Source organism: Changpingibacter yushuensis, assembly GCF_014041995.1.
Taxonomy (GTDB): Bacteria; Actinomycetota; Actinomycetes; order Actinomycetales; family Actinomycetaceae; genus Changpingibacter; species Changpingibacter yushuensis.
In genome coordinates this window covers 692057-1614802 of record NZ_CP059492.1, presented here as the reverse complement: position 1 = coordinate 1614802, position 922746 = coordinate 692057, and the positions used below count along the sequence as shown (strand labels likewise).

805 protein-coding genes, 15 tRNA genes, 3 rRNA genes, 1 other RNA gene, 10 pseudogenes and 4 riboswitches (2 of these 838 only partly in view) are annotated in these 922746 nt (G+C 58.0%); of the genes and pseudogenes, 340 read left to right on the top strand and 494 right to left on the bottom strand.

Going from position 1 to position 922746, the window contains the following annotated elements:
- A protein-coding gene (locus H2O17_RS07020; RefSeq protein ID WP_316932578.1) for a potassium channel family protein crosses the window boundary here: on the bottom strand, nt 1–352 show its 5' portion. 317 nt of this gene lie to the left of the window's left edge; only the first 352 of its 669 coding nucleotides appear in the window; the start codon lies at nt 350–352; its stop codon lies beyond the left edge, outside the window.
- A 78-nt stretch (nt 353–430) separates the two neighbouring features.
- Between H2O17_RS07020 and H2O17_RS07015 the strand changes: the two genes are divergently transcribed.
- The 4 genes from H2O17_RS07015 to dxs all read left to right on the top strand — a co-directional run bounded on the left by H2O17_RS07015 (nt 431) and on the right by dxs (nt 8295).
- A complete protein-coding gene (locus H2O17_RS07015; RefSeq protein ID WP_182049042.1) occupies nt 431–2236 on the top strand; it encodes an APC family permease in 1806 nt (601 codons plus the stop codon).
- A gap of 1 nt (nt 2237) precedes the next feature.
- Nucleotides 2238–3467 (top strand): class I SAM-dependent RNA methyltransferase, encoded by a 1230-nt coding sequence (locus H2O17_RS07010; protein WP_182049041.1) that lies wholly within the window; start codon nt 2238–2240, stop codon nt 3465–3467.
- Between the two features lie 131 nt (nt 3468–3598).
- Nucleotides 3599–6256 carry an aconitate hydratase AcnA gene (gene acnA / locus H2O17_RS07005; RefSeq protein WP_182049040.1) on the top strand — a complete coding sequence of 886 codons (2658 nt, stop codon included), beginning with the start codon at nt 3599–3601 and terminating at the stop codon, nt 6254–6256.
- A gap of 131 nt (nt 6257–6387) precedes the next feature.
- A complete protein-coding gene (gene dxs, locus H2O17_RS07000; protein ID WP_182049039.1) occupies nt 6388–8295 on the top strand; it encodes a 1-deoxy-D-xylulose-5-phosphate synthase in 1908 nt (635 codons plus the stop codon).
- A 92-nt stretch (nt 8296–8387) separates the two neighbouring features.
- Here dxs and H2O17_RS06995 read toward each other — a convergent pair whose 3' ends face one another.
- Together H2O17_RS06995 and H2O17_RS06990 are read right to left on the bottom strand one after the other, a co-directional pair.
- Nucleotides 8388–9593: an HRDC domain-containing protein gene (locus tag H2O17_RS06995; protein WP_182049038.1), complete on the bottom strand. Its 1206-nt coding sequence runs from the start codon at nt 9591–9593 to the stop codon at nt 8388–8390.
- Entirely contained in the window at nt 9593–10171 is a 579-nt protein-coding gene (locus H2O17_RS06990) for a DUF3000 domain-containing protein (RefSeq protein WP_182049037.1), read from the bottom strand. Before H2O17_RS06990 ends, H2O17_RS06995 begins: the two co-directional genes overlap by 1 nt.
- A gap of 61 nt (nt 10172–10232) precedes the next feature.
- Here H2O17_RS06990 and H2O17_RS06985 point away from each other — a divergent pair, with 61 nt between their 5' ends.
- On the top strand, nt 10233–11276 hold the full coding sequence (locus H2O17_RS06985; protein ID WP_246311179.1) for a lipid II:glycine glycyltransferase FemX: 1044 nt from the start codon (nt 10233–10235) through the stop codon (nt 11274–11276).
- Here the strand turns inward: H2O17_RS06985 and treZ are convergent.
- The 3 genes from treZ to glgX form a co-directional block, all read right to left on the bottom strand.
- A complete protein-coding gene (treZ, locus tag H2O17_RS06980; protein ID WP_182049036.1) occupies nt 11260–13026 on the bottom strand; it encodes a malto-oligosyltrehalose trehalohydrolase in 1767 nt (588 codons plus the stop codon). The genes H2O17_RS06985 and treZ overlap by 17 nt on opposite strands.
- A gap of 1 nt (nt 13027) precedes the next feature.
- Entirely contained in the window at nt 13028–15562 is a 2535-nt protein-coding gene (gene treY, locus H2O17_RS06975; RefSeq protein ID WP_182049035.1) for a malto-oligosyltrehalose synthase, read from the bottom strand.
- Nucleotides 15563–15652: 90 nt separating this feature from the next.
- Nucleotides 15653–17860: a glycogen debranching protein GlgX gene (gene glgX, locus H2O17_RS06970; RefSeq protein ID WP_182049034.1), complete on the bottom strand. Its 2208-nt coding sequence runs from the start codon at nt 17858–17860 to the stop codon at nt 15653–15655.
- On the opposite strand from glgX, the gene H2O17_RS06965 reads away from it, so the two are divergent.
- The 4 genes from H2O17_RS06965 to H2O17_RS06950 all read left to right on the top strand — a co-directional run bounded on the left by H2O17_RS06965 (nt 17859) and on the right by H2O17_RS06950 (nt 22190).
- A complete protein-coding gene (locus H2O17_RS06965; protein ID WP_182049033.1) occupies nt 17859–18032 on the top strand; it encodes a hypothetical protein in 174 nt (57 codons plus the stop codon). The two genes, glgX and H2O17_RS06965, sit on opposite strands and share 2 nt — an antisense overlap.
- A gap of 100 nt (nt 18033–18132) precedes the next feature.
- Nucleotides 18133–19335 (top strand): IS1249 family transposase, encoded by a 1203-nt coding sequence (locus H2O17_RS06960; RefSeq protein ID WP_246311178.1) that lies wholly within the window; start codon nt 18133–18135, stop codon nt 19333–19335.
- Between the two features lie 294 nt (nt 19336–19629).
- On the top strand, nt 19630–20901 hold the full coding sequence (locus H2O17_RS06955) for an IS3 family transposase (RefSeq protein WP_220456730.1): 1272 nt from the start codon (nt 19630–19632) through the stop codon (nt 20899–20901).
- A 122-nt stretch (nt 20902–21023) separates the two neighbouring features.
- Nucleotides 21024–22190 (top strand): IS1249 family transposase, encoded by a 1167-nt coding sequence (locus H2O17_RS06950; RefSeq protein WP_182049030.1) that lies wholly within the window; start codon nt 21024–21026, stop codon nt 22188–22190.
- A gap of 81 nt (nt 22191–22271) precedes the next feature.
- Here the strand turns inward: H2O17_RS06950 and H2O17_RS06945 are convergent.
- Nucleotides 22272–22343 (bottom strand) — tRNA-Val (locus tag H2O17_RS06945).
- 155 nt (nt 22344–22498) lie between these two features.
- On the opposite strand from H2O17_RS06945, the gene H2O17_RS06940 reads away from it, so the two are divergent.
- From H2O17_RS06940 to H2O17_RS06910, 7 genes are all read left to right on the top strand, one after another.
- A tRNA-Gly gene (locus H2O17_RS06940) sits at nt 22499–22571 on the top strand.
- 30 nt (nt 22572–22601) lie between these two features.
- Nucleotides 22602–22672, top strand: a tRNA-Cys gene (locus H2O17_RS06935).
- A 5-nt stretch (nt 22673–22677) separates the two neighbouring features.
- A tRNA-Val gene (locus H2O17_RS06930) sits at nt 22678–22749 on the top strand.
- Nucleotides 22750–22816: 67 nt separating this feature from the next.
- Nucleotides 22817–22889: transfer RNA gene (locus tag H2O17_RS06925), tRNA-Gly, on the top strand.
- Nucleotides 22890–22925: 36 nt separating this feature from the next.
- Nucleotides 22926–22997: transfer RNA gene (locus tag H2O17_RS06920), tRNA-Val, on the top strand.
- A gap of 203 nt (nt 22998–23200) precedes the next feature.
- Nucleotides 23201–25192 carry a threonine--tRNA ligase gene (gene thrS, locus H2O17_RS06915; protein ID WP_425486309.1) on the top strand — a complete coding sequence of 664 codons (1992 nt, stop codon included), beginning with the start codon at nt 23201–23203 and terminating at the stop codon, nt 25190–25192.
- 26 nt (nt 25193–25218) lie between these two features.
- Nucleotides 25219–25767 carry an HIT family protein gene (locus tag H2O17_RS06910; protein ID WP_182049028.1) on the top strand — a complete coding sequence of 183 codons (549 nt, stop codon included), beginning with the start codon at nt 25219–25221 and terminating at the stop codon, nt 25765–25767.
- A 38-nt stretch (nt 25768–25805) separates the two neighbouring features.
- Here H2O17_RS06910 and H2O17_RS06905 read toward each other — a convergent pair whose 3' ends face one another.
- From H2O17_RS06905 to H2O17_RS06885, 5 genes are read right to left on the bottom strand one after another with little or no spacing between them, the layout of a single operon-like run.
- Nucleotides 25806–26774, bottom strand: a complete 969-nt coding sequence (locus tag H2O17_RS06905; protein ID WP_182049027.1) for an ROK family protein — start codon at nt 26772–26774, stop codon at nt 25806–25808.
- Complete coding sequence (locus H2O17_RS06900) at nt 26771–27697, bottom strand: carbohydrate ABC transporter permease (protein WP_246311177.1); 927 nt, start codon at nt 27695–27697, stop codon at nt 26771–26773. Before H2O17_RS06900 ends, H2O17_RS06905 begins: the two co-directional genes overlap by 4 nt.
- On the bottom strand, nt 27694–28629 hold the full coding sequence (locus H2O17_RS06895; protein ID WP_182049026.1) for a carbohydrate ABC transporter permease: 936 nt from the start codon (nt 28627–28629) through the stop codon (nt 27694–27696). The genes H2O17_RS06900 and H2O17_RS06895 overlap by 4 nt, the downstream gene beginning before the upstream one ends.
- Before the next feature lie 56 nt (nt 28630–28685).
- Nucleotides 28686–30017, bottom strand: a complete 1332-nt coding sequence (locus tag H2O17_RS06890; RefSeq protein WP_182049025.1) for an extracellular solute-binding protein — start codon at nt 30015–30017, stop codon at nt 28686–28688.
- Between the two features lie 39 nt (nt 30018–30056).
- Nucleotides 30057–31133, bottom strand: a complete 1077-nt coding sequence (locus H2O17_RS06885; RefSeq protein WP_182049024.1) for an ROK family transcriptional regulator — start codon at nt 31131–31133, stop codon at nt 30057–30059.
- A 118-nt stretch (nt 31134–31251) separates the two neighbouring features.
- Here H2O17_RS06885 and H2O17_RS06880 point away from each other — a divergent pair, with 118 nt between their 5' ends.
- From H2O17_RS06880 to H2O17_RS06805, 16 genes are all read left to right on the top strand, one after another.
- A complete protein-coding gene (locus H2O17_RS06880; RefSeq protein WP_182049023.1) occupies nt 31252–32652 on the top strand; it encodes a family 20 glycosylhydrolase in 1401 nt (466 codons plus the stop codon).
- A 120-nt stretch (nt 32653–32772) separates the two neighbouring features.
- Complete coding sequence (gene pgsA, locus H2O17_RS06875) at nt 32773–33408, top strand: phosphatidylinositol phosphate synthase (RefSeq protein WP_182049022.1); 636 nt, start codon at nt 32773–32775, stop codon at nt 33406–33408.
- A 2-nt stretch (nt 33409–33410) separates the two neighbouring features.
- A complete protein-coding gene (locus H2O17_RS06870; RefSeq protein WP_182049021.1) occupies nt 33411–34517 on the top strand; it encodes a phosphatidylinositol mannoside acyltransferase in 1107 nt (368 codons plus the stop codon).
- Between the two features lie 12 nt (nt 34518–34529).
- On the top strand, nt 34530–35657 hold the full coding sequence (locus tag H2O17_RS06865; RefSeq protein WP_182049020.1) for a glycosyltransferase family 4 protein: 1128 nt from the start codon (nt 34530–34532) through the stop codon (nt 35655–35657).
- Nucleotides 35654–36223 carry a hypothetical protein gene (locus tag H2O17_RS06860; RefSeq protein ID WP_182049019.1) on the top strand — a complete coding sequence of 190 codons (570 nt, stop codon included), beginning with the start codon at nt 35654–35656 and terminating at the stop codon, nt 36221–36223. Before H2O17_RS06865 ends, H2O17_RS06860 begins: the two co-directional genes overlap by 4 nt.
- Entirely contained in the window at nt 36220–37458 is a 1239-nt protein-coding gene (locus H2O17_RS06855) for a PrsW family intramembrane metalloprotease (protein ID WP_182049018.1), read from the top strand. Before H2O17_RS06860 ends, H2O17_RS06855 begins: the two co-directional genes overlap by 4 nt.
- Nucleotides 37459–37467: 9 nt before the next feature.
- Nucleotides 37468–38040 (top strand): NUDIX hydrolase, encoded by a 573-nt coding sequence (locus H2O17_RS06850; protein ID WP_182049017.1) that lies wholly within the window; start codon nt 37468–37470, stop codon nt 38038–38040.
- A 100-nt stretch (nt 38041–38140) separates the two neighbouring features.
- Complete coding sequence (locus H2O17_RS06845; RefSeq protein WP_182049016.1) at nt 38141–38899, top strand: YebC/PmpR family DNA-binding transcriptional regulator; 759 nt, start codon at nt 38141–38143, stop codon at nt 38897–38899.
- A gap of 2 nt (nt 38900–38901) precedes the next feature.
- Complete coding sequence (gene ruvC / locus H2O17_RS06840) at nt 38902–39531, top strand: crossover junction endodeoxyribonuclease RuvC (RefSeq protein WP_182049015.1); 630 nt, start codon at nt 38902–38904, stop codon at nt 39529–39531.
- A 47-nt stretch (nt 39532–39578) separates the two neighbouring features.
- Nucleotides 39579–40172, top strand: coding sequence for a Holliday junction branch migration protein RuvA (gene ruvA / locus H2O17_RS06835; protein WP_182049014.1), 594 nt, complete (start codon nt 39579–39581; stop codon nt 40170–40172).
- Nucleotides 40173–40174: 2 nt separating this feature from the next.
- Nucleotides 40175–41200, top strand: a complete 1026-nt coding sequence (ruvB, locus tag H2O17_RS06830; RefSeq protein WP_182049013.1) for a Holliday junction branch migration DNA helicase RuvB — start codon at nt 40175–40177, stop codon at nt 41198–41200.
- Nucleotides 41201–41367: 167 nt separating this feature from the next.
- Nucleotides 41368–41775, top strand: a complete 408-nt coding sequence (yajC, locus tag H2O17_RS06825) for a preprotein translocase subunit YajC (protein WP_182049012.1) — start codon at nt 41368–41370, stop codon at nt 41773–41775.
- Nucleotides 41776–41797: 22 nt separating this feature from the next.
- Nucleotides 41798–43861, top strand: coding sequence for a protein translocase subunit SecD (gene secD / locus H2O17_RS06820; RefSeq protein ID WP_182049011.1), 2064 nt, complete (start codon nt 41798–41800; stop codon nt 43859–43861).
- Nucleotides 43861–44994 carry a protein translocase subunit SecF gene (gene secF / locus H2O17_RS06815; protein ID WP_182049010.1) on the top strand — a complete coding sequence of 378 codons (1134 nt, stop codon included), beginning with the start codon at nt 43861–43863 and terminating at the stop codon, nt 44992–44994. The genes secD and secF overlap by 1 nt, the downstream gene beginning before the upstream one ends.
- Nucleotides 44991–45536, top strand: coding sequence for an adenine phosphoribosyltransferase (locus H2O17_RS06810; RefSeq protein ID WP_182049009.1), 546 nt, complete (start codon nt 44991–44993; stop codon nt 45534–45536). Before secF ends, H2O17_RS06810 begins: the two co-directional genes overlap by 4 nt.
- A gap of 80 nt (nt 45537–45616) precedes the next feature.
- The gene (locus H2O17_RS06805) at nt 45617–47956 is read left to right on the top strand and encodes a RelA/SpoT family protein (protein WP_182049008.1); all 2340 of its coding nucleotides are present in this window, start codon (nt 45617–45619) and stop codon (nt 47954–47956) included.
- Here the strand turns inward: H2O17_RS06805 and H2O17_RS06800 are convergent.
- Both H2O17_RS06800 and H2O17_RS06795 read right to left on the bottom strand, forming a co-directional pair.
- A complete protein-coding gene (locus tag H2O17_RS06800) occupies nt 47914–48492 on the bottom strand; it encodes a hypothetical protein (protein WP_182049007.1) in 579 nt (192 codons plus the stop codon). The genes H2O17_RS06805 and H2O17_RS06800 overlap by 43 nt on opposite strands.
- Nucleotides 48493–48618: 126 nt before the next feature.
- On the bottom strand, nt 48619–49971 hold the full coding sequence (locus H2O17_RS06795; protein WP_182049006.1) for a DUF349 domain-containing protein: 1353 nt from the start codon (nt 49969–49971) through the stop codon (nt 48619–48621).
- A 253-nt stretch (nt 49972–50224) separates the two neighbouring features.
- Here H2O17_RS06795 and H2O17_RS06790 point away from each other — a divergent pair, with 253 nt between their 5' ends.
- The 11 genes from H2O17_RS06790 (at nt 50225) to H2O17_RS06740 (ending at nt 62755) form a co-directional block, all read left to right on the top strand.
- Nucleotides 50225–50956, top strand: a complete 732-nt coding sequence (locus tag H2O17_RS06790; protein ID WP_182049005.1) for an MBL fold metallo-hydrolase — start codon at nt 50225–50227, stop codon at nt 50954–50956.
- 9 nt (nt 50957–50965) lie between these two features.
- Nucleotides 50966–52282: a histidine--tRNA ligase gene (gene hisS / locus H2O17_RS06785; protein ID WP_182049004.1), complete on the top strand. Its 1317-nt coding sequence runs from the start codon at nt 50966–50968 to the stop codon at nt 52280–52282.
- Nucleotides 52282–54030 carry a GTPase domain-containing protein gene (locus tag H2O17_RS06780; protein ID WP_182049003.1) on the top strand — a complete coding sequence of 583 codons (1749 nt, stop codon included), beginning with the start codon at nt 52282–52284 and terminating at the stop codon, nt 54028–54030. The genes hisS and H2O17_RS06780 overlap by 1 nt, the downstream gene beginning before the upstream one ends.
- Entirely contained in the window at nt 54027–55613 is a 1587-nt protein-coding gene (locus tag H2O17_RS06775; protein ID WP_182049002.1) for a GTPase, read from the top strand. Before H2O17_RS06780 ends, H2O17_RS06775 begins: the two co-directional genes overlap by 4 nt.
- A 98-nt stretch (nt 55614–55711) precedes the next feature.
- Nucleotides 55712–56758, top strand: a complete 1047-nt coding sequence (gene argC / locus H2O17_RS06770) for an N-acetyl-gamma-glutamyl-phosphate reductase (RefSeq protein ID WP_182049001.1) — start codon at nt 55712–55714, stop codon at nt 56756–56758.
- Entirely contained in the window at nt 56755–57918 is a 1164-nt protein-coding gene (gene argJ / locus H2O17_RS06765; protein ID WP_182049000.1) for a bifunctional glutamate N-acetyltransferase/amino-acid acetyltransferase ArgJ, read from the top strand. Before argC ends, argJ begins: the two co-directional genes overlap by 4 nt.
- Nucleotides 57915–58865 carry an acetylglutamate kinase gene (gene argB, locus H2O17_RS06760; RefSeq protein ID WP_182048999.1) on the top strand — a complete coding sequence of 317 codons (951 nt, stop codon included), beginning with the start codon at nt 57915–57917 and terminating at the stop codon, nt 58863–58865. The genes argJ and argB overlap by 4 nt, the downstream gene beginning before the upstream one ends.
- Nucleotides 58862–60040 (top strand): acetylornithine transaminase, encoded by a 1179-nt coding sequence (locus tag H2O17_RS06755; protein ID WP_182048998.1) that lies wholly within the window; start codon nt 58862–58864, stop codon nt 60038–60040. The genes argB and H2O17_RS06755 overlap by 4 nt, the downstream gene beginning before the upstream one ends.
- Entirely contained in the window at nt 60037–60522 is a 486-nt protein-coding gene (gene argR / locus H2O17_RS06750; RefSeq protein ID WP_182048997.1) for an arginine repressor, read from the top strand. The genes H2O17_RS06755 and argR overlap by 4 nt, the downstream gene beginning before the upstream one ends.
- Before the next feature lie 70 nt (nt 60523–60592).
- The gene (locus H2O17_RS06745) at nt 60593–61831 is read left to right on the top strand and encodes an argininosuccinate synthase (RefSeq protein WP_182048996.1); all 1239 of its coding nucleotides are present in this window, start codon (nt 60593–60595) and stop codon (nt 61829–61831) included.
- Nucleotides 61832–61939: 108 nt separating this feature from the next.
- Nucleotides 61940–62755 carry an SGNH/GDSL hydrolase family protein gene (locus tag H2O17_RS06740; RefSeq protein ID WP_182048995.1) on the top strand — a complete coding sequence of 272 codons (816 nt, stop codon included), beginning with the start codon at nt 61940–61942 and terminating at the stop codon, nt 62753–62755.
- A gap of 22 nt (nt 62756–62777) precedes the next feature.
- Here H2O17_RS06740 and H2O17_RS06735 read toward each other — a convergent pair whose 3' ends face one another.
- On the bottom strand, nt 62778–63653 hold the full coding sequence (locus tag H2O17_RS06735) for a PfkB family carbohydrate kinase (protein WP_182048994.1): 876 nt from the start codon (nt 63651–63653) through the stop codon (nt 62778–62780).
- Between the two features lie 243 nt (nt 63654–63896).
- Between H2O17_RS06735 and pheS the strand changes: the two genes are divergently transcribed.
- From pheS to H2O17_RS06715, 4 genes are all read left to right on the top strand, one after another.
- The gene (gene pheS / locus H2O17_RS06730; RefSeq protein ID WP_182048993.1) at nt 63897–64991 is read left to right on the top strand and encodes a phenylalanine--tRNA ligase subunit alpha; all 1095 of its coding nucleotides are present in this window, start codon (nt 63897–63899) and stop codon (nt 64989–64991) included.
- Nucleotide 64992: 1 nt separating this feature from the next.
- Nucleotides 64993–67563: a phenylalanine--tRNA ligase subunit beta gene (gene pheT, locus H2O17_RS06725; RefSeq protein ID WP_182048992.1), complete on the top strand. Its 2571-nt coding sequence runs from the start codon at nt 64993–64995 to the stop codon at nt 67561–67563.
- Nucleotides 67564–67654: 91 nt separating this feature from the next.
- A complete protein-coding gene (locus tag H2O17_RS06720; RefSeq protein ID WP_182048991.1) occupies nt 67655–68461 on the top strand; it encodes an SDR family NAD(P)-dependent oxidoreductase in 807 nt (268 codons plus the stop codon).
- A 28-nt stretch (nt 68462–68489) separates the two neighbouring features.
- Complete coding sequence (locus H2O17_RS06715; protein WP_182048990.1) at nt 68490–69071, top strand: NADPH-dependent FMN reductase; 582 nt, start codon at nt 68490–68492, stop codon at nt 69069–69071.
- A gap of 183 nt (nt 69072–69254) precedes the next feature.
- Here the strand turns inward: H2O17_RS06715 and H2O17_RS06710 are convergent, their stop codons facing one another.
- The 4 genes from H2O17_RS06710 to H2O17_RS06695 form a co-directional block, all read right to left on the bottom strand.
- The gene (locus tag H2O17_RS06710) at nt 69255–69479 is read right to left on the bottom strand and encodes a YbdD/YjiX family protein (protein WP_182048989.1); all 225 of its coding nucleotides are present in this window, start codon (nt 69477–69479) and stop codon (nt 69255–69257) included.
- Nucleotides 69480–69508: 29 nt separating this feature from the next.
- Nucleotides 69509–71899 (bottom strand): carbon starvation CstA family protein, encoded by a 2391-nt coding sequence (locus tag H2O17_RS06705; RefSeq protein ID WP_182048988.1) that lies wholly within the window; start codon nt 71897–71899, stop codon nt 69509–69511.
- A 413-nt stretch (nt 71900–72312) separates the two neighbouring features.
- Nucleotides 72313–74256 carry a DEAD/DEAH box helicase gene (locus H2O17_RS06700; protein ID WP_182048987.1) on the bottom strand — a complete coding sequence of 648 codons (1944 nt, stop codon included), beginning with the start codon at nt 74254–74256 and terminating at the stop codon, nt 72313–72315.
- A gap of 192 nt (nt 74257–74448) precedes the next feature.
- Nucleotides 74449–75876, bottom strand: coding sequence for an MFS transporter (locus H2O17_RS06695; protein ID WP_182048986.1), 1428 nt, complete (start codon nt 75874–75876; stop codon nt 74449–74451).
- A gap of 323 nt (nt 75877–76199) precedes the next feature.
- Here H2O17_RS06695 and aspS point away from each other — a divergent pair, with 323 nt between their 5' ends.
- From aspS to hisG, 37 genes are all read left to right on the top strand, one after another.
- Entirely contained in the window at nt 76200–78011 is a 1812-nt protein-coding gene (gene aspS / locus H2O17_RS06690; RefSeq protein ID WP_182048985.1) for an aspartate--tRNA ligase, read from the top strand.
- An 89-nt stretch (nt 78012–78100) separates the two neighbouring features.
- On the top strand, nt 78101–78841 hold the full coding sequence (locus H2O17_RS06685; protein ID WP_182048984.1) for a GNAT family N-acetyltransferase: 741 nt from the start codon (nt 78101–78103) through the stop codon (nt 78839–78841).
- A gap of 28 nt (nt 78842–78869) precedes the next feature.
- Entirely contained in the window at nt 78870–80210 is a 1341-nt protein-coding gene (locus tag H2O17_RS06680; RefSeq protein ID WP_182048983.1) for a replication-associated recombination protein A, read from the top strand.
- Nucleotides 80211–80345: 135 nt separating this feature from the next.
- Nucleotides 80346–80966 carry a 30S ribosomal protein S4 gene (gene rpsD, locus H2O17_RS06675; RefSeq protein WP_182048982.1) on the top strand — a complete coding sequence of 207 codons (621 nt, stop codon included), beginning with the start codon at nt 80346–80348 and terminating at the stop codon, nt 80964–80966.
- Between the two features lie 54 nt (nt 80967–81020).
- Nucleotides 81021–81413 carry a DUF948 domain-containing protein gene (locus H2O17_RS06670; RefSeq protein WP_182048981.1) on the top strand — a complete coding sequence of 131 codons (393 nt, stop codon included), beginning with the start codon at nt 81021–81023 and terminating at the stop codon, nt 81411–81413.
- Between the two features lie 115 nt (nt 81414–81528).
- Nucleotides 81529–84195, top strand: coding sequence for an alanine--tRNA ligase (gene alaS, locus H2O17_RS06665; RefSeq protein WP_182048980.1), 2667 nt, complete (start codon nt 81529–81531; stop codon nt 84193–84195).
- The gene (ruvX, locus tag H2O17_RS06660) at nt 84192–84662 is read left to right on the top strand and encodes a Holliday junction resolvase RuvX (RefSeq protein WP_182048979.1); all 471 of its coding nucleotides are present in this window, start codon (nt 84192–84194) and stop codon (nt 84660–84662) included. The genes alaS and ruvX overlap by 4 nt, the downstream gene beginning before the upstream one ends.
- A 2-nt stretch (nt 84663–84664) precedes the next feature.
- Complete coding sequence (gene mltG, locus H2O17_RS06655; RefSeq protein WP_182048978.1) at nt 84665–85798, top strand: endolytic transglycosylase MltG; 1134 nt, start codon at nt 84665–84667, stop codon at nt 85796–85798.
- Entirely contained in the window at nt 85771–86451 is a 681-nt protein-coding gene (locus tag H2O17_RS06650) for a hypothetical protein (protein WP_182048977.1), read from the top strand. The genes mltG and H2O17_RS06650 overlap by 28 nt, the downstream gene beginning before the upstream one ends.
- A gap of 69 nt (nt 86452–86520) precedes the next feature.
- Complete coding sequence (locus H2O17_RS06645; protein WP_182048976.1) at nt 86521–87048, top strand: prepilin peptidase; 528 nt, start codon at nt 86521–86523, stop codon at nt 87046–87048.
- A gap of 67 nt (nt 87049–87115) precedes the next feature.
- Nucleotides 87116–88327, top strand: a complete 1212-nt coding sequence (aroC, locus tag H2O17_RS06640) for a chorismate synthase (RefSeq protein WP_182048975.1) — start codon at nt 87116–87118, stop codon at nt 88325–88327.
- Nucleotides 88324–88893 (top strand): shikimate kinase, encoded by a 570-nt coding sequence (locus tag H2O17_RS06635; protein WP_182048974.1) that lies wholly within the window; start codon nt 88324–88326, stop codon nt 88891–88893. Before aroC ends, H2O17_RS06635 begins: the two co-directional genes overlap by 4 nt.
- Nucleotides 88890–89441 (top strand): shikimate kinase, encoded by a 552-nt coding sequence (locus H2O17_RS06630; RefSeq protein WP_182048973.1) that lies wholly within the window; start codon nt 88890–88892, stop codon nt 89439–89441. The genes H2O17_RS06635 and H2O17_RS06630 overlap by 4 nt, the downstream gene beginning before the upstream one ends.
- A 173-nt stretch (nt 89442–89614) precedes the next feature.
- Complete coding sequence (gene efp / locus H2O17_RS06625; protein ID WP_182048972.1) at nt 89615–90178, top strand: elongation factor P; 564 nt, start codon at nt 89615–89617, stop codon at nt 90176–90178.
- Nucleotides 90178–90690: a transcription antitermination factor NusB gene (nusB, locus tag H2O17_RS06620; RefSeq protein WP_182048971.1), complete on the top strand. Its 513-nt coding sequence runs from the start codon at nt 90178–90180 to the stop codon at nt 90688–90690. Before efp ends, nusB begins: the two co-directional genes overlap by 1 nt.
- A 118-nt stretch (nt 90691–90808) precedes the next feature.
- Nucleotides 90809–91357: a bifunctional pyr operon transcriptional regulator/uracil phosphoribosyltransferase PyrR gene (pyrR, locus tag H2O17_RS06615; protein WP_182048970.1), complete on the top strand. Its 549-nt coding sequence runs from the start codon at nt 90809–90811 to the stop codon at nt 91355–91357.
- A gap of 1 nt (nt 91358) precedes the next feature.
- Nucleotides 91359–92333 (top strand): aspartate carbamoyltransferase catalytic subunit, encoded by a 975-nt coding sequence (locus H2O17_RS06610; protein ID WP_182048969.1) that lies wholly within the window; start codon nt 91359–91361, stop codon nt 92331–92333.
- A complete protein-coding gene (locus H2O17_RS06605; protein WP_182048968.1) occupies nt 92330–93658 on the top strand; it encodes a dihydroorotase in 1329 nt (442 codons plus the stop codon). Before H2O17_RS06610 ends, H2O17_RS06605 begins: the two co-directional genes overlap by 4 nt.
- Entirely contained in the window at nt 93658–94875 is a 1218-nt protein-coding gene (gene carA, locus H2O17_RS06600; protein WP_182048967.1) for a glutamine-hydrolyzing carbamoyl-phosphate synthase small subunit, read from the top strand. The genes H2O17_RS06605 and carA overlap by 1 nt, the downstream gene beginning before the upstream one ends.
- Nucleotides 94875–98186: a carbamoyl-phosphate synthase large subunit gene (carB, locus tag H2O17_RS06595; RefSeq protein WP_182048966.1), complete on the top strand. Its 3312-nt coding sequence runs from the start codon at nt 94875–94877 to the stop codon at nt 98184–98186. Before carA ends, carB begins: the two co-directional genes overlap by 1 nt.
- Nucleotides 98183–99025 (top strand): orotidine-5'-phosphate decarboxylase, encoded by an 843-nt coding sequence (gene pyrF, locus H2O17_RS06590; protein ID WP_182048965.1) that lies wholly within the window; start codon nt 98183–98185, stop codon nt 99023–99025. Before carB ends, pyrF begins: the two co-directional genes overlap by 4 nt.
- Before the next feature lie 235 nt (nt 99026–99260).
- Nucleotides 99261–99572: an integration host factor, actinobacterial type gene (gene mihF, locus H2O17_RS06585; protein WP_182048964.1), complete on the top strand. Its 312-nt coding sequence runs from the start codon at nt 99261–99263 to the stop codon at nt 99570–99572.
- Nucleotides 99573–99656: 84 nt separating this feature from the next.
- Entirely contained in the window at nt 99657–100241 is a 585-nt protein-coding gene (gmk, locus tag H2O17_RS06580) for a guanylate kinase (RefSeq protein ID WP_182048963.1), read from the top strand.
- A gap of 35 nt (nt 100242–100276) precedes the next feature.
- On the top strand, nt 100277–100546 hold the full coding sequence (gene rpoZ, locus H2O17_RS06575; RefSeq protein ID WP_182048962.1) for a DNA-directed RNA polymerase subunit omega: 270 nt from the start codon (nt 100277–100279) through the stop codon (nt 100544–100546).
- On the top strand, nt 100543–101826 hold the full coding sequence (coaBC, locus tag H2O17_RS06570; RefSeq protein WP_182050971.1) for a bifunctional phosphopantothenoylcysteine decarboxylase/phosphopantothenate--cysteine ligase CoaBC: 1284 nt from the start codon (nt 100543–100545) through the stop codon (nt 101824–101826). The genes rpoZ and coaBC overlap by 4 nt, the downstream gene beginning before the upstream one ends.
- Before the next feature lie 25 nt (nt 101827–101851).
- On the top strand, nt 101852–103051 hold the full coding sequence (gene metK / locus H2O17_RS06565; RefSeq protein WP_182048961.1) for a methionine adenosyltransferase: 1200 nt from the start codon (nt 101852–101854) through the stop codon (nt 103049–103051).
- 167 nt (nt 103052–103218) lie between these two features.
- Nucleotides 103219–105354 (top strand): primosomal protein N' family DNA-binding protein, encoded by a 2136-nt coding sequence (locus tag H2O17_RS06560; RefSeq protein ID WP_182048960.1) that lies wholly within the window; start codon nt 103219–103221, stop codon nt 105352–105354.
- A gap of 24 nt (nt 105355–105378) precedes the next feature.
- Nucleotides 105379–106305, top strand: coding sequence for a methionyl-tRNA formyltransferase (gene fmt / locus H2O17_RS06555; protein ID WP_182048959.1), 927 nt, complete (start codon nt 105379–105381; stop codon nt 106303–106305).
- Nucleotides 106302–107720 carry an RsmB/NOP family class I SAM-dependent RNA methyltransferase gene (locus H2O17_RS06550; RefSeq protein ID WP_182048958.1) on the top strand — a complete coding sequence of 473 codons (1419 nt, stop codon included), beginning with the start codon at nt 106302–106304 and terminating at the stop codon, nt 107718–107720. Before fmt ends, H2O17_RS06550 begins: the two co-directional genes overlap by 4 nt.
- A gap of 11 nt (nt 107721–107731) precedes the next feature.
- Entirely contained in the window at nt 107732–108394 is a 663-nt protein-coding gene (gene rpe, locus H2O17_RS06545) for a ribulose-phosphate 3-epimerase (protein WP_182048957.1), read from the top strand.
- A 129-nt stretch (nt 108395–108523) separates the two neighbouring features.
- Nucleotides 108524–109399 (top strand): polyphosphate kinase 2, encoded by an 876-nt coding sequence (ppk2, locus tag H2O17_RS06540; protein ID WP_182048956.1) that lies wholly within the window; start codon nt 108524–108526, stop codon nt 109397–109399.
- A 120-nt stretch (nt 109400–109519) separates the two neighbouring features.
- Nucleotides 109520–111016 carry a sodium/proline symporter PutP gene (gene putP, locus H2O17_RS06535; protein ID WP_246311175.1) on the top strand — a complete coding sequence of 499 codons (1497 nt, stop codon included), beginning with the start codon at nt 109520–109522 and terminating at the stop codon, nt 111014–111016.
- Between the two features lie 73 nt (nt 111017–111089).
- Nucleotides 111090–113312, top strand: a complete 2223-nt coding sequence (locus H2O17_RS06530; protein WP_182048955.1) for an MMPL family transporter — start codon at nt 111090–111092, stop codon at nt 113310–113312.
- Between the two features lie 83 nt (nt 113313–113395).
- A riboswitch (FMN riboswitch) is annotated at nt 113396–113514 on the top strand.
- Between the two features lie 90 nt (nt 113515–113604).
- Nucleotides 113605–114378: an ABC transporter permease gene (locus tag H2O17_RS06525; RefSeq protein ID WP_182048954.1), complete on the top strand. Its 774-nt coding sequence runs from the start codon at nt 113605–113607 to the stop codon at nt 114376–114378.
- A 56-nt stretch (nt 114379–114434) separates the two neighbouring features.
- Nucleotides 114435–115463 (top strand): ABC transporter substrate-binding protein, encoded by a 1029-nt coding sequence (locus H2O17_RS06520; RefSeq protein WP_182048953.1) that lies wholly within the window; start codon nt 114435–114437, stop codon nt 115461–115463.
- 86 nt (nt 115464–115549) lie between these two features.
- Nucleotides 115550–115813 carry a phosphoribosyl-ATP diphosphatase gene (locus H2O17_RS06515; RefSeq protein ID WP_182048952.1) on the top strand — a complete coding sequence of 88 codons (264 nt, stop codon included), beginning with the start codon at nt 115550–115552 and terminating at the stop codon, nt 115811–115813.
- 7 nt (nt 115814–115820) lie between these two features.
- The gene (gene hisG, locus H2O17_RS06510; RefSeq protein WP_182048951.1) at nt 115821–116663 is read left to right on the top strand and encodes an ATP phosphoribosyltransferase; all 843 of its coding nucleotides are present in this window, start codon (nt 115821–115823) and stop codon (nt 116661–116663) included.
- Between the two features lie 11 nt (nt 116664–116674).
- On the opposite strand, the gene H2O17_RS06505 is transcribed toward hisG, so the two are convergent.
- Nucleotides 116675–117787, bottom strand: coding sequence for a DUF3866 family protein (locus tag H2O17_RS06505; RefSeq protein WP_182050969.1), 1113 nt, complete (start codon nt 117785–117787; stop codon nt 116675–116677).
- Between the two features lie 67 nt (nt 117788–117854).
- Here H2O17_RS06505 and H2O17_RS06500 point away from each other — a divergent pair, with 67 nt between their 5' ends.
- From H2O17_RS06500 to H2O17_RS06470, 7 genes are all read left to right on the top strand, one after another.
- Nucleotides 117855–118817, top strand: coding sequence for a helix-turn-helix transcriptional regulator (locus tag H2O17_RS06500; RefSeq protein WP_182048950.1), 963 nt, complete (start codon nt 117855–117857; stop codon nt 118815–118817).
- Nucleotides 118814–119842: a helix-turn-helix transcriptional regulator gene (locus H2O17_RS06495; protein WP_182048949.1), complete on the top strand. Its 1029-nt coding sequence runs from the start codon at nt 118814–118816 to the stop codon at nt 119840–119842. Before H2O17_RS06500 ends, H2O17_RS06495 begins: the two co-directional genes overlap by 4 nt.
- Nucleotides 119839–120240 carry a hypothetical protein gene (locus H2O17_RS06490; RefSeq protein ID WP_182048948.1) on the top strand — a complete coding sequence of 134 codons (402 nt, stop codon included), beginning with the start codon at nt 119839–119841 and terminating at the stop codon, nt 120238–120240. The genes H2O17_RS06495 and H2O17_RS06490 overlap by 4 nt, the downstream gene beginning before the upstream one ends.
- Complete coding sequence (locus tag H2O17_RS06485; protein ID WP_182048947.1) at nt 120237–121148, top strand: diacylglycerol/lipid kinase family protein; 912 nt, start codon at nt 120237–120239, stop codon at nt 121146–121148. Before H2O17_RS06490 ends, H2O17_RS06485 begins: the two co-directional genes overlap by 4 nt.
- Complete coding sequence (locus H2O17_RS06480) at nt 121148–123766, top strand: DEAD/DEAH box helicase (RefSeq protein WP_182048946.1); 2619 nt, start codon at nt 121148–121150, stop codon at nt 123764–123766. The genes H2O17_RS06485 and H2O17_RS06480 overlap by 1 nt, the downstream gene beginning before the upstream one ends.
- Before the next feature lie 53 nt (nt 123767–123819).
- Entirely contained in the window at nt 123820–125334 is a 1515-nt protein-coding gene (gene lnt, locus H2O17_RS06475; protein ID WP_182048945.1) for an apolipoprotein N-acyltransferase, read from the top strand.
- Nucleotides 125335–125416: 82 nt separating this feature from the next.
- Nucleotides 125417–126181: a polyprenol monophosphomannose synthase gene (locus H2O17_RS06470; RefSeq protein ID WP_182048944.1), complete on the top strand. Its 765-nt coding sequence runs from the start codon at nt 125417–125419 to the stop codon at nt 126179–126181.
- A gap of 289 nt (nt 126182–126470) precedes the next feature.
- Here H2O17_RS06470 and H2O17_RS06465 read toward each other — a convergent pair whose 3' ends face one another.
- Nucleotides 126471–126824 (bottom strand): RNA polymerase-binding protein RbpA, encoded by a 354-nt coding sequence (locus H2O17_RS06465; RefSeq protein WP_182048943.1) that lies wholly within the window; start codon nt 126822–126824, stop codon nt 126471–126473.
- Nucleotides 126825–127210: 386 nt separating this feature from the next.
- Between H2O17_RS06465 and H2O17_RS06460 the strand changes: the two genes are divergently transcribed.
- Nucleotides 127211–128710, top strand: coding sequence for an Hsp70 family protein (locus H2O17_RS06460; RefSeq protein WP_182048942.1), 1500 nt, complete (start codon nt 127211–127213; stop codon nt 128708–128710).
- Nucleotides 128711–128849: 139 nt separating this feature from the next.
- Entirely contained in the window at nt 128850–130757 is a 1908-nt protein-coding gene (locus H2O17_RS06455; protein ID WP_182048941.1) for a solute carrier family 23 protein, read from the top strand.
- A gap of 109 nt (nt 130758–130866) precedes the next feature.
- On the opposite strand, the gene H2O17_RS06450 is transcribed toward H2O17_RS06455, so the two are convergent.
- From H2O17_RS06450 to H2O17_RS06435, 4 genes are all read right to left on the bottom strand, one after another.
- Nucleotides 130867–131439, bottom strand: coding sequence for a MerR family transcriptional regulator (locus tag H2O17_RS06450; RefSeq protein ID WP_182048940.1), 573 nt, complete (start codon nt 131437–131439; stop codon nt 130867–130869).
- Between the two features lie 225 nt (nt 131440–131664).
- Nucleotides 131665–132423 carry a transcriptional regulator FtsR gene (gene ftsR / locus H2O17_RS06445; RefSeq protein ID WP_182048939.1) on the bottom strand — a complete coding sequence of 253 codons (759 nt, stop codon included), beginning with the start codon at nt 132421–132423 and terminating at the stop codon, nt 131665–131667.
- On the bottom strand, nt 132420–132878 hold the full coding sequence (locus H2O17_RS06440; protein WP_182048938.1) for an FHA domain-containing protein: 459 nt from the start codon (nt 132876–132878) through the stop codon (nt 132420–132422). The genes ftsR and H2O17_RS06440 overlap by 4 nt, the downstream gene beginning before the upstream one ends.
- A 571-nt stretch (nt 132879–133449) precedes the next feature.
- Nucleotides 133450–134493 carry a zinc-dependent alcohol dehydrogenase family protein gene (locus H2O17_RS06435; RefSeq protein WP_182048937.1) on the bottom strand — a complete coding sequence of 348 codons (1044 nt, stop codon included), beginning with the start codon at nt 134491–134493 and terminating at the stop codon, nt 133450–133452.
- Between the two features lie 298 nt (nt 134494–134791).
- Here H2O17_RS06435 and H2O17_RS06430 point away from each other — a divergent pair, with 298 nt between their 5' ends.
- Nucleotides 134792–136111, top strand: coding sequence for an MFS transporter (locus H2O17_RS06430; protein ID WP_182048936.1), 1320 nt, complete (start codon nt 134792–134794; stop codon nt 136109–136111).
- 100 nt (nt 136112–136211) lie between these two features.
- On the top strand, nt 136212–136910 hold the full coding sequence (locus H2O17_RS06425; RefSeq protein ID WP_182048935.1) for a TetR/AcrR family transcriptional regulator: 699 nt from the start codon (nt 136212–136214) through the stop codon (nt 136908–136910).
- A 105-nt stretch (nt 136911–137015) separates the two neighbouring features.
- Here the strand turns inward: H2O17_RS06425 and H2O17_RS06420 are convergent, their stop codons facing one another.
- On the bottom strand, nt 137016–139139 hold the full coding sequence (locus tag H2O17_RS06420; RefSeq protein WP_182048934.1) for a beta-galactosidase: 2124 nt from the start codon (nt 139137–139139) through the stop codon (nt 137016–137018).
- Between the two features lie 414 nt (nt 139140–139553).
- Between H2O17_RS06420 and H2O17_RS06415 the strand changes: the two genes are divergently transcribed.
- The gene (locus H2O17_RS06415; protein ID WP_246311173.1) at nt 139554–140996 is read left to right on the top strand and encodes a glycoside hydrolase family 30 protein; all 1443 of its coding nucleotides are present in this window, start codon (nt 139554–139556) and stop codon (nt 140994–140996) included.
- Between the two features lie 162 nt (nt 140997–141158).
- Here the strand turns inward: H2O17_RS06415 and H2O17_RS06410 are convergent, their stop codons facing one another.
- Complete coding sequence (locus tag H2O17_RS06410; RefSeq protein WP_182048933.1) at nt 141159–142667, bottom strand: C69 family dipeptidase; 1509 nt, start codon at nt 142665–142667, stop codon at nt 141159–141161.
- A 223-nt stretch (nt 142668–142890) separates the two neighbouring features.
- Between H2O17_RS06410 and H2O17_RS06405 the strand changes: the two genes are divergently transcribed.
- The 3 genes from H2O17_RS06405 to H2O17_RS06395 all read left to right on the top strand — a co-directional run bounded on the left by H2O17_RS06405 (nt 142891) and on the right by H2O17_RS06395 (nt 147845).
- A complete protein-coding gene (locus tag H2O17_RS06405) occupies nt 142891–143763 on the top strand; it encodes a formate/nitrite transporter family protein (protein ID WP_182048932.1) in 873 nt (290 codons plus the stop codon).
- Between the two features lie 186 nt (nt 143764–143949).
- The gene (locus H2O17_RS06400; protein ID WP_182048931.1) at nt 143950–145569 is read left to right on the top strand and encodes an ABC-F family ATP-binding cassette domain-containing protein; all 1620 of its coding nucleotides are present in this window, start codon (nt 143950–143952) and stop codon (nt 145567–145569) included.
- A 50-nt stretch (nt 145570–145619) separates the two neighbouring features.
- Nucleotides 145620–147845: a heavy metal translocating P-type ATPase gene (locus H2O17_RS06395; protein ID WP_246311172.1), complete on the top strand. Its 2226-nt coding sequence runs from the start codon at nt 145620–145622 to the stop codon at nt 147843–147845.
- 125 nt (nt 147846–147970) lie between these two features.
- Here the strand turns inward: H2O17_RS06395 and H2O17_RS06390 are convergent, their stop codons facing one another.
- The 6 genes from H2O17_RS06390 to H2O17_RS06365 all read right to left on the bottom strand — a co-directional run bounded on the left by H2O17_RS06390 (nt 147971) and on the right by H2O17_RS06365 (nt 154514).
- The gene (locus H2O17_RS06390; RefSeq protein ID WP_182048930.1) at nt 147971–148990 is read right to left on the bottom strand and encodes a peptidase C39 family protein; all 1020 of its coding nucleotides are present in this window, start codon (nt 148988–148990) and stop codon (nt 147971–147973) included.
- Nucleotides 148987–150555, bottom strand: a complete 1569-nt coding sequence (locus tag H2O17_RS06385; RefSeq protein WP_246311171.1) for an ATP-binding cassette domain-containing protein — start codon at nt 150553–150555, stop codon at nt 148987–148989. The genes H2O17_RS06390 and H2O17_RS06385 overlap by 4 nt, the downstream gene beginning before the upstream one ends.
- Nucleotides 150552–151385 (bottom strand): ABC transporter permease, encoded by an 834-nt coding sequence (locus H2O17_RS06380; RefSeq protein WP_182048929.1) that lies wholly within the window; start codon nt 151383–151385, stop codon nt 150552–150554. Before H2O17_RS06380 ends, H2O17_RS06385 begins: the two co-directional genes overlap by 4 nt.
- Entirely contained in the window at nt 151382–152341 is a 960-nt protein-coding gene (locus tag H2O17_RS06375) for an ABC transporter permease (RefSeq protein ID WP_182048928.1), read from the bottom strand. The genes H2O17_RS06380 and H2O17_RS06375 overlap by 4 nt, the downstream gene beginning before the upstream one ends.
- 9 nt (nt 152342–152350) lie before the next feature.
- Nucleotides 152351–153943, bottom strand: a complete 1593-nt coding sequence (locus H2O17_RS06370; RefSeq protein ID WP_182048927.1) for an ABC transporter substrate-binding protein — start codon at nt 153941–153943, stop codon at nt 152351–152353.
- A 268-nt stretch (nt 153944–154211) separates the two neighbouring features.
- Nucleotides 154212–154514 carry a hypothetical protein gene (locus H2O17_RS06365; protein ID WP_182048926.1) on the bottom strand — a complete coding sequence of 101 codons (303 nt, stop codon included), beginning with the start codon at nt 154512–154514 and terminating at the stop codon, nt 154212–154214.
- An 11-nt stretch (nt 154515–154525) separates the two neighbouring features.
- On the opposite strand from H2O17_RS06365, the gene H2O17_RS06360 reads away from it, so the two are divergent.
- On the top strand, nt 154526–155362 hold the full coding sequence (locus tag H2O17_RS06360; protein ID WP_182048925.1) for an NADP-dependent oxidoreductase: 837 nt from the start codon (nt 154526–154528) through the stop codon (nt 155360–155362).
- On the opposite strand, the gene H2O17_RS06355 is transcribed toward H2O17_RS06360, so the two are convergent.
- The 4 genes from H2O17_RS06355 to H2O17_RS06340 all read right to left on the bottom strand — a co-directional run bounded on the left by H2O17_RS06355 (nt 155337) and on the right by H2O17_RS06340 (nt 157683).
- Nucleotides 155337–155489: a hypothetical protein gene (locus H2O17_RS06355; RefSeq protein WP_182048924.1), complete on the bottom strand. Its 153-nt coding sequence runs from the start codon at nt 155487–155489 to the stop codon at nt 155337–155339. The genes H2O17_RS06360 and H2O17_RS06355 overlap by 26 nt on opposite strands.
- Complete coding sequence (locus H2O17_RS06350; protein WP_182048923.1) at nt 155486–156037, bottom strand: YybH family protein; 552 nt, start codon at nt 156035–156037, stop codon at nt 155486–155488. Before H2O17_RS06350 ends, H2O17_RS06355 begins: the two co-directional genes overlap by 4 nt.
- 193 nt (nt 156038–156230) lie before the next feature.
- Nucleotides 156231–156401: a hypothetical protein gene (locus tag H2O17_RS06345; RefSeq protein ID WP_182048922.1), complete on the bottom strand. Its 171-nt coding sequence runs from the start codon at nt 156399–156401 to the stop codon at nt 156231–156233.
- Nucleotides 156394–157683: an MFS transporter gene (locus H2O17_RS06340; protein ID WP_220456729.1), complete on the bottom strand. Its 1290-nt coding sequence runs from the start codon at nt 157681–157683 to the stop codon at nt 156394–156396. Before H2O17_RS06340 ends, H2O17_RS06345 begins: the two co-directional genes overlap by 8 nt.
- A 25-nt stretch (nt 157684–157708) precedes the next feature.
- Here H2O17_RS06340 and H2O17_RS06335 point away from each other — a divergent pair, with 25 nt between their 5' ends.
- Nucleotides 157709–157897: a hypothetical protein gene (locus H2O17_RS06335; RefSeq protein WP_182048921.1), complete on the top strand. Its 189-nt coding sequence runs from the start codon at nt 157709–157711 to the stop codon at nt 157895–157897.
- Between the two features lie 672 nt (nt 157898–158569).
- Here H2O17_RS06335 and H2O17_RS06330 read toward each other — a convergent pair.
- From H2O17_RS06330 to H2O17_RS06295, 9 genes are all read right to left on the bottom strand, one after another.
- Nucleotides 158570–159832 (bottom strand): hypothetical protein, encoded by a 1263-nt coding sequence (locus tag H2O17_RS06330; RefSeq protein WP_182048920.1) that lies wholly within the window; start codon nt 159830–159832, stop codon nt 158570–158572.
- Between the two features lie 9 nt (nt 159833–159841).
- Nucleotides 159842–161083, bottom strand: a complete 1242-nt coding sequence (locus H2O17_RS06325; protein WP_182048919.1) for an SAVED domain-containing protein — start codon at nt 161081–161083, stop codon at nt 159842–159844.
- Nucleotides 161076–162011 carry an ATP-binding protein gene (locus H2O17_RS06320; protein ID WP_182048918.1) on the bottom strand — a complete coding sequence of 312 codons (936 nt, stop codon included), beginning with the start codon at nt 162009–162011 and terminating at the stop codon, nt 161076–161078. Before H2O17_RS06320 ends, H2O17_RS06325 begins: the two co-directional genes overlap by 8 nt.
- A complete protein-coding gene (locus H2O17_RS06315) occupies nt 162008–162520 on the bottom strand; it encodes an HORMA-1 domain-containing protein (RefSeq protein WP_182048917.1) in 513 nt (170 codons plus the stop codon). The genes H2O17_RS06320 and H2O17_RS06315 overlap by 4 nt, the downstream gene beginning before the upstream one ends.
- A gap of 6 nt (nt 162521–162526) precedes the next feature.
- Nucleotides 162527–163486 (bottom strand): CBASS oligonucleotide cyclase, encoded by a 960-nt coding sequence (locus H2O17_RS06310; RefSeq protein ID WP_182048916.1) that lies wholly within the window; start codon nt 163484–163486, stop codon nt 162527–162529.
- 194 nt (nt 163487–163680) lie between these two features.
- On the bottom strand, nt 163681–164274 hold the full coding sequence (locus tag H2O17_RS06305; protein ID WP_182048915.1) for an RloB family protein: 594 nt from the start codon (nt 164272–164274) through the stop codon (nt 163681–163683).
- A complete protein-coding gene (locus H2O17_RS06300) occupies nt 164274–165620 on the bottom strand; it encodes an AAA family ATPase (protein ID WP_182048914.1) in 1347 nt (448 codons plus the stop codon). The genes H2O17_RS06305 and H2O17_RS06300 overlap by 1 nt, the downstream gene beginning before the upstream one ends.
- A gap of 248 nt (nt 165621–165868) precedes the next feature.
- On the bottom strand, nt 165869–166210 hold the full coding sequence (locus H2O17_RS11735) for a site-specific integrase (protein ID WP_281363081.1): 342 nt from the start codon (nt 166208–166210) through the stop codon (nt 165869–165871).
- Between the two features lie 47 nt (nt 166211–166257).
- A complete protein-coding gene (locus H2O17_RS06295) occupies nt 166258–167049 on the bottom strand; it encodes a tyrosine-type recombinase/integrase (RefSeq protein WP_220456727.1) in 792 nt (263 codons plus the stop codon).
- A 165-nt stretch (nt 167050–167214) separates the two neighbouring features.
- Between H2O17_RS06295 and H2O17_RS06290 the strand changes: the two genes are divergently transcribed.
- Together H2O17_RS06290 and H2O17_RS11730 are read left to right on the top strand one after the other, a co-directional pair.
- Nucleotides 167215–167634: a hypothetical protein gene (locus H2O17_RS06290; protein WP_182048913.1), complete on the top strand. Its 420-nt coding sequence runs from the start codon at nt 167215–167217 to the stop codon at nt 167632–167634.
- 15 nt (nt 167635–167649) lie between these two features.
- On the top strand, nt 167650–167781 hold the full coding sequence (locus H2O17_RS11730) for a hypothetical protein (protein ID WP_281363041.1): 132 nt from the start codon (nt 167650–167652) through the stop codon (nt 167779–167781).
- Between the two features lie 51 nt (nt 167782–167832).
- Here the strand turns inward: H2O17_RS11730 and H2O17_RS06285 are convergent, their stop codons facing one another.
- The 6 genes from H2O17_RS06285 to mobF (H2O17_RS06260) all read right to left on the bottom strand — a co-directional run bounded on the left by H2O17_RS06285 (nt 167833) and on the right by mobF (H2O17_RS06260) (nt 175264).
- Nucleotides 167833–168159 carry a hypothetical protein gene (locus H2O17_RS06285; RefSeq protein ID WP_182048912.1) on the bottom strand — a complete coding sequence of 109 codons (327 nt, stop codon included), beginning with the start codon at nt 168157–168159 and terminating at the stop codon, nt 167833–167835.
- A gap of 202 nt (nt 168160–168361) precedes the next feature.
- Nucleotides 168362–168589, bottom strand: coding sequence for a hypothetical protein (locus tag H2O17_RS06280; RefSeq protein ID WP_182048911.1), 228 nt, complete (start codon nt 168587–168589; stop codon nt 168362–168364).
- 6 nt (nt 168590–168595) lie between these two features.
- Nucleotides 168596–169291 carry a hypothetical protein gene (locus tag H2O17_RS06275; protein WP_182048910.1) on the bottom strand — a complete coding sequence of 232 codons (696 nt, stop codon included), beginning with the start codon at nt 169289–169291 and terminating at the stop codon, nt 168596–168598.
- A gap of 148 nt (nt 169292–169439) precedes the next feature.
- On the bottom strand, nt 169440–170249 hold the full coding sequence (erm, locus tag H2O17_RS06270; RefSeq protein WP_182048909.1) for a 23S ribosomal RNA methyltransferase Erm: 810 nt from the start codon (nt 170247–170249) through the stop codon (nt 169440–169442).
- Between the two features lie 64 nt (nt 170250–170313).
- A protein-coding gene (locus H2O17_RS06265; protein WP_182048908.1) for an IS3 family transposase occupies nt 170314–171491 on the bottom strand; the annotation gives its coding sequence in 2 pieces (ribosomal slippage) (nt 170314–171209 and nt 171209–171491; 1179 coding nt in all).
- A 314-nt stretch (nt 171492–171805) separates the two neighbouring features.
- Nucleotides 171806–175264: a MobF family relaxase gene (mobF, locus tag H2O17_RS06260; protein ID WP_220456726.1), complete on the bottom strand. Its 3459-nt coding sequence runs from the start codon at nt 175262–175264 to the stop codon at nt 171806–171808.
- Between the two features lie 161 nt (nt 175265–175425).
- On the opposite strand from mobF (H2O17_RS06260), the gene H2O17_RS06255 reads away from it, so the two are divergent.
- From H2O17_RS06255 to H2O17_RS06245, 3 genes are all read left to right on the top strand, one after another.
- The gene (locus H2O17_RS06255; RefSeq protein WP_220456725.1) at nt 175426–175992 is read left to right on the top strand and encodes a VOC family protein; all 567 of its coding nucleotides are present in this window, start codon (nt 175426–175428) and stop codon (nt 175990–175992) included.
- A 15-nt stretch (nt 175993–176007) separates the two neighbouring features.
- Entirely contained in the window at nt 176008–176757 is a 750-nt protein-coding gene (locus tag H2O17_RS06250; RefSeq protein ID WP_182048906.1) for a MerR family transcriptional regulator, read from the top strand.
- A gap of 487 nt (nt 176758–177244) precedes the next feature.
- Nucleotides 177245–178108, top strand: a complete 864-nt coding sequence (locus H2O17_RS06245; RefSeq protein WP_182048905.1) for an exopolyphosphatase — start codon at nt 177245–177247, stop codon at nt 178106–178108.
- 303 nt (nt 178109–178411) lie between these two features.
- Here the strand turns inward: H2O17_RS06245 and H2O17_RS06240 are convergent, their stop codons facing one another.
- The 3 genes and pseudogenes from H2O17_RS06240 to mobF (H2O17_RS11515) form a co-directional block, all read right to left on the bottom strand.
- Nucleotides 178412–179983: a recombinase family protein gene (locus tag H2O17_RS06240; protein ID WP_182048904.1), complete on the bottom strand. Its 1572-nt coding sequence runs from the start codon at nt 179981–179983 to the stop codon at nt 178412–178414.
- A 56-nt stretch (nt 179984–180039) separates the two neighbouring features.
- Nucleotides 180040–181002: an AAA family ATPase gene (locus H2O17_RS11665; RefSeq protein ID WP_246311358.1), complete on the bottom strand. Its 963-nt coding sequence runs from the start codon at nt 181000–181002 to the stop codon at nt 180040–180042.
- A gap of 501 nt (nt 181003–181503) precedes the next feature.
- Nucleotides 181504–182541, bottom strand: a pseudogene (mobF, locus tag H2O17_RS11515) (MobF family relaxase); the annotation flags it as partial.
- Between the two features lie 495 nt (nt 182542–183036).
- Between mobF (H2O17_RS11515) and H2O17_RS06230 the strand changes: the two are divergent.
- The 5 genes from H2O17_RS06230 to H2O17_RS06215 all read left to right on the top strand — a co-directional run bounded on the left by H2O17_RS06230 (nt 183037) and on the right by H2O17_RS06215 (nt 187566).
- The gene (locus H2O17_RS06230; RefSeq protein ID WP_182048903.1) at nt 183037–184692 is read left to right on the top strand and encodes an ABC-F family ATP-binding cassette domain-containing protein; all 1656 of its coding nucleotides are present in this window, start codon (nt 183037–183039) and stop codon (nt 184690–184692) included.
- Complete coding sequence (locus tag H2O17_RS06225) at nt 184689–185528, top strand: MFS transporter (protein ID WP_220456722.1); 840 nt, start codon at nt 184689–184691, stop codon at nt 185526–185528. The genes H2O17_RS06230 and H2O17_RS06225 overlap by 4 nt, the downstream gene beginning before the upstream one ends.
- Before the next feature lie 7 nt (nt 185529–185535).
- Nucleotides 185536–185946: an MFS transporter gene (locus H2O17_RS11510; protein WP_220456721.1), complete on the top strand. Its 411-nt coding sequence runs from the start codon at nt 185536–185538 to the stop codon at nt 185944–185946.
- A gap of 12 nt (nt 185947–185958) precedes the next feature.
- Nucleotides 185959–186489, top strand: a complete 531-nt coding sequence (locus H2O17_RS06220) for a tyrosine-type recombinase/integrase (protein WP_220456720.1) — start codon at nt 185959–185961, stop codon at nt 186487–186489.
- A gap of 369 nt (nt 186490–186858) precedes the next feature.
- Nucleotides 186859–187566, top strand: a complete 708-nt coding sequence (locus H2O17_RS06215) for a transposase (protein ID WP_182048902.1) — start codon at nt 186859–186861, stop codon at nt 187564–187566.
- A 450-nt stretch (nt 187567–188016) separates the two neighbouring features.
- Here the strand turns inward: H2O17_RS06215 and H2O17_RS06210 are convergent.
- A tRNA-Pro gene (locus tag H2O17_RS06210) sits at nt 188017–188090 on the bottom strand.
- A 196-nt stretch (nt 188091–188286) separates the two neighbouring features.
- Between H2O17_RS06210 and H2O17_RS06205 the strand changes: the two genes are divergently transcribed.
- A complete protein-coding gene (locus H2O17_RS06205; protein ID WP_182048901.1) occupies nt 188287–189495 on the top strand; it encodes an arginine deiminase in 1209 nt (402 codons plus the stop codon).
- A gap of 123 nt (nt 189496–189618) precedes the next feature.
- Here H2O17_RS06205 and H2O17_RS06200 read toward each other — a convergent pair whose 3' ends face one another.
- Entirely contained in the window at nt 189619–191295 is a 1677-nt protein-coding gene (locus tag H2O17_RS06200; RefSeq protein WP_182048900.1) for an FAD-dependent oxidoreductase, read from the bottom strand.
- Nucleotides 191296–191362: 67 nt separating this feature from the next.
- On the opposite strand from H2O17_RS06200, the gene H2O17_RS06195 reads away from it, so the two are divergent.
- Nucleotides 191363–191965: a TetR/AcrR family transcriptional regulator gene (locus tag H2O17_RS06195; protein ID WP_182048899.1), complete on the top strand. Its 603-nt coding sequence runs from the start codon at nt 191363–191365 to the stop codon at nt 191963–191965.
- 29 nt (nt 191966–191994) lie between these two features.
- On the opposite strand, the gene H2O17_RS06190 is transcribed toward H2O17_RS06195, so the two are convergent.
- Nucleotides 191995–192654, bottom strand: a complete 660-nt coding sequence (locus tag H2O17_RS06190) for a DNA-3-methyladenine glycosylase I (RefSeq protein ID WP_182048898.1) — start codon at nt 192652–192654, stop codon at nt 191995–191997.
- 318 nt (nt 192655–192972) lie between these two features.
- Between H2O17_RS06190 and H2O17_RS06185 the strand changes: the two genes are divergently transcribed.
- Together H2O17_RS06185 and H2O17_RS06180 are read left to right on the top strand one after the other, a co-directional pair.
- The gene (locus H2O17_RS06185) at nt 192973–193815 is read left to right on the top strand and encodes an HAD family hydrolase (RefSeq protein ID WP_182048897.1); all 843 of its coding nucleotides are present in this window, start codon (nt 192973–192975) and stop codon (nt 193813–193815) included.
- Between the two features lie 138 nt (nt 193816–193953).
- Nucleotides 193954–194859, top strand: coding sequence for an NAD(P)-dependent oxidoreductase (locus tag H2O17_RS06180; protein ID WP_182048896.1), 906 nt, complete (start codon nt 193954–193956; stop codon nt 194857–194859).
- A gap of 204 nt (nt 194860–195063) precedes the next feature.
- On the opposite strand, the gene der is transcribed toward H2O17_RS06180, so the two are convergent.
- Genes der through xerD form a run of 7 tightly spaced genes read right to left on the bottom strand, consistent with a single transcriptional unit; the run spans nt 195064 to nt 202298 of the window.
- Nucleotides 195064–196521, bottom strand: a complete 1458-nt coding sequence (gene der, locus H2O17_RS06175) for a ribosome biogenesis GTPase Der (protein ID WP_182048895.1) — start codon at nt 196519–196521, stop codon at nt 195064–195066.
- Entirely contained in the window at nt 196518–198290 is a 1773-nt protein-coding gene (locus tag H2O17_RS11765; RefSeq protein ID WP_182048894.1) for a prephenate dehydrogenase, read from the bottom strand. The genes der and H2O17_RS11765 overlap by 4 nt, the downstream gene beginning before the upstream one ends.
- Before the next feature lies 1 nt (nt 198291).
- Entirely contained in the window at nt 198292–199035 is a 744-nt protein-coding gene (locus H2O17_RS06165) for a pseudouridine synthase (protein ID WP_182048893.1), read from the bottom strand.
- Nucleotides 199032–199712 carry an SMC-Scp complex subunit ScpB gene (gene scpB / locus H2O17_RS06160; protein ID WP_182048892.1) on the bottom strand — a complete coding sequence of 227 codons (681 nt, stop codon included), beginning with the start codon at nt 199710–199712 and terminating at the stop codon, nt 199032–199034. The genes H2O17_RS06165 and scpB overlap by 4 nt, the downstream gene beginning before the upstream one ends.
- Complete coding sequence (locus tag H2O17_RS06155; RefSeq protein ID WP_182048891.1) at nt 199696–200580, bottom strand: segregation and condensation protein A; 885 nt, start codon at nt 200578–200580, stop codon at nt 199696–199698. The genes scpB and H2O17_RS06155 overlap by 17 nt, the downstream gene beginning before the upstream one ends.
- Nucleotides 200504–201355, bottom strand: coding sequence for a ParA family protein (locus H2O17_RS06150; RefSeq protein ID WP_182048890.1), 852 nt, complete (start codon nt 201353–201355; stop codon nt 200504–200506). The genes H2O17_RS06155 and H2O17_RS06150 overlap by 77 nt, the downstream gene beginning before the upstream one ends.
- A gap of 13 nt (nt 201356–201368) precedes the next feature.
- Complete coding sequence (gene xerD / locus H2O17_RS06145) at nt 201369–202298, bottom strand: site-specific tyrosine recombinase XerD (protein WP_182048889.1); 930 nt, start codon at nt 202296–202298, stop codon at nt 201369–201371.
- A 284-nt stretch (nt 202299–202582) separates the two neighbouring features.
- On the opposite strand from xerD, the gene tkt reads away from it, so the two are divergent.
- The 3 genes from tkt to H2O17_RS06130 all read left to right on the top strand — a co-directional run bounded on the left by tkt (nt 202583) and on the right by H2O17_RS06130 (nt 207272).
- Nucleotides 202583–204658 carry a transketolase gene (gene tkt / locus H2O17_RS06140; RefSeq protein ID WP_182048888.1) on the top strand — a complete coding sequence of 692 codons (2076 nt, stop codon included), beginning with the start codon at nt 202583–202585 and terminating at the stop codon, nt 204656–204658.
- Between the two features lie 160 nt (nt 204659–204818).
- Entirely contained in the window at nt 204819–206330 is a 1512-nt protein-coding gene (gene zwf / locus H2O17_RS06135; protein WP_182048887.1) for a glucose-6-phosphate dehydrogenase, read from the top strand.
- A gap of 9 nt (nt 206331–206339) precedes the next feature.
- Entirely contained in the window at nt 206340–207272 is a 933-nt protein-coding gene (locus H2O17_RS06130; protein ID WP_182048886.1) for a glucose-6-phosphate dehydrogenase assembly protein OpcA, read from the top strand.
- Between the two features lie 193 nt (nt 207273–207465).
- Here the strand turns inward: H2O17_RS06130 and secG are convergent, their stop codons facing one another.
- The 9 genes from secG to uvrA all read right to left on the bottom strand — a co-directional run bounded on the left by secG (nt 207466) and on the right by uvrA (nt 219178).
- The gene (gene secG / locus H2O17_RS06125; protein ID WP_182048885.1) at nt 207466–207708 is read right to left on the bottom strand and encodes a preprotein translocase subunit SecG; all 243 of its coding nucleotides are present in this window, start codon (nt 207706–207708) and stop codon (nt 207466–207468) included.
- 105 nt (nt 207709–207813) lie between these two features.
- Entirely contained in the window at nt 207814–208590 is a 777-nt protein-coding gene (tpiA, locus tag H2O17_RS06120) for a triose-phosphate isomerase (RefSeq protein ID WP_182048884.1), read from the bottom strand.
- Between the two features lies 1 nt (nt 208591).
- On the bottom strand, nt 208592–209785 hold the full coding sequence (locus H2O17_RS06115; RefSeq protein ID WP_182048883.1) for a phosphoglycerate kinase: 1194 nt from the start codon (nt 209783–209785) through the stop codon (nt 208592–208594).
- A 73-nt stretch (nt 209786–209858) separates the two neighbouring features.
- Nucleotides 209859–210863, bottom strand: a complete 1005-nt coding sequence (gene gap / locus H2O17_RS06110; protein WP_182048882.1) for a type I glyceraldehyde-3-phosphate dehydrogenase — start codon at nt 210861–210863, stop codon at nt 209859–209861.
- A gap of 501 nt (nt 210864–211364) precedes the next feature.
- Nucleotides 211365–212348, bottom strand: coding sequence for a DNA-binding protein WhiA (gene whiA / locus H2O17_RS06105; RefSeq protein ID WP_182048881.1), 984 nt, complete (start codon nt 212346–212348; stop codon nt 211365–211367).
- Nucleotides 212349–212417: 69 nt separating this feature from the next.
- Complete coding sequence (locus H2O17_RS06100; RefSeq protein ID WP_246311170.1) at nt 212418–213332, bottom strand: gluconeogenesis factor YvcK family protein; 915 nt, start codon at nt 213330–213332, stop codon at nt 212418–212420.
- 28 nt (nt 213333–213360) lie between these two features.
- Nucleotides 213361–214305: an RNase adapter RapZ gene (rapZ, locus tag H2O17_RS06095; protein ID WP_182048879.1), complete on the bottom strand. Its 945-nt coding sequence runs from the start codon at nt 214303–214305 to the stop codon at nt 213361–213363.
- A gap of 8 nt (nt 214306–214313) precedes the next feature.
- Nucleotides 214314–216329, bottom strand: coding sequence for an excinuclease ABC subunit UvrC (gene uvrC / locus H2O17_RS06090; RefSeq protein WP_182048878.1), 2016 nt, complete (start codon nt 216327–216329; stop codon nt 214314–214316).
- 2 nt (nt 216330–216331) lie between these two features.
- On the bottom strand, nt 216332–219178 hold the full coding sequence (uvrA, locus tag H2O17_RS06085; protein WP_223149239.1) for an excinuclease ABC subunit UvrA: 2847 nt from the start codon (nt 219176–219178) through the stop codon (nt 216332–216334).
- Nucleotides 219179–219228: 50 nt separating this feature from the next.
- On the opposite strand from uvrA, the gene H2O17_RS06080 reads away from it, so the two are divergent.
- Both H2O17_RS06080 and H2O17_RS06075 read left to right on the top strand, forming a co-directional pair.
- On the top strand, nt 219229–219507 hold the full coding sequence (locus H2O17_RS06080) for a YciI family protein (RefSeq protein WP_182048876.1): 279 nt from the start codon (nt 219229–219231) through the stop codon (nt 219505–219507).
- Nucleotides 219504–220460: a bile acid:sodium symporter family protein gene (locus H2O17_RS06075; RefSeq protein ID WP_182048875.1), complete on the top strand. Its 957-nt coding sequence runs from the start codon at nt 219504–219506 to the stop codon at nt 220458–220460. The genes H2O17_RS06080 and H2O17_RS06075 overlap by 4 nt, the downstream gene beginning before the upstream one ends.
- A gap of 17 nt (nt 220461–220477) precedes the next feature.
- On the opposite strand, the gene H2O17_RS06070 is transcribed toward H2O17_RS06075, so the two are convergent.
- Nucleotides 220478–221524 carry a TerC/Alx family metal homeostasis membrane protein gene (locus H2O17_RS06070; protein WP_316932640.1) on the bottom strand — a complete coding sequence of 349 codons (1047 nt, stop codon included), beginning with the start codon at nt 221522–221524 and terminating at the stop codon, nt 220478–220480.
- Nucleotides 221525–221729: 205 nt separating this feature from the next.
- Nucleotides 221730–223808, bottom strand: coding sequence for an excinuclease ABC subunit UvrB (uvrB, locus tag H2O17_RS06065; protein ID WP_182048874.1), 2079 nt, complete (start codon nt 223806–223808; stop codon nt 221730–221732).
- A 196-nt stretch (nt 223809–224004) separates the two neighbouring features.
- On the opposite strand from uvrB, the gene ftsH reads away from it, so the two are divergent.
- Entirely contained in the window at nt 224005–226407 is a 2403-nt protein-coding gene (gene ftsH / locus H2O17_RS06060) for an ATP-dependent zinc metalloprotease FtsH (protein WP_182048873.1), read from the top strand.
- A gap of 11 nt (nt 226408–226418) precedes the next feature.
- Here the strand turns inward: ftsH and coaE are convergent, their stop codons facing one another.
- Nucleotides 226419–227267, bottom strand: coding sequence for a dephospho-CoA kinase (gene coaE, locus H2O17_RS06055; RefSeq protein ID WP_182048872.1), 849 nt, complete (start codon nt 227265–227267; stop codon nt 226419–226421).
- 235 nt (nt 227268–227502) lie between these two features.
- On the opposite strand from coaE, the gene H2O17_RS06050 reads away from it, so the two are divergent.
- The gene (locus H2O17_RS06050) at nt 227503–228651 is read left to right on the top strand and encodes a trans-sulfuration enzyme family protein (RefSeq protein ID WP_182048871.1); all 1149 of its coding nucleotides are present in this window, start codon (nt 227503–227505) and stop codon (nt 228649–228651) included.
- 332 nt (nt 228652–228983) lie between these two features.
- Nucleotides 228984–229406, top strand: coding sequence for an RrF2 family transcriptional regulator (locus H2O17_RS06045; protein ID WP_182048870.1), 423 nt, complete (start codon nt 228984–228986; stop codon nt 229404–229406).
- A gap of 104 nt (nt 229407–229510) precedes the next feature.
- Here the strand turns inward: H2O17_RS06045 and rpsA are convergent, their stop codons facing one another.
- On the bottom strand, nt 229511–230983 hold the full coding sequence (gene rpsA / locus H2O17_RS06040; protein ID WP_182048869.1) for a 30S ribosomal protein S1: 1473 nt from the start codon (nt 230981–230983) through the stop codon (nt 229511–229513).
- Between the two features lie 339 nt (nt 230984–231322).
- Between rpsA and H2O17_RS06035 the strand changes: the two genes are divergently transcribed.
- A complete protein-coding gene (locus H2O17_RS06035) occupies nt 231323–232126 on the top strand; it encodes a class I SAM-dependent methyltransferase (RefSeq protein WP_182048868.1) in 804 nt (267 codons plus the stop codon).
- 35 nt (nt 232127–232161) lie between these two features.
- On the opposite strand, the gene polA is transcribed toward H2O17_RS06035, so the two are convergent.
- Nucleotides 232162–234852: a DNA polymerase I gene (gene polA, locus H2O17_RS06030; protein ID WP_182048867.1), complete on the bottom strand. Its 2691-nt coding sequence runs from the start codon at nt 234850–234852 to the stop codon at nt 232162–232164.
- A gap of 127 nt (nt 234853–234979) precedes the next feature.
- Here polA and H2O17_RS06025 point away from each other — a divergent pair, with 127 nt between their 5' ends.
- The gene (locus tag H2O17_RS06025; protein WP_182048866.1) at nt 234980–235375 is read left to right on the top strand and encodes a PaaI family thioesterase; all 396 of its coding nucleotides are present in this window, start codon (nt 234980–234982) and stop codon (nt 235373–235375) included.
- A 166-nt stretch (nt 235376–235541) separates the two neighbouring features.
- Here H2O17_RS06025 and H2O17_RS06020 read toward each other — a convergent pair whose 3' ends face one another.
- The 18 genes from H2O17_RS06020 to H2O17_RS05935 form a co-directional block, all read right to left on the bottom strand.
- Nucleotides 235542–236174 (bottom strand): ANTAR domain-containing response regulator, encoded by a 633-nt coding sequence (locus H2O17_RS06020; protein ID WP_182048865.1) that lies wholly within the window; start codon nt 236172–236174, stop codon nt 235542–235544.
- Between the two features lie 162 nt (nt 236175–236336).
- Nucleotides 236337–236418 (bottom strand) — tRNA-Leu (locus H2O17_RS06015).
- A gap of 40 nt (nt 236419–236458) precedes the next feature.
- Nucleotides 236459–237886, bottom strand: coding sequence for a pyruvate kinase (gene pyk / locus H2O17_RS06010; RefSeq protein WP_182048864.1), 1428 nt, complete (start codon nt 237884–237886; stop codon nt 236459–236461).
- A gap of 191 nt (nt 237887–238077) precedes the next feature.
- Nucleotides 238078–239556, bottom strand: coding sequence for a glutamate synthase subunit beta (locus tag H2O17_RS06005; protein WP_182048863.1), 1479 nt, complete (start codon nt 239554–239556; stop codon nt 238078–238080).
- On the bottom strand, nt 239549–244060 hold the full coding sequence (gene gltB, locus H2O17_RS06000; RefSeq protein WP_246311169.1) for a glutamate synthase large subunit: 4512 nt from the start codon (nt 244058–244060) through the stop codon (nt 239549–239551). The genes H2O17_RS06005 and gltB overlap by 8 nt, the downstream gene beginning before the upstream one ends.
- Before the next feature lie 111 nt (nt 244061–244171).
- Entirely contained in the window at nt 244172–245167 is a 996-nt protein-coding gene (gene lgt, locus H2O17_RS05995) for a prolipoprotein diacylglyceryl transferase (protein ID WP_425486296.1), read from the bottom strand.
- A 132-nt stretch (nt 245168–245299) separates the two neighbouring features.
- The gene (gene trpA, locus H2O17_RS05990) at nt 245300–246091 is read right to left on the bottom strand and encodes a tryptophan synthase subunit alpha (protein ID WP_182048860.1); all 792 of its coding nucleotides are present in this window, start codon (nt 246089–246091) and stop codon (nt 245300–245302) included.
- A complete protein-coding gene (gene trpB / locus H2O17_RS05985) occupies nt 246088–247314 on the bottom strand; it encodes a tryptophan synthase subunit beta (RefSeq protein WP_182048859.1) in 1227 nt (408 codons plus the stop codon). Before trpB ends, trpA begins: the two co-directional genes overlap by 4 nt.
- Before the next feature lies 1 nt (nt 247315).
- Complete coding sequence (gene trpC, locus H2O17_RS05980; RefSeq protein WP_182048858.1) at nt 247316–248137, bottom strand: indole-3-glycerol phosphate synthase TrpC; 822 nt, start codon at nt 248135–248137, stop codon at nt 247316–247318.
- 50 nt (nt 248138–248187) lie between these two features.
- Complete coding sequence (locus H2O17_RS05975) at nt 248188–249750, bottom strand: chorismate-binding protein (protein WP_182048857.1); 1563 nt, start codon at nt 249748–249750, stop codon at nt 248188–248190.
- Complete coding sequence (gene hisI, locus H2O17_RS05970; RefSeq protein WP_182048856.1) at nt 249747–250151, bottom strand: phosphoribosyl-AMP cyclohydrolase; 405 nt, start codon at nt 250149–250151, stop codon at nt 249747–249749. Before hisI ends, H2O17_RS05975 begins: the two co-directional genes overlap by 4 nt.
- The gene (hisF, locus tag H2O17_RS05965) at nt 250148–250918 is read right to left on the bottom strand and encodes an imidazole glycerol phosphate synthase subunit HisF (RefSeq protein ID WP_182048855.1); all 771 of its coding nucleotides are present in this window, start codon (nt 250916–250918) and stop codon (nt 250148–250150) included. Before hisF ends, hisI begins: the two co-directional genes overlap by 4 nt.
- Before the next feature lie 59 nt (nt 250919–250977).
- Nucleotides 250978–251805, bottom strand: coding sequence for an FKBP-type peptidyl-prolyl cis-trans isomerase (locus tag H2O17_RS05960; protein WP_182048854.1), 828 nt, complete (start codon nt 251803–251805; stop codon nt 250978–250980).
- Between the two features lie 14 nt (nt 251806–251819).
- On the bottom strand, nt 251820–253187 hold the full coding sequence (gene pafA / locus H2O17_RS05955; RefSeq protein ID WP_182050963.1) for a Pup--protein ligase: 1368 nt from the start codon (nt 253185–253187) through the stop codon (nt 251820–251822).
- Between the two features lie 14 nt (nt 253188–253201).
- The gene (locus H2O17_RS05950) at nt 253202–253381 is read right to left on the bottom strand and encodes a ubiquitin-like protein Pup (protein WP_182048853.1); all 180 of its coding nucleotides are present in this window, start codon (nt 253379–253381) and stop codon (nt 253202–253204) included.
- A gap of 85 nt (nt 253382–253466) precedes the next feature.
- Nucleotides 253467–255056 carry a depupylase/deamidase Dop gene (dop, locus tag H2O17_RS05945; protein WP_182048852.1) on the bottom strand — a complete coding sequence of 530 codons (1590 nt, stop codon included), beginning with the start codon at nt 255054–255056 and terminating at the stop codon, nt 253467–253469.
- A gap of 8 nt (nt 255057–255064) precedes the next feature.
- Nucleotides 255065–256714 (bottom strand): proteasome ATPase, encoded by a 1650-nt coding sequence (gene arc, locus H2O17_RS05940; RefSeq protein ID WP_182048851.1) that lies wholly within the window; start codon nt 256712–256714, stop codon nt 255065–255067.
- 104 nt (nt 256715–256818) lie between these two features.
- Nucleotides 256819–257922 (bottom strand): tRNA (adenine-N1)-methyltransferase, encoded by a 1104-nt coding sequence (locus H2O17_RS05935; protein ID WP_182048850.1) that lies wholly within the window; start codon nt 257920–257922, stop codon nt 256819–256821.
- A gap of 105 nt (nt 257923–258027) precedes the next feature.
- Here H2O17_RS05935 and H2O17_RS05930 point away from each other — a divergent pair, with 105 nt between their 5' ends.
- Nucleotides 258028–258864, top strand: coding sequence for a RecB family exonuclease (locus H2O17_RS05930; protein WP_182048849.1), 837 nt, complete (start codon nt 258028–258030; stop codon nt 258862–258864).
- Nucleotides 258865–258958: 94 nt separating this feature from the next.
- Here the strand turns inward: H2O17_RS05930 and H2O17_RS05925 are convergent, their stop codons facing one another.
- On the bottom strand, nt 258959–259792 hold the full coding sequence (locus H2O17_RS05925) for an undecaprenyl-diphosphate phosphatase (RefSeq protein ID WP_182048848.1): 834 nt from the start codon (nt 259790–259792) through the stop codon (nt 258959–258961).
- A 63-nt stretch (nt 259793–259855) separates the two neighbouring features.
- Between H2O17_RS05925 and H2O17_RS05920 the strand changes: the two genes are divergently transcribed.
- On the top strand, nt 259856–260794 hold the full coding sequence (locus H2O17_RS05920) for an aldo/keto reductase (protein ID WP_182048847.1): 939 nt from the start codon (nt 259856–259858) through the stop codon (nt 260792–260794).
- A 324-nt stretch (nt 260795–261118) separates the two neighbouring features.
- Here H2O17_RS05920 and H2O17_RS05915 read toward each other — a convergent pair.
- Nucleotides 261119–261204: transfer RNA gene (locus H2O17_RS05915), tRNA-Leu, on the bottom strand.
- A 241-nt stretch (nt 261205–261445) separates the two neighbouring features.
- A complete protein-coding gene (locus H2O17_RS05910; protein ID WP_182048846.1) occupies nt 261446–265024 on the bottom strand; it encodes a S8 family serine peptidase in 3579 nt (1192 codons plus the stop codon).
- A 261-nt stretch (nt 265025–265285) separates the two neighbouring features.
- On the opposite strand from H2O17_RS05910, the gene H2O17_RS05905 reads away from it, so the two are divergent.
- Complete coding sequence (locus tag H2O17_RS05905; RefSeq protein WP_182048845.1) at nt 265286–265654, top strand: hypothetical protein; 369 nt, start codon at nt 265286–265288, stop codon at nt 265652–265654.
- Nucleotides 265655–265780: 126 nt separating this feature from the next.
- On the opposite strand, the gene H2O17_RS05900 is transcribed toward H2O17_RS05905, so the two are convergent.
- From H2O17_RS05900 to H2O17_RS05885, 4 genes are all read right to left on the bottom strand, one after another.
- Nucleotides 265781–267205 (bottom strand): glycoside hydrolase family 1 protein, encoded by a 1425-nt coding sequence (locus tag H2O17_RS05900; RefSeq protein ID WP_182048844.1) that lies wholly within the window; start codon nt 267203–267205, stop codon nt 265781–265783.
- Nucleotides 267202–268056 carry a PRD domain-containing protein gene (locus tag H2O17_RS05895; RefSeq protein WP_182048843.1) on the bottom strand — a complete coding sequence of 285 codons (855 nt, stop codon included), beginning with the start codon at nt 268054–268056 and terminating at the stop codon, nt 267202–267204. Before H2O17_RS05895 ends, H2O17_RS05900 begins: the two co-directional genes overlap by 4 nt.
- A 100-nt stretch (nt 268057–268156) precedes the next feature.
- Entirely contained in the window at nt 268157–269563 is a 1407-nt protein-coding gene (locus tag H2O17_RS05890; protein WP_182048842.1) for a glycoside hydrolase family 1 protein, read from the bottom strand.
- Nucleotides 269560–271440, bottom strand: a complete 1881-nt coding sequence (locus tag H2O17_RS05885) for a beta-glucoside-specific PTS transporter subunit IIABC (RefSeq protein WP_182048841.1) — start codon at nt 271438–271440, stop codon at nt 269560–269562. Before H2O17_RS05885 ends, H2O17_RS05890 begins: the two co-directional genes overlap by 4 nt.
- A gap of 233 nt (nt 271441–271673) precedes the next feature.
- Between H2O17_RS05885 and H2O17_RS05880 the strand changes: the two genes are divergently transcribed.
- Nucleotides 271674–272720: a GNAT family N-acetyltransferase gene (locus H2O17_RS05880; protein WP_182048840.1), complete on the top strand. Its 1047-nt coding sequence runs from the start codon at nt 271674–271676 to the stop codon at nt 272718–272720.
- Between the two features lie 93 nt (nt 272721–272813).
- Here H2O17_RS05880 and H2O17_RS05875 read toward each other — a convergent pair whose 3' ends face one another.
- The 5 genes from H2O17_RS05875 to H2O17_RS05855 all read right to left on the bottom strand — a co-directional run bounded on the left by H2O17_RS05875 (nt 272814) and on the right by H2O17_RS05855 (nt 280504).
- Entirely contained in the window at nt 272814–274127 is a 1314-nt protein-coding gene (locus tag H2O17_RS05875) for a UTP--glucose-1-phosphate uridylyltransferase (protein WP_182048839.1), read from the bottom strand.
- Nucleotides 274128–274204: 77 nt separating this feature from the next.
- Nucleotides 274205–274693: a hypothetical protein gene (locus tag H2O17_RS05870; protein ID WP_182048838.1), complete on the bottom strand. Its 489-nt coding sequence runs from the start codon at nt 274691–274693 to the stop codon at nt 274205–274207.
- Nucleotides 274694–274753: 60 nt separating this feature from the next.
- Nucleotides 274754–278086 carry an error-prone DNA polymerase gene (locus H2O17_RS05865; protein ID WP_182048837.1) on the bottom strand — a complete coding sequence of 1111 codons (3333 nt, stop codon included), beginning with the start codon at nt 278084–278086 and terminating at the stop codon, nt 274754–274756.
- Nucleotides 278079–279644: a DNA polymerase Y family protein gene (locus H2O17_RS05860; RefSeq protein WP_182048836.1), complete on the bottom strand. Its 1566-nt coding sequence runs from the start codon at nt 279642–279644 to the stop codon at nt 278079–278081. Before H2O17_RS05860 ends, H2O17_RS05865 begins: the two co-directional genes overlap by 8 nt.
- A complete protein-coding gene (locus H2O17_RS05855; RefSeq protein WP_182048835.1) occupies nt 279641–280504 on the bottom strand; it encodes a hypothetical protein in 864 nt (287 codons plus the stop codon). The genes H2O17_RS05860 and H2O17_RS05855 overlap by 4 nt, the downstream gene beginning before the upstream one ends.
- A 272-nt stretch (nt 280505–280776) precedes the next feature.
- Between H2O17_RS05855 and H2O17_RS05850 the strand changes: the two genes are divergently transcribed.
- Both H2O17_RS05850 and H2O17_RS05845 read left to right on the top strand, forming a co-directional pair.
- Nucleotides 280777–281307 carry a YbhB/YbcL family Raf kinase inhibitor-like protein gene (locus tag H2O17_RS05850; protein ID WP_182048834.1) on the top strand — a complete coding sequence of 177 codons (531 nt, stop codon included), beginning with the start codon at nt 280777–280779 and terminating at the stop codon, nt 281305–281307.
- A gap of 33 nt (nt 281308–281340) precedes the next feature.
- Nucleotides 281341–281814, top strand: coding sequence for a tRNA (cytidine(34)-2'-O)-methyltransferase (locus H2O17_RS05845; protein ID WP_182048833.1), 474 nt, complete (start codon nt 281341–281343; stop codon nt 281812–281814).
- A 49-nt stretch (nt 281815–281863) separates the two neighbouring features.
- Here the strand turns inward: H2O17_RS05845 and H2O17_RS05840 are convergent, their stop codons facing one another.
- From H2O17_RS05840 to glgA, 6 genes are all read right to left on the bottom strand, one after another.
- On the bottom strand, nt 281864–282181 hold the full coding sequence (locus tag H2O17_RS05840) for a helix-turn-helix domain-containing protein (RefSeq protein WP_182048832.1): 318 nt from the start codon (nt 282179–282181) through the stop codon (nt 281864–281866).
- Nucleotides 282182–282279: 98 nt separating this feature from the next.
- Entirely contained in the window at nt 282280–283137 is an 858-nt protein-coding gene (locus H2O17_RS05835; RefSeq protein WP_246311167.1) for a TrmH family RNA methyltransferase, read from the bottom strand.
- Nucleotides 283138–283143: 6 nt separating this feature from the next.
- The gene (locus H2O17_RS05830; RefSeq protein WP_182050853.1) at nt 283144–284262 is read right to left on the bottom strand and encodes an SPFH domain-containing protein; all 1119 of its coding nucleotides are present in this window, start codon (nt 284260–284262) and stop codon (nt 283144–283146) included.
- A gap of 25 nt (nt 284263–284287) precedes the next feature.
- Nucleotides 284288–284722 carry an NfeD family protein gene (locus H2O17_RS05825; RefSeq protein ID WP_182050852.1) on the bottom strand — a complete coding sequence of 145 codons (435 nt, stop codon included), beginning with the start codon at nt 284720–284722 and terminating at the stop codon, nt 284288–284290.
- A gap of 100 nt (nt 284723–284822) precedes the next feature.
- Nucleotides 284823–285605: an ABC transporter ATP-binding protein gene (locus H2O17_RS05820; protein WP_182050851.1), complete on the bottom strand. Its 783-nt coding sequence runs from the start codon at nt 285603–285605 to the stop codon at nt 284823–284825.
- A gap of 10 nt (nt 285606–285615) precedes the next feature.
- On the bottom strand, nt 285616–286869 hold the full coding sequence (glgA, locus tag H2O17_RS05815) for a glycogen synthase (RefSeq protein ID WP_182050850.1): 1254 nt from the start codon (nt 286867–286869) through the stop codon (nt 285616–285618).
- 252 nt (nt 286870–287121) lie between these two features.
- Between glgA and glgC the strand changes: the two genes are divergently transcribed.
- Together glgC and serB are read left to right on the top strand one after the other, a co-directional pair.
- On the top strand, nt 287122–288372 hold the full coding sequence (gene glgC / locus H2O17_RS05810; RefSeq protein ID WP_182050849.1) for a glucose-1-phosphate adenylyltransferase: 1251 nt from the start codon (nt 287122–287124) through the stop codon (nt 288370–288372).
- 2 nt (nt 288373–288374) lie between these two features.
- On the top strand, nt 288375–289295 hold the full coding sequence (gene serB / locus H2O17_RS05805; RefSeq protein WP_343037870.1) for a phosphoserine phosphatase SerB: 921 nt from the start codon (nt 288375–288377) through the stop codon (nt 289293–289295).
- Nucleotides 289296–289321: 26 nt separating this feature from the next.
- On the opposite strand, the gene H2O17_RS05800 is transcribed toward serB, so the two are convergent.
- Nucleotides 289322–290311 carry a magnesium transporter CorA family protein gene (locus tag H2O17_RS05800; protein ID WP_182050848.1) on the bottom strand — a complete coding sequence of 330 codons (990 nt, stop codon included), beginning with the start codon at nt 290309–290311 and terminating at the stop codon, nt 289322–289324.
- Between the two features lie 75 nt (nt 290312–290386).
- Here H2O17_RS05800 and H2O17_RS05795 point away from each other — a divergent pair, with 75 nt between their 5' ends.
- Nucleotides 290387–290614, top strand: a complete 228-nt coding sequence (locus H2O17_RS05795; protein WP_182050847.1) for a DUF6767 domain-containing protein — start codon at nt 290387–290389, stop codon at nt 290612–290614.
- A gap of 100 nt (nt 290615–290714) precedes the next feature.
- On the opposite strand, the gene H2O17_RS05790 is transcribed toward H2O17_RS05795, so the two are convergent.
- From H2O17_RS05790 to argH, 30 genes and pseudogenes are all read right to left on the bottom strand, one after another.
- Nucleotides 290715–291206 (bottom strand): SixA phosphatase family protein, encoded by a 492-nt coding sequence (locus H2O17_RS05790; RefSeq protein WP_182050846.1) that lies wholly within the window; start codon nt 291204–291206, stop codon nt 290715–290717.
- A gap of 13 nt (nt 291207–291219) precedes the next feature.
- Nucleotides 291220–292833, bottom strand: coding sequence for an ABC-F family ATP-binding cassette domain-containing protein (locus tag H2O17_RS05785; RefSeq protein ID WP_281363077.1), 1614 nt, complete (start codon nt 292831–292833; stop codon nt 291220–291222).
- A 163-nt stretch (nt 292834–292996) separates the two neighbouring features.
- Nucleotides 292997–293371: a metal-sulfur cluster assembly factor gene (locus H2O17_RS05780; RefSeq protein ID WP_182050845.1), complete on the bottom strand. Its 375-nt coding sequence runs from the start codon at nt 293369–293371 to the stop codon at nt 292997–292999.
- Nucleotides 293355–293837, bottom strand: coding sequence for a Fe-S cluster assembly sulfur transfer protein SufU (sufU, locus tag H2O17_RS05775; protein ID WP_182050844.1), 483 nt, complete (start codon nt 293835–293837; stop codon nt 293355–293357). The genes H2O17_RS05780 and sufU overlap by 17 nt, the downstream gene beginning before the upstream one ends.
- Nucleotides 293837–295123: an aminotransferase class V-fold PLP-dependent enzyme gene (locus H2O17_RS05770; RefSeq protein ID WP_182050843.1), complete on the bottom strand. Its 1287-nt coding sequence runs from the start codon at nt 295121–295123 to the stop codon at nt 293837–293839. The genes sufU and H2O17_RS05770 overlap by 1 nt, the downstream gene beginning before the upstream one ends.
- Nucleotides 295123–295875 carry a Fe-S cluster assembly ATPase SufC gene (gene sufC, locus H2O17_RS05765; protein WP_182050842.1) on the bottom strand — a complete coding sequence of 251 codons (753 nt, stop codon included), beginning with the start codon at nt 295873–295875 and terminating at the stop codon, nt 295123–295125. The genes H2O17_RS05770 and sufC overlap by 1 nt, the downstream gene beginning before the upstream one ends.
- 11 nt (nt 295876–295886) lie before the next feature.
- Complete coding sequence (locus tag H2O17_RS05760; protein ID WP_182050841.1) at nt 295887–296222, bottom strand: non-heme iron oxygenase ferredoxin subunit; 336 nt, start codon at nt 296220–296222, stop codon at nt 295887–295889.
- Entirely contained in the window at nt 296219–297421 is a 1203-nt protein-coding gene (sufD, locus tag H2O17_RS05755) for a Fe-S cluster assembly protein SufD (RefSeq protein ID WP_182050840.1), read from the bottom strand. The genes H2O17_RS05760 and sufD overlap by 4 nt, the downstream gene beginning before the upstream one ends.
- Nucleotides 297421–298872 (bottom strand): Fe-S cluster assembly protein SufB, encoded by a 1452-nt coding sequence (gene sufB / locus H2O17_RS05750; protein WP_182050839.1) that lies wholly within the window; start codon nt 298870–298872, stop codon nt 297421–297423. Before sufB ends, sufD begins: the two co-directional genes overlap by 1 nt.
- The gene (locus tag H2O17_RS05745) at nt 298869–299567 is read right to left on the bottom strand and encodes a helix-turn-helix transcriptional regulator (protein ID WP_182050838.1); all 699 of its coding nucleotides are present in this window, start codon (nt 299565–299567) and stop codon (nt 298869–298871) included. Before H2O17_RS05745 ends, sufB begins: the two co-directional genes overlap by 4 nt.
- A gap of 202 nt (nt 299568–299769) precedes the next feature.
- Nucleotides 299770–300993: an Nramp family divalent metal transporter gene (locus H2O17_RS05740; RefSeq protein WP_182050837.1), complete on the bottom strand. Its 1224-nt coding sequence runs from the start codon at nt 300991–300993 to the stop codon at nt 299770–299772.
- Between the two features lie 275 nt (nt 300994–301268).
- Nucleotides 301269–301853, bottom strand: coding sequence for an NUDIX domain-containing protein (locus H2O17_RS05735; RefSeq protein ID WP_182050836.1), 585 nt, complete (start codon nt 301851–301853; stop codon nt 301269–301271).
- The gene (pyrG, locus tag H2O17_RS05730; protein WP_182050835.1) at nt 301850–303577 is read right to left on the bottom strand and encodes a CTP synthase; all 1728 of its coding nucleotides are present in this window, start codon (nt 303575–303577) and stop codon (nt 301850–301852) included. The genes H2O17_RS05735 and pyrG overlap by 4 nt, the downstream gene beginning before the upstream one ends.
- A gap of 156 nt (nt 303578–303733) precedes the next feature.
- A complete protein-coding gene (gene murJ, locus H2O17_RS05725; RefSeq protein ID WP_182050834.1) occupies nt 303734–305332 on the bottom strand; it encodes a murein biosynthesis integral membrane protein MurJ in 1599 nt (532 codons plus the stop codon).
- A complete protein-coding gene (locus H2O17_RS05720) occupies nt 305329–306147 on the bottom strand; it encodes a hypothetical protein (protein WP_182050833.1) in 819 nt (272 codons plus the stop codon). Before H2O17_RS05720 ends, murJ begins: the two co-directional genes overlap by 4 nt.
- A complete protein-coding gene (locus H2O17_RS05715; protein WP_182050832.1) occupies nt 306140–307138 on the bottom strand; it encodes a copper transporter in 999 nt (332 codons plus the stop codon). The genes H2O17_RS05720 and H2O17_RS05715 overlap by 8 nt, the downstream gene beginning before the upstream one ends.
- Nucleotides 307139–307148: 10 nt before the next feature.
- Entirely contained in the window at nt 307149–308330 is a 1182-nt protein-coding gene (gene steA, locus H2O17_RS05710; protein ID WP_394367349.1) for a putative cytokinetic ring protein SteA, read from the bottom strand.
- A 4-nt stretch (nt 308331–308334) separates the two neighbouring features.
- Complete coding sequence (gene recN, locus H2O17_RS05705; RefSeq protein ID WP_182050831.1) at nt 308335–310035, bottom strand: DNA repair protein RecN; 1701 nt, start codon at nt 310033–310035, stop codon at nt 308335–308337.
- A complete protein-coding gene (locus H2O17_RS05700; RefSeq protein WP_182050830.1) occupies nt 310032–310874 on the bottom strand; it encodes an NAD kinase in 843 nt (280 codons plus the stop codon). The genes recN and H2O17_RS05700 overlap by 4 nt, the downstream gene beginning before the upstream one ends.
- Nucleotides 310874–311707: a TlyA family RNA methyltransferase gene (locus H2O17_RS05695; protein WP_182050829.1), complete on the bottom strand. Its 834-nt coding sequence runs from the start codon at nt 311705–311707 to the stop codon at nt 310874–310876. Before H2O17_RS05695 ends, H2O17_RS05700 begins: the two co-directional genes overlap by 1 nt.
- 86 nt (nt 311708–311793) lie before the next feature.
- On the bottom strand, nt 311794–311952 hold the full coding sequence (locus H2O17_RS05690) for a hypothetical protein (protein ID WP_182050828.1): 159 nt from the start codon (nt 311950–311952) through the stop codon (nt 311794–311796).
- Nucleotides 311939–312973, bottom strand: coding sequence for an HAD-IIA family hydrolase (locus H2O17_RS05685; RefSeq protein ID WP_182050827.1), 1035 nt, complete (start codon nt 312971–312973; stop codon nt 311939–311941). Before H2O17_RS05685 ends, H2O17_RS05690 begins: the two co-directional genes overlap by 14 nt.
- Nucleotides 312970–313896 (bottom strand): hypothetical protein, encoded by a 927-nt coding sequence (locus tag H2O17_RS05680; protein WP_182050826.1) that lies wholly within the window; start codon nt 313894–313896, stop codon nt 312970–312972. The genes H2O17_RS05685 and H2O17_RS05680 overlap by 4 nt, the downstream gene beginning before the upstream one ends.
- 132 nt (nt 313897–314028) lie before the next feature.
- A pseudogene (locus H2O17_RS05675) lies at nt 314029–315045 on the bottom strand (hypothetical protein); the annotation flags it as partial.
- Nucleotides 315046–315773: 728 nt separating this feature from the next.
- Nucleotides 315774–315890 (bottom strand): 5S ribosomal RNA (gene rrf, locus H2O17_RS05665).
- A gap of 116 nt (nt 315891–316006) precedes the next feature.
- Nucleotides 316007–319092: ribosomal RNA gene (locus H2O17_RS05660) — 23S ribosomal RNA — on the bottom strand.
- 241 nt (nt 319093–319333) lie between these two features.
- Nucleotides 319334–320868 (bottom strand): 16S ribosomal RNA (locus H2O17_RS05655).
- The 16S, 23S and 5S rRNA genes sit together here, the layout of an rRNA operon.
- 540 nt (nt 320869–321408) lie before the next feature.
- Nucleotides 321409–322668: a tyrosine--tRNA ligase gene (gene tyrS / locus H2O17_RS05650; protein WP_182050824.1), complete on the bottom strand. Its 1260-nt coding sequence runs from the start codon at nt 322666–322668 to the stop codon at nt 321409–321411.
- Between the two features lie 126 nt (nt 322669–322794).
- A complete protein-coding gene (locus H2O17_RS05645; protein WP_182050823.1) occupies nt 322795–323475 on the bottom strand; it encodes a DNA-3-methyladenine glycosylase in 681 nt (226 codons plus the stop codon).
- 48 nt (nt 323476–323523) lie between these two features.
- Nucleotides 323524–324948, bottom strand: a complete 1425-nt coding sequence (gene argH, locus H2O17_RS05640; protein ID WP_182050822.1) for an argininosuccinate lyase — start codon at nt 324946–324948, stop codon at nt 323524–323526.
- Between the two features lie 153 nt (nt 324949–325101).
- Between argH and argF the strand changes: the two genes are divergently transcribed.
- Nucleotides 325102–326091 carry an ornithine carbamoyltransferase gene (gene argF / locus H2O17_RS05635; protein ID WP_182050821.1) on the top strand — a complete coding sequence of 330 codons (990 nt, stop codon included), beginning with the start codon at nt 325102–325104 and terminating at the stop codon, nt 326089–326091.
- Nucleotides 326088–327464 carry an MFS transporter gene (locus tag H2O17_RS05630; RefSeq protein ID WP_182050820.1) on the top strand — a complete coding sequence of 459 codons (1377 nt, stop codon included), beginning with the start codon at nt 326088–326090 and terminating at the stop codon, nt 327462–327464. Before argF ends, H2O17_RS05630 begins: the two co-directional genes overlap by 4 nt.
- A 173-nt stretch (nt 327465–327637) precedes the next feature.
- Here the strand turns inward: H2O17_RS05630 and H2O17_RS05625 are convergent, their stop codons facing one another.
- Nucleotides 327638–328399: a nitroreductase family protein gene (locus H2O17_RS05625; RefSeq protein ID WP_223149129.1), complete on the bottom strand. Its 762-nt coding sequence runs from the start codon at nt 328397–328399 to the stop codon at nt 327638–327640.
- A gap of 154 nt (nt 328400–328553) precedes the next feature.
- On the opposite strand from H2O17_RS05625, the gene H2O17_RS05620 reads away from it, so the two are divergent.
- Entirely contained in the window at nt 328554–330122 is a 1569-nt protein-coding gene (locus H2O17_RS05620) for an MFS transporter (RefSeq protein ID WP_182050818.1), read from the top strand.
- Nucleotides 330119–331678: an MFS transporter gene (locus H2O17_RS05615; RefSeq protein WP_182050817.1), complete on the top strand. Its 1560-nt coding sequence runs from the start codon at nt 330119–330121 to the stop codon at nt 331676–331678. The genes H2O17_RS05620 and H2O17_RS05615 overlap by 4 nt, the downstream gene beginning before the upstream one ends.
- Before the next feature lie 128 nt (nt 331679–331806).
- Here the strand turns inward: H2O17_RS05615 and H2O17_RS05610 are convergent, their stop codons facing one another.
- From H2O17_RS05610 to H2O17_RS05540, 15 genes are all read right to left on the bottom strand, one after another.
- Nucleotides 331807–333477, bottom strand: coding sequence for an NAD(P)-binding protein (locus H2O17_RS05610; RefSeq protein WP_182050816.1), 1671 nt, complete (start codon nt 333475–333477; stop codon nt 331807–331809).
- A gap of 2 nt (nt 333478–333479) precedes the next feature.
- Nucleotides 333480–334565 carry a thiamine pyrophosphate-dependent enzyme gene (locus H2O17_RS05605; protein ID WP_182050815.1) on the bottom strand — a complete coding sequence of 362 codons (1086 nt, stop codon included), beginning with the start codon at nt 334563–334565 and terminating at the stop codon, nt 333480–333482.
- Nucleotides 334562–335821 carry a pyruvate ferredoxin oxidoreductase gene (gene porA, locus H2O17_RS05600; protein ID WP_182050814.1) on the bottom strand — a complete coding sequence of 420 codons (1260 nt, stop codon included), beginning with the start codon at nt 335819–335821 and terminating at the stop codon, nt 334562–334564. Before porA ends, H2O17_RS05605 begins: the two co-directional genes overlap by 4 nt.
- Entirely contained in the window at nt 335814–336395 is a 582-nt protein-coding gene (locus H2O17_RS05595) for a 2-oxoacid:acceptor oxidoreductase family protein (RefSeq protein ID WP_182050813.1), read from the bottom strand. Before H2O17_RS05595 ends, porA begins: the two co-directional genes overlap by 8 nt.
- A 143-nt stretch (nt 336396–336538) precedes the next feature.
- Nucleotides 336539–337381 carry a TrmH family RNA methyltransferase gene (locus H2O17_RS05590; protein WP_182050812.1) on the bottom strand — a complete coding sequence of 281 codons (843 nt, stop codon included), beginning with the start codon at nt 337379–337381 and terminating at the stop codon, nt 336539–336541.
- A gap of 114 nt (nt 337382–337495) precedes the next feature.
- Nucleotides 337496–337876 (bottom strand): 50S ribosomal protein L20, encoded by a 381-nt coding sequence (gene rplT / locus H2O17_RS05585; RefSeq protein ID WP_182050811.1) that lies wholly within the window; start codon nt 337874–337876, stop codon nt 337496–337498.
- A 21-nt stretch (nt 337877–337897) separates the two neighbouring features.
- Entirely contained in the window at nt 337898–338092 is a 195-nt protein-coding gene (rpmI, locus tag H2O17_RS05580; RefSeq protein WP_182050810.1) for a 50S ribosomal protein L35, read from the bottom strand.
- A 102-nt stretch (nt 338093–338194) separates the two neighbouring features.
- Nucleotides 338195–338896, bottom strand: a complete 702-nt coding sequence (gene infC / locus H2O17_RS05575; RefSeq protein WP_246311356.1) for a translation initiation factor IF-3 — start codon at nt 338894–338896, stop codon at nt 338195–338197.
- A 441-nt stretch (nt 338897–339337) separates the two neighbouring features.
- The gene (locus tag H2O17_RS05570; RefSeq protein WP_182050809.1) at nt 339338–340066 is read right to left on the bottom strand and encodes an SseB family protein; all 729 of its coding nucleotides are present in this window, start codon (nt 340064–340066) and stop codon (nt 339338–339340) included.
- A 12-nt stretch (nt 340067–340078) separates the two neighbouring features.
- Nucleotides 340079–340819 carry a bifunctional 1-(5-phosphoribosyl)-5-((5-phosphoribosylamino)methylideneamino)imidazole-4-carboxamide isomerase/phosphoribosylanthranilate isomerase PriA gene (gene priA, locus H2O17_RS05565; protein WP_182050808.1) on the bottom strand — a complete coding sequence of 247 codons (741 nt, stop codon included), beginning with the start codon at nt 340817–340819 and terminating at the stop codon, nt 340079–340081.
- 139 nt (nt 340820–340958) lie between these two features.
- Nucleotides 340959–341585: an imidazole glycerol phosphate synthase subunit HisH gene (hisH, locus tag H2O17_RS05560; RefSeq protein ID WP_182050807.1), complete on the bottom strand. Its 627-nt coding sequence runs from the start codon at nt 341583–341585 to the stop codon at nt 340959–340961.
- Nucleotides 341586–341590: 5 nt separating this feature from the next.
- Nucleotides 341591–342232, bottom strand: a complete 642-nt coding sequence (locus tag H2O17_RS05555) for a hypothetical protein (protein WP_182050806.1) — start codon at nt 342230–342232, stop codon at nt 341591–341593.
- A 7-nt stretch (nt 342233–342239) separates the two neighbouring features.
- Nucleotides 342240–342839 carry an imidazoleglycerol-phosphate dehydratase HisB gene (gene hisB, locus H2O17_RS05550; protein ID WP_182050805.1) on the bottom strand — a complete coding sequence of 200 codons (600 nt, stop codon included), beginning with the start codon at nt 342837–342839 and terminating at the stop codon, nt 342240–342242.
- Nucleotides 342839–343942: a histidinol-phosphate transaminase gene (locus tag H2O17_RS05545; RefSeq protein WP_182050804.1), complete on the bottom strand. Its 1104-nt coding sequence runs from the start codon at nt 343940–343942 to the stop codon at nt 342839–342841. Before H2O17_RS05545 ends, hisB begins: the two co-directional genes overlap by 1 nt.
- An 84-nt stretch (nt 343943–344026) precedes the next feature.
- Entirely contained in the window at nt 344027–344893 is an 867-nt protein-coding gene (locus H2O17_RS05540; RefSeq protein WP_182050803.1) for a universal stress protein, read from the bottom strand.
- Nucleotides 344894–345083: 190 nt separating this feature from the next.
- Here H2O17_RS05540 and H2O17_RS05535 point away from each other — a divergent pair, with 190 nt between their 5' ends.
- On the top strand, nt 345084–345794 hold the full coding sequence (locus tag H2O17_RS05535; protein WP_182050802.1) for a VIT1/CCC1 transporter family protein: 711 nt from the start codon (nt 345084–345086) through the stop codon (nt 345792–345794).
- A 93-nt stretch (nt 345795–345887) separates the two neighbouring features.
- Here the strand turns inward: H2O17_RS05535 and hisD are convergent, their stop codons facing one another.
- From hisD to recO, 3 genes are read right to left on the bottom strand one after another with little or no spacing between them, the layout of a single operon-like run.
- Complete coding sequence (gene hisD / locus H2O17_RS05530; protein WP_182050801.1) at nt 345888–347216, bottom strand: histidinol dehydrogenase; 1329 nt, start codon at nt 347214–347216, stop codon at nt 345888–345890.
- Between the two features lie 53 nt (nt 347217–347269).
- Nucleotides 347270–348103, bottom strand: coding sequence for an isoprenyl transferase (locus H2O17_RS05525; RefSeq protein WP_182050800.1), 834 nt, complete (start codon nt 348101–348103; stop codon nt 347270–347272).
- Nucleotides 348104–348148: 45 nt separating this feature from the next.
- The gene (gene recO / locus H2O17_RS05520) at nt 348149–348880 is read right to left on the bottom strand and encodes a DNA repair protein RecO (RefSeq protein WP_182050799.1); all 732 of its coding nucleotides are present in this window, start codon (nt 348878–348880) and stop codon (nt 348149–348151) included.
- Between the two features lie 141 nt (nt 348881–349021).
- Between recO and H2O17_RS05515 the strand changes: the two genes are divergently transcribed.
- Together H2O17_RS05515 and H2O17_RS05510 are read left to right on the top strand one after the other, a co-directional pair.
- Nucleotides 349022–349738 (top strand): glutamine amidotransferase-related protein, encoded by a 717-nt coding sequence (locus tag H2O17_RS05515; RefSeq protein WP_182050798.1) that lies wholly within the window; start codon nt 349022–349024, stop codon nt 349736–349738.
- Nucleotide 349739: 1 nt separating this feature from the next.
- Entirely contained in the window at nt 349740–350927 is a 1188-nt protein-coding gene (locus tag H2O17_RS05510; RefSeq protein ID WP_246311342.1) for a glutamate--cysteine ligase, read from the top strand.
- 25 nt (nt 350928–350952) lie between these two features.
- On the opposite strand, the gene leuA is transcribed toward H2O17_RS05510, so the two are convergent.
- The 12 genes from leuA to hrcA all read right to left on the bottom strand — a co-directional run bounded on the left by leuA (nt 350953) and on the right by hrcA (nt 363952).
- Nucleotides 350953–352725 carry a 2-isopropylmalate synthase gene (leuA, locus tag H2O17_RS05505; protein ID WP_246311341.1) on the bottom strand — a complete coding sequence of 591 codons (1773 nt, stop codon included), beginning with the start codon at nt 352723–352725 and terminating at the stop codon, nt 350953–350955.
- A 303-nt stretch (nt 352726–353028) separates the two neighbouring features.
- The gene (locus H2O17_RS05500; RefSeq protein ID WP_182050797.1) at nt 353029–354072 is read right to left on the bottom strand and encodes a serine/threonine-protein kinase; all 1044 of its coding nucleotides are present in this window, start codon (nt 354070–354072) and stop codon (nt 353029–353031) included.
- Nucleotides 354072–354779, bottom strand: coding sequence for a hypothetical protein (locus H2O17_RS05495; RefSeq protein WP_182050796.1), 708 nt, complete (start codon nt 354777–354779; stop codon nt 354072–354074). The genes H2O17_RS05500 and H2O17_RS05495 overlap by 1 nt, the downstream gene beginning before the upstream one ends.
- Complete coding sequence (locus tag H2O17_RS05490) at nt 354776–355531, bottom strand: PP2C family protein-serine/threonine phosphatase (RefSeq protein WP_182050795.1); 756 nt, start codon at nt 355529–355531, stop codon at nt 354776–354778. The genes H2O17_RS05495 and H2O17_RS05490 overlap by 4 nt, the downstream gene beginning before the upstream one ends.
- 57 nt (nt 355532–355588) lie before the next feature.
- Nucleotides 355589–357199 (bottom strand): alpha/beta hydrolase family protein, encoded by a 1611-nt coding sequence (locus tag H2O17_RS05485; protein ID WP_182050794.1) that lies wholly within the window; start codon nt 357197–357199, stop codon nt 355589–355591.
- 11 nt (nt 357200–357210) lie between these two features.
- Nucleotides 357211–358143, bottom strand: a complete 933-nt coding sequence (gene era, locus H2O17_RS05480; protein WP_246311340.1) for a GTPase Era — start codon at nt 358141–358143, stop codon at nt 357211–357213.
- A complete protein-coding gene (locus tag H2O17_RS05475) occupies nt 358136–359410 on the bottom strand; it encodes a hemolysin family protein (protein ID WP_182050793.1) in 1275 nt (424 codons plus the stop codon). The genes era and H2O17_RS05475 overlap by 8 nt, the downstream gene beginning before the upstream one ends.
- 67 nt (nt 359411–359477) lie before the next feature.
- Nucleotides 359478–359972 (bottom strand): rRNA maturation RNase YbeY, encoded by a 495-nt coding sequence (gene ybeY, locus H2O17_RS05470; RefSeq protein WP_182050792.1) that lies wholly within the window; start codon nt 359970–359972, stop codon nt 359478–359480.
- Nucleotides 359969–360991 (bottom strand): PhoH family protein, encoded by a 1023-nt coding sequence (locus tag H2O17_RS05465; RefSeq protein ID WP_182050791.1) that lies wholly within the window; start codon nt 360989–360991, stop codon nt 359969–359971. Before H2O17_RS05465 ends, ybeY begins: the two co-directional genes overlap by 4 nt.
- A gap of 6 nt (nt 360992–360997) precedes the next feature.
- A complete protein-coding gene (locus H2O17_RS05460; RefSeq protein ID WP_182050790.1) occupies nt 360998–361774 on the bottom strand; it encodes a 16S rRNA (uracil(1498)-N(3))-methyltransferase in 777 nt (258 codons plus the stop codon).
- A gap of 6 nt (nt 361775–361780) precedes the next feature.
- Nucleotides 361781–362902 (bottom strand): molecular chaperone DnaJ, encoded by a 1122-nt coding sequence (gene dnaJ / locus H2O17_RS05455; protein ID WP_182050789.1) that lies wholly within the window; start codon nt 362900–362902, stop codon nt 361781–361783.
- Between the two features lie 39 nt (nt 362903–362941).
- On the bottom strand, nt 362942–363952 hold the full coding sequence (gene hrcA, locus H2O17_RS05450) for a heat-inducible transcriptional repressor HrcA (protein ID WP_182050788.1): 1011 nt from the start codon (nt 363950–363952) through the stop codon (nt 362942–362944).
- Nucleotides 363953–364061: 109 nt separating this feature from the next.
- Between hrcA and H2O17_RS05445 the strand changes: the two genes are divergently transcribed.
- Nucleotides 364062–364997 carry a DUF3097 family protein gene (locus H2O17_RS05445; RefSeq protein WP_182050955.1) on the top strand — a complete coding sequence of 312 codons (936 nt, stop codon included), beginning with the start codon at nt 364062–364064 and terminating at the stop codon, nt 364995–364997.
- Nucleotides 364998–365058: 61 nt separating this feature from the next.
- Here the strand turns inward: H2O17_RS05445 and hemW are convergent, their stop codons facing one another.
- The 4 genes from hemW to lepA form a co-directional block, all read right to left on the bottom strand.
- Complete coding sequence (gene hemW / locus H2O17_RS05440; RefSeq protein ID WP_182050787.1) at nt 365059–366258, bottom strand: radical SAM family heme chaperone HemW; 1200 nt, start codon at nt 366256–366258, stop codon at nt 365059–365061.
- Nucleotides 366258–367262, bottom strand: a complete 1005-nt coding sequence (gene trmB / locus H2O17_RS05435; RefSeq protein WP_246311338.1) for a tRNA (guanine(46)-N(7))-methyltransferase TrmB — start codon at nt 367260–367262, stop codon at nt 366258–366260. The genes hemW and trmB overlap by 1 nt, the downstream gene beginning before the upstream one ends.
- Before the next feature lie 193 nt (nt 367263–367455).
- Nucleotides 367456–368232, bottom strand: a complete 777-nt coding sequence (locus H2O17_RS05430) for an inositol monophosphatase family protein (protein WP_182050786.1) — start codon at nt 368230–368232, stop codon at nt 367456–367458.
- A gap of 23 nt (nt 368233–368255) precedes the next feature.
- Nucleotides 368256–370109, bottom strand: a complete 1854-nt coding sequence (gene lepA, locus H2O17_RS05425; RefSeq protein ID WP_246311337.1) for a translation elongation factor 4 — start codon at nt 370107–370109, stop codon at nt 368256–368258.
- Between the two features lie 385 nt (nt 370110–370494).
- Here lepA and H2O17_RS05420 point away from each other — a divergent pair, with 385 nt between their 5' ends.
- The 4 genes from H2O17_RS05420 (at nt 370495) to H2O17_RS05405 (ending at nt 372045) form a co-directional block, all read left to right on the top strand.
- On the top strand, nt 370495–371100 hold the full coding sequence (locus H2O17_RS05420) for a hypothetical protein (protein WP_182050785.1): 606 nt from the start codon (nt 370495–370497) through the stop codon (nt 371098–371100).
- 25 nt (nt 371101–371125) lie between these two features.
- Entirely contained in the window at nt 371126–371278 is a 153-nt protein-coding gene (locus H2O17_RS05415; protein WP_182050784.1) for a hypothetical protein, read from the top strand.
- A 127-nt stretch (nt 371279–371405) separates the two neighbouring features.
- Nucleotides 371406–371903 carry a PH domain-containing protein gene (locus H2O17_RS05410; protein ID WP_182050783.1) on the top strand — a complete coding sequence of 166 codons (498 nt, stop codon included), beginning with the start codon at nt 371406–371408 and terminating at the stop codon, nt 371901–371903.
- Nucleotides 371881–372045, top strand: a complete 165-nt coding sequence (locus H2O17_RS05405; protein ID WP_182050782.1) for a hypothetical protein — start codon at nt 371881–371883, stop codon at nt 372043–372045. The genes H2O17_RS05410 and H2O17_RS05405 overlap by 23 nt, the downstream gene beginning before the upstream one ends.
- Here the strand turns inward: H2O17_RS05405 and H2O17_RS05400 are convergent.
- Nucleotides 372042–373091, bottom strand: a complete 1050-nt coding sequence (locus H2O17_RS05400; protein WP_182050781.1) for an LCP family protein — start codon at nt 373089–373091, stop codon at nt 372042–372044. The two genes, H2O17_RS05405 and H2O17_RS05400, sit on opposite strands and share 4 nt — an antisense overlap.
- A gap of 179 nt (nt 373092–373270) precedes the next feature.
- Here H2O17_RS05400 and H2O17_RS05395 point away from each other — a divergent pair, with 179 nt between their 5' ends.
- Complete coding sequence (locus H2O17_RS05395) at nt 373271–373903, top strand: type II toxin-antitoxin system PemK/MazF family toxin (protein WP_246311336.1); 633 nt, start codon at nt 373271–373273, stop codon at nt 373901–373903.
- Nucleotides 373904–374065: 162 nt separating this feature from the next.
- Nucleotides 374066–374332 (top strand): 30S ribosomal protein S20, encoded by a 267-nt coding sequence (gene rpsT, locus H2O17_RS05390; protein WP_182050780.1) that lies wholly within the window; start codon nt 374066–374068, stop codon nt 374330–374332.
- 228 nt (nt 374333–374560) lie between these two features.
- Here rpsT and H2O17_RS05385 read toward each other — a convergent pair whose 3' ends face one another.
- The 9 genes from H2O17_RS05385 to H2O17_RS05345 all read right to left on the bottom strand — a co-directional run bounded on the left by H2O17_RS05385 (nt 374561) and on the right by H2O17_RS05345 (nt 388703).
- On the bottom strand, nt 374561–375220 hold the full coding sequence (locus tag H2O17_RS05385; protein ID WP_182050779.1) for a DUF4870 domain-containing protein: 660 nt from the start codon (nt 375218–375220) through the stop codon (nt 374561–374563).
- Nucleotides 375221–375351: 131 nt separating this feature from the next.
- Nucleotides 375352–376604 (bottom strand): IS3 family transposase gene (locus tag H2O17_RS05380; RefSeq protein ID WP_246311335.1). Its coding sequence is split into 2 segments (ribosomal slippage): nt 375352–376313 and nt 376313–376604, totalling 1254 coding nucleotides; the frame shifts between segments, so codons are not numbered across the junction.
- Nucleotides 376605–376848: 244 nt separating this feature from the next.
- Nucleotides 376849–378306, bottom strand: a complete 1458-nt coding sequence (gene pntB, locus H2O17_RS05375; protein WP_182050778.1) for a Re/Si-specific NAD(P)(+) transhydrogenase subunit beta — start codon at nt 378304–378306, stop codon at nt 376849–376851.
- A gap of 1 nt (nt 378307) precedes the next feature.
- Nucleotides 378308–379834, bottom strand: coding sequence for a Re/Si-specific NAD(P)(+) transhydrogenase subunit alpha (locus tag H2O17_RS05370; protein ID WP_182050777.1), 1527 nt, complete (start codon nt 379832–379834; stop codon nt 378308–378310).
- Between the two features lie 247 nt (nt 379835–380081).
- Nucleotides 380082–381086: a DNA polymerase III subunit delta gene (gene holA, locus H2O17_RS05365; RefSeq protein WP_182050776.1), complete on the bottom strand. Its 1005-nt coding sequence runs from the start codon at nt 381084–381086 to the stop codon at nt 380082–380084.
- Between the two features lie 10 nt (nt 381087–381096).
- A complete protein-coding gene (locus H2O17_RS05360) occupies nt 381097–383163 on the bottom strand; it encodes a ComEC/Rec2 family competence protein (RefSeq protein WP_182050775.1) in 2067 nt (688 codons plus the stop codon).
- A 342-nt stretch (nt 383164–383505) separates the two neighbouring features.
- Entirely contained in the window at nt 383506–384336 is an 831-nt protein-coding gene (locus H2O17_RS05355) for a ComEA family DNA-binding protein (protein WP_182050774.1), read from the bottom strand.
- Between the two features lie 288 nt (nt 384337–384624).
- Nucleotides 384625–385602, bottom strand: a complete 978-nt coding sequence (locus H2O17_RS05350; RefSeq protein ID WP_182050773.1) for an aldose 1-epimerase — start codon at nt 385600–385602, stop codon at nt 384625–384627.
- Between the two features lie 167 nt (nt 385603–385769).
- Complete coding sequence (locus tag H2O17_RS05345; protein WP_182050772.1) at nt 385770–388703, bottom strand: leucine--tRNA ligase; 2934 nt, start codon at nt 388701–388703, stop codon at nt 385770–385772.
- Between the two features lie 166 nt (nt 388704–388869).
- Here H2O17_RS05345 and H2O17_RS05340 point away from each other — a divergent pair, with 166 nt between their 5' ends.
- The gene (locus H2O17_RS05340; RefSeq protein WP_182050771.1) at nt 388870–389310 is read left to right on the top strand and encodes an HIT family protein; all 441 of its coding nucleotides are present in this window, start codon (nt 388870–388872) and stop codon (nt 389308–389310) included.
- Nucleotides 389311–389505: 195 nt separating this feature from the next.
- Here the strand turns inward: H2O17_RS05340 and H2O17_RS05335 are convergent, their stop codons facing one another.
- Nucleotides 389506–390198, bottom strand: a complete 693-nt coding sequence (locus H2O17_RS05335; protein WP_182050770.1) for a vitamin K epoxide reductase family protein — start codon at nt 390196–390198, stop codon at nt 389506–389508.
- Nucleotides 390195–390980 carry an HAD-IIB family hydrolase gene (locus H2O17_RS05330; protein WP_182050769.1) on the bottom strand — a complete coding sequence of 262 codons (786 nt, stop codon included), beginning with the start codon at nt 390978–390980 and terminating at the stop codon, nt 390195–390197. Before H2O17_RS05330 ends, H2O17_RS05335 begins: the two co-directional genes overlap by 4 nt.
- A gap of 264 nt (nt 390981–391244) precedes the next feature.
- On the opposite strand from H2O17_RS05330, the gene H2O17_RS05325 reads away from it, so the two are divergent.
- The 7 genes from H2O17_RS05325 to metE all read left to right on the top strand — a co-directional run bounded on the left by H2O17_RS05325 (nt 391245) and on the right by metE (nt 399559).
- Nucleotides 391245–391952: a purine-nucleoside phosphorylase gene (locus H2O17_RS05325; RefSeq protein ID WP_182050768.1), complete on the top strand. Its 708-nt coding sequence runs from the start codon at nt 391245–391247 to the stop codon at nt 391950–391952.
- 117 nt (nt 391953–392069) lie between these two features.
- A complete protein-coding gene (locus H2O17_RS05320; protein ID WP_182050767.1) occupies nt 392070–392777 on the top strand; it encodes a metal-dependent transcriptional regulator in 708 nt (235 codons plus the stop codon).
- 246 nt (nt 392778–393023) lie between these two features.
- Nucleotides 393024–393109: riboswitch (SAM riboswitch) on the top strand.
- Nucleotides 393110–393115: 6 nt separating this feature from the next.
- Nucleotides 393116–394105, top strand: a complete 990-nt coding sequence (locus H2O17_RS05315) for a methionine ABC transporter ATP-binding protein (protein ID WP_182050766.1) — start codon at nt 393116–393118, stop codon at nt 394103–394105.
- Nucleotides 394102–394809, top strand: coding sequence for a methionine ABC transporter permease (locus tag H2O17_RS05310; protein ID WP_182050765.1), 708 nt, complete (start codon nt 394102–394104; stop codon nt 394807–394809). Before H2O17_RS05315 ends, H2O17_RS05310 begins: the two co-directional genes overlap by 4 nt.
- A 95-nt stretch (nt 394810–394904) precedes the next feature.
- On the top strand, nt 394905–395744 hold the full coding sequence (locus tag H2O17_RS05305; RefSeq protein ID WP_182050764.1) for a MetQ/NlpA family ABC transporter substrate-binding protein: 840 nt from the start codon (nt 394905–394907) through the stop codon (nt 395742–395744).
- Between the two features lie 369 nt (nt 395745–396113).
- Nucleotides 396114–397007 (top strand): methylenetetrahydrofolate reductase, encoded by an 894-nt coding sequence (locus H2O17_RS05300; RefSeq protein ID WP_182050763.1) that lies wholly within the window; start codon nt 396114–396116, stop codon nt 397005–397007.
- A gap of 224 nt (nt 397008–397231) precedes the next feature.
- Nucleotides 397232–399559, top strand: coding sequence for a 5-methyltetrahydropteroyltriglutamate--homocysteine S-methyltransferase (gene metE / locus H2O17_RS05295; RefSeq protein ID WP_182050762.1), 2328 nt, complete (start codon nt 397232–397234; stop codon nt 399557–399559).
- Between the two features lie 167 nt (nt 399560–399726).
- On the opposite strand, the gene H2O17_RS05290 is transcribed toward metE, so the two are convergent.
- The gene (locus H2O17_RS05290) at nt 399727–401244 is read right to left on the bottom strand and encodes an MATE family efflux transporter (protein WP_182050761.1); all 1518 of its coding nucleotides are present in this window, start codon (nt 401242–401244) and stop codon (nt 399727–399729) included.
- A gap of 288 nt (nt 401245–401532) precedes the next feature.
- On the opposite strand from H2O17_RS05290, the gene H2O17_RS05285 reads away from it, so the two are divergent.
- The 5 genes from H2O17_RS05285 (at nt 401533) to H2O17_RS05265 (ending at nt 407829) form a co-directional block, all read left to right on the top strand.
- Nucleotides 401533–403050, top strand: a complete 1518-nt coding sequence (locus H2O17_RS05285; RefSeq protein ID WP_182050760.1) for an ABC transporter permease — start codon at nt 401533–401535, stop codon at nt 403048–403050.
- Nucleotides 403050–403727, top strand: a complete 678-nt coding sequence (locus tag H2O17_RS05280) for an ABC transporter ATP-binding protein (protein ID WP_182050759.1) — start codon at nt 403050–403052, stop codon at nt 403725–403727. The genes H2O17_RS05285 and H2O17_RS05280 overlap by 1 nt, the downstream gene beginning before the upstream one ends.
- 215 nt (nt 403728–403942) lie before the next feature.
- Nucleotides 403943–404518: a hypothetical protein gene (locus H2O17_RS05275; protein WP_182050758.1), complete on the top strand. Its 576-nt coding sequence runs from the start codon at nt 403943–403945 to the stop codon at nt 404516–404518.
- Between the two features lie 216 nt (nt 404519–404734).
- Nucleotides 404735–406126 (top strand): MFS transporter, encoded by a 1392-nt coding sequence (locus H2O17_RS05270; protein ID WP_281363076.1) that lies wholly within the window; start codon nt 404735–404737, stop codon nt 406124–406126.
- A 104-nt stretch (nt 406127–406230) separates the two neighbouring features.
- Nucleotides 406231–407829: an amidohydrolase gene (locus H2O17_RS05265; RefSeq protein WP_182050757.1), complete on the top strand. Its 1599-nt coding sequence runs from the start codon at nt 406231–406233 to the stop codon at nt 407827–407829.
- Nucleotides 407830–407835: 6 nt separating this feature from the next.
- On the opposite strand, the gene H2O17_RS05260 is transcribed toward H2O17_RS05265, so the two are convergent.
- The 3 genes from H2O17_RS05260 to H2O17_RS05250 are packed head-to-tail and all read right to left on the bottom strand — an operon-like array spanning nt 407836 to nt 409881.
- A complete protein-coding gene (locus tag H2O17_RS05260) occupies nt 407836–408888 on the bottom strand; it encodes a cation diffusion facilitator family transporter (protein WP_182050756.1) in 1053 nt (350 codons plus the stop codon).
- Nucleotides 408885–409379: a transglycosylase SLT domain-containing protein gene (locus H2O17_RS05255; RefSeq protein ID WP_220456836.1), complete on the bottom strand. Its 495-nt coding sequence runs from the start codon at nt 409377–409379 to the stop codon at nt 408885–408887. Before H2O17_RS05255 ends, H2O17_RS05260 begins: the two co-directional genes overlap by 4 nt.
- Complete coding sequence (locus H2O17_RS05250; RefSeq protein WP_182050755.1) at nt 409369–409881, bottom strand: DUF6328 family protein; 513 nt, start codon at nt 409879–409881, stop codon at nt 409369–409371. Before H2O17_RS05250 ends, H2O17_RS05255 begins: the two co-directional genes overlap by 11 nt.
- A gap of 432 nt (nt 409882–410313) precedes the next feature.
- On the opposite strand from H2O17_RS05250, the gene H2O17_RS05245 reads away from it, so the two are divergent.
- The 5 genes from H2O17_RS05245 to H2O17_RS05230 all read left to right on the top strand — a co-directional run bounded on the left by H2O17_RS05245 (nt 410314) and on the right by H2O17_RS05230 (nt 413185).
- On the top strand, nt 410314–410577 hold the full coding sequence (locus tag H2O17_RS05245) for a DUF7218 family protein (RefSeq protein WP_182050754.1): 264 nt from the start codon (nt 410314–410316) through the stop codon (nt 410575–410577).
- Between the two features lie 230 nt (nt 410578–410807).
- Nucleotides 410808–411569, top strand: coding sequence for an ABC transporter ATP-binding protein (locus H2O17_RS05240; RefSeq protein ID WP_182050753.1), 762 nt, complete (start codon nt 410808–410810; stop codon nt 411567–411569).
- Nucleotides 411569–412279, top strand: coding sequence for an ABC transporter permease (locus tag H2O17_RS05235; RefSeq protein WP_182050752.1), 711 nt, complete (start codon nt 411569–411571; stop codon nt 412277–412279). The genes H2O17_RS05240 and H2O17_RS05235 overlap by 1 nt, the downstream gene beginning before the upstream one ends.
- Nucleotides 412280–412284: 5 nt before the next feature.
- Nucleotides 412285–412692, top strand: a complete 408-nt coding sequence (locus tag H2O17_RS11505) for an IS5 family transposase (RefSeq protein WP_246311354.1) — start codon at nt 412285–412287, stop codon at nt 412690–412692.
- Entirely contained in the window at nt 412586–413185 is a 600-nt protein-coding gene (locus H2O17_RS05230; RefSeq protein ID WP_220456834.1) for an IS5 family transposase, read from the top strand. The genes H2O17_RS11505 and H2O17_RS05230 overlap by 107 nt, the downstream gene beginning before the upstream one ends.
- Before the next feature lie 42 nt (nt 413186–413227).
- On the opposite strand, the gene H2O17_RS05225 is transcribed toward H2O17_RS05230, so the two are convergent.
- From H2O17_RS05225 to H2O17_RS05215, 3 genes are read right to left on the bottom strand one after another with little or no spacing between them, the layout of a single operon-like run.
- On the bottom strand, nt 413228–413779 hold the full coding sequence (locus H2O17_RS05225) for an NAD(P)H-dependent oxidoreductase (RefSeq protein ID WP_220456833.1): 552 nt from the start codon (nt 413777–413779) through the stop codon (nt 413228–413230).
- Nucleotides 413776–414816, bottom strand: a complete 1041-nt coding sequence (locus H2O17_RS05220; protein ID WP_220456832.1) for an LLM class flavin-dependent oxidoreductase — start codon at nt 414814–414816, stop codon at nt 413776–413778. The genes H2O17_RS05225 and H2O17_RS05220 overlap by 4 nt, the downstream gene beginning before the upstream one ends.
- Complete coding sequence (locus H2O17_RS05215) at nt 414813–415310, bottom strand: winged helix-turn-helix transcriptional regulator (protein WP_182050751.1); 498 nt, start codon at nt 415308–415310, stop codon at nt 414813–414815. The genes H2O17_RS05220 and H2O17_RS05215 overlap by 4 nt, the downstream gene beginning before the upstream one ends.
- Nucleotides 415311–415421: 111 nt before the next feature.
- Between H2O17_RS05215 and H2O17_RS11725 the strand changes: the two genes are divergently transcribed.
- The 6 genes from H2O17_RS11725 to H2O17_RS05190 all read left to right on the top strand — a co-directional run bounded on the left by H2O17_RS11725 (nt 415422) and on the right by H2O17_RS05190 (nt 421363).
- Nucleotides 415422–415544 (top strand): hypothetical protein, encoded by a 123-nt coding sequence (locus tag H2O17_RS11725; RefSeq protein ID WP_281363075.1) that lies wholly within the window; start codon nt 415422–415424, stop codon nt 415542–415544.
- 128 nt (nt 415545–415672) lie between these two features.
- The gene (locus H2O17_RS05210) at nt 415673–416434 is read left to right on the top strand and encodes an ABC transporter ATP-binding protein (protein ID WP_182050750.1); all 762 of its coding nucleotides are present in this window, start codon (nt 415673–415675) and stop codon (nt 416432–416434) included.
- Nucleotides 416434–418905 carry an ABC transporter permease gene (locus H2O17_RS05205; protein ID WP_182050749.1) on the top strand — a complete coding sequence of 824 codons (2472 nt, stop codon included), beginning with the start codon at nt 416434–416436 and terminating at the stop codon, nt 418903–418905. Before H2O17_RS05210 ends, H2O17_RS05205 begins: the two co-directional genes overlap by 1 nt.
- 270 nt (nt 418906–419175) lie before the next feature.
- Entirely contained in the window at nt 419176–419634 is a 459-nt protein-coding gene (locus H2O17_RS11650) for a MarR family winged helix-turn-helix transcriptional regulator (RefSeq protein ID WP_281363074.1), read from the top strand.
- A gap of 303 nt (nt 419635–419937) precedes the next feature.
- A complete protein-coding gene (locus tag H2O17_RS05195; RefSeq protein WP_182050747.1) occupies nt 419938–420363 on the top strand; it encodes an organic hydroperoxide resistance protein in 426 nt (141 codons plus the stop codon).
- 67 nt (nt 420364–420430) lie between these two features.
- Nucleotides 420431–421363, top strand: coding sequence for an NADP-dependent oxidoreductase (locus tag H2O17_RS05190; protein ID WP_182050746.1), 933 nt, complete (start codon nt 420431–420433; stop codon nt 421361–421363).
- 192 nt (nt 421364–421555) lie between these two features.
- Here H2O17_RS05190 and H2O17_RS05185 read toward each other — a convergent pair whose 3' ends face one another.
- Entirely contained in the window at nt 421556–421909 is a 354-nt protein-coding gene (locus H2O17_RS05185; protein WP_182050745.1) for a hypothetical protein, read from the bottom strand.
- A 362-nt stretch (nt 421910–422271) separates the two neighbouring features.
- On the opposite strand from H2O17_RS05185, the gene H2O17_RS05180 reads away from it, so the two are divergent.
- Nucleotides 422272–422433 carry a hypothetical protein gene (locus H2O17_RS05180; RefSeq protein ID WP_182050744.1) on the top strand — a complete coding sequence of 54 codons (162 nt, stop codon included), beginning with the start codon at nt 422272–422274 and terminating at the stop codon, nt 422431–422433.
- A 14-nt stretch (nt 422434–422447) separates the two neighbouring features.
- Complete coding sequence (locus H2O17_RS05175) at nt 422448–423188, top strand: hypothetical protein (protein WP_182050743.1); 741 nt, start codon at nt 422448–422450, stop codon at nt 423186–423188.
- 113 nt (nt 423189–423301) lie between these two features.
- Here the strand turns inward: H2O17_RS05175 and H2O17_RS05170 are convergent, their stop codons facing one another.
- The 8 genes from H2O17_RS05170 to H2O17_RS05135 all read right to left on the bottom strand — a co-directional run bounded on the left by H2O17_RS05170 (nt 423302) and on the right by H2O17_RS05135 (nt 440358).
- A complete protein-coding gene (locus tag H2O17_RS05170) occupies nt 423302–424357 on the bottom strand; it encodes an aldo/keto reductase family protein (protein WP_425486308.1) in 1056 nt (351 codons plus the stop codon).
- A gap of 255 nt (nt 424358–424612) precedes the next feature.
- Entirely contained in the window at nt 424613–426370 is a 1758-nt protein-coding gene (locus H2O17_RS05165) for an ATP-dependent nuclease (RefSeq protein WP_182050742.1), read from the bottom strand.
- Between the two features lie 23 nt (nt 426371–426393).
- Nucleotides 426394–429798, bottom strand: coding sequence for a Swt1 family HEPN domain-containing protein (locus H2O17_RS05160; protein ID WP_182050741.1), 3405 nt, complete (start codon nt 429796–429798; stop codon nt 426394–426396).
- Between the two features lie 9 nt (nt 429799–429807).
- Nucleotides 429808–430206: a hypothetical protein gene (locus H2O17_RS05155; protein ID WP_182050740.1), complete on the bottom strand. Its 399-nt coding sequence runs from the start codon at nt 430204–430206 to the stop codon at nt 429808–429810.
- Nucleotides 430203–430508 carry a DUF1016 N-terminal domain-containing protein gene (locus H2O17_RS05150; RefSeq protein ID WP_220456831.1) on the bottom strand — a complete coding sequence of 102 codons (306 nt, stop codon included), beginning with the start codon at nt 430506–430508 and terminating at the stop codon, nt 430203–430205. The genes H2O17_RS05155 and H2O17_RS05150 overlap by 4 nt, the downstream gene beginning before the upstream one ends.
- Before the next feature lie 3 nt (nt 430509–430511).
- Nucleotides 430512–433295, bottom strand: coding sequence for a DUF1156 domain-containing protein (locus H2O17_RS05145; RefSeq protein ID WP_246311333.1), 2784 nt, complete (start codon nt 433293–433295; stop codon nt 430512–430514).
- Between the two features lie 44 nt (nt 433296–433339).
- Nucleotides 433340–436915 (bottom strand): helicase-related protein, encoded by a 3576-nt coding sequence (locus H2O17_RS05140; RefSeq protein ID WP_182050945.1) that lies wholly within the window; start codon nt 436913–436915, stop codon nt 433340–433342.
- 545 nt (nt 436916–437460) lie between these two features.
- Entirely contained in the window at nt 437461–440358 is a 2898-nt protein-coding gene (locus H2O17_RS05135; RefSeq protein WP_182050738.1) for an SNF2-related protein, read from the bottom strand.
- A gap of 421 nt (nt 440359–440779) precedes the next feature.
- Between H2O17_RS05135 and H2O17_RS05130 the strand changes: the two genes are divergently transcribed.
- Nucleotides 440780–441850, top strand: coding sequence for a hypothetical protein (locus H2O17_RS05130; RefSeq protein WP_182050737.1), 1071 nt, complete (start codon nt 440780–440782; stop codon nt 441848–441850).
- A gap of 304 nt (nt 441851–442154) precedes the next feature.
- Here the strand turns inward: H2O17_RS05130 and H2O17_RS05125 are convergent, their stop codons facing one another.
- The 5 genes from H2O17_RS05125 to H2O17_RS05105 form a co-directional block, all read right to left on the bottom strand.
- Nucleotides 442155–443474, bottom strand: a complete 1320-nt coding sequence (locus tag H2O17_RS05125; protein WP_182050736.1) for a hypothetical protein — start codon at nt 443472–443474, stop codon at nt 442155–442157.
- Nucleotides 443475–443480: 6 nt separating this feature from the next.
- The gene (locus tag H2O17_RS05120; RefSeq protein WP_182050735.1) at nt 443481–443765 is read right to left on the bottom strand and encodes a hypothetical protein; all 285 of its coding nucleotides are present in this window, start codon (nt 443763–443765) and stop codon (nt 443481–443483) included.
- A 250-nt stretch (nt 443766–444015) separates the two neighbouring features.
- Complete coding sequence (locus tag H2O17_RS05115; protein WP_182050734.1) at nt 444016–444204, bottom strand: hypothetical protein; 189 nt, start codon at nt 444202–444204, stop codon at nt 444016–444018.
- A gap of 38 nt (nt 444205–444242) precedes the next feature.
- The gene (locus tag H2O17_RS05110; protein ID WP_182050733.1) at nt 444243–444662 is read right to left on the bottom strand and encodes a cupin domain-containing protein; all 420 of its coding nucleotides are present in this window, start codon (nt 444660–444662) and stop codon (nt 444243–444245) included.
- Nucleotides 444663–444934: 272 nt separating this feature from the next.
- Nucleotides 444935–446344, bottom strand: a complete 1410-nt coding sequence (locus H2O17_RS05105) for a ClC family H(+)/Cl(-) exchange transporter (RefSeq protein WP_182050732.1) — start codon at nt 446342–446344, stop codon at nt 444935–444937.
- Nucleotides 446345–446465: 121 nt separating this feature from the next.
- Here H2O17_RS05105 and H2O17_RS05100 point away from each other — a divergent pair, with 121 nt between their 5' ends.
- Nucleotides 446466–447353, top strand: coding sequence for a fructose bisphosphate aldolase (locus H2O17_RS05100; RefSeq protein WP_182050731.1), 888 nt, complete (start codon nt 446466–446468; stop codon nt 447351–447353).
- A 331-nt stretch (nt 447354–447684) separates the two neighbouring features.
- The gene (locus H2O17_RS05095) at nt 447685–448143 is read left to right on the top strand and encodes a flavodoxin (protein WP_343037873.1); all 459 of its coding nucleotides are present in this window, start codon (nt 447685–447687) and stop codon (nt 448141–448143) included.
- A gap of 211 nt (nt 448144–448354) precedes the next feature.
- Here H2O17_RS05095 and H2O17_RS05090 read toward each other — a convergent pair.
- Nucleotides 448355–448427 (bottom strand) — tRNA-Ala (locus tag H2O17_RS05090).
- A 154-nt stretch (nt 448428–448581) separates the two neighbouring features.
- Here H2O17_RS05090 and H2O17_RS11720 point away from each other — a divergent pair.
- The gene (locus tag H2O17_RS11720; RefSeq protein WP_182050729.1) at nt 448582–449157 is read left to right on the top strand and encodes a methylated-DNA--[protein]-cysteine S-methyltransferase; all 576 of its coding nucleotides are present in this window, start codon (nt 448582–448584) and stop codon (nt 449155–449157) included.
- A 58-nt stretch (nt 449158–449215) separates the two neighbouring features.
- Here H2O17_RS11720 and H2O17_RS05080 read toward each other — a convergent pair whose 3' ends face one another.
- The 3 genes from H2O17_RS05080 to H2O17_RS05070 all read right to left on the bottom strand — a co-directional run bounded on the left by H2O17_RS05080 (nt 449216) and on the right by H2O17_RS05070 (nt 451479).
- Nucleotides 449216–450517, bottom strand: coding sequence for an MFS transporter (locus H2O17_RS05080; RefSeq protein ID WP_182050728.1), 1302 nt, complete (start codon nt 450515–450517; stop codon nt 449216–449218).
- Between the two features lie 136 nt (nt 450518–450653).
- A complete protein-coding gene (locus H2O17_RS05075) occupies nt 450654–451220 on the bottom strand; it encodes an AI-2E family transporter (RefSeq protein ID WP_246311353.1) in 567 nt (188 codons plus the stop codon).
- A complete protein-coding gene (locus H2O17_RS05070) occupies nt 451201–451479 on the bottom strand; it encodes a hypothetical protein (RefSeq protein ID WP_182050726.1) in 279 nt (92 codons plus the stop codon). Before H2O17_RS05070 ends, H2O17_RS05075 begins: the two co-directional genes overlap by 20 nt.
- Nucleotides 451480–451806: 327 nt before the next feature.
- Here H2O17_RS05070 and H2O17_RS05065 point away from each other — a divergent pair, with 327 nt between their 5' ends.
- Nucleotides 451807–453150 carry an SLC13 family permease gene (locus tag H2O17_RS05065; RefSeq protein WP_182050725.1) on the top strand — a complete coding sequence of 448 codons (1344 nt, stop codon included), beginning with the start codon at nt 451807–451809 and terminating at the stop codon, nt 453148–453150.
- 83 nt (nt 453151–453233) lie between these two features.
- Here H2O17_RS05065 and H2O17_RS05060 read toward each other — a convergent pair whose 3' ends face one another.
- The 7 genes from H2O17_RS05060 to H2O17_RS05030 all read right to left on the bottom strand — a co-directional run bounded on the left by H2O17_RS05060 (nt 453234) and on the right by H2O17_RS05030 (nt 460322).
- The gene (locus H2O17_RS05060; RefSeq protein ID WP_182050724.1) at nt 453234–454145 is read right to left on the bottom strand and encodes a siderophore-interacting protein; all 912 of its coding nucleotides are present in this window, start codon (nt 454143–454145) and stop codon (nt 453234–453236) included.
- Between the two features lie 98 nt (nt 454146–454243).
- Nucleotides 454244–455089, bottom strand: coding sequence for an ABC transporter ATP-binding protein (locus H2O17_RS05055; protein WP_182050723.1), 846 nt, complete (start codon nt 455087–455089; stop codon nt 454244–454246).
- Entirely contained in the window at nt 455086–456162 is a 1077-nt protein-coding gene (locus H2O17_RS05050) for a FecCD family ABC transporter permease (protein WP_246311332.1), read from the bottom strand. The genes H2O17_RS05055 and H2O17_RS05050 overlap by 4 nt, the downstream gene beginning before the upstream one ends.
- 8 nt (nt 456163–456170) lie before the next feature.
- Complete coding sequence (locus tag H2O17_RS05045) at nt 456171–457223, bottom strand: FecCD family ABC transporter permease (RefSeq protein ID WP_182050721.1); 1053 nt, start codon at nt 457221–457223, stop codon at nt 456171–456173.
- Nucleotides 457220–458254, bottom strand: a complete 1035-nt coding sequence (locus H2O17_RS05040; RefSeq protein WP_182050720.1) for an iron-siderophore ABC transporter substrate-binding protein — start codon at nt 458252–458254, stop codon at nt 457220–457222. Before H2O17_RS05040 ends, H2O17_RS05045 begins: the two co-directional genes overlap by 4 nt.
- A 229-nt stretch (nt 458255–458483) precedes the next feature.
- Nucleotides 458484–459011 carry a MarR family winged helix-turn-helix transcriptional regulator gene (locus H2O17_RS05035; protein ID WP_220456829.1) on the bottom strand — a complete coding sequence of 176 codons (528 nt, stop codon included), beginning with the start codon at nt 459009–459011 and terminating at the stop codon, nt 458484–458486.
- A gap of 192 nt (nt 459012–459203) precedes the next feature.
- On the bottom strand, nt 459204–460322 hold the full coding sequence (locus H2O17_RS05030; protein ID WP_182050718.1) for an NADH:flavin oxidoreductase/NADH oxidase: 1119 nt from the start codon (nt 460320–460322) through the stop codon (nt 459204–459206).
- 207 nt (nt 460323–460529) lie between these two features.
- Between H2O17_RS05030 and H2O17_RS05025 the strand changes: the two genes are divergently transcribed.
- Nucleotides 460530–461396: a hypothetical protein gene (locus H2O17_RS05025; RefSeq protein ID WP_182050716.1), complete on the top strand. Its 867-nt coding sequence runs from the start codon at nt 460530–460532 to the stop codon at nt 461394–461396.
- A 122-nt stretch (nt 461397–461518) separates the two neighbouring features.
- Here H2O17_RS05025 and H2O17_RS05020 read toward each other — a convergent pair whose 3' ends face one another.
- The 3 genes from H2O17_RS05020 to H2O17_RS05010 form a co-directional block, all read right to left on the bottom strand.
- Nucleotides 461519–461800: a DUF1540 domain-containing protein gene (locus H2O17_RS05020; protein WP_182050714.1), complete on the bottom strand. Its 282-nt coding sequence runs from the start codon at nt 461798–461800 to the stop codon at nt 461519–461521.
- Nucleotides 461801–462581: 781 nt separating this feature from the next.
- Nucleotides 462582–462860, bottom strand: a complete 279-nt coding sequence (locus tag H2O17_RS05015; RefSeq protein WP_182050712.1) for a ribbon-helix-helix protein, CopG family — start codon at nt 462858–462860, stop codon at nt 462582–462584.
- A 692-nt stretch (nt 462861–463552) separates the two neighbouring features.
- Nucleotides 463553–464485 carry an AbaSI family restriction endonuclease gene (locus H2O17_RS05010; RefSeq protein ID WP_182050710.1) on the bottom strand — a complete coding sequence of 311 codons (933 nt, stop codon included), beginning with the start codon at nt 464483–464485 and terminating at the stop codon, nt 463553–463555.
- A gap of 383 nt (nt 464486–464868) precedes the next feature.
- Between H2O17_RS05010 and H2O17_RS05005 the strand changes: the two genes are divergently transcribed.
- From H2O17_RS05005 to H2O17_RS04995, 3 genes are all read left to right on the top strand, one after another.
- The gene (locus H2O17_RS05005; RefSeq protein ID WP_182050708.1) at nt 464869–465075 is read left to right on the top strand and encodes a transposase; all 207 of its coding nucleotides are present in this window, start codon (nt 464869–464871) and stop codon (nt 465073–465075) included.
- A gap of 87 nt (nt 465076–465162) precedes the next feature.
- A complete protein-coding gene (locus tag H2O17_RS05000; protein ID WP_182050706.1) occupies nt 465163–465570 on the top strand; it encodes an IS3 family transposase in 408 nt (135 codons plus the stop codon).
- A gap of 4 nt (nt 465571–465574) precedes the next feature.
- A complete protein-coding gene (locus H2O17_RS04995; protein ID WP_182050704.1) occupies nt 465575–466138 on the top strand; it encodes an IS3 family transposase in 564 nt (187 codons plus the stop codon).
- Nucleotides 466139–466216: 78 nt separating this feature from the next.
- On the opposite strand, the gene H2O17_RS04990 is transcribed toward H2O17_RS04995, so the two are convergent.
- From H2O17_RS04990 to H2O17_RS04965, 6 genes are all read right to left on the bottom strand, one after another.
- Nucleotides 466217–466289 (bottom strand) — tRNA-Ala (locus H2O17_RS04990).
- 100 nt (nt 466290–466389) lie between these two features.
- A complete protein-coding gene (locus H2O17_RS04985) occupies nt 466390–467007 on the bottom strand; it encodes a histidine phosphatase family protein (protein WP_182050702.1) in 618 nt (205 codons plus the stop codon).
- Nucleotides 467004–467450, bottom strand: a complete 447-nt coding sequence (rsfS, locus tag H2O17_RS04980; protein ID WP_182050700.1) for a ribosome silencing factor — start codon at nt 467448–467450, stop codon at nt 467004–467006. Before rsfS ends, H2O17_RS04985 begins: the two co-directional genes overlap by 4 nt.
- Before the next feature lie 8 nt (nt 467451–467458).
- The gene (locus H2O17_RS04975) at nt 467459–468385 is read right to left on the bottom strand and encodes a hypothetical protein (protein ID WP_182050698.1); all 927 of its coding nucleotides are present in this window, start codon (nt 468383–468385) and stop codon (nt 467459–467461) included.
- Nucleotides 468378–469076, bottom strand: coding sequence for a nicotinate-nucleotide adenylyltransferase (gene nadD / locus H2O17_RS04970; RefSeq protein WP_182050697.1), 699 nt, complete (start codon nt 469074–469076; stop codon nt 468378–468380). The genes H2O17_RS04975 and nadD overlap by 8 nt, the downstream gene beginning before the upstream one ends.
- Entirely contained in the window at nt 469063–470337 is a 1275-nt protein-coding gene (locus H2O17_RS04965) for a glutamate-5-semialdehyde dehydrogenase (RefSeq protein ID WP_182050695.1), read from the bottom strand. The genes nadD and H2O17_RS04965 overlap by 14 nt, the downstream gene beginning before the upstream one ends.
- 279 nt (nt 470338–470616) lie before the next feature.
- On the opposite strand from H2O17_RS04965, the gene trxA reads away from it, so the two are divergent.
- Nucleotides 470617–470988: a thioredoxin gene (gene trxA / locus H2O17_RS04960; protein ID WP_182050693.1), complete on the top strand. Its 372-nt coding sequence runs from the start codon at nt 470617–470619 to the stop codon at nt 470986–470988.
- Nucleotides 470989–471101: 113 nt separating this feature from the next.
- Here the strand turns inward: trxA and H2O17_RS04955 are convergent, their stop codons facing one another.
- The 6 genes from H2O17_RS04955 to H2O17_RS04930 form a co-directional block, all read right to left on the bottom strand.
- Nucleotides 471102–472022, bottom strand: a complete 921-nt coding sequence (locus H2O17_RS04955) for an LLM class oxidoreductase (RefSeq protein WP_182050691.1) — start codon at nt 472020–472022, stop codon at nt 471102–471104.
- Between the two features lie 399 nt (nt 472023–472421).
- Nucleotides 472422–473528: a glutamate 5-kinase gene (gene proB, locus H2O17_RS04950; RefSeq protein WP_182050689.1), complete on the bottom strand. Its 1107-nt coding sequence runs from the start codon at nt 473526–473528 to the stop codon at nt 472422–472424.
- Between the two features lie 53 nt (nt 473529–473581).
- The gene (gene obgE / locus H2O17_RS04945) at nt 473582–475102 is read right to left on the bottom strand and encodes a GTPase ObgE (RefSeq protein ID WP_182050687.1); all 1521 of its coding nucleotides are present in this window, start codon (nt 475100–475102) and stop codon (nt 473582–473584) included.
- Between the two features lie 116 nt (nt 475103–475218).
- Nucleotides 475219–475476 (bottom strand): 50S ribosomal protein L27, encoded by a 258-nt coding sequence (gene rpmA, locus H2O17_RS04940; protein ID WP_182050685.1) that lies wholly within the window; start codon nt 475474–475476, stop codon nt 475219–475221.
- 63 nt (nt 475477–475539) lie between these two features.
- On the bottom strand, nt 475540–475857 hold the full coding sequence (gene rplU / locus H2O17_RS04935) for a 50S ribosomal protein L21 (protein WP_182050683.1): 318 nt from the start codon (nt 475855–475857) through the stop codon (nt 475540–475542).
- A gap of 199 nt (nt 475858–476056) precedes the next feature.
- Nucleotides 476057–478885: an Rne/Rng family ribonuclease gene (locus H2O17_RS04930; RefSeq protein ID WP_182050681.1), complete on the bottom strand. Its 2829-nt coding sequence runs from the start codon at nt 478883–478885 to the stop codon at nt 476057–476059.
- 953 nt (nt 478886–479838) lie between these two features.
- Here H2O17_RS04930 and H2O17_RS04925 point away from each other — a divergent pair.
- The 5 genes from H2O17_RS04925 to H2O17_RS04905 all read left to right on the top strand — a co-directional run bounded on the left by H2O17_RS04925 (nt 479839) and on the right by H2O17_RS04905 (nt 487624).
- Nucleotides 479839–481305 carry a cytochrome ubiquinol oxidase subunit I gene (locus tag H2O17_RS04925; RefSeq protein ID WP_182050679.1) on the top strand — a complete coding sequence of 489 codons (1467 nt, stop codon included), beginning with the start codon at nt 479839–479841 and terminating at the stop codon, nt 481303–481305.
- A 13-nt stretch (nt 481306–481318) separates the two neighbouring features.
- Entirely contained in the window at nt 481319–482449 is a 1131-nt protein-coding gene (cydB, locus tag H2O17_RS04920; RefSeq protein WP_182050677.1) for a cytochrome d ubiquinol oxidase subunit II, read from the top strand.
- Nucleotides 482450–482569: 120 nt separating this feature from the next.
- Nucleotides 482570–484222: a thiol reductant ABC exporter subunit CydD gene (gene cydD / locus H2O17_RS04915; protein WP_182050675.1), complete on the top strand. Its 1653-nt coding sequence runs from the start codon at nt 482570–482572 to the stop codon at nt 484220–484222.
- Nucleotides 484219–485961, top strand: a complete 1743-nt coding sequence (gene cydC, locus H2O17_RS04910; protein ID WP_182050673.1) for a thiol reductant ABC exporter subunit CydC — start codon at nt 484219–484221, stop codon at nt 485959–485961. The genes cydD and cydC overlap by 4 nt, the downstream gene beginning before the upstream one ends.
- Nucleotides 485962–485974: 13 nt before the next feature.
- On the top strand, nt 485975–487624 hold the full coding sequence (locus H2O17_RS04905; protein ID WP_182050671.1) for a sensor histidine kinase: 1650 nt from the start codon (nt 485975–485977) through the stop codon (nt 487622–487624).
- A gap of 217 nt (nt 487625–487841) precedes the next feature.
- Here H2O17_RS04905 and H2O17_RS04900 read toward each other — a convergent pair whose 3' ends face one another.
- Entirely contained in the window at nt 487842–490109 is a 2268-nt protein-coding gene (locus tag H2O17_RS04900; RefSeq protein WP_182050669.1) for a glycoside hydrolase family 3 C-terminal domain-containing protein, read from the bottom strand.
- Between the two features lie 230 nt (nt 490110–490339).
- Between H2O17_RS04900 and H2O17_RS04895 the strand changes: the two genes are divergently transcribed.
- Nucleotides 490340–491044 carry a TetR/AcrR family transcriptional regulator gene (locus H2O17_RS04895; RefSeq protein ID WP_182050667.1) on the top strand — a complete coding sequence of 235 codons (705 nt, stop codon included), beginning with the start codon at nt 490340–490342 and terminating at the stop codon, nt 491042–491044.
- Between the two features lie 71 nt (nt 491045–491115).
- Here H2O17_RS04895 and H2O17_RS04890 read toward each other — a convergent pair whose 3' ends face one another.
- The 10 genes from H2O17_RS04890 to H2O17_RS04845 form a co-directional block, all read right to left on the bottom strand.
- The gene (locus tag H2O17_RS04890) at nt 491116–491733 is read right to left on the bottom strand and encodes a response regulator (protein WP_182050943.1); all 618 of its coding nucleotides are present in this window, start codon (nt 491731–491733) and stop codon (nt 491116–491118) included.
- A 308-nt stretch (nt 491734–492041) separates the two neighbouring features.
- Nucleotides 492042–492332 carry a type II toxin-antitoxin system RelE/ParE family toxin gene (locus H2O17_RS04885; protein ID WP_182050665.1) on the bottom strand — a complete coding sequence of 97 codons (291 nt, stop codon included), beginning with the start codon at nt 492330–492332 and terminating at the stop codon, nt 492042–492044.
- The gene (locus tag H2O17_RS04880) at nt 492329–492562 is read right to left on the bottom strand and encodes a type II toxin-antitoxin system ParD family antitoxin (protein WP_182050663.1); all 234 of its coding nucleotides are present in this window, start codon (nt 492560–492562) and stop codon (nt 492329–492331) included. The genes H2O17_RS04885 and H2O17_RS04880 overlap by 4 nt, the downstream gene beginning before the upstream one ends.
- 61 nt (nt 492563–492623) lie before the next feature.
- The gene (gene mutM / locus H2O17_RS04875; RefSeq protein ID WP_182050661.1) at nt 492624–493451 is read right to left on the bottom strand and encodes a bifunctional DNA-formamidopyrimidine glycosylase/DNA-(apurinic or apyrimidinic site) lyase; all 828 of its coding nucleotides are present in this window, start codon (nt 493449–493451) and stop codon (nt 492624–492626) included.
- Nucleotides 493451–494203 carry a ribonuclease III gene (gene rnc / locus H2O17_RS04870; RefSeq protein WP_246311331.1) on the bottom strand — a complete coding sequence of 251 codons (753 nt, stop codon included), beginning with the start codon at nt 494201–494203 and terminating at the stop codon, nt 493451–493453. Before rnc ends, mutM begins: the two co-directional genes overlap by 1 nt.
- 47 nt (nt 494204–494250) lie before the next feature.
- Complete coding sequence (locus H2O17_RS04865) at nt 494251–494817, bottom strand: YceD family protein (RefSeq protein WP_182050657.1); 567 nt, start codon at nt 494815–494817, stop codon at nt 494251–494253.
- Complete coding sequence (locus tag H2O17_RS04860) at nt 494808–495398, bottom strand: hypothetical protein (RefSeq protein WP_182050655.1); 591 nt, start codon at nt 495396–495398, stop codon at nt 494808–494810. The genes H2O17_RS04865 and H2O17_RS04860 overlap by 10 nt, the downstream gene beginning before the upstream one ends.
- Nucleotides 495395–495883, bottom strand: coding sequence for a pantetheine-phosphate adenylyltransferase (gene coaD, locus H2O17_RS04855; RefSeq protein WP_182050653.1), 489 nt, complete (start codon nt 495881–495883; stop codon nt 495395–495397). The genes H2O17_RS04860 and coaD overlap by 4 nt, the downstream gene beginning before the upstream one ends.
- Nucleotides 495880–496449: a 16S rRNA (guanine(966)-N(2))-methyltransferase RsmD gene (rsmD, locus tag H2O17_RS04850; RefSeq protein ID WP_182050651.1), complete on the bottom strand. Its 570-nt coding sequence runs from the start codon at nt 496447–496449 to the stop codon at nt 495880–495882. Before rsmD ends, coaD begins: the two co-directional genes overlap by 4 nt.
- 1 nt (nt 496450) lies before the next feature.
- A complete protein-coding gene (locus H2O17_RS04845; RefSeq protein WP_182050650.1) occupies nt 496451–498736 on the bottom strand; it encodes an ATP-dependent DNA helicase RecG in 2286 nt (761 codons plus the stop codon).
- 230 nt (nt 498737–498966) lie between these two features.
- Here H2O17_RS04845 and rpmB point away from each other — a divergent pair, with 230 nt between their 5' ends.
- The 3 genes and pseudogenes from rpmB (at nt 498967) to H2O17_RS04830 (ending at nt 501089) form a co-directional block, all read left to right on the top strand.
- Nucleotides 498967–499158, top strand: a complete 192-nt coding sequence (rpmB, locus tag H2O17_RS04840) for a 50S ribosomal protein L28 (protein ID WP_182050649.1) — start codon at nt 498967–498969, stop codon at nt 499156–499158.
- Between the two features lie 455 nt (nt 499159–499613).
- A complete protein-coding gene (locus H2O17_RS04835) occupies nt 499614–500915 on the top strand; it encodes a peptidoglycan bridge formation glycyltransferase FemA/FemB family protein (protein WP_182050648.1) in 1302 nt (433 codons plus the stop codon).
- An 83-nt stretch (nt 500916–500998) separates the two neighbouring features.
- Nucleotides 500999–501089 (top strand): annotated as a pseudogene (locus tag H2O17_RS04830).
- Nucleotides 501090–501178: 89 nt separating this feature from the next.
- Here the strand turns inward: H2O17_RS04830 and thiL are convergent.
- The 3 genes from thiL to H2O17_RS04815 form a co-directional block, all read right to left on the bottom strand.
- Nucleotides 501179–502201 carry a thiamine-phosphate kinase gene (thiL, locus tag H2O17_RS04825; protein WP_182050647.1) on the bottom strand — a complete coding sequence of 341 codons (1023 nt, stop codon included), beginning with the start codon at nt 502199–502201 and terminating at the stop codon, nt 501179–501181.
- Between the two features lie 94 nt (nt 502202–502295).
- Entirely contained in the window at nt 502296–502838 is a 543-nt protein-coding gene (locus H2O17_RS04820; protein WP_182050646.1) for an NADPH-dependent FMN reductase, read from the bottom strand.
- Between the two features lie 184 nt (nt 502839–503022).
- A complete protein-coding gene (locus H2O17_RS04815) occupies nt 503023–504156 on the bottom strand; it encodes a D-alanine--D-alanine ligase family protein (protein ID WP_182050645.1) in 1134 nt (377 codons plus the stop codon).
- A 50-nt stretch (nt 504157–504206) separates the two neighbouring features.
- On the opposite strand from H2O17_RS04815, the gene H2O17_RS04810 reads away from it, so the two are divergent.
- Together H2O17_RS04810 and H2O17_RS04805 are read left to right on the top strand one after the other, a co-directional pair.
- Complete coding sequence (locus H2O17_RS04810) at nt 504207–505373, top strand: trans-sulfuration enzyme family protein (protein ID WP_182050644.1); 1167 nt, start codon at nt 504207–504209, stop codon at nt 505371–505373.
- 133 nt (nt 505374–505506) lie between these two features.
- Entirely contained in the window at nt 505507–506322 is an 816-nt protein-coding gene (locus tag H2O17_RS04805) for an AMIN-like domain-containing (lipo)protein (protein WP_182050642.1), read from the top strand.
- Between the two features lie 29 nt (nt 506323–506351).
- On the opposite strand, the gene H2O17_RS04800 is transcribed toward H2O17_RS04805, so the two are convergent.
- The 5 genes from H2O17_RS04800 to leuC form a co-directional block, all read right to left on the bottom strand.
- Nucleotides 506352–507005 (bottom strand): winged helix-turn-helix domain-containing protein, encoded by a 654-nt coding sequence (locus H2O17_RS04800; protein WP_182050640.1) that lies wholly within the window; start codon nt 507003–507005, stop codon nt 506352–506354.
- 149 nt (nt 507006–507154) lie between these two features.
- A complete protein-coding gene (locus tag H2O17_RS04795; RefSeq protein ID WP_182050638.1) occupies nt 507155–508087 on the bottom strand; it encodes a lysophospholipid acyltransferase family protein in 933 nt (310 codons plus the stop codon).
- On the bottom strand, nt 508087–509409 hold the full coding sequence (gene murA / locus H2O17_RS04790) for a UDP-N-acetylglucosamine 1-carboxyvinyltransferase (RefSeq protein ID WP_182050636.1): 1323 nt from the start codon (nt 509407–509409) through the stop codon (nt 508087–508089). The genes H2O17_RS04795 and murA overlap by 1 nt, the downstream gene beginning before the upstream one ends.
- A 342-nt stretch (nt 509410–509751) precedes the next feature.
- Complete coding sequence (gene leuD, locus H2O17_RS04785) at nt 509752–510408, bottom strand: 3-isopropylmalate dehydratase small subunit (protein WP_182050634.1); 657 nt, start codon at nt 510406–510408, stop codon at nt 509752–509754.
- 12 nt (nt 510409–510420) lie between these two features.
- Nucleotides 510421–511818 (bottom strand): 3-isopropylmalate dehydratase large subunit, encoded by a 1398-nt coding sequence (leuC, locus tag H2O17_RS04780; protein WP_182050632.1) that lies wholly within the window; start codon nt 511816–511818, stop codon nt 510421–510423.
- A 90-nt stretch (nt 511819–511908) separates the two neighbouring features.
- Here leuC and H2O17_RS04775 point away from each other — a divergent pair, with 90 nt between their 5' ends.
- From H2O17_RS04775 to H2O17_RS04745, 7 genes are all read left to right on the top strand, one after another.
- Entirely contained in the window at nt 511909–512682 is a 774-nt protein-coding gene (locus H2O17_RS04775; RefSeq protein WP_182050630.1) for an IclR family transcriptional regulator, read from the top strand.
- A 183-nt stretch (nt 512683–512865) separates the two neighbouring features.
- Nucleotides 512866–514002, top strand: coding sequence for a glycosyltransferase family 4 protein (locus H2O17_RS04770; protein ID WP_182050628.1), 1137 nt, complete (start codon nt 512866–512868; stop codon nt 514000–514002).
- Nucleotides 514003–514022: 20 nt separating this feature from the next.
- Nucleotides 514023–515144 carry a DMT family transporter gene (locus tag H2O17_RS04765; RefSeq protein ID WP_182050626.1) on the top strand — a complete coding sequence of 374 codons (1122 nt, stop codon included), beginning with the start codon at nt 514023–514025 and terminating at the stop codon, nt 515142–515144.
- Between the two features lie 108 nt (nt 515145–515252).
- A complete protein-coding gene (locus H2O17_RS04760) occupies nt 515253–516080 on the top strand; it encodes an LD-carboxypeptidase (protein ID WP_182050624.1) in 828 nt (275 codons plus the stop codon).
- Nucleotides 516081–516159: 79 nt separating this feature from the next.
- Nucleotides 516160–517491, top strand: a complete 1332-nt coding sequence (locus tag H2O17_RS04755; RefSeq protein ID WP_182050622.1) for an ABC transporter substrate-binding protein — start codon at nt 516160–516162, stop codon at nt 517489–517491.
- A 79-nt stretch (nt 517492–517570) separates the two neighbouring features.
- Entirely contained in the window at nt 517571–518881 is a 1311-nt protein-coding gene (locus H2O17_RS04750) for an ABC transporter permease (RefSeq protein ID WP_182050621.1), read from the top strand.
- A complete protein-coding gene (locus H2O17_RS04745) occupies nt 518878–519807 on the top strand; it encodes a carbohydrate ABC transporter permease (RefSeq protein ID WP_182050619.1) in 930 nt (309 codons plus the stop codon). The genes H2O17_RS04750 and H2O17_RS04745 overlap by 4 nt, the downstream gene beginning before the upstream one ends.
- Before the next feature lie 147 nt (nt 519808–519954).
- Here H2O17_RS04745 and H2O17_RS04740 read toward each other — a convergent pair whose 3' ends face one another.
- The 5 genes from H2O17_RS04740 to gltX form a co-directional block, all read right to left on the bottom strand.
- Entirely contained in the window at nt 519955–521199 is a 1245-nt protein-coding gene (locus H2O17_RS04740; protein WP_182050616.1) for a GNAT family N-acetyltransferase, read from the bottom strand.
- Between the two features lie 13 nt (nt 521200–521212).
- Nucleotides 521213–521288: transfer RNA gene (locus tag H2O17_RS04735), tRNA-Glu, on the bottom strand.
- 64 nt (nt 521289–521352) lie between these two features.
- Nucleotides 521353–521425 (bottom strand) — tRNA-Glu (locus tag H2O17_RS04730).
- Between the two features lie 46 nt (nt 521426–521471).
- Nucleotides 521472–521546, bottom strand: a tRNA-Gln gene (locus H2O17_RS04725).
- Nucleotides 521547–521752: 206 nt separating this feature from the next.
- The gene (gltX, locus tag H2O17_RS04720; RefSeq protein WP_182050614.1) at nt 521753–523261 is read right to left on the bottom strand and encodes a glutamate--tRNA ligase; all 1509 of its coding nucleotides are present in this window, start codon (nt 523259–523261) and stop codon (nt 521753–521755) included.
- Between the two features lie 118 nt (nt 523262–523379).
- Here gltX and H2O17_RS04715 point away from each other — a divergent pair, with 118 nt between their 5' ends.
- Nucleotides 523380–524555 carry a MalY/PatB family protein gene (locus H2O17_RS04715; RefSeq protein ID WP_182050612.1) on the top strand — a complete coding sequence of 392 codons (1176 nt, stop codon included), beginning with the start codon at nt 523380–523382 and terminating at the stop codon, nt 524553–524555.
- A gap of 80 nt (nt 524556–524635) precedes the next feature.
- Here H2O17_RS04715 and H2O17_RS04710 read toward each other — a convergent pair whose 3' ends face one another.
- Entirely contained in the window at nt 524636–525373 is a 738-nt protein-coding gene (locus tag H2O17_RS04710) for a fumarylacetoacetate hydrolase family protein (RefSeq protein WP_182050610.1), read from the bottom strand.
- A 221-nt stretch (nt 525374–525594) separates the two neighbouring features.
- Here H2O17_RS04710 and H2O17_RS04705 point away from each other — a divergent pair, with 221 nt between their 5' ends.
- The 4 genes from H2O17_RS04705 (at nt 525595) to aroE (ending at nt 531051) form a co-directional block, all read left to right on the top strand.
- A complete protein-coding gene (locus H2O17_RS04705; protein WP_182050608.1) occupies nt 525595–526488 on the top strand; it encodes an ABC transporter ATP-binding protein in 894 nt (297 codons plus the stop codon).
- Nucleotides 526485–528071 carry a hypothetical protein gene (locus tag H2O17_RS04700; RefSeq protein ID WP_182050607.1) on the top strand — a complete coding sequence of 529 codons (1587 nt, stop codon included), beginning with the start codon at nt 526485–526487 and terminating at the stop codon, nt 528069–528071. Before H2O17_RS04705 ends, H2O17_RS04700 begins: the two co-directional genes overlap by 4 nt.
- 164 nt (nt 528072–528235) lie before the next feature.
- On the top strand, nt 528236–530044 hold the full coding sequence (locus H2O17_RS04695; RefSeq protein ID WP_246311330.1) for an AMP-dependent synthetase/ligase: 1809 nt from the start codon (nt 528236–528238) through the stop codon (nt 530042–530044).
- Nucleotides 530045–530181: 137 nt separating this feature from the next.
- A complete protein-coding gene (aroE, locus tag H2O17_RS04690) occupies nt 530182–531051 on the top strand; it encodes a shikimate dehydrogenase (protein WP_182050605.1) in 870 nt (289 codons plus the stop codon).
- Between the two features lie 234 nt (nt 531052–531285).
- Here aroE and H2O17_RS04685 read toward each other — a convergent pair whose 3' ends face one another.
- Nucleotides 531286–532086 carry an HNH endonuclease family protein gene (locus tag H2O17_RS04685; RefSeq protein ID WP_246311328.1) on the bottom strand — a complete coding sequence of 267 codons (801 nt, stop codon included), beginning with the start codon at nt 532084–532086 and terminating at the stop codon, nt 531286–531288.
- Nucleotides 532087–532205: 119 nt separating this feature from the next.
- On the opposite strand from H2O17_RS04685, the gene H2O17_RS04680 reads away from it, so the two are divergent.
- Nucleotides 532206–532508, top strand: a complete 303-nt coding sequence (locus H2O17_RS04680) for a hypothetical protein (RefSeq protein WP_182050603.1) — start codon at nt 532206–532208, stop codon at nt 532506–532508.
- 12 nt (nt 532509–532520) lie between these two features.
- Nucleotides 532521–532679, top strand: a pseudogene (locus tag H2O17_RS11810) (GNAT family N-acetyltransferase); the annotation flags it as partial.
- Between the two features lie 49 nt (nt 532680–532728).
- Here H2O17_RS11810 and H2O17_RS04670 read toward each other — a convergent pair.
- The 5 genes from H2O17_RS04670 to H2O17_RS04650 form a co-directional block, all read right to left on the bottom strand.
- Nucleotides 532729–534048 carry an MFS transporter gene (locus H2O17_RS04670; RefSeq protein ID WP_182050601.1) on the bottom strand — a complete coding sequence of 440 codons (1320 nt, stop codon included), beginning with the start codon at nt 534046–534048 and terminating at the stop codon, nt 532729–532731.
- A gap of 346 nt (nt 534049–534394) precedes the next feature.
- A tRNA-Leu gene (locus tag H2O17_RS04665) sits at nt 534395–534478 on the bottom strand.
- A 60-nt stretch (nt 534479–534538) separates the two neighbouring features.
- The gene (locus tag H2O17_RS04660; RefSeq protein WP_182050600.1) at nt 534539–535576 is read right to left on the bottom strand and encodes a DUF3048 domain-containing protein; all 1038 of its coding nucleotides are present in this window, start codon (nt 535574–535576) and stop codon (nt 534539–534541) included.
- Between the two features lie 177 nt (nt 535577–535753).
- Nucleotides 535754–536230 carry a thioredoxin-dependent thiol peroxidase gene (gene bcp / locus H2O17_RS04655; protein ID WP_182050599.1) on the bottom strand — a complete coding sequence of 159 codons (477 nt, stop codon included), beginning with the start codon at nt 536228–536230 and terminating at the stop codon, nt 535754–535756.
- Nucleotides 536231–536250: 20 nt separating this feature from the next.
- Nucleotides 536251–536574, bottom strand: coding sequence for a hypothetical protein (locus H2O17_RS04650; protein ID WP_182050598.1), 324 nt, complete (start codon nt 536572–536574; stop codon nt 536251–536253).
- Nucleotides 536575–536857: 283 nt separating this feature from the next.
- Here H2O17_RS04650 and H2O17_RS04645 point away from each other — a divergent pair, with 283 nt between their 5' ends.
- Nucleotides 536858–537388: a DUF4916 domain-containing protein gene (locus H2O17_RS04645; protein WP_182050597.1), complete on the top strand. Its 531-nt coding sequence runs from the start codon at nt 536858–536860 to the stop codon at nt 537386–537388.
- On the opposite strand, the gene rdgB is transcribed toward H2O17_RS04645, so the two are convergent.
- The 6 genes from rdgB to clpS are packed head-to-tail and all read right to left on the bottom strand — an operon-like array spanning nt 537385 to nt 541522.
- Nucleotides 537385–538002 (bottom strand): RdgB/HAM1 family non-canonical purine NTP pyrophosphatase, encoded by a 618-nt coding sequence (gene rdgB / locus H2O17_RS04640; RefSeq protein ID WP_182050596.1) that lies wholly within the window; start codon nt 538000–538002, stop codon nt 537385–537387. The two genes, H2O17_RS04645 and rdgB, sit on opposite strands and share 4 nt — an antisense overlap.
- A 5-nt stretch (nt 538003–538007) precedes the next feature.
- Nucleotides 538008–538787 (bottom strand): ribonuclease PH, encoded by a 780-nt coding sequence (gene rph / locus H2O17_RS04635; RefSeq protein WP_182050594.1) that lies wholly within the window; start codon nt 538785–538787, stop codon nt 538008–538010.
- Between the two features lie 48 nt (nt 538788–538835).
- Nucleotides 538836–539630 carry an MBL fold metallo-hydrolase gene (locus H2O17_RS04630; protein ID WP_182050592.1) on the bottom strand — a complete coding sequence of 265 codons (795 nt, stop codon included), beginning with the start codon at nt 539628–539630 and terminating at the stop codon, nt 538836–538838.
- The gene (gene murI, locus H2O17_RS04625; protein WP_182050590.1) at nt 539627–540463 is read right to left on the bottom strand and encodes a glutamate racemase; all 837 of its coding nucleotides are present in this window, start codon (nt 540461–540463) and stop codon (nt 539627–539629) included. The genes H2O17_RS04630 and murI overlap by 4 nt, the downstream gene beginning before the upstream one ends.
- Nucleotides 540464–540473: 10 nt before the next feature.
- Nucleotides 540474–541205, bottom strand: a complete 732-nt coding sequence (locus H2O17_RS04620; protein WP_182050588.1) for a DUF2017 family protein — start codon at nt 541203–541205, stop codon at nt 540474–540476.
- A 20-nt stretch (nt 541206–541225) separates the two neighbouring features.
- Nucleotides 541226–541522: an ATP-dependent Clp protease adapter ClpS gene (clpS, locus tag H2O17_RS04615; RefSeq protein ID WP_182050586.1), complete on the bottom strand. Its 297-nt coding sequence runs from the start codon at nt 541520–541522 to the stop codon at nt 541226–541228.
- A gap of 142 nt (nt 541523–541664) precedes the next feature.
- Here clpS and H2O17_RS04610 point away from each other — a divergent pair, with 142 nt between their 5' ends.
- Nucleotides 541665–543020: a nicotinate phosphoribosyltransferase gene (locus H2O17_RS04610; RefSeq protein WP_182050584.1), complete on the top strand. Its 1356-nt coding sequence runs from the start codon at nt 541665–541667 to the stop codon at nt 543018–543020.
- A 79-nt stretch (nt 543021–543099) separates the two neighbouring features.
- On the opposite strand, the gene H2O17_RS04605 is transcribed toward H2O17_RS04610, so the two are convergent.
- The 5 genes from H2O17_RS04605 to H2O17_RS04585 form a co-directional block, all read right to left on the bottom strand.
- A complete protein-coding gene (locus H2O17_RS04605; RefSeq protein WP_182050582.1) occupies nt 543100–544905 on the bottom strand; it encodes a DEAD/DEAH box helicase in 1806 nt (601 codons plus the stop codon).
- Complete coding sequence (locus H2O17_RS04600; protein ID WP_182050580.1) at nt 544902–545237, bottom strand: DUF3039 domain-containing protein; 336 nt, start codon at nt 545235–545237, stop codon at nt 544902–544904. Before H2O17_RS04600 ends, H2O17_RS04605 begins: the two co-directional genes overlap by 4 nt.
- A 186-nt stretch (nt 545238–545423) precedes the next feature.
- Entirely contained in the window at nt 545424–545705 is a 282-nt protein-coding gene (locus tag H2O17_RS04595) for an HU family DNA-binding protein (protein ID WP_182050578.1), read from the bottom strand.
- 523 nt (nt 545706–546228) lie between these two features.
- Nucleotides 546229–548100, bottom strand: a complete 1872-nt coding sequence (locus H2O17_RS04590; RefSeq protein ID WP_220456828.1) for a heavy metal translocating P-type ATPase — start codon at nt 548098–548100, stop codon at nt 546229–546231.
- The gene (locus H2O17_RS04585; protein ID WP_182050576.1) at nt 548097–548462 is read right to left on the bottom strand and encodes an ArsR/SmtB family transcription factor; all 366 of its coding nucleotides are present in this window, start codon (nt 548460–548462) and stop codon (nt 548097–548099) included. The genes H2O17_RS04590 and H2O17_RS04585 overlap by 4 nt, the downstream gene beginning before the upstream one ends.
- Nucleotides 548463–548905: 443 nt before the next feature.
- Between H2O17_RS04585 and H2O17_RS11805 the strand changes: the two genes are divergently transcribed.
- The 5 genes from H2O17_RS11805 to H2O17_RS04560 all read left to right on the top strand — a co-directional run bounded on the left by H2O17_RS11805 (nt 548906) and on the right by H2O17_RS04560 (nt 553904).
- Nucleotides 548906–549418, top strand: a complete 513-nt coding sequence (locus tag H2O17_RS11805) for a GNAT family N-acetyltransferase (RefSeq protein WP_182050575.1) — start codon at nt 548906–548908, stop codon at nt 549416–549418.
- A 606-nt stretch (nt 549419–550024) separates the two neighbouring features.
- A complete protein-coding gene (locus tag H2O17_RS04575; protein ID WP_220456827.1) occupies nt 550025–550600 on the top strand; it encodes a MarR family winged helix-turn-helix transcriptional regulator in 576 nt (191 codons plus the stop codon).
- Entirely contained in the window at nt 550593–552422 is a 1830-nt protein-coding gene (locus H2O17_RS04570) for an AMP-dependent synthetase/ligase (protein ID WP_182050571.1), read from the top strand. The genes H2O17_RS04575 and H2O17_RS04570 overlap by 8 nt, the downstream gene beginning before the upstream one ends.
- A gap of 109 nt (nt 552423–552531) precedes the next feature.
- Nucleotides 552532–553407, top strand: coding sequence for a DUF1295 domain-containing protein (locus tag H2O17_RS04565; RefSeq protein WP_182050569.1), 876 nt, complete (start codon nt 552532–552534; stop codon nt 553405–553407).
- Between the two features lie 53 nt (nt 553408–553460).
- Nucleotides 553461–553904, top strand: a complete 444-nt coding sequence (locus H2O17_RS04560) for a pyrimidine dimer DNA glycosylase/endonuclease V (protein WP_182050567.1) — start codon at nt 553461–553463, stop codon at nt 553902–553904.
- Between the two features lie 53 nt (nt 553905–553957).
- Here the strand turns inward: H2O17_RS04560 and H2O17_RS04555 are convergent, their stop codons facing one another.
- The gene (locus H2O17_RS04555) at nt 553958–554305 is read right to left on the bottom strand and encodes a hypothetical protein (RefSeq protein WP_182050565.1); all 348 of its coding nucleotides are present in this window, start codon (nt 554303–554305) and stop codon (nt 553958–553960) included.
- 460 nt (nt 554306–554765) lie between these two features.
- Here H2O17_RS04555 and H2O17_RS04550 point away from each other — a divergent pair.
- A pseudogene (locus H2O17_RS04550) lies at nt 554766–555902 on the top strand (IS3 family transposase).
- A gap of 122 nt (nt 555903–556024) precedes the next feature.
- Here H2O17_RS04550 and H2O17_RS04545 read toward each other — a convergent pair.
- The 4 genes from H2O17_RS04545 to H2O17_RS04530 form a co-directional block, all read right to left on the bottom strand.
- On the bottom strand, nt 556025–556465 hold the full coding sequence (locus H2O17_RS04545) for a hypothetical protein (protein ID WP_182050563.1): 441 nt from the start codon (nt 556463–556465) through the stop codon (nt 556025–556027).
- Nucleotides 556466–556471: 6 nt separating this feature from the next.
- Entirely contained in the window at nt 556472–557602 is a 1131-nt protein-coding gene (locus tag H2O17_RS04540; protein WP_182050561.1) for an RHS repeat-associated core domain-containing protein, read from the bottom strand.
- 103 nt (nt 557603–557705) lie between these two features.
- Nucleotides 557706–558134 (bottom strand): hypothetical protein, encoded by a 429-nt coding sequence (locus tag H2O17_RS04535; RefSeq protein ID WP_182050559.1) that lies wholly within the window; start codon nt 558132–558134, stop codon nt 557706–557708.
- A 5-nt stretch (nt 558135–558139) separates the two neighbouring features.
- Complete coding sequence (locus H2O17_RS04530) at nt 558140–558910, bottom strand: RHS repeat-associated core domain-containing protein (protein ID WP_182050558.1); 771 nt, start codon at nt 558908–558910, stop codon at nt 558140–558142.
- A gap of 178 nt (nt 558911–559088) precedes the next feature.
- Here H2O17_RS04530 and H2O17_RS04525 point away from each other — a divergent pair.
- Together H2O17_RS04525 and H2O17_RS04520 are read left to right on the top strand one after the other, a co-directional pair.
- A protein-coding gene (locus H2O17_RS04525; RefSeq protein WP_182050556.1) for an IS3 family transposase occupies nt 559089–560242 on the top strand; the annotation gives its coding sequence in 2 pieces (ribosomal slippage) (nt 559089–559368 and nt 559368–560242; 1155 coding nt in all).
- Nucleotides 560243–560770: 528 nt separating this feature from the next.
- Nucleotides 560771–560959, top strand: coding sequence for a helix-turn-helix domain-containing protein (locus H2O17_RS04520; protein ID WP_220456826.1), 189 nt, complete (start codon nt 560771–560773; stop codon nt 560957–560959).
- Nucleotides 560960–561057: 98 nt separating this feature from the next.
- Here H2O17_RS04520 and H2O17_RS04515 read toward each other — a convergent pair whose 3' ends face one another.
- Nucleotides 561058–561570 carry a hypothetical protein gene (locus H2O17_RS04515; RefSeq protein ID WP_182050553.1) on the bottom strand — a complete coding sequence of 171 codons (513 nt, stop codon included), beginning with the start codon at nt 561568–561570 and terminating at the stop codon, nt 561058–561060.
- Between the two features lie 108 nt (nt 561571–561678).
- Here H2O17_RS04515 and H2O17_RS04510 point away from each other — a divergent pair.
- Nucleotides 561679–562509, top strand: a pseudogene (locus H2O17_RS04510) (IS256 family transposase); the annotation flags it as partial.
- 41 nt (nt 562510–562550) lie between these two features.
- Here the strand turns inward: H2O17_RS04510 and H2O17_RS04505 are convergent.
- Complete coding sequence (locus H2O17_RS04505; RefSeq protein ID WP_182050551.1) at nt 562551–563522, bottom strand: transposase; 972 nt, start codon at nt 563520–563522, stop codon at nt 562551–562553.
- Between the two features lie 352 nt (nt 563523–563874).
- On the opposite strand from H2O17_RS04505, the pseudogene H2O17_RS04500 reads away from it, so the two are divergent.
- Together H2O17_RS04500 and H2O17_RS04495 are read left to right on the top strand one after the other, a co-directional pair.
- A pseudogene (locus H2O17_RS04500) lies at nt 563875–564315 on the top strand (transposase); the annotation flags it as partial.
- 880 nt (nt 564316–565195) lie between these two features.
- Nucleotides 565196–565438: a MarR family transcriptional regulator gene (locus tag H2O17_RS04495; RefSeq protein WP_182050549.1), complete on the top strand. Its 243-nt coding sequence runs from the start codon at nt 565196–565198 to the stop codon at nt 565436–565438.
- 423 nt (nt 565439–565861) lie between these two features.
- On the opposite strand, the gene H2O17_RS04490 is transcribed toward H2O17_RS04495, so the two are convergent.
- The 3 genes from H2O17_RS04490 to H2O17_RS04480 all read right to left on the bottom strand — a co-directional run bounded on the left by H2O17_RS04490 (nt 565862) and on the right by H2O17_RS04480 (nt 568827).
- A protein-coding gene (locus tag H2O17_RS04490) for an IS3 family transposase (protein ID WP_246311326.1) occupies nt 565862–567114 on the bottom strand; the annotation gives its coding sequence in 2 pieces (ribosomal slippage) (nt 565862–566823 and nt 566823–567114; 1254 coding nt in all).
- Nucleotides 567115–568041: 927 nt separating this feature from the next.
- Nucleotides 568042–568314 (bottom strand): IS200/IS605 family transposase, encoded by a 273-nt coding sequence (gene tnpA, locus H2O17_RS04485; RefSeq protein WP_425486307.1) that lies wholly within the window; start codon nt 568312–568314, stop codon nt 568042–568044.
- A complete protein-coding gene (locus H2O17_RS04480) occupies nt 568315–568827 on the bottom strand; it encodes a hypothetical protein (protein WP_182050547.1) in 513 nt (170 codons plus the stop codon).
- Nucleotides 568828–568917: 90 nt separating this feature from the next.
- Between H2O17_RS04480 and H2O17_RS11800 the strand changes: the two genes are divergently transcribed.
- The 3 genes and pseudogenes from H2O17_RS11800 (at nt 568918) to H2O17_RS04460 (ending at nt 571167) form a co-directional block, all read left to right on the top strand.
- Entirely contained in the window at nt 568918–569097 is a 180-nt protein-coding gene (locus H2O17_RS11800; protein WP_220456825.1) for a zinc ribbon domain-containing protein, read from the top strand.
- A 169-nt stretch (nt 569098–569266) separates the two neighbouring features.
- Nucleotides 569267–569482: a hypothetical protein gene (locus H2O17_RS04465; RefSeq protein WP_182051066.1), complete on the top strand. Its 216-nt coding sequence runs from the start codon at nt 569267–569269 to the stop codon at nt 569480–569482.
- A 446-nt stretch (nt 569483–569928) separates the two neighbouring features.
- A pseudogene (locus H2O17_RS04460) lies at nt 569929–571167 on the top strand (IS256 family transposase).
- A 132-nt stretch (nt 571168–571299) separates the two neighbouring features.
- Here the strand turns inward: H2O17_RS04460 and H2O17_RS04455 are convergent.
- Nucleotides 571300–571782 (bottom strand): hypothetical protein, encoded by a 483-nt coding sequence (locus H2O17_RS04455; RefSeq protein ID WP_182050543.1) that lies wholly within the window; start codon nt 571780–571782, stop codon nt 571300–571302.
- Nucleotides 571783–571901: 119 nt separating this feature from the next.
- On the opposite strand from H2O17_RS04455, the gene H2O17_RS04450 reads away from it, so the two are divergent.
- The 3 genes from H2O17_RS04450 to H2O17_RS04440 are packed head-to-tail and all read left to right on the top strand — an operon-like array spanning nt 571902 to nt 573588.
- Nucleotides 571902–572348, top strand: coding sequence for a hypothetical protein (locus H2O17_RS04450; protein WP_182050542.1), 447 nt, complete (start codon nt 571902–571904; stop codon nt 572346–572348).
- A gap of 20 nt (nt 572349–572368) precedes the next feature.
- The gene (locus tag H2O17_RS04445; protein WP_182050541.1) at nt 572369–573175 is read left to right on the top strand and encodes an HNH endonuclease family protein; all 807 of its coding nucleotides are present in this window, start codon (nt 572369–572371) and stop codon (nt 573173–573175) included.
- Nucleotides 573172–573588 (top strand): hypothetical protein, encoded by a 417-nt coding sequence (locus H2O17_RS04440; RefSeq protein ID WP_182050540.1) that lies wholly within the window; start codon nt 573172–573174, stop codon nt 573586–573588. The genes H2O17_RS04445 and H2O17_RS04440 overlap by 4 nt, the downstream gene beginning before the upstream one ends.
- 13 nt (nt 573589–573601) lie before the next feature.
- Here the strand turns inward: H2O17_RS04440 and H2O17_RS04435 are convergent, their stop codons facing one another.
- The gene (locus tag H2O17_RS04435; protein ID WP_182050539.1) at nt 573602–573925 is read right to left on the bottom strand and encodes a hypothetical protein; all 324 of its coding nucleotides are present in this window, start codon (nt 573923–573925) and stop codon (nt 573602–573604) included.
- Between the two features lie 317 nt (nt 573926–574242).
- Here H2O17_RS04435 and H2O17_RS04430 point away from each other — a divergent pair, with 317 nt between their 5' ends.
- Nucleotides 574243–576153 (top strand): AAA family ATPase, encoded by a 1911-nt coding sequence (locus tag H2O17_RS04430; protein ID WP_182050538.1) that lies wholly within the window; start codon nt 574243–574245, stop codon nt 576151–576153.
- Between the two features lie 183 nt (nt 576154–576336).
- Here the strand turns inward: H2O17_RS04430 and H2O17_RS04425 are convergent, their stop codons facing one another.
- From H2O17_RS04425 to H2O17_RS04400, 6 genes are all read right to left on the bottom strand, one after another.
- Nucleotides 576337–577593 carry a DUF7007 domain-containing protein gene (locus H2O17_RS04425; RefSeq protein ID WP_182050537.1) on the bottom strand — a complete coding sequence of 419 codons (1257 nt, stop codon included), beginning with the start codon at nt 577591–577593 and terminating at the stop codon, nt 576337–576339.
- Nucleotides 577594–577680: 87 nt separating this feature from the next.
- Nucleotides 577681–578460, bottom strand: a complete 780-nt coding sequence (locus H2O17_RS04420; protein ID WP_182050536.1) for a hypothetical protein — start codon at nt 578458–578460, stop codon at nt 577681–577683.
- Nucleotides 578461–578482: 22 nt separating this feature from the next.
- Entirely contained in the window at nt 578483–578836 is a 354-nt protein-coding gene (locus tag H2O17_RS04415) for a hypothetical protein (RefSeq protein WP_182050535.1), read from the bottom strand.
- Nucleotides 578833–579321 (bottom strand): hypothetical protein, encoded by a 489-nt coding sequence (locus tag H2O17_RS04410; protein WP_182050534.1) that lies wholly within the window; start codon nt 579319–579321, stop codon nt 578833–578835. The genes H2O17_RS04415 and H2O17_RS04410 overlap by 4 nt, the downstream gene beginning before the upstream one ends.
- Before the next feature lie 112 nt (nt 579322–579433).
- Nucleotides 579434–580144 (bottom strand): hypothetical protein, encoded by a 711-nt coding sequence (locus H2O17_RS04405; RefSeq protein WP_182050533.1) that lies wholly within the window; start codon nt 580142–580144, stop codon nt 579434–579436.
- Nucleotides 580145–580223: 79 nt separating this feature from the next.
- Nucleotides 580224–580883, bottom strand: coding sequence for a hypothetical protein (locus H2O17_RS04400; protein ID WP_182050532.1), 660 nt, complete (start codon nt 580881–580883; stop codon nt 580224–580226).
- 112 nt (nt 580884–580995) lie between these two features.
- On the opposite strand from H2O17_RS04400, the gene H2O17_RS04395 reads away from it, so the two are divergent.
- Nucleotides 580996–581349 (top strand): hypothetical protein, encoded by a 354-nt coding sequence (locus H2O17_RS04395; protein ID WP_182050531.1) that lies wholly within the window; start codon nt 580996–580998, stop codon nt 581347–581349.
- 1 nt (nt 581350) lies between these two features.
- Here the strand turns inward: H2O17_RS04395 and H2O17_RS04390 are convergent, their stop codons facing one another.
- The 4 genes from H2O17_RS04390 to H2O17_RS04375 form a co-directional block, all read right to left on the bottom strand.
- Complete coding sequence (locus tag H2O17_RS04390) at nt 581351–581539, bottom strand: hypothetical protein (protein ID WP_182050530.1); 189 nt, start codon at nt 581537–581539, stop codon at nt 581351–581353.
- A gap of 228 nt (nt 581540–581767) precedes the next feature.
- Entirely contained in the window at nt 581768–582343 is a 576-nt protein-coding gene (locus H2O17_RS04385) for a hypothetical protein (RefSeq protein ID WP_182050529.1), read from the bottom strand.
- Nucleotides 582340–583113 carry a hypothetical protein gene (locus H2O17_RS04380; RefSeq protein WP_182050528.1) on the bottom strand — a complete coding sequence of 258 codons (774 nt, stop codon included), beginning with the start codon at nt 583111–583113 and terminating at the stop codon, nt 582340–582342. The genes H2O17_RS04385 and H2O17_RS04380 overlap by 4 nt, the downstream gene beginning before the upstream one ends.
- 16 nt (nt 583114–583129) lie before the next feature.
- Nucleotides 583130–583885, bottom strand: a complete 756-nt coding sequence (locus tag H2O17_RS04375; protein WP_182050527.1) for a hypothetical protein — start codon at nt 583883–583885, stop codon at nt 583130–583132.
- A gap of 551 nt (nt 583886–584436) precedes the next feature.
- Between H2O17_RS04375 and H2O17_RS04370 the strand changes: the two genes are divergently transcribed.
- From H2O17_RS04370 to H2O17_RS04355, 4 genes are all read left to right on the top strand, one after another.
- Nucleotides 584437–584595: a helix-turn-helix domain-containing protein gene (locus H2O17_RS04370; protein ID WP_182050526.1), complete on the top strand. Its 159-nt coding sequence runs from the start codon at nt 584437–584439 to the stop codon at nt 584593–584595.
- Between the two features lie 196 nt (nt 584596–584791).
- On the top strand, nt 584792–586777 hold the full coding sequence (locus tag H2O17_RS04365) for a DNA methyltransferase (protein ID WP_220456824.1): 1986 nt from the start codon (nt 584792–584794) through the stop codon (nt 586775–586777).
- Complete coding sequence (locus H2O17_RS04360) at nt 586777–589413, top strand: DEAD/DEAH box helicase family protein (protein WP_182050524.1); 2637 nt, start codon at nt 586777–586779, stop codon at nt 589411–589413. Before H2O17_RS04365 ends, H2O17_RS04360 begins: the two co-directional genes overlap by 1 nt.
- Nucleotides 589414–589676: 263 nt before the next feature.
- Nucleotides 589677–590189 carry a hypothetical protein gene (locus tag H2O17_RS04355; protein ID WP_182050523.1) on the top strand — a complete coding sequence of 171 codons (513 nt, stop codon included), beginning with the start codon at nt 589677–589679 and terminating at the stop codon, nt 590187–590189.
- Between the two features lie 40 nt (nt 590190–590229).
- Here H2O17_RS04355 and H2O17_RS04350 read toward each other — a convergent pair whose 3' ends face one another.
- From H2O17_RS04350 to H2O17_RS04310, 9 genes are all read right to left on the bottom strand, one after another.
- Nucleotides 590230–590781 carry a hypothetical protein gene (locus H2O17_RS04350; RefSeq protein WP_182050522.1) on the bottom strand — a complete coding sequence of 184 codons (552 nt, stop codon included), beginning with the start codon at nt 590779–590781 and terminating at the stop codon, nt 590230–590232.
- A gap of 104 nt (nt 590782–590885) precedes the next feature.
- Nucleotides 590886–591494 (bottom strand): hypothetical protein, encoded by a 609-nt coding sequence (locus H2O17_RS04345; RefSeq protein ID WP_182050521.1) that lies wholly within the window; start codon nt 591492–591494, stop codon nt 590886–590888.
- Nucleotides 591495–591714: 220 nt separating this feature from the next.
- The gene (locus tag H2O17_RS04340; RefSeq protein ID WP_182050520.1) at nt 591715–594597 is read right to left on the bottom strand and encodes a DUF11 domain-containing protein; all 2883 of its coding nucleotides are present in this window, start codon (nt 594595–594597) and stop codon (nt 591715–591717) included.
- A gap of 48 nt (nt 594598–594645) precedes the next feature.
- Nucleotides 594646–596355 carry a phosphatase PAP2 family protein gene (locus tag H2O17_RS04335; RefSeq protein WP_182050519.1) on the bottom strand — a complete coding sequence of 570 codons (1710 nt, stop codon included), beginning with the start codon at nt 596353–596355 and terminating at the stop codon, nt 594646–594648.
- A gap of 34 nt (nt 596356–596389) precedes the next feature.
- Nucleotides 596390–597076, bottom strand: a complete 687-nt coding sequence (locus H2O17_RS04330; RefSeq protein WP_182050518.1) for a class F sortase — start codon at nt 597074–597076, stop codon at nt 596390–596392.
- A 2-nt stretch (nt 597077–597078) separates the two neighbouring features.
- Nucleotides 597079–597777, bottom strand: a complete 699-nt coding sequence (locus tag H2O17_RS04325) for a hypothetical protein (protein WP_182050517.1) — start codon at nt 597775–597777, stop codon at nt 597079–597081.
- Nucleotides 597778–597878: 101 nt separating this feature from the next.
- Nucleotides 597879–598583 (bottom strand): hypothetical protein, encoded by a 705-nt coding sequence (locus tag H2O17_RS04320; RefSeq protein WP_182050516.1) that lies wholly within the window; start codon nt 598581–598583, stop codon nt 597879–597881.
- 22 nt (nt 598584–598605) lie between these two features.
- The gene (locus tag H2O17_RS04315; protein WP_182050515.1) at nt 598606–599088 is read right to left on the bottom strand and encodes a hypothetical protein; all 483 of its coding nucleotides are present in this window, start codon (nt 599086–599088) and stop codon (nt 598606–598608) included.
- Nucleotides 599075–599416, bottom strand: coding sequence for a hypothetical protein (locus H2O17_RS04310; RefSeq protein WP_182050514.1), 342 nt, complete (start codon nt 599414–599416; stop codon nt 599075–599077). Before H2O17_RS04310 ends, H2O17_RS04315 begins: the two co-directional genes overlap by 14 nt.
- A gap of 42 nt (nt 599417–599458) precedes the next feature.
- Between H2O17_RS04310 and H2O17_RS04305 the strand changes: the two genes are divergently transcribed.
- Nucleotides 599459–599650 (top strand): hypothetical protein, encoded by a 192-nt coding sequence (locus H2O17_RS04305; RefSeq protein WP_182050513.1) that lies wholly within the window; start codon nt 599459–599461, stop codon nt 599648–599650.
- A 39-nt stretch (nt 599651–599689) separates the two neighbouring features.
- Here H2O17_RS04305 and H2O17_RS04300 read toward each other — a convergent pair whose 3' ends face one another.
- From H2O17_RS04300 to H2O17_RS04285, 4 genes are read right to left on the bottom strand one after another with little or no spacing between them, the layout of a single operon-like run.
- Complete coding sequence (locus H2O17_RS04300; RefSeq protein ID WP_182050512.1) at nt 599690–600583, bottom strand: hypothetical protein; 894 nt, start codon at nt 600581–600583, stop codon at nt 599690–599692.
- A gap of 52 nt (nt 600584–600635) precedes the next feature.
- Complete coding sequence (locus H2O17_RS04295) at nt 600636–601970, bottom strand: hypothetical protein (RefSeq protein WP_182050511.1); 1335 nt, start codon at nt 601968–601970, stop codon at nt 600636–600638.
- Nucleotides 601971–601992: 22 nt separating this feature from the next.
- Nucleotides 601993–602883, bottom strand: a complete 891-nt coding sequence (locus tag H2O17_RS04290; RefSeq protein WP_182050510.1) for an SH3 domain-containing protein — start codon at nt 602881–602883, stop codon at nt 601993–601995.
- Complete coding sequence (locus H2O17_RS04285) at nt 602880–603197, bottom strand: hypothetical protein (RefSeq protein WP_182050509.1); 318 nt, start codon at nt 603195–603197, stop codon at nt 602880–602882. The genes H2O17_RS04290 and H2O17_RS04285 overlap by 4 nt, the downstream gene beginning before the upstream one ends.
- A 67-nt stretch (nt 603198–603264) precedes the next feature.
- On the opposite strand from H2O17_RS04285, the gene H2O17_RS04280 reads away from it, so the two are divergent.
- Entirely contained in the window at nt 603265–603990 is a 726-nt protein-coding gene (locus tag H2O17_RS04280) for a metal-dependent hydrolase (protein ID WP_182050508.1), read from the top strand.
- On the opposite strand, the gene H2O17_RS04275 is transcribed toward H2O17_RS04280, so the two are convergent.
- Both H2O17_RS04275 and H2O17_RS04270 read right to left on the bottom strand, forming a co-directional pair.
- Nucleotides 603971–604621: a GIY-YIG nuclease family protein gene (locus tag H2O17_RS04275; RefSeq protein WP_182050507.1), complete on the bottom strand. Its 651-nt coding sequence runs from the start codon at nt 604619–604621 to the stop codon at nt 603971–603973. The genes H2O17_RS04280 and H2O17_RS04275 overlap by 20 nt on opposite strands.
- Before the next feature lie 86 nt (nt 604622–604707).
- Nucleotides 604708–608790, bottom strand: coding sequence for an LPXTG cell wall anchor domain-containing protein (locus H2O17_RS04270; RefSeq protein WP_182050506.1), 4083 nt, complete (start codon nt 608788–608790; stop codon nt 604708–604710).
- Between the two features lie 130 nt (nt 608791–608920).
- Here H2O17_RS04270 and H2O17_RS04265 point away from each other — a divergent pair, with 130 nt between their 5' ends.
- On the top strand, nt 608921–609721 hold the full coding sequence (locus H2O17_RS04265) for a BRO-N domain-containing protein (protein WP_182050505.1): 801 nt from the start codon (nt 608921–608923) through the stop codon (nt 609719–609721).
- A 97-nt stretch (nt 609722–609818) separates the two neighbouring features.
- On the opposite strand, the gene H2O17_RS04260 is transcribed toward H2O17_RS04265, so the two are convergent.
- From H2O17_RS04260 to dnaE, 5 genes are all read right to left on the bottom strand, one after another.
- Entirely contained in the window at nt 609819–611024 is a 1206-nt protein-coding gene (locus H2O17_RS04260; protein WP_182050504.1) for a hypothetical protein, read from the bottom strand.
- Nucleotides 611025–611160: 136 nt separating this feature from the next.
- Nucleotides 611161–612618, bottom strand: a complete 1458-nt coding sequence (locus H2O17_RS04255; RefSeq protein WP_182050503.1) for a hypothetical protein — start codon at nt 612616–612618, stop codon at nt 611161–611163.
- Nucleotides 612619–612694: 76 nt separating this feature from the next.
- Entirely contained in the window at nt 612695–613183 is a 489-nt protein-coding gene (locus tag H2O17_RS04250) for a hypothetical protein (protein WP_182050502.1), read from the bottom strand.
- The gene (locus H2O17_RS04245; RefSeq protein ID WP_182050501.1) at nt 613152–614861 is read right to left on the bottom strand and encodes an FtsK/SpoIIIE domain-containing protein; all 1710 of its coding nucleotides are present in this window, start codon (nt 614859–614861) and stop codon (nt 613152–613154) included. Before H2O17_RS04245 ends, H2O17_RS04250 begins: the two co-directional genes overlap by 32 nt.
- A 20-nt stretch (nt 614862–614881) precedes the next feature.
- Entirely contained in the window at nt 614882–618676 is a 3795-nt protein-coding gene (gene dnaE / locus H2O17_RS04240; RefSeq protein WP_182050500.1) for a DNA polymerase III subunit alpha, read from the bottom strand.
- A gap of 103 nt (nt 618677–618779) precedes the next feature.
- Between dnaE and H2O17_RS04235 the strand changes: the two genes are divergently transcribed.
- Complete coding sequence (locus tag H2O17_RS04235) at nt 618780–619919, top strand: hypothetical protein (RefSeq protein ID WP_182050499.1); 1140 nt, start codon at nt 618780–618782, stop codon at nt 619917–619919.
- A gap of 12 nt (nt 619920–619931) precedes the next feature.
- Here H2O17_RS04235 and H2O17_RS04230 read toward each other — a convergent pair.
- The 3 genes from H2O17_RS04230 to H2O17_RS04220 all read right to left on the bottom strand — a co-directional run bounded on the left by H2O17_RS04230 (nt 619932) and on the right by H2O17_RS04220 (nt 623214).
- A protein-coding gene (locus tag H2O17_RS04230; protein ID WP_182050498.1) for an IS3 family transposase occupies nt 619932–621124 on the bottom strand; the annotation gives its coding sequence in 2 pieces (ribosomal slippage) (nt 619932–620837 and nt 620840–621124; 1191 coding nt in all).
- 117 nt (nt 621125–621241) lie between these two features.
- Entirely contained in the window at nt 621242–622285 is a 1044-nt protein-coding gene (locus H2O17_RS04225; protein ID WP_182050497.1) for a zinc-dependent alcohol dehydrogenase family protein, read from the bottom strand.
- 2 nt (nt 622286–622287) lie between these two features.
- Nucleotides 622288–623214, bottom strand: a complete 927-nt coding sequence (locus H2O17_RS04220) for a zinc-binding dehydrogenase (protein ID WP_182050496.1) — start codon at nt 623212–623214, stop codon at nt 622288–622290.
- Between the two features lie 254 nt (nt 623215–623468).
- Between H2O17_RS04220 and H2O17_RS04215 the strand changes: the two genes are divergently transcribed.
- Nucleotides 623469–624050 carry a hypothetical protein gene (locus H2O17_RS04215; RefSeq protein ID WP_182050495.1) on the top strand — a complete coding sequence of 194 codons (582 nt, stop codon included), beginning with the start codon at nt 623469–623471 and terminating at the stop codon, nt 624048–624050.
- A 56-nt stretch (nt 624051–624106) separates the two neighbouring features.
- Nucleotides 624107–627652: a hypothetical protein gene (locus tag H2O17_RS04210; protein ID WP_182050494.1), complete on the top strand. Its 3546-nt coding sequence runs from the start codon at nt 624107–624109 to the stop codon at nt 627650–627652.
- Between the two features lie 828 nt (nt 627653–628480).
- Here the strand turns inward: H2O17_RS04210 and H2O17_RS04205 are convergent.
- The 21 genes from H2O17_RS04205 to H2O17_RS04105 form a co-directional block, all read right to left on the bottom strand.
- Nucleotides 628481–629673, bottom strand: a protein-coding gene (locus tag H2O17_RS04205) for an IS3 family transposase (RefSeq protein ID WP_182050493.1) whose coding sequence is annotated in 2 segments (ribosomal slippage) — nt 628481–629386 and nt 629389–629673 — 1191 coding nt in all. Because the reading frame shifts where the segments join, the coding sequence is not laid out codon by codon here.
- A gap of 171 nt (nt 629674–629844) precedes the next feature.
- Entirely contained in the window at nt 629845–630219 is a 375-nt protein-coding gene (locus H2O17_RS04200; protein WP_182050492.1) for a hypothetical protein, read from the bottom strand.
- Nucleotides 630174–632174, bottom strand: coding sequence for a DEAD/DEAH box helicase (locus H2O17_RS04195; protein ID WP_182050491.1), 2001 nt, complete (start codon nt 632172–632174; stop codon nt 630174–630176). The genes H2O17_RS04200 and H2O17_RS04195 overlap by 46 nt, the downstream gene beginning before the upstream one ends.
- Nucleotides 632156–632449, bottom strand: a complete 294-nt coding sequence (locus H2O17_RS04190; protein WP_182050490.1) for a hypothetical protein — start codon at nt 632447–632449, stop codon at nt 632156–632158. The genes H2O17_RS04195 and H2O17_RS04190 overlap by 19 nt, the downstream gene beginning before the upstream one ends.
- A 6-nt stretch (nt 632450–632455) precedes the next feature.
- The gene (locus tag H2O17_RS04185) at nt 632456–632989 is read right to left on the bottom strand and encodes a hypothetical protein (RefSeq protein ID WP_182050489.1); all 534 of its coding nucleotides are present in this window, start codon (nt 632987–632989) and stop codon (nt 632456–632458) included.
- Entirely contained in the window at nt 632986–633990 is a 1005-nt protein-coding gene (locus tag H2O17_RS04180) for a hypothetical protein (RefSeq protein ID WP_182050488.1), read from the bottom strand. Before H2O17_RS04180 ends, H2O17_RS04185 begins: the two co-directional genes overlap by 4 nt.
- The gene (locus tag H2O17_RS04175) at nt 633987–635159 is read right to left on the bottom strand and encodes an AAA family ATPase (RefSeq protein ID WP_182050487.1); all 1173 of its coding nucleotides are present in this window, start codon (nt 635157–635159) and stop codon (nt 633987–633989) included. Before H2O17_RS04175 ends, H2O17_RS04180 begins: the two co-directional genes overlap by 4 nt.
- Before the next feature lie 30 nt (nt 635160–635189).
- Complete coding sequence (locus H2O17_RS04170) at nt 635190–635969, bottom strand: hypothetical protein (RefSeq protein ID WP_182050486.1); 780 nt, start codon at nt 635967–635969, stop codon at nt 635190–635192.
- Nucleotides 635942–638602: a peptidoglycan DD-metalloendopeptidase family protein gene (locus tag H2O17_RS11715; protein WP_220456823.1), complete on the bottom strand. Its 2661-nt coding sequence runs from the start codon at nt 638600–638602 to the stop codon at nt 635942–635944. The genes H2O17_RS04170 and H2O17_RS11715 overlap by 28 nt, the downstream gene beginning before the upstream one ends.
- Nucleotides 638595–639443, bottom strand: a complete 849-nt coding sequence (locus H2O17_RS04160; protein WP_182050484.1) for a hypothetical protein — start codon at nt 639441–639443, stop codon at nt 638595–638597. The genes H2O17_RS11715 and H2O17_RS04160 overlap by 8 nt, the downstream gene beginning before the upstream one ends.
- Nucleotides 639444–639462: 19 nt before the next feature.
- The gene (locus tag H2O17_RS11795; RefSeq protein ID WP_425486306.1) at nt 639463–639723 is read right to left on the bottom strand and encodes a WhiB family transcriptional regulator; all 261 of its coding nucleotides are present in this window, start codon (nt 639721–639723) and stop codon (nt 639463–639465) included.
- 57 nt (nt 639724–639780) lie between these two features.
- Nucleotides 639781–640473: a single-stranded DNA-binding protein gene (locus tag H2O17_RS04150; protein ID WP_182050482.1), complete on the bottom strand. Its 693-nt coding sequence runs from the start codon at nt 640471–640473 to the stop codon at nt 639781–639783.
- 67 nt (nt 640474–640540) lie between these two features.
- On the bottom strand, nt 640541–643054 hold the full coding sequence (locus tag H2O17_RS04145) for an ATP-binding protein (protein ID WP_182050481.1): 2514 nt from the start codon (nt 643052–643054) through the stop codon (nt 640541–640543).
- Complete coding sequence (locus H2O17_RS04140; RefSeq protein WP_182050480.1) at nt 643051–644100, bottom strand: hypothetical protein; 1050 nt, start codon at nt 644098–644100, stop codon at nt 643051–643053. The genes H2O17_RS04145 and H2O17_RS04140 overlap by 4 nt, the downstream gene beginning before the upstream one ends.
- Before the next feature lie 265 nt (nt 644101–644365).
- On the bottom strand, nt 644366–644962 hold the full coding sequence (locus H2O17_RS04135) for a hypothetical protein (RefSeq protein WP_182050479.1): 597 nt from the start codon (nt 644960–644962) through the stop codon (nt 644366–644368).
- Between the two features lie 72 nt (nt 644963–645034).
- Nucleotides 645035–645616 (bottom strand): hypothetical protein, encoded by a 582-nt coding sequence (locus H2O17_RS04130; RefSeq protein ID WP_182050478.1) that lies wholly within the window; start codon nt 645614–645616, stop codon nt 645035–645037.
- A 23-nt stretch (nt 645617–645639) separates the two neighbouring features.
- Nucleotides 645640–647109, bottom strand: coding sequence for a RecB family exonuclease (locus H2O17_RS04125; RefSeq protein ID WP_182050477.1), 1470 nt, complete (start codon nt 647107–647109; stop codon nt 645640–645642).
- Complete coding sequence (locus H2O17_RS04120) at nt 647106–648407, bottom strand: dTMP kinase (RefSeq protein ID WP_182050476.1); 1302 nt, start codon at nt 648405–648407, stop codon at nt 647106–647108. The genes H2O17_RS04125 and H2O17_RS04120 overlap by 4 nt, the downstream gene beginning before the upstream one ends.
- A complete protein-coding gene (locus tag H2O17_RS04115; protein ID WP_182050475.1) occupies nt 648395–648721 on the bottom strand; it encodes a hypothetical protein in 327 nt (108 codons plus the stop codon). Before H2O17_RS04115 ends, H2O17_RS04120 begins: the two co-directional genes overlap by 13 nt.
- A 143-nt stretch (nt 648722–648864) precedes the next feature.
- Nucleotides 648865–650583, bottom strand: a complete 1719-nt coding sequence (locus H2O17_RS04110; RefSeq protein ID WP_182050474.1) for a nucleotide-binding protein — start codon at nt 650581–650583, stop codon at nt 648865–648867.
- Between the two features lie 1062 nt (nt 650584–651645).
- Nucleotides 651646–652149 carry a DNA N-6-adenine-methyltransferase gene (locus H2O17_RS04105; protein ID WP_182050473.1) on the bottom strand — a complete coding sequence of 168 codons (504 nt, stop codon included), beginning with the start codon at nt 652147–652149 and terminating at the stop codon, nt 651646–651648.
- Nucleotides 652150–652575: 426 nt separating this feature from the next.
- Here H2O17_RS04105 and H2O17_RS04100 point away from each other — a divergent pair, with 426 nt between their 5' ends.
- The 5 genes from H2O17_RS04100 to H2O17_RS11790 all read left to right on the top strand — a co-directional run bounded on the left by H2O17_RS04100 (nt 652576) and on the right by H2O17_RS11790 (nt 655872).
- A complete protein-coding gene (locus H2O17_RS04100) occupies nt 652576–652803 on the top strand; it encodes a hypothetical protein (RefSeq protein ID WP_182050472.1) in 228 nt (75 codons plus the stop codon).
- A gap of 119 nt (nt 652804–652922) precedes the next feature.
- Complete coding sequence (locus tag H2O17_RS04095; RefSeq protein ID WP_182050471.1) at nt 652923–653228, top strand: hypothetical protein; 306 nt, start codon at nt 652923–652925, stop codon at nt 653226–653228.
- On the top strand, nt 653225–653875 hold the full coding sequence (locus tag H2O17_RS04090) for a hypothetical protein (protein ID WP_182050470.1): 651 nt from the start codon (nt 653225–653227) through the stop codon (nt 653873–653875). Before H2O17_RS04095 ends, H2O17_RS04090 begins: the two co-directional genes overlap by 4 nt.
- Before the next feature lie 160 nt (nt 653876–654035).
- Nucleotides 654036–654362 (top strand): DUF4406 domain-containing protein, encoded by a 327-nt coding sequence (locus H2O17_RS04085; RefSeq protein ID WP_182050469.1) that lies wholly within the window; start codon nt 654036–654038, stop codon nt 654360–654362.
- 523 nt (nt 654363–654885) lie between these two features.
- Nucleotides 654886–655872, top strand: coding sequence for an Abi family protein (locus tag H2O17_RS11790; RefSeq protein WP_425486305.1), 987 nt, complete (start codon nt 654886–654888; stop codon nt 655870–655872).
- Between the two features lie 206 nt (nt 655873–656078).
- Here H2O17_RS11790 and H2O17_RS04075 read toward each other — a convergent pair whose 3' ends face one another.
- Nucleotides 656079–656222, bottom strand: coding sequence for a hypothetical protein (locus tag H2O17_RS04075; protein WP_182050467.1), 144 nt, complete (start codon nt 656220–656222; stop codon nt 656079–656081).
- 205 nt (nt 656223–656427) lie between these two features.
- Between H2O17_RS04075 and H2O17_RS04070 the strand changes: the two genes are divergently transcribed.
- Nucleotides 656428–656802, top strand: a complete 375-nt coding sequence (locus tag H2O17_RS04070) for a hypothetical protein (RefSeq protein ID WP_182050466.1) — start codon at nt 656428–656430, stop codon at nt 656800–656802.
- Nucleotides 656802–657896 carry a DNA cytosine methyltransferase gene (locus H2O17_RS04065; RefSeq protein ID WP_182050465.1) on the top strand — a complete coding sequence of 365 codons (1095 nt, stop codon included), beginning with the start codon at nt 656802–656804 and terminating at the stop codon, nt 657894–657896. The genes H2O17_RS04070 and H2O17_RS04065 overlap by 1 nt, the downstream gene beginning before the upstream one ends.
- Here H2O17_RS04065 and H2O17_RS04060 read toward each other — a convergent pair.
- Nucleotides 657893–658030, bottom strand: coding sequence for a hypothetical protein (locus H2O17_RS04060; protein WP_182050464.1), 138 nt, complete (start codon nt 658028–658030; stop codon nt 657893–657895). The genes H2O17_RS04065 and H2O17_RS04060 overlap by 4 nt on opposite strands.
- A 445-nt stretch (nt 658031–658475) precedes the next feature.
- On the opposite strand from H2O17_RS04060, the gene H2O17_RS04055 reads away from it, so the two are divergent.
- From H2O17_RS04055 to H2O17_RS04035, 5 genes are all read left to right on the top strand, one after another.
- Nucleotides 658476–658715 carry a hypothetical protein gene (locus tag H2O17_RS04055; RefSeq protein WP_182050463.1) on the top strand — a complete coding sequence of 80 codons (240 nt, stop codon included), beginning with the start codon at nt 658476–658478 and terminating at the stop codon, nt 658713–658715.
- Nucleotides 658712–659188, top strand: coding sequence for a TRM11 family methyltransferase (locus tag H2O17_RS04050; protein WP_182050462.1), 477 nt, complete (start codon nt 658712–658714; stop codon nt 659186–659188). Before H2O17_RS04055 ends, H2O17_RS04050 begins: the two co-directional genes overlap by 4 nt.
- Before the next feature lie 122 nt (nt 659189–659310).
- Nucleotides 659311–660360, top strand: coding sequence for a DNA (cytosine-5-)-methyltransferase (dcm, locus tag H2O17_RS04045; RefSeq protein ID WP_281363062.1), 1050 nt, complete (start codon nt 659311–659313; stop codon nt 660358–660360).
- An 18-nt stretch (nt 660361–660378) separates the two neighbouring features.
- The gene (locus H2O17_RS04040; RefSeq protein ID WP_182050460.1) at nt 660379–661332 is read left to right on the top strand and encodes a DNA cytosine methyltransferase; all 954 of its coding nucleotides are present in this window, start codon (nt 660379–660381) and stop codon (nt 661330–661332) included.
- Nucleotides 661329–662192, top strand: a complete 864-nt coding sequence (locus tag H2O17_RS04035) for an NgoMIV family type II restriction endonuclease (RefSeq protein ID WP_182050459.1) — start codon at nt 661329–661331, stop codon at nt 662190–662192. Before H2O17_RS04040 ends, H2O17_RS04035 begins: the two co-directional genes overlap by 4 nt.
- A gap of 26 nt (nt 662193–662218) precedes the next feature.
- On the opposite strand, the gene H2O17_RS04030 is transcribed toward H2O17_RS04035, so the two are convergent.
- Together H2O17_RS04030 and H2O17_RS04025 are read right to left on the bottom strand one after the other, a co-directional pair.
- Entirely contained in the window at nt 662219–663088 is an 870-nt protein-coding gene (locus tag H2O17_RS04030) for a hypothetical protein (RefSeq protein WP_182050458.1), read from the bottom strand.
- A gap of 18 nt (nt 663089–663106) precedes the next feature.
- The gene (locus tag H2O17_RS04025; RefSeq protein ID WP_182050457.1) at nt 663107–663484 is read right to left on the bottom strand and encodes a hypothetical protein; all 378 of its coding nucleotides are present in this window, start codon (nt 663482–663484) and stop codon (nt 663107–663109) included.
- A gap of 185 nt (nt 663485–663669) precedes the next feature.
- Here H2O17_RS04025 and H2O17_RS04020 point away from each other — a divergent pair, with 185 nt between their 5' ends.
- Nucleotides 663670–664806 (top strand): hypothetical protein, encoded by a 1137-nt coding sequence (locus H2O17_RS04020; protein WP_182050456.1) that lies wholly within the window; start codon nt 663670–663672, stop codon nt 664804–664806.
- Nucleotides 664807–664839: 33 nt separating this feature from the next.
- On the opposite strand, the gene H2O17_RS04015 is transcribed toward H2O17_RS04020, so the two are convergent.
- On the bottom strand, nt 664840–665004 hold the full coding sequence (locus H2O17_RS04015) for a hypothetical protein (RefSeq protein WP_182050455.1): 165 nt from the start codon (nt 665002–665004) through the stop codon (nt 664840–664842).
- Nucleotides 665005–665496: 492 nt separating this feature from the next.
- Nucleotides 665497–665667, bottom strand: coding sequence for a hypothetical protein (locus tag H2O17_RS04010; RefSeq protein ID WP_182050454.1), 171 nt, complete (start codon nt 665665–665667; stop codon nt 665497–665499).
- A 125-nt stretch (nt 665668–665792) separates the two neighbouring features.
- Between H2O17_RS04010 and H2O17_RS04005 the strand changes: the two genes are divergently transcribed.
- From H2O17_RS04005 to H2O17_RS03945, 13 genes are all read left to right on the top strand, one after another.
- A complete protein-coding gene (locus tag H2O17_RS04005; protein WP_182050453.1) occupies nt 665793–666305 on the top strand; it encodes a hypothetical protein in 513 nt (170 codons plus the stop codon).
- A gap of 921 nt (nt 666306–667226) precedes the next feature.
- Entirely contained in the window at nt 667227–669608 is a 2382-nt protein-coding gene (locus H2O17_RS04000) for a type IV secretory system conjugative DNA transfer family protein (protein WP_182050452.1), read from the top strand.
- Nucleotides 669560–670966 carry a hypothetical protein gene (locus H2O17_RS03995; protein ID WP_182050451.1) on the top strand — a complete coding sequence of 469 codons (1407 nt, stop codon included), beginning with the start codon at nt 669560–669562 and terminating at the stop codon, nt 670964–670966. Before H2O17_RS04000 ends, H2O17_RS03995 begins: the two co-directional genes overlap by 49 nt.
- Nucleotides 670963–671259, top strand: a complete 297-nt coding sequence (locus H2O17_RS03990; protein WP_182050450.1) for a hypothetical protein — start codon at nt 670963–670965, stop codon at nt 671257–671259. Before H2O17_RS03995 ends, H2O17_RS03990 begins: the two co-directional genes overlap by 4 nt.
- Before the next feature lie 447 nt (nt 671260–671706).
- The gene (locus tag H2O17_RS03985) at nt 671707–671856 is read left to right on the top strand and encodes a hypothetical protein (protein WP_182050449.1); all 150 of its coding nucleotides are present in this window, start codon (nt 671707–671709) and stop codon (nt 671854–671856) included.
- A 150-nt stretch (nt 671857–672006) separates the two neighbouring features.
- On the top strand, nt 672007–672243 hold the full coding sequence (locus H2O17_RS03980) for a hypothetical protein (RefSeq protein WP_182050448.1): 237 nt from the start codon (nt 672007–672009) through the stop codon (nt 672241–672243).
- Between the two features lie 243 nt (nt 672244–672486).
- Complete coding sequence (locus tag H2O17_RS03975) at nt 672487–673293, top strand: hypothetical protein (RefSeq protein WP_182050447.1); 807 nt, start codon at nt 672487–672489, stop codon at nt 673291–673293.
- A 23-nt stretch (nt 673294–673316) separates the two neighbouring features.
- Entirely contained in the window at nt 673317–678155 is a 4839-nt protein-coding gene (locus tag H2O17_RS03970) for a hypothetical protein (protein WP_182050446.1), read from the top strand.
- A 35-nt stretch (nt 678156–678190) separates the two neighbouring features.
- Entirely contained in the window at nt 678191–680116 is a 1926-nt protein-coding gene (locus H2O17_RS03965; RefSeq protein WP_182050445.1) for a hypothetical protein, read from the top strand.
- A gap of 49 nt (nt 680117–680165) precedes the next feature.
- Nucleotides 680166–680483 (top strand): hypothetical protein, encoded by a 318-nt coding sequence (locus tag H2O17_RS03960; protein ID WP_182050444.1) that lies wholly within the window; start codon nt 680166–680168, stop codon nt 680481–680483.
- 2 nt (nt 680484–680485) lie between these two features.
- Nucleotides 680486–680911: a hypothetical protein gene (locus H2O17_RS03955; protein ID WP_182050443.1), complete on the top strand. Its 426-nt coding sequence runs from the start codon at nt 680486–680488 to the stop codon at nt 680909–680911.
- Nucleotides 680908–683739: a hypothetical protein gene (locus H2O17_RS03950; protein ID WP_182050442.1), complete on the top strand. Its 2832-nt coding sequence runs from the start codon at nt 680908–680910 to the stop codon at nt 683737–683739. Before H2O17_RS03955 ends, H2O17_RS03950 begins: the two co-directional genes overlap by 4 nt.
- A gap of 9 nt (nt 683740–683748) precedes the next feature.
- Nucleotides 683749–684399: a hypothetical protein gene (locus tag H2O17_RS03945; RefSeq protein WP_182050441.1), complete on the top strand. Its 651-nt coding sequence runs from the start codon at nt 683749–683751 to the stop codon at nt 684397–684399.
- Between the two features lie 5 nt (nt 684400–684404).
- On the opposite strand, the gene H2O17_RS03940 is transcribed toward H2O17_RS03945, so the two are convergent.
- Nucleotides 684405–685037, bottom strand: coding sequence for a hypothetical protein (locus H2O17_RS03940; RefSeq protein ID WP_182050440.1), 633 nt, complete (start codon nt 685035–685037; stop codon nt 684405–684407).
- Between the two features lie 558 nt (nt 685038–685595).
- Between H2O17_RS03940 and H2O17_RS03935 the strand changes: the two genes are divergently transcribed.
- Nucleotides 685596–685916, top strand: coding sequence for a transposase (locus tag H2O17_RS03935; protein ID WP_220456822.1), 321 nt, complete (start codon nt 685596–685598; stop codon nt 685914–685916).
- A 17-nt stretch (nt 685917–685933) separates the two neighbouring features.
- Here H2O17_RS03935 and H2O17_RS03930 read toward each other — a convergent pair.
- Both H2O17_RS03930 and H2O17_RS03925 read right to left on the bottom strand, forming a co-directional pair.
- Nucleotides 685934–686768, bottom strand: a pseudogene (locus tag H2O17_RS03930) (IS5 family transposase).
- A gap of 150 nt (nt 686769–686918) precedes the next feature.
- Complete coding sequence (locus H2O17_RS03925; RefSeq protein ID WP_182050439.1) at nt 686919–687296, bottom strand: ArsR/SmtB family transcription factor; 378 nt, start codon at nt 687294–687296, stop codon at nt 686919–686921.
- 92 nt (nt 687297–687388) lie between these two features.
- Between H2O17_RS03925 and arsD the strand changes: the two genes are divergently transcribed.
- From arsD to H2O17_RS03880, 9 genes are all read left to right on the top strand, one after another.
- Nucleotides 687389–687817 carry an arsenite efflux transporter metallochaperone ArsD gene (arsD, locus tag H2O17_RS03920; protein ID WP_182050438.1) on the top strand — a complete coding sequence of 143 codons (429 nt, stop codon included), beginning with the start codon at nt 687389–687391 and terminating at the stop codon, nt 687815–687817.
- Nucleotides 687817–689589, top strand: a complete 1773-nt coding sequence (arsA, locus tag H2O17_RS03915; protein WP_182050937.1) for an arsenical pump-driving ATPase — start codon at nt 687817–687819, stop codon at nt 689587–689589. Before arsD ends, arsA begins: the two co-directional genes overlap by 1 nt.
- Nucleotides 689590–689691: 102 nt before the next feature.
- A complete protein-coding gene (locus H2O17_RS03910; protein ID WP_182050437.1) occupies nt 689692–690990 on the top strand; it encodes an MFS transporter in 1299 nt (432 codons plus the stop codon).
- Between the two features lie 104 nt (nt 690991–691094).
- Nucleotides 691095–692234, top strand: a complete 1140-nt coding sequence (locus H2O17_RS03905) for a MalY/PatB family protein (protein ID WP_182050936.1) — start codon at nt 691095–691097, stop codon at nt 692232–692234.
- A complete protein-coding gene (locus H2O17_RS03900; RefSeq protein WP_182050436.1) occupies nt 692231–692980 on the top strand; it encodes a sulfite exporter TauE/SafE family protein in 750 nt (249 codons plus the stop codon). The genes H2O17_RS03905 and H2O17_RS03900 overlap by 4 nt, the downstream gene beginning before the upstream one ends.
- Nucleotides 692981–693070: 90 nt before the next feature.
- Nucleotides 693071–693805 (top strand): arsenite methyltransferase, encoded by a 735-nt coding sequence (arsM, locus tag H2O17_RS03895; protein WP_182050435.1) that lies wholly within the window; start codon nt 693071–693073, stop codon nt 693803–693805.
- A 59-nt stretch (nt 693806–693864) separates the two neighbouring features.
- On the top strand, nt 693865–695283 hold the full coding sequence (locus H2O17_RS03890; protein WP_182050434.1) for an IS1380 family transposase: 1419 nt from the start codon (nt 693865–693867) through the stop codon (nt 695281–695283).
- Between the two features lie 1484 nt (nt 695284–696767).
- Nucleotides 696768–699920 (top strand): toprim domain-containing protein, encoded by a 3153-nt coding sequence (locus H2O17_RS03885; protein WP_182050433.1) that lies wholly within the window; start codon nt 696768–696770, stop codon nt 699918–699920.
- Nucleotides 699917–701071, top strand: a complete 1155-nt coding sequence (locus tag H2O17_RS03880; RefSeq protein ID WP_182050432.1) for a DNA methyltransferase — start codon at nt 699917–699919, stop codon at nt 701069–701071. Before H2O17_RS03885 ends, H2O17_RS03880 begins: the two co-directional genes overlap by 4 nt.
- Before the next feature lie 18 nt (nt 701072–701089).
- Here the strand turns inward: H2O17_RS03880 and H2O17_RS03875 are convergent, their stop codons facing one another.
- From H2O17_RS03875 to prfB, 7 genes are all read right to left on the bottom strand, one after another.
- The gene (locus H2O17_RS03875) at nt 701090–702280 is read right to left on the bottom strand and encodes a tyrosine-type recombinase/integrase (protein WP_182050431.1); all 1191 of its coding nucleotides are present in this window, start codon (nt 702278–702280) and stop codon (nt 701090–701092) included.
- Nucleotides 702281–702549: 269 nt separating this feature from the next.
- Nucleotides 702550–702919: a transfer-messenger RNA gene (gene ssrA / locus H2O17_RS03870) on the bottom strand.
- A 272-nt stretch (nt 702920–703191) separates the two neighbouring features.
- Nucleotides 703192–703728, bottom strand: coding sequence for an SsrA-binding protein SmpB (smpB, locus tag H2O17_RS03865; RefSeq protein ID WP_182050430.1), 537 nt, complete (start codon nt 703726–703728; stop codon nt 703192–703194).
- Between the two features lie 192 nt (nt 703729–703920).
- Nucleotides 703921–705243 carry a murein hydrolase activator EnvC family protein gene (locus H2O17_RS03860; RefSeq protein WP_246311323.1) on the bottom strand — a complete coding sequence of 441 codons (1323 nt, stop codon included), beginning with the start codon at nt 705241–705243 and terminating at the stop codon, nt 703921–703923.
- A gap of 18 nt (nt 705244–705261) precedes the next feature.
- Nucleotides 705262–706176 carry a permease-like cell division protein FtsX gene (gene ftsX / locus H2O17_RS03855; protein WP_182050429.1) on the bottom strand — a complete coding sequence of 305 codons (915 nt, stop codon included), beginning with the start codon at nt 706174–706176 and terminating at the stop codon, nt 705262–705264.
- Entirely contained in the window at nt 706176–706868 is a 693-nt protein-coding gene (ftsE, locus tag H2O17_RS03850; protein ID WP_182050428.1) for a cell division ATP-binding protein FtsE, read from the bottom strand. Before ftsE ends, ftsX begins: the two co-directional genes overlap by 1 nt.
- A 185-nt stretch (nt 706869–707053) precedes the next feature.
- A complete protein-coding gene (gene prfB / locus H2O17_RS03845; protein WP_182050427.1) occupies nt 707054–708190 on the bottom strand; it encodes a peptide chain release factor 2 in 1137 nt (378 codons plus the stop codon).
- A gap of 168 nt (nt 708191–708358) precedes the next feature.
- Here prfB and H2O17_RS03840 point away from each other — a divergent pair, with 168 nt between their 5' ends.
- Nucleotides 708359–709315 carry a phosphotransferase gene (locus H2O17_RS03840; protein ID WP_182050426.1) on the top strand — a complete coding sequence of 319 codons (957 nt, stop codon included), beginning with the start codon at nt 708359–708361 and terminating at the stop codon, nt 709313–709315.
- Between the two features lie 49 nt (nt 709316–709364).
- On the opposite strand, the gene H2O17_RS03835 is transcribed toward H2O17_RS03840, so the two are convergent.
- Complete coding sequence (locus H2O17_RS03835) at nt 709365–712952, bottom strand: ATP-dependent helicase (protein WP_182050425.1); 3588 nt, start codon at nt 712950–712952, stop codon at nt 709365–709367.
- Complete coding sequence (locus H2O17_RS03830; RefSeq protein WP_182050424.1) at nt 712949–716161, bottom strand: ATP-dependent helicase; 3213 nt, start codon at nt 716159–716161, stop codon at nt 712949–712951. The genes H2O17_RS03835 and H2O17_RS03830 overlap by 4 nt, the downstream gene beginning before the upstream one ends.
- A 350-nt stretch (nt 716162–716511) precedes the next feature.
- Between H2O17_RS03830 and H2O17_RS03825 the strand changes: the two genes are divergently transcribed.
- Both H2O17_RS03825 and H2O17_RS03820 read left to right on the top strand, forming a co-directional pair.
- The gene (locus H2O17_RS03825; protein ID WP_182050423.1) at nt 716512–716739 is read left to right on the top strand and encodes a DUF3107 domain-containing protein; all 228 of its coding nucleotides are present in this window, start codon (nt 716512–716514) and stop codon (nt 716737–716739) included.
- A gap of 248 nt (nt 716740–716987) precedes the next feature.
- A complete protein-coding gene (locus tag H2O17_RS03820) occupies nt 716988–718598 on the top strand; it encodes a DEAD/DEAH box helicase (RefSeq protein ID WP_182050422.1) in 1611 nt (536 codons plus the stop codon).
- An 80-nt stretch (nt 718599–718678) separates the two neighbouring features.
- Here H2O17_RS03820 and H2O17_RS03815 read toward each other — a convergent pair whose 3' ends face one another.
- The 3 genes from H2O17_RS03815 to H2O17_RS03805 all read right to left on the bottom strand — a co-directional run bounded on the left by H2O17_RS03815 (nt 718679) and on the right by H2O17_RS03805 (nt 721187).
- Nucleotides 718679–719497: a Cof-type HAD-IIB family hydrolase gene (locus H2O17_RS03815; RefSeq protein ID WP_182050421.1), complete on the bottom strand. Its 819-nt coding sequence runs from the start codon at nt 719495–719497 to the stop codon at nt 718679–718681.
- A 236-nt stretch (nt 719498–719733) separates the two neighbouring features.
- Nucleotides 719734–720348 carry a MarC family protein gene (locus H2O17_RS03810; protein WP_182050420.1) on the bottom strand — a complete coding sequence of 205 codons (615 nt, stop codon included), beginning with the start codon at nt 720346–720348 and terminating at the stop codon, nt 719734–719736.
- Complete coding sequence (locus H2O17_RS03805; RefSeq protein ID WP_182050419.1) at nt 720345–721187, bottom strand: PHP domain-containing protein; 843 nt, start codon at nt 721185–721187, stop codon at nt 720345–720347. The genes H2O17_RS03810 and H2O17_RS03805 overlap by 4 nt, the downstream gene beginning before the upstream one ends.
- A gap of 240 nt (nt 721188–721427) precedes the next feature.
- On the opposite strand from H2O17_RS03805, the gene H2O17_RS03800 reads away from it, so the two are divergent.
- The 7 genes from H2O17_RS03800 (at nt 721428) to H2O17_RS03770 (ending at nt 728382) form a co-directional block, all read left to right on the top strand.
- Nucleotides 721428–722930 (top strand): aminopeptidase P family protein, encoded by a 1503-nt coding sequence (locus tag H2O17_RS03800; protein ID WP_182050418.1) that lies wholly within the window; start codon nt 721428–721430, stop codon nt 722928–722930.
- A 69-nt stretch (nt 722931–722999) separates the two neighbouring features.
- Nucleotides 723000–724265, top strand: coding sequence for a magnesium transporter MgtE N-terminal domain-containing protein (locus H2O17_RS03795; RefSeq protein ID WP_182050417.1), 1266 nt, complete (start codon nt 723000–723002; stop codon nt 724263–724265).
- Nucleotides 724258–724845 (top strand): DUF1003 domain-containing protein, encoded by a 588-nt coding sequence (locus H2O17_RS03790; protein WP_182050416.1) that lies wholly within the window; start codon nt 724258–724260, stop codon nt 724843–724845. The genes H2O17_RS03795 and H2O17_RS03790 overlap by 8 nt, the downstream gene beginning before the upstream one ends.
- A gap of 93 nt (nt 724846–724938) precedes the next feature.
- Complete coding sequence (locus H2O17_RS03785; RefSeq protein WP_182050934.1) at nt 724939–726069, top strand: Mrp/NBP35 family ATP-binding protein; 1131 nt, start codon at nt 724939–724941, stop codon at nt 726067–726069.
- A 183-nt stretch (nt 726070–726252) separates the two neighbouring features.
- Nucleotides 726253–726882 carry an O-methyltransferase gene (locus tag H2O17_RS03780; protein ID WP_182050415.1) on the top strand — a complete coding sequence of 210 codons (630 nt, stop codon included), beginning with the start codon at nt 726253–726255 and terminating at the stop codon, nt 726880–726882.
- A gap of 230 nt (nt 726883–727112) precedes the next feature.
- Complete coding sequence (locus H2O17_RS03775) at nt 727113–727493, top strand: transposase (RefSeq protein WP_220456821.1); 381 nt, start codon at nt 727113–727115, stop codon at nt 727491–727493.
- A gap of 28 nt (nt 727494–727521) precedes the next feature.
- A complete protein-coding gene (locus H2O17_RS03770; protein WP_246311350.1) occupies nt 727522–728382 on the top strand; it encodes an IS3 family transposase in 861 nt (286 codons plus the stop codon).
- A 20-nt stretch (nt 728383–728402) separates the two neighbouring features.
- On the opposite strand, the gene H2O17_RS03765 is transcribed toward H2O17_RS03770, so the two are convergent.
- The 4 genes from H2O17_RS03765 to dapE all read right to left on the bottom strand — a co-directional run bounded on the left by H2O17_RS03765 (nt 728403) and on the right by dapE (nt 732014).
- The gene (locus tag H2O17_RS03765; RefSeq protein ID WP_182050412.1) at nt 728403–729524 is read right to left on the bottom strand and encodes an IS1249 family transposase; all 1122 of its coding nucleotides are present in this window, start codon (nt 729522–729524) and stop codon (nt 728403–728405) included.
- Between the two features lie 293 nt (nt 729525–729817).
- Complete coding sequence (locus H2O17_RS03760; protein ID WP_182050411.1) at nt 729818–729985, bottom strand: DUF3117 domain-containing protein; 168 nt, start codon at nt 729983–729985, stop codon at nt 729818–729820.
- 88 nt (nt 729986–730073) lie between these two features.
- A complete protein-coding gene (locus H2O17_RS03755; RefSeq protein ID WP_182050410.1) occupies nt 730074–730859 on the bottom strand; it encodes an LOG family protein in 786 nt (261 codons plus the stop codon).
- A gap of 18 nt (nt 730860–730877) precedes the next feature.
- Nucleotides 730878–732014, bottom strand: a complete 1137-nt coding sequence (dapE, locus tag H2O17_RS03750; protein ID WP_182050409.1) for a succinyl-diaminopimelate desuccinylase — start codon at nt 732012–732014, stop codon at nt 730878–730880.
- Nucleotides 732015–732295: 281 nt separating this feature from the next.
- Here dapE and H2O17_RS03745 point away from each other — a divergent pair, with 281 nt between their 5' ends.
- Nucleotides 732296–733114 carry a purine-nucleoside phosphorylase gene (locus H2O17_RS03745; protein WP_182050408.1) on the top strand — a complete coding sequence of 273 codons (819 nt, stop codon included), beginning with the start codon at nt 732296–732298 and terminating at the stop codon, nt 733112–733114.
- Between the two features lie 2 nt (nt 733115–733116).
- Nucleotides 733117–734799 carry a phospho-sugar mutase gene (locus H2O17_RS03740; protein WP_182050407.1) on the top strand — a complete coding sequence of 561 codons (1683 nt, stop codon included), beginning with the start codon at nt 733117–733119 and terminating at the stop codon, nt 734797–734799.
- Nucleotides 734800–734911: 112 nt separating this feature from the next.
- Here H2O17_RS03740 and deoC read toward each other — a convergent pair whose 3' ends face one another.
- The 19 genes from deoC to pgi form a co-directional block, all read right to left on the bottom strand.
- The gene (gene deoC, locus H2O17_RS03735) at nt 734912–735571 is read right to left on the bottom strand and encodes a deoxyribose-phosphate aldolase (RefSeq protein WP_182050406.1); all 660 of its coding nucleotides are present in this window, start codon (nt 735569–735571) and stop codon (nt 734912–734914) included.
- 111 nt (nt 735572–735682) lie between these two features.
- On the bottom strand, nt 735683–736975 hold the full coding sequence (locus tag H2O17_RS03730) for a thymidine phosphorylase (protein WP_182050405.1): 1293 nt from the start codon (nt 736973–736975) through the stop codon (nt 735683–735685).
- A gap of 2 nt (nt 736976–736977) precedes the next feature.
- A complete protein-coding gene (locus H2O17_RS03725; protein ID WP_182050404.1) occupies nt 736978–737403 on the bottom strand; it encodes a cytidine deaminase in 426 nt (141 codons plus the stop codon).
- An 89-nt stretch (nt 737404–737492) separates the two neighbouring features.
- Nucleotides 737493–738785, bottom strand: a complete 1293-nt coding sequence (locus H2O17_RS03720) for an ABC transporter permease (RefSeq protein WP_182050403.1) — start codon at nt 738783–738785, stop codon at nt 737493–737495.
- Complete coding sequence (locus tag H2O17_RS03715; protein WP_182050933.1) at nt 738782–739900, bottom strand: ABC transporter permease; 1119 nt, start codon at nt 739898–739900, stop codon at nt 738782–738784. The genes H2O17_RS03720 and H2O17_RS03715 overlap by 4 nt, the downstream gene beginning before the upstream one ends.
- 59 nt (nt 739901–739959) lie before the next feature.
- Nucleotides 739960–741498 (bottom strand): ABC transporter ATP-binding protein, encoded by a 1539-nt coding sequence (locus tag H2O17_RS03710; RefSeq protein WP_182050402.1) that lies wholly within the window; start codon nt 741496–741498, stop codon nt 739960–739962.
- Nucleotides 741499–741696: 198 nt separating this feature from the next.
- Nucleotides 741697–742782 carry a BMP family lipoprotein gene (locus tag H2O17_RS03705; protein WP_182050401.1) on the bottom strand — a complete coding sequence of 362 codons (1086 nt, stop codon included), beginning with the start codon at nt 742780–742782 and terminating at the stop codon, nt 741697–741699.
- A gap of 191 nt (nt 742783–742973) precedes the next feature.
- Entirely contained in the window at nt 742974–744047 is a 1074-nt protein-coding gene (locus H2O17_RS03700) for a mannose-1-phosphate guanylyltransferase (RefSeq protein WP_182050400.1), read from the bottom strand.
- A gap of 37 nt (nt 744048–744084) precedes the next feature.
- Nucleotides 744085–745188, bottom strand: a complete 1104-nt coding sequence (locus H2O17_RS03695) for a YihY/virulence factor BrkB family protein (RefSeq protein WP_182050399.1) — start codon at nt 745186–745188, stop codon at nt 744085–744087.
- Between the two features lie 2 nt (nt 745189–745190).
- A complete protein-coding gene (locus tag H2O17_RS03690; RefSeq protein ID WP_182050398.1) occupies nt 745191–746015 on the bottom strand; it encodes an exodeoxyribonuclease III in 825 nt (274 codons plus the stop codon).
- A 140-nt stretch (nt 746016–746155) separates the two neighbouring features.
- Entirely contained in the window at nt 746156–747034 is an 879-nt protein-coding gene (locus H2O17_RS03685; RefSeq protein ID WP_182050397.1) for a bifunctional methylenetetrahydrofolate dehydrogenase/methenyltetrahydrofolate cyclohydrolase, read from the bottom strand.
- The gene (gene glyA, locus H2O17_RS03680; protein WP_182050396.1) at nt 747034–748371 is read right to left on the bottom strand and encodes a serine hydroxymethyltransferase; all 1338 of its coding nucleotides are present in this window, start codon (nt 748369–748371) and stop codon (nt 747034–747036) included. The genes H2O17_RS03685 and glyA overlap by 1 nt, the downstream gene beginning before the upstream one ends.
- Before the next feature lie 20 nt (nt 748372–748391).
- Nucleotides 748392–748481: riboswitch (ZMP/ZTP riboswitch) on the bottom strand.
- A gap of 41 nt (nt 748482–748522) precedes the next feature.
- Nucleotides 748523–748963 carry a holo-ACP synthase AcpS gene (gene acpS, locus H2O17_RS03675; RefSeq protein WP_182050395.1) on the bottom strand — a complete coding sequence of 147 codons (441 nt, stop codon included), beginning with the start codon at nt 748961–748963 and terminating at the stop codon, nt 748523–748525.
- A 193-nt stretch (nt 748964–749156) separates the two neighbouring features.
- Nucleotides 749157–758132 carry a type I polyketide synthase gene (locus tag H2O17_RS03670; RefSeq protein ID WP_182050394.1) on the bottom strand — a complete coding sequence of 2992 codons (8976 nt, stop codon included), beginning with the start codon at nt 758130–758132 and terminating at the stop codon, nt 749157–749159.
- A 125-nt stretch (nt 758133–758257) separates the two neighbouring features.
- Nucleotides 758258–759865, bottom strand: coding sequence for an acyl-CoA carboxylase subunit beta (locus tag H2O17_RS03665; RefSeq protein ID WP_182050393.1), 1608 nt, complete (start codon nt 759863–759865; stop codon nt 758258–758260).
- Entirely contained in the window at nt 759866–761704 is a 1839-nt protein-coding gene (locus H2O17_RS03660; RefSeq protein WP_182050392.1) for an acetyl/propionyl/methylcrotonyl-CoA carboxylase subunit alpha, read from the bottom strand.
- Nucleotides 761701–762564 (bottom strand): biotin--[acetyl-CoA-carboxylase] ligase, encoded by an 864-nt coding sequence (locus H2O17_RS03655; RefSeq protein WP_182050391.1) that lies wholly within the window; start codon nt 762562–762564, stop codon nt 761701–761703. The genes H2O17_RS03660 and H2O17_RS03655 overlap by 4 nt, the downstream gene beginning before the upstream one ends.
- A 400-nt stretch (nt 762565–762964) precedes the next feature.
- Entirely contained in the window at nt 762965–763957 is a 993-nt protein-coding gene (locus H2O17_RS03650) for a malate dehydrogenase (RefSeq protein WP_182050390.1), read from the bottom strand.
- A 190-nt stretch (nt 763958–764147) separates the two neighbouring features.
- Nucleotides 764148–765803, bottom strand: a complete 1656-nt coding sequence (pgi, locus tag H2O17_RS03645; protein ID WP_182050389.1) for a glucose-6-phosphate isomerase — start codon at nt 765801–765803, stop codon at nt 764148–764150.
- 242 nt (nt 765804–766045) lie between these two features.
- On the opposite strand from pgi, the gene H2O17_RS03640 reads away from it, so the two are divergent.
- A complete protein-coding gene (locus H2O17_RS03640) occupies nt 766046–768298 on the top strand; it encodes a 6-phosphofructokinase (RefSeq protein ID WP_182050388.1) in 2253 nt (750 codons plus the stop codon).
- A 147-nt stretch (nt 768299–768445) separates the two neighbouring features.
- Here H2O17_RS03640 and H2O17_RS03635 read toward each other — a convergent pair whose 3' ends face one another.
- The 3 genes from H2O17_RS03635 to H2O17_RS03625 form a co-directional block, all read right to left on the bottom strand.
- Nucleotides 768446–769663 (bottom strand): NADP-dependent isocitrate dehydrogenase, encoded by a 1218-nt coding sequence (locus H2O17_RS03635; RefSeq protein WP_182050387.1) that lies wholly within the window; start codon nt 769661–769663, stop codon nt 768446–768448.
- A 158-nt stretch (nt 769664–769821) separates the two neighbouring features.
- On the bottom strand, nt 769822–771135 hold the full coding sequence (locus tag H2O17_RS03630) for a hemolysin family protein (protein WP_182050386.1): 1314 nt from the start codon (nt 771133–771135) through the stop codon (nt 769822–769824).
- A gap of 100 nt (nt 771136–771235) precedes the next feature.
- The gene (locus H2O17_RS03625; protein ID WP_182050385.1) at nt 771236–771508 is read right to left on the bottom strand and encodes a DUF3017 domain-containing protein; all 273 of its coding nucleotides are present in this window, start codon (nt 771506–771508) and stop codon (nt 771236–771238) included.
- A 69-nt stretch (nt 771509–771577) separates the two neighbouring features.
- On the opposite strand from H2O17_RS03625, the gene H2O17_RS03620 reads away from it, so the two are divergent.
- On the top strand, nt 771578–772693 hold the full coding sequence (locus tag H2O17_RS03620; RefSeq protein ID WP_182050384.1) for an FAD-dependent oxidoreductase: 1116 nt from the start codon (nt 771578–771580) through the stop codon (nt 772691–772693).
- Between the two features lie 2 nt (nt 772694–772695).
- Here H2O17_RS03620 and H2O17_RS03615 read toward each other — a convergent pair whose 3' ends face one another.
- The gene (locus tag H2O17_RS03615) at nt 772696–776121 is read right to left on the bottom strand and encodes a proline dehydrogenase family protein (RefSeq protein WP_182050383.1); all 3426 of its coding nucleotides are present in this window, start codon (nt 776119–776121) and stop codon (nt 772696–772698) included.
- A 132-nt stretch (nt 776122–776253) separates the two neighbouring features.
- Nucleotides 776254–777873 carry a bifunctional phosphoribosylaminoimidazolecarboxamide formyltransferase/IMP cyclohydrolase gene (purH, locus tag H2O17_RS03610; protein WP_182050382.1) on the bottom strand — a complete coding sequence of 540 codons (1620 nt, stop codon included), beginning with the start codon at nt 777871–777873 and terminating at the stop codon, nt 776254–776256.
- A gap of 34 nt (nt 777874–777907) precedes the next feature.
- Nucleotides 777908–778006, bottom strand: a riboswitch (ZMP/ZTP riboswitch).
- 100 nt (nt 778007–778106) lie between these two features.
- Here purH and H2O17_RS03605 point away from each other — a divergent pair.
- The gene (locus tag H2O17_RS03605; RefSeq protein WP_182050381.1) at nt 778107–780803 is read left to right on the top strand and encodes a cation-translocating P-type ATPase; all 2697 of its coding nucleotides are present in this window, start codon (nt 778107–778109) and stop codon (nt 780801–780803) included.
- A gap of 33 nt (nt 780804–780836) precedes the next feature.
- Here the strand turns inward: H2O17_RS03605 and purN are convergent, their stop codons facing one another.
- Nucleotides 780837–781493 (bottom strand): phosphoribosylglycinamide formyltransferase, encoded by a 657-nt coding sequence (gene purN / locus H2O17_RS03600; RefSeq protein WP_281363061.1) that lies wholly within the window; start codon nt 781491–781493, stop codon nt 780837–780839.
- Nucleotides 781494–781565: 72 nt separating this feature from the next.
- Complete coding sequence (locus H2O17_RS03595; protein ID WP_182050380.1) at nt 781566–783041, bottom strand: cell division protein PerM; 1476 nt, start codon at nt 783039–783041, stop codon at nt 781566–781568.
- Nucleotides 783042–783297: 256 nt separating this feature from the next.
- On the opposite strand from H2O17_RS03595, the gene H2O17_RS03590 reads away from it, so the two are divergent.
- Nucleotides 783298–784080 carry a glucosamine-6-phosphate deaminase gene (locus H2O17_RS03590; protein WP_182050379.1) on the top strand — a complete coding sequence of 261 codons (783 nt, stop codon included), beginning with the start codon at nt 783298–783300 and terminating at the stop codon, nt 784078–784080.
- Between the two features lie 6 nt (nt 784081–784086).
- A complete protein-coding gene (locus H2O17_RS03585) occupies nt 784087–785349 on the top strand; it encodes an N-acetylglucosamine-6-phosphate deacetylase (RefSeq protein WP_182050378.1) in 1263 nt (420 codons plus the stop codon).
- Between the two features lie 55 nt (nt 785350–785404).
- Here the strand turns inward: H2O17_RS03585 and sucD are convergent, their stop codons facing one another.
- The 7 genes from sucD to pflB form a co-directional block, all read right to left on the bottom strand.
- Nucleotides 785405–786322: a succinate--CoA ligase subunit alpha gene (gene sucD, locus H2O17_RS03580; protein ID WP_182050377.1), complete on the bottom strand. Its 918-nt coding sequence runs from the start codon at nt 786320–786322 to the stop codon at nt 785405–785407.
- Between the two features lie 21 nt (nt 786323–786343).
- Nucleotides 786344–787501, bottom strand: coding sequence for an ADP-forming succinate--CoA ligase subunit beta (sucC, locus tag H2O17_RS03575; protein ID WP_182050376.1), 1158 nt, complete (start codon nt 787499–787501; stop codon nt 786344–786346).
- A gap of 119 nt (nt 787502–787620) precedes the next feature.
- Nucleotides 787621–790209: a DNA helicase PcrA gene (pcrA, locus tag H2O17_RS03570; protein WP_182050375.1), complete on the bottom strand. Its 2589-nt coding sequence runs from the start codon at nt 790207–790209 to the stop codon at nt 787621–787623.
- A gap of 142 nt (nt 790210–790351) precedes the next feature.
- Entirely contained in the window at nt 790352–791734 is a 1383-nt protein-coding gene (locus tag H2O17_RS03565; protein WP_182050374.1) for an aldehyde dehydrogenase family protein, read from the bottom strand.
- Nucleotides 791735–791871: 137 nt separating this feature from the next.
- On the bottom strand, nt 791872–792735 hold the full coding sequence (gene pflA, locus H2O17_RS03560) for a pyruvate formate-lyase-activating protein (RefSeq protein ID WP_182050373.1): 864 nt from the start codon (nt 792733–792735) through the stop codon (nt 791872–791874).
- Nucleotides 792736–792740: 5 nt separating this feature from the next.
- On the bottom strand, nt 792741–792992 hold the full coding sequence (gene grcA2 / locus H2O17_RS03555; protein WP_182050372.1) for an autonomous glycyl radical cofactor GrcA2: 252 nt from the start codon (nt 792990–792992) through the stop codon (nt 792741–792743).
- A 188-nt stretch (nt 792993–793180) separates the two neighbouring features.
- Nucleotides 793181–795280 carry a formate C-acetyltransferase gene (gene pflB, locus H2O17_RS03550; RefSeq protein ID WP_182050371.1) on the bottom strand — a complete coding sequence of 700 codons (2100 nt, stop codon included), beginning with the start codon at nt 795278–795280 and terminating at the stop codon, nt 793181–793183.
- A gap of 369 nt (nt 795281–795649) precedes the next feature.
- On the opposite strand from pflB, the gene H2O17_RS03545 reads away from it, so the two are divergent.
- Nucleotides 795650–795823: a hypothetical protein gene (locus tag H2O17_RS03545; protein ID WP_182050370.1), complete on the top strand. Its 174-nt coding sequence runs from the start codon at nt 795650–795652 to the stop codon at nt 795821–795823.
- Between the two features lie 9 nt (nt 795824–795832).
- Complete coding sequence (locus H2O17_RS03540; protein ID WP_182050369.1) at nt 795833–797284, top strand: GuaB1 family IMP dehydrogenase-related protein; 1452 nt, start codon at nt 795833–795835, stop codon at nt 797282–797284.
- 162 nt (nt 797285–797446) lie between these two features.
- Here H2O17_RS03540 and H2O17_RS03535 read toward each other — a convergent pair whose 3' ends face one another.
- Nucleotides 797447–798346, bottom strand: a complete 900-nt coding sequence (locus H2O17_RS03535; protein WP_182050368.1) for a LysR family transcriptional regulator — start codon at nt 798344–798346, stop codon at nt 797447–797449.
- 147 nt (nt 798347–798493) lie between these two features.
- On the opposite strand from H2O17_RS03535, the gene H2O17_RS03530 reads away from it, so the two are divergent.
- The 5 genes from H2O17_RS03530 to H2O17_RS11490 all read left to right on the top strand — a co-directional run bounded on the left by H2O17_RS03530 (nt 798494) and on the right by H2O17_RS11490 (nt 802046).
- Nucleotides 798494–799342 (top strand): aldo/keto reductase, encoded by an 849-nt coding sequence (locus H2O17_RS03530; protein WP_182050367.1) that lies wholly within the window; start codon nt 798494–798496, stop codon nt 799340–799342.
- A gap of 64 nt (nt 799343–799406) precedes the next feature.
- Nucleotides 799407–800120 carry an aldo/keto reductase gene (locus H2O17_RS03525; protein WP_182050366.1) on the top strand — a complete coding sequence of 238 codons (714 nt, stop codon included), beginning with the start codon at nt 799407–799409 and terminating at the stop codon, nt 800118–800120.
- Between the two features lie 362 nt (nt 800121–800482).
- Nucleotides 800483–800923: a hypothetical protein gene (locus H2O17_RS03520; protein WP_182050365.1), complete on the top strand. Its 441-nt coding sequence runs from the start codon at nt 800483–800485 to the stop codon at nt 800921–800923.
- Nucleotides 800920–801423, top strand: coding sequence for a hypothetical protein (locus H2O17_RS11495; RefSeq protein WP_220456820.1), 504 nt, complete (start codon nt 800920–800922; stop codon nt 801421–801423). Before H2O17_RS03520 ends, H2O17_RS11495 begins: the two co-directional genes overlap by 4 nt.
- Nucleotides 801381–802046, top strand: a complete 666-nt coding sequence (locus H2O17_RS11490) for a hypothetical protein (RefSeq protein ID WP_220456819.1) — start codon at nt 801381–801383, stop codon at nt 802044–802046. Before H2O17_RS11495 ends, H2O17_RS11490 begins: the two co-directional genes overlap by 43 nt.
- Nucleotides 802047–802114: 68 nt before the next feature.
- Here H2O17_RS11490 and H2O17_RS11625 read toward each other — a convergent pair.
- The 6 genes and pseudogenes from H2O17_RS11625 to H2O17_RS03480 all read right to left on the bottom strand — a co-directional run bounded on the left by H2O17_RS11625 (nt 802115) and on the right by H2O17_RS03480 (nt 807680).
- A pseudogene (locus tag H2O17_RS11625) lies at nt 802115–803116 on the bottom strand (Abi family protein).
- Nucleotides 803117–803421: 305 nt separating this feature from the next.
- Nucleotides 803422–804024 (bottom strand): hypothetical protein, encoded by a 603-nt coding sequence (locus tag H2O17_RS03500; protein ID WP_182050362.1) that lies wholly within the window; start codon nt 804022–804024, stop codon nt 803422–803424.
- Complete coding sequence (locus H2O17_RS03495; RefSeq protein WP_182050361.1) at nt 804024–805310, bottom strand: relaxase/mobilization nuclease domain-containing protein; 1287 nt, start codon at nt 805308–805310, stop codon at nt 804024–804026. Before H2O17_RS03495 ends, H2O17_RS03500 begins: the two co-directional genes overlap by 1 nt.
- Entirely contained in the window at nt 805307–805717 is a 411-nt protein-coding gene (locus H2O17_RS03490; RefSeq protein ID WP_182050360.1) for a hypothetical protein, read from the bottom strand. The genes H2O17_RS03495 and H2O17_RS03490 overlap by 4 nt, the downstream gene beginning before the upstream one ends.
- A gap of 270 nt (nt 805718–805987) precedes the next feature.
- Nucleotides 805988–806926: a ParB/RepB/Spo0J family partition protein gene (locus H2O17_RS03485; protein WP_182050359.1), complete on the bottom strand. Its 939-nt coding sequence runs from the start codon at nt 806924–806926 to the stop codon at nt 805988–805990.
- Nucleotides 806913–807680: a ParA family protein gene (locus tag H2O17_RS03480; RefSeq protein WP_182050358.1), complete on the bottom strand. Its 768-nt coding sequence runs from the start codon at nt 807678–807680 to the stop codon at nt 806913–806915. Before H2O17_RS03480 ends, H2O17_RS03485 begins: the two co-directional genes overlap by 14 nt.
- A 99-nt stretch (nt 807681–807779) precedes the next feature.
- Here H2O17_RS03480 and H2O17_RS03475 point away from each other — a divergent pair, with 99 nt between their 5' ends.
- The 3 genes from H2O17_RS03475 to H2O17_RS03465 all read left to right on the top strand — a co-directional run bounded on the left by H2O17_RS03475 (nt 807780) and on the right by H2O17_RS03465 (nt 810043).
- A complete protein-coding gene (locus H2O17_RS03475) occupies nt 807780–808505 on the top strand; it encodes a hypothetical protein (protein WP_182050357.1) in 726 nt (241 codons plus the stop codon).
- Between the two features lie 2 nt (nt 808506–808507).
- Nucleotides 808508–808993, top strand: a complete 486-nt coding sequence (locus H2O17_RS03470) for a hypothetical protein (protein WP_182050356.1) — start codon at nt 808508–808510, stop codon at nt 808991–808993.
- Nucleotides 808994–809074: 81 nt separating this feature from the next.
- Nucleotides 809075–810043 (top strand): hypothetical protein, encoded by a 969-nt coding sequence (locus tag H2O17_RS03465; protein ID WP_182050355.1) that lies wholly within the window; start codon nt 809075–809077, stop codon nt 810041–810043.
- Nucleotides 810044–810250: 207 nt separating this feature from the next.
- Here H2O17_RS03465 and H2O17_RS03460 read toward each other — a convergent pair whose 3' ends face one another.
- From H2O17_RS03460 to H2O17_RS03450, 3 genes are all read right to left on the bottom strand, one after another.
- Nucleotides 810251–810472 (bottom strand): helix-turn-helix domain-containing protein, encoded by a 222-nt coding sequence (locus H2O17_RS03460; RefSeq protein WP_220456818.1) that lies wholly within the window; start codon nt 810470–810472, stop codon nt 810251–810253.
- 91 nt (nt 810473–810563) lie between these two features.
- On the bottom strand, nt 810564–810953 hold the full coding sequence (locus H2O17_RS03455; protein ID WP_182050353.1) for a YraN family protein: 390 nt from the start codon (nt 810951–810953) through the stop codon (nt 810564–810566).
- Nucleotides 810954–811322: 369 nt separating this feature from the next.
- Nucleotides 811323–811637: a hypothetical protein gene (locus tag H2O17_RS03450; RefSeq protein ID WP_182050352.1), complete on the bottom strand. Its 315-nt coding sequence runs from the start codon at nt 811635–811637 to the stop codon at nt 811323–811325.
- Between the two features lie 42 nt (nt 811638–811679).
- Between H2O17_RS03450 and H2O17_RS03445 the strand changes: the two genes are divergently transcribed.
- Genes H2O17_RS03445 through H2O17_RS03400 form a run of 11 tightly spaced genes read left to right on the top strand, consistent with a single transcriptional unit; the run spans nt 811680 to nt 827588 of the window.
- Nucleotides 811680–811877, top strand: a complete 198-nt coding sequence (locus H2O17_RS03445) for a hypothetical protein (RefSeq protein ID WP_182050351.1) — start codon at nt 811680–811682, stop codon at nt 811875–811877.
- Nucleotides 811864–812472: a DUF1819 family protein gene (locus H2O17_RS03440; protein ID WP_182050350.1), complete on the top strand. Its 609-nt coding sequence runs from the start codon at nt 811864–811866 to the stop codon at nt 812470–812472. The genes H2O17_RS03445 and H2O17_RS03440 overlap by 14 nt, the downstream gene beginning before the upstream one ends.
- Complete coding sequence (locus H2O17_RS03435) at nt 812472–813068, top strand: DUF1788 domain-containing protein (RefSeq protein ID WP_182050349.1); 597 nt, start codon at nt 812472–812474, stop codon at nt 813066–813068. Before H2O17_RS03440 ends, H2O17_RS03435 begins: the two co-directional genes overlap by 1 nt.
- A 19-nt stretch (nt 813069–813087) precedes the next feature.
- Nucleotides 813088–816669 (top strand): BREX system P-loop protein BrxC, encoded by a 3582-nt coding sequence (gene brxC / locus H2O17_RS03430; protein WP_182050348.1) that lies wholly within the window; start codon nt 813088–813090, stop codon nt 816667–816669.
- 1 nt (nt 816670) lies between these two features.
- Nucleotides 816671–820147 carry a BREX-1 system adenine-specific DNA-methyltransferase PglX gene (gene pglX / locus H2O17_RS03425; RefSeq protein WP_182050347.1) on the top strand — a complete coding sequence of 1159 codons (3477 nt, stop codon included), beginning with the start codon at nt 816671–816673 and terminating at the stop codon, nt 820145–820147.
- Nucleotides 820148–820156: 9 nt separating this feature from the next.
- Nucleotides 820157–821251 (top strand): Fic family protein, encoded by a 1095-nt coding sequence (locus tag H2O17_RS03420; RefSeq protein ID WP_220456817.1) that lies wholly within the window; start codon nt 820157–820159, stop codon nt 821249–821251.
- A gap of 3 nt (nt 821252–821254) precedes the next feature.
- Nucleotides 821255–823891 carry a BREX-1 system phosphatase PglZ type A gene (pglZ, locus tag H2O17_RS03415; protein WP_182050346.1) on the top strand — a complete coding sequence of 879 codons (2637 nt, stop codon included), beginning with the start codon at nt 821255–821257 and terminating at the stop codon, nt 823889–823891.
- Nucleotides 823892–823900: 9 nt separating this feature from the next.
- Nucleotides 823901–826072: a protease Lon-related BREX system protein BrxL gene (gene brxL, locus H2O17_RS03410; RefSeq protein WP_182050345.1), complete on the top strand. Its 2172-nt coding sequence runs from the start codon at nt 823901–823903 to the stop codon at nt 826070–826072.
- A gap of 10 nt (nt 826073–826082) precedes the next feature.
- Complete coding sequence (locus H2O17_RS11785; protein ID WP_220456816.1) at nt 826083–826295, top strand: DUF6508 domain-containing protein; 213 nt, start codon at nt 826083–826085, stop codon at nt 826293–826295.
- Nucleotides 826296–826303: 8 nt separating this feature from the next.
- Nucleotides 826304–826762, top strand: coding sequence for a TFIIB-type zinc ribbon-containing protein (locus H2O17_RS03405; protein ID WP_182050344.1), 459 nt, complete (start codon nt 826304–826306; stop codon nt 826760–826762).
- Entirely contained in the window at nt 826755–827588 is an 834-nt protein-coding gene (locus tag H2O17_RS03400) for a hypothetical protein (protein WP_182050343.1), read from the top strand. Before H2O17_RS03405 ends, H2O17_RS03400 begins: the two co-directional genes overlap by 8 nt.
- Nucleotides 827589–827754: 166 nt before the next feature.
- Here H2O17_RS03400 and H2O17_RS03395 read toward each other — a convergent pair whose 3' ends face one another.
- From H2O17_RS03395 to H2O17_RS03385, 3 genes are read right to left on the bottom strand one after another with little or no spacing between them, the layout of a single operon-like run.
- Nucleotides 827755–828123 (bottom strand): plasmid mobilization protein, encoded by a 369-nt coding sequence (locus H2O17_RS03395; protein WP_182050342.1) that lies wholly within the window; start codon nt 828121–828123, stop codon nt 827755–827757.
- Nucleotides 828123–829196, bottom strand: a complete 1074-nt coding sequence (locus H2O17_RS03390) for a site-specific integrase (RefSeq protein ID WP_182050341.1) — start codon at nt 829194–829196, stop codon at nt 828123–828125. The genes H2O17_RS03395 and H2O17_RS03390 overlap by 1 nt, the downstream gene beginning before the upstream one ends.
- Nucleotides 829186–829392, bottom strand: coding sequence for an ICEBs1 excisionase (locus H2O17_RS03385; protein ID WP_182050340.1), 207 nt, complete (start codon nt 829390–829392; stop codon nt 829186–829188). The genes H2O17_RS03390 and H2O17_RS03385 overlap by 11 nt, the downstream gene beginning before the upstream one ends.
- 149 nt (nt 829393–829541) lie before the next feature.
- Here H2O17_RS03385 and H2O17_RS03380 point away from each other — a divergent pair, with 149 nt between their 5' ends.
- On the top strand, nt 829542–829967 hold the full coding sequence (locus H2O17_RS03380) for a helix-turn-helix domain-containing protein (RefSeq protein ID WP_182050339.1): 426 nt from the start codon (nt 829542–829544) through the stop codon (nt 829965–829967).
- A 486-nt stretch (nt 829968–830453) separates the two neighbouring features.
- On the opposite strand, the gene guaA is transcribed toward H2O17_RS03380, so the two are convergent.
- Nucleotides 830454–832025, bottom strand: coding sequence for a glutamine-hydrolyzing GMP synthase (gene guaA / locus H2O17_RS03375; protein ID WP_281363060.1), 1572 nt, complete (start codon nt 832023–832025; stop codon nt 830454–830456).
- Nucleotides 832026–832207: 182 nt separating this feature from the next.
- A complete protein-coding gene (locus tag H2O17_RS03370) occupies nt 832208–833092 on the bottom strand; it encodes a pseudouridine synthase (protein ID WP_182050337.1) in 885 nt (294 codons plus the stop codon).
- A gap of 173 nt (nt 833093–833265) precedes the next feature.
- On the opposite strand from H2O17_RS03370, the gene pta reads away from it, so the two are divergent.
- The 11 genes from pta to poxB all read left to right on the top strand — a co-directional run bounded on the left by pta (nt 833266) and on the right by poxB (nt 847755).
- Complete coding sequence (gene pta, locus H2O17_RS03365; RefSeq protein WP_246311321.1) at nt 833266–834900, top strand: phosphate acetyltransferase; 1635 nt, start codon at nt 833266–833268, stop codon at nt 834898–834900.
- A 97-nt stretch (nt 834901–834997) separates the two neighbouring features.
- Nucleotides 834998–836173, top strand: a complete 1176-nt coding sequence (locus H2O17_RS03360; protein WP_182050336.1) for an acetate/propionate family kinase — start codon at nt 834998–835000, stop codon at nt 836171–836173.
- Between the two features lie 118 nt (nt 836174–836291).
- Nucleotides 836292–838163, top strand: a complete 1872-nt coding sequence (locus tag H2O17_RS03355) for an ABC-ATPase domain-containing protein (RefSeq protein WP_182050335.1) — start codon at nt 836292–836294, stop codon at nt 838161–838163.
- Between the two features lie 223 nt (nt 838164–838386).
- Nucleotides 838387–839238, top strand: coding sequence for a helix-turn-helix domain-containing protein (locus H2O17_RS03350; RefSeq protein WP_182050334.1), 852 nt, complete (start codon nt 838387–838389; stop codon nt 839236–839238).
- A 285-nt stretch (nt 839239–839523) separates the two neighbouring features.
- On the top strand, nt 839524–840291 hold the full coding sequence (locus H2O17_RS03345) for an electron transfer flavoprotein subunit beta/FixA family protein (RefSeq protein WP_182050333.1): 768 nt from the start codon (nt 839524–839526) through the stop codon (nt 840289–840291).
- Nucleotides 840288–841181, top strand: coding sequence for an electron transfer flavoprotein subunit alpha/FixB family protein (locus tag H2O17_RS03340; protein ID WP_182050332.1), 894 nt, complete (start codon nt 840288–840290; stop codon nt 841179–841181). The genes H2O17_RS03345 and H2O17_RS03340 overlap by 4 nt, the downstream gene beginning before the upstream one ends.
- Before the next feature lie 2 nt (nt 841182–841183).
- Nucleotides 841184–842461: an FAD-dependent oxidoreductase gene (locus H2O17_RS03335; RefSeq protein WP_182050331.1), complete on the top strand. Its 1278-nt coding sequence runs from the start codon at nt 841184–841186 to the stop codon at nt 842459–842461.
- Nucleotides 842462–842794: 333 nt separating this feature from the next.
- Nucleotides 842795–843958 carry an acyl-CoA dehydrogenase family protein gene (locus H2O17_RS03330; RefSeq protein WP_182050330.1) on the top strand — a complete coding sequence of 388 codons (1164 nt, stop codon included), beginning with the start codon at nt 842795–842797 and terminating at the stop codon, nt 843956–843958.
- A 42-nt stretch (nt 843959–844000) separates the two neighbouring features.
- A complete protein-coding gene (locus H2O17_RS03325; RefSeq protein WP_182050329.1) occupies nt 844001–844852 on the top strand; it encodes an SDR family NAD(P)-dependent oxidoreductase in 852 nt (283 codons plus the stop codon).
- An 11-nt stretch (nt 844853–844863) separates the two neighbouring features.
- Nucleotides 844864–845676: an enoyl-CoA hydratase/isomerase family protein gene (locus tag H2O17_RS03320; protein WP_182050328.1), complete on the top strand. Its 813-nt coding sequence runs from the start codon at nt 844864–844866 to the stop codon at nt 845674–845676.
- A gap of 357 nt (nt 845677–846033) precedes the next feature.
- Nucleotides 846034–847755 (top strand): ubiquinone-dependent pyruvate dehydrogenase, encoded by a 1722-nt coding sequence (gene poxB / locus H2O17_RS03315; RefSeq protein WP_182050929.1) that lies wholly within the window; start codon nt 846034–846036, stop codon nt 847753–847755.
- A 104-nt stretch (nt 847756–847859) separates the two neighbouring features.
- Here the strand turns inward: poxB and H2O17_RS03310 are convergent, their stop codons facing one another.
- The 10 genes from H2O17_RS03310 to H2O17_RS03265 form a co-directional block, all read right to left on the bottom strand.
- Complete coding sequence (locus tag H2O17_RS03310) at nt 847860–848861, bottom strand: SDR family NAD(P)-dependent oxidoreductase (RefSeq protein WP_182050327.1); 1002 nt, start codon at nt 848859–848861, stop codon at nt 847860–847862.
- A gap of 148 nt (nt 848862–849009) precedes the next feature.
- Nucleotides 849010–849222 (bottom strand): helix-turn-helix domain-containing protein, encoded by a 213-nt coding sequence (locus H2O17_RS03305; protein ID WP_182050326.1) that lies wholly within the window; start codon nt 849220–849222, stop codon nt 849010–849012.
- Nucleotides 849222–849701 carry a DUF2975 domain-containing protein gene (locus H2O17_RS03300; protein ID WP_182050325.1) on the bottom strand — a complete coding sequence of 160 codons (480 nt, stop codon included), beginning with the start codon at nt 849699–849701 and terminating at the stop codon, nt 849222–849224. The genes H2O17_RS03305 and H2O17_RS03300 overlap by 1 nt, the downstream gene beginning before the upstream one ends.
- Before the next feature lie 66 nt (nt 849702–849767).
- Nucleotides 849768–850772 (bottom strand): cation diffusion facilitator family transporter, encoded by a 1005-nt coding sequence (locus H2O17_RS03295; RefSeq protein WP_182050324.1) that lies wholly within the window; start codon nt 850770–850772, stop codon nt 849768–849770.
- Nucleotides 850765–851271 (bottom strand): ArsR/SmtB family transcription factor, encoded by a 507-nt coding sequence (locus H2O17_RS03290; RefSeq protein ID WP_220456815.1) that lies wholly within the window; start codon nt 851269–851271, stop codon nt 850765–850767. Before H2O17_RS03290 ends, H2O17_RS03295 begins: the two co-directional genes overlap by 8 nt.
- A gap of 113 nt (nt 851272–851384) precedes the next feature.
- Nucleotides 851385–853829: a phosphoketolase family protein gene (locus H2O17_RS03285; protein ID WP_182050323.1), complete on the bottom strand. Its 2445-nt coding sequence runs from the start codon at nt 853827–853829 to the stop codon at nt 851385–851387.
- Nucleotides 853830–854166: 337 nt separating this feature from the next.
- Complete coding sequence (locus H2O17_RS03280; protein ID WP_182050322.1) at nt 854167–854463, bottom strand: ferredoxin family protein; 297 nt, start codon at nt 854461–854463, stop codon at nt 854167–854169.
- Between the two features lies 1 nt (nt 854464).
- Nucleotides 854465–855766 (bottom strand): FAD-dependent oxidoreductase, encoded by a 1302-nt coding sequence (locus H2O17_RS03275; protein WP_182050321.1) that lies wholly within the window; start codon nt 855764–855766, stop codon nt 854465–854467.
- Nucleotides 855767–855772: 6 nt separating this feature from the next.
- Nucleotides 855773–856642, bottom strand: a complete 870-nt coding sequence (locus H2O17_RS03270; RefSeq protein WP_182050320.1) for an electron transfer flavoprotein subunit alpha/FixB family protein — start codon at nt 856640–856642, stop codon at nt 855773–855775.
- A gap of 14 nt (nt 856643–856656) precedes the next feature.
- Nucleotides 856657–857412, bottom strand: a complete 756-nt coding sequence (locus H2O17_RS03265) for an electron transfer flavoprotein subunit beta/FixA family protein (RefSeq protein WP_182050319.1) — start codon at nt 857410–857412, stop codon at nt 856657–856659.
- A gap of 612 nt (nt 857413–858024) precedes the next feature.
- On the opposite strand from H2O17_RS03265, the gene H2O17_RS03260 reads away from it, so the two are divergent.
- Both H2O17_RS03260 and H2O17_RS03255 read left to right on the top strand, forming a co-directional pair.
- The gene (locus H2O17_RS03260) at nt 858025–859299 is read left to right on the top strand and encodes an NAD(P)-binding protein (protein WP_182050318.1); all 1275 of its coding nucleotides are present in this window, start codon (nt 858025–858027) and stop codon (nt 859297–859299) included.
- Nucleotides 859300–859433: 134 nt separating this feature from the next.
- Complete coding sequence (locus H2O17_RS03255) at nt 859434–860105, top strand: TetR/AcrR family transcriptional regulator (RefSeq protein WP_182050317.1); 672 nt, start codon at nt 859434–859436, stop codon at nt 860103–860105.
- 17 nt (nt 860106–860122) lie between these two features.
- Here H2O17_RS03255 and H2O17_RS11710 read toward each other — a convergent pair whose 3' ends face one another.
- Nucleotides 860123–860437 carry an AMP-binding enzyme gene (locus H2O17_RS11710; protein ID WP_182050316.1) on the bottom strand — a complete coding sequence of 105 codons (315 nt, stop codon included), beginning with the start codon at nt 860435–860437 and terminating at the stop codon, nt 860123–860125.
- 383 nt (nt 860438–860820) lie between these two features.
- On the opposite strand from H2O17_RS11710, the gene H2O17_RS03245 reads away from it, so the two are divergent.
- Nucleotides 860821–861402 carry a TetR/AcrR family transcriptional regulator gene (locus H2O17_RS03245; protein WP_182050315.1) on the top strand — a complete coding sequence of 194 codons (582 nt, stop codon included), beginning with the start codon at nt 860821–860823 and terminating at the stop codon, nt 861400–861402.
- A gap of 386 nt (nt 861403–861788) precedes the next feature.
- Here the strand turns inward: H2O17_RS03245 and H2O17_RS03240 are convergent, their stop codons facing one another.
- The 7 genes from H2O17_RS03240 to H2O17_RS03210 form a co-directional block, all read right to left on the bottom strand.
- A complete protein-coding gene (locus tag H2O17_RS03240) occupies nt 861789–862082 on the bottom strand; it encodes a ferredoxin family protein (RefSeq protein ID WP_182050314.1) in 294 nt (97 codons plus the stop codon).
- Nucleotides 862082–863371: an FAD-dependent oxidoreductase gene (locus H2O17_RS03235; protein ID WP_182050313.1), complete on the bottom strand. Its 1290-nt coding sequence runs from the start codon at nt 863369–863371 to the stop codon at nt 862082–862084. Before H2O17_RS03235 ends, H2O17_RS03240 begins: the two co-directional genes overlap by 1 nt.
- A 10-nt stretch (nt 863372–863381) precedes the next feature.
- Nucleotides 863382–864248, bottom strand: a complete 867-nt coding sequence (locus H2O17_RS03230) for an electron transfer flavoprotein subunit alpha/FixB family protein (protein ID WP_182050312.1) — start codon at nt 864246–864248, stop codon at nt 863382–863384.
- Between the two features lie 27 nt (nt 864249–864275).
- On the bottom strand, nt 864276–865037 hold the full coding sequence (locus H2O17_RS03225) for an electron transfer flavoprotein subunit beta/FixA family protein (RefSeq protein ID WP_182050311.1): 762 nt from the start codon (nt 865035–865037) through the stop codon (nt 864276–864278).
- A 412-nt stretch (nt 865038–865449) separates the two neighbouring features.
- A complete protein-coding gene (locus tag H2O17_RS03220) occupies nt 865450–865866 on the bottom strand; it encodes a hypothetical protein (protein WP_182050310.1) in 417 nt (138 codons plus the stop codon).
- A 34-nt stretch (nt 865867–865900) separates the two neighbouring features.
- Nucleotides 865901–867604, bottom strand: coding sequence for a sodium:solute symporter family protein (locus H2O17_RS03215; protein ID WP_182050309.1), 1704 nt, complete (start codon nt 867602–867604; stop codon nt 865901–865903).
- The gene (locus H2O17_RS03210; RefSeq protein WP_182050308.1) at nt 867604–868608 is read right to left on the bottom strand and encodes a Gfo/Idh/MocA family protein; all 1005 of its coding nucleotides are present in this window, start codon (nt 868606–868608) and stop codon (nt 867604–867606) included. Before H2O17_RS03210 ends, H2O17_RS03215 begins: the two co-directional genes overlap by 1 nt.
- 188 nt (nt 868609–868796) lie before the next feature.
- Between H2O17_RS03210 and H2O17_RS03205 the strand changes: the two genes are divergently transcribed.
- From H2O17_RS03205 to H2O17_RS03175, 7 genes are all read left to right on the top strand, one after another.
- Nucleotides 868797–869246, top strand: a complete 450-nt coding sequence (locus tag H2O17_RS03205) for a GntR family transcriptional regulator (protein ID WP_182050307.1) — start codon at nt 868797–868799, stop codon at nt 869244–869246.
- Complete coding sequence (locus H2O17_RS03200; RefSeq protein WP_182050306.1) at nt 869243–870007, top strand: ATP-binding cassette domain-containing protein; 765 nt, start codon at nt 869243–869245, stop codon at nt 870005–870007. Before H2O17_RS03205 ends, H2O17_RS03200 begins: the two co-directional genes overlap by 4 nt.
- Nucleotides 870004–870867 carry a hypothetical protein gene (locus H2O17_RS03195; protein ID WP_182050305.1) on the top strand — a complete coding sequence of 288 codons (864 nt, stop codon included), beginning with the start codon at nt 870004–870006 and terminating at the stop codon, nt 870865–870867. Before H2O17_RS03200 ends, H2O17_RS03195 begins: the two co-directional genes overlap by 4 nt.
- 72 nt (nt 870868–870939) lie before the next feature.
- Nucleotides 870940–873120 carry an NAD(+) synthase gene (locus H2O17_RS03190; protein WP_182050304.1) on the top strand — a complete coding sequence of 727 codons (2181 nt, stop codon included), beginning with the start codon at nt 870940–870942 and terminating at the stop codon, nt 873118–873120.
- 107 nt (nt 873121–873227) lie between these two features.
- On the top strand, nt 873228–873677 hold the full coding sequence (locus tag H2O17_RS03185) for a GNAT family N-acetyltransferase (protein ID WP_182050303.1): 450 nt from the start codon (nt 873228–873230) through the stop codon (nt 873675–873677).
- 278 nt (nt 873678–873955) lie between these two features.
- Entirely contained in the window at nt 873956–874567 is a 612-nt protein-coding gene (locus tag H2O17_RS03180; protein ID WP_182050302.1) for a polysaccharide deacetylase family protein, read from the top strand.
- Nucleotides 874568–874695: 128 nt separating this feature from the next.
- Nucleotides 874696–876378: a fumarate hydratase gene (locus H2O17_RS03175; RefSeq protein WP_281363059.1), complete on the top strand. Its 1683-nt coding sequence runs from the start codon at nt 874696–874698 to the stop codon at nt 876376–876378.
- Between the two features lie 232 nt (nt 876379–876610).
- On the opposite strand, the gene aspA is transcribed toward H2O17_RS03175, so the two are convergent.
- Both aspA and H2O17_RS03165 read right to left on the bottom strand, forming a co-directional pair.
- Entirely contained in the window at nt 876611–878032 is a 1422-nt protein-coding gene (gene aspA, locus H2O17_RS03170) for an aspartate ammonia-lyase (RefSeq protein ID WP_182050301.1), read from the bottom strand.
- A gap of 61 nt (nt 878033–878093) precedes the next feature.
- On the bottom strand, nt 878094–879203 hold the full coding sequence (locus H2O17_RS03165; protein ID WP_182050300.1) for a GuaB3 family IMP dehydrogenase-related protein: 1110 nt from the start codon (nt 879201–879203) through the stop codon (nt 878094–878096).
- 92 nt (nt 879204–879295) lie between these two features.
- Here H2O17_RS03165 and H2O17_RS03160 point away from each other — a divergent pair, with 92 nt between their 5' ends.
- A complete protein-coding gene (locus tag H2O17_RS03160; protein ID WP_182050299.1) occupies nt 879296–880027 on the top strand; it encodes an exonuclease domain-containing protein in 732 nt (243 codons plus the stop codon).
- 192 nt (nt 880028–880219) lie between these two features.
- Here H2O17_RS03160 and guaB read toward each other — a convergent pair whose 3' ends face one another.
- The 13 genes from guaB to glmS form a co-directional block, all read right to left on the bottom strand.
- Entirely contained in the window at nt 880220–881728 is a 1509-nt protein-coding gene (guaB, locus tag H2O17_RS03155; RefSeq protein ID WP_182050298.1) for an IMP dehydrogenase, read from the bottom strand.
- 126 nt (nt 881729–881854) lie between these two features.
- The gene (groES, locus tag H2O17_RS03150) at nt 881855–882151 is read right to left on the bottom strand and encodes a co-chaperone GroES (protein WP_182050297.1); all 297 of its coding nucleotides are present in this window, start codon (nt 882149–882151) and stop codon (nt 881855–881857) included.
- A 208-nt stretch (nt 882152–882359) separates the two neighbouring features.
- Nucleotides 882360–883400 (bottom strand): tRNA (adenosine(37)-N6)-threonylcarbamoyltransferase complex transferase subunit TsaD, encoded by a 1041-nt coding sequence (tsaD, locus tag H2O17_RS03145; protein ID WP_182050296.1) that lies wholly within the window; start codon nt 883398–883400, stop codon nt 882360–882362.
- Between the two features lie 150 nt (nt 883401–883550).
- Nucleotides 883551–884303: a succinate dehydrogenase/fumarate reductase iron-sulfur subunit gene (locus tag H2O17_RS03140; protein WP_182050295.1), complete on the bottom strand. Its 753-nt coding sequence runs from the start codon at nt 884301–884303 to the stop codon at nt 883551–883553.
- Nucleotides 884300–886267 (bottom strand): fumarate reductase/succinate dehydrogenase flavoprotein subunit, encoded by a 1968-nt coding sequence (locus H2O17_RS03135; RefSeq protein WP_182050294.1) that lies wholly within the window; start codon nt 886265–886267, stop codon nt 884300–884302. Before H2O17_RS03135 ends, H2O17_RS03140 begins: the two co-directional genes overlap by 4 nt.
- 9 nt (nt 886268–886276) lie before the next feature.
- Entirely contained in the window at nt 886277–886987 is a 711-nt protein-coding gene (locus tag H2O17_RS03130; protein WP_220456814.1) for a succinate dehydrogenase cytochrome b subunit, read from the bottom strand.
- 171 nt (nt 886988–887158) lie between these two features.
- A complete protein-coding gene (locus H2O17_RS03125) occupies nt 887159–887674 on the bottom strand; it encodes a GNAT family N-acetyltransferase (RefSeq protein ID WP_182050293.1) in 516 nt (171 codons plus the stop codon).
- 6 nt (nt 887675–887680) lie between these two features.
- Nucleotides 887681–888361: a tRNA (adenosine(37)-N6)-threonylcarbamoyltransferase complex dimerization subunit type 1 TsaB gene (tsaB, locus tag H2O17_RS03120; protein WP_182050292.1), complete on the bottom strand. Its 681-nt coding sequence runs from the start codon at nt 888359–888361 to the stop codon at nt 887681–887683.
- Nucleotides 888342–889217, bottom strand: a complete 876-nt coding sequence (locus H2O17_RS03115; RefSeq protein ID WP_182050291.1) for a hypothetical protein — start codon at nt 889215–889217, stop codon at nt 888342–888344. The genes tsaB and H2O17_RS03115 overlap by 20 nt, the downstream gene beginning before the upstream one ends.
- Nucleotides 889214–889717 (bottom strand): tRNA (adenosine(37)-N6)-threonylcarbamoyltransferase complex ATPase subunit type 1 TsaE, encoded by a 504-nt coding sequence (tsaE, locus tag H2O17_RS03110; RefSeq protein WP_246311318.1) that lies wholly within the window; start codon nt 889715–889717, stop codon nt 889214–889216. The genes H2O17_RS03115 and tsaE overlap by 4 nt, the downstream gene beginning before the upstream one ends.
- A gap of 32 nt (nt 889718–889749) precedes the next feature.
- Nucleotides 889750–890898 (bottom strand): alanine racemase, encoded by a 1149-nt coding sequence (gene alr / locus H2O17_RS03105; RefSeq protein WP_182050290.1) that lies wholly within the window; start codon nt 890896–890898, stop codon nt 889750–889752.
- A 38-nt stretch (nt 890899–890936) separates the two neighbouring features.
- A complete protein-coding gene (locus H2O17_RS03100; protein ID WP_182050289.1) occupies nt 890937–892475 on the bottom strand; it encodes an NAD(P)H-hydrate epimerase in 1539 nt (512 codons plus the stop codon).
- Between the two features lie 83 nt (nt 892476–892558).
- The gene (glmS, locus tag H2O17_RS03095) at nt 892559–894418 is read right to left on the bottom strand and encodes a glutamine--fructose-6-phosphate transaminase (isomerizing) (RefSeq protein WP_182050288.1); all 1860 of its coding nucleotides are present in this window, start codon (nt 894416–894418) and stop codon (nt 892559–892561) included.
- 167 nt (nt 894419–894585) lie between these two features.
- Between glmS and coaA the strand changes: the two genes are divergently transcribed.
- On the top strand, nt 894586–895527 hold the full coding sequence (gene coaA / locus H2O17_RS03090; protein ID WP_182050287.1) for a type I pantothenate kinase: 942 nt from the start codon (nt 894586–894588) through the stop codon (nt 895525–895527).
- 69 nt (nt 895528–895596) lie between these two features.
- Here the strand turns inward: coaA and glmM are convergent, their stop codons facing one another.
- The 4 genes from glmM to truA all read right to left on the bottom strand — a co-directional run bounded on the left by glmM (nt 895597) and on the right by truA (nt 899204).
- Nucleotides 895597–896943 carry a phosphoglucosamine mutase gene (gene glmM / locus H2O17_RS03085; protein ID WP_182050286.1) on the bottom strand — a complete coding sequence of 449 codons (1347 nt, stop codon included), beginning with the start codon at nt 896941–896943 and terminating at the stop codon, nt 895597–895599.
- A gap of 192 nt (nt 896944–897135) precedes the next feature.
- Nucleotides 897136–897624 carry a 30S ribosomal protein S9 gene (gene rpsI / locus H2O17_RS03080; protein WP_182050285.1) on the bottom strand — a complete coding sequence of 163 codons (489 nt, stop codon included), beginning with the start codon at nt 897622–897624 and terminating at the stop codon, nt 897136–897138.
- A gap of 24 nt (nt 897625–897648) precedes the next feature.
- A complete protein-coding gene (gene rplM / locus H2O17_RS03075; protein WP_182050284.1) occupies nt 897649–898092 on the bottom strand; it encodes a 50S ribosomal protein L13 in 444 nt (147 codons plus the stop codon).
- Between the two features lie 233 nt (nt 898093–898325).
- Nucleotides 898326–899204, bottom strand: coding sequence for a tRNA pseudouridine(38-40) synthase TruA (truA, locus tag H2O17_RS03070; RefSeq protein ID WP_182050283.1), 879 nt, complete (start codon nt 899202–899204; stop codon nt 898326–898328).
- Here truA and H2O17_RS03065 point away from each other — a divergent pair.
- On the top strand, nt 899203–900006 hold the full coding sequence (locus H2O17_RS03065) for an ROK family protein (RefSeq protein WP_182050282.1): 804 nt from the start codon (nt 899203–899205) through the stop codon (nt 900004–900006). The two genes, truA and H2O17_RS03065, sit on opposite strands and share 2 nt — an antisense overlap.
- Before the next feature lie 68 nt (nt 900007–900074).
- Here H2O17_RS03065 and rplQ read toward each other — a convergent pair whose 3' ends face one another.
- The 30 genes from rplQ to rpsJ form a co-directional block, all read right to left on the bottom strand.
- Nucleotides 900075–900611: a 50S ribosomal protein L17 gene (gene rplQ, locus H2O17_RS03060; protein WP_182050281.1), complete on the bottom strand. Its 537-nt coding sequence runs from the start codon at nt 900609–900611 to the stop codon at nt 900075–900077.
- Between the two features lie 28 nt (nt 900612–900639).
- Nucleotides 900640–901644 carry a DNA-directed RNA polymerase subunit alpha gene (locus H2O17_RS03055; RefSeq protein WP_182050280.1) on the bottom strand — a complete coding sequence of 335 codons (1005 nt, stop codon included), beginning with the start codon at nt 901642–901644 and terminating at the stop codon, nt 900640–900642.
- Nucleotides 901645–901767: 123 nt separating this feature from the next.
- Nucleotides 901768–902178, bottom strand: coding sequence for a 30S ribosomal protein S11 (gene rpsK, locus H2O17_RS03050; protein WP_182050279.1), 411 nt, complete (start codon nt 902176–902178; stop codon nt 901768–901770).
- A 38-nt stretch (nt 902179–902216) separates the two neighbouring features.
- A complete protein-coding gene (gene rpsM, locus H2O17_RS03045; protein WP_182050278.1) occupies nt 902217–902591 on the bottom strand; it encodes a 30S ribosomal protein S13 in 375 nt (124 codons plus the stop codon).
- A gap of 134 nt (nt 902592–902725) precedes the next feature.
- Entirely contained in the window at nt 902726–902839 is a 114-nt protein-coding gene (gene rpmJ, locus H2O17_RS03040; RefSeq protein WP_108715249.1) for a 50S ribosomal protein L36, read from the bottom strand.
- Nucleotides 902840–902897: 58 nt separating this feature from the next.
- Nucleotides 902898–903119, bottom strand: a complete 222-nt coding sequence (infA, locus tag H2O17_RS03035) for a translation initiation factor IF-1 (protein ID WP_182050277.1) — start codon at nt 903117–903119, stop codon at nt 902898–902900.
- Between the two features lie 389 nt (nt 903120–903508).
- The gene (gene map, locus H2O17_RS03030) at nt 903509–904342 is read right to left on the bottom strand and encodes a type I methionyl aminopeptidase (protein WP_182050276.1); all 834 of its coding nucleotides are present in this window, start codon (nt 904340–904342) and stop codon (nt 903509–903511) included.
- On the bottom strand, nt 904342–904920 hold the full coding sequence (locus H2O17_RS03025; RefSeq protein ID WP_182050275.1) for an adenylate kinase: 579 nt from the start codon (nt 904918–904920) through the stop codon (nt 904342–904344). The genes map and H2O17_RS03025 overlap by 1 nt, the downstream gene beginning before the upstream one ends.
- A gap of 44 nt (nt 904921–904964) precedes the next feature.
- Complete coding sequence (gene secY, locus H2O17_RS03020) at nt 904965–906251, bottom strand: preprotein translocase subunit SecY (RefSeq protein WP_182050274.1); 1287 nt, start codon at nt 906249–906251, stop codon at nt 904965–904967.
- A gap of 179 nt (nt 906252–906430) precedes the next feature.
- On the bottom strand, nt 906431–906898 hold the full coding sequence (rplO, locus tag H2O17_RS03015) for a 50S ribosomal protein L15 (RefSeq protein ID WP_182050273.1): 468 nt from the start codon (nt 906896–906898) through the stop codon (nt 906431–906433).
- Nucleotides 906898–907080 carry a 50S ribosomal protein L30 gene (rpmD, locus tag H2O17_RS03010; protein WP_182050924.1) on the bottom strand — a complete coding sequence of 61 codons (183 nt, stop codon included), beginning with the start codon at nt 907078–907080 and terminating at the stop codon, nt 906898–906900. The genes rplO and rpmD overlap by 1 nt, the downstream gene beginning before the upstream one ends.
- On the bottom strand, nt 907080–907784 hold the full coding sequence (rpsE, locus tag H2O17_RS03005; protein ID WP_182050272.1) for a 30S ribosomal protein S5: 705 nt from the start codon (nt 907782–907784) through the stop codon (nt 907080–907082). The genes rpmD and rpsE overlap by 1 nt, the downstream gene beginning before the upstream one ends.
- A 29-nt stretch (nt 907785–907813) precedes the next feature.
- Nucleotides 907814–908185, bottom strand: a complete 372-nt coding sequence (gene rplR / locus H2O17_RS03000) for a 50S ribosomal protein L18 (RefSeq protein ID WP_182050271.1) — start codon at nt 908183–908185, stop codon at nt 907814–907816.
- Nucleotides 908185–908721, bottom strand: a complete 537-nt coding sequence (gene rplF, locus H2O17_RS02995; RefSeq protein WP_182050270.1) for a 50S ribosomal protein L6 — start codon at nt 908719–908721, stop codon at nt 908185–908187. Before rplF ends, rplR begins: the two co-directional genes overlap by 1 nt.
- A gap of 17 nt (nt 908722–908738) precedes the next feature.
- Nucleotides 908739–909137, bottom strand: coding sequence for a 30S ribosomal protein S8 (gene rpsH / locus H2O17_RS02990; protein ID WP_182050269.1), 399 nt, complete (start codon nt 909135–909137; stop codon nt 908739–908741).
- 54 nt (nt 909138–909191) lie between these two features.
- On the bottom strand, nt 909192–909377 hold the full coding sequence (locus tag H2O17_RS02985; RefSeq protein ID WP_182050268.1) for a type Z 30S ribosomal protein S14: 186 nt from the start codon (nt 909375–909377) through the stop codon (nt 909192–909194).
- A gap of 2 nt (nt 909378–909379) precedes the next feature.
- The gene (gene rplE / locus H2O17_RS02980) at nt 909380–909937 is read right to left on the bottom strand and encodes a 50S ribosomal protein L5 (RefSeq protein ID WP_182050267.1); all 558 of its coding nucleotides are present in this window, start codon (nt 909935–909937) and stop codon (nt 909380–909382) included.
- Entirely contained in the window at nt 909934–910278 is a 345-nt protein-coding gene (gene rplX / locus H2O17_RS02975; RefSeq protein ID WP_182050266.1) for a 50S ribosomal protein L24, read from the bottom strand. Before rplX ends, rplE begins: the two co-directional genes overlap by 4 nt.
- Nucleotides 910278–910646, bottom strand: coding sequence for a 50S ribosomal protein L14 (gene rplN, locus H2O17_RS02970; RefSeq protein WP_182050265.1), 369 nt, complete (start codon nt 910644–910646; stop codon nt 910278–910280). The genes rplX and rplN overlap by 1 nt, the downstream gene beginning before the upstream one ends.
- A gap of 82 nt (nt 910647–910728) precedes the next feature.
- The gene (gene rpsQ / locus H2O17_RS02965) at nt 910729–911001 is read right to left on the bottom strand and encodes a 30S ribosomal protein S17 (RefSeq protein WP_182050264.1); all 273 of its coding nucleotides are present in this window, start codon (nt 910999–911001) and stop codon (nt 910729–910731) included.
- 7 nt (nt 911002–911008) lie between these two features.
- Nucleotides 911009–911242, bottom strand: a complete 234-nt coding sequence (rpmC, locus tag H2O17_RS02960) for a 50S ribosomal protein L29 (protein ID WP_394367337.1) — start codon at nt 911240–911242, stop codon at nt 911009–911011.
- Complete coding sequence (rplP, locus tag H2O17_RS02955) at nt 911239–911655, bottom strand: 50S ribosomal protein L16 (RefSeq protein ID WP_182050263.1); 417 nt, start codon at nt 911653–911655, stop codon at nt 911239–911241. Before rplP ends, rpmC begins: the two co-directional genes overlap by 4 nt.
- A 3-nt stretch (nt 911656–911658) precedes the next feature.
- Nucleotides 911659–912462 carry a 30S ribosomal protein S3 gene (gene rpsC / locus H2O17_RS02950; RefSeq protein ID WP_182050262.1) on the bottom strand — a complete coding sequence of 268 codons (804 nt, stop codon included), beginning with the start codon at nt 912460–912462 and terminating at the stop codon, nt 911659–911661.
- The gene (rplV, locus tag H2O17_RS02945; RefSeq protein ID WP_182050261.1) at nt 912462–912842 is read right to left on the bottom strand and encodes a 50S ribosomal protein L22; all 381 of its coding nucleotides are present in this window, start codon (nt 912840–912842) and stop codon (nt 912462–912464) included. The genes rpsC and rplV overlap by 1 nt, the downstream gene beginning before the upstream one ends.
- Before the next feature lie 37 nt (nt 912843–912879).
- Entirely contained in the window at nt 912880–913161 is a 282-nt protein-coding gene (gene rpsS / locus H2O17_RS02940; RefSeq protein ID WP_182050260.1) for a 30S ribosomal protein S19, read from the bottom strand.
- 15 nt (nt 913162–913176) lie between these two features.
- Nucleotides 913177–914013, bottom strand: coding sequence for a 50S ribosomal protein L2 (rplB, locus tag H2O17_RS02935; RefSeq protein WP_182050259.1), 837 nt, complete (start codon nt 914011–914013; stop codon nt 913177–913179).
- A 35-nt stretch (nt 914014–914048) separates the two neighbouring features.
- Nucleotides 914049–914363 (bottom strand): 50S ribosomal protein L23, encoded by a 315-nt coding sequence (gene rplW, locus H2O17_RS02930; protein WP_182050258.1) that lies wholly within the window; start codon nt 914361–914363, stop codon nt 914049–914051.
- Complete coding sequence (gene rplD / locus H2O17_RS02925) at nt 914360–915007, bottom strand: 50S ribosomal protein L4 (RefSeq protein ID WP_182050257.1); 648 nt, start codon at nt 915005–915007, stop codon at nt 914360–914362. Before rplD ends, rplW begins: the two co-directional genes overlap by 4 nt.
- 2 nt (nt 915008–915009) lie before the next feature.
- The gene (gene rplC, locus H2O17_RS02920) at nt 915010–915675 is read right to left on the bottom strand and encodes a 50S ribosomal protein L3 (protein WP_182050256.1); all 666 of its coding nucleotides are present in this window, start codon (nt 915673–915675) and stop codon (nt 915010–915012) included.
- Between the two features lie 10 nt (nt 915676–915685).
- Nucleotides 915686–915994, bottom strand: coding sequence for a 30S ribosomal protein S10 (gene rpsJ / locus H2O17_RS02915; RefSeq protein WP_021602637.1), 309 nt, complete (start codon nt 915992–915994; stop codon nt 915686–915688).
- On the opposite strand from rpsJ, the gene H2O17_RS02910 reads away from it, so the two are divergent.
- Nucleotides 915993–916205 carry a hypothetical protein gene (locus tag H2O17_RS02910; RefSeq protein ID WP_182050255.1) on the top strand — a complete coding sequence of 71 codons (213 nt, stop codon included), beginning with the start codon at nt 915993–915995 and terminating at the stop codon, nt 916203–916205. The genes rpsJ and H2O17_RS02910 overlap by 2 nt on opposite strands.
- Before the next feature lie 87 nt (nt 916206–916292).
- Here H2O17_RS02910 and H2O17_RS02905 read toward each other — a convergent pair whose 3' ends face one another.
- The 6 genes from H2O17_RS02905 to fusA form a co-directional block, all read right to left on the bottom strand.
- Entirely contained in the window at nt 916293–916781 is a 489-nt protein-coding gene (locus tag H2O17_RS02905; RefSeq protein ID WP_182050254.1) for a PTS sugar transporter subunit IIA, read from the bottom strand.
- A gap of 7 nt (nt 916782–916788) precedes the next feature.
- Entirely contained in the window at nt 916789–918354 is a 1566-nt protein-coding gene (gene nagE / locus H2O17_RS02900; RefSeq protein WP_182050253.1) for an N-acetylglucosamine-specific PTS transporter subunit IIBC, read from the bottom strand.
- Nucleotides 918351–918758, bottom strand: coding sequence for a hypothetical protein (locus H2O17_RS02895; protein WP_182050252.1), 408 nt, complete (start codon nt 918756–918758; stop codon nt 918351–918353). Before H2O17_RS02895 ends, nagE begins: the two co-directional genes overlap by 4 nt.
- Nucleotides 918751–919314, bottom strand: coding sequence for a PRD domain-containing protein (locus tag H2O17_RS02890; RefSeq protein ID WP_182050251.1), 564 nt, complete (start codon nt 919312–919314; stop codon nt 918751–918753). Before H2O17_RS02890 ends, H2O17_RS02895 begins: the two co-directional genes overlap by 8 nt.
- Before the next feature lie 280 nt (nt 919315–919594).
- A complete protein-coding gene (gene tuf / locus H2O17_RS02885; RefSeq protein WP_182050250.1) occupies nt 919595–920785 on the bottom strand; it encodes an elongation factor Tu in 1191 nt (396 codons plus the stop codon).
- Nucleotides 920786–920900: 115 nt separating this feature from the next.
- Nucleotides 920901–922746, bottom strand: partial view of an elongation factor G gene (gene fusA / locus H2O17_RS02880; protein ID WP_182050249.1) — the 3' portion only. 281 nt of this gene lie beyond the right edge of the window; the window shows 1846 of its 2127 coding nt (coding positions 282–2127); the start codon falls outside the window, past its right edge — the gene reads right to left on this strand; it ends in the stop codon at nt 920901–920903.

Sequence of the window (922746 nt, the reverse complement as noted above, 5' to 3'; positions counted from 1 at the left end):
TGGGGACAGTGGCGATGCCGAGCCGTTCGTAGATCTCTGCGCGCGTTGGATCATAGATTCGAGTTACAACGTTCGTCACGCCAAACGTTTCTCGGACCACTCGCGCAGCGATGATGTTGGAGTTGTCACCTGAGGAGACGGCCGCAAAGCCGTGGGCGTCCTCAATACCAGCCTGGATGAGAGAGTCGTGGTCGAAGCCCACTCCTGTGACCTGTTGACCGGAGAAATCCTCGGGCAATCGCCGGAAAGCGTCAGGATTCTGATCGATGACGGCCACAGAGTGACCAATCTTTGCGAGGTTGAGGGCAAGGGCGGAACCAACTCGGCCGCAGCCCATGATGACAAAGTGCACGATAAGACGCTACCGCACCATCAGCTGTTGCGGCATGCATACGTCATGAGTTGCGTTCTTTGAAGTAATCTCAGGGTGATGGTCATTTCTTCTCAACGCAAACCTTCTCCGTTGGCCCGGGGAACGGTTGCCCTTACGATGGTTGCATTGGCAGCAATTGTCTCACCTCGCCTGCTTCTTCAAGCTCAAGATGAGCCACTGAGCAGTGGCGTGGCGTACACCTCCCAGATCATCGCGCTCATAGGTCTGGCCATTGTGTATGTCGCGGTGTACTGGGCAGCCCAGATCGTTCCTCGTAGCTCTTCCCAAAAGGTTGTCTCAACATACTTGGGCATCGGCGCAGGAATCGTCGTCTCCGCCGCCCAGTTCATAGCGTTTACGGTCTTGGCGGTCCAGGGAGCTGCTCTGGCTGGCGAGTCTGTGGATTCGATTGTGGCGTTGGGCCAGTGGAAACAACTTGTAGTGATCCTTGTGCTGATCATGAGCGCGCTGCCAGCGCTCTTGAGATGGAATATCCCATGGCGCGTGTTTCTCGGAGCTGCGTTGGTTGGTGTGGTCGCACTGACAATCGTGCTGATCGGTAGCCTCGTTCTTGAGTTGACGGGAGGAAGCTCGGAGTTCCTCTCGGGAAGCGGGGCATCTGAGCCATTCACTTTAGAGAACGAGAACTGGCGCGTTGTACTTCGTACCGTCATGGCAGCTAGCTTCCCAGCGGCGCTGCTCGTACTTGTTTCTGAACGGCCAATGAAGACCACCGAGTACCGCCGAGTTTCGCCTGAAAGCCTAGCGAAGGCACTGGTGCCTGCCATCGTCATGATGAGCCTCACGTTGTACCTAGTACTTGCCACTGGGATGAACGATCACGAGCAGACTCTCCCTGGGGTGTACTTCGCTGGCTTGGCGGCTGGGCAGATCGCGCAAGTAGTCGTCGCACTGGCTTTTGTTGCTACGGGCTGGGCTGCCAGTTCCATCGGCTTTTGGTGCCTTCCACGCCTTGTCAAAGAGCTTGCGATGGACCACGTTCTTCCCCGGCATCTTGCGTCCGACGACGTCGTGCGAGCTCGCGTCACGATCGTGTTGGGAACGTTGGCCGTTGGCTGTGCGCTTTCCGGGTATCTAGGGTTCTCTGTGGCCGGAGTCATGATCTTTGTGTTCATGATGGCGGTCATCTTCCTGCTGTTCTGCATGGCGATGGCGTTTCGTGGACATGCAATCTTGCAGCAGTCGATGGATCGCGCCGAAAGGACCGGGGCTCGAACGTCCATGTGGGTCTTTTCTGGATTTGCAGTGTTCGGTGCTGCGGCCATCGTAGGCATCGCAGTGGCCGGGTATCAGTGGGCGCTTGTGGGTTTGCTCTTACTTGTGGTTCCATCGGCCTTGCTGGTGTTCTTTAGGCGCGGGCGCATCCGAGTTGGTGCTCGGCTTGCGGCTAGGGATCTGACACGCGGACGAACATTACCAACCCGAGTGCATGGAGTCGTGCTCGTCAACCAACTTGACACCCCGGCATTGCGTGCTCTGACATTTGCTCGAGCCGCACGGCTGACAACTCTTACGGCAGTCACGGTAGACTTTGACGCCGAGGCAACCAAACGCCTCCGCGAGGCTTGGAAGGAAGCTGCGATTCCCGTCAACCTCACTGTGCTAGGTACGCCACAGGGTGCCAGCACTACCAACATTGTTGAGTACGTTCGATCTCTACGCGCTTTGCGCCCGGCCGACATCGTGATGGTCTATGCTCCACGAGTCATCTCCACGGGCATGGGGCAGCGGTTTTTCGTTCGCCACTCGACTCCACGAATCATCTCAGCTCTGCGCACGGAGCAGGGCGTCGTCATATGCGAGGTTCCTTTCGTGCTGTCGGCTGAGTCTGAAGAAGGATGACATGGACACCATTGAGCTTGAACTGACCGATATCGCCCACGGCGGTTCCTGCGTGGGCCACCTTGACGGCAGGGCTGTCTTTGCCCGTTTTGGCCTCCCAGGTGAGACCGTCAGGATTAAGGTCACCAAGGAGAAGGCGAAGCTCATTGAGGGCGACGTGGTGGAGGTTATTGCCAATTCTTCTCCGTATCGGATCGAGCATCCGTGGCCAGCAGCCGGTCCGCTGGGTGTTGGTGGCGCGGAGCTAGGCCACGTGGCTTTTGGCTACCAAAGCGTGTGGAAGACTCACGTGTTGCAGGCAAGCATCAGGCGGGTGGGTGGAGAATCTCTCACCCAGCACCTCGAGAGTCAGGGTATTACTCCTGAGGTTCATTTCTTCGACGACGACGCCGCCACTTCCGGTTGGCACACTCGTACTCGCGTGGAATTCGTCGTCGACCCAAACGGGCAACTTGCCATGTATCGCGAAGGCACCCACGATCTCATTGCGGTCTCGGAGCAACCACATGCTGTGGAACAAATCGATGAACTCGACCTCTTCTCAGGGGCGTGGCGTGAATGGTGGACGCCGGGGGAGCGCGTGCGGGCTGTGGTGCCATCTGGCTCGGATCCCGTAGCAGTTCTTGGGCGCCGGACGTTTGCATTCCCGGGTGTGGAGGTCGATCCTTACGTCCGTGAAGATGTGGTGGTAGACGGCTCGCTTTATGCATACCGGGTTCACGCCACGGGCTTCTGGCAGGTGCACAAGCGTGCCGCCGAACAGATCATTCGCATGGTAACCAAGGCTGCTGGTGCGGCCGAGGGTGAGAACGTGGTGGAGCTGTATTCGGGAGCGGGACTGTTGACTCAACCACTGGCCATAGCTGTTGGAAGTTCGGGCAGCGTGCGCGCGTTCGAAGGTGCACGGCAGGCAGTTGAGGATGCGCGAGCGAACCTGCGCGAGTTGCCATGGGCAAAGGCGCGCACTTCTCGGGTCGATGCAAAGCTCATCGAATGGGAGCCTGCCGACATCGTGGTGGCCGATCCGCCGCGCACCGGGCTCGGACTCGACGTGGCTGGAGCAATTGCGAAGGGTCCGGCCCGTCGAATCGTGCTCGTTTCTTGTGACCCAGCTGCCATGGCTCGTGATGTTGCGGCAATGGTGGAGGCCGGGCGCAAGGTTGTGGCCATGGACTCTATTGACATGTTCCCCAACACGCATCATTTCGAAGTTGTGACTGCTCTGGATTAAGAGCGCCGATTAGTGTGAGCTGGGCGGTGAAACACCGCCCAGCCGCCGTTTTGATGGGTGGTTAGGCAGCGTTCGGCACCCGTTCCGTGATATCTTGACGTCGAGATACTTTTTCGACACGAAGGAGAGTCATGAGCCTGGACAGCTTCCAAACGCGCAGTGCTTTGACCGTGGGAGACGCGGAATACGCGATCTACCGATTGGATGCAGTTCCAGGTCTCAGCCAGTTGCCGTATTCTCTCAAGGTCCTAGCGGAGAACTTGCTGCGCACTGAAGATGGTGCGAACGTCACTGCGGAGCAAATCAACGCCCTTGCAGCGTGGGATCCCGATGCGGAACCCAGTCACGAAATCCAGTTCACGCCAGCACGAGTAGTCATGCAGGATTTCACGGGTGTGCCCTGCATTGTGGATCTTGCTACGATGCGTGAGGCCGTCGCCACATTGGGTGGAGACCCGGACCAAATCAACCCACTCAATCCGGCCGAAATGGTCATAGACCACTCGGTGCAGATTGACTTCTTCGGGCGCAATGACGCTCTTGAACTCAACATGGACATGGAGTACCAGCGCAACGGCGAACGCTACCAGTTCCTTCGCTGGGGGCAGGGCGCCTTCGAAAACTTCAAGGTGGTGCCGCCGGGCACCGGCATCGTTCATCAGGTCAACATCGAATACTTGGCACGCGTGACCGTAACTCGCGACGGCGTCGCATACCCAGACACATGCGTTGGTACCGATTCTCATACCACCATGGTCAATGGGCTGGGCGTACTCGGCTGGGGCGTGGGTGGCATTGAGGCTGAGGCCGCTATGCTGGGCCAGCCGGTTTCGATGCTTATTCCGCGAGTTGTGGGCTTCAAACTGACCGGCACAATTCCTTCGGGTGCTACTGCTACTGACGTTGTGCTGACCATTACCCAGATGCTCCGCAACCATGGCGTGGTTGGCAAGTTTGTGGAGTTCTATGGTGCTGGTGTGGATCAAGTCCCTCTAGCAAACCGGGCCACCATTGGAAACATGTCTCCTGAGTTTGGCTCAACAGCCGCCATCTTCCCAATCGACGCTGTCACACTGGACTACCTGCGTTTGACTGGGCGAAGCGAGGAGCAACTTGCCCTTGTGGAGGCCTATTGCAAGGCTCAGGGGCTCTGGCACGATCCGGAACGTGAAGCGAAGTACTCCGAGTACATTGAACTGGATCTGTCTACTGTGGTGCCATCGATCGCCGGGCCGAAGCGTCCGCAAGATCGGATTGTATTGTCCGAATCGAAGGATTCCTTCAAGCGCACTCTTCCCACGTATATCACCGAGAGGACTGAAGAAGAAGCAGCGCTGACCCTTGAAGATGGCACTGCGACTCGACTTCGCAATGGCGATGTGGTTATCGCATCCATCACGTCGTGCACCAACACTTCCAACCCCTCGGTCATGCTGGCTGCGGGCCTTCTTGCCAAGAAGGCCGCACAGCGCGGTCTGACCGCCAAGCCATGGGTGAAGACCTCCATGGCGCCGGGCTCCAAGGTAGTAACGGATTACTATGAGAAGGCTGGCCTGTGGCCCTCGCTCGAAGCTCTTGGCTTCAACCTTGTTGGCTACGGTTGCGCAACATGTATCGGCAACTCTGGGCCGCTTCCACCGGTTGTGTCTGAAGCGGTGAATGAGAATGACCTTGCGGTGGTTTCCGTTCTCTCTGGAAACCGCAACTTTGAAGGCCGCATTAACCCGGACGTCAAGATGAACTACTTGGCATCCCCACCTTTGGTCATCGCCTACGCACTGGCGGGAACGATGGACTTTGATTTCGAGAGCCAGCCGCTCGGATCTGACGATAAGGGTGACGTCTATCTGCGTGACATCTGGCCGGATCCAGCTGAAGTTCAAGAGACGATCGATCATTCCATCAACCGGGAGATGTTCCAAAGCACATACTCTTCCGTGTTTGAAGGGGATGAACGGTGGAAGTCCTTGCCAACTCCACAAGGCGAGCTCTTCGATTGGTCTGAGGATTCAACCTATATTCGCAAGGCTCCCTTCTTTGAGGGGCTGACCAGCGAACTGACTCCCGTCAGCGATATCAGCGGCGCACGTGTACTCGCCAAACTTGGAGATTCGGTGACCACCGATCACATTTCACCGGCGGGTGCCATCAAGGCAGATTCTCCAGCTGGACGCTACCTTGCCGAACATGGAGTGGAACGCAGAGACTTCAACTCTTACGGTTCTCGGCGCGGAAATCACGAGGTAATGGTTCGCGGGACTTTTGCAAATATTCGATTGAAGAACTTGCTTCTCGATGGCGTAGAAGGTGGGTACACTCGCAACTTCTTGACCGGCAATCCAGAAGCGATCTTTGACGCTGCAATGGCGTATCAGGCTCAGGGCGTGCCGTTGGTGGTGCTTGGTGGTAAGGAATACGGTTCAGGATCCAGCCGTGACTGGGCAGCCAAGGGCACCTCACTCTTAGGCGTCAAGGCGGTCATTGCTGAGTCCTTTGAACGCATCCACCGTTCAAACCTCATCGGAATGGGAGTGCTCCCTCTCCAGTATCCGGCTGGGCAAACCGCCGATTCGTTGGGTCTTGTTGGCGACGAGGAGATCTCGATCGTCGGCGTCACTGAACTCAATGATGGAACTACCCCAGAGACTGTGCAAGTGCAGGCCAAGCGCGCGGATCAGAGCACACTCTGCTTCGACGCCGTGGTGAGAATTGACACCCCTGGAGAAGCCGATTACTTCCGCAATGGCGGAATCCTCCAGTACGTTCTGCGCCAATTGGCAAAGAACTGAGGCTAGTGGCAACAGAGGGAGGCGGGGCAGTTCAGACCCGCCTCCCTCTTTCCATGTGTCGGCGAACTCTGAATGAGGCGCTTCATATGGTGAGCGGTCTAGTATAGGACGGTACGAAAGGTGGTAGATGCGTGGGCATTCTTGAGCGGATCCATGAACCGGCAGACCTTCGGCGGCTTTCGCCGCGTCAGCTGGAGGAACTTGCTGCGGAGATCCGCGCTTACCTCGTTGAGAAGGTCTCTCGCACGGGCGGCCACCTCGGCCCCAACCTAGGTGTGGTTGAGCTGACGATGGCTATTCACCGCGTGTTTTCCTCTCCGAAGGATGCCATCGTTTTTGACACCGGCCATCAATCCTACGTACACAAGCTGCTGACCGACCGGCAGGATTTTGGAAAGCTGCGCCAAGAAGGTGGCCTATCAGGTTACCCGTCTCGAGCCGAATCTATCCACGACATCGTGGAAAACTCCCACGCCACCACTGCTCTTTCTTGGGCAGATGGAATTGCACGCGCATTCGAGCTGGATGGGGCAGAGGATCGCCGCGCCGTCGCGGTGATCGGCGATGGCGCCATGACCGGAGGAATGGCGTGGGAAGCGTTGAACAATATCGCCGAAGATTCGGAACGCCCGCTCGTCATCGTGCTCAATGATAATGGCCGCTCCTACGCTCCGACCGTGGGCGGAGTTGTACGTCGCCTTGAGCCTGTGCGTCGCCTTGATTCAATTCGTGTGAACCGAAGCTACGAGAACTTCATGGATTGGACCAAGCAGACCCTTCAGGATGCTGGAACGCCTGGGAAGATGGCTTACGGTGCGCTGCATTCACTCAAGCGGGGTGTCAAGGATATCTTCGTGGATGCAGGCATCTTTGATTCGCTTGGCTTGAAGTATGTGGGTCCAGTGGATGGTCACTCGATTCAGGACTTGGAAGAAGCGCTCACGCTGGCTCGCGATTATGGTGGCCCAGTGGTTGTCCATGCGATTACAGAGAAGGGCCGCGGATACAAGCCTGCCGAGGAAGATTCGGTCGATCGTTTCCACGCGGTGGGGAAGATTCATCCCGAAACCGGCCTCCCTGTGGCTCCCGCACGATTTGGTTGGACGTCCATCTTTGCCGAAGAGATCAACGTGCTTGCCCATGAGAACGATCGAATCATCGGCGTCACCGCGGCAATGCTGCGGCCCGTTGGTTTGGGCCCCTTCAGCGAGTCCTTCCCTGATCGAGTCATTGATGTTGGGATTGCCGAACAGCATTCGTTGACGATGTCTGCGGGACTAGCTTTCGCCGGTTTCCACCCTGTGGTTGCTCTCTATGCCACCTTCCTTAATCGTGGCTTCGATCAGCTGCTTATGGATGTTGCCATGCACAGAGCCCCGGTCACGATCATGCTGGATCGCGCAGGAATCACGGGCGACGACGGCGCCTCCCACAACGGTATGTGGGATCTTTCGTTGGCGGCCATGATTCCGCGACTGCGAGCAGCGGCACCGCGCGACGGAACTCAGTTGCGCGCGCTTCTCCATGAAGCCATAAACGTTAACGGCCCCACGCTTGTTCGTTATCCAAAGGGTGACGTTCCACAAGAAATCCCCGCCATCCGCAAAGTTGGGGACTTTGATGTAGTTGGTGAGCGCACCGCGCAGCTTCCAGGATGCAACGTGGCAGTTGTGGCCGTTGGGGCGATGGCCTCGAACGCTTGCGCCGCCGTGGACCTCGTGGCAGGCGACGTCGGTGTAACCGTCATCGACCCGCGATGGGTGTTGCCGGTCTCCAGTTCTCTGGTGGAGTACTTGGAAGGATTCGACGCCGTCGTGACGGTTGAAGACGGAATCGTGGACGGCGGCGTCGGTACGGAAATCGAACTGGCGCTTGAACGCTCCGGCGCTAGACTGCCCGTTGAGCGGCTGGGTATCTCCAAGAACTTCCTGAGTCATGCCAAGAGAGATGTCATTTTGGAACGCGAAGGCATGAGCGCGCGAGCGATCGCGCAGGCCGTATCTCAAGCGGCGGGCGTGCGGGTACGTCAGGTCCTCTGAGTCTGGCGGTATTGGTGGCGTTCAGCCGGTAGGAATGGCGCCCGCCTGCTACTGGCCGGGCGGCTTGGCCGGTCGTGGCGGGGTAATGGCGCTCAGGCTCGTTTTGCGGACGCTACGATCCAAGGCGCGCTGTTTTCAACCTGCCATGGTCTAGCGCCGAGCGCGGCCAGAAGCATCGGTATTTCGTCCGCATGATCCCAGCCATCCCACGCCAACTGCCGCTGGATTGCGGGCTTGAGCAAGATATCCTGGCGAATGCCTAGATCATCGGCTTGCGCGAGCACAGCAGTGCGCACCACAGACCAGCGGGCGGCTTCTTCCGGATGGCTGCGATCCCACTGCTTGACGGGCGGATACGGTTCCGGATTGTCCGTGAAACGGCGTTCTGGCAGATCGGTCAGAGGAATGCTCCACACCTCCGCAATAGCATCCCAATAGCTTGCGGCATCCTTGCGTCGCGCCCGAGTCTGCATCAGAGGAGAGGTGACAATGTCTTGGCGGGAGCGTGGCTTTCGCAGAGCGAGTTCGGCCAGTACCTTCGCGGGAATAACGCGCTCTGGCGCCAGATCACGCTTCTGTGCCAAGGCGTCGCGGTGATCCCAGAAGGCCTCAAGCATGGCCAACGAACGGCGGTCACGCAATCCCTGTTGGCGGGCGGCCTTACGCCACGGCTGAAGCTTCTTGGGACGCGGTTCGCGCAGCCGAACCTCTTCACATTCCTCAGTGAGCCACTCCAAGCGCCCGGCCTGCTTGAGCATCTGTGTGAGCTTGTCGCGCAAGTCGAGCAATAGCTCGACATCTAGAGCCGCGTAGGCGCGCAGAGCTTGGCCAAGTGGACGCGCAGACCAGTCAGAGTTCGAATGCTCCTTGGCAAGGCCAAAACCCAGTACCTCAGCCACTTCACTTTGAAGAGAAACGCGGGGGAAACCCAAGATGAGTCCGGCGATTTCGGTGTCAAAGACCTCCGGGGGATAGAGTCCGAGTTGGTGAAGGCAGGGAAGATCTTGATCAGCAGCGTGCAGTATCCATTGATCCTGTTGCAGGAGAGTGGCGAGCGGCTGGAGGCGGTCCTCAATCCCAATCGGGTCGATGAGGAACGTGCCAGCGCCTTCGCGCCGGATCTGCACCAAGTAGGCGCGGTCGGAGTATCGAATACCCATCGCGCGTTCTGTATCGATGGAGAATGGGCCGTGTCCAGAACCTAGGCGTGCTATAGCGCTGTCAATCTCCTCGTTTGTAACTTCGGGGACGCCTTCGCGGGGCTCGTCCAGTCTTGTGACGTCTACGGATTCGTCCACTACATCTCCTCGTTTACCGGCCGTATAGATGCTACGCCGTCTGGACCTAAGCCACACACCGCGGCTGCATAGGCCGCCCACGCCTGAAGATGGTCTGTCAGATCAACTGTGAGTGGAGTCCATGATGCGCGAATCTCCACGTCCGTACGAGATGAGGAGAGCTGGAGGCCACCAAAGGTCTCATTGTAGCTACGCGTTACGGTCCCGGTGAGGTTTGAGTAACGGGTCCCTTCGTCCTCCAGAGATTCGACCAGCCATGCCCAAGAAACCTCGCCGAGGAGCGGGTCAGCACTCATAGCCTGGTCCACAGGAGCCGCGACATATGTGACGATTCTGAATGTGCCGTCCCACGCAGGCTGACCGCTCGGATCGTACAGCACCACAAACTTCGCGTTCCCACGATAGAAGTCGGGATCTAGGCTAGGAGAATCGTTGACCTCTGCTTGTAGTGCCACAGCCCACGGTGCAATCCGCTGCGGAGGTGGGATTTGAGTCACGTGCAGTTCGTGACGAAACGTGTGGCCCTTGAGTGACTCCAGCGCAGTCAAGAAGTCGGCGGGCGCATTAATCTGGGACACAACATCACACTAGCGGCCTCGAGCTACGCATCTTCAAAGCCACGCCGGTAGGCTGGGCACCATGAAGCGCTCCAATCTAGTCGAATGCACAGATGCATCCTTTGTTGACATGGCTGTAGCAGCCGGAGTTGAACTACCGCTGGAACAGACTCCAGCGTGGGATCGATTTGATCTTGCAGCTGCGGGTAGGAGCCCTTGGCGCAAGCTCGTGTGGAAGGTCGATGGCACACCCCGAGCATTCATTGCGCTAACAAAGATGCGGGGGCGCGGGTTCACGTACTTGTGGGCAAAACATGGCCCGGTCTGGACTTCTCCTCAGCCCACTTCGGTGGAGGAAGCAGCGCTGCGCAAGGATGTGACGCGGCTCGTCAACGGTATCGACAAAAGGATTGCTTTTGTCCGCCTTCATGCGATCGAGCCAGCTGAAGATCTCCACGAACTGCTTCAGTCAGTCACGTATGACCGCACGGTCATTATCGATACCAGCCAGAATGATGAAGCTATCCTCGCATCTATGAAATCTCGCGGGCGACGTGATGTTCGTAAGGCTCTGCGCAACGATTCGATGGTGGTGGCCGACGAGACGGACCATGCGCTTGATGTGTTTCCGGAGCTGTACGACGTGCTGGTTGAGACCGCCGATCGGGACCACTTCGGAATCGCTCCGCTGGAAACCTACCTATCGATGCTTGGCTCACTCGGCCCCGAACACTGCCGGCTCTATACGGTACGGCGTGACGGAAGACCTCTCTGCTGGGGAATAGTCACACTGACTGCGACTCAAGGTACGTACTACTACGCGGCATCCACTCATGAGGGGCGCAAGAGCGGAGCGCCCGACCTGCTCGTGTACGCCATGGCTTGTTCTATGCACGCGCTCGGACGCACAAGTTTTGACTTGATGGGAATTGACTCGGCACGAGCTCCGCAGCTTGCAGGTGTACGTGATTTTAAGAAGAAGTTCCGTGACGAAGTCACCGATGTTCCTGGAGCTTGGGATGTCCCCACCAGGCCTGCCCTCTACTCCGGGTTGAAGAAGGCGCTTCACGCCAAACGGTCGATACGCGCGGGATTGAAGAACCTGCGCACTAAGGAAGCAGAATAATTACTCCCGGCTGATCGAACCGAACAGTCACCGCGCCTCTGACCTCAGTGATGTGCGGGTCTGACCACGAGAGGGCGGGCCTAGCATCTGACATTGGCACCGTTACAGTGGCAGGCTCCAACGCGAACACTACGTATACCTTGCCTCGCCGCAGGTAGCCAGAATCTCCGAGCCGGACCAGTTCGGTCTCAGTGAGACTCCCGCTGGCTAGATCAGGGGTTGCCTTGCGCAAGGCAATGGAATCGGTCATGAACCGCACGTACTCGCGGTGCCCCGGTAAATCGCGCTGGTCCCAGTCAAGGATGGAATCGGTGAATGTGCTCAAGGCTTGCGGCGAGGGTACCGTGGCGGACCCTCCCTCGATGAGGGAATCCCAGCCCTCGAACTCACGCCGACGCCCGGCCTCAACGGCAGGCCCCAGCTCAGGGCCATGATCCGTGAAAAACTGAAACGGTGTGGTGGTTGCCCATTCCTGGCCCTGAAACAGCATAGGCGTGAAGGGAGAAGCGATGAGCAGCGCACTCTGGACAGCAAGTGCTCCAAAGTCTGGTGAGCCAGCATCGCTGATTCGCGCGGGTCTATCGCCAAGTGCCCGGTTCCCCACTTGGTCATGGGTCTCAGTGGCCACCACGAAGCAATGGCCCGATACCGTATCTGGAACTGGACGCCCCCACACTTTCTGACGGAAGCTTGACCAGTTGCCATCATGCACAAAGACATGGCGGAACGCCTTCTCTAAAGCGCCGGGCAAAGTGAAGTCGCTGTAATACCCAAAGCTTTCCTTTGTGATGAGAGTGTGCAGCGCGTGATGCAGGTCGTCATTCCACTGGGCATCCATTCCCATACCACCGGTTGCGGTGCTGGTAATCATGGTTGGATCGTTCAGGTCCGATTCAGCAATGAGAGACACGATGCGCCCGCTTGCTCGCGCAAAGGCCGCCACCGTATCGGAAAGCTCAGCCAAGAAATGCCGGGGCGAATCATCGCGCAGGAATGCAACGGCATCCAAGCGTAGGGCATCCACGTGGTAGTCCCGGATCCATTGCATGGCGTTGTCAATGAAGTACGAGCGCACCTGATTGGCGTGCGAGCCATCTAGGTTCGCCCCGCGCCCCCATGGCGTCGTGTGATCCTCCGTAAAGTAGGGGCCAAAGCCCGCTAGATAGTTGCCATCTGGTCCTAGGTGGTTATAGACCACATCTAGGCACACGCCCATTCCGTGGGAGTGCGCAGCATCCACGAAAGCAGCGAACTGTGCAGGTCCGCCGTAGTTTTCGGTGACCGCAAAGATGTCCACGCTGTCGTAACCCCAGTTCCGAGTGCCAGGCACCGGCGCAATCGGCATGATCTCGATAAGGTCCACGCCCAGTGCCGCGAGGTCTGGAAGGCGCTCGCGGGCGCCAGCAAACGTGCCCGTGGGTGTGAACGTGCCGATGTGAAGTTCATACATGATGCTGCCGTGGGCAGGAATGCCGCTCCATTCGGAATCAGTCCATTCGAACGTCGTGGAAGCGACCACTTCGGAGGGGCCATGTATTCCCTCTGGCTGCCGTCGCGAGCGCGGATCTGGTAGCGGCTGCCCGCCATCGACTCGGAACCCGTACTTCGTTCCTGGCGGCAGTGGGTTTGACGCGATCCACCAACCCGAGTGGTGACGGTCTGGGGTCATAGGCGAATCGTGGTCTGTCCCCTCAACATGTACGCTGACGTGCTTCGCTTCGGGCGCCCACACCCGTGGCACAAAGGTCATCTCACACCCTCTCCAGTGCCGCGACGGGTAGCGTTCCTAGGAGAAACGCCAAATCCGTCACACCTCCGCTGAACTCAGCGCCTGTCAGCACGTCCTTCCACCGGCCAGAAGGCAAGACGACGTTGTGGCGTCCGAATCCACCCGAATCAGACAACGTCCGGTGCAATCGTTTGCACACGACGACGACGTCGGGATTCCCATCGATCGTTCGAGCGAACGCAAAGGCATGGCCGGTGGTGACGGGGAGTGGCGTGTAGCCCGATTGCTGTGAGGCGAAGGCTGTGGTGTGTTCACTTCGCAGACGCAAGAGGCGGGAGGTGACCCACAACTTTTCTTGATCGAGTGAGGGGTGCGAGGGAAGCCCACCGTTGAAGTCCAGTTGTTTCAGCGAGTCAGAAATGGCCGCGAAATCCACTGGTCGGCGGTTATCCGGGTCAACGAGCGAGTTCTGTATGACCTCTTCTCCTTGGTACACGTCACTTACCCCAACAAGTGTGAGCGCGAGCGCTTTCTGCGACAAGTTCGTTACTCGGCGGCACGCTGCCATCTGACTGTGTGCTGTGCTGAACGCTAGCACTGAGACTGGATCTGAAAGGAGGTGACGGGTGTAGGTAAACAGAGCCTCCTCTTTGGTCAGATCCGGAGATGTCCATGTTGTCCAGGTCTTTTGCTCACGCGCGGCCTTGCGCAGATAGGTGACAAGGCGCTCCGACTCTATGGGACCTTCATCGGTCCACGTGCCAATGATTGTCTGCCACAAGAGGTTCTCAATCTGACCGTCCAACTCCGCTGGTCGCTCGGCTGCGGTGTGGGCGCGCAGCGAGCTGACAAGAGCGCGCCATTCAACAGCCCATTCGGAGAGCACGGCGATAGCTGCTCGGGTGTCTTCACCACGCTTCGTATCGTGCGTGGTCAGCGTGGACATCGTGACGGGCCACCGTTGAGCTACGCGTTCCGCCCAGGTGGAAACATCATCAGGTGTGAGCGTGGGTCTATTGGGGTTTCCACCCACTTCCGTGGCGCTGGTCAGCGCAGTGAAGCGATAGAAGGTGGTATCTTCCAAACCTTTGGCCATCACAGCGCCGCTGACCTGTTGAAACCTGATAATCGCTTCAGCACGCGAATCAACGTAGGTTAAGCCCGCGGACCCGATCTCTTTGCCGAGGATAATGTCTACTACTACCTCGAGAGACTCGCGGCGATCCTCGGGAAGGTACTCTGCAGCGCGAGTTGCGGCGGAGCGGATGGCGTTTTCAGCGACGGAGCCAGGCTGTTCAGAAGGAACCACGTAAGCACGGTATCGATCCATTTCCACGAGGAGTGCGCCCAGAGCTTCTCGCAGTGATCGAGTAGTGTGGTCGCGCAAGCGCACATCTGTATGGCAGATCTGCGCGATGAGCATTGTCAGTCTTTCCATCTCCGAATGAAGGGAGGTGGTGATGATCTGTGCTTTCGACTTGCGTTCGATCGTTTCGTATGGGCTGATCGTATTGGACAGCTCTACGTATTGGGCAAGCAGCTGATTGACTCCGGAGGGATCAGTGAGAAGGGCATCTATTCGCCGCGAAGCGTCGTAGCCTGTTGTTCCCGAGCACTTCCAATCACTGGGTAACTCCTCATCACCTTCGAGGATCTTCTCCACAGCGATCCATGCGCCTCCGGTGGCCGCGTGTAGACGTTCGAGGTACTGGCGAGGGTCAGCTAGGCCGTCGGGATGATCGATGCGAAAGGAGTCGATGTATCCTCGGTCAAAGAGTTCGAGCAGAAGCGCGTGCGACTGGTCGAAGACCTCGGGACGCTCCACTCGGATCGCAGCCAGCGTGTCTACGTCAAAGAATCGCCGATAGTTCAGTTCTTCTTCGGCAACTCGCCAGTATGCCAACCGATAGAACTGACGATCCAACAGTTCTGTTAGCGGCAGGCTCTCCGTCTGGGCCCGCACTGGAAATACGTGCTCAAAGTAGCGCAGCACATGCTGTTCGCCGTCGTCCTCAAATCCGGGAACCACCATCTTTTCGAGTGTGATCTCTCCTTTCGCCAACACGGAACCGATCCGTTCCCCGAGTACTGGCATAAGGAGGCCGTCGTGGTTGTCCTCGAGGTCGATGTCAAACCAACTCGAGTATGCCGAGTCAGCTCCCCATCGCAACACGGACCACAGAGCTTTGTTCAGGTAAAGAGGAGTGGGAACGGCCATATGGTTGGGAACCACATCCACCACAATGCCCATTCCGTTGGCGTGTGCAGTGTCTGCGAGCCGTTGGAAGCCGGCGCGCCCGCCCATTTCTTGTGAGATACGCGTGTGATCGACGACGTCGTACCCATGGGTTGAACCAGGTGCGGCCTGCAGAATGGGGGAGCAGTAGACATCTGAGATGCCGAGCCTCTTGAGGTAAGGAACCACCTCGATGGCTTGAGCGAACGTGAACTGCGGGCCAAGCTGAAGCCGATACGTCGAGATGGGCTGCCTGCGCTCAGGGGCGGGAACATGCGAGTGAATGGCTGGGAATCTGCGTGTATCCGTGACTGAGGTCATAGAGAGAGCCTACCCGGAGTTCGGGCCGAAGCCCATGAGTAAGCTGTCCGCGATCAAACACTTGGTGGCGTGAGAGCGGCATATGGGCAATCAGGAATCGCTTGCCTTCCGGCGAGGTGGCACAAAACCAGGCGAGGTATCTGCGACGTCGTCGACCTCCTCATCCTCGAGATGGAAGGCGTTTGGATCCCAAAGTTCGTGGAGAAGCACGCATATTGCGCGGGGTGCGATCTCGAATGAATCTCCTGGGTGTTGTTCGGCGTCAGGGTCCCCGTGGGAACCCGTGTCTAGGACAATGCGCCAGGTATCTCCGTATGCCGCATCCGGAATCACAAAAGTGACAGGTTCATCGCTGGCATTGAACGTAATAAGGATGTCATCATCCTCAATGCGGTTGCCGCGCGCGTCTGGTTCACGAATCTCTGAACCATTCAAGAACACCATGAGTGAACGGGCAAATCCTGTGGACCAATCTTCATCCTGCATGAGTGTGGCATCAGGCCGGAACCACTCCACCTCACCAATAGATGTGCGCCCTCCGCGGGTGGACTCGCCAGAGAGGAAACGCCGCCTGCGAAGCACGGGGTGCTCTTTCCTGAACGCAATGAGGTTGCTGGTGAACGTGAGGAGTGCCAGATCTGCCTTGGTTAGCTCCCAGTCCACCCACGCGATCTCATTGTCCTGACAGTATGTGTTGTTGTTGCCTTCCTGAGTTCGTCCGATCTCATCACCATGCGCGATCATCGGGACACCTTGAGAGAGCAACAAGGTGGTCAGGAAGTTGCGAACTTGGCGGTCGCGAAGATGAACGACATCAGGATCGTCTGTCTCTCCCTCAACTCCGCAGTTCCACGAGCGGTTGTTTGTCTCTCCGTCATTGTTGCCTTCGCGGTTGGCATCGTTGTGCTTGTCATTGAAAGAGACAAGGTCGCGCAGCGTGAAGCCATCGTGAGCGGTCACAAAGTTGATGGAGGCCATCGGGCGCCTGCCCGATGACTCGTACAGGTCAGACGAACCTGTGAGCCGATACGCCAGTTCGGAAAGCACTGCAGGTTCACCCCGCCAGAAGTCGCGCACAGTATCGCGGTACTTGCCGTTCCATTCTGACCACAGTTGTGGGAATTCGCCCACGTTATATCCGCCCTCACCAACGTCCCACGGCTCTGCGATGAGCTTGACTTGGGAGATGATTGGATCCTGTTGGATGATGTCAAAGAACGATGAAAGCTTATCTACGGCGTGGAGCTCACGAGCGAGGGTGGAAGCCAGATCGAAACGGAAACCATCCACATGCATGTCTGTGACCCAGTAGCGCAACGAATCCATGATGAGCTGAAGAGTGTGGGGACTACGCATGTTCAGTGAGTTGCCGGTCCCGGTGGTGTCGAAGTAGTGCTCCGGGCTTTCCTCCACTAGGCGGTAGTACGAAGGGTTGTCTATTCCCTTGAAAGAGAGGGTTGGGCCCATATGGTTGCCCTCGGCGGTGTGGTTGTAGACCACATCCATGATCACTTCGATGTCAGCCTCGTGGAAGGTCTTCACCATCTCTTTGAACTCGTGGACCTGCCCGGTGTCATTGCTGGCACTGGTGTATCCGTTGTGCGGCGCAAAGAAGCCGATTGTGTTGTAACCCCAGTAATTGGATAGGCCCTTTTCCTGCAGAGAGGTGTCATTGACGAACTGGTGGCAGGGCATGAGCTCGATTGCCGTCACTCCCAGCTTTGACAAGTAGTCGACGATCACCGGATGGCACATACCTAGATAGGTGCCACGGTATTCCTCGGGAATGTCAGGGTGACGCATTGTCATACCCTTGACGTGAGCCTCGTAGATGATCGAGTTTGAGTAGTCGTGGCCCGGTGGGCGGTCCCGGCCCCAGTCAAAGTACGGGTTCACCACCACTGAAACCATCGTGTGGCCAAGCGAATCCAGTTCCTTGCGCTGTGACGGATCTGCGAAGTCATAGGAGAACAGCGCTTGATGGTTGTGTATCTGGCCGTCTATTGCTTTCGCGTAGGGATCCAGAAGTAGCTTCGAAGGGTCACACCTCAGCCCGCTGCTTGGATCGTATGGGCCATATACCCGGTACCCGTAGCGTTGGCCCGGACGAACTGCCGGGATATAGCAGTGCCACACTGAGCCGTCCACTTCGCGCAGTTCAACCGCGGTCTCATTGTCATCTTCATCCAACAAGCACAGCTCAATGCTCTCGGCTACCGACGAGTAGATTGAGAAGTTGGTGCCTGTTCCGTCAAAAGTTGCCCCGAGGGGGTACGCGTTTCCTGGCCAAATCTGCATGGCACAAGAATCTCACGTAATTGCCCATCTGTGGGAGGTTCACGCAGGCTTTCGCGAAACCTGCAAGGAAATGACGGCCCAAACGCTGCTGATTTCGGCCGAGGAAACGCCGATGAGCATTGGCGGGTTAAAGGCCAGGATTGGTGTTTTTATGTCTGGGTTTTCGGTGTGATGGTGGGGAAAGGTCGGGATCGTCTTGCTTGTGAGGCAAGATGAGGCGTGATTGTGTCTGCTTCTCCCACTTTCCTCTGGTTATGTGGTAGCGCCTTGGAATGCCTGCATATGGGTGTGTGGGAAGACAACGATCAACACGACCCTGCTCCATCTGCGCGTGTGGCCCAGTCCTGAAGAATGGGTACCGCAACGGAAGAATCCGATACCGGTGCGCGACCTGCGGCCAAGATCCACACCGCCTCAGTGCTGGACGGCCAGATATTACCGACACAGCTGTTCTGACCCGATTCCTTGAATATGTGACGGGCACCAGCACACAGGCACACATGACTGGCACCAGCCTGAGAACTCAGCGCCGTGACTGGCAATGGTGCTGGAGCATTCCTACTCCGCAGGTAGAACCAACAGGCGAGGTCTACTCCCAAGTCTTCATTGACGGCATCTACCTTCCCTACGGCTGGTGCCTGCTGATCGCTCGTAGCCAGAGTCATGTTGTTACCTGGCAGTGGACGACACGCGAAACGAAAGCCGCCTACATGGCGTTACTGGACCAGATCGCTCCTCCCTGTCTTGTCACCACCGACGGGGCCGGTGGAGCCCTGAAAGCCCTCCATGACCTGTGGCCTGATACTCCTGTTCAACGCTGCCTGGTCCATGTTCACCGCAACAACCTACGCGATCTGACCCACCGTCCTGCCACCCCTGCAGGGAAAGCTCTTTATGGCTTATCCATCCGACTCTTGAAAGTCAAAACCCGGCAGGAAGCAGCGGCTTGGTCTGGTCTGCTTGTCCAGCTCCACACCCAGTACCAGGCCTATTTCACGGAACGAACCTGGGCCCGTGATGTCCCGGCCTCCCAGCGTCGGGAAGGGCGAACATGGTGGTACACCCATGAACGTGACAGGCGTGTCTACCACCGCCTGGCACGCCTCCAACAAGAGGGAAGCCTCTTCGCCTTCCTCGACTTCGACCCGCCACAGGAACGCACCACGAACCCTGTCGAATCAATCAACTCACGCATCCGCGCACTCACCTACGCACATCGGGGAATGACGGAAACACACATGCAAGCAATGATCAACTGGTACCTGCATTCCACAACCGAAAACCCTCAATCAGCCAGCCACATACTCCGAGAATGGAACACAGCTGGCAGGCCACAACGCCGCACAATCCCAAAGAGAAAGACCAAAGCCAAACTCAAACCCACCGTCGGGGACATGCCCGTCCACTACGACACCGCACTCACCAAAGAAGAAGGCCTCTGGCCCCGAAAAGGCTGGGCAGGACGATCACACTAAACCGCAACACACCCACCAAAATAAAAACACCACTTTTGGCCTTTAACCCGCATCAGGATGAGCGGTGGGGCCATACGAAAAGGGTTAAGAGACAAAAGGGGGTCTGGACAGTTTTCCGTATCTTTTCGGGAGGCTTGTATGAGGGTTGTGTATTCAGCTGAGCAGAAGCGTGTGGCTGTGGCGACGTTCCGTAGGTTGGGTTCGTATGTCAAGACGATCCGGAAGTTGGGGTATCCGTCTCGGCATGTGCTCCATGATTGGGTGCATCAGTCTCGTCGAGGTCGCAAACCGGTCGTGAAGAGGCAGCCTGCCCGCCACTATCCATGGACTGTTAAGTTGAGCGCCGTGGAGCGGATGAATGCTGGCCAATCAGTTAAAGACATTGCTGGGGATCTCGGCATTGTTAACCATATGCTGTTGTATAAGTGGATGCGGCTATGGAACCAAGAAGGTGAGCGGGCCCTGATGACTAGACGTGAGAAACGCGAGGCTGATGGGTTAGCCACTCGAGCTCAACTAGAGAAGTCATTGCCGGATGATCCTGACGAGTTGCGTCGTTTGGCGGCCAGGCTTCTAGTGGAAAAGCATGTGTTGGAACACGAGCTTGATCTGGTAAAAAAAGACGGGGGCGTCATCCCGGGACAACTGTCGAACCTGAACAAGACACGCATCATTGACCGGTTGCGTGCTCGTCTTCCTTTCGTGATGCTGCTGGAGGCGTGCGCGATCTCGGCCAGTAGCTACCACTATTGTCGGGGTGTGCTTGAACGTCCCGACAAGTATGGCGAGCTCGCTGGCAGGATTGAGAAGATTGCTGGCGATTCGGGCTTTACGTATGGTTCTGCACGGGTCTGGCTCAAACTCAAGCGTCTTGGGGTGACTGTTTCTGAGAAGGTTGTTCGTCGTTTGATGAAAGAACATCAGATCCCGGTTTATTACGCTCACCGCAAGCGTCGCTATTCCAGTTATGAGGGAGAGACAAGCCCGGCCCCAGATGATCACGTCAAGAGGAATTTTCATGCTGATGAGCCTGACAGACTATGGCTCACTGATGTCAGTGAGTTTGCTGCTTCGGACGCCAAGGTCTATCTCAGCCCGATGATTGATTGCTGTGATGGGAAAGTGGTGGCGTGGCAGACGAGTCGACGACCGGACAAGGTGATGACGCAGTCGATGCTGGAAGCTGCGATCGCGAGTTTGCCTACCGAGCGCCACGACGCTTTACGTGATGATAAGGAAGCTATCCCACTGATTATTCATAGCGATCGTGGTGGACATTACCGGAGCGCTGAATGGATCGAGACCACGAAGGCTGCTGGGATCACCCGCTCGATGGGAAAGAAGGGATGTAGTCCCGATAACGCGGCCTGTGAAGGATTCTTCGGACGTATGAAAACGGAAATGTTCTACGGTCACACCTGGACCAGTGCCGCACAGCTCGAGACGGCAATCAATGATTACCTTATCTTCTATAACACAGAGCGCTTGAAAACATCCCTTGGAGGCACCATCCAAGAAAACCGTGACAAAATGGAGAAACCAGAACCATCCAGAAAACAGTCCTGACCCCCAAAGGTGGGTCTTAAGATCGGGTTTTTCGTTGCTGTGATCGTGGAAAGTCGCTGTCTTTAGGGTGGCGGGCCTTAATACGATTGCTTCCTTGAACTGGCAACAGTTATGTGCATGGGGTGAAGAAACTCAGCCCGCGTGCCCGTACCTGCCCGATCTGCCACCGCCCGTGTCGAAAGAAAGGCACCACACGAGCAGGCACACAACGCTGGTACTGCACCGAATGCCGTTACTCCTTCACCGCACCACGCGCAGACCAGCAACGCCTGGCACAGTTCCGCGAGTTCATCGACTACGTCACCGACACCCGCCCCCGCCGCCACCTCACCACATCCATCCGGACCTGGGACCGCGACCACGCCTGGTGCTGGACAACCAAACCGATCTGGCAACCAACCGGTGAAATCCATGACCAGATCTTCATCGACGGCACCTATATCGCCCACGGCTGGTGCGTGCTCACAGCCGCTACCACCCAGGGAATCATCGACTACCAGCTATGCGATCGTGAATCGAAAGCCTCCTACCAAGCTCTCCTCGCACGCATCCCAGCACCCCTGGTGGTCGTCACTGACGGAGCGCAAGGAGCCCTGGCAGCGATCAGGAAGGAATGGCCCACCAGCCGTCTGCAACGCTGCCAGGTCCACATCCAACGCAACATCCGCAGGGTCACCACCAGTCGACCAAAAATCGTTCAACACAAAGCCCTCTACCGTCTTGGACTGGACCTGACACGCATCACCACCAGCGAGCAAGCCATCGCGTGGCAAAAGAAACTCGCCGCCTTTCATAACCTCTACGACCCCTGGCTCGCTGAACGCACCTTCAAAGCCGACACCCCACCCGGCGTGGTCCCGGCATTCGCGAAACGGAACAAAGCCTGGTGGTACACCCACCACAACACCAGAAGCATCGTCAGATCCCTGGACACACACGTCAAAGACGGCGTCTTATTCACCTATCTCGACCCCAACCTGGAAACCACCAACAAGCTCCGATCGACCACAAACCCCCTCGAAGGCGGCATCAACGCCCCCTTGAAGGCCTATCTCCACGCCCACCGCGGCCTGACCGAACACCACATGTTGAGAGCGATGGACTACTACCTGTACTCCCGGTCCCTGAACACCCAGCCCATCACCGACTTCGCAACAAACATCGAACAACCCACACCACTACACGCCAACAACACTCGCCCAGGCCCAGCCGAAATCGACACCACCATCAACACGAGCGCACCCTGGGAAGACGGCCTCACAATCCGCACAGGATGGATCCGAAACTAACCCCGACACGCCGCCATAAAACCCACGTTTTGTCCTTTAACCCTACGAAAAGGTCCCTTGAGAATTCAAGGGACCTTGCGGTGGGCGATACTGGGTTCGAACCAGTGACCTCTTCGGTGTGAACGAAGCGCTCTACCACTGAGCTAATCGCCCGTATTGGCGTGCCTGATGAGAATAGCCCGAACGGAGTCGCTTTCGCAAAGCATGCGGGCGTGGCGTGCGCCTCATCGGCTCGGTTGGACATGGCGCGCGAAGATTGCCTATAGTTATGGAGCGCCGCCGGGAGCTAGTCTTCCCGCGGATCTGCTGCGGATGTGGCTCAGTTGGTAGAGCATCACCTTGCCAAGGTGAGGGTCGCGGGTTCGAGTCCCGTCATCCGCTCGGTGGAACGATGGTTCACCATCACCGCACGGTGGGTTGGCCGAGAGGCGAGGCAACGGCCTGCAAAGCCGTGCACACGGGTTCGAATCCCGTACCCACCTCGCTTGGGCGATTGGCGCAGCGGGAGCGCGCTTCCCTGACACGGAAGAGGTCACTGGTTCGATCCCAGTATCGCCCACTATGGAAGAGGCTCTGAAGGAATTCAGAGCCTCGAACATTGAAAAGTCGTGAAAACGGCACATATTGCGGATGTGGCTCAGTTGGTAGAGCATCACCTTGCCAAGGTGAGGGTCGCGGGTTCGAGTCCCGTCATCCGCTCAAAATCGGACCGGCGCAAGCCGGTTCTTCATGTATGGGCGATTGGCGCAGCGGGAGCGCGCTTCCCTGACACGGAAGAGGTCACTGGTTCGATCCCAGTATCGCCCACTCTTATCGGCTCTAGGGCCCTCACGCCTCTGAACAGCACACCCAACTAAGTCGAGTATCATAGACGGGGTGTGCACCTGCGTATGTGCTCACTTCTGTCAAGCGCGTGCCGCCGTATGTACGCGCCCAACATATGAGGAGACCACGTGTCCCAGATTTTGATTGACGATCACCCCTTCGAGTCTTCCGAACTCACCACCGGAATCGAATTCTATTCGGGGGAACGCACTATCATTGCAGTGCGGATCGATGGTGAACTGAAGGATCTGAGCACGGACCTGACGTCCTTGCCCGAAGGCGCCGTCGTCGAAGGTGTGGATGTGGCCAGCACTGACGGGCTCAACATTCTTCGCCACTCCACAACGCACGTACTCGCTCAAGCGGTACAGGATACGTTCCCCGACGTGAACTTGGGTATTGGTCCTTTCATTACGGACGGTTTCTACTACGACTTTGGCAACATTGATGCCGTGACTCCAGAGCTTCTTCGTGATCTTGAAAAGAAGATGAAGCGCATTGTCAAAGAGGGCCAGAGGTTCCAGCGCAGGGTGGTCACTGAAGGTGAAGCTCAGGCTGAACTAGCCGACCAGCCCTACAAGCTCGAACTCATCACCACCAAAGGTGGGGGAGCAGAAGACGCCGCGGTGGAGGTTGGCCACGGCGAGCTAACTATTTACGACAACGTTCGCCGCGATGGCACGGTGGCGTGGAAGGACCTGTGCCGGGGACCCCATGTGCCCAGTACTAAGCTTCTTGGTAATGGTTTCGCTTTGACAAAGGCCTCTGCGGCCTATTGGAAGGGCGACCAGTCCAATGATGGCTTGCAGCGCATCTACGGCACGGCTTGGCCAACCAAGGACGAACTGGTGGCCTATCAAGAGCGCATCCGTGAAGCTGAGAAGCGCGATCACCGCAAGCTTGGCTCGGAGCTCGATCTGTATTCGTTCCCCGAAGAAGTGGGCCCGGGCTTGGTTGTGTTCCACCCCAAGGGTGGGATCTTGCGGCACGTTATTGAAGAGTACGTGACCAGCCGCCACCTCGAAGCCGGCTTTGACTTTGTCCACACCCCTGAGATCTCAAAGGGTGATCTGTTCAAAACGTCGGGCCATCTGCCCTATTATGCAGACACGATGTTTCCCCCGATGAACGTTGATGAGGAAGTCGATTCCGAAGGAAATGTGACGAAGGCTGGTCAGGCTTATTACCTCAAGGCCATGAACTGCCCAATGCATAACCTCATCTTTAGATCGCGAGGGCGTTCATACCGTGAGCTTCCGTTGCGGTTCTTCGAGATGGGTCATGACTACCGGTATGAGAAGTCAGGCGTTGTGCACGGTCTGACCCGCATGCGTGGGTTCACCCAGGACGATTCCCATACCTACTGCACCCATGAGCAAGCTAAAGATGAGATCACTATGCTGCTCAACTTCTTCTTGGGAATCCTGCGCGACTTTGGTCTAACCGACTTCTATCTCGAGTTGTCCACGCGTGATGAGGATGGCAAGAAGAAAGACAAGTTCATTGGTTCGGATGAGGATTGGGCCGATGCCACTCGAATTCTCACTGAGGCGTGCGAATCGACCGGCTTGAATCTTGTTCCAGATCCAGGTGGCGCTGCCTTCTATGGCCCTAAGGTCTCGGTGCAAGTGAGGGATGCTCTGGGCCGCACGTGGCAGATGTCCACGGTGCAGTACGACTTCAACCAGCCGGAGCGGTTCGGCTTGGAGTTCACAGCCTCCGATGGCTCGCGCCAGCGCCCGGTCATGATTCATTCCGCCAAGCTGGGCTCTGTGGAACGTTTCATCGGGGTATTGGTTGAGCATTACGCTGGTGCCTTCCCTGCGTGGTTGGCTCCGGTCCAGGCACGAATCGTCCCCGTGGCTGAAGCGTTCGATGGATACGTCGCCGACGTCGCCGCTAAGTTGCGTGCGCAAGGCATCCGCGTTGAGGTGGATCAATCTGACGATCGTTTCGGTAAGAAGATCCGCAATGCTGCCAAGGAGAAGATTCCGTTCACCCTCATCGCTGGCGGTGAGGACGTTGAAGCGAATGCTATTTCCTTCCGCTACCGCGATGGGCATCAAGAGAACGGTGTGCCGATTGACGCGGCTATCGCCCATATTGTTGATGTGGTAAAGCGGCGCGTGAACGAACCTGAATATGAACGCATGGAGCCAGTAGTCACGGCTGAGTGAAACCCGAGTAGTGAGGTGGGGTGGGCATGACCTTCGAAGAAGCGGATTCCTTTCCAGGAGATCCCGATGGACTGCAAAGGTTGTGGACACCCCATCGCGCTGCCTATATAGGAGGCGAAAACAAGCCTGCCTCACCGGCTTCGGCTGAGTGCCCGTTCTGCCATGCGCCAACCGTGGACGATGAATCGGGCCTCATCTTTGCCCGAGGACAAAGCTGTTTTGGCCTTCTCAACCTGTACCCATACAACTCTGGGCACGTGCTCATCTGTACGTATCGCCATGTCTCGATGTATCCCGATCTGACGGAGGAAGAGCGCAGCGAAATGGCCCTGATGACCTCCCGCGCAATGCAGGTTCTGGGGGCCACGATGCATCCGCACGGATTCAACCTTGGCATGAACCAAGGTGAGGTTGCAGGCGCTGGAATTGCTGCGCACATCCACCAGCACATTGTTCCCAGATGGGGCGGGGATGCGAACTTCTTTCCGATCATCGCGCAGACAAAGGCAGTGCCAGCAATTCTCGGCGACACGCGGCGTGAGCTCGCTGCCACGTGGCAGAAGTTGTTCGGCTGAGGCACAAGAAGCCACCGTGCTAAAGGTTCGCCGTGTCTCTAATGGGCTTGGATGTTGTGCGGTCGGAGGGCCGCCAAGCAGGCCCCTAATGCCGCGATCTCGGCACCAGGCGGAACGAGGCTGATACGCCCGGCTACATTCGCGTGTTCGAGGAAGGGCGAATGGCTCGCGCGGGCCGTCAGCTCCTCGCGCAGATGCTCAAGTAACTGGGGGCCAAGCTCGCTGACTCCGCCTCCCAACACAATTGCGGCAGGATCCACACTGAGCGCCGTCATCGTCACTGCGTGTGCAAGCGCGCGAATCCACTGATCGCGGGCCTCGACGGCTTCGGGAGCACCAGAATCGGCGGCAGCAAAGAGTTCCTCACCAGAATGCCCTGCCTGTGCGCCGGGCCATAAGCGGTCAAGGGCTCGTCCGGATGCGTAGACCTCGAGGCATCCTCGCTGCCCGCAAGCACACGGCAATCCATTCTCCCGGTAGACCATGTGGCCTATCTCCCCGGCACTGCCGGAAGCTCCCTTGCGTGGAACGCCATCTAAGATGAACCCGGCAGCAAGCCCAGTTCCAACTGAAAGGAGGGCGACGTCGTCGCCAGATCCTGTGGTGCGGGCGGCACCGAGCGTGGCTGCGTCGGTATCGTTGACGAGTGTGACCGGAATGTTGAGTTCGGCCGCGAGGCGCTTGCCAAGCGGCACATTCTCCCCAAGAATCCCTACGTTGACGCCGTGGGAGACCGTTCCAGCCTGACTATCTACCACCCCGGGTATGCCTACGCCTACCGCGCGAAGCACGCCCGTGAGCCTACCGGCTTCCGGATCGCACAGGGCAGTGACCACCTGGCGTACTGTTGCCACCACGCCGTCAGGCCCGCGCTCGGTCGGGACCTTCATGGATCCGAGTACACCGTGAGCACTGAATGCGACAGCGCGAGTCTTGGTTCCTCCGACGTCGACCCCGATGGCAAAGCTCTCCGAGTCCAGCAGGTCATCAAGGAAGAGCGGTTTCATCCTTTCACCGCTCCCGAGACCAGCCCCGACGTCATTCGCCCTTGAACCAACATGAAGAAGATGATCACGGGAATCGCGATGATCGTTGATGCTGCCATAACTTGCGCCCAATCCACGCCACGATTCACAGAGGCGTTGAGGAATCCACGCAGCCAGAGCGGAAGAGTTTGCGAGGCTTGGTCAGGCAGCGTGACGAGCGCGATCGTAAACTCATTCCACGCCTGCAAGAAAGCATAAACACCTGAGGAGACCAAGCCGGGAGCGAGCAGCGGGAACGTTATACGAAGGAAGGCCTGCGTACGGGAAAGGCCGTCCACCATGGCGGCTTCTTCGAGTTCCACAGGTACACCGGCCACGAATCCCCGAAGCATCCAAATCGTGAACGGAATGATTGCAGCGGAATAGAGAACCGTGACGCCCAAAACCGAGTTCAATCCGAATGCGGGAACGTATCCGCCCACTGTTGAGAGCATCTTGTACTGGGCGATGAAGAGGCCCTCGGCGGGAAGCATCTGGATTACCAAGATGGAGACGATGAACGCTTTTCGGCCCCGGAATCTGAAACGACTGATTGCTAGTGCCCCGAGGAACGCGACCACCAACACAATACACACGGTGACCAGTGTGATAGTCAGGCTCATTCTCAGTGCGGGAAGGAACCCGGGATCAGTCATGGCCCTTGTGAAGTTCACGAGCGTGGCGTGGGTTGGCAAGAACGAAGGGGGCATCTGGCGTAGCCGGGCGTTTGGTGTTAACGCGGAGAGGAACATCCAGTACACGGGGAAGATCCATACAAGGGCGACGACGATGCCGAGCAGGTCGTTGAACAGCTTTCGGGGCCGGATCCGCAGTCGGCGCGAGGGCCTAGAGGAGATGCTGGCCGGCGCGGCTACGGTGGCGGTGGAGGCAGGGGCGGTCGTCACGCGTCCTCCTTGAGTAGTGAACGGACGTATGGCCAACTGATCACGATGGTCAGGGCCAAGACAAAGAGGGAAACAGCTGATGCGGCACCGAAATCGTGGCTGGCCATGCCGAGTTCGTAAATGAAGTTGCCCAGGAGGTTCGTTTCACTTACGGGGGCGCCAGCATCTTGAAGCAAACGGATTTGTGCGAACACGCGCAGATCCCAGATGAGTTGGAGCAACAGAACGATGGATAGGACTGGCCGGACCATCGGGATATAGATGTAGTGGAGCAACTGGAAGGGCGATGCGCCGTCCATCTGCGCAGACTCAATGACTTCTTCTGGAACCTGGGTGAGTGCGGCAAACAGAGAGAGCGCAACAAACGGAACTGACATCCAGATGATGATGACGCTGCCCACCACATAGAAAGTTGCTGGCTGGGAGAGCCACGCAAAGTGGTCAAACTGGTCTAATCCGATGCTGGTTAACAGCCAGTTCACGACGCCGGTGCGGTAGTCGAACAACCAACGGAAGATCGTAACGGCTGCCACCATCGGCATCGCCCACGCCAACAGCAGAGCTATCTGCACAATGACGCGAATGCCATTGTGTACGGCACGCATGAGGAGGGCAAACAACAGTCCGATGAGGACTGTGATAAGAGCATTTACCACACAGAAGATAAGCGAGCGGGCAACTACTGACCACAGGCGATCATCACTGAAGATGCGCGCGTAGTTGTCCAGACCCGCAAATGTAGGTGGCTGGCCGAACTGTTGAGCAAGTCCAAACTCTTGGAATGAGGTGACGATCTGCCAAAAGAGTGGGTATCCCAATCCGGCAAGCAACACGAGAATGGGTGCGATGAGAAGGAAGAAAGGTGCTCGGTTCGGCTTTCGGCGCCGTGGCGTGGCAGTGACGTCTGCGTGCGTTGGTGGAGCGATGGACATTCTGACTCCGGTGGGTTGGGGTGGCGGGGCCCTCAACTGGGCCCCGCCACGGTGTGTTAGTTTCCGTTGAGCATTGGCGTCAACTTGGCGTCATACTCAGATGCGAGTTCAGTGACATCGCCACCGTCGGCGATCTTCTGGAAGAGCTCTTCGTAGACGAATGCGCCCTCAATTGCTGCCCATCCGGGTGCCGCTGGGGTCAACTTGGAGTTTTCGGCGGTCTCGATCATCGTCTTGGCGAACTTGTCATCACCAAGTGCTGAGGTGTACTTGGTGTTGGCGGGTCCTAGGCCGTTTTCGCCAAGCATGGTCTGGTACTCCTCGGAGAAGATGATGCGAAGCAGATCCTCAGCGAGTTCGGGATTTGCAGACTTTGCCGAGATGGCAATGTTGGATCCACCTGCGAAGACGGGTGCTACGCCGCCGTCGACGCCCGGCAAGGCAAAGATATCGAACTTGGAGTCGTCGACCATGCCATCGCGAACCTCTTCGCCGGCGTCATTCTTGGTCAGATCACCGATCGACCAACGAGCCCAGCCCGGAGCCATGATGGTGGCTGCTTCAGGTGCGGCGCCGTCCGTACCATCATTGAGGAAGTCCCAGTAAGCGACGTCGCGTTCCGTAGTTGGCAAGTTGGAGGCGTTCATAACGACGTCTTGCCACATCTCCAAACCTTTTATGGTGTTGGGATCGGACAGTGTGGAGGTCCAGGTGGTGCCATCCACCGTTGCCAATTCGCCTCCGTTTGCGAAGACCCACGAGATGCCGTTGCGCCAGTCTTGGCCGCCCATGGCGAATCCGGATTGCTGGTCGGTTGTCAGCGATGTGACGGCATCGGTGAACTCAGCCAGCGTGGTGGGAACTTCCACACCAGCTGCTTTCCAGATGTCTGCGCGGTAGAACATGTAGCGCGAACCGAAGTAGTAGGGGAGCGCGTACTGCTTCCCGTCAACTGTTCCGACGTCAACGAATGATTGCAGCAAGTCCGACCCTCCCAGCTCCTCGTAGATCGGACTGAGATCTCGGAAGGCTCCGACGGTCGTAAATGTTGGAGCCTGCGTGTTACCGATTTCCACTACGTCTGGCGTGTTGGCTTCATCGGGCAGGGCGGTTGTGAGTTTTGTGACCAGATCGCTCCAGGCTTGCTCTTCGATCTTGAGCGTTGCACCGGTGTTCTCGTGGAATGTGGTGACAAGGTAGTCACGCAGTTCATCAGGTGTGTCAGATCCTGCGAGCCAGAGGGTGATTGTCTTGTCGGAGTTGTCCTGAGTGGCGGCAGTGGTGGCTGTGTCTGACGGGTCAGCGGCATCGCCGCCGGAGGAGCATGCAGTAACTCCCAACATTGTCAGCGCCGCAAGTGCTGCGATCGCCTTCGTTCGCTTGACCATCGTGTGGTCCTTTCTTCTGTGTGGTGGCCTTCGTGGTGGTTATGAGATACCGAGCTGACCCGAAAGCACGAGCACGGCAGCGCCTCGAAGTGCGCCGTCGACACCAATGCTTGAGAGGTGAACCCGGAGATTTCGGTGTGATCGTGGAAGCGTGCGCTTACGGATCGTCTGGTCGGTTGCTTGAAGCAATGGGGAAAGGTCGATTCCTTCTGGACCCGCGATGATGATGTCGGCAACGTTGAGAGTGGCCGTGACGGGTGCCAGTACTGTTCCTAACTGAACCCCAATGGCGTTCATGATCCCGACGACGTCGTCGCCCCATTCGCCAGCGGCGACGCAACGTAGTGCGGATTGAGAAAGAACCGTCTCAAGACAACCGGATCGGCCGCACGCACAGGGACGTGGTGGGCCGAGCGGGCCATGCGAATCCTCATCGATGACGGTGACATGGCCGATCTCTCCAGCTGCGTTGTCGGTTCCGTGTATGAGAGCCCCGGCATCAACAACTCCGGCGCCAACGCCCACGCCGATCGTGATGCGAAGCAGGGTGTCTGTGCGGGGCCTATGGAATGTGAACTCTGCGAGCGCTGCGGCATTGGCGTCATTTGCCACGCGCACTGGAATGTCAAGTTCCTCTTGAAGGAGTGAGGCCAAGGGCAGGTCAAACCACCCGAGATTGGGAGCTTGTTCGATGACGCCATCTGGCGAAATGATTCCAGGGGATGAGATTCCTAGGCCCAGGACGTGTGTGTCTGCGAGTGCTACTAGCTTGCGGCAGAAATCGGTAACGACGGGCACGGCCTGTGGTCCGCCGGGCAGGACGCGTGGTTCGTCCACGCGGTGGAGGAGAGTTCCAGTTAGCGACATGATCGCACCTGACATGATGCCGTCATTGGTCAAAGTCGCGGCCGCAATCTGCCAGTTGTCTTCAGACAGCCCGACGAGCGTGGCCCGCTTTCCAACCTTGCCTGGCCGGTTCTCTCTACCGAGTTCGGAGACCAAACCTTCTGCTAGGAGATCCTCTATGAGAGCGGAAATGGTGACACGAGTGAGGCCTGTTGACCGAGCTAGTTCCGCCCGTGACTCTGGACCGGACTGAAAGAGGTGCTGCAGCACGACAGACCGGTTTTGAGTACGAGCATCTGCTGGATGCGAGAGCGTCGTTTGACGAAGAGTTCGAGGCCTCATAAATGTTAGTAAAGCACACTTACAATTAATGTGTCGAATACCATGTATGAAAGAGGTCACTATGGTGGAGGTCAAGGGTATGGAGTCGTTTGCCAACAACGGATTAGTTCCGCGTCCATTCGATGTGAGAGTGGAGTTCGAAGAGCCGTCACGTTCAGCGCCTGTTCCATCGGAGGAAGGAGCGGCAAGAATCGCCACGTCGCTCCGAGCCACCGCTCGGGATCTGGGATTTGCGGAACCACTCACTCTGTGGCAAGAGCGCGAGGCATATCGCGTGATCTGGGATAAGGATGGAATCCAGGTTGATGCCGTTACTCCAACTGGACTGCGGCACGGCACAGCGGCCGCCATGCAGCTGCAAGCTCCGGCCCTAGGGACCCGGCTAACGATCCTCGATCGCCCAGAGTTCCCATGGCGAGGATTGTCCATTGATGTGGCACGTCACTTCTTTGGTGTGGATGACATCTGCGCGATTATCGACATCGCGGCTTCGCTGCGCCTCAACGTGCTTCATCTGCATCTAAGTGACGATCAAGGCTGGCGTATCGAGGTTCCAGAGTTTCCCGAGTTGGTCGAGCGATCCTCGCAGACATCTGTTGGAATGGACGGCGGCGGATTCTTCACAACATCAGATATTCGTACCATCGTGGATTACGCCGCACGCAACGGTCTGACAGTCGTGCCGGAGATTGACGTACCCGGGCACGTCAACGCCGCACTGCATGCACTTCCCGGCCTGAGTCCAACAGGTACTTCACCAGATCCCTACACAGGCGTTGAAGTTGGCTTCTCCACACTGTCCACACAAGCGGAACTGACCCACGAGTTTCTTTCCGCTATATCACGTACGTTGATGGGGGTCGACGTCGGGCCCGTCCACATTGGCGCAGACGAATGCCTCGCAACCACTCGCGATGAGTTCGATGCACTCGTCTCACAGATGGCATCCCATGTGCATAGCGAAGGCAGGTCAGTTGTCGCATGGCAAGAAGGAGCTTCCCATCTCAAGATGGGCGACTTCGTCCAACTGTGGGACGAACGCCAAGAAACGGAAGAACTGGCGGCGGCAGGCAGACGTGGAGTGAAGCTCATCGCATCGCCAGCGTCGCGCGCATATGTGGATATGAAGTACTCCGAAGAAGAGGCCTTGGGCACTACGTGGATGGGAACGGGTGAGCTCAGACAGTCCTTGGAATGGGACCCGCGAACAATAGCTCCCGCCGGCATTGAAGTTGCCGGCGTTGAGGCCTGCCTTTTCACCGAGACCATCCGAACCTTCGACGACCTCACATACATGCTGTTGCCGCGGCTCGCGGCACTGGCAGAAGTGGCGTGGGCCGGATCTGGGGTGGGCGAGTGGGCGTCATTCTTACCGCGAGTGAGCCACTTGGCACAGTTGTGGCAGAAGGAGGGGATCCGCTATCACTGTTCCCCCGGCATGCAGTGACTGCCGTTCAGCACGCGTGTAGGTTCGGCAGCAGGTGCCACCCCGCTAGACTATGCGATGGAATCGCCATCCGTATGCACAATCCCAGCCGGGTGGCAGAATCGGAAGTGAGTACAGATCATGCTGAGCCGAACTGGCCGCCCTCTTGCGGCTGTTCTCTTTGGACCAATTGCCCGTGCGTGCGTCAAGCTGCACATTTCTGCTGACACAATCACCATCACCGGGACTATCGCTGGAGTGGTCGCTTCGTTGACCTTGCTTCCGCTGGACCACCTGACGGTGGGCGCTTTGGTGATCGCTGCCTTGGTCATCTTTGACAACTTGGACGGGCAAATCGCCCGGCTCACAGGCACGGCTTCCAAGTGGGGTGCTTTCCTTGACTCCACACTCGATCGCATCTCGGACGCAGCCATCTTCTGTGGACTCCTCGTATGGGCGTACCTTCACGCAGATTCCTCCTACGTGGAATGGATTCTCATCGGCGGGCTCGGCGCGTTGGTCTTTGGATCCGTGGTGCCGTACGCCAGAGCCCGTGCCGAAGGACTTGGAATGACGGCCTCCGTTGGCTTGGCCGAACGAGCTGATCGCCTCTTCGTGGTACTTCTTGGAACACTTCTGACAGGAATGGAGCTTGGAGACTGGATCATGGCTCTCACCATGTGGATCCTGTGCATCACGGCTTTCGCAACAGTGATCCAGCGGATGGTCCACGTCAAGAAGCAAGTCAAGACGCTTGCGAATGAAGGGAAACTCTGAGCGTGAATCCAGTTCGAGTGTTCGCGCTGGCACAAGGCGCAGTAGATCACTTGCCCGAATCCGCCGGACGTGCGGTATTCGACGTCGTCGGCACTTTCGCTGGTCTCCTTCCCATCGGTGGTACCAAACAACTCCGGAAGAACCAAGCTCGCCTGCGACCGGGCATGAAGAGGCGTGAGGCGCTCGCGCTATCTGCCAAGGCGATGCGGTCATACATGCGCTACTACTATGAGTCATTCCGATTGAGCCGTTGGGACGAAGAATCGATTCTGGCTAGGGTCAGTGGTTGCACCACAGAACATGTTCGCGAAGAGCTACAATCCGGCTCTGTCACGGGCGCGTTGATGCACGCTGGCAATTGGGATCTGGCGGGAGCTTGGGCGAACATCGACCTCGCCACCGTCCACACGATTGCCGAGAAACTCGAGCCTCCCGAGCTGTTCCAAGGATTCCTTTCCTTCCGAGAGAGCTTGGGAATGACGATTTATCCCTTGGTGAAGGGAGGAGGCGCACTTCGTTCCTTGGAAGCGGATATGCGCGAAAATCACATCTTCACCCCGATGTTGGCAGATCGGGACCTCTCCGCTTCAGGCATTGAGGTTACGCTGGCCGGGATTCCCATGCTCGTAGCGCCTGGCCCAGCTCTTCTGGCTCAGCGCACGGGATGTGGCCTTTACCCGGTGTATATCTCCTATGAGAAGCTGGCGGGATCCCGCCGTGCAGCAGCGGGCACCAAGTGGGGAACCCGGATCGACATTCTCCCGGCCGTGCGAGCCACCACCACACCTCACTCTGCTCCAGCCGAAAGAGAGGCCGACATCGCTCGCATGTGCCAAGAGTGGGTGGACACGATCACGCCGTATCTTCTGGATCATCTTGAGGACTGGCATATGCTGCAGAAGGTGTTCGTGGAGGACTTGGACCCGGCGCGCCTTGCGAAGTCGCGTGCGAAGGCAGCAGCAGCCGCGCGCGGTGAAGACGTGAACTCTGCGGACTCCCAGGAGCGCCAGGCAAATCTTTCGTCAGGATGCGCTCAATCTGGTGATGCTCAGCCCAAGGGCACGCGGCGGGAGCATTCTCTGCCTGACAACCGGGTTGATGAAGCTTAAGGTGGCACAGGAATGAAGATCGGTATCGTCTGTCCATACTCGTGGGATGTTCCCGGCGGGGTCCAGTTTCATATTCGCGACCTGGCGAGTGAGCTCATTCGCCGCGGCCACGATGTTCGGGTCATCGCTCCCGCGGAGTCCTTCGAAGGTCTGCCGGATTTTGTCACTCCCACAGGCTCAGCGGTGGCCATTCCCTACAACGGATCGGTGGCCCGCCTATCCTTCGGACCACGCGTGAATCGGCAGGTGCGGGCGTGGCTTCGCGAAGGTGACTTCGACGTGCTACATGTGCACGAACCTTTCATCCCCTCGCTTTCGATGCTTGCCCTCATGAGCGCCGACTGCCCAGTAGTCTCCACTTTCCACACGGCAATGGATAAGTCGCGAGCATTGGAGATGGCATCGCCGTTTGTGCGTCCCATGTTGGAGAAGATCCAGACCCGTATCGCTGTTTCGCAGGAAGCCCGCCGCACGGCCGTACAGTATCTGGGTGGCGACGCGTTCGTGGTTCCCAATGGCGTCAATACAGCCGCTTTTGAGGACGCGGCGCGGGACAAGAGGTTTGAAGGAACTGCTGAGCATCCCACGCTCGGGTTTCTTGGTCGCCTCGATGAGCCACGCAAAGGCCTGCCCGTCGTGGCGCAGGCATTTCATGCAATCCGCGATCGCGTGCCGGGAGTTCGGCTGTTTGTGGCCGGACGCGGCGATGTTGTGGAGGCCGCTGAGATGTTTGGCGACGACGCCGAGGCGGTCACATTCCTCGGCGCTGTCACTGACGATGACAAGGCAGCTCTTCTCAGTTCCGTGGACGTGTATCTTGCACCCAACACAGGTGGAGAATCCTTTGGGATTATTCTCATTGAGGCTATGAGTGCGGGGAGCTTTGTTGTGGCCTCCGACATTCCAGCGTTCAAAGCGGTTCTTGGTTCTGGGAAATTTGGAGATCAGTTCCCCAACGAGGATTACGCTGCCTTGGCAAAGACGGTGGTGGACGCCCTCAGAGATCCTGAGCGCCGCGCCCAGACGGTAGCTCGTGCCCATACGGAAGCCCATCGTTATGATTGGGCCACGGTTGCTTCGCAGGTCTTTGCCGTCTACGAAACAGCCATCAGAATTGCCCAAGCCGGAGTGGATGAATGAACGCATCCGAATGGATACTGATCGTTATCATCGTGGTGGCCATAGTGGTCCTTGTCAGTACGCTTATGGCGCGCCGGCTGGATCGGTTGCACCGTACCGTTGTGAAGTCACGAAGGACCCTAGAACACGCACTGACTGCTCGGGCGCAGTACGCACACGATTTTGCAGACTCAGGGGTGTTGGATCTGGCTGGCGCCATTCTCTTGGCTGATGCCGCGGACAACTGCTTGCGCCAAGGTATGGAACCGATTGTGGACGATGGGCTCGATCGCATTGAGGGTTTCGACTTCCCGGCAGCTGGCGTAGACCGGCGTTCGCTGGAATCAGACCTTTCCCGAACACTTCGACTGACCGTGGATGAACTTGGCGAATCCGAAATTCCGGAGGAGAACCGAGAGATCTATGAAAAGCTGCAGCGGTCCCGGCTCGATGTAAGGATGACTAGGTCTTTTCACAACAACCATGTTGCCCAGATCAGCCAAGTCCGAAGGGCACCATTGGCATCCGTTCTGCGCTTAGCTGGTAACGCTCCAGCTCCCGCCACAGTTGATATGGATGATGAATGAGCCATCACCAGAGCTTCGGGGGCACCGAGTTCGCAGATACATCGGCACAAGCAGTCACCCCGGGGGCTGCAGCACCGAACGTCTCCTACACCGCACCGCGATGGAACGAACCCGCAAAGCACAGCCCACGCTTCTACATGGCTGTTGCGGGTTTTATTGTGCTCGCACTGGCTGCATTTGTGTATCTGCTGCCACTCTTGAGTGTGCGAGGAGTGGGCGTCACGATCTTCGTTGCAGGCCTTGCGCTGCTTCCCGTCGTCGTTATCCTTGCATTCATCCGGTGGGTCGACGAATGGGAGCCCGAACCAAGCTGGCTATTCGCCGTCGCATTTGCGTGGGGTGCCGGGGTCGCGGCACTCACATCGCTCATCGGGAACGGTGTGTTTGCTCAAACGATGGCAACTACTGCCTATCTCAGCGAGTTCCAGCAGGAGGTTCTGCCCATCGTTGTCGGTGCTCCACTCGTTGAGGAAGCGGCGAAGGGGGTGGGAGTGCTCGTCATCTACACGGTGTTCAGAAAGTACTTCAACGGCCCAATTGATGGCCTTGTATACGGAATGCTCGTGGGCTTGGGATTCGCTTTTTCAGAGAACATCCTGTACTTCAGTGAGTACTACGACCAGCTCGGAGCAGTATTTCAAGCTCGCGCTATCGAAAACCCTTTTATCCATCCACTTGCAACTGGCTTAACAGGTCTGTTCATTGGACTTGCTTCGGATCGTAAGGGATTCGCTTCACTCGTTTCGCTTGGATTCATCGGATACTGTTCGGGTGTTCTCGTTCATGGGTTGCATAATTACTCCGCGGTAACGGCAATGAGCAGCTCCACACGTTTTGCTTTTCAGCTCCCTATTTATATGGCAATGCTGTGGATCATTTGGTACTTGCGCGGCAAGGAACGCACGGACGTATCTGCGGTTCTGGCAGAATATGCCGCTGCGGGCTGGCTGACTCACAATGAGCTGGCCATGATTTCGAAGGTCTCCGCACGGCGCTCTGCCGTGGATTGGGCGGGCAAGAACCTTGCGAGCCTAGGTGGGCATGAAGAAGACGGCCGCCGGGCCATGGAACGATTCCAAGAAGAAGTGATTCGGCTCGGCTACAATCGCCATCGCGAACTGCGGCAGGGAAGCGTCAACAACCCCAGCAATCGAGCTGAAGAAATGCGCCAACTTCAGCTGATCAGCTACCTACGTGAGGTATTCACTGGCCGCCACATAGCGTCGGTTTGGTAGCGTTGTGGGGTGGCTATTCCAAACTTGAGTAACGAACAACGTGACCAACTGGTCAACGAATGGCACCCCGATGCGGACGGCATACTCTCGCGCAATGCTGCACGGATAGTCCTGTTCAACCACGCCGGTGCCACATTCTTGATCAAAGGCCACGACTTCGGAGATACGGACCATGCTTGGTGGTTCACCGTAGGCGGGGGACTGGAGCCGGATGAGTCCCCACAGGCCGGAGCGTGCCGGGAGCTATGTGAAGAGACCGGGCTTCAGTTTGAACCCGACCGTTTGGTCGGGCCGGTTATGAGGCGCCACGCCATTTTCCGATTCGCCTGGGAGACGCGGCGTCAGCACGAACTCTTTTTTATTGCCACTGTCACTCAGTCTGAGATGGAGAGAATCGGAAATTCGACACATCTGACAGCGCTCGAAGAAGAACTGCTCGACGAATACCGGTGGTGGGAAATCGAGGCCATTCCAGAGGCGGAGAGCCGTGGCGAAACCGTCTATCCGCAGAATTTCGCCAGCTATGCCGAGGCGTGGCGCCAAGGATGGGATGGTACGTGCACTGAAGTGTGGGAGCAGTAGGTCCACGCCACTGCGGGCCCAATAGCTGTGGACCATGTCAAGCTAGGTGCGGGTGCGAGTACAATATTCACGGACGACAAGCAATTTCTGAGGAGAACCTGTGTCAGGACACTCTAAGTGGGCCACTACTAAGCACAAGAAGGCCGCCATTGATGCCAAGCGCGGCAAGCTCTTCGCGCGCCTTATCAAGAACATTGAGGTTTCCGCGCGCACAGGCGGTGGCGATCCTGCTGGTAACCCAACCCTGTTCGATGCCATCCAGAAGGCAAAGCGCAACTCCGTGCCAGCAGACAACATCGACCGCGCAGTCAAGCGCGGATCCGGTGAAGGCGCAGATGCCGTCAACTACGAATCGATCATGTACGAAGGTTATGCTTCAGGCGGCGTCGCAGTTCTTATTGAGTGCCTCACCGACAACCGGAACCGCGCTGCATCCGAGGTTCGGGTGGCACTTACCCGAAACGGAGGCCAGCTGGCGGAACCAGGCTCGGTTTCCTACCTGTTCGCACGTCGTGGTGTGGTCGAGGTTTCCAAGACCGATGCCCTGACTGAAGATGACATCCTGATGGCCGTGCTCGATGCCGGCGCTGAAGAAGTCACAGATGAAGGCGACGTGTTCGTTATTGAATCGGATCCGAGCGACGTGGTGGCCGTGCGTACCGCTTTGCAGGATGCCGGGATCGAGTACAACTCAGCTGAGAGCGAGTTCGTGCCTTCCATGAAGGTGGAAGTGGATAAGGAAAGGGCAGAGAAGGTTCTGCGTGTCATCGATGCACTCGATGACTGCGACGATGTACAGAACGTCTTCTCCAATGTTGACATTCCGGATGCAGTTCTCGCGCAACTCGAAGAAGCTTAGCCATGAGGATTCTCGGGGTTGATCCGGGTATGACCCGGTGCGGCTTCGGGACTATCGATACAGAGGGCGGCCGGCGCGTACAGCTCGTTGACATGCGAGTAGTGCGTTCGGCCGCCGAACTGGCTCCTCACAAACGCCTTCTCATCATCGCAGATGGACTAGACGAGGTAATGGAGGAGTTCAAGCCCGACGTCGTCGCGGTGGAACGCGTCTTTGCGCAATCCAACGTTAGATCCGTAACGGGAACTGCACAGGTGGCGGGAATCGTGATGCTCGCCGCTGCACGTGCCAGTCTTCCCTTGGGAATGCACACGCCTTCCGAGGTGAAGGCGGCGGTCACGGGAAGCGGCCGAGCAGACAAACGGCAAGTTCAGATCATGGTTCAGCGGATCCTGCGCATGACGGAGCTTCCACGCCCAGCTGACGCAGCGGACTCCTTGGCAATAGCGATCACGCAGGCCTGGCGGGGCGGCGCCGATTCTCTGCACGCGGAACCTGATCGCGCTCAGCATGGCGGTGCGGGCACATTGCCGCGAGCAACTGGCCGCGATCTGACTGAAGCTCAGAAACTGTGGGCTGGCGCTGAGCGGATGTCGCGCCGACACGGCGCGGTGGCGCCACGCGCCAAGTAATATAACTGAGCTAGAATCTTCAAACATACGTTCGAGGAAGGCTTGCGATGATTTCCGTGGTTCACGGTGAAGTCCTCATGCTCAGCACTGAGGCCGCGGTTATAGATGTCAACGGCATTGGGTTACGCGTTCTGGCAACACCAGCCACGCTGGCCACTCTCACAGTTGGGCGCGAAGCCTTCCTCCACACAGCGCTTGTAGTGCGCGAGGATTCATTGACACTATTTGGCTTCGTGGATCTAGACGATCGCGAAACCTTTGAGATCCTCCAAGGAGTTTCAGGGGTCGGGCCGCGTATCGCACTTGCGATTCTTGCCGTCCACACGCCCGATCTACTACGCCGGGCAGTACACAATCAAGATGCGGCTGCGCTGCAACGCGTCTCTGGAATCGGGAAGAAGGGTGCACAGCGTCTGATCCTCGAACTGGGCACCAAGCTTGGCCCCGTGCGTGGATCTGGCCAGGCATCGGCCTCCGCCACTCCAGTTGGCAGCAGTGATGTGGTTGAGGCACTCGTAGGTTTGGGATGGCCTGAACGCGACGCCCAGCTGGCCTGTGATGAGGCTCAGGCCCAGTTCCCGGGCGGCGACGTACCAACCTTGCTGCGTGCCAGCCTTCAGGTTTTGGGAAGTAGGCGCTGAGCATGGATGATTCAAACGAACTGGTGACCGCAGAAGCTACCGATCTGGAGCGGGCAGCTGAGGCTGCGCTTCGACCACGCCACCTGGAGGATTTTGTTGGGCAACCAGTGGTGCGCGAACAGCTGTCATTGGTGCTCGAAGCCTCACTGCAACGGGGGCGCACGCCTGACCATGTCCTTCTCTCTGGACCTCCCGGGTTAGGCAAGACCACCCTCGCAATGATCATTGCCAATGAAGTGGGTGGTTCGCTGCGCCTAACTTCCGGGCCGGCTATTCAACATACGGGCGATCTGGCAGCAGTTCTTTCCTCCTTGCAGGAAGGCGACGTGCTCTTTATCGACGAGATTCACCGTTTGGCACGAACAGCAGAAGAAATGCTGTACCTAGCTATGGAGGATTTCCGTGTGGACGTGATGGTTGGCAAGGGGCCAGGCGCTACATCTATTCCACTTCCGCTTCCGCCGTTCACCGTGGTCGGAGCCACTACTCGGGCAGGTCTACTCCCAGCTCCACTGCGCGATCGTTTTGGATTTACGGGGCATCTGGAGTACTACAGCGATTCAGACCTGACCACGATCGTGACCACGAATGCGGTCAAACTCGGTGCTGACCTTGAGAGCAGTGCGGCCGGCGAAATCGCTTTGCGGTCTCGCGGTACGCCACGCATTGCAAACCGTCTGCTTCGGCGAGTTCAAGATTGGGCACAAGTCCGGGGGAGCGGGGTGCTGGATCTGGGCGCCGCACAGGCGGCGTTAGACGTATTCGAAGTGGATAAGCGAGGTCTGGATCGCCTGGACCGCGCCGTGTTGGATGCAGTATGTAAGCGCTTTGGCGGAGGGCCGGTTGGCCTGACTACGTTGGCCGTATCGGTGGGAGAGGAACCTGAGACGGTTGAAACCGTTTCGGAGCCTTACCTCGTACGTGAGGGATTCCTCGTGCGGACGCCTCGAGGGCGTGCCGCCACGCAACTGGCATGGCAACACCTAGGTTTGGTGCCACCGGAAGCATCTGGCACGCTCTTCGCCTAATGCGCTTGGGAGCGGGAAACGCCAGGCTAGCTGCCACAAAACTATGCAAGAAAGCCGCCGAGTTTGCGCAGTAACGACAAGCTAGTTGAGAATTGGCCCAGTTTTCCCAATGGGCCTGCATCCGCGTAGACTAGCGCGGTACTGTCTGCAATCTGCTAGGAGCTTCTGTGAATCCAGACGTAACATTGCTTATCTTCATTGCCGTGATGGTTCTCATGATCTGGTGGATGTCGCGATCGAGCAAGAGCATGCAAAAGAAGGTTGAACTGCAACGCCAAGAAGCGGTTGCACTCGGCAACAATGTGGTAACTACCTCAGGCTTCTTTGGAACGATTGTTGACATCGATGGGGATGCCGTTACTCTGCAGAGCCCGAGTGGTGACGAAACAGTGTGGCTGAAGAAGTCAATTAGCGCTGTTGCTGACCTGCCGTTAGCCGAGGTTGAGGACAATGTCCCAGCGGCAGACGAGGAAGATTTCGAAGCTCCGGATTCATACTCACCAGAATCGGAGAATACGCCATCAAGTGATCAGCCTTCCCAAGACGGCGAAATCAACGGTTCCACTCGGTTCTGATCAACCATCGAGAGATTTTTATATGTCGACCCGCACCACTTCGGTACGTCAAGTTGTTCCTTGGCGTCGCCTCGTCATGCTCATCGTTTTGTCAGTAGCGCTCATCGCTTCGCTTCTGGTCGGAACACTCACCACAGATAGATCACGCTGGATCCCCGAGTTCGCATTGGACTTGGAAGGTGGTACGCAGATCATCCTGACCCCGACCACCACGGATGGCTCGGAGATTACTCAGGAAGACGTCAATCAGGCTATCGAGATCATTCGGCAGCGAGTGGATGCCTCAGGTGTCTCCGAAGCCGAGATCACCTCTGAGGGCGGTCAGAACATCGTTGTGGGCTTGCCAGGTGAGCCTTCGCAGGAGACTCTCGACTTGGTACGCACATCCGCGGTTCTGCGTATGCGTCCGGTGCTGACTCTGACCACTACCGGTTCAGGAGCGCTCACTCCTGCTACCGTTCAGGCATATGACGAGGCCCAAGCATCGGCTTCTGCGTCTGCTGAAGCAACCGATACAGCGAGTGCGACGCCATCCGAATCGGCCTCGCCAGAAGCTTCGGCCAGTGCAAGTGCGAGCCCAAGTGCAAATGCCACCTATTCTCAGGCAGAGCTGGAAGAACAAGCCAAGCGTATTGCAGACGCAGACGGCGATGGAGTTCTTTCCGATACGCCCACAACTACTCCAGAGAACGCCTCCGACACGGCATGGATCACCGAAAAGGTTTACTACGAGTCGCTGATTCTTGACTGCACAAATCCGAACACCCAGTCCACATCAGCCGATGACCCCGCAGTGGCAGTCGCCGCTTGCGGTTCCAGCGGTGAGAAGTACATTCTTGGACCTGCCGAAGTTGAGGGCACAAATGTCACCCAAGCTACCTCAGGGTATGATTCCACCAAATCCCTGTGGGTAGTTAACCTTGAACTCAACAGCGCTGGTGCGGATGCGTTTGCTGCGGTAACCGGGCGCCTAGTTGACCTTGATTCTCCTCAGGATCAGTTCGCCATTGTGTTGGATGGCAAAGTCATCTCCGCACCCGCACCGAATGCCGCTATCACTGGCGGCAAGGCCATGATCTCTGGAGACTTCACTTCGGATGAAGCCGCGACTTTGGCCAACCAGCTCAACTTCGGTTCACTGCCGCTGAACTTTGAGGTGCAGTCTGAGGAGCAGATCTCAGCGACACTTGGTTCTGAGTCACTGACGTCAGGCCTCATCGCTGGTCTCATCGGACTTGCGCTGGTTGTGCTCTACCTGCTGTGGCAGTACCACGGCCTCGGATTCGTTGCCGCTGGTTCTGTTGTGCTCGCTACCGGCCTTTCCTATCTGATTGTCAGCTTGCTTTCCTGGACGATCGGGTATCGATTGTCGCTCGCGGGTGTGGTGGGCCTGATCATATCTGTTGGAATCACGGCTGATTCGTTCATCGTGTTCTTCGAGCGAATACGCGATGAAATCCGCGAAGGAAGAACCCTTTCGGCGGCCGTTTCTCATGGTTGGCACCGCGCCAAGCGCACCATCTTTGTTGCCGACGGTGTGAACCTGCTGTGCTCGATCGTTCTGTACTTCCTCGCGGTTGGCTCCGTGCGAGGCTTCGCCTTCACACTGGGTATTACCACAGTGCTCGACTTGGTGATCGTCTTGATGTTCACCTACCCGATCATGACACTGCTTGTTCGCACGAAGTTCTTTGGTGAGGGCCACCGCTTCTCGGGAATGGATCCGGCAGCGCTTGGCCGCACGCCGGTCTACCGAGGGCGTGGCTCCGCTCTGGATCGTGGGTCTAAGCCCGCCAAGGAGACCCGTGCAGAGCAGATCGCCTCGGCGGTCGAGCAGGGCATTGAGGACTCAGAAAGCTCTTCGGAGGAACGGGCTACAACCCCTGCTCCGAAGAAGACTGCGGTTGCCACGTTGGATGCGCGAGCCGAGGATGCGGCGCTCGTCGTCGACGAAAATGGGCACAGGCTTTCTCTTGCCGAACGTCGGGCTCAGGAGCGGCGCCGAGCCGCTGAGGGCGCGGCGGATTCTGATGCGGAGACGCCCGAATCAGATGACTCAGCCACCGAATCGAAGGAGGAGAACTGATGTCAATGAATAGCTTTGGCAATGATCTCTACACCGGGCGGAAGTCTTTCGACTTCATTGGTAAGCGTAAGATCTGGTTCTCCATCGCCTTGGCCGCTGTATTGCTCTCATGTGTGCTCGTATTCGCTAAGGGCTTGAATCTTGGAATCGAGTTCACCGGTGGCTCCCAGTTCACTATCTCCAATACGCAAGATACAGACCAGTCGGCTGCTTCTGACATCATGAGAGACGCCTTGGGCGATGAGAGTGCGCGCGTCACCCAGGTGGGCGATGCGTCGATACGCGTTCAGACAATTGCGCAAGATCTCACAAACACGCAGACGGAAGACATCCGTAATCAGCTCGCAGACGCCTACGGAGTCCCTTCATCCGATGTGACCTCTACCTATATTGGTCCGTCGTGGGGCAATGACATTCTTATGAAGGCCATTCGCGGCTTCATCGTGTTCGTACTCTTGGTCACCGTTGGCTTGACTCTGTATTTCCGAGGCTGGCGCAGTGCAGCGGGTGGAATCATCGCCCTTCTCCACGATCTGATCGTGACAGTTGGCGTCTATTGCCTGTTCGGTTTCGAGTTAACACCTTCGACTGTCATTGGCTTGTTGACCATCTTGGGATACTCGCTCTATGACACGATCGTGGTGTTTGACAAGGTCCGCGAGAACAATGCCAAACTGCTGACTCAGAACTCGTACACATTTGCCGAGTCGACAAACCTTGCTGTCAACCAGACGCTCATTCGTTCGATCAACACTTCTGTCACAAGTATCTTGCCAGTGGCGTCAATTCTGTTCATCGGAGTGCTGCTGCTTGGCGCCGGAACTCTGCGTGACCTCGCACTGGTCATGTTTGTTGGGCTATTGTTGTCTACGATTTCGTCCATCTTTATCGCCTCGCCTCTGGCTGTTCAGTTTGCTGAGTTGAATCCGGAAATCAAGGCGCATACGGAGAAGGTCATTGCGCTTCGCGAAGAACGTGCGGCGGCCCGTGAAGCAAAGATCGCAGCTGGTGAAGACGTTTCCGATCTGGACGATGTGGATTCGGCAGGACCTGCCCACGGCATCATTCGTGACGCCGGTCATCATCAAGGCGCTTCGGCCCAGCCGCGCCGAAAGAACAGGAGCAAGAAGTGAATGAAGGCTCTGTCTTCCCGCAGGAGACTGTGGCTCTCGTAGAGAGCCATCTTCGTGAGGTGCAGGATTTTCCGGCTCCCGGGGTACTGTTTCGTGATATCACGCCACTCATCGCTGATCCCGATGGATTTGGGGCACTGATCGATATCCTTGCAGAACGCTATCGCGGCAAAGTGGATGCAGTGGCAGGCTTGGAGTCGCGTGGATTCATCCTTTCGGCACCGCTCGCACTTGCATTGGGTGTGGGCATGCTGACGGTTCGCAAGGCGGGCCGCCTGCCTGGACCTGTGGTGGGAGTCGATTACGACCTCGAATACGGTTCGGCTCGTATGGAACTCCAGCCATTCACTGTTAAGGATGGTCAGCGTGTGTTGATCATTGATGATGTTCTTGCAACGGGTGGCACGGCTAATGCAGCGTTTGATCTCATTGAGCGTGCTGGCGGAAAGCCAACCGGGCTTTGTGTGCTTATCGAACTGGCCGCTTTAGGCGGACGTGAGAAACTTGAGGGACGCGACGTCGACGCCGTCCTGACGTACTAAGTGCAAGGAATTGGCCGCACGCGGAAGCGTGCGGCCTTTTCTTGTCTAGGCGACTATCATTACGCCAAAAGGGGGTAGACATGAGTGAGTCTCAAACACCACGGGTCAGATCGCGTCTCACGTGGTTGACGGGCAGATCGGCACTCCAGATACCAGCAGCACTGGAGCCTCTCATCCGCGCCCTCGGTACGAAGAGTGTGGATAAGGCACGGATTATTCGTGCCTACGAGGTGGCCGATAGGTGTCATCAGGATCAGAAGCGTAAGTCCGGAGAACCGTACATCACACATCCAGTGGCTGTTGCCACAATCCTTGCGGAACTCGGTATGGATGAGGACACGATCGTGGGCGCACTTCTCCACGACACCGTTGAAGATACCGGGTATACGCTCGAAGAGCTGCGCAAGGAGTTCGGTGCAACTGTCGAGCTTCTGGTGGACGGCGTGACCAAACTGGATAAGGTTGAGTTTGGTGAGGCTGCTCAAGCTGAAACCGTCCGCAAGATGGTTATTGCGATGTCGAAGGACATTCGCGTTCTTCTTATCAAGCTCGCAGACCGCCTGCATAATGCCCGCACCTGGAAGTACGTTCCAGAATCGAGCGCTCAGAACAAGGCACGTGAGACTCTGGAGATCTATGCTCCTCTAGCTCATCGGCTGGGAATGAACTCTATCAAGTGGGAACTTGAAGATCTCTCGTTTAAGGTGCTCTATCCTTCGGTCTACACGGAGATTGAGAGGCTTGTTACTGAGCGCAATCCCGAACGTGAGGCCTACATCGCCAAGATCAAGGCTTCGCTTGAGAAGGAGCTGAAGGCGGCCCGGATCAAGTGCACCATCACCGGGCGCCCGAAGCACTACTACTCGATCTACCAGAAGATGATTCTGCGAGGCAAGGACTTCGAAGACATCTACGATCTCGTGGGCGTGCGTGTGCTGGTTGAGACCGTCCCCGAGTGTTATGCAGCACTTGGCGTAGCCAACACGGTCTTTACGCCCATTCAGGGACGCATCAAGGACTACATCACCACGCCTAAGTTCAACCTGTATCAGTCGATTCACACCACGGTGATCGGCCCGGGCGGGCGATCACTTGAGGTGCAGATCCGAACGTATGAGATGCATCGCCGTGCCGAGTACGGTGTGGCTGCCCACTGGCGGTACAAGGAGAACCCGAACACAACCTCGGTTAACAAGAACCAAGGAGGAACAGAGGAGACTCAGCTCAATTGGCTTCGCCAACTGGTGGACTGGCAGCGAGAGACTGCGGATCCCGCTGAGTTCTTGGATTCACTGAGGTACGAGATCTCCGGCAATCAGGTCTATGTATTCACCCCGAAAGGTGAAGTGCTCGAACTGCCGGCAGGGTCTACCCCCGTGGATTTCGCATATGCAGTGCACACCGAGGTTGGCCACCGCACAGTGGGGGCACGCGTCAACGATCGGTTAGTGACGCTGGACCATCGGCTGGAATCGGGCGACAACGTTGAGATCATTACGGCCAAAGGTGATTCTGCGGGTCCGTCCCAAGGCTGGTTGGATTTTGTGGCCTCTCCACGCGCGCGAGCCAAGATCAAGTCGTGGTTCAAGCATTCACAACGTGATGAGGCTATTGAGGCAGGCAAGGACAAACTTGCAAAGGCTATTCGGCGGAAGAATCAACCAGTTCAACGGTTGATGAGTCACGACACTCTGCGGGGTGTTGCCCAAGATCTGAATCGCTCCGATGTAACGGAGTTGTACGCGGCGATTGGCCAAGGCTCGGTTTCTGCCGAGACCGTGGTGCGTCACCTGATTTCATCGCAAGGCGGCAACGCCGGTGTTGAAGAGACCTTGGCAGAGGCCGTCACACCTACTCGAATCCAACACCGACGCACGTCTGCTGGAGACAGCGCCGTGGTTGTGGAATCGATGGAATCTTCAGATGTGCTGGTCAAACTCGCAAAGTGTTGCACTCCCGTTCCACCGGACGCCATTGTGGGTTTTGTGACTCGTGGCAATGGACTATCGGTACACCGCGCCGATTGTCCCAATGTGGCCTCCCTTAGGCGCGAGCCGGAACGTTTCATCAATGTGGACTGGTCACTTGGAGCTGACGCCATTTACCTTGTCCACGTGCAGATCGAGGCGTTGGACAGGCACGGCCTGCTTTCAGACATTTCCCGGGTTCTTTCAGAACATGGAGTGAACCTGCTGCAAGGCACGATGACCACATCGAAGGAACGTGTGGCAAAGTCGAGCTTTGTGTTTGAGATGGCTGATCCCAGACACCTAGCACAGGTCCTGCAGTCCCTACGCAAGATCGAGGGAGTCTACGATGCCTATCGTGTGACAGGATCGAAGAAGGCAGAGCAACGCCGCGTTGGTGCTTCTGCACCTCAAGGTGATGTCAGTGATGGAAAGGTCATCTCGCAATGGTGAGAGCGTGTGCTGCGTTCCTCCAGGTAATGGGGGAGCGCAGCGGCAACTCCCGCCGCAAAGCCATATCGCGGACGCGTGGATAGTTCTTCTAACTCACGTTCAACATGCGCGGGGTCGAGTCCGTGATTGAGCAGTACAAACACCGCATCAAGAGCTTGAGAACTGCCATCAAGGACTAGGAGGTCCGCGGCCGTCCGAGCGGTCGTAGTGACGTTGAGCGGGCCGATTCTCTGTTGAGATCTTTCAGCGATGGCAGTGCGGAACATGTAGGGTGCTTTGGTGCGCCGTGGATGTGCGGCGCACACCACTGAAAGCTTCTCGGGATGATGCCAGCCGGTGTGGATCCACAGTGCGCTCCACAGGATTGCGACGGCGTCTGCAACCACAATGCGCGATATCAGCTCGGCTCTGAGAACAGGTAACGATGCCAAATCTGCGGGCACAGTGCAGCCGGGTGCGTACTCGATGAGCAGCCCTTGCCGAAGCAACATCTGAGTTTCGTGATCCATCTGCGGAGCGGTTCGCCACGTATCCATATGCCTATTGTGGGGTGCTCAGGTTACGGCTGCGCGGGTTATCAACAAGCCACCCAATACGGGTGTGGGAGGTTGCGATGATTCGCAACCTCCCACACCCGTACTCAGCTAAGAAGACCTACAGGCCTACAGATCCTTCTGCACTTGCGCCAGCCACGCCTCGCGGGCCTGCCGAGCGCTCGTGAGTTCATTGAGGGCCTTCTGATCTCCAGCAGCTTCAGCCGCTTCGATCTGACCATCGAGTTCGGAGATCAACTGCTGGAGCTGCTCAGCCATACCAGACGAGCGCTGCTGCTTTGCGGGATCGGTACGGCGCCACTTCTCTGCTTCTGCGTCGCGAACCGCTTCTTCGATCTCACGCAGACGGCCTTCCGTGCGTCCGATATCTGCGCGGGGAACCATTCCGATCTGATCCCACTTGTCCTCGATGTCGCGCAAGGCGGCACGAGCAGCTTCAATATCTTTCACAGGAAGCACAGCTTCTGCTTCCTTGATCAGTTCGAGCTTCGCAGCGAGGTTGCCAGAAAACTCTTCGTCACGTTCGGCGAAGTGTGTTGCCCTCGCATCGAAGAATCGCTGCTGGGCCCCGCGGAAACGCTCCCACAGCTTGTCATCATCCTTGCGCGCGGCGTGACCCGCCTGGCGCCATTCGTCCATGAGAGCGCGGTATGCGGCAGCTGTGCTGCCCCATTCGGTTGATTCGGCCATGGCTTCTGCGCGTTCGATGAGGGCGTTCTTGCGTGCCATCACTTCGCTGCGCTCGGATTCGAGCACGCCGAAGTGATGGCGGCGTGCCTTGTCAAACTGGCTACGCGCCTTCGAATAGCGCTGCCACAGAGCTTCCTCGGTGGTCCGGTCTATCCTTGGACCGGAGCGCTGCGCTGCCTTCCACTGCTCAAAGATCTGGGCGAGTTCTTCGCGAGAGTTGCGCCAATGAATCTTGTTCGGAGCGGTATTGGCGATCTCTTCTGCGCGCTCGATAAGCGTGGTGCGCTCCGCCAGTGCAGCCGCACGGGCTTCTTCGCGCTCTGCAGAGATTACTTGCGCCCGAGCTGAGATGGTGGCTTTGAGGGCCGCCGCTCGGCTGCGCAGGGACTCAACGTCACCCACAGCGGCGGGTTCGACAAGTTGCGCTTCGATTGAGCTCAGAGAGGCAGTGGCTTCGTCAGGGCTGATACCTTCAACCCGCGATTCCAGAAGTGAGATCTGTGCCTGAAGATCGAGGAACCGGCGCACATAGAGCGAAAGCGCGTCTTCTTCGGAACCGCCAGCTGCATATTGGCCGACGACGCGTTCGCCTTCATCCGATCGAAGCCAAACGTTTCCTTCACCATCCACACGACCCCAGGCGGCTGCACGAGCAGCGGCCGCTTCGTCGATTGCCTGAGCGGGTTTCGCGATAGCAGCAGCGACGGGGCGTGGCCGCGGAATCGGGTGCGGGACTGGCTTGGGCTTGGGTGTGGGAGTGGACTCACTCATAAGTGCTCCTCAGTGGAGACAGCACGAACCGCGCTGTGCGTTGCAATGATGGTAAACAGTCTACGATGTTTTACGCCTACGCTGGCACATCCGCAACCACTGAGGTTTCGGAGATGGTAGGACGGCTCACAGTATGCCACTTTCTCGAGCTTTCTTGGTGCATTTACGCCAGCACCGCAGCCGATCCCACCCTGCTGGGTCCACTTGTGGTGTCGACAAGCTTTCTTCATCAAGATCACGGTAATTTGTAGCCATGATCTTTCTGCGTTACTCACAGACATTAATCGAGGCAAACTGCTACATTATTGCGGATTCGGAAGCGAAGCAGGCACTTGTGGTGGATCCTGGGGCTGGTTCGGCACACTGGGTGGAAACCGCGCTCGCCTCCCACGGCCTAGAGATCAACGCGGTTCTCTGTACACACGGGCACTCTGACCACGTGTGGGATAGTGCAGTTGTGGCTGGAGGCGCCCCCGTGTTCGTGCCGGGGCCGGATCTGTACCGCATGGAGGATCCTTCCATGTATACGGCTGCATTCCGGCAAGCATTTGTTGACGCTTCAGGCCATGATTGGGAGAAGCCTGCCGATACACGCGAGCTTCCCGCAGCACTCTTGGAAGGTGGCGGTGCCCAAATCGTTCCCGGAATTGCCATGCGCGCACTTCCGGCTCCCGGCCACACTGAAGGCTCAACAGTGTTCTTGTTGTCTGGGTCAATCGACGACGACGTTGAGGCTGTCTCGCTTCCAGAGGGTTCCTTTGGTACCAGCTTGATGCTTTCTGGAGATGTCTTATTCCGTGATGGGGTTGGGCGAACAGACCTTCCCGGGGGAGATCCCGTGGCAGCAACAGAGTCACTTCGCACGTTGACCCAAGTCATTGCGCCCGCCACTGTGTTCTTCCCAGGCCACGGTGCGCCTTCCACGCTGGGCCGAGAGATGCGCCACTCGTTCTATCTGCGTCAGGCGATGGAACAGGGCCGATAGGATAGACGTATGAAGATTGCTCCCCTTTCTGGGTTTCCGGAATGGCTACCAGACGGCCGAATTGTTGAACAACAGATTCTTGATACTCTGCGCGATACTTTTGAACTACATGGTTTCTCCGGTATTGAGACTCGCGCTGTTGAACCGCTAGATCAGCTCCTCCGCAAGGGTGAGACCTCGAAAGAGGTGTATCTGCTCAACCGCCTGCAAGGCGGGGACGCTCAAGAAGCAGAGCTTGGACTTCATTTTGATCTGACTGTGCCGCTGGCTCGCTACGTGCTTGAGAACGCTGGCAAGCTTGATTTCCCGTTCAAGCGCTATCAGATTCAGAAAGTCTGGCGCGGCGAACGTCCTCAGGATGGCCGTTTCCGTGAGTTTGCTCAGGCCGATGTCGATGTAGTTGGCGCAGATACCTTGGCCTTCCACCATGAGATTGAGCTTCCACTGGTTATGGTGGATGCACTGTCAAAGCTTCCGATTCCGCGCGTTGTGGTGCGCGCATCTAACCGGAAAGTTGCGCAGGGCTTCTATGAAGCGATTGGTATCGACGACGTCGTCGAAACACTGCGAATTGTAGACAAGCTGGACAAGGTGGGGCCGCAGGTGGTCACCCAGATGCTCGGCGAATCCGTAGGTGCGAATGCGCAGCAGGCTCGGCTAGCGTTGGCGCTGGCCGATATCCGGGGTAGCGATGCTGGTGTAGCTGATCAGGTGGCGGCACTCGGCCACACTTCGGCGCTGTTGGAGGAGGGCCTGCAGGAACTGGTTCAACTGATCGAGGGGGCAAACGAGCTCCTTCCGGGTTCTGTGGTAGCTGACTTGAAGATTGCTCGCGGCCTGGACTACTACACGGGATCTGTGTTCGAGTCCACGATGATTGGCCATGAGGATCTCGGTTCCGTGTGTTCGGGAGGGCGCTACGATTCCCTCGTTTCCGATGGAAAGAAGACGTACCCGGGAGTGGGCTTGTCGATTGGCGTCTCGCGAATTATCTCGCGAGTCATTGGCCGCGGCCTCGTGGTTCCCTCACGCAAGGTTCCTACGTGTGTGCTCATTGCGGTTAATGACGAATCCGAGCGGCGGCATGCGGAACTAACGGCCGTCGCACTCAGGAAGCGCGGAATCAGCGCAGATGTCTCTCCAAATAGTGCGAAGTTCGGCAAGCAGATCAAGTTTGCTGACAAACGAGGTATCCCGTTCGTTTGGTTTTTGACGGATGAAGGCGAGCAGATCAAGGACATTCGTTCAGGCGAACAAATTGCTGCGGACCCAGCCACATGGGAACCTCCCGCTGCTGATCTTCGTCCAGGTTTACGAGGAGCATAGTGAGTATTCCCGTACCTCATTCGGATGTCGCCGAGTCCCTCCGGGTGCTCGGCAACGCCCTTGCGGGTGCGGAGTTTCCTCTTCCCACACCGCAAGCCGAGATCGCGCAGGACACGTGTGCGGACATCACGAACCAACTCAATGATTACGTGCTTCCGCGCTACGCTTCCCTCGACGCGCCACTTTTGGCCGTGGTAGGTGGATCAACGGGTTCTGGGAAGTCCACGCTCGTCAATTCTCTTGTGCGTGAAGAGGTCACAGTCTCTTCTGCGATTCGTCCCACCACTAGGCGGCCGGTCCTCGTCCATCGGCCTGACAATGAGGCAGCCTTTGCTTCTGACAGAATCTTGCCGACCCTGGCACGGGTCCGGTTCGATTCGCTGGCGAGCGAGGAAGATGCCGCCGGGCCGGCATCTCTTGAGCTGCGGTTGGTCTCGCACGCTGGCGTTCCCGAAGGGCTCGCAGTTCTCGATTCTCCCGATATCGATTCGGTAGTGGAGTCAAATCGGCGTTTGGCTGCTCAGCTCCTTTCGGCCGCTGACTTGTGGGTGTTTGTGACAACCGCTGCGCGATATGCCGATGCAATTCCGTGGGCTTTGCTAGATCAAGCCGCGGCGCGAAACATTGTGGTGGCTATCGTTCTCAATCGCGTGCCTCAGGGGGTCGGTTCTGAGATTCGTCCGGATTTGGTTCGTCGACTCGAGGAACGCGGACTAGGTGCAGCGCCACTCTTTGTGATTGGCGAGAAGCTTGATGCTGATGGTCTGATTCCAGAGGGCGACGTCGCCCCATTGCGCGGTTGGCTTACTGGCCTTGCGCACGATGCGACGGCCCGCGCGTCGGTTGCGCGCCAGACTTTGGGTGGGGCCGTTGATTCGATCGTAGCCAAGAGAGCTGTTGTGGTGTCTGCAGTCCAGGAACAGCATGAGGCCGTTGCGCATCTTGCGATAGACATCGACCGAAGTGTTGCCGGCGCCACCACTGCCGTGCTGAGCAGCCTGGAGGACGGCTCAGTCCTCAAAGGGGAGGTGCTGGCGCGCTGGCAGGAAGTTGTTGGCACAGGTGAATGGATGAGGAAGCTTGAGTCCGGCGTATCTTCGGTACGTGATCGAATTGCTGGATGGTTCCGGGGAACTACTCCAGACTCTTCAGTAATCAAGATGGAGCATGCCGTGGCGGATTCGCTTCAGGAGCTCTTTGTATCGTCACTCGATGAGGCCATCGCAACTATCGAAGCGGCGTGGGAAGTGCGTCCGGGTGGTCGAAACCTTCTCGCAGCCGTCCAGATCGAGGGATTAAGTAGCCGCGAGAGTCGGAGCAGTAGCGCGGCTGAAGCGGTGCGTGAGTGGCAGCGCAACCTTTTGAACCTCGTGAACTCCGAAGGTAAGAACAAGCGTTCAACTGCCCGCCTGCTTTCCGTTGGAGTCAATGCGGTGGGTGCTGCGCTCATGATCGTTATTTTTGCCTCTACATCGGGGCTCACCGGTGGGGAAGTGGCCGTGGCTGGAGGCACCGCTATTTTGGCCCAACGAGTGCTTGAAGCCGTCTTTGGCGACGACGCCGTGCGCCGCATGGCTGCCTCTGCAAGGACTGACCTCGAACTGCGTGCAAGAGCTTTTATGGAGAAGCAACTCGATCCATTCCGGGCCGTGGTCATCGGGTTGGGTGTTCCCGATGAACTCGCGGAATCGCTCGATCGGGACTTTCAGGCGGTTGCCAGTGAACGTGCAAAGGAGAACAACCGGTGAGCAGCACGTTGAGTGAAGGGCTCACAGCGCTGGAATCGGCACTTGAGATTTCGCAGGGCCGGATTGACCGTGCAGTGTGGGAGGAGTCTGATCGCGTACTAGCGAAGTGCCGCGAACGCCAGAACGTGGGCATGGACCATACTGTCGTGGTCTTCGCGGGCTCCACCGGCTCTGGCAAGTCCTCGCTGGTGAACGCCATAGTGGGCCAAGATGTGGCGCGGGTGGCGGCTACGCGCCCCACCACCAACCAGACGCAGGCCATCACTGCCTCTGACAGTGCTGATTTGCTCGACTGGCTTGGCATTACTCATAGAACTGTGGTGGATTCACTCCCAGTCGATTCTGGTTTGATACTCGTTGATCTGCCAGATATCGACTCCACGAGCGAGCACAATCACACGGTTGCTCGGCGCATCATTGATCGTGCGGATGTGGTGTTGTGGGTGATGGATCCACAGAAGTACGCCGACGCCGTCGTACATGAAGACTACCTAGCTCGCCTGACGCAATACGATGCCGTGACGTTAGCCGTGCTCAATCAGGCCGATACGATCACCCCTCAAGAGCGCGCTGAGGTACTGCCTGATCTGAGCCGGCTCCTAGCGGCGGATGGGTTGAATGTGGACGTCCGCGTGACCTCAACCGTGACGGGTGAGGGGATTGCTGACCTGCGGACTCAGCTGGAGGACATCGCAACGCAACGCAGAGCCGCGCTGCAACGACTTGAGGCTGATGTGCGCAGTGCAGGCGCGGCGCTCATCTCAGCGGTACGCGCGGATGGTGGCACAGCCGCTCGAAAGTCGGATACTTCTGATTTCTCGGAAGTTGCGCTGGCGTTGGCCAAGGCAGCTGGCAGCGGAGTTGTTTCCGAGGCCGCTGCGGCATCCTACGCGAGGCGAGCAAAGAACAACACCGGATGGCCTTTGACCCGGTGGGTCAGGCGGGCCAGTGCGGATCCGTTGGCGAGGCTTCACCTTTCGGTGCGTTCAGAGGACAAAGAGACTACGGTCACCTCGATGACCTCCTCTCCTGCTCTCAAGGGAAGCGCTATGGCTGCAGCAAGGCGATTCGTGCAAGAGTCCACAGGTCCGATGCCGCTGGAGTGGCGCCGCGAGGTGCGCGGTACGGCTCTTTCCCAGATGGAGAGCCTCTTGGATAAGTCCGATTCCTATGTTGGTCAAACGGACTTGGAGCAGGAGAGGACTCCCGCGTGGTGGAGGCTCTGGAATCTTCTTCAAATAATTGGCCTTGCTGCCGCAATAGCTGGTGGCGCATGGTTGATCGCAATTGCGGTGGGAGAGTGGATGCTCCTCAAGGTTCCTGAACCTCCCTATTGGGGCCCCGCGCCGATTCCCACTGTTCTATTGGTCTGTGGTTTGTTGTGTGGTTTCCTGTGTTCGATCGTGGCGCGATGGTTAGTTATGCGTGGTCGAGAAAAGGCTCGCCGCCGAATCAACGCGCGCATCATCGAACGCATTGAGGCCGAGGCTCGGGCTGGGGTGCTTTCCGTGCTTGAGTCCGATGCCCAGTCATATGAGCAGTTCTGGGCCCACGTGAATAAGCTGGTGCGGGTGGGGCTGTAGCGAGCTGGCCGGTTGTGTGTGGTCCTCTGGGGATCTGTGGCCTAGTGCACCGTAAACATGTGGACGGAATCAATGCGTAACCACGTATAGTTATGCATATGACAGTCAACGTTTCGGTGGCGGGTGCCACCGGATATGCAGGTGGAGAGGTCCTTCGCCTTCTTGCAGGTCACCCCGGTTTCACGGTGAGTAGCGTGTGCGCCGGTTCTTCGCAGGGAAAACTCGGGCAGTTCCAACCACACTTGCGCCAGTATGCAGATCGTGAGCTTGAGCCCACTGAGCCCCGCATTCTTGCTGATTCAGATGTTGCGATTCTTGGGTTACCTCACGGAAAATCGGCAGAGATCGCCGCGGCAATCCTCAAGCTCAACCCATCATGCATTCTGGTGGACCTCGGTGCTGACCACCGGTTGGAGAATCCTCAGGACTGGGAAGATTTCTACGGAACACCTGCCACCGATCCATGGACGTATGGAATGCCGGAACTCCTGCGTGCGAACGGCCCTTCGCAGCGTGAGAACTTGGTGGGAACACGCCATATCGCTGCACCTGGATGCAACGCCTCGGCAGTGACGTTTGCCGCCCAACCCGCAGTTGCTGGTGGTCTGACAGACGGTTCAGGAATCGTGGCAACTTTGGCCGTCGGGTACTCGGGTGCAGGGAAGGCGTTGAAGTCCCATCTTATGGCCTCAGAAGCCTTTGGCTCAGCAGTTCCCTACGGTGTTGGCGGCACGCATCGCCATATCCCGGAGATCGCGCAGAACCTTCGGGCGGCTGGCGGAGTTACGTCCACACTCTCTTTCACCCCAGTTCTCGTGCCCATGGCGCGAGGCATACTGGCCACCGTTTCGATTCCCGTGATTGCTGGCACCACCGCCGATGACGTGACTGATGCATACCGGAGCGCATACGCGGATGAAACGTTCGTTACCTACGTCGATGGATTCCCCACGTCGTCGTCGGTAACGGGCGCGAATACTGCGTTGGTTGGCGCAGTGTTGGATAGAAATCGCGAACGGCTAACTGCCATCTGCGCGATCGACAATTTGGTCAAGGGGACGGCGGGTGCTGCGTTGCAGGCGCTGAATCTGGCCTTAGGACTTCCAGAAGATACTGGCCTGACAGTGAATGGAGTTGCACCGTGAGTGTCACTACCCCCAAGGGATTCCGCGCCAGCGGAGTAGCCTGTGGTTTGAAAGACGGCGGAAGGAAGGACCTCGCACTAGTCTTGAGCGAGGGCCCAGAGTTCACTGCTAGCGCCGTCACCACGTCGAACAGGGTATATGCCGCACCTGTGGGATGGACTCGCCAGGCAGTTGCAAACGGTACGTTGCGCGCCGTGGTTCTAAACTCTGGCGGTGCAAATGCGTGTACCGGTGAAATCGGTTACGAAGACGCCGTCGCAACCGCGCATCTCGTTGCTCGCAGTGTAGGTGCGATTCCTGGCGACGTCGCCGTGTGTTCTACCGGTTTGATTGGCGAGTTGCTCGATATGACGTGCATTCGTTCCGGCATTGAAGAAGCTGTGTCCACGCTCGATCCCGACGGCGGATCCGATGCTGCGTTAGCAATCATGACAACAGATACCAAGGCGAAGGTGGCAAGCATCCACAGCGCTGCGGGCTACAGTCTTGGCGGCATGGCGAAGGGCGCAGGAATGCTTGCTCCTCAACTGGCGACGATGCTCGTTGTTATCACCACGGACGCATCTATCGATCCTGCGACTGCCCGCACGGCGCTTAAAGATGCAGTGGAGGTCTCCTTCAACCGCATCGATTCGGACGGATGCATGTCCACAAATGACACAGTGATTCTCATGGCTTCGGGCGCTTCTGGGGTATCGCCCGATCCTGATGAGTTCACGGCGGAGCTTTCGGCGCTCGCCCAAGATCTGGCAGCCCAGCTCATTGGAGATGCCGAAGGAGCGTCACACGACATCTCAATTGAGGTTTCACATGCCTCCTCTCAAGAGGCGGGTGTGGCAGTCGCCAAATCGGTCGCTCGATCCAACCTTCTCAAAGCAGCTGTGTTCGGAAACGATCCAAACTGGGGACGCGTACTTTCATCGCTGGGAACCGTACCTGAACGTGTTGCGCCGTTCGATCCCAACCAGGTGGACGTGGCAATCAATGGAGTGACGGTCTGCCGCGGGGGAGGCGTGGGTGATCCGCGTGAAAGTGTGGATATGTCAGAGCGACTCGTAACAATCTCCATCGACCTCAATGCCGGCGAGGACTTCGTGAGGGTACTGACGAATGACCTTACGTATGACTACGTGACTGAGAATTCGGCGTATTCCTCGTGAGTGACATTCTGGAGAGGCTCCAACGAGCTCAAGAAAAGGCCGAGGTTCTGGTCGAAGCGTTGCCGTGGATCCGGGAGTTCGCGGGCGAGGTCTTCGTCATCAAGTACGGCGGCAACGCGATGGTTTCCGAGGAGCTGCGCGTGGCTTTTGCTGAGGACATCGTCTTCCTTCACCACATGGGTATCCGCCCGGTCGTGGTGCACGGAGGTGGCCCTCAGATCAATAGGATGCTTGACAGAGTTGGCATCGAGTCAGAGTTTCGCGGGGGCCTTCGGGTGACAACCAAAGAAACGATGAACGTGGTTCGCATGGTCCTCACCGGTCAGGTGCAACGTGAACTCGTCTCGATGATCAACGTCAACGCACCATACGCGGTCGGTCTGTCCGGAGAGGATGCTGGCCTTCTGAAGGCGCGTCGTCGTACGGCACTCGTGGACGGTGAGCAAGTGGACGTCGGCCATGTGGGCGACGTCGTCGAAGTCAATCCGGTAGCTATCACGGACCTGCTGGAATCCGGGCGAATTCCCGTGGTTTCAACGGTGGCGGTTGACGTTGCCGCGCCGCGCGAAGTGCTCAACGTGAATGCTGACACTGCGGCGAGTGCCATTGCTGTGACACTTCACGCAAAGAAGCTCATCATGCTCACAGATGTTGAGGGCCTCTACCTCAACTGGCCCGACAAGTCCTCATTGGTCTCACACATATCGGCGAGTGAACTACGTGAGGTACTGCCGACCCTCGGTTCCGGAATGGCACCGAAGATGGAGGCGGCGCTGCGAGCGGTTGACCGCGGCGTGAGTCAAGCACACGTCATCGATGGACGCATGGCCCATTCGATGCTCCTAGAGGTTTTCACGGACGCAGGTATTGGTACGCAGGTGGCTTGGGATGGTCCTCGTACGCCATTTCCTCCGTCACATGATCCAGATTGGATGGTGGAAGCATGACCACAACTGCTTCAGATTCTTTCAAAGCCCGCTATTCTTCGGCAATTCTCAACACTTTTGGACCTCCGAGCCTTGTACTTGAGCGCGGCGAGGGCGTGTATGTGTGGGATGTCGATGGCAAGCGCTATCTCGACTTGCTCGGGGGGATTGCCGTCAACGCACTCGGATACTCGCACCCGGCGTTGATCGGTGCAGTGGCCAAGCAACTCTCAACGCTCGGCCACGTCTCCAACTTCTTCGCCTCGAAGCCACAGGTGGAGCTTGGAGAGAAGATTCAACAGATCTTCGCGGAGGAAGGATACGATCAGCCCGTTCGAACGTTCTTTGCGAACTCTGGCACCGAGGCCAACGAAGCCGCACTCAAGCTCACCCGTTTGCACAAGCCCGGTGGCAAGGTTCTGGCCCTCACCCACTCCTTCCACGGCCGCACGTTGGGCGCACTCTCCATTACCGACAAGCCTGCGATTCAGGATCCGTTCCTACCGCTGCCCGGCAATGTTGAGTTTGTTGAGCCCACTGCAGCTGCAATCGAGGCCGCTTTCGACGATTCCGTAGCGGCGATCTTCATGGAGCCGATTCAAGGTGAAGCTGGCGTTGTACCCGTTCCCGACGACGCCCTGACCACCGCCCGTGCATTGTGCGACGCTCACAATGCACTCCTTGTTATTGATGAGGTCCAGACTGGAGTCGGACGCACCGGTCGTTGGCTTGCCGCAGCACGATGCGTGAAAGCGGACATCGTGACGTTCGCCAAAGGACTTGGTGGCGGCATCCCAATTGGCGCCTGCGTTGGAGTAGGCAGTGTTGGTGATCTGTTCGGCCCGGGTAGCCACGGCTCCACCTTCGGTGGCAATCCTGTTGCCTGCGCCGCGGCGTTGGCCACCCTTGATCACGTATCTGGTCTCTTGGGTCACGTGACAGAGACCGGAGCGTGGCTGGAGAGTGAGCTTTCCAGCTTGGGATTTGAAGTCCGCGGCGAAGGATTGCTACGAGGCATCGCGGTTCGTGACTCCGCGGCCGTGGCACGCCAACTGCTCAACGCTGGATTTATCGTCAACGCACCAAATCCAACCACTATTCGCGTAGCACCTCCGCTTGTCATCACCAAGGAGGATCTTGCGAGTTTTGTTGAGGCTATGAAGGGCCTGGCGCACACTGAAGCAGGTGCCCAGTGACGGAGCCGTTTATCCCGGGAACACGGAGTGCTCGGCAGGCAAGGGTCGTTCAGATCTTGGCTTCGGAAAAGGTGACCAGCCAAAGAGCACTGCGCGATCGGCTCGCTGCTGAAGGCATCGTGGTTACACAGGCAACCCTTTCCCGGGACCTAGATGAACTTGGTGCGCTAAAAGTCAAGCACAGCTCGGGAGGGCAGTTCTATCAGGTGCCGGAAGTGCCTGGCGACCACGCCTCGCCACAAGGCGCACGCGCTTTCCTCGATCGGTGGCTTGTAGAAGTCCTGACAAGCGTTCAGCAGGCAGGCAATCAGCTAGTCTTGCGCACTCCACCCGGAGCAGCGCAACTGTTGGCATCGAGTTTGGACCGTGCGAACCTAGCCGGTGTGATTGGAACGATCGGTGGTGATGACACCGTTCTGGTTATCACTGAAGATGAGCACACAGCCGTTGAGCTGAAGAACGAACTCTCAAAACTCACGTAGTACACGCGTGCCGCCAGTGGCGGCACACACCTAATCGTTAGACATGATTGAAGAAGAATGAGGAGACGAAATGTCGCATAAGGAACGCGTTGTCTTGGCTTACTCCGGTGGTCTGGACACCTCGGTCGCAATTGGTTGGATCGGCGAACAGACTGGCGCGGAAGTTGTCACAGTGTGCGTTGATCTTGGTCAAGGCGGCGAGGATCTGGAAACCATTCGCCAGCGTGCGCTCGATTGCGGTGCGGTGGAAGCCTACGTGGCCGACGCCCGTGACGAGTTCGCGTCCGAATACTGCATGCCTGAACTGCAAGCCGGCGGACTCTACATGGATTCCTACCCGCTGATTTCAGCTATTTCGCGGCCATGTATCGTCAAGCACCTAGTGACCGCTGCGCGCCAGTTCGGAGCGACGACGGTTGCTCACGGTTGTACTGGCAAGGGCAATGATCAGGTCCGCTTCGAAAACGGCATCACGTCGTTGGCGCCAGATCTCAAGTGCATTTCCCCAGTGCGTGACCTAGCCATGACTCGCGAATTCTCCATCAATTACGCGAACGAGCACAATCTGCCCATCGAAACCACTCACCATAACCCGTTCTCGATCGACCAGAATGTGTGGGGCCGCGCCATTGAGACAGGATTCCTTGAGGACCTGTGGAACGCACCCACCAAGGATGTTTACAACTACACCGATGATCCCACGTATCCGCCACTGCCTGATGAGGTTGTCATCTCCTTCAAGGAAGGCATTCCTGTGGCGATCGATGGGCGCCCAGTGACCCCTCTTGAAGCAATTCAGGAGATGAATCGTCGAGCTGGGGCACAGGGTATTGGCCGCATCGACATCGTGGAGGATCGCCTTGTGGGCATCAAGTCTCGCGAAATCTACGAAGCTCCGGGTGCGATGGCCCTTATCACTGCGCATAAGGAACTCGAGAATGTCACTCTGGACCGTGACCAAGCACGTTTCAAGCGGACGATCGTTGACCAGTGGACCAACCTTGTCTACGAAGGCCAGTGGTTCTCTCCGCTCAAGCGTTCGCTCGATGCGTTCATTCAGGACACCCAGCAGTATGTTTCGGGTGACATCCGGATGGTTCTGCACGGCGGAAATGCGGTGGTGAACGGACGGCGTTCGGAGACCTCACTGTACGACTTCAACTTGGCCACCTACGACGAAGGCGATTCCTTCGACCAGTCCAACGCAAAGGGATTCATCGAAATCTTCGGCCTTACTTCCAAGCTCGCTGCGGCGCGCGATGTGAAGTTCGGACGCGGCGTTGCCATGGGCAACTCGAAGGTCTACTGAGTAGCTCAACGCTATGCGTGCGGTGGAAACACGTCAGGTGCGTTTCCACCGTACGCATGGGCACACTGCAGAGTGGGTCCGTACGTGGCCCGGGAGTAAGTTTGTTGAGTGAACATAAAACTCAGTCACCTCGTTAGTTTCGGGCTCGGCACAGGCGCGTTCGCTCTGTACCACAACGCAAAAGGCGTAGCCAAGCAAAATACTCCTTTCCGCAGACAGTGGGAGCGTCATTTGCTTTCCACTCTGCAGGCACTTGAGTTGCGCGCTCATACTGGTGAACCAATGCCACTCGTGTACGTAGCGCTCGGTGATTCGGCGGCTCAAGGCTTGGGCGCTAGTCGCTTTGAAGAGGGTTATGTTCCCCGAGTGGCAGCCGGACTCAAGGCCGCTACTGGGCGCGACGTGGCGCTCCTCAACCTCTCACTGTCTGGAGGAGTAGCGGCATCTGTTCTAGGCACTCAGCTTCCCCAGCTTGAGGGCCTGCGCGTTGCAGGAAAGCAACTCATGCCCGACGTGGTGACTCTGGACATCGGTGGCAATGACGTGGGCGTCGGTGAGCTCTCGCCCGAGGAGTTCGGGGACCAGATGTCCGCAATCGCCGATCGGATTCCCAAACCAGCGTTCATCGCGGACATACCTACTTTCAAACCGCTGCGTTCCGAGAAACGGGCGAGCGAGATGAGCCGCCATATTGAGCGATCTGCCCAAACCGACCAGATCAGCCTCATTCGACTCGAAGAGCTATCGAATTCTTTGACTACCTATGAGTACATATCTCGCTACCATGCAGGCGACATGTTTCATCCGAACTCGCCGTGGTATCACCTCTGGTCGCAGCTCTTCGTGAACTCTATTGCGGATGGGCTGGGATTCGAATCCGTGGATATGACCCACGTGCCCGAATGGGAGCCGTGGCTCGGCTAAGCACTCGTTCGGTGTGGCTCAATTAGGCGTCGGTTCCAGTGGTGGTTGACGGCAGTTTCTCGGCCCATCCGAGGGCTCCCGACGCCTGAACAGATAGCGTTGCGAGCTGGGACGCCGCCGACATAGACGCCATGGCACTTTGACCTGCACCAAGAGCTGCCGTGAAAGCGCCATGCAGCACATCGCCGGCCCCGAGGGTATCCGCGATCTGATCCCCAGCAACTTCAGACACGGGCAGGGAGAACGCCTTGTTATCCACGATGGCCTCAATCGAACCGCCACCATGAGTGCGGGCCACGAAAGGAATACCCTTCCACGCCAACGTTTCCACAAGGACGTCGTCGGCGACTCCGGGAAGGGTGAAATCCGAAGAAATGATGGCGTGGGTGACGTGCGGCAGAAGCGCCTCGATCCCAGGCTTGTAAGAACCACCGTCCAGAACAACTGGGATCTCGAGATTCTTCGCAGTGCGAGCCAGAGCCAGCTGCACATCGGGCAGGTGCCCGTCAATCAGCAGAGCGCTGGCCCCGTCAAGCACGTCAGCCTGAGGATATGTGTAGCTCCGCCCGGAGTTGTTAGAGGAAACCACAGCTCGATTCCCCTCGGCGTCAATAGTGACGCTTGAGATTGCTGGATCGCCCTCGGCAGCGAGGTCCACCACGGTCACCTCAGATTCCGCCAACCACGCCTTAGCAAGTTGGGCGAAGACCCCTGTGCCGATGGGAGAAACCAGTGTGGGGACCGCGCCAAGCACTCCTGCAGTACGAGCTGCGTTGGCTGCGGGCCCTCCCACATCGAGAATGGCAGATCGAGAGACGATCTTCTGGTTGGGGCCCGGCACCTGATCGACATGCTGAATGAGATCGACGGTTGTCAGGCCACAGAACACGGTACGCATGTATCTAAGACTACTGGGTCCCAGGCAAACGGCCTTTCCGATCGTGGCAGACTCATCTATCCTCGTGGCTGGATCGCGGCCATGTCAGCGCGTCGGCGCCAGCACCGCGGGCTCAAACAGTCGCATTGGTGCGCACTTGGTGACACTTCGCCCACAACGGGCATCTGGGAAGGCAGCGCACCGCACGATTGATTAGAATCGTGAGCGGTGCCCAACAGGGCGAAAATCACAAGGAAGGCAGATATGTCTGAGGAAGCCAGCGGGCTGAGTCCACTCGATGAGGCCGGCATTGCCGCTGCCGTCGAGGAAGCTGTGGCCGCCTTTGCCGCAGCCACAACGCTTGAGGAGCTGAAGGTGGCACGGCTCGCCCACAGCGGCGACAACGCCCCGATAACCCTTGCCAACGCCCAGATCCGCACACTTGACAAATCCGAGAAGCCGACAGCCGGCAAGCTTATGGGCGGCGCACGCAAGGCCATCCAAACAGCGCTTGCTGATGCCACTGCGCGCTTGGAAGCAGAATCCGAGGCGAGGATTCTCGCCGAGGAGTCAGTGGACGTGACTGTGCCCGTGCGCCGCTCCCCACAAGGTGCCCGGCATCCGTTGACGGTTCTCATCGCCGACCTCACTGATTTCTTTGTGGGCATGGGCTGGGAGATCGCCGAAGGCCCCGAAGTGGAGCACGAGTGGTTCAACTTTGACGCCCTGAACTTCGGGCCCGATCATCCGGCACGCCAAATGCAAGATACCTTCTACGTCGAAGGCGTCGAAAAGGTTGGCACAGAGGAGCAGTTCGAAGCAGTCTCGAACCTCGTGCTGCGCACCCACACCTCGCCCGTTCAGGCGCATGAGATGCTGCGCCGCGGAGCTCCCATCTACATTGCGTGCCCCGGAAAGGTGTTCCGTACCGACGCTTTGGATACCACCCACACCCCGGTGTTCCATCAGGTTGAAGGCTTGGCGGTGGACAAGGGCCTGACGATGGCGCACCTGAAGGGGACGCTTGATCACTTCGCAAAAACAATGTTCGGACCAGAGGCCAAGACCCGCTTGCGCCCCTCTTTCTTCCCATTCACTGAACCCTCTGCGGAAATGGATCTGTGGTTCCCTCAGAAGAAGGGCGGCCCGGGCTGGATCGAATGGGGCGGTTGCGGAATGGTGAACCCCGAAGTCTTGAAGAACGCTGGAATTGACCCGGATGTCTATTCCGGATTCGCGTTTGGAATGGGTCTAGAACGCACCCTCATGTTGCGCCACGGTATTTCGGATATGCGTGACATGGTCGAAGGCGACGTGCGCTTCTCGCTCCAGTTCGGCACCTTTGGAAGGGGTAACTGATATGCCACTCATCCCAATTGAATGGCTCGCCACTCATGTGGAGGTTCCAGCGGACCTGACTGCGGCCCAACTCGCGGCAGACTTGGTCAAGGTTGGTCTTGAGGAAGAAGAGATCCACAAGGCGGACGTGACAGGGCCCGTCGTCGTCGGCCATGTGCTCACGCGCGAAGCGAAAGAACAAAGCAACGGCAAGGTAATCAACTATTGCCGCGTGGACGTGGGGATTCACAACGATGAACCAGGCACAGGCAAAGAGAAGAGTGACCTAGCTTCGCGCGGAATCATCTGCGGCGCCCACAACTTCGAGGCCGGCGACTACGTGGTGGTCTCTCTGCCCGGCGCAGTTCTTCCTGGCGGCTTTGCTATCGCTGCGCGCAAGACCTACGGTCACGTCTCAGATGGCATGATCTGTTCCGCGCTCGAACTGGGCATCGGGAAAGACCACAATGGCATCATCGTTCTGGCGAAGGCCGACGACGACGCCGCGATCGCCGCACTTCCGCCCGTTGGTTCTGATGCTCTCGGATTGCTTGGCATTGCGGGGGAGACGCTCGAAATCAACATCACGCCTGATCGGGGATACTGCTTCTCGATGCGTGGAGTTGCGCGCGAGTATCACCATTCCACCGGCGCCAAGTTCACGGATCCCTGTGGACCAGACGTGGTTGTCCCGGCTGCCACCAGCGATGCATTTCCGGTCGTGGTAGAGGATGATGCTCCCATTCATGGTCGGGTTGGGTGCGATCGGTTCGTGACCCGCATCGTGCGCGGTGTTGATCCAAACGTGCAATCTCCACGATGGATGCAGGATCGGTTGACCCAAGCAGGTATGCGCCCGATCTCGCTGGCAGTGGACGCCACCAACTATGTCATGTTGGACCTCGGCCAACCGCTTCACGCCTACGACTTGGACAAGGTTGAAGGTCCGATAGTGGTGCGGCGCGCGCGGGAGGGCGAGCGCCTTGTGACACTCGATGAGGTGGAACGGACGCTGGATCCAGAAGATCTCCTCATTACTGACAGCGCTGGGGGCCACGCCAACCGTGTGCTCGGTTTGGCGGGAACCATGGGCGGTCTTGATACGGAAATCACGGCCGGCACAGTCAACGTTCTGATTGAAGCGGCGCACTTCGACCCCATTTCGGTGGCACGCCAAGCACGCCGCCACAAGTTGCCCAGCGAGGCGGCCAAGCGTTTCGAACGCGAAGTTGATCCGCTCATTGCTCCGATTGCGGCACAAGCCGTTGTGGACTTGCTTGTGGAGTTCGGTGGGGGAGAAGCCGGCGCGGAGGTTGGCGATCTCAACGCCGTGAGCCTTCCTACGGCGCAGGACTTCCATGTATCCGAAGTTGCTAGGCTCACCGGGCTTGATGTCCCGGAAGATCAGACCAAGGCAATCCTTGAAGATATCGGTTGCACGGTGGAAGGCTCCGGCGCTGTTCTTTCGGTTACTCCGCCAACGTGGCGTCCCGACTTGGTGGGCCCAGCTCACTTCGTGGAGGAAATCGCCCGGCTGGTTGGATACGACCAGATTCCCACAGTCGTACCACGTGCTGTGGCTGGGCGTGGCCTCACACTGGCTCAGCGTGAGCTCCGCGACGTTATGCAGACATTTGCTGAGACCGGTTGGGTACAGGTGTTGTCTTACCCGTTCGTATCGGCTTCCGCATTCGACAAGCAGGGAATTGCACCAGACGATGTGCGACGCACGGCAATTAGGCTTGCGAATCCACTCCAGGAGGACGCGCCCTACCTACGCACGTCCGTGCTGGATAGCTTGTTGGACATCGCGCGGCTGAATATTGCTCGGGCCAACCAAACGCTCGCGATTGTCGAATCTTCGCTGCTATCTCATCCTGCGGGAATCCATTCCGCGGTGGCCCCAGGCGTTGGTGCACGCCCAACAGATGGTGAAATAGCCGAAGTCATGAGCGCAGTTCCAGCTCAACCGCAGCATATCGCGGGTGTGGCTACTGGGCCGATGATCGCCCCCACATACGGATTCGAGCCGCAGGCGTGGGACTGGCGTGACGCAGTTGACGCAGCTTTCAGCGTGGGAAGAAGCGTTGGGCTTGGGTTGCGCGCAGCCAAAGCAGAGTACGCGCCGTATCACCCAGGGAGGTGCGCCCAGATCCTCGCTGGTGAAACGGTAGTGGGGTATGCGGGCGAACTGGCCCCGGCTGTGTGCAAAGCGTTTGAACTGCCGGTGCGTACCGTCGCCTTCGAAGTGGATGCTCATGCCATCTTCGCTGCCCGTGGCGATGCGCCCATCTCTGTGAATCCCGTCTTAACCAGCCCGGTGGCAAAAGAGGACCTCGCCTTGGTGGTAGACCTTCGCGTGACGGCTGCTGAACTTGAGGACGTAGTTCGCACGGCGGCGGGTCCACTCCTTGAAGACATCAGGCTCTTCGATGTGTACACGGGTGAACAGGTCCCTGACGGTAAGAAGTCGTTAGCCTTCGCACTGAGGCTGCGTGGCGATCACACGCTGACGGCCGATGAAACGGCCGGGATCAGGAAGAAGATTATCAAGCAGACTCACAAGCTGTTTGGTGCGCAGCTCAGGGCGTGAGCCAAAGGAACGCGGTTCGGTTGAAAAACCGAACCGCGTTTCCACATATAGAACCATTGCCAGCTTGTGGTGACCAACGGAGGCAGTCAACATGAATACAGATCAGCAGGCGGGGATACCGGCGAACCGAATTCTCATCACGGGTGCGTCTCGTGGCATCGGGGCCTATATCGCTGAGGGCTTGGCAAACTCATCGCGCACGCTCATTTTGGTTGCCCGAAAGGCGAGCCACCTCGATCCCGTCGCATCCGCTTGCGAGACGGCCGGCGCGGATGTGTGCATCCTCGGATGCGATTTGTCCAAACGCGAGTCAATTGCGCAGATGATCAAAGTGGTGCTATCAGATGGTGCACCGGACATGATCGTGAACTGCGCCGGTGTATCTGGCCAAGAGGTTGCCCCGTGGGAGAGCGATCCTGACCAGTGGTGGCAGACGCAACTCGTTAATCTGCGAGCGCCTTACCTCATCCAACGTTGGCTGGTTCCAACCATGCTCGAACGTGGCGGAGGGCGAATCTTGGATCTTTCGTCTGGCGCTGCGGTCACCGATTTCGAAACCAGTTCGGACTACTGGACATCCAAGACAGCCTTGTTCCGGCTGGGATCAAGCATGCATGTTGCAGGATTCGAACGTGGATTGCGGGTCTTAGAAATGGCACCGGGCGTGGTGCAGACCGACATGACGCGGCACATGAAGATGCACGAAGGCCGTACGCAGTGGACTGATCCAGAAGACGTTGTGGCGATTGCTAGCGCATTTGCTGATGGAAAGCTGGATGGGCTTTCGGGAGCATTCGTCCGTGCTGGTGTTGACTCATTGGGTAGTCTGATAGAAAAGTCGATCGCTGGAATCGGAGGCGATGAACGGCGGTTGCGAGTCACGCCATGGGCTAAGTGATTTGCTGGTGGCAGGAAGGAAGGCAACCATGCGAATCGGTGTGGTGATTGGTTCCGTACGTGAGGGTCGCAAGGGTGTGCAGGTCGGTGCGTGGATTGCGGGTCTAGCACGTCAGAGCATCGCTGGCGAAGTGGAGATCCTTGACCTTAAGGCCTTCGACCTGCCCGTCTACCATGACGCTGTGCTGCCCAGCGCTGCTCACAAGGTCTACTCTGACCCTAGAGTGACGAGGTGGAGTGAGGCTGTTGACGGCTGTGACGGCTTCATTTTTGTCACAGCCGAATACAACCACGGTATTCCCGGTGCCTTTAAGAATGCATTCGATTTGCTGGGGCCTGAATGGCTGCGCAAGCCCGTTGCTTTTGTTTCCTACGGTGCTGATTCGGGTGTGAGGGCCGTGGAACAGTGGCGTCCCGTGGTGGCAGCTTTGCAGATGTTTGGCGTTAGAGCTCAGGTTTCGGCATCAACCTTCGCCGAGTTCACGGACGGCAAGTTCACCCCGAACGACCGTCGCAAGGCGCAGGCTGAAACGTTGTTGACCCAGTTGACTCGAGCAATTCGCGCTGTGGAGTTGCTGCGGGAGGATGACGCTCGGCGCACGGGCCAGTAATACGTGCGGCCACCGAGCAATACCTGTGGCCATAAGGTTCCATGCAGCACGCACTGCGAACCATGTCATGTGGAACGCGAATGGCCCGGTTTGGCCGCCAAGTCAGCGAAGTCAGCCAAGCTGTGAACTGAAGGCGACAGAGTGGTGGCTCCGCAGAAAACCCTGCGGAGCCACCACTCTGTGTCAGCAGCATCCAGATTGGACGTTCTCCTCGTTGAACGTGTCACGAGAACGCCAGAACTCCCGTTGCGTTAACGGTTGTTTGTCAGGGTGCACGCGGTTGTGGCGCGTCAGGTAGTTCTCATAGGCGGCGTCGCCCATGACTTGCCCGATGTACCAGTTAACCTGACGCGCAGTTCGGATAACGCTGTGAACCAACCGGTGCACTGACTGATGTTGCGTGCTCATATTGACGGTTCCCTTAACGAAATCGAGCTTCAGTGACCGTTGGACTTGGCTGAGTGCCCCGGAATCAGCGCGGGGTCTCCAACGGTCTCATACTCGGCCACGAGGCGCTTTTCTAGAGGTGTGGGGAAGAGTTGTGACGGTGCGTAGTAGTTCGACTCTTGGAACTCATCTTCAGATGAACCGAAGGACTTCGTCCGCAGAGTCTGAACTACCCGCACGATAGCCGCAATCACGATCGAGGCCACCAGAAGGACAAAGATGATGGACATTGTTCCCTGGATAAATGTATTGCGAATAATCGCATCCTGGATAGCAATGGCATCGGCGTCCGTCAGCGTCTCACGTAGAGCGCGAGCATCGCGCCACTGCTGCCAGTAGCCAAGCGCCGGGTCCGTTGAGAATATCTTCTGGTATGAAGCCGTGAAGGTTGTGGTCAGATCCCACACGAACGGAATGAGTGGAATCCACACGTACTTGACATACCCCTTTCGGATGACCACGACCGTACACAGAAGCAGCGCGATAGCCGCAATCAGTTGGTTTGCGATTCCAAAGAGGGGGTACAGCGTCTGGATACCACCACGCGGATCTGTGACTCCCATGAGAAGCAAAGAACCCCATGACGCCACAACGACTGCGGTGGTAAGCCAAGAACCCATGCGCCAGCTTGGGTCGCGGAACTTCGGAATGAGGTTGCCAATTGCGTCACCAAGTTGGAAGCGAGATACTCGGGTCACGGCATCCACTGCGGATAGAATAAACAGCGCTTCAAACATGATGGCGAAGTGATACCAGAAGCCCATCATGGCCTTGCCGCCTGCGAATTGATGCATGATATTGGCAATACCCACAGCGAGAGTCGGTGCACCACCGGTACGAGAAACAACGGATGGTTCGCCGACGTCGTCGGCCACCGCGCGGATGGCCTCCGCTCCATTAACCGTAACAAGGTTGCCATCGGCATCGTGGGTTTCCCATTCGATAACGGGCTGGTTGCCGCTTGTATCAGACACGCCAAGGTTATTGATCGCTGCAGCGGCCACCTCAGCCTGGCTCTGGTAGTACTCTTCCGTGCCAGGTTCGCCTGTTATCTCAACTCCTGCCACCTTCTGCATCGATGCGGCAGACATATTCATGGAGAAATAGACGCCCTGATTGAGCGAAACCGCGGCCGCCAGAGCCATGATCGCAACGAATGACTCCATCAGCATGCCACCGTAGCCGATCATTCGGACCTGGGATTCCTTCTGAATCATCTTCGGAGTGGTTCCGGAAGAAACGGTGGCGTGCATACCGGAAAGTGCGCCGCACGCAATCGTAATGAAAAGGAATGGGAATAGAGTGCCGGCGAAGACCGGGCCGTCGGTGTTTGATGCAAACTCAGTAACTGCGGGCATTTGCACAATGGGACGCACCACGATAATGCCAACGGCAAGTACCGCGATCGTGCCGACCTTCATAAATGTGGAGAGGTAATCGCGTGGCGTCAGAAGCAGCCACACCGGTAGCACTGCTGCAAAAAAACCATAGATAACCATGCACCACACGAGGGCAGTGGGAGACAGATGGAAGAAATCTGAGAGTGTGGGGTTCTCAGCGACCCAGCGGCCACCGATGATGGCACCGATGAGAAGCGCGAATCCAACTAGGGAGACACGTGTGATGTTTCCCGGTTGGACGAAACGTAGCCAAAGGCCCATACCGATTGCGATCGGAATAGTGCATGCCACTGCGAAAACGCCCCATGGGCTCTCGGCAAGTGCGTTCACGCAAATCATCGCGAGCACAGCAAGCACAATCATGAGCATCACGAATACCGCGACGGTTGCAATTATGCCGCCGACTTTTCCGATCTCATCGATCGCCATCTGGCCAAGTGAGCGGCCACCGCGACGCGTCGAGAAGAACAGAATGAGCATGTCTTGCACTGCTCCGGCCAATATGACGCCAACGATGATCCAAATTGTGCCGGGTAGGTATCCCATTTGCGATGCAAGTACTGGACCGACTAGGGGGCCCGCACCAGCGATGGCTGCAAAGTGATGCCCGTAGAGCACAACGCGATTGGTGGGATCGAAATCCTTGCCGTTGTTAATGCGCTCTGACGGCGTTGCGTTGGCATCGTTGGGACGCATGATCTTGCGCTGGATATAGAGCGCATAGAATCGATACGCAATGGCGTAGGAACATACTGAGGTAATGACAAACCATATGGAGTTGACCGATTCGCCACGCATGATTGCGAGAACGGTCCACCCGATTCCTCCGGCCAACGCAATGCCAATCCATATGAGGATCTTCCACCACGTCCAGTGGGTGTGTGGTTTGGTCCCTACCGGAACACCCTGCTTGTTTCGAATGACATATTTTTCTTCATCTGGAGAGATTGCGGTTTCCTCGTCCAGTCTTGTTTCAGCCATAGGTGTGTACCCTTCTGAACAACGGCGGCCATTCTCCGCCTTCGGGGAGCCTCACTTCGTTGTAAGACCGGCTATATTGTATCCATCAAGATTGCACTTATGAGTGCAAATGGTCGCAATTGATCGAAGATCTTCTCTGTGCGATACTTTTTTGTTTACCCACTCGATACTGGATCTGTGTTTGAGCTGTCTGCCGCTCAGAGCTTCTGATTGCGCCTCAACTTCACCAGTTAATCAAGGTATGGTGGAATCCGAGTCGTTCCTTGTACACAGGAAATTTGCTGGGCAAACAGGTGCTTGCTCGGCCACACGATGACGGCGATGTCGTGTGTAGATTATTGGTTGAATGGAAGCCCGATATACGCACATCGGCCCTGCAACATGCTGCAGGGCCGATGTGTTGATGTCAGACTTTAGCGGAAATCGCGGCGTCCGCCACGGCGGTCATCGCGGCCGTAGCGGTCATCGCGGGAACGTCCAGATCCGTGCCTCTCATCGCGTGAGAAGCCACGCTCGGAGCGGCGGTCATCGCGGTATCGACGATCGCGGTCACCAATATTGCGCTTACCGCGGCCAGCTTGATCGCCACCACCAGAACGGAATCCACGGCGATCCTCGCCATCACGTCCGTGGCGTTCGCCCGGCCCACTGTCTTCTGAAATACGCAGCTCACGGCCAGAGACACGTGCCTCGGAAATACGCTGGCGAGCATCAGCTGACAGTGGTACGCCGATCTCCACCAAAGAGAAAGTGGGGAAGATATCGATATGACCGAGGTCAGAACCTCGCAGGCCGCCTTCATTGGTGAGGGCGCCGACAATCGCTCCTGGCTTGACGCGGTCCTTGTGACCAACTTCTACGCGGTAGCGCGTGGAGTGCTCAAGGCTGGAACGCTGCTTGCGTTCACGTCCGGGGCCGCGATCGCGGTCACGACGATCGGAACGGTCGTCCATATCCACGGTGAGCTTCTCCGGCTCTTCGCCGGCCACAGGACCTGGATCACGAACGCCGAGTGCCATGAGGGAGAGAAGCAGATCCTCGCGACTCATGGGGTTCTCAGACTCAGCTGCAGAAGCCTCAAGACCTTCAATCACCTCGCGGTAGACCTGAAGTCGGCCGATCTCAAAACGAGCCTTTGCGCGCTCAACAAGTCGTTCTGCGCGAAGTTTGGATACGGCTGCAGGAGTGGGAAGCTCCACCTGCTCCGTGTGTGAGTTGGTCTGCTTTTCGATTCGGCGAAGGCGTGAACGCTCCTTCGGAGTAACGAAGGTCAGTGCCTCGCCGGAACGCCCAGCGCGGCCGGTGCGACCAATGCGGTGGACATATGTGTCTGTTTCGCGCGGAACGTCGAAATTGACAACCAGGCCGATGCGCTCGACGTCCAAGCCGCGGGCGGCAACGTCTGTTGCCACCAGAACATCAAGCGAGCCATCGCGGAGGCGCTGAACGAGCTTTTCGCGATCGCGCTGCGCCACGTCGCCTGACAGGGCGGAGGCTGCCACGCCACGAACGGAGAGCTCAATGGCCAGATCCTCAGCTGTGGCGCGAGTGCGCACAAAGACCAGTGCGGCATCGGCGTCGGTAACAGCAAGAACTCGGGCGAGTGCACCAATCTTGTGACGTTCGGGCACAACAGCAAATGTCTGGTGGACGGTCGAAACCGTGGACGCCGGACGTGAGATGGTTACCTCGACGGGATCGGAAAGGTACTGGTCTGCGATCCGGCGAATCTCGCGTGGCATTGTCGCGGAGAAGAGTGCGGAGACTCGTTCCGTTGGAAGCTTGCTAGCGATCGTCTCGACGTCGTCGGCAAAACCCATGCGGAGCATTTCGTCAGCTTCGTCAAGAACGAAGTAGGAAACATCCTCAAGCTTGAGGGCGCCACGATCCATGAGGTCCATGATTCTTCCTGGCGTGCCAACAACTACCTGTGCGCCGCGTTCAAGTGCGCGAAGCTGAGGCGTGTAAGAAGATCCTCCGTAAACGGCAACGATGCTGACGTTGCGAGTATGAGAGGCGAAAGATTCCATCGCCTCAGCGCCTTGCATCGCAAGTTCGCGAGTTGGCGCAAGCACGAGCGCCTGCACACGGTGACGTTCCGGATCAATGTGAGCCAGTAGCGGGAGGCCAAAAGCGGCAGTCTTTCCCGTTCCGGTCTGAGCAACGCCGACGACGTCGCGCCGATCCATCAGCGGCGGAATCGCCTTTGCTTGGATCGCGGTTGGGTTCACATAACCCATGTCGGTGATGGCCTGAAGAATATCTTCAGGAAGATTGAGGTGAGCAAACGTTTCGTCACTGGAGTTGACGTCGTTCGATCGATTCTCTGCCGCGTTGGACGCGGTGAATTCAGACATATATATCCTGTGTTCTTCTGCATGGGAGCAGATGGATGGCCAGCGCGCGCTACACAAACCTCAAACGGAAACACTGCGCGCCTGCCGTACACACTTCCACACGGCAGAGAGCTGGGGGCGCTATCGCGCCTAAAGAAGCTTAATGGCATCTCACCGTATTCGATAGGGCGCACACGGTGAGATGCCACACCGCTAGGAATCAGAAGCTTGCCTCTGACTGGTGATGGCGAGCTGTTCGGCTTCCTGAGATCCCGGATGAGGCTGTACCCGGAATGCGATCACCACGGCAATTAGGGTCACACCGGCCATGAGTCCGAACGCTCCCATAAAGGCATGCGCGGTGTCAGGCAGAAGCAACGCATGCACAATTCCTGCGATCGCGACGCAGAATGCTGCGCCAAGGTTATCTGCCAACTGAATGCTCGCAGATGTGGAACCCTGACGTTGTGGTGGCGTCATCGCCAGACTGTGTACTGAAAGGGCAGGGAAGGCTAGTCCGATTCCAAAGCCAGACAAGGTCCACCCCATGATCACCACAACACCTGAGATACCGGGGATGGAGCCAAGGCACGCGATTGCAATACCGACGAGCTGCAGAAAAGTACCTGCAGCAGGTAGGAATGTGCGCTGGTGCTGCGAGCGCACCCGAGCTTGGACGCTCGAACCGAGAGCCCACGTTACGGAACCAACCGTCAGGATGAGACCGGCCTGAGCAGGACTCCATCCGTGAACATCTTGGAGGAGAAGTGGAAGGAATGCCTCAACCCCGAGGAAGGCTCCGTTGATGAGGCCGCGCAAGAGAACTGTGGAGGCGAGGCCGCGGCGCGAAATGAAGGTGCCGCGCGGAAGAAGGGGCTTGATAAACACAAAAGCGAGAATTGAAGAAATGACGATCGCCGTATACGTCAGTGGCGTGAAGCCTCCGGATTCGGTGCCCGACATCACCTGAAGAACGGCAAGTGATATGCCTGTGGCACATGCGCACAGCACTGTGGTACGAATCCGTGACGTGTCTGATGGGGATTGCGAATGCGGAATGCGCCGGGTGGTTGTGACCAAGATAGGAGCAGCGAACAGGAGAAGCGCTGGCACGATTCCGAACACGAGGCGCCATGACGTGTTCTCCACCAGAATGCCCGCAATTGCTGGGCCAATGAGCCCGGGGACCACCCACGCGGCCGCGAATGCGGCGAAGAATGCGGGTTGGCGCATCGGCCGAACGTTGTTGCCAATCAACGCATAGATCGGCACGATGCACAGTCCGGCACCAAGTCCTTGCACAGCTCGCCCAACCACAAAGATGACCATCGTTGGTGAGAACGTGGCGATGACCAGGCCGCTCACAAAACCTGCTAAACCGATGTACAGGCAGGATTGTGGACTGACGGAATCCGACCATGGCCCCGCAATCGCGGTGGTCATAAGCTGTGTGGCCAAGGGAACACCCATTGCGAGGGCATACAGATTCGCGCCGTCCAGAGCTGTGACAACAGTGGGCATAGCCGTCGCAACCGCTAGAGCTTCAAATGCGATGAGGGAGATTAATCCCACCGAAAGCCACAAGAGAACCCGCTCTGACTTGGCAGAAAGGAACTCGCGCGAACCTTGTTGTGTACTCACCTGCATCCAATCTCCCTTCGTGGCCGCGTTGTGGCGCGGTTGTAGTTTGTGGCCGCGTTGTGGCGCGGTTGTAGTTTGTGACCGCGTTGTGGCGAGCCCTTCCAGGAAAGCCGAATGCGTGCTCCAACGCTGAACACCCCAGCTACTGTTGCAGATTCGCGGGTCATTCACTAGTTCGCGCGATGTGATGCTATGCGCCATTGCGGTGCTGAGATGGGATGGCGTTGTGATGGTGGATAATATTGGGGTGGCTACCGCTCGTCTAGCGGGGTCCGTAACCCGCTCGTCTCGCGGGTGAACTGAACAGAGAAAAGAGGTATCGCGTGCTTCGCACACGAACTGCAGGATCACTTCGTGCAGCTGACATCGGCTCCACAGTGACACTCACCGGATGGGTTGATCGCCGTCGCGATCACGGAGGCATCGCCTTCATCGATTTGCGCGACGCTTCTGGAATTGCCCAAGTCACAATCCGTGAAGAGGTCGCCCACGAACTGCGTAATGAGTACTGCATCAAGGTGACCGGTGTTGTTCGGGAACGCCCCGAAGGCAACGCAAACGCGGCACTCGCTACTGGCGAGATCGAAGTTGAAGCTGACTCCATCGATATCCTCAATCCCAGTGCAGCGCTTCCATTCCAGGTTTCAGACCACGCTGAGGAATCGGGCCAGGTGGGCGAAGAGGTTCGTCTCAAGTACCGCTATCTCGATCTGCGCCGCAGCTCTGAGCAGCATGCGATCCGCCTGCGTTCCAAGGTGAGCCAAGCAGCGCGTCGCGTGCTTGATTCGCATGATTTCGTTGAAATTGAGACGCCGACTCTCACACACTCCACGCCTGAAGGTGCACGCGATTTCGTGGTGCCAGCCCGCCTGAATCCTGGCACCTGGTACGCCCTGCCACAGTCACCACAGCTCTTCAAGCAGTTGCTCATGGTTGCTGGTATGGAGCGTTACTACCAGATCGCTCGGTGCTACCGCGACGAGGATTTCCGTGCGGACCGTCAGCCTGAGTTCACCCAGTTGGACGTCGAGATGTCCTTCGTTGATCAAGATGATGTCATGGCCGTTGCTGAAGACATCCTGAAGAACGTCTGGTCACTTATCGGATACGAGCTGACCACCCCGATCCCGCGCATGACGTTCAAGGATGCGATGGAACGTTTTGGTTCAGACAAGCCTGATCTGCGCTTTGGCTATGAACTCGTTGATCTGACAGAGTACTTTGCCAACACACCATTCCGCGTGTTCCAGAACCCGTATGTGGGCGGCGTCGTTATGCCTGGCGGAGCGTCCCAACCTCGCCGTACGTTCGACAAGTGGCAAGAATGGGCAAAGGCACGCGGTGCGCACGGATTGGCCTACGTGACGATCTCTGAAGACGGCACGCTGGGTGGACCTGTTGCTAAGAACATCTCCGAATCTGAGAGAGCCGGGCTTGCTGCCAAGACCGGTGCGAAGCCCGGAGACTGCATCTTCTTCGCTGCCGGTGAGCCAACCGCTTCTCGCGAACTGCTGGGCGCTGCGCGTCTGGAGATTGGCAAGCGTTGCGGACTCATCGATCCCGATGCATGGGCATTCACATGGGTGGTTGATGCACCGCTCTTCAAGCCGTCTGGTGTTGCAAAAGCTGAAGGCGACGTCGCATTGGGGCAATCGGCATGGACCGCAGTGCACCATGCATTCACGTCACCAAAGCCGGAGTGGTTGGATAGCTTTGATACGGATCCGGGCAATGCGCTGGCCTATGCATACGACATCGTGTGCAATGGCAATGAAATCGGCGGAGGATCCATCCGTATTCATCGCCGTGACGTCCAAGAGCGCGTCTTTAAGGTGATGGGCATTTCGGCTGAGGAAGCTCAGGAGCAGTTCGGCTTCCTGCTGAATGCTTTCCGGTTCGGCGCACCTCCTCACGGCGGCATCGCTTTTGGTTGGGACCGTATCGTGGCTCTGCTCACGAAGGCGCCATCGATTCGCGACGTCATTGCGTTCCCGAAGATCGGAAACGGTTGGGACCCTCTCACCGATGCACCGGCACCCATTACGGCCGCACAACGCAAGGAAGCTGGCGTCGATGCGAAACCAAAGAAGAGGCCAGAGGCAACACCTGAGAGCCAGGAGATCGTAGCGCAGTGACGCAAATCGATGCGAAGGCATCGACGCTTCGACGTGTTGGGGGTGGGTCTGCCTATTGGCGGGCCCACCTCGCCGAATGGAGCGAGCCGATGCAAGCCGGACGGGTTCTACTTGATGTGTGCGAACCGGATGTTGGTGTAGTGCTTGTAGATATGCGTGGAGTTGAAAGGGATTTCGCAAGCGAGGATTTCTCAGCCGAATCCAACGTGACACTTTTTGCCCATGGTGACGGCCCGCGCATCGCAGAGGTTCTTGAGCAGCATTATGTGCACAATCCGCGCCCGGACTTTGCGATGGTGAGTCGTGGACTCTCCGAGTACCTTTCACAAGAAGTGTCGGCATGGTTACCTCGCAACTGGGGCAACTCATGGGATTTCTTCTGGACAGATGTTCCGTTGGCCGAAGTCCCCATGACTGGCGAAATAGTAGCGTTGTCACGTGAGGAAGCGTTGGATGAGATCCCCGCGTTCCTTGCCCAAGCTAATCCCACTTCGGAAGCCGCCGACGACGTCGCCGGATATCGTTGGTGGGTCGTGCGGGACGCGACTGGCCACATTGCTTCGACAGTTGGAGTGGCGGACGTGCCCATGTCTGATGGTATGAGCCGGGCATATTTGGCCGGATTAGGCACGCATCCACGCGAACGTGGGCACGGCCACGCTGCTGCTCTCATGGCGGCTGTCACCAACATCGAACTGCGCGACCACGATCTGGTCACCTTTGGCATGTGGGGATGGAACGATACGGCGCGCCGGTTGTACGGACGTCTCGGATTCATGAATGGCGGCCGCCAAGTGGTCGTTAGTGATTCGACTCTGCAATACAGCTGATTTCTCAACACGTCCTAAACTGGACAGCATGGATCTCTTTGAGAACGTTGGCACGGATGATTCGGGTGTTCCCACATTCGAACGTGGCCCTCTCGCTGTACGCATGCGTCCCCGCACGGTGGACGAACTGGTGGGGCAGGACCACTTGCTCGGAGCGGGTTCTCCTCTGCGCAGACTTCTCGAACCGGATGGATCGGTGCCGTCGTCGGTCTTTCTGTGGGGTCCTCCAGGTACAGGCAAAACTACTCTTGCCTACCTCATTGCGCGCTCGGGTGATCGCCACTTCGAAGAACTCTCAGCGGTTTCAGCAGGTGTAAAGGAACTGCGCGCGGTCATCGCTTCGGCCAAGCATCGGTTGGCCGCAAACGGAACTGAAACTATTTTGTTCATCGACGAGGTGCACCGTTTTTCCAAGACTCAACAGGATGCGCTCCTACCGGCAGTCGAAAACGGGTGGGTGATCCTCGTTGCGGCCACAACGGAGAACCCAGCGTTCTCTGTTGTCTCACCTTTGCTCTCACGGTCGCTGCTCATCACGCTGAAGGGTTTGACCGATAAGGGTATTGAGACTCTCATCGAACGGGCACTCACAGATTCGCGGGGGCTAGATAACAAGTTTGAGATCGACGACGACGCCCGTGAGAACCTTATCCGGCTTTCGGGCCAAGATGGGCGGCGCTCGCTCACCCTGCTTGAGGCCTGCGCCGATGGTGCCAGATTGCGCGGATCTGCCACGATCTCGCTCACTGACGTCTCGCAAGCGGCTGACGGGGCCACGGTGCGATACGACAGATCGGGCGAGGACCACTATGACGTTATCTCCGCTTTCATCAAATCCATTCGCGGCTCCCATGTGGACGGGGCGATTCACTATCTTGCTCGCATGCTTGAGGCAGGCGAGGATCCGCGCTTCATCGCTCGGCGCTTGATGATTTCGGCCGCCGAGGATGTTGGACTAGCTGATCCGTCCGCGCTGCAAACAGCCACCGCAGCGGCACAGGCCGTTGCTCTGGTAGGAATGCCTGAGGCGCGGATCATCTTGGCGGAGGCAACCGTCCATCTGGCTACCGCGCCCAAGTCGAATCGCGCCTACGCCGCTATCAACCAAGCAACTGCTGATGTGCGCGCTGGCAAGCCTGGCCCAGTTCCATTGCAGCTGAGAAATGATAGCTTTCGAGGTGCCCAAGAACTGGGGTACGCACAGGGCTACCAGTATGCGCACGACTTCCCTGAGGGTGTGGCACCGATGGAGTTCATGCCGGAGGGACTTGAGAATACCCAGTACTACCAGCCAACAGAGCGCGGTTACGAAGCGAACATCACACGCAGGCTCGCGCACATCCGCTCGATACTATCTAGCGAAGGCTGATAGTCTTACACAGTTGTCCATTCGGGCACCGTGGTTTCCTGTTTGGGAAGTTACGCAGCACCCTGGGGTCTTAGCCGTTTGAGTTGGCCCCGCAGCTGGTTCTCCAGCTGTGCATTGATATTCGACAGGAGAGAAATGTCTGCTAACCGTACACGTAAGCAGGTGCGTCAGTCGCGCGCACTCGGCATTGCACTGACCCCTAAGGCTGAGCGCTACATGCAGCGCCGCCCATACCGTCCTGGTGAGCACGGCCGTGGCCGCACCAAGGATTCCGATTACTCGGTCCGTCTGAAGGAAAAGCAGCGTCTGCGCGCCCAGTACGGCATTCGCGAGAAGCAGATGCGCCGCGTGTGGGATGAAGCTCGTCGCTCCGAAGGTCTGGCCGGCGAAAACCTCGTCGAGCTGCTCGAAATGCGTCTGGACGCGCTCGTGCTCCGTGCAGGCTTTGCCCGCACCACAGCGCAGGCACGCCAGATCGTGACTCACCGTCACATCGTGGTTGATGGCCGTATCGTTGATCGTCCATCCTTCCGCGTCAAGCCGGGTCAGGTTGTTCAGGTGAAGGCCCGCTCGCAGGCTTCCCCGTCGTTCTTGTCTGCTGCTGGTGGCGCCCACCGCGATGTTCTTCCCAAGGTCCCAGAGTACTTGGATGTGGAACTCGAGAAGCTTCGCTTCACCCTCGTGCGCCGCCCGAAGCGCGCTGAGGTTCCAGTGACGTGCGACGTTCAGATGGTCGTCGAGCACTACTCGCGCTAAATCGATATACGAGAACGCGCCCTTCGGGGCGCGTTCTTGCTACCCGGAGGAACAGTGGATATTTCACTCGGACAGATCGCCGGGCTCATTGCGGCCCTTGCCTTCCTTGCGCTCGTCATTGCACTTATCCGCCCGATCGGCAAGCTTTCGAAAGTACTCGATCGCTTGGCAGCCACAGTGGAAGAGTTGACACAGCACACTCTTCCAGCCATCGATGAGGCCGCGAAGACGGTCCGTGACGTCAACGGTCAGGTCGAACGGCTCGATTCCATTACTTCGGCGGCGGCCCGTACCACCGAAGATATTTCTGCCATGACTACATTGGTCACCTCAACGGTGTCTGCGCCATTCTTGGCGGTTCGGCGTGGTGCTGAAAAGGTGAAGTCGTCGTTCTCACGGCAGTCACCTGAGGCTGAATCCGATGCCGCTTCATCGGCCCGTGACTAATTCGTTGGCCCGTTGCCTGCGCCCGGTTCGGCGGGCTAGCGCGACACAAAGCTTTTGCGCGGCACTCTAGCCGCTTGGTTTGACATGGCCCGAGTGGGTCAGGAGAAGGAAAACAATGCGTACCGCTGAGATCCGCCAGCGTTGGCTCGACTACTTCGAGAAGAACGGGCATCACATCGCCCCGTCCGTCCCACTCGTTTCGCCGGACCCGTCAATCCTGTTCACGATTGCAGGTATGGTCCCATTCATTCCTTACATCGTGGGAACTGAACCTGCTCCTTACCCGCGCATCGCATCCGTCCAGAAGTGCATCCGCACCAATGACATTGAGAACGTTGGCAGGACCACGCGTCACGGCACGTTTTTTCAGATGTGCGGCAACTTCTCCTTTGGCGATTACTTCAAGGAAGGCGCCATCGATCTCGCGTGGGGTCTGTTGACAGCGTCTGTGGCTGAAGGTGGCTACGGCTTGGATGGTGACCGCATCTGGGTCACTATCTGGGACCAAGACGAGGTGAGCTACAACGCGTGGACCAAGACCATTGGTTTGGATCCGAAGCACGTTGTGCGGCTGACGCGCGATCAGATTTTCTGGTCCACAGGACAGCCTGGCCCTGCAGGTCCGTGCGCCGAGATCCATTACGACCGCGGCCCGGAGTTCGGGCCCGACGCCGTAGGCGGCACAGTTGATCCTGGCGGCGACCGCTACTTGGAGATCTGGAACCTAGTTTTTGATCAGTACCTGCGCGGTGAGGGCGAAGGTAAGAACTTCCCTCTGCTTGGCGATTTGGACCAGACAGCCATTGACACGGGCGCTGGCCTTGAGCGCATCGCTTTCCTGCTTCAGGACAAAGCGAACATGTATGAAACTGATCAGGTGTTCCCGGTCATTGCTACCACGGAGCAGCTTTCCGGCAAGGCTTATGGCGCCAACAGCGACGACGACGTCCGTATGCGCGTAATCGCCGATCACATCCGTTCATCAATGATGCTTATTGGCGACGGCGTTCGCCCTGGTAACGATGGTCGTGGCTACGTACTTCGCCGGCTACTGCGCCGCGCCGTACGATCCGTTCGTCTCCTTGGAGTCGACGACGTCGTCGTCCCAGCTCTCATCACAGCGTCGAAGGACGCCATGAAAGAGTCCTACCCTGAGCTGGAGGCTGGTTTCGACCAAATCCTCCAGGTGGCAAGTGAGGAAGAAGAGGCGTTCCGCCGTACGCTGGTGGCTGGAACCCAGATCTTCGACCTGGCGGTCTCAAAGGCCAAGAACTCCACTCTGACCGGTAAAGATGCATTCACACTGCACGATACCTACGGCTTCCCGATCGATCTGACTCTCGAGATGGCCGAAGAAAAGGGCATCAGTGTGGACGAGAAGGGCTTCCGCTCCCTCATGCAGGAGCAGAAGGATCGGGCCCGTGCCGATGCGCAGGCGAAGAAGTCTGGACATGTGGATGCCCATGTGTACCACGAGATTCTTGGCGCGCAGGGTGGCCCCACCCAGTTCCTTGGCTATACCGATTCGACCGCTGAGGCAAAGGTCGTGGCATTGCTGCAGAACGGAGTTCCCGTTCCTGCGGCGACTGCTCCAGCAGAAGTCGATGTGGTTTTGGATCAGACTCCTTTCTACGCCGAGATGGGTGGGCAGCTGGCTGATCGCGGCACCATCTCCGTCTCGGGTGGTGGGTTGGTGGACGTACAAGACGTTCAGGCACCGGTCAAGGGTCTGCATGTTCATCGCGGTACCCTTACGGAGGGCACAATCGCCTTGGGCGACAAGGTTGCTGCGTCCATAGATACGGACCGCCGGGTGCAGATTGCCCGTGCGCACACCTCCACACACATGGTGCACAAGGCGCTTCACGAATTCCTTGGGGAACAAGCAACTCAGGCTGGTTCTGAGGATGCGCCTTCACGGTTGCGTTTCGATTTCAGGCACGGCTCTCAGATCCCAACTGACGTGATGTCCGGGATCGAGGCGCGAGTCAACGAGCGCCTGCAGGAAAACCTTGCGGTCACGGATGAGTTGATGACTATCGATGACGCCCGCAAGACTGGCGCCATGGCGTTGTTTGGCGAAAAGTACGGCAAGATTGTACGCGTGGTTTCGATCGGCGACGAATGGTCGAAGGAACTGTGTGCTGGCACGCACGTCTCTGACACCGGCGAAATCGGTTTGGTGACACTCCTTGGTGAGGCATCCATCGGTTCGGGCGTGCGCCGCATCGACGCATTGGTTGGTGAAGGCGCCTACAACAAGGGTGCAGTAGAGCGGGCATTGGTTTCTCAGCTTTCCCAGATGGTGGGGGCGCGTTCTGAGGAACTTCCCGATCGTATTGAGGCGCTGCTCGGACGCTTAAAGTGCGCCGAAAAGGAGATCACAAACCTCCGCCGTGACAAGCTCCTTTCGGGCGTTGCTGGCGTACTCAACTCGGTCCATTCGGTGGGTCGCATCAAGGTCTACATTGACAACCTCGGTGAGGTTGCCAGCCAAGATGATGTGCGCATGATGGCAACCGAGATTCGCGGCCGGATCTCTGATTCCGAACCTGCAGTTGTGATCGCCACTGGGGTGGTTAAGGACCGTCCGGCGATCGTGGTGGCTACCACATCGGCCGCACGTGATTCCGGTGTCAAGGCTGGGATGCTGACAAAGCTCGCATCGAGGATTCTTGGCGGTGGCGGTGGCGGCAAAGATGACATCGCACAAGGTGGTGGCACTGATGCAACAAAGATCATTGCGGCCGAAGCAGCCATCGATTCAGAATTGGACAAATGAGGCGAGGCAAGCGTCTTGCTATAGACGTAGGTGAAGCTCGCGTCGGGGTCGCGATGTGTGACCCCGACGCGATCCTCGCGACTCCTGTCACGACGTTGACGCGCAATGGTTCAGACATCCGCAAAGCTCTGCGTATTGCGCGTGAGCAAGAGGTTATGGAAGTCATCGTGGGACTTCCTTTGAACATGGATGGCACGGAAGGTATATCGGCGCGCCATGCTCGGCATTGGGCAGACCTATTTGCCAAGAGAATCGATCCAGTTCCCGTGAGGATGGTGGACGAGCGGCTTTCGAGTGTGACAGCTCACACGCAATTGTCACAATCCGGACTCAACTCGCGACGGCATCGCAGTGTTGTGGACCAAGCGGCAGCTATCGTTATCTTGGAAACCGCGCTGGAAATTGAGCGCAGGACGGGTGAAGCCCCAGGTGAGTTGGTGCCGGTCCCGTCTCATGACGAAAGGTAACGATGAGCGACCTGTTCGATGAAATGGGTGGCACGGATCAGCCAGGCTCCAGGCGAGACAGGCGAGCCCACGCCCCACGTGAGGTGAAGGCCTCTCGCCGGAAGCATCGTGTGCGCACGGCATTTATCACCGGGTTCCTCATGATGATTCTCTCTGCAGCTGCAGTGGTGGTTGTGCCGAACTTCTTATCAGTGGATCGTGGGGTTTCTGACTATCCGGGGCCGGGTACCGGCTCTGTCACCGTCACAGTTCCTGAAGGCGCAACCGGGCGAGAGATCGCATCGATTCTCAAAGACGCCGACGTCGTCGCAACAACGAGTTCATTCATAGATGCGTACAATGCAGATCCACGCGCTTCAAGTATCCAGCCGGGCACATTTACGTTGAAGCTGCAGATGTCTGCCGCCGGGGCAGTGACCGCTCTGCTGGATCCTGCCAACAAAGCAAACATCACGGTGACCATTCCCGAAGGTTTCACAACATGGCAGGTGTATGACAGGCTTGCGTCAGCGCTTTCCGTTGATTCCTCTGATGTTGAAGAAGCCGCAGCGGGTGATATTGGTTTGCCCGCTGAAGCAGACGGCCAACCAGAAGGTTGGTACGCACCGCTGACCTACACGTTCGAACCCGACGTGACTGCCGCTGAGGCGTTGTCTGAGATGGTCTCTTCGCGTATCTCACAGCTCGAAGAGCTTTCTGTGGATCGATCTGATTGGCAGTCGCTTCTCATCAAGGCATCCATCATTGAACGCGAGGGCAATTCGACTGACTTTGCGCAGGTGGCGAGGGTCATTGAGAATCGGCTCGTGGATTCAACCGAAGTCAACGGTTACCTTCAAATGGACTCCACGGTTCTCTACGGTCTCGGAAAGACCGGTGGCGTGCCAACCTCGGATGAGCTTGCCGAGGACACTCCATTCAACACGTACCTTCATAAGGGCTTGCCCCCGACGCCGATTGGTTCAGCGGGATTGGATGCACTTGATGCAGCCGTTAATCCAGCTGAAGGCGACTGGCTGTACTTCGTCACCGTGAATCTCGATACGGGTGAGACGAAGTTTGCCGCCACGCTGGCAGAGCACAACGAGAATGTTCAGGAGTTTCGGGAATGGCTCGAGAAGAATCCGCAGAGCTGATCCTTTTCGCTGGCGGTCTAGGTGCCTATGACATCGATCTTCTTCGTGCCGGTTCCTCGGCCAGAATAGAGCCGTTGTCAGGTTCGCTGAATGAGGCCATTGGTGCACACACTCCCAATACGCTCGGAATCGTTATTGCACCCGAGGATGGCGTGGCGGCTATGAAGGCATGCCACTTGTCCGATGGCCTGGCGCGCGCAGTGGGCAGTGTGGATTCCATCGGCTTCTCGCGCAATCTACCTGGGGCGTATGGCTTCTTGGCGCTAGTAGGCGGGATTGTGGAGGCAGTCAGAGAGGCTGCAGGTCGCCGGTACATCTCTGGAAACGCTCACATCGAGGCGGCAGGTCCGCTTGCGTGGTCTGCCTTGGCGGCTCTAACGCAATTGCGAGTAACCGGTATTGATGCTGGGGGAGACCCGTTCAGCGGAGCTGTGGCGCATCGGTTGGGCATTGAGTTGGAGCGCACACATGTGGCGGATCTGGTCGTCTCTAATGATGAACGCGGCCTGACGCTGACCTGTGATTCTTTTGTGGTTGAACCAGCGCAAGTTGCCCTACACACGGCTGCCGCACAGCTGCGGTTGTTCACTTCTAGAGAGCCCGATGTGGCCGAGATGCGACGAGTGTTCCACAGGCACGCGCGGCGCGGATGAGGTGCGGAAGGTCTGTCTCACCTGGGGATTGCTAGGCACGGATGAGCCGCGCCTTTCTACCATCTCAGTGTGAACGATCAACTGTGGTCAAAGGCTCGGCTTACCCGCAATTCCATGAGCATTCCTGCTTTAGTGGGAATAGGCCTTGGAGGTTACGCGTGCGCACGATTGAGTGGCGTTGCGGGAGTGTTGGGTGCATGTGTGGTTGGTGCGCTGTGCGCTGCAGCGGCCGTTGACTGGTTAACACGCATTCTCCCTGATCCGTTGCTCTTGATCGCATATACATTCGCATTGGGCGCATCATCATCGGGCTCTGAGCTTCTTCATGGAGTTGCCACTGGTTTAGGTGGTCTTCTACTCGGACACTTGCTCCATCGCGGCTGGGGAGTGGGGTTGGGAGACGCAAAACTCCTCGGTGTTCTTGGCCTGTGGCTCGGAGAACCTTCTGCGCTTCTCGGTGCTCTTGTGGCCGCTTCACTGGCTTTGGGCCTGCACTCGTTTCTCATGCAGGCATTTCGCGGCATTGACCCGCGTGCACCTGTGCCACTTGGGCCATGGCTGCTTGGAGGAGCATGGCTGGTTGCCGCCCTCATATAGGCGATCGTGCGCGCCCACACTGTGGCCGCTTGGACCTACCCCGCGGGCGCGTGACAGAATCAGAACCATGTTTCGCTGGAGTACTGCAGGAGAATCTCATGGCCGCGCGTTGGTTGCCCTTGTAGAAGGCGTGCCCGCAGGGTTAGCTTTCTCGACAGAGGACCTCCGCTCGGCGTTAGCCCGCCGTAGGAAAGGGTATGGCCGGGGCGCCCGCCAAGCGTTTGAGCAGGACGTCTGCACGATTCTCACGGGAGTGCGCCACGGGAGCACGCTGGGTTCGCCTATTGCGATGGAGATTGGGAATTCGGAATGGCCGAAGTGGGAGACAGTGATGTCTCCAGATCCTGTGGATCCCGATGCTCTCAAGATTGACGCGGGTACCGGAGATGAGCGCGAAGTGGCACGGAATCGCCCGCTTACTGCTCCGCGCCCGGGGCACGCCGATCTGGTGGGCATGAACAAGTTTGGTTTTGACGATGCGCGTCCAGTTTTGGAGCGCGCATCAGCTCGTGAGACCGCGGCACGGGTCGCGTTGGGGGCACTGGCCAGTGCTATCAACGCGCAGGTTGCTGGGATAACAGTGATCTCCCACGTGGTGAGAATCGGCAGCGCAGTTGATCGCTCCGGGTATGTTCCAGTACCTGAAGATGCCGCAGCCTTGGACCGCTCTGCCGTGCGTTGCTTGGCGCCAGAATATGAGGCTGCAATGATCGCAGAGATTGATGCAGCGAAGAAGGCGGGGGACACCTTGGGAGGTGTGGCCGAGGTCTTGATCTACGGAGTCCCGCAAGGCCTCGGAAGCTACACCACTCCACTCTCCAGATTGGACGCCAAGTTTGCTGGTGCACTTATGTCTATTCAATCCGTCAAGGGCGTTGAGGTTGGCGATGGATTTGAGACTGCAGCGCGCCTGGGAAGCGAGGCACATGATGAGATCGTGCGTACCGAGGGGCGCGTCAGGCGCTTGACCAATCGGGCTGGCGGCATTGAAGGTGGTATGTCCAATGGTGAACCGATTCGTCTCAGCATCGCCTTCAAACCAATCTCCACGGTACCGCGAGCGCTGCGCACTATCGACGTGACCACCGGGGAGCCAGCTATGGCACTTCACCAGCGATCAGACACCACTGCCGTGGTGCCAGGCGCAGTGGTTGCGGAAGCCATGGCCGCGCTCGTCGTCGCCGAAGAACTCATTGAAAAACTCGGTGGTGACGCGGTTTCCCAGATGCGGGCAAACCTTGCCGCTTACCTTGACTCCATTCCGGAGGTGCGGCGATGAGCGTCAAAGCGGTCTTTGTGGGTATGCCGGGTTCGGGGAAGACCACCGTTGGTCGGCTTGTGGCGCAGTCACTTGGAGTGGAGTTTGCTGACAGCGATGAGCTCATCGAGCGAACTGCTGGGCGCACAGTGCCAGAGATTTTCGCCGACTCGGGTGAACGAGGATTCCGCAAGATTGAAGCCGAGGTTATCGCCACGGCACTCGAAGACTTCGACGGCGTGCTTTCGCTTGGAGGCGGCGCGATACTCACGGAATCTACCCGCGGTGTACTGCTCGGCCACCCTGTATTCCTTATTGATGTTCGCGAAGAGGAACTGGTGCGCCGTCTAGTTCACTCCTCCACAGTGCGTCCGTTGGTGCAACACGATCCGGTGCGGCAAGTCGCCGAACTTCATGCTGCACGAGGATCTCTGTATCGCCAAGTCGCCACGCACACCGTTGCGTCAGACTCTGGACCGGTCGTGGGCGTGGTCCGGCGAGTTCTCGACCTCATGGGGCATCCTGAGGTCGTGGCGGCCACGGGGAAGAAGAAACACACATCGCATGCGAAGGGAGAGACGTTGTGAGTCTCATCGTGCTCATCGGCCCCGCGGGAGCCTGCGTGCCGGAAGTCGCCGCCGCCCTTTCGCATGACTTAGGTATTCCGTGTGCAATCACAGACGAGGTCATCGAACAGATCGCTGCAACAACGCCTTCAGACATCTCATTGGATAAGGGCGAAGACACCCTCCGCGAGCTTGAACGCGAGGTGTCCTTGGCACTTCTTCGAGATGTGACCGCAAGCAGTGAGCGAATTCTGGCGCTCGGATCGGGATGCCTTGGAAACTCCTTGAGTGATGGCTGTTTTCTCCCCGTGCGCGAAGCACTAGCAGAACTCGCACAGGCAGGCGCTTTAGTAGTGTGGTTGACGGGAGACTTGACTACTTTGGTTAAGCGCACTGGCCTTGGCGGCCCGCGCATGGCCGCAGTTGCCTCACCCCGAAAGATCTTCTACAACCAACTGGCAGCTCGTGAACCTGTGTACCTGAGCGCTTCAACTACCTCAATTGACACCTCTGGATTGGACCTTGAGGCAGTCGTTTCGCGCGTCACAGCGGTTGTGACGGCCCAGTAGCGACGTGTCTCACGGACGATGGAGTGCCCGCGAGCTGTGAAATCGCGGTATTCTTTAGGACGGCAAGAGACCGCGTAGGTAGCTTCGTCCCATGATGATGGTTGAGGTGGTACCCGTGCGCGGCCCGAATTGTGGCGCCGTAGCGGCGTCATTCGATACAGAACGGAACCCGCGTGGCAACCACAAATGATCTGAAGAATGGCATGGTCCTACGGATCGATAACCAGCTCTGGAGCATCGTCGAATTCCAGCACGTCAAGCCTGGTAAGGGACCGGCCTTTGTACGCACCAAGATGAAGAACGTGCTTTCCGGCAAGATTATCGACCGCACCCTTAATGCTGGCGTCAAGGTTGAGACTGCTACGGTGGATCGCCGTGACATGCAGTACCTCTACAACGATGGCTCCGATTTCATTTTCATGGATCTGGAGACCTACGAGCAGGTGCTTGTCAGCCCCGAGACCGTTGGAGATGCCGCCAACTTCCTTCTTGAGAACCAAGAGGTCATCATTGCGTCGAACGAGGGCACAGTGCTCTTCGTTGAGCTTCCGGCTTCCGTAGTGCTCGAGATTACGTACACAGAACCTGGCCTCCAGGGTGATCGCTCGAACGCAGGCACCAAGCCCGCAACTGTTCAGACGGGTTACGAGATTCAGGTCCCGCTATTCCTCAACCAAGGAGACAAAGTCAAGGTTGACACCCGCACTGGCGACTACGTCTCACGCGTAACCGACTGATGGCGAAAAAGAAGAGAACTTCACGCTCCGTTGAGCGTCACCGCGCTCTTGACGTGGTGTTTGAGGCCGATGAGAAGGGCTACCTGTACGAGGATGGCCTTCTGCGCCTACTAGCCGATCGCAGAGTCGTCTCTACGGCGCAGGTTCCGATTCGAGAGTTCGGCACGGAACTGGTTGAGGCGTACGCCAGCAATCTGGATAACGTGGACACATTGATCGAAGCGGCCAGTGAGGATTGGGCCCTATCACGCATGAATGTGGTGGACCGCTCTATCCTTCGTCTGGCAGCTGCGGAGATGATGTTCATCGGTACCGGACGCGCTTTGGTTGTTTCTGAATGGGCAGATCTGGCCCGCGAGCTTTCAACAGATCGCTCGGTTGGATTTGTGATGGGTGTGCTCAATCGAGTCGCGGACATCCGAATGACAGAAACAGGTAAGGCTACCCAAGAGGAGCTTCCTGAGGTGTCCACCGCTGAGCCGGATCCGGACGTTGCTGGAGCAGACAGCTAAACTGATGAAGTGGGAGCCGGAGCATTCCGAGCTCCCACTTCTGCAGACAAGTGAATAGATCGAAGCCTTATGGCTTCGTCCTTTAAACCCCGTCCTGAGAGGCGGGAAAGGAGATTAGGTGTTAGAGGCAAATCGCTCTCGTTCAGTGATGGAAGCAGATGACATTTCGCGGTCGCTGCGCCGGATTGCCCACGAAATACTCGAGCGCAACAAGGGACCAGAAGATATCGTTCTGCTCGGCATTCCCACTCGTGGAGTGCCGCTCGCGAAACGACTCCAGTCCATGCTTGCGGAAGCTGGAAACTGCCCCGCAGTTCCGCTGGGAATTCTGGACATAACGATGTACCGCGACGATCTGGCGGCCCAACCCACTCGAGCTCCGCGTCCCACATCGATTCCGGAGGGCGGGATCAACGATAAGGTTGTCGTTCTGGTCGACGACGTCCTCTACTCGGGTCGCACCATTCGTTCCGCGCTTGAGGCTATCTCAGACATCGGCCGCCCGCGCGCCGTTCAACTCGCGGTGCTGGTGGATCGTGGCCATCGGGAGCTACCTATTCGCGCTGATTATGTGGGGAAGAACCTGCCGACTTCACGTAGTGAACGGGTATGGGTGAACCTTCAGGAATCCGATGGCGCTGATGCTGTTCGGATTGAGGAGGCCTGATATGAAGCATCTCCTTTCCACCCAAGATATGGCTCGTGAAGAGGCCATCCTTATCCTTGACACGGCGGAAGCGATGGCAGCTTCACAGCTCCGCACCATCAAGAAGCTTCCCGTGTTGCGCGGCCGCACTGCTGCCACACTGTTCTTTGAGGACTCCACCCGCACTCGGTTGTCTTTCGAAACGGCTGCCAAGCGCTTGTCGATGGACGTCATTTCCTTCTCTGCCAAGGGATCCTCGGTATCGAAGGGGGAATCCCTGAAGGATACCGCCCAAACAATCGTGGCAATGGGGGCAGAGGCGCTCATTGTGCGCCATAATGCATCAGGTGCTCCAGCACGGCTCGCATCGACAGGGTGGGTTGATGTTCCAATCCTCAATGCGGGGGATGGCACTCACCAGCATCCCACTCAAGCGCTTCTCGATGCGTTTACACTGCGCAGGCACTTCCACAACGGCGCAAATGTCCCAGCACCTGAAGGCTCCGATTTGGCGGGCGCGCGCGTGGTTATTGTTGGTGACATTCTCCATTCCCGCGTGGCACGTTCCAATGTTCAGTTGTTGACAACCTTGGGTGCTGACGTCACGTTGGTTGGCCCGCCTACACTCCTTCCCATTGGAATGGAGGAATGGCCCTGCTCGGTCTCATACAACTTGGACCAAGCGTTGGAAGATCAACCCGATGCCGTCATGATGTTGAGGATTCAGCGTGAGCGTATGAGTCATGCAGGTGGTGGATTCTTCCCCTCTCCACTCGAATACCACCGCGCATTTGGATTGAACGCGGTTCGGCTCTCACGCCTGAGTGACAATGCCATTGTTATGCATCCCGGTCCTATGAACCGCGGACTTGAGATCACTGCGGAAGCTGCGGATTCCCACCATTCAGTCATCATCGAGCAGGTTGCCAACGGAGTTTCCGTGCGCATGGCTGCGCTCTATCTTCTGCTTGCGCACGGTGAGGAGATCCAAAAATGAGCGAGTACATAATTCAGAACGCTAATCTCCTAGGCGAGCGGATCGTGGATATCCACGTGCGCGACGGCGTCGTAGTTGCGGTTGGCACGGCAGTCTCTGCTCCGCTCGCAACTGTGGTGGATGCCGCTGGCCTCATCGCTCTTCCGGGACTTGTTGATCCGCATACTCATCTGCGTGAGCCTGGCCGGGAGGATTCAGAAACGGTACTCACCGGCTCACAGGCCGCTGCTGCGGGAGGCTACACCTGCGTCAACGCAATGGCGAACACCAAGCCGTGCCAAGACAATGCGGGGGTCGTGGAGCAGGTGCTCAACCTCGGTAAGGAAGCGGGCTACGTGGATGTGCGCCCGGTTGGCGCGGTATCGAGCGCGCTGGCGGGCGAGCATTTGGCCGAACTCGGCGCGATGGCCGAATCCGAGGCTCGGGTGCGCTACTTCTCCGACGACGGGATGTGCGTTTCAGATCCCGTGCTCATGCGCCGGGCACTCGAGTACGTCAAGGCGTTCGACGGCGTCGTCGCTCAACATGCCCAGGATCCGCGTCTCACGGCCGGCTCTCAAATGCACGAGGGCGATGTTTCGGCCGAACTCGGGCTGGCCGGTTGGCCCGCTGTGGCAGAGGAAGCAATTGTGGCGCGCGATATTCTGTTGGCGCAACACGTGGGAAGCCGAGTCCACATTCTTCATCTCTCGACCGCAGGTTCGGTGGGACTTGTGCGATGGGCGAAGGCCCAAGGAATGCCTGTCACAGCTGAAGCGACCCCACACCATCTGTCCCTCGATCATTCGGAAGCCCGTTCCTATGACCCGCGCTTCAAAGTGAACCCACCACTGCGCACGCGCGAGGACATCGCAGCACTGCGTGAAGGCGTGGTGGATGGGACTATCGATGTCATTGGGACAGACCACGCTCCACATCCTGAAGAGGATAAGGACTGTGAGTGGGCTGCTGCCGCCAACGGAATGATCGGTCTGGAGACGGCGCTTTCCGTTATTCAAGAAACTCTCGTCCAGCCCGGGCTCGTCTCGTGGGCCGATGTAGCCCGCCTCATGAGTTTCGAACCAGCTAAGCTCTGCCAGAACGAGGGCCAAGGCCGCCCGATCGAGCCGGGCGAACCGGCAAACCTCTGCCTAGTGGACCCCACAGCTCGGCGTACCGTACTGGGCCGCGACGAACATTCAAAGTCCGCAAACACTCCGTGGGAAGGCCGCGAACTTCCCGGCCGAGTGGAGTACACGTTCTATCGTGGTGTGCCCACCTTGTGGCAGGGGACGCTGCGCACTCAAACCGAAATCGCTGAAGAACGAATGGGAGTGACCAAGTGATGGCACCAAATCAGAAGGATCCAGCAGTTGTAGTGCTGGAAGATGGAACCACATTCGTTGGACATGCATACGCGGCACGCGGCCGCACCCTAGGCGAGATCGTCTTCTCTACCGGAATGACGGGGTATCAAGAGACCTTCACGGATCCCTCGTACCACCGTCAGATTATCGTCATGACGGCTCCCCACATCGGGAACACTGGCGTCAACTCCGAGGATCCCGAATCCACGCAGTACTGGGCCGCTGGCGTTGTGTTGCGCGATCCGGCTCGCCGATCTTCGAACTGGCGCGCCACAGGTGAGCTGGAGGATTCTTTGGAAGCCCAAGGAGTAGTGGGCATCTGTGATATTGATACTCGCGCTCTCACACGCCATCTCCGCGAGCGCGGTGTGATGCGTGCCGGCATCTTCTCGGGCGCCGCCATCCCTTCTGGGGCTGCAGAGCGAAACCCGGCCGCCATCGAAGTTCTGCTCGGCATCGTGCGCCAACAACCATTAATGGCTGGGGCAAACCTCGCGGCGGAGGTTTCGACCGATGAAGCATACGTGGTAGAGCCTGAAAACGAACCTCTGGCCACAGTGGTTGCCGTTGATCTTGGTATCAAAGCACGCACACCGCAACAGTTGGCTGCCCGAGGTGCGCGCGTGGTGGTTGTTCCAGCCTCAACAACGCTTGCCAAGATCGAGGAGCTGCACCCAGACGGCGTCTTCTTCTCTAATGGCCCGGGTGACCCTGAGGTCGCCACCACACAGATCGAGTTGCTGCGCGGGGTCCTAGAAGCAGGATATCCGTTCTTTGGAATCTGCTTCGGTAATCAGTTGCTGGGCCGCGCGCTTGGCTACGGCACGTACAAACTGGAGTATGGACACAGGGGAGTGAACCAGCCAGTGTTGGATCGTTCCACTGGCAAGGTTGAGATCACGGCGCACAACCACGGATTTGCGGTGGACGCCCCAACAGATGGCCCCTCGAATTCTCCCTACAAAGACGGTCATTTTGGCCGCGTCGAAGTCTCACACATCGGATTGAACGACGACGTCGTCGAAGGCTTGCGTTGCCTTGACATTCCAGCGTTCTCTGTTCAGTACCATCCGGAAGCGGCCGCGGGGCCGCACGATGCTTCTTACCTCTTTGACCGCTTCATCGACATGATGACTGCCCATCGCGAGGATGCCGCCACAGGCGCAGCAGCCAGCGAAGGAAAGGACCAGATCTGATGCCACGTCGCACCGATATTTCTTCCGTACTCGTTATCGGATCAGGCCCCATCGTCATTGGTCAGGCGTGCGAGTTCGATTACTCAGGCACTCAGGCTTGTCGCATCCTCAAGGAGGAAGGCATCCGAGTGATTCTGGTCAACTCCAACCCGGCCACCATTATGACGGATCCGATTTTGGCGGATGCGACATACGTGGAGCCCATCACGCCTGAAGTGCTTGAGCAGGTTATCGCCAAGGAACGCCCCGATGCGCTTCTTCCAACCCTCGGTGGGCAGACTGCTCTGAACACCGCCATGGCTCTTGTTGAGAACGGGATTCTGGCTATGTACGGCGTGGAGCTCATCGGCGCGAACGCCGAGGCAATCACCAAGGGGGAGGACCGCGAGGCCTTCAAGGAGGTGGTTGCCAAGTGTGGTGCCGAATCCGCACGCTCAATCATCTGCCACTCGATGGCTGATTGTGTTGCGGCCGCCGAAAAGCTCGGGTACCCCGTGGTTGTGCGTCCGTCATTCACCATGGGTGGGCTCGGATCTGGTTTTGCCTATGATGCGGCCGACCTTGAGCGTATCGCAGGCCAAGGCCTTCACTACTCAGCCACGACCGAAGTGCTTCTCGAAGAGTCGATCATCGGCTGGAAGGAGTATGAACTGGAGATCATGCGCGACCAAGCGGACAACGTCGTCGTCGTATGCTCCATTGAAAACGTTGATCCAGTAGGCGTGCATACGGGCGATTCCATTACGTGTGCTCCGGCGCTGACCCTGACGGACCGCGAATACCAGCGCTTGCGCGACATTGGCATTGCCATTATTCGCGAAGTGGGAGTGGATACCGGTGGGTGCAACATACAGTTTGCTGTAGATCCCGCCAGTGGCCGCGTGATCGTCATCGAGATGAATCCACGTGTTTCGCGCTCTTCTGCGCTCGCATCCAAGGCCACGGGATTCCCGATCGCCAAGATCGCCGCCAGGCTCGCGGTGGGCTACACACTAGATGAGATTCCCAACGACATCACCGCATCTACTCCGGCTTCTTTCGAACCGACGCTCGATTACGTGGTTGTGAAGGTTCCGCGGTTCGCATTTGAGAAGTTCCCCGACGCCGATTCCACGCTCACCACCACCATGAAATCCGTTGGTGAAGCGATGGCGTTGGGCCGCAACTTCACCGAAGCGCTGCAGAAGGCAATGCGTTCGATCGACAAAATGGGTTCGGTGTTCCACTGGAAGGGCGAAGTCCCTGACGCAGCTGCGGTGAACGGACTGCTGAAGAAGGCTCGAACACCTACCGAGGGCCGGTTGATTCAGGTGCAGCAGGCGCTGCGCGGGGGTGCCAGTATCGCTGAGGTCTTTGAGGCAACGAAAATTGATCCGTGGTTCCTCGATCAGATCTGCCTGATTAATGAAGTGGCTGATTCCCTTGCGGAAGGCGATGCGGTCACTCCTGAGGTAATGGAGAACGCCAAGCATCACGGCTTCTCTGATCTCCAGATTGCGGAGATTCGTGGGATTAGCGAAGAGGCCGTGCGTCAGATCCGTTGGGCTTACGGGCTCCATCCCGTCTTCAAGACCGTGGATACGTGCGCCGCTGAATTTGCGGCCCGTACGCCATATCACTACTCCAGCTATGATCAGGAAACGGAAGTCGCCCCGCGTGAGCGCCCGGCGATCATCATTTTGGGCTCCGGTCCCAACCGTATCGGTCAGGGCATTGAGTTTGATTACTCGTGCGTGCATGCAAGTCAAACCTTGGCTAGCGAATACGAGACAGTCATGATCAACTGCAATCCGGAGACGGTTTCGACTGATTACGACATCTCGAACCGGCTGTATTTTGAGCCATTGACGCTTGAGGACGTGCTTGAGGTCTATCTTGCTGAGGCGGCCGCCGGCCCTGTTGCTGGAATGTTTGTGCAGCTGGGCGGGCAGACGCCGCTTTCGCTTGCTAAGTCCTTGGAGGCGGCGGGAGTTCCCATTATTGGAACCAGCCCGGATGCCATTGATGCGGCCGAAGATCGCGCTTTGTTTGGCGGGGTTCTCTCCGACGCAGGTCTTCATGCTCCGGCTTACGGCACAGCCACCAATGACAAACAGACCATCGATATCGCAACGCGAATCGGCTATCCAGTCCTCGTTCGCCCCTCATACGTGTTAGGCGGGCGCGGCATGGAGATTGTCTATTCGGAGCATCAGCTGCGCGACTATCTTTCGCGCCATGAGACATCTCGGACAGATGCATCACGCCGCTCAGCTCCACTTCTGGTAGATCGTTTCCTCGATGATGCGATTGAGATCGATGTGGACGCTTTGTATGACGGCCAGGAGCTGTTCCTTGGTGGAGTCATGGAACACATCGAAGAGTGTGGAATCCATTCGGGGGATTCGGCATGTGTACTGCCGCCATTGACTCTTTCGCAGAACGTTATGGAGCAGATCCGCACGGCCACTGAAGCGATCGCCAAGGGCGTGGGCGTACACGGTTTGCTCAATATCCAGTTTGGTTTGATGAATGACATTCTCTATGTCATTGAGGCAAATCCGCGCGCTTCTCGAACCGTGCCATTTGTCTCCAAAGCGACAGGTGTTCAGCTTGCCCAGGCTGCCGCATGGGTTATGACGGGCCGCCCAATCGCCGAGCTACGTCAGGATGGTCTCCTGCCGGAAAGAGATGCCACCGTGATCGATCTCGATTCAGCCGTGGCGGTCAAGGAAGTTGTGCTTCCGTTCAAACGTTTCCAGACTCGTGGATCGCGAATTGTGGACACCATTCTTGGACCTGAGATGCGCTCGACTGGTGAAGTGATGGGGTATGCAGATACGTTCCCCGTTGCCTTCGCAAAATCGCAGGATGCTGCTTACGGTGGGCTTCCGGATGAGGGCGTGGTATTCGTTTCGGTAGCCGACCGCGACAAGGGTTCGATCATCTTCCCGATTCTCCAGATGGTCGAACTCGGTTTCCAGATCTTCGCCACTCAGGGTACTGCGGGTGTACTCAAGCGCTACGGTGTGCCCACTACAGTGGTCCGCAAGGATTCCGAGGGCGCTGGGCCGCAGGGTGAACCGACGATCGTAGATCTCATTTCTGCCGGCCACATCGATATGGTTCTCAATACCCCCGGAACCCGTGAGGCACGTAAGGACGGCTACGCAATTCGCGCCGCAACCACTGCTGCCGACAGACCAATCGTCACAACGGTAGAGGAATTCGGAGCGGCCGTCCAAGCGATTGCGGCCCGTCGGAAGGGGCAGTTCTCTGTCATGAGTTTGCAAGAACACGATTCCATGCGGTTGGCACGGGTTGCACGATGAGCGACGGATTTGGAGTACGCCTTCATCGACGCATGGAAGCCTTGGGTCCGGTATGTGCCGGTATAGACCCGCATGCTGGACTTCTGGCAAAGTGGGAGCTTTCCGACGACGCCCACGGTGTGCGTGAGTTTTCCATGCGCACGGTAGACGCGTTGTGGGATCGCGTTGCGGCTTTCAAACCTCAGTCGGCCTTTTTTGAGCGGCATGGTTCTGCCGGTATTGCGGTACTGGAGGAGCTCCTCGAACAGTGCAGGCAGGCTGGCGTGCCGGTGATCTTGGATGTCAAACGAGGCGATATTGGTTCCACGATGGATGGTTACGCAGATGCCTATCTTTCTGGCACTCTGCGTTCAGATTCATTCACGGTCTCGCCATACCTTGGTCCAGGGTCACTGGAGAAGACGGCGCAGCGCGCAGCTTCAGGCGGTCAAGGTTTGTTTGTGCTTGCGCTGACGTCCAATCCTGAAGGTGCTGAGGTTCAACATGTCAGTCAAGACGGCACAAGCGTGGCAGGCCGAGTAGTCAATGCCGTGGCTGCATGGAACCGCGCGGTTGAACCTCAAGGGGTAGGTCCGTTTGGTCTGGTGGTTGGAGCCACTATTGGAGATGCAGCCACTCGCTTGGGCATCGACGTGAGTGAGTTCCCAGGGCTGTTCTTGGCTCCAGGAGTTGGGGCGCAAGGAGCGGGTGCCGGCGAACTGCGGGAGGTCTTTGGTGGGGCGCAAGACCGTGTTCTGGCCTCTGCCTCACGCTCGATACTCGGTGCGGGACCTTCCGGGCAGGGACTGCGTGATGGACTGAGTAGGACAATCGAGATGGTATCCGCTGCTCACAGGTGATGTGGGTGGATGTGCACAGGAGTCGATCTGTGTGCACATCTGTTCATTGTTGGTGAGTTGTGCCGTACTCGTAGGCGATTCAGCGCTCTGACCTGCAGGTTTGCCAAAACAGGGGTAGTCCTTGGTAATTAATGCTTGAAAAACCCCAGATTGTGGCAAATTCTGCGCTAAGAATGTATCGAGCTGGAAAGAGTTCGGTTCTCTTGCCAGGTGTGACTAAGTCTAGGAGGCGATCGTGGCGTTACCGGCACTGACGGTGGAACAGCGGGCAGCTGCTCTCGAAAAAGCATCTATCGCACGCCAGCGGCGTGCGGAGCTCAAGCGGGATCTCAAAGAGGGCAAAGTGAAGCTCTCGGAGGTCCTGGAAATGGCTAAGGAAGACGAAGTTGTTGCCAAACTTCGCGTGACAGCGCTGCTCAGTTCGATGCCGGGCATCGGGGCTGCGAAGTCGCAACACATCATGGAGCAGTGCCAGATTTCCGAGTCCCGCCGGGTGGCAGGACTCGGCAGGCACCAGAAGGAGGCGCTCATCGAGCGCTTCGGGTAAGGGCTGGGAGGTGTCGCACACATGACACCGACCGGCGCATCAACGCTTGGGTCGTGGCTGAGTTTTCGTGGCACGATGTAGTTCATGATCGAGCACATCGGCGACAAGTCAGCCCCGGCCCATCCATTTGTTATTTCGGGGCCATCTGGCGTAGGTAAGGGCACAGTTCTTTCCTACGTCGTCAAAGACCACCCCGAGATTTGGCTATCGGTTTCAGCCACCACCCGCCAGCCTCGGCCGGGGGAAGTTCACGGTAAGCACTACTACTTCCTTACCGAGGCAGAGTTCGATGCCATGGTGGATCAAGGTCAGATGCTCGAGTGGGCACTAGTACACGGAACGGACCGGTACGGCACGCCGCGCAAACCGGTTGCGGATGCGATAGCGGCTGGAAAGACCGCGGTTCTTGAAGTGGACCTCAAAGGGGCTCGCCAGATCCGCCAGTCGATGCCAGAGGCCACGCAGATATTCCTCGTTCCTCCCTCGTGGGAGGAACTTGAGCGCAGGTTGCGCGGTCGGGGCACCGAATCAGAGGAACAGATTGAGCGTCGTCTGGAGACTGCGCGCCAAGAGCTTGCGGCACAATCTGAGTTCGATGTGGTTGTGAAGAATGATTCAGTGTCCCGTGCCACGGCTCAGTTGCTCCACATCATGGGCATTGAGCGCTAAACTATTGGCTTGCACGCCGACTGAAGAGGTAAGACATGTTTGGAACCGTTCCGGAACCTGAAGGCATCACTAATCCGCCGATCGACGACCTCCTCGAGCACGTCGATTCAAAGTATGCGCTGGCTGTTTATGGTGCCAAGCGCGCCCGCCAGATCAATTCCTATCGCCAGGAAATGAAGCGCGGAGATGGCAACATCACGCACTTTGGTCCGCTCGTTGAGGCTGGTCCTGAGGATAAGCCACTTTCGATCGCACTTGAGGAGATTGCTGCAGGGAAGATCGAGTGGGGCTCTCCGGCAGAATGATATCGCTGAGGGCCTCCCACGCGGGGGGCCCTTTCCGTGTGGTCGTTGGTGTAACTGGTGGCATCGCCGCTTATAAGGCATGCACACTCGTGCGAATCCTCGTGAAGGCGGGCATCGACGTCACGGTTGTTCCCACTCATGCAGCGCTTGACATGGTTGGCGCTACCACATGGGAAGCTCTCTCGGGAAAACCTGTGTACGTGGACGTCACTGACGATGCGCCTCATGTGACTCACGTCCGCTTGGGCAAAGAAGCTGACCTCGTGGTGGTTGCTCCAACTACTGCTCACACCCTTGCCAAGGTGAGCGCTGGACTCGCAGATAACCTGTTGACGTCCACCCTCTTGGTAGCGACATGCCCCGTGATGCTCGTGCCCGCAATGCACACAGAAATGTGGCTCAATCCGGCAACCCAAACCAATGTGGCCACACTGCGCTCTCGTGGTATCGATGTGGTTGAACCGGCAGTAGGTAGGCTAACGGGTCCGGACTCTGGCCCGGGCCGCATGCCAGAACCGGAGACGATCGCTAGTCTTGTCTTCAAGCGGCTTGGAATGGGCGAAGAAGCAGAAGAAGCAGTGCCAGAATCTGCGCCCATTCAAGATCTGGCTGGACTCAAGATCGCAATCAGTGCTGGTGGCACCCGCGAAGCAATCGACCCCGTGCGCTTCATAGGCAACAACTCCACTGGAAGTTTCGGTGCTCACCTGTCCGCTGAGGCCTCACGGCGTGGCGCATCCACCCGGTTCGTTGGGGCAAACGTATCCGAATCTGTGGTGAAGCTTGCTGCCACAGCCGATGTTGTTGAAGTCGTCTCAACGGAACAACTGATGAACGCGATGGATGAAGCAGCGCATTGGGCGGACGTCGTCGTCATGTCCGCGGCGGTAGCAGACTTCCGGCCGGAAGTTAGCCATGCCTCAAAACAGAAGAAGTCGGGAGCAAAGACCCGCACACTTACGCTTGTCGAGAATCCTGACATTTTGGCTGAACTCGCGCATCACCGGCGCAGAGAAGGTCAACTCGTTATGGGATTCGCAGCCGAAACCGGTGATAGTGCCGGAACTGTGCTTGAGTACGGCCAGCAGAAGGCGCGCCGAAAGGGCGCTGATTTGATGGTTATCAACGAAGTTGGCACAGGCAAGGGATTCGGTGAAATACCGACAGTCGTGACCATTGTGGACGGTGCGGGCAACGTCATTGCTTCCGGTCGCGGAACTAAGGCGGACGTCTCGCGGGTAATCCTCGATGCCGTCGCTTCCGTACGTTCAGGTAACTGAGCGCACGTCACCCCAAAGGAGAGTAATGACATACCGTCAACCGTTCACGTCCGAATCAGTGACCGAAGGTCATCCTGACAAGGTGTGCGACCAGATCTCTGACACGATCTTGGATGCGATTCTCACGGAGGATCCTCACGCCCGAGTTGCGGTTGAGACCATGGCCACCACAGGGCTGATCCACGTTGCCGGCGAAGTTACCACTGAGGCCTACGTTGAGATCCCGCAGTTGGTACGCAAGACCATCTGCGAAATTGGATACACCTCTTCGCGCGTTGGCTTTGATGGCGATTCCTGCGGCGTCACCTTGTCCATCGGTCAGCAATCACCTGACATCGCCGATGGTGTAGATCGCTCCCTAGAAGAACGTGAAGCAGCCGGTCACGAAATCGATCGCTACGATTCACAAGGCGCTGGCGATCAAGGCCTCATGTTCGGATATGCCTGCAATGAGACCAAGTCGCTCATGCCCGTGCCGATTCAGCTCTCACATCGGCTTGCCGAAAGGCTTGCGCGCGTGAGAAAAGACAGCATCGTTCCGGGGCTGCGGCCCGACGGCAAGACTCAGGTGACGATCTGGTATGAGGATGACAAGCCGGTTGGTATCGATACCGTGGTTATCTCCACCCAGCACGATCCAGATATGGATCGGCGTTGGCTCACAGGTGCGATTCGCGACAACGTTTTAGAGCCAGTCCTAGAGTCCGAAGGCATTGACTTGGACATGTCCACCATGAAGCTCACCGTGAATCCTTCTGGGAACTTTGTGATTGGTGGTCCTATGGGAGATGCTGGCCTGACCGGCCGCAAGATCATTGTTGATACGTATGGCGGCATGGCGCGCCACGGTGGTGGCGCTTTCTCGGGCAAAGATCCGTCGAAAGTTGACCGCTCTGCCGCGTATGCTGCCCGGTGGGTCGCAAAGAATGTGGTTGCATCGGGTCTAGCAGCTCGCTGCGAAATCCAGGTCGCATATGCGATTGGGCAGGCGCGTCCGGTTTCCGTGCGCGTGGAGACGTTCGGAACGCAGACTACACAGCTCTCGCGTATTCAAAATGCCGTTGACAAGGTCTTTGACCTTCGTCCAGCCGCCATCATCGATCAGCTTGACCTGTTGCGCCCCATCTATGCTCAGACCGCTGCCTACGGCCATTTTGGCCGCGAGCTGCGCAACTTCACCTGGGAGCGTACCGATCGTGTTGACGAGCTGTTGCGGGCAATCTAGCTTTCAGCAGTTTGTGCACCAGCGCTGCGCAGGAGAGCCTGCGTAGCGCCCAGAAAACTGGGAGCAATTCTTGGCGGCTCGCATGATGGTCGCAACCTGTGGAAGTGGATGTTGCGACCATCATGCGGGCCCGCGATGTGTCGGGACCGTACGCTAACGTAAGAGTTATGAACGATTCCATTCCTGGGCTGGGAGAGGTTGCGGCCTCGGGCTCGCAAGGCACTCTTCTCTCCATGGAACTGGATGAACGCGCTTATCGCGGCGAAGTTCCCAATCCAGTAGCGCATGTGCATCCTCTCATGTCGCAACCCCACATGGATCGGGTGTTCGATTACGAGATTCCTGCTGCCATGTCCGATCAGGTGCGATTCGGAACTCAGGTCAGCGTTGAGATAGGGTCCCAGCGTGTCTTGGGGTTTGTCGTAGGCCGTGATTCGCTTACGTCAATGTCTGGCCGGCTGCGGCGCATTCGCCGCGTGGTCTCTCGGATTCCCATGCTCACGGCTCCGATGTACGCACTGTGTGTGGCAGTTGCGCAACGGCAGGCAGCTTCCGTCGCGGATGCCTTGCGTTTGGCAATTCCGAATCGGCATGCCCACGAGGAAGCAGAGTACCTTGCGGAACGGGTTGAACTGCCGATAATGGAGTCGCCGCACCCCCAAGATCCACGCGTGTGGGAGCCCTATGTAGGCGGTGAAGCATTCCTTTATCATCTGTCTGTTGGTCAATCACCGCGAGCAGTGTGCGCTGCGCTTCCGGGCAAAGCCGGAGGAATCGAGCAGATCGCTGCTGCGTGCGCCGCAACCCTAGACTCCCACAGATCTGTGGTCGTTGTGGTTCCCACAGCTCGCCGCGCAGCACGGATAGCAGATTCACTTGAGCATTTACTCGGTATTGAAGTCGCGCGTCTGGTATCGGAAGATATTCAATCTGTCCGCTACCGGAACTTTCTGCATGCGCTGGGAGGCGAGGCTCGGGTCGTAGTGGGAACACGTGCGGCATCCTGGGCCCCTGTTGAAGAACTTGGGCTGTGCATCGTGGTAGATGATGCTGCTCCCACATTGCGCGAACAGCGGGCCCCTTACTGCGAGGCACGCGATGTGCTCATGCTTCGCGCACACGGTGAAGGTGCAGGCTTCCTCGTCTTCTCGCCCTACGTAAGTGAACAGTCAGCCGCCCTCGTTGAATCTGGATGGGCGGCATTGTTGCGTGGATCGGATGCAGCAACCGTGGCGGCCTTGCCACGTATCTCAAGCCCGGAGCAATGGACACGCGATAGTGCGCAGTGGTCTCGGATTCCAGAATCTGCGTTCGCATTGGTGCGGCAGAGCCTGCACAACGGCCCAGTTCTGGTAGTGGTTCCGCGGGCGGGATACCTTCCCATCGTTGCTTGTGCCGCCTGCCACGCGTTGGCTTCATGCTCTGTATGCGGCGGTGCGCTTTCAATCGACCAGCCTCATGCACCAGCGCTCTGCCGCAGGTGTGGAGCGAGCTTTCCGGCGTGGAAGTGCCCCGAATGCTCCTCAGGGTCTCTGCGCGCTGCACGCGTGGGTTCGCATCGGACTGCCGAAGAGATTGGCCGGGCTTTTCCCGGAGTCGGCGTCATTCTTTCTGGGGCCCAATCAGCAGATGGCATCTCAGAAAACGTATCGGACCGATCACGAATAGTGGTCGCAACGCCAGGTGCAGAACCCACAGCAGATGGCGGGTTTGCTGCGGCTCTGGTTCTGGACTCACGGTTTCTTCTAGGGGAAGGGTTGGGGTCTGAAACCGACTTCTTGCGAAAAGCTGGCCGGATCGTGACACGGGTCAAGCCCGCTCGGGCCGGCGGGCATGTGATGTTTGCTGGAGGTATCGAGCCGCGCTTGTTGGAAACCCTAACATCTTGGCGTCATCCGGAAGCGGCGCACGCTCTGCTCGAAGAACGTTCCGCGCTGGCTCTACCGCCCACAGCTCGGTGGTTCGCTATAGCTGGATCGCTCCCGGATCTACGGCGTGTTCTAGGAATCATTCGCTCAGATCTCATCGAATCAGGGCACGGGCAAGCTCAGTCTTCGAACGAACAGCCTGCCATCCGGCCGTCATTAGAGGCAGTACTGGCTGGGGGCCTGCATGAACTCGTGACCGGAGTTGAACTGCTCGGGCCGTCTGAAGCCCGGCGTCCACGTGAACACACCATTTACCTGCGTACCACCTTGGGTGGGGCCAAGGCCCTAGCAGGTTCAATACGGCGCGGGTACTGTGAATACAGTGCAAAGTCAATCGGTGCGCCCTTGCGCATTGAAGTAGATCCAAACATGTAGTGCCTTGCACGTAGAATTGTGCGCGTGCGTATTCTATTTGCTGGAACTCCAGAAACTGCCGTGCCGTCCCTCCTGCGGTTGGTTGAAGCAGGTCATGATGTGGTGGCGGTCCTTACTCGTGCTCCTGCGCGTGCGGGAAGAAGCCACAAGTTACGAAACTCCGCTGTACATGACGCTGCGGAGCGACTGGGAATCCCAGTACTCACGCCAGCATCTCTCCGTAACGCTGAAATCCGTGAACAGATCGTGGAACTGGCGCCGCAAGCCGTGGCAGTTGTGGCATATGGCTTGATCATCCCATCGGAACTCTTAGATGTTCCCACTCATGGCTGGATAAACCTCCATTTCTCGTTGTTGCCCGCTTGGCGAGGCGCAGCTCCCGTCCAGTATGCAATTGCCGCTGGTGACGAAATCACAGGCGCCTCCACATTTCGCATTGAAAAAGGCCTAGACACAGGCCCGGTCTTCGGTATGGTCACCGAACAGATCAAACCCACTGACACCGCAGGTGATCTCTTGGAGCGACTAGCAGGATCCGGCGCAGAACTTCTGGCTCAGACTTTCAGTCTGCTCGAATCGGGCCAAGCTGTTGCTACTGCGCAACAAGGAGTTCCTAGCCATGCACCAACAATTTCAACCCAAGCAGCCAAGGTCAATTGGCAACATCCCGCCGTTGCAATCGAACGGCATATCAGGTCCCTGACCCCAGCCCCAGGAGCCTGGACCTTACTCGCGGGCAGCCGTGTGAAACTGGGCCCGGTCACACAAGTGCCCACGGTAACTGATCTCGGGCCGGGCGAACTGCGCGAGGACCTCGTGGGAACCGGCAGCCACGCACTTCGACTCGGCTGGGTGGCGCCCGCGGGAAAGAAGCAGATGCTGGCCACCGATTGGTTGCGGGGCGCCCGCCTAGAACCTGGAATGTCATTTGATCTGGAGGATGCAGAATGAACAAACGGCCAAAGCACTGGCATCCACGCCACAAGGAGTCCGATCCGGCACGCTTGGTAGCATTCGACGTCATTCGCGCAGTGAATGCCGACGACGCTTACGCGAACCTCATTATGCCCCGCGAAATCCGGCGCGCTGGGTTGCGCAGGTTGGATGCTGCCTTTGCCACCAACCTGTGTTATGGCACGCTCCGAATGCGAGGCCGGTGGGATGCTGTCATTTCCCGCTGTGTGCAGGATCGCGACATCCTTAGTATTGACCCTCCCGTGCTGGATTTGCTGCGCCTAGGATGCCATCAGCTTCTCGACTTCCACACACCCGTGCATGCGGCTATCAATGAGACAGTTACGATCGCGCGGAATGAACTTGGCCAGAACACGGGCGGATTCGTTAATGCAGTTCTGCGTCGCGTGAGCGAAAAAGCTGACGACTGGGAGGAGATCCTGCGGTCCTCTTCCACCTCTGAACGCGCCTTCATCTCAACGTGGTACTCACATCCGCGATGGGTCGTGGAAGCACTTGAGGAATCATTAGTAGCAAACGGACGATCATCCGATGAGCTCACGAGCCTTCTCGAAGCAGACAACACGCCAGCCAAGGTGGCGCTGGTGCCACGCGAAATCACGCGCGAACAGCTGGAAGCCAACCTTGAGCAGTTCCATGTGAGCTACCAAGGCGGATACCTGATGCCACAAGCAGTTCTGATTGATTCGGGTGACCCACACAGAATTCGCTCAGTCCAAAACGGCGCTGCGGGCGTTCAGGATGAGGGCAGTCAGCTTATCGCTGGGATACTCGCAGAAGCTCCGATCGAGGGGTCAGACGAGTTGTGGCTAGATATGTGTGCAGGTCCTGGTGGAAAGACTGCCACGCTCGCAGCTGTGGCCAGCCAGCGTGGTGCTCGGATACACGCTAACGAACCTTTCGCGCATCGTCTAGACTTGGTTGCCGATTCCGTGGAACCTTGGGCCGATACGGTGGCCCTGCGCCTTGGTGACGGACGCGAACTTGGTGTTATGGAGAGCGAAACGTATGATCGCATCCTCGTTGACGCACCATGTTCAGGTCTGGGTGCGTTGCGCCGCAGACCTGAGGCAAGATGGCGGAAGCAAGGCAGTGATGTCACAGATCTTGCGGTTCTCCAGAGTGAACTTCTGGCAGCAGCATTTGCGGCTCTGCGTCCTGGAGGAGCGCTCGTGTATTCCACATGTTCGCCAGTCCTCGCGGAGACCCACGCGATTGTCACAGGATTCTTTGCCAACCATCCGCAGGCCGCACTAGTTGACTGCGGCCCTATTGCTTCGTCTATTGCCGTGCGTGACGTACCTTCTCACAACGGTTTCATCCAGTTGTGGCCCGACAGGGACCAGACCGACGGAATGTTCATTGCGTTGATAACAAAGAACCAGAAGTAGGGAGATATGGAATGAGCGTCGTCATCTCACCGTCCATTCTGAACTGCGATTTTGGGCATCTCGCGGATGAGCTGTCCAAGATCGCACATGCCGATTACGCGCACGTGGACATCATGGACAACCATTTTGTTCCCAACCTGGCGCTTGGCCTGCCGATCGTCGAGGCTGCAGTAGCGTATTCACAGATTCCAGTTGACGCCCACCTCATGATTGAGGAACCAGATCGATGGGCGCCAGTATATGCAGAACTCGGTTGTGCATCCGTCTCTTTCCACGCTGAGGCTGTCCAAGCCCCGGTTCGGTTGGCGCGTGAGCTACACGCCATGGGAACGCGCGCCAGTTTGGCGCTTCGGCCTGCCACACCGATCGAGCCCTACCTCGACATTCTTGCGGAGTTCGATCAAATCCTTATCATGACTGTGGAACCGGGATTTGGCGGGCAGTCGTTCCTCGACTCTATGTTGCCGAAGATCGCAAGGACACGCGACGCAGTGCGCCGTTCCGGGCTCGATGTGTGGATCCAGATCGACGGCGGAGTCTCACGCTCGACTATCGAACGAGCTGCCGAGGCAGGCGCAAATAACTTCGTGGCTGGATCTGCAGTGTTCAAGTCTGAGGATGCTTCTGCAGAAGTTGATCTTCTACGAGGACTCGCCGAAAGCCATATGCACTGACTTCTGCAACAACGTGTTTTTGCGCTGTGATCCATAGCGGAACTCGTCATCGCTCCGACCCACGTGTTCCGGAATCTGATCCGTAGGTTTGGTGTGTGAGCTACGGCAAACCCGGCTACGCTGAGCTTCATGACCAAGAATGAAAAGGTGCCCAAGCTCAACAAAGATCTTTACGAAGCCGAGCTGGAGGAGCTGCAAGCCCAGCTGGTCGAGATGCAAGAGTGGGTCAAGCAGAGCGGAAGCCGCGTCATCATCATCTTTGAGGGGCGTGACGCTGCTGGCAAGGGTGGCGCGATCAAGCGGATCACTGAGCCTCTCAATCCGCGCGTCGCTCGTATTGTGGCCTTACCGGCCCCGACGGAGCGTCAGAGGACCCAGTGGTACTTCCAACGCTATGTGGAGCATCTTCCGGCCGCCGGCGAGATTCGGCTGTTCGATCGCTCGTGGTACAACCGTGCGGGTGTGGAGCGTGTCATGGGCTATTGCACCCCCGAGGAGTACCGCAGGTTCCTTCAGCAATGCCCTGTATTTGAACGACTCCTTGTGGATGATGGCATCATCGTGCTCAAGTACTGGTTCTCTGTCTCCGACAAGGAGCAGCTCAAGCGTTTCAAGTCACGACTGACCGATCCCATGCGCAGATGGAAACTCTCCACCACCGACCTCGAGTCGATTACAAAATGGGAGGACTACTCCCGAGCCAAGGATGACATGTTCATCCAGACTGATATCTCTGAAGCTCCGTGGTACGTAGTGGAGTCCGAGGACAAGCGAAAAGCGCGCCTCAACGTTATGCACCACATACTCTCCAGCGTGCCTTGGGAGCGCGTCGAGCTTCCCGAACTGAAGATTCCAAAGCGCCCCAAGTCCACCGGGTACCGCCGAATAGATCGGAGCCTGCAGAAAGAGGTACCAGACTTCGCCGCCACGATTACGTCCGAGCGCATGCCTGCGAGGTATGTGGATAAAGAAGATGAGGTACTCAACGGAGAATCACCTGAATGAGGTCTGGCGCCGGGAGTCGGATGTGGACGCCTGATTCCGAGCTGAACAAGTTGAGATAGGTTTCAGTTGCCCGCGTGCAATCCAGCATCTGCCAAAGTGGTGATGCTACGAACGTCACCGATGATGAAAGATGAACTCATGGACCAGAACTTCATGTACCTAGCGCTCGTAGTGTATTTCGCAGGACTACTCTATATTGGCTATCTCGCATATCGCAGAACTGAGACTCATGAGGATTTCATGGTGGGCGGACGAGGCCTGCCGCCATGGGTCGCGGCGCTTTCTGCTGGTGCTTCGGACATGTCTGGTTGGCTCATAATGGGTCTGCCTGGGGCGATATATGCCACAGGGTTGATTGAATCATGGATTGCGATCGGTTTGTCCATCGGTGCATATCTCAACTGGAAGCTTGTGGCACCTCGCCTCCGGGCGTACACCGAAGTGGCTCGGAACTCCATCACGATTCCCAGTTTCTTTGAGAACCGGCTCAAGGATAAGTCTCATATTCTTCGAATCGCCTCCAGTCTCATTATTCTTGTATTCTTTACGCTCTACGTATCGTCCGGCATGGTAGCAGCGGGAGTCTTCTTTGAGAGTTCATTTGACGGAAGCTACATCGTTGGAATGTTGGTGGTTGTAGGTATCACCCTTATTTACACGTTCTTTGGTGGATTCCTTGGTGCATCTCTGACAGACGTCGCCCAAGGCATCATGTTGTTGGTTGCACTCGGCGTGGTGCCTATCGCTGGGATCATTGCGGTGGGCGGAATAGGTGAGACAGCGCAAACCGTTAGCGCGGTGGCACCCGGAAACCTCTCCTTCTTCGGAACGGGAGAGTTCTCTTCCACAGTTGTGCTCACCATCGTTTCCGGCCTAGCTTGGGGATTGGGCTACTTCGGCCAACCCCATATTGTTGTCAGGTTTATGGCCCTGCGCAGCCCGAAAGAAGCAGGACGAGCGCGTCGAATCGGCATGTCGTGGATGATCATCTCGCTCACAGGTGCTGTGCTATCAGGACTAGTGGGCATTGCGTTCTTCTACAGTCGAAACGAAACTCTGCCGAACCCTGAAACGGTCGTCTTGCGTATGTCAACCCTTCTACTGCATCCTTTCTTCGCTGGTCTGGTACTCGCGGCAGTGTTGGCGGCCATCATGAGTACGTTCTCGAGTCAGCTCGTTGTATGCTCGTCAGCTTTGGTCGAGGATCTGTATAGGGTCATCAATAAGAAGCCACCTTCGGCGCGCCGCCTTGTTCTACTTGGCAGGCTTTGCGTCGTGGTGGTAGCTTTGGCGGCTCTTTTGCTAGCGCTGAATCCTGATGATTCAATTCTTGGTCTAGTCAGTTTCGCATGGGCCGGTTTCGGTGCAGCTTTCGGTCCCATTACCCTTCTCAGCCTCTACTGGCGTAAGCTCACCAATTGGGGTGCTTTGGCGGGCATGGTCACTGGCACTGTCGTCGTGTTCCTGTGGGATGCGCTGAATACGGGCCTGTATGAGTTGTTGCCTGCATTTGTACTCGCCACTGTGGCAGCGTGGGTGGTAAGTCTCGTAACGCATCAGCCCAACTCTGAGATCACTGATGAGTTCAATCGTGCGGAAAATCTGGCAAAGGCGTGACCGGCTTTTCCAAAGCGGTGGGCTGACTCCCGTTTTACATGTCTGGCCGGCAAGCGGCGAGGGGCAGTGGACGATGTTCAGACGGTTGGGTGTGGGCGTATCTCGGCATCCATGGATGGTCATTCTCACGTGGCTGGTTTTGACCTTGACGATGGCTGGGGCCGCCGCATTTGGGTATGGCCACGGCGGGTTGTTCGAGCGAATGGCAACGTCTGACTTCGTTGTGCCGGGTTCAGAGTCAGAGGCAGTCACGGATTCTACTGCTGCCGATCCGCAGTCTGGAGAGTCAGTCATCATCGTGGTCCAAGGCGTAGACCTCCGCGATGATTCGGATTCAGTGGCCGCGTTTGCGCAGGAATACCGGGGGCTTCTCGACGGCGTCGGTGTGGCTTCGGTTGTGGACCCGTTCTCATCGGGCGATCCAGCGGATTCTGCGTCGCAGGCAATGCTCTCCAGTCAGGGTGACGGCTACGTCGTCGTCGTACGTATGGAAGCAGACCTATCCGATTCTGCCGAGGCCAAGAGCCGCCAGAACTTGACGAATGGAATTCAGGAGTATGACGGGAGGCTTGCGAGCACGTTTGGCGGCGCCGCCACTGCTACAGAAGTCTCAGACGCGGCGATTTCTGATTCAACGATGGAGCTCATCCAGCGCGACTTGATCCGCGGAGAGAGCGTCAGCCTTCCCGTGGCAGCGGTTCTCATGGTGGTGGTATTTGGAGGCGTTCTTGCCGCCTGCATGCCTCTCATTGGTGCGATCACAGCAATTCTTGTTGGGCTCGGTTTGATCTGGGTAGCCACGTTCGTCATCTCAATCGATTCGTTTATTCTGAACGTTGTTTCGATTATTGGAGTGGCTCTTTCGATCGACTACGGGTTGCTTGTAGTTGCGCGATTCCGTGAAGAGGGCGCCAAGCTGATGGGAAAGGTGGACCTCGCGGGCCCGCGAGCGCGCCCAGATATCGTCGAGCCTGCCGTGACTGAAGCTGTTGCTATGGCTGGGCGAACGGTGGCGTTCTCCGCTATCACGATTGCCTGTGCCATATCCGGGCTTATGACAATGCGCCTGTATGTACTCAAGACCATCAGCTTGGGTGGAATCGTAGTTACGCTTCTGGCAGTTCTCGCGGCGATTACCTTGGTTCCTGCACTTCTCACCATCTTGGGCCGAAAGATCCTTGGAGTTTCGCCGGTTACTCGCGTCCCGGTATTGAGCGCCTTAGTCCGTATGGTGAGCGATTCCTCGTCCGACGACGGCGTGTTCTCACGGATCGCTCGGCGCGTTCAGGCGCACCCGTGGCGGGTCATGGCGGGCACGTTGGCGTTGCTTGTCATGATGACGTTACCGCTGCACAGCTTCACGATGCGCAGCAATATGAGCGATTACATCCCTCAGGATTCGGCTCTTTCACAAGCCTATGACACGCTTCAGACCAACTACCCAGCACTGGCAACTCCTTCGGTGCAGGCCGTAGTTGGCATTCCTGTGGAGGATTCGAACGCGGTGGTTTCAGCTATAGAGGAAATCAATGGCATAGATTTCGTTGTGGCGCAGCCGCTGGATTCCGATCCGACGATGACCCTCATCAACGTGCGAGTCAGCGCAGCCGATCAGACAGGCTCCGAAGTCAGCGCCGTGATGGAACAGATGCGTGACATGGATGTGGGTTCTCGTATGTGGGTTGGGGGCGCCGCGGCGCTCCAACGCGACATCGTCGACTCTATGACTGCCGACGCTCCGCTTGCTCTTGCCGTGGTAGTGGTTGCGGTGATGGTCCTGCTGTTCCTCATGACTGGATCGCTGTTGGTTCCTATCAAGGCGCTGATTATCAATTCTCTGTCTTTGCTGGCCGCCTTGGGCGCTACAAGCTTCATCTTCCAGCAGGGCATAGGTGTGCCCGTCACGGATGGACTAGTGGCGTTCATTGTTGCGTGCATGATTGCGTTCGGGTTCGGGTTGGCTATGGACTATGAGGTCTTCTTGCTAGCGCGTATCAAGGAGTACTGGGACGCGGGGGAGAGCAACGACCTCGCAGTCGAGAAAGGCCTGCAGCGTTCTGGGCGTATCATCACGTCGGCCGCAGCGATTATCGTGGCTGTCTTCATCGGATTTGCCACTGGCGAGATGATCGCTATTGAGCAAATCGGTGTGGCACTTGCAATCATGGTGGTCACGGATGCCACTATTACGCGCTTGCTTCTTGTGCCGGCCACGATGACGGTCTTGGGCAAATGGAACTGGTGGGCGCCGCGGCCGCTTCAGCGTCTGGCAGAGCGAGTTGGCTTCCGCGAATAGCCAGAGTAGCCGATGCCACACGGAGTGTGACCAGGCCGAAGTTGCGATTGCCGGTGGTGCATGAGCATAATCAAAAAGAACACATTGTGCTCCGGGGTCAGTGAAAGTCTGAACCGGCGGTAATAGTCCGCGACCCGCATTTGCGGTGGACAGGGTGGAACTCCCTGACCGACGGTTAAAGTCCGGATGGGAGGCGCACGTGATTCAGCATGCATGTTCGCTTTGGGCGTCATGCGCATGCTGTCTTTCGTTCGTGTCTGAATTCCCCGAAGCTGAGTAGGGGAGAGGCATCGTGAAGTCAAGAAGGCGCAAAGCTTGGGTTCCATCGTTGGTCCTTGGCATCGTGCTGCTTGGAGTGTGGTGGGCAACCACTACGTTCGGAGTTATTGACACCGCATTTCTGCCAACTCCTCAATCGGCTGTCGGGCGCCTGATCTATGGGCTGCAGCAGGGTTACCTTGCCACGGCCACATGGGTCACGCTTCAGGAAGCTCTTGGCGGCTGCGCGATTGCAGCAATCTTGGGCATACCAACTGGTTACGGCATTGCTAAGTCGCGGCTTTTTGCCCGCGCTGTGCAGCCGTACCTCGCTGCGGCCCAGGCGATTCCTGCGGTTGCAATTGCTCCCCTCTTGACCATCTGGATTGGCTACGGCAAGCTTCCCATCATCGTTTTGTGCACGATTATGGTGGTTTTTCCCGTGGTCATCTCCAGTTCAGTTGGTTTCCGGCATATCAATCATGATGTGCTGGGCGCCGCGCGGTTGGATGGGGCATCGGGCTGGACTCTCATTCGCTACATGGAACTTCCTCTTGCAGCGCCCGGGATTCTAGCTGGATTGCGTACGGGATTCACGCTATCGATCACCGGTGCTGTGGTTGGCGAAATGATCATTGGCGGAAACGGCTTGGGGATGACGCTACTCAGCTCCCAGGGTTCCGCGGACGTCAAAGGCATGTTTGCCACGATCATCTTGCTTGCTTGCTGTGCTATGGCGATCTATGGCCTGATCGCATTCGTTGAGCAGAGAGCGAACTACCTGATTCGTGATGCGCGCCCACGCTGAGTACTCAGCGCATCGGTTGGCGGGGGAACTCGCCGGAAATCTGCATTTGAGGAAACATGAAGAAGATTCTTGCTGTTGTTGTGGGCGCTACATTGGCGCTTGCGGGTTGTTCGAGTCAATCAGACGATTCAGCCACTGGGACTACAACGGATACGACGAAGCTCACGCTGGGCTTGACATACATTCCAGATATTCAGTTCGCACCGTTCTATGTTGCGCTGGAGAATGGGTACTTTGCTGATGAAGGGCTTGACGTGACGCTTCGCCACCACGGCTCCCAAGAGGCACTACTGGGCGCCCTCCAATCGGGCGAAGAGGACGCGGTGTTTGCCGGCGGAGACGAGATGCTCCAGGGGCGTTCAAATGGGATTGACGTGGTCAATTGGGCCACGATGTACCAGGATTATCCTGTCACGCTGATCGTTCCGGCTGATTCGGATATCACGTCGATCGCTGACTTGAAGGGTCATTCGGTTGGCCTCCCAGGTGAGTATGGTGAGAACTACTTTGCCCTGCTCGCGATGATGAATGCCGCTGGCTTCTCAGATTCGGATATCGATGTCCAGTACATTGGCTACACCCAAGCGGCCGCGTTGGCATCGGGACAAGTGGACGCCATTATCGGCTACTCGAATTCTGATCTTGTGACGATAGCTTCGGCGTTGTCAGGGGATGGCTCAACGGGTGCTGCCGATCTCTCGACTGTGCGTTCGATCGATCTTGTGGACGGCGGTTTGCCGTTGGTCGCAGTGGGTATGGGATCGCTTTCTGAGAACCTCAGCAAGAACAAGGAAGCTTACGTCAAGGTGCTGGCTGCATTGGATAAGGCGATCCAGTTCTGCACAGAGAATCCCGATGAGGCCGTGGATATCTCGGCTAAGTACGTCACAGATTTGGTCGACGACGACCGCAAGGCAAATGCCAAGCAGGTGCTAGAGCAGACGCTGAAACTGTATACGGCAGGAGATGTTTTCGGTGAACAGGACGCTGACCTGTGGAACTCGATGGGATCTTTCATGGATCAGAACGGGCTGCTGGGCGGCTCAGTGGACGTCACTGAGGCTTTCGTCGACCTGACCAAGTAGATCGGTTTGCCCTGTCGCGCGGCCCGTTCGCAACTGCATTGCGGACGGGCCGCGTGCTTTGCATTCAGGCCTTGTAAGCTGGGAACGTGAAGACTTTTGACCAGCTCTTTGAAGAGTTGTCCCGTAAGGCAATTGAACGTCCGGAAGGTTCGGGCACTGTCGAGGAACTTGATCGCGGCGTCCATGGCATCGGCAAGAAGATTGTGGAGGAAGCCGGTGAAGTCTGGCTTGCAGCTGAATATGAGAGTGACGAATCCTTGGCTGAGGAGTCCTCTCAGTTGCTCTACCACCTTCAGGTCATGCTGATTGCGCGTGGCCTCACGCTCGACGACGTCTACCGCTACCTCTAGGAAACACATGTTGCGAATTGCCGTCCCCAACAAGGGGTCATTGTCCGCGCCAGCGTCTCAGATGCTTATTGAGGCAGGGTACCGCCAGCGCCGCGATCCCCGGGAACTTGTCCTGACGGACGCTGAAAACGATGTGGAGTTCTTCTTCATCCGTCCGCGCGATGTTGCGGTGTATGTGGGTGCGGGAACCGTGGACGTCGGAATTACTGGGCGCGATCTGCTGTTGGATTCGGGGGCCGATGCTACAGAGCATCGCCCACTTGGCTTTGCCCGCTCCACGTTCCGGTTCGCTGCGCCTAAGGGAACCTGCCAGTCGATCGAACACATTCGCGGCAAGCGGGTTGCCACCGCATATGACGGCCTTGTGCGTCAGTATCTGCAGGAACACGACATCCCCGCTGAAGTGGTTCACCTTGATGGTGCTGTTGAATCGTCGGTTCAGCTTGGGGTGGCAGATCTGATTGCTGACGTAGTTGAGACCGGCTCAACTTTGCGTCAGGCCGGGCTCGAAGTCTTTGGAGATCCGATCCTCAGCTCGGAAGCTGTGCTGATTGTGGGTAACCACGAGATCCCTGAGGGTCTCGAAGTTCTGGATCGCCGCCTAGAGGGTGTATTGGTTGCGCGCCGCTACGTCATGGTCGATTACGATTGTCCAGCCGAGCACCTCGAAGAGGCGATCAAGCTGACACCGGGTTTGCAATCGCCCACCATTTCTAACCTGCATGAGGATGGCTGGTTTGCCGTTCGGGCAATGGTCCCACAAAACGCCACTAACAGAGTGATGGATAGCTTGTATGAAGCAGGAGCCCGCGGCATCATCGTGACGCCGATTCTGGCCTGCCGAGTCTGAGTTCGATTCCGCTACTTCGTTTTCAGAAGATCCGCTGCCGCGAATCCTGCCACCCCGGCAGCGAGGAAGGCGAGCGGATCTTCTGTTTCATTGCGGCCCATGGTTCGCAACGGCACTGGCGATGCGCTGAAGGCTTCGGAGAGGCCCGCTGTTGAGACGTCCAACCGCGTCAATCGGCGGCATGCGAACAAGGTGTCAAGCTGCTCAGAAACCAGCTGCCGCATGGAATGTTCGACTAACTGGGACAGGGGATCTTCAGAGGATAGCTCGGGAACTGGGCACAGCGCAGGACTCAGCGCAACGCGCGTTAAGGCAGTCAGGCTGTGGTGAGAAAGGCCAGCGTGGCGCCCGCGGGGATCTGCGTTGGACATCCTGAGCAGGCCGACTGCCTGCCCACCCAAAGTGTTGACAGCATTAACCGCTTCTCCAACGGATGTGCCGGAAAAGCCCCAGCGTGTTCCCGTGCCGAGGTTTCCTGGGCCTTGAGAAATGACTGCGATGTCCGCATCCCACACCAGCTTTGCGGCGAGAAGAGCGGTGTGTACGTTCACTGTCTCAAGCTGGCCCCCGAAAGCTTGTCCTGCTGTGATGGTGCCGAGTATGGCACCAGCACTCGTGAGCCCCGCGCACACCTGGGAGAACCACGCGGGCAAGGCACCGCCGTCGTCCATTATGTACGCGATACGGGCAGCTGGACGCTTAGCATGAATCGCTGCAACCACCGCTGGAAGTGCGGAATGCAAGTCCGCAACTACTACGGGCATACCGCTGATGGAATCGGCTTCTTCCAGGAGCTCATGCCATGGCGACTCCTGTTCATCGGCTCCCATGGTCATGTACTGAAGGGGCGTGTAACGAGCCTTGACAATGTGGCCCGGTTCAGGAGCTGGATCGGATGGGAGCCGATCGGGAATAGCAACGATCATGAGGTACCCACCGGTTCCCAGGCGGCGTGCAACCGCAGAAGCACTGAGCAGTACCCGGTCGCCGGGTTCTGGCGTGCCCACAAGTAAGGTGTACGCGAGCGCCCGGTGCATCGAGCCATCTTCCAAGGTCACGCGGCATTCACGTGCGTCGCCCCATGCTTTTGTCACTTCATTGACCGTACCGGCCCGCCAGATCATCACCTGCTAAGGTTATCAATCAACGTCTGGGCACCTGAGCGTGGTCAGGTCGGCTATTGTGTGATGCGTGAATGAAAATGGTGAATCTGGGCGTCGACTCACACAAGAACGGCAGCTTGCATTGCTCGAGTTCATTCGGTCCCACAACGGTGTCACGGCAACGCAGATTCGCGAAGTCGTCTTGCCATATGCAGGCCTTAGCGAGTTGACGTCTGATCGATACATAGTTCGTGACATCAAGGACCTGCGACGAGCCGGATATCCGATTGTCACTGATGGTAGCGCATACGTCTATGACCGATCGGCCCCACTGGTTGCAACAGTCTCTCAGCTGGACCTTGGCCTCCTCAAGGCGGCGCTCGGCGCAATGAGCAATAGTGACGAACGAATGTTCACTGTGCGCAACGGGCTTCAGAAACTCCTTGCAACATCCCAAGCATCCCAAGCATCGCAAACCAACGTGCGATATCTTCAAGCAGCAATTCCAGCAGGTGACTGCGTGGCGGTGGTGGCTCGCGCTATTCAAGATTCTCGAGTTCTTTCATTCCAATATCCAGATGGTGATTCTTCCGGGTACGCGACGTACGAGGTTGAGCCAGTCGAGCTTTCGGAGCATTTTGACGCCTTCTACGTCTCTGGGAACTCATCAAAGAACAAGGGTGCATGGTTTGAACGGACCTTTCGCATATCGCGCATACAAGAGGGATCCTTGGAGGCGGGTGATCCGTTTATCCGCCAGCCAGACCTCACCGCATCTACTCCAAACAATGCGTTTTCAGTGGCCAGGGCAGTGGTGGCGATCCGCCCCGGCACCTCGGCACCCTTTGCTCGGCGAGGGCAGACGTGCAATGAGCTACCAGGAACCCCAGAGGGTTGGCAGTGCTACGAGTTCGTCAACATGGACCGCAATCGGCTTGCAGAATGCCTCATGACCTACGGAGTTGACGTGAAACTAGTTGGAGACGATGAACTCGTTTCCCAGTGGCGTGCAAGGTTGGCACACTTGGCCGGGTTGGGAGAAACATCGTGATAGCCGTCTACGACGTCGTCGCTACACAAGCGATTCTGGTGTACCTGGATCGGATGCCCAGCCGGACCTCAACGCTGGGGGAGATTGGGAACCACTTCAACATGAAGTGGAGCAAAGTGCTGACTCTCCTGTGGGAAGCCAATACTGTGGACTTCCCCGGTGAGGCACCAAACTTTGACCTTTCGCTTCCGCTACCTGACTCGGCTCTTGAAGAAGGCGAGGAGCCCGCCAGCCCAGACTCAGTTGTTTCGCTTGGCGATATGAGCGGGATGGGCATGCCCCAACTCGACTTGACTCTCGACGAGGCACTCGTGATTGTGGCACTCTTGGACTCCCTACTGGAGGTCACGCCACCAGGTCCAGCTCAGGATGCGCTTTTGGAGGTGCGCGGCAAACTTCGCCAGTCGGCAGAGGCCGCCGGCTTCGGTGCTGCAGTGTGGGGGGAACCAAGCCTCCCGATCGACGGCGAATCGTTGGCCCAGATCGTGGCCGCAATTGAGACGAAACACCACGTCGTTTTTTCCTATTACCGCCCGGGCCCTTCTTTGCATGCAGAAGTGACCGAGGTGGACCTTGTGCCGTTCAGCATTCTTTCGGGACTGAACCCGGCTCTCCGAGGCTCCAAGAGCGGCGAAATCAGACGATACCGCTTGGATCGCATCGCCGATGCTCGCATTGGCAAGAAGGCATCGCGTGAGGAGATCAGGATTGCCAGAGAAGGGGTATCAGCAGAGGACTCCACCTCCAGAGAATCCCTCAATAGTGGAGGAAGTGCATGGCAGCCATCGGGTCAGCATGTGACGTTGACAGTGACCCGAGCGGGCCGTTGGGCTGCCGAGACTTTGCCGGGTACAGTAGCCACGGAACTGGAGGGTAAGCTTGTCATCTCAATGCCCGTAACCTCTGAGGATTGGTTGGCCGGCCTGGTGGTGCAATTGGGTGATGCAGTGGTTGGCATTGAGCCTCAGGACGTCGCAGAGAGAATGTCCGCTCGGTTCGGTCAGCTGTTGAAGGAGAATAGATGAAGGTCCTGATCACACTTGTTGTTATCGCCCTGCTTTGCCTTTATCTGTTCTTCAGTGTGCGCTCCCTCATCCGTTCTCTCAAAGGCTTGGGGCGCTCGGCCAGCAGCTTCGCCGAAGAAGCATCCGATCGTTTCAATCGGTATCCGCCGCTGCCTCCAGACCCACAGCTGTTACCTCCGACCGATTGCGCGAGGGTGCACCAAGCGATAGACGATCTAGGGCGGACCTCACGTGAGCGTTCGGCTGCCCGTCACACTCGCCTTGACCGTTCAATCGAGCGCTGGGGCACAGTTACCTCCTCGAGCTTTCCGCGCATGAACGTACAACATGCCCGTAACGGATGGCAGGACCGCAAGGTAGAAAAGGCTCAGATGCTTTCCAACGGTGATGTGCAGTGAGAATTGGCGTAGCCGTCAACCCGGCCAGTGGCCGGGGCCGAGGCGGAATGCTGGGGCAAGAGGCTTTCCGTGTACTCGAGTCCTATCCCGTTGAAATCGTTGATCTTTCAGGGCAAAGCGCTCGCCAAGCGTTGGCGAACTGCAAGGACGCTGTTGCATCCAACCGTATCGACGCGCTCCTGGCTGTGGGTGGTGACGGCATGGTGCATCTGGGCGTGGACGCGGTGGCCGGCACGGGTTTGCCGCTTGGAATTGTGGCAGTGGGCTCCGGAAATGACATTGCCAGAGAGTTCAGGCTTCCCATCCTCAACGTCTCAAACTCCATTCATCAAGTGATGAGCAGTCTGTTTGGCGAGCGTTCCCGGGCTACCGACGTCATGGAGATCACCGGATCTCATGGCACTACCCACGCCTTGGCGGTGCTTTCGGCAGGCATTGACGCGGCTATCAACTCGCGCACCAACCTCCTGAACTGGCCGAAGGGCAATTTGCGCTACTTGCGTGCCACAGGCGAGGAACTGGCCAACTATCAGACGTACGGTGTGAGGATTGAGATCGACGGCGTAGCGCACGCCGGCCCGGCTACCCTTATTTCCGTAGCAAATACTCGCTTTGTGGGCGGCGGAATGAACATCGCACCAACGGCGCGAACAAACAACGGCCAACTTGACGTCGTCGTCGCCTACGTGCCAAACGTTCGCACTGTCGCGTCACTCTTGCCTCTGGTTTATCTTGGGAAGCACGTGGCAAGCCCTCTGGTGCATGTCATTCGAGGACGCCACATTCGCATTTGTGAAGATCGCCAGATGGGCGGGCCTGCGCCGCTCGCAATGGCGGACGGCGAAGAAATTGGTCATCTGCCCCTCGACATTCGATGCCTTGCCGGTGGACTGGAGCTGCTCGTCTGATGCCTGATACCTCGCTTTTGCTCACGGACTATGTGGAATCGTACGCAGCGCGGGGCATTCACTTGGACCCGTTTCAGATTGAGGCATGTCAAGCCCTAGATAATGGCCGTGACGTGCTCGTTTCAGCGCCAACTGGCTCGGGAAAAACGGTGGTGGCGAACTATGCAGTGACCCTCGCCTTAGCCAGTTCCCGTCGCTGTATCTACACGGCTCCCATCAAGGCGCTTTCAAATCAAAAGCACGCCGAACTCGCACGGACTCTTGGCGAGGATAATGTGGGACTCTTGACTGGCGACGTCACCATCAACCGCGACGCGCCTATCCTCATTGTCACCACTGAAGTTCTTCGCAACATGTTGTTCCAAGGTGCTCCTGAGATCGACGACGTCGGATACGTAGTCCTGGACGAAGTGCATTACTTGGCTGACCGCGATCGGGGGCCGGTGTGGGAGGAAGTGATCCTCTCGTTGCCGGCGCACGTACGGCTGGTCTCGCTCTCCGCTACTGTGGCGAACAGCGGGGAAGTAATCGGTTGGCTGCGTTCCGTTCGCGGATCCACTGAACTCATCAAGAGTGATGTTCGTCCGGTTCCGCTTGACCAACACGTGGCGGTTGGCCGCCGAATTCTGCCTCTTTATGGCGAGGGGGATGAACCGTCATCGGCACTGATTCGGGCTCTGCGCGCCCAAGCTGATCGGGCACCGGAACGCCATGACCGGAGGCGGAGGCTGACAGATTCGGACCGCCGCCGGCTCATTGAAACGCTTGAAGATCGCGACATGCTTCCGGCTATCGAGTTCATCTTTTCTCGTAAGGGATGTGACATGGCGGTACGGGCACTTATCAAGGCCGATGTGTGGCTGACCTCCCGGGCTGAGCAGAATGCTATTCGCGAACAGGTGGATGAGCTGCGAGACACCCTCAGTGAGTCCGATCGCCGCGCTGTCCATTTTGAGACATCCGCTAGCGCTTTGGTGCGTGGTTTCGGAGCGCATCATGCAGGGGTCCTGCCTGCGTTGAAGTCTCTTACCGAACGGCTGATGGAGCAGGGCCTCCTTCGCATCGTGTATGCAACGGGAACTTTGGCACTTGGAATCGACATGCCTGTGCGCTCGGTGGTGCTGGAGGAACTACGCAGGTTCGATGGCCAAGGCTTTGTTGACCTCTCAGCCACCGAGTACACGCAGCTTATCGGCCGCGCCGGCAGGCGTGGAAAAGACCTCGTCGGGAACGCGGTGGTCATCGGTTCAGACGATCTCGATGCATGGGCGTTGGCCGATTTGGGATCTGGGCGGGTTGAGCCGCTCGTTTCTGCGTTCACGCCCTCCTACAACACTGTGGTCAATCTCTTGGCAGACCAAACCTACTCCGCTGCTCGGGACCTCATGGGTGCGAGTTTCGCGCAATACCAACGCAACGCGGATCTTGGCCAGATCGAGGCCCGCGCGCAGCGCATCCGGCGCGGCATCCAAACTGAGGAAGCCCACCTTACCTGCGAACGCGGCGACTTGGTGGAGTACCTGCGCAAACGGGCCGCGCTGGGACGCGCGGCCAAGTCTGCCCGCAAGCAAGCCAAGCGCACCTACCGAACTCGCATCGCTCAGTCCTTCGAAGCAGCGCGCACGGGAGTTCTGTATGCATTCGCGCGCGGCGGAGTGCTTGAGTACGGCGTCGTTCTCTCTGTGGGAGACGGGAAGCTGCGCATCCTCGATTGGTACGGGCAGATGAGCTGGCTGCGGGAAGGTGATCTCTCCTCTGAACTGAGGGAAGTCGGCGAGGTAGTTCTGCCCCATGGCCGGTCAATGCGTGACCGGGATGCTAGAGAGCAGGTTGCCGAGGCGATTATTGAAGCCGTTGATGAGCGTTCTGAGCTGGGACTTGATCGTGACTTACTCGACTCATGGGATCGATTCGCCGAACCTCGCGATGAGGTTCTGGCGGACCATCCGTGCCACACGTGCCCCGACCTAGAGGCCCACATCAAGGCAGGCGAATCGCTCCTTTCTCTTGACGCTAGACTCCGAGAGTTGCAGGAGATGGCGGAGAACTTCCACGACTCCGTGGGACGCGAGTTCGATAAGACCGTAGGCGTCCTTGTTGAACTGGGCATATTGCAGCGTTCTGATGAAGGCGTCCATTTGGGTCCTGGCGCTCCTATGTTGCGTGAGCTTCATGTGGATTCCGACCTGCTGCTCTATCAGTGTTTGTCCGAGTTGCGCGAAGGGCAACTGGACTCCGCGTCAATGGCTGGCTGGGCCTCCATGTTCCTGGCAGATGACAGGCTCGGTTCGTCCCTTCCTCATTCCGGTGCTCTTGCCGGACTGGCACGCAGGGCTGGCCAACAAGCCGAGTTCTTGCAAGACCTTGAGCTGCGTTATGAGATCACCCGAACCGGTGTTCCTACTCCGGGTTGTGCGGACATCTTCGCAGGGTGGGTTTCAGGAGCCACCCTTGAAGAGTGTTTGGCAGCATCGGGCATGGCGGCCGGTGACTTCATCACTGCCGCACGCCGTGTAGTTGATCTGCTGGGCCAAATAGCCCAAGCTGGTGGAGAATTCTGGTTTGCGGATGTGGCGCGGAAGGCGCGTTCAGGTATGCAGCGGGGAGAACTACTCTGAATGCGCATCGTGTCCTGTGGATTGGATCCGTTCTGGGCAGGTAGCCTCGAGTGGTGAAACAGCGGCGAGTTCTCCATTTCCTTTTGGCAGTTGGGGCAGGTCTATGTCTCTTTGGCGCATTTGCGCCGGTTGACTTCTGGCCCGCCGCATTTCTGGGCATCGCTTTGCTTGTGATGAGCCTGAGTGGCAGAACATGGTTTGGTTCTTTCGGGCTGGGCGTGGTGGCTGGCTGCGCATTCTTCATTCCGCTGTTTGAGTGGGCCGCAGTGGCCTCCGGCATACTCATTGCGCAGATCGCCCTTGGATTCGCAGAGGCGTTGTTCATTGGCGTTCTTGCGGTCATCTGGCAAGGGCTCATGCGGGGAAAGCGCACTGGAGCGAATGTTGCACTGACGGCAGCAACCATGGGACTGACGTGGGTGGCGATGGAACAGCTACGTTCTGAGCTGCCGTGGCACGGCATGCCGTGGGGATTGCTTGGCTTTTCGCAAGTGGATGGACCTTTGGTTCGCCTCGCGCCGTGGGGTTCCACGCAACTGGTGGGATTCGGCGTTGTTGTGGTTGGGGTGCTCGTAGCACGCTTCCTGAGCGCACTTTCCAAAGTCCAGTTGGGCCAGGGCGTGATAGCGGGAGCCAGTGCAGGGCTGATCCTCGTGCTGTCTATGTTCCTGCCGCTCTCCACCTCCGCAGATTCCTACCTCACTGTTGGCTTCGTGCAGGGCATCATTCCAGACGAATCGAAGCTACCTGCAGGGCAATCGCGAGCTCTCACAGTTACACAGAACCTCGTGACCGCTACTAAAGTCATTGATGGCGACGACGTCGACCTGGTGCTATGGCCCGAATCCGCTTCAGATCGCGATCCTCGCGAAGATGATGAGGCGCGTTCCCTCATCACAGAAGCTTCGGAGCGTCTGGGTGTTCCACTGTTGTTAGGTACCCAGCGGTATATCAATGGCTATCGATACAACGACTACGTCGTGTGGAGCCTCGACCAGAGTATTTCCGGCGTGTACTCGAAGCAGCACCCCGTTCCGTTTGGCGAATACATGCCCTATCGTGATTTCTTCCGAAAGTTCACGCCCGCAGTTGATCTTATTTCTACTGACATGCTTGCAGGCAGTAAGCCTGCGTATCTGGATGTTGAGCTGAAGGATTCCACGGTTCGCGTAGCCACGCCGATCTGTTTCGAGGTAGCGGACAACGCTATTGTCTCAGAAGCGGTACGTGCGGGCGCACAGCTCATCGTGGTTCCCACCAATAACGCATCGTTTGGCAAGACCTCTGAATCTGCTCAACAGTTCCAAATGACGAGGTTCCGCGCGATAGAACACGGTAGGACTGCCATTCAAGTCTCAACCGTGGGGGTTTCGGGAGTTGTTGAGCCGAACGGAGTGACGCGTGCGGTGACTCAGCCGTGGACTGAGGACGCGCAGGTGGCACGAGTTGGCTTGCGCTCCGAGCTCACTGTTGCGACGAGGATCTCAGAACCCGTGCGAATTGCGGTTTACACCGGCGGAGCGGCGCTTGGATTGCTCGCATTTATCCAGCTAGCGCGCAGGAGATAAGCTCCCTGTTCGAAACACTGGTAACGAATAGGTGATCATGCAGGAATCAATCTGCTCAACGGACTAATCGAAGGGACAGCCAATGAAGGTACTCATCACAATTCCAACCTACAACGAGCGGGAGTCTATCGAACCCATCGTTAAGCGAGCCCGCGCAGCAGTTCCAGAAGCCGACATCCTTATTGTTGATGACAACTCACCAGACGGCACAGGCGAGATTGCTGACCAGTTGGCTGCTGCCGACGAACATGTGAAAGTGCTACACCGGGCCGGTAAAGAGGGCCTTGGGCGGGCCTACATTGACGCGTTCAGGTGGGCAATGGGCCAAGATTACACCCATGTGGTGGAAATGGATGCGGACGGTTCTCACAGACCTGAGCAGCTTCCGCTTCTTCTTGAACGCGCGGCGATGTCTGATTACCCCGATTTGGTCATTGGTTCGCGGTATGTGCGGGGTGGAGAGCTCGAGGGTTGGCCGAAGTCACGCGAGGTACTTTCGCGTGCCGGAAACCTCTACATCAAACTGTGGCTCGGGCTTCCAGCAGCAGACGTTACGGCAGGCTTCCGAGTGTATGCGGTCTCTATGCTGGAGCGGCTCGATCTGGATTCAGTGGAAGCTAAGGGGTACTTCTTCCAGACCGATATGACTGACCATGTACACCGCATGCACGGGCACATCGTGGAGATGCCCATCAGCTTTGCTCAGCGCGAGGCAGGGGAGTCCAAGCTTTCCAAGAGTGTGTTCACCGAATCCTTGGCACGCACAACGAAGATTGGTGCCCAAAGGCGCGGCAACCAGTTGCTCGGGCTAGGGGAGAAGGTACTGGGGCGTATCAAAGGGCACTGAAAGAGCTTGGCTGTGCGAGGTGAGTCAACGTGCCCAGACAGGCCGTCTACCTGCAAGAATAATATTATGTCAGCGCAGCTTGATCCTCTAAATGTCATAACGATAAGCCGTGGGGAAGGTGAACATCTTCACGTTATGTCAGAACTGGCCTATCGTGCTCAGGCCCATGCTTGATCACGGTGAGCATCCAGCGCGATCGGGGCGGTAGAAGATGTGGTCCTGGCGGTAGAAGATGTGTATACAAAAATGGGGAGCCAACCGTTAGGTAGGCTCCCCATTGGGCTATTCGCTACTTGTTACGGCGCAACCGGAGGCGTCCGGAACGCAGCAACTCCAAGCGTTCGTCCAGCAGTACCTTCAGTTCGTCCTCTGAACGACGCTCCATGAGCATGTCCCAGTGGGTCCGAGGTGGCTTGACTGGTTTCTTGTCCAGCACTGGTGCGGCGTCGCGGAGCTTTCCCTCGCGGCCGCAGCGGCATTCCCACGTGGCCGGTGGCTCTGCGTCCAGAGCCATAGCAACTCCGAACTCGTGCCCCTCAGGGCAATCGTAGATAACCTGCTTGCGATTGACGAAGGCGACGCCGTCGTCAGACTCCAGAGAATTTGCGCCAATCTTCATTCCGCGCAGTGAACGTTCTGCCATGGCAGTCCTTTCGTTTGATCTGGATCAATCGTAAAAGGAACGTTGGAAGGGGCCGCGATAATCCCGGCAGAAATGGCCAGCCAGCGCGCTTTTTCGCATGTTGACACCAGGTCGAAAGCGGATGAGATAACGCCGATAATGTACATTATGTCAGAATAGCCGAGGCGTAGCCCCGTTGCCCATATGCCATATGTGGGGCAAACCGATCAGTCACTCCTACCCCAGCAGACCTCTACTTCACCAGGCCTCCACTACACCAGACTTCCACCTCACCGGAAGTCTGCCGTACCTTCCCTTTTGTCTCAACGCACTTCCGAGACACCAGCAATGTGCCAACTGATGTGTATGTGATGCACTTTGGTGGCGAACAAGGATATTCTCGGGCCATGAGACTCGGAGTGGATTTCGGTACAACGCGCACCACAGTTGCTCTTGTGGATCGCGGAAACTATCCGTTGGTGTCCTTTGATGATTCCGACGGCGACTCGCACGAGTACGTTCCCTCGCTCGTTGCGCTAGATGGTCTGAGCGTGGTTTACGGCTTCGAAGCGCAAAAGCTCGCCGAATCCGGTGCACCATTTCTCCGCTCAATCAAACGCTTGTTGGCCGCACAGGATGCGAATCTGGACTCCGTGGTGCAGATCGGATCGCGCGAGTTCAAAATAGTGGATCTTGTTACCGGCTTTCTCATACACGTAGGATCGCGCGTCCGGGCATTTGCGGAGGACAAGGATGGTCCTCTCGAGGCTGTGGTGGGCGTTCCGGCCCATGCCTACTCTGCTCAACGTTTCATCACGCTGGAGGCCTTCCGCCGCGCACGATTTGACGTGGTTGCGATGCTCAATGAGCCGTCGGCGGCAGGATACGAATACACGCATCGTCACTCAAGCATGATCAGTTCTCGCCGCACCAAGGTGCTCGTATATGATCTCGGAGGCGGCACCTTTGATGCGTCCCTGGTGAGTGCGGAGGGCACGAACCATGAGGTTCTTGCATCGGAAGGCAACAACCTTCTTGGTGGTGATGATTTCGACGAGGTGCTAGCTGTGTGCGCCCTAGAAGCGCTCGGGGTGGCACGCGATTCCATGAGTGATCCACAGTGGAGCCGCCTGTTGGAAGATGCGAGGTCAGCGAAGGAAGCCCTCCACCCCCAGACGCGCAGCATCGTTCTTCGAGTTCACGATCAAGAGGTCTCACTTCCCGTAGACGCGTTCTACACGCAGGCTAAGCCGCTTGTTGAGCAAACGCTTCTGGCCATGCAAGGACTCGTGGATCGCGATGCGAATGGGCAACTGTGCCTGCCAGATGACGTTTCAGGACTCTACGTGGTGGGCGGCGGTTCCGAACTCCCCCTCATTCTGCGCCAGCTCAGGGAGAGGTTTGGACGCCGCGTGCGCCGCTCCCCTTACAGCGCGGGTTCCACTGCCATTGGATTAGCGATTGCAGCCGACGAAGAGGCCGGGTACTCGTTGGTTGACAAACTCTCTCGCGGCTTGGGCGTGTTCCGTGAATGGTCGAGCGGCGCAGTGGTCTCGTTTGATCCCCTTCTGACACCGGATATGCGCGTCTCCCCCGGCGAAGGAGTGGCCATCACGCGGTCGTATCGGGCAGTACATAACGTCGGCTGGTATCGATTTGCTGAATACACGAGTGTGGATGAAGATGGCGCTCCACGCGGCGACGTCATGCCTTTGGGCGAAATAGCGTTCCCCTTTGACCCGAACCTCCGCAGCGGATCGATCAACCTCGCGATGGTCCCGGTGGAACGGACTGGGCCAGGCTGCCTCGTTGAGGAGGAATACCGCGTGGATCCACATGGCATTGTCTCTGTGACAATCCGTGATGCCGAGACCGGCTTCGCAATCACCCGTTCGTTGGGTGACTAATTCCACCACCGTCCATTAAGTGGCGTCATATTGGGAAAAGGTCTGATAAGCGTCCGAAGTATGAGACACTTTGGGTCTGTTATGTTTCACGATATGGGAGCAGATCGAGTTACCTATTCCGTGGTGAAATGCTGAGGTAATGGCTCAGAAGCACTCAGTTGACTTGGTGCCACCGGCACCCAAACTCGCAGTCTTGTCCCTCCAGCACGTCCTCGCGTTCTACGCGGGAGCGGTGATTGTTCCGCTGCTCATTGCATCGAGCCTGAACCTGGATGCGCAGACCACAATTCACCTCATTAATGCCGATCTGTTCACCTGTGGAATCGCGACCATCATCCAATCTGTGGGTATCACGAAGCATGTGGGTGTGCGCCTGCCGATTATTCAGGGCGTTACAACCACTGCCGTAGCCCCGATCATTGCAATAGGTCTAGCCGTTACGGGCGGCGAAGGTGGCAATGCTGCCCTACCGGCGATCTATGGTGCCATTATCGTCTCGGGACTGTTCACATTCCTCGCAGCACCGTACTTTACAAAGCTCCTGCGCTTTTTCCCTCCTGTGGTTACAGGTACGGTTCTTCTGGTTATGGGCACGAGCCTGCTGGCTGTTTCCGCTAACGACTTCGTTGGATATGCCGAAGGCGTACCGAGTGGGCGAAACTTGGCATACGGATTCGGCACTTTGCTTGTGATTGTGCTGGTTCAGCGCTTCTTTAAGGGTTTCCTTGGCACAATCGCTGTCTTGGTGGGCCTAGTGGGAGGCACGCTGGTGGCCGTGTTTTCCGGTGACCTAGATTCTGCGAAGATTCAAGCGTTCCACGACGCAGGCGCAGTGAGCGTGACAACTCCGTTTTACTTCGGTATTCCCGTCTTCACTCTGACCGGATGCATCTCCATGATCATCGTCATGGCGATCACGATGGTGGAGACCACGGGCGACGTGTTTGCCACCGGTGAGATAGTCGGAAAGCGCATCACAAAGAGCCACATCACGGCGGCGTTGCGCGCAGATGGCATTTCCACACTTCTCGGCGGAGTCCTGAACTCATTCCCCTACACGTGCTTCGCCCAGAACGTTGGTCTGGTCCGCATTACTCGGGTGAAGTCGCGATGGGTGGCCACAGGTGCTGGTTGCATCATGATTCTGCTAGGAGTTTTGCCAAAAGCGGGCGGCATCGTCAACATGATCCCGTCTCCGGTACTCGGCGGCGCAAGCCTGGCAATGTTTGCGAATGTGGCGTGGGTTGGCCTCCAGACCATTGCAAAGGCCGACATGAAGGATAACCGCAACGCAGTCATCGTCACCACGGCACTCGGCCTTGCAATGCTCGTGACGTTCAAGCCTACGATCTCTGAAGTCTTCCCTGCCTGGGCCCAGATCTTCTTCTCGTCGGGCATGACCATCGGCGCCATCACGGCAATTCTCTTGAACCTTCTCTTCTTCCATGTGGGACGCCAATCGGGCGAGGACGTGGTGGTCGACGAACGAGGAAAACTACTTGGTATCGATGCTGTGAATGCGATGTCGCGGGATGAGTTTGTTGACGCATTCGCTGCCGTGTTCAACACGCAGCAGTGGCCATTGGAACATGCCTGGGAGCACCGCCCCTTCGCACATGCTGCTGAGCTGCGTACCGCAATTCAGGAAGCCATTCTCACGGCAGATTCCGTACGTCAAGAAAGCCTCATCCAGGACTATCCCGATATGGCGCAACTTCTAGGCATTAACGGTGCGCAGGCCGTCTCTCGGGATATCGGTTCCATCGCGCTTGAAGGTGCCTCGGATGAACAACTCGAACAGATATCGGAGATCTCGGAGCAGTATCGCGCGAGATTCTCTATGCCTTTCGTTGGTTACCTGAGCCCACTCGATACCCCTGAACGGATCATTGAGGATGGCGTGCGCCGCCTAGATAACTCTTCGGTTCAAGAGCATGTTGTGGCTCTCTCACAGGTCGTGGAGATCTCCAACGATCGATTCGATATGTTGGTGGATGGGGCCAATCCGGTACGAGCTGCGTGGCAGGCTAAGTTCTCGGAGAACTAGATTCCACTGCCCCAGTTCGCTTGAGGGCCAGAGATGAGGGACGCCGGTGGCATATGCCCCCGGCGTCCCTCATTGGAATTGTGATGTGTTCTGTCCGGCCAAGTTCGCTCTAGACGATGTTCCGTTTTGCGGCACGCCGGCGCGCAAGTTCGTCTTCGACGACGACGGCGCCCGCTTCCTCCGCATGTTCTGACGGCAGTTCCGAGAGGCTTCCCTCAACTTCGCGCCACACGCGGCCCACAGCGATGCCAAAGACACCCTGACCGCCGTTTACCAGATCAATAACCTCGTCATCTGACGTGCATTCATAGACCGAAGCACCATCAGACATCAGTGTGATAGTGGCAAGATCATCGATGCCATAGGAGCTCAGTTGAGCCACGGCACGGCGGATCTGCTGCAAAGATACGCCCGTATCCAGAAGCCGCTTGACTACCTTGAGGACCAAGATATCGCGAAAGGAGTACAGGCGTTGACTACCGGAACCTGACGCGTTCTGAATGGTGGGCGAGACCAGTCCTGTGCGATCCCAATAATCGAGCTGGCGGTATGTTATTCCGGCGGCCTTGCACGCAATGGGACCGCGGTAGCCGGTATCAGCATCAAGGTCAGGAAGTGGATCACCAAAGAGCATCTGCTGCGCACGTTGCTTTGTTGCCTCGGGCGCTGACGAGTCGCTCATATTGACCTCCACTTGACCTACTGTTTCCCGCAGTTCAGTTACTTCAACGGTAGACTCACTGACCTGATGAATCAACGATATAGCAGCCTGGCATGAGACCGGTGCATCGGCGTGTCAGAACTTCGAGTTCTCCTTGAGGTATTTCTCACCGGTCCCTCAACTGAGCTGGCCGGACCGCAGGGCAAAGGCACGAAGCACTACAGCATTGAAGCGCAAAACTACTGATTAGCGCAGTTCCACTTCTAGGTTCTCCGCCAAAAGCGCCTTGTACATGTGAGAAATAACTGCAGCATCTTCAACTGCGTTGTTAATCACGCGCTCCCCTGCCACCGGGGTCTTCTTTGCTCGTTCGCTAGCCAGAGCAGATGTGATCATGACGGCATGGGCATGTGCAGAAGTGCGGACCGTCCGGACTTGGCGAAGGTCATATCCCTGACGTAACAGCATCGCCGCGTATCGCACGATCTCTGGTGCCTGGGAGGTGAGCCGTCCGCGGGGATCGGCGGTCAAAACGCCGGCTTTGACCATTGCTTCGACATCGGAGACGGCCACGCCCGTCAAGTCGGAGACCTCGACGAGCGTTAGACGAGTTCCCGGCTGCGGCCTGCGCACTTCGTTGTCAGGCAGCACCCGCATGCGGGCAGGATGAACGCCATCAGCAACTTCTCCCGAATCGAACTGGCGCAACATTTCCTTGATCTGGGACAGAGGGAGGAAATGGTCGCGTTGCTCCTCGAGAATGAAACGCAGGCGCTCCACATCAGAAACAGAGAAGAGCCGCTGATTGGAAGCCGTGCGGTGAGGACGAATCAACTGGAGGTTCTCGTAGTGACGAATCTTGGAGGCGGCCAGCAAAGGAAATTCGTGCCGCAGCTCCACGATGACGTCGCCAATCTTGAGCGTTGGCTCATGTGAGAGGTCAGTAGGCCAGGATTCGAGGCTCTCGCTGCTACGTGTAATGGGAAGGTTGGCTGCTTCACTCATGCTTGAGCACGGGAGGGGTAGAACGTCAGCCGAAACTTGCCAATCTGAACCTCGTCACCAGCGTTTAGTACGAGATCTTCGATCCGTTCCCGGTTGACGTACGTTCCATTGAGTGAACCGGAATCACGCACGCTAAAAGAGTTGCCGTTCCGATCAAAAGTGGCATGCCTCCGTGAAACAGTGAAGTCATCCAAGAAGATGTCCGAACGTTGGTGCCGTCCTGCTGTGGTCTGGTCCGAGTTGAGAAGAAAACGTGCGCCCATGTTAGGGCCTGCAAGAGCAATGAGCAACGCTGAGCCATATGGGAGTGACTCAATGGCGTGCATCTCATCAGCGGTGAGGTTACGGCGGTCAGAGATGCTGTCAACTTGTGAGGAGCCGATGGCAGAGAACTGCGAAGTCGTGGCCGCCTCACCAGTGGAAAATGCCTGTGTGGGATCATCCGATTCCGACATCTTGACCTCCTAAAACATCCGTCATGGCACGTGCCAATTATTGTAACAAGTCTATAACTGTCAAACTGTTGATTGCCAACGCAATCCCTGAACATGCGCGTAAAGCGCCTCTTGCATGAGGCCAGAAGGAATCAACGGTGAGAAAAAGCAGCGGTTGCGATGTGGCAGGCGGTGAGAACCGCCGCATCGCAACCGTGACAGACCCCCTGCCGCACGGAGACTAGCGGCGGTGCCCTAGCGTGGCTGGAAGAGTTTCCGTAGCACTATCTCCTGCTGACAGCTGGTGATATCGGATAACCGGACACGAGGGATCTTTATGGAAAGATTACAGATCCGCCCCGCGGTGACCAGTAGGACTAACGGCCTAGGTTGGCAATTGTGTCAGAATGTGCTGCCCCACGGCAGACGAAAACCTCGGTTTTTGGCCGCTTCCGCTTCCCTACTCACGGTGCATCTGCAACAAATCTAGAGTGTATTGGAGCGAAGCTCTGATTCCGAGCCGCGGGCGCTCCCGGTGATGCGCCAGATACCGGTAGGCCCCACGGCTCCGAGGGTTTCTACTGAGTCAGCCTCAGCGATCAGCGACTCGGACTAGCGACTTAATGACGCGGCGTTCGACCATCGCAGCGTATGCATCTTGGATAGCGTCAAGTTCGTATTCGCCGGTGAAGACTCGTCCAGGGTTGATCGACCCGTCAAGTACCTTCTCAAGCAAGATCTGACGAACATAAGTGGTCACGTTGGCGGGTCCGCCTTTCAATCCCACGTTTCTCCAGAAGAGAGCGTTGACATCCAGATCACGTGACTGAGGTACCCCAACGCGGCCAATCATGGATCCGGCACGGGCAACAGCAAATGCTGTCTCTGTGGACTGCGCAGTTCCCACGCACTCAAGCGTAGCGTCAGCTCCCACACCATTTGTGAGTTCGAGAACTCTGGCAACAGCTTCATCGCCACGTTCGGCGACGACGTCGGTAGCACCAAACTCACGCGCAAGGCGTTGACGATCCTCGTGGCGGCTCATAATAATGATGCGTTCTGCTCCACGTAGCTTTGCGCTGATTACCCCACAGAGGCCTACCGCGCCATCTCCGAAGACAACTGCAGTGGCACCTGGGCGCACATCTGCGCTCACGGCAGCGTGGTATCCGGTCGCCATAACATCCGCTAGTGTGACAAATGATTTGAGGAGGTCTTCCGAGTAATCAGAAGGCGTACCCGGAATCTTGATCAGGGCGCCGTCGGCGTTCGGTGCTCGCACGTACTCGGCTTGATATCCGGCATTTCGGCCGAAATTGGCGTTCGAACAGTTGGCGTCATAGCCAGCCAAGCACGCGGCGCAATGCCCGCAACCGTGAGTGAATGGCACTATGACGAAGTCTCCGGGGGTGAGCGTCGTAACGTCCGCCCCTACCTCAGTAACGATCCCAATTGCCTCATGCCCGACGGTATCGCCGCCGGAACGCTTTGCGATTCCTCGATAGAACCACAAGTCGGAACCGCACACGCTGGCACGAACCACTTTGATGATCGCATCGCTCGGTGCAGTCACCTGCGGCGCTTCCCGATCTTCAATCCGGACCTGACCTGGTTCAATGAAAACAGCAGCTTTCATGAGTTGTGCCCCTCTAACCTTCTGAGTTGACTGAGAACTAGATGGCTTTAGGCCATCTGCATGTGAAGTTTTTGCCCTGAATCGTCTTAAGGCAAGTGGTGCGTCCGCACAGTGATTCGGTGAGTCGATTCCGCGAACTGACAACGTCCCAATGCCCATGATTCCAACGACGATAGCCACATCCTGCGCCAGAGTTGACGGTTGTCGCAAGCAGTATTACATTAGCACTATCTACTAAACGGTTAGTAGATAGGTCGCCCATAGCGGTGGCCACGTTTTGGACAATGAGGTCAACGACATGACAGTATCGGACCCTTCTTTGGAAGACGTCGAGAAGGCAGGCGCACCAGCGTTGCTATCCACCGCTTCGCCTGAAACTGGCCGCACATTGAACCGAAGTGTTCTCATTCGGTTCGGAATCGGCTTCTTCTGCATTTCGCTTCTGTGGGCTATTGGCTTAGCCACGGTTGCATCCGTGCTTCTCCCGCAGCGGTTGAAGGACATCGGTGTAGATAATCCGGACGCAATGCTCGGAACCATTAACGCAGTCACCGCAATCGTCTCCCTTGTTTCAAACCTCGTGTTTGGAAACCTCTCTGATCGCACGCGTTCGCGCTTCGGCCGCCGCACGCCGTGGATCGTGCTCGGAGGAATTGTCGGAGGCTTGGGCTTGTTCGGCGTTGGCATGTTCGCCAGCCCAGTTATCCTCGCGTTCTCGTACTGCGTCTCGATGGTCGGTCTGAACATGATGCTTGCACCTGCGGTTGCCGTGCTCTCTGACCGGGTGCCGGAATCGGTCCGTGGAACGATGTCCACCTTCTGGGGCGTTGGTGTCACGATCGGTTACCCCCTAGGAGCCATCGTGGGAGCCCGTTTCTTGTCGGATTCCGGCGCTTCGATCTCTGGATTCGTCTTGGGTGGAATCCTTATGGGCGTGGCAGGTATCGCAGCCGCCATCGTGTGGCCGCGCGAGCGTTCGGCAGCTGACCTTCCGAGTGGCGCGCAGTCGTTTGGTGAAATCGCCCGTTCCTTCATTCCCCCCACAAAGGATTGCGGAGACTTCTACAAGGCTTTCTTCGGCCGCTTTACGATGCTTCTTTCCTACCAGATGATCAACGCCTACCAGCTCTACATCATTCAGGACTACTTGGGCGTGAGCACGGCAGATTCAGCCGCGGTAATTACGTTGGTCAGCTCGATTACGCTGGTTGTGGCGTTGGTTGGCGGGTTTGCATCTGGCCCGATTTCAGACCTTCTGAGGCGCCGTAAGCTTCCTGTGGTGGTGGCTTCGTTGCTCTTTGCACTAGGCGTGGCGATGCTGTGGTTCGTTCCAACGGTCACTGGCATGTTGCTCTTCGCTGGTATCGCCGGTTTGGGTTACGCGGTCTACTCCTCAGTTGATCAGGCACTGAACGTGGATGTTCTCCCGAACCCGGAGACCGCAGGCAAGGACTTGGGTATTCTCAACATGTCTACCACCCTTGGCCAGATGTGCGGCCCAATCATCACGTCGCTTATCGTGACCTCAACTGGTTCGTATGCGTTGGCCTTCCCAGTATCCATCATTTCGGCTGTTGTCGGATGTTTCTCCATCATGGCAATCAAGCGGGTACGCTGACGTTAGTCGATCAGCCCGATATTTCTCCTGCGGCGAATGCGCGTAACCTCACCTGGTCACGAGTATTCGCCGCAGGTGCATAAGGTAAGCAAAGGTCACAATGACGCCGTCCAATGCAGCATCCCCGTCCAAGACTTCTCGCCGCAGCGGGATTCGCACCGCTCCTGCGAAGAAGCCTCGTATCCGTCTGACACCCGAAGAACGCATCGAGCAGATTGTCACTGTTTCCACCAGCCTTGTGGCTCAGAATGGCTTCTACGGCTTGTCTCTGCAATCGGTAGCAGACGGCGTGGGAATCACCCAAGCGGGCCTGCTGCACTATATCGGAAACAAGGAGGGATTGCTCGAACTGCTGCTGGACAAGCGCTATGACAGGCAGGGTACTCCCAGCGATTACATTGCCACAGGTGCGCCATCCGCTGTTCATCCAGATGGCGTCAGCTTGCCTGGCTACTTCAGGTTCTTAGTTGATTTCAATGCCCGACGCCCGCAGCTTATGCAGCTCTATATGGTTCTGGGAACGGAAGCTGCAGACAAGAACCACCCGGCTCACGCGTACTTTCGGAACCGTCCGGACGACGTCTGGAACTTCTATCAAGAGACTACGTGGCGGCTTCCACCCTCAATCGTTGAGGCTGGCGGATTTGCAACGCTGCGCCCGCTTATCGAAATGGCTTTGGAGGCCATGGATGGCGCACAGGTGCGTATTTGGAGGTTCCCGGCGGTCGATCTGCGCGATGAATGGGCCAGGTTTGATGAACTCTTGTTCCCCTCTCCCCTGTGGGATGGCTACCGGTAGCTTCCGTGAGGAGTTTTTCGACGACGACGAGCGTCGAGCGGTCATAAACGGCTGGTGCCCGGTGGGCGTTCCCACCGGGCACCAGCCGTTTGCCGTAACTGCACGCTAGGACGCGCTGGCCTCACTCTCAAGGACGAGCACGCCCCACGCAGGGATACGAAGATCGCTGCCCTCAGTCAAGGGGGCACCGGGCTCCCCTGCGGTGCCAAGCACGTCAACGCCGCTGATTGGCAAGGCAATAGATACTTCCTTGCCGGAGTAATTGAGAACGTAGGTCACGGCGGCGCCCGCCGCATTGATTCCGCGGCGCACGGTCACCTTACCCGCAAGTTGCTGCGCCCAGTCGCTAACTCCTGCCGCTGATGCAACCTCAAGGAACACACCACGTAACACTGCAGGCGATACCATCGCGCCCACGTGCGTAATTGATCCACCTGTGGTGGTCCTCCGGACGATGGCCGGGCCCTCCCAAGCGTGATGATCATAGCTAGCCAGAACTTCACGGCCCTCATCTTCGCCTTCAACTGGCGTGAGCAGTTCCATGTATGTGCTTACTTCGAGTTCGCTTGCCGGCACGTGGGAACTGGAGAGGCTTCCTGAGAGCGTGACCTTTACGCCCTCCGGACGTGTGAACTGGTCCGTTCCCATTCCGAGGATGTTGGAAAGCCCGTGAGGTTGGCGATCCGCCCAGACCTGCACGTTTTCGTCGGCAACACCGGTTCGGAACGTGGTGACGAGGTGGCCTCCCTGCTGTACGTATTCACGCAACGTCGTCGTGGTGGAGTCTGGCGCGGAGTACAGCGCTGGAACCACCACCATGGCGTACTGCGCGAGCTTCTGAGCATCCGCAGTGGGAGGAACGATGTCTACTTCAATGTTCAGATCGAAAAGGGCATCGTATGCCCATCGCAGAACATCGTTGTAGGCAATGCTGGGGAAGAACGCGCGGGGAAATCCGGATTCGATTCCGAACCACTCGAGTGCAGTCAAGGCCTCGTTGCTGACCATGATGGCGGCCTTGTTGTGCTTGGTAAGACCGGTGAGCGATGTGGCGTGGGCAGCAATCTCATTGCCGAAATCCGCTGCTTCGAGATAGGTGGGATTCTCGCTGAAGTCTTGGCTGAGCAGGCCCTTCCAGTACGTTTCAAACGAGTTGTGAATGGAATGCCAGTGCCAATACATAATGCCCATCGCGCCCGACGCCAGATGCGAGTACGCCTGCAAACGCAACTGACCAGGGAAAGGTAGCCAGCCCATTTGACCTTGCGCCTGAGTCTCAAGGACTAGGTAGCCGGCACCATCCTTGATGGACCGGTTGACGTCGCCTCCAAAGGCGATCTCTTTGCCGGTTAGATGATCCTCGGTTGGGTGGTAAATATCGGTGCCAGCTAGCGTGACGGTCTCCGCGGCAGCAAAGTGATCCACTGCTGGCTGAAGACCAAAGCTGTAGCCGCGCCATTCGTAGTCGAAGTTGTGGGTTACGAACTGATCTGGACGGCGATATTCATCCACAATCGACCGCTGCCAGGCGAGGAATTCGGTGACGAGTCCTCGCCGGAACTTGTCAAAGGCGGCGGCGAAGGAGCCGTTGATCGTGCCGGTCACGTCCGGGAAGTCTTCCCAGCTATTGATTCGGTTGGACCAGTAGTTCAGTCCAAACGCCGCGTTCATCGCCGCTAGATCATCATGGAACTGCTCGCGCAATGAGGTTATGAACGCGCGCTGTACTGCCGGACCAGCGGTTTCGTAGTACTTGGTTTCGTTGTCTAGTTGAAAGCCGACGACGACGGTGCGCTCAGCGGTGTGCTCAAGGAGGGCACGAATGGCGCGTTCCGCGTAGAAGCGATAGGTGGGCGAGGTGATGTCCATGTTCTGGCGAGCGCCGTACTTGCCCTGCCCTGCAGGCGTTATGGCGATGACGTCGGGATGACGCGCGGCCATCCACGTGGGAATTGCATATGTGGGAGTGCCAATGATCACCCCGATTCCCGCTTCCTGGAATGCATCGAGTGCTCGATCTACATGGGTGAAGTCAAACACTCCCGGTTGAGGCTCCATAGTGCCCCACGTGGATTCGGCGATTCGCACAGTCGTGAAGCCCGCCTTCTTCATAAGCGCGACATCGTCAGCCAAACGGTCGCCTACGGTTGGCAACAGGTACTCGTCATAGTAGGCGGCGCCAAAAATGAGGCGGTCAGGTGTGGATGTGCTGGTAAGTGGTGTATCCATGGTTCCTCAATGTTGTGGCTACGGTGGCACAGTAATGCCACTATTAAATACTTAGTAGGTAGTAGATTTCAAGGTGAGGGTACAGCAGGCGTGGCTGAACGAACGTGGCTGAGCGAGTGTGGTTGAGCAAACTCGGCTGAGCGAGTGTGGTTGAGCAAACTCGGCTGAGCGAGTGTGGTTGAGCAAACTCGGCTAAGCGAGTGTGGTTGAGCAAACTCGGCTAAGCGAACGTGGTTGGCCGACGTGTGGGGAAAGACATGTCTTTGGGTGGCGGTGGCTCGATTCCCGCGGAGTCGGGTGTGTTGTGAACGCAATAGAAAGCTATCTAGTGATTGATAGACAGACCTATCTAGTGATTAGTAGGTAGTGTGATAATGTGACATCACTGTTCCGCAACGATGCGAGGAGACGCTCATGGAGAGCCTGATGGAAATGACAGACGAGAACACAGCAGCTACCCCAACGCTGACATGGGTAGTCACTGGTGAAGACTCGCAATGGACCACACCTGAAGGAAGCGCCAGCATCGCTCCCATGGAGACCATGCCGGATGCTTTCATCCAGGTCGACCAACCAGCTCAAGAGATCGAAGGCTTTGGCGCATGCTTCTCCGAGTTGGGTTGGGCCGCGCTTAGCCGCCTGACGCAAAGCGAACGGGACTCGATCATGGAGGAACTGTTCACTCCCGGGGTCGGTGCCAACCTCAGCCTCTGCCGAATGCCGATTGGTGCGAACGATTTCGCATCGGATTGGTACTCCTACGATGAAACTCCTGGCGATCACGCACTGGAGCACTTCTCCATCGAGCATGACCTTGCCACACAAGTCCCCTTCATTCACTCTGCCCAGGAACGCCAACCCAACCTCAAGCTGTGGGCCTCTCCGTGGAGCCCCCCAACATGGTTGAAGACCAACGGGCACTATGCGTGTGCCTTGCCGGTGGCGGGTTCTCCTCAGGCTGAGCACCCCAATGGTTTGCGCCCCGATCAGGTGATCGAAGAAGGCACAGATGGATTCGTCCTAACAGAAGAAAACCTGATTACCTACGCGGCCTACTTCGGGCGTTTCATCGATGCCTACCGTGAGCAGGGCATCGATATCTCGATGGTCATGCCGCAAAACGAGTTCAACTCTTCTCAGATCTTTCCGTCGTGCACATGGACGCCCAGCGGCTTGAGTTCCTTCATCGCGCACCTCGCTCCCGAAATGGACAAACGCGGGATTGACATCTTCCTTGGCACCATGGAACGACCGGACGATTCCCAGGTGGAGCAGGTGCTTGCTGATCCTGACGCTGGCCCCAACATCAAGGGCGTCGGATTCCAGTGGGCTGGCAAGGGTGCACTTCCATTCGTCAACCACGCTCATCCTGAGCTGCGGATGTACATGACAGAGCAAGAATGTGGCGACGGCAAGAATGATTGGCGTTACGCGCGCTATGCCTGGACGATGCTCCAGCACTACTTCGCCAACGGTGCAACAGCCTACGACTACTGGAACATCGCGCTGGATAAGGGTGGAGTGTCCCGTTGGGGTTGGAGCCAGAACTCCTTCGTGACGGTTGACCCAGAGGACAACACCTACTCCTTCAACTATGAGTACTACCTCTTCAAGCACCTTAGCCACTTCGTGCAGGCCGGTGCACATTACCTGCCCACACTCTCCTACACCGGCTACGAGAAGCTGATCAGCTTCGCTAACCCAGATGGCTCGATTGTGATCCTGGCCTTCAACGATATGTCGGTCGAGATGCCTGTTCGCTTGGGAGTAGGCAGCCACGTAGTGAGCGCAACACTTCCGGCCGATTCTTTCTCAACCTTCGTCGTTCCTGCCGAAGCGCTCGCAGAAGCCAAGTGATCACGCGCGGTAAAGACCGCAGCGCGTGAAGCCTCAGATGGACGTGGTGCTCGACGTACTGAAGTGTGCATCTGGTAGGTGGTGTGGTGGAACCCGGAAGAACGGGCTCCACCACACCACCTACCAGGCTGAGGCTACCTAGCAAAGACAGCGCTCAAAGCCCTAATTGTCTGACCGGGAGAATCGGTTTGACATGTTGTTGCTTGCTAGGAAAAGAACTCGGCCCAGCACTTCGTCAGTCTCATCCTTGATGTGGTCAACAAACTCAGCGTTGGCTGTGGCCAGAATCTGGCGCACGTCGTCGTCGGAAGCTGCACTGTTGCCCGAAAGCACGGCGTCCGTTGTGTGTACGAAAGCATGGCCGGAAGCAAGTGTGGTCTGCTGGTAGCGTTCGATCTCCGGAATCACTTCACTGAAGTGCGCGTCAGCAAGGGCTGCAAGCAAACGACTCGCCCAATAGAAATTCTCAGACGTGACCCGAGCTGTGGTGTCTGAGAGATAGGCCGGCACTTCATCCACATTCGTATAGAAGGGCACGAGTGTGTTGAACGGATTGGATGCGAACGCGATCCACTGAAGTGAGCGAGAAGATTCCGGACGGTACGGACGCACCTGAAGCACTGAAAGCTGGCCGTGGCGATTGATGCCGATGGGCCGCAGTAGGTGGTGAAGGTCTGCCGGGCCAGAGGTGCCATATGGATCGTAGGGAGTCCCCTGATAGTGAGAACTCAACACATACTTGATGTCCTCAATGGTTACCTTTCGTTCGGGCTTCCGACTCCAAGGGATGTTATCCGAAAAGGGTGTGTAATCCGCGTTGGGGCCATCCCACGTGTTGCTCGTCGGGTTTAGGAACCTCTGCATATACCAAGCTCGCGGCGTGTTATAGACGTGGTCCGAATCAGAGTGAGATCCGAAGGCGTCACGCGGATTGAGAACACCGTCTAGCGAGGTATCCAAGAAGTTTTCCTCAATAAACTGCTGAAGATCCGCACTGGCCAAGTGCTCGCGACCCTCGCCCATAGCATCCTGAAGGTCAAAGGAATCAATTCCCAGCTGATTGGGCATGGTGACGTAGGAATCGTCAGGGACTCGTTTGGCGATCCAGTGATGCCCTCCCACAGTTTCCAACCACCAGATCTCGTCAGCATCCGAGAAAGCCACGCCGTTCATTTCATACGTGCCGAAATGTTCAAGAAGTTCGCCGAGGCGCACAACGCCTTCACGTGCCGACTTAATGTATGGCAGAACAATGGTTAGGAAGTCTTCTTCTCCAATGCCGCCTGGGCGTTCGGGAACATAATCCGGATCATCCTTTGCGCCTTGAGCGGTTCGGTACGTGACTAACGGGTCCGCTCCCAGAACTCGCTCATTGCTCGTGAGAGTTTCTGTGGCGCTCATCGCCACATTCGCAGAGTTGATTCCGGCTTCACCCCAGATTCCCTCATGGTCGACGGCATTTGGCGCTGATGTATACCGAAGCGGATTCTCAGGCAGATCGATCGAAACGTGCGATAGGACGCTCGTGTACGTGCGGGGTTGGTCTTCGGGGCGCACAATCGCCACCCGCTTGGGATCAAACTCGCCATTTGCTGAGTCTTCATTACGGGCCACCAGCGGCGATCCGTCGAAGCTCGCGTTCTTTCCCACCAGAATCGTTGTGCAACCCATCGCATTCTCCCTCACATTTTGTCCTGTATTCATAGTAGGCGGGTCGGTTCGCGATCGGTAACCAGAGTGTGGGCGAACCGACGTCGTCGTCGGGACCAACCACCCACACATCACCGGGAGTTCGTCACAACACATCAAAAATGGCCACAATAGGGCGATTTCTGCGGTGTGGCGCGGATATCACCGTAGCTCAAAAACCACTCGATCTGGAAAGATTGTCTTTATGAACGCCGACGAACAGAAGCTCTTTCCCGGATCGTACTTCATCTCAAATGTCATCGACGCTGCCGAAGTAAAAGCGCAGATGAGCCGCAGGATAGTGACCGTGTACCTCATGCGTGCAGCGATGGCAGGATTCCTCATTGGAGTGTTCTACTTGGCCAACTATGCCGTCATATCGGCGTTTTCTGCCATTGACCCGGACCTCACGGGAGTTGGGAAGTTTGTTGGCGCGATCGTTTTTGGTTTCGCGCTGGTCTTCATCTACTTTTCGAAGTCTGAACTGCTCACCTCGAACATGATGATCACCACGATCACTGTGTATTTCAAAAGGATGAGGGTCCGCCGCGCAGCGCTTATCATGACGCTTTCGTGGTTCGGCAACTTTCTGGGTGGCGTGCTAGTAGCACTGTTGGTCAAGGGCTCCTCAGTGCTGGATGGTGCAACAGGCGAGGCCGTCATGCACAGCATAGATACAAAGCTTGGCTACCTTGACAGTGCCTCAGGCGTCATGGACCTCTTGGTGCGTGCTATTTTCTGCAACTTCCTCATCAATATCGCCATGCTCTTGGTGTACAACGGGTTCGTGAAGTCCGAAGGCGTCAAAGTAGTCGCCATGAATGTGGCGGTCATGCTATTCGCATTTCTTGGCTTTGAGCATTCGGTTGCCAACACTGTGTTCTTCACAACGGTCGGCATCGGCAACGGCATTGCCATCTGGCCCGCGATAGGAAATGTGTGCATTGCGCTCATCGGGAACTTCATTGGTGGCGGTCTGCTTATTGGCTGGTACTACGCGTTCATTAATGACCCAATGCGTCATCTTGGCAACGAGAGCAGCATTTCCGCACCCGCTTCCGAATCGATGGAAGGCTAATGGGATGGAAGGCTAATGAGGCTGGACCAACATGTTCAACCCTGTTAGCCTGTAACAGCTCTTGTTCCCCACGTTAGGACAGAAAATCATGTGGCTATCGGCTCCTTTCACACGCAAATAGCGCGCTGACTTCCCGATAGCCTCCGGCTCCGGCGTCAGCGCAACCACTGACTTTCAAGGAGCTTTATGTCTACTACTGTGGCGCCAGCCATTTCGCTGGCACATCTCACGTTTGTTTGGCCCGACGGAACGCCGGCGCTACGTGATCTGAGCGCGGCCCTGACTTCTGGGCATACAGGACTCATCGGTCCAAACGGAACGGGCAAAACAACGCTTTTGCGGCTCATTGCCGGAGACCTACACCCCACCTCGGGAGAGATCACGAGGACTGCTGAGGTGGGCTACCTTCCCCAAGATCTGACCTTGCGCACTGATGTCACTGTTGCACAGATGTTGGGGGTCTCTGAAAAGCTTCAGGCCCTTCATGCCATTGAATCGGGAGATTCGGACATTCGGCACTTTGATGCGCTCGATGATGACTGGAATGTTGAAGCGCGTTGCCGTTCGGCACTGGCCCGGATTGGCCTACATGATCTCGCTTTGGATCGAAGAGTAGGAACCCTCTCTGGTGGCGAGACCGTTCTTGCCGCGATCGCCGGACAACAAATCCGGGGCAACACCATTGTCTTGTTGGATGAGCCGACCAACAACCTCGACGCTGCGGCACGCACGCTTGTGTACGACGCCGTCGTCGCGTGGAAAGGCACGCTGGTGGTGGTAAGTCACGATATAGAGCTACTGAACCTTATGGACTCCACCGCGGAGCTACGCGACGGCGACCTTGTGTTCTTCGGCGGAAACTACGCAGACTATCAAGCCCACGTTGCTACAGAGCAGGAAGCCGCGGAGCGTGCACTGCGTTCCGCAGAACAGCACCTCAAGAAAGAACAGCGCCAGCGCATAGACGCTCAAACGAAGATCGCACGCAGGCAGCGCTCTGGCCGCACAGACCAAGAGAACAAGCGGATGCCCAAGATCATCATGAATGGACGCAAGCAAGATTCCGAGGTATCTGCGGGCAAACTGAAGGGACAATTGCAAGCATCGGTGGATGCGGCAAAGGCTGCGGTTGTGGAACAAGAGAAGCGTGTACGCCGCGATCCAAGCATTGCAATCGCGCTTCCGGATCCAGACGTTCCTGCCGGAAAGCGCCTAGCTGAGATATGCGATACCCGCGGGAATGGTCTGCTGATCCAAGGTCCCCAACGCATTGCACTCACGGGGGCAAACGGGATCGGTAAAACCCGCCTGCTCGAGACACTGATCCATCCTGAAGCCGGATCGCGAAGCGATCTTGACATGCGAGCATTCACGGATCGCATTGGATACCTCCCCCAGCGTCTTTCCCATGTGAATGATGCTCAGACGATCCTCAGCACAGTTCTGGCGGCTGCACCCGATGTGGCATCCGAGGAAGTGCGCGCCCAGCTGGCAAAGTTCCTCTTTCGAGGCGATGTGATCTACCGCAAAGTCGGTGAACTCTCAGGCGGGGAACGGTTTCGGGTGGCACTTGCAACTCTGCTCCTGGCCGTGCCTGCGCACCAACTACTCATTTTGGACGAACCAACAAATAATCTGGACCTGAAGAGCATCGCGGAGTTGCTTGATGCTTTCTCTGCCTATCGAGGCGGAGTCATTGTGGTCAGTCATGATGAAACCTTCCTCGAACGTTTTGGAGTCGATATTCGAGTGACGTTGGATACGGAGGGCCTCACCGTGGATCGGTTTCGGAGGTCCGTGCGTTAGGGATAAGTGAGTCGCGGCATCCGCGGCGCACGCATAGATAGGAGGGTCTTGTGAATCAGCAGAACGATCACGCAGCAGCGGATTCGCGCCATTCGGGACATATGGATCATGGAGCTATGGGCCACATGGACATGGAACACGCGCCACATGAGAAGCACGTAGCCGGCGCGCCGCATGAAGAGCACATGGCTGGCCCACGTTCGGGCCACGCCTCCGAGGTTGGCATGGACCACGGTCACATGAACCATGAGGAAATGGGCCATATGAACCATGAGGAAATGGGCCATATGAACCATGCCAACCATGTGGAACGGTTCCGACGTTTGTTCTGGATCATGTTGGTTATGGCAATACCTGTAGTTGGTTTTAGCGGGATGTTTGCCGACGTGATCGGATATAAGCTCCCAGACGCCGCGTGGGTTTCTTGGATTTCACCAGCTCTTGGCACCGTAATCTTCTTCTGGGGCGGTTGGCCGTTCCTGACTGGAGCTGTGGGTGAGCTGCGTGAGCGCAAACCAGCAATGATGACTCTGATAACGCTTGCTATATCGGTGGCTTATGTTGCTTCACTCGGAGCTTCCGTGGGGCTTCTTAGCCACCACCTTGATTTCTGGTGGGAGCTGGCACTTCTTGTTGTCATCATGCTGCTTGGGCATTGGATTGAGATGCGCTCGTTGGCGCAAACCAGCTCCGCCCTGGATTCCCTAGCGGCCCTCCTTCCTGACCAAGCTGAACGTGTCACGGGAGATACCACTGAGATGGTAGCGCCCGCAGATCTAGCGGTTGGCGACGTGGTGCTGGTGAGGCCAGGAGCCGCAATACCGGCCGATGGAAAGATCGTCACAGGCTCCGCAGCAGTCGATGAATCCATGGTGACTGGTGAGTCCACAGCCGTGCGCCGCGTACCTGGTGAAAACGTGGTGGCGGGAACTGTTGCCACGGATTCCGCACTGCGCGTGCAAGTGACCGCCGTGGGTGATGCAACCGCCTTGGCCGGAATCCAGAAACTGGTAGCAGACGCGCAAGCCTCTAGTTCGCGTGCCCAACGTCTAGCTGATCGCGCGGCGTCTTTGCTCTTTTGGTTTGCGCTGGGGGCTGCAGCAATTACCGCGATTGTGTGGACAGCGGTAGGTTCTCCCGACGCCGCCGTGATTCACGTCATCACGGTGCTCGTGATTGCCTGCCCGCACGCACTCGGCTTAGCAATACCGCTGGTGGTTTCGATCGCCACCGAGCGCGCTGCTCGCGGCGGAGTGTTGATAACGGATCGCTTGGCTCTGGAATCTATGCGAAATGTCGATGCCGTGGTGTTCGACAAAACGGGAACCCTCACCAAAGGTGCACCCACACTCAGTGACATAGAAACGCAGGAAAACTGGCGTGCCGACGAAGTACTGGCCCTCGCCGCAGCAGCTGAATCGGAAAGTGAACACCCGTTAGCACGTGCGATAGTCGCTGCTGGAAGCGCGCGTTCCCTAGCAGTACCGCCAGTCCTGAGCTTCACATCCATGCCGGCCTTGGGCGTTAGCGCCACGGTTGGAGACGCCACGGTTGAGGTCGGTGGGCCGCTTCTGCTCAAGGAGCGCGGACTCTCCGAAGTTCCGGCAACAGAGGCATGGAAGGCTGAGGGTTCGATTGTGCTCCACGTCGTCGTCGACAACAAGGTAGCTGGTGCGTTGCGATTGGCGGATGAGATCCGGCCAGAATCTCGCGAAGCCGTTTCGGCGCTACACTCCATGGGTACTGACGTCATTATGATGACGGGCGACGCCGACGCCGTCGCCCAGTCGGTAGGGCGAGAGTTGGGAATCGACCGGATCTATTCTGGCGTGCGCCCGGAGGATAAATCAGCTCGGATCGTGGAACTGAAATCCGAGGGAAAGCGCGTGGCGATGGTGGGCGACGGCGTCAACGACGCACCCGCGCTCGCGCAAGCGGATGTTGGCATCGCGATCGGTGCCGGAACCGACGTGGCTATTGGTTCAGCAGGTGTTGTTCTTGCCTCTTCCGATCCCCGCTCTGTTCTTTCCGTTGTCGAACTCTCCCGCGCTGCCTACCGCAAGATGCAGCAGAATCTGTGGTGGGCCGCCGGTTACAATGCGATCGCCGTGCCTCTGGCCGCAGGTGTGCTAGCTCCCGTCGGATTCGTTCTTCCGATGAGCGTGGGTGCCTTGCTCATGTCTGCGTCGACTGTTGTGGTTGCCTTGAACGCTCAATTGCTTCGCAAGCTGGATCTCACACCGGAGGCCAGCACGCGCCGGCTGCTCGGCGAATAGTCGGATTCTGCGGCTGGTGTGGCTGGTGGCAGGTGGCAGCTTCGTTGGGTGAAGAGGCAACGGGCTGGCGGCGCGCTAGAACTTACCGCGAGCCCAGAAGCCGGTGGGGATCCGGTCCGCTTAAGTTAGGAGCGGGTCCCCACAGTCACCATGGCCATCACATGGTCATCTCCCCAAACGGCCATCGCTTGAAGTTCGTCATCCGAAACCGGCATCGTTGAGGTTTCGATCCACGTTTCCCCGAGTTCGGAATCAATCCATGGATCGTGAACGATGACCGCGTCCGCAGTAACTGCCCACACCAGAATCCAATGCGCAGCAGTCTCGGCGTTCAAGATCTGCTCATCAATAAGCAGCGCCACTGGACCGTGCTCCGCAACATAGGTTCGGATATCCGCAACTGTGAAAGGTTCTATGCGAACGCTCGCACCCGCCTCCACGGCACGCCCCAGATTGTGGGCATGAATCGCCTCGCGAGAAGCTCCCTCCGTAAACGAACCTGAACCTTGTTCGTGGAGAAGCAAACCCGGCCGCGATACCCAGACTTCTGTTGGTATTGCGCGCATTGCCAGCGCAGCGCCCAATCCATAAGGATCTGTGCCGATTCCGTAGGTTGCATCCCGCCACACATCGATTTCGCAAGCGAACGAGTCGCCCACATCTGTGCCCATGAGGAGGCACGCCGGTCCGCAGGTGAACGGGGTGCGCTGATATAGGTACCGGGGAGCTGCACGCAGAGGCACGTGTTCGAGCCATTTTATCTGTGGCAGAGGTTGCTCAGGGTGTGTGGTTGATACTGCGTCCCCATCCACCGGTAACGCCATTCTCGAGAATCCGAGACCTGTCAGTGCTGAATCTGGGAGCCGGGCTTTAACTAAGGTTGCACCCAACGCGCGTGCCCGTTTGATCTCTTGGCGCATCAGCGCCTGTATCTGTGGGAGATCGTGCCCAAAGAAATCGATGATGCACAGCTGCTTGGTTCCGCGCCGATGAACTTCCCACAAGAAGTTCTCTTCGTGCGCGGCCAGATGAAGGATCTGCGCACCGCCGGCACTTGCCCAAAGTCGTGCCTTGTCCGGAGGCACCCCTTGCGCGCAAAGCTCATCATAAAGTCCTGATCCAGGCTTAAGTTCAACTCCGCTCATACGCTCACACGGCTTCCTGGAACGGCAGCCAAGAGGCTCGATGTGTACGGGTGGCTCGGTGCGGTCAACAGACTCTCAGTTGAACCGCTATCCACGATCTGGCCGTGTTTCATGACAACTAACCGGTCAGTGACCTGACGAACCGCTGCCAAGTCGTGAGTTATGAACAAGAGCGTGAGGCCGAGTTCCTTTTGAAGCCCGGATAACAAGGTCAGTATCTGATCTTGCACGGAGACATCCAGTGCTGAAACTGCCTCGTCGCAAATCAATATGTTGGGATTGGGTGCGAGCGCTCGAGCAATCGCCACTCGTTGACGTTCACCACCCGAGAGGTGAGCGGGATAGCGTTGACTGTAGGCCCGCGGCAACCCCACCTGATCCAGCAAGGTTGAGACGCCTTCTGGATCGAGGCCCGACGCCACCAAGGCTTCACGAATCGTGTTGCCCACAGAAATGGCGGGATTCAGAGCAGAATACGGATTCTGGAAAACGATCTGAACGGCCCTGCGTTGGTGCTGGGTCCATGCGGCCCGTGAACTGGGCTTGGCAAATCTGCCTGGTTGTGGAGGTAACTGGAGGTCTACACTTCCGCTGTCTAGAGATTCCAGCCCAACGATCGCACGAGCCAATGTGCTTTTTCCTGATCCCGACTCCCCCACTACACCAACGGCCTCGCCGTGCCGTAGCTCTAGACTGACGTGGTCCAGAGCCCTGACGTGACCAAATTCTTTGACTGCGTCCGAAACGCTGAGCCTAATCGGAGCAATCTCTTCCTTTGCACGCGGAATCGGGCGCGGGCTTGGCCCCACCACACTTGGTTCGGACGCAAGTAGTGCTCGGGTATACACAGACTTGGGAGACGAAAGAACTTCGGACACCGATCCGGCCTCTACGATATTGCCCTCTTTCATAACGACGACGTCGTCGCCATAATCACGTGCGATCCCAAGATCGTGTGTGATGAGTATCAGTGCCATGCCGTGGGCATGGCACAGGGTGTTGAGAAGGTCGAGTATCTCCCGTTGAGTGGTGACATCAAGGGCTGTGGTTGGTTCATCGGCAATGAGAATGGAGGGCTTGGGATCGAGCGCTGCGGCAATAGCAGCTCGCTGGAGCATGCCGCCGGAGAGCTGGTGCGGATATGCCCGCGCTGCCCAGTGCGGCAAACCAACGTCACCGAGATGATCAATCGTTGCGGCAGTCGCGTCGCGTCTCCTGTGTGGTTGCTGTGCAAGGATCTGCTTAGAAAGGCGGTGAGTCGGTGAAAAGGATGTGAATGGATCTTGGGGAAGCCACACAATCTCGTGGCCGCGCAGCCGTGCGAACTGGTGCGTACCGGCGGATAGGTCAAGTTGCGTGGTTCCAATCTGCACAGTGCCAGTTGCAGTAAATTCCCGTGGTAGCAACCCAGTCAGTGCCTTTGCCAGCATGGATTTGCCTGCGCCAGATTCTCCGACAACCACGAGGGTTTCCCCTGAGCTAACGGCTAGCGTGATATCTTGAACGATCGCCCGGCCCTGTCCGGTGCGCACGCCAACGTCTGTGGTGATAAGTGCGTGAGTCACGCTTCTGCCTCCTCAAGCTCGCGGTGTTCCAAGTGTTCAGCCCACCAGTCCCCTGCCAAGTTGATCGACACCGCGGCCACGATGATCAAGATGCCAGGAACGAGCGCTGCAGCCGGATTGCTGAAAAGTAGGGAGCGCGCATCCGAGAGCTGCCTGCCCCAATCAGCATCTTGTGGAGAGACGCCCAGACCCAAGAATGACAGCGAGGAGAGCGAGACCAAGGCAAATGCGATGTTGACGAAGAAGCTAGCCCACACGATGGGGAAAACGTTAGGAAGCAGGTGTTTGGCGAGGATCTGCCATGTGGGCAAACGGAGCACCCGTGCTGACTCAAGGTAAGGCTTGGGGAGTTGTTGTAGTGCCGCGGACCTAACCATGCGTACGTCAGACGGCGAGAACAAGATGATCAGTACCACAACAGTGAGCCAGTAACCTCCTCCGGCAATGCCGGCGATGACGATAGCAAGCAGCATGACCGGCAGTGCCAAGAGGATCTCAGACAAGCGGGAGACCATGGCGTCCCAGAGGCCACCCCAGTATGCCGAAGTCAGACCACCGATAATTCCAATCACCATAGAGCCTGCAGCGATAACTACTGGGCCGATAAGAGCCGAACGGGCGCCGGCAATAGATAACTGCCAGACATCACGGCCAAGTGCATCTGTTCCAAAGATATGTGGCAAACTGCCCGCTGGGGTCACGCCAACGCTAAGGTCCTGCCGAAGAGCATGTGGGGCAAGAACTCCCCCAAAAACAATCCACACAATGAAGATCGCAATGAATGCCCAGCTGAGTGCAACGGACAATGGAACACGGCGTCGTCGACTCATGACGCAATCACCTCTTGCGAGCGCGAATGGGTGCGCAGTGCAGGATTGAGCACCGCAGCCGCGAGGTCAACCAAGAACATCGCCGTTACTATGACAACCGCAACCAACATAGTGACCGCTTGCACTACGGGTACGTCCTTGAATGTGATGGAGTCGGCCAGCAGTTGGCCAATTCCAGGAAGTGCGAACGTCGTCTCAATGAGAACCGTAGATCCGAAAAGCGAAGCCAGTATGAGGCCTGACGATGTGATGATTGGTATTGCGGCATTCTTCATGTAGAGGCCCGCAATACGCTGCCTTCCGATCCCGCGAGACGTGGCAAACATGACGTAGTCTTGGCCAACTTCTCGCGCAACGGATGTGCGTGTGACTTTAATGATCATGGCGGCAGTGCCCACCGCAATCGCCAAAGATGGCAGAACCAAGTGCCACATCTGATCCCAGAATCCGTCTCCCATTCCGTACACCGGGAACCAATCAAGCATCACCGAGAACAAGTAGAGGAACACGAGTGCCAATGCGAAGCTTGGAGCGCTCACTCCCACTAGTGCCACGCCAACGATTGTTCGATCTGTCAAAGATCCGATCCGGTGCGCGGCAATGAAGCCCAGAGGAATCCCGATACCCACCGCGAAGGCAAAAGCGATCACGGTGAGCGAGATGGTTACAGGTATGCGCTGCCCCAAGACATCTGCTACGGGAACACCCGAGCGAATGGAGTCCCCAAAGTCCCCGTGGAGCACCCCCTGCAGCCACCTCCAGTACTGGGCAAAGAAAGGCTCATCGAGGTGATACTTCTGGCTGATGGCAGCGAGAGCTTCTGGGGTTGCCTTCCGAGTGCCAATAAGATTCTTCGCAAGGTCACCGGGTGCTAGATACAGAAGCGAAAATACTAAGAAGGACAACGCCAGAAGCACACCAACTGCTTGGCCAAGGCGAGTCAAGAGGTAACGCACTACAGCGGCCTATCCGATGGATGTCAGTGAGGCTGCCCATGGAGTCATGAAGAAATAGGCAGTGTAATTCTGCGGCGCTAGGTTATCGGTGAAAGCTGTGGCCGATACTCCCCACCACGCCGGCGCGTAGGCAACATCAGCTTGCGCGATCTCATTTGCCGCAATAATCGATTCCGCACGTGTCAGATCATTGAGATCAGTTGAGGACGAAGCCATGTGTGAGAAGACCTCATCGTTTTCGTACTGAGCGGGATTACCAGGATTGAGCAACCAGCCGGGTATCTCGCCCGGATCACCCGTGGTGGGTAGGTACCACATGTAGTAAAGACCGTAATCGCCTGTTCCAACCTTGGATATCCATTCCTCGATAGGAACTTCTGTGACTTCAAGATTGATACCAAGCTCTGAGAGGTTGTCTGCCAATGTCAGTGCCGCTTGTCCCAACTGCGGCCCTGAGTTCGGGTAAGTGAGCTCAAGATCGAAGCCGTTCGGAACCTTTGATTGGGCGAGTTCGGCTTTCGCTGCGGTGAGATCAAAATCGAAGGTTGTGAGTGATGACAGGAGCTCGCGTGCCTTATCCTCGCCGATGCTCGAGCCAAGTTGAGCAGGGCTTGAGAGACCCGTGGCAACCTCACCTTTTCCATGGAGCACCGTGCTGACTATCGATTCGCGATCCAAGGCGTGCGCAACTGCTTTGCGGACGTGGATATCATCAAACGGCTCAACCGATGCATCGAACGTTAGTCCCACATAGGAGCGATCTGAGACGTACTCTACGGAAGAACCGGCAATCGAATCCCAGTGCTCACTCTGATCAAGCGATATTCCGAGCGAGATGTCAGTCTCACCGGATTGTTGGGCGAGAAGCCGGGTGTTCTCATCTGGGATGAACTCGACGTCGATCTCCTTGACATCTGGAGTACCTCCCCACCACGTATCCACTGCGCGGAAAGTGACATGTGAATCAGGTTGGAATTCGACCACTTCGTAGGCTCCTGTACCCAAGATGAGGTCTGCTGACGAACCATAGGTACCGGCGTTTTCATAGAAGCTGCGGGAAGTAACCCACAAACCGCCCACAGCAGTTGGAGTCCACGCAAAGGCAACATTTGCTTCGGCAAGCGTGAAGGTAATTTCCCAATCGCCCGTTTGCTCGACGGTAAGCCCTTCGGGCCAATAGATCGACGTGGACGGTGAGCGATCAGGGTCGCGAGCGAGATCGATGGAGAACAGGATGTCGTCAACCGTAACTGGTGTGCCATCGGTGAACTTCGCGTCTTGGCGAATAGAGAACACATAGGTGGTCGCATCGGGTTGCGACCATGCCTCAGCTAAGGCCGGCACCAACTCTCCGTCAGCGTTTACACCCAACAATCCCTCGCTCGTGATTGTTGCGATCTGGTAGTTGAGACTCCCTGCTTCTTGGGCCACATCTAGGGTGGATAAAGAACCAGGTAACGCGATGGTGACGTCGTCGACGGTGTCACTGCCAGCAGAAGAGGTGGCATCTAGACCTGAGCTTGAGGAGGGTGCGCAAGCGCCAACTCCGAATGCGGTAACGGCAGCGAGTGCCAAGACGAGGCGAATTCTGGGTACAGACATGGTGAGTCCTTAGGCAGATTTGGAGTGCGTGGAAGATGAGGTAGGGCTACCGGTCTTATCCGAGGGTCGATGTCACATGTGCCGAAAGCCTAGGTGGCAGAAGCGTTTTGTTTATCGCGGCTTCGCGAGATATGCCGTGAAGCGAAGCCGCCGTCACATACAAGGACGAACACGTGGAATCTGGCAACAGGAAATTGCACCCATGGTTGTGCTGTGCACAATCGGGGCGATGCAGTTTGCTGTAGTTGCCATGCCGGAAGAATATCTACTAACCGACTCGGAAAGTAGGAGTTCTCAATATTCGAGACTCACGCCACATGTGGTTATGCCGCGTGGACTGTGCGGGATCGAGCGTCAGGATGCTCGTGATGCCGTCCTCTAGTCGCAGTGACAGTGTGAGGCCGTCGTGATGGTGGGGTTCACGTGGGTCGCCGAAGACGAGTTCGTGGAGGTATGTACGTCCGTTCTCGGGATGCTCGCGAATACAGGCTACGACCGGTTCGATGAGCGTGAGGACGACGTCGATCGTTTGCGCCCCTGTGGGCCCGAACGAGATTCCACTCAGATTCAAGGAGAATAACCATGCGAGCATTCGTGTTTGACAAGTACAAGCAGCCCGTCCACGAGGCCAATATCCCCGAGCCGACGCTCGGAGACCAAGACGTCTTGATCCGAGTGGAGGCCGCCGGGCTGTACCACCTCGACGAACGGATCGCTGTTGATCGGGCAGACGTGGCTCTCGCGCCGATGTCGATCAGTACCGTCGAGGCAGCGTCTCTGCCGCTAGTGGCACTGACCGCTTGGCAGGCATTAGTGGAGAAGGGCAACGTGCAAGCAGGCCAGAAGGTCCTCATTCACGCTGGTGCGGGCGGAGTCGGATCGATCGCGATCCAACTCGCCAAGTGCCTCGGAGCCGAGGTTGCAACAACCGTTTCGGGCAAGAACGCGGACTTCGTCCGCGAACTCAGTGCCGACGTGGTTATCGATTACCGCACGCAGGACTTCGAGGCCGAGTTATCTGGCTACGATTTTGTCCTCGATCCTCTCGGTGGTGACAACCTCATCAAGTCGCTCAAGGTTCTGGAGAGTGGCGGCAAGGCAGTCGGGATTTCCAGGCCTCCCACCCCCACTTTCGCGAAGGCCGCTGGCTTGAGTCCGGCGCTGCGGCTGGCGATCACGGCAATGAGCCGCAAGGTTCGCGCCCTTGCACGCCAACTCGGCGTTTCCTACGAGTTCTTGCTCATGCACGCCTCTGGTGACCAGTTGCGAAAAATTGCCGAACTTGTCGACGCCGGCGTCGTCCGTCCCGTCGTCGGAACCACCTTCCCATTCGAGCAGACCGTGCAAGCCCTGGCTTCTCTGGGCACAACTGGTGTCCGCGGCAAAGCCGTCATCATCGGCGCGGACCAGCCCGCATAACACTACTCTCGAAGAAGCCGCCGCTGACGCCCACCGTTTCATCACGAAGGGTCTCGGCTACGACAAGATCGACATCTTCTCCTTCTCGATGTGCGGCATGATCGCTCAGGATCTCGTCGTCGCTCATTGAGGAAGAGTCACAGCGATCTGAACGCGAATGTCTTCCAAAATCTGTTCCACTGTGCTGTCGATGTGTTGGCTGGAAGCCATCGTGAGGAACAGAATCGAGGAGACAACCCGGGCCAAGGTCGCCGCGACCTTTTCGTCTAGTCCAAGATGCTGGGCGAGAAGGGCAGCGGTGGCCTCTTCGGTCTGGGCGACAATCGCGAGCGCTTCGGCATGGTGAGGTTCGGCCGAGTCACCGAACACCGAGCCCACACCGTTGGATGTGGTGGTGACAGAGGTGAACTCAAAAGCGATCGTGTCTTTTGCTCCGTGGGCGGCGTGCGCAGTGAACGCGATCGAGCCCAGGTTGGTGAAGATCTCCTCCCACGCAGCGCGGATCGCGGATCGCCCGATCACGGGCGGTGTCCCGTGTGGGTCGGCACGGGTGGCATCGGGCGCAAACAGCGCGGCGATCCGTTCCGGGTCGCGCGCATTGAGGGCGCTCTGGTAGTTCGTGACGGTCTGTTCGAGTCTTGCTCGTGATGGTGTCAGATCTGAGGATGTCGGCATGGTTGTTCTTTCTTTCTTTCTTGCGGTGGATGAGGGCAGGATCACACGAGAATGACGGGTTTAATGACGTCGATTGTGCAGGTCGCGACGGCCATCACCTAGGTGACGGCGTCGTACGGCCCGAGTCCGGGGTCAGGTTCGGGTAGTTCCATCCATCCGGCGTGGTCCTTCTCGCGCAGGACGAATCCGCGCGTTAGAGGTTGTGCTTTGTCTCGTTGTTGGCTGCGGTCGCGTGCGGACGTTTCAGGCGCGCCCAGACCCGCCCGAACAGAACATCGACGTTCAGTGACGCCAGTTGCGGGGCGAAGTCTCCCAGTAACTGCTGTGCTGAGGTCAGTTCCGGATTTAGGGGCGAGTCAGACATCAAGGGTTCCTACCTGTTGTGAGCGGTCGGGGTTTGACCGGCCGCTCTTCGAGAGTGCCAGGGTGCGAGCTCCGGAGCGTGACTCCCCGCGGGGTCGACGACGGGTGATGGTGAGCGCGGCAGTGAGCGCGGCGACGGTGACGAGGACCGCGTAGCCGGTGGCGATGTCGGAGACCTCTACCGTCTTGGCGAGCTGGCAGGCGATCAGGCTGGGAACTGCCGCACCGCTGTAGGAAATGAGATAGACGGTCGCCATCAATCCGGCGCGATCGGCCGCCGCAGTGCACTGCAGCAGTGTCGCCAGACCTGCGGCGCTGACAGCGCCCAGAGCGATTCCCGCCAGGAAGCTAGCAGCAAGGAACGGGCCGATGACCCCAACATGCAACGCGAGCACAGCGATCAGCGCCGCCACGACAAACACGCCAAGACCTGCCCGCAACGCAGTAGCTTTGCGCGCCCCGCCCGCAAGGAGCCCGCCGAGAGGGCTGAGGACCACCACGGAGGAGAACACGACCGCAATCACGAGGGGGTTGCTGGTGCCGAGGTGGTCGACGGTGATTGCTGGCGAAAAGGCCTGATAGAACCCGGAGAATGACCACGTTGTAACCTGCGCCGCACCCACCGCGAATAGCAACCGGCCTCGACCCTCCGGCACATGCACGCGTGGTACGAGGGACCGCATCGCTCCGGCACGGCGCACCACGGTCTCCCGCGAGAACATGAGCAACACAGCAAGGAGGACCAGCACGGCGGCAGTGAGCTGGAACATCAGCGTACGGGAGGCCGGCCCGTACTCCGCGAGTGCGCCGGAAAGCATCGCGCCGACCGGAAGCGCGAACGGTGGCACCGTCCCGGTCAGGAACGCAGGCAGCCACCCCGGGCTGGCGGGGGCTAGATCGATCACCCACGACGCGAGGGCGGTGGACGCCATTCCGCAGGCGGCCCCCTGCAAGCACCTGCCTAGGATCAGGATGGGAAGGGTGTGCATGTTCATCAGAACCACTAGCGCGCAGGTCGCGATGAGCACCGCCGCAATCCCGACCCGTTTGCGACCCAGATGATCCGACAGACGCCCAAGCATCAGCAGCGACAAAGCGGTCGCCGCCAGATATGCGACGGTAGTGATCGCCAGATCGGTGTCGGTGATGTTGTACTCCACGCGATACCGCGCGTAAAGCGGAATCGGTGTCCCTGACGCAAGGAACACTGCCGCCAAAGCGACAGCACCCGACGCAAACCCGGCAGAACGGGATAGTGCCCGCCGCTGGCCTCCAACCATCATTTCCTACTTTCTGTTGTACACGGGGATGCCCCTGCCCTTGCCGTTGTCGTTTGCCGCAGCCCCCCCAACGCTTTCATATGGCCAGAAGGTTCCCGTGGTCGCCGAGCTGCTGCGTAGTCCTCGCCGGGTTGAGGGCGGTCGTGACAACCTGGTGGGCGGCATTGAGGGCTTTGCGGGCAATCTGGGTGCCCAGTCAGCGGCCAACCCCGGTTAGCACATCGACTTTGCTCATAAGAATGGGTTTCCCTAGCTCTATCACGTGGGAGACGATGTTGCTCGAGTTCCATAGTGATGCGATATAGCCGGCCTGTGCAGGGGAAAGATTTATACTGTGAGCGTTTGCTCCGCCTCACCTGCCAGCTCGGTGGTGAAAGACTGCTGCAATGACAGATGACGGAGCTAGACGCGTTCTTGAGGGCTTTCCGCAACAGGCAGACGTCTCGCCAGGTCGGGATGATCGACGTCGAAGGTTCTCGGCGTTTGATCGGACTACGGCCTGAAGCTGCCTCATGACCAAAGCGATCAAGAGACGCCGAGACTCCAGAAACGACGAAGTCCCGGAAACCCTTGAGTTCCCGGGACTTTCTAGTCGGGATGACAGGATTTGAACCTGCGACCCCTTGACCCCCAGGTAGACGGTTCAGCCCAGATCCTTGATTTTCCGGGCATCTCTACCCCTCAAACTGCCCCATTTCAGGTCATGGATTGCATGGTTTGCTTGCATCAGGTCCCGGCTCTTGGTAGGTCTCCGCACCTTCGGCCGGGGTTTACGTGGGGTTTATGGAAGGGTCGCGAGCTCCCCTCCTTGTCAGGTAGGACCGCTGTCCCTACTCTCAGGTCACCGTCAGTGTCACAGCGTGTTCTCCCGAAGGCAGTGTCCAAGCCTCTAGTCGCTCCCTCGGAGATACCGCTTCCCCGCAACGATGTACGCATGTATTTGCTGCGGCGACGTAGTAATAGATCCCTCTCCGCGGCGACGGACAATACTGAAAAACGCGCCCTCAATCTTGCCTTCGACTATCGCGCCGTGTACGAGGTATGGTTGCATCTCTTTGGATTGCCTGGGGACAAAGATTGCAAGCACGCTGTCGGTGTTGGTTACCGGGAACTTCTCGATTACCAAACCATCAACTGGCGGCACGATCCGTGCATCCAACAGATCCTGAATCTGCTGAATGTTGAATACAGTATCGACGACGGGTGTGACGCTCCCGATCACATTTCCGCTGCCAGACGCTTCCCTGTAACCGATGATGAGGATCGCATCGACATCTCCGTTAGCAAAGCGAGCAACGTCTTGTGCGAGCTCAACCTTTGCTCGTTTGCCAGTGTCGCCGGGGGCAGAGATCTGATGCATCTGAGTCTTTACTTCGAGATAGTTGGACTCTTCCTCCCCGATGAGCGCCTTGAAGTGCCCACCGCGCAGAAGGTTTAGCAAGTCGGTAGCGTCGAGCGGCCCGTCCTGTGTTGCCGTTACGAAGTCTGCGATCGCGGCGGCACCTTCCATAAGGACCGACATGGCGTTGGCAGGATCAGTAGCTACATAGATAACTACGTCGTGCGCGGTCACGGCCAAGGTCTCGATGGTTTCCTGTCGGAAGCGCTTGTCCCACTCGCCATCTCCATTCCACTGAGCGAGCCTGTCTTCTGGCTTTTCACCGTCAGGCAGCAGAAACTCCACCTCCGTGATGTGACACTCGTAGGCAGCGGCAATGCTCGCCAGCTCGGCCGCAATCTCCTGCGGATTCTTCTCCGGCTGGGTCGGGTAACGCTGCTTGATCACCGCAACGATCGATTCATCTCTGATGTCGACGTCGTATCTCTTCTCAATGTCCCAGATGTCTTCGTCGACGGGAGGGCTTGTCCGGTCCACGATAAGCATCGTGCCGTAGCAGTTGTCGTTGATGGCTCTGCCAAGACTGCCGACATTGGCGAGCCGAAGCTGGGACTCGGCTGCGACCAGCGGTCCATGCTTAATGCGCTCGATGGTCCAAGTTCCTTTATCGATGCCGAGGCTTCGTGACCGGTCCATGACTTCGCCTGTGACCTCGGAAGGGAGCAATCGCATCTCGTTGCCTTCTTCGTCATAGGCGATGACATACACATCGACGCCCACAGGTTGTAGTGCGGATTCTTCGGGGTTAACCATGAGTGTCAGTTAACTTGTGAATGTTGCCGCAGGCACGTATAGCGCGGTCGAGGTGTCGTACTCGTAAGTTGTGATGGGCGGTAACGTGGCGATGGCAGTTCCGAGCAAGAAGGCGAAGCCTGCTGGCCCTGCAATGAAAATATGGATCGAATCGATGCCACTCACCTGAGAACGAACGTTGCGGATCGCATCAACGGTCAGATGAACGAGAGAAGCCACCTCGTCCGGGGCAACTGGCATAGCTCGTGTGTTGCGCCCTGCGGGCGATCCAATTGTTAGAACCGCGCGCCACGCAGGTAAGACCGAGCGACTCCGAGCGAAGGCTTCAGATACATCGTCGCTGATGTTGACACAAACAGCGAGAGCGTTAGCAGACGTATCCCTGTATACGGGTCGAGAGGCCTTCCAACCGCGTTGATCTGCGATCGAGGCGTCAGTGGCGTCAGATACTCTCCAGGGTGTCGTCGTGTGGCCATCGGGCTGGCGTTGTAACCAGGCGGGGCTCCGACCGTCTCTGCCTGAGTAGGTAGAGCCAAGGAGCATGGCTGTCGGAACGGACGGGGTCCCAATTAGGTGCAGATCAGTGACAGGCTCCGTGAGCTGCTTTAATGCCGCCGCAATATCGTGCGCTGATTCGGACATAGTTGTCCAGTCTTCGCTGCGCGGGGATGCGTCTTTGAAGTGTCTGGTCCAATCGACCGCTAGGTCCACACCTGATGGAGCGACCATCGTGCCCTTCGCATGGACCACCACCTGAGCAACCCGTGGCGACGGCGTTGCCTCCGAGATCTTCCTGATCCTTTGTTTCAAAGCGGCGTTAGCGATCTGGGAGATATCACTCATCGAAGCCCACGGCGCAGCCACCTTGGTGAGATTCCAGGTGCTAAGGTCTTCCACACCGAGAGTGTCGGCAAAGAGGTCCGAGACGTCGTCGTATTTCAGACGATTGGCAAGAACGATGACGAGCCAGAAGTTGCTATCGCGTCGGTAACGACGAACAGCCTCTGGAACCTCAACGTCCCTAATGATTGGGCTGTCTTTCGCGTCGGGAGTGAGCCAAAGGATCGCACCGGAGGTTTTGTCGTCATTGAGGACGGCGCGAATTGTTGCCTCGGTTGGCTCATTTGGAAGGTTGTCTACGTCTCGCCAACTCGGGATACCTCGGTCACCGAGCGTCTGAACGAGCGCGGTTGTCTCTCGCAGTCGTTTTCTGCGGTAGGAAAGGAATACGGGGCCGCGCGGATCAGCCATTGTTCGCTCCAAATGGGCGCGTGGGAACGAACGACGCTGCAGCTGCGCTAAGGGCCTCTGCAGTGATGGGCGTGTCGTTACCGTAGGCGTTAAGGACGAGGTCAGGCACGAACCGTTGTCTGAGGTCAGAGTATGTGGCACCCCATCCTCGTTCAGCGTTGGATCCAAGCAGTCGTGCGGCTTCGTCGATTGTGGTTGGGGTGATGTTTGTCCCGGCGAGGGCTTGGGTGAGGACATGCGCTCGTTGTTCCTCAGACGGGCGTTCGAAGGTAAATACATGAGCCGCGCGTCGCGCTATTGCGGGATCGAGTGCGTCGGATCGGTTCGTGCACATGATGGTGAGGACGGGGAGTTTGTCTCGGCGAAGACTGTCAATGGCACGGATGAGTGCGTTGACGCCAGCACGATCCTCGTGGTGCATCTGTGCGAGCTCACGGGATTGAGCGATGGCGTCGGCTTCGTCGATGAGGAGGATTGCGGCGCTGCGGACCTTTCCCTTGCTATCGCGTGCTTGGCCAAGCGAGGATCTGACATGCTCGAAAGCTTGGGTGATGAGGGTGCTCATTTCACCGACAAGGCCTCGCCCACGCGCGTTCAGGCTGAGTGGGTAAAGGGAGAGCATTGGGAGTTTCAGGGAGCGGGCGATTGGATCTCCGACAGATTCGGCGAGTTCCGTCTTGCCCGTTCCGACGTCTCCGGCGAGAACGATTAGGGGGGTGCGCTCCTCGACGGCATGAACTGCATTGAGGGTGGACCGGTGATGCTTCACGCTCCAGCATTCGAGCACCTCGGGGTTGATCAGAACGCTCGCTTCGTTCACGAGTCGCTGTTTGATCTGGTCGATGCCAACGAGGGCGTCAAAGCGCTCTCGAGCTGACGGATCTGGGTATTCGAGGACGTTGCCGAAGAGTTCACTGTTGGCGGTCATGATGGGCGGAAGGTCTTTCGTTCGATTGCAACGCCAGCGCTGCTATATGTGCGGTCGGTGTGCCAGTATCCGCTGCCGTCGCCTGGAAGGTCGCCGGTACTTCGACTAACGGGGTGTTTGGCCTTGATTGTGCTCTTCTCGGACGCGGTGAGGGTAAACCATGCTGGGGTGTACGACATGAAGTTGAAATGTATCGCCCCGGCAACGTTGGCTCGTGCGTAGATTCCGCCGCTGCAATCATCGGTGCCGCCGACCAGGTCTCCGCTTGCGTTGACTCGGTATTGCCAGGAGATGATGCGTTGGTCTTTCTTCTTGAATCCGAACTCGTATTCCTTCACGTACCCACCGGCAAGCATCACAATGAGCTCTTCTTGGTAGTTCACGATCTGTGCTTCGGAGGGCTCACCATAGAAGTTTCGACACTGGTACATGTCGCTGACGACCTTGGAGGCAAGGTGCTTGGCATGGGTAAGCGTAAACGTTTGACTGGTGGAGTAGGAACTGGTCATTGGCGTCTATCCTTTGAAGGTGGGACCAAGGAGTTCTTGCCAGTCATCGACTGCGCGACCTTTGGTCGTTGCAAAACGAGCATCGGTGAGAGCGTCGTACGCGGACCCAGCCGCATCGAGAATCTTGTCTCGTCCGAAGTTGTCGTACCGGCTCGCGACGTTGTTCTCCGGGTTCACGGGATCGAGAATCTCAATGGGATTAGATCCGCGAGTCGGGAACGTGGACGTATAGTCGGTGAATGTCACCCGTTCTTCGAGCCCAGTTTTCACAATCCACTCAAAGAAGGTTTCCAGAGCTCTCGGGTAATCGGTAAGCTGCACGCCTTCATCTGCGAGATGAGCCCAGATCAGCTCAATCATGAAGGACTTGAATCTGAAGTCGGGATCGGTTCGCGTGACGATCTGGCGCTTCCACCATTTGGTTATGCGGATGAGTTCCAGAAATTCCAGGCCATACGTCTTGCGCCGGTTTGCGATGAAGTCGAGGTGAAGCCGTGTACTCGTCTTCAGTCTGTCTCCAGTGTGCTTCTTGATGAGATAACCCACATCATTGGCTTCGCCTTCGTAAAGCACCGGAACAACATCGACATCGAGGCCAGATCCGCGATAGTGAACCGTGACGCAGTGTGTCTGCTCTTCGAATTGGTCACGATCCATGTTCGTGGTGGCCTCGTAGAGACGATCCGCCAGCCACGGGACGAGTTCTGAATCGTCTTCCGGAGCTTCTGCCGCTTTGACATACACGGCAAGATCAAGATCGTTGACGCTCTTAAGCGCTGTGCTCTTTGCAACGCTCCCGGCATGGAGACTCTTGACAAGGCCGTATGCAGGATCGGCGGCGATCTTTGCAGCAAGGCGATCTCGGAGTCCGTTAACTTGACTACGGTGCTTGACCGCGTCAGTGTGGGGCAGATTGATCCGCTCAGCAGCGAACGCAGCAATCTGCGCGTGGGTTATTTCTGTCATTATTTCCTCTTGAGTCCTAGTGGTTTCCGCAGATTCGTATCGACGTCGCGTCCGACGCGATGGAAAAAGATACTCGCGCTGCGATGCCAGGGCATGTTGGCGCACCGACATGAATGGGCAGAGGCTCGTCGCCAGGCAAGCACCAAACTGTTCGCGTTGACTTCTGGCAGCACTTCTCTGTCACTACCATCGGTTCAAGCCCCTTGCATAAGCTCTACGAGGATCGGCATCGCCGACGACGGGTTCGGCCCTTTGCGCCCTGGCCGCATCTCAGGATCAATCGCTCGAGCCGTAACACTTGCGCTGTGCACCTGATGGAACGGGAACGACTGCGAGAGGATCTTGCCTTTGACGAGACCGAGCCTGGCAACAAGATCGTCAAGCTGCGTCGAGGTGAGCACCGAGCGCTTGTCCTCAACGTGCCATCGCAGCCATGCCTCGAACTTGAGGTTCGAAACCAGAAGCCGTATCTCCTCTCGTTCAGCTAATTGAACGGCCGCAGGCAACGTCTGGTGTTCATCGACGTCGACCAGACACACGCTCTCGTCATAGCCCTTGTCGTTCTGTGCCGCTTCGTCCCTCTTCTCAACGCACTTCTGCACGACTTTCAGCGGGTCCTTGCCCACCGAAACGGGCTTGACGATAGCCGTAGCGCCCTTACTTCGCAGGTAGCGGTTCAATCCCTCAACATATTGGGGCTCGGTGCGGGTTCCTTCCGTGACGACAAGGATGCGTCGTGCAGGTTGCCGATGCGGCCTGGTGGGGCGTCGACGTTGTCTGCCCGCCACTATTGCTGCACCTCTCCGGTATCAACGAGAGCGGCGAACAGGCTCGGCGAGAGCCTCGGGGTTCCGCCGTATCGTCCTGTGAGGTAGCGCTTTGCAACGTTGGCGTCGGGGTGCTTGGGGAAGTCGGCCAGGCAGGCCAGCTCGGTCACTCCTTCGTTAGTTTTGTCGGTAAGCCAGATCTGTTCTGGTTCCAGGCGGACCTCGCTTAGTGGTGAGAGGACATATGACTCGTGGCTGGTGAAGATGAGCTGCGCGTGGTGTGCGTTGACAAGTGGGTCTGCGAACGCGCCGAGGAGCACCTCTAGCAGATGTGGGTGCAGGCTTGCATCGATCTCATCTACCAAGAGCAGCCCACCTCCACGGAGTGCTTCTAGCGCAGGTACTGCGATCGCGAGCCAAGCGATGGTTCCATCGCTCTCCTCTTCTACGGAGAATGGCGGGCAGTCGTCAGCGGTTCCCTGGTGAGTGAGGAGAAGACGCCGTACAACCTGTTCGAGTTCATCGACTTCGAGTTCCTCTTGCTCTTCGTCTCCGTCGTCCTGGCCTTCGCCGCTAGCGTCTTCGTCGTGCTCTTCGCGCAAGTCGCGTTCGAACCGAAGGACTGCCCGGCGGATCCGTTCCGGAATGTTTGTTTCCTCGATATCAACCTTCATGACACCGATATCCGCAACTTGAAGCAATGCTTCGAGGTCAGCGAACGTCACGTCGCCATCTGCTAGCGAGTCCGCGAGGCTCCTCAAACGAGCCGTCCGGTGCGAGTCCTTCACTAGAACGATGTCGAAGCTCTCGACAAGGTCATGAGCGAAGGCGTGGATTGCTGAGTCTCTCAGCAAGAGTGCGCGGCTGAGAACGAGTTCTCGGGGCGTCACCTCGATCTTGGAGCCAAGGCGCTGATGGAACGTGAACACGTTCTCTTCGCGATCGCGCTCCAGCAGGGTGCGCCAACGCGAGCTAGGAACGTCACGTAGCCACTCGCGTTTGATTCCATCCCGATCAACCTCGAAGCCGTACATGTAACGGCGTCCGTCGTGGACAAGATCAAGCTCGTAGAGGCTCGTTGAAGTCTGCGAGTTCCCGTCAAGCTTGAAAGGTGCGCGCCGCATGGACTTCGCCTCCTGCCACACGGTGGCAGATTGCCTGATCGCGGTGAAGGCGTAGCGGAACGCGTCCAGAACTGCGGACTTGCCGGTTGCATTGCCCCCGAAGATCCCAGCGAGCGGGTAGCTCGCCGCGCTCCAGTCGCCATCCTTCGGCTGGAGAGTCTTCAGCGTAGGGCGCGTGAGATCGACCGCGACCTCGTCGCGGATGCTCTTATGGTTGCGCACAGTGAAGCTCAGTAGGATCATGTAGCCATGATAGCACCGAACGCTCCGTATTTTACGTTTTTCGAGTGAATCGGATGGCTCATCAAAACTGTTCCGGCCTTAGCGTTTCGATGAGGCGTGCTTGCAGCGGGTTACATGACCAGCCATCGTGACCCGTCGGCCTCATACGGACTGCCCCGGTCCGCCGAAGCCTCCTCCTAACTCTCTACAGATGACACCCATCTGTAGAGAGTTAAGAGGGCAAAGAGCTGACTGCCTCGCGGCTGCGATCAGCTCGCCTTCCCAAGGGCATTCTCCAAGAACTCTGCCGTGATCGGGTCCACGGTCTCGTTGCGGCGTATGTAGTGCTCTCTCGTGATGGAGGGGTCGCTGTGACCGAGGAGTTCGGAGGCGAGTTGCAGTCCTCCGATCTCGTTAATCGCGGTCGCGGCGGTGCGGCGGAACCGGTGCGGGGTCACGTCCGCGACCCGGCCTTGTCCATCACGTCCCTGAGCTGCCTGCGGATGTTGTTGGCCGTGTGCGGTGTCCCGACGCGGGTCGCGAACAGCAGTGCATCCGGGTGCGGGAAGCGGATCTTCTTGAGACGTGCCTGGACCGCCTGGAGTGCGAATCCCGGCAGGGCGACTCGGCGAACGGAGCGAGCAGTCTTGGGGTGGTCCTAGCGGTGCGTGGGTTCACCCTTTCGGCTGATGATCGTTCCAGAGATGCGCACCGAGGGGATCGGGACCGCAAGGTCGAGGTCTCCGACGCGGATCGCAAGGAACTCGCCGATGCGTGCTGAGGTACCGAGCATGACTTCCACGATCTGCCCGAGTTGCCCGTCCGGTTTCGGCCCTGCCTTGATCGGTCGCTGTTCCCAGGCGCTGATGCCAGTGCGGATCGCTTCGAGCTCGCCCCAGGTGAACACGTCCGGGGTGCGAGTGGGGCGACGGAGCCGGGAGACATGATCCATCGGGTTGCGAGGGATGATCTCATGGCGCACAGTAAGTCCGAGCGCGAGCCGCAGGACGACTCGGGCTTGGCGTGCTCGGTTGTAGCTCTTCTTCGCAAGTTGCTTGAGGAAGTAGTCGCAGCGGGCCACCCCGATCTCCCTCAGCGTGACCTCCTTGAAAAAGGACAGGACGAGGGTCCGCATGTTGCGCTCATAGAGCAGCCTTGTCGTACGCGAGAGCCGGTCTTCAAGGTCCATGTCTTCGAGCCAATACGACACCAGCGCAGGGAAGGAGCTGTCGGCGCTCATCCCGGAGAACCCAGGGTTGAACAGATCCCGTTCGGAGAGCTTCTTCTTCAACTCGCGTTCTGCGGTGGGTCTGGTCGCGCCAGTGACCTGGACGTGTCTGCTCTTACCATCCCAGTCCCGGTACCGGGTCCGAGCGACGCACCGTCCGCCGTCGGTGCGCCGGGTGCTTACGACGCCAAAAGCTCCGATTGGGGTGCGAGGTCTAGCCACGGCTGGCCACCTCCGGCGTGGAATTCATGCGGAAGAGGACGGCTTGGTGGTCGTTATTGAGCTGTTGGCACATCCGTCCAGTCTGTCGAGAGAGACTGCTCACCCTCGTAAGGTGCCTTGATTCTGAAGGGTTGTCTTCGAAACACTGGCAGTAGCGTTTCTCTAATGGAAGTGGATCTTGAGGCGATGTACCGAATCCGTCTGCGCTCGCTCATGTGGGCAGCAGGCTTGTTGAAGGAGCTGCGCCATTCTCGTGACGTCGAGGCTGTGGCAGTGGCAGCGAACTGGGGACTCTATGCTGTGTACGACCTCTTCGAGGCCTACATCGTTATCAAGGGCATCCAGAAGAACATGACGCAAGACGATGCTCTGTTCGAGTCAACCTCGGGCGAGGTAGTCGGGGGGCTGATGTTCGTGCGTGGCGAGAAGACACATCGCGCGAGACGCGTTGATGCTCCCAGCCCGTTTAAGGATCTCCCATACGACTTCGCTGATCTCACCGACTGGACGTGGTCCAAGCTCACGGCAATGCCGACCGACCCTCGTTACGCTCGGCGAGCGGAGTGGTACAAGGGGCACGTCTAGGATCGCCCGTTATGGGTGCCACTTGAATCTGCGGAGTATTGGTTCCTCGCCAACTGGCCTGCGGAAGTCCCTCGCTCCGAGATCATTGAAACGTCCGACTGGGTGGAGGGTGTGCGCCCGTTCTATGACTCAATGTCCGACAAGTAAGTTGCGGACTAGAAAGTGACGACAAATACTGCCGCGCTACACAGGCCTGGGTTATCTGGAGCCTCTGTGTGACCGCATCTCACGTGCCCGTGCGCGAGCGAGCAGTACGAGGCTCCACGGTCCAAAGAAGAAGAACTTCAGCGCATTCCATAGGGCGAGGAAGAACACGAGGTAGAGCCATTTGCTCCAGCCCTGCTCGATGAGCCCGGTGCAGGTGACTGCGATCAGCAGGTGGACGACGCCGAGGAGCATCGCGGGGATTCCCCATTTCAGGCCGCGTCGGGTGCGCAGCTTGTCGAGGAGGATGTTGGTGGGCATCCAATGGCGCAGGAAGATGCGGGTGTGGATGCTGGCGTTCCAGAGCCGGTTCAGGAGCATGATGTGGGCCTCACTTTCGCACGCAGGACTATCGCAGTGTGGCCGGTCCTGAGTGGTTGAATACCCGAGACGCGTCTCGAACGGTCTGCCTCACCCCAGCTTGCGGGGATCGGCGCGTGGTTGCTCCTGCCACCATCAGGCTACCCACCGCTCCAGCAAGAAGGAAGGCCTCAAGAACCGAGGCGCTTTTACGTCGTGGTCTCTAGAGCCTGCGCTCATTCCGCCGCTGCGCGACCTCCCGGACTTGATCGCCTGCAACTTGGTTCAAGCGTGCGAGTGCGGCGCGGGTGCGTTCGTAGTCGAGGCGTTGCGCGTCATCGGCGGGCACCTGTCCGAGAGCGCTTGTCGAGGTGAAGCCCCAGCGGTCACGGTATGCGGCGACCGCGCGAACCATCTGTTTCCGGGTCTCGTGGTCGAGGTCTCCGAGCATGGCCAGTCACGGTGCGGGCTGATCGATCGCGGCCTGGGTGAGCGCGTCGAGACGTTCGCCCATGAGTTGCTCTCGCTCGTCCAGTGCTGTGCGCATGGCAGGGTCGGTGACGCCCGTAGCTCGGGGAACGAGTTCTGCGATGAGCTGGGTTGCGCGTCGCGGACTGGGTGGGTAGGTGCTGGTGATCTTTTGGATCCGGTACCGCAGCAGTGACCTGAGATCATCGACGCCATCGAGGTTCCCGGCCTGCACCACCCGCGGAAGTAGTTGGTCGATGTCGTGGCCTGCCGCTTCGAGGCGACGCAGCTCAGTGGTAAGGATTCCGAAGGACTCTGTCTCGACGAGTTCATCGAGCACTTCGGTGGTGAGCCCTCCTTGTTCGAGGAGGCTGGTCCAGCGGTGTTGCTGAGCTTCTTGAGCAATGGTCTCGTACTCCGCCGCGAACTGCGCCAGCGATCCCCACGTTTCTTGCTCGGCGGTGATGGTGTCGTGCGCGGATGGTTCCGCGCCGACGTGTTGCAGGATGCCGTAGAGGATGCTCCTAGCGGTCATGTGGAGGTCGTCGCGGTGCTGGTGTTCTTCGAGGTGGTGTTGGTCGGTGGCGATGCAGGCGCGGTTGGTTTCCCGGCCGCGGGTCATTGCGACGTAGAACGATTCGCGAGTCATTTCCGGCGACGACACGATCGCGTGCGCGGTCGTCACGGTCGATCCTTGCGCACGGTGCGCGGTGATCGCGTAGCCGAGGTGCCCTAAACGCACTCACCTGTGATCGTGCGCGTGTGCGCGGTTGTAGTTTACCGGTCGGTGAGAGTTCACTCGCGCGACCGACTGATCATCGCGGGCAGCGAGATCATGAATCGTTAGACCGTGGTCGTGTTTGGTGGGTTTTGAGTGGTGGCTGCTCAGGCATCGCGTTCCAGACTCCGGCCCACTGCTCTGGTGTCAGGTCTCGCGGCAACGCGCGTGTGTCGATGCCACTCTGCCTCAAGAGTTGCTTGGCTTGTCCAGGATCGAGGCGGCCCGCGTTCGCGATGATGCGCTCGAGGGTTCCGCCTCGACCGGTGAACACCGCGCGTACGAACTGTTCGTACCGGCTGCGCTGTGAACCGGGAACGAGAGGATGGTTGCGTCTACTGATCTGGATGATGCCCCCATCAACGCTGGGGCGTGGGCGAAAACCCCAGGAGGGAACCCGGCCGTGGAGGTCGAAGGTAAACCAGGGCGCAGTCTGCGCAGTCAGCATGGTGGAGCCACCGATCCCGCAGCGCTTGCGTGCGACCTCCCATTGAGTGAGGAGCACGGCCTCGGTCCAGGTGCCGCCCCGGAGAAGCCGTCGCAGAATCGGAGTGGTGAGGTGGAAAGGGATGTTCCCTACGATCACGGGATGGTCGAGAGGAACGGTGAGCGCGTCGGCGTGATTGATCGTCACGCCTGGCAGTGCGCTTTGGAGGCTTGCGATCCGATGCTCGTCGATGTCGATCGCAGTCACTGGCCTGCCGAGTTGCGCGAGAGGCCTCGTGAGTGCACCGGCTCCAGCGCCGAGTTCAAGGATCGGCCCCTTCGTCGCCGTAACGAGGGCTGTGATCTTGCTGATAGTGGGTGTGTGGGTGAGGAAGTTCTGGCCGAGTTCGTGTCGGCCGCCGTGGGATGAACGAGGCATGTTCGCGCTCCAAGAAAGAAGGATGGGTCTGCTGAAGGTTTGGTTGACTATAATTTCTTTATTTTCAAGCCGCTAACGCGACTGTTTCCATCATAACCATCTCGAACTCGACAGGGGTCAATTTGCCGAGCTTTCGCTGCCTGCGTTTACGATGATATTTACCCTCGATCCAAGAAACAATCGCAAGTCGTAACTTGCTCCTAAATGCCCAACTTTTACGGTCAAGCACGTTCTTTTGCAACAAGCTGAAGAACGATTCCATCGCAGCATTATCCCCTGCCGCACCTACTTGACCCATCGACTGTAACAAACCGTTTTCCTCTAAAACATGCCGATATTTACGGGAACGAAACTGGCTACCCCGATCTGAATGCACCACAACACCAGCCGGGTAATCACGCTGCAATAGCGCATTCTGTAAAGCATTAACAGCAAGACTTGCTTTCATTCTGCTGTTGATCGAATAACCCACAATGCGGTTAGAGAACACGTCTTTAACCGCACAAATATAGAGACGGCCTTCTTTCGTGTGATGCTCTGTAATATCGGTCAACCAAAGCTGGTTAGGTTTATTAGCTGTGAAGTCGCGCTTAACTAGATCATCACTAACAGGCTCACCCGCAGGCACATATTTACGTTTACGTTTACTAATCACTGACCTGATCCCAGCTTTGTTGCAAAGTCGCCACACACGTCTTTCAGACACCCTAAACCCAAGCGATTGCATCTCGTCGGCAAGGAACCTGTAACCAAACTCAGGATCATCCGCATGTAACTCTAAAAGTTTCTGCGTCAGCCCTGATTCTTCTACCTCTCTAGCCGAGACTGGGTTTTTAACCCATTTATAGTAAGCCTGCTTACTAAACCCGAGCACCCTGCCCGCCACTGCCACAGGCACCCTTACTGGGCGATAATCTTGGGCAGCCATTTCTTGAACGAGAGGGTATATTATTTTGGGTTTTTGATATGTATCTGTGACAAATAAGCGGCAGCCCGGCGTAGCACCTCGTTTTCTTGCTCCAGTAACCGGTTACGGCTAATCAATGCCTGGATTTGCATATTCTCATTACTGTCAACCTCGTTAGAAGCGGGCAAACCTAAACGGTTTCTTTCATCAGCAGCAACCCAATTACTTATTGCTGATTTAGAAACACCAAGATCGCGACAGACCTGCGATTGAGAGTTACCAGCATGAACCAAAGCAACAGCATCTGCCTTAAACTCATCAGAATATTTAGCCATGTTAACTATCCTTCCAGACCCCACACACGGGACCTAAACATTAGTCAACCAAACCTTCAGCAGACCCGATGGAGCGCCTCGGAAACAGGGCAGAGCACAGAGAAAAAATGGGTGCGCAAGATCGCCGTTCCGAGACGCGAATGGTCTCTCGGATGGACGACGCGCGAAGCGTTCAGCGAGGCGCGCCGTTAGGCGCGGCGGTCGCGGACAGCAAGCGTGTGCGTCGCAGCGAACACGCAAATCAAGTTACCCATGCCAAGCATCATACCCGACGCCAGGATAGGTCATGTGGACCACAGGAACTGCGTGACTGATCACAGGCCGCGCGCTGGTCCCTCGCGGCGCGGGTCATAGCGTTGGGGATCGTTCGCAAACGGACTATGCAGTTGCCTGGCCCGTTCCGTTGCCTGCTGCCGACCACGCTCCTGCTCGGCGCGCTTCGTCTCGATGAGCTTGGCGGCGACGTTCGTCGGGAGGCTGCGGAGTTCTGCACTCTCGACGCGAAGGAAGTCTGCGCGGGTGCGAGCATCGCGGGCATTGCGTCGAGGGTTGAGGGCGCGCATCCCGTACTGGTGAGCGCGGGCATTCTCAGCCCCGTACTCGCTTGCCAAGAGCGCCAGCCGTTCGTTGCGGTGACGGTCAACCGTTGTGGTTCGTTCGGTGCGCGCGGTTTCGACAGCTTGGTTGGCTTCGCTCACGCGGGGATCGGCTTCTGCTCGCCGCTCCGCGACCTGTGTAGCCCATTCGGGTAGTGCGCTGCGGGTTCGTGGCGGTTCGGCGTCCCACTCATCGCGAAGGTGTACTCGGATGGTTGCTGCTTGTTCGCTGGCGGCGCGGTGCTCGTCGCGGGCCTTACGCCGCCCGAATCGCCCGACAGTGGCGAGGCGTGTGCTCGCTGTCCTCTCTGCTTCTACTCTGGCAAGGTACGTCGCTCCGTCTTGTTCGGCTTGCTTGGTGAGGGGCGCGGCGACCTTGGCACGCACCCGCGCGGCCTCTTCCTCGGCCTGGCGAAGCGCGGCGGTGCTCTCGTCGCTCTCGGCCCGGTGCGCAGCGCGTTGGGCATCGAGCCGGTTGGCGGCCTGCTCCCATCGATCCGCATGCCGCTCAGCACGTTCGGCTTCCCTGTCGAGTCTGGCGAGTTCTTCGGTGACGCGCTGGATCGGGCCGTCCTTGACGATGCCACGCACGGCTTCGGCGGCTTGTGCGGTGGCGTGGTCGAGGCCCCGGTCTGCGGGATCGCGCTCCGTCGCTGCAACGAACTGCGCCCGAGCCTCCGCCATATCCTCGGCAACAACGTGCAGCCAGTTGTGCTCGCGGCCTCGGGTCATGCCAACGTAGACGCCTGCCGCGCTCGTCGCCTCAGTCAGCATCGTGTGGGAGGCGTTGACGGTTGCGCCCTGGACGCCGTACGCGGTTGCTGCGTAGGACAGGTGCGCGTGTTCACTCACGTACTCAGGCGGGAGGGCGACGGTGCGGGGGTTCCTGCGCCCGCTGCCGGTCTCGCGGGCGTACACGGTGCCATTACCAGCGACGTGCTGCACGATCCATTGCTGCCGGTTCGCCACGCCAAGCGCGGGGTCGTTCCTCCTCGTCTGGATCAGATCACCCCGACCGATAGGCAGCTCGTCGCTGCCGGTCGCCGTGATCGTGTCATCAACCTCGCCTCGCTCGACCCGCCCCATGCGGATGCGCTCGTTCAACGCCGCTGCCTTGTCGTTCGAGGCGACCGTGATCGCCTCACCCTCAGTAGCTTGCTCTGTGATGTGCTGCTGGGCTTGTTCCTCGTCCGCGTGCAGTATCACGAGGCCCATGGCAGTGAGCCGGTCGAACACCTCGCCGGGGTTCTCCCGGTCGCGCATCGTCAGCGTGAGTGTCGCGTACTCGGCGTCGGCGAACCGGTGCAGCTCGGTCATGTCGTATGTACGGCCCCTGATCTGTGCGGCCATGTCGAGTACCCCGCCCCGACCGACAGCGGGGAGTTGGGCACGGTCGCCGACAAGCGCGACGGTCGCTCCGGCTTCGGTGGTGATGGCGAGGAGGGCGTGGGCGGTGTCTTGGTCGAGCATCCCGGCCTCGTCCACGATTACCCGTTCACCCCGCGACAGCACAGCATCGTCGGGCGGGCCGGTGAAGGTGCGCCCGGTGTCGGGGTCAGCGTCGCCAGGGTGTAGGCGTGTCCATACGCCATCGGAGTTCCATCGCCATCCGTGCGCATGTACGAGCGCCGCAACGCTCGTTGCGGGGATGCCGAGTTCTTCGTGCGCGACCTGCGCCGCGCGCAGCGTCGGTGCAACCACCCGTGACGCCCTGCTGTGCTGGGCGGCGACGTCGATGGCGGTGCGCAGCATCGTCGTCTTCCCGCTGCCCGCAGCACCCTCCACGATCACCAACGGGTCAGATGATGCAACCGCAGCAGCAGCGACCGCCTGCCCTTTGTTCAGCCCCGCTACTTGTGCGGCGTCGGTCATGTCCGGGTGCTTCGATTCTTGCTCTGGGGTGGTGGCGGCGAAGCGGTCGCGGAGCGCGGTTTCGGCGGCGATCACGGTGAGGCTGGTCAGGTGCGCGACATGTTCCGGCGTCGCCGCACCCGGTGGCAGGACGGAGAAGCAATCCGAGACCGCAAGGTCGGTCGCTATCTTGATGAACTCGCGCAGCTCGGCAGGTGTTGCTTGCACTCCGTGTTCGGTGGTGATGCGGGTGACGTGCTCCTGCATGCTGTGTTTCGTCCATGCTGATGATGCGGCGGCGCAGCGATCCAGTGCCCGTGATGCAACCTCCTGCACCGCAAGTTCATCCAACTGCACCGGGCGCTGCACGGTGCTGCGTCGAGGTGCAGCGGGGTCGTATCCGGCGTCGCGGAGTTCCTGCACCCACCACTGCTCGTTCTTCAAATCAGTCGGCTTCTTCCCTGGCCGCTTGTGTGTCCAGGCGATGCCCTGCAACTTCGCGGTCATGATCGGGCCGAGAGCTTCGCCGGGGTGCTCTGTTTCCCATTCGGCTTCGAGCCGGACGAGGTTGCGTCTGATCTGCGCAGACCGCTTCGACATCACCCCATTGAATGGCTGCAACTCAACTACCTCGCCGGAGACGGGATCGAGGGTCAGGCCATGCTCTGCGAGGGTTTGCGCGAGGTGTGGGTGCGCGGCGATGACCGCGGTTCCGAGGGCGCGGATCGCGCCTTGCTGCTTGAACAACGCCGCCGTATCCAGTGCCCGCCACTTCCCAGCCGCAAACACCCGAGTGCCGATCTGCATGTGAATATGCCGGTGCGGATCACCAGCCCGCGAGGTCTTGTGGCGGATGCCGACGACCTGCATCTGCTCGATAGGCAGCACTTCCCGCGCGTCACGCGGCCCGACCCTGATGACGGAGTGTTGGCCGAGCCAGCGGCGAATCTCTCCAAGTGCATCCTGCTGCGCTTGGTCGAGGGCGCTAGATACTTCGGGGTGGAGGGCGGCGGCGACCGACAGGCTCTTGGGTGCGTTAATCGTCATCTCCGCGAACAACGGCGAACCCTTCGACCCCTCACCCGGATTACGTGGCGTGCCCATCGACTCACCCGTGACGGGATCGTGCCAGTCCACCCACCCCTCGTACTCGACCGCCGACAGTGACATTGCGGCGGTGACCTCGCCGCTAGCATCGAGCACCGTGTACTCCGACAAGGCGTTGTCCGCGCCCAGGTAATACTCGTCGGCGCGGGAGCGGTCGGCCTCGACATAGCGGCGCGCGGCAGCACCTGTGCCGCGGAACAGGATCACCCCGCCCTTCATCCTGGCCTCCCTCATGAGTCGTCTCATGAAGGAGGTGCGCACGCCCCACCCGCGGTGGCATACGTGCATATTCCTGTCTGAGGGCTCGGTTGGTCATCGTCGGAGCGAAGAGGTGTTACTTGGCGCTGAGCGTGTGCAGGTGCAGGTGGTGGAGATGTGGCGTGGCGACAACTGTGATCAGAAGCGTGGACGTAGAGCTTGACTCTGCCGTAACGTCAACTGAAATGGTTGAAGACATGACAAAGAAAACAGGACCGGAAATCGACCGGTCAATCTACCCAATGCCCATGTTCGTCAACCTCGTCTCCCAAGACTTGACGGCCACGGAAAGCCTGTACGCCGCTGCGGGTTTCGTGACGCTTGCGACCATCCCAGGCCCAGGAGGCGCTCCCTCGCTCGTGCATCTACGGCGCGAGAAGTACCAGGACATCCTCGTCACCCCAGGCACCTCGGTCTCCGGATCGACGACGGCGTCGTTCGCAGCCGGGGACGTGGACCTCGCTGAAGTCGCGGAGCAGTTGCGTGCTGCGGGTGCTGACGTGAGCGGACCCTATGACACCCCATGGTTCTCGACAGACGTCACGTTTACCGATGCAGACAGCAACAGGATCATCCTGACCGCGCCTAGAGTCGCTGACCAGGCGCAAGCGCAGGAGTGGGTTGGCAGCAATATCGTCGGTGACTTCGAGATTCCGACCGCATCTTCGTCCGACGCAGGCCGACCGTAACCACCGGAGGACGACATGCAGGAGTGGGCGATCAGAGATGTTGCGCGTGCGACCGGGCTGACCAGTCGAACGCTTCGCCACTACGAGCAGATCGGGCTTCTGCATCCATCACGGGTTGCGAGCAACGGCTACAGATTCTATGGCGAGGCAGAGCTTTCCCGGCTGTACAGAATTCTCTCCCTGCGCGCACTGGAACTGCCCCTGGCAACTATTCAGATCGCACTCGATGATGACGAGTCTCTCGAGGAAGCGATCCAGTCGCATCTCTCGCTCTTGGAGGAGCGGCGAGATCGCACAATTCAGCAGATCACCGTGGTGCAGCAAACCCTGCACGCGGTACAGAAAGGCCAAGACATGACCATCAATGAAGTATTCGCTGGCGTTGACCAGTCTCAGTACGAGGGCGAGGTAAGGCAGCGTTGGGGGGACGATGCCTGGGAGCGCAGCGCGAAGCGGCGCGAGGGCATGAACGAAGCCCAGCGAAACGCAGACGACGCGAAGAGCCTCGACGTAAACGCTGCGCTGCGCAGCGCAGCGGAATCGGGCATCGCCACGGACTCCGACTCCTTCCAGGCGCTAGTTGCCGATCACTACGCCTGGGTCACGGACTACTGGGGCGGACGGAAACCCGACCGTGACGCCTACATCGGGTTGTCCGAGCTGTACGTCATGGACGTTCGTTTCGCCGCCACTTACGGTGGTCAAGCAAACGCCGAGATCATCCGTGCAGCAATGCGAACCTGGATCGAAGCAAACCTCGCCTGAGATACCTACGCAACAACTCCCTACCGAACGCGTCACGAAATACGAAGACCGCCCATGCCCGCCGCCGATCACGGCCGCGACCGAGGCATAGCTCGTTTCGTCGGCTAGGTGATGGCCGTACGGCAATCGCGGCCATCACCCGGGCTGTAGAAGCCTCCTTACTCCATACCGTTGAAGCTGACGAGCTAATCGCCGCAAGACTTGTCGCGCCCACGACGGCGATGCTCGTGGGCTGGCCGGAGAGTGACTAACGTCGCGACGTTCGCCCGCGCGTGAACAGACAAGACAGCGGAGCAGAGTCCGGCCCCGCACAAAACCGCGCTTGGACGCCCAGGCTTCATCGAGCCGATTCCCACGCCTCGAGACAGCCACCGCCCGCCACTGCGGATCACTCGTGATGGGCCCGTCGATGGCGCACCCAGCCGCGTGCGCTCTGACGCTTTGGTTTGGGTTCCGGTGACGCACCTCCCTTCTGGGAGGCGTCACCGTGGACGAACACACCTCACCCGCTATCAACGTTGGTGCGGGAACGACTGGCTCGGCCAGCAGCAGTTTCGAGAGCCCAGAAGGTCTACGCTCCCTACTCATCCGGCTACACGACGCCGGGCCGGGCGCATGGCGAGGTGACCGTGAAGCAGCCGAACTCATGCGCTACACCGCTATCAAGTACCGGCCACTCGCTCGTAGGCACGGGGTGGACGCCTGGGCGGTCGCCTCCGCCGCGTTCGAGGTGATGCTCGCCCCCTCGACACGTAACGCGGGCAACCCGTGGGCTGTCGTGACTCGTGCTGTGCAGATCACCTGTCACGCTGAGGCTCGTGCCGCCGGGATGCTGACTTCTGCCAGCAAGGTGCGCCATACGTCTCGGATCGTCGGGTTTCATGATGCTGTGCGGTTCGCCGAGCGGGAGCGCTTGGCCGACTACCACCCCGCGTTCACGCACCACGATGACGGCGACGCGGACGAGAACGAGTATGAGACACGGGTGGTCACTCTGCTGTCTGCCACGGTCGCGCTATTCGAGTCCGCGGGATGGGATGCTGCGATGGTCGTCGAGTGCGTGGAGCATGTGGCCTATCGGCTTGCCGATTTCTCCTCTCGGCAGCGTGGGGTCGAGGTACTGCGCCGTGACCGCGCGATCCCGACGCTGCTCGGCATACCGCACCGCTCGTGGTCTGCGCTGTTGCGGATCGTTCTCGGGCATCCCGACCCGAAGCACGCGGGCACGCCGATAGGTGATGGTGTGTTGCTGCGATTGCTGAACGGTGAAACGCTCGACGCTCTGCGCTGCGACGAGGTTCTGATGAAGATGATCCGTGCCGTCAACCCCGATCAGCGCACCGCGCCTTGATTTGGGGATGAGCTTCCGCACCTAACGGTATGAGCACCCGCACCGTTACCCCCGCCACGTCCACCGCCCCGGTTCTTCCTGCCCCCTCGTCTGCTTCGACGCTCGGCGCTCAGCTTGCCGCTGCCTCACGGCGCGCGCAGGGCTTCACCACCGTCGTGGATGATCCTGCGGTGCTGACTCGGCTGCGCGGACTCTGTGCCGCTCCGCGCCCGATGCGCGCGCCCGTCGCCGAGAAACGCGAAGGCCCCGCCCCCTGACGTGCTTTCGTAGTCAGGAACGCGGGCCGGTCACGAATCGTCGGGGTTATGCGCGCCAGACGAATTCGACGCGGCGTGCGAGCACCGCTGCGCGGTGCGCATCACGGCGCACATGGAACGCCTCGGTGCTCTCGTTACGGCGCTTGGGCACGGCGGTCATCATGTCTGCGGGATGAGCGTGTACCAGTACCGCTTGCAGAATCAGGCTCGCCGCCTGGTACTGCCACATCGGGGTACGCCCTTCCCACTCAGCAGCGACCGTCGTAACATCGATGTTCAGCCCGGCGGGTTGTTCGGGCATTGTTGCGGTGTATTCGCGGCGGGTCGCCTCGATCCGCTCCGCGATCCTCGCGCGTTGCCGCACCCACATCGCCTTATCGATCAGCCCGTCATAGTAGTCATCATCCAGCCGCGCCAAGCGTTCCCGATCCTTGTCGAGCGTCGCTGCGAGCCCGACACGTGCCGCAAGGTCGCTGCCGGAGATTCGGTGTTTCGTGGGGTGGAGGGTGATCTGCTCGAACGTCGCGAGCACTGCCTCTTCGACGAGCCTTTCGATTTCGGCAGAGCGGATCGAACGGGTACACCCGCCCGGGGTCGGCTGTAAGCACTGGTACACGCCGCCCCTATGGATCATCGACGTGCCACACAGGGAGCAGCGGATCAACCCGGAGAACGGGTACATCCGCACTGCGGCACCGCTGCCGGGTTGGTGGAAGTTCCGGGCCTTCTTCCTCGCGTCGAGCACATCGGAGACTCGCTGCCAGGTGTCCTCGTCCACAATCGCGGGCCATGCCGCCTTCATTTGCATTTTTGAGGTCTTCGCGCGGCTCCCGTCCGGCATGACGGGTCGGTACTCGCGTACGCCTTTGTTGGAGGGGTTGTAGAGCACTATCTTGAGTGTCCGATCTGACCAGGCGCATCCGTGGGTGGTGAGGATGCCGCGCGCGTTCCAATCCTTCCGAATGCGATACAGAGAGTCACCGGCGAGCACCCGCTGGTACATCTCGACCACCAACGGCCCGGTCACCGGATCGATCACGAGCGCGCCTGCCTCTGCCCGGTATCCGAATGGCACCCGTCCGCCGTGCCAGGCACCCTCGATGGCCTGCTGCTTCGCCGCCCGAGCCACGCGGCGGGCAGTGTCAGCGGATGACTTGTTCGCCATCGCCACCAGCACCCTGGCCATCGCCACATCAGAATCCGTATCCAACCGCAGCGAACCGGTGACAGAGCGGACGGCGAACTCGCCCAACACCTTCGCGTCGATGAGGTCTTCCATGTCACGCGGGTCGCGCACCGCGCGATCCAAGTCGTAAGCAATCATCACCTGCGCCTGACTGTCGGTGAGGTGTTTCAGCATGGCGCGGAACTGCGGGCGGATCACCCGCCGTACACGCTCGCCAGATGGGAGCGTGATCGTGCGCTGTTTGAACGCCGACGTGTCATTCTCACGAAACACCGCTGCGACTTCCCAACCGTGGGCGGCGGCGTAGGCGCGGCAGTCCGCCTCCTGCCGGTCAACGCCGCGCGCGGTGCCCTCGGGGTCGTCACTGATGCGGACGTACACCACCGCCCGCAACGGCTCCGTGGTCTGTTCCTGCTGATCGTCGTGGCCCATGTTCCGGCCCCACCTTCCTACTTGTGTGAGAGGTAGGTGCGTTTACAGAACCTCGGCTACCCGAGTTCCACGTTCTCGGCGACATACGCGGCGGGCAGGGGGATCGTGGTGCGCCATTTTGGGAGTGCTCGGCGGACAGTGAGGGCTCCGTCATCGTGCGCTCGGGTCACGGTCCAGCGGTCGCCGTTCTTCACCCAGCCCCGCCCGAGCGACAATCGCCGGTCGTTCTTACGCGTGATGACCCGGTCACCACGGGAGGCCTCGTTCCCGTCATGGAGCCGGACGCCATCGAGGGCGACTTCGCCTGCGAGGATTCGGTCGGTCCGGGCACGGGTGTTGAGCTGGGAGACCGTGTCGAGGGTCTCAGCGATCAGCACCGATGTCTTCCCTGCTGCTTGGTCTTGTTGGCAGGCTTGGTAAGCCTGCTCAAGGATCTCCTCGTACCCGCCGGGGGTGACGCGGTCGTGGGCGAGGTACGTGTCGATGACGTCGGTGTCGCCGATCCGGAGGCCGAGGGAGGCGTGTTTTTCCCAGTCATTTCGGAACCGTCGCACATCCAACAGCTCCGGAGTATCGTCACGTTCACGCACCAGCATCCCGAACGCCCCACCCGCATCGACCGCAGCGAATTGCGCCCAGTCACCGACCAGCAGCACTTTCGCTCCGACCGCGGTTGCGTGGGTGGTGATGGTGTCGAGGGCAAGGGTCCCTGCAAGAGATGCTTCGTCGATGATGACGAGCTGAGCGGCGGTGAGGTTCCAGTTGCCGTGGCGGTGTTCGTGGAGCCACTTCGCCGTGTTCTCCGTCGCCACCCCCAAATCACCGGCCAAGACTTCAGCTGCTGCAGCCGACGGTGCGAGTCCGATGACTGAGCCTTTGCCGTGGCGTCTTTCCCACGCCGTGTGGAGGGTTTGCATGGTGGTGGTTTTCCCGGTCCCGGCGGGACCGACGAGCACATCCAGGGTGCGCCCGGAGATACCGATCTTCGCGATCGCCTGCTTCTGATCAGGCGACAACATGTACCCATCCTTGTTCTCTGCACAGGCGGCCTGCTCAACCCACGCAAGCGGCACCGTCGGCGCAGCGCGATTCTCTGCGGCAGGAGGGAGACGGTCTTCGGCAGCAAGGACCCGCTCGGAAGAGTACACGGTGGAGGCATTCGGACGGAACACACTCGTACCATCGGCCTGTTGGAATATGTGCGGGCTCGAGGGCAGCTCCGGAGGCGTCAACCGGAGGGATGCGTGTTCGGCGGCATCAACGATTTTCCGCGTGATCGTGTCACGGTCCTGGGCGGTGGAGAACCGGAGCCCCATCGTTTGGCGGACGGCTTCGGCGTGGAGGTTCCATCGCTTCCACGTCGCGCGCCGATCACCGACCCGTTCGACCACGACCGCGGCTACTGCTTCGAGGTCATCGAGTGGAAGGTCATCAGCGCGCAGCAAGGGATCGGCTGTGCTACTTGCGAGGAGTGCTGCGGCCCAGGTCGGTGCGTCCTCTCCGAGTACCTGGGTGGCTCGTTCACGCCACTTTGCGGTGAGGTCGCTCAGGGAGTGCTGTTGCTTCGGTGGCCGGGTTTCGAGGGTCGCCTGTTGCCGGAATTGCCACAGCAGCTTCGGTGACGGGTGCCTGCCATGCTTTTCCACATAGTCAGCAACGAGACGGTCCTTGGCCTGCTCGATATCGCGGGTGCGGGAGGAGAACTCATCCGTCAACTCCTGCGATACCCCGGTGATCTCACGCGCCGTCGACCGGCCCACACCACGGGCGCGGGCCTCCCACCCGACACTGAGCGCCTGGGTGATTCTGTCGGCGAGGACCGCGTTGTAGTGTTCCGATAGCCCGGTCACTGCTGCGTGGAGGGCGCGGGAATCGAGGGTGTGTCACTTCCCATCCCGCACAGCTTGCACCCGGTTCGCGACCACCACATGGGTATGCAGCTGAGGATCGGACGCCCGTGAATCGTAATGGTCATATGCCGTCGCGATCACACCCCGCGGACCCTTGGCACCCACTCTCGTCGCGACAACGTCTCGCTCCAGCAGCTCGATGACCTCCTGGATCGCGGCATGGTGTGCTTGCGCGATCAGTGCTTGGGTTCCTCCGTCGGCGACGGCCCACAGGGTTGAGACAGACTTCGGGACGGAGAAGGTGAGATCGAAACCAGCGACAGGCGCTCCAGTCGGCTTCGCTGCTTCCTCAGCCTCGATCAACCCGACCTGGGTCGCGCGCTCGTCAGCAGTGAGTGTCTCGGGGAGTTTCTCAAGGCGACGCTGCACCCGCTCCGCCGCGGTGGCGAACTTTCGGTAGGGGCGACCAAGCTGCTCACCCGTGTTCGGGTCCTGCCCGTACCCCATGAGTCGCCGCAACTGCTCCTCAGACAAAGAGTCCCCGTTAGTGAGATCGCCGGAGAGCCTTGAAAGGCCCGACCCGATCCACGGGCCTGGCGGGGTTCCAGACTCCAGGTGGTACCTCGTCAGCGCAGACGTGGTGTCTCGGTCGCCGCCCCCAGTAACGACAGAGTTCAGCAGGTACCGGTACCCATTACCGGCAGTCATCACCCGGATCGAGACTGTCACCCTCAACAGGTACGCGACCTCCCGTCCGCCGGACTACACCGACTACGGGGTTCCTGGCTCGATGTGGCAGTGAGTGAATGTGAGTCTTTGCCTTTCCTTTCGCTCCGGCCAGTCCCAGATCCACCGTTTCCACGAGAGTCCCATCAATGTGGACGTGGCGTCACAGTGACCATCGCAGGTGACCACGCGGTTGAGCAAGTACTGGCTATATCCGCGCCCGGATAGGCCCGTGACGCGCGGTACCGCGTCCGGCTGCGACAGGGTGTGATGGATGGAACCAACTGGCAGCGCGCGATGCTGTGCGCTACGATCAACGGTATGCACTTGTATTTCCTTTGACGGCTGGGCAGGCCTACCGCGCTCGTTGAGTATCTCCGAGCCTGCGGCGGCTGCTCGTTCTGACCCTTCTGGGTCGCCGTCATTTGCGTACCCGTTTGCCTCTCGGCTTGTGGTGCGTCGTTTCGAAGGATTCGAATGCTCACGCCCACCCACGTTCATCCGGCGCGCCATCGCGCGCAGCTCACCGCTTCCGATGTCTCTCTCATGCGAGGAGCGACATCCGTTCTCAACCACGTCGATGTCGTCCTTACTGCCCGTTCTCGAGTCGCGATCGTTGGCGAGAACGGGCGCGGAAAATCAACCCTCCTCCATGTGCTCGCTGGCACGCTTTTGCCAGACAGCGGGGTGGTCCAGCGCATCGGCACGCTCGGCCTCGCCGAACAAGAAATGACCGCTTTCGATAGCCGAACCGTGGGGCAGGCTGTTGCCGAAGCGATCGCCGAGCCACTCGCCGCGCTGGCGGCACTCGACGCCGCCGCTCAGGCTCTCGCCGACGGGAAGGAAGAGGCCGCAGCGGAGTATGCGGCCATGTTGGAGCTTGCTGGAGCGCTCGATGCCTGGGATGCCGAGCGCCGTGTGCAGATCGCGCTCGAAGCGCTCAACGCAGAGACAGACATGGCGAGGTTACTCGCTGATCTTTCCGTGGGGCAGCGCTATCGGGTGCGGTTGGCCTGTCTCTTGGGAGCTGAGGACGACTTTTTGCTGCTCGATGAGCCCACCAACCACCTCGACCGCAGCGGACTCGAGTTCTTGACCGCGCAGCTTCGAGCGCGCAGTGGTGGCGTCGTCATCGTCAGCCACGATCGAGCGCTCCTGTCCGACGTCGCGGACACCATCATCGACCTTGACCCGACCCCCGACGATCGCCCGCGTGTCTATGGCAGCGGCTATACGGGATATCGGGAGGGGCGTCTCGCAGAAAGGGAGCGTTGGGAACAGGACTACGAGCGTCAGCAGGCGGAACACGCGCGGCTTCAAGACAGTCTCAGCGCCGCACAGAACCGACTCGTGTCGGGGTGGCGTCCGGAGAAAGGCACTAACAAGCACGGCCGGGCCACCCGCGCGGGCGGACTCGTACAGAATGTGCATCGGCGTCAGGAAGCGCTCGAAGCGCACGCGGTGACCGTGCCGGAACCGCCGCAGCTCTTCCGCTTTCCCGACCTTCCCACCCGAACCGGTGCGGCACTACTGAGCGTCGATCGTGTCAGTGTTGCCGGGCGGTTGGCCGGGCCGGTGTCGTTCACGCTGTCACACCGTGGTCGACTTGTCGTAACTGGCCCGAACGGAGCGGGGAAGTCGACGCTGCTGGGAGTGGTCAGCGGCGAACTTGCACCGGACACGGGCGCGGCTCGATTGCCAGGGGGCACCCGCATCGGATTCCTCCACCAAGAAACCGCACTGCCCTTGGACCGGCGGGCGAGCGAGCTCTATGCCTCACATATCGGCGCGCTCGTCTCGGAGGGGGTTCTGGAGTCATCCGAGGCGGTCGGGCTCTCTCAGCTTGGTCTCTTGCGACCCCGTGAGGCAGGCAAGCGGGTAGGAGAACTGTCGATGGGTCAACAGCGCCGCCTCGACCTCGCATTCGTGCTCTCGACACGCCCTCACGTACTGCTCCTGGACGAACCCACCAATCACCTCTCCATCGCTCTTGTCGACGAACTCACTGCGGCGCTCGGAGCAACCCAAGCGGCCGTGCTGTTGTCCACCCACGATCGGCAACTCCTCCGCGACGTCGCCGGCTGGCCGCAGCTTCACCTGACTGCGATGACTCAGGACGAGGTGCTGGTATGAGCAAGAAGAATCTCAATCGGATCCGTGCGCTTCGTCCCTTGGCCTCACGCGACTATCGTCTCTTGTTCGCCGCGGTCGGCATTGAAGTCTTCGGCACCGGTATGTGGACGATCGTCATGGTCTTTCAAGTGCTTGCGCTCGATGACAGTCCGCTCGCGCTTTCAGCGGTAGCAACTGGAATGAGCCTTGGCCTGTTCGCCTTCTCGATCCTGGGTGGTGTGGTCGCGGACCGTTTCTCCAAATACCGCATCATCATCACCGTGCAGGGCTGCACCGCAGCAGCGATGACCGGGGTAGCAGTCTTGTCGCTCACCGGGTCCATCGAGTTGTGGCATGTCGGCGTCGCCTCATTCGTGATGGGCGCAGGGAGCGCGTTCTCCTATCCGGCCTACAGTGCGTATCTACCTCAAGTGCTTCCTGCTGAGGAACTCCTGGCCGCGAACGGGCTCGAAGGAACTCTCCGCCCATCGATGGGTCAGGGTCTCGGTCCAGCCCTCGGGGGAATCACCGTCGGCATGTTCTTTCCGGCGATCGGGGGGGGTTATCGTCGCAGCCTCGTACACGATGGCGTTCGTCATCACGCTGTTCCTCAACCGACGTCAAGAGCTGACCGAGCCCGCGCGCGCGAGCGTGTGGGGAGACCTCCGAGCGGGGGTGCGCTATGTGGTTGGCACGCGGTGGCTGCTCTAGACGCTGATCTTCGGTTCCTCCCTCGCACTCATTGTTCAAGGCCCTATCGAGGTGCTCTTGCCCTTCCTCACCCGCGACCGCTTCAAGGACGCCGAAGCCACCTTCGGTTTCCTCTTAGCCGCATACGGGATCGGCGGGGCGATTGAATCGCTGGTGATCTCATCGCTGAAGCTCCCTCGCCGCTATCTCACGTTCATGATCGTCTGCTGGGGCGGGGGAACACTGCCTCTCATAGTCATTGGCGTCACGGACAACCTGATCCTGATGCTCGCAGCATTGTTTATGGTCGGAGCGCTCACTGGAGCGGGCGTCGACATCTGGGGCACGCTGTTGCAACGGCTGGTGCCGCTCGACATGATCGGTCGAGTCGCGAGCCTCGACTTCTTTGTCTCGATCGCGTTCATGCCCGTCTCGATCGCCATCGCCGGGCCACTTTCCTTGCTCGTACCCATTCCCGTGATATTCGTGATTGCGGGAATCATTCCCCCAACTCTTGCCGTAATCGCGATGATGGCGGGATGCATGCGCGGAAGCGAGGATCGGCACCCCCTAGACGCTCCCTAAACGACCTTCGTCATGCTCGGCGCTCTCCTCGCCGCGCGAGGCTCCGAAATTTCAGGCCTCCAAGTCAGCGACATCGACTGGAAACAACGCATCGTCACGATCCGCCGCCAGACCTACCCCGGCGCTGGGGGCCTCGTCACCAAACAAACCAAGGGCCGCGACATCCGCCACGTCCCCATTCTGCAAGCCCTCGCCCCCGTCCTGGAACGCCTAACCCACGACCGTGAACCCGACGAGCGGCTCCTGACTGGTCCCCGCGGTGGCGTCCTCACCACAGCGTCCGTGCGGGATGCAACAAAGTGGGACCAGCTTGTCACCGACCTCGAGCTACCCAGCCTCACCCAGCACGGGCTCCGCCACATCGGAGCGACTTGCCTCGCCGACGAAGGCATCCCACTCCACGTCCTCCAAGGCATCCTCGGGCACAAATCGATCGAGACTACCCGCGGCTATCTCCACCCTGACACCAGGCACCTCACCGACGCTGCCGCACGAGCCAACGCGTTCCTCGACGGACACGAAAATCCCGAGCGCGAGGGCTAAAGGCCAAATGTGGTGTTTTTATGTTTGGGTTTTCGTTGTGATGGTGGGGAAAGGTCGGTATCGTCTTGCTTTTGGGGCAAGATGAGGTGTGGTTGTGTTTGCTTGTCCCACTTTCCTCTGGTTATGTGGTAGCGCCCTGTTATGCCTGCATATGGGTGTGTGGGAAGACGACGATCAACACGACCCTGCTCCATCTGCGCGTGTGGCCCAGTCCTGAAGAATGGGTACCGCAACGGAAGAATCCGCTACCGGTGCGTAACCTGCGGCCAAGATCCACACCGTGACAGTGGCGGACGCTCAGATATTACCGACACAGCTGTTGTGACCCGATTCCTTGATTATGTGACAGGCACCAGCACACAAGCACACATGACTGGCACCAGCCTGACAAGCCAGCGCCGTGACTGGCAATGGTGCTGGAACATTCCCACACCGTCCCTACCCATGACCGGTCAAGTGCATTCCCACGTCTTTATTGACGGGATCTACCTGCCCTACGGCTGGTGCCTGCTCATCGCCCGCAATACAACACATGTTGTTGCCTGGCAGTGGGCCACCTATGAAAACAGTGCCGCCTACACCGCCCTGTTCAACCAGATCACCCCTCCAGACCTTGTCACCACCGACGGGGCGGGCGGAGCCCTCAAAGCCCTCCACGACGTCTGGCCTGATACTCCTGTTCAACGCTGCCTAGTCCATGTTCACCGCAACAACACCCGCGATCTGACCCACCGTCCTGCCACGGCTGCAGGGAAAGCTCTCTATGGCTTATCCATCCGAGTGTTGAAAGTGAGAACCCGGGAGGAGGCCGCCGCCTGGTCTGGTCTGCTCATCCAGCTCCACACCCAGTATGAGGCGTTCTTCAAAGAACGCACCTACGCACGTGACGTCCCTGCCAACCAACGCCGGGAAGGACGAACATGGTGGTACACCCATGAGCGTGACAGGCGCGTCTACCACCGCCTAGCACGCCTCCAACAAGACGGAAGCCTCTTCGCCTTCCTTAGCTTCGACCCGGCCCGAGAGCGAACCACGAATCCTGTCGAATCAGTCAACGCCCCGCCAGATTCTGCATGAATGGAACGAGACAGGCAGACCCAAGCGACGCGTCATCCCGATGAAGACCAGAGCGAAACCCACACCCAGAATCGGGGACATGCCCGTCCACTACGACACCGCACTCACCCCAGAAGAAGGACTCTGGACACGAAAAGGATGGGCCGGACGACCACACTAAACCCGCGACACACCCATCAGAATAAAAACACCACTTTTGGCCTTTAACCCGAGCGAGAGCTCCGCTACGTCCAGTCGAGCGACAGCACCTGTGCGATGAAAAGGCTGCCGATCGCGGCCCAAAACGGGCTGCAGGTCCCGGCCAGATCCCGGCTCGTCACAACGGCCGCAATCGAAGCGTCCCGGATGGCATCAGCGTCCGCGGTCGGATGCTTCCATAAACCCTTCCGGAAAAGACAACAGAAACGACGAAACCTAGGTGAGAAACCTGTTCTCACCTAGGTTTTTCTGTCGGGATGACAGGATTTGAACCTGCGACCCCTTGACCCCCAGTCAAGTGCGCTACCAAGCTGCGCCACATCCCGTCGCGCCGAAACTACTGCTTCGGCGTGACCACATGAGATTACATCATTCCATCACTGATTGACCAATCGAGTGCCGTCCGTTGCATTGCCTCACAGCAACCGCAGTGTGAAGCGTGCATTCTCTCTCGGGCCAGACTAGTGTTCGACGGAACGGATGCCCCGTCGATAGTGTTTGCCTACTCACTTAGGAGAAACGATGTTTGGTGTGCAATCGGAAGTCGGTCAGCTTCGTGAAGTCCTAGTTGGCCGCCCCGGCCTTGCGCACCGGCGCTTGACTCCGCGCAACCGTAAGCGCCTTCTGTTCGACGACGTCATGTGGGTTGAGCAAGCTGAGAAGGATCACGCTGGTTTCGTCGCAAGTCTCCAAGCTGAAGGGGTGGTGGTCAGGGACGTTATCGATGTTCTGGCAGAGACCCTTGATGCTGGAGCGCGCGATTGGTTCTTGGATAGGAACATAGATTGGCATGCGATGGGACCAACTCTGGCTTCAGAGACCCGAGCTTTCCTGGCCGAGCTTCCCTCTTCGCGACTCACCGAATACATCGCTGGCGGATTGACACTCGACGATCTGGGCGATCATCACAGCTCGGCTTGGGCATCTGATTCGGATGACGCATCGCAGTTTTTGCTACCACCTTTGCCGAATCTTCTGTACATGAGGGACTCCAGTTCATGGCTCTATGGCGGAGTTGTACTAGGCGAGCTTCGTTATCCGGCAAGGCAAGGCGAGGAGGAAGTCATGGAGGCGATTTACACTTTCCATCCGGACTTCACCGCATCGCGTCGGTGGCAATCCCGTGGCGATGTACCGCAAGAAGGTGCCACAGTCGAAGGCGGTGACGTGATGCCAGTTGGTAACGGGGTGGTTCTGGTGGGTATGAGCGAACGTAGCAGTCGCCGTGGCATTACTGAACTAGCCCAATCTCTGTTCACCTCTGGCGCAGCCAAACAAGTAGTTGTTGTTCGGCTGCCTCAGAAGCGTGCCATGATGCACCTTGATACCGTTATGACTTTCGTTGATCGCGACGCTGTGCTCATTCATCCGCCGACGGTGGAGAGTGCTCATGCCTACTCGCTCTTTCCCGCAGATTCTGAGTTCGGTGTGGACCTTGTGGATCACGGTTCGGATTCTGTTGTTTCTGTCATATCCGCTGCCACAGGCATCAAGCTGAGGTCAATTGCAACAGCTGGTGACCCGGCCGAAGTAGAACGCCAGCAATGGAACAGTGGAGCAAATGCTGTGGCGCTCCGCCCGGGTGTGGTCTATATGTACGATCGTAATGAGCTGACAAACAAAGCGCTTCGGAAGGCCGGGATCGAGGTTATCGACGTGCGGGGCGCAGAACTCGGCCGTGGACGCGGTGGCCCACACTGCATGACATGTCCCTTAAGCAGAGATGCCTGAGTTCAACCAAGGGGATCTCGGGTTCACCGCAGAGCCTCGGCGTTTGATGTCGCAGAGCCTTGGCGGTTGATGCCGCCACTAGATGAGGTGGTGTGGGGCGCCGTTGCCCCACACCACCAAGGTTTAGCTCTTGCGAGCCATGTGACGCGCGGCTCGAACTCCGAACACGGCGGCGGGAGCGATCGTTGAGCCGGGCCCCGGATAAGTGTGGCCCATCACGCTTGCAGAGTTGTTACCTGCTGCATAGAGCCCTTCTATCACTGTTCCGTCAGAGCGAAGAGCTCTGGCCTCAGTGTCAGTGACGATTCCACCCTTGGTTCCTAGGTCTCCGAGTACCACCTTGTATGCGAGAAATGGTCCGTGCTCAATTGTGCCTAGGCACGGGTTGGGCCGTTGAGTTGGATCTGCATAGTAGCGATCGTAGGCAGAGTTTCCCCGGCCGAAATCTGCGTCCACACCAGACCGAGCATATCCATTGAATCGTTCGATAGTTGTGCGGAAGGCCGTGGAATCCACCCCGATCTTGGACCCAAGTTCGGCAAGCGTCTTTGCCTTGACCGCAATGCCAAGTTCTTTCATCGCCTTGTTGGCTCGCGGATCCATCGCAAACATCCTGAGATAGCGATGCTGGTGGCGAGCATCAAGGATCAGCCAGTAGGGTCCTTCGCCGCCATCCAAAGCAAGCATATGGTGGCCCAAATCCACGTAGGATTCTGATTCATTTGCGAAGCGATTGCCTTGCTTATCTACCATGATTGAGAACGGCATAGACCGCTCACCAACAATGAAGGCGGGTGTGCCACCCGGCACCGCCTGAACCGATGCTCCCCACCATGCATCATCCATGAGCTCCAGAGCAGCTCCATGCTTCTCCGCCACTTGAATCGGCACACCTAGGTTTCCGGGATTTCCCGATGGTGATCCGTGGACCCCTTGGTACTTCTCACGAAGAGACGGATTGGATTCGAAGCCGCCTCCAGCGAGCATCACGCCGCGCCGAGCTCCAACTGAGACTTCCTTCCCATCCCGCATGATGCGTACACCCACAACTGCATCCTGCTCAACGATGAGATCTACCAGCGGAGATTCCAGCCACAAGGGCACGTTATTGTCCACCATGAGGGTCTTGCCAAATGCTGTGGACCAAGCAGCACCGATTCCGGTTAGTCGCTTTCCTGTTACCACGCCACCGAGTGCACGGAAAACGAACTTCGCACCGCGAACGAATCCTCCCGGGGTGGACCAGGCACGTCCCAGCAGCCAAACGTCATCGGTTTTGGCTGGAATCGGAATTGCCCCGAGCAAGGAATCCCACCACGTACCCAGAATCTTCGAATCAAGTGGTTTGACTTCAATTCCTCGTCCGATCTTCCCTCCGGGCAACTCCGGATAGTAATCGGGGTAATCTGCTGCTCGCGCGAAAGTGATGCCGAACCGTTCAGCAGTCTCTACAAAGTCATCGATGCCGTCCACGAAGGCCGCTTTGCGCTCAGGTGAGGCCGATGCACTAGGCGTACCAATTGTCGCCTCCATGTACTTTAGCGCTTCATCACGCGAATCCCCTGCCCCAGCGCGGCGCATAAGCGGATTGTTCGGAAGCCACATGCCACCACCAGACATCGACGTGGATCCGCCCCACTTCTCAGTTGACTCGAGAAGCAATACGGTCAGCCCTTCGTCAACTGCTCCCAGCGCAGTTGCGAGGCCGGCCGCACCGGTTCCTACGACGACGACGTCGTAGCTTTCGTCAAATGCCGGTTGACTTGGCTCATTTGTTGGTCGCTCGGTTGTTCCTGACATGGTTCCTCCACATCTAGAGTCTTCAACACACAACCGGACATCAGTGTCCGGTAGCTACACTCTAAGCATGTCGAAGCCACAGCAATCAGTCAATGGTTCGTATCGATCCAATCGAGGACCAGCCGCCGCTGCTGAGAACCATGAGGCGATTATTGATGCGGCCCGCACATTGTTTGAGACCACCGGGGTTAATGTGCCGATGCGCGCTATCGCCCAACGTGCACAGGTAAGTCAAGGGGTGCTCTACCGCCACTTTCCAAACCGCACTGCACTCGCCGTGGCAGTGTTCGAGCATAACTTCGAAACAATCGAGGAAATTGCGAGCACGCATGGTCCAGGAACGTGCGCGCGATTGTGGGATTGGTTGCTGGGATGCGCTGTCATGGATGTGGGCTTCGTTGAAGTGATGGTGGCTGCACGTTCGGAATACGATGGTCAGAACCGCTTCCTTTCTCTTCTCAACCCGTGCATCGACGAAGCAATCAAGGAAGGAGCTGTTCCCCGCGGTTTCACCCCTTATCACCTTGTCGCGGGATGGCGCATGGCGTATGGAGTGGCCGTTACAACTCCTGACAAGGAGAAATGCCTAGAATTCCTTCGCAGAACTCTCACCCTGCCTAACCTAGTTGAGCTGTTACGCGGAGAGTTTGAAGCATCACCGAACTCCTGATGCCGCTCCCCTCTCACTGGCCCGCCTCCTCACGATGGCCGACTGCCGCCCACTGGCACACCCCCTCCCAGAATCGGTACTTGGTTGCCGTCTAGCAACGCTCGATTTGCAGCTGGGCCCATACCAGCCACGGAGCTCATCCCGGCCGCTGGGTCCATACCGATAGCTTCCATGAGCCAATACATAGACGTTGGTCCAACCATGGTGAATTCGCGATCATGCAAGGCTTTGGAGAGCGCCACAGATCTGGCCGACTGCATTCTTCCATTCGCTCGAGGTACATCCATCTGCGGCTCATCCGCTGACAGTCCGGATTCGGCAGCAAATGACCACACAAGCCCAACCAAACCGCCATCGCCACGCAATCGTTGAGTGGCCCGGGCATTAGTAATCACGGCACCGATCTTTCGCCGGTTACGGATAATGGAGGAATCCTCCAAGAGGGCTTCCACTTCTGCTTTCCCGTATTGCGCTACCAGATCTGGATCGAAACCCGAAAACGCAACCCTGAGAGCATCCCGCTTCTTCAAGATGGTGAGCCAAGATAGACCAATCTGAAAGATCTCAAGGCACATGAGTTCATACAAACCCACTTCGTCCTTGATCGCGCTACCCCACTCATCCTCGTAATAGAGGCGAAGAAGCTCGTGAGAATCAGCCCATGCGGGCCGAGCAGAATGTGACGCCATTGTGACTCCCCTACGCCATGCGAATTGTGTTCGGTTGCGTCATCTATCAGACACCAAACCCGGCGGGTGGGAATGTCTTTATCCACAGTTATTCTCAGCGCGAGCAAGGTAGATGGCGTGTGGAACACTGCCACGCCCGTTCGGGCCTGAAGCCCGACGCCCGTTTAGCCCCGACGCCCGTTTAGCCCCGACGCCTGACGCCCGTTCAGGCCCGACGCCCAGAGTCACCGCCACGCTGTGGAACACATCTCTTCGGTGCGTATCTCCGGCCAACTAGACTGGCAAGGTGCACCCTGCCCAGTGTGAAAGGTGAAACGAATGAGCGCCGAACCCACGGCCCCAAGTCAGTATGAGAATCTCAGCATCAAGATGGTTCTCTCGGATATGGACGGCACGCTCCTGCGCTCAGATGGCAGCCTCCCTGATGGAATGTTCGACCTGTTGCGGCGCCTGAACCACAGCGGCATCACCTTCGTTCCCGCCAGCGGCCGCCAATATGCCACGCTAGCGAACTTGTTTGACGGCAGTACTGCTGGCATGCCCATCGTCGCTGAAAACGGTGCATACATTGTGCGTGACGGCATGGAACTTGCGTCATTCACACTCTCTCGCGAGTTCGTCGTCGCCACCGTTGAACTTCTTCGAACGATCGCAAGTAAGGGACGTGAGATCGGCGTTGTCTTGGCAGGCAAGAACGCTGCCTACGTCGAACGCGATGACGAAGCCTTCATGGAACAAGTGCGCACGTATTACCACGCCAATGAGATTCTCTCCGATCAGTTGGCGTACAACGATGAGATTTTGAAGATCGCCATTTTTGATTTCGACGACGCCGAATCCGGCACACTCCCATACCTCGAGCACCTTCGCTCCGACCACACCGTCGTGGTCTCTGGTACTCACTGGATTGACATTATGGATCCACGGGTTAACAAGGGACTGGCGGTCCGTACCTTGCAGGAGAAGCTCTCAATACCCAAGGACCAAACCATGGCGTTCGGCGATTATCCAAACGACATCGAGATGCTCGAAGCTGTGGGTTACCCATTCGCGATGGCCAACGGACACGAGGACGTCTTGAGTGTCTCCGACTTCATCGCACCAAGCAACGAAGATGGAGGCGTCATAACGGTGCTCTCCAACATTTTGGCGCAGAACTGAACTTATCTAGGCAAAGGACCGAATCTCCCTGTACACGTTCGTAGCAAGACCCTCCCCGCAAACGTTCAAGCTCGTACCACGTGCGTTCACATTTGGGCATGACCGTACACATGGGAAGCACATGAGTACAGTAGGTATATGGCTAAATTAGTGGTGTCTGTTCCAGAAGTCAGTGACCTATCCACCTTTGAAGGTCTGCCCGTTGAAACTGTTGTGTGGGACATGTCCACGCCCGCAGATCGCACCGATATTGACTACGTTGTTGCACCCGCACTTGTCACTCCCAAGATTCTTGAGAACCTCGCGGGTCTCCACCCACGGCTAGTTCAATGGGCCGCTATCGGATATGACGGCGCAAGCACGTATCTACCAGCCGGAATCCCCTTCGCGAACGCCACCTCCGTTCACGAGACCGCGACCGCAGAACTGGCTATGGCGCTCATCCTTGCCTCGGAGCGCCAACTGCCTCAGGCACAATTGCAGCAGCAACGCCACCAGTGGAATCGGTTCAATGTTCATGGCTTAGCCGACAAGCGGGTTGCCGTGCTCGGAATCGGCGGGGTTGGCGCAGCAGTCATCGAACGGCTCAAGCCATTCGAAGTAGATTTGGTGCGCGTTGCTCACAGCGAACGCGACGATGCCGATGGGCACGTCTTTTCCATCAACCAGCTCTTTGAGGTCCTGCCTACGGCCGACGTCGTCGTAATAGCTCTCCCACTTAACGCGGGCACAGAGGGCCTCGTTGACGATTCGTTCCTAGCCGCAATGAAGGACGGCTCGCTTCTCGTAAACGTCGGGCGTGGAAAGATCGCCAACACGGATGCTCTTGTGCAGCATGCCGGGCGGATTCGCCTTGCCCTTGATGTTACGGATCCCGAGCCGCTACCAGAGGACCATCCGCTGTGGAACGCTCCCGAAACGATCATCGCACCCCACCTCGGTGGACTTTCAGATGCGAAGATACCCCGTGAGCGTCGCTTGCGCCGCCGCCAGGCAGAACACCTGCTAGCGGGCGAGGAACCGGAGAACGTGGTCATTCAGTAAGGCTCTAAGCAGCAAACAAGGGACCTCGCCTGGTACAAGCGAGGTCCCTTGTCACATTGTGACGCCGCCACTAAACGGCTGCAAGCTTCACACCACTAAACGGCTGCAAGCTTCACACCACTAAACGGCTGCAAGCTTCACACCACTAAACGGCTGCAAGCTTCACACCACTAAACGGCTGCAAGCTTCACACCACTGCTACCACTAACGCTTGCGTGTACGCTTCTCACGCACGCGCACCGAGATCTCGATCGGGCTGCCCTTGAATCCGAATTTTTCACGGAGTTGATTCTCGATAAACCGGCGGTAACCAGCTTCGATGAAGCCGGAAGCAAATAGAACGAATCGCGGTGGGTTTGAGCGCGGTTGAGTTGCGAACAAGACTCGTGGCTGCTTTCCGCTTCGCACTGGATGCGGATGTGCCGCAGAAAGCTCGCCAAGGAACGAGTTGAGCTTGCCGGTGGAGATACGAGTCCCCCAGGAATCCAGCGCTTCGTTCATAGCTCGAGTTAGGCGGTTTGTATGCCATCCCGTCTTCGCCGAAAGATTGACGCGTTCAACCCATTGGAGCTGAACAAGCTCGCGGTCTAGTTCTTTGTTCAGTTCGGCTTGACGTTCTTCATCCACCATGTCCCACTTGTTGCACACGATGACCAGCGCGCGGCCCGCATCCACAACCTGTTGGATCACTCGGATATCTTGCTCGCTCAGCGGCTCCGATGCATCCAACAGCACCAAACCTAGTTCCGCTTTCTCGAGCGCCGCTTGTGTGCGCAATGATGCGTAATAATCGGCGCCACTTGTCTGATGGACCCGGCGGCGAATACCCGCGGTATCCACAAACGTCCACGGTTCGCCATCAAGCCAGATGGTTTCGTCCACCGGATCGCGGGTTGTGCCTGCCAAGGGGTCCACCACCACTCGCTCCATTCCAGCGAGTTGGTTGAGCAGCGAGGATTTGCCTACGTTTGGCCGCCCCACCAATGCGATGCGGCGAGGTCCGCCCTGTGGAGCCGCCTCCGCAACCGCCGATTCGAGTGGCAGAACCTTCATAACCTCATCGAGAAGGTCGCCTGTTCCGCGTCCATGAAGGGCGGAGACAACATGAGGTTCGCCAAGGCCAAGAGCCCACAGTTCGGTGGCATCGGATTCTTGCATCGCCGAATCCACCTTGTTAGCAGCAAGGATGATCGGCTTGTCAGCGCCGCGCAGTAGTCGGACAATCTGTTCGTCAGTATGTGTAATGCCAACTGTGGCATCAACCACCAACAAGACGGCGTCGGAGTATTCGATCGCGGTTTCGGCTTGCCGTGCTACGGACGCATCGATGCCGGCCACATCCACTTCCCAACCACCGGTATCAAGAAGCGTGAAGTCACGACCATTCCAACTGGCTTCGTAGGCCACACGGTCACGAGTGACTCCAGGCGTATCTTGCACTACCGCAACTCGCTTGCCAACAATTCGGTTGACTAGAGAGGACTTACCAACATTCGGGCGTCCGACGATGGCCAAAACAGGTTGGCCCGGCCGAGCTTCGAAATCCTCCTCGAGTTCCTCACTTTCAAGGACGGCAAGGTCCTCTTCAGTCAAGTCATAGTTTTCGAGGTTATCGCGCAGCAGTTCTAGCCGCTGGACCTCTTCTTCGTTAAGTTCACTCATCGCAGTTCCTTGGGTACAAGAGAGATCACGGCATCGACGACTTCGGAAATACCCATGGCGGACGAATCAATGGTCGTCACGCCGTCGTCGGCAGTCATAAACTCGGAAACAGTGGAATCATCGCGATCGCGGCGCACAACCTCATCGCGTGTCGCAGCAAGTGCGTAAGGATCAGTAGAACCACGCACTTCTAATGCACGCCGTGACAGGCGAGCTTCTTCGGAGGCAGTGAGCAACACTCGGACGTCAGCATCGGGAGCTACCACGGTTGTGATGTCGCGCCCTTCGGCGATGATGCCCGTGGCTGCCTCACTGATTATCTGGCGCTGACGGCGCGCCAGTTCGGCGCGTACATCAAGGTTGGTCGCGACTTTGGAAACCACTTTGGAAAGCTCGGATGTGCGGATTGCCTCCGTAATATCAACGCCATCGCACACGATCTGTTGGCTGTGTGGATCCAACGGCATCTCGAGCGGCATGGCCACGGTGGCCGCAGCAACGGCATCGTGATCATCCAGATCTACCTTTGTGTGGTCACACCACCACGCGGCAGCCCTATACATTGCTCCGGTATCCAGGTATCCCAGACCCAACCGATCCGCGACGTGGCGTGAAACCGTGGACTTGCCCGATCCGGAGGGACCATCGAGGGCAATGACCAAACCCATCTGCTTTTCTCTTCCTTCAATAATCACTTGCCAGCCGCGCATTTCCAACGCAGCGGCCAACCGCCGCGCCTGGCCAGGCAACACGGAGAGCGTGGCGCGTCCCACGCGCTGACCCACCGAATGCTCAAGCGCCAAATCCTCAATGTTGACGCCGATCTCGCCGATCTCGGTAAACAAGCGCCCGAGCTCACCAGCCTGATCCGGAACCAGAACGAAGAGCTCTGAATAGCGCCTCGGAGCACCACCGTGCTTACCTGGAATCCTTGACACTCCTTCGTTCCCTCGGGTGATAACCCGCGAAACACCTGCCAGCACTCCCCTAGCAAACGGGTCCGTCCCGCCAGGTTCGAGCGCGTGGATGAGGCGGTTGAGTTCATCGCGCACAGGCCGTAGAACGTCAGAAATGGCGGTGGCATTCCCGGCGATAATCGTGGCCCACAATCCGGAATCCGAATGAGCAATACGAGTGACATCGCGCAGACCTTGACCCGCGAGCTCTAGGGTCTCCGGAGCGGAATCGCGTAAGGCTCCAGCCACCAGAGACGAGATCAGCTGCGGCATGTGTGAAACAAGTGCCACCGATTTGTCGTGTTCCTCTGGAGCCATAACCACCGGAAAGGCGCCCATATCCAGGGCAAACTTCTGCAGTGTTGTGACAGTATGCTGATCATTCGCCGGACTTGGGGTAATGACCCACGGACGCCCTGCGAACAGGTCAGAATCCGCAGCCATCGCGCCGGAGCGTTCCCGCCCTGCCATCGGATGAGATCCGATGTAGCGGGCTGCCTCAGTATGCTTACCAACCTCAGTCACAACGTGGTTCTTGACAGAAGCGACGTCCGTGACCAAGGCATGAGGGTAGCGATCCAGTGCACTCGATACAACAGTCCCGGCCACATCGGGCGGAGTTGCGACGATCACCAGTGCCGGTTCGGGGTCCTCGACGCTAGGCAAATGCCCTGCACCAAGGTCACGCGCCAGCGCAGCTGCGGCAGGAGAAGCATCCTCCAGCTGAACCTCCACGCCCATCTGGCGCAACCTCAGGCCAGCAGATGCCCCAAGCAATCCAGTACCAATTATCCGAACAGGCGAAAGCGCCATCTCACATCCCGACTGAATGCATCAATGCTGAAAGCTCATTGCCCGCGATAACCCGAGTGCGCCCGGGCTTAAGATGGCCCACTTCAATAGTGGCAAACTTGGTGCGGACGAGCTCCATAACTGGGTGGCCTACCTCCTCCATCATCCGACGCACAATACGGTTGCGCCCCGAATGCAAGGTGACTTCAATGATGGAGTTGCGAGCTGCCGATTCGCGCAGGACAAACTTGTCTACGCTGATCGGGCCGTCTTCTAGGGTGATTCCCTTTTCCAGCACTCGGCCGAGACCACGAGTGACCGCTCCCTCAACTCGAGCGATGTAGGTCTTGGGCACCTCGTACGAAGGATGGGTCAGGCGGTGGGTCAATTCGCCGTCGTTCGAAAGCAAAATGATGCCCTCAGTATCTTCGTCAAGACGACCAACGTGGTATAGACGTTCGGTGCGCCCTTCCACATACTGTGCGAGGCAGGGGCGCCCCATCTCATCTTCCATGGTGGAAACGACCCCCGGCGGCTTGTACAGAGCGATCGTGACCAGCGACTGATCAATCTGGATGGGCATACCATCAACGTGAATTGACACGCGTGTCGGATCGACCCGCATGCCGAGCTGACGAATCACTTCGCCGTTCACGGTAACGCGGCCTTGTTCAATCAGGTTTTCGCACAGGCGCCGTGAACCGACTCCAGCATGGGCCATCAGCTTCTGAAGCCGCTCACCCTGTGCATCGTAGGGGTTACTCATTCCAGTTCCTTTGCTACATCGTCAAGTTCGGACGCGTCCGGTAAGTAAGGAGCCAGCGGGGCAAGCTCATCGAGCGAATTCAGCCCCATCGATTCCAAGAAGAAGGATGTGGTGCCGTACAGAATTGCACCGGTTCCCGGCGTCAGACCTACTTCGTCAATCAACCCGCGGGTCTGCAGCGTGCGAACAACCGAATCTACACTAACACCACGTATCGCCGCTATCTGGCCCCGCGAGACCGGCTGACGGTATGCGATCACTGCGAGCGTCTCCAAAGCCGCCATCGATAGCTTCCCGGATTGCTCCGCAACCACGTGAGCGGCGACGACGTCGGCGTACAACGGGTTCGTATAGAACCTCCAGCCACCAGCGACCTCGCGGAGCTCAAAGCCGTGCGTGCGTCCACCGCCTTCCCCGCGGTATTCGGCCGAGAGCTTGCGCACCAGATGATCCGTTTCCGCCTCCGACATGCCGATTGCGCGTGCCAGAACTCGCACGGGCACGGGATCCTCGGCTATGAGCAAGAGGGCCTCCAGCGCGCCAAGCGCGCGTTCACGAGTGCCAGCATCGCCGCTTTCGCCGGGCTGGATCGGCGGCGCCGTGTGGTGCGCATCGCCAAGTGACTTCGACGAATTCGCGTTTGACGCATTCAGATCAACGTCAGTCCATTGAGGCATGTGCTTCCTCACTCTGTGGTGTGTCTGGCGAAAGGGTGATGAGGATAACGCCCAATGGTTCATCCTGTTGGATGGATATTCGGCCGTTTCGGATGAGATCAAGTATTGCCATGAAACGTGAGACCACTGTGGCATAGTTTGCCGCATCGGCGCATAGTGATGCGAAAGATACACGGTCGCCACGAACAAGGCGATCGAGGATGTACTCCACCTGACTTGCCACCGAGACCACTGGGTTATGCATATGGGTGAGGGTGACCTCAGGTGAATCAACGTCACGAGTCATCGCCTGGACGGCCAACATGGCGAGTTCTTCGGGTGCGAGGTGGAGCTCCACATCTGGGAGAAGAGATAGGTACATCGGTTCCAAAGGCACTTTGCGCGCTATAGCCATGGACTGTTGGTTCAGGACCTCGCGAAAGTCCGCTGCAACTTCCTTGTACGCCCGGTATTGCAGAAGCTTTGCGAAGAGTACATCGCGCTGTTCCAGCAACTCAAAATCCTCAGATGTCTCCTCATCATGAGGCAGAAGTCGCGCGAGTTTGAGATCAAGGAGCGTGGCTGCAACTACTAGGAACTCGCTGACCTGGGATAGATCTAGCGAATCTTGTGAACGGACATATGCGATGAATTCGTCTGTCACCTCTGACAAGGAAACCGTTGTGACATCCAGCCTGCGCTTGGCGATAAGAGACAGGAGAACAGAAAAGGGACCGGAGAACACATCGAGTTCCACGGCAAAGGTCTGAGCACCGTTTTCGTCTACCGGAAAAAGTGCCTCATCCATGGGCTTACGCGCACTGACCGCGCGAAACGACTTCGCGAGCAAGTTGGCGGTAAGCCTGAGCACCCGAATGGTTGGGGGCATACTCCGTAATCGGCAGTGCTGCGATCGTGGCATCTGGGAACTTGATCGTGCGCGCAATGTAGGTCTGGTACACCTTGTCCCCAAAGCCCTCACGCACAGACGCCATGACTTCGCGCGAGTGGAGAGTACGCATGTCAATCATCGTCAGGAGAACACCATCTAGCTGCAGGCGCGGGTTGAGGCGATCTTGGATGCGTTCGATCTGTTCCGTGAGCAGCGCCACGCCTCGCATAGCAAAGTACTCCGCCTCGAGTGGAATGATGACCCCGTGTGCCGCGGTCAATGCATTGATTGTGAGGAGCCCGAGCGAAGGCTGGCAGTCAATGATGATCAGATCGTAATCATCGAGCACTGGGCGCAACACGCGCGCGAGCGATTGCTCCCGCGCGACCTCATTTATGAGGATGATCTCCGCCGCAGAAAGATCAATATTCGCAGGCACAATATCTAGGTTTGGAACTGATGTGGGCACAATAACTGACTTGATATCGGGCTTCGAAGCGATGAGTTCGTTGTAGATAGTGCGGTCCAGTGCGCGGGCATTAACCCCTAGGCCAGCGCTAGCGGCCCCTTGGGGATCGAAGTCAACTACCAGAACCTTGCGGCCGTACTCAGCGAGCGCCGCCGCCAAGTTGATGGTCGTGGTGGTCTTGCCCACTCCGCCCTTCTGATTCGACATAGCGATGATGCGAGCCGGTCCATGCGACGAAAGCTCCTCTGGGACAGGGAAGGAATTGTCGGAGGAGTCTGGGAGCAGAGAGTCTTGTGCGGTCACACCCCAAGCATAACTAAGTCAATGCCCTCGGGTGTGCGCCCACATACACCTCGCGGACCGTGTCGCGTGTAACTTGTGTGTAAATCTGCGTGGTGGTCACCGAAGAATGACCCAGCAGTTCCTGAACTACGCGAACGTCTGCCCCGCCTTGAAGGAGATGTGTGGCAAACGAATGGCGCAGCGTGTGCGGCGAGACATGGTCTGTCAGATGGGCACGTGCAGCCGCTGCCTGAATGATTCCCCACGCGGTCTGCCTAGAAAGCTGCCTGCCACGAAGGTTGAGAAAGAGGAACGGGCTACCTGTGCCGCGCTTGGCCAGTTCCGGGCGGGCACGCACCAGATACGCGTTAACCGCATTAATGGCGTAACTCCCCAACGGAAGAATTCGCTCCTTCCGGCCCTTTCCGAACAATCGAATAGAGCGTTCCTCAATATCGATGTCGTCCGGGCTCAAGTTAACTGCCTCAGAAATCCGCGCGCCCGTCCCATACAGAACCTCCAATAGTGCCCGGTCGCGTAGCGCCACCGGATCGTCACCAGAGCCGGTCGAATCTATCAAGGTGGCCACTTCCTCAACTGTTAGAGCGTGAGGAAGCCGCTGCGGAATCTTGGGCGGTCGGACAAAAGCGGCCGGATCGGAGGCGGTTGAGCCTTCTTCGAATAGAAACTTGTGAAATGAACGCACGCTCGTGAGGGCCCTAGCCACCGATGTAGTTGCTAAACCTTGCAACGTCTCGGCAAAAGAAGCAACGTCTTCCTCGACGACGACGTCGACGTCTGATACGCCCCGCGCCGCCAGATGAGCCTGGTACTTTGCGAGGTCACGCGCGTATGCGGCCACTGTGTTTTCTGAAAGTGAACGCTCAACGCTCAGATGCTCGAGGTATTGGCCCACTGAACGTGCCAGTCTCTCTGTGTTTGTGCCACCAGATTCAGCGTTCATGATGCAATTATCCTATCCGTTAGGTTCGAATCCACGGGATGCTGGCCGCGCGCGTTCAGCGTAAATGCCCCCTGATGCGAAGACGATCCCAATGAGAGTGGCCGCGCGCGTGAAGCCTCGCAGCGCAACTGAGGGGCTCGCGTCCACGCATCGAAATGTCAGGTGACAAACCGTGCGACCCATTTCACAAAGACGTTCGTGCGACACGATGCGATCATTGTCACGGTAAACTTTGGAACAGTGAGTCCAGAAGGGCTGAGACTCGAACATCAAAAGGAGTTGCAATGGCGGAGCTTTCATGGACTGAACTCGACCAGCGGGCTGTAGATACAGGCCGTGCCTTGGCAGCAGATGCTGTTGAGAAGGTCGGTAATGGCCATCCAGGTACGGCGATCTCGCTATCCCCGATGGCTTACCTGCTCTTCCAGAAGGTATTGCGCCACGATCCAGCGGATCCGCAGTGGCTCGGTCGTGACCGGTTCGTGCTTTCCATCGGGCACTCCTCCATTACCCTGTACAACCAGCTTTATCTGGCTGGCTATGGTCTGGAGCTTGAGGATCTCGAATCGCTGCGTACGTGGGGTTCACTCACTCCCGGGCATCCTGAGTATGGCCACACCAAGGGCGTTGAGATGACAACTGGACCGTTGGGTCAGGGACTCTCCTCCGCAGTTGGTATGGCTATGGCGTCTCGCCGCGAACGTGGCCTCCTAGATCCAGAGGCTCCTGAGGGCACTTCCCCATTCGATCACTTCATTTATGCAGTAGTTGGTGAAGGCTGCCTAGAAGAGGGCGTTACTTCAGAGGCAAGTTCGTTGGCCGGCACTCAACAGCTTGGCAACCTCGTTGTCATCTGGGACGACAACCGCATCTCTATTGAGGGCCACACTGACATCGCATTCAGCGAAGACGTCTTGGCTCGCTACGCCGCCTACGGTTGGCACACCCAGCATGTTGACTGGCGGCAGCCTGATGGCGGCTACCACGAGGACGTCACTGCTCTCTACTCCGCTATTCAGGCCGCTCAAGCAGAGACCAACCGCCCATCCATCATTCGTCTCTCCACCGTCATGGCTTGGTCCACACCCACCAAGTTTGATACTGGAGCTGCTCACGGATCTGCGCTGGGCGCTCCGGAGATTGCAGGCATGAAGAAGACTCTGGGTCTAGATCCAGAGAAGAGCTTCGATGTGGCACCCGAAGTCATTGAGCACACTCGGTCGCAGGCGCGAAACAACGCCGATGCGGCGCGCAAGGAATGGGATGCACAGATTGAAGCATGGCGCTCAGCACAGCCTGATCGCGCAGCTCTGCTTGACCGGCTAGTCGCCAAGGAGCTGCCTGAAGGTTGGCAGGATGCGCTTCCCACGTTTGAAACCGGAACATCTATTGCAACTCGCGCTGCCTCGGGTCAGGTACTGAGCGCTCTTGCACCGGTACTTCCTGAGCTGTGGGGCGGTTCTGCAGATCTGGCTGGCTCCAATAACACGACGATGAAGGGCGAACCTTCATTCCTTCCCGATTCAGTGAAATCGGCTGAATGGCCTGGAGGCAAGTACGGGCGCACGCTTCACTTCGGTGTTCGTGAGCACTCCATGGGATCGATCGTCAATGGCATCACGCTGCATGGCCTAACCCGCGTATATGGCGGCACGTTCTTCGTCTTCTCTGACTACATGCGTCCAGCCGTTCGCCTCGCAGCAGTCATGAACATCCCTTCGGTTTACGTGTGGACACACGATTCCATTGGCGTTGGAGAGGATGGCCCCACCCACCAGCCAATCGAGCATCTGTGGTCCTACCGCGCGATTCCCAACCTCTCTATCGTTCGTCCAGCTGATGCGAATGAGACGGCGGCGTCGTGGCAGGGCATCTTGGAGCGTAATGAAGGTGGCCCAGCTGGCATCATTCTCTCTCGCCAGAATCTGCCAGTCCTCGAAGGCACAACCACTGATGGCGTTTTGCGCGGCGGTTATGTGTTGGCGGATTCTCCCACAGGCACGGTGGACGTTCAGCTCTTGGCAACCGGCTCCGAAGTGCAGCTGGCTGTCGCAGCGCAAGAGTCACTTGCTGCCGAAGGCATTGGCGCACGCGTGATCTCACTTCCCTGCCTCGAGTGGTTTGCGGAGCAGGATCCTGAATACCGAGCAAGTGTTCTTCTTCCGGACGTGAAGGCCCGTGTTTCCGTTGAAGCAGGATCAACCTTTGGATGGGCCAGCTGGGTTGGCGATTCTGGCCGCAGTGTTGGGATCGACCATTACGGCGCCTCTGCAGCCGGTGGCCTGTTGTTCGAGAAGTTCGGCATCACAGCTGACGCAGTAGTCGATGCCGCCAAGGATTCGCTATCAGCGTCGAAGTAAGTTCTAGCCTTCGCTGAAGAATCAGCGGAATCTAGCCAGATTGACCTTCTGAGTGCGTCGCTTCACAGTTTCAGGCTGTGAAGCGACGCACTATTGTATAGAGAGCGCGACCCGGGGGGGCCGAGCCTTCATTTTCTTCGATACGAGCCGGGTGCTTCTTATGACACAGAATCCTCTTCGGGCACGGCCTGATTCCCGTTTACAGCGCATCGCAGGGCCCTGTGGGATTGTCTTGTTTGGTATCACGGGAGACCTTTCCAAGAGAAAGATCCTGCCGGCACTCTACGACCTGGCCAACCGCGGCCTTCTGCCGCCGTCGTTCTCCATCATTGGTGTGGCACGCAATCCACGCGCTGATCTTATGGACACTATCGAGAAATCGATCCGTGATGGGGCAAAGACTCGAGTACAGAACACTACGCTCAACCAAGTGCTTTCTGGCGTCACGATCGTCACTGGTCAGTACGACGACGACGCCACGTATGCGTCATTGGGTGAGGCTATGGCCCATGCTGATACGACTCGGGGCACAGCGGGGAACTTCGCCTTCTATCTCGCGATTCCACCCGAATTATTCCCCACTGTTCTTGGCGGTTTGGGGAGGTCAAATCTCCATAAAGGTGGCGAAAACACGTGGCGCAGAGCGGTTATCGAAAAACCATTTGGCCATGATCTTGCTTCGGCTCAGGCGCTTAATGAAGTGGTCACAAGCGTCTTTGAGCCGAGCCAAGTTTTTCGGATCGATCATTACCTTGGCAAGGAAACTGTGCAGAACATCTTGGCGTTGCGTTTTGCCAATGAACTGTACGAACCCGTATGGAACTCAAGTCATGTTGATCATGTACAGATCACTATGGCTGAGGATATTGGGATTGGTAGCCGGTCAGGTTACTACGATGGGATTGGCGCCGCGCGCGACGTCATTCAGAACCACCTTTTGCAGCTTCTAGCCCTTACAGCTATGGAAGAACCCACTTCCTTCAGTGCGGACGCGCTACGAATCGAGAAGGAGAAGGTTCTCGAGGCTACTCACCTCTACGGCTCAGTGGAAGACTCCACCGTTCGGGCCCAGTATGACGCTGGTTGGCAGGGTGGCGAATGGGTGAACTCCTATCACGGGGAAGCGGGAATACCGCAGGATTCCACAACCGACACCTATGCTGCACTCAAGCTCGGTATTGAGACCCGGCGGTGGTCGGGCGTCCCGTTCTATCTGCGCGCAGGAAAGCGGCTTGGACGGCGAGTTTCGGAGATTGCAGTGGTGTTCAAGTATCCGCCGTTCCTACCTTTTGATTCGCGCGAGGGATTGGGCCACAACACGCTAGTAATTCGCGTACAGCCCAATGAAGGCTTGACTTTCAAGTTGGGTTCTAAGGTCCCTGGTTCGTCGATGAGGCTCCGTGACACAACCATGGACTTTGCTTATGGTCACGCTTTTACCGAGTACTCTCCCGAGGCCTACGAACGTTTGATTCTGGACGTGCTTCTGGGCGAGCCGCCTTTGTTCCCACAGCAACGCGAAATCGAATTGTCATGGAACATATTGGATCAAGCTGAAGAGTATTGGGATAAGTCGCCTGAAACGCTTGCAACCTATGCCCCAGGGAGTTGGGGTCCCGCCGAATCCAATGCAATGTTGGCACGCGACGGCCACGTGTGGCGCCGTCCTTAAGGAGTTGCAATGAAAATCAAGATGAATAACACGTTCTCTGCGGCAGTAGCTCGGCGCCTCGACGAGCTTCGCGATACCACTGGAGCCGTCACCTTAGGGCGTGTCCTTACCCTCATTATTGTGGCTCGCAATGAAGATGGCGTGACTGACGGAATTGAAGCGGCTGCAGGTGCCTCACGCGCACACCCATGCCGCATGGTGATCGTTCTTCCAACTGAGAGCGAATCCCCTCAGCTTGACGCTGAGATCCGGGTGGGTGCGGAAGTTGGCCTTTCGGAAATCGCAATCCTCCGCGCCCGCGGCGCCGCGGGAGATAATCTCGAGACACTGGTTAGCCCCCTTCTTCTCCCAGATACGCCAATCGTGACGTGGTGGGTGCAAGATGCACCGCAATGCCCATCGTGTGCCACAGTTGGTTCCATTTCCAGCCGCCGCATTACCACGGCACGCGAACTGGGCGACCCCGTGAAGTACCTAGCAACGCTTCGTGACCACTACCATTCAGGAGATACTGACCTCTCCTGGGCTGGTGTTACCTTGTGGCGCAACAGCTTGGCCGCCATGTTGGATGAGCCGCCGTACGAACCCGTCACTTCTGGGGAGGTTCGTGGTTCGTTGGCTCACCCCTCCACCTTCCTCTTGGCAGGTTGGCTGGCTCTTCGTCTCGGCGTGCCGATTGATGTTGTTGGCGGACCAAACTTCGGAATTGACGGAGTGACTCTCCATCGTCAGTCAGGTGACGTCGAACTCGATCGACCTGTAGATTCAGGCTATGGCGATATGAAGCGTCCGGGGCGTCAGACCCAGCGCGTGAATCTGCCCATGCGCAGCCTCGAGGCAATGCTCATAGAGGAGCTTCGCGAAGCAACTCAGGACACCGCCTATGCAGAAGTCCTCCAAGATGGTCTCGCATTGTTGGATATTGCCGGTTTCAAAGCCTAGGCAAGGAGGTGGCATACCCTAGCGTGAGGGAACCACATCGTGTGGCACAAGCCCAACGCGATGCCCAGGGCATGCCCTAGCGCGAGGGAGCCACAGTAAGGTGCCAAGGGCTAAGCAATGTGGGTGTTGTCTGATCATCGATCAGACAACACCCACATATGCCAAGCTTATTGAAGTGGTCCTACAGCACAGATCACCCGAACTTGGTGATCAGCCCAATCAGGATCACCACAACGGCCCAGGTGAGGGCCACAATGACCGTGATCCGGTTGAGGTTGCGAGCAGCAACGCCCGAGGAACGCATGGACGTAGAGATACCTCCACCGAACATGTCAGAAATACCGCCACCGCGGCCTTTGTGAAGCAAAATCGACAAGATGAGCAAGAAGCTCGTGATGACGAGCAAGACTTCGCAGACAATCAGCAGTACGGACACGCCCGTATTCCTTCCCTCGGCCGGGGAATCCGGCCTGACCTCGATAAGTTTAGCCAAAACGCGCGGACATTCGCATCTTGAATGCCCGCGCGTTCTGAGTCTCGGCTACTTCAGATAAGTAACGATCTTCGTGAACTCATCCGCCTTTAGGGATGCGCCACCAACAAGAGCACCATCTACGTCAGGCTTCGCCATGATCTCACGCACGTTGCTGGACTTGACGGAGCCACCATACTGGATGCGTACAGCCTCAGCCACAGGGCCGTCGAAGAGCTCGCTGATGCGGTTGCGAATTGCTCCGCACACCTCTTGTGCGTCCTCAGGGGTTGCCACTTCGCCAGTGCCAATAGCCCAGATGGGCTCATAGGCGATAACCGACTTGGCAACTTCTTCAGCCGTCAGGTTAGCGAGCATTGCATCGATCTGACCAAGAACGTAGGAGACATGCTCCCCGGCCTTGCGGATCTCGAGTGCCTCACCACAGCACATGATCGGAGTCATGCCCGCGTCAAGCACCTTCTTAGCCTTCTGGCCTACCAGTTCGTTGCTTTCGTTGTGGTATTCGCGCCGCTCGGAGTGCCCGACCACAACGTAGGTAACGCCAAGCTTGTTCAGCATGCCGGTGGAGATCTCACCGGTGTAGGCTCCTTCGTCATGAATGGAGACATCCTGTGCACCGTAGCGAATGGAGAGCTCATCGCTCTCAACCAGCGACTGAACGGTACGAATATCGGTAAATGGAGGAACCACCACGACCTCAACCTGTGAGTAATCGTGTGCGGCATCCTTGAGGTTCCAGGCCAAGCTCTGGACAAGGTGAGCTGCCTCAAGGTGATCGAGGTTCATCTTCCAGTTGCCAGCCATGATTGGTGTGCGTGCCATGTCAGTCCTCCAGAACTGCAATACCCGGTAGAACCTTGCCCTCGAGGAACTCAAGAGAAGCGCCACCACCAGTGGAAATATGAGAGAACTTCGATTCATCGAAGCCCAAGTTACGAACAGCAGCCGCGGAATCGCCGCCGCCAACGATGGAGAAGCCTTCGCCATCCTGCATAGCCTGCGCAATGGCCTTGGTGCCATTCGCGAAAGCTTCGAACTCAAACACACCAACTGGTCCGTTCCAGACAATCGTCTTGGAATCGGAGATCGCGTCAGCATATGCAGCGGAGGTCTCTGGACCAATGTCGAGGCCCATCTGGTCGGATGGGATCGCGTCCGCTGCGACGACAGTCGCGGGAGCGTCGGCGGCAAACTTTGGAGCGATAACGACGTCCGTTGGGAGCATCAGGGAAACTCCCTTTGCTGCTGCCTTTGCAAGGTAACCAGCTGCGGCATCAACCTGATCGGCTTCGAGGAGTGAGGTTCCGATTTCGTAACCCTGTGCCTTGAGGAAGGTGTACGCCATGCCACCACCGATGAGAAGGCGATCGGCGACTTCGATGAGGTTATCGATGACCCCGAGCTTGTCTGAAACCTTGGAGCCGCCAAGCACCACGGTGTAGGGACGCTCAGGGTTCTGGGTTGCGCGTGAAAGAGAGTCAATCTCCTTGAAAACCAATTCGCCCGCGGCCGAGGGAAGAAGCTTTGCGATGTCATACACCGAAGCCTGCTTGCGGTGTACCACACCGAAGCCGTCGGATACGAAGGCATCGGCAAGAGCTGCGTATTCCTGTGCTAGGGATTCGCGATCTGCGTCAACTTTCGAATCCTCGCGTGCATCAAAACGCACGTTCTCAAGTAATACGGCTTGGCCGTTCTTCAATGCCGCGATCTTTGCCTTGGCATCTTCGCCAACGGTGTCCGATGCCAGAGCGACATCCTCGCCGAGCAGCTCAGAGAGACGTGCCGCAACAGGGGCAAGCGAGAAGTCAGGATTGACCTTGCCCTTCGGACGGCCCAAGTGTGCTGCAACAGCTACCTTGGCGCCGGCTGCGAGCAGACGCTTCAGAGTTGGAAGGGCGGCGCGGATACGGCCGTCATCAGTAATGTTGCGGTCAGCGTCGAGCGGAACATTGAAGTCCGAACGTACAAAAACCGTCTTTCCGGCGAGATCGCCGAGAGAGTCAATGGTTCTCATGTGTGTTCCTTTCTGCGTGCAAATGCCCGCACACGCACGCGGCATGTACGGGCATCTGCATTGCTTACAAAGCTCAGAGCTTTTCGGCGACCAGTTCGGTCAAGTCAACGAGGCGGTTGGAGTAACCCCATTCGTTGTCGTACCAAGAAAGCACCTTAACGAGGCGGCCGACGACCTTGGTCTCGGTTGCATCGAAGATGCTGGAGTGCGGATCGCCCTGGATGTCGGTGGAGACAATCGGATCCTCGGTGTAAGCAAGGATGCCCTTGAGGGGGCCTTCTGCAGCCTTCTTGACTGCAGCCTGGATCTCAGCGACGGTGACGTCCTTCGAGGCCTCAAATGTGAGGTCAGTCAGGGAGCCGGTTGGAGTTGGGACGCGGACGGCCAGACCGTCAAACTTGCCCTTGAGCTCCGGAATCACCAATGCGACGGCCTGAGCGGCGCCGGTCTTGGTGGGAATCATGTTGAGAGCGGCTGCGCGTGCACGGCGAAGATCGCTGTGAGGAGCATCCTGCAGGCGCTGATCGCCAGTGTATGCGTGGATGGTGGTCATGATGCCGCGCTCAATGCCGAATTCGTCATTGAGAACCTTCGCCAACGGTGCAAGGCAGTTAGTGGTGCAGGAAGCGTTCGAGATGATGTCGTGCTTCGAGGAATCGTAGTCGCCCTCATTTACACCAATAACGAAGGTGCCATCCTCATTCTTGGCCGGAGCCGAGATGATGACCTTCTTGGCGCCAGCTTCGATGTGAGCCTTAGCCTTTGTTGCGTCCGTGAAGAAGCCTGTGGACTCTACGACGATGTCAACATCGAGTTCGCCCCATGGCAGGTTAGCTGGATCGCGCTCCGCGAGAACCTTGATGACGGAGCCATCAACGGTGATCGAGCTTTCATCGTAAGTCACTTCGCCGGGGAAGCGACCAAGGATCGAGTCATACTTGAGCAGATGGGCGAGAGTCTTGGTGTCGGTGAGGTCGTTAACGGCCACAACGTCCAGGTCAGCACCCTGCTCCTTCAGAGCACGGAAAAAATTGCGCCCGATGCGGCCGAAGCCGTTGATACCAACGCGAATGGTCACTCTATTCCTCCTCGTGTGCGGAACTGCACACATCCATGTCCACGGACGTTTTCTCGCATCCGTGCGTGCCGGACCATCTTGTCCGATCGACAGTAGCTAGTTTACCCGCTTCTTGGTCAGAATAAGAGGACGAGATGCCCAGCGACGTTATGTGATTCTTACTTGGTAAAGGTTCAAAGGGCGCCAGCGTGCGAAAAGTCCCAGTCTCGATTCGCTGTCAGCGATAGAGCTCCTTGAAATAGCAGGGAATTCTCTGGTTTCGACGGGGTCCATATTCGCCAAAGAGTTCACCTCACCTGTGTTCACAGCGTTGGCGATACCCTCGCATGAGCTACTGGAGTCGCTTCACCGTGTCCAAATCGTGAGCCAGTTGGGGCGTACACATATCTTTGAGGCTTCCTCCGCACCCGCACCGACCTCATCACGGCACTCTCTTCGCTCAGGCAAAGCGTTCGACGTCGCCGCCTCTGGCCCAGCTGGTGGTACGTGGCGGATGGCTAGCTATTGGTGGTGCTTTTCGGCAGACTCCACGTAATCTGTGGTGGACATGATTCCTAGTTCCGCCGCACGCTTGTCAGCCATCGTGTTGAGACGGCGCAACCGGCCGGCCACTGCGTCCTTTGTGGCAGGAGGCGTCATTCGTTCTCCCAAGAGGTTCAACGAATCCTCCGGGTACTTCATTCTGAACTCACCAGCTTGACGCAAGTTCTCTGGGGCGTCATCACCCAGAATCTCGAACGCACGCTTGACTCGAATCACCGCAACTACAGCGGCATCTGCGGAACGGCGCATATTGGCGTCGTCGAAGTTTGCGAGCCTGTTGGCCGACCCATGAACCTCGCGTTCAACCCTGAGTTCTTCCCAGCGCAGCACGGCATCATTGGCACCCATGCGCGTCAGCATCTCGCTGATTGCATCACCTTCGCGGATGTCCACACGATGAGCGCCCCGCGATTCACGTGACCGATATGGAATCTCCATGCGCCGCGCTAACCCACCAAGTGCGTAGGCCGATTCAAGCCCTGGGCAAACTACTTCCAAGGCCGCGTTACGGCCGGGTTCCATTAATGAACCGCGGGCTAAGAACGCGCCGCGCCAAGCCGCGGCAGCATCCGCACGCGAGCCTCCCACAATCGAAGGCGGCAATCCTCGCACCGGGCGTCCGTGACTATCTAGCAGGCCAAGCCGCCGTGCAATCCGCTCGCCATCGCGTGAGATGCGGACGATGTAGTGATTGCCCTGACGCATTGCGGAGCTCACAGCCATGAGTTCTGACTCCACATTGAAGACTTGGCGAACAAGCTCCCACAAATGGCGTGCGCTACCCGCATGGCCGAGTTCGGCCTGAATCGCCACTTTGCCGGAGTTGATCTGGAGGCCACCTGCAAACCTAAACATGGTTGAGACCTCAGCAATAACGCTGGGTAGCATCCGGGTGTGGACCGTGGTTAGCTCATCTTTGACTGACTGGGTCAGAGCAGGCATGAATTAAGGCCTCTTCCTCACATATCGGAGCTGTGACATTGGGGCCCCTTAGGGCCGTAGTCCGTGAGTCTATCCCACGCACTCAAAAGCGTCGCGGAACGCGGCGGCCAGAAGAAGGTGATCGTGGCGGGGCGAACCGTCATTCATTCTAACGTGCCTCAACATGAGTGTGGCTCCGCATTCGGCTGCTGCAAGCTCTGCTTCGCTCACATCGTCAATGGAGGAAGGATCTGCCAGAATCACGTCGAGGTGCAAGTCAGGAGCGTGAGCTCGGAAGGATCGAATATGGTCAGCAGAACTCAATCCCAACGTCTCCTTTTCAGCTTTTAGATTGAGCACAAGCATGCGGCGCGCGTTGGTCTCGCACAGCCCACGATGGAGATCAGGAACCATCAGGTGTGGAATCACAGATGTATACCAAGAACCGGGACCCATAATGGCCCAATCGGCAGCTCCGATCGCGCCGAGCACCTCCGGACCTGCTGGAGGATCCGCAGGGATGAGGCTCACGTGATCCACATGTCCCTTCGTCAAAGCAACGTCTACCTGTCCACGAACGGTCCGCGGATGACCGTCAATGCGAACTTGGGCTTCGATGTCCAAAGGCACCGGGGACATCGGCAGCACCCGTCCACGGATGCGCAACAGTTGCCCCACCCAGTCCAGCGCGGGAACTGATCCATCCAGCTTCTCCCACAGCGCCACGATAAGAAGGTTCCCTAGTGCGTGCCCGTCCAGTGGACCATCGGACGTAAAGCGATGCTGCAACACATCACGCCACGTTCTCCCCCATTCGCTGTTCTCACAGAGAGCCGAAAGCGCCATGCGCAAATCGCCTGGCGGAAGTACACCGAACTCGGTGCGCAGACGGCCGGAGGAACCGCCGTCGTCGGCAACTGTGACAACTGCCGTGATGTTCTCTGTCACTAGCTTGAGGGCAGACAACGTGGCATACAAACCGTGCCCACCGCCAAGTGCAACCACGTGCGGATTGAACTCAGGTGTGTTCAACCTACTCGCGCCCCAAGTCGCGGTGAAGTGTGCGTACTGCCAGCCCACGTGCCCGCAGCGAAGCCGAGATTGCCTCTGCTATTGCCACCGAACGATGCTTTCCGCCAGTGCACCCAACGGCAATCGTGACAAATGGCTTCAACTCATGTGCGTATCCCTCAAGGATTCCGCCGATGAGATTGGAATAGTTGTGCACGAAGTCCTCTGCGCCCGGTTGAGAGAGCACGTACGCAGCAACGGCTTGATCGTGGCCTGTCAGATGCCGCAGTTCAGTGACCCAGTAAGGGTTGGGTAAGAAACGCACGTCAACCACGTTGTCCGCATCCATTGGCAGGCCGTACTTGAACCCAAAGGACATAACGGTTACGCGCACATCAGTCTGGGCTTCGCCAGCAATCTGCGTGTGTATTTCACGGGCCAAATCATGGACGGAATAGTTGGAGGTATCGATTATGACGTCCGCGCGTTCTTTGACAGCGCGGAGCAGCTCGCGCTCTGCGTTAATCCCATCGAGCAACCGGCCGTCGCCTTGCAACGGGTGAGGGCGGCGAACAGACTCATACCGCTTTACCAACTCGTCGTCGTTACATTCTAGGAACAAGACGCGGTAGAGAATCGCGCCGCTCTCGCGAAGCGAATCGAGAGTTGAGATGAGATCGCTGAAGTCTTTGGAACGCACATCAACAACCACCGCAAGTCGCGATACACCACCTTCAGCCGAAACCATACCGGTGAGTGGGCGCAGAAGCCCCGCCGGCAAGTTGTCCACCACATACCAGTTGAGATCTTCCAAGGTTGCAGCAGCGCGGGACCTGCCCGCACCAGACATGCCGGTGATGATGAGGATCTCTGGCGGATCGGCATGGGGAAGGACTGCTTGTTCATCCATCGTTGGAATCACCGCAGGAAATGAACCCGTGGCGCTCAGTTCGTTGCTGTCACTCATACTTGCCATCATGCCACATCCGTTGGTTTGCCTTCGGAGAGACCGACGACGATAGCGCGAGCAAGTGCAGGGCCGATACCAGGTGCCGCAGTCAGCTCTTCTTCATTGGCGGCACGAATGCGCGCCACAGACCCAAAATGCTTAAGCAGCGTCTTTTGCTTGGCCGGTCCGAGCCCGGGAACGCCATCTAGGGCGGACCGAGTCATTGCCTGCCCACGCTTCTTTCGGTGGAATGTGATTGCAAAACGGTGCGATTCATCGCGCAGCTGTTGCAGGAGCCGGAGGGCCGGTGAGGTGCGCGGAAAAATCACGGGAAACTCCTCCCCCGGAATCCAAACTTCCTCCAAACGCTTGGCGAGCCCAACTATCTGGATATCCGCACCGAGTTCGTTTACCACCTTCTGCGCAGCGTTGACTTGTGGAAGGCCGCCGTCTACCACAAGCAGGTCAGGACGGTAGGCAAACCGCCGCGGGCGTCCTGCTACCTCTCCCGAGCCCTCCAATGCTTCATCGGTCGGCTCATCTTCCGCGCCGCCGGCGTCATCACCGGCGGCACCAGACATAAGGCGTGAAAGCCTGCGGCGCAACACTTCATCCATGGCGGCCGTATCATCTGGCACTCCGTTGCCGTCAGGACCACGCACGATGAAGTGGCGATAATCAGCCTTCTTAGCCAGCCCGTCTTCAAACACAACCATGGATCCGACCTGCTGTTGCCCTTGCGTATGCGAGATGTCGTAGCACTCGATACGCAAAGGAGAACGATCCAGATCGAGCCCTTCACGAAGCTCATCGAGCGCCTGGGACCGAACAGTGATATCGGAGGCTCGAGCCAACTTGTGCCGAGCAAGTGCCTGCGAAGCGTTGTCGTGAACCGTTGCGGCCAGTTTGGCTTTGTCACCGCGTTGAGGTGCCTTGAGTTTGACTGGGCGCCCTCCCCGGCGCTCTGTTAGCCACTCTTCGATCTGTTCCACGTCATCAGGCTTCTCAGGAACCCAGATTTCACCGGGTATGGACCCCACGGGGGTGTGCTTTCGGTCATCCACACTGGTGGAGTTGGCGCGCATAACTGGCGACGAATCGTACTGAGAATCGCCGTACACCTGAACTAGGAGTTCCTCAACAAGGTCCTTGGTAGTGAGCCCACCGATCTCCTCACTCACCCACCCACGCTGGCCACGAATCCGGCCGCCGCGCACGTAGAACACCTGCACAGAGACTTCAAGTTCATCGGCCTCCAAGCCGAAGATATCTGCGTCAAGATTCTCTTCGAACACCACCACATTGCGCTGAGATGCCATCTCAAGTGCCGCAACCTGATCACGCAAACGCGCTGCGCGTTCGAACTCCTCTGCCTGGGCTGCCTCAAGCATCTCGCGTTTACGCAATGCGATCGCTTTGGTGGTATCCCCATCCATGAAGTCGACAAGTCCAGCCACCACCGCGTCATGTTGCTCTTTGTTCACACGCCCAACGCATGGCGCCACGCATTTGCCGATATACCCCAGCAGGCACGGCCGCCCGGCACGCTCGGCTTGGTTGAACTGACCCTTTGTACATGAACGCATAGGGAAGGCTGTCAGTACATCATCGAGAGTCTCACGGATAGCCCAGACCTTTGTATATGGCCCGAAATAGCGCACACCGCTGCGGTGCTTCTGACGCGTAATCCACACCCGCGGGAACTCCTCATTCAATGAGACCGCCAAATACGGATAGGACTTGTTATCGCGAAACACCACATTGAAGCGCGGCTCAAACTCTTTGATCCATGAGTACTCAAGGGTTAAGGCTTCAATCTCTGAACCAACAACCACCCACTCCACACGGCTTGCGGTGTGAACCATCTGGCGAATGCGACTCGAAAGCCCCATCTCATCCTGGAAGTAGTTCGCCAGTCTCGAACGAAGGCTCTTGGCCTTGCCTACGTAGAGAACTCGGCCTTCCTCGTCACGAAACCGGTACACTCCCGGCTGCGCCGGAATGGTGCCCGCTGGTGGCCGGTAGCTCGCAGGATCTGCCATTGTTACCTCGCCAGAAGCGGGGCAAGGAACTGCCCCGTGTACGATTCGTTCACCTGCGCAACATGTTCAGGAGTGCCCTCAGCCACAACTGTTCCTCCTCCGGCGCCACCCTCGGGGCCCATGTCGATAATCCAGTCTGCGCACTTAATAACGTCAAGGTTGTGCTCGATGACGATCACCGTGTTGCCTTTATCTACCAAAGACTGGAGAACCTCAAGCAGCTTACGGATGTCCTCAAAGTGCAGTCCGGTGGTGGGCTCATCCAGAATGTAAACGGTTCTACCCGATGAGCGCCGGTGCAGTTCGGAAGCCAACTTGACACGTTGGGCCTCGCCACCCGAAAGCGTGGTTGCGGCCTGCCCAAGTTGCACATATCCAAGCCCAACAGATTCAAGAGTTGCGAGGAAACGAGTGATGGACTGAATCGGTTCGAAGAACTCGCGTGCTTCATGGATATTCATATGAAGGACGTCAGAGACAGACTTCCCGCGATACTTCACCTCGAGGGTCTCACGGTTGTACCGCGCCCCATGGCAAACCTCGCACGGAACGTACACATCTGGCAAGAAGTTCATCTCGATCTTGATCGTGCCATCGCCCTTACAAGACTCGCACCGCCCACCCTTGACGTTGAACGAGAATCGCCCGGGACCGTAACCACGGACTTTTGCTTCCTGCGTTTGAGCAAAAAGGGAACGGATCTTGTCCCACACACCCGTGTATGTGGCGGGATTCGATCGCGGAGTTCTCCCGATAGGCGACTGGTCCACATGAACGACTTTGTCGAGTTCTTCGATCCCGGTAACAGATTTGTGGCGTCCGGGAACCGTGTGCGCGCGATTGAGCTGGTTTGCCAGAGACTGATACAGAATCTGGTTAACCAACGTGGATTTGCCAGAACCGGAGACACCTGAAACGGCCACAAAGCATGCCCGTGGGAACTTCACAGTGACGTTCTGCAGGTTGTTTTCGCGGGCACCCGCAACCTTGATCTGCAGGTTGCGATCGATCGGACGGCGCTCGGCAGGCACCATGATCTTTCGCTTTCCAGAAAGGTACTGGCCCGTGATCGAACGCTCGGCCTTTTCAAGACCAGCCACAGGTCCGGAGTACACGACCTCGCCTCCCAGTTCACCGGCGCCCGGGCCAATATCCACCACCCAATCCGCAGTTCGGATCGTATCCTCATCATGTTCGACCACAATGAGTGTGTTTCCGAGGTCGCGTAGCTTTGTAAGAGTGGCGATGAGGCGTTCGTTGTCGCGCTGATGCAAACCAATAGAAGGTTCATCAAGTACGTACAGAACGCCGACGAGCCCTGAACCTATCTGAGTTGCGAGGCGGATGCGTTGTGCTTCGCCTCCCGAGAGTGATGCTGCGCCACGAGCCAGCGATAAGTAGTTGAGGCCCACATCAACGAGGAAACCGAGCCGAAGGCGGATCTCTTTGAGGACTTGCGCGGCGATTGCTGCTTGACGTGCGTTCAGCGTGACGCTGTCAAGAAAGCTCTTTGCATCCGAAATGGAGAGCTGGCACAGATCATTGATGTTAAGGCCATCAATGCGCACAGCAAGCACTTCCGGCCGCAGCCGGGCTCCCCCGCAGGTGCTACACGGCACATTACGCATGTAGCCTTCGTAGCGTTCTTTGGACCAATCCGATTCGGTTTCATCGTGCTTGCGCATGACATATGAGAGAGCTCCCTCAAACCCAGTGGCGTAAATGCGTTCTCTACCCCACCTGTTCCGATATGTCACCTTCACCTTGTAGTCCCGACCCCGCAAGATGGCATCGCGGAACTTCTTTGGGAGCTTCTTCCACGGCGTATCAACATCGAAGCCGAGTTCTTCGCCAAGCGCCTCAAGTTGCCGGGTGAAGAAGTCTTGATGACTGGTCCACGGAGCAATCGCGCCTTCACGAAGAGTGAGCGTCTCATCTGGGACCACAAGCTCCGCGTCCACTTCGAGCTTGGAACCCAGCCCATCACAGTCCGGGCAAGCACCATATGGAGCATTGAATGAGAACGTTCTGGGTTCGATTTCTTCAAGCGCAAGAGGATGATCATTGGGGCAAGACCGCTTCTCCGAATAGCGCCTCTGACGCCCGGGATCATCATCATCCAGATCCACGAACTCGAGAACAACAATTCCGTCCGCCAAACGTAGCGCCGTCTCAATAGAGTCGGTCAAACGCGTACGAATCCCGTCCTTTGCCACAAGACGATCAACGACGACGTCGATGTTGTGGCGCAGCTTCTTTTCAAGTTTAGGAGGATCATCGAGACGCACGACCTCGCCGTCGACCCTAGCTCGTGTGAACCCTTGCGCCGCGAGTTCGACAAACACGTCTTGATACTCGCCCTTGCGGCCACGAAGAACCGGAGCCAGAATCTGGAACCGAGTTCCTTCTTCGAGCTTCTCGACTCTATCCACAATCTGCTCTGCACTCTGGGCCTGAATGGCTTCGCCACACACCGGGCAGTACTGAACGCCAGCCCTCGCGAACAGCAATCGCAAATAGTCATAGACCTCGGTCACTGTTCCCACAGTCGACCGAGGGTTGCGGTTAGTGGACTTCTGATCGATTGAAACGGCCGGCGAAAGGCCTTCGATGAAGTCCACATCAGGCTTGTCCATCTGACCGAGGAACTGCCGCGCATATGAGCTGAGTGACTCCACGTACCGGCGTTGACCTTCGGCGAAAATCGTGTCAAATGCTAGGGAGGATTTGCCTGATCCGGATAGACCGGTAAAGACGATCAGTTCGTCACGCGGGATGTCGATGGAAACATTCTGAAGATTGTGTTCCCGGGCGCCTTGAATATGGATGTGGTCACTCACGTGGGACATCATACCCGGACAGAACAGAATTTCGAATGTGACATCGCTATGCTTTTCGCATGGCCATTATTGCAGTTCAGTATGAATACGACGCCACGAAGCTTGATGCTCTTGCAGCGCATCGTCCAGCACATCGCGCGCACCTCAAGGAGCTTCATGAAGCGGGGATCTTGCTTGCGTCCGGCCCCTTAGGCTCCAACGGGGCGCTTATCGTCGTCGTCGCCGAAGATCCGGAAGCAGCCTTGACCGTGCTGGGCAATGATCCTCTGCTCGGTGCCGGAGTTATCGAAAGCCGTCTAGCTCGCACGTGGAACCCGGTCATCGGCCCCTGGAAATGAGGTGGAGGCCGGATCCGTTCGTTCTGGGGATCCTCCTCCCACTGGTCCTCGGCCTAACGCTTCCTCTTAACGCGGAATCCCAACGCGTCTTCTCAACTATCGCTGATGTTTGCGTTGCTGCCGTGTTCCTCGTGTATGGCATGAGGTTGCACACTCACGATGTGGTGGAAGGTCTGAAGAACGTTAAGCTACAGGGCCTCGTACTCTTTGCCACGTATGTGGCGTTTCCAATCGTGGGGTTTGCATTTGGGCGTGCGCTTACGCCGTGGTTGGGCAGTGGCTTCGCCACAGGTTTCCTTTACTTGTCCTTATTGCCTTCGACCATTCAATCGTCAGTCACTTTTGTGTCGATCGCCCGCGGTAACGTTGCCGCGGCAGTATGCTCAGCAACCATCTCGAATATCCTCGGAATGTTCCTGACACCAGCACTTGTACTGATGCTCCTCAATGTGGACGGCGCTAGCACAGACAGTTTGCTCGCGGTTGTCCAAAAACTGCTACTCCCGTTCATCATTGGGCAGCTCGTTCAGCCGTGGGTCGGCTCCTGGTGGCGCGCTCACAGCACGTTGGTGAAGAGAGTCGACAACACATCAATCCTTCTCATCGTGTTCTCCGCAGTGCTCGAGGCAACTGCCGCTGGCGCGTGGAGAGGTGTGACAGTCTGGACGATCTTGCTGCTACTTGCTTTGAGCGCCCTCATGCTGGGAATCATGCTCAGCCTGACATGGTGGGTTGGCAAACGGGCCGGTTTGAACCGACGCGACAACATCGTGCTGCTGATGTGTGGGTCCAAGAAGTCACTCGCCTCGGGCCTACCTATGGCAAAGGCACTGTTCCCTTCAGCCGTGGTTGGATCGATCATCGTGCCAGTGGTGATCTTCCACCAGCTGCAGATCGTGGTGTGCGCTGCCCTAGCGCAACGCCTTGCCCTCACCAACGATGACGTGAACTAGACCGATCGAGAAGCGACCTACTTGGTCTCGCGAGGCTCTTTGGCGGCAGCACGCTTTGCGCCGATCAGTGAAAGAATCACCGTAGCGACCATAATCACCACGATCACTGCCAAAGAAACAAGCGGAGGAATGCCTGGAATCTGGTGCAACAGATCTTGCCCGTGGAAGGCTTCAAGCAGCAGTTTGATACCGATGAAGCCCAAGATCGCAGCAAGCCCGAAATGCAGGTAGATGAGCTTGTCTAGCAGGCCATCTACGAGGAAGAAAAGCTGGCGCAAGCCCATGAGCGCGAATGCGTTCGCGGCGAAGATAATGAACGGCTGACTCGTCAGGCCAAATGATGCCGGGATCGAATCAAGCGCGAACATCAGGTCCGCAGAGCCAATCGAGATGATGCACAGCAAGAACGGCGTAATGTACGTCTTTGACTCGCGGCGAAGCAGCAGCTTGTCACCCACAAAACCATCCGTAACGCGGAAGACCCTCTGTGTGAACCGAGTGACTGCATTTGGTTCGTATTCGTCTGGGTCGCCCGTCTTCTCTGAGGAAGTTCCTTCCTTAATCTGCGAGTAAGCCGTCCACAACAAGAAGGCCGCGAAGAGGAAGAAGAGCCATGAGAACTTCTCGAGTAAAGCAGCACCGAGAAGGATGAACACCAAACGAAGCACCAACGCGATGATGATTCCGTAAAGCAGAACCTTCTGCTGATACGCGCGAGGGATCCTGAATGACGCAATGATGATGATGAATATGAAGATGTTGTCAATGGACAACGAGTACTCAGTGAAGTACGTGGAGAAGAACTCCAGCCCAAACTCTGGCGAGTGCCGGAATACGGTGTACACGCCAAACATGATTGCTAGCGCAATGTAGAACAGAAGCCACTTTGTAGCTTCTTTCATTGTGGGTTCATGCGGCTTGCGAACGTGACCCACGAGGTCCACTGTGATGAGTCCAACCACGATCACAGCCAATGCAGCCCATTCCCAGCCGTAGACATGCATGTCAGGCGAGTCAGGTGCAGCTGGTGCGGACAGGACGCTCGAGGAGAGCAATTGGAGCATAAGAAAATCTTCCGGTAAACGTAACTACCGGAGGTCTCTTCCCGCCATTACTGGCCTCGGCCCGGACGTAAACGCCGTGATGACGAACCGATGTTGTGTGGGAATACTCCCCTCCGCTCACTTATCCTACGGTAGTCCTCTCCATTCACGTCCATTCCCTGGCCGTGATATTCGTCTGGTTGTTATCAGAGGTTTTGCGTGGCAATCACTTCTGGGCCTGTTGGGAGTGCCAAAGCTCGCTCTTGAGATCCTTGATCTCATCGCGATACCGCGCGGCGAGTTCAAACTGAAGCTGTTCGGCGGCAACATGCATCTGGGCCGTGAGGTCATCAATGAGCTGGACCAGATTACGTGCGCCTTCGGCACGCGCGGCTTCGGCAGCGGGTGCCTTGCCCTTAGCATGCGGTGGTTCTTGACGGTAACCACCTTCAAGGAGTTGCTGAGTATCAACATCCTCCCGCGCCAACATGTCCGTGACGTCAGCGATCTTCTTTCGCAGAGGTTGAGGGTCAATGCCCCGCTCTTCGTTGTACGCAATCTGCTTGGCCCGCCGGCGGTTGGTCTCCTCGATCGCTTCTTTCATGTTGGGAGTGATGGAGTCCGCATACATGTGGACTTGTCCGGAGACGTTCCTGGCGGCTCGACCGATCGTCTGGATCAAGGATGTGGTGGATCGGAGGAATCCCTGTTTGTCAGCATCGAGAATTGCAACGAGTGACACTTCCGGAAGGTCGAGGCCCTCACGCAGCAGGTTGATGCCAACAAGCACATCGAACTTGCCTAAACGCAATTCCCGCAACAATTCGACTCGGCGCAGGGTATCCACATCGGAATGTAGGTATTCAACCTTGACGCCACGATCGGCAAGATAATCGGTCAGATCCTCCGCCATCTTCTTGGTCAGGGTGGTCACGAGGACGCGTTCATCCCTTTCAGCACGTTCACGAACCTGTTCTAGCAGATCATCGATCTGGCCTTCAGTGGGTTTAACGAGGATCTCAGGATCCACAAGCCCGGTTGGGCGAATGATCTGTTCGACCACACCGTCTGACTGTTCCAGCTCATACTTACCTGGCGTAGCAGATAGGTAAACGGTTTGGCCGATGCGATCAAGGAACTCAGCGAACTTGAGCGGACGGTTATCCATGGCTGAGGGTAACCGGAATCCATACTCCACCAGAGTGCGTTTGCGCGACATGTCTCCTTCAAACATTGCTCCAACCTGGGGAACCGTCACGTGGGATTCGTCAAGAATCAGCACGAAATCCTCGGGGAAGTAGTCAAGAAGAGTGTTCGGCGCAGTACCCGGGCCGCGGCCATCGATGTGCCGCGAGTAGTTTTCAATCCCCGAGCACGTGCCGATGTTACGCATCATCTCAAGGTCATAGGTGGTACGCATCTCGAGGCGCTGCGCTTCAAGTAGTTTGTTCTGCTGACGAAGATCAGTTAGCCGCCCCTGCAGTTCCGCCTCAATGGAGCTGATGGCCCGCTCCATTCGTTCGGGCCCCGCAACATAGTGGGAAGCAGGGAACACATGAGCAGTGTGGACAGCTCGCACTACTGTGCCTGTCAATGGATGAAGCAAACTGAGCGAATCGACTTCATCACCAAAGAATTCAACTCGAATAGCGAGTTCCTCATACACAGGAATGATCTCTACCGTATCGCCACGCACGCGGAAGGTACCTCGAGTGAAAGCGATGTCATTGCGCGTGTATTGCATACCTACGAAGGTTCGTAGGAGCTCATCCCTGTCCAGATTCATCCCAACCTGTAGCTGCACCATCCGATCCACGTACTCCTGTGGAGTGCCAAGTCCGTAAATACAGGAGACGGACGCCACTACCACGGTGTCACGGCGGGTGATCAGGGAATTGGTTGCCGAGTGCCGCAAGCGTTCCACCTCATCATTGATGGATGAGTCCTTCTCAATGAATGTGTCTGTTTGAGGCACGTACGCTTCAGGTTGGTAGTAGTCGTAATAGGAAACGAAGTATTCGACAGCATTGTTTGGCATGAGCTGGCGGAATTCTGCCGCCATCTGAGCGGCAAGAGTCTTGTTCGGCTCGATGATGAGCGTTGGCCGCTGAATTTGTTCGATAAGCCAAGCGGTGGTTGCAGACTTGCCAGTGCCTGTGGCACCTAGCAGCACGATGTCTTTTTCGCCCGCGTTGATACGTTCAGTCAACTCTTTGATCGCCTGCGGCTGATCGCCGGCAGGCGTGTACTCTGAGATGACCTCAAAAGGGGCATCGAGACGGGAAACGGCAGTGACTGGGCGCATGCGTCTACGCTACCCTTCCACCCCGACACAAAAGTAGGCTAGGCAACCAGGGCCGCACCACCAGATGAGAGCTTTCCGCCCATTTTGGCGCCAAATTGCTACCCGAACAGCTGTTCGCCTGCCGCGCAAATGTGCGGCATTCATAGACAACGTTCAGAAAGCGCTCCGATGATTATAGGTAACCAAAAGGAGCACCATGCCAGAAACCGATTCTAGGTCGGCCGCCAACGATTCGAGGTCGGCCACCAACCCCTACTCGCCCAAGCAGGACTCCAATCCGTCGTGGCGCGCCGAGGGTGTACCGGGCCAGGACGGCAATGGGCGCCACCAAGACCAGCCAAAGAAGCGCAGTTGGGCTCGAACCATCATCGCGATTCTTGTCGCTTGGGCTGCTTGCTTCATGCTGTTCTCGTGGATGGAAAACTCTCTCAATCCCGTCGTTACGTTGCCCTACAACGTGTTCTATGACCAGCTCGAAGCAGACAACATCAAGACGGTTTCGCCAACTGGGGACTCAATTGAAGGCGAGTTCCGCAAGTCGTTCACATACGACGACGTGACCTCCACCCAGTTCACCACAGAGCGTCCGACCTGGGCCGACGATTCCATGGCCTCGCTCCTCACGTCAAACAACGTGGTGATCACCGCTGTCTCACCCATAGCCTCCTCCAATCCGCTCCTCACACTTCTGCTTTCGTTCTTGCCCATCATTCTCATCTTTGGTTTCTGGTATTGGATGATGAAGCGCCAGATGAGCAGCACGTCTTCGATGTTCGGCAGCCGGAAGCACGAACCTGTAGATCCAGCGAATAATCGCGTTACGTTCGACGACGTCGCCGGTATTGACGAGGTTGAGGACCAGCTGCGCGAAGTCGTCGACATGCTGAAGAATCCCGGCAAGTACACGAGACTCGGTGCCAAGATCCCTCGCGGCATCTTGCTTGAGGGTGGTCCGGGTACCGGCAAGACTCTGCTTGCCCGCGCTACCGCTGGCGAAGCCAACGTCCCATTCTTCTCGATTTCGGCAGCAGAGATCGGCGGCATTTTGGCCGGAAAGGGAGCCTCTGATGTTCGCAGCCTCTTTGAAGCCGCCCGCAAGGTTGCTCCAGCCATCATCTTCATTGACGAAATCGATGCGATTGGCCGCTCCCGCGCTTCCGTCAACTCAATCGGATCCAATGAGGATCGTGAACAGACACTCAACCAGATTCTGACGGAGATGGATGGATTCTCCGCGTCTGAGGGCATCATCGTGATTGCTGCGACAAACCTTGCTGAGGTGCTCGACGCCGCACTCACCCGCGCTGGAAGGTTTGACCGCACCATTACCGTGGCTCCACCCGATCAGAAGGGGCGCGAGGCCATCTTGAAAGTTCATTCCCGCGGACGGCCGTTGGGTCCAGATGTTTCATTGAGCGGACTAGCAAAGTCCACTCCAGGGCTCACCGGGGCCGAACTCGCGAATCTGGTAAATGAGGCATCACTCCTTGGAGCACGTCGGGGTGCGGCAACCATTGCAATGTCGGACTTCACCAACGCCCTCGAAACCATTCAGTTGGGCGTGCAGCGTGCTGTGATCATGGATCCTGCCGAACGTGAGCGCACCGCATGGCACGAAGCAGGCCACGCACTACTTGGAATGATCCAGCCCGGAGCTGACCCCGTCCGCAAGATTTCGATCATTCCTCGTGGCCGCGCCCTAGGCGTCACGTTGTCAACGCCTGAAGCCGACAAGTACGGATATGACAAGACTTACTTGCGCGGGCGCATCATCGGTGCCCTTGGTGGTATGGCTGCTGAGGAAGAAGTCCTGGGAGTCGTCACAACCGGCGCGGAATCCGATCTTCAAACCGCAACCGCAATTGCCCGGCAGATGTTTGGGCGATGGGGTATGTCTGACCGCATTGGGCCTGTCCAGGTCTATCCCCGTGAGGGCGATCCGCGTTCGCAGGGAGTATCCGACCAACTGCTCTCGGCAGTAGACGAAGAGGTCCGTGATCTTCTAACTGATTGCTATGCCGAAGCTCGGCGGCTGCTGCGCGAACATCACGAGCAGCACAAGGCACTGGTAGATGCACTTCTTGAACACGAGACTCTCGATGAGACCGATGCCTACCGCATTGTGGGTATCGAGCGAGAGCCAGAACCGGAGAGCATCCTAGCGGGTTCCACTATTTCTCGAAACGCTGTGCAGACTGGTGAAGCTCAGGATCTCTCCCACGAGCCTCAGGTCCCGGGCCAGCCAGACGGCTACCAGCCGTACCCTCGGCAGGGCGGCTATCCCCAACAAGGCAGCCAACAACCTCAGTATCCACAGGCACCCCAGCAGGGCGGATTTGCTCCGTACCCTCAGCAGGGCGGCTATCCCCAACAAGGCAGCCAACAGCCTCAGTATCCACAGGCACCCCAGCAGGGCGGATTTGCTCCGTACCCTCAGCAGGGCGGCTATCCCGCATATCCCCAGCCAAGTGGATATCCACCGCACCCGCAGCAGGGCAACTACCCTCAACAGGGAGGTCAGCCGGGTTATCCGCCATATCCACAACAGAATTTCCCAACGGGTGATGACCAGCAGAACCCCGGAAACCGCCGCCAATGATCAAGCTGCTGTCAGGCCGCCTGCGCAGTGAGGTTGAATGCCGGATCAGCTGAGACGAAGTGGCCTTCCTCGGGCAAGAACCCTGCTCGGCGGAAGGCCTCTTCTGTTGCCTGAACCGTGGCTAGCGGCGTGAAGGCGAGATCTTGTCCTTCCAGGGACGCTTCGATCCTCTGGTGGCGCAGCCGTGCGATCGCGTGATTCATTTCAAGCTGCGTTGGCTTGAGGCTGGACCCAATGGCTCGTTCCCCCGCGGCTAGATTTGCCGCAAAGGGAACGAGCCGCGCTTGCCACAGCTCTTCTACCTTGTTACGAAGGCCGGATGCGGAGCCAGAGTTCTCTATCCAAACATCAGAGACGGCCTCGAGGTGCGTGGTTTCAACTTGGGTAGCCATGCGGGCACGGGCATCGCGTTCGTTCATTTTCCGGTACGAGGTCAACCGCCTGATTCGCGTTTCAGGGTTAGCATCCACCACAAGATTGAGCTGGTATGCCCACTCCCGTCCACTTCCAACGAGCAGCGCCAAGTCCACCACGGCCACAGCAGTCCGATCCTCCGCCTCTACCTGCGCTAATCGCTCATCGATGAGCTCCCACGTGCGAGGGTGGGTGATGGCCGAAAGCTGGGCGAGGGCGTCGTCGTCATGAAAAACGATCTGTGCCAGCGCGGATCTGTCGACGACGTCGTCGTGAACAACCGATGGCCACAACTCACGTACTGCACTGACACTGGGTGAACCAGGGTCGAGCACCGATTTCGCGACCAGATCCACATCGATAATGTAAGCCCCGAGCGTGCCGAGGATGCGGGACACTGTGGACTTTCCCGCACCAATCCCGCCCGTCAATGCAACTGTCAACATGCCAGATCCACGTTCAGCGGTGAGCGGGCAGGTCCAATGAGCAGTCCTGTAGGCCACATGTTCTCCATACACATGGTTCCATCGTATTGCCTCTGAGCGACTATTTGGCGCTCTGCCGCGGGTGCGAGCGCACGTGCGCCATCACAAATGCTTGCCACATGGTGAACACGTACACCGATGGCGCGAAGAAACCATAAACATAGTGGGTAGGTAGTTGGAAGAGGGAGACTCGCTCATGTTTGATCATATGGATACCCGATGTGTGCACGGACAGTTGGATCCGAGCTTTGCTGAGCAAACAAAGGCAGTGAGCTTTCCTATTTATCAGACGGCGACATTCGCACACGTCCGGCTGGGTGAATCTACTGGCTTTGATTACACACGCGAATCCAACCCCACGCGCGAACATGTGGAAGAGCATGTGGCAGCCCTCGAGGGTGCCGCGGCAGCCTCGGCCTTTTCTTCCGGCATGGCGGCCGTAAGCGCGTGTTTTGAACTCTTTGCTCCAGGCGATCACATCGTCTGTTCGGAAGACCTCTACGGCGGCGTTATCCGGCTGTTTGACAACATCAGCAAGAAGAATGGTTTGACCATTTCCCCAGTGGACACCTCAGACCTAGGTGCGGTCGAAGCCGCACTGACCCCCGCCACAAAAGCTCTGTACATTGAGACGCCCTCGAATCCCATGATGAACATTGCTGACCTTGACGCGTGTGCGGCGCTCTGCCACGATCGCGGACTCTTGCTCATTGTCGACAACACCTTCTTGTCCCCATATCTTCAGAATCCCATCGATCATGGCGCTGACATCGTGATTCATTCCGGTTCGAAGTTCCTGGCCGGGCACAATGACACCATTGCCGGTTTCCTCTGCTCAGCCACACCTGAACTCGGCGCGAAGATCACGCTTATCAACAAGACAACTGGTGCGATCCTGGCTCCCTTTGACTCGTGGCTGGTCATGCGCGGAATGAAGACGCTGGCGGTTCGTATGGAGCGCCAACAGAGCAATGCTGCCCAAGTCGCACAATGGCTCACAACCCGCCCAGAGGTTACGAATGTCTATTATGCGGGACTCCCGGATCACCCAGGCCACGACATCAATGCACGTCAAGCGCGCGGCGCAGGCAGCATGATCTCCTTCCGGACCTCCACCGTGGAACTGGCTCACCGCGTCCTAGATAACGTGCGGCTCATTACCTTTGCGGAAAGCTTAGGTGGCACTGAAAGCCTTATCACCTACCCCGCGCTTCAGACTCACCCCGACGTTCCACCCGCCGTGCGCGAGCACCTTGGTATTACCGACACGCTGCTGAGACTTTCTGTGGGGCTTGAAGATGTCAGTGACCTCATCGCGGACCTAACGCAGGCGTTGCGCGCGTAGTGCGTGCCTGATGCGTGCGTAGTAGGTGCGTGCGTAGTGCGCATGTGGAAAGTGCACACCACCACACACGCAGTTCCTGCGCCTCATGCGTACGTGACGACGTGGTGCGTATCTAGATGGTGCACGCCACCGCACACGGGCGCTCATTCGCTGGTGGCGCCCTTCATACAGTTCACAGCGAGCCCATCAATGCCACGGCGAGCCCATTGAACTCGGCCACTTCTCGACCAATTGCCGAGCACCTGTCAGATAGTTCCTGCGCTCAATTCCCCACTTATCCGGTAACCTAGTCGGAGATTAGTAACGGGCTTATGCCCACGGAGGAGGATAACGTGCTGGTTTCGACGAAGGGCCGATACGCGCTTCGAGTGATGGTTGATCTCACCGAGCATCAGAGGGAAGGCTACATTCCGCTTAAGGCGATTGCCGACCGCCAGGAGATCTCTGAAAAGTACCTCGAGAGCATCATCAAGATCCTTGTCCGAGCCGACCTCCTCGCAGGGCAACGGGGTAAGGGTGGCGGTTATCGCCTAACGCGGGCACCCGAGGAGTACACCGTAGGAGAGATTCTGCTGCTCACAGAGGGAAGCCTCTCCCCCGTAGCAAACTTGGAATCCGATGGGTCCAACCAAGATTCCGGGGCAATTCTGGTGATGTGGCAGCGCCTCAACTCACTGATTGAGGACTACTTTGACAGTGTCACTATCGCCAACCTCGTCTCCGGATCTGCACCAGGCGGAAACTACGTCATTTAGCATGCAGATAGCTGTGGTGTAACAGCGAATGCTGGACGCTATTCACCTAACTAAGCAAAGAAGGCCTGCAAGCTTAGCTTGCAGGCCTTCTCATGTGACTAATGTCAGTTGTTGGTCAGCTTCTCACGAAGAGCAGCCAAAGCCTCGTCAGAAGCGAGGGTTCCAGAAGCATCAACGCCGGAGGAATACGAGGTAGGAGCTGGCTCCTGTGCCTCAGGTGCCGGAGCCGCAGCGGCTTCTGCATCCTCGGAAACTGCCTTGGCGACCTGCGCCTTGTGCGCTTCCCAACGAGCCTGAGCCTGAGCGTATTCGTTCTCCCAAGCTTCACGCTGAGTTTCGAATCCGGCGAGCCATTCGTTGGACTCCGGATCGAAACCTTCGGGGTACTTGTAGTTGCCGTTCTCGTCGTATTCGGCAGCCATGCCGTAGAGCGAAGGATCGAAGTCCTCAGACTCCGGATCGATACCCTCATTGGCCTGCTTGAGCGAAAGGGAAATGCGGCGACGCTCGAGATCGATATCGATAACCTTCACGAAGGCATCGTCACCAACCTTGACCACCTGTTCGGGCAAATCGATGTGACGCTGAGCGAGTTCGGAGATGTGCACCAAGCCCTCGATGCCGTCTTCGACGCGGACGAACGCACCGAAAGGAACCAGCTTGGTGACCTTGCCCGGTACGATCTGGCCGATGGCGTGCGTACGAGCGAAGGTCTGCCACGGATCTTCCTGCGTAGCCTTCAGCGAAAGCGAGACGCGCTCACGGTCCATGTCAACGTCGAGAACCTCGACGGTGACCTTCTGACCAACTTCGACAACCTCGTTCGGGTGATCGATGTGCTTCCAAGAGAGCTCGGAGACGTGAACGAGGCCGTCGACGCCGCCCAAGTCAACGAATGCGCCGAAGTTGACGATGGACGAAATGACGCCCTCGCGAACCTGGCCCTTCTTGAGGTTGGTAAGGAACTCGCCGCGGGCCTGAGACTGGGTCTCTTCCAGCCATGCACGACGGGAAAGAACAACGTTGTTGCGGTTCTTGTCCAGTTCGATGATCTTGGCTTCGATCTCGCGGCCAATGTATGGCTGAAGATCGCGCACGCGGCGCATCTCAACGAGCGAAGCGGGCAGGAATCCACGAAGTCCGATGTCGAGGATGAGGCCACCCTTGACTACTTCGATGACGGAGCCAGTGACAACGCCATCGGCTTCCTTGACGTCCTCGATCTGGGACCAAGCGCGCTCGTACTGTGCACGCTTCTTGGAGAGAAGAAGACGGCCTTCCTTGTCTTCTTTCTGAAGAACGAGGGCTTCGACTTGGTCGCCAACCTTCACAACATCGTCGGGGTCGACGTCATGCTTGATGGAAAGCTCCTTGGACGGAATAACGCCCTCGGTCTTGTAGCCAATGTCGAGCAGGACTTCGTCGTGGTCGACCTTGACGACAGTTCCTTCGACGATGTCACCATCATTGAAGTACTTGATGGTCTGGTCGACGGCAGCAATGAGGTCTTCCTCGGTGCCAATGTCGTTAATTGCGACCTGCGGAATCGTCGAGGTGGCGGTCGTATTTTCGGTCATGAAGTTGGTAACTCCGATACGGACAGAACTAGAAGTTGTGAATAGAGACATCGGTGGAAATCATTGATTCCACACCGAGAAACCATATTACTTGTTGGTTCCCGTAGCCGCAAACACGTCAACAATGCAAATCGTGCAGTTTTCTGTATTTGCCCAATGTTGCATTGCGCTTTTCCCAATGGCAGCATCGCCTCGCATCACCTGCAACACGTGGAAAATGGCGGTAAACTCTCGATTCCACCACTACACCCGTGTCGCTACCGTATAGCGACGTGCCTGAAAACGCTTGCACGCCCGCACGGTATTCTGAGAAGGTCACAACTTTGAAAGGCCCCTCACATGTGGTTTGGCAGAGAACACCTAGACGCAGGCGAGTCCGCATCACAGGCGCACCGCTCGTGGTGGGACGAACACGCAAATGAGTATCTGGAAGAGCATGGCCAGACTCTCGGAGATGCGGACTTCATCTGGGGACCTGAGGGGTTTTCGGAAGAGGAGGCTCACATCCTCGGCGATCTGAGCGAGCTCGTTGACAAGCGAATCCTCGAGTTCGGTGCTGGTGCCGCCCAGTGCTCACGGTTTCTTGCCCTTCAGGGCTGCCGCCCCGTGGCTAGTGACATCTCTGGCGCAATGCTTGATGCAGCGGCCACACTCAATCGAGTTCGCGGCCTCGACTTCCCACTCGTGCAAGCTGACGTCCTTGCCCTTCCTTTTCCGGACGCTAGCTTCGATGCCGCGTTCACGAGCTTCGGAGCGCTCTCCTTTATTGAAGACCTCGGCGCGGCATTCTCAGAACTTGCCCGCGTCCTCACACCCGGCGGGCGCCTCGCCTATTCCGCACTTCACCCTGTGCGATGGATGTTTCCAGATTCCCCGCATCTGGACGCGATGACGGTTCATACGTCCTACTTTTCCCGCGAACCGTACGTTGAGCGCGACGACCACGGCGAACTCACCTACGTGGAGTTTCCGCACACGTTGTCCGAGCACACTGCCGCATTAGCGCAGGCTGGATTCCTCATCGAACAGATGTGGGAGCCCGAATGGCCCGAGAATCGCGACGTCGTGTGGGGAGGATGGGGTCCCGAGCGGTCGAAGTGGCTTCCGGGAACGCTTGTTGTGCGTTCCCGGAAGGCCGCATAGTCGGAGAGCTGAGGAACCATCCGGGCTGGCGCGCATCAATGCGCGGCAGCCCGCCAGTCCCGACCAAACCCCACACCCACGGAAAGCGGGACCGCCAGCTGGGCAGCGCCTTCCATATCGCGGCGCACGATGAGCTCAACCTGGGCACGTTCGCCCTCGGCCACCTCCAGAACAAGTTCGTCATGCACCTGCAGAAGTACTCGCGATTTCATTCCAGAATCACGCAGGCCGTGAGCAACGTCTACCATCGCGAGCTTAATGATGTCGGCCGCCGAACCTTGGATCGGCGCATTGAGCGCCATTCTTTCGGCAGACTCCCGCAACTGACGGTTAGTTGACGTGAGTTCGGGCAGGTAGCGCCGCCGCCCCAAGATCGTCTCTGTGTATCCATCTTTGCGGGCCTTTTCCACGAGCGAATCGAGATATGCCCTGACCTTGCCAAAACGAGAGAAGTAGTCATCCATCAACCGCTGCGCCTCGTGGGCCTCGATGTGAAGTTGGCGTGACAGCCCAAAAGACGACAATCCATAGGCTAAGCCATAGCTCATCGCCTTGATTCTCGATCGTTGGGCCGAAGTGACTTCAGATTCCTCAACTCCGAACACGCGCGATGCGACGTATGTGTGGAGGTCCGCGCCGTGGTTGAAGGCGTCAATGAGTGCCTGATCGCCGGAAAGTGACGCCATGAGCCGCATCTCGATTTGCGAGTAATCGGCGGTCATCAGCCCCTCATATCCAGGGGAAGCAACAAAGGCGGCGCGAATCTGCTGCCCCTCTTGCGTGCGAGCATGGATATTCTGAAGGTTTGGATCAGTTGAGGAAAGCCGCCCGGTTGCCGCCACGGCCTGTTGGTAGGTGGTGTGCACCCTTCCGTCCCCTTGCACAGATCGTGCCAAGCCTTCCACCGCCTGACGCAACTTAATCGCGTCGCGGTGCTCCAACAGTGCCGCTAGGAAATCCTGCCCGGCGAGCGCGTTGGCATCTTCACGCGGTGCAATGCGAGCAGCTAGCTCAGCAAGCGCATCCGCATTTGTGGTGTATCCGGATCTGATTTTCTTTGTGGGCGGCAAACCTAGATCGTCGAATAGTAGCGCCGAAAGCTGCTTGGGACTAGACAAGTTGATCTCGCGCCCAATTGCTGCGTAGGCCTGCTGGGCTGCAGCGTTCACCCGGTCATCAAACGATGACCGAAGGCTTTCAAGATATTGCTCATCCACGGCAATACCCGTGTTCTCCATCTCCTGGAGAGTGTCAGCTACGGCGAGTTCCAGATCCATGAGTGCGCCATCTTCGCCTTGATCCGCCAACTGTTCAATCAACGCATCAGCCAACGGGCCGCACAGTGCGGCTTGGAGCGCTAGCGCGTCCGCGGATGAACCCAAGCCGGGAAGGAGGCCGTCGTCGTCAGAAGCGGATATCTCGATCCCCAGATGGCGCATCACGAGGTCACTGAAGTCGTACTCTCGCTGGTCGGGGTGTAATAGATAGGCCGCAAGAAGCGTGTCACATTCGATACCTTGCAGGTCGAAATCACCGGTTCCCTTGAAAGCATGCCAGTACTCCTTGCCGCCGTGACACACGATTCGAATCTCTGGATCCGATAGCCACCGCGCCAACACAGCCTCATCTGCAGGTGAGAGCTCCGTCCGATCTACAGAAATGACGTGGTGATCATCATCAGCAATAGCAAACGAGCCCACATCACCGCGATGCGGGGCGAACATACCCGATACCGCTAGTCCCCATCGCTTTGATTCCCGGCCAGCCAACCAGCTTTCCAAAGTATCTTCGTCGACGACGACGTCGTCGATCCCAATTGAATGGGACTCACGTTCCACGTCTCCATCGCGCGCCGGCAACTCCTGGAAAACGCGCGTTCGCAGCCCAGTGAAATCGAGCGTGTCGAACAGCTCATGCACGCCATTGCGATCCACACCCTTGACGGTGAAATCCTCGAGATTCTGACCGATCGGCAGGTCTGTGACTAGCCTATTTAGCTCACGATTGAGAAGCACCTGATCAGTGTGATCTCGGAAGGCCTGCCCGGCCTTACCTTTCAGTTCGTCAGCATGCTCGATGATTCCTGCCAGTCCGCCATACTGTTCAATCCACTTGACGGCCGTCTTTGGCCCGACTCCTGGCACACCCGGCAAGTTATCTGCGCCCTCCCCCACCAATGCGGCAAGATCGGGGTAGAGCACAGGCGTGAGCCCAGTCTTTGCCTCAACACCAGCTGGATCCAGCACCTGCATCTGAGAGCGCGGCATCGGGTATAGAAGGGTCGATTTGTCAGTTACTAACTGGTAGGAGTCCTTATCGCCAGAAGCGATGTACGCGTGTACACCTTCCGCCTGGGCGTGGGCCGCCAAAGTGGCAACAATGTCATCCGCTTCGAAATCTTCAACGGTCAACCAGCTGATGCCAAGTACGTTCAAGGTCTCCTGAATGAGTTCGATCTGGCCGATGAACTCCTGGGGAATCGCGGCCCGCCCACCCTTGTACTCAGGATATTGCCGCGTGCGGAACGTACCTCCCGGAAGATCGAACGCCACTGCTACATACTGCGGCTTGTAGTCTCCCATGAGCTTGAGCAACGTTGTTGTGAAGCCGTAAACGGCATTCGTGTATTGACCAGTCGACGTTCGGAAGCTCTCCGTGCGCAGGGCATAGAACGCCCGAAACGCTATCGAATGGCCATCAATAAGCAGCATGGATTTCTCAGTCACAGCCCAAGCCTATCGTGAAGTGTGTGCCGCACAGCGACTGGCGGGCAGACGCACGCACCAAACCGCAAGCCGCTGCGTCGGCCATGGTCAGAACGGCTGGTACACCTAACTAGATATGATCGATGGCATGAACACGATTTCTGACAACCTTGGCGAACTCGCCACCACGATGGGTGCCACAATGCTCACAGTCAGCGCAGACGAAGTTGTAATGAGCATTCCCGTACAAGGCAACCGGCAGCCCTTTCACCTCCTTCACGGCGGGGCAAACGCCGTACTCGTGGAGCACAGCGCGTCGATCCTTGCACAGTGTCTTGCGCCGCAGGGTCGCGCGGCCGTGGGCACAGAACTCAACATCAGTCAGCTCAGATCCGTTACGCAAGGCACAGTCACAGCACGTGCGATTCCCATCAACGTTGGTAAGTCGAGTATGTGCGCCCTCGTGGATATTCACGACGACGCCGGAAACCTCACAGCGACCGGCCGAATGACCTGCGTGTTCATTCATGCGGGTCAAGCGTAGTAGCAACGCTGCTCTCATGAGCAAAGACCTGGTGCGCCCCTCGACGTGAGGGAAGAGCACAGCCATTGACCATGGAAAGCAAAGAGGCGGTTGTTGGATCTCTCCAACAACCGCCTCTTCACGAGAAAATCGCGTCACACAATTAAGTGCAAAAGCGCCGAGGTCTCTAACCTGCCTGCTCAGACTTACCGACTTGATCGATCACTGCGTCTGCGACCTGACGCATGGTCAAGCGACGATCCATTGAGGTCTTCTGAATCCATCGGAAGGCTTCGGGTTCAGTCAAACCCATCTGCGCTTCCAACAGCCCCTTGGCGCGCTCAACACGCTTGCGCGTCTCGAACTGTTCCGTCAAGTTCGCGACTTCGCCTTCCAGAGCCAGCATTTCCTGACTGCGAGACACTGCGATTTCTACCGCGGGAATCAGATCTGCAGGTGTGAACGGCTTGACCACATAGGCCATGGCACCGGCTTCACGAGCGCGCTCCACAAGTTCGCTCTGTGAGAATGCAGTGAGCATGACAATCGCGCAGCGCCGATCCTGAAGAATCCTGTCAGCAGCTGTGATTCCATCCATGCCCGGCATCTTCACGTCCATGACGATGAGGTCTGGCTCAAGTTCATCGGCCAGCGCAATGGCCTGTTCACCATCAGAGGCTTGACCGACTACCTCGTAGCCGGCTTCCTCAAGTGTTTCAACGATGTCGAGACGAATGAGCGTTTCATCTTCCGCAACGAGTGCGCGGAAGCCGGCCCGAGCAGAATCAGATTCCTGCTGTTCTACGTCTTCGTGTGTCATCCCGTCTCCTTCGACTGACGATGCTTAATTGTAGATGCATCATCACCGTATTGTCTCGGCTAACTGAATGAGGCCAGGACACCAATCGTGGCATCGGAGCCACAGCAGTTATTCGATCGCGTTTGTTCATCTTGATTGTCAGACAAGATGCTGAATCAATCGTGCTCCCGGCGGGACTCGAACCCGCACGCCGTTAAGCGCTGCATTTTGAGTGCAGTGTGTCTACCAATTCCACCACAGGAGCCTAGGTTGGGCCTGAGAATCAGAACCCGACCGTTTTGGGATCAGACCTGACTGGTCAGTGCCTCACCCATCTTATGCACACGAATCGTGTTAGTCGAACCGGTAACACCGGCTGGCATACCGGCGGCAACCACAATGCGGTCGCCATCTTCCGCCATATCCATTTCGCGAAGCAAATGATCCATCTGTGCAATCATATCGTCCGTGTGCTTGACGTGAGGAACCGTGAAGGTTTCAACGCCCCACACCAGTGCGAGTTGGTTGCGAACTTTTGGATCTGGAGTAAAGCATACGATCGGAATGCGGCTACGCAAACGCGCCACGCGGCGCGCCGTCTGACCGGTTTCTGTGAACACTACGGTGTAGCGCACACCAAGCTGCTCACCGATCTCTACAGCGGCGCGTGTGAGAACACCGTTGCGGGTGCGATGAAGGTTGCCCAACACCGGGATCTGTTCCATGCCGTTTTCTTCGGAGTACTCGATGATGTTTGCCATCGTGCGAACACACTCGAATGGGTAAAGGCCAACAGAGGTTTCACCCGAAAGCATCACAGCATCGGCACCGTCAATGATGGCGTTGGCGCAGTCGGATGCCTCTGCGCGCGTCGGGCGCGGGTTTTCAATCATGGACTCGAGCACTTGAGTTGCCACAATGACAGGCTTGGAACGCTTGCGAGCAATATCAATAGCGCGCTTTTGTACCAACGGCACCTGTTCCAGCGGAACTTCGACGCCTAGGTCGCCACGGGCAACCATGATGCCATCGAACACCCGGATGATGTCTTCAAGATTGTCAACCGCCTGCGGCTTTTCAATCTTTGCGATCACTGGCAGGCGTATGCCCACCTGATCCATGATGTCATGGACATCCTTGATATCGTCAGGAGACCGAACGAAGGAAAGAGCGATAATATCTGCCCCGAACTGCAGACCCCACTCAAGATCTTCGCGGTCTTTAGTGGAAAGCGCAGGAACCGAAACAGCAACGCCAGGCAAGTTCATGCCCTTGTGGTCAGAGACGGGGCCAGGAACTTCCACCACCGTGGTGACGCGAGTTTCAGTGACTGCGGTTACTCGTACAGCAACCTTGCCGTCGTCGATCAGAATTTGATCACCAACGTGGCAATCGCCCGGAAGGCCCTTATATGTGGTCCCAACGAGTTCCTTGGTACCCTCAACGTCTTCTGTGGTGATTGTGAATTCGTCACCCACGTTGAGCTGAACCGGGCCATCGGCGAACGTTTCTAGGCGAATCTTTGGTCCCTGCAGATCTACCAAGACCGCGATTGGGCGGCCGATGATCTCTGCAGCTTTACGAACGCGCAGGATGCGTTCTTCGTGCTCCGCATGCGAACCATGGGAAGCATTAATGCGTGCAACATTCATTCCAGCACGCGCCAACTCGAGAATCTGTTCTTGGGTGGTGGTTGCAGGTCCTAGTGTGCACACAATCTTCGCTCTACGCATGCCGTTAACTTTACCTGAGCTACGGAAGCAACACACCCATGCCAATGGTTGTAACAACCACAAAATGATTACTGGACAAATTGGACGAAACAGTCCCAAAAGCCTGATATATCAAGCTTTTGGGACCGTACATGCAATGCATCACACCCACGCGAGTGCGGTTTCACTACAGAATCAGCTACGCGGTTTCACTACAGAGTCAGCGAAAGGTCTCCTGCCCGGACCGGAGCGTGAAGCGCGCTCTCAGTGCCACTGAGATAGCTGTCTACGCTCTTGGCAGCGGCACGACCTTCTGCAATTGCCCAAACGATGAGCGACTGGCCGCGCCCCGCGTCGCCAGCCACAAACACACCGGGTACGTTCGTGGTGAAATCTTGGTTGCGCTCAATACGCGCCCGCTTATCTAGGTTCAAGCCGAGCTGGTCCACGATTCCTTCATTCGGAACACCAACAAAGCCCATGGCAAGTAACACCAGCTGTGCCGGAATAACCCGCTCACTGCCTTCGATGGTAGTTAGGCGCCCTCCAACGAACTCAACATCGGTCAGGCGCAGATGGGAAACAGCGCCCTCACCAGAAGTTCCATCAGAGAGGAACTCAACGGTAGACGTCGAGTAGAGGGTTTGCCCGCCCTCCTCCATGGATGTCGAGACCTTGTAGAGCTTCGGGAAGGTTGGCCAAGGCCAATTCTCCGGGCGCTGCGTGGATGCCTGCGGCATGATCTCCAGCGAGGTGATCGAACGCGCACCCTGGCGAACAGATGTACCAATGCAGTCCGAACCAGTGTCTCCACCGCCAATCACCACAACGTCCTTGTCCGCAGCGGTGATGTCATCCTCGATCTCCAAGCCATGCACCCGACGAGTCGAAGTGGTCAGAAACTCTACAGCCTGATGAATACCACTGAACTCGCGTCCCGGCACCGGAAGATCACGCCCAATAGGTGTACCGATCGCCAAAACTACCGCGTCGTATCCCTGAAGAAGCTCTGAGGCATTGTGTCCGGCCTCCCCAATGGAAGCGTCGTTGTAGAAACGGGTCCCTTCAACTTCCATCTGCGCAAGACGCCGTTCAAGAACGGACTTCTCCAACTTGAACTCGGGAATGCCGTATCGCAGAAGCCCCCCGGGAGCATCGCTCTTCTCATATACGGCAACGGTGTGACCTGCGCGCGTCAGCTGCTGCGCGGCTGCGAGGCCGGCAGGCCCAGAGCCAACAACTGCAACCGTCTTGCCAGTGAGATACTCCGGAATCTGAGGTGTGACCAAATCAGCTTCCCATGCCTCATCAATGATGGAATGCTCCACCTGCTTGATTGTCACGGGCTCCTGATTGATTCCCAACACGCATCCCGATTCGCACGGCGCCGGGCAGAGGCGTCCCGTGAACTCTGGGAAGTTGTTGGTGGCATGAAGGCGATCAATTGCTTCGGGTAGATTCTCACGCCACCGCAAGTCATTCCATTCCGGAATGAGGTTGCCAAGCGGACAGGAGAAGTGGCAGAACGGAATGCCACAATCCATGCAACGGGAGGCCTGGCGCTTCAGAATCGCCGAGTTATCTACCTTCGAATCCTGAATTTCTTTCCAGTCCATGATTCGAACTGGCACTGGGCGCTCAACCGGCAGCTCCCGCTGGCGGTGCTTGAGAAAACCTTTCGGATCAGCCACGAGATGCCTCCATAATCTTGGTCCACACGGTGTTATTGGTGATGTCCAACCCGTCAGCCTCAGCATTTGCCAAAGCGGCAGTTAGACGTGCATAGCTGCGAGGTACAAGCTTCGTGATACGGGAGTATCCCTCAGTTGCGAGAATTGCCTGAGCAACTGCAGAGCCCGTGAAGTCCACGTGCTTCTGAAGCAGTTCCTTGAGTTCAGCCACATCCTGTTCATCCGGAGATGTAATGATGAACGCGCCGTTCGCGGCGGCATCTGGGTTGAGCGCCTTGGAGTCAAAGTCGAGCACGTATGCTGCGCCTCCCGACATACCTGCACCGAAGTTGCGGCCCACTTGACCAAGCACCAAGAGAACGCCACCCGTCATGTACTCCGCGCAGTGGTCACCGGCACCCTCTGAGACGAGGGTTGCGCCAGAGTTGCGCACTCCGAAGCGTTCGCCCACCAAGCCACGAAGGAAGATCTCACCGGAAGTCGCGCCATATCCAATGACGTTTCCGGCAATGACGTTCTCTTCCGGGGCAAAGGAGCTCAGTTGATCCGGCCGCACACAAATCCGGCCACCAGAAAGCGATTTGCCTACGTAGTCATTGGCATCGCCAACCAGCCGGAGCGTGATTCCCTTGGGTAGAACAGCACCGAATGATTGGCCAGCTGAACCGCGCAACGTGATGTCGATCGTGCCATCGGGAAGTCCCTTGCCACCGTATCGCCGCGTCAACTCAGAACCGAGCATCGTGCCAACAGTACGATTGACATTATGGATCGGAAGATCCACCGCCACTGGCGTGCCACTGACGAGCGCGTCTTGGCAGATCTCAATAAGAGTGACATCTAGGGCATGTTCTAACCCATGATCCTGGCCAACGCTCTGGTAGAGAGTCGCTCCCGGGGTCGCTTCTGGCTTCGCCAGAACCGGTGTCAAGTCCAGTCCGGAGGCCTTCCAATGGTTGACGGCGCTCTTTGTATCTAGCAACTCCACATGGCCAACTGCTTCCTCTATCGAGTGAAGCCCGAGCGAGGCAAGGATCTCGCGAACCTCCTGCGCAATGTACTCAAAGAAAGTCACCACGTATTCAGGCTTGCCACTGAACCGCTTGCGCAGTTCAGGGTTCTGAGTTGCCACACCCACAGGGCACGTGTCTTTGTGGCACACCCGCATCATGACGCACCCGGAGACCACCAGAGGAGCCGTTGCAAAACCGAATTCTTCGGCGCCGAGCAGTGCGGCCACCACTACGTCACGGCCAGTCTTCAGCTGCCCGTCGGCCTGCACCACAATACGATCGCGCAAGTTGTTCAGGACCAGCGTCTGCTGTGTTTCGGCCAAGCCAAGCTCCCATGGAGCACCGGCATGTTTGATGGACGTGAGAGGAGCTGCGCCGGTTCCGCCGTCGTGACCGGAAATAAGGACGACGTCGGCGTGCGCCTTGGCTACACCGGCCGCTACTGTTCCGACTCCAACTTCGGATACGAGCTTAACGTGAATGCGAGCCCTTGGATTTGCATTCTTCAAGTCGTGAATAAGCTGAGCCAGATCCTCAATCGAATAGATGTCGTGATGAGGCGGTGGAGAAATCAACTCCACACCCGGTGTCGAGTGGCGCACTTCCGCCACCCACGGATACACCTTCTGGGCGGGTAGCTGGCCACCTTCACCAGGCTTCGCACCCTGTGCCATCTTGATCTGGATATCGTCGGCGTTGACGAGGTACTCGCTCGTTACGCCAAATCGGCCAGAAGCAACCTGCTTAATCGAGCTGCGGCGTACCGAATCGTAGAGGCGTTCGGGCATCTCGCCGCCTTCGCCAGTGTTCGACTTGGCACCAATGCGGTTCATCGCCACCGCGAGAGTCTCATGGGCCTCCTGCGAAATGGATCCGAATGACATGGCGCCTGTGGAGAAACGCTTCATGATGGATCCGATGGGCTCCACCTCGTCGATCGAGATGGGATCAAGTTCGCCTTCCTTGAGGCGGAACAGGCCTCGGAGCGTCATGAGATGCTCAGCCTGGTTGTCCACCAAACCGCTGTAACGCTTGAACTCGTCATAGCTCTTCGTCCGAGTGGAATGCTGGAGCAAGAACACCGTCTCAGGGTTAAACAGATGCTCTTCGCCATCTCGTCGCCACTGATACTCGCCGCCGGTCTCAAGCGCCCGATGGGCGGGGGTGATACCCAGCGAAGGGTAAGCCACGACGTGGCGCAGAGCTACCTCATTGGCAATCACGTCTAGACCAGCTCCCCCAAGAGGGGTTGGCGTACCTGTGAAGTACTCGTCAACCAGCTCTTGCGACAAGCCAATGGCCTGGAACACCTGAGCACCTCGGTACGAAGCAACTGTGGAAATACCCATCTTGGACATCACCTTGAGCAGGCCATGCCCAAGCGCGTCGATGAGATTGTGGGCAGCTTTCTCTGGGGAAACCTTGACCTCACCGGTGCGGGCAAGGTTTTCTGCAGTCTCCAAAGCGAGATACGGGTTGACTGCCGTCGCACCATATCCGATAAGAAGTGCCACATGGTGGACCTCACGCACATCGCCGGCCTCAACGAAGATTGCGCACTTCGTGCGGGTCTGGCGCCGCAGAAGATGATGGTGAACGGCCGATGTGAGAAGGAGTGAGGGAATTGGCCCAAGCTCACCGGATGAATCACGATCCGACAGTATGAGGAAAGAAGCGCCAGCCTCAATCGCCGCATCGGCTTCCGCGCAAATCTCATCGATTCGTACCCGTAGCGAGGCTTCCCCGCCCGAGACTCGGTAGAGGCCTGAGATTGCAACCGCAGAAAGCCCTTTACCTAATTCCGGGTAACGCCCGATGTTGCGAATCTTGGCGAGTTCGTCGTTGTCGATCACTGGGAAGTCAACAACCAACTTGCGCGCATGCTCCGGGAGCTCCGCGAGAAGGTTTGGTTCGCGGCCAGCTGCCGAGACCAAGGAGGTGACAAGCTCTTCGCGGATGGCGTCGAGCGGAGGGTTGGTTACCTGAGCAAACTGCTGGCTGAAGTAATCAAAGATGAGGCGAGACCGATCCGATAGCACTGCGATCGGCGTGTCCGAACCCATCGATCCCTTGGCTTCAGCACCGCCAGCCGCCATCGGCTTGACGATCATTCTGATCTCTTCGTTTGTGTAACCAAACACCTGCTGGCGCCGTGTGACAGATGTGTGGGAATGGTCAACGTGTTCGCGTTCGGGCAGGTCAGACAGGCGAACCGTGTTCTCGCTAATCCAAGCGCCGTAAGGTGCGGCATTTGCCAACTTGGACTTGATCTCATCATCCTCGATGATGCGGTGTTCCTGCATATCAACAAGGAACATTTTTCCTGGCTGCAGTCTGCCCTTACGCACAACCTGCTCAGCGGGAATGTCCAGCACACCGGATTCGGAGGCAAGAACCACCAACCCAGAATCACTGACCCAGAATCGTCCAGGCCGCAGCCCATTGCGGTCGAGCACGGCGCCCAACTGAACGCCGTCTGTGAACGTGATAGAGGCTGGCCCGTCCCATGGCTCCATGAGGTTTGCATGGTACTGGTAGAACGCACGCAGCTTCGGATCCATGTCCGAATTCTGTTCCCACGCTTCCGGGATCATCATGCGCACAGCGTGAGGAAGTGATCTCCCCGAAAGATACAGGAGTTCAAGAACTTCGTCGAAGCTAGCCGAATCGGAGGCTGCCGTGTTGACAGGGAGCAGTTCGTCGATTGAGCCAAGGGCCTCTGCATGCAGTTGGCCCTCGCGAGCTGCCATCCAATTGCGGTTGCCGCGCACGGTGTTAATCTCACCATTGTGAGCCACCATTCGGAACGGTTGAGCGAGTGGCCACGATGGGAACGTGTTGGTGGAGAAGCGCGAGTGAACCACAGCCAGAGCCGATTCAAGGAGCGGATCAGACAGGTCCAAGAAGAAGGGCTGAAGCTGCTTGGTAGTGAGCATGCCCTTGTACAAGAGCGTGCGCGAAGATAGAGACGCGAAGTAGGTTCCGGCGAGTTCTGCCCGCTTGCGAACCCGGAATGCTTTGCGGTCCAGTTCGATGCCGGTTGTGCCTGCTGGATCAGCAAGGAACAGCTGGCGGAACGTGGGCATACAAGCCATCGCTGTGGGCCCAATCATCGAAGAATCGATGGGCACAGTACGCCATCCAAGCACGTCCAAGCCCTCTTCGCGCGCGATCGCTTCTATCTCCGCGACGGCCTCACCGCGTTCCCCAACTCTGGGAAGGAACGCAATACCCACCGCGTAGTGGCCGGGTTCAGGAAGCGAGAAGCTCGTGACAGAGCGCAGAAACGCATCAGGAACCTGGAGCAGAATCCCGGCCCCATCTCCTGTGTTCTCCTCGGCACCTACCGCACCTCGATGATCGAGATTCTCCAGTGCCGTCAATCCGAGATCCACAATCTCGCGTGACTGTTCGCCGCTCAGGTTAGCCACGAAGGCAACACCACAAGCATCGTGTTCGTACTCGGGGCGGTAAAGACCTGTTGTACTCACGTTGTCCTCCTGAATTCCTACGCGCATACTCAGCGCTTCACACTAATGAAACACCGGCGCCCTAGGCCCAGGAAGCCCTATCTCAGAATGTGGACCCCTAATTTGAGACACTCACACAGTGTCGTCTGGCCGAGCCTCTGGAAGTGCCTGGTCACCAATATCCGACAGAGATTGGCCTTCTTCTACCTCATCGGAGTGCTCCAGGGATTGTTCCTGATCGGTTGCTGAATCGCCTTCCGACTCTTCGGACTTGTGCAAGCCGTTTTGCTCAGCGGCCCGCTTCTTCTCAAACCTCTCACGCGCATCTTCCGATAGCCAAATGTCGTTCGCATGAGGGTTGTTCCGTGCGCGGCGACGAAGCACGAAAAGCGCGATCGTTCCACCGACAAAGACGAGAATAGCGGTCCACACGTTCAGGCGCAGTCCAAGGATGTGGTGCGCCTCGTCAATTCGCATGTTCTCGATCCAGAAGCGGCCCGCGGTATAGATCATGACGTAGGCTGCAAATGCTTGGCCAGCCACCAACGTGAACTTCTTTTCGAGTGCTACCAGCACCACGGCACCCAGGAGGCACCAGATCATTTCATACAGGAATGTGGGATGGAAGAGCGTTCCGGACGCGTATCCACCGGGAAGGTGGGCGTCGTCGATCTGCAACCCCCACGGAAGGGTAGTCTCGCGCCCAAACAACTCTTGGTTGAAATAGTTGCCGAGCCGGCCAATAGCTTGCGCCACCAGTAAAGCAGGCGCAAGCGAATCGGCGACTGGCGCCAACCGGAGCCCAGCGCGGTGGCATCCGATAAGCACGCCTACACCGCCAAGCGCAATAGCTCCCCAGATCCCGAGGCCGCCCTCCCAGATGTACAGCGCTTTGATGGGATTCCTGCCCTCACCAAAATAGAGCTGGTTGTCGGTGATGACGTGATAAATGCGGCCGCCGACGATTCCAAAGATCACTGCCCACCCTGCGATATCGATGGTGACATCAGATGGACCGCCTTTCGCCCTATACCGCCGGTCCAAAATCCACCACGCTATGCCAATGCCAATCATGATGGCGATTGCATACGCCCGAATCGGCAGTGGGCCAAGGTGCCAAACTGCCACCGAGGGTGATGGTATCGATGCCAGGATCATAGAACTATCCAACTCTTCGCAAACAGGAATACAGCCCCGCGGGCGCAGTGCCCGGCAAGAACCATTCCACGAGACTACCCGACTTTTCCCAGCCGGATGATCTCACTCCCCGTGCGCACCTGCAGCTAGAGCTTCTGCCGTAGCTGCTAGGTTGCGCAGTGCCCGCGATTCGTCTTCCTCGAACAGAGTATTGACCAGAGCCGAACCAACGATCACGCCGTCAGCATAAGCTGCCACTTCGCGCGCTTGATCCGGAGTGGAGACTCCAATACCAACGCACACGCGTTCCGCACCCGCATTGCGAGTACGCTCCACCAAAGCGCGCGCACCCGAATCGAGGCTCGACCGCGTACCAGTCACGCCCATAGTTGAGGCCGCATAGACAAATCCACGCGAAGCTTGCGCTGTCAGTTTGAGCCGATCGGGGCGCGAGGACTGAGCCACAAGGAACACCCGATCAAGGTCGTATTCGTCTGATGCTGTGATCCATTCCCCAGCCTCTTCAGGTATAAGGTCTGGAGTGATGAGGCCCGCTCCCCCTGCATTAGCGAAATCCCGGGCGAACTTGCCTACCCCATACCTGAAGATGAGGTTGTAGTAGGTCATGATGAGCGGAACTGTGCCCGTCTTGGCCACGGCCTCCACACAGTGGAATACATCCCTCACACGGAAGCCGCCCGCAAGAGCCTGCATTGCCGCCTTCTGGATGGTGCCACCATCCATGCTGGGGTCAGAGTACGGCAATCCCAACTCGATGATATCCGCACCGGATTTTGCGAGCGTTGTGGCGGCATTGATACTGCGGTCCACATCAGGAAAGCCTGCGGGCAGATACCCGACGAATGCGGCTTGACCAACCCGTGTGCGAGCGTCGATTGCATCGCCAGCCCTCATCGCTGTTCACCCTTTCCTGAGATTCCAAAGTATGTCATCGCGGTTTCCACATCCTTGTCACCACGACCCGACAGGCTCACCAAGATAGTTGGAGGTTCCTCACCATTTGCCTGAGTTTCCCTACCCAGCTTCAGAGCTCCAGCCAATGCATGAGAAGACTCAATTGCCGGGATGATGCCCTCTTCTCGGCACAACAAACGGAAGGCTTCCATGGCCTCGTCGTCGTTAATAGGGCGATACTCAGCCCGGCCAATCGAAGAAAGCCACGCGTGTTCAGGGCCAACGCCCGGATAATCCAGACCGGCAGAAATTGAGTGAGACTCAACCGTCTGGCCGTCCTCATCTTGCATAAGGAAACTTCGCGATCCTTGGAATACTCCCAGCGTGCCACCGTTGATGGAAGCCGCAGTGCGCCCACTCTCTATACCCTCACCGCCAGCTTCGAATCCGTACAGCCGCACCGATGGGTCATCAAGGAACGCGTTAAACATTCCAATCGCGTTGGACCCGCCGCCGATGCACGCGCACACCATGTCTGGGAGTTCGCCAGTCAAACTGAGAACTTGCGCGCGTGCTTCTTCACCAATGATCTTTTGAAGATCCCGGACGAGTTCCGGGAAAGGATGCGGGCCAGCCGCCGTTCCGAAGATGTAGTTGGTCGAATCGACATTCGTTACCCAATCGCGGAATGCCTCATTGATGGCGTCTTTCAGCGTGGCTGAACCGGCTGAGACAGAGACAACCTTGGTGCCCAGAAGTTCCATGCGAGCAACATTGAGGGCCTGACGTCGAACGTCCTCGGCCCCCATGTATACCGTGCAATCGAGTCCCAGCAATGCCGCAGCGGTGGCCGTGGCAACACCGTGCTGACCCGCACCGGTCTCTGCGATGACACGGGTCTTGCCCACTGCACGTGTCAATAGTGCCTGGCCCAGAACGTTGTTGATCTTGTGGGAGCCGGTGTGGTTGAGATCCTCTCGCTTGAGGATGATCCGGGCGCCGCCAGCATGCTGCGAAAACTTGGGGACTTCGGTGATAATCGACGGCCGTCCGGTGTACGTGCGATGCAGATGATCGAGTTCGGCACGAAATTCTGGGTCAACCTTGAGCTTCTGCCATGCTTCCGAGAGCGAGTCCAGTGCTGAAATCAGCGCTTCAGGCACATAGCGCCCACCAAACTCTCCAAAGTAGGGGCCGTGGGCCTCTCCCAAGATTTGTGACACGTCATCTCTCCATTGCGTCGAGGGAAGGATGCTGACCAGCAGCAACCATGTCCCGAATTACCGAAGCTGGGTCACCACTTGTGACTAGCGCCTCGCCTACAAGTACTGCGTCGGCTCCCGAACGTGCGTAACTGACGACGTCCTGAGCCCCACGGACACCCGATTCGGCCACACGGGTGACATAGCCGGGAAGGACATCAACCACTTCTTCAAAGACGGAACGATCCACTTCGAGAGTCTTGAGATTGCGAGCATTGACGCCAATGACGCGCGCACCAGCATCGATCGCACGGCGGGCCTCTTCCCGATCATGAGTCTCTACTAATGCCGTCATTCCGAGCGACTGAACACGTTCGATGTACGACGTGAGGACGGTCTGTTCAAGTGCCGCAACGATAAGCAACACCATGTCTGCACCGTGAGCCCTCGCCTCCCAGATTTGGTAGGGAGTGACGATGAAGTCCTTGCGAAGCACGGGAATCGAAACGTTTGCACGCACCACATCCAGATCAGCGAGCGATCCCTTGAACCTCCGCTCCTCCGTCAGAACGGAAATCGCCGCAGCTCCACCAAGTTCATAAGCAGACGCGAGAACCGCCGGGTCCGGAATCTCAGCGAGGGCGCCTTTGGACGGGCTCGAACGCTTACATTCAGCAATGATCGTGACACTACGGTGGTCACCGGCCCCACGAAGAGCGGCCTCCGCATTGAGGGCACCCGGGATCCTGCTAGCCCGCTCCTTGAGCTGGTCCAGACTTACCTTTGCTTCTCGGCGGGCAAGATCTTCACGCACCCCAACGATAATGTCATCAAGTACTGACATGTGGTCCTCCGTCCGTTCGTCGCAACCATACCCGGGATGTTAAACCGGCCTCAGTTACGTCCATGTGTCGGTGCAATCGTGCCGGCGATCTGAATGGCACGGACTGCTGCCGCCGCTTTGTTCTTCGTCTCTATGAACTCCGTTGTGGGCACTGAATCCGCCACGATTCCAGCTCCCGCCTGAACTGTGGCTTTTCCGTGCGACAGCACGGCGGTGCGGATAGCGATAGCAAGGTCAGCGTTGCCACTGAAATCGAGATAGCCGATTACTCCACCGTAGATGCCTCTACGAGCTGGCTCAAGTTGGTCAATCAGCTCAATTGCCCGCGGTTTGGGCGCGCCGGAGAGCGTGCCTGCCGGGAACGTTGCAGCTAGGCAATCCACCGCGGTGCACCCTTCGGCCAAGGTACCTGAAACGGTGGATGAGATATGCATGATATGGCTGAAGCGCTTGATCTCCATGAACTCAACTACCTCAACTGTGCCGGGTTCGCACACCTTCGCCAAGTCGTTTCGAGCGAGGTCCACGAGCATGACATGTTCGGAGAGTTCCTTAGGATCTTTCATGAGGTCTTTGGCCAGCTCGTGGTCCTCGCGCCGCGTGGTACCTCGAGGCCGGGATCCGGCAATGGGGAACGTGGTCACGCTTCCGCCTTCAAGCCGCATCAACGTTTCAGGTGATGAGCCAACCACGCAGAAGCCCTCTGGATCATCCGTTCCGTCTGCCAGCCGCAGGCAGTACATGTAGGGGCTCGGGTTGATGGTACGAAGGACACGGTAGACGTCTAGCGGATCTGATGGACAATCGATATCCGCCCGCTGAGAAAGCACCACCTGGAACACTTCGCCGTCACGGATTGCTTCTTTACCGGACTCGACAGCAGCTTCGAACTGGTCCGATGGCGTGCGCATTTCCGGTTCAGCTGGTTGGCATCCAGATACCCCCACAGCATTCAGAGAAAGCGGAGCGTTGAGAAGCTCAGTCATTTCATCGAGGCGTGCCGCAGCTTGAGCGTAAGCACGCTCCACGCCGTCAGGCGTGTCATTCCAGTTCACCGCATTTGCGATGAGCCACACCGTGCCTTTCTTGTGATCTACAGCAACCATATCGGTCGCCAAGCACATCACGGCATCAGGCGTTGTGAGCTCGCGAGGAGCCTTCCGCCTCAGCTTGGGTTCCCAATCACTTAGCGTGTCCCATCCAAGCGCTCCCACGAGGCCACCGGTCAGTGGAGGCAGACCAGGTAGAGCTTCAGTATGCAAAGCAGTGAGCGCAGAATCCAGAAGCTCCGTAGTCTGACCTTCAACCTTCAGGCCCTGCGGAACCTCGCCAATCCAGCGAGCTGTTCCGTTTTGTGCCACCAGCTGAGCGGGCGAACGCACACCCACGTAGGACCAGCGACTCCACGTCCCGTCGTGCTCGGCTGATTCAAGTATGAACGTGCCCGTTCCTGTGGCGAGCCTGCGGTAAATGCCTAACGGCGCGGCGTCGTCGAGCAAAACCTGCTTGACAACGGGAATTACCCGTCGGTTGTGGGCGAGTTCAACGAAGCCCTCCACTGAAGGCCACACCTCGCCCCATGTGAGATTGATTGGGCCATCCGATGCGGTCATGACTCCACCTCCTGAGCCAACGCGTGGCTTTCAGGCAGCTTCTGATCAATCACAACCGCTTCAAGCTCACCGCCGGCCTCAAAACACGTGCGTGTGCCAGTGTGGCATGCGGCGCCAACCTGAATGGCGTGAACCAGCACGCAATCGCCGTCGCAATCGAGCTCAACTTTTCGAACCAGCTGAATATGCCCAGACGTATCACCCTTACGCCAATACTCTTGCCGCGAACGAGACCAAAACCAGACACGACCTGTCGAGAGCGTGCGCGCTAGGGCCACATCATTCATGTAGCCAACCATCAACACTTCGTCGTTCTCAGCATCCTGAATAACGGCTGCGATGAGGCCGTGGTCGTCAAACTTCAGGCGCGAAAAGAGATCTTGCGGCAACGTATCAGTCATCGAACTTCATATCCTTGTGCACGTAGGTGATCCTTCACCTGGGAGATCGAAAGGGTAGCGAAATGGAACACGGAAGCTGCCAAGACCGCATCAGCGCCTGCCCGGACGGCTGCCGAGAAATCCTCAACCTTCCCAGCGCCACCTGACGCGATGAGTGGAAGTGATACAGAATCACGAATAGCCGAAGTCATCTCAAGATCAAATCCGGTCTCCGTGCCGTCAGCATCCATCGAGTTCAGAAGGATCTCACCGGCACCAAGTTCCTGCCCACGCCGCGCCCACGCAAGGGCGTCTATACCCGTGGAGCGCTTGCCAGCATGGGTAGTCACTTCGTACCCGGATGCAGTGTGCACATCGGCGCTCACACGGCGCGCGTCCAGCGACAGCACGATGACTTGGCTACCGAACTGATCGGCGATCTCGCTGATCAGTTCGGGTCGAGCAACCGCAGCGCTGTTGATTTCGATCTTGTCTGCGCCCGCCTCCAGGAGCACGCGAACGTCGTCGACACTGCGAATACCACCGCCCACAGTAAGCGGCACAAACACCTGTTCTGCCGTACGGCGCACGACTTCAAGCATTGTTCCACGCCCGTCAGCAGTGGCCGAAACATCGAGAAAGGTGATCTCGTCTGCCTTTTCCGCATCGTAGATGCTGGCCAGCTCCACAGGATCGCCCGCATCACGCAGGTTCTTGAAGTTCACGCCTTTGACCACGCGCCCACCTGTGACGTCCAGACACGGAATGACACGAATCGCTACTGACACGGTGCTCCTATCGCTCAATGATGATGCAAGATTACCGCCTAGGTAGCCACAACCTGCTCTCAGTCCATCACAGCAAGGATGTCAACGATCGCAACTCGATCGCCATCACCTGCCGCTTCAGCACTCGGAATGAGCACTACAACGCGTGAATGCACTTTCTGATCGGCGAGTCCATCACGCAAACCCTCCATGACGGTCGAAAGATCAACGCTCACCGCCCCCGTACCATTCCACGTCGTGTCAATGACCGATCCGCTGGCGTCAGCAATTACGTATTGAATGGCTACCGTGGAATCGCTGAGGACCTGCTCCCCCGATCCAGTCACAAGTTCGACCGTGTGGAGACTATCGATCGCCCCGCCACCAGCAGAGATCGCAGGGCCGCCACCGTCCGCCGTTTCGAGCGTAGGCATTCCCTCCGGAAGAGGATCGGGTAGATCGGCCGCGTCACCACGCGCAGTGGTGTACAGAATATCGACGACGACGACCTCCACCGCCGTCGAATCCCCCGCAACCAGTCCGGGTCGTTCCACGAGGATGCGGCTGCCTTCAGTCGAGCCCACGATGATGTCGGCCAAATCGCCTACGCCTTCGGAATCAGCTGCTGCGAGACGAACTGACCCAGTCGCGTAGTTCTCAATGATCTCGCCAGTGCGAGAGTCGAACGAGGTGGCGCGGAACAGCACCGTAGCACCACTATGCACCTCGTTTCCGCTTCCCTCAGTAACCACCTTCGATGTTGCGGACTCAAGATTGGGTGCTTCTGCCACCGAGATCGTTACAGGTGCACCCAGATCGCCCGTAATCTCTATCCTGCCGGCGGTGTAGTTGGCATCGGATCCGCAACCAGCCAGGACCGCCAACGCCAACGAGAGTGCAGCTAACAACGCGCGCACCTGCACTACCGCATCTCTGCCATGAGTTCGTCAACTCGTGGGTTGACGGTCTCAAACGGATCCTTCAACACCACCGACCGTGTGCCCTGTGCTTCCAGCAATCGTAGGTTCATCCAATCGGCCATGTAGTCCTGACGAAGCTCCTGTGCTCGCTTAACGAACCCGCCGCGTAGCTTTGCCCGCGTTGTCTGTGGAGCGATGGTCATAGCGTTGGTCGCGGACTCCGGTGAAATGATGCGCCGGAGAAGCCCGGACTGCTCCATCGACTGATAGAGCCCTCCCTCTGTGATGTCGTGGTATGCCAAGTCCAGCCGAGCTATACGCGGATCGGAAAGGCTAAGCCCTCCCCTCTCCTGGTAGCGCGAGATAAGGCTGAGCTTTGCCGCCCAATCGATCTCAGTGACAATGCTCGAATAATCACACGCCTCCACAGCATCGATCGCGCGGCCCCACAGGTCCAAAGCATAGGAACGGGTGTTATCCAGTTCGCTCGTGTATCCCTTGCGATCAAAATGACCCAGAACGGCATCCCGGAATCGCCTCTGTACCTCGATTGGAGTAATCGTTCCGCCTGCCGCCAACTCCAGCGAAGCACGTCCACTCAGATCCAGACTTGTGGCGCGAATAGCAGCCATCGGATCCGCCAACTCGAGGTTCGGCAAGATGCCGCCATCCTCAACCATCACGAGGAGTGCTTCTGTGGCGGCCATCTTGAGTGCGGTAGTAGCCTGCGCAATATTGGAATCGCCAACAATCACATGCATGCGCCGGTAGAGTTCTGCGTCGCCATGGGGTTCATCGCGCGTATTGATCATCGGGCGGGCCCGGGTGGAAGCAGACGATATCGCGTCCCACATCTGATCCGCACGTTGCGAGAACTCATAAGCTACCACGCCGTCTTGGTCCCGATGAAGATGACCAGCGCCAGCCACGATCTGACGAGTGACGAAATACGGCAACATGGCCGAGATCCGTGCCCGATAGTCGGGACGTCTGCGAACCAAATAGTTCTCGTGGCAACCGAACGAATTGCCCTCTGCATCATTGTTGTTGCGGAACAGATGGATCCGGCCAGCAACACCGTCATCAACTAGACGCTTATTGGCCGTGGCCGCCAATTCGGCAAACAGCAGCTCACCGGCACGGTCATTCGCAAGAAGATCATCGATTGTGTCGCATTCGGCAGTCGCATACTCCGGATGAGAGCCCACATCGAGATAGAGCCGAGCCCCGTTGGAAAGGAACGTGTTAGTAGAACGTCCCATTTCAATGACCGGTTGAAAGAGTATTTGTGCAGATTCTTCGGGATCGAGCGGAGTGGGACCTCCTTGAGTGGATGCACAGGTGAGACCATATTCAGTCTCGATCCCCATCACTCGACGTGGGATCACTGGCCACCCTTTTGCACGAAACCTTGTACAAACTCCGAAGCGTTCGTCTCAAGGACGGAATCAATCTCATCAAGGAGCGAATCGACGCTGAAACCTTGGGTCTGCGCTTGTGGAAGCTCTTCTTGGTTCACTTCCTCAACGGACCGCCGCGGCTGCTTGAACTCCTGTTGTGACATTGTTGTACTCCTTAGCGCGGAATCGCGCTGCCTAACCTATATGGATATGTGGGGCGGTGTGGGTGTGTGCTATCTGGAGAGGGCTTCACCCTTTTGTGAGGCGGATGAGGAAATCTTCCACCGATTGGGAGCTTTCCAGCATCTGTCCAACCAATGGTCGAGTTCCACGCGAGGGCCGGATCGTTGGCAGGCGTACCAAATCCTTATAACCAGGAACATCCAGGATGATCCCATCCCAGCCCGCCGCCGCAACGTTCTCAGGGAACTTGTCAATGAGCCCACCACGCAGAAACGCACGTGTGGATTCGGGGGCATGGGTCGCTGCATACGCCACTTCTTGTTGGCTGAAAATGCGCTCGACTTGCCCCGCTTGATCTAACCTTCGAACAATCGAACGTTCGGGACGCATATCGTGCCATTGCAGATCAAGCGCACGCAGCTTGTCATTGTTCCAGTCCATTGCCCCGCGTACTCGCATGTTCTCGAGCAACTGGTATTTGGCAACCCATTCGACTTGGCGAGCTGCAGAGAAAACGTCCTTCTTCAGCGCATCAAGTACCTCTTGCCAGCGGTCGAGGACCTCCTGAGTATCGAAGTCGGGTTGCCCAAACCTAGCTATGGCGTCTCTGACCACATCAAGGTAAACCTGCTGGATCTCCAAGGCCGTCTTAGTTGTGCCGTCACGCATCTCCAACCCCACGCGAAGCGTGGGATCCTGAGAAACGATCCACGTTGCGGAAACCGGATCATCAAGCAGCAGAGAATCGAGTGCGAGCGGAATCTCTGTCTCTAATAGCCACAAGACGAGAGAGGTAGTTCCAACCTTCAGGAGGTTGGAGACATCGAACAGGTTGGCATCTCCGCCAATAACATGAAGACGACGCCATTTCTGCGGATCGGCATGCGGTTCGTCCCTCGTGTTGATAATCGGACGATTAAACGTGGTTTCCAGCCCGATGTCATTCTCAACGTAGTCGGCCCGCTGCGAGATCTGAAAACCCGGAACTTCGCTACGCTGGCCGAGGCCCACCCGCCCTGCACCGCACAGCACCGGCCGTGTGACGAAGAACGGCGTGAGGTAGCGTATGACATCCCCGAAGTCCACTTCACGGCGCATCAAATAGTTCTCGTGCGAACCGTAGGCAGCACCTTTGCCATCCACATTGTTCTTATATAAGACGATTTCGCGGCCTCGCCTTTTGAGGATTGCCATCGCTTCGGCTATGACGTGTTCGCCGGCGCGATCCCACAACACCGCCTCGCGCGGATTTGCCGTTTCGGGAGACGAGAACTCCGGATGGGCGTGATCCACGTAGAGCCGTGCACCATTGCGAAGTACAGCATTGGCAGCGCGCGGCCGCGTGAATTCACCGCTCTCAGGCCGTTCAAGGCGTTGCAGGCGGGGGCCATCACCTGATGGTGCCACGAAGTTCGGATCGTCGGTGAGCTGTGACGGATGCGCCGCGGCACGCTCAATGCGATACCCCCGAGCATCATTGAGCGGATCTTCGCCGTGAAAATCCCACCGGATGGATCCTACCGCGCTTGAGCCACTGCCCTCATTGCCATATGCCTCTACCACCTCTGCGGAAAGCACGATGGGATTGGCGTAAGGTTCGTTGGGTTCCAACACGCCAAACTCGGTCTCCATGCCGATAATTCGCCTAGCAGTCATCTCTCTCCTCAGATCAGACCATCGGGAACGACGTCGTCCCATTCATGAACCGTTCGGGGCCGATCCGGTGTAGATGCGATAATCGGTTCTCTGCGTCCGAGAGGACGAACCATCGTGACCCGCTCACCACGGGAACGTCCGTTCACGCGGGCCCATTCTTCTGGGCTAGTGGCGCTCGCCAGTTCCTCGTTCTCGCGTGTCTCTTCCCGAACGGCTGCGATCAAGTGATCCATCCCGATACCGCGGCGGCCCGTAGCCAGCAGTTCCTTGATAGCCAACTTCTTGGCGCGATCCACGATGGCCGCGATCATGGCACCTGACACGAAATCTGAGATGTACAGAACCTCACTCTGACCGTTCGCGTAGTGAACCTCGACGTACTCGTTCTCCGGAATTCGGGCAAACAAAGCATCCACTGTTCCCGCACGTAGAGCCTTCACGGCCTCATCACGGCCACCAAATAAGGTGACATCCTCAGAACGCAACGGAAGTGTGGAGACGAGGTACTTCCCGAGAATATCGAGGCAGCCATCATAATCAGGCCTCTCGATTCGAATCTTCACATCGAGCCGGCCCGGGCGCAGAATGGCCGGATCGATCATATCCTCACGATTCGAAGCTCCGATGACGATGACATTGTCCAGTTGCTCGACGCCGTCGATCTCCGCAAGGAGCTGCGGCACCACGGTGGTCTCAACGTCCGAGGACACACCGGATCCGCGCGTACGGAAGAGTGCTTCCATCTCATCAAAGAAGATAACAACCGGAATGCCATGAGCGGCGCGGTCGCGGGCGCGTGAGAAAATCTCGCGAATCTGGCGTTCCGTCTCCCCTACATACTTATCGAGGAGTTGAGGACCTTTGATGTTGAGGAAGTAGGAGCGAGCTGTAGCTTTCCCTGCGTGTGAAGCGACGTTCCTTGCTAAGGAGGTGGCTACTGCTTTGGCAATCAAAGTCTTGCCACAGCCTGGCGGGCCATACAACAAGACACCTTTTGGCGGCTTCAAGCCGTGTTCCCGGTAGAGCTCTGGCTGCTCAAACGGAAGTTCAACAGTGTCTTTGATCTGAACAATCTGCGGGGCAAGCCCACCGATATCCTCATAGGAGACGTCTGGAACCTCCTCAAGAAGAAGGTGTTCAACATCCGGGCGCTCAATGTGTTCGAGCACGAATCCGGCCCGCAAATCTGCCAGAACCGTATCCCCAACGCGCAGACGATCGGGATTGATCCGGCCCGCGATATGCAGCACACGAGTCTCATCTTGATGAATCTTGACTAGTACACGTTCCGGATCAATGACAAGTTCCACCGTCACAATCGTGCCAGTTGCCTCATATCCCGCATACCCGATCACGACTAGCTGTTCGTTCAGGCGCAGCTCCTGACCCGGTTTGAGTGCCTCAAGCGCCACCGAAGAAGCAGCTGCCACATTCATCTTCCGGCCACCCACCAATGCGTCCACCGAATGGTCCGCATCGTGAGCTTTGAGGAAAGTGGCGTATGAAGCAGGCGGACGCGAGAGCGACTCGAGTTGGTCACCCAGCTCAAGAATCCTGTCACGCGCCGTTTTCAGCGACGACGCAAGACGTTCGTTCTTTTCCTCGAGGGAAATGACTTCTTGGCGTAGTTCGTACAGTTCGCCGGGACCTTGAGACATTGACACCCTTCACATGTAGCTCACTCAATTCTAGGACAACGGGCCTGCTTTGCGGGGAGTCGTCTTAGGGAGCTCGTCACGTTACTGATCGGTATCAGTCTTCCTTACTGATCGGTATCGTCGTGCGCGTCACGAGCCGCTATCCGCGCTTCCCAGTTGGCTTGATTACGCTCGGAGATCTCGGCGTCAATCTTTGCGCGAATCTCCGCTCCGTGTGTGCCAGCAGTGGAATCGCCTGTGATCTCCACGTCCTGACGATGTGCGACGTCGCGGCGAACCCTACGCAGCTTCTTAGCGGAGATGGAGCGTTCAGCAAGTTCGTTATCTTCCCATTCGAACGCCTCAGAGTATGCGGCCTTCGCTGGACGTCGCGCTGGAATGAGCGGCGATGACTTCTCAGAAAGCTTGCGAGCCACAACAAGGAAGCCTGTGTGAGCAACCATTCGATGGTCAGGACGCACAGCAAGTCCCTCAAGATGCCAAGTCCGCACGAGTGTCTCTGACGCCTGCGGTTCCGTGAACCGGTCAGTACTACGTAAGGTCTCCACGAACCGTGACATCTGGGTCGTCGTCGCCACATAGACAAGAATCACACCACCGGGACGAAGAGCGTGGGAAGCCGAATCGATGATCTCCCACGGCGCAAGCATGTCGAGGATAACGTGGTCAAGGCTTGCTGGCTCCATCGCAGTCAATACGGCTGCTGCATCGCCGATCTTGACTTCCCACGGCAGTACTTCTTCGCCGTACCACGATCGCACATTGCCTTGGGCGATCTCAGCAAACTCTGGGCGCAACTCTGCCGAAGTTAGATGACCGTCGGAGCCCAACGCACTGAGCAGAGAGATCGAAAGAGCGCCGGAACCAACGCCCGCTTCGAATACCCTTGCACCAGGGAAGACGTCAGCCATATGCACGATTTGTGCCGCATCCTTTGGGTACACAACTGTGGCACCGCGTGGCATCGAAAGAACGTAGTCGGTAATGAGTGGGCGCAATGCGAGAAAACGCTTGCCCTCTTTTGTCTCAATGACAGTGCCTTCATCGGCACCGATCAGCTCAGAGTGGCTAAAGGACCCGCGGGTCGAATGGAAATAGCCGTCTCGGGTCAAAGAGATCGTGTACTGGCGGCCTTTGGGATCAGTCAGTTGCACCCGTTCCCCAGCACGAAATGGTCCTCGACGGCGGTCTGCGGCGTGTTCACTCATGGGATGCAATCCTACGTGGCGAATCCGCCATCCCCGAAACCGCGCCGCCGGGGAGATGTGTACGGGCCAAAAATCTTGTCCTTGGAGCAGACTAGGCTGGAGAACATGACAAAGCACGCAGCACTATCGCCCTCTCGGACCAAGGATTTTAAGCAGTGCCCTCTCATGTTCCGTTTTCGTGTTATCGACAAGATGCCCGAACCTCCCTCACCCGAAGCTCTGCGCGGTACCCTTGTGCATTCTGTTCTGGAGCATCTCTTTGATGTGGAGGCGGCCTCACGCACGGAGCAGACGGCCCAGGATTTGCTGCAACCGCGCTGGGATGCTCACCTTGCCAAGAACCCGGCTGATAGCGGACTCTTTGACTCACCCGCAGCACTAGACGAATGGCTAGGCAGCGCGCGCACCTTGATCGGCAACTACTTCAAAATGGAGAACCCGCAGTTCCTAGCTCCACGCGCACGCGAAAAGTTTGTCAATGCCACTCTGCCGTCTGGTCTGCACATCCGTGGCATTATCGACAGAATCGATGTTTCACCTCAAGGAGACACTCGGGTTGTCGATTACAAAACCGGCAAGTCGCCCTCTCCGCGATACCAAAATGGCGCGATCTTCCAAATGCGCTTCTATGCGGCGGCGCTCTTTCTCTCCACTGACCAGCTTCCGGCACGCACCCAACTGATCTATCTCAAGGACGGCCGCACACTCACCTATGATCCCGTGCCTGCAGATGTTGACTCGCTTGCACTCGAACTGGATTCGGCGTGGTCAGCTATTGAGGAACGCCTTGACAGCGGTGAGTTCGAGCCCAAACGCGGACCATTGTGCAACTGGTGCAAGTTCCAAGAGATCTGCCCAGAATTTGGGGGCCAGCCGCCACAGATGAGCAGCAAAGGAGCCCAAACCTTGCGAACTGCAAAAGGTGAGGCCTCGGGAAACTGAGGGTGTGGCTTGTGCGAGCGTTCGGGCGTTGCCTCCAAGCATCTAGCTCCAGGGTTGCTTGCCCGCGGATTCAGGTAGCGCAGCCAGAAGTGGATCAGAAGACTGACAAAGCTCCCACGCCCAGCAGCACAACCACGAGGATCGCCAAGAGCACGCGGTATACAACGAATACCGTGTACGACTTCGTGGAAATCATCTTGAGGAACCACACGATAACCGCATAGCCCACCACAAAGGCGATGATGGCTGCAAGGATGGTCGGCCCAAGAACTAGAGTTCCGTCACCACTTGACTTAAACAGTTGGAAGAAGCCAGAAGCCAGCACAGCTGGAACTGCCAACAAGAATGAGGCACGTGCGGCGGCCTCGCGTGTGTACCCCAGCAGCAGTGCGGTAGTGATAGTACCGCCGGAACGGGAAACGCCTGGAATCAATGCCAAGGCTTGCCCGAAACCAACGATGAGACCATCTCGAATGGACATGTCCTCCAGCTTGATCGTGCGCTTTGAGAACTTGTCAGCAAGCCCCAGCAACAAACCGAACACAGCCAACACGAAGGCCGTGATATAGAGGTTTCGTAGGCTTGTTTCAATTGTGTCCTGGAAGATGAATCCCAACACTCCGATCGGGATCGTCGCGATGATGATGATCCATCCCAAACGCACATCTGGATCTGACTGCTTGACTGGGTTCTTCCAGCCAAAAGGCAACGCTCGGAACCACTTCGTGATAATCGATACGATGTCATGCCAGAAGTACACAATGACTGCCAGCTCTGTGCCGATCTGAATGATGGCGGTGAAAGCTGCGCCGGGATCTCCCCACCCGAATAGGTCGCCAAAGATGCGAATGTGCGCCGATGACGAGATAGGCAGGAACTCTGTTAGTCCCTGCAAGAGTCCCAAGATAATAGCCTCAAAAATACCCACGATCGGTAGCTTATCTTTGCCTAGCAACTCGGTAGATGAGCGTTCTGCATTAATCTTGACATTATGAGGGAACGCACAGTTGGCCGAAGTGGCCTCGTCGTCGGCGAAATTGGCCTAGGCACACTGACTTGGGGCCGCGATACGAATGAAGACGAAGCACGCGGGCAGGTCCAAGCACTGTTGGATGCGGGCGGTAATCTCATCGATACTTCGCCCGCTTTTGGTCATGGTGCAGCCGAAACGCTTGTAGGAAAGCTCACAACGCATGAGTTTCCCCGCCAGCAGTTGGTTCTGTGCACACGTGCCGGATTCACCCGCGGACCAAACGGCCTGCGCTTCGGTGCTGGTCGTGGCTCCATTCAGGACTCTGTAAACGATTCGCTAGAACGCCTCGCAACTGACTACGTAGATGTCCTTCTACTTGGAGCGCCCGATCCCATTGCTTCAGATGAGGAAACGGCAACTGCACTTGCCAAGCTTGTCACATCAGGAACAGTCAGATACATCGGAATCATGGGCTATCCAGCATGGCGGGCAGCCATACTCCAGCAGCTCTTGAAGGAACGGCATCTTCCATCTCTCAGCGTCATTGAGACCGAGTATTCGTTACTAGCCCGCGAATGCGAAGACCAGCTCCTGCCATTTGCTGAGTACTGCGGTTTGGGAACGTTTGCTGCCTCCCCATTGGGACGTGGAGTGCTTACCGGTAAGTACCGCCGGTCAATTCCGCCAACTTCACGTGCAGCTTCAGAGCATTTATCGGCTTTCGTAGAGCCCTACCTTCGCGATCGGCAACGTCGAGTTGTAGAAGCGCTGGCACGGGCCGCCGATGGCCTTGGCCGCAGCTTGAGTGATGTGGCGCTTTCGTGGACTCTTCGCAATCCCGCAATTAGCTCGGCATTGGTGGGGGCACGCACGGCGGCGCAGTTCACATCTGCGCTCGCGTCCGGTGAGGCGCTGCCCGAACTTGTTGCGGCAGCCTTGGACGACGTAACAGACTAAGCCCTCAGACCCGTAGCGTTCTGCATAATGCGATGCCTGCGGTCGGAAACTGCATTCTGACCGCAAGGCTGAAGGCGCGCCCTTGTGAGTCTCCGCCCGAACCGGCAACACAGCGACCACCGGTTGATCGGAGCACGGGCCGCTCTTGCCACATCCACATGGGACCCGTGTCAGATTCAAGAGATCCTGTGTCAGGAGGGTGATATCAGCGGTTCGATGCGAGTGCTGATACTCGTAGTAGCGGCCCCATGAGATTGGCTATATAGCAACGAAAAACCTGCTTCTAGATGCTGTTACATGCATCTAGAAGCAGGTTTCATTTCGTGCGCGGAGGGGGACTTGAACCCCCACCCTCAAATAAGAGGACTAGCACCTCAAGCTAGCGCGTCTACCTATTCCGCCACCCGCGCAGGTGACTTGTTCAGGTTATCTCCCCGAGCAACGAATAAGACTTTAGCACGCGCCTTAAGCACCGAGCAAAACGGGCGGGGCCGTTCTGAGGGTGACGTGCATCGCGTTCTTAAGTTGCCTCTGACGTGGCCTTTTGACCACCCCGGACAGACATGAAGAGTGGGTTTTCGGGGAGCCCTACAGCACCCCGAAAACCCACTCTTTACGCATTGAAGGCTCAGACCTTCTACTGCGTCATGTTCAGCCTAGGTATGAAGCCAACGTGTCGGATCCTGAAGCATCCCAATCGCCCGTCACCAGCTGGCTGCTGGAACGACCAAAAGTGACCTTCGAGGAGGCAGTACCTCCGGTAAGTGCGTTGTTGACGTACACGGTTGCGCCACGCACAACCGAGATGGAGTCAACGCTGTCGCCATTGAAGTCTGCAACCAGAGGCTTGTCAGACGCCTTGCCATACACGTACGTGCGGGTGGCTGTTCCTACTCCAAGCTTGTCAACGAGCAAGAACTTATTGCCTCGCTTAACACCCAAGGTATCCGGACCGTCACCGTTCCAGTCACCGGCCAGCGGGGTATCAGTCGACTTTCCATAGACCACGGTCTTATCAGCAACTCCGCCGGTTGTGACGTCATAGTTGATGTAGAACTTGTTGGTGTTCTTGGCACGAACAGCAAGGTCATCACGCCCGTCACCATTGAAATCTCCGACAACTGGAGTGGAACCCGCCGGACCATACGTGATGGTGTAGCTGGTTGCGCCGGTGCGATTGGTGTCATAGAACGTGTAGGTGCGACCCTTGCGAACCGCCAAGGTATCGTAGCCGTCGCCGTCCCAGTCTCCCGCGAGCACTTGGTCCCCGCGAGCAACCTTCATGGCCAGGTCAGTAACAGTAGTCACCAGATCGGGCTGGAAGTAGACGTTGATGCCCTTGGACGAGTCAGAAACCGGCGCGACTTCATCGCCGGGCTCTGGAGCCGTGTACTCGCGAACGATGAACACTGGAGAGGTCCATGATTCGTAGTTATCTGCATCGTTTCCGGTGCTTGCTTGCCCCAGACCCTTTGTAACCTCAATACCGAGAACATAGCGGCCACTTGGAGCATCGGCAGTTGTGCCGTCACTAGAGACGTAGGTGCCATCCCATTCGAGCGGGATCTGGTACCCGGTTGAGGTTCCTTCACCATCGGACTCGTAGAGCGGCGTGGAAGAAAGCGGAGCGCCAATGTTGCCAGCGTCATCCACCGAATACGCCTGGATGCTCAGGTGACTGACGGGGTTCTCAATATGAAGAGCAACGGCCAGAATGTCGTCACCTTCCATGGAGTAGACGTGGTCAGTATCTTCAACAAGGTCGTAGCCATCCGCACCCGCATAAGCGAGCGTCGGCTCATAGTACGGCTCTGAAGGATCGATGTTGTTCTCGAGAAGGACATCCTCTGGGTACAGATCGCCATATGTCGAAAGCATGAAGGTTAGATCAGTTTCGTAATCACCCTTGAGCCCCATGAATGGGACGGATCGGACGGTGCCGTCGTCGCCGGCAAACGTAAGCCAAGCGCCGTAGAACGTTCCATCCGGAATCGCGTCACCGAGCCAAGATTCCGTTGGCTCGTCAACAGTGACGTCTACCGTCACTGAAGCGCCAGCACCAACGGTTACGTGATCAACAGGCGTTCCGTCGAGCGTAATCGCGGTGACGCTTGCGAGGTCCTGCGGAATGTCGTAATTGTCATTGGCATCTGCGTTCGCACCGAGCGCAACCGAAAGCCCCGAATCATCGACAACGAGGTCATATGTCACTTCATAGTTCTTGTTGTTCGTTATGGTGACTGGAGTGGTTTCGATGGCATCGCCATCACCAAGGCTGATCTCGGAAGGCGTGATCGTGGACGGCAAGGCAGCCGTTCCGATGCTGTTGCCTGAAACGGCCTCAGACACCGCGGAAGCGACATCAATGAGACCGGCGCCCTGGCGCACGATTGGCTCGTAGAAGTCGTAGTATCCGATTGAGTTAGCGACAGGAGTTGCAGTGTTCTGCAGCAGAGTCTTCACGGTGGTTGGAGTGAGAGCAGCGTTTGCGGAAAGCAACAATGCCGCAGCTCCAGCCACGTGAGGTGCCGCCATCGAAGTGCCACTCATGGACGTGAAACCGGATCCATCGCCGTCAGCCGCATCCAGCGGGTAAGCGGAGAAGATGTTTCCACCAGGCGCCATGACATTTGGCTTGAGAGACAAATCAGCCGCAACACCCCACGACGAGAAGTCCGACGTAATGCCACCGTTAGGATCCTGTGCGGTGGAATACTGATCGGTCCACGAAAGCGTCGTAGAACCGGCGGCAATTGCGCTGGCAAGCGTTTGGCCAGCTGCCTGTGTGATGGTGACGACCGGAATAGTGATCGCCTCGTCACCCTCCACGGTCGCGTTGATAACACCGGCGGCGTTGTTGTAAATGATGACTGCCGCGGCACCATCTTTCTGTGCCGCGAGAGCCTTTTCGTAGAAGGACGACGTGCCACGAGATACCAGCACAGCCTTGCCTGCGAACGGCTCACCGTCGAGATCTACAGCACCCGTCTCCTGACCTGCTGGGTATGCTGCGAGCTCCATATCACCCGACTTCGCCGGGGCCGGAGATCCGGTAGCGCCCGCGTAACCGTACAGCACGCCACCAACCGAGAACGCAGATTGCATGACGGTGGTGTTGTCCACTGACCCAACTGCAATGACCCCAGAGGCCACAGCAGGTGCTCCACCAAAGAAGAGACCGCTATCGCCCTCGTTGCCCTGTGAGACTGTAACGACAACCCCTGCCGAAGCAAGGTTGTTCGCAGCAACGGCTGTGGGGTAATTGGGCCATGTAACAGCTGCTGCACCGATTGACATGTTCACAACATCCATGCCGTCTGCGGCAGCCAGTTCCATGGCTTCGAGCATGACGTCAGAATCTGTAGTTCCATCACAACCGAACACACGGTATGCGCCGATGACCGCATCGGGAGCTACACCCGTGAAGTCGCCGCTGGGGGTGTTGTTGCCTGCCGCGATACCTGCGACGTGCGTGCCGTGACCGGCGCAGTCATCTGGATTGGAGTCAGGAACACGAACCGTGTCTGGATCGTCGGCGTTGTAGTCGTCTCCCACCAGATCGTAGCCAGCGACAACCTTCGTGGTTGGGAAAGAAGACTCACCACTCACGCCAGTCCCGCCCAACACTGGGTTATCAATGTCAACACCGGTATCGATAATGCCGATCTTGATTCCATCTCCGGTCACGCCCAGATCCTGCTGAACGTAGTCAGCTCCCGTCAGGGACTTGGCGGTATACATATCGGGGCTCGAAACAGATGTTGCCGTTTCGTCAGGCCGTTCGACGACGACGACCGGGAACACGGCTTCAACCTGATCCGAGTTAAGGATGGTATCGAGAGCTTCCGATCCGGCATCCACTGTCACACCGTTCCACAGGTCAACGAAGCTGTTCGTGACTTCAACGTCCTCGTCAGAGGCAGCCATCTCGGCTGTGAATGTGCGTTGCTGCTTAACGATTGCGGACTTTCGTCCACCTTGTGATGTGGCGTCCGCGGTGAGCTGGACAAACCATTTGCCCGTGGCATTGGTGGCTTCTGCCGCTGCGCGAAGGTCTTCGAGCGTCGGCTTGGATACGTCGGAGTTTTGCAACGACGCGAGGCTCTCGTAACTCAGTTCCGGGTTCTCTGAATCCGAAGCTAGGGCCGGTGAACCTGTGCCTAATGCCAGTGCTGCTACGACTGTGCAAACGGCGACGGCACGCAGTCTTTTCGGACCGTGCTGATTCATATAGTCATCCCCTCAGTGATGTCAATGATTGAGTGGCTCTGTTCGTGGAGAGTCACGTGGGCCAATAGTCTCGCAGCGAATGTGAACTCAGTGTTGCAGATCATATGGCGAGAAAGAGTTGACGATGCGTAAATGCTGCGCTAGCCGTCATAGGTGTGCAGACCTCAGTTGTGGATGTGTCAATCGCCATTAATCTCACTTCGTGATGCACAGTTCGGGTCTCCAATGGAACTTGTCAGGCGCGCAGGCTAATCTGAACGCATGGCTATTGACCCGCGCGCAGCACTCGACCGTCTCATCGGTGCCCTGGAGGACTTTCATCAGGTGGCAGTGAGCGCTCAAGATCCAGATGCGCCAAGTGTGTTGGAAACTGGCGACGCATTGGCGGATGCCTACACCGTCTATGACGATGTTATGTTCACCCAGTTTGGTGTCGAACTTCCGCTCGATGTGTACTCGACTGATGAAGACGATATCGAAGAGGACCTCGACGATGAGGAAGACGCCGTCGATCTGGACGATGATGAGGACGACGCCGTCGGTCTAGACGATGACTATGACGAAGATGAATCCGCCTCAGATGCGGACTTTGTGGACTTTGACGAGGAAGACGATATCGACTTCTCCTGAAGAAAGCTGGATCTGGCAGTGCCAGCCCCGTTTACTGCGCGCAGTGGGCCTCCCAGCGCTTATGTGCCGGGAGGCCCACTGCCTCATCGCTACCATGTTGCCCAATGAGTCCGAAGACCCTCAGGGTCAGAGCGAAGCACCATTGGATTCGATGATTTCCTTGTATGCATAGAACGACTGCTTGCGATACCGCTCCAAGCTGCCTGAACCGTCGTTATTGCGGTCCACGTAGACGAACCCATACCTCTTGGAGAGCTCTGCGGTGGAGGCGCTTACCAAGTCAATCGGACCCCACCATGTGTATCCAAGGAGGTCCACCCCGTCTTCGATGGCTTCACGAACCTGAATAAGGTGATCGCGCAGGTACGCCGTTCGATATCCATCCTCGACGGTCTTGACGCCGTCCACCTCAGTCAGCTTGTCCATGGCACCAAGTCCGTTCTCTACGATGAAGAGCGGCACCTGCCAGCGTTCCCAGAAATCATTGAGTACAACTCGTAGGCCCACAGGATCGATGGACCAACCCCACTCGGATACCTCTAAGGTTGGGTTCTGCACACCACCCATGATGTTGCCTCGTCCCTCAACCCGCTTGGACGGATCCGCCGTTTCGCAGACGCTCATGTAGTAGCTAAACGATACGAAATCCACAGTATTCTTCAGGATTTCGCGATCCTCGTCGGTGATGTCCAGTTCTACGCCGAGTTCCCGGAGCTTGCGCAGATAGTAACCCGGGTAACTGCCGCGAACATGTATGTCACCAAAGGCATAGTTGTCATGCTCGATGAGTTTGGCGGCCCAGACGTCGTCGGGATCAGGTGTAAGAGGGTAGGTGGGCATAGCGAGAATCATGCAGCCGATCTTTGCGTTCGGAGCCACCTCGCGTGCAATCTTGGTTGCGCTGGCCGAAGCCACGAGTTCATTGTGAATGGCTTGATACAGCTGTGTCTTGGAGAGCTGCTCCTTGGGCGTCCAGATACCTCCGGACATCAGAGGGGCGTGCAACACCGAGTTGATCTCGTTGAAGGTGAGCCAGTACGTCACTCGATTGCCGAAACGCTCAAACAGAGTTCGTGCGTAACGCTCGTAGAAGCCAATGAGACGACGATCTGTCCATCCGTCATACGCCTTCGCTAGGTGAAGTGGCGTTTCATAATGGGAGATCGTCACAAGTGGCTCAATGCCATACTTCTCACACTCGTCAAGTACGCGATCATAGAATGCGAGCCCTGCCTCGTTCGGTTCTGTTTCATCACCATTGGGGAAGATGCGGCTCCAGGCGATGGAGAATCGAAACACCTTAAAGCCCATCTCGGCGAACAGTGCGATGTCCTGCGCATACCGCGAGTAGAAGTCGATCGCCTCAAGCTTCAGATTGTCTTGCGTTGGTTCCTCTGTCGGAGCGCCCGAAATGCCCACCGGCATAACATCCTGAATGGACGGGCCCTTGCCATCGACGTTCCATTTCCCTTCAATCTGGTTTGCGGCGGTGGCACCACCCCACAGGAATCCCTCGGGGAAAGCCTTGCCTGTCAAGGAAGTGTTTGTCATTTCTGTTTCCTCTCGTAGTTTCCGGTCAGCCGGGCTATGTGAAGTATCAGGTAGGTCAGTTCATCGTCAGTCAGACGAGCATCCAGACGCATTTCGAGCACGACCCGAACTCTCTGTGCAGCTTGGGCTGCCACCGGGAAGGAGTCGCGCACGCTCTCATTGAATGCTTCTGACTGATCTTGAAGCTGTTGATCATTAGCCGCGCGTGTAAAGAAGTAGCGTAGGTGAGTAATGAAGCGGGCAGTATTGATGTCATCAGACGCGAAGTCCCGATCAAAGATCGATCGGAGCACGTCAAAGACTTGCGTGAGAGTCTCAGTCATCTCAAAGGTCTTGGACATGTCGTTGCCTGCGAAGGCATTGGCGTTCACAAGATGCAGCGTGATGGCAGTGGTCTCCTCGTCACTAATAGGAAGGTGCGTATCTTCGCGTGCCATACGAACGGCTTCCTTGGCCATGTGAAACTCAGCAGGAAAGAGTTGACGCACCTCTGACTTCAATGGGTGCGCAGAAACATCCCCTGCCTCGGCTCGCTTCACAGCGAAGGAAATGTGGTCAGCCAGTGCGATTGTGAGGCTCTCAGGGAACGTTACGTTCCAGCTAGCCTCCGCGAGATCGACGATCGTCCGTGCCAATGCGACATATTCAGGTGAGATATCCAGCAGGAAGTCTCGCAACGTCACGTATTCTTCGCGTGTCTCTGGCGAAAAGACCTGGATCACTTTAGCGAGATCTACGTGCTGCCCCGGTGACTTCTGAAACCCAATTCCACGACCGGTGAGAATACGCTGTGTGCCATCAGAATCGGTGATCAGAACGACGTTGTTGTTGAGCACCTTGACTATTTCCATACCAGCCTCCTTTCTGGATTGGATGGATGCGACAATAACCAGGTTGCAACTGGTGGACGTTCGCCCCAGAAGGTGCGAACGTCCACCAGCCTCTTTGCCGTCAGTTCAGATCGTCACCGTTGGAGGAGATGACCTTCTTGTACCAGTAGAAGCTGTCCTTCGGATATCGCGCAAGGTCCAACATGTCTCCTTCCCCGCGATTAACGAAGATGAAGCCGTATCGCTTGGCAACTCCTTGGTGTGTCGAAACTAAGTCAATTGCTGACCAAGGATTGTATCCAAGCACTTCGACCCCGTCTGTGATCGCAAGCTGTATCTGCTTGATGTGATCTCGCAGGTAGTTGATGCGGTACTGATCATGAACCGCACCATCTTCCAACTTGTCGAAAGCTCCCAGCCCGTTCTCAGTCACCAACAATGGGAGGTGGTAACGATCCCACAAAGCACGGAAGGTGTTCCGGAATCCGATCGGATCCATCTCCCACCCAAAGTCTGTGGACGGAAGGTGGGGGTTCTTGACACCGAGAAACACGTTCGCCTCGCCAGCAAAAAGCTGCTGATCAGAGGAGTCCGGTGTGGCTGCTCCTTCGGGTGCCGGCTTTGACACAGTCATCGACGCATAGTAATTGAAGGCGATGAAGTCCGGCGTGGCCGACTTCAACACGTCCATGTCCCCGGCTTCGACGTTCGGAGTGGCGCCAATCTCACGAAGGTAGCGCCACGCCACTGAGTTGTACATGCCGCGCACTGACGCATCCAAGTAGAACCAGTTTCGAATCGAGTTGAAGTCGTCCGCAGCAAGTACGTCCTCAGGATCGCAAGTCTCCGGATAGGTCAATGCGATGTTGGGGGCGGGCCCGATCTTGGCCGAAGGCAGCATCTCATGACAAGCAAGAATTGCCTTCGCCTGAGCAAGCATCATGTGATGATTTGCTTGGTATAGCGACGACTTAGGGCTACCCTTCTTGACTGTCCCAATGGCCTCCCCCACCAGGATCATCATGTTCTGCTCATTGATGGTTAGCCAATATGTAACCTTCGATCCATACTCAGAAAACAGAATTCGAGCGAAGCGTTCAAACGCGGCTACTGTATCTCTGTTCTCCCAACCACCTTTAGCGTCCAACGCCGCAGGCAGATCGAAGTGATACATCGTCACGATCGGTTCGATTCCATGGGCAATGAGTGAGTCAATCAGTCGGTGATAGAAGTCCACGCCAGCTTGATTGACTAGGCCGTCACCGTCAGGAATGATACGTGTCCACGCGATGGAGAATCGGTATGACTTCAGCCCCATCTGCGCGAACAGCGCAACGTCTTCTTCAACGTGATGATAGTGATCCGAGCAAACTCGGAAATCTGAGATTCCGGGTGCAGTGTGCCCATTCGCGTCGATGACGGACGGACCCTTCCCGTCTGTGTCCCATGCGCCTTCCACCTGGTAGGCGGAAGTTGATGCACCCCAGAGGAAACCCTCAGGAAATGTGTCAAGTTCGCGATACTTCATCCGACGAGCTGCTCTTTCGAGGTCGAGACACTGAGCACGGGAACGCCAACCGTTACCTGGCCTGGAGTCGAGGCATCGATGCTGCCCAGTTTCTTGGAGTTGGTAACAACCATGATCACAGTGGGATCGAATCCGGCCGCAGTTACCTTCTTGAGGTCAACTGAAGCGATCGGATCTCCGGCCGAGACATGATCTCCCTTGGCGACCTGAGGAGTAAAACCGTCGCCCTTCATCGAAACCGTATCGATTCCAATGTGAATCAGGACCTCGATACCTTCTTCGGAGCGAATGCCGTATGCGTGCCCGGTGGGGAATGCAGTGATGACAGTACCTGTTACTGGAGAGACGATGGCGCCATCCGAAGGAATCACGCCAACACCTGATCCCAGAACGCCTGACGCAAATGCCTTGTCCTGAACATCAGCGAGCGCGATCAGCTGACCGTTGACCGGAGAGACAAGTGCAGCGTTTGCACCGGGTTCAACAATGGCATCTGCTGCCACCGGCGCTTCGTCAACCTTGTCGTTATCCTTGGTCACACCAAAGAACAACGTGAGGAAGAATGCGACTGCCATGCCCACAAGAATGCCGATGACGAGCGTCGCGAAGCTTCCCTGGCCCAAGTAGGCCGGAAGAGACAGCAGAGAAGGAACAACAAACGTGCTGTTGGCCGCGCCACCGATGGCTGCGATCATTCCGCCAATTGCTCCGCCAGCAACACCGAAGTAGAAGGGGCGGCGCATCGGGAGGTTTACACCGTAGATAATTGGTTCCGTTACCCCTGCCAAGATGCCGGAAACCGCGCCCGGAATCGCAACTCCACGGCGTGCCTTCGACTTGGTGCGAATAGCAACTGCGATAGCAGCAGCGGCCTGTGCGAGCACAGCGGCTGGGATCGGTCCGGCTAGGAGAGAGTACCCCAAGGTAGCCAGATCGTTTATCATCACCGGAACGAGTCCCCAGTGCAGACCGAAGATCACTAGGACCTGCCAGAAGCCGCCAACCACAGCGCCCGCTGCCCACGGCGCATGAACGAAGAGGAACTGGACACCTGAGGAGATGCCGTCTGCAAGCAGAGTCGTGATTGGACCCACAACGATGAGAGCGAGAGGAACCATAACCAGAGTGACCAGAAGCGGCGTGGTGAAGTTGCGGATCATCGAAGGCAGTACCTTCTGGACCCACCGCTCTAGGTGCCCCTGAATCCACACAGCAAACAGGATCGGGATGACCGAGGACGTGTAGCTCATCATGACAACAGGAATACCCAAGAAGGTCACGCCCGATGCATCGCTCAGTGCGACGATACTCGGGTATACCAAGGCTCCTGCGATGGCCATTGCTGTGAACTGATTTGCCTTGAAACGCTCCGCTGCCGTAACAGCCAGGAAGATCGGAAGGAAATAGAAGACGGCATCGGAAGCCGCGTTGAGAATGGCGTAGTTGGATCCGGCAGTATCGATCCAGTTGAGCTGAACCGCCATAGCAAGGAATGCCTTGATCAGCGATACGCCTGCAAGGGTCCACAGGATAGGTAGGAAGATACTTGAAATCAGTTGGATGAACCGATTAAGAAGATTGCCCTTCTCTTCATCATCCGGTGGAACCTCGCCGTCGCCAGCAATCCCAGCGGCCTTGGTAAATCGCTCGTACACCTCAGGTACGTCGTCACCAATGACAACCTGGAATTGCCCACCGGCCTCCACGACTGACAGAACTCCGTTGATGGACTCGATCTTGGTCTTGTCGGCTTTGCCCGTGTCCTTGAGCTTGAGACGAAGACGTGTAATGCAATGTGTGGCGCTGGAAATGTTTTCCTTACCGCCAACCCCCGAAAGCACTTGCTCGGCGACTTGCTGGTAATCAGGCTTTGCCATGGTTCCTCCTTGAATCCCGCCAGAAAATAAAAAAAGACCCGAGCATAACGCCACAATTCGCTGTGTAGCATTTGCTCAGGTCTTGCCTCGAAAGTAACAACCCTGTTGTAAGACTAAGTGTCTTGCTCGGGAAGTCCAAGCACCACCGAGCAAGAATGTCAACAGTCTCGCACCAGCACAGCTTGTGAAGGCCCCAGAGATTGCCTTTGCCGTTCCCGACTACACTGGATGCCATGCTTCCAACCCAACTGACCACAGACCGCTTGGTCCTCTCCAGTCCTACACTCGCCGATGCACAAGCAATCACCGACATGTGCACGGATCCGGAGTCCCAAAAATGGACAACCGTTCCTTGGCCCTACACTCTTGAGGATGCTCACAACTTCATTGAGAAGATTGTTCCGGCAGCATGGGAGGCAGACTCCCCTACATGGTCTCTTCGCGAGAAGGCAGCGGACGGCACTTATGGGCGTACCATCGGCACAATCTCTTTGACTGGTGGCCATCCCACCTCCGAGATGGGCTTCATGATCGCTCCCCATGTTCGCAACAAGGGTTATATGAGCGAGGCCGTTCAGGCGGTACTTGACTTTGCGTTTGATTCGATGAGCCTAGAGTCGGTCATTTGGGAGTGTCTCATTGTCGACGGCGAACCGAACTGGCCCTCAGCACGCGTTGCGTGGAATGCCGGTTTCACTTTTGAGGGCAGAATTCGTAAGCACAGTACCAACAAAGGAAATGCATACGATTGCCTCATCGGTTCCATACTGCCTACCGATCCCCGCAAGCCACAGCATCCATGGATCGGCCCCGATTCGCGCCATCCGGCCATCGGGAATCCGCGTGATCCTGAACAGCTTGTCAGAGCCTTCCACACAACCTATGGTCTTCCGATCGTTGAAGGCGAACCAAATGCGGATCGCGAGAGAGTACACATGCGGCTCTCTCTGGTTGCCGAGGAATGTGCTGAACTCATTGGAGCTGTGTACGGCGAAAAGGCTCAAGCAATCATGACGGAGGCTTTTGGCAAGGCAAAGCAGGCCGACGACGGCAGCCGGGATACGGTCGAAGTGGCCGATGCGATCGGAGACCTTGTATACGTCGCGTACGGAATGGCGCTGGAACTTGGTATCCCACTTGCGGATGTGCTCGCAGAGATTCAGGCATCAAACCTCTCCAAGCTTGACGCAGATGGAAAGCCCATTTACCGGGAAGATGGAAAGGTTCTCAAAGGACCGAACTACTTTCGCCCCAACTTGCGCAGGGTCCTCGGCATCTAATTGTGTTCTTACTATTCAGGAGCTTGGGTAGTTCCTAGATTCGTTGCCGGGTAGCCCAGAGACTCCAGCTGGAGGGGCTGCCCGGCGCCCGCACTAGACCTGAGCAGTAAGGAGCACGCTTCCTGTCGCAACGTATCCCTGGGGAATGGTGACGTCTCCGGACACCGAGAACTCAGACGACTCCTTCAGTGAGGGTTCCCCAAGAATGCGCTCCTCGAAGTCGCGATATCGTCCGAAATACGCAGGATCCAAGGTGACAACCGGGCGAGGAGATACCTGCTCCACAAGCCTGTAACCACTGTCAAACTCATAGACGTCAGAGCGCAAGAGAAGTAAATCGCTCGTATTCTTCACCGGTAAGAATCGTGATGATGATACTTCCAGAAGTTCGGCGTGAGCAAAGATGGAGACCGCGCTTCCCATAGCTGTCTCGAGTTGAATGACCTCAGGAGACTCTTCATCGGTAATGTGTTTGTTGTTTGCGATTAACGGAAGTTCAAGGCCCATAGGGCCATCGACTTCGCGCAACGATTCAAGGTTAATCCAAAGATTGTTCGTGTTGAGGTACTTGTGGCGGTCGATATCCTGAAAGTACGGGATGTCCCCGGCCGGGGTCTGTGCAGTCTCGCGCAGGACCAACCTGTTGTTTTCAATAAGGCGCGCAAAATGCCCGCCTTTCTTGTCCATCGGTGTGCGCTTGACTACCTCAGCAGCGAAGTCGGCGCCGGATTCGGCGAACCATGCTGCGATGGAGACCTCTGGAACAGCGCCGAGATTGTCAGCGTTGGCGACAAAGAGGTATTTATAGCCGGAGGCGAGAAGCTGATCTAACAGGCCCGTTCGTTGTAACACTCCGTACAGGTCTCCATGCCCAGGAGGCGCCCACTCCAGATTCGGATTGTCTGGCCAACTAATGGGTTCATGCGAGCTCGCTAGGAGGCGCGGAACCACTCCCTGAAGAATCGATGTGGGGATGCCATCTGGGTTCTCCGGCAGTGCAACTTCACGCTTCGTATCGCGTTCCGTAGCCTTCGAATTCAGCAGAATCAATGGAAGGCGCGCACCGTGTGATTCTCGCAGAGCTTGGAGCTGTTTGAGAATGATGTCAATGAAACGTAGCGATCCGTGTGCCGAGAGTAGCGATTTCGGAGTGTCCAAACCCATGGTTGTGCCGATTCCGCCATTGAGCCGTAAGACTGCTGTTGTTTGAAGTGCGCTCTGGTCTTCATTGCTCAAATCCGCAACGTTGCGAATGGAACCAACCGGCGATATTTCGGTTTCTGACAACAGAGTCCTTGCGCCAGATGTAAACCTGTCATACGCACGCACAAATGTGGAGATCTCTGCCTCAGAAATATCGGCATCCTGCATCTTTGCCAGAATAAGCTCTTTGCTGTCCCTTGCCATTGTTTGACCCTAACAGATACGCAAAAAGTTGCTCAACATGTGCTCAAACTTGCGCCAGCTACGTGGAGATTCTTCATCTAACGATCTTCCGTTGGACGATCCTCGCTATTGTCGAGCCCGCTTTCCCCTGCTAATTCGGCATCCTCCACTTCGTCGATAAGGCTTGCTGCAAGGATTTCTGATGAAAGATGGTCAAGCCTCTTCTCAAGGCGTCGCTTCTCCACCATACGTTGTTGACGCCCCATCGCCTGAAGGACTGGCAGAGCATGCTCAACCGCTTCGAGTTCCTTGCGCCAAGCGATGGCTTGGTGTGCCACGTCAGAGGTGTTCGCAGACGCATAGAGGTACGTCACTTGATCGCGTAGAACACGACATCTCTGTTCGAATCCGCGCGGAGACTCCTTCTTGGTGCCTACGACTTTGCTGAATCGATGTGACATGGACTCAAATGCTCCGGGATTATCCCTGATCATTCGCTGGAGCTGCGGGGCCAGTTGACGCGCGATCGCAGCGACCATTGGACCTGCTTGAATGGCCAGCTTGATGAACTTCATGTACTTTGCCAAGAATGCACCTTTCGTCTGTGTGTCAGTTTACCGAGCTTTGATGGCATCGTCTGCTCACGGCTACCGGAAGTCGCGTGATGGTAGCGCCACGGTCAGTGGGAGCGGTTCCAAGCTATCAGCCACGAAGTTACTTGCTCCATCTCCCCTCTCAACCATTCCACGAATGATCAACCCATTGCTGTGACGCGCGACCTCGCGATAGCGCTGCCACAGTCCGTGCGAACAGACCACGTTGAGAAGTCCTGTCTCATCTTCCAGCGAGATGAAGGTGACACCCTTCGCGGTATGCGGACGCTGCCGGTGGGTAACAATTCCGGCCACTCGAACACGAACTCCGGCCTCCGTCTCTGTCAGATCACTAATTCGCAGTACACCCACGCGGTTGAGGTCCGCACGCAGGAACTGGGTGGGATACGAGGAGACTGAGATGCCTGTAGAACGGATATCCGCATCTGCGGCTTCCGCTTCGGTGATGCTGGGAAGGCGTGGAATGTCGCCTTGGGGCTCAGTTCCCGGGATCGTTGGCTGAAACCACATGCCATGTGCTGCGCTGCGATCCTCAAGAGCATGCGCCAGCCAGATTCCTTCGCGCCGCCCAGTTCCAAGAGACCGCAGTGCACCGGCTGAAGCCAGCCGTTCAATTTCTTCTTGAGTGAGACGAGCGCGCCTAGCCAAATCTGAAACACCAAGAAAAGCTGCCTCATCGCGTGCGCTAAGTATCCGTTCACACGCACTACCGATTCCTTTGATTGAAGAAAGCCCCAGGCGCACTGAACGTGAAGGATCGGCGGTAACCAGCGGATGCGCCGTGATGGGACGCGGTTCGCTGAGCTCAATACTGGCCTGTTCCTGTGATGCGACGACGTCGGGAGGCAGAACACGCACGCCGTGGCGCCGAGCATCTGCCACCAAGGTTTGCGGTGAATAGAAGCCCATGGGTTGTGCGCATAGTAACCCCATGTAGAACTCTTCGGGATGGTGTACTTTGAGCCATGCGGAGGCATATACGAGGTACGCGAATGAGAAGGCGTGTGATTCGGGAAAGCCAAACTCTGCGAAGGCGTGTAACTTGGAATAGATCTGTTCTGCGATTTCCTCAGTGATTCCGCGCTCGATCATGCCTGCGAAGAGATCTGCCTTGAGGGCCTCCATCCGCTCGTGGGAACGTTTTGACCCCATCGCTTTGCGTAGCTTATCTGCTTGAGCAGGACTGAACCCCGCTGAGTCGATGGCTATCTGCATGAGCTGTTCTTGGAAGAGCGGCACACCTAAGGTCTTTTCGAGTGCTGGTATGAGGCTCGAATGTAGGTAGGTGACTTCTTCTTTACCATTGCGGCGGCGTATGTATGGGGATACCGACTGCCCTTGAATGGGGCCTGGCCGAATAAGTGCCACTTCTATCACGATGTCATAGAAAGTGGATGGGCGCAGGCGCGGAAGCGTCGCCATCTGGGCGCGGGATTCCACTTGAAACACTCCGATGGTGTCGGCCTCTTGGAGTAGAGCGTAGACGCGTGGGTCTTCCTGCGGAAGATTATGGAGGCCAAGTGATTTGCCATCTTCTCCAAAGATTCCCCTAGCTTCCAAACGCGTGAACGCGAGGCGCAGCGCAGTGAGCATTCCAAGTCCAAGCAGGTCAAACTTCACCAAACCTGCTTCGGCGCAATCGTCTTTGTCCCATTGAAGTACTGTACGTCCGGGCATGCTGGCCCATTCAACTGGGCACACGTCAATGACTGGACGGTCGCAGAGCACCATTCCACCAGAGTGGATACCGAGGTGGCGTGGAAGGCGTTGGAGGCGTGCAGCGATTTCTGCCACGTCACTAGGTACCGTGTTGGTATCCCATTTCTTTGTGAAGCCAGCTTGCCTCCCAACGGCGGCAACTTCTTCTTTCTGTTCGGCGGCAGCACGTTCCTTTGTAGGATCGAACGTTTTTCCTTTGGTACGCGGAACGCGGTGTTCTACGGATTTAGCCCACTTGTCTGATTGGCCTTGGTCGTATCCAAGTGCCCGCGCTGCATCCCTAATGGCCGAACGCGGGCGATACGTGATGACGTTGGCCACCTGAGCAGCACATTCGCGCCCGTAGCGTGCGTAAACGTGTTGAATGACTTCTTCGCGCCGTCCCGATTCGATGTCGACGTCGATGTCGGGTGGGCCTGAACGGCCCGGCGATAAGAAACGTTCAAAGAGCATCTTGTGCCGAACGGCGTCCACTGCGGTTATGCCCAATGCAAAACAGACAGCCGAGTTTGCCGCTGATCCCCTCCCTTGGCACCAGATTCCTTGGCTGTGGCAGAATGCCACAATTTCTTCAACGATAAGGAAGTATCCAGGAAAACCAAGCTGAAGAATGACATCTAGTTCGTGATCTATCTGCTTCCATGCCTGAGGATTTTCGTTTCGTGTTCCATAGCGCTCTGTACCTCTTTGTGAAGTGAGTTCTTGCAGCCATGTGGCTTCCGTGTATCCCGCAGGAACTGGAAACAATGGGAGTTGTGGGGCCACGAGTGCCAAATCGAATGCGCATTCTGCCCCGAGGTGCGCAGCCGCCGCAATTGCCTCCGGATGATCGCAGTGGAGTGCAAGCATCTGAGCACCAGAGCGCAAGTAGGAACCATTGGCTGGAAGGTAAGGGTTGATCTCTTCAAGCTTCATACGTGATCTGGTTGCTGCGAGGACATCCGCCACGGGACGGTCTGATGGCCGGGCGTAATGAACATTCCCAGTCACGATTGCTTCCACGCGAGCGGTAGCTGCAAGTTCAGCAAGGATGTTGCAGCGCTCGCGATCCAGCGGAGACCCTGTAGCGGTCAGTTCCACTGCTACGTTTTCCTTACCAAATACGTCCGCGAGTGCCAGAATTTCTTGAAGTGCGGCGTCAGCTCCAAACACTCCTGAATGGCTTTCCAAAGCGCGGCGTACTGCTCCTTTTCTGCATCCTGTGAGAGCCACCCATTTTCCACCGCCTGCTTGCCCTAGCACTTCCTGTGAGTAGTAGGCACTCCCCTTCTTTCCACTGGAAAGCATGGCTTCACCTACAGTGCGGGAGAGCCTTTGGTAGCCTTCGGCATCGCGAGCTATGAGCAGGAGGTGGTCGCCTTCGGGGTCTGGAGAATCCGTCCGGCGGGTATCCGTGTGAAGTGTTAGTTCCGTGCCAATGGCAACCGGTAGACCGGCGTTGCGCGCAGCGGCGGCAAGTTGGACCACCCCTGGGAATCCTGCATGATCTGTGAGGCAGAGAGCTTCCAATCTCAGATCGCAGGCGCGTTCCACGAGTTCGTTAGGCATGGACGCGCCGTCTAGAAAGCTATAGGCAGAGTGACAATGAAGCTCTGCGTAGGGCACAGAAACTGGAGCTGAGTGTAAGAGTGAAGGAGCCTCACGCATAGAGCCCCTCCACATACCAAGCTTCATCTTCTCGATAGATAAGGGCCGCCACACTTTCGGAAACCGTTTGGAGATAGGCCCGCCTGCTTCTGCGCGGATCCCACCAACGCTGCTCAATGATCCACGGTCCGGCAAAATCGATGATGGGCTGTGATACGTGTTCCTCAAGCATGCGAGCGGGCCTAATTTCTCCGGTGCAGCCATCCGAGCAGGCCAGCATGCCATCCCCTGTCACGATGAGTGAATGCCCGCAGTAGCCGACAAGATCAATGTGGTGTGGATCTGGAAATACTATGGTCGGTGCTGGGTGGGGAACTGCTCCCGGCCATGGCAACGAAGCCGCGGTGGCACGCGAAGGAGCTTCACTCCATGATCGTTCCGCGAACTCCTCGCGCGGAGTCCGCCCTCCCATCTTCTCAGCGAGGTGAACGGATTCTTCCCCTAGCAGGGCTTGCATACGGGCAGCTGACCGGGAAGCTTGTTCATCTCCAACCGTGCGCCCGCCCCACAGGGTGTCAGGGCGTTGACCTGACACCTGCAGGTCTGACATCAATAATTCGAGTCTAATGATGTCAGAGCCCTCTTCGTCGCTTGCTATCCAGCTGCCTAGTTGCCAACGTACTCTGTCGACGACGTCGCGGACCCCACCTCCCTCAATGAGCCAGGAGCGTTCATACTGATTGCCGTTTTCTAGTGCGGCTGAGATAGTCAGACGCCCGCCTCCGAGGTTGCGGGCTGTCATTTCCTCACCGAGTTCGCCAGCCAACTCTTTGGCAGCAAATGCCGCCGAATCAGTGGTGTGGAGTGGTGGTTCAAATGAGCGCGAACAGGTGAACTGCGCCGGCGAACGCCCAGTTACTTCTAACGGAGCGTCATTCCCGGAAGCCAGTTGCCACAGTGTTAAGCCGATACGCCCGAAGCGTGAACTTAAAGCGGGCGCACCAAGTTCACGCACTTCCCCTACTGTCACAATTCCAAGTTTGCGTAGAAGTTCGAGACACTGGTTAACATCACTACGTGCTTGAGCCGTAGAGAAGGGCATAAGAAGCGTCTTAACCGGTTGGTTGACAATAAAGGGCAACGATGCCCCAGGTTGAAGGACTGTTCCCGTGCGGGCCGCCAAGAGTGTAGCGAGTGTGCCTTCGCCAAATCCTACGTAGGATTCACAACCTGCTACATCCGCCACTTCACCAACGATTGCCTCAGCAAGGAGCTGCGGACTCCCTGCAGAACGTATGGCCCCTCGAGCTGCAAAGATGACGGTACCGGGTTCCATAACAGTAATTCGGGCAATGTGACGATCTAGGGCGCGCAAGACGGGTTCGAAGCGGCTCGCATCACGTTCACGGTCTGGAGATAGGAGCGTCGCTTCCGGACAGGCTGCGTGGGCTGCACGCCGCCCCATGCCAACGCGTATGCCTGCTGCCCGTGCCCATGAGTTGGTGGCCAAAACCCCGCGCCCTGCGCACACTGCCGCCGCAGTGTGCGCAGGCACTTCTTCCGCAAGCTCTGCTGCCGTAACGGGCCAGTCAGGAATCCACACACTTCCGTACATCATGGCGTGACCACCCGCAGAGCCGGGCGACTTGTGGGAGCCGAACGCTTCCGCTGACCCGCATCCCCGCGTTGAGGCAAGACTTCAAGGTGTGCCACACCTTGAAGCGAGGAAACTGCGGGAGATTCTTCATCCACTTTCCAGCCAGAGAGGTCCATACGCACACGGCAAGGACGCACCCCCGCACGCTCAAGTTCGAAGTGGACTGCTGAGATGTGGCCACTTCCATTGTGCACGCCCTCAACTCCTAGGAACCGCGACATAATACGATCACGCGCATCCCAAGATTCGGCGATCAAGAGTGTGCCGCGTGACAAGGCTCGCTTAGCCATCACTCTTCGTTCCCGGGCGTCCAAACGGATATCCCTGCCAACAATCACCGTATCAAACCCGTCAATAGCGGCAGAAAGAGCTTGTAGCACAGCTGGCCCTTCAGTTTGTGAAACGCACACCGTACGTGCCACGTCAATTCCTAGCCCGGCCGCGCCAGCCCATCCCATGTCTGGGATACCAAGGCAAGCGGTCCAAGCTCCTAGCTTGCTAGCTACTCCCGCCATAAGAAAGGCCGCAAAACGAGCTCCATGAATGGCGAAGGTTGTTCCCTTCACCAGTCCCCGCGGAAAGAAAAAATCTAGTTCTTCAGGTACTTCCCATGTACCCGATTGATCCCCCCACGGTGCAGCGGCATGCTGTTCTGGAACGGATTCCACCGCCTGACGCGCCAGTGAACCCTCTGTGACCGCATCTGCGACATTTCGCGATATGCCTGATAGGAATGGGCTTCTGGCCGAGGAGAGGCCTACAGATTGCTCCGCATGTAACAATGCAAGGCGCGCCGCTTCCAATTTGCCTGACGTTTCCATTCCCCACCCCTTTCGAACGTCTGTTCGATTTATAGCGTATGCCGAATTCGCGACAGATTTCCATTCAGAGTTTCATAGCTCCCCACCAATGTCAGACGGCGCATAGAAAACTGCTCGACGACGTCGAACAGCAATCCGTACGTCACCATCACCCCCACATCCGCACCACCATTACCCCAAGTAGTCAACACATCACATGTGCATCAGCTACATCTGCCAACGCGGCGGACAACCTCTTCAAATGTGATGACCCTCTGACCTAGTCTGGTGACATGGATCTCACTCGCCCCGTAGCACCTGACCCGTATGGCCTTCTCCCTAAGGTCCCTTCCTTCACGCTGCAAAGCGCGGACCTCGTGGACGGCAAGTCCATGGCCCCGCTTCACCGTGCTGCTGGGGGTAACACGTCTCCACAACTCTCATGGCACGGCTTCCCTCCTGAGACCGAAGGCTTTCTCCTCAACTGCTTTGACCCAGATGCCCCCACGCCCGCGGGTTTCTGGCACTGGACGGTTGTGGACATTGATTCCTCCATGACCTCACTTGACCAAGGTGCCGGTCAGTCAGACCTCACACTCCCAGGAAGCGCAATCCACGCCCGTAATGACGGGAACCAATTTGATTACACGGGTGCCGCACCACCGCACGGCGACCACGCTCATCGCTATATCTTTGCCGTACACGCCCTTGATGTTCCCACTCTGGACCTTGACCCGCGCTCAACCACCCCCACAGCAGTGGCATTCGCAGCTCTGTTCCACACGATCGCCCGCGCTCGGCTAACCGTATTCGCTGCCGAATAGGCGGCTCATCCCCCATACGCGTAGCATATGGGGGTGTTTCATATCGTCTTCTACGAACCGCGCATTCCCGGCAATACTGGCGCAGCGATCCGCCTAGCAGCCTGCACTGGTTCAACACTTCATCTAGTGGAGCCGCTCGGGTTCGACTTCTCCGATACTCACCTCAAGCGTGCCGGCCTCGACTACCACGATCTGGCCAACGTGCACATTCATCCGAACTTTGAGGCACTTGTCGAAGAACTCGAGGGTCATCGCATCTTTGCCTTCACCGGGCACACTGAAAACAACTTCGCACACGAAGAATTCAAGCCTGGCGACGTCTTGCTTTTTGGCCCCGAACCAACAGGGCTTCCAGCCAAAGTCATTGCTGACGCCGCCATCACCAAGGCGCTTCGCATCCCGATGATGCCGCACTTACGTTCTCTCAACCTCGCCAACTCAGCGTCTATTGCAGTTTACGAAGCGTGGCGTCAGAACGCCTTTGCAGGTTCAGCCGACTTCTCATAGGTCACAGCACTGCGCCTTGACCCTCAGAACTCGTCTTGGTCATTGACCCTCAGAACTCGTCTTGGTCATTCAGACTCTGACCGTGCGCGCGGATCACGTCATACCCTTCGGAAACACTATGAAGCAGGTCCTCAACAGGCATTTCAAGGGCATCAGCTAGCCGCATCAGCGTGTATAACCTCGGATTCACAGCCTTGTTGGTCTTACGATCTGAGCGAGCCGATTCCATAAGTTGATAGTGATTGCGGTCAATGTTGGCCCGCAATGCCACCTGTTCCTGCGACAGCCCCAATTCGTGCCTTCTGGCGCGAAGAATCTGGGCAAAGAGCGTAGCAAGCTCCTTTTCAACAGGAGAAGATTCCAACATAGACCAAGATTGCGGAGTATACCCAACATCGATCGACGGGGTATACCCCGCACGCAATACCGGTCTAGCCAGCACCTTTCCGCCTTGCTGGACGGTCTTTAGTCGCGAACCCGAAGCTCCCAGCACACCACTGCACTCGCAGCGGCCACATTGAGCGAATCGACGTTTCCGCCCATGGGAATGACCACGCTGTAGTCGGCCGCGGCAATCGTGTGGTCAGTCAATCCATCACCCTCGGTTCCCATAATGAGGGCAACTCTTGAGTCCCGGCCGTTGCACACCGGGAGTTGTGAAAACGCATCAAGAGAAAGAGAATCATCTTTCAGCGCCAGCGCAGCAGTAGTGAACCCAGCTTCCCGCAGGCGTGGGATCGAGTCGGAGAGCTTTCCAATGCGCGTCCACGGCACCTGGAACACCGTTCCCATGGATACCCGCACCGATCTGCGATACAGAGGATCTGCACAATCCTCGGTCACAAGTACAGCATCGATTCCAAGTGCCGCCGCCGATCGGAAGATCGCACCCACATTCGTGTGGTCCACGAGGCCTTCTAGTATCACCACGCGGCGCGCCCCATGCCCGGCACGAGCGCCACGGAGCAAGCTAACTGGTTCGGCCAAGCGTGGCCGATTCATAGCGGCTAGCGCACCGCGATGAAGGTGAAAGCCGGTGATCTGTTCGAGTGTTGGCTCGTCTGCCACAAAGACTGGCACATCACCTCCGTCTGGGCTGCCACACGCCTGCTCAATCCACGGAGTGAGTTGGTCCAGCCATTTGGGTGCAGTGAGGAACGAACGCGGGACGTGGCCCGCTTCGATCGCCCGCATGATTACCTTGGAGGACTCTGCCATGTAGAGTCCTCGCTCAGTTTCCAGCTTGCGACGCAGGGCCACGTCCGTCAAATGCGTATAGTCTTCTAGCCTGTCACCCTCGAGCGAGTCGATTGAGATGAACAAACGAAATTATTCTCCTGGGAGGTTGGGACGCTGACCTGCCTCGGCACCTGGGTCGAATGAATGACCAGATCGAGTTCCAGATTCAGTTGCCTCTGTGGTGGCACGGCCTGCTTCGTCTTTGGCATCGGCCAGCGCGCTGTCGAGGTCCGGCAACGCCGTTGACTTGAGCGTGTCGGTGATGGCCTGCTCCCCCTCTTTTAGTATCGCACCTTGGCTTGAAGCCCCGGGAGTGTAATCCGATTCGCCAGCGAAGCCCTTGGTGACGGCATCGATGGCAGATGTGAGATCCGAGGGGATCACCCACACCTTTGAGGAACTCGAGTTAGCGATCTGTGGCAAAGTGCGAATGTACTCGTATGCCAAGAGCTTCGGGTCGGCATCCCCGCGATGAATTGCATCGAACAGTTGGAGGATGGCCCGAGATTCGCCCTGTGCGCGCAGAATTGTTGACTGAGCTTGACCCTCGGCGCGCAGAATTGCCGACTGCTTTTCTCCTTCAGCCTGCAGAATTGCCGACTGCTTGACGCCTTCAGCCGTCAGAATGGCTGCGCGGCGGTCACGTTCCGCCTTCATCTGCTGCTCCATCGCAGCCTGCACACGAGCCGGCGGATCAATGGCCTTAAGTTCAACGCGCGAGACGCGAATACCCCAACGCCCAGTGGCTTCGTCCAGCACTCCTCGCAGCTGACCATTGATTTGGTCGCGTCCAGTCAGTGCCTGCTCCATGTCCATCGTGCCGATGATGTTACGCATGGTAGTGACAGCGAGCTGCTCGATACCCTGCATGGGATCAGCGATTTCATAGGTAGCGGCCTCGGGATTGGTCACTTGGTAGTAGATGACGGTATCGATTGACACGTTGATGTTGTCCGAAGTAATCACAGTCTGTGGTGGGAACGGGACAACCTGTTCACGCATGTCGATGCGCTGGCGCTGCGTATCCAAGAAAGGAATGAGGAAGTGCAGGCCCGGCTGAAGGGTCTTGTGGTAACGCCCCAAGCGTTCGACGATAACCGTGAAACCTTGATGCACCTTGAAGATCGACCTGAAGAGCGCGACCACAACAAGCAGCAAAAGCAGCAGGAGCAGCAACAAGATTATGTTGTTTCCAGAGATTAGTTCCATATTTTCCGCCAATCGCAGATGTGTTTTACGGTTCTTCCGGGGAACGGACTTCTACTACGGCAACAGCGCCATCGATCTTGACCACGACGACGTCGACATCCTTAGCAATCGTTGGGCCGGTGGTGCGAGCAGACCAGACGTCTCCGCCGATCTTGACCCGGCCAGCATCGGAATCCACGATGGTCAACGTTTTGGCAGATTTGCCGACCTGCCCGTATACGTTGCCCATCGCGGAGCCTTTCGGATTGATGTGCCGCTTGGCCCATGGCCGTGCGAAGGCAACCAGCACCACCGAAATGATGGAGAAGGCAATGATCTGAATGACCAGACTGCCTGTTGTAGCAGCCACTCCAGCGGTGAGTAACGCAGCACCCGCCAACATGAGGAAGGTGAAGTCAACTGTGAAGGTCTCGATGATCAGACAGACAATCGCGATGATCAGCCAAACTAGCCAGCTCATGGGGGCCTCCTTCAGTTATGGGCACAAAATGGCGTCCTGCATCACAGTCTACCGGGTGTGGGCGCTGATCCCACGTACAAACACAACAAGGACTCGAGCTTTACTTGGCCCGGGCATTAAATCTCCCACCTGCGGATTCAACAGTGAGGGGCAGCCCGAACACCTCGGAAAGATTCTGCGAAGTTAATACGTCGTTGATAGGTCCAGCTGCGTACGTGCGCCCGTCCTTGAGCAGAAGGCTATGAGTGAATCCGGCAGGGATCTCTTCCACATGATGGGTGACCAAAACGAGTACAGGAGCATGTTTTTGTGCTGCGAGTTGGCTGAGGGAAGCTAACAATGACTCACGCCCACCCAAATCCAGCCCGGAAGTCGGCTCATCGAGCACGAGTACCTCAGGATTGGGCATGAGAGCACGCGCTATGCCCACCCGTTTTGTCTCACCTGAGGAAAGCGTGTGAAACACCCTGTCCCGTAGCTGCCCCACCCCGAGCTGGTTGAGGAGAAGGTCTGCACGGTCTGTGTCCATGGCGTCATAGGTTTCGCGCCAACGCGCCAAGTGCCCGTAGGCGGCGGTGCGCACGACGTCGACCACCGGTTGTTCCCCAGGGATCCGCGCGTCCAGAGCAGCCGAAGCTACACCCACCAGAGGGCGCAGCTCATTGACGTCCACGTGTCCGAGTTGTTCGCCGATAATCGAGACCGTTCCGGTGGTCGGATGCATGCGCCCAGCCGCAAGTTGAATGGTCGTGGTTTTGCCTGCGCCATTCGGGCCGAGAATGACCCACCGTTCGCCGTCGTTGACCTCCCAGTTAATGCCGTCGAGGATATTGCGTCCTGCGCGGCGAACCGTCACATCTTTGAATTCAAGCACGTCTGCCATAGCGCTAACTCTAGTTCCTAGGTCCCATCCGTCCTGCGATGACGTCCTGATAGAACGCCATCGTCCTCACCGCGATTGACTCCCATGAGAAGTGTTCTTCCACTCGGCGCCGCCCAGCTTGCCCCATTTCGCGAGCGCGCTGCGGGTCTGAACACATCTCTTCCAATGCTGCGGCTAGGTCGGATTCGAACGTTTCAGGATCAAGTGGCGTGCCAGTGCCATCGTCGGCCTGTTCAATCGGAACAAGCGTTCCCGTGACGCCGTCTTCGATACAATCGGGAATTCCGCCGGTGTCGGTACCAACTACGGGCAGACCCACGGCCATAGCCTCGAGATTGACAATTCCAAGCGGTTCGTAGATGGAAGGCGTCACGAAGGTAGTTGAGCAGGCTTCAAGCTGGACGATCCGCTTCTGGGGAAGAACATCCTCAATCCACACAACTCCACTGCGAGTGGATTGGAGATCGGCTACCAGCTCGCGCATTTCTGCAGCGATTTCCGGGGTATCAGGAGCGCCTGCGCACAAGATGACCTGTATCTCAGGAGAAATTCTAGCCAGTGCCCGCACCAGCCCAGGAACGCCCTTCTGACGTGTAATGCGTCCAACGAAGACAATAGTCCGCTTATCGGGATCGAGTCCATATGTCCGGAAATACGCACGGGCGTCTTCCCATTCAGCGTCAGTACGCGGTGCGTGCCACTGCTCGAGATCGATTCCGTTGTGGATAATTCGAACCTTGTCTGGGTCGATGGCGGGATAGCACGCCAGAATGTCCTCACGCATCGCGCGGGAGACGGCCACAACACCGTCGGCCGCCTCGTATGCCGTTTTCTCCGCCCACGATGAAAGGTTGTAACCTCCCCCAAGCTGTTCGCGTTTCCACGGGCGCAGCGGTTCGAGTGAGTGAGCAGAGATGACGTGTGGCACCCCGTAGAGGAGTCCACCCAAATGTCCGGCGAGATTTGCGTACCACGTGTGGGAATGAACGATGTCCGCTCCCCTAACGTCCTCAGCCATGGCCAAGTCCACGGAGAAGGTGCGCAGGGCCGCATTAGCCTTTTCCAGCCCTTCAAGGTAGTCATATCCGTCGACGACGACGCCCGCAGGCACGTCTTGTAGTTCATCGGGGGACCGTTCGCCGTCAAATGCGCGCACATAAACGTCAGCATGCTGGCTGAGGACCCTAGCAAGCTCGGTGACATGAACACCCGCTCCGCCATAGACATGAGGAGGATACTCCCGTGTCAGCAAATCAACCCGCATTCGAATTCCTTCCTCGCGCCTGCACAATGCGGCGGACTTCCTCAGGATCACATGTGGAAAGGACTCGGGCTCGCCGTTGACGAGTCCGTCCCGCATCACTCTATCCCGAATTAGAGATCAGACTGTGCCAATGAGCACCACGTTTCTGGCACATTGTTGCTGTGTTACCAACGAAGATTGGAGCAAGAGAGTTTCCAAGCCGGGCGTCAACAGTTCATGCACCGATCTCCTCTCCAATGTAAGGTGAGACACATGAGAGCAAATCCGCGGGTCCTAGCAATCGTCCTGGCCGGGGGCGAAGGCAAGCGTCTCATGCCTTTGACGAGGGACCGTGCAAAACCGGCCGTTCCATTCGGTGGAACCTATAGGCTCATTGACTTCTCACTGAGCAACATCATCAACTCTGGGTACCTCAAAGTTGTGGTACTCACGCAGTACAAGTCTCACTCACTTGACCGCCACATCAGCAAAACCTGGCAGATGTCTAACTTGTTAGGCAATTACGTCACTCCGGTTCCCGCTCAGCAGCGCCGCGGCAAGAACTGGTATCTGGGTTCGGCGGATGCGATTTATCAGTCGCTCAACGTCATGGATGACGAACGTCCAGATATCGTGTTGGTTACCGGTGCAGACAATATCTACCGCATGGATTTTTCCCAAATGGTGGAGCAACATATTGATTCTGGCTTTGACCTAACTGTTGCCGGCATTCGGCAGCCCATCGAACTTGCATCAGCATTCGGAATCATTGACACTGACAAGTCGAATCCGCGCAAGGTAGCTCGATTCGTCGAGAAACCAACAGATCCGACGGGGCTCGAACTTCCTGACGCACCTGACCACGTGCTTGCCTCCATGGGAAACTACGTGTTCAACACGGACGCACTCATTGAGAGCCTGCTCGCTGATGCGGATCATGACGGTTCGAAGCATGACATGGGCGGAAACATCGTTCCGGAATTCGCAGCCAACGGTAACTGCGGGGTCTACGACTTCACGTACAACGAGGTGCCGGGTGCTCAAGAACGCGACCGCAACTATTGGCGTGACGTTGGTACCATCGACTCTTTCTACGATGCCAACTTGGATCTGATCGCCGTTTCTCCTGTGTTCAATCTGTATAACTCACGCTGGCCGCTGCTTACGGGCTATACAGGCCTCCCGCCTGCCAAGTTCGTCTACGGTCACCATGAGCGATTGGGGCACGCACTCGATTCGATCGTCTCCCCTGGTGTGATTGTCTCTGGAGGCGAAGTCATCGGTTCAGTCATCTCGCCCGGCGTACGCGTGAACTCGTGGGCCTCAGTTCGCGAATCAGTGATTTTCGACGACTGCAATATCGCCCGCAACGCCCACGTTGAACGCGCAATCCTCGACAAGCGCGTGGTGGTTGAAGAAGGCGCGATTGTGGGCGTTGACAAAGAACATGATCGCGCTCGCGGTTTCCACGTATCGGAGGGTGGCATCACCGTGGTCCCGAAGAACGCTCGGGTTACCGTATAGGTGTGACTTCTCCGCATTCGATCCATTCCGGTGCTATTCGTTTTTCTCTGACATCAGAACAGCCGCTTCCGGCTGGGCTTGTGGCCCACACAATCAGTAGTTTCACCGGGGCTTTTGGCGAACCCGAGGTCTCCCACCCAATCGTGGGAGACCTCAACTCGTTGAGTCTCTTCGTGGCAGATTCTGTTTCGCGCGTTACAGGTGAGATGCGTGCCGAACTGCGTGGTCCCGCGCTCGCGTTGGCGGTAGATTGCGCTCTCACTGAGGGCGCACTGGCGGCTCAGGGCCCCCGACTCGTCGTGACTGACGTGGATTCCACCTTCGTCCGCGGTGAAGTAATCGAGATGCTAGCCGCTGCAGCTGGGTCAGAAGAGATGGTTCGTGAGATCACGTCAGCTGCGATGCGCGGGGAACTTGATTTTGCTCAATCGCTCGAAAAGCGCGTCGCCACGCTAGAGGGCGTTCCTTCCCGCGTTTTCGACGACGTCGCCGCTACAGTCCCCGTGACTCCCGGCGCTGATTCACTTATCGCGGCGCTGCACGCTCGGGGTGGATACATTGGGCTCGTATCGGGCGGATTCCATGAAGTGGTTGACCAAATCGCTCAGCCACGTGGAATCGATGAGGTGCTCGCCAACCGGCTCATGGTTGCTGACGGGCGACTCTTGGGACGTACCTATGGTCGGATCATTGATAGGCAAGCCAAGCGTGAGGCCTTGCTACAGTGGTCCAGCGTGCGTGGTATTCCGCTAGACCAGACAGTGGCAGTCGGCGACGGGGCCAACGATCTGGGGATGATGGAGGCCGCTGGTCTTTCTGTGGCATTCTGCGCGAAGCCTGTGGTACTTGAGCAAGCTGACGCAGCGATCACCACTGCGCGGCTCGACAAACTCGTGGCCCTCTTCGGCTGGAATGCGCAGTAGCCACGCGTGCCGTAAAGGGTTGATTCCTACAGCCATTCACTCTTTCGGAAAGCTGCCCAGAGCATGATCGCCGATCCCACCAATAAGACTGAAGAGACAATAAGGCCAGAGTGTTCATTGAATCCGAAGAAAGGCAGATTCTGGCCAAAGTAGCTGGTGACCAACGTTGGAACTGAAATGATGGCGGCCCAGGCCGCTAGTTTCTTCATGATCTCGTTCATCCGAGTGTCTTGAAGCGAGAGGTTTGTCTCGACAATGAAAGAGATAGTGTCTCGGAGACTGTCAATCCATTCCGATGCACGCAGCGCGTGGTCATACGTGTCGTCATAGTATCCGGCCATCTCCGTCTGTGCAGTGAAGTGCCTAGCGAAATCGATCACCAGTTCGCGCATAGGTGACACCGCGCGGCGTAGGTGGGAAAGATCCCGACGAATGTTGTAGAGCCGTTGCTGTACTTCGTTCGTCAGCACCTTTTCAAAGAGCAAGTCCTCGATATCTTCGAGTCTGTCCTCGATCGTTTCGATGTAGTTGAAGTACTCGTCGACGATCGTGTCGAGAATAGAGTAGATAAGGTAGCTCGGACCGAGTCGCACCAGCCGTTGCTCCTCCAGCCACCGCTCCTGAATGGTGTCCACTGAAAAATCAGTGTTAGCTCTGACCGTGATGATCAGACGCTCAAATACGAAACCGCTCACACGAACCATGTTGAAGATGAATCCTGCTTCGGCTTGGTCCTCGTTATCGTTCGATGTATCGCCCACAGCGGCGTAACACACGAAGGAGAGGTGGTCCGGGTGGCGAACCACCTTGGTCCTCTCATGGGGCTCGAGTACATCTGCCATACCGAGCGGCGTGAGGCCGAAGTGCTTACCAATGGAGCGCAGTTCGGCGGGCGTGGGATCAGCAAGGTCGACCCACAAGAGCTCGCCCTCATCAACCTCCCTGCTGGGCAGTTGGCCGGTGGTATCCGCTGGGACGGCTTGACCGTCGCGCCACTTCCTCATCGTGAGAATCATGAGGTAATCGTATGCTCGCACTCCACTGTGATCCATGAGGCGGCACTGCCCGCAACCTGCTCTTAGAATGAACCTATGTCTGATGATGTTGCTCGGAATCGCCACGCCAATGTGCCGCAGTGCCCTTTGCGATATGGCGAACCGTGCACCTTGTGTCAGGCTTTCGTCACGGGTCCTGAGGATTGCCAGACCGTAGCCATCGTCATGGCTGATCCCGAACTCAAGGCTGAATGGGCACGTGGGCGCGCTGAATGGGCACGCAAGCAACGCTTAGCCAAGCGCGCATCCGCAGCCATCGCCTAACTTCGCCGCGGTGGCATGGCTGCCGTGGCGCCTTGATGTGCTTCGAACTTGTGCACACATCCGCTCATGCCCTGATGCATGGGTATGTCAGTGCCTAGAGCTATTCCACGTGTGGAACCAGAACATCACGCACAACATACCCACCACGATCCAGATATCCCCACCCGTCCACGTCGCCTATCGCGGCCGTGCCTGTTGAGAAGCCAGCGTGTAGGTCCCCAACTGGGGAGTCCTTGGACGCGAGCATGACCGCAGCCATTGAGATTGTAGGTTCGTGCGCTACCACGATAACGCTCCCGGCGTCTTCCGGAACGCGTTGGAGTAACCCCAGAATCCCCTCCCAGGAGGTTGCATACAGAGAATCCTCAAACCACGTCTCGGCAACTCTCAAACCACCCGAGTTCAACCCTGTTAACGTCTGGCGCGTTCTAGCAGACGATGAAACGATCGCTAAATCCACGCCGCCCACGGCCCTCGCCAATGCACTGCCTTGCCACGCGGCCTGTTGACGCCCGCGAGGCGCCAACGGACGATCGAAGTCCACTGGGGCATGGCCCGCTTTGGCGTGGCGCATGAGAATGAGTGTAGGCATGAGCCCAGCTTAGTCAGGCTAGAGCGATGAGATCCAAGTAATCTGAGGACCACAAATCCTCGTCGCCATCTGGCAGCAGAAGTACCCGCTCAGGATTGAGTGCTTCGACGGCGCCTTCATCGTGGGTAACGAGCACCACGGCACCTTCATATCGCCGCAATGCGTTGAGGATCTCCTCACGAGAAGCGGGATCAAGGTTGTTGGTTGGTTCGTCCAGAAGCAACACATTGGCTGCCGAAACAACAAGCATCGCCAAAGCCAACCTTGTCTTCTCACCGCCTGAGAGCACCTTGGACGGCTTATCTGCATCTTCACCGGAGAACAAGAACGAGCCCAGCACGCTGCGCACATGGGTATCGTCCAGCTCGGGTGCCACATAGCGCAGGTTCTCCACCACGGTCTTGTTGAGATCGATCGTCTCATGCTCCTGGGCATAGTAACCGAGCTTGAGGCCGTGCCCGGGAATCACTTCTCCGGAATCGGCTTCCTCAACTCCGGAAAGCAGCCTGAGAAGCGTGGTCTTTCCAGTACCGTTCAGTCCCAGTACCACCACTCGGCTTCCCCGATCGATCGCGAGGTCTACGCCAGTGAACACTTCCAAGGAACCGTAGGATTTGGAAAGCCCAGCGGCAGTTATCGGAGTACGTCCGCAGGGTGCCGGCGACGGGAAGCGCAGATGTGCCACCTTGTCGTTCACGCGCGGCCCTTCCAGGCCTTCCATCATGCGTTCTGCTCGACGGGCCATGTTCTGGGCCGCAACCGCCTTCGTGGCTTTCGCACGCATCTTGTCAGCTTGGGCCATCAGCGCAGAAGCCTTCTTTTCGACGTTCGCACGTTCACGACGACGTCGTCGTTCATCCACTTCGCGTTGGTTAAGGTAGTCCTTCCAGCCCATATTGTAGACGTCGATGGTCGCTCGATTAGCATCTAGGTGCCATACCGCGGTGACCGTATCCGTTAGCAAATCCACTGAATGGGAGATAACGACGAAACCACCCTTGTAGTTGCGGAGGTAATCGCGCAGCCACACTATGGAATCGTGATCAAGATGGTTGGTTGGCTCGTCCAGAAGCAGAGTTTCGGCCTGCGAAAAAAGAATACGTGCCAGCTCCACCCTGCGGCGCTGACCACCGGAAAGAGTGTGGAGCGGTTGCTCGAGCACGCGTGCGGGCAGTCCCAAGGCCGCCGCCATCTGCGCTGCCTCGGATTGTGCCGCGTATCCGCCAGCTGCGGTGAACTCCTCGTCCAGCCGGACGTAACGTTCCATCGCCTTGATCTGGCGATTGCCCGTGGCGGTGGACATCTCATGCTCAGCCTTGGCAATGCGCTTGAGTGTCACATCAACTCCGCGCACGGAAAGGATGCGATCTTTGGCCAGTTGGTCCGGGTCACCCACATGAGTATCCTGTGGCAGATAGCCAATGGAGCCACCACGATTGATCGTGCCGGTATGCTCAATAACCTCGGAAGTCACGCCCTCCCCTGCCAGCAACCGGGTGAGAGTTGTCTTGCCAGCACCATTGCGGCCTACCAAGCCCACACGCATGCCTTTATCCACGCGGACGTTGGCATCGACGATGAGTTCACGGGTGCCAATACGCATTGTTAGGTTCTGGACATTAATCACGGTATCTAGCCTATCTGCGTATATCCCCAAGGCCCGGCCGCTGAACTGTGAGATTGGCTGGCCCTGCAGTTTGCCACGCGATGATTCGCTGCACGGCAAGATAGTGGGCTACCCTGCAGGCAGCCCACTATCTCACACACATGTTTGTTCACGTTCCAGAAATCTAGACGTTGAAACCTAGCGCTTGGAGCATCTCACGCCCATCTGGCGTGATACGTTCCGGACCCCACGGCGGCAGCCACACCCAGTTGATACGCATTGATGAAACCATGCCGTTCAACGCCTGGGCAGCTTGATCTTCAATGACGTCCGTGAGCGGGCAAGCCGCTGACGTCAAAGTCATGTCAATGACCACTTTAGAACCCTCAAGGTTCACGCCATACAAAAGGCCGAGGTCAACCACATTGATACCCAGTTCAGGGTCAATAACATCTTTGAGTGCCTCAGTGATGTCATCAACCGTGGGGGCGGCGGTGGGAAGCGATGAAGCTGCGGTGGCATAAGCCGGCGCGACCTCCAACTCATTCTCCTCGAGCATTGTCTCCTCCATCGTTGGCCATGACGGCCTTGTCTGTCGCGTCGCGCATGGCCATCCAGCCTAGTAGCGCGCACTTGACCCGCATCGGGAACTTTGCGACCCCCGAAAAGGCCGCAGCATCCTCCAGCTTGTCCTGTGTCTCTTCATCAACACCATTCCCGCGCGAATCCATCAACTCACGGAAGGTTTCGAACAGGTCCATTGCTTCGTCGATGGACCTGCCCTCAAGCATTTCGGTCATGATCGAAATAGATGCCTGCGAAATGGAACAGCCTTGCCCGTTCCATCCGATTCCGTGAATATGTTTGCCATCTGCGGAAAGCTTGACTTGCAGATCCACTTGATCGCCGCAGGTTGGATTCACCTGAAATGAGTCGCCATCAAACGCGTCAAGCGCGCCGAAGCCATGGCGCTCATGCGCTGCGTCAAGAATAATCTGTTGATACATCTGGTCGAGATCGTCCATTAGTCCTCCACTCGGAAATAACGCCGAACCTCTGCCAAAGATTCCACGAAATAGTCCACTTCCTCAACAGTGTTGTAGGGACCTAGCGAAGCACGAGTCGAAGCAAACACGCCAAAATGCTGATGAATGGGTTGTGCGCAATGGTGGCCTACCCGCACGGCAATACCCTTAGAGTCTAAGAACTGCCCAACGTCGTGAGGATGAACACCGTCCACGGCGAACGCCACTGCACCCGTGCGGTTGGATTCGCCCTCAGGTCCGAGGATTCGTATGCCCGGCATCTTGGTCAAGCTAGCCAGCATGCGCCGAGTTAGTTCGGCCTCATAACGTGCAATCTTGTCCATGCCAATCTCGGTCAAGTAGACCGCTGCTTCGCCCATACCGATCGCTTGAGCAACAGGCATTGTCCCAGCCTCGAAACGGGCAGGAGGATCAGCGTAGGTGGTCTTCTCCATGGTGACAACTTCGATCATCGACCCACCAAACTGATATGGGGGTAGAGCCCTCAGCAGTTCAGCGCGGCCATAGAGAGCACCAATACCCGTGGGTCCCAACATCTTGTGCCCGGAAAACGCAGCGAAGTCCACACCCAGTTCATGGAAGTCGACCGAAATGTGCGGAACTGACTGGCATGCATCGAGGAACGTCAAAGCACCCACCTTGCGCGCCGCCTCCACGATCTGTGCAACCGGGGAGATCGCGCCCGAAACGTTGGAGACGTGCGTGAACGCGACAAGCTTGGTGTGTTCGTCGATTCGATCGAGCGTGGATAGGTCGATTCGGCCCTCCGCATCCAGATCAAGCCACCGCAGAGTGGCTCCTGTCCGCAAGCACAGCTCCTGCCACGGAATGATGTTCGCGTGATGTTCAGCGCGGGTGGTGACGATGACATCGCCTGGGCCAACAGAAAAGACATGTGGATCAACACCTCGACGCGATTCCACCGAATCGCCCCGACCAGCCGAAACGTTAGATATCGCGTAGGCAACGAGGTTGATAGCCTGCGTTGAGCCGGAGGTCCACACGATCTCGTCAGGTGCTGCACCTACAAAGGCAGCTACCTGCTCTCGGGCGCGCTCGTAAGCCTCGCTGGCCTCCTCAGCGAGGAGATGCGCGCCGCGCTTGACGGCGCCATTGTGCTGGGTGTCCATTGCCCGCACCGCGTCGAGTACGCGCTGCGGGCGCTGCGAAGTTGCTCCCGAATCCAGATACACAAGCGGCAAACCTCTCCTCACAGTTCGGGCGAGGATAGGGAAATCGCCGCGAGGCGCCGGAGTGGCGGACATCAGGCCTCCACGTAGGAATCGTAGCCGGAGTTCTCGAGTTCGTCGGCGAGCTCCGGGCCACCTGTCTTAACAATCTGGCCATGCGCGAAGACATGGACGAAGTCAGGCTTGATGTAGTTGAGGATGCGCGAGTAGTGCGTAATGAGAAGGATAGAGTTGTTGGTCTTCTCGTGTACGTGAACCACTCCCTCGGAAACAATACGCAAAGCGTCGACGTCGAGCCCGGAATCAGTTTCATCCAAGATCGCTACCTTTGGCTCCAAGAGCTCCATCTGGAGGACTTCCGTGCGCTTCTTCTCGCCGCCAGAAAAGCCGACGTTGAGATCGCGCTTGATGAAGTCCGGATCAACCTTGAGGTTCGCAGTGGCCTCACGCACGCTCTTGGTCCATTCGCGCAGCTTCGGAGCGTGACCGTCAATGGCAGTCTTGGCCGTGCGCAGGAAGTTCGTGACCGAGACGCCGGGAACCTCAACTGGGTATTGCATAGCGAGGAACAGGCCCGCGCGAGCGCGCTCGTCTGCGGTCATATCAGTGATGTCCTCACCGTCGAGCAGCACCTTACCCTGGGTGATGACGTACTTCGGGTGACCCGCAAGGGCGTAGGCCGTAGTGGATTTGCCGGAGCCGTTCGGACCCATGATGGCGTGAACCTCGCCATCACCAATAGTCAAATTAACACCGTGAAGGATCGGCTTGAGGCCGTCCTGAGTCTCAACCGAAGCGTGCAGATTCTGGATTTCAAGGGTAGACAACGTGGCTCCTCTTACAACGTGGCATCGACGTCTACTAGGACGTCCGAGCCGCTGATTTCAATTACGTAAACGGGGACCGGCCGCGTGGCCGGCAATGCGAGCGGGCGGCCGGAAGCTAGATCGAAGGGCGATCCGTGCTTCCAGCACTCAATGGTTCCATCCTCGATGTCGCCATCTGAGAGGGAGAAATCGGCATGGGTGCAGGTGTCTCCCACCGCGTGCCATGTGCCATCTGTATCCCGCACTACTGCCACGGGTACGTTCTTTCCCTCTCCATTCACCAGCTCCACCTTCAGTGCTTCGGCAGGACCAATAACACTAGTGGCGCAGGCGACTTGGAAACTCATTCAGCATCCTCCTCGGCAAATCCGTCATATTCGGAGGAAGAAGCGAGCCCGGCAATATCAAGCTCACGTTCGATTGCTGCCATAAGCTTGCTCTGCACGGATGGCACGCCGATATGATCTACGAGTTCTGCAAAGAATCCACGCACTACAAGGCGGCGGGCCACATCTTCTGGAATTCCGCGCGCACGCAGGTAGAAGAGTTGCTCCTCATCAAAGCGACCAGTTGCCGAAGCGTGGCCTGCACCAACGATTTCACCAGTCTCAATCTCGAGATTTGGCACGGAATCAGCTTTTGCGCCACCCGTCAGTACAAGGTTTCGGTTGAGCTCGTAGGTGTCCGTGCCAGTGGCAGGTGCACCAATAAGAACGTCACCAATCCATACCGAATGAGCCTCATCACCCTGAAGAGCACCCTTGTATGTCACCCGAGAGATGCAGTTCGGATGCTCGTGATCCACAAACACGCGGTGTTCCTGGTGTTCGCCTGCATCCGTGATGTATGCGCCTAGAAGCTCGGCATCGCCGCCAGGTCCGCCGTAACTGAGGTTCGTGGTGATACGTACCAGATCTCCACCCAGAGTCACCACGATGTGGTGAACCTTCGCATCGCGGCCAATCTTGATTGACTGGGTAGAAAAGTGGCGAGCCGTACGGTCAGCTTCCTGCACGCTCACCACGGTCAGTTCCGCTTCGTCAGCTACCGAGATTTCGATACCCTCGGTGAGTTCACCAACTCCAGTGTGTTCAATGACAACAGTGCTCGTAGCAGCCTTCTCAGCAAAGATGGCCAAGTGAGCGGCCGACATCCCCTCGGGTGCCTCAACCTGAATAACCGTCTCACCTTGAGCGCCAGCCGGAATAGTAAGAACATGCGCTTGAGTGAAAGCCTCCCACGCGAGCGCTCCAGAACGATCCTCGGGCACCCCAATCGTGCCGAGCCGAGGATCCTCGCGTCCCACTACTTCCAGAGCAGGATTTGAGGAACTGACACGTGCCGGAGCGGCGACGAGGTCATCAGTCAAGAAGTCGCGAACGCGAGCCATTGGCGTAAAACGCCATTCCTCCTCGGCACCCGTGGGTACTTCAAAATCAGACGATACGAATGAAGTCAGACGATCGGCACGCGAAGATCCCGTGCCCATCCCCTCTGACTCAAGCACAGCGCGCGAATGATCAGTAGACATGCTTGGTAGTGGCATCAGCCGACGCTTCCTTCCATCTGAAGCTCAATGAGGCGGTTCAACTCGAGTGCGTACTCCATTGGCAGCTCGCGGGCGATGGGCTCAACAAAGCCGCGCACCACCATAGCCATTGCCTCCTGTTCGGACAAACCACGCTGCTGGAGGTAGAACAGCTGATCCTCTGAGACCTTGGAGACCGTTGCCTCGTGGCCCATCTCGACGTCGTCGACCCGAACATCCACATACGGATATGTGTCTGTTCGCGAAATATCGTCTACCAAGAGCGCATCACAAACAACCGATGACTTTGAACCGTGTGCGTTATCGTCGATCTGGACGAGACCGCGGTAGGAGGAGCGGCCTCCGCCTCGCGAAATCGACTTCGAGACGATGGAAGAAGTTGTGTGTGGTGCGGAATGAATCATCTTCGCGCCCGTGTCTTGGTGCTGGCCAGGGCCTGCAAAGGCAGCCGAAAGCGCCTCGCCGTGAGCGTGCTCGCCGAGCAGCACGCACGCTGGGTACTTCATGTTGATACGCGAGCCGATGTTGCCATCGACCCACTCCATAGTGGCACCCTCTTCGACAGCAGCGCGCTGGGTGACGAGGTTCAACACGTTGTTCGACCAATTCTGAATGGTCGTGTAACGGCAATGAGCATTCTTCTTGACGATGATCTCAACGATCGCGGAGTGCAGCGAGTCCTTCTGATAGATCGGAGCGGTACACCCTTCGACGTAGTGAACGTAGGAACCCTCATCACAGATGATAAGTGTGCGTTCGAACTGACCCATTGACTCCGTATTGATGCGGAAGTAGGCCTGAAGAGGAATCTCTACTCGTACGTTCTTAGGAACATAGATGAAGGAACCACCAGACCATACTGCGGTGTTGAGCGAAGCGAACTTGTTGTCACCTGCTGGAATAACTGAACCGAAGTATTCCTTGAAGAGCTCCGGGTACTCCTTCAGCGCTGTGTCTGTATCGAGGAACACTACGCCTTGCTCTTGGAGATCCTCGCGAATCTGGTTGTAGACAACCTCGGACTCATACTGGGCTGCAACGCCTGCGACTAGACGAGCCTTCTCTGCCTCGGGGATGCCGAGCCGATCGTAGGTCTCCTTGATGTCCTCAGGAAGCTCATCCCACGACTGCGCTGGCTTCTCTGTTGATCGGACGAAGTACTTGTACTCATCGAAATCGATGCCAGAAAGGTCAGCGCCCCATGTAGGCATCGGGCGGCGTTCAAACAGACGGAGAGCCTTCAGACGGTTCTTGAGCATCCATTCCGGCTCATTCTTTACTGCCGAAATGTGGCGAACCACGCCCTCTGAGAGGCCCTTTTGAGCAGCTTGTCCAGCCACATCGGAATCGTGCCAGCCGTAGTTATACTTCTGGCCCAAAACCTCAATGGTCTCGTTCTGATCAGAAATGGCCTCAGCAACCGCGGCTTCATGCCGGGTTTGTGTCATGGCTGTCCTTCCTTGCGAGTTGACGTCCCGCGAATACGCGAGACAAGTGGAATCGTGAGCGTACACACGTGCTCGCCACCGGCAAGGGTCGCGAGGCGCTGAACGTGTACGCCAAGGAGTTCGTGGAATGCTTGCGTCTCTGCTTCACACAACGTGGGATATGCAGTGGCAACATCCTGGATTGGGCAATGGCCCTGGCAAAGCTGAAGCGTCAGTCCACGCGGTCCACGGCGCACGCTTGCCGCGTATCCATCCTGTGTGAGCGCCCGAGCCAACGCTTCGGCTCGCGCCTCCAGATCGTCACCCGCTGCTTCTACGGCAGGACGGTAACGCTCCTCAAGCCCAGTGATACGTTCGGACGCGAACTGTTGAATGCCTGCTGGCCCCATCGACTTGACGACAAAAGCTAGGGCTTGAGTTGCGACATCAGCATATGAGTCACCAAAGATCGCTTGGCCTTCGCCCGTGGCCACATAACGCCGCGATGGACGTCCCCGGCGGGCCGGCTGCGATGTTGCACCGTCATACTCGGCAATCTGACCATCAAGCTCCAGCTGCGAAAGGTGCCTTCGCACAGCCGCAGCAGTGAGGACTAACAGACCAGCCAGTTCAGCTGACGTGATTGGCCCTTTTTCAATGATGAGCCGGAGAATGCGTTCACGAGTCCCGGCTTCCGGATCAGGAATCCCAACCATGCGTCCCTCCTCTCATGCGCCCTTACATTAAACAACACTACTGTTTCCAAAATCCACCAAGCGTGCAGTAGGTCGCCCATCCGGGACTGTGAACCTAGACACTGTCCAGAACAGAATGTATTGAGAAAGAGAAAACGCCGCAAATTGGCCGAAAACGGAATCGCCGTTCTACGCACTCCGGAATAGGCCTAACGTCCCGCCACTACGAGGCGAATGTGGCGACAAGCAAGGCAATGTTCAAGACAATGATGAGAAGGGCGCACAAAACAGCCACTGCCAGCACAATCCGATTGAGGCGGCGCCCCGTCACGTAATCGTTCGCAGAGAGCGAGATAAGGGGAATAAGAACCAAGGGTATGCCAAAGGAAAGCACCACCTGCGAGATGACAAGTGCGCGAGTTGGGTCAACTTCTAAAGCCAGAATCACAACCGCCGGGACAGCGGTGAGGAGCCGGGTTGCCAGCGGAGTGATCTTCAAATTCAGCAGGCCGTTGAACACAACAGTGCCTGAATACGAACCGACAGTTGTTGATGCCAAACCAGAAAGAAGAAGAGCGACCGCAAACGCCCATCCCGCGCTCGATCCCAGAACAGAGGCTATGGCATCGTGCGCTCCAGTCAACGTGTCAGTGCCGTCGACTCCGTTAAGTGCGCCTGCGGCCAGCACAAGCATCCCGCCGTTCACGCTTCCAGCCAACAACATCGATAAGGCAATATCCCATCGCGTTGCTCGCAAGATCTCCTCTTGTTGATCTTTTCCGACATGACCAAAACGATCGCGAACCAACGCGGAGTGTATGTAAATCGCGTGGGGCATTACAGTGGCACCGAGCATTCCGGCCGCCAGGACCAAAGATTCATGGCCCGCAAATTGCGGTTTCATACCTTGAAGTGTCTCTACCGGGCTGGGACCAGCCAACACCACGTTATATAGGATTCCTGCCGCTATCAGCACCACCATGGTGATGATGACCTGCTGGAATCGATGGTTCGTTTTCCCGCCCTGTAGAACGAGAATCGCGGTGGAGATCGCCACCGTCACGATTGCGCCCCAGATGATAGGCATACCTGTCAGGACCTGTAGCGCAATCGCACCGCCCACCACTTCCGCGATGTCAGTGGCAATCGCGACCACTTGCGCCTGAATCCAGTAGGCAATACGTACGGGATTGGTGGAGTGCTCGGCAATGAGTTCTGGAAGTGTTCTCCCGGTCAGAACCCCGATCCTAGCCGCGAGGTACTGAATGAGCATGGCCATGAGATTTGCGCCAACTACCACCCATATGAGGAGATACCCAAACTCGGCTCCCGCGCTGATATTGGTGGCAAAGTTGCCAGGATCCAGATATGCGACCGCCGCAATGAAGCTTGGCCCAAACATCGCGATTCTTCGTTTGACGGACCCTTGATGCTTCACAGTTGTCATACCCGCGTTCATTAACGTGACTCCCACAGTTTCGGAGCTCCGAAATCTCCTTCATGGTACGCCGAATTCTCTCCATATGTGGAAGAACAGGCCCGAAGAGTGGATCACATCGCCTCGCAATCCCTCAATAGGATCAGGCATGCGACAACGAGTCACTTTATGACAGCTGGGAATCAAGTGGGGATACAGGATCAGCCATACGCAAACGTGTCACCCACCAGCAGCCGTGAGGGGGCTGATCAGAGTGTTCCGATCAGCCCCCTCACGTCAGCCTCTCAAAAAGTTGAGTTGCGAGACGCGTATGCGAGCACTCCAGCAACGAGAGTTGGGCAACTGAGGTCGCCCGCAAGGATCGCGGTCACCACCTCTCCCACAGGCAACCACACCGCCTCGATTTCAGATTCCTCATCCTCTCGCGCAAACGCCACATCAGCGGCCCGAATGCCCGTTGCGAGGAAGATTTGCGCCGATTCTGAGGAGCAGCCCGGAGAAGAACTCAGCCGCACCAGCGGTTCGATGCGCTCGGCAACGAGGTCCGTCTCTTCAGCCAGTTCCCGAGCAGCCGCCGTCACCTGATCTTCACCCGGGATATCCAGCAAGCCGGCCGGGATCTCCCACATGAGGCTCTTAAGTGGATGGCGGTACTGCCTGATGAGCAGCACCTCCTCACCTGCCTCGCCAGGGCGCACAGCCACGATCCCTATGGCGTCGTCGTGCTCAATATACTGACGCGTCATTGACGCACCGTTGCTGGCCAGCACTAACGTATCTTCGACCACGTCAAAAATGAGGCCGTGGTAAGGCGTCGACGACGCCGTCACCCGCACGTGGTTGGGTGCGAGCTGATCGCGCAAAATCACGCTTGAACGCTTTCTGAAGATGCGTCAACAGCTTCATCCGAGCCAGTTCCGTGCTTGTGGTCAAGCGCGGCCGCGATGAGGCCCACGAACAAAGGATGCGCCTTGGTGGGCCGGCTCTTGAACTCCGGATGGGCCTGTGTGGCGATGTAGTAAGGATGCTGGGCACGATCGAGCTCCACAAACTCAACCAATTCTCCATCCGGCGAGGTTCCGGAGACATGGAGCCCAACGCTCTCCAGTTGATCTCGATATGCTGAGTTGACCTCATAGCGATGGCGGTGACGTTCAGAGACGGCCGTGGTGCCGTATACCTTCGCGGCGATGGAGCCCTCGCCAAGCACTGCGGGATAAGCTCCCAATCGCATTGTTCCGCCGAGGTCGCCCTCCCCCTCAACAAACTTCAGCTGCTCATCCATCGTTGCAATGACAGGTTGGCTTGTGTTCGGGTCAAACTCTGTAGATGAAGCATCGGCAAGTCCTAGCAGATCACGCGCGGCCTCGATCACCATGCACTGCAGACCCAAGCAGATTCCAAGCGTTGGTAGCTTGTGTTCGCGGGCATAACGAAGCGCGCCAATCTTGCCGTCTAGGCCACGCACACCGAATCCACCTGGAACGAGGATCGCGTCGACGTCGGCAAACTGTTCTTTGGCACCTTCTTCGGTCTCGCAGGTATCGGACGGAACCCACTTGATGTTGACCTTTACCCAGTTGGCAAAACCGCCCGCACGGAGCGCTTCCGCAACAGACAAGTAGGCATCGTGCAGATCGATGTACTTACCAACCAGCGCCACGTTCACCTCTTCACGAGGGTTACGCACACGATTGAGGAGGCTCTCCCAAACCTTCCAGTCCACATCACGGAAACTCATTGAAAGGCGGCGCACCACATACGCGTCAAGCCCTTCTTGGTGGAGCGTGACTGGAATCTCGTAGATCGACGCGGCATCCTTGCACTGCACCACAGCTTCGCGATCGACGTCGCAGAACAACGCAATCTTGTTCTTGACTCCCTCGGGCAGATCACGATCGCATCGCAACACGATGGCGTCCGGCTGAATGCCGATTGAACGAAGCGCTGCCACGGAGTGCTGGGTGGGTTTGGTCTTCAGTTCACCACCGGCAGCGAGGTACGGGACGAGTGAAACGTGGATGAAGAAAACGTTGTCACGCCCCACGCGCTGGCGCACCTGGCGTGCAGCTTCAAGGAATGGCTGCGATTCGATGTCGCCAACGGTTCCACCGATCTCAGTAATGATCACGTCCGGTACTTCGCCAGATTCATCGGGAATTGCCTGCGCGCGCATGCGATCGATGATCTCATCCGTGATGTGAGGGATCACCTGCACACATTCACCCAAGTACTCGCCAGCACGTTCCTTGGTCAGAACGCGGGAGTACACCTGACCTGTGGTCGAGTTGGCATCGCCTGTGAGTTCCTCATCGAGGAAGCGCTCGTAATGGCCGATGTCGAGATCCGTTTCAGCGCCGTCCTTCGTTACGAAGACTTCGCCATGTTGAAAAGGATTCATGGTGCCAGGATCGACGTTGATGTAGGGATCCAGCTTCTGCATGGCAACACGCAATCCACGTGCGCGAAGAAGATGACCGAGGCTTGAAGCCGTCAGGCCTTTGCCTAGAGAGCTTGCGACTCCACCAGTAACAAAAATCTGGCGAGTAACTGAATTCTGATTTCCCGGGAGGCGGGCAGCACTTTGTTCCACGGAACTCCAGACTAACAGAGAGATCCAGACTCACGCTGAAGTTGGAACGGGCATGTCCAGATTCACGTCCCTCTTCGCGTCAAAGAACCCGCATGCCTGCAGAGTAAATCGGATGACAACGCCGCTGGATGTGTTGGTTGGCACGTTCGCCCGTCACTACTCAGAAACCCTACCGGTCATAGCTAGAGATCGGCGATCAAAGATATAGATGGCCCCAAACCCAGTAACGACGACGATGCCCGCGCCGGCAACCGCAGCCACCAGAGCTCCTAGGAGACCCTCCCCTAAGCCCGCCAAGATTGCCCGAATCAGAAGCCAAGCAACAGAACCTGAGATAGCGCTCGCCAGAGCCACGAGACCGGCTGATCTCCCAAATCCTTGGACCGCCTCAGCACCCAAAATGCGGCGAATAATCCAGATTTCGCCGATTGCCCCGATCGTCATTCCAATGGAGATGGAAGACCCGATAGCTACCAGAACGCCGTTTCGACCATCGACTCCCAACATCACTTGTATGCCAAGCGCGACACACACGCTTAACCACGCCACGGAGTTCACGATCACGACGGCCTTGGACTCCTCCAAGGCATAGAGCACCCGCGAGCAGTGGTATATAAGGGCGTATCCAACCAATCCAGGCGCCATCGCGATGAGAGCCACGTCCAAGCCGTCTGCCGGGCGCAACACTCCGAACACAATCATGGCCGGTGTTGCCATAACCGCCAAGAGAACAACGCAGACGATACCGATGTTGAGGACCAACCGAGTAGATCTGGCGGTCAGCTTCGCCAGTCCTGGGCGGCCAGGAAGTGCTGCTGCCTCAGACAAGCGTGGGAAGACTGCTGTTGCAACGGGTACGGCCAGTACGGCATAGGGCACCATGTATACGGCGTTGGCGAAAGTGTAGACAGGATAGGCACCTGAGGCATCCGCGCCACCTTGGGTATTGGCAACAATCATGATCACAATGATCTGAATCTGTTGTGCCACCAACGCGCCCAAGCCTGCGCCAATGAGTTTGAGTGCCCTGCGCGCCACGCCGTCGGGAAACCGGAAAGTCGGTTTGAGTGAAACCAGCCTCATGACTGGAACAAGTTGCGGTAGTGAGAAGGCAACCACACCTGCCGTGGTCCCCCAACCGAGCCACAGAATTGCCGAGGAGCTGAGCGCCGCCGGATCATCTTGCTGACCGTTAGACAAAGCACCAAAGGCAAGGAAGGCAACGATGACTGTGGCGGAGGAGAGCATCGGCGCCACCGCCGGCAACAGAAAACGCTTGTGCGCTTGCAGTACTCCGGTCAGAACAACGGAAAGGCCATAGAGCGGAATCTGCAGAGCAAACATTCGCAGCAGCGTTGCTCCAAAGTGAATCTGGGCCTCATCTGCTTCGGGCCCGAGCAATATGGAGGTCAGCGGCGAGGCGCATAACGCCACGATTCCCGCAAGTGGCACGCCAATTGCCAGGATCCACGTCAGAAGCGCAGACGCTGTTCTATTGACTTGGTCGTCCAAACCTTTAGCCAAGAATCCGGAGATCAGGGGAATCACTGCGCCAGCGAGTGCTCCGCCAGCTGCAACCTCGAACAGAACATTAGGAACCGTGTTTGACGTTGAGTAGGCAACACCCGCTGCAGTGTCGCCCAAGGCCCCATTTTGAACCCACGTGCGCACAAATCCGACTAGCCGCGAAAGCAGTGTCAGGAGTGCTATCGAACCGGCTGCGCCAGCGACGCTCGATCCTAGCCGGTTCGTCACGCTCTGCGACCAAAATCGTCAATGGCCTTAAGCACCCGATTGCCCTCGATCACCGTAGAAAAGGAGACTCTCTCACTTGCAAGAGTCAAGCCGACGACGGCGCCGAGGAGGGCACGGCGAGCTTTGGCTGAGTTGAGATCTGCCAATGCCATACCAAGGCTCGCGCCAATTGCATTGGCTCCCAGATCGCCGAGCATTCCTTTGCGATTGAGGTCTTGAGGGGCACAAACGGCACTTGTGGTCAGAATCGATGCTGCCAAGGCGGAGGTAGCGCCATGGTGAAAAACCAAAGGCAGTGCGAGAATCGAACACGCTTTCAGAGCACGCCCCGGCCGTAGATCAAGGAGATTGACGAGGTTGGCGGTACCTGCCACAAGGGCAGTCTGCTCCATCCATACCTCCACTTGCGCGGCACATGATCCCTTGCGCTTGAGGAATGCTACGCCGCAAGCAGATCCCACACTTATGAGGCCGATCTTCAGCGCGCCAGAGGTGAGTTTCCCCTGACTGAGCGCACCTAGATGACCTTTGAGACCCTTAGCTTTGGCTGGAAAACGATCCTCACACTGGTCGTCAACGTAACCCGCCAGAGCGCCCGCTCCAATAGCAATCGTTGCACCCGTCGCTGCTGGTCCACGCATGCAGGCGGCACCCGCCAGCGAGCCAACTGCAGCCACAAGCCCTTCACTCAAGTTAACGGGTGACCCGGAAAAAGACGGGCGATCCCACGACCGCAAAGGGTGACGGTTTACAACGGCTGCGGCACCGAGCGCGGCTAGGCCGCTGGATAGTGCGCTAACCTTCCAGCTAGCCATTGTTCGTGTCCGAATCTTCAGCAGATGGTTCCCCCTGAGCCGAAGCGTCCACTCGCGTACCTAGCGCCTGATCAGCACCTTGTTGGGAACCGAGCACAACGTGATCTCCAGATATCTCCGAAGCTACAGCGAACGCCGTATTGATGGCGGATGTGGGTGTACCGACCGAATCAACCGTGGAACCAGTCTCAGTGCTACGCATCCCAATCAACACGTCGCCGTCGTCGAGTGCCCGGCCCACGGCCACTGCGGCACCCCGACCAGCAGAGGTGGCGAATGCCTGCGCGAAAAGCTGAGTTTGAGCAGAGATCTCCGCCTCGCTCGGCGCCGAGGCGTCTGCAGAAGCATCGGTCGTATCGACCACATACGTATCAGGCGCAACAAACACAATGGCATCGGCGGCAGCTGTGATGTCTCCCGAGACCTCGATGAGTTGGCTGTCCGAAGCCGTCAGAGAGCCAAGCACGATCTTCACATTCGCATCGTTGGGATCATTGCGCAGCACATAGTCCAAACCTGCTGCCACGATTTGATCATCGGAGGCTCCTTCGGGCACCCCGTCGATGTAGTCACTGAGCTGGCTCGCGAGGGCACCACGGTACGTGGACTGATCGGAAACCGCGAAGTTGTTGGTCAGAGTCACATTCGCTGAAATGGTCGCTCCAGCTGAACCAAGCTCGTCTTGGATGGCCGTGACGGCGTCGTCGTCGGCACCCGGAAGTCTCACGATGGCGATCTCGCGGCCAGTCAAAGTCCCGGGTAGAAGCTGCTCACCAGCCGCAACGATAGCGGCATTCGAATCGTCGAGTTCTGCCTGCGTGGAGTCAAGCTCATCACGCAGAGAATCCCTCGAATCGCGCAAAGTCTCCACTTGAGAATTGAGCGCATTCCCCATCGAGTTCTGAAGAGGGCCCGCACCCAAGATAATGCCGATTGCCAAAGCCATAAAAACTGAGACGAGCGAAACAAGGTGATATCTAAAGTCAACCATCACATGCCTTTTAGAAGAGCGTAGTGAACCAGTGGACAAGGTCACTGAACCACGCAGAGGAAATACCGAAGAAAGCTTGACCTGCCGCAGTCGAAACCACCGCAGCGGCGATGGCTGCGCAGCCCGCCAAAATGAGGAAGAAGATCTGCCAGTTTGAGATTCGAGACCGATAGAGCTGGGAAACTCCCTTGGCGTCGATCAACTTTCCGCCGATGGCAAGCCGGGTCAGAAAGGTTGATGCCATCCCTGACCGTCCCTTGTCCAGGAACTCAATGAGAGTGTTGTGTGTGCCCACCGCAACGATGAGCTTGGCATCTTTGTCATCAGCCAACAGCATGGCGACATCTTCAGAAGTTCCCGTGCATGGGAACACCACATGCGCCACGCCAAGGTCCTCCACGCGCTTCTTACCGGGCGCCCGGCCGTCGCGATATGCGTGCACCACGATCTCAGCACCAGAGGTCAGTGCCTTATCTGACACGGAATCCATGTCGCCAACGATCATATCGAGGTGATAGCCCTCCTCAAGGATTGCGTCCGCGCCGCCATCCACCCCAATCATTATCGGGCGATATTCGCGTATATATGGGCGCAACGCCGCGAGGTCTTCCTTGTAGCGATATCCACGCACCACGACGAGTACGTGCCGGCCTTCAAACTTTGTGGTGACCTCAGGAACTCCTACACCATCGAAAATGAGGTCCTGTTCATGTTCGACATACTCCATCGTATTGGTCGCAAACGCCTTCAGCTGCACACCCATACCGGCTCGCGCAGCTTCTTGGTCGGCAGCAATGGTATCGGGGTTTTGCACGACGCCTTCGGCGATGAGCTGACCTTCGGAGTCGAATACTTTTCCTTCATCATCTACCCGGATCGTCTGACCCTCACGGATGTCCATGATGCCGGAGCCCAGATCGTCGACGAGCGGTATGCCCGCCTGCTGTAGAATTCCTGGCCCTAGATTGGGGTAGCGCCCGGAGGTGGACTTGGCGGCGTTGAGAACGGCTTGCGGCCTGCACTCTACAAGCGCCTCGGCAGAGACGCGATCGATGTCAGTGTGATCAATGATGGCTAGACTGCCTTGAGTCAGGCGTTTCGTCAGATTCTTGGTGCGTGCGTCAATCTGGGCAACACCTGAGAGTTGCCCTGATTGCTCCACGACTTTCTTTCGACCGAACAGGAATACCACAGAATCATCGTGCCATATCTACGCTTGCAAGGAGCTCAGCGGCATGCGCGCGCGCCGTCTGGGAGTCCGTCCCAGAGAGCATCCTGGCCAACTCTGCGAGTCTCGAATCGCCATCCACGGGAACCACTTCGGTGACGGCGGATTCTCCCCCAGTCTCTTTGACGACGACGGCTTGAGTGCTAGCGTATGCTGCTACTTGCGCCAGGTGAGTCACAACTAGTACTTGACAGCTCGAGGCGAGGTCAGCGAGCCTCTTCCCCACGCTCAGTGCGGCACGGCCACCCACTCCGGAGTCCACTTCATCGAAGAGGAAAGTGTGGCCAGTCTCATTGTTGCGACGAGCAAGAGAGACTTCCACAGCGAGCATGATCCTTGAGAGTTCTCCGCCAGAGGCGCCTTGCCCAAGTGGCGCTTGTGGGGCGCCCTTATGTGAGGCAAGGAGGAAGGCTACGTTGTCTGTGCCGTTCGCGCTGGGGTTTGCTCCCCCGGTCACGTCAATTCCAAATGTGGCGTCTGGCAGGGCCAGCGACGGTAGTTCCTCGGAGACAAACCGTGAGAGTTCCTTTGCTGCCGACACCCGCAAGCTATGGAGCTTACGGCCAGCGACAGAGGAGGCTTGCGAGGCTTGCGCAAGAGCGCTGGCAAGCTTTTCGCGAGTTCCCACGGGATCTGCGAGGTCTTCAAGTTCCGAGCGAGCCCTGCCTGCTTCTTCCAAGATCTGGTCAAGGTCCATTGCTAGATCCTTGCGAAGCCCCGCAAGCTCTTGCCTACGGGCGTAGATGGTAGCGAGTCGTTCCGGGTTTGCTTCCGTGTGGGCGGCACGATCGGCAAGCTCTCCTGAGATATCCGAAAGCTCGATGCGTGCCGCATCCAGCCGATCGTGAAGTTCTGAGAGTTCAGAATCATCTATGAACTCTTCAAGTGCCCGCGCCGCGGCCTCAACCGATCCTACGGCCGATACTTCCACCGCGTCAGAACCCGAAAGTTGTGCGGCGGCATCCGAAAGCGCCAGATAGAGGCTCTCGGAGTTCTCCAGCAATCGCGCTTCGGCTTTCAGTGCTTCGTCTTCGCCTGGTTCTGGCGCAACAGCATCCACCTTCGAAATCAAAGCCTCCAGCGCTAGCCGCTCACGCGCTGCACTCCGTGCGTTGCTATCAAAGAGCGCAAGGGCATCTTCAGCAGCGTTCAACTGTGCAAGGGTCTGCTGCCAGACGGCAAGAGCTTGCGCAATCGGCTCCCCACCGAAGGCATCAAGTGCCCGTGCCTGTTGAGATGAAGTGGCGAGCCGAATCTGATCTGACTGGCCATGGACCGTTACGAGATCACCAGCTATCTGTGCCAGCACGGACGTGGGGACAGTTCGGCCCCCGATGAACGATCGGGACCGCCCAGAAACGGGAACATGCCGGGAAATAACAACCACGGCGACGTCGTCGTCGATATCGTACACTCCGCCGGATTCCGAGATCCTATCGAGAACCTCGGAACCCAAAGGAACCGTGAAGATCCCCTCAACCTGCGCGCCTTCGGCACCTCGGCGCACCTTAGTTGAGTCTGCCTTTGCTCCTAGGAGCAACTGCAGAGACGTGACCGCCATTGTCTTTCCGGCACCGGTCTCGCCTGTGAGCGCGGTTAGACCAGCACCAAGGTCGAGTTCGGCTTCCTTGATAACGCCCAAATTGGAGATACGTAGCTTCTCAATCATGAGACTGCCGTTCCTGGAACCCGCCATCCCTTCACCGGAAGCCGGAACTTCTGAACAAGCCGCCCGGAGAAAGGCGTCTGACCCAGACGAGCCAGCAGCACAGGATGAGCTCCTTTGATGGCACGGATTGTTGAGCCCGCAGGCGCATTGATGAGCCTGCGGCCATCGCACCAGATCCTGGCATTCTCAGATTGGACGTGAAGCTCCAATGTCGAGTTTGGGCCCACCACCAGCGGACGCGTAAACAAGGCATGAGCTGCGATTGGCGTGAGTACTAGGGCCTCGACGTCGGGCCACACAATTGGGCCACCAGCTGAGAAGTTGTATGCAGTTGAACCGGTCGCTGTGGAGAACACCACCGTGTCCACCTGGAAGTTGGAGAGCTCACGGCCATCCACGCCGATCGAGACCTCGATCATCCTAGCGTGTTCATCCTTTTCCACAGAAGCTTCATTCAATGCCCAGCCGCGTTCGATGCTGCCATCCGGACGCGTGACTTCGACGTCGATAGTCATCCGGCTGTCAACAGTCCATTGCTTGTCGCGGATCTGACCGACCACCTCGGGAAGGTCATCTGGGTCCGCCTCTGATAGAAAACCCATGTGACCATAGTTGATGCCCAGAATAGGCACCCGCGCGACGCGGCCAAGTTCGGCTGCACGCAGGATGGTGCCATCCCCACCAATCACCAAGATCAACTCTGCACCATTCGCAGAGTCGTTGGATTCACGCGCATCGACTTCGATGCCACAATGCTCAAACTGCTCTGTGACGAGCCGCGCGCTGCCGAGCACATCAGGGCGGTCAGGGTGAGCAACCAAAGCGATCCGACGACTCATCAATGCTTCACCTTTGCTCCAGCTGGTCCCTCATCGATAGCCCGGATGATTTCGGACTCCAGGGTATCCCCAAGATCGTCAGTACCACCCGCAACCATATGCAGAAAGTACTCTACATTGCCTGCCGGACCGGGAAGCGGCGACGCGGCAACGGCCCTAATCGCCAACCCGCACGCCCGGGCAGATTCAGCAACGTGAAGAACAGCCTCGGCGTGGAGAGCGGTGTCACGAACGACTCCTCCAGCTCCGAGCTTATCTTTACCAACTTCAAACTGCGGCTTGACCATGAGGAGAAAATCGGCGCGTGGAGCGGCCGCTCTTACCAAAGCTGGAATCACAAGTGTCAGGGAGATAAATGACAGATCGCCGACGACGAGATCCGGCGCAGGTGCCACTACGGCAGGATCCAGTGTGCGAACGTTGGTGCGCTCGATCACGATGACGCGTGGATCCTCACGCAGCCGCCAAGCGATCTGGCCATAACCCACATCAACGGCAACGACTTCGCTGGCACCCCGGCGGAGCAAGACATCTGTGAAGCCGCCAGTTGATGCACCCGCGTCTAAGCATCGCCGACCGGCCACAACTGGGCCCTTCTCTCCGAGCGCATCGAGTGCACCGATGAGCTTGTGTGCGCCGCGGGAGACGTACTCCTCACCCTGCTCTTCCACCACTCGTAGTGGCTGAGCTGGATCCATCTGGCGTGCGGCCTTACGGACCACTTCGCCGTCTAGAAGCACCACACCACGATTGATGAGCTCACCAGCGTGCTGACGCGAATGTGCCAAATGACGTCGAACTAGTTCGGCGTCAACTCTGATCAAGCGTGCCATTTCCCTTGTCTCTTCTGCGTGTCTTCCTCATTACAGAGCTAAAGACGGGGTTCGAGTGCGCAGTGCGCACTCGAACCCCGTTCCGATCAGCCTTGTGTGCGCGATAGGTCGCGACTCAGGCTACCAAGTAGCTCCTCAAGAGCGTCAATCTTTTCCTCAGTCTCCATGCTGTCCAAAGACTCAAGGACAGCTTGTGGATCCACTGGCGCTGACGGAAGCGGCGTAAGCGGATCATTGCTGGGCATGATCGTCAACGCTCCTTGATACGGTCAACTCAGGAATCGCCTGAGACACTGTTGCCCATGGCACCCCTGAATCCACTGCCTTCCACGCAACGCGCGCCAGAACTCTGTACGAGTCCAGATCCAAAGGCTCAGTGAGTGTGCCACTGCTCAGCTCGAACTCACTGCCTGTCCAGCGTGCGCGGGCGTGGCCGCTAACGGCCGTATCGCCATCCCACGTAAGGTCTGGATACGGTTCAAGCATGCAGCGGAGGTCATCGGCCAGATAGTTCGGCCGTTGCGCCGGTACTGCCAAGCACACATCCCTCGCTGTGGCGAGCCCAGTAAGCACGTGCAGAACCGGAATCCCAGCGCACACGGCACCCTGAATATCTGTATCTAGGTTGTCGCCCACCGCAAACGGCCTGCTAGCGCCCAACATCTGAGCTGCTTGCAAGAAGATTTCCGGCTCAGGCTTGCCCGCAGAAATTGGGACCACACCAGTGGAGTTTTCAATGGCCTTTGCAATGGAGCCATTGCCGATCATCAATCCGCGTTCGCGCGGGATCGTGCGATCCAGATTCGTGGCCACAAACACCGCACCGCCGCGAATTGCCAATGCCGCCTCGGACATGAGCTTCCAGCTCATGTCCGGAGTGAACCCCAAAATAACAGCCGCTGGTTGGTCATCCGCGGAATCGACAACTGTGAAGCCCTTGGCCTCAACATCTGCGCGAAGTGCGTCTGTTCCAATAACGAGGATCTTGGAACCAGCGGCGAACCTCTGGGCCAAAATCTGCGATGCTACAAGGCTCGAAGAGATGACGTTCTCAGCAGCGGCAGGGATGCCCAGCTCAGAGAGTTGAGCGGCCATAGCCGCCGGCGTGCGAGAGGCATTGTTTGTTACATATGCCTGACGCATGCCGCCAGCTACTGCTTCACTGATACTCTCCGGTGCGTGGACAACTGGATCCGCGCCGAGATAGCAAACTCCGTCGAGATCAAAGAGCCCAACATCGAAGTGGCTGACGAATGAATCCGTCACTCCTGCTCCTCGGACTCCGAATCTTCTTCTGATTCGAAGTCATCGACGTCATCGGCACTCTGGTCCGCATCGGCAGAATCCTCATCATCGTACTCATCAGCCTCATCAGCAGACACAGCACTATCCGACGACTCAACAGAATCCTCATCATCGTACTCATCAGCCTCATCAGCAGACACAGCACTATCCGACGACTCAACAGAATCCTCATCAGCGTACTCATCAGCCTCATCAGCAGACACAGCACTATCCGACGACTCAACAGAATCCTCATCAGCGTACTCATCAGCCTCATCAGCAGACACAGCACTATCCGACGACTCAACAGAATCCTCATCATCGTCTTCGTCCTCGATGAGGTCTACGGCGATGTCCTGATCGAACACGGGCTCCCAAGTCTTGCGGAGTTCGTCTGCTTCGTCCTTGTTGCCGAGTTCCTCGAGCCTATCGGCGCGGATGAGTTGGACACGTGCCTGAAGCATTTCATCCAAGTTCTCCACCTTGAGCTTCTCCAGCACTGACAATCCGCCCTCAGAGTCACCTGAGTCGGCGCGAGCACCTGAGGTGACCAACGCCAACTCAACTTGTGCTTCCGAGTCCAACTTCGCAAGCGGAATTTCAGCAATGAATGCAAGAGCCTTCTCAGGGCGGCCCAGACCACGCTCTGCATCGGCTTCGATGGCCACGTGCGAGTAGTCATCGGTCATCCGACGATACGTGCGCAGTTCGCGAAGTGCTTCAGAGTAGCGACCGTTGAGATAGGCGGTCAGACCGAGTGCCTCGCGCACGATATCGATACGAGCTGCGTGGCGGTATGCCGCCTGCGCGTGCTCATAGGCCAGCTCCGGATTCGCATCCATGAGTGCACCCGCGTACACAAGGTGACGCGCGACTTGTTCAGCATTCTCCTTGCTGAGGCTCATGAGATGACGACGTGATTCCTTATCGAGATCCGATGCTGAGACGGTCTCTGGTACGAATGGATCGCGCGGGCGGTATCCTGCCGCGTTGTCATTGTCTTCGAAACGACGGCCACCACGATCATTACGGTCGTTGCGGTCATTACGGTCGAACGAGCGGCCACCGCGATCATCACGACGGTACCCACCACGATCATTACGGTCGTTGCGGTCGAAGGAACGGCCACCACGCTCGCCGCGATCCTCAAAACGACGGCCACCATCACGGTCATCACGACGGTACCCACCACGATCATTACGGTCGTTGCGGTCATTACGGTCGAACGAGCGGCCACCGCGATCATCACGACGGTACCCACCACGATCGTTACGGTCGTTGCGGTCATTACGGTCGAACGAGCGGCCACCACGCTCGCCGCGATCCTCAAAACGACGGCCACCATCACGGTCATCACGACGGTACCCACCACGATCATTACGGTCGTTGCGGTCATTACGGTCGAAGGAACGACCACCACGCTCGCCCCGATCCTCAAAACGACGGCCACCATCACGGTCATCACGACGGTACCCACCACGATCATTACGGTCGTTGCGGTCATTACGATCGAACGAGCGGCCACCACGATCATCACGACGGTACCCACCACGATCATTCCGGTCGAAGGAACGACCACCACGCTCGCCGCGATCCTCAAAACGACGGCCACCATCACGGTCATCACGACGGTACCCACCACGATCATTCCGGTCGAAGGAACGACCACCACGCTCGCCGCGATCCTCAAAACGACGGCCACCATCACGGTCATCACGACGGTACCCACCACGATCATTCCGGTCGTTGCGGTCATTACGGTCGAACGAGCGGCCACCACGATCATCACGACGGTACCCACCACGATCATTCCGGTCGTTGCGGTCATTACGGTCGAACGAGCGGCCACCACGATCATCACGACGGTACCCACCACGATCATTCCGGTCGTTGCGGTCATTACGGTCGAACGAGCGGCCACCACGATCATTACGATCATTACGATCGAAGGAACGACCACCACGGTCGCCACGGTGCTCTGACGCTGACTGCCACCCCGAGGACGGGCGCTCTCTGCGCTCGAAGTTCTCTGACGTGTTTTCTTCTTCTGACATACCCATCCTCGTGGTTCAGTTATTAGTAAGCTCTGCTCGCCACAGTATGGCAAGACACTGCCGCTAAGTTTACCTGCCTTCGGCCGATTTTTCGGTAGCCGCGACGAACTGCACATTGATCTACCTGACGGTTCGCAGCTTGCGCATAGATTCGTGTCAGTGCCGAGTGGATGTTGCGTGTGCTGTGGGGTATCGGCCGTGTTTGACTGCTGCGACGTCGCATGGCTATGTGATTGATGAAGCTGAAGTGATTTATTGGGGTACGTGCCCGGCCTGTCAGCAAGCTGCCTAGCCAGGACGCCGAGCATCGTCGAGGCGCCTAGCCTAGACGGGTGTGCTCGGTGAGCACAGACTGCCAGCAGTGTGGTCACACTGGTAGGCCGTGTCTGCAGGCGTGGTGACCAGACGGGTCGGTGTTGCCCGGTCAGCAAAGTCTGACGGCGGTGTTCCCCGGCCCGCCGCGCAACCCCTCGGCGTCTGCAACGCTTGTCGGGCTTGTTTGCAAACTGGTGGAGCGGTGTTGGCCCTGTGAACCGAGTGACTCTGGGCCGTGGTTGAACCGAGTGACTCTGGGCCGTGGTTGAACCGAGTGACTCTGGGCCGTGGTTGAACAGAGTGACCCTGGGCTGTGGTGTGTTCACACGGCCCCGGGGTGTGGTTCGAGCCCCTGGTCCTGGGGGCCGGGTGTCCGGTTGTGCCCAGGGCTGGGGGCTCGATACCAATGTGTGTGGCGGCGGTGTCCTACTCTCCCACACCCTGGCGAGTGCAGTACCATCGGCGCTGGCAGGCTTAGCTTCCGGGTTCGGAATGGGACCGGGCGTTTCCCTGCCGCTATGACCACCGTCACGTTATACGGGTTTCTGTGTGTATGCTTATCCGCCGGTGTGGGGATCGATTATCGCATAGTGGACGCAAACAAGAGGTTTATAACCCACACCATGATGCTCATGGTGAGAGTGTGTGTTGTAGGTGGTCGGCCATTAGTACCAGTCAGCTTCACCCGTTACCAGGCTTCCACATCTGGCCTATCAACCCCATGGTCTGTGGGGGGCCTCACCCAACACATGTTGGAGGGAGAATTCATCTTGAAGCAGGCTTCCCGCTTAGATGCTTTCAGCGGTTATCCTTTCCGAACGTAGCCAACCAGCCATGCCACTGGCGTGACAACTGGCACACTAGAGGTTCGTCCGTCCCGGTCCTCTCGTACTAGGGACAGCCCTTCTCAATTCTCCTACGCGCGCAGCGGATAGGGACCGAACTGTCTCACGACGTTCTGAACCCAGCTCGCGTACCGCTTTAATGGGCGAACAGCCCAACCCTTGGGACCTACTCCAGCCCCAGGATGCGACGAGCCGACATCGAGGTGCCAAACCATGCCGTCGATATGAACTCTTGGGCAGGATCAGCCTGTTATCCCCGGGGTACCTTTTATCCGTTGAGCGACGGCGCTTCCACAAGCCACCGCCGGATCACTAGTTCCTACTTTCGTACCTGTTCGACATGTCTGTCTCACAGTCAAGCTCCCTTGTGCACTTACACTCACAACCTGGTTGCCGACCAGGCTGAGGGAACCTTTGAGCGCCTCCGTTACTCTTTAGGAGGCAACCGCCCCAGTTAAACTACCCACCAGGCACTGTTCCTGACCCGGATCACGGGCCGAGGTTAGATGTGCAGCACGGCCAGAGTGGTATTTCAACAATGACTCCACCATCACTAGCGTGACAGCTTCACAGTCTCCCACCTATCCTACACAAGCCGTACCGAACACCAATACCAAGCTATAGTAAAGGTCCCGGGGTCTTTCCGTCCTGCTGCGCGTAACGAGCATCTTTACTCGTAATGCAATTTCGCCGAGTTCGTGGTCGAGACAGTAGAGAAGTCGTTACGCCATTCGTGCAGGTCGGAACTTACCCGACAAGGAATTTCGCTACCTTAGGATGGTTATAGTTACCACCGCCGTTTACTGGGGCTTAACTTCCTAGCTTCACCCCCACACAGTGAGGACTGACCAGTCCGCTTAACCTTCCAGCACCGGGCAGGCGTCAGTCCGTATACATCGCCTTACGGCTTCGCACGGACCTGTGTTTTTGATAAACAGTCGCTTCTCCCTAGACTCTGCGACCCTCACCCCTAACACGCAAAGTGTTTCAAGGATCAGGCCCCCTTCTCCCAAAGTTACGGGGGCATTTTGCCGAGTTCCTTAACCACGATTCTCTCGATCGCCTCAGTATTCTCTACCTGACTACCTGTGTCGGTTTCGGGTACGGGCGGTTCAAACCTCACGTCGATGCTTTTCTTGGCAGCACAGGATCACCCTACTTCCCCCCACAAACGGGGGTCACCATCAGGCCTCGGCTACACGTTCCCCGGATTTACCTAAGAAACAGCCTGCGCCTTTAAACGTGCCAAGCCATAAGACACGCGGGGCTACCACTCTGCGTCACACCTGTTACTACGCTTGCCTCCCACAACTCAGGTCCCACGCCATCACCCACACCCACCCCGAAAGGCAGACACAAGATCAAGGATGGTTAGTATCATCATGAAACACATTGACGGTTCTTCACCGGTACCAGAATATGAACTGGTTATCCATCGACTACGCCTGTCGGCCTCGCCTTAGGACCCGACTAACCCAGGGCGGATTAACCTAGCCCTGGAACCCTTAGTCAATCGGCGGACGGGTTTCTCACCCGTCATTCGCTACTCATGCCTGCATTCTCACTCGCATGCAATCCACGACTCATCACCAAGCCGCTTCACCTCACACACGACGCTCCCCTACCCCGCCCACCACACGGTGAGCAGCCGCGGCTTCGGTGGTGTGCTTAAGCCCCGCTACATTGTCGGCGCAGGACCACTTGACCAGTGAGCTATTACGCACTCTTTCAAGGATGGCTGCTTCTAAGCCAACCTCCTGGTTGTCACAGCAATCCCACATCCTTTCCCACTTAGCACACACTTAGGGACCTTAACCGGCGATCTGGGCTGTTTCCCTCTCGACTACGAAGCTTATCCCCCGCAGTCTCACTGCCATGCTCTACCCTTACGGCATTCGGAGTTTGGCTGACATCAGTAACCCGGTAAGGCCCATCAACCAACCAGTAGCTCTACCTCCGTAAGGAACCACATGACGCTGCACCTAAATGCATTTCGGGGAGAACCAGCTATCACGGAGTTTGATTGGCCTTTCACCCCTACCCACAGCTCATCCCCCAGGTTTTCAACCCTGGTGGGTTCGGGCCTCCACACGCTCTTACACGTGCTTCACCCTGGCCATGGGTAGATCACCCCGCTTCGGGTCTAGAACACGCGACTCACGCCCTCTTCAGACTCGCTTTCGCTACGACTACCCCACACGGGTTAACCTCGCCACATGCCACTAACTCGCAGGCTCATTCTTCAAAAGGCACGCCATCACCCAGCAAAGGAGGCTCTGACGGATTGTAGGCGCCCGGTTTCAGGAACTATTTCACTCCCCTCTCGGGGTACTTTTCACCATTCCCTCACGGTACTATTCACTATCGGTCATGAAAGGTATTTAGCCTTACCAAGTGGTCTTGGCAGATTCACACGAAATTCCACGAGTCCCGTGCTACTCGGGCACTGTCATAGCCAGCCAACAAGATTTCACCTACGGGGCTCTCACCCTCTACGACAGGCCTTCCCAGACCCTTCAGCTATCCCATCGGTTTATCACTGACCCGACCCCCAGTCGGAGGATCGACAAACAGCCCCACAACCCCGCACACGCAACACCCGACGGCTATCACACGCACACGGTTTAGGCTCCTCCGCTTTCGCTCGCCACTACTCACAGAATATCTTCTCTACAGGGTACTGAGATGTTTCACTTCCCCCACTCACCACACACGCCCTATACATTCAAACGCATGCGACCAGGCATAACCCCAGCCAGGTTCCCCCATTCGGACACCCTCGGATCACAGTTCGCTTGCCAACTCCCCGAGGCATATCGCAGGCTGCCACGTCCTTCTTCGGCCTTCCATACCAAGGCATCCACCGAACGCCCTAAAACACCTACAAAACAAAAAACAACACAACCCACACACCCACAAAAGATGCATGAGCCAAGATGCTCGCGTCCACTATACGAAAATCAACCACCACACCAACACCCCACAACCACCCCACAAAAGAGGCAGCCACAAGAGCAGCACGGGCACAGAACCCAAGAACCTGACAGTGCGCAGATGCCCCAAGCATTCCATAAAAACAAACACCCACCCAGACCACAACAGGCCCAAGCAAAAAGGTGTCTCCCTAGAAAGGAGGTGATCCAGCCGCACCTTCCGGTACGGCTACCTTGTTACGACTTCGTCCCAATCGCCAACCCCACCTTCGACCGCTCCCCCCAGAAAACTGGTTAAGCCACGAGCTTCGGGTGTTGCCAACTTTCGTGACGTGACGGGCGGTGTGTACAAGGCCCGAGAACGTATTCACCGCGGCGTTGCTGATCCGCGATTACTAGCGACTCCGACTTCATGGGGCCGAGTTGCAGACCCCAATCCGAACTGAGACAAGCTTTAAGGGATTCGCTCCACCTCACGGTATCGCAACCCTCTGTACCTGCCATTGTAGCATGCGTGAAGCCCAAGACATAAGGGGCATGATGATTTGACGTCATCCCCACCTTCCTCCGAGTTAACCCCGGCAGTCTCTCGTGAGTCCCCGCCATAACGCGCTGGCAACACGAGACAAGGGTTGCGCTCGTTGCGGGACTTAACCCAACATCTCACGACACGAGCTGACGACAACCATGCACCACCTGTACACCAGTCCGAAGACTCACACATCTCTGCATGATCCCGGTGTATGTCAAGCCTTGGTAAGGTTCTTCGCGTTGCATCGAATTAATCCGCATGCTCCGCCGCTTGTGCGGGCCCCCGTCAATTCCTTTGAGTTTTAGCCTTGCGGCCGTACTCCCCAGGCGGGGCACTTAATGCGTTAGCTACGGCGCAGAATCCATGGAAACAGACCCCACACCTAGTGCCCAACGTTTACGGCATGGACTACCAGGGTATCTAATCCTGTTCGCTCCCCATGCTTTCGCTCCTCAGCGTCAGTAACGGCCCAGTGACCTGCCTTCGCCATCGGTGTTCCTCCTGATATCTGCGCATTCCACCGCTACACCAGGAATTCCAGTCACCCCTACCGCACTCTAGCCTGCCCGTACCCACTGCACGTGCGGAGTTAAGCCCCGCATTTTCACAGCAGACGCGACAAGCCGCCTACGAGCTCTTTACGCCCAATAATTCCGGACAACGCTCGCGCCCTACGTATTACCGCGGCTGCTGGCACGTAGTTAGCCGGCGCTTCTTATACACGTACCCTCAACCCCACAAAAGCAGAGCCTTGTTCCGTGTCGAAAGAGGTTTACAACCCGAAAGCCGTCATCCCTCACGCGGCGTCGCTGCATCAGGCTTGCGCCCATTGTGCAATATCCCCCACTGCTGCCTCCCGTAGGAGTCTGGGCCGTATCTCAGTCCCAGTGTGACCGGTCACCCTCTCAGGCCGGCTACCCGTCGACGCCTTGGTAGGCCATCACCCCACCAACAAGCTGATAGGCCGCGAGCCCATCCCCCACCGAAAAAACTTTCCCCAACCCGACATGCGCCAGACCAGGAATATCCAGTATTAGACCCCGTTTCCAAGGCTTATCCCAAAGAAGGGGGCAGGTTACTCACGTATTACTCACCCGTTCGCCACTAATCCACCCCCGAAAGAGCTTCATCGTTCGACTTGCATGTGTTAAGCACGCCGCCAGCGTTCGTCCTGAGCCAGGATCAAACTCTCCACAAAAAACAGAGAAATCTGACAACAGACTCACAAAAAAATAAGACCACCCCGAACCCCCACAACGAGAACCCGAAACAGCCCAAACAGAACAACCCACAACAGGCCATCCCAAAAAAACACACCATCCAGACCCACAAAGAGCCCAAACAGTCACTCAAAACATCCACACACTATCAAGTACTCAAACACCACACCCACACCCCGAAAGAACCTGCCATCAGCAAATTCCCTCCAAGGGGGCGAACACTTAATTTACCGGATCTTAACCGCCAAGTCAATTACTTGGCGACCATCAGATCCAATTCATTAAGGATCTTCGGGACATGAATCCGCTTACCAGATCTTCTTGGTGAGTTCATCGCGTCCCGGCGACAGGTAAAGACTTTACCGATCGCAGCGCACGTGCGTCAAACCGGGAGGTGGTGAGACAAACCACGTTGTCTCACCACCTCCCGGCCAGAGTCAGCTCGGTACACCGCCACATTCAGTGCTAGCCGCCACTGCCACACGACGACGGTTAGGTTGTTAAACGGCGGCAATCAGCTAGTTGACGCGCACTACCGCCAAGTTCTTCTTGCCCTTGCGAATGAGGGCAATGCCCCCACCCAGCACATCATCAGTTCCAAGAACTTGGTCAGGGTCGGTGACCTTCTCATTGTTGAGGTACAAACCACCTGAAGCAATCGTTCTGCGGGCGGCACCCATCCCCTTTTCTAAGGCCGCACCTACAAACAGCTCCACAATCGGTGTTCCAACCGATGCAGTGACGTCAGGTAGCTCCGCGACGGCGTCGCCAAGCGTGCGTTCATCGAGTTCACCAAGGTCCTCGCCACCGAACAACGCGCGCGATGCCTGCTTGACGCGCTCCGTGTTCTCACCACCATGTACCCACGAGGTGACATCTTCAGCCAATGCTCTCTGAGCCTCACGTGCGCCCGGACGCTCGGCCACGGCTTTCTCCAGCTCCTCGATCTCCTCGCGGGTGCGGAAGGTGAATACCTTGAGCATGCGGATGACGTCTTCGTCAGATGTATTCAGCCAGAACTGGAAGAACTTGTACGGGCTCAGCATGTCGGGATTGAGCCAAATGGCGCCGCCCTCGGTCTTGCCGAACTTGGTGCCATCGGCCTTAGTGATGATGGGGTTGGTCAGAACATGAACGGCCTTGCCCTCGACCTTTCTGATCAGGTCCATGCCACCCACCAGATTGCCCCATTGGTCGTTGCCGCCTAGTTCAAGCGTGCAGCCGTACCTGCGGTACAGCTCTAGGAAATCATTCGCCTGGAGAATCTGGTAGCTGAACTCAGTGAAGGAGATTCCTTCTTCAGAGTTCAAGCGGCGCGCCACGATGTCCTTGGACAGCATCGTCCCCAGCCGGAAATTCTTACCCACATCGCGCAGGAAATCTATGGCTGAGAGCTCTGATGTCCAGTCAAGGTTGTTGACAATCTTTGCAGCGTGGGGGCCCTCAAAATCCAGAAGGCTTTCAAGTTGGGCCTGAAGAGCTCCTGTCCATTCGGCCACAACGTCTTTTGTATTCAGGGTGCGCTCACCCTTATCCCGCGGGTCGCCAATCATTCCCGTCGCACCACCTACCAACGCCAAAGGGTTGTGCCCAGCGAGCTGGAGGTGACGCATAAGCTTCACAGCAACGAGGTGTCCGTGATGCAGCGATGCTGCCGTGGGGTCAAAACCACAATAGAAGGTAACGGATCCCTCGTTGAGAGCTGCCCGCAGCTCATCCAAGTCGGTGTGTTGAGCAATAAGCCCACGCCACTGGAGTTCATCGAGGACGTCAGTCACGTCTATACCTTTCCGCAAGTGGTGGCCGCGTTTCGGCCACAAGTTACAGTGTGCCTGCTTCCCGCCCCGCACGCGAACTCAGTCCGCACTTCCTCTTTGATGCGCCACAGGCACGGCCGCGCTGCACTATTCCGGCCGTGCATCGCCCCCAAGCCGGGAATCTCGCGCCTGGATCTTCGCCTTCTGTCCGTGCTTGGCTCGCGATCCTCCCCCTCGCCGATATGCGGACACGGTCGGATCCTCGCTGAGCCAGAATCGCCACGGATACAGCAAACCGTCCCCACCAACACCCGAGACCCCAACTCGCGGCCCCTGAGAGACAGCTCCTTGTTGGTCCACACTGCTGTGGACGACGACGTCGTCACCACCAAACTCCGCACCGGAATCCCCGATACGTACGCGACGCCCGTTGTACTCACCATCAACACCGAGGCACTTGGCTAGGTTCGCCGGGCCACGCGCGAGATCGCGGTGGCGCACAACGCCCGGTCTGCGACCGCGCGCTGATTCTTCTCCCGCAATCACCTCGCCAGCACGAATGAGTACGCCTCCCGGATCGCCTTCCGGGAGGCATACAAGATTCATGCAATAGTGCATGCCATACGTGAAGTAGACATAGAGACGCCCAGGTTCACCAAACATGACGGCATTTGCGGCCGTCTTTCCTCGAAAAGCGTGAGAGGCGGGATCCGATCCGCCACAATATGCCTCAACTTCGGTCAAGCGCACCGAAACTCCATTGGCACTGACAACTGCACCCAGAAGAGATGGGGCCACTTCCAACGGACTCAACAAAACGTCAATCATCCCGACCGCCGTCAATCAATCCCGCCCGCTCTCCATCGTCCGACGGCCCTACTTGGCATCGATTCGAGTGTCGGTGAATTCGCGACGTGCGGACAACTGGGCGCGGCATTCCTCGAGCTGCTCAGCCACCCGTACCGGTGCCGTTCCACCCTTGCCGAGGCGTGCGCCCACCGAACCCTCAACGCTGAGGACCGCACGAACGCTCGGCTTTAGGCGCGAATCAATTCGCGCCAAGTCCGCATCGCTCAAATCCCACAGCTCTATCCCGCGTGACTCACACTCCTGAACGCACGCACCCGAAATCTCATGAGCATCCCGGAACGGAACGCCCTCGCGGACGAGCCACTCAGCGATATCTGTAGCCAGGGAGAATCCTTGTGGCGCAAGCTCGGCCATACGATCGAAATGGAGGCGCATTGTGGCGATCATTCCTGAGACTGCAGGCAGAAGCACATCGAGCGTATCGATCTGGTCGAATACCGGCTCCTTGTCCTCCTGCAAGTCACGGTCATAGGCGAGTGGCAGACCCTTCAAGGTGGCGAGAAGGCCAGTCAGATCTCCGATCAGACGTCCAGCCTTTCCGCGCGCCAGTTCCGCCACGTCAGGATTCTTCTTCTGCGGCATGATGGATGACCCAGTTGAGAAGGCGTCATCCAAGGTCACGAAGCTGAACTCCTTCGTGTTCCAGATGATGATCTCCTCACTGATACGAGAGATATCAATGCCAACCTGCGCCAAAATGTACGCAAATTCGGCGACGACGTCGCGCGCCGCAGTGCCGTCTATCGAGTTGTCCGTAACGCCGGAGAAACCCAAGTCAGCTGCGACGGCTTCAGGGTCCATTCCCAACGTGTTCCCGGCGAGGGCTCCCGAGCCGTACGGGCTTCGCGCTGCACGGCGATCCCAATCCTCAAGGCGTTCGATATCACGCAGCATGGGCCAAGCGTGAGCCAAAAGCTGATGTGCCACAAGAATCGGCTGAGCATGCTGCATGTGTGTGCGCCCGGGCATGACGCAGGTACCTGCCCCGGCTGCCTGGTCAACGAGGGCTACAACCACATCGAGGAGCTTTCCGCCAACGATGCGTGCCTCATCGCGCAAATACATCCGAATGAGCGTTGCAATCTGGTCATTGCGGGAACGCCCCGCGCGCAGCTTGCCGCCAAGCTGATGCCCGGCCCGCTCAAGAAGCCCGCGTTCGAGTGCTGTATGGACGTCTTCGTCGTCGGGAGTAGGAGAAAACGCTCCCGATGTGACGTCTGCATCAAGGGAAGCGAGCGCCTCAAGCATTGCGCGAAGCTCGGCCGCGTCCAAGAGACCCGCCCCGTGCAAGGCGCGGGCATGCGCTCGTGATCCGGCGATGTCATAGTGCGCCAAGCGCCAATCGAACTGAGTGGACCTAGAGAGTTCGGTCAGGGCGTCGGCTGGGCCGCCGGCGAACCGCCCGCCCCACAGTGCAATGCTTTCCGTCATGAGTCCTATGGTAAACGGCCAACGCAGGTACGCGCCGAATCTGCCATGGCATTGCGCTTACCTCACACAGCTTTGCATGTGCGTTAGACCCTGCGGGTCCACGGAAACTCTGCGCAACTCGCTCACCCACAACTCACGGCTAAACTGGCACGCATGACACTTCACGGACGATCCTTCCTCAAGGAATGCGACTTTACCCCTGCCGAATGGGCATCATTTGTGGATCTAGCCGAACAGCTCAAAGCTGAGCGGCGATCAGGGACCGAGCGCCAGCGCCTCATCGGCAAGTCGATAGCGCTTATATTCGAGAAGACGTCCACGCGCACCCGATGCGCTTTCGAACTTGCTGCGTTCCAACAAGGTGCCCATACCACGTACCTAGATCCCAGCAGTTCACAGATTGGCCACAAAGAGTCGGTAGCAGACACGGCACGCGTCTTGGGCCGCATGTTCGACGGCATCGAGTTCCGCGGCGATCATCAAAGCGACATTGAGAAGCTTTCCGAGCGCGCAGGCGTCCCGGTCTTCAACGGACTGACTGACGAGTGGCATCCCACTCAAATGCTGGCTGATGCTCTGACGATTCGCGAACACACGAACAAGCCATTTTCCGACGTCGCGCACGCCTACCTTGGGGATGCTCGCTTCAACACGGGACGTTCACTACTGGTCTCATCTGCAATGCTCGGCATGGACGTTCGCATCGTGGCGCCAAAGGAGTTCCAGCCCGATTCTGAGGCGATCGCAATTGCGAATCAGTTCGCGGCCCAGACCGGAGCACGAATAACAATTACCGACGACGTCGAAGCCGGCGTACGTGGTGCCGACGCGGTTTCAACCGACATCTGGGTTTCCATGGGAGAGCCTAAGGAAGTGTGGCAAGATCGCGTTGCGGCCTTGCGGGACTATCAAGTCAGTCAGAAGACGATGGAACTGACCGGGAACTCGAAAGCTATCTTCATGCACTGCCTGCCTTCGTTCCACGACTTGGAGACCCAAGTGGGACGCTCTGTCTACGAGTTGACTGGAATGAACGCTCTGGAAGCGACAGACGAAGTGTTCGAAGGGCCCAACTCGGTGGTCTTTGATCAGGCTGAGAACCGCATGCACACAATCAAGGCCGTCATGGTTGCGACGCTGTGACACGATCTTCGAGACCGGAACAACCCAAGCAAGACAAGCCACCGAGCACGAACCCGCTTCGCTCACTCGCGCTGCCCGTCTATGTTCCTGCACTAGTCTTCGCAATTGGCACGGGTGCAATTAGTCCTGTGCTGGTACTCGCGGCGCTCTCTATTGGCTTCTCTGAGGCTGGTTCGTCTGCCGCCGTGGGTGTGTTTGGACTGGTCGGCGTTTTTGCTGCCCCACCTTTGGGGCGGCTCATTACACGAATCGGCGATAGAAGGGCGCTCATCAGCGCGGGCATCGTCACGATGATCGCCATCCTCGTTTCGATCAGCGCGCTTGTCATTGGCGAGGACAACCAGCCGTTCGCGAAATCGGCTTTCGTTGTTTCGCTCGTGCTCATCTCCATTGGCGCAAACATATGGCAGTTGGGCCGCCAAGCTTATGTGGCAGAATCCGTGGGAACTTCATGGAGAGCACGTGGATTGTCCATGTTGGGTGGCATGACACGCCTTGGTCAGCTCGTTGGTCCTGCGTTCTCCACCCTGCTCATTGGAATCTGGTTCATCGGATCCGTGTTCTGGCTGAGTTTTGCTACCACGCTCATTGCAACCGTCATGGTTGTCATGTTTCTTGTCCCCCCAACTCCGCCAACTTCTGCACATGTACTTGCCGCGGATTCCGCCACGCCGCCCGAAAACCTCATTCGTAGCTCTCACGCTGCCACGAAACCCGCACCAGGGAAGATAGCGAAGGATTCTCAGCTTGGAGGGACCGGCGGGACACCGGAGAAGACTGTGCCTTCTCCCTTCGCCACCGCCATCATGGGCATCGGGATCAATGCCATTGCAATCCTGCGTGCCAACCGAAACGTCATTGTGCCTCTGTGGGGTGCGTTTCTAGGTGTGGACGAAACGGTCATCACCGCGACCTTCACGGTCTCTGCGTTGGTGGACTCGATCATGTTTCTCGCCTCTGGCGGTCTCATGGACAAGCATGGGCGCCTCGCCGCACTCATCCCCACCCTGACAGTTATGCCTGCCGGAATCATCATCATGCTCGCGTGGCAGACGGTACCAGGATTTGTGGTGGGAGCATGCGTTCTTGGCCTCGGCAATGGGTTTGGTGCGGGCGTAGTGATGACTACTGGGGCGGATCTCTCACCGAATCAGAATAAGGCCGACTTCCTCGGCCTCTGGCAAGCCATTGCAAACATTGGCACAGCAGCTGGGCCGTTTATTGCCTCTGGCATGACTCACGCCATCGGTGTCTCGGCGAGTCTCTGGACCACCGCTGGAATTGGCTTAGCCGGAGCGGCATGGGTGACGGCTTTGATTCGCCCGGCCTATCGAAGGCTCGGGATGGACCTGCGCGGCAGGCCGCTCCAGTAAGCTCTCACATCCAGCGGTGATTCGGAAGTTATGTGGTTACTCCGTGGCGATTCAGTTGCGCTGTTCGCATGCTAAACCGGGTCTACGTCTAAACCGGGTCTACGTCTAAACCGGGTCTACGTCCAGACCGGGTCGACGTCTAAACCGGGTCGACGTCTAAACCGGGTCGACGTCTAAACCGGGTCGACGTCGAATCCTTGGGACGCGATGAATTCAACCATCCGCGCCCGCATCGGATTGACCGCCGCGAGGCGTCCGACCGTCTGCTTGGTGAAGGAATCGACCCTTCGGTTAGCGTCGCGCAAATCGTAGTAGGTCTGCATGACGTCGTCGTACTCAGACAACGCGTTGCTCCACGATTCCGGTTCGGTGTATCCGTTCTCCATCACGCGAAGGCTCATATCCATTCGAGGCTTCAGCTGAGGCTCCTGATCAGGGAATCCCATCGTCAACCCGAGCACTGGGAATGTCAACTTAGGGAGTTTTAGTAACTCAACTATTCGCGGAACGTCATTGAGAACGTTCCCAAAGAAGTTTGTGCCAAGTCCCATCGACTCCGCCGCCACCGCAACATTTTGCGCCATGAGGCAGGCATCCGTGAATCCTTCCGTGAAGGAATCCATCGAGCGAGCGCCGGGCCCATCGCTTCCGTTTTCGTCCAAGATGCGTTGAGAACGATGCGTATCCACAATGAACAGGAGAAGCTCGGGCGAGTCTGCCATGTAAGCCTGAGTAGCGATCGCCGCCATCTCATTGCGAAGATCTTGATCGGTAACGCGGATAATCGAGGCGTGCTGCAAGCCGCGAGATGTGGCCGTAGATCGAGCCACTTCCATGAGTTGATTGAACTGTTCAGAGCTGAGGGATTCGGCCGTGAACTTCCGAATGGTTCGATGCTCCAATTGCACAGAAATTGTGGAGGTGATTGGTTCCATGGTGTCAATCATGACACGAACGGCTGATCACTGCGGCTATGTCGCATAGGTGAAATGCGCGAGTTCAATGCCTTGTGGACGTGTCAATTCTCTCCGTCTTGGGTACTCACAATTGCGTGATTTCGCGGATAACCTAATAGGACGAAAGGACTCCATGAACGAATCACGCTATTTCTCTGTGCCCGGCTCCGACCGACGCTACGATCGCAACAAACTGCTAGCAGTATTGCTTATACCTCTGGCTATGTCGCTTTTGCAGGTAAGTTCGGTAGACAATCTTCTTCCAGCCATGCAGGCCGGATTGGATGCTTCAAGTTCAGATGTTCAGTGGGTACTTTCGGGATATGCGCTGGCCGTTGGCATCGTTCTAGTACCCTCTGGACGCCTTGGCGACGTGTTTGGCCGGTCCGGCATGTTTGTCATTGGCCTAGTGATATTTGTGCTCGGTTCTTTTGCTTGTGGCCTCATGAACGACGCCGCCCCTCTCAACGCAATGCGGATCATTCAGGGTATTGGTGCTGGAGTGTTTTCTCCGCAGGTCACGGGGCTCATCCAGCAGTACTTCGACGGCCGAGCGCGCGCCCGAGCCTTTGGCTTCATGGGCTTAGTCATCTCCGTGTCTGTTGCCACCGGCCCGATTCTTTCTGGCCTGTTCGTAGCGTGGCTCGGCGATGATTCCGGATGGCGTTGGAGCTTTCTCATCAACGCTCCTATCGGGCTCATTGGACTCTTCTTCGCCTTCACCCTTCTTCCGTTCGGCAAAGAGCGGCGCACGATTGGACCAGATGCCGATGCCAACGAACGGGAGTATGTCGCTCAGGAGTCTGCTGCCGGGCGGCCCGCACCTCGCAAGTACGGATCCAAGCTCGATCTCGATCCAGTGGGCATGATTCTGCTCTGCCTCGCTGTTCTGGGAATCATGTTGCCCTTCATGGCTTCAGCTTCGTGGCGCTGGTTTATGCTGATTGGCGGTGTGGTGATCGGTGTGACCTGGGTGTGCTGGGAAGTCTCTTACAAGCGCCGCGGTCACATCCCTATGGTTGATCTCGATCTGTTTAGGCTGAACACCTTCAGTTCCTCCGTTGGTATTACGGCCCTCCAATTCTTGGGGACTACCTCAGTATTCGTCATTCTCGCTATGTTCCTCCAAAACGGAATGGGAGCGAGCGCTCTGGTAGTGGGTCTTGTGGGCCTACCCAGCGCGGTCGCATCCGCATTTGCTGCGGTTTGGTCCGGAAAGCACGCGCTAGAGAAGGGTTGGCAGCTTCAGGTGCTCGCAATGAGCCTTGCAACGGTTGCAGCTCTCATCGCAATCGCCGTTGCTTGGTACATCTCTGAGGGCGGTGCCGTGTGGTGGCTCTCGCTTCCTCTCATTCTGCTGGGATGTGGATTGGGATGCATGGGCGCTGCAAATCAGACCACGGCGATGCTGGATGTTCCGGCTTCCCACGGTGGTACTGCTGGCGGCGTTTACCAAACAACACAACGTATAGCCACCGCAATTGGCAATGCGCTCGTGACGGCGGTGTTCTTTGCAGTCAGCTCTGGCGCCCGCACCGGTTCTTCGGCCGGAAACACCCAATGGTTTCATGCCTTTGGGCTCGGAATGACCGTTATCGCAGTAGTTGCCGGCTGCTCGCTCGTAGCCACAATCGTGGCGTTGGCCAAGCATCGCCGCGCTGAGACCGCCGAAGTCCTCGTGTCGGCGGAGGTTGGCGCATGAACACCCGGTACTTCACCGTAGCGGGGTCAAACCGCCGGTATGACCGCAATTGGATGCTCGCGGTCTTGCTCATCTCACTTATGCTCTCACTTCTTCAGGTCAGCTCAGTGAACAACCTTCTTGCCTCCATCCAAGGATCTATGCATTCTTCAGAGACCGATATTCAGTTTGTCCTTTCGGGATATGCGCTGGCAGTTGGTATCACGCTTGTACCCACCGGGCGGCTTGGAGATATGTTTGGACGCCCCGGAATGTGGGTCACAGGGCTCACACTCTTCACACTGGCTTCCCTTGGATGTGGACTCGCTGACAACGCCCTGCACCTCAACTTGCTCCGAGTACTTCAAGGGATTGGTGCAGGCTTCTATTCGCCGCAGGTGACCGGCCTTATCCAGCAGTACTTTCAGGGAAAGGCCCGCGCGCGAGCTTTTGGATACATGGGCCTCGTGGTTGCCGTGTCGGTTGCGCTGGGCCCACTTATATCTGGCACTCTGGTTCAGATCTTCGGGAGCCAAACAGGCTGGCGCTATAGCTTCTTCATCAACGTACCAATCGGCGTGGTGGGAATCATCGCTGCCACGCAGTTTTTGCCCTTCGCAAACGCACATAAGGGAGCTGAAGCCCAGGACCACTTAGAGTCTGACGCCTCAAGGTCTACTGCTTCAGGCTCTGATTCCTTGAGTTCTGAAGTCCGCGAAACGAGCAGCCCAACTGCACCTCGTCGGTCACAACTGGACCTCGATCCCCTAGGAATGGTTCTCCTTGTCGCCGCAGTGTTGTGCATCATGCTGCCATTCATGCTCCACACCATTACGTGGCGGTTTGCCCTTTTGCCATGCGCTGTGGTGTTACTCGTCACCTGGGTGTGGTGGGAAAAGCGCTATGCACAGCTCGGCAACCTCCCGATGGTGGACATGAGTATGTTCCGGCTTCGTTCCTTCACATATTGCACAGCAATCGGAGGACTCCAGTTTCTTGGGAGCTCGACCATATTCGTGGTCCTAGCACTCTTCATTCAACAAGGTCTCCATGGTACGGCCCTTGATGTAGGCCTGATCGGCCTTCCTTACGCTGTCCTTTCCGGCACGGCAGCAATGTGGTCCGGAAAGCACTCTATTGAGTACGGCAAGCAGATCCAGGTGTTGGGCCTTTCACTCATACTGACATCTGTTGTCATGACGGGGTTCATTTCCTGGGGGCTGGCGGACCGTGGGTGGTCCCACTGGTGGCTCATTCTTGGACTCCTACCACTAGGACTTGGTGCCGGCAGCATGGGCGCTGCGAACCAGACCACTGCGATGATGGACGTTCCTGCCGCCAACGGCGGTACTGCGGGCGGTTTGCAACAGACCACCCAACGAATTGCCACCGCGATCGGCAACGCACTGATAACAGGGGTGCTCTACTCCACCTACCGTGGCGGAACGACATCAGCGGACTGGTACCTCGGCCTCGCGGCCGGACTGGCCGTCATCGCCGTGTGCATTACCTGCGCTCTGGTACTCGCCATCGTCTTCGAGCACCGCTCACGTAAGTACGCTTCAGTTTCTGTGTGAACCACAGCCCGTGATGTCGCCGCGCCTCTTCCGCAGCTGCGTGATTCTGGCGACGACGACGGAGCACCGTATACAACTGTGGCGCCCGAGCTTTTCGCACGGGCGCCACAGCTATTCTTGTTGAACTGTTAGATCTCTTCAGGAATCATCGAAATCGCACCGCACGGGCACTCTTCAGCACACACGCCGCAGCCCTTGCAGTAGTCATACTTGAACTCATAACTGCCGGGTTCCAGCTTGGTGATGGCATTGTCTGGGCACACGCCAAAACAGTTGTCACAACCAAAGCAGTTACCACAGCTCATGCACCTGCGGGCCTCAAAGAGCGCAGAGGACTCATCCAGTCCCTGAACTACCTCATCAAAAGTGGAGGCGCGGCGAGCACCTTCAATGCGGTCACGTACCTGATGAGGAGCATCGGAGTAGTACCACGTCTCCATCCGGTCGATGCTCGCGTCTGCGTGCTTCGGGGCAGGCTCGTAGCTTTCGCCACGCAGGAATGAATCGATGTACCGAGCAGCCTTCTTGCCATGTCCAATCGCTACGGTCACGTTCTTCTGGGACGGGATCATATCGCCGCCAGCAAAGAGGCCCTTGTGACCTGTGCGCATTTGGGAATCAACCTTGACCACGCCGTTGTTCATTTCAACGTCGGAAACTCCAGAGAGCAGACCCAGATCTGACTCCTGACCAAGGGCCATGACAACCGAATCGGCGTCAAGTTCCTCAAATTCGCCGGTAGGCTGCGGGAATCCGGATTCATCCAACTCCATCTTCTCGATCATGAGTTGGCCCTCATCAATATGCTTAATCGTAGAGAGCCACCGCATCTTAATGCCCTCTTCCTCAGCCTCTTGTACCTCCGAATCGTGGGCCGGCATACGGTCACGCGTCCGTCGATAGAGAATCACGGAGTCAGTTGCGCCCAAGCGCTTAGCCGTACGCGCAGCATCGATTGCCGTGTTTCCACCGCCGTAGACTACGACTCTGCGGCCCAAGAGTGGCTTCTCAGCACTGTTGGCTTCACGATCTTCTTCCACTTCGCGCAGCAGCTCCACAGCATCCAGAACGTGGGAAGCCGATCCCGCCGGAATATCAGTGTGGCGCCCTATTTGTGCGCCCACAGCCAGAAAGACGGCGTCAAACTCGCTGAGAGCCTTGTTGAGGTCCTTGACCTTCGAGTTCATCTCAAATGTCACGCCCATCGCTTCGATGCGCGCAATCTCCTGGTCAAGGATGCCCCGAGGAAGACGATAGGAAGGAATACCGTAACGCATCATCCCACCGGGCTTTTCGCCGTCGTCGCGAACAGTAACCGAATGGCCCAAGCGCGCAAGGTGGTAAGCGGCGGACAGTCCCGACGGGCCGGCCCCAATCACCAAGACCGACTTTCCGGATGCCGCACCCAAAGGCGCTACGCTCCAGCCTTCTTCAAGCGCCTTGTCGCCAAGGAAGCGCTCGATAGCGTTAATACCAACCGCTTCGTCCACCTGTGCACGATTACATGCCGTCTGGCAGTCGTGGTAGCACACGCGCCCCATGACAGCTGGGAGCGGATTGTTAACCATGATCTCGCGCCAAGCTTGTTCGTAGTTACCTTCTTCAGCATGGTAGAGCCACTGCTGAATGTTCTCCCCCGCTGGGCATGCCTTGTTGCATGGCGGAAGGAGGTCAACATACACCGGACGCTCTGTGCGCCAAGAACCCGTGTGGTTCTCGGCCGAGGAGCCAACTGGCAGCATGATCGCGAACGGCAGGTTCTTCTGCTCCGCTGATCTGGATTCGTCAATTGCAGTCATGGTCACGCCTCCACGTTTTCTGGCTCACGGGAGCCATCTGCCAACTCATCGTCAATGAGGTCATAGCGCTTCACGTTCTTGTCGGCCAGCGCCTGAAGCCTGACGAGTACTTCGGGATCCGCATTCTTCTTAAACAGGTGGGCGAACCTGCGTTGCGGCCGCAAGTACTCCTCGACTGGAACCTTGCGGCGGATCTTTTGCACTGATGTGACTTCGCCATCTTCCGCCTCAAAGACAGGGAACAAGCCAGACTGAGTGGCCAGCCGTGCCAGCTTCACTGTGAGGTTGGAAGCGGATCCCCACCCTAACGGGCACGGAACGAGAACATGGATGTATCGCGCGCCGTGGAAGGACATCGCCTTGTTGACCTTGTACTCAAGGTCGCGGATATCCGCCACAGTAGCGGTCGCGACGTATGGAATCTCGTGTGCCATCGCAATTCTGGCCATGTTCTTGCCTTGACCCCACTGGTTGCCTGGTTCGGGGCCAACCGGCTGGGTAGTTGCAGTGCGCGCAGCGGGCGGGGTGGCACCAGAACGCTGTACACCAGTGTTCATGTAGGCCTCGTTGTCATAGCAGATGTAGAGGACGTCGTCGTTACGCTCGAACATTCCAGAGAGCGGACCCATGCCGATATCAACTGTGCCGCCATCGCCACCCTGCGCAATGACCCGAGTCTGCTTGCCCTTGGCGCGAAGTGCCGCCTGAACCCCAGTTGCTACAGCCGCCGCATTGCCAAATAGCGAATGGATCCATGGCAGGTTCCACGAGGTCTCTGGGTAGGGAGTGGAGAATACTTCCAAGCACCCAGTGGCGTTCACGGCAATGACGTCATTGCCAGCTGCGTTCATTGCGGCGTCCACCGCGTACCGGGCGCCGAGTGCCTCGCCGCATCCCTGGCAGGCGCGGTGGCCCGACGTCAGGGAGTTAAATCGATCCGTCTCTGATTGGACCGAGCGCAATGCATCTGGCACCAGCCTGTTGCCCACAGCAAAAGAACCAACTTGGTAGTACTTAACCTCGTCGCGCGATGGGATATCCGTCTGAGGTATCTCCCATCCCGTCTGCGGAATAGAAACCTGAGTCATCGTGCCACCTCCTGCGTCATCATCTTGCTGATGTCCTTGATCATGTTCTCCGGAATAGACCCAGAGCGCCTTGTAGAACGTTCGCGCTCAAGCTCGCGATCCACGAGCTCGCGGTTCAGATCAAGGAACTTAAAGTGCTTCATCTCCCCCGCGGCCACCTTGTCTAGGTAATCGTTGAGGGAAGCTTGAGTGATATCGCGCCCGCCGAGTCCGGCGATCAGTTCGTACTGGTCAATGTGTACATCCGCAAGAGCCGTGCGCACATTGGAAGCAACAATGCCACCAATACCCACTGAGAACGCCTTTTCAAGCACCACCACAGTCTTCGCATGTGCGAGGGCGTCGCGCACTGCCATTCGCGGGAAGGGTCGGAAGGATACTAGGGAAAGCACACCGATCTTCTCGCCCGCGGCACGGCGGGAGTCGACGACGTCGCGCATTGTTCCGGTAATTGATCCCAAACATACGACGATCGTTTCGGCGTCGTCGGTGCGATACTTATGAAGCAACCCACCAGAGTCCCGGCCAAACACCTTCTCAAACTCCTTCTGGACTTCAGGAATGAGTTCCAGAGCCTGCATTTGCTTGTGATGCGCCAAGTACTTGACCTCGGTGAAAGCCTCCGGGCCGACCATTGCACCCATTGAAATGGGAGACTCGGGATCCAAGAGCACGCGCGGTTCAAAGTCCGGAAGGAACTGCTTGACCTGTTCCTTTTCTGGAACGTCCACTTGTTCCACTGCGTGAGTGAGGATGAATCCATCCATACACACCATGACAGGAAGCGAAAGCTCCTCAGCAATCCGGAAAGCCTGCACATGAAGATCAGCGGCCTCCTGATTGTTCATTGCATAGAGCTGCAGCCAACCGGAATCGCGCTGTGACATAGCGTCAGAGTGATCATTCCAGATGTTGATAGGGCCACCGATGGCTCGGTTGGCCACAGTCATGACGATCGGAAGGCCCAGCCCAGAGGCGTTGTAGACCGCTTCCACCATGTACAGCAAGCCTTGGGAAGCCGTGGCAGTGTACGTGCGCGCTCCAGCTGCCGAAGCGCCTATGCACGCAGACATTGCCGAAAACTCCGATTCGACATTCACGTATTCGCAGTTTGCCAACTCGCCGGCCTTAACCATGCGAGAAACCTCTTCAACAATGTGAGTTTGAGGTGAAATTGGGTAGGCAGAAACCACTTCTGGCTGGCAGGCACCGACCGCGTGGGCAATCGCCTTGGATCCTTCGATCTGCTCAAGCATGAATTGCTTCCTTCTTCTTTGACATGACCAAGTCGTATGCTGCTTGGGCGGCCTCGACGTTCTTGTCGCCGACCCTTCCTGGGAAGCGATTGCGCACAGCAGCTGACACCGATTCAAGCCGGAATGGTGCTGCTAATGCGGCAATACCTCCAAGCAACACAGCATTTGGCACCGTGCGCCCCGTGTGTTCGCGGGCAATTTCGGTTGCCGGAATGGTCATCACGTGACCTGCAGGGTGGCGAGCGACAAGATCCGCCAACCCCAGCTCAGCCGGTTCTTTTGAGGAGTTGATAAGTGCATATCCATCCGGAGCAATACCGGCGAATACGTCCAGTATAGGAAGCAGGGTGGGATCCTGAACGATCACAATATCGGGAGACAACACTGGCTCCCTCGTTCGAATCTCCGTGTCCCTGATTCGGGAGTAGGCGACTACGGGCGCGCCAGTGCGCTCGGAGCCGAATGATGGAAAAGCTTGGGCGTGACGACCTTCTGCAAATGCAGCCATCGCGACCATGTCAGCGGCGGTGACAACACCTTGTCCGCCTCGACCATGAATGCGTACTTCGACCATGACTTCAGATTAGGCCGGACTTTGGTACCGTGGAGGCTCTCTATCTTGCAGATTGATCAAAAAAGCAATAAGGCAACGAAAGTCGTTCGAATTCTTGGCCCATTTTTGGGACTATTGACCCACTAATCAGGAAACGCTGTTTCCTATCTCGACATAGTAGTTACATATGTGCACAGTGCAGCCGCTATTGACAGGTTGAGAGACTCAGCTTTTCCAAACATTGGCAAGGCTACCGTTGCGTCAACGAGACTTAGGGCCTGACCATCAAAACCGTGTGCCTCGTTGCCCATAACCCAGAGGACTGGTCTGGTCAAGTCCGGTCCATCCACCTTCTCACCCATGAGCTTGTGGGCCGCAGCCGAGGCCATAAGTGCACGTAAATCCCACTCACCAGAGCTATCGGCAGCCAAAACTTGGAATCCCGCAGCGCGCCCTTCTGCAACGATCGCCTCAAAAGAGAGACCGGTAACAACCGGAATGTGAAAGAGAGATCCGGCTGTTGAGCGCACGACCTTTGGGGAATATACATCCACTGAGTCCTTGCCGACCAGAACCGCACCCGCTCCCCCTGCATCACTAGTTCTGATGATCGTACCGAGATTCCCGGGATCCGCCGTAGCAACTGTTGCCACCACTAGGTCTTGACCCTTGAGAGCATCACTAGCCGAGATCGCTTCGGGAACGTCTGCAACTATCACTAGTCCTTGTGCATCCAGCGAAAGGTCACGGAAGTCCGGCTCCTCGAGAAAATGAGTCCAGGCGCCGGTCTTGATGGCCAGCGATCGTATCTCCGGGTAACGCTCGAAGGCAGCATCGGTAGCATAGAGATCCCGCACCAGATCTGGAGCGTATGTGAGAATCTCACGCACTCCCTGAGGGCCCTCCACCAGCATCTGGCCATAGCGTTGCCTCTGCTCACGCCGATGAAGCTTTTGGGCGCGTAGGACCTGGTTGCGTGTGGCGGGCTTTACCCGAAGAGAACTCATAAGCTCCATACTCTCATTGAAAAGGTCTTGTGAACGAGTTGGACCCCACAACCATGCGGTTCTGGGGTCCAACAATGATTCGTATCAGATAGTCCTACAGGACCAACCTCCACGTCAGGCAACCGGTGCGTTAACGTCTTCCGGAAGAGCCTTCTTAGCGATCTCAACAACAGCCTTGAAGCCGGCCGGATCGTTGACAGCCATTTCGGCCAGCTGCTTGCGGTTGACTTCGATGCCAGCCAAGGTTAGGCCCTGGATGAAGCGGTTGTAGGTCATACCTTCGGCACGAACGCCCGCATTGATGCGAGAGATCCACAGTTTGCGGAACTCGCTCTTGCGGACCTTGCGGTCGCGGTAGTTGTAGACCATTGAGTGAGTGACCTGCTCCTTCGCCTTGCGGTAAAGGCGGGAACGCTGGCCACGGTAACCGGATGCGCGATCCAGAGTAGTGCGACGCTTCTTCTTGGCGTTGACTGAGCGCTTGACGCGTGCCATGAGATTCTCCTTCTTCTACGTTCAGCGACCGAGCAGGGCGCGTGTCTGCTTCGCGTTTGCCTTGTCCAGAACCTGATCGGCGGACAGGCGGCGAGTGCGACGACTTGACTTGCCTTCGAGCAGGTGGCGCTTGTTGGCCTGCTCACGCATGATCTTTCCGCTGCCGGTCACGCGGAAGCGCTTCTTCGCACCGGAGTGCGTCTTATTCTTAGGCATATCTAGCCCCTCATTCGGGCCGCGTAGAGCGCGGCGTATCTCGGTACTGCATATGGGAACGACTGTCCCCGACTTCAACGGGAACCGAAGTCCCCTCAGGTCTTAGTTTGCGCGAGGAGCACCCGGGCGGGGTGCGGGACGCGGTGTGGCAGGCGTGGGCCTAGCCGGTGCTGACGCTGGCGTTGCGGCAACTTCAGCGGGTTCTGAAGATTCAATATCCTCACCATCAGAGACGGTGCGCTGTACGCGTTCAACATCGCGGACGCGGCGCTGATCCCGTTCGGCTTCCCGACGACGACGCTGGTCAGACTTGGCTTCGGACTTCTTGCGAAGCGGAGCCAGAACCATCGACATGTTTCGACCCTCAGCGCGAGGTGCGGCCTCAATGGTCGAAATCTCAGAAAGCTCCTCTGCGATACCGCGCAGAAGCTTGACACCCATCTCAGGACGCGACTGTTCGCGGCCCTTGAAACGAAGATCAAACTTGACCTTGTCGCCACCAGTAAGGAAGCGCTCAGCCTGGCCCTTCTTCGTGTTGTAGTCGTTTTCGTCAATCTTCAGGCCAATGCGAATGGACTTGATGACGGTGTTGGACTGGTTCCGGCGTGCTTCGCGCGCCTTCTGAGCAGACTCATACTTGAACTTCCCGTAATCCATGAGCTTGGCAACGGGCGGGTTGGCATCAGGTGCTACCTCGACCAAGTCCAGACCGGATTCTTGTGCAAGGCGGAGGGCATCCTCCACGCGGACGACGCCCACTTGCTCGCCTCCTGGGCCGACAAGGCGAACCTGTTCGACGTGGATGCGCTCATTGACTCGTGGTTCGTTGTTAATAGCTGCTCCTCAATTTCCTCGACATGCAAAGCGCACGGAGTACTCCCGATGTTTCCATCGGTAGGCAGGCACGCAGAATCGACGGCGCCATGCACCATCAATCCTCTGTGCTTACACACCAGAGGGCACACGAGTCCAAAAGGACCGGTGAGACCCGGCACCCCGTGGGCACCCAGGTGGGATTTCTCCGCTTGCATCCCAGCATTGTTGCCGGGTGGTCGGCAATTACTCTAGCAGGTTGACGCACCTATGTGCCAACCTGCTAGCCCACATGTGGGTTGAACTGGCTGTGACTTTTCTTTCAGGCCGGATTGACGGAACTGCCACTCTAGGTGGGCAGGGGACTTATGCCGGCCTGACTGGTATCTCATGCTAGCCCGACGGGTATCTCATGCCAGCCTGACGGGTATCTCATGCCAGCCTGACGGGGAGGATCTCAATCATATCGAGACGAGCGCGAACGTACGGTTCGAGTTTCACAACGGCACCCAACCTAGCGATCGCAGCCTCGACATCCGTTCTTCCCGCAGTCTTCTTCACATGCAGTTGTATCCGCACGGTTCCATTGGCGAGCGGTTCCAAGGCAATCCCGCCAATGTGTGGGCCCGAAACTGAATCACGCAGGTGGCGAATCAACTCAGGATCATTCCACGGCGCGATCCACGGTTCCGCCGCCGCCATCGCCGCCACCGCACTTCGTCCGAAGAACCACCCCTTTTCCGGCGCCACCGGATCCAGAGCCAAGATGCCGATCTCCAACAGTGCTTGAGCGGCCGCATTACGCCCCAAGACAGGCATAGGGCGCGCGGCGGGGGCGAACTCCGACATAGAGGCGAGGCTGGAGAATACAGGAACCGCCTGTAGCCCTCCCGGCGCACTGACCAGACTCTTGGAAGCCTCGACTAGAGCTGCCTCATCTGGTTGCGAACCGTCATGTGCCTGCACTGCGCCATCACCGTCCACACCTGGGTGCGCATGCGCCACGACAGGTACAAAGACCCGCCCCAGAGTCAGGGCCGCAACCATCGCCTCCAGCCGCTCGCCAGGCCGAGGAATGGCCAACGCCGCAGCCATCGCGGGCTGTATGCTTCCGTCGTCGTCGGAAAAAGGATTAGGACGGAGCAACTTGCCCAGATCCACGAAATCGCTCCCTTACTTTTGCGGTCCAGCTACTGCAATGGCCTCAGCAAGGGTGAAGTTCCCGGCATACAGTGCCTTGCCAACGATCGCAGAATCAACGCCGACCGGAACGAGTGTGCGCAAAGCTGCCAGATCCTCCAGCGAGGACACCCCGCCGGAAGCAACCACAGGAACCTTCGCAGCCAAAGCCACCTTGGTCAAGAGTTCCGCATTTGGTCCCTCCAGGGTGCCATCCTTCGTAACGTCTGTAACCACATAGCGCGAGCAACCGGCTTCCTCCAAGCGAGCTAGTACGTCCCACAGGTTGCCCCCTGCTTTGGTCCAACCGCGTGCGGCAAGAGTCTCACCACGCACATCAAGACCCACGGCCACCCGATCTCCAAACTGCGCGATCGCACGTGCAGTCCACTCCGGATCCTCAAGAGCAGCGGTACCGAGATTGACGCGAGCTGCGCCAGCATCCAAGGCTCGCCTTAGGCTATCGTCATCGCGGATACCACCCGAGAGCTCAACCTTCACAGAGACATCGCGCACGATTCTGGCGAGCAGTTCGTGGTTGGATCCACGTCCAAAAGCCGCGTCGAGATCGACCAAGTGGATCCATGTAGCGCCTTGCTCAACGAAGCTCGCAACGGCGTCGGCCGGGTCTCCGTAGTTCTGCTCAGTGCCAGCCTCTCCTTGAAGCAACCGCACCGCCTGACCGTTAACGACGTCCACGGCAGGCAGGAGCTGAAGGGATGGAAGTTCGCTCATAAGCTCTCCTGAAACGAATAGTAGTTGATGTGCAGTATCAAATTGACGTGGCCGCACGCTCAGCGATTAGCTGGGAAATGTGTTCCTCGGGTCCATAAGAACGCGAGACTGAGTGAGCAGGTTAAGACGGTGCCTGTGCTCAGAGTGTGGCAAGCCAGTTGCGCAGGAGCTGCGCGCCCGCGTCACCAGACTTCTCAGGATGGAATTGTGTGGCACAAAGCGGCCCATTCTCCACAGCTGCCACGAAACGTGCCCCATGTTCCGACCATGTCACAACCGGTGGATTATCGCCGCCAATGGCGGCCGCGGGATCGGTCTGTACGGCATACGAATGCACGAAGTAGAAACGTTCGGATTCAACCCCTGTGAACAACCGCGATTCAGCTGGTGCGTCCACCGTGGACCAGCCCATGTGCGGAACGATCGGAGCTGGAAGCAGGTCCACGGAGCCGGGCCACTGGCCCAGGCCTTCGTGAATCCCGCGTTCAGTTCCACGCTCAAACATGACCTGCAGACCTACACATATGCCCAGAACGGCCTGACCGCCAGCTAGGCGGCGTTCAATGAGTTGGTCCGCATTTACGGCTCTCAGCTTGTCCATGACGGCGGCAAAAGCGCCGACGCCAGGAACCACTAGGCCATCGGCTGCCATTACCTTGGTTGGTTCAGCCGTGAGTTCCACGTTCGCGCCAACGTGTTCGAGAGCGCGCACAACACTGCGTACGTTGCCGGTTTCTGCAGCCAACACAACAATATTCTTTGCCACTGTGGCTATTCCTTTCCCGGCGTTTCCTCGCCCGAGTCGTGGCGTCGAAACTTCCCGAACAAGCCCCGCTTGTTCGGCTTGTCCGCAACCTCACCGGAATCAGAGGCAGACTCTTCCTCGTGACTCCGTAGCGACTGGGCCACTTGGCCCGGTGTAACGTCTTTTGCGTGCACAGCCTTAAGTTCACTGGGCGCGATCTGGCCAAGCACCACCCGCTCAATTACGGGATCAAGTGCGTTGAGAAGAAGGCCTGCGGAGATCTCATCTGCGGGCGCACCCTTGAGATAACGGCGCGCCCGGACCAATCCAGAGACCCCCGATTCAATCCCTACGTCTTCACCCAGATCCACATCTATAAGGACCACACCGAAATCAGAAAGCCGCGAGAATAGGGCCGCAACGGCTGGCGCGTTATCCGCAGGGTCACCAGAATCGGCCAGCTCCTCCAGATCGCTCTCATCCGGTCCGAGGATGTTCCGAATGTCCCATTCGTCATACTGCGGGATAGCTAGCTCACGAACCACAAGTGCACCCGACTTGGTGGGTACCACATCCACATCCAGTTTCTGGAGGGCAGCGATGCCAGCCACCACGTCGGCCTGCTCAAATGGAGTCAGAATGGCATAACGCTTTATCTTTGGACTCATGGTTGCCTCAGAGACTTCCCTTCGTGGACGGAATTCCCGTCACTCGTGGATCTGGCTCAACCGCGAGGCGCAGCGCACGCGCTAGAGCCTTGAACTGCGCCTCAACGATATGGTGGGGATCACGCCCCCGTATGAGATCGATATGGAGGCATATTCCCGAGTGATAAGCAATGGCTTCAAACACATGGCGAGTCATGGATCCGGTGAAGTGACCACCGATGAGGTGGTACTGCTGCCCTTCTGGTTCGCCTTCATGGACGAGGTAGGGGCGTCCAGATATGTCCACGACCGCACGCGCCAGCGCTTCATCAAGCGGAACTGTGGCCTCGCCGAACCGACGAATCCTGGCCTTATCTCCGAGTGCCTCGCGCAAGGCTTCTCCAAAGCAAATCGCAGTATCTTCCACGGTGTGGTGCACATCCACATCGATATCACCGCTCGCCTCAACCCTGAGATCGATAAGCGAATGGCGCGACAGCGCAGTCAGCATGTGGTCATAAAAGGGAACGCCGGTGTCAATGTTCGAGGTACCTGTCCCATCAAGGTTGATGGAGAGCTTAATGCTGCTTTCCGATGTAGCACGCTCAATGCTTGCAGTGCGGTCCATTACATGGTCTCCTTCAGTGCCGTGAGAAATGCGGCGTTTTCAGCTGGCGTTCCGACGCTGACTCGCAGCCAACCTTCGGGGCCGACCTCGCGAATAAGGATGCCGCGATCTAGCAGGCCCTGCCAAACGGAGTGACGATCAGGAAAGCGCCCAAATAGGACAAAGTTCGCGTCCGAATCCGCTACGTCCAAGCCTAGTCTACGAAGGTCGTCAGCAAGCGAATCGCGCGATGCACGCAGTTCAGCAATCTGCTTTCGTAGCTGACCGCGGTGAGCAAGGGCGGCCCTCGCGGCCGCCTGGGTAACAGCAGATAAATGATAAGGCAACCGTACGATGGTCAGTTGATCGACTATTTCTTGGCAGGCCGCGAGGTAGCCAAGCCGCAGACCGGCCGCGCCAAACGCCTTTGACATCGTGCGCGTTACAGCGAGGTTGGGATACTCCGCCAAGAGTTCCAACGCCGAGGGAACGCCGTCACGCCGAAACTCAGAATAAGCTTCGTCGACGACGACGATGCTGGCCATACCTTCTTCAGGGCCGCTGGTCGCAGCAAACTGAAGGATCTCTAGGAGCTGCTCACGTGGGAGCGCAGTGCCGGTCGGATTATTGGGACTTGCCAAGAGAATGACTGCTGGACGGGCTGAGAACACGATGTCGCGCACTGAGTCCATATCGAGTGTGAAATCCTCGGCACGCCGCCCCACAACCCACTTCGAATCAGTGTCACGGGCGTATTCGGGATACATGGAATACGTTGGAGCAAAAGAAACAACCGTTCGGCCCGGCCCTGCAAATGCTTGAAGCACATGCAGCATGATCTCGTTGGAGCCGTTGGCGGCCCAAATATGGCTCGGTTCGACGCGGACCCCAGATTCCTCGGCGAGGTAGTCCGAGAGATCTTCACGAAGTGGGAAGAAATCTCGGTCCGGATACCGGTTGAGCGTATGAGCGGCCTCGCCAACGGCCTTGGCAAGATCCGCAATCAGCTCGGCACTTGGCGCAAACGGATTCTCATTGACATTCAAACACACCGGAACATCCAACTGAGGTGCACCATACGGCGACTCATCTGCGAACTGTGGGCGAAAAGGCAAGTTGATCACAGGACTAGGGTACGAAAGACCGGCCTCGCTGTGCGAGGCCGGTCCAAAGCTGAGTCGTAGCCAGCCACTAACTCATGAGAGCTTTCAGCCTTCCGCCGGAATAACCGCCACTATTGGTGCACCCCCAAGCACGCCTTGAGTTACCGAACCTAGGAAACGTGAAGCTAGAGCACCTTTGCGGCTCGCTCCAACCACAACCAACGAGGCATTCTTGCTCGCCTCAAGAAGCGCATCCACCGCGTGCCCCGGCATCACATCGAGCGCTGAATGTACGTCCGGATGCTCATCTTGAACAATCTTCACCCGCTCGCGAATGCGTTCCTCGACCGCCAAAGCACGGCTGGCAACAAAGTCCCTCATGACATCTGGCGGCAAGAATTCAACATTTGCTGCAGCATGCTGGTGGGCTTGTACAACTCGGACGTCAACGCCCAAGCTACGCGCCGCATTGAATGCGTACTCGAGTTCATCGGGCGAGCCATCCTCAGGAGAAACTCCCACCACTACCGGCCCCTTTGGATCGCCCGCTGGGCCTCGCACTACCACCACCGGACATTTGGCGTAAGTGGCGACCTTTGAGGATACCGAGCCAAGAAGCAGCCTTCGTACCACTCCCAGACCTCGCGCACCCACGTACACGACTGCCGCCTTTGACGATTCCTCAACGAGGGCGACGGCCGGATCAGCCACAATTACCTCGCCGGACACGTCGAGTTCGGGGAACATCAAGCGGACGCGTTCAACTTCATGATCAACAATTGCTTGGCAAGCCCTGAGAATCTCATCAGCTGGCATAGGGTCCAACCCCGCATAGCCATAGAGAGGCGCAAAGCCGTAGATAAGTCGGAGTGGAAGATCGCGCCTCAGCGCCTCGGCGCCCGCCTGATCAACGGCAGCCTCCGCTTTTGGCGATCCATCAGTACCTGCAACGACTGGAAAGACGTCAGCCATCGTGCCTCCTGCGAAGGGGCCAGACTCCTCACCGTCGAGGTGTCGCCACTGGCCCCTCTCAAAACTCAGCCTAGACATGTTTCTGAGCAAAAACGAGGGTTTTGCCCGGTTAGGCCCACCTTAGGTTAGGTCTTCCTGACTGGAATCATTCCAGAAAGGCTCCTAATGTCAATTGTGAAAGGGGGCCACAATGTCCAACACAACTGTTGATCTGCCGCAAAACAAGCAGATCGCAAGCCGGCTCAACTGGTTGCGTGCAGCGGTGCTCGGAGCGAATGACGGAATCGTCTCAACTGCAGGAATTGTAGTGGGAGTTTCGGGCGCGGCAGTCACCGGCCATGCGCTTCTCGCATCAGGCGTCGCAGGCGTCATTGCTGGCGCCCTCTCCATGGCAGCTGGCGAATACGTCTCCGTCTCCACTCAACGTGACACCGAACGCGCCGTCGTCGAAGAAGAACGGCAACTCCTCGAAAGTGACCCCGAAGGTGAACTGAAGGAACTCGAGGAGCTCATCGCTCAGAAAGGTGTGAGCAATGAGCTCGCTCACGCCGTTGCCGTCCAACTAACTGAGCGTGATCCCCTTGCAGCGCACGCCCAATGGGAACTTGGCATCGATCCAGACTACTTGACGAATCCATGGCATGCCGCATTTGCTTCGATGTTCTCATTTGTGGCGGGTGCGCTCATCCCATTGATCGCCATACTCGTCTCCCCCACGCATATAGCCGTCGGCATCACGGCCATTGCGGTGGTGGTGGCTCTCAGTATCACTGGCTGGGTCTCTGCCGTGCTGGGCAACGCTCCGCGCGTGCCGGCTACGTTGCGAAACGTAGCGGGCGGTCTGCTCGCCATGGGCGCCACCTACTGGATTGGCGTACTTGTGGCGTACTTAGGCGCATAGGGGTAGACAACCGCCCACCAAGACGCCGGCTAGCGGGGTCACGTGGGCGCATAAGAGCCGGGCCACCGCTCTGCAACCCAGCCCAGGCAACCGTCAACTGTCCAAACGCGCCTTCACAGCCTCCGCGTGCGCGGGCAGGTCCTCATCCACCGCGAGCGCACGGAGTGGTCCATACATCCGCACCAATGCATCATGCGAGTACTCGATTTCTTGCACAGACTTGATGAAGGCATGGACATTGAGCCCTGACGCAAACGTTGCCGTTCCACCTGTAGGTAGAACATGGTTGGATCCGGCCATGTAGTCACCAAGGGGCACCGGGTTGTAGGGGCCAACGAAGATCGCGCCCGCGTTTCGAATGCGCTGAGCATCTTCATGTGCGTTGGCGGTCTGAATCTCCAAGTGTTCTGCTGCGTATGCGTTGGCCACTGCAATTGCGGCATCGAGATCATCCACCAACACAACGCCAGATTGCGGGCCGGTCAAAGCCGTGTGGACACGCTCTGAGTGCTTTGTGGCAGCCGCACGGACCGTAAGTGCTGCATCAACGCGGTCAGCTAGATCCTCCGAGTCCGTGATGAGAACTGAGGCTGCCGCCGGGTCGTGTTCGGCTTGGGAGAGTAAGTCAGCTGCCACATACTCCGGATTGGCCGAATCGTCTGCAACGATAGCGATCTCAGTTGTGCCTGCTTCGGCATCAATGCCGACGACGCCACGCACCGAACGTTTCGCTGCGGCCACGAAGATGTTTCCCGGACCGGTAACAACGTCCACGGGTTCGCACAGAACTTGCGGATCCAAGGCGGGTTCTCCCGCAGCACCGTAAGCGAACATCCCAATGGCTTGGGCGCCGCCAACAGCGAAGACCTCGTCAATACCCAGCAGATAGCATGCAGCAAGAATAGTTGGGTGCGGGAGCCCACCGAACGCAGCTTGGGGCGGGGAGGCCAGGGCGATTTGCGCCACGCCAGCCACCTGAGCTGCAACGGCATTCATGATCACGGATGAGGGATAGACCGCGAGCCCGCCGGGCACATAGAGCCCAACGCGCTCCACCGGAATCCAACGTTGGCGCACAAACCCGCCCGGCATCACTTCCGTGATTCGATCCTCTGGCAGCTGGGCAGTGTGACCGGCACGATTGTGAGCGATAGAGATTTCGAGAGCCTCGCGCAGCTCAGGAGAAAGGCCTTCCGCTGCCTTCTTTAACTCAGCAGCCGGAACCCTCAGATGTTCAGGACGCACCTTGTCGAATTGTTCGGCGATGTCACGCAAAGCGGCCGCCCCGCGCGTGCGCACGTCTTCAAGAAGCGGAGCGATGATATCCATCGCTTTCTCCACGTTAAGCGCGGCTCTGGGAAGGCGACTGGCCAGCTCAGACCGCGTGGTTTGAACACCCCGAAGGTCAATTCTCTGAAGCATAGGCCAATTCTAGCTGGGCTTGGGTGGACCCCGGCGAAGAGTCCACAGAGCCGTCAGAGGGCAGATTCATCTTCGCTGTATGGGTCACCTGTCGAGGGAACTTCGCCTTGGTTTGCGGCGACGGCGTCGACGGCTCCTCCGAATCGGCGCTCGCGGTGTGCGTAAACTTCGCAGGCCCTCCACAGCTCACGACGATCGAAATCCGGCCAGGCCAGATCTGAGAAGAAGAGCTCTGCATATGCGGACTGCCACATGAGGAAGTTGCTGGTCCGCTGCTCACCGCCGGTGCGAATGAACAGATCAACGTCCTGCATATGTGGCGAATACATGTAGCGAGCGAGGGTGCGTTCGGTGATAGAGCTGGGCTTCAACCGGCCTGAAGCTGCATCCTGCGCTATCGCCGTGGTTGCGTCCACAAGTTCGGCGCGCCCGCCGTAATTGATGCACATGTTGAGCGTCAGCTTCGTGTTGTTCTGAGTAAGCTGCTCGGCGGCGTGCAGTTCCTTGAGAACTGATTTCCACATACGCGGTACCCGGCCCACCCAGCGAACTCTGACTCCCCAAGCGTTTAGATCATCGCGTTGATTGCGCAGAACCTGACGGGAGAAGCCCATTATGAAGCGCACTTCGGCTGGCGAACGCTTCCAGTTCTCAGTGGAGAATGCATAGGCGGAAAGCTCCGTGACACCGAGTTCCAACGCCCCTGCCACCACATCCATCAGGGTGGCTTCGCCAGCACGATGCCCTTCAATCCGTGGCAATCCTCGGCGGTTCGCCCAGCGCCCATTGCCGTCCATCACCACGGCCACATGCTTGGGCACGGAACTCGCAGGCAGTGCTGGGGCTGTGACTCCGGAAGGATGGACGGGCGGAGCAATGTAAGTCATGAGATCCTCTCAGTGCGATGGCTTTGGGTTACGGCGTCCATGCCGTCAGGCGGAATCGACCATCCGGAGTGAGCGAATCTGCCGCTCAATGTGCCACTGTAGGTAGGCCACGATGAGCGAAGAAGCCTCGCGGCGTGCCAGCATCGGAGCTGCATCTACCCGATCCCATTCTCCCGAAAGCAAGCTGCCCAGAAGGTGGATCGTGTTCTGTGAAGGGTGGACCGCTCCACGCGGCACACAATCCTCGCACACCATTCCACCGGACTGAACGTGGAATGCTTGAAGAGGACCCGGTGTGCCACAGCGCGCACAGTTCCAGATGGCAAGTGCCCAACCAGACAAAGCGAGTGCCCGAAGCAGATAGGAATCCACAATGGCAGCAGGTTCATGCGCATGAATCGAAAGCGAATGTAGGGCCCCCAGAAGAAGCAAGTACTGTTCTTCATCCGGCTCACCTTCTTCGGTAGTGAGCCGCTCCACAACTTCCACCATCGCGCTTGCCGCAGTGTAGGAATCGTAATCACGCCCGATCGCATTTGCGAAAGGATTGATAGTTGTCACTTCAGTGACGACGTCGAGTGACCTGCCCTCATACAGCTGCACATCAATCATTGAGAAGGGTTCAAGGCGCGCTCCAAAGCGTGAACTAGTACGGCGCACACCTTTGGCCACTGCTCTCACCCGGCCGTAATGGCGCGTGAGTAGCGTGATGATGCGATCGGCTTCACCCAGATCATGGGTGCGCAGCACAATTGCTTCGTCACGGTACAGCTTCACTTCTCCATTGTCTCACGTGTTGAGTTTGTGAGGATGAAGCGCGGATTGCGCGAGCTGATCTAGGTAGGCTGATGGCGAACATGTGTAGACGATGCTCACCCACAGCAGACCTCGACCTGACCGTGGTGGTATTCTGCCCACATGTTGCCCTTCTTGGTGCTCGTGGCACGGCCTCCTGGGAAAATCGCGGTAGATGAGAACGCTGCGATCATCCGATATGGGCAATTGGAACCTAACCAGTTGGAACGTTTGGATCTAAACCAGTCCCTTAGTTCCCTTCCCAACTTGTCCAAATACTCCGGAGTATTCATCACAGGATCGCCATACAACTATCTGACCGAAAGCAAATCGGACTCCCAGAAACGCACAGAAGAGAACGTTCTGGCGATCTGCGAACAGGTGCTAGCACACGACTTCCCCACGCTGGGCTTGTGCTATGGCCTGCAGATGTTGGGCTTGGCGCGAGGTGGCTCTCTGACTCGCGATTATCCAGAAGATATGGGCCCACACACTATCGAGCTTTCGCACGCAGGCAAGGCCGACGAACTCACCGGCAAGCTCCCAGAGTCCTTTTATTCATATGCGGCGCATGCGGAAGCTTTAGCTTCCGTTCCTACCGGCATGCAGGTTCTCGGCTCATCGGCAGCTACTCCGGTGCACATCGGTAAGTTCGGCGAGAACATCTACGGCACCCAGCATCATCCAGAAATTGGCCGCAATGGTATTGGGCTTCGTATCAACCACTACGTGGGAGTCTACTTCTCTGAGGAGGAGTACCCTCACCTACTTCAAAAGTGCCAAGCCGTGAGGGTTGAGCACGGGCTCATCACACAATTCGCTCGGAAGTATCGGAGCTGACGTGGACTTCGCACACTCAGAACAGTCAACCGTTGGAATCGAATGGGAACTCCAACTCATCGATCGTGACTCAAACGACCTACGCCAGAGCGCTGCATACATTATGGAGCAACTGGAAGGAAAGTCCTTTATCCAAAGCGAAATGCTACTCAACACGATCGAGTTGACCTCGGGCGTGCACCACACCATCGGAGGGTGCATGAGTGACATCACGCGAGGCCTAGACACACTACGAAGTGCCACCGACCCACTTCGGATAGATCCGAGTTCAGCTGGCTCACACCCATTCGCAAATCCCGGCTACCAACGAGTCACTGACAAGGAACGCTACAAGGAGCTGGTGAATCGAACTCAATACTGGGGCCGTCAAATGCTGCTCTTTGGCACCCACGTACATGTTGGAATCGATAGGCGTGACAAGGTATTGCCTATCCTGCGCGCCATGATGACCCGGGCCTACCATATTCAGGCGCTCTCAGCTTCATCTCCCTTCTGGGGAAGGAATGACACAGGTTACGCATCCAACCGAGCGATGGTATTCCAGCAGCTCCCTACCGCTGGCACCCCACATCAGTTCGACACGTGGGATCAGCTGGAAACATATGCGGCCGGCATGATGAAGACAGGAACCATTGACCACTTCAATGAGGTGCGATGGGACGTGCGGCCCTCGCCTGGTTGGGGAACTCTTGAAGTGCGCGTGTGCGACGCGAACACCAATACACTAGAACTGCGAGCCATCGCAGCACTCATCCATTGTCTGGTGGACCTCTATTCGAGCGAACTCGACGCTGGCCACACCCTTCCATCCATGCCGGAATGGTTCGTGTATGAGAACAAGTGGCGCTCGGCGCGATATGGCATGGATGCCATCCTCATCACTGACGAACATGGCAACGAGGAACATGTTAAGGACACCCTTAGCAGCACAATAGCCGCCCTCGAGCCTGTGGCCCAGAAGCTTGGGTGTGTGGATGATCTTGCTGGGATCTATGAGATCTGCCATGAAGGCGCAGCATATCAACGCTTCCTCAAAGTTGCTTCTGCCAACGCCGGCTCACTCGATGCAGTTGTGGCGCACATGCGCGCAGAGATGCACGCCGAACGGCCGCTCACGGCCAGCAAATTGGAGGCCGCACCGGGCGGCAGCTATCAGAGAGCTACAACGGGCGGCACCACAATAGAGTGACGGTGCCGCCCGTGGCCGCCCTACCTCAACGCAGCGCGCGATTCACGGCTGAGACAATTGCCTTGAAGCTTGCCTTCATAGTTGAAGGATCTATGCCGCATCCCCACAGCACTTGGCCATCCACGTTGCACTCAACGTATGCGGCTGCTGTGGCATCGCCACCCTCCGAGAGGGCATGTTCTGCGTAATCGAGTACCGAGATTGCGATATCAAGGCTGCGCAGTGCGGTCACAAAGGCATCGATCGGACCGTTGCCTTGAGCAGAGATGAGATGGTCTGTCTGCTCATCGCCAGGGCCATACTCACGGATTACTGCCGAGAGATCAGAGTGCTCGCCCTCATCACCGGAGCTGAGTGTGGTGGAGAGCAAGCGGTACTTACCCCATGGGCGCAATCCATCTGCGGCTGTATATGGCAGGTACTCATCCACAAAGATCTGCCAAAGCTGCTCCGCAGTGATTTCACCGCCAAACCGATCGGTATGGCGCTGGATGATCTGGGAGAGTTCGAGTTGGAGCCTACGGGGCAGATCGAGGTGTCGAGTGGTGGACATGAGGTAGGCCACCCCGCCCTTGCCTGATTGTGAGTTGACACGCACAACGGCCTCGTAGGAACGGCCAACGTCCTTTGGATCAACAGGCAAATAGGGAACGTCCCATGACACTGCGTTCTCGTCACCACCTGCGGCTGCAACCGCCGTCTTGCGAACGGCAAAGCCCTTCTTGATGGCATCTTGGTGCGAACCGGAGAACGACGTGTATACGAGATCGCCGCCGTACGGCGCGCGCGCAGGTACATCCATGCTGGTGCAGTACTCCACCGTGCGGCGCACCGAATCGATATCATCCAACTTGAGTTGAGGATCGATGCCTTGGCTGAACAGATTGAGAGCAACGGTGATCAGATCGACGTTTCCAGTGCGCTCGCCATGCCCGAACAGGCATCCTTCCACCCGATCGGCTCCGGCAAGCAGCGCCAACTCAGTTGTTGCCACTCCCGTGCCACGATCATTGTGATTGTGCGCAGAGATCACAGCATACTCACGCCGGGTGAGGTTTCGGCAGAAATACTCGATTTGGTCCGCATACACATTCGGCGTGCAGCGTTCCACCGTGGTGGGCAGATTCAAGATGATCTCCCGATCAGGCCCTGGCTGCCACACATCCATGACGGCTTCGCAAACCGCCAGCGCGAAGTCAGATTCGGTATCCACGAAGAATTCTGGCGAATACTCGAAACCGGCAATGGTGCTATCTGGAAGGGTCTTCTCCATATAGGAGACCACGTCTTGCGCGCCCGAAACGGCCAGTGCAAGGGTCGCCTCTTTGTCATTGTGGAACACCACGCGGCGGAACAAGGGTGAGGTTGCGTTGTACAGATGGACGGAAGCACGTGGCATACCATCGATCGCGTCGATCGTACGGTGAATGATTTCAGGCCGTGACTGCGTGAGAACTGAGATCGTCACGTCGTCGGGAATGGCGTCATCCTCAACCAGATCGCGGCAAAAATCGAAGTCGGCCTGCGAAGCTGCAGGGAATCCAACCTCAATCTCCTTGAATCCGAGCGAAATGAGCAGGTCGAACATTTTGCGCTTGCGCGCTGGATCCATCGGCTCGATAAGTGATTGGTTACCGTCACGCAGGTCGGTGGACAACCAGCGAGGTGCCTTTGTGATGCGCTTGTCTGGCCACGTGCGGTCCGGGAGCCAGACCGGATTGCGGTCAAGGAAGCTCTGATACTTGCCAAATGGCATTCCCGACGGCTGCTGATTATTGGTATTGCGCTGTGTCTTCATGGTCTCTCCTGTTGGGCTTTCAAGGGAAGACCGGCATCACAAGTACCCGCGCCGGGGAGCCGGTCCTAACGGGCCCCGTCGCGGCAGATAAGCAGGAGGCTTGCCATGCGCATGGTTACACCATAGGCGCTTCGGGCGAGTTTTGCTAAAAACGCCACGAATTGGCGAAGAATCGTGACCGGTTCAGTTGGAAATGGTGGTCCGCCGGACTCGCTGATCTCCGCGCCCACGTAGCTGGCCACCGCGTCCACCTATCTGGCCACCGCCCTCACCCAGCCGGACACAGCGCCCACCTGGTCCTCCCTACTCCGAGGTCTGTGGGATCTCCAGTTCAGTGACGGGGAGGCCCATCGCAGCTTGAACCCTCTGCAGTGCTCTGGCAAACTCTGCTGCCGACTCGGTGCGGTTGCGCGGATCAGGCTGCATCGCCTGGTCGACGGCGTCGCACAGTGCCGTTGCGGCAGTGTCTGAAACCCCGGCTGGAACCGCGAAATCCTCGCAGTCCGCTAGGCGCGCCACCCCACCGCTGAGCACCTTATGGATGTACTCCCGGCGCGTCATCCCGGTGACGATTGGAAGCGGTTCGTGACCGGTGCAGGCCGTGTACACAGTGGCCCCTAATGAATAGATATCTGCCACTGGGGCAGCTCCCGATCCCCGGAGGACTTCCGGTGCCGCCCACGGTAGTGAGGCGCCCAAGACCTCCTTGGCCGTGGCTCCCACGAGGCTTGCGATACCGAAATCGGAAAGCAATGGCCGGTTGAAGGCAGAGTAAAGAATGTTCGATGGCTTGATATCGTAATGCGCAATTCCCATGAGATGTGCAGAGTGTGCGGCTGCGGATATCTGAACTCCCAGCCGTAGCGTCTCTTCCCATGTGCACTCGTCCGCAGCTATCCGTTCGGCCAAGGATGGTAGTGGGCAGTACTGCATAACTAGATACGGCTGGCCAGAGGCCGCAATGTTCGCGTCGAAGATCGAAACCACAGAGGGATGCCCGGACACCTGTGCCATGAGGTCCACCTCGCCGCGGAACTGTGAGGATGTCCCAAAGTTCTCCAGCGAACGGGTGGATAGCACCTTGATTGCCACCATGCGTCTGGGAAGCTGTTCTTCATACAAGTACACGTCTGAGAATCCGCCGGAGCCGAGGTAGGCAACAAACTCGAAGTCGTCTAACTGCGGTGCAGGCGCCTTGGATTCCCCGCGGCGGTGGGCAGATTCGATTCCCAGTGCCTGCAAGCCCCAGCTCCCGGAGATACTGACCGATTCGGCATAGGCTATCGCGCCCGGATCTTCACCACTCCAGATCACTGTGCTGTCGAAAGAACTCTTCGATTCGTCCATCAGACTGAAGAGTCGTCGTATGAACTGGGATCGTCGAGCTTGAACAAATCATCAGAGGTTACTAGACGCGTGGCTACCGCATGCTCTACCAAGCGAGCGCGGCGATTAACCGCCAGCTTCTCTGGACCGCCGTGAAGGCCGCGGACGCCGTAGCGTGTTAGGCGTTCACACACATGGTCCAGTTTTCTGTTGAACCGTGTGATGGGCCAGCCCAGACGTTTCGCAGCAACCTGAGAGGAAGGGATCGACGAGGTCGTGCCGCGACCGGTCAGCACTGGTTCGGCAAGTGCAAGCACAAGGAGAAGCTGAGACGGAGTCAGTTCGATCGGGCCGATCGTGGTCTCCCCCGCATCAGTAGAATCAGTGACGCCAGTTGGCGTGTATGCAGGGGTGTCGTTAAGAAGCTGCATCTCATAGGTGGTTGGCCCAGCTGTGAAGATGATGTTGGTACTTGCATAAACCAAAGGGAGTCGGGCACCCGGCTGTAAGTAGGCCTGCGTGGCACCCTCTGAGTCTGCGACCGTGGCCGACAGACGTGAACCGACGTTCTCCATCCACCACAAACCATCGGCGCATGAGATCGCTAGGAAGCGCCGGTGTAAGTAGGGGTTGTCTTCAATCCGTAGTGGGCCTTCACGCCCGATGATAAAGGCTTCGTTGGGATCTACTGAAAACCATTCGCCGCAAAACTCCAACGATAGGCTCATGCCTGTTCTCCGATCTTTAACAATGCTGCGCTGATATTGTCATGCCCACCGTGAGAAAGTGCAACATCTCGCAGACCATAGGCCTGTGCTTGAAGTGTTTCGCTAGACAGTTCTCGCAGTGTCTTGGCGATCTCCGCGTCCGTTACCCCGTCCGTCAAGCCATCGGAGCATACGAGAATCACGTCTCCAGGTTGTGCGCCGTTGGTCTGGAATTCCAAAGTGTTATCACCGCGCGAACCAATGGCCCGCAACACGATGTTGCGCTGGGGATGACTGCGTGCCTCTGCTCGTGAAATGGCTCCGGAATCGACGAGGGCTTGGACATATGAATGATCCGTTGTGATCTGGGTGAGTGCATTGTTGCGCCACAAGTATGCCCTAGAATCTCCGGCGTGGAACACCAGCCAGTGGAGGTTGTCCGCGCACAGTAGTGCTCCCGCCACAGTTGCGCCGACGACGGCGCCGTCACCACGTGTCCCCGTCACCGTTTGGGAAAGTCGCAGGATCTCTTCGTGGGCTGAGGAGGCGCATCGCGTGAGCTCTTGGATACGACTCGTGTCAGCCCTCAGCTCTTGCCAGTTGGGCCGGGCAAACGCGTCAACCACGGCTTGGGCAGCCGTATCTCCAAGGGCGTGGCCACCCATGCCATCTGCGACGAGGACGAGGGGAGGCTGAACAAGGAGGCGGTCTTCATTCTGCTGACGGGTCCGCCCGACGTCAGTCACCCCCGCGGCAGTGAGCTTTCGCATCATGGATGCAACTCTACGACACAGCGCAGACGCTATAACAAACCAATAACAACGAATGGACTACATGATGGAGGGGAAGAATCCCCAGTACGCCACTGCCAGAAGCAAGGTCACTTGACCGAGAATTGCAAAGATTTGGATTGCACTTGCCGCGCGACTCATCCGTCCTTCATCGCTTTCGCGGCATCGTCTGTATTCGCGCCAACACTTGAAGGCAAAGCGCACCACCAACCACGCAGCAAGCAGAGCTACGATCTCTGCTATGAGCCAGCCGCCCTGCACCACAATCTTGTTCTGTTGGTAGGACAGTGCGAGTTCAGCTACAGCCATCACGTAGCCCGCGGCAACCACAACTGACAATAGAACGCCCAAAGAGGCTATGTTCAGTTGCCCGCCGCATCCGCGCAAGTCGAACGGCCTGCGGCCCTTACGGCGCACAAAGCTCAACGCGCTCAAAGGAATAGTGATGACAGTGGCAATCAATCCAATTGCGAGGATCGCAATCGCGGTGGTGCCTGATGCGAACCAGTGTGGGCGTCCAGGCGTACTTGCCACATAGCTCTGATTGGGCTGAGCGCCTGCAACGCGCGGCGATGCGTCGGCCGTGAAGGGCAGGTCATTAACCCAATCAGCGATATCTTGCATCGCGTTCCTGTCGAGGACCTTGTCCACTTTCAGACCATGATCGGCGCCGTCGTAGTACCGCAGAGTGAGGTCAGTGTTTCCCGCCTCGGCCAGGTCATCACGCAAGATGAGCGGGCCTTGGATGGTGGGCATCGACATGTCACCAGTGCCGTAAAGCATGAGTATCGGCATGGTCATCTGCCGCTGATATGTGGAGACGTCAAAGTCGATGTAATCGAAAGTACCCGAACCGAAATCCTGACCGATCAGGCGTGGAATTGCCTGAAGCAGACGGTCAGGAACTCCAAGGTTACGCAGATAAGTATCCGCTGCGAGGGCTCCCTGTTCGCGAATCGGCAAGACGGGAGCAGAAACAAGAACGACCAAGCTGACGTCGTCGCGCGCAGTGGCAACGATTGGCGCAATGAAGCAACCCTCGGAAACACCGTAGAGGCCGGACCGATGCGGGTCCACGCCAGCCTGATTGACTAGGTATTCAAAAGCGTCTTCGAAATCCAACGCGAGCTCTTCGTAGTCGCGGTGAGTGGCCGTGTAATCATCGGTACGCTTCTCTGGAACCAGCGTGACAATACCTGCGGACGCGATGTCTGTGGCTTCTTCAGTGAACGACCTGTACGAACTTGTGCCAGTGCCATGAATGAACAGCATTCCCGGCGCAAGCCCATCAAATCCAATCGGGGCCCGAAGAGTCGCCGGAATATCAGTGCCATCGCGAAGAGTAATGGTCACAACCGTAGATTCGACGGCGTATGTTCCCACGTCTGCCGTGTCGATACTGGTCGTGATCGAGGTGTCCGAGGCCTCGGGAACGATGAGAGACCGCATGGGCTGAGGATTCCATCCGGGGCCGGCCCAAGACCCCCAGAGGCCAAGAGCCAGCACAAACACGATCCACAATGAGAGGCGCGGGTGCGTCAAAGCGAACCTTTGAATCCCATTTCGGCTCTTGCCTGCAACGGAGGCTTCAGCTCCGGTATCGGTGAACTGGTCCGAGGATATGACAACATCCTCTTCCCGCTCCGTCATTTCACCTGTCTTCAAAACCCTAGTCGTCCCAACTTCTTGGGGTCACGCTGCCAATCCTTTGTCACCTTGACGTGAAGGTCGAGGTAGACGCGCGTATCGAGCAACCGCTGAATTCCACGCCGGGAATCCTGACCAATCTGACGAAGCCTAGAACCACCTCGTCCAATCACAATTCCCTTCTGGGAATCGCGTTCCACATGCAGATTCGCATGGATTCGAATGAGAGGACGTTGATCCTGATCCTTCTCCCGCGCTGGTTCTTCCAGAATCTCCTCAATCGTCACGGCGATTGAGTGCGGGAGTTCGTCGCGCAGTTCCTCAAGCGCTGCCTCCCGGATGAGTTCCGCAATGAGAGTTTCCTCAGATTCATCAGTCACGGCATCGCGAGGATAGAGCGGTGGCGAGTCAGGCATTCGAGCCAGCAGAAGACCTGCCAGTACATCGACTTGGTCGCCATTGATCGCACTGACCGGAACAATCTCAGCGAAGTCCGCCTCTGTGGAGACCTCTATGAGACGTTCAGCAAGTTGTTGTTGAGTCACCTTGTCCGACTTTGTGACCGCGGCGATTACTGGTGTGCGGGTCTCCTTGATCATCTCAAGCAGAAAACGATCACCCTTCCCTGTTGGTTCATCGGCAGGAAGGCAAACCACCACTACGTCCACGTCAGAAAGCGAATCACGAACCATGTCATTGAGCCGCTCGCCCAAGAGCGTGCGCGGGCGATGTAGACCAGGAGTGTCAACCAGAATGATCTGGCCATCTTCGCGGTTCACGATGGCCCGGATAACGCGGCGCGTGGTTTCAGGGCGCGCAGAAGTAATTGTCACCTTCTGGCCCACCAGTGCGTTGGTTAGTGTGGATTTGCCGGCATTGGGGCGCCCCACAATGCAGGCAAATCCGGCCCGGAACCCATCGGGCCACTGCGTCATCAACTCACTCATCGCGTTCATCTTCCTTATCTACGCCCACGCTTTGCGAGGCAACAATTGTGGTTAGGCGGCGCCGGCGCCCTTCAAATCTCTCGGCATCGAGCCTAATTCCGGAAAACTCCGCATAGGATCCCGCGATGGGCACCCGGCCAAGTTCTTTTGCAAAGAGCCCACCGGCCGTATCGACGTCGTCGTCGTCGAGTTCAATACCAAAGAGCTCACCGAGTTCATCAATCGGCAGTCGCGCGGGAACACGATAGTGTCCACCGCCCAAATCTTCGACTTCTGGTTCAGCTCTGTCATGTTCATCCGAGATCTCACCAACGATCTCCTCGACGAGGTCCTCAATAGTGACAAGCCCTGCGATGCCGCCATACTCGTCTACAACCATCGCAATGTGGATCTGGTCAGCCTGCATCTCGCGCATGAGTTCGTCCACAACCTTCGTTTCAGGTACGAACAGCGGTTCTCGCATGATGTCGGCTACGGTCAGGTCAGACGCATCATTTCGATGGTGCATACGCCGAATGACGTCTTTGAGGTAGACCACGCCACGCAGGTCATCCACACTCTCCCCTGTCACAGGCAATCGCGAGAACCCAGAGCGGGAGAACAACGAAATGGCCTTGTCAAAGCTCTGATCGAACCGTATGGAAATCATGTCCATACGCGGAACCATCACCTCGCGAGTCAGAGTATGGCCCAAATCAAATACCGACTGGAGGAGCTCACGTTCGTCGTCGTCCAGAGCCTCGGACTCCGAAACCCTTTCGACCATAAGGGCCAACTGGTCCTCTTGGAGCTGCTCCGATTCCTCAGGAGTCTGCTCCTTCTCACGCACCACCACACCCATCACGTTTGTCATAGCTAAGAGTGGACGCGACGCCCACCCCAGCACCGTGACAGGGCGCCGAACCCCCGATGTGCCAGGAGCGATGAGTGCGTCGATCACGAGCGCCATCACCACCACGGCGGCAAAAGTGAGAACCACGTACCACCACTGGGAAAGGAATCCTGCCAAGGCAAGCGTGGTACTCCCAGCGAAACCAGAAATGCACACGAATCGAACCACAGACAATGCGGCCAAGGCAGCTGGGCGCTTGGCCACAATCTTCACAATTCGCAGGCCACCGTGCGCGCCGCGTGCAAAGGCCTCAGCAGCCTCAGTGCGCGTGATTCGTCCCAGGGCGGCCACCCCTGCGGTACACAATGCATTCAATACGAGAAACACAAGCGCCGCAACGATCAGTGCGGCGGTGGGTAAGTCGGATGTGTTCATTAACTCTCTGTTGTTAGGTGGATGGGGCGATAGCTCGCATCGGTCAGTTGATTCCTAAGGAACTGCATCACTCGATAGTCGGAGCCACGTCGGTAACAGGACCGCCGCGTGAAGCCAAGAAGGTTAGGAGAAGTTGGCGCTGAAGATTGAACATCTCTTTGCGTTCTTCTTCCTCAGCGTGATCATATCCAAGCAGATGGAGGATTCCATGAGTTACCAGCAAGAGGATCTCCTCCGCGGCCGAATGGCCTGCCTTAATAGCCTGCTGTGCAGCGACCTGCGGGCACACCACTATATCTCCGAGCATGCCCTCCTTGGGTTCCTCATTGATGGGTGCGGGGCGAAGCTCATCCATCGGGAATGACAGGACATCTGTTGGCCCATCCAAATCCATCCACTCGATGTGAAGCTGTTCAATGGCAGTTTCATCAACAAGTATCACGTTGAGTTCTGCTTGGGGATGCACCCTCATCTGATCTAGAACATACGTTGCAAGCCGCGAAACCTCACTCAGGTCTGTGGCCGGTTCAAAGCCCGATTCGTCATTCACTTCGATGCTCACCGCGGACTCCTCTTCCTTCCAACATATCCTTGTTGGATATCTTCCTCAGCTTCATTCCACCGTGCATATGCATCAATGATCTCGGCGACCAACTTGTGCCGAACCACATCAGCTGAACCCAACTCCACAAACTTTATTCCCGGGGTATCCCGCAAGATCCGCCGAACCAGAATGAGGCCCGAAGTAGTTCGCCCGGGAAGATCCACTTGCGTCACGTCACCCGTGATGACCATCTTGGCGCCAAATCCCAGACGCGTAAGGAACATCTTCATCTGTTCCGGGGTCGTGTTCTGAGCCTCATCAAGTATGACGAAAGCGTCATTGAGCGTGCGGCCGCGCATGTAGGCCAGCGGCGCCACTTCGATCGTTCCGGCGGCGATTAACTTGGGGATTGAATCCGGATCGAGCATGTCATACATCGCGTCATACAAGGGCCGCAGATACGGGTCGATCTTCTCCGAAAGCGAGCCCGGCAGGAATCCGAGTGACTCCCCCGCTTCGACTGCCGGACGGGTCAAGATGATTCGCGAGACTTCCTTCTTTTGAAGGGCGACGACGGCCTTTGCCACAGCAAGATACGTCTTTCCCGTACCAGCTGGGCCAATTCCAAACGTGATCGCATGCTCATCGATGGCGTCCACGTAGACCTTCTGGCCTAGCGTCTTAGGCCGGATAGTCTTGCCCCGGGTGGAGAGGATGTCAGTTGTCATGAGAGCAGACGGGCGCGCTACGCCCGCCTTAAGGATAGAAATTGCCCGTTCCACCGCGTCCGCTGTGAGTTGTTCCCCATCTGTGGCGACGTCGATGAGTTCTCCGAGCAACGTGTCTGCTAGCTCAACGGTGTTCTCCGGGCCGGATAAAGAAATCTGGTGCCCAATCACGTGGATTCGAACGGGTGCGAGCCCGCGTTCCAAGGCGCGTAGAACCTGATCGCGATGCCCAAGCAAATGGATCATGTCCACCCGCTCAGGAACAATGATGGTTCGCTTGACTTCGTCGGATTCTGAGGTGTCAGTCATTACGTCCTAGTCTATAGGCACTGACGTGCTCGATGAGCCGCACAAGGCTGCTATGACCGCAATTGCGTACGGCCCAGCACTCGCAGAGCGGAGCACGTGCGGTGCAAGCAGCACAGTCTGAGCTCCAGCTGCATCCAGTGCCGTCACTTCACTGGGGGTTATCCCACCTTCAGGACCCACCACGATCCAGACTTGCGAAGGGGCATCGAAAGAGCCTCGCAGTACATCGGCCAGAATGGTGGATGCCTCTTCGTGGCACACAAATACCAGTCCGCCAGCCTCGCGCACAGCGCGAACCTTGTTCACAAGCGCCTTAGTGGAAACCGCATCTTCGACTATTGGCAGCCAGGACCTTCGTGATTGCTTGGCAGCTGCTCGGGCGGTGGCTTCCCACCGTGCCCGGCCTTTCTCTTCCTTGCCACGCCACGAGGCGATGCACCGCTCTGACTCCCACGGCACTACCGTAGCCACGCCATACTCTGTTGACGATTCCACCGCTTGCTCATCGCGCCCGCCCTTGGCGAGTGCCTGTACGAGCGTGATGTGCGGGAAATCGGCAGATTCCTGCGAGATCTCGCGTACCGCTAGATCAAGCATGTGTTTGCCCACAGCTCTCACTTCGCATCGGGCGCGCAATCCTCTGCCGTTGACCACGTCAATGGTCTCACCAGGCCGCGAGCGCCGCACCGCCGCAGCATGATGGCCCTCCTCACCCGCGAGGGTCAGGAGGTCGCCACACTGCGCGCGGTCCAACGAAGTGTCAAGGTAGACAGGAAAGGTCATGTGTTCTCACTTGGCCGCGAACTTGTCGCGAATCTTTGAGAAGAAGGACGAGTTCTGCTGTGTGAGCGAAGCCGTGGGAATGTTCTCGCCGCGCAACTGCGCGAGTTTCTCAAGGAGTTCGCGCTGGGCTTCGTCGATCTTCGATGGAGTCTTGACTGCGATACCCACGCGCAGATCGCCACGTCCCGGGCGGTGTAGACGGCCAACACCAAAGCCAGACAAGATCACAACGTGGCCAGACTGCGTGCCTGCAGGGATGGTGATGTCCTTAGGGCCATCGAGGGTATCGATCGTGACGGATGTACCCAATGAAGCGGTGGTCATCGGAACTTGAAGCTCACAAATGAGATCATCTCCGCTGCGCTGGAACACCGGGTGCTGGCGCAAGCGGACTTCAGCGAAGAGGTCTCCTGCAGGACCACCCTCGATGCCCGCATCTCCTTGACCAGTCAAACGGATGCGCATGCCATCCTCAACACCCGCAGGAACCTTAATATTGATGGTCTTATTTGCCCGGACTCGGCCCTCGCCAGCACACTCGTGACACGGGGTGACAATCACCGTGCCATGGCCATGGCAGGTGGGGCATACGGACTGAGAGACCACGCGACCAAGAATGGAGTTGGTGACTCGCTGAATCGATCCCGTGCCGTTGCACTGTGCACAGGTGATTGGTTCTGTGCCTGGTTCAGCACAGCTGCCGTGGCACACCTGGCACTCCACAGCAAGATTCTGCGAGATCATCTTATCTGCGCCGAACACTACGTCTTCGAGTTCCAACTCCAACGCTACAAGAGTGTCCTGGCCACGGCGTCCGCGCGGCACAGGACCGCGATTTGCGGTACCACCCATACCCCCAAAGAACGAATCGAAGATGTCTTGGAAGGCACCATATCCGCCACCCGCGCCACCTCCGCGGAGTGCTTCCTCGCCTCCCATGTCATACATGCGGCGCTGTTCTTCATTCGACAGAATGTCATAGGCCTCGTTTACCGATTTGAACTCTTCAGCTTTGTCGGGTCCAGCAACATCAGGGTGCAGCTTTCGAGCGAGCTTGCGATAAGCCTTCTTGATCTCGTCCTGCGATGCATCACGGGAAACGCCTAGCGTTGCGTAGTAATCAGCCACGGTCTCTCTTCTTGGATTGGATGGATTGGGCGGACGGTCTCAGCGTCCGGTCAAAATATCTGAAAGGTATTCGGCAACGGCATACACCGCAGCCATTGTTCCGGGGTAATCCATACGGGTGGGCCCCACCACGCCAACACGGGCAACTGATCGGTCCGAGACCCCGTAAGTGGAGGAAACCACCGAAGCTTCGGTTAGACCCTCATGCTTGTTCTCCTCGCCGATCGAGACAGAGACGCCTTCGCGCATCCGAGTCAGCAATCGAAGCAGAATCACATGCTCTTCCAAAGCCTCAAGCACCGGGGAAATGGTCTTGGCAAAGTCGACTGAATGACGCGAGAGGTTTGCTGTACCCGCCATGACAATTCGATCTTCGCCTTCAGCCAGCAAGATGCCTGAGATGACGTCGCAAACGGTTTGAGCAAGTTCGCGCATGTGTGCTGGAGCGGCTTCAACAACGTTTGTGGATAGGTCTAGATCCGTGCCAGGCTTGCCGACCGATTCATTGTTGAGAACCTTTGCGAGCTCATCCACATCTACCGACTTGACCGGTGAGCTTGTCATGAGAGTGCGCTGCTCCACCCTTCCGGCCTCGGTAATGATGACCAGAATAATGTGCCGCTCGCCAGCCGGGATGAGTTCGATGTGGCGCAAGGATACCTTTTTAAGGGACGGATACTGAACTACTGCGACCTGGTGGGTGATGTTGGCAAGGAGGCGCACAGCGCGCGCAACAACCTCGTCGAAATCCATTGCTCCCTCGAGAAGTCGTTCGATCGCACGGCGTTCGGGAACAGAAAGTGGCTTGATGTCGTGTAGTGAATCCACGAAGCTTCGGTACCCGTGATCGGTAGGAATGCGCCCAGCAGATGTGTGCGGCTGCTGAATGAGGCCTGCTTCCTCGAGTACAGCCATGTCATTACGAATCGTTGCCGGGGAGACACCCAGCTGGTGGCGCTCTACTAGAGAGCGGGAGCCCACCGGCTCACGTGTGGAGACGTAGTCACGCACGATTGCGTCCAGAACTCTTGTACGCCGCTCGCCGCTCATCGTTATCTCCTCACTTCCCCGTCTCGCGCCCCGCCCGGACCTTTCGCAACGTAGCACTCGACGTATTCGAGTGCCAATCCTACGCCGGTGGTCATTCAACGCCTACCCTATGAAGGTGACATCGGACAACAACACCCGCCCCTCTGACCGCTATGGCCAAGACGTGCTCGCTTCGAACCCCCATCGCGTGGGTCAATTCGCCCACAACCCTGAATCGAAGAAGGTGGCGCTGGAACGCGGCATGATCATCGAGGACGTCCAGACCGGATTCGTTGGTGAGGTTGTGCGGATCGGCAAAGTGGCAGGGAATTGGCAGTTTGAGTTGGAGGATCGCAAGGGTTTTCGCCGATCCTTCCCATTCGGGCGCGGTTACTGGATCGACGGGCGGCCCGTCGAACTAACCTTGTCCGCGGCTGCGCTTGGAGGCAATGGCGCCCGCTCGGTGCCGGGCGCTCAACGCGGACCGAAGAAGGTTGCTGGGCGAACCCTCACCGCTTCAGGTTCGCTGCACGTGAACGCCCGCGCACGCGTGGCCCGCGAGTCCAGAATCTGGGTAGAGGGAAAGCATGACGCCGAGTTGGTTGCAAAGGTCTGGGGTGAAGATCTGGCGCTGGAGGGCGTGGTTGTTGAGGAGCTTCTGGGCGTGGACCATCTTGAAGAGGTTGTGGCTCAGTTTGGTCCGACGACGACGCGCCGCGCCGGTGTGCTTGTGGACCACCTGATTCCCGGTTCAAAAGAGTCGCGAATCGCGGCGAAGGTTGCCCATTTCTCCGGTGTCTTAGTCCTAGGACATCCCTACGTGGACGTGTGGCAAGCAGTCAAACCGGCGGTTGTGGGGATTCCGGCGTGGCCGGATGTACCTCGAAACGAGGACATAAAGGTTGGCACACTTCGCCGGATCGGGTGGCCGCATAAGGACGCCGAAGATATTGGTATCGGATGGGCGCGGATTCTCAGCCGCGTGGACTCCTACAAGGACCTCGAACCGAGCCTATTGGGGCGCATGGAGGAACTGATTGACTTCGTCACTGACGGCACGCAGTGATGCCAAGCGAGGCATGAAAAGGATGGACGCGAGCCTTCAGGGCGCACCCCTGCTTCGTGGTTCACGGCATGAGCACGCGGGTGACGGTATCGGCTAGAAGGCGGCCCTTGAGAGTCAACTCAAGCCGTCCGCGCAGCGCAGCGGACGGGTCCACCAGCTCATCGGCTATGAGTTGAGGGACCACAGAGCCCTTGACCCACTCAGGAACCTCGATGCCTGACCGGAGCCGAATGCCGAGCATGACGTGCTCTTCAGCCTTCTCCGTTGGGCTCAACAGCTCGCGAGCAGCAGCGGGAGTTCGTCCTGCTTGCAGGGCCTGCGCATAAGCGAGTGGGTGTTTGACGTTCCAGAAGCGCGTGCCGTTGATGTGCGAGTGTGCCCCAGGCCCATATCCCCACCAGTTGGCATCCTGCCAATAGGCCATGTTGTGCCGGCATTGGTGGCCGGGCTTTGACCAGTTCGAGATCTCGTACCAACCGTATCCGGCATCCTCGAGCACCTCTGCGGCGCGTTCGTATCGATCCGCTTGCGTATCTGGGTCTGGCAGCGAGATCTCGCCGCGCCGCACTTGGCCGCCCATCCGAGTGTTTGGCTCCACCGTCAGTGCATAAGCACTGATGTGATCCGGTTCCAATGCCAATGCGGCTTGCAGTGAGGCCTCCCAGTCAGCATCAGATTCGCCCGGAGCTCCATAGATGAGGTCTAGCGAGGTATCCAACCCCGCCTCGCGCGCCCACGCCATAGCCTTCTCCACTTGGCCAGGAGTGTGTTGCCGGTCAAGAACGCTCAACACATGTGGCACCGCTGACTGCATTCCAAAAGAAACGCGAGTAAAGCCTCCGCGGGCGAGTTCGTGTAGTGACTCTCGCGTTACCGACTCTGGGTTGGCTTCCGTTGTGATCTCCGCATGAGGTCTGAGCCCAAACGTCTGGTCCAGATTGCGCAGAACGGCCACTAGTTGAGCCGAATCAAGCATAGTGGGGGTACCGCCTCCGAAGAACACGTTTGCAAGCGTTGGCCCGTTATCGGCTGTTACCAGTACATGCCGGGAAAGCTCGATCTCGCGCGATAGGGATTCAGGGAAGTCCGCCACCCCGGCACCCGGACCGAAGTCGAGGTTCGTGTAGGTGTTGAAATCGCAATACCCGCATCGGACAGCGCAGAAGGGGATGTGGACATAAGCGGAAAACCCTCCCGTTACGTCAGGCTGCGGCAACGAACCGTCTGCGGGTACTGGAACACCGTCAGGAAGATCGGCCATCAGGAGGCATCCGATCCTACGGCGCCGCGAGCCGATCCCTGTTCTTGGACCCCATATGAAGTCACGGGACTTGCTGTGGCTCCCTCGCCTGCGGCCCAATCGATCCGGCGCGCCGCAATATCGTGGATAGTGCGCCCAGCCTGAATGCCGCGTTCTTCGAAACGAGTCAGGAGGCGTCCATCCCAGCGCGGAGCGAAGCCGCCCCGGTGGGGCTCTGGATCTGCCGCATCCGGGCGCTGACCCGCAAAGTCATTAGTGAAGAACGGCGAGTCCTCAATAGTGTCGCGCATCTGCCAAGCGTAGTCGTCCCAGTCAGTTGCAAGGCGCCATACTCCGCCCGGAGCTAAGATGCCGGCCGCCACTCCAGCAAAGGCAGGCGCCACAAGACGCCGCTTGCGATGGCGGGCCTTGCGCCATGGATCCGGAAAGAAGGTCCACAGCATCTGTGCCCTAGCATTCGCACTGCCGGGGAGATGTGCGTCTACCGATCCAGGTTCTTCAATAATGACGTCAGGATCGTCGATACCAGCACCCGTTAAGCCGAAGATGATAGGCAAAAGCTGCGCAGCATCGCCCTCGACAATTCGCACGTTTCTGACCCCTGCCTTGACTGCGTGTGCTACGCAGCGAGCCACTCCTGGATGCCAAGCCTCCACAGCCAGCACATCCCAATCAGGGTTCTTGCCAGCGAAATCCACCATCTGCTCGCCTGAACCCGGGCCAATCTCCACAGCAAGCGGTGCCACTCGACCAAACTCGGAAGCGAGGTCTACAACGGCGTCGGCACTAATCGTCGTCGGCGTATCACCAGGCGGAAGGTCAATGACGTACGCGGAACCCTGATCTGCGAGGAGGTCCTCATACTGGTGCACCATTCGCCCACCTCGGCGGGAAAAGGACTTAATCCGGGAGCGCACGTGCTCGCCTTGCCCTGCCGATCGAGCTTGAACGGGCTCCGCCCCGGTTGTGTCCAGAGCGTCTTGTGCTGGTTGTGTAGTGGTCACGGCTCGCAATTCTACCTGTGATGTAATGCCCTATTCGCAGACGTGAGCCACCCGTACCCGGGTGAGCCGACCATGTGAGCGAACCGCCAAAAACTGAAACGTAAGCCACCCGTACCCGGGTGAACCACCTAGATAGGCAGCGCCGGAATCTGTTGGCGATTCAAAGCATCTGGGGTTCGTGCACGCCAAGGTCTCAGGAAAACGCCAGGTCCGCCAGCGCGAAGATCTGGTCCGCAACGGCATCACTTGCCGCTGTGAGGGTCGAAGTGGAGCCAAGTGACCACGAGTTGCCCTCAAGATCGTAGGCAACACCACCAGACTCACGAACCGCAAGGACCCCAGCCGCCGTATCCCACGGATGATTCGAGTAGATGATCGAAGCCACGGAACGTCCGGCGGCAACCCACGCTAGGTCCACCGCCGCGGAACCCACCATTCGGATTCGCCCAGACGTATTGGTGCCCAGGACATGGAGCATCCGGGACCGCAGATCATTCGGATACCGCGAATCAGAGGCCGTTGTGAAATCGCCGACATTTACAGTACCCGTGGCCACATCGGAACTCGATGTCTGGACGCGGGTTCCATCGAGTGTGGTTCCCTGCCCCGCAACGGTTTCCAAGATCTCTCCCGCCGCATTCATCACTCCGAGCACCGGCTGGTCTTCACTCACGAGGCACAGGATGAAACCATGCAACGGAATACCCATCGCAAAGTTGAACGTGCCGTCTATGGGGTCAATGATCCATCGGGTCGACGACGATTCGTGGGCACTTGCTTCTTCGCCTTGGATCGGGATTCCGGACTCGCGCAAGACCTCAGTAACTGCGGCCTCGATGGCCTCATCAGATTCCGTAGCGAAATCGGCCGGAAGCTTCTGACGTGTGATCGCGATGGATCCTGTCTCTGCGTACACCCGCTGATAGGTTGCGAGTGCGCGACGTGCAAGGTTCAGTTCTGCTTCATACATTGCTTGTCCCCTGGCGAAACGTTCTATTTACCCGTTGGTGCATCCGAGGTGAGAGCCGCAACAAAGGCTTCCTGAGGTACTTCTACCCGGCCGATGTTCTTCATGCGTTTCTTTCCCTCCTTTTGCTTCTCCAACAGTTTGCGCTTCCTAGAGACGTCTCCGCCATAGCACTTGGCAAGAACATCCTTGCGAACGGCCTTGATGGTTTCACGGGCAATGACTCGCGCACCCACCGCGGCCTGAACCGGGATTTCAAACTGTTGGCGAGGAATGAGTTCTTTCAGCTTCTTCGTGATCTCCAAACCGTAAGAGAATGCGGCATCGCGGTGGACAATGGCGCTGAAGGCGTCCACCGGTTCGTGGTTGAGTAGAAGGTCAACTTTGACGAGGTCCGCTTCTTGTTCGCCTGACATCTCGTAATCGAGGGAGGCGTACCCCTTGGTGCGGCTCTTGAGCTGATCGAAGAAGTCCGTCACAACTTCCGCCAACGGCAGGACATAGTGAAGCTCCACGCGGTCCTCAGAGATGTAATCCATCCCATCCAAACTTCCACGGCGCTGTTGGCACAGCTCCATAAGGGTTCCAACGTAATCGGATGGCGTGAGCAAGGTGGCTTTGACGATGGGTTCGAAGATATGGGAAGCCTTGCCATCTGGGAACTCAGAAGGGTTCGTCACCGTGACTTCGGTGCCGTCGTCGGTCACGACCCGATACACCACGGATGGCGCGGTGGCGATGATATCGATGTTGAATTCGCGCTCAATACGTTCGCGAATGATCTCCAGATGTAGAAGGCCAAGAAAGCCACATCGGAAACCGAAGCCCAAAGCCACGGAGTTCTCCGGTTCGTACTGTAGCGCCGCGTCATTGAGTTTGAGTTTGTCCAGAGCATCGCGCAGATCCGGGTAATCCGAACCGTCGATCGGATAGATGCCCGAATAGACCATAGGCATGGGGTCTTTATATCCCGCGAGCGCTTCGGAAGCTGGCTTGGCAAGCAGAGTCACCGTGTCACCCACACGCGACTGGCGAACGTCCTTCACACCAGTGATCAGGTATCCCACTTCCCCCACGCCGAGCCCCTTCGAAGGAGTTGGCTCCGGGGAGATAACGCCGATCTCCAGGAGTTCATGAACCGCGCCCGTTGACATCATCTGAATACGATCGCGAGGAGAAAGCTTGCCGTCTTTCACCCTGATATATGTGATGACTCCGCGGTAGGTGTCATACACCGAATCAAAGATCATGGCACGCGTGCGGCCCTCTGGGTCGCCAACTGGAGGCGCTACCTCGGCAACGATTCGATTGAGAAGCGCTTCAACGCCTTCGCCCGTCTTTCCAGAAACAGCGATGCACTCCGATGGGTCCACGCCAAGTAGCGAAGCGACTTCGCCCGCAATCTTCTCAGGCTGAGCAGAAGGCAGATCAATCTTGTTGAGAACCGGGATGATGGTCAAATCGTTCTCTAGCGCCATGTACAGGTTTGCCAGAGTCTGCGCTTCAATTCCCTGAGTGGCGTCCACTAAGAGGATTGCGCCTTCGCATGCCGCGAGCGAGCGGTTGACCTCATACGAGAAATCAACGTGCCCCGGGGTATCAATCATGTTGAGCGCATATGCCTGGCCATCAACAGTCCAGGGCATGCGAACGGCCTGCGACTTAATCGTGATGCCGCGTTCGCGTTCAATATCCATTCTGTCGAGGTACTGATCACGCATTGCGCGCGGATCCACCACTCCCGTGAGTTGCAACATCCGATCAGCCAACGTCGACTTGCCATGGTCGATGTGGGCGATGATGCAGAAGTTGCGGATCAGCTCGGGCTGGGTGGCAGCAGGCTGAATTGCACTCTGCTCAGCTGGTGTTGAGACGGGCACGGTACTCCTTCTATGGATAGTCCTTGCAATTGTAGTTGGTTGCACGCCGAAGCCGCTCATCGCGATTCCCACCACACTTGCCGCGAGGCACGCCACACCCGCAACAAATCCCACCGCACCCGCAACAAATCCCACCGCACCCGCCGCACGTCACGCCGCACCCGCCGCACGTCACGCCACAATCTCTGGGCGCCAACGTTCGCGAGCCATCTGCAAAGGGCGTTGGACCGCAGAGAATAGGAGTTCCCCTGCAACCTGCTGCATCGTGAGTCATCTCCAAGCAGTGTTGGACCGCAGAAGACAAGAGCGCCCCTGCGCCGGGAGCGAACGGCAAACGAACTCTCTATTAATGCCCAGTATCAGGTGATTCACTGGAAACATGTTCATGAGATACGGCGGACTCAAAGACCTGCTCCCGATTTTCGAGCAAATCTCCCGAACCCCGGGGCGCGCACTGATCGAAGTGGCAGCCGGCGCGAGCCTTCTCTCCACAGGGCTTGGATACCTCGTGCTTGCACGAAGTGATGGTCCATTGTCATGGCTCCCTTTGGCCTTTGGAATCCTAGGGATCGTTGTCACCGCCTTCTTCGGTTGGCGGCGCCACCAGCTTCAAACAGCCGTCGAAAAATGGAAGTCCACGAACGCAGCCGGGACGACGACGTCGTTCGTCAACAGTTCCGATACCACCGGGCAAGAAGTCATCGTGCTGGACGAATCCGGAACCGAGCTTCCTCGATCTGATTCGTCTCTCGCCGATCCTGAACTCCAGCGCCAGCGCGAAGCGCAGATTCAAGCCTCCAACCGCCGGGAGACGTGGATGCCGGGCGTGGAGGCAGCCCAACGTGCCGCAGTTGCCGCCGCCGGGGGCACCGCCAATGCGCCCTACCTCAAGCCTGATCTGCGAGTGACGCTGGTCAGTGCCATCGCAACAATGCTTGCGATTCCCATAAGCACCTTCTTCGCTATCGTTGCGCTGATTTCATTGGTGTAGAAGGCTCCAACCTCACTCATGTGAAATGACACGGCTCGCGTTTGAAAAGACACGGCTCGCGTTTGAAAAGACACGGCTCGCGTTTGAAAAGACACGGCTCGCGTTTGAAAAGACACGGCTCGCGTTTGAAAAGACACGGCTCGCGTTTGAAAAGACACGGCTCGCGGCGAATACCTAAGCTCCGTGGTCTGAGGTCCGCAGCGATCTTCCGTAACTGATGCCGGTCAACCTGACGATGCTAGTCAACCTGAGATTCTGGGCGATGATCGATCCAAGTTGACCTATTGTGTGACACGATTGGCTCCATGAAACTTTCACCGAAGCTACTTGGCAAAGATGAGTACGTCATTCTGCATGTGCGCACCCATCTAAAGGCGTTGTTCCCGAACATTGCTGGCAGCGTGGTGGTGATCGTTGCGGCAGTGTTGGGGGCGGTGTTTGCTCCACAAGACTGGCGGCCCGTCAGCACCTTTGTAATTGTGGCAGTGGCGTTGGTGGTCTTGGTTTTCGTGTTCGTGTGGCCTTGGCTAAACTGGCTCTTCGCCACCTACACAATAACGAATCGAAGGCTCATCACTCGCAAGGGCGTTCTAACAAAGACGGGCCACGATCTTCCTCTGTCTCGAATTTCCGATGTGTCATATGAGCACGGATTCACTGATCGAATCTTTGGATGCGGCACCTTGATTCTGCAGACTTCTGCAGACGATCCGCTACCGCTTCCCGATATTCCTCATGTCGAAAAGGTGCACGTTATGCTTACTGAGCTTCTCTTCTCCGATGCAGGAGGCAGCGAGCTCTGAGAGTTCGGAGGCGGCGCCGCAGCCTGAGAAGTGGCTCCGCGACTTCCAGTACCAGCGCCGTGCACAGCTTGGTCCAGCGCGGAGGTCTGCCCGCACCATTGCTCCGGCCAGCTTCCAGCTCGATCCGCCAGATCCGCTCTAGTCCACCGGGCGCGAAGTCAGTGTGTCTAGGGAATCCGAGTGGAGCGCAACATATGAACTGACAGTGTCGGTCTGGAAGGCCTTGGACACTGACGTCAGCGCATCCATATCCAGATTGACAATTGACTGCCCGTTATCTGAGGTGCCCGTTCCCGCTACCGGCGCGGTAAACATGATGATGTTGTCCTTGTCCAGAGAACGAAGCGACGACCCGAGCGAAACGAGATCCGTGATGCCGAGCGAATCATCAAACGAAACATACTCGCTCATGGAGTTGAGAATATCCATAATCTTGGTTGGCGAGGAAAGGGTTTCCTGAGAGAGCACCTTCTTCATAACAGCCGACATCCATAGCTGTTGGCGACGCACACGATCGAAATCGCCTCGCGGCAAACTGTAGCGTTCGCGAACAAACTTCAAGGCGTCCGCGCCATTAAGGTGCTGAGTCCCATCGGTGGTGGACACATCCACTCCCCCGACGATGTCGGTCAGCTGCTCGAAGGTTGTGAAGTCCACTGCGGCAATGTGGTCAATATGAACACCCGTAAGCTGCTCTACAGTCTTGATCGTGAGGGCCGGGCCGCCGTAAGAGTACGCCGCGTTGATCTTTGCCTCGCCAAATCCATCGATTGTCACCCATGAGTCACGCGGGATAGACATGACGGCGATGTGTTGCCGATCTCCAGAGATCTGAAGCAACATGAGTGCATCGGTGCGCTGCGCCCCGAACTTCCAGTCATTGACATCTCCGGCGGAAATCCGTGAATCTGAGCCCATAATGAGGAAGTTGACCGGGGCATCTTCGCCATCCGTAGTCGCGGCCCGAGTTGGGCGGTCAGTCAGCTCGGCAAATGGATCGCCAAGCTCCTGCATGTTGGTCACCGAGCGATTGGCGAAGTAGGCCAGAGTTGCCACAGTTCCCACAACCATCGCAAGAATTACTGTGAGTACAAGCAGAGTCACCTTGATTCCATTGGTTTTCTTCTTCGGGGTATTTCCATCGGAGGCACCCGCGAGGAAATCATCAATGCTGTCCGACTCACTCACACGATATCCATTCGTTCATTTGAGATCCTGGCGAAAGTTCAAATCCCAAGAAAGGTATGAAACATGCCTTCGGGCGCCGACGTCGAAGAACGATAAACGCCAAGCACCCAACCGCATCTATAGGTAATAATAGGCGAGATCCATATTGGTTGTTCGATCAGAGGTAGTCAATGGGAATCATGAAACGCATTGCCGGCATAGCGGGAAGCATCATCCACAGCGAAATGAAGCGCGCCCACAAGGCACCTGCCACTTCGCATTCGCAGGCATCCTTGGCCAAAAGGGCCGCCACCGTGCACCCCGAGCCCACATATGGCTCCGGTGCCACCCCTGGCTCTGGACAACCTCAAGAGCCGATGCAGGTTGCGCGTTCTTCGGCGGATCTACCCCATCGTGGCGACATTCCAAAGGTCTTCGACGTCGCAAGTCTGGGCCTGCCGCGTTTTGAGTACCGGCCGGAAGCCGACAGCGATCCCGATCCAGGAGAAGTTGTCTGGACCTGGGTCCCTTATGCAGAGGACCGCTCTCTTGGAAAGGATCGCCCGGTACTTGTGCTAGCCAAGTTCGCCAGATGCATCGTAATCGCCCAAATGACTAGTAAGGACAACGTGCGCGGCCATTCTGTCGCGTCGAACGGAGCAGAATGGATGGACATCGGCTCAGGCCAGTGGGACTCCAAAGGCCGCCCCTCAGAAGTGCGGATCGACCGATTGCTATGCGTGCATCCGGACCAAGTCAGACGCGAAGGCGCTTCCATCGATGCAGCACGATTCACAAAAGTTGTTCAAGCCATCCGTGAGATAAACCAATAACTCTGGTACAGTTAGTCCTTGGACTTCACACCTGGTCGGGTGGTAGGTCCAGCCAAAGGCACTCCACGGACACCCCACTGTCCCAGTCCCGCCGATGGCATATCCCTCACCGACCATGTACATCTATCGTCATTATGACGATTGAGTTGAAAGAGTTAACAAGTGGCAAACATCAAGTCGCAGAAGAAGCGCGTTCTCACAAATGAGAAGGCCCGTCTTCGCAACCAGGCCGTTAAGTCTGAGCTGAAGACCGTCGTTCGCAAGACCCGTGAAGCAATCGTCGCTGGCGATGCTGAGGTTGCACAAGCGAAGCTGCGCGTCGCAACTCGCAAGCTTGACGTGGCCGTCTCCAAGGGTGTCATCCACAAGAACCAGGCAGCAAACCGCAAGTCAAAGCTTGCGAGCCAGGTTGAGAAGATGGGCAAGTGAGGCTGAGCCTCTGAAGCTTTTCTATATAGCGCTAAGCCGGTGATTCCACGAGGAATCACCGGCTTTGTTATGCCTGCATTGGTAGTACGGGTGTGGTGGTTGTACGCGTGGCTTGTTCGGAGCTCAGACGGGGGATGCTCGAATGGTCGCAGCCAGCTGGTCCACCACCTGTGACTAAGCAATGATTGGGCTGCGCCAGTGCGCAGCCCAATCACGCTCGGCCCGGGATCACTTCAATACTGGGATTTGGAACGGGTAGTCGGCCGCCTCGTATCGGGCGGCAGCTAGCGCAGCCTTGATCGGGTAGTAGATCTCAAAGATGAGCACCACGATCCAGATCACCAATGAGACAGGTGCCAGTATGACTGTGAAGAGCAAGATCCAGCCAACTATGCTCGCGATGGTCATTCCAAGGCTGAAGTTGAACGAGCGGGCGGCTGCCTGACGAACGTACGGGCTTCGATCCTTATAGATCGCCCACACGATAAGTGGTCCAACGAAGCTCAGCCAACCAACTGAAATAACCATGCCCACAAGGATCGCTACGTGCGCCAGAATAGCGAACGTTCGATCGTCCTCGCGTGAGAGTTGGCCGGAACCCGGATAGGGCTCGGAACTCTGGTACTGCCACTGTTGATTCGGATCAGACTGTGTATACCCAGGGTACTGGGTGCCGAAGGGATCAGGCTGCCCGGCCTGCCAGTTCTGATTCTGGCCACCAAACGGATCAGGCTGCCCGGCCTGCCAGTTCTGATTCTGACTGTCCGAGCCGGCGTTGTAACTAGGCTGCCCCCACGGTGTGGGAGACTGCTGGCCGTCTCCAGCAGATTCGGAGGACTGCCACTGCTCACCGGAGTAGTCCGGGTAACCGGGATTATTGAGACTCATATGCCTATCATCCCCTATTGGATGCCTATCCCGCACTACCAGTTCGGGCTGGCCTCCCCGCTATTGTGCACTGCCAGTAGACAATGCCTGAGCCAACCCGTGAATCGCCCTGGGTTTAGTGGAGACTCAGCTCATTTGATTTTTACCAGTTCTTTGGCGCTGGTAACCCCAGCATAGAACTTTTCTTCGAACTCCGCAGGTGGCACGTCCCCGAGGTAGCCGTGGAGCCGCTGCGTGTTGTGCCAGTGCACCCATCCCAGCGTCGCGAGCTCGAGATCATCAACCGTTTTCCACGGCCCCGACTTCGCTGGCCCGCGCACCAGCTCAGCCTTGTAGTATCCGTTCACCGTCTCAGCGAGGGCATTGTCATAGCTGTCACCGACAGTTCCGATCGAGGGCGTCGCCCCGATCTCCGCGAGGCGTTCACCGTAGCGAATAGACGTGAATTGACTGCCCGCATCGCTATGGCAGCGCAGCGCCGGGAGGTGCTTGCCGCGTGACCATCGTGCCATCTCGATCGCGTCGAGTACCGTCTCGGTCTTCATGCTCGACGCACATCGCCAGCCCACGATCGCGCGACTGTATGCGTCAATGATGAAGCACACGTAGGCGACGCCCTGCCAGGTCGGCACGAACGTCAAATCGGTCACCCACAACTGGTTCGGCGTATCCGCCCTGAATACCCGGTTCACGAGATCAGGATGCCGCGGCATTCGCGGGTCAGGCTTCGTAGTTTTCACGCGCTTGTCCCGGCGCACGCCCTCAATCCCGAGGGCTTTCATGAGCCGGGCGACCTGATCACGGCCGATATTGATGCCCGCACGCTGCGCGGCTTTCCAGAGCTTCCGCACGCCATAGACGGAGTAGTTCGATTCCCAGAGCTCGAGCAGTCTGGGCGCGAGCTCTGCATCTCTAATTTTCCGAGCAGAGGCTGGTCTGCCATGCGCGGCATAATACGTCGACGGGGCCACCTGCAAAACCCTGCAGATGCGCTCGACCCCGAGCCTTCGGCCGGCCACGATATCGTCCTTGTTCGCGTTAATGAATCGCACTAGCTCCGGTGTTGGCGGTCGAGCTCCGCCCCGAAGAAAGACGCGGCACGTTTCAGGATTTCATTCGCGCGCTTGAGTTCACGGTTCTCTTGCTCAAGCTCTCGCATACGTGTCTGCTCGTCGGTCGTAACACCAGCTTTCACACCGTCATCGATGTCAGCTTGACGCACCCAGGAGCGCACTGACTCGACACCATAACCGAGCTGCTCAGCCACCCGCGACGTCGTTCCTTGGCTCGTACCGAGCTCGGCGCGGAGCGTTCGCACCATCCGGACCGCTGCAGCCTTTTCCTCAGTGGAATAGCGGCGTCCCTTGTTCTTATGTTGGGGCATGAATCCATTCTCCATCCGTAACTCTGGAGCCTCCATCAAACCCAGGGCGATTCACCGTGCCGCCGCCCGGCCTGCCTTAGATTCCCTGTCTGGCCGATGCTGGAGGCTTCGCAGACGGCAGGTGAAGGCTGACGCGCTGCTTGGTGGGCGTCTCCGCATTCAGGCACACCCTAGGTAGACAGAAGGTGGGTGCTCTCTGCACGTGGCAGAGAGCACCCACCTCAGCGAAGATGCGAAGTACGCGTCAAAGGTTCGCGATAATGCCCTCGACTGACTTCTTTGCGTCCCCAAGAAGCATCTGGGTGTTCGAGTTGAAGAACAGCGGGTTTTGAACACCAGCGTAGCCAGCATTACCCATCGACCGCTTGAAGACAATCACGTCCTTGGCTTCCCACACGTGCAGCACCGGCATACCTGCAATTGGTGAACCGGGTTCTTGAGCGGCGGGATTGACCGTATCATTAGCGCCAATCACGAGCACCACGTCGGTATCCGCAAAGTCATCGTTAATCTCATCCATCTCCATAACGATGTCATAGGGAACCTTGGCCTCAGCTAGGAGCACATTCATGTGGCCGGGTAGGCGCCCAGCAACCGGATGGATCCCAAACTTGACTTCGACTCCCCGATCGCGAAGCTTCCGCGTCAGATCAGCTACCGGATACTGTGCCTGAGCCACAGCCATTCCGTATCCAGGAGTAATAACTACGCTCTTGGCATCTTTGAGAAGCTGTGCCACATCGGCCTCATTGGTCTCGCGGTGCTCGCCGTAGTCCTTGACTTCTGTGGAAACGGCGCCGTCGGAACCAAATCCTCCGAGGATCACCGAGATGAACGAACGGTTCATGGCCTGGCACATGATGTAGGAGAGGTAGGCACCAGACGAACCCACGAGCGCACCTGTAATAATCAGCAGGTCGTTTCCCAAAGTGAAGCCCGCCATGGCAGCGGCCCAACCTGAATAGGAGTTGAGCATTGAAACGACCACAGGCATGTCGCCGCCACCAATTGCCAACACGAGGTGCGCGCCCAAGAGAAGCGCAATCACCGTGAGAATGATGAGCGGCGCTAGACCCGCGCTCACCGAGCGAGTATTTGCCATCCAGATGATGAGGGCGACCGAAAGAGCGATAGCCGCGAGATTGAGGTAGTTGCGTCCCGGCAATGTGAGGGGACGTCCCGATATTCTTGCCGAGAGTTTGAGATACGCAACAATGGACCCGGTGAATGTGACGGCACCGATGAATACGGCAATGCCAACTTCGCCCATGTGGAACGCGTTTTCGGGCGAGGACGTACCCGGCTGCTCAATGAACGAGTTGTAGCCCACCAGAACAGCAGCCAGACCAACGAAGGAATGCAGCATCGCGATGAGCTCAGGCATTCCGGTCATCTCGACCTTCTTTGCCTTCCATGTCCCGATGAATGCGCCGATCAGAATGGCGCCCACGATCAGCCCGATTGTGAGCACCCGGTTGTCAGAATCGCCGTCAATCACTGCCCACACGGTAGCGAGCAACGCGAAGGTCATTCCGATGATACCGAGCGTGTTGCCTCGCTGAGCAGTCTCCTGCTTAGACAGTCCGGCCAAAGCCAGAATAAACAGAATCGCTGCAAGCAGGTACGCCAATGCTTGGAATCGGGCCGTGGCCGTGTATGTATCCGTCAGAGCAGCGGAGGCTGTAATTGCCATAAGTGTCATGTCAGCTCCTCCGGAACATGTTGAGCATTCGATGAGTCACAGTGAATCCACCGAAGATATTGATTGAGGCAACGGCAGTTGCGACGAACGCAAGTACCCACACCACTGGGTGCTCCGAGCTAATCTGCAGGAGAGCACCGACGACGATGATGCCCGAAATCGCATTTGTCACCGACATCAGCGGAGTGTGCAGTGAATGTGTCACGTTGGTGATCACATAGAAGCCCACCACAACTGCTAGGCCGAACACGAAGAAGTGTCCCTGCATGCCAGATGGAGCGGTGAGGATCAACCAGACTGCGAGTGCTCCTGCAGCGATCTTCCACCACCACTTCTTCCACGCCGGTGTGGGGGCAGGTTCGGCCTCAACTACAGGCGCCGGAACTGCTGCCGCTTGGGGCGCAGCCGATACCTTCACTGGCGGCGGTGGCCACATAATTGAACCGCTGAGCGCAACCGTAACTCCGCGGACCACCTCATCATCCATGTTGAGGGTTAGCAGGCCATCCTTCTCCGGAGTTGTGAGCTTGAAGAAGTTCACAATGTTCTGGCCATACAGCTGAGACGCTTGACCGGGCAAGCGGCCAGCCAGATCAAGGTAACCGATGATTGTCACGTCATTGGTGGTACGAATGACTTCTCCGGGAACCGTGAGTTCGCAGTTTCCCCCAGAAGAAGCTCCCATATCCACTATTACCGAGCCCGGCTTCATGGCTGCGACTGCTTGTGCAGTAATGAGCCGAGGCGCTGGGCGCCCGGGAATCTGAGCTGTGGTGATGACGATGTCTGAAGCTGCTGCTTGTGCAGAGTAGACCTCGAGGGCAAGCGCTTCCTGATCCGAAGTCATCGCCTTCGCATATCCGTCCGCAGACTCCTGCTTGACAGGGATCTCGACGAACTGACCGCCCATGGACTCAACTTGTTCAGCTGCCTCGGAGCGCACATCAGTGGCCTTGACGATCGCACCCATCGAGTTCGCTGTACCAATTGCTGCGAGGCCCGCCACTCCAGCACCGATCACATAGATGGTGGCCGGCGGAACCTTGCCCGCTGCGGTCACTTGCCCAGTGAAGAGCCTGCCATAGGAGTTCGCTGCCTCAATCACAGCGCGATATCCAGCGATGTTCGCCATTGATGAGCGAACGTCCATAGACTGCGCACGCGAGATTCTGGGTACCGCATCCATTGCCAGAGCGGTCAGACCCGCATCGGCCAGCGTCTGCACGACGTCTGAATTAGCCCCGGGATTGAGTCTCGCTATGAGAGTAGCTCCCCTGCTCATCAGGCTAATCTCGGATTCGGGTGGAGCATCCAGACATGTCACAATGTCAGCTGCCCACACCTCGTTCTTCTCAGCAATAGTCGCGCCCGCCTGCCGGTATTGCTCATCAGGATAGCTCGCCTTGAGGCCAGCTCCGGATTCGACAATAACGTCGTATCCAAGTTTGATGAGTTTACCGACGGTGTCCGGGGTTGCGGCGACTAGGGACTCCCCCTCGTGGGGTTCCTTGGGTACACCTATAAGCAACCTGTGCTCCTCACGTATCAGTGCGCTATCGATCGGCTCGTATCTAGTCGGTTGCGACGCAGACCACAGCTCCGCATCGCAGTGTCAGCTTAGCTCCCACTGGGCCTTTAGCCACTTGATTTCGCTGCATGTGAGATACGCGTCCTTTGTGCAAACACGCATCGCAGATTGCGCTTACGGTATTGGTTGGGACCTTAGTCGCAGCATCCAGAAGAGGTGCCTTACTCGATCCCCTCGCTTCCGAGCCTCAGATCTTCGACGGAACGCTACGCGCCGAACCGATCCGCGCGATTGCCCGTTCAAGCGCGAACGCAGGGTCCCGCGAACCCCCTTTGACCTCGAAATCTGCATCAGCGACGGCCAGCAACGCGAGTGCCAGCCCTTCCCCGCTCCACGAGCGTAAGTCCGACTGCGCGCGCTTGAGCTGCCACGGAGCTAAGCCAGTCTCTGCCTCACTTCCCCGATGACGCGCCGCAAGAGTGAGGTTCATGCCCCGAAGCTTGAGGGCGAGCGCGTACACGATGGCCACTGGCGAAGATCCCGTCGCGATGGCGTGGCGCGAGAGTGCGATAGCACGCCCAACCTGACCTGCGATTGCGGCATCTGCTACGGCAAATCCAGTAGCTTCGTTGCGCCCAGAGTAATACCTATGAACGGCGCCTTCGTCTACGGTTCCTTCGACGTCGTCGAGCAACTGGTTCACGGCCGAAACCAACGATCGGACGTCATTACCCAACGCATCCACGAGATCGTGCACGGCGCCTTCGCCGATTCTGCGGCGGCGCCGTGCGGCAATGGACTTAACCAAATCAGCCTTTTCGGAGTCATACTTCAACGCGGGGATCTCAGCCTTCTGGAACCCTGCAGACTGAATGGCATCGAGCAGCCGCTTCCCGCGGCTTCCTCCACTGTGGCGAAGCACGAACACCACATCTGGTTCCGGAGCCTTGATGTATTCCAGTGCGTCTCGTAGGAACGCATCATTCATGTTCTTGCCGTCTTTGACGAGCACAAACCGCGCTTCTCCGAAGAGTGACGGGCTGGCAAGGTTTGCAATGTGACCTGCCGTATAGGACGAGGCTGAGAGCTTAGTAACTTCAGTTCCCGGATCGCGCTCCATGGCAAGTTCGACCAGCCTCTGCACCGCCCAGTCGCCAAGGACTTCTTCGGCATCCACCACGAGGATCACGGGGGCGAGTTCCACTTGGTCCCAGCGCAGCCCCGGATTCTTCTTGGCGCGTGCTGGCATCATGATCCTCTCACTAGTGGTCTGCGGCGCATCCCGAGACCACATCCCCATTGTCAGTCAGACTAATCGTGCCACATACGGAGGTCACGAAAACGCGTGAGAACCCGTATACGTCCAGTGCGCGGTCCGATGGATGCCCATACGTGTTCTCACCCACCGATATGAGCGTAAGAGTAGGTGCAACAGCGTTCGCGAATCTTTCCGACTGGCTCGAACTACCGTGGTGGGCCATGATGAGGACGCTAGAGGCAGGCACGGTAGCAGCCATAGCTTCCTGCTCTTCTTGTCCCACGTCAGCCATCACGATGACACCTCCAGCTACATCGATGTCTACTACAAGACTGCCCGCGTTGGGATCCGATCCAGTGGCTGCGCTTCCCTTCGGCCACAGAATTTGCGCGACTGGCCCGGATTCTCCCGTGATGGCAGTGTCCACTGTGCCCGTCTCCCAGCCGACTCCGGCGTTCTCGAGTATTTGGTCTACCCAGGCACTATTTGCCGCCGGTTCACGAACAGGTGAACGAATCACCCTGGTAACTGCCGCCGCCTCCAGTACCCCTGCGAGTCCTCCGACGTGATCGGCATGGTCATGACTTAAAACCAATACGTCTATTTGACTGATGCCCGCGCCCTCAACGCAGGTCTTCGCATCAGAGGATTCGGGACCCACGTCAACCATGATCGTTACGCCATCCACCCGCGCGATCAACGCCGAACCCTGACCCACATCGCACTGAATCACCACCCATTCCTTTGGTATGTGGGCAACACCCGTCGAGGCGGTAAGTACGAGTGCGCACACGCCAATACCGACGACGACGCCAGGCGAGGTCCAGTACGCAATGGCAAAGAGGATCACTGTGCCGATAGCGCTTGCTCGCAGCGATACTCCAGAGCCGGGCCAGTTAGCCAGTTCGCGCGCCACTGAGTCGATCCACCATGTGCACATCTGTGCGGGTAGCAGCGCAGCTTCCGCGAGCTGAGGCGCAAAAGGTGAGAGAAGTGCTGCGGAGAGCCCCGCCACGGTGAGCGGCGCAACTACTGGCGCAATCACGGCGTTTGCCAACACTCCCCACACAGAGCCTTCATCGGAGAACAATGCGAGAACCGGCAAACATGCCATCTGGGCAGCAAACGGAATCGCAATGGCATCGGCCACGGGCGCGGGCACTCGCTTCGCGAGTGCCCTGCGTAGGGGGCCGCCAAGCATGACGATTCCTGCTGTTGCGCTGGCCGATAGCAGGAACCCATAGCTGAGGGCAAGCCACGGATCCACCAGAGCGGCAGCTGTGATTGCTGCGCACAAAGCGGCCACCGCTTGAGTGGACCGGCCTACCGCGAGAGCACTGAGCACTACCACCGACATGAGAACGGCACGAATGACTGATGCTTGCGCGCCCACCAGAAGCACCAGTGCAACCACGGATCCGAGGCATATAGCCGCGGTAATCGGAGTGTTGCGGCGACCAACTATCGCAATGACAATTCCGGTGACGATGGAAATGTGACCGCCGGAAACCGCAATCAGATGAGTCAGCTGCGTCACCTTCATTGCATCAGTCAACTCAAGTGTTGCCCGGGTGTCATCACCAAGCGCAACGCCCGGCACCAAACCCTGGGCGTGGACTGGTTTGTGTTTCAGAAGCCCAGTGAGCGCGGTGTCCACTCTGGCTACGAACTGTGCCGAGGTGTTCCCGCTTCCTTCGAGCGTTCCCGAAATGATACGCACGCGCACGGCTTCGCGATCCTCTGGCCCTGATTGCGCGACAGTTCCTGTAAAGGAGAGTACTTGGCCCGCCAATGCCTCACAAGGTAGGCCCTGCAGCAGTACGCGCGTGGAGCGGGAGAGTCTGACTGGCGAATTGCGCACATTGAGATCTACGGGAACTCCACTGACTTCACAAGAAGATTCGCCCCATGGCGTCTGGCTATGGCTGACACGCCCGAGCACCCGAACCCTTCCAGTTACAGTGCCGCCTGTTTCAACCGCGTGCACCAGTTCATCAGGCCGAGATGCATGTACATGCAACGAACACATCATGCCTGCTGGGATTGCGACCGCTCCGGCGAGCGCAACCATTATGCATACGCGCCAACAGGTATTCCTCCGCTCCCCACCGGGCACCTTTCCCGCACTTTCCCTGTGCCTGTAGCCGCCCGGATGCCTTGTGCTCTTCACCAGCCTTTCCCTGCCTGCAAAGGCTTCGTCGCTGAACTGGCTCTCACTGATCACTCGCACCATCCCGCTCGATTGCTTCTCCCAACGCATGGAAAGGAGGGCTACACCTGACACCATGACGCAACCCGCAACCAACCACACCCACCAGGGCTGAGTAGTCGCAAAGCCCAGCTTGGCTCCGGCAAGGGCACCGATCCCGACGGGAAGGAGACGCATATCTTGACGCACTGCGAGCTCTTCGCGTCAGACAGTCACGAGATCACGGAACTTGGCCAGTGTGGCTTCGCCAATTCCCGAGACGGCAAGGAGATCCTCCACAGACCCGAATGGACCATTCGTCTGCCTCCATTCGATGATGGCGGTTGAGAGTGACGGACCGATGCCGGGAAGAGTTTGCAGGGTGGCGGCATCAGCTGAGTTGATATTGACGAGCTCCGAGCCGCCCGAGCCGCCTTCCGCATCACCAGAACCAGCCTGCGAAGAGACGGCTTCGCCTACCTCAGGAACATGAATGTGTGCACCATCGGCTACCGGGGCAGCAAGGTTGATTGCGTTGGGATCCGCGCTGGGAGTCAAGCCACCAGCCAGCTCAACGAAATCGTTCACACGGGAGTCAGTTGGTCCCGAGTAGACCCCAGGAGACTCCACCGCGCCTGATATGTATGCAACTATCGTGGCGGCCGCTGAAGCCGATTCGGTTGCCACCACCGTGCTTGTTGCTGTGGAAGGTTCTGGGAGGCTACCTTCATCGCTGAGAGCAACTGTGCTTGAAGTCTGCGTGGCGAGCCACATCCACGTTGCTGCCAGCGCAACCATCATGGCCATCCCGACGGTCTTCAGCGCCCGTCCATTCAGGAACCACCGGGTGCGCGGGCCCAGCGGGGTTAGGGCTGCCACATCCTCGCCAGTACCTGAGGCCAGTGCCAAGCTTGCGAACCCCCTGCGACTATCATCGCCAGATGGGTTCAAGTCATCCGATTCCACGGCCGCAGATTCGAGCGCGCTGAGGCGTTCTTCAGGAGTCAGAGACATCTGGCGTGGAGGAACGGCCGAACGCGGCGGAGGGCGAAGCATGCAACGAGTTTTTCTCAAATGCGGATGCTTCGCTCACGCAGACTAAGCAATGTGAATTGGTAAACCGGCCAATCATCCTGTGGATCGCAAAGGAGCTCCACACCTTCCAGCTAGGGAGACCGGCAGTCCCTTTCCCACCTGACGATATGGAAGACCCGTCTTACGTCACGAGCACCGCCCCTACTCCGCCAGAGTACGGTAGCCAAACGCGACCCTAACAGGACTGTACCTGGAAGACCGGTACCTTTACGCGACCCTCCCCCAAAATCCTCTAACTTGACGCCGCCCCTACTTGGAAGGCCGGTAGCTCAGCGTTGCCGTCAGCGAGCGAGTTTCACCCGACTCCAGCGGGATCCGAGAAGCCTGATCCGCACGATTGAACGCGTCAGGGATCGCTGAACAAGGTTCCAGGGCAATCGACTTACGTGAGTTACGAGGCAGATTGTCAGCAGTGAAGACGTGAACAACAGGTGCTTCACTTGGTTCCTGAGTGAGGAGAATCTGCGTACCACGGGCCGGGTTGGTCACGGATGTCACGACGACGCCGTCTTCGTTTGGTACGAGTTGGGTGAAAGACTGGTCGATCTTCTCCGAGCCAAGGTAATCGTGCCGGGCAGGCGAGGCGATACCGGCAAAGGCGGCATCTCCTGTCAGTGGAATCAACCGATTATCGGTCAGGACCTTTGCCCGAGCGGGAATGCTCAGCGAAAGATTCGATATGCCGTCCATCGAAGGCATCTTCAGGTATGGATGCCATCCAATCGAAACCGGAGCCCTTGACTCGCTGACGTTTGTCGCGTCAATCGTGAGCGAAAGGTGTTCAAACCCGCTTACGCCGCCCTCAAGGGAGAAGATCACAGAGATCTCCAGATCCCACGGATATGCATCGCTTGCGTCTAGACGGGAGGTGAGCCGCAAGGCATCCCCCGCTGGAACCCGGGTAAACTCAAGCTCTGCAGTTAAGCCACCAAGTCCAGCGATCTCCGGCGAAGAAACCGTATGGCTAGCGCCGTCAAAACTGAACTTCCCTGAAGCGATCCGCCCACACCATGGAGCCATGATGAGGCACCGGGCATCGAAGTGAGCATCTAGCTCATCGCCGTCGATATACCCATCGATAACCTCGTGAGTTTCGGATGGCTGCCACGAAAGCAACGTGGCACCACGTTCTGCAACCAGAGCACTTGGACCATCCGGAGAAACGAGTCTCCATGCGCGATGTCCGAAGAAGTCCTCTTCCTCGATGGAGGTGGCAAAAGCGACCATGACATGCCTTTCTTGTGAGCTGCATACACCCGGTTGCATTCAGCTGCGTAGTTGTGTGGCGTGAGGCAGCCAACGGTGGATCCAAACCACACAATGGCATTGGCTGTTTCACTAGAAAGTACACCCAGAAGGCGCACCTATCCACCGATTCTCAGCGATCAAACACTTTACGGAACGATATTCACGAGGTTTGGAGCACGGACGATGACCTTACGTGGCTCACCATCCAAGTACTTCTGCACCTTCTGCGAAGCCAGTGCAAGAGCCGTCAGGTCCTCACTACTAATGTCAGCTGCAACTTCCAAAAGATCGCGCAGCTTGCCCTTGACCTGAACCACGCACTTGACCGTGGAATCCACCAACAGTGATTCGTCCTCCACAACTGGGAACGGTTCACGTGCCAATGATTGGCCATGGCCAAGCTTGTTCCACAGCTCCTCGGCCACATGTGGCGCAACCGGGGCAACCATGAGAATCAAGCTTTCCGCAGCCTTGCGCGGTACAGCATTCAGGCTGGTCAGATGGTTGTTGAGGATGATCATCTTCGCCACGGCCGTGTTAATCCGCATCCCATCGTATTCCGCAGTGACGTCAGCGATGGTACGCGCTAGAAGCTTCGCGGTTTCCGCATCAGGTTCGCTCTCCACAACAGTGACCGCGCCGGTTGTCTCATCAACAACGTTTCGCCACAAACGCTGGAGGAAACGCTGCGAACCAACTACAGCGCGGGTCTCCCACGGGCGTGACACATCGAGCGGGCCCATTGACATTTCGTAGACCCGGAACGTATCAGCTCCGTACTCCTCGCACATGGTGTCAGGTGTCACGATGTTCTTGAGCGACTTGCCCATCTTGCCGTACTCGCGGTGAACTGTCTGGCCGTTCCATACGTAAGCAGGTTCGCCGTCGTCGCCAATACCGGACTCTTCGACTTCATCAGCAGGCACGTACTGGCCGCGCGAATCGGTATACGCGTAGGCCTGAACGTAGCCCTGGTTGAACAGCTTGTGGAAGGGCTCGAAGGAACTGACATAGCCCAGATCAAAGAGGACCTTGTGCCAAAAACGCGCATAGAGCAAGTGCAGAACCGCATGCTCGACGCCACCAACATACAAGTCAGTGCCACCAGAAATGTTGCCGTTCTCCGGGCGCGGGCCCATCCAGTAAGACTCATTCTCAGGCGCGCAGAACGTATCCGGGTTGGTTGGATCCGCATAGCGAAGCTCATACCAGCACGAACCCGCCCACTGTGGCATGGTGTTCGTATCGCGGTGATACTTCTTCAGGCCATCACCCAGATCAAGTTCGACTTCCACCCAGTCCGAGGCGCGGCCCAGCGGTGGTTCAGGCGAAGAATCCGCATCTTCCGGATCGTATGACTTCGGGGAGTAATCGCTGATCTCCGGCAGTTCGATGGGTAGTGCGGACTCCGGAAGTGCGTGCACATTGCCGTCGGCGTCCCAGACCACAGGGAATGGTTCACCCCAATACCGTTGGCGGGAGAACAGCCAATCGCGCAGGCGGTGAGTCACGGTGGCGTGACCCTTTCCGGTCTGCTCCAGCCACGCGGTCATGGCGGCCTTGGCCTCATCCTTCTCGAGGCCGTTGAGATCAAGCGCGTCATGTGCGGAGTCGACGGCGACGCCGCCCGCGGTGTACGCACTCACCGTCAGGTCCGGACCGTATGGATCTTCGGCAGGTCCGATGGTCCGCACAATATCCAGTTCGTACTTGTTCGCAAATGCCCAGTCACGATCATCGTGCGCAGGAACGGCCATGATCGCACCGGTTCCGTAACCCATGAGCACGTAGTCAGCGACGAACACGGGGATCTGCTTGCCGTTAACGGGGTTCACGCCAAACAATCCAGAGAATACGCCTGTCTTTGTGCGGCCCTCATCTGCGCGTTCAACTTCAGATTTGTGCGCTGCATCGGCCCGATAGGCAGCGACTGCATCGGCTGGAGTGGCAAACCCACCCGTCCAAGCTTCCTTCGTACCTTCCGGCCATACGGCTGGAACAGTGAGTTCTGAGGCATCATCAGACGCACCGGGCATGGTGCCGCCCAAGATCTCATGCTCTGGTGCCACGACCATGAAAGTCGCACCGAACAAGGTATCGGGGCGCGTTGTGTAAACCTCAAGCGCTGCTCCGCCCGCTGCTGGAACGGTGAATGTAACCGAAGCACCTTCAGACCGGCCGATCCAGTTGCGCTGCATGGAGCGGACCTTCTCTGGCCAATCGATGGTGTCCAGATCATCGACAAGGCGGTCTGCAAAGGCCGTGATCCGCATCATCCACTGACGCAGATTCCGTTTGAACACAGGGTAATTGCCACGCTCGGAACGGCCGTCAGCCGTCACTTCTTCGTTGGCAAGCACAGTGCCCAATCCTGGGCACCAGTTCACGGGCGCCTCGGATACATAGGCGAGGCGGAATCCGTCAACAACCTCGTTCTGTTCGCGTGGGGTCAGCTCCAGCCACGAACGACCATCCGGAACAGCTACTTCTCCTGAAGCCAGCTTCTCGCGAAGCTCAGTGACAGGACGAGCGGCCCCGATGCCACGGCCGTCGCGGCGCGGCGCGTTCGGGTCAAACCAAGAATTGAACACCTGGAGGAAAATCCATTGAGTCCACTTGACATATTCAACGTCCGTCGTCGCGAACGAGCGGCGCACATCATGTGAAAGGCCAATACGGTGGAGTTGGCGCCGCATGTTCTCAATATTCTGCTCCGTGGTGATCCGCGGATGCTGCCCTGTCTGAACGGCATACTGTTCAGCAGGCAAACCAAAAGCGTCATAGCCCATGGTGTAGAGGACGTTCTTGCCCTTCATGCGCTGGTAGCGCGCCACAGTGTCAGTCGCGATGTAGCCAAGCGGGTGGCCAACATGGAGGCCCTTGCCGGAAGGGTAAGGGAACATATCGAGAATGTAGAACTTTTCGGCTGGCACTTCACCCGCGAGATCCCCAACTGGGTTGCTCGCGTTGAAGGTACCCTCAGAATCCCACCGTTCTTGCCACTGTGCCTCAATCTGACTGGCCAGATTGGCTGTGTAGCGGAACGGGGTAGCTTCGACGCCGGACGCCTGCGTACTCATTGCTCTCCTTTGACACGCACGTGATGTGCTCATAATCCATAGATAAGACTATCTCAGGGGGGCCGAAGCCTTGGAATTGCCCGCTGTGAGACGTAGCAAGCCAGCCCACCGCAGAAGTGCCACCGCGCTCCCCCACAACGCTGCTCTCACGCTCTAGACTGGCTTTATGAGCGTCTTTACTGAGATCATCGCTGGAAATATCCCCGGCCGGTTCGTCTATGCGGATGAAACGTGCGTCGTCTTCGCCACGATCGAACCAATCAATTACGGGCACATGCTCGTGGTTCCACGAGCCGAGGTATCGCGCTTCACAGAGCTCAGTGAACAGACCTTTGCTCATATAAGTGTGGTAGCTCAACGTGTTGGCCGTGCCCAAGAACGCGCATTTGACATCTCACGGGCCATGACCATGATTGCTGGGATGGAGGTACCACACGTACACATCCACGTGATTCCCGCACGCAGTGAGGCAGATATCGTGTTCGCGAACGCGATGCACGATGTGCCAGCCGAGCGAATGGATGAGGATACTGAAAAGGTCCGCGTAGCACTTCGCGAACTGGGTTTTGGCGAAAGTGTTCCAGAGGATATGTACAAGCTTGCGTGAGGCTAAGGCCCCGCAATCGCCATACGTGCAGAAAGTGCGCGGATCGTATCTGGTCCGCGCACTTTCCGCATTTAGGCATTGTCAAGGTATGGACGTTGCTTGGGTTTAGGCATTGTCAAGGTATGGACGTTGCTAGGTTGTACCGTTGCTAATGCTCAGGCGTTGCTAGGCAAAGTACCCACGCCTTACACATTGTCAGAGAACAATCTTCCACGTATCCCAGAAGATCACCACTGCCATGACCACCACCACGGCGTAGACCGCGGCCACGATCCACCACCGGCCGTGAACCAAGAAACGGCGTGCCGCATCAGGCACAGGGAAGTGCCCGGCCTGCGCAGAACGCGCGAGGACCTGCACGATCAGCGGGATCGTGACAAACCATGTGACCAAGCAATACGGGCAAAGAGCGCGCTCAACGAAGAATGCCGTGTGCTGGAACCAGACCAACCATGCGGCTGCCAGAACCACTGCGACATCAAGTGCTCGCCACAGCCACACCCCGAAGCGACCCTTTGTGGCAAGGACCATCCCCAATGCGGTGATTCCGCCAAAGAAGGCGAGCCCAAAGATCGAATTGGAGATCCCGAAAAACAGCGTATTGAACTCGGAAGTCAGGAACTTGCCGCAGCCAATGAGCGGGTTGATATCGCATGAGAGGTTTGCAGTCGGATTCTGGAGCAACTCCTTCTCCGCAAGAAGAAGCTCCAGGGATGCGAACATCCCCAGCACGCCCGCGACCATCATGACGATCGCTTGCTCCAGAGGAGCTCCACCATCTTTCTGAGCCTGGGATGGTTCAGCGTTCCGCTTGGCTTCTACTTTGGCCAGAAAAAGGTCAAGTTCGTCATCCGAAAGTTCCTCAACCGTTCCGTTGGATCCGTTCATGACGCCTGCCCCACAGTTAGTACCTCACGGCTTGGCTGCCCACAGTAGCCTTCAATGAAGGCCGCGGTGTCTTCCCAATCAGTGACTGGGTGGGCAGCAATCCCGAGCCGAAGCACTGGGTAATCGTTGCCATCTTCATCGAGGCGATCACCAACAAACAGCATGTCCTTGATCGCGATTCCAGTCTGCTTGGAGAGTTCCTCAATGCCGTATGCTTTATCGATTCCCCGCCGGGTGATGTCGACGGATGTTGATCCTCCGGATCTCACTTCCAAATCGGGGATACGTTTGGCGACGGCGGCGCGCAGCTCTTTCTTCTTTGACCCGCTCGGATCCCATGCTTTCTTTGCTTCAAGCGGAGCCTGTTGGCCCAGCGCTGAGAAGGTGATTTGGGAGCCACGATCTTCCAGGATTGGACCCCACGTTTGCTCTTCCCAGAGGTTGCGGCGCCGTGCTTCATCTTCCACAGCCGCGAGCGCACGATCACGCTCATCTTGGGTGAGGTTGCGAGCATAGACGTCCTGCCAAGCTCCGTTGGTGTACACCATGTAGCGCGTACCACACGTGGGCATGAGGTGTAAGCGGGAAAGCTGTTGGTCTGTTGCGTGGAGATTCTCAAGCAACTGTGACTCAAACTGCCCAAACTGACCTCCGGATATCACGCACACTTGCGCGACATCCAGCAACGCCTCCAGCGCCTTCGCCATTCGATCCGGCAATGGAGATTTAGAGGGTGCCAAAGTGTCATCTAGATCAAACGCCACGAGTTCAAATCCACTCATAGTTCTCTTTCCGATTGCTTGACGTAGGGCGAGCTGCCGCGAGTTCACTTGGCGCTCTCTTTGAGTCTGCCGACCATACTCGCTGTGCGAACATACGCAGTGCACTTTACCGGCTTCAGCTCACCGGCAGTAGTAAGCGTGTTCAGCGGGCAGCTTACAACCAGCAGTGAGGCTAGGACCCTGCGGACCCAACGCTCGGCAACTAGAATGCTTGGACCGGACCACACAATGCCCGCTGAAGCGGTCAGAACAGGAGACATGACAGTGGCTACACCCCACATCGCTGCCGAACCCGGAGACTTCGCACCCGCAGTGCTCATGCCAGGAGATCCCAAGCGTGCGCAACGCATGGCTGCACTTCTGATGCCCGATGCCAAGCAGGTCACAGACGTACGCGGCATCGGCGGTTACACCGGCACATACCAAGGCAAACCTCTCTCCATCATGGCCTCAGGAATGGGCCAGCCCTCCCTCGCGATCTACGCCACAGAGCTGTACAGCTTCTTCGGCGTAGAACGCATCATCCGAGTTGGTACGTGCGGCGGGCTTTCGAGTTCCGTCAAGGCGGGCGACGTCGTGGTCGCAATCGGCGCGCACACCGATGGCGTACTCAATACGCAACTGTGCCCCGGAATCAACTTTTCTGCCACGGCTTCGTGGCCGCTTCTCAAGGCAGCAATGGAAGCCGCCGGAGACGATCCAGCAGTGAAGGTTGGCCCAGTTATCTCTCGTGACCGTTTCTACGGCGTGCCCGTGGAGGAATCGGAGCGGCTGGCTTCCCTCGGAACGCTGGGCGTTGAGATGGAGGCGGCAGGTCTCTATGGGATCGCTGCGGACCTTGGCAAAGAAGCCCTAGCCGTCCTAACGGTCTCCGATCACATTTTTGACGAAACGCAGAACATGACCGCTCAGGAGCGCGAGACAAAGTTTGAGAAGGCGCTGCACATCGCCGCAGCCGCAGCATTAAGCTGACCCGGTTGGTCGGGGCACGTGTTGCCCCGACCAACTCTTCCCAGCAAGACTAGTGTGTGGGATTCCCATGTAGGGAGCCCGCCACGAACAGACGAAACCAGCAGTGAACGGATCACATTGGCACTGACAGCATCGAGCGAAGACTACTTGCGAGCTATCTGGAAGCTTGGCGAATGGCAGGATCATCCCGTCACATCCGGCGAGCTGGCCAAAACACTTGGCCTATCTCCTTCGACTGTCTCTGAAGGCGTGGGAAAACTTGTGGGGCTCGGCTTTGTTCGCCACGCACCTTACGGCGCAATCTCCCTCACCGATGCTGGGCGTGCTCAAGCCGCCCGAATGGTTCGTATTCATCGTCTCCTTGAAACAGGCCTAGTTGAGATCTTTGGCTACACATGGGACGAGGTACACGATGAAGCCGAACACCTAGAGCACGCGGTTTCCGATCTGTTCATTGAGAGGCTGGATGGCGCACTGGGCTTTCCCAAGCGCGATCCACATGGGGATGTTATTCCAAACGCCGACGGTTCGGAGTACCTCGTTGTTCCCGAAGGCGACGCGCTTTCTTCGCTTGAGGCTGGTGCAACAGGCATCATTGAACGGGTCTCCGATGAGGATTCTGATGTGCTGATCTACCTGCGGGACGAGGGCTTGATACCCGGCGCACAACTCCGTGTTCTTTCCGTGAGCCGTGGCGTGGGCATGATGAGCCTCCAAGTGGAGGGAAAGCCCACCAGAATCTCATTGACTTCGGCCCGAACGGTGATCGTTGCGCCCACGGTAGAGCAAAGCATCGATCGTTCCGAGGAAGACGAAATCTCCTAAGAGTGCCACCTCACCACAGATCATGTGAAATGGGCTTGTTCCCAAATAATCGCGCAGACGGCGCGCGTATAACTCCCTGTCCATGAAGCAATTCTGCAGGAAGGTGCGGACAGATTTCGGGGAGCTGACGCGCACTCGGTGAGCCGAACTCCAGCAACCACAGCAGTGGCACCCACCACTTGTTGGACTTATGTCACATCTTGAAACACTTGGTAGTTCAGGCCCTTTCGTGGTTTGCTTAGCATCAGTTCATCAAGAGCAGCTGAGAGACGTGGCTCGCAGAAGCTGCAGCAACCCGGTAAGCCGGGTGCTTCCGCCACGATCGATGGAGGCGAAACATGATCGAATTGAAGGACGTGCGCAAGGTTTACCCGCGCCGTGGTGAGGAAGACGTCGTCGCGCTTGACGGCATCTCACTCACCGTTCCTTCTGGCGAGATTCATGGAATCGTTGGCGAATCCGGCGCAGGCAAGTCAACTCTTATCCGGTGCCTCACTGCATTGGAGAAGCCTTCTTCAGGATCGATCTTGGTGGATGGCAACAATCTTTCTGAACTCCCTGCCAACGAGCTTCGCGATGCGCGGCGCACAATCGGCATGGTGTTTCAGGGCGCAAATCTACTTGATGCCCGTACCGCCGCAGGAAACATCGCATATCCTCTTCGACTAGCTGGGCTAAGCAAAGGTGAGACGCGCGATCGCGTAGGTGAGATGCTGCGGCTCGTCGGTATTGCGGACAGGTCCAGTTCCTTCCCATCTCAGCTCTCTGGCGGCCAACGCCAGCGTGTTGGCATCGCACGTGCTATGGCTGACAGCCCGTCAGTTCTGTTGTGCGATGAACCCACGTCCGCTTTGGATACTGAGACCACTGACCAGATCCTTGGCCTGCTCAAATCGGTTAGGGATACCTACGGTGTCACGGTCCTCATCATCACTCATGAGATGGGCGTCGTGCGCAAGATCTGTGATTCCGTCACTCTCCTTGACCACGGCCGGATCGTATCGAGCGGACCAGTCAGCGAAGTCGTATCCGATGTCAGTTCACCACTTGCACGTCAAATCGTTCCGAATCCATCGCTTGATCGCGACGACGTCGTCGGAAAGACGATCATTGATGTCGCGTTCACGTCGCGTCCAGGCGAACCAACTGGGTCCCGAGTGATGGCCATGGCAGCTGAGCTGGGCGCGGATATTGGCGCAGGAACGTTCGAAACGCTTGGGAATGTGCAAGTTGCCCGCTTAGCGCTCACACTCGATCCTGACCGGGCAGACGAAGCCATTGACTCGTTCTCAAAGGCTGGCATTGTTGCGGAGGTGCGCTCCGCATGATCACGCCACTTGCTTCCACCGCTTCAGTTCTTGCTGCCGATACATGGTTCCAGAACCCCATCATTGAGCAGGGCCTCATGCCTGCTTTGGGTGAAACCCTTCTTATGGTGTTCTGGTCCAGCCTCTTTTCCATTATCTTCGGACTACTCATCGGTATCGTGTTGACAGCAACCAAGCCGGAAGGTCTGCTGCCCAATCGCGCGCTGTATCAGGTGTTGGCGTTCATTGTGAATGTGGGACGTTCAATTCCATTCATCATCCTCATGTTCGTCATGATCCCGCTCACCCGGGCCGTGGTTGGGTCAGCTACAGGTTGGCTGGGCGCCACGGTGCCCCTCACCATTGCCGCAATTCCCTACTTCGCGCGCCTCGTTGAATCGAACCTCACCGGAGTCGAACAAGGCAAAGTAGAGGCAGCGCAGATGATGGGCGCCTCGCGGTCTCGAATTCTCAGCGGTGTACTGGTTCGCGAAGCAATGCCAGCACTCATTCAGTCGGCCACTATTCTCATCATTACCTTGGTCGGCTACTCCGCTATGGCGGGCGCCGTTGGTGGCGGCGGACTTGGGCAGATGGCCATTAACTACGGCTACTACCGCCCAATGGCAGATGTTCTTGTGATCCTCGTTGTGGTCATAGTCGTAATTGTGAACGTCATCCAACTTGCTGGCGACATGCTTAGCCGGCTGGTAGACCACCGCTGAGGCGCTACCAGCCGGGTTCAGGTTCACAAGGTCCTTGTGAACCTGTGCCACAGCACCATCCACACAAAACCACGAATACAAAGGACCCATTTATCATGAAGCGTTTCCGCTCCATTGCTGCCCTCGCAGCCGTTTGCGCACTTGCCCTTTCGGCGTGCTCTTCGAACGATTCCAGTTCGGACTCAACATCAGAATCCTCCGATGCAGTAACGACGATCGTCGTGGGCGCCTCCCCGGTTCCCCACGCTCAGATCCTTCAGTTCGTTCAGGACAACCTTGCTGCTGATGCTGGCCTGAATATTGAGATCACTGAATATCAGGACTACGTGCAGCCAAACGTTGCGCTCGACTCGAAGGAGATCGACGCAAACTACTTCCAGCATCTTCCCTACCTCGAGACGGAGATCGCTGAGAAGGGCTACACATTTGATCACGGCGCCGGAATCCACATCGAGCCCTACGGCGTCTACTCCGACAAGATCACCAGCTTGGACGATCTTCCGGATAACGCAGTTGTCGCAATCACGAACGATCCGTCCAACCAAGCTCGCGCACTCGATCTTCTGGCTACCAACGGCATCATTACGCTCGACGACGTCGATGCCCCGACCATCTACGACATTGCGGACAACCCGAAGAACATCACCTTCCAAGAGGCTGAAGCTCCGGCTGTTGCCAAGCTGCTTCCTGATGTTGACATCGCTATCATCAACGGCAACTACGCACTCGAGAATGGCCTGACTCCTTCCAAGGACGCCATCTACCTCGAGTCCGGTGAAGATAACCCGTACTCCAACGTTCTCGTGTGGAACAGCGAATCTGATGCCGCAACCATCACTGCGGTGAAGAAGCTCGATGAGCTCCTGCACTCCCAGGAAGTCGCAGAATACATCACCGAGACCTGGCCAGACGGAGAAGTTATTCCAGCGTTCTGATCGATAGGGAGTGGGCGATACTCAGTGTTGCCCACTCCCTCATCTCATATATAGACACACATGGGCGGGAACGCCCCAGCATCCATAGGATGTGCGAGAACCGGTCAGTTTACGATGACAACCGGTTTGACTGAATACCCAATGTGGGACCTTCTCAGGAAGGACCCACCCGGCTCGAATGCAATGCCTGTGACAAGGAGGAAACGCACATGTCGAACAACACCTTCACCGACTCCATCCGTTTCACCATCGCCGGGGATTGCCGAATGTCGAGCCCAATGATCTCCATGCGCACTCAGGAGGGCGCACCGCCTTGTTCGGCGGTGCGAAGTGAGCAGTAGCCCTGATTCCCTCAACCGATGCGAGCGCATGCTCTCATTTGAGGTCATGCCTCCCCGATCCGCTGATGTCGAGCCACGCTTCTGGAACACAGTGCACCGGCTATTGGAGGCAGATCCCGATTTTCTTTCGGTAACCTACGGCGCGGCAGGCAAGGACAAGTCCACCGCACGCCACGTGGTGCGGACGTTGGTTCGCGATACTCCGATCCAGCCCATTGCACACCTGACGTGCGTTGGTGCGGATCGCACAGAGATCGCACGCGTCATTTCCTCCTACCTCGATGCAGGTGTACGGACATTCCTTGCACTGCGTGGCGATCCTCCTGCCAATGACCCGGGATGGCGGCCGGCTCCTGACGGCGTGGCGTCAGCCACCGAACTGGTAACGCTGATCCGCGCAATCGAGACCGAACGCATTGCCCGCGACCCCGGCGCAGCCTTGCGCAGCGCATTTAAGCCGCTCACAATCGCTGTTGCTGCCTTCCCTGCCGGAAATCCTGCAGCGGGAACATCACCGCTCCAGGAGATCGAACGATTACTCGTCAAGCAAGCGGCCGGTGCCAGTTTCGCCATAACTCAGCTCTTCTTCGAGTCCGAAACGTACATTTCCTTTGTGGAGCGTGCGCGCAGCTATGGCGTCACCATTCCCATCATGGCGGGCATTCTGCCTCCAACAAGCGCCACTCGCCTTGAACGTATGTCCCAACTAACTTCGGTAGGCGTACCCGATTCGATTCTTCACGACCTCACATCTGCAGGCTCGGAAGAAGAGGCCTACACACGCGGGATTGCCCACGGGCAGCGTTTAGTGCGTGAGGTGCTCGATGCGGGTTCACCAGGAGTCCATGTGTACACGTTCAACCAATCCCGCCCGGCATTGGACATCCTTGCCAGTTTCAGCGAACTGGCTCCGTCCTCCTGACACTTCTGCCATGACCGCCCATGCCCGTGAAATACCATTCCTCAATCCGCTCTTCAATCCGCTTGCGGCGCGCTTGACATCCCTCAAGCGGCGCCACACTCCTAGTTCGACTTTTCCCAGACGGATCTGCCATCACCCCCGGCGCGACCTCGTGGGCCATACCAATACCTCCCGCCACACCCGTGGCCACGTCCGGCGCTTCGGTGCCACAGGAAGAAACCACCATGTCTAGCTCCACCTTTCCCACGGCCACGATCCTTGGCTATCCCCGAATTGGGCGAAACCGCGAGCTCAAGCGAGCGCTCGAATCCTTCTGGGCAGGCCGCACAACAGCGCCACAGCTGTTGGCGAGCACAGATGTTTTGCGCCGTCAGACCTTCGAACGGCTCAGTGAGCTCGGGTTGAACTCCTCCATTGGAGCGATCCCCGATTCTTCCACCCTGTACGACCACGTGCTCGACGCGACCGTATTGCTCGGCGCAATCCCACAACGGTTCAGTGGAGATGCTGTGGAGCTGTATTTCGCTTTGGCGCGCGGCACCCAAGATGCGCCACCGCTCGAGATGACCAAGTGGTTCGACACGAACTACCACTACCTGGTTCCTGAGATCGGCCCCGATACGCCAATCGGCTACGCCGATACCTCCGTAGTAAACCGTTGGGCCAGCGCGTCGGATTGGGGTTGGGTGACACGCCCGGTCCTGGTGGGTCCGGTTACGTATGTGGCACTTGCCAAGGCGGCCGAAGGCGCTCCCGAAGGATGGTCGCCACTTTCTCGGATCGACGACGTCGTCGCCGCATATCAGGACTTGCTCATCCATCTTGCTGGTGCGGGAGTGCCGTGGGTTCAGTTTGACGAACCCGCTTTGGTGACCGACAACCTCGCAACCCCGCGTTCCGAGCTCATTGCTGTGGCCGAGGAGGCCTGGAAGAAGCTCGTAGCGGCACCAGCGCGGCCCGAGATTCTGGTGACCCTGCCCTACGGCGACGGACGCGCTGCCCTGCCCGCAATTGTGCGAAGCGGAGTTGAGGCCGTGCAGCTAGATCTCGTTCGCGGCGAATTGCCCGATCCGGGCAGCGTAGACCTCTCTTCTACCACTCTTGTGGCTGGTGTTGTGGATGGCAGAAACGTCTGGCGCACAGACCTAGCCCGCGCAGAACGTGTTCTGCGTGCCGCACAAGATTTGGCGCCCGCCAGCCTTGCCGTGGCAACTACCAACTCCCTCCAGCACGTGCCACACGATACGGCACTCGAGACATGGGAGGATCCTGAGCTTGATGCCAATTTGCACAGCTGGTTGGCTTTTGCAGACCAGAAGGTGGGTGAGGTAGTCACCTTAGCTCGCGGACTGGAACAGGGTTGGGACGCCATTGCTCGCGAGGTTGCTGAGGCAACACTGGTTCTTGACAAGCGCAAACAAGCTGCGGGGGTTGTGTTGCCCGAAGTTCGTGACCGTGTTGGTGCTCTGGATGATGCCGCGCGTACTCGCGTACCGTTCAGCGAACGTGAACCCCTCCAGACGGCGGCCCTTGGGCTTCCCTCACTGCCCACCACAACCATTGGTTCGTTCCCTCAAACTGCTTCTATTCGCAAGGCCCGCGCAGACCTGGTGGCAGGTCGAATCAATCACGCCGAGTACACTGAACGAATTCGCGAAGAGGTCAGGCACGTCATCGCCTTGCAGGAGGATCTTGGGCTGGACGTATTGGTGCATGGCGAACCCGAGCGAAATGACATGGTTCAGTACTTTGCCGAGCAGCTCGATGGCTTCGCCGCCACCCGCAATGGTTGGGTACAGTCATACGGTTCCCGTTGCACCCGCCCATCTATCCAATGGGGTGACGTTGCCCGTTCCATACCGCTTTCGGTGGAATGGACAACCTTTGCCCAGTCACTGACGGACAAGCCCGTTAAGGGAATGCTGACAGGTCCAGTGACAATCTTGGCGTGGTCCTTCCCGCGGATCGATATTCCACTTTCTGAATCTGCCGATCAGATCGCACTCGCGCTTCGTGAAGAGATTGCCGAGCTCGAAGAGGCAGGCACTGCGGTAATCCAGGTGGACGAACCCGCACTGCGCGAGTTGCTGCCGCTGGACGCCACGAAGCACGCCGCCTACCTCGATTGGTCAGTTTCCTCATTCCGCGCTGCTACTTCCGGCGTGCGCCCTGAAACTCAGATTCACACCCATCTGTGCTACTCCGAGTTTGGCCAGATTCTCGATGCCATTGATGCGCTGGATGCGGACGTCACATCCATCGAAGCCGCTCGTTCACGAATGGAACTCATCCCAGAGCTTGCCGTTCACGGGTTCGGCCGGGCGGTGGGCCCTGGCGTATGGGACATCCACTCACCGCGAGTACCAAGCACGGATGAGTTGATTGAGCTCATCAGTTTGGCAGAGAACACGGTCCCGACCAACCGGCTCTGGATCAACCCAGATTGCGGGCTGAAGACCCGAGATTACCCGGAAACCCTAGCCACCCTGGAGAACCTCGTGGCAGCGGCTACTGCAGTGCGGAACCGGATTGCCGCCGCTTCAACTCGCTGATGCGTCAGCACCACTGATCAGGTACTGATACTGGCAAAGATAAAACGACGACAGCGCTACGGGAATCCTAGCGCTGTCGTCGTTTTGTGTCTGGAGGGAAGTTCGCACGACTGGAAGTTGCCGGGCACGGATGCGGCCGAGCAAAGCTCGCTATCTCGTGTGCATGGCTACTTCACCAAGGCGTCCCCATACGGTTCCAGAATGGCTTCGCTAGGTGCCGCTTCGCGCACATCGCTAGCTAGGTCAGATTCCTCTGCCACCAATGCCATGGGCGCCTCACTCAGCTGTGAGCCCAGCTCCTGTGCGGTGCCACGGCTCTCATTAGAGCCATCACCAATCAACGGCTCGTTAGCCGCACGCGCCTTGAGTTTCTTCTTGGCTGACATCCATGAAGGCAACAGGATAAGCAACGCGCCAAACCATGCCAACGGGTTATCCCAGATAATGCCGACGAACCCGAAGATTCCGCCCAGAACTACGGCAGCCACGATGCGCATACTCAGTTCCAGAATTCCACTGATAGTGGGGATCAGCGTATCTCCCATGCCCTGAAGGCCAGCTCGCGTGACAAATAGAATTCCAAGCAAGAAGTAGAGGGAACCGTTGACCACAAGGTATTCGTGAGCCATGGCGACGACGTCGTCGCTGCCAGAACCCACAAAACCACGGATGATCGGATCACCTGCGGTAATCAAGATAGCTGCCATCGCCAGTGCGATGCCGATGGAGATCCGGCGAGCGTCCCGTACACCCACCAAGATCCGACTGAACAGCCCTGCGCCGTAGTTTTGCGCAACGAAAGTAGAGACGGCAATCCCGATAGAATTGAGGATACCTACGGCCAAACCATCGAGGCGGGCGGCCGTGGTGTATGCCGCAACTGCGTCTTCGCCAATCGTATTTAGCCGGATCTGAACGGCCAGTGCACCGATTGCGATAATCGAAGCCTGGAAACCCATCGGTAAACCGATCTGAAGATGACGGCCGATCTCCTTCATTCCAGGCCGCCAATCCTCGCGCTTAACGCGCAACACCGGAATCGAGCGGCGCAAGTACACGAAGCAGAGAATCACAGAGAGAATCTGAGCAGCCATTGTCGAGGCCGCAGCACCACCCACGCCAAGTCCGGCGAATCCAACGAGGCCCACCACCAGACCCATGTTTACGAAGCATGCAATGACAAGGAAGATGAGTGGCGTGCGGGAATCACCGATCGCACGAATAATCGAGGACAGGTAGTTGAAGAACATTGTGGCCACCGATCCCGCAAAGGTGACGGTGGCAAAGACTGTAGCTTCATCCAGCAACGATTCAGGCGTCTGAAGCAAGACCAGAAGGTCACGCGCGAAGAAAGTGCCGATCGCAGTGATCGCGATGCTGATAGCGCCAGCAAGCACGGTGCCTGCGGCCACCGAACGGCGCACAGCCGCGTAGTCGCCAGCGCCAAAAGCTTGAGCTGTTGGGATGGCAAGACCGCTCGCAGTCCCCCACGCAAATCCCGTCAGGAGAAAGAGAAGCCCACTCGTGGTGCCCACCGCAGCCAGAGCATCCACACCGAGGTGCTGGCCAACCACCATGGCATCGACCACCTGATAGAGCTGCTGGACAACGTTGCCCAGCATGAGCGGTAGCGCGAACAAAAGGATCACGCACCACGGCTTGCCCACGGTGAGGGTCTTCTGCATACGGAAATACTCCAAGTCAAGAAAAAGGTAAGAAGAGGTGTGAGTGTGAACTGGACCATGTTGGACTGTGCCTTGTGGGTGCAAGAACTCCAATTATCCAGCTTCTAGAGAAATCCTACTTTGAGGCGCGACGATGCAACAGTGGCTGATGCGGTGACCTCAACCTCATCCTCATATCGTGCTTTCCGGATCGTCTATTGAGCTTTCCAGTTCATTTACAGGCATCCGTCAGGACTCGGTCAAGAATCTCGAGGAATATTGGGGCCGTAACAGAAAGGAGCCGTGCGAATGCTCATAACGTACGCCCGCAGCGAGTTAGGTAGACGACGCAAACAGACAATCGTCGTTGCCGTAGGACTCGCCATCGCCGTCGCCTTGTTGATGGTAGTCAACTCGGTGTCAGCGGGAGTAAGCAACGCCCAATCAGAAGTTCTCGAATCCGTTTATGGAGTTGGGACTGACATCACCGTGACCGAACGGTCTGAAGAATCAGGCAACCGGGAGTTCGGTGTTAACCCGGACGAAGGTTCCAGCGATAGCGAGGGAAACACGGAGTTCTCTGCGTCTTCACTTCAGACAACTCAGGGAACCCAAGCATTCGATGACTCAACACTATCCACTGTGACGTCAGTGGATGGGGTCGCCGACGCAACCGCAGTACTCACCCTCCAGCAGATGGATCTGGGCGGTTCCATTGCCCCAGGCTCAGAGAGCACGGACGGCACAGATACCTCAGACGGCACCGATGCGTCGGACAGCGCATCTGCCACACCGAGCGCAGGCAGCACTGATGCTCCCGAACCTCCCGCTGGAGACTCCGGTGGCGGCTTTGGCGGCGGCAACTTCAGCCTGAACTCCACCACCGTGACAGGTGTCCAGGTGGGTGCCACTTTAGGCAACCTCTCCACGCTCACGCTTTCGGATGGACGCATGTTTGAAGAGGGCGACGACGGCGAAGACGTCGCGCTCATATCTGCAACCTACGCCGACAACAATGAACTCGCCGTTGGAAGCTCCGTGACTGTGGGTGATAGCGATGTCGAGGTTGTTGGCATCGTGGATTCTTCAGCTTCCAGTATCTCCGACATCTACCTTCCACTGGCCACTGCCCAAACGCTCGCTGACATGGAAGGCCAGATCACATCCATATACGTTCAGGCCTCTGATTCCTCCCAAGTAACCTCGGTTTCCGAGACTCTGACACAAGCTCTACCGGAAGCGACAATTTCCACAGACCAGACCCTTGCCGAATCGGTCACCGGTTCCCTCTCATCGGCTTCCTCTCTGGTGGGTTCCCTCGGGCTTTGGCTATCTATTGCGGTGCTCGTGGTGGCATTCGGTTTGGCCGTGCTGTTCACCGTTTCGGGAGTGAACCAGCGTATTCGAGACTTCGGAACGCTGAAGGCAATCGGTTGGTCAAACAAACGAGTGGTCGGTCAAGTGGCGGTGGAGTCGATGCTCCGCGCTGCAATCGGCGCAATTGCGGGTGTGGTGCTTGGCCTCATCACCATCATCGTCTTGAACCTCATGGGCATTACACTTTCAGGTTCCACAGGTGGGTTCTCAATGCAAGGCGGCGGGGGTGGCGGCGGCGGATCCGCACCATCTGATCTGCCCTCAGGCATGGGAGAGGCGGTCAACTCCGCATCCAATGCAGTAGATGTTGTGCTTCACAGCCCAGTCAGTATTGAACTGATCCTCATCGGCGTGGGGGCCGCTTTGGTCGGAGGACTCCTCGCAGGGATTATCGGTGGCTGGCGCGCAGCTAAGCTTCGCCCCGCTGAAGCACTTAGGAGCGTCAACTGATGTACACACTCACAAACGTCACAAAGACCTATGAGGGTCGCAACAAAGTGACCGCGCTCAACAATGTCAATCTGACCATTCCTGATGGCCAGATGGTGGCAATCGAGGGCCCCACTGGAGGAGGCAAGTCCACCCTTCTTCAAATGCTTGGTGCACTGGATGTCCCAACTCAGGGCAGCATTCTGTTGGGAGACGTTGAACTCTCCAAGGCGAATGAGAAGGATCTGACCCAGATCCGCGCCGATCGCGTGGGAATCGTGTTTCAGAACTTCAACCTCATCCAGACGCTTTCCGCATTGGAGAACGTGGAGATGGCTTTGGTTCCAGCCAAAATGCCAGCCGATGAACGCAAAGAACGCGCCATGGAGGCATTGGCCAGCGTAAACATGGACAACCGCGCTGGCCATCTTCCTGGAGAACTATCTGGAGGGCAGCAGCAGCGAGTGGCGATCGCCCGCGCACTCGTCAAACATCCACCCGTGCTTCTAGCTGACGAACCAACCGGCAACCTAGACGTCACAACGCGCGATGAGATTCTGCATCTCTTGCACGATCGGTGGAGGAATGACAACCTCACGGTCATCATGGTCACCCATGATCCACGCGTTGCTGATAGTGCTCAGCGCCGCCTGCGCATAGAACATGGCGTGGTCCGGGAAACGAAGGCCGCGAAATGACCACGGCTATTGATAGCTAATCACTGGTCTAGCCACAACGGCTTGGACTCTTAGGGAGGTATTCCCACATGGCTGGGGTCTGCGCACGGAGCGCAGACCCCAGCCATTCCCAGTTTCTTCCCTGACTTCATGGGGCCCACGGCCAGTTTGCGGGTCTACGCTAGTGATCAACACGCGACCAAGCTGGCACGCACAGAAAGCTCGAAAGGCTCCCCGTGAAATCCTCCACATCCGCCAAATCCTCCGTAGCATCAGCCGTGATCTCCTGGGTTCTCTCCCTCGGCTCAATCATCGGCGGCGTTGCACTCTTCATCTCCGGAAGGTCGGTCACAGTGACCGCTCAGACCGGCGCAAATGAAGGAACCATTACCGATGCCACCGAGTACTACACAAAGATCACCAATGGTGACACCTCCGTCACCTTGGCCGCAGCGCTCATCGCTGCTGGCATTATCGGATTGATCATTACACTTTCGCAGTACAGCAAGCCTGCTGTGATTGTGGCCGGTGCTGCAGCTGCGCCGCTCGCATGGGAGGGTGCAAACGAAGACTTTTCCTCTTTCGATTCTGAGTACACCAGTGAACCTGATGGCGCCACAAACACTTACGCAGCGGATGCCGATGACGATCTCGAAGATGGAGACATCGTGATCACCGACGCCGTCGTCGTTGAAGAAGTTGGCGATCTGGACGTATCTGATGAAGAAGAACCTGTTGCGGAGAAGGCCACGGCTGACGATCTTGCACACAGTGAAGCAGACGAGGATCGAGAGGCAACTCCAAAGAACTGACATGCGTCAGTAGCGTTCTGACAAGGCCCGGGAAGACGCGCAGCAGCGCCATTTCCCGGGCCTTGTCTGTCCCCTCACACTCGCCAGATCAATTCGAGGCCCGGCACACGAAACACATAGGCTTTTGTAGTGCCCCATGACTCCAGTTCCGTTGCGCCCGAGCGCCCGCATGCAGCTTTTCGTCCACACTCCGTCGCTTCCTATGATTCATCGGTCGTGATTCGAAAGGAGCCGGAAGGCAACGGTGCGGGCACCGAGTTGTTAGCCGGAACTGCGATAGACCAGCGCGCTTCGATGCCTAAATCCTCAGCGGATTCGGCCATCAGCCCGGAGCTTCAGGCGCCACCCAAGCACACGAGTCTTAGCCGTAACCGTGGGTTCATGAACCTGTGGGCAGGTGAAACCGCAAGCCAATTCGGGTTCCAGATCGCCGGACTTGCCACTAGCGCAATAGCAATTACTTTGCTTGATGCGACGAATCGGCAAATTGGTGTGCTTTCTGCGCTGCAGACAGTCGCTTTCCTCCTCATCGGACTACCAGCTGGTGCGTGGGTAGACCGGTGGCGCAAGCGCCGCACGATGATTGCCGCCGACGTCGTGCGCGTCATAGCTTTGGCTTCCATCCCTCTTGCGTGGTGGTTTGGGGCGCTCACCATTGGGCATCTGATGGCTGTGGCAGCAATCTTGGGGTTCGCCACAGTGTTCTTTGACGTCTCCTACCAGTCATTTGTGCCAGCCATTGTGGGACCTGAACACATCGGGGAAGCCAATGGTCGAATGGAAGCATCATTCCAGGTTGCCAGGGTGGGCGGGCCTGGGTTGGCCGGTTGGCTGCTCGGCGTCATGGCGGCGCCCTTCGCCTACCTTTTGACCGCCGGTACGTATGCCCTCTCGGCAATTGCCATTTCGCGCATTCCCGGCAAGGAGCGCAAGCCACAGGCCCCCAAGGATTCCAAGTTGCGCGATCAAGTGCGCGAGGGCATTGATTATGTGCGCGGCGAACGCCTTCTCGGCCCACTCTTCTTGTGCATATCTGCTGGCGCACTGGCCGGTCAGGGTGTTGGAACTCTGCTTCCCATCCTTGCCCTCCGCGAACTAGGGATGAGCGCCACCACGCTTGGCACACTGCTCTCACTTGGAGCAGTCGGTGGAATACTCGGTGCCACCTGCCGCCCGTGGTTCATCCGCCACGTGGGAGAAGGTCACACCATCGTGGTATGCAACGTTCTGGGCGTGTTGGCCTATCTCGGCCTTCCGCTCGCTGCACTTGTTCCAGCACACGCTTCAGTGGTGTTGGTTGTCTCAAACATCGTGACTTCCTTCTTCTTGACCATCTACAACATCACTCAGATGAGCCTGCGCCAGCGCATCTGCCCACTCCCCCTACTTGGCCGCCTCAACGCAACCTTCCGCTTTGCGGTGTGGGGAGTCATGCCAATCGGCGCGCTTCTCGCAGGAATCATTGCCAACTCGCTCGGCGTAGTAGCCGCAATGTACATCTTCATCGGTGGAACAGTTGTAGCGGGCCTTGCGATGGCCTTCACGCCGGTAGTTAGAATCAATCGGGTCAACACACCAGTGCCCAGAGATATGGTGGGCGCCGCGTAGTTCGCTGCGGTAACAGGATGGCAATGCTCTCGCACACCCCGTATGTGAGTATTCACGAACAACACAACTCAAGCGCACCCTCCACGACTTTCGGAGAACGGCATATGACCACGTACTACACTGCAGACAAGATCTTCACAGGCCAGGACGAAACCACATTCGCAACAGCTTTTGCGGTTGAAGATGGACATTTCACGTGGGTAGGTGAGGCGCGCGACCTGCCTTCTGGCGTCGACGTCGTTGTTCTTAACGGTCCCGTGCTCCCCGGATTCCTTGACGTGCATACTCACGCCACGCTGGTGGCCAACTTCGTCAACGCCGTGGCGTGCACGGTTCCTGTAGTCACTGATATTCCCTCACTTATTGCTGCCCTACGCGCTCATCCCAACACTGGGGCAGGCGCCTCCACGTGGATCGAAGGTTGGGGATACGACGAATCCAAGCTGGCTGAACACCGCACGCCAACTCGCCACGATTTGGACCTCGTATCCACCACGCAACCTGTATATGTGCAGCGCTCCGACTGCCATTCCGGAATTTGCAACACAAAGGCGCTTGAACTGGCCGGTATTGACGCATCCACACCCGATCCCGAAGGGGCGGCTTTTGGCCGGGAGGCCGACGGCGTCACTCCAAACGGGATCCTGATAGAACATGGTGCAAATCAACGTGTTCTTCAAGCCAAGGGTTCGGCTGGTTTCGATGCGGACGCTCGGGCATTGGCCGCCACAACGCGGCACTTTGCCGAACGCGGGATTGTGGGCATAACGGACATGTTTTGCATTCCCACCCGGTACGACCACCGCGATCTGTTCCGGGCAGCTCAGCAGGAGGGGCTACGCCAGTCTGCGCGCATTTACTACGATTTTGCGACCATCCAAGTGCATCCGATACGTCCAATCATTGAACAGGACAAGGCGGGCCGCGTGGCTGTTGCGGGCATTAAGCTGTTTGCGGATGGTGCCATTTCCAACCGCACCGGGTGGATGCGTACGCCTTACAAAGGCTCAAGCAACGAATGTGGAATGAGCACCGCGCCCACATCTCTCATGCAAGCGGCTCTCAGTTACGCACGGGAATATGGCCTGCAGATTGCGTTCCATGCGATGGGTGACAGAGCGATAGAATCGCTCGTGGACTTCTTCGGTGACCTTGACCCGTGGCTCACGGACGTCCCGAGCGTCCGCATTGAACATGCGAGCATCATGGACCCTGCGCTTATCCAGAGGATTTATGAGGCGCGCATGAACTTCGGGGTAGTCACTAACGTGGACTTCCTATATGCGGAATACGATTCCTACAGTGAGAACCTCACAGAAAGCCAACTCGCTTGCGCTTACCCTGTTAGGGACGAGTTCGATGTACTCGAGAATCTCGCTCTGGCCTCAGACTGCCCAGCAACAACATGGGCGGATCCAGATGATGTCTTCATGTCTATTCATGCTGCCGTCAACCGCACTGCTTACAACGGCGCACCTATCAATCACGCCCAGGCCATCACTGTGGAACAAGCCGTTTTGCTCTACACGGGTAAGGCGCGCACCTTGTTGGACTTCCCTCAGCTCGGCAGCATCGAACCGGGCAAGGAGGCCTCTTTCATCACGGTATCCCAAGATATCTTTAGCGAACCCACCGAGCTGATAAAAGATACCGTAGTGACGAATACGTGGATTCAAGGGGACAGCATTTACTGCCGCGCCTGAGGGCGCTCATTGTGATTGTCTTCTCCTCAATCGTCCACGAATCACACTGCCCCGAGCGACCTCACGTTGGTCCGATGGAACGCCACGCCACACCTCAGGTGGCAAAGGATCTGTGGGAACGACGACGACGTCCTGTATCTTCCAGTCGAGGTTCCCCACACCCTGAGCAATGCGCGCCATGTCTTCAAGTGAAACGTGGGATGAGGTGGGCGTGACAAAGGCCTCGACATGAAAGACCTGGCCCTGATCCCGCATGCGAATCCCCGCTTTGAGAATCCCTGACTGTGACTCAAGGTATTCGACAATCTGAGTTGCCAACGGGTGTACCTCGCTGTCGTCAAACTGCCGGGCGGTCTGGTCCATGAGATCAAGGATGGCCGACCGCGCATTAGTGAATCCGTCGCGCATGATTCCGATTGAGATGAACAAGGCGGCGGCGCCGTCGAGCCACCATACACCCAGTCCGGTGCCTAGCACACCGACGATCGAGGCAGCGTTCGTATGCCAATCCGCCTTTGCCATATCGGCGTCGGCGAACAGCAACTTGTTGTGCAGTTCGGGCGCTAATCGGGCTTTTGCAGGTCCGTACAGGAACAGCGGACCGACCACAATGAGTACCATAACGGCGATCATGAGCCAGCCGAGCCAGACAGTATGGTGAAGGAGATTCACCGTGCCGATTGTGGGGTGATCGCCTGCTATCAAACCAGTGATTGCTTCCCACGCAAGGTTGGTCCCGACCGCGGCGAGCGCTACTCCCGCGACCAAGTGGCCGGTGCCCATGGCTCTGTGCATGCCATAAGGATGCGCACGGGTGGGCGGCCGCTTCACATACCGCATCGCCACCAGGAAAGAGATCTGGGGAATGAGTGAGAGGATGTCCTCTACCCAAGCCGTCTTCATTGCTTGGGAGCTGCCAAGTACCTGTGCCACAACCACGATCGTGCATGTGGTGTAGGCAATGGTGAAGATCTGCCAGCGCACCGCTTTGTGCAAAGCGACTTGTTGTGTGAGCGGTAAGCCCTCGTGAGCCGCCTGATAGAACCCGGCAGTAGTCATTGCGACTCCTTTCCATCTAGGAAAGCCTCCAGGCTGCCAAGCAACGCGTTTTCACCAGCGGGTACAAGCATCACGATCTCGCGGCCTTCCATCCCCGGAAGTCCGTGATACGCACGTGTGACCGCCGCTCTATCCATCCATGCCGTCGCTCCGGTGAATCCACCAACTGCGATGTCAATCGTGCCATCTTCGAGCATCGTCACAAGAGTCTCCTCACCGGCCACAGTCCAGGACGTTTGCGCCCGGAGGCTCGCCGAAAACTCTTCGATGATTCTGTACAACGGTCCAGAGAGTTCGTCGCCCGATTCGCGGATCAAACCTGGTTCCACCGAAGCACCGACCCGCAGCGTACCGTTTGTCACCTCCTCAAGCGCGCCGTTGGGGTCTGCGGGAGTCTGAACGTTGCAAGCAGCCAATGCCAAAGCTGCCGCACATGCCAGTATCGTCTTCTTGGCGCATGCTCCAACTCGCAGGCATCGTTCACGTGGCAACGGAGTTCCCTCCGTCTTCTTTTGAGGATCGGGAGGTCAACGGAAGGCTAACCCACAGAAGGAAGTTCAGCGCCAGCCCCACAATGAGCGCGATCACGCCTTCAGTACGCCCAAGGACGAAGTCGAAAATCAGTGCTGTCACGCCAGCGGTCAGCGCCGCGACAACGGCAAGGTTGACTCTCAGCAAACGAGTACCTGCCGCCACCACGCGTTCCTTCATCAGTTTGCCGAAGTACCTGCGATGCAACATAACAAGAGCAAGTGACAACGACGTCGCTACGCCTGCAAGCGCAACGAGGACAAGGTAGAGATCGCGTTGCACAGCATCTAGATCGGTGAATCGTGGCTGAAAAGCCACTGCGAGCAGGAAACCTCCGAGAATCTGCGTACACGTCTGAGTTACTCGAACCTCTTGAAGGAGGTCGTTCCAGTTGCGGTCTGCGCGCTGGTTGGGTGTCTCTTCCCGGCCGTCCGGCCGAATAGAATCCGCCTGCTCGCTCATCTGTTCCCCCTTCACGGATCACGTTCCGGGCCTCGCAGCACAGCCAGCTTCGGCAGCTGCGGGTCAGCCGCGTTTCCGCGTCCATAGGCATGCTGAGTAACTAGTCTTGGGTTCAAGGTTGACCTCAGCATAGTCGCGTTATGTCGCCCCTCCAAGGGGTGATGTTATGTAGGTAAACGGCATGGTCGAACGGTTGCCTCGCTCATGAATACGCATGGTTGGTGGGCCGCCTGAGGCAGATTCGTACTTCTTTCCCGGCGCGCCTCTTCCACCGGCTCCCCTCTTCCACCGGCTCCCCTCTTCCACCGGCTCCCCTCTTCCGCCCTTCTCCTGCGCTGCCGGGTTCGCATAGGCTGCTGGTGAGTGGCTCGGAGACGGATCGATCCATACTCGGTCTTTTCGCTCCTCGCCAACAATTACAAGGAGGGCAAGATGACACCGAGTAAACCATCACTCAAAGATGTTGAACTCTATGAACGCCTTCGTAAGGACGGCGCTTCACAAGAGAAGGCTGCGCGAATATCCAATGCCGCAGCAAAGGAAGGGCGGTCCACCATCGGCCGACGTGGCGCAACCGCTGAAGACTACGAGGATCGCACGGTCAAGGAACTACGCGAACGCGCCAAAGAACTTGGCTTGACCGGCTACTCCCGTTTGAAGAAGCAAGACCTCATCACGAGACTTCGCAACCACTAGGAGCCGCGCGCAACTGTCTTGGAAGAGAACCGCCAGCCACGCACTGTCCGGCATCCCGCACTAGGTCTGGCGAAGGCATGGCTTCGATTTCCGGAGAGACGATCATTTATCCACCGCCATGCAAGGTAGATCTAGCTCCACCTCGGATGTAGCCCCGGCACGATTGTTCACACTGTCAAACACCGATTGACTGAGAACATCAGAAAAAACTCTTACAAGGAGAACAAGCCGTGAGCAATCTACCGCTCCAAAGTCCGTTGCCAGACCAGCAGGCTGGGTCTCACCGCCCGGTTGTTGCACTCTCAGGTGTCACAAAAGTGTTTGGAGAAAGCAGCATTGCGGTCACAGCACTAAACAACGTCTCCATCTCCTTCCGAGAGCGCGAATTCACTGCAATCATGGGTCCCTCGGGATCGGGCAAATCCACTATGTTGCATTTGCTTGCCGGTCTAGATTCGGCTTCTTCTGGATCCGTGACCGTTGAAGGTACTGACCTCACCACATTAGGCGACGACGAGCTGACCAAGCTTCGCCGCGATCGCATCGGTTTTGTGTTCCAGAGCTTCAATCTGGTGCCCACGCTGGATGCCAAAGCCAACATTGAGCTTCCGCTCCGACTGGCGGGCAAGAGTGCTGACGATCAATGGAAGCAGCAGATCATCACGGCTTTGGGTTTGCAGGAGCGGTTAACACACAAGCCATCACAGCTATCTGGAGGCCAACAACAGCGAGTCGCAATCGCTCGCGCACTTCTCATGCAGCCGGCGGTGATTGTTGCTGACGAACCCACGGGCAACCTTGATTCTGCAGCGTCACACGAGGTGCTTTCCCTCTTGCGTCAAGCTGTAGAGCAGTTTGGCCAGACAGTCATCATGGTCACCCATGACTACCGGGCAGCGGCAATGGCCGACCGCGTTGTGGTGGTCCAAGACGGCCGCATCGTGGCTGATCTGGAACACCCCACCACTGAAGCGATTGCGCAGGTCGCCTGATGCGGAGCCTTCTTCTCAACAACCTTCGCGCCCACGCACGTCGGTATGTTGCAACCGGGGTGGCAATTGCCATTTCGGTCGCATTCGTGCTTGCAGCTTTGTCATTTGGAGTGGCCATCAAGGATTCTCTCTCCCAAGGTGTCCGGGACACTTACGAGGGATCAAGCGTAGTGATCGACGTAAGCGGAGGGGATATCACCGACCAACAACTTGCTGCAGCATCTGACACTGTGCGTGGTGTTGATGGCGTGAACGCAGTGATTGTCCAAAGAGTGACGTATCTGGAGCTTTCTCATAACGGAAAGCGGCTCGGCGCTTCTGTCAAGTCTGGAAATCTCGCACCTTTGCACCAGCCGAAGCTCTCTGAGGGCACGATGCCTTCGGATTCAGGCACAATTGCAATCCCCACCAGTACGGCTGATGCCCTTGGCCTGAAGGTTGGAGATAAGGTACACGTCGCTACCGCAATGTCCTCTGAATCTATGGATATGGATTTGACGGTGAGCGGCCTAGTAGATGCTGGTGGGCTACTTTCCAATGCCACCGCAGTAACCAATGATCAAAACGCGCTAGAAGGTGGATACGTCAGCAAAGTGTTCGTCATTGCCAACCAAGGAGTTGACGCTAGCGAACTGACAACACGCATCGCAGCGAAGCTAGGGCGTGTCTCCTATTTGGGGTGTGAGGCTCGCCCGATACTGGTCAGGTGAGTGAGATGACCCGGTTTGAGGCCTTGACCGATGAGCAGTGGGAGCGGATCTCCCCTCTCTTGCCGTCCAACGAGGGCAGGAAGGGACGTCCGTTCACCAACAACCGGAGGATCGTCAACGGAATCATCTACCGGTATCGCACGGGGATCCCGTGGAGGGACCTTCCCCGGGAGCAGTACGGGCCGTGGCAGACGGTGTGGAAGAGGCATCGCTCGTATGCACGCCGAGGCGTGTGGGACCATGTGCTCTCCCAAGTCATCTCCCAGGCGGAGGAGGCGGGGAAGGTGGACTGGGCGGTCAGCATCGATGCGACGATCAATCGCGCTCACCAGCACGCCACCAACACCAAGCGCCCCGAGCAGGACACAGGGGGCACGATCGAACTACAAGAGATCTCCCACCGGGGAGGATGAACCCGCAGGTCACGGCATTGGCCGGTCCCGAGGCGGGTTGACCACGAAGATCCACCAGGTCGTGGACGGACGCGGCCTTCCACTCGCCATGGTGGTCACTGGCGGGCAACGCAACGATGGCGTGATGCTCAAGGACACCCTGGAAGACATCTACGTTCCCCGACCCACCGGCAGGCCTCGCACCACACCCGAGGTGGTCCTGACTGATCGCGGGTACACCTGCGGTGTGAACCGCCGCTACCTGCGTGGTCGCCACATCAAGGCGGTGATCCCCCAGAAGAAGAACGAGATCGCAGCTCGCCAGAAGAAGGGCTCCCAGGGCGGTAGGCCACCCGCCCTCGACACTGAGGCCTACAAGGCCAGGAACGTCGTGGAGCGCTCCTTCAACAGCGTCAAGCAATGGCGAGGACTGGCCACCAGATACGACAAGCTCGCCACCACCTACCGCTCAGCCACAGTCCTCCACGCCATCCTCCAATGGCTCAAGACATAGGAGACATGGCCTAGCTCTCCCTCATGGTCGATGACGAAGAACTCAAGCCACAGTGGAGATCTTCAGCTTCAGCAGAGGAATGAGATCGTTGACTGCAACGCGTTCTCGGGTATAGACGGAGGCGTCGAGAATCTCCGTGCCGTCGAAGGCTGCCGACTCCACATAGACGCCTGTGGGCGCCACCCACGCTTGGAAGAATCCGAAAAGTGGACGCAGGACTTGATCTATGACGAGGGAGTGACGCTCCGAACCGCCCGTGGCCATGAGCAACACAGGTTTTGCAGCCAAAGCGTACTGGTCCACGAGGTCAAAGAAATGCTTGACCATTCCTGGGTATGCGCCGCGATACACCGGGACCGATACGATGAGAAGGTCTGCCTGTTCCACGGAACGAAGTGTGGTTTCGGCGGCGGCGTCCACATCGTCGCGTGTGATGGCGCCCGTCAGACCCGGTCCAATCGCATACGGTGCGACTTTTTCTGCTTGCACATCAAAAGTTTCCCGCAGCTCCGCGAGCGCGAGATTCCCGAGCGTGCCGGAGCGAGAAGGAACGTTCGGGCTTCCATTGACGACGACGACGTGGATCTGGTTCACTTCGAGGTCTCCGTGCGCAATACGGGTGCCACTTCGGTTCCGAGCAGCTCGATGGCACGCAGATGTTCGCGTTGGGGAACGCCACCAAAGCCCATCTGCAGCATGATGCGATCAATGCCGTATACCGCGCGATAGGTCATGATCTTGTCGATGACCTCCTGCGGGCTGCCGACCACCGGCATTCCGGCCGGGGTGGCCTGTGCATTGAAAGCTGCGCGTGGCATGTCAAAACCGACCCCACGTTGATGATTGTTCTCGCTCATCCCGCGGGAGAAGTAAGTGAACATGGTGTCGCGGGCGGACTGGCTGGTTTCGCCGACGAAACCATGCACGCTTGCACCGACGCGCAGCTGGCTCTCAGGGATTCCCGCCTGCTCTGTACCCATACGGTAGTAGTCAACCATCTGTGCATGGGCACCCAATGGCCCTACGAGAAATGCAATCATCATGGGTATGCCGCGAAGGCCGGCATGATATCCGGAGGCCGGCGTTCCGCCCACTGCTTGCCAGATGGGAAGTGGATTCTGGAGTGCTCGCGGCGCGATGTCTGCGTCCACTAGTTCCGGGCGCAATGTGCCGCTCCAACTGATCGGGTTCTCGGAGCAGATCTTCAGCAGAAGGTCCAGTTTCTCATCGAATAGCTCGTTGTAGTCCTGCAGGTCGTATCCGAACAGTGGAAAGGATTCCGTGTACGAACCGCGCCCAGCCATGATTTCTGCCCGGCCGTCCGTCAGAAGGTCGAGCGTTGCGTACTGTTCATACACACGGACAGGGTCGTCGCTGGAGAGCACCGTGACAGCACTGGTCAGGCGAATGTTCTTCGTAACTGTTGCCGCACCGGCCAGGAGGACGGCCGTGGCTGAGGCAATGAAGTCGCCACGGTGATGTTCCCCCACACCGAAGATGTCCAGGCCCACCTCATCTGCGAGCCGGGCCTGTTCGATCGTATCGAGCACACGTTGGCGCGGGCTCGGTGTCTGGCCGGTAATCGGGTCCGTGGTCACTTCACCGAACGTGAGTGCGCCAACTTCCATCATCGGGAGGTCTCCTTTTTCGATATGTCTGCTCCATGAGCGTTTGGTTCAAGAGATTCGAGGTGTTCTGCTGCGGATGTGACCAAGCGATGCGATGGGCTGGCAGGCGATTCCACAGTGGATGACCCGGCGGCGGGTACGCCCAAGTAGTCCTGGCCCCACGCTGTCAACTGATCCAGGATGGGAGCAAGCGCCTGCCCAGACTCGCTGAGGTGGTAGCGCACCGAGGGTGGCCGAGCATCCTTGACCACGCGGGTGAGGAGGCCATCCACTTCGAGTTCGCGAAGCCTGCGAGCCAAGACCGCATCTGAAAGCGAAGGGGCATAGCGAGAGATGTCGCTGAATGTGTAACACCCGTTCGCGATTGCACCAATGATGAGGCCACTCCACCGTTTTCCAACAACGTCCATCGCTGCGACGAACGACGGGCACGCGCCGAGTGCTGCGGCACTTGCGCGTTCCACATCCGGTGCGCTCACTTCATTTGAGGTACTCACAAAATATGAGTATGGCACGGGTGCTTGCCACCGGCAACTCAATGCTGCGCTCCACACACCAGAATCAGACAACGAACCGGCTCAACAGAGCCAGTCCGAGGAACTACCCTTGTGAGCCTCGATGACAAACTGCAGGGCCAGGCGCTCGGGTTGATCGCGCAGCCGCCAGCACAAGACGCCGATGGAGGTGTAGACCAGTTCGATGCATGCTCAGGTGGCACCGTAGTGCGGTGACCAGCCGATGCGGCGCAATGGTAGAGCTAACTCCACCACGATTGGAGGTCACGCACGATTGTTCCCGAACGCAACTGGCGATTGGCTTGTAACGTCAATGAGAAACGCCTGTACAAGGAGAGAACGCAGTGAGCAATCCATCGATCCACGCCACGTCGTCGGATGAGCAGAGCGCGCTTGCCCGCCCTATCGTCACGCTGTCGAGTGTCACGAAGACATTCGGCAAGGGCGACACCGCAGTCACAGCACTGGACAACGTCTCGGTCGCCTTCCGCGAGCGGGAATTCACGGTGATCATGGGGCCTTCCGGTTCCGGCAAGTCAACGATGCTTCACATCCTCGCAGGCCTTGATACGGCCACATCAGGCTCCGTGACAGTCGAGGGAACCGACCTCACGCAGTTGAACGACGACGCCCTCACCCACCTGCGCCGCGATCGTATCGGTTTCGTTTTCCAGAGCTTCAACCTTGTCCCCACACTCGACGCTAGGGCCAACATCGAGCTTCCGTTGCTCCTTGCCGGAAAGACCGCGGACAAGACATGGAAGGCTCAGATCATCTCGACACTCGGGCTGGAAGACCGTCTCTCGCACAAGCCGTCACAGTTGTCCGGTGGCCAACAGCAACGCGTCGCCATCGCCCGTGCGCTCCTCATGCAGCCCGCCGTCATTGTTGCCGACGAGCCCACCGGAAACCTCGACACTGCGGCCTCGCGTGAGGTCCTGGGTTTGCTGCGCCAGGCAGTGGAACAGTTTGGCCAGACGGTCATCATGGTGACCCACGACCATCGGGCTGCTGCGGTAGCCGACCGCGTCGTCGTCGTTCGCGATGGACACGTCGTGGCTGATCTCATCCACCCAACCACTGAAGAGATTGCGCAGGTAGCCTGATGCAGAGTCTCTTGATGAACAACCTGCGCACCCATGCGCGCCGGTACATTGCGACAGGTGTGGCCATCGCCATTTCCGTAGCCTTTGTTTTGGCGGCCCTCGCTTTCGGATCAGCGCTGGAATCCTCACTCTCCCAAGGAGTTGAGGACACCTATGAAGGTTCGAGCGTCGTCATCCAACCCGGTGATGCAGGCATCGACTCCACCACTGTGCAGTCGAATCTGGACGCGATACGTAGCGTCGATGGGGTAGCGGACGCCGTTGTGCAACAAACAACGTATCTTCAACTCGCCAACGGTGGGAAGCGCCTGTCACTCTCTGCCGGTTCAGCGAATCCGTCCCCGCTCTACCAACCCACACTCACGGCTGGCACGTTGCCATCGGAGGCTGGCACCATAGCCCTGCCCGCGTCCGCAGCCGGGGCATTGGGAGTCGCCGTCGGCGATAGCGTTCAGGTGCGCGGCGCGATGTCGGATGAAAACACAGAAACCACGCTCACCGTCAGCGGTGTATTGGATTCGGCTGGGCTGTTCTCTGTTTCCACTGCCATCACCAACGATGCGGACACCCTGCGGGACGCCTATGCGAGTGCAATCTTTGTTGTTGCAGACGATCGCGTAGCGCAAGAGGATCTCGCGGCGCGAATCATCACAGCGCTGGAAGGCGAGGGACTTGATGTACAGACGAGCGACGCCGTCATCCAGGACCGGCTCAATCAGCTCAGCCTCAACACGGCGACGACCACCGCAATGCTCCTGGTCTTCCCCGCCATCGCGATCGTTGTGGCGCTCATAGTCGTATCCACCACGTTCAACGTGACGATCGAGCAACGCCGCCGCGAGCTTGCCCTGTTGCGCTGCGTTGGCGCCACCGGAAAACAGGTGAAGAACCTGCTTCTCAAAGAGACAATGCTGGTAGGCCTCACCGCCTCTGCACTCGGCGTCGTTCTCGGGTACATTCTCACCGGACTTGGGTTGTGGGTTGCCGACATTTCCGATTCGTTCGGGTCGGCGACGTCGTCGATCTCGCCGGTCAGCGCGATCGTTGTCCTCCTCTTCGGTACTCTCCTAACCGTGTTGGCGGGGCGGCGTCCCGCTAACGGCGTCACTCGCATCCCGCCTCTTGCGGCCTTGCAGGTGGACCAGTCCGATGTGGGCGGAAGCAACAGCAAGCGCTTTGGCTTCCATACCGCCACGGCAGTTCTCACCATCGCAGGCTTTGGTGGAACGTGGTACGGGATATCGCTCGTGCACGCCACCGAAGCCGACAACACTGAAGTCGGCTTCCTCATTGCCTTGCTTGGCATGGTACTGGCACTCATTGGAGCGGTCATGGCCGTCTCTATTGCGTTGCCGACCCTCGTCAAGGTGCTCGGCGCTCCGTTGCGCGGAGTGGTTGGACGCCTCGCGGCACAGAACGCCATGAGGAACAAGGCACGGACAGCCGCCACCGGCACGTCGGTGGTCATCGGTATCACACTCGTGGTGACGATGCTTGTTGGAGCGAGCTCGCTGAGCGCAACGCTGAACGGCGAGGTGGACGCCGCGCGGCCGGTTGACCTCTCAGTCTCGAGTCAGGACGGCCTCCTCACCCAGAAAGAAGTCACCGCCATCGGCAATGTCGACGGCGTCGCCGCCACCGTTGCCATCGCTCAGGCTAGCGGCAGTTATGAGGGCACCGATGGCGACACCCATGCTGTGGCCGTCATGCGTGACGCCGACCTTTCCGAGGTCGCCCATTCCCCCGTCATGCAAGCCACGGAAGGCACAGTGTTGCTGAGTGAGAGCGAAGCAGCAAACCTCGGTTCAACAGTCGACGTGTGCGTTGCCTCTGCGTGCAAGGAACTGAAGGTGGCAGTAGATTCTCGGGCGTATGACGGTACTGTGCTCGTCAACCCCACTGACTACGAAATGCTTGGCGGATCCGATTCCGACATTTCCTCAGTGGTGGTGAAACTGGCAGAGGAAGCCGATCCGAGCACGATCATCACCAACATCAATGCAATTGACGATTCGCTGACTGCCGAAGGTGCCGTTCAGGAACGCCAAATGTATGAGCAAGCGATCAACGTGGCTCTTATGATTGTTGTGGCGCTCTTGGGCGTTGCGGTAATCGTGGCCTTGGTGGGCGTTTCGAACACACTCTCGCTCTCCGTGGTGGAACGGACTCGTGAGAACGGACTGCTTCGGGCGATGGGCCTGACCCGCCGCAAGATGCTTGCCATGCTGGCGATTGAATCGGTGCTTGTCTCGCTCGCGGCCGCGTTGGCCGGAACGGCGCTGGGCGTCTTGTTCGGGTGGCTGGGACTTCAAGCCCTACCACTGAACGTCACGAACACAATCCTGACAATTCCGTGGCTGCAGCTGGTCGGGGTGATCGCGCTCGCGGTATGTGCGGCGGTGTTGGCTTCCGTGATTCCGGGCAGGAAGGCTGGCCGGGTCAGCCCAGTGGAGGCTCTGGCACACGAGTAGATTACTTGGCAAAACGTCAGTAACAGACTGTTAGCCCGCCGCAACGGTTGCTGCGACCGGCTAACAGTTGCTTCAGGTGGGGCCCTGCCGCGTGGCGTGCAAGGCCCCACCTGCCGCGTGAAACCATGTTTGCCCGGGATGGTTGGCAGAGTATTCGTTCACCTTCAGCATATTAGTTGTGTACAATTTAATTGCTCGCAATAGAATATGGGTATTGGCGCCAATGCATCAGGCAAGGCGTGCCGATCGCGCACACGGAAGGAGCTTGGAGTGACCGTAAGGGAAGATCGAGCACCTACAACGGAGTTACTGGATTCTCAGGTGTGCTTTGCTCTGTATTCAGCATCGCGTGCCGTCACAGCAGCGTATCGGGAGGTCCTTGACCCGCTGGGACTGACGTATCCCCAGTACCTTGTCATGCTCGTCCTGTGGGAAAACGAGCAGATCACCGTTCGCGATCTCGGCAATCAGCTCCGTCTCGATTCGGGCACACTCTCCCCCATGCTCAAGCGGCTCGAGCATCGCGGGTTCGTGGTGAGGGAACGATCGGTACTCGATGAGCGAGTTGTGCTCGTGTCGCTCACCTCTGACGGCAAGAATCTCAAAGCTGCATTCCCTGATATTCAGGAGCACATATGTTCGGCTGTTACGCTCAGTGATGAGGAACGCGCAACTCTGCGAAGCCTCGCCTCGAAGATTTCAGCCATGTGCCCATCACAGAACGGTTGATGCTCATGTCGCATCACATACGCTCTCCCCTGGAAAATCGCCGGGCTTCTCCCACATTTTCCGGCCGACGGCGAAACGGCCTCGCGTTGGTGTGACCGCTGTGGCATCGCCAAGCCGAGACCATCTGCCAAGCCCACCTACCTGACATCTACCGCACAACACAACCAGTGCTTTCGAAACCGGCTCCGCGCCGTCAGCAGTACTGGAGGCACGCACACCGCACGTGTTGACTTAACCCATCGGCGCGGCGGCGTCGGACATCAATCCACTCAAGAACAAACTCTCAGAAGAAGGAAGAAAACCATGGAAGCTCTCTATTCAATCGAAGCATTGGCAACAGGCGACGGCCGTAACGGTCATGTTCGCACAACTACTGGACGGGTGGACACAGATCTCGCCGTTCCGAAGGAAATGGGTGGAAATGGTGCAAACCTGCCGAACCCAGAGGAGCTCTTTGCCGCAGGTTATGCCGCCTGCTTCCACTCGGCGCTTCGAAGTGTCGCCCGCAAGGAAAAGGTCGACGTCGGCGATTCAACCGTTGGCGCTCGCGTCTCGATCGGATCAAACGGTCAAGGCGGATTCGGACTCGCTGTGGAACTCGAGGTGACGATACCCGGCCAGTCGATCGAACGCGCTCAGGAACTTGCCGATGCTGCGCATCAGGTGTGCCCGTATTCGAATGCCACGCGTGGCAACATTCCGGTCGCCGTCAACGTGGTTGACGACTAAGCACCCCGAGTCGGTTGACCACCCAGGTTTTGAAAACCACGTATTGCAGTTGAAAATGAGGAATGTGATGAAAGCGCAGCAGTACAGCACGTACGGTGACACCTCGGTGTTGGAGTTCGTTGACGACCATCCGATGCCCAAAGTTGGGCCGGGGCGAGCTTTGGTGCGAGTCAAAGCAGCCGCAGTCAACCCGGTTGATTGGAAAGTGATGGCTGGGGGCCTAGATCCGTTCTTTGACACCATTTTTCCGATTGTTCCAGGGTGGGACGTTGCTGGGGTGGTCGAAGCCGTTGGTGCGGGCGTCAGCGGATTTGCCGCCGGCGATGAGGTCATGGCCTATGCGCGCGATACTTACCTACACAACGGCACGTTTGCTGAGTTCGTTCCGGTATCGGTGCCGGCGCTGGCACGCAAACCGGGCAGCCTTTCATGGGAAGAGGCCGGAGCGATGCCTCTTGCCGGTCTGATGGCTTATCAGTCTCTGCGTTCGCTCGGCGTGACAGACCGTGGCGGGAATGGGAAGAAGATCCTCATTCATAATGCAAATGGTGGAGTCGGCGCCTTTGCCACGCAGCTCGCACACCACTTCGGCTGGAGCGTGATTGGTACTGCCTCGCCACAAAACCACGACCGAATCCACCAATTTGGGGCAATACCAGTTGCGTACGGTGACGGTCTCGCCGAGCGCATCTTAGCAATTGCGCCCGCAGGCGTGGATGTGGTGCTCGACCTTGTGGGCGGAGTGCTTGAAACTACTCTCAAGGTTCTCAAAGCTGGCGGATCTCACGGTTCCATCGCAGATTCAACTCCAGCACAGCATGGCGGCAAGTACCTGTGGGTGAGTCCTTCGGGCGAAGACCTCACCTATCTCGCTGGACTGGCTGAACACAGCATTATTCAGGTGCCAATCGCTGAGGTATTTCCCCTGAATAGACTGCCTGAAGCTTTCGAGCTGTCAGCAAGCCACCATGCCCAAGGAAAGATTGTGGTGGTGCCGTAGCGATTGTGGTGGTGCGGTGGCTGTTGTGGTGGAACGGTGGCGATTGCGGTGGTGCGGTGGCGGCAGCTGCCGCCGATTGATGCTTCGCCAGCGCGTACCGTACTTCGTGCGGTACAACACCGACAGATTGCGAACAGATTGGGGCGGGAGAATTCTCCCACCCCATCATCGCCAGTCTCGGTACGTTGTGGATTACATCCAGATATACTCTTCCGAGATCGCGCCATCCTTCCAACCCGCGATTGTCACCATGCGGCTACCGTCGGCGAACTCGCCTACGACCGCAGTCCACTCTCCCGAACCAAAACTGATCGGGTGCTTGAGAATCTGTGGGGCGTCAGTGCCGTCTCCCCCAACCAAGCTCTTCATGGCATCTATGTGTTCACGAAGGCCCTTTGTGGTGGCAGATCCCTTGACGTCGACCAAGACGTCATCCGTGTGGTAATGGGAGAACACGTTCTCCCAGTCGGCATTGTTCCAACCAACGAAATCGAGCTGATCCATTGCCTCGAGATTGGCCTGAACTGAATCGTTCTTTTCGTCCATGGTGCTTTCTTCTTCTCTGACAAATGGTTGATACTTGCCTGTGAAGCGTCGATGCTTACCTCGTTTGTCTGTTGATTCGGTCTACCACACTGTTGGCAGATCCCGAGGGCAAGAACAGCGCTGTTCTCGCCATCTTATCAGGATGGGATCCACGCCCTCATTGACTTCCCCGTGAAGTCCACACTACTCGTGCGTTCTGCTTTCATTCGGTGTTGGTCCTCACCTTCTGTCACGACACCGAAATTTGTCCGATCCACGCCACATGGTTCACGTATCGGAACAGAGCATACGTTGTGCGTGGGGCGAGTTCCGAATGGACTATTGATGGCACGGGCTCGTGTCGGAGAAGGGAACTCACAGTCATGGCTGCTACCGGTTCGGACGCTTACTATCTCGATTGCCTCTGCAATGCCATAAAGGCGACTATTCGTCGTCGCCTAGCTGGCGGCGATACCACGCTACTCGTGGGTGACGCGTATACGATCGCTCGCCGTGAAATCGAGCATTCAGAAATGCCTCGATAAATCATCCACTCATTATGAGCGCCGAAGCGTTCGAAACTTACGGCGCGGCGGTGTTGCTTGCGAAATCGCCAGCTGATCTGGATCCTACCGAATGGGTGAAGCTCGAACGTCCTGTCGCGTTCCTGATCAATTCCCTGCAGGAGCGCGTGGTGTACGCGGCGGTGACGTGGTCGGTCCACTCTTCCGGCACTCCGTCACTGAACGAGGGCAACCAGGCAGCCGCTGGGGTACAGGATCCGGGCACAGAATACGGCGAGGATGCGCGCGCCACCAGTGGCTCGTGGGATATCGAGTTACGTGGGAACATCACGGAAAGCGGTGATGGCAGCGTCCGCTCTGCGATTGATCATGTGTGCGCATGTGGACCATGCGCGAAGGAAGAACTCGCGCTGGAGGTGAAGAGGTGCTTCGAGGATTACATCTACGCTGAGGGTTATTACCCGATTCAGATTGGGTACGTCGAAGAAAGCGAATCGGCCTTTGCTGTGCTCCTCAGTTCCACTACATCAACCGAATCTTTCGAACCTGAAAGAGACCTTCCTTCCAAGAAGGAACCGGTTGCCACCAGCGCCGTCCCGATTCCTCTGCTGCGTACGCTGTGGCACGAGGTTCTCTTCTACGAAGAGTCACCAATTGCGTCGTGTTCTGCTGAGGCGCAAGGCGTTGTCGATGCCGCCACGAAGATCGCCGATATATGGGGAGGAGAACGCTTCGTTGTCCATATGGAGCCTGATCCTCGAAAGTGGCAGCAGTGAAGGCGAAGAAGAAAGCCGAGGCGGAAGCCGCCAAGAAGGCGAAGGCGTCCACGGAAGAGGGATAAGCCGTATGTGGTGACTGTGCCAGGGTCCGTCTTATCGCGTGATGTTACTTACGGCCGCTTCTTCGGCGACACCTCATACGTGTCATCAGGGTCTGTATTGGCGACATCGGCGAGGATCTCGCCGATCTTCCACATGACATCATCCGGTATGGTCACGCCGGAGGCCTTCACCGTCTCTTCGAGCTGCTTTGGCTTGGAAGCGCCAACAATCGCGGCGGCCACGTTCGGGTTGTGCAGCACCCAGGCGATGGCCAGCTGTGGCATGGTTATCCCAAGTTCGTCGGCGACTGGGTGCAATCCCTGCACTGCGGTGAGAGTTTTGTCGTCCATGAAGCGCTTGATGAAGGAAGCTCCACCCTTGCTGTCGGCCGCGCGCGAACCCTTGGGGATAGGCTGGCCCGGTAGGTACTTTCCGGAGAGCACACCTTGTGCCATGGGTGACCAAACGATTTGGCTGATACCGAGCTCCTCGGATGCCGGTATCACCTTGCCTTCAATGACCCGGTGCAGCATCGAGTATTGCGGCTGGTTGGAGATGAGCTGGATGCCGAGTTCTTTGGCGATGGCATGCCCTTCGTGTAGCTGTTCGGCTGTCCACTCCGAAACGCCAATGTAGAGCACCTTACCTTGGTGAACCAGATCGGCGAACGCTTGGAATGTTTCTTCCAACGGAGTTTCATAGTCGAAGCGGTGCGCTTGGTAGAGGTCAACGTAGTCGGTTCCGAGCCGCTTCAGCGAAGCGTGGAGGCTCTCCGTGATGTGCTTGCGGGAGAGGCCGCAGTCGTTTGGCCCCTTTGACCCTGTTGGGAAGTAGACCTTGGTGAAGATCTCGAGGCTTTCGCGGCGCTGGCCTTTCAGCGCCTTTCCCAGCACCTTCTCCGCCATGGTGTTGGCGTACGTGTCGGCAGTGTCGAACGTGGTGATGCCGAGGTCGAGTGCCTTGTGAACAGTCTTGATTGCTGTTTCGTTTTCGACTTGCGAGCCGTGCGTGATCCAGTTGCCGTATGTGATCTCTGAAATCTTGAGCCCGGACTTGCCGAGATACCTGTGTCCAACCATGTCACCATCGTAGTCTCGGATGTCACCTTCTGGCACGGAACTCACGGAAACATCCATACGCCACCTTCTTGCAGCATCCATCTGACCGGGTCACCCCGATAGGCTACCCGTGAGGTGAACCAATAGGTTTGGTCGGGGTTCCAGCCCGCGATTACGCTCGCGGTGTGTTCATCAACGGGTATTGCAGTGCCTGCCGCGAGAGATACGCCTGAACTTGTAGGTGGACTGCATCGTAGTGTTCAGCCACCATCCGTTCTTCCTTTCATATCCTGCAATAAAGCCCACAAGGTCTCGCCGACGTCAGTGCGTGTGGAGGCTGCGGCGGATCACGTCCACCAGACGGTCAAGGAGATCCTCACACTCGGATCTCAGGACTGGCGCACCACGCTCGGCGGCCGCGACTGCCGCACATGCGACCTCGTGTTTGCATCCCTTTACGAGCTTCCCGGCATCAGGCGTGCCGGTGTCGGCAAGTATCTCGGCTAGCCTCTCACTCCATGCCTTGTCTCGACCTTGGTCAAGCTTCCGCCTCTGGCGCGGGTTCAGAGTGAACCCGACCTTCTTCTCAAGAGCTTCCAGGTATGCATCCTGCAGGAGCAAATCTTCCAACTCCGAATGGCTGCACCGGGGCCTCACCACTTGCACAACTGCGGTCTGTTCAATAACGCCATCTGCGAGCAGGCGCTCCACGTCCGTCTTCCCAGCAGGATCGCTGTCAAGAACTACGATCGGCCGAGTCAGAATCGAGCGAGCAGCAAGCACACGCGCGTAAATCTTGCTGCCGCTCCCGGCCGACTCAATAATGAGCCGTCCGTCCGACAGCCAATCCTGAATCGCGGGCTCCCGTTGTGCAAGAAGTACCGGCAGGACCAGTTCATCAAGGTATCCCTCGCTCACCACAACTACTTCCGCAGTTGCGAGCGCATCCGAGAGCCGCACTCCTAGGGCAATGCGGAGATCATCAAGGCTCTTCGCCGGGGTTGCGCTATGTTCGCGGACGATCACGTTCTGCCGCAGGTTACGACGATTGATGAGCGCCTGACTGTGCGTAGTGACGATGACCTGTTGCGACTCAGCGATTCCTTGCAACACCTGACGAAGCTCATGCACAGCTCCCGGATGTAAGTGCGACTCAGGCTCTTCTACAGCGATAATAAGCTGTTTATCCGGGTTGGAGGTTGACTGAGTCCATTCCAATGTGAGTGCCAACGCGACCAAACTCTGGATGCCATCGCCCTTGGCGGAGATAGGAGTGGGGACGCCATCATCGATGAAAATGTCATCAAGTCCGGTCGCGCGAGCGAGTGGCCGGGTCTCCAGACGGACTGAATCCGTGCCAGGCATGAAGCGAGTCAGTGTCTTCTGCAGCACGGATTCAACATCGGCAACAGCGGTCCGATCGAGCTCTTCGAGCTGCTCAAGCGCCTCCGCGTACTCAGGGGAACTGAGCAGCTGCCGTCGTCTTGACGCCAAAATCTCCTCCGCAATCTCCAGCGCTGTGGCACTCGTGCGAACAGCCGGGATGTGGAGTAGCGTAATTCGATCGGTTACAAACTTTGCGATTTCACGCGCCTTCTCATTGTGCAGTCCCCGCCCCTGTTTTGGGATGGATAACGTAACTTTCCGTTCTTTCAGCGACACTTCCAATGGAAGCTTCTGATTGATTGAGATGCCGGTCTCCTCGCGAAACGCTGCCTGCTCGTCCGGACTGAGTTCGAAGTCGAGATGAACAACGGTGCTGCGTTGACTCCCGCGCCGCTCCCTTGCAAACAAAGGAAAGTCTTGCTCCCAGTTGTATCCAACCTCTCTTCCCGCACTTCGACGACGATTTCGTAAACCTGCGCGATGGCTAGCTCCAAGGACCATCGCAATGAGAACCTCGCGTCCAGCTTGCACACCAGGCGGGAGTGCGGACCATCCTTCAATAACTTCCATCGCAAGAACAGCGGCTCGCAAAAGGTTGGATTTCCCTTGATTGTTCGGCCCAACAAGCACTGTGAAATCGTCAACGTCGAAGTCCGCGGCTTTGTCTATGCTGCGGTACTTGCGAACTGACACCCTACTGAGGCGCACCGTCTACCTCAGTTCTTCTCGAAGCCGGAGCTGGGGTCGAACTTGAGGACGCGGGCGTTCTCGCCGATGGTGCGTACCTCGGATTCGTCGAAGCCCTCGGGCTTGGTCGCTTGAATATCGATAGTGATCTCGAGCCTCGCGCCGGATCCTGCGAGTCGGTCGATGATCTCGCGTTGGACATTGCCGAGATCGCGGGCGTATCGGTCCGGATCAATCTTTAGAGACCCGAAGAAACGGGCCAGCACAGCCTCCACTTCGGATTCAGCCTCAGTCTGCTCCACTTCACTGGTGCCCGATGCACTACTCCCCCACGCCACGCCGACGGCGCCTACGGTTGTCGACGCAGTGCCGTCTGCACCTGTGTTCTCAACAGCCTCGCGCCGAGCAGCAAGCAAGTCAGCCTCGACTTGCGCTTGTGCCTTCTTCATATCGACGAGCAACGTACTGTCAGTCACTTGGATACTCGCCGCTTGATCCGGTGGCACGGTGAGACTGCGGTAGCGGCCTGTCTCAGCATCCTTACCTGAGGCGATCGCGAACCGCTCGTTTTCAACGAGAACCGAAGACAGTGCCTGCTCAATCGCTCGGTCGAGCACATCGCGGCGCACAAGGCGCGGCATGTAGATGTAGCGGGTGAAATATCCCCACAGTTCACCAACAGTTATTTCGCCCACATCGTGCCACAGCGCAGAAAGCTCCTGGTGCAGTGTCGCGCCGAGAATCGGCGCGCCGAAGTCGGTGACGAGTTGATCCTCTCGGCCAAGCTTGGCACTCACCCGGTCGGCAGGAGAGCGCCCACCAGAGTCCGGCACCTTCTCTGCGACGAGCTCGAACGGTTTGGTCGGGTCCAGCTGCTCTGGATAGACGGCCCACACGAAGGTGTCCCGTATGCGGTCGGAGACGGTCTGATCAAGCCGAGAGACCCAATCGTCAGTCTGCTTACGCTGCTGAACCGAAAGGTTGAGGCTGTCACTGGTGGCCTGGACGCGCTTCCAACCCAAGTAGCTGCGAGTCGCAGCCTCAAGACTTTCCAACTCGCTCTTGTCTGCCATCAGGAAGATCAGCGTGTTGCGGTGGATGCGCTGACCCGCGCCTTTGCTCTCGATCGCGTCACGCACCCACGCATGCGCTGCAGATTCGGCTCCGTCTTGCTTGCGGCGGGCATAGCGGGGGTGGGGGATCACCAGGCGCGTGTCTTCAAGGTCGGGAATGTCGGCTGAGGATGCCGGGGCGACGTGCACCCGGTCGAACACGCCACGCACCCGCTCTTCGCCTTGGAGGCGGCGGGTGATCTCGTTCCATACCGTTTCCACGTCTTCGCGGAGTCGCTCGGCGTAGTCGTTTGCGGTCTTGGTGACCGACGGCTGGGTGTCGAACCAGTAGTGGCCCTGCTCCTCGTAAAAGTACGTGGAGCGCTGGGCGAGCAGTTCGACGGCGCTTCCGAAGCTGCCGAGAACATCTCCCGGCACTGCGGTACCGAGCCAGACGTACTGTTTGTCGAGGCCCTTCCGTGCGCTCTTGATCCTGGGGGCGGCCCCCATGAAGATCGTTCGGGCAATGCGCTGAGTCACAGATCGCTGCCCGAGGTTGGGCCGATCGAGGTCGATCTGCTGCGCAGTCGATCCAGGCCCGTCGATATCGGAGTCGATGATCGGCTTCCACTGGTCTTCGAGGTATTGCGTGAGGTCGGTGTTCACCGACGTGGCATCGAGTGGCACGTTACCGGGCAGGATGAGCGGCGAGGTATCGTTCGACGCCCACAACTCGTGCACGATCGACGAGACAAGTTTCAGCACGCCACGGGTGCGCTGGAACCGCTCCAGCGTCGACCAGTCCTCATACAGCCGATCGAGCAACTCAGGGTGCAGCGGGTAGGAGGCGCGGATGCGCTTCTCATAGTCATCGTTCGGGTTCGCCGCATCGCGCGGGAACAGGGCAGTGTTGTTCCGGTAAAGATTTGCGAAGCTGCGCGCCACCGCCGATATCGTCGTAAGACCCTCGGCGTTCGGCGCCTGGAAGAGGCGACGGCGCACGATCTCGAACGACTCATCCTTACTCGACGGCCGCCACTGGTCGGCAACGCGGCGGATCACGTTCTGGAGTCGATCCAGGGCCAACTGACCGTTCGCACCGCCGATCTCGATGTCACTCCCCTGTCCATCGGTCCCCGTGTCGGACGCGGGGATAGACACGACGAGCATCACGCCCGGCACTGACCGCACGATCTCGGTCAGGGACTGCGCGAAGGTGAACTGCGTCTCGAACGAGCCTGCCGGGAGTTCCCTGTCCGTCACGAGCTGGCGCGCGTAGGCGACCCACTCGTCGATCAGAATCAACGCGGGCGAGTACCGCTGGATCAGGGTTCGCAGCGCCTCGCCGGGGTTGGTGCCGGCGCGGTCGTCCGCAGCGATCAGGTCGTAGGCTTCACGCCCGCCGAGCTGCCAGGCGAGTTCGCCCCAGAGCGTGCGAACCTCGGTGCCGTCGTCCTTGATGATCGGCGAGCCGGCCTTCAGATATGTGCCGACGAGGGCGACCCGTCGCACATAGAGTGTGCCAAGGTCGGGGTTGCCGTTCGCGGCAATGAGTTCCTGAAGCTCCTGCGGGAAGTCCTTGGCCGGAGTGCCGCTGAACAAGTGGTACAGCGCCAGCATCGAGTGGGTCTTGCCACCTCCGAAGTTGGTCTGAAGGTTGACCACCGGGCTCGCCCCGGCCTCACCGTTCAAACGGCGTAGCGCGCGCGACAGCAGGTCACGTAAGCCCTCGGTGAGGTAGGTGCGGGTGAAGAACTCCACCGGATCGCCATACTCGGGGCTCGTGGCCTGGCCTGTGTGGACGAGGTGCAGATCGGCCGCGAACTCCGATGCGGTGAACGCGCCGCGCGCCACGTCATCGTGGGGGCGGATCACCTCACGCCATGGACGCAGACCGGAGCCAGGTCCGAGGGACACCTTCGTCCGCTTGACCTGCTTGCGGGTCTGATCCTCGAAGACCGTGCGCTGCAGGTCGACGCGCAGCTTCCGCACGTCCTGGGCGGAGTCGACCGCGCCGATGGCGTGGAGCAGACGCTCAATCGTGTCGAGCGCACGGACCGCATCGTCGGAGCTGAACGCCTCGTTGTGCGCCCATTTGTTTCGCGCATCCAACAGCTCCGAGGCGTAGCTCTGCTGAGCACGCGACAACACCGCGTTGAAGAAATACGGCGGGCGGAGGATGGCCTTGAGCTGCACCTGCGGGTCCGTCTTGGCATAGGTGCGCCGTGAACTCCCGTACCGCTGGGCGTCCTCCGCGGCCCATCGCTCGTTCCAGTCCGTGCCGCCGAGCGCTGCCGTCATCACCTCATCGACCACATCCAGCAGCCCTTCGGAGAGCAGGTCGAACGCCTTACCCACTCGATCTCGATTGTTCATCGCCATTGTTGTCTCCTAGAACCTGATGTTCTGCAGCCCGGCGACAACTTCGTCTCGCCGGGAGATGGTCTGTGGCACTCGGGAGTCTTGCTGCACCCAATGAACGGCAACCGGCGAGATCGACCCGAGGGCGTCGAGCACGTTGAAGCTCCCCCAGAAGGCCGACGCGATCTCGATGTTCCATGCGTAGAGCCGCAGCGCCTCGTCTTGATTGTCCTCGCAGACGCGAATGTAAGTGGCGAGACGGTCCGCGGTGAGAAGTCGCGTCAGCTCAGCCTCCCGCTCCTGCTTCGCTGGTGCCCCTTGGCCGGATGCTGTAACATTGCTGGCGTAAGCCCCGGACGAGGCCGCTGACGCGGTCGCCGCGCCGGGGCAATTCTCTTGCCCGGGGACTTGCGGATCTATGCTCGTCAATGTCGCCTCCAACTCAATCGTGGCGACAGCGTCGCCGCAATCTCCTGACCATGCTCGGCGCGATTCTCCTTGAGCACCTCGACATCGATCATGTGGCCGATGTGCCAGTTCATCGGAGTCAGGGCGGTGTTGGTGTTGGCCTGCGTGGCGACGAACGTGCGAGTCTGCTCAATCAGGTGCGCGACCCGATCGATCAGCGCACCTTCCCCAGCCTTTGCCGCAGGCGCACCGGCGCGAAGCGGTGCAAGGTCAGTGCCACACTGCGCTGACTCCCGCACTCGCTTCATCTTGCCGCTTGCCATGGCTCAGTCCTCGTCCTCAGGGAAGTCGAAGGCCTGCTGAGCCGTACGTGGTACAGACGCGAACTTGCGGGCCTGCTCGTTCAGATCGCCCCACGCGCTGACCAGGCCGTTGAACAGGAGCGCATCCTGCGTATCGCCCTTCTTCTCGGCCTGGTGGAACAGCAGGAAGCCCAACTCCTTGACCGCGTCGAGGTTCACCTTGGCCTGCACGGCGGGCAGCAGCGCAGCGACCGCATCGGCGCCGTCATTGTCCATGATGCCGGCTAAGCGAACGGCCGCCTCCCAGACGCTCACCCGATCGTCGGCCTCGACGTTCCACGCCTCGTTGAGTGCTGTGGGTGGCAACAGTCTCGCTTTGCCACCTGACGCGCTGAAGATCCCGCCGCGTTCGAGGGCACCGATCGAGGTGTCGGATGACCGCGCGAGCTGGTCGGCAATGCCCGCGCTGTCTTCCTTCCAGCCGTACTGCCGGTACCACTTGACTGCGAACCGCGTGTCCGGGTCGAAGTCTGCTTCCTGCTCGCCGAGCACCTCGTCGAGCGTCGAGTTGATGAGCAGGAGCGCCTCACGCACCGGCATGTCGGAACCGTCAGCCTCGCGCACGCGGGAGTATCGCGAGAACACCGAGATGCCGGGGCCGATCGCCGCCTGGGCGAGATCGACGGGGGCGATCGCGCCCTGGATCAGCGTGCGCAACGCCGCAGGCAGCTCGGCTTTCAGCGCCCCCACGAACGCACGACGCGTGGTCGCCTGGGCGTGCTCCGAGCGCGGACGACACGCGAGCACAATGGACGACGCGAGAGCGTTCCTGCCCTGGGAGAGCATCCGATTCGAGAGCTCGCTGCGCATCGGCCACGTCGCGGTGATCTCCCACCCCGTGCGGATGAGCCCATTGAGCAGGGTATGCCAACCGGTGGATGCCGTACCGTCGCCTTTCGCGTCCTGCTGCTTGTAGGCGTAGTACACGCCCAGCGGAACATCTGTGTTGGCGGTCTGCCGAATGCGATGGAACACCTGGTTGAAGCCGTCGACGAAGAACTCCTCGGCCCCCTGCTTGCCGTCGTGGCGGTACGGGTTCGCCACCAGCTCGTCGGCCTTCGGTGTGAGCATGGTGCTCACGGTCTTGCCCTGGATGCCGAGCAGCGATCGGCGCAGCCACACATAGAAATAGTCGGAGAGGTCGGAGTACCCGATGTTGTCGTAATACGGAGGGTCGGTCGAGATCACCAGGCCCGAATAGTCACGGGTGGATGCGTCGGCCGTGATTGCTTCGCCAGGGACCGAAACTGGAAGGTTTGCGGCTGCCTTCGCTACCCACTCAAGTTGACCTAAGAAATTCCCAGATGAGGATGAAAATATATTTGTTTCAACATAGTCCCAAATCATTGGTATTGCTTGTCGAGTAAAGAGATGAGTAACCTTTTCCCCGGTCGTGTGCCACGTACAGAGCGCGTTGCAGTAATCAGTCGTACGACTAACAGCGAGGGCAAGGTAGGTGGCGACGGCGTCGGCGTAGGCGGCGGCTCCGGTGCCACCATCCTCAAGGCGCCGGCCATCTTCTGCGCCACCAGAAACGGCAGCGTCGGCGAGCACGCGCTCCCGGGCCTCCCCCACGAGATCGCTCAACGTGGTCAACGCCACCAACTGCCGATTCGTGAATAGGTCGGACCAACTCGTCAGCCCATAGTTTGGCGTCTTGAAGTCGCGGGGATTCTTTGGGAGGTCGCCTTCGGGAACATCAACTGGACGGGAAGTCTGCGCTGCACTGACCTGCTCAACGGTAGGCGATACGTAGAGTCGGCCACGGTCACCTTCAGCGACCACCGCAATCAGATGAACCCCCATTTTGCCCAAGCGTCCTTGTTCACGCACATACTTCAACGACAACGGCGTTCCGTCGCCGACCACGAATCCGCCCTTGCGCCCAATGGTCCCCTCATCATCACCCCGCGGCCCATCCGCGTCGTGGCGCACCTCGTAGTGCACTTTGCCGTCCACGACGCTGGGCACGATGTACGCCTCGTGGCCCTTCTTCTTGCTCAGCCACCAAGAGTTGACGAGTGGGGTTTCGATCGGGTTTGCCGGGTTGGGGCTGGTCACCGTGCGCGCCCACTTCCAAGCGATGACGGTGTGCTCCGTGCCCCCGGGGGCGGTCACCTTCGGGTACAGGTGGCCGATGCGTCGGAATGCCTCGTCGCGCATCCACGCGCCATAGCGCCGCACGTCCTCTGCGAGCCCCTGTGCGCCCTGCCAGCCGGTGGTCCGATGCTCGGCGTCCGGGTGCACAGGTGCCTTGCCTGAGAACTTCGGCGGGATCTCGATCAGCGCCTTGTTGATCAACACCGCGACCGGGTTGAGGTCGGAGGCGTGTGCCTCGAGGCCCAGCCGCTGGGCCTCCAGTGGGATCGATCCACCGCCCGTGAACGGGTCGAGCACCCCAGGGAGCTCGCCGCCATTGGACTTTCGGATCTCTTCGCGAGCCTCGGCAAGCAGCTCCTGATCGTTCAATTTCTCCCAGACCACGAGCCTCTCGATCAGCGCGTGCAGGCGGGCACGCTCGGCATCTTGCGCCTCGACGGTCGGAAACTCGTCCGGCCGCGATGATGGGTCATCCACCAGCTGCGCAAACAGCACCGCACGCGCTGTCGCCAGCGGCTTGCGCGACCACCACAGGTGCAACGTCGACGGGTGCCCATGCCGAATGCTTTTCTCGCGTTTCGAGGCAGCGTTGATCGTCTCCAGCGGCAGCGATGTCTCGATGAGCTTCTTCTTGGGTGCGGTGGTCACGGGGCGTCTCTCTCTCGCGTCGGTCTGGTCATGGGTGGTCGGGTTCATCGCGGTGGCCCCGCGCGATCCCAGTAGTCGCGCCACTCCTCGTTGTACGAGCGGGTCGTCACCGACGGCTCAATGTGCGAGAACGCGTCGAAGACGTAGCGCACCTGGTCGTGTTCTGCCCCATCAAGCGAGACGCGAACGAGTGCGAGACGGTGGCGATCACCTTGCGTCTGGGCAAAGGTGACCTCGTTCGTGGTGATCGTGAACGTGTCCGAGCCTTCGATGCGGCCTTTGACCTCGATGTAATAGACACGGCCATCCGAATCGCTGGAACGAATGTCGTAGCCCGGGTTGTAGTGATCCATCTCGACCGGACACCGCCGAAGCGCACGTTCGGCAGCGAGCACCGCGTCGACCGCGCGGCGTTCAACGCCCTCGGTCTCACGGGCAAAGGTGCGCGGCTGCTCTGCCCCGGTCTCGCCTGAGACATCCGCCGTGACGATGCTGCTCGGAATCACCAAGGCCACGCCGCGGATGACCGAAGGGACGGCAACGAGGTTGGTGGCTTCGTCAAGTTCGGCGAGCCGGTGGTCGAGTCGCTCGTCAAGCTGGCGAGCCCGAACATACGCAGTCTCAGCACGGACGCGACCGACGGTGCCGCCCCGCTCGAGTGCGGCAAGACGGGTATGTTCCTGGTCCCAGTGGTTGACCTCCGCGAGCAGGCGCTCTTTGACCTGGACGCGAGTGCGCGCAGTCTCCGCCTCCAAACGCGCTCTGACTTCCTCCATTCTCGGCTGGAGTCCCTCACGAAAAGACCGTGCCCGCACGGCCTTTTCATGGTTCTGCCGGGCCCAATCGCTGTGAGCGACCTCTTCGACCGTCTTGAGCTCCTCAGGCTGGGGACGGCCGTAGTCGAGATACGGCGGCGTTGCCGAGACGACGACATCACCGTTGTGCTCAAGGAGCGAGTAATCGAAGTGGTGCGAGACGATGTCCGGTTTTACGGCGGAGTTCTGAATGCGCTGCTCGACGGTGTACATCAGCATGGGTTCGGCAGTCTGCTTCTCGCGACGATCGACAAAGATAGTGCCGTGCCTTAGCACCTGGCCAAGGTCTTCGATCGTGGCTTCGATGGTGGCCTGCAGCAATGGATGCCCCGGAGCAATCAGTGCCGCCGTCGCCCGCCCCTCGGAATACCTGCGACTCAGGTCGAAGGTCACCCGTTCGTAACGCTCCGCGACCGGCGCCCACCGGTTCAGACGACGCGCCGCATCGATCAGCCTGGTGGGGACGCGCAGGATCTCATAGCGCCCCGCCTCCCGACGGCGAATACGACCCCCGAGCCGTTCGAATGCGGGGATGAAGAACGCCGCAATGTAGCCCGGCTGCAGGCGCCGCTCGCGTGCCCTCTCCATGCGTGCGCGAATCTCCTCAAGGTTGAGTGCGTTGAATAGCTCGGGGTGCAGTGCGCGCTCTTCAACTAGTTCGCCGAGCCCGTCGGCCACGCTGGCATCGACGATCCGATCGAGCTTGGCTTTCACCTGGGGCTGATCGCCATAGCGAATGGCCTCGATGAGCAAGTCGCGGAGGGAACGATCCTGGAACGCATCCACATCGCCGAGCACGTTAAACAAATTGCCGTTGTAAGCAATCGACATCTGGTCGATCTTCGAGAGCAGCCGTACGAACACGTCGCCTTCACGCGTGTCTTTGGCAACCATGTTCCACAGGTGACAGACCTCGCGCTGACCAATGCGGTGGATGCGCCCAAACCGCTGCTCAATGCGATTCGGATTCCACGGAAGGTCATAGTTGACCATGAGATGCGCGCGCTGCAGGTTCAAGCCTTCACCGGCGGCATCCGTGGCAAGCAGCACGACCGTATCGGGATCATGGGTGAATTGCTCTCGCGCCTTCTTGCGGTCTTCGCGGCGAGTTCCGCCATGGATCGTGACGACCGAGTCGGATCGCCCGAGCTGCGCAGTGATCTTCTGGTGAAGGTAGTCCAACGTATCGCGGTGCTCGGTGAAGATGATGATCTTGCGCGGCGCACCAGAATCGTCCTTCGCAAGCACCTGCTCATCCAGGATCGCGCGCAGTTCAACCCACTTCCTATCATGACCATCGCGGCGGACACGGCGGGCAGTGCGGACCAGGTCTTCGAGGATCGCGATCTCTGCACGCAGTTCGGGAATGGTCTGGGCAGCGGTCGCCAGATCGACCACCTGGTCAACCTGGCTCTCAAACTCAGCGCGCTCGTCCTCGGTCGTCTCTTCGTCGAGATCGTCATAGTCCTCCACCGACAGCGTCGGCAACGCCGCATCGAACTGACGTGCAGGATGCGCGTTCGCAACGCGAGCCTCATCGGTGGCGCGCTGCATGTCGCGGAGCCTCGTCTCGAGTCTCGCCTGGCGGCGTTCGAGAGAGCGAAGGATCGCTTCGGGGCTGGATGCAAGGCGACGTTGCAGCACGGTGAGTGCAAAGCCGACGTTGTTGCCACGCTTCTTGTCTCCAGACTGGGCGATTCGCTCGGCCCTGCCCATTTCAGTACGGACGTAGTCGGTGACCTGCTCGTACAGGTCACGTTCCGCCGGGCTCAACTCGTACTCGACGGTGTAGGCGCGACGCTCCGGGAACAACGGCTTGCCCTCGAAGGTCAGAAGATCTTCCTTCACCATGCGGCGCATGAGACCGTGCGTGTCGGTGCGGTGCACACCCTGCCGGAACTGACCCTCGAATCGGTCACGGTCCAACAGCGACATGAACAGTTGAAACTCTTCCTCCTTGCCCGCATGCGGGGTGGCCGTCATCAGGAGGTAGTTGTGCGCCGTCTCCGAGAGCACCCTGCCCAGTTTGAATCGCTTGGTCTCGTCGACCTCACCAGCCCAGGAGGAATAGTGGGCCGACATGCGGTGCGCCTCATCGACCACGGCGACGTCCCATGCGACGTCAGAGAGCTGCTCCATCAGATCTTCGCTGCGGGAGACCTGATCCATTCGCACGATCAAATATGGATGCTCGGCGAACACGTTGTTGCCCTGCGCATCGTCGACCATCTGACGGCTGAACACCTCGAAACGGAGGTCGAACTTCTGGCTGAGTTCCTCACGCCACTGCTCGACCAGCCCGCCGGGAGCGACGATGATCGCCCGCTCACAGTCGGACCGCAGAATCAGCTCTTTGAGGTAGAGGCCCGCCATGATGGTCTTGCCCGCGCCCGGGTCATCGGCGAGCAGGAACCGTAGCGGAATGCGTGGCAGCATCTCCTCGTAGACCGCGCGAATCTGGTGCGGCAGTGGGTCAACATCCGAACTGTTGACCGCGGCCATCGGATCGTAGAGCGCGGCGTACTTGATGCGCAGTGCCTCCGCGGCAAGGCGGAACTCGTCTGGGTCGCCGTCGAACGGTGGCGCCGAGTCGAGGTCGCTTGCCAGTTCGAACCGCCGTGCATCAGCTTCGGTGATCGTTCGTGCGCCACTGTGGCCCGAGTCGTCGCGGTAGAAGACTTCGAAGAGATCGGCATCGATCGGGTCTATGGCGATGAGCGTGACCGTCTGGCCTGAAACGAGGCCACGAACGCGCTGGCCGGTGCGCAGAGCCGCCAGTGTCAAAGTTCTGTCTGTCAAGGGCACCTCCTGGCGAGCCACTTCAGCGTGCGCCACAGTGCCATCTCAATTCAATCTCCGGTTGGCAAGAACCAGACTTGGCTGAGTTCGCGCACATCCAGTACTGCGGAGACTAGCGCTGGTGAACGCCCTGGCGGAGCGATCAAGGCCACTTGTGTGCTGAGTCAAGCAGTTCACCTTCCCAATTCGAAACAATCAGTAATGATACTAGGAACCTCCGACATATCTTGTGCTGCGACTCCCAATCTGGGCAAATACCGGATCACGCGACTCATGTTCGCCATGGTTCATCGGAGACGTTCATACAATAACCGCCTTCTTCGCGCACTAAACCTCTTCGTTAACGTCTGGGATGTCAGTGGCTAAACAGTTAAGCCTTTTCCGTACTCAACCCAAAGGGTAAGCGGACACTGACCTGCCTTGAATTCTCTCACCATCTCGCCCCCAGCTCCCGAGCACACTCCGGACGTCCGCGCTCGGGCCCTGAGCTGCGGCGTACCCATACGCACGCACTACGGCATCGCCGTCACATCGCCTGTCAAAAACCCACCTCACCCAACCACCCTCCACCGAATCGTGAACAGGTGTTCGATCGCCTGTGTCCCCTGGAGTGACTGCTCAATGAGCTCAAGAAACTTGTTGGACTCAGCCCGCATCTTCCTGGCCGCATCACCAAAGTCCGCGTCGGCTTCCTCGATCCGTTGCCCCCACCTGCTCGCTTCCTTCTTGAACCGAAGCTGCTCAACGCCCGTCGTTTGGCGAGCGCGCTTGCGCGCCTCCTTCTCCTTGGTGCGATACTCGCGCACCTTGGCCTCATGTTCAGCCTTGCGATCCTGCCGATTTCGGTACAGCAGCTCTTCCTGTTCGTTGTAGTACCGGGAGTTCCGCTCCTGCACCTCGCCCTCCAGCGCAACCCTCCGCTCCTCAAGGTGCGGCCCGAACCCCGCGGCGTCGATCGGCGCACACTCGGTACCAACCTCGACGCAGGCAAGATCCAAGATGTCTGTTACGTATTCGTCATCGAGCCAGCGCCCCTCATCGGTCAGCGCGCCGGCGAGCATGTAGGACTCCGAGATGTCCTCCTCGCGCGCCTTCATGGTGAAAGTCAGCAGATTGGCAGTCATCGTGCCGCTGGTTCCGACCAGCGCCTTGACCGCGCTTGTTGGCCGCTCCGATTGCCCTACCGAGAACGTCAACTCGCGCGCCGGGGTGGCGTGCGCTTTCGCCGAAGCGACCACGTACTGGGCCAGAGGACCTGCAAAGCGGTACTGGTGGTGGTTCTCTTGCGGCGTGGACTTGAAGAAGTAGCGCCCGGTCGGCGCGTCCTTCACGGGCGACTCGTTCAGCACGAAGGTGCGACCGTCACCCTCGAACGTGGCGAACCGATCCAGCTCGTGCCGGGTTACCGCGAGCAGGAGCCGTTCGAACTTGTTGAGCACCTCGCCAGACTGCGTGTCATACGCCTTGAGGCGGTCCTGGACGTGCGGGTCGAGGTTGTCGAAGACCTTCGCCTTAGCGCTGGCCATCTCGCGAGAGATCTCACCCGCATACTGTTCCTCCAATTCTTTGAACGCCGAATCCAGTTCCTCGGCGGTCTTGCAGCGGGTGAGGATATTGCTGATCGTCTTCTCGAAGTCCAGCCCATCCTCGATCGCACCAAGCACCTCGTCGCTCGCGCCGAACACACTGGAGAACAGCTGGAACTTGTTCGCCAGCAGCTCCAGGATGCGCTGTTCGGCGATGTTGCCCTTGTTCGAGAAGTTCACGACGACGACGTTGTGCTTCTGCCCAAAGCGATGCACACGCCCGATGCGCTGCTCGACCCGCTGCGGATTCCACGGCAGGTCATAGTTGACGAGCATGGAACAGAACTGCAGGTTGATGCCCTCTGCCGCGGCCTCCGTGGCAATCATGATCGTGCCCTCGGCACGGAAGTAATCCACCAGCGCCTTGCGGCGATCCACAGCCGCAATGCCCGTGACCAGGTCACCGTCCTTGTTCTTCTTTCGCCATTCCTCGTAGATCGCGGTTTGTTCAGGCGAGTCGTTCTTTCCGTTGAACAGCACGAGTCCATCGCCCCTGCCAGCTTGGTTGAGGGAGCGAGCAATGTACTCTTGCGTCTTGGTCGAGTCAGTGAAGATAATGGCCTTCTCTGGAGCACCCAACTCACGCAGGCGCTCGAAACCAAGGTCAAGCGCCTCACCTAGCTTGACCGCCTTCTGGTTCTCCGTGATCGAACGGGCAAGCGCCGCGTATTCGCGCAGCTCCGCAACCTCGGCAGCCATGGCAGCGCCAACTGAATCCCCCGACCACCCGGACGGCTGCTCAGCGGAGCTTGATGCTTCGTCGAGTTCCTCGGCCTCGTCAAGGATCTCGCCCGTCAGCTCATCGCCAACCAAGAAGTCCTGCCCAATCACGTTCGCAGCATCGCCGCGCGCACCCCCAGCCGAAACCTCGCGATCAAGCCGGTTCGCGATGTTCTCTAGGGTGCTTGCAACAGCGTAGGTCGATGATCCCAGCCTCTTGCGAATGATGAGTGCGGCGAGGTGGCGTTGACTTGCTGTGAAAGCGAACAGCTCATCGCGTTGCAGATAGCCGTTCACCAGGTCGTAGAGCCGCACCTCGTCGGGTGAGGGCGTGAACTCGACCGTGATCGGCAGCTGCTGCGTGAAGTGAATGTACTTGTCAGCATCCCTGCGCAGCGTACGTTTGGAGATCGTCGCCACACGCTCCACGAGGTCGTCATCGCCGAAGAGATCACGGTTCTTGACATACCGCTCACGGAACGCCCCAAGCGAATAGAAATACTCCGGGTCGAAGATCGAAACGAGCCCGAAGAGTTCCTCGAGTCTGTTCTGAAGTGGCGTGGCGGTCAGCAGAACCGTTTTGTGGGAGCCGCGGCTGATCCGCGCCATGACGTTGGCCGACTTGATCGTTTTCTTCCAGAAGTTGCGCAGGCGGTGGGCCTCGTCGGAAACCACGAGGTCCCACGGGCGAACAAGATCAGACTCATGGCGCACCACGAAATCGTAGGAGCAGATGAGCACTTCTTGCGGGCGGATGCCGTTGTGGGAGAGCACCCCGGAGGCCGAACTCGAGTCCAGAATCGTGGACGGAATGAGGAACTTCTCCATAAGTTCCTGCTGCCACTGCTGGCGCAAGCTCGACGGCGTGACGATGAGAATACGCCGCCGCCGCTCCGCCCAGTATTGGGAGATAACAATGCCGGCCTCGATTGTCTTTCCCAAACCGACTTCGTCGGCCAGTAAGACGCCCGGAAGAAACGGTGTTTGCAACACAAACAGCGCAGCATCAATCTGATGCGGCTTGGGCTCCACCTGCGCATCGAAGAGTAATCCGGCAAGCTTCCCCACTTGGTCATTGGCATAATTGCGGGCCAGTTCGTGCGTGAAGTACTTGGCTTGATAGCTCGTGACGACTGCTGCCATGTGGGGCCTCTGCTCAGGCAAAGACGGCACTGAGCTGTTGCCAGCTGTGCACCGGTGGGAACGGGGAGCGAACGCTGAGCACGCTGGCGAGAACTGTTCGGTCCCGTCAGGTAGGTTTGACGTGGGAAAACTGTGAACTACTATACCGCCTCGCGCTGAAACCACTCGTTCTGACCAACCCTGCCGTACAAATCTGTCCCACCCAGTCGATAGTCTTCAAACGAAGTCTGAATCAGACCCGCGGAAACGCCGGGGCCAGACTCGCCGCACACGGTGCCAGATTCCGGTCAACCATACAGAAGGGCCGCAATCGGGTGACCGTTCCTCCGGCAACGGGAACATTCCCGTCCCGACCTCATCCCGCCACTCATCACATCAGCACTTCGTTCCACCACTCGTCACATCAACAAAGGAATGTCACATGGATTCGGATAGACGCAAAGAAGACCACAGCGTTCAGATGGCAATCATCTTTGACAACGTCAAGGCGCAGATCCAACGTGCACTCAGCGCCGGCGATGCCTCTCGAGTCATGGGCGACGCACGCCTCCTCGCCAAGAACGAACTTGAGCTCTTCATGTCCGAGCCCGCCGAGAAGTCAACCATTCTCGTGAATGAAGGAAACGTTGAGCCCGACGACGAATGGTTAGATCAATTGCCCGAGCCGCCCGAGCCATGGAGTTATGACGAACCAGAGGACCCATGGGAATATGAACAACCGGAGGAAGTCCGGGTTGCGGAATGGGTAGAGTTCGCCTACTGGCGGTTCATCGATGACAAAGCGTACGCAGTGCTCAGCAACGCTGAAGCGAAGGTTCTCCACAATCACATTTGGTACCACATCCTGTATCTGCAATTGCACCTCGTGCAGGTGAATTTCACATGGCAAATGGACCTAGAAGAGGCTGATCGTGGCCCGCATACGGTTGAGTTCAATTGCAGCCTCACATCATTCAGAAAGAACGAGGACCTCGGAAACATCGACTTCATGGCATCCAGCCCCACAGCCGGAGATGACTCATTCAAAGATGTAAAGGAGTTTGTGGTGGACTTCTTCCACGCCATGGACTTCTACCCGCTCTCGATCAAGCAAGATGGTGATCGCACAAGTGGCACCGCGATCCTCTTCAGCCCATACACCACCGATGAACTCAAGGCTCGGAGGAATCGTCTGCCTTCGGGTGAGTTCGTGTTCTCTACTCCTGTTTCAAACGACCTCTTGAGGGACCTGTGGAATCAACTCTTCATGTACGAGCAGACCGACTCGGATGAATACCTCCTTCCGATTGTTGAAGCTGCGGGAAAGGTCGCCGACGTCTTCATGGGCCCACGAGTCTTCGGGCACATGTCGTTGGACACCCGAAAGGTTGCTGCAGTGAAGGCACAAAAGGCCGCAGAGGCAGCTGCCACCAAGGCCGCTGCGGAACGCAACGCTGAAGCGACAGTATCCGATGCGGCAAAGAAATCCGATGCCACGGAAAGCGCTGACTAGCTCAGCAGTATTCTCATTGTGAGCGTATTTTCGTGCCTATCTGGGACAATCAAGGAAGTGAAGAGCCGGCGATTGGTTCTACCGCGAGAGTTGGACTCTATGCGTCACATCAAGAGCATCAGACTCACCGTCGTCCCAAACGATCCTATTACGAAAGATGTCTCGGCTCTTCTTCAAATGCTGTGTGAACACATGCAACTGTCAAGGATGGTCAACAAGCATCCGCATGACGGTCAAAGTTCGGCGCCTACCAGTTGGTCCTAGCAACAACCGCAAGTCATAACAAGTCAAATTCAGCCCAGATTCACCCTTGAAGGATGAGCCACAAACTACGACGAGCACTGTCAGAAAGCGCAAGCAGATTGACATTGGTCGAGAATATCAAGCGAAGAGCTTCAATTGCAGTTTCAACAGCCTGTGCCGCCATCATTGGAATCTCTTCATACTTTAGTTTGCGAGATCCATGAACAACCTTGCTTCTTACATCATATATCTTCGCGTATCGAGATTGTCGTGCCCTTCGGTCATCGGGAGAATCCCCAAGGAGCCAAGCAAGTGCGCACGTAATTTTAAGTGTCGTCTCACCGCTGCCTCCAAATAGGTTCTCCCAAACAACTACGGAGTCAAGGAGAACGTCACCGGCCATATGACGCTCGGATACAGCAGCAAGAACTCGCCCTATTGCAATGTCAATACTTGGGACTCTGTAGTCTGCTATGCGATTTGTCCATTCCATCCATTCTAAGAACTGGGACTCATTCAATTGTAAAGGTGTCAGACCCCTTATTTCCGAGACGACGGTATACTGAATCCCGTTGCTACAATCGAGTGGGTCAGATAGGTACTGCCAAGACGGAACGATGACTGGCTTCAGATCCGGTAATGCGAGAAGCAGACCGAGCCTTATGTTCTCCAACTGAACTTCTAAGTCCCGGTAACCCGCTGGCCACTCTATCTCCCGGTGAATACCCACATCCCAATGTGTCAATTCAAGCATGTATGGAATCTCGAGTTCGAGGACGAGGTCACCACCATAGTTCATGACAACCTCATCCCCTTTTTGCGTGAATGCGGAAAGCTTTCCACCTCGGGGCATCCCACACACAATCGGCTCATCTCGCTCATCTGCGCGACGCAGACGTCCTCCGGGCAACTCCCAAACGTCCACCTCAGGCGGTAAGAGAACGCCTGTCAGCCCGATTCGCACCGGTATCGAGACGGGTTTGCCGGCCAAAGCGTTCAAGAGCCTGTCAAGCGACTCAAACGTTGCCCTCACAAGATCATCAGGAGTAGGATGAACAACCTTTGAGCTGGCAAGCAACCAAGCGGAACCAATCAGAGTGTCCGCAAGCGTCCAAAGCTGGTGCATGCTGCCATGCCTTGTACTCCTGACCGACCAGCCACGGGGACCAGTATTCGGGTCGTCTTCCCGGAACAGCTTTCGAAGGACAGGATCAGCCTTCACCGCCTCTTGGAACTCCTTATTCAGCGGATTCTTAAAAAGTGACACGTAGGTTTCTGATTGATATCCTCTATCTTTGACTTTGACGAGAAAACTCGGGTATGCGTCAATAGCGAGCCGAACGAGTGTTTCTTCAATATGTGAAAGTCCCTGTGGAACCATCGGAAGTTAGCCTCCAGCAAGCTGACGAATACCATTTCCGTGAGACGGACTTCTGAGTTCGGTAGCTGAACTCAGCCATTTCCGCCACTCTTGTTCAACGAGCTCCTCAAGATTCCAAATTAATCTCATTCGAGAGTCGACATCGTGCAGCAATGCCAAGAGATCAATCTGTTCTTTCGAGAGAGGAATTGATGATTCCTCTCGGATAGCAGCAACTTGGGCCGAATCCAGATTCAAGAGATAGGTGAGGCACGCTTCACCCAAGTGATTCCACCAAGGATGTTCTGTCATTACGTTCTCCGCCATAAACGCCATAAAGAGGAGATTACGCCGCAGCAATCTAAACCCTCAACTGCTTGAACCATTGGCGATTTGTTCTGAAGATAACCTCTCAAGCTCGTCCTTCGATCCTGAACATGCTCTCTTCAAAGCATTGCCTCAGCTGATCAAACGGCTCGATACCGTCGCGCTGACGCAGTGCAACGGTTTAGAAGAAGTGGGAAACTATCCGTCCGAATTGCACATCGCTCACCATGTATGGCTAGGCAAGAGTTGCCTCGATTCCATCGTCGAAATGAACGGCAGCGGCGATCCCGAGCCACGGGCGGATTGAACTCAGGTCCCCGCGGTCGCGCCACTTGGATGCTACTACTATCGGCAGGCCAACCAGCAGGTACCACGGCGCGCTGCTGGCAATTCGATGCTCCCGTAGGTCGAGATTCTTCAGCACCGTACCACGCCTCCAAGCTGCATCTCTGCATCGCGTGCTCAGGCCTGCGGCAGCTTGCCGTAGTACTCGTTAGCGACCGGCTCCAGCCACTCCGTTCCAGTGTCCTCACCGGGAACCTCTATGGCGATATGACTGAACCAGGAATCGGCCTTCGCTCCGTGCCAGTGCTTCTGACCTGTGGGAATCTGTACCACGGAACCGGCAACCATGCTCACCGGCTCCTCGCCCTCGGCTTGGTACCAGCCGCTGCCCGCCGTGCACAACAGAATCTGCCCGCCACCCTTCGAGGCGTGGTGGATGTGCCAGTTGTTGCGGCACCCGGGCTCAAAGGTTACGAAGCCCACCCCCATACCTTCCGTGGTCAGCATGTTGAGGTAGCTCCGGCCAATGAAGTACTTGCCAAAAGCCGTATTCGCTTCCCCTCGCGGGAAAACGCCATCGAAACCCTGATCGCTCATTTCGTCCTTCTCTCAAACGTGCCAAGTCGGCAACATCGTCAGCCTAGAGCCGGACCGAGAGCACAGACAGGCACTGTTGTTACCCGTCTCGCGTGACCGCGCAGCTGGCCACGCCGGGCAGGAAACCTTCATTCGCGCGCTTCAATGCGCAGGAACACAGGAATGCTCAAGCCTCTGATGAGTCGAGATGTTGCCAGGCGAACCCGATGCCAGCGCACGGTACCCACACGCGGCGTCGACGACGACGTCGTCGGTGCCTACGAAAGTTCGCCTCAGACCTCGGCAGGCGCGAGCATCCGGCGGAGCAGGGCGTCGTAGATCGGGGGTACGCGCAGGGCGTCAGCGGTGAACACCGCGAGGATCACCACCACGGCGACGGGCAACAGGTGCGAGAGGCTGCCGCTCATCTCCGCGGTGAGCAGGATGGACGTCAGTGGAGTCCGCACGCTCGCCGCAAGCAGCCCCGCCATTCCACACACCGCGAGTATCGCCTGGTTCCCGGCTGGCGCTCCCCACGCCTCAATGACCAGCGAGTATCCGGCGCCCGTCAGTGTTCCGATCGCGAGGATCGGCATGAAGATTCCTCCGGGGATCCCGGAACCAAAGCTGACCGCGGTGAACGCGATCTTGGCCAGCAACAACAGCGCTACGAACCCAGCCCCGGTTGCCGCCTGTTCCGCCCATCCGATGAGCGACTCACCCCCGCCGAGCACTTGGGGAAGCACGATCCCCGCCACGAGGGCGACCGCCAGAGCGATCATCATGCCGGTCGGTCCCGGCAAGCGCGCCAAGCCCTGCGATTTCAGCAGAATTCTATTGACGAGAGCGCCGACGCCACCGGTGAGGATCCCGAGCGGAAGCACCATCCACAGACCCGAAAGGGGAAGCTCCGGCAGCGTGCCGAACTGCAGAATGGGATGCGAGCCGAAGAGCAACGTGGAGACAGCGCCCGCCGCGAGCGCGCCCGTGGAGGCCGAGGCAATGACGAGCGGTGAGAAGCTGCGATGGAGACCCTCGATGCCGAAGAGTATTCCGGAAACCGGCGCGTTGAACGCCGCGGCCAAGCCTGCGGATGCGCCGCTCGTGACGAGGTGATCCTCCTCCTCGCGGGTGGCACGCAGCGGGCGGGAAAGCAGCTTCGCCACTGCCGCGCCGATGTGAATGGACGGCCCCTCCCTGCCCAGGGACAGGCCGAAGAGCGCGCCGCCTGTACCGCCGAGGAAGCGCGTGACGACGACAGGCACGGAACGCATGCCCAAACGCCCGACGAGAAAGCCCTTGACCTGCGGAATTCCTGAGCCGGACGCCTTCGGCTCCCACTTGAGCAGCAGCCACACAGCGACGGCCATTGCTGCTGCCGCGCCTCCCCAAGCAAGAACCGCCAGCGGATGCCGCCCCACGAAGTCGTATGCCGTCACGGCCGCGCTGCCCGCCTCTTCAATGCAGAACCGGTAGAGGCTCGCCACCCCTCCGGCCACCAGACCCGCGAGGATTCCGTTACGCGCGATTCTCCACCTGCGCGACGCCACCAACTGACCAATACGTTCCACAAAGAGATGCCACACGTGGTCAATTGTCTCGCAGCAGGCCAACTCGCGATCCGGCCGGTCACTGCGCGGGACCCGGATGTCCGTTCCAACGATGCCCGACGACGACGTCGTCGGAAATGTTCTCGATGACAACAGAACTTGCTCCAACAGCTCACACGCACGGACTGCGCGAGAGGGTCAGTAACCGGCCGCAGATCGTTCCCAGCCGCGTAAAATGAAGAGGACACATCGGCATGCGTTCCGAGGAGGTCACATGAACAATGAACAAGCAGAGCGAATGAAGTCCGGCAGCGGTTTTATCGCGGCCCTTGACCAAAGCGGTGGCAGTACGCCAAAGGCACTTTTGCTCTATGGAATCGGCAAGGACAGTTACAACAACGACGCCGCAATGTTCGATCTGGTGCACGCCATGCGGGAACGCATCGTCACCAGCCCAGCGTTCAGCGGCGAACACATTCTGGGATCAATCCTGTTCGAACAGACAATTGGCCGGGAGTTCGCTGGTCAACCAGCCGCCGACTACCTCTGGGAAACCAAGCACGTAATACCCATCCTCAAAGTCGACAAGGGTTTGGTGGAGCTGGAGGACGGCGTCCAGCTGATGAAGCCCAATCCCGGCTTGGATGACTTGCTCGCACGGGCTAATGCGGCCCGTATTTTCGGCACGAAGATGCGTTCGGTCATCCAGTCCGCTAACCCGGCCGGCATTGCACGCATCGTCTCCCAGCAATTCGAAACGGCCCATCAGATCGCCGCGGCGGGGTTGGTCCCCATTCTCGAACCCGAGATCACCATCACCGCACCCGATAAGAAGGACAGTGAGGAGATCCTCCTCGAAGAGATCACGAAGCGGTTGGAGGCAGAACCCTTCCCACTACCAATCATGTTCAAGTTGAGCATCCCGGAAGTAGACGACTTCTACGCGCCACTCATCGCCCATCCGGCGGTGCTTCGAGTGGTGGCGCTTTCAGGTGGATTCAGCCGCACAGAGGCGAACGAGCGGCTCGCTCGCAACCACGGGCTCATTGCCAGCTTCTCGCGAGCACTGACTGAGGGCCTATCGGTTTCCCAGACAGATGCGGAGTTCGATGCGATGCTGACGGCGTCGATCAACTCGATCTATCAAGCTTCCTTGACCTGATCGAGTTCTTGGCGGGGTGGGGGCGGCAAGGCAGGGGTGCCTTGCCGCCCCCCGTGCTGCATCAGGCTGTCGCAGCGTCAGCGGAGACCTTACTTCCCAGCCTGCGTTGGAAGCACACGTGCACGCTGAGCGAGAAGCACACGTGCACGCGTCATGTCATTCCAACGTCAATGTGGGCAGACTTCGACGTGGATCCATTGGTAGTTGCCAAGGTATCGAGTGGTGATCGCTTCGGCCAGTTCGACAGCGCGAGCGCTGGCAAGAGCCCGCCGCACCTCCAACTGGCACCTTCTCCCGAGCTGGCGAGAATTACTGGGATGGGGGCCGGCGGATTCTCGACGTCGGTAACACACAGATCGTCGCCGAGATGATAACCGGCCTCATTGACGCGGATGTGTATCGAATCGAGGCTGCGGAACCCTACTCGTCTGAATATGACGCGACCGTCCAAAGCAACCAGCAAGAGATTCAAGATGATGCTCACCCTGCCATCGCGAACCCGCTACCGTCATTGGACAACTACGCCGTCGTTTTGCTGGGTAGCCCGGTGTGGGCAATGCAGGAGCCGATGATAATGCGTACGTTCGTCGAGGCTGAGAACGGACTCGCCGGCATAACCGCCTACCCCTTTGTTACGTACGCTGTGAGCGGCATGGGTTCGGTGGCCGCCAACTATGAACGCCTGTACCCAGATGCGACATGGGGCGAGGGTCTGGCCGTGCAGGGTGAGGAAGCACAGGACGCGCGAGGCGACGTCGAGGCATGGCTGGAACAGATCGGTTTGCTATGAGGTGACTGGAACAAATCAGGCTGCCAGAGAGTGCCTGCCACCCCGATCGCCGGCGCCGGGAGTCCTACAACTAACTGCCAACTCAAGAAACCGACAACCCCACGCGGCCGGAACGACGACGCGAGACATGACCGGAACGATGACGTGCCACCAGCACAAACAAAGAATCTGCCGAGACATCTGTAAACGATGTCCCGACAGATCACAAAAGTGGAGCATAGGGGATTCGAACCCCTGACCTCTTCCATGCCATGGAAGCGCGCTACCAACTGCGCCAATGCCCCGCGGACTCGTCCACTTTACACCACCTTGCGCAGATAGTCTCAATCGGGGGCGGCCTGCCCTCATTGCCGTTCACACGTGGACATCATTCATTCCATGTTTGGTTTTCCCTGCCCGATGCGTCACGATTGCCTTACCAACGCTCAGGAGGCCCACATGACCGTCACCCGCCACTACCCCACCCCGATTGGCACACTGGCCCTGGTCAGCGACGGTACGCACCTTCTTTCGTGCGACTTCGTGGAGTCATCCTCCACGAAGGTAGAACCACCCGCAACGGACGTCGAATCGCCCGCGACGACGTCGTCGTCGGAAACAGAACCCGCCCACGACCCTGTTCTGGACCAAACCGTTCAATGGCTGGACGAATACCTTGCGGGCAACAATCCGAGCATTGCGGATCTTCCATTGCGGCCCGCAGGCACCGAATTCCGCCAGAAGGTCTGGGACATCCTGCGCACAATCCCCTACGGCGGACTCATGACATATGGCGAGATCGCCAAACTGATCGCTCAAGCGGAGGGCAAATCAATAATGTCGTCCCGGGCCGTGGGCGGAGCCGTTGGCCACAACCCTTTGCCAATCATCGTGCCGTGCCACCGCGTGGTTGGCGGCTCCCGAAACCTGACCGGCTACTCCGGTGGAATGGATCGCAAGATCTGGCTCCTTCGTCACGAGGGAGTCGAGCTCGCAGGCATGCGCATGCCGGACGGTTCCACGTTGGACGTCTGAACCTAGGCTCTTTGTGGACGGGACGTCCAGCCTGAGCCCGGCGCACCTCATCCCTTCTTCAGGAGAGAACGTCGGCTCTGGCGCTTGCGTGAGCTTCGTCGGCTTCGCCAACAACCTCGCCAACAACTTCGCCAACAGCTTCGCGCTCGGTTTCGGATACGCCAGAGGTTTCCGGCATGCGGGAATTCCAAATTGCAGTGATCAACACCACTAGTGCGGAGAATCCGGGGATGAGCATTGCGGTTTCTGCGCCGAAGTTCTCAGCAACCGAACCTGTGAATGCGGATGCCAAGGACTGGCCCAGCACCACGCCGGATCCCAGAATCGTGAGTGCCGTGGCGGTCGCACCGGCAGGTGCACGCTTGGAACCGATCGAGTACACAGTGACAAGTGTTGGTCCGATTCCAACGCCGATCAATACGAGCGTCACGCACAGGAGTGTAACCGTGCCAGTTGCGGAAAACGCGAACGCGGCAACAACCATCACACCGCCAAAGCACAGCCACCGCTGTGCCAGTGCGAAGGAATCAGGGAACACAGAAACGGAAAGTGCCAAGATCGTGGAACCCACACCCAAGCAGCCATATATGACGCCAGCCAGGTCTGCGGAACCTGTGGTATCTAGGAAGGCGGTCAACGAAGTGAGTGTGGAACCGAATACGAGCCCGATACCCAGCGCTCCCAATGCCGCAACGGCAATCCCGGGAGTAAACACGCCGCGCACGGACACGCGTTCGTGACTCTCATTCTGTTCGCCGCCGGTGCGTGCAGTGTGATGCAGGGCGAAAGCAGCAACGAATACGAGGGTGAGAAGCGCAGCGGAAACAACTGCGACCACAGGTGAGAAAGCGACGGCCAGAACGCCCACGGCAACGGGCCCAAAGACAAAGACAACTTCGTCCACTGCCGATTCGTAGGCCATGACTGTGTTGAGAACTCGGAATGATTGCGACGGCGAATACTCGCGGGTGACCGCGTGCACCAACCGGGTACGTGACATTGGTGCCACCTGAGGGGCAGTTGCACCAACGGCAAATGCGCTGACCAATACGGCCCAATCAGGCAAAGTGCTGGTCACCACGCACACCAAGATGATGATCGCTGCGGAGTTGAGCACGGAAGCTGTGAGAAGTGTGAGGCGCTGACCGAACCGGTCTGCGGCGTACCCCAAGAGCGGTCCACACAACGCCGTTCCGATTCCAACAGCCGCTGAGTTCAATCCACCCAGAGCCACGGATTCGCGCTGCGACACAACAAGGGTGAGTACACCAACAACCAACATGGCATACGGGAAACGTGCGGCAAATGCGATGGGGAAATACGCCCATCCAGTTGCAGAGACCACCTGTGGCTTCTTCATGTGATACCTCGGTTCACTGGGACGACCGTGTCGCCTTAGTCAGCCTTCAGCCCGAGGTAGATACACGTTGCTCTGGTCATGAGCAGGGCGCGGAATGCGCCACTTGAAACAACCTAACGATCAGCAATCACGGTGGTCAAGGCCGTGAGGCAGTCACGTCGGCCACATGAACAGCACCGGCCGCACGAATTGCACCGGCCGCGCGCACGCATGCGGAGAGCATGGGAGGCCCCAACACCATTCCAAGTACCCCCGCCACGCTTCCACCAACCATCGTGGCAATCAGCACCGCAACGGGATGCATCCGCAGGGAACTCCCGAGCGCCCATGAGTTCACAGTGCTCTGAATGGTTCCGTTGGAGACAAGCAGGCAAAGCAACACGATTGCAGCCGTTCCGAGGCCGCCCGAACTCAGTGCAATCAACATGGCAAATGCACCCGTAATCCAAGCACCGAGGAAAGGAATGAATGAGAGAAAGAAATACAGAATGAAGATGGGGAAAGCCAGCGGTACCTTCAGCAGTAACAGCGGGATCATGAAGATTGGTGCCGTCACAATTGCCGTTACTGCAGTCCCCTTAACGTACCCTCGCATGGACTGCTGCGTGAGGCGATAGACCTCCTTCACAAGGTTCGGCTCCTGACCACTCACGCGTGCGATCCATCCCGGAAGATGCTCGCCGTCACGCAGTGCGAAGAACAAGAAAAACAATGCGAAGAATGTCCACGCTGCGAGCGAAATCCAGCAGGTGATCCCTGCCTTGTCCTGCGCCGCGCAGTCTCCCGACAAGGGGGTCGAGCACGGTGCCAATAATGAACGCGATGATAAGTGGAATGACGATGCCGCTCAGAGCCCCGAGTGCACTCATAACCACGACAGCGACGAGGATGATTCCGAGGATCGCCCAACTCCCAATACCTATGCGCCGGAGGTGATCGAAACGCCAGGCTGGCTGTGCCACTCCCCTTGTTTCAAGACTCATTAGTGGCCTTTCGCGTTGACGTTTCGCCATTTTCTCTTCACACAGTATGCGAACGAGGTGTCACTCATAAACTCGTCCATTCCAGGTGCACGGCGTATCCAAGAATCCCCGCAACTCGAACGTTTTTCCCTACCACTTCATTTGCTCCACTGGACATATTCGCAGCAAACACCAGACCCTCGTCATCGGTACCGGTCACAGCACACGGCCCTGAGAATCGGAGAGGCTCCTGACATGCAGAAGTGCATTGCGGTAGCCTTTCCCATTTGCCCATGATCCACGTCACTCAATTGATAAAATGACGAGGTGGAGCCAACTGAAACAGCGTCCGCATTGATCGCACTCGGCGTCCTAGTCGCAGTGTTCGTCCTGGGATCCCGCAGCAAGCTACAAATGGGTATTGCGGCAATCGTCGCCGCTACTTTGGTGGGGCAGCTGTTGTTCGGCGAATCGATCCAAACCATTCAAGAAGGCTTCCCACTCGGGATCTTCTTCACTCTGCTCGGCGTTACATATTTGTTTGCGCTCGCCACCAACAACGGCACGGTCAACTGGTTCGTCTCCCTCGGTTTGCGCCTTGTGGGTGGGCAGGCCAGGGTGTTCCCCTTGGTGATGTTCGTTGTCACTGCGCTTCTCACCGCAGTGGGGGCTGCCACCCCTGCCGCCGCAGCGATCCTCATGCCCATCGCACTGAGCTTTGCCCGGCGCAACAAAGTCAATCCCCTACCCATGGCGCAAGCGATTATTCAGGGCGCCACCGTCGGATCGTTCTCACCAATCGGCGTGTACGGCGTGATCGTCAACTCGGTGGTCGCGCGTTCCGGAGATGAGCTCGCACGGCTCTACCACCCCACCGTCACGTGGGTGGTGGTCATGGTCTTCGGCCTCGCGATCGTGCTGATCACATGGGGTATGTACCGCAGCTCGGGACCATCGGAGGAAGAAGCCGAACTGGCTGGAGGTCTGCAGAAAACCCGTGACGTGCGCCGACCCTCGGCCGCAACCCATGACTCCCCCGAATCTTCGCTAACAGTTCGATTGAACACGGAACGCGCAGTCACTGTGGCCGGTATCCTCGCGATGGTGGTCGCAGTAGTCGGTTGGAAGGTCGACGTCGGATTGTCCGCCCTCACTATCGGCGCAATTCTCACGTTGGTTTACCCGAACTCGGCGAAGGGCTCCCTCACCCAGATCGCGTGGCCCACGATTTTGCTGGTGGGTGGCATCGTCACGTATGTCTCTATGCTTGAACGCCATGGAATCATCGAATGGGTGGGCGGAATGGCGGCGGGCCTCGGCACTCCGAAAATCGCAGCAGTCATCATTCTGTTCGTCGGTGCGGTGGTCTCCGCATTCGCCTCGACCACCGGCATCCTCGGCGCACTCATCCCGCTTTCGGTCCCCTTCCTCGTGACGGCCACCGGGGAACCCGCCCTCGTCAACGCCACGATGCTCATCGCCGCGCTCTGCGTCTCATCTTCCGCAGTGGACGTCTCACCGTTCTCAACTAACGGAGCCTTGGCGATTGCCAACTCGGGCCACCAGAGCGAATACATCTACAAGAAACTCTTCATGTGGTGCTGGATTCTCATCGTGACCGTGCCGCTCCTTACGTGGGTGACAATGATCCTGCCTCCGTGGGGCGGCTGACCACACTTCTAGCGAATAGCCGCTTCCCGGGACGCCGTCCCTCCGCGTGTGACCGCACGTGGCGCAAACCGAGCGTGCTGACGTCACATCTCCGGCTTGCCAAGCCTCCAATAACCCATGAAGGCCACTGCCCGGCGGTCCACACCGAGCTCACTCACGAGGAATCGGCGCAGCTTCTTGATCGCACTTGCTTCGCCGGCCAACCATGCGTAGAGAACGGTGCTCTTCAGGGCCGCTCCGCCTTTTGCAGTGCGCGGAACCTCCCACAGGAGGTCTTTATCGACGTCGATCTCCTCGACGTCAGCGCCAGTCCCTTCCGGCGCTAGCTGGGCGGCCGCCTTCTTCACTTCGGAAACAAGGAATGAGTTGCGGTCGGCTTCGCTTGCGCGAGCGCCCACTCGAACATCGAAGCCCGGGTGGGAGGGTAGGTATGTCAGATCGCCTTCCACCGGAACCTCAAGTACCACGGTACCGGTGGCATCTGCTGGCAGCTGCTCGAGGATCGCCGAAACTGCCGGCGCGGCTGTTTCATCTCCCGCTAGTAGGTACTTCTCCGTACGAGCCGGAGGCACAAAGTCGATCCCGTACTGGACTCCCTCAAAAGCAATGGTTGGTGCTAGAAGCAGCAGCTCATCCCCCACGCGCGCACGGCGAATCCATTCGGCGGCCGGGCCTGCGGGCTGGTGGACCACCATGTCGATATCCACCTCGCGCACCGAGGGCCGTACGTACCGCGTGGTGTACGTGCGAAAAGGAGGGCGATCTTGGTCGTTCATCTCCCGCCACGTGGTGTACCAGTCACCCTCAGTAGGCATGGCATCAATGCTTGCGGTCGAACTCGGGAACACAATCTTGATGCGTTCGTCGAATCCTGGATCGCCGTACTGGTCCAAATCATCACTACTGAAGGTGAACCTGCGGAAGCTAGGCGTGACGTCGCAGATGCGAGTCACGTGTGCGCGGAAGAAGCGCATTTGTTCAGGCTTGCGTGCCATGACGGTCTCCTAAGAGTTTTGGGAGATGGGGAGCCAGCGTGCGAGGAAATCTAGCCCCGAAGCTGATGGGTACGTGAACAGAATCGTGGTGGCACGGCTCAGCGCAGCGCCGTGTGCGCGAGCAGGACATCACTGACGTCTGCCACCTGAGCATGGTGCCTGCCGCGAGGCAACACCATGGGCGCACCCGAAACCGGATCGGTCACAACCATTGAGTCGAGGTCAAAGACTTGCTCAATGAGATCGGTAGTCATCACCTCGGCAGGGCTTCCGCTCGCAACCAACTCTCCGTCTGCCATAGCAAAAATGTGATCGCCGTAGCGGGCCGCCATATTCATGTCATGAAGCACCATGACGATCGTGGTTCCCTTATTCTCGTTGAGGTCGGCCAGCAGATCGAGTACTTCTATCTGGCGCGCGAGGTCCAAGAATGTGGTTGGTTCATCCAACAAGAGCACTCCCGTTTGTTGGGCTAGTGCCATCGCAATCCAGACTCGTTGGCGCTGACCGCCCGATAGTTCGTCCACAGCGCGATCGGCCAAGTCAGCAATACCGGTGGCAGAAAGAGCTTCGGCGACGGCGACGTCGTCGGCAGAAGACCACGTACGGAACATACGTTGATGGGGATGGCGCCCGCGCCCAACGAGGTCTGCAACAACGATACCTTCAGGCGCAATTGGAGATTGCGGTAGAAGTCCCAATGAACGCGCCAGCTCCTTGGTGGGAATCGAACCGACCGACTGGCCATCCAGAATCACGCTGCCCGATTGCGGTGCGATAAGGCGAGCCATCGTTTTCAAGAGGGTGGACTTTCCACAGGCGTTCGCGCCGATGATCACGCTGATCTTTCCGCTGGGAACGGTCAGTCCCACACCCTTGACGATGGGTGTGCCGCCGTAGCCAGAAACCAGATCACGTGTTTCAAAAGTGGGTTGGGTGCTCACGAGAAACCTCCTGCGCGGTTAGAACGAATAAGCAAATAGAGAAGATATGGCGAACCAAGAATTCCCGTGATCACGCCAACAGGGAAGGATGTATCAAAGGCGAACTGGCCGATAAGGTCGGCCGCCAATACGAGTACCGCACCCGTCAAGGCTGCCGGAACAATCAGACTTGTCCCAGGCCCAACGATGAGGGCCGCGATTGGCCCAGCCAAAAAGGAAACAAACGCAATCGGTCCCGTAGTGGCGGTTGCAAAGCATGCCAGCGCCACAGCAGCGATGATCAGAAGAATGCGTGCCCGGTCTACTCGCACACCTAACGCTGCGGCAGCCGCGTCCCCTAGCTCGAGTGCGTTGAGCTCCCGGGAGAGGAACACCACCAGTGGAATAACGCATGCCACCACCAAGGCGAGCGGCCAGATGTTCTCCCAACGCGATCCATTGAGGCTGCCGGTCAGCCAGCGCATCGCTACGGCAACATCCCATTCGGCAGCACGCTGGATAAGGTAGGAGACCACCGCATCGAGCATCGCACCCACGCCGATTCCAATGAGAATCAGCCGGCCGCCAGTGAAGTCTTCGCCGCGGGCGGCGCCGTAAATGACTGCGGCGACCGCGATTCCGGCCACCAGCGCGGTTGCGGTGGTGGCTCCGGCACTCCAGTGCAATACCACGAGGCACAGGACGGCCGCAGCGCTGGCACCCGAGGTGATGCCAATGACGTCTGGGCTAGCAAGTGGGTTGCGCAGCATGGTCTGGAAGGTTGTGCCCGCCACACCAAAAGCCATACCGGCAAGGACCCCGGTAATCATCCGAGGAATACGCAGCGTACCAACCGTGAACGACGCACCTGGCACGTTTTCGCCACGGATGACGGCAACGACGTCGCCCACCGGATAGATCGTGTTGCCGAGCATGAGCATCGCGGCCATAAGAACAAGGAGAACCCCCGCGAGCACCACAATTGCGATGGCACGGCGCCGGTTGCGGTGCGCGCGCCCACTCTTGACGAGGCGAACAGCCGATTCGAGCGCCGTTTGGTCTGTGGCGGAAGGCGCAGGGCGGAATTGGGTCACTGTATTCATCACAAAGACTTCATCTTGGTGCGGCGCGCGACGATGATCAGCACCGGAGCACCAACGAACGCGGTCACGATTCCCGCTTCGACTTCGCCCGGGTAGCCGATAAGGCGCCCAATGGTATCGGAGACGGTCAACAGTATTGCGCCGCCCATTGCTGAAAGAGGTAGGAGCCAACGCTGATCAGGACCAAACAGGAGGCGAATGAGATGCGGAACCATCAGGCCCACAAAAGCGATGGGGCCTGCGACGGCCGTGACTGCAGCACACAAGGCAACTCCGGCAGCTGAGGCTACGATTCGTGCACGGCCCACTTTTACACCCAGCCCAGTAGCTACCTCGTCACCCATACCAAGCGCGTTGAGCGAAGGGCCGCATGCGAAGGCCACGATGGCGGCAACGCCTAGCAGCGGCGAAACGATTGCGATGGAGCTCCAATTGGCACCAGCTACTCCGCCCACTTGCCAGAATCGGAACTCGTTCATCGCGGCAACGCGAGGGAGCAGTACTGCGCTTACAAGAGAAGAGAGTGCCGCGGTTGTGGCCGCTCCAGCTAACGCTAGTTTGATGGGCGTAGACCCACCAGGGCCGATCGAGCCCACCACATATACAAAGACCGCCACAATACTGCCACCGATCAGCGCAAGTGCCAGATACTCATATGTGGAGTTGATTCCGAAGAAGGCAATACCGCACACCACAAACAGGGCAGCGCCCGTGTTGACTCCCAGAATCCCTGGGTCTGCAACAGGGTTACGAGTCACGGCTTGCATGAGCGCACCTGAGAGTCCGAGCGCGCCACCTGCAATGAGAGCCAGCACCGTGCGCGGAATGCGTTGTTGAACCGCAATTGCACCAATATCTTGCGCCGTCTGGCCACGCACCCACATCCCAAGACCATCGGAGATCTCGTGCAATGAGACGGAACGCGACCCATATGCCAGCGAGAGTGTCACCGCAACAACAAGCCCCACAAGGAGGCCAACGACTGCGGCACGCCGCCGCGCACCGGTTTGAGAACCTCGTGCGTGGCGGCGTGTGTCAGATACGACTGTCATTCGGACTTCGCGACCGCATCGTCTAGCAGCCCAACGTACGTGTCAAGCATCCACGGGATGGAAAGCGCAGTTGGGGTGACAGCACCACTCAGTGCATCACCAGAGCCAACCGTTACTACGGCGCCATTCTGGACCGCTGGAAGTGTGTTCCACAGCGGGTCAGCTTGAAGGGCCGGCAACAGGTCGTCGTCGCCATACGTGACAATAACGTCGACGTCGGCAAGCTTGTCAGCGTTCTCTGCTGAAATGTCAGCATAGAACTCGCCACCGGCGCTCGCTTCAGTTGCTGCCGATGGGAAGTCAAAGCCGAGGTCTCCCAGGAATGCCGTGCGCGAGTCATCCACTGCGTAAACGGAGATGGTGGAAAGGTCAGCGGCGCTCATGTAGAAGAATGCGGCGGTCTTGCCTGCGAAGTTGGAGTCCGCAGTGGCGTCAGCGATCTGTTTGTCTAGATCTTCCACCAGCTCCTGACCCTCGCTAGCCAAACCAAGTGCTGCAGCATTGATAGTGATCGAATCGCGCCATGGGGTGTACCACGCAACTTCTGGGTACGCGACGGTTGGCGCGATCTCGCTCAAGGTGGCGTAGTCGTCAGCTGACAGGCCGGAGTAGACACCCAAAATGACGTCTGGCTGTGTATCGGCGATAGCCTCAAAGTCCACCCCGTCGGTGGTATCGAAAACCACTGGTGAATCGGCACCCAGCGCCTCGTAGGCATCAGACGTCCAATCGTAGACTCCGAGTCCATCCGAGCCGTCCATCGACCATGTCTGATCGTCCACGCCAACTGGAGCCACGCCCAGTGCAAGCGCCACATCTTGGCCGCCCCACCCCACGGTGGCAACCCGCTCTGGTTTCGACTCGATGGTGGTGGTTCCAAAGACGTGGTCAATCGTGACCGGGAACTGATCAGATGAGGTGGCTGAGGATGCGTCCGAACTGCTCGCGGACGAATCGTCCGAGGAAGTGCTGCAGGCGGTCACAGCCATTGTGGCCGCTATTGACATGGAAATGACAAGTGCGCGTTTCATGCGGGCAAGGTGCCTTTCATTTGTGGATGGGCGCTACCGCAACTTTCGTTACAAGTAAGGATTACCTTACCCCGCCGCTACGTGACCAGACCTCACCCCAGTTTCGTGTCACACCACACAACAAAATGCCCGCTCAGACTGTATCTAGTCCAGTAAACGCGCCATTTTCTGGAATCTGAACAGGTGGCAACCAGTGCCTTCAGTCCATCCTTTTCTTGAACTCCCGGAGCTACTGGGACACCTCGCCACGCAAAGCCTCCACGATTGGAGCCAAGTCCTCCTCCGCGCCGATCATGTCAAGTGCCTCCTCGAGTGCAGCATCGTTGACTGGCTGGGCCCTCTCCAAAACGGCCCGACCTTCGGCCGTCACATCGGTGTAGATTCCTCGGCGATCAGTGGAGCAGATGTATCGGGTTAACAACCCCCTCCCCTCCAGACGATCAACAAGCCGCGTGGTTGCCGATTGGCTCAGGGCCACGGCAGCAGCGAGCTGCTTCATCTGAAGGTGACCACCCGTTCCATTGTGTTGACCATTGAGGACCTTCAGCATTGAAAACTCGCGCACGCTGATGCCGAAGGCGGGTTGGAGCGCACGCTCAATATGCGCGCTGATGCGATCATGGACAACCTGAAGCACACACCACCGCTGCGCTAAGGCCGCCCGACCCTCAACTCCGGAGCGCGCGAACTCAGGCTTTTCTGAGACAGTCATGCCGCCTCCCATCGCTAGTATTGCGCGGTCATATGGACTTATCATACCGGGCCTCCCGGTCTCACTAAGGATCGAGACCGGGAGACCCGGCCGTTGCGCTATCGGGTTCGCCTATCGATATGACTGGCCTGCCGACACACGCAACTCTGGTCGACTACCCGCGCTGGGGTTCTGGCACGCCTGCCGGAACCCCGCGCTCCGTCGAAGGCCAGAAGCACGAGCTTTGCACCTCACTGATTACCAACGGGCGCGCCACAACGGTATGGATCGCGGATTCTCTTCACTCGCAACGCCCAGCCGAGCGGCCGCCTGAGCAGCCCAATGGGGATTACGCAGGGCCGCCCGCCCAATGGAGATAGCGTCCGCTTGGCCGGAGGCCAGGATGGTCTCCGCTTGGAATGCATCTTCAATAAGGCCAACCGCGCTGACCGTTGCGTTCGTGCCTTCAAGCGCTTCACGGAGCGCAGCCGCAAATCGGACTTGGTATCCAGGGCCAACCTCGATGAACTCTGACTTATCCAGACCGCCCGTAGATGCATCGATCCATGTCACGCCGTAGTCACTGACTAGGGTACGTGCAAGGCGGATCATCGACTCGATACCCCAGCCACCGGGTGTCCAATCCACCGCGCTGAATCGAATTCCGAGGGGCTTTTCATCAGGCCATACCGCTCTGACAGCAGCAACGACTTCGCGGGTCAAACGTGTGCGATTCTCTTCGCTTCCGCCATACTCATCTGTGCGCGTATTCGTCAACGGTGAGAGGAACTGGTGCAGGAGATACCCGTGCGCTGCATGAATCTGGACTGCATCATATCCAGCCGCATCTGCCCGGGCCGCCGCCTCCGCGAACGCGCGCACCACCGCAGCAATCCCACCCCCATCCAGAGCTTCCGGTGCGTCATATCCGTCGCGCACTGGTTCCGTCGTTGCACCACGCGGTATCCAGCCACCCTCCTGCGGCGGAACGGTTCCCTCTGGCAGCCCTGGAAGTCCCGGGTAGGTTGAAGCCTTAGCGCCAGCGTGGCCGAGCTGGATGGCGGACGCAGCACCCTGAGCATGGATGAATGACACGATCCGGGCATGGGCGTCTTGTTGTTCGTCAGTGTAGAGGCCTAGGTCACGTGGGGAGATCCTGGCCCGCGGCTCCACGCCTGTGGCTTCAGTGACCACCATGCCAAAGCCCCCAGCTGCCATCGAGCCGAGGTGCTGCAGATGCCAGTCCGTGGGCACTCCACCGAGATCGTCAACACTGTACTGGCACATGGGGGCAACAATAAGTCGGTTTCGCAGAGTTAGCCCCGGACCCGATGGACTTGCAATGGTGAGAGGTGAAAACAAGTGCTGCGTTCCCATAGATCAACCTTTCTTCGGTGCGGCTGAGAGCCACATTCACCCCCAAACATTAGTTGCGTACACCTTTACTTGCAAACGCGTTCTATCTCTATAGGAACGCTCATCTCAACATCGCTCACATCACACGTGATTTCGCTAAGACGACGTTACGTAATTGCAGATGTTGGGTTACCCTTACTTTGGTAGATCCCGAGTGAGAGTAGCGCTGTGAATCCCGAACTGTCTCTGTTTCCCAACAGCACCGCATTGTCGCCTGACGTTTGGCACGGACGATGCTTATCCACTTCATACCGGCTCCTGACCGGATTGGGCACGTCCGTTCTTGTGGCATACCGCGAAGAGCCGCTTCGCACTCTAAGTGCGATCGTTCATGGAATCACACGATCGGGCGACGTCGTCGTGGCCGTTTCCGCACAAGATCCAGAGGTCAGCTCACTAGATCTCACTCGCACCACGGATATTCGGCTTTCAATCGACAAGGCTGCTCCCAACTTCGAACTCAGCGTTGTCGCAGCCTCACTTCACCTGCTCGGGAAAGCACACTGGTTGAGCGAGGATGAACAGATAGAGATGCTCTCTCATGGCCAGCTCAGTGACCGCGTCAGTGAAGTAGCCGGGAGCGGCCACCTCGCACGAATCGAATTCGAGCGGGCACTGCTCCATGATCCGTGTGGAGTTACACCCGTCACCGCCGACGAGATCTCGCAAGAACACGCCCGGTGCCTGGACGATCAACACCATGCGCTGTTCTGCCGGCTCGAACGTGACCTTTTCTCCAACCCAGAACTGGAGCTCACGGCTGTGGACGTGGTCACCGACTGCTCCATCATGGACGCAGCGGTGCTGTTTGATGGCCTCATGTTCGGCGGGCTCAAAGGAGCTTTTACTGGCCGCCAAGACCTCGCGAATGCATGCGTACATTCGCGAGGAGTTAGCTGCCTCGATGTGGACCGGACCGGACTCACGCTTCTCTACATAGACAAAGCCGAAGCCGTAACCGCATTCGTGCCCTTTGCGAACCGCGTCTCAACTCGCTCTGAGCTCGTCTCCGCTATCGCGGAACTCCACTTCTAAGAATGCACAGCATCATTTCTAGGAGCTCAAGGCTCTAGACAACCACGGCACAACAGTAGTGGCGGCCCTCATTGCGTGGGCCGCCACTACCTGCATATCAGAAGAATTCAACCGAATCTGAGTCAGCGAACTTCAAACTTTGTGCACATAGCTTGGTCACCGGCGATGCCGATCTCCCCCGCCGTGCACAGGAGGTCATTGTTGTGTACGCATTCAAGGCGCTGGCATGCGCCAACATGGCCTTGTGCGGTTGGGATGCCGCCGCGGGCATCGAGAGCGATGAATGTGCCACAGGTTGCCTGATCGGCAGTTCCTGCAACAGTGATCGCGAGCGCTGTGCAACCGCCGTTGTTGTACGAGCAAGCGGTTGTGGTACACGACGCAACAAGAGTCTGAGTAGTCATTGTCTGCTCCTTTGTAGTGCGGATGGTTTGATCTCGTGTCACAAACGTAACCACGCCCCAAGCCCCGGAAAAGACAGGTAAGGCTTACCACCCCAAAAGAATGGACTCCTCTTCTCATTCTTTTCGTTGCAGAGCAAAGGATAAGTGGTTAATGAGAGAGTTTGGTTGTATATATGCGCAGAGTTCCAACCACGGCCACGACAAGCGCCCGGCCACCAAGAAGTCCCGCAACACCTTCAGGCATTTCGGGACTTCCCGAGAGCAAGAGTAAGCTTGGTAGGACGCTTTGGGAGGCCCAGTTCTGAGCTTCGTGAGCCACTTTTGATTTGGAATAGCGGGAAAGTCGATCCCCACTTTGACGCACTCAAGTATGAGAATCCACCGAATTAAACTTCGAGAGGTTCTAGGGGACGGACGCCCAACCTTCTGACTGATACTCACGTGGAGGTTATTAGGAACCTCCACGAGCAAGGCACGAGCGTCACGGCATTGGCCTCCCTGTTCGGTGTTGATCGATCAACAGTTTGAGAGAAGATCTGACAACTGTAGGCACGAGCAATTCGGTGTTACGGAAGTAGGTCGAGCGTCTGCGGACGTACTTTCATCGCGTGGACTACGAGGTCATTTCCACTATCGAACACCAACACGACCGTTTCCAGCATGCGACCACGCGCATCAAACCCAAGCCGGAGCTGCCTAGCTGGACTATCGTCGTCAAGATTCTCAATCCAGGTCGACCACGTCGCAGCTTGAATCGCATCCTCGGGATTGATCCCGTGTCTCAATGCAGAGGGGTGGACTTTCGTGCTAAGGCCAAGGCTTCTCGGATCACTTCAGAGCGAGACTTTCCCTCCCGGCTCGCTCGAGCATCCAGGGAAGCGATCTCATCCGTAGTGAGGCGTAATGCGATGACTTGCGACGGTTCTGCGCCACGCCCCGGACGCCCACGCCCACGCTTCTTCAACGCCGCAATGTCATATCCCGCCTCGGCCTCGTTGGCCCACGCTTCGATCTGCTCCTTAGAGACCGGAATCCCATCGATCATCTCTTGTCCGCTCATGCCATTAACGTTATACGAAAACACCGATGGTGACCAGATTTAGAACAGCTCTTCCTCAATAAGGTCAGAGTCACCACAAACCCGCAAATCAGCGACACATCCTGGGACTGTTGCATAGTTAGGTGACGTTTGACTTGGCTAGTTTTTGCTGGCTTGGGCGGATGTTGTTATGCCTGCTGCGTGTCCGCAAGAGTTCCGCTAGGACGTGCTTGGGGCGGTTGGAGCCCATGGGCCTGAGGTAACGATCAAGATGATCGCGAAGGATTTCGGGATCCATGTAGGGACACTACATAAGTGGCTGTGCGAGGAGCGTGTCCAGCCTGGTGAGAAACCGGGGGTCACCAAAGCGGAGTCTGGGGAGTTGCGTTTGCTTCGTTAGCGCGATCGGCAGCTCGAGCGAGACGATGAGGTTCTTCAGTGCGCGGCGGCATGAGCTGTGCTTCGTCACCCCAGCGGGATGGCAATCCTTACCTGTGTGCCATCAAGGACGCCATTTCGGATGATCGTGGGGTAGTCCATTAGGCCAAGAATGACAGCCCGTCTCCGCCACGTTGACACCCATCGAATACGAAACCACCATCAACCAACTGGCCGCACAAGCCACCTGACCAACTTATCCCCCAAACATGCAGCAGTCCCACGATCAGTGGCTCGATGATGGTGAAGGCCGGACCAAACCCCTGCCCAGTGGGCTACTTCTTCTCTGCTTCACCGGGCAGCACGGGGAACGTTGTGCTGACTCGTTCATAGTGCTTGGTAGGCAAGCCGTTGATATTTCCCGTTCCGTTCCGCTTGAACACTCCAGCAAACTGATACGCTCTGGTTCTGAGTATGGGATCGATGTTCTGGATAAAGACAATGCGGTTATCTCGGTAGTCGCCACTATCGACTGCATCCCACCCATCGTTATACTCCTCGAGCGTCATTCCGTCAGCTGAGAGGATGTTGTGCCAGCCGCGCGACACGGCATTTCCTTGAAGCTCTGCTTTCGGGAACCAGACATGGTATTCGTCGCCATACACCGGCTTTAGTCTTCTGGGGATGAAATAGGATTTCTGGAGACTTCTGTAGTCATCGCTGAAGAGGGCGTTGCACGCCTCTGCCATAGTCCTGAACCGCACGTCGTCTGCAACAGACAACTCCTTTAGGGACTGCACATAGGTAATCGGGTCCTCCGGGACACCCGTCCAAGGATCGAAAGCTCCGCTGCGCTTCTGAGTCTGCACGGCGCTTCTCAGGCGTTCTACTGCGCGATCGATGGAACCAGAAACGTCGGCTAGGCTGAGCCAGCGTCCCTGTGGATCAGCGATATCGATGTCTATCTGCTGGTATCCACTGGTTGGCTGCACTTGGTGCAAGACATCGAAGATCGTCCACTGGCGAATCTCGTCTTGGCTCTGTTGGCCTAAATGAGAGGGCTCATTGCATTCAATCCCGATGTTGAGCTGTGGGAAATACAGGTCAATGAAATAGCGCTCCGTAGAGGACTTGGCCACGAGCTTCTGTGTGACCGGCTGAATGTCGTTGTCAGCAAGGCGGTTCCAAATGGCGTTGACGACATAGTTTTCATAGTCCTTGCGCTTTGTCCTGGACAGTGTGCGGACCAAATACTCCAGCTTTTCCATATCCTCGTCTGTCCTTTCAAGCACCATCGCCTGTGAGTCCTGTCAGAGTCCTAGGTTACACCCGCATTGTGGAAGTGCAGACGAGAATGCGTCTGCTCCACAGGTCCCACAGAGGGAAATGAACAATGGTCGCCGACGACCGGTCACCTGAGCCGGATCGAACGGAATTTCGGCCCATAGGACGTTGGGAGTGTGGACAGTTTTCCGTATCTTTTTGGAAGGCTTGTATGAGGGTTGTGTATTCGATTGAGCAGAAACGTGTGGCTGTGGCAACGTTTCGAAGGTTGGGCTCGTATGTGAAGACGATCCGGAAGCTGGGCTATCCGTCTCGGCATGTGTTGCATGATTGGGTGCATCAGTCTTGGCGGGGTCGCAAATCCGTGGTGAAGAGGCAGCCTCCTCGCCATTACCCGTGGACTGTCACGCTGGCTGGGGTCCAGCGGATGAATACTGGACAATCGGTCAAAGATATTGCTGGGGATCTGGGCGTTGGTAACCATATGCTGTTGTATAAGTGGATGCGTTTATGGAACCACGATGGTGAGCGAGGCCTGATGACTAAACGTGACAAACGCGAGGCTGATGGGTGAGCAACCCGGGCTCAACTCGAGAAGTCACTACCACAAGATCCTGACGAGTTACGCTCTCTAGCAGCCAAGCTCTTGGTAGAAAAGCATGTGGTCGAACGCGAGCTTGATCTGGTAAAAGAAGACGCGGGCGTCATCCCGGGCAAACTGTCGAACCTGAACAAGACATGCATCATTGACCAGTTACGTGCCCGTCTTCCTGTCGTGATGCTCTTGGAGGTGTGTGGCATGTCGGCCAGTAGCTATCAGTATTGCCGGGGCGTGCTTGATCGTCCTGACACGTATGCCAAGCTTGCTGAGCAGATCAAGAAGATTTCGGCTGATTCGGGCTGTACATACGGTTCTGCGCGGATCTGGCTACAACTCAAGCGACTCGGAGTGAGCGTTTCGGAGAAGGTTGTCCGTCGCTTGATGAAACAGCATCGGATCCCGGTCTTTTATGCTCACCGGAAACGACGCTACTCCAGCTACGAGAGAGACGAGTCCGGCCCCCGATGATCACGTGGCACGTGATTTTCAAGCTGATGAGCCTAACAGATTGTGGCTCACCGATGTCACTGAGTTCGCCGGTCCGGATGCCAAGGTCTATCTCAGCCCGATGATTGATTGCTGTGATGGGAAAGTCGTGGCGTGGCAGACGAGTCGACGTGCGGACAAGGTGATGACACAGTCGATGCTCGAAGCAGCGATTGCCAGTCTGCCTGCTGACCGGCACGATGCTCTGCGTGAGGCTAAGGAGGCTGTGCCTCTCATTATCCATAGTGATCGTGGTGGGCATTACCGGACTGCTGAATGGATTGAGACAACGAAAGCTGGTCGGGTTACTCGCTCGATGGGAAAGAAGGGATGCAGTCCCGATAACGCCGCCTGTGAAGGATTCTTCGGGCGCATGAAAACGGAAATGTTGTACGGTCGAACATGGACCTGTACTGCCCAGCTCGAGATGGCAATCAATGATTACCTCATCTTCTACAACACAAACCGCTTGAAAACATCTCTTAGAGGCACCATCCAAGAAAACCGTGACAAAATAGAGAAACCACAACCATCCAGAAAACAGTCCTGACCCCCTTTAGGCCTAAAACCCGAAAAAGAAACTTGCCCCGCATTTCTGCGGGGCAAGTTTCGAACTCGGCCTGTTTAGTGGAGCATAGGGGATTCGAACCCCTGACCTCTTCCATGCCATGGAAGCGCGCTACCAACTGCGCCAATGCCCCTCGGACTAGATAAAGCTTACTGACCCAATCACATTCGGCCAAATTCTGACGGCACAGATCGGTGAGAGCCTCACCACGTGCCGGGCAGAATGTGGCACTACTACTCTGCCTTTGCCCGGTTGTAGGAGATCAGGAGCCATTCGGGTGTGCGCTCAGGGCGAGGAACCAACATGGCCCAATGGCAGTTATCCATTCCGCGCAAGCCGGTCCACCCCTCCGGATCCATTCCGAGCATGGCCGTAACTCCCGCTCGAAGCGCCGCGCCGTGTGCAACCACAATGAGGGTTCCGCCATCCATCTTGGCCGCAGCGTCCCACACAGCGCTCTGAATACGATCTGCTACAACAGAGTTGCGTTCAACGCCTAGCCCCTCTGGATGGCCACCGGCTCTCCACACTGCATACTCTCGAGGGTTGGCTGCCACCATGTCCTCGCGTGTGAGACCCTCCCATTCGCCATAACACCGTTCGACCAGACGTGCGTCTACTTCCACATCGAGGCCCGTCACACCTCCCAGCGCGCGGGCGGTATCGAGTGCGCGTGAGAGTGGCGAACTGACGATCATTGCGGGATTCAGTTGTGCAAGTTCCACGGCGACGCCGCGGGCTTGCTCACGTCCCGTTTCGTTGAGTGGGAAATCTTGAGAACCTTGAATGCGCCCGGCAACGTTGAGATCAGTCTGGCCGTGGCGCCACAGCACCACGCGGTCTGCACTCACGCCTCGGCATCCTCCGGCCTGTCGGAAGCTTCCTCGCTTGATCCTGCGAGCAGACGATCCAGCGTACTGGTTTCCTCGCCTGTATCAATACCCAGATCAATCACCGGGCAGTCGCCCCAGAGCTTCTCCAGAGCGTAGAACTCACGGTCCTCTTCTTGTTGGACATGAACCATGAGTTCGTCGAAATCAATGATGACCCAGTGAGGCGATGCGTCCATGCCTTCGCGGCGCTGGCGATGAACACCAGCCTTCAGCATAGCTTCGTCGATCGCATCGACGAGCGCACGAACTTGGCGGTCACTCGATCCGGAGACCACCAGAAAAACGTCGGTCAACATCAGACGATCTGAGACGTCAATTGCGGATATGCTCACGGCCTTCAATTCGGCGGCAGCAGAAGCTGCAATTCGGGCATATTCCTTAGCTTGGTCGGTTGCGACCACATGAACTCCTATATATGGGTAGGAATGAGAGCAGCTGCGGCTCGAACGGAATCGATATCAACTCCCAGCGGAACAGCACCACTCATGAAAAAGTGCCGGATTGCCAAGCCAACCAAGACTCCAAGGAGCAGGCCAACAAGCACAAAAACCACAGTCATCAGCACGCCGTGTTGGCCACCCGTCGATTCCGCCTCATCCTCCGCCGAATCGTCAAGATTGGCGGATACCTCAGGGAATGCAACGTGTTTGTCTGCAGAACTCTCCGGACCAGCAGGAAGCGCAGGAGCTTTTTGCTTTGAAGGCGAACTAATAAAATCGCCCAAGGCTGCCACACTACTCGGTTCCACGGTTGTGCGCGCCCACGAGGAGTCACCTGTGGGCGATTCGTCATGCGCTGGTTCGTCCGGGGAGTTACCTGAGCGTCCAATAGCAGCGGTATCTTGACGGACGCGAGCGAGAAGCCGATCTTCAAGGCTTTCATCGCTTTCTGAATCGAAATCCACTGATGCGTCGTCCGCACCAGCGTGCAATTCTCGCTTCTGCGAGCCAGCGGTAGCGTCATGTGAGTCATCGGCCGAGCCCTGAGCGCTAGAGAAACGATCAAACACACTTCGCCGTGCGCCGTTATCAGAGCTTCCGGGAGAGACAACCGACTCGCGGGCCGATCCAATCTTGGGTTCGGCTTGCCCGGGCGCAATCACAGGCTCATCGGGCGTGACCGGACTCGCACTGCTCGCCGCAGCTGCCAACTCGGCTGCCACGGCCTCATTGCTGGCAGTTGACCGTTCGCGCAGTTCCTTGCGTGAAAGCCTGCGCAGATTCAGCTCCTGGGTCTGGCTAAGCTCCTCGATGGGGGAAGTGCCAGTTGTCACCGGCTTGAGGAGGCCCCTTTCACGCATCTCGCGACGGGAGAGACGCGGTGTCTCCTCACTCATTGTTTCTCCTTCCGTTCAGAAGCTTCGTGCCGCTGAACTCCATCTGATCATGAGTCTCTGACAACTCCTGATAAAGATGGTACTTCGCAATGTATTGAACCACGCCATCTGGCAGCAAATACCATATCGGCGCGCCGCGCCGAACGCGAGCTCGACAGTCCGTAGACGATATTGCCATGGCTGGTACTTCCAGCAGGCTAATTCGTTCTGCGGGTAACCCCGTAACGTCAAGCTGGTGGCCCGGACGGGTTACTCCGACAAAGTGCGCCATGCTCCATAACTCATCGGGATCCTTCCATTTGAGGATGTCCGGAAGCACATCGGCGCCCGTGATGAAATAGAACTCTGCACCTGGATAGCTGTGCCGCAGATCACGCAGAGTATCTACCGTGTAGGTCAGTCCAGACCTTTCAATATCCACGCGAGAGACTGAAAAACGCGAGTTTGATGCGGTTGCAATCACGGTCATGAGGTAGCGATGTTCTGGTAAAGTCACCGCTCGATCTCGCTTGAACGGTTGGCGTCCCGTGGGCACAAACACGACTTCGTCGAGGCCAAAAACGTGTTGAACCTCAGATGCCGCAACGAGATGTCCGTGATGTATTGGGTCAAATGTTCCGCCCATGATCCCGATTCTCCGTGGCCGGTTCGGGTGATCCGGTATTGGAACGTGGACATCAGTTTCGGACATGCCCATCTCCCTCGACGATCCACGTTGTGGTCGTCAGCTCAGTCAAACCCATCGGACCGCGAGCGTGAAGCTTCTGGGTGGAAATACCAATCTCCGCACCCAGGCCCAGCTCGCCGCCATCTGTAAAACGCGTCGAAGCATTGATCATGATCGCGGCACAGTCCACTCCGGCCGTGAAACGCCGAATCGCAGCGAGATCCTGCGAAACGATTGCCTCCGTGTGGCCGGTTGAATACGCGCGGATATGGTCTATCGCCGATTCTTCGCTAGGAACAACTTTAACCGCAATCTCTAGGTCGAGGTATTCCGTCGCCCAGTCCTCATCAGTGGCGGGAATCACATCAACACCGTCAGGCGCAAGAGTTGCCGAGGTCCCGCAACCATGTATCGTGACGCCTCGATCCGCTAATGCCCGGAGAACGCGTGGCATGAACCCGGTGGCGACTTCCTCATGGACCAACAGGCTTTCGGCAGCGTTGCACACTCCCGGACGATGAGTCTTTGCATTGATCGCAATAGCGAGTGCCTTGTCCAGATCAGCTGCCCGGTCCACGTAGACGTGGCAGTTCCCCACGCCCGTCTCAATAACTGGAACCAGCGACTCCCGCACCACGGTCTGGATCAATCCCGCTCCCCCGCGAGGAATGACGAGGTCAACGAGCCCGCGCGCCCGCATCAACGCCACAGAACCCTCTCGCCCAAACGAATCAATTGTCTGAACTAGGTCAGGGTTAAGCCCTTTTTCGACGACGACGTCGCGCATCACCTTCACTAGTACAGCGTTGGTTTCTTCCGCGGCCCGGCCTCCGCGCAGGATGACAGCCGATCCGGCTTTCAGTGCCAGTGATGCGGCGTCAATCGTAACATTCGGGCGTGCTTCGTAGATCATCCCAATGACACCCATTGGCACGCGCACCTGGCGCAGCACGAGGCCATTTGGCAACGTGGATCCTCGCACCACCTCTCCCACTGGGTCTGGCAGGCCCGCAACGTGCCGAGTGGCCTGCGCGATAGCCGAGATTCGGTCCTTGGTCAGGCTGAGCCGGTCAAGCAGACTGGCAGACATGCCGGCGTCGCGCCCATGTGCCATATCCGCCTCGTTGCCTGCGATGATGGCGTCCGTGTGGGATTCCAAAGCATCCGCTATGCCATTGAGCAGTGCATCCTTGGCACTGCTTGTTGCATTGCGAAGATCACGAGAAGCAACCTTTGCCCGGCGCGCCAGATCCTCGACACCCGAGACCACTGTTTGATCTGTCATGTGGCAAGCCTACGGTTCTTTCGTGCCAAGGTGAACTTGCCGATCCAATCCCGGGAGCTTCTCCTGCGGCTCGATCCACGTGACTGCCCGATCAACCGACGCTTCGCGCAGTCCAACCCACGCCAGTGGCACGACTTCATGATTCGCTAGGGGCTGAGCTTGGAGATCCCACGTGAGGGCGGGAATACCTCGGTTGAGCAAAGCGTTCCTCCCCAAGACCCGGTAGACGCCGGGTAGCTATGTGGCCCCAAGGGGCCGGACACAACGTGGAAGGGCGAAATGGCTACAGTCGAGATCACCGAGGAAAACTTCAACGAGAGCGTCAAGGAAGGCACTGTACTTCTGGACTTCTGGGCATCATGGTGCGGCCCATGCCGCCAGTTCGGCCCGGTGTTCGAGAAGTCTTCTGAAAGCCACACAGATATCACCTTCGGGAAGGTTGATTCAGACGCTAACCAGCAACTGGCAGCTGAGTTCAACGTCCAAGCGATTCCAACCCTCATGGCGTTCCGCGATGGCATTCAGATCTTCCAGCAGGCGGGAGCCATGCGCCACAACGATCTCGAGGATCTTATCTCGCAGATCAACGCTTTGGACATGGACGCTGTCCGTGCACAGATTGCTGAAGAGGAAGCCAAGAAGGCTAACTGAACAGCCTGATGAGCTGACCGGTGGGCGGGCCGTTTGCGGTCCGCCCACCGTGGAACTGAAATGGGCGGATGGTCAAGACCATCCGCCCATTTCGTCACCTCAGCACTAAACCGCTACTTCACCTCTGAGCGAGCCTTCAGCAGAGGAAGCACTCCACGGATGATCGATGCGAGATCAGTTGGCAGGGAGGCTGGCATGAAGATGATGCCGTCGGCTCCACCCAAGCCAATCCAGTTCTCTACCGCATCTGCCACGTCGTAAACAGTTCCAACGGCCTTTGCCTTGCCGCCAAACAGCGGCCTCTGTTGGATTCCCTCAATGAGGAGTGCGCGTTCGCTTGCGGCCTTAGCACTGCCAGAAATGACCACGCCCATATCGACAAGAACGTCAAGGCTGCGGCCTTGTTCTGCTGCCGCCGATCGCAACGCAAAACGGCACTCCCGGGCTACATGCGGATCCTCAGTTTGGAGGCGAACGGCGTCAACCAAAGCCGTGAGCTCGGTCAAGTTCATCTGCAGAACGTCGTCGGCGCTCATACGGCCGCTGACATGGATACCTGCGTCATGGGCTGCGGTTGAGAACGAAGTGAGTGCCCGTAGATCGCTACTGTGATCCAAGGAAATCTCGATTGATCCCCAGCCGTCACGCTGCTGTGAGAGAAGGCCAATCGCTTCGGCAAGTTTGGGGGCCTCGGTTGGAACTTCTGCGGAAAAACCTGCCGCACCGGTGTCAGTCAGTCTGGCCATCGTTCGAACTGCGTCCATAGACCCGCCACTTCGATCGCAGCGCATCTGGAACTCCTTCGCAAGCAGAATCAGATCGAGGCCGCCTGAGCATGCCGCACTTGCACATGAGACTAGCTTCGGGAAGCTAGCAAACTCGACGGGGAGGTCCATACCCAGACTTGAATAATCGGCGGAGGACGCCGCGCTCAGAATCGTAAGATCGATGCCGATATAGGCATCGGTCATGCGTTCGACTCCTGCTGGGCTTGCTGTGGTTGGGGTATCTAGGCTGGTCAGTTGAACTGTCATATTCGTTCATCCGTTCACGGGTCGGCCTGAAAGGCTATGGAAAACACGTGGAGCGCTCTTAGCGCTATGGAGGAAGCGTGCTGTGAACCTACGCACGTAAGTAGGTATAGATTTACCTACACATTCGAAAGTGGTTCACGAGAAATACGATGACCGCAGACGCACGATGATCCTCAATGTGTGATGACATAACATGCGTCATGGCTTTTCATCCCTTCATACGCAGCTCGTGGTTTTTCACGATGCTGTGTGAACAATGGCCCGCTCGTGACGGGGCATGTCCGCTTGTGGCGGGCACGAGGTTAGATTAACCACCCCATCGTCCGAATGGCAAGACGGCAGCACCAAACAGTGGACGATATCACTCAAAAGGGGTAAAGGGCCCAGAAGCCCTAAGGATCAGCTCAATCGAACTAGATCGTTGACGTGCACCACGGGCTTCATACCCTGAGCGCCGTCCCGGTCCCCCGCAATTCGCACCAGTTCCTCTGAAGAAAAGCCTGAGAGGCCGCGCGCAATTGCGTGCCCGGTCATGTCCCGAATCTCCACCATATCGCCAGGACCGAATCGGCCGGCCACCGCTGCAACTCCCACTGGGAGCAACGAAACCCCGCGCTTGCGCAAGGCGGCCGCGGCGCCGTCGTCCACAATGATCTGCCCACGAACCTGCGCGGCATGTTCGAGCCAAAGCCGGCGTGCCGAAGATCGCCGCCCCGTAGGGTTGAACCACGTACCCACATTCCCGGATTCGAACGCGGTGCCCACGTTCTCCGCTGACGTCAACAAAACGGGCACACCGCCCGAAGATGCGAGTTCGGCGGCGTCAACCTTGGTGCGCATTCCACCTGTGCCGACGTCGGAGCCACGTCCCGTAATCTCAAGGCTTTCGAGGTCCTTGCGAGAGTTGACCTCAGTGATGAGCCTAGCTTGGGAATACTTCGGTGGAGCAGTATACAATCCGTCCACATCTGTGAGCAGAATCAGTGCATCGGCGTCCACCAGATGGGCCGTCAAAGCAGCCAACCGATCGTTGTCGCCAAAGCGATGTTCATCGGTAGCGACGGCGTCATTCTCATTGACAATCGGGATCACTCCGAGGCCTAAAAGCGTGCGCAATGCGCTCTGCGCATTTGAGTATTGGCGCCGGTTAACCACGTCTTCAACCGTCAGAAGGATCTGGCCGATCGTGATGCCCGCTTTGAGGAACTCATGTTCGTAGGCAGCCATGAGCCGCGACTGTCCAACCATGCATGCTGCTTGGTAGATGTGGATCTCACGAGGGCGCCCTGTCAGGCCCAGTGCTGGCGCTCCAGCGGCGGCCGCTCCCGATGATACAAGGACCACCTGCTGGCCCCTTTCACGGGCAGCACTCAGAACAGAAGTGAGGTGAGTCAGCTGAGTCCAGTTGAGGCTACCATCTGGCAGAGTCAACGACGACGAGCCCACCTTGACTACGACGCGGCGGGCCTGTCCAAGCAGATGACGATTAAGCAGTGGAGCCTTCACACCGTAATAGTGCCACTAATACGGTGTGAAGGCTCCCCACGTCCACGATTCCTTTATTCCTCGCCAGGATCCGTCCAGTGGCCAGCTTGCCGCTCAGTCCACAACGCATCGCGCGCTTCAGTCTTGGCATCCATGCGGTCCTTGTACTCCTTGCGGCGTTCGCTGCGCGAGGGCCGTTGGCTTTCATCCAAGCGCAGATCTGTTCCGCGCGGACCCAACAGCTCAGCACCGGTCATCATGGTGGGCTCCCAATCGAAGATGTAGCCGGTATCCTCCGGGCCAATCACCACCATGTCGCCTGCTCGGGCGCCCGCTGCCAGAAGTCCCTTCTCGATGCCAAGAGAGTCGAGCTTGTCAGCTAGGTAACCGACGGCCTCGTCGTTATCGAAGTTGGTCTGACGCACCCAGCGTTCCGGCTTGTCGCCACGAATGACGAAGAAATCCTCACCGGAACGTGAAGCGCGATGGATCGTGAACTCCTGCTGATTGCGCGAACGCGGGCGCAGCACAACACGAGGAGCTTCCTCTGGTGCAGGGGCAGCCAATCGCGCTTCTGCCACCGCTGAGGCAAGTGAGAATGAAAGTGCGCGAAGCCCCTCGTGCGATACAGCGGAGACAAGGAACACCTGAAGGCCGCGAGCCTCCAGTTCTTCTTTGACGAACTCTGCGAGCTCACGAGCTTCGGGCACATCAATCTTGTTCAGTACGGCAAGCCGTGGACGTTCCATGAGCGGGACGCGGCCCTCTTCTACCGGTAGCTGCTCCGAGTACGCAGCAAGCTCCGATTCGATGAGGTCGAGGTCTGAAAGTGGATCGCGGCCCGGCTCAAGCGTGGCGCAGTCAAGAACGTGCACAATAACCGCGCAACGTTCAATGTGGCGCAAAAACTCGAGTCCAAGACCCTTGCCTTCCGAGGCGCCAGGAATCAGACCGGGGACGTCTGCTATCGTGTAACGCTCTGCACCTGCCTGAACAACACCGAGGTTCGGGATTAGCGTTGTGAAGGGATAATCGGCGATCTTGGGCCGGGCAGCCGACATGGCCGCAATGAGCGAAGATTTGCCAGCGCTCGGGAAGCCCACGAGGGCCACATCAGCCACCGACTTCAGTTCAAGAACGATGTCCCGTACTTCGCCTTCATCACCCAGCAACGCGAAGCCTGGAGCCTTGCGCTTGGGAGAAGCCAGCGCGGCATTGCCCAGACCGCCACGCCCGCCACGAGCGGCCACATACCGCTCACCCACGGTGACGAGGTCCGCGAGCACATCGCCCTCTGGAGACTTCACCACAGTGCCAGAGGGTACGCGTACCAAAAGGTCAGAACCATTTCGGCCCATGCGCATATCCCCAGCGCCCTGAGCGCCCGATTCTGCACTCTGGTGAGGAGAATGGTGGTAGGTCAGCAGAGTGGTCACTTGAGGGTCCACCACCACGACGACGTCGCCGCCGTTTCCGCCATTTGCTCCATCTGGACCGCCGAGCGGCTTGAACTTCTCGCGATGCACCGATGCGCAGCCGTTGCCGCCGTTTCCGGCTGCAACGTGCAGCACCACGCGATCAACAAAGCTTGCCATGAGGTGTCTCCTCTAAGTGACGATTGGAATTACGTGCTTGTGAAGCAACATTGAGTGCTTGTGAAACAAAAAGGGACGGAAGGCATGGCCTTCCGCCCCTCAAAGTCTGAAACCTATCAGGCCTCTGCGACAACGATGTCAATGACCTTGCGGTCACGACGAGTGCCGAACTGGACGTTGCCAGCGGACAGAGCGAATAGAGTATCGTCCTTACCGCGGCCTACGTTGATGCCTGGGTGGAAGTGGGTGCCACGCTGACGGACGAGGATCTCGCCAGCCTTGACGGATTCACCACCGAAACGCTTGACACCGAGGCGCTGCGCGTTGGAATCGCGCCCGTTGCGTGAGGAGCTTGCGCCCTTCTTATGTGCCATCTTCGAAACCTGCTCTCTTTGGATGCGTTGACGGAGTTGGGACTGCCCATGCAGTCCCACGACTCACTTGATGCCGGTGACCTTGAGGCGGGTCAGCTTCTGGCGGTGACCCTGACGCTTGCGGTAACCCGTCTTGTTCTTGTACTTGATGATCGAAATCTTCGGGCCCTTATCGTCCCGAACGACCTCGGCGGTTACCTTTGCTGAAATGCCATCGGCAGCCGTGGTGACCTTGTCACCGTCAACGAGCATGATGGGCTCAAGCTCAACGGTATCGCCGGCCTGTCCTTCCATCTTGTCAACGACGACGACGGACCCGACGGACACCTTCTCTTGACGGCCGCCGGCCTTGACGATCGCGTAAACCACGTTCTTGCTCATCTCTGTTGATTACGGCTGCTCGCGCTGATGCGCGATGCTCTGACTGTTGGGCGCACCGAGCTTGATACTCAATCAGCGCGCCGACTATTTAGATTACTTGGTGAGGCAGAGCTTGGGCAAGTCCGCCGGGCCGCCGGACGCGGCCCATGAGTATGGGATGCGCCACGCCGGTCAACTCGCTCAGATTGCCCTAGCCTCTTTACTCAGCTGGGAAGCTGAGAATTGCCCCGCTTGCTCCGGCTCCCGGAGTGATTGTGCCTGAGGAGCTTACGCGGCGCGTGCGGCGCGCACGCGCCGGCTCCGCAGAACCTGCTGCCTTCTCACCGTCACCGTTTGGAGCTGTGGTGCTCACGGAAGCATTATCCGCTGCAGCGATACTGGTGGCGGGATTCGAACTGCGATTGGATCCTCGGCGCGCGTTGCCGCGCGTCTGCCTTCCGGTGCTACCCGTACCGGCATTCGAGTTTCGGCTCTTGGCTCCCCGCGAGCTACCTCGCCTGTTTACAGGCTTATCCTCGGATTCGCTTTCGGTTGTGGCATCGGCGCTAGCGTCGCCCGCCAAATTCTCGCGGCCGTCTCCACCAGTGCTGTGGTTCGCATCATCAGGCTGCTCGCCGTGCCCCTTGGCCGCGGCTGCCGCAATCGAGTTGATTGCCGCCTTCGCTTCACCGTGCTTGGATTCTTCTTCCACAACGGCTGGCTCAGTAGGAGTCTCACGCTGCTTGACTGGCTTGTTCTTGCGGCGCACGGGAACTTCAGCACCTTGATCGTTGCGCTCAACCGGGTGCGTATGGGTGATAAAGCCGCGGCCTTCACAGGCCTCACATGGAGTTGAGAAAGCTTCAACCAAACCTTGGCCAACGCGCTTGCGGGTCATCTGAATGAGTCCCAGCGAGGTTACCTCAGCCACTTGGTGGCGGGTGCGGTCGCGCCCCAAACACTCAATGAGCCTGCGCAGAACGAGCTCACGGTTCGCTTCGAGCACCATATCGATGAAGTCCACCACTATGATTCCACCGATGTCACGAAGACGCAGTTGACGGACGATCTCTTCGGCCGCCTCCAGGTTGTTGCGAGTGACTGTCTCTTCGAGCGTGCCGCCAGCACCGGTGAACTTGCCTGTGTTGACGTCAATGACGGTCATTGCTTCGGTACGGTCGATGATGAGCGTTCCACCCGATGGCAGCCACACTTTGCGATCAAACGCTTTGGCTAGCTGTTCGTCAACGCGGTGCTCAGCAAAGATGTCCTTGCTGCTGGTCCAGTGCGAAAGCCTGCTCGAAAGTTCCGGTGAAAGCTCGCTGACGTATTCGGAGATGGTAGACCACGCCTCGTCGCCTTGAACCACGAGGGACTGGAAATCTTCGTTGAAGATATCGCGAACCACGCGCACGGCCAGCTCAGGTTCTCCCTTGAGGAGCGACGGCGCCGACTTGAAGTTCTTGGACTTCTGCTGGATGTCGTTCCAGGCCTTTGTTAGCCGATCCACGTCTGCGCGCAGCTGCTCTTCGGTGGCGCCTTCGGCAGCAGTGCGAACGATCACGCCGTGTTCCGGCGGCACAATTTCACGAAGAAGCTTCTTCAGACGCTGGCGTTCCTTTTCCGGGAGCTTCCTGGAGATACCGGTCATTGCTCCGGAGGGAACCAGAACGAGGTGGCGGCCCGCAAGCGTGATCTGGGCCGTCAGGCGTGCACCCTTGTGCCCAATTGGGTCCTTGGTGACCTGCACCAGCACGGTATCGCCAGACTTCAGAGCCTGTTCAATTCGGCGCGGCTTGCCGTCCATGCCGGCCGCTTCCCAGTTGACCTCACCGGCGTAGAGCACGGCATTGCGGCCCTTTCCGATGTCAACAAACGCGGCTTCCATGGAGGGCAGAACGTTCTGAACGCGACCCAAGTAGACGTTTCCGACCATTGAGACCTGAGTGTGGCGAGCTACGTAGTGCTCTACCAGAACGCCATCTTCAAGCACTGCGATCTGGTTGAGACCGTCTTGCTCACGCACCAGCATGTCCCTCTTGACCGATTCGCGGCGCGCGAGGTACTCAGATTCCGTTACGGAATGACGGCGGCGGCCAGCCTCGCGCCCTTCCTTCCTGCGCTGCCGTTTCGCTTCAAGGCGAGTCGATCCCTTCGGCGCTGCAACCTCATCAGAGGATTCGGTGGAGCGGCGGCGACGACGACGACGCGTCACACTTCCGGATTCCGAGACATCGGTTGATGCAGCGGCCTCGGCCTCACCCTGTGCGGAGGAGTTCTCAGCGGGTTCCTCGGGCGCCTGCTCAGCCACTTCTTCGGAGGTCTTGCGGCGACCGCGAGATCCGCGCTTGCGGCGGCTGGATTCTTGTGCGGAGTCATCTTCAGCTTCAGCCACGGAAGCCTTGTCCGATTCGGCGGAGGTTGCCCCACTAGGTTCGTCGACTTCACTCTTCGCAGTGAGTGCGGGGGCTGCATCTGTGCGCGCTGGCCGACGGCGTGTCCGGGCGCGCGCCACATCTGGCTCTTGGAACAGGAGTGCGGTCATCGCTGGGACTTCTGCAGGTTCAGGAGTAGTGCCAGCGGGTTCGGGAGTCGACGTGAAGAGAACGTCCGCATCGGGCGTTGCTGCAGAGACGCTAGCTTTGCGGGTGCGGGTGCGCTTCGGCTTGGACTCTTGCTCACTAGAGTCCGGTACTGCTTGCTTGGTTGCGCCAGCAGCCTTCGTCTTGCGGACCCTTGTAGACTTCTCCGGCGTAGCGTCGTGAGGTTGGATGCCTTCTAGGAGGGCATCGGCGTCCTCAATGTGGGCCGTAGGGCGCTTAACTGTGCGCTTAGGCGCCTCAATCTTGAGCTCTGCCAGCGATTGCGCGACTGCATCGGACACATCTGGCGTTACCTGCTCAACCTTCTTACGGGTGCGGGCTGCCGGCTTGCGCTTTGGCCTCGCACTTGCAGCAGTTTCACCAGACGCGGAGGCAGCCGAAGGCTGCTGGGATTCGTTTGTTGCCTGTTCGGTTGACCGATCAGACGTCGTGGCTTCATCAGCCATGCGTACACACTCCTGCCTAGATAGGCCACGCCCCTCATCCACGTGTCTATCTAGACCATGTAATCGCGGCTCTGCCGCGGAAAGCTCTTTACACCCGAGGCGATATCCCCACCGGCGGCGGCGCATGAGCGGCGCACAGTGAATCGGATCAGACCGTCAGGCTGTTAAGTGATGCGGGTACACCTAACACCGCGTCTATTCTCGCACATGAACAAAGTGCGGTCTATTGACACACTCAGCGTGGGCAACGTGGCATCCATTGTGGAGCTACAGGTGTGATCGGCGGCATATGCCGATCCGTAACTGGCCGTGGTTCCACCGTGAAGCGTCAGAACCTCCACGCTCATCTGCATCGTTTGCCGACTGTGGCCACCTCCACACGGACTGAGCCGAGCTTCCCTGTAACGCAGAGACCCCGCGTTGGTGACACTGTCCTTGAGACAATAGGACGTCTGTCCCACTTCTTGCGAGTGGACGTCTTTGTTGTGCGAGTGGACGTCTTTGTTGTGCGAGTGGACGTCTTTGTTGTGCGAGTGGACGTCTTTGTTGTGCGAGTGGACGTCTTTGGTTCGGGTTGGCACAATCGCCACCCCGCCCGCTCCCTATCCGCACGAGGACTGTCAAGACACCTCTCTTGCTCTGCGAGAACGTGCAGAGCACCGTTCCGAAATGACGGCCGTAGCTCCACTTTTGGCTTTCTCTTGACTAATTCAGGATTAAACTTCACAAAAAGCGCGATTCTGGTGGAATGCAGACTCAGAATGCGCCAAGATTGGTATGTCATGCTGCGTTGGCTCCGCGGAATCCCTAAAAAGAACCTGTGCGCCGTTCGTAGCAACTTCGAGAACAAGACGGTTCTACACAGGCCGAATCGTGGGACCTGAGTCCCACTTCGGGTTCGTTCATCGATCGCATTGTCCTCTTCAACGTTCGCTCGATCGAAAGGTGTTCACGTGGAAGCCCTCGAGCTCGCACGGTGGCAATTCGGTATTACCACGGTCTACCACTTCATATTGGTGCCGTTGACAATCGGACTCGCTACGCTCGTCGCGATTATGCAAACAGCCGCATATCGGACTGGAAACCCCAAATGGCAGAAGGTCACAGATTTCTTCGGAAAGATCCTTCTCATCAACTTCGCCCTCGGCGTCGCAACCGGCATCGTCCAGGAGTTCCAGTTTGGCATGAACTGGTCGGAGTACTCGCGCTACGTCGGCGATATCTTCGGGGCTCCGCTCGCGTTTGAAGCCCTCTTGGCCTTCTTCTTGGAGTCCACGTTCCTCGGACTGTGGATATTCGGAAAGGGCCGTCTCTCTCCAAAGGTTCACACGCTCACAATCTGGCTCTTCGCACTTGGTTCCGCGGTCTCGGCATTCTTCATTCTGGCTGCCAATTCGTTCATGCAGTACCCAGAGGGTGCAATCGTGAATCCAGAAACCGGCCGCGCAGAACTGGACGGCATGGGCGGATTCCTGAAGGTTCTGTTTAGTACCACTTCTCTCCTGACATTTGCCCACACAATCTCCGCTGCTTTCCTCATTTCGGGAACTCTGGTAGCTGCCCTCTCCATTTGGTGGATGGCACGTTCGGTTCGCATTTCTGGAAATGAGGAGGAAGCGCGTACTTACTGGAAGCCAGCTGCACGCATTGGCTTAGTATCAGTGCTCATTGCTTCGATTGGCCTTATCGGCTCCGGGCACATCATGGGGCAACATGTTGTCGAAATTCAGCCGGCCAAGGCAGCCGCAATGATGGGAGTCTGTGAGTCTGGCGAAGCTCATGAGCTGACGCTCATCATGGACACACGCTCGTGCGATGGCGCTCAGCTGGTTCTGCCCATTCCTGGTGTTGAATCCTTTATGGCTACCAATCACTTCTCTGGGGAGGCCTCCTTCCTCCAGGGGTTGGATGACGTTAATGCCGAACTTCAGGAAAAGTACGCTGACGTCTTCGGACCGGATCAGGATTACCGTCCAAATCTGACTGTGACGTTCTATTCGTTCCGCATCATGGTTGGCATTGGTTTCTTGTTCTTTGGTCTCTCGCTTTTGGGTTTCTGGTACTTGCGGGGATCTCGGATCAACCGATCTGAGAAGGTCGGCCTATTTGCGAACTTCATGATTCCGATTCCATTCATTGCTTCCTCTACCGGCTGGTTGCTCACGGAAATGGGACGTCAGCCGTGGGTGGTAAATCCGGGCCAGAACGATGTGATGCTGCTGACCAACCTCGGAGTGTCTGGCAACGTATCTGCGTTCTCAATCGTCCTCTCCATGGGGTTGTTTACTCTCTTGTACACGGCCCTGGGCGTTGTGTGGTTCTTATTGATCCGCCGCTACGCACTCGAAGGTATCAACACTAAGAAAAAGGTCGTCGAGTACGACTCCAACGTCGATGCTCCAATGAGCTTCGTCTACTGAGAGGAGAAGGAACATGGATCTGTCATTTATTCAGCTTCTCTGGTTCATTCTGATCGGAGTCCTGTGGACCGGCTACCTCACACTTGAGGGATTCGGATTCGGCGTTGGCATGCTCTTGAAGATTCTTCCCCGAAATGAGAAGGAACGCCGGGCAACGCTCAACGCGCTCGGACCGCACTGGGACGGAAATGAGGTGTGGGTCCTCACCGCTGGCGGTGCAACATTTGCCGCATTCCCGGGGTGGTACGCCACCATGTTCTCCGGGATGTATCTGGCCTTGGTCGCAATCCTCCTCTGCCTCATTGTGAGAATCGCTGCGCTTGAATGGCGCAAGACCATCAACACCGACGCGTGGCGGACCTTCTGGGACTGGGCACACACCGTGGCCACATGGGTGGTTTCCATCCTGTGGGGCGTTGCATTCGCCAACCTTGTCCAGGGAATGAAGATTGAAGTGGGTTCCACCGTTGACGGTGTGTTCACAGCGATTCCCGCTTCCGAGGTGTCAACAGGTTTGACCGCGGGCCAGGTCCACGTGCTGACCGGCGGCTTCTTCTCCCTTCTCACACCATTCACCATCCTTGGTGGCTTGGTCACTCTGAGCTTGTTCCTCGCTCATGGAGCACTCTTCATCGCTATCAAGACCTCTGGCGACCTGAGTGTTCGCGCGAAGTCCGTAGCTAAGAAGATCCTTCCCGTGACCATCGTTATTGTCGCGGCATGGGCAGTTTGGGCAGAACTCGCCTACTCGAGTAACCCCGGTGTTTCACTTGTACCTCTGGTGCTGGCAGCCATCGCTCTGGTGCTGGCCTACGTGTTTGTGCTTCAGGGCAGCGAAGTCAAAGCATTCATCTCCAGCTTTGTCGGAATCGCCTTGGCAGTTGTCTTCATCTGGTGCGCAGTGTTCCCTGACGCCATGAAGTCCTCGATTGATCCGGCATATTCGCTCAGCTTGGCGCAAGCTTCGGCCACCGCCCCAACTCAAACCATCATGACGATCGCAGCGGTCATCTTCGTACCGATCGTGCTTGGCTACACCATCTGGGCTTACAAGGTATTTGCCCGACGCATTGATGCAACCGAGATCCCCGATGAGGGTGTCGGACTTCATCCAAAGAAAATCCGCGTCTTCGACGCGGTCTGATGGAAGACCTCATGACGGGCGCAGTCCTTCTGGGCTGCGCCCGTCGTGTTCTGGCAACAACCAGCAACACATGACAGAGTTATGAAGCAATGCCGCATCACTACTTGGAGATAACAGCCTGTGAAACCACTTGATCGCCGCCTGCTGACCTACGCCAAAGATGCTCGCAACTACATCATTCTTCTAGTTGCCACGGGATTGCTTTCCGCCGTCTTGGTCATCGCGCAGTCTCTTCTCATTGCAGGCACGGTTGCCCCAGTGATCGATGGAGATAAGACATTCGCTGAAGTCGCGCACCTAATCGCGTTTCTCGCCGGTGTGTTTGCACTGCGTTTGGTGATCACCTACGTACAGGAGGCCTTCGGCCATCGGGCCGCGCTTAAGGTCATTGCAGACCTACGCACCAAGGTGCTTCGGCACGCCGGCGACGTCGGCGAACGTTGGCTGTCGCGCGGCCACACCTCCTCCACCGTTACCTTAGTTACAGACGCGTTGGACGATCTGGAACCCTACTTCGTCAACTTCTTGCCTCAGCTGATTCTCACGGCCACAGTCACACCCATCAGTCTGATTGTCATCCTCAGCCTCGACTGGCTGAGCGCGATCGCAATCATCGTGTGCATTCCACTCATTCCGATCTTCATGATTCTCATTGGCCGCATGACCCAGAGCTACTCTGAATCCCGATTGGCTTCGATGCAGAAGCTTGGTCAACAACTGCTTGACCTGTTGGCGGGCCTCACTACTCTCAAAGCGCTGGGCCGCGAGCAAGGACCGCGCAAACGAGTTAAGGATCTTGGTGACGATTACGCCGAAAAGACCATGCAGACCCTGTACGTGGCTTTCCTTTCCGGCGCGGCACTGGAGTTTCTCGCAACACTCTCCACTGCTCTTGTGGCCGTAGAAGTGGGCCTCCGCCTCGTTGCTGGCCACATCGGCCTCTACGCTGGACTCGCCATCATCATGCTCACGCCTGAGGTATTCAGACCATTGCGCGAGGTCGGCTCACAGTTCCATGCCTCTGCTGACGGCGTTGCCGCATCCTCGCAAGTCTTCGATATCTTGGATGAGGAAGTCCCTGTGGTTTCTGGAACTACACCAGCCCCCGACCTCACCACCAGCACGATCGAAATCTCCGAGCTCAACGTCCGCGCACCCGGACGCGCCACGATCGCACCGTGCGGTTTGTCTGGAACAATTGAGCCCGGAAAAATCACTGCACTTGCTGGGCCCTCAGGTTCGGGAAAGTCCACCACTGCCTCAGTGCTGCTCAAACTGCTCGAACCTTCCTCGGGAGCCATCACGGCAGCAGGTATCCCACTTGATTCCATCGACCAAGAATCTTGGTGGAGACAGGTGACGTGGGTGCCACAACGCCCGGTCATCGTCCCAGGCACACTCCGTGAGAACATCGGCGCAGAACTCGGCCCCGAACTCGCGCAGGCATCACAACTGACCGGATTCGCCGACGTCGTCGCCGCGCTTGCGAACGGTTGGGATACGTTCGTTGGTCAAGGCGGAGTTGGACTTTCTGTCGGTCAGCGCCAACGGCTCGCACTTACTCGGGCGCTCGTAGAAGCACGTCCTTTGGTGGTGCTCGATGAACCGTCAGCTCACCTAGACGCCGTCAGTGAGCAGTATGTCTCACAGACAGTTCAGGCTTTGCGCGATCAAGGCCACACAGTACTGGTCATCGCCCACCGCGCAGCGATCTTGGATGTGGCGGACCATGTCATCACAGTCTCTGCGGACCACACGGAGGTGACCAAATGACAAAGGTTGATACACGCGCCGTTCGCCGGGCGATCAAGCTCCTTCAGATGGACAAAGCTGGTTTCTTCTGGTCGGTGATGGCGGGTGCCGCGGGCCTCGGATGTTCTGTAGGGCTGGCGGCGGTATCCGCTTGGCTCATCGCCCGCGCATCGCAGATGCCACCAGTGCTGGACCTTGCGGTCGCCACTACAGCGGTGCGTGCGCTGGGTATAGGAAAGGCCGTGTTCCGATACGTGAATCGCATCGCCTCCCACCGGGTGGCACTCTACGGCATGTCCAGCTTGCGCACTTCTGTATATGATTCGCTCGCTGATTCAGACACTGACGTAGTCACATCCATTCGCCGCGGTGACCTCCTTGCCCGCACAGGGAAGGATATCGATACCGTGGGAGACTTGGTGGTTAGAGCTCTCATGCCAGCTGCGGTGGCGCTGGCGGTCTCCATGCTTTCTGTGGGGATTGTGGGCGCGCTCTCCCCCATGATCGGGGCGCTATTGCTCGTGTGCCTGCTTCTTTCCGGGCTGGTTGGGCCTCTCTTTGCCGTGCGAGGCGCCAGCATGGCCGAGTCCGCACAGATTGTGGACCGAGCCGAGCTTTCTGCCCAGTCACTTGCGATGCTCGAATCCGCATCTGAGCTTCGCATCTCCGGACGTCTCAACTCCATGGAAGCGGCCACCGCGGCAACCGAACGCAGAATCTTCAAGAATCGCGACTCAGCCGCCCGACCCACGGCGCTGGCCGCCGCTATCGACCTCGGAGCCATGGGCATCGCGGTCATCGGCGCACTTCTCATTGGCAGCCAACAAGTGGCAGCGGGAACCCTAACCGGCGTGGAGCTCGCCGTAGTGGTCCTTACCCCGCTCGCCGCATTTGAAGCCACTCAAGTCATGGCAATGGCAGCTGTTCAACTTGTTCGCTCCTCGGGAGCTGCTGCCCGGATCCTTGATCTGATTGACACCGCCGAGGCCAAGCACGCCCTTCCCGCAACACCACCTGACCATGAAGAGACCGGCCTTGTTGTGGATGAACTGGTCATAGGGTGGCCAGACGCTCCGAGCATCGCGGGCCCACTGACGATCAACATTCAACGCGGCCAAACTCTTGCCATCGTTGGACCCTCAGGTATCGGCAAGTCCACGCTGCTCTACACCTTGGCTGGAATGCTCCATCCTCATAGTGGATCGGTACGAATTGACGGCAAGGAGATCTCGCGCCTGACGCGCACGGAAGTCTCAAACGTCCTCACCCTTACGGCCGAGGACGCTCATGTGTTTGAGACTACCGTTCTGGAGAACATCCGAGTGGCGCGCGGAGACGTTTCGGAGGAGGAAGCCACAGAACTTCTAGGGAGAGTCGGGCTATCCCAATGGCTCTCCGAGCTTCCGCAAGGTATCAACACCATGCTAGGTGAGAATGCAGCCAACATCTCCGGCGGTGAACGCCGCCGCCTGCTTATGGCACGTGCTCTTGCCTCTCGAGCAGATTTTCTTCTGCTCGACGAACCAGGTGAGCATCTTGATGGAGAGACCGCTGATAGGCTGATCCGGGATCTTCTTGCTTTGGGCGGTGATCGCACCGTCATCCTCGTGACCCATCGGCTCACACCTCTGGACGTGGCCGATCGCGTCGTCGTCCTATCCGAAAAGGACGGCGAAACGGTTGTGGCAGCAGCCGGAACTCACGAGGAACTGATGGCGACAGTTCCCGAGTACCGTTGGTCCACTCGCCGCGAATCCTAGGAAGAATGCCGATATGACGGAGACAACCACTTCAGATCTGACGACGATCATCTCCCACGCATTGGATCTCACCACGCGTTTGGACCGGCAGTCGGTGTTGCAGACTTTTGTGGATTCCAGTGTGGAGCTAACGGGAGCCAAGTATGGTGCTCTGGCGGTACTCGGCTCCAGTGGCGAGACCCTCGAGTTCGTCTACACCGGCATGCCTCACCACCTCGCAGAAAGGATCGGCAACCCACCCGCCGGTCACGGGGTGTTCGGTGATCTTCCCAATGACACCTACCTCATCGTCAATGACCTTGAGCACTACATCAACCGGTACCCCTGGCCCAAGCACCATCCGCATATGACGAGCTTTCTTGGTGTTCCGATGCGCATACATTCTCGCGTGTATGGGCGGCTTTACCTTGCGGATAAGGAAGACGGCTTCCAGGATTCGGATGGGCGCAACATGGAGCTGTTGAGCCAAGCTGCCGCGATCGCAGTGGAGAACTCACGTTTGTACGCCGAATCGAACTCGCGCGCTATGTGGATCGCTGCTTCTCGCGCCATCACTACTGCTCTTCTCGAGGGAACAGACGAAGAAGAGGCACTTGAGCTCATTGCGCGCGAAATGCGCCGAGTAGCTCGGGCAGATATCTCTCTTATCGTGCTGCCATCCATCGGAAATAGCTGGGCATGCGAATTTGCCGAAGGCGAGGGCGCCCAACGCCTCATCGGTTTGGACTTCCCACCAGGCGGGCGAGCACAAACGGTCATCCGGGAAGGTACGGGTCTGATCGTAGATTCTATGACCCGCCAATCCCACCTCTTGGTTCCTGAACTGGCTGAGTTCGGTGCGGCGCTGTACGCTCCTATGCTTTCAAAAGGCAAGCCCCTCGGTGTGATCGTATTACTGCGCCAGATTAATGGGCCAGAGTTCGATTTAGCCGACCTTTCAATGGCCGAGAACGTTGCACGCCAAGCAGCTCTTGCACTCGAACTAGCCAGTGCACGCCAGACCCAGACGCTCGCTGAGCAGCTAGAGGACCGTGCCCAGATCTCACGCGATCTCCACGACCTAGCCATTCAACAGCTCTTCGCATCCGGCATGGAGCTTTCAGCCGTGCGTGGGGATTTGGCCACTGAAGACGCCGTTCCAGATACGGTTCTTGACCGCCTCGATACTGCGATTGATTCCATCGATTCCTCGGTTACCCAAATTCGGCAGATCATTTACTCGCTGCGAGACCCTTCGGCAACCGTTCCACTTGTCACGCGCCTGCGCCACGAGATCACGCTGGCACACACCTCGCTCGGTTTTACCCCAACGCTCAAGATCTCAAACCTCGGAGAGATCATCACCTCCGGTGCGCACACAGAGATCGATGACGAACTGGGTTCCGATATTGCCGACGACGTCGCTGCCGTTGTGCGAGAGTGCCTATCCAACACCGCACGGCATGCGAATGCTACTGAGGCTCATGTGGAAGTACGGATCGAGAATCAACGAGTTGAGGTTCGAGTCACCGACGACGGCCAAGGCGTTAATCCTGAGCTCTCACGCCGATCCGGCCTCTCCAATTTGGCTGCGCGCGCCAGGCGCCATCACGGAACGTTCTCCATCCGGCCCGGTGCACACAGCACAGGAACACGGGTGGAATGGATGGCCTTTGTTGACTAGCGGTCGCAGCGCAGGGTCACAGGTGAGTTAGCAGAGCTTCTCGATAAGAGGCGAGCTCTCTATGGTGACCTTCCTGCAGAGCGTTTCCCACGAAGGCGAGCTCTCTATGAAGAGCTTCCTGCAGAACGATTTCTACGAAGGCAAGCTTCCTCCACAATCAGGAATGGCCCGGCCCTAGCGGTTTGCTGGGGCCGGGCCATTGGTGGAGTCCCGCTACTTACGCAATTGCGGCATTCGCTGCTTCGATCATGTGATCCAGCATTTCGTCAGTGAGCTGACCACCAGAGAATCCAATCAGACGTCCCACTGGTAGAGATCCCATGAGCTTGACGAGCGATTCAGCGCCCAAGGCCGAAGCATCTGCTTCCCCACCGTCTTCCGCTGGTGCGCCCCCCAGCAGCGCCAATGCGTCGCTCACGATCTTGCCAGCCACTGGGTGTGCTACGAGCTCGCTGATGGCGGTCTCACGGGTGATGGGAATGTTCAGTACGTCGCCGTCGATGGATACCTCAGCCGAACCACGGATATCGCGGCTCGAGGCGCCAACCTCCACGCGGTACGTACCGCCTTCGACGATCCACCCATCAACGCGGACATCCCAATACGCTAGGTCGTTGCGGGCGATCTCCACCTGCACCTGACGGGACTCCCCCGCATCAAGCTGCACAGAGACAAACTTACGCAGTTCGCGCGGTGCGCGCTCTACAACTGAGGAACCAGCGAAGCCGGTGTAGACCTGAACGATCTCACGTCCAGCCACCTTGCCGGTGTTGGTAACGCGGACTCCCACTTCGAGGTTGCCGTTCGCAAGGATGCGAGCCGTAGGATGAGCATATTCAAACGTGGTGTATGAAAGGCCGTGCCCAAAGGGGAAGGCGACCTCAATATCCTTGGCATCGTACCAGCGGTAGCCAACCAGACCGCCTTCGCCGTAACGCACCTTTCCGAGCTCTCCGGGGAAGTTGCCATAAGACGGGTTGTCCTGAAGGCGCAACGGAATTGTTTCAGTTAGGCGACCAGACGGATTTGCCACTCCGTAGAGGACGTCTGCAGTCGCACCTCCACCAGCTTGGCCCAGCAGCCAACCTTCGAGGATTGCGGGCACAGAATCGCGGAACGGCAGTGCCACAACAGCGCCGTTTGACAACACAACCACAGTGTTTGGGTTCGCAGCTACAACGGCCTTGAGGAGCTCCAATTGAGCAGCTGGCAGATTGATGTGCGTGCGGTCGTATCCTTCGGATTCCTCAAAGTCTGGAAGTCCCAAGAACACTACAGCAACCTCGGCAGTGCTGGCGGCCGCAACCGCCTCAGCGGTGAGAGCCTCGGAATCACCCGATCCGTCCAGCGTGAAGCCAGGAGCAAAGGAGACTCGCCCGTCGTCGGCCAACTCACGGATTGCATCGAGTGCACTGTCTACTCGTGTGGGGTTGATATGCGAAGATCCACCGCCTTGGAACCGTGGCGTGCGGGCGAACTCTCCGATCACGGCAACGCGGGTGGAGGGCTGCAGTGGCAGCAGGCCGCCTTCGTTCTTCAACAGCACGAGGCAACGCCGGGCTACTTCACGGGCGAGGGCGTGATGCGCATCAACACTCCACGGTTCCGCTAGTGCGGGGCGCAGTTGAGCACGATCAACCAGATCAAGCACTCGCTGTGCAGCAATATCGAGGAAGGACTCATCCAAGCTGCCATCCTTGACCGCGGCAACCAACTGTGCGTCGGTGCGGCCGCCACTGGATGGCATTTCAAGATCAAGACCGGCAGGCAAGCCCACCACGCGGTCATTGACTGCGCCCCAATCAGACACCACGAGGCCCTCAAATCCCCATTCGTCGCGCAGAACGGTTGTCAGGAGCCAGGGATCCTCGGAAGCGTACACGCCATTGATCTTGTTGTACGAGCACATGACCGTCCAAGGCTGGGATTCACGAACCACGCGTTCGAATCCGCGCAGGTAGATTTCGCGCAGCGTGCGAGCGTCAACCTCAGAGGAAATCCTCATGCGGTCCTGCTCTTGATTGTTGGCAGCGAAGTGCTTGAGGGAGGTGCCAACGCCCTGAGACTGAACTCCACGTACGAATGCAGAACCCAACTCACCAGAGACAAGCGGATCCTCGGAGTAGTACTCGAAGTTCCGTCCACACAGTGGTGAACGCTTAATGTTGATAGCCGGTCCGAGAAGCACGGCCACATCTTCTGCCCGGCACTCCTCACCAAGAGCCACACCTACTTGTTCGGCAAGTTCGGGGTCAAGTGAGGATCCGAGAGCTACGGCAGGCGGGAAACACGTAGCTGGTACGGACTCTGAAAGTCCGAGATTGTCGGAAGCGCCTGCTTGCTTACGCAGGCCATACGGACCATCGGTCACCATCACGGAGGGAACATCCGCGCGTTCGATAGCCTCTGTTGTCCAGAAGTCAGCGCCACTTGTCAGCGCAGCCTTTTCTTCGAGAGTTAGATCGGTAGCTTTATGCTCAGCCATCCCGTTGCCCTTCTTGGTATTGCGGATGCGGTCTGCCAACAAGCTGCGACGTCATTGTCATCCTGAATCCATTGTATCCAACGACGACGTCGCCAGATACCAAAAGCTTATGGCGTTCGGTTTTTAGATGTCAAACATTATTGATAGTTTGGTTGAGCCTAGTTTTCGTACCACGGATGCGGCGCAGCGTGGCCATCCATCACAACAAACCGAGCGTTAGGATTGCAGCCATGGCACTACGAGGTTCATATGCAAAAGGCATCGCTAAGCGAGATGAGATCACCTACAAGGCCCTTGAAGTGATCGCCGATCAAGGCATCAACGGGTCTTCCATTAAGGAACTCGCAGCTGCAGTGAATCTCTCCCAAGCGGGCCTCTTGCACTACTTCGCCTCCAAGGAGGACCTGTTCATCCACATCCTGCGTGCCCGCGACACGGCTGACGTGCGCCGCGTTGTCGCGACGCTCTCCGAACACGACCAACACGCTGTGCTGAGCGACCCCGAAGTGGTGGAACACGGCGAGTTGGCCGCCTTGAGGCTGGCCTACCTTCGCCTCTGCCACAACGACGTGAACCTTGCGCTGCGTGCCTTTCTAGACCTCATCGAGCATAACCAAAAGGTCCCCGGACTTGTGGAACTCTTCTCGCGCATGTCAACTGCTGCAGCAGATCCACAGAGTCTGGCACATGAGTACTTCGCTGATCGCGGGAATCAGGTCAGGCAGTCCTTCGCAGAGATCTTCAGTGAGTTACAGCGGCAGGGACGGATCGACCCCCACGCGGATCCACAAGTCCTTGCCACTGTCTTGCAGGCCATCTCAGACGGACTCCAACTCCAGTCATTGGTAGACCCTGACCTGAACATGGTTGAGAACGTCACCGGATTCCTCAAAGCCGTCATTGCGGACTTCGAAGCCGAAGTACTTAACGCGTAGCCAGCCGCAGGTAGGCTGCACTGCGCGAAGGTAGCTGCGCGCAAGTAGCTGCGCGTAAATAGCGCTAAGGCTCAGGAGTTGCGCCAGCCCGCCGCGCGCTGGCCTGCCACCCAAGCAGCCACTTGAGTGCGGCGCTGCAGCCCCATCTTGGAAAGCAAGGATGTGATGTGGTTCTTGACGGTCTTCTCCGCCACGCCTAGACGTTCGCCGATCTCGCGATTGGAGAGCCCATCACCAATCAGTGCGAGCACCTTCCGCTCCGAAGGAGTGAGGTCCGCCGTAGGATCGTCATGATCAGCCCGGCGGCGCGAAACTGTGCGTTCATCGAGCAAGGTCCGCCCGGCGGCCACAGCTCTAATGTTCTCAGTGATTTCCGCTCCACGCACAGACTTCAACAGGTAAGCCTTTGCGCCGGCGTTGAGAGCTTCGGCCAAGGCGTCGTCGTCGTCAAAAGACGTGAGCACGATCGAACGGGTCTCAGGTGAAACCTCCGCGAGCTGCTGGATGATATCAATTCCGGTTCCATCTGGCAGTCGAAGATCTACGAGAGCCACTTCCGGATGCACAAGCTCACCACGGCGAACAGCTTCAGCAACGCTGCCAGCTTCAGCAACCACGGTCAATCCATCGGCACGATCTACGACCTCTGCAATGCCGCGGCGAACCACTTCATGGTCATCAATGATCATTACTCGAATGTCTTCACCAGTTGTCACGATATACGCTCTTTCTCGGCGGTCTTGGACTTGCGTCCATCCAACATGTGGATAACGGTCACTGCATAAATTGTGCCACAAACTGCACTCTGGCGCGCGATAGCCTCGCCGCCGAGCCTGGGTACGTAGCCCACCCACTACTGTGCGCACCAGAGCAGTGCCGCAGCGCGCGCATGGCCTTCCTGCCCGTCCGTACGCTTCAAGGGATCGGTCGAAGTATCCTGATTCCCCGTTGACGTTCATCATGTCCGGGTTGAATCCACGACCGACATGACCACTGGCTACATATGCCGCGTAGGATCCATCCGCTGATGCAGTATGCGAATCACATCAATCGCATCCTCATACTCAACGAAAAAGACGAGATGACTCCCCACGACATAACGACGGTAACCATCACGAATTTCATCACAACGACGACCGCGATTCGGCTCCTTCGCAACACGCTCGATTGCGTCGCGGATCTCGGCGATGTATTCCTCAGCCTGGACTACATCCCAGCGCTTCTGCGTGAAGTCCCAAATTTCAGAGAGGTCACGCTGGGCTGCTGGTGTGAGCCGGAACGCGCTCACGATTTCTTCGCGACAATGAAGGCGTCGAAGTTGAAAGGCTCCGCCCGGCCGCTCTCTTCACCGGCGATCAGCGCAGAACGCAACGCAGCTATCTGCGTCTCCTGATCCTCAAGCAAACGCAAACCTGCCCGCACAACCTCGCTCGCCGAGCGATAGCGCCCCGTAGCCACTTCACGGGCGAGGAACGCCGCGAAGTGATCATCGAGACTGATCGACGTATTGGTAGCCATGGGCCAACAATACCAACAATTGGTATCAGCTGGGAGTAATCAGTAGTTGGATGCCCTGCCGCTACCGGCGCTGGCACTTTGGGCAGAAATGCGAGGATCGCCCACCCACCACTGTGCGCGCCAGAGCAGTGCCGCAGCGCGTGCATGGCCTTCCTGCCCGTCCGTACGCTTCAAGGGATCGGTCGAAGTATCCTGATTCCCCGTTGACGTTCACGTAAAGGGAGTCAAATGAGGTACCACCAGCAGCAATTGCCCGATTGAGTACATCCGTTGCACACCTGTAGAGCTTCACAATAGCGGCGGAAGGCAGATCAGCTGCGATCACTTCAGGATGAATACTTGCCTGAAACAATGCTTCATCCGCGTAGATGTTTCCGATTCCAGATACCACCGATTGATCTAGCAGCACACGCTTGATCTGAGAATGCTTGGCTGCCGTCCGCTCCACCAACTCCGTCAGATCAAGCCGCGGATCAACCAGATCTCGGGCAATGTGAGCAACCATCGCGGGAAGGCGCTCTCCAGCCGCGTCTGGCTGCACATATGCGTTCGGAGTGAGGTGTCCGAAGGTTCGTTGGTCAACGAAGGCGAGCTCACAACCATCGGAGAGATAGAAACGCGCCCGGACATGCTTGAGTCCAGTACTGTTCACGCGAAACTGCCCTGACATCCCTAGGTGAGCAACTAGGGCCGAATCACCAAAGTCAAACCACAGGTACTTGCCTCGCCGGAACACTTGGTGAACAGAGGAACCCGTGATGGATTCGAGGCCCTGTGGAGCGTAGCGAACCACTCGATCTCCGAATGCTTCAACCGCATCGATACGACGCCCAACTACGTGGTCTACAAGGCCCCGCCGCACGGATTCCACTTCGGGAAGTTCAGGCACTAGGAGGGCTCGCTCCCAGCAGCGGTCTGGGTAACCTTGAATGCATCCACGGCTTTGCTTGCCGCCGCGACCGCGGGCGAAGCTTCGGCGCCGCGTGAAGCCTGTGACCCGGCACTCTTCGAGGCGAGTTCAGCCTCCAACATTGCACACGAGGCCTGCGCCGCCTTGTGCCGCGCCTTCTTCCGAGTAGTCCCGGTGCCTTGCCCCCACGTGCGGCCATCCATCGTTCCAATGGCAGTAAACACGCGCGCGTGATCCGGGCCCTCGCTTGAGAACTCGAAAGTGAGAGTCCCTTCTATCCCAGCATCCCGCGTCATTTCCGCAAACTTCGTCTGCCAGTCAAAGTTCGGGCCCAAGTTGCGCGCCTCAAGAATCTTCGGCGCAACGAGGCGTTCCACAACCTCGCGGGTGGCGTCCATCCCATGCTCAAGGTAGGTGGCTGCTATGAGGGCCTCAACTGTGTCCGAGAGGATTGAATCCTTGTCGCGGCCACCGTCAATCTTTTCTCCCCTACCAAGTCGGATCGAGTCACCTAAGTCCAGATGCCGGGCGATGTCCGCGAGCGCCACCTCAGAAACCGATCCAATCTTCATCTTGGACATGTCACCCTCAGTGGCCTCCGGATACTCCCGGTACACCTTTTCGGCCACGATCAGACCCAAGATGGAGTCGCCAAGGAATTCGAGACGTTCGTTGTGGGGCTCATCATGCTCATAGGCAAAACTGCGATGGGTGAGCGCAAGGCGTAACATCGGGCGCGAAATCTCGATACCCCATCGGGACAGTAGATCGCGATAGCTCACGCCTGTTCGGCCTCCAGCTGTGTACGGATTCCCTCGAGTACATCGAACGTTGGGTTGGTGTGCTCGTGATGATGATCCTCTGGCAGATCATCCCATCGCTGGCCACATTCTGAACAGAGTCCGGGGCAGTCGGGGCGGCACAATGGCTGGAACGGGAGTCCGAGCACAATTGCGTCACGGATGATGGGCTCCAAATCAATGTGGTCATCTACGATGACCGGAAGGTCCTCAGCGTCCTCGTCCTCCCCCAGATCGAGGATCGCGGCCTTACGCTCCGGGTAGAAGATGAGTTCACCAATGGAATCGGTACGCTCTTCCTCAAGATCGCGTAAGCAGCGGGAGCAGCGACCTGAAAGGTTCACGTGCACCTGCCCAGAAACCCACACGCCTTCGGAAACGGACTGCAGGCTGAGCGAGACCTGAACGGGGCTCCCTTCGGGAACACCAATCAACTCAACGCCCAAATCTCCAGGTGCCGCGAATTCCTCTTCCCACGTCATGTGAGAACCCTCTTGGCGAGGAAGTGGAATGAGCGATACCACAAAGGGGCTTCTTAGGTCCATGATTCTTCCTGTTCTTCTTCCTCGTCCTGGCGTTCCGCAATCACGTTGCGGCCCGCTGCAATTTGGCCGAGGACCGAGTCTATCTGGCCTTGGACTCCTTGGGAGAGCCCGTCGATCGCGTTGCCCATCTCTGAGAGCTGATCTTGGAGGGCAAGCAGCGCTGTATCTGAATACGAATCCGCTCCGCGGCGCAGCTTTTCGGCCTGCGACATGGCGTCGTCGACAATGCGTTGGGCCTGCGCCTTTGCGGCGATTGTCACTGAATCCTGCGAAACAAGGCGAGAAGCCTGTTCGCGAGCCTCTTGAATGATGGTGTCGGCGTCGTCTTCAGCGCGTTGCTGAATCTGTTCAGCCCGAATCTTGGCATCCTCGGTCACAGTGCTGGCTTGTGCTAGCAATCCGTCAGCGCGCACGATTTGGCTGGGCACCATGTCCTTTGCAGAGCTGAGTAGATCTAGCAACTCGGCGCGGTTGACCATGACTGAAGCCGACATGGGCACTGAACGAGCCTTCTCCACCATTTCGGTGATGTCTTGGAGGATCTCTACGAGGGAGGCACCCTCCGCTTCTTTCGGATTCATCGGTTCTCCTTGATTGCTGCACGTGCTGCGAGCGCCTGAGCTACATGTTCCGGCACCAAGTCTGTTACATCGCCACCGTGATTGGCTACATCTTTCACGAGCGACGAAGCGATGTGCCCGAGGTTCGGGTCACCCATTACAAAAACTGTCTCTGTTCCCGTGAGGTGGCGGTTCATGAGGGCCATGGCTTGCTCACCCTCGTAGTCGGCGGCACCGCGTAGACCCTTGACGATTGCGCTTGCTCCCACCGTCACGCAGTATTCGGCAACGAGCCCCGGAATGACGCCAACCCGCACCCCTGGTATTTCCTTCACGGCTTCGCGCACCTGGTCTGCGCGTTCGATCACGCTGAACAGGTAGTTCTTCCCTGGATTTGCTCCGATGGCCACGATGATTTCGTCAAACATCATCGATGCCCTACGGATCACGTCAACGTGCCCCAGGGTGATCGGGTCAAAGGAACCTGGACACACTGCTAATGTCATGCTTCAACCTTAGTCGTAGCGGGCCGTACAACCGCGCTCCACGCCCGGGTATCGCCCCAAGAGCGTTCATCTTCACGCTCCAGCTGCGCCGGCCACGTGGGTTCGGGCGAACGCGACGATCTCTCCACAACCACCATCGCGTCATGCTCCAAATGCGGCGTCAAGAGTTGAAGCGCCCGCGCAAGGTCTTCTTCACCGAGCGCATAGGGCGGATCGAGGAACACGAGGTCGAATCGCCGGTTGGGTTCGCGTGCCAGCCACGTTTCCACTTTTGCGTTGTCGACGACGACGTCCAAACCCAACGTTCGTGAGTTCTCGCGAATGGCATTCACCGCACCCTTGGCATGTTCGACGAGCTGCACAAAGCTCGCGCCCCTCGAGGCCGCTTCTAATCCGAGTGCTCCCGAACCGGCGTACAGGTCTAGCACCTCGCAGTCGGTCACGTAGCCAAGGTGATCTAGCCGAGAAAAGAGTGCCTCACGTACACGATCCGACGTGGGGCGGGTGCCGTTTGCGGGCACTTTGAGAGTGCGTCCTTTTGCCGTTCCTGAGACTATGCGAGTCATGTCATCCCTTCTCCATGTAGTGTGCGCGTCCGGTATCCAAGGTGGCTACGGCAGCTGCCAGTTCGGGGTGCAGAGTCAAGTCCGGGTCATCATGCACCAAGGCACGTGAAGCCTCGCGCGCAACCTCAATGGTGGGCGCGTCACGCACAACTGAAAGGAAGCGCAGATGCGACTGGCCTCCTGACTGGCTAGCACCCAGTACGTCACCTTCTGATCTCAACTCAAGGTCCTTCTCTGCCAGCTCGAAACCGTCTGTAGTGCTGACGAAGGCCTCAACACGATCGTGTGCCAGAGTTCCTGAAGCAACGCCAGTCACAGCGAGGCACAACCCAGCCTTCGTACCTCTGCCGATTCTTCCGCGCAACTGATGAAGTTGGGAGAGCCCGAATCGATCCGCGTCAAGAATGATCATGAGAGTGGCATCTGGGACGTCCACTCCGACTTCCACCACAGTGGTGGCTACGAGAATAGGCGCTTGGCCTGAAGCAAAGCGTTCCATCGCCATTGCCTTCTCATCAGGTTTCATTCGGCCATGCAGCATGCCAATCGTGATTCCGGGAAGGCGACCAGTTAAGAAGTCGTGCGTGGCCACGGCCGAATGAACTTCATCCTTGCTAGCGATGTCCGTTCCGGGCACATTGAGTTGTTCTTGTTCGTGTGCGCGGGAGCTGGCGAGTCGACTCGCATCAGTGGGAGCTTCGTCATCACCAAATGCGTCTAACTGCTCGGATTCCTCTGACTGCTCGGCATCTTCTGGCTGGTCGGCATCGATGCGCGGGCACACCACAAAGACTCGTCCTCCGCTGGCGACTTCCTCGGCCGCACGTTCCCACGCGCGGTCCATCCACCGTTCATTGTGCAGTGGAACCAAGGTGCTCGTGACCCCGGCCCTTCCCTGGGGTAACTCACGCAATGTAGAGACGTCTAGATCCCCAAAGACACTCATGGCTATCGTGCGCGGAATGGGAGTAGCCGTCATGACAAGCGTGTGTACACCCGAGGCAAGGGAGTCCCTCTGATCCACGCCAAACCGGTGCTGTTCATCAATAACTGCAAGGCCGAGGAAAGGAATCTGCACGTCTTCAGAAAGCAGCGCATGTGTTCCAACAACAATCCCTGCCTCGCCGGATGCAATCCGGGCCAGTGCCTTGCGGCGCTGGCCCGCAGTGAGGGATCCAGTCAAGATCTCCACTCGCGTGCTCTGAGTTGAGCTGCCCAACTGGCCACCCATCGCCAGTTCGCCCATCAAGCCTTCAATAGTGCGAAGGTGTTGCCATGCCAGCACTTCGGTGGGAACAAGGAAAGCTGCCTGGCCTCCGGCGTCGACAACTTGAAGCATCGCTCGCACTGCGACGATCGTCTTTCCGGAACCCACGTCGCCTTGCAGCAGCCGCTGCATCGGCACGCAGGTGGCGATCTCTGAAGAGATCTCGCCGCCAACCGTTACCTGGCCGTCAGTCAAAGCGAACGGAAGCCGTTCATCGAACGCCTGCAGCAGGCCTCCTGCCGTGGCAGGAAAAGCCGATACCTTGCGTCCGCGCGCTTGAGCCGCACGCTGTGCCAGCGAGGTCTGTAAGACGAAGGCCTCCTCGTGCTTCATTCGAGCGTTCGCCTGTTCCCACGCCTTGTCTTCCGTAGGTTGGTGCAAGGCGTGAATCGCGTCGAAGCGGCTCGGCAAATGGTGGAGTGCCCGATAACCAGCAGGGAGAGGGTCCGGGAAATCGGCGGCGGTAAGTGTGGGCAGGACCGCGGCGATTGCACGCTCAATGTGCCATGAGGGAAGCTTTTCAGTGGCGTGATAGATAGGAATCGGCTGCGAGATCTTCGAAAGATCGGGTTCGTCGTCGTAAATCTCATACTCAGGATGATTGAGCTGGAGTTCGCCTCGATACGAAGAAATCGTGCCTGAAAACGTGGCGATCGTTCCAGCCTGAAGCCGACGTTCATGGTACTGGAGCGGCCGCATCGCCTTCCCAAAGAACGTCAGACCAAGTTCATTGCGCCCGTCAGCGATTCGCACAGTGAGCAGAAAGCCCTTCCGAGCATTCATCGGGCGCAAGGAAGCACTCAGAACCTGAGCCACGACCGTAACAGACTCGCCTTCACGCACCTGAGAGATGGGCATAAGCTCGCCTCTGTGGGCCAATCGGAAGGGGAAGTGGAGAACGAGGTCCTCCACCGTTTTAAGCCCCAGCCGTTCGAGAGCTTTTGCAGTGCGCTTACCGAGTGCTCGCTCCAACGGGCGGGACAATGCAGTCCAATCGTCGCTCGCCACTGCCTGCACCATCGACCCTCCCCGATCGCAAACTGCCCCGCATTTGGTTGGGCAACCTCTGCCAGATTACCTGAGAATACTTACGGGAAGAATGCAACGGGCAGGAGGCGAAGTGCGCCACACCACCGGGTCTCTGCTTGGTCCCTTCCCCTCTCCGTGTCTATACTTGTGTGGTTGCCAACCTTGTTGTTGGTAGTCAGGAGACGCCGCTGGCGTCCCGTCAGCGAATAAAGGAGAGAACCGTGGCCTCTGTCTGTGACGTCTGCGGCAAGCACCCGAGCTTCGGCAAGAGCGTCTCGCACTCTCACGTGCGGACCAGCCGTCGCTGGAATCCAAACATTCAGCGTGTGCGCGCACTTGTCAATGGCGCACCCAAGCGTCTGAACGTTTGCACCTCCTGCCTCAAGGCAGGAAAGGTGGAGCGCGCAATCTGAGCGTACTAAGCATCAATGAGGGTCGATCATGTGGTCGGCCCTCATTTTGTTTGTAACGATCGGTGCCATTTGTAACGGGCATCGTACCGAACCACAGTCTGACCACAGGTCTCTCCACCACCGGAGTGGACTGCGTCTGATCGACCTAGCGTGTGCATCGCGGTGCCTAACGCAATCAAGCTCGATTCGCGCACTGACGCGCGCTCATTCAGCCTATTCCGGGGAATCACTCAGCAAAACTACCGTGGCCACTGAGAGCATTGTTGTGCACCGTGGCTGGCAGGCCAATCATCACTACATTTCTCATTCGGAGCATGATTAGCCGTAAATAGGAAACTAGTAATCATTGATATGCATAGAGGCCGTTTCACACTACCTTTGTGCGTTGAAGAACGCGCTCTTGCTCACCAGTTATGGTGCGTACAACGATCCCCCAGCAGAATGGACAGTAGCAAGTGCTTCGCTCCCCCGAGTTTGTGGAACTGACCGAAAAAGAGTATTCAGAGTACATTCGGAGCCGCAAAGATGCGTTCTACACGCAGCTTCCCAGCTACGCCCACACCCGTGCCGATGAAGGCCACCACGCAATCTATGTTGGCTTAGTGGACGACGCCGGAGTGGTAGCAGCCGCGCTTGTGGTTTTTCAACCTTGGCGAAAGCTCTTCTTGCGAGCGTATATCCCATTCGGACCAACACTCGATTGGGATGACGAGGAACTCGTGGAGCAGTTCTTGGGCGGCTTAGTTCAGTACCTGCGCCAAAACCCGCGCGTCATCGCCTTGCGCTTCAACCCGCTGGTGCAGGCCTCACATTATGTGGATACCAAGCGTCTAGGTGACGCTCGCAATGCGGCGCGGCTTGAAGAAGTAGTCAAAAGGGTGGGTGGCATTCAGGTGGACAGAGAGTTCTTCGACGGTGGCGATATTCAAGTTCGCTGGGTGTACGTGAAGGACATTGGTGGCATGAGCTTCGACCAAGTGGCAGCCTCTTGTAAGCAAGCAGCACGCACCCGGATTTCGAGCGAGCCCGAAAGAGGCATCGAGGTACAGTTCTTGGACGCCTCCCAGTTCGCCGTGCTTGAAGACGTTATGGCATCTACAGCCGAACGGACCGCTATGCCGGAGCTTCACAAGAGTACCTTTGGATACTATAAGGATCTCCTCAATCACTGTGGTCCCGACGTTGTCATGATTCCCGCCGCCTTCCTCCACTGTGCGGAATACTCAGCTGGCATGAGTGACAAGATCAACCAAATCGATATCGAACTCACAGCACTCGCACAACTCGAGCATGAGAAGACCTCCGCTGGCAAGACTCTCTCAAAGAAGCAACACCTCCGCCAGTCAGAGTTGGCCGCGGAGCGTGAGACCTACTGCAGGCATCGTGCAGACGCTGAACGGATCAGCGCTGCGCACGGCGATGTGGTTCCGCTGGCAGCTTCCTATTTCGTCACGACTCCTTACGAGTTCGTGTACTTGATCTCGGGAGCGTATCGCGAATACCAGAGCTTCGGCGGAGTGTATGCAATTCATCGTGAGATGCTGATGCGCGCAACCACACGAGGGGTGGATCGATACAACTTCTTCGGGATAACTGGTGACTTCTCACAGCACGCCACAGATGCTGGCGTGCTTGACTTCAAGCGTCAGTTTCGAGGAAACGTGGAGGAATACGTGGGTACATTTGATGTTCCCATTCGCCATCTGCTTGCTAGAAAAACCGCCGCAATTGGCTTAGTTTTTCCTAGACAAATATGAAGAACTACCAAACCTGAGGCATGGTACGTCACGTTTTTCATCTCAGTTGGCGTAGACTAGCATCAACGTTCTGCACTGAACTTGGAGAGGTCGCATAGTCTGGCTTATTGCGCTCTTAACGCTTGCGTTATGAGAGGGAGAAATCCCACGTAGGTTCGAATCCTACCTTCTCCGCTATCGGCCCCGGGCACTCGCTTCGGGGCCGTTGTTATTGCTCACCGAAGCTTGGTCAGCGCGTCTTGGCTGAGTCTGTATCCACTCCTCTATGACTTGAAGTGGTCCCATCCGCCCAGCCCGCGAACATCCTTTCCATCCACCGTCACGCGGCCTCCTTGATGACCTTCCTTCACGGTTCCAATCCTGCGGAATCCGCTCGGAAGTGTTGGCCTACCAGGCCCCCACGCCCGCTCGGCAGGAACATGCAACGTGCCAAGAAAGCCGTGGTCTTCCCCACCAGTCAACACCGCGTTGAGTGCCCACTCCCAGGGGTCCGACATGCCCAGCCGCCGCGCCACACCGGTCAGCGATTGAAGATCCTGTGCAAGACGCTCCGATTCAATCTCAATCCACATGCCGGAAGCCTTCGCGATGCGGTGCGCATCGCGAAGGAGCCCGTCAGATACATCCATGAACGCACCAATGCGGCCGCTTCTGCAGGCATCCAATGCCTGCAGAAGCGGCGGCTTCGGGCGCAAGAAATCGTCAATGAGCACGGTCTCTGCATCAGGCAGTACCGCAGCCTCGCGCGTATATCCACGTTCAAGTAGCGCCATCCCAGCCGCACCATGACCAAGTACGCCACAGTGGATGAGTGGTTCACCAGGACGCGCCAGCGACCGAAGTTGCGGCCTGCGGCCCTCAAGATTCCCAAGCACAGTGACCGAGATCGTGACCTTCTGACCACCCACCAGATCGCCACCGTCAACGCCAGTACCCATGGTTGCGCACGCTTGAGCCAACCCCCGGGCAAAGGAATCTACCCACACAATGTTGAGGTCGGCAGGTAGCTCCATGGAGACAACCAGCGAGGAGGGATGAGCGCCCATCGCAACAGCATCTGCTAGGTTCTGCATTGCTGCTCGCCAGCCGACGTCGGCACCTGTAGACCAGGTCCGCCGGAAGTGGATATCCTCCACAAGCATGTCAGTAGAAACGGCCACCCGTCCGTCGGGCGCTGGAATCACAGCACAGTCATCACCCGAAGGAACGATGATTCCGCGGGCCTGAGGCAGGTGTGGGACGATGATTGAAAGCAGATCGTCCTCGGTCAGTTCTCTGACGAGCATGATTCAATCATGCCATCCAGTCTGACCGAGGACGATGTGAGATGTCGCTGGCCTCAGCTTCTACCACAAGCACAGCCGCACATGGAATGTGCCTTCAGGCCTTGTTGGCCTCAACGAAGCTACCAAAAGCGTTCACCCAGTTGGTGAGAACCTTAGCTGCATCCTCGTTGACGGTTCCGTCAGATGTCAGTTCGGCCTTGTTCGCGTCAATGTAGGCCTCCGGCTGGCCCATAACCTTTGCGCCGAAGAATGCGAGAGTTGAACGCAGGTGCTGCTGAGCAGATGCCGTGCCAATGCCTGATGGCGAAGCGCCAATAGCCGCGACAGGCTTGCCAGCGAGGGACATGCTGCCCCATGGGCGCGATGACCACTCAATGGCGTTAGCAAGCGCAGAGGAGTACATGCGGTTGTACTCAGGCGTAAACAGGATGACGCCGTCAGCATCTTCAATGGCTGCCTTGAGGTCCTTTGCAACCTGCGGGTAGTTGGTATCGAGGTCGCGGTTGTACAGCGGCAGGCTACCAATTGGAACCTCAACTAGCTCCATGCCTTCAGGGGCAACACTCTTCACTGCTTCAGAAAGGCCACGGTTGATGGACTGTTCAGCCAAGCTGCCGACGAGGTAGACGATCTTCACTTGAGATCCTTTCAGGGATTACGACTCTATGTGGCGAGGGTTCCTCGCGAACACGAATTACTTTACCCTTTAACTATTAATTGATGGAAGCTCTCGCGCAAAGAGTGGTACACCAAACAATTGATGGGACTTTAATCCCACCCGCAGCTAGCTCCCAGCACACAAAGGGAGCCACGACTTCGCCTTACCGCAGGCCGACTGGCCGTTCCAACGCCAATCCAATGAGTTCGTCAATGAGATGCGAGTATGTCACTCCCGTGTGTTCCCACAGGATGGGATACATCGATACATTCGTGAAGCCGGGAATGGTGTTGTGCTCGTTGACGATGATGTGATTCTCAGGCGTCAAGAAGAAGTCCACGCGAGTCATGCCCTCACACTCAAAGGCATCAAACACGTCAACTGCCATGGCCCGCATCCGCTCAGCCACTTCCCTATCAATTTCCGCCGGGATCACCATGTGAAAACCCTCAGTTTGAATGTACTTGGTCTCATAGTCATACCAAGCACCAGGTTCCATATCCAACGCGATCTCACCCAACACGGAAGCCCGCGCAGAAGCATCACCGTGACCGCCCAAGACTGCACATTCGATTTCTCGGCCAACCACGCCTTGTTCGATAAGAACCTTAGGATCAGTCTTCTGGGCGAACTCCACAGCAGCGTCCAGACCAGCCGGGGTATCCACTTTGGTGATTCCGAGGGAAGATCCAGCGCGGCACGGCTTGACGAACACTGGATAGGTGAGCTTGGCTGCCACTTCTTCCAGCACAGCATCCCGCATCAAGCGCCACCGCTTGGCGGTTGCTACCACATATGGCGCCACCGGCAAGCCAGCGGCCTCCAAAACCACCTTCATAAAATGCTTGTCCATACCAGCGGCGGAAGCGAAGACGCCCGAGCCCACGTAAGGAATCCCAGCCATTTCAAGCATGCCCTGAATTGTGCCATCCTCGCCAAAGGGACCATGGAGAAGGGGAAATGCCACGTCTACCCCACCGAGCTCGCGCAGATCCCCGTGGGTCTCTCCCTCCGGAAGCGACATCGCGGTGGAATACACCGCATCATGGCCGGCGCCGATCCCAAGCAGCACTTGATCATCAGACGTGCCAACGGTTCCGCGAGCGCCAGCCCCTTCCAAGACCAACGGATCCGCTACTCCTGGAACCCAGGTTCCATCTTGACGAATGCCAATTGGCAGGATTTCATACTTTTCGGGGTCCATTGCCTTCATTACTGACGCGGCGGTGAGGCAGGAAACCGAGTGTTCCCCAGAGACCCCACCGTAGATCAGCGCGACGCGAATCTTCGATGCCACAGTTCGAACCTTTCTCGTGGTTCATTCCATCAAGTCGTAGCCTACTTGTTATGGAGAATACGACCGCCCCCAACACCCACCTTGCCCCCGCGACTGTGGTGGCCACCGCAGCACGTCCACCCCGCACCCAAGGTTCACCCGTCAACCCACCCATCACGATTTCTTCGACGTACTACAGCCTGGGTGAACCAGACGGCACCATGTTGTACGCGCGGTGGACCAACGAATCCTGGCATCCTGCAGAAAAGCTCATCGCCACGCTCGAAGGCGCCGATTTGTCCGCATTACTGCACTCTTCCGGCATGGCGGCGGTTGCAAACGCCATACATCTCGGTGCGCCCGGCAAGGCAATCGTCACTCCACGTCATGCCTACCACGCCACCTTGCTTGTGGCTCATGACAGGGCGAAGCGTGAAGGCGGTCAGGTGCGTGAGGTAGACATCGCGAACACAGAGGAAGTCATTGCCGCCATCACAGCGGGCGAACCCGCAGGACTTGTGTGGATTGAGTCACCTACCAACCCGATGCTGGAGATCGCCGACATCCCCACCATCGCCAAAGCCGCACATGAGGCTGGTGCGTTGGTAGTGGTAGACAACACGTTTGCCACCCCGCTTGGTCAGCATCCGCTGGAAGAAGGCGCCGACGTCGTCGTTCATTCGGCAACAAAGTACTTGTCCGGTCATTCGGACGTGGTCTTGGGGGCAACCGTAACCAACAACCCTGAACTCCAAGCCGAACTTCAAGAAGAGCGCACTAACTCAGGTGGTATCGCCGGGCCATTCGAAGCGTGGCTGTTGCTGAGAGGAATGCGTACGCTCTCTTTGCGGATGGAACGGATTTGGCAGAATGCAGCGGAGCTTGCGCGCCGGCTTGAAGGTCACCCGCTGGTAGCCGAAGTCTCGCATCCTTCTCTTGCAAGCCATCCGCAGCATGATCGCGCCACAGCCCTGATGAATTGCTTTGGTGGCGTACTCACGATGCGCCCTGTTGGTGGTGCTCAGGCAGCTGATGACCTCGGCACACGCACCAACATCTGGCTTCCGGCAACATCCTTGGGCGGAGTCGAATCATCGTTTGAACGCCGCCGCCGCTTCCCAACCGAGGCCCCGACAGTTCCCGAAGACCTCTTGCGTGTGAGCGTGGGAATCGAGGACATCGAAGACCTGTGGCAAGATCTCGAACAGGCGCTGCAGGCTGTTCACGCCCGCCGGTAGTTATCGCCGGCCGGTAGTTCACACCCACCGGTAGTTCACGCCCACCGGTAGTTCGCACGCCAGCGAGCAACAACGCCGGCTAGTCGCCACACGCGCAGACTCCTTGTGGATTGAAGAGCTCACACATGGTTAAGTGAGGAGTGACAACGGCTGGGCTCTTTCCACATATGCGGTGGCGGTTCCCGGTACACCCGATCCACGGTCTGTGCCAGGCCTGCTACCGTTCAAATCAACCGATCAAATCTACCGTTTGAGTCTCGCGGCGGCTGTTCCGGCACAACACGCTGCGCCATCACCACTTCTGGAGGCATTCATGCGCCGCACAATCGCTATCGCAACCGCAGCCATACTTACCTTCACGATCGCTGCGTGTACATCAAGCACCACGAGTCCTGAAACAGGCAACGCGACCACGTCAGAGACCACAACCGAGACATCGCTCAGTCCATCTGAGACCCCAACTACCGACGCCCCTAGCTCGGCAACTGCGCCTTCTACCCCTCGACCAGACGAGACATGGACCAGCGGCGAAAGCCAGTCGGACGACTTCCCTGAGCTCACCGGTAACTACCTGCCTACTGGTGCACGTGCAGCGGTAGATTCCGGTATCGAACGAGCAATCATCCAATACGCCGCTGGAACAGGGGATCTAGAGTGGCACGCCCAATGGGTCGATGAAGCGATCGCCGACGGCAGCGGACTACCCGTGGAGATTCAAGGATCCGCTATCCTACAAATCACCGTCTCCGGCGTAAGGTATCCCGAGGAGGGTGAGGACATGAACCTCGAGCCGGTGTTTCCTACCACCCAAGTCATTCGCGATATCAATGTGCAAGCACCGTTTGAAGGTATGCACCTTATCTTCATTGGGCTCGACGCCCAGTCACCATACTTTATTGATTTCGACGACGATACGTACCAGCTTTCGATCGAGTTTCCCGCCAGCTAGTCTGTAGCCGCCGAACTTTCGGAAGCGCCCTATTTGCCGTTATAGAAAGCTCGAATCGCACGGCGACGAAGTTCCTCGGGGTCCTGACGAGCCGCGAGCCCCTCCGCGGAATCTTCTGACGCTGCATACCACTCAATGTTCGCCATGTAGGTAACATCCTTGGGCACTGCAGTGACTTCGGTACGCCGCGCAACTATCTCTGTAACTGCGGCTGAGATCATGTCAGTGATCTCCTCGGCCTCTTTCAACGTCAAGTTCACTCCGCAGCGCACAACTACGTGAGGATGGGCGTCAGCAATACCCGATTGGCGGGACCGTGCATATATATCCTGCATAGTATTAGTTTGAAGACGAATTGCTTCATAGCCGAGAGCTTTCGTTTCGGGTTCATCTTCAGGGACGATCCATACTCCGCTGGGATCGAGCTCCCACCACACCTCGCGCCCGTCAGCACCCGGTACTTCAGCGCGTCTGAGGAACTGACTCTGTTCAAGTCTCTTGAGATGGTAGGCAATCAGGTTAGGCGGTTTTCCCAACGCTTCCGCAATGTCCTTGGATCGCATCCGCGAATGAACTAGAAACCGAGAGAGGATCGAGAGCCGAAGGCCGTTGGCAAGAACTTGTGTTCTTTCCAGATCAAACGAAGGTATCTTTTGGCTCAGCTCAGCCTTCACGTCAGTCATACATCTTAGTATCGCACCGTGGAAGGTTCTGGATCTGCGCGTCTCGCATCTGCGCACTGCCGCGCGACTACTACCTAAACCTCCCTGCCATTTCTCAGAGGAAGAACGTAGATCAAAGCCGCAGGCGGAGAGTCTTGTGCACGTTGCACCTATTGCTTCTTGTGCCTTCTTCGGGCCGCTTGGGGAAGAACAAGTGAGGCTGCGAGGACCGCCATGGTCCCACCATACTTCCTTACCTTCTTTCGCCTCTCTGCTCGCTGAAGCGTCCGTGCTTTATTTCTCGCGTCATGGGCAGCAAAGGGATCGCCATCCTTATCAATGTCCCATCGAACAGCCCGTGGGACCTTGCCTCGTGACTGCGGGTCTGTGGCCCGAATCTCCGAGAGCTTAGAGGTGATCGCGCCCATAAGATACTCGCTCAGTTCTACAAGCAGATTGTGCGTTACCTCGCGGTCCCGGAAGTTCTCGATTCCCTTGACCTCATCAAAGCCAACGGTCAGACGCGTGGTGCGGCGTCCAAATCGCTGCCAGTGCACCTTGTGTGTCCATGGATCGATGAGCCCTTCATTTCCCCAGTGGACAAGGGTAAACACCTTGGCTTCAGGATGCTCCAGAATCAGCCGAGCGGCTCCCGTCTTCGCCTTCATCGGCCATTTCTCGGGATCACGCGTAAACGTGGATTCTGGGAAGATCACCACGCAGTCACCATGGTCGAGTGCCTGAGATAGATTCGCGATCGACGACGACGCCGAACCGCCGTTTGGAGTCGTGACGACTCCCGGCCGATAGATAGGTACTTGACCTAGCGTGCGCAAGGCTGGTCCCACCACGGGAATGTCAAAGACATCAGCCTTGATAGCGAAGCGCGGCGGAATGCCTGCCTGATACAGCGCCACGGCGGCAGTGAAGCCATCCAAGTGGCAGGTGTGATTGCATAGAACGATCAGGGGACCTGATTGAGGTAGCCGCGAATCCCCGTGAACTCGTACGTCTTGGATCGCATGCACCGCCGCCACAATAGGTGGGCCAATTACCCGCATGAGTATGGGTTCCGGACGCGAAGCAGTGCGATCCTTAGACATTATTCGACCTTCTCCACGTGCGCACCTAGGCTCTGTAGCTTCTGCATGAAGTGTTCGTATCCGCGATCGATAATGTCGATTCCCGAGACCATTGATGTGCCTTGGGCCGCAAGGGCCGCAATGAGATGGGAGAAGCCACCGCGCAGGTCCGGAACCTCAATGTCAGCTGCTACCAAAGGCGTTGGACCCTGAATAACTGCGGAGTGGTAGAAGTTGCGCTGTCCAAACCGGCAGGGCAGGCCGCCGAGGCACTCCCGGTACGTCTGGATGTGCGCACCCATCTCAACCAGCGCATCGGTGAATCCGAATCTATTCTCATACACGGTCTCGTGAACAATCGAGATGCCGTTGGCTTGCGTCAGCGCCACGACCAACGGCTGCTGCCAATCGGTCATGAAGCCTGGATGGACGTCCGTCTGAATGGAGAGCGAGGAGAGGTCGCCGCCCGGATGCCAGAAGCGGATACCGTTGTCATCAATCTCAAACGCACCGCCGACCTTGCGGAACACATTGAGGAAGCTCATCATCGAGTCCTGTTCGGCTCCACGAACGTACACGTCACCGTGAGTGGCTAGAGCCGCGCAGGCCCAAGAGCCAGCTTCGATGCGGTCGGGCATGGATGTGTGTGAGTAACCATAGAGCTGGTCTACGCCCTCAATGCGAATCGTGCGATCAGTATCCACTGAGATAATCGCACCCATCTTCTGAAGGACCGCAATGAGATCCATGATTTCAGGTTCAATGGCTGCGTTGGTCAGTTCGGTGATCCCATTTGCCATGACTGCTGTCAGAAGTGTCTGCTCAGTGGCACCAACTGATGGGTAGGGTAAGTGAACGGGCTTTGCTTTCAGACCATTCTCTGCAACCAAATGCATGCCGCCGGGTTCCTGCAAGCGCTTGGCGCCAAAATCCTGCAGAATCTGCATGTGGAAGTCCACTGGCCGATCGCCGATGTGACAGCCACCCAGGTCAGGTATGAAGGCCTCCCCCATCTTGTGCAGCAACGGCCCTGCAAACAGAATAGGAATTCGAGAAGAACCCGCCAACCTGTCCATCTCCATCGGGTCATCAGGTAGATGGAGTTCGCCTGGTGTTATCCCAAGAATCCCGGCTTCTTGATCGTAATTGACTTCTACACCGTGCAGCCGCAGGAGATCGCTGACCACATCCACATCGCGGATCAGTGGAACATTACGAAGTACCGAGGTATCTGAGGCGAGGAGCGAAGCCACCATCGCCTTGGAGACGAAGTTCTTCGCTCCACGAACAGTGATTTCACCCGTCAGTGGTGTTCCGCCAACTACTCGGAGCTTTCCGCTCATCTTTGTCCCTTCACGCACACGTGGCGCGACAACTCATGTGCCGAAAGCCCGGCAACGTCTCAACCAGAATAGCCGAACCTCCCTGCCATGCCAGTAGCGACTCGGACACACCTGAGAAAAGCGGAACACCACACCGGGCTTCTCATCTGGTCCGTGCGAAAGAATCGCGCCAAATACTCGGTGGACGTGTGACCTATTCGCTCTGATGTGACTTCGCCACCAGATGAATCGCTGGCCGCAAGATACCCGTCATGATGCACGTCACGGTGAAGCTGCAGAAATGCATTTTGGGGGATACGGCAATTGCAGTATCCCCCAAACACAGTGTTGATCTTTCAGATCTCAGGCCAAGGCGGCCTCATCATCCACCGGACGCGCCGAAACAACAGGAACGTTGGGCAAGTGCTTCTGTGGGAGAGTCTTAGGCTTGAAGCTCGGGCGCTTCGCTTCGAACTCATCGATCAGTTCAACGTCTTGAAGAGTTAGGCCGATATCATCGAGACCCTCCATCAGACGCCAGCGAGTGTAGTCATCAATCTCGAATTCGCAGGCGAATCCACCACAGCTGACCATTCGGTTGACGAGGTCAATCTTCACCTCGAGACCAGGTTCGTTCTCAAGTAGCTTCCACAGCTGCTCAATATCCTCTTGCGCGACGATTCCGGCAACTAGACCTTGCTTGCCCGAGTTGCCGCGGAAGATGTCAGCAAAGCGGGGTGCCAGCACGGCCCTGAAACCGTAATCCTTAAGCGCCCATACTGCGTGCTCACGCGAAGAGCCCGTGCCAAAGTCAGGGCCTGCCACTAGTACAGAGCCGCGCTTGTACTCATCTTGGTTGAGCACAAAGCTTGGATCCTTGCGCAACGAAGCAAAAAGCGCATCTTCAAAACCCGTGCGCGTGATTCGCTTCAGGTATACCGCCGGAATGATCTGGTCTGTATCAACTTCGCTGCGCCGGAGCGGGACGCCAATACCTGTATGAGTCGTGAACTTCTCCATGGTTGCGTCCTTTCAGTCCAGATCTGACGGGGTAGAGATGGTTCCACGTACGGCTGTTGCCGCAGCCACCAAAGGGGAGACCAAGTGAGTGCGCCCGCCCGGGCCTTGACGGCCCATAAAGTTTCGATTTGAGGTGGAAGCCGAACGCTCCCCCGGCGAAAGCTTGTCAGCGTTCATAGCCAGGCACATTGAGCAGCCTGCATTTCGGAACTCCGCGCCGAAGTCAAGGAAGATCTTGTCTAGGCCTTCAGCCTCTGCCTGCAGGCGCACGCGCGCAGAACCAGGCACAACCAGAACACGAACAGAATCCGCTTTGTGACGTCCCTCCATGATGGCAGCGACACTGCGCAGATCCTCAATACGTCCATTGGTGCAAGAACCAATGAAAACCGTGTCAACGGCGATGCCCTTGATGGGAGTGCCGGGTTGCAGCGCCATGTATTCGAGCGCCCGTTCGGCAGCCTTGCGCTGGGTCTCGTCAGCGATCTCTACCGGATCCGGAACGGTCGCAGAAATCGGAACGCCCTGACCAGGATTGGTACCCCACGTCACGAATGGTTCGAGGTCGTCGGCGTCGAGGTCAACAACGGTATCGAAGGCGGCGTCGTCGTCGCTCACCAAGGTGCTCCAGTACGCGACTGCGTCATCCCAATCTTCAGGTGCGTTGGGACGGCCATTGATGTAATCAAACGTGGTCTGGTCAGGCGCGATCATGCCAGCACGAGCGCCCGCTTCGATCGACATGTTGCAGATCGTCATGCGCGCTTCCATGGAGAGCGAGCGAATAGCCTCACCGCGATACTCAATGACGTGCCCTTGCGCACCGTTGGTCCCGATCTTCGCGATGATCGCCAAGATAATGTCTTTGGCTGTGGTGCCCGGGCGCAGCTTGCCGTTGACGTTGACCGCCATGGTCTTGAAAGGAGTGAGCGGAAGAGTCTGAGTGGCCAACACGTGTTCCACCTCAGAGGTGCCGATGCCAAATGCCAAGGCGCCAAACGCGCCGTGCGTGGAGGTATGGGAGTCGCCACACACGATCGTCATACCGGGCTGGGTGATGCCTAGCTGCGGGCCAACCACGTGGACAATGCCCTGATCTGCATTACCCAGTGAGTAGATCGGCACTCCGAATTCCTCACAGTTTATGCGCAGCTGATTGATCTGCGCGCTGGAAACTGGATCCGCGATGGGAAGGTCGATGTTGACCGTGGGAGTATTGTGGTCCTCAGTTGCGAGCGTCTGGTCCGGGCGGCGAACCTGCCGTCCAGCGAGCCGCAACCCTTCAAAGGCTTGTGGGCTTGTCACTTCGTGAACAAGCTGGAGGTCGATGTATAGCAGATCAGGCGATCCATCTTCTCCGTGCTTGACGATGTGATCGCTCCAAACCTTTTCGGCAAGAGTGCGGCCCATAAGTTGCTCCTTCTTCTCGTAGATACACGTTCGCTCACGTCACACGCGGGCGCACTTGCATCTCACGCCTTGAGATGAGAATATCAGTTCATGGACACACTGGCAGCCGTCATTTCGGAGAATCGTGAAGAAGCGGGCAGCGGAGTCGGCGTACTCGATAAAGCCGCCGCTGTTCTTTCTGCGCTCGAGTCTGGCCCCCAAACTCTGGCCCAGCTGGTAATCGCAACGCATCTGGCACGTCCCACCGCCCACCGGCTCGCGGTGGCCCTCGAGTACCACCGCCTCGTTGGCCGCGATATGCAGGGTCGATTTGTCCTTGGACCTCGACTTGGCGAACTTGCCTCAGCTGCAGGCGAAGATCGTTTGCTTGCAGCGGCAACCCCAGTACTGGTCGCCCTACGTGACCACACCGGCGAGTCGGCACAGCTCTTCCGGCGTCAAGGCGAACAACGCATCTGTGTTGCTGCTGCCGAACGCACCATGGGGCTGCGCGATTCCATTCCTGTGGGTGCAACACTGTCCATGAAGGCCGGCTCCTCAGCCCAAGTACTCTTGGCGTGGGAAGAACCAGACCGGCTTCACCGCGGCCTGCACGGCTCCAGCTTTACCGCGACCAATCTCTCAGCTGTTCGCCGGCGCGGCTGGGCGCAATCTGTTGGCGAACGCGAACCAGGCGTAGCCTCAATCTCCGCTCCAGTGCGTGGACCATCGGGCCGAGTCATCGCATCTGTCTCCATTTCGGGACCGATTGAACGGATGGGTCGCCAGCCAGGGCGCCAGCACGCTGCTGCCGTTGTCACTGCCGCAAAGCGCCTCTCTGACGTCATCCAGACCACCGAAGGGATGGATCCCCACACTGTGTGACGGGTATGCGGCTGAGTTCTGCACCAGCCAGCACACCCGCGCTCGCCGCACCTTCAGCCAAGGCACCCGCGTTCGCCGCACCTTCAGTCAGCGCACCCGCTGAACACATCTACATCCCCCGCATCGACATTCAGCACCGCCTCCGACAAGCGAGGATGCAGGAAGCTGCCATAAGATAAGGCAATGAAGCGCACCCTTCTTGTTACCAATGATTTCCCTCCCCGCAAGGGTGGCATCCAGACATATCTGGAGGGATTTGTCAGGGAACTCGATCCTCACCAGCTCGTTGTGTACGCCTCCAGCCCGCCTGATGGCGGTGCCGCGGCATATGATTCCTCCCAGCCGTGGACCACTTACAGGTATCCAGGCACGATGATGCTTCCACTTCCCTCTGTGTGCCGTGAAATGCAGCGCATCATTGCCGAGGAACGGATTGACGTGGTGTGGTTCGGCGCTTCCACACCGCTCGGAATTATGGCAAATGCTGCGCGTTCGGCCGGCGCTTCACGTGTCATCTCAACAACGCATGGCCACGAAATTGGCTGGTCGATGATCCCCGGCGGCAGGCAGTTTCTCACCAAGATTCTACGAAGCGCAGACACAGTCACCTATCTGACGGACGCCACTGTGCGCAGGCTCTCGCGCCCCATCGGCAGCACGCATCACGTGCGCATGCCCGGCGGTATCAATCCAGAAGACTTCGCATTTTCTCAAGAATGGCGCGATACCTTGCGCACGCGATACGGAATTGGGGACGAACCCGTTGTGGTGTGTATCTCGCGCCTCGTCGAGCGCAAAGGCCAGGACACGCTCATCGAGGCGTGGCCCTCTGTGAGATCACATTTCCCCACCGCCAAACTCGTCATTGTAGGAAAAGGTCCGTACGAAGAAACGTTGCGAAAGATGGCCGACGACGTCGTCGCTATGCCCGGTCTAGCCGATTCCATCATTTTCACCGGCGAAGTGCCCTACGCGGAACTTGCGGCTCACTATTCTTTGGGAGATATCTTTGCGATGCCCTGCCGGACGCGAGGTGGCGGCTTAGATATTGAAGGGCTCGGGATCGTGTATCTGGAGGCATATGCAGCTGGGCTTCCCGTCGTGGCGGGCGATTCTGGTGGCGCTCCAGAGGCAGTTGTGAACCGCCAAACAGGGCTAGTGGCTGCTGGAGGACGGCCTGCAGCAACAGCCGCAGCGCTCCGTTATCTGCTCGAGGATCCCGCCCGCGCCAAGAAGATGGGCGAGGCCGGGCGCCAGTGGGTTGACGCTCAATGGCGGTGGAGTCATCTGGTGGAGCCTCTCCTCAAGGAACTCTCCTGACCATGTGGCAGGCTTAACCAGTGCTTTCAATTCTTGTTGCGGTCGCTGTTGGACTTGGTCTGTCCATTCAGACGGCAGTGAACTCACGCCTGCGACTCAACGTTGGTTCCCCATTCTTTTCCTCGCTGGTCTCCTTTGCGGTGGGTACGGTCTTCCTCGTATTGATCGTCGCGATTGAGGGACGTGGCATTCACCTGCCCGAAGGATTGCCTGTGTGGACTCTCTTGGGTGGTCCACTAGGCGTGCTCGCCTTGACGTCCAACATCTTGTTGTTCCCGTTCCTCGGTGCGGTGGAGACGGTGTTGCTCCCACTCCTCGGACAGGTTCTGATGAGCCTTATCATCGACGAACTGGGACTCTTCCGCGCCAATCAACACGAGATGGACGTGGCGCGAGGAATGGGAGCTCTACTCATGCTAGGAGGAGTTCTCCTTGCAGTGATGAGCAAGCGTGGCACGAATGTGGGCTCACAGATACACGGAGGCAAGGCTCTCTGGCGCATGTGGGGCATCGTTGCCGGAGGCTTGGCGGCCTGCCAATCTGCCATCAATGGTCACCTTGGGGTACTGCTCGGTTCCCCGCTCAACGCCGCACTTATCTCCTTCTCTGGAGGATTACTGGTTCTCCTCATCCTCGTCACAGTGATCGGGCATTGGCCTACCACCAAGCGCAGAATGGCTGCATACCTCAGCTCGCGAGTGCAATCGGTCGAGATTTCCACCGTGTTGGCGGGTGACGATGGCGAAGGCTCACCGGCGGGTGACGATGGCGAAGGCTCACCGGCGGGTGACGACGACGAAGGCTCACCGGCGGGTGATGCTGGCAAAGTTTCACTGACGAGTGACGACGGCGATGGCGAAGTCTCCACGAACGCTCCTGCGAAGCTTCCTTCTGTGTGGCGCCCGTGGTGGATATGGACCGGCGGCATCCTCGGTGCGTTGTTTGTGTTTGCGGTGGCGAGTCTTGTTCCCACTCTCGGGACCGGCCTCACGCTCATGTTTGCCATGGTTGGGCAGGTATCAGGATCTATGTTGGTGGATCACTTTGGGGCTTTTGGCGCTCAGAAGAACCCAATCATTCCCATCCAAGCGGTGGGCGTCATCGTCATGGCCGTTGGTGTCATGATCATCCGCGTTATGTGAGATGAGAAGACTGCCTTTCTAGGTTTACGCAAAGCCGAACTTCACGGGACCGTTTGAGAGAGGCCGGACGGACTGACGAAAGGCAAGGCGACTTGATACGCTCCCACCATGACACGCGTCGCAATTTCTGCTTGCTCTAATCCTCCGGAATCCGAGTCCACGATCATGCAGCTTGCTCAGGCACTTGAGGCTGCCGGCTTCGACGTCGCTTCAGAGCCTATTCGCAGATTGGCATTCAAGAACCGAGGAGAATGGCGCTGGGATCCACGCGATCGGGCAGACCTCCTCAACCATGCGTTCGTAGATCCCTCCATAGATGCGATCCTTGACCTCAGCGGTGGTGACCTCGCCAACGAGGTGCTTCCGTTCTTGGACTGGGATGTCATTGCCAGCAATCCAAAACCGATGGTTGGTTACTCAGACCTCAGCTGCGTTCTTGGCTCCCTGCCTTTCCGATCGCTGTTGTGGAATCCTCGTGTTGGGATTGAGCACGGCTTCGCTCCCCTAGAGGTCGCTCTGGAGGGCTCCAATGTTCGGCCTGCTATCACCGCGCTAGAGACCGGTGAGATGGCGTCTGACCATCCCGTGGTGGATGCTCACGTCATTAACGCTCTTCCATGGCTGGGCGGGAACATTCGTTGCTTCCTTAAACTTGCGGGAACGGAGAACTGGCCCGATCTCACGCGCAAGGTTCTTGTCATTGAAGCACTCCATCTCTCATTGAGCTCGCTCGCGGCACTACTGGCCCACCACACCATGCTCGGGACATGGGATTACGTGGCAGGAGTTGTGGTAGGTCAACTCACTTCGCTTGATGAGGCCAGCCAACGCGATGCTGCACTTCACCTTATTGGTTCTTATACCAGCGGGTTGCCTCTCTTTGCGGCGCCAGGACTCGGACATTCTATGGACTCAGAAGCTGTCACTCTGGGTTGATATATCACCGACCTCCTTGGAATGTGTGCACGTTCACACTATCGTGAGTAGTGCACAGATCACGCATTCAGGAGGCATTATGCGACGGCAATTGTCAGCCGTCTTCGCCCTCACCGCAACCGTGGCCCTTGTGGCCGCGTGTGGCGCGGACGAAGGCTCTTCTTCCGATACCACCGAACCCACTGGCACCACTGAAACAACTACGGAATCCACGCTTCCCGATCTCTCTGGCCAGAGCCTGACGGTGGCTGCCGATTGGTCAGGCGCCGAACAAGAGAGCTTCGAAGCCGTTTTGGCCGAATTCGAAAACCTCACGGGAGCAACCGTCACCTACACATCGCTCGGCAACAATGTTGCCACCACACTGGGAACGCAGATTGAAGGCGGCAAACCACCCTCGATCGCGCTCATTCCTCAACCCGGGCTTATGAAGCAACTGGCTGAAGACGGCTCCATCGTGCCCCTATCAGACGATGTCCTAGCTGTTGCGGATGCCAACTATGCTCAGACGTGGATAGATCTGGCAACAGTGGACGACGACGTTTACGGCGTCTGGTTCAAGGCTGCCAACAAGTCCACCGTCTGGTACAACGTCGGAGTCTATGATGACGCAGGCGCGGCCATCCCAGAGACGTGGGATGACTTCTTGGATACTCTACAGACAGTCTCAGATTCTGGCGTACCAGGATTGGCAGTGGGTGCGGACGTGGGCTGGCCCCTCACCGACTGGTTCGAAAACGTGTACCTTCGCACAGCCGGCCCGGAAAAGTATGACCAGCTGGCAAACCATGAGATTCCTTGGACTGATGACTCAGTGAAGGAAGCTCTCGGGATCCTTGGAGATCTCTGGGGAAATGATCAATTGCTCTTGGCAGGCGGTGCCCAGCGGACATTCCCAGATTCTGTGACGGCAGTATTTGGCGATACTCCGCAGGCAGGAACGGTCTTTGAAGGCGACTTTGTTGCATCAAATATCGCAGATCAGACCTCCTCCGTGGTTGGCGAGGATGCCAAGTTCTACTCATTCCCCTCCATCAACGGCTCAGACCCCTCGGTCATGGGAGCTGGAAATGTGGCGATTGCGTTTGATGAGAGTGAAGCAACTTCCGCTCTCATGTCATTCCTTGCCTCTCCTGAGTCGGCAAACATTTGGATTGCTCGAGGTGGTTTCACCTCCCCGAACCAGAACGCCGACATGAGCCTCTATCCAGATGAGACCTCCCAAGAGATCGCACAGCAACTCGTTGATGCGGAAGTCTTCCGCTTCGATCTGTCCGATCTCACTCCATCCGCATTCGGCGGTACAGAAGGTCAGGGATTCTGGGCAGAGATGATCAAGTTCTACCAGAACCCAACTGACGTTGATGCTGCCGCCGCAGCCCTTGAGGCCGCGGCAGTAGCGGCTTACTGAGTCACTTAGGTTGTGGGAGGGCGCGCGCTACCGTTTTGCGCGCGCCCTCCCACAGCTTGGCTTTGGCAATGGGAGAATCATGAGCAGCACACACGCACGCCGACCCTCACGCAAAGACAGCCCCCGACTTCTTCTGGCAATCATGCTTGGCCCAGCGGCGCTCGTCCTCATCGTGATGATCGTTTACCCGATTTGCTATTCCATCTGGCGTTCTCTGTTTGATAGCACAGGCACGACCTTCGTTGGACTGGGCAACTATGTGGAAATGTTTCAGCGCCCGTCCACGCTGAACGCCGTCCGCAACAACCTCATCTGGGTGCTCGTTGCACCCCTCGTGTGTACCGTTTTGGGCCTTATCTTTGCGGTACTTATGGAAAGGATTCAGTGGCGCACCGCCTTCCGGCTCATCATCTTCATGCCCATGGCGATTTCGATGCTGGCCGCCGGAGTTATCTGGCGTTCCGCATTTCAACAGGACCCCAATATCGGACTGGTGAACGCCGTCGTCGTCGGAATCCAAGACACCTTTTCAGGCACAAGTTCGTATCCTGGCGCAAGGCCTCGCGAGGAAGTAGGAATAACGCAAGAAGACGACGGCGCCATCGCCACCGATTCACTTGCCACCGCTGGTGATGTAGTCAACTTCCCGCTTATTGGTATTAAGCCCGACGACGTCGCCGGTTCGTCTATTGCCCAACCGGCCACTTCCGAAGCCACCTCTATCACCGGAACCGTCTGGCTGGACTTCGTCAAAGGTGGTGGCGGGGAGGCTGGTCAGATGGGTGCCGACGAGCAAGGTTTGGCCGGTCTCAAGGTGGAGGCAGTAGACGCCAGCGGGCAGACCATCGCTTCCACCACAACCGACGATTCCGGCCGTTTTGCGCTGGAAGTAGGATCTGGCGTGGACGCAAGCATTGTCTTGCCCTCCACGAACTTCACAGCGAGTGCTACAGGCGTCAACTGGCTGGGACCATCACTCATTACACCGGTGGTGATCTTGGCATTCATCTGGATCTGGGCAGGCTTTGCAATGGTCATGATTGCCTCGGGCCTCGCAGCAGTGGATCACACCCTCTTAGAAGCCGCCCGGACAGATGGTGCGAACGAATGGCAGGTGTTCCGAAACATCACGATTCCGCAACTCTTGCCGGTGCTGTCAGTGGTGCTCGTGACTCTCATTATTAACGTGCTCAAGATCTTTGATCTCGTGTATGTTATTCCACCCGGAGAATCCAAACCCGCCGCCAACGTGGTTGCGGTACAGATGTGGACCGAGTTCGGTGGGAACGACTACGGAATGGGCTCTGCACTGGCCATATTCCTTCTCATCATGGTGCTGCCATTCATGCTCTTCAACATTCGAAACTTCCGGAAGGGTCGTGAGTCATGAGCATCCAGAACCTCAGCGAAGATCCGATTCTCGAAAGTAACGCCACCCCACTCATCGCGTCACCCTCTTCACGGAAGACGTCTGTGGCCGGCCGGATCGTCCGCATCTTCAACAACGGGATCGTCAACACTCTGCTCATCATCGTGGCAGCGTTGTGGTTGGTCCCCACAGTTGGGCTCTTCTTTTCATCTTTACGGACGTCGAATGCCTCCGCTCAGTCCGGGTGGTGGACCATTTTTGGCGACACCTCGCAACTAACACTGGAAAACTACGCTAGGCTGCTGGATTCGCCGTCGTTCGTCCAATCCATCATCAACACCATACTGATCGTGGTTCCTTCAACCTTCCTTGTGGTGGCATTAGGGTCCATGGCGGGCTACGCGCTCGCGTGGGTTAACTTCCGTGGGCGCGAATGGGTGCTGATTCTGATCGTGGCGCTCATGGCCGTGCCGTTGCAGGTTTCCTTCATTCCACTGGCCAAGTTGTTCGGCATGGTGGGGATCTTCGGGACCCGCTGGGCGGTCATCTTGTTCCACACAGCATTTGGTCTACCGTTCGCCGTATACCTGCTACGGAACTTCTTCCGCCAGATTCCGTTGGAGATGATGGAAGCTGCTCGAATTGATGGAGCTGGTGAGGTGCGGATATTCTTCCGCATCGCTCTGCCGTTGGCTCTACCTTCTATCGCGTCGCTGACCATCTTCCAGTTCCTGTGGTCATGGAATGACATGTTGGTGGCGCTCATCTTCGCAGGAGCAAATGATGCGCCTCTCACTGTGGAGCTGCAGAAGCAGCTGCGTCAGTTCTCCTCAAACATTGACATCCTTGCCTCTGGGGCATTCCTTTCGATGGTGGTGCCCCTGATCGTGTTCTTCGCTTTCCAGCGCTACTTCGTCAACGCGCTCATGGCTGGAACAACCAAGTAGAGCCTATGCCGCCAGAAGCTCGGCGAAGGTGGGAGGTGCACGGCGCGTGCCCCTCCCACCTTCTACAGGCGACCACCCGTTTTTCGCCGCACCCTCCCTGCCTCGCGGCGCGTCGACCTGCGCCTCACGAAACGCCCCGGCGTACTTCTACAGCTTCTTCTCCCACGCGACTGCCAGGCGGGCAGGCGTAAAACCAAATCTGATGTTAAGAGCAATAACCGGCGTATTGCCTCCAGAGTTCCACGTCCATACGCGCCGAACACTTGGGTAGAGGTCACGCAGTTGAGCCACGTTGGCCCGCTTCATCCATGTTGCCAACCCGCGGCCCCGATGTTCCTCGCGGGTCAGCGTACCTTCTTGAAATGCAGCCACAGGTGCATCGCCACCAGTAACGTTGATCTTGCTCCACCCCACGAGTTCTCCGCCAACGGGGCGAACTGCCGCAACAAGCCACTCCGTATTGGAGCGCGTGGCCAACTGTTCCTTGCGGACCACCCTGCCCACATCCCACACTTCGTCTGATCTAGTGAGACTGCCAGAAGGCATATCAGTGGAGGCCAAAGCATACAAAGGTGCAAGCTCATCGAGAAGCTCAAGGGGGCTCTGCGGCGAATGCCACGTGAGCGCCTCATAACCCTCAACCGGGATCGCCATCGATTCATGCTGATCAACATTGAGAACGTTGATCCACTCGCTAAACTCTGCCCGGTATCCGGCCTCTTGGAGCTCCACGCTCAAAGATGTCTGAACTGGCGACACCATCGTGCCATCTGTAGGCAGAGCAGTGACAACTGCGTGGACTAGGCGGGTATCGGCCTCTGAAGCTTCTTCCCAGGCCGAGTGCTCAGTCCAGACCTCCAGCCGAGTTCGGCCCTGGGCCCGAACCACATCTTCAGCAATTCGAAGAAGAATCGCCTCGACTCCTGAGCCCACGAAATCGTCGGCCAACATTACCTCGAGATCCGCCGTTTCTAAGTTATCTCGTAAGGGATATGAGATGGAAAGAGCCCCTGCGATGGCCAAGCGACTTGGTTGATCCGCATCTTTGCCCGCGTCGGATTCCGCAACCTCGCCAACGCCGCGCTCCTCCGCCCCAAACTCTCGTTGACTCAGCGAAAGAGCTCTGTGAAGTGCTCCAGCACTCTCGAGGTGCGCAAGAGTCAAATCTTCGCCAGCCACGCCTTCGGGACTTGTCGCGATCAATATGTGCGTGCGCCTTGTATCAGAATCTAAGGAACCGGCTACGAACTCAGTAGCTGTGATCATTTGGTCTAGGTTTCCACCAAGCCGCATGGATTCTTCACCGCTGAGTGCTTCGAGTGCACTGTGCAGGAAAGTGGTTTCGCCGTCTGTAGGCGTTGGGACTTCAATGAGTCTAAATTGTGTGGCCACAGTAACAAGAATATGGTACCCCCGACCGGATTTGAACCGGTGTTACCGCCGTGAGAGGGCGATGTCCTAGGCCGCTAGACGACGGGGGCTAGGAAAGCAATGAGAATTGCCATCTTCAGAAGAAAGACCGCTGGAACGGATCAAGCTTCTTTGTACCCCCGACCGGATTTGAACCGGTGTTACCGCCGTGAGAGGGCGATGTCCTAGGCCGCTAGACGACGGGGGCCTCTGCGCGAGCGAACTCGCATGACCTCAACTTTCGTTGTTGCCATTGGCTGGGGTACCAGGACTCGAACCTAGAACGGATGAACCAGAATCACCTGTGTTGCCAATTACACCATACCCCAAGGGTTTGCCAGCCTTTTGAAGCAATGCCTCAACTGGCGACAGCAAGAAACTTTACCCAGATCAGCCACTGGTTTCAAATCGAAACGGCACCATCGGGCAGATAGGTGGGTCACAGTGACCCGCAAGCCCACGGGTCACGTACTCCCCTGGTGCGATGAAAGGCAGGACCTCCACGACGGTCCTGCCTTTCATCAAAGCCTCAGCCTCAGGCAGCCAAAATCCCCACCAGGCGTGCGATGCGCGCAAGAACCTCATCTTTGCCCAAGATAGCCATGGAATCGACCACCGGCAGAGAGACGTTCGTTCCCGTCATTGCCACGAAGAGTGGGCCAAAGGCCAAGCGCGGCTTGACTTCCATTTCCTCGACCAGCTTTGCATCGAGAGCTGGCTTGATGTGTTCGGCATCAAAGGTCTCCAAATCTGCAAATACCTGTGAAGCCGCCTGCAAAACGTCTACGGCGGAATCCTTGAGCTTCGATACGGCCTTTTCGTTGTATTCAATCTGATCGGACGTGATGAAAAGGAAACGCATGAGATCCGTAGATTCACCCAAGAGTTGCATGCGAGTCTGGGCGAGCGGCGCAGCCGCAGTGAGCAACTCACGCTCGTTCTCAGTCAGGCCTTCGTACGAATCGGCAGAAACGATTCCACCCTCATGCAGATATGGCACCAAGCGGGAACGGAAGTCTGCTTCATCAAGCATGCGGATGTGTTCGGCGTTGATGGCAATGCACTTCTTGTCATCGAATCGAGCTGGGTTTGGATTCACATTGGCGATGTCAAAAGCCTGGATCATCTCCTCCTTGGAGAAGATGTCATTGTCAGCGGCAATGGACCAACCGAGCAGGCCTAGGTAGTTCAGGAGGCCTTCCGGGATCATTCCACGCTTGCGATGGAGCAGCAGATTTGACTCCGGGTCGCGTTTGGAAAGCTTCTTGTTGCCTTCACCCATGACGTAGGGAAGGTGGCCAAAACGAGGGGTAAATCCGGCGACGCCGATTTCCTCCAGCGCTTTGTAGAGGACTACTTGGCGCGGAGTAGATGAGAGGAGGTCCTCGCCGCGCAGCACGTGCGTGATCTCCATTAGGGCGTCATCAACCGGGTTGGTCAGTGTGTAAAGAGGATCACCATTGGCACGGACAATGACGTAGTCGGGAACTGACCCGGCCTTGAACGTGATCTCGCCGCGAACCAGATCGTCGAACGAGATGTCGGAATCGGGCATTCGCATGCGCAGCACGGGTTCCCGCCCGGCGGCGCGGAAGGCCGCCTTCTGTTCCTCGGTGAGGTGGCGATCGAAGCCATCGTAGCCAAGCTTGGGGTCCTCGCCCTTGGCGAGGTGGCGCGCTTCGATCTCAGCGGGCGTGGAGAAGGCTTCGTATGCGTACCCGCCAGCGAGGAGTTTGGCCGCAACATCGCGGTAGATATCGCCGCGTTCAGACTGACGGTAAGGGCCGTGGGGGCCACCTACATTGACGCCTTCGTCCCAGTCGAGGCCCATCCATTCGAGCGACTCAATGATCGCGTTGAAGGATTCCTCGGAATCGCGGGCGGCGTCGGTATCTTCGATTCTGAAGACGAATGTGCCACCTACGTGACGTGCGTATGCGTAGTTGAAGAGGCAGGTGCGCACCATTCCCACATGAGGGGTTCCGGTGGGCGATGGACAGAAGCGAACGCGGATATCTGAACCCGCAGCAGTGGTAATAGCCATGGTTCCTCAAGGATAACCCGCACCACACCTTCAGTGCTTTCCGAAGAACGTGATACCGACGACGACGAAACGTGGCTCCGTCCGGTAGGCGTCCGAAGGGCAGGCTAAAGTTGTTGCCATGGCATATGACTTCGACACCCGCACTATCGAACAGTTGACCGCAGAGGGATCGCACAAATGGTCCCGCTTCCCCGGCACGCTAGGCATGTGGGTGGCGGAGATGGACTTCGGTATCTCAGATGAACTCCGCGATTACCTCATCGCAGAAGCCAAGCGGGGCACGTTCGGTTATCTTCCCCAGCGTGATACGAAGCAGATCCTCGAAGCGACCTCGGAGTGGTTCACGCGTTTTGGCTGGAGACCAGATCCCGCGCGTATGCTCCTGATTCCCGAGGTTCTTGAGGGAATGCGCCAAACCATCAAGCACTTCACTTCCCCCGGTTCGCCAGTGGTAGTTCCAACTCCGGCTTACATGCCCTTCTTGACTATCCCTGCCGAATTCGATCGCGAGGTCATCCAGGTTCCTAGCCACCGGGATGACGCCGGTATATGGCACATGGATCTCGAGGGTATTGACGCGGCATTCAGCGCGGGTGCGGAACTCATCATTCTATGTAATCCGTGGAACCCAACAGGGCGCTGCTTGACCCGTGAGGAGCTCGAGGCGCTGGACGCTGTGGTTGAGGCTCATGGCGCACGCGTGTTTGAGGACGCCATTCATGCTCCACTCATCTTGGATGAGAACACGTATGTGCCCTATGCAACTCTCAGTGAGGCGGCCGCCAGCCGAACAATCACCGCCGTCGCCGCGTCTAAGGGATGGAACATCCCCGGTCTCAAGTGTGCCCAGCTCATCTTCAACAATGCCGCAGATTGGCGCGCTTTCCAGCCATTTGCCTACCCGGTCAGCGAGCCGACATCCACCACTGGTGCACGTGCTGCCGGAGTCGCTTTCTCTCAGAGTCAGGATTGGAACGATTCTCTACGTGAGTATCTCGCCCAGAACCGCGACGTCCTCGTCGATCGGATTGCTAGCTGGAATGGTGTGAGTGTTGCTCCGGTGGAGGGTACCTACATCGCGTTCATCGACTTCTCGGAACTGGCGGCAAACGGCGCGTTCGGCGAACTCTCGCCAGCTCAGTTCATTCGCGAAAAGGCGGGTGTTTCCTTCACTGAAGGCTCACTGTGCGGCACGGGATACGAAACCTTCGCCCGCATCATCTTTGCAACCCCGAAGGCGATTCTGATCGAAGCGCTCGATCGCATTGAGAAGGCTGTTCCTGGTCTGGTTTAGCCTGGTCCGAGCTTGGTGTGACTGGATGAGGGGCGCGTGGCGACGCGCCCGTCATCCAGTCACCCGGCAAGGCCATGAAATCAGAAGCCGCGAATCACTCGATTGCGCATGGATCCGATCCCTTCCAAGCTCACGTCAACCACATCGCTTTCACTGGACATCGGAGCCTCCACACCTGCTCCAGTCAGAATCACATCACCAGGCAGCAACGTAAAGATCGTGGATAAGTAGGAAACGATCTGGGTTGGTGAAATCTGAAGCTCCGCGGTAGACCGCGTTCCTGCCGACTGCCCGTTCACCTTGACTTCAAGGACCTTGTCAGATGGATCAAAATCCGTGTCAATGACCGGCCCAAGTGGGCAGGAGGCGTCAAAGACCTTATTCAACACCACCGGCACACCGCCCGCAGTCACATCGTTGGCTAGGGTGTAACCAAAGATCGCTTCATGGGCGCGCTCTACTGGCAGTTCCTTGGCTACCCGCCCAATGACGATAGCCAGCTCGGCTTCATAGGAGATACTTGAGGCCCAGCGTGGGAAGTTGATCCCCTGATCAGGGCCCACCACGGCCGTGTTCGGTTTGAGAAAGACTGTTAGGTCCTCAACCTTATCCGTATCGTATGCGCCACCCAGCCCCACAACCTTTGACCTCGGCAGCATCGGAGCCACCAACCGGACCTCGTCGGCAGCCAAGCGCTGACCGCTCGGTTCGATCTTCCCAAACATGGGATCATCCGCAAGAACAATGTAGTGGTTAGTCTCTTCATCGAGAACTGCGTAGCGAGGGCCCTGATCCAAACCAAGTCGTGCAAGTTTCATATCCTCACCATATATGGGCTTGCGTCTCTGTTTGCCTCAATCAGCACAGGGCGAATTGTTGCCAAGCGGACTCTCACGCCACGGCGAGTTCCCGCCCATTCACCACCGTGCACCTGCCCACGCACGCATGGAGCTCTGAACTAACGCGCTCAGATCTAACCAGACCAGAAGCAACTGTGGAACGCTTGACTCAAGGAATCAATACTGGAGGAGGCCACGCCATGGACATCGCAGTTAACGGACTCGTCAAGAAGTTCGGTTCCTTCACAGCGCTCGATCATCTGGACCTAGCGGTGGAAAGTGGATCCGTGCACGGATTCCTGGGCCCCAACGGCTCCGGCAAGTCCACCACCATCCGAACGCTCCTTGGGCTCTATCGCCGCGAAAGCGGGCAGGTGACAGTTCTTGGGCAAGATCCAGCCACGAGTGCTGACACCATCAATCGCAAGGTGGCCTACGTACCAGGTGATGTGGCGCTGTGGCCAAACCTCACAGGCATGCAATGCTTGGACGCCCTCGCTTCCATGAGAGGCGCACGAGACGCCGCGCGCGAATCACTGCTCATCGAGCGCTTCGCCCTCGACCCATCCAAACGCGTACGCACCTACTCCCGTGGCAATCGCCAGAAAGTGGCGTTGATCGCGGCACTATCCGCGCCCGTAAAGCTGTTGCTGCTGGATGAGCCCACCAGCGGGTTAGATCCGCTCATGGAGCAGGCCTTTCGCGAAACCATTGCGGAAGCTCAAGGATCTCAACAGACGGTGCTCTTATCCAGCCACATCCTCAGCGAGGTCCAAAGCGTGTGCACGGATGTCACGATCATTCGTGAGGGCCGCACAGTCGAATCCGGATCTCTGGCACAGATGCGCCACTTGGCCGCCCGCGAGATCCGCGCTCGCGGCCCCAAACCGCAGCTCACCGCGTTTTGCCTTTCCCTTACCTCGTCTGGCGCATCACCCACGCGCGAGGGCGACGACGTCGTCGTCAAAGCAAACGATTCCGACGTTCCGCACTGCCTGGCGCTGGCGATCGATGCCGGGCTATCGGACATCACATGTACGCCGGCCAGCCTCGAAGATCTGTTCCTGCGTCATTACGAGGCTGATGTGAGATGAGTACCAGCAGCACGCTTGTTGCGGCAACTCTTCGGGCCGAGATCCGCACAATCTTGGTGTGGACGGTGTCCATTTGCGGCCTTATTGCTCTTATGCCCAGCGCCTATGCCTACTTTCTCAACGAACCATCCACCAACGACCTGTTGGCTCAGACCATCGGTGGCAGCTCAGCCATCGGTATCTTGTATGGACCGCTCCCTGAACCTGCGACCGTGGGCCAGATGGTCCAATGGGAAATCGGCGCATTCGCGCTCGTCGCCACGGCACTTATGGCTGTGAGCATCGCAGGCCGCGGCAGGACCTCCGAAGATTCAGGCCTTCGTGAGTTGGTACAGGCGGTAGGAATACCGCGAGCAGGAGTATTCGGATCTCAGATCATTGCGCCCGTTACCGCGAGCGCAGCCGTGGCTCTCACTACAGCGCTTGTGATTGCGGCGCAGGTGCCATTTGTCGATGGATTGACGGTGAGAGGAGCTGTGCTCTTTGGACTGGCCCTTGGCCTCAACGCTCTGGCTTACACCGGCTTAACCCTCATCTTTGGGCAATTGGCACGCGACTCGCGTTCCGCCCGGACGTTTGGCTACATATCGGTGGCCGTGGGATACGCGGTCCGCGTGGGCGCGGATGGGGCAGACGCGCCCACATTGCGCTGGCTCACTCCTTTTGGATGGAAGGACATCCTTTCACCTTTCACTCACAATGCGTGGCAAGCAGGAATCCCCATGCTTATCGCGTGCTTTGCACTCCTCATCGTCGCATGGCTGCTCTTTGACTCGCGCGAGCTTCACGGAGGTATGCTCCCGGCCTTTGACTCCTCCACAGCTCGGCTCCGCGCCAACAACTACTTCGTATTTGAGGCACGCATGGAACTGTGGCGGCTCGTCAGTTGGCTTGTGGTCGTAACCGCGTTGGGAGCTCTGTTCGGCAGACTCGCCGGTTCCCTTATGGATCTGCTCCAGTCGGGCGGTTTCGACGAACTCATGGAACAGATGACAGGGCTAACCAACCCCAGCGCCCAGTACATCGCCGTGTGTGCGGACTTCCTAGGTATTCTCGTCATGTTTGCCGCTATCCAGATAACGATCGCGTTGGCCGGATCCGAGCGGCATGGATACCTGGATAACCTTCTCGCAGTAGGGCTTTCTCGGGCCACGATTCTCATGAGTTGCCTATTATGGATGATCGCTGCGAGTCTTCTGTTGGCAGCCGCGGGCGGAGCAGCACTGATGGCCGCCAGCCAACCCTACTTCGGCTTCGATCAAGCCGTGTATGCGTTATGGGGCACGCTTAGCGCCCTGCCCGGAGCGGTCGCCGCGGGCGCAGTGACTCTGCTTCTCTTTGCTATCAATCGCAGATACAGCGCAGGTGCATGGATTCCGGCCGTCTGGTCCACAGTCGTAGCGTGGTTCGGAGGCCTTCTTCGCTTCCCTGAGTGGCTGACCAAGCTAACCTTCATTGGGTGGCGGGTAGATCCGCAGGGTTCGAGTGATTGGGCTGCCATCGCCGTTCTTGTGGCAGTCGCATGCGCAGCCAGCGTTCTAGCTCTGATCGTGTTTCGGCGGCGCGACGTCGGTCTCCAGTGAACGAGGTCGGTCTCCGGTGGACTGCGGAACAAGAGGACCTGACTCAACAGGAACAACACAATGTGGCACTCGGAGCGACGGACGCACCCACGTAAGTTACGGTAGAGTAACTTACCTACAATCTTTGTAAAGCGCCTTCCACACCAATCATCCCTGGAGGACTAGTGAAAAAACACCGCGACGGATCGTGGTCAGAGAAGACCAAGAGCCCACTTGAACCCCACATGAGCGTGCCGTGGCTGATCGGCAAGCGTCTGAAGGAACGCCCCAACGACGTCTGCGTGGAAGTGAAATCCCGCTTCGGACTGTACTGGCATCCAATTACAGCCGCCGAGTTTGAGAATGACATTGTGCGAGTGGCCCGCGGCCTCATTGGGCTCGGCCTCCAACCGGGTGAATCGATTGCCATCCTCGCTGCCACAAGCTACGAATGGTCGCTTATTGATATGGCTGCGCTTTCTGCCGGTCTTGTGGTGGTGCCGATCTACGAATCAGATTCGGCTGAACAAGTTCGATGGATACTTGAGGACTCTGAAGTGCGGCTAGTTGTTGCCGACTCAGCTGCGCACGTCGAACTCGTTGAATCGGTCCGGACCGATCATCTTCTGCCCACAATCCTCATCGACGACGACGGCATGGGTGCGATCTACGAGGCCGGGATCAGTATCCCTGCGCAGGCGGTTGCAGAGCGCCGCGCAGCGCTGGGAGCGTCGTCGCTGGCTACCATCATCTACACCTCGGGAACCACGGGGCGTCCGAAGGGAACCGAACTCACACACGGTAACCTCGTGTTCTCCACGCTCTCTGTACTTCAGACAGAGAAGGAGATCATCGATCGCCCGGGTTCGCGCGTGCTGCTGTTCCTGCCTCTGGCGCACATTATGGCCCGCATTGTCAGCATTTACGCACTCGCGGGCCACGGACGCATGGGGCACGTTCCCAACACCCAGAGCCTTATTTCCGACCTCGCAAGCTTCAAGCCCACAGCACTTCTGGTGGTACCACGCGTGCTTGAGAAGATCTACAACGCGGCCGAAGCGAAGTCCGGTGGCGGCAAGAAGCTAAAGATCTTTCGGTGGGCCGCACGGGTGGCCGTTGAGAACTCTGAGAAGACCCATCACGGCTTGATCTTCCGAGTCAAGCGAGCGATTGCGAAGAAGCTCGTGTGGTCCAAACTCACGGCGATCCTAGGCGAGAATTGCCATTACGCCGTCTCTGCTGGTGCGCCCCTTGGCAAGCGTTTGGGGCATATCTATCGCGGAATCGGACTCACTGTGATCGAAGCCTTCGGTCTGACCGAGACCACTGGTGCATCTACGGCTAATCGGCCCAACGCGTTTGTCATGGGAACCGTTGGCCAGCCGATCCCGGGAAGCGACGTAAAGGTTGCTGAGGATGGCGAAGTGTTACTTCGCGGCCCCCACGTCATGCGCGGATATCACAACAACCCAGAGGCCACGCACGAAGCGATCGACGAACAGGGCTGGTTCCATTCAGGGGATGTCGGCACCCTTGATCATCACGGCTTCCTTACCATTACAGGGAGGAAGAAGGATCTCATTGTGACTGCGGGAGGAAAGAACGTTGCTCCCGCAGTGCTAGAGGACAAGTTGACAGGCCATCCACTGATATCGCAAGTGGTCGTTGTGGGTGACAAACGGCCGTTCGTGGGTGCGCTCATCACGCTTGATGCGCAGATGCTACCTGGGTGGCTCGCCTCGCATGGTTTGGCCTCAATGACTGTTGCGGAAGCTGCCAAGGATCCGCATGTTCTCGCATCCCTGCAACGGGGAATTGACCGGACCAATAAACAGGTCTCGCGGGCGGAATCTATTCGCAAGTTCGGCATTCTCAGTGGAGAGTTCACTCAAGAAAATGGGCTGCTGACGCCGTCACTGAAAGTCAAGAGGGCGGCTGTATTGAGCCGGTATTCAGAACAACTCGAGGAACTCTATCGCGATACACGGTCCTGACTCTCCGGTTTGGGACAGTTTTGCACCATCTAGTTAAAAGAGCGCGTGTAGACTAAATGGGTCAGCAAGTGCCAGCCAATGCCGGCTGCACCGCTCAGTACAAAATTCGTAAATCACGAACTGCTCATGGAGGCAATATGTCCGAGATTTCGGGCCATACCAAACTCATCGCTCTTCTCGGCTCCCCAGTTGAGCACTCACTCTCCCCGGCCATTCACAATCTCTCCTTCGCGAAAGAAGGAGTGGACGCCGTCTACCTCGTCGCCGACGTAACTCCCGATACGCTTGAGAATGCCATCATCGGCGCCCGCGCGCTGGGCTTGGCCGGTCTCAACGTTACGATGCCTTGCAAGACCCACGTGTTGCAATACCTCGACGGATTGTCCCCCGCTGCCGAACTTATGGGAGCCGTCAACACTGTTGTGCGCGAAGGTGACAAGCTTATTGGTCATAACACCGACGGCGCTGGCGCACTCCGCGCCGCGAAGGAAGCCGGAATCACCGTGTCCGGCAAGAAGGTAACGGTCTTGGGCGCGGGCGGTGCAGGTTCGGCTGTGTTTACGCAAGCGGCGCTAGATGGCGCTACCGAAATCAGCGTGTTCAACGTACGCGATGAGTTCTACGACTCCACGGAGGTCCGCCTTGCGGAGCTCACCGAACGCACTGGCGCAACGCTTACCCTTTACGACTTGGCCGATGAAGCTCGCCTTCAGTCCGAAGTCGCTGAAAGCGTGCTGGTTGTGGATGCTACCCGAGTTGGTATGCCTCCCTTTGAGAACGAATCAAACATCAAGCCTGAATGGATGAAGCCGGGCCAGGCTTTCATGGATACCGTCTACCATCCTCGTGAGACCAAGCTGCTCAAGCTCGCCAAGGAAGCTGGCGCTACGGCAATTGGCGGGCTCGGCATGCTGCTGTGGCAGGCCGCACTGGGCGAAAAGCTCTGGCTAGATGTTGATATGGACGTGGCCTACATCGAGGAAAAGGTCTTCAGCGAAGCTGAGTGAAAGCACTAGCTGCTACAGGGGTGGCTAAGCGGGTGGTGGGCAAGGAGTTCCTTGCCCACCACCCGCTTTTTGCCGTATCCAAACTACGGCTACATCAAGGGTTGGGTGTGCCATCAACAGTCGGGCTGGTGCCGTCGGTGCCCGGTAGACTCTGGTACCGCAACGCGGGTTGGCGGCGCAGCCAGCTCTGGTACCGCAACGCGGGTTGCCGGCGCGGCCACATAGCTTCACCACTTACTTCGCAGGAAGCTCCTGCTGTGGGCACGAACTGAGGATTCTGGCCATCGCATCATATTCTGCCTGAGTCACCCACAGCGAATACTCCGCCTTGACTGCAATCTGCCGCGCCACGTATGAGCAGCGGTACGACTTGCTGGGTGGCAACCATGTGGCGGCGTCGCCATCGCCCTTCTGCGAGTTCAACGATCCCTTCACAGCGAGGAGATTGAGTGGATCATTTGCGAACTCATGCATGGTCTGTGCGTCCCAACTCTGCGCACCCTTTTGCCATGCATCAGACAGGGCCACCACGTGGTCAATCTGTACATCGTTTGAGGTGCCCACGCCGCGAGTAAATGCGATCTGCTCGCCTGAGTAGGGATCATTCAGCGTGCCCGTCTGCACCACACAACTGCTCCCGTCTCTCATTGACAGGTCAGTCAAATCGCGGCGCAGAATATCATTGCGGGTATCGCAGCCGTTTTTGTCAGTATCAAATTCGCGATAGCCAAACGCGTCCCGGTCATATCCGGTCTTGGCCGCTCGTCCTTTCACTGGCAAGGATTCCAACGCGTCGATCGCCGAACCCACCGCAGCCGGACTACTCGTCACATCGGAAGGTGACTGGGGCGACGCCGTCGTGGTTAGAGCGGATTGAACCGGCGACGGAGAATCAATCCGTGAGGAATCGGAACCTGCTGAAGAGGACGATGTGGCATCCCACGTTGGCGCCTCCGAATCGGATTCACCGCCGGCTAATGCGCCCCATCCCACTACGACAATGACGACGACGCCAAGCCACGCGCTTTTCTTCACTTTGTTCCTTCGATGTTTCCGCACTGTGACGTGCAGCTTTGTGCATGTCTGAGTCTACGCCGCAGCTCGGACACGAAATTGGACGAACGCCATCGTTTCCCTCGGAGTAAGCTCGCGGCATGCCAACGTTGACTTTCCGTCCTCTCGATGAGGCAGAGTTCGAAACCATGCGCACCAACCTCATCACCGACTTCTCCACAAACAAAGTGGCCTCTGGAGAATGGGAGTCACATGAGGCATTGGAGCGTGCTCGCGCGCAGATCAGCGTACTTCTTCCTCTCGGCCGCAAGACTCCTAACAATTACTTCATTGGCGGCATCACCACGCAGGGGCTCCTCATTGGAACCGTATGGGTCTGCCTAGATGAGCCAGTGCCAGGGACTGCGTACATCTATGACATTGTGATCTTCCCCGAATCGTGAGGCAACGGATTCGGACGCGAGCTCCTGAGCGCTGCTGAGCACAAAGCGCAGCAGCACGGCATGAAGCTTATGGAGCTCAATGTGTTCGGCAGTAACACCGTGGCGCGATCGCTCTACTCGTCACACGGATATGAGACAACGAGTCTGCACATGCAAAAAGGACTTGGATAAGAACTGACCGCACGCGCTGTTCCCCAGATGCTCCTCCTGCAATGAGAAGCTACTGTTCTATGAGCACTTCACCCGCCCTCTCTGGCAAGAAAAGCGCAGCAACCAATGCCACAACAAAGGCACCGGCGAATGCTCCGAAGATCAGTGGCCATCCACCTGCAGAGTTCAGAAGTGGAACGGCTAGAGGAGCTGACATTGCGGCAAAGCGCCCAAACGCCGTGGCAGTACCGGCACCTGTGGTGCGAAGCCACGTCGGGAACACCTCGGGTGTCACGGCATACAGTGCGCCCCACGCACCTAGATTGAAGAAGGACAAGAGGCACCCCGCCACCACAATGAGCACTGTGTTGGGTACCAATCCCATAGCGATTGCGGAGATGGCCGATCCCGCCAGAAAACTCGCCAACGTAAGGCGCCGGCCCCACTTCTCAATGAGTACCGCAGCACAAGCGTAGCCCGGCAGCTGCGCCAACGTGATGATGAGCGTGTAGCCGAACGACCGGACAAGGCCGTTGCCCTCTGCGACTAAGAGGGAGGGAAGCCAGGTGAATGCTCCGTAGTATGCAAAGTTGACCCCGATCCACGTAAGCGAGAGCGCGATCGTGTGCTTTCGATGCGTTGGGTTCCACAGCACTTTCCAATGGGGCTTCGGTGCCACGTCGAGTGGGCGCGAGGCCACGGGCTCCACCCCGGCAGCTTCCTCAAATCGCCGCACAGCGGCTTCGGCCTCCCCAGTACGCCCCCGGCTTTCCAAGAAACGCACGGACTCAGGAAGAGTGCGGCGCACCACGATGGCGTAGATGGCCGGGATGGCGCCAAGAGCTAACGCCCATCGCCAACCGCCTTCGCTCGGTACAACGAAATAGCCGATAAGTGCAGCGGCCAACCATCCCACTGCCCAGAATGCTTCGAGGATCACCACAACGCGGCCACGGATCCGCGCAGGCGCATACTCCGATACGAGCGTCGATGCCACAGGGAGTTCCGCACCAAGGCCAAGACCCACAATGAACCGAAACACCACAAGCACGATCAGGCTCCCTGCCAGTGCAGAAGCACCCGTGGCGATGCCATACACCACTAACGTGGCTGCGAATACGTTACGCCGTCCGATCCTGTCAGCAAGTAGTCCACCCAACGATGCGCCTACGGCCATCCCAACAAACCCGATGGACGCAAGGATGGAAGCTTCTCCAGAAGTCAGGCCCCACTCGGATATGAGTGCCGCCATGATGAAGGAAATGAGGCCAACGTCCATGGCGTCGAGCGCCCAGCCAACCCCTGATCCACCGAGAAGACGAGTGTGAAGGCCAGTCCAGGGCAGGCGGTCGAGCCGTTCGGGCCGCGTGGGTAACAACTGTGAAGTCATGTTCCACAGACTATGGGGATTTCAAATTACTAGTTGCAGGCGTCTGCCTGATGGAGAAACAGTGCTGCACGCCAACCGTGCTGACAAGAAGCTACGGTCAATCCATCTGACACTCGAGGCCATCGGAAAGATGGTCGAAGAGTGCACCGGCAACCAGTTGTAGCGGAGCGAAGCGCTCCGGGTGCCTCCGTATTCTTGCCACGAGCTCACTCGCCACGAGGCAGCTGCACCGTGCGAGTAGCGTGGACCACGATCCTCATCCGGGCAGGGCCATGCGTGTCTCATCATTCCCGATACAGAAGACCGCCAATCCGAGTTAAAGAACTAGGTCAGGGCCATTTCCAATTGGTGCGCGAGGGGGGACTTGAACCCCCACGTCCTAAGACACCAGAACCTAAATCTGGCGCGTCTGCCATTTCGCCACTCGCGCGTGCCTACCTAGTTTAGCGGCACCCACCGCTGTTTCGTCAAAACGATGAGCCCTCCAAACTCACTTCACTGTCAGAGAACCACTGGCAGGCAACAACTCAACCCAGGTGTTTCCTGGCTCGAGGGCCACAGCGTCACCTTGATCATCGGTGAACACAAACGGCTCATTGACGCCCGCTTTCTGCCACGTGCCAGTGAAGTGTTGGCCGGTTATGAAGTAGTCAAGCTTCCCAGTTCCTTCCAAGATCGTCTCTGGCACTGCAGCACCCGCCACATCGGTGTAGCTGAGATTCCTCGTCTGCGCAGTAACGACAACAACGTTGGTAGCCGTGACTACCTCGCCTGAGGTCAGAGACGTTGTTTCTACGCCGTCGTCGGACCTCTCCCACGCTGAAGATTGCGCATTCCAAGCCCAACCAGATGTGACGGACGGATAGGCAACAGTCACCGAGGAGGCTGGCACACCTCCATCTTTCGTCTCACCTTCGGTCAGGTAGTGGACAAAGGCCGCGGAACACTGTTCGGGCTGTGAGACAACGCCGGTTCCTTCGGCCAATGAAACATACAGATTGTGCGGAGCCACGCGCGTAGAAGCCCGGTAAAAGCCCTTGGCGCCTTCTTCGAGAACCTGAACACCTGCGGCGTTCACCTTGTTCACAAAGTCCTGGATGCCACCGGAGAAGAACAATGCGACGCCCGCATCCCACTGCCCAAGAAGCGCAGCGTCAGTCGGCCGAATGGACCGAACCGGTCCCACCGATTCGGGCAACACAGAATCGTAAAGCGCCAGGAAGCGCGTCTGCCCGCCCTCAACAAGCTGGACGAACACGATGTCCGCGTCCTCAAGTCCGGATTGCGGGCGGGCCCGAGGCGAGTTTTCTACCTTGACGCCAAGCACCGCCTGCGGTTTGGCGCCGTGTGCCGTCAACCCCGTGAGAGGAGCCGGATCACATCCGGTGGGGGCCTCACTTGTTGTGGACTGTGCAGGTGCCGGGCTTGATGAAACCGAACTGGAGTCCGCACCGGGCACACTAGACGTACATGAGGCGAGAGCGAGCGTCAGCGCGCCAATCACCAACAAAAGTGGACGACGCTTCATCAGGGCCCCCGAGTTCGTTGTGGTTCAGGCTTCACAATAGCCATTTGCATTCAGTTCACACGGCAAACGCGCCTATTTGCCCACTCCAAAATGCCGTCGGCCCGCTCTGAAGTCCTGTAGCCCGCTCCAAAATGCCGTTGGCCCACTCCAAAACGCCGTTGGCTATGCGCCGATTGGCTATGCGTCGATGCCGAGATCGCGGCGCAGGCGCGCCACATGGCCGGTCGCTTTCACGTTGTACTTCGCATCCGTGATGGTGCCGTCTTTGCCAACCACGAAGGTTGACCGAATGACGCCCTGAACAACTCGCCCGTAGTTCTTCTTCTCTCCGAACGCACCGTAAGCCTCAAGTACCTTCTTCTCAGGGTCAGATGCGAGCGGGAAGTTCAGCGAGTCGCGGTCTGTAAATGAGACAAGCGATTTCACTGAGTCAGGCGAAATCCCCACCACCGTGTATCCGGCGCCTCTCAAGGAGTTCAGCGAATCCCTGAAGTCACACGCTTCGGTTGTGCATCCGGGAGTCATTGCCTTCGGATAGAAATAGACGACGACGCCGCGATCCGCCTTCTGTAGTTCCTCCGCAAGCGAGAAAACTCCGTCTTGAGTAGGTAGTTCGAAATCTGGTGCTTTGTCACCCTGCGCTAGCTTAGTCATGGTTCAATTCTCCCACGACCTCACCACAACTTCCCGTAGTCCTCTTTCACCTTGATTGCTATGAAAGCGAAAACAATGACCAGCATGAAGCCCGCGAACAGCGGCCATAGCCCCAATGGTGACGGGCAGAAGAGCAGAACGGCGATAACCCCAGTGAGCATGAGCCACAACTTGCGCTTCATGTAGCCGAACACCAACAGCACCATCGCCAAGGTAGCGGCGATTACGGATGCCACATAGAGCCGAGCATCAGAACTGGAGAGCACGGCCACCCATGCCAGAACCAGCATGAGTGCCGAATAGATCAAACATGCGAGGGCAAGGGGACGAACTGTTCTTTCCACGTCCACAGCCTACCTATCATTTGCGAGAAATGATTGAACCGGCAGAGCTTCTCACCTTCTGCCTCGCAAACCCGTCGAAGTTTGCTTCGCACACACGGTCAAGTTTGCGGCACGCACCCGGCAAAGCTGCCTCGCAAACCCGTCGAGGTTTGCTTCGCACACACGGTCAAGTTTGCGGCACGCACCCGGCAAAGCTGCCTCGCGCACACCACAAGGTTCACCGGCCGAGAAACGCCCGAATCCGGTACGGACAGGATCCGCCCCCTACTGGCAGAATTGCTTCATGAGCGAAATCGATTCTGCAGACATGGGTCCGTGGCTTTCACCAGAGGACCTCGAGTTCGTCAGGCAGAAAGTGCCGATGGTTTACGTTGAGATTGTCCCCGTCAGGGTAGATGACCTTGGTTCATTGGAGGCGGTTGGAATGCTCCTGTGCGTCGATGCAGACAGCATCGTACGAACCTTCCCCTCAGGGCGCGTGCTCTATCACGAAACGATGCGCGAGGCGCTCCTGCGCCACATCGAAAAGGATCTTGGCCCGGTGGCACTGCCGCAGCTTCCGCCATGCATTGCACCATTCACAGTGTCCGAATACTTCCCCACCCCCGGGGCCGGTTGGTATGACGAACGCCAACATGCCATCGCCCTCGCGTACATCGTTCCGATGCACGGAGACTGCAATCCCGGCTCGGATTCGCTCGAACTCACGTGGTTCACCCCTGGAGAAGCACGCACCCCGGAACTCCAGAATGAACTGGCTCCGGGGCACGCCGCACTGTTGCGCCAAGCGATGGCGCGAATGGGTGAACTCTAAGCTTGTTCCAGCTCGTGGCTGATGACCGGGGCGAGTGCACGGAATGCCTTGCCTCGATGCGAGATCGCATCCTTTGCTGCGGGGCTCAGCTCAGCTGCTGAAACCGTATATCCATCCGGTTGGAAGATTGGATCGTAACCGAATCCGTTGACCCCACGCGCGGAGCGCAACAGCGTCCCTTCCATATCTGCCTCACGGACCACTTCGCGGCCATCGGGCGTCACAAGCGCTGCCGCACAGTGGAACTGCGCTCCGCGATACTTGTCTGGAACATCGGACATCTGGTTGAGAAGCAACTGAAGGTTAGCTTCGTCGTCGCCATGATGGCCGCACCAGCGCGCGGAAAAGATTCCCGGCGCACCACCCAACGCATCCACGCAAATACCCGAATCATCGGCAACCGCCAGAAGGCCAGTAGCTGCGGCAATCTGGCGCGCTTTGATCAGTGCGTTGCCAGCAAATGTCACTTCGTCTTCGATGGGCTCCGGTAGATCGAAACCGGATGCGCTGACGATCACATCAGGGTCCAGATTCGGCAGAAGCGGGTGCAAAATCGCACGAAGCTCGCCGACTTTGTGTTCATTGCGCGTTGCTAGGACAAGAACTGGCTGCACGTTGGTCACGCTTGGCCGCCGACGATGCCAGAATGAATGGCGTCCTGGCCAAACAGAGCCTCGCGCTGCAGCGCTGCAAGATGATTGGTACCGGTGGTGGCTAGATCGAGAAGCGTGCCCAACTCGTCCCGCGAGAACGGCGCGTGTTCGGCGGTACCTTGGATTTCCACGAACTTGCCTGATCCCATCGCAACCACGTTCATGTCAGTATCCGCGCGTGAATCCTCCTCATAAGGTAGGTCAAGAACGGGGTGCCCATCGATGATTCCCACCGATACTGCCGATATCGTGTCGTTCAGAATAGGACTGCCCACACGCGGGCGCATGATCTTCTTTTCCACTGCCCAGTTGACGGCATCAGCTAGCGCCACGAAGGCACCCGTCACGGAAGCAGTGCGGGTTCCGCCGTCGGCCTGAAGAACGTCGCAATCCAACACGATGGTGTTCTCCCCCAAGGCTTCCATGTCGACAGCCGCACGCAGCGCGCGTCCCACGAGCCGGGAGATCTCATGAGTACGCCCGCCCAGCTTGCCGCGTACGGACTCGCGTTGCATACGCTCATTGGTTGCTCGCGGCAGCATGGAGTACTCGCCGGTCACCCACCCAAGCCCGGAATCGCGGCGCCACCGCGGCACACCTTGGGTGAAAGAGGCAACGCACAACACGGTTGTCTTTCCAAAAGAAACTAGGACTGATCCTTCGCCTTCATCAAGGAAGTGGCGGCGGATCGTCACGGGACGCATTTCATCAACGGCGCGCCCATCGGCGCGAGACCACGTGCTCATAACTTCGAGCCTACCAGCGTGGCGATGCAGCGCAGCGGCGCCGCCACGTCAGATGACGAACGTCTCCCCTGGCTCCACACAGTGCACGGGACCGGCATAGACTTGCTCGGCTGCTCGGCGAACCTTCTCTGGATCCGTCCAGGGCTGCAGGTGCGTGAGAAGCAACCGAGATGCGCCCGCGCGCTCAGCGAGCGTGCCTGCACGCGAACCCGTCATATGGACGCCACGTACTTCGTCCCGTCCATCCTCAAAAGCACACTCGGAGAGCAGTAGATCAGCGCCCATGGCCATCTCAACCTCCGGATCACACAGATCCGTGTCCCCTGTATAGCCGAAGATGACGTACGAATCCGGGTTTGATTCGGAGGGCCCACTCACCCGTATTCCCACCGCAGGAACAGTGTGTTCAGCGCCGAAGAACTCAAAGCGCATAGGACCTACCTCGATGACTCCTCCCGGCGCAATGTCATGGAAGGAGAACTCACCCTCATACGTCTCATCCTCGCGGTCACCGCTGACCTGACGGGTGCGATGCAGACCATCTTGGGGGGCAAACACGTCGACCCTCGGCAGGGGCCCACCGGGAAACCAACGGCGATAAACCTGCATGCCAACGATGTCCGCGCAGTGATCCGTGTGCAGGTGGGAAAAGACCATGGCGTCCAGATCTGCCGGATCGAGGTACTTGAGGGACTGCCCCATGGCACCAGGTCCAAAATCCAGCATCGCCGAGTATGTTCGGATCTTGCCGTCCTGGTAATCGTCGCATTGGAGAAGGTAGGCCGACGCCGCCGCGGATCTGCCGGACATCGATCCAGAGCAGCCAATGATGGTAAGTCTCATGATGACAACGCTTCCGTGGGGTGAAGGGGCATGTCGGAGGTGGAATGGACCATCGCAACTTCCGGACCGAGGAACCTGCGAGCCAGAGTTCCAAAGGATGCGGGATCGCCGGTGGCGTAGAACTCACGGTTGACCTCAGCGGGAGGTGCCATGAGATCGTTGATCGAAAGCTGGCGGTAGACGTCCCGTGCGGTTTCATCATCAGAGGAGACGAGCGTGACGTCCTCCCCCATAACCAAACCAATGACGCCAGCCAAGAGCGGGTAGTGAGTACATCCGAGCACCAAGGTGTCCACATTCGCGTCCAACATCGGTGCTAGGTATTCGCGCGCCACCGCTTCCACTTCCGGGCCAGCCGTAATGCCAGATTCCACGAGCTCCACAAATCGAGGGCAGGCGGCCATGGTCAGCTGCAAGTTGGGGGCGGCTGCAAAGGCGTCCGCGTATGCTCCTGAGGCGATCGTGGCCCGTGTGCCGATCACGCCAATGCGACCGGTACGAGTTGCCCGTACAGCGCGGCGAACTGCCGGCTGAATAACCTCAACAACAGGGATTCCGTATGCGCGTTGGTAGCGTTCGCGCGCATCGGCCAGGACCGCTGCCGAGGCCGAGTTGCACGCGATAACGAGCATTTTGACGTCCGAAGCAACCAATCGATCCATCACGTCAAGCGCGCATTCGCGCACCTGCGCTATAGATTTTGGGCCGTACGGACTGTTCGCGGTGTCGCCAATATAAGTCATGGATTCACCCGGGAGCTGATCAATAATCGCGCGGGCAACCGTCAGGCCACCTACCCCAGAATCAAAAATACCAATCGAACGAGAGTCCATGATGTGGACTTTACTTCCGCCGGGCCTTGTTTCCGACCGCAAGTAGGAGTGACTCTTGCCACCACGTGAGCATCGAGTAGAGAACTGTGAGGAGATCATCGGATGTCTCCACCGGATGGAGGTCTCGCTCAGAACCGTTACCCGTCATCTCCGCCGCCCTGTCATAGGCCTGTTCTGAACTGGCGTCATCCACTATATTCAGCCGCGCAGCCAGCACAATCCGGATGTCATTGATAGCGGCCAGCCAAGCCGGGGCATCCTCGTTTGTGATCCACACTGTGTCCGAATCGCCGTCAAGCGAGGCGTACAAAGTGGCCAAGTTCTCTACCTTCTGACGCGACACGCTGTCCTGAGTGATGTTTCTCAATTCCCGTGCCAGTTCGGGATCTTCAGACATGTCAGGAAGGAGGTGAAGGATGGCTTCATCCATGGGGACATGGCGGTCATCACCGGATTCGTCCGGCATAAACAATGCGCCGTCAGCGGGCTCACTGATCTGATCCATGGCAATGCCGAGTTCCGCTAGATCTGAAAGCTCGGCCTCATAGCCAGCCAACGGGTCCCCCGGGTCGAATCCATCGTCAAAGGCAGCCTGAGCGCGTTCGGCTCTCTGCTCCAAGATGTCCGATATGCGCTCCCCGAGCATGAAGCAGACGTCACGTGCCAAGCCGCGTACAACGTGCCGCTCTGTCTCATCAGCAGTGGATGTGTACCCTCCACGCTCCGGCCGAAATGCCCACATGAGAAGTCCTCTCCGAATGCTTACTCTTCTTCTTCGATCGTGGCCCATAGCCCGAAAGCGTGCATCGCCTGAGCATCTGCTTCCATTTGCTCGCGTTGCCCGTGCGATACCACTGCGCGGCCGCGTTCGTGTACGCGCAGCATGAGGCTGCGTGCGGTGTCAGGAGTCATCGAGAAATACGTCATGAAAACCCACTCCACGTAGGTCATGAGGTTGACCGGATCGTTGTGCACCACCGTGCGCCACCCGCGCGTTTGTTCAGCCTCCGGCTGTGATGAAGAGGCGGAAGCTGGCGTTGACCGAGGTTGGCTACTCACGGCACCAAGTGTAGTGAACTGTGCGGGAGATCGGCACCTTGGGCGGTTGAGCGGGACGCGAGTGGGTCAATACCTGGCATGTGGATGTGGCCTGTGTGACTACGCCAACGAGCCACACTCACCCCAAGGTAGGCTGGAACCTATGGCAATTAGTCAGAGCACAGCGCTGCTCACCGACATGTATGAACTGACAATGCTGGACGCCGCCTTCGCATCAGGCACCGCGCTGCGGCCAAGCGTCTTCGAAGTATTTGCGCGCCGCCTGCCCGGAAACCGGCGTTACGGAGTGGTAGCTGGCACGGGACGTGTCATGGAAGCCGTACGTGATTTCAGATTCGACGACGACGAGATCGCCTACCTTGCGTCCATCAACATCGTCTCCCAGACCACACTTGATTGGCTTGCCGATTATCGCTTCTCCGGGAGCATCTACGGCTACGCAGAAGGTGAATGCTATTTCCCCTATTCGCCCATCATGACTGTGACCGGCACATTTGCTGAAACCTGCATTCTAGAGACCGTCATCCTTTCTATCCTTAACCATGACTCCGCAGTGGCAACAGCGGCTTCCCGCATGATCACCGCCGCGCATGGGCGCCCCTGCCTTGAGTTTGGAGCCCGCCGCACTCACGAGGAAGCGGCCGTTCACGCCGCACGCGCCGCGGTGATCGCTGGGTTTATTGGTACGTCGGATCTCGAAGCCGGACGCCAATATGGCCTGAAGGTTGCCGGAACCTCCGCTCATTCATTCACGCTTCTCCATGACAGCGAAGAACAGGCTTTCGAATCGCAGATCGCCACAATGGGAACTGACACCACGTTGCTTGTGGATACTTATGAAATTCACACTGGGGTTGAGCGCGCGGTTGCTGCGGCCCGTGCTGCTGGCGGAGAAGTCGGCGCCATCCGCATTGACTCCGGAGATCTCATTGCCCAAGCGTTCACCACTCGCAAGCAACTTGATGATCTGGGTGCCACCGCCACGAAGATTACTGTGACGTCCGATCTGGATGAGTACTCCATTGCTGCGCTCAATGCAGCGCCCGTTGACTCCTACGGTGTAGGAACGCAACTGGTTACTGGCTCGGGACACCCCACGGCGGAAATGGTGTACAAGCTTGTGGCACGCGAAGGCGCCGATGGCCAAATGCATGAAGTTGCAAAGAACTCTGAGAACAAGCAGACCGTTGGCGGGTTCAAAGTAGCTGGGCGGGTGCGCGACTCCAAGGGTCGCGCAGCTCAGGAACTCATCGTCTCAGCCCAAACATGGGAGCAGGGCCAGGCCTACCTTGAGCGGGCTGGTGCTCGCCCTGTTCAGGTCCAACTCATCTCAGACGGAGTGATTGACCAGAGCACTCTGGGAGCCGATGGAGTACGTGCAGCGGCAGCACGCCACGAAGCTTCTCGGGCGGAGCTTCCATATGACGGCTGGCGCCTCTCTGCTGGTGATCCGGCTGTGCCTGTCAAAATGGTGGACATCTTCCTCGGCGACGATTAAGGCACGAAGCTCGCGGAGATCTTTGGCGCGCGGGGCGGTGAGTTCGTCGTTACGAACTCACCGCCCCGCGCGTGCTTAGCTACTTTCTGCCTACAAACCAGCGGCGGACCTGAGCAATCCGCGCCTCGATCTCGTCTGCCGATGCACGAGGTACCTCTGGTCCACCACAGATCGATCGCAGCCGCGAGTGAATCATCGCGTGCGACTCTCCGCTCTTGAGCGCCCACGCAGAAACCAAACTAGAGAGCTCCTTCCGCGCAGCTCGCCTCCGCTTCATCTCATCCTGCGGTAGTGAAGTAGTAGCTGGCTTCGCGTTTCCTGAGTTGTTGCGCTTGTTCTGCTCTGCTTGATGGTGACGCAACAGCGTTGTCACTTCTTCAGGTTCAAGGAGCCCAGGAATCCCTAAGAAGTCAGCTTCCTCATCAGAGCCCACCAGAGCAGTGGTTCCAAACTCGCCGCCATCAAACAGCGCCCTATCGAAGGACGCTTCCGAATCCAAGGCAGCAAAACCTGGCAGCGCCAACTGGTCCGAGGCAGCTTCTTCCCGATTCGCCTCGGCGAGCTCCTCGTCATTCCACATGCCATCTTCATGGTTTTCAGGCTTAGCCAGCGCGTGCTCGCGCTCCTTCTCCATCTCGCCAGCCAGCTCCAGCAACTGCGGAACCGAAGGAAGGAACACCGTTGCCGTCTCCCCGCGCTTCCTCGCTCGCACGAACCGCCCAACGGCCTGAGCAAAGAACAACGCTGTGGCAGTCGAGGTCGCATACACACCAACCGAGAGGCGCGGCACGTCCACACCTTCCGAGACCATGCGGACTGCGACCATCCACCTGGAAGATCCGTTCGCAAACTCCTCGATACGATCGGAGGCGCCGGCGTCGTCGGACAACACAACCGTGGGTTCCTCACCCGAAATCATCGCCAGTTGAGAAGCATACGCACGCGCCGTCTTGTGATCAGTAGCGATCACCAAACCACCGGCGTCTGGGATATAACGCCGCACGTTTGTCAGGCGCTCGTCGGCCGCGGAGAGGACCGCAGGGATCCAATCCCCATCAGGGTTAAGCGCAGTACGCCACGCCTGGCCCGTCATATCCTTTGTCAGCGGTTCACCAAGCGTTGCCGAAACCACGTCGCCCTGCTTGGTCTGCCAGCGCATCTGGCCGGAATAGCTGAGGAACATGACCGGGCGAACAACCCCGTCACGCAATGCGGAGCTATAGCCGTACGTAAAGTCGGCACGCGACCGCTTGACGCCGTCGCCATCTGGCGCGTACTCAACGAACGGAATCGGTGACGTGTCCGAACGAAAAGGAGTTCCTGTCAGAGAGAGGCGGCGCGTAGCAGCGTCAAATGCCATCCGGATTCCATCGCCCCAAGAAAGCGCGTCACCGCCGTGGTGGATCTCGTCGAGGATCACAAGAGTTGGACGCCGGCGCGTACGCGACCGGTGCAACTCCGGGTTGGCAGCCACCTGCGCATACGTCACGCACACACCGTCAAAAAAGCTGCCTTCCTCGCCTTGAGCATTGGTGAAATCGGGATCGAGTTGGAGTCCAACACGGGAAGCCGCCTGTGCCCACTGAGTCTTCAGATGCTCGGTTGGGCACACCACAGTCACCTTGCGTACCGTGCCACGCGAGAGTTGTTCGACGGCGATGCGCAGCGCAAACGTTGTCTTTCCCGCTCCTGGCGTAGCAACTGCCAAGAAGTCCTGCGGATCCTCTGCAAAGTAGCGTTCGAGCGCCTCTGCCTGCCACGCGCGCAAAGAAGATGCCGTTCCCCACGCAGCACGCTGCGGGAAAGAAGGGGACAGGCTTACGGCAGCGGAGACCGATGCCGATCGTGGGTTAGGGCGTGAGGCGGAACGTGACCCGCCGGTCACTTATCGCTTCCCGGAACGTCAGGGCCAAATGGCCAACCAGAACCGCCCTTGCCCATCTCTTCATAGATTGCCTTGCACGTGGGGCAGATGGGAAAACGGTCAGGGTTACGCGAAGGCGTCCACACCTTGCCGCACAGTGCCACGACGGGCTGCCCCATAATGGCCGACTCAGTGATCCGCTCCTTGCGCACGTAGTGCGCGTAGCGTTCCTCGTCTCCCGGAGAACGCTGTTCCTCTGTGCGCTCAAGGACTTCCGTGCCCGCAGAAGTTGCGGAATCAGGTCCGCCCGGCTCGCCGGGTGTGCTTGGTGGCTCAGGAGGCAAAGTGCTCATGGAACCAGTGTAGAAGAGTTGCCCACCTGCTCCGCCACATCTGTGTAGTTTCTCATCGGGGAGTGTCGCCGGCACACCACACCCTGCTGCTTGCACATGCGCAGGTCAGCTTGCGGGAAATGAGGGCGGGGCCCGGCACGTGTGTGCCGGGCCCCGCCTGAGCTATGCGCAATGACTAGCTAAGAATCACTTAGCGACAGCCTTCTTCAGCGCCGAACCAGCAGTCAGCTTGACGCCGAAGCCGGCTGGAATTTCGATCTCTTCGCCGGTACGTGGGTTGCGGCCCTTACGCGCGGCGCGCTCAGTGCGCTCCACTGCCAAGAGGCCAGTAATCTTGACGGCTTCGCCATTGGCGAGGGACTCGACTAGGACTTCCTGAAGAGCAGCCAATGCCTTGTCAGCGTCGGACTTGGACAGGTTTGCCTTTTCGGCGATCGCAGCGATCAGTTCAGTGCGGTTAAGGGACATTCCCGTACCTCTCGTTTTCAGTATTTGTGGATGCTTGGCCCATCTGGGGCCATTAGGCAAAAATCTATCGGATAATCTCCGGTCAATACATACTTGATCGGTGAAAACCCTAGATCCTACCGAGGGAATTCACAGTAACGATAAGCCAAACACCACTGCAAATGCGTGAGCAATCGCCGAAACAGACCCCGGCAAGTTGCCGAACTCCACGTGTTTGACATCAGAACCTGAATTCTCACCGTAGGTGCCTGTTGTCGAGCATCGATCTATTAGCTGTCTCAACATACAACGTTCGCGAGTTCGCCGCAATCGGCTAGATGTAGCGGGTTTTGGCTCGCTCGTGGAACTCACAGGATCGAATGACACTACCGCAGTTCCACAACACCGGGGTTACCCCGCATGTCGGGACGTTAATCAGAACATCCGGTGCGTGGCCGCCTCACATCGCGAGCAGAGGAAATCTCCCCCGCTAGCCTTTCCTTCCGGGAATCCCCCGCTAGCCTTTCCTTCCGGGAATCCACCGCTAGCCTTTCCTTCCGGGAATGAGACGAGCGGAGTTGAGGATGAAAACGGTCTCGCTCCCAACGTGCACAAGAGCAGCCAAGACAGGGCCGAGCAGTCCGAACCCGGCCAACGCCATACCGATCAGATCCACAGCTATGGTGCCACCAAAGTTGAACATGACGATTCGACGGGCTCGCTGTGCCACATCGATCGTTTGAACCAAATCGTTCATATCTGAGCTGATGAGTACCACGTCGGCACTGTCCCGCGCGATGTCAGTACCCGAGCCCATTGCAATGCCAACGTCGGCGCGAGCGAGCGCGGGCGCATCGTTCACTCCGTCGCCCACCATTGCCAGCCGGTGCCCCGCGGCCCGTTCGGCATCGATGGCTGCGAGCTTCTCGTGCGGCAGCAATCCAGCACGGAAATCGTCGATGCCTAACTCGCCTGCTATCGCCCGTGCCGTGACCTCCTGATCTCCCGTGATGATGATGGTGCGGAGCCCACGCCTGTGCAGTTGCTCTACCGCACTCTGAGCAGACTCACGCGCGGTATCGGCCAGCAGAATGGTCCCAGCGAACCTCCCATCGATACTCACATACACGGGAGTAGATATACCCCGCCCATCCATGGCGTCCGGAGCATCTGGCACTAAGGCTCGACTTCCGGCAGCGATGGCATGGCCGTGGCTCGTTGCAGTAACACCCTTGCCAAGGTGGTATTCAAAGTCAGTAGCTGGCTCAACTTCTAGACCATGAGAATGCGCGAAACCAATTATGGCCTGCCCAAGAGGATGCTCAGAGTATGCTTCCGCAGCTGCCGCCAGCCGCAGGATGTTCTCCGCATCGTTGCCAGGTCGTGCATGTATGTCCACCACCGTTGGAGTACCGGTTGTGAGAGTTCCCGTCTTGTCAAACACCACTGTGTCCACTTCAGAAAGGGCCTCCAGATGGGCTCCATCTTTCACGAAAGCGCCAGAGCGGGCGATACGTGCAATTGCCGCAAGAACCGCAAGCGGAGTGCCTGCTGCGATGCCGCAAGCTCCGGCAACTACCACCACCGATATCGTCGCAGTAACATCGCTCGTTGCGATATATGTGATTACTGCACCAATCAGCGCCAGATAAACCAACCGCGCTGCCAACTTGTCTGCAAGCCGTGCGACCGGTGGTTCAGACGACTGCGCTAAACGCACTGCCTCCACAATGCGCCCGTAGGAGGAATCCTCACCTACCCGCTCGGCACGAAGCTCGACCGCGCCGATCTGATTGATCGATCCGGAGTAGACAGCCGATCCCGGGCCGATCTCCACCGGCAGAGACTCCCCTGTTATCCGTGATGTATCCGCAGTTGATTCCCCAGTGAGAACCGTTCCATCAACGGGGATCCGCCCACCCGGTGCTACGACGACGACGTCGCCGGCTTCGACGTCGGCAAGCGCAACCGAATCAATGGCGTTGCCGCGACGAATCTGCACCATTTCAGGAAGAAAGGCCATGAGATCGGTGAGGGCGTCCCGGCCACGATCCATCGATAGGTCTTCGAGGATCTCGGCCGCAAGGACGAACGTGGTGACCAACAACGCTGTGACCCACTCACCGATCAGAGCTGCCGCTGCGATGGCGATGAGCATGGAGAGTTCCATGCTCATTCGGCGGGCACGCGCGTCCTCCCATGCCTCAGTCAGGATGGGCCAACACCCTACGATCAGGCCCGCAACAGCAACCAGGGGTAACGCATGGGAGGGCCACACTAGGCCGAGCGCCACCGCGACCGTGCACAGTGCGACGAAGGCGGTTCGGGCGAGGTCTCTATGGTTGATTCTTTGCCATAGGCCGACTCCCAAGAGCACATCCTCGGATTCGACGGTTGCAGGTTGGACGGCGTTCACAGCGCTGCCCTCCCCACGCCGCGGTGGTGCGCCGGAAGGCTATCGACTGCGTGTTCGGCCTGGTACACAGCTTGGGTGACTAGCTCACCGGCATGTTCATCGATGAGGCTGTAGAACACTCGGGTACCTGCCTGCCGCGCGTGAACTACCTTTCCCCAGCGGAGTTTTGCCAAATGTTGGGAAACTGCAGTGGGCGATTTTCCGACCGCTTCGGCAAGCTCCCCTACCGACATCTCGCGCTCGCTGAGTGCAAGCACGATCCTGATGCGAGTGGCATCGGAAAGCATCGCGAACACGTCCGCTGCCAACTCCACATACTGCGGGTCCACACTCAACGCAGAAAGCTTAGTATCTTCACACATGCGAAGATACTAAGTCTCGGTCTGGAGTGACACAAGGCATGGTCAAAACCCTGCCTACGAACGCTCAACGCGCTTATATGGCACGCACCCTTCCGAAACTCGGTTCCGGCTTTGCACTAATGAGTTACAAGCACCGCGCGAGCCGCGCTTGACACAACCACAATTGCAGCGAGGGCAACCATCACAACCAACCGGTGATGGCACTTGCGCACCGCAGACGAGGGGTCCTCCAGGCTCCGCAGGTGAAAAGGCCCCGACGACGACCACAACGGTCACGTATTGACTTGTCACGATTCCACCGATGTTGGGCTCTTCCAAGTCGCGCGCGGTAGCTCGGACAATGCCGTCCGAACATCAGAAGCCTGATCTTCGTCAGGCTCTCTAGAAGCGGTCAGGTAAGACTCTTGATTCATGAGAAGTCGGTGGCATGAAATACTTGATTGATGAAATCTTGGCCCACTCCAGTTGCCCTCGGGACAGCAAGCTTGATGCTCGAGCCGTTAACAATAGAGCATGCTGGCGAGATGGTTGACGTTCTGGCACCTTCCGCCATTTATGACCATATCGGTGGGGTTGCCCCTACGGTCACCCAGTTGACCGAACGTTACAAGAGACAAGTCGTGGGACACTCCGGAGACGGTCAGGAGGGTTGGATGAACTGGATCGTTCGCACACAAGACTCTGGAGAAGCGGTTGGCTTCACTCAAGCCACACTGGCCAACAAGGGCGGAGTTGTTTACGCAAATGTAGCTTGGGTTATCTCACCTGTACATCAAGGACGTGGGTTCGCAACGGATGCCGCAAGAATCATGTGTGACTGGTTGCGCTCCCAAGGAGTCGAACTCCTCGTTGCGAACATCAGCCCCGCAAACGTGCCTTCAGTCGCAGTGGCACGCAATCTTGGCTTGCACGCCACAGAGACAATCACGGACGGAGAAACGCGCTGGGAGTCTTGAAGCTTGAGTTCCTGCGGATTCTCACTCGCGCAACAAAAACGGCGTGCGGCCAATGAGCGGGAGCGCACTGCGGTTAAGTTCGTTGCGTTGCCACAGCCTGCGGCGAAGCGTTCGGAGAGCTTCTGCTGACCATCACGGGCCTCGGAGACCGTGAGGACGAAAACAGTCTGGGCGACACCATCAGCCTTGAGGGAGAACGCACCGAATGCTCCGATAACGAGGAGGATCAGGAGAACAGCAAGGAAGGCGACGCCGAGAAGCAGGCTGTCTATTCCTCCGAAATCCTCGCTGAGATCCGCAGTCAAACCCGCGGGGCCCGTGACAAAGGCCGTCAACGAATCCGGAAGTTCGTCGGCGAGAGCGCCGTCGTCGGACACGACCACAACTCTCACCTACCGTCCACCCTGGCCCTCACGGGCGTCTGTGTGCAGCTTGGAAGTCTGCACTTGCTATGAGAATCCACCCTGCCCTCACGGGCGTCTGTTGAGTGTTTGCCGCGGTCAGTCTGTTGACTTTTCGCCGCGTCACTTCCTTTTCTGAGGATCGAGCAATGAATTATTTATTTCGCTTGGCATATTGTTCGCCTAATGTATTAAGATGGTGGTCATGGTAGACAGCACACCCGCTCCAGCGGAAGCCGGAAAGATGGAGATGTATGGAATTCGAGAGAACGACCCCTCGGGCGAACTCGTCGATCTTGAAGGTCTCACCGATGAGGACATCGCCCAGATCACCCGGCTCATGCGAACTCTTGGCAAGCTGAGGGAGGTGGAACGAGAGGTGAGCGAGGCATCCGCGAAATACATGGAGCTCAACGAGACTGACATGAGGGCCCTGCACTATCTCTTGGTGTGCGAGAACCAGAAGGATATTGCCACGCCCAGCAAGATCACGAAGTATCTCAACATCTCTCCCGCGTCCACCACGAAGCTGCTGGACCGGCTGGAGGCGGCTGATCACATCACACGTAGCCAGCACCCTTCCGACCGCCGCGCGCTGCAGATCAGGGTGAATCCTTCGACGCGGAAGGCCGCCTACGAAACGGTCGGGCGCCTTCAGTCACGCCGTTTCTACGCCGCCGCGCGCCTGCGCCCCCACGAGCGAGAAATCGTGATCGAGTTCCTCCAAGACATGGCTGAAAGAATCGATATGAAGAACGCGGATTGGGCAGAACATGACTGATCACTCATTTGTCGCCGAGGCATCGACGCCCGCGCTTGTCGACATGGAGCACCGGAGGAACGTCACCGATCTCTTGGCCGACCGGGTCGCGATTGCTCCCGACCATCGTGCGTTCCGAATCGAGAGGCACGGGACGCTCGTCGACGTGACGACACGAGAGTTCTACGATCTCGTGACGGCAACGGCTCGAGGTCTGATCGCGCAGGGCGTTCGCGCCGGTGACAGGCTCGCGATTCAGGGAGCCACCGGATACCCGTGGGCAGTCGCCGACATGGCGTCGTTCTGGGTCGGCGCCATTGTTATCCCAGTCTTCGACTCATCCTCCCCGGAGCAGGTTCGTCAGATGATGATCGATGCAGAAGTCCAGTGGGCATTTGCTGACAGCGAGGCGAAGCGCCGCACAATCATCGACAGCGGCCTCGACACGGGACGTCAGGTCACGGCATGGGATCTCAGCGATGATGGCCTCTCCCAGGTCGGAGATACTGGCATCAGCATCGACAGCGCGACCGTCGAGGAGCGCAGGCTTTCGGCCGGTCTGGATGACACCGCCACCATGGTTTACACATCTGGTACCGAGGGATCGCCGAAGGGCGTTGTCATTACGCACCGTAACCTCATGGGACAGGTGCTGAACATCGGGGCGGACTATTCGGAGGTAGTCCACGATCGCGGATCGACCCTGATCTTCCTTCCCCTCGCGCACGTTCTCGCCCGCGGTCTTCAGCTCATTTGCATCGCGGCCGGGATGACGATCAGCTACGAGCCCGATCCGAAACAGGCCATAGCCGCACTCAGCGGCATTCGCCCCACCTTCCTCGTTGTTGTTCCCCGGATCCTCGAAAAGGTTCGCGAACGTCTTGCCGCGAGGGCCGAGGAGAAGAAGATGGGGTGGCTGTGGCGCGATGCTGAGCGAACCGGGATCGCCTGGGGCTCTCATCTCGAACGCCTCCAGCACGATCCGAATGACATACCCCCAAAGGGGGTATCCCTCAAGAGGCGTCTCTACGACAAGCTGTTCTACTCGAAGGTTCGGGCGCTTATGGGTGGGAACATTGAGTACCTCCTGTGCGGTGCGGCGCCGCTCAATGCCTCGATCAATCGCCTCTTCAGAGGCATGGGCCTCGAGGTCATTGAAGGCTACGGCCTCACCGAGACAACGGCACCACTGACGGGCAACCGTCCCGGACACAACTACGCCGGCACTGTCGGCCGGCCAAGCCCCGGACATACCGTTCGCATTTCGCCCGCTGGCGAGATCCTTGCCAGCGGCATCGGCGTCTCCCCCGGCTATTACCGCGACCACCACAACGAGGGCGCATTCGTCGACGGATTCCTGAAAACGGGAGACCTCGGGCACCTCGACGCGGAAGGCCGACTCACCATCACCGGTCGCATCCGCGACACCGTGGTGACCGCGGGAGGCAAGACAATTGAACCGCAGGGGTGGCAGGCCAAGGTTGAGGAGAACCCTCTCGTGGCGCACGCCGTCGTGGTGGGAGACTCCCGACCATACCCGGCCGCCCTCATCTTCCTCGACCCGGAAGAGGCAGCGAAACAGGGAATCTCATCCCCTGGTGAGGCTACCGAGGCATCTCAGGTCACCCGAGAGGATCTCATTGCCCGCATCCTGCCCTCCATCCGTCTCGCCAACCTCAGCGTGTCCGCGCCCGAACAGATCAAACGCTTCAAGGTTCTCCTGTGCGACCTCAACCCGGGCGGGGACTTCGTCACCCCGACGATGAAGCTCCGGCGCTCGCGCGTCATCCAGGCCCTCTCCAACGTCATCGACGATCTGTACAAGAACGGCTCAAGTGTATGAGAGCGAAACGGTGGCTTCTCAGTTGGCTGATCGCCATGATCGTGTGTGCGATCACAGCAGCGATTACCTCCCTCATCCTTCGCAACTTCCCTTCAACATCGGAAGCAACATGAAACAGAATCTCAAACCGTTAATCGCGATCACGATCACGATCCTTCTTGGCGCACTAGTCGCCTGGGCCGGCTCCTACAACGGTGCCGCCGTTGGCTCACTGCCGCTCTTCGCGGTAGTCGTGGCCCTCGCCTTCGTCATCCAATGGCTCGTGTACATCCACGCACAGCTGAACATGACGGAAAAGTACTTCGACCTGGCCGGCAGCATCACATACATATCGATCTCCCTCATCATTCTCCTGACGGTCCCCGATCTCAGCACACGGTCGATCATCCTCGGCCTCATGGTCATGCTGTGGGCACTGCGCCTCGGCTCCTTCCTCTATCTCCGTATCAAGAAGGACGGGCGGGACAGTCGTTTCGACGAGATCAAGAAGGTTCCGCTCCGCTTCTTCAACGTGTGGAACATTCAGGGCCTGTGGGTCACATTCACAGCATCCGCCGCATGGATTGCGATGACGTCTGCCGACCAGGTCGATGTCGATTGGCGCTTCTTCGTCGGCGTTGCCCTGTGGATCATCGGCGTCGTCATCGAGGTGACCGCCGATGTCCAGAAGAGGATGTGGCGGAGCAGACCAGAGAACAACGGACGCTTCATCACGACCGGCCTGTGGGCCTGGTCGCAACACCCCAACTATTTCGGTGAGATCACCCTGTGGCTCGGGGTCGCTCTCGTTGCGCTTCCCAACCTGTCCGGCTGGCAATATGTCGGCCTGCTTTCCCCCGTCTTTGTCACGATCCTTCTCACCAAGGTCAGCGGCATTCCGCTCCTCCAGAAGCAGGGCGAGAAACGCTGGGGCGACGAACCCGCGTACCGCGACTACATTGAGCGCACGTCACTGCTCGTGCCGCTCCCACCACGCACCAAGTAGTGACGGAGGGGTTGGCAACGGCCGGCCCCTCCTCGTCGTCGAAAGAAACATCCATGCGCATATGGTCACTCCACCCCCGCTACCTCGACCGCCAGGGCCTTTTGGCCGGGTGGCGAGAGGGCCTGCTCGCACAGGCAGTCCTCAACGGACAGACAAAGGGCTACACGAACCATCCTCAGCTCATCCGGTTCCGCGAATCTGTGGACCCGCGGGGCGCAATCGGCACCTATCTCAGCTACATCGCAGAAGAGGCCACGGCCCGGCAGTACAAGTTCGATGCAACGAAGATCCTTCTCCGTGCAGAACCAGACATTCAACTCACTGTCAACGAAGGACAGCTCGACTACGAACGCCGCCACCTCCTCGCAAAAGTGCAGACTCGTCACCCTGACGACGCGGACAGAATCGCCTCCCTCATGGTCCCTGCCGATCCGCACCCGCTCTTCACGGTTGTCCCCGGCGATATCGAATCGTGGGAGCGCTTCACAACCCGATAGGGACATGTCGGCTCACGGCCGTTTTGCCTTGTCGCATGGGAAACGCTAGGAGCCTAGTACGCACTATCGCCGGTCTCACGCAGAGCCCATGTTTCCGGATCGTGGCACGAGCCGGATATGTCATGACAGGGCTTGTCCACGCCATGATCGGCTGAATCTGCCGCGGGCGCGCCCTCATTGTTCTCGATGGCGCCCCGATCCAGGCCGAGCGGGTCAAAGCAACGCACTTCGAGGACGAGGCCTCCATCGAAGCGATCTACCAGCACTTCGCGCACGCCACGATGGACACGCCAGAGACCAGGGAGCTGCTGTTCGACTACTTCGTCAACAAGATCTTCGTCCAAGCCGAGACGCTGACCATCGCGTCCTGGTTCTTCAACGGCGGCGCCCAGATCACCCATGAGAGCCTCGACGAGGCACGAAAGAAGGGGAAGTGTCAGAGTTCGACACTTCCGTTACCTTGTTGATGGGTCCTTAAGGAATATCGGACAGGCGTTTGGACAAGGCTGATGGCCCCGGCGCATTTACTCCCGGCTGGGTTCCATAATCTCCGGTCGGACGACGGAACTGCTCTTGGCGCTCACGGTCACCCGCACTCATGTTCATGCCCTAGTAGTGTGCGGCGCAACCACCTCCATCACTGAGATAAGGAGATCACGAGGTTTGCTCCGGGGCGAGAACTCTCACACGTCTGCAATAAGACCTGCCCGGGCAACGAGAGGAGTCTGTCTACCCCATCTCGGTATTCTCCCCATGTGATTGCAGAGATCGTGTACGTCCCAGATCTAACACCACTGAAAGTGACGGTTGAAGCGTCCTGGGTTTGTTGGAGGCTCCGTACTTTGGAAAGAGAATGGGACTATGCCACAGCATGTGAACAAGGGGCGCCGATACTCCGGTAAAGAGAAAGCTGCACCGGTCCGGATGGTGCGTACCCTTCGCGACGAGCTCGGCACGAGCCAACGAACGACTGTGCGCGTGGCCAAGCATCTCGGTTACGGAGTCGAGTCAGTGTGTGCATGGGTGTGCCACGCAGACATCGACGACGGCGTGAGAGTAGGGTCACGACCGACGTTCAAACACGCATGCGGGAACTTGAGCAGCAGAATCGGGATCTCAAACGGGCCAATGAAATCTTGAAACGTGCCGCGTCGTCCTTCGGGGCGGAGTCGGGCCGCCAACACACGAATGAGAGGCCTTTATCAACCGCACCAAAGATGACGTTGTTGCTGACCGTCATCTCCGGGGTCGAGCGCATCTGCCGCGTGGTGCAGGCGACCCCATCAACGTATGACGCCGCAAACGGCAGGCCAGCCTCTGCCCGGCACGTTCAGGATGTAGAGGTAGCACCGCAGCTTCATACAATCTGGGAGTCGAACTACTCCGCCTATGGGGTGTGTCGTGAGAAGCGGGTGACGACCCCGAAGCCTGACCAGACAGCGACCAGGCATCCTGACCTGGTCAATCGCGTGTTCAGCTCGGATGCGCCAAACCCGTTCTGGGTTACCGATGTGACGTTCGTGCCAACCTGGCAGGACGTCGCCTACGTGTGCTTCATCATCGACGTGTTCGACCGCGCGATCATCGGATGGCGGTGCGCATCGAACATGAAGACCGAGACAGTGCTTGATGCGATCAAAATGGCACGTTGGTCACGTGGTAGCCAACTTCCAGAGTTGCGGTGTCACAGCGATGCGGGCAGTCAATTCACGTCGATTCGATACGGTGAACGCCTCACAGAAATCGGGGCGACGCCCTCGATCGGGACCGTTGGTGACAGCTACGATAACGCTCTCGCCGAGACCGTGAATAGGTATGACAAGGCTGAGCTCATACGCGGACCCACGAAATCAGGGCCGTGCAAAACAGTTGATAAGCTTGAGCTTGCGACCCTCGGCCGGGTGCACTGGCACACCACCAGGCGGCTGCATAGCTACCTCGGCGATGCGCCCCCCAGCAGAGTTCGAGAAGTCGTTCTACGCCGGGATAATGGGATAACCAGCACCAAAAAACTGGTCCAAATCACATGAGCTGAGTCTCCACCAAACCCAAAGCACTTCACACCGCAGGCATGTGAAAGAACAGAGCACCACCAAGACCACCGATGTTCCCTAAATGGCTCACCGTGCCCTTACTTCCCTAATCCACCGCAACGAAAGAATTCGACCAAGGTCTTCGAACAATGTACGACGGAGCGTTTCTTGTCTGTGTGGCATATGTACGACAATCTTTGGGAAAAAGAATCCAGTTGGAACCGGGCGTTGAATCAGATACTGCCGTCCAATCGCGACTAGCTCACTGATAAACGCCTCTATCTCTTCAACGGGCTGATCATCGTAACCAGTCCGTCCGGTCATATAGCCATCAGACGTCCACACCTGATTGATCAGGCCACAATCGGTCGTAACGCTGAAGCTTATCTCCGAACAATTCTCAGGGTGCCCGCGAAGCATTACTTCCCCTGACTCAACCGACACCTCATACACATTGTCATCTACCACCCGGGCCACCTCCTCCATGAAGGAAAACAACGCCGCTACTCTCGGATTCACATCGCTCATATTCGATTACTTCCTCCTCGGCCACATTTGCCACTGTCTCACGTCTTTGTTTCTCGTTAGGAAACCCTTGCCTCGCTCCATGTGAACACTATAGGGATGCCACTTCTTCTGAGCAGCGCTCAGCTTGTTGTAGTGTTTGGGTGCCGAACCAAGCGACACACGGAGGTTCCCCATCCCGTCCTTTCCGATACGCCAATGCTTGTTCTGCAGTGCCTTCTTCCCCACCACTTTGCCTGCGTTGAGTACCTTAGGTGCGGCAGCCGCTGCACGTCCGGCGACAAATCGTGCTCCTGTTGCCAGGGCAGCTCCACATCCGAAGCTTCCAACCACACACACTGTTGCGACGACGGCCACAACGGCCACAACGGCCACGACTTTCTTCCAGTGGCGACTCCACCACGAGTTGCTGTCAAGATCCATCTTGTTGATGGGGTCTTGCGGGTAACCGTATTCGGTGGTGTTTCCACCTGGGACTGGGTCAACAGAAGTAAACAGACCAGTGACAGGGTTATAGAGGCGTGACCCCATCAATACGAGGCCAGTTGTGTCATCAACTGCGCGTTCCTTACCTCCGAGCCAGCCATACGTGATGGGGCCACCATTCATGGTGCCAGTGGTGAGCTTGTTACCGTACTCGTCCCACTGGCCCAACTCGCCAGGGGTGAGGGTATCGCCTTCAGATGTCAGTGTTGTCGCCACGTTCCCAAGCGGGTCCACAATGTTGAGAACAAGGACACCATCAGTCATCGAAGCACCAAGGTCTCCACCAATAGAGGACACATACCGCGTCACGCTCGATGACTCATTCGTTGTCGTGGAAACCCAACCAGGATTATCACTCTCATCCGTATAGTGACGGACGAGTTGTGTCTGACCCCCCGATACGGTCAGCGTCTGGTTCAACCGCCTTCCTGCCGGGTCAAGCGTGAAGGTGCTCGTCGCACCGTTTTGTGAGGTTGACGCAACCAGATCATTGTCGTAATAGGCGATGGACAGATCTCCGCTACCTGTCACCGTGTCACTGCCTGGGATCACTGTTTGGCGGCCCAACCCGTCATACACATACCCACCCTGCCCATCACTCCCCGACTGGACCCTGTTCGCAGCATCAAAGATCCAGGACGACAAAATGCTCATCACTGTGCCATATTTCCCGGTGCCCGTAATATTGGACGACAAACCGCATCGGAAACTGACCACTATGTTATGTTGCCGTCACTATCATGAACGGCGACACAGATTATCTCCTTCTTAGCCAACGAAAAGTCAATATGTTATGCAATGACCGGTTCAAATTTTGCGTCAAGACGACTTCCCCTGAGGCGGTGTTCAATACGATCTTCGGAAAGAAACGACCCGTGGGAGTGGGACGCTGTTCGAGAAAGGCGCGGCCTTCGTCTATCAACTCGTTGAGATAACCTCTCAACTCCTCTGGACTGTCGGTATTCTCCCATAGCCTGAAATCACCAAACCAATTCATCGTGTCGAACATGACAAGCTCACCACCCCTGTACCGGATCGAAAACCATACAGACGGATCTCTTTCTTCCCACATCGTCATGTAAGCACGACTATTTTCTTCCAGAGAAAGCTCGAACACGAGACCTTCAATACCAGTGGAAAACTCCCGCATTAGTTCTATCGCCATCGCGATGCTCTTCTCCGACATCTTACTTACCTCGGTCGTGGCCATAGTTGGTTCCGAACACCAGTCCGATGATTATAGATAGCTCCGCCTGACTTTTGCATATGGACATGATATGGCTGAAGCTTTTGCCTCCACGCGGATAGGTCCTTAAAGTGATTCTTTGCAGCACCTATACTCACACGGAACGTCCCATCCGATTTCGGGCCTATCCGGAGAACGTTGTTTCCGTTGTTGATGAACTTACCAACTTTAGTGTTGTAGAAGGCCTTCCCGGCAGCTTTGCCTGCGTTGAGTACCTTAGGTGCGGCAGCCGCTGCACGTCCGGCGACAAATCGTGCTCCTGTTGCCAGGGCAGCTCCACATCCGAAGCTTCCAACCACACACACTGTTGCGACGACGGCCACAACGGCCACAACGGCCACGACTTTCTTCCAGTGGCGACTCCACCACGAGTTGCCGTCAAGATCCATGGTGTTGATAGGGTCTTGCGGGTAACCGTATTCGGTGGTGTTTCCACCTGGGACTGGGTCAACGGAAGTAAACAGTCCAGTGACAGAGTTGTAGAGGCGTGACCCCATCAATACGAGGCCAGTTGTGTCATCAACTGCGCGTTCCTTACCTCCCAGCCATCCATAGGTCAGCGGTCCACTCACGGTACTGTGTGCAGTGAGTCTATTGCCGTACTCGTCCCACTGGCCTAACTCGCCAGGGGTGAGGGTGTCGCCTTCAGATGTCAGTGTTGTCGCCACGTTCCCAAGCGGGTCCACAATGTTGAGAACAAGGACACCATCAGTCATCGAAGCACCAAGGTCTCCACCAATGGAAGACACATACCGCGTCACGCTCGATGACTCATTCGTTGTCGTGGAAACCCAACCAGGATTATCACTCTTGGGCTGACCCCGTTTCGTAGGTCCGGGTGTTCTGAGAGTTGTCCTGTTGCCCGCGGCTGCGGGCAGGGAGACTGGTCAGATCATGACGAACAACAGCAGGAAGCGTCACACCCCGGAGCAGGTGGTCCGCAAGCTCGGGCAGGCCGACAGGATGTTCGCCGACGGGCAGGATGTCGCGGCGGTGTGTCGGGAGCTTGGGGTATCCGAGCAGACTTACTACCGGTGGCGGAACCAGTACGGCGGCCTCAAGGCCGACGACGCGAAGCGCTTCAAGGAACTCGAAAAGCAGAATGCCACCTTGAAGCGGTTGCTCGCGGAGGCGGAGCTGGAGAAGGCGGCGCTCAAGGAGTTGGCTGAAGGAAACTTCTAGGCCCGGGCAGGCGCCGTGCCGCCGTCGCTCACCTGATCAGGACACTGCAGGTGAGCGAGCGGATGGCGTGCCGTCTGGCCGGGCTCTCACGCTCCGCATACCGGCGTCCACTCAACGCCGACACGGTCGCGGACCCAGACCCGGCGCTGCGGAACTGGCTGCGCGCCTGGGCGAAGAACCATCCCCGCTACGGGTACCGGCGCGCGTATCACGACGCCCGCGCTGAGGGGCGGGTGGTGAACCACAAGAAGATCCAACGCCTCTGGCGTGACGAGGGCCTCCGCGTCCCGCAGCGGCGTCGCCGCAAACACGTCGGCTCCTCGACCATCGACGCGCCGACCGCGGACGCGCCGACTGCGGTGTGGGCAGTGGACTTCCAGTTCGACGCCGACGAACAGGGCCGGCCGATCAAGATCTGCTCGATCATCGACGAACATACTCGAGAGTACATCGGCGGGCTCACCGAACGGTCGATCACCACCGACCGGCTCACCGCCCACCTCGAGGACCTCGTCGCCACCAGAGGCGCCCCCGCGGTGCTCAGGTCCGACAACGGGCCGGAGTTCATCAGCGACGCGATGGCCGACTGGGCCGGCACCCGCACCGGACTGTCCTACATCCCGCCGGGCTCGCCATCGCGCAACGGGTACGTCGAGTCGTTCAACAGCCGGACCCGCGACGAGTGCCTCAACATCAACAGCTTCTACTCGCTGCCACACGCCCAGGTCCTGATCGGCGACTGGAAAGACGACTACAACCACCACCGACGGCACTCCTCGCTCGGCTACCTACCCCCAGCCGAGCACGCTCAAAAGTGCACCCATCAAATCGAAACCGACGACTCACAGACCGTCCGGACCGAATGAAGGGGGCGGCCCAGGAGAGTTGCCCGCCGACATATTCAAGAGCACCACGTACGTGCTACTCACGGACGTCGAGGATGGCATCGCTCCTCATCCCGTGCCGGTGGAATACTCCCCCATCGATGATGCCTACCTTGCCCGGTTCGGTCTATGGGACAGGAGGTGCCATGTAGGGCACCGGTCATAAGGCGTTCCTGGCCCGCATACCCTCTATACGCCACACGAAGAGCCCTATAGGCCAAAGCCTTAGATGCCGAAGTAGGTCGTGTTCAATCTGGCTTGAACAAACGAAGAAACCCCCGGAATCTCAATGATTCCGGGGGCTTCCCGTGGAGATGGGGAGATTTTACCTATATAGGTCCTGACCAGCGCAAACACAAGAATTGAAGATCGTGTTCCTTAATTGTGCCTGTTTGCGTTTCGGCGTGTCGAATGTGGAAATGAGCGCCTGTGCTCCATTCGTGTCCACATGCCACACGATCCGCACACTACAGAGGTAGCAACCTATCCCTGATGTGATGAGGACCTACCGTGGCAGACTCCTATTTGAGCCTAGAGGAAACAGCTACCCACATGGGCGTGTCTGTCAAAACTGTGCGGCGCAAGATCTCTTCTGGGAGTTTGAAGGCGTATCGGATCAAAGGAACGTCTCGGCGTTTGTGGATCAAGGAGTCTGATATTGAGAAGGCCTACACTCGCGTCAAGACCATCGGATCGTGAGAACACCCCTGCCCGTGTGATAGTTGCGCGTTCGGGTCTGTGACACCACACAACCCCACCTTCACGAATGAAGGTGGGGTTGTGTGGTGGTTTGGGGGTTACTTCCCTATTGCGATGGCCTCAATGAGGCGGGGGTTATCGTGCAGGGCCTCTTTCATAGCTGGGGCCTTGATGGTGACGGTGCGGGTAGGCGCGCGGCCGTCAGTGTGGACGACTCCGTCAGGAACCTCTTTGAAGATTTCCGCGATCGCTTTGGCGGTAAACAGTGAGGCTGAGACCGTGCGCTCAACATGCTTTTCGAAGAAGTCGTTGTGGGTGACACCGGCTTTGCGGCACACCTCCTTAAACCTCTCGACGTTTGTGATGGTGAAGGTTGTTGTTGTGTCGACCGGGACACTGATCTCGCGCTCCTCACACCATTCCAAGAATGCGTCGATGTCCTCAAGCGCATACGTGCCAGGGTTCTTCTCTCCGAGTTTGACAGTTGCGACGACGTGCCCATCAATGACGGCTTCCATTCCTGCGTCGTTGGGAAGAACCGTGGACAGGTGTGCCCACGCACTCTCGTAAGCCTTCTTGCCTGCCTTCTGCAAGAGTTGGCTGAGAGCCACCGTGCGCAAGGCTTGTGCGGTGGCGTCGTTGGGACTGTCCGGTAAACGGTGGATGTGGGTCTGGCCTGACTGAAAGGTAAGGCAGTGACAGATTCACGATCGACCGAAATGATTGATCCCGTGACGGGACAGATCATTGATCAAAGAGAGCTTGCCGAGCAGCTGCTCGCGCAGGCCAAGGAACAAGGCGTGAGCCTGGTCGGGCCGGGAGGCCTGCTGGCCGGGCTGACCAGACAGGTCATCGAGACCGCGCTGGATGCGGAGATGACCGAACACCTCGGCTACGAGAAACACTAGGTCACCGACAACGTGAATGCGCGTAACGGGACCAGAGCCAAGACGGTGATCACCGAGATCGGGCCGGTCGAGATCGAGGTGCCCCGGGATCGGGACGGCTCGTTCGACCCGCAGATCGTGCGCAAACGGCAGCGCAGGCTGGACGGGATCGACCAGATCGTGCTGTTCTTGACCGCCCGGGGCCTGACCACCGGAGAAGTCTCAGCGCACTTCGCCGAAGTGTATGGGGCTAGGGTGTCGAAGGACACGATCTCGAAGATCACCGACAAGGTCATCGACCAGATGACAGAGTGGGCAGGCCGTCCCCTGGATCGCGTGTACCCAGTGGTGTTCATCGACGCGATCGTGGTGAAGGTCCGTGACGGCCAGGTCACCAACCGGCCGTTCTACGCCGCTATCGGCGTCACCACCAGCGGGGAACGCGACATTCTGGGTATCTGGGCCGGTGATGGTGGTGAGGGTGCGAAGTACTGGCTCGGCGTCTTGACCGAGATCAAGAACCGGGGTGTCGACGATGTCTGCATTGTGGTCTGTGATGGGTTGAAAGGCCTGCCCGAGGCGATCACGACCACGTGGGAGCTCGCGACGGTGCAGACGTGCATCATCCATTTGGTCCGTAACACGTTCAAGTTCGGGTTAAAGGCCAAAAGTGGTGTTTTTATTCTGATGGGTGTGTCGCGGGTTTAGTGTGGTCGTCCGGCCCATCCTTTTCGTGTCCAGAGTCCTTCTTCTGGGGTGAGTGCGGTGTCGTAGTGGACGGGCATGTCCCCGACGCTGGGTTGTGGTTTGTGTCGGGTCTTCTTCGGGATGGTGTGTCGCTTGGGTCTGCCGGCCGTGTTCCAGTCTCGGAGTATCTGGCTGGCTGGCTGGGGATTCTCGGTCGTGGAATGGAGGTACCAGTCGATCATTGCCTGCATGTGGGTTTGACTCATTCCTCTGTGGGTGTGGGTCAGTTCGCGGATGCGAGCGTTGATTGATTCGACAGGGTTCGTCGTCCGCTCCCGTGGCGGAGTGAAATCCAGGTAGGCGAAGAGGCTTCCCTCGTGTTGGAGGCGTGCTAGGCGGTGGTAGACGCGCCTGTCACGTTCATGGGTGTACCACCATGTTCGCCCGTGACGACGCTGGTGTGTAGGGACGTCACGAGCCCAGGTACGTTCCGTGAAGAAAGCCTCATATTGGGTGTGTAGGGCTACAAGGAGCCCACTCCATGTGGCAGCTTCTTGCCTCGTTGAAATCTTCAATAACCGTTGCGATAACGCTAAAAGGGCTTGACCGGCAGGCGTTGCGGGATGCCTGGTCAGGTCGCGTAGATTGTTGCGGTGAACATGGATCAGGCAGCGTTGGACGGGAGTGTCAGGCCACAGAGCGTTGAGCGCTGTGAGGGCTCCACGCGCCCCGTCGGTGGTGACGAGGTCTGGTGGTGTCAGCTGGCCTAGCAGGGCGGTGTAGGCGGCAGTGTTTTCGCGGGTGGCCCACTGCCAGGCAACAACATGTGTTGTATTGCGGGCGATGAGCAGGCACCAGCCATAGGGTAGGTAGATCCCGTCAATGAAGACGTTCGAATAGATCTCACCGGTTGGTTCTGGCTTCGCACTAGGAATGTTCCAGCACCATTGCCAGGTACGGCGTTGGCTTCTCAGGCTGGTGTCGCTCATGTGTGCTTGTGCCTGTCACATATTCGAGGAATCGGGTGAGAACAGCTACGTCGGAAATGTCGGGGCGAGCAGCACTGTCACGGTGTGGATCTTGGCCACAGGTTACGCACCGGTAGCGGATTCGTCCGTTGCGGTACCCGTTCTTTAGGACTGGGCCACGCGCGCAGATGGAGCAGGGTCGTGTTGATCGTCGTCTTCCCACACACCCATATGCAGGCATTACAGGGTGCTACCACATAACCGGAGGAAAGTGGGAGAAGCAAGCACAACCACGCCTCATCTTGCCCCACAAGCAAGACGATGCGGACCTTTCCCTACCATCACAACGAATACCCAAACATAAAAACACCACATTTGGCCTTTAGCCCTCAAGTTCGCGTCCCGGAAGTACTGGGATCAGATCGCCCGGGATCTGCGCCCGGTCTATACGGCCCCCACTGAGGCCGCAGCTAGGGAACGGTTCGAGGAGTTCGCTACGAAGTGGGACGCCCAGTATCCGGCGATTCGGGGACTCTGGGAGCGGGCCTGGGACCAGTTCATCCCGTTCCTGGACTACGACGTAGAGATCCGCCGAGTGATCTGCTCAACGAATGCGATCGAATCCCTGAACGCCCGCTTCCGGCGAGCAGTACGAGCCAGAGGCCACTTCCCCAATGAGCAGGCCGCGATGAAATGCCTGTACTTGGTGACCCGCTCCCTTGACCCCACCGGGCGGGGACGGGCACGATGGGTAACCAGGTGGAAACCCGCCCTGAACGCCTTCGCGATCACCTTCGAAGGCCGAATCAACTAAAAATGCGCCAGACCACATCCACCGTTAAACGGACACTCCCGAAGTTTCACGCGTGATGGTTGAGTCCCCTGATGGGATCGTTTGGAATGAGGCGGATCGTTGGCGTGAGTCGTTGGACTCATTCAAATTGGGGGCGGCCGTCGTGAAGGTGTGTGAGTTGCCGACGTTTGATGATAGCCAGATCGTTGCTACGCACATCGGAGAGGTCCCGGAGCTTTGGGGTGAAGTTGAACGCCTTGTTAAGCGTGTTGAAGAACCGTTGACGTTGGAGGATGCGGCGGGACGTTCGTACACGAATGGTTATGTTGCGAATTTGCGTTGTACGTTTGAGATTTGGGGGGTGTGATCGTTGTGGACAGCATTCAGATCGTTGCTGGTTCGGTTGCGGCGGCCGTGGGGCCGTTGCTGGATTTGTCGGAGTCGTTGAGTGGTGTTGTGTCGCTCATTCAAGCGCAGGGAGCGGAACCATGGGCCGTCGTGAAGGTTGGGGAATGCTACCCCGGCTCGAGATCGTACTTTCCGTGTTATCGGGATGGGCTGACGGGTGATGCCGATCGTCGGCAGGCCCACATGGGCGTGTTAGTGACGAGTGGCGTTTCTGGTGATCGTCATATTCGGCTAGTGCTTGGGCGTTCAGTTCGGATGATTCGTGAGAGTAATCGTTCGTCGTTGTTGGCGTAGTTGTGATCGTTGTTCTTTGGGAAAGGGTGTGAGGTTCATGTTGTCGGCAAGTGATGCCCGTGTGTATTCAGATTATTCACGGCGGATCGTTGGGGATCGTTGCGTCATGGGGAGGGGTGATCGTTGTGGCAACGTTTGAGTTTGTTTGCACTGTTCGTATGCGTGAGATCGTTGCGGAGGTGCCGGTATCATGACCGTTATGGTTCGTAGCAAGGGTGGACGTCCGAAGTCTGTTGCAAATATTCCCGAGTCGGACTGGGATCGTTTGATCGTCGCGGATCGTGCACTCGAGGATGCCCGGCAGGCGGCTGTGGAGGCTGGGCGTGCGCGTGCGCGTGTCATGCGTGAGCTTGCCGATGCTGGTGCTACCCAGTCCGAGATCGCTCGGAGGTTGGGTGTTACATATCCTGCGGTTCAGGCAGCTTTGAGGTCTTTGTTGTGATGTAGACTTGTTTTTACTCCTTGGTTTGGCTTGGTAACTTTACCAATGGTGGTGACCCCCCGCTTCTTTGTGAGGCGGGGGTCTTTGGTTTACCTAGGGCGTCCGCGGAAGATCGCGTGGATGCCGGCTGTGCAGATGGTGAGCAACAACCACCATGCTTTGGCGAGTAGTGAGGCGTTTCTTTGTACGTGGGACATGAGGGCTGTGCCTTTCAGTGGGTGCCGGTTTAGGTTTTACGTTAGCCGATTGTTGTGACAGTTTTTGTGGAATGTCTTTCCTATGGTCGTTGTAATCGTTGCGTCTAGGGTTAAAGGCCAAAAAGTGTGTAATGGTTCGGGCGTGTCGGGGGTCTATTGTGATCGGCCTGCCCATCCTTTTCTGGTCCAGAGTCCTGAATCGCCCTGGGTTTAGTGGAGACTCAGCTCATTTGATTTTTACCAGTTCTTTGGCGCTGGTATCCCCAGCATAGAACTTTTCTTCGAACTCCGCAGGTGGCACGTCCCCGAGGTAGCCGTGGAGCCGCTGCGTGTTGTGCCAGTGCACCCATCCCAGCGTCGCGAGCTCGAGATCATCAACCGTTTTCCACGGCCCCGACTTCGCTGGCCCGCGCACCAGCTCAGCCTTGTAGTATCCGTTCACCGTCTCAGCGAGGGCATTGTCATAGCTGTCACCGACAGTTCCGATCGAGGGCGTCGCCCCGATCTCCGCGAGGCGTTCACCGTAGCGAATAGACGTGAATTGACTGCCCGCATCGCTATGGCAGCGCAGCGCCGGGAGGTGCTTGCCGCGTGACCATCGTGCCATCTCGATCGCGTCGAGTACCGTCTCGGTCTTCATGCTCGACGCACATCGCCAGCCCACGATCGCGCGACTGTATGCGTCAATGATGAAGCACACGTAGGCGACGCCCTGCCAGGTCGGCACGAACGTCAAATCGGTCACCCACAACTGGTTCGGCGTATCCGCCCTGAATACCCGGTTCACGAGATCAGGATGCCGCGGCATTCGCGGGTCAGGCTTCGTAGTTTTCACGCGCTTGTCCCGGCGCACGCCCTCAATCCCGAGTGCTTTCATGAGCCGGGCGACCTGATCACGGCCGATATTGATGCCCGCACGCTGCGCGGCTTTCCAGAGCTTCCGCACGCCATAGACGGAGTAGTTCGATTCCCAGAGCTCGAGCAGTCTGGGCGCGAGCTCTGCATCTCTAATTTTCCGAGCAGAGGCTGGTCTGCCATGCGCGGCATAATACGTCGACGGGGCCACCTGCAAAACCCTGCAGATGCGCTCGACCCCGAGCCTTCGGCCGGCCACGATATCGTCCTTGTTCGCGTTAATGAATCGCACTAGCTCCGGTGTTGGCGGTCGAGCTCCGCCCCGAAGAAAGACGCGGCACGTTTCAGGATTTCATTCGCGCGCTTGAGTTCACGGTTCTCTTGCTCAAGCTCTCGCATACGTGTCTGCTCGTCGGTCGTAACACCAGCTTTCACACCGTCATCGATGTCAGCTTGACGCACCCAGGAGCGCACTGACTCGACACCATAACCGAGCTGCTCAGCCACCCGCGACGTCGTTCCTTGGCTCGTACCGAGCTCGGCGCGGAGCGTTCGCACCATCCGGACCGCTGCAGCCTTTTCCTCAGTGGAATAGCGGCGTCCCTTGTTCTTATGTTGGGGCATGAATCCATTCTCCATCCGTAACTCTGGAGCCTCCATCAAACCCAGGGCGATTCAATGAGCTGATTCTGAAAAGTTGGAGATACGATCCCTCTCCACTGGGATGACAAGCGGCTGGAAACCTCCAACTGAGTTGGAGATATGTTCCCCCTCCACTGGGGTGACAAGGAACAGGAGAAGTAGCAATGGATTCAACGTTGGAGATATGTTCCCTCTCCACTGGGGTGACATGCCCTTGCCCGTCAGGTTGTCGTGGTTCAGTTGGAGATACGATCCCTCTCCACTGGGACTACAGGGGCGGGCTGAGTGATGTGCAGTTGGAGATATGTTCCCTCTCCACTGGGACTACAGGTGCGCGAAAGCGGCGAAGATCGTCAGCAGTTGGAGATATGTTCCCTCTCCACTGGGACTACAGGCGGCTGATCGTCGTAATGCTGGAACTCAGTTGGAGATATGTTCCCTCTCCACTGGGACTACAGGCGGCTGATCGTCGTAATGCTGGAACTCAGTTGGAGATATGTTCCCTCTCCACTGGGACTACAGGGACGAGCCGCCGATGCTCTCCATCTCCTGTTGGAGGTCAGTTGGAGATATGTTCCCTCTCCACTGGGACTATAGGGCTACCGAAGTGCTCTTCGCAGCAGTTGGAGATATGATCCCTCTCCACTGGGACTACAGGGAAGTCCCGCAGGTACCGAGCGGTTGCCGTTGGAGATATGATCCCTCTCCACTGGGACTACATGGGATCGACCGGAGGCCTCCAACGAGGAATGTTGGAGATATGTTCCCTCTCCACTGGGACTACAGGGGTAAAGCATTTTTTCTTGATATATCAATGATATGTCAGTGTGTAATGTCATGAAAATCGGGCACATTCATCGGATACCGCCCGAGAAACCCTCGGCTTTAGCCGTGGGGAGGAAAGGGCGGCTACACGTCTTTCTGCGCTTCGATGTACCGCTTGACAACAGCGAGCGTTGCCCCGCCAACCGTGGCAACAAAGTACGAGTTCGTCCACAGGGATGGCAACCTGGACTTGACGTGCGGAAACTCTTCCCTGAGCATTCGTGACGACCTGCCCTTAATCTGCTTGACAAGCCGGTGAATCCCGTACTGAGGGTCACATGTGACAAGCAGATGTACGTGGTCGGGCATAACTTCGAGTTCTTCAATGGGCGCGTCTCGTTCCTCGCACACGTCCATTTAGTCAATCGGTTCGGCGTTGACAACCACTTCCCAGATGCCTTGGCTATCGACGAGATTGCCATATTCTTTGCCGTTCTCATCGAGCATATAGGTCATTTTGAAAGACGTGCCCGCGGCAGGATCCTGAGATACGATCTTGTAGTTGGCGGCATTCTCCTCAGTGACTAGTGTTCCGTCGGGCGTAATAATCCGGACCAACAAGTTGCCCGCTCCAACCATCACTCTGAAATCTTCATTCAAACTCCAGGTTGCAGCCTGGGCAACATTCTGCCCGACCAAGTTCGGTACCACTCCGATGTGCTTATCAGAGGCAACCGGCGTTGTGCCAACTTCTGGTACCCCACTGGAAGTTGCTGCCGCGGCTAAGCCGTCCTTGTAACCCTTTGAATAATCGTCAGAGGGACTGGAGGTACCCGCCGAGCAAGCGGCCAGCGAAAAGGCAAGTGGCAGGGCAGCTAATATTGCGGCTAGTTTTGTGCTGCTCTGCAGCAAAGTCGGGTGAGTGCGCATGAGGTGTCTTTCTTGTGTTTATGAGAATGGTGGTGTGATTCAGGACGCATATGACTCATAGTCCGTTGTCCCATAGTCATAGTAGCGGAAATGATAGCCAAGACCCGCCTGAGCCTGTCCGAACGAACTTTCAGGTGCGAATGCGGTTACACCGCAGACCGTGATGTGAACGCAGCCCAGACGATTCTGGCCCTGGCAGAAGTAAACCAGGTAGGTGTTGATGGTGTAAGCCGACCCGAGAGAACCCCGGTTCTTGACGGCGCTACCTGAGCCTAAAAGCCCCCGGATTCATCCGTGGTCGTACTTACCATGCTGTCAGCTTCGCAGCTCGATGACATCAAGGGCGTTGTCGTCGACGTCGTACTTGGTTTTGCAAGTACGACACATTACTTTCATCTCGCCTTTCTTCCGGGTGTTCAATGTGGCGCACGCGGTGTGAATGGTCGAGATATATGCGGAGCTCACTTTCGTGACGGAGGCCCCATTACGAGCGGCGACTGAGGTGATTTTCTGTCGCAACGTCGCAGCAGCCGTGAAGGATCGGTTGGCTGGTGGGTCTCGTCCAGGCTTTGTGTTTGGGCGTTCTTCTGATCAGCTTGTTGCTGGTGACTGGTTTGGTTCTGGTAGTGACACGTTAGCCGCCTACCGCAAGTAGGTGTGTAGGTCAGGTGTGGCGCACTCAACGCACCACACCTGACCTCCTCCCGCACCTAACCCCCCACCCGTGGTGCCAGTGCCAAGTGTGATGGAGAGGTTACCGGCCACATGAACTGGTCCTTGGAAGATGGGTTGGTGAGTTTAGCTCGGATTCTCAGGGGCAGCTCAAGGCCGACGGCTTTGACAATCTGAATGTGACTCCATCCGGTGCAGGGACGAAGGCGAGGTACTTCTAGATCGTGGTTCTAGAACTACCCACTTCCTGCCCGGTGGGCGATGGGAAGTTGCGGGCCGCGCCCGCAACCACCCACCGCACAACGGAATGCTCTCTACCTGTGTTTCGCCTTTGGCGGCTCTTCACTGTGCGGGACTGTCCGGTAAACGGTGGATGTGGGTCTGGCCTGACTGAAAGGTAAGGCAGTGACAGATTCACGATCGACCGAAATGATTGATCCCGTGACGGGACAGATCATTGATCAAAGAGAGCTTGCCGAGCAGCTGCTCGCGCAGGCCAAGGAACAAGGCGTGAGCCTGGTCGGGCCGGGAGGCCTGCTGGCCGGGCTGACCAGACAGGTCATCGAGACCGCGCTGGATGCGGAGATGACCGAACACCTCGGCTACGAGAAACACTAGGTCACCGACAACGTGAATGCGCGTAACGGGACCAGAGCCAAGACGGTGATCACCGAGATCGGGCCGGTCGAGATCGAGGTGCCCCGGGATCGGGACGGCTCGTTCGACCCGCAGATCGTGCGCAAACGGCAGCGCAGGCTGGACGGGATCGACCAGATCGTGCTGTTCTTGACCGCCCGGGGCCTGACCACCGGAGAAGTCTCAGCGCACTTCGCCGAAGTGTATGGGGCTAGGGTGTCGAAGGACACGATCTCGAAGATCACCGACAAGGTCATCGACCAGATGACAGAGTGGGCAGGCCGTCCCCTGGATCGCGTGTACCCAGTGGTGTTCATCGACGCGATCGTGGTGAAGGTCCGTGACGGCCAGGTCACCAACCGGCCGTTCTACGCCGCTATCGGCGTCACCACCAGCGGGGAACGCGACATTCTGGGTATCTGGGCCGGTGATGGTGGTGAGGGTGCGAAGTACTGGCTCGGCGTCTTGACCGAGATCAAGAACCGGGGTGTCGACGATGTCTGCATTGTGGTCTGTGATGGGTTGAAAGGCCTGCCCGAGGCGATCACGACCACGTGGGAGCTCGCGACGGTGCAGACGTGCATCATCCATTTGGTCCGTAACACGTTCAAGTTCGCGTCCCGGAAGTACTGGGATCAGATCGCCCGGGATCTGCGCCCGGTCTATACGGCCCCCACTGAGGCCGCAGCTAGGGAACGGTTCGAGGAGTTCGCTACGAAGTGGGACGCCCAGTATCCGGCGATTCGGGGACTCTGGGAGCGGGCCTGGGACCAGTTCATCCCGTTCCTGGACTACGACGTAGAGATCCGCCGAGTGATCTGCTCAACGAATGCGATCGAATCCCTGAACGCCCGCTTCCGGCGAGCAGTACGAGCCAGAGGCCACTTCCCCAATGAGCAGGCCGCGATGAAATGCCTGTACTTGGTGACCCGCTCCCTTGACCCCACCGGGCGGGGACGGGCACGATGGGTAACCAGGTGGAAACCCGCCCTGAACGCCTTCGCGATCACCTTCGAAGGCCGAATCAACTAAAAATGCGCCAGACCACATCCACCGTTAAACGGACACTCCCGCGTCGTCGAGTTCTGGTGTATCTGACATGTGTCCTCCAAAGGAGTGATGCTGGTTGGTCATGTGGGTAGTGTGCGGGTGCGGCGTTGCGTCTCACCCGAGGGCTGTCAGGGTTTCCATGTGGAGTTTGTGGGCGCGCTGTGGTTCCGTCTGGAGGATGTAGGAGGCATGGTCGGAGATGAAAGCATGGATGTCTTTCTCACACGTGACTTCCCGAATGTCGGATCTGTCCGGGTCGCTGAATGGGGTTTGTCCTGGACGAACCTTCTCCCACGCCATATAGATGTGGTCGGGATGGCGGCGTGAACGCATCGAAATGATGAGGTTCTTACCGAATGAGAGGTGTGACAGTGTCGTGTATCCCGGGTATGTCGGCTTGTCGTCGAACTCGTCTGGTTGCAGATTCTCTTCGGTGCGGATGTCGCGGAAGAACTGCCGAGTCATGCCATGGGTGTGTCCGACGTGGAAGTATCCACAGTCAGGACACCTATAGACCGACATCTCCCGATCTCCTCGCACTTCTTTGGCCGCTCCCTTGGCACCTCGCTTCGTTGAGTACTTTCGCTTGTTGCTCACGTCGCATAACCCCACCCATACGGGCACCCTGCGGCTGAGTTTGGCTGGTCGACGTCGAGGACGTATCTCATATCTGCTCATGTGTGTTGTGTGTGCGGATTCCCGCACACACATAACACATGAGCGACATCTTCGAGATCCCCCGGTCCCTGTGCTTTGGGCAGGCAACACCGCACACGTATGGGCTGACCGACGTGACCATCAACCCCGAACGCTCCGTGCATTGGCCCGGCGTGGACTACTTCGCGGCACCTGACGGTGAACGCCTCATCGTCCACGTTCCGGGCAGCTCTTTTACTCTGACCCGATCCGATAGTGAAGGACTCGTGCGCAACGCCATCTTGCCCGACCACATCTACTGCGAGGGCCCTGACAACATGTGGTCCCTGGACGGATGCGTCGTCACACCACTGGAAGGTGGGACCTACAACGTGACGTCATCCAACGGCACACAAGAGGTCAGCCAAGACGACATCGACCATATGACACCCCCGTGGGTGAGAGACAACTCCACCTATTTCGCCTCAATCTTCGACGTCGGGCTGCCCGGAGTGCGCATGGACTAAGGCCCGCACACTACTCGGGTATGTTGACAGCACTTCTCGCCACCACCTTCTTGGCCACGATCACTCATGCCGGAATCGACGATGCGCTCGCGGCTGCCGAGGCCCTGACCGTCACGGTTTCAGAACCGTCGGCGGAGTATGACAGGTCGGCCCAGTTCGCCGACGGGTGGAAGGACACTGACAAGAATGGGTGTGACACGAGAAATGATGTTCTTGCCCGCGACCTGAGCGATGTCGTCCTTGTGTCGGGAAGTGACTGCAAGGTTCAGTCCGGCACCTTGGAAGACCCCTACACGGGGACAACTATCCGATTCACGAAAGCCTCGCCCACCCAAGTTCAAATTGACCATATTGTCCCGCTCTCGTGGGCGTGGCAGAACGGGGCGGACTCGTGGACTCAAGACGAGCGGGTCGCTTTTGCCAACAACACTGACAATCTTCTGGCTGTCCAAGGTAAGGCCAACATGTCCAAAGGCGACAAAGGCCCCTCAGACTGGATGCCGGCCAACCCAGACTTCTCGTGCGAGTACGCGGTCAACTTCACCACGATCGTTGCCACACACGACCTGACGATTCCTCCCGAAGACAAGGATGCTCTCGTCTCGACCCTCCACGGTTGTGCCGGTATGGCAACGAGCTCCACACCATCAGCCTCGCAGACCACGCACGGCGCAGACACATCTACCACGGAGGGGAACGTGCAAGCCTCCGGTGACGCTCTCGACACGATCACGAGAACCGCCCGCGAGAACTCGGTCAGCATCATTGCACTGACCATCGCCTTCCTCATCTACTTCGGGCTCGTGGAAGGGCGCAAGCGCCGGTGAACCTTCCTGACAACACCCTGCCTCCGTGGATGCAGGCCATATCAGTGCGTCCACTGGACACCGGTCGAGTCTATGTCGCACATGGACACACGCCCCCAACCGGATTCTGGTCGTGCCTGCGCACACGCGAGGAAACTCTTGGCGTCCTCTCCGTCTTAACGGCTCACCCCCGCGACGCGATCGACGACCTCATCGCCGACGGCCAACTCCTCGAAATCACCACCACAACGGACCTACGCATCCTCACCACATGCACAATCAGCGCTGAGACAGCCTATTCCGCCCGAGGAGGCCCGATACCTGTCCACCTCACCCACCGGGCGCTCGCGGCACTCACACGAAGGCAGGGAAGCCCCGGCGACTTCGGGGACCTCGACGCACTCATTCGTAACGGATGCCTCCACGTTCGATGATCGACAGTCTTCGTCAAAATGCCGACACAGACGACAGACTCTTCGCAACAGACAGTGGCACCCTCTTCTTCGAGGCAACAAGCTTCCGCTTCTCCTCTATCGAAACCACCCGATCGAGCGCTGCGCGCACTTCAGCAACCGTACGGGGAACTCCGCCATCATTTGTCCGAGAAACGAGGTCATACCACGTCTGAGACAAGCTCATGACAACACCCCTACCAACCGGCGTCATGAATGTGGTGACGACCACCGCGTCGCCAAGGCGGAGATGGTTGAGCAGATCGTCCAAGGCCGGGCGGCTCTTCTTTGCTCCCGGCTGACCGGCGTCCTTGCACAAACGCTCCGCACCCGCTTCAGCCAGTGCCTACCGTTGGGAGGCGAGCGAGGTTCCTTCCCTAGCTTGCTGCGCGGTGTTGACTCTGATGTAGCCGTAAATCACGTTGCCCTCGATTATCATCTACTCGTCTCTGTCCCATTTCTAAGAGTACTTCTAGGTTCGGACATTTGAGAATGAGTCTTCAGGAGGTGTATCGGGCCAGTGTGCGGATCAGTCCATTCGATGCACCTGTTCGACGCCGTGTCTCAGCAACTCGTGATTGTTGGGACAGCTACGATGGATCACGGAAACCACTGTCCGTCCAGCGAGGAGCGTCCGTGAAACTGATCCATGCCGAGATCCGGCGTTACCGCAGCATCGAAGGACCCACGGAGTTCGACGTGGAAGCCGATGTCACCTGCCTCGTGGGTAAGAACGAGTCCGGCAAGACAGCGACCCTCCAGGCTCTCTACAAGAGCCGCCCGATCACAACCACCCCATTCGATTCAGGTTTGGATTACCCGAGCCACAAGACACGCGAAGTTCAAGGGGACCAACCCCTCCCGGTGACGACCCTGACCTACGAACTCGATGATGACGATGTGGCGGCAGTCGAGGCAGTTCTTGGTAACGACTCCCTCGCGTCGCGGAAGATCACCGTCACCACTGGCTACCGTTACAAGGTTGGCGAGTGGGGCGTCACGGTGGATGAGTCCGCCGTCACCGAGACACTCCGCACCGGGCTTGAGTTGCCGCAAACTGATATGCAGGCAGCATCTGGTGCCACGACGGTCGCCGAGTTGCTCGACGTGCTGGAAGGAATGGAAGGCACGACACCTGGTAGCGATGCTGTGATCGCCAGGGTGAAGCAATGGCGAAATAGCGATCCGGTCCTTGCCGCCATCGACGTGCTTGTTAAGCGCCGCCCCGTCTTCGTGTATTTTGGCGACTACGACGTGATGCCAGGGAAGATCTCAATCCCCCGGCTGATCACAAAGCGAGACGCCGCAGACCTGACCAAGGGCGAGGAAGCTCTGCTCGCGCTACTCTCATTGGCGCAAGTCGAGTTAGAAGACTTCAGCAGTCCTGAGAGTCACGAGCACTTGATCCGTCAGATGGAGAACGCATCAAACACGATCAGTGACGAAATTTTCGAGTACTGGAGTCAGAACAAGAACCTACAGGTCGAACTCACGGTCATCGCGAAGCCTGAAACTGGAGCGGTGCAACCTCTTGATCAGGGACCGCTGCTTCAAGTTCGTGTCCGCAATCTCAGGCACCGTGTCACGGTCCCGTTCGATGAGCGCTCACGCGGCTTCGTGTGGTTCTTTTCTTTCCTTGCCTACTTTTCTAAGTTGGAGGCAGAAGCCACTCAGCCCCTGATCCTGTTGCTCGACGAACCCGGTCTCAGCCTTCACGCCACCGCTCAACATGACCTCCTTCGGTTCATTTCCGAACGGCTTGCGCCACATCACCAAGTCCTGTTCAGCACTCACTCGCCATTCATGGTCGATCCAAGGCACTTCAACCAGGTCCGAACCGTTGTCGATGACGAGAAGTTGGGCACAGTTGTCTCGGCAGACGTGCTCCGTGTGGATGGTGAGTCAGCCTTCCCACTTCACGCAGCTCTTGGAATCGAACTCACGCAGACCCTCTTTATTGGTCCCGAGGTACTGTTCGTTGAGGGACCATCCGATGTGGTCTATCTTCAATACCTCTCCGATCAACTGAAACTCGCAGAACGCACCGGGTTGGACGACAGATGGACAATCGTTCCTGGCGGCGGTATCACAAAACTTCCTGCGTTCCTCACGCTGTTCGGCGCGAACGACATAACCGTCGCCGTCCTGACTGACTCGTCAGCGGGCAACGCACAGACGATCACCGATCTACGTAAAGCCGGAAAGCTCTACGCTGGGGGACTAGTAGAAGTGGGTGACGCCCTGGAACGCGATGAAGCTGATGTTGAAGACCTTCTCGCGCCTAGGTTCTACATCGAACTCGTCAATGATGCTTACAGAGGTTTGCTGAAAGATCAGCCTCTGACCACGGAAGAGCTTTCCACGGGTCCTCGAATCGTCAAGAATGTCGAGGCGGCGTTCGCCCAGCGCGGGATCAACGGTGGGCACCTGAATCACTTCGCACCGGCTGGGGCTCTGTTACGCCGCAAGAGCCTGCCAAAAGCAACGAAGACGGTCCTAGATCGTGCAGAAGCGCTGATAGCGGCAATCAACAGGTATCTTGACTGACTCCGTCTCGCCTCCTCCGTCAGAACTAGTGCAACACCAACTTGTCACGAAGCGTCTTGATATTCGTGACCTTGTAGAGGTTCGAGTTGACGCCGGAAAATGCCTATACAGCCTTCACCACACCGGCAGGACCCACGGGGTTGCGACTGTTCTCCGTGGTTGAGCCAAGATGACAACCTCCTGTCAGCTGTTCAACCAGTTCCGAGCACCGAAAACCCTCAGATCCTCAAACACATCCTTGGCCTCTTGCGGAGCATCCCTAGACACCTGCCCGTTCTGCGTCAGGTATCCATTCTCACGGGCGCTCGCGACGTAGGCGGCATGGGCTTTGTCGAACCCGGCAACGCTCCATCCACGCTGGGCGATGCGCTCGTCATCTACGACATCTGTCCGTTCAGGGATGTGCCCGTACGCCTCCCACGCCTCCTTGGGCAGCTTCGTCACATGGGTCGTCGTTGTTCCATTGTCGTTTTTCTGATCGTAGGCGATGTAATAGCCACGCCCGATGTGTTCACGCCCCGTGACGGGGAGTGTGGCGATGTGCTCTGCCCGGCTCATGACCCCCTCTGGGTAGCGGTACAGCTTGCCCAGGGCCTCTCCCGCCGCGTGCCGGCGTGACGGGGAGAGATGAGAAAAGTCGGGTGACGCACCTTTATAGATCCTCTTCTCGGCCAGAACTGGGGTGACCGCTTCGGAGAGGACATCGAGCGAGGTCTCGTCGTATGCCTTGAGGTGGGAACACCTGTGATCTGCCTCTTCCGACACACGCGCGAGAACCCCTTTGTCATCGGATGGGCGGCGGAGACTGGCGATGAGGCATCCGGGATTCTCGGCGTCACTCTTGCATGTGCGCAGGTGGAAAGCGTCTTTCGTTTCCTCCATGAACACCTGCTCGTCGCGTAGGCGAGACTCACCGGGTGCGATTGTTCTACCGGTGGCTTCTTCCCATTGGTTGGGGAACCATCCGCGCACGCTGTCACTCGAGTCTTCAAACCACTCATCGGCACTGCGATTGTTCGTCCATGCCGTCGAGCGGGAGAACTCTTCTGGGTAGCACATGGAGACAATGTGGAACTCGCAGTCTTCCTCATACCACCCCGAGCTCGTGCGCAGGGACTTGGGTATGTGGGCGTTGCGCTCGGGGGAAAGCTTGATGCCGCCATGGCTTTCACCGTCGCATATGGTGATCCCGGTGGCGATCGGTGTGGCGTGGTTGAGTTGTCCCCATCCTTGCTTGGAGAACCCTCCGGTCAGGGCTTCTTGGGTCCAGTCCTCATCTGGTCCTGGGATGGAATGAGTGCGGGCAAACTCATCACGCGTCAACGTGTCTGGGGCTAAAGACACGCCCCCGGGGGCGTTGACTCCCGGCTGGTTGCCGTATTCACCAGTGGGCTTGCGGTACTGTTCTTGGCGCTCCTTGGCGCTCGCACTCATGCTCATGCCCTAGTAGTGTGCGGGTGCCACCCACAGACACAAACAACCGGGAAGCCACCATCTCTGGCAGCCCCCCGGTAGGACATGAACTGCTCAGATCATGACGTAGCCGTAATAGGCATCGTTGAGGTACCGCTTTCCGTTGGTGATCGCTCGCAAGGTTCTTTCACTGGGATTGGGGTGATACTCGAGACCCTGCACGTATCTGGCGATCTCTTGAGCAACTTCAGGACGGTCAGGACCATACACGGTGGCGATCTGTCGTCCGTCGGCCAGGGCAGCCAGAATCTCGTTGCGCTCGAAGAATTGTGGGCGTCCGTTTGTGGACGGGAAAAGGGCTGCATCAACCTCTTCTTTCGTCGCACCCGACGCGTATGCCTGCCCCACCATGAGATTGTCGACCCGGAGAACACCATCATCCCGGAGCACCCAACGCCGCACCACAACTCCGTCCCGATATTCACTCAAACTACCGTCCGGCATCTGAGTGAATGTGGACCCATCTTCTTCCCAGATGTGTGCCTGTGGTGTGTCAGCTCGCTTCGTCAAACGGTCAAGAGACTCGTTGACGCCATCAATATCTCCCGCGTTGATGACATCGTCTTGCGTGTAGAGGATTCCTTCATCGTCGTAGACAACTTTGCTGACCACAACTTCCTCCCCGTCCATCACCACAGTGACCTCTTCGTCATCGCCCACACGGAAGGAAGCGAGCCCATTCGTCACAGCGAACCCGGTCAGATTGACCCCTTCTGGGAACCCCGGGGCAAGACTGACAGTGGCTGCCTCCCCCGCACCCGGCTGATGACCGAACTGTCCGGTCGGGCGACGATACTGCTCTCGCCGGTCGACGGCGTCACTGTTCATGCTCATGCCCTAGTAGTGTGCGGGCCACTTACTCAGTTGCTGTCTCGATACTGATCGTGCCAAAGACCAGACGCCCGTCATCGTGGCGGACACAGATGAGGCTCTCCCCATCCGGGACGAGGACACTCCTGCCCACAAAACTCCGGCTGGCAACACGGGTGGGAACAAGCCCGATGAGTCCGGAATCCACCGGCACACCGTCATAGACTCCGTCACCGTAAGCGGTCGCAAACGCCATGACCATATGCCCACGCACCGGGGCGCACATGACATCACCACCCGCCTCGGCCCGCTCAACCCACGAGGACCATTCCTCATCCGGGATCGCATAGCACGGGTCGGTCAGCCAATACTCCCCGGCAGGCATAACGACAATGTTCATCGCTCAGCCCTCGCAAAGAAGTCCACAACCTCATCAAAGACACCGATGTCGTACCCGGAGTGGAAGCAACACTGGGGTCCAAACCGCTCATCAAGCACACTCTGACCGATGATTTCTCTCCTGCCGGAACCCTGATCGTCGACAACAAACGTGTCCGACTCTCCCCGACGCACAAGAACATGACCGGTTGCGAACACGTAGCACGCAGGACCCAAGGCATCACTCCTCCGGTTCACGCTTCCATCACCACCCTCGATACACACATCCACCGCACCGAAGGCAAGCGGAACGTAGTGGGCACGAAGCATCCCGTTTTCAGACACGACGCTCCACTCCCGATACCCTCCGTGGAACGAATCGAGATGAACCTGACCCACCCCTCCCGATGAAACAGTGATCGAGGTCTTCTCAGCATCCCGAACAACAAGCAGGCGGTGAGCGTCCATATCCTTGTCAAACGTGAGCGAACCCTCCCCGACACTCACGCGCACATTCTCATCGAGCAGGGTCGCGCCCGGATACCTGTCAGCCCTCCGAACAATCTCGAAACGCTCACGGTCAGTGTCGCTGAACCTCGTGGGGCAGCATTGTGTCGCATCATTCGTCTTCATGGGAGTCTTGTGTGCGGGTTTCGGTCAGGCGTCCACTGTCGTGGGTCTGACCACCCAGTGCGGCGGGAGTATCCACTCCGGTAACGGCACCGTAGGCGTGAAGAATGGTGGCTTCGATGTCGGCCTTGGATTGGGAGACGACCTTTTCTGCCGCCTCGGACAAGGCTGTGACGACATAGCGGGCGTTTGGGCGGGCGTTCTCGACGCAGGAGCGGAGCTTGCGCATAGCGTCACGGGTCGCCCGGATGCCAGCCTTGGATTCGATGGCCTCTTCCACATCAGTCAGAGAGGTGGTGATGTCTTCCAAGAGAGTGTCGACCGCCGAATCAACTTCCGACAAGGACACCTCCACGCGCGGTGCGAACTCGAGTTCGGGGATGTGGTGGCGTGACTCGGTGGACCGAAGTGTGACAGGGACGCCTGAACCGATGCCGATGGAAGAGACGAGCTCACCCCATTGGGCCAGACTCATCTCGATTTCAAGGATTCGTTGGGTCGGATGCACCCAGTCTCGTTTGAGGTTTCGCCTGCGGTCGGCGTGGAACACCCGCAGACGGATCGTGTCGTTGTGTTCAATGTCGGACTGGAACACAGCCCTACGGTCTCCGTGACTCCGAGAAACTGTGACGACACCGAACGCTGGGTGGGTCTCATATCCGGCTTCGTCGACGTGTACGGGTTCGATACTGTCTGCCACGAGGTTCTCCTCTTATGGGGTGGTGTGTGGACACTGTTTATGTGTGCGGGTAGAGGTGTCCTCACCTACCAAGGCAGACCTATCGCGAGCCAGTCAAGAACTCGGCGTTCTCATCGAATGTTGCCTCGTCGAATGAGGAGTGGAAGCAACATTGGGGACCGAACCTCTCATCCACCTCGGACTGACTGAGAGTTTCGCCACGACCGACAAGGTAGGTACCGTCTCCCGTTCGCGACACTGCTTCTCCGCGTCGGCTCGTGAACACAATGGATGACTCACCATCAACGGTCAAGCGCTCGCTCACCCCACCTGCCGAATGCTCAATGGTGTCGAGCGTGCTGTGGAGATCCTCTGTGTGTCGTATCCGGCTCTGATCCCCCAGTCGCATCGAGTATGCCCGTTCGGTGGATGTATCTCCTTGGAAGCTTGTGATCGTCGCATTGCCCATGTGAACGACAGTCTCTCGCCCATTCACTCCGGCAGACATGTACGTATCGCCGATGAGTTTCGCCCATCCGTGACTGCCAAGCTCTGTGAAAGTCGGGATGTCATGGGTCCGGGCGTATCCGTCCGGATCAACCATGATGTCGTGGGCAAGGCGGATCTGTTCGTCTTCCTCGGATGAGAAGCGCGACGGGCTCTCAAGACTCAGCCCGCCAGGTGCGTTGACCCCCGCCTTAGTCGTGAACTCTCCAGTGGGCCTGCGTGGATGGTCGGACTCATCAAATGCTGTTCTCATACCCCAGTAGTGTGCGGCGCCCACACCCACCCACAAGGGCAACCCACAACCACCCAGCCGCACACAACAGAAGTGGAGATATCAACCGCCTCACAACACAGGAGAAGACACCATGACCAACGACCCCACGCTCGTCAAAGTCATGGAAGCGGCACGAGGCTCATGGGCAGGCTCAGGCGAGCATGTCACAATGAAGACTCTCCGTGTGGACGGAACCGACGCGCACATCGGCATCATCAAAGTCACCGGACTGCGAGTCGTCGAGTACTTCGTTACCACGGATGAGCCTGCCCTCTGGGACACTCTCGCATTCTTCGCCAAGACTCGAGGATGGACCTACCGCGCCGTCGTCCCACTCCCTCTCATGGGAACCGCCCACAATAACCTGATACACACCCCCATCCAGTTGCAGGGATGGTGGGTGCATGGCAACCGCATCTCTTTCGGCACCCCAGAGATCGCCTAGCTCACAACCCCCATGCACGCTCACGCGAAATCGAGTTGTGTGCTGGCGGCTCTATCTGGCTCTCGGAAGAAAACTCGTCAATAGCGCGGGTGATGCCCACGCCATCATCTGGATCGAACATGAGTGAGCTGACGGACAGGAAGCCGCTAGGACTGAACGTCTCATGTGAGACCACCACCTGCCCATCCATCACGTCGACACTGACCGTGTTGTCTTCTCCCGTGGTTTTGACAAACCCTTTCCCCGGGGCTGAAATCCCGTCAGATCCACCGATTCGGGGATAGACGGCGCGAGGGCAATCTTTCCCTGCCCATGGGGGCGATTCTGTTTCCCGAACTGCCCAGTCGGCCGTCGAGACTGTTCTCGGCGGGACGCTGCGTCGCTGGTCATGTCTGTCTCCTTATGCGAGTGGATGTGACTAGTCGAGGGAGCCAGCCCACGCATAACGCAGATCCTTTCTCCGTCTGCCGTAGGTGGTCTCCACATATGTGAGGTGCTCGCGGATGAGCCGAGATGTCTCCGTGATAAGGACAGCGTTGGCGATGCGATCGGCATAATTGTCCGGCTCGGCAGATGCGAGTTCCCCTAGGCGGTTGCGCAGGTGGACAAGCGCCAACTCGTCCTGTAACCGCTGCTCATCCCCGTCCCACGAGACAATGCGATACGCATGATTGGACGGGGTAATGAGGTTGTACGTCTCTCCACGCTGATCGCGATAGAAGCATTCGGTCTCTTCAGGCACGTAGCCGGTCTCGAGTTCCACGTAGTGGGTTTGCGTGCCAATATAGGCGCGAAACCCGTCATCGAACTCAATCACTGCCCCATCCAGATGAGGCAGGGGCCCTGTCATCGCCGCGAACTCCGGGTCGTCAATGCTCAAGCGTGGCTCTGTCGGTGTGAGGCTCACGTCCGGGACGTTACGAATCCCCGCCCGTGAGGTGAACCTGCCCATGGGATCCCGTGAATGCTCGGACTCAGAAAACGACCCACTCATGAGAACCTCATCCCATAGACGTGTTCGAGATGGAGCTGGTGGGCGATGAGGGCGCCCTGTGCATCGAGAAAGTTCGCGGACTCACGCATAAGATCATCTGCGGCACTCATGAACTCAGGTGTCGACATGAGCTTCCTGATACGCGCCGCTCTCCTAGACCTCGTGTTCGCACGTGCCCCTGCTCTCACGGTTTTCGTCTGCGGGTTGTAATAGAGCGCGCCGGAGTTTTGCGGAGATCTGATGTTGGAGTATGGCACTCGAAGCTCTGGCACCCCGCTGCGATCGGTGCAATAGGGTGTTCGCGAGAAGAGCTCGTCCTCATCGGAAAAGCATCCGGCAACACGGTCTCTCGCCTCATCCATGGCATCGTAGGAGTCGTTCTCGTCTTGGCGGAGACGGATGAGTGTGAGTTCGTCGTCGAGGCGTTCCTGGCTGCCGTCCCAGGAGGTGAGCCGGTAGGTGGTGGACGGTGGGATGTAGGATTCCACACGTTCTCCCGACTCGTCTTCCACGTAAGCGGCGGCAGCACGATAACCATGAGGGGTCTTCACTCGGATAGTCCCTGACCGTCCATCGGAAAACTCTACTCGCGCCCCATCCAGATGGGGCAGGGGTCCGGTCATCGTCTGGAATCTCGGCTCGTCAATGTTCAGGTGTGGCGTATCTGGCGCGAGACTCACGCTCGAGGCTGCGTTGACTCCCGGCTGGTTGCCGAACTCTCCGGTGGGGCGTCGGTACAGTTCTCGGCGGGCATCTGTGGGATGGGTCATGGGTGTTCTTCTTCCTTTAGTAACGGCGTCCGTAGGTCTCTTCGAGGAGGTCGCCTTGTTCACGCGAACTCTTCATGCACGCAACGCAGTCCTTGTGCGCGTCCACATACGTCTGGGCGGCCTCACCGAATGCGCTGGTCTCGCAGACGTTCTTCATACGTGTGTACCGCTGGGACGTCGTATCCGAACCCGGACGAACATGGATCGAACCATCTTCCGGGGTGTAGAAGAGATATCCACTGCGCGACCCATCGGCATTGGCGTACGGGATGCGCACGGACCCACTGGCGTCGACAACGGTCATGGACTCGGCGAAGTATTCGTCTTGAGCGTCGAAAAGGTTGAAGACATCGGTCCGACGCTGCTCCTCTTCGCGGGCCGCCTTTATGGTTTCTTGTCGCCGATTCACGTACTCAAGTTCGTTCTCCAACCGCTGCGGGTCACCGTCCCACGAGGTAATGCGGTAGGTATGTGGGGACGGGATATACATCGGACGCTCGTTCCCCTCAAGGTCGGTCAGGTGTGTGTACGTGGATGTTGATCCACGCAAGGAAAGGACGTGGATGATCGCCTTTTCGCCATTGTCGAACTCGATTTCTGCCCCATCTAGGTGAGGCAGTGAACCGTTCATCCTCTGAAACTCGGGGTCGTCAATACTCCACGCGGCATGTCCCGCCAGACTCACGCCTGAAGCGGTGTTCTGTCCAGACTTGGTCGTGAACTGTCCATGCGGGGTGCGAGGGTGATCGTGCTCGTCAAATACTGCGCTCATACCCCAGTAGTGTGCGGCGATATATGGATTGCCCATGCACCGCCGGATGTGAACTCCCCACTCGGTGCACTGACATTGGCGGATGTGTCCGTATCGCCGCCTCAGCTCTAAGGCGTCGGTGGTGGGTCGCGATTGGACCGAGGGAGCGGGGCCGACAGTAAAGAGGAGTGGACCACATATACCACGTCATCCTTGCTCACATGCCACGGAAGAACGGGAGCAGGATACCTTCTGCGTCGCGAAAGAGGAGGCCCTTGCAGGTGGTGAGTACCTCGTACAGTGCGAAATGCACGAGTCGATGTTTGAAATGACCGAAGTCAACGGAGAAGAGTTCTTCGACGAAGACGAGGCCGCATACACCCTCATCGACGTGAAGCAGTAACTCCCGCTATACGATTCCACATGGCTCTCCATGAAGATGACAGACTAGGGTAATCCGTGGTGAACGGTCTCGCCGAACACGTCCACGAGGTTCGCGAGACCACATGCAAAGAGGCCGACTCACGGTGAGTGAGTGGTATCAGTGCGCGAAAACATAGGAGCAACGAGGCATGGCGAACGAGGCAACGAGGGCAGCAGCATCGGCTACGGCCCGGATCGTGTGGGACACGGCAGACAAGTTTCTGCGCATTTGCGGAGCACTCGACTGCCAAATGGCAGACATCCTCGAAGTTGTGCCTGCGGACAAAGATAAGGCAGAAGACGCATGAGCCAGTTGGCATTATTCTTCTGGGTCGCCGATGACGCGTTACGACGCCGTTCAACACAGAGTGGGCGGCGGTTGTCTAGCCGGCACTTCTGCACTTACGCAGCCATTCGGTTGCTTGTCAAAAGTTCATGCGCTCCTTGCAGACAGATGGACGCGCAACTAACAACAACCCTAACTATGAAGGAAGAGGCCGCACATTGAAGTTTCTCCAAGAACTTGAAACTATCCTCAAAAGCGATGAACGTTTCGTTACCCAAGAGGGGCAACTACTCAAACCACGAATCCAGGACGCTGTTAGCCAGCTCGACTCACAACTGATTCGCCTGCTCATGGCCTCATCGGTTCTGAAAGGACACTTTTTCAAAGACGTAGATGGGATCACTATCTTCGACCAAGAGAAATTCATGTGGGTCGTCAACTCCAAAGAATTCCTACCCGACAGCTACACCAGCTATCGCAACAAGATCGGCCTCTCCGTCAACGACCACGACCTACTCACCTCCTCGACCGAAGTCTCCCTCGTATGGCCATACAAAGACTGCGTACTCGAAGGTGGTCAAGACAAAGAAGACGAAAAACGCGACGAAATCTTCTACAACGAAACACTCGCACCAGACGAAATAGGCCGACTCCTAGCCCCCAAAGCTTTCAGCAACGCGACTCGATACACGGCAGAAGGGGAAGAACACGTTACTGAGTTCGATGAGCACGACAACCTTCTCATCAAAGGCAACAATCTGCTCGCCCTGAGCTCACTGCTAGAACGGTACGAAGGCCAAGTCAAGTGCATTTACATCGACCCGCCTTACTACTTCAATGCGGCAAGAGCTGAAGACACCTTTGCTTACAACAGCAAATTCAAGAAGAGCACCTGGCTAACGTTCATGGAAAACCGATTGCAGTTGGCCCGTCGGCTCCTCACTCCAGACGGAGCCATATTCGTTCAAATAAGTGATGATGGAGTTGCCGAACTGCATCTCTTGCTAAAAGAAGTATTCGGCGAGGAGAACTTCCTTAACAAGATCACTGTCCGCACAAAGTCGCCCTCGGGATTCGCGAGCGTAAACGCTGGAGTCTTCGAAACAGCGGAGTATGTTCTTGCGTTCGGAAAGGATAAGCGTCAGTGGCGATACAACACACAGTATGTGGCCACAGAGTGGGACAACAACTATAAGTACTACGTAACGAACAAAGGTGAAGCGCCTGACGAATGGAGAATCGTAAGCATTTACGACTACCTCGCAGAACAGAACGGATTTTCCAGCGTAGTAAAAATGCGGGGACAGCTCGGCAAAGCCGCAGTCGAGGAAATGGCAGCTGAATTTGCTTTGCAGCACAATGACTCGGTGTTCCGCTACACGGCTATTAGCGATAAGGCTGGTGCTCAAGTTGTAGCGGCACGTGACGCCTCAAGGCAGGCGGGTGAGAACATTATTGTTATCGAACGAGAAAACCAGTACACCGTATACGTAAATAACGGCCAGGAATTGGCATTCTATTCGAAGAAGGTCCGCAAGATCGATAATGAGCTTGTGCCTAGCATGCAGGTTACAAACATATGGTCTGATACCCCGTACGAAGGCATTGCAGCTGAGGGGGGCGTTACATTAAAAGGAGGGAAGAAGCCTGAGAAAATCCTTCAACGCATTATTGCTTTGAACACAAATCCGGGTGATTTGGTTCTCGATTACCATCTCGGTTCTGGTACGACGGCTGCCGTCGCACATAAAATGGGCCGCAGATACATAGGTATCGAACAGCTTGACTATGGAAACAACAGCCCTCTTGTCCGATTGCGCAAAGTGATCCATGGTGACAAGTCTGGGGTTAGCAAGAGCGTCGGATGGAATGGGGGCGGCTCGTTCGTCTACGTCGAGCTTGCCGAGCAGGGCGAGCAGCTGATGAGCGAACTGCGGAACGCCACAACTACGGATGAGGTTCAGCTGGTACTCGATCGAGCGACTGAGCGTGGCCTGCTGCGACCATCTGTCCTGCCCGACGAACTAGCAACTTCCGCGTCGGAGTTCGCGGAGCTGTCCTTCGACGACCAGAAAATGACCGTGGCTGAGCTGGTCGACAAGAACCGGCTGTACGTCAACGCCGCAGAAGTCGAAGATGCTGACCTCGGCTTGTCGGAGGCTGACGTCGCGTTCACGAAGTCCTTCTACCAGAAGGGCGAATGATGAGCGTCCCAACTACCCAAGACATGCTCCTGTTCCAGCAACTCGACCTCTTCTATGACTTCGGGAATCGACACGAGCTACCTGCCCACATCGAGCAGAATCTCGCCCCGCACATCGAGTTGCGCGAATACCAAGAGCACGCGTTCTCAAACACGCTCGAATATCTGAGCAACGAGAACTTCTCGAAGAACCGACAGACGCACTTGCTTTACCACATGGCGACCGGTTCAGGTAAGACCGTGATGATGGCTGGCCTGATCCTGCATTACTACTCGCTCGGATACCGCAACTTCCTGTTCTTCGTGAATCAAACGAACATCATCGAGAAAACCAAAGCCAACTTCTTGGACTCGGCTTCAGCGAAGTATCTGTTCGCCGAGTCAATTGAGATCGATGGTATGCGGGTTCCCATCAACGAGGTCAACAACTTCGCTGCCGCCGATCCGAACGCTATCAACCTCTGTTTCTCGACGACGCAAAAACTGCACATGGATTTCCTTGATCCGAAGGAAAACGCGCTCACAAGCGATGACTTCGAGGATGCACCGGTGGTGATGATTTCTGACGAGTCACACCACGTGAATACGCGAACGAAGAGGGCCACGAAGTCCGAGGACGAGGAGGACCGCTCATGGGAATACACGGTCATCTCGGCCTTTCTAGGTAACCGGTATAATGTGCTGCTGGAGTTCACGGCGACTGTCGATCTGCGTGACCGCAACATTCTTCGGAAGTACAAGGACAAGATTGTCTTTGACTACCCGCTGGCGCGATTCCGCGAGTCTGGGTTCACGAAGGACTTCCAGAACTTCCAATCTGTCTTCGATCCCTGGGGAAGGACTCTTCAATCACTGATCTTGTCTGAGTATCGCCGTGCACTGTTCGCTGATGGTGGCGTGTACTCGAAACCGGTTGTTTTGTTGAAGTCGCAAAGGATCGATGATTCGAAAGCGTTCTACGACCAGTTCTTCCAGCGACTCCAACGACTCACCGAGTCCGAAATCCAGGACTTGGCCACCGACGGCCTGATGAAACAAGCCATCGGCTATTTCCAGGAGAAGGATCCGAGCCTACGCTCCCTGCGCTCAAGCATCCAGCAGGGGTTTGCTGAAGAGAACGCCATCATCATGAATGGCTCGACCGACAACTCGACTGAGAAGCAGTTGGCAGTGAACTCCCTCGAAGATCACTCCAACCCGTATCGGATCATCTTCACGGTCGACATGCTCAACGAAGGCTGGGACGTCCTAAACCTCTACGACATCGTCCGCCTCTACGAAACTCGTCAGGGAGGCAAAGCAGGCAAGCCCGGCGCGTACACGATCAAGGAAGCTCAGTTGATCGGGCGCGGAGCGCGCTACTTCCCGTTCCTTCTTGAAAACGAGTCCATTGATCGCGACCAGGCAGACAAGTCCGTCCGCAAGTACGATCACGACCTTGACAGCCCCAACCGGCTCCTTGAAACCCTGCTCTACCACTCCAAGCAGGACTCGAAGTACATCACCGAGCTACGCCTCGCGCTACGTGAAACAGGCTTACTGCCTGATGAGGTCACCGAAGTCACTTACGAACTCAAATCGTCGTTCAAACAGACTGACTTCTACCACAACGCGATGGTGTTCAGTAACAGCCGCGAGGAAGTCTCCCGGGATGGAGTGACCCAACTGGAGAACCGGGTCAAGTCGGCGATCTACCAACGCGATGTCCGCCACGCCCCCTCACGGCTCGTTAGTCTCTTCGATACAGCCACCGAGCAAACAGACAAGTCCGAGAATCCGAAGGTGCATACGATCCGCCGTAGGATCAACGAGATGCCATTGAATGTGACCTTGGGATCGTTGGCGCGTTACGACGCACTCCGCTTCGAGGCGCTCAAGCACTATTTCCCTCACTTGGAATCGACCCGCGAGTTCATCACGTCTAGCGACTACCTCGGCGAAACTGAGATCACCTTCCAAAGCGACACTGTAGACCTCACTGCGGCTGACTTGAGGACTGGCCTAGACATAGTCTTCCGAGCCGTCGCCAGCTACATGGCAGGCATCAAGGTCACCTACCGTGGCACGCATCAGTTCGAAGCCAAACGGTTGAACGAGGTACTACGCAACAAGCGCCTACAGATCGCGAATCCGGTCGAAGGTGGGATCGGAACTAGCCAAAGCAGCGATCCTGATTCCATCCGTCGCGTTAACCTTGAAAACGCCGAATGGTATGTCTACAACGACAACTATGGCACCAGCGAAGAGAAATCCTTCGTCAAGTACTTCTCGACCGTTGTCGACGACCTCAAACAGCGCTACGACGAGGTTTGCCTGGTGCGCAACGAACGGCTGGCGCCGCTCGCCATCTACTCGTTTGAGACCGGCGAACGATTCGAACCCGACTTCCTCCTCTTCTTGCGCCGGAAGGGCCAGCCCTACCAGCAGCAACAGATCTACGTGGAGCCGAAGGGTACGCACCTACTCGAAACCGACAAATGGAAGGAAGAATTCTTGCTCGCCATCGAGCAGAACGCTATCCCGCACACCATCTACGTCGACAATACCGACTACAGAATCATCGGCCTGCCGTTCTACAACCAGGAGAACCGCATGTCCGAATTCCGGGATGCACTCAAAGCCGCAACAGATATCTGACAAATAGGAGCCTTGTAAACGCGGCACTCTGATCGTTAGCACGTCTTTGCGCTGTTCCTTTCTCCCGAACTCCTGCGGGAAAGGAGCAGCGCGACGTTTACGCTAGTTATTTCTGTTGTAGCTATCTGCTGCTTAGCTATTACTGCGCGCGAAATCCCGACTGGTTCACCCCTCTACGGAAGCCAGCCGCGATAGCGAAGAACCCTACTCTCGACGGTTAGGCAGCCCGATCCCCAAGCAACTGGGCCAGCGAGAAATCCCAGTTGATAGCCGGTATCAACGTAATCCGGCGATCCCGCTCCGGCTGGGTTCTTGCATCCATCCTGACCGCTTGTGCGACTCTTTACCGACAGGCGTTCGAGCTTCAGTTGAAGAACATGATTCGGTGCTTTGTCGCGCTGAGAGCCAATTACGTGGACGGGCGAGCACCTGAGCTCAGGCAATCCGACTCAGAAGAATACTTGAAGAACAAGCTGGGGCACGATCTCCACAAGCTTTTGGACCAAGTGAAGAAGCACTACACGGCGCTGGACCTGCCAGAACCGTTCCCGAAATCGGTCGAAAACATGATCGTGATGTTACATGAGGCTGACAGATCCGGAACGGCGTTCCGATGCGCAGGATCTCTTCCGGAAACCAAAGAATACGTGGATTTCCCAGATCTAGCCACGATGCTCGATAAAGCATACACGTTGCTGTCCGATGTCATGTATTACGCCGAAGACATGCATGACTCAGTGCCTACGCTTGACGAGGCTACCGACCAAGCCTATTAGGAGCGTTCTGAATCCTATTGAACTGGCCGAGCTTGAGCCATCAAATACTGCGTCCGAAGCCCAGCAAATGAAGCTCGGACTCACCCGTGAGAACATAATTCTTCAAGGTGTCGAATACCGACGTGTCGAAGCTGGAATGCAGACAGCATTCGGGACCGAAGCGACGGTCAACCTCGTCCTGGTCGATTATCTGTGATGTGCCGGCGTCCCTGTCATACACGGTGTACGACCCCGAACCATCCTCCGACGGGCAGACGTCGAGGATGGGATTGGGCTGCGTGTTATCAACCTCGAGCGTGAACGGTGCGATGTGACGCAGACGGACGCGTTCGTGAGAGAACGTGACGCGAATGTTCAGGGAATGCGATGCTCCATGGATGGTCTCATAGGTGATGCCCCCGTGAACTTCGTATGTGAAGTGGTTGGGTACCTCGCAGATGAATCCGTCTGTACGGGTGGTCAGTGCAAACACCGCATGGTTGGCGCGTTCAATGACGACACACTGTTCTCCCCGGTGGCACACATAACCGATGCGGAGCTCACCGATCGTGCCGGAGAACCCGCTCTCTTCCTCTTCCGTGAACATTCCCATCCCGCACGATCGTTGGAAATCCCACGGGTCACGCGTGATGAGATGCGCGAGAGACACCTGTACAGAAGAAGGAAGCGTAGAAGTGGACTCGTGGCAGGTGACAGTCATAGCCGAGCACTACCCTCACGGAGGAAGGCGGCGTTCTCATCGAATGTTGCCTCGTCGAATGAGGAGTGGAAGCAACATTGGGGACCGAACATCTGGTCGAGAGACTCTTGGGTGAGGACTCGAACGTCGTGAGACACGATGTTTGTCGCCACATACGAGCCGGGGAGACCTGAGCGCCCACTGACGCAGATTGACTGTCCTCCCTCATGGGAGAAGTACTCAAAGCTGACATCACCGGTTGGCGAGATACGCCGGATGGAGACATCAGAGGTGGGGCGTGGTCCGCCAATGTAGTCCAGGCTCGCCCCAGATGCTTCGGACATGTGCCTGATCGCGCCGACATTGTCGAGGCTCAGGTGGTAGGAGGCTCCCCCATCGGCGCTATGAACAATCTGCATCTGCTTTCCGACGCCACTTTCATCGAAGATAAGGATTGTGATGCTCCCGTCGGCATCGTGGATCAACGTCACGTCGTGCCCATCAACGATGCCGTTGAGTCCGGAATACCCTTCCTCATGGAAGGCGGTGAGATTGTACTGGTCTGGATGCTCGTCCACGCCCAACGCGAGGTTGACGATGGCGGCGTATTCAAGGTGTGTGGTCATACCTTCTTTGTGTGCGGGTAGCCGGGGCAATTCACCGCTGTCGTTAAACCGGATCATGTCGAGATCTGTCGGAAGAGGTCGGGGGGTGTCCCTTTCCAGTTGGGCGACGCGGTCAGTGTCGTCGTTCTAGGCGTTATGTGTGGGGCGCCTCGTACCGCACACGAAACAGGGGACGTTCCCAGAATCGACTGGAAACGTCCCCTGTTTCGGTTAGGGAAGATTACTCAGTGTCGTCGGTGCTGAGTGTGTGATTGCGATTCTTACGGTAGAGATAGACGCCTCCACCGGCTGCTCCCAGCGCAAGCAACACGCCGAGTCCGACAAGGGCCGGGTTGGTCTCGTCAAAGGCCACGCCAGTGACAGCACCCTTTCCGCCACCACTTTCGGGGGTAGCGGGAGTTTCTGGTGTCGTCACCGGGATAACAACCGTGTCCTGGTCACACTGGTTGAGTGTGTCGTCGGTGCACTGGTTCTCGTCCTCCGGCCCGAAGGGGTTGTCAGGGTTGGCGATCGACACACGATTGGTGACCGTGGTCTCTGCGGACTTGTCGCGCTCGACAACAGTTGTGAAGCTCAAGGTTTCACGCTGTCCGGCTTCCATGGTTCCGATCGTCCACACGCCTGCATCAGCATCGAATGTTCCGACTGAGACATCGAGAAGCTCCGTCTGTCCATCGAGAATCCCTTGCGGGAAAACGTCGGTGGCAACAACGTCGGTCGCGGTTACGTCCGAGGTGTTGTGAGCGGTAATGAGCCACTCAACAGTTGCGGTTGTGTCGGTTACGTCTGTGACGTCGACGGCGGCCTTCTCGATGGCGAGAGTTGCCGTCTGTGTTGGCGGAATCGTGACAGCGTCCTCGTCACACTGGTTGAGTGTGTCGTCGGTGCACTGGTCCTCGTCCTCCGGGCCAAAGGGGTTGTCAGGGTTGGCGATCGACACACGGTTAGTGATCGTCGTGTTTGCGTCCTTGTCGCGCTCGACAACAGTCGTGAACGACAAGGTTGCTTGTGCACCAGCATCCATGGTCCCAATGGTCCATTCGCCAGTTTCGGTATCAAACGTGCCTGTGGAGACTCCCACGAGCTCGGTCTGTCCATCGAGAATCCCTTCCGGGAAGACATCGCTGGCAACAACGTCGGTCGCGGTTACGTCCGAGGTGTTGTGAGCGGTAATGAGCCACTCAACAGTTGCAGTTGTATCGGTGATGTCCGAGGTGGAAACAGCCTTCTTTTCGATGGCGAGTGTTGCCGTCTGTGTTGGCGGAATCGTCACCGTGTCTTCGTCACACTGGTTGAGCGTGTCGTCGGTGCACTGGTCCTCGTTCTCCGGCCCGAAGGGGTTGTCAGGGTTGGCGATCGACACACGGTTGGTCACGGTGGTCTCTGCATCCTTGTCGCGCTCGACGACGGTTGTGAAGGCGAGAGACTCCTCGCCCCCAGCTTCCATCGTTCCGATCGTCCAGACACCCGTTTCGACGTCAAACGTGCCGGCGGAAACGTTGAGGACTTCGGTCTGCCCGTCGACAATCCCTTCCGGGAAAACATCGGCGGCAACAACGTCGGTCGCGGTCACATCCGAGGTGTTGTGTGCAGTGACAAGCCACTGCACGGTCGCGGTTGTGTCAGTGATGTTGGTTGTGGAGACAGCTTCCTTTTCGATGGCCAGTGAAGAGCAGGAATCGAGTGTCGATGCCACAGCAACAGAAGCAGCTGCCGTTCCTTCAGGGAGGATCGTGTAGGTCCAGTCGTCGATCATGCGTCGGTCGCCCCACGACATGTTCGAGCTACTGGTTGGAGCAGACCACTTGTGGACGCCTGCCGATGAATCAACACCCGTTTGGGAGTTGTTGACACGGTTTGCTTCCACGTCGATACGGGTGCGCTGGGTTCCATCCGCGTTGGAGTAGGTGTCGCCCAAGTCAGAATCGTTCCAGTAGACGGTCGTGTCTCCGGCTTGGTCACCGTTGATCTTGGTGATCGTGATGCCACCAGAACGGTTTTCCACGTCTTCAGACAGGACATGGACGGTTCCCACTCGGTCGAAGACGACGCGAGCTGATGGGGTGGCAGTGCACGCATTGATTGCGTTGCCCTGACCATCTGTACCATCCCACGTCCAGTGGGCAGAGGTGCTCGTGCTGGAGTCGAATGCTGCCACACGATGAGACACGTCAATGTCGTCGTCGTAGGAGCCATTGCCATCAACGTCGATTTCGAGAATCGCGGTGCCGGAGAAACGTTCGGGGACAGAGATGTTGAACGTGCCGCCAAGGGATGCTGGATTGCTGCCTTGGGTGAAGCTGAGTGTCGTTCCCGATACCAGCGCAGCCGCGTCCAACGGATCAGGCTTGACCCACACGGTCTTATTCGCCCCGTCAGCACTGTAGGAGTTGACGACGGTTGCTTGGTCAGGCAACTCGGAAGACGGCTCTTCAAAGAACAACCGGTACTTTCCGGCGCAATCGGGACGAACCTCCCATTCATCGCCGTCGCCTGCGATCTCAGCGGAGGCGAACGAAGAGATGCACGAGTCATCTTCCACGTTACCCACGGCATCGAACTCGATAGCCGAGTTCACACCGTTGTAGTTGGCGAGGTCGATCTTGTACTCGTAGCCTGAGTCGTTGATCGCCCAGAAGGTCAGGTCAGCGCCGTCTTGGACGGAAGAACCACCATCCTGGAGCATCGAGAGACGCTCGGTCCAGATGCGTCCTTCTTGTTCGGACTGTCCGCTCATCACTTGAATATCAAATGGCTGCAATTCCTTGGGTGTCACCGAGGTTGCGACGCGGTCACCGCCAACGAAGATTTGCCACACACCATCGGAGGTGGCTTCAAGCTCAGTGACCTTACCCTTGACAAGGTTGGTCTGAGCGCCGGTGTTGTCGCGGACCCAGCTTGCTTCGGCCGTATCGACCTTAACAGAGACAGTTTCTCCTGCCTTCACGTAGGCATAGAACGGTTGTGCCGCCGCGCCCAGCGTTTCTGCCGGGTTTGAAACGGCTAATGCCGCGACTGGGAGCGCGAGTGCACTTCCCGTCAACATCAGCGCAGTGATCCCCGCAAGAAGCCGGGAAGGCCTCTTGAGTGTTGTGGGACTCATCTGGTTTCCTTTCTTTTTGGTGTGTGCGCGTAAAGAGTCCGCGCAGACCTACTTGGACTTGACAGCCCCGCTTGTTGATCCGGGAGCAGCGCTACCCTTTGCAACAACGACAACTTGGTAGTTGAGCATCTTTTTCGCGTAGCCGGTGGTGCCAGCGTTCGCGCCGTTTTTGGCCCATCCGAGCCATCCGAGTCCGTCAACCTCCACGCGGTAGTAGATGTCGTACTTGGACGCATTCGTACCGGTCAGCTTGATGCTGATGGCTTCGGCGCGAAGGGCTTTCCCTGTTGTTCCGGCCGTTTCGCCTGAACCGACCCAAGATGTCCAGCCCTTCTTTTGCACGTGGGCGCGTACCTGCACGCCGTCGAGTTTGATTCGGATAGCTTCGATTTGATGCTTTCCGTCTCCTGATTTGGTGGTGCTCTCCACGTATCCGAGCCATCCAAGGCTGGCAACGTGGGAACGGTATCGAGCAGTCAGTGGTGGCACTGCCGTGGTGGTTGTTGGGGTTGGGGTAGAGGTCGCGGTGGCCGATGCAGATGGGCTTGTTGATGCACTCGGTGTCGCGGAGGGGGTCGATGATTCTGTTGTGGAGGATCCGGTCGACAGCTTGATGGAGCCGTCAGACTGAACGATTGGGGTGGAGGTCATAGCTGTCGCCAGGTTTAGACGGGTCCAACCAATGTCTTCAGAGGTGACTTTCGAAGAGACTTTCGTGGCCCCTGATAGGTCGAGGGGGTAACCCGAATCGGTGGCAGTGAGCGCGAGAACTTGGCGACGCTGTTCGTCTGTCAGGTTCGGGAATGTGGTCAGGAGAAGATCTTCAGCGCCTTCAGGAACCTCAAGAGCAACACCGCTCTTCCCTGTCTTGGTGAAGCCAAAGGTCATGAGCGAGGTTGCCTGTGTCACGGAAGCCTCGTCGCTCTTCCATGCAGTATCGGAGGCAACGCACTTGGCGATACTCATGCCACACTTGGACTCGAGTGCTGCCCGGAGTTCCTTTTGTGCGGGGAGGATGACGTTCGTGCGGTAGTCCTTATCGGCCCAGCGCTGAGCGACCATACGGGTGCCCATTGCTTTCCCGGCGATGACGTCGAGTGGGTAGTGCACGCCAAGGACGACCCGGGACTCCCCACCTTCGGCACCGCGAGCCAACAGTTGTGGTGCAAGCTCAGGGAGCAGCGTTGCCAGCCCGAGAGCCTCTACTTGGAAGGTCCGTGCGTGTCCAGATGGGAAGCTGAGAGCTCCGACGCTGTAGACCGAGGAGGAGGATACCTTCTTGATGCCGATATTTGATGTGAAGGGGCGCGCCACATTGAAGTGCGTTTTTGCGGTCTTGGACGACGCATCATCAACTTCCATACCGGGGGTCTCCCCTTCGAGCATGGCCTTTGTCTTGGGGAGTTTTCCTGCGGACAGAAGTTCGTTGAAATACGCGCCCAGTTTTGTCCCAAGAGCCGGAGAGACGTTCGACAACTTGATCGACGCATCCGAGACAGCTGTCTTTGCGCGCGAGGTGTTGTAGTTCGCGTTGTTGATGGAAACAGCGATGGACTGGTTCTGCTTGATGGCCGACGGGTAGTTTGCTGTGAGGTTGTCGTAGTCAGAGAACATGACGATCTGGTCGATCGTTGCATCTGAGTCGTAGCTGGCGGCTTGTGCAGCGGGTATGTTACCCATGGCCAGTGCGGCGACGAGGGTCAGGGACCCCATGACGTGTAACAGTTTCCCGTGTCGGGATGTGAGTGCCGTGTTCACAAATACTCCTTGAAAGTAGGACATGGGCGTGTGGTCATAGAACTGGTGTTGCAATCAGAAAGATGTTCTGTTCGTAATAGCCCTGGTCGTTCACGCTCCCCCCACATGTCGTCACAACTAAGCGCCGCTCTCCGGTGGAGGCGAAGTACTCTTGCGGGAATGCTTGGTGTTCGGCGACCCACATGTGGGTGACGGCCCATTCTTGAAGGGTTCCCTCTTCGTCTTTTGTCCATATGACTGAGCCAGCAGACACGTTCTCAATGCCCCAAAAGACCCCTCTGTTCGCGGCGGTGGCGACATGGGCAGCAACGAGTGTTGTCCCGTCAGTCCCACCAGCTAAAGGCCCACCGTCCGCATACCATGCGGCTGTCTGTGGGTTCGAAGGAATGACAAGTGTTTGAAATCCGCTGTACTTGGAATCTTCGAATGCCGTTTGGGCAACGATTGGCGCATATGCGTCGAGGGCCGGTATCCAGATGGAGGGGCCAGTCATGTCGTCGACGCTGAAATCTGTGTCACCGCCGACTTGTGCCTGCGCGGATTCGATCGCTTCTTCAGGGGATACTGAGTATGTCTGGGTGGGAAGTGGCATGGATTCCACTGGGGTCTTCTTCAATCCTTCACAGATGAGGAAGACGCCGCCCACCATGGCGAGAATGACAACGCATGAAAGCGCGATAACCCACCATCTGTGGGGCCGCGTGGTATTCAAGGTCGACATGCTCATATCTCCCTTGTGTGCGGAAAACCTGACACATGAAACACGGCGGGCGTAGAAAAGGCCTTGGGGTCAAAATCTGTATGGAAGCAACACTCGGGGCCGAACGTTTTGTCGACTTCGCCTTGGGTGTATGTCGAGCCGTCATGGGCGACATAGACGTTTGGATACTCTTCATCCGCCGTGATGTAGGTTGCCTCATCGGCTGACAGGAACTCGAAACGAACGTCCCCATTCGGCTGGCGTGTGCGGACATTACGGCCTGACTGGTGGGACTCGAGGACATCACATGTCTCACCGGAAGGGAGTATGTGGTGGCTCTCTTCCCGCTCTTCGGTCATCCAACGCACTATCACGGAGAACCCTTCATAGACGTGAGTGCGCATGGTCGCTTCGACACCGTGGATGGGGTCCTTTGCCTCGGCGATGGTCATGGATGGGGATAAGTGAAGACGCACGTGGAGGGAGTCAATGACGCCGGCGTATTCGTGGTCCACACCCGCGATCGGTTCGAGGTGATGCTCGATGACGGAACGCACAGGGTTGGTGAACATGGATTGTGCTGCACGCAGGACTTCTTCGTCAGGAGAATGCGTGTCCGCAGCGGCGAGTGTCACGCGTGATGCGCTATTGCGCGTGCACGTGGACATCCACTGCCCGTGGGGGTCTCGTGGATGGTCTTCTTCAGCGTATGGGGTGCTCACTCACTAGTGGTGTGCGGGTGTCAGACGAAATGCGTGTTTTTGTCATAGAGGTTTCGGTTGTGTAGGCACACATTCGCTGGGTATTGGGCGCGCCCCTGCCATTAGTGAGTCTCCGTCAGGAAGGCAGAGGTATCCTCGAAGATCGAGTCATCGAAGTCGGAGTGGAAACAACACGTGGTGGGGCTGAAACGCTCGTCAACATCCCTTTGGCTGAGTGTTTCGTTGCCGAAAGGATCGGTATAGGTTCCCGGTTCTTTGCCGGGGATGAAGGTGACGGGCACGAGATTGTCGACGCCATTGGTGTGTGCTGTTGTGTATTGTCGCCACTGGGGGTCGGAGCATCTGGCCGACAGTTCTCCAGTCCGCAAGTATGAGACGCTATCGAAGACACGTCCGTCCTCATCAATGGTGTGAACGTATGCGTGCCCAGCACTGGAGAAATCTATGCGGTAGGGCTCACTCTCACCCGAGCGTTGGCGCACCTCCATAGACATGCCGTCGCGCTCCATCATCACCAGTCTCTCGTCGCCTGGGTGGACGGCAATGGTGACACAGGTGTCCCCCACGAATCCTGTGAAGATGGGATGATTCTTGTCTGAGGCGCTGATGCCATGCTCGTCACAGAACTGGTAGGGACGCGCACTGGCCCGCCGCCCCATCTGGATGAACTCTCGCTCCTGGTCGGTAAACCGGCTCGGGTTGAGGCTCACCTGTCCGAGAGAGTGGACTCCCGGCTGGGCGCCGAACTGTCCGATGGGGTTGCGGTACTGTTCACGGCGGCTGGCCGCGTCATCACTGATATTCATACCGAGGTAGTGTGCGGCAGTCTCATTCGTAGTCGAACTTCCCGTCGTCATCGACAAAGAGTGAGACTTCTCCGAAGGACTGGGCAATGTCGGTGAGCTTGTCCCCATCGTCACCGAGTTCTCGATCCCAGAAACCCGTCCCATGGTGGTTGCGGGTCAACCAGAAGTTGTGGCCCACGTGGTCGGCAGACATACCGGTGCGTTCGATGATGGGTCCGGCTTGGGCGTAGAAGTCTTTCAGGTCCTGTGTCATCTGTTCGCAGGCGTGATCGGAGAAGTCGTACGCCGAGAGTTTGCCGTCCTCATTGATCTCATCGGCGTCCGTCCAGAACGCGGCACGCAGGGCGTTGTTTGCCGCAGTGTCGACTGTCGTGTCGTCGTATGACGTTTCAGGTGTGGACAGGCATACTCCGCTGGGTTCATTCACCCCCGACTGGGTACCAAACTGTCCGACAGGGTTGCGGTACTGTTCACGGCGACTAGCCGCGTCATCACTGATACTCATACCCCAGTTGTGTGCGGGGCCGCTGCGGTGAGGCTGAGAAACGCATCTCACGTTCGCCCGATGAGTCCACGTCGACCACGACACCTTCCCGTTCGATCGAAATGGAACTGACAACAAAGACGCCCGAGAAGTCAACTTTCACGTAGGCGTTGGCGAACACCCCTTCATAGGCACCCGGCTGCCCGGGCACGTTCCTCATGACCTTGTTGCAGAAGAACTGTTCGGTGTCACCCAGTGCTTGCTCCATGAGCTCAATGAGCTCGCAGGCGTTGGGAGACATAGATGATCCGTCGGTGATATCCAAGGTCCACGACTTCGTCAAGCGCACGTCGATCCTCCGCCTCCCGGACAGTATTCCCTTCGTACGAACATGAACAACCACACGTTCGAGGTGACAAACCCGGATGACGACACGGTCATCGTGAAAGGTGATCTACCACAGGAAACAAGTCGGGATGATGAGGATATCTTCGACGCAGTGACGAGATTCTCCAACGACACCGACGAGTCCACCTACTCCGAGTCCGACAACTCTATGCACTGGAACGTGACAGCCGAATAAGCCACCACCTGACACACAGCACGCTCGCAGTCATGAGAGTCATGGGTGCGAGCGTGTTTGTCTGTCGGGTAGTCCGACGATGTCAACCCATGCGTTCGGGTCGCGAAAGATGCTGCGGTCCTGGCCCCGAACCCACGCATTCCACGCCTTGCACATGGTGGCGTACACGTCTGCACGCGTGCGGTCGTTGTTGCGGCGATTCTTCGACCGATCAATATAGCTCGAGAGCGCATACCGGGGGTCGGACTGGGAGCGCAGCCCCACACGCTTTGCGACGGGGGTCAAGAACTCATCACAGATGACGTTAACCGGAGCACCAGCGCAGAGTGCGTCGTAGGTGAAGGCACCTACCGACGTTGCTCCGAGAAGATGGAAGCGTTGCCCGATAGGCACGGACGCCTCCATGACCTCAAGGTTCAACTCGCGCAGTCGGGAAAGCAACTGAGCGTTGGTCAGATGTATTGCGGAGGTTGAGAAGCTCTCAAGGGTGCGGGTCCTGCGGATCGTCAACAACTTCGTTACCGAAGCAACAAGATTCTGGTTGGGGAAAGAGAACTCGGACAAAGCCAAGGCGTCAGTTCCGGAGCGTCGGCGTCCAGTGTCGATGACATCAAAGACATCCGGGTCCACACCCCACGTGATCATGATCGGGATCGTCGTGTCCGAAGAGACAATCGCAGCGAGGCGATGTTGCCCGTCAATGAGGTTGATGTCCTTGTCGATGGCGATACCTTGGTGAGTGAGTTTCCACTCGCCATTTTCAATGGTGGAAGCCAGTGTTTTCACCACTGGGGCTGAGAGGGGCCGGTTGTGGTTGTTGAACTCTCGCAGCCACACATCAGCAACTTCTGGTGTCATCATGCACATCTGAAAACCAAACTCGTCAGTGATGAGGTCGAGAGGGTTAGCGGGCGCTTTGGGATAGTCGGTCATATGGGCGCTCCTTTCACTGGCCTAGTGTGCGGGAGCGCCCCAACCAGACATTTCAGGCGAACATCTTGTCAAAGAAGGCGAACGCGTCCTCTTTCAACCCCGGGTTGTTCATGATCGGGGCGTAATCGAACCGAGAGAACCGGGACGGGTCCAACATCCGATTACGCACCCCGAGCCGCTCGTGCGCATATACCTCGAAAAGGCGGGAGTGAATCTCAGTTGGGGTCGTGTAGTAGTCCCGCCCATACTTGCCCGTCCGGTCAGCGGGCACATCCAGCGTCGCCGAATAGCGCTGAGCTAGTGACGAGAATCCTTTCGACAGTGACGGGGAGGAATAGACCATGTGGTCGTAGTAATGACCCATCTCGTGAACGAACGATCCCGATGTGTGAACGTCGATCGCAACCGTGTTGTGGTGAGGCGAGAATAGCCCAGCGGCCCGGTGCTTACCCAAATAGCGGATGCGCAACTTCGGCTTGCGATCTTCAGGGATGGGTGGAAGCTTGTCTTTCGTGTCAGCCCACGCCTCTTCGAACTCCTTCCAATCGGCCTCGGAGACATCATTGTCGATCTCCACCTGATCGAACGAGTCATTCAACTGTGTCTGAGACATGAGACGCTGATGGATGGTGTCGGGGTGCTTTTTGTCCGAGAATGCCGTGGCAATTTCGGACTTGCGATCCGAGACATACTTCTTGTTCAGCTGGAAGTTACGGCCCTCATTCTGGGCCTGCATCAATGACTTCTTGGTGGCGGAAAGCTCTTCGAGTAGAGCAACCCTCTCTTCCCTCGTCCCAATCTGGGTGAAGTGACTGTAGAGGTCGCTGCCCGTCACGTGCTGAATACGGGCGGCCCCCGCCAATGAACGGGCATCGAGCATGTAGAACCCGCGCCCCTCAACAGCCGGATCGCCAGGGTTTCGGCGAAACGTGTACCGAGCAAACGCGCTGCCGGACCTGTGGGAGGAGATGATGACCTGCGCATCACCGACCCTGCCCACCCACGCGTGCTCCCCCGGATTCTTCCCGAGGAAGCCACGTGTTTTGTCGCTCACCTCTGTCAGTCCGGTGATCCCCAACGATCCTGCCAGCTCGGAAATCGTCTCAAAATCCAATGTCTCATCTTGCGGGGTGGAGGCTGCCTTTGCGAGGTTATCAAGTGAACGCTTCGTCTCAAGGTCCGTGGAGAAGAACCTCTTAGGCATCCCATCAAAACGGGCCTCATATTCGTCTTCTTGCCTCTGACGCTCTTCAATGAAGGAATAGCGGACGGGGGTTTGGACGAGGCTGATCGCCCCCGGCGCATTTACTCCCGGCTGGGTTCCATATTCTCCGGTCGGACGACGGAACTGCTCTTGGCGCTCACGGGCACCCGCACTCATGTTCATGCCCTAGTAGTGTGCGGCGGTCTCACTTACCAACAAGCGAGACAACGAGGTTTCCCCCGCCCCCGGTTTGGCACGTCTGAAGGAGAATGGTTCCGGGCAAGGAAAGGAGCTTTGACGACTCATCCCTTTGAACGCCCCACGTCATGGCAGTAACTGTGTACGTCCCGGATATGAGGCCTGTCAGTGTGACTGTTTCTCCCACATTCCACGTCGTCCATTCCCTCGCACCGGCGCTATTGTGCATGGCGATGTAGGGCTTTCCGAGCCAGCCTGCGACGTCGTCGATATAGACGGCCCCGCTGCGTTGGTCGATCTCTGCCTGTCCGCCGTGGGTCCGTATCCACACCGCGTGTGCGGACGTGGTTGGCGTTGATTGCACCGTGGGTACGGGAGTCGAACTGCTCGAAGGTGTGGATGAAGAGGCCACGGAGTCAGATGAGGCAGCGGGGGCAGAGCCCTGCTCTACATACGTGCCACTGACCCACCCGCCACGCTCAAGCTCATACCACCCGTTGCTCGTGGCCACATAGGAGACACTTTCCCCCGCAGACAGGGACCCATTGGCCGCATAATCGACCCCCGGACCACCACGCACATTCAACGAGGGCACGCTCGTGTGAAGCACCCCCTTGGCTGGTGTGGAGACATATGACGGCTCCGCGCTGGGGGTCGGGGAGGCGGTGGGGCTGGCAGTCTGTGGACTCGGGGAGACAGTGGGACTGGCAGTCTGTGTAGCCGACGGGCTGGGTCGGGGCGTTGGTGAGGCAAGCCCCACCTCCATCACGGCATTCGACGCAACCGTCGGAGAAGACTTCGCCGTCACAGACACAGAACTGGGCGCTTCAGACCACGCACACGCCACAACACACAGTGAGACAAGCGCCGCGCCCGCAACGCCAGACACACGCCTCATGACATGCTCCCCGCGTCAGTCACGTCAATGTGACAGCGTCCGGGTTCGTCTGCCACGAGTGTGAACGAACCGTCGGAGAGCATGTCGCTGGTGACTGTTGCCTCTCCATGAGTCACCGATACTCGCGTGGATGAACCTGCCAAGACGATACGAACATCGGCCTGGCCTGTGGTTCCAGCGAACACAAGAGTCGACCCATCCACAGGCGCGATGTGGTGCGCATTGCAGAAGTCGATCGGGTCGGTGTGGGCTGCACTGGCGAGGTCAATGGCTCGCGTCATCGACGCAGAGAAATGATGAGAAAGAAAGTCCATACATTCCCTGTGTGCGGGACACCGTGCTGGCGAACCCGGTGGGGAGGCATCCGCACACTACCTATGTATGCTTGGACGTTCACACACCATTTCTGGCCTCGCGGCCGCCTCCATCTGTCTGACTCTCAACCCACAGCCGGTCCCCACAATCATTGCCACGACAGCGCTTGTCGCAGGTGCGGCCATCGCGCCGGACCTCGATCATTCGGGGGCGACCATCTCTCGTTCGCTTCCCCCGCTGACAAAAGTCGTGTCCCATGGCGTCAACATCATCTCTGGTGGACACCGCAAAGGCACTCACTCTGTCGTCGGGTGGCTCATCCTTGGCGCGCTCGCCTATTTCGCCTCGTTGTGGCATGTGACGATCCCTGAGATTGATTCGGCAGTCCTTACCATTCATGAGACGACGCTGAATATGGGGGCAGGGCTACTCATCGGCTTCATGGCCGGCATCGCCTTGGCTGCCCTCCACTTGGATCCGGGAGGGATCCCCGGATGGTTTGTCGCTGCCGGTATGGCCATCATGGGATTCCTTGTCGCCATGAACCCACTCATCATTGCTGCGTGCATGGCTGGTGGAGCTGCGGTTCACTCTGTGGCCGGAGACATGCTCACGACAGAAGGCGTTCCGCTCCTCTACCCATTCATCACGACGAACCTGCGCGTGCCAATCCTTGGGGACACGGGGTCAACGCGAGAAAAGGCCTACGTCATCTCCTTAACGGTTGTGGCCATCGCCTTCCCCATCATCTACTACATCGGCTGGCCGATGCTCATGTCGCATCTGGGCTAGGTTCCATTCCCATTGCGCGACAGATGGCATCCACAGCCACCAGACTCGTCTCATACCACTCGGTTCCACCTGTCAGGCTCTCCACATGCTTACCACACAGGGTGAGGATTGCATGGATGTGGCTTTCGGCGTCAAACGGGTCGGGGCAAGGGTAAATCCGAAGGACAACGAGGTCTTCGGGAACTTCCGTGTGGCGGCGTTGAGTTTCCAAGCGTCGAAGCATTGATGTGCTCGCACCAATCTTCATCTTCATGTCGCGCTGGACATCGCCCGCCCCGATGTAGGTCGGATACGAGTAGACGTAAACGCCCGGTTCCTGATGTGGCGGCTCCTCCCCTGTCAGCCTGCTGAGAAGCTGCCAACACTCCTCGACGAGCCTCATGTCGAGAGACGTGTCGATCGTCCTGCGCAGGAACGACGCTGCGTATTCTCTGGGCAGTGGGTGAAGTCGGGATTCGGGCACCTCACCACACAGGTAGCGGATGGCCCACACAAACGTTGTGATGCTTCGGGAGTTCTTGTGGCCAACCTCGCGAGCGAGGGTTCGTGGGGGTTTGTGGTAGATCCACAGTCCCCGATAGACGGTTCCGATGAACATGGTGTCGTCTGCGAGTGCATCGTCAACGCTCATGTTCGCTGTGTTCCTTTCGTGGGGTACATGCAAAGGAGGTGTGGTTGCTCGGTTGGGCAACCACACCTCCTTTGTCCTAGTTGTCGTCAGTCGGTTGTCCGACGACGGATGGCGAGAAGTGCGCCTCCGCCGACAAGGACGATGCCGGTAATGAACATTCCGACGACGGACGCGCCTGTGTGGGCAAGGCCGCCCGAACCGCTTCCGTCAACAACTGTGGCGTTCCACGGGTCCGCATCGGAGACTCTGGCGCCGGTGTAGATGGATTCTCCAGTTGCCGTCACATTGTCGGTATGGGTGGTGTCAGCTGTGAGGCCCGTCAGGGTCCCCGTGCATTCAACTGACGTGCCAACATTGAGAGTGAGGGAAGCCAGCGGCGTCTCGCAGGAGATGTCTTCCATCGTTCCCGTACCGGAAGTGGTCTCATCCGTCAGGGTGATGTTCGTCAGCGGCACGTCGCCGGTGTTGGTGATGGTGAAGCCGATCTTGACCGACGTATCATCCGTGACTTCGAGCGCATCGTCAGCCGAGTCGCGGTCGCCGTGATCCTTGCCGGATTCGACGTCCCACTTCTCAACATCAATGGCTGGGTTTTCCGGAGTGTACGTCCACACGACGTTGGTGTCGCGTTCGACGTTGTTGTAGGTTTCCGTCGCAACATTCTCGACCTTGTCCGACGGTGCAATACGAATCATCTGCGTGTAGACGGAGAATGACTGCGAAAGGTCCGTGCGGGTGTTGATGAGATCGAGGAATGCGTCGGTTGCCGTGATTGTGAAGGTGTAGGAATCTTCATCGAACGTGACATTGAAGAGTCGTGTTGCCGTCTCTGTTTCGTGTCCCGCCGAATCTTGGAGAAGGTCACCCTTGGCGTAGACGAGTGTGTCTCCGTTGTAGATGTCTTCATTGGCGTAGACCGCCCACGTTCCCGTGTAGTAGTCATACGTCTTGTCGAAGGTGTCGGTGATGGACCACTGGCTCGCCTCGTAGGCCCGGTTAGCTGGGATGGAGGAAGAGTTGAGCTGGTAGTTGAACACTGAGTTGAGTTCGATTTCCTTGCCGGTGAGGGACTCGCTGTTCGTTGCCTCGGAGGCCACGACATCCTTGTCAGGATTGATGTCCTTGAGCGGGTTGGACACGATCTTCGTCAGGAAGGTCATGTTCTCGATGTTCTGGGTGGCCTGGTTCTCGATGACGTACCCATCGGTCTGCTGCGTCACCGTCGCGCGGAAGGTGATGTAGTAGGTGTTGCCAAGCAACGACTGGTCGATGATGGGGGTCGTGCCCGGGATGATGTCGGCGGCTGCATATGCAGCGAGGTCGGTGGGCTGCGGGTCTCCGGAGACCACCTCACCCGCACTGTTGGTGGAGTCGACCTGTCTAGCAAAGACATACAGCTTGCCGTCGGAAACTTGGATGTTGAACTTGGATGTGACATCCTCGCCCGTTTCCTTGTTTGTCACGACAACATTGGAGGCGGCCACGTCGAGGTAGTCCTCGTCGTAGTCGTCGATCATTCCGAGCTTGTGGACATAGTAGGCGAGCTTGTCGGCGCTTATGGAGGCGTCTAGCGTCAGGCGGTACACGATGGTGTCCCCCTTGACGACAGTCTTTCCATCAATGTCGATGAGGTCGGTGTTGAGGTCTTCCTTATCGGGGGTGACCGTGGGGATGGTGACAGTCGGAATCTCGGTGGCGGTCTTCGCGCCATTGATGATTTCGAATGCCTGATTCTCAACGGTGGTACCGGCAGCGACATCGTCGTTCACGGTACCCGTGAAGCGGAGAGTCAACCAGCCCTGGGTGAGCCATTCGGAGCCTTCCCCGAGATTGGCGGCAACCCACTTGTCGGTGAACGTGACGGTGAAGGAATGACCGGACTCATCCCATGTCAGGGTGTAGTTCTTGGCCGCAATAGCCTTGGGGTTGGTCGCGTCACGCGAATCCCAGATCTCCACGGAGGACTTGTCTGGTGTGAAGTTGACGTCGTAGACGTCCTGAACTGCCAGCGATGTGACGCCGCGAGCGGTGTTGCTCGGGATGTTCAGATCAATGCCAACCGAGTACTCCAGCTTCTGGCCCGCGAAGACGGACAGTCCGTTGATGTTCTCGTAGGCGTTGTCGCCATCTTCTTCGTTGGATCCCAAAACCTGCTTGTTCGGGTTGGGGGTCCACGTGTAGACCGGAGGCTCGTTGGTTGCAATGGTCTCGTTGTTCCATTGTTCCCATCCGGCATTGGTCAACCTGACCGTCTCACCATCGGTGTCGTAGTCGTCGCGGAACTGACCCGAGATGACCAGCTTGACGGTGCGGCACTTGTCGGCGGACGACAGGGCGCGGTTATTGTCGACCGGCGCGCTCTTGCACTGACCGGCAGTCTGGGACAAGAACTCCTCGTTTGCGGTCGCCGTGGTGACGGTGCCGTCGATACTGATCGTGAACTGGTTGGTGACGTCAGTGTAGGTGCCGCTGTCTTTGGAGTCCTCGTAATAGACCTTCACTTGGGAGGCGTCAGAGAAGTCGACGTACTGGGACGCATCGGTCCAGTCGTCAGCAATGACGTATTGGGTGAGGTTTCCTGCGAGGTTGGCTGGGACAGAGCCGTTGACAACAGCTGACACGGCATCGCCCATGAGGAACACCTTGTTATCGGCACCCGCCTGATTGGTCTGATCCGGATCAGAGGCAACAAGTGCGCCTTCTTCATCAAGAACCCACACCTTGTCCGGTGTCGGGGTGACCTTGCGGGTGGTCGCGGAATTGCCCGTAACGCACGTGTCTCCCGACGTCCCGTAGCACGCCTTCGAGTCGTCCGTGATCGTGTAGTCCTCGCCTGTCGGCAAGACATAGGTTGGCACGACGAGCATGTAGTCCGATCCGGTGTACTTCGACGGGATGTCGGAGATAGTGGCCGAGACAGTCACTTGCCCGTCAGTGTCACGGTTGATCGTGACCTTCGCACCATTGACCTTGTCCCGATCGGGGTTGAGCACGTAGACGGCCGATGGATCGTCTGCGGTTGTCGAGCCGATGTAGACCTGATCTGTCTGAATGGTGTCGGTGATGGACATGGTCGAGTATCCGGCAGTATTCGCCATGATGATGGCGTTGTAGCTCATTCCAGATGCGAGGACTTGTGTATCACTCAGGGAATCCGCCGGGTCACCAGTGGTGAGGGACTTGTACGGACTGGGAATAGACGCCGTCCATGTCTCTGATGCCTCACGGTTAGGCGTATCAACGGAGGTGGTCAAACCCCCTTGGGCGGCAACCTTGACGTCAAACCAGAACTTACCCGAAGGCCATCCGGTCCACCCAAAGTCCGAGGGGGTAAAGGTTGGTGACTTCGTGTCCCCAGACGTGGATATGTTCACGCTCTTGGTGACCTGAGCCGCGTTGCTTTCAACGCCGTCCCAGTGAAGTGTGACATCCCCGGACACAGTGTCGCGGGTCGTTGGCGTGCTGGATGCGTGGATGGTGTCTTGTACTGCTCCTGCCGAGCCCGCCAAGGGGAAGGTGGAGCTCGCTGTGGTTGTTACATCAAGGGTGTATCCCGAATCGGGTTCGAGGTCGTTGAGCGCCACGCAGACGACAGAGACTGTTGAACCCACCTTGTTGAACTGGGCTTGAAACTCGTCGTAGACAGCTTGAACTTCGTCAGACTCGTAACCTGCTAGTCCGGACTTTGCTGTTGCCCACTGGTCCCCAAAGTCGGCTCTCCCATATTCGGTTCCGGTTGTCCCGAGGGAGTGCTGCCCGTTGTAGAAGTTGGGCGCATACCAGACCATGAGTCCAACGACGCGGGCGGTCTTTGCACCCGTGGTTCGCGCGACGGCCTGATTGATGGCTGTCTGGCATGTCGAATCGACAGTGTCCTTGCCGTAGGAGCCTGTGACAAAGCTTCCTCCCGTGTAGGAGGTGATCTGATTCCACGCGAAATCCGTGGAATCCTGTCCCCAACCTTGTGCGGGGTTGCCTGCTAAGGCTTCCGTTCTATTATCTGCAACGTAGAGGACCTGCTGGAGGTTAGCGGCGCTTCCACCACTACCTCCTGCTGCTCCGCCTCCTGTGGCGGCGGTGGCGGCTGGCGCTATTGTCAGACCGGACAGGAGAAGAACTCCTGCGGTCAGAGCGGACGCCGCCGCTTTCATTCTGATGGAGAGGCTCACACCGTTTCCTTTCTATGACGAAGGGTGTGCGCGGAACCGTGGAAGGTTCCATCTCCTATGTGTGCGGAAGATCTGGGGAACCCCGTGGTGTGTGTTCATTCACTCCGCACGACCCGCACACGAAGTAGCCATGACTTACGAAACTGTCTATGTCCACAGCTACAACAACGCCGTTGTGCGCACGGTCGTCCAACACGGATCACGCCTGTTCATCGCCGCAGACATTGCCCGTGAGCTTCACATTCGCAACATTCAGACTCTCGTCACCGGACTGGGTGAGCGGCGAGTACGGAAGGTGACGATTGCTACCATCACCGGACGCGGACGCACAGTCACCGTGTTGACCCAAGCCGGGGCACGCCTCGCATCTACACGCCACGGGGACGACAGACTCGCCCACTGGATCACCCACCTGCCCGAACCGGTAGACACGATCATTCAGCCGGAGGTCGACACGTCCCGACCGCCAGCCCCACGCGAGTGCATCTATCCCGGATGCCATCGCACCCCGAAAGAGACAAAGCTGTGGTGCAGCCGTCATCGCTACCGGGAGGTCTACCAGCGCCCCATGGACATGCCAGTTGGAACGAGACGTCCTCAAGGTGTCGTCTGCTCGGTTCCTGAATGTGGACAGAAACTCCATGGACGCGGACTGTGCAACAAGCATTACCACCGACTCAAGACGACGGGCGATCCTCTCGTGACCCTCGTCGCCGAACGAACACCATGCTCGATACCAGGATGCCCTCGCGTTTCCAACGAGACGGGCCTGTGCAAGTACCATCGAGAACACCCTCATGAGGTTGTCTATCGTCCGGCCAAAGTGTGTAGCCAGTGTGGAGACAAGCACTATGCGAAAGGTCTATGCCGACCCTGCTACACGTCGAAGTGGTTCCGCGACCATCATCAACGCGTGCCCATCGCCGCATGAGAATCTGTCAGAAGGGCCCGGTATTTTCATCTCACAGACAACGCACGCCCCTCACCGGGTGACCGGCAAGGGGCGTGAGAAGAGGTGTGGTCGCGTTTCAGGGGTTCTTCGAGATCGTCACCCACTTACCATTCCTGCATTGGGTCGTATATCCAAGCGACGAAATACTGATTTGTCCGTCGGTGCATGTTGTAACTTGCGTGCCGGGAGCGAAGCCAACAGAGCCGGACTTACCGCCGCTGCCGCCTGAGCTCGAAGAGGAACCGCTCGAACTCGACGAACCGGATGAGGATGATGAGCCTGACGATGACGAACCGGATGAGGACGACGTGCCAGACCACCTGCCCGATGACGAGTTGGACGCTTGCGCCGCAGCTTTGGCTGCCGCCGCTTCAGCAGCCGCCTTGGCCGCAGCTTCCTCTGCGGCAGCCTTCGTCGCAGCCACCGTCTCAGTGACAGACGTGGATGCCTTCGTCACCGACGCGGCAAGAGAATCCATGTCTTCCACCATGGCAAGCAGACCATCCACATCCGTCGGATCGTCGGCATCCCGAGCCTCAATCGCCGCATCGAGCTTGTCTCGCAAGTCTTGGCGAGTCTCGTTGCTTGAGACCTTACCCTCTGAGTCCTTGAGAACCTTCTCTCCTGCGGTGATCGCGTCAGTCAGGGCCTCGTGGGAATCATTGAACGTGGCGGTTGCCGCCTCAAGCCGGGCTGTGGCGATCCCCTCGGACAAAGACTGAGAACTGGCGGAGACCGCGCCAATGGCAGTGCGCAAGCTCTGATCCAATGCGGTGAGTCTTTCGGTGTTCTCCTTCTTCTCCATGACCGACTCGGTAGGGAAAGTCACCGTGTCGGCAGCATTGATACCCACAACACCGCCGTCATCACCGAGTCGATAGAAGCCCGCCGTGGAGGGAACATCGCTCCACAGATCATCGGTATTCGTATCCAGCACGCTGACATCGGCGAGCGTAAATGTCTCCTCCGATTCGGCGGGAGTGAAGATGTCCAGATCAACGGTCTCCAGAATCCCCTCCAGTGCCTCACGGTCAGTTGTGGAGGCCTTTGTCAGGGATGTGTCGACGTCAGTGTCACCAATCGAATCGGTTACGAGTCCGGCATACGCGACTGTCCCTCGGGCAACTCCCAACGTCTGGGCAAGCGAGGTGGCGGCTTCCTTCCATTCGGCGATGCGGTTGTCTCGGGCGTTGCTTCGCCAGACAAGAACGCCGGCGAAGATGACTGCGATGGCAACAAAGGCGGAAATGCCCGCAATCCACGCCTTACGGTGAGTAGACATGTGTTCTCCTTGAGAGTCTTCAGTTTATTGTCGCCTGTTTTTGGGTGCGACGAGTACACCTACTCCGTGTGCGGGTATGTTGACAGGTGTATTCACACGTCGCAGGATTGTTCGTTACCAAAACGTGATGTGGGCATCACAGGTCGATGACAACATCGCCACGCTCATCCACGCTCACAGACATGGGTGCAGAAGGTTTCGGCAGCCCATAGGTCGCGGCAAGCTTGCGCCATGTGGACGACCTCTCGTCCACATGTCCGCCCATTGCCCGAATCTCCCGCGCGATTTTTGTATCCGAGATTGTCGCACGGGTGAATGTCATGTGTTCGCCCTTGGTTGGTGAACTCACCCACCCGCCCAGCTTCACTTCTGGGATCCGGGAGGCCTTCAGCGCCCACGAGTTGTCCCACCGTTCGTTCTCGGGCATGAGGGTTGCAAGCTTGTCGACGTCGCGCCGACCCAGTCCGTCAAAATGAAGAACACCGTTTGCCCCATTGGGTTTTTCTCTGAAATAGCGCGGAACGGAGTCCTTGTCGGCATGGTCATATAGGACGGCACTGATCGCGTGACGTGACCATCCCAACTCCCCATCTCCACCGGGATAAACCCACTGTTGAACGGTGGGACGTGAACCTTTCGGCGGGAAACCCGGTGCCAGTCGCTTCGCCCCGATATGTTGAATGAACGTGGAGGAGGCATAGCTGGCAGGTGCGGCTATCGGACAGACATGATCCTGCCCAGCGAACCGTCCACACGAGGGACACTTGTCCAGTCGGCGGCTGGCGATCTTTCCGCGCAGTTGATCGTTGAAGACGTGCCCGGGAGCATTCGAGCGCTGCATTTGCTCATAGACCCGCCGGTCAGCCACGTACTGGTAGGCGCGATCCCCAATTGCCACCGTGACCGTCGACGAGGTCTCGTCGTAGGCGAGTCCTGAAATGAAAGACGTTCCATTGCTTCCATCCACCCGCACCCCGTACAAGGATCGGCGTTGACTGCGGCGGGCAATGAGGTCATCAACGCTGGCAACCTCCCGGTGGCGACGCTCGAGAGCAGCCATGACTGACTCCGACATGCGTACGTCCAGTTCGCCGGAGGTTCCTAGTGCCCAGGCCTCGAATTGGCCCATGTTGTTGCGAGTGACACGAACGAAGGCCTGGGTGTCGCGCCCGTTTTCACTCAAAAGGACCGGCACATCAACTGCGGTCAGGTCGTTGTCGGTCAGGAAGCGGTTGATCGCGGTGCGGGAAGGCATTCTGATCGTCCCGTCCCCCACGTCGTAGCGACGCCGGTAGGTGCGACGGTGACCCGTCACGGACAGACCCGTGTGCATGTTGGGTGTGTTGTCGTCGGGCATCCGGGGCACGCTTCCCCGATGGTTGGTCTCTCCGGTCAGGAAGGCGCGGTTCCACCAATCCTCGATCCCCTTGGTCGTGTGGGCACTGAGCGGAGAGGCGGTGACCGTTGCGCGAACATCGGCACCATCATCCATGGCGTCAAGACGTTCGATGAGAGAGACACCGGAGGGAGTGTTTCTCTCATCGACCCATTGTCCGTTGGCAGGATTGCGGGGCTGGTCTGGGTTGTAACTCATACCCCTGTTGTGTGCGGCGCACACACGACAACGCCCTCGAACCGTCCTAGGCCGAGGGCGTCGTGTCATCGGGCGCTCACACGTCCAGCAGTTCCTCCATCACTTCCAAATGGAACATCCCCACTCGGGCGGCAGATTCGACAAACGTCTTTTCATTCTCAGCCGACACAACGATGACATTGCCTGTGGGGATCACGTTCTCGGTCTCATACACGTCTGCCAAGACAACGAGCGGACACTCGTTGGTCCACTCCCGACCTGCCCAGATGTCGATGTGACGAGAGAAGTTGAGCAGCGCATCCAGTTCTTCTTGGGGCAGATCGGAGGTCACTGAATCGTGTTTCGCGACAAGGGAGGCTTGGGCAATATCGGCGATCGTGCCCATGGTGATGTTGCGCTCGAAGTAACGATCATTGGCGCCTTGGTTTGGTGTAGCGCCAAGACCGTAGAGCTGACCGATGGCGTCTGTATAGGACCCCGCTTCGATGACTTCACCGGGTGCGAAGGTGTAAATATCGTCAACATCGGTGATGTCACTGATGGTGAGGAACATTTTTGTCTCCATTCTGTGCAGTGTACTGGTCGGCAGCGACACGTAATTGATGTGCAGCGCGGGCCGCCCCGCGCAATGGTGGTTCCACGTCATCGGTTTGTCCGAAACCACCTTCGTCAAACCGAGTGAAAGGCCTGTCTTCTTCGCCCGGATCGTCCAACAGAACGGGCATCATGTCGCGAATCTGACGACCTGTCGGATAGGGGTTGATGGTGGTGTGAAGCCCCTGCGTGGCAAAGCGCTGGCGGTAAGTCTTCCCCGTGTCGAAGTAGGACTTGAAGATGACGAACCCTTCGCCCTCGATTTCGGCAATACCCACACCTTTGCCCATCTTCTCGTTCTCGACGAAGACACTGGGGATAGCAGGGGCGTCATCAGGGGCTTGAAAAGCGTGCCCGTAGGCCCTCCGATCTGGCTTGGACCCCAGAAGGATGCGGTTGGGCAGCGCCATTTTGAGAGGGACCGAAATGCCAGTGTTTCCTTGGGCTTGCTGGGTTGCCAGCAAGAGACGGACACCGACAAATCGCAGCTCCAGAGCGATGCGGCGGATCGTGGCTTCCAGACGGACGGTCATGATCTTCTTGTTGGCGGCCTCAATGTAGTCAGGGTTGTCTTTCGAGACTCCCGTCGGAGGCTTGTCGGCGAAGAAGAGTCCTGTTAACTCGTCACACACGAGCAGAAGCGGGGCTGGTCGGACGTCGTCGGGCAAGTCATTCCACTTCTCTACTCCGTACTGGTCGAGTAGGCGCTTGCGTTCATCGCGCACGGCGTAGACAAGGCCTGTGGTGGCAACGGACTCCTCCAACGACCGTGCGCCGAACCAGTTCTCGTGGACGTAACCTTCACACCACGCGTAGTCCCCCGCCTTGTGAGGAACGTCGATGATCCCAATGTCCCAGTCACGCTCCAGCGCACCGCAAATGAGAGCGTTGATGGTCACCGACTTGCCGGAGCCTGGCGTACCGACGATGAGAACGCCAGCGTTGTCCCACAGGTCGAGGCTGATCTCGCGGGACTTTTCCGCCCCGTACTCCATAGACACCCCGATCGGTAGGCGCATCTGGTCGCGCAGATCCCGGTAGGGCTTGTGGTCGGGGTAGTGAGCGAGGATGGGAAGAGTGGGGCGCTTACCCGGAGCGATACGGCCAGTGAGTGTCTTGGCGTTGATCTTTACCCACCATCCGGGCTGTCCGATCGCAGTTTCTGCCGCCTCGGCAAGCCTCTTGTCGTGACGCGATGGGGTGTAGGAGGACGGCAAGCGAACGTCATATCCATGCGTGTTGTCCCCGGAAATGACGATGTCCCACGGCTTGACGGACATAGCTACCGCAACGGACTCGCGGGCGCGGACAAGTTCTGGACTCATGCGGGCCAAGGTTGCTCGGGCGTCTTTAGGACGGAAGCTTGTCATGGCATATCCGGGGTGAAGCTCACTCATTCTGGCTGAGACGCGGTCCCCATCTGCCTGCGAAACATCGGAAGCAAGGGCCACTTCAATGATGTCTGCGCCCTGAACGCTTCGGGAGACGTGAGCCTGTCGTGCTGTTGTGTCGATTTCGTCAATCTCCCAGCCCGAGCCTTCTTGCTGTTCAAGGAGCGAAAGGAGTCGGGTTGTGTGTGCCGTCTTGGTTTCGTCGAACCATGTCGGCAGTGAAATATGGGCTCTTTCGCGTGGGTTCGTATTGGCCATACTCTTCATGTGTGCGGAGGTCACCATCCGGTCCCTACCCGCCCTGGTCGGTGGTTAGGGGAAAGGGTGAGCGACGTGCGCTGTAACTCGGGCAGGGCTTCAGGTTCGGGTGTGGGTTTGGCGGGCAGCGGCGGTGGTTCTCGTGTGGGTGCAGGTTCCGGTTCATCCTGCGTGAGCACATCGAGGTTGATGGCCCGGACCTTGCGGCGCCGCCCATGATCGAGAACGTCGAGAGGGACGAGACTGTTAATCCACAGTTCGGCTTTGACAGTCACCTCCCCTTCGTCGGAGACAACCTCACGCATCTTGACGTTTCCCGAAGCGATGACGACCGTCCCGATCGACAGACTGTCCGCTGCAATCCGGGAAAGGGAGCGGGGCCAGATGGCCGCGTCGATTCCTTGAGTCTGGTTTTCGAGAGTGAGGAAGGCAGCCACACCCGACGACAGGGTCTTCGTGACAAGTGCCCCGATGACGGCGATAACGTGGACCGGGTCTCCGTCGTTCTTCGTGAAGACGACGGACAGGTTGGACGGCGCCTTTTCCACGCGATGTCCGCGCGAGTCGATCCATCTCTTCGGTGGTTCACCGGCAACGTCGAGAGGGTGGGTCCCGAATGCGATACCAATGCGTTTCTTCTGCCCGGTCCAGCGCTCCACGTCACCCCACTCCCATTCGGGAACCTCCATGTCCGGGTGGTCCGCGAGTGCACCAGAGATGACGGTTTGCCCGCGTCGGGGGCCGAAAGTGTCGAGGCATCCGGCTTCTATGAGGGCAGTGATGTTGAGGCTGGTCAAGGTGGGGACGCGTGAGATGAGGTTGGATAGGGATGTGTAGGGTCCGTGTTCGTGTCTTTCGGCGACGATGTCGACTCCGGACTTGCCGACGTCTTTGATGTCGGAGAAGCCGACGAGGATCGTGTGGGGGTCAGGGTTGCTTGTGTCTTCCACGGAGTCGTTGATGGAGGGTGGCATCATGGATACGCCCATGCGTCTCATGGATTCGATGATCCCGGAACGCTCCACGCTTTGTGAGCGGTCGGTGTGGGCGAGGACTGCGGCTCCGAATGCGGCAGGGTAGGTGGATTTTAGCCATGCGGTTTGGAAGCCGAGAAGTGCGTAGGCGGCTGAGTGGGACTTGTTGAACGAGTAGTGGGCTGAGCCTTCTAGTGCTTTCCAGAGAGCTTCTGCTGTGTCGGGGGCGAAAGGAACCTTTGGTGCCCCGTCCTCGGTGTGGTTGAGGATGGCTCCGGCTACGAACTTTTCTCCTAGGGCGGGGAACTGGTCGACCTGCTTTTTCGAGATTGCCTTGCGGAGTTTGTTGACCATGGCGTCGGCGAACCCGGCAACGCTTCGTCCCAGTGCCATCGCTTGTTCTTGATAGACGGGGATGCCGAATGTTTCGCCAAGGACTTGCTCGATGACTTCAATTTCGTCGGGGTCTCGTCGGGCAGAGAAGATGCCGTAGTCCACGCCTTCGCGTCCGTTGAGTCGGTCGGCGTATTGGGTGTGCATTCCGGCTTTGAGGGGTCCGGGTCGGTAGAGGGCTGCCGCAGCGGTGATGTGGGACCATTCTCGGGGTTCGATCTGTTCGATGAGGGTTGTCATGCCTGACGAGGAGAATTGGAAGACGCCGGCTGTCTCTCCTTGGCGCAGCATTGCCCACGCGGCCGCTACGTCGTCTCGCTCGGTATCGTCGGGGTCGGGAATGTCCTCGTAGGTGAGGTCGTGGCCTACTTGGGCCGATGCGAGAGTGAGTGCGGTGTGGATGATGTCTAGTGTGCGCAGCCCGAGAAGATCGAGTTTGAGCATTCCGAGGGAGTCGATTTCGCGCCCATCCCAGCTTGTTACGCGGGGCGCGTTCTTGTCCGAGCTCTCGCGGTTGACCCGCATGGGGATTTCTCCGGTCATGTCGCGGTCTCCGATGAGGACACCGCAGGCGTGGATGCCTTCATTGAAGCTCAAGCCAACAAATGAGTGGGCGTAGGTAAGTGCCTCATCCATTTGTTCGGTGTTGGGATAGGCCTCCATTTCTCGTCGGAACGCCACACTGGCGTCGTTGGTGGCGTCGAGAAGATCGGGAAGGGGCATGTCCCCGTCCTCACCGCTGGGGATGAGTTTGGTCAGTGTGTTGGCGGTCTGTTCGTTGATGCCAACGATGGAGCATCCGGACTTGATGGCAGCTTTGACCTGTTTGCGCCCCACGGTTCCCAGCCGGGCGATTCGGTCGCGCCCATAGCGTTCGACAAGGAAGGCGTAGCACTCGTCGCGTCGTTCCTTCTCGAAGTCGGTGTCCACGTCGGGCATACCTACACGTGTTGGGTCGAGGAAGCGGTCAAAGTAGAGGTTGTGGCGCAGTGGATCTAGGTTGACGATCCCGAGACAGTAGGAGACGCAGGATCCTGCTGAGCTTCCACGGCCTGGGCCCACAAAGATCGGTGTCTTGGTCTCGCGTTCGTCAGGCAGGTGGTCGCCTTGTGCTCGGGCAATCCAGTCGGTGGGTGTGTCGGTGGATCGTGCCCAGGCGATGAGGTCCCAGTCGATGAGGAAGTAGTCGATGAGTCCGAGGTTGCGAATGATCCGAGTTTCCCATGCCAAACGCTTCTTCACGGCGGCAGGTAGGGGTGAGCCGTAGCGTTCGAGCGCACCTTCCTTGACAAGTCGGACGAGGAATGTCAACGAGTCTTTCTCATTCGGCGGCAGGGGGAAGGTCGGTAGACGCACACCTTCGTATTCAGGCAGTATCCACTCATCGACCCGCTCGGCTACCTTCACTGTCTCGTCGCACGCCTGCTGCCACCACGATTCCGTGTGGAGGGCGCGCATCTGTTGCTCCGAGCGAATCCAGTAGCCGTCCCCGTGGAAACGGAAACGCCCCGGAGTGTTGAGTTTTCCTCCCGAGGTGCGCATGGCAAGCCAGCCGTCATGTCCCACCGCATCCTCTTCGTGGGTGAAGTGGGAGTCGTTGGTGGCAACACATGCCACGCCAGCCTCCACGGCGAGGCGCTGAGCTAGGGGAAGAGCCTTCTGTTCGGCGGGGATGCCGTGTTCCATGAGTTCGACGTAGACGTTCTCGACCCCGTAGATGGAGATGAGGCGAGCAAGGTTTTGGCGGGCCACGTCAATATAGTCGGTTGTCTCGAGTTGTTCGCGGCGGAAGGCGACGAGGGTTCGGGTCACTTCATCGGGTAGGGCCGCATCGTCCGCGTCGTCATCGCCCAGGTGTTGCTTGGCCAGGGCCAAGCAGTTGTCGAAGGCATCTTGTGACATCTGGTCGCGAGAAAGGCTGATCGACTTCTTGTAGGAGATGAGCGCGTCCTCATGAAGGACATGACGCGAAAGAGGCCCAAGAATGGGTCCACCCAAACATCCCGTCAGACAGATGAGTCCGGCGTTGTGTTCGCTCATGAGGTCGTAGTCGATGCGCGGGACATACCAGTAGGAGTCCTGTGACTCGTTGAAGAGGCGAACAAGGTTCTCCCACCCCTGCGTGGTGCGTGCCAGAAGGGTCAGGTGCTCGTAGCGTTTGGTCTTGTTGCCCTCGCCCGAGGACACATCGCCCGAACGAGTCGTAACTTCGTTGCGCTCAAAACGTGACCCCAACGAGAGATAGAACTCGACACCGATGATCGGCTTGACTCCGATGTCTCGCGCCGAGCGAGCAAACGCCAAAGCTTGAGTCAACGAACCATGATCCGTTTGAGCAACCGCATCCATACCCATGTCGTGGGCCGCACGAGAAATATCCCCGGGACGCGATAAGCCGTCCAAGAGGGAGCCTTCTCCATGGACGTGGAGGTGAACGAAACCAGTCATGCCTCCCTAGTGTGCGGGACGCGCGCCCCGCCACCACCCAGACCTGCGACCTTTTCCGCACACGAGGTAAGTAGCCAGGCATGTGAAGACACAAAGGAGAGATATGCCTATCCGTTACCGGAGCTTCCTCGGAATTGAACCCGCCACCAACCCGATCGCCGTTACTAGCCTCGAAGACACGCTCCTGCGTTCGAGCCGGTTCACCCAAGAGACGGGTATCCCCCACAGCCAGATAGTCGTTAGTCCCGCATTCTTTGTTCCCATCCCGATCTACTCGCCGACCGAGAACCGGAGAGCATGGCCGGTCAAGCCGGAGGCCATGTGGCATCCGCTCATGTGGCTCCCCGACCGTCTTGCCGCACCTGTGTCCGTGGAGAACCCCACCACAGAGACATCCCAACGTGAGAGCGCCGAAGAGTACGGGGTCCGCGTGTGCTACGAGCTCGCCAACTCCGCCCCCTTCCTGTTCGCCCACAAGTGGTGGGTCCGTTTGGAGGATTACGCGGGCGTCCCCATCCATCCTTATGACAAGGATGAGACTGGGGCAGACATCGTCCCGGACGCCATCTACGACCCGTCCGCCACATACATCCTGCGGCCCGCCGATGGACGCGACACCGGTACCCTCCTGCCCATCTACAACCAAGCCGAAGGCACATGGTTGGATGTCCCCTACCTTGTTGGGGTGGATACTCAAAGCCGCGACGGAGTCGAACGTATGCGGGCATGGCTTGTCGGTATGCCCGACGAGGCTCTCGACTCTCTCAACCTAGACACATACCTGCTGGCTGGGGATCGGGACCCAAACTGGGCGATGAACCGCTTCTATCGTCTCATCGACCAATCCGCTATCGGTGGCGAAGTGGATGGAACCTTGTTTATGGACACCATCATCGACACGGCGCACATGAGCACCCTCTCTGACTTGTCCGTCTGGCTAGAGCAAGCCAAGTCGCTCATGGGCGAGGATCTCCAAGATGGACGCGACTACACCTCCTTCACACGCGAGAACTTCACCGCCTACAGCGGACTGCCCCACGGCGGCAAACTCTTCACAGAAATTGATGCCGCATTCCAGGAAGCCCTCACCGAGTCGGAGCCTGTCGAGACCTTGACGCGGATTCAGGGCATGTTCATGGATGTTGCTCGAGAACTTGCCACCCAAGCTGAGCTCTACAACCTCTGTTTGGAGACACTCCTGCGTGACACGATGATTGAACTGTTGGGACTGCTGCACGTTTAGGTGACAGGTTGGTCAGGCTGCTTGTGCGGCCTGTTTGTTCATCATGGTTTCAAAGTGGATGGGTGTCAACTTGCCGAGGCGGGCTTGTCTGCGTCGGCGGTGGTAGGTCCTCTCTATCCACCACACGATCGCCATGCGTAGTTCCTCACGACTATCCCAAATCTGCTGGTCAAGTACGTTCTTTTGGAGCAGAGCGAAGAAACTTTCCATGGCCGCGTTATCCCCGGCAGCAGCAACCCTACCCATGCTCCCGATCAGAGCGTGAGAAGTCAGAGCATCCAGGAATTCACGGGAGCGGAATTGGGATCCACGATCGGAATGCACCGTGCAGCCGCGCACGTTTCCCCGGCACTGCACGGCGTTTTCTACGGCGTTCACTGCGAGGCTGGCTTTCATCCGCGAGTCGATGGAGTACCCCACGATCCGCCCCGAGTAAGCGTCTTTGACGGCACACAAGTAGAGCTTGCCTTCCCTCGTCCAGTGCTCCGAAATGTCGGTCAACCACAGCTCATTAGTGCTGTTAGCTGTGAAGCGATGCCGGGTGACGCCGTGCTTGTCCTCATAGGCACACAGGTCATCATGGACGGGTGGGCCCGGCTTCTTCCCGTTCTTCCCTTTCTTCTTCCCAAAAGAAGACCACCACCCATTGCCGGAGCAGATCTTCCACGCAGTGCGATCACACATGCTCTGGCCAGCGTCTCTGGCTTCGTCAGCCAGGAGACGGTGACCGAACTGGGGATCATCCCGGTGAGCATCAAAGAGCAGGTTAGCCCGGTAGGCCTCTTCCAATTCAGTCGAGCTCACTGGGTTCTTCAACCAGCGATAATACGGCGCCCTAGAAAGCTTCAAGACCCGCAAGGACACCGCGACGCGAATACCATCATCGGCGAGCTCACTCACTAGCGGGTAGATCCTTTTCCCGGTAGATTAGCCTGACTCAAGTAGGCCGCGGCCCGGCGCAGAACCTCATTTTCTTGTTCAAGCAAACGGTTACGTTTACGCAGTTCTCGAAGCTCTTGGGACTCGGCTTTAGTCACACCTGGTTTCTCTCCAGATTCGACTCTCTCCTCACGGAGCCACTTATCTAGTGTCCCCACGTGAATCCCGAAATCCTTCGCGATCATTTTGATCGTCACCCCAGGCTCGCGGGCAGCAACCACCCGCAGGACATCCTCACGGAACTCTTTTGGATACGCAGTAGGCATAACAACATCCTCCCAGGCCAGCAAAAACTAGCCAAGTCAAACGTCACCCAACCATGCAGCAGTCCCTCTCGACCAGCGTGTGGAGTATCTACACATACCCTCAACGCTTACGTCTTCTTATGGGATCACTAGGACTTTCTTCGTTTTTCCTTGTGCGAAGAGATTGATCGCATACTCGTATTCGCTCAGCGGGATCCGGTCCGAAACGATCAGGTCCGGGTCTACCAGCCCGGTGGCAAGGACCTGTGCTGCCCGCGCGAAGGAATGATGAACCGCCATGGAGCCAACTATCCGGATCTCATCTCGATAGATCCGGTAGGGCGATACCTCGATTACCGCAGACGTGGGGCTCACCCCGAACTGGAGGAACGTCCCCCCAGGGATAACCTGATCGATACCCTCCGAGATCGCTGCGGGCACACCACTGCAATCCACCACAAGATCCCACAATGCAGGCGCTCCGCTACTGTGCTTTCTAAGATCAGCGAGAGATGAGACAGCAACGGTTGCACCGGCCTGGCGGGCGCCGTCGAGCCGGCTCGTGTTCGGATCAACCACCGTGAGCTCGCATACTCCGCTCGCCGCTAGCAGCATCGTCATGATCAGGCCCATCGTTCCCGCACCATAGATCAAGGCCCTATCCCCCACCGACGGTTGGAGCGTGTCAATCCCGTGGACCGCACACGATATTGGCTCGATCAGCGCAGCGTTAGCAAGTTTCGCCGGATCACGCATGGTTTCTGGCAGGCGCACACAACAGAACTCGGGGACCGCCACGAATTGCGCTGCAGCGCCATCCATCGTCACACCCACCGCCGCATAATTCTCACACAGGTTAGACCTACCACGCTGACATTGGGCACACTTCCGGCAGGGAATATTGGGGTCCACCGCCACCGGGGTTCCGACCCTCAGATCCACACCCTCACCGGTTGCCACAATAGTGCCGGCAAACTCATGACCAGGAACAATCGGATGATCCCGGGACACATGATCCCCTGCCCGAAGATGCAAGTCCGTACCGCAGATACCAACGGCAGCTACACGGATGAGCACCTTCCCCGCACCAGCGTGTGGGATCGGACGCTCGCCGTATGCGATAGTGCCATCGGGGGCCATCGTCACGGCATGCATCATGCCGCCCATCGGGAGTAGGTCCATCGTCAATGCACCTCACCGATACTGAAGGCAGCACCCGGATCCTCAATCTGGTCGATCTGTGGGTAGACGATCGCCTTGAAACACCCACCAATCTGCGAGGCCGCTAGTAGTGCCTGCTCGGTTTGCTGCAACCCGAAATGATGAGTGAAGATCCCAGAAACATCCACCTTCCCCTCACTCATCAAACGAATCGCAGTAGGCCAAGTGTTCACATAACGGAAGATATTCATCACCGTCAGCTCCCGGTGATGCAACCTCGCCAACGGCAGCTGCGGATCATCAACAGGCAGACCGATCATCACCGCACACCCACGCGAGCGCAACCGTGCCAAACATCCAGCCATCGCACCGCGGGCGCCCGAGCATTCCAGCAAGACGGAGAACTCGGCTCCATCCTCACCCTTCATCGATTCGGGCTCATCGCCCGGGTGGGCTACCTCTATCTGGTGACCATGAGACTGTGCGAGGGCAAGCCTGGCCGGATCAATATCACGTACCACAACTCGGCGAGCTCCCCGAGCACGCGCCACCTCAGCAGCCAGCAATCCCACAGGGCCACCGCCACTGACAAGCACATCGTCGTCGATCCCTACACTCGCGCGTTCGTTAGCCCACAACCCAACCGACATCGGCTCACACAACGCCCCCTGCTCCATCGTCAAACCATCGGGCAGGACATGGAGGAAATCCTCATGCCACACGATCGAATGCGTGAACGCCCCATCGTAAGGAGGAGTGGCCATAAAAGCCATGTCAGGGCACACATTGTATTCACCCGCACGGCACCGTTCGCACCTGCCACATGGTCGGCCCGGTTCAATACTGACCCGATCCCCCACACGGACCTTCGTGACCCCGCCACCAACCTCGATAACAGTACCTCCGAAAGGACAGAGTAACCCGTGGCAGCGTGAGGATGGACCTAGCACTTCGACGATTACGAAGCTTGGGTGAAGAACAAGTATGTATTAGTTCATGTACTCCGAAAGTCTCACGAGCCCGCTATTCCCGTTGATAGAATTGTGCGTGAGTGAGGCGGCGCGTGGCGAGCGTCGCCCATGAACGCGTACTCAGATTGTTTTGGGTTCTCACCAAATGTGATGACGCAGGGTCGCGGATGTCCAACTCAAAATGCTAAGGGAAAACTGTGAATTTGAGATGTAGTGTGCGGCGCAGACTCCTGGTGGCTTTCGCCGCCTGGGGTTTTGCCCTCGCCTTCCTATCAGTCTTTGGAGCGCAACGCGCATTTGCCTCGGAACTCACCTGGATTGACGTTCCGACCGGTACTCAATCAATCTGGGTGGACTTAGAAGGCAGCACCTTGAATCCAAACGAGGTCGCTGGAAGTCTGCATGGTCAGGAGGGCTCCATCGACCTCTCATTTGTTGCGTCGCCTGCCGGGCTGACGGCAACCACTACCAGCAGCTCTGCAAAAGTAGCGCTGGAACTCGAGACCACAACGAAGGCCAATGCGCGCGTCGCCCTGACATTTGCGGATGGCAAGGGCAACGTACTGGCGGAGACCAACAGCCTGGTAACCCTCTTGCCCGACGAAGTGACCCCTGTGGAGCCGTCGCCTGATGCTCCTGCAACAGTCAATCCTTCACCAGCAGAGCCTGGTACCTCGACCGACGCGACGTCCAAGTCAGGAGTCCTGGCCAACACTGGCGTGACCGTCGGAGCTGTGGTTCTCCTGGCCCTGGCATTGATTGGAGTCGGAATGGCCTTCATTCGTACGCAACGTGCAGGGGCTGAGTCAAAATGATGAATAGGATAGTCAAAAGCCTCGCCGCCTTCTCAGTTGGCGCGCTTACTTTGGGTATGACAAGCGTGCCAGCGTTCGCAGCCGTGTCAACTCCGGCATCCGATGAGTCGCACACCACTGGGGCCGCCGCCGAATCTCTCGGCTTCCACCGGTATGATCGGCTTCCCACTGTCGAGAGCAACGTTATTTCTCAAATGCCGGTTGGCGGCGGCAGCGTCGCGGTACCTAATGTCGACGATGGTGCGGCTCTGCTGCGTATCAGCATATTCGACGCCAAGAAAGACACGAACGTGATGGTTGCGGGCGGTCTGGCCTTGTCAGTCGACCAGGGCACTGATGCTTCCACCACCGTCTTAGTCCCCGTCGAAGGCAACAATGCCCCTATCTATGCTGACGCGGAGGCAAACGCACGCGTCGAAGTGCTCGCATCGTTTGAGTCGGACCCAGCAACGCCAGGTTCCATAGTTGCCTTGGACCAAGTTGCGACGCGCGTGGACACAAATGCGGGCCTCGGAATCGCCGCCTTGAGTGAAGACGCTCAAGAGGTTTCTGTCATTGGTCTTGGTGGGGTGCCCAGTGAGGGTGTTCGTGCCGTATTCTCCACGATTGACGTAAACCTGACCTCCGCCGGCCAAGTTATCGTTGGGGATCAGACGTTTACGTTGCCCGGAGGTCGAAGCCAAGTCACGACTGTCACGGCGGTCGATCAGGACGGAATGGTGCCGATCAGCTCCACTACGACTGGGACATTACGTTTGGATGTTCGAGGTTCGGTCGTTGGATCGGGCCAGGGAGCCGATGCAGCCAATGTCGAAGGAGGCTTCGTACCAGCGACAGCTGCGAAATGGAATTCCGGTGAAGCTACTGAAGATCAGAGCGCGACTCTCGCAATTGGCGAGTACTCCGACCGCGTCGCGTCCTTAGTTTTAGCTTCTGCCACGACGTCGGGAACCAGTTCGGCCTTCGTGTCGGTGGGGCGCGACCTTTATGGGCGCAGCCAAGGGATGCTGGTCGACTCTGCACAAGGTGCGTTGCCACAAATCCAAGTTGTAGGAACGGGAGAACAGTCGCAGAAAGTTTCGGTTCGTGGCGGTTCAACGAATGTGAATGTCTTATCCTTGGGTGATGTCGTCGGTGAGCGAATCGACAAGCAAGGGAGTGCTGAGATCAGCGTCGAGTTGCCCGAATCCGGCGATCTGGCAGAAACAGGAACAATTCAGCTTCATGGCGAGGTCTCATCGGACGCGTCAATTGATCGGGTTGACGTATTCGGAAACGATGCGCTGATTGGGACGGCTGCGATCACATATGGTCCCAGCGGTGCGGAGTGGCAGCTGCAGACAGGTGCGCCTGAGAGCGGAATCGTAGAGTTCCGCGCCAAAGTGTACACGCGTGACGGAGCAAGTGCGGACGGAGAGGCGACGCTCGAAGTTCGACTGCCAAGTCCAGACGAGGTCGTAATCAGTCCGGACACCGTGGTGGTCAACGCGGACGACATTTCGACTATCAGTGATGGCCGAGTCATATTCACGAATGACCCACACCTAAAGCCAGGTGATGTGTTGGTAGCAGATGCGTCAGATGCACATCCCGAGGGTGCGTTGTTGAGAGTCTTGTCTGTCCAATTCACCGAGTCTGGATGGGAGATCGGAACTGAACAGGCAGCTCTGACGGACGCGATTATGCAGGCCCAGGTGCAGGACGGACAATCAGTTTTGGGTGACGGAGTGCAGGTCGAGGCACCCCAAACCGACAATGACTTCGAAGTCGTTGACGAAGGTGTCAATAATCTAGATCTCGTGGATCAAGAGCTCAATCCAGACGGCATTCAGTGGATCGATGACAGTGGAACATCAGTGGAAAGCACGAGTAGTCAGCCGCCCGAATCGCTGGACATGCGCAGTTTCCGGGGCTCAGATGCGTCGTTGAGCAGCGAGAGAGTCCTTAAAGGCAGCGCAAAACTTGCATTTACGACCGACTATTCGAAAGACCTTTCGAAGGCTACACAAGCAACGAAACAGGCTGAAGATGCAAAGTTGAAGGCCGAAGGCGGTTTGTCGGTGGAAGCGACAGTCACGTTAACTTTGGGTACCTATATGGATCTGGGTATTTCTACTGTCTGGGACTGGGGCATTCCCAAGCCAACCCTGGACGATTTTTCGGTTTCTTTCAAGGGACAAGCAAAGCTGGGTTACAGCGTCTCAGCATCAGCCGAAATCGAAAAGACTATCGATAGAGAACTGGCGAAGTTAAATTCCAAACCCGTGACGTTTAGCGTCGGCACAGTTCCGGTCGTCTTGTTGCCCAGTGCGACGTTGAGCCTCGTAGGAGCTGCTCGCGTTCAGGCGAACATCTCCTACTCGGATGAAATCATCGCTGGATTTGAATACGGAGCCAAGTACCAGGACAAGAAGTGGTCTCCGATCAAAGAATACGGCATCGAGCCTGCATCACCGAAAGACTCGTGTTTCGGGTGGGGAACCATGGCGGCCGCAGCATCCTTCGAGGATTCCATCGGTCCAGAAATCGCAGGCGACGTAAAAATATACGGTGTCGTGGGACCTGAAGTAGCCGTGACCATAAAGGGAGAAACTGAGGGAAAGATCGAAGTCGACAGCGGTGGCAACGGCGTTTTGTCGACTACCAACGCGATCGTCTTTGGTGCCGATCTCAAAGTCAACGCCAAGATCCGTGTTCTTGGATTCACGATTGGGGCTGAATGGACGCTGATCGGAATCGAGGCAAAAGTCGAACTAGCCGTAAAAGACCCATTTTCAGTTCCCAAGTGCTCAGACAATGGCGGAAGCAGCAATATTCAGGTGCGTTTGTCGGGTACAGTCTTCGATGCCACGACGGGCGACAGAATTGCCAACGCTAACGTTAGCATTACCGATGGAAAATCCGTACACCATGCCGTCACGGCAAATGCTGCAGGGGAATACTCTGCGACAGTTACCGGCGGGGACATTGGCATATCCGTCACCGCGAACGGATATATAGATTACGAGGACCAGATCGACACCGGAACTAAGACTGCGATCACTGCGGACATCCAAATGTCCCCGCGACTGGAGGCAACGCAGTACCGTGCCGTCCTGACCTGGGCGGAATCTCCGACCGACCTCGATTCCCACCTAGCCGGTTTCTCAAGTAGTGGTTCCTACCACGTCTACTTTGGAGACAAGAATGCGATCGATCCAGAGACTGGAAAGCTAGTCGCGAATCTCGATGTGGACGATACAAGCAGTTATGGGCCCGAAACGACCACGTTCGACGTTGCAAGTGACGGCACATATAACTTCTTTGTGCACAACTTCTCGGGCAGCACTGGGGGCACGCTAGCAAACTCAGCTGCACGCGTTGACCTTTATCGGGGGAACGAACGAGTGGGCACCTACAACGTGCCAGCGGGAGGCGACGAACTATATTGGGGTGTATTCCAGATTGCTAATGGCCAGCTGCGAATCATAAACAAGTTGGCGGATAATCCGTCCTACTTGTTCGATGAGGGTGCCAGCAGCATGATGAGGTCCGCAGAGCAGCCAATGGCGCGCTTACTGACCAACGCCGTTGCCGATATCGAGGCGCACACGAAAGGGTAAGGAAGCAGAGATAACTAGCTGAGCCTCTGCGCATACGAGTAATCGAACTGATGCGCAGCAGGGCCTGACTGTGGCGGCTCTGGCGATTGAACCAGATCGCTGGGCCGCCACTTTCTGTCGCGATGCTGCATTTTTCAAGGATCCGCCACGGCAAGATCCCGCTCAACAAGACTGCCGTTTGGCACATACAGAAGCGTCCCGCTCAACAAGACGGTCCCTACTAGGCCTACCCTGTTTTTTGGACACCAGATGGTGCAAGACCGCATGGTCCGCGCTACCAGAGTTGTCATGAGTATGGGGAATGAGAATACAACGAAGCAGCCGCCTTGCAGCGCGCTCCAAGCGTCAGTAGATGAAAAGCATTCCTCGGGACAGACGGTCTTGTCGTCCACCATTTTGTCTGCCTATAATATTTTTACGATACATATACGATAGGAAGTGACCAGATGCCACGCCCAAAAGGTTCCAAAAACAAATCACCGAGAGAGCTTCGTGCAGAAGCAAAGCGGCTAAATGAGAAGGCAAATCTTCTCGAGCGACTCAAGAAGGCAAACGACAAGACAAAGTGACACGCGAGATAGCCCGCCGCGGGGAGCGTGATTCCTTGCCTTGCGGGCTAGCCGTCGGAACCCCAACTGCGTCTCATATCCCCCATTGCACAGTCGACGCATAGCTGCCGCAGATAGGCCAATGGTCTACTCTGTATCGCATCGATTCCCGTCATAGACCTCTAATCAAAGTCGCCTGTTGATCGAGAACAAGATGAAAATAATAGCCAAGACTTAACAAGATCGTGAGGGACTGCTGCACGTTTAGGTGACAGGTTGGTCAGGCTGCTTGTGCGGCCTGTTTGTTCATCATGGTTTCAAAGTGGATGGGTGTCAACTTGCCGAGGCGGGCTTGTCTGCGTCGGCGGTGGTAGGTCCTCTCTATCCACCACACGATCGCCATGCGTAGTTCCTCACGACTATCCCAAATCTGCTGGTCAAGTACGTTCTTTTGGAGCAGAGCGAAGAAACTTTCCATGGCCGCGTTATCCCCGGCAGCAGCAACCCTACCCATGCTCCCGATCAGAGCGTGAGAAGTCAGAGCATCCAGGAATTCACGGGAGCGGAATTGGGATCCACGATCGGAATGCACCGTGCAGCCGCGCACGTTTCCCCGGCACTGCACGGCGTTTTCTACGGCGTTCACTGCGAGGCTGGCTTTCATCCGCGAGTCGATGGAGTACCCCACGATCCGCCCCGAGTAAGCGTCTTTGACGGCACACAAGTAGAGCTTGCCTTCCCTCGTCCAGTGCTCCGAAATGTCGGTCAACCACAGCTCATTAGTGCTGTTAGCTGTGAAGCGATGCCGGGTGACGCCGTGCTTGTCCTCATAGGCACACAGGTCATCATGGACGGGTGGGCCCGGCTTCTTCCCGTTCTTCCCTTTCTTCTTCCCAAAAGAAGACCACCACCCATTGACCGAGCAGATCTTCCACGCGGTACGATCACACATACTTTCACCGGTATCCCTGGCTTGGTCAGCCAGGAGACGGTGACCGAACTGGGGATCATCCCGGTGAGCATCAAAGAGCGCGTTAGACCGGTAGGCCTCTTCCAATTCAGTCGAGCTCACTGGGTTCTTCAACCAGCGATAATACGGCGCCCTAGAAAGCTTGAGAACCCGCAAGGACACCGCGACGCGAATACCATCATCGGCGAGCTCACTCACAAGCGGGTAGATCCTTTTCCCGGTAGATTCGCCTGACTCAAGTAGGCCGCGGCCCGGCGCAGAACCTCATTTTCTTGTTCAAGCAAACGGTTACGTTTACGCAGTTCTCGAAGCTCTTGGGATTCGACTCTCGTGATTCCAGGTTTGTCCCCAGATTCAATACGAGCCTGTTTCAACCACTTATCCAACGTGCCAACATGAATACCAAAATCTTTCGCGATCTGCTCACGCGTGACCCCCGGGCCGCGATCAAGCGCGACACGCACAACATCATCACGGAACTCCTGCGAATAAGAAACAGTCATAACAACATCCTCCCAGGCCAGCAAAAACTAGCCAAGTCAAACGTCACCCAACCATGCAGCAGTCCCGTTCTCCCGGCACGATCTAACCGAGGCAGACGTCGCCAACTAAGCCCCGTCCCGCCCCTGTAACACACAAGGCCACCTGCGAGAGGTGGCCTTGTGTGTTGTGTCTTACTCCTCGATTCTCACGCGGGCTGCGGCAGAGGCACGCATTGTCTTGCCCGCACATCCTTTGGGGCGTCGGCACTTCGTGGAGGAGGACCGACACACGGCCATGACGTTCCCGCACGTCTCGCATACGCTGATCGTCACCATCGGCGGGCCAACACAGACGAGGCGCACGATCTGGCGGTATTCCTCCAAGATGCGGCGCTGGTCCTCATCGAGAACAATGTCTTTCAACGCGGCTCTTCTCTTGGGTTGCAGTGGCGTCGTTTCCAGTTCATCCCATGTGTTCACTCCCGCAACTTTCAAGAGCGTGAGCGCGTAGGAGGCGGCTTCTATTTCTTCGGGGATGTCTTCTTTGGGGAGAAGCTTTTGTGCCATGTCGTGTTCCACCTGTTCGTGACAATGTTGTTGAGAATGTGGGCTGCGGGTTGGGCATAGTCCTGCGTGACGGACGTGTCCAAGTCCCCTCCAAGGACCGCGTTGAGGGTGATGGACTTTGTGTGAAGGATGAGTTGGATAGTTTCGTCTAAGGTTCCCGGTGCGATAAGGGTTGTCAGGGTGGGCGGGATGGTCTGACCGATGCGGTGGATTCGGTCTTCAGCTTGAATGACGTTGGCTGGTGTCCAGTCAGTTTCCACGAAGAAGGCGGTGTGGCTGCGGGTGAGAGTGATGGCCACCCCGGCTGCGGTGATGGAGGCGACGAGGACGGCGATCTTCCCGTTTTGGAAGTCGGCGGTGATGCGTCCACGGGTTGCCGGGGATGTGGAGCCAACAATGGCGGCCACTTTGTCTGATCCGACCGCCTCCCGCGCGGCGCACAGGAGAGCGTCGGCGACTTCTTTGTGGTGCGCCCAGAGGATGACGGGCTCCTCATACAGCCCATTGTCGTTGGCGGGATGAGCTGCCAAGTGCTCGGTGATGATGTCGATGGCAGTCGGGATTTTGCACAGTCCGGCAGCGACTCGCAACGTGGAAATGAGGGAAAGCGAGTCGTGAGAGAAATCGGCGAAAGCTCGTTCTCGTTCGTCTGAGTCCATGGAGGCTAACGCACGTCCGGAGGCGTGGAACCATTCGTCGATGCGGGTAATAACGTCTGTATGGGCTTGCCGGAAGTTCTTCAAATCCACGTCAACAATCATGGGGACGCGGATCTTGTCGGGCAGGTCGGCCAGGACATCGGACTTGCGGCGACGTATCCACACCTTCTTCTCCAACTTCTCGCGCATTGCTTCGCGAGCACCCGAGCGGGGAACGTAGGCTCCGTAGCTGAGCTTCGTGAAATAGGTGGAGAGGAATGATGACGGCCCACCAAACGGCATTCTCATTCGGCGGACAAGTTCGAGTTGGCTCGTCAGTTCGAGCGGGTTGGCGTAAATGGGTGTGCCCGAGGCGGCGAAGATGGGGCCTCGGATGGACGTGGACAATGACAGGACCGCCTTGGTGCGCACCGCTTTGGCGTTCTTCAGTCGGTGTGCTTCATCAACGATGAGGCAATCGGACTCCCACTGGGCGAGGGCTTTGGCCAGTGCGGGACGCGAGCTGAGCATCGAGTCGGAGACAATGACAACACCCCCATCGCGAGGAATCTTGGGCATTTTGCGTCCGGAGTAGATGGGTCGGACGTGCTCTGCCACAGGGGCGGAGCTGGCGTCGGTGAGGACGATCGAGTCGGACGGGTGGTCTGATTGCCCGATACCCGATGCCGAGGCTTCTCTCGCCCATGAGGTGATGGCCACCGGCGGGCAGACAATGATGACCCGCTGAGCGTTGATGATTGCGGCGGCGGCCAAGAGTTGGCGGGTTTTGCCCAGTCCCGGTTCGTCAGCGGTGTAGGGGCGTCCCGAGACCAGAGCGTGCGCACCGTCCTTCTGGTAGCCGTACAGGGAAAGCCCGAACCACGCGGGTATGGGCACGTCTGCAAGAAAGTCACGGGCGCCAACTGACAATTCGACACCTTGTGCCCCACGGAGAGCTTGGTCGCGGGTAAGGATGGAGCGCCGCTCGGCATCCACGGGCAGCGGCCCGGTGATCTTTTCGACGCTGGCAATACCACCGAGTCGCGGATAGACACGAATCTCTTCACCTACTCGGACACCGAGAGGGTGAACGTATTGAGAGAGGCGTCCTTTCCCATTCGTTCCCGGGCGCGGGGTGAACTCGGGGTCGCGGACGATACGCAGACCGGCTTCGCGGCACCGCCCATCAGGGTCACGCCACGTGGTCTCCCACAAACCATCATCTCGCCTGACTGCACCGCGAAAAGGACAGCGTGGCCCAGTGGAAATGAGAAGTTCAGGCCGTTTCCACGTGCCAGTCAGGATTGCTTGACCCACGAGGACCTCCCCATGATGAACGCCCACCCCAGTCCGATCCATGGGACAGTAAAGACGGGTTGAAGGAGAGGCGTCACAAGCCACAGGCCGAGCCACAAGCCCCACTGAGTCCGAGCTGACTCACTCAGAGCCAGTGTCCCCAGTGTGGGCATGGCCAGCCACGAGGAGAAGGCAAGTGCACTCCACGCTCCGGGCAGGTAGTAGGTTCCGAATGTCCATGCCACGGCCGGAATGATCCACCCCCAGAACGGTATGGGGAACAGGAAACGTTTCATGCTCCCCTAGTGTGCGGGAGGCTCACCCCACTCCACCCCGACGAGGGCGCGATCCCGGTAGGTTCCGCTTGGATGGATAAGTCCCAAGTGGTGTGCTCCCATAAGAGCGAAGGTGAGGGCGTCGGCTTCGTCGTGGGATTCTAGCGGTGTGGCGGTGAACTCCTGGGCACAGGCCCGCATGAGGGTCTTGCCTGCGTGCGGGTGCCCCGCCATCCACATCTTCGCGTTCGCCGGCGGGGTGACGCTGACCGAACACCCGGCTTCCCGCACGGCAGCAACGACCATGTGCCAGAGTCCACCCCGATCCCATGATGAGGTGGAAACCGAGTTGTAGGACGGTCCTTCGATGACGACGAAACTGCCGGGTAGGACATGACCCGCGATGATGTCGGCCAGGCGGACAACTTTCGGGTTACGGGTCAGCGCGCTGTCTCTGCCGTGCCCCTTCTCCCCGTGGGCACAGGTGTGGATAGCCATCTGTGAGTCGATGACGGCAATACCACTGCTGGTCAGGGACAGGTCGAGTCCGACAATGTTCACGAGACGCTCACCTCCCCCAAGTCGGACATGAGGTCATCGGGCAGGGTGCGCCGCATCGGTGGGATAGGTGTGCCCGCACGCCACTTGGATTCCCTCGTGAAAGTCTTCATGAGGAAGGGAGCTTCCATGAATGTAGCCGCATCCCCAACATTCAGTCGTGTCGACCGCTTCGGGCTGAGCAGCATCTCGGCCTGCCCGGCACGGTTAAGTGTCGTGCGCAGGAGACGAAACTCTTCGTTGTCCCACGCAGGAAAACCACTATCTGGTAGCAGACAGGTAACCATTTTCCCGGAGCGGAACTTGGGGGAACGCTCAGCCTGCACCGTCACAGAGATACCGGGAACGATATGGGTGACGGTCGCGTCGATGACGGACCCGTCAAACGTGAAGACTGTCCGTCCCACCGGGTCTGCCATTTGGAGTGCCATCCACGAGTCGGAGAGGTTGGTGGCGTAGGCGAACTGGCGGTACGGGTCAAGGCTCGTGACCATGGACTGTTCATCTTCTTCGAGCCGTCCGACAAGTTCAGCCTGCCCGGAAGAAAACGTCCCCGAACAGACCCTGTCGAACAGGTCTTCCATGATTGTGAACATGACGGCGGACTTTTCACCCGTGGGCACGTCAATACCCAGCGTCTTCACCCATCCCGAGATCGTCGCTTCTTCCCCGACGAACTTGCGGGAGAGAGCCTTGTCCAGTTGGACGAACAGGGACGAACCCGACAGGGAGGCAAGGATGGACAGTCGGGTTGCCACCGACGGGTTGAGTTTGCGGGCGGCCCGCATGAGGTACTGGACGGTTTTGTCATTGGGGACAACGATGTGGGGAATCTTGTCCTTGTTCTGCCAGCGCCACATCTCCTTGTCGATGAGGTGGATCATGGAAGACGAGCGAATGGTCCGCCCATCGTGGTTCATGACCAGTTTCCCATCCACAACCGCAATGTAGGTGGTGGCGGTGGAGGTCAACGTCGGGATAGCGGGGATGGTCAGTTCGTTCATGCGCTGGCTTCTGTCAGGTTCTCACGGACGGTGCGCTGGATGGTTGTTGAGTCGGCGAGGAGTTCCGTCACATCCGCGCTGGTGGCGAAGGTCAGATGGGCGATGTGGCGCGAGCACATGACACACAGTCGCCCCGGTGTCATCGCGTGATCCGAGGCGGTTGCCGCACCCGCGAGTGGGTCGACAGCTACCCCGACCGGCCACTGTCCCCCTTGGAGAGAATCAGCGGTGCCCACGATCATGCCTTTGAGTCCCTTGTCTGCGGCGACAAGGGACTCCAGAAGGGCAACCTGTTCGTTGCGGCTGGCCATGAGAACAACGTCTGCTGGAGTGAGTGCCTTCTCTTTGTCGCCGTACCTGTAGGTGCGTCCCACCAATGATGCCGCCCGGGAAACGACGCGCCGCATCGCGCTCACATCAGCCGGTTGAGCAATCCTCCCTAGGTCAAGAATGGAGATCTCCTTCTCTCCCTCGATACTGGCAGGTGGCCGGGACGAGACAAAGTCGAAGTCGTAGAGAGGCTTGATGGCACGGACGGTGTCTGTCCCTAGACGGAATGACGAATCCAGATGTAGGAGGATCGCACCGGGCCACGTGGAAAACATGTCCGGGGATCGCAGCGCAGGTGAGTCCTTCAATCCGTCCCATGCGATCGTGTCAATCGTGATGACGGGTCCAATCTGTCCGGGGTCCCCCACGAGAAGAATCTGGCTGGCCCGCCCTGCCGCTTCACGCACGTCGAGAGCCGTGCACTGGTAGGCCTCATCCACAATGAGGACATCTGTTGCCACCGCAGACATTTTCATCGACGCGACAGTGCGCACCTCGATGACGGCGGACATTCCCAAGTGGGTCTTCTCCAAGCGCACACCCCGGGAACGACGAGCATTAAACGCAGAACCGACGAGAGCCACCGAGATGTCGGGGAAGGCGGAGAGTTTGTTCTTCAGACGGTAGGCCAGGTCGTAGGCTCCCGCGACAGTCGGGGTCGCGATCGTGACCGTCAGATCGGCATACTGGGCCAGATGGGGTGCTATGGAGGTGATGACTTCGGTCTTGCCTGCCCCGGGTGGGGAAGACAGGATAACCACTTCATCACCTGCCCACACGTGGGCGAGGGCGGCACGGGCTGGGGAGCCGGGTGCAAGGATCGGGTCTGTTACGTTCACACACCCTCAGTGTGCGGGAAGCCCGTCCCGTCAGTCCGCCAGTCCTGGCTCTTCCGTGTCTTCGTTGTCCACCAACCATGAGTCGCCAGAACGGACCACCGTGTACGAGTAGTCGTTGACGTTCAAACCGCCCAACCCCCAGCTTGTCGAGTAGAGCACCGTTTTCTCATGGACCTCGTAGTCGCTCATGGAAGGCCAGAAGCACTCGATGCGCATGGGAATGATGATGGTGAACGAGTCAGCGGTCGTCTCTTTGAGCGGGTCCACCCATGACTGGTTCGGCCACGAGACACCTTCACAGGTGACCCCATCCTCTTCGATCCACTCGGTGAACTGGATGGAATCGCGCGTGGTGGCGTAGGCGGTGTCGTTGGCAATCTGGTTGTCGGTCGAATATATGGCTGCGTTCTTCATCCATCGGGAATAGTCGCCATCGTAGGAGGAATACTTGGCGTGAATGAACTTCTCCACGATGAGGGCGGCCTGATACGTGTCGATCGCCCACTGGCGGGCCGTCACCCCCTCGGGGGCCGTGGATTGGACACCCGTCCCATCAAAAGCACCATCACTGGCTGAAGCAGATGCGCTGGCTGAACCAGATGCACTGGCAGAAGCAGATGCGCTCGAGTTTGGTGTGGCACTGATCGAGTCGGGCGCTGAGATTTCCACCGATACGGGAGAGGTGGCTTCCTCCCCCGCGTCCGGGCCGGCGCATCCGGAAACGAGTAATACCGTCAGTGCCATGCCCGCGAGGGCTGTGCGTGGTGTCATCGTCTTCCCTTTCATGACAGTGGTGTCTGGGTCAGCCACACATCCACACCTTGTTCGGTGAGAAACTTGATGGGATCTTGCAGCGTCGAGCGTGTGGGGACACGAGGCAGGGAGTCATCAAAGATGATGGCTGTGTGAACGTGAGGCCCTGTCGATCTCCCGGCATTTCCAATACTAGCGATCTGCTGTCCAGCCACGACCGTGTTTCCCACAGCGACGTCAATGTCATCGTCATACATGTGGTTGTACTCGCTCCACACCCCATCCCCGTGGTCGATGATGATGAAGGCACCCGAATAGTAGGGACTCTCCCCCACTTTCCCGACATAGGCGACAGTCCCATCCGACATGGCATAGATCGGCGTGCCCACAGGCCCAGCCCAATCAACACCTGTGTGGAAGTTGGAGCCAGACACGAGAAGGCTGCGATATCCGAACACGGAGGAGATGGCCACAGAATCGGGGACGGGACGAACCCATGTTCCCGACGACGTCCCACTGGTCGTACACGTCGACGTTGACATCGCGTTGACGAGCATTGATGCCGCACCCGACCACGCCTCAAACATGTCCGAAACGGTGCCGCCATAGACCGCGAGTGCGAGGTTGGATGGGGTCATGGAGGTGTAGCCGGAGATTTGGCGGGTGCCGTCGGCGGTGCTTGTGCGTCCGTCCAGTCCGAGGAAGTTGAGGGTGGCTGTGGCTGGGTTCATGAGGTCGGTTTCGCTTCCCCAACCGTCGCGGGTGGATAGGGAGAGGATGCCGATGCCTCCGTTGGTGGATTGGCCTGTGGGGATGTTTGTGAGTTCGGTGGTGGCGAGGGCCACTTGGAAGAGGGCGAGGATTTCGTTGCGGGTTGCTCCGGCGCCGGTTGCGGTGTGGAAGATGGTTTGGGCGTTGGCGATTTGGGTGTCGTCGAGAGAGACGGTTGTGGTGGTTCCGTCGTTGTTTGTGGTCACGTCGATGGTGCCGTCGGTGTTTGCGAGGTTGTCGGTGTTGATAGCGTCCCCGATGGTGCATGTGGTGGAGGGGTTGGTGAGGATCCCCATGTACCACTGGCGGGCCATGTCCCATGCTTGTCCGGCACGGTCTTCGCTCATGCCTGAGATGGGCAGGGTGGAGAGGGTTGTGACCCATCCGTCGCGGGTCTTTTGGATGGCTTGGGTGGCTTCATCGCTGGTGTCTTCGACGATTTGTGCGTCTTTGTTGACGGAGATGCCCACGGCGAAGTCGTAGTCGGAAGCAACGGCGGTGAGGAGGGAGGTGATGTAGTGGGCTTGGATAGCCGTGTCGGTGGCGGTGATGGATGCGTCGTCGGTCAGGTGGAAGGGGCCATTGCCGCCGGTAAAGAGTGTGCTGGATGTGGTGGTGATGACTCCTGTGGTGGATGAGTTTCCGGTGGCTGGGCTGACTCCGGTGGCGGCCCCGGGGATACGGATGGCGTATTCCATGCGGTAGAAGGTGGAGGTGTCCTTGTACATGTCGCGCACGCCGATGGTTTCGGTGGGGTTGGCTGAGTCGTAGATTTTGCCGTTTCCGGCGTAGAAGGCGACGTGTCCGACTTTGCCTTTGCTTGTGTCATACCAGAAGATGAGGTCTCCCACGGCGAGGGTGTCGTCTGCCGAACTGACGCGTTGGCCTCCGTAGGAGGCGTAGCCCGCGTATTGGGCGGCGGGTGTGTATCCGATGTCGAGTCCCAGCGTTGCACTAAAGGCGGACCATGTCAGTCCGGAGCAGTCGAAGCAGGCTGGTCCGCGTGATCCGCACGTGGAGGAGTTGGCGTTGGGGCCAGAGTTTCGGTAGGGCTTTCCTTCTTGCTGGTAGGCCCATGCCAATGGGGAGAGTGTGGATGAGGAAGAGGTGACGGTCGTGGTGGAGGAGTTGGAGACGGCTGCGAGGATTTTCGAGACGTAGTTCGTTGTCTCCACGTAGCTGGGTATCCCCCCGGCTTTTTTCACGGCACCCATTCCGGCGTTGTATCCGGCAAGGGCGAGAGAGATGACATCCCCGGAGACTGTTCCGTCGGCGATCCACACCTTAATGGCTGCGACGTTGGAACACATGAGGTTGCCTTGGCTCCAGATGGCGTCGATCGGGTTGAGGATGTCGGCTGTGCCGTCCCCATCCCCGTCCAGTCCGTTTGCCGCCCATGTGGCGGGCATGAATTGGGCGATGCCTTGGGCACCGGCTAGAGACCCAGCGTTCGGGTTCCAACTGGATTCGGCGTGGATTTGTGCGGCGATGAGGTTGGGGGTGATGTCCTCGCAGATGGACCCGGCCCGGTTGACAATGTCGACATATTCATCGGGAACATCCACCGTCAAATTGGCACCACCATTACTTGTGCCGGACAGTGTTCCGGTGGCTGACAGGACACCGAGAATCTGCCATGGCACAGATGTGCCGGACGTTGCATCTTGAAAGATGGCGTAGTTTTCTTGGTTGACGTATCCGGCGTCTGCCACTGCTTGGGCAGAATTGTCATTGATGGTGGTCTGGGTTTGCACGCTCGAACCGAACAGGGAGTCGATGGAGATGAAGATGATGCTGAACACGCAGGCTATCGCAACGATGACAGCGACCGGGACGATGAGCTTCTTCTTGGCGACATTCTTGGCTCCTGTGGTGGCAAGGGAGAGAGCCTTCTTCGCAGGTGTGTGAGTATCAGGCACAATTACCTCCACTGACCCATGACCAACTCAACGACGTTCCGGTTGTCGCCAGAGAGAACTGTGTTCCCGACACCGTCGCTCCCGACGAGACGCCAGAGCCATTGACTGTGAGTGAGCCATTACCGACGACTTTGATAGCTGAGGAACGGTCACATGAGACTGTCAGTTTCAACCCAGTAGATGTCACCGCCGGGGCGGGCGTGGGTGCAGCAACCGAAGGCGCCGGAGCCTGTGTGGTGACGGCAGGTGCCTTCGTGGTGGCGGCAGGTTTTGGTGCCGCAGTCGTAGCGGACGGGGCGGCTGGGGCGGGTGTGGAGGTTTTTTGGTCGGCTTGCCACTTCTCATGTGAGGCGGTGATCGTGTCCATGGCCTCTGTGGCGGTACTGGTGGCCGCGACAACGTTCGCGCGGGCTGATTCGTAATCGGTGGGGTCGATCGAATCGACCTGTTGTGCCAGCGTGATCGCCTCTTCGAGTGCGTCGCGGGCATCGGCCCCATCCAGACGGGTCTGATTGTCTGCCGTCGCGTTTTGAGTGGAGGTGATGAGCTCAGCTAGATCATCGTGAACCGTCGTGGCCTGGGTGACAGAGGTGGACAGGTCAACTTGGGCTGACGCCAACTTCTTGACCGTGTCTGGGTTTGCGCTTCCTTCAATGATCTCCTGCTGGACGACGACGGTGGGTTCGAGTCGGTCCTGTACCCACGGCACCGCCCACATCCATACGCACACCCCGATGAGGGCAAGTCCAACCACTGAACCTGCCCACTTCGCCCACCGGGCGGTGAGAAACCATATGATGTCATCCACGCGGGTGCGTAGAAGAGGACTCTTTACTGCCACCGGTCACCTCCACTCGTGTCTACAGGGGTAGTGTGCGGTCAGGGAGTTGATCGCGCTGAGCCGGAGTCAGACCCCCAAAAATGCCATGTCGGGGGCGTGCAGTATGGTCTTCGGACGTCATAGCCCAGTCCAGGCACTCCTGGCGGACAGGGCATCGAGTGCACATGCTCATCGCGATGGTGAAGGCCACCATGTTCTTTCCACCAAAGAACACCTCTGGGTCGGCCCCGGAACATGCGATGTCGTTCAGCCACGGCTCCACGGTTTCCTCCTTTGCCATGACGCAGACAGCCGGCATACGCACGTACACCGGCTGTCTGACAGATGGGGTGGATGTTTAGTCGAACATCTCGTCGATATCATCGGCGGCAGACGCCTTGGTCCGGCCCGTCTTGGCACGACCTGTTGTGGCCCGGCCCGTCTTGGCACGACCCGTTGCTGCCCGGCGAGAGGCAGGCTTATCCTCTACCTCCTCGTCTTCGTCCTCTACGGGGGCGGACTTGGCCCGAGATGTCTTTCCACGAGTTGTTGACGCGCGGCGAGAGGCAGGCTTGTCTTCCACCTCGTCCTCGTCCTCGTCCTCGTCAATGTCGTCCTCGACGGGGGTAGCCTTGGCACGCTTCTTTGTACGAGAGGTGCGGGCAGGTTCATCATCCTCATCCGGGCGGGCCGGACGGGACCACACAATGTCGGAGAAGACAAGGTCAACACCGATGAAGTCGGGGTAGATGGAGAAGGAGTCACGCTCTTCCCCATCACGCGTCACGTAGGAGTCGAAGGTGACGTTGCCCGAAACGATGAGGCGAGTACCCTTACCGATCGTTTCGTTGCGTTCCATGGACTGCACGACGGCAGAGTTGGTCGTGTAGATGTTGTAGTACTGGACCGGGGTGTCGTCCTTACGTCCACCGTCCCTGTCGCGAATGTAGGACTCGTGAGCGATGGAGAAGGACACGTAGTCCTTGCCCTCTTTGTTGGTTCCGAAAGTGGGGTCAGCGGTCATGTTCCCGTTGACAATGATGTGAGCCATGAGAAAGCCCTTTCATGTTCTGGTCATTTTTTGTTACTGCTTAGCGACGGCTTTCGCTCGCACCGACTTAGTGTGCGGATTTCCTCGCGGGTGCTACACGCCCAGAACGCTGGCGATCAATCTTGTTTGTGGAGGCCAAGTGAAGGAACTCGTCTGGCAAGGGAACCTCAACATAAACTGCTCGGTCAGACACATCCATGTATAGACAGATCGCTCCCCGGATCGTCTTACGAGTCTCTTCGTCGACGAGGGCACGCTGGGAAGCCCAGTTAAATGCGGTCGCCCCACCCTGCCCCTTGATCTTGGCTGGCGCCATCATGCGTTGGATACGAGAGGGCGTCGGTTCAATACGAGCCAGACGACAGGCAGCTTTCGCTTCCTCCTCCGCGTTCATCCCCAGAATGTAGGAGGTGGAGATGAAGTCGGAAAGGTTGGCCCGCTGGACATCTGTCACACGTTGGGTCAACAGCCAGATCGCCACATCCATCGAGCGGGCCAGCCGCCCCAACGACTCGAGTTCGTCACCAGCCGTGTCGAAGAAGATCCATGCTTCGTCCAACCCCACCACGCCGGCATCCCCGCGCACCGCGATCGTCGAACCACGCACCAACATGCGCACGACCGAAACGGCGATACGTTCGGACAGCGTCATCGTCTCGGACAACTTGCCACCTTTGGGCAGGTTGAGTTTGGCCGAGCCAAGTTGAATGAGGGTGAGGTCGTTGTCGAAGGCAAGACGGTTCTTCGAAGACTCGGTCCCAATGAGAGCCGAGGCCATGGGAACCGCGTGGACAATAGTCTCGATGGGGTCGATGAGTTCCCGGGTCGCGCCGGGAACCCCGAGTTCGCGAGCCTTGTGCAACGCACCCAAGGTGGACGTGGCACCGGCTTGAACCCCCGCCCGGATCGCCGCATACAAGGCAACCTCAACGTTCTGGTCGGACCTGTCCCATGGGTTTAGGAACTTCAGGGTCGAGATCGCCATGTCGATGCCGTCTAGAGGGTCGACCTCAAAACGTAACGGGTCAAGAATGCCGTCCGAGGAGGCAATGTCGCCCAGGTCGATCGTCACTCCCCCGTAGTAGGTGAAGAGCGGCTCGAAGTCGGATTCTTCCTTCGGGTTGATGAAGATGGTCTTGTGGCTAAGTGCGGAGAACTGGATGAGATGCCACACTCCGAACATTGTCTTGCCCGAACCAGACATACCGAACACTCCTACCAGTGGTGGGGAATCGGCAAGAGTCATAGCGGCAGCCGGGTTGGTCCACGCCGGTTGACGGTCCCGCTCGGTGAATCCGGTCAGTGCGGAGCCTTTCGGGTGATCCCCCACATGGGAGAGGGAACAGATGCCCGAATAGGCGATCGTCTCCAACGGCAGGTCGTGACGGGCAGGGTTGACCCGAGTGACCGGGCACAGCCATGTCTCCGCCATCGCACCGACCTGACGCGACTCCATCTTCGACACGTCGATGAGAGGAATCGACATCTTGTCCAGATCTGACCCATCCCCATTAAACGCGACCGTGACGGACACGTCCGTGGCTGTTGTGGGGGCACCGGCACCCCGATATACGTCGCGCATATAGGCCAACTGGTTGAGTTTGTCCTGCTGCTCGGGGGTGGCGTTGCGTCCGTTGGCGGCCGCCTCGTTCACGTCACTCGTGTATCCGGTGGTGTTGCGGTCAATTTCCCGGGCAGTGATGATCCCCGGTTCGAGAGCGCCCCGGATGGAGATGCATAAGGCGTCGTTGTCGATGAGGGCAGACAACCAAGAGGCTTCCGCAGACAGGGCATCCGTGCCGTGTGGAATGTCGAACTCACGTACGGATGCCATGGTGACACAGTAATGATCCGGCGAGTCGGGCCACTGTGAACTGGGGACTTTCGCCTCGTAAAGATTCTGACACTGGGATGCCGCATCGGCGGTGCGGAACAGGTGATACCGGCTGGGTTCAGCCATGTAGTAGGTGTCCGAGGGGCGCCCCAGATTCCACCACGAGCGGGCCAACGCCATGTCCGCCTTGGTCACCCGCCCCAGACCATGGCGAGCCATTGTTGTCTTGACACGGGTGAAGTCATCATCGAAATCTGAGGCGGGTGCCCGTCCCGACTGGAATGTGGAGGCAATCGACTCAACCGCTCCCCACAGTCCGTGAGAGGTGACCGACGCGTTGAGTTGAACACCGAGGAGAACAACACGACGGATGGTGCGCACGTCCTCGTAATACGTGTTGAGCATGTCGGAGAGCTCATCGGCGTAGGGAGTGTGGAACATGGCGTCAAGGTTGATGGACAGGATATGGAACTGGCGGTATCCGCCCCTCTGAATCCTGCGCAGCTTGATACCGCTGATCTTGTTCATGCGGCACAGCTCATCCAGAGCGTTGTACAGGGGAGCCGGGGTCTGCAACCGCAGCTCTTCCGTCTTGGCATCGAAAGTCGGGTTGAGAGGAACCGCAAAATAGGCCCACATCGGCCCTCCCTCACAAAAGAAACGCCCGTCGGGGGTCGACCCGATAATGGAGGTCGGATAGACAGGACGGTCGGACTTTTCTGTCACCGTGAAGTCGACGAGTTTCATGAGGTTGCCTCTGACGTGGGGGATGCTGACTGGGTCAAATCTTGGGCCGGGCTGTCCACCGACACCCCCGAAAGGGCGTTCCCGTATGCCTCCAATGTCGGACCCGTCCCTGACCCGCCCCACGTCACAACCCGTGGAGAGGCCGTGTTTGCGTCAATGATGAGAACATCGAAACTGATCGGCGTGGGGGTGGTTGACTCGCCCGACTCATCCGTAGACGGCCATATGGCTGCAACAGCCACGTTGGCAATGATGGTGTCCGGACTCTGGCTGGAATCTTCGAGCTCCTCCAATGCTGACGTGGCCAAAATTGTGACGTCGACGCTCGCAGCGGGCATGGGAATGTAGGTGTGGTTCGTGTCCGTGTCGCCAACAGCTTGCCGCAGCTTAGATGCGTCTCCAGAGAAGTAGGCTTCCGCCCATGTCTGGACCGATGTGGAGAGGGCTTCATCATCCAATCCGACTGGCACGATCGGGTCAGCCCACGAGTTCGCATTCGTCTCAGACACTGGGGTGTACGGGATGAGGGATGGAGTTGAGGAGACAACCGGATCAGCACTCGTATTGGTAAGCGCCACCTGCGTGTGGAACATCTGCCCGGTCGAGGTGGCCACCACAGTCAAGGTATGCACATCCACCGGCCAACCAGAACTGTCCGTATCTGCCGTGCTGGCAGACATACTGGAATCGGCGGTGGCAGAAACAGAGGGGATGGATTCGACCGCATCCCACGTGACGAGCTCACCAGACGGCAGTGGGGCTGGGTCTGAGTCGAGCCACGACTGTACCGTCTGGATAGCAAGCGCCCGGCCTGCTTGTTCGGTGGCGGAAAGCTCGGAGCTATCCGTCTCACTCGTTGAGCCCGACCCCAGCAGAAGTGAGCCGAGAATCATGATGAAAACGAAGAGGAGGACGGGCAGGGAGATAGTTGCGAACGTGACGTAGCGTCGGGTCCGTTTGGCGCGAGCGGCGACCTTCCCTGTTGCGGGAATATCGGAGCGGGGAGCGTCCTCTAGGTCGGTGTCCCACGGATTCTTCTGTCTCATGATCGTGGCCCTTCCATGGCGGCGACGACGCGCGGATCGGGATCGTGAGCGAGGAAGTCGGCGATGTCTTCTGGAATGTTCGCTTCACCTGCTAGGGCAATGCGCACGTCTGGGTCGGGGTGGGTGGCTAGGGTGTTCCAACAGTCGCGGCAGCGCACCTGTCCGGGTTCGACTGGGTTGTGGCATCGGGTCCAGGTGGGTCGCCGCCCGGGGGTCCCTTGATGTGCAAGGGACCCCACAGTTTTCCAGCTTCGACACTTCATGGTCAGTCGAGAAGGTCGAGGGCGGTGGCAATGTCGGTGCCGGTGTCCGAGTCGATGGAGGTGATGGCATCCACGAGGACTCGGGCCGATTCTCGTTCATCGGCGGGCAGGGGCGTATCGTCTGCCGCACCCAATGCCTTCAACGCATTCCAGATGGTGCGATGTTCTTCGCGGTTCTTGCCAACCAGTTCCATGAGGATGTCGAACTTGTCGTGAGTGTACATGGCGAGGATGTCGCCCAGAGGTGACATCTCTCGGGTAGTCGTGAGGGCTTCGATCGCGAGATCTTCGGGCCGGGAAGACTTGATGCCCAACTCGATCGCCACGTAATCGCGTGAGAGAGGGGCGGCTTCGTACAACTGGATTGCTTTAAGGGCGATGTCCTTGAACTTGCGGCGCTGCTCGCGTGAGGCAGAGCCGACAGCGTTCTTCTTCTTTCGGCGTCGGGTCTGCCCGGTAGGCGCTTCAACGTTATCCTCCTCCTGAGCGGGTGTCTCCAAGGTGGGTTCTTCCCCAGCGCTGGTGGGGGTTTCGTCGGGCGATCCGTCATCGTAGGGCCACTGGACTGTCATGGATTCTTCCTTCCGGTCGGTGTTCATATGTGTTGTGTGCGGAAAAGACGTGGACCCACCTGTTCACCTAGGTGGGTCCACTCATACACGGGACGATAGTCAGACCAGTTCGGCCCGACTCGGTATCTTCTCCCCCCGAGCATTGGTGCGATAGATGACCTCGAAGCGATCGTCAACACCGAGGTCGCGCATGTCGAGCATGACTCTCGACTTGAGTGTGTTGCCGTTCTTCTGGAACGACTCGAGTATTTTGAAGACGAGGATCTGATGACCCATAAGTGCAATCGCACGAGTGGTCAGCTCCTTACAGACGAGAGCGTCGATCGTCCCCGGAAAGTTGGCGGGGGTGCGAATGATCTCGTGCCCGGGAGGCATATCGTCACCATGTTCGTCTTTGACGATCTTGTCTGCGGAGGCGTTCTTCTCACTCCACGTCTCGACGATGGTGCGCTTGGAACGCTTCTCCAGTCGCACGTCAACAATGGTGGCGCGAAACGGCTTGTCGTCGGGTGCGGGGATGGCGCGAGCAATGGCCCGCATAATGGTGGTTTCCGGATTGGAGACGGCCAGAGCGATCTTCTGTCCGGTGCGAGCCACCCGGTTCTCCCAGTCCGTGTCGGACTCGTCGGACTGGCGGGGTGTAGCACCAAATGCGGCGTACGCGATGTCTTCGGGGGTCATGAGTGTCCTTCGTGCGGGTCGTGTCAGGAAAGGTAGGAGATGATGGCGTTGGTCTTGGGTGTCTTCGCATCACACATGTCGTAGGCGATACCGCAGACCGTGAGCATCGTCTTAGCGGTTGTCTTTTGCCACGCCTTCCAGTCGGCCACTTCGAACGTGGTGGGGATGGGATGGATGAGAAGACTCGTGCGCAGTGCACCCGACAGGCGCGTGTGAATACCGGCCTCGGGGTCGTCTGTCTGGGAGACCTTGCTCGCCACGGCATGAATCATCCAGTCGAACGTCCCTGCGAGAGCTTCAACATCTTCCATCACCGCCCCCTGACCCTGCTCGTGGAGTTTTTCGGCTGCGAGTGCGATAAGTCCGAATGCGGTGGCGGTCGAATAGGCGTTGGCGTTGACCCCACGGGTCTCTTCCCACGGTTTGGCTTCGTCAAAAATCGGCATGATGGTGTCCTTTCCCTCCCTTTCTGTGTGTGCGGGCGTGGGACGCAGGCGATCCAGTGCCTGTCGGGGCAACTCATCGTCCGGGTTGGGGGCAGGCTCGGGTGTGACAATGGCAGGCGTTGGTGTGAGGAGTCCGGTCTGGGCTGGGTCAAGTGCGCCGTCATAGCGTTCGCTCGGCTGAATGCCTGCCGCATGGGCGGCAGGACACAGCGCCGACAGTGGACACCATGCACACAGTGGCCCGGTCTCAAACGGCAGGAAGGCGTCAGTCATGTCTTTCATGTGTTGGGCATAGGTGGCCGGAATGTCGTCGATGACACGGGCAACCGCATCCTCAGACAAGTCCACCTGGCGCACGGTATCTGCCCGGGTAGGGGCGGCCGGATAGTAGAGGAATGCTTCATCGACCTCGCGCTTGAGGACACGCGGGACGGCCCATGCGTAGACACGTAACTGGTCTCCGTGGTCGTCTCCGAAACGAAGGTTGGGAACCTTGCCGGTCTTGTAATCCACAACTTTCAGCCCACCGGTGGACGTTGTATCCAGCCGGTCCACTGCACCGGTGAACGGAACACCACTGATCGTCAGGTTCACCCATTTCTCGCAGGCGAACGTGTCAATCGCGGCGACATTCTCAATCTCGAACATACGTGTGACAAGAGGTCGCACCCGGTCGGTATAGGCCACCATGTCATCATCAGTGAGAACCCCGGCCCGGATTTCGCGCCGAATCATATCCGTGATGAGCGCTGCGGCTTTATCCGGTGTGCGTGCCGGGCCGGGCAATCCCGCCAGATTCTCCATGACACTATGGAAGACCGTGCCGATGTGGGCCGGAGAATGGGGAACCACCCTCCACGGCACGAGCTTTTCCACCCCGAAGCGTGCCCGACACCCATGCTGAGCCTTCATAGCCGACACTGACCACTTCTTGCGGCGGATGACACCAATGGCCGTGTCGGTCAGTTCAATTCCTGAGTCAGTGAACGTGAAAGAAGGAGTCCCTGAATGGCAGAGGAGTCCACCTACTTGGTCGAGTTGGTTCATGCACGTGTAGTGTGCGGGATGCTCATGTCTCTGCCACACACCCGGGCAACGATCGCTTCCACCTCTCGAGTCACCTCGGGGACGGGGCGACTGGCATCCACACAAAACCATGTCGGATCTTCGCTGAGAAACCTGTAGGTCCCTCTGGCCCATCCATCAGTATCCTGTTCTCCGGGTACGTCGGGCGCGTCAAGAAGAATCGTCGCATCCGGGACAAGGTTGGTGCCCGCAAAGCGGGAGATGGAACGAACATCGTCAAGATCAAAGCCTTCAGATTCCCCGAACGCCTCCACACTCGCGGTGAACCGATCCGCGATGACGACGGCCCCATTATCCAGTCCGTCCCGGACAACCTCGGAGACCTCAGCGACAGACAGTGCCCATGACAGGACGCGGGATGATGGTGTGGAGATTCGGGCACGTGGGGAGCGTAGACGCACCACCACACATTCACGCCTCCACGAATGGACAAGCTTGTGAATCTGACGCACCTGAGTGGTCAAGCCTGCCCCGCGCACCCCTTCCACGGCGATGAATAGTCCTCGGCCCATCCCTTGTCCGGCGTAACGTTCGAGTTTTTGGTCGGCCAGACGTGCCATTTCGGAACACTGGGCGGGTGAGAGTGAATGGGCTGCCGCCCACACCTTGCGGTCTTCGGGGGAAGGTTTGATCCCCACATCCATGCACGCTTGGACATACCAGCTCATGAACTCGCCGAAGATCCCTTGCCCACCTGTGTCGTGAACGATTTCAGCCACGCTGAGTTCATCGACATTGCTGGCACGCTCACTGTCGAGTTCGCGCACTCCGTAGAGCATTGCCACGTCCACGGGCGAGACCCGCATCCCTTGTCGGGCGAAGTCTTTTCGTTGGGTTGCCAGACGCGCATTCGTCTGTTCGATCAGATCATCGCGGGTGAACGGCGCACCCCGTTCCAGTAGCGCTGTCCTCGTCTTGATGATTTCGCGTTGCCGCCACAATTGCCCCGATGTTCCTGAGACGATGCTGGAACGCTCATGAACATACCTCCACCCTTCTTGCTGGGCGCGGATGACGAGAACTGACATGACGTCACTGATTCCGTCCAGATATGTCCTATCGGTGCGGGCTCGATGCAAGAACCATACGAAGGCTTCGTTGAGCAAAGAGACAGCTTCATCCGCGCTCAAGCCATGCACCCGAGACCTGACCCGGCGTTGCCCGGACCCCTTGAACACCTCCACCAGTTCGGCGGCAAGACTCACCACGTCCGCCTCATCTTGGAGTGCGTGAGCGACCTTTTCTTTCATGCTGTCCATGCCGAGGCCACCTCGTCTACATCGAAAGGTGGCACGACGAACGGGAATCCTGGCCACGGCACATCCCCGCGTTCAGACAACACTTCGGCCAAGCACAGCAACCGATTCCCGCCGGCTTTCTTGTCGCACATCCATGAGACATTGACCGGACCTCGGGTCTTCTTGGCTTCCCCCGTCAGTTCGACGACACGCTTGGGAATCCACACGGCACGCGTACGAGACTCCCCCGTCTCTATGAGAATGCGGGTCAATGGAACTTTGGACAAGGCGCCCCCGCGACGGTCAGCCTCACCTAATGCCTGCCACACGCTCATCTTGGACTGGTGAACATGTGTCAAGAACACCCCACGTTCACGGTCTGCTGCTCTGCGGGCCGCGTGCCCCTCGGCCGATGTGATGGCAGACGACCGTGATGTCGGCGTGGGGACGGATGGTCCGGTGAACCACGAGGGCTGTTTCACCGGCGACGCCACGAGAACCTCTTCTTCTTCCCTGATGTCTTCTCAGTGTCGAAACGAGGATCTCCGGTTACCGAACTCAACACTGTCGTCACGACTGGAACGAATGTGGCGTTTCCGTCGATGAGATGTCCAAGGGCCTGTGAACTGCGGGCAGCCTCGTCGAAAGGGACGCTCCCCACCCATGTTCCGGGAAGACGTCCGTTACTGACCGCTTCGATGAGTTGCTGCTCGACCTTGTCGTCACTTTCGCCCTTCTGTGTCAGACAGAGAAGGATGTGACTGGCGTCAACTGCTTCCTCTTTGACCATGGAGGTGACTCGGTTCACCATGTTGTCGCGGGACTGTCTACTCGTCTCGGTCAAGAAGACGGACCATGTCGGGTTGCGTTGATTTCTCAACGCTGGAAGGAACACATTTGTGAATAAACCAGACTGGTCGGAGTCCTCCATGATCTGAGTATCTACAATCACCACATCGGAGTCATTGAGAGCATTGTTTATGACGTCTTGGTAGACACGGTGAGTGACCGTTTTTGCGTCAGATGTGCCCGCGTTTGGACCGGCAACAAACTTGAAGAGAACGTCATCAAGGATGGAAGGACGATAGTCACTCACCATTGCTGGCGTCATGGCAATTTCGGAATACGCGCTTCCCATCGCATAATTCCAGATCGTGGGAAAACCCGGACGAAGACGAAGCATGGTTGACACATCGGCCTGTCCACGGTTCGCGTCGATGAGTGTTGCCTTGAGTCCGTGGCGACCAACAGCCTGTGCCAGACACATCGACAGGGTCGTCTTCAACGCTCCGCCCTTGCCACTCATGACGAGGATGAGGATGCCCTGGTTGGGCTGCTCCCGGCGAAGGTCGTCGTCAAAAGCGAACGCTCGAGCCCTATGGCTGGCATGAACCGGCCCGAGTGACTCGAACGCGCCTCTGGAGACCTGGTCAATCGGCGTGCGCACCGACTCAAACCCCGCTGATGGGGTGTAGACACCAACTGGCGGCTCAAACGGATGGTCCGCTGCTGGGGCGGGTTCAAATGCCGCTGGGGCGGGTTCAAATGCCGCTGGGGCGGGTTCAAATGCCGCTGGTGGTGGCTCAAATGATGGGGTCGGCTTGTACGTCGCTGGTGGTGGTTCGTCAGCCACCGGCACTGGCTCAAAATCGTCGACAGATGCCGGTGTGACCGAAACCGGCTCGAACGGCTCCTTCGGGGGCTGTGCAAACGCTGAAGTGCGTTCGGGTGCGACATATGGCTCAGGACGCACAGGATCGGCTCTCACAGCCGTTTGGGTGCTCGGTGGGGCATCTCCACGTACGGGGGCCGTAGGTGGCTCAGAATCAATTCTGGGGATTGTCACGGTCGCGGCAGCGATGGCACGGGCAGGCTCCACACCACATTGAGAGAGCAACACCGCGAGATTCACAGGCTCAGACCGCGAAATGTGGGCCGCATCTGCGTTGGAAGAGGCCAGCACACCTCCCGGACAATCCAGAACGGCGACACGCACCCCTTGGGCGACAAGGTTGTCCACCATCGCACTCAGAAGCGGCGGATGACTCGGTGAGTCAATCACGATCGTGAGGAAAGTCGATGACGACAGCGCGGCACTCGCAATCGGGTCTTCACTCGAGACGACGGAAAAGCCGACCTGAGTGAGCTCATGCGCGATGTCTCGTGAACCCACGACACCAAGGGAAATCTCAGTCATGCACTCTCAGTGTGCGGAACTCACCCCACGTGGTGCGTCATCGTATCTTTTTGGGATGGTGGGGTGGTGCGGTGAGGTGGGTGTGGGGCCGTGGTGGTGGGTGTGGTGGGTTTTCACTGGGGTTGCTACACATGCCAGCTGCTCTGGCAGTGTAGCAACCCCAGTGAACAGGTGAGAAATGTCGGCGTGTCGGGGGTGAAAGTGGCGGAATAACGCCGAAAAAGGGGTGTCCCCACGACTTTTCGTTGGTATGACGCCGTTTTCGTGTTTGCGTGGGGACACTGGGGACACTGGTGGGGACAGGTGTTTCCGCGAGATAGCAACGAAAAGTCGGTGTTTTGAGGGCCTGTCCCCAGTGTCCCCAGAAAAACACCACACATATAGAGAGAGGATGTTTGCTCTCTCTATGAGGGGAGGGGGATGTTCGCGTCACGTAGTGAGGTGGGACAGGTAAAGAGAGAGTGCGTATGGGTCGCACACGATATGTGTTTTTTTGTGGGGACACTGGGGACACTAGATATATATAGAGTTTTCCTTGTAATACCAACAAAACTACTGTCCCCACAAGTGTCCCCAGGTGTCCCCACGGTTTCCCCGAAATGGCGGTATTGCAACGAAAAGTCTTTGGGGACACGACTTTTCGTTGATATTCCGCCATTTTCTTACGCGATTTTGTGGCCTCGGAGCGTCGATTTGACAGGCTCGCACACTGTTTGTAAGCTCCGTAATCACGGAGCTTACAAAAACCCAGAACGCCCAAAAACGGCGTTGTGTGGTCCGAAACTCGCTTTTCCCGGGTGTTGGAGATGCTGGTGGCACGTTTAGACGTGGTTGATCACCTCCAGACCACCTCCGCGCGAGGATGCTTTGGCAGTGTTGGATCGTGTGAATGGATGTCCACGAGAGTCACAAACACGACCCACACCCCTCCCACAGGTCCCTCATGGGTCCCCCGAACCAGCCCACCCGACCCACCACACATGGGCCACACCCCACCCCTACAAACACACCCCAGTTGATACAATGACCATTTTGGGTACACCAACCGACCCGAAGAAGTCCTCAGTGGAGTCGAAGGAAGGCTCCGTCGATACCACTCGCACTGAGGATGTGGGCGTCCTCGTCCCCGTAGGCAAGGAGGACGGAAGGTGCTCCCGCGTTCGCCGAGGCTCGCTTGCCTTCCGCATCCAAGAACGTCACTCTCCCCCGTAGGAAGAGCGCTGCACTGGCCAATGGCCAGACGTAGGCATGAAACATCGCTGTCTCCGTCCGGGCAAAGATGAGCGCCGTGCCGTGGTTGTGTTCTGCCATCCGCGCCATGAACGGGCTGAGAAGCTTGCCATAGGGAGGGTTAAGCCACACTCGGTTGTTCCACGGCAGCACGAGTCCATCCTCTCCTTGGTCAATGAGATAGGTTCGGTCGGCGATCGTGTGTCCGGGTGCTCCTGCGGGGTCCAAGTCAAAGTGTCCGAGCGGGTCGGTCAGGGAAGAAGGTGTCAGCCACCTGTCCTTGCGATGCCGTGACCCGTCCTGCGGATTCTCCCCCGCCAGCCAGCTGTTCGTCATACCTACTTGGTGTGCGGATGGAGGATGATGACGGGTTTTTCTTTGTTATTTAGATCGTCGAAAAGATTCTCTCCCATGGTGGGAAATACTGTTTGATCCTGTTCCTTTCCACAGATATCACATCAATGAATCCGACAATGATGCACAAGACACCTATCACCGCAGCGGACATATCGTGGTTGCACGCAATCACACGAATGTCATCCCACTTGCTCGGGAAACACGCGACGTCGCAAAGAGGCTCCCCCGGTATTTCTCCGTCACACGTATTAGCAAAACACCGCACACACAATCTCGCGAACGCGCGGGGCACGTACAAAATACTCACACGCCATGTCAGCGAGATTGCGAGCACAAGAAGCACATGACTTCATATCTGGTCCACCCGCACACTGTGGCGGAAACAAGGACGAGTGGAGGCATCACATGTTAGACCGAAAGGTTGCCATCGAAGCGGCAGCGAAACAGATCATGATCGCCAGAGGGCACAAACGATTCCTCGCTGCGTCCGGACTCCACACCCTGCCGATCTGGTTACTAGCCACGCGCGACGCTGAAGCCGCCATCACAGCAGTCGAACAGCTCCTGCGCGAGGCCTGCGAGCGAGAAATCACGACGCAAGAGACAAAGAAGGCAACCCACGATAGGGATTGAGGTCGTCTGCGACATGTTCGGGGATTCCAGAAGTGGGGACGCCCGCGTCAGGCACGCAGCATCACTCGTTCGTTGAGTATGTCGTGAGTCCCTCAGTCGATCCCGCACACTGAAATGGCATGAACCAACCGTGGACACCCCAAGACCTTGCTCTTGTCGTCGCTGAACATGAGGGTATGAGTCTCGCCTTCATGAGCGACGTTCTCATTCATCGCGTACCCCGAGATGCCAGCTACTCCCATGAAGAGTTGGCGCTCCTTGCCCGGACGGCACTCCACAGTGAACTCGCCCGCGTCTATGCGTTACAGGCCTCCCACGAAGCGAACAGGCTGCGCGGAATCTCCTCCATATCCGAGTCCGACCTCGCATACGCGTGCGGCAACGTCTCCCCCAACGACGTCGTGGAAGCAGGTGACCTGGTATGAGCCATTTTCTTGATGTCTTTTCTTCTCTTGGATACCCGTGCGTGGCTTTCATATGCGACGAACCCACTGACGCGCCATGTCGCACACGCCCACTCAGCGGTCACCTCGACGAATGGGACGAGAGCGAACCCATGGATGGTGGCGGGCACCCTTGTTGGGCCGAAGAGTGGGTCAACGACATCGGTATCGAAGACGCCCTACGTCTGCCGCGTATGGAGGAGCCTCTCGCGCGTATTCCGATCAGCATCACCTACGACGGGTGCGTGGATGCTCGGCCCGAAGGTGGCCCACAGGTCGGCGAGTCCTCTATCCTCCGGGGATATGTCGGGGCAGCCAGAAGACTCCACACCCACGTCCACACATACACCTCTCGCCGGACAGGACGAACCATCACCACATGCGCGGCGTGTGGAGAGTCGGTCCCCTGTTCAACGTTGCGTGCGTTGGGGGTCTCGTCGCCCATGAGGCCCCGCATCCACGATGGACTGGATCTTGGAGCCATCGGGGAGCGCTATACAGCAGCGCTTGATGCCAAACCCTCCAAGGGTGCGTGGTCTGAGGCAGGCATTTCAACTCTCTGTGACAGCGTCGCGGACGTGAAGGCCCTCCTCGACGAAGTCGAACGGCTCACAGGACTTTCCTCATGAAAATGGCTATCCCTGCCCGCTTCGAGTTGCGGGCGTGTACGCGGTGCGCGTGGTGCCACGAGCCTCTGGAGCTGTTGTGGACGGCAAGCTGCGCCGGCCACAACGTGTATCACGGCGCATGTTGGTACGAGATGTATGAAGCAACCCAAGGGCAGGACTCATGAACATCTATCTTGCCGGGCCCATGAGCAATCTTCCCGACTTCAATCGACCGGCATTTATGGCTTTCGAGGAGAAGCTGGCTGTGGCCGGATATGTCGTCCTCAACCCCGCCAGGGTCAGACTTCCCGAAGATGCCACATGGCTCGACTACATGCGCTATGCCTTGCGAAACCTCTCCCATGCCGACGGCGTGGCCATGCTTCCGGGTTGGGAAGACTCCATCGGAGCCACGATCGAACATGACCTCGCGACTCGTCTCGGACTGGATGTGCGTGCCCCCGACGAATGGTTGGTCCACACACATGTCCGATCTCGGAACACATGAAGGAAGGCTTAACCCCATGGCACCGAACGACTACACGCTGCCCACGCAACCGGGCTTTTATTCGCGACCGAGCATCTATCCCGACATGGCGTGGATGCTCGACCGGCGCGGAGACTGGTGGCTTGTGACCATGAGTGGACGCGCAGGATCCATTCGAACACGAAAACGAGTGAAACCATGAGGCTGACGAAACCGTAGGCAGAACTGCTGACTGAGATATGCGGACCTACCCCGGATGGAGGGCTTTATATAGACATGTACCGCCGCTATGGTCGAACAGCCACCGCTCTCGAGAATCGCAGACTCATCACCAGCACATGCGTGCATGGAGATGTCTACTTCTTCGCACCCACACGGGCTGGCCGAGATTGGGTGGTAACAGAGCGCTGACACACAGTGAGACACGCCGCATTCACTTTGAGTGGGGCCGCACAACTCGCTATGGTTGATACCAACAGTACTCCCCGGCCTCTCATCGCGATGCTACAGGGGAGTCCTTTTTTTGTGCGGTGAGTGTCGGCGTATGCTCATAGGCGTGTCCTCACTACAGAATCCACCTCCCTATCTCGATATTGATGGACGGATTAGCTATCTCGTCAACCGAGGGAACCTTGCTTCCAAAAGTGCGTGTAGTCAGCGAGTGAGAGACTACCTTGAGCACAACAATTTTCACTTCTTCCTCGGGTATCTTCGCAATTACGTCGCCTACGGGGGACGTGGTGGCCTTGATGCCGTTGTCGACATATGCGAGTTGGACGCCAAAGTGTCGCTTGAGCTCTTCTCTGGGATACAACGGGCCGAACGAGGAATCCGATCATGCTTTGTCGAAGCATATTGCGCTGCTGGGTTGGACCCGTGTACCTACTATCTGCAAGACGAGTCATATCGAATCACGAAAGACGGAGAGCACTCTCTTGCTCGATCCATCCGATCGCAGATTCTGCGCGCGAGCGAACCATACATAAAGAAAAAGGTGCAGGAATCCTGTTATGAACAAGGCATCCCTCACGACGATCTTGACACAAGGACACCAGAAGAACAGGTGACGGCACTATCCACACTTCCCATTTGGTCCACGATTGACTGGTGGACCTTCGGGACTCTCTCACGTTGTGTCCCCGCATTAAGAGTTCCAGGGAGCACGTCCCTCGATCAACAGACTCTTCTTATAGGTCCGGTGGCTGAACGTCTAAACGTCGGTGCCGAGGGACTTGCTCGACAGTTGGAGAGCGTTTCTGTCCTTCGAAACCTCGTCGCACACCACTCGCGCTTATGGGCGAGACCCGCTCCTGTCACGCCGAAGTTTCCCAGCGTTTACCGCCGAGAGAAGAATCGAACTACTTGGCCTCAATCAGGGTATGTGCCAGTGCTGACACTCGCGTCGTTCCTCCATGGCATAGAGGGCAACCACTCGTTTCGAGACTCCATTAGGGACCTCGTGGATTCCAACCCTGAGTACTCAATCGGGATGCGTAGATCTGGAGCGATGACTCAAACGATCCTGTCATAAGCCGTCTTCGCTACAACCGCCCCAGAAGATGAGCGAGATCTAATAGTCCGGTCTTGTAGGTTCTTGTCACCCAGTATCCGTACTCCCACGCACCCACCGTCACTTCTCTCAGGGTGCTGTGGTGGATGTCGAGTCCGATGGGTGTTATCCCCGACGTCGCCAAAAGGTCTTCCCCATCCATCTGGAGGACGTGTGCGTGCGGACCTTCATCCCAGCTCGGGAACTGAAGGAGGGGAAAGGATGCCTCGCATCTCCTGAGCGTCCAAAACGTTCCAGCCCAACATTCTCACCGTCATCGAGTACGCCATCCGCATCTGCGAGCAGTATTTCGAGATAGGTTGCGAACTCACGCTCAGACAGTTGTACTACCAGTTCGTCTCGGAAACCATCGACCAGTCCCCCATTTTCGTATGAGTGATGTTGCCGAGCGGTGCGATGACATCTGCGAGCGGTGGAGTGAGATCGAGATTCCGCTGGGCTCCTGACGCACCCAGTGGGCTTTCCCGCACACATAGCGAGTGTCCAACAGACGCCTCGCCGTGAAGGAAACACCTCATGTCCACCGATCCATGCATCGACATCATCGCGCAGGCGATCAAGACCACTTGTTCCGGCTATGTGGAAAACACTCAGGATGTTTGCGAGTGTCGAGTATGTGACTGTCGGCGGGCATTCGCCAACCAGGCAGGACACCACACCCACATCTACGAAGAGATCGCACGAGCCGTCCGCTCCCAGATTGCCCGTGAACTCGAACTCGATCTGCCCACTATCCTCGCGAACGAGGCCAAAAACGCGTATGGGTGGCTCAGTGACGGGCACAAGTGTGTGCGCATTGACGAACCCGACCGGGTCTCCTACTGCGGGGATGGGTCCATCGACCTACACCACATCGCCTCCATCGCGGCCGTATGCATCACGAAGCTCTAATGAAGGGAAGTGGTACAGACGGCGCCACGGATCCGATTGGAACCTTTGTCTCTCTGTACGCGGGGGCTGGCGGACTCGACATCGGATTTGCCCGTGCAGGTTTTGCCCCAGTGTGGGTCAACGAGCTCAATCCTGTCGCGCTGGCCACTCATGAAGCAGCATTGGCTCGTCTAGGGCCTTTCTCGTGCACATCTTTCGCGGGCGATCTCCTCACCATTCCCGCCGTCGACCTTCCCCAGCAAGGTTCGGCCGACCTTGTCATAGGTGGGCCACCCTGCCAGGGGTTCTCCATCGCCGGAAAGATGGATCCCAACGATCACCGCTCCACCCACGTCTTCCATTTCATGGACATGGTTGAGCGTGTCCGCCCGCGTGCCTTCGTCATGGAGAATGTTAAAGCACTCCACACTAACGCAAAGTGGAGTCACGTTCGCGAGAGCCTCATGTCTCGAGCGAATGGGCTCGGATACTCGGCCCGTCGTGTTCTTGTGAATGCGTCCGATTTCGGTGTTCCCCAGAATCGTGAACGGATGTTCTTGCTGGGGGTGCGAAGGGACATCGGTGAGCCTCGAGTGCCGATTCCAACGACGGCTGGTGCTCCTGTCACAGTTCGGGAGGCATTGTCGAGTCTTCCCCACTATACGGAACCGGGCAATGATTCCTTGTGTCGGGCACGAATCACGGTGGCCCGACATCCTGTTGTGCGCCGTTCGGCGTATGCCGGGATGTTGTTCAATGGAGCTGGACGTCCGTTGGACCTCGGTGCTCCGTCGCCGACGTTACCCGCATCCATGGGTGGGAATCGGACCCCCATCATTGACCAGCGCTGGCTTGATGAATCCGCGACCGGGTCGTGGGTGGAGGACTATCATGCTCGTCTCATGAAGATGGGTGCCGATGGTGTGGACCAGATGGTTCCGGGCTTTCTGCGTCGGCTGACCGTCCAGGAGGCGGCTGCGATACAAACCTTCCCACCCGACATGCACTGGTGTGGTCCGGTCTCGGCTCAGTTCCGCCAGATCGGTAATGCGGTTCCCCCGCTCCTTGGGTTCGCTCTCGCTCAGGCGGTGAGGTCCTCCCTAGGTCTTGCCTAGTCACGGTTGGACTTCCAGTCATCGACGCTCCATGCGGCCTCATACCAAGCGCTCGCCACGTCCTCACTCAGGTGTGCATCCAAAACTCTGACGAGTGCCCTCGTCAGGACAGCCCAGATTCTCATGATTCTCATGGGTCCAGCGTGAGGCGTGGTGGAGGTGGTGTCGGCGGGGTATACCCGGTCGGTGTTCGCGAGATGTCTGCCCGCACACTGTGGAGGTGTCCATGACACGTACTAAGGAGTCCACCAATCTATGAAGCTGTTCATCGACACCCGAGGCGATGGGAAAGTCCATGTCGTCGACGCGAAAACCGTTCGGAAGAACGCTCTCGAAGCCGTGTGCGGCGGCTATGTTCTCCAACCAAACCGAAAGGACGTCACCCGCTTTTTGGGGACCCTCCATGACGTGACGTGTCCCGAGTGTTTCCATACCATCTACCAGCCCACCACGAGCAGCCGGTAGGCCCGCAGCACCGAATGGTGGCAAGACCTGTAGCCACCTGCCCGCATACGAGCCTTTGCTCGCCCGCACACTATCTGGACGTCCATGTCACACTCTTACGAGGAAGCCTCCCCCATGAGCGCCAAACACGCCTCCCCCACCAAGCCCACCTATGAGCAACTCGAAGCCGAGAACGCCCAACTGCGCCATGATCGCAAGCTAGACCGGGAACAGATCGGACTCATCACCCGAGACTCCGATCTTATGCGTCAGGAGCTTGACCGGCGGCGTGCCCGTGACGCGGCACTCAAGGGGATCGAGGAAGACTCACGGGCCTTCCTTCAGTTCCTCGAACTGCACGATCAGTACGTATGAATCCTCCAGTCCTCGACCCATGTTGCGGCAGCCGCATGATGTGGTTCGATAAGTCCGATGATCGGGCTATCTTCGGCGACATCCGCGACGAACAGGTACGCATTGATGACGGGCGAGTCTTGTCTGTCCATCCTGACATGGTCATGGATTTTCGCCATCTACCTTTCGAGGATGAGTCGTTCTATCACGTCGTGTTCGACCCGCCTCACCTCACCAATCTGGGAGCACGTTCCACGATGGCCGCAAAGTACGGTGTCCTAGGTCGAACCTGGCGCGATGATCTGAAAGCCGGTTTTTCTGAGTGTTTCCGTGTCGTGAAGCCGTGCGGGACTCTCGTCTTCAAATGGAACGAGTATGCGATCCCAGTGAGGGATGTTTTAGCATTGACACCCCACCGACCCCTGTATGGGACCCGATCGGGCAAGCAGGCCCGCACCTTGTGGCTCGTCTTCATCAAGGACGCGAACGAGTAATGCAGGAAAAGACCGTGCCACTTAATGCACATGACGTGCCGGGGTCCTGATGAAGAAAGCACTATCGGACTCGCGCAGGATTTTGGCATTCAACAACCACCGACACATGGAAGGTGACACACGTGCCGCATAGTCAGGACACATTCACCTTCATCGACTTGTTCGCTGGTATCGGCGGAATCCGGCGAGGATTCCAGGATGCTGGTGGAACATGCGTGTTCACCAGCGAATGGAACAAGTACTCCGTCCAGACGTATGTGGCCAACTTTGGCCAGGATGCTCCCATTGCCGGTGACATCACGCAGGTCGAAGCCGAGAGTATCCCCGACCACGACGTGTTGTTAGCAGGCTTCCCATGCCAACCCTTCTCCACCGCTGGTGTCTCCACAAAAAACTCACTGGGTAGGCCCACCGGGTTTCGGGATGAAACTCAAGGGACACTCTTCTTCGAGGTGGCACGCATCATCGACGCGAAACGACCCATGGCATTCTTTCTCGAGAACGTGAAGAATCTCGTCTCTCACGACCACGGACGCACTTTCAGAATCATCCTGCGCACCCTGACAGAAGAACTCGGCTACCACATCTCCTACCGGGTTATCGACGGCGGACTCTTCGTCCCCCAACACCGCGAGCGCATTTACATTGTGGGGTTCCGGGAGGAGACAGGTTTCGATGTGAACTCTCTTGTGTTGCCGTCTGAGCGTTCGGTGTTGGCGAGTGTTTTGCATCCGCAGGATGGTTCTGAGGGTGTCGAGTATCCGTATACGCAGGGTGCGCAGGCGAGGGTGAGTGACACGTACACCCTGTCGGATCGGTTGTGGGCGTGGTTGCAGAATCATGCTGCTAAGCACAGGGCTGCCGGTAATGGGTTTGGGTTTGGGTTGGTTGGTCCGGAGGATGTGGCTCGTACGTTGTCGGCTCGCTATTACAAGGATGGGTCGGAGATTCTTGTGGGGCAGGGTGGGAAGAATCCTCGTCGGCTCACTCCGCGTGAATGTGCTCGGCTCATGGGTTTTGAGGACTCGTTTGTCATTCCGGTGTCGGATACGCAGGCGTACCGTCAGTTTGGTAACAGTGTGGTTGTTCCTGCTGTGCGGTTGATTGCTCAAAGTATGGTTCCCTATCTGCCACGCCTGGACCTCGTGTCTCGGGAAAATGTGACCTGGTGACTGGGTATTGTTAAGCCCATGATGACTTCGGTGGAGATTTGTTCTGGTGGTGGTGGACAAGCCTTGGGTCTTGAGATGGCGGGCTTTGAGCATGTGGCTCTTGTCGAGAATGACCATCATGCGTGCACGACTCTTCGGACGAACCGTCCCGGATGGAATGTTGTCGAGGAGGATTTGCATACGTGGGATCCGACGCCTTTCGTGGGTGTTGACCTTTTGGCTGGTGGAGTTCCGTGCCCGCCGTTTTCGAAGGCGGGTCTCCAGTTGGGCGGAGACGATGAGCGCGATTTGTTTCCTCGGGCCATCGAGATTGTCGGGGTTATTCGTCCGCGCGCGGTCATGTTGGAGAACGTTCGTGGATTGTTGGACATTGCTTTCGAGACGTACCGCAGGGATGTGGAGAATCAACTTCGCGAGCTCGGTTACTCCCCACAGTGGCGTTTGTTGAATGCGAGTGACTTCGGTGTCCCCCAGCTTCGTCCCCGTGTCGTCTTTGTGGCGATGCGCAATGACCAAGCACCGTTCGTGTGGCCCACTGCGTCGGTGGAACCTGCCCCGACTGTTGGACAGACTTTGGGTGCGCTCATGGGTGCCAACGGGTGGAGGGGTGCACGAAAGTGGGCTGAGCAAGCCGATTCGATCGCTCCTACTCTTGTTGGTGGTTCGAAGAAACATGGTGGGCCTGACCTTGGTCCAACGCGTGCCAAGCGTGCGTGGGCGGCACTGGGTGTTGATGGCAAGACAATCGCCCAGGAAGCACCCGAACGCGACTTTGTCGGGATGCCGCGTCTGACCGTTGAGATGGCAGCCCGCATTCAAGGATTCCCTGCCGATTGGGTCTTCACTGGAGCCAAAACAAACGCCTACCGGCAAGTGGGTAATGCTTTTCCTCCCCCTGTTGCCTGTGCGGTGGGAACGGCTATCAACGCGGCATTGTCGGTCGCGGCGAGCGAGAATCGTCGGTGCGCATGACCGCCTGGCTCTCTCAAGAACGCGCGGCCTTCCACACACGTCTCGTCACCGATCACACGCTCTCGCTTGATGCTAAGGGTGTTGCGTCGAATGCGGATCGGTCTCAGCGTTCATCACGGATGATTGCGGCCTGTATCGCTGAGGAACTCGGTGCCAGTCAAGTTGCGGTCAAACACGATGGACAGCACGCCGGCAAATTGTTTGAGGATGCGGTTGCTGGTTTTGTTACAGCAGTCTTTCCCCACCTGCAAGCTATCCGGCCCGGCGCATGGACGGTGACAAACTTCGGGTCGTCGCGCTCGGAGTATCAGCTTGCCAAGTATTCCCCCTACCTCCATTTGGACAGTCTGGCTGACGCGGTCAAGAAGGATCCCACGCTCTCAACCGTCTTGGGTAACTCGTATTCGATCAGCCCCGATGTTGTTGTTGTGCGAGCCCCTGAGCCCGACAGTGTCATCAACCGTGACGAGTTCCTCGTCGACGACAAGGCTGGGACTGGTGCCAGCATCCGCGCGGACTATCATCCCGAGAACATCGTCCATGCCGTTGTCTCGTGCAAGTGGACCTTACGCTCCGACCGCGCACAAAATGCACGATCGGAAGCTCTCAGTCTCATCCGCAATCGGAAGGGCCGCACGCCGCACATCTGCGTTGTCACGGCTGAGCCCTCACCGTCTCGCCTAGCTTCGCTCGCTTTGGGGACGGGCGACATCGACGCTGTCTACCATTTCGCGTTGCCGGAGCTTCAACGTGGCGTGGAGAAGCTGGGCAACGATGAAGCCTCATCCATGCTCGACACTCTTGTTTCGGGTAATCGTCTCAAAGACATTGCTGACTTGCCGTTGGACTTGGCCATATAAGCCCCCCGACACCCACCAGCATCCCGTCAGGTGATCGGTTCATGCCCTTCGCTGACGTGGTCTAGGTATGGCCGATAGCCATCCAAGAGTTTCTGGAGGACGTGGATTTCCTTACTATCCCGGAGCGTGTTTTCGTCCACTTGCTGAAAATCGTCTTTGGACAAGCTCTCAAACATGACAACACCGATGTTTGCTCTATGGTGTGCGTCGATCCTGATTCCGATGAGCTTGCTGGATTTCATTGTCAAAGCGCTGGCGGTTGCCTCATCGAGAGGTTTGATGTGGGATGGCCATTTTCTCACCCGCTTGGTGTACAACTTGACGAGCAATAGTTCGTTCGTACTTTCGAAGCTTGCTGATGTAAAGCCCTGTTCCCAGGTTGCACCCACAAAACCCACATTGTCGGGATACTCAGCCCTGCCCTTCCTTTTCAGGTTCGGGTTGAAAGATGTGCGCGCGACCGGAACAAGGCTTCCACTGGCGCTGATCGGATGCTCGCCAAGCGAGTTCTTATGTACATAGACTGTGGCCCGGCAATTAGAGTTCCACGAATCAGCCTCTCGGCATATGTTCTCTAAGAGAATCTCAATTGTTTCACCAATTACCTGCCGCCCGAACTCCATCTCTTTGCAGAGCTCGGTATTCTCTTCCACCAACTCGTTTGTCGACCGCTCCTGTTTGGCAGCGAGCAATCCACTACCAAGGGCGATGACGCCAACAACCATGAAGAGTAGTTTGGGTGCGCTCTCGATAACGAGTGGCACAACCGTCAAGATGAGCGTTGCCGCAAGCGCCAAGAATGACCACACACGGTCACTCACGTGATTGACGAACGAGACCACGCGGCGATTGCGGTCACGCACCTTGTCCGATCGGGAACGATCCTTAGTCTTCATCAGCCGTACGGCAGAATCTCACGCTGAGATGAGATAGCTTGCGAACTCTTCATAGTCGCGCGAGTTGTCGCGACCCGTCCCATCATCGCCAACAAGAGTGATCCCGAGTTTCTTCACAACACGTGCGATCAGGTCTCTAGCCTTCTTTTCAACATCGGACATGGAGACTCCATAGGCTTCGATGGATGCTTCGATGGAGCTTTGCCCCGGGCCATAGAAGTTCGGCTCGAAATACGCCAACGCCTCTTCGACACCTGTGTCGTGGGCATTCACCCCTTCTTGAGCAAGAGCGCTTCGGAACTCCTCATACGCGGGTCGCACGACATCAATGTCACCACGCACAACGAACTCTCCAGTGAAACGGCCATGGGCCGTCCGTTCGATCTGGTCGTCCATGATTCCTTCCTTCACCTACGTTCGTCTTCAGTCTTACACAGGTCGGTTCATTCATCGTAAACATTCTTCGGACAGTTTTGGCAATGGTCTCATGATCGCGAACACACGCCACTGCCACCGCATAGACTCCACTGTGAGACACGCCCGCACACTGAGTCATCAACCACGAACGAAAGGTTGATGACATGGCGATGACGTACTTCTTGACGGAGACCGAACTGGCTCGCACCCGCAAGAAGGTTGACGACATCATGAAACGTGCCGCACGCAAAGGCTATGCCGGCAGTGTCTGGGTGGAGGCGGTTCCCACCACCCGCGAGGTGACCAATGCTGGCGACCAGTCCTACACGATCGCGGGCTTCGACGTCACGATCACCGGGCAGGCTCCCCACTATGGGGGTTACACGTTTGTCGCAGCCGTCGATACTGTCGGAGACTCGGTTGTCGTGCGGGCCGTCCCCGGGGCGGACACGAGCGACATCGTCAACGACGCCCTTGTGGCGGGCATCTGCGAACACTGCCACACGAACCGACGCCGCACCCACACCTACCTGTTACGCCGTGAAGACGGCACCCTCATGCAGGTTGGTAAGACCTGTATGAACGACTTCCTCGGTCGCACCGTATTCCCCGTTCTCCTCTTTGAGGATGAGTTCACCCGCACGTTCGACACACGCGGACAAGGGCTCACCACCACCTACCGGGTTGTCGACATTGCCCGTATCGCGTTCGCCGCCGCCGACACATGGGGGTATCACTCGCGCGAAAGTGAAAACTCCACATTCGGCACGGTCATGACAATCGTGTCGTGGTCGAAAGGTGCTGACGATCTCAACGCGACCCTGGCACCTATCTATGGCAGTGAAGCGGCCGTCCAGTCACGTATCGACGCAATTGTTGCCCAGATCAGTGATGAGGCGACAGGTTTTCTTGCGAACCTGCGGGTTGTTCTTTCCTCCGAGTTCGTCAGCTACCGTCAGATCGCCATGGCAGTTGCCGGTGCATCTATAACGCCCCGTGCTCGCGTTGCCGGTCCCACCTACCACTCCCAGTACATCGGTGAGGTTGGACAGACAGTACATGTGCGCGGCCGTGTCGCTCGGGTGGGTACGATTGCCGGACTCTACGACACGAGTCGCCGCGTCATCACCCTTCACGTTGGGTCCGGGGATGTTCTCACCATGTTTACGAGTGCGTCGTGGGCGTGGGAGGTCTCAGTTGATGATGAGGTGTCGCTGACCGGCACGGTCAAAGATCATGAAGAGTACAAGGGCACCAAGCAGACCATCCTCGTGCGTCCCCGCCTCAGCCCACGCGAGTGAATGAGACACCCCCACACGATGAGTGAGGGTGTCTCACCATACGGTGCGTACGTCCCAATCGGAGTGTTCGGCCTTGCAGAACTGACACACAAGGATGCCGTCGGTTGGCACCCACCTGTGGCGGATACATTCACCCGTTGCTTCGTCGAAGTGTGCGAAGATTCTGGCGACAGTTGCGTCCTTGTCGTCATTCGTCATGGCTCGAACCCGCCTTCAGGACAGCGAGGATGACAATACCGAGATTGGTGCCGATGATGAGTCCGGCAAGGAAAGCGATCATGGTGTGCTTCTTTCGTATCAGGTGAGTCCTACAAGGAAGATGTGTGCGGGAGACCAGTTCCGCGCACGCCGGCACGGGGCGAGTGCCCTGGTGATGTATCTGGCGTCGGTGAGGGCACGTGCTTGCGCGTCGGTCAGGTCAACTCCAGAGAATGTGGGTGTGTCAGCGCTTCCGTATCCGGGTAGGTGTGTCAGCTTTTTCGCACCCCGGCGCCACATCACGACAACGACCTCTCCATGTTTGCCACGCGCCTGTTGTAGTCGTGGGTGGCTCGCTCGCGGGAGACGAACGCCCACATATGGGTGTGGGTTCGTGTTGAAACGACAACACGAAAACCATGGGTAGGGATCTCTTCGAGTTGTATCTTCACCCCATCGACTCGCCTATGGGCGAGGATGATCGCTACCGCTTCACATGTCATCGTCGACATCGCGTGGGAAGAGGGAGTCCTTGATGACATAGATGGCGGCTGCGAAGATGGCGAGAACGATTGCCGCCGAGACCAGGATGGAGCCAACAGTGGCGATCCCTGTGAGGATGTCGCCAAGAATGGCAAGGAGTAGAAGAGTCGTCTGACTCATGAGGAGCCTCGCATCGGTAGGAAGGTGGTCACTTCCTCTGTGTGCGGGACAGCTCACGTAAGTGTCCGGGGGCAACGGTAATGTTGCAAACGTCAGACCGACACCTCGTATAAAGGAGACTGCTTGTGAAAGCTTTCGTCATCACGGAATCCGGTACCGGATTCTCGAACTATGGATGGGAGGAACTCGCACCCCTCATGACCCATGCGTCCCTCATCCACGACGACGACTACGAAGGACACGACATCCTGCGTCGCCGCGCCCTCTTCACCTATGTCGAAGAAGCCCAATGGGGTCTCATCGCAGACGATGAGAAAAACAGCTACCTGTCCGACGACGAGTACGCAACACTCATGGTCGCTGACCGTCACGCACCCTTGTGGGCCGGTAAAGAATGGGAAGCGGACATTCCCCTCATCGTCGTGGACGACCTATACGAGCCAGACCACATCCCCACCGGCAACGTCATCCACACCAGCTACGCACACAACACCATCTTCATGGAGTCCCTCGTCCGCATCGGAGCCATCGTTGTCGTACGCGACGACGACATCATGGACGAAGACCCAGCCATGGGCACGCGCGACGAACTCATCCAACGCCACCCCGAAACCGACTGGGACCCTGACGAGTTCTAAGCCCCGCCCCAACCCCGCGCGGAACCACCCGACTTCGCCGGTAGGCCACGCTCGCTTCGCTCGCGTGCGTCACCCACCCCGCCATGCCAACTGCCACGCCCCGGCGTGCCATTCTTCCCGTCCTGCCCTCCGTCCACCTCGCACATTCTCTTTCCAACGTGGCCTCTGTGGAAAGAGAATGTTTCTCTGTGTCCGACTCACACGCCACCGTGTCCATCTCGGGTACGCCCCTGGGGGCGAACCGTTCGATAGACCACTCCTCTTCTAGCGTGGGGCATCCCGGATGGCGGGCTGGGTGACCTGTACGCTCCACTCACTGTCACCATCCGTTCAGGATGTTGATGCACATTCGCTCACGTAGGTACAGCTCCATCACCCACCATCACCCGTGTTTTCACACCACCCATGCACATCACTGATCATCCACTCGCACCACCACTGCTCATCTGTTCACATGGCTGCGCCCGCACTCCTCACCACCACCGAACACCCACCCCATATGCACATCCACCCACACCACTGATGCACGTCTGTTCACGAACCACGATCACACCCCACCCCCGCACACACCACTCATGACACACCTCTTCCGGACTGCGCCCCGCCACACACCCCGCCACGCGCAGCGCCCCAACCCACAACCCACACCCGCTTCACCATCACCCATGACACCAACCACCCCGGGGCACTGAGCGACCACACGCGAAGAGCACCTGCGCCGCCCGATACACCCAAGCCACCAGCACATCAGCCCACATGACGAAGATTTCTTGACGAAAAGGAAAGAAAACTGAGGAATTGTGGGGTGATTCGGGAAGGCTGGTGGCACGTGGGAGATGGGCAAGCAAGGCGAAGAATCCGCTGGGGGGCGGGTTTTTTCGGGGTTTTTGGGTCCACGTGTTTTCCGCACACTGGGAGAGTATGACTGCTCCACGTACGTGTTACACCCTCACCCGCACCGGACAGATGTCCACCAACCCGTCCGTTCTCATGCAAGGTCTCGGTGTGGCGTTAGCGAATCTGACATCGCGGGGTCCAGCGACTCTCCTTGTCCACCGCACGAGTGAAGCGCTGTCCTCCTACATCATGACGGGTTCGAGCCATGAGGAAGAGACGGCGGCAATCGGTCTGGCGCGCTCCCTGGGTGCGCGAGCTGACACCTGCGACGAGCCCCAGTTTCGTTCCCCGACCGACCAGATCGTCCAGCTGCGCGTGTCGGCCCGCCAACACCTCGACTACGGTGCAACCTTGGCCGGTGCGGACCCGGCGGCCATCATTGACCAGATCTCCCTCATCCTTGAAGAAGACTCGTGGGTGGCGCTCGTCGTCCGCAAACCCTCCCGGTTGGAGAAGAACCGGTATGCGACCTTTGTGCGCACCATGCGGGCCGGACAGATCCAGCACTATTCCAAACAGTCCGCCCAACCTGTGGTGGCCGCCGTGTATGCGGGAGCCTCCGACACCTACCGTGCCCGGCGCATCATTGATTCTCTGGTCGGCTCGTGGGTGGGTTTTGACGTGGACACACGCACGAGTCACCCTTCCGTCGTCCCGGCGTTGGGTGCATGGCTTCTTGGAGGAGCCGCGTGCCTGACCCTCCACGTGACAGGCATTCTTGACCCGTATGTTCCACATCCCTACCTTGTCTGGGCGGCAGGATTCTTCGCTCTCATCGGCATGTGTGTTGGACGCGGACTCATCCCCACACGCGCCACTCGTCTGCGACGCACTCTTCCCCCACCACCCCACCGGAGTGTGCCCGCCTCGAAGGGACGCCGAGCAGGAGTAGACAAGGAAGGCAACCCGATCGAGGCACGTGACCCGTCCTATCCACTTCACGCCTGTAGCGTTCTTCTATCCCCCATCATGGCCGCCACGTTCCTCTCACCTCAAGCCGGTGCCGAATCGGGAGCAACCCAAACATTTCACCGTCCCCCACCACCATCGGCCCGGGCCCGTCAGGGTGCATTCGTCGGCTTGGCGGAAGAGACACCGACGTATGTGTGTGATGAGGATGCGGGTCTGGGCATGGCGATCTTCGGGTCTCCCGGTTCCGGCAAGTCGGTCTTCCTTCAAGGCATGGCCGCCTACCTGTTCGGTGAACAGGCACACCCCTCCCGGCGTCCCAAAGCACCCGGAGCACACAACTCGGTCATCATTTTTGAGATCAAACCAGACGGCGCGAAAGCCTACGTTGAGGTCCATCGCACCGTCACCCAGGTGGTGGGACACTCCCCTAACCCATTGTGGTACATCAATGTTGCTGACCCCACCTGCCCCAACGGGATCGACCTGTTCGGGCCCGGGGCTACCGCCGAAGATAAGGCCGCACTCCTGACAGATGCCCTCGTGTATGCGTCCGCTGATGGAGAGATCGGGTCGGCGTCACGCGAGGCCCTCATGACAAGTTTGCGTGCCGCCCAGTTCGTCGACGAGACAGTCCTGTCCAACGCTCAGGCGCACAAGAACGCACCGTTGGGTGCATTCACGCCCGGATCGTTCGTCCACTACGCCCACATTCTTTTGACCGGTATGGGGGATGAAGCAGGAAACATTCTCGCCACCGAACTGCGCAAGAAGCTGATGGACGGTACGGCCTACATGCTTCAATGCGCTGCCGCCTTGGACACCTTGTATGGGAAGACAACCCCGGCCCAGCGGCGCGATGCCACAAAAGCTCCCCGCAACAAAATCGCCCGCCTTGCCAGCCTCGACCACCTGTTCCTGAGCGCGAATAAACCCTCGTGGGAATGGATTCTCACCAACGCCCACAACGTTGTCATCCTCACCAGCGGGCAACACCCTCATGTGCTCAGTGACGATGAGGAGACTCTTGTCACCGCAATCTTTACCTACACGCTCCAGCGCACCGTGCAAGCCCACTGTGCCGGCTGGGATGAGTTGGGTTGGTATCACACCCCGATCTTTGACGAGGTGTCTACCATCGGGAAAGACTCGCCCCAGATTCTTGACTGGTGGCGCAACAAGGGACGCTCGTATGGTGCCCGTCCCATCTACGCCACCCAATACCCCAGCCAGCTTCACCCCGACCTGCGCCGCACCATGCAGACTTTCCCTGTCTTCGTCTCCTTCAAAGCCGACGACTCGGTCATTGCCACCGAGATCGCGGCACGACTGGGGGCCGACGGGCAAGAATGGAGCGGACCCGACCTCATCAACCTGCCCCGCTACGAGGCAGCGATCTCCGCATCGTCCCACGGACAGTCCCAGCCCACGTTCACAGCATCCACTGTGTGGTGGAAGTCGGATCCGCAGGCCTACATCGGGTACGCGACGCTATGACGGCCTCGAACCTTGCACCCCCGTATGTCTCCCCATACCCAGATGACCCCCGCCCCGAACCAGCCCATTTGTTGGTGCGTCCACGGGTCCCCGACTACGCCCGAGCAGGCGGGAGGCGCGACCCGTTCTATTCGGGCATGTGGCCCACCCACGACTCTTTCACGTGGCAAAGCGCAGACAGCGCCCGACTCCTGACGGTGCGAGGCTCAGCCACCCGCCCCATCCCGACGGTCAACGCCGCATGGAAACATGTTCTCGCCCATCTGGAAGAGACCATCGAAATTGTCAGTGTCGTCGCTTCCTACCGCACCCTCACCTTCACCCAGATCGCCGGGTTTGTCCGCCATCAACCCACCGACGACTTCTCCCACCTCATCCACACTCTCTTCGCAGCCGGAATCCTCGATCGCGGAATACACATCCCCTCTATCGTCGCCGGAGCCGACCCGAACAACCTTGACCTGTACGCCTTCCATCTGAACAACGCGACCGACTGGCGCACCACTCTCAACCGTCACCTCACACTGCCGGGACGGTGGGCCGTGGCGGCCGGAACACCCCTGAGCGTGGGTGGCCAATATGCCCGCCACAACATTCTCACCGCCGAACTCCTCCTGCGAGCTGCGGCCTACCTACCGGTCACCGTTGCCGGGGAAGCCCAATCCTTCCTCACCGATCTTGTCGATGCGGGCAGCCACAGAAGTGCCAAACGTGCAGATGGCATCATCGTGCGAGACGACGACTTCATCCTCGGCATCGAAACGACAGCCTCCTCCTCGCGCGGACTCGAAGACAAAGTCATCGCATGGGCTGATGCGCTCCGGGGCGCACCGGGAGGTAGGGCTGTGCTCTTCCTCGACGCGATCCCGTTGACCGAATCGAAAACCACCTACGCCCAGTTCCAACACCGCATCGCCAAGATCATCCGCCGTCACCTAGACGGTGCATGGAACCGCACCATCCGCGAGCGCATTCTCACCGCCTCGTGGAAGTCGTGGTTTCACCCGGACGGGCCGACGAGCGAGTTTGGTTCACTTATGTGTCAACGCTATGAGGTGGACTCACGCCAATGGGTGAACGTCACTGTCTTGGGGGATGGGCGGATGGTAAACCCAGAGCCGACCACCCATATTCATCGGGGGTTGCAGGCAACACTGGTGTCTCCGGCGTGGACGCGCACCGACCCGTTGCCGATATGGGCGGGGTTGGCCCACGGTGCGGGTGTGGATGTGCCACCTATCGACATGCGGTTGCGCCGTCGGGTGTCGCCTCCACGCGCGCTCTCGCCCGGTGCGCCCCGGAGCAAAGATGTCGAAGCGGTACGGCGCGCTACTCTTCCGCACACTGGAGAGACATGAGAAGCCTGAAAACCATCGCGTGTCTCGTTTCTATTCTCGCATTTGCTGTCATGTGGCAGATCGATGTGGCGATCGTTCAAGGAGTATGTACTTTCGTGGGCATCACGTGTGCCTCCTATGTCTCCCGCCCGCAGACCTCGGCTCGGTTCGTTCGTAAGGTGTCGGATTCAAGCGAGTCCGTCTTTTCGAGTGAACCCACGTCGAACCCACAATCTGCCGACATGTTCGAGACATGGGATGAGCCAGCACTAGGCCCCATGTCTCAACCACCTGCCGCCGACCCGTGGGCGTAAGACTGTCTTCCGTTCACCAGATCAAGCCACGCCGCCACACTCCCACAACTGAGAATGCTGCACGCAACTATGACAATGATTCACCATTCCGTGTACACGTCCACCGCTCACTAGATTCACCGTCGACCGGAGACTCGGGCATGTGCTGATCCTTGTTGCCGCCATTATCCATTCCATGGGGTGTTGGAGTTTTTGTTACCAATAGGTGTGATTCGGTCCGACTAGGATCAGAGCTGTTAGATATCTTGATCCGAAAAGAGAGGACGAGCTTTGGGATTGACAAGCGACCAATGTGGGACGCTGACCGAATTGTTGGTGATGGTGATACTTGCAGTATGTGTAACAGAGTTGTTCGCACAGATACATAAGTTAAGAAACTACGGTGGATACAGGGATGTCGCGTCTTCTGGGATGATGGCAGGCCAAATCTTTATGCTTTTCGTGCCTATGTTCTGGTCCACTTGGGGATTCTTCAATGATGGATTGGGAGAAGCGGCCACTCGGGGAATCGAGCTTCTGACATTTAGTGCGCTTGGAATCTTTGCTGCAACTATCCTTGTGAAACTCTTGCCAAAGAAGGATGACAGACCGCAGTAACGCACGTATCAGCGTATGAGAATCCACTCTTTATGCTGACGCGCCGCTGGTTTGCCCAGTATCTCGACCCACGCATCGAGCCGAAGGCACATGAGCCTTTCGACTGCATCAATCACCATGCGATGGCCGTGTGCGTTTCTGCTCCCACGAATGGATCTCAATTCTGAGTCTTTCGATGGCGCCCGCAAATGGATTGAATCGATGGACATAAACACTTTGGATGGACTCCCATTGACGCAAGTCGCAGCCAAAATCGTTAAGGACGGTGTCCGATTCGATCCGAATATGGTTATCACCGAGCTCTTATCCAACACTTTGCGTCTGGAAGCAGAAGTGAACAATCTCGGAAGTAGAATCTCTGAACTCGAGGCACGGATGCAAGGCTAAGTGTTTCGGCTAGTCGAAAGACTTAGCCTTGCATCCGTGCCCACCCCGACTTCTCGATCAGGGTGGACGCATTTGTAAAGCGGGCGGACTACCCTCCTCCACACAGAACGAACCCCTTTACAATAATCGGCACCGGCAATAGTGCACTCATGAACTGTTGACCGGACATCCGTGGTGCCCGCAATCATCTCGATCTGAGTTCCGCACACATGACAGGTATATCCCTTTGATGAAGGAGTACCTGTGTCCATCCCCTCCGCAAACATTCACGGCACCCCGGGACGCGCCATCCTCGAATCCGATCTACCACGTGACCGGGTGGATGCCGGAGTAGCCGGAGAAAAACGACTGGCAGACGCTGTGGAAAACGCGCGCTGGGGAAGCATCAACCCGCACGTGTTCTACTCGGCAAAAATCCCCGGACGCATCTTCGATGCCGACGCCATGGTCCTACGTGGACGCGACGTTCTCATCATCGACGCAAAGAACTGGGCCTCCGGCTACGACTACAAGTTCAGCCCCACCCCCGACGGGGCACTCGCCATGCGCCGCCGCCACGCAGACACCGCCGGAACATGGAGCCCGTTTGCCGGTGGCGACATACACATGAGCAAACACCTCACCGCATGGTCCAGCTACCTGAAAACCCGTGTAACCGGAGCACTCGTCATCATCGCCGAAAACACGGACATCACAGTCGAAGCTCCCTTGAACTTCGTCCCCATGACCATCACCAACGTTCACACACTCATCCACCACATGGTCCCCGAAAGCCTCGTCGATTCATCCCTCGTGCTCACCCTCGACGCGTGCACATGGGTAAACCACCCAACCCGCACCCTCACACCCGCCACCCGCACCCTTGTCGGACTCATCGTCTTCGCCCTCTCGGCCTACGCCGTAGGATGGCCCGCCTTCCTCCCCATCACACTGGCCACCGCATGGGTCCTGACCCGCCCCACCCCACCCGAGCACCAACGCGCCCGCCAATGGGCATCACGCATCATTCTCATCCTCTTCGCCGTGGCGGCAACCACGCTCATGATGTGAACGTCTCCGCACACTAAGAGAGCATGGCAGCACAACCCACACAATCCTCCTGGTTCTACCCGATCAGCCTCGCCAGCATCGCCGTGGCAGGACTGGCCACATACAACGGATACCCCGGACTCATCCTCATCCCCCTCGGGCTTGTCGTTGCCGCAATCATGGAACAAACTCCGATCCTGACAGGGGAACGAGACCTCCTCACCAAACAACCCACACCAGCCAACACGACCGAACACCGTGCCCAGCGCCGCTACACCACAACTCGAACCATCCTGCGCGCACTCCTGCCCAACCCAACATGGATCGACGCCCGCTTCATCACATGGTGGATCGGACCCGGCCTAGCCGGCATCAGCACCGCCATCACCGTCTGGAACTCCACCACCTACATCCTGTGGTGGCTCAACCCTCTCGCCACATTCCTCACCATCCACATCCTGCGCGCCACCACCACCTTCCCCGGACCAACCTTCACCCGCACCACTCCATGGTGGACATATACCCTCGCGCTCGCAGCCGGAATCGCCGCCGGGTGGCAAGCACACGTCCTCACATTCACCACCACAACCGAGTGGATCGACCCGACCCGCCACACAATCGTCGGAGTCGGCGCAGGCATGAGCGTCACCGCCACCATCATGTGGGCCGCCACCTACACGACAGCAAAAAGAGACTGGGCAGACCAAAAAGATGCCCGCGAACAATGGACCGACATCTTCCACGCCATCTTCCCCCGCTACAGACCCCCAGTCGTCTCCTTCCACACCACCATCACCAACATCGACATCACCACGCTCACCCTCGACCAAATGCTGTCAGTCGCCGACGTCATGAAAGCACAAGAAAGCCTCGCCCGCTTCATCCCCGGCGCAAACCTCTACTGCGTCCACGCCCCCACCCACGACAAAAACGGACAACCCCAATACGGCACAACATCCCCGACAAGCATCCACCTCATGATCGTGCCCCCAGAAACACGCATCGACCTGTCCGACCCCACCCTGAGCGACACAGACCTCTACCTCCTCACATCTCTCGCACTCGCGATGTCTGTGGACGCCTACATGCAAAAGACTGCTCCTGACAAGAGGATTGTGCCGTCCCGCATTGTTCGACTGGATGAGGTTGGCGAACCTGCCCCGGTCCATCATTTCTGGGATTACTTCATCGCCCCGGAGAATCCAGACGTCCCGGCACCAGTGGAACCTCCGCAGGTAGTGGAGTCGGTAGGCACAGAAGAAGCCACACCCGAAACGGAGCCCGCTCGCCCGGAACTTCCCCTCATCGACGTGGTTCTGGGTGAGCCGCGCATGGGTCTGGTCGAAACGATCCGTGCCCGATTGACCCGCCGCCTGCCCGACCCGTGGAGTCAGAGCGAACACACCACCGCACCGAAGGCACAACCCGATGTTGTGCCTGACTCTGCTTCCGTGCCCGAACCTGACGCGGAAGAACCGGAGTCCACTCCCGGACCCGTTCTGCGTGCTATCAGCCTCGTCAACGCGATGACCGGCGAAGATGACTTGACCAATGTCGCCCTGTGGTACTCCTCCACCCTCGAAAAAGTCATGTCCACCCCGTTTGCGTGTGACACACTCGCCACCCACACCCTCCTCGTGGGTGACACAACCGGCGCCGCGCATCTGGCAGCAACCCCCGAACGTACCCACATGGGTTCCGCACTGGGAGTACGCAACCCGGGAGACGACATTGTCCCCCAACTCCTGACCCGCATCTCCGATACGAACGACTGGGACACCCGGTGGGCCTCCATCAAGAAGGTCGCATCCGTGGGGCCAACCGCCGAATGGGCAACCTACCGCAGCGCCGACCTAGGACGCGCCCACCTCGAACAAATGGGGTTCGTGACCCGCAACGGCATCGAACCACGCCAATTCACCGGCATCGACAACGAACTGGCAGCAACCTTGCAAGGAGCACCCTTCTGTGCCGTCACAGGTTTCCCCGCCGCCGGCAAAGGACCCGGCACCCGCCACAACCAGGCCATCACGGTCACGTGGTCCCACAACGACATTCCCATCGACCCGGCCCGCATCATCCCGGTCAAGAAGGGACGCACCGATATCTGGACATCCTTCCGCACCGAATCGTTTCCCGAGCATTGGGTGCTGGCCGGACGCGTCTGCAAAGCATTCACCGCCGTTGGCCTCGCCCGCCCCGAAGTCATCCAGACCCGCCCGCTGGCACAACCCGGTTCAGCCTCTCAATGCTGGAGGATCGACGTGCGCCTTTACGACGGGGTGACGATGGCCAACGTCCGTACGAAACTCCAAGCACTCAAAGCCCAATTCGCCTGTGAATGGTTGGCCGTCGCCCAAGACGAAGACCCATCCGTCATTCGTCTCGTCGCCGGAACCCCGTTCGAACGGATCACATTGAGCATGGAAGACGATCGACGCTGGCTGACCAACCTCGCCTGGCAACAGACGTTTGAGGCGGCAGGACTCATCTCCAAGACAACCGGGACGCTCCCGGTCACCCTCGACGTGACACCTCTACCAGCCAACCCCACGATCAAGAAAGTCACGTTTGCTCTGCCCGCAGGAGTCTCCCTCACCGACGTGCAGAAGAAGAAAGGTGCGATCGAGAAGGCGGCAGGACTGGCCTTCCTCGAGTTCTCCGATGACCCAGACGACCCCCGCAACATCACCGCCCTCACGTGTGTCGACAACCCCTTGCCCGACACTGTCGACTACGACTTTCAGTGGGCCGACCAGCATCCCACAACTGTGGGACTCGGAGTGGGTATCGACGGCAACGTCATCGAATGGAACCCGCAAAACGACCCGCACCTCATGCTCATCGGATTGACCGGTTCCGGCAAAGCGCTGGCCGCTGACACCCTCATCCACACCCCGAGCGGAAGTGTTGCATTGAGGGAGATTGCACCAGGAGACATCATCAGCGACGGGAACAACGAACCGACCGTCGTCTCTTCCCTGTCCGACTGGATGGACTCACCGACATGGTATGTCACCACCGCCAACGGAGACATTCACGAAGCCGACGCACGCCACCTATGGAGAGTCGCCGACCCCGATGTGGTCCACATTCGCCCCGACCTGGCCACATCCGACCAGCTCGCTACCCTCGCCAACCGTGTCCACAGCTACGCCCTCCTCGAGGATGCCGCCGACCTCATGCACGTCCACCCCGACGACCTTGCCAACTTCCGTCTAGCAGCCATACCCGCCATCTACCGCACCAACAAGGTAGGCACCGTCTACTGCATGGACGAACTCATCGCATGGCTCTGCAACAACCCCTCCACCATCGGGGGCTACACAATGTCCCCCACCCACGTGACAGACCTTGGCATGAATGACCTGTGGGTGGATGAAGAAACCATCACCCGTGTTCTCACCCCGATTCCTGACCCGCGCGGGGTCCGTCAAGCACTACTCCTCTCAGGTGCCGAATCCCGATGGGACCGGATGTGGAACGTCGCCATGCTCTATGCCGTCGACGAGATGGCCGACGCCTACTCCCGCGCCCTCGCCACCGGCTCCTACCACCGCGAGCGCGTTGTGACGACCCGTGAACTGGCGGACCTCGATGGGGTGGGGATCCTGATTGATGGGGAGTGGGTTCGTGTGGAGAGTGTGCGCCCGTCCGGGCGTGTGGTTCCGGTTCGGTGTGTGCGGGTGGAGAGCCCTAATCATTGTTTTCGGATCGGGTCGGGGGTGCCTACCCATAATTCTGCGTCGGCTCAAGGTGTGATTTATGGGTGTTTGGCGAATGGGTGGGATGTGTGTGTTGCTGATCCGAATAAGGCCGGGGTTGATTTTCAGCCGTTTCGTCCGTGGATGTCGGCTTTTGTCAATCAGAAGCAGAGTGAGAATGGGCGGGCGTATACGGCGGCGATGTTGGAGTCCGTGTATCGGGAGGTGGACCGTCGGGTTGGGTTGAATGCGCAGTATTCGGCTGCTAATTTCACTGAGCTTCCCAGTGGGGTGCGTCCGCGTCGTCTCATTGTGGTGTTGGACGAGTTTAACTCGCTGATCAAGGTGTCTAAGCCGGTCAAGCCTGCTTCGGGTGCGAGTCAAGAGGTGTTGGCGGGGTATGCGAGAGCCATGTCGGAGGTGACGGCGGTGTCTCGGATTGGGAAGTATGCCTCTGATATTGGTGCCCAAGCTCGGAGTGCGGGGGTGTCTCTTGTTCTCATTGGGCAGCAGCTGAAGGCGAGTGATTTGGATCGTTTGCCCGAGGCGAATGGTATTCGCACGAACATGACGCGCATTCTTTTGGGTAATTCCACTTTTGGGGATAAGCAGGGTGCGTTGCGGGCTCCGGAGGCGGCTCCTGATTTGGGGTCGTATGTGCCTCATGGGCGGGGGTATTTCGAGTCGACGATGGCTACTCGGGCTTCCATCATTCAGTTTTGGTATTCGCATCCGCCCAAGGAGGTGTATCCGCGCGAGTTGGAGATGCGTCGGGAGCCTGACCCGTGGATGCTCCGTTTCGACGTGGATGAGAAGCTGATTGATCCGGTTGTGGAGGGGCAGATTGTTCAGGAAAGACCCGAGGTTGATATGGGGCTTGTCGATCTGGATTGGGGTGAGCCTATCGAGGGTGAGGTCGATGGGGCGAACACTGTGGGCGTGGATCGCCAGGACGACCTCGCACTCGAGGATGCGGATGAGGGGGATCTTGAGTCTCGTGACCCTGACGAATGGGACGAACGTCCTGTAGTTGGTAGTCGGCTTGGGCGGTCGCCTGTGGGCACGCTTCGCGGGGCGTCTGGGGCCGAGGTTGGTGGTGTGGATGAGGATTCCTTGGATTCCATGATCGGGACTTTGCCGCCAGTTCGTCACGATTCGTCACGTATTCAGGAAAGCTGACGCAGGTGTGGGTGGACCCCGCACACAACATACGTATGGAGAACGCCCCTCAGTCGCGCATGTACAAAGTTGGTGACCCAGATGACATGCGAGCTCTATCTCGAATCATCACAAACAAGTCACGCCTGATGGCCTTCAGCATGACAATCGGTGAGGAGCTCGCATCTGATACAAACCTGTACTTGGCCAACCGACTTCGTCGTGATCCTGACTACTGCCTCTCATCGCCGCAGTTGTCACGCATCATGACATCGCTTCTCCAGTCGAGTATCGACCTTCACCGTCGGGGCAAGGTTGGGATCGCAATGGATGTGTCTGGCACCCGAAAGACAGCAGCAAAAGAACTCGGTGAGAGGTGCGCAGAAAAGCGTAGGGAGCAACACGGTCACGACCTGACTCGTTCCCAAATCCAAGCTATCGCTCAGGACGTTATCGACCAGTGGCCCGACAAAGCACACAAGCCTCCTCGGGACTTCTGGCTCTCCCCCGTGTTCTTCGACGAAACGGAGATACAGAATGTGCCTGTCTACGACGAACATCCAGTCGACTTTGAGGGCATCTACCGAGAGATGGACGCGACAGCCTCCAACAGAGAGGCGCAGCGCAGAGGTAAGGAACTTGTGTGGGCGGCGATGGCACCCACCTGCCCGATTCGGCCCGTGACCGAAGCTGACGAACGAATGTTCAAGTCCATGACTGACACGGACTGGGTCGTCCGGGTAGCTACCGCGTGGATGAACCGGCATCCCCACAAGTGGACCTATCTCCTTTTTGCACCGTTCGGACACACATCCATCGAGCAGAAGGACGAAATCGTCCGCATTCTTCTCATCACCCCAGCTCTGGCTGGCGATCTCCTCACCCATGCCTACACAACTGCACGCCAACGAAAGGCAACCATGTCCATCTCACCAACCACAGCACAGCGCGGCGAATCCCTCCGCAACCCTCGCAACGGACAGTTCGGGCAGGATCCCTCCTCCCGTCAGGACACCCAGGTACAACTCGCAGGTCCCGAGTACTTCAATCTCGACAACCCTGCCGACTTTGAGCAGCTCAGCCGAATTGTGCGCGCCGAAGCCTATGCTGTCTCGCGACGCCGCAAGCCGATGGGCGCTGGTGCCGCCTACACCAATGACCTGTACGACGAACTGACCTCTCGTGCCGGGATCACTGTCGTCACGATTCACCGCAAAGCCGGGAAAGTCAGCGGGTGGGAAGCCCGCCACGCAGTCAAGAACGCCATGTCGACAGTGCGCAACCTCGAACAATCCACCGGGTCCATGTATGGCGGGGAGATGAACTCCGCTGAAGGACAAGCACGCAAGAAGTACATCGAGCTCAAGAGGAAAACCGAAGAAGAACTCGGGCGCCAACTCACTCCCCGCGAGCGCCGGGATGCCGAGGCGCAGGTGATCGCTCAGTGGCCGCAGTACACCAAGTCGGGCAAGCGGCGTAAAGATCGGCCAGCTGCGGGGTTCGCGGAGGGAAACATTACGTATGCGGCTGCGCGTGTTGATGCGGATGGGCAGCGGCAGAGTCTTGACGAGATGATCGGGATGGCCAACCCAGCTGTTGATGTGTTTGCGGAAATCGACAGTGGTTATGCAGATCTGGATATTGATGATCTCTCCAAGCATGAGGCCACTCGGGCGTGGTTTGCCGGGGAGACGGGCGGAAACTACATCGTGGCCGAGACCTACTCCCAGCGTAAGGCGTCCACATACCGCAAGATCGTTGAGGGTACCGGGAAGAGTGTCGTGGCTTTGTGTGATGAGTGGGAGAGCGCCGAGGACGATGCGGATGTGTCGGACGCCTTGTTCGCCCCGTTTCAGAATGCTGTTTCGGATCGGGAGCGGGAGAACGTTGTCCATGCGCTGCGTTCCCAAAGCAAGCACGCCGACAGGTTATGGGTGGAGGCCCTGCGCGCCTCAACCAAACATCCGTCCCGAGCCAAGTGACATTCTCCGCACACATATGTCATGAACCGTCTTTGAAAGGAGACACCACATGTCGCCGTCCACCACTCGTATTCTTGCCGATGATTCAAACCTCCACGGACAGTGGAGCACCTTCGTTTCTGTTGTGGGGGGTGATGGAAGCTTCCTGACGTTCTTGGCAGTCATTGGCATTGCCATGATTGTCGCCGGTGTCATCATGATGATGTGGACCAAGCGTCGCGGTGGTAAGGCGTCGGGAGCTGTCTACCTCATGATCATCGGAGTGGTCTTGGCCGCCCCCAAGGCGGTCATTCCTTTGGTTTTGCTTGGCTGGGACTTTTTCGCCAATATCGTCATCGGGATCGCAACCCGAGGGTTTGGCGGCTGATCGTGCCCCAGGTGTACTCGCTCACCGATGTGACGGGGAAGAACGCCAAGGATGAACGGACCCGCCCTGTGCTCACGTTCATGGTGCGGCGTACGACACTGGTCAAGCTGGCGTGGTCTCTCATCCCGACCGTTGTTGCCCTGATGGCAACGGTCGGGATGTTGGGTGTGTATTCCCTGATCCTTGCCGGATGCGTCATGGCGGGGTTTTACGGGCTCGTGTCGTTTCATTCCCGCAACGGGATGCAGGAGACGCTTTTGAAGACCGCATATGCGAAGTACACGGACAAGCCGGGTGTTGTTTTTCTGACCGGTGGTATCCGGGTTGACCTCGATCACCCGCGCACCGGCATCATCGCCCACGCTGCCACCATGTCGCCCGACCCCGAATCTGTCCATGTGCGTCTGCCACGGAAAGGACAATCGTGAAGCTCGTCCGCCCCCGCACATTCTGTGCGATTGGTTTCCTTGTGGCATGTTTCCTGTTTCTGACGGCGACAGTGGCGGGGGCCGACACCACCACACCCATCCTCCAGACCGACGAATCCAGCCTCCTGCCTCTTGTGCGGTGGGGTGGGGCGACAGGACAGTTCCATACCCGTGTCGGATTCTCAGTCTCCAACCCGGGAACATGGATCGCCTCCCAGTCCCGCAACGCCGTCACAGGTACGCTTCTCGGGTTCGCGAACTTCTTCTGGCAGGCAGCCCTCTCCCTGATTACCCAAGCGATCTCCATGAACATTTTGGTGGGGGCAGCCAAATCCATCAACGACATCACCACCGGCATTGGGGCGGCCGTCATCGGGTCGAGGACGGCAACGGGCCTTCTCATCTTCATCATCGTCGCTGTCCTGGTTTGGGCGTTGTGGGTTGCGCGCCGTCAAGGGTTCATGGGTATCGCAAAGAATCTGGGAACCCGACTGGTCGCAGTGGTGCTCCTCATCCTTGTCGCCTCACCGTCCGGGTCGATCAGTGCGTCTCAAACAACCAACTTTCCGGTCGGATCATCCCCGTGGTACATCGACATAGCAAACCAAGCCTCCAACGCGATTGCTGGGCCACTACTCAGGGCTACCGAGTTCACGACAATCACGAGTAGCGATGACACCGATGCCTACTCCACTCAGGCCAGTATTCAGGACGGGCTCGACTGTACGAGTTATGTCGACCAGATGAAAGCCTCCTACCTCCTGGCCTCCGATACGACCGGAAGCACCATCACCGGGAACGCTGATGGGCAGGCGGCCCTTGTTTTATCCAACATGTGGGAGAACTCCGGACTTCAGGTGTGGAAAGACATCCAGTTCGGCTCGAATGACTACGCAAACCGGACCTACTGCCGTCTGCTGGACAAGAACGCCGGCATTTCTGTCACCGGGTCAAACGGCACCGCCCGTCACACGTTTGTCGCCATGAGTGATGCGACATCGAAGTTCTTCAAAAGCGAGGGATTCGATGTCGGCATCCTCTCCTCGGGTAACTCTGTGCTCAGCGATGCGCCTCAAGCTCTCATCTACTCCGGGAATGTCGCCGTCGACAAGACGATGGTCGGGTGGGCGGCATGTACGGTTCAAGACGGTGCATGGGTTGTCGACGAGGATCTTCTAGCGGACTCCTCGCAAGCCGACACAGCGTGCAGTGAGTGGTTTGCCACCAAGGATGACTCAACCACAAGCTACGCCCAAGCATTCAACTTCACCGACGGCACCGATGACATGACCAATGCCACCGCAAAGGAGTTCGTCTCCTCCCTCCAAGGCGAATCAACGAACAACGGGACCGTCAAGGCGATCGCCTACCTTCTCTCCTCCATCTTCGCGGGAGGCTCATTCATCCTGTTGGCGGCCGCCGTCTTCATCGCCAAACTGACCATGGTCGGCTATGCGATGCTCCTGCCACTCCTCCTCATCGCCACCCTCATCCCTGGACAGGACACCGGGGCCAAACTTGCCTCCACTGGCAAGACATTCGTGGGGTATGCGATCATCTCAGCTCTGGCGACCGCACTGTTGGCGGTCATCACCATCCTGACAAACTTCATCATCACCCTCTCAACCGCCTACATCACCGCCGGGTCGGTGCCCGCCATCCTCATCATTGGTCTCGCCCCGGTAGCCTCCATCTGGATTCTCGGTCAAGCGTTCAAGAGAATGGGCATCCCCAACCCGCTCTCGGTCTCGGGCGCACTGCAATGGGGCTCAAGCGCGGCCGGGCTCGGTCAAGCAGTCACCTCCGGCGCCGTGGCCGGTGCTGTCGCAGGAGGCCTGACCAACCGACTCAGGAAGTCCAGCATGGACGTGGCCACGAGCGCACTGGGCAACAAGTTGGGGAACTCCGACCAGCAGGACAAGCGTGGTAGCGGCGCCCACAAAGTCCCCACAATCGGACGCGAGGCCCCCACGACCGATGAGAAGCCTCTCTCCTTCCATGAGCGCATGGAACACGCCCGCAAAGACCGCGCCGAGAAGAAGGAAGCCCTCGAGTCCATCTCCGCCGATAAGGAGGTTGATGGCGTCACGACGCGCGCCCACGGACTCACCGGCACGTTCAAGAAGGGCATGAGTGAGCGGATGAATGAGTGGGACGAGGGCCACGTGGGCGCAACCAACCGTGAACGCCGTCTTGCCACACTGGCAGCAGGAGCCGGTTCAGCAGGTGCGATGGCCACGTCCGCATGGGGTGCCACCCGCTCGACCTTCACCCGCGCGAAGACAGCCACCATGCACCCAGTCGAGACGAGCAAGGGTGTTGCATCGGCTATTGGACACAAGGCGAGCGCAGGCTTAACGAAGGCTCGGTCCTACGCGGCAACCACGAGCAAGGATCTTCGCACTCTTGCTTCCACCGGCATCAACTACACGATGCAACATCCTGTCTCGGCGGCAGGAAAGGTTCTGAAGAAGGGCGGCAAGTATGCGGCCATCGGTGCCGGTGCCGCTGTGGCCGTGTCCATGTCTCCCGCAATTATCCCCGCAAGCGTTGCCACGGGTGCTATGGTCATGGGAAGACGTTCTCTCATCAAGGCGTCGGAAAACCGGGACCGTGCCTACCAAGAATGGAAGGCACAAAAGGACAAAGCAGAGGCAGAAGCAAAAGCAGAAGCAAAGGCGACGCAAGAAGCAGCTGACAACCCCGCCGCCGCAGATGCCCCTCAGCAGGGTCGAGAGTCAGGCAGTGATGAGTCCAGTAGGCAAAATCCGCTGCCTGTTCCGAGTGCCGACCCCATAGAGCAGAGCGACATTGAGCCGACCACTTAAGGGATTCACATGAGCGAGGACCAACCGAGAGACCCCCGTACCGGAAAATGGGTCGAACAGGTCAGTGACGAGGGGAAGACAATTCTCCGTCACAAGGTCACCGATGAGGAGTACAACGCCGAAGGCTCCTTCGAGTTCCCCGTCCGCGCTCGCAGCTATGACCAGCACGTCTCCTTCTGGCTCAACGTTCCTATCCCCGATGAGTCCGTGCGCCGCTTCCTCGCGGTGTATCGCTACGACTTTGACACGTCCTATGAGCCCTCCGATTGGGCCAAGGAAGAGATCAAGAAGTGGGACAAGGAACACCCGATCACCCCGAAGAACTTTCCCGGTGGAAAGGCTGTAGGGGAGGCCGCCCGCAAGACCGAGCTCGATCGTCTCGTGAAGATCAACCCCATCCGCCCCTATGACATACCCGCCACCGACGCTCGCATGATTCTTCGCCTTGGCATGATGCACTATTGGGCAGATCCTCTCCCACGTGAAGACCAAGAGAAAATCAACAACCTCGAAGTGGCGATAGGCGACGGGAACAAGTGGAGCGGTATCGCCAACGTCGACAAGAAGTATCACCTGACACGCACCATTATGCGTTTCTACGGCAAGTTCGGCCCCGTGCCTGGAGTTGTCTATGGGTGGACCGGAGATAAGTGGGAATAGCCCCACTACCGCCCCAAACGTTTGAGGGCGGACTCACACGCGTCTGGGGCAATCTTCTCTGACCGTGAAGCAAGGCACCGGATGACGATGTTCGGGCCGACCACCACGGCGTCGCTGGAATCCTCCGAACCGAGAAACCTCATTCCGTCGTCGTCCATGAGACGAGAGATTGCCGTGAGGGCCTCTGTGGAGAGAGCTGGAACGGGACAGGTCTCCCGCTCACGGAAGCTGTCTGCTGACGGTAGGAGTCTGGTGTACATGTCTGGCGACACCGTCTCAGCGGCGACACCCCATGTGGCTACTTTTCCGTCCGGCAGGGCGAGAGTGATGGAATGGGAGGACAACCCAATGTCCATGGTCGCGGACGCCTTGTATCCAACGAGCGCAGCTTTCATCTCTGTGATCGTCTCACCAGCGAGCATCATCGGGGCGCACAAAGAGTGATGTCCGCCGGGTAGGCGGATGGATGCGATGACGTACCGGGTCGCAGCGGTGGCAATGATGCCGTCGAGGGTCCCCTCGAAGCGGACGCAGTTCAGTGTCGTCGGCTTATCCTTGTCGGTGGACAGGAGACCTCCCAAACGACGCATGAGACTCCTCCACGCTGCCACTGTCACCGTCATCTGTTTATCGCCCATGCCAGTCTCCAAGTTTGCTCAGGTTGCTATGTCTGCCCAGTGTGCGGGTGTGAGTTGGCATGACGACACAGGAGGGAATGCCAATAGATTCACCACCTTTCTCGGTTGTTTACATCTCGCTTCTGCCAATGCATAGATGAGCACCAGACAATATATGACTCTGCATATCAGACGACCGAGTGAGAATACAATACTCATCCCGGGGTTGATATCTGCACTCCACTTCCGTGACACGCAACGGCCACAATGCCAGATAGTTTATGATAGATACGCACAATCGGTAGAGCACATACAGTTCACGCTGGTACGTCATCGTGCCCGATTATGTACCGTTCGCCATTCCATGGCCACGACTCAACGAAACTGCACGCACACGCTTCGATCACGCGGACTCCACCGCGAACAGCACCGCAACCCTCGGCGACCAGGGTACCTAACCTCGGGCTTTCATCGTTGGGGTGTCTCGAGGGGTGGGAGACAAACTGAGGAGTGCTCCTGATCTGGGAAAATACGGGTAGTTGAGATCCGATTTCCGTCCAGAAGTGGAGCACCCCTCAGGTGAAGAAGACTACCGGGTTCTACCCTGCCGTGTCCCCCAAGGTCCGTCCCTCGAGCGCGGTGGGCCAGGCGGGCGGCGCGCTCCTGGTGGAGACCGTGGGAGCCCTCGGATTGGAGGGGACCTTGTCGCGTGCCTTGGCCCCGTGGCGCAAGCCCCTGTCCTCCCACGACCCCGCCAAGATCGTCCTCGACCTGGCGCTCACTCTCGCCCTGGGTGGGGACTGTCTGGCTGACATCAACATGGTCCGCTGTGAGCCGGGTGTCTATGGGCGCGTGGCCTCAGATCCCACGGTCTCGGAGGGTGTCAGATTGTCTGTGTAAGAGGTTCCGCCAATAGGTCATGGTTTTCGGGTGGGTCGGGTGTCCCAGCGGTGGGTGGTCCAGGCTCGGTGGATGAGTTGTCGGGTGATGATGACTGAGTTCGCGAGGCGGATGAACGCATCAATGACGCGGATGCGTTTCTCGGTGCAGATCTGGAGTTTGCGGAAGCCTCTGGTGTGGCCTGGAGTTCGTGCGTTCCACCATCCAGCGTTTCCCAGCTTGGAGGGGCTCGCCCTTCTTGCTGATGACATAGTCGCACCCCAGGGTGTCCAAGAGGTCGCGGGTCTTCTTCGAGTCGTAACCAGCGTCGAGGTGGACCGTGATCTCGTTGGGCAGGTCGAACCCGAAGCGGGCCACCTGCTCCAGTGTTTCCTCCAGGAGTGGTGAGTCAGGCCGGTTGGCCCCTGCGATGACGAACCCGATGGGCAGACCTTGGCCCTCGATCATCAGGGAGCGTTTCGTGCCCTGTTTGCCCCGATCAACGGGGCTCCGTCCTGCGGCTTCACCCCCGCACGGTGCTTTCACGATGCACCCGTCCACGGTGAGGTCCTCCAGTTGGAGGCCGAGCATCTTGTCTGCCGCCTTCAGGCACAGGTCCTCGAGGTCTTGGAAGATTCCGGCCTGAATCCACTCATCTCTGCGCCGCCGGATCGTGGTGGCTGAACAGGTCGTATCCGCCACTCCCTCATAGGGGATGCCCCACTTGAGGACCTGGATGAGCTTGTCGAAGACGATGCGCGCATCCACCCGGGGGCGGTGGCATCCCAGGGGGTGAGTGTCCACCACGGGTGGAATCAGGGCGCGGAACTGGTCCCAGATGGGTTCGATGATGGAAGATGGAAGAGCGGGCATGAGGAACCCCCTGGCAGCACTGATTTCTTGGTCGAAACCGTGTGTAGCAGGCCTCATGCCCGCAGCCCCACAACGACACACCCCCACCTATCGGCGGAACCTCTTACTGTCGGACCGTTCACGCGTGGGCCGGGTCGACCGTCGAGGAGATCAGCACGATCCCGGGGTGGCGCACGCGCAGGTGTCCGCGGTCTCCAGCTGAAGATCACTCAGGTAGTCGCGGATGGCGTTGAGTCCACCCTCGGTTGCGGTGTAGTGGGCCCATTTGCCCTGCATCTCCTTGTCGATGAGCCCTGCCTTGAGCAGGCGCCCGAGGTGGTAGGAGAGTGTGGGTTGGGAGATGCCGAAGTCGTCGGGGATGTGGCAAATGCACACCGATGAGCAGCAGTTCGCTGAGATGTGATGCAGGAGTCGCACGCGGATCGGGTCGGACAGGGCCTTGAAGATCTCCGCAACCCTCTCGGCCCGCTCGGGGGCGAGAGCGGGCGGAGCCAAGGTATGTGCACGCTCGGACGTCTCGGTCGTCATGGCACCACCCTACCTCTTCATCTTGACAAACGTCTATGGGACTGGTTCACTTTCATATCGACAGACTTCAATCTCAGTAGAGGATAACCACCATGATCTCCGTTTTCGAAGGCCCCCTGTGCTGCAACACCGGTGTGTGTGGGACCGACCCCGATCAGGCGCTCGTTCAGTTCACGGCCGATGCGGATTGGATGGAGCGCCAGGGCGTCGAGGTGCGCCGCGCGAATCTCGCGCAGGATCCGCAGGCGTTCGCCGACTCCGCGATCGCACGCTCGTTCATGCAGGTCGCAGGGGCTGAGGGTTTGCCTCTCACGCTGGTGGACGGTGTGACGGTGATGACGGGGAGGTACCCGTCGCGTGAGGAGCTGGCGGTCTTTGCGGGGTTGTTGACGAAGGCACCTGAGCAGGCTGGTCAGTCTTCGTGCTGCGGCGGCGGGGCGTCGTCGGGGTCCTCGTGCTGCGGGGGTGGCGCGCCGGAGTCGGTGGAGATCAGCACTTCGCCGGTGGGAACGTCGCTGTGATGCGCCTGTTGGAGGACATGCCGCGGTTCCTGTTCCTCACAGGCAAGGGCGGGGTCGGCAAAACCTCGGTCGCCTGCGCCACCGCCGTTCGGCTGGCTGAAGGGGGCCAGCGCGTGCTACTGGTGTCCACCGACCCGGCGTCGAACGTGGCCCAGGTGTTCGGCCAGGAGATCGGCAACCGGATCACCCCGCTGGACGCGGTGCCCGGGTTGGATGCGTTGGAGATCGATCCGGAGGCCGCGGCCGAGGAGTATCGCCAGCGGGCACTCGCCCCAGTGAAGGACTTCCTGTCGGCGAAGGATCTGGCGTCGGCCACCGAGCAGCTGTCTGGGTCGTGCACAACCGAGATCGCCTCGTTCAACGAGTTCACCGCACTGCTCACCGACGACGGTGCTGGAGCCGACTACGACCATGTCGTGTTCGACACGGCCCCCACCGGCCATACGGTTCGCCTGCTCAAGCTGCCCGGGGAGTGGTCGGAGTTCCTGTCCAAGGGATTGGGTGACGCGTCGTGCCTCGGGCCCATGTCGGGCCTGGAGAAGAAGCGCTCCACGTACGGGGAGGCGCTTGCCGCGCTCGCCGACCCGTCCCGCACGCGCCTCACACTGGTCGCGCGCCCGCAAACCACCTCCTTCGCGGAGGCCTCGCGCACGATGGATGAACTGGCGGAAGCCGGTGTCGGAGCGACGAACCTCGTCATCAACGGGGCGCTTCCCGATATCGACGAGGGCGACGACCTGGCGGAGTCGATCCGCCGCTCGGAGCTCGACGCGATCGCGACCATGCCCGACAACCTCAAGACTCTGACCACGGACACGTTGACGCTGCGCGGGACCGACATGGTGGGTGTGGATGCGCTGCGCGCGCTGCTGTCGGACGCTCCCGACTCCGCGCCGACCACGGTGGAACTGGGGACGGACCGGGCCACGGATGAGCGCGACTTGGCGGCCCTCATTGAGGAGTTGTTCGTGAAGGATCACGGCCTGGTGATGGTGATGGGTAAGGGCGGGGTCGGAAAGACCACGCTCGCGTCCGCGATCGCTGTGGGGCTGGCAGATCTGGGCAAGGACGTGTTGCTGACGACGACCGATCCGGCGGCTCACGTGAAGTGGACCGTGGGTGCTGGTGCCCCATTCGAGGTGTCCTCGATCGATCCGGAGGCCGCGACGCGCGAGTACCGCGAGCACGTCATGGCCACGAAGGGCGCGAGCCTGGACGAGGAGGGGCGCGCGAACCTGGCGGAGGACCTGCGCTCGCCGTGCACGGAGGAGGTCGCTGTGTTCCAGTCGTTCTCCAGGGCGGTCGCCCAGTCGGACACGCGGTTTGTCGTCATGGACACCGCGCCGACCGGTCACACGCTGCTGCTCATGGACGCCACCGGTTCTTACCACCGCGAGGTGGCACGTAACAACCCGGATCTCGCCGACGACACCCCGCTCATGCGGCTACAGGACCCTGACACGACCCACATCGTGATCGCGACCCTGCCGGAGACCACGCCGGTGCTGGAGGCCACGGGGCTGGAAGCGGACCTGGAGCGGGCGAACATCCGCCCGTGGGCGTGGGTCGTCAACCGCGCGCTGTCGGCCACCGGCACGACCAACTCGCTGCTGCGTCGACGCACGTTGGCCGAGGCGGGACCCATCAAGGCGGCCGAGGCTCAGTGCGAGCGCATCGCGGTGGTGCCCTACCTCGCGACTGCACCGACCGGCGTGGACGCGCTGCGCACCATGACCGGCACGTGCCCGATCCCCGGACAGGCCGCATCCTGATCCTGGGCTAAGGCGGGAGTCCCTGCGACCAATCATGGGGCTCCCGCCTTCTCCCATGCTTCTTGCCACCCTCAACCCATCCGACATGTCAAGGATGTCTCTATGTTCCATGCCCGGGAGCAGTCCCGCACCGCCGAGCGCGAGCTGGCCCGCGAGATCGTCCGCGACCCGTCGGCCGTCGCCGCCCTGCAGCGGCGCACCTTGGCGGTCATCATTGCCAGCCAGGTCGTGGCGGGCATGGGACTCTCGGCGGGGATCTCGGTGGGAGCGCTGCTCGCCCAACAGATGCTGGGGGACGATTCGACGACCGGATTGCCGGTCGCGCTGTTCACCCTGGGCTCCGCGCTGTCCGCGTGGCTGATCGGGCAGGCCTCCCAGCGGCGCGGTCGCCGCTGGGGGCTGGGCGTGGGCTTCACGGTCGGCGGCATCGGGGCGCTCGGTGTCGTGCTCGCGGCCGCACTCAACGGTCCCGGCCTGCTGTTCCCATTCCTGTTTATCTACGGCGCGGGGTCGGCGACCAACATGCAGGCCCGCTACGCCGGAACCGACCTCGCTCGCCCCGAGAGCCGGGCGCGCGCCACCTCCACGGCCCTGGTGGCCACGACCGTCGGCGCGGTTGCCGGACCCAACCTTGTGACCCCGCTGGGACACGTCGCAGAGGCCCTGGGGCTTCCCGCCCTGGCCGGGCCGTTTCTGCTGTCGGCCGCGGCCTACCTCGGTGCCGGCCTCGTCCTGTTCGCGCGCCTGCGCCCCGACCCCCTTCTGTTGGCCCGCGAGATCCGGCTGAGCCATCCCGATATTGACGAGCCGTCGACACCCGCGGGCGTTTCGACCGCGGGCAGCCGTGCGGGCATCGTTGTCGCGGCGCTCATCATGATCGTCGGGCAGATCGTCATGGTCGCCATCATGGCGGTCACCCCGGTCCACATCCGCGCCACCGGACACGGCATGTCCGCCGTCGGGGTCATTATCGGCCTGCACGTCGCCGCGATGTATTTGCCCTCTCCCCTTACCGGGCGCCTGGTCGACCGCTACGGGCAACGCCCCGTCGCCGCTGCCTCCGCGCTCGTGCTTGCCGCGTCTGGGGTGTTCGCCTTCAACGCCCACACCCTGCTGGCCACCGGAACGGCGCTGGTCCTGCTGGGCCTGGGGTGGAACCTCGGGCTCGTGTCGGGCTCCGCGATGCTCACCGACCACACACCCGCCCCGCGCCGAGCGTCGATCCAGGGCACCGTCGACGTCCTCATCTCACTGTCGGGTGCCGCAGCCTCCGCCCTCGCGGGCCTCGTCATGGCCCAAACGTCATATGCGGCGCTGGGCCTCGTCGGAACCGGAATTGCCCTGGCACTCCTGCCCGCGCTCCTGTGGGCGCACCACCACACCCCAACGAAGGGACTCTGAGACCCGTGACCACGCCCACCACCACAGCCGCGCGCAACGACGCCGCGGTCCGCCTGCGCACGGAGGACGAACTGCGCAGTATCGGCTCCCTGAAGTGGACCGGCATGGACGCTTCCGACGGAGCCCCCGTGTTGGGAGCCTGGGTCGCCGAAATGGACTACGGCACCTCCCCCGAAGTCGAGACCGCCCTCACGGGCGCCATCCGTGACGGCCTCCTCGGCTATCCGCCCCGCTGGCTGGAACCCCGCGTCCAGGAGTCCACCGCCGCCTTCCAGGCCCACCGCTTCGGCTGGGAGATCCAGCCGGGCGACGTGCGACTCGTGTCCTCCGTCCTGCCCGCCCTGCGTGCCACCATCTCCCACTTCGTGCGCCCGGGGGCCCCCGTCATCGTGCCGACCCCGGCCTACATGCCCTTCCTCACCATCCCCGAGGTGTTCGGCCACCCGGTCATCCAGGTCCCCTCACTGCGCGGGAGGGCCGCCGAGGGCCGCGGCTGGGCCCTCGACCTCGAGGGCATCCGCGCCGGGCTCGAGCGGGGTGCCGGCCTCGTGATCCTGTGCAACCCGTGGAACCCCACTGGCAGGGTCCTCACCCCGGCGGAGCTGGGGGCCTTGGGAGACGCCATCGCAGACTTCGACGCCCTCGTGTTCTCCGACGAGATCCACTCTCCCCTCGCCCTGCCCGGCCACCCCCACACGTCCTTTGCCAGCCTCGGACCGGCCCTCGCCGCCCACACCGTCACCGCGACCGCAGCTGCAAAAGGCTGGAACATCGCTGGCCTCCCGTCCGCCCAGGTCATCCTCCCCGACCCCGAACTGCGGGCGCGCTGGGACGCGTTTGCTCCCGAGGTCGTCCAGGGCGTGACCACCCTTGGCACCATCGCCACGCTCGCTGCCTACGACTCCGACGTTGAGGGCGCCTCCTGGCAGACGGATGTGCGCCGCCTCATCAGCGACAACGTCGACTTGCTGGCGGCCCTGTTCCGGGGCTCGCCCCTCGAGTTCACCCCGCCCGAGGGCGGCTACCTCGCCTGGGTCGGGTACGACCACGTCGCCCTCGGCGATCCCCCCGCACGCGAACTGCTCGACCGCGCCCACATCGGCGCCAACGACGGGGCGGCGCTCGGGACCGGATGGGAGCGATGGGTGCGCCTCAACCTCGCATGCTCGCCCGACACCGCCCGCCGCATCGCCGAGGGCGCCCTGTCGATCCTGCCCGCAGCCGCCGTAGGGACGTGCGCATGACCGCCACGCTGCTCATCATGACCGTCGGACTATTCATCCTCTCGGTCGCCTCAGGAATGGTCGGACTCGGCGTCGCGTTCGCCGCCGTTCCCTTCCTCGGATTCTTCCTGCCGGACCTCGTCCACCAGGTCCAGCCCCTGTCGCTCCTGCTCAACGGCGTCACCGCCCTGTTCGCCGCCACCGGCTTCGCCCGCTCCAAACTGATCGACTGGAAGCCCGCGCTCGCGCTCACCATCGTCGCCTCCATCGCCGCACCCGCGGGCTCTTGGCTCGCCCAATACACCGGGCAGACGTGGATCTGGGGCCTCTACCTCGCCGCCGTCGTGTTCCTCGCCGCGCGAATGTTCACCAAGGACAAGCCCCGCGACCCAGACGCCGCACCCAACCTCAGACTCGCACTCCTCCTCGCGGTCCCCATCGCCATCATCGCGGGCATGCTCGGCGTCGGCCCCGGGTTCCTCCTCATGCCCGCCCTCATCCTCGTGGGATACCACCCCAAGGTCGCCGCTGGCATCACCGCCGTCGCCGTCACCCTGCCGTCCTTCACCGCACTCGTCCCACACCTCGGCACCGCGCAGATCGACATCACCCAAGCCGCGTTCCTCGTCGTCGCCGGAGCCCTCGGCTCCTTCCTCGGCGCGCGCCTCACCAGCAAGTTCGTCTCAGGGCCGATCCTCAAGCGGATCTTCGGCATCCTCATCGTCGTCATGACAGCAGTCAAGGTCATCACCCTGCTCACCAGCTGACAGAGCATCGGCCGACACCGGAACTGACAGCCACGGCGACACGGCCCACACTCATTCATATCGAGTGTTATCTATACGTAAGGATCGGAAATGGACGAGGTTCGCGAGGCCGTACGGACTGCATATGCGAAGGTCGCGCGCGAGGCCGCCGTGGCACCCGCCGCCGGCGCGTCGTGCTGCGCACCGTCCGGCGGCGCATCCTGCTGCTCCGCGCCGTCGGGGACCGGTGTGTGGGGAGCGAGCCTGTACAACACCGCCGACCTCAACCTGATCCCCGCAAATGCGGCGAACGTGTCGTTGGGGTGCGGCAACCCCGTGGCGATCGCAGAGTTACACCCAGGTGAATCCGTCTTGGACCTCGGCTCAGGCGGAGGAATCGACGTCCTCCTGTCAGCGCAGCGGGTCGGCCCCACGGGATTCGCCTACGGGGTGGACATGACCGACGAGATGCTGGACCTCGCCCAGGCGAACGCCGACCGGGCAAACGCCACCAACGTGGAGTTCCTCAAGGGCACCATTGAAGACCTTCCCCTGTCCGACTCCTCCGTGGACGTCGTGATTTCTAACTGCGTCATCAACCTGTCCACCGACAAGCCAGCCGTCTTCTCCGAGATGTTCCGAGTCCTGCGCCCAGGCGGGCGCATCGGCATCTCCGACGTCATCGCTGACGACGACCTCACCCCCGAACAGCGTGCCGAACGCGGCACATACACGGGGTGCATCGCAGGTGCCCTCTCCTTCTCGGACTACCTCGACCTCCTTGCCTCGGGCTTTCATCGTTGGGGTGTCTCGAGGGGTGGGAGACAAACTGAGGAGTGCTCCTGATCTGGGAAAATACGGGTAGTTGAGATCCGATTTCCGTCCAGAAGTGGAGCACCCCTCAGGTGAAGAAGACTACCGGGTTCTACCCTGCCGTGTCCCCCAAGGTCCGTCCCTCGAGCGCGGTGGGCCAGGCGGGCGGCGCGCTCCTGGTGGAGACCGTGGGAGCCCTCGGATTGGAGGGGACCTTGTCGCGTGCCTTGGCCCCGTGGCGCAAGCCCCTGTCCTCCCACGACCCCGCCAAGATCGTCCTCGACCTGGCGCTCACTCTCGCCCTGGGTGGGGACTGTCTGGCTGACATCAACATGGTCCGCTGTGAGCCGGGTGTCTATGGGCGCGTGGCCTCAGATCCCACGGTCTCGCGGGTGATCCAGACCCTGGCCGGTGATGCCGACAAAGCCGTGCGGGCCATCAACAAGGCTCGCGCCTGCGTGCGGGAGCGGGCGTGGGATCTTGCCGGGTCCCAGGCACCCGACCACGGGTGCACGGCGAAAAAGCCGCTCATCATCGACCTGGACGCCACGTTGCTCACTTCCCACTCGGACAAGGAGCAGGCTGCGCCGACGTTCAAGAGGGGATACGGATTCCATCCCTTGTGTGCCTTCGTTGACCACGGGGAGGGCGGGACGGGGGAGCCGCTGGCCGTACTACTGCGCCCCGGCAACGCCGGCAGCAACACTGCCCGCGATCACATCCAGGTCATCCGCTCCGCCCTGGCCCAACTGCCCGGACACTCACCCAAATGGAGGGGCAACAAGAGTGTCCTGGTCCGCACCGACGGGGCCGGCGCCACCCATGACCTCACCAAGTGGCTCACCACGCGGCGCCTGTCCTACTCATTGGAGTTCACGCTGCCCCACGACACCCCCGACCTCCTCCACCAACTGCCCCAGGAAGCGTGGAGTCCAGCCCTGGACGCCGACGGCCAAGTCAGGCAGGGGGCGTGGGTCGCGGAACTCACCGGAGTCATGGACCTCACCTCATGGCCCACAGGTATGCGCGTCATCGTGCGGAAAGAACGCCCCCACCCCGGAGCTCAGTTGCGTTTCGAGGATGTGGACGGCATGAGGATCACGGCGTTTGCCACCAACACGACACCCGGTGGACCCCACCAGCAGATCCCTGACCTGGAACTGCGTCACCGGCGTCGGGCCCGCTGTGAGGACCGCATACGCCTGGCCAAGGAAACGGGGCTACGCAACCTGCCCTTGTACTCCTTCAACCAGAACCGCATCTGGGTCCACATCGTCCAACTCGCACTCGACCTCACCGCCTGGATGCAGACCCTCGCCCTCACCCACCACGAGGCCCGCAGGTGGGAGGTCAAACGGCTGAGGTACCGCCTCTACCAGGTCCCAGCCGTCCTCACCCGCCACGCCCGAGCGCGCATCCTCAACCTCGCCGACCACCATCCCTACGCCAGCCTTCTGGCCGATGCGATCACCACACTCCGCTCCCTGACACCGACCCTCGACACCAGCTGACCAGTCAACACCCGAACCACTCACCCACAGCCCCGAGCCCCACCTGGACCTAGGAATCCCGCCCACCGCCAACGACATGGCGGCAAACGCCATACCCACCAGCAACAATGGGGCTCACACAACGGCACCGACGCCGCCCTCACAACCCCACAAGCCCGCGATGAAAGATCGAGGCTAACGTGGAGGCAACACCCTCAGCGTCGCCCGTTTGAGCGCCACCGATTCGCATACGAGCCGCATTGGCACGCCTCAGCACCCGACTGTCTCGCCAGAGGGAGCACACGGGGTCATGGACAACGCTCGCACGGCACGTGCCCACGAGAGGTTCGACATCGCTCGGCGGGGGCGACAGCGGAAGCCATGAGTCTCAAGCATCGAGATTCGCGGGTGCTTGTTGTGTGTGTTTGGTGCACCCAAAATGGTCACTGTATCAACTGGGGTGTGCTTGTAGGGGTGGGGTGTGGCCCATGTGTGGTGGGTCGGGTGGACTGGTTCGGGGGACCCATGAGGGACCTGTGGGAGGGGTGTGGGTCGTGTTTGTGACTCTCGTGGACATCCATTCACACGATCCAACACTGCCAAAGCATCCTCGCGCGGAGGTGGTCTGGAGGTGATCAACCACGTTCGAACGTGCCACCAGCATCTCCAACACCCGGGAAAAGCGAGTTTCGGACCACACAACGCCGTTTTTGGGCGTTCTGGGTTTTTGTAAGCTCCGTGATTACGGAGCTTACAAACAGTGTGCGAGCCTGTCAAATCGACGCTCCGAGGCCACAAAATCGCGTAAGAAAATGGCGGAATATCAACGAAAAGTCGTGTCCCCAAAGACTTTTCGTTGCAATACCGCCATTTCGGGGAAACCGTGGGGACACCTGGGGACACTTGTGGGGACAGTAGTTTTGTTGGTATTACAAGGAAAACTCTATATATATCTAGTGTCCCCAGTGTCCCCACAAAAAAACACATATCGTGTGCGACCCATACGCACTCTCTCTTTACCTGTCCCACCTCACTACGTGACGCGAACATCCCCCTCCCCTCATAGAGAGAGCAAACATCCTCTCTCTATATGTGTGGTGTTTTTCTGGGGACACTGGGGACAGGCCCTCAAAACACCGACTTTTCGTTGCTATCTCGCGGAAACACCTGTCCCCACCAGTGTCCCCAGTGTCCCCACGCAAACACGAAAACGGCGTCATACCAACGAAAAGTCGTGGGGACACCCCTTTTTCGGCGTTATTCCGCCACTTTCACCCCCGACACGCCGACATTTCTCACCTGTTCACTGGGGTTGCTACACTGCCAGAGCAGCTGGCATGTGTAGCAACCCCAGTGAAAACCCACCACACCCACCACCACGGCCCCACACCCACCTCACCGCACCACCCCACCATCCCAAAAAGATACGATGACGCACCACGTTCCGGGCGGTGGCGAAAGAGATGTTGGGGTAGAAACTGATCGTCCCCGCACACTAAGAGTGCATGAGCTTCTACCAGCCACGTGACTACCCATGGATCGACCCTGACCACTCCGGAGCGGCCAAACTCTCCACGTCTGCCGTCGCACCTCTCGTTGCCCTCGCACGCGGATACGCCTCCTACACGTCGAAGACCGTCGATGAGCTGTGCAAGCCCTTGGGAATCAAGACGAAGAACTCGGCCCGATGGCATCAGATGTCCGACTCGGCAGCCACGGGAGACATGCTCTACATGCCTTGGTACCGCGTTGACGATGTCGATGGCTCGCCCGTCGGACAGGCCCCTTCGACCTTCTGGCAGTACCGCCCGAAGCGACCGATCATGACCGGGGATTCCGACAAGGGGCAGAAGTACATCAATCCTGCCAAGGTCCCCACGGCGCTGGATACCCACCCAGCGACCCCCACAACGCTCGTACGCGCCTCTAAGAGCGTTTTGTTTACCGAGGGGCTACTCAAGGCCGATTCGGCCCTCACAGCGGCTCTCATCGACTCTGGGACATCCGTGGGCGACCTCAAGGTGCGCGAGGGCGAGGATACGGCCGCAGCACGCAAGCGTCTGAACTCGTACATGGCAAAGCTCGACGTGCTCATCATCGCCTTCGTAGGGGTTGCCAACTGGCACAGCCACTACGAGTGGACATCTCTGCGTCTGAACGATCGCGTGGCCTACATGTGCTTCGACGCTGACGTCGCCACCAACCCGCACGTGTGGAAGCAGGCCAACAGCCTCACCCAGTTCCTCGAAGAACACCGCAAAGTCTCCTCCGTCGGACTACTCACCCTGCCCGACGCCACAGGCAAGCAGGGCATTGACGACTTTTTCGCCGGCGGACACACGTGGTCCGACATGTTCGATTTCGTCGGACCTCTGCCCTCGCGTCCACATTCGGATGCTGACGATTACCGGCCCGGACAATGGCGCGTGACCGAGGATGGGGCGGCGACCGAAGAAGCCTATGCGACCAAGGACGGGACTATTCTCTTCCGTCCCCAGATCGACATTGGTGGACGCATCTCGCGCAACTCGCTCACCCGAGTTCCTGAAGACAACGAGGTTCGTACCGGCATTCTTGCCCCTCCCCGGGAGGGCGTAACAGCCGAAGAATCCTCCGACACGATCGTGGACATCGAGCTCTCGTGGAAGGAAGGCGAGACGGTCTGCACGGCCACCGTGACCGGCCCGTCGGAGATTCTTCAAGCCCTCCCCAAGGACTGGTCCCGTCTGGGCGCGAGTGTCCCAGCATCGGTCAAGATGCTCGAACAGTGGCCACCGGAAAGCCAGAAGTGGGTTTCGGCCATCAAAGCCAATCGGCGTGAAGAAGTCATCAGTGCCACCCGGTGGGGACGCATGGGGTGGGTGCCCACAAACGATGGCAAACCCGAGTTCATCATCGGCAACGAGCGAGTGAGCACCGAAGGTATTTTTCATGACGCCGACACCGTCTCGGCAGTCATTGACGACGACCCAGACTATGGCCTGACTGGAGCATCTAAGTTCGGTGTCATCGCCCCTCCTCGCGCAACTGACTGGCGCACCCAGGCTCTCAAGGATGCCCGCGAAGTTATCACCGCCTATTTGGGGGATGGAACGACGCCGGGGGCATGGGCTCAGAGCGTACATGGCGCCATTGCGCTTGCTCTCATGGCCCGCCCAGCCATCCCCGTGCGCTCGAAGATCGTGCCCTACCTGTACGGGCCACCAGCCTCCGGCAAGTCGTGGACGGCAGCCGCCATCATGATGGGGTGGCAGTCCCATCCCGGCACATGGACGAACACGTCTTTGTCTGGGTCGGCCCGCGACACTGTGGCGGCAACCGAGATTTCCGTCTCCCGCGCCCCTGTGTGGGTCATGGACGACCTCGCTCCTTCGGTCAACCGAATGAAGGCTGAGCGGGAAGCTGATGCCCTCGGTGACCTCATCCGCTCCGTCCATGACACCAACCCGAAGAAGCGCTCGTCACGTGGCCTCAACCTGCAAAAGACCCACTCCCCTTCGGCGCTCTTCCTCGTAACGGCGGAGAACCCACCCACCATCTCCTCGATCATGTCGCGCATCTCTCCCATCCATTTCGAAAGCCATTCTCTCGTCGGCATCGACACCATCGAAGACCTGGGCAAACGTGGGGTCCAGTCGCGTCTCATCGGTGCCTACCTGCGCTATCTGGCCGGCCTCTCAGAGGGCCCTGAGTCGCGCGGATGGGAGCGCAGTGTGTACCGCGCATACCTCCAGTATCGCGACGGCATCGACATTGAGGTCCTCATGGATGACCCCGAGTACGACCTGTATGTGGCTACCCTCCATGAAGGCCCCTTCTCCACGTCCACGTTGAACGATTCGGGAACTGTCCATTTTCAACTTCAGGGATTGAACACCATCATTCGATCCATTCTTCTCGAGGAGTTCCCCGAGATTTCCTCGGGAGATCTCGAACGCCTCATCGTCTCGACAAGCGATATTTGTATCTCACTTCTCGCTTTCCTTACGTTTGTCCATGGCCTGTATTCAGATTCGAATGACTATAGAAAAATCGTGTATGTCGACACCGTTCCATCCGAATCCGACGAGCCGTGGATGACCCACATCACCAAGTATCTTGATGTCGGTTTGTCTCGCGGAGAGGTCAATAAACAATCTCCGCTTCTCGACATTGCCCGTTACTTCGCACGATCCGTCCTCAGTCAGAACACATCCAAGCCGGGAGCCTCCCTTGTGGAAGCGCTGCGCGACGTCCTTTCAAGTGGGAAGGCGAACCTTCTCGATCTGGCCGCCAGCTCGACAGCGCCCGCAGTCGATGATGTCGATCCGGCACTCGTGGGTTGGGTTCCCGATGGTGGCGGCGGGTATCGTCCAGGAGGAGACTCCATCGGGTTTGTCACCGAACGGGATGGCCGGGCCATTGCACTCTTGAATCCGGGCGTCGCTTTTGATGTGGCTCAACGCCGCTTCCCCAAGCGCATTCCGTATGGCACGACATCCCTATCTTCGTGGTCGAGCGTATGGAATGAAGGCCTCGCCTACACTATCGAAGACGGAGGGTGGGCGCGTGAAGACAACCGTGTCACTGTCCGAATGAGAAGTGGCGGTGAGACATCCTCCCGTCTTCGCGTTGTTCCCCTCGAGCTGAGCGTTCTCTTGAGCGGGGGCATCCTGTGAACAGGCACGTCCTCTACGAAGGAGACAACCTCCCCATCCTAGAGACCCTTCCATCACAGTCCGTGGACACGATCTACATTGACCCTCCCTACAACACGCACGTTGATCGGGAATACCGTGATGATGTCACTCATGAGGAGTGGGTCTCATCCATCTATGCTCGACTCGTCCACGCGCACAGACTCCTTCGCCCCACGGGGGTCATCTTCGTCTCCATCGGGGATGATGAGCTTGCCCGGCTGCGTCTTGTTTTGGATGAGGTGTTTGGTGAAGAGAACTTCCTGCGGATGCTCGTGTGGCAGTCCGAAGGGCGCACGAACGGCTCGTTTGGACTGTCCGGGACCGACTACATCCTTGCCTTTGCGAAGAAGAAAGCGAAGGCGATGCCGTGGAGAGAACCCAAACCCCACGTCGATGAGTTCATGGAGATTACCCGCAGAGAGTTCGAGTCCGCCCGTATGGAAGGGTGTTCTCATCCGGACGAACAGGCCGGGGTGCGTATGCGTGCGTGGGCACGCCAACACGAATCATGGATGACATCATGGGAGTTCTCCCACCACGGGATCCCTGCCCGGCCGGGGCCGCTGACCGCCCGCAGCGCCGCCAACGCCTACCACTATGAGGTGGTGGGTCCAGATGGAACCCTCTACCGTCCTGTGTCCGGGTGGCGTCTGCCGAAAGAGACATTTGACGCCTTGGCCAGCCAAGACCTCATCATGTGGAACGGGATTGTCCCCCGAAGGGTTCTCCTTCTGAGTGAACACCGCATGGCTCCCCCGTCTACTGTCTTCTCCAACATCCAACGCAACCCGGGCACCCACCTGCGTCGCCTCATGGGGCGCCACGTGTTCGATTCTCCCAAGGACTATCGCGTCCTCATGCGATGGATCGACATGGTGACTCCCGAAGGTGGAACCGTTCTCGACTTCTACTGTGGGACGGGCTCGACTGTTGAGGCTGTCGTACGGCTGAACGAGCAGGGACACGCTTACACGGTTATCGGTATCGAAGACACGATGTTCGATGTGTTGTGGGAACGCACATCTGCTGTCCTGTCTGGCATCTCATCCGACGACGTGAAGGTCGGTGAACGTCTCGATCAGCCGTTGGATGTCATTCTCTCCACCGGACAAACTCACCATCTCATCTAGCCCATCTCAGGTGGTGGGTCAGGATCGAGAGGCGTTGATGATCTCGTTCATTTGCCGTGTCAGCGCCTTGTCGCGTTCACGGGCCGTGTGCTGGTAACGCATAGCCACTTCGACAGACTTGTGACCACCTCTGTCCATGATCTCTTGGATTGTCGCGCCTGTTTGGGCGTATGTCGTCAACCCCGTGTGACGTAAGTCGTGGAACTTGAACCCTGGCAGAATCTTGTCTCGTCGCGTCCTCCACATCGAGTCGAGTCGCGAATGAGTCATCGGGTTTCGAGAGTCTCGAGGGCTGGGAAACATGGGGGATGTGGGAGTCTTGCCGACATGTGCTGTGAGATGCTCGGTGATCATGGGAACCATGAACTGAGGGATCGTTTCAACGCGTGCTGATCCGTCTTTCGGCTCGGTGTACGTGGACGGCTTGTGCTTGGAGTTCCATTGCCTCTGGATGCGCACACGTGGGTAGTCGCTGTCTAAGTCCACGAAGTCTTGACGTTGTAGTCCGAGGACTTCGCCCATTCTCATCGAGCACCATGCAGCAAAATACACGGTGAGAGCCATATCCTTCGGCATGGCTTTCGCGAGCGCGTCAACTTCTTGTGGCGTTGCCACGTGTTCCGTGCCGTTGTCCACCCGCACTGACTTGGAGGCTTCCGGCAGGACAACTTTGACCGGGCTGGTCGTGATGCCACCGATTCTCTTCTTCACTGCGAAGGTGAAGAGTCCTTTGAGGGCCGAGACGGCGTTGATCCAGAATCCGTTGCCTGATGCGGAAGGGTTGATGCGGGAGGGTGTTGAGCGCCATGACGCCACGAGGTCGTCGATGTCGTCTTCGCTGACTTCGCCCACCAGCTTGTCCCCGAGTGTCTTCTGGATGTGGGTGGTGTACAGCGAGGAGTAGGACGATATTGTCCCGACTGCGCGGTTGTTGGTTGTCAGGTGGTCGATCCAGCGAGAAAACAGTTGATCGACTGTCACGGCGTCGCGTGCTTCCTGAGCTTGGAGTTCTTTTCGTGCTTGTCTCTTGTGTGATGGTGGGACGAAGATTCCTCGTGCCTTTTCCGAGTTGGCAATCGCGAGCGCAGCTTTCGCATCGGTCAGCGTGGTATAGGTGCCGATATACCACTGCTTGCCGTCCGCGGTGATTCGTACTCGATACCCGTCCCTCCAGTGAGCGATTCCATGGGGAAGGCCTTGTTTCTTCATGACTGTCCTTCATTGGTGAGAATTAGGAACATGTGGAACATGCTCTTTCGTTGGTATGACGCCGAAAAGTGAAACTTAGCAGTCACAATTTAGGCACATGTGCGATCCGACCTTTTTCGATGTGCGCCGTGTTCCTATATTGTTCCTGATTTTTTGTCTATTTATGTCCATTTATGTCCACTTGTGTCCACTCGTGTCCAGGTGGGAACTGGCGGGATTCCGCCAGAAAACGAAGAAACCCCCGGAATCTCAACGATTCCGGGGGTTTCCCGTGGAGATGGGGAGAATTGAACTCCCGTCCGATGATGCATGTCCAAGTCTTCTCCGGGTGCAGACTGCTATTCGTTGTTTTTGGCCCCAGCGCTCACACAGACTTGTCGCTGACAGACTTAGCCGCTAAATGTCCCGAGCACGCTCGCGGCCGGCGTGCTCAGCAGTGGCTTTCTAAAACGACGCCAGAATCTGAGGCGAAAGCAGCCTCAGGCTGACGGATTTCAGAGCTCGCTCAGGCGGCGAGGGTGAAATCGGTGCGCTTTTCAGTGGCACCTATTGGTTTGCAAAGAATCGTTTACGAGATGACTTTGCTTCCTCGACCCGCTTCCCTTCGGCAAACAATCACCGTCGAAACCGATCATCCCCTATATTCAGTTGGTAATCCGGTGAACTCCGGAACATGCTCACAATGGAGCTTGTTGCACCTCTTCGAGGCTCACATATCATATAACATGAATGGCTCGATGACTATTCCCAGTTTGGCTCAGCAGCGCCAAGCGTCCGCATTGCCGCGCCGCCAGAATCCGCATCCCAAGCGTGAGCGATCCACAGGGCTAGCGCAAACGATCCACACGATTGGCACAGACGATCCGAGACCCAGACGGCGGCAACACGCCTGTCATTGAACCGCACAGTGACTAACCGCGGGCGCGCCGCCGCGCGCTTGCCATTGCGCGCTCGGCCTCGCGATCGGCCTCGCGCCGGCGAAGGGTTTCGCGCTTGTCCCACTCCTGCTTTCCTTGAGCCAGAGCGATTTCAACCTTAGCCCGGCCGCGCAGGAAGTACAGTTCGAGCGCCACGATGGTATAGCCCTTCGCGGAAACCTTGTTTGAAAGCTTGCTCAGTTCGTCGCGATGAAGAAGAAGCTTGCGCTTGCGAGTTGGAGCGTGGTTGGTCCACGTTCCCATGGCGTAGATCGGAATGTTCGCACCCTGAAGCCACGCTTCGCCATTGCGATCGATTTCAACCCACGAATCCACGAGGGAAGCACGACCCATTCTCAGCGCCTTCACTTCGGTACCAGTCAATGCCAGTCCCGCTTCAAAGGTGTCCTCAATTGAATAGTCGTGACGCGCCTTCTTATTGCGGGCGACGACATGCTTGGCATCCGAAGCTTCCTTAGCCTTCTCACCTTGGGAGAGTTTTGTGTTCTTCGCCACAGCGACCTCCTTCATATCGTGCTCACTTGGTCGGGCGCAGGCCTTTAAGCATACTCCAAACTGAGCGCGGCGCGCCTCACCTTGCAAACGCAGCCGCTCAAGAAAGCCAGCCCCCGCGCCCTCTTGACGGCACGCAAACGCAGTCAGTTTGGGGCAATGCGCCATTCAGTTCCGACAATGCGCGACTCAACTGGGGCAATGCGCCATTCAGTTGCGGCGAGTGAATCCCGGAAGCGACATCGGATCGATCACACTGCCGTTCTTCCAGACTTCCATGTGCACATGGCATCCTGTCACTTGTCCGGTCTGGCCAGTCCACCCAATAACGTCACCTTGTTTGACCTTCTGCCCCACCGATACGTTGAACGCCGAAAGGTGATTCGTTACTGCAACCCACGACGATCCGTTCACCACTCCAAGGTTGATGTAGATCTGATTACCGTGTGTGGAGTTCCCCGCCGCAGGAATCACTTTGGCGATCGTTCCATTTGCCGGAGCCACCTGAGCCTCCCCGCACGTCGAACGAAGGTCGACGCCGTTGTGCATCCAGTACCCTCCAAATGGATAGTCACGCATTCCAAAAGACGATGTCACATAGAGAGGTGCTGGCACCACAGGAATGATCCATGAACCAGATGAGTTTGATCCGGACGAACCATTGGAGTTGTTCGAAGAGTTGGCTGCAGCAGCGGCCGCGGCGGCCGCATTCTCTTTGTCAATCTGCGCAATCGCAGCCTCGGTCTCATCCAGCGAATCCTCTAGACCACTGATACTCGTCTGGAAATCGGACTTCTTGGACGCGAGCGTCTGTGATTGCGATTCGTAGCTCTCCTTGAGAGCAACCAAATCTGAGGCTTTCTGCTCCGCCGCTGACTCCTTGTCTGCCTTCTCGCTAACAAGTGCTTTCGCTTGATCCAAAAGGTCGCTGATCTGGGACTCCACATCCTTTTGGCGCGCCTGCCGAGTCAAATTCTGGGCAGAGGCCTGCTCGACCTCAGTCAGCGTTGCTGACTGAGACCGAGTGAGCGCCTCGGAGGCCGCATAGTAATTGAGAAAGTCATCAGTGGAATCCGATCCCATGAGTATGTCCATGGTCGATGGAACCGATTCCCCGCGATAGTGTGACCGCGCGATCTCACCAAGGTTGTTCCGGGTGGTCTCAAGCTCCTCTTGGCCCTGAACAATCGCATCCGAGATATCGGCAAGCTCCGCCTGAGCCGCATCCAATTGCGCCGCAACACTCTGCTGGTCACGTTCGGCTTCGGCAAGCTCAGACTGCGCCATCTTGAGCTCAGACTCCGCTATCGGTATCTGAGTCTTGGTCTCTTCAAGCTGTATATAGATCTCTTGGAGATCCGTGTCTACTCCCTCAAGCGAAGACTGAAGCGATTCGAGTTCTTCTTCTTGTTGCTGTTGCTGAGCTTGAAGGTCGCTTTTATCGTCCGCACTAGCAACGGTTGCCGTGGTCAATCCCCCAAGGAAGATCGCACAGACCCCCATCGCTGATGCAATCCGTTTGAATCTCACCATGCTCTGCAACCCTTCCCATCACACGCGAGCGTATCGCCGCAGGGTAATCCACGAAGCTAGGCCCGCCACAACTACCGAAGCAAGTACAAGCGCCGGACCCAGACGCAACACATCAGCTGTGTCAATGATCCTCATCCAAGACAACGCCTGGCCGAGCCAATCACTGATGAAGTATTTGACTGTTACCCACAGCCCCAACACGGCCAAGAGCGAACCGATCAACGCTGAAATGATGCCTTCTAAGATGAATGGCAACTCGATAAAGAAGTTTGATGCGCCAACGTAACGCATAATCTCAGTTTCGTTGCGCCGTGACATCGCAGATAGTCGAATGGTGGTTGGCATGAGCAGGAGTGCCGTGAGAATCATGACCGCTGCTAGAGCACCAGATAGCAACGTGAGCTTGTTGAGGATGTCAAAGAGTGGCTCCAACTGATCACGTTGGTCGTTGACTTCCTCCACGCCGTCGCGCCCAGTGAGAGCATCCGTCACAGTTTCGTACCGTTCAGGATCCACAAGTTTGATTCGGAACGATGCCTGCATCTGATCGGCCGTCACAGCATTCACCCATGCGGTATCAGACATAGTTGCTTTGAAGTTTTCGAGTGCCTCTTCCTTTGTCTCGAAATCTACCGATTCGATCAACGGCGCCATGTCGTCCGATGCGAGGTAGTCCGAAATCGCTGTGATCTGAGCGTCAGTGGCCTCACCTGATGCACACTGCGGGTTACTCGAGTTGGTCGGGCACATGTATACAGAAATCTCGACGTTTTGATACCACTCTGTACGCAGATTATTCACTTGTGTTTGCAGCAATGAACCTGCGCCCACGAAGAGTAGGGAAACGAAGGTCACTAGCGCAACAGACGCTGCCATCGCCTTGTTAGAAAAGAGCCCACGGAAAGTCTGGGAGAGAATAAAACGAAAACGCATCAGTGCTGGCCGCCTCCATAAACGCCGCGGGTTTGATCCCGAACCACAGCCCCATCTTTCAGTTCAATAACGCGCTTGCGCATCTGGTTCACAATCGACTGGTCGTGAGTCGCCATAACAACCGTGGTCTCAGTCCGGTTGATTCGATCGAGCAACCGCATGATCGAGAGGCCTGTGTCAAAGTCAAGGTTGCCGGTGGGCTCGTCCGCCAGAAGGATCTGAGGCCGGTTGACCATCGCGCGAGCAATAGCAACGCGCTGGCGTTCACCACCCGAAAGTTCGCTCATTTGGCGCTTCTCTTTGCCATCTAGCCCCACCATTGAAAGCGCCTCAGGCACGTCCGACTTGATGCGGTGGCGTGGCGCACCGATGACCTGGAGAGCCAGCGCAACATTGTCATATACATTCATGTTGTCTAGCAGCCGGAAGTCCTGAAAGACCGTTCCAATTTGCCGACGCATGATGGGGACCCGCCGCGCCGAGACAGTAGAGAGGTCCTTGCCGAGCACCTGGACGTGCCCTGACGTGGGCCGCTCCTCCGCAAGGATCAGAGAGAGCATCGTCGATTTCCCGGAGCCAGATGGACCCACAAGAAACACGAACTCACCCCGCTCAACTTCGAGGCTGACGCCATCGAGCGCAGGACGCGCACCCTTTTGATACAACTTCGTCACGTTGTCGAATGTGATCATCAATTCTCACCAAGTATGGACGGGCATGGTCATGGTGAGCATACGTGCCACACCTTGGGATCTAGACTTTGGCGCGCCGTGGCCTGCCCGCCGAAGTCTGGTGGCACAACGACGTCGTCGTCAAAGAGGCGTATTACTAGGCTCCGTGGGCCATGATAAGAGGGTGCGTGAAATGCACCACGGAATCAGGACTCCTTAGCGACCTTTTCGCCCGTTGCTCGCCAACGGATGCCTGCATCGATGAATCCATCGATCTCGCCGTCAAAGACGTGTTCGGGATTGCCTGCTTCAAATCCAGTACGCAGGTCCTTAACCATCTGATAGGGCTGCAACACGTATGAACGCATCTGATCGCCCCATGATGCCTTGATATCGCCAGCAAGTTCCTTCTTCTCCTTTGCTTCTTCTTCTTGTTTGAGAAGAAGCAAGCGTGACTGAAGAACTCGCATAGCTGAAGCTCGGTTTTGGATCTGCGACTTTTCATCCTGCATCGAGACCACAATTCCCGTTGGCAAGTGGGTGATGCGAACTGCGGAGTCGGTGGTGTTGACTGACTGGCCACCAGGCCCTGATGAGCGGAACACGTCGATTCGGATGTCACTCTCAGGGATCTCGATGTGGTCGGTCTGTTCGATGAGAGGAATGACTTCCACAGCAGCGAACGACGTTTGCCGCCGGCCCTGATTGTCGAATGGAGAGATTCGCACCAAACGGTGCGTTCCAGCCTCAACCGAAAGAGTGCCGTAGGCATACGGCGCTTCCACTTCAAACGTAGTGGACTTGATCCCTGCCTCTTCAGCATAGGAGGTGTCCATGATCCTCGTCGCGTATCCGCGCCGTTCCGCCCAGCGCACATACATACGTTGAAGCATCTGCGCGAAGTCAGCGGCGTCCACGCCGCCAGCACCGGATCGAATCGTAACAACCGCGGAACGTTCGTCGTACTTTCCAGACAGCAGCGTACGGATATGCAGTTCCTGCAGATCCTTAAGAACAAGCGCTAATTCCTTGTCCAGATCGGCGTACAGCTCTGCTGCCATCTCGGGATCTTCCGCGCCCTCCTCCGTAGCCATCTCAAGGAGAGCCTCGAGATCGTCAATGCGCGTGGACATCTTGGTGACCTTATCCAGCTCCGATTGAGCATGGGAAAGCTTGGAAGTGACTCCTTGCGCCTTCTCTGGATCGTCCCACAGATCTGGCGCGGCCGATTCCTCCGTCAGCTGCGCAATACGGCTGCGGAGTTCCTCCGGATTGGTGACTTGCTCAATCTGCTCAAAGGACTTGCGAAGTGAATCGATTTCGATCTGGTAATCAGTGGCCACGGGTGCAAGGCTACCGTATCGGCTGAACCGGCAGATGCTGGGCGGAGATCTTGTAGGCGTTGTCATAACAAGCGGTCTGCCAAAACAACTTTGTGAGACGTCGGGATTACTGAGCCCTTCAGAGCGTGTGGGCGTGCGTAGTTGCCGCCCGCACAGTAGGTTGGCAGTGTGAAGACGTCTCCTCTCTATCTAGCAGCCCTAGCCGTAAGTGCGATTGAGGGTCTAGAAATCGTTGGAACCCGGCCTCCCTATATTGAGACATCTGACTTTGTCACTGGCGTAGTTGTCGATTCGCGGGGCCGGCGTTGGGTTGTCAAGGCTCCGCTCAATGATGCGGCTGCGACAATGCTTGAGGCGGAGGCTGCCCTAGCCCCAAGCCTCTTGGACCATTTGCGACGCGGGGATCTTCCCTTCGATATCATTCGGCCCTCTGGCTTTGCCGATGTGCAAGGAGGCGGCCGCGCAGTGGTCTATCGCGAGCCTTTTGGTGAGGCTATCCCGTTCGAAAATCTCACTGACGCCGAAGCCCGCGAACTAGGCCGCGCCATTGCTTCCATCCATGTTCTGCCTGAATCGGCCATCAGCGCCTCCGGCCTGCCCGTCTACACGGCCGACGAGTGCCGCCAGCGTTTGCTGGCCGAACTCCACGATGCCGATCAGGTCTCCCCTGTACCTGCCATCCTTCGGCGCCGTTGGGAGAATGCGCTGGAGGATACATCCCTATGGCAGTTCGATCCGGTTCCGCTGCATGGGGATGTGGCTAGCGAGAACTTCTTTTGGTCTCGCGGCGAGATCGCGACGGTTCTAGGGTTCGGAGAATCACACGTTGGCGATCCGGCAACCGACCTAGCACCACTGATTGGGATGGGCGACGAATTCTTCGAGGCGGTACGTGAGTCGTACCAGAACACCCGTCACGTTGAGTTCGACGACGCCGCCTACTCGCGCGCTGTGCTCGCATCCGAGTTGGCGGTAGTCCGGTGGCTGATGTATGGGCATCGGTTGAACGATACTGAGATCGTGCGCGATGCCCAGGCCATGCTTTCCGAGCTCGCAACGGACGTTGAGAATGAAGGATCTCTGGGTTCCGGGCCGTCATGGCATGTGGATCCTGCCGGGCAATAGACCCGCATCCCCTAGGGGCGAACCCAAGAAACCCGCAGGTGCCCGCGCCTCACTCCACTTCTGCCGGCAGCCTTCCTTCCTGCAGCGCTGCTTGGATTCGCTGGCCGATTTCTAGTTCCGAGAGCCTGCCCGCTGCTAGCTCTTGGCGGGATTCGTCCTCACGGAGGTAGACAAAGCGAGCATCGATCGCGTCCAACGGACTCCCACTGTTGCGAGACCATGCCAACCGGTAGAGGGCAAGTTGCAGTTCACGGGATGGAATACTCGACGTGCTTGGCCTGCGCCCAGACTTCCAATCGACGATCGTGACATCAGCAAGATCTGGATCGCTCGAGGTGTCCAGCACCGCGTCGATAGTGCATCGAACGATCTTGCCTTCCACTACGATCTCCAGCGACTGTTCCACTGCGATCGGCGGGAACTTGGACCACCGCGAGCGCTCGAATGCATCGAAGAGGTTGCGTTCCTCAGCAGGGATCTGCCGTTCTTCCTCGAAATCGTCCCCATCCTGACCTATCAGTGAATCCACATCAATAGTGAGTGCTTCGCCGAAGTAATGCGCGATTCGTGCATGCACTTCAGTGCCGGTACGGGCGGCACGGCTCGGCCGGTTTGGCACCGGCCTGCGTTGGTCAAGAATGAAGCGATGCGGATCATCTGCCAGATGGACCACGTCCGTTGCCGTGTAGTAGGGCCTTTCCAACTCAAGCCCGCGGCTTCGCGCCAAATATGCTTCGGCAGCCAGAACCTCGGCTTGTTCTACCCAACTCGCGAAGTCGAAACCGTTGGTCTTTAGCGTGCCATCACCCAGAGATCGCTGCACGTCCCGAGGCCACTGCTTCAACTCGGTATCCGTGAAGTCTGGAACGGGTTCCAGATCGTCTTCAGAGACGTCGGACAAACCAAGCGCCTGAGATACTTCTGCAACGGATGCTGATTCGGGAGCTTGAACTACCAGTTCCGGCGGCCAATCCTCACCCGCGAGACTCGAGACTGGCGTGACGTGCGCACCTGCGCGGATATCGGCCAGAAACTGGGACCTGATGCAAACACCTGCCCCCGGAACATCCTTCTTTCTGCTGGTCTTCGCTTCTGCCTCCCGGCACGCATACCCGGCGAGGAGCAGTTCACGCTGTGGTCTGGTGAAGGCCACATAGGCGAGCCTGCGCGCTTCCATGCTCTCGTGCCGTGTAAGGCCAAGAACCTTGAAGTCTGAGTAGGCCTCACCCGCTTCGAACTTGTCCGCGCATTCGGACACTTCAAACGTGGGTAGGTGGCGGTAATCTGCGCGCAGCGGATAAGGGAAGATGGCCTTGTTCTGCGGCCATGCCTTGACCCCGCCAGTGATCGTTGAGAACTGACTATCCACCATTTCAGGAACCACGACGAGGTCACGCCATTCAAGGCCCTTTGCCGCATGAATAGTCATGATCTGCACGGTGCCCGCATGGACCTCAACATCTTCGCTCTCCCCCACGTAATCCTCACCCGAGGCTTCTTCACCTCCGTGCTCGCGAGCTTCAACCGCCTCCAGCCACGCCACGAAGTCTTCAAGTGAGCAGCCAGGATGGTCATTCGCATAAGCGCCACTAAGTGAGATGAATGAGTCAATAGACGTCCGGACTCTCTGAGAACCAGACAAGCGGCTCGCCGCCGCTAGGTCTAGGCCGAGCAACTGGGATGTCAGAGAAACCAAGTCCGGCAATGGCATATGCACAGACCCTCGCAAGCGTTCCAAGAGCGCCGCGATCTTGCTGAGCCGCTGATACGCCTCCGGTGAGAATCGTGATCCATGGCGGTCCGTCCAATCTGCCTTCGGCAGATCCGCCACAGCCTCAATCAAGCTGCGTTCCTCGCGAGCGTTGAGTGCCCTGTCTTGAGAATCCTGTGAGGCTACCCGTGCTTGATAGGCCGCCAACTGAGTTGACCACGAGTGCAGGACACGTAGATCACCTGTACCAATATTGAAAAGCGTGATCAGCCGGAGCAGCAAATCATTTCGTGAGGGCTTTGCGAGAACTCCCAGAGCTGCCCGTATGGTCAAAATCTCCGGCCGCATAACGAGGCTTTCGCCACCAACAACCTCATACGGAATTCCAACTTCTAGTAACGCCTCTGCCATGAGATCGATGTACGAACGCTTTCTGCACAGCACAGCGATCTCGGCTTCCCTTGGCTGGCCGCTCGCGATGCTCGCAGTACGGACCTCATTGATGACGTCTCGAATGCGCCATGCGATTGCCCGGTAGGAATCGGAACGTAACCACGGTCGTACCTCCACAACGCGCCCTGGGCCAGCTCCGGTACGCGGCTGCAACGTGCCAACTGCCCCCATACCATCACCGCCGTGACTTTCATCTGTTGGACCTTGCAGATGTGCAGCCGGCGCGCCGAGGCGATCGTGAGTCACTGCTTCAGAGTTGAGGCTCGCAGCTTCTTCGGCCTGCGATTCCTCTTGAGTGGAGAAACGATTGAGGCTGCGTGCCACGGCGTTCGCTGCATCAAGAATTCGGATGTCATTACGGAAGGATGTGGATAATGTCAGTCGCTCTGGAGCCTCCATGCGTGCGCCGAACTGATCCACGAAGTCCTCCAATGCGTTAGCACTGGCACCTCTCCACCCGTAGATAGCCTGATTGGGGTCTCCCACTGCGCAGATCGATCGGCGGGAGGCCAGATTCCCAGCCTCAATTTGGGCAGGAGCCAACGCGTTGACCAAGAATCGCGCTTGATTGACGGACGTATCTTGGTATTCGTCCAGAAGAACCAGCCGATACCTTTCAGCGATGTCGGCGCCGAGTTGGGGATACTGCGCGAGCACTGATGACGCCGTGGTGACTTGGTCTGCAAACTCGGTCAAGCCAAGTTCAACCTTGCGATCAAAGTAGCGTTCGACCACTTGGAGTAGATTCCTTCGAAACTCTAGTGCCGATACTCCCTCATTCTTCAGGTTTGTCCAAGCTTTGCTCGCTGCGTTGTGGCCTCTGGCAAACTTCTGAACATCATCCCTGTACCGTATGATCGCGGAAAGCTCACGATCGAAGAAGGCACTGGCATCGGAAAGCGAGACTTGGTTGTCAATCAGCCCCGAGGCGAGGGTCAAACAGGCCTCCGTGACAGTTGCCAGAGAATAATCACCAAAGGGATGATCTTCGCCCGCTGGCCACTGGTCCACGATCGATGCCATAACTTGGTACCGTTCCGCTTCAGTCATGAGGCGAGCGCCCGGATCCCCTCCCACAAGCAGTCCGTAGCTTGTTGAGATCTCCGATGCGAATGAGTTGTACGTGGAGATGTTGGGCCGCATGAGCGAGTCCCGCAGTTGAGATGTTTGATCTCCATGTGGTGGCGTCACGATGCCCGCTGATCGCATCAAACCCAATGCGCGATCGACTCTTTCTGCCAGTTCCCCAGCTGCCTTGCGCGTGAAAGTTAGACCAAGTACTTGATCTGGACGCACTACACCTGTGGCGATCTGGTAGGCAATCCTGTTGGTCATCGTCGCAGTCTTGCCTGAGCCTGCTCCTGCCACCACCAAGATAGTAGGCGAAGAGCTAACAATCACTCTTTCCTGTTCCTTTGTTGGCAGGAATCCGGATCCCAGAACCTGCATAATCTGGCTGTACGTGGCAGTCATGAGAACATCCTTCCTGCGGACATCGCCGGGCAGACGATCGCAAACTGACAATTCCGGCAGATTCCCTCATCGGGTTGCGCAGGTAGCTGGTCCCTTCGTAGAAGGTCAGCAGCGCTACGAATCCTGCGAACGGCACGCTGCGAGGAATCCGCATCAAGCGGTGCCTGCTCCCTCAGGGTCGGATAGCCTTTGGCATCTCGGACGGCAACATACACAAGTTCGGCGCCTTGCGAAGGCGAATCAGGAGCGACTTGGCGCAACGCCCATTGATAGAGCTGCAACTGGATGTGATCGGGAGCTTTCTGCCTATTGACAAGTACCTTGGATGTTTTGAAGTCCGCCACCCGAAGCCCATCGGAAGTGGATGAGACGCGATCGAGTGAGGCGTTGAGAAACGTGTGTGGATCAACCTCCGCCCGTACTCGTTTCTCAACTTCGACATCCTCCGGATGGCTGGCAGCATAGGCTGCCAAAGCCTCAACCATTCGCAGGCCGTTCTGATACGCCTCAGCTGCAAGTTCGGAATCCTCAGGTGCGAGAGGCTGGCTGGCCCGCCATCGTCTATCGAATGAAGCCTTCATAAGGGCCTCCGGTCCATGTGGAAACTCTTCTGCCACTGCGTGGATGAGCGTGCCGATGGAAGCGGCTTGCCGTTGGTCGGAACGTTCGGCACCCAGCATTCCTAGCGTGCCGCGAAGTGGGCATTGGAGGAGACCCTCAACTCTGGATGGCGATACCTCAACGACTCTTTGGCTGGATTCCTGCACGCTCGGTGGCAGGGCGTCAATCCAGTTCGAAGGCTCGCATTCATCGAATCCAGCTTCATGCAAGACTGACCACACATGATTGGCAGCGTCCCGCTGGTCACCTTCCAACTCTCCATATGCCGCAGCTCTGCGAATCTGGCCGATCAAGCTTGTAGCGTCAAGATCTGGCTTCAGCGGACCCGCTGAAGCCAGGATTGGCGCAGTAGCGCTCATAGCATCACTACCGCCTTCAGATGCGATGGAATGCTCATTACCTTCCTCACGGAAACCCATGGCTTGGAAGAACCGCGAAGGAGTGTTGCCCTCCGAGTCCACGCATGTCACGAGCAGACTCTTCCGGGCGCGCGTGATCGCGTGGTGAAGCTGGCGCAGTTCATCATCCAGCACATCTTCGAATGCTTCACTGCGCTCATCCGCTGGACTGATTCCGCTGACCTCACGGCTAGTGGCTATCTGAGCCAGACGTGTGGTGTGTGTGTAGGAGTCCCGCAGCCTAAGGTTTGGCCAAGAACCATCCTGCAATCCCGCTACCACGACGTAGTCCCATTCTCTGCCTTGGGAGGCGGCTGGCGTAGTCAGGCTGATGGCATCAGTGAGGGCGCCAGCACGTGCAATTGAATCTTCGGGGAGGTCCTGTGCTGCGATCTCACGGAGGAACACATCAATTGTGACCTCTGGATCACGATCAGCCATTCGCTGGACAGCACGAAACAACTGGATGACGGAATCCAACGAATCATCTGCGGCATCGCCAGCGACGCCACCCTTGATAGCGGCTTCGCGCCACACCTCTGCCCGGCCACAGGCTTCCCATGCAGCCCACAGAACCTGTTCTGCTTGGCGGGCAGTTCGCGAGGCCACATCGCGAACTCGTTGGATGATGGAGGCAGCGCGAACGAGTTCAGGAACTCCACTTGGCACCAGCTGTTCAAGAGCATCCGGGCCCGTCAATATGAGTTCGAGCAACTGCTCCTCGTGCCGTTCACCCCCGTTGGCCAACTCGAAAGCTCGCAGGATTCGACCATGTCTTATCAGCGAAAGCGCGTCAATCCCGATGATGGGAGAACGAAGCACGGCGGCGAGCGAAGGTATCCCATCGGCACCCGGTATTCCTAGAGCAAGTTCAACCGTCTCAAGAAGCGCCTTGACAGCTGGCCGGTCACGCAATGGCACATCTGAGCCAACTTGCTCAACGGGAACCAACCTGCGCACCAGCGAGGACCGGAGGGCAGCGTGTTCAGAACGTGACCTCGTAATGACAGCGATCTGGGAGTACGGAACGGACCTCGTCACATGAAGCTCACGCACCGTTCGGGCAATGCCAGCAGCTTGTTCCTCAGAATGAACATAACGTTGACCCCGTACGCTGGACTCCATGCTACCTTCAGGCATTCGGTGTAGCGCCACCGCACCACCCACCCTAATGTGCTCCACTAGCGTGTCAGCTGTGCGGGCCAGAACACCGCCGAACCTGTGACGGTGTTGAAGGTAGACGGGAACGCAGGCAAGGCCCTCTGGTTCAGGCCGCTGCACATCGCCCGGTAACGAGGCTATTCCGCCACGAAAGCCCTGCACTGCGCTATCGGGATCTCCCGCCACAACGATGGACGCTCCGGTTGCAGCCAACTCACGGAGCAGCGCAATTATCGAGTGCGGCGCATTCTGGACATCGTCGACAATCACCCAATCCCACTGCGGGCGAGGGATGGACGTTGGGTTGGGTTGTGACGAGGATACGAAATCTTCCCACCCAGCCAGCATCGAAGCTGCGGCGGTGATGAGCTGGGCGTGATCTAGGCGATCTGGAGCCTGCGCCGAACCTGCAAAGGCATCTTGTGCTTCGGTCAACTCCTCGTAAACTCGAAGAATTTGGCCGCCGGCAACCCACATCGGTTCATTCTTACCGCGTCCGAGCGCCTCAAGCTGTTCCGGAGAATAACCGAGTTCTTGCGCCCTAGTGAGAAGATCACGGATCTGCGCCCGGAATGCAGGCATCAGGCGAACGTCTTCCGTGACGTAGGTGGGAAAGTCAAAACCAGCATCCACATCTGAAAGGATGGCGGCAACCAAGGAATCTTCATCCGGGCCAGCGATGAGTTCCGGATTCTTTCTTCCAACCGCCTGCGCATATGACTGAGCAACAGTAAAGGCAAACGCTGTGAGGGTCTGGACGCTCACGCCGGTAGGAATGCCTCCTAGCATGCGCGAAATCAAACCGCGAAGTTCAGAAGCTGCACGCCGATCCTGGGTAATGACAGCAATACGAGGTGGGTGTGTTCCGCCAGAGCGGACCTCCCGCAAGACGAGCTCAGCCAGCACTGTTGTTTTCCCAGTGCCAGGAGCACCGAGCACACTTACCCGAGTTCCCCCAGCGCATGCCTCCAACGCCCGAACCTGAGACGAATCAAGGGTCAGTATTGAATCCACACTGTCCGAACTCATGAGAAGCCCTCCTGGAAATGCTCTAGCCTGCGAAAGGTGTTTGTGGGGTCCTGACTTGGCGTCGGGCGCGGGAAAACGATCCATCGACGGTGGCCGCATACCCGCAAACCCATCGTCTCTGACTTTATCGTGCCAGCCCGACAACAAACGCTTGCCAGCCCGACAACAAACGCGAGCCGGTCCGACAAAAAACGCGAGCTGCTCGGGAATAGACGAGAATCTCCCACAAACATTTCAGCGCTTTGGCTATCAACGAAAACGCCTACTCTTAAGGTTCCCATAGTGCGCCAGCCCGATAAGCTGGGCACAGGTACGGGGCAAACCCACGGCCGTTCTTCAGGAGGATCCCCATGGAAATCAACATTGGCGTTCGAAACGCCGCTCGTGAACTGAGCATCGACGTGGAACTCAGCGCGGAGGAAGTCAACACAAAGGTTACTGAAGCAATTGCAGCGGGCACCCCGCTGGTTCTTGCTGAGGCCAACGGCCACAGCGTAATCGTGCCCGCAGCGGCCCTAGGTTACGTTGAGATCGCCGCACAGCAGAACCGCCGCGTCGGCTTTGGGCTGACCGACTAGTCATCCACTTTCCACACCTACCATTCGGATAACGCACCGCATGTCCATCCCACAACAACAGGGCTTGGAGATGCGCTTCATCCCAATGTGACACCCAACGCCCCTCGGAGCTTTCGAGGGGCGTTGGCGTAGGATTGACGTGTTACTGGTTGCCCGGTCGTCTCGCTAACGCTTTCACTTTCACGATCGGCTACCGCCGCTGCAGCACATATTCTCTCAAGGCGCGCTGCATATGAAAGGAAAACTGCATGAGCTCCAGCTCAGGCGTCATCGACTCCTCCGCTGCCCAAGTTCCCCAGGCACACGAACCAAAAGCTGATATCTCAGGTACCGCTGAGGATGCTAAGACCAAGTCGTTCGCAGACTTCGGTGTTTCGGCCGCCATCGTCGAAGCGCTAGCTAGGAAGGGAATTACTCATCCTTTCCCCATTCAGGCTCTGACCTTGCCTGTTGCGCTTCGTGGCAATGACATCATTGGACAGGCCAAGACGGGAACCGGCAAAACCCTTGGATTCGGAATCCCGATGATTGAGGCCGCCGTCGGGCCGGAAGAAGACGGCTGGGACGCAATCCCAGAATCGAACCGCGGCAAGCCCCAAGGGCTCGTGGTACTACCTACTCGTGAACTGGCCAAGCAGGTCGCTCAGGAGCTCCGCGCGGCAGCCGACGAACGCAATCTGCGTATCGTCGAAGTGTATGGCGGGCGCGCCTACGAACCTCAGCAGGAGGATCTCAAGCGCGGCGCAGAAGTGGTTGTTGGAACCCCTGGGCGCCTCATTGACCTCATGCGACATGGGATCATCAAGCTCGACGCGGTGCGAATGGTCGTTCTCGATGAAGCTGACGAAATGCTCGACCTCGGTTTCCTCGAAGATGTAGAGACCATCCTTGCTGCCACCCCGCCAACGCGTCACACGATGCTGTTCTCAGCTACCATGCCTGGAGCAGTTGTGGCCATGGCCCGCCGCTACATGTCACATCCCACCCACATTCGCGCCATCGATCCCACAGATTCAGGCGCAACGGTCAAGACCACCCGCCAAGTTGTGTACCGGTGCCACGCGCTGAACAAAGCGGAAGTTGTGGCACGGATTCTTCAAGCCGAAGGCCGCGGCCTCACAATCATCTTCACGCGTACAAAGCGCACCGCCGCAAAGCTCGCACAAGATCTAACCGAACGCGGCTTTGCTGCTGGAGCACTCCACGGCGACCTCGGGCAAGGTGCCCGCGAACAGGCATTGCGCGCTTTCCGCCATGGAAAAGTGGACGTTCTGGTAGCTACCGACGTCGCCGCCCGCGGTATCGACGTCGACGACGTCACCCACGTCATTAACTATCAATGCCCCGAAGACGAAAAAACCTACATCCATCGGATCGGGCGTACAGGCCGCGCCGGGCATTCGGGCACCGCCATAACGTTCGTGGATTGGGAAGATACTACGCGCTGGGCCGTGATCAACAAGCAGCTCAATTTGGGCATGCCAGAGCCTGTGGAAACCTACCACACCTCCGATCACCTGTTCACGGACTTGAATATTCCCCGTGACGTAACAGGCAAGCTTCCCCTTCAACAGCAAGTTCGCGCGGGCTTGGATGCCGAGGTTCTTGAGGATCTTGGAGAAACAGGCAAGTCTGCCGGGCGTGGCCGCGGCCAGTCTCACGGCGGTCAGAAGCGCGGTCAGAACGAACGGGCTCGGTCAGGTGGACGGCGCGGCCGAGCAGGCAACACCGATCGTGACCGGTCTGCCGCCCGCAGCGAGGCGCATACGAAGTCAGCCGTTGAGGAGAACCCCCAGGCCGCCCCGCGCCGGAATCGCCAGCGCAAGCGCGTGAACCGCCACACGGAAAGCGAAAGCTGAGTTCTGGCTCGAAACAACACTGTGAAAGGGGCGGTGGCCGTGCAACTAAGCACGGCCACCGCCCCTTGTGAAAATCAGAATCAGAGCGCGAAGAGCTCCTCAAGAACGTACGCCAAGCCGTCGTCGTCGCAAGAAAAGGTGACGCGATCCGCCGCTAGCTTTGCTTCAGGAACGGCATTTCCAACGGCAACTCCCAACCCGGCAGCACGCAGCATCGGGATGTCATTGAAGTTGTCGCCAAAGGCAACAGTTGCAGTGTGGTCGATGCCAAGGTGGTCCGCGAGCGCCCACAGCGCCCACCCCTTATTCACTCCAGCAGCATTCACCTCAAGCAGCGTGGTGGCCGAAAGCGTGACTTCAATCGAGTCTGCCAACTCCCCGCCAAGAGCCGTGGCGACTCGCTCCAGGACGTCAGGTTCGCCCGAGATGAGGATTTTCGAGGGGCGCAGTTCCTCTACTCCCTCGGGAGTGATGTCAAGGAGCGTGAGTCCATCGGACCACGCCTGACCTCTGTTGGCGAGCCCACCGACGTTGCTTGCATAGGCGAATTCACCAAGGTGTGGCAACACCTCCACAGGAAAGTCGCTCGCAACTTCGAATGCCTTCCGTGCTGCAGATCCATTGAGACGGTTCGAGGCGATCTCGGTTCCGTCCCACGCCTGGATGATTTCAGCACCACCATAGCCGCAGAAGTAGAAGCCCTCCGGGCTGATGTTGTTACGTTCTAGGTGATGGAACAAGCCCGATGGGCCGCGTCCAGACGCAATGGCAAAAGGAACGCCACGTTCGCGCAGGCCTTCCAGTGCACGCTTAGTCCGGTCAGAAATGTGGGAGTGAGGCAAGCCCGCAAGGGTCAAGTCAAAATCGCTTGCCACAAGCTGGTACGTAGAATGTGTCATTGTGTAAAACTCCTAGGACCGACCGCTCTAGCCTATCCTGAGCGAGTCAAACACAGTGTGAACGAACTCCTACATGTGAGCAGCGGGCCTTTTCGCCACCCCACACAGGCGCGAGTATCGCCACCCCACACAGGCGCGACCAGCGGGCCGTTCTCAACGCCTCAGATACGTGGGCACACTTCCCGTACGTTGCATCCGCCCATGACGGCTTGCTCCGCCAAGATCCCTTGCAAACACTAAGCAGTCTTGACGATAGTCAAGACCGCATCAATCATGAGTTGCGTGGCGATTGCAGCCAGCAACATACCCGAAATTCGTGTGAGGAAGATGATGCCACCCTCACCCAGAAGCCTGCTGATCGGATTGGCGAACCGCATGGAGAGCCACTCGACGAGGTGGAGCAACAGAAGGGCAATGATGATTGTCATGATGCCGCCCTCGATGTCTACCGAGCTCTGCGCAGACATCATGATGGCGACGATCGATCCCGGCCCGGCCAAGAGGGGAACGCCAAGCGGCACAAGCGCCACATTGGCACTACCTGGGCCGCCTGGATCCTGCTCATATCCGGTGAGCAGCTGAAGAGCCACAAGCAACAGCAACAGTCCGCCAGAAAGCTGCATCGCCTCATTGGACAGGTGCAACAGACTGAGGATGTACTTCCCGAACAAGCCAAAGATCGCGAGTACGGTAAACGAAGTCATCGTTGCCTGCCACGCTGCTGTACGCCGTTCGGCGGGGGTCATTCGTGACGTCAGGGCAAGGAATACAGGCAGATTTCCGAACGGATCAGCGATCACGAACAGCGTTGTAAACGTTGAGAGAAAGAATGCAGCGTTGAATCCGATCACGGATTGAGAACCTCCAGAAAACAGCCCTGGGTGAGAGCAGAAATGACCGCAGGTGAAGTGGTGTTCTCGCCTAGCCGGTTTGGTTTGCCAGAACCATGGTAGTCGCTGGACCCGAACCGGGCGAGATGGAGAGAGTGTGCCGTTCGTTCCAACTCTGGAATCTGTGTTGCCGCGTTGTCTCGGTGATCGATTTCTATTCCGAAAAGCCCGGCTTCGGCCATCTCGTCAAATGCCCGTTCCGGGAGCACTCTGCCGCGGTGCGGCGCTCGCGGATGAGCCAACACGGCCTTCCCACCAGCCTGATTAATCCATTCCACGGCTTGGATCGCATCGGGAGCGTAATGGGGAACGTAGTAGGGAGAATCCGGAGCAAGGTATCTGACGAACGCTTCGTTTCTGTCGACGACGACGCCGCGAACGATAAGCGCGTCCGCGATATGTGGCCTGCCGATGGTCGCACCGGGCGCAACAACTGCTTCGACGTCGTCCCACACGAGTGGGGTATCAACTCCCAAGCGCTCCACAATTCTCTGGGCACGGCCCAACCGCGAGGAGCGGACGCGTTCAATGTGTGCCATGAGGCTCGGATCGGCCGGATTGAAAAGATAGGCGACGATGTGGGTTGAGACTCCCTGATACTTGGTGGATACCTCCATCCCCCGGATGAGCGAGACTCCCGTATTGCCTACCTCTGCGGCGGCCTCCGCCCATCCTGCAATGGTGTCATGATCCGTCAACCCGATCGTGGTCACGCCAGCCGCGGCGGCCTCCTGCATCAGTTCACACGGGCGGCTGCGCCCGTCTGATGCTGTGGAGTGCGTGTGCGGATCAATCCTCATGTCACCAGCTTAGTGGTGGCTGCACCCAAAAACCCGTGGTGGCGTGCACTTCCCGGGCTCACCGCTCCGCACCACCCGCCCTCACCGCTCCGCACCACCCGCCCTCACCGCTCCGCACTACCCGCCCTCACTGCTCCGCACCACTCTGCCTCGCATCCCCTCAACCTTCCGGCCTCACCAGCTGCATGGCCACAACGGCCGGGAAATGCACATGTGCTCAACCGGTGCGAGAATAGGAACATGACTTCTGAGGAGAAGCGGCAAACTCTGGCCGCACGAGGTAACAACCGTTCCCAACAACCTGATCATGGTGCATTTTCAGACTTCATCGGATCGGACTGGGGTCCACTCGTCGAGAAGTCTGAGCGTGCAGAGGTGGCAGATTACTTAGCTGACCGCCATGCGCAGCTATCAGAACGGTTCCCCGGTGAACGCTTGGTCATCCCAGCCGGGACCTACAAAGTCCGCAACAACGATTGCGACTATCGGTTCCGCGCCCATTCAGCGTTTGCACATATGACAGGCTTGGGCGGCGAACTCGAACCAGACGCCGTGTTGGTCTTCAATCCATCTGAAGCCGGTCACGATGTCACGCTGTATTTCCATCCGCGTGCTCCGCGATCCTCGCAGGAGTTTTACGGAGATTCTCGCTACGGCGAGTTCTGGGTAGGCGCCCGCCCCTCGTTGGCCGAGATGTCTGCCGTGACGGGTTTGCACTGCGATTCTATTGATAACCTCTCCGATGCACTTCAGAAGGACCTCGGGCAGGGTCAGGTGACGATTCGCGTCGTGCCTGAATCCGATGCCAGCATCGAAGCTCAAGTTGCTGACCTGCGCCAGCGCGCTGAACTTACAGAAGGTGCGGCAGACGCAGATCTGGATTTGGCTGAAGCTCTGGCAGAGATTCGTTTGACGAAGGACGAATGGGAGATCAAGGAGATCACCAAGTCCATCGAGCTGACTCACGAAGGGTTCTCGGAGATCATTGCTTCCATGCCGCGCGCCCGTGGCCACTGGCGCGGCGAACGCGTGGTGGAAGGCGCCTTTGGTGCCAAGGCCCGTGAGGAAGGCAACGGGCTGGGATATGACACGATCGCTGCGGCAGGCAACCACGCCAACACGCTTCACTTCATAGATAACAACGGCCCGGTAGAGCCAGGCAAGCTCATCTTGGTGGACGCTGGGATCGAGGTGGATTCGCTCTACACTGCGGATATCACTCGCACGTTGCCGGTCGATGGTAAGTTCACCCAAGCGCAAGCCGAAGTCTATGAAGCCGTCCTCGAGGCCGCCAACCGTGCACTCGAAAAGGCGAACGAACCCGGCTGCCGGTTCCGCGATATTCACACGGCCGCCATGGAAGTGATTGCCGATCATCTGGAGAAGTGGGGCATGCTGCCCTGCACTGCTGCCGAATCGCTCGCCTCCCCGGCCCAGTATCATCGCCGTTGGATGCCTCACGGCACGTCACATCACTTGGGCCTCGATGTACATGACTGTGCTGCCGCACGCCGTGAGATGTACACAGACGCTGAGTTGACCTCCGGGATGATCTTCACTATCGAACCAGGGCTGTATTTCCGCGAAGATGACTTGAAGGTTCCCGAGCGTTTCCGTGGCATCGGCGTCAGGATCGAAGATGACATCCTTGTGACTGAAACCGGCGCCGTGCGGATTTCCGAGGACATTCCGCGCACAGTCTCTGACATCGAGTCATGGATGGGCCGTATCCTCAACAAGTAAGAACTCTGCATAGTGGTTGGCTAGGTTAGTCCCGGCCAACCACCATGCCACAACATGAAGGAGACTGCGATGCCTCGTCCCTCCTCAAACCGTGTCTTTGCGGCACGTCTTGCCGGCACACCCGTATTCGATCCCATTGGAGACCGCGTAGGTACCGTGTACGACGTCGTCGTGCTTATCCGTTTGAAGGGAGACCCTCTCGCAGTCGGGCTGGTAGTTGAAGTGGGTGGGCGCCGGCGGGTGTTCCTTCCTCTCACACGGGTAACCTCGATCGACAACGGTCAGGTCATCACCACGGGGTTGGTGAATATCCGCAGGTTCCAGCAGCGCCATGCTGAGACGTTGGTTCTTGGCCAGTTGCTCGAACGCCACGTCAATTTGCGCGAAACAGGCGAACCCGCCACCGTAGTGGATGCCGCTATTGAGAAGGTACGCGGGCGCGAATGGCGTCTGACTACTCTGCACGTGCGAACGCATCGCGGCTCGGTCAATGGCCAGCGCTCACTCACTGTGCCGGTTTCAGGCACAACTGGGCTATACACGGCCCAAACCCAAGGTGCCAACACTATTTTGGCGCAGATCTCAAGCCTCAAACCTGCCGACGTCGCGGATGTCTTGCGGGATCTTCCAACAGCCCGTATGCAGGATGTAGCGAACGCGCTTACGGACGAACGCTTGGCCGATGTCCTGGAGGAACTCGGAGACGAGGATCGTGTTGGCATTCTCTCCGGCCTTGATGTGGACCGCGCAGCAGACGTTCTGGACGTCATGCAGCCCGACGACGCCGCCGACCTGGTAGCCGAACTACCCACGGCGCAAGCAGCGCTCTTGTTGGACAGGATGGAGCCCGACGAGGCCGAGGACGTTCGCCGCCTCCTCACATACGACGAACGAACGGCCGGCGGCCTCATGACCACAGAACCGATTGTGTTGCCGCCAGATGCCACGATTGCCCAAGCTCTGGCTTCGGCCAGGCGCTCCGATATTCCGCCTGCCCTCGCCGCCATCATGTTTGTGTGCCGCCCACCCATGGAGACCCCCACTGGGCGCTACATTGGCGTGGTGCATCTGCAACGTGCGCTTCGAGAACCTCCATCCATGATGATTGGCAACATTATTGATAACGACGTCGAAGCAGTTGCGCCCGGCGACGGCATCGGAAAGGTGACGCGCCTGCTGGCAACGTACAACCTGACCGCATTACCAGTTGTCGACGAGGACCTCTTGCTGGGTGCTGTCTCCGTTGACGACGTTCTTGATCACTTGTTGCCTGAAGATTGGCGAGATGCCGACGACGAGGTGACCGACGAAGCAGTGGAGGCGCAGCATGTCTGATTTCGACAAGCCACTTGAGCGCAGGAGTCGCTTCTCATTCCGGCACAAGCGTGATTCTGACAGTTCTGGCCGAATTGCTGAGAGTATCGCTCGTTTCACCGGAACTGCCCGCTTCCTTATCTATCTGACGATTTTCGTCGTGGTGTGGATTGCTTGGAACACAATTGCTCCTGAGAACTGGCGCTTTGATTCCGCAACGCTGGGATTCACCGCATTGACGCTGGTTCTGTCCTTGCAGGCTTCGTACTCCTCGCCGCTCATCTTGCTGGCGCAAAACCGCCAAGATGATCGCGACAGAGTCACCGCAGAGCAAGACCGCCAAACGGCCGAACGTAACCTTGCTGACACCGAGTACCTCGCACGCGAGATTGCCGGGCTGCGCATGGCATTGAGTGAAGTTGCAACCCGAGACTATGTGCGCTCTGAATTGCGCGACGCCCTTGAGGAATTTGATCAAGATCGCGAGGAGCGCCTTGCCGAACGCGACCAACGAATTCTGGAGCTGCAAGCGGAACTCGATGAGTTGAAGACACAACGCGAGAACGAGGAGCATCCGCCACTGCAAGGCTTTGACTCCTAATCTTCAGGTGCGGATTGCGCTGATTGCGGAACCTGCTCGCAGGCACGTGATCCGGGTTGCTGTTCGTTCAGCCTGACATCGGTGCCGAGTAGGATGGTCAACATGATCACCACTGAAGAGATTGAACGTTCTCTCGAGCGAGTCATCGACCCGGAGATCCGCCGCCCAATCACGGATCTCAATATGGTGGAAGGCGTGAACATTGACGACGCCGGCGTCGTCAATGTTGCCGTCCTTCTCACTACGGCCGGTTGTCCTCTGCGCGGGACCATCACTGCTGACGTCCAGAAGGTCGTTGGGGAACTCGATGGCGTGACGGCTGTCAACGTCACCATGACCGCCATGAACGCTGAACAGCGCGCCGCGCTGCAGACGAAGCTTCGTGGCGGAGTCGCTGAGAAGAAGAACCCATTTGTCCAGCCTGATTCCCTCACCCGCGTTTATGCCATCACGTCCGGTAAAGGTGGCGTGGGTAAATCTTCGGTTTCGGCCAACCTTGCGGCAACTCTGGCACGTCAGGGTTTGAAAGTCGGGCTTGTAGACGCTGATATCTATGGCTTCTCTATTCCGCGGATGATGGGCGTTGATACGCCCCCGCAGCAGATTAACGACATGATCATCCCGCCAATCGCCCACGACGTGAAGGTGATTTCCATTGGCATGTTCGTTCCGGATAACTCTCCGGTCGTGTGGCGAGGCCCCATGCTTCATCGCGCGTTGGAGCAGTTCTTTTCAGATGTTCACTGGGGAGATTTGGACGTTCTGCTGCTGGACCTTCCGCCAGGCACGGGTGACATCGCAATTTCGGTGGCTCAGCTGATCCCCAACTCAGAGATACTCGTGGTCACTACCCCGCAAGCCGCAGCAGCCGAAGTTGCTGAACGGGCCGGGCAGATGGCCAAACAAACCAATCAGCGCGTGGTTGGGGTCATCGAGAACATGTCATATCTGGCCATGCCAGATGGCTCTCGCAACGAGATCTTTGGCAAGGGCGGTGGCGCCACAGTAGCGGCTCAACTATCGAGTATTCTCGGATACTCCGTGCCCCTCATGGGCCAGATTCCACTAGAGATTGAGGTTCGCCAAGGAGGAGACTCCGGCGAACCGTGGTCTATCCAAGAGGGCGAATCCGAAGCCCAAGCTCAAATCCGAAGTATCGCTGACAAGATGGCTCACCGCTCCCGAGGCCTATCCGGGCGTGGCCTCGGAGTGAGCCCACTCTAATCACCACCCGTGTGTGGCCCGCGCGTCTTTCGCGCGGGCCACATGCATATCCCACACAAGCGTGACGTGAACGTACCTGGCTACGCCTTCCCCGCGAGCCACATGTGTACCTATGAGCGTTTGGTGGAAGTAGTTTGTTCCCTTTCTAGGTAACATGGTTGCGGAGCAGCGGAAAGGGAACGAATGGCAGTCGATCAGACGCAGTCATGGGCTTATGCCGAAAGTGCCAGCCAAGAGAATGTAGCCATTGCGACGGCCCGTCAGGCGGCACGCGACTACGGGATCTCCTCGCTCAGCCCGGCTACCGGTGCATTTCTGCAGGTTCTAGCTGCTTCAGCGCATGTCCGTTCCGCCGTCGAAATCGGTACAGGCACGGGGGTTTCTGGGCTTTACTTGCTGGGCGCATCTGGCGATCTCTCCCTGACAAGCATCGACATCGAATCCGAGACGCAGCATATTGCACGCGAGGCCTTCTCAAAGATGGGCATTCGCTCTGGCCGTACTCGGCTTATCAACGGCCGGAGCGCCGATATCCTGCCGCGTTTGGCTGCTCGTTCCTATGACCTCGTGCTCATTGACGCAGACCCCATGGAAGCACGCGGAGATGCGCTTGAGGCGCTTCGCGTTCTGCGTCCGAATGGAATTCTGGTTCTTGCGCATGCTCTTATGTCAGGACGCGTGGCTGATCCAGCCCGCCGGGAAGACGACGTCGTCGCTATGAGGAACCTGGGGCGCGAACTTCTTGAGTCCCCGGATATCCGTTCGGCAATGATTCCGATCGGTGATGGCCTTCTGGTAGCTAGCCCCAAGTAGGTTCAGCTCGGAATATCGGCTTATAGGACAAAAGGGGGTCTGGACAGTTTTCCGTATCTTTTCGGGAGGCTTGTATGAGGGTTGTGTATTCAGCTGAGCAGAAGCGTGTGGCTGTGGCGACGTTCCGTAGGTTGGGTTCGTATGTCAAGACGATCCGGAAGTTGGGGTATCCGTCTCGGCATGTGCTCCATGATTGGGTGCATCAGTCTCGTCGAGGTCGCAAACCGGTCGTGAAGAGGCAGCCTGCCCGCCACTATCCATGGACTGTTAAGTTGAGCGCCGTGGAGCGGATGAATGCTGGCCAATCAGTTAAAGACATTGCTGGGGATCTCGGCATTGTTAACCATATGCTGTTGTATAAGTGGATGCGGCTATGGAACCAAGAAGGTGAGCGGGCCCTGATGACTAGACGTGAGAAACGCGAGGCTGATGGGTTAGCCACTCGAGCTCAACTAGAGAAGTCATTGCCGGATGATCCTGACGAGTTGCGTCGTTTGGCGGCCAGGCTTCTAGTGGAAAAGCATGTGTTGGAACACGAGCTTGATCTGGTAAAAAAACGGGGGCGTCATCCCGGGACAACTGTCGAACCTGAACAAGACACGCATCATTGACCGGTTGCGTGCTCGTCTTCCTTTCGTGATGCTGCTGGAGGCGTGCGCGATCTCGGCCAGTAGCTACCACTATTGTCGGGGTGTGCTTGAACGTCCCGACAAGTATGGCGAGCTCGCTGGCAGGATTGAGAAGATTGCTGGCGATTCGGGCTTTACGTATGGTTCTGCACGGGTCTGGCTCAAACTCAAGCGTCTTGGGGTGACTGTTTCTGAGAAGGTTGTTCGTCGCTTGATGAAAGAACATCAGATCCCGGTTTATTACGCTCACCGCAAGCGTCGCTATTCCAGTTATGAGGGAGAGACAAGCCCGGCCCCAGATGATCACGTCAAGAGGAATTTTCATGCTGATGAGCCTGACAGACTATGGCTCACTGATGTCAGTGAGTTTGCTGCTTCGGACGCCAAGGTCTATCTCAGCCCGATGATTGATTGCTGTGATGGGAAAGTGGTGGCGTGGCAGACGAGTCGACGACCGGACAAGGTGATGACGCAGTCGATGCTGGAAGCTGCGATCGCGAGTTTGCCTACCGAGCGCCACGACGCTTTACGTGATGATAAGGAAGCTATCCCACTGATTATTCATAGCGATCGTGGTGGACATTACCGGAGCGCTGAATGGATCGAGACCACGAAGGCTGCTGGGATCACCCGCTCGATGGGAAAGAAGGGATGTAGTCCCGATAACGCGGCCTGTGAAGGATTCTTCGGACGTATGAAAACGGAAATGTTCTACGGTCACACCTGGACCAGTGCCGCACAGCTCGAGACGGCAATCAATGATTACCTTATCTTCTATAACACAGAGCGCTTGAAAACATCCCTTGGAGGCACCATCCAAGAAAACCGTGACAAAATGGAGAAACCAGAACCATCCAGAAAACAGTCCTGACCCCCAAACGTGTTGCTGGGTTAGTAGGTGTTGTGCCAGGTTCCGGTGTGGTGGAAGTCGCTCCAGTTCACGCCGGTGCCCCAACGGTTGATGGTTTCTTGAGCGTGGGCGCGGTGGTGTGCGGTGGCGAAGAGCTCAGCGATCTGGGCATCAGTGACTGTGGTAGACAACAGTTGTGCGGGACTGGCGGGGAACTCGGTGTGGCGATCGCACCACCACAAGACAGTCTTGATCTGATGGTCAAGCGGCATGCCCCGATGCTCACGCAGCAAGGCTCGTAACCTCGTATTGATTCCACCTTCGATCTGGTTGTTGGTAGCCGGGATCGGCTCACCTGCCACCTGCAGGTCAGGTTCGAGATAGGTGAACAGGGTTCCTTTCCTGGCCAGGGTGTTGATCGAGTTACGAGCCTGGATCAGACGGCCATGCGTGGGCACATATGTTCCTGATGGTAGGCGGGTCTGCTGGGCAAGAAACGTCTGCCACCTGTCATTCCAGGCGGTGAGTTCACCCAGCCACGCCACCGACTCCTCCCGTGTCTGAATGGTCAGGAGAGCCCGGGCCAGGCCGTAGAGTTCAACGCCCGCATTGGTGCGTGGCCGGGTGGTGGTCGTGCGTTTGATGGTGCTGAAGGCGTGGAAGGTGCAGCGTTGGATCCGCGTGGTGGGCCACGTCTTGGCTATGGCCGAGGCGATTCCTGATCCTCCGTCACAGACCACCACGTCAGGGGGTGCAATACGAGAGAACAATGCCGCCCATGAGGCACTGGTCTCCCCTCGGGCCACATACCATCCCACGACATGATCCTTCGTGCAGGCGATCAGGACGACAAGCTTGTGGGAGAGGTAGATCCCGTCCACGAAGACAACATGGTGGACCTCGTCCACTAGAGGCGAGAGAGGCCATAGTGGCCAGAAGTGGGCGAATCTGCGCCGAGCATTCCTTCCTTGACCGGGCATGTCGGCATACCGGGTGCGTCCGGTGACATAGTCCAAGAAGGCTGCCAGATCACGAGCGTGAATATCATTGCGGCGGGTCAAGGTCGACGAGCAGGCTTTACATCGGAAACGTTGGCGTCCCCAAGCAGTTGTTCCATGCTTGATCATTGTCTGGCCACAGATGTCACATCGAGGATTTCCCATCCCCCAAGTCAACCGACTTCAAATCCGACTTTCCCGCACCACCATGCGGAAAACCCATGCGGAAAACAACACGAAATGTCCAACCAAAAAGTCGAGTCACATCGACTTTTTCACGCTAAAACAGCTAAACACCAACGAAAAACGACAAAACCAGCAACACGAACGGTCCTATAGGCCCATGCAGAAGGTCGGGACCAGCTTTGCGGTTGGTCCCGACCTTGCATCGATGAAGAGGGTTCGCGCGTTACCAGAGGCCGATTAACGGCGTGCGCTCGCCTCAGATATATGTGGCCTCAGCGTTCGACTGCGATGAGTGCATCTTTGAGGGTAGCGACCTCTTCGTCATTGAGTTCGAGGACCAACCGGCCACCTCCATCAACGGGAATACGAACGACGATTCCGCGCCCTTCGCGCTCAACTTCAAGCGGTCCATCTCCGGTGCGAGGCTTCATGGCTGCCATAGTGCAATCCTTCCAATCTGCGGCTGGGAGCCGTCAATGCATCTATTCTAGCCGGAATTCGCGTTTTGCAAGAAGCTACGAAGAAAATTCAGATATCGCCTCTCAGCTGAGCGTTCTCCTCTGCGCGGCGCGCATTGGCCAGCCGATGGATGCCGTTGGTTACTGCTTCCACGGCGTCTTCAGGAGTGTCCACCAGAGTCAGGTAATCCAGATCCGACATGTTGATCATGTGCGATTGAGCAGCAGACGCACGAATCCACTCAATGAGTCCGGACCAGTACTCTTTGCCCACTAAGACGATTGGGAATGAGAAGACCTTCTTGGTTTGGACCAGTGTCAACGCCTCGAAGAGTTCGTCGAGGGTTCCAAATCCTCCCGGCATCACCACGAAACCCAACGAATACTTAACAAACATCGTCTTGCGAACGAAGAAGTACCGGAAGGTCATCCCTAAGTTCACATACTCGTTGATGCCATCTTCATGCGGAAGCTCGATCCCCAGGCCCACCGAGGTTCCGCCTGCTTCCCGCGCACCCTTATTCGCGGCAGCCATGATTCCCGGCCCACCACCAGTGATGATAGAAAAGCCCTCGTTGACAAGCGAACCGGCAATGGATTCGGCCATCGTATAGGTGGCGTCTTCAGGTTTGGTGCGCGCTGAGCCGAAGATGGAGATCGCTGGCCCGAGTTCCGCCAGAGCTCCGAAGCCCTCTACAAACTCAGACTGAATTCGCATCACCCGCCACGGGTCCTGATGGAGCCAATCGTTGTCTACTGCAGGAGCCAACAGTGCGGCGTCGGCCGTCCTGTTGGGAATCTGCGCATCTCTGAGGATGATTGGACCACGATGATGAGTTCGACGTTTAGATGCCATGGCTCTAGTTTTGCACTCTCACTGCAACCATGCGGTGAATGCGCGGTATACGCTGCGTATTTGTTCGATCGAACAGGCTTCCTCATCTTGGTGGGCGAGAAGCGGATCTCCCGGCCCACAGTTGATAGCGGGCATGCCCAACGCAGAGAAACGAGCCACATCCGTCCATCCCAGCTTTGCCGCGACAGGCCCAGCACCACGAAGTTCCAGTTCGTGGCTGAGCCGATCGAGTTCACTGTGATTCGTGCCCGGATCTGCCGCCGGTGCACTGTCAGTCACCGCGATAGTGACTGGAAGGTCAGCGAAGAGGGAGCGCACGTAGTCCTCAGCCTGACGCTCTGATCGATCAGGGGCAAAGCGGAAGTTGACGATGACCGCAGCCTCATCTGGAACGATGTTACGCGGACCCCCACCGGAAATGCCCACGGCCAGCAAGGACTCTCGATAGTCCAAGCCACCCACATTTCTCACGCTGAGGGGCCATTCTTCGAGCCTGCGCAGAACTTCTCCCAGTGCATGAACGGCGTTCGATCCTGTCCAAGGACGCGCCGAATGCGCGGCCTTGCCATGGGCAGTAATACTCAAACGCATTGTGCCATTGCAGCCCGCCTCGATACCGCCGTTTGTGGGTTCGCCGAGGATCGCCACATCGCCTTCGAGCCAGTGCGGATGCAAGCGCAGCACCCGGCCCAAACCGTTGAGGTTCGCAGCCACTTCTTCGTGATCGTAGAAGATCCACGTGATGTCTAATCGAGGTTCACGCAATTCGCGCATAAGTTGAAGGAAAACGGCACAGCCAGCCTTCATATCTACTGTTCCCCGCCCCCACAGGAACTCTCCATCACGCCGCCCCGGCACGTTTCCGGCAATGGGAACGGTATCGAGATGTCCAGCCAACACTACTCGCGCCGGACGTCCGAAATGCGTGCGGGCCACCACGGTGTCCTCATCACGCAGAATCTCTAAATGGGGAAACGTGCGAGCCTCACGTTCCACGGCATCCGCAATGAGGTGCTCCTCGCCAGAAACCGACGGGATGTCAACTAGCGCTGCAGTTAGTTCAACGACGTCGTGGGCCAGCCCAAGTTCTGCAGCCGACGGTCGAGTGGACGCCAGTGCCTCGCCGTTCAGATCGAATCTCGCATTCTCGCTCATGCTCTCACCCTCTCGCCTTTGCCTCCACTGTAGCGCTGCCAGGTGGGCGCGTGCCGTTCTTTCCTACCTCCAAGAATGGAGCGCCCCACTCAGTGCTATACGGTAGATTCTGCCGAAGCATACCCACCGCTCTCCGTCCTGCCCAAACACGTCCGCTTGGGTCCCACAACTCATGCCCTGACACACTGCAAAGTGGGTATCTGGGGGTCGATATGATGAGGTGGAGAAACACGATGTATTGCAAGTATGCACAGGAGCAGTTTGGGTTGTAGCGTTGTGTTATGGAGAATAGCACGACGCCGGCGATAGCCTTGGCCCAAGAGGCCGCGACTGTAATCGCGGATCGCACTGGAATCGCACATCACGATATTGCCTTAACACTCGGCTCCGGATGGGGAGGCGCGGCTGACCTCATTGGAGAGAAAACCGCTGAAATTCCTGCAACGGAGATTCCTGGGTTTGCCGAATCGGCTGTTCCCGGCCATGTCGGTACCATCAGTTCAATAGCACTGCCGAACGGTCACCACGCGCTCGTGCTCGGCGCTCGAACCCATTATTACGAAGGCAAGGGTGTCAGGGCCGTCGCCCACGGGATTCGCACGGCAGCCCAAACTGGTGCCAAGGTTGCCATCCTAACCAACGGCTGCGGCGCAACTGTCACCGAATGGCAGCCTGGTTCGGTAGTCCTTATCTCTGACCACATTAATCTCACAGCCGCTTCACCCCTTGAAGGCGCAACGTTTGTGGATCTGACAGACGCGTATTCGCCACGCCTGCGCGCAGTGGCTCACTCGGTTGATCCGACTCTTCCAGAAGGCGTTTACGCCCAGTTCCCCGGCCCTCATTATGAGACGCCAGCAGAAGTCCGCATGGCGCGGCTCATTGGTGCAGACCTTGTAGGCATGTCCACGGCGCTAGAGACAATCGCTGCACGCGAGGCAGGAATGGACGTACTTGGTCTTTCGCTAGTTACCAATCACGCGGCAGGGTTCGCACCAGGCAACCTCAGCCACACGGAAGTTCTTGAAGCGGGCGGCGCCGCTGGGCCACGCATTTCCCAACTACTTGCGCAGATCATCGCGCGAATCGACAAGGAGTGATCATGATCAACGTTGATGCAATAGAAGCTTGGATCGCACACGATCCAAGCGAAGAGGACCGCTCTGAACTCTCTAGTTTATTGGCGGCCGCGCAAAGCGGAGACAACACCGCCAGCATCGAACTCGCTGACCGCTTCTCCGGCCCACTCACCTTTGGAACCGCTGGGCTTCGCGGTTCGATGGCAGCTGGTCCCCATCGGATGAACCGGGCAGTTGTACGCCGCGCCGCCGCAGGCCTAGTGGCTTACCTACTCGAAAAGGTCGGTACGGACGCCGTCGTCGTGGTTGGAAATGACGCCAGGCACCATTCACGGGAGTTCGCAGAAGACACCGCTGCGATTGCTCACGCCGCTGGCCTTCGCGCACTACTCATGCCTCGCGCACTTCCCACTCCGCTCGTTGCCTACGCCGTACGCGCGCTCGGAGCCGATGCCGGCGTCATGGTCACAGCCTCACACAATCCCGCTGCTGACAACGGCTACAAGGTGTACCTAGGAAATCGCTGCGCAGACGAATGGGGCAACGGCGTCCAGCTCGTTCCCCCGGCTGACGCCGATATCGCAGCGAAAATCGCTGCCGCCCCACCCGCCGATGAAGTTCCGTTAGCCGAGGGCTACGAAATAATCGGAGAGGACCTCATCGATTCTTACGTTGAAGAGGCCGCATCGCTCGTTCCGCCGAATCATTCCCGCGATCTGAAGATCGTATACACGGCAATGCACGGCGTAGGCGAACCAATCGTGAGGCGGGTACTCGACAAAGCGGGATTCACGAATGTGATCGAAGTGGCCGAACAGTGCACACCTGATCCCGACTTCCCAACAGTTCCTTTCCCCAACCCAGAGGAACCAGGTGCACTGGATCTTGCCAAGGCCCTAGCCAAGAAAGTCAATGCGGACCTTGTACTGGCCACAGATCCGGACGCCGATCGGTGCTCAGCCGCCGTTCCCGTCAACGGCGAATGGCGTCAACTCTCCGGAGATGAGATCGGTTCAATCCTAGGTGAGTACGTTGCCCAGACAGTGAGTATGTTGGACCAAGGCTCGGCCACGCTCGCCTCATCAATCGTTTCCTCGCGTTTGCTCCAGCAGATCGCGGAGTCCCACATGATCAACTACGAAGCAACTCTGACCGGCTTCAAGTGGATTGCACGCACACCGCACCTCTCCTTCGGTTACGAGGAAGCAATTGGATTCTGTGTGAACCCGAATGCGGTACGCGACAAGGACGGTATCTCGGCAAGTGCGGTCCTGGCATACGTGGCCGCACGCTTGAGTGATGGTGGCAGCGACCTCACCGGGGAACTCGATCGCCTCTACGCCAAGCACGGCGTGTACTACTCGGGACCAGTCACTGTGCGCGTGGATGACCTCTCGATCATCCCTGCCACAATGGCAAAGGTTCGCCAAGATCCACCTGCCGAACTCGCAGGTTCGGCGCTGACGTCTATCGTGGACCTCTCCGAAGGCTCAGATGATCTTCCGCCCACTGACGGCATTGCGTGGTACACCGAGCAGAATGACAGGGTGATCATCCGCCCATCTGGAACCGAACCGAAGGTCAAGTGCTACCTCGAGGTGTACTCCCCCGTGGATAGCCCCGATTCACTCGATGCGGCTAAAGCCTTGGCAGCTAAGCGGCTAACACACTTGAAGGCCGATGTGGCTGAAGCCCTGAAGCTGTGAGTGTTGGGTGGTGTTCTGGGGCTCATGCCCCAGAACACCACCCCTTAGCGCAGGTGCGCGGCGCAGGATTACCTGCGCCGCGCACTCACATGTAGGTGGCACTACCTCCCACTCACAGGGTGTCAAGCACCTTCTGCGTTCCGGAAAGGCCCAGACGCGTTGCGCCAGCCATGATGAGTTCAGAGGCGAACTTACCGTCACGGATGCCGCCGGAAGCCTTGACCTCCAACGCATTGCCCACGGTCTTCTTCATGAGCTCCACAGCGTGAACGGATGCCCCGCCTGCCGGGTGGAATCCGGTGGAGGTCTTCACGAAATCAGCCTTGGCACTCTTGGCGGCCTCACACACCGCTACGATCTGATCATCAGTCAAAGCCGCCGATTCAATAATGACCTTGAGGACCGCACCCGGGATGGCGTCCCGCACTGCACGGATATCCGCCTCCACCTTGTCAAACTGATTGGTGGTGGCCCAGCTCAGGTTGATGACCATGTCCACTTCGTCGGCGCCCTCAGATACAGAGCGAGCAGCTTCAGCCGCCTTAATCTCACTGTGATGGGCTCCAGAGGGAAAACCACACACAACGGCAAGCTTGACATCTCCCAGTTCCACATCGGCCGGAAGCGGCAACATGTTCGGAGAGATGCAGACAGAGTATGTTCCAAGCGCCTTAGCATCGTCAATGAGGGCGCGCACCGCTTCCTCACTTGCCTCGGGCTTGAGCAACGTGTGATCAACCATCTTGACCACAGATTTAGGGGTGTATTCCATGAGAGTTCTCCAACTTCTTGGTGCGGGCCGATCTGCGCTGCACCATAGGTGATGTCCGGGCACCCGCGCCGAGCCGCGAGGCCAGCACGCTTGCCACAGGCTGTGTATGAATTAGCGCGCGATGCGTTCCAAGATGACAGACGAGATGGGCGCTACCGCATCGGATCCAATCGTCAGTGTTCCGTCCAGCGCCTCAAAAGCGCGTTCAAAACGAGCCTCCTCATCGGTGTGCAGCGTGAGGAGCTTCTGGCCACGTGTCACGCTATCGCCAGGCTTGGCATGAATTTCAATACCTGCACCCAGAGAGATGGGATCTCCCTTGCGGGCCCTTCCAGCACCGAGCCGCCACGAGGCCACTCCCACCTTGAGGGCGTCGAGATCCTCGAGGATTCCGTCCGACTCAGCGACGATTTCGTGTGTGTACGCTGCTGTGGGAAGCTCCGCGTCCGGATCTCCGCCTTGCGCTGCGATCATCTCACGCCACACATCCATCGCTCGCCCATCGCGCAACGCCACCTCAGGATCGGCGTCTGGGCGCCCCGCGGCCGTCAGCATCTCACGAGCCAAAGCTACGGTCAGTTCGACGACGTCGTCGGGTCCACCACCGGCCAAAACCTCAACCGATTCGCGTACTTCCAGCGCATTGCCCACAGTCAAGCCGAGCGGAACCGACATATCGGTCAGAAGTGCGACGGTGTGAACGCCCGCATCCGTGCCTAGGTCGACCATCGTGGTGGCAAGTTCGCGGGCCATCTCAATGTTCTTCATGAATGCACCCGAGCCAACCTTGACGTCAAGGATGAGTGCATCTGTGCCCTCAGCGATCTTCTTGCTCATGATCGAAGAGGCAATCAACGGCACACATTCCACGGTTCCGGTGGTATCGCGCAACGCGTAGAGCTTCTTGTCTGCCGGCGCCAGCCCAGTGCCTGCCGCACAGATGACTGCACCACAGCCAGTTCCGAGCTGCTCATAGATCGCCTCATTGGTCATGTTGGCCTGCCAACCGGGGATCGACTCAAGCTTGTCGAGTGTTCCACCGGTGTGGCCCAAGCCGCGCCCAGAAAGCTGCGGAACGGCGACGTCGAACACCGCAACAAGTGGTGCCAACGGCAATGTAATCTTGTCGCCCACGCCACCCGTTGAATGCTTGTCCGCTGTCTTACGCGGCAAGGAACCAAAGTCCAAGCGTTCTCCTGAGCGAATCATCGCGTCAGTCCACCGGGCGATCTCGTGGCGGTTCATTCCGTTGAGGAATACCGCCATGGCCAGAGCGCTCATTTGCTCTTCGGCCACAATGCCGCGGGTATAAGCGTCGATCACCCAGTCAATCTGACGATCGGTCAGAACGCCGCGATCGCGCTTGGTGTGAATAATGTCGACTGCGTCAAATGGTTCAACCATGTTTAGTCCTCGTGGTAGGTCGAAGTGGGGACCTCAGTCAGATCCTCTTTCCCGAAAGCAAACGGCATGACTTCAGGGAACGGCAAGATGCCTACTGGCATCGCGAGCAAGGTGCGCTCCGAGCCGTGTTCGGAAATAAGCTGGCGGCACCTGCCACACGGCACCACGGGTTCCTCATTTCCGTTAACTGCAGCAAAGGCAACAATATCGGTGCTGCCTGCCTTGATCATGTCGGAAACTGCGCCGCATTCGGCACACAGAGCAACTCCGTATCCGGAGTTCTCCACATTGCAACCACTGAAATAGTTGCCGTCTGCTGTGAGAATTGCGGCTCCCACTGGGTAGCCCGAGTACGGCACATACGCATGCCGCATTGCCTCGACAGCGAGGCCGTGAAGGTGCTCCCAGGTATTCTTGTTGATTTCCATGTACATCCCCTCAGGCGATGATGGCGGGCTAGCCGGTTGGCTAACCCGCCATATTCTCAAGCACTGTGGAAGGTTCGCTTCCCTCTGGCTCAGTTGTTGTATGGAACGTTCTCTGAGGCCGGTGGCCGCGAGCGGCCGACGAATCCGGCAACCGCGAGAACCGTCACGAGATACGGAATCATATTGATGAGGTTGGAAGGTGCGTTCGAGTTAAGGCTTGGCATCAGAATTGCGAGTGCCTTCGCGAAGCCGAACATCACCGCCGCTCCCACTGCCCCCAGCGGATTCCACTTGCCGAGGATCATTGCCGCGAGGGCGATGTAGCCGTTTCCAGCAGACATGTTGTTGTTGAAGCTGTGACCGATGGAGGCACCGATGGTGAAGAATGAGCCGCCCAATCCTGCCAAAGCTCCTGAGAGAAGTGTGGCGTTAACTCGGGTGCGGCGGACATTGATTCCCACAGTTGCCGCAGCATGCGGGTGCTCGCCACAAGCGCGCAGGCGAAGTCCCCACCGCGAGCGGAACAGGTAGATCGTCAACACTACGATCACCACATACATGAAGTACGTGAGAACTGTCTGGTTGAAGAGCACTGGCCCAATGACGGGAATATCGCCGAGCAGAGGGATCTTGACGTTCGGCAGGTTTACTGCCGAAGAGTTCAGTTCCGGATTCTCTGAGAGAACCGTGGAGAAGAAGAATGTGGTCAGGCCCAGTGCGAAGGTGTTGAGGACGACGCCCACAATAATGTGGTCCACGTTGTACTTAACCGCAAACAGAGCCAGAAGCGCACCCATGAGAACGCCTGCGAGCGGTGCAGCCAAGAGGCCCAGCCACACAGAGCCGGTAGCGGAGGCAACCAGCACACCTGCGAAGGCGCCAGCCAATAGCTGACCTTCAATGGAGATGTTGACAACGCCCGAATGCTCGGCAACCACGCCGGAAAGCGATCCGAAGATAAGTGGCGTGGAAAGTGCCAAAGCGGAAGCCAAAGTTGCTGTCAAGGTGACGGCACCCACGGCGTCGGCTCCTTGCCACGTCAGCAAAGCAGCCACGACGCTCGCACCGGCCACAATTGCCGGTACTACACCCACAGGCTTTCGGCTGACGGCTCGGTACAACGAGTAGAGAAACACGAGCAACGTCAAACCGGCCAGTATCCAGTTCATCGTTGCGCCATTGACATGCCAGTCCGGAATCACGAATCGATCCGAGCGGCTCAATGTGAACCGGAACGTGGTCATACCGCTGGTGCTCGCAGCAACCACAAGCGTCACGATAGTCGCCACTGCGTACGTGATGGGCATCTTCCAGCTGATCTTTGTGACGATGTCGCTGGGAAGCGCAGGTGCTACTTCTGGAGTGAGAACCGTGGTGCTCATGCTGCCACCTCCTTCTCTGCTTGGAGTGTGAGGTACTGACGAATTGTCATGTCATTCTGCTTTGGAAGGCGGAACATCCACCGCACGAACGGCGGTGCTGCAATCAGCAAAACGATGACCGACTGGAGTACGAGGACCATGTCGATCGGCACATCAGCTTGCGCCTGCATGATTCTGCCGCCTGCTTTGAAGGCTCCAAAGAGCAGACCCGCGAAGAACGTGCCCGTGGGCTTGTTCCGGCCGAGCAAGGCCACCGTGATCGCATCGAAGCCGATTGATCCAGCCACGTCACCCGTTAGGTACTTCATCGTGCTCGTGACCTGAATGCCACCCGCCAAGCCCAATAGCGCGCCTGAGAGCGCCATAGTCATAGCGGTGACGAATGCGATTGACATACCCGCAGTTCGGGCCGCGTGTGGGTTGGCACCAACGGCACGCAGTTCAAATCCCCACGTTGATCGTTCAAGGAACCACCACACGAAAATGGCTGCCGCAATGGCCACCACAAACCCCAGATCGAGCTGGAACGGGGCGGGTAGGAGACTTGGCATCTGGGCTGAACCCGCGATGATCTCGGATTGCGGATTAGATGAGCCTTCGCGCTGGAAAGTTGGCTGTGTTAGCAGGTACGCCAGGAAAAGCGTTGCTATCGAGTTGAGCATGATGGTCAGAATGACCTCGTTGGCGCCTGTCTTAGCCTTAAGGATTCCTACGATCCAGCCATAGAAGCCACCAGCAGCAATTGCTGCCACTAGGCAGAAGAAGAGGTGCACCCCATACGGCAGATCGAAGGTGAAACCAACGTAAGCCGCTGCGATTGCACCCATGACAAGCTGGCCCGTACCGCCGATATTGAAGAGCCCGGCTCGGAAGCCCAACGCCAATCCCAATCCACCGATGATGAGCGGTACAGCAGCGTAGATGCTCGATGTGAGTGGCTTGAACATCGTTGCAACGTCACTGGCCTGGTAGTTGAAGATAGCGCCGCGGAACATTGCTAGGTAAGCATCGGCAACGCTGGCACCAGAAATCACGATGAGAATCGCGCCGACAATCAGCGAAACGACGAATGCGAGTACGTAAACGAGCCAGCTGGATCGAACCCCAACGTACAGCGCCGCCTTGGCCCACTGTCCAAAGCTAACCTTGGCCGGGACGGCTTCTTGAGTTTCCGTCACTGGGCCACCTCCTGCGTGTCGTGTGAAATGGCTTCCTCATAAGGAACGCCTGCCATCATGAGGCCCAACACCGCTCGCGACGTGTTGGCTGGGACCACACCAACGATTCCCCCGCGGTACATAACCGCAATGCGATCAGCCAGTCCAGTAACTTCATCCAGTTCAGATGAAACCACGAGCACGGGGACATTGGCATCGCGCGCCGCGATGATCCTTTGGTGAATGAACTCAATTGAACCAACATCGACGCCGCGGGTTGGTTGGTTTGCCACGAACAGGCTCAAGTTGCGCGAGAGCTCGCGGGCAACTACCACTTTCTGCTGATTACCACCGGAAAGGGTGGAGATCGCATCAGATGTCTTAGTCAATCGAATATCGAATTCCGCGGTCAATGCCTCGGCATGCTTGGCAATCTCAGACGGATTGAGAGCCGGGCCCTTTGCAAAGGGTTCATTCTTGTACTGATCGAGCACAAGGTTCTCAGCTACTGAGAACTGCGCAACCATGCCGTCAGTGGACCGATCCTCCGGGACAAAGCCAATGCCAGAATCAAGGCGCTTGCGAACGTTGAGCTTGTTGAGCTTCTTGCCTTCGAGCGTGATTGTGCCTTCATCGGGTGTTTGCAGACCCAAGATCACGTCAGCAAGTTCCGATTGGCCGTTACCCTGCACGCCAGCTACGGCAACCACTTCACCGGCATGAACGTCAAGACTGATGTGGTCTAGTGCCACCGCACCGTTTGGATCCACGAGGGAGATGTCCTGAAGTGAAAGGCCAACTTCTCCGGGTGTGTATGGCCCCTTTTCAACACGGAGCAGAACCGGGCGTCCGACCATCATTGTGGCCAGCTCCGCCTCAGTAGAACTTGGGGACGCTTCGCCAACAACCTTTCCGCGGCGAATAACGGTGATCTTGTCAGCCACAGCGCGCACTTCGCGCAGCTTGTGGGTAATGAAGATGATCGATGTTCCCCCGGCAGCCAGCTGCTTCATGATATCCATGAGTTCATCGGTCTCCTGCGGGGTGAGCACCGCAGTGGGTTCGTCGAGAACCAGGATGGAAGCATCACGGGAGAGCGCCTTAACGATTTCGATTCGCTGCTGAGCGCCCACCGGAAGATCTTCGATGTAGGCGTCCGGATCGATATCAAATCCGAATCGAGCTGAGACATCGCGCACCAGCTCCCGGGCCTTCTTCACATCAATGATGCCGCCCGACTTGGTCGGCTCATATCCAAGCGCCACCGACTCCGCCACAGTGAAAACGGGGACCAGCATGAAGTGCTGGTGAACCATGCCGATACCGGCGGCCACGGCGTCGCCTGCTCCACGGAACCGGACGGGCTCACCGTCAAGGAGAACCTCACCTTCATCCGCCTCATAGATGCCATAAAGAACATTCATGAGAGTTGACTTGCCGGCGCCATTCTCACCAAGCAGAGCGTGGATTTCTCCCGGCTCGACGGTCAGATCGATATGGTCGTTGGCAACCAAGGGACCAAATCGTTTAGTGACCCCTCTAAGCTCCAGTTGCACTGTAGCCTGCCTTTCTTCATCCGCAACTTGGCGGATCGGAAGCTTTCGTAGCGGTTCGCTCCACCGCGACTATTCAACGGAATGACGGCACGCCATGTCGTTGATCACAATATCGCAGTCGCTTTATCCTAGCAAACACTTTGGGTGCATAAAGGCCCGGCTATTCGCTCACGCGCAACAGCCGGGCCCTCTGCGTTATCAGTTGGAAGAATCGGACTCAACGACGATTGTGCCGTCGATGATGTCCTGCTTCAGCTGATCAAGGGTATCCGTCAAGCCATCCGGGAGCTGGCTCTCGAAGTCGTGGAATGGAGCGATATCAACGCCACCATTCTCAAGGGTACCGATGTAGTTTTCGTTGCTGAAGTTGCCTTCAGAACCAACCTTGATGGTGTCGAACACCGAGGCACCGATGCCCTTCATAACCGAGGTCAGAGTGATTGAACCGTATTCGGTGGACTCGTACCAATCGGAGTCAACGCCAACGATGTAGGTGTCACCAGCAGCCTGAGCTGCAGATGCTGCACCAAGACCAACTGGGCCTGCCACTGGCATGATGATGTCCGCACCCTGCTGGATCAGCTGGTTAGCAACCTGGGTGCCGAGCGTCTGGTCGTCGAAGCTGTTGGTGAACTGACCGGTCTGGGTGTCCTTATCCCAACCGATGAGGTTCACGTCCGTGCCGTTGTCTTCGTTGTACTTGGAGACGCCGTCAGCAAAACCGTCCATGAAGATTGTGACGGATGGGATCTGGATACCACCAAAGGTGGCAACCGTTCCGGTCTTGGTGAATGCAGCTGCCGCGTACCCAGCGAGGTAAGCCGCTTCCTGAGTGTTGAAGACGAGTGCGCGGGTGTTGTCGCCTGCGTAGTCGTCGCTGAAGGTGGAATCGACTAGTGCGAAGTCGACGCCGGAGTTGGCAACTGCTGCTGCACCAACTGCATCAGCAAGGTTGAAGCCGACGCCAATGATCAGGTTGCAGTTGGAGTCAACCATGGCCTGAACGTTTGGCTCGAAGTCTGTGGAAGATGTGGACTCGGCGTCGTTCTCCTTGACACCCAGTTCGGAAACGGCCTGTTGAAGCCCTTCCATCGCAGACTGGTTGAAGGACTTGTCGTCCCAGCCGCCAGCGTCGGAAACGAGGCAAGCTGTGTAATCGATTTGCTCTGCTGCTGTGGTTGCGTCGCCGCTGCTGGTATCGCTGCTGTCGTCGCTGTTTCCGCTACAAGCACCAAGCATGAGCGCTGCGGCGCCGAGCGCCGCAACAAACTTGAGGTTCTTCACGCGTATTCTCCTGTGTGTGTGCGTCTGGATCGCCTGATTAGGCGTCGGACACGATAAGTGTACGTGTCCAAATGCTGGTTGTGGGGCATTAATCTGCGGCATTGCGGGGATTTGGCCGTCTGTAGCCAAAAACTCACCATATCTCAGTTTGATCTCGAAACACTTCATGCCCTAGCCATCGCACATCCGAGCTATAGAAGCATGTCTAGGCCAGCCATCTTGAGGGAATCGACGGCTGTTTTTACTTGTTGGGAAGCGCCTTTTTGGGTCACGAGAATAACATCGTCTGTTTCAACTATTACGACCTCGGGAACACCCACCACCACGACCGGCTTGGAGTGGGTATAGATCAGTGCGTCAGGCGAGTCGATCCGCATGGTGGGCTGTGCTGTCCCACCGGGTGAGATTTGGGAGGCCATCTCAGTGGGATCAATCACGTCAGCTAGTGAAGCATAATCACCAACATCGGACCATCCCATATCAGCGGGGACAACCGTGACGCCGTGCTGAGCGGCCAAAGGCTCCGCAATGGCTCGGTCAATGACCGCGTTGGCAAGGTGGGTCCAGTGTTCCTCAATGGCCGCTTCGCGCCCTGGCCCGTCCCACGCAGCCCCCAAGGCACGCACAGGACCAGCGATTTCAGGGTGAAACAGCTCCAGTGCATCAAGGAGCACGGAGGTGCGAGCAATGAACATACCCGCGTTCCAGAAGTACTCACCGGTGGCCAAATACTGCGCAGCGGTAGCAGCATCCGGCTTCTCGACGAAGGACGTGACCATGCACGCGCCCGAGCCTTGCTCGGAGCCTGCGTGGATGTATCCGTAGGCTGTTGAGGGCTCGTCTGGCGTGATTCCTATTGTGGCAACGAATCCGGCCTCTGCCGACTCAATTCCGCGAGCCACTGCCTCCCGGAAAGCGTCTTCGTCCGTAATGAGATGATCCGCCGCAAAACTGCCGACGACGACGTCGCCACAACGAGCTTCGATAATCGCGGCCGCAAGGCCGATTGCGCCCATCGTGCCGCGCGGGCTCGGCTCCACCACGATTCCGGCGGACGGCACTTGGGATGCCACTGCGGCCTCATGCTCAGAACCGCAGACGACCATCGTCTGATCTGCCAAGGGCGCGATGCGATCGACGGTGAGTTGAAGAAGGCTGCGCCCTTGCCCAGTGAGGTCCGTTAGGAACTTGGGATTGGACCTGCGCGAGAGCGGCCACAATCGCGAACCTGCTCCACCTGCGGGAATGATGGCGTGGAAAGGCATGATTGTTCTCCATTCAAGGTGGTGGCGAAGCGTCACATTAATTCGACGCTGCGGGATCTGCAGTGGTGGTTTCGTCTGGAGTTGGCGGATGAGTTGGCGCGTGGTGATCGCCAATGAGGCTACCCGTCAACGGATCGTGCGGCCATGTGAGCGTGTGCGGTGCGGTGAGAGAAACGTAATTGGGGGTCTCGGCAGCGTGGATTTGATCGGCAGACTCCACCGGGGCGGGACGTGGTGGGTTCGCCATGAATGCCGCAGCCATCAGGAGAATCCGGGCCGAAATGTTGAGCCAGAGCAGCAAAGTCGCGAGTGCTGCAAACGAGGCGAGGAGCCGATTCTCGGAAACCGATCCCACCACAGATGTACCGAGCATCCGGATCGCCGAGGTGCCAAGCGCAGCAACAAAGCATCCGAGCAAAAGGTCGCGGCGTGGCACGCGGACGATGGCCACCACTCGGATGAGGAATGCCACCACCAGTGCGTCAATCACGAGCGATGCGAAGACGGAACCCACGCGCAAGGTCACGGATGCGGCCTGACCACCCATACCTAGCTTGTCCGCGAGTGCTGTAGCGACGAGCGTGAAGGAGGCCGAGGCAAAAATGCCCAGAACCAGTACCAAGAATCCGCCCAGTGCCCGCACGTAGACGAGCACCACGTTCTCTTTCATCGCGTTCATGCCAAACATCGCTCTGATTGATCCCGAGATCGACGTAATCATTGAGATCGCCGTCCACAGCAGCACTAGCGCCGCAATGACAGAGGCAGGCGTGATCACCGAACTAAGGACCAGAGAATCAGGATCGATAAGGCCTGTGGAGCTCGGATCTGCAGGGTTCGTGAAGAAGCCAGGAAGGACTTCATTGACAGCATCGATCACTTGGACCTTGAACTCGGCGTTCGAACCGAGCACTGTCATGAAGACGGTCCACGCAATAGTGGCGGCTGCCGCTATTGAAAACAGGGCAGAGTATGCAATCCCACCAGATAGCAGACCACCGCGGGCAACGCCGTACCGCGCGAGTGCCCGGGCTGGCCACAAGGCCTGCACCCGATGGATCACCGATTGAACCCAAGCGATGCTGGCTTTGACTCCAGCCCAGATTCTGTGCAGTGGGCTGTGCGATCGGGACTGCTCCATCACTACAACTCGTAATCAATGATGAGCGGAGCGTGATCGGAGAAGCGAGTGGCGTACGTGGCCGCCCGATCGATCGAAAACGCCCGAGCTGACTGGGCCATCGCTGGATTGGTCATCTGGTAGTCGATTCGCCAGCCCACGTTGTTGTCATACGCCTTGCCGCGTTGGGACCACCAGGTGTAAGGCCCCTGTGTGTCTGGCGAAAGCGAACGCTGGGTGTCCACGTAGCCGTAATCCCCAAACCACCGGTCGAGGTAAGCGATCTCTTCATCAAGAACGCCCGCCGTCTTGTTGTGGTTAGGCTTCCAGTTGGTGATATCGAGTGGTGTATGAACGATGTTGAAATCGCCTGTCACAACTATGCGTTGAGTATTGGCTGTGGCCGCGCCGCTCTGCATTGCTTCCAACCTCCGAGAAACGCTATCGAGATGGGAGAACTTGGCGGCCATCTTTTCTTCCACTCTTGCATCCCCAGAGTGGAGGTATGCCGATACGACCGTCATTGAGTATTCGGGAAGCTCCACTTCAATCCATCGGCCAGTATCCACCAGTGGTTCTTCCAGCCCGTTTGGTTCGGCGACGCCGACGCGCACCTCGCCAGTCGCGATTGATTCGCGCACTGCAACGGTAACACCTGCGCGCCCCTTAATGTCGCAAGCCCGGCTGAACACGTGGTATCCGGGCCCAATCAGGCCCTCGATGAGACTCTCGGGTGCGCGAACCTCTTGGAGCAACAAGACGTCAGCGTTGACGGCTTCCTTCCACGCAGCCATTCCCTTGACAGCTGCGGCGCGGAGGCCATTCACGTTACAGGTTGCGATTCGCACATGTTCTCCTTGGGTCAGTCCTCACCACTGGCACACGCGGCCGGTGGTGAGGTGCGCAGGCTGTGCGCACCTCACCACCTTACCGAGCTTGGTGACCCATCCGCATCATGTTCTGCTGCGCTTGGGCGCTCCCCCATCTGCTAGCGCAGACCCGCCTGCCTTTGGGCGATTGCCACAACATTGGCTAAGAGCATTGCTCGAGTCATGGGCCCGACACCCCCAGGATTCGGGGAAATCCAACCCGCAACGTTCGCGACCTCTGGATCGACGTCGCCGGTAATCACGTACTTTCCGCGAGATTCATCAAAGACGCGGGATACTCCGACGTCGATCACCACAGCGCCAGGCTTGACCCACTCCGCCTTGACCATATGTGGCTGGCCAGTGGCGGCGATGACTACATCAGCGCGGCGTACTTTCTCCGCTAGGTCAACAGTTCCTGTGTGGCACAAGGTGACGGTGGCGTTGATGGCGCGGCGAGTTAGGAGCAGCCCGATGGAGCGGCCCACGGTCACCCCGCGTCCCAGCACGCAAATGTCCTTGCCTGCCAACTCCACGCCGTGACGTTCGAGCAACTCAATGATGCCAGCCGGAGTGCATGGCAGCGGTGAGGAGATCTCCTCGTTCACCCGCAGTACTAGCCTGCCCAGATTGGTCGGATGCAGACCGTCAGCGTCCTTCTCAGGATCAATGAGCTCCAGCAGATCATTGACGGGAATCCCTGCAGGAAGCGGGAGCTGAACGATGTATCCGGTGCAGTGGGGATCATTGTTGAGCCGCTCGATGGCCGCGCGAATATCTGCCTGCGTGGCATCGGCTGGCAGGTCTTCGCGGATTGAAGCAATGCCCACCTCAGCACAGTCACGGTGCTTGCCCGCAACATAAGAAACAGAGCCCGGATCGCTACCCACAAGTACTGTTCCTAGGCCAGGTACCACCGGTAGTAGCGCCACGCGGGAAGCTAGCTCTTGCTTGATCTGGCGAGCCGTTTCCTTTCCATCGAGGATCTGTGCTGGCATCAGCGATTCCCAGCGTTCGTGAACTCGTTGACCGAATCTTGCCCGGTGAGGGACGCACCAGTCTGGTCGAGGCCCTCGTACAACGGGAAGGCCTCCGTTAGGCGAGCAACACGGGCACGCAATCCATCAATGTCTGCGGACTTTCCGTGAGCAAGTGCAGTTGCGATGACGTCTGCAACCTCAGTGAACTCCGTGGCACCGAAACCGCGGGTCGCGAGCGCTGGCGTTCCGATGCGCAGGCCGGAGGTGACGCGAGCGGGCCGCGGATCCCACGGCACAGCATTGCGATTGACCGTGATGCCCACCTGATCAAGCAGGTCTTCGGCCTCTTGGCCGTTCATGGGCGAGTTGCGCAGATCGACGAGCACGAGGTGAACGTCTGTTCCACCGGTCACGAGTGAGACGCCTGCATCGGCCACGTCCTTCTGGAGAAGGCGTTCAGCCAGAATACTTGCGCCTTCCAACGTGCGCTTCTGGCGCGCCTTGAATTCATCGCCAGCCGCAATCTTGAAGGCCACCGCCTTGCCCGCGATAACGTGCATGAGCGGGCCGCCCTGTTGGCCTGGGAAGACCGCCGAGTTGAGCTTCTTTCCAAAGGCTTCGGCGTCACGCGAAAGCAGCATGCCCGAGCGTGGGCCTCCGAGCGTCTTGTGAATCGTGGTTGAGACGACGTCGGAGTACGGCACGGGGTTCGGGTGGAGGCCTGCGGCGACGAGTCCAGCGAAGTGAGCCATGTCGGTCCACAGGTATGCTCCAACCTCATCGGCAATCTCGCGGAAAGCCGCGAAGTCAAGGTGACGCGGGTACGCGGACCATCCGGCAATGATCATCTTGGGGCGGGTCTCTAATGCCTTCTCACGGACTATATCCATATTGATGCGGAAGGACTCCGGATCAAGGCCATAGGCGACCATGTTGTAGTTCTTGCCTGAGAAGTTGATCTTCATGCCGTGGGTAAGGTGGCCGCCATGGGCAAGTTCGAGGCCCATCACGGTATCTCCCGGATTAACCAATGCATGGTACACAGCGGCATTGGCCTGGGCACCCGAGTGCGGCTGCACATTTGCGTACTCCGCACCAAAGAGCGCCTTCGCCCGTTCGATGGCCAAGGTTTCTACCTTGTCCACTTCTTGGCAACCACCGTAGTAGCGGCGCCCCGGATATCCTTCGGCGTACTTATTCGTGAGAACTGAACCCATCGCCTGCAGGACTGCGCGAGGCACAATGTTCTCTGAGGCGATCATTTCGAGGTAGTTGCGCTGCCGCACCAACTCAGAATCGAGTACTGCGGCGACGTCAGGATCAACAGTGGCAATTGGATCGTCGAACAACGACATTCTTCCTCCTGTGCATTGCGAAGCCCGGCCCAGGCGAGCGACCGGTTGTCGCGAAACAGTATGCCGCTCCCCGATGGTGACCACCTCAGGCGCCAGTCGCGGCATGTCCAAGGTTACCTTGCTACCTTGGCTAAATACATCATGATCCGAGTTACGGAATGGACCCTTCGATAGTGACCACCGCGCTTGCCACGCCACCGTCATGGCTCATGGAGACGTGTACACGGATACCGCCCAATGTATGCTCAACGAGGCGGGCTACATCGCCATGAAGTTGGATGCTGGGTCTGCCCCATTGATCCTGGATGATTTCGATCTCCGTCCACACCACATTCTCTGGAGAAATGACGGGCGGCTGGCCGACCATTGCTGAACTCCACGCTTTGATGAATGCCTCTTTGGCGGCCCATCGTGCGGCAAGGTGCGTGCTGAGATCGGCTTGTTCACCCGGGACCGCATGGGCAGCAGCGCGTGCTTGCGCGTTCCGGCGCTCGCGGCTTGTGAAAGCTCCCATGAACCGAGTACCTGGTTCGCCAATTTGTGCGGCGAACGTGATTGTTTCGACGACGTCGATCCCCACTCCCACGATCATGCTGGGCCTCCTCTCCAATACCCTCAGTGGCTCCCCTGTTACTCAAGCATCGTGCTTTCTGCGCGATTGGCCAACCCCGTATGTGCAAACGTACGAACGTACGGGCGCGGTGAGATGACTCGTAACCGCGCCCGTGCGTCCCTACAGGTTCACGCTGAAGATGGAATCAGACCCCACAGCTGACACCGCGGGTTTAGAAGGTACCCTCGGCGCCCAGACGCGCAGCGGGATCAACCAGCATGCGTGCCTCTTGCTCGTGAGCATCGCCGGTGAAGCGGTGCCCACCGACCTCCTCGTAGAGAGGTTCGCGTCCAATCATGCCCGCTGCCATGTGCCGCGCACTTTCTGCAAGGCGGGAATCCGCTTGGGAGCGCCACAGCTGTGCAGCATCAGGTCCATCTGACAATTCGATTGCCTTCTCGAATGCGCCAGGGTGAACCAGAGCGAGGATTCCGGCCACGTGCCCGAAGCCCAGAGATGTCAAGAGCGCCGCCTTCGCGGTACCCACGTGCAGTGGATCGCGCAGCCACACCAAGAAATCATCCTCTGCAAACTCCTCATCTTGGCAGTCAAGCGCCTTGTTGCCGGGAACGGTTCCCTCAGAGAACAACTGAACTAGGCCCGAGATTTGGAACAATGCGGCTCCACCCTTGGCGTGACCCGTCAGGGTCTTCTGCGAGACAACGTAGAGCGGGTTGCCCGCACTACGTCCGAGTTCGCGTGCAATGCGCACGTGGAGTTCAGCTTCATTCGGATCGTTGGCGTTCGTGGAGGTGTCATGCTTGGAAACCACCGCGATGTCATCGGCCACAACCCCGAGCTTGGCCAAGCTACGCGCCATCTGCGAGTTCTCTCCCCCGCGCACGGATGCCAAGGCCCCCTGACCGGGCGCCGGGATGGACGTGTGAATCCCATCGGCGTAGGAGTGCACATAGCCAACAACGCCCAGCACGGGAAGGCCAAGATCGCGGGCGAAGTCGCCACGCGCGAGCAACACCGTTCCACCGCCCTGGCTCTCCACGAATCCGCCGCGCCGAGCATCGCCTGCTCGGGAGAAGAAACGTTCGCTGATTCCCTTATCGCGCATTTCCTGCGAGTTGGCCGTAGCGTTCATATCGCCGAATCCGATGAGGGATTCGATCTGCAGATCGTCGATGGCACCAGCCACAACAAATGTGGCCTTGCCCGCGGCAATCTTGTCCGCGCCCTCTTCAACCGAAACAGCTGCCGTGGCACACGCGCCCACAGGATGAATCATGGAGCCGTAACCACCCACGTAGCTCTGCATCGTATGTGCAGCCACCACATTGGGAAGGGTTTCCTGCAGGATGTCCTGTGGGTACTCCTTGCCGACGAATCGATCCACGTAAAGGCGATGCATCGACGTCATGCCACCAAAGCCAGTGCCCTGAGTGGAAGCGACCTCGCTCGGATGCACGGCGGCAAGCAGCTCAGCCGGGCTGAAGCCAGCACCGATGAAGGCGTCTACGGTTGTCAGGAGGTTCCAGATCGCCATGCGATCCATCGACTCCGTCATGGCCGCCGGAATACCCCAATGCGCCGGGTCGAAACCGGTGGGGAACTGCCCTCCCACTGTGCGGCTCAAAGTGGTGCGACGTGGCACATAGGTCACTGCACCTGCGCGGCGCGTCACCTGCCACTCCCCATCCACGAATGCCGAAGTAGTGAAGTTCGGATCAGCCGCAATGTGCGCCTGCGCAGCCGCTTCGTCCGCCACACCAAACGTGATATCGGATGCCAAGCGCACCGGAGCAACATCGACGGTTCCAAGGTCAGCGAGCGCGCCGTCGTCGACAAACGAACGAATACCCGATCGGGCCACAACCTCGTTGCGGTACTTTTCCCAAATGTCGGCCTCGTCAACCAGAACATCATCCGTGTTGTACCAACCAGGTTGCGGCGTATCATGCCAGGTCAAGAGGCCCATCATCCACGCCATCTCGAGCACGCCGGCCGCAGTCATGTCCACGTCCCCATCCGAATCAATGCCGAGTTCGGCCTCCAGACGGGTCCGCGAGGATCCCCACGGGCCGATCTCGCCGAGTCCGACGATGACCACCATGTCCTCTGGCCGCGCGGTCACCCCAGCCCAATCAGCTGTCTCCGCACCAACCTGATGAGGAGTCTTTGCATTAGGAAGAGCCTTGATGGAAGCAGGAACCACAGCATCTGCCTCTGGAGCAACCGAAGAACTCGCCTTGAGAGCACGCAGATCCACATTGGAGAGGCCGCCCGTCAAATCCACATCGAGCGGAGCCAGCGAAGCCTGAGCACGGGTCTGATCACTGCACAGAGCTGCGAGTTGCTCCCCCATTTCCGATGTGGACCACGTGCGCACTCCCGCGGCGTGAACAGCGGCGACCAACGGATCATTGTGCCCCATAAGGCCCGTTCCACGGACCCAACCAATCTTCGCCTGCACCAGCGACGTGCGGGCACCCCACGGCTCAACGTTCCATTTGTTGCAGATCGCATCGAACGCAGCCTTGACTTCACCATATGCACCGTCGCCACCGAAGGTTCCCCGGTTGGGTGAACCCGGCAAAATCGTATGGAGACGATGCTCTGTATTGGTTTCCTCGCCGATTGCGGAGAGTCCCGCCACAAGCCGTTCAACGCTCCACAGCAACACTCGCGCCTGGTTCTCGGCCTCAGGGCCGGCCTCTGCCATCGTTCCGCGGACCGAAGGGGCCGCGAACGGAAGGAGGAAGTCCGGCGTGAGCGCCGGCTTGACCAGCTTGGACGTGGCGCCAACAGTCTTGCGCTGCTGCGAACCAACCCACTCGATGACGGAATCAACATCGCGGAAGCTTGCGAGGTTGGCGGGAACAAGCCACAGTTCGGCTTCTCCACGCGCGTTCGAACGGTACAGCTCCTTCGCGAAGCTGAGGCGCGCGGTACTGATCCGCGAAGCGGTCATCACCACTGTTGCGCCACCAGCCAGAAGGCGAGCAGCTGCTGCACCTGCTATGGAGCTCGGCGTCACGCCAGTGACCACAGCCACCTTGCCCGTGAACTCTCCAGCTGAAGTATCGCGTGCCTGCGCCGCGATCTGGCTCAGCCGTTCAGCCAAGGCAGGGTTGCGAGCAGCCTGCCATTCTGCTTGGCGTGCCACTTCTTCCCCAGTTCCATAGAAGTTCGCATTGATTTCTTCACCAAAGGAGATCCGCGCGACGTCTTCACGGGCGGTGGCCCAGCGATCATTCAAGTGAACTGCACGGTTCGCATCGAAAGCTGGTGCCACGAAGGATTCCCACCCCGAGCCAAGTTCGGCGGCAATCGCAGCGCGCAAGTCGGCATCGTCAGAGGAGTCTGGCTCACCAACAGGAGCGTCCTGCCCCAATCGCGCCAAGAGATCGCGGGCCGTATCAGCAAGCACCGCCGTCATATGCTCGGAGAAGGCATCCAGAGCGGCAGAGTCAACCACGGCCCCACTTCCAGCAGCACCTGCGCTCGGCCGTGACACCGAAACGCCCATCTGCGCTCCAACTTCCATGATCGCCTCATCGACAAGTGCATCCAGTTCGGCTGTGCTGGAAGGCTGCCCAGCGAGCGTGGCAAGTTCACCACCGCGCGTTGACTTACCCTCGCGCGTACCGAGCACGATGACGGCCTGTACGTGGGCTGCCCAGCCACTCCCGAGCTGCCAGACATTCGCAACGCGATCAGCCACGCGAGCGGGCTTGGCACCCGCAGCACCCGTGACAGCACGAAGGCGTTCACCAACTACCTCGGCCAGGACAGGTCCGAATGCGTGGTAGCCGTGCGCCTGCTGATCCACCTGCGCAACAAGTGTTGAAAGCGAAGCCTCAGCAGCACCATCCAACGTGGCAAGTTCAAACTCAGCAGTCATATCCATCAGAATCTGATTCCGCTTCGATGAAACGCCGTTGGTCAGTGTCTCCACCGTGTCTACATCCACGATCTGGTCTAGGCGAACCTTCGTCTCCTGGGCGAGCAAAACCCGCAGAGCGTTTCCTGCGCTGAACGGAATATCTGCAGCAGGAGCGCCCGACCCGGAAGCGACCGGGGCGCTGGCCGCAGGAACGTGGGCAACAGGAGCTTCGGCAACCCGAGTCTCAGAAACCGGTGGCGCTGCGACGTCGTCGGCCGATCCAGAAATGGAATCAGAATCGGAATCGAGAGCCACGGCCGCCACGTCCTCACGCAGAACACGCTTGGAATCGCGCTGCACGTTCAGCACGATGACGTCATCTCCTGAATGCTCGGGTAGAGCCAAGGTTTTGGTGATCATGTTGGCGAGGGTTGGCGAAGAAGCCAAACCAACTTCGACGATTTCCTCAACGCCGTCACGAATGAGTATTTCCTGAGTTTCAATCCACCGCACGGGCGAAGCGAACTGCCACGCAAGAAGCTCAACGAGCAACGTGCGAGCCACTTCGTTCGGATCCTCCATGCGCTGATCGAAGTTCGCACGCAGTTCGGCGATGCTTTCAGAAGGCACCACCTCGAGGATGGAATCGGCAAAATCTGCCGTCAACTCGAACGGACGCGCCACAAGGTTTGGTACGTAACGGCCTTGAAGGCTGACGATATCGATCGATGCGGGGAGCAGACCCTCCAACAGATTGCGGAAGTCAGGAACTCCTGGACGCAGAACGGAGGAATGGAAGGGGACGTCAATGCCCGGAATGAGAATGAATGGGCGGCGCCCGCCAAACTCTTCAGCTCGGCGGCCAGCTTCCTTCTCTAGCGCCTTCAGACCCGCGATCGTGCCCGCAATTGCGTACTGCTGACCGGCAAGGTTGAGGTTGACCACCTCAAGAAACTCACCGCTGGCTTCGGCCACGGACGCAACGAAGCCGACGACGTCGCCAGCGCCAACTCCCAGTTGGTTGGGCCGGAGCGCACCCAGGCGGTAGTTGGACTGCCCCTGCGCGTCTCGAGGCACCAGATGGTGCATGGTGGAGCCGCGCTGGAAAACGATCTCAAGGACGTTCTCCAAGGAGAAGACCTTCGCATAAGCAGATAGAGCGGTGTATTCACCCAGCGAGTGGCCTGCAAACATCGCACCATCAACCAACGCACCTGCCTCGCGCAGACGTTCCGTCTGCGCGATCGCAACGGTCGCCAGAGCCACTTGCGTGAACTGGGTCAGGTTGAGCACGCCCTCTGGGTGGCGATAAGTGACGCCCCGAGCAGTGAGCTCCTTTGGGTTGTCCTGCACCACCGCGAGGATGGAGAATCCCAGGGCTTCGCGGGTGTGCACATCTGCTCGCTCCCACACGCTGCGCGCCGCGGGCGAAGATGCCCTCTCATCCAACGCCATTCCGGCCGTCTGAATACCTTGACCTGGGTAAACGTATGCCGTGGAAGGTGCCTCCACCTGAGCAGTCGCTTGCGCCACGATTTCGCCATCAATACGGCACGTAACTTCAAGCGCAAGGCCACCGTCGCGTATTCGGCCCACGCGTTCGGCGCTGATCTCCACTTCGTCCTGCAAGTTGACCATCCCGAACATGCGGTAGGTCCAGCCCTTGATGCGCAGGCCCGAAGCATCGGCGGTATCTGCCACCGTGTGCTGAGCCGCGGCGCACAGCCACATTCCGTGAACCAGTGCGTCATCCATACCCGAAACCTTCGCTGCCCGCTGGGAGGTGTGGATCGGGTTGAAGTCACCGGAGACGATAGCGAAAGCGGTCATGTTCGCAGGCGCGGTCACCTTGACGCGGCGCAGCAAAGAGCGCGCCGTATCCACGACCTCGCCCGCGGCGCCACCGCGCGGTGCCGGATCCACTGGAAGTTCCGTTGTAGTGACACGGCCACGCATAGCGAAGCGTTCCATGAAATTGATGACTGTGCGTCCACTCGGATCGGTCACGCGAGTCTTAATTGTGACAACGCGGCCGGCCGACGATTCGGCGATGGATTCGCACCACGAATGGGCTGTGAGCGTGCCCGCCGCAAGGATCTCATCGAGCGGCACATGCAGAAGCTCGGAGTGGTCCAGATGCACTGCTGAAAGCAGTCCCTCAATGACGGGGTAGCCATGAGCAACACCTGCGCCGATCGCAGCGTAAATGGTGGGCCAGCAGGATCCAAGCAACGCCGATGGCACAGCAACTGAGGTCAGACTATCCGGCGCAGTGACACCAGCGTGGAGAGCCGGAATTTCGGCGGAGACAGCAAACTCGAAACTCGCCTCATTCAGTCCCGTCTGATCATTGAACTCAAACACGGGAAGCTCTTCAATCGGCGTTCCGCCAATAGTTGTGCTTCCTACTCCAGCCGTCACGGCCAAAAGCGCGCGCATGGCCTGTGGAAGGCGTTCGTCGTCGACAATCGGAAGTCCACCATTGTGTACGGAATCCGGCAAGAGGATGGGAATACGCAACTCGCGGACGGCGTGTTGGTTGGCTGAGGTGCCCTCCCAGAATGTATCGAGCGGAAGGTAGAGCTCGAGGCCCGCTTCTGTTTCAATAAGCTGGCATTCGTCGACGACGGCGGCCGGGTTGGCCGCGAGCTGCCCGTGCCAGAGGATGTAGGGAACGGTGCGAACGAATTCTTCACGATCGTGCGCGAGCAGTGAGAAGACCTCAGGAGCTTCGCCAGAGATGCGCTCCACCGTGGCATCTTCGAACCGCGCAAGGATCTGCGCCACCGGTTCATCCACGGCGGTAATTCCAGCTACTGAGACCGGTCCAGGAATAATGCGAACCTGATCCGCCGTGTAGCGAGGGTCCTGGGATTGCCAGAGGGAATCCGAACCCCACCACTGCAGAATGTCTGCGCCGATGATGGGCACAAATGGAACAGGCTTTGGGTACTTGCGGCACAGAGAAATGAACCATGCTGCATCAGCAGCACTGACGAGCGTGGAGGAAGCCTGGGGGTAGGCGGCTTCGAAGGAAGATATGGCCGCGGCCGGATCTTCCACAGATTCGATTTGAGGGAACACCGTCTCCCATAATCCGTGGTCAGCCGGGCAAAGGCGCGCTTCACAACGCTGCAGCAACTCGTGGAAGCGCTGAACCAATCCCCAATCTGTCCACGGGTGAGTCAGTTCTACATAGCGACGCACGAACTGCGCGTACGTCATCTGCTCAAGGTCACCGAAATACGGCTTTGCCGTCTTATTGATCGCCTCGAGGATTTCCTCGCGCCGGGCTTCAACGGCCTCAGCGTCCTTATCAACTGTAACGAGCAAGCGGCCACACGCTGCCGCTGAGTTTTCAACCTGGTAGATATCCGCACGCAGCTGCGAAAGCCCCGACGTGATGCCGCCACGGACGTCACCTGAGGCCACCCAGCCACCCTGATCTTCTGCGGCTACGCCTGAAGTGGCGACAAGCAGCTCCTTGACATCCCGGTTGGTCTTAGCTTCCTTCGCCGTCATGGCCGCTGTTCCGATGAAAATCGCATCCACGGGCATCGCTGGCATGGAGTACTTGTACGACCATTCGCCGGTCAAGTACGTGGCGGCGCGCTCGGGCACTCCCAGGCCTCCGCCAACCGCCAAGACAATTCCGGTTTCGCGCACCTCACGATATGTGGCAAGAAGAAGTTGGTCCAGATCTTCCCATGAATGGTGTCCACCGGCGTGGCCATCTTCGACCTGCATAATGAGCGGCAAGCCGGCACTGGCCCGGGCAATCGCGAGAACTTGGCGGATCTGATCAACAGTGCCCGGCTTAAAGGCAACGTATGGGAATCCTTCGCCGCGCAGCCGCTTAATGAGTTCCACGGCCTCCTCTAGGTCCGGGATACCCGCCGAAATGGTCACGCCATCCAGCGGAGCGCCAGCGCCGCGCTCGCGTGAGACGAGGCGGCGGTTACCAAAGTGGAGGTCCCACAAGTAGCGATCTAGGAACATGGCGTTGAACTGAGCTGTGCGCCCAGGTGCCAACTGCTTCTTGAGTTCGTAGAGGTTGCCTTCCAAAACGTCTTCAGTAACCTGGCCTCCGCCACCCAACTCCACCCAGTGCCCGGCGTTAGCCGCAGCAGCAACGATCTCAGGATCCACCGTGGTTGGAGTCATGCCGCCCAGAATGATGGGAGAGCGCCCGGTCAGCCGAGTGAACGCGGTCTCTACAACTTTCTTGCCATCGATGGTGGCAAGAGAGGGAGCCCACTTGCTCCAGTCTTCTGTGGAAACAGAACGGGGTTGGCCGGAAATGAACTCATCGCGTGCACTTGCGGAACCCGCATTGATGTAGGTAACACCGGTACCAGCAAGGTTCTCAAGCGTCAGGCGCTGGAGGCTTCCAGGGCCCAGATCGATGACGAATCCGTGAGTACCATGTGCATCACCAAGCCGCGCGACCGCGTCGGCCGATTCTGCATTCCACTCCAGCGAATCGGTCAGAACGGCGCGTGCCAGATCGTGGGCGTTAGCAATGTCCAGCCCGGCTGCGGCGATCCACCCGTCAACGAGTGCAACGGCGGGTTCGAGCAGGTGGGAATGGAAAGGCGCGTCAACATCGAGGAACTCAGTAACCGGGGTGAGCGGTGCGCCGCCCGTGAGCTTCGCCGAGCGTTCTGATTGAGACGCCTTCGCAAGCTTCTCAATCTTTTCGATAATGTTCTCTAGGTCGCAGGGCTTACCCGAAAGCACCGTGGAGGTGCGCGAGTTTACGATTGCCAAGCTTGTATCGCCCAGAATCTGGCGCAACATCGCGGCAGGAACGCCGCGCACCGCGAGCATAGATGTGGACTCGCCGAGGCGTTCGGCTCCCACCTCACGGGTGACCTTCGTGGCAGCTGCGCCAATGAGCCGCGCCAGCGCGAAGATGCTTGCCGGTGCGTCAGAGTTCAGCATGGCAGCAGCGAGGATGCCCTGAGAGTGACCGATGATCTCCACAGGAGGCGTGGGAAGTGCGGCGGCAAGATCACAGTAGGCACCATACTGCGCAAGCAGGATGCCAGGAACAGAGGCAAAGGCAGACCCCTGCGTACTTGCAGTGCCATGCTTCCCCAGAAGGTCCAACCGGCCCGCACCGATCACGGTCAACGCCGGAAGAACTGGGCCGAGCATGGACTCAGCATCTGAATCGATCTTCGCAAGCTGAGTATTGATGCGGGAATCCGCGTTCAGTTCAGCGAGTTCGCGGGCCCACGGGGAGGATTGGCCAGCAAACTGGAGAATCCACGGCGTGCCCGCATTGAGCGATTGAGATACGGAAGTCATTGTTTGTCCTCTGGTAAGAGTTGTGGCATCGAGATTGAGTTGGGCTTGGTGATGCCTGCCGCGGCGCTGAGCCAACGGCAGACTGAGAGCAGAGTTCATGTGTGTGTTCATTACTTCCATGGCGATCACATCGGCATGTTTCCGTGGCGACGCGGGCCCGGATGCGAGCGATCCTTTGTTCTGAGAATGCGAAGAGAAGAAACGATGGTCTGGCGTGTTGTTTCCGGAGAGATGATGGCATCGAGTTCGCCGCGTGCAACGGAGAGATACGGATTGACGTTTTGACGGGTGTACGCCTCGGTCAGTTTCCGCTTAACCTCATCGACGTCACGCCCTTCGGCCTTGGCGGCCGCCAGTTCTTTCCGCCCGGTGATAGCTATCGCACCGTCAGCCCCTAGCACCGCGATCTGGGCGCCTGGCCAGGCGAAATTCATGTCTCCGCCAATCGACTTGGAGCCCATAACAATGTATGCACCGCCGTAAGCCTTGCGAAGGACCACTGTGATGAGAGGGACGGTGGCGTTGGCGTAGGCCCAGATCAGTTTGGCGCCGCGCCTAATGATTCCGGCCTGTTCTTGCTCGGTACCCGGACGATATCCCGGCACGTCCACCAGAGTTACAACGGGCACGTTGAACGCGTCGCAGAACTGGACAAACCGTCCGGACTTCTCAGATGCGTCGACGTCGAGTGTGCCCGCTTCGTATTTGGGCTGGTTCGCAACAATGCCCACGGTCTCACCATTCATGCAAGCGAAGCCCACAACAATCGACTGCGCAAACATCTCTTGGACCTGAACGAACTCGCCGTAGTCCACAATGCGCCGGATGACTTCGACCATGTCATATGGCTGCTTTGACGATTCGGGGACTAGATCAGAAAGCTCAGCCGCATTGATGAGATCCTGCGGGCCTTCCTCGTAATCCCATGTGCGGCTCGGACCATCGCAATTGGCCGGCAGATACGTGAGGAGTGTTCGGGTGTAATCGATGGCATCGGACTCGTCTTCAGCCAGGTAGTGTGCCACTCCTGACTGGAAGTTGTGAATCTGCGCTCCACCCAGATCCTCAAAGGAAACTTCTTCGCCGGTTGTGGCTCGCACCACGTCTGGGCCCGTGACAAACATGTGCGAATGTTCGCGGGTCATGACGATGAAGTCGGTGAGGGCCGGGCAATACACGGCACCGCCAGCGCATGGCCCCAAGATCACGGAGATCTGTGGAATCACACCCGATGCTTCGCATGTCTTGCGGAAGATACGCCCGTACTGTCCAAGAGCCACCACTCCCTCTTGAATCCGAGCGCCACCTGAGTCAAGCATCGCGACGATCGGAATGCGCAGTTCCAGCGCCTTGTCCATGATGGAGATGATCTTGTCGCCTTCTGCTTCTCCAAGCGTTCCGCCGGAGATTGAGAAGTCTTGAGCGTAGACGGCAATCGGGTTTCCATCCACCATTCCGATTCCTGTGACGACGGCGGCACCGAGGTATCCCTCGAGCATACTTCCGCCCACAAACTGGCCGATCTCTGTGAATGATCCGGAGTCTAAGAGAAGGTTGATCCGTTCCCGCGCGGTGTTCTTGCCTTTGGGATGCTGGCGCTGAACTGCACGCTCCTCAGCGGTGGCAGCAAGCTCCTCCTGGTAGCTTGCGAAAGTGGAGCGGTCGATGACGCGCGAGGTGGTATCGATGGTCTGCGACTCGTCGGGCAGACCTCGAAGGGACCTGATGGACATTTAGTTCTCCTTCTCCGCTGCGGCGGGGGCTGAGACTCGAGCAGTTGTGTCGAGGACTCGGACCAGTGGCTGGTAGGCGGCCACGTTCTGACCGGCCGTGACGACCAGTTCGGAGACGACGCCGTCGTAGGGTGCGTGCACGTAGCTCTCCATCTTCATGGACTCGAGAACAACGAGCAGATCTCCGCGATTGACGCTTTGCCCGTCCTCCACGCATACGCGGACCACGATCGCTTGGATCTGGGAGTTCACCATGCCGTGAGGATCCACGAGCTCGCCCGTACTTGATTCTGTGCGCGGCCGTATTCCTCCGCGCAGCGGCTGCTGCGCGCGCGGGCGCGAATGCTGCCCTCCGCCACCGAACAGCGAACGCGGCACAGCAAGTTCGACCCGTTTCTTGTCGATTTCGACGACGAACGTTGTCAGTTCCTCTGGGCACCCAGCGCTCAGAAGGCTTCCGTTTGCCCCATGCAACGATGCTGCTTGGGCAGACTCGCCTGCTTCTGCCTCTGTGGAGGCAATTCCCGGCAGGATCGAATCCTCAAACCACCTGGTTGAAGGTGCGTGCCCAGCAAACTCGGCCATGGAGATGACGTCGGAATACATGGCAGCAGGCGTTGCCACTCCGTCGAGTGCGAGTTCAGCCAAGGCACGCCGGGAGCGAGCGATGGCGAGATCGCGATTAGGCGCGGTCACGATGATCTTGGCAAGCATGGGATCGAAACCCGCAGTGACAGTGTCTCCCTCGCTGATGCCTGATTCGATGCGCACGCCGTGGCCCAATGGCCACCGCAGGCGTGTGATGGTTCCGGTAGAAGGGATCAAACCGTTGGTGGGATCCTCACACGTGAGCCGGAACTCGAAGGAGTGGGCACGCGGCGCAGGCACATCGGTTAGAACACCGCCACCAGCGATGACGATCTGTTCGCGAACAAGGTCCATGCCGGTGATCTCTTCTGAGACGGTGTGTTCCACCTGAAGCCGGGGGTTCACCTCAAGGAAGTTGACGCGTCCATCTGGCTCCACCAAGAATTCGCACGTGCCCAAGCCCTCGTAGCCCACTTCGTCGAAGAGGCGGCGCGACCACGCCACAAGCGTTTCTTCCGAATCCGCTGGAAGCTCAGGGGCGGGAGCTTCTTCAATGAGCTTCTGGTTGCGGCGCTGCACAGAGCAGTCGCGAGTTGAGATGATAGCGAAGTTGCCATGGGAGTCGCGCGCACATTGGGTTTCTATGTGCCTGGCGGTCTGGATGAATCGCTCCACAAAGTACCCGCCGAGGTCGTCGCCGTGCGCGGCAAAGAATAGGTCGAGGTCAGCGGCGCTCTCAATGATTGTGATGCCACGCCCGCCACCTCCGTCAGCCTTCTTGGTGACGATCGGAAAGCCATAGGTGGCGATGAACTCTTCGATGGTCTCGCGATCCCTCACCGGATCGGAAATACCCGGAACTGGCTGAACGTCCACGGATTCGGCAAGCCTGCGTGCTTGGATCTTGTCACCCAGACGTGTCAAGACTGTGGAGTTCGGCCCGATCCACACGAGGCCGGCAGCTGCGACGGCCTCCGCAAACTCTGGAATCTCAGATAGGAATCCGTAGCCGGGATGCACCGCATCGGCGCCACAGCGCTGCGCAACCGATATCAGCTTCTCAATGTTCATGTACGTCTCTGCGTAGCTTTGACCGCCGAGCGCATAGGCTTCGCTAGCTTGCTCCACGAACTGGGAGTCGCGGTCAGAATCGGAGTACACGGCAACAGTCTCGATTCCCATTTCGGCTGCTGTTCGAATAACGCGAAGTGCAATCTCGGATCGGTTGCAGACGAGGATTTTTGTGATCATGCGTTCTCCATTGGATTGGTTGCAGGACTGTTGCTTGGGGTGATGGGCGGCTGCATTCCCATGAGTGCCACTTCGCCTGAACTCACCACTACCGGGCCTGACTCGGTTTCAACCTTGAGGGAGCCGTCAGGCAGGATCGCTACTCCGCGCCCGAATACGGGGGTGTCACGAGGCCGCCCCACCGTGATTCCGGGCCGAAGCGTTGAGCAGATGGTGTTGATCTCTGCCAGCGCTTCAGTGGGCTCGCCTCCAGAGCGTTCGAACGCCTCGAGGCGTGCCTTGAGTTCGCGCAGCCACAGTGATGCGATCTGGTCGCGGCTGGGGGTGGTGAGCCCTGCACTGACAAGCGATGCCGCCTGCGGTGTAGGAAGCTCTGTAGCTTCAAGGGAGATGTTGAGACCGAAACCTAGGATTATTCCGACGAGGTCTCCACGTCTTCCGCAGTACTCGCCAAGAATTCCGGCCAGCTTTCGGTAGCTGTGTTCGTCCGCTCCCAGATCGACGACGACGTCGTTGGGCCACGACAAGGAGATGTTACGTGCGCCGGTGGCCTGAATGATGGCCGCATGCGCGGCGATTGCGCCAATAAGCGTGACCCATCCAAGGTTGGGTCCAACGGCCGCCGGTACCTCCACCACGACAGAGGCGAGTAGGGACTTCTCAGGAAGCGAGAACCACGACCGGCCTACGCGGCCTCGCCCTGCGCTCTGGGTGTCAGCGATAAGGATGGTGTACTCGGGAACCGCGTTGTCGCGCCACAGTGAAGCAAGATCATCTTGGGTGGAGCCGGTGAGCGCCGTGTGAAGGACCATCGCAGACTCACTGAGTGTGAGTGGGAAGGCTGTGGACCGCTGTATCAAGATATGTCCCCCTCATGAGTGGTTCGATGATCCCCGCGATGACGTGGCACGCGACGGGCATCGTTCTATAAGTTACGGTTCCGTAGGTTACCTTACGGTAGCGTAACTTATTGCGAATCGTCACTGCCTGATCGCGCGTGTCGTCCGCCACGGCCACGCATTCAGCGTTCTCCCACCGAAACCATCTAGTTCAGAGAAACCGCTGCACATCCCGCCACCCGCGCGTGGCAAGCAGCGGCTTCTCTAGCCCAACCACCCCGCGCGGATTGCCACTAAACGTGAGACTTGCCATAGCCACATCATGCTGGTGACAGAGCACAGCGGGCCCGAGATCGAAATCTCGGGCCCGCTGTGCAGAGCCGTTCGGATGCCGCAGGGCACCCGAACACGTGGGAGTGAGTTACTTAATCAGACCGAGCGCGCGAACCGCTTCGAGCTCCTCCTGAGCAGCAGCGATGTTGTGGTCAATCCCAGCACGGGTGCGCTCAGAGATCTCCAGTCCATCCACAACCTTCCACTCGCCGCCTTCGGCGGTTGCTGGCATACCGAAGATAAGGCCTTCGGGGACACCATAGTGCGAGCCATCCTGGTACACACCCGGAGTCACCCAATCACCCTCAGCTACACCATTGACCCAGTTGTTCACGTGATCGATGGCCGCAGAAGCTGCGGAAGCAGCCGAAGAAGCGCCGCGCGCCTCGATGATCGCTGCACCGCGCTTGGCAACTGTTGGGATGAAGAAGTCCTCAAGCCACGCTGAGTCAACAAGGTCAGTTGCGGGCTTTCCACCCACCGTTGCATAGGAGACATCCGGGTATTGATCGGCGGAGTGGTTGCCCCACACCACCATCTTCTTGATCTCCGAAACCGGCACGCCGGTCTTGGCCGAAAGCTGGGAGATGGCGCGGTTGTGATCCAGACGCATCATGGCGGTGAACCGCTCATGCGGAACATCCGGTGCTGAGTGCATGGCGATGACGGCATTCGTGTTTGCCGGATTGCCCACGACGAGCACCTTGACGTCATCAGCCGCATTGTCGTTAATAGCCTTGCCTTGCGGGCCGAAAATACCTCCGTTGGCCTCCAAAAGATCGGCGCGCTCCATGCCCTTCGTACGCGGGCGAGCGCCAACGAGGAGTGCAACGTTGGTGCCGTCAAATGCCTTCGAAAGATCGTCGTAGACGTTTACGGAGTCCAACAGCGGGAACGCGGAGTCCTTAAGCTCCATTGCAGTTCCTTCGGCCGCCTTAACTGCTTGGGGAATCTCCAACAGGTTCAGGCGAACCGGAACATCCGGGCCTAGCAGTGCACCCGAAGCGATGCGGAAAAGAAGTGCGTAGCCAATATTTCCGGCAGCGCCGGTGACAGTTACGGTAACAGGCGTACGAGCCATGCGGATTTACTCCTTTGATTCTGGGTTTAGATCAACCTCTTGGGCGACGTCGCCCACGCAAGTCAGCTTAGTGCCTCGCGCCACATCCTCCGGTGTACAAAAGGCCCATCTATCGTGAAAAGGCGGTGGCTGGGATGCCACCGCCTTTTCAACCGGAGCGAGCCACCGGCTCACACCTAGATCTTGCGTTTCACTTCCGGTTCTTCCGGTAATACCCGATGAGGCTCGCCGTGGAAGGATCTTGAGCCGCGAGCGCCTCTGAATCGCCACCAATTGCCGGGCCGAGTTCGCGTGCCATCTGCTTGCCGAGCTCCACGCCCCACTGGTCAAATGAGTTGATTCCCCACACCACACCCTCGACGAAGGTGATGTGTTCGTAGAGCGCGATGAGCTGGCCAAGCACTGAAGGCGTCAGGTTCGGGGCCATGATCGAGGCTGTGGGCTTATTGCCCGGGAACACGCGGGCAGAAACGATCGCTTCTGGAGTACCCTCGGCACGCACTTCTTCAGCCGTCTTGCCAAATGCAAGAGCTTTGGTCTGTGCGAAGAAATTGCCAAGGAAGAGCTCATGCTGATCGGATTCGCCGTCGTTCAAAGCAAAGGTTGGGTTGGCAAAAGCGATGAAATCAGCCGGAATAAGCTGCGTACCCTGATGGATCAGCTGGTAGAAGGCATGTTGGCCGTTGGTGCCGGGTTCACCCCAGAACACCTCACCTGTATCACTCGTGACTTCTGTACCATCCCAGCGCACCCGCTTACCGTTGGATTCCATCGTCAACTGCTGCAGGTAGGCCGGGAACCGATGCAGGTACTGAGAGTATGGCAAAACGGCATGAGTGGCCGCGCCAAAGAAGTTGCGGTATAGCACGTTGAGTAAGCCCATGATGAGCGGAACGTTGTGATCAGCGGGGGCTTCCACAAAGTGCTTGTCCATCACGTTGAATCCGGCGAGGAACTCCTCAAAGCCCTCTGGCCCGATCGCAATTGCGAGCGAGGTGCCTACGGCCGAGCCCACCGAATAGCGTCCACCAACCCAGTTCCAGAACCCGAAGGCGTTATCTGGGTCGATCCCGAACTCGGCAACCTTCTCCACATTGGTGGAGACGGCGATGAAGTGCTTGGCTACCGCGCCGTCAACCGAAATCCCGCGTTCTTCAAGCGCCGAAAACAGCCACGAACGGCAAGCCTTCGCGTTCGTGAGAGTCTCAAGAGTGGTGAAGGTCTTGGAGGCCACGATGAAGAGGGAGGTTTCCGGATCTACTCCGCGCAGGGTTTCCCCCACATCGGTGGGATCAATGTTTGAGATGAAACGGCACTCTATGCCTTCCGAAACGTATGGCTTGAGCGCTTCGTAGGCCATGACAGGCCCCAGATCGGACCCACCAATTCCGATGTTGACGATGGTGGTCAGAGGCTTGCCCGTTACACCCGTCCACTCCCCTGAACGAATCTTCCGTGCAAAGGCGTAGATGCGTTCAAGAACTTCATGCACATCAGCCACGACGTCTTGGCCATCTACCGTGAGCACATCAGACTTCGGGCGGCGCAGAGCCGTGTGTAGCACTGCCCGATCTTCGGATACATTGATGTGCTCACCAGTGAACATCGCGGCGCCGCGTTCGCCCACCTTGACTTCTGCCGCAAGCGCGAGGAGTGCATCAAGGAAATCCTCGGTGAGATAGCTCTTGGATAGGTCAATGAAGAGGTCACCTGCGGTGTAGGAGAACTTCTCAGCTCTACCCGGATCGTTGTCGAAAGCAGCGCGGAAGTCAGGGGTGAAATCGGCAGAAAGAGTTTCTAGCTTCCGCCAAGAGGCAGTCCGGGTGGCATCGACTGGAGCGGTCATTTTCAATCCTTAGCTCGTGGTGCCCGTTATTGGGCCCGACCAATCTAGGCTATACCGACTCTCTGCAAGTCCTCCATTACATTTCGTTGCAGAATTCGTGGCGGCACATTGTCGTGACAGTCATAGTGACTCGTTCGCGCATTGTTAGGTCCTGACCTGAGACAATGTGAGGGGCCTTCACTGCCCGACCAGTAGTAAACGCCGGGCACAATGAAGAGACCACGCCCATTCTGGAGGAAGCCATGAAAGCAGAGCCGACCAAGATCGCAGTCCTCACCTCGGGTGGAGATGCGCAGGGTATGAACGCCGTGGTCAGAGCAGTAGTTCGCACCGCGATCCACGAAGGTGCCGTGCCGTACGCAGTTTTCGAGGGATGGCGCGGAGCAGTCGAAGGCGGGAACCTCATCAAGAAGATGGGATGGTCCGAAGTATCCGGCACACTCAGCGCGGGCGGGACTGTGATTGGAACTGCGCGATGCCCCGAGTTCCGGGAGCGAGAGGGATTGCGCTCCGCAGTTCGAAACTTCGTTGAACGTGGGATCGACCGCATCGTTGCCATCGGCGGTGACGGCACCCTGACAGGCGCCGACGAACTGCGCCGGTTGTGGCCCGAACTTCTGGACGAACTTGTGGAGCTGGGCGAAATCTCCTCCGCTACCGCGCAAGCCCACCCGAAACTGCACCTAGCGGGCGTCGTCGGCTCTATCGACAACGACCTCGTGGGATCTGACATGACTGTGGGTGCCGATTCGGCCCTCCACCGCATTATCGATGCCATTGACGCCATCTCCTCCACAGCGGCATCGCATCAGCGCACGTTCATCGTTGAGGTCATGGGCCGGCGATGCGGTTATCTGGCGCTCATGAGCGCCATTGCCGGTGGTTGCGACTACGTGTTCATCCCAGAGCTGCCACCGGCCGATGGCTGGGAGGAAGATATCTGCCACAAGTTGCGGGCCGCCCGCGCTGCCGGACGCCGCGATTCGATCATTGTGGTTGCCGAAGGCGCAGAAGACCGCAATGGCGAACCCATTACCGCAGCGCAGGTCCGCGATCTCCTTGCAGAGCGCCTTGGTGAGGACGTACGCATCACCTCTCTTGGCCACGTCCAGCGTGGCGGTACTCCCTCCGCGTATGACCGATGGATGTCTACTCTTCTGGGGTACTCGGCCGCACTTGAGGTGATTCGCGCCGATGCGGACACCGAACCGTCCATCATCGCCACCCAGCACAATGAGATCAAGACGATTGCCCTCATGGATGCCGTGCAGAACACTCGGGCAGTGCGCACCTACGTGGCAGATGGCGCTTATGACAAGGCGGTCAACTCCCGCGGTTCAAGCTACAGCGAGATGATTGAGCTCTTCGAGACCCTTTCCTCCCCCATGCTGCATGAGCAAGATGTGGACCCAAAGCTTGGCCGTAGTCCGCGCGTTGCCCTGCTCCATGCGGGCGGCTTGGCACCCGGCATGAACGCAGCTGCTCGCGCTGTTGTTCTGCTCGGTTTGGACCGTGGTTTCACGATGCTTGGGGTCGACGGCGGATTCCCCGGCCTGTTGGATGGCAACGTTCGTGAGTTGACGTGGGCTGATGTGGACGGTTGGTCCGGCGCAGGTGGCGCAAACCTCGGCACCCGCCGCACCATTTCCGATGTGGATCAGTTCTACGCACTTGGGCGTTCGATCGAAACCAACAACATCGATGCCATCGTGATGATCGGCGGATTCACCGGATACCAAGCGCTGTGGCAGATGGAGACAGAGAAGGATCGCTACCCGGGTTTCCGTATCCCACTCATCTGCATTCCTGCCTCCATTGACAACAACCTTCCCGGTGCGGATCTATCGATCGGCGCTGATACAGCACTTAACACCAATACAGAAGCCCTAGACCGGATTAAGCAGTCCGCCTCGGCCTCCCGCCGATGCTTCGTGGCCGAGGCCATGGGCCGCAAATGCGGATACTTGGCACTCATGAGCGGTATTTCGAGCGGAGCAGAGCAGGTGTACCTCTCTGAAACAGGGATCTCGCTTGCGGGCCTGACTGTTGATACCGATCGGATGGTCAAGAGCTTTGAGGGTGGGCGAAACCTCTACCTAGTGGTGCGCAACGAGGACGCCTCCGAGTACTACACGTCTGAGATGCTCACCCAAATGTTCCAAGCTGAAGGCCACGGGATGTTCGACGTTCGAACAGCCCGGCTTGGCCATATGCAGCAGGGCGGCAACCCCTCGCCGTTTGACCGCACCCTCGCCGTTCAGCTTTCAGCCATTGCGGTGGAAGAACTCGAACGTCAGCTTGTCTCGGGCCACCCAGCTGGCGTGTACGTTGGCATTGAGCGCGGCAAGGAATCTGTGCGCCCACTGGCCCATCTGACAGAGCAGATCAATATGGAGACCCGACTCCCCTATGAGTCATGGTGGCTGGGCCTGACTGACGTTCTCTACACAGTGGCCGATCCGGGCTTCTCCAAGCAGATTGAGCCTCTGAGCTAGGCACGCATATGAGGGGCGCCTCCCAGGTGGGAGGCGCCCCTCAAATCGTGACCATATATAGGGCACCAGCGTGAGCCGTCAACTAGGGTACTGGTGGCCCAGACCTTTCAGCCTTCAGCTGCCTGATGCATCCTGCTTCTGCCCGCTCTATGCGAGCCGCTTCTGCAGGTTGGTATCCAACGCATCCATGAATTCCTCAGTGGTCAGCCACTCTTGGTCTTTGCCGACCAGCAGCGCGAGGTCCTTTGTCATCTGGCCGCTTTCGACCGTCTTGATTATGACGTCCTCAAGCGCCTCGGCGAATCCTATGACCTCGGGCGTGTTATCCAACTTGCCGCGGTGCTTGAGGCCTCCCGTCCAGGCATAGATGGAAGCAATCGGGTTGGTTGACGTGGGTTTGCCAGCCTGGTGCTGACGGTAGTGCCGGGTCACTGTTCCGTGTGCGGCCTCAGCTTCAACTGTTTGGCCATCGGGGGTCATGAGCACAGAGGTCATGAGTCCGAGCGATCCAAAGCCTTGTGCCACGGTATCGGACTGGACGTCGCCGTCGTAGTTCTTGCAGGCCCACAGGTAGCCACCTTCCCACTTGAGAGCCGAGGCCACCATGTCGTCGATCAGGCGGTGTTCGTAGGTCAGGCCTTCTGCTGCAAAGCGCTCCTTGTACTCGGCTTCGAAGACTTCAGCGAAGATGTCCTTGAAAGCACCGTCGTAGGCCTTGAGGATGGTGTTCTTCGTGGAGAGGTACACCGGGTAGTGGCGTTGGAGACCGTAGTTGAATGACGCGCGCGCGAAATCGCGAATCGATTCGTTGAAGTTGTACATGCCCATCGTGACGCCGCCGCCGTCAGGCATCTTGCACACTTCCATTTCCACGGGCGCCGAGCCGTCCTCTGGAGTGAACGTGAGCGTGACAGTGCCAGCGCCGGGTGCTTTGAAATCGGTGGCCTTGTACTGGTCGCCGTGCGCGTGACGCCCGATGACGATGGGCTTGGTCCACCCTGGAACGAGCCGTGGGACATTAGAGATGATGATGGGCTCGCGGAACACCACGCCACCGAGAATGTTGCGGATAGTTCCGTTCGGGCTGCGCCACATCTTCTTCAACCCGAACTCCGCGACTCGCGCTTCGTCAGGAGTGATCGTGGCGCACTTGACGCCCACGTGGTGTTCCTTGATGGCGTTGGCCGCATCGATGGTCACCTGGTCGTTGGTTGCGTCGCGGTTTTCGACCGAAAGATCGTAGTACCGCAGGTCAACATCGAGGTAGGGATGAATGAGCCGATCTCTGATGTCCTGCCAGATGATGCGGGTCATTTCGTCGCCGTCAAGTTCGACGACCGGGCCAGAGACCTTGATCTTCGCCATGTATGCTCCTTTGGATGGGCCTGATTGTGTCCACCACGAAGATTACTCGACGTCAAGATATTTTGCGCGGATTATCGCCATTCTGGACAGTTATATTTGAGATTTCGGTGTATTTCTCCCGACGACGCCGCTCCGACACGCTAGCGTGACACGCCGGATTACTCGCCACCCATGATGTCCTCAAGGCCCGCAACAGTGGCATCGGGCCTGCGCCGGGCCGTGATGCGATCGATCCGGCGCCCATCCAAGCTTGTGACCGAAAGCGTGTATTCGGCCCACTCGATCTGGTCGCCCACCTCTGGCATGCGCCCCAGCTCTGCCACCACGAAACCTGCGAGGGTGTCATAGGGGCCGTCGGGCAGTTCGCGGCCCAAGGCCTTCAGCACTTCGGCCCGGTTAGCGAGTCCATCGACTACTTCAGCTTCGCCGCGGTGCATCACCACTGGGCGCTCGTGATCGTACTCATCTCGGATCTCACCGATGAACTCCTCCACCACGTCTTCCAGGGTAATGATGCCGTCGGTGCCACCGTATTCATCCACCACTACAGCGAGGTGTTCGTGCTTGGCTCGCATTTCTGTAAGTGCTTCAAGCACCAGTTTGCCCGTGGGAAAGTACATGACTTCTCGGACCAGATCGCCCACCACTCTCACCTCAGGCGCGGGATTGATGAGATCTCGGATATGAATGAAACCAAGGACGTCGTCGTCGGAATCACCTTGGCGCACAGGGTATCGGGAGTGATCCAACGTGGAAACCTCAGTCTGTGCTTGATGAATTGGCATGTCGGATGAAAAGAACTCAACCTCAGTTCGCGGAGTCATGATCTCTTGAACAGTGCGGTCGCCCACGGAAAGCATGTCCACTACCATCTCGCGTTCGTCGTCGCGAATGGTCTCCTGACTGGCCACGAAAGCCCGCAGTTCCGCTGCCCCCATGGCGGCGCGTTGTTCCTTGGGATTGCGACCAATCAGGCGTAGCACCACATTGGTGGAGGCTCCGAGGAACCAGATCACGGGGCGCAACAGGGCTGTGATAACGGCAAGCGGGCGCACAACTGCCAACGCGATAGATCGGGCGGACTGCATGGCAATACGTTTCGGGATGAGCTCACCAAACACAATCGACAAGTAGGCGATAAAGCATGTGACAAGGATGAATGCCAAAGTCGACGCCGCAGAGCTAGACAAGCCCCACGAAACGAGTACGGGTGCGACCATCGGAGCGATCTCCGACGCACCAAAGGACGCCGAAAAGAAGCCCGCCACCGTTACACCCACCTGAACGGCCGAAAGAAACCTGTTGGAATCGGCTGTCAGGCGCTTAACTGCCACGCCCCGCGCGCTCTCCTTAGCCATCTCATTGATCTGGGTCTGCCGGAGCGAAACCAGTGCCATTTCGGAAGCGGAGAATATTCCGCCCACAAAGATGAAGATCAGGACAAAGAGAAAGTTACGTAAGAGAGGGTCCACGTGCTTATTGTCCGTGGCAGCGGCCCGCATCTCAACACGAGATCACGACGACTGCCACACATGGGCTCTATATGGCAGCGCCCCTAGCGCTATTGAGCCGTCAGCTGAGCATCGGCATGCTGGCCCACGGTGCAAGTAGTACAAGCAGCAGGCCGCTACCTAACAAGAACAATGCATCCAAGAGCCGACCTCGCACGCACGGCATCACGCCCTGTGGCGCCGCAGCACGCACAGCACCAGCAATCAACATCGAGATAGCTACCCACATGACGGCGGCGTGGGCATCTTTGAGAATCGAAAGGAAGCACACGGCAACCACCCAGATGACCGTCCCGGTCAGGATTACGGGATGCACAGCTCGCTTTGGTTCCACGAAGCAAACCATACCGCGGTTAGCTGAGTGTTCTCGACGAACCATCCGGCCCATCCTTACGATTGCCTCATGGAACGAATTGGGATTGTGGGTAGGGGCCTTGCCGGGCTACGCGTGGCCTCAGAACTGCGTGCAGGCGGATACGAAAACCAGATCATCACGTGGGATTCCGATCCGTATCCACCATACGATCGCCCAGCCCTCTCAAAGAAGATGTTCGGAGAATACAACCATCCGCTCAGCGCAGATGGACTTGGTGACTTCACCGAACTGGGCGCTGATTCCGTTCCGCACCCCGCCACGCGAGCGTGGAGCGAGGAAGGAAAGTGGTTTGTTCTCTCCCAAAATGGAGTCAGTGAACCGTTAGACGTACTGGTCATTGCTACCGGCAGTGCCCCCCGCGCTGTGATTCCTGGCGCTCGCGTACTCTACGACGTCGACGACGCCGAGGCTCTGCGCGCAGCCATCAAGCCCGGTGCCAGAATCCATATTGTTGGGGCGGGTTGGATCGGAACCGAGATCGCCTCTGTGGCGGCCCATCAAGGGGCCGAAGTCGAGATGTGGGAAGCGACTCCTTCGGTTCTCTCGCGCACCTTCTCTGGCGCCGTCGATGACCTCTGGTTGTCATGGATGCGGGAGGCGGGAGTCAAGGTGAACCTCGACTCCCCCTATTCGGGTGACCGCGCAGGCAGAGACCTGCTTATCCAAGCGACCGGTGTGCAAGCAGATGTGGCATTCCTCGACGGCGGCGCTCGTTCGCCTCACGGCTCACTCGTCGCCAATCTGAGCGGTGAAGTCCTCGAAGCTGAGTCACCCACATCTGCTGTGGTCCCGGGCCTTTACGCCACGGGTGATTGCTGCGATATCCTCCTCCCGAACGGGCAATGGCGGTGGGGTGGCCACTGGACTCAGGCCCTTGCCGATGCACAGCGCACAGTCAGCGCAATCCTTGAGCTCCCTAGGGCCTCACAGTTGGATGCCCCTGAGGTCTTCTCCACCCAGTTCGGCCATGAGATTGGCCTAGTGGGCGAGGTCCCTGCTGGCACCTCGCCCACTGTCGAACAAACTGGAGAATCCACCATCTACCGCTGGATGGATCATTCCGGGAATCTCGTGGCATTGCTCGGCATCGATGCGCCGCGAGAGGTCTCGCGTGCGCGAAAGGCCCTGCGGCACAAGCTCTAAACCTATAGCACTCCATCCAGCAGCTTGGTGGGATTGCCAAACCTGTGGTTGGTAGCTGAAACAGCCTGCTCTTGGAGGAAAGGCAGCAGTTCGATGCGCCCGTTAGCCGTCAATGGTTCGTCATAGAAGGCCACATCCACACTCCCCTTCACCGCCTGGGGAAGACTGACAGTGCACGTTCCAAGTACTCTGACCCGAATACCATCTGGGTTATCCGCCTGCAAGGCGAGATCCTGAGCGAACTCCTCATCTGTCTCCTTGTGCACATGCATTCCGAACTCTGCGAAGAACTCAATCATCTGCTTGGATACCGAAATGGCCGTGGAGATGCGTGGCCTCGCACCAACGGAAATCGCTCCGGCGCCCACAGCAAGGAGCTCGCCAATGGGGCGATCCTTCTCCAACCGGAGGATCGTATTGGTTGCGGGAACGTAGCGCAAAACGTTCTTTTCAGTGACCAAACCCGTCGGGTCATGCTTAGCCAAGTACTCGGATCGGATTGCCGAGTCCATTCCCGCAATAATGCGGAGGAATCGATCCTGATTGACCACGCTCATCGTGTTCGCAACTCCACGGGCCTTGCGCAGGGTCTCAGTTGCGATGTGCACTTTTCGTGGGAAGGCCTCTCCGAAGTCCTCTTCTACATGGCCCAATCCAAGCAGGTAGTTCGGACCGCCCGCTTTTGTGCCTGTGCCAACACTCGAACGCTTCCACCCACCGAACGGCTGGCGCCGCACGATCGCGCCCGTGATCGTGCGGTTGATGTACACGTTTCCTGCCTGCACATTGTCAAGCCAGCACCGAATCTCATCCGGGTTGAGCGAGTGGATTCCTGCCGTCAGTCCAAACTCCACCTCGTTCTGCCATGCCATTGCTTGGGCCAGCGTGTCAGCCCGCATCACGCCAAGGATTGGACCGAAGTACTCCGTCAGGTGGTACTCGCTCATGGGCCGCACACCGCTACGAACGCCCGGCGTCCACAGCTTAGCGCCCACTTGCTGCGGCTTGAGCACCCAGTGTTCGCCTTCGCCGAGCACGGTCAGACCACGCAACAGTTTGCCGTGTGGCTCCTCGATCATCGGCCCCATTTGAGTTGCCAGATCCTCAGGGACGCCCACGTGCAAGGATTTGACTGCATCCACCAGTTGACGTTGGAAGCGCTCAGAGAACCCCACAGATCCCACGAGGATCACCAGTGAGGCTGCGGAACACTTCTGGCCCGCGTGCCCGAAAGCGGAGGTGACGACGTCACGAACTGCCAAGTCAATATCCGCATCCGGCGTGACGATAATCGAATTCTTGCCTGAAGTCTCCGCGAACAAGCGCAGATCCGGCCGCCACGAACGGAACATCTTGGCGGTTTCTATCGATCCAGTCAAGATCACCTGGTCAACTTCCCGGACCAGCCGTTCGCCTAGTTCATGGGAGACAGAACGGTCCAGATCCACGAGCGCTAGGACATCCTGTGGCACGCCCGAATCCCACAGAATCTGAGCAAGTAGGGCGCCGGTGCGCCGTGTGAGATTTGCGGGCTTAAACGCCACCCCTGAACCAGCTGCAAGGGCCGCAAGAACGCCTCCGGCCGGAATGGAGATCGGGAAGTTCCACGGCGGAGTGACAAGGGTAAGCGAGACAGGCCGGAAGATTGCACCTTTCAGGTTGTCGAGTTCCTCAGCCAACGTGGCGTAATAGAGAGCGAAGTCCACTGCCTCTGAAACTTCCACGTCCGCCTGATCAATGGTCTTGCCCGCTTCGGAGCCAGCCACCTCTATCAAGTCAGCGCGGTGGTTCTCAAGCCCTTGCGCCACCTGCCGCAAGACGTGGGCACGTTCTGCCCCCGCGGTGCCGCCCCAAGCTGCAGCGGCCCCACGGACCCTGGCTAGGAGGGCGTCAACATCCGCTGCGCTGGCTATCGTTGCGGCATTGGCGATATCGGTTCCCAACGTACTGGTCGGAATCCTCTCAGCGATCTGCTCCGCCCAAACGACATTTGCCGCAAGGGAATGATCAGTATCAGGAGCATTCGCGAAGGCTTCGGGAACAACAGCCGCCTCCGTTCTGTCCTGAGAACGGCGCGGTTCGAAGGAAAGCTGCTCATCCATCGCACTCTGCGCAGCACTCCGGAACCGGTCTGCCTCAAGCGCGAACACGGCGTCGTCGTCCATCGAAAAAACGTTAGACATGAAGTTCGCTGGAGCCGAGTTCTCTTCTAGGCGCCGCACAAGGTAGGCCACCGCCGAATCGTATTCCTCCGGCCTGACAACGGGGACGTAGTAGAGCAACGGCCCCACCGTTTCAGCGACTGCGTGCGATTGCGGGGCGGCCATGCCTGCCAACATCTCAATATCGACGCCATTTCCAATGGTGAGCCCTCGCTCCTGCGCAAGCTGTACCGCGAAGGCGATCGTAAAGAGGTTCATGCCGGCTACACCGATGTTGACGGCATCGATGTTCTCTGGCTGCAGAGCTTCCTCCAGTACGCAGATGTAGTTGGCATCGGTGTGTCGCTTGCTCGGCTGAACTGTCAACTCCCAGCCGTGAAGCTCAGAGTCCACCATTTCCATGGCCAGATTCGCGCCCTTAACGATCCTCACTTTGATCGGCACGCCACCGCGAGCGCGGCGAGCCTTTGCCCACACAGTCAGGTCCCGCAGCCTGTCACGCGCATCGGGCAAGTACGCCTGAAGGACAATTCCCGCACGGTAGTTGAGCAGGTCATCGCGTTCCAAAAGCGCCTTGAACACGTCTATCGTCAGGTTGAGATCCTTGTACTCTTCCATGTCCAAGTTGATGAAGGTCCCCGTCGCGGCACCCAGTTGGAAGAGCGGCAGCATTTTTTCGACCGCGTCCTGTACAGCAGCTTGGTATCCGAAAGGTGCGTGAGGCCCAATGACAGCGGAGACTTTGAGAGAGACGTAGTCCACATCATCGCGCTCGATGAGTCTGCGGGTGGCCTCCATCCGGCGTGCCGCTTCTTCGTGCCCAAGCACGGCCTCGCCCAGAAGATTCAGGTTGAGCCGCGAGCCATCCGAACGAAGCTTCGCGATCGCGGGACCCAGGTTGTCAGGAGTGACGTCAAGTACCAAATCTCCCACGAGCGCCGCGAACACCTTCTTGGCTGCCGCCTGCGCGATCTTAGGAGCGAACGGTGCCACCGCACCGCCGGCTTTGAGTGGGGTTGCGAGGTAGGCAGGTAGAAAATCGTAGTTGCGCTTGGAAAGCGCCTTCATGTTCCGGGTTGCAACCACCGGATCTTCCGGGCGCACCACCCCGTCTACGAACGAAACCGTGAAGTCCAATCCGTCTTCAGCATGTAGCGCATCTGCCAACAGCAAGGCCGCGCGGGAATTTGGATAGGCATGCGACGCCCTCTCCCATTCGCGTGCCGTCTCAATCGCACCGTCAATGAACCGCTGTTCAACCGCCATGTCGCACCCCTTCGTTGATGGCTTGTTTGCATTCACTCTAGTGGTGCCATGTTTCATGGATGACAGAATCGCGTAACAGAATCGAAATGGCGGTTGATGGTAGGGAACCATCAACCGCCATTCGCGCCATGATCAGTGGAAGAAGTGCCTGCACCCTGTCAGGTACATGGTCACGCCTGCCGCATTGGCAGCCTCGATGACGTCGTTATCTCGGATCGATCCGCCGGGCTGGACCACAGCGCGAACGCCCGCATCAGCCAACACGTTGAAGCCGTCTGCGAAGGGGAAGAAGGCATCCGAAGCGGCCACCGCCCCGCGGGCCCGTTCCGGGGCCGCGGCGCCGGCAACAGCCGAACCGTCGGCACCGCCGGCGGAGTCGGTAGCTGACTCCACCGTCAACCCAAGTGTGTTGGCGCGTTCTACGGCCAAACGGCACGAATCGACTCGGTTGACCTGACCCATTCCAACGCCCACGGTCGCACCCGAATCCGCTAACAGGATTGCATTGGACTTCACCGCGCGAACAGTGCGCCAAGCGAAGAGCAGATCGCGGAGTGTGGCGGCATCCGCCGGTTCGCCCGAAACGAGAGTCCAGTTGGCTGGATTATCGCCGGGTGCGTCAAGCTTGTCGCGTTCCTGAACCAGCACACCACCTGTGATGGGACGCAGGTCCACATCTGCATTCTGGCCATCCACTTCGAGGATCCGAAGGTTCTTCTTGGTTTGGAGAAGTTCGAGGGCGGCGGGTTCAAACGAAGGTGCGGCGATTACCTCAGTGAAAATGGGTTTGACTTGTTGGGCCAGTTCCAGAGTGACCTCGCGATTAGCCGCAATCACGCCTCCGTAAGCCGAAACCGGGTCGCAGGCATGTGCGTTGCGGTGAGCCTGTGCAATGTCAGTACCAATGGCCACACCGCATGGGTTGGCGTGTTTGATAATCGCAACGCAGGGTTCATCGTGATCGAATGCAGCACGAATAGCCGCATCCGTATCTTGGTAGTTGTTGTAGCTCATTTCCTTGCCACCGAGCTGACGTGCGTTTGCAAGCCCACCGGACTCGCCGTCTGCGGTGTATATGCCAGCGGCCTGATGTGGGTTCTCCCCGTAGCGCAATGCGGCCTTCTGCTTCCACGCGCCCCCCACAAAGGTGGGGTGGTCATTGCCAAGAAGTGTCTGACTCATCCACGTGGCCACCGCCACATCGTATGCCGCGGTGTGAGCGAATGCCTGAGCAGCCAAAACCTTGCGTTCTTCCAACGTGAATCCGCCAGCCTGAGCGGCCGCAATGGTTGCGCCATAGGCTTGTGGATCTACCACGATGGCGACGCTTTCGTGGTTCTTGGCTGCGGCGCGCACCATGGTGGGCCCACCGATATCGATCTTCTCCACGCATTCATCACTGCTGGCGCCAGAGGCCACCGTATCTTGGAACGGGTAGAGATTCACAACCACAAGATCCACAGCCGTGACGCCAAGTTCCTTCATCTGCTGGCGGTGGGACTCCAAGCGGCGATCAGCGAGGATTCCGCCATGGATGAGTGGGTGCAGGGTCTTCACACGCCCGTCGAAGCACTCAGGGAAGCCAGTGACCGAGTCAACCGGGGTCACGGGAACACCGGCGCGTGCGATGACGGATGCTGTTGAACCAGTTGAGACGATTTCGCAACCAGCTTCATGAAGGCCACGCGCAAGTTCTTCAACACCCGTCTTGTCATAGACGGAGATAATTGCGCGGCGTAGGGGAATCCTCATTCCAACTCTCTTTCGGCGTACGTGTAAAGCGATGCCGGGACGCCCAGGCGCGCGACGTCCGGTGGAAGAGTTGACCGCTCCCCGATGGTCACCCATCTTGCGGCCATAAGCCACGCCAGTTGCGGTCTTAGCCAGTTTATCTCATGTCCAGTTTCGCTGTGGGGAGGTCCCACCTTTTGAATAAACCTCCGAGCTGGAAAGATGGCTTCAACGAAGAACGACGAAAGGCCACTATGACCACTGAGTCCCCAACTATCGTTGCACATGCGATGTCTGCCGACGACGTCGTCGTCGCACTTGACTCCCATCGGACCGGTTTGACCCACGCGGATGCCGAACAGTTTCGTGAGAAGTACGGTCCGAACGCACTCGCTTCCTCAAAACCAGTTCCCGGGTGGCGGCGTTTTCTCAGCCACTTCAACGACGTACTCATCTATATCCTGCTGGTCGCCGCACTTCTGAAGGCCATCATCGGTGATTGGGTGGAGTTCGGCATTATCGCCGCCGCCGCAATCGCGATCGCCACAGTCGGATTCATACAGGAAGGCCGGGCCAACAAGGCGCTTGAGTCCATAAAATCGATGCTCGCACTGGACACCCAGGTGCTGCGCAACGGTGAGTGGATCTCCATGCCTGTGGAGGAGCTCGTACCCGGTGATGTGGTTCGCTTACGGTCAGGCGATAGAGTGCCTGCTGATCTGCGCATCCTCTCAGAGAACAATCTGCAGGTTGATGAATCTGCGCTCACCGGCGAATCCATCTCTGCTGAGAAGGACGTGGCTGAGGTAGCCCAGGATGCTGGTATCGCGGATCGCACCTCGATGGCCTATTCCGGAACAATAGTGACGGCTGGAGCGGGCGAAGGCATTGTTGTGGCCACGGGTGCCGCCACTCAGATCGGCCATATCACCGAAATGGTGAGTGAGGTAGAGAAGGTCGAAACTCCGCTTTCTCGGCAGCTGGCGAAGCTTGGCACACAGATATCGATCGTCATCGGGTTCGTTACCGTACTCATTGTTGCGGTGGGAACGCTCGTCTACGATTTCCCACTGGGCGACATGCTCTCTGCCGCAATTGGCTTCGCCGTGGCCGCGGTCCCCGAAGGTCTACCTGCGCTGGTCACAATCACGCTGGCGCTGGGCGTGCAGCAGATGGCCAAGCGAAAGGCGATCGCCCGCAAGATGACGGCGATCGAAACCTTGGGTTCCGTTGACACGATCTGTTCGGACAAAACAGGCACGCTCACGCAGAACGAGATGACTGCCAAGGTGGTGAGCATCAATGGCGAGTCCTACAAGGTTACTGGAACCGGATACTCGCCAGTTGGCTCAATCGAACCGAGTACCTTTAGTCCCGCCATGCACGAGGCTCTCCTCACCGCAGCACTGTGTAATGATGCTGGCACCGAAAAGACGGAGAGCGGTTGGAAGGTTGTGGGCCCTCCCACCGAGGCAGCCTTGACAGTTCTTGCGGAGAAGGCTGGAGTGAGCCGCGAGGGTTACTCCCGCACAGGTCATGTGCCATTCGATTCCAGCCACAAGTTTGCCGCCACAGTGGATTCTTATCCCGACGGTTCCCGCGTCTTTCACGCGGTGGGGGCTCCAGATCGGCTTCTCGAGCGCGCCTCCTTGGAGATTCAGGCCGACGGCTCCACCACAACACTTGATCGGGCGGCGTGGGAACACAAGATTTCCGAGCTATCCTCGCAGGGATTGCGGCTCATCGGCCTTGCAAACTCCACGCGCCCGGACCTAACGGAGAAAACTCCGGAGCTCGCCGAGATCGAAGAAATCACGTTCCTTGGCGTCGTAGGAATCATGGATCCGCCACGTCCGGAGGCCCAAGAAGCCATCGCTGCCGCCCACAAAGCCGGCATCAACGTCAAGATGATCACTGGCGACCACGCGGGAACGGCTTCCGCTATAGCCAGAGAGCTAGGGATTGGTGCAGATCACGACGAACTGAAGTCCCTGACCGGTGCTGAACTCGAAGTGATGACCGACGACGAGTTGGCAGCAGTTGCGCACGAGGTAGACGTGTACGCCCGTACCAGCCCGGAACACAAGATACGCATCGTGCGTGCGCTCCAGTCTCACGGCGACGTCGTCGCAATGACCGGCGATGGCGTCAATGACGCTCCATCGATCGCACGTTCCGATGTGGGCGTGGCAATGGGCGTCAAGGGTACAGAGGCCACCAAAGAAGCGGCGGACATCGTGTTGTCAGATGACAACTTTGCGACAATCACTGCCGCGGTTGAGGAGGGGCGCCGCATTTACGCGAACATCCGAAAGTCTGTGGTGTTCATGCTCCCCACAAACGGAGCACAGTCATTGGTGATCCTTGTGGCAGTGCTGCTCGGACTCGCCCTGCCGCTCGCGCCGGTTCAGATTCTATGGATCAATCTGGTTACGGCGATCACGCTCTCCATCCCTTTGTCCATGGAACCCGCCGAACCTGGCATTATGAGCCGGCCCGCCAGAGCCAAGGGCGAGCAGATCCTACAGGGACGCACGTTCGCTCTTGTGGGTGCCGTATCGCTCCTGATCGGCGGTGTAACTCTGGCAGTGTTCGTGACGGTCCGCAATGCCACCGGCGATTACGCCTTGGCACAGACAACAGCTCTCAACACATTGGCGTTCTCGCAGCTCGCTTACCTGTTCAATTGCCGCATTCTCGAAGGATCTTCCTTCACTCGTCGCACGTTCACCGGAAACAGCTCCGTGTGGAAAGCTATCGCTGCCCTCATTGGACTTCAACTCCTGCTGACCTACGCGCCATTCATGAACCGCCTGTTCCACACAACGGGCCTTGAACCGATCAGCTGGTTGGTAGTTCTGGCCACTGCGGTCGCAGTGTTCGTTGTGGTCGAATGCCTCAAGTTGGCGATTCGTAAGGGCGCGATCTCGCGGCACACGCCAAAGGTGTGATGCGGGCGCGTCACCGCTCACTGCGGCGGCGCGTCAACCGATAGAGGGTGGGCCTCCAAGGCCCGCTCTCCGCCCGTTCGTCCACCATCCCTCGCGAGCCATGCGCCCCACACAGTCCACGAGCTGCTGACGCTCCACAACCTTGATGCGTTCGAGGAGTGAATCTGGCGTATCGGTATCTAGGACCTGGCAGGTCACCTGTGAGAGTATTGCGCCCGTATCAACTCCCGGGTCCACAACGAACAGCGTTGCGCCGGATACCTTGACACCATATGCGACGGCATCGGCCGGTCCATGAACCCCTGGAAACGAGGGAAGCAGGGCATTGTGTGTGTTGATGACTCTCTTGGGGAATGCGCCAAGAAAACCGGGGCTGAGCAGCTTGAGGAATCCCGCGAGTACTACGATGTCAGGTTTGTACTGCTCGACTTCGTCGCGTACGGCCACGTTCCATTCCTCGCGGCTAGAGAAGTCTCCGAGCTTCGTCACGAATGTGGGGATACCTGCCTCGGCAGCGATCTCGATGCCGCGAGTGCCCTCGCGATCAGCGCCCACTGCCACAATGCGGGCGCCATAGGCCGGGTCATGGGAAGCGTGAAGGATGGCAGCCATGTTGGAGCCGGTTCCGGAAACGAGCACGACGAGGCGTGCGGGAGCTGATGCTGGGCGCACGATTTGCAATTCGGTCACAAGAGGAAGACTAGCCAGATCGACGCCCAATATTCAGGTTTGTTCGTCTGCGTGGACGCGGCCGTCTCACGTCTACACGGCGTCCGACTGGTCGATTACGGGCAAGCCGCGGCTAATGCGCCACTTCTCAGCGGCAGAAAGCTCTCCATCTTCCGCGGAATTCCTCTTTGCCAGATCAGAGCGGGCCGTGGCGTTATCAGAGTGGGCCATAGGCTCATCGAAATCCGCGTCGCCGTCGGAAACACGTGAAATCGGTTCTGATGGTTCATCAATACGAGGAGCTGCCTCTCCGCCATTGTCTGTTAGCTTGGCTGTTCCCTCCGGCTTTCCGTTGGGCACGGCGGCCGGGCCACTCATAGCGAGATCCTCTGGTGCCTCAGCCGCACGTTTATCCTCAAGATCCGCTGCGCCTCCGGTTGAAGGGGATGCTGCAGCGCCGCGAAACCTTGCGCGAATGATCCCGTGAAGCTGCTGGTTTCTGAAGAGCAAGCCGAGCAAGAGCCCACCACCCGCCTCAAGTGCAACAAGAGCTCCGAAGATTGGGGGTTCAACGCCCGTCTCGATAAGCCTGCCTGGCCCGATTCCGCCTGTGGAGAGGGCACCTAGGAGTGCGAACAGAACCATGAGGACCATCGTGGCTATCGCACCGGCCCCACACGCCTCACCGAGCCGTTTCAGATGGCCCCCTGATAGAACCCCAACGGCTAAACCACATGCCACGATGATGACGATGAGCCACGGCATGTGCACAGTTGGCCCCGGCAACGCACCTAAAACGGGCAAGGCAGGCAGCGGTTGCGTCATGACCCCAAGCGATGAGAAGTGGGTACCTGAACCAACCGTGAATCCAGCTCCTGAGGCAAACGCCAAGGTCCACACAAGGAGGGTAGGTAGATACAACGCCTGCGCAACAGTAAACACTCCGCTCTGGAGCGCATTAAGTAGGTAGTAGCTGTGGATGTCTAGAACCTGATCCCAGCCCGTCACCATGGCAACAATGAAAAGCACAAAGGTGGCACTTATCAACACCATCAGCAGCGGCTTTGCCAAGGCCCACGACCGTGCCATCCACCCCCACCACGCTGCTCGCGGCGGATCCCAGCTCCACCATTCGATGAGCGAAACACCTGCTGCGATGATGCCTGCTCCCAAGATACCGTGCAGTGTGAAGGTGCCAGGCAGCGCCGAAAGGCTGATAATGGCCGTGAGCGCAGCCGCTGCACATGCGGCCCCGACCACCTCATTCCATCCACCGATAGAGTCGCGCCGGATGAAGTAGCGGAAGGCTAGTGCAATGCCAAGCGTCAGGAGCAAAGGCATAAGGGATATGTGAGCTCCGGAGACGATAAGTGGAGAACCCAAGCTCAGCATCCACAAGGATGTTGCCATATGGCCAGCATCCTGCCAGCTCACACCTGTGAGTACAGGGGAAGAGATGTTGATTGTGAAGGCAAAAATCACCACAACCGCAGTTGCGAGCCACGTCAAAATCACCGCTTGGGAGGCGGCGAGTGCGGCGTGGACTGCGTGACGGCTGTTCTCATTCATCGGTTCCCATCGTTCCTTCTTCCGCTTCGGAGGTCTGCAGCATCGGGCGGCGTGTCGCTCACCGATTGCCGCACATGAGAGCGCCAGCTTTGCCAGAAGGTACAACCCGCGCCACCTATACTGGGTATCAACCATGACAAGCGGTGCTGGACTCGTGTATATGGCAGGTCTTCTGCTATCCACGGACTTCCAATGCACTGCGCTAGCGTCTGGCCGTTCAACAACCAAGGGCAAGCTTCACAAAAAGGAGACACCTATGCACCTGGGAATATTCGACAACTCTGATCAGGCGTCGAGCGCCGCTGCACACGTTGTCATCAATCTGTTCGCTCAGAAGCCCAACGCCACACTTGGCGTGGCAACTGGTTCAACACCGAGTGGTCTGTATCGTGAGCTCCGCGCTGCGCATGCTGCTGGCGATTTTTCGCTGAAGAAGTCGCAGGTTTTTGCGCTCGACGAATACGTCGGTATCGCAGAGGATCACCCTGAGCGCTACCGCAACGTTCTGCGCCGCGAACTTGTTGGTAAGGAAAACGTGGGGCTCACCGAGGAAGGGCTGCATACCCCAGACGCTTCGGCGGAAGACCCGAACGTGGCAGCGCTGCATTATGATCGCGAGATCGGCGCGGTGGGCGGTATTGACCTTCAGATACTCGGGATCGGCACTGACGGCCATATTGGGTTCAACGAACCCGGTGGATCACTCGTCTCCCGTACACACGCCGAACCGCTAGCCAGCCAAACTATTACGGATAACGCTCGCTTCTTCGATGGAGATGTTTCCAAGGTCCCCACTACGTGCATAACGCAGGGCCTCGGCACCATCATGGAAGCCCGCCAAATCGTTTTGCTGGCTTTCGGCGCAAACAAGGCCAATGCCTTGGCCCAGCTTATTGAAGGCCCCATCAGCGCTAAGTGGCCTGCCACTATTCTTCAGATGCACCCAGACGTCGTGGTTATCGCTGACAAGGCGGCTGCTTCCACGTTGGAGTACACCGATCTCTACGTCGAGCGCTGGCAGCTTGCCTTTGGGGACTGAACCCCAATGACGCACTACATTGGCGAAGTCCTCGACGGCTTCGGCCGCCATATCGGCGGTGGGCTGGTCCTTGACAATGATGGCTTGATTACGCAGATCCTGCCTGCCGGTATTGGCACGTCTGACAATTTGGCGGACGACGACGGCGTGATCGGAACGCACATCGTTCCCGGTTTGGTTGATGTCCACTGCCATGGAGGCGGCGGGGCTTCCTTCCCAGATGATCTTGATGCCGATTCGATTGCTTCGGCAATCGCAGCTCATCGGAGCGCAGGCACCACAGCTCTTGTGGCGTCCCTTGTCTCCTTGACCGACCCTATCCCCGCCATCAGGGCGTTGGTCCCGTTCTGCGCCTCTGGTGAGCTCGCGGGTATTCATATGGAGGGCCCATACATTTCCCCCCACAAGGCTGGAGCCCAGAACCCAGCGGCCATTCGCGATGCCGATGTGGCCGAACTGGAGTCGTGGTTGAAGGCCGGTGAGGGGTGGATTCGCACCATGACGATTGCTCCAGAGACAGGGAATGCGGAGGAGGCTGCCCGCCTTCTTCTTCGCTACGGAGCAAAGCCATCATGGGGGCACACCTCAACAGACGGTGCCACCACTGCGAAGCTCCTGCATGAAACCAGCGAATACGCCCGCGAGATCGGTCTGGTGGGAGTTCCCCAAACCGCCACACACCTGTTTAATGCCATGCCTGCGATCAACCATCGCGAGCCCGGCCCCATCCGCGAACTCATTCAGGCAGCTCGCCGCGGTGAGGTAGCGGTTGAGCTCATCGGTGATGGCGTACACATCAAGCCGATCCTTGTTGAGGATGTCGCGCAGTACATCACGGATGTGGAGCCTCGTGGAGAGGATATGGAGGGTCTGGACCTCGTCGCCCATACCCGGCCAGATTTAGCGGTTCTGTTCGTGACTGATGCGATCGCCGCGGCAGGAATGCCGGAAGGTAGCTATCAGCTGGGTGGTTTGGCGGTAGACGTCTCGGACGGCACTGCACGCTTGGCTGGCCAGGAGACCATCGCCGGAGGATGCTCCCGCTTGTCGGAGCAGCTCACTGCGTTGGCGAATCGCGGCGCGCTGAGCTTGGCGAGCCTCGTGCGAGGCATGGTTGCCGGCCCCGCTCTGGCAGCTTCACTGACAACTGCACCACGGGTAGCCTCGGGAGTCACACTTCAATTTGAGGTTGGCACGCCGCCCAACTTCATCGTCTTGGACGCCCAGTATCAACCGTTAACTGTGATTCGCGAAGGCCGCAGGATCTAAGGAAAGTGCAGGTGGGGTCTGGCATCCTGCCAGACCCCACCTGCACCACCGGCACCTACTTCAAGAGTTCGCGCGCGAGCTGCGCAGTTTGGCTTGGCGTCTTGCCCACCTGAACGCCAACAGCCTCCAAAGCGGCCTTCTTTGCTGCTGCTGTTCCAGCTGAGCCGGAGACGATTGCTCCAGCATGCCCCATTGTCTTGCCTTCTGGAGCGGTGAAGCCTGCAACGTAACCCACCACCGGTTTGGTCATGTGTTCTTTGATGTAGGCTGCCGCGCGTTCCTCGGCGTCGCCGCCGATCTCGCCGATCATGACCACGAGGTCTGTATCCGGATCAGCTTCGAATGCTTCCAGAGCATCAATGTGGGTGGTGCCGATCACTGGATCGCCACCGATTCCAATGCACGTGGAGAAACCAATATCCGAGAGTTCGTACATCATCTGATAGGTGAGAGTTCCCGACTTGGAGACCAATCCGATTCGGCCCGGACCAGTGATATCCGGAGGGGTGATACCCACATTGGATTGACCAGGCGTAATGATCCCAGGGCAGTTCGGGCCAATGAGCCGAACACCCTTCTGCTGGGCGTAGGTGAAGAACTCCGCCGTGTCTGCCACTGGTACGCCTTCGGTAATCACGACAATTAGCTCCAGCCCCGCATCCACGGCTTCAATCACCGCGCTCTTGGTGAAGGCCGGCGGAACAAACACCACTGAGACAGTCGCACCCGTCGCCGCCTTTGCCTCGGTCACGGTCCCATACACAGGAACAGTAACCATGCCAGCCTCGCGTTGATCAGCGTTCCACCCAATGGGTGTTACGTCGAAATCAACGGCTGTGCCGGCTTTGCGGGGATTGACCCCCGCCACTATCTGAGTTCCCGCACCAAGCATCCTTCGGGTGTGCTTCGATCCTTCGGAACCGGTCATGCCTTGAACGATCACCTTGGACTGCGCATTGAGGAAAATCGACATATTCTTCTGTTCTCCTGATTCTCACGCTGCGAGCTGGGCAGCCCGGGCAGCAGCGCCGTCCATGGTGTCTTCGGTTATCACGAGGGGGTGGTTGGCTTCGGCAAGAATCCGCCTGCCCTCCACCACGTTGTTTCCGTCCAATCGCACCACAATAGGCTTAGTGGCTGCATCACCCAGAATGCCCAGTGCGGCGACGATGCCGCGCGCCACTTCATCACACGCTGTGATTCCGCCAAACACATTGACGAACACCGATCGGACTTCCGGATCTCCCAGGATCACACTTAGACCATTGGACATAACGTTCGCCGAAGCACCCCCGCCGATGTCCAAGAAGTTTGCTGGCCCAACGCCGTATTCTTCTCCTGCATACGCGACGACGTCGAGCGTGGACATGACGAGCCCCGCACCGTTGCCAATAATCCCAACTTGGCCGTGGAGCTTGACGTAATTCAAGCCCAGTGCCTTGGCCTTAGCTTCGAGCGGATCCTCGGCTGCTTTATCTACTAGCTCTTCATGGTCGAGATGACGGAAGGCTGCGTTGTCATCGAGGGTGACCTTGCCATCCAAGGCGATGATCTCACCCTGATCGGTGGAGATCAGAGGGTTGACTTCGACAAGCGTGGCGTCCTCACCTTGGTACACATCCCACAGGCGTTCGAGAACTGGAACAACCTTTTCGCCAACCTCGGTCTCAAATCCCGCTGCCGCGACTATCTCGCGAGCCTTGGCGGAATCCAGCCCAACGATAGGATCCACAGGGATACGGGCCAAGGCTTCAGGGCGTTCCTTGGCGAGCTGTTCGATCTCCATGCCGCCTTCAACGGAGCACATGGCGAGGTAACGCCGTTCAGAGCGATCCAATAGCACCGAGAAGTAGTATTCGTGTGCAATCTGAGCACCAGATGCTATGAGCACTCGGTGAACTGTGTGCCCCTTGATGTCCATGCCGAGAATCTGGCTGGCCAGTTCCCTAGCTTCTTGGGGAGAGTGAGCGAGCTTCACGCCACCCGCTTTGCCACGCCCACCGGTTTTAACTTGCGCCTTGACAACCACAAGGCCGCCAAGCTTTTCTGCCGCAGCCTCTGCTTCATCGGGAGTCGAAGCAACAAGTGCGGGTAGTACTGGAACGCCGTGCTTCGCAAACAAGTCGCGGGCCTGGTACTCGTAGAGATCCAATCGAGGTGTCCTTTCCTCAGCCGATATCTCGACGCCGAGACAGCATGAGTGTACCTGAGCCGTTCGTCCCAGACGTGGGTAACCAAACATTTGGACGCCATGTACCTAGCGCCGTGGCTTCAGATCTTTTCAAGCGGCGCGAATCGAAGCATGAGCCGCTTGGTAGCGCCTGATCGGAACGCCACCTTCGCAACGGTTGACTTGCCCTTGCCTTCAAAAGCCACGATCTTTCCGGTGCCGAAGCTCTTATGACGCACGGCATCCCCCACCGAAAGCCCCATCGTTGCCGCTGTGGCGGTACTCGGGGCGGGATCACTTGCAACCGGCTCACACTGATCTGCTTGTTTCTCTGGAGATCCGAGCTTCCCGGGAACAAATCCCTTTCCCGAACCAAAGACGGTGCCGCCGTCGTCGTCAAATGAACCAAACCGCGGCGAATCGTACTGGGAACTGCGGCGTGACCCTGATCCACCTCGCGATTCACCCCGGCCTGAGCCGCCAGCGGTTCGCCCTCCGCCAGAACCCCAGCTTCCCGACCATCCTGAACCGCGCAGAACATCCTGACTCGATTCGGAACGGCGCCAATCAATGAGCTCTGCCGGAATCTCCTCGAGGAATCTGGAGGGCGGAAACTCCTGCGGTGCGCCCCATGACGATCGGGTAGCGGCACGCGAAAGGTAAAGCCGTTGGCGGGCACGTGTTACGGCCACATACGCCAAACGGCGTTCCTCAGCTAGTTCCTTTGGGTCTGCGAGCGAGCGCATGTGCGGGAATGTTCCATCTTCCATCCCGGTAATGAACACGACCGGGAACTCCAAACCCTTGGCCGTGTGAATGGTCATCAGGGTGACTTCGCCTTCGCCTTCATCGCCGTCTGGGAGCTTGTCTGAATCGGATACCAGCGAGACCTGATCGAGCCATTCCTCCAGCGTGCCGTCCGGATTGAGCGTACGGAAGTCCGAAGCAACCGAATGCAACTCAGCCAGATTCTCTAGACGCGACTCATCCTGTGGATCCTCGCTCACACGCAGCATTTCGAGGTAACCAGAAGCATCCATGACATCGTCCAAGATATCTGCTGGAGCGCCACCTTCGGCCACCTGCTGACGGGACTTCTCAAGCATTGCCACAAAGCCGCTCATGGCGTTTGCGGCACGCGCAGTGAGCCCCAGAACTTCTCCGCGAGGTCCGGGATGTGCAACATCCGCAAGCGCTTCGCCAAAGGAGATGCCGTGACGTGAGGAATGCAGAGCCACGGCTTGCTCAGCTTTCTCCCCCAACCCGCGCTTGGGCATGTTGAGAATACGGCGAATCGAAACCGTATCGTCTGGATTGACGATAGCGTGCAGGTAGGCCAGCGCATCCTTGATTTCACGACGCTCGTAGAAGCGGGTTCCGCCAATCACTCGGTAAGGAATCCCAGACCGAACAAACATATCTTCCACTGCACGCGATTGTGCATTCGTGCGGTAGAAGACGGCGACGTCGCCATACTTGTACCCCGCGCCGTCACGCAAGCGGTCGATTTCTTCAACCACAAAACTGGCCTCGTCCGCTTCCGAATCGGCCACATACCCGGTGAGTTTCTCGCCGCTGCCCTGATCAGTCCACAGGTTCTTTGCCCGCCGACCTTGGTTGTGAGAGATGACGGCATTTGCAGCGGTCAGAATCGATTGTGTGGAGCGGTAGTTCTGCTCCAAGAGGATCGATGTTGCGTCCGGGAAGTCCTTTTCGAAGTCTTCAATGTTGCGGATGGTGGCTCCGCGGAAGGCATAAATGGACTGATCTGCATCGCCCACCACCATGAGATCACTGAAAACAGTGTCTTTTCGCGTGCCCGCCAGCAAGCGAACAAGTTGGTACTGCGCGTGGTTGGTATCTTGATACTCATCCACCAAAATATGGCGAAATCGCCGGCGGTAGTGCTCGGTGAGATCTGGATTGGTTTGAAGAAGCTGAACGGTGAGCATGATGAGGTCATCGAAGTCCACGGCACTAGCTTGCTGAAGGCGGCGCTGATAATGCGCATACGCAGTGGCAAGAACCTCGGACTCCTTGTCTGAGGCAGCTTCCGCAGCTTGGGATGGAGTGACCAGATCGTTCTTCAGATCTGAGACCTTCCGGGAGAGAGTCTTTGGCGGGTAGACCCTGTGATCAATGTTCTCCTCCCGGCACACCATGTTCATGAGGCGTTGGGCATCAGTCTGATCATAGATTGTGAAGCTGGATCGTAGCCCGAGTGCCTTGTACTCAGCGCGCAGGATCCGCACGCACGCCGAATGGAATGTGGAGATCCACATCGAACGAGCAGCTCCACCGAGCATTGAGTCAAGCCGTTCACGCATCTCTTTCGCGGCCTTATTCGTAAACGTGATCGCGAGGATCTCACCTGGACGGGCAGCTCCCGAGGCGATGAGATAGGCGATGCGTGAGGTGAGCACCCTGGTCTTACCCGAACCGGCACCGGCTACAACGAGAAGTGGGCCACCCGTGTGCGTCACGGCCTTGCGTTGGGCCGGGTTGAGGCCCGCAAGAATCTCATCTGACCGGGGCGTGTTGAGGCGCGAAACCACGGCCTCACGATCAGTAGCGTTGTAGACAGTACGTTCTGGCGCGGACTCCGCGGCCACCGCCTCCTTTGCCGCAGCGATCCGTTCGCGCAGGCGTTCCATCGAGGACTGGTAGGCGTCATGTTTCTGAGAGCTCATAGCGTATCCAAGCCTACGTCACGGCGGCGACTAATCCACCGTGCGGTAGTGTGCGCCGCGCTGAATCACACCTTGGCCAGCCGGAACCAGGCTGCTTTGAGTGCCGAGATCCGCTGCCCAAACTCAAGGGATGCGACCGTGCCTAAAGAATGTGATCGTGAATGCGGAACGTGTGCTCGTTCGTGAAAAGGGCGAGGCCCCACTGGCCCTGCTCGCGCCCATAGCCCGAGCGATTGATACCGCCAAACGCATACTCTGGACCGGATTCACGGTGGGCATTGACGAACGTCATGCCTGCTTGCACCTTGCGCGCGAAGGATTCGGCCTTCTCAACATCCGTGCTCCACACCGAAGACTGGAGGCCATACTCAGTGGCGTTCGCAATTCGCAGAGCGTCTTCCTCATCTTCAGCACGGTAGATGACCACCGCCGGTCCAAAGAGTTCGTTACAGGAAAGATCCTGATCCACGCCTACTCCCGTAAGAAGCGCTGGCTCCATGAAGGCACCTGGCCGATCGATCTTTCTGCCGCCCCAGCGTAAGGTGGCGCCATCCTTGACCGCCATCTGAATCCGTTCCACAACTTCGTCGCGTGCCTGAATGGAAGAAAGGGGGCCCACGTCCACACCTTCTTCATCGAACGCACCCACCTTGATCTGTGAAACCGCATCGGTAGCTGCTTCCACGAAATCATCGTAGATTTCGGATGCAACGATGATTCGCTTTGGTGACGTGCATACTTGACCCGCGTTGAACGTACGAATCTGGACGGCTTTGCGCGCCATGGCGACGACGTCGTCGGTATCAAGAATGACCATCGGATCGTTCCCGCCGAGTTCGAGCACGCAACGCTTGCCATACTTACCGGCGATGGCTGCAACGGATCGCCCTGCGGCTTCCGACCCCGTTAAGGAGAATCCTTTGACGCGAAAATCAGCCAACACATGTTCCACATCGGCGGAGTCCACATAAGCGTTTGTGTACACGCCTTCTGGTAGGCCTGCGCGCAGAAGAAGTGCAGCAAACTCAGCCGAAGAAACGGGGCATATCGATGCCTGTTTCATGATAATCGCGTTGCCCACCATCAGCTGCGGCAGCACAAAGCGAGCCATCTGGTTATAGGGAAAGTTCCATGGCATTATGCCCAGAAGGACGCCAAGAGGATCGTGAGTGACATACGTGGTTACCCCGTCAGAGGCTTCCACTACGGTGGGCTCCAACAGGCTAGGCGCGTTATCTGCGAACCAATGGGCGTGCTTCACAAGTGCATCGAGTTCGGCTATTCCGTCCTTGAGTGGCTTGCCCATCTCGCGTCCGATAATTCGAGCTAGGCGCTCCTTCTCTTCTGAGATCAGCTCCCCCAACGTATGAAGAACCTCAGATCGCTCCTCCATATCGCTGTCTTTCCAGCCGAGAAAGGCATGATGGGCTCGATCGATGACGGCAGGAATGGCATCCGCGCTGAGAGACTCGAAGGATTCCTCGGTGCGGCCCGTGTTGGGATTATTGACTTCGTATCTGCTCATACATCAATGTTCCCACCTTCGCAGGCGCGGTGGTATCCCGCGTTCGCAATCCCGGCAGATGAAGATGAACATGACGCACGGCCGTCAGCTCAGAAGACCGTCAGACCCTCGGGTTAGAAGACCGTCAGACCCTCGGGTTAGAAGACCGTCAGGCCCTCCTCACGGAAAATCGCGCGCGCCTGATCGAGTTGTTCAAAGGTAGGCGGAACTGCATCTTTGAGCTTGTAGTCCATTCCTAGACTCTCCCACTTGTCGCGCCCCATCTGATGGAAGGCGAGCACCTCGACGCGTGAAACGGATCCCCATCGAGCAGCAATCTTTGCTGCTTTGCGGATGTTCTCCGGATCATCGGTCAGCCCGGGAACAAGCACAAATCGAATCCAGATCTCAATGCCCTTGGCATCCAGCCTGTCTCCAAAATCGATGGTGGGCTGAAGTTGGCGCCCGGTCACCTCAAGATACGTGTCTGGGTCACCAGACTTGATATCCAGAAGAACTAGATCCACGTTCGCGAGCATCTCGTCGCTTGCGGCCCGGCCAAGGAAACCGGAGGTATCCAAGCAGGTGTGAATACCCATTTCCTTCGCGCCCGTCAGGAGGCGGTTTGCGAATGCGGGCTGCATAAGAACCTCACCACCGGAAAGGGTGAGGCCGCCCCCAGTAGAACGGAACACCTTGCGGTAGCGCTTGATGCGCCGCAGGAGCTCATCCGCTTCAACGGGTTCGCCGTTTCGCATCGCCATCGTGTCAGGATTGTGGCAGTACAGGCAGCGCAGTGGGCAGCCAGCCAGGAACACGGTCATCCGAGTTCCGGGACCGTCAACGGCCGTCACGAGTTCCCACGAATGCACCGACCCCAACGAACCATCGCGCATGCGCTTCAAGCGATCGGCGTGCTCGAGGTCAGTCAGTTCAGCAAGTCCTGCTGTTCCCGCACCATGAAGACGGGCCGCCGGTGCCAGAAAATCCTGGTCGCCGACGGCCCCAATCTCAACGCTCATTGCACTCAGGCGGAGTGATGGAAGGTGCGGGAGAGAACGTCAAGCTGCTGCTCCTTGGTCAGCTTGACGAAGTTAACCGCATATCCAGAAACGCGAACGGTGAGGTTCGGGTACTTCTCGGGATGCTCAATTGCGTCCTCGAGGGTGGAACGGTCCAGCACGTTGATGTTTGCGTGGTAGAGACCCTGAACGCCACCGTTATCGCAACGGGCTGCCTTCATCGATGCAAGACGCTCGTCAAATGTCATCGCTGCCATGTTTCGGCTCCTAAATATTGAGACAAATGCTTGTCACTCAAGTAATTGGATTCTATCAAGTAAATATTGGTGTAAACGGGGTAGAAAGGCGGATGAGTTGCACCTCACCTCGTCTCATATTCACGCCGTTCACGCCCTCGCGGTTCGCCAGCACATGCTTCCGAACCGCGAGGGTGCGCCGCGATAAGTCAGTCCTCTTCGGGAATGAAGCCGGCGTCAAGAATTCCGACCAGGTTGGAGACCTGCTCTTCCTTGTTGCGACCCAATCCAGATGGGGTGATCGTGTTGGTCAGCGAAATGCCATCCAGCGCATCGTTGTAATCGAGCTTGCCCACTGAAAGCATGGAGGCAACCATGCCGTGGGTGTCGATGCCGTTCTCCGGGTTCGCACCTGGAGCAAATGGCGTGCCAGCCTCGTGACCGGACGGGAATGCACCAGTGGCCTTGCCGTACACCACGTTAGAGGTGATCGTCAGCACGGACTGAGTCGGAACCGCATCGCGGTAAAGCGGAATCTCGCGAATCTTTGACATGACGGTGTGAACCACAGTCGCAGCGATGTCGTCGGCGCGGTCATCATCGTTACCGTACGTCGGGAATTCGCCTTCCGTCTTGTAGTCGACGACGAGGCCGGTTTCATCACGAATCGGTGTCACCTTGGCGTACTTGATGGCCGAAAGCGAGTCGGCCACGATGGAAAGGCCTGCGATACCGCAGCCCATCGTGCGAACGATGTCGGAATCGTGGAGAGCCATTTCGATGGACTCGTATGCGTAACGATCGTGGCTGTAGTGAATGATGTTGAGCGCCTCAACGTAGGTGCCAACCACCCAGTCGAGCATCTCTTCGTACTTCTTCCACACATCGTCGAACTCGAGCGGAGCATCGCCTTGGACACCTTCGTATCCCTTGACGATCTGCTTGCCGGACATCTCATCGCGGCCACCGTTGATGGCGTAGAGCAGAGCCTTGGCGGCGTTCACGCGAGCTCCGAAGAACTGCATCTGCTTTCCAACGCGCATCGGCGAAACGCAGCATGCGATGGCGGCGTCGTCGCCCCAGTGGGCGCGAATCTGCGGATCGGATTCGTACTGGATGGAGGACGTCTCGATCGAGATCGCGGCGCAGAACTCCTTGTAACCTGCAGGCAGGTTCTCATCCCAGAAGATTGTGATGTTCGGTTCCGGTGCCGGACCGAGGTTACGCAGCGTCTGAAGCAAGCGGAACGAGGTCTTGGTGACCAAAGTGCGGCCGTCTTCGCCGAATCCAGCGTCTGACCAGGTTGCCCAGTATGGATCGCCGGAGAAGATCTGGTCGTAATCGATGGTGCGAAGGAAGCGGACGATGCGCAGCTTGAGAACGAGTGAATCGATCATTTCCTGTGCGTCGGCCTCGTTGATAATGCCAGCCTTGAGATCGCGCTCAAAGTAGACATCGAAGAAGGCGGAGAGGCGGCCGAACGACATTGCGGCGCCGTCCTGTGACTTCACGGAAGCGAGGTAGCCGAAGTAAGTCCACTGAACTGCTTCCTGGGCCGTCTTGGCGGGGGCCGAGACGTCAAAGCCGTAAGAAGCAGCCATGTTCTTGAGCTTCTTGAGAGCCTTGATCTGCTCGGAGTGCTCCTCGCGGAAGCGTGCCCAGTTCTCAGTGAAGGGCTGATCCGCGACCGAATCGCGAGAAGCCGTCTTTTCGGCAATCAGCTTGTCAACGCCATAGAGTGCCACGCGGCGGTAATCGCCGATGATGCGGCCACGGCCGTAGGCATCGGGAAGACCTGTGATGATGTGGGAGGAACGCGCAGCGCGGATCCGTGGCGTGTAAATATCGAAGACGGCTTCGTTATGGGTCTTGCGGTACTTGGTGAAGATCTTCTTGACGTCTTCGTCAACTTCCTTGCCAGCTTCGTTGATGGCTGTTTCAACCATGCGCCATCCGCCATTTGGCATCATTGCACGCTTGAGTGGGACATCGGTCTGGAGACCGACGATCACGTTGTCATCTTCGCTAATGTAGCCAGCCGGGAATGCATCGATGTCGGCAGGAATCTTTGTATCGACGTCGTAGACGCGGCGCTCACGCTCCACGTTGAGATACTTGTTGGAGAGAGTATCCCAAACCTTCAGGGTCTTCTCCGTCGGACCGGACAAGAAGGATGCATCGCCTTCGTAAGGCGTGTAATTCTTCTGGATAAAGTCGCGGACATCGATGTTATCGGTCCAATTTCCGGTGGTGAAACCAGCCCATGCTTCTTGGGTCGTGGCCTCAACGTCCGTAGTGGTGCGCTCCATTGCTAATCTCCTGAAGAGGTAGTCCTTGTGGATATTCCTAGTTTGACTCGTTCCATTCCTTAAGTCATTGGAGTTGGGCGAAAAATGGCCGTGCGGCCGCTCACATTCCGCGGAATCAAGCCAAAGGATGGCCATCTGACCGCCTGTGAGAAACCACAGCGCCATATTGGGACCTTTGGCCTTGCTTTTCGCGGCTCATACAGCTAGCGAGTCTGTTGCCGGTGTGCTCGTTTTCATGCGAACAGTCCGTTTGAGCCTCGCTTTGGAGGTTGGCACGGCAAGAGGACTACCTACCGGATCAAGAAACACTTACAGAAGGAAACCACGCACTCCAAGCTCAGGTAAACACCACCGAGGTGAGGTGTGGCCGTGGATTCCAGCACACCAGTTGCGTTCGGCCGTACGCTCGGAATCGGCTTGTTGATTGGAGTTGGTCGGGAACGCCACAAACAAGCGAGTACTCATCCCGCGGCGTTAATTCGTACCACAGCTCTGTTCGCCGTGCTTGGGGCTATTGGCGCAACCGAACACATCGCCGCCTAAACTGAAACCATGCGTTTTCTACCGGGGCAAGATCCCACACACGACCTAACTTACGACGACGTCTTCTTGGTTCCGTCACGTTCGGATGTGACCTCGCGCTTCGACGTCGACCTTTCAACTAACGATGGAACGGGAACTACCATTCCCATCATCGTGGCAAACATGACCGCCGTGTCCGGGCGGCGCATGGCGGAGACCGTGGCTCGGCGCGGCGGCATGGCCATCATCCCTCAAGACATTCCAACTGACGTGGTCACAAAGGTGACTGGACGCGTAAAGTCAGCACACACTGTGGTTGAGACGGCAATTACGGTGCGCCCTGACGATCCAATTGCCACAGTGGTCTCCCTTATCCCGCGCCGAACCCACGGTGCAGCAGTGGTGGTCGAGGGCGGAAAGCCAATTGGCATCGTCACGATGTCAGACTGCGAAGGCGCGGACCGCTTCGCGCAGGCAGATACGGTCATGACGCCTGAACCCGAAGTACTGGAAATCTCTGAGATTGGGGCCGACGGCGTACGTCTGCGCGCCGTCTACGAGCAACTCAAGTACCGCCGGCGCAAGTTTGTACCTGTGGTTGACGCGGGCGCCCTCGTGGGCGTGTTGACGGCCGATGGCATCGTGCGGTCCAGCATATACGCGCCTGCAGTTGATTCCCTCGGGCACCTCCGAATCGGCGCCGCAATTGGCATCAATGGCGCGATCGAACCTCGCGTCGAAGAACTTGTGGCAGCGGGCGTCGACTGCCTCGTGGTAGATACCGCTCATGGACATCAGGAAAAGATGATCGAGGCGCTTCGTCGCGTTCGCTCTGTGAATCCCTCTGTCCCGGTCGTGGCTGGCAACGTAGTCACAGCGGCTGGCGTTGAGGATCTGGTGGAAGCAGGTGCAGACATCATCAAGGTCGGTGTTGGGCCGGGTGCTATGTGCACCACCCGTATGCAGACAGCTGTGGGCCGCCCGCAGTTTTCCGCTGTACTTGAGTGTTCCCAAGCCGCCCGGCAGCTGGGCAAGCATGTGTGGGCCGATGGCGGAGTGCGCCACCCACGCGACGTCGCGCTGGCAATCGCAGCGGGCGCCAGCCAAGTCATGGTGGGCTCATGGTTTGCCGGGACCCTCGAATCACCCGGAGTTCTGCAGGTGGACAGCAATGGACGCCAATACAAAGAGAGCTTCGGGATGGCTTCGGCCCGCGCCGTAGCCGCCCGCACAGCTGGCGCCGACTCGTTCGAGCGCGCTCGCAAGGCACTGTATGAAGAAGGCATCTCTTCTTCGAAGATGTATTTGGATCCGGCCCGCCCGGGGGTGGAACATCTCTTGGACGAGATCACCTCCGGTGTGCGCTCCTCCTGCACCTATGCGGGAGCACGCAGCTTGGCGGAGTTCGCAGAACGCGCTGTGGTGGGTGTGCAGTCCGCAGCAGGTTTCCAGGAGGGGCGTCCGCTGCCAAAGGGATGGTGAGAGCGGGCCAGTTGGGCCGAGCTTGCGGGGAGGGCTAGCGGTGGTGATCCACCGCTAGCCCTCCCCCACGTCATGCCATCTGTTCTCCCTGCCAGCAACCCGCTTGTGTGGCCCGGATTGCTCCTAGAGCGCTTTACCCGTGGCAGTCCGTGAGAAAACTACTCACTCTTGAAGCGCGGCCTGCCGTACCGCTGAGCGCAGCTCCGGGCCCACACCTTCGGACATGTGCACGTAGAACGTAACGTGGGCTTCGTCGTCGTCCAAAGGAACTGGGGTGCGCCCCGGCGTGCTGGAAACAGCGGCGTTCGTGACAAACGTCAGCGCGTCCGTGCTCTCAGCTAGCTTGCGGAACACTTCGCGGTCAGACTGCCGCACGAACTCAGACGTGGGCAGATGGTTCACGCATACGTCCCACCAGAATCCGATGTCCTGCAAGACTAGGAACCTGCGCCCGTCTACGTCAGCAAACCGGAGGCTCTCACACGCGGCAAGCGGATCGGTGGTGGGGATGTTGAGCGCAAGGCTTTCATGCATGAATGGCACAGACTGAATGCCCGGAAGCGGAAGCGGCTTGAGAGTAATCCCGAAGTCGACCTCACGGTTGTACACCGCTCGCTCAACCTCGTCTTCACTCATCATGACAGGGCCAATCATGGTTCCCGGCAATCGCTCCACGATGAGCGACGTCAATCGCCACAGCGGGGCCGGAGCACAAGTTCCTATGCGCAGCGTGCGGCTACGGTTGGCCAAGAGGCTCAGCCTGTCCCTCAGGCGCCGATCCGAACGTAGAATCTCCGCGGCGTACTCCAGAGTTATGCGGCCTGCTTCGTTGAGCGTCACTTTGTTCTTGGTGCGTTCGAAGAGCTGACACCCGAGCTCCCGCTCCAGACGTTGAATGGACCTGCTCAAGGCAGGCTGCGAATAGCCAAGCTCTTCTGCCGCGGCGGAAACCGAACCGTGATGCGCGATGGCAACCAGCTGCTTGAGTTGCTCAAGGTCCAATCGATCCTCCTCCGTGCGCCAACCTTGTGAGCTATGCATAAACTGAATAGCAAAACTCAATATACGCATTGTACTTACTCAAAATATGGATGCAAGAATTGTATCGAGACAAGCAAGCCGCACGTTGACAGTGCCATGTGCACTTCCGTCTGTCCGCGCCATGCGGCCGCACCTGCACCCCGCGGCCCCCAGACAAAGGAGAGACTCGTGGAACAGTTCACGATGAACAACGGACTTACCATCCCGGCGATGGGTTTCGGCGTATTCATGATGAGTAGCGCCGAAGTCAAGAAGAGCCTTCCAACGGCTATTGAGTTGGGTTACCGCCACATCGATACCGCCAATGCGTACTTCAACGAGGTGGCTGTGGGCGAAGTTGTACGCGACTCCTCAGTGCCCCGAGAGGATTTCTTTATTACAACGAAGCTCTTCCCGCAGAACTACAGTTACGAGGAGTGCAAGAGCGGGATTGACGCCTCGCTTCGCCGCTTGGACACGGAGTACGTAGACCTTATGCTCCTTCACCAACCCTACGGTGCATACACCGAAGCGTGGCGTGCGCTTGAAGAGGCGCAGGCCGAGGGAAAGATCCGGTCCATCGGACTGTCCAACTTCAACAAGAGGAAGTTCCAAGAAGTGTTGGACTCTGGATTTGTGACGCCTCAGGTTCTTCAGATCGAAGTCAATCCGCGCTGGAATCAGCATGACATCAAGGCGTGGCTCGAACCCATGGGAGTGATAGTTGAGGGCTGGTACCCGCTGGGCCACGGCGACAAGGCTCTTATTGATGACCCATTCATCAGCGAGATCGCTGCACGGCATGGCAAGACCAACAGCCAGATCATCCTGCGGTGGCACATTCAGGAAGGCAACGTGGTGTTTCCCAAGACCACCAATCCCATCCACATGGCCGAGAACCTCAACATCTTCGATTTCGCGCTGACGGATGAGGAAGTCGCACGCATCAACTCCTTCCCACAGAAGGCCTACTACGACGTCGCGGAGGAAGCACCCGCCTTCGTCACCACCCCAATGGACTTCGATCAGCAGCAGTGAGTCACCACACCACCAACTCGAGAGAACACATGAGCGCGCATAACCAGCCGCGCCAGGAGGAAAAATGAAGTACAAGAATCTCAATAACAGTGTGCTCATGCCCTACCTTGGGTATGGCGTGTATCAGGTGAGTCCGGCTGAAGCCGAGCGATGCGTCGCTGATGCCCTGAGCGTCGGATACCGACTCATCGATACCGCGCAAGCGTATGGCAACGAGGAAGGCGTGGGAGCAGCGATCGCAAAGAGCGGGATTCCGCGTGAAGAGATCTTCATAACCAGCAAGGTGTGGGTCTCCAACGCCACCTATGAGCGCGCGGCGGCTTCCATCGAGGAATCGCTTGCGAAGCTTGGCACCGATTACATCGATCTCATGCTGCTCCATCAGGCATACGGCGACTACCACGGCGCGTACCGCGCGCTTGAGGACGCCTACGACGCCGGAAAGATCCGCGCCATTGGTGTATCGAACTTCGACGCCGTGAGGCTTGCGGACCTTGCCGCCTTCGCCCGCATCACTCCCGCTGTTAATCAAGTGGAAACGCATCCTTTCTGGCAGCAGCTGCCGGCGCATGCAGTGATGTCAAAGCTCGGCGTTACTCACGAAAGCTGGGCTCCTTTTGCCGAAGGCATGAAGGGCATCTTCTCCCATCCAGTCCTATCGGAGATCGGCGCTAAGTATGGCAAGACTCCTGCTCAGGTGATCCTCCGTGCGCTCATTGAGAACGACGTCGTCGTGATCCCAAAAAGCACACATAAAATCTGTGGCTTTGTTAACTAGTTCGGCCATTTGGTCTCCGATATGTCGGGATCATCAGGCAGCAAGGGCCGAGGCATGGGCATACCCTCTCCCTTTTGGGCATGGACGAACGATGTCATTGCGTTAAAACGGACACTCGGCATTTCCACATCTACCTTCAACAAGAATGTCGGCGATCTGGCGTTGAAGATATATGAACAAGGCTACGATGCACGCTTTCAAGCGGTCCAGGTAATCCCCGACTCGTGAACGAGGTAATCGTCAGGTTGCTTTACGCGACACGACGCCTGGTCAAGTACCTTGGGGACACCAAGGGCGAAAAGCAATCCATCTCCGAGATATGGAAGGTTTGCGAACCATTCTCGAATCCTACTGTGGAAAGGATGCTTACCGTAGCGCACGGGACCTTCTGTATGCTTGACGTAGGCGATGCCACTATTCGGGCGTTTGCGGCAGGCGCTGGCGCCTTCAATGCACCTGAGTTCTTCATGCGGCTCAATATCGTGGGCGTCGGGCGTTTCACCATCTCGTTTTATGGTGAAGCCAAACGAGCAGCCTCGATACGTGGTGCCCAGGCAAGCGCACAGCTGGCATTGCGGGAGAAGACCATCGTCGAGGACTACCTGTTCGGACTTTCCCAACTGGCTGATCTGTACAACGACAAGCACCTTGTCTGCTTCATCGACGAATTCAGAAGCAGTGATATGTATATCCGGGCATTTGAAGCCTCTGTGCAACTGGCCGACCTGCGTAAGGTGCCAAACGACAAAGTGCTCAGAATGAAATCTGACATCGATACGTACTTCGCCGGAGGCAAGAAATGAGCAAGAAGGAATCCAGTCTGGAGGAATCAAGAAAAAGGGCTGAAGCGGCGCTTGATAGAGCAAACACAAAGATCGAGGAGCTAGGGAGCCGCTCTGCCAAACTCTACGATGACCTTGGGACCCTCCAGGACCAATTCGACAGAATTCGAAACATTCCCGAAGAGAAGCGCCTCGAGTACGAAAAAGTCAAGAAGATCCGCTTACTCTGGAAGCAACAGGTTGAGAAAACAGAATCCGATTATGCTGTGGCAAAAGCAAAGAATGTTGGCAAAGGCACTGCGGGAGCTGGTGCCGGGGTTGCCGTGGCGGCCTTGGGACCTACTGCGGCTATGGGCATGGCGACGACGTTTGGCGTTGCATCCACGAGAACCGCCATTTCCGCGCTGAGCGGTGCTGCTGCTACCAATGCAGCCTTGGCATGGCTTGGCGGGGTGCGCTCGTTGCAGGTGGCGGAGGCATGGCGGCAGGGGAAGCACTCCTTGCTCTGGCCGGTCCCATAGGTTGTGCTATCGCTGGAGTGGCTTTGCTGGGAAGCGGTGCTCTATTGATTAAAGGTAAGAATGACCAGAAGCGAATCGAGGATATCTTTACCTTGATAAACAAGCGCGATGCAAAATCCTATGAGCTGGCGATCGTGGAGTTGAACGAGCGCGTACGCCACATCGATGATGAGGGGCGCAAGCTCGATGAAGCAGCCGAGCGGACTGCTTTCGTTGGACTTGACTACAGCTCGATGACTGAGCTGCAGCAGTACGAACTGGGGGCGTATGTCAACTTGATGAACGCATCAACTCAGCTTCTGGTCAACCCGATATTGGGGCTGCAGCCGAAGTACACAGACGCGGACTTAGACGAGTTCATTAGCCGGGGGTCGGTGGAAATCGATGCGAAGGCAAAGCCTCTAGTCGTCCCTCTCTGTAACCTGCTGTACCGGATTGATCTTGATGACAAGGACAGGCAACTCCTGCATAGGACATTCAGGAAAAACAAGGAGCTCTTGTCGCAAATCGGATTGACGAAGACTGATTTCAACGACTCAGTCATGCAAGTCGTCAATTGGGCCCTACTCAGGAAATACTCACTTCTGGAAAACGCTGACGATAGGGATAGCCCTATTGGCTAGAACGGTCATTCTTGCCGGCTGGTCTTAGATTCGCAGTGAACTGTATGGGAGCATGCGAAACCGCAGTCCTAATCGAGGTCCAACACGCGTTCCCAGTCTCCAGGAAAGCCCATTGGCCGCAATTCGACGCTTGAATGAGAACCGATGATGTCGGTGAGTTCTCCACCCAAGTCAGCCCATCGAGCGGGCCAAGACAGCTCATAGATGTTCTTGATGACGAGAAGTGTGGGGAACCCTTTATCGCACTGATAACGTGCATCCCGAGTGAGGAGACGCGGCCGAATTGCCATCACTCGGTTGTAGAACCTGTCATGGTGCCCTGCTATGTTTCGTACGGTGGTCAGGTGATGGAGCCAGCTTTTGAGATAAATCGCTCGCATTCCGAAAGCATCAGCAACTGCATCGTAGACGCCTGGGTGATCGGCAGTACTCCCCGCATCGTGACGTAAGTTGCCGTATAGCTGCGAGAGTGTACCGAAAGACATAACCGCGACCGCAGCCCAGACCGGTAGATTCCCATAGTGATCCATGTTGTGAACCACGTACGGGACGTTTTGGTTACGCGCTCAATCGCGTTCTCGCGCAAAATTGCGCATCGATTTGGCATGGCTGCGCTCATCCCAAAAATTCGACGCATCAAGATAGCTGAGAGGTCCGAGATAGTGGGAAAGGTAATAGGCAAACTGGGTCCTTGCCTTCACCTCTATGGGGCCAATCGCCTTCCAGAGCCATAGGCGAAGCTTGCGATCGAGCTCGTAGATTTCCCACATGTCCTCAAAGCTGACGCCGTCCCTGAAACGCCCGCCTCTGTCTTCCAGAGTTAGCCAATAACCACGCAGGCGATAGTAGTTTATGTTCGAGAGGCATGCGATGGCAAAAACGTCGTCATTGACAACCAGGTCATTCTCTATCAGATGATTCAGCTGCTCTTCGAACGAAAGTGCGGGCTTTGGAAAAAGAAATGACCCCGCCTGGTTCGCTGCGCTGCCGCTCGCGTGCGGGGTACTGTCACTAGTATTTATACCACCACCAAGGCCATCTGTGTCATCCTGTTGCCTAAAATTCACCATGATCGATCCGCCTTCTCCGCAAAGCAAACTGCTGATAAGAATACTGCAATCTACAAGTTTTAGCGTAGCCAAACTTATGTCCTTCATTGCGGCGACTGTTTTCACCTCAACGACCATTGGTAACAATAATTTCGCAGCGGCCGCCCTCGTCATATTTCGCCGCCTCATAGAAGATTAGGATATGATGAATCTCTCTGCGGTATTAGTGCTACATATGCTGTAAATCTATGATCTTACTCATCGTCATCTGCTACATGAACCTGAACACCGCATGCACGAGAAACCTCACGAACGCTCCCGTCACCTTAATCAACGTCCTCATGATCCAATCCCTCCATCCAGTCGCCGTCTTCCGTCTCTTCTTCGCCATCGTCCCCATCCATAGCGATCCCCATCGCCTGCAAGGTGCTCATGAGCGCCATGCTGCAGCCGCACATACGCGCGACTTCCTCAGGCGGAATGCCTGCCGGGACTGAGCGCAAGAGCGTCTCGAACAGCTCCGTGGCCTTGTCAACGGCAGCCAGGCTGTCGCTGTTGCCGATCCACGCCGAAGCCGTCTCGTCGAGTTTCAGGACGTCCACGAGCTCGCCGCAGATGCGCTGCAGCACGATGCTGCCTTCGATGCTCACGGTCTCGATTCCGTCAATCTCGCTGCTCTCTGCCAGCAGGAAGCGCCAGCCCTTCTTGCGGTGGGCCACGGGGATCGAATCGTCTTTCGCTTCGCCGCGGTAGGACTGGCTGGCGTCATAGCTGTGTGCTGCAAGCCAGATGCCGGTATCGCCCAGCTGGTCGAACAGGATCTCGAAGTCTGTGAGCATGTTCACGTTGCCGAAAGGCTCCGACTTCGTGAACGTGTCCGTATCGAACACATCGATACGGTTGCTCCGATACCTGATGCGGATATCCATCAGCGTGCTCCCTTCTCGCGGTCGTTTCGCTGATCGTCACGTTGCCTGGGGTGATGGGCCTCGGCGAGCTTCTTCCTGCCTCCACCATGAGTGCCGGGGTTCTTCGGCTTGCCTGTCTTCAACGGTGCGGTCGTCCTGGGCAGCAGACCGTTGGCGGCCACGAAGTCACGAGCCTCCTGCAGCGCTATGAGCGACTTCTTCTCCGTCTCGCTGCCGTCGCCGTTTTCGATGCGGGCCTCCACGACCTTGATGCGCTTGTCGCAGTCGGCGATGCTGCGCATCCCGAACCTCGTACATGTCTCCAATACCGATGCCATCCGATCGAGCTCCGCAAGATCGTTGAGCATCACGGCGTCCTTGGCGGCCTTCAGGATCGTACGCGAGGAAGCAGCATCGGGACGGTATGCCGCCTTGTTCTCGAAACCGTTCTCAAGCGAGCGCCGGCTGTAGGGGTATCCCAGACGCCCGTCGGTCACCTTGCGCTTGGGATCATCAGCAAGCGAGTAGATCCAATCCCTGTTGGTTGCCTTCGGCGAGTTGTCTGCCATGGCCACGCACAGCATGTCCAGGATGCCTCGGACCTCGTTCTCATTGCGCGCGAGTCCCTTCGCCACCACCACACGGCTCCGGATGTCGGCCACCCAGGAATACGCGCCGCCATCCACGAGCTCACGCTCGGGACGGCTCATATAGATTGCTTGCATGGTCCTGGCGGTCTCCTCGGGCGCGTCCTTGGCCGTCAGTCGCGAGAGGCCCTCATCGTGCTCCATGGTGTTGGAAAGCCCGCTCAGCCCTCGGCCGCGCGCCATGTCCTGCAGGGCGCGGTTCAACTCGAAGGGGTTGTCGGTGTGCAGCCTGTTTCCGGTGGCGAGGTTGGTGCAGTTCACGATCAGGTGCGCATGCGGTATCCGGCTCTCGTTGTCGTCGTGGTACACGATGGCCACCTGATAGTCTCCGAAGAACCTCATGGCCCATGTCCCTGCAAGCTCGCGCAGAGCAGCCAGGTCTATGCGGTCGTCCGGATCGGGCGAGATGATCAAGTGCTTGTAGGTGCGGGCGCGCCTGCCCTCGTAGGCCTCGTCGTTTCCGTTCCCGGTACGCGTGGCGTCCATCTCGTCGGCCCATTCGACGGCGTCCTTCGTGGTCTCGTCGTAGCCCTCCATGGCGCGTTCGTCCCATGAGAGGTTGTAGAAGTCGCGGGCGAGCGCGCGGTTGCGCTTCTCGAGGTACGTCTTCACCTTCTGGCAGCCGGTGTGCCCGGATATGGCCTTCACGATCGGCATCATCGACCGCCGATCAACGTCGATCGTTCCAGCTCGCGAAGCCTGTTCTCGACATCGTGCTCGCCGGCCTGCACGGTCACGAGATTGCGGTTGGCCTTCTCGAGTTGCTCGACGAAGTAGTCGATGTTGCTACCGCCTCGGCTGGCGAAGAGCGCGATGGTGTTGAGCGCGTGCACAGCCTGGTTGTAATGGTAGCCCCAGCGTACGAGCTCGCCGTAGATCTGCGACAGCGCCTTGGTATCGAGGACGACGGTCTTCCCGTCTGCGCCATCAGCGTCCACGGGGATGCGGATCATGTAGCGCAGATACTCAGAAGGCGCGAGCTCAAGTTCCTCGGCGTGCGCGTGGAAGCGCTCGAAGTCGGCTTCCGAGAGCCGGCAGTGGACGAACCTGTCCTTTCGTTTAGCCATCGTTTTCTCCTTTGCATCGCCGGCGGAATGTGGAAGCTGCTGGCTTCGGCTCTCTTCTCAAAACGGGGAGCGGGGGCAGCCCCCGCAGTCATCACCTGATTCGCGATGAGCGAATCGGCGCTGGCGTGCGCCCGGGACCGGGTGGGGCGGCAGACGGCGGAGGTCGGTGCCGTCGATGCCGAAGCCCTCCCCGACTCCCCGGGCCAAGTACCATCTTGCGAGCGTTCGGACGAACGTGATACAAGATGGGCTACTTGCTACGATTGGACTCTAAAGCCCTCCCGGCGGCCCATCCTTGTCCGAGACCGTCCGTTCCATCAAGGCCCGCGCGATTCTCGCGATCTCGCCGATCGTCTCAAGGTCCGCCTGACTGACGTTTCGATCGATCGAGGCAGCATAGCTGGCAAGGCTCTTGCGGGAATGGACGAGCTTTCGGTCAGGCTGCGGGGTGATTCCGATGGCGGCCTGGATGGCATCCGTCCGCTGCCGCTTGGTGAGGCCCTTGAGATGCGTTCCCTCAGCGATTCGCGTCTGCTCGTCGCGGGGCAGGGCGGCCAGGGCGGAAACCGCCTTGGCGGAGATCTTGCCGGAGTTGGCCGCCGCCTTCCACTCTTCGGAGAGCTCGGCCTCAATCGTCTTCGCCAAAGCCTCCTCACGCTTGATGGTCTTGCCCGAAACGCGCCTTCCGGTCTGCTCGGCCAAAATATCGGCCTTGATGTCCTCGGTGCGCCTGCCTGAAAGATCCGGATCCTCGCGGCGCTTGCGCTCCACCTCGATGCCGAGGGCGCGGGTCGCTGCCGCACGCTCGGTGATGGAGAGTTCGCGCACGAAGTAGTTGGCGGTGTGCAGCAGCACGAGCGCCTGCGCGTCGTCGATGTTCTCGGCCACGCGGCACGGCATCCTGGCGAACCTCTCATCGCGTTCGGCCAGCAATTCGTACGCAGCCTTGCGGCGGTGGCCGGAAATCATCTGCCACGAGGCGTCCGGGAGCTTTCTGACAAGAGGAAGGTCAGTGAGGCCGTCGCGCTCGATGGAGTCCGCCAAGGCTCGGATACCGGCCTCATCCATGGAATAGACGGTGTTTGACGGATGGTCTGCGATGAGGTCCACCGCTATCTCGACGACGGGGAAGCGGCTGCGCGTCTTGGATGTGGAGTCCAGCAGCCCGCTGATGGAGAATCCCGCCGCCACGTCGCTACGCGCACTCATGGTCGATCTCCTCCGCGAGCGCCAGATATTCCCGGGCGGGACGGCTCTTCGGCTCGAACGCCACAACGGGCCTCCACTGCCACGACCCCTCGCACACCTTCGTGGACGCATGTATGACGGTGCGGAACTGCTCATCCGGGAAGAAGCTGTCGAGCACGTCGGTCCCGATCGCCTCGCTTCGGGTCTGCCGCCCCGGCACGCAGGTGCGCAGGATGCGGTACTTGGGCGTGGGCATACGCAGTGCATCGGCGATGGCGCGCGTGGCGTTCGCCGTGAGTGCAGTGCCGCGCATGACGGAGCCGTCCAGTTTCACGGGGATGACGATCATGCCGTCGCCCGATGTCGCGAGATAGGCGTTGAAGGCCAGGCGCTTCATCACGGGGCTGCAGTCGATGATGCAGATGTCGAAGTCGTCTGCCGCGTCGTCGAGCGCGAACTTCAGGCGCTGCTCGCGCAGCAGCAGCTCGTTCTGGTCGATGAGGTCGATGACCGAGGGCACCACGGAAAGTCCGTCGACATCGGTGCCATAGGCCACATCTGTCACGGTGGTGTTTCCGTAGAGCAGCTCGACCGAAGTCCTCCTCTCTTCCTCGGCGCGCCCGTACAACCCGAAGAAGTCGGTGGCGGATGCCTGCGGATCGAGATCGATGAGCAGCACCCGCCGCCCCTGCCCGGCGTAGATGGTCGCCAGGTTCACGGCGGTCGTGGTCTTGCCCACGTCTCCCTTGTAGTTGCTTATCGCGAGAGTCCGCATAAGCCCTCCCTTGCACCGGGTCCGGCGAGCGGATTGTGGAAGAGGTTCGCCGGACGTTTATCTATCACGTTCTCCATCATATCAGAAAAGAGTTCAATAGTGAACGCTTTTAATATTGAACAGGAAGAAATAGAACAATCTATCGGCGTAATCACATTAGCGTGCAGCGGCTCTTCTATAATCAACTTCAAGAAGAAATACGGTACGGAAGGCGCAAAGATGTTTGGAACCAAAGAATCGGTTGTAATAGTCGAGGCAAAAGGCTGCGGGAAATATAGCAAGCAGCTCTATACTCTGATTGGTGCCAATGATGATGACGGCGAGAACATCGTTGGCCCTGTCGATGGTTCTGTCGAAGCTTCGGTCTTTGATGAGAAGAGATTCGCTGCGACGCCGCTCTCCTCAGACCAGAAAATTATCTTCATCGGCCACCCCAAGACCGCAAGAGACTACGTCGATGCGATCGAGACCGAAGCTACAACCAAGATTGTCGAACATGGAATAAGCATCTGCATCAGTGGCAAGCAAGCTTGCGTTTACGTCGACGAGAAGAACCTCAGTGACAACGGGTACCGGGAATTCCTCGAATATGCCCATGAATGCGGGCAAGATCTCGATAACCTGCTTTCTGAATTGCGACCAAGATCCGAGCCAGAAAACGAGCAGAAAAAGATTGCTCCCTTGTGGCTTGCTGGCAAAGCTGCTGATTTTGCCGGCAGCAAGATTACTCTCGTCAAAAAGGGCGGTGACATCAAGGATCAGAAGTATCGATTTGCTGTCAAGTTGCTCTACCTCGAGCATCTACGTTCGTTCGTCGAGGCCTAGTCATGAGCGAATTTGGACAGGGATATGCGTTTGCTGTAAAGCAAGGCGCAGCGACATGGGGCGCAGCGGCTGGCTCTGAGTACATCGGGCAAGTTGAAAAGTCTATTAACGAGCTTTACAGGTGTATGAACGCCTACGACTACTACAAGGCGACTGTACCGGCACAAGAATCACTCAAAGGGTTCCTGGCTGAAGAATGGGCTTCCGGAACTGCGAATGTCGATGCGGCGGTAAAGGGCAAGGATTCCGTGATGGAGGTCCTAAAGTCGACTAGACTCGGATCCGCTGACGTGGGGGCGCTCGTCGATGGGTCTTATCAGCTCAAGTTCTACAGCAACCCCAAGGAAACCGTGAAGGTCTTAGGGACAACCCTTCGCGAGGTTTACGAGAGGTCGAAAGCAAGCTCGAATCTGAGTTTCAGCGAATGGGCGGCCTCCAAGGGCTTTGGGGGCAAGTTGCCCACCGATCTTTTGTACGATGGACAATGAAACCTGGTTGCCGCCGACAAGCTCGCCGACTGCCAGGCCGATGCCTTCAAAAGACTTGCCAAAGCGAAAGCCCTTGGCAGGATGGAAGAGGCCTCGAGGTGGCAAAAGGTTTCCGATGCACTGACGGACAGGGTCGAGACGAAGGACGGCGTAACGAGCAGCCCACTCACGCTCGATGATGCGCGTCAAAAGGCGATAGCGGTAAGCAGCGGCAAGGAGCTCAATCCGGAAGCCGACGGCATGACCGCAGCCGAGCTCGTCAAGGTTGAGAACTTGATGGCGCAAGCGCTTAAGGCCGGCGCAACGGCGGCGGCCATCTCCGCCGCCGTGAAGATGGTTCCCGAAATCTACAAAGCGATCGACTATCTAATCGCCAAAGGCGAGCTGGATGAAAATAGCCTTCGCGCAATCGGGGCGGCAACGCTGGATGGCGGCGCAACGGGCTTCGTAAACGGGTCAGCGACAGCTGCGATAACCGTGGCTGCTGGAAAGGGCATGTTTGGCGAAGTCATCAAGAAGATGATTTCGAAGCCAGTTGGCCCTGCTGTGGTGGGCACATTGGTGGTGCTGACGATTGAGACATGCAAGGGCGCCTATCTACTTGCCCTCGGGAAAAAGATGACAAGCGACTTTGCCAACAATCTTGCACAGGGCGTTTTCGTTTCTATCCTTTCGCTTGTCGGCGCTGCGATAGCATCCGCCATAGCGCCAGAAGCCGTTATTCCGATGCTCATCGGATCAGCAGTCGGCTCCGCAGTGGGATGCCTTGCGTTCACGCCTCTCAAGGCATGTCTGCTGAAGGCATCAATCGCTTCGGGTCTGACATTCTTCGGCTTGGTCGAGCAAGATGAGAGTGTCCCGCCTCAAATGCTCAAGGAACTTGACATAAAAGGCGCGAGGTTCAAGACTTCAGAGTTCAAACAAGAGGGGTACGGCGAAACTCGCGCGCGGGCGGCGAACGTCAAACTGACAGGACTACATACTCTTGGAGTAAAGCAGCTCAGCCGTGACGTAATCGGGGTTAACAAAGTCGGATACGTAGTGTCCTAGCCCCTGAATATACTTACGTCTAGTCGGGCCTCCAACGAAACCGTTTCGGGACCCACAACATCCCGAAACGGCAGCTGGGTGCAGGGTGCTTGCACCTTGCCGCAGGACCGGGGCGCGCAGTCTCGGGAAACCGCTTGGCAGCAATCGGCATCCATCACGTACGCTAAGGCCCCGGGCGCATGCCCGGGGCCTATGGCCGCCGCGTTGTCAGCGGTCCTCGCCGAAGACGCAGAGTTCGAGCAGGTCCTCGATGTTCTTGCGGGTGAAGCGCAGGCTCTGCCCGATTCGCGTCCCGGTGAGCGCGCCGTCCTTGATGAGACGGTAGACCGTCGTCGTACTCACCTGCAGATAACCGGCAAGATCCCTGATCGTGAAGAGCGGTTCGAGCCCCATCGTCTCGTCGCGCATTTCCATTGTCGCTTCGGTCATATCAATCATTCCTTTCGCAGTCATTTTTGGAGGCCGCCACGGGCGGGATGCCCGAGGCGGCTTTTGGGAATCCGGCTTCAGCCGGGATGCCTCAGTCGGCCGAGCTGGCGGTGAGGTCGGACCCGAGGCAGTTGATGTGGTGCCTCAAAAGGGCGCGGTTCTCGCCGACTACCAGCATCGAGATATGGTCGAAACGAATGGTGATGTCCACGTTGTCGGGATCGTCGCCGTGCTCGCTGAGCCATCTGGCCGCGTTGATCTCCATCCGCTCGCGGGCACCTTCGCCGCCCTCGCCGGGCATGCCCTTCTCGATGCCGCTTCTCGCCTCCACGTCGCAGAACACGATGGCGTCCTCGTCGCGTGCCACCACATCTATGGCGCCTCCGTCCTCGGATCTCCACTCGGTCTCGAGTACTTCGTAGCCGCGGCGGGTAAGGAACGCTCCTGCTGCCTTGATGGCCTTCTGCTTGAGTTCTGACATGATTGACCTCCTGGTTTCTCGGCGGCTCGCCCCGTTGGCCTTCCGCCTTGTGGCGCGGCTGACGCTCGGGCTCCAGCGAGCGTGCAAGGGTGGAAAGCGAAGGAGGACTTGGAATAGCTGTCTTCCTCCGGTGTTTTCCAAAGAGTTTTGACGGTCTTGGATGAATCGGTTCTCCCGGGAAAAGTCTTTCGAAAACATCGCGGGTCCTTGCACGTCCGGTGGGTTCCGTGCGGCAATGCGTGTCCAAGGAGAAGCCATTGGGGCACCGATGCGTCAGGAGGCGTCAGCTGAACTTGCGAAGGCGTCAAGGCCGGATGTTGGTTCGCCGCGGTTACGTGGAATCGAGGCGTGGATGACAGGGTGGGGCATTTATCCGATGATGGAACGTGGAATGCCATCGCCCTGTGATGTGGAAGTGCTCGCCGAAGATGGACGTCTGGCAAGGTAACAGAACTCGCGCGCATGGAGATTGCGGTCATGTGCGTGTGCGGCGTCGATGATGACGTCCGAGGTTCCGTTTGCCGACGGATGCTGCTGGTATCGGTTCGAGGAACGCCTTGAGCTGTCACATTGCTTCGAGTCTGGGATCGTCGGCTGCGGTTTGACGAGGTGAATTGAGGAGCCGATGCCCCGAAAACCGTAAACTCCGACTACAAAGACACCCAGCTGTGCTAAAATTTTCATAAGATTTATCACAACAAGCGCGACCGGGAAGGGCGTACTTCGATGGACGAGCAGGAGCTGAGAAAACGCGTACTCGGCGCGAAGAAGACGGAGCGGATCATATTCGCTGCGACGCCGGAGATGAAAGAGACGCTGGAGACCATCGCGCAGGAGAAGTGCGTGAGCCTTTCAGCCCTGTTGACCTCGCTCGCCGTCGAAGAGGTCCTCGCCAACAAGGAGCTGTTCGATGGCGAAGAATAAAAAGCTGTCCGGCGGAGTCATGACCCGTGAACAATGGCTCCTCAAGGAAACGAGAATAGTGGCTCGTATGCGTCTAGACGGCGCAAGCGAAAAGGAAGTCATCGAGAAGGCTCAAACGGAGAATCTATTCCAATACCCGACCGAGCGCATGCTTCGCAACATTGCCGGAGTTTGCAACAAGCGCATTGACGCACTGGCCGATGAACGTCTCACGCGAATCATCTCCGACGGCATGCCTGGGGTGGCTGCACAGGTGAACCTCTATGCGATGATGTCGGCATACCCGCTGATGCGACACTTCATGACCACCGAGATCGCGCGTCATTACGCAGAGTTAGATTACAGCTTCACGCGTACGGACATGAATGCTTACTTCACGGAGCTAATGGCGGAGTACGAGAACTTCGCGACCATTGCGGACTCTACCGTGACGAAGCTCAAGTCGGTGCTGCGCAGATGCCTGCTTGAGGCCGACGTCCTCACCAAGGACGGGCATCTGCAGCAAGTACTTCTTGATCCTGATTTCGAGGACATCCTGCGCGAGCGCGAGGACTTCGCTGCCCTTGCTTCATTCGGAATAAGGGAGGCTCTTTAATGCCTGCAACCTATATCGACAAGCCGAGCGACAAGGCTGTCGCCGAGTTCGAGGCCCGCTGCGAAGCATGTAAGGCACGCCTGCGTCAGGCGGACTTCCTGCACAACCGCGGGCTCGGCAACGAGGTCGGCATATACACCTTCTGCTATGACCCCAGGCTCAAGAACAAAGCCCGACGCTTCTTCGACAAGCTCAAGGCGGATCCATCGCTGCCATGCAACATCCGCGAGAAGAACCTCTACGACATCCTGCTTGCGATCTGCGACGAGAAGCGCATCGCGGCCGCCATTCCGAAGATGGAGGCGAAGAAGGGCCAGGCGCAGATGCTCAGGCAGCTATCTACTGTTGCAAGTCCAGAGGCTTTCGCGAGAAAGATTGCCGATAAGCCCAACCAACCCGGCGATGTGCTCCTTATCACCGGCATCGGCGAGGTGTACCCGTTCATGAGAGCGCACAACATCCTCGACAATATCCAGTACCTGTTCGAGGAGATTCCCGTGATAGTCGCCTACCCGGGACGGTTCAACGGACAGGCGTTGTCGCTCTTCGGACGGCTGAGCGACGGCAACTACTACCGGGCATTCGACCTGATCTAGATCACGAAAGGCAACAGACATGCATATCCAGAACATGTTCGAGCATGACATCAACAGGAACATCAACGGCGTGGTCAAGGTCGGCGACATCGACGAGAACCTCGTGGAGCAGGAACTCAAAGAATACGTCGTGGCCAAGGAACTGCAAGGACACTTCTCCACATTCTTCCGAAACTACGAGCGATCGCTCGACGAACCTACGAGCAAGACGGGCGTATGGATCAGCGGCTTCTTCGGGTCTGGCAAATCCCACTTCCTCAAGATGCTGAGCTACCTCCTCTCCAACCCGGAAGTGAAGGGCAAGCGCGCGGTCGACTACTTCGATGGCAAGATCGACGACGAGATGGTCTATGCACGCATGAGGCGCGCAGCCTCGGTGCCCACCGAGACGATTCTCTTCAACGTGGACTCTAAAGGCGGCAAGTGGAAGGAAGGCGAGAGTGCCAAAACCGCGCTCATGCGCTCCTTCCAACGCGTCTTCTATGAGAACCAGGGCTTCTACGGCGAGGATCTGAAACTCGCCAGGCTTGAGGCGTTCATCGATTCCAAGGACAAGACACGAGAGTTCCGCGAGGCATTCGAGGACATCAGCGGACTCGACTGGCTCGGGAACCGTGACAGCTGGTCGTTCTACGAAGACGACATGGTCGAGACACTCATGCGGGCACTGGGCATGAGTCGCGACGCCGCCCAGCACTGGTTCGATGGCACTGAGACCGATGTGGTGTCCTCCGACACATTCTCCAGGCAGGTGAAGGCATACATAGACAAGAAGAAGGCAGAGCTCGGAAGCTTCCGTCTCGTGTTCCTGGCAGACGAGATCGGCCAGTTCATCGGCTCTGACAACAGCCTCACGCTGGACATGCAAACGATGGCCGAGGACCTTGGCACCCAATGCGGCGGCGACGTGTGGGTGCTGGTCACAAGCCAGCAGGCCATCGATTCGATCACCGATATCGTCGGTATGGATTTCTCCAAGATCCAGGGTCGCTTCGACACGCGTCTATCGCTGTCCTCGAGCGACGTGGACGAGATCATCAAGGAGCGCGTGCTTGCAAAGACCGACGAGGCTACGGCGCTTCTGGAAACGGAGTACCAGAAGCAGGCGACGGTTCTGAAGAACCTCTTCAGCTTCGACGACTCGACAAGCGACCTGTTCGGCTATGCCGGTCCGCGCGATTACGTGGAGAGCTACCCGTTCGTGGGCTACCAGTTCCGCATCCTGCCCGACGTCTTCACCAAGACGCGCGAGCACGGCTTCTCCGGAAAGCACATGTCAAGCGGCGAGCGTTCGATGATATCGGCGTTCCAGGAGTCAGCACAGCGCGTGCAGGACGAGCAACCCGGCGTGCTCGTACCGTTCTGGCGTTTCTACGACACCATCGAGACATCGCTCGACTACGGCATCCGGCAGGTGATAAGCCGCTGCCAGGATGCCGCCGACGATGGGAACGGGCTCTTCGAGTACGACGTGCGCGTCATCAAGGCGCTCTATCTCATCCGCTACATCGGCGACATCACCCCTGACGTGAACAATATCGCGAACCTCATGATCGATTCGGTCGACGTCGACAAGATCGCCCTGCGCAAGCAGGTCCTGGAATCGCTCGAGCGCCTGGTGCGCGAGAACAAGGTCGCCCGCAACGGCGACAAGTACAACTTCCTCACCAGCGAGGAACAGGATGTCGCAGACGAGATATCCAAAGTCGAGATCGATGCCAGCGAGGTCACCGACAAGATAAAGCGCATCCTCTTCGACGGAATCTACACCACAACCAAGCACCGCGTGGGACAGAACGACTTCCCGTTCGACCGATACGTCGACGACAGCGTGCATGGCAAGGACCAGGGCGGCATGAAGCTGAACGTCATCACCTACGCGCACGAGTGGTCGCGACTTTCCGAGCCGGAGTTCGCGTTCAAGTCCACCGGGCAGGCGCTGGTGGGTCTGGAAGAAGGCGACTACTACGATCTTCTCGACATGTCGTGCCGCGTGGAGAAGTACGTACGCATGAGCACCACCTCGCAATGGTCACCCTCCAAGCAGGACATCGTCAAGCGCAAGCGCGAGGAGGCTCGCGAGAACGAGAAAGCCGCGAAGAAATCCCTCGAGGACGCCATCGCGCACGGCAGGCTCGCGGTCGACGGACGCAGCCTGACCGTGAAGGAACAGGCAGCGGACAAGAGGCTCGACGCCGTACTCGACGAGCTCGTGACGAGCACCTACACCAAGGCAGACTACATCGACCTGCCGGCGAACACCGACTCCGACCTGTATGCGATGTATCGCGGCGAGACGGGCGCCCAGATCGACACGGACGGTCATGAGCCCAACTGGAGGGCGATGAACGAGGTCATGCTCTACCTCGACGCCCAGGCGTACAGCCACCAGGCGACCAACATGGGAGACCTTCAGCGCAAGTACCAGAAAGCGCCCTATGGCTGGCGTGAGATCGACATCGCGGCCGTCATGGCGCAGCTGCTGAACAGACAGCGCATCGCAATGTCCGTCGGCGGGAAGCAGCTCGACAGCGGTGACGTCCACACCATCATGCAGCATCTGCGCAGGGACGCTGACAAGGCGCAGGTCAAGAAGCGTGAGGCCATCGACGCGACCACTCTCGCGTCCGTTCAGCGTCTCATGAAGGACTTCGCCGATACCAACCAAGTCCCCGGAGACGAGGACGGCCTCGTCGTGTTCGCAAAGGAGCACCTCCAAAATTCTTCCGATGGATGCCAGGAGATGCTGGCGAAGTGGTACTCGCACAACCCCTACCCTGGAAAGCAGATCGTAGCCGACGGCCGCAAGCTCATCGACAATCTGCTTTCCGACGCGGCCGATCCTGTTCTGTTCTGCATGTCGCTTGCCAACAAGCAGACTGGCGACAGCCTGCTCGACCTTGCCGAGGATCTTGAGAAGATCCACGGCTTTTTCGCCACGCAGGTGCGGCTCTACGACGACTCAAGGAAACTCATCGAGTCGCTCGCCACCGAGGGTATCTACATCGAAGGCAGCGACGAAGCCCAGGAGTCTATCTCCCAAATCTGCGAAATCCTTGCCATGGACGAACCCTATGGGCACATCAAGGACCTCAACAGCCTCAACAACACCGTCACCAAAGAGCTTTCAGCTGCAGCAAGCGTCAAGCGTGATGACCTGCTTCGTAGCATCGATGACGCCGTTGAGCAGATCGAACGCTATGCAGAAGACGAGTGCGGCGAGTTCGAGGGCGTTGCAAACTATGTGGTCTCGCAGGTCAAGCAGGCTGCCATCGCGAAGCGCGACTCCGCACACCGTACGGAGAGCTGCAGCCAGCTGGATGCGCAGGTGAGCCAGCTCGCGACATGGACCAACCAACAGTTCGCGAAAGTCGACAACGCCATCGCCGAAGCACGGTGCAAGAAGGAAGAGAAAAAAGGCAGTACAGGCAGCGCAATCCCCGCAGAGCCAAAGCCCAGAACGAAGGTGCTTCACCGTAGCAGGGTATGCCCGACGAAAACCATGCGAACCGCAGAAGAGGTTGATGCCTACGTCGAAGGCCTTCGCAATGCCCTGATGGATGCCCTCAAAGATAGCGACGCAGTAAGACTGGGAGACTAGCATGAACGACTCCGCAATCAAATCCTACTGCATCTGGGCACGCAGGGAACTTATGGCCGAGGTGGAGCGCAGATGCGCGATATACGACATCTCCGAGAACCCCATGAACCCTGCGGATGCGGACGCGGTGAACGGGCTTGTTCTCACCGGCGCAGAAAAAGCGCAGCGCAAGGAGCTCCTGGGCACCATTCGAGAAGAGGGATACGAACAGATAGTCGAGCGAGCCGCCTACACGTGGTTCAACCGCATCATGGCCATCAGGTTCATGGAGGTAAACGACCTCCTGCCATCCCGCACCCGGATACTTTCCGCCAACGACGGCTCCTTCAAGCCACAGGTCCTTGCAGAGGCATTATCGGTCGATATCGAGGGGTTGGACCGAGCGCGCGCAGCCGAGCTTGTCCAAGGAGGCGATGACGAAGCGACGTTCCGATGCCTGTTTTTGGCGCAATGCGCCGAGCTCGCCGATTGCATGCCCGGCGTGTTCGAAAAAGTGGGCGCTGCGATGGAGCTGCTGCTCCCTGACGGGTTGCTGCGCGAGGGCGGTGTCGTCAATCGTATCGTGACGGACATCCTCGAAAGCGACTGGCACGAGGGCGTGCAGATCGTAGGCTGGATGTACCAATACTACGTTTCCGAGAAGAAAGATGACTACTTCGTCTCCAAGCGCAAGGCTTCTGCCGAGGATATACCCTGCGCTACGCAGCTGTTCACGCCGGAGTGGATCGTGCGCTATCTAACCGAGAACTCCCTCGGCAGGCTCTGGATGCTCAACAATCCCCAGAGCGGGCTGGCATCCGAGATGGACTACTATCTCGTGCCGGAGGGTGACGCGGGCGAGTTCCTGAAAATCGAGGATCCCGAGGAGATAACGGTCCTCGACCCTGCTTGCGGTTCGGGTCACATCCTGGTGTACGCGTTCGACCTGCTGGCAGCCATGTACGAGGAGCGTGGCTATGCGCGACGCGATATCCCACAGCTGGTGCTGGAGAAGAATCTGACCGGCATCGAGATCGATCCACGCGCCGCTGCTATGGCGAGCTTCGCGTTGACGATGAGGGCATGCGAGTACGATGGCCGGTTCCTACGTCGAGGCGTGAGGCCACGTATCACAGTGCTTGAAAAGGTGGAGTTTGATGAAGAGCAGCGTCGAGCTGTCGCTGGCGCGCACCATAAGCAGGACAAGCTAGGCAAATCATTTTTGCTCGAAAAGACCGAGTTGCTGGAAGCGCTTTTCCACCTCGATGAGGTTGGGAGTCTGCTGACACCAACAGCAGAGGACATGGCCGCCTTACGTGCCACCGCCGCTAGCTTGGAGGAAGAGACCAGCATTTTCGGTTTCAAGGCAAAGGAGCTGATCAGTAGAGCCCTCGCCGAGCTCGAACCTTTAGCGACGAAATACGACATTGTAATTGCTAATCCGCCATATCTACAAAAGAGCGCACTGGAACCATGGGCGTCGGAATGGGTTAAGGAGCAATACCCTGAAGAAAACAACGACCTGTGTACTTGCTTCATCAAACGTGGACTTGAGTTCACTCGGCGCAACGGCTATGTAGCAGAGATAACCATGCAATCGTGGATGTTTTTGAGCTCCTACGAGAAAATGCGTAAGAAGATTATCGGAAGTTATGACCTTGTTTCGATGGCCCACCTGGGAGCACATGCGTTTGATGCCATCGGTGGTGAGGTCGTTTCCACGACGGCAACGGTGTTTACCAATGACAAGGCACAGGGTAAAGGTGCATATTTCAGACTCGTTGACGGTTCCAATGAAGCAGAGAAAGCCGCTGAGTTGCGCGAAGCCATCCAGAACCCCGATTGTGGTTGGTTTTACCATACTGATGCTGAAAACTTCAAGTCCATCCCTGGCTGGCCAATTGCGTATTGGTTATCCGAAAATGAAGTCGCTGCTTTTTCTAACAACAGTAAGGTTTCTAAAGATATAGATGCTCGTTGTGGAATGGGCACATCAAATAATGAGCAGTTTTTGAGATTATGGTATGAAGTTGACTGGTCAGACATCGGGTTTGGATACAAAGCAGTTAGTGAAACGTGCGACAAGAAATGTCGTTGGTTCCCCTACAACAAGGCAGGTAATTATAGGAAATGGTACGGTAATCTTCAATATGTCGTGAATTTCTACAATAATGGGGAAGATATTAGATACGCAACTCGTGATGCTAGTGGTGGGCGCGTTGTAGGAACGGATTATTATTTTAAGCCTCAGATTTCATGGGGAGATATTTGTACCGGGGGGATTTCTTTCCGGTGGTATAAGAGCGGATTTATTTTTGACGCATCTGCAAATGCAGCTCTGCCGAGAAACGTTAGTTATCAATATGCGTTAGCATATTTTAATTCTTCGCTTGTTCAAAGATGGAGCAATGTATTAAATCCCACTATCCATTTTAAAAGCGGAAACCTTCTTGCCTTGCCATTTGTTAAAGATGAATCAGCGGTGATTAATAATCTAACTGAGTATTGCATCGATATTGCCCATGTCGATTGGGATTCATTCGAAATCTCATGGGATTTCGAGCGACATCCGCTTTTGCGCGGAGTACTCGTTTCCAAGGCTTTCGACACTTGGTCAACCGAATGCCAAGAGCGCTTCGATACGCTCAAGGCTAACGAGGAGGAGCTCAATCGCATTTTCGCACGCATCTACCACATGGAGGACGAGGTCCCCATCGAGGTCCCCGATGACAAGGTATCCGTACGTCGCGCTGACCTTGTCCGCGACGTGAAATCACTCATCAGCTACGCAGTCGGCTGCATCATTGGGCGCTACTCGCTCGACAGGCCGGGGCTCGTGCTTGCAAACCAAGGCGATGGGCTGGACGAGTATTTGGAACAGGTACCGGATCCCACATTCAAACCCGATGCAGACGGGATCATCCCCCTCACGGACATCGAGTACTTCCATGATGATGCCATGGGGTTGTTCGTCGACTTCCTGCGTGCTGCCTATGGCGATGAGCATCTGGAAGAAAACCTGAAATTCATTGCAGACGCGCTTGGTGGCGAAGGGACGCCGCGTCAGATTATTCGCGCGTATTTTCGCAATGATTTCTTTGCGGATCACTGCAAGACCTATAGCGTACCGAGCGCGGGGAAAAGGCCCATCTACTGGCTTTTCGATTCCGGTAAGAAGGGCGGATTCCGGGCATTGTTCTACATGCATCGATACACTCCCGATCTGTTGGCTCGCCTTCGTACGGAGTACGTGCATCCACAACAGGAGCGCTATCGCACTCAGCTGGAACGCATTAATGACGCAATGCAGACAGCGGACAAACGTGAACAAGCAACGCTGCGTAAAGAGCACAAGAAGATATCGGAGCAACTTGCAGAAACCAACGCATACGAGGAGAAGGTTCACCACCTGGCCGACCAGATGATTGAAATCGACCTCGACGACGGTGTGAATCACAACTACGCCCTGTTCCAAGACGCCTTGGCCAAGATAAAGTAAGGGGATGCCGTGAGCGAATCAGAATACAAGCCCCCTTTCACAATGAGCGACGAGATCGTCGACCTGGTATCGCACGCTTCATACGAGCTGGGCAGGGCATCGGTGATGATGCAGGACGACCATTCCGTCCACCTGCGCCGTCAGAACCGCATACGCACCGTTCACTCGTCACTGGCGATCGAGCACAACACGCTCACGCTGGGGCAGGTTACAGCGATTCTGGACGGAAAGCGCGTGCTGGGCGACCCACGTGAGATCTGCGAGGTGAAGAACGCCTTTGACGCATACGACCTCCTCGTTGATACCGATCCGATGAGTGTGAAGGACCTTCTTGCGGTCCACCACGCCATGATGGACGACCTCGCCGAGGAAGCGGGCATGTTCCGAACTCAAGGAGTCGGCATCTTCGACGGTGACCAGCTCGTGCACATGGTCCCTCCGGCGGAGTTCGTCGCAGGCCAGATAAGCGACCTCATCGCATGGTACGGAGAATCGACGCTCCCTCCGCTGGTCAAGAGCGCGGTGTTCCATTACGAGTTCGAGTTCATCCACCCCTTCCAGGACGGGAACGGCCGCATGGGCAGATTCTGGCACACGGCGCTTCTGGGGCGGTGGAACCCCGTGTTCTACTGGCTGCCCGTCGAGGAGCTCATCCAGAAGAACCAGCAAGGTTACTACGACGCGCTCGGCACCGCGGACGCGCAAGCGGACTCCTCGGGGTTCGTGGAGTTCATGCTTGGGCTCTTCGTGGGTGCACTCGAGGAGGTCGGCTCCGCGAGCGAGCATACTGCAGAGGTAAGCGTGCCGGACGCCGCACTGGTAAGCAAACATACTCCAGACATCTTGGCTGAACTTGGCCGGAGTTGGCCGGAGTTGGCTGACGTACTCTATGATCTGTCCGAACCCGACCGCCAGGTGCTGGCATACCTACACGAACACGGGCCGTCGCGTCCTGCGGAGATATCCTCCGAGTTGCAGATACCATCTCGCTCGCTACAACGCATCAACGGGCACCTGACAGAGCTCGGGCTGGTGCAGGCTCAGGGCAAGAGCAGCGGCAGAAGGTACTCGATCAAGCGTCATGGAGCCGGGGAGGAGAACTGATCGATGGCAGACCTCGATGCAATCCAACTCATACAGGATGCCCTGACACAGCCCCTATCCGATGACGAAATCAGGCGCGTCGTATTCTGGCACGATGTTGCCGGGTCCTTCGAGGAGGACTTCGACCGGCTGGGGGAGAACGGTATAGGATGCGAACTCGTGCGACCGCTCACCTTCGCAAAGGCTGAGGTTGGGTCTCAATTCGAGCTCAAGAGAGAGGTTCTGAGAGGCAAGCCATCGGATGACTTCCTCGTCTACACACGCAAACCGCGCGACTTCTCAGAGGGCGGGCTCGAAGGAAACTGGTTGGCTGACATCGAGCTTACCGCCGAGCATTTCCAGGCGGACAAGGCATCCATGCTGCTCGGTGACATCAATGCAAGCAACGCCGCGAGAGATGCAGTCGCACAGTTCGAGAAGTTCTTCGGCGCGGCAGACCGAAGGACGGCATACCTCAGACGCATGCCCGAGACGAACACACCCGTCGACGTGGCAATCGGTGTAGTCTCGGTCATCCTGAAAGCCCCTACTGCAAAAATGGAAGACATCGCGAGGGCATATCTATGCGCTCTGCATGACTCGGGGCCGGATTCCGTGCTCGCTGATTTCGAGCGATTCGGCGCACTGAGCGCGTTGTCGTCGATTCTGAAGAAGCGTCTCGGTTATGAGGACGACCTATCGTCGGAGATAAAGTTGGCCGAGCATCTGCTGCTCTCCGCGGCGTCCTGCACCTTACCCGAGGAGCTGCTCTCGGGCTACGATGCGCATATCGCCAAGCCCTACGCCCGCTTCTGCATGAGCATCGTGCGCGACTGGATGGGCGACCAGGCGAGCTGTGAGACGCTCTATGAGATCGCCCGAGCCGTTGAAACCGAACTCAGCATCCCCGAACGACTCACAGACGCGAAAGTCTCCGCCCTCATCGACACCGATGTTTTCCCATGCGTTAACGAGGCGGTTCTGACCAGCCTGATGTCGAGTCTGGCCGACGGTTCGGACAGGAGCTCAGAAGCTCTCAGCACCCGTCAGAAACGCAAGGACCTGAAATGGTACAAGCGCGTGGAGAGCTACTACGACCTTCTCGCTGCTGCTGCCGATTCCGAGGGGTTCTACCGAGATCACCCGCAGGGATTCCACGCGACCAAGCCCGCAGATGTCTGGAAGGCATATACGACGGACTGGTGCGCCATGGATTCGGCATACCGCGGGTTCTGCACGGCGCTCGACGCCTGCCTGCTCAACACCGAAGACACCCCCGACTCGCTACGTGACGCCGCCGAGAGGCTGGCCGAACGGGTCGAGAACGTGTATGTGAACTGGTTTCTGCCCAACGTCAACGGCTGCTGGATCAACTGCGCCGAACCCGACTGGGCCGAATGCGGCTTCGCGAAAGGCATCGAGATCCAACGTGATTTCTTCCAGAGACACCCGTCGCACGATACTAAGGAATACAAGCATACGCTTGTCATCATCGCAGACGGCATGCGCTACGAGGTCGGTCGCGAGCTCTCCCGCCGGCTTGAGCAGGAGACGAAGAGCACCGTATCCCTCGATTCGTTCCAATCATCGTTTCCCTCGGTGACGGAGTTCGGGATGGCGGCGCTTCTCCCGCACGGAGAGATCTCCTACTCGTGGGATGACGGCCAGGTCTTCGTCGACGGTAAACCGACCAGGACCACTCCCGAGAGGGAGGCGATACTGCAAGCAAAGGTAGCAGGTGCGAGAGCGGTGCTCTCTGAGAACCTGCGTGCCGGAAACCGTGCAGCGCGCAAGGAACTTGTGGGTGATGCCCCGCTCGTGTACGTCTATCAGGACAAGATCGACTCGACCGGCGAGAAGCCGAAGCTCGAGCACGAAGTCTTCAGGGCTTGCGGCGATACGGTCGACGAGCTAGTTGCGCTCTGTAAGATCGCCATCAACGACCTGAAGATCAATCGCGTCATCGTCACTGCCGATCATGGATTCATCTACACGCGCGGACCGTTGAAAGAGCAGGACAAGGTGTCGAAGGCTGACGTCGGCGGAAACGATGTGCAGCTGCATCGCAGGCACATACTCTCACGGGAGAACATCGACAATCTGATGTTCGTCAAGATGGATTTGCGAGACATTCACGGCGGCGAATACTACGGCCTCGCTCTTCGCGAGTGCATCCGCATGAAGAGCGCATCGGGCAATAAGAACTACGCGCACGGCGGCGTGAGCTTGCAGGAGGTATGCGTGCCTGTCATCGAGCTGCGCAACCGCAACGTCAAGTCGAAGGCACGGGTTGAGCAGGAAAAGGCGATGATGTCGCTCGTGTCCACCAAGCGGCGCATCACAAGCTCGATGTTCCATGTCGACTTGTTCCAGAAGGAACCGGTCTCGGGCAAGGTGCTTCCAGCCGAGTACGAGCTCTGCCTGACCGACGGGTCCGGAAACCCTGTGACCGATGTGCAGAAGACGCACGCCGACATGACGACGACCGACGAGCGTGCCCGCGTGTCACGGCCGATGTTCACGCTCAAGGCCGGTGTGGATTACCCGCCCGGCGAGCGCTATTACCTTGTCTGCAGAGACAAGGAGACGGACGGCATCGTCTGGAAAGAAGAATTCACCATCGACATGGCGTTCACTCCGACGATCGACTTCGGGCTGTAGGAGACTGATATGGAAGAAACCCAGAACAACGTGGTGCCCACTCTCGAGACAGACGGCCTCGACCGCAAGGTCTTGGAAGCATTCCCCGGCAAGATCGTGCGCAAAGACCTGACTGCCCTGATGAAGCGTGGGGCAAACGTGCCCACGTTCGTGCTTGAGTACCTCCTGGGCATGTACTGTTCCACCGACGACGGCGAATCGGTCGAGCAAGGGCTCGACCGCATCCGGCGCATCTTGGCTCAGAACTACGTACGCCCCGACGAATCGGAGCGCATCAAGTCGAAGATCCGCGACCTGCGCACCTACACGATCATCGACAAGGTGACCGCCAAGGTAGACGAGTACCGCGACATCCACGTGGCGACTTTCTCGAATCTCGCGATCGATCCCGTGGTCATGCCCGACGAATACGTGCGCGAATATCCCAAGATGCTTTCCGGTGGGATGTGGTGCATCCTCCAGATGGAGTACTTCCGTCTTGAGGATGAGCTGGAAGATGAACTGGCTGACGTCTTCGGCGATCAGAAGAAGCCTCGCCAGGCACCGAAAAAGAACGCAGGTCCAGAAGACAATCCGTTCAAGGTCGCCAACCTGACTCCCATCCAGATGCCTCGGCTGGATCTCGACTCGATCATCGGCCAACGGCCGAGTTTCTCAACGGAAGAATGGATAGACCTGCTTCTCCGCAGCGTGGGTTATGAACCAGCAGGGTTGGATTTGAGGACGAAGCTCCATTTCCTAGAGCGGATGGTCCCGCTCATCGAGCGCAACTACAACATGTGCGAGCTCGGTCCTCGCGGCACGGGCAAAAGCCATGTCTACAATGAAGTGAGCCCGTATGCGATCCTTCTATCCGGAGGGCAGACCACGACAGCCAACCTGTTCGGTCGTCTGAATGCAAGCGTCAGACGCGCCACGAGCATGGAACGCACCGGTCTCGTGGGCAACTGGGATTGCGTCACCTTCGACGAAGTTGCGGGCATGCATTTCAAAGATGCGAACGCCGTGCAGATACTCAAAGGCTACATGGCGGGTGGCACCTATGCACGTGGTCGCGAGTCATTTACCGGCGATGCTTCAATGGTGTTCGAGGGTAATATCAACGACAGTGCGCAGAACATTCTCAAGACAACGCACCTGTTCGATCCGTTCCCTCCTGAATTCAACAATGACTCCGCGTTCTTCGATCGCATCCACTGCTACCTTCCCGGCTGGGAGGTTCCGAAGATGCGCAGCGACTTGCTCACTGAACATTACGGGCTGATCACCGACTGCCTGAGCGAGTTCTGCAAAGAGATGCGCAAGCGCGACTACACCCACCACATCGACGACTTCTTCAGACTGACCAGCGATTTCAACACGCGCGATGAGATAGGAGTGCGCAAGACGTTCAGCGGCCTCATGAAGCTCATTTTCCCAGACGAGGACATGAGCAAGGAGGACGCGCGAATGATTCTTGACTATGCGGTCGAGGGAAGGCGGCGCGTCAAGGAACAGCTGAAAATCATGGCTGGCGTGGAGTTCATGGACGTGAACCTGGGCTATGTCGATGTCGAGAACCCCGCAGATGCGCGCATCATCTTCGTCCCTGAGCAATCCGAGAACACGCTTGTGCCGGAGGCTCCGTTGCAGCCCGGTCATGTTTTTGCCGTGGGCCGTAGTGTGAATGACGAATATGCTGTGTACAAGCTGGAGAACAAGGCCGTGGCCGGCTCGTTCCGGTTCGAAAACGAAGGCATCGGCAGCAACCGCGCAGCCAAGGAGAGCATTGAGGCAGCTTGGCGTTGCTTCGAGAACAACGGCGACCGCGTCGCCGCTGGTATGCACATGCGTCAGAAGGACTATCTGCTGTTCGTGAACGACCTGCAGGCAAAGGGACCGAGCGACGAGGTGAGTCTGGCAGAGTTCGTCGGCCTGTGCTCAGCCGCCTGCAATCGCCCTGTAGCGGCTTCCACGGTCATCCCTGGCATAGTACGCCTCTCCGGCTCCATGGACGAGCTGAAGGGCCTGGAAGACATCCTGAGGGTTGCAAAGAACGCCGGAGCAAAACGTATCCTGCTTCCATTCAGCGCGATTCGTGATTTGCAAGACGTTCCCATGGAGTTGGCGAGCAGCGTGAGCCCCGATTTCTACCAAGACGGAGACGTCATAGCTGCTGCCCGAAAGGCATTGGGAATGTAAGGGGAATTCATTGCTGAGTAACATTGAAAAAGGCAAGAAGGCGGATGTCACAGCTCTGGACGGCCGCGCTATTATGACTCTTCTCGTTGGTGCTGTACGTGCTGCTAGATTCTGCGAATGCGCACTTCTAGATTTCTGTGATTCTGGTCATGTCGAACGATGGCTTTTGCGCCTGCGGTCAATTAACCAGGCAGACGGCAAGTTTGGCCGGCAACACACTTAGGAGTTCTGATGGCTGACGATCTTAGCTTCACTGTGGAAATACCTTGCGATGACGAAGGTTATGTACTGCTGCAGTGCCCCCAATGCAGCGAGCTCTTCAAACTGAGACCGAGCGACTATGAGTCCGACGATGTTGCGGAGATTTGCTGCCCTGCTTGCGGCATCGCCTCAGACAATTACATCACCGACGATGTCTTGGAGCTCGCCGTGGTTATCGCAAAGAACCAAGCCTTCTCAATGTTGCACAAGGAAATGAAGGAGCTTGAACGGAAAACCAAGGGCAAACCTGTTTCGTTCAAGGTCGGGAAGTCTCCAAAGCCTGATGATGAACCGGTCTTGCGGCCTTCAATCGACGCTCTTGCAATCACTACATGCAAGCATTGTGGGAGGCAGTCAAAAGTCTCACGGCTTCTTTCTATGTCAATGTTCGTCTGTCCATTGTGCGGGGTGAGTAACTTTAATGACTGATAAGACAAACTTCAAGAAGACGTTACATCTGTTCAACCAAGAATCGAACAGGCTCATGCAATCAAACTGGGAAGAATCGCCTTTGCCCTTCAAGAGATTCCTTGACCGCATAGAGGCAGAAACAGAGATAAAGAAGTATCTTGATGATTGCGTTGCGAACCACACACCAGATGGACTGGATGCTGCTGAAGATGTCAGTGCAGTAGCGAAGGACTTTGGCACGATGTTTGTAAGCTTCAGCACCGTCCCCGAGGAAGAAAGCGCAGAAGTCTACCTCATACTCAAAGAGGTTGTCGCTCAAAACATATGTGGACGCAGCAGTTTCTTCTATGGTTATGCTCATGGGAACAAATATGCCGACATGTACAAAGGTTTTCTGGAGAAGGTTGTCAGGCGTCTCATCACTAACATAGGAAGCTTTCTGACCATAAAGGGAATCGAAATGGGCCTAGATAACGGCGAAACCGCAACGACAAATATAAACGGACCGGTTCAGAATATGCAGCTCAACCAAGCAATAGGCGGTTCTACAGTTAACTCAACGCAGACGAATGGCATAAACGCTAGCGACCTTAACGCCTTGCTCGACGCCCTTTTGGCTGCTGCAACAGCAGAATTGGATAATAAAGAGACCCTCGAAGATTTGAGGGATAACGTGGAGACCATTCGGGTACAAGTCGAAAATGGAGCACCTAAACGCGGAGTTGTTAAAAGCTTCGTTGGATTCCTAAATGGCATAAGTGGTGGTACCCAGTTCGCTGCCGCAGTTGCGCAGATTATCGAATTCTTCTCAAATGGTGGAATTCAGCTGCCTTTCTCTGGATGAAAGCATGTTCAGATATATTTTGTAGCGTAACGCTCCTGATGCCCGCCACTGGAATCAAGGGGCTACTAGTGGTATTAAGACGATGCTGATGAATCGTCTCTATCTTGCGACCTCAGGCCATCATGTGCGAGTCCTCTCTATGGGTTCATAGTTCTACCGCGCCCATCTATCCGCGCTCCATATCAGAAATCAATGCGTCTTCCGCCTCCAACTGGCTGCGCGAACTATCGCCGGCAATACCGACGAACAGGTCCGCAAGCAGCTCGATCTTCGCAATCAGCCGTTCGTCCATGGTCGAGCAATCGCGCAGACAGCAGAGCTCCTGGTAGACCAGATGCATGGAGTCTTTGAGCATCTTGTAGGTACGCAGATCGGGCGCCACGGTGAACTCCCTGTCCTCGATCTTGGTCATGATGTATTCCTGCTGGGTGACGCCCGCCGCCTTGGCAAGCAGCTCGATTCGCTCGTTCTCCTCGCGACTCACGCGGAACGCCTTGGAGATGGTCCGTTTCCTGCGGTAGTTGGGGCAGGGCATCAGAAATCTCCTCTCGCATCGTCCAACACGTTGGCCATGTTCTCCTGCACCGTCGGGAACAGGTGGGCGTATCGGAAGGTGATGTCGGTCGTCTCGTGCCCCATGCGGTCGGCGATGGCCAGCGCGGTGAACCCCTTGTCGATGAGCAGACTCACGTGGCTATGGCGCAGGTCGTGGATGCGGATCTTCTTGACGCCGCTCTTCTCGCAGCCGGTCTTCATGGTCCGGGATATCTGGTACTTCGTGACGGGGAACATCCGGTCGTTGAGGCCAATCTCGGGGTGCCGCCTGAGGTAATCGGAGATCTCGTCCACAAGGAAATTCGAGAGCTTTATGGTGCGTATCGACTTGGGCGTCTTCGGGTCGGTGATGACATCGCGTCCGTCGAAGCGCTGGTAGAACTTGTCGATCCGCATGGTCTTGCGCTCGAGGTCGAACGCGGAGGGCATGAGAGCCAGCAGCTCGCCCTCGCGTATGCCGGTCCAGTACAGGATCTCGAAGATCAGGAACGACCGTGGCTTCTCCATCATCTGGTCTGCGAACCTGAGGTAGTCGTCCTTGGTCCAGAACTGCATCTCGGAGGTCTCCTTGCCGCCCATCTTCATGGTGCGCACCGTCGGGTTGGGATGGAGCCCGTAGTAGCGCGCAGCATGGTTGAGGATGGCGGAAAGCTGGTTGTTCACGGTCCGCAGGTACGTCTGCGTGTAGCCCTTGCCCTTGTTGTTGCTCCCGTCCATGAGGTCGTTCTGCCAGCGGACAATATCGATGCTCTGGATCTCGCTCATGCGGCAGTTCTTGAAGTGGGGCATGATCTTCGACTTGATGAGGTACTCCTTGTTGCGCCACGTGTGCTCGCGGATGCGCGGCATCACGTCGGCCTTGTACACCTCATAGAACTGCTCGAAGGCCATCGCCATGGTGCATCCGGCAGAGGCGATGAAATCGTCCTCCCAGGCTTGAGCCTCTTCCGGCGTGTCAAAGCCACGCTTGCACTTGTGGACCTCCTCGCCGAACTTGTTCCTGCAGCGGAACTGGGTGAACCAGCTCCCGTTCTTCGCCTGCTTAACGGTCATGGCGGCTGCCTCCCTTCGGCTTGAAATACGCTTCCTCGAAGATCTCGTTGCTCACGCGGCCGGCGATGACCCTGCACCCGCGCCTCTGCATCTCCCCGTTGAGGTCCCTGATGATCCCGTAGGCCTTGGTGCGGCAGACGCCGAGCCTGTCCGCAACCTCCGCCGCTCCGAGCAGCCGGGTCTCCGCCTCTCTCATATGTCCTCCTAGCGTTCGTTATTGAACGGTTTTGCAATTGCATGGTAGTAGTTCAATTGTGAACTGTCAATACATACCGTTCAATTACGTGCTATAGTTTCCACATGATTCATCACGGTTCCAACGGAACGTGGCTTGGGAGGTAGAGTTTGAAGACCGGAGAGCTCATCAAGAAGTACCGCAAGTTGCGCAAGATGACGCAGAAGCAGCTTGCCGCAGCATGCGGGCAGACCGATTCCGCCATCCGCAACTACGAGCTCGGCAATAGAACACCCGGGGAACCTCAGCTTCAAGCGATCGCAAAAGCATTGGACATATCTTCCGAGACATTGCGTGACGTGCCCCTGGAATCGAGCAGACAGGCTCTGGAGCTTCTATTCAGGCTCGATGAGGAGTTCGGTCTCGAACCCATGGAGGTGGACGGCATGCTCGTCCTAGGATTCGATACGAGGGCGGAGAAGTCGCCGAAACTCGCTGCCGTGCTCAAAGCGTGGAAGAAGATGCTTGATTCGGAAAACGCGGGCGAGATCACCCCTGAGGAGCTCGACGGATGGAAGGCCGAATTCGGGTCCTGAGAAAGCCACTTGGAGAATAATTGCGAATCAATCAAGCGACCTCCGGGTCGCTTTTTCATATTCGTCAAGGGCGAACATACACCTGAAAGAGCGCCTTTTCTCGATTTGTTATTCCCCCAGCTTTACCTGCGGTTTTACGATTTTTGCCTTCAAAGGAGGGCGATGATTCGGGTTTGATTCGAATCACTCGAAAAATGCCGGTTTTCAGCTCGGGAGTAATTGCGGGTGGCTTTATATCCTTTCATGGCGAGCACGAATGTCCGGTACGCGCCAAATCGCTCAAACGCTCGTCACTTCATAGAACAATCAAGAATCAAAACAGCAGGTGATAAGCATAAAATCAGCCCCGAAAACCATCGGATTCCGAGGCTGATTCGAACCTGTTATTCTTGTTTGTTGCAGGTGGTGTGATAGCCATTGCGACGCTATGTGTTGCAATACGTCACAGTGAATGGTTGCAGGTGGCTTTGCCTTTTTGGCCTTTTGCTATTCCCACTCGATAGTGGCCGGCGGCTTGGAGGTCGCGTCCAACACCACGCGGTTGATTTCGGGAACCGAGTTCGTGATGCGCGTGGAGATGCGAGCCAGTACGTCATACGGCAAACGGCTCCAGTCAGCTGTCATCGCATCCTCAGAGCTCACCGGGCGAAGCACGATTGGGTGGCCGTATGTGCGCCCATCGCCCTGCACACCCACGGACCGCACATCGGCCAACAGCACCACTGGGCACTGCCAGATTTCCTCGTCGAGGCCAGCAGCCGTCAGCTCCTCGCGCACGATCAGGTCGGCCGCCTGCAAGATGCGGAGCCGGTCGCGCGTCACCTCACCAATAATGCGGATGCCAAGTCCCGGCCCCGGGAATGGTTGGCGGGAAACGATCTTCTCGGGAACGCCAAGTTCGCGGCCAATTGCCCGCACCTCGTCCTTGAAGAGCGCCCGGAGAGGTTCGATCAGTTCGAAGTCCATGTCATCAGGCAGGCCACCAACGTTGTGGTGGCTCTTGATGTTCGCTGTGCCATCGCCACCGCCAGATTCGACCACATCCGGATACAGCGTGCCCTGCACGAGGAACTTGACTTCGCCACCCTCGGAACCGACTTGCTCAATAAGCTGACGTTGTGCGGCCTCGAATGAACGAATGAACTCGCGGCCAATTATCTTGCGCTTGGCTTCCGGATCGGAGACTCCAGTGAGAGCATCAAGGAATCGATCGGATTCATCGATGGTGAACATGCGGATGCCCATGCCAGCTGCATAGTCCTTTTCCACTTGTTCGCGTTCGCCAGCACGGAGCAAGCCGTGATCGATGAAGAAGCATGTGAGCTGGTCGCCCACCGCCTTGTGAACCAGCGCAGCGGCCACGGAGGAATCAACTCCACCTGAGAGTGCGCAGATGACCTGAGCCTCACCCACCTGTTCGCGGATCCGTGCGATCTGATCGTCGATGATGGAATCCGAAGTCCAATTGGGTTCGAGTCCCGCGCCGCCGTAGAGGAAGTTCTCAAGGGCCGTCTGGCCGGCTTCAGAGTGCTTGACCTCCGGGTGCCACTGGAGGCCAAAGAGTTTGCGCGATTGGCTCTCAAATGCCGCCACAGGGGTCTGTGAGGTGGAAGCCGTGACAACAAACCCATCCGGTGCTGCTTGGACGGCGTCGCCATGGCTCATCCACACCACTTGTTCGGCGTTCGTTCCGGCAAACAGGCACGAACCTTCAGCGATCTCAGCATCGGTGTGGCCATACTCGCGGGTGCCCGTGCGGCCCACTGTGCCACCGAGCGACTGCGCCATGACTTGGAAGCCGTAGCAGATGCCGAGCACTGGTACGCCTGCATCAAAAATGGAAGGATCTATGGATGGGGCGCCATCGGCGTAAACGGAGGATGGCCCGCCCGAAAGAATGATCGCGGACGGGTTCTTGGCGAGCATTCCGGCAACGCTCATCGAATGCGGAACGATTTCCGAGTACACATGCGCTTCACGCACCCGCCTCGCAATGAGTTGCGCGTACTGCGCGCCAAAATCGACGACAAGGACTGGGCCAGGATTCTCAATGCTCACATGTAGAGGATAGCGGCCTGACGGTTCACATTTCTGCCCGCACAAACGTGAGACTGGCCAACTATTGGACGCCACCTGCTCAACTGGCGTCCACATCGTGAAACTGAGCCAATTACATTCGCACAGTCAGCGCTCATTCGCACTACCAGCATTCTTGGCCCAGCCACGCCATTACATATCCACTATTGCCAAGAAGCTAACACCCGCCGCGACATCATTGTGACCTGATGTCCATCCACCGGATCAATGAAGGTCAACTCCGCAGCAAGGAGCTGCAAAGGGAAGCCGCCCGCATTATCTTCAAAGTCACTCTCCGCAACTGCCCAAGGATAGAGCACATCACCCATAATCGGCGCACCCAAGTGAGCCATCGTCACGCGAATCTGATGGGTCCGTCCGGTCAGAGGATATATGCGATATAGCCCGAGGCCATCATGAGACTCAACAAGAGAGATGTCCGTGATCGAGTTCGGCTCCCCCGCCACCACTCGGGTCTGTAAGCTCCCGCGTTCTTTTGCTAGGCACAGTTCGACCCGCCGAAAGCCCGCAAGCGAATCGTTCGCAACAGCTAGGTAGGTCTTGATCACTGCTCGGCGCTCGAACATCATCTGATACGGTCGGCGCCACCGCTCACCCAGTGTTAGCAGGATGAGGCCTGCAGTCGGTTCGTCAAGCCGATGTGCCGCCACAATCTCATCGTTGCCAAACTGCCTGCGTGCAGCCACAGTAACAGTGGACGCCACGTGGCTTCCCCGCGGCATGGTCGCCATCCCGTGCGGTTTGTCCACCACCATCCATCGATCAGTCTGTGCCACCACCTCGAGCCGGATTGGCTCTTCAGGTTCGTCCGGCGCGGCCGCGAAAGCCCACAAGACGTCCCCCGCCTGGACATACTCATGGGGTTCGACGGCGACGCCGTCGTCCCATACGATGTCACCACGAACGAAGGCTGCCCCAACCTCACTGGGACTCGCCGGTACAAAAGCGGTGACCAGATCCCTGGCGATTCCAGGTTCGGAGACTCGGATCGGACGAGCCCCTATTCCCTGACGCAGTGGTGGTTTCATGGTCAAAATGTTGCCCGCGCAACATAAACGCCCGCAACAACACGTGCTATTGCTCACGCGAGCCAAGAATGTGATCCGAGGCAGGTCTTTGGGCCCGATTTCTGTGAGAACATCAATGGCGGGAGAACACCCGAAAAATTGGTTCGGCGCGGCTGAACCGGAAGGAATGCACTGTGGCATATAGCGTTTATTTCACGGCTGCCGAAGGAAATTGCGGCACACAGTCCGTGGCTAAGACCTACCTCGAATACCTCAACACTCAGTACCAGAACGTCGGAGTTTTCCGCGCCTTCACCAACGGTCCAATCAGCCAGGATTCGTCCTTCCTTGAGTTGCTCGCAATCGTCGGCCGCTCGGATGACGCAGAGAATGCGTGGGGCACCACCCGCCAGGCCTATGTGGCATCCGAAGAGGACGCTATGAACGCTTTGGTTAAGCGCTACACGGACTACTCGGATGGGTTCGATGCGATTCTGATCCTCGGCCTCCTCGATGGTGACCCGGTCAATCCCGGCGTCCTAGCACGCACGGGCCGCGCTGTTGCCAACCTTGGCACAGCTGCAGTCATGGCACTTTCCGGTGCCATGCGCACTCCATCCCAAGTTGTCACTCTTGCACACCTCGCAGCGGAGGAGATCTCCGGCGAACATGCTCCCATTGCTGCCACTGTGGTGATCGATGCGAACCCTGACCTCTCAGAATCCGTCGCAACTCTCGAATCCGACGCTCCCGTGGTGCTCTTCCCAGACGGCGAAGCGCGATCCATCGAAGAAGATGCCGCTGCCATACTCAAGGCGGCCATGGAGCACGGCTCGGACGTCATCACTCCCCTGAGTTTTACTGCCAACCTCATTTCTCGCGCCCGCGCTGACCGCCGCCGCATTGTCATGCCGGAATCCGAAGACGATCGCGTCCTTCAGGCAGCTGACGAGCTTCTGGCACGTGGCGTTGCAGACATCACCCTTCTGGGCGAACGGGACCAGGTTTTGGCGCGCGCTGGCGAACTGGGCCTCAACTTGGAAGAAGCGGAGATCGTTTCTCTCAACGATCCCGCCCGGATTGAGAAGTACGGCACCGAGTTCGCACGTCTTCGCGCCAAGAAGGGCATGACGTATGAACAGGCTGTTGAGAAGCTCAAGGACGTCTCCTACTTTGGTACGATGATGGTAAAGATGGGCGACGCCGACGGCATGGTTTCGGGAGCTTCGCACACCACCGCTCACACGATCGTCCCGTCCTTCCAAATCATCAAGACCAAGCCAGGCGCCTCGATCGTTTCCTCTGTGTTCCTCATGCTCATGGAGGATCGCGTGTATGTGTATGGCGATTGCGCTGTCAACACCAACCCCACACCGCAAGAACTGGCCGGGATCGCCACCTCGTCCGCGGAGACCGCAGTTCAGTTCGGCGTGGATCCGCGCGTTGCGATGCTTTCGTACTCCACCGGTACCTCCGGCAAGGGGGCCGACGTCGACGCCGTCGTGGAAGCTACTGCGCTGGCGCGCGAGGCACGCCCTGACCTCCTCATTGAAGGACCGATTCAGTACGATGCCGCTGTGGACGCCACCGTTGCCGCAAAGAAGCTTCCGGGATCGCCGGTTGCAGGCAAGGCTACGGTTTTCGTGTTCCCTAGCCTGAACGCCGGAAACATCGGCTACAAGGCCGTGCAGCGCTCCTCTGGTGCCGTGGCCGTTGGCCCAATCCTTCAGGGGCTCAACAAGCCCGTGAACGATCTCTCGCGCGGTGCCCTAGTTCAAGACATCGTCAACACTGTGGCCATCACAGCTATTCAGGCACAAGCCGAGTAGTTTCAGACCGTCACGGTGCAGTCAAAATTTCCCAGGCCCCGCACGCCTGGCCAAACGAAGAGCACGCCTGAAGCCGCGTGCCAACTGAGGAGATAAATTGTCCGTACTCGTCATTAATTCGGGGTCCTCCTCGATTAAGTACCAGCTCGTGAACCCGGAGACCGGCGAAGCCATTGCTTCCGGCTTGGTCGAGCGCATCGGTGAGGAATCCGGTCACATTGAGCACCATTTCGGTGAGGTTACTCGCGAGCTCAATGGCCCAGTCCCCGATCACGGAGCTGGCCTCGAGACCGTTCTTGGACTCTTCGCCGAAGTCGGCCCCTCGTTGACTGACGGCTCCATTTCCGCTGTCGGGCACCGCGTAGTTCAGGGCGGCAAGTACTTCGATGGGCCTGCCCTCATCACCGATGAGGTCCAGGCTCGCATCGAGCAGCTCTGCCCTCTCGCACCACTTCACAACCCTGCCCATCTCAAGGGCATTATTGTGGCGCGCCGCCTCCTGCCAGATGTTCCCCATGTGGCTGTCTTCGATACGGCGTTCTTCCAGAGCCTGCCAGGTGAAGCAGCCACGTACGCACTGGATCGTGCTGTGGCTGAGAAGTACGAGATCCGCCGCTACGGCGCTCACGGCACCTCCCACCAGTACGTCTCTGGCAAGGTCTCCGAACTGCTGGAACGCGACGATCTCAAGCAGATTGTTCTCCACCTTGGCAATGGCGCTTCTGCCTCGGCAGTTGTTAATGGCAAAGCCGTTGAGACCTCCATGGGCTTGACCCCACTTGAAGGCCTCGTGATGGGTGGCCGCACGGGTGACATTGACCCGGCCGTGGTGTTCCATCTCTCCCGTGTGGCTGGCATGAGCATTGACCAGATCGATAACCTGTTCAACCGGCAGTCGGGTCTCAAGGGCTTGACTGGCGAGAATGACATGCGCGCCGTATGGGACATGGCTGAAGCCGGAGATGCCAACGCCATTGAAGCACTAGAGGTGTATGCCCACCGCATCGTCAAGTACATCGGTTCATACACGGCGATTATGGGCGGTTTGGACGCTATTACTTTCACCGCAGGTGCAGGGGAAAACGACAACAGGCTGCGCGCAATGGTAGCCGAACGCCTGGCTCCATTCGGAGTCAAGCTGGATGCGGAGATTAACGCGGTCCGTTCGAAGGAGCCTCGCGTCATCTCCACCGCGGATTCTTCAGTGAAGCTGATCGTTCTTCCAACGAACGAAGAACTAGCGATCGCGCGTCAGGCTATGACACTCGTCTAATTGGCTAGGTTGCTGCCCAGTTTTGAGCAGCAGTCCGATAGTCGAATAAAAGTGGGCAGCACCTCGGTGCTGCCCACTTTTTCGAGTTCCGCAAGCTTGGGGTAATACGCTTGGGTACATGAGTCACGAGTTCGAAGAGCACATCAGCCACGGCCGCAGCGCAGACCAGCGCAACACTGATCACCGCGGTGGATTTCGCCGCAGTGATTCACAGTACGCAGATGCCCCGGCCCGCCGCCGTTCTGGCGACGACGGCGAACTCATCGATTCGCTACACCGCCTAGACGGGCGCAGCTATGGCGGCTACAAGTCACTCATCGGAGATTGGGACTACGGCAAGTTCTCGCTCGCTATTGATCGAGTTCAGCCCGATCCCTATGCGCCGCCCTCGGCAGTGCGGGCTAGCGCGCAGCTTGCCGCCATGGGCCTACCAGAGGATTGCTACTCCACGCCCGATCAACGCCTCGCCACAGCTGATTACCTTGTGCGAACCTTTGAGCGAAATATCAAGAGATTCGCCCATCCAGGTGTAGTGAACATCGCCCGCGCGGGCCAAGAGGTTCTCCAACGTTCAGCATGCACTGTCTCAGGTGAAGGTGTGGAGGTGCGTTTTCAAGTCCAGTTCCCGGCACGCGGACGCACTATCCTTGGCCAAACCGCAGCGGCGATCTTCGATCGCGATGTTCCGGACATCGTGTTGGAATCCTTCGACTTCTATTCCGACGAGGTCGGCAAGGCGAACCTTTCTGACCTTCGCAATCACGTTCACGCCTACGAGGATTACCGCGCGTTGAGTTCCCAGCTGGCTTCGAACGGCTGGATCACGTTTGTAGCCGACAACTCTGTGCTAGCTCGCCGGTCTGGAATATCGCAGTCTCCCATGGGTGGCGCAGTGCCGTTTGAATCACCTGAGACCTTGAGGGTAACCGTGGACCTTCCCCACGCGGGTCAGATCACCGGCATGGCCCTACGCCCAGGGATTACGGTGATTGTGGGGGGTGGGTACCACGGTAAGTCAACACTGCTTTCGGCAATCGAACGTGGCGTGTATGCGCACATTCCTGGTGACGGGCGCGAACTGGTCGCAACCGCCCCGGACGCCGTCAAGGTGCGCGCCGCCGACGGACGCGCAGTGACAAACGTAGATGTCTCGCCTTTCATCTCGCATCTGCCCGGCGGTTCAGACACGTCCGCCTTCTCAACGGAGAACGCCTCCGGATCAACCTCCCAAGCGGCCGCTATCATGGAGGCCGCGGAGCTGGGCTCTCCCCTCTTGCTTATCGATGAGGACACCTCCGCTACAAACCTTCTCATCCGCGACGCACGTATGCGCGAACTCGTGCACGCCGAAAAGGAGCCAATCACACCATTAGTTGATCGGATTGGTGCGCTTAACTCCGAGCGTCACGTCTCCACAGTGATGGTCATGGGAGGTTCTGGCGATTACCTCGATGTGGCACACACTGTGCTGATGATGGATACGTACCGATGCGTGGACGTCACGGACCGCGCTGCCGACGTCGTCGCGCATCAACCGCGTGTGCGCACCGATTCAGAGGACTTCGGGCGTGCCAACCCGCGGGTACCCATGCACCTGCGTTCCACATCAGACCGCCCACGAACCAAAGTGCTCGGCCCGGATCGCGTTCAGATCGATAAGAAGATCGTGGACCTCGCCGATGTGGCCCAGATTGTGGACCAAGGCCAGACAGAGGCAATCGGTTTTGCCATCCGCGGCGTCCTTGAGTACTTGGCAGACGGCACAGCGCCACTTCCTGAACTACTCGATCGGCTTGAAGCCGAGTTTGCGGAAAAGGGACTGGACGCGCTGACCCGGTTCGGTGGACGGCAGCATGCCGCGTTCCTGGTGAGGCCACGCCGGGTAGATATTGGCGCGGCAATCAACCGCTTCCGTGGGCTGGAAGTGAGTGGAGTTCGCGCAGTTCAGAACGAGAATCAGGATGAGAATGAGAACGAGAACCAGGAATGATGGCGCGCTCGCTTGCGCTTGACGCATAAGCTCCATGTGCACCTTCAACTCTGAACCGCTGCCTTGGCCCCCAGTTGCCCACAAGTTAGCCTTCCAGAAGCGCCACGCGCGTGAAGTGTCTGGACGTGGGCGATGTGCGGCTTGGCTAACACATCGGTGCGAGTGTAAAGCGGCTAGCCCAAGGTCCCTTTCGCGGTGACGTGAACTCCCTTAGCGTTGAGCCATGGCCCCGACGAAGCAAGCTATGGTGCTCGAAGCGCGCAATCCTTCACGCGAGGACCTAGGAGTATGCGTTGCCCCGCTCAGTCAACCAAGCGGATGCCAGCGCACCTGCCGCGCCGATGAACTCATCCGGGCTACTTTTCACATCCTCGTTCTGTGCGAAGACGGCACCACCACGCAAACTGTAAACTCCGATGAGTTCCACCATACGAGTGGATCCTTGCTGTGGTTGACACCCGGAACTCCCCACCAAGTAGTGCCCGCGCTCAACGGCACGGCTCTATGCTTCACCTCGGCGTTTGTGGGCATGACCGTGGAACCATGGATGGGTGGAGTGTGGCACCTCGAGGGCAATGACAGAGTGACGGTCGGCGCCATGGTGGACGTGCTCAGCCGCGAGTACCGCAGGTTCATCAGTGAACCCACCGGAAACCTGCAGGCCGGCGGGGATATCTTGCTCCGCCATCTCCTTTTGGCGCTCCTAATTCGCATTCATAATGTGCCGCGCAAGGAGTGGGCGGAGGAGTTCGGCAACCCTGTGGTGCGCCAGTTCCTCGGCTTAGTGGAAAACCACTACGCCACCATGCACACCGTTGATAAGTACGCCGATCTACTTGGATATTCCACCCGCACACTTCATCGGTTGTGCTACGAGGAACTTGGTGCCACGCCGCGCCAAGTTGTTTCGGAACGCATCGCCCAAGAAGCTGAGCGTCTGCTGGTTCTTTCGGATTCGCCAATCTCCGCAGTTGGGCGCTCACTTGGTTTCGACGATGCCGCCAATTTCTCCAAGTTCTTTCAGCGTCAGGCAGGTTTGACTCCCGGCGAGTTCCGCCGCACACGGCTTCACTGACAAGTGGGCACACGGCGTCACTGAACACGCCCGCGGCTTCACCGACTAGCGCGTACGCGCGTTGAATGCGCACAGAGCATCCGGCACTTCTGCGCGCCCTAGAGCAGGGAGCTGCTGATTTCTCGGCTGTACCGCCACACCTGCCCCACTCCTACCACCCTGTTTTGAGGCGTGGCACACAGTTACCACATCACGTCGCAAAGCAACCATGATTCGGGCAGATGTCAGTTTCCCCCCTGATTAGAGTCACAGCTGTTACTGGAAATAGCATCAGGAGGGACTTCAATGACGATCGTTGCCTGCTTCAAATGGGTGATCGTGGATCAAGATCTTCGCACCGACCCGCTCACGCACCACATCGACTTCTCACGTGCACGCAGCGAGATTTCACCATACGACCGCAACACCATCGCAGCGGCTCGGATCCTGGCGGACTCGGTTGAAGCTGATCTTGTGGGGATCACAGTTGGTGATATCAGCGCCAATGGCCTCAAGGAGGCCCTTGGCCGCGGGCTGGACTCAGCGCTCACAGTATCCACACCATTTGCGTTAGATGGGCGTGGGACATCACGAGTGTTAGCCAAAGCTATTGGCACCGTGCCCGACGTCGACCTCGTAATCACCGGCGAGGGAGCCGCAGATACCTACGCTCATGAGACAGCACCGCGAATCGCCGAACTCCTTGGGTGGCCGGTGGTCACCAACGCCCGCAAACTCGCGGTTAGCGATGGGATCCTCACGGCCACCCGTGTGCTCGAAGATGCCATCGAGACCGTTGAAGTGGCCCTTCCCGCCGTCGTTTCTGTGATTCCAGAGGCCGCACAAGCGCCCATCCCCGGGCTCAAAGCGCTTATGGCCGGAGCAAAGAAGCCCCGCACAGCACTCACGTTGGAAGGTCTGAACCTTCACGAATCAGACGTTGAGCCCATTGTTCACGCCACACGAACCCGCGGCTTTGTCACAGACAGGCGCCGCATCCTTCACGAAGGTACCCCGGAGGAAGCCGCAGCATCGCTTGTATCCGCGCTCGATCAGGAAGGTCTGCTCTCATGAAAGCACTCATCATCGCGGAACGGCCCGAACTCGTTTCGGAGCTGCTCGCTATCGCTACCGAAGCCGGCGCTACAGAGATCGTCAGCGCATCGTTCGCGTGTGACACACCAAGCAGCACAGCCACCGATTTCTCACTTACATCTAACTCCTCTCGCCCTGAAGACCTCGCCGGCCCGGTAGCCAAGCTCGCGGCATCTCAGAGCGTGGACGCAATCTTCTGCGCCGCCACGATCGCCGCTCGCGAGTTCGCCCCACGCGCTGCAACGCGATTGGACATTGCTTACATCCCTGATGCCGAGCACATTGCACTCACGAGCAACGGAGGGACCGCAGAACGCGTCGTTTATGCAGGTGGTGCTATCCAAGACGTCGAATGGTCGGGGCCAGCAATCTTCACGGTCTCGGTACGGCCCGCACCCGTACCCACAGCCACCAAAGATGGCGCTGTTGTGAACGACGCCGATGATCGCGTGGTTCGCCAAGCCATTGACCCGCTCCCTCCGCGTGAAGAGGATGTAGCCAACGCATCCCGCATCGTGTGTGTGGGAATGGGAGTAGCTTCTCAGGAATCCCTCCAGGATATTGAGAAACTAACCGAGGTGCTCGGCGCATCGCTCGCTTGCACACGTCCAATTGCAGAGGATCGCCACTGGTTACCCGGCGATCGCTACATCGGTATCTCTGGCCAACACGTGGCACCTGCGCTGTATCTAGGGCTCGGAGTCTCCGGTCAGGTTCAACATGCTGTGGGCATGCGTGGTTCACGAGTGGTTGTGGAAGTGAATGTGGACCCTAACGCTCCGAGCATGAAGGAAGCTGACCACGCAGTAGTTGGCGATGCTGTCGCATTCACTGCCGCACTTACTGCCGCACTTCAGGCGCGTGGCTGACGATGGCCCAGATGGATGCCGACGTCATCATCGTGGGTGCTGGCCCCGCAGGAGCTGCATGCGCCCTTCGGTTAGCACAGACCGGCCGCTCTGTCATTCTGCTGGAACGCGGTGAAACTCCCGGTTCCAAGAATGTGACGGGCGGAAGGTTATATACCGCCGCCTTGGACATGCTTTCACCCGGGTTGGCGGCTGAGGCACCGGCAGAACGGCACGTGACGTCGGAGCGGATCTCGATTCTCGACGGAGAAGCGCACGCTGACATTCACGTAGGTTTAGCTCCATGCGATAGGTCCGATTCGATCACCGTGAACCGCTCTACGCTGGATCCCTGGCTTGCGGGATGCGCTGAAGAAGCTGGTGCCATGGTGGTCCCCGGCATGACCGTCGATGGCCTGGTCATGAACGGCAATCGGGTGGAAGGAATCCGAGCAGGAGAGGATGAACTGCACGCTGAGTACGTGGTTGCTGCCGACGGCGTGAACTCCTTGCTGGCCGCGAGCGCCGGACTCACCCACAGACCACGACCTGGCGAGGTGGCCACGGGAGTAAAGGTAACCGTGGGTCTCCCAGAGCACACGATCAACGAACGGTTTGCGGTTTCCAGCGCCGAAGGTGCTGCTCACCTCATGCTTGGATGCACCAATGGTGCACGCGGTGGAGGATTCCTTTACACCAACCGCGAAAGCCTCAGCATTGGGATTGTCGTGGACCCAACCAAGCTACCGGCAGTGCGATCCACTCCGCGCGAGCTCCTCGAATCACTCTTGCGCCACCCTCTTGTGGAGCCGTTCGTACGTGGCGGTGAACTGCGCGAGTACTCAGCCCATTTGGTTCGGGAAGATGGCCGTTCTGGGATTCCGCCACAGCTCACGTTGCCAGGCTTCTTGGTTGCGGGGGAAGCCGCAGGTTTCTGTTTGAACCTCGGCTACACAATCCGAGGGATGGATGTGGCGTTGCTTTCTGGCATTGCCGCAGCTGAAGCAATCGGGGCAGATGCTGGAGACCTTGAGGGATCTTATCGAACGGCGCTTGCCGCTTGCGGCGCTACCGGAATCATGGACGCGGCTTCCGGGTACGGGCCATTCCTCGAAAAGAGCCGTCTCTACGGGGATTACCCCAAGCTCGCGATGGGCATTGCACGCGATGTCTTTGCCGTTGCGAACCCGCCTCAGGCACCTGATCGCATCGTGCCATCGGTTCGGCGCGAGTTCCGCTCCTCGCCTCTGCGCATCCGAGATCTAGTCTCTGATGCGCGCGCCGCAGTGAAAGGCCTATAAATGCCAACTCTTCCGTATGATCCCAGCACTGCCGAATTACTCGCACTCGACCGTTTCGATGTGGACGAGTCCTACGCACACATCGCTATCGACGCGCGCACTTGTAGCACATGCCCTCACCACGCCTGCGTGTGGGCCTGCCCGGCCTCACTCTTCTCGCGCGACGAGGACGGTGAAACGCACTTTGACCACGCTGGATGCCTCGAATGCGGCACGTGCGCGGTGGTATGCACCCCCGGCGGAATAGTCCGATGGACCTATCCCTCTACCGCCCACGGCGTGAGTTACGCCGAAGCCTGACCAATCAGAACATCAATCCGAATGGAGAGTTTCATGTCAATGTGGTTCATGAATGAGGATCGTGAAGCGGTCCTCCAGACAACACGAGAGTTCGTGGAGAAGGAAGTGGCTCCCCGAGCCCTTGAGATCGATGCTAGCGATGAGTTCCCCACCGATCTTCTCAAGCGAGCTGGAGAACTCGGACTCCTTGCCATTACCGTTCCTGAGGCCGACGGCGGCCTAGGTATGGATCAGACTACCCACGCACTTGTACTCGAGGAGATCGCAAAGACGTCTCCCGTGTTGACGGTGGCTATGGGAGCACACACGCTGCTTGCGGGCGGACTGCTCCAGATGCTGGGCACACCCGAGCAGAAGGAAACCTACCTCAAGCCCGCAGCCATGGGTGAGATCATCCTTGCCTGCGGATCAACGGAAGCAGTGGGTGGCGATGATCAAGCCGAGTTCACCACGCGGGCCGTTCGCGAAGGCGACGAATGGGTTCTCAACGGTGGAAAGGTACTCATTTCCAACATCGGCGCGGCAGACGTGTACATCATCATCGCTGTGACCGCAGATAAGCCTGACCCCGTAACCAAGACGGGTTTGTCAGCGTTCATTGTTCCGGCAGGCACGCCCGGCCTTGGAATCGGTCAGCCCGAACACAAACTTGGCTGGCATGGCTCGGCGACAGGATCGATCTCCTTCTCTCAGTGCCGTGTTCCGGCTGCCAATCTCCTGGGACCTCAGGATGGCGCGCTTCAGGCGATGTTTGTCTCCGCCACTGCGGAGTTCCTTTCCTGTGGTCCGGTTTCTCTGGGCATCGCGGAGGGCGCATATGAGATGGCCAGAGCTTACTCAATGGAGCGCATCCAAATGGGCCAGACCCAGTTTGACCGGTTCCAAGTCACTCGCCACAAGCTCGTCAAGATGTACACCGCAATCGAATCACTGCGTGGGTTGGTCTACTCCACCTACGCGCAGCGAGATGCCGGCGAACTCGAACTCGCCCGCGGGCGCCTTCTCAAGGTTGAAGGCGCTCGAGTGAGTGAAGAGGTGGCGCGCGACGCCATCCAGATCATGGGAGGGGTTGGAGTCATCCGCGAAACAGGAGTGGAGCGGTTCTGGCGCGATGCCAAAGTGATGGCAATTGGAGGTGCTTCCGCCGAGGCCCTCACCGAAGCTGTGTCGCAGATGATGCGGCGGGCAATGATCTAGAAGTCCAACAGAATCAGTAAGAAATCTCAAAGGAGAGAAGCAATGAAGGATTACTCGGGTAAGGTCGTCGTCGTTACCGGCGGCGCACACGGAATTGGTGCCGAAATCGCCAGACGGTACGCACAAGCGGGCGCTGCGATCGCCCTCTTCGATATTGAAGCTCCCGCTCTTGAAACCATGGCCGACGAACTCCGGACCACTGGAGCAACCGTCCTGGCCGTACACGGCGACGTCGCCGATTATGCCGCTGTAGGTGATTTCGCCGACCGCGTGTTCGAATCGTTTGGGCGCGTGGATCTGGTCTTTTCGAATGCAGGTGTGATTTCTGCCGGGACAATCTGGGAAGAACCCGTGGAGGATTGGGATTGGCTACTCGGCGTGAACGTCAAGGGCCTTGTTCATACGGCAAAGGCATTCACTGCGCGGATGAGCGCTCAGGACTTCCCAAGTGACATCGTCAACACGGCATCCATCGCGGGCCTCCTCACAGTAGAGAACTCACCGGCATACGTGGCTTCAAAGTTTGCCGCTCTTGGGCTCACCGAGGTGTTGGATCTTCAGCTCCAAGGAATCGGTTCGCCGGTTCGGGCGCATGCGGTGTGCCCGGCTGTGGTCTCCACAGATCTGGGACGCTGCAACGAACACCGCAACCAGCCTGAATTCAATCCAGCTGATCATCCCTACCTTCAGAGTACCGATTACACGAAGCGGTGGGCTGTTGTAGAAGGCTCGTTGCCCTTGGGAATGCCCGTGGAAGATGCGGTCGAGGTCATCATTGAGGGCGTCGAATCCAACACGTTCCTCATCCTGACCCACCCGGCTTACAACCCTGCGATTGCAGGCCGAGTCCAGCTACTTCTATCCGGCTCGCACCCCCAGCTCGTTCAGCGCTGAAAGGACACACCATGTACCCATACGAAAAGTCATTTGATCACGTGGTTCTGCTTGAACTCGACCACGCGTCACACATCGCCACCGTCACACTCGATTGCCCGGATAACCTCAACCGCTTCTCGGAGCAACTGATCGACGAACTGCGCCAGGCTTTCAATACGATTCGGGTGGATCGCGAGATCCGCGCGGTGATCCTGAACGGCAACGGACCAGTGTCATTTGGACCTGGAGACCTCGCTGTGTTGCGCTCCAAGTTTGCTGTATCGCTACCCGAAGGCCGTCAAGTCATGACGGAGATCGGCGAACTCATTCGCTCGATCATGTTCCTTCCTCAACCTGTCATCGGTGTTGCCCAAGGCGAATGCCAAGGCGGTGGCTGCAATCTGCTGCTCAGCTCAGACATTGTTCTGGCCTCGGAGAATGCGAAATTCCACGAGCTTTTCGTGAACTACGCATTGAGCCCTGATACGGGTGGCCTGTGGGCCCTGCAGCGGTTGGTTGGGCCGATGCGTGCCAAGTGGCTCGCTATGCGAGGCGTTCCGGTCACGGCAGCTGAAGCCAAGGAATACGGCATGGTTCTGGACGTCTACCCTCACGGTGAGGTCATGGAAGCCGCTCGTGCTTTGGCGTCCGAGATCGCGGCCCTATCACCCGTGGGAATCAGCCATACGAAGGCTATCTCCAATCACATGGAGGACTACACCATAGAGACATACTTCCAAGTTGAAGCCGACTACCTGTGCCTGGGTGCTCTGTCGGCCGACTTCCGCGAAACAGTTGCAGCCGGAATGCAGAAGCGGGCACCTGAATACATCGGAGAGTGACCGAACACCTCAGATGTTGTCGGGGCGGATCCATCAGGTCTTCAGATGGATCCGCCCCCTTTCGTTCCCCGCTGACCAATGGCTTGAAGAACGACGACGTCGTCGACAAACACACGAAACGCCTGCTTCAAACGCAGCAACTGTGCGCGGCGGCACGTCAATAGTGAGCGCACAGGCTGTGGGCAAGAGGACACGAACATGCCGGGACTTTGGACCTAGGCGCTGGGGTACAATGGGAAGTGGGTTTTCCCGCGAATTGTGGTGTATGACCGAACTGGTCTGTGCGCTGTCTGCTCAACTATCTGGCGGTTGAGCATGCGTGGATTTACCCCGAACTTCAACAACATGGGGAACATTATGGTCACAGTATCGAAGAACATGGTTGACACCCTTGCCGCAAGTGGCGTGAAGCGCGTCTACGGACTTCCCGGAGATTCTCTAAACGGTTTCACGGATGCCCTGCGCGGATCCGGTATCGAGTGGGTTCATGTACGCCATGAGGAAGCAGCAGCATTTGCTGCCGGCGCCGAAGCAGCATTGACTGGCGAAATCGCAGTCTGCGCCGGCAGTTGCGGCCCAGGCAACCTCCACCTCATCAACGGCCTTTTCGATGCGCAGCGCTCCCGCGTGCCTGTGCTCGCAATTGCGGCGCACATCCCCACTTCGGAGATCGGATCGGGATACTTCCAAGAGACGCACCCTCAAGAACTCTTCCGCGAGTGCTCCGTGTACTCGGAATACGTTTCTGATCCCATTCAGATGCCACGCATCCTGCGCACAGCCATGCAGGCCGCGGTCTCACAGCGCGGAGTGGCGGTGGTGGTCATTCCTGGCGACGTAGCACTTGCCGAAGCCGTTGATACGAACGTCACCCCGGTCTACGCTTCCACCCCCAAGGTCACACCTAGCGACCCCGAACTCCGCGATGCCGCGGGGCTCCTCAACAAAGCCAAGAGAGTCACGATTCTGGCTGGCGCAGGAGTGGAAGGGGCACACGATTTGGTCATCAAGTTGGCCGAGCAGATCGGCGCTCCGATCGTGCACACCCTGCGTTCCAAGCAGTTCATCGAATACGACAACCCCTTTGACGTTGGCATGACGGGCCTCCTCGGGTTCGCCTCTGGGTATCGGGCGATGGAGAGCTGCGATACCTTGCTCATGCTCGGCACGGACTTCCCCTATCGGCCCTTCCTTCCCGACGGCGCACAGGTAATTCAGGTGGATCTGCGTGGTGAGCATTTGGGCCGCCGCATTCCCCTCAAGCTCGGGCTGGTGGGAGACGTTGGAGATACGATCGAGGCGCTCTTGCCGCTCCTGGAACGTCATTCGGAACGCTCACACCTGGAGCAGTCTTTGACAAACTACAAGAAGACTCGCGCCAAGTTGGACGATCTGGCTACGCCGCGTAAGGCCAAGCAAGCGCTCCATCCGCAGTACGTTGCGAAGCTCGTTGACGAAGTTGCGTCCGACGACGCCGTCTTCATCCCCGATGTTGGTTCTCCCGTTATCTGGGCCGCGCGCTACCTCAAAATGAACGGCAAGCGCAAGGTGATCGGATCGTTTATCCACGGTTCGATGGCCAATGCCCTACCGCAGGCTGTTGGCGCCGCTGCAGCCTACCCGGGCCGTCAGGTGGTGGCGTTGTCCGGTGACGGCGGCGTGGAAATGCTGCTTGGTGAACTCCTTACCTTGGTGCAGAACAAACTGCCGGTCAAGGTGATCGTGTTCAACAACTCCTCCCTCAACTTTGTGGAGCTGGAGATGAAGGCAGCCGGCTTCGTTACCACCGCAACCGACCTCGAGAACCCCGATCTAGCCGGAATTGCCAGCGCAGCAGGCATGAAGGGCTTCCATGTGGACAGTTCGGAGAATCTCGAAGCCGTCCTAGCTGAAGCATTCGCCTACGATGGTCCAGCCCTCATCGACGTTGTGACAGAGCGCCAAGAACTGACAATTCCACCTTCGGTCAAGTTGGACCAGGCCAAGGGATTCGCCCTCTACGCCATGCGCACTCTTCTTTCGGGACGCGGCGACGAGCTCATTGAGCTCACAAAGGCCAACGCCCGCCAGATTCTCTGATTCTTGGTTCGTGGTGGGGGATGTTTGGGTGTCTCGTGACACCCAAACATCCCCCGCCGTGCGCTTCACTTACCACACACTCGGCGCACCCGAGCAGCGGAGGCCTACTGGACCGACCACCCGCCATCGGTAGGCAGAATGACTCCGTTGATGTTTGCGGCGTCACCGCTCAGCAGCCAGGCGATAGCCGCCGCCTGCGTATCTGCGGTGGTGATGGGCGGAATGAGTCCAAGGAAGGGTGCCATGCGCTTTTCGGCAAACTCGGATTTGAACGAACCTTCGATTGCCGTCGCTGTGCCACCGGGAGCTATCGCATTCACGCGGATACCATGCGGTCCGTAAAGGAATGCCTCACTCTTAGTCATACCTACGATGGCATGCTTTGACGTGCCATAGGCCGTGCCTGCGGCGTTTCCACGCAGTGCGGCTTGGCTCGCAACATTGACGATCGAGCCCTCCTCTTGTTCCAACATGATCGGCAACACTGCCCGCGAAACCTTGAACGTTCCGGTCACGTTCACTGCCATCACGCGGTCCCACAGCGCGTTATCCACCTCGTGGAGGGGCACCATTCCGTCCATGATTCCCGCAACGTTTGCCAAGCAGTCGATGCGTGGCCCGGCGGCGGAAACTATCCGCTCGACGCCGTCGTCGTCAGTAATATCCGCGACCACGGGAATGACTTTTCCGACTGGAGCTTCACTCACCACCTTGGCCAAGCGCTCCTCCGAGACGTCAACGGCCACCACTGTGCCGCCTTCTGACACAATGCGCTTGACGGTGGCGTGCCCGATTCCGGAAGCACCACCCGTGATCACAGCCACCTTGCCTGCGAACCGGGAACCTGTGGCGCCGAGGGGTGGTTCCTCTTGCGGCACGTTTCCACCGTTTGCTTCACGGATAATTTGGTCCACCAAAGCTTGAGGGAATCGCCCGTGGCTAACTTCGGGGAGGCCGCCGAGCGGGAGGGAGCCCATTTGGTTAAGCGTGGCGTCATCCACACCCGCCTTACTGAAGATGTCCCGAAGAATGGGCCCACCCACCGGGTGAGCGAGCCACTCTTTGATTGTGCGGTGTCCATTGAGCGGATGAGCGTGCTGTGTCATGTGTGCCCCCAAACTGTTCTGGCCTGAGCATGACCTACAGGCCGCGATGTGAGCGAACGTCATTGTGTCGCTCATCACAATGATGTCACCACCGGTCACGCCTCGTACGGGTCTAGTGCTCAGCGCCTCGAGTATGGGGTAGTCCTACTCAGTGCTCTTCGGAAACCCACCTCAGGATGTCCCCCGGTTGGCACTCCAACACCCGGCAGATCGCATCGAGCGTACTGAACCTGATCGCCTTCGCCCGGCCGTTCTTCAGCACCGCAACATTGGCCGGGGTCAACCCGATGGCGCGTGCGAAGTCCCCTACGGAGATCTTGTGCTTGGCAAGTTCAACATCAACGTCCACGATGATAGGCATCAGATCACCTCATCAAGTTCGGATCGCATCCGCGTTGCAGTGACCAACAGGCCTCGCATCACAACCATGATGAGCGAGAAAGCGAGACCGCCGATCAGGGCTGCCACCATGAGCAGCAATACTCCAGGGCCACCTGCGTTGATCAGGAACAGCAGATGCATGCAGCATCCCACACTAAGAACCGTTGAAACGAGGGCGGCCCATACGATCGTGTTCACCCAAGGGATCGCGCGTTCCGCGAAAATCTGCTCCTGCGCCACCATCGTCAGGAGCCGCCATACGGCCACAAATGCTATTTCGATGCACAGGATGATGAGCACAGCCACCAGTGTGTATGGCACTTGAAGGAAGGCGACTTCCGGGAACTCCCGCGCGAGGTCCGATGCCATGACCGGAATAATCACCGCTTGGCCGAGTATGCATCCTAGCCCGAGTCCAATAAGCAGGGCTCGAAGCCCAGCAACCACTACTTTGTCCATACATCGATAATAGATAGATTTCTATCGTTTGTCGATAGAACTGCACTTCTCATAGACCCCTTGAGTTCAGTGGTTTAGTCGCTCATGCCGCTCATGCGCTGCGGTGTCAAACTGGAAGGTTGTGTGCGTGAGGGAGATGGGGAAGTGCTCGGAAGCGCAGTCTTCTAGGGCGTGTAGAAGCGTAGCCCTTTCAGAATCGGAGAGTCCGGCTTGCGTGCACACATGCGCCGTTAGTGCATGCGTACCCGTATTGATGGTCGAGACATGTAGATCATGGACATCAACAACATTGGTGAGTCCTAGCATGTGCCTGCGCACCTCATCCAGATCAAGTTCGGTAGGCGTCTGTTCCATCAGTACGGCGAGCGCTGTGCGCAGGAGTTTTAGGGCGCGTGGCGCCATGAGTGCGGCAATGAAGAGCGACGCTATGGCGTCAGCTCCAGTCCACCCCGTTGCATATGCGACAACCGCCGCAATTATGACCGCCACGGAGCCTAGGGCATCATTCGCAACTTCCAGGAACGCCGCCTTCATATTGAGCGACGAGCGGCGGCCACCCGAAAGGATAACGAGCGAGACCACGTTGGCAATCAGACCGATCACACCAATGACCAGCATCAGGCCCGTCTCAATGTCCGGAGGATTTCCAAGCCGTGTCACGCCTTGCCATGCCACAACCACGCAGATGACAAGCAACATTCCCGCTTGCACCGCAGCCGCAATCACCTCGGCACGCGCTAGTCCCCACGTGTAGCGATCGGTGCGCGGCTTAGTCATGAGATGCGCTGCAATAAGGGCCACCACCAGCCCAGACGAATCGACAAGCATATGGCCGGCATCGGCCGCAAGGGCAAGCGATCCTGAGATCATCGCGCCAACGAACTCCGCAATCAGAATCACGAAAGTCACCGCGAGTGCAGCTGCCAGCCTAGACCGAGAACTTGATGCATGGGAATGGGAATGAGAATGCGAATGGGCGTCAGTTCTGTGATGGTCACTTCGGTTACCCCCACTCGCCGGGGAGCACGGCCCCTCGGGTTCTGAGAGCGGAGTCTCAATCGGATCACTCATCGCAGGCCTCCCCCGTTATCCCACCCATGCACGAGCAAGCAAACACTCCATCACGATGGCGATGCACTCCGTCGCAGCAACCGGGTTCGATGGCTAGCGTTGCCGTCAGGAGTTCCTCAAGCGCGTGAGACAGGTGGGGAGATGCCAACTCGTAGTACATCTGGCGCTCCTGCCGGGAACCAACAACCAGTCCCGACTCCTTGAGTGCACTCAGATGGTTACTCATGACCTGCCGTGTGACACCAACAGCCTCAGCAAGATCCGACGAACACATGCGGCCACTGCGAAGCTCTAGCAGAGTGGCCACCCGCACCGTCTCGGAAAGCGCAGTTCCGAGCCGTGCCATCGCCGCGACGTGGCTTTGTGTGCTCCTGAGCGGCACGCGCGCAACTCCTTGTGCGGCCGCAGCCGTCACGCCGTCCGCGGTAGTTTGCCCATCCGCAGGCTCATCGCCCACGCTCGTCACGTCCACGCGGGCGTTGCTAATCTGTGTACTCACGCCACCAATAGTACACGTTTTCCTGAATTCAGGGAACTATGAATTATTAACAGAGACGCCGCGGCTGCGGGCGGGATCGCCCGCGCGATCGCCCGCAGCCACAGCAATCATCGTCAATCCAGAGGAGCGCCGAATACCCAGTCAGCGATCTCGGGCATATCTTGCAGGTTGGCTACCTTGTATTCTTCGTGGCGATCCAACTTCGCCTGGCACCAACGCTTGAGGTCTGCTGAGCCACGCGGCTTGTGCTTGGAGTTGTTAATGGCGTCCATGACCAAGTGGTAGCGATCGGCCTTGTTACGAACGACCATGTCGAACGGCGTCGTCGTCGTACCCTCTTCAACGAACCCACGCACATGGAATCGATCCGCATCCGGGCGCCCGTGCACGAGCTTATGAATAGCCCCCGGGTAACCATGGAAGGCGAACACGACGTCCCGAGAATCAGTGAAGAGCTCGGAGAAATCGATATCACTCATGCCGCAAACATTGTCCTTTGGACGAGCCAAAGTAGTCAGGTTCACGACGTTGACCACGCGGAACTTGAGGTCTGGAAGCTTCTCACGAAGGATCTGAGCGGCGGCTACAACTTCCATTGTCACCACGTCACCGGCGCATCCCAAGATCACATCAACCTTGTTATCCGGTCCCTCATTGGAGCACCAATCCCAAATACCGAATCCCTTCTCAACGTGGACTTCGGCTTCCTCCATGCTCATGTACTGGAACTGTGGCTGCTTGTCTTGAACAATCAGGTTCACCCGATCCGTGGAACTGAAGCAGTCACGCGCCACTACCGCAAGCGAGTTGGCATCCGGTGGGAGCAGCACCCGTGCCACATCCCCACGCAAAGACAACACGTTCTCAATGAGCCCAGGGCCTTGGTGAGAGAAACCGTTGTGATCGTTGCGCCAACATGTTGATGAAAGCAGAATGTTCAGGCTCGGAATCGACTTGCGCCATTCGAGCTTGCCAGCTTCCTCAAGCCACTTGCCGTGCTGCACGGTCTGAGAAGCAGAGATCAGTCCGAACGCCTCATAAGATGCAAACAGGCCATGACGCCCCGTCAATACATATCCCTCAAGCCAGCCGTGGCAGTTGTGCTCGGAGAGCACCTCCATGACCCGGCCGTCGCGCGAGATCGAAACATCTAGATCCGTAGTGCGTTCCATCGAACAACGGTCAGAGGCTTCAAACACTGCACCCAGCCGGTTTGAGTTGGTCTCATCTGGGCAGAAGAGCCGGAAGTTATCAGGATTGTCCACATAGATGTCACGCATGATCTTGCCGATCGTGCGAGTGGATTCCTCCTTGAGCGTTCCTGGTGCCGGAACTGAAACCTCATACTCGTGAAGATCCCGGATCCTGAGAGGTTCGTCCACACCCGCGTTGACCGCAGGAATCATCGACATTCTCTTGCTGCCCTCAGGGTTAGCGGCCAAAACGATTTCGGTGGGATGGCCGTTCTGGTCAAAGAGTTCGCTGGGCCGGTAGGACTCCAACCACTGCTTGAGAATATCCAAGTGAGCGGCATCGCCCTTAACTCCAGAAAGTGGAACCTGATGGGCACGCCACGTGCCTTCAACTACGATTCCATCCACCTCGTGCGGGCCGGTCCAACCCTTGGGAGAGCGGAAGATAATCATTGGCCACACCGGGCGCTTACCGTTGTGCTCCACAGGCTCACCGGCATGTGCGCGCGCCTCGCTCTGAATCTCACGGATCCGCGCATAGGCATCGCCCAGTACTTCGGCGAAACGCTCGTGGAAATCGGTGTCCGATTCGTCTAGGCCCACGTTGATCTCAATGGGCTCGTAGCCGTGACCGCGGAAGATGTTACGGACTTCTTCCGGATCTTTGCGCCCAAGAACCGTAGGCCCAGCAATCTTTGCGCCGTTCAGGTGCAGCACCGGCAGTACAGCGCCGTCGCGTTCAGGATTGAGGAATGAGATGCCCTTCCACGAACCTTCAAGCGGTCCCGTTTCAGCTTCACCATCGCCGACGACGGCGACCGCCAACAGGTCCGGATTGTCAAACACAGCTCCGAATGCGTGAACCAACGCATAGCCTAGTTCGCCGCCCTCATGGATGGATCCCGGAGTGGTCACTGAGACGTGGGATGGGATGCCGCCAGGGGCTGAGAACTGACGGAAGAGCCGGGTCAGACCTGCGGTGTCCTCCGTGATGTCCGGATAGATCTGAGTGTAGGACTGCTCCAAGTAAGAGGCACCGACCAATGCGGGACCGCCGTGGCCCGGACCCGTAATGAACACGCAGTCTTGGTTGGACTTCTTAATGAGGTCGGAGACGTGTGTGTATAGGAAAGCAAGGCCGGGCGAGGTTCCCCAGTGTCCTAGCAGGCGTGGTTTGATGTCGTCAAACGTCAGGCTCGCCGGATTAAGCGGATTTGACTGGAGATAAATCTGGCCAATTGTGAGGTAGTTGTCTGCCCGCCACCATGCATCCATAGATGCGATCTCAGATGGGGTGGGATGCTTGATTGATTCCAGAACCTCGGACGTCAGCTCATAGGGGGCTCGGTCTGAAGCAACAGTCATTTCGACTCCTTAGATATGCACCATCGCATGCAATCATTCCCCAAAACGGACACGGGAACCAGTGCCTGAGCGTCAATGTGAGGAACAATTGTTAGCGCTAACACTACCGTGTGGTGTTCCCTAAGGAAAGATTCTCGGAGCGTCGAGCCGCCAGCCCAGAGGGTAAACCTGATTTCCCAGCCCTCCCGCGCGCCACGGCCCTCAAACACAAGTGAAGTGAGGCCGCGAACCGTCCGACGGGTTCGCAGCCTCACTTGCGTGGCGCGACGAGTCTCACCTCATCACTTGTGCACGCCGAGCACCCAGATAGCTCAACGCACATCCGCGTAGGGCACCCTCAGCCCTCGCGGAAGACCACCCCCATGGAACCGGCGGGATAATGCCATTTCAGGGCACCTGGCGCAGCTACCGCCAAGCACGTTCCACACTCAAGGCAGGCTGCATACTCAATGGAGATGGTGCCATCGGCTTCTTCGGAGTAGACGTGCGCCGGGCACACCTTCACCAGAAGCTTTCCAGTGCCGGTGGCTCGAGCAATCTCTTGATTGATCTCGATGTGGGAGTTTCCCTCATCGACCTCGTACACATTGCCAGCCAGACGTTCGGTCACAGATCCTTCAAAGAACTCACTCATGTCACAAAGCCCTCACTGCTTGGATGCCGATCTTCGCCAACCTTGTCAGCTTCAGCCTCGACTTCTTAAATGCGCCAATCGCGGTTGGCAGTAGATGCTTGCGCGCAGTGGTGTCTAGGTTGTAGACACCGTGAAGTACGTCGGCCAGTAACTCCCCTACTGCTCCATACATCTCTTGGTTTTCAAGGAAAGCTGGGGCATTGGCATATGTGGCCATGTCCTGGCCAACAAAGCTTGCCTCATACTCGCTCACATACTCCTGCAGAGCGCTCTTTGAGAAGTCGCCAGCCTTCAATGCAGCATTAATTGCCGTGGCGGCGGCTCGTGCGGAACCTGCAGCCAAATCCATCCCACGCACCGTAAATCCGGTGTTGAGTGTGAACCCTGCGGCGTCGCCAACCAACACGAGGCCGTTGTGAACCAAGCCGTGTTGCATCTTTTGACCGCCCTCCGCAATGAGGTGGCAACCGTATTCGAGCAGTTCCCCACCTTCAATAAACGGCTTGATGAACGGGTGTGAGAGGAAATGATCGTGAAGGTCTGAAGAAGACTTACCTTTGGCTTCCAGATCCTCAAGGTTGGCCACAATTCCGATCGAAACCGAATCCTTGTTTGTGTACATGAAGCCACCGCCAGCTACGCCTTCAGTGCAATCGCCGACGACGGCGTACGCCGCACCCTCGTTACCGCTCAAGTTGAAGCGGTCACGGACCTGGCTTTCTGAAAGCTGAATAACTGACTTGACTCCCACAGCGAGGTTTGCGGTCGGCTCTTGGGCGCGAAGCCCTGCGTAACGGGCTAGGAAGGAGTTGACGCCGTCAGCAGCCACAACTACCTTGGCGCGAAGCTCGTCCTCACCGGCCCGGACGCCTACGAACCTATCGCCTTCACGAATCAGTTCGTCGACCTTGACTCCCGGCATGACTGTGACGCCGGCTTCTTCGCACTGTTCGGAAAGCCATGGGTCAAACTTGGCACGCAATACCGTGACGGCGTTGACCGGTTCGGTCAGGCGCTTGTCCCAGTAGTCCACATTCACGGCAGATGACTCGTTGAGGAAGCTCAATGTATTGCGTGAAATGTGGCGCTCCACCGGAGCTTCATCCAAGAAATTCGGGTAGATCTGCTGCATGACTTGGCAGTAGAACACTCCACCCGAAAGGTTCTTCGAACCCGGTTCGATTCCACGTTCAATGAGCAGGACCTCATGCCCCTCATTCGCGAGGAGGTACGCACACACGTTTCCTGCAATGCCGCCACCAACTACGATGACGTCGAAGTCGTAATCTTGTTCCTCGGCCACGTTTTCCTACTTCAGTGCTTGGGTGAGGGCAGGCAGAACTTCATAGAGGTCTCCGACCACCGCGTAGTCCGCACCCGCAAAGATTGGTGCTTTCTCGTCATTATTGATCACAACTACAGTCTTGGAATCTTGCATGCCTGCCGTGTGCTGGATTTGACCCGAAATGCCGAGTGCAACGTACAGTTCTGGGCTGACCTGCTGGCCAGAGATACCCACGTACCGATCGCGAGGCATCCATTCGCTGCCCTCGGCAAGCGGGCGGGAGCACGCCACTTCGGCTTCAAGCGTTGCCGCCAGATCCTCTGCGAGTTGCAGATCCTCCTTTGCCTTGAATCCGCGCCCTGCGGCAACAATTCGCTTTGCAGCAGTGAGGTTGACCTGTGCCACTTCCCGCTTGTCGACGCTTGTGACCGTGGCTGCTTGGAACTGAGCAGGACCAGTTAGTTCGTTCGGCGCCTCACCCTCCGGCTCCACGCCGCCGTCAATCACCGCGACTACTGCGGATTCGAACGCGCAGGTCTCAACTGCAATTCCGCCAAAGCGTGACAATTCTGCAGTGCCTGCGCCAGCCTTCTTCAGACCGTAGAGAACGGGCAGCTTCTTGAGCGCCGCAACAGCACCTGCCAAGACGCGTTCGGCGGGCTTGTTACCTGCCAGCACAACATCGCCCGGCTCAGCGGCCACGGCTGCGGCCACAGCCGGGGACGCGGCTTCGGCCGGAGTACCTTCCGCCAGCGGTATGCGCACAAGCGCATCCACTCCCTTGACGACGGCGTTTCCCACCACGACTGCTGTGACGGTTCCACCGATGGTGCGCCCCAGTTCCACGAGCGTGGAGACTGCCGGGTCAACTGCGATAATCCATGTGTTAGTCATGTTTGTTCAACCTCTCAGAGAATGCCGTTAGTACGGAGTGCGGCTACGAGATCCGCAACCGCAGATTCTCCTGTGAAGACCTGATTCTTGCGAGCCTTTGGGGCAGGTTTGCTCCGCCCGGTGACTGTCACGCCGATTTCAACGGGCGCAACATCCTCAACGCTCACAACCTCTACTGGCTTCTTTCCTGCTGCCAGAATCTCCTTCATCGAAGGCACCTTGACCGGGACTGCGTCAGAAGTGGCCGCAACCACTACTGGTCCAGTAACCGAAATGGTCCGCGTTCCACCGGTGATGGCTTGCGTCAACGCGTAGCCATCGGCCGTCTTCTCAACTGCCGTCACCTCTTGGAAGCACGGCCAGCCTAGGAAGCCCGCCGTTAGCGCAGACATCATCCGTGCGCCGTCGTCGATCGAAGAATCGCCTGTGACCAACAAGTCTGCGCCATCGATCCGGCCCACAAGCCCTGCGAGGGCCGCGGCAGTCTGAGTTGCGTTCCAGCCTTGGGTGGCATCATCAGCGACGACGACGCCGCGATCAAGCCCCTTGGACATCGCACTCTTCTTGGCCATTGAGCTGGCAATAGCGGCTGTTCCAACGCTAATGCCCACAACTTCTGAATCGCCTGCAACTGTGCGGGCGAGCTGGACAGCAACGGGATCGTACTCACTGACTGCTGCCTTAGCTCTGGACCAATCCACCACTCCATCAGCACCGACGGATGCATCCTGCGGATTTGCTGCGTACTTGTACGCGACCACTACGGTCATTTCAGCCTCTCTCTGGTTAACCTTGCACGGCGCGTGCCAACATCCACCGTGCAACGATGCAGGTGCTCAAAGCTGGTCGTACAGAAACTCACCATTTGGTACAAACCCAAGACTACAGGAAGCCATGTTCAGGAGTATTGGACTTGCGTTCTGGCCGCTTGGCGGAGTCTCCACTAACCTCGTCTTCGAGATCCCACAGAAACGTTACAAGCCAATAGTATCCCGGAACACCTCTCAGATCCGGGACTTTTTTCACTGTTCATTACATAGATTTCCTGTTTTGCCCACACATCGGCACCCTTATGCGACTCGCCAGTTACCACGTGGAAACTCGTTAAACTCTTCACTTTCTCACTAAACGCTTTCACTTCCTCGTGAGTGGGCCTAAAATCTGAAACAGATCGTACAAAGTGGTGCAGCGTTTATCGTTGCTGTCACGGTGGACTATCGCTGCTGGGGTGGTTGAAGATGCCCGCGGCTGCGCCTCCCATGTGCACATGTGGTTACCAAGCACAACTGGCAACCTAGCACCCGGTCACGCAAGCGACTCCGTGCTGCCACGTTGACGCTCAAGCTCTGCGACCACGTGGGGTGCAAAGCAACACGAAGGGAGTGACAAAGGGAACCATGTTTGCTGTGGATTTGGAGCCTGGCAGTTCACTCAACAACCACACCGGGACGTGGCGCACGGAGACTCCCCGCTACCGCACGCTCACTCCCCCGTGCGAGCACGGTTGCGCTTCGGAGGAACCGGTGCGCGAATGGCTCTCCGCTCTGCAACTGGGCACCGATCAGGGCGCTCATGACGCGTGGAACCTCATGGTCTCAGTGAATCCGCTGCCTGCCACAATGGGCAGGATCTGCTATGCCTCCTGCGAATCGGCATGCAACCGCACGCAATTGGGCGGTTCCATTTCGATCCGGGAGATCGAGGGCATTCTGGGCGAACACGCACTTCGGGAGGGTTGGGCACTTCCGGCCCCTCGCCCGTCAACCCAGCGCAATGTGGCGGTCATCGGCTCCGGCCCCTGCGGCATCTCCGCCATGTACCAGCTACATCAAGCAGGCCACAACGTCACTCTCTTTGAATCCCAGAACAAGTTGGGCGGCACACTCAGCAGGTCAATCAGCGAGAATCGCCTGCCGCAGTGGATACTGCATGGCGAAATCAATCGCATTGTTTCAGCCGGTGTCACTGTTCGCATGCACAACACAATCCGCCACATCAGCAACGTCATGGACCAGTTTGATGGGTTCATCTGGGCTACCGGAGCCTCTATGTGCATGGCCATCGTGGACGGCGAAACCATCTGGCGCCAGCCCGTTCACATCGGCGGGCGGCAACGGCGAACATCAACGCTTTCGATCGGGCGGGGACGTGCCGCCGCGCTCGCACTCACCTCGTATCTCGCATCCACGTCCACACCCGTGCGCGCCCACGAGCCTATGGCTGCGCAGGAACCTGTACCCGCACCCACGCAAGGAACCAGCAACACGACGGAGCAAACCCCATCGTTACTACCCTTACCAAGCCTCTCCCACACAGTTGACGAACCGGCCATCCTTGCCCAATTTGATCTGCTGAATCACTGGTACTACGAACCTGCGGAAAACCAGCTTCTTCCCAATACCCCACCACGCAGTGGTCTAACGCCAGCCGAGTTCATAGACGGCCAGATTCCCCGGGATCTCGTGAGAGAAGCTCTGCGATGTATGAGCTGCGGCTCCTGCTTCGAATGCGATAACTGCTACGCAGTCTGCCCTGACAACGCGATTGTGAAAGTCCCCGGCGGATACGTTATCAATGAGGACTACTGCAAGGGATGCGGAATCTGCGTGGAAGAATGCCCAAGCGGTGCAATTGAACTCATTGCGCTGCAACGGTAGCCGATTACCACCTGCGCCACCAGAAATACAACTTAAGAAGAGCAAAACGAAGCTGCCTCTCTAAGAAGCGGCCCAGCCCGATGAAGAACAGGTAGAGTTTTGCTGACTTACCCAACCGAAGGAATAGAAATCTCGTGACCACATCCGCTTCCGCACGCAACTCGCGCCGTGCACCGGAAATCACTCGCCGTGAGATTATTGATGCAGCAACAGAAGAGTTTGCGGACAAGGGACCTCTTGGCGGGCGAATCGACGTCATTGCCTCCAAGACGAACACATCCAAGCGCATGATCTACTACTACTTCGAGTCCAAGGCAGGCCTGTACAGGGAAGTCCTTGAAGAAGCATATGAGAAGATCCGGCGCCGGGAGATTGACCTGCGCCCGGAGACCCTTGAACCAGAGGCGGCACTCCGCATCCTGACACGTGCCACGTTGCAGCACTTTGAGCGCAACATCGAGGCCGTCAAGATTATTGCTTATGAGAATCTCCAGTACAACGCTGCGACTATTGCCGCTACCCCCGAACTGGCCACCATCAATGAGAAGACCTTGGTCATCCTCGAAGATATCCTCAGCCGAGGCCGGGCTTCTGGTGTGTTCCGCGATGATCCCCACGCGCCCGACGCCACCGATGTCCACCAGGTGCTCTCAGCCATGGCACTTAATCGAATCGAGCACCGCGCCAGCTTCTCACTGCTCTTTGACCGCGACATGCTCGGCGCAAGCGAAACGGACCATAACCGTGACATGATCGAAGACGCCGTGCTGCGCTTTGTTATGAAGGAACCTCGACTCCTCCCGTAACGCGATGCCGCCAGCGCTCACACCGCAGTGCTTACCTCGTAACCTGCTGGAACTCCGGCAGCAAAGCGGTTGCGCAGCTCCCTCTTGGAGACCTTGTCCGAACTAGTCCTCGGCATTTCCTGCAACATGACCACCTTCTCAGGGATCTTGAACTTTGCGAAGTTGCGAGAAACGAAGTGGTCGCATAGCTCGGAAACCGTCACGATCTTGCCGTCTCTGCTGACTATGCACGCGCACAGCCGCTGCCCCGCACTCCCGCTGAGGGAATGCTTCAGCCACCGTGCGCGCCAATGAACAGTGCCTGACGATGCAAGACGCTCGAACCCCTTCAAGCCTCTCGCTCACCTCCATTATTTGGGACTACTTTCATCTGTAATTAGGTAGTAGGTCCCCCAATGCACTTATCCAAGCGAGTTTCTGGATTTTGGACTGGATTTGCTCAAAATTGCATCAATATCGGCCCATGGTCACATTGTGCGAGTTGATCCACATGATATTTTTATAACGAGAAGTTCGGTACAGCGCCACTTCTCTTCGCACCGAATCAGCCCTTCCGGCCGTTACAATCAGGGGTACGCCATCATGGAAGAGCCGACATCCGCGAGCAGCTAACTGGGCCGCCCGCGCCGAAGGAGGGCCTGCCGCCATGGTGATCACGAACCCACCAGAACCGCGATCCGTGGGTCGACCGCCGGATATACATTTAGAGGAACGCGTGTTCGCTGCAACCCTCAAGGTATATGGAGATTACGGCTGGTCAGCCACCAATCTTTCCCGGATCGCCACAGAAGGTGGCGTTGGTAAGTCAACGCTCTATACGCGCTGGGGAACAAAGGGCAAGCTGCTACAGTCAGCTTTCACATCGATCCTCGACCGTGAACCTGCAAGCTCGCGGGTGAGTGTTCGGGAATGGTTCATTGCAGATGGCGAGTTTCGTCTGCGTTCCTACCTTGGCCCCTATCGCAACGCTGTTCTACGCCTAGCTCTGGAATTTTCAATTAGCTCGGACCCCGACCTTCAGAAGATCCGGCAGGAGCTCTACGTAACCCCATTACAAAATGCCATGTCATCGCTTCGCAGACTTCGCAGCGAGGGTTTCATTCCCGCAGATACGTCGATTGTGAGAATGGTAGATGCGATTGAGGGATCCATTTACAACCGCGCGATGTGGGTCTCAAGTGATCAAGTCCCCAAGGTCCTTGAGAACTGCCACGAGTACGTTTCGATCATTGTTGATCAGCAGTTGCGCCTGGCACAGGTTTCGGGCGACCTACTTCTCTCCCCACAAGAGGGCTGAGGCACAGGCAGGCTGAGGCAAAGGAAGGCTGAGCCGCAGAAAAGAACGGCCGAGCCACAGGAAGGCCGCGGCACAGGCAGGCCGCGGCACAGGCAGGCCGCGGCACAGGCAGGACGAGCATCACGGGCCCCGAACAACTGGGAACCGCAATCTGTTTGGTCCTTGTGTAGCCGTACCTCGCCACGCTGCGCATGTGCCTCGCCACGCTGTATCCCTGGCTCTACCACGCTGTATCACGAACGGTTGTGGGCGCATCTAGTCCGCACACAACCCTTAGTAGCTACACCACAACTGTCTCAAATCTTCTCAGAACCCTTGATAGAATGAGTGTGGGCAGAGGCCTTATGGCCTCTGCCCACACTCATTCTATGTTGGACTCTTTCCAATCAGCCCTCGCGATAGGCAATACCCATCGAGCTGTCAGGATAGTGCCATTCCAGTGCACCTGGGGCAGCCACAGCTAGGCACGTGCCGCATTCCAAGCACGCGGCATACTCAACTGAAATTGTGCCGTCGGCCTCTTCTGCATACACATGCGCTGGGCACACTGCCACAAGCTTCTTGCCGGTGCCAGTTGCCTTAGCAATTTCCTGGTTCACGTGAATGTGAGAGTTACCTTCATCCACTTCGTAGACATTTCGCGCCAGCCGCTCAGGGACGCTTCCGTATGGAAAATCCATCACAATGACCTCACTGCCTGGTAGCCGATACTTGCGAGGCGCCTCAGTTTGAGGCCAGAGCCCTTAAGCGCACTCCATGCGGTGGGCAGAAGGTGACGGCGCGGGCTCAGATCGAGGTCGTACACCCCATGCAGCACGTCAGCCAACATCTCCCCTAGTGGCCCATACATTTCCTCGTTCTCAAGGAATGCAGGAGCCTTTGCATACGTGGCCATGTCCTTTCCAACAAACGACTCGGCCACGAGGTCTAGATAGCCCTTCAAACCCGCTTCGGAGACGTCGTCGGCCTCAAGAGCCTTGTCAATAGCGCTGGCAGCAGCGCGCGCTGAACCGGCAGCCAAATCCATACCACGCACCGTAAAGCCCGTGTTGAGCGTGAATCCTGCGGCGTCTCCGATGAGAACCAGCCCTGGATGAACCAAACCGTGCTGCATCTTCTGGCCACCTTCGGCCACCAGATGGCAACCGTATTCGAGCAGCTCGCCGCCTTCGAGGAAAGGAGCGATCGCCGGGTGGGTCAGGAAGTGGTCATGCACGTCCGACGAGGTCAAGCCCTTTGCCACCAAGTCGTCTAGGCGAAGCACGACTCCGATTGAGACCGAATCTGTATTGGTGTACATGAAACCACCGCCAGCAACTCCTTGCGTGCAATCGCCGACTACCGCATAGGCCGCACCTTGGTTGTCCGTCAGGTTGAAACGTTTTGCAACTTCGCCTTCACCCAATCGGATAACCGACTTCACCCCAACAGCGAGGTTCTCCTCCGGCTCCTTGTCACGAATTCCAGCGTAGCGTGCGATGAACGAGTTGACGCCGTCCGCGGCCACTACAACGCGTGCGCGCAGCTCATCTTCACCTGCACGAATGCCAACGAAGCGACCATTCTCACGCAGGAGGGAATCGACCTTAACGCCAGCCATAACGGTAACGCCAGCTTCCTCGCATTGCTCTGCAAGCCACGGATCTAGCTTTGCGCGCAATACGGTCACAGCATTGGTTGGCTCATTCAGACGCGAGTCCCAATAATCCACATTCACTGCGGAACTGGGATTCAGGAAACTCAGGACGTTGCGGGTGATATGCCGCTCCACCGGAGCATTCTCCACAAATCCAGGGAAGATCTCCTCCATCACCCGGCAGTACAAAACTCCGCCGGATAGGTTCTTGGATCCGGGTTCCACCCCGCGCTCAACAAGCAACACTTCGCGCCCGGCTTGAGCCAGGAGGTAAGCGCACACCGATCCGGCGACCCCACCTCCGACCACGATTACATCAAAGTCGTATTCCACTGCGTGCCTCTCAACCCAGCTCTGCCGTCAAAGCAGGCAGGACAGTGTAGAGGTCGCCCACAACACCGTAGTCGGCGAATTGGAAAATGGGTGCCTTCTCGTCATCGTTAATTGCGATAACAACCTTTGAGTTGTTCATCCCTGCGGTGTGCTGCACCTGACCTGAAATGCCAACGGCAAGATACACATCTGGGGAAACGTTCTGCCCAGAAACACCGACGTAGCGATCGCGTGCGAGCCAGTTGGTGCCTTCGGCGAGCGGACGGGAGCACGCCAGCTCTGCGCCCAAAGCGCTGCACAGGCCGCGCGCCAACTCCAAGTCTTCTTCTGCCTTGAATCCACGTCCTGCGGCCACGATTCGCTTGGCTGCAGCGAGGTTAACCTCGGCTACGTCAGAGCCTTCGGTAGCAACCACACGTGCTGTGAACCCTTGGCCGGTAATGGTCTCAGCGGCAACCGCCTCGCCTTCGCATGCCAACCCGCCGTCAAGAATTGCCACCACGGGTCCAGCAAACGCAACGCTCTCCAGTCCGATGCCGCCATATACAGCCAGTTCGGCTGACTGGGCCTGCAGGGAAACCAAGCCATTGAGGATGGGAGCATTCAGGGAAGCTGCCACAGCGGCTGCCAGAACGCGTTCAGCTGGCCGATTTGCCGCAAGCACCACGTCGCCCGCAGCAGCTGGGACAGCTGCCACAACTTGGGGAGCCAAAGCTTCAGCTGGCACGCCTTCGCCAGCCTCAATCTGGACAACCTTGTCTACTCCAGTCACCGCCACCGCGCCAACTGTCACCGCGACCGCTTCGCCGCCAATCGTGTGAGCTGCCTCCACCAAGGAAGCGACTCGTTCATCTGCTGCAATAATCCATGTCGTCATGTCAAAAACTCCTCAACCCTCGAAAACTCAGAGAACGCCATCGCCACGGAGAGCAGCCACTAGCTCGCTCGCCGCATTCTCACCACTGAAGACCACGTTCTTGCGGGCCTTTGCTTCGGGCTTGGCACGCCCGGTCACCTCGAGCTGTGCATCGCTCAGAGCCAGCGAACCGGCTTCGACCACATCCACGGGCTTCTTGCCCGCTGCCAGAATCTCCTTCATTGAGGCGACCTTGACCGGTACAGCATCCGACGTTGCTGCCACGACAACGGGACCAGAAACGTCAATCCGACGCGTTCCTCCGGAAACGACCTGAGTGATAAGCCAACCGTTCTCTGACTTCTCAACCCCACAGACTTCTTGGAAGCATGGCCAGCCAAGGAATCCGGCGATGAGTCCAGACATCGTGCGTGCACCAGCATCGACCGAAGCGTCGCCGGTGATTACCAGGTCAGCACCCTCAATCCCCCGGACGAGTTCCGCAAGCGCGGAACCGATCTTCGTCGCGTTCCACGTGGCGACGGCGTCGTCGGCCACAACAACACCCCGATCCAAACCCCTGGACATGGCGTTCTTCTGCGCCATCGAAGAGCCGACCACACTTGAGCCGACGCTCACACCAACCAGCTCGGAGTCATTCTGAGAGGCAACCTCACGGCCCAACGAGATGGCTACTGGGTCGTACTCGCTCACGGACGCCTTAGCGCGGGACCAGTCCACAACGCCATCTGCGCCAACGGATGCGTCTTGGGGATTTGACGCATACTTGTACGCCACTACAACAGTCATCACACAACTCACTTTCAGACATTTTGGTCAGGAAACAGAATGCCACCTAGCCAATACCTTTGATTTGCTTGGTGCCGATCCGTCACATCCACAATGCCCAATTCTGGCGAGAAGACGCAACAGCGGTCAACAACCAAGTAATGCGCCGAAAGGGGTTGTGCGCATTGTTCCAGCAGGCGTGGGGCGTTGCCTGCTGCGCATGCCGGGGCCAAAGCCGCCGGAGAAACCGCGGTATCACATGGATTGCTCAGGAAAACGCTCAGCGAGTTCTCCAGGCCTGGGTACTTCCATCGACCTCGGTACGCACCACTGTACTACGGAACTGATAATTATAGGAAATCACAGTCCAAAACTATGACACCGCTGTTATTCATGCCGTCGCTGACCCGTTTCGCCGATGAAGGCTCACGCGTTACTCCTGCAACGACTCGCCTTCGCTCGCCTCTTCCGCGCCCTCAGAGCGCTCGCGGATAGGCAGGAACATGTAGTCCACATCTTCCTTCGGATCACCGATCTTCGCTTCCCCCACCTCGGGTGGCCTCGCGAGAAGCCACCCCGCGAAAGCTGCCGCCACCACAATCATGCCCACGCCAGTCCACAGGTTGAGGTTAATGCCTGCGCCCTTGGCCATGTCCTCATCCGTAACAAAGAAGATGCCGTACACAGTCAGCATGATGCCAAAGGTGAAGAACATCGCCGATATCCATGCGCGAAGGTCCAAAAAGGTCGTAAGCGAGATCCGGGGGTATCGTCCTCCTCGCCACGCAAGCCCACGCCGCAGTGCCATTGGATCCACGCCACGCGCCCCAGAGTTCACGCTATTTGCCACTGTTCCTTCTTCAGGTGTTTTTTCGAGTTCCATCTCAGCCCACCGTCACATTGAGAATGACCAAAACAACCAGAACCGCGATTCCAATCGGCTTGGGGTTCTCCCACCACTTGAGAGCTTCGCCAGTAGCCACACGCTCGCGTTCTGCTTTGACCGCAACAGCGTGAAGATCAGGGGCCGGCTGAGTCCCTCGAATCGGCATCTTCACCTTGCCCCATACGAGGCCGTCCAGTTCATCCTCCGGTTTGGGAACGCCTCGCATCGTTACGATGATTGAAACGACGACGTCGAACACAAACGCCATTCCCGATCCTGTGAACGAGGCCGCCTGCTGTGAGTTAAACACAAGAAGGCCTGTCATATAGCCGATCTGGACTCCTGCGGCACCCACCGCACCGGCAACCAACCCCCACAAGCCCGCCGATGGGCTCATGCGCTTCCAGAACATGCCCAAAATGAACGTAGCGAAAAGTGGCGCACTAAAGATGGATTGGAGTAGCTGCAAATAGTCCTGAATGTTGTTGAATCGCGCCGCGATAAAGGCAGCGCCCACAGCAATCGCCACGCCGGCCACGGTCAACTTGCGTCCGACCCGCAGATAGTAGGTGTCAGACTTGCCCGGCCGGATGTATGTCTGCCACAGATCGTACGTAACAACCGTGTTGAAAGAGGAGACATTTGCGGCCATGCCAGCCATGAACGCCGCGATGAGGGCTGCGAGGGCAAGCCCAACCAAACCGTTAGGAAGTACTGCGCCAATGAGGGCCGGAAGAGCCTCGTTATGCGAAAGCTCCCCGGTGGAAAGCTCCGGAATCAACACGGCTGCGAGCAAGCCTGGCGTGATGATGATAAGCGGGAGGAACATCTTGGGAATTGCCGCCAGAATCGGAGTGCGCTGAGCTGCAGACATATCTTTTGCTGAAAGTGCGCGCTGCACTTCAGTGAAGTTCGTGGTCCAATATCCGAACGAGTTGACGAAGCCCATGCCCAGCAAGAGTGCGATCCAGTTGCCATATGGATTGGTGGTGTTTCCGAGACCGGTACCTCCCCACACAGTCAGGCCATCTTTGCCGAGCACTTGTGTAGCGTTCAACGTATCGAGGAGCCCGGAGACTCCACCCACGCGAGCTAATCCACCCACGGTGAGCGGAATGAGGAATGCGACGATAATGAGGAACTGCAATACCTCGTTGTACATCGTGGCAGTCAGACCACCCATCGTGGTGTACAGCAGCACAATCCCGGCCGCGGCAATGATCGATGCCCACAGCGGCATCCCGATCAAAACGTTGATCAGTAACGCGAGCGCAAAAAGGTTCACTCCCGCCACCAAGATCGTGGCAACCGCAAAGACGATCGACTGATAGATATGGGTCTGCTTGTTGAAGCGAAGGCGCAGATATTCGGGGACTGACCGCACCCGCGAACCGTAATAGAACGGCATCATAATGAGGCCGAGAAACACCATGGCTGGAACGGCGCCGATCCAATAGTAGTGGACCGTTCCCAGCCCATACTGAGATCCGTTCGCCGACATTCCGATCAGTTCCGTGGCTCCAATGTTTGCCGAAAGGAACGCTAGCGCACAGATCCATGCGGGAAGGCTGCGACCAGAAAGAAAATAATCTTCGGAGGTGAGCACTTTCCGGCGCGTGACAACACCGATCGCGATGACGAAGAAGATATAGACGGCTACGAAGGCGTAATCGAACGGAGTCGCATTCAGGCGTAGATCCATCAGTCGCCCACCCGGATCTCGGACAGCTTGACGGGCCGATGCTCAGTACGCGATAGGGCGCAAGCTGCCGCGATCTCCAGCGAGGCGACGGCGTCGTCGATAGTAGCGGTGACTGATGCCGTCCCAGCAACGATCTCCAAGAACGCGAGAAGCTCGCGTTCGTACGCGTCTTTGAAACGCAAGATGAAGTCTGTCCATGGTTCACCCTGCGGGTAGGTGGCACCCGGCTCAACGGAGGTGACAGGAAAGTGTTCATCCAAGCCTACGAAGTCTGTTCCCCTTGTGCCGTGCAACTCCATCCGCACGTCGTATCCCGCACCGTTGTAACGCGATGAGTGGGCAGTAGCGTACACATTGTCTTGAAGAGTTAGGATCACCGCGGTCTCAGCCACGTCCCCAAAATCGGCGAAGTCGGCTTGACCTAGGTCCGTACCTACGGCGTATACCTCAGTGACTTCACGCCCAGTAACCCACCGCAATGCATCGAAATCGTGAATCAGACAGTCCGTATAGATGCCGCCAGAGGCCGCCAAGAACTCGCGAGGAGCTGGCGCCTGATCCAGAGTTCCCATATGAACCCGGCGCAGTTCCCCAATCTCGCCAGCAGCCAGACGTTCCCGGGCTTGAGTGTAGGCCGCATCAAAGTGGCGCTGAAAACCGATTTGCACCGGCACACCCGCAGCCTTCGCAGCCGCATTGGCACGCTGCGTTGAGGCAATGTCCAGCGCAACCGGCTTCTCACAGAAGATGGGAACCCCGAGTTTGACCGCTTCGCAGATCATGTCCGCGTGCGTATCAGTAGGCGTAGTGATGACGATGCCATCAAGATCTGTGGAGGCAAGCAACTCCCCCGTATCGCGAATAGTGGCACCGAGTTCCTGCGCGAGGGCCGCGCATTCGGGCCGCGGGTCCGCCACGACGAGGTCTGCATAGGGAGCAAGCAACCTCGCATGCATGATGCCTATGCGCCCCACTCCGAAGATCCCGATAGTTGGTCGGCTCATCACGTTCCTCCCTGCGAGCGCGCGGAGAAACCGCTGCCACTCAAGAAAATTCGTCGCCTCCGTCCCATTGCGTGGCAACGCCCGCACAAAGCTTACCCCTAGGCCGCCACACGTCCGGTTCTTGACAGCTAGCCGGTTACGTGGTTAATTAGTCATGTAACTAACCGATATACTTGGGAGGTGTCAGAGTGAACTTCAGTGACGATCGCCCGATCTATCTTCAAATTGCCGATGAAATTCGGCACCAGATCCTGACCGACGAACTCGAACCTGGTGACCAACTCATGTCTACTACCCAGTACGCAACGCAGTATCGAATCAACCCTGCCACCGCAAACAAGGCGTTCGGGCTGCTCGTCGATACCGGCGTGGTCGAAAAGAGGCGCGGAATTGGCATGTTCGTGACCCCACGAGCACCCAAGATCCTGCGTGAGGCAGGCCGCGAGCATTTTGTTGACGACCAACTTGCCCCTGCCCTTGGGGAAGGCCTCGCGCTAGGGCTTTCGCCAGAAGAGATCTTGGTGCTTGCGCAAGACTTCCTTGCCACAGCGCAGCCTGCCGAACACACGCAGCCCACCAGTTCCGGCCGCACACCCACGAACCTCAACACTTCCAGCATGAACAGGGAACAATCATGACTGCCATAGACGTAGCCAACGTCAGCTTCAAGTATGAGATTTACCGTCCCAATGTCCTCCACGACGTGTCCTTTACCGTGGAACACAACTCCATCACCGGCCTCCTCGGCCGCAATGGATGCGGCAAATCCACTCTGAGCCTGTTGATTGCTGGTCTCCTCCACCCGGGCGAAGGGCAGGTTCTGATCGACGGTCAGCACGTGTACGAAAACCCGCGGATAATGCCAACAGTCAGCTACATGGGCGACGATCCGTGCATCTTCGATGACGAGAAGATCAAGGAGACCTTCGCACTCTGGCGAGATACGCGAGCAGCTTGGGATGACGGCTTCGCCTACCAACTGCTTGACATGTTCGCCATCTCCCCAAAGAAGAAGCCCAACAAGTTGTCGCGCGGGCAGCGCTCAGCGTTCTACGCCACGCTCGGGATGGCCTCTCGCTGCCCCGTCACAATCTTCGACGAAGTTCACCTCGGAATGGACGCCGTGGCAAGAGAACTGTTCTATCGAACTCTCTTGGAGGACTACACCCGCTATCCCCGGACCATCCTTCTTTCTTCCCATCTCATTGAGGAGATCGACAACCTCTTGGATCACGTCGTGTTCCTTGATCAAGGCCGTGTGGTGGAGATGGGAGACGTGGACGAGGTACGGATGCGGCACATGCTTGACGGCCGCCTGCCCAATCTAACCGAGGTCCTCATGGACCTGACGATCACAGACGAACAACGCAGCACACTGGGACGGAGTGCAATTCAATGACTTCAACACACAACATTTCCAGCCCCGGCCGTTTGATCAATTGGTCGATCGTGCAGAGGCTTGTGCGAACAAGAATTCGCGATAACGCCCTAACGTTGATCTTTTCGATAGTGATTCCTGCGATCGTGGCAGGTATCGCCTACCTCGTCGTTGTGATCCGAGGAATCGACTCCACCGACTTCAGCTTCGTCTTGAGTCCACACATCGAAGTCAACGGCGGTGATGCCACCTGGCTGGTCGCATTCCTTGTCTTGGGAATGGTCATCGCGATCGTCTCATTCATCACGGGTATCGTAGACGCGGCAACAACCCGGACCTACCTAGGCTCTGGCATGACTCGGAAGTCGAGCTTTGCAACCTTCACCACGATCTGGATCCTCAACGCGGTGTTCCTCGCACTCTTGACTCTGGTGATTGGTGTAGTGGTCATGACGGTTTACGGCGACTTCTCCGGAAACCTCGTGGTCAGTTCCCTCGCCGATTCCACCGCAGACACATCCATCATCGGTTTGGAGGCAGGTGATTTCACTGGCACGATTCTCCAACACGCGCTGTGGCTAGCTCCGCTGTTGGCGTTCCTTGTTTCCCTCACGGTGACGTGGGTGGGATACGTGTGCTCGATCTTGTTTGTCCGGTTTACCTGGTGGATTCCGGTTGGCGGCTTCATCCTACTCAACACCGTTGTGCCATGGGCGGCACGCAGAATTGGACTACCATCCATCGATTCAATACCGTGGCCGTCCTCGTCAAACATGATGGTTGAAGTTCTCTATCTAGCGTCGCAGTATTTGCTTGTGGCACTGGTGTGTGGTGGAGCGCTCATTGCGGTCTCACTGTGGAGGCTCCCGATCAGACGATGACGGGTGGCTTCCCACACGGATCGCCCCCACACCTAAATGAGCCTCCTGCCCACTTCTGGCAAACTGGAACCCATGGACTGTTTCTACTCTGTCTACGCACATGGCTTTGCCCGAGTGGCAGCCTGCACGGTGCCCGTGCAACCTGTCCGCCCGCTTGAGAACGCCACAACCACAGTGAATGTGGCGCGCGAATGCGGGGAGGCAGGTGTGGCGCTCGCCGTGTTCCCTGAGCTAAGCCTTACGGGCTATGCGATCGACGACCTCCTCCTCCAAGACGTGCTCATCAAGCAGGTACTCGAAGCTCTTGAGGTGGTTCGGGCCGCTTCCGTGGATCTTCTACCGGTCATCGTGCTGGGAGCTCCGCTCGTGAAAGGCAATCGCCTGTATAACTGCGCCGTGGTCATCCATCGCGGCCGGGTTCTGGGCGTGGTTCCAAAGTCATACCTCCCCAATTACCGTGAGTTCTACGAGAAGCGGCACTTCGCTAGCGGGGATGATCAACGTGCCCAACAGATCGAGCTTCCAGGCGTTGGCTCGCGCCCACAGGCGCCGCTCGTGCCGTCTTTCCCCACCTCGGTCCACAACTCAGTCCATCCTGGACCGGAGGCTGACCTAGACGCATTCCTCGACTATGACTTCCCACCCGAAACGGTTCCATTTGGCCCAGACCTGATTTTCCGCGCCAAGGACACCCGGAACTTCGCGTTCCATGTTGAAGTGTGTGAAGACATGTGGGTGCCAGTTCCACCCTCTGCTCAGGCTTCGCTCGCAGGAGCCAACATCTTGGTCAACATCTCCGGTTCACCCATTACCGTCGGGCGCGCCGCGGAACGCACTTCACTTGTGAAGGCGGCCTCGTCGCGTTGCAGCGCAGCATATGTGTACACCGCCGCAGGTGAAGGTGAATCCTCCACGGATCTCTCATGGGACGGCCAAGCCATGATCTATGAGATGGGCACCGAGCTGGCAGCTTCTGCCCGCTTCCAGGCTGGCGTCCAGCGCACCATCGCCGACGTCGACCTCGGTTCCATCCACCAAGAGCGTTTGCGCCAAGGTTCCTTTGACGACAACCGCCGTGCTTTGGATGTTCGTACCGACGCCGACCGCGCAGGTGGACTCACATTCCGATCGGTTACCTTTACACTCAACCCGCCAAACACTGACATCGGCTTGCGGCGCAACGTGGCGCGCTTCCCGTTCGTTCCCGCCGATCCTGAACTGCTTCATCAAGATTGCTACGAGGCCTACAACATTCAGGTACACGCACTGGCGCAACGCCTGCGGGCAATCGGCAACCCGAAGATCGTTATCGGCGTTTCGGGTGGGCTCGATTCAACTCATGCACTTATTGTTGCCGCGCGTGCGATGGACAAGCTAGGTCGGCCACGCACGGATATTCTGGCTTACACCTTGCCCGGATTCGCCACCACAGACCACACCAAGAACAATGCCATCGAACTCTCACGGCGCCTCGGGGTGAGCTTCGAAGAGATAGACATACGGCCAGCAGCCCACCAGATGCTGGCAGACATGAAACACCCATTCGCATCTGGCGAAGAAGTGTACGACGTGACGTTCGAGAACGTGCAGGCGGGCCTGCGCACAGATTTTCTGTTCCGACTCGCGAACGAACACAACGGCATTGTTCTGGGCACCGGCGACCTGTCAGAACTGGCGTTGGGCTGGTGCACGTTCGGCGTTGGCGACCAGATGAGCCATTACAACGTCAACCCCGGCGTTCCCAAGACCCTCATGCAACACCTGATTCGCTGGGTCATAGCCTCGGGTCAATTCACGTCCGAAGTGGGAACCACCTTGCAGTCGATCCTTGATACGGAGATCTCACCCGAGCTAGTCCCGGCAAAAGACGGCGAGACCATCCAATCCACCCAACAGAAGATCGGACCCTACGAACTGCAGGACTTCACCCTCTTCTATTTGCTCCGCCGTGGAATGTCACCTTCCACCATTGCCTTCTTGGCCTGGCATGCATGGCACGATAGAACTGTGGGCCAATGGCCTCCGGCATTTCCTGATGACGAACGCAATGAATACACGATTGGCCAGATCAAACAATGGATGAAACTCTTCTATCGCCGTTTCTTCTCCAATCAGTTCAAACGATCCACGCTTCCCAACGGCCCCAAGGTGGTAGCCGGAGGAACACTTTCTCCGCGCGGCGATTGGCGGATGCCCTCCGATGCATCATCGGCCGCTTGGCTAGCTGACCTCCAATCCGTACCGGACCTGTGATCAAAGCATCAACGAATCATTGAATCAACCTGATCGCGCAGCCCGTTGATCACTCGCGCCGATCATCAAACTTGCTTATTGCAACCACATATCACAAAGGAAATCTCATGGCAGTCGAACTCATTGAGAATGCAAGCTCTGAACTCGTCGAGGCAATGAACAAACTCATCCCGCAGCTCTCCGCGTCAACGCCTCCGCTTACGCCCGAAGCCGTCGCAGCCTTTGTGGCCCAGCCGTATGTGTACCTCTTCATCTACCGGTCAGAGGTGACGGACGAGAAGGGTTCGCTTCCCATCTTGGGAATGCTCAGCCTTGCAACTTTTGATATCCCGACCGGGAAACGGGCTTGGATCGAGGACGTCGTCGTCGATGGTGCTGCGCGTGGGCAAGGAGCCGGCCAAAAGCTCGTGGAAGCGGCGGTTGTACACGGAAAAAGGATTGGTGCCAAGACTATCGACCTGACCTCGCGCCCCAGCAGAGAGTCTGCAAACCGACTCTATCGACGGTGCGGCTTCGAACTCCGTGAGACCAACGTCTACCGGTACCAAGACCAATGAAGGCCCGCAGATTTGCGAAGCTTGGCCTGGCAGCTTGGATTGGCGCGCTCGCGTTGACCGGGTGTACCGCAGCGGTGTCCAGCCCCGCGCCGTCCCCCAGCACCAGTGCGTCCGCACCGTCACCAACTCGAACGCCGACGCCCACAGCGACAAGTCCTAGTCCCAGCCAGAAGCCCACTACAGCGAAACCCACCACAATAGAGCCGAGCACCACTGCACCCACCACGACTGCACCGCCTGTTGCACCGCTACCACCAGCCACCTCCGTCGATTGCACGGTGGAGCAATGCGTTGCGCTCACTTTCGACGACGGCCCCGGCCCGTACACTGACAAGCTGCTGGATGAACTAGCCACCCGCGATGTCCACGCCACCTTCTTCGTGGTGGGAAAGAACATCGAGGCACGCGGCAAGACCGTCAAACGCGAGATCGCCGAAGGCCACGTGGTAGGCAACCATTCGTGGGATCACGCCGACCTTTCAAAGCTCTCTTGGCAAGGCGTGGCGCAGGAGATTGACAGTACAAATACAGCGCTGACAAACCTTGGATTGCCACTTCCGCTCCTCGTCAGACCGCCATACGGAGCCCAGAACCCGGAAGTCATGGCTGCCCTCAAAGCACGTGGTCAGATCGGAACCTTCTGGAGCATCGATACGGAGGACTGGAAGAACCGCGACGTCGCTCAGACGACGGCACGTGCGCTTCAGGCCCGGCGAGGATCCATTTTGCTCATGCATGACATTCAACCAACCACCGTGGATGCCATACCCGGAATCATCGATGGTCTGCGGCAAAAAGGGTTCACACTTGTGACCGTGCCGGAACTCATTGGTCCTCATCCGGAGACGATCATTGGCATGCAGATGTACAGCCAGTACAACGTGCGTTAGGTTGCCCTACCCATACGGCCGGTCCCTGGTACTCCAGGGGCCGGCCGCTGTGCGTTACCTTTGGCCCGGTCTAGGCCCACATTTGCCTTCTATGATGACGAAGTCCAGACCGAAACAAGGAGGCACCGTTGCCGGAATTCATGTACAAGGACATGCTCCCTTCCCAAGGGGATCCCACCGAATACCGTCTGTTGACCACGGAAGGTGTAGAGGTGGTCGTCGGTCCGGACGGCGAAGAGTTCCTCAAGGTTGCACCCGAAGCACTTGAGCTTCTTTCTCGGACCGCTTTCCACGATATCTCGCACTACCTGCGTACCGCGCACTTGGAACAAGTGGCGAAGATTCTTGATGACCCCGAGGCTTCTCCCAACGATCGATTCGTGGCCAAGACCCTCCTGCGCAATGCATATATCTCCGCGCAAGGTATCCTTCCCATGTGCCAAGACACCGGCACCGCGATCATTTCAGGCAAGCGTGGCCAGCACGTGCTGACGGCTGGTTGTGATGAAGAATCCCTCGCTAAGGGAGTCTTTGACGCATACACAAACCTGAACCTGCGTTACTCGCAGAACGCCCCGCTCTCCATGTTCGAAGAGGTCAACACTGGTTCGAATCTGCCAGCCCAAATCGAACTGGCTGCTGACACTGCGCGTGGCCACGAGCTTTCCTACAAGTTCCTGTTCATGGCAAAGGGAGGCGGTTCAGCCAACAAGTCCTACCTGTATCAAGAGACCAAGGCAATACTCAACGAAGCCGCACTTATGCCATTCCTTGAGGCGAAGATCCGCTCGCTTGGCACGGCGGCCTGCCCGCCGTATCACTTAGGCATCGTGGTGGGTGGCACCTCGGCAGAGTTCGCGCTTAAGACAGCCAAGTACGCCTCAGCGCACTACCTAGATGAACTCCCTGATCACGGTGGCAAAGAAGGTTACGGCTTCCGCGATCACGATATTGAGGAGAAGGTCCTTGAGCTGACTCGCCAGATCGGGATTGGTGCCCAGTTCGGCGGAAAATACTTCTGCCACGATGTCCGCGTCATTAGGCTCCCGCGCCACGGAGCGTCGCTGCCTGTAGCGATCTCTGTCTCTTGCTCTGCTGATCGTCAGGCTCGCGCAAAGATCACACCTGAAGGCATCTTCTTGGAGAAGCTGGAGACTGATCCTGGCCGCTTCTATCCGGCGCAGAGTGAAGTGGAACTTGGAGCACCTAGCGAAGAGACCATTCACATCGACCTCAACCAACCAATGGAGGTGATCCGAGCTCAGCTCTCCCGCTACCCTGTCAAGACGCGCGTCTCATTGTCCGGTCCCATCATTGTGGCTCGCGACATCGCGCACGCCAAGCTTCGCGAGCGCCTCGAAGCTGGCGAGGAACTCCCTGCATACGTGCGCGATCACCCTATCTACTATGCTGGCCCGGCGAAAACTCCTGAAGGCAAGGCCTCTGGCTCTTTTGGTCCCACTACGGCTGGACGCATGGATTCCTACGTGGATCTACTGCAGTCCCATGGCGCTTCTATGGTTATGCTCGCCAAGGGAAACCGTTCCCAGCAGGTAACCGATGCTTGCCAGAAGTGGGGAGGTTTCTACCTAGGATCGATCGGTGGCCCGGCAGCCCAGCTGGCTGAGGATTGCATCAAGAAGGTTGAACTAGTGGAGTATCCAGAGTTGGGAATGGAAGCAATCTGGCGCATCGAAGTAGAAGATTTCCCTGCCTTCATCATTGTTGATGACAAGGGCAACGATTTCTTTGCTCATTCGCAGGAAGTATCCGTGACGTTGGGCAAGAAACCCGAAACTGCCGTTTTGTGACCACGATCGTGGCAGTCAGGTGACTAGACCCTAGCCACCTGACTGCCACGCTGTGTTCTGAAGATGCTCCCGGGTTTGCTCTGAAGAAACTCACAGATCTAAGCACTGCATCCGTCCAATAGGCCGTGCATCCGCCCAGATCTAAGCCAGCCAACCAGCGGCTGCAATCGGCACCGGCAGTCCGCCCACGTTGGCACCTCAGTCCGCCCACGTTGGCACCAGCCTCGCGGAATCACTCCTCGGGGAAGTACCGCCCAATGTAGGTGGGGTTCATAAGGTTCTCGATGGAGAATGCTTTGTTGAGCTGCTCTTGGCTCACGAGGCCGCGTTCCAGAACCACGTCTCTTACCGAACGCCCGGTGGCCGCACATTCGCGTGCCACCTCATCACCCACGTGGTGCCCAATGACATCGTTGAGATACGTGACGATCCCAATGGAGTTCATAACATAGTTGCGGCACACCTCCTCGTTCACGGTGATGCCATCTACGCACCGCTCCCTAAGAATCTTTGCGGCGTTCTTAAGAAGACGCACCGATTCGAAGATGCACTGCGCCATAACGGGTTCCATGACATTGAGTTGGAGCTGGCCCGCCTCGCTGGCCATCGTGACAGTCACGTCGTTTCCCACCACTTTGAAGCACACCTGGTTGACCACTTCGGGGATCACCGGGTTCACCTTTCCCGGCATGATGGAGGATCCTGCCTGCATTTGAGGAAGGTTGATTTCGCCGAGCCCAGCGCGAGGCCCCGAAGACAGAAGCCGCAGGTCATTACAGATCATCGAAAGCTTGGCTGCCAAACGCCGCAGACTTCCGTGTACTGCCAAATATGCGCCAGTATCACTCGTGGCTTCCACGAGATTGTGCGCTGGTACTACCGGTAGCCCCGACACCTCGGCCAATCGCTGGACCACCGCCTTCTGGTATCCCTCCGGAGTGTTGAGCCGCGTCCCAATGGCAGTGGCGCCAAGGTTCACCTCAAGAACCAGAGTCACTTGACGCGCCAGATGGAGGCGTTCCTCGGCCATAAGCTCACCAAAGGCAGAGAACTCCTGGCCCATCGTCATTGGCACGGCATCTTGAAGCTGTGTGCGGCCCATTTTGATGACGTTCTTGTGTTTCTCCGCCAATGCGTTGAAGGATGCCTCAAGATCGCCTAGCTCGTTTGAGAGCTGAGTGACCAAGCGATACACCGCGATGCGAAAACCTGTTGGGTACGCATCGTTCGTGGACTGAGACTTATTGACGTCGTCGTTCGGGTCGACGACGTCGTAGCGGCCCTTCTCCTCGCCCAAGATCTCCAAGGCAAGGTTTGCCACTACCTCATTTGTGTTCATGTTGACGGATGTGCCCGCACCGCCTTGAAAGACGTCAACGGGAAACTGATCCATGCATTCACCGGCGAGGATGCGGTCACAGGCTTCGATGATGGCCAAACTTGTGCGTTTTGAGATCGTGCGGAAATCTCTGTTGGCTAGAGCTTCGGCCTTCTTCACCATCACCATGCCCCGGATAAACTCCGGGACAGTGGAGATCGTGGTTCCAGAAATGGGGAAGTTCTCCATCGCCCGTACCGTGTGGATTCCGTAGTAGGCATCGGCCGGAACCAACCGCTGCCCTAAGAGATCCTTCTCAACTCGCATGTTCGCCATTGGACACTTCCTTGTGTTGAAGATGAACTGCCGCTGGGCGCCGTGACCAGCGTCCCCAAGCCTACTTGGTCACGATAAGGTTGGCGCGCTGAAACTCCTTGACGTCCGAGTAGCCATTGGCTGCCATGGCGTGCCGCAAGGCGCCCATGAGGTTGGTTTGCCCCTTGGAACTGTGTGATGGCCCAAACAGAATCTCCTCAATGGAACCTGCTGTGCCCACCTCCACTCGCTCGCCGCGAGGCAGCTTCGTGTGGCGTGCCTCCGCACCCCAATGCCAACCGCGGCCTGGGGCCTCGGTTGCACGCGCCAATGCCGTTCCCAGCATCACAGCATCTGCGCCACAGGCAATCGCCTTGACGAGGTCTCCAGAAGTTCCCACAGATCCGTCAGCAATGACATGCACGTACCGGCCGCTTGATTCATCAAGGAAGTCACGCCGTGCCGCAGCGATGTCAGCGATCGTTGTGGCCATGGGCGATGAAATGCCCACGGTACGTCGGTTGGCCGAGGAGGCACCACCGCCGTATCCGGCCAACACTCCGGCCGCGCCCGTACGCATGAGGTGGAGGGCGCTGGTGTAGGTGACTGCGCCGCCCACCACAACGGGAACGTCTAGTTCATATATAAACCGTTTGAGATTCAGTGGCTCACGATTATCGGAAACGTGTTCGGCAGAAACCGTGGTTCCGCGGATCACGAACACATCAACTCCTGCGTCGATGACCGAGCGCCATAGCTGCTGTGCGCCTCCAGGAGACAGCGCACCCGCCACAGTAACCCCGGCGTCGCGAATTTGGCGCAGGCGTTCCACCACCAGCTCATTCTGTATTGGTGCGGAATAGATCTCCTGCAGCCGAGCGGTCGATTCAGACTTGCTCAACCGAGCGATTTCTTCAAGGACCTGAGTGGGATCCTCGTAACGGGTCCATAGACCTTCCAGATCGAGCACGCCCAAGCCACCAGCCGTGCCGATCGCAATAGCCGTATCGGGCGATGTGACCGAGTCCATGGGTGCCGAAAGCACCGGAATCTCAAGGTGATAAGCATCAAACTGCCAAGAGGTCGAGACCTCTTGAACGTCTCGTGTACGCCGGGATGGAACCACGGCGACGTCGTCGAACGTATATGCACGTCTGGCCCGCTTTCCGCGGCCAATCTCAACTTCGCTCACGAATCTAAGACTACGTGCACCACAACCGAATGACGAACCAGGCCCTGTGTACGAGCGCCAGAGGTGTCCGTGCCGCAGGCTACCCTTACATCATGAGCAGTGAAGAACCCTTATGGCCGCAACGTACGATCATCGGATTTGATACGGAAACAACGGGCGTCAATCCTCTTGAGGATCGGCTCGTAACCTGCTCGCTTGTCAGCGTGAGTGCGAATGGCATTGATCGGCGCTACTGGCTGGCTGATCCGGGTGTGGAAATCCCAGAACAGGCGTCGCGAGTACATGGAATTACTACTGAAGAGGCACGGAGCAAAGGCCGGCCAATCACTGAAGTCCTTTCCGAGATTTCGGATGTCCTTGTTGCCCACATGCAGGGCGGCAATCCCGTAGTAGCTTTCAATGCCCAGTTTGATTTCACGCTTCTTGAAGCAGAGCTGCGGCGCCATGACCTCGCAACTATTGCGCAACGGTTGGGCACATGGCCTCATCCGGTTGTAGATCCCTATCTTCTTGATCGCTCTGTGGATCGCTTCCGCAAAGGCAAGCGCCGCTTGGAGGATCTGTGCGCTTTCTACAAGGTTGATGGCGGTGACTTCCATAATGCCGAAGCTGATGTACTTGCCACGCTGCGCGTACTTGGTGCGCTGCTGCGGGCACACCCCACGCTCGCTCGGGAATCGCTCGAACAGGTTCAATCGCGCGCCGCGCAAGCGAATGCCGAAATGATCGAGTTCTTCAATAGGCGCGATGCGGCCAATGGTCGGCCAGTTTCTCCACCGCCTCAGCACTGGCCCGTAGCAGATGGGGCACTCATCCTGAAGTAGATCGGATTCATGGGGAGAATTCGGACTCATGTGTGAAGTCTCCGACTCATGGAAAAACGCCGGAGGCGGGCGATGTCAATCATCACCCGCCTCCGGCGTTTGACACGCTTCACGATATGTTTAATAACCAAAAAGCATCGTATGCGTAGGCTGCCATCGCGCGGCGCGGCCCGCTAACTGGGCCGGCCCGAACTAGGCGCGGCCCGAGTAGTTTGGAGCCTCCACCGTCATCTGCACATCGTGCGGATGCGATTCGCGCAGGCCTGCCGAGGTCATTCGTACAAACTTGCCACGCGCCTTTAGCATTGGAATGGTGCGAGCACCCGTGTAGAACATGGTCTGATGCAGGCCACCAATCAGTTCGTAGAGAACTGAGGAGAGCGAGCCGCGGTAAGGAACCTGACCCTCGATACCCTCTGGGATGATCTTGTCATCAGAGGTCACGTCAGACTGGAAGTAGCGATCCTTCGAGTAAGAGCGCTTGCCACGGGAGGACATTGCTCCAAGCGAACCCATGCCACGGTAGTGCTTAAACTGCTTACCGTTAACGAACACCAAGTCGCCAGGGGTTTCCTCGCACCCAGCAAGCAGGGAACCGAGCATCACTGAATCTGCCCCTGCAACGAGTGCCTTTCCGATGTCACCTGAGTACTGCAGGCCGCCGTCAGCTATGAGCGGCACGTCAGCCGCGCTGCACGCGCCAGCTGCACTGGCAATCGCGGTGATCTGTGGCACGCCAACACCTGCCACCACACGAGTCGTGCAGATGGACCCCGGACCAACGCCCACCTTAACGGCGTCGACCCCAGCGTCAATCAGTGCCTTCGCACCGGATTCGGTAGCAACGTTTCCACCGATGATCTGAACCTTGTCGAAGCCAGAATCACTGCGAAGACGCTTGATCATGTCTAGGGCCAGCTTGGCCTCACCATTGGCAGAATCAATCACAAGCACGTCAACACCGGCATCAGCAAGCGCTTCAGCACGTTCCCACGAATCGGAAAGGTAACCGACGCCAGCGCCAACTACCAGCCTGCCGTTGGCGTCCTTGGTCGCATTGGGGTACTGCTGAGTTTTGACGAAGTCCTTGACGGTGATGAGGCCGGTCAGACGGCCCTCTTCATCAATCAAGGGAAGCTTTTCAATCTTGTGCTTGGCCAGAAGCGCAGCGGCATCTTCACGGGTCACGCCGCGCGGCGCAGTCACAAGTGGCATGGAGGTCATCGTGTCTCGAACACGACGCGTTGCGAACTCATCCTCTGGGATGAAACGTAAATCGCGATTCGTAATGATGCCAAGCAGCTTGCCACCACCGTCTACCACAGGAAGCCCGGAAACGCGGTACTTGCCGCAGAGTTCATCGAGCTGAAGGATGGTGGCGTCAGGTCCAACGGTTACAGGATCTTGAACCATTCCCGATTCGGACCGCTTGACCACACGGACCTGCTGCGCCTGGTCTTCAATCGAAAGATTGCGGTGGATGACTCCCATGCCGCCCAAGCGGGCCATTGCGATCGCCATGCGCGATTCAGTCACGGTATCCATCGCGGCGGAAATCAAAGGGGTCTTCAGAGTGATTGAGCGCGTCAAGCGGCTAGCGGTGTCGACTTCGGATGGGATGACGTCAGTTGCTTGGGGAAGCAGCAGAACGTCGTCATACGTGAGGCCGAGTGTGGAAAACGGATCATTCAGTGTCGTCACCCGGCCATCATATCTGGCCAGAAGCAGTGTCCGCACTGTGGGCCGGCCTACGTGAGGAAACGCCCAAAATGCGAGAAGACGCCCAACCAAAAGGTGGGCGCCTTCTCTAACCGATATCGGCTAGATTCACTTCTCGACAACAGCAAGAATGTCACGTGAGGAAAGAATGATGAATTCCTCACCGCCATACTTAACTTCGGTGCCGCCGTACTTGGAGTAAATGACGACGTCGCCTTCGGCTACGTCAACCGGGATGCGATTGCCATGATCGTCAACGCGACCCGGGCCGACAGCGAGGACTTCGCCTTCCTGTGGCTTCTCCTTGGCAGTGTCTGGGAGCACCAGACCGGATGCCGTTGTAGTTTCTGCTTCGAGCTGTCGGATGACAATGCGATCCTCGAGCGGCTTGATGGAGACCGACACTTCGGATTCCCCTTCTTCTAGAACTCGTGCTTAGGTTGTAGCCCATCCATTCGGATGGAAGTACCTGGCCGCGGGACCCGCCGTCGCGGGGGCCGGGCCCGAACCGGGCACAAGCCGCAGCAATGAGTGATTGCTACGTCCACAAGAAGATTATGCCACTCTTAGCACTCGGTCAAGGCGAGTGCTAGCGTTCAGCGAACACCAGTTTTCACATGGTGATCTTGTTGAGGTCCATTCCCGTATCGATCGTAATTCCAAGGCCAGATGGGGCCACCCCGTTACGCACGAGCTCATAGCCGAGCGAGGCAACCATCGCACCGTTATCAGTGCAGTATCGGATGGGAGGAATACGAACCGTGATGCCCCGAGCCTCAGCACGCTGAGTTGCGAGCTCACGCAGCCGTGAGTTGGCAGAGAAGCCACCGCCCACAACCAACGTGTCACACCCGAATGCTTCACAGGCGTTGAGCGCCTTGGAAGTCAGCACATCGTTGATGGCCTCCGAGAATCCTGCGGCGATATCAGCTGTTGGTACCTCCTCGGCACGAGACTCGAGGCCCTCAACGTACCTCGCAACGGCGGTCTTCAATCCAGAAAACGAGAAATCGTAGGGATGAAGTGCCTTGTCCTTGCCTTGGGTTAATCCACGCGGGAAACGAATGGCCTCACGGTCACCCTCCTTGGACAAACGATCGATATGCGGGCCGCCGGGGTAAGGAAGTCCGAGTAAGCGCCCGACCTTGTCAAAGGCTTCGCCCGCTGCATCATCCAAAGTGCCACCCATTTCTTCGACATCGGTGGCAATGTTGCCGACGCGCAAGATCGAGGAGTGACCACCGGAAACTACCAAACCGATGAACTGCTCTGGAAAAGCTCCATGAACCAGTTCATCCACGCAAAGATGCCCAATGATGTGGTTGACGCCGTAGAGCGGCTTCCCCGTGGAGAGCGCCAGAGCCTTCGCTGCGGAAACACCCACGGTCAATGAACCGATGAGTCCTGGACCAGCAGTTACCGCAATGGCATCCACATCCTCTAATGCCACACCGGCCTTCTCAAGCGCGGCGTTCAGAGTGGGAACCATCGTCTGAAGATGGGCCCGTGAAGCGATCTCGGGAATGATGCCGCCATAGCGCGCGTACTCATCCATCGACGTCGCGGTGACGTCGGCTAGTAGTTCGCCGTCCCGCACGATGGCGATTCCGGTCTCGTCACAGGAGGTCTCAATGCCCAAGATGGTAATGCTCACGGCTCACAAGTCTAGTGCCCTTTGCGGCTGGGCACCTATTGGTAATTGTGTGCAGCACACAACCGTCACCACTAGCTACACGCAACGCGCAACGGGCGGGTTTCACAGCACGTAGCTGCGAAACCCGCCCGTTGCGAGCGAAGCCTCTTCTCAGCGCTTGCGCGCCTTCACAAACATCGACTTCATGAGGTCACGATTGAGCAGCGAAATGAGCTCGAAAGGAATCTCCTTCGGGCACACAGTTGCGCATGCGCCTGTGTTGGTGCAGCCACCGAAGCCTTCCTCATCCTGCTGAGCCAGCATGTTGACCACGCGGTCCAGACGCTCAGGCTGCCCTTGTGGCAGAAGCCCAAGGTGCATGACCTTTGCCGACGTGAACAACATGGAGGAGCCGTTCGGGCAAGCTGCCACGCACGCACCGCAGCCGATGCAGGCAGCCGCCTCAAAAGCGCGATCCGCGTTCTTCTTGGGAACCAACTGCGAGTGCGCATCCGGAGCTGCGCCCGTGTTCACAGATACATAGCCACCGGCCTGAACGATGCGATCCAGCGCGCTGCGGTCTACCACGAGATCCTTGATCACAGGGAAGGCCTTTGAGCGCCATGGCTCCAGCACGATCTTGTCTCCGTCAGAGAAGCTACGCATGTGCAACTGGCAGGTCGTGGTGCGTTCGGGGCCGTGCGGATCGCCATTGATGACGATGCCACACTGTCCGCAGATTCCCTCGCGGCAGTCCGAATCGAACGCCACGGGCTCCGCACCTTCCGCGAACAACTCTTCGTTCAGAACGTCAAGCATTTCGAGGAAGGAGGCGTGCTCATCAACATCATTCAGAGTGCGCTGTTCGAAGTGACCCTCGTCCTCAGGGCCATTCTGACGCCAAAATTCTAGGGTGATTTTCACTTGTAACTCCGCTGCTTCATATGGACATATTCGTAGTTGAGGTCTTCCTTGTGGAGGACCGGCTGAGCGCCTTCGCCCGACCATTCCCAAGCCGCCACGTAGGCATACTCATCGTCGTGGCGAAGCGCCTCTCCTTCAGGAGTCTGCGACTCCGACCGGAAGTGACCACCGCAAGACTCCTCGCGGTGAAGCGCGTCGATGCACATGAGTTCAGCAAGTTCGAAGAAGTCAGCCACACGGCCTGCCTTTTCAAGGGATTGATTAAGCGTTGCAGCAGAACCTGGGACCTTGACGTCCTTCCAGAACTCTTCGCGCAGTGAGCGGATCTCGGTGATTGCCTCGCGCAGCCCAGCGGCGTCGCGAGCCATGCCGCACTTCTCCCACATGATTGCGCCGAGTTTCTTGTGGTAGTAATCCACCGAATGCGTGCCCTTGAGCTCCATGAAGTGCTTGATGCGGCCTTCCACGGAAGCGCGAGCTTCCTTGACGGCCGGATCATCCTCGGTGAGGTTCTCGAATGGGCCATCAGCGAGGTAATCGTTGATGGTATTGGGAAGAACGAAGTACCCGTCAGCTAGGCCCTGCATGAGGGCCGACGCACCGAGCCGGTTCGCACCGTGATCAGAGAAGTTTGCCTCTCCTGCCACGTACAAGCCCGATACCGTAGATTCGAGATCGTAATCGACCCAGAGTCCGCCCATTGTGTAGTGAACCGCCGGGTAGATACGCATGGGCACTTCATACGGGTCATCATTTGTGATGCGCTTGTACATGTCAAAAAGGTTGCCGTACTTCGCGGAAACAGCTTCCTTGCCCAAACGGCCAATGGCTTCTGCAAAGTCAAGGTACACGCCACGCGCGACGCCGTCGATCTCCGGACCCACACCGCGGCCTTCGTCGCACATGTTCTTCGCTTGCCGAGAGGCGATGTCGCGAGGCACCAAGTTGCCGAACGCGGGGTAGATGCGCTCCAAGTAGTAGTCGCGATCCTCTTCAGGAATGTCGCGCGGATCCTTCTTGCAATCCTCAGCCTTCTTGGGCACCCAGATACGACCATCGTTTCGCAGCGACTCTGACATGAGGGTCAGCTTTGACTGGTAATCGCCATGCTGTGGGATACACGTAGGGTGAATCTGCGTGTAGCACGGATTGGCAAAGTATGCGCCCTTGCGGTGTGCACGCCAGATGGCAGAGGCGTTGCAGCCCATGGCATTCGTGGACAGGAAGAACACGTTTCCGTATCCGCCTGTTGCCAGCACAACAGCATCTGCAATGTGCGTCTCAACTTCGCCGGTGACCATGTCACGCGCGATGATTCCGCGAGCATGGCCGTCCTTGACGATGAGCTCCATCATCTCGTGGCGCGAGAAGCAGGTAACCGTACCAGCCGCGACTTGACGCATAAGCGCCTGGTAGGCACCAATGAGCAACTGCTGGCCTGTCTGGCCACGCGCGTAGAACGTGCGGGACACCTGGACACCGCCGAACGAACGGTTGTCGAGGTAGCCACCGTACTCGCGAGCAAAAGGTACTCCCTGGGCCACGCACTGATCGATGATGCTGCCGCTGACTTCTGCTAGGCGGTAGACGTTCGATTCGCGAGCGCGGAAATCGCCACCCTTGATGGTGTCGTAGAAGAGACGATACGTAGAGTCGTTGTCGTTCTTGTAATTCTTCGAGGCGTTGATTCCACCCTGCGCTGCAATGGAGTGCGCGCGGCGAGCTGAGTCCTGGTAATAGAACGCCTTGACGTTGTAACCCATCTCGCCAAGAGAGGCAGCAGCGGCGCCGCCTGCGAGTCCGGTTCCAACCACAATGATGTTGAGCTTGCGGCGGTTAGCTGGGTTAACGAGCCGCGCTTCGAACTTGCGCTTCTCCCACTTGCCTTCCAACGGCCCTTCGGGAGCCTTGTGATCGGCGATGTCCTCGCCTTGGGTATAGAGTCCCTGAATTGTCTGTGCCATATCAGTTCCTTAAGAGATCCATCCGAAGAGGATCGCGGTGGGCGGAAGCATGAATCCGATGATGAGAGCCAGCGAGCAGAACCACGCAATGGCATTGAACGCGAACTCACGTTCACGGGTGTCGAGGCCGAGCGTCGCAAGCGCTGAGAACACACCGTGGCGCACATGCATTGCCAGCGCGCACATCGCAATCAGGTAGGCCAACCAGACCCACCAGTTCTCCGCGGAGAATGCGACGATGAGGCGGTCATACGGTTCCATGGACTTGTAATCGCCACCAATGTTGATAGTCAACGAGGTGAACTGAAGGATATGGAACACGATGAACGCAAGAATAATGACGCCGCCGTAGCGCATGGTCTGCGAAGCATAGGTCTGATGCTTCTTCTTACCGGTTGACACCTTGTACTTGGATCCGCGAGCAACACCTGCCCGATGCCAGAGCTTGAAAGCGCAGTAGATATGCAGCACAACAGCGAGCAACAGCACGATGCGCATGAGCCACACGGCACCCTTATGCGGCAGGATCGGGTACAGGAGCCCTTGCTGCAGGAACTCTGCGTAATGGTTGTATGCCTCCGGCCCCATGAACATCTTGAGGTTGCCATACATATGGAAGAGGACAAACAATACGAGGATGAGGCCTGTGAGAGCCATGGTCACCTTAAGTGCCACGGTCGTCTGCCGGCCACGCTTCTGAGTTGAGGGTGAATTAGCCACGTTCTGATGATACTTGATGTGGTGATCGCAACAGGCTCGCCATGAAATATGACAGATCCGCCTTACGTAATTTAAGGCGTATCTAGTGGAGAGTGGGGAACCATCGTGCGCCCTACGTCCCGCGGGCCATTATTCGCGATGTGCCTTGCAACACATCACCTAGTCACAGAGTCAGTTTTCGGGCCTCAAGTCCCGTCGCATGATGAGCGCGTCGTCGTCCACGTAATAACGACGACGGCGCCCCACGCCCTCAAAACCGTGGCGACCGTAGAAAGCTTGGGTCTGGAGATCCTTGGCGCGCACTTCTAGAAAGATGACCTCAGCATCGTGCTCGCGCGCGACCGAGATGAGATCCTCGAGGAGCAGTGATCCGAGGCCGGATCCGCGCCGGGAGGCAGCGACGGCAATCGTGAGAATCTCGGCTTCCACACCGTGGCTCACTCCCCCAAGCGCTGCGATGGTGGGCAGGCCTGCGGTAGATACTCCTGACTCAACGTAGGCCACATAGGTGGCAAAGCCTTGAGAGAGCTCGTGTTGCCACACCGCTGCGGGCCAGGCGTCCACTCCAAACGAGCGCGCATCGAACTCTGCTGCCCGATTGGCCCAACCCGGCAGCGGAGTCTTGCGCTGGAGGCCATGCGCCGCCAGCGCTTCCTGCGCTCCGCGCGCCTCAGAGTTCTCAGACATGTGAACTTAGGCCTGTGGCTGGGGAACCCCGCCGTTGTGAATATCTGGGCGGCGCAGGTACTGCGGCTGCGTTGAGAGGTCGATCGCTTCACCAGCATCTTGGCGTCCTTGATGGGACAACGCCAAGGTTGCCATCATCGCAGGACGGCACGAGATGGCAGTTGCATCTGCCAGTTCTGGATAGAGATCGGGGTGAGAGGTGGCCACAACAGCTGGGGCCTCATCAAGCATCGCTGGAAGAGCAGCGGGCTTGACTATCTCCGGACCGGACATGACGGCGACGTCGTCGGGCCCCATGGGACGCGCACGCAGAGCAAAGAGCTCCTTACGGCGGGCATCGATGACGGCAAGAACCTCGTCTGCACCGGTGCGAGCGGCACCGAGCGCAATGGTCTCCAATGAAGAGACGCCGACGACGGGAACGTCCCACCCGCGCGCCAACGCACGCGCGGTCATGAGCCCGGCCCGCAACCCTGTAAACGCAGCAGGCCCTGTTCCCGCCACGATGAGGTCAGGCTTTGTGATTCCGGCGTCCGTAAGGACTTTTGCCACCATTGGGGTGAGCGTCTCGGCGTGATGCCGAGTATCAGCTGAGACCTCGCACGCTAGCTCAGTAACGTCGCCCAGGTCGGTGTCCACGACCCCCACGATCGAGCGGTCTGATGTATCAATTGTCAGGATCTTCATTCTTCTTCTCTTCTGGTGTCTTTGGCGCTGGACGTTCTAAGACCTGGATCTCGTCAACGCCGTGACGGAAACGCTTCGGACCTGGTGTATTGGGATCGGAATCGGGTTCAGGCGCTGATGCCGCGTCTTCCTCACCATTGGCATGCTCATATCGGATCCACACGAGGATCCCAATCAACAAAAGCAGAATAATGAGCACTACCACGGCGACGCGCAACACGGTGGTGGACGTGGATGTGGCTCCCGGCGAGGAGGAACCGATTGAACCGGACTCCTCGTCGGTCTGGATAAGGCCTTCGCGCAGCGATGCGTATTGGGCGAGCGAAACCGTTCCTGCCAACACCGATCTCGCAACCGAATCGATTGGCGTCACAGTGCCGTCAGCTGCGAGTGAGAACCACGCGCCGATCACGTCGTCGGAGCCGATGCGCGGTTCGACCACTATCTGCACCTCATCGCGGGGTTCGGCAACGATTGATCCCAGATTGGAATCATCTGTAACTGCTACGAGCCCCGATTGGCCGCCAGTGAATACCGTTGCCAGTGTGCCAACCACGCTTGCGCCCACATAGATGGGCGCAATCCAGATGTCAGACGCCTCGGTTCCATTGCCACTTGCGTTGAACTCGACAGCGTTGAGAGGCTTCTGAAGTTGGAGATTGGCAAGTTGGTCTGCTGATAGATCAGGCATGTCAACTGAAGCGTGGGAACGCACCACAGACAACCCTTGCGAAGAGAACCAATCAGCGGCCGCGTCGGCGCTCCCGTCAGCCTTCGAGGCGCCTTGAGCTGGCACCCCCATGACCACCGTAATGGCCAGCACGAGAAGGGAGACGGCGGCCGCCAACTTCTTCACAGAAGCTCTTCCAATCGAGTCATGATCTCCTGAGCGCGTGGGCCAGTGGCATCAAGACGAACAGTCCGCGGGGCATCCACCGGCAGGTCCTCAACGGTGTCTCCTTGTTCGGAGCCTTCGGGGCGGATGATCGTGAGGGTAAGGCGATCCTCTGTCAGGACTTCGACTTTACCTTCACCCCACTCCACAACAGTGGCGGAATCGGCCAGAGAGGCATCAAGATCAAGTGCGTCGAGTTCGTCGAGTGACGTCAATCGATAGGCATCTACATGAACGAGGTCCGGGCCATCTTCTTGAGCATGATGTACCTGACCAATCACGAAGGTCGGGGATGCAACGCGTCCCGTCACGTTCATGCCCCGCGCAATTCCTTGAGTGAGGGTGGTCTTTCCGGCGCCGAGCGGCCCGTCAAGCATGACTAGGTCTCCACCCTTCAGCAACGATCCAAGCGCTTCGCCAAGGTGGCGCATGTCGTCGGCTTCCGGCACTTGCAGCTCCATGTTCTCCTCCACTCGTCTCCCCCTTCTGTCAATCATGATCTGGGCGCACCCGTGCCATGATAGTAGCGCGGAACGCGCGCCCCAATGCGCGTGATCACTTCCCACCCGATTGTCTTGGTTGCCACAGCCCAATCGTCGGCGGTGGGTAGCCCGTCTTGCGCATCCCCAAACAGGTAGGCGGTGTCGCCTGCCTTCGCTCCCTCCGGCAATTCTGTGACGAACTGGTCCATACAGACCCGACCCGTGACTGTGGTGCGGTGTCCGTTGATCACAAGCGGAGCCGTATTGCTTGCCATTCGGTCGATTCCATCCTCATAGCCGAGCGGCACGACGCCAAGCCGAGTTTCCTTATCCGTCACTGCACTATGCCCATAGGAAATCCCTGTTCCGGCAGGTACCGTGCGATCCACAATCACAGTGGCCGAAAGCTGCATTGCACCGCGGAGATTCAGTTGTGCGGCCGTTCCCATGGCTGGACTTGGCGAGATCCCGTAGAGCGCTGCGCCGGGGCGCACCATGTCATATCGAGCTGCCGGATGCCACAGAGCACCCGATGAAGCGGCAAGATGGTGCAGTTGAACGTCGATCCCCGCAGATGAGACCGCACTGCGGGCCGCCTCGAATCGCTTGACTTGGACGTCTGTGAAGTCGCTTTCGGGTTCATCTGCGCGTGCCAGATGGCTCCATAGCCCGACGACGCGCGCCAAACCGTTGTTCTCAAGCTTCCGGGCTTGGCGTGCTGCTTCTGCCATATCTGACCCGTTGAAGCCACCACGTGCCATACCTGTATCAGCCTTGAGATGGATGCGGGCCGGCTGGCCCACCGCACGAGCAGCCTTTTCCACCTCCTCAAGGGCCCAGAAAGCCCCTACTGAGATGTCGATATTCGCTTCTATTGCGCGAACCAGCGGCGCTCCTGGCGCGTAGATCCAGGTCAGGATGTTCGGCCCTGCTCCCAGTTCGTTGCGAAGCGTTAGCGCTTCACCCAGCTGAGCCACGCCGAAGAAGTTGACTCCAGCGTTTAGGCAAGCGCGTGCCACCTGACTGCGTCCGTGCCCATACGCGTCCGCTTTGACGATCGCCATGATCTGCTGGCCGCTCAATGCGGATTCAATGGTTCGAAGATTGTGGACGATCGCGTCTAGGTTGATGTCAGCACGCGCCGGATAGTAGCAACTCATGGCCACATTCTTCCACCAACAGCCACTGCCCTGCGCAGCTAGTTCGCGAGTGCATCGCCAATCGCCGAACCGATCGCGGCGCTGATGTGGCTGGCTGTGATAGGCCTTCCCCGCCCGGGTCCCGCCGCTATGTGCGCGGCTCGCCCGTGCACCCACGAGGCCGCGGCAGCGATCCGCGCGGGAATGCCGCGCCCTTGTCCGAGTTCGGCGAGTTCATCACCCCAGCCTGCAAGCATTGCTCCGAGCAGGCCCGCCTGAACGTCGCCCGCTCCAGCCACACCGCGCCATGCCGGCGCACCGCCCTGCGCATACAAGGGATCGTCAGGGCCACAGGCAATATCTATGCTGCCCTTAAGCAGAATCGTGGCACCAGTGAGGGTCGCAGCAATCCGTGCGTACTTTGCTGGAGCGTTCTCCACATCGGCGCGGGTAGTGACTTCCCCGCGGCCGGTCAACAGCTGCGCTAACTCCCCGGCGTGCGGCGTGAGCACCACCGTGGAAGGCAGATCGGTTTCCACTGCCAGTTCTATCGCGCCGGCATCCAACACCACAGGAAACCCGTCAGCTACTGATTCCTGTAACCGGCGCGCGGCTTCAGCGGCAGCTTCGGTTTCAGCCATATCCATGCCCGAACCGATAACCCAGCACTGGACTCGCCCAGGGGCAGTCACGATCTCCGGATAGCGCGCAATAACCATGCGCCGCACGTCCTTGGGGCCCGCATAGCGGACCATTCCGGGCCCTGCAGCCAACGCTGCACCTGCGGAGAGTAACGCAGCGCCCGGATATGAATCGGACCCAGTCATGAGGCCCACCACACCGCGGGTGTATTTGTGGGAGGAAGGTCCAGGAATATCCCACAGGTCCAGCACATCGGCTTCAGAAAGTGAGAGCAAGGCCGGTTCGGGCGGAAGGAACTCCTCGATGCCAAGCGGGACCTCAACCACCTGCCCGGCGTACCGGCATCCCGGATCTAGGATAAGGCCAGGTTTGGACGCACCCATCGTGACCGTCACGTCTGCATGGAGCGCTGGGCCTACGACGACGCCGTCGTCGCTACCAACGCCTGTTGGAACATCGATCGCAATCATGATCGGCTCATGGGCGCGCATGCGCCGTACCTCTTCAAGGGATTCGACAAGGGTTGCCATCGGTTCGCGAAGTGCACCGCGAGCGCCGATGCCCACAAGGCCGTCCAGCCACACCACGGCGGGCAATGCAAGGCTCTCGATGAACTCAGACGAACCACCTGTGGCTTCGTCCAGAGAATGAATGCGTACCCTTGCGCGGCGAGCTGCCGCCAGGCCTTGTTCGTGACAAGAGCCGAGGCACAAGGCTGAGACTTGCATGCCTCGCTGGGCAAGGCGGGCAGCTGCGAATAGGGCGTCGCCTCCATTATTCCCAGCCCCCACTAGAGCCAAGACGGAAGTACCCGATATGCCGATACCTCTGCGGCGTAGCTCCGCCACGGTTTCGAATGCTGTGGCTGCCGCCGCGCGCTGCATGAGCGGCGTCCCGGCGGCGAGCAACGGCACCTCTGCTTGGCGAATGTCATGAGATCGATATGCCCTGAGCATGGACTGTTCCTCCCTCTCCAATGCCACGAACCCGCAGGGGCCTCAACAGCGAGCGGGCCACGCCCGCGAGGTGTGCAGTTCGCTTATTCCACCGTAACTGACTTGGCGAGGTTACGCGGCTTGTCCACGTCATAACCCTTGACCCGGGCAAGTTCACTGGCGAAGATCTGAAGCGGAACCACCGTGACAAGCGGCATCATGAGCGTGGGAGTGGTACGGGGAACCCAGAAGATCGTGTCAGCATAGGAAGCTGCTTCAGAATCTCCTTCCTCAGCAATCGCAATGGTGCGGGCGCCACGTGCCCGTACTTCCTGAAGATTCGAAATGACCTTGGAGTGAAGAAGCGGGCGCCGAGGTGTAGGTACGATCACAAACACTGGCAGGCCAGGTTCAATAAGGGCGATTGGCCCGTGCTTGAGCTCACCCGCAGCAAAGCCTTCGGCGTGGATGTAGGCGAGCTCCTTGAGCTTGAGCGCACCTTCCAACGCCACCGGATAGCCCACGTGACGGCCAAGGAAGAGCACCGACGTTACGTCTGACATCGAGCGAGCCAGCTCCCGCACGTCCGATTCGAGCCCCAGCACCTCTTCGATCCGATCTGGCATCTTGCCCAGTTCATCCAAATAGGTGGCGATTTCATCCACGTACTTGTTGCCACGCAGTTCAGCAAGGTAAAGACCGAGCAGGTAGCACGCCGTGATCTGAGCGATGAACGCCTTGGTGGAAGCCACTGCGACCTCTGGGCCCGCATGAGTGTAAAGCACAGCATCGGATTCCCGGGCGATGGTTGAACCGTGCGTATTGACGATCGCCAGCACCTTTGAGCCTTGTTCGCGGGCGTGGCGGATGGCCATGAGAGTATCCATGGTTTCTCCTGACTGCGAGATCGCCACAACCAAGGTCTTCTCATTCACCACCGGATCGCGGTAGCGGAATTCGTGAGCAAGCTCCACTTCAACCGGGATCCGGCACCAGTGTTCGATGGCGTACTTGGCCACGTGCCCTGCGTAGGCGGCGGTACCACAGGCCACCACGATGATCTTGTCAACGGAACGCAACACTGCTTCCGAAATACGCATCTCATCCAACTGGAGCCCGCCATCGGGAGTGGTGCGCCCCCGCAGTGTCTCAGCAACGGCCGTGGGCGCCTCATGAATCTCCTTATCCATGAAGGTGTCATAGCCACCCTTAACAGCAGCATTGACATCCCAATCCACCTCAAACCTGCGGCCAGTTTGTTCGTTGCCCTTGAAATCAACCACGCGAACTGAATCAGGAGTTACCTGAACTATCTGATCTTGTCCGAGTTCCATAGCGTGGCGAGTCTGGCCCACGAATGCTGCAACATCAGAGCCCAAGTAGTTCTCTCCCTCTCCCAGTCCAACGACTAGTGGGGAATTACGCCGGGCAGCGACAATCGCGTGCGGATCATCGCGGTCTAGTGCCACGAAAGTGAATGAGCCTTCAAGGCGGGAAGCTAAGCGGCACATCGCTTCGAGAAGCGTGCCGCCATGTGACATCTCCAGCGCCAGCTGGTGGGCTGCTACCTCTGTGTCGGTCTGCGATACGGGTGTGACGCCATGATCGGCCAGTTCGGCGCGCAGCTGTTGAAAATTCTCAATGATGCCATTGTGTACAACGGCCACCCTGCCATCGTAGGAAACATGCGGGTGCGCATTTGCATCGGTTGGCCCACCATGGGTGGCCCACCGGGTGTGACCAATGGCGGCCTCGCCTGCCGGCAGCGGGTGTTCAGCCAGCTCACCACGAAGATTGTCCAGACGGCCGGCCTTCTTTGCCACCTTCATGCCATCTGGGCCCGCAACCGCAACGCCCGCGGAATCGTATCCGCGATACTCAAGCCGAGCCAGACCTTCAAGTACGACGTCAAGTGGGCGGTTTGATGCAACGGCCGAACCAACGTATCCAACGATTCCACACATGGGCTTAGTCTATCCACGTCCAAGGACAATCACTGTGACCACCACTTCACGGCGGTTGGCAGACCGCCCAAAAATCGACCATGAGCGTCCATATGTGACGGAAACCTTGCAATTTCGTGCCTCCCAAGACAGCAGACCAGCCACCCCTGCCAGTAAACTTCTGACCCATGGAAGCAGCGGCATCTTCGACGCACGTGGTCAAGTTCTCTCATGAGCAGTGGAGTGCTCTTGCCAAGTCCACCCCACTCCCCCTCAGCCACAGCGATATTCGCCGGCTCTCAGCGCTCGGCGATCCCATCGACCTTTCCGAGGCCGATGCAATCTATCGCCCGCTTTCCGCACTACTTCAGATGTACTCGGCCGAACAAGGCTCTCTTCACACGGCGACGTCGTCGTTCCTAGGACTTGAAGAAGCTCGCACCCCGTTTGTGATTGGGGTAGCCGGATCAGTGGCAGTAGGAAAGTCCACCACGGCGCGTCTCCTCCAGGAGCTACTGCGCCGCTGGCCAGCCACTCCTAAGGTTGATCTGGTCACAACCGACGGCTTTCTCTACCCCAACGCGGAACTCGAGCGGCGTGGCATCGAGTTGCGAAAGGGCTTCCCAGAGTCATATGACAGGGCCTCGCTGCTTGACTTCCTCATGCAGGTCAAAGCCGGGCGGCCAAACGTCGCGGCGCCAGTCTATGACCACCTCACGTATGACATCGTTCCGGGTCAGTACATCGAGATCAACCATCCCGACGTGCTCATCATTGAGGGTCTGAACGTGCTTCAGCCACCACGCAAGGATGCGAAGGAACTCATGGCCGTGTCCGACTTCTTCGACGTCTCCATCTACGTAGATGCTGATGAGGATGACATTCGCCGCTGGTACCTCGAACGCACACTGCGCCTACGCAACATCGCTTTCAGCCAGCCTGCTTCCTACTTTCACCAGTTCAGCGCCATGGATGAAGATGAGCTCGTCGAGCGCACTCTGGGTATCTGGGACTCCGTCAATGGGCCAAACCTCGCCCAAAACATCGCTCCCACCAAGTCGCGTGCGGACATCGTTTTGCGTAAGGGGCCCGACCACGTGGTCGAAGAGGTTATCCTCCGCAAGATCTAGCTCACAATGGAGATGTGGGGCGCCTTTGGACGCCCCACACTCCTTCTTCAGTACTCGTTGTGGATATATCTACAGTGCCAGCTCGCGAGCCACCACTTCGGCCAGCGATGCCGCGACGGCGTCTGCTTCTTCTTGAGTGGCGGCCTCTACCATCACGCGTACCAACGGCTCTGTACCAGAAGGCCGCAAGAGGACCCGGCCGGTCTCGCCAAGGGAGCGCTCCGCAGTTTCCACGGCGGCGGTCAGCTCCGTGTTGGTGGGTGCCTTTCGCTTGTCCACATTGGGAACGTTGATAAGGGTTTGCGGCAAGCGCTGAATCTGCGAAGCAAGCTCGGCGAGCGTCTTGCCAGACTTGACCAGCTCTGCGCACACCAACAACGCGGTAAGCGTGCCATCCCCCGTGGTGGCGTGCTCAAGTGCAATCACATGACCAGACTGTTCGCCGCCGATCGCGTAACCACCTTCACGCATTGCCTCGAGGACATAGCGGTCACCCACGGCCGTTTGGACGGTAGCGATACCTGCGGCGCGCATAGCAAGAATGAGGCCAAGATTGGACATAACTGTCACAACGAGCGTGTCATGAGGGAGCTTGCCCTGTTTCTTGAGTGAGATCGCGAGAATGCCCATGATCTGATCACCATCAACCATGTTGCCCTCTGAATCAACGGCCAAACAGCGATCGGCGTCGCCGTCGAATCCAAACCCGCAATCCGCACCTTCCGCGACGACGGCGGCTTGGAGGGATTCGGGATGGGTGGAGCCGCAGTTCTCGTTGATGTTGTAGCCGTCCGGAGATGCATTGATCACCACGACCTCAGCCCCCGCACTGCGAAGGGCGGCCGGCGCTACTGCCGAGGTTGCGCCGTTCGCGCAATCGACCACTACCTTCAGACCCTCCAGAGAAACGTCGATACTTGAGATGAGATGGTGAATATAGGCTTCATCAGCACTCTCAGTTGCATCTGAGATTCGGCCGACGCCGGCGCCAGTTGGTCGCGACCACTTCGAGCCCAGAATCCCCTCAATCTCATCTTCGAGCGCATCCTCCAGCTTGTACCCGCCCCGGGCAAAGAACTTAATGCCGTTGTCAGGCATCGGATTGTGGGACGCTGAAATGACGACGCCAAGATCTACGTCCTGGCTGGCAGTGAGAAACGCTAGGCCGGGCGTTGGCAACACGTTAACGTGCTCCACATCCACGCCCGCACTGGCAAGCCCTGCGGCCATCGCTTGACCCAGCAGCTCACCACTGACTCGGGTGTCGCGGGCAATCACGGCCCGCGGCCGCCGCCCCTCCTGCGCCGCCTTCGTCAAGACTCGAGCTGCAGCATCGCCGAGCGACAATGCCAGATTAGCTGTGATCTCGCGATTGGCGAGGCCACGGACACCGTCGGTGCCAAAAAGTCGAGGCATTTCTCCTCCTACGGAACAACGACTTCGGTTGTGGTGGTAACCGAACCTTCCCTAGCCTACCGCGCCAGACTAGCCAACACTGTAACCACACTGAGCCGCCCGTATGAGCACTCAGGAGTCCCTTTGGAAAACCCCAAGATAAACAAGGAGGGGCTCCACCATACGGTGGAGCCCCTCCAATAAGCTGAATGATCAGCGCTTCGAGAACTGCGAAGCCTTGCGGGCCTTCTTGAGACCAGCCTTCTTGCGCTCAACAGCGCGAGCATCGCGGGTCAGGAAGCCAGCCTTCTTGAGCGGAGCGCGGTTCGCGTCACGGTCAATCTCATTCAATGCACGAGAGATTCCGAGGCGAAGTGCGCCAGCTTGACCGGAGACTCCGCCACCGCTAATTCGAGCGACGACGTCAAAACGGCCTTCAAGATCGAGCAGGGCAAACGGCGAGTTAACGAGCTGCTGGTGCAGCTTGTTGGGGAAGTAATCGTCAAGGGCGCGGCCGTTGACCTTCCATTCGCCGGTTCCTGGGATCAGACGAACGCGAGCAACGGCCTCCTTGCGACGGCCGAGCCCAGCGCCCGGGGCGGTCAGGGATGCACCCTGACCAGTGCGGGGAGCTTCGCTCTCCGTTGTGTATGAGCCGGTGAATTCCTCATCCAGCTCGGTATCGATGGTAGTTTCAGCCATGAGTTAATGTCCTGTTCCGGGTGCTCACTGAGCAATCTTCTTGAGCTCGAACACTTCGGCTTGCTGGGCCTTGTGCGGGTGCTCAGCACCTGCGTAGACCTTGAGCTTGGTGATCTGCTTGCGGCCAAGGGTGTTCTTTGGGAGCATTCCCGCAACAGCCTTCTCGACGGCGCGCTCTGGATTGGAAGCGAGCAGCTCAGTGTAGCTAGTAGCCTTCAAACCGCCCGGGAAGCCAGAATGGTGATACGCGAACTTCTGTTCACGCTTGCTTCCAGTCAACGCGACCTTGTCGGCGTTGATGATAATGACAAAATCGCCATTATCTGCGTTCGGTGCAAAGGTCGGCTTATGCTTCCCACGGAGCAGGGTGGCAACCTGAGCTGCCAGTCGGCCAAGGACGACATCGGTGGCATCAATGAGATACCACTTTGGCTCGACGTCGCCGGGCTTCGGTGAATACGTGCGCACGGGCGTAGCCTTCGTTTCTCGTGTCGGTCGCCGCGATTGAAGCGTGCGGCGCCCAGGATAAGTTGATCAATTGTTGGACACTGTACCGGCGAGTGGGAAGGCGCCATGCGTACAGCGTGCACAACATTTGACAATCATACTTGCCAGCACTACTCCGGTCAAAGAATGTACAGCGCTGTGAGTGAGTGCACGTTCAGTGAATCCAACCTCCCGGAACAATGCTTCATGTCGGGCTAACACTCTAGGCACCGAACCGCACGAGTCTGGAGGGCCCGCGCAGCCAACTCGGTGTGATCAGGGTAAGTGACCCGCTCCAACGTGAGTGGATGAGGTGGCGCCACCACCACTTGTCCGTCTCGTGATCGTTCGATCAAGCGCTGTGCTGGCCATGCCTCCGATTGGCTACCATCGCCCACACGCATGAGGGTTCCCACGAGTGTGCGCACCATAGAATGGCAGAATGCGTCCGCTTGGGCCGTAACTTCGATAATCCCTTCGTTACGCACTGCCCCCAACCTCTGAAGGGTGCGAATCGTCGTCGCCCCGTCGCGTGGCTTGCAATAGGAAATGAAGTCGTGTTCACCCAACAATGGAATGGCTGACCGGTTCATGGCCTCCACATCGAGCTGATCGGGAACCCAGAGCACATCCCTGCGCCGCAGTGGATCGAACTGGTCAGGATCGTCGCAGATTCGATACGTGTAGCTTCGTGATAGCGCGGAAAACCGGGCATCAAAGCCCTCCGGTGCGCGGGTTATTGAGTGTACGACGACGTCGCTAGACCCCTTGGGCCCGTCCGCGTCACGTGCGAGGAGTGCCGAAAGGCGCACGCGAAGGGCCTCTTCTGGGCTCCGCGTGGATCTGCCGGGCAAACTCGTGAAAGCAGACGCAGAGATGTCCATATGAGCCACTTGGCCACGTGCGTGCACACCGGCGTCCGTGCGCCCCGCAACAGTCAGTGCCACATCCTCACGCAGAATCGTGCTCAGCGCCTCTGTCAGACGCCCCTCCACGGTTCTGAGACCGGGTTGGGCGGCCCACCCATGAAACTGCGAACCATCGTAGGCGAGGTCGAGCCTCAAACGGATCAGATGCGATACGGTCGAACTCATGAACGCAGTTTCCCACACGCCTGCCGGTGGTCCCAAGCCAAACCCACGCACCCTCGCAGTTGATTGCGGCGGTGGCGGAATCAAGAGCTGCCTCCTTGACGCGGGCGGCTTCCAGTTGGGCAACGCCATTCGCACACCGCTGCGATACCCACTTCCTCCTGAAGACTTGCTTGGAATTGTTGCCTCCCACGCGGAACAACTCGGATCATTCGATCGCATCACCATGGGCATACCTGGCATGATTCGTCATGGCGTTGTTGTGTACACGCCCCATTACATTCGCAAGGCTGGGCCGCATACCCGCATACTTCCTGAGCTAGCCGATGCCTGGGACCACCTCGATATTGAAGGGCGCCTAACAACGTCCTTTGGAGTGCCTGCCCTCGTTTTGAACGACGCCGAAGTCGCTGCCGCGGGTGTGGTTTCAGGCCAGGGTTCCGAGTTGGTCATCACACTTGGCACTGGGCTCGGCAATGCACTCATCGATGAGGGCCAACTCTCCCCTCACCTAGAGATCTCACATGCGCCGTTGCGGTGGGGCCTCACCTACGATGACTACATTGGAGAGGCCGAACGAATCCGATTGGGCGATTCGGCTTGGTCAAGGCGAGTTTTGAAGGCTGTAGATACGCTCTGGCCTGTGTTCAGATGGGACCGGCTCTACCTCGGAGGGGGAAACTCAGCACGCATTCGGCCAGCGATACGCGAGCAATTTCCTGAGAACGTGACGTTCATACCCAATGCCGCTGGCATGAACGGTGGCGTGCGGGCGTGGGCTCTGGCCGGGCGTGGCGCCGAGTAGTACAGAACCCATAAGCAAAGGGTGCCCGGTTCGAATGAACCGGGCACCCTTTCAAGCTAACGAAGTTTTCACTTCTCGTCAGCAGCCTCTTCCACGGAAGCGTCGGCGCCTTCGGCTTCGACTACTTCTTCGGCTTCGACTACTTCTTCGGCTTCGACTACTTCCTCTGCCTCAGGCTCAACCGTCGCAGCAGCGGCAGCCTTGGCGGCCTTCTCTGCTTCGGCAACTACTGCCTGCTTCGGGGAAACCTTCTCAGTCACGAGGGAGATGACGGCCATAGAGGCGTTGTCGCCCTTACGGTTGCCGATCTTGGTCACGCGAGTGTAGCCACCCTCGCGCTCTGCGAACAGAGGTGCGAGTTCCTCGAAGAGGATGTAGGCGGTTTCACGATCGCGCACAACCTTGAGAGCTTCGCGGCGTGCTGCCGTGTCACCCTTCTTGGCCTTCGTGATGAGCTTGTCCATGTAAGGCTGGACGGTCTTCGCGCGGGACTCAGTCGTGGTAATCGACTTGTGGTGGATGAGTTCCTTGCAAAGGTTCGCGATGATAAGGCGCTGATGAGCGGCAGAGCCGCCGAGGCGCGCGCCCTTCTTGGGCTTGGGCATGTGTCTTGTCTCCTATTAAGTGCGGCCCTCAGGCCTGCAAGTCGTCGCTGAACTGCATCGTGTAGCTGTCATCTCCGTAAGTGGAGAGGTAGCCAGCCGGCGAGTCCTTGAGGCGCAGGTCAAGCTTCGCAAGCTCAACCTTCACATCTTCGATCGACTTGGCTCCGAAATTACGGATGTCGAGGAGATCAGCCTCTGAACGCTGGATGAGTTCACCAATGGTGTGAATGCCCTCGCGCTGCAGGCAGTTCTGCGAGCGGGCCGGGAGGCTCAGAATCGTAATCGGACGCTGGAGATCCGAGGACTGGGTTTCGACAACTGGCGCAGGACCAATCTCGATACCTTCGGCCTCTTCATTCAGATCGACGCACAGTCCGAACAGCTCAACAAGCGTCTTACCTGCTGAGGCAAGCGCGTCACGCGGCGTGGTGGACGGCTTGGTCTCAACGTCAACGATCAGCTTGTCAAAGTCGGTGCGCTGCTCAACACGGGTTGCCTCGACCTTGTAGGACACCTTGAGAACCGGGGAGTAGATCGAGTCAATCGGAATGCGACCGATTTCGTCTTCTGCACCTTTGTTCTGAAGAGCGGAAACATAGCCACGGCCACGTTCCACCGTCAGATCGACCTCAATCTTGCCCTTCTCGTTGAGAGTGGCAATGTGAAGATCGGGGTTGTGGATCTCAACGCCCGCAGGCGGAGTGATATCCGCTGCGGTTACCTCGCATGGTCCCTGCTTGCGCAGGTACATGAGGACGGGTTCGTCATTCTCTGAGGAGACAACGAGTTCCTTGAGGTTCAAGATGATTTCGGCAACATCTTCCTTGACGCCCGCAATGGTGGAGAACTCATGGAGAACACCATCAATACGAACCGACGTAACTGCTGCGCCCGGAATGGACGAGAGCAACGTGCGGCGCATTGAGTTGCCGAGCGTGTAGCCGAAGCCTGGCTCGAGCGGCTCGAGGACAAAGCGCGAACGATTCTCTGAAACCTGCTCCTCTGTGAGGACAGGACGCTGTGCAATAAGCACGATTCTTTCCTTTCAGCGGGTGCCCACTATTTGACACCCATCCAAATCCCGGCAGCCCTCTATCTGGCTGCGCGAGGGGCGAGCAGGCGAACCTACTCTGGGATGCGGTCTAGACCGCTGAGGTCAAACGCGGCGGCGCTTCGGCGGGCGGCAACCGTTGTGCGCCTGAGGAGTCACATCGGAGATCGAAGTGACTTCCAGACCGGATGCCGTGAGCGAGCGGATTGCGGTCTCGCGACCAGAACCCGGGCCCTTGACGAAGACGTCAACCTTCTTCATACCCTGATCCATTGCATGGCGGGCAGCGTTCTCAGCGGCAAGCTGTGCGGCGTAAGGGGTGGATTTACGTGAACCCTTGAAGCCAACCTGACCGGAGGAGCAAGAAGCGATGACAGCACCTGTTGGATCCGTGATGGAAACGATGGTGTTGTTGAATGTGGACTTGATGTGCGCCTGTCCAACAGCGATGTTCCGGCGCTCTTTGCGGCGCGGACGACGGGTGCCAGAGGCAGCCTGACGAGTCTTAGCGGGCATGATCTACTTTCTTCTCTCGAACTATCGACGAGAAGGCCTTACTTGGCCTTCTTCTTGCCAGCGACGGTGCGCTTCGGGCCCTTGCGGGTGCGTGCGTTGGTCTTGGTGCGCTGACCGTGAACCGGCAGTCCGCGACGATGGCGAATGCCCTGGTAGCAGCCGATCTCAATCTTGCGACGAATGTCGGCCTGAACCTCGCGGCGCAGGTCTCCTTCGACCTTGTAGTTCTCGTCGATGTGATTCTTGAGGTTGACCAGATCCTCTTCCGTCAGATCCTTGACGCGCGTATCGGGGTTGACACCCGTTGCAGCCAAGGTCTCTGTCGCACGAGTGCGGCCAATACCGTAGATATAGGTAAGCGCGATCTCAACTCGCTTTTCGCGAGGGAGGTCTACGCCAGAGAGACGTGCCAATTTCTTAGCTCCTGATGTTGTTCCGAAGGTATCGAACACTGCGTTTCTCCACGAGTCTCACCGTGAAGCCTCGGCCTTCGGACCGGGGGCATGTGAGCAGTGTTTGGGTAAGCGGGAAATCCCGCCGCGTCAGATTAGCCCTGACGCTGCTTGTGCCGCGGGTTTTCGCAGATGACCATAACGCGACCGTGCCGGCGAATTACCTTGCACTTGTCGCAGATCCTCTTAACGCTGGGCTTGACCTTCATTGTCGTACTTTCTTTTGCCGGCCGGCTATCGCCGCGAACGGCGCTAGCAAATCGGGGCTCACTTATAGCGGTACACGATCCGTCCGCGGGACAGGTCGTAGGGCGTCAGCTCCACAACCACGCGGTCCTCAGGAAGGATCTTGATGTAGTGCTGACGTATCTTGCCAGAGATGTGCGCAAGCACCACGTGCCCGTTCTCCATCTCTACACGAAACATCGCGTTCGGGAGTGCCTCTACGACAACTCCTTCAACCTCGATGACGCCATCCTTCTTCGCCATAACCCTCGCTAACAGTAAAACCGCTCCCGAACCGGGTTGTCTGGGACCGGGGTACACGTGCCCGGGGGCAGGACGTACCAAAGGTCAATACTACCCATTCGCAGCCCATTACGAAACCCGAGGTCGTGGTGGAACTGATCACCTTCGGTGACGAATGCTCCAACGGTGACGAATGCTCCAACGGCACCGCCGCTGGAGCATTCGAGAGTTGTTCAGTTGTCAGGCCAACCGGCCTGAATAGGCGGGAGGCAATCCACTGGCCTACCATTGAGCGCGCGGCCCGCAATCTTGATTGGCAGTGAGCCCAAGCTCGCTTTTCAACAGAGCGCTCAGTCCAATGGGACCGGCCGTAGTAGCCCCCGCTTCCGTCCGACCTGATAGCAGAGCGCTCAGTCCAATGGGACCGGCACCACTCCATAGGGAGCTAAGCCCGCGGTTCCACCATCAGGCGCTGTGAGAACCCAGATTCCTTTGCTATGAATGGCAACCTCGTGTTCCCAATGGCAAGCATCAGAGCCATCGAGAGTCACAACGGTCCAATCGTCTTCCAACGTGACATTCTCTTGGCTGCCAGCAGTAAGCATCGGCTCAACGCACAACACCATTCCCGCCTTGAACTTCGCGCCGCGCGACCGGGTCCTGAAGTTCGGCACATCTGGTTCCATGTGCATGGCCGTTCCGATGCCGTGACCAACGTATTCTTCGACGATCCCCAGTTGTTCTCCTGGAAGCCCGACGACGAAGTCGTCAATCGCACGCCCAATATCACCGACACGTGAACCCAGAGCCATCTGAGCAATACCGCGCCACATGGATTCTTCCGTCAGGGAGCTCAGCCGCTCCCGGCGCTTGCGAACCTCAGGGTCTCCCCCGGGCAGCACAACGGAAAACGCGGCATCTCCATGCCAGCCATCACGTACTGCTCCGCAATCGAAAGAGACAAGATCCCCTGGCTCTAGCACGCGTTCACCGGGAATTCCGTGCACGATCACTTCGTTCACAGACACGCAGATTTGCCCAGGGTAGTCGTAGTACCCAAAGAAATTGGACTTAGCGCCAGCAGCATCCAAAACGCTCAGCGCTACGTTGTCCATGTCCTTGGTGGTCACACCCGGGCGAACTGCCTTGCGGATAGCAGCGTGAATATCCGCCACGATCAGGCCCGCTTTGCGCATCAGCCGTATCTGGTCGTCGGACTTAAGCTGAATGTCCTGGTGTCCCATCAGCCGATGAAGCTATCGAGAGCAGCGCGAATACTTGTGGAGACATCCTCCACAGTTCCCATACCGTCAACCTCCACTACGAGGCCGCGTTCGCGGTAGACGTCAATGAGTGGTTGTGTGGTCTGGTGATATAGCGAGATTCGATGACGAATAACATCCTCTGTATCGTCCGCACGCCCCTGCTCTGCCGCGCGTCCCAACAAACGCTTGGCGACGACGTCGTCGTCGGCAACGAGAAGTACAACCGCATCTAGGGCAATGCCGCGCTTGGCCAAGAGCCCATCCAACGCAGCAACCTGTTCCACATTGCGCGGATAGCCATCGAGTAGGAATCCACCCGCTACGTCTGACTCATCTAGGCGAGCATCAACCATGCGGTTAGTGACTTCGTCAGGTACCAGTTCGCCCTTTGCCGTATAGGATGCGGCCAACTGGCCAAGCTCATCGTTTGCGGCCGCATGTGCCCGGAAAATCGCACCTGTGGAAACTGCAGGAATATCCAGAGCCTCACACAAGAGCTCGGCTTGAGTTCCCTTACCAGCACCTGGAGGGCCAACGAGGAGAAGACGGTATGACACGAGAAACTTCCTTCCACCGGCACTAAGCGCCGGCGGGTTCCTCTTTAGCGCAGGAACCCGTCATAGTGACGCTGCTGAAGCTGAGCGTCAATATCCTTAACTGTTTGAAGCCCGACGCCCACCAAAATCATGATGGACGTGCCGCCGAAGCTGCCACCCATGATTCCCATCCGGGAGAACATGATCGTGGGAACTAGGGCAACCACTGCCAGATAGAACGCACCAACCCACGTGATGCGGTTGGATACGTACCTGAGGTAGTCGGCGGTGGGCTTGCCCGCGCGGATACCCGGGATAAAGCCACCGTAGCGCTTCATGTTGTCTGCAACTTCTTCAGTGTCGAACGTGATCGACGTGTAGAAGAACGCGAAGAAGATGATAAGTAGAGCGTACAACGTCAGGTATGCCGCAGACCCTGACGAAAGGTACCGATTGATAAATGTCACCCAGCCGGACTCAGCATCGCCAAATGAAGCAGCCATGCCAGGAATCATGAGAATCGAAGAGGCGAAGATAACCGGAATGACGTTCGCCATGTTGATCTTGATGGGCAGGTAGGTGGTAGAACCGCCGAAGGTGCGGCGTCCTACGACGCGCTTCGCGTACTGCACTGGAATGCGACGCTGGCTTTGCTCAACGAAGACCACCACGACTGTGATGAGCAAGAACATTGCGATCACGAGAATTGCGTTGCCAAAACCACCGTTGGACTTAACAACGTTTGCGAGCATGCTCGGGAAGTTGGCGCAGATACCGGTGAAGATGAGGATCGACATACCGTTGCCGACACCGTTCTCAGTGATAAGTTCCGCAAGCCACATAATCAGGCCGGTGCCCGCAGTCATTGCGAGAATTGCCAGCACGTAGACGAGTGGGTTCGCATCCGGAATCGGATCAACCGAGCATGTTGTGAACAGGTTGGTGTTCGCCACGGAGACCACTACAGAACTCTGCAGGACGCCCAATCCGATTGTTAGGTAGCGGGTGTATTCAGTCAGCTTTGCGTTGCCGGTCTGGCCTTCCTTATGCAGCTCTTCGAAGCGAGGAATGACAACGCGCATCAACTGAATGATGATGGAAGCTGTGATGTAGGGCATGATGCCAAGCGAGAACACCGACAGCTGGAGCATTGCCCCACCTGAGAACATGTTGATCATCGAGAGGAAATCGCCGGTACCCGATTGGGTCATACACTCGTTGACATTCTTGATCGACACGAAGGGTGCCGGAATGAATGTTCCCAAGCGATAGATCACCATAATGAACATGGTGAAAAGAAGCTTGCGCCTCAAATCAGGTGTCCGGAAGGCTGCTGCAAACGCCTTGATCAAGGTTCCTCCAAATGATGCGGAACGCGCCCGCTGATGCGGATGAGTTGTAATCCGTGGGCACAGGCCCTGTCTAACCCCGACCACTATACCGTTCACAGGTACGTCAGGGCGAAATCCAAGTTTAATAGTAGACGAAGGCCCCCACAGCGTGACGCCGTGAGGGCCCTCCCCTCGATCAATTAGCGGGCGGCAATGGTTCCGCCAGCGGCCTCGATCTTCGTCTTGGCTGAATTCGACCAAGCGTCAACAGTGATGTCGAGCTTGACCGTCAGGTCGCCTTGGCCGAGAACCTTCACGAGGCAGTTGTCGCGAACAGCGCCCTTGGCAACTAGATCCTCGACTGTAACCGAGCCACCTTCGGGGAAGAGCTCAGAAAGCGCATCCACGTTAACGACTTGGTATTCCACACGGAATGGGTTCTTGAAACCACGGAGCTTCGGCAAGCGCATGTGAAGTGGCATTTGGCCACCTTCGAAGCGTACCGGGACCTGGTAACGAGCCTTTGTACCCTTGGTGCCGCGCCCTGCGGTCTTACCCTTGGAGCCTTCACCACGACCAACACGGGTCTTGGCCTTCTTGGCACCGGGGGCAGGACGCAGATCATGGACCTTGAGGACCTGAGCGGTCTCAGACTTCTCTTCGGCCATCAGTCAACCTCCTCCACGGTTACGAGGTGGGCGACGGTACGAATAGCGCCGACAACCTCAGGACGATCCTCGCGAACAACAGACTGGCCAATACGGCGTAGACCGAGCGTGCGAAGGGTATCCTTCTGATTCTGCTTTCCACCAACGGTGGACCTAATTTGAGTGATCTTGAGCTGTGCCATCATGCACCAACTCCTGCGGCAGCAGCCGAATTCTCTGCTTCGGTTGCTTCAGCTTCCTTCTTCGCGCGCTCCTTGGCATCTGCCTTGGCGCGTGCGCGCAGCATCGACTCAGGGGCGACCCGCTCAAGCGGTAGACCACGGCGAGCCGCGACTGCTTCAGGCTGCTCAAGTCCCTTGAGAGCTGCAACGGTTGCATGCACGATGTTGATTGCGTTCGAAGATCCCAGCGACTTGCTCAGGACATCATGGATGCCTGCGCACTCCATGATGGCGCGAACCGGGCCACCCGCGATAACGCCGGTACCTGGTGCGGCGGGACGGAGCAGGACGACGCCCGCGGCATCCTCACCCTGAACGAGGTGTGGAATCGATGTGCCAATGCGAGGAACGCGGAAGAAGTTCTTCTTGGCTTCTTCAGTGCCCTTTGCAATAGCTGCTGGTACTTCGCGAGCCTTGCCGTAACCTACGCCGACGGTGCCGTTGCCGTCTCCAACCACAACAAGTGCGGTGAAGGACATGCGACGACCGCCCTTGACGGTCTTAGCGACTCGATTGATGGAGACGACGCGCTCAATGTAAGCGGACTTCTCCTCGGTGCGGCGCTCACGGCGTTCGCCACGACGGTTGTCGCGACGGCCACCGCGCTGCTCGCGGTCGTTCTCTTCGGGGCCGTTTCCAGCCCGTCCTCGCTGCTGTGCAGCCATCTGTTAAACCTCTTCTCGCTCTCGCGGACTCACAGGGTCAGCCCGGACTCGCGGGCGCCTTCGGCCACAGCGGCCACACGGCCGTGGTACTGGTTGCCGCCGCGGTCAAAGACCACAGCGGTGACGCCGGCTTCGAGGGCGCGCTGGGCGACAAGTTCGCCAACCTTGCGCGCCTTGTCAACCTTCTTGCCTTCAACACCGCGCAGCTCGGATTCGAGCGTCGATGCTGAAGCAAGCGTGCGACCTGCACCATCGTCGATGACCTGAGCCACCATGTGACGGTTTGAGCGGGTTACAACCAGACGAGGACGCGCGGCTGTGCCAGCGATCTTCTTGCGAAGACGGAAGTGGCGACGCGTACGTGCAACGAACTTGCCCTTGCCCTTGACAGTGACAGCCATCACTTACCAGCCTTTCCGGCCTTGCGACGAACAACCTCGTCAGCGTAGCGAACACCCTTGCCCTTGTAAGGTTCGGGCTTGCGCAGCTTGCGGATGCTAGCGGCAATTTCGCCAACCTGCTGCTTGTTAATACCATTCACGGTGAAACGAGTGGGTGCCTGCACCTCGAAGGAAATACCTTCGGGAGCCTCAACCAGAATCGTGTGCGAGTAGCCCAGGGAGAACTCGAGGTCCTGACCCTTTGCGACGACGCGGTAACCGGTTCCAACGATCTCCAGAGCCTTGGTGTAACCCTTGGTCACGCCTTCAATCATGTTGGCAATGAGCGTGCGGCTCAAGCCATGGAGCGAACGCGCAATGCGATCATCATTGGGGCGGGTGACCAGCACGAAGCCGTCTTCCACCTTTGCGGAAATAGGATCAGCGACGACATGCGAAAGCGTGCCCTTCGGTCCCTTCACGGAAACCTGCTGACCATCGATAATTACTTCGACGCCTGCTGGGATCTCAACGGGAAGCCTGCCAATACGTGACATTGTGTAATCTCCTCCCGTCACCAGACGTAGGCGAGGACTTCCCCGCCAACGCCCTTGTCCTTAGCCTCGCGGTCCGTGAGCAGACCTGAGGACGTGGACAGAATTGCCACGCCGAGGCCGCCGAGAACCCTAGGCAGATTTGTCGACTTCGCGTAAACACGAAGACCAGGCTTCGAGACGCGACGAACACCGGCAAGCGCACGCTCGCGGTTAGAGCCAAACTTGAGCTGCAAAGTGAGCGTCTTGCCCACTGTTGCTTCCTCAACCGTGTAGCCACCAATGTAGCCCTCACGTTCGAGAATGGTTGCAATGCTCAGCTTGAGCTTCGAGAACGGCATAGAGACCGTCTCGTGGTACGCCGAATTGGCGTTGCGCAGACGCGTAAGCATGTCTGCAATTGGGTCAGTCATTGACATTGGGCGATAGCCCTTCCTCGCCGCGGTTTCCCTTTCGGACCTACGACGTAGTGCTTACCAGCTGGACTTGGTGACACCGGGGAGCTCGCCGCGATGGGCCATCTCCCGCAGGCAAATCCGGCACAGGCCGAACTTGCGGTACACCGAATGTGGACGGCCGCAGCGGTTGCAACGGGTGTAGGCGCGAACAGCAAACTTCTGCTTGCCTGCGGCCTTTTCCTTGAGAGCGGTCTTTGCCATTCTCAGGCCTCCTTGAACGGGAATCCGAGTTGACGCAGAAGGAAACGACCTTCTGCATCATCGTTGGCCGTGGTGACGACCGTGATGTCCATGCCGCGGACACGATCAATCTTGTCCTGGTTGATCTCGTGGAACACCGTCTGCTCGGTCAAGCCGAAGGTGTAGTTGCCGTGACCATCAAACTGCTTTGGTGAAAGCCCGCGGAAATCGCGGATCCGTGGCAGTGCGGTAGACAGAAGACGATCCAAGAACTCCCACATGCGGTCACCACGAAGGGTGACGTGGCAGCCAATGGCCTGGCCTTCGCGCAGCTTGAACTGAGCGATCGACTTCTTTGCCTTGGTGATCTGCGGCTTCTGACCAGTAATGGCCGTCATGTCCGCAATTGCGCCATCGAGAACCTTTGAGTCACGGGCGGCGTCGCCGACGCCCATGTTCACTACGATCTTCTCGAGCTTTGCAACGTTGTTCGGGTTTGAGTGGCTGAACTCGGCCTCGAGCGCGGAGATGATCTCCGAGCTGTACTTCGCCTTCAGACGGGGAGCAACGACTTCACTCACAGCTCGATCTCCTTCCCACCACGACGGCCGATGCGCTCACGAACGAGCTTCTTACGACCATCACGCTCAACCTCGACCTCACGGTAGCCAACTCGAATCGGCTTCTTGTCGGGACCGACAAGTGCGACGTTCGAAATATGGATCGGAGCCTCGACGGTTTCGATACCACCAGTTGTGCCACCACGAGAGGTCTGGCCGACCTTCACGTGCTTCTTGACTCGCTGAACGCCTTCCACAACCACGCGGTTGTTTCTGGTATCCACCGAGAGGACACGGCCTTGCATGCCCTTATCGCGACCAGCGATAACCTGAACGAGGTCGTCCTTCTTGATCTTCGCCATCAGATCACCTCCGGTGCGAGCGAGATAATGCGCATGAACTTCTTGTCACGAAGCTCGCGACCAACGGGGCCGAAGATACGGGTTCCGCGGGGCTCGCCGTCGTTCTTAAGAAGAACAGCTGCGTTTTCGTCAAAACGGATGTACGAGCCATCCGGACGACGAATCTCTTTCCTTGTACGGACGACGACGGCCTTGACCACGTCGCCCTTCTTAACATTTCCGCCAGGAATTGCATCCTTGACGGTTCCGACGATCGTGTCGCCAATTCCGGCGTAGCGTCGGCCGGATCCACCGAGAACGCGGATGCAAAGAATTTCCTTTGCGCCCGTGTTGTCGGCGACATTGAGCCGCGTCTCCTGCTGGATCATTTGTGATTTCTCCTGTCGTCGTGCCGGTTCTCGAGTTCTGAGCCTTGCCGAACGGATGGGGTCTGTGGAGTGGCCTGCGAGGTCACTTGGCCTTTTCGACGATCTCGACCACGCGGTAATGCTTGGTCGCGCTCAACGGGCGGGTCTCCATGATGCGGACAAGATCGCCGACGTGAACTTCGTTCAGCTCGTCGTGGGCCTTCACGCGACGAGTGTGCGTAATGACCTTGCCGTAGAGCGGATGCTTGCGGCGATCCTCAACCTCTACGATGACTGTCTTGTCCATCTTGTCGCTAACGACGTATCCGCGCTGCACCTTGCGGTAGTTGCGCGTCTCAGTGTTCTGCTCGCTCACTTTAACCTCACTTCTCGGCCGCAGGGGCGGTGCGGATATTGAGCTCGCGCTCGCGCTTAACAGTGTAAATACGTGCGATATCGCGGCGGACCTGCTGAAGCCTGCCGCTGTCCTCGAGGCGGTGGGTCACCGCGGAGAACCGCAGGTTGAACAGCTCCTGCTTGGACTCCTTGAGCTTCTCGAGGAGTTCAACGTCAGTCATGGCGTCGAGGTCTTCGGTGGTCAATCCCTTGGCCATCATTCACCTTCCTCACGAGCGACGAAGCGAGTCTTCATCGGCAGCTTGTGCTGGGCGCGGAGCATTGCTTCACGGGCAAGTGCCTCATCGACGCCGCTGATTTCGAACATAATACGACCGGGCTTCACGTTAGCAACCCAAGTCTCCACTGGGCCCTTTCCGGAACCCATACGGAGGCCGAGAGCCTTCTTCGTAAGCGGACGATCTGGGAAAATGTTGATCCAGATCTTGCCGCCACGCTTGACGTGACGAGTCATGGCAATACGAGCTGCTTCAATCTGACGGTTAGTCACGTAAGCTGGCTCGAGTGCCTGGATACCGTAGTCGCCGAAGGCCAGCTGCGTGCCGCCCTTCGACATTCCGCTACGGGTTGGGCGATGCTGCTTGCGCCACTTTGTACGACGTGGAATCAGCATGTGTCAGGCCTCCGTTCCTGAGGTGGCCGGCTCTGCGGCTGGAGCAGCTGTAGTCTGCGGAGCAGTCTGCTGCTGGCCACGGCGGTCACCGCGGCGTCCACGGCGGTCGCCGCGTTCACCACGGCCACGCCCACGAGGTGCTTCGGCCAAAGTGCGGTAGTACTCCGTATCGGTGACATCACCGCGGTAGATCCACACCTTGACGCCAATGCGCCCAAAGGTCGTGCGGGCCTCGTAGAAGCCGTAATCAATGTTCGCGCGCAGCGTGTGCAGCGGCACACGCCCTTCGCGGTAAAACTCTGAGCGGGACATTTCCGCTCCACCGAGGCGACCTGCGCACTGGACACGAATGCCCTTGACGCCGGCGCGCTCTGCGGACTGAATTCCCTTGCGCATTGCACGGCGGAATGAAACTCGCGAAGCGAGCTGTTCTGCGATGCCCTGTGCGACCAGTTGTGCGTCTGCTTCTGGGTTCTTGACCTCAAGGATGTTCAGCTGAATGGCCTTACCAGTCAGCTTCTCGAGATCAGCGCGGAGGCGATCAGCCTCTGCGCCGCGACGCCCAATGACGATGCCCGGACGAGCCGTGTGGATATCGACGACGACGCGCTCAGCGCGGCGTTCGATGTTCACGCGGGAAATCCCAGCACGTTCGAGGGTCTTATCGATCATCCTGCGGATCTGAACGTCTTCTGAAACGAAGTCAGAATAACGCTGACCTGGCTTGGACGAATCAGCAAACCACTTGGAGCGGTGGTCGGTCGTAATTCCGAGTCGGAACCCAGTTGGATTGACCTTCTGGCCCATTAACGGGTCCTCCTCTTCGATCCTGCAGCAACCTTTTGGTCGCTGACAACTACGGTGATGTGGCTCGTACGCTTGAGGATACGGTTTGCGCGCCCTTGTGCACGGGGCTGAATGCGCTTCATCGTGGGGCCTTCATCGGCAAACGCTGCCGTGATGAAGAGGTCACCCTCGTCGAAACGCTCGCCAGCCTGATCCGCTGCATAGCGGGCATTGGCAATCGCGGACTCAACAATCTTCAGGACGGGCTCTGCAGCCCCCTGTGGTGCGTACCGAAGCACGTCGAGGACCTCAGTGGCTCGCTTGCCGCGGATAACATCCACAACGCGACGGGCCTTCTGAGGCGTAACACGCAAGAAACGCGCCTGCGCCTTGGCTTCCATGTTCTAGCCTTACTCTCTCTGCTCTTCAGGCTGCGCCTCAGCGGCGGCGGCCCTTGCGGTCGTCCTTCTCGTGCCCGCGGAATGTGCGGGTCGGGGCGAACTCCCCGAGCTTGTGGCCCACCATGGACTCGGTGACGAACACCGGTACATGCTTGCGGCCGTCGTGCACGGCAAAGGTGTGACCTAGGAAGTCGGGGGTAATGACCGACCGACGTGACCAGGTCTTGATAACGTTCTTGGTGCCCTTTTCGTTCTGATCGTCAACCTTCTTCATCAGATGGTCGTCGACAAAGGGACCCTTCTTGAGACTACGCGGCATTCAGCTCATCCTCTCTTAGCGCTTGTTGCCGGTCTTGCGACGGCGCACAATGAGCTTGTCGCTGGCCTTGTTCGGGCGGCGGGTACGGCCTTCAGGCTTGCCCCATGGGCTGACCGGATGACGGCCACCGGAGGTCTTGCCCTCGCCACCACCGTGCGGGTGGTCAACTGGGTTCATGACAACGCCACGGACTGTTGGGCGAACGCCCTTCCAGCGCATGCGGCCAGCCTTACCCCAATTAATGTTCGACTGCTCAGCATTGCCAACCTCGCCTACGCAGGCGCGGCAGCGAGCATCGACGTTGCGAATTTCGCCGGAAGGCATACGCAGCTGGGCGTACTTTCCTTCGCGGGCCACCAGCTGAACCGAAACTCCTGCAGAGCGAGCGATCTTTGCACCGCCGGCTGGACGAAGCTCCACGCAGTGGATGGTCGTACCAACTGGGATGTTCTTCAGCGGCAGGTTGTTGCCTGGCTTGATATCAGCTGCTGGACCGTTTTCAACGGTGTCACCCTGCTGAAGGTTCTTCGGCGCCAGAATGTAGCGCTTCTCGCCATCGGCGTAGTGCAGCAGCGCGATACGTGCGGTGCGGTTCGGGTCATACTCGATGTGAGCGACCTTGGCCGGCACGCCGTCCTTGTCCCAACGACGGAAGTCGATGATGCGGTACTGACGCTTGTGGCCGCCACCCTTGTGACGAGTGGTGATGCGGCCAAGGTTATTGCGACCGCCTGTCTTCGGCAGTGGGCGCAGCAGCGACTTCTCCGGCGTCGATCGGGTGATCTCAGCGAAGTCGGCAACGCTCGCACCGCGACGACCCGGGGTCGTCGGCTTGTACTTACGGATTCCCATGAGTTCAGATCCTCAAATTTCCTCGGCGTACGGCGTCAGCCGACGATATCGCCGTAGATGTCAATGGTGCCCTCGCGCAGTGTGATGATGGCGCGCTTGATGTTCTTGCGCTTGCCAATGCCATCGCGGGTGCGGCGAGTCTTGCCCTGACGATTCTGGGTGTTCACGGACGCAACCTTGACACCAAAGATGGTCTCAACGGCCTGCTTGATCTCGGTCTTGTTGGCGCGTGGATCGACGACGAACGTGTACTTACCTTCGTCTTCCATCATGGCCGACTTTTCCGATGCCACCGGTGAAAGGATGACATCATGCGGATCCTTGTTCCAGAAGTTTGCTACCTCGCTCACTTCTCCTCCTTGGCATTCTTGCTCACAAAGGCGGCCAGAGCCGACTCGGTGAACACGACGTCGTCGGCAACGAGGACGTCATAGGTGTTGAGCTGGTCAACGTACAGAACGTGAGCCTCAGGAGCGTTGCGCAGCGAAAGAACCGAAAGGTCATCTTCGCGAGAAACAACGATCAGGCCGGAACGCTCAGCGATAACCTTGCGCAGCAGTGCAACGGCGGTCTTGGTCGAAGGTGTCTCACCTTCGAGGAACGCCTGAACAACGTGAACACGACCATTGCGGGCGCGGTCAGAAAGTGCCTGACGCAGAGCAGCGGCAACCATCTTCTTAGGGGTCCGCTGCGAGTAATCGCGAGGTTGCGGGCCGTGAACAACGCCGCCACCAGTGAAGTGTGGAGCGCGGATCGAGCCCTGACGAGCACGGCCGGTGCCCTTCTGCTTAAACGGCTTCTTGCCACCACCAGAGACCTGGCCACGTGTCTTAGTTGAGTGGGTTCCGGCGCGAGCAGCAGCAAGCTGTGCAACAACAACCTGATGAATCAGGGGGATGTTGACCTCGACGTCGAAAAGCGACGCAGGAAGTTCGACTGCACCGGTTGTTGCACCGGCTACGTCAAGAACGTCTACTTTGAAGGATTCCGCCATGTTCAGGCTCCCTTCACAGCGGTACGGACCACGACCGAGGCGCCCTTGGCGCCTGGGATTGCGCCAACCACCAGCAGGACACCCTGCTCAGCATCGACGGCGTGGATGGAAAGGTTCTGCACCGTCACGCGATCGTTGCCCATACGGCCTGCCATGCGCAGACCCTTGAACACGCGGGACGGAGTTGCACAAGCGCCGATCGAACCGGGCTTGCGGTGGTTACGGTGTGAACCGTGCGAAGACGAAACGCCGGCAAAGCCGTGACGCTTCATAACGCCGGCGAAACCCTTGCCCTTTGAAACGCCAACGACGTCGACCTTCTGGCCGGCTTCGAAAACGTCAGCAGCGAGTTCCTGACCGAGTGAGTAGTCAGCTGCGTCCGTGGTGCGGACTTCAGCGATCTTGCGGCGAGGCGTAACGCCTGCCTTGTCAAAATGACCTTGCAAGGGCTTTGTGACGTTCTTGGTCTTCACATCGCCCGATGCGAGCTGAACGGCAGAGTAGCCATCAACTTCGGGTGTGCGGACCTGGGTCACAACGTTCTTGCCAACGCTGACAACCGTTACGGGGAGAAGGCGGCCTGCCTCATCCCAGAGCTGGGTCATGCCCAACTTGGTGCCGATCAACGCCTTGACGGGCGCACCGGCAGTTACCTGCTTGGAGTTCATGTGCGTTACCTCAGAGCTTGATTTCCACGTTGACATCGGCCGGAAGATCGAGACGACGGAGCGTATCGATTGTCTTCAGTGTCGGATCGACGATGTCGATCAGCCGCTTGTGCGTACGCATTTCGAAATGCTCGCGGCTGTCCTTGTACTTATGGGGCGAACGAATGACGCAGAAGACATTCTTCTCCGTCGGCAGCGGCACAGGGCCCACTACTGTCGCGCCAGTACGCGTCACCTCGTCGACGAGCTTCTTCGCCGCGCTATCAATGACCTCATGGTCATATGACTTGAGCCGGATGCGGATCTTCTGTCCCGCCATGGCGTCGTCTACCTCTCTTTACCGCGGAGATCGCCGGTACCCGCAGTCGGGCGTGTCGCGCGAATCTAACCACGAAATCAAGCCCTATGCAGGTTACGACGAACCCTTTTTCACGTCGATGCTCTTCCGCATCAACGAAGTCTTCAGCCCGAACATGATCGGGCAACTTGTTCAGTATGCCAAAACAATGGGCCATCAAGCAAGCTGTTAGCAATGAAAGTGGCCCGGACCTCACTCATTAAGAACTGAGGGAACCCCAAACATTCTGGGGCTCCCTCAGTTCTCAGATGTGATGTGTTCAGCCCATCTTAACTGTGGCTACGTTCGAACCACTAGTGGCAAGTGCCACCAAGTCGAGTCTCAAGGACTTGACCTGATTCTTGTTGGTCAAAACAACGAGCACGATGGGATCACAACCAGCAGCGCGAACCTTCGCGAGATCAACTGTGACCACAGGGCTACCGGCATCCACATGTGCACCCTTGGCTAGGTGTGTTTGGAAGCCATCCCCCTTCATCTCAACCGTATCAAGGCCGATGTGCACAAGGATCTCTAGTCCGTCGTCGGTCTCAATACCAAACGCGTGGCCCGTGGGGAACAGCGAAACGATCGTGCCGGGCGCAGGTGCACAGACCACCATCTGATCGCTGTGCGGTTCTGGCACGACGCCGAAGCGATCTCCAAGAATCTTCTGCGAAAAGACATCGTCCTGTACAGACTCAATTCCGATTACTTCGCCAGCTACGGGAGCGGTAAGCGCCACGCCCTTCTTAGCAAATCCAAACATGTCTCAACTAACTGGTCTGTGCGGTTGCTTCGTCAAACACAAACTGTACTTGCGGCCCCACAATGACCTGTACAGACTTTTGCGATGGGCGTATCACGCCTGAGACGCCAGCCTTCTTGATCTCTGGTTCGTCAACCAATGCGGGATCTGCCACCACTACGCGGAGTCTCGTTGCACAGTAGTCCAAGCTTGCAATGTCCTCCTTACCACCAAGACCCTTGAGGATCTGGCTAGCCATCACTGCGTAGTCAGAGTCAGAAGCCAAGATTGCACCTTCATTCTCCTCGGTTTCCTCATCCTCACCGCGTCCTGGAGTCTTGAGGTTGAACTTCTTGATGAGGAAGTAGAAGATCCCAAAGTACACGAAGAAGTAGACGACGCCCATGACGAGCAACATGTACCACTTGTTTGCCAGCGGATTGCGCGCGGAGAGCACCATGTCCACGAAACCTGCCGAGAAGCCGAATCCAGCGGTCCAGTGCATTGCAGCCGCAATTGCAAGCGAAATGCCCGTCAAGACTGCGTGGACGAGGTACAACATTGGTGCAACGAACATGAAGGAGAACTCGAGAGGCTCAGTCACGCCGGTGAAGAAGGAAGCAAGTGCGCCGGCGGCCATGAGTGAACCGACCACCTTCTTCTTTGAGGGATCGGCGGTCATGTAGATTGCCAAAGCGGCGCCCACGAGTCCGAACATCATGATCGGGAAGAATCCGGCTTGGTACCGTCCAACAACGCCAACAACCTCACAGGTGCCATTGACCCAGTTGCCTGCACAGCTGGAAGCGTCCGTTGCGGCCTTGGCTGCTTCAATTGTGGCCGAACCACCAAGGAAGTTGCCGATGTCGTTGATACCGACGACGTCGAACCAGAAGATTTGGTTGAGAGCGTGGTGGAGACCCGTCGGAATGAGGAGGCGGTTCGCGAAGCCGTACAAGCCTGCGCCCAGCGCGCCCAGACCCTGAATCCACTCACCGAAGTTGAAGAGCAAGCTGTAAAGAAGTGGCCAAACGAAGTACAGCACCAGAGCCAAAACGATCGAAAGAACCGATGCCATAATCGGGACTAGACGACGGCCGGAGAAGAACGCCAGGAAATCTGGCAACGTGGTGCGATGGAACTTGTTGTAACACCACGCGGCCAGCAGGCCCGCAGCGATGACGAACAGGACGTTCTTAGGGCCAACAGCACCCCAACCTTGGGAAACCCAATCCAGAACTTCCTGGGACTGTGGGTCCATGGTGGCCAGTGCCGCCAGATCGACATTCTTGAATCCAGCCACGGTGTCTGCGTTCAACAGCACTAGGAGCGTTTGGAAGCTCAGGAAACCTGAAAGTGCAGCGGCCCCGTTGGAGTCTTTTGCAAGGCCAAAAGCAATTGCAACTGCAAAGATGTAGCCGAGGTTATCAAGGACAGCGCCGCCGCTCTTAATGAGAACTGCAGCTAGGAGATTGTTTGCACCCCACCCAGTAGGGTCGATCCAATATCCAATACCCATAAGCAACGCCGCTACGGGCATCACGGTAACGGCGCCCATCAGCGCCTTGCCGAGCTTTTGGAGTGATTCCATCATGTGAGTTTTCCTTCCGGAAGACCGTCATGGTCTTCGCTGTCCGAAGTCGGTGTGGTTTCCGAAGCCTCGGAGGATTGAAGGTTGGACATCAGTGGCGCCGTGGCACTTGCCGCCTCGCCGCCTCTCGAAAGATCTTGTAGCCAGCCGTGCAGCCACATCGCTATATATGCACGTTCTGCTGATCCTGGAACCGCGCATCCCAATTGCTTCGCCAATACGTCAAGCAGACGGCCGGCCAGCTGCCACTCACGGGCCATACCTGTTGCTGTGGCTTGAGAAAGCGGAACTGATCGCAATGCACCTCGGTGCAGACGATCGCGGACATCCCAGATGAATGTAACGAGATCCTCGTATACGTCTCCTTGGGCAAATGCTTGACCAGCGATCCCCTGAAGCTCAGACACAACAGCGAAAAACCGCATTGGTATCGCGCAGAGGTTCTTTAACGCTCGAACCACGCCGTGCCGCATTCAGATGAAGCGTTATGAACGCAACCTCATCTCGTGGCAGCTGTTGGTCGAGTGATGCGTTCAGGTAGGAAAGCATGAGTTCGCCAGCACCGAACTCATCGGGAAATACAGACTTAATCTCTCGCAAAAGCGGATTGCGAATCGTAATGCCGTTTTGGAGGCGTTTCAACGCAAACGCGAGATGGTCAGCCAGTACGACGTAGAGACTCAGATCCAATGCACCAAGCAAATCGCCAGCTAAGTCGATTGCGCTTGAAACAACGTCAAAAACCTTCAGATCAACGCGGTTGATCATGTCGATGTAGTGGGCCTTGGTCACCGAATCAAGCAGACGATACGTCTTCTCCGACTCGTCCAAGCGCAGGCTTTCGCCAGCCTTGGCGCGAAAGCCAATTCCCCGGCCAATCAGCACATACTGAGAGGTACCGTCACTTGCCAACGCAGCATTGTTGTTTAGTGCGCGCTGAACATACACGATTTCATTCGACATAGCCTTGCCCTGCGTGATGAGCGTTTACTAATGTCCCCGTAAAGCATCTTTGCCCCACGGTATCTGGTGATGCCCTATGACGGTCGCACCCAGTAGATGTGGTGTAAGCGATCATACGTATTTCATATTTCGCTCGCAGCACAAACTCAGACATCATCGGTAACTGACCACAACCGTTCTACCTGGCCGTCGAACCACGTAACACATTATGGGCGCAAAAAAGGGGACTCACTGCTTAGCAGTGAGTCCCCTCAGTCGCTCAGATCAGATGATCAGATAATCACTTGATGATCTTGATGACGCGGCCTGAACCGACCGTGTGGCCACCCTCGCGGATAGCAAAGCCGAGGCCCTCTTCCATGGCGATTGGCTGAATGAGCTCAATCGACATTTCGGTGTTGTCGCCAGGCATAACCATCTCGGTGCCTTCAGGCAGCGTGATGACGCCGGTGACGTCCGTGGTGCGGAAGTAGAACTGCGGGCGGTAGTTGGAGAAGAACGGATTGTGACGGCCGCCTTCTTCCTTCTTCAGGATGTAGACCTGAGCCTCGAAATCGGTGTGAGGCGTGATGGTGCCGGGGCGAGCCACAACCTGGCCGCGCTCGACATCTTCGCGCTTCGTACCGCGCAGAAGCAGACCACAGTTTTCGCCGGCATCGGCGGTATCCATGGACTTGTGGAACATCTCGATACCGGTGACCGTGGTGCGCTGGGTTGGACGAAGACCGATGATCTCGACTTCTTCGTTCAGCTTCAGCTGACCACGCTCTGCACGGCCGGTCACGACAGTGCCGCGGCCGGTAATCGTGAAGACGTCCTCGATAGGCATAAGGAACGGCTTATCGAGATCGCGAACCGGATCCGGGAAGTAGTTGTCGACCTGATTCATCAGCTCTTCAACTGCGCCAACCCACTCAGGATCGCCTTCAAGAGCCTTCAGCGCTGAAACGCGAACAACCGGGATGTTGTCGCCGTCGTACTCCTGTGAAGAGAGCAGATCGCGAACTTCCATCTCGACGAGCTCGAGGAGCTCCTCGTCCTCAACCATGTCGGACTTGTTCAGTGCGACGATGATATCCGGAACGCCCACCTGACGGGCGAGCAGAACGTGCTCGCGAGTCTGAGCCATCGGGCCGTCAGTTGCGGCAACCACGAGGATTGCGCCGTCCATCTGAGCAGCACCGGTGATCATGTTCTTGATGTAATCGGCGTGGCCAGGGGCGTCAACGTGAGCGTAATGACGCTTTTCGGTCTGGTACTCAACATGGGAAACGTTGATCGTAATACCGCGCTGACGCTCTTCTGGAGCGTTATCTACCTGATCGAACGGGGTAAACGTGTTCAGATCCGGGTACTTGTCCGCCAGCACCTTTGTGATCGCAGCGGTCAGGGTGGTCTTGCCGTGATCGACGTGACCGATGGTGCCGATATTCATATGCGGCTTGGACTTATCGTACTTGGCCTTCGCCACTTGGGCCCTCCTGGGACTCTAGATTGACTTTCAGCTGGTGAGTTGGATGCCAAAACATCCGACCCGGCTTAAGTGCATTACTTACGGTTTCTGATTGTACAGGACCGGTGGGACGTCACTCGCCCCGGGTCTTTGCGATGATTTCGTCGGCAACAGCCTTCGGAACCTCAGCGTAGGAGTCGAACTGCATTGTGTAAACTGCACGCCCCTGCGTCTTCGAACGGAGATCTCCAACGTATCCGAACATTTCGCTCAGCGGAACATTCGCGCGGACGATCTTGACGCCTGTGGCGTCCTCCATGGACTTGATCATGCCACGGCGGGAGTTCAAATCGCCGATAACATCGCCCATGTACTCCTCAGGAGTACGGACCTCAACATCCATAACCGGCTCGAGGAGCACAGGATTTGCACGGCGTGCGGCTTCCTTGAACACCTGGTTACCGGCAATCTTGAATGCCATTTCCGAAGAGTCGACGTCGTGGTAGGCGCCGTCTTCGAGTGTGGCCTTGATGCCCACAACCGGGTAACCGGCCAAGACACCAGACTGCATAGCCTCTTGAATACCCGCGTCAACAGACGGGATGTATTCGCGAGGAACACGTCCACCAGTAACTCCGTTGACGAACTCGTAAATCGAGCCGTCTTCCTGCGCAGCCATCGGCTCCATTGAGACGATAACGCGAGCGAACTGGCCAGAACCACCGGTCTGCTTCTTGTGCGTGTACTCGATGCTCTTGACGGCCTTGCGAATGGTTTCGCGGTAGGCAACCATCGGCGCACCGACGTTTGCATCAACCTTGAACTCACGACGCATGCGGTCGACAAGAATGTCGAGGTGAAGCTCGCCCATACCACCGATAACGGTCTGGCCGGTCTCAGGATCCTGCTTAACAGTGAAGGTGGGATCCTCCTCCGCCAACTTCTGGATGGCGATGGAGAGCTTCTCCTGATCGTTCTTCGAGCGAGGCTCAATAGCCACGTGAATAACCGGATCCGGGAACGTCATGGACTCAAGCACAATCGGCTTGTCGATAGAGCACAGCGTGTCGCCGGTTGTGGTTTCCTTCAGACCGACGAAAGCGTAGATGTGGCCAGCGTGAGCAACATCAACCGGGTTCTCCGTGTTGGAGTGCATCTGGAACATCTTTCCAATGCGCTCCTTCTTGCCCTTGGTGGCGTTGTAGACTTCTGCGCCCTTTGCAACCTTGCCGGAATACACGCGAGTGTAAATCAGCTTGCCGTAGAAGGGGTGGGCAGCAATCTTGAATGCCAAAGCAGAGAATGGTTCGTTCTCGTCAGCCTTGCGGCTTTCGGTTTCGCCTTCCTCCTCGTGACCCGGGCGGAATCCCTGAGTTGCAGGAATATCCAGCGGTGACGGAAGGAAGTTCACGACGCCGTCGAGCATGGGCTGAATGCCCTTGTTCTTGTAGGCGGAACCAGCGAAGACCGGGTAGATCTCCGAAGCGATCGTGCGCTGGCGCAGGCCCGCGATGATCTCTTCACTCGTCAGTTCGGTACCTTCGAGGTACTTCTCCATGAGTTCCTCGTTGGCTTCAGCAGCTGCTTCCACTGCCTCGAGGCGGTAAGCCTCAGCAGCATCCAGAAGTTCGGCGGGGATATCCTCTTCGGTGACAACGATGCCGCGGGTCTCCTGACCCTTGTCATCCTTCTCAGGGAAGCGAATGGCCTTCATCTTCAGCACATCAACGACGCCAGCGAAATCATTCTCAGCGCCAATGGGGAACGTGATGACGATAGGAGTTGCGTGTAGCCGATCCTTAATCGTCTGCACGGAGAACTCAAAGTTCGCACCAAGCTTATCCATCTTGTTGATGAAGCAGATGCGGGGAACGTCGTACTTGTCAGCCTGGCGCCAAACGGTTTCAGACTGAGGCTCAACGCCCTCCTTGCCGTCGAACACAGCAACGGCACCGTCGAGGACGCGGAGCGAACGCTCC

Excerpts from the sequence above, each read along its gene's own strand:
- H2O17_RS07015 (WP_182049042.1), top strand. The coding sequence starts at position 431 with ATGGTCATTTCTTCTCAACGCAAACCTTCTCCGTTGGCCCGGGGAACG.
- H2O17_RS07010 (WP_182049041.1), top strand. The coding sequence starts at position 2,238 with ATGGACACCATTGAGCTTGAACTGACCGATATCGCCCACGGCGGTTCC.
- acnA (WP_182049040.1), top strand. The coding sequence starts at position 3,599 with ATGAGCCTGGACAGCTTCCAAACGCGCAGTGCTTTGACCGTGGGAGAC.
- H2O17_RS06985 (WP_246311179.1), top strand. The coding sequence starts at position 10,233 with ATGAAGCGCTCCAATCTAGTCGAATGCACAGATGCATCCTTTGTTGAC.
- treZ (WP_182049036.1), bottom strand. The coding sequence starts at position 13,026 with ATGACCTTTGTGCCACGGGTGTGGGCGCCCGAAGCGAAGCACGTCAGC.
- treY (WP_182049035.1), bottom strand. The coding sequence starts at position 15,562 with ATGACCTCAGTCACGGATACACGCAGATTCCCAGCCATTCACTCGCAT.
- H2O17_RS06965 (WP_182049033.1), top strand. The coding sequence starts at position 17,859 with ATGGCACAAGAATCTCACGTAATTGCCCATCTGTGGGAGGTTCACGCA.
- glgX (WP_182049034.1), bottom strand. The coding sequence starts at position 17,860 with ATGCAGATTTGGCCAGGAAACGCGTACCCCCTCGGGGCAACTTTTGAC.
- H2O17_RS06960 (WP_246311178.1), top strand. The coding sequence starts at position 18,133 with ATGCCTGCATATGGGTGTGTGGGAAGACAACGATCAACACGACCCTGC.
- H2O17_RS06910 (WP_182049028.1), top strand. The coding sequence starts at position 25,219 with ATGACCTTCGAAGAAGCGGATTCCTTTCCAGGAGATCCCGATGGACTG.
- H2O17_RS06905 (WP_182049027.1), bottom strand. The coding sequence starts at position 26,774 with ATGAAACCGCTCTTCCTTGATGACCTGCTGGACTCGGAGAGCTTTGCC.
- H2O17_RS06895 (WP_182049026.1), bottom strand. The coding sequence starts at position 28,629 with ATGTCCATCGCTCCACCAACGCACGCAGACGTCACTGCCACGCCACGG.
- H2O17_RS06890 (WP_182049025.1), bottom strand. The coding sequence starts at position 30,017 with ATGGTCAAGCGAACGAAGGCGATCGCAGCACTTGCGGCGCTGACAATG.
- H2O17_RS06880 (WP_182049023.1), top strand. The coding sequence starts at position 31,252 with ATGAAAGAGGTCACTATGGTGGAGGTCAAGGGTATGGAGTCGTTTGCC.
- pgsA (WP_182049022.1), top strand. The coding sequence starts at position 32,773 with ATGCTGAGCCGAACTGGCCGCCCTCTTGCGGCTGTTCTCTTTGGACCA.
- H2O17_RS06865 (WP_182049020.1), top strand. The coding sequence starts at position 34,530 with ATGAAGATCGGTATCGTCTGTCCATACTCGTGGGATGTTCCCGGCGGG.
- H2O17_RS06860 (WP_182049019.1), top strand. The coding sequence starts at position 35,654 with ATGAACGCATCCGAATGGATACTGATCGTTATCATCGTGGTGGCCATA.
- H2O17_RS06855 (WP_182049018.1), top strand. The coding sequence starts at position 36,220 with ATGAGCCATCACCAGAGCTTCGGGGGCACCGAGTTCGCAGATACATCG.
- ruvC (WP_182049015.1), top strand. The coding sequence starts at position 38,902 with ATGAGGATTCTCGGGGTTGATCCGGGTATGACCCGGTGCGGCTTCGGG.
- ruvA (WP_182049014.1), top strand. The coding sequence starts at position 39,579 with ATGATTTCCGTGGTTCACGGTGAAGTCCTCATGCTCAGCACTGAGGCC.
- ruvB (WP_182049013.1), top strand. The coding sequence starts at position 40,175 with ATGGATGATTCAAACGAACTGGTGACCGCAGAAGCTACCGATCTGGAG.
- secD (WP_182049011.1), top strand. The coding sequence starts at position 41,798 with ATGTCGACCCGCACCACTTCGGTACGTCAAGTTGTTCCTTGGCGTCGC.
- secF (WP_182049010.1), top strand. The coding sequence starts at position 43,861 with ATGTCAATGAATAGCTTTGGCAATGATCTCTACACCGGGCGGAAGTCT.
- H2O17_RS06805 (WP_182049008.1), top strand. The coding sequence starts at position 45,617 with ATGAGTGAGTCTCAAACACCACGGGTCAGATCGCGTCTCACGTGGTTG.
- H2O17_RS06800 (WP_182049007.1), bottom strand. The coding sequence starts at position 48,492 with ATGGATACGTGGCGAACCGCTCCGCAGATGGATCACGAAACTCAGATG.
- H2O17_RS06795 (WP_182049006.1), bottom strand. The coding sequence starts at position 49,971 with ATGAGTGAGTCCACTCCCACACCCAAGCCCAAGCCAGTCCCGCACCCG.
- H2O17_RS06790 (WP_182049005.1), top strand. The coding sequence starts at position 50,225 with ATGATCTTTCTGCGTTACTCACAGACATTAATCGAGGCAAACTGCTAC.
- hisS (WP_182049004.1), top strand. The coding sequence starts at position 50,966 with ATGAAGATTGCTCCCCTTTCTGGGTTTCCGGAATGGCTACCAGACGGC.
- argC (WP_182049001.1), top strand. The coding sequence starts at position 55,712 with ATGACAGTCAACGTTTCGGTGGCGGGTGCCACCGGATATGCAGGTGGA.
- H2O17_RS06755 (WP_182048998.1), top strand. The coding sequence starts at position 58,862 with ATGACCACAACTGCTTCAGATTCTTTCAAAGCCCGCTATTCTTCGGCA.
- H2O17_RS06745 (WP_182048996.1), top strand. The coding sequence starts at position 60,593 with ATGTCGCATAAGGAACGCGTTGTCTTGGCTTACTCCGGTGGTCTGGAC.
- H2O17_RS06735 (WP_182048994.1), bottom strand. The coding sequence starts at position 63,653 with ATGCGTACCGTGTTCTGTGGCCTGACAACCGTCGATCTCATTCAGCAT.
- pheS (WP_182048993.1), top strand. The coding sequence starts at position 63,897 with ATGTCTGAGGAAGCCAGCGGGCTGAGTCCACTCGATGAGGCCGGCATT.
- pheT (WP_182048992.1), top strand. The coding sequence starts at position 64,993 with ATGCCACTCATCCCAATTGAATGGCTCGCCACTCATGTGGAGGTTCCA.
- H2O17_RS06720 (WP_182048991.1), top strand. The coding sequence starts at position 67,655 with ATGAATACAGATCAGCAGGCGGGGATACCGGCGAACCGAATTCTCATC.
- H2O17_RS06715 (WP_182048990.1), top strand. The coding sequence starts at position 68,490 with ATGCGAATCGGTGTGGTGATTGGTTCCGTACGTGAGGGTCGCAAGGGT.
- H2O17_RS06710 (WP_182048989.1), bottom strand. The coding sequence starts at position 69,479 with ATGAGCACGCAACATCAGTCAGTGCACCGGTTGGTTCACAGCGTTATC.
- H2O17_RS06705 (WP_182048988.1), bottom strand. The coding sequence starts at position 71,899 with ATGGCTGAAACAAGACTGGACGAGGAAACCGCAATCTCTCCAGATGAA.
- H2O17_RS06700 (WP_182048987.1), bottom strand. The coding sequence starts at position 74,256 with ATGTCTGAATTCACCGCGTCCAACGCGGCAGAGAATCGATCGAACGAC.
- H2O17_RS06685 (WP_182048984.1), top strand. The coding sequence starts at position 78,101 with ATGCAAGCCGGACGGGTTCTACTTGATGTGTGCGAACCGGATGTTGGT.
- H2O17_RS06680 (WP_182048983.1), top strand. The coding sequence starts at position 78,870 with ATGGATCTCTTTGAGAACGTTGGCACGGATGATTCGGGTGTTCCCACA.
- rpsD (WP_182048982.1), top strand. The coding sequence starts at position 80,346 with ATGTCTGCTAACCGTACACGTAAGCAGGTGCGTCAGTCGCGCGCACTC.
- alaS (WP_182048980.1), top strand. The coding sequence starts at position 81,529 with ATGCGTACCGCTGAGATCCGCCAGCGTTGGCTCGACTACTTCGAGAAG.
- ruvX (WP_182048979.1), top strand. The coding sequence starts at position 84,192 with ATGAGGCGAGGCAAGCGTCTTGCTATAGACGTAGGTGAAGCTCGCGTC.
- mltG (WP_182048978.1), top strand. The coding sequence starts at position 84,665 with ATGAGCGACCTGTTCGATGAAATGGGTGGCACGGATCAGCCAGGCTCC.
- H2O17_RS06650 (WP_182048977.1), top strand. The coding sequence starts at position 85,771 with ATGGCTCGAGAAGAATCCGCAGAGCTGATCCTTTTCGCTGGCGGTCTA.
- aroC (WP_182048975.1), top strand. The coding sequence starts at position 87,116 with ATGTTTCGCTGGAGTACTGCAGGAGAATCTCATGGCCGCGCGTTGGTT.
- H2O17_RS06635 (WP_182048974.1), top strand. The coding sequence starts at position 88,324 with ATGAGCGTCAAAGCGGTCTTTGTGGGTATGCCGGGTTCGGGGAAGACC.
- nusB (WP_182048971.1), top strand. The coding sequence starts at position 90,178 with ATGGCGAAAAAGAAGAGAACTTCACGCTCCGTTGAGCGTCACCGCGCT.
- H2O17_RS06610 (WP_182048969.1), top strand. The coding sequence starts at position 91,359 with ATGAAGCATCTCCTTTCCACCCAAGATATGGCTCGTGAAGAGGCCATC.
- H2O17_RS06605 (WP_182048968.1), top strand. The coding sequence starts at position 92,330 with ATGAGCGAGTACATAATTCAGAACGCTAATCTCCTAGGCGAGCGGATC.
- carA (WP_182048967.1), top strand. The coding sequence starts at position 93,658 with ATGGCACCAAATCAGAAGGATCCAGCAGTTGTAGTGCTGGAAGATGGA.
- carB (WP_182048966.1), top strand. The coding sequence starts at position 94,875 with ATGCCACGTCGCACCGATATTTCTTCCGTACTCGTTATCGGATCAGGC.
- pyrF (WP_182048965.1), top strand. The coding sequence starts at position 98,183 with ATGAGCGACGGATTTGGAGTACGCCTTCATCGACGCATGGAAGCCTTG.
- gmk (WP_182048963.1), top strand. The coding sequence starts at position 99,657 with ATGATCGAGCACATCGGCGACAAGTCAGCCCCGGCCCATCCATTTGTT.
- rpoZ (WP_182048962.1), top strand. The coding sequence starts at position 100,277 with ATGTTTGGAACCGTTCCGGAACCTGAAGGCATCACTAATCCGCCGATC.
- coaBC (WP_182050971.1), top strand. The coding sequence starts at position 100,543 with ATGATATCGCTGAGGGCCTCCCACGCGGGGGGCCCTTTCCGTGTGGTC.
- metK (WP_182048961.1), top strand. The coding sequence starts at position 101,852 with ATGACATACCGTCAACCGTTCACGTCCGAATCAGTGACCGAAGGTCAT.
- H2O17_RS06560 (WP_182048960.1), top strand. The coding sequence starts at position 103,219 with ATGAACGATTCCATTCCTGGGCTGGGAGAGGTTGCGGCCTCGGGCTCG.
- H2O17_RS06550 (WP_182048958.1), top strand. The coding sequence starts at position 106,302 with ATGAACAAACGGCCAAAGCACTGGCATCCACGCCACAAGGAGTCCGAT.
- rpe (WP_182048957.1), top strand. The coding sequence starts at position 107,732 with ATGAGCGTCGTCATCTCACCGTCCATTCTGAACTGCGATTTTGGGCAT.
- ppk2 (WP_182048956.1), top strand. The coding sequence starts at position 108,524 with ATGACCAAGAATGAAAAGGTGCCCAAGCTCAACAAAGATCTTTACGAA.
- putP (WP_246311175.1), top strand. The coding sequence starts at position 109,520 with ATGATGAAAGATGAACTCATGGACCAGAACTTCATGTACCTAGCGCTC.
- H2O17_RS06530 (WP_182048955.1), top strand. The coding sequence starts at position 111,090 with ATGTTCAGACGGTTGGGTGTGGGCGTATCTCGGCATCCATGGATGGTC.
- H2O17_RS06520 (WP_182048953.1), top strand. The coding sequence starts at position 114,435 with ATGAAGAAGATTCTTGCTGTTGTTGTGGGCGCTACATTGGCGCTTGCG.
- hisG (WP_182048951.1), top strand. The coding sequence starts at position 115,821 with ATGTTGCGAATTGCCGTCCCCAACAAGGGGTCATTGTCCGCGCCAGCG.
- H2O17_RS06505 (WP_182050969.1), bottom strand. The coding sequence starts at position 117,787 with ATGATCTGGCGGGCCGGTACGGTCAATGAAGTGACAAAAGCATGGGGC.
- H2O17_RS06490 (WP_182048948.1), top strand. The coding sequence starts at position 119,839 with ATGAAGGTCCTGATCACACTTGTTGTTATCGCCCTGCTTTGCCTTTAT.
- H2O17_RS06480 (WP_182048946.1), top strand. The coding sequence starts at position 121,148 with ATGCCTGATACCTCGCTTTTGCTCACGGACTATGTGGAATCGTACGCA.
- H2O17_RS06470 (WP_182048944.1), top strand. The coding sequence starts at position 125,417 with ATGAAGGTACTCATCACAATTCCAACCTACAACGAGCGGGAGTCTATC.
- H2O17_RS06465 (WP_182048943.1), bottom strand. The coding sequence starts at position 126,824 with ATGGCAGAACGTTCACTGCGCGGAATGAAGATTGGCGCAAATTCTCTG.
- H2O17_RS06460 (WP_182048942.1), top strand. The coding sequence starts at position 127,211 with ATGAGACTCGGAGTGGATTTCGGTACAACGCGCACCACAGTTGCTCTT.
- H2O17_RS06455 (WP_182048941.1), top strand. The coding sequence starts at position 128,850 with ATGGCTCAGAAGCACTCAGTTGACTTGGTGCCACCGGCACCCAAACTC.
- H2O17_RS06450 (WP_182048940.1), bottom strand. The coding sequence starts at position 131,439 with ATGAGCGACTCGTCAGCGCCCGAGGCAACAAAGCAACGTGCGCAGCAG.
- ftsR (WP_182048939.1), bottom strand. The coding sequence starts at position 132,423 with ATGAGTGAAGCAGCCAACCTTCCCATTACACGTAGCAGCGAGAGCCTC.
- H2O17_RS06440 (WP_182048938.1), bottom strand. The coding sequence starts at position 132,878 with ATGTCGGAATCGGATGATCCCACACAGGCATTTTCCACTGGTGAGGCG.
- H2O17_RS06435 (WP_182048937.1), bottom strand. The coding sequence starts at position 134,493 with ATGAAAGCTGCTGTTTTCATTGAACCAGGTCAGGTCCGGATTGAAGAT.
- H2O17_RS06430 (WP_182048936.1), top strand. The coding sequence starts at position 134,792 with ATGACAGTATCGGACCCTTCTTTGGAAGACGTCGAGAAGGCAGGCGCA.
- H2O17_RS06425 (WP_182048935.1), top strand. The coding sequence starts at position 136,212 with ATGACGCCGTCCAATGCAGCATCCCCGTCCAAGACTTCTCGCCGCAGC.
- H2O17_RS06420 (WP_182048934.1), bottom strand. The coding sequence starts at position 139,139 with ATGGATACACCACTTACCAGCACATCCACACCTGACCGCCTCATTTTT.
- H2O17_RS06415 (WP_246311173.1), top strand. The coding sequence starts at position 139,554 with ATGGAGAGCCTGATGGAAATGACAGACGAGAACACAGCAGCTACCCCA.
- H2O17_RS06410 (WP_182048933.1), bottom strand. The coding sequence starts at position 142,667 with ATGGGTTGCACAACGATTCTGGTGGGAAAGAACGCGAGCTTCGACGGA.
- H2O17_RS06405 (WP_182048932.1), top strand. The coding sequence starts at position 142,891 with ATGAACGCCGACGAACAGAAGCTCTTTCCCGGATCGTACTTCATCTCA.
- H2O17_RS06400 (WP_182048931.1), top strand. The coding sequence starts at position 143,950 with ATGTCTACTACTGTGGCGCCAGCCATTTCGCTGGCACATCTCACGTTT.
- H2O17_RS06390 (WP_182048930.1), bottom strand. The coding sequence starts at position 148,990 with ATGAGCGGAGTTGAACTTAAGCCTGGATCAGGACTTTATGATGAGCTT.
- H2O17_RS06380 (WP_182048929.1), bottom strand. The coding sequence starts at position 151,385 with ATGAGTCGACGACGCCGTGTTCCATTGTCCGTTGCACTCAGCTGGGCA.
- H2O17_RS06370 (WP_182048927.1), bottom strand. The coding sequence starts at position 153,943 with ATGTCTGTACCCAGAATTCGCCTCGTCTTGGCACTCGCTGCCGTTACC.
- H2O17_RS06360 (WP_182048925.1), top strand. The coding sequence starts at position 154,526 with ATGCGAGCATTCGTGTTTGACAAGTACAAGCAGCCCGTCCACGAGGCC.
- H2O17_RS06355 (WP_182048924.1), bottom strand. The coding sequence starts at position 155,489 with ATGAGCGACGACGAGATCCTGAGCGATCATGCCGCACATCGAGAAGGA.
- H2O17_RS06350 (WP_182048923.1), bottom strand. The coding sequence starts at position 156,037 with ATGCCGACATCCTCAGATCTGACACCATCACGAGCAAGACTCGAACAG.
- H2O17_RS06345 (WP_182048922.1), bottom strand. The coding sequence starts at position 156,401 with ATGTCTGACTCGCCCCTAAATCCGGAACTGACCTCAGCACAGCAGTTA.
- H2O17_RS06340 (WP_220456729.1), bottom strand. The coding sequence starts at position 157,683 with ATGATGGTTGGAGGCCAGCGGCGGGCACTATCCCGTTCTGCCGGGTTT.
- H2O17_RS06335 (WP_182048921.1), top strand. The coding sequence starts at position 157,709 with ATGCCCCTGCCCTTGCCGTTGTCGTTTGCCGCAGCCCCCCCAACGCTT.
- H2O17_RS06330 (WP_182048920.1), bottom strand. The coding sequence starts at position 159,832 with ATGGTTAACCCCGAAGAATCCGCACTACAACCTGTGGGCGTCGATGTG.
- H2O17_RS06325 (WP_182048919.1), bottom strand. The coding sequence starts at position 161,083 with ATGGCTGATCCGCGCGGCCCCGTATTCCTTTCCTACCGCAGAAAACGA.
- H2O17_RS06320 (WP_182048918.1), bottom strand. The coding sequence starts at position 162,011 with ATGACCGCCAACAGTGAACTCTTCGGCAACGTCCTCGAATACCCAGAT.
- H2O17_RS06315 (WP_182048917.1), bottom strand. The coding sequence starts at position 162,520 with ATGACCAGTTCCTACTCCACCAGTCAAACGTTTACGCTTACCCATGCC.
- H2O17_RS06310 (WP_182048916.1), bottom strand. The coding sequence starts at position 163,486 with ATGACAGAAATAACCCACGCGCAGATTGCTGCGTTCGCTGCTGAGCGG.
- H2O17_RS06300 (WP_182048914.1), bottom strand. The coding sequence starts at position 165,620 with ATGATCCTACTGAGCTTCACTGTGCGCAACCATAAGAGCATCCGCGAC.
- H2O17_RS06290 (WP_182048913.1), top strand. The coding sequence starts at position 167,215 with ATGGAAGTGGATCTTGAGGCGATGTACCGAATCCGTCTGCGCTCGCTC.
- H2O17_RS06285 (WP_182048912.1), bottom strand. The coding sequence starts at position 168,159 with ATGCTCCTGAACCGGCTCTGGAACGCCAGCATCCACACCCGCATCTTC.
- H2O17_RS06280 (WP_182048911.1), bottom strand. The coding sequence starts at position 168,589 with ATGCTCGGAGACCTCGACCACGAGACCCGGAAACAGATGGTTCGCGCG.
- erm (WP_182048909.1), bottom strand. The coding sequence starts at position 170,249 with ATGCCTCGTTCATCCCACGGCGGCCGACACGAACTCGGCCAGAACTTC.
- mobF (WP_220456726.1), bottom strand. The coding sequence starts at position 175,264 with ATGAAGGGCGGGGTGATCCTGTTCCGCGGCACAGGTGCTGCCGCGCGC.
- H2O17_RS06250 (WP_182048906.1), top strand. The coding sequence starts at position 176,008 with ATGCAGGAGTGGGCGATCAGAGATGTTGCGCGTGCGACCGGGCTGACC.
- H2O17_RS06240 (WP_182048904.1), bottom strand. The coding sequence starts at position 179,983 with ATGGGCCACGACGATCAGCAGGAACAGACCACGGAGCCGTTGCGGGCG.
- H2O17_RS11665 (WP_246311358.1), bottom strand. The coding sequence starts at position 181,002 with ATGTTGTCGCCTGATCAGAAGCAGGCGATCGCGAAGATCGGTATCTCC.
- H2O17_RS06230 (WP_182048903.1), top strand. The coding sequence starts at position 183,037 with ATGCTCACGCCCACCCACGTTCATCCGGCGCGCCATCGCGCGCAGCTC.
- H2O17_RS06225 (WP_220456722.1), top strand. The coding sequence starts at position 184,689 with ATGAGCAAGAAGAATCTCAATCGGATCCGTGCGCTTCGTCCCTTGGCC.
- H2O17_RS06220 (WP_220456720.1), top strand. The coding sequence starts at position 185,959 with ATGCTCGGCGCTCTCCTCGCCGCGCGAGGCTCCGAAATTTCAGGCCTC.
- H2O17_RS06215 (WP_182048902.1), top strand. The coding sequence starts at position 186,859 with ATGACTGGCACCAGCCTGACAAGCCAGCGCCGTGACTGGCAATGGTGC.
- H2O17_RS06205 (WP_182048901.1), top strand. The coding sequence starts at position 188,287 with ATGTTTGGTGTGCAATCGGAAGTCGGTCAGCTTCGTGAAGTCCTAGTT.
- H2O17_RS06200 (WP_182048900.1), bottom strand. The coding sequence starts at position 191,295 with ATGTCAGGAACAACCGAGCGACCAACAAATGAGCCAAGTCAACCGGCA.
- H2O17_RS06195 (WP_182048899.1), top strand. The coding sequence starts at position 191,363 with ATGTCGAAGCCACAGCAATCAGTCAATGGTTCGTATCGATCCAATCGA.
- H2O17_RS06190 (WP_182048898.1), bottom strand. The coding sequence starts at position 192,654 with ATGGCGTCACATTCTGCTCGGCCCGCATGGGCTGATTCTCACGAGCTT.
- H2O17_RS06185 (WP_182048897.1), top strand. The coding sequence starts at position 192,973 with ATGAGCGCCGAACCCACGGCCCCAAGTCAGTATGAGAATCTCAGCATC.
- H2O17_RS06180 (WP_182048896.1), top strand. The coding sequence starts at position 193,954 with ATGGCTAAATTAGTGGTGTCTGTTCCAGAAGTCAGTGACCTATCCACC.
- der (WP_182048895.1), bottom strand. The coding sequence starts at position 196,521 with ATGAGTGAACTTAACGAAGAAGAGGTCCAGCGGCTAGAACTGCTGCGC.
- H2O17_RS11765 (WP_182048894.1), bottom strand. The coding sequence starts at position 198,290 with ATGGCGCTTTCGCCTGTTCGGATAATTGGTACTGGATTGCTTGGGGCA.
- H2O17_RS06165 (WP_182048893.1), bottom strand. The coding sequence starts at position 199,035 with ATGAGTAACCCCTACGATGCACAGGGTGAGCGGCTTCAGAAGCTGATG.
- scpB (WP_182048892.1), bottom strand. The coding sequence starts at position 199,712 with ATGCCTCAATGGACTGACGTTGATCTGAATGCGTCAAACGCGAATTCG.
- H2O17_RS06155 (WP_182048891.1), bottom strand. The coding sequence starts at position 200,580 with ATGCCCCCAACCATTCGGGTGCTCAGGCTTACCGCCAACTTGCTCGCG.
- xerD (WP_182048889.1), bottom strand. The coding sequence starts at position 202,298 with ATGAACGCTGAATCTGGTGGCACAAACACAGAGAGACTGGCACGTTCA.
- tkt (WP_182048888.1), top strand. The coding sequence starts at position 202,583 with ATGGCGGAGCTTTCATGGACTGAACTCGACCAGCGGGCTGTAGATACA.
- zwf (WP_182048887.1), top strand. The coding sequence starts at position 204,819 with ATGACACAGAATCCTCTTCGGGCACGGCCTGATTCCCGTTTACAGCGC.
- H2O17_RS06130 (WP_182048886.1), top strand. The coding sequence starts at position 206,340 with ATGAAAATCAAGATGAATAACACGTTCTCTGCGGCAGTAGCTCGGCGC.
- tpiA (WP_182048884.1), bottom strand. The coding sequence starts at position 208,590 with ATGGCACGCACACCAATCATGGCTGGCAACTGGAAGATGAACCTCGAT.
- H2O17_RS06115 (WP_182048883.1), bottom strand. The coding sequence starts at position 209,785 with ATGAGAACCATTGACTCTCTCGGCGATCTCGCCGGAAAGACGGTTTTT.
- whiA (WP_182048881.1), bottom strand. The coding sequence starts at position 212,348 with ATGCCTGCTCTGACCCAGTCAGTCAAAGATGAGCTAACCACGGTCCAC.
- rapZ (WP_182048879.1), bottom strand. The coding sequence starts at position 214,305 with ATGAGTGACAGCAACGAACTGAGCGCCACGGGTTCATTTCCTGCGGTG.
- uvrC (WP_182048878.1), bottom strand. The coding sequence starts at position 216,329 with ATGGCAGATCCTGCGAGCTACCGGCCACCAGCGGGCACCATTCCGGCG.
- uvrA (WP_223149239.1), bottom strand. The coding sequence starts at position 219,178 with ATGTCCCACGTGAGTGACCACATCCATATTCAAGGCGCCCGGGAACAC.
- H2O17_RS06080 (WP_182048876.1), top strand. The coding sequence starts at position 219,229 with ATGGCCATTATTGCAGTTCAGTATGAATACGACGCCACGAAGCTTGAT.
- H2O17_RS06075 (WP_182048875.1), top strand. The coding sequence starts at position 219,504 with ATGAGGTGGAGGCCGGATCCGTTCGTTCTGGGGATCCTCCTCCCACTG.
- H2O17_RS06070 (WP_316932640.1), bottom strand. The coding sequence starts at position 221,524 with ATGCTCCAATTGCTCTCCTCGAGCGTCCTGTCCGCACCAGCTGCACCT.
- uvrB (WP_182048874.1), bottom strand. The coding sequence starts at position 223,808 with ATGCGCCCAGTCACTGCCGTTTCCCGTCTCGATGCCCCTTTTGAGGTC.
- ftsH (WP_182048873.1), top strand. The coding sequence starts at position 224,005 with ATGCCAGAAACCGATTCTAGGTCGGCCGCCAACGATTCGAGGTCGGCC.
- coaE (WP_182048872.1), bottom strand. The coding sequence starts at position 227,267 with ATGTTGACAGTTGCATTGACGGGCGGGATTGGTGCGGGAAAGTCCACA.
- H2O17_RS06050 (WP_182048871.1), top strand. The coding sequence starts at position 227,503 with ATGTTTGATCATATGGATACCCGATGTGTGCACGGACAGTTGGATCCG.
- rpsA (WP_182048869.1), bottom strand. The coding sequence starts at position 230,983 with ATGACCGAAAATACGACCGCCACCTCGACGATTCCGCAGGTCGCAATT.
- H2O17_RS06035 (WP_182048868.1), top strand. The coding sequence starts at position 231,323 with ATGTGGTTTGGCAGAGAACACCTAGACGCAGGCGAGTCCGCATCACAG.
- H2O17_RS06025 (WP_182048866.1), top strand. The coding sequence starts at position 234,980 with ATGAACACGATTTCTGACAACCTTGGCGAACTCGCCACCACGATGGGT.
- H2O17_RS06020 (WP_182048865.1), bottom strand. The coding sequence starts at position 236,174 with ATGACACACGAAGACGTAGAACAGCAGGAATCTGATTCTGCTCGGGCC.
- pyk (WP_182048864.1), bottom strand. The coding sequence starts at position 237,886 with ATGCGTAGAGCGAAGATTGTGTGCACACTAGGACCTGCAACCACCACC.
- trpA (WP_182048860.1), bottom strand. The coding sequence starts at position 246,091 with ATGAGGGCTGGCGATGCAATCGACGCTCGCACACGGGTTGGTCAAGCC.
- trpC (WP_182048858.1), bottom strand. The coding sequence starts at position 248,137 with ATGTCAGTACTTGATGACATTATCGTTGGGGTGCGTGAAGATCTTGCC.
- H2O17_RS05975 (WP_182048857.1), bottom strand. The coding sequence starts at position 249,750 with ATGACCGCATCGGATGGCCCAATCAATCTCACATGGGGCGAGGTGTGG.
- hisI (WP_182048856.1), bottom strand. The coding sequence starts at position 250,151 with ATGACTGATACGTTGCCGCAAGATCTCTTTTCGCGCCTGAAGTTTGAC.
- pafA (WP_182050963.1), bottom strand. The coding sequence starts at position 253,187 with ATGGGGATCGAGACTGAATATGGTCTCACCTGTGCATCCACTCAAGGA.
- H2O17_RS05950 (WP_182048853.1), bottom strand. The coding sequence starts at position 253,381 with ATGTCACAACAGGAGTTCAAGCAGCCGCGGCGGTCCGTTGAGGAAGTG.
- dop (WP_182048852.1), bottom strand. The coding sequence starts at position 255,056 with ATGACTGCTAGGCGAATTATCGGCATGGAGACCGAGTTTGGCGTGTTG.
- arc (WP_182048851.1), bottom strand. The coding sequence starts at position 256,714 with ATGTCTCAAGGTCCCGGCGAACTGTACGAACTACGCCAAGAAGTCATT.
- H2O17_RS05935 (WP_182048850.1), bottom strand. The coding sequence starts at position 257,922 with ATGAGTGAACACGCCGCAGACCGCCGTCGAGGACCATTTCGTGCTGGG.
- H2O17_RS05930 (WP_182048849.1), top strand. The coding sequence starts at position 258,028 with ATGACAAAGCACGCAGCACTATCGCCCTCTCGGACCAAGGATTTTAAG.
- H2O17_RS05920 (WP_182048847.1), top strand. The coding sequence starts at position 259,856 with ATGAGGGAACGCACAGTTGGCCGAAGTGGCCTCGTCGTCGGCGAAATT.
- H2O17_RS05910 (WP_182048846.1), bottom strand. The coding sequence starts at position 265,024 with ATGAATCAGCACGGTCCGAAAAGACTGCGTGCCGTCGCCGTTTGCACA.
- H2O17_RS05905 (WP_182048845.1), top strand. The coding sequence starts at position 265,286 with ATGGCTATTGACCCGCGCGCAGCACTCGACCGTCTCATCGGTGCCCTG.
- H2O17_RS05900 (WP_182048844.1), bottom strand. The coding sequence starts at position 267,205 with ATGACAAACACTTCCTTGACAGGCAAGGCTTTCCCCGAGGGATTCCTG.
- H2O17_RS05895 (WP_182048843.1), bottom strand. The coding sequence starts at position 268,056 with ATGGAAATAGTCAAGGTGCTCAACAACAACGTCGTTCTGATCACCGAT.
- H2O17_RS05890 (WP_182048842.1), bottom strand. The coding sequence starts at position 269,563 with ATGAAGTATCGCGAACTTGACACATTTCCTGAGGGTTTCCTCTGGGGT.
- H2O17_RS05885 (WP_182048841.1), bottom strand. The coding sequence starts at position 271,440 with ATGGCAAAGCCTGATTACCAGCAAGTCGCCGAGCAAGTGCTTTCGGGG.
- H2O17_RS05880 (WP_182048840.1), top strand. The coding sequence starts at position 271,674 with ATGCTTCCAACCCAACTGACCACAGACCGCTTGGTCCTCTCCAGTCCT.
- H2O17_RS05875 (WP_182048839.1), bottom strand. The coding sequence starts at position 274,127 with ATGGCAAGGGACAGCAAAGAGCTTATTCTGGCAAAGATGCAGGATGCC.
- H2O17_RS05865 (WP_182048837.1), bottom strand. The coding sequence starts at position 278,086 with ATGCGTGAGGCTCCTTCACTCTTACACTCAGCTCCAGTTTCTGTGCCC.
- H2O17_RS05860 (WP_182048836.1), bottom strand. The coding sequence starts at position 279,644 with ATGATGTACGGAAGTGTGTGGATTCCTGACTGGCCCGTTACGGCAGCA.
- H2O17_RS05855 (WP_182048835.1), bottom strand. The coding sequence starts at position 280,504 with ATGGAAACGTCAGGCAAATTGGAAGCGGCGCGCCTTGCATTGTTACAT.
- H2O17_RS05850 (WP_182048834.1), top strand. The coding sequence starts at position 280,777 with ATGGATCTCACTCGCCCCGTAGCACCTGACCCGTATGGCCTTCTCCCT.
- H2O17_RS05840 (WP_182048832.1), bottom strand. The coding sequence starts at position 282,181 with ATGTTGGAATCTTCTCCTGTTGAAAAGGAGCTTGCTACGCTCTTTGCC.
- H2O17_RS05830 (WP_182050853.1), bottom strand. The coding sequence starts at position 284,262 with ATGGAACTAATCTCTGGAAACAACATAATCTTGTTGCTGCTCCTGCTG.
- H2O17_RS05825 (WP_182050852.1), bottom strand. The coding sequence starts at position 284,722 with ATGAGCTGGCTAGTTTGGCTGATCATCGCGATTGTCTGTCTGATCATC.
- H2O17_RS05820 (WP_182050851.1), bottom strand. The coding sequence starts at position 285,605 with ATGGCAGACGTGCTTGAATTCAAAGATGTGACGGTTCGCCGCGCAGGA.
- glgA (WP_182050850.1), bottom strand. The coding sequence starts at position 286,869 with ATGCGGGTTGATTTGCTGACACGGGAGTATCCTCCTCATGTCTATGGC.
- glgC (WP_182050849.1), top strand. The coding sequence starts at position 287,122 with ATGAGAGCAAATCCGCGGGTCCTAGCAATCGTCCTGGCCGGGGGCGAA.
- H2O17_RS05800 (WP_182050848.1), bottom strand. The coding sequence starts at position 290,311 with ATGATTCTCACGATGAGGAAGTGGCGCGACGGTCAAGCCGTCCCAGCG.
- H2O17_RS05795 (WP_182050847.1), top strand. The coding sequence starts at position 290,387 with ATGTCTGATGATGTTGCTCGGAATCGCCACGCCAATGTGCCGCAGTGC.
- H2O17_RS05790 (WP_182050846.1), bottom strand. The coding sequence starts at position 291,206 with ATGCCTACACTCATTCTCATGCGCCACGCCAAAGCGGGCCATGCCCCA.
- H2O17_RS05780 (WP_182050845.1), bottom strand. The coding sequence starts at position 293,371 with ATGCTCGAGGAGAATGAGTTGGAGGTCGCGCCGGCTTATGCCACCGCA.
- sufU (WP_182050844.1), bottom strand. The coding sequence starts at position 293,837 with ATGGACGATCTCGACCAGATGTATCAACAGATTATTCTTGACGCAGCG.
- H2O17_RS05770 (WP_182050843.1), bottom strand. The coding sequence starts at position 295,123 with ATGTCCGCCACTCCGGCGCCTCGCGGCGATTTCCCTATCCTCGCCCGA.
- H2O17_RS05760 (WP_182050841.1), bottom strand. The coding sequence starts at position 296,222 with ATGAGTTTCCAAGTCGCCTGCGCCACTAGTGTTATTGGTCCTGCCGAA.
- sufD (WP_182050840.1), bottom strand. The coding sequence starts at position 297,421 with ATGCCACTACCAAGCATGTCTACTGATCATTCGCGCGCTGTGCTTGAG.
- sufB (WP_182050839.1), bottom strand. The coding sequence starts at position 298,872 with ATGACACAAACCCGGCATGAAGCCGCGGTTGCTGAGGCCATTTCTGAT.
- H2O17_RS05745 (WP_182050838.1), bottom strand. The coding sequence starts at position 299,567 with ATGGTTGGGATTCCTGATCCGGAAGCCGGGACTCGTGAACGCATTCTC.
- H2O17_RS05740 (WP_182050837.1), bottom strand. The coding sequence starts at position 300,993 with ATGACAACTGTGAAGCATCAAGGGTCCGTCAAACGAAGAATCGCGATG.
- H2O17_RS05720 (WP_182050833.1), bottom strand. The coding sequence starts at position 306,147 with ATGGCTAGCTGGAAGGTTAGCGCACTATCCAGCGGCCTAGCCGCGCTC.
- H2O17_RS05715 (WP_182050832.1), bottom strand. The coding sequence starts at position 307,138 with ATGGTTGACTTTAGATATCACCTTGTTTCGCTCGTCTCAGTTTTTATG.
- recN (WP_182050831.1), bottom strand. The coding sequence starts at position 310,035 with ATGATTGAGAAGCTACGTATCTCCAATTTGGGCGTTATCAAGGAAGCC.
- H2O17_RS05700 (WP_182050830.1), bottom strand. The coding sequence starts at position 310,874 with ATGAGTCGTCGGATCGCTTTGGTTGCTCACCCTGACCGCCCTGATGTG.
- H2O17_RS05695 (WP_182050829.1), bottom strand. The coding sequence starts at position 311,707 with ATGGCACGCTTGATCAGAGTTGACGCCGAACTAGTTCGACGTCATTTG.
- H2O17_RS05690 (WP_182050828.1), bottom strand. The coding sequence starts at position 311,952 with ATGCCCAGCAATGATCCGCTTACGCCGCTTCCGTCAGCGCCAGTGGAT.
- H2O17_RS05680 (WP_182050826.1), bottom strand. The coding sequence starts at position 313,896 with ATGAGCCTCAGCAAGGAGAATGCTGAACAAGTCGCGCGTCACCTTGTG.
- H2O17_RS05645 (WP_182050823.1), bottom strand. The coding sequence starts at position 323,475 with ATGATTGACGTTTTGTTGAGTCCGTTGGAAGTGGCCCCATCTCTTCTG.
- argH (WP_182050822.1), bottom strand. The coding sequence starts at position 324,948 with ATGACGGAAAGCATTGCACTGTGGGGCGGGCGGTTCGCCGGCGGCCCA.
- argF (WP_182050821.1), top strand. The coding sequence starts at position 325,102 with ATGACACTTCACGGACGATCCTTCCTCAAGGAATGCGACTTTACCCCT.
- H2O17_RS05625 (WP_223149129.1), bottom strand. The coding sequence starts at position 328,399 with ATGGAACCAATCACCTCCACAATTTCTGTGCAATTGGAGCATCGAACC.
- H2O17_RS05620 (WP_182050818.1), top strand. The coding sequence starts at position 328,554 with ATGAACGAATCACGCTATTTCTCTGTGCCCGGCTCCGACCGACGCTAC.
- H2O17_RS05615 (WP_182050817.1), top strand. The coding sequence starts at position 330,119 with ATGAACACCCGGTACTTCACCGTAGCGGGGTCAAACCGCCGGTATGAC.
- H2O17_RS05610 (WP_182050816.1), bottom strand. The coding sequence starts at position 333,477 with ATGACTGCAATTGACGAATCCAGATCAGCGGAGCAGAAGAACCTGCCG.
- H2O17_RS05605 (WP_182050815.1), bottom strand. The coding sequence starts at position 334,565 with ATGACTCAGGTTTCTATTCCGCAGACGGGATGGGAGATACCTCAGACG.
- porA (WP_182050814.1), bottom strand. The coding sequence starts at position 335,821 with ATGCTTGAGCAGATCGAAGGATCCAAGGCGATTGCCCACGCGGTCGGT.
- H2O17_RS05595 (WP_182050813.1), bottom strand. The coding sequence starts at position 336,395 with ATGGTCGAAGTACGCATTCATGGTCGAGGCGGACAAGGTGTTGTCACC.
- H2O17_RS05590 (WP_182050812.1), bottom strand. The coding sequence starts at position 337,381 with ATGAGTTCTCTTCGGGTAAAGCCCGCCACACGCAACCAGGTCCTACGC.
- rplT (WP_182050811.1), bottom strand. The coding sequence starts at position 337,876 with ATGGCACGCGTCAAGCGCTCAGTCAACGCCAAGAAGAAGCGTCGCACT.
- rpmI (WP_182050810.1), bottom strand. The coding sequence starts at position 338,092 with ATGCCTAAGAATAAGACGCACTCCGGTGCGAAGAAGCGCTTCCGCGTG.
- priA (WP_182050808.1), bottom strand. The coding sequence starts at position 340,819 with ATGAGCGAACTTCCATCCCTTCAGCTCCTGCCTGCCGTGGACGTCGTT.
- H2O17_RS05555 (WP_182050806.1), bottom strand. The coding sequence starts at position 342,232 with ATGAGTCCAAAGATAAAGCGTTATGCCATTCTGACTCCATTTGAGCAG.
- hisB (WP_182050805.1), bottom strand. The coding sequence starts at position 342,839 with ATGGACCGCACTGCAAGCATTGAGCGTGCTACATCGGAAAGCAGCATT.
- H2O17_RS05540 (WP_182050803.1), bottom strand. The coding sequence starts at position 344,893 with ATGGCTGACGTCTTTCCAGTCGTTGCAGGTACTGATGGATCGCCAAAA.
- H2O17_RS05535 (WP_182050802.1), top strand. The coding sequence starts at position 345,084 with ATGTCCAACACAACTGTTGATCTGCCGCAAAACAAGCAGATCGCAAGC.
- hisD (WP_182050801.1), bottom strand. The coding sequence starts at position 347,216 with ATGCTTCAGAGAATTGACCTTCGGGGTGTTCAAACCACGCGGTCTGAG.
- H2O17_RS05525 (WP_182050800.1), bottom strand. The coding sequence starts at position 348,103 with ATGACTTACATTGCTCCGCCCGTCCATCCTTCCGGAGTCACAGCCCCA.
- H2O17_RS05515 (WP_182050798.1), top strand. The coding sequence starts at position 349,022 with ATGTTGCCCTTCTTGGTGCTCGTGGCACGGCCTCCTGGGAAAATCGCG.
- leuA (WP_246311341.1), bottom strand. The coding sequence starts at position 352,725 with ATGAAGACACAGCGCAATACCAATAATCAGCAGCCGTCGGGAATGCCA.
- H2O17_RS05500 (WP_182050797.1), bottom strand. The coding sequence starts at position 354,072 with ATGGACGAATCGAAGAGTTCTTTCGACAGCACAGTGATCTGGAGTGGT.
- H2O17_RS05495 (WP_182050796.1), bottom strand. The coding sequence starts at position 354,779 with ATGAGCCTATCGTTGGAGTTTTGCGGCGAATGGTTTTCAGTAGATCCC.
- H2O17_RS05490 (WP_182050795.1), bottom strand. The coding sequence starts at position 355,531 with ATGATGCGAAAGCTCACTGCCGCGGGGGTGACTGACGTCGGGCGGACC.
- H2O17_RS05485 (WP_182050794.1), bottom strand. The coding sequence starts at position 357,199 with ATGACGGAGCGGGAAGAGGATGTTGTCATATCCTCGGACCAGTTCACC.
- era (WP_246311340.1), bottom strand. The coding sequence starts at position 358,143 with ATGAGTGAGTTGATGACGCAGTGGCCCGATGGGTTCCGGGCCGGATTT.
- H2O17_RS05475 (WP_182050793.1), bottom strand. The coding sequence starts at position 359,410 with ATGAACACATCCGACTTACCCACCGCCGCACTGATCGTTGCGGCGCTT.
- H2O17_RS05465 (WP_182050791.1), bottom strand. The coding sequence starts at position 360,991 with ATGACTGACACCTCAGAATCCGACGAAGTCAAGCGAACCATCATTGTT.
- H2O17_RS05460 (WP_182050790.1), bottom strand. The coding sequence starts at position 361,774 with ATGACCTTTCCTGTCTACCTTGACACTTCGTTGGACCGCGCGCAGTGT.
- hrcA (WP_182050788.1), bottom strand. The coding sequence starts at position 363,952 with ATGAGCGGCGAGCGGCGTACAAGAGTTCTGGACGCAATCGTGCGTGAC.
- H2O17_RS05445 (WP_182050955.1), top strand. The coding sequence starts at position 364,062 with ATGAAGGTGACATCGGACAACAACACCCGCCCCTCTGACCGCTATGGC.
- hemW (WP_182050787.1), bottom strand. The coding sequence starts at position 366,258 with ATGGCCGATCTTCCTGACGGTGTTCCAGTACCCGCAGACGGTTCGTTG.
- H2O17_RS05430 (WP_182050786.1), bottom strand. The coding sequence starts at position 368,232 with ATGTATGAAGCAGAACTGAACCTTGCACGTCGCGCACTCGCAACCTAT.
- H2O17_RS05420 (WP_182050785.1), top strand. The coding sequence starts at position 370,495 with ATGAGATACGGCGGACTCAAAGACCTGCTCCCGATTTTCGAGCAAATC.
- H2O17_RS05415 (WP_182050784.1), top strand. The coding sequence starts at position 371,126 with ATGACACGGCTCGCGTTTGAAAAGACACGGCTCGCGTTTGAAAAGACA.
- H2O17_RS05410 (WP_182050783.1), top strand. The coding sequence starts at position 371,406 with ATGAAACTTTCACCGAAGCTACTTGGCAAAGATGAGTACGTCATTCTG.
- H2O17_RS05405 (WP_182050782.1), top strand. The coding sequence starts at position 371,881 with ATGCAGGAGGCAGCGAGCTCTGAGAGTTCGGAGGCGGCGCCGCAGCCT.
- H2O17_RS05395 (WP_246311336.1), top strand. The coding sequence starts at position 373,271 with ATGAAACGCATTGCCGGCATAGCGGGAAGCATCATCCACAGCGAAATG.
- H2O17_RS05385 (WP_182050779.1), bottom strand. The coding sequence starts at position 375,220 with ATGAGTCTCAATAATCCCGGTTACCCGGACTACTCCGGTGAGCAGTGG.
- pntB (WP_182050778.1), bottom strand. The coding sequence starts at position 378,306 with ATGACACTTATGGCAATTACAGCCTCCGCTGCTCTGACGGATACATAC.
- holA (WP_182050776.1), bottom strand. The coding sequence starts at position 381,086 with ATGATGCCAGCACGCGCCAAGAAGAATCCGGGGCTGCGCTGGGACCAA.
- H2O17_RS05360 (WP_182050775.1), bottom strand. The coding sequence starts at position 383,163 with ATGGTTGCGCTCGCCGGAGCGGTCGCAATCCCAGCAGGCATGATGTGT.
- H2O17_RS05355 (WP_182050774.1), bottom strand. The coding sequence starts at position 384,336 with ATGCTTCGCCCTCCGCCGCGTTCGGCCGTTCCTCCACGCCAGATGTCT.
- H2O17_RS05350 (WP_182050773.1), bottom strand. The coding sequence starts at position 385,602 with ATGGTCGCTTTTGCCACCTCCATCGAGGAAGAGGACTTCTTCGGACAT.
- H2O17_RS05345 (WP_182050772.1), bottom strand. The coding sequence starts at position 388,703 with ATGAGTACGCAGGCGTCCGGCGTCGAAGCTACCCCGTTCCGCTACACA.
- H2O17_RS05340 (WP_182050771.1), top strand. The coding sequence starts at position 388,870 with ATGAGCGTCTTTACTGAGATCATCGCTGGAAATATCCCCGGCCGGTTC.
- H2O17_RS05335 (WP_182050770.1), bottom strand. The coding sequence starts at position 390,198 with ATGAACGGATCCAACGGAACGGTTGAGGAACTTTCGGATGACGAACTT.
- H2O17_RS05330 (WP_182050769.1), bottom strand. The coding sequence starts at position 390,980 with ATGAGTGGATTTGAACTCGTGGCGTTTGATCTAGATGACACTTTGGCA.
- H2O17_RS05315 (WP_182050766.1), top strand. The coding sequence starts at position 393,116 with ATGATCGAATTGAAGGACGTGCGCAAGGTTTACCCGCGCCGTGGTGAG.
- H2O17_RS05310 (WP_182050765.1), top strand. The coding sequence starts at position 394,102 with ATGATCACGCCACTTGCTTCCACCGCTTCAGTTCTTGCTGCCGATACA.
- H2O17_RS05305 (WP_182050764.1), top strand. The coding sequence starts at position 394,905 with ATGAAGCGTTTCCGCTCCATTGCTGCCCTCGCAGCCGTTTGCGCACTT.
- H2O17_RS05300 (WP_182050763.1), top strand. The coding sequence starts at position 396,114 with ATGCTCTCATTTGAGGTCATGCCTCCCCGATCCGCTGATGTCGAGCCA.
- metE (WP_182050762.1), top strand. The coding sequence starts at position 397,232 with ATGTCTAGCTCCACCTTTCCCACGGCCACGATCCTTGGCTATCCCCGA.
- H2O17_RS05290 (WP_182050761.1), bottom strand. The coding sequence starts at position 401,244 with ATGCAGAAGACCCTCACCGTGGGCAAGCCGTGGTGCGTGATCCTTTTG.
- H2O17_RS05285 (WP_182050760.1), top strand. The coding sequence starts at position 401,533 with ATGCTCATAACGTACGCCCGCAGCGAGTTAGGTAGACGACGCAAACAG.
- H2O17_RS05280 (WP_182050759.1), top strand. The coding sequence starts at position 403,050 with ATGTACACACTCACAAACGTCACAAAGACCTATGAGGGTCGCAACAAA.
- H2O17_RS05265 (WP_182050757.1), top strand. The coding sequence starts at position 406,231 with ATGACCACGTACTACACTGCAGACAAGATCTTCACAGGCCAGGACGAA.
- H2O17_RS05260 (WP_182050756.1), bottom strand. The coding sequence starts at position 408,888 with ATGACTACTGCCGGGTTCTATCAGGCGGCTCACGAGGGCTTACCGCTC.
- H2O17_RS05250 (WP_182050755.1), bottom strand. The coding sequence starts at position 409,881 with ATGAGCGAGCAGGCGGATTCTATTCGGCCGGACGGCCGGGAAGAGACA.
- H2O17_RS05245 (WP_182050754.1), top strand. The coding sequence starts at position 410,314 with ATGACACCGAGTAAACCATCACTCAAAGATGTTGAACTCTATGAACGC.
- H2O17_RS05235 (WP_182050752.1), top strand. The coding sequence starts at position 411,569 with ATGCGGAGCCTTCTTCTCAACAACCTTCGCGCCCACGCACGTCGGTAT.
- H2O17_RS11505 (WP_246311354.1), top strand. The coding sequence starts at position 412,285 with ATGACCCGGTTTGAGGCCTTGACCGATGAGCAGTGGGAGCGGATCTCC.
- H2O17_RS05230 (WP_220456834.1), top strand. The coding sequence starts at position 412,586 with ATGCGACGATCAATCGCGCTCACCAGCACGCCACCAACACCAAGCGCC.
- H2O17_RS05220 (WP_220456832.1), bottom strand. The coding sequence starts at position 414,816 with ATGATGGAAGTTGGCGCACTCACGTTCGGTGAAGTGACCACGGACCCG.
- H2O17_RS05205 (WP_182050749.1), top strand. The coding sequence starts at position 416,434 with ATGCAGAGTCTCTTGATGAACAACCTGCGCACCCATGCGCGCCGGTAC.
- H2O17_RS05195 (WP_182050747.1), top strand. The coding sequence starts at position 419,938 with ATGGAAGCTCTCTATTCAATCGAAGCATTGGCAACAGGCGACGGCCGT.
- H2O17_RS05190 (WP_182050746.1), top strand. The coding sequence starts at position 420,431 with ATGAAAGCGCAGCAGTACAGCACGTACGGTGACACCTCGGTGTTGGAG.
- H2O17_RS05185 (WP_182050745.1), bottom strand. The coding sequence starts at position 421,909 with ATGGACGAAAAGAACGATTCAGTTCAGGCCAATCTCGAGGCAATGGAT.
- H2O17_RS05180 (WP_182050744.1), top strand. The coding sequence starts at position 422,272 with ATGGCTGCTACCGGTTCGGACGCTTACTATCTCGATTGCCTCTGCAAT.
- H2O17_RS05175 (WP_182050743.1), top strand. The coding sequence starts at position 422,448 with ATGAGCGCCGAAGCGTTCGAAACTTACGGCGCGGCGGTGTTGCTTGCG.
- H2O17_RS05160 (WP_182050741.1), bottom strand. The coding sequence starts at position 429,798 with ATGGCGATGAACAATCGAGATCGAGTGGGTAAGGCGTTCGACCTGCTC.
- H2O17_RS05150 (WP_220456831.1), bottom strand. The coding sequence starts at position 430,508 with ATGGCAAGCGGCAAGATGAAGCGAGTGCGGGAGTCAGCGCAGTGTGGC.
- H2O17_RS05135 (WP_182050738.1), bottom strand. The coding sequence starts at position 440,358 with ATGGCAGCAGTCGTCACGAGCTATCAAGCCAAGTACTTCACGCACGAA.
- H2O17_RS05130 (WP_182050737.1), top strand. The coding sequence starts at position 440,780 with ATGGATTCGGATAGACGCAAAGAAGACCACAGCGTTCAGATGGCAATC.
- H2O17_RS05125 (WP_182050736.1), bottom strand. The coding sequence starts at position 443,474 with ATGGTTCCACAGGGACTTTCACATATTGAAGAAACACTCGTTCGGCTC.
- H2O17_RS05120 (WP_182050735.1), bottom strand. The coding sequence starts at position 443,765 with ATGACAGAACATCCTTGGTGGAATCACTTGGGTGAAGCGTGCCTCACC.
- H2O17_RS05110 (WP_182050733.1), bottom strand. The coding sequence starts at position 444,662 with ATGAGCGATCAGGGTTTCGATGGCGTTTTCCCGCGAGGGGAAGCGAAT.
- H2O17_RS05100 (WP_182050731.1), top strand. The coding sequence starts at position 446,466 with ATGAACAATGAACAAGCAGAGCGAATGAAGTCCGGCAGCGGTTTTATC.
- H2O17_RS11720 (WP_182050729.1), top strand. The coding sequence starts at position 448,582 with ATGACCGTCACCCGCCACTACCCCACCCCGATTGGCACACTGGCCCTG.
- H2O17_RS05080 (WP_182050728.1), bottom strand. The coding sequence starts at position 450,517 with ATGAAGAAGCCACAGGTGGTCTCTGCAACTGGATGGGCGTATTTCCCC.
- H2O17_RS05060 (WP_182050724.1), bottom strand. The coding sequence starts at position 454,145 with ATGGCACGCAAGCCTGAACAAATGCGCTTCTTCCGCGCACACGTGACT.
- H2O17_RS05045 (WP_182050721.1), bottom strand. The coding sequence starts at position 457,223 with ATGACAGTCGTATCTGACACACGCCGCCACGCACGAGGTTCTCAAACC.
- H2O17_RS05040 (WP_182050720.1), bottom strand. The coding sequence starts at position 458,254 with ATGAAACGCGCACTTGTCATTTCCATGTCAATAGCGGCCACAATGGCT.
- H2O17_RS05035 (WP_220456829.1), bottom strand. The coding sequence starts at position 459,011 with ATGATAAGTCCATATGACCGCGCAATACTAGCGATGGGAGGCGGCATG.
- H2O17_RS05030 (WP_182050718.1), bottom strand. The coding sequence starts at position 460,322 with ATGGGAACGCAGCACTTGTTTTCACCTCTCACCATTGCAAGTCCATCG.
- H2O17_RS05020 (WP_182050714.1), bottom strand. The coding sequence starts at position 461,800 with ATGACTACTCAGACTCTTGTTGCGTCGTGTACCACAACCGCTTGCTCG.
- H2O17_RS05015 (WP_182050712.1), bottom strand. The coding sequence starts at position 462,860 with ATGAGCGGACAAGAGATGATCGATGGGATTCCGGTCTCTAAGGAGCAG.
- H2O17_RS05010 (WP_182050710.1), bottom strand. The coding sequence starts at position 464,485 with ATGGAAAAGCTGGAGTATTTGGTCCGCACACTGTCCAGGACAAAGCGC.
- H2O17_RS04975 (WP_182050698.1), bottom strand. The coding sequence starts at position 468,385 with ATGAGTGAGGAGACACCGCGTCTCTCCCGTCGCGAGATGCGTGAAAGG.
- nadD (WP_182050697.1), bottom strand. The coding sequence starts at position 469,076 with ATGTCCGAAACTGATGTCCACGTTCCAATACCGGATCACCCGAACCGG.
- H2O17_RS04965 (WP_182050695.1), bottom strand. The coding sequence starts at position 470,337 with ATGACAGATCAAACAGTGGTCTCGGGTGTCGAGGATCTGGCGCGCCGG.
- trxA (WP_182050693.1), top strand. The coding sequence starts at position 470,617 with ATGGCTACAGTCGAGATCACCGAGGAAAACTTCAACGAGAGCGTCAAG.
- H2O17_RS04955 (WP_182050691.1), bottom strand. The coding sequence starts at position 472,022 with ATGACAGTTCAACTGACCAGCCTAGATACCCCAACCACAGCAAGCCCA.
- obgE (WP_182050687.1), bottom strand. The coding sequence starts at position 475,102 with ATGGCAAGCTTTGTTGATCGCGTGGTGCTGCACGTTGCAGCCGGAAAC.
- rpmA (WP_182050685.1), bottom strand. The coding sequence starts at position 475,476 with ATGGCACATAAGAAGGGCGCAAGCTCCTCACGCAACGGGCGCGATTCC.
- rplU (WP_182050683.1), bottom strand. The coding sequence starts at position 475,857 with ATGAGCAAGAACGTGGTTTACGCGATCGTCAAGGCCGGCGGCCGTCAA.
- H2O17_RS04930 (WP_182050681.1), bottom strand. The coding sequence starts at position 478,885 with ATGGCTGATGAAGCCACGACGTCTGATCGGTCAACCGAACAGGCAACA.
- cydB (WP_182050677.1), top strand. The coding sequence starts at position 481,319 with ATGGATCTGTCATTTATTCAGCTTCTCTGGTTCATTCTGATCGGAGTC.
- cydC (WP_182050673.1), top strand. The coding sequence starts at position 484,219 with ATGACAAAGGTTGATACACGCGCCGTTCGCCGGGCGATCAAGCTCCTT.
- H2O17_RS04905 (WP_182050671.1), top strand. The coding sequence starts at position 485,975 with ATGACGGAGACAACCACTTCAGATCTGACGACGATCATCTCCCACGCA.
- H2O17_RS04900 (WP_182050669.1), bottom strand. The coding sequence starts at position 490,109 with ATGGCTGAGCATAAAGCTACCGATCTAACTCTCGAAGAAAAGGCTGCG.
- H2O17_RS04895 (WP_182050667.1), top strand. The coding sequence starts at position 490,340 with ATGGCACTACGAGGTTCATATGCAAAAGGCATCGCTAAGCGAGATGAG.
- H2O17_RS04890 (WP_182050943.1), bottom strand. The coding sequence starts at position 491,733 with ATGATCATTGATGACCATGAAGTGGTTCGCCGCGGCATTGCAGAGGTC.
- H2O17_RS04880 (WP_182050663.1), bottom strand. The coding sequence starts at position 492,562 with ATGGCTACCAATACGTCGATCAGTCTCGATGATCACTTCGCGGCGTTC.
- rnc (WP_246311331.1), bottom strand. The coding sequence starts at position 494,203 with ATGTTACGCCTTGCGCTCACCCATCGCAGTTTTGCCTATGAGCATGAT.
- H2O17_RS04865 (WP_182050657.1), bottom strand. The coding sequence starts at position 494,817 with ATGGACCTAAGAAGCCCCTTTGTGGTATCGCTCATTCCACTTCCTCGC.
- H2O17_RS04860 (WP_182050655.1), bottom strand. The coding sequence starts at position 495,398 with ATGAATCCGAAAGAAGCGGAGGGTGCCTCCCTCGTAGAGATCCTCCAA.
- coaD (WP_182050653.1), bottom strand. The coding sequence starts at position 495,883 with ATGACATTAGCAGTGTGTCCAGGTTCCTTTGACCCGATCACCCTGGGG.
- rsmD (WP_182050651.1), bottom strand. The coding sequence starts at position 496,449 with ATGACTCGCATAGTCTCAGGAACGGCAAAAGGACGCACTCTCAAAGTG.
- H2O17_RS04845 (WP_182050650.1), bottom strand. The coding sequence starts at position 498,736 with ATGGTGCAGGCAGTGGCGAGCGACGATTGGACTGCATTGTCCCGCCCG.
- thiL (WP_182050647.1), bottom strand. The coding sequence starts at position 502,201 with ATGCTCGTCAGAGAACTGACCGAGGACGATCTGCTTTCAATCATCGTC.
- H2O17_RS04810 (WP_182050644.1), top strand. The coding sequence starts at position 504,207 with ATGGAGAATACGACCGCCCCCAACACCCACCTTGCCCCCGCGACTGTG.
- H2O17_RS04800 (WP_182050640.1), bottom strand. The coding sequence starts at position 507,005 with ATGACTGACGTGAAGGCTGAGCTGAGCCAAAAGATACCTTCGTTTGAT.
- H2O17_RS04795 (WP_182050638.1), bottom strand. The coding sequence starts at position 508,087 with ATGTCTAAGGATCGCACTGCTTCGCGTCCGGAACCCATACTCATGCGG.
- murA (WP_182050636.1), bottom strand. The coding sequence starts at position 509,409 with ATGAGCGGAAAGCTCCGAGTAGTTGGCGGAACACCACTGACGGGTGAA.
- leuD (WP_182050634.1), bottom strand. The coding sequence starts at position 510,408 with ATGGAGAAGTTCACGACTCATACAGGTATTGGCGTCCCGCTCCGGCGC.
- leuC (WP_182050632.1), bottom strand. The coding sequence starts at position 511,818 with ATGGGCCGCACTCTTGCCGAAAAGGTTTGGAGCGATCACATCGTCAAG.
- H2O17_RS04775 (WP_182050630.1), top strand. The coding sequence starts at position 511,909 with ATGGACACACTGGCAGCCGTCATTTCGGAGAATCGTGAAGAAGCGGGC.
- H2O17_RS04770 (WP_182050628.1), top strand. The coding sequence starts at position 512,866 with ATGAAGCGCACCCTTCTTGTTACCAATGATTTCCCTCCCCGCAAGGGT.
- H2O17_RS04760 (WP_182050624.1), top strand. The coding sequence starts at position 515,253 with ATGACACGCGTCGCAATTTCTGCTTGCTCTAATCCTCCGGAATCCGAG.
- H2O17_RS04755 (WP_182050622.1), top strand. The coding sequence starts at position 516,160 with ATGCGACGGCAATTGTCAGCCGTCTTCGCCCTCACCGCAACCGTGGCC.
- H2O17_RS04750 (WP_182050621.1), top strand. The coding sequence starts at position 517,571 with ATGAGCAGCACACACGCACGCCGACCCTCACGCAAAGACAGCCCCCGA.
- H2O17_RS04745 (WP_182050619.1), top strand. The coding sequence starts at position 518,878 with ATGAGCATCCAGAACCTCAGCGAAGATCCGATTCTCGAAAGTAACGCC.
- gltX (WP_182050614.1), bottom strand. The coding sequence starts at position 523,261 with ATGGCTATTACCACTGCTGCGGGTTCAGATATCCGCGTTCGCTTCTGT.
- H2O17_RS04715 (WP_182050612.1), top strand. The coding sequence starts at position 523,380 with ATGGCATATGACTTCGACACCCGCACTATCGAACAGTTGACCGCAGAG.
- H2O17_RS04710 (WP_182050610.1), bottom strand. The coding sequence starts at position 525,373 with ATGAAACTTGCACGACTTGGTTTGGATCAGGGCCCTCGCTACGCAGTT.
- H2O17_RS04705 (WP_182050608.1), top strand. The coding sequence starts at position 525,595 with ATGGACATCGCAGTTAACGGACTCGTCAAGAAGTTCGGTTCCTTCACA.
- H2O17_RS04700 (WP_182050607.1), top strand. The coding sequence starts at position 526,485 with ATGAGTACCAGCAGCACGCTTGTTGCGGCAACTCTTCGGGCCGAGATC.
- aroE (WP_182050605.1), top strand. The coding sequence starts at position 530,182 with ATGTCCGAGATTTCGGGCCATACCAAACTCATCGCTCTTCTCGGCTCC.
- H2O17_RS04680 (WP_182050603.1), top strand. The coding sequence starts at position 532,206 with ATGCCAACGTTGACTTTCCGTCCTCTCGATGAGGCAGAGTTCGAAACC.
- H2O17_RS04670 (WP_182050601.1), bottom strand. The coding sequence starts at position 534,048 with ATGACTTCACAGTTGTTACCCACGCGGCCCGAACGGCTCGACCGCCTG.
- H2O17_RS04660 (WP_182050600.1), bottom strand. The coding sequence starts at position 535,576 with ATGAAGCGTCGTCCACTTTTGTTGGTGATTGGCGCGCTGACGCTCGCT.
- bcp (WP_182050599.1), bottom strand. The coding sequence starts at position 536,230 with ATGACTAAGCTAGCGCAGGGTGACAAAGCACCAGATTTCGAACTACCT.
- H2O17_RS04645 (WP_182050597.1), top strand. The coding sequence starts at position 536,858 with ATGAGCGAAATCGATTCTGCAGACATGGGTCCGTGGCTTTCACCAGAG.
- rph (WP_182050594.1), bottom strand. The coding sequence starts at position 538,787 with ATGAGCACGTGGTCTCGCGCCGATGGGCGCGCCGTTGATGAAATGCGT.
- H2O17_RS04630 (WP_182050592.1), bottom strand. The coding sequence starts at position 539,630 with ATGAGACTTACCATCATTGGCTGCTCTGGATCGATGTCCGGCAGATCC.
- murI (WP_182050590.1), bottom strand. The coding sequence starts at position 540,463 with ATGGACTCTCGTTCGATTGGTATTTTTGATTCTGGGGTAGGTGGCCTG.
- H2O17_RS04620 (WP_182050588.1), bottom strand. The coding sequence starts at position 541,205 with ATGTGGGCATTTCGGCCGGAGCGTGGAGGGTACACATCCACTGCTGAT.
- H2O17_RS04610 (WP_182050584.1), top strand. The coding sequence starts at position 541,665 with ATGGCAATTAGTCAGAGCACAGCGCTGCTCACCGACATGTATGAACTG.
- H2O17_RS04600 (WP_182050580.1), bottom strand. The coding sequence starts at position 545,237 with ATGAGCACTTTGCCTCCTGAGCCACCAAGCACACCCGGCGAGCCGGGC.
- H2O17_RS04595 (WP_182050578.1), bottom strand. The coding sequence starts at position 545,705 with ATGTCCCTTAACCGCACTGAACTGATCGCTGCGATCGCCGAAAAGGCA.
- H2O17_RS04585 (WP_182050576.1), bottom strand. The coding sequence starts at position 548,462 with ATGTGTGAAGATACTAAGCTTTCTGCGTTGAGTGTGGACCCGCAGTAT.
- H2O17_RS11805 (WP_182050575.1), top strand. The coding sequence starts at position 548,906 with ATGAAATCTTGGCCCACTCCAGTTGCCCTCGGGACAGCAAGCTTGATG.
- H2O17_RS04575 (WP_220456827.1), top strand. The coding sequence starts at position 550,025 with ATGGTAGACAGCACACCCGCTCCAGCGGAAGCCGGAAAGATGGAGATG.
- H2O17_RS04570 (WP_182050571.1), top strand. The coding sequence starts at position 550,593 with ATGACTGATCACTCATTTGTCGCCGAGGCATCGACGCCCGCGCTTGTC.
- H2O17_RS04565 (WP_182050569.1), top strand. The coding sequence starts at position 552,532 with ATGAAACAGAATCTCAAACCGTTAATCGCGATCACGATCACGATCCTT.
- H2O17_RS04560 (WP_182050567.1), top strand. The coding sequence starts at position 553,461 with ATGCGCATATGGTCACTCCACCCCCGCTACCTCGACCGCCAGGGCCTT.
- H2O17_RS04555 (WP_182050565.1), bottom strand. The coding sequence starts at position 554,305 with ATGGGTGATCTGGGCGCCGCCGTTGAAGAACCAGGACGCGATGGTCAG.
- H2O17_RS04545 (WP_182050563.1), bottom strand. The coding sequence starts at position 556,465 with ATGAGCGATGTGAATCCGAGAGTAGCGGCGTTGTTTTCCTTCATGGAG.
- H2O17_RS04540 (WP_182050561.1), bottom strand. The coding sequence starts at position 557,602 with ATGAGCATTTTGTCGTCCTGGATCTTTGATGCTGCGAACAGGGTCCAG.
- H2O17_RS04535 (WP_182050559.1), bottom strand. The coding sequence starts at position 558,134 with ATGTCGGAGAAGAGCATCGCGATGGCGATAGAACTAATGCGGGAGTTT.
- H2O17_RS04530 (WP_182050558.1), bottom strand. The coding sequence starts at position 558,910 with ATGACTGATGGTGTCCTTGTTCTCAACATTGTGGACCCGCTTGGGAAC.
- H2O17_RS04505 (WP_182050551.1), bottom strand. The coding sequence starts at position 563,522 with ATGAGCGACACCAGCCTGAGAAGCCAACGCCGTACCTGGCAATGGTGC.
- H2O17_RS04495 (WP_182050549.1), top strand. The coding sequence starts at position 565,196 with ATGGTTCGTAGCAAGGGTGGACGTCCGAAGTCTGTTGCAAATATTCCC.
- tnpA (WP_425486307.1), bottom strand. The coding sequence starts at position 568,314 with ATGGACGTGTGCGAGGAACGAGACGCGCCCATTGAAGAACTCGAAGTT.
- H2O17_RS04480 (WP_182050547.1), bottom strand. The coding sequence starts at position 568,827 with ATGCGCACTCACCCGACTTTGCTGCAGAGCAGCACAAAACTAGCCGCA.
- H2O17_RS11800 (WP_220456825.1), top strand. The coding sequence starts at position 568,918 with ATGATAGCCAAGACCCGCCTGAGCCTGTCCGAACGAACTTTCAGGTGC.
- H2O17_RS04465 (WP_182051066.1), top strand. The coding sequence starts at position 569,267 with ATGGTCGAGATATATGCGGAGCTCACTTTCGTGACGGAGGCCCCATTA.
- H2O17_RS04450 (WP_182050542.1), top strand. The coding sequence starts at position 571,902 with ATGAGCGACATCTTCGAGATCCCCCGGTCCCTGTGCTTTGGGCAGGCA.
- H2O17_RS04445 (WP_182050541.1), top strand. The coding sequence starts at position 572,369 with ATGTTGACAGCACTTCTCGCCACCACCTTCTTGGCCACGATCACTCAT.
- H2O17_RS04425 (WP_182050537.1), bottom strand. The coding sequence starts at position 577,593 with ATGAGCATGAGTGCGAGCGCCAAGGAGCGCCAAGAACAGTACCGCAAG.
- H2O17_RS04420 (WP_182050536.1), bottom strand. The coding sequence starts at position 578,460 with ATGAGCATGAACAGTGACGCCGTCGACCGGCGAGAGCAGTATCGTCGC.
- H2O17_RS04415 (WP_182050535.1), bottom strand. The coding sequence starts at position 578,836 with ATGAACATTGTCGTTATGCCTGCCGGGGAGTATTGGCTGACCGACCCG.
- H2O17_RS04400 (WP_182050532.1), bottom strand. The coding sequence starts at position 580,883 with ATGAGAACAGCATTTGATGAGTCCGACCATCCACGCAGGCCCACTGGA.
- H2O17_RS04395 (WP_182050531.1), top strand. The coding sequence starts at position 580,996 with ATGACCAACGACCCCACGCTCGTCAAAGTCATGGAAGCGGCACGAGGC.
- H2O17_RS04390 (WP_182050530.1), bottom strand. The coding sequence starts at position 581,539 with ATGGATGGGCAGGTGGTGGTCTCACATGAGACGTTCAGTCCTAGCGGC.
- H2O17_RS04385 (WP_182050529.1), bottom strand. The coding sequence starts at position 582,343 with ATGAGTGGGTCGTTTTCTGAGTCCGAGCATTCACGGGATCCCATGGGC.
- H2O17_RS04380 (WP_182050528.1), bottom strand. The coding sequence starts at position 583,113 with ATGACCCATCCCACAGATGCCCGCCGAGAACTGTACCGACGCCCCACC.
- H2O17_RS04375 (WP_182050527.1), bottom strand. The coding sequence starts at position 583,885 with ATGAGCGCAGTATTTGACGAGCACGATCACCCTCGCACCCCGCATGGA.
- H2O17_RS04370 (WP_182050526.1), top strand. The coding sequence starts at position 584,437 with ATGGCGAACGAGGCAACGAGGGCAGCAGCATCGGCTACGGCCCGGATC.
- H2O17_RS04360 (WP_182050524.1), top strand. The coding sequence starts at position 586,777 with ATGAGCGTCCCAACTACCCAAGACATGCTCCTGTTCCAGCAACTCGAC.
- H2O17_RS04350 (WP_182050522.1), bottom strand. The coding sequence starts at position 590,781 with ATGGGAATGTTCACGGAAGAGGAAGAGAGCGGGTTCTCCGGCACGATC.
- H2O17_RS04345 (WP_182050521.1), bottom strand. The coding sequence starts at position 591,494 with ATGACCACACACCTTGAATACGCCGCCATCGTCAACCTCGCGTTGGGC.
- H2O17_RS04340 (WP_182050520.1), bottom strand. The coding sequence starts at position 594,597 with ATGAGTCCCACAACACTCAAGAGGCCTTCCCGGCTTCTTGCGGGGATC.
- H2O17_RS04330 (WP_182050518.1), bottom strand. The coding sequence starts at position 597,076 with ATGTCGACCTTGAATACCACGCGGCCCCACAGATGGTGGGTTATCGCG.
- H2O17_RS04320 (WP_182050516.1), bottom strand. The coding sequence starts at position 598,583 with ATGAATATCAGTGATGACGCGGCCAGCCGCCGTGAACAGTACCGCAAC.
- H2O17_RS04315 (WP_182050515.1), bottom strand. The coding sequence starts at position 599,088 with ATGAGTATCAGTGATGACGCGGCTAGTCGCCGTGAACAGTACCGCAAC.
- H2O17_RS04305 (WP_182050513.1), top strand. The coding sequence starts at position 599,459 with ATGAACAACCACACGTTCGAGGTGACAAACCCGGATGACGACACGGTC.
- H2O17_RS04300 (WP_182050512.1), bottom strand. The coding sequence starts at position 600,583 with ATGACCGACTATCCCAAAGCGCCCGCTAACCCTCTCGACCTCATCACT.
- H2O17_RS04295 (WP_182050511.1), bottom strand. The coding sequence starts at position 601,970 with ATGAACATGAGTGCGGGTGCCCGTGAGCGCCAAGAGCAGTTCCGTCGT.
- H2O17_RS04290 (WP_182050510.1), bottom strand. The coding sequence starts at position 602,883 with ATGAGGCGTGTGTCTGGCGTTGCGGGCGCGGCGCTTGTCTCACTGTGT.
- H2O17_RS04285 (WP_182050509.1), bottom strand. The coding sequence starts at position 603,197 with ATGGACTTTCTTTCTCATCATTTCTCTGCGTCGATGACGCGAGCCATT.
- H2O17_RS04280 (WP_182050508.1), top strand. The coding sequence starts at position 603,265 with ATGCTTGGACGTTCACACACCATTTCTGGCCTCGCGGCCGCCTCCATC.
- H2O17_RS04275 (WP_182050507.1), bottom strand. The coding sequence starts at position 604,621 with ATGAGCGTTGACGATGCACTCGCAGACGACACCATGTTCATCGGAACC.
- H2O17_RS04265 (WP_182050505.1), top strand. The coding sequence starts at position 608,921 with ATGACTTACGAAACTGTCTATGTCCACAGCTACAACAACGCCGTTGTG.
- H2O17_RS04260 (WP_182050504.1), bottom strand. The coding sequence starts at position 611,024 with ATGTCTACTCACCGTAAGGCGTGGATTGCGGGCATTTCCGCCTTTGTT.
- H2O17_RS04255 (WP_182050503.1), bottom strand. The coding sequence starts at position 612,618 with ATGAGTTACAACCCAGACCAGCCCCGCAATCCTGCCAACGGACAATGG.
- H2O17_RS04250 (WP_182050502.1), bottom strand. The coding sequence starts at position 613,183 with ATGGAGACAAAAATGTTCCTCACCATCAGTGACATCACCGATGTTGAC.
- H2O17_RS04245 (WP_182050501.1), bottom strand. The coding sequence starts at position 614,861 with ATGGCCAATACGAACCCACGCGAAAGAGCCCATATTTCACTGCCGACA.
- dnaE (WP_182050500.1), bottom strand. The coding sequence starts at position 618,676 with ATGACTGGTTTCGTTCACCTCCACGTCCATGGAGAAGGCTCCCTCTTG.
- H2O17_RS04235 (WP_182050499.1), top strand. The coding sequence starts at position 618,780 with ATGCCTATCCGTTACCGGAGCTTCCTCGGAATTGAACCCGCCACCAAC.
- H2O17_RS04225 (WP_182050497.1), bottom strand. The coding sequence starts at position 622,285 with ATGGACCTACTCCCGATGGGCGGCATGATGCATGCCGTGACGATGGCC.
- H2O17_RS04210 (WP_182050494.1), top strand. The coding sequence starts at position 624,107 with ATGACAAGCGTGCCAGCGTTCGCAGCCGTGTCAACTCCGGCATCCGAT.
- H2O17_RS04200 (WP_182050492.1), bottom strand. The coding sequence starts at position 630,219 with ATGGCACAAAAGCTTCTCCCCAAAGAAGACATCCCCGAAGAAATAGAA.
- H2O17_RS04190 (WP_182050490.1), bottom strand. The coding sequence starts at position 632,449 with ATGAAACGTTTCCTGTTCCCCATACCGTTCTGGGGGTGGATCATTCCG.
- H2O17_RS04180 (WP_182050488.1), bottom strand. The coding sequence starts at position 633,990 with ATGAACGAACTGACCATCCCCGCTATCCCGACGTTGACCTCCACCGCC.
- H2O17_RS11795 (WP_425486306.1), bottom strand. The coding sequence starts at position 639,723 with ATGGCAAAGGAGGAAACCGTGGAGCCGTGGCTGAACGACATCGCATGT.
- H2O17_RS04150 (WP_182050482.1), bottom strand. The coding sequence starts at position 640,473 with ATGGCTCACATCATTGTCAACGGGAACATGACCGCTGACCCCACTTTC.
- H2O17_RS04145 (WP_182050481.1), bottom strand. The coding sequence starts at position 643,054 with ATGAAACTCGTCGACTTCACGGTGACAGAAAAGTCCGACCGTCCTGTC.
- H2O17_RS04140 (WP_182050480.1), bottom strand. The coding sequence starts at position 644,100 with ATGAGACAGAAGAATCCGTGGGACACCGACCTAGAGGACGCTCCCCGC.
- H2O17_RS04135 (WP_182050479.1), bottom strand. The coding sequence starts at position 644,962 with ATGAACACCGACCGGAAGGAAGAATCCATGACAGTCCAGTGGCCCTAC.
- H2O17_RS04130 (WP_182050478.1), bottom strand. The coding sequence starts at position 645,616 with ATGACCCCCGAAGACATCGCGTACGCCGCATTTGGTGCTACACCCCGC.
- H2O17_RS04125 (WP_182050477.1), bottom strand. The coding sequence starts at position 647,109 with ATGAACCAACTCGACCAAGTAGGTGGACTCCTCTGCCATTCAGGGACT.
- H2O17_RS04120 (WP_182050476.1), bottom strand. The coding sequence starts at position 648,407 with ATGGACAGCATGAAAGAAAAGGTCGCTCACGCACTCCAAGATGAGGCG.
- H2O17_RS04115 (WP_182050475.1), bottom strand. The coding sequence starts at position 648,721 with ATGAGCGTGTGGCAGGCATTAGGTGAGGCTGACCGTCGCGGGGGCGCC.
- H2O17_RS04110 (WP_182050474.1), bottom strand. The coding sequence starts at position 650,583 with ATGACTGAGATTTCCCTTGGTGTCGTGGGTTCACGAGACATCGCGCAT.
- H2O17_RS04105 (WP_182050473.1), bottom strand. The coding sequence starts at position 652,149 with ATGACGAACAGCTGGCTGGCGGGGGAGAATCCGCAGGACGGGTCACGG.
- H2O17_RS04100 (WP_182050472.1), top strand. The coding sequence starts at position 652,576 with ATGTTAGACCGAAAGGTTGCCATCGAAGCGGCAGCGAAACAGATCATG.
- H2O17_RS04095 (WP_182050471.1), top strand. The coding sequence starts at position 652,923 with ATGAACCAACCGTGGACACCCCAAGACCTTGCTCTTGTCGTCGCTGAA.
- H2O17_RS04090 (WP_182050470.1), top strand. The coding sequence starts at position 653,225 with ATGAGCCATTTTCTTGATGTCTTTTCTTCTCTTGGATACCCGTGCGTG.
- H2O17_RS04085 (WP_182050469.1), top strand. The coding sequence starts at position 654,036 with ATGAACATCTATCTTGCCGGGCCCATGAGCAATCTTCCCGACTTCAAT.
- H2O17_RS11790 (WP_425486305.1), top strand. The coding sequence starts at position 654,886 with ATGCTCATAGGCGTGTCCTCACTACAGAATCCACCTCCCTATCTCGAT.
- H2O17_RS04070 (WP_182050466.1), top strand. The coding sequence starts at position 656,428 with ATGTCCACCGATCCATGCATCGACATCATCGCGCAGGCGATCAAGACC.
- H2O17_RS04065 (WP_182050465.1), top strand. The coding sequence starts at position 656,802 with ATGAAGGGAAGTGGTACAGACGGCGCCACGGATCCGATTGGAACCTTT.
- H2O17_RS04060 (WP_182050464.1), bottom strand. The coding sequence starts at position 658,030 with ATGAGAATCATGAGAATCTGGGCTGTCCTGACGAGGGCACTCGTCAGA.
- H2O17_RS04055 (WP_182050463.1), top strand. The coding sequence starts at position 658,476 with ATGAGCGCCAAACACGCCTCCCCCACCAAGCCCACCTATGAGCAACTC.
- H2O17_RS04050 (WP_182050462.1), top strand. The coding sequence starts at position 658,712 with ATGAATCCTCCAGTCCTCGACCCATGTTGCGGCAGCCGCATGATGTGG.
- H2O17_RS04040 (WP_182050460.1), top strand. The coding sequence starts at position 660,379 with ATGATGACTTCGGTGGAGATTTGTTCTGGTGGTGGTGGACAAGCCTTG.
- H2O17_RS04035 (WP_182050459.1), top strand. The coding sequence starts at position 661,329 with ATGACCGCCTGGCTCTCTCAAGAACGCGCGGCCTTCCACACACGTCTC.
- H2O17_RS04030 (WP_182050458.1), bottom strand. The coding sequence starts at position 663,088 with ATGAAGACTAAGGATCGTTCCCGATCGGACAAGGTGCGTGACCGCAAT.
- H2O17_RS04025 (WP_182050457.1), bottom strand. The coding sequence starts at position 663,484 with ATGGACGACCAGATCGAACGGACGGCCCATGGCCGTTTCACTGGAGAG.
- H2O17_RS04020 (WP_182050456.1), top strand. The coding sequence starts at position 663,670 with ATGGCGATGACGTACTTCTTGACGGAGACCGAACTGGCTCGCACCCGC.
- H2O17_RS04015 (WP_182050455.1), bottom strand. The coding sequence starts at position 665,004 with ATGACGAATGACGACAAGGACGCAACTGTCGCCAGAATCTTCGCACAC.
- H2O17_RS04010 (WP_182050454.1), bottom strand. The coding sequence starts at position 665,667 with ATGAGTCAGACGACTCTTCTACTCCTTGCCATTCTTGGCGACATCCTC.
- H2O17_RS04000 (WP_182050452.1), top strand. The coding sequence starts at position 667,227 with ATGACTGCTCCACGTACGTGTTACACCCTCACCCGCACCGGACAGATG.
- H2O17_RS03990 (WP_182050450.1), top strand. The coding sequence starts at position 670,963 with ATGAGAAGCCTGAAAACCATCGCGTGTCTCGTTTCTATTCTCGCATTT.
- H2O17_RS03985 (WP_182050449.1), top strand. The coding sequence starts at position 671,707 with ATGTTCTGGTCCACTTGGGGATTCTTCAATGATGGATTGGGAGAAGCG.
- H2O17_RS03980 (WP_182050448.1), top strand. The coding sequence starts at position 672,007 with ATGGATCTCAATTCTGAGTCTTTCGATGGCGCCCGCAAATGGATTGAA.
- H2O17_RS03970 (WP_182050446.1), top strand. The coding sequence starts at position 673,317 with ATGGCAGCACAACCCACACAATCCTCCTGGTTCTACCCGATCAGCCTC.
- H2O17_RS03965 (WP_182050445.1), top strand. The coding sequence starts at position 678,191 with ATGGAGAACGCCCCTCAGTCGCGCATGTACAAAGTTGGTGACCCAGAT.
- H2O17_RS03960 (WP_182050444.1), top strand. The coding sequence starts at position 680,166 with ATGTCGCCGTCCACCACTCGTATTCTTGCCGATGATTCAAACCTCCAC.
- H2O17_RS03945 (WP_182050441.1), top strand. The coding sequence starts at position 683,749 with ATGAGCGAGGACCAACCGAGAGACCCCCGTACCGGAAAATGGGTCGAA.
- H2O17_RS03940 (WP_182050440.1), bottom strand. The coding sequence starts at position 685,037 with ATGGGCGATAAACAGATGACGGTGACAGTGGCAGCGTGGAGGAGTCTC.
- H2O17_RS03925 (WP_182050439.1), bottom strand. The coding sequence starts at position 687,296 with ATGACGACCGAGACGTCCGAGCGTGCACATACCTTGGCTCCGCCCGCT.
- arsD (WP_182050438.1), top strand. The coding sequence starts at position 687,389 with ATGATCTCCGTTTTCGAAGGCCCCCTGTGCTGCAACACCGGTGTGTGT.
- arsA (WP_182050937.1), top strand. The coding sequence starts at position 687,817 with ATGCGCCTGTTGGAGGACATGCCGCGGTTCCTGTTCCTCACAGGCAAG.
- H2O17_RS03910 (WP_182050437.1), top strand. The coding sequence starts at position 689,692 with ATGTTCCATGCCCGGGAGCAGTCCCGCACCGCCGAGCGCGAGCTGGCC.
- H2O17_RS03905 (WP_182050936.1), top strand. The coding sequence starts at position 691,095 with ATGGACGCTTCCGACGGAGCCCCCGTGTTGGGAGCCTGGGTCGCCGAA.
- H2O17_RS03900 (WP_182050436.1), top strand. The coding sequence starts at position 692,231 with ATGACCGCCACGCTGCTCATCATGACCGTCGGACTATTCATCCTCTCG.
- arsM (WP_182050435.1), top strand. The coding sequence starts at position 693,071 with ATGGACGAGGTTCGCGAGGCCGTACGGACTGCATATGCGAAGGTCGCG.
- H2O17_RS03885 (WP_182050433.1), top strand. The coding sequence starts at position 696,768 with ATGAGCTTCTACCAGCCACGTGACTACCCATGGATCGACCCTGACCAC.
- H2O17_RS03875 (WP_182050431.1), bottom strand. The coding sequence starts at position 702,280 with ATGAAGAAACAAGGCCTTCCCCATGGAATCGCTCACTGGAGGGACGGG.
- smpB (WP_182050430.1), bottom strand. The coding sequence starts at position 703,728 with ATGAAGGAGGTCGCTGTGGCGAAGAACACAAAACTCTCCCAAGGTGAG.
- H2O17_RS03860 (WP_246311323.1), bottom strand. The coding sequence starts at position 705,243 with ATGGTGAGATTCAAACGGATTGCATCAGCGATGGGGGTCTGTGCGATC.
- ftsX (WP_182050429.1), bottom strand. The coding sequence starts at position 706,176 with ATGCGTTTTCGTTTTATTCTCTCCCAGACTTTCCGTGGGCTCTTTTCT.
- ftsE (WP_182050428.1), bottom strand. The coding sequence starts at position 706,868 with ATGATCACATTCGACAACGTGACGAAGTTGTATCAAAAGGGTGCGCGT.
- H2O17_RS03835 (WP_182050425.1), bottom strand. The coding sequence starts at position 712,952 with ATGACTGCCACGTACAGCCAGATTATGCAGGTTCTGGGATCCGGATTC.
- H2O17_RS03830 (WP_182050424.1), bottom strand. The coding sequence starts at position 716,161 with ATGAGTTCGGACAGTGTGGATTCAATACTGACCCTTGATTCGTCTCAG.
- H2O17_RS03825 (WP_182050423.1), top strand. The coding sequence starts at position 716,512 with ATGGAAATCAACATTGGCGTTCGAAACGCCGCTCGTGAACTGAGCATC.
- H2O17_RS03820 (WP_182050422.1), top strand. The coding sequence starts at position 716,988 with ATGAGCTCCAGCTCAGGCGTCATCGACTCCTCCGCTGCCCAAGTTCCC.
- H2O17_RS03815 (WP_182050421.1), bottom strand. The coding sequence starts at position 719,497 with ATGACACATTCTACGTACCAGCTTGTGGCAAGCGATTTTGACTTGACC.
- H2O17_RS03805 (WP_182050419.1), bottom strand. The coding sequence starts at position 721,187 with ATGAGGATTGATCCGCACACGCACTCCACAGCATCAGACGGGCGCAGC.
- H2O17_RS03800 (WP_182050418.1), top strand. The coding sequence starts at position 721,428 with ATGACTTCTGAGGAGAAGCGGCAAACTCTGGCCGCACGAGGTAACAAC.
- H2O17_RS03795 (WP_182050417.1), top strand. The coding sequence starts at position 723,000 with ATGCCTCGTCCCTCCTCAAACCGTGTCTTTGCGGCACGTCTTGCCGGC.
- H2O17_RS03790 (WP_182050416.1), top strand. The coding sequence starts at position 724,258 with ATGTCTGATTTCGACAAGCCACTTGAGCGCAGGAGTCGCTTCTCATTC.
- H2O17_RS03785 (WP_182050934.1), top strand. The coding sequence starts at position 724,939 with ATGGTCAACATGATCACCACTGAAGAGATTGAACGTTCTCTCGAGCGA.
- H2O17_RS03780 (WP_182050415.1), top strand. The coding sequence starts at position 726,253 with ATGGCAGTCGATCAGACGCAGTCATGGGCTTATGCCGAAAGTGCCAGC.
- H2O17_RS03770 (WP_246311350.1), top strand. The coding sequence starts at position 727,522 with ATGCTGCTGGAGGCGTGCGCGATCTCGGCCAGTAGCTACCACTATTGT.
- H2O17_RS03765 (WP_182050412.1), bottom strand. The coding sequence starts at position 729,524 with ATGGGAAATCCTCGATGTGACATCTGTGGCCAGACAATGATCAAGCAT.
- H2O17_RS03760 (WP_182050411.1), bottom strand. The coding sequence starts at position 729,985 with ATGGCAGCCATGAAGCCTCGCACCGGAGATGGACCGCTTGAAGTTGAG.
- H2O17_RS03755 (WP_182050410.1), bottom strand. The coding sequence starts at position 730,859 with ATGGCATCTAAACGTCGAACTCATCATCGTGGTCCAATCATCCTCAGA.
- dapE (WP_182050409.1), bottom strand. The coding sequence starts at position 732,014 with ATGAGCGAGAATGCGAGATTCGATCTGAACGGCGAGGCACTGGCGTCC.
- H2O17_RS03745 (WP_182050408.1), top strand. The coding sequence starts at position 732,296 with ATGGAGAATAGCACGACGCCGGCGATAGCCTTGGCCCAAGAGGCCGCG.
- H2O17_RS03740 (WP_182050407.1), top strand. The coding sequence starts at position 733,117 with ATGATCAACGTTGATGCAATAGAAGCTTGGATCGCACACGATCCAAGC.
- deoC (WP_182050406.1), bottom strand. The coding sequence starts at position 735,571 with ATGGAATACACCCCTAAATCTGTGGTCAAGATGGTTGATCACACGTTG.
- H2O17_RS03730 (WP_182050405.1), bottom strand. The coding sequence starts at position 736,975 with ATGGTTGAACCATTTGACGCAGTCGACATTATTCACACCAAGCGCGAT.
- H2O17_RS03725 (WP_182050404.1), bottom strand. The coding sequence starts at position 737,403 with ATGGAAATCAACAAGAATACCTGGGAGCACCTTCACGGCCTCGCTGTC.
- H2O17_RS03720 (WP_182050403.1), bottom strand. The coding sequence starts at position 738,785 with ATGAGCACCACGGTTCTCACTCCAGAAGTAGCACCTGCGCTTCCCAGC.
- H2O17_RS03700 (WP_182050400.1), bottom strand. The coding sequence starts at position 744,047 with ATGCCTTTCCACGCCATCATTCCCGCAGGTGGAGCAGGTTCGCGATTG.
- H2O17_RS03695 (WP_182050399.1), bottom strand. The coding sequence starts at position 745,188 with ATGGAGCAGTCCCGATCGCACAGCCCACTGCACAGAATCTGGGCTGGA.
- H2O17_RS03685 (WP_182050397.1), bottom strand. The coding sequence starts at position 747,034 with ATGCCAGCACAGATCCTCGATGGAAAGGAAACGGCTCGCCAGATCAAG.
- glyA (WP_182050396.1), bottom strand. The coding sequence starts at position 748,371 with ATGTCGTTGTTCGACGATCCAATTGCCACTGTTGATCCTGACGTCGCC.
- acpS (WP_182050395.1), bottom strand. The coding sequence starts at position 748,963 with ATGATCGTGGGAGTGGGGATCGACGTCGTCGAAACAATCACGTTCGCC.
- H2O17_RS03670 (WP_182050394.1), bottom strand. The coding sequence starts at position 758,132 with ATGACTTCCGTATCTCAATCGCTCAATGCGGGCACGCCGTGGATTCTC.
- H2O17_RS03665 (WP_182050393.1), bottom strand. The coding sequence starts at position 759,865 with ATGTCCATCAGGTCCCTTCGAGGTCTGCCCGACGAGTCGCAGACCATC.
- H2O17_RS03660 (WP_182050392.1), bottom strand. The coding sequence starts at position 761,704 with ATGATCACAAAAATCCTCGTCTGCAACCGATCCGAGATTGCACTTCGC.
- H2O17_RS03650 (WP_182050390.1), bottom strand. The coding sequence starts at position 763,957 with ATGGCTCGTACGCCTGTTACCGTAACTGTCACCGGCGCTGCCGGAAAT.
- pgi (WP_182050389.1), bottom strand. The coding sequence starts at position 765,803 with ATGACCGCTCCAGTCGATGCCACCCGGACTGCCTCTTGGCGGAAGCTA.
- H2O17_RS03640 (WP_182050388.1), top strand. The coding sequence starts at position 766,046 with ATGAAAGCAGAGCCGACCAAGATCGCAGTCCTCACCTCGGGTGGAGAT.
- H2O17_RS03635 (WP_182050387.1), bottom strand. The coding sequence starts at position 769,663 with ATGGCGAAGATCAAGGTCTCTGGCCCGGTCGTCGAACTTGACGGCGAC.
- H2O17_RS03620 (WP_182050384.1), top strand. The coding sequence starts at position 771,578 with ATGGAACGAATTGGGATTGTGGGTAGGGGCCTTGCCGGGCTACGCGTG.
- H2O17_RS03615 (WP_182050383.1), bottom strand. The coding sequence starts at position 776,121 with ATGGCGGTTGAACAGCGGTTCATTGACGGTGCGATTGAGACGGCACGC.
- purH (WP_182050382.1), bottom strand. The coding sequence starts at position 777,873 with ATGAGGATTCCCCTACGCCGCGCAATTATCTCCGTCTATGACAAGACG.
- H2O17_RS03605 (WP_182050381.1), top strand. The coding sequence starts at position 778,107 with ATGACCACTGAGTCCCCAACTATCGTTGCACATGCGATGTCTGCCGAC.
- H2O17_RS03595 (WP_182050380.1), bottom strand. The coding sequence starts at position 783,041 with ATGAATGAGAACAGCCGTCACGCAGTCCACGCCGCACTCGCCGCCTCC.
- H2O17_RS03590 (WP_182050379.1), top strand. The coding sequence starts at position 783,298 with ATGCACCTGGGAATATTCGACAACTCTGATCAGGCGTCGAGCGCCGCT.
- H2O17_RS03585 (WP_182050378.1), top strand. The coding sequence starts at position 784,087 with ATGACGCACTACATTGGCGAAGTCCTCGACGGCTTCGGCCGCCATATC.
- sucD (WP_182050377.1), bottom strand. The coding sequence starts at position 786,322 with ATGTCGATTTTCCTCAATGCGCAGTCCAAGGTGATCGTTCAAGGCATG.
- pcrA (WP_182050375.1), bottom strand. The coding sequence starts at position 790,209 with ATGAGCTCTCAGAAACATGACGCCTACCAGTCCTCGATGGAACGCCTG.
- H2O17_RS03565 (WP_182050374.1), bottom strand. The coding sequence starts at position 791,734 with ATGAGCAGATACGAAGTCAATAATCCCAACACGGGCCGCACCGAGGAA.
- pflA (WP_182050373.1), bottom strand. The coding sequence starts at position 792,735 with ATGAGCGTTGAGATTGGGGCCGTCGGCGACCAGGATTTTCTGGCACCG.
- grcA2 (WP_182050372.1), bottom strand. The coding sequence starts at position 792,992 with ATGGCAGCGATGACATTTGACGAGCGTCTTGCATCGATGAAGGCAGCC.
- pflB (WP_182050371.1), bottom strand. The coding sequence starts at position 795,280 with ATGGAGCGCACCACTACGGACGTTGAGGCCACGACCCAAGAAGCATGG.
- H2O17_RS03540 (WP_182050369.1), top strand. The coding sequence starts at position 795,833 with ATGCGTTTTCTACCGGGGCAAGATCCCACACACGACCTAACTTACGAC.
- H2O17_RS03525 (WP_182050366.1), top strand. The coding sequence starts at position 799,407 with ATGAAGTACAAGAATCTCAATAACAGTGTGCTCATGCCCTACCTTGGG.
- H2O17_RS03520 (WP_182050365.1), top strand. The coding sequence starts at position 800,483 with ATGCTTACCGTAGCGCACGGGACCTTCTGTATGCTTGACGTAGGCGAT.
- H2O17_RS11495 (WP_220456820.1), top strand. The coding sequence starts at position 800,920 with ATGAGCAAGAAGGAATCCAGTCTGGAGGAATCAAGAAAAAGGGCTGAA.
- H2O17_RS11490 (WP_220456819.1), top strand. The coding sequence starts at position 801,381 with ATGGCGGCAGGGGAAGCACTCCTTGCTCTGGCCGGTCCCATAGGTTGT.
- H2O17_RS03500 (WP_182050362.1), bottom strand. The coding sequence starts at position 804,024 with ATGGATATCCGCATCAGGTATCGGAGCAACCGTATCGATGTGTTCGAT.
- H2O17_RS03495 (WP_182050361.1), bottom strand. The coding sequence starts at position 805,310 with ATGATGCCGATCGTGAAGGCCATATCCGGGCACACCGGCTGCCAGAAG.
- H2O17_RS03490 (WP_182050360.1), bottom strand. The coding sequence starts at position 805,717 with ATGGCTAAACGAAAGGACAGGTTCGTCCACTGCCGGCTCTCGGAAGCC.
- H2O17_RS03485 (WP_182050359.1), bottom strand. The coding sequence starts at position 806,926 with ATGAGTGCGCGTAGCGACGTGGCGGCGGGATTCTCCATCAGCGGGCTG.
- H2O17_RS03480 (WP_182050358.1), bottom strand. The coding sequence starts at position 807,680 with ATGCGGACTCTCGCGATAAGCAACTACAAGGGAGACGTGGGCAAGACC.
- H2O17_RS03470 (WP_182050356.1), top strand. The coding sequence starts at position 808,508 with ATGAGCGAATTTGGACAGGGATATGCGTTTGCTGTAAAGCAAGGCGCA.
- H2O17_RS03465 (WP_182050355.1), top strand. The coding sequence starts at position 809,075 with ATGGAAGAGGCCTCGAGGTGGCAAAAGGTTTCCGATGCACTGACGGAC.
- H2O17_RS03460 (WP_220456818.1), bottom strand. The coding sequence starts at position 810,472 with ATGACCGAAGCGACAATGGAAATGCGCGACGAGACGATGGGGCTCGAA.
- H2O17_RS03455 (WP_182050353.1), bottom strand. The coding sequence starts at position 810,953 with ATGTCAGAACTCAAGCAGAAGGCCATCAAGGCAGCAGGAGCGTTCCTT.
- H2O17_RS03450 (WP_182050352.1), bottom strand. The coding sequence starts at position 811,637 with ATGAAAATTTTAGCACAGCTGGGTGTCTTTGTAGTCGGAGTTTACGGT.
- H2O17_RS03445 (WP_182050351.1), top strand. The coding sequence starts at position 811,680 with ATGGACGAGCAGGAGCTGAGAAAACGCGTACTCGGCGCGAAGAAGACG.
- H2O17_RS03440 (WP_182050350.1), top strand. The coding sequence starts at position 811,864 with ATGGCGAAGAATAAAAAGCTGTCCGGCGGAGTCATGACCCGTGAACAA.
- H2O17_RS03435 (WP_182050349.1), top strand. The coding sequence starts at position 812,472 with ATGCCTGCAACCTATATCGACAAGCCGAGCGACAAGGCTGTCGCCGAG.
- brxC (WP_182050348.1), top strand. The coding sequence starts at position 813,088 with ATGCATATCCAGAACATGTTCGAGCATGACATCAACAGGAACATCAAC.
- pglX (WP_182050347.1), top strand. The coding sequence starts at position 816,671 with ATGAACGACTCCGCAATCAAATCCTACTGCATCTGGGCACGCAGGGAA.
- pglZ (WP_182050346.1), top strand. The coding sequence starts at position 821,255 with ATGGCAGACCTCGATGCAATCCAACTCATACAGGATGCCCTGACACAG.
- brxL (WP_182050345.1), top strand. The coding sequence starts at position 823,901 with ATGGAAGAAACCCAGAACAACGTGGTGCCCACTCTCGAGACAGACGGC.
- H2O17_RS03405 (WP_182050344.1), top strand. The coding sequence starts at position 826,304 with ATGGCTGACGATCTTAGCTTCACTGTGGAAATACCTTGCGATGACGAA.
- H2O17_RS03400 (WP_182050343.1), top strand. The coding sequence starts at position 826,755 with ATGACTGATAAGACAAACTTCAAGAAGACGTTACATCTGTTCAACCAA.
- H2O17_RS03395 (WP_182050342.1), bottom strand. The coding sequence starts at position 828,123 with ATGCCCTGCCCCAACTACCGCAGGAAACGGACCATCTCCAAGGCGTTC.
- H2O17_RS03390 (WP_182050341.1), bottom strand. The coding sequence starts at position 829,196 with ATGACCGTTAAGCAGGCGAAGAACGGGAGCTGGTTCACCCAGTTCCGC.
- H2O17_RS03385 (WP_182050340.1), bottom strand. The coding sequence starts at position 829,392 with ATGAGAGAGGCGGAGACCCGGCTGCTCGGAGCGGCGGAGGTTGCGGAC.
- H2O17_RS03370 (WP_182050337.1), bottom strand. The coding sequence starts at position 833,092 with ATGAAACCACCACTGCGTCAGGGAATAGGGGCTCGTCCGATCCGAGTC.
- H2O17_RS03355 (WP_182050335.1), top strand. The coding sequence starts at position 836,292 with ATGAGTCACGAGTTCGAAGAGCACATCAGCCACGGCCGCAGCGCAGAC.
- H2O17_RS03350 (WP_182050334.1), top strand. The coding sequence starts at position 838,387 with ATGGCCCCGACGAAGCAAGCTATGGTGCTCGAAGCGCGCAATCCTTCA.
- H2O17_RS03345 (WP_182050333.1), top strand. The coding sequence starts at position 839,524 with ATGACGATCGTTGCCTGCTTCAAATGGGTGATCGTGGATCAAGATCTT.
- H2O17_RS03340 (WP_182050332.1), top strand. The coding sequence starts at position 840,288 with ATGAAAGCACTCATCATCGCGGAACGGCCCGAACTCGTTTCGGAGCTG.
- H2O17_RS03335 (WP_182050331.1), top strand. The coding sequence starts at position 841,184 with ATGGCCCAGATGGATGCCGACGTCATCATCGTGGGTGCTGGCCCCGCA.
- H2O17_RS03330 (WP_182050330.1), top strand. The coding sequence starts at position 842,795 with ATGTCAATGTGGTTCATGAATGAGGATCGTGAAGCGGTCCTCCAGACA.
- H2O17_RS03325 (WP_182050329.1), top strand. The coding sequence starts at position 844,001 with ATGAAGGATTACTCGGGTAAGGTCGTCGTCGTTACCGGCGGCGCACAC.
- H2O17_RS03320 (WP_182050328.1), top strand. The coding sequence starts at position 844,864 with ATGTACCCATACGAAAAGTCATTTGATCACGTGGTTCTGCTTGAACTC.
- poxB (WP_182050929.1), top strand. The coding sequence starts at position 846,034 with ATGGTCACAGTATCGAAGAACATGGTTGACACCCTTGCCGCAAGTGGC.
- H2O17_RS03310 (WP_182050327.1), bottom strand. The coding sequence starts at position 848,861 with ATGACACAGCACGCTCATCCGCTCAATGGACACCGCACAATCAAAGAG.
- H2O17_RS03305 (WP_182050326.1), bottom strand. The coding sequence starts at position 849,222 with ATGCCTATCATCGTGGACGTTGATGTTGAACTTGCCAAGCACAAGATC.
- H2O17_RS03300 (WP_182050325.1), bottom strand. The coding sequence starts at position 849,701 with ATGGACAAAGTAGTGGTTGCTGGGCTTCGAGCCCTGCTTATTGGACTC.
- H2O17_RS03295 (WP_182050324.1), bottom strand. The coding sequence starts at position 850,772 with ATGAGTGATCCGATTGAGACTCCGCTCTCAGAACCCGAGGGGCCGTGC.
- H2O17_RS03285 (WP_182050323.1), bottom strand. The coding sequence starts at position 853,829 with ATGACTGTTGCTTCAGACCGAGCCCCCTATGAGCTGACGTCCGAGGTT.
- H2O17_RS03280 (WP_182050322.1), bottom strand. The coding sequence starts at position 854,463 with ATGAGTGAGTTCTTTGAAGGATCTGTGACCGAACGTCTGGCTGGCAAT.
- H2O17_RS03270 (WP_182050320.1), bottom strand. The coding sequence starts at position 856,642 with ATGACTAACACATGGATTATCGCAGTTGACCCGGCAGTCTCCACGCTC.
- H2O17_RS03265 (WP_182050319.1), bottom strand. The coding sequence starts at position 857,412 with ATGACCGTAGTGGTCGCGTACAAGTACGCAGCAAATCCGCAGGATGCA.
- H2O17_RS03240 (WP_182050314.1), bottom strand. The coding sequence starts at position 862,082 with ATGGATTTTCCATACGGAAGCGTCCCTGAGCGGCTGGCGCGAAATGTC.
- H2O17_RS03230 (WP_182050312.1), bottom strand. The coding sequence starts at position 864,248 with ATGACGACATGGATTATTGCAGCAGATGAACGAGTCGCTTCCTTGGTG.
- H2O17_RS03225 (WP_182050311.1), bottom strand. The coding sequence starts at position 865,037 with ATGACTGTTGTAGTGGCGTACAAGTATGCGTCAAATCCCCAAGACGCA.
- H2O17_RS03215 (WP_182050309.1), bottom strand. The coding sequence starts at position 867,604 with ATGGATCTACGCCTGAATGCGACTCCGTTCGATTACGCCTTCGTAGCC.
- H2O17_RS03210 (WP_182050308.1), bottom strand. The coding sequence starts at position 868,608 with ATGAGCCGACCAACTATCGGGATCTTCGGAGTGGGGCGCATAGGCATC.
- H2O17_RS03200 (WP_182050306.1), top strand. The coding sequence starts at position 869,243 with ATGACTGCCATAGACGTAGCCAACGTCAGCTTCAAGTATGAGATTTAC.
- H2O17_RS03195 (WP_182050305.1), top strand. The coding sequence starts at position 870,004 with ATGACTTCAACACACAACATTTCCAGCCCCGGCCGTTTGATCAATTGG.
- H2O17_RS03190 (WP_182050304.1), top strand. The coding sequence starts at position 870,940 with ATGGACTGTTTCTACTCTGTCTACGCACATGGCTTTGCCCGAGTGGCA.
- H2O17_RS03185 (WP_182050303.1), top strand. The coding sequence starts at position 873,228 with ATGGCAGTCGAACTCATTGAGAATGCAAGCTCTGAACTCGTCGAGGCA.
- aspA (WP_182050301.1), bottom strand. The coding sequence starts at position 878,032 with ATGGCGAACATGCGAGTTGAGAAGGATCTCTTAGGGCAGCGGTTGGTT.
- H2O17_RS03160 (WP_182050299.1), top strand. The coding sequence starts at position 879,296 with ATGAGCAGTGAAGAACCCTTATGGCCGCAACGTACGATCATCGGATTT.
- H2O17_RS03135 (WP_182050294.1), bottom strand. The coding sequence starts at position 886,267 with ATGGCACAGACAATTCAGGGACTCTATACCCAAGGCGAGGACATCGCC.
- H2O17_RS03125 (WP_182050293.1), bottom strand. The coding sequence starts at position 887,674 with ATGTCTGAGAACTCTGAGGCGCGCGGAGCGCAGGAAGCGCTGGCGGCG.
- tsaB (WP_182050292.1), bottom strand. The coding sequence starts at position 888,361 with ATGAAGATCCTGACAATTGATACATCAGACCGCTCGATCGTGGGGGTC.
- tsaE (WP_246311318.1), bottom strand. The coding sequence starts at position 889,717 with ATGGAGCTGCAAGTGCCGGAAGCCGACGACATGCGCCACCTTGGCGAA.
- alr (WP_182050290.1), bottom strand. The coding sequence starts at position 890,898 with ATGAGTTGCTACTATCCGGCGCGTGCTGACATCAACCTAGACGCGATC.
- H2O17_RS03100 (WP_182050289.1), bottom strand. The coding sequence starts at position 892,475 with ATGCTCAGGGCATATCGATCTCATGACATTCGCCAAGCAGAGGTGCCG.
- glmS (WP_182050288.1), bottom strand. The coding sequence starts at position 894,418 with ATGTGTGGAATCGTTGGATACGTTGGTTCGGCCGTTGCATCAAACCGC.
- coaA (WP_182050287.1), top strand. The coding sequence starts at position 894,586 with ATGGAAGCAGCGGCATCTTCGACGCACGTGGTCAAGTTCTCTCATGAG.
- glmM (WP_182050286.1), bottom strand. The coding sequence starts at position 896,943 with ATGCCTCGACTTTTTGGCACCGACGGTGTCCGTGGCCTCGCCAATCGC.
- rpsI (WP_182050285.1), bottom strand. The coding sequence starts at position 897,624 with ATGGCTGAAACTACCATCGATACCGAGCTGGATGAGGAATTCACCGGC.
- H2O17_RS03065 (WP_182050282.1), top strand. The coding sequence starts at position 899,203 with ATGAACGCAGTTTCCCACACGCCTGCCGGTGGTCCCAAGCCAAACCCA.
- truA (WP_182050283.1), bottom strand. The coding sequence starts at position 899,204 with ATGAGTTCGACCGTATCGCATCTGATCCGTTTGAGGCTCGACCTCGCC.
- rplQ (WP_182050281.1), bottom strand. The coding sequence starts at position 900,611 with ATGCCCAAGCCCAAGAAGGGCGCGCGCCTCGGCGGCTCTGCCGCTCAT.
- rpsK (WP_182050279.1), bottom strand. The coding sequence starts at position 902,178 with ATGCCCGCTAAGACTCGTCAGGCTGCCTCTGGCACCCGTCGTCCGCGC.
- rpmJ (WP_108715249.1), bottom strand. The coding sequence starts at position 902,839 with ATGAAGGTCAAGCCCAGCGTTAAGAGGATCTGCGACAAGTGCAAGGTA.
- infA (WP_182050277.1), bottom strand. The coding sequence starts at position 903,119 with ATGGCGAAGAAGGATGGCGTCATCGAGGTTGAAGGAGTTGTCGTAGAG.
- map (WP_182050276.1), bottom strand. The coding sequence starts at position 904,342 with ATGGGACACCAGGACATTCAGCTTAAGTCCGACGACCAGATACGGCTG.
- rplO (WP_182050273.1), bottom strand. The coding sequence starts at position 906,898 with ATGGCCGAAGAGAAGTCTGAGACCGCTCAGGTCCTCAAGGTCCATGAT.
- rpmD (WP_182050924.1), bottom strand. The coding sequence starts at position 907,080 with ATGGCACAGCTCAAGATCACTCAAATTAGGTCCACCGTTGGTGGAAAG.
- rpsE (WP_182050272.1), bottom strand. The coding sequence starts at position 907,784 with ATGGCTGCACAGCAGCGAGGACGGGCTGGAAACGGCCCCGAAGAGAAC.
- rplR (WP_182050271.1), bottom strand. The coding sequence starts at position 908,185 with ATGGCTGTCACTGTCAAGGGCAAGGGCAAGTTCGTTGCACGTACGCGT.
- rplF (WP_182050270.1), bottom strand. The coding sequence starts at position 908,721 with ATGTCACGTATTGGCAGGCTTCCCGTTGAGATCCCAGCAGGCGTCGAA.
- rpsH (WP_182050269.1), bottom strand. The coding sequence starts at position 909,137 with ATGTCAATGACTGACCCAATTGCAGACATGCTTACGCGTCTGCGCAAC.
- H2O17_RS02985 (WP_182050268.1), bottom strand. The coding sequence starts at position 909,377 with ATGGCAAAGACCGCTCTCAAGGAAAAGGCCGCAGGCAAGCAGAAGTTT.
- rplX (WP_182050266.1), bottom strand. The coding sequence starts at position 910,278 with ATGGCGAAGATCAAGAAGGACGACCTCGTTCAGGTTATCGCTGGTCGC.
- rplN (WP_182050265.1), bottom strand. The coding sequence starts at position 910,646 with ATGATCCAGCAGGAGACGCGGCTCAATGTCGCCGACAACACGGGCGCA.
- rpmC (WP_394367337.1), bottom strand. The coding sequence starts at position 911,242 with ATGATGGCCAAGGGATTGACCACCGAAGACCTCGACGCCATGACTGAC.
- rplP (WP_182050263.1), bottom strand. The coding sequence starts at position 911,655 with ATGCTGATTCCACGTCGTACAAAGTGGCGCAAGCAGCATCGCCCAACC.
- rpsC (WP_182050262.1), bottom strand. The coding sequence starts at position 912,462 with ATGGGCCAGAAGGTCAATCCAACTGGGTTCCGACTCGGAATTACGACC.
- rplV (WP_182050261.1), bottom strand. The coding sequence starts at position 912,842 with ATGGAAGCCAAGGCGCAGGCGCGTTTCTTGCGTGTTACGCCTCAGAAG.
- rpsS (WP_182050260.1), bottom strand. The coding sequence starts at position 913,161 with ATGCCGCGTAGTCTCAAGAAGGGTCCCTTTGTCGACGACCATCTGATG.
- rplB (WP_182050259.1), bottom strand. The coding sequence starts at position 914,013 with ATGGGAATCCGTAAGTACAAGCCGACGACCCCGGGTCGTCGCGGTGCG.
- rplD (WP_182050257.1), bottom strand. The coding sequence starts at position 915,007 with ATGGCGGAATCCTTCAAAGTAGACGTTCTTGACGTAGCCGGTGCAACA.
- rplC (WP_182050256.1), bottom strand. The coding sequence starts at position 915,675 with ATGAACTCCAAGCAGGTAACTGCCGGTGCGCCCGTCAAGGCGTTGATC.
- H2O17_RS02910 (WP_182050255.1), top strand. The coding sequence starts at position 915,993 with ATGGCGTCGTCTACCTCTCTTTACCGCGGAGATCGCCGGTACCCGCAG.
- rpsJ (WP_021602637.1), bottom strand. The coding sequence starts at position 915,994 with ATGGCGGGACAGAAGATCCGCATCCGGCTCAAGTCATATGACCATGAG.
- H2O17_RS02905 (WP_182050254.1), bottom strand. The coding sequence starts at position 916,781 with ATGTTTGGATTTGCTAAGAAGGGCGTGGCGCTTACCGCTCCCGTAGCT.
- nagE (WP_182050253.1), bottom strand. The coding sequence starts at position 918,354 with ATGATGGAATCACTCCAAAAGCTCGGCAAGGCGCTGATGGGCGCCGTT.
- H2O17_RS02890 (WP_182050251.1), bottom strand. The coding sequence starts at position 919,314 with ATGTCGAATGAAATCGTGTATGTTCAGCGCGCACTAAACAACAATGCT.